The 922,746-nt window shown below is 63.6% G+C and carries 758 protein-coding genes, 11 tRNA genes, 3 rRNA genes, 1 other RNA gene, 8 pseudogenes and 1 riboswitch (1 of these 782 only partly in view); of the genes and pseudogenes, 322 read left to right on the top strand and 459 right to left on the bottom strand.

Annotated elements, in window-relative coordinates; genetic code table 11:
* The 9 genes from chrA to L0U82_RS09235 all read left to right on the top strand — a co-directional run.
* Positions 1–492, top strand: the 3' portion of a protein-coding gene (gene chrA / locus L0U82_RS09275; protein WP_233830216.1) for a chromate efflux transporter. Its footprint begins 753 nt before the window's first position; the window shows 492 of its 1,245 coding nt (coding positions 754–1,245); the start codon falls outside the window, past its left edge; it ends in the stop codon at positions 490–492.
* A gap of 214 nt (positions 493–706) precedes the next feature.
* A complete protein-coding gene (locus tag L0U82_RS09270) occupies positions 707–2,116 on the top strand; it encodes an MFS transporter (RefSeq protein WP_233830214.1) in 1,410 nt (469 codons plus the stop codon).
* Positions 2,117–2,126: 10 nt separating this feature from the next.
* Positions 2,127–2,705, top strand: a complete 579-nt coding sequence (locus L0U82_RS09265) for a GAF domain-containing protein (protein WP_233830212.1) — start codon at positions 2,127–2,129, stop codon at positions 2,703–2,705.
* 202 nt (positions 2,706–2,907) lie between these two features.
* Positions 2,908–4,056, top strand: coding sequence for a branched-chain amino acid ABC transporter substrate-binding protein (locus tag L0U82_RS09260; RefSeq protein WP_233830210.1), 1,149 nt, complete (start codon positions 2,908–2,910; stop codon positions 4,054–4,056).
* A gap of 61 nt (positions 4,057–4,117) precedes the next feature.
* A complete protein-coding gene (locus L0U82_RS09255) occupies positions 4,118–5,395 on the top strand; it encodes an NAD(P)/FAD-dependent oxidoreductase (protein ID WP_233830209.1) in 1,278 nt (425 codons plus the stop codon).
* An 82-nt stretch (positions 5,396–5,477) separates the two neighbouring features.
* A complete protein-coding gene (locus tag L0U82_RS09250; RefSeq protein WP_233830207.1) occupies positions 5,478–6,380 on the top strand; it encodes a dihydrodipicolinate synthase family protein in 903 nt (300 codons plus the stop codon).
* A 96-nt stretch (positions 6,381–6,476) separates the two neighbouring features.
* The gene (locus tag L0U82_RS09245) at positions 6,477–7,475 is read left to right on the top strand and encodes a 4-hydroxyproline epimerase (RefSeq protein ID WP_233830205.1); all 999 of its coding nucleotides are present in this window, start codon (positions 6,477–6,479) and stop codon (positions 7,473–7,475) included.
* 90 nt (positions 7,476–7,565) lie between these two features.
* Positions 7,566–8,801, top strand: a complete 1,236-nt coding sequence (locus L0U82_RS09240; protein ID WP_233830203.1) for a metal-dependent hydrolase family protein — start codon at positions 7,566–7,568, stop codon at positions 8,799–8,801.
* A gap of 147 nt (positions 8,802–8,948) precedes the next feature.
* Positions 8,949–9,626 carry a GntR family transcriptional regulator gene (locus tag L0U82_RS09235; protein ID WP_233830201.1) on the top strand — a complete coding sequence of 226 codons (678 nt, stop codon included), beginning with the start codon at positions 8,949–8,951 and terminating at the stop codon, positions 9,624–9,626.
* Between the two features lie 13 nt (positions 9,627–9,639).
* On the opposite strand, the gene L0U82_RS09230 is transcribed toward L0U82_RS09235, so the two are convergent.
* Positions 9,640–10,083 (bottom strand): aconitase X swivel domain-containing protein, encoded by a 444-nt coding sequence (locus L0U82_RS09230; protein ID WP_233830199.1) that lies wholly within the window; start codon positions 10,081–10,083, stop codon positions 9,640–9,642.
* A gap of 19 nt (positions 10,084–10,102) precedes the next feature.
* Positions 10,103–11,359 carry an aconitase X gene (locus L0U82_RS09225; protein WP_233830198.1) on the bottom strand — a complete coding sequence of 419 codons (1,257 nt, stop codon included), beginning with the start codon at positions 11,357–11,359 and terminating at the stop codon, positions 10,103–10,105.
* 252 nt (positions 11,360–11,611) lie between these two features.
* Here L0U82_RS09225 and L0U82_RS09220 point away from each other — a divergent pair, with 252 nt between their 5' ends.
* The 5 genes from L0U82_RS09220 to L0U82_RS09200 all read left to right on the top strand — a co-directional run bounded on the left by L0U82_RS09220 (position 11,612) and on the right by L0U82_RS09200 (position 16,854).
* The gene (locus L0U82_RS09220) at positions 11,612–12,694 is read left to right on the top strand and encodes an Ldh family oxidoreductase (RefSeq protein WP_233830197.1); all 1,083 of its coding nucleotides are present in this window, start codon (positions 11,612–11,614) and stop codon (positions 12,692–12,694) included.
* A gap of 355 nt (positions 12,695–13,049) precedes the next feature.
* Positions 13,050–14,213, top strand: a complete 1,164-nt coding sequence (locus tag L0U82_RS09215) for a porin (RefSeq protein ID WP_233830196.1) — start codon at positions 13,050–13,052, stop codon at positions 14,211–14,213.
* Between the two features lie 76 nt (positions 14,214–14,289).
* Positions 14,290–14,826: a carboxymuconolactone decarboxylase family protein gene (locus L0U82_RS09210; protein WP_233830195.1), complete on the top strand. Its 537-nt coding sequence runs from the start codon at positions 14,290–14,292 to the stop codon at positions 14,824–14,826.
* An 83-nt stretch (positions 14,827–14,909) separates the two neighbouring features.
* Positions 14,910–16,211 (top strand): MFS transporter, encoded by a 1,302-nt coding sequence (locus L0U82_RS09205; RefSeq protein ID WP_233830194.1) that lies wholly within the window; start codon positions 14,910–14,912, stop codon positions 16,209–16,211.
* A gap of 16 nt (positions 16,212–16,227) precedes the next feature.
* Positions 16,228–16,854, top strand: coding sequence for a hypothetical protein (locus L0U82_RS09200; protein WP_233830193.1), 627 nt, complete (start codon positions 16,228–16,230; stop codon positions 16,852–16,854).
* A gap of 26 nt (positions 16,855–16,880) precedes the next feature.
* On the opposite strand, the gene L0U82_RS09195 is transcribed toward L0U82_RS09200, so the two are convergent.
* Positions 16,881–17,822: a LysR family transcriptional regulator gene (locus L0U82_RS09195; protein ID WP_233830191.1), complete on the bottom strand. Its 942-nt coding sequence runs from the start codon at positions 17,820–17,822 to the stop codon at positions 16,881–16,883.
* Positions 17,823–18,128: 306 nt separating this feature from the next.
* On the opposite strand from L0U82_RS09195, the gene L0U82_RS09190 reads away from it, so the two are divergent.
* Positions 18,129–18,947, top strand: coding sequence for an amidohydrolase family protein (locus L0U82_RS09190; RefSeq protein WP_233830189.1), 819 nt, complete (start codon positions 18,129–18,131; stop codon positions 18,945–18,947).
* Between the two features lie 76 nt (positions 18,948–19,023).
* Complete coding sequence (locus L0U82_RS09185; protein WP_233830187.1) at positions 19,024–19,566, top strand: carboxymuconolactone decarboxylase family protein; 543 nt, start codon at positions 19,024–19,026, stop codon at positions 19,564–19,566.
* Positions 19,567–19,617: 51 nt separating this feature from the next.
* Here the strand turns inward: L0U82_RS09185 and L0U82_RS09180 are convergent, their stop codons facing one another.
* Positions 19,618–20,511 carry a LysR family transcriptional regulator gene (locus L0U82_RS09180; protein WP_233830184.1) on the bottom strand — a complete coding sequence of 298 codons (894 nt, stop codon included), beginning with the start codon at positions 20,509–20,511 and terminating at the stop codon, positions 19,618–19,620.
* 117 nt (positions 20,512–20,628) lie between these two features.
* On the opposite strand from L0U82_RS09180, the gene L0U82_RS09175 reads away from it, so the two are divergent.
* From L0U82_RS09175 to L0U82_RS09075, 21 genes are all read left to right on the top strand, one after another.
* Entirely contained in the window at positions 20,629–21,549 is a 921-nt protein-coding gene (locus L0U82_RS09175; RefSeq protein ID WP_233830182.1) for an NAD(P)-dependent oxidoreductase, read from the top strand.
* Positions 21,546–22,325, top strand: coding sequence for a 2-keto-4-pentenoate hydratase (locus L0U82_RS09170; protein ID WP_233830181.1), 780 nt, complete (start codon positions 21,546–21,548; stop codon positions 22,323–22,325). The genes L0U82_RS09175 and L0U82_RS09170 overlap by 4 nt, the downstream gene beginning before the upstream one ends.
* A 153-nt stretch (positions 22,326–22,478) precedes the next feature.
* The gene (locus L0U82_RS09165; RefSeq protein WP_233830180.1) at positions 22,479–23,510 is read left to right on the top strand and encodes an isocitrate/isopropylmalate dehydrogenase family protein; all 1,032 of its coding nucleotides are present in this window, start codon (positions 22,479–22,481) and stop codon (positions 23,508–23,510) included.
* A 51-nt stretch (positions 23,511–23,561) separates the two neighbouring features.
* Positions 23,562–25,316 carry an IlvD/Edd family dehydratase gene (locus tag L0U82_RS09160; protein ID WP_233830179.1) on the top strand — a complete coding sequence of 585 codons (1,755 nt, stop codon included), beginning with the start codon at positions 23,562–23,564 and terminating at the stop codon, positions 25,314–25,316.
* 162 nt (positions 25,317–25,478) lie between these two features.
* Positions 25,479–26,837 carry an MFS transporter gene (locus L0U82_RS09155; RefSeq protein ID WP_233830178.1) on the top strand — a complete coding sequence of 453 codons (1,359 nt, stop codon included), beginning with the start codon at positions 25,479–25,481 and terminating at the stop codon, positions 26,835–26,837.
* A complete protein-coding gene (locus L0U82_RS09150) occupies positions 26,837–27,655 on the top strand; it encodes an amidohydrolase family protein (RefSeq protein WP_233830177.1) in 819 nt (272 codons plus the stop codon). The genes L0U82_RS09155 and L0U82_RS09150 overlap by 1 nt, the downstream gene beginning before the upstream one ends.
* A 160-nt stretch (positions 27,656–27,815) precedes the next feature.
* Positions 27,816–28,238 (top strand): hypothetical protein, encoded by a 423-nt coding sequence (locus L0U82_RS09145; protein ID WP_233830176.1) that lies wholly within the window; start codon positions 27,816–27,818, stop codon positions 28,236–28,238.
* A 258-nt stretch (positions 28,239–28,496) separates the two neighbouring features.
* Positions 28,497–29,645 carry an amine dehydrogenase large subunit gene (locus L0U82_RS09140; RefSeq protein WP_233830174.1) on the top strand — a complete coding sequence of 383 codons (1,149 nt, stop codon included), beginning with the start codon at positions 28,497–28,499 and terminating at the stop codon, positions 29,643–29,645.
* Positions 29,646–29,658: 13 nt separating this feature from the next.
* Entirely contained in the window at positions 29,659–30,225 is a 567-nt protein-coding gene (locus L0U82_RS09135; RefSeq protein ID WP_233830173.1) for a MauE/DoxX family redox-associated membrane protein, read from the top strand.
* Entirely contained in the window at positions 30,225–30,869 is a 645-nt protein-coding gene (gene mauD, locus L0U82_RS09130) for a methylamine dehydrogenase accessory protein MauD (RefSeq protein WP_233830172.1), read from the top strand. The genes L0U82_RS09135 and mauD overlap by 1 nt, the downstream gene beginning before the upstream one ends.
* Before the next feature lie 37 nt (positions 30,870–30,906).
* On the top strand, positions 30,907–31,470 hold the full coding sequence (locus L0U82_RS09125; protein WP_233830171.1) for a methylamine dehydrogenase light chain: 564 nt from the start codon (positions 30,907–30,909) through the stop codon (positions 31,468–31,470).
* Between the two features lie 44 nt (positions 31,471–31,514).
* Entirely contained in the window at positions 31,515–31,982 is a 468-nt protein-coding gene (locus tag L0U82_RS09120; RefSeq protein WP_233833199.1) for a c-type cytochrome, read from the top strand.
* Positions 31,979–32,446 carry a c-type cytochrome gene (locus L0U82_RS09115; RefSeq protein WP_442793606.1) on the top strand — a complete coding sequence of 156 codons (468 nt, stop codon included), beginning with the start codon at positions 31,979–31,981 and terminating at the stop codon, positions 32,444–32,446. The genes L0U82_RS09120 and L0U82_RS09115 overlap by 4 nt, the downstream gene beginning before the upstream one ends.
* Positions 32,447–32,513: 67 nt before the next feature.
* On the top strand, positions 32,514–33,887 hold the full coding sequence (locus L0U82_RS09110; RefSeq protein ID WP_233830170.1) for a DUF1329 domain-containing protein: 1,374 nt from the start codon (positions 32,514–32,516) through the stop codon (positions 33,885–33,887).
* An 87-nt stretch (positions 33,888–33,974) separates the two neighbouring features.
* On the top strand, positions 33,975–35,795 hold the full coding sequence (locus L0U82_RS09105) for a DUF1302 domain-containing protein (RefSeq protein WP_233830169.1): 1,821 nt from the start codon (positions 33,975–33,977) through the stop codon (positions 35,793–35,795).
* Positions 35,796–35,875: 80 nt separating this feature from the next.
* Positions 35,876–38,239, top strand: coding sequence for an efflux RND transporter permease subunit (locus L0U82_RS09100; protein WP_233830168.1), 2,364 nt, complete (start codon positions 35,876–35,878; stop codon positions 38,237–38,239).
* 21 nt (positions 38,240–38,260) lie between these two features.
* Positions 38,261–39,280: a WD40/YVTN/BNR-like repeat-containing protein gene (locus L0U82_RS09095; RefSeq protein WP_233830166.1), complete on the top strand. Its 1,020-nt coding sequence runs from the start codon at positions 38,261–38,263 to the stop codon at positions 39,278–39,280.
* Positions 39,281–39,294: 14 nt separating this feature from the next.
* Entirely contained in the window at positions 39,295–40,773 is a 1,479-nt protein-coding gene (styD, locus tag L0U82_RS09090) for a phenylacetaldehyde dehydrogenase StyD (protein ID WP_233830164.1), read from the top strand.
* A gap of 24 nt (positions 40,774–40,797) precedes the next feature.
* Positions 40,798–42,021, top strand: coding sequence for an MFS transporter (locus L0U82_RS09085; RefSeq protein WP_233830162.1), 1,224 nt, complete (start codon positions 40,798–40,800; stop codon positions 42,019–42,021).
* Positions 42,014–43,297, top strand: coding sequence for an aminotransferase class III-fold pyridoxal phosphate-dependent enzyme (locus L0U82_RS09080; protein ID WP_233830160.1), 1,284 nt, complete (start codon positions 42,014–42,016; stop codon positions 43,295–43,297). Before L0U82_RS09085 ends, L0U82_RS09080 begins: the two co-directional genes overlap by 8 nt.
* 104 nt (positions 43,298–43,401) lie before the next feature.
* Complete coding sequence (locus L0U82_RS09075; protein WP_233830159.1) at positions 43,402–44,328, top strand: phosphotransferase enzyme family protein; 927 nt, start codon at positions 43,402–43,404, stop codon at positions 44,326–44,328.
* Positions 44,329–44,601: 273 nt separating this feature from the next.
* Here L0U82_RS09075 and L0U82_RS09070 read toward each other — a convergent pair whose 3' ends face one another.
* Positions 44,602–44,949 (bottom strand): hypothetical protein, encoded by a 348-nt coding sequence (locus L0U82_RS09070; RefSeq protein ID WP_233830158.1) that lies wholly within the window; start codon positions 44,947–44,949, stop codon positions 44,602–44,604.
* A 111-nt stretch (positions 44,950–45,060) separates the two neighbouring features.
* Here L0U82_RS09070 and L0U82_RS09065 point away from each other — a divergent pair, with 111 nt between their 5' ends.
* The 5 genes and pseudogenes from L0U82_RS09065 to L0U82_RS09045 form a co-directional block, all read left to right on the top strand.
* Positions 45,061–49,614: an RHS repeat-associated core domain-containing protein gene (locus tag L0U82_RS09065; protein ID WP_267929326.1), complete on the top strand. Its 4,554-nt coding sequence runs from the start codon at positions 45,061–45,063 to the stop codon at positions 49,612–49,614.
* Positions 49,611–49,871 carry an Imm32 family immunity protein gene (locus L0U82_RS09060; protein ID WP_233830157.1) on the top strand — a complete coding sequence of 87 codons (261 nt, stop codon included), beginning with the start codon at positions 49,611–49,613 and terminating at the stop codon, positions 49,869–49,871. Before L0U82_RS09065 ends, L0U82_RS09060 begins: the two co-directional genes overlap by 4 nt.
* A 46-nt stretch (positions 49,872–49,917) precedes the next feature.
* Positions 49,918–50,397, top strand: a pseudogene (locus L0U82_RS09055) (RHS repeat-associated core domain-containing protein); the annotation flags it as partial.
* Positions 50,394–50,723, top strand: coding sequence for a hypothetical protein (locus L0U82_RS09050; RefSeq protein ID WP_233830156.1), 330 nt, complete (start codon positions 50,394–50,396; stop codon positions 50,721–50,723). The pseudogene L0U82_RS09055 and the gene L0U82_RS09050, both read left to right, overlap by 4 nt.
* A gap of 379 nt (positions 50,724–51,102) precedes the next feature.
* Positions 51,103–51,216 (top strand): annotated as a pseudogene (locus L0U82_RS09045) (RHS repeat-associated core domain-containing protein); the annotation flags it as partial.
* A 48-nt stretch (positions 51,217–51,264) separates the two neighbouring features.
* Here L0U82_RS09045 and L0U82_RS09040 read toward each other — a convergent pair.
* Entirely contained in the window at positions 51,265–52,203 is a 939-nt protein-coding gene (locus tag L0U82_RS09040) for a helix-turn-helix domain-containing protein (protein WP_233830155.1), read from the bottom strand.
* 400 nt (positions 52,204–52,603) lie between these two features.
* Positions 52,604–53,137: a 4-hydroxyphenylacetate 3-monooxygenase, reductase component gene (gene hpaC / locus L0U82_RS09035; protein ID WP_233830154.1), complete on the bottom strand. Its 534-nt coding sequence runs from the start codon at positions 53,135–53,137 to the stop codon at positions 52,604–52,606.
* Between the two features lie 398 nt (positions 53,138–53,535).
* On the opposite strand from hpaC (L0U82_RS09035), the gene L0U82_RS09030 reads away from it, so the two are divergent.
* On the top strand, positions 53,536–54,171 hold the full coding sequence (locus L0U82_RS09030; protein WP_233830153.1) for a response regulator transcription factor: 636 nt from the start codon (positions 53,536–53,538) through the stop codon (positions 54,169–54,171).
* A gap of 104 nt (positions 54,172–54,275) precedes the next feature.
* On the opposite strand, the gene L0U82_RS09025 is transcribed toward L0U82_RS09030, so the two are convergent.
* From L0U82_RS09025 to L0U82_RS09005, 5 genes are read right to left on the bottom strand one after another with little or no spacing between them, the layout of a single operon-like run.
* Positions 54,276–55,019: an SDR family NAD(P)-dependent oxidoreductase gene (locus L0U82_RS09025; RefSeq protein WP_233830152.1), complete on the bottom strand. Its 744-nt coding sequence runs from the start codon at positions 55,017–55,019 to the stop codon at positions 54,276–54,278.
* A 51-nt stretch (positions 55,020–55,070) separates the two neighbouring features.
* Entirely contained in the window at positions 55,071–56,195 is a 1,125-nt protein-coding gene (locus L0U82_RS09020) for an amidase (RefSeq protein ID WP_233830151.1), read from the bottom strand.
* A 40-nt stretch (positions 56,196–56,235) separates the two neighbouring features.
* Positions 56,236–56,775 carry a nuclear transport factor 2 family protein gene (locus L0U82_RS09015; RefSeq protein WP_233830150.1) on the bottom strand — a complete coding sequence of 180 codons (540 nt, stop codon included), beginning with the start codon at positions 56,773–56,775 and terminating at the stop codon, positions 56,236–56,238.
* A gap of 4 nt (positions 56,776–56,779) precedes the next feature.
* Positions 56,780–57,184: a hypothetical protein gene (locus L0U82_RS09010; protein WP_233830149.1), complete on the bottom strand. Its 405-nt coding sequence runs from the start codon at positions 57,182–57,184 to the stop codon at positions 56,780–56,782.
* Positions 57,185–57,213: 29 nt separating this feature from the next.
* The gene (locus L0U82_RS09005; RefSeq protein WP_233830148.1) at positions 57,214–58,422 is read right to left on the bottom strand and encodes an acyl-CoA dehydrogenase family protein; all 1,209 of its coding nucleotides are present in this window, start codon (positions 58,420–58,422) and stop codon (positions 57,214–57,216) included.
* A 229-nt stretch (positions 58,423–58,651) separates the two neighbouring features.
* On the opposite strand from L0U82_RS09005, the gene L0U82_RS09000 reads away from it, so the two are divergent.
* On the top strand, positions 58,652–60,208 hold the full coding sequence (locus L0U82_RS09000) for a PAS domain-containing sensor histidine kinase (RefSeq protein WP_233830147.1): 1,557 nt from the start codon (positions 58,652–58,654) through the stop codon (positions 60,206–60,208).
* A gap of 66 nt (positions 60,209–60,274) precedes the next feature.
* Here L0U82_RS09000 and L0U82_RS08995 read toward each other — a convergent pair whose 3' ends face one another.
* The 4 genes from L0U82_RS08995 to L0U82_RS08980 form a co-directional block, all read right to left on the bottom strand.
* Positions 60,275–61,612, bottom strand: a complete 1,338-nt coding sequence (locus tag L0U82_RS08995) for an MFS transporter (RefSeq protein ID WP_233830145.1) — start codon at positions 61,610–61,612, stop codon at positions 60,275–60,277.
* Positions 61,613–61,731: 119 nt separating this feature from the next.
* Positions 61,732–62,118 carry a tautomerase family protein gene (locus tag L0U82_RS08990; RefSeq protein WP_233830144.1) on the bottom strand — a complete coding sequence of 129 codons (387 nt, stop codon included), beginning with the start codon at positions 62,116–62,118 and terminating at the stop codon, positions 61,732–61,734.
* A 48-nt stretch (positions 62,119–62,166) separates the two neighbouring features.
* Positions 62,167–62,667 (bottom strand): aromatic-ring-hydroxylating dioxygenase subunit beta, encoded by a 501-nt coding sequence (locus tag L0U82_RS08985; RefSeq protein ID WP_233830143.1) that lies wholly within the window; start codon positions 62,665–62,667, stop codon positions 62,167–62,169.
* Complete coding sequence (locus L0U82_RS08980) at positions 62,664–63,941, bottom strand: aromatic ring-hydroxylating oxygenase subunit alpha (protein ID WP_233830142.1); 1,278 nt, start codon at positions 63,939–63,941, stop codon at positions 62,664–62,666. The genes L0U82_RS08985 and L0U82_RS08980 overlap by 4 nt, the downstream gene beginning before the upstream one ends.
* Before the next feature lie 161 nt (positions 63,942–64,102).
* Between L0U82_RS08980 and L0U82_RS08975 the strand changes: the two genes are divergently transcribed.
* The 3 genes from L0U82_RS08975 to L0U82_RS08965 all read left to right on the top strand — a co-directional run bounded on the left by L0U82_RS08975 (position 64,103) and on the right by L0U82_RS08965 (position 65,849).
* Positions 64,103–65,029 carry a LysR family transcriptional regulator gene (locus tag L0U82_RS08975; protein ID WP_233830141.1) on the top strand — a complete coding sequence of 309 codons (927 nt, stop codon included), beginning with the start codon at positions 64,103–64,105 and terminating at the stop codon, positions 65,027–65,029.
* Between the two features lie 146 nt (positions 65,030–65,175).
* Positions 65,176–65,466, top strand: coding sequence for a nucleotidyltransferase family protein (locus L0U82_RS08970; protein WP_233830140.1), 291 nt, complete (start codon positions 65,176–65,178; stop codon positions 65,464–65,466).
* Positions 65,463–65,849, top strand: coding sequence for a HepT-like ribonuclease domain-containing protein (locus L0U82_RS08965; RefSeq protein ID WP_233830139.1), 387 nt, complete (start codon positions 65,463–65,465; stop codon positions 65,847–65,849). Before L0U82_RS08970 ends, L0U82_RS08965 begins: the two co-directional genes overlap by 4 nt.
* 75 nt (positions 65,850–65,924) lie before the next feature.
* On the opposite strand, the gene L0U82_RS08960 is transcribed toward L0U82_RS08965, so the two are convergent.
* A complete protein-coding gene (locus L0U82_RS08960) occupies positions 65,925–66,896 on the bottom strand; it encodes a PDR/VanB family oxidoreductase (RefSeq protein WP_233830138.1) in 972 nt (323 codons plus the stop codon).
* Between the two features lie 171 nt (positions 66,897–67,067).
* Positions 67,068–67,964, bottom strand: a complete 897-nt coding sequence (locus L0U82_RS08955) for a LysR family transcriptional regulator (protein WP_233830136.1) — start codon at positions 67,962–67,964, stop codon at positions 67,068–67,070.
* Positions 67,965–68,071: 107 nt separating this feature from the next.
* On the opposite strand from L0U82_RS08955, the gene L0U82_RS08950 reads away from it, so the two are divergent.
* A complete protein-coding gene (locus tag L0U82_RS08950; RefSeq protein ID WP_233830134.1) occupies positions 68,072–69,187 on the top strand; it encodes an NADH:flavin oxidoreductase in 1,116 nt (371 codons plus the stop codon).
* Between the two features lie 86 nt (positions 69,188–69,273).
* Here L0U82_RS08950 and L0U82_RS08945 read toward each other — a convergent pair whose 3' ends face one another.
* From L0U82_RS08945 to L0U82_RS08915, 7 genes are all read right to left on the bottom strand, one after another.
* Positions 69,274–70,158: a hypothetical protein gene (locus L0U82_RS08945; protein WP_233830132.1), complete on the bottom strand. Its 885-nt coding sequence runs from the start codon at positions 70,156–70,158 to the stop codon at positions 69,274–69,276.
* Between the two features lie 173 nt (positions 70,159–70,331).
* The gene (locus L0U82_RS08940) at positions 70,332–71,252 is read right to left on the bottom strand and encodes a LysR family transcriptional regulator (protein WP_233830130.1); all 921 of its coding nucleotides are present in this window, start codon (positions 71,250–71,252) and stop codon (positions 70,332–70,334) included.
* A gap of 117 nt (positions 71,253–71,369) precedes the next feature.
* Positions 71,370–72,071, bottom strand: coding sequence for an ethyl tert-butyl ether degradation protein EthD (locus L0U82_RS08935; RefSeq protein ID WP_233830128.1), 702 nt, complete (start codon positions 72,069–72,071; stop codon positions 71,370–71,372).
* Positions 72,072–72,073: 2 nt separating this feature from the next.
* A complete protein-coding gene (hpaC, locus tag L0U82_RS08930) occupies positions 72,074–72,592 on the bottom strand; it encodes a 4-hydroxyphenylacetate 3-monooxygenase, reductase component (RefSeq protein WP_233830126.1) in 519 nt (172 codons plus the stop codon).
* Between the two features lie 18 nt (positions 72,593–72,610).
* Positions 72,611–73,828 (bottom strand): acyl-CoA dehydrogenase family protein, encoded by a 1,218-nt coding sequence (locus L0U82_RS08925; protein ID WP_233830125.1) that lies wholly within the window; start codon positions 73,826–73,828, stop codon positions 72,611–72,613.
* A gap of 58 nt (positions 73,829–73,886) precedes the next feature.
* Positions 73,887–75,242: an MFS transporter gene (locus L0U82_RS08920; RefSeq protein WP_233830120.1), complete on the bottom strand. Its 1,356-nt coding sequence runs from the start codon at positions 75,240–75,242 to the stop codon at positions 73,887–73,889.
* 285 nt (positions 75,243–75,527) lie between these two features.
* Positions 75,528–76,949 carry a spinster family MFS transporter gene (locus tag L0U82_RS08915; RefSeq protein ID WP_233830118.1) on the bottom strand — a complete coding sequence of 474 codons (1,422 nt, stop codon included), beginning with the start codon at positions 76,947–76,949 and terminating at the stop codon, positions 75,528–75,530.
* 414 nt (positions 76,950–77,363) lie between these two features.
* Here L0U82_RS08915 and L0U82_RS08910 point away from each other — a divergent pair, with 414 nt between their 5' ends.
* Entirely contained in the window at positions 77,364–78,458 is a 1,095-nt protein-coding gene (locus L0U82_RS08910; protein ID WP_233830116.1) for a porin, read from the top strand.
* 86 nt (positions 78,459–78,544) lie between these two features.
* Here L0U82_RS08910 and L0U82_RS08905 read toward each other — a convergent pair whose 3' ends face one another.
* On the bottom strand, positions 78,545–79,570 hold the full coding sequence (locus L0U82_RS08905) for a LysR family transcriptional regulator (RefSeq protein WP_233830113.1): 1,026 nt from the start codon (positions 79,568–79,570) through the stop codon (positions 78,545–78,547).
* The gene (locus L0U82_RS08900; RefSeq protein ID WP_233830111.1) at positions 79,567–80,562 is read right to left on the bottom strand and encodes an AraC family transcriptional regulator; all 996 of its coding nucleotides are present in this window, start codon (positions 80,560–80,562) and stop codon (positions 79,567–79,569) included. The genes L0U82_RS08905 and L0U82_RS08900 overlap by 4 nt, the downstream gene beginning before the upstream one ends.
* Before the next feature lie 265 nt (positions 80,563–80,827).
* On the opposite strand from L0U82_RS08900, the gene L0U82_RS08895 reads away from it, so the two are divergent.
* The 7 genes from L0U82_RS08895 (at position 80,828) to L0U82_RS08865 (ending at position 92,029) form a co-directional block, all read left to right on the top strand.
* Complete coding sequence (locus L0U82_RS08895; RefSeq protein ID WP_233830109.1) at positions 80,828–81,931, top strand: NAD/NADP-dependent octopine/nopaline dehydrogenase family protein; 1,104 nt, start codon at positions 80,828–80,830, stop codon at positions 81,929–81,931.
* The gene (locus tag L0U82_RS08890) at positions 81,928–82,953 is read left to right on the top strand and encodes a 3-hydroxybutyryl-CoA dehydrogenase (protein ID WP_233830106.1); all 1,026 of its coding nucleotides are present in this window, start codon (positions 81,928–81,930) and stop codon (positions 82,951–82,953) included. Before L0U82_RS08895 ends, L0U82_RS08890 begins: the two co-directional genes overlap by 4 nt.
* A gap of 63 nt (positions 82,954–83,016) precedes the next feature.
* The gene (locus tag L0U82_RS08885) at positions 83,017–84,180 is read left to right on the top strand and encodes an AAA family ATPase (RefSeq protein ID WP_233830105.1); all 1,164 of its coding nucleotides are present in this window, start codon (positions 83,017–83,019) and stop codon (positions 84,178–84,180) included.
* Between the two features lie 432 nt (positions 84,181–84,612).
* A complete protein-coding gene (locus L0U82_RS08880; RefSeq protein ID WP_267929325.1) occupies positions 84,613–87,768 on the top strand; it encodes an acetoacetate--CoA ligase in 3,156 nt (1,051 codons plus the stop codon).
* Positions 87,769–87,961: 193 nt separating this feature from the next.
* Entirely contained in the window at positions 87,962–88,537 is a 576-nt protein-coding gene (locus L0U82_RS08875; RefSeq protein WP_233830102.1) for a cytochrome b, read from the top strand.
* A 12-nt stretch (positions 88,538–88,549) separates the two neighbouring features.
* On the top strand, positions 88,550–90,640 hold the full coding sequence (locus tag L0U82_RS08870; RefSeq protein ID WP_326489715.1) for a phosphocholine-specific phospholipase C: 2,091 nt from the start codon (positions 88,550–88,552) through the stop codon (positions 90,638–90,640).
* Between the two features lie 312 nt (positions 90,641–90,952).
* Positions 90,953–92,029: a DNA-binding protein gene (locus L0U82_RS08865; RefSeq protein ID WP_233830099.1), complete on the top strand. Its 1,077-nt coding sequence runs from the start codon at positions 90,953–90,955 to the stop codon at positions 92,027–92,029.
* Between the two features lie 122 nt (positions 92,030–92,151).
* Here the strand turns inward: L0U82_RS08865 and L0U82_RS08860 are convergent, their stop codons facing one another.
* Positions 92,152–92,577 carry a hypothetical protein gene (locus tag L0U82_RS08860; RefSeq protein WP_442793605.1) on the bottom strand — a complete coding sequence of 142 codons (426 nt, stop codon included), beginning with the start codon at positions 92,575–92,577 and terminating at the stop codon, positions 92,152–92,154.
* A gap of 327 nt (positions 92,578–92,904) precedes the next feature.
* Between L0U82_RS08860 and L0U82_RS08855 the strand changes: the two genes are divergently transcribed.
* Positions 92,905–94,257 (top strand): MFS transporter, encoded by a 1,353-nt coding sequence (locus L0U82_RS08855; RefSeq protein ID WP_233830098.1) that lies wholly within the window; start codon positions 92,905–92,907, stop codon positions 94,255–94,257.
* Here L0U82_RS08855 and L0U82_RS08850 read toward each other — a convergent pair.
* Entirely contained in the window at positions 94,254–96,809 is a 2,556-nt protein-coding gene (locus L0U82_RS08850) for a penicillin-binding protein 1A (protein ID WP_233830097.1), read from the bottom strand. The two genes, L0U82_RS08855 and L0U82_RS08850, sit on opposite strands and share 4 nt — an antisense overlap.
* Positions 96,810–96,997: 188 nt before the next feature.
* Here L0U82_RS08850 and fabV point away from each other — a divergent pair, with 188 nt between their 5' ends.
* Positions 96,998–98,194 (top strand): enoyl-ACP reductase FabV, encoded by a 1,197-nt coding sequence (gene fabV, locus L0U82_RS08845; protein ID WP_233830095.1) that lies wholly within the window; start codon positions 96,998–97,000, stop codon positions 98,192–98,194.
* Positions 98,195–98,292: 98 nt separating this feature from the next.
* On the opposite strand, the gene L0U82_RS08840 is transcribed toward fabV, so the two are convergent.
* From L0U82_RS08840 to L0U82_RS08830, 3 genes are all read right to left on the bottom strand, one after another.
* Positions 98,293–98,655: a hypothetical protein gene (locus tag L0U82_RS08840; protein ID WP_233830090.1), complete on the bottom strand. Its 363-nt coding sequence runs from the start codon at positions 98,653–98,655 to the stop codon at positions 98,293–98,295.
* Between the two features lie 218 nt (positions 98,656–98,873).
* Positions 98,874–99,497 (bottom strand): glutathione S-transferase family protein, encoded by a 624-nt coding sequence (locus L0U82_RS08835; protein WP_233830089.1) that lies wholly within the window; start codon positions 99,495–99,497, stop codon positions 98,874–98,876.
* Positions 99,498–99,597: 100 nt separating this feature from the next.
* The gene (locus L0U82_RS08830) at positions 99,598–100,494 is read right to left on the bottom strand and encodes a LysR family transcriptional regulator (RefSeq protein ID WP_233830083.1); all 897 of its coding nucleotides are present in this window, start codon (positions 100,492–100,494) and stop codon (positions 99,598–99,600) included.
* A 98-nt stretch (positions 100,495–100,592) separates the two neighbouring features.
* On the opposite strand from L0U82_RS08830, the gene tam reads away from it, so the two are divergent.
* On the top strand, positions 100,593–101,426 hold the full coding sequence (gene tam, locus L0U82_RS08825) for a trans-aconitate 2-methyltransferase (RefSeq protein WP_267929565.1): 834 nt from the start codon (positions 100,593–100,595) through the stop codon (positions 101,424–101,426).
* Positions 101,427–101,726: 300 nt separating this feature from the next.
* Positions 101,727–102,092: a hypothetical protein gene (locus L0U82_RS08820; protein WP_233830081.1), complete on the top strand. Its 366-nt coding sequence runs from the start codon at positions 101,727–101,729 to the stop codon at positions 102,090–102,092.
* A 132-nt stretch (positions 102,093–102,224) separates the two neighbouring features.
* Here the strand turns inward: L0U82_RS08820 and L0U82_RS08815 are convergent, their stop codons facing one another.
* From L0U82_RS08815 to nirB, 6 genes are all read right to left on the bottom strand, one after another.
* Positions 102,225–102,605 carry an ArsR/SmtB family transcription factor gene (locus tag L0U82_RS08815; protein WP_233830080.1) on the bottom strand — a complete coding sequence of 127 codons (381 nt, stop codon included), beginning with the start codon at positions 102,603–102,605 and terminating at the stop codon, positions 102,225–102,227.
* Positions 102,589–103,050: an SRPBCC family protein gene (locus L0U82_RS08810; protein WP_233830078.1), complete on the bottom strand. Its 462-nt coding sequence runs from the start codon at positions 103,048–103,050 to the stop codon at positions 102,589–102,591. The genes L0U82_RS08815 and L0U82_RS08810 overlap by 17 nt, the downstream gene beginning before the upstream one ends.
* Positions 103,051–103,244: 194 nt before the next feature.
* Positions 103,245–104,612, bottom strand: a complete 1,368-nt coding sequence (locus L0U82_RS08805; RefSeq protein ID WP_233830077.1) for an MFS transporter — start codon at positions 104,610–104,612, stop codon at positions 103,245–103,247.
* A gap of 176 nt (positions 104,613–104,788) precedes the next feature.
* On the bottom strand, positions 104,789–108,982 hold the full coding sequence (locus tag L0U82_RS08800) for a bifunctional nitrate reductase/sulfite reductase flavoprotein subunit alpha (protein WP_233833188.1): 4,194 nt from the start codon (positions 108,980–108,982) through the stop codon (positions 104,789–104,791).
* A 152-nt stretch (positions 108,983–109,134) separates the two neighbouring features.
* Positions 109,135–109,500, bottom strand: a complete 366-nt coding sequence (gene nirD / locus L0U82_RS08795) for a nitrite reductase small subunit NirD (protein WP_233830076.1) — start codon at positions 109,498–109,500, stop codon at positions 109,135–109,137.
* 73 nt (positions 109,501–109,573) lie between these two features.
* Entirely contained in the window at positions 109,574–112,141 is a 2,568-nt protein-coding gene (gene nirB, locus L0U82_RS08790; RefSeq protein WP_233830075.1) for a nitrite reductase large subunit NirB, read from the bottom strand.
* A gap of 759 nt (positions 112,142–112,900) precedes the next feature.
* Between nirB and cobA the strand changes: the two genes are divergently transcribed.
* Positions 112,901–113,686, top strand: a complete 786-nt coding sequence (gene cobA, locus L0U82_RS08785) for a uroporphyrinogen-III C-methyltransferase (RefSeq protein ID WP_233830074.1) — start codon at positions 112,901–112,903, stop codon at positions 113,684–113,686.
* A 120-nt stretch (positions 113,687–113,806) separates the two neighbouring features.
* Here the strand turns inward: cobA and L0U82_RS08780 are convergent, their stop codons facing one another.
* Positions 113,807–114,700 (bottom strand): MOSC domain-containing protein, encoded by an 894-nt coding sequence (locus L0U82_RS08780; protein WP_233830073.1) that lies wholly within the window; start codon positions 114,698–114,700, stop codon positions 113,807–113,809.
* A gap of 237 nt (positions 114,701–114,937) precedes the next feature.
* Between L0U82_RS08780 and L0U82_RS08775 the strand changes: the two genes are divergently transcribed.
* Positions 114,938–115,342 carry a GlcG/HbpS family heme-binding protein gene (locus tag L0U82_RS08775; protein WP_233830072.1) on the top strand — a complete coding sequence of 135 codons (405 nt, stop codon included), beginning with the start codon at positions 114,938–114,940 and terminating at the stop codon, positions 115,340–115,342.
* Between the two features lie 98 nt (positions 115,343–115,440).
* Entirely contained in the window at positions 115,441–117,615 is a 2,175-nt protein-coding gene (locus L0U82_RS08770; protein WP_233830069.1) for a malate synthase G, read from the top strand.
* 113 nt (positions 117,616–117,728) lie between these two features.
* Here L0U82_RS08770 and galU read toward each other — a convergent pair whose 3' ends face one another.
* Complete coding sequence (gene galU / locus L0U82_RS08765; protein ID WP_233830068.1) at positions 117,729–118,646, bottom strand: UTP--glucose-1-phosphate uridylyltransferase GalU; 918 nt, start codon at positions 118,644–118,646, stop codon at positions 117,729–117,731.
* 298 nt (positions 118,647–118,944) lie between these two features.
* Positions 118,945–119,091 (bottom strand): hypothetical protein, encoded by a 147-nt coding sequence (locus tag L0U82_RS08760; RefSeq protein WP_233833358.1) that lies wholly within the window; start codon positions 119,089–119,091, stop codon positions 118,945–118,947.
* Positions 119,092–119,352: 261 nt separating this feature from the next.
* Here L0U82_RS08760 and L0U82_RS08755 point away from each other — a divergent pair, with 261 nt between their 5' ends.
* Positions 119,353–120,612 carry an acyltransferase family protein gene (locus tag L0U82_RS08755; RefSeq protein ID WP_233830066.1) on the top strand — a complete coding sequence of 420 codons (1,260 nt, stop codon included), beginning with the start codon at positions 119,353–119,355 and terminating at the stop codon, positions 120,610–120,612.
* Between the two features lie 245 nt (positions 120,613–120,857).
* Here L0U82_RS08755 and L0U82_RS08750 read toward each other — a convergent pair whose 3' ends face one another.
* From L0U82_RS08750 to L0U82_RS08735, 4 genes are all read right to left on the bottom strand, one after another.
* Positions 120,858–123,368: a glycosyltransferase family 4 protein gene (locus L0U82_RS08750; RefSeq protein ID WP_233830064.1), complete on the bottom strand. Its 2,511-nt coding sequence runs from the start codon at positions 123,366–123,368 to the stop codon at positions 120,858–120,860.
* Positions 123,365–124,843, bottom strand: a complete 1,479-nt coding sequence (locus L0U82_RS08745) for an oligosaccharide flippase family protein (protein ID WP_233830062.1) — start codon at positions 124,841–124,843, stop codon at positions 123,365–123,367. The genes L0U82_RS08750 and L0U82_RS08745 overlap by 4 nt, the downstream gene beginning before the upstream one ends.
* An 86-nt stretch (positions 124,844–124,929) precedes the next feature.
* Positions 124,930–127,137 carry a hypothetical protein gene (locus tag L0U82_RS08740; protein ID WP_233830059.1) on the bottom strand — a complete coding sequence of 736 codons (2,208 nt, stop codon included), beginning with the start codon at positions 127,135–127,137 and terminating at the stop codon, positions 124,930–124,932.
* Entirely contained in the window at positions 127,046–127,429 is a 384-nt protein-coding gene (locus tag L0U82_RS08735; RefSeq protein WP_233830058.1) for a hypothetical protein, read from the bottom strand. The genes L0U82_RS08740 and L0U82_RS08735 overlap by 92 nt, the downstream gene beginning before the upstream one ends.
* A gap of 311 nt (positions 127,430–127,740) precedes the next feature.
* Between L0U82_RS08735 and L0U82_RS08730 the strand changes: the two genes are divergently transcribed.
* Together L0U82_RS08730 and gmd are read left to right on the top strand one after the other, a co-directional pair.
* On the top strand, positions 127,741–128,826 hold the full coding sequence (locus L0U82_RS08730; RefSeq protein ID WP_233830057.1) for an acyltransferase family protein: 1,086 nt from the start codon (positions 127,741–127,743) through the stop codon (positions 128,824–128,826).
* Positions 128,823–129,866 (top strand): GDP-mannose 4,6-dehydratase, encoded by a 1,044-nt coding sequence (gmd, locus tag L0U82_RS08725; protein ID WP_233830056.1) that lies wholly within the window; start codon positions 128,823–128,825, stop codon positions 129,864–129,866. Before L0U82_RS08730 ends, gmd begins: the two co-directional genes overlap by 4 nt.
* Positions 129,867–129,947: 81 nt before the next feature.
* Here gmd and L0U82_RS08720 read toward each other — a convergent pair whose 3' ends face one another.
* The 6 genes from L0U82_RS08720 to L0U82_RS08695 are packed head-to-tail and all read right to left on the bottom strand — an operon-like array spanning position 129,948 to position 137,860.
* Positions 129,948–132,677: a putative bifunctional diguanylate cyclase/phosphodiesterase gene (locus tag L0U82_RS08720; protein WP_233830055.1), complete on the bottom strand. Its 2,730-nt coding sequence runs from the start codon at positions 132,675–132,677 to the stop codon at positions 129,948–129,950.
* A 50-nt stretch (positions 132,678–132,727) separates the two neighbouring features.
* Complete coding sequence (locus L0U82_RS08715) at positions 132,728–133,093, bottom strand: response regulator (protein WP_233830054.1); 366 nt, start codon at positions 133,091–133,093, stop codon at positions 132,728–132,730.
* 37 nt (positions 133,094–133,130) lie between these two features.
* The gene (locus L0U82_RS08710; RefSeq protein WP_233830053.1) at positions 133,131–134,111 is read right to left on the bottom strand and encodes a chemotaxis protein CheX; all 981 of its coding nucleotides are present in this window, start codon (positions 134,109–134,111) and stop codon (positions 133,131–133,133) included.
* A gap of 28 nt (positions 134,112–134,139) precedes the next feature.
* The gene (locus L0U82_RS08705) at positions 134,140–134,682 is read right to left on the bottom strand and encodes a hypothetical protein (protein WP_233830052.1); all 543 of its coding nucleotides are present in this window, start codon (positions 134,680–134,682) and stop codon (positions 134,140–134,142) included.
* Positions 134,679–135,413: a methyl-accepting chemotaxis protein gene (locus tag L0U82_RS08700; RefSeq protein WP_233830051.1), complete on the bottom strand. Its 735-nt coding sequence runs from the start codon at positions 135,411–135,413 to the stop codon at positions 134,679–134,681. The genes L0U82_RS08705 and L0U82_RS08700 overlap by 4 nt, the downstream gene beginning before the upstream one ends.
* Before the next feature lie 20 nt (positions 135,414–135,433).
* Positions 135,434–137,860: an ATP-binding protein gene (locus tag L0U82_RS08695; RefSeq protein WP_233830049.1), complete on the bottom strand. Its 2,427-nt coding sequence runs from the start codon at positions 137,858–137,860 to the stop codon at positions 135,434–135,436.
* A 322-nt stretch (positions 137,861–138,182) separates the two neighbouring features.
* On the opposite strand from L0U82_RS08695, the gene L0U82_RS08690 reads away from it, so the two are divergent.
* The 5 genes from L0U82_RS08690 (at position 138,183) to arsN2 (ending at position 141,488) form a co-directional block, all read left to right on the top strand.
* A complete protein-coding gene (locus L0U82_RS08690) occupies positions 138,183–138,515 on the top strand; it encodes an ArsR/SmtB family transcription factor (protein WP_233830042.1) in 333 nt (110 codons plus the stop codon).
* Positions 138,516–138,630: 115 nt separating this feature from the next.
* Positions 138,631–139,152 carry an arsenate reductase ArsC gene (locus tag L0U82_RS08685; protein ID WP_233830032.1) on the top strand — a complete coding sequence of 174 codons (522 nt, stop codon included), beginning with the start codon at positions 138,631–138,633 and terminating at the stop codon, positions 139,150–139,152.
* Complete coding sequence (gene arsB / locus L0U82_RS08680; RefSeq protein WP_233830030.1) at positions 139,139–140,254, top strand: ACR3 family arsenite efflux transporter; 1,116 nt, start codon at positions 139,139–139,141, stop codon at positions 140,252–140,254. The genes L0U82_RS08685 and arsB overlap by 14 nt, the downstream gene beginning before the upstream one ends.
* Before the next feature lie 2 nt (positions 140,255–140,256).
* Positions 140,257–141,039 carry an arsenical resistance protein ArsH gene (gene arsH / locus L0U82_RS08675; protein WP_233830028.1) on the top strand — a complete coding sequence of 261 codons (783 nt, stop codon included), beginning with the start codon at positions 140,257–140,259 and terminating at the stop codon, positions 141,037–141,039.
* Positions 141,036–141,488, top strand: coding sequence for an arsenic resistance N-acetyltransferase ArsN2 (arsN2, locus tag L0U82_RS08670; protein WP_233830025.1), 453 nt, complete (start codon positions 141,036–141,038; stop codon positions 141,486–141,488). Before arsH ends, arsN2 begins: the two co-directional genes overlap by 4 nt.
* Before the next feature lie 47 nt (positions 141,489–141,535).
* Here arsN2 and L0U82_RS08665 read toward each other — a convergent pair whose 3' ends face one another.
* From L0U82_RS08665 to L0U82_RS08620, 10 genes are all read right to left on the bottom strand, one after another.
* Positions 141,536–142,702, bottom strand: coding sequence for a glycosyltransferase family 4 protein (locus L0U82_RS08665; RefSeq protein WP_233830019.1), 1,167 nt, complete (start codon positions 142,700–142,702; stop codon positions 141,536–141,538).
* Between the two features lie 123 nt (positions 142,703–142,825).
* Entirely contained in the window at positions 142,826–144,055 is a 1,230-nt protein-coding gene (locus tag L0U82_RS08660) for a glycosyltransferase family 4 protein (protein WP_233830018.1), read from the bottom strand.
* Positions 144,052–145,563: a glucose-6-phosphate isomerase gene (locus tag L0U82_RS08655; protein ID WP_233830016.1), complete on the bottom strand. Its 1,512-nt coding sequence runs from the start codon at positions 145,561–145,563 to the stop codon at positions 144,052–144,054. Before L0U82_RS08655 ends, L0U82_RS08660 begins: the two co-directional genes overlap by 4 nt.
* Before the next feature lie 3 nt (positions 145,564–145,566).
* Positions 145,567–146,844, bottom strand: a complete 1,278-nt coding sequence (locus tag L0U82_RS08650; RefSeq protein WP_233830014.1) for a glycosyltransferase family 4 protein — start codon at positions 146,842–146,844, stop codon at positions 145,567–145,569.
* Between the two features lie 14 nt (positions 146,845–146,858).
* A complete protein-coding gene (locus L0U82_RS08645; RefSeq protein ID WP_233830012.1) occupies positions 146,859–147,782 on the bottom strand; it encodes a glycosyltransferase family 2 protein in 924 nt (307 codons plus the stop codon).
* Positions 147,783–147,835: 53 nt separating this feature from the next.
* On the bottom strand, positions 147,836–150,061 hold the full coding sequence (locus L0U82_RS08640; protein WP_233830009.1) for a polysaccharide biosynthesis tyrosine autokinase: 2,226 nt from the start codon (positions 150,059–150,061) through the stop codon (positions 147,836–147,838).
* Positions 150,062–150,137: 76 nt separating this feature from the next.
* Positions 150,138–151,343 (bottom strand): polysaccharide biosynthesis/export family protein, encoded by a 1,206-nt coding sequence (locus L0U82_RS08635; protein ID WP_233830006.1) that lies wholly within the window; start codon positions 151,341–151,343, stop codon positions 150,138–150,140.
* A complete protein-coding gene (locus L0U82_RS08630) occupies positions 151,343–151,798 on the bottom strand; it encodes an arsenate reductase/protein-tyrosine-phosphatase family protein (RefSeq protein ID WP_233830004.1) in 456 nt (151 codons plus the stop codon). Before L0U82_RS08630 ends, L0U82_RS08635 begins: the two co-directional genes overlap by 1 nt.
* A 112-nt stretch (positions 151,799–151,910) precedes the next feature.
* Complete coding sequence (locus L0U82_RS08625) at positions 151,911–153,377, bottom strand: UDP-glucose dehydrogenase family protein (protein ID WP_233830002.1); 1,467 nt, start codon at positions 153,375–153,377, stop codon at positions 151,911–151,913.
* Between the two features lie 98 nt (positions 153,378–153,475).
* Positions 153,476–154,873, bottom strand: coding sequence for an undecaprenyl-phosphate glucose phosphotransferase (locus L0U82_RS08620; RefSeq protein WP_233830001.1), 1,398 nt, complete (start codon positions 154,871–154,873; stop codon positions 153,476–153,478).
* A gap of 613 nt (positions 154,874–155,486) precedes the next feature.
* On the opposite strand from L0U82_RS08620, the gene L0U82_RS08615 reads away from it, so the two are divergent.
* Positions 155,487–157,085 (top strand): mannose-1-phosphate guanylyltransferase/mannose-6-phosphate isomerase, encoded by a 1,599-nt coding sequence (locus L0U82_RS08615; RefSeq protein ID WP_442793604.1) that lies wholly within the window; start codon positions 155,487–155,489, stop codon positions 157,083–157,085.
* Between the two features lie 136 nt (positions 157,086–157,221).
* Here L0U82_RS08615 and L0U82_RS08610 read toward each other — a convergent pair whose 3' ends face one another.
* Positions 157,222–158,613, bottom strand: a complete 1,392-nt coding sequence (locus L0U82_RS08610; protein ID WP_233829997.1) for a transposase — start codon at positions 158,611–158,613, stop codon at positions 157,222–157,224.
* A 636-nt stretch (positions 158,614–159,249) separates the two neighbouring features.
* The gene (locus L0U82_RS08605) at positions 159,250–159,549 is read right to left on the bottom strand and encodes a YciI-like protein (RefSeq protein WP_233829996.1); all 300 of its coding nucleotides are present in this window, start codon (positions 159,547–159,549) and stop codon (positions 159,250–159,252) included.
* A 479-nt stretch (positions 159,550–160,028) separates the two neighbouring features.
* On the opposite strand from L0U82_RS08605, the gene L0U82_RS08600 reads away from it, so the two are divergent.
* The 3 genes from L0U82_RS08600 to L0U82_RS08590 all read left to right on the top strand — a co-directional run bounded on the left by L0U82_RS08600 (position 160,029) and on the right by L0U82_RS08590 (position 162,195).
* A complete protein-coding gene (locus L0U82_RS08600; protein WP_233829993.1) occupies positions 160,029–160,325 on the top strand; it encodes a PsiF family protein in 297 nt (98 codons plus the stop codon).
* 335 nt (positions 160,326–160,660) lie between these two features.
* A complete protein-coding gene (locus tag L0U82_RS08595; protein ID WP_233829991.1) occupies positions 160,661–161,110 on the top strand; it encodes a hypothetical protein in 450 nt (149 codons plus the stop codon).
* Between the two features lie 497 nt (positions 161,111–161,607).
* Positions 161,608–162,195 carry a BPSL1445 family SYLF domain-containing lipoprotein gene (locus tag L0U82_RS08590; RefSeq protein WP_233829989.1) on the top strand — a complete coding sequence of 196 codons (588 nt, stop codon included), beginning with the start codon at positions 161,608–161,610 and terminating at the stop codon, positions 162,193–162,195.
* A 368-nt stretch (positions 162,196–162,563) separates the two neighbouring features.
* Here the strand turns inward: L0U82_RS08590 and L0U82_RS08585 are convergent, their stop codons facing one another.
* The 10 genes from L0U82_RS08585 to mltG all read right to left on the bottom strand — a co-directional run bounded on the left by L0U82_RS08585 (position 162,564) and on the right by mltG (position 172,814).
* Positions 162,564–163,634: a glycosyltransferase family 4 protein gene (locus tag L0U82_RS08585; protein ID WP_233829987.1), complete on the bottom strand. Its 1,071-nt coding sequence runs from the start codon at positions 163,632–163,634 to the stop codon at positions 162,564–162,566.
* Between the two features lie 358 nt (positions 163,635–163,992).
* Complete coding sequence (gene otsA, locus L0U82_RS08580; protein ID WP_233829985.1) at positions 163,993–165,405, bottom strand: alpha,alpha-trehalose-phosphate synthase (UDP-forming); 1,413 nt, start codon at positions 165,403–165,405, stop codon at positions 163,993–163,995.
* Between the two features lie 389 nt (positions 165,406–165,794).
* Entirely contained in the window at positions 165,795–167,024 is a 1,230-nt protein-coding gene (locus tag L0U82_RS08575) for a mechanosensitive ion channel family protein (protein ID WP_233829984.1), read from the bottom strand.
* 157 nt (positions 167,025–167,181) lie between these two features.
* Positions 167,182–167,538: a Rap1a/Tai family immunity protein gene (locus tag L0U82_RS08570; protein WP_233829981.1), complete on the bottom strand. Its 357-nt coding sequence runs from the start codon at positions 167,536–167,538 to the stop codon at positions 167,182–167,184.
* Positions 167,539–167,797: 259 nt separating this feature from the next.
* The gene (locus tag L0U82_RS08565; RefSeq protein WP_233829978.1) at positions 167,798–168,541 is read right to left on the bottom strand and encodes an ankyrin repeat domain-containing protein; all 744 of its coding nucleotides are present in this window, start codon (positions 168,539–168,541) and stop codon (positions 167,798–167,800) included.
* A gap of 50 nt (positions 168,542–168,591) precedes the next feature.
* A complete protein-coding gene (locus L0U82_RS08560; protein WP_233829976.1) occupies positions 168,592–169,383 on the bottom strand; it encodes a TatD family hydrolase in 792 nt (263 codons plus the stop codon).
* A 112-nt stretch (positions 169,384–169,495) separates the two neighbouring features.
* Positions 169,496–170,011 (bottom strand): GNAT family N-acetyltransferase, encoded by a 516-nt coding sequence (locus tag L0U82_RS08555; RefSeq protein ID WP_233829975.1) that lies wholly within the window; start codon positions 170,009–170,011, stop codon positions 169,496–169,498.
* Positions 170,012–170,045: 34 nt separating this feature from the next.
* Positions 170,046–171,089, bottom strand: a complete 1,044-nt coding sequence (locus L0U82_RS08550) for a DNA polymerase III subunit delta' (RefSeq protein WP_233829974.1) — start codon at positions 171,087–171,089, stop codon at positions 170,046–170,048.
* A 94-nt stretch (positions 171,090–171,183) separates the two neighbouring features.
* Complete coding sequence (gene tmk / locus L0U82_RS08545; protein ID WP_233829972.1) at positions 171,184–171,804, bottom strand: dTMP kinase; 621 nt, start codon at positions 171,802–171,804, stop codon at positions 171,184–171,186.
* Positions 171,804–172,814, bottom strand: coding sequence for an endolytic transglycosylase MltG (gene mltG / locus L0U82_RS08540; protein WP_233833184.1), 1,011 nt, complete (start codon positions 172,812–172,814; stop codon positions 171,804–171,806). Before mltG ends, tmk begins: the two co-directional genes overlap by 1 nt.
* 78 nt (positions 172,815–172,892) lie before the next feature.
* Here mltG and ygfZ point away from each other — a divergent pair, with 78 nt between their 5' ends.
* The gene (gene ygfZ / locus L0U82_RS08535; protein WP_233829971.1) at positions 172,893–173,999 is read left to right on the top strand and encodes a CAF17-like 4Fe-4S cluster assembly/insertion protein YgfZ; all 1,107 of its coding nucleotides are present in this window, start codon (positions 172,893–172,895) and stop codon (positions 173,997–173,999) included.
* A gap of 191 nt (positions 174,000–174,190) precedes the next feature.
* A complete protein-coding gene (locus L0U82_RS08530; RefSeq protein WP_233829970.1) occupies positions 174,191–175,069 on the top strand; it encodes an NRDE family protein in 879 nt (292 codons plus the stop codon).
* 159 nt (positions 175,070–175,228) lie between these two features.
* Here L0U82_RS08530 and L0U82_RS08525 read toward each other — a convergent pair whose 3' ends face one another.
* From L0U82_RS08525 to L0U82_RS08510, 4 genes are all read right to left on the bottom strand, one after another.
* On the bottom strand, positions 175,229–176,188 hold the full coding sequence (locus L0U82_RS08525; RefSeq protein ID WP_233829968.1) for an alpha/beta hydrolase: 960 nt from the start codon (positions 176,186–176,188) through the stop codon (positions 175,229–175,231).
* A 129-nt stretch (positions 176,189–176,317) separates the two neighbouring features.
* A complete protein-coding gene (locus tag L0U82_RS08520; protein ID WP_233829966.1) occupies positions 176,318–177,199 on the bottom strand; it encodes an SDR family oxidoreductase in 882 nt (293 codons plus the stop codon).
* Between the two features lie 78 nt (positions 177,200–177,277).
* Entirely contained in the window at positions 177,278–178,276 is a 999-nt protein-coding gene (locus L0U82_RS08515) for an NADP-dependent oxidoreductase (protein ID WP_233829964.1), read from the bottom strand.
* Between the two features lie 126 nt (positions 178,277–178,402).
* Positions 178,403–178,891, bottom strand: coding sequence for a PaaI family thioesterase (locus tag L0U82_RS08510; protein ID WP_233829962.1), 489 nt, complete (start codon positions 178,889–178,891; stop codon positions 178,403–178,405).
* Between the two features lie 405 nt (positions 178,892–179,296).
* Here L0U82_RS08510 and L0U82_RS08505 point away from each other — a divergent pair, with 405 nt between their 5' ends.
* Positions 179,297–179,812 (top strand): LEA type 2 family protein, encoded by a 516-nt coding sequence (locus tag L0U82_RS08505; RefSeq protein ID WP_442793632.1) that lies wholly within the window; start codon positions 179,297–179,299, stop codon positions 179,810–179,812.
* 18 nt (positions 179,813–179,830) lie between these two features.
* Here L0U82_RS08505 and L0U82_RS08500 read toward each other — a convergent pair whose 3' ends face one another.
* From L0U82_RS08500 to L0U82_RS08490, 3 genes are all read right to left on the bottom strand, one after another.
* Positions 179,831–181,009, bottom strand: a complete 1,179-nt coding sequence (locus L0U82_RS08500) for an acetyl-CoA C-acyltransferase (RefSeq protein WP_233829959.1) — start codon at positions 181,007–181,009, stop codon at positions 179,831–179,833.
* 135 nt (positions 181,010–181,144) lie between these two features.
* Entirely contained in the window at positions 181,145–183,229 is a 2,085-nt protein-coding gene (locus tag L0U82_RS08495) for a 3-hydroxyacyl-CoA dehydrogenase NAD-binding domain-containing protein (RefSeq protein WP_233829957.1), read from the bottom strand.
* Positions 183,230–183,399: 170 nt separating this feature from the next.
* Complete coding sequence (locus tag L0U82_RS08490) at positions 183,400–185,070, bottom strand: 3-(methylthio)propionyl-CoA ligase (protein WP_233829955.1); 1,671 nt, start codon at positions 185,068–185,070, stop codon at positions 183,400–183,402.
* A 276-nt stretch (positions 185,071–185,346) separates the two neighbouring features.
* Between L0U82_RS08490 and L0U82_RS08485 the strand changes: the two genes are divergently transcribed.
* The 5 genes from L0U82_RS08485 (at position 185,347) to L0U82_RS08465 (ending at position 189,343) form a co-directional block, all read left to right on the top strand.
* Entirely contained in the window at positions 185,347–186,903 is a 1,557-nt protein-coding gene (locus L0U82_RS08485) for a protein adenylyltransferase SelO (RefSeq protein ID WP_233829953.1), read from the top strand.
* 88 nt (positions 186,904–186,991) lie between these two features.
* Positions 186,992–187,414, top strand: coding sequence for a peptide-methionine (R)-S-oxide reductase MsrB (gene msrB / locus L0U82_RS08480; RefSeq protein ID WP_233829949.1), 423 nt, complete (start codon positions 186,992–186,994; stop codon positions 187,412–187,414).
* A gap of 296 nt (positions 187,415–187,710) precedes the next feature.
* The gene (locus L0U82_RS08475; protein WP_233829943.1) at positions 187,711–188,241 is read left to right on the top strand and encodes a septation protein A; all 531 of its coding nucleotides are present in this window, start codon (positions 187,711–187,713) and stop codon (positions 188,239–188,241) included.
* 1 nt (position 188,242) lies between these two features.
* On the top strand, positions 188,243–188,554 hold the full coding sequence (locus L0U82_RS08470; protein ID WP_233829941.1) for a BolA family protein: 312 nt from the start codon (positions 188,243–188,245) through the stop codon (positions 188,552–188,554).
* 9 nt (positions 188,555–188,563) lie between these two features.
* The gene (locus L0U82_RS08465; protein ID WP_233829939.1) at positions 188,564–189,343 is read left to right on the top strand and encodes a peptidylprolyl isomerase; all 780 of its coding nucleotides are present in this window, start codon (positions 188,564–188,566) and stop codon (positions 189,341–189,343) included.
* Positions 189,344–189,459: 116 nt separating this feature from the next.
* Here the strand turns inward: L0U82_RS08465 and purL are convergent, their stop codons facing one another.
* On the bottom strand, positions 189,460–193,536 hold the full coding sequence (purL, locus tag L0U82_RS08460; RefSeq protein WP_233829937.1) for a phosphoribosylformylglycinamidine synthase: 4,077 nt from the start codon (positions 193,534–193,536) through the stop codon (positions 189,460–189,462).
* 294 nt (positions 193,537–193,830) lie between these two features.
* Between purL and L0U82_RS08455 the strand changes: the two genes are divergently transcribed.
* The 3 genes from L0U82_RS08455 (at position 193,831) to pgi (ending at position 199,051) form a co-directional block, all read left to right on the top strand.
* Positions 193,831–195,126: an NAD(P)/FAD-dependent oxidoreductase gene (locus L0U82_RS08455; RefSeq protein ID WP_233829935.1), complete on the top strand. Its 1,296-nt coding sequence runs from the start codon at positions 193,831–193,833 to the stop codon at positions 195,124–195,126.
* Positions 195,127–195,350: 224 nt separating this feature from the next.
* Positions 195,351–197,054: an NAD(P)H-hydrate dehydratase gene (locus L0U82_RS08450; protein WP_233829933.1), complete on the top strand. Its 1,704-nt coding sequence runs from the start codon at positions 195,351–195,353 to the stop codon at positions 197,052–197,054.
* Between the two features lie 374 nt (positions 197,055–197,428).
* Complete coding sequence (pgi, locus tag L0U82_RS08445; protein WP_233829931.1) at positions 197,429–199,051, top strand: glucose-6-phosphate isomerase; 1,623 nt, start codon at positions 197,429–197,431, stop codon at positions 199,049–199,051.
* Between the two features lie 117 nt (positions 199,052–199,168).
* Here pgi and L0U82_RS08440 read toward each other — a convergent pair whose 3' ends face one another.
* A complete protein-coding gene (locus L0U82_RS08440; RefSeq protein WP_233829929.1) occupies positions 199,169–199,855 on the bottom strand; it encodes an ABC transporter ATP-binding protein in 687 nt (228 codons plus the stop codon).
* Between L0U82_RS08440 and L0U82_RS08435 the strand changes: the two genes are divergently transcribed.
* Entirely contained in the window at positions 199,854–200,558 is a 705-nt protein-coding gene (locus tag L0U82_RS08435; RefSeq protein ID WP_233829927.1) for an arylesterase, read from the top strand. The genes L0U82_RS08440 and L0U82_RS08435 overlap by 2 nt on opposite strands.
* 116 nt (positions 200,559–200,674) lie before the next feature.
* Entirely contained in the window at positions 200,675–201,010 is a 336-nt protein-coding gene (locus tag L0U82_RS08430) for a hypothetical protein (protein ID WP_233829926.1), read from the top strand.
* A 162-nt stretch (positions 201,011–201,172) separates the two neighbouring features.
* Here L0U82_RS08430 and L0U82_RS08425 read toward each other — a convergent pair whose 3' ends face one another.
* The 8 genes from L0U82_RS08425 to tig all read right to left on the bottom strand — a co-directional run bounded on the left by L0U82_RS08425 (position 201,173) and on the right by tig (position 210,428).
* Entirely contained in the window at positions 201,173–203,107 is a 1,935-nt protein-coding gene (locus L0U82_RS08425) for a SurA N-terminal domain-containing protein (RefSeq protein ID WP_233829925.1), read from the bottom strand.
* Between the two features lie 86 nt (positions 203,108–203,193).
* Positions 203,194–203,270 (bottom strand) — tRNA-Asp (locus L0U82_RS08420).
* 54 nt (positions 203,271–203,324) lie between these two features.
* A tRNA-Val gene (locus tag L0U82_RS08415) sits at positions 203,325–203,400 on the bottom strand.
* A 78-nt stretch (positions 203,401–203,478) separates the two neighbouring features.
* Complete coding sequence (locus tag L0U82_RS08410; RefSeq protein ID WP_267929321.1) at positions 203,479–203,808, bottom strand: HU family DNA-binding protein; 330 nt, start codon at positions 203,806–203,808, stop codon at positions 203,479–203,481.
* A gap of 320 nt (positions 203,809–204,128) precedes the next feature.
* Positions 204,129–206,549, bottom strand: coding sequence for an endopeptidase La (gene lon / locus L0U82_RS08405; RefSeq protein WP_233829923.1), 2,421 nt, complete (start codon positions 206,547–206,549; stop codon positions 204,129–204,131).
* 201 nt (positions 206,550–206,750) lie between these two features.
* Positions 206,751–208,022 (bottom strand): ATP-dependent Clp protease ATP-binding subunit ClpX, encoded by a 1,272-nt coding sequence (clpX, locus tag L0U82_RS08400; RefSeq protein ID WP_085481416.1) that lies wholly within the window; start codon positions 208,020–208,022, stop codon positions 206,751–206,753.
* A 197-nt stretch (positions 208,023–208,219) separates the two neighbouring features.
* Positions 208,220–208,873 carry an ATP-dependent Clp endopeptidase proteolytic subunit ClpP gene (clpP, locus tag L0U82_RS08395; RefSeq protein WP_013089401.1) on the bottom strand — a complete coding sequence of 218 codons (654 nt, stop codon included), beginning with the start codon at positions 208,871–208,873 and terminating at the stop codon, positions 208,220–208,222.
* 208 nt (positions 208,874–209,081) lie between these two features.
* Entirely contained in the window at positions 209,082–210,428 is a 1,347-nt protein-coding gene (tig, locus tag L0U82_RS08390; RefSeq protein WP_233829922.1) for a trigger factor, read from the bottom strand.
* Positions 210,429–210,967: 539 nt separating this feature from the next.
* Between tig and L0U82_RS08385 the strand changes: the two genes are divergently transcribed.
* The 3 genes from L0U82_RS08385 (at position 210,968) to L0U82_RS08375 (ending at position 213,061) form a co-directional block, all read left to right on the top strand.
* Positions 210,968–212,113, top strand: coding sequence for a glycerate kinase (locus L0U82_RS08385; RefSeq protein ID WP_233829919.1), 1,146 nt, complete (start codon positions 210,968–210,970; stop codon positions 212,111–212,113).
* Between the two features lie 62 nt (positions 212,114–212,175).
* Positions 212,176–212,625, top strand: coding sequence for a MarR family winged helix-turn-helix transcriptional regulator (locus L0U82_RS08380; RefSeq protein WP_233829917.1), 450 nt, complete (start codon positions 212,176–212,178; stop codon positions 212,623–212,625).
* A 148-nt stretch (positions 212,626–212,773) separates the two neighbouring features.
* A complete protein-coding gene (locus L0U82_RS08375) occupies positions 212,774–213,061 on the top strand; it encodes a hypothetical protein (protein WP_233829915.1) in 288 nt (95 codons plus the stop codon).
* A 237-nt stretch (positions 213,062–213,298) separates the two neighbouring features.
* Here the strand turns inward: L0U82_RS08375 and L0U82_RS08370 are convergent, their stop codons facing one another.
* On the bottom strand, positions 213,299–214,189 hold the full coding sequence (locus L0U82_RS08370; protein ID WP_233829913.1) for a LysR family transcriptional regulator: 891 nt from the start codon (positions 214,187–214,189) through the stop codon (positions 213,299–213,301).
* Between the two features lie 122 nt (positions 214,190–214,311).
* Between L0U82_RS08370 and L0U82_RS08365 the strand changes: the two genes are divergently transcribed.
* The 6 genes from L0U82_RS08365 (at position 214,312) to L0U82_RS08340 (ending at position 221,249) form a co-directional block, all read left to right on the top strand.
* A complete protein-coding gene (locus L0U82_RS08365; RefSeq protein ID WP_233829911.1) occupies positions 214,312–215,235 on the top strand; it encodes an HpcH/HpaI aldolase/citrate lyase family protein in 924 nt (307 codons plus the stop codon).
* Positions 215,232–216,482 (top strand): CaiB/BaiF CoA transferase family protein, encoded by a 1,251-nt coding sequence (locus tag L0U82_RS08360; protein WP_233829909.1) that lies wholly within the window; start codon positions 215,232–215,234, stop codon positions 216,480–216,482. The genes L0U82_RS08365 and L0U82_RS08360 overlap by 4 nt, the downstream gene beginning before the upstream one ends.
* 33 nt (positions 216,483–216,515) lie before the next feature.
* Positions 216,516–217,400 (top strand): amidohydrolase family protein, encoded by an 885-nt coding sequence (locus L0U82_RS08355; protein WP_442793603.1) that lies wholly within the window; start codon positions 216,516–216,518, stop codon positions 217,398–217,400.
* A 59-nt stretch (positions 217,401–217,459) separates the two neighbouring features.
* Positions 217,460–218,830 carry a TIGR00366 family protein gene (locus L0U82_RS08350; RefSeq protein ID WP_233829907.1) on the top strand — a complete coding sequence of 457 codons (1,371 nt, stop codon included), beginning with the start codon at positions 217,460–217,462 and terminating at the stop codon, positions 218,828–218,830.
* Between the two features lie 12 nt (positions 218,831–218,842).
* Positions 218,843–219,802 (top strand): 2-hydroxyacid dehydrogenase, encoded by a 960-nt coding sequence (locus L0U82_RS08345; protein ID WP_233829900.1) that lies wholly within the window; start codon positions 218,843–218,845, stop codon positions 219,800–219,802.
* 427 nt (positions 219,803–220,229) lie between these two features.
* Positions 220,230–221,249, top strand: a complete 1,020-nt coding sequence (locus L0U82_RS08340) for an SGNH/GDSL hydrolase family protein (protein WP_233829897.1) — start codon at positions 220,230–220,232, stop codon at positions 221,247–221,249.
* 22 nt (positions 221,250–221,271) lie between these two features.
* Here L0U82_RS08340 and L0U82_RS08335 read toward each other — a convergent pair whose 3' ends face one another.
* Together L0U82_RS08335 and L0U82_RS08330 are read right to left on the bottom strand one after the other, a co-directional pair.
* Complete coding sequence (locus L0U82_RS08335) at positions 221,272–221,643, bottom strand: hypothetical protein (protein ID WP_233829896.1); 372 nt, start codon at positions 221,641–221,643, stop codon at positions 221,272–221,274.
* Positions 221,644–221,797: 154 nt separating this feature from the next.
* Positions 221,798–221,884, bottom strand: a tRNA-Leu gene (locus L0U82_RS08330).
* Between the two features lie 228 nt (positions 221,885–222,112).
* Here L0U82_RS08330 and L0U82_RS08325 point away from each other — a divergent pair.
* Positions 222,113–222,973, top strand: coding sequence for a squalene/phytoene synthase family protein (locus L0U82_RS08325; RefSeq protein ID WP_233833180.1), 861 nt, complete (start codon positions 222,113–222,115; stop codon positions 222,971–222,973).
* A 192-nt stretch (positions 222,974–223,165) separates the two neighbouring features.
* Here L0U82_RS08325 and L0U82_RS08320 read toward each other — a convergent pair whose 3' ends face one another.
* From L0U82_RS08320 to L0U82_RS08310, 3 genes are all read right to left on the bottom strand, one after another.
* Positions 223,166–224,443 carry a DUF1501 domain-containing protein gene (locus tag L0U82_RS08320; protein ID WP_233829894.1) on the bottom strand — a complete coding sequence of 426 codons (1,278 nt, stop codon included), beginning with the start codon at positions 224,441–224,443 and terminating at the stop codon, positions 223,166–223,168.
* A gap of 99 nt (positions 224,444–224,542) precedes the next feature.
* On the bottom strand, positions 224,543–226,195 hold the full coding sequence (locus L0U82_RS08315; RefSeq protein ID WP_233829892.1) for a DUF1800 domain-containing protein: 1,653 nt from the start codon (positions 226,193–226,195) through the stop codon (positions 224,543–224,545).
* 209 nt (positions 226,196–226,404) lie between these two features.
* Positions 226,405–226,731, bottom strand: a complete 327-nt coding sequence (locus L0U82_RS08310) for a hypothetical protein (RefSeq protein WP_233829890.1) — start codon at positions 226,729–226,731, stop codon at positions 226,405–226,407.
* A gap of 227 nt (positions 226,732–226,958) precedes the next feature.
* Between L0U82_RS08310 and ompR the strand changes: the two genes are divergently transcribed.
* From ompR to L0U82_RS08295, 3 genes are all read left to right on the top strand, one after another.
* Entirely contained in the window at positions 226,959–227,693 is a 735-nt protein-coding gene (ompR, locus tag L0U82_RS08305; RefSeq protein WP_006048917.1) for an osmolarity response regulator transcription factor OmpR, read from the top strand.
* Positions 227,694–227,889: 196 nt separating this feature from the next.
* Positions 227,890–229,239 (top strand): ATP-binding protein, encoded by a 1,350-nt coding sequence (locus L0U82_RS08300; protein ID WP_233829888.1) that lies wholly within the window; start codon positions 227,890–227,892, stop codon positions 229,237–229,239.
* 59 nt (positions 229,240–229,298) lie between these two features.
* On the top strand, positions 229,299–229,847 hold the full coding sequence (locus L0U82_RS08295) for a peroxiredoxin (protein WP_233829885.1): 549 nt from the start codon (positions 229,299–229,301) through the stop codon (positions 229,845–229,847).
* A gap of 25 nt (positions 229,848–229,872) precedes the next feature.
* On the opposite strand, the gene ispF is transcribed toward L0U82_RS08295, so the two are convergent.
* Together ispF and ispD are read right to left on the bottom strand one after the other, a co-directional pair.
* Complete coding sequence (ispF, locus tag L0U82_RS08290) at positions 229,873–230,352, bottom strand: 2-C-methyl-D-erythritol 2,4-cyclodiphosphate synthase (protein WP_233829884.1); 480 nt, start codon at positions 230,350–230,352, stop codon at positions 229,873–229,875.
* A gap of 121 nt (positions 230,353–230,473) precedes the next feature.
* Positions 230,474–231,187 (bottom strand): 2-C-methyl-D-erythritol 4-phosphate cytidylyltransferase, encoded by a 714-nt coding sequence (ispD, locus tag L0U82_RS08285; RefSeq protein WP_233829876.1) that lies wholly within the window; start codon positions 231,185–231,187, stop codon positions 230,474–230,476.
* Positions 231,188–231,307: 120 nt separating this feature from the next.
* Here ispD and mfd point away from each other — a divergent pair, with 120 nt between their 5' ends.
* The 4 genes from mfd (at position 231,308) to mscL (ending at position 237,983) form a co-directional block, all read left to right on the top strand.
* Entirely contained in the window at positions 231,308–234,790 is a 3,483-nt protein-coding gene (mfd, locus tag L0U82_RS08280) for a transcription-repair coupling factor (protein ID WP_233829873.1), read from the top strand.
* A gap of 280 nt (positions 234,791–235,070) precedes the next feature.
* Positions 235,071–236,306, top strand: coding sequence for an acetylornithine deacetylase (gene argE, locus L0U82_RS08275; RefSeq protein WP_233829872.1), 1,236 nt, complete (start codon positions 235,071–235,073; stop codon positions 236,304–236,306).
* 94 nt (positions 236,307–236,400) lie between these two features.
* Positions 236,401–237,435 carry a threonine/serine dehydratase gene (locus L0U82_RS08270; protein WP_233829871.1) on the top strand — a complete coding sequence of 345 codons (1,035 nt, stop codon included), beginning with the start codon at positions 236,401–236,403 and terminating at the stop codon, positions 237,433–237,435.
* A 101-nt stretch (positions 237,436–237,536) separates the two neighbouring features.
* Positions 237,537–237,983: a large conductance mechanosensitive channel protein MscL gene (gene mscL, locus L0U82_RS08265; RefSeq protein WP_233829870.1), complete on the top strand. Its 447-nt coding sequence runs from the start codon at positions 237,537–237,539 to the stop codon at positions 237,981–237,983.
* Between the two features lie 155 nt (positions 237,984–238,138).
* Here mscL and L0U82_RS08260 read toward each other — a convergent pair whose 3' ends face one another.
* The 4 genes from L0U82_RS08260 to L0U82_RS08245 form a co-directional block, all read right to left on the bottom strand.
* Complete coding sequence (locus tag L0U82_RS08260; RefSeq protein ID WP_233829868.1) at positions 238,139–240,112, bottom strand: hybrid sensor histidine kinase/response regulator; 1,974 nt, start codon at positions 240,110–240,112, stop codon at positions 238,139–238,141.
* Positions 240,113–240,267: 155 nt separating this feature from the next.
* The gene (locus L0U82_RS08255) at positions 240,268–240,759 is read right to left on the bottom strand and encodes a response regulator (RefSeq protein WP_233829866.1); all 492 of its coding nucleotides are present in this window, start codon (positions 240,757–240,759) and stop codon (positions 240,268–240,270) included.
* A 242-nt stretch (positions 240,760–241,001) separates the two neighbouring features.
* Positions 241,002–242,612 carry a sensor histidine kinase gene (locus L0U82_RS08250; RefSeq protein WP_233829864.1) on the bottom strand — a complete coding sequence of 537 codons (1,611 nt, stop codon included), beginning with the start codon at positions 242,610–242,612 and terminating at the stop codon, positions 241,002–241,004.
* A 24-nt stretch (positions 242,613–242,636) separates the two neighbouring features.
* Positions 242,637–242,870, bottom strand: a complete 234-nt coding sequence (locus L0U82_RS08245) for a hypothetical protein (protein WP_233829861.1) — start codon at positions 242,868–242,870, stop codon at positions 242,637–242,639.
* 111 nt (positions 242,871–242,981) lie between these two features.
* Between L0U82_RS08245 and L0U82_RS08240 the strand changes: the two genes are divergently transcribed.
* Positions 242,982–243,473, top strand: a complete 492-nt coding sequence (locus L0U82_RS08240) for a hypothetical protein (RefSeq protein WP_008922707.1) — start codon at positions 242,982–242,984, stop codon at positions 243,471–243,473.
* Between the two features lie 422 nt (positions 243,474–243,895).
* Here L0U82_RS08240 and L0U82_RS08235 read toward each other — a convergent pair whose 3' ends face one another.
* Positions 243,896–246,361 (bottom strand): AsmA family protein, encoded by a 2,466-nt coding sequence (locus L0U82_RS08235; protein WP_233829859.1) that lies wholly within the window; start codon positions 246,359–246,361, stop codon positions 243,896–243,898.
* Between the two features lie 234 nt (positions 246,362–246,595).
* Here L0U82_RS08235 and L0U82_RS08230 point away from each other — a divergent pair, with 234 nt between their 5' ends.
* Together L0U82_RS08230 and L0U82_RS08225 are read left to right on the top strand one after the other, a co-directional pair.
* Complete coding sequence (locus L0U82_RS08230; RefSeq protein ID WP_233829856.1) at positions 246,596–247,393, top strand: ABC transporter ATP-binding protein; 798 nt, start codon at positions 246,596–246,598, stop codon at positions 247,391–247,393.
* Positions 247,390–248,193, top strand: a complete 804-nt coding sequence (locus L0U82_RS08225) for an ABC transporter permease (RefSeq protein WP_233829853.1) — start codon at positions 247,390–247,392, stop codon at positions 248,191–248,193. Before L0U82_RS08230 ends, L0U82_RS08225 begins: the two co-directional genes overlap by 4 nt.
* Positions 248,194–248,446: 253 nt before the next feature.
* Here L0U82_RS08225 and L0U82_RS08220 read toward each other — a convergent pair whose 3' ends face one another.
* Together L0U82_RS08220 and L0U82_RS08215 are read right to left on the bottom strand one after the other, a co-directional pair.
* Positions 248,447–248,995: a DUF6013 family protein gene (locus L0U82_RS08220; RefSeq protein ID WP_233829852.1), complete on the bottom strand. Its 549-nt coding sequence runs from the start codon at positions 248,993–248,995 to the stop codon at positions 248,447–248,449.
* A gap of 319 nt (positions 248,996–249,314) precedes the next feature.
* Entirely contained in the window at positions 249,315–250,331 is a 1,017-nt protein-coding gene (locus L0U82_RS08215; protein WP_233829851.1) for a zinc-binding alcohol dehydrogenase family protein, read from the bottom strand.
* A 133-nt stretch (positions 250,332–250,464) separates the two neighbouring features.
* On the opposite strand from L0U82_RS08215, the gene L0U82_RS08210 reads away from it, so the two are divergent.
* On the top strand, positions 250,465–251,496 hold the full coding sequence (locus L0U82_RS08210) for a LysR family transcriptional regulator (RefSeq protein WP_233829850.1): 1,032 nt from the start codon (positions 250,465–250,467) through the stop codon (positions 251,494–251,496).
* Positions 251,497–251,499: 3 nt separating this feature from the next.
* On the opposite strand, the gene L0U82_RS08205 is transcribed toward L0U82_RS08210, so the two are convergent.
* From L0U82_RS08205 to L0U82_RS08190, 4 genes are all read right to left on the bottom strand, one after another.
* Positions 251,500–251,802: a hypothetical protein gene (locus tag L0U82_RS08205; RefSeq protein WP_233829849.1), complete on the bottom strand. Its 303-nt coding sequence runs from the start codon at positions 251,800–251,802 to the stop codon at positions 251,500–251,502.
* 154 nt (positions 251,803–251,956) lie between these two features.
* Positions 251,957–255,037, bottom strand: coding sequence for a DNA ligase D (ligD, locus tag L0U82_RS08200; RefSeq protein ID WP_233829848.1), 3,081 nt, complete (start codon positions 255,035–255,037; stop codon positions 251,957–251,959).
* Positions 255,038–255,312: 275 nt separating this feature from the next.
* Positions 255,313–256,326 carry a non-homologous end joining protein Ku gene (gene ku / locus L0U82_RS08195; RefSeq protein WP_233829847.1) on the bottom strand — a complete coding sequence of 338 codons (1,014 nt, stop codon included), beginning with the start codon at positions 256,324–256,326 and terminating at the stop codon, positions 255,313–255,315.
* 326 nt (positions 256,327–256,652) lie between these two features.
* The gene (locus L0U82_RS08190; protein WP_233829846.1) at positions 256,653–257,891 is read right to left on the bottom strand and encodes a cytochrome P450; all 1,239 of its coding nucleotides are present in this window, start codon (positions 257,889–257,891) and stop codon (positions 256,653–256,655) included.
* 364 nt (positions 257,892–258,255) lie between these two features.
* Between L0U82_RS08190 and serB the strand changes: the two genes are divergently transcribed.
* On the top strand, positions 258,256–259,095 hold the full coding sequence (gene serB / locus L0U82_RS08185) for a phosphoserine phosphatase SerB (protein ID WP_233829845.1): 840 nt from the start codon (positions 258,256–258,258) through the stop codon (positions 259,093–259,095).
* A gap of 93 nt (positions 259,096–259,188) precedes the next feature.
* Here serB and L0U82_RS08180 read toward each other — a convergent pair whose 3' ends face one another.
* The 12 genes from L0U82_RS08180 to L0U82_RS08125 all read right to left on the bottom strand — a co-directional run bounded on the left by L0U82_RS08180 (position 259,189) and on the right by L0U82_RS08125 (position 274,007).
* A complete protein-coding gene (locus tag L0U82_RS08180; RefSeq protein WP_233829844.1) occupies positions 259,189–260,373 on the bottom strand; it encodes a cystathionine beta-lyase in 1,185 nt (394 codons plus the stop codon).
* 178 nt (positions 260,374–260,551) lie between these two features.
* The gene (locus tag L0U82_RS08175; RefSeq protein WP_233829843.1) at positions 260,552–261,220 is read right to left on the bottom strand and encodes a hypothetical protein; all 669 of its coding nucleotides are present in this window, start codon (positions 261,218–261,220) and stop codon (positions 260,552–260,554) included.
* Positions 261,221–261,286: 66 nt separating this feature from the next.
* A complete protein-coding gene (bktB, locus tag L0U82_RS08170) occupies positions 261,287–262,471 on the bottom strand; it encodes a beta-ketothiolase BktB (protein WP_233829842.1) in 1,185 nt (394 codons plus the stop codon).
* 71 nt (positions 262,472–262,542) lie between these two features.
* Complete coding sequence (locus L0U82_RS08165) at positions 262,543–263,496, bottom strand: sugar kinase (RefSeq protein WP_233829841.1); 954 nt, start codon at positions 263,494–263,496, stop codon at positions 262,543–262,545.
* 3 nt (positions 263,497–263,499) lie between these two features.
* Positions 263,500–264,894, bottom strand: coding sequence for a 30S ribosomal protein S12 methylthiotransferase RimO (gene rimO / locus L0U82_RS08160; protein ID WP_233829840.1), 1,395 nt, complete (start codon positions 264,892–264,894; stop codon positions 263,500–263,502).
* Positions 264,895–264,975: 81 nt separating this feature from the next.
* Positions 264,976–266,016 (bottom strand): tRNA dihydrouridine synthase, encoded by a 1,041-nt coding sequence (locus tag L0U82_RS08155; protein WP_233829833.1) that lies wholly within the window; start codon positions 266,014–266,016, stop codon positions 264,976–264,978.
* A gap of 285 nt (positions 266,017–266,301) precedes the next feature.
* The gene (phaR, locus tag L0U82_RS08150) at positions 266,302–266,910 is read right to left on the bottom strand and encodes a polyhydroxyalkanoate synthesis repressor PhaR (protein ID WP_233829831.1); all 609 of its coding nucleotides are present in this window, start codon (positions 266,908–266,910) and stop codon (positions 266,302–266,304) included.
* A 138-nt stretch (positions 266,911–267,048) separates the two neighbouring features.
* Positions 267,049–267,789, bottom strand: coding sequence for a 3-ketoacyl-ACP reductase (locus L0U82_RS08145; protein ID WP_233829826.1), 741 nt, complete (start codon positions 267,787–267,789; stop codon positions 267,049–267,051).
* A 139-nt stretch (positions 267,790–267,928) separates the two neighbouring features.
* Positions 267,929–269,110 carry an acetyl-CoA C-acetyltransferase gene (locus L0U82_RS08140; protein ID WP_233829824.1) on the bottom strand — a complete coding sequence of 394 codons (1,182 nt, stop codon included), beginning with the start codon at positions 269,108–269,110 and terminating at the stop codon, positions 267,929–267,931.
* 175 nt (positions 269,111–269,285) lie between these two features.
* Positions 269,286–271,130, bottom strand: coding sequence for a class I poly(R)-hydroxyalkanoic acid synthase (phaC, locus tag L0U82_RS08135; RefSeq protein ID WP_233829822.1), 1,845 nt, complete (start codon positions 271,128–271,130; stop codon positions 269,286–269,288).
* A gap of 700 nt (positions 271,131–271,830) precedes the next feature.
* Positions 271,831–272,694, bottom strand: a complete 864-nt coding sequence (gene pgeF / locus L0U82_RS08130; protein ID WP_233829821.1) for a peptidoglycan editing factor PgeF — start codon at positions 272,692–272,694, stop codon at positions 271,831–271,833.
* Positions 272,691–274,007 carry an RluA family pseudouridine synthase gene (locus L0U82_RS08125; protein WP_233829819.1) on the bottom strand — a complete coding sequence of 439 codons (1,317 nt, stop codon included), beginning with the start codon at positions 274,005–274,007 and terminating at the stop codon, positions 272,691–272,693. The genes pgeF and L0U82_RS08125 overlap by 4 nt, the downstream gene beginning before the upstream one ends.
* Positions 274,008–274,045: 38 nt before the next feature.
* Between L0U82_RS08125 and L0U82_RS08120 the strand changes: the two genes are divergently transcribed.
* The gene (locus L0U82_RS08120; protein ID WP_233829817.1) at positions 274,046–274,906 is read left to right on the top strand and encodes an outer membrane protein assembly factor BamD; all 861 of its coding nucleotides are present in this window, start codon (positions 274,046–274,048) and stop codon (positions 274,904–274,906) included.
* A 114-nt stretch (positions 274,907–275,020) separates the two neighbouring features.
* On the opposite strand, the gene rlmD is transcribed toward L0U82_RS08120, so the two are convergent.
* The 6 genes from rlmD to surE form a co-directional block, all read right to left on the bottom strand.
* On the bottom strand, positions 275,021–276,436 hold the full coding sequence (rlmD, locus tag L0U82_RS08115) for a 23S rRNA (uracil(1939)-C(5))-methyltransferase RlmD (RefSeq protein WP_233829815.1): 1,416 nt from the start codon (positions 276,434–276,436) through the stop codon (positions 275,021–275,023).
* Positions 276,437–276,588: 152 nt separating this feature from the next.
* Positions 276,589–277,365, bottom strand: a complete 777-nt coding sequence (locus L0U82_RS08110; RefSeq protein WP_233829812.1) for a 3'-5' exonuclease — start codon at positions 277,363–277,365, stop codon at positions 276,589–276,591.
* Between the two features lie 5 nt (positions 277,366–277,370).
* Positions 277,371–278,459 (bottom strand): RNA polymerase sigma factor RpoS, encoded by a 1,089-nt coding sequence (gene rpoS, locus L0U82_RS08105; RefSeq protein WP_233829811.1) that lies wholly within the window; start codon positions 278,457–278,459, stop codon positions 277,371–277,373.
* Between the two features lie 11 nt (positions 278,460–278,470).
* Positions 278,471–279,436, bottom strand: a complete 966-nt coding sequence (locus tag L0U82_RS08100; RefSeq protein WP_233829810.1) for a peptidoglycan DD-metalloendopeptidase family protein — start codon at positions 279,434–279,436, stop codon at positions 278,471–278,473.
* A 5-nt stretch (positions 279,437–279,441) separates the two neighbouring features.
* Positions 279,442–280,671, bottom strand: coding sequence for a protein-L-isoaspartate(D-aspartate) O-methyltransferase (locus tag L0U82_RS08095; RefSeq protein WP_233829806.1), 1,230 nt, complete (start codon positions 280,669–280,671; stop codon positions 279,442–279,444).
* The gene (gene surE, locus L0U82_RS08090; protein ID WP_233829805.1) at positions 280,668–281,426 is read right to left on the bottom strand and encodes a 5'/3'-nucleotidase SurE; all 759 of its coding nucleotides are present in this window, start codon (positions 281,424–281,426) and stop codon (positions 280,668–280,670) included. Before surE ends, L0U82_RS08095 begins: the two co-directional genes overlap by 4 nt.
* Positions 281,427–281,762: 336 nt before the next feature.
* Here surE and L0U82_RS08085 point away from each other — a divergent pair, with 336 nt between their 5' ends.
* On the top strand, positions 281,763–282,737 hold the full coding sequence (locus L0U82_RS08085) for an NADPH:quinone oxidoreductase family protein (protein ID WP_233829804.1): 975 nt from the start codon (positions 281,763–281,765) through the stop codon (positions 282,735–282,737).
* A gap of 146 nt (positions 282,738–282,883) precedes the next feature.
* Here L0U82_RS08085 and L0U82_RS08080 read toward each other — a convergent pair whose 3' ends face one another.
* The 8 genes from L0U82_RS08080 to ffs all read right to left on the bottom strand — a co-directional run bounded on the left by L0U82_RS08080 (position 282,884) and on the right by ffs (position 291,624).
* Complete coding sequence (locus L0U82_RS08080) at positions 282,884–283,708, bottom strand: ABC transporter permease (protein WP_233829803.1); 825 nt, start codon at positions 283,706–283,708, stop codon at positions 282,884–282,886.
* Between the two features lie 83 nt (positions 283,709–283,791).
* Positions 283,792–284,604, bottom strand: coding sequence for an ABC transporter ATP-binding protein (locus L0U82_RS08075; protein ID WP_233829802.1), 813 nt, complete (start codon positions 284,602–284,604; stop codon positions 283,792–283,794).
* 134 nt (positions 284,605–284,738) lie between these two features.
* Positions 284,739–285,776 (bottom strand): ABC transporter substrate-binding protein, encoded by a 1,038-nt coding sequence (locus L0U82_RS08070; protein ID WP_233829801.1) that lies wholly within the window; start codon positions 285,774–285,776, stop codon positions 284,739–284,741.
* A 195-nt stretch (positions 285,777–285,971) separates the two neighbouring features.
* Positions 285,972–287,213: a CaiB/BaiF CoA transferase family protein gene (locus L0U82_RS08065; protein ID WP_233829798.1), complete on the bottom strand. Its 1,242-nt coding sequence runs from the start codon at positions 287,211–287,213 to the stop codon at positions 285,972–285,974.
* Between the two features lie 176 nt (positions 287,214–287,389).
* Positions 287,390–287,986 carry a recombination mediator RecR gene (recR, locus tag L0U82_RS08060; protein WP_233829796.1) on the bottom strand — a complete coding sequence of 199 codons (597 nt, stop codon included), beginning with the start codon at positions 287,984–287,986 and terminating at the stop codon, positions 287,390–287,392.
* Positions 287,987–288,225: 239 nt separating this feature from the next.
* Positions 288,226–288,552 carry a YbaB/EbfC family nucleoid-associated protein gene (locus L0U82_RS08055; protein WP_006048866.1) on the bottom strand — a complete coding sequence of 109 codons (327 nt, stop codon included), beginning with the start codon at positions 288,550–288,552 and terminating at the stop codon, positions 288,226–288,228.
* A gap of 69 nt (positions 288,553–288,621) precedes the next feature.
* The gene (locus tag L0U82_RS08050) at positions 288,622–291,294 is read right to left on the bottom strand and encodes a DNA polymerase III subunit gamma/tau (protein WP_233829794.1); all 2,673 of its coding nucleotides are present in this window, start codon (positions 291,292–291,294) and stop codon (positions 288,622–288,624) included.
* 231 nt (positions 291,295–291,525) lie between these two features.
* An RNA gene (ffs, locus tag L0U82_RS08045) (signal recognition particle sRNA small type) lies at positions 291,526–291,624 on the bottom strand.
* A gap of 488 nt (positions 291,625–292,112) precedes the next feature.
* Here ffs and trxA point away from each other — a divergent pair.
* From trxA to L0U82_RS08015, 6 genes are all read left to right on the top strand, one after another.
* Positions 292,113–292,439, top strand: a complete 327-nt coding sequence (gene trxA / locus L0U82_RS08040) for a thioredoxin TrxA (RefSeq protein ID WP_013089343.1) — start codon at positions 292,113–292,115, stop codon at positions 292,437–292,439.
* A 275-nt stretch (positions 292,440–292,714) separates the two neighbouring features.
* The gene (rho, locus tag L0U82_RS08035; RefSeq protein ID WP_233829793.1) at positions 292,715–293,983 is read left to right on the top strand and encodes a transcription termination factor Rho; all 1,269 of its coding nucleotides are present in this window, start codon (positions 292,715–292,717) and stop codon (positions 293,981–293,983) included.
* A 428-nt stretch (positions 293,984–294,411) separates the two neighbouring features.
* Positions 294,412–295,245: a M90 family metallopeptidase gene (locus tag L0U82_RS08030; protein WP_233829792.1), complete on the top strand. Its 834-nt coding sequence runs from the start codon at positions 294,412–294,414 to the stop codon at positions 295,243–295,245.
* Between the two features lie 219 nt (positions 295,246–295,464).
* Positions 295,465–295,731 (top strand): type B 50S ribosomal protein L31, encoded by a 267-nt coding sequence (locus L0U82_RS08025; RefSeq protein WP_233829787.1) that lies wholly within the window; start codon positions 295,465–295,467, stop codon positions 295,729–295,731.
* 310 nt (positions 295,732–296,041) lie between these two features.
* Complete coding sequence (locus tag L0U82_RS08020) at positions 296,042–297,799, top strand: ArnT family glycosyltransferase (protein WP_233829781.1); 1,758 nt, start codon at positions 296,042–296,044, stop codon at positions 297,797–297,799.
* 2 nt (positions 297,800–297,801) lie between these two features.
* Complete coding sequence (locus L0U82_RS08015) at positions 297,802–299,181, top strand: MATE family efflux transporter (RefSeq protein WP_233829780.1); 1,380 nt, start codon at positions 297,802–297,804, stop codon at positions 299,179–299,181.
* Positions 299,182–299,252: 71 nt separating this feature from the next.
* Here the strand turns inward: L0U82_RS08015 and L0U82_RS08010 are convergent, their stop codons facing one another.
* Both L0U82_RS08010 and L0U82_RS08005 read right to left on the bottom strand, forming a co-directional pair.
* Positions 299,253–299,666 carry a carboxymuconolactone decarboxylase family protein gene (locus L0U82_RS08010; RefSeq protein WP_233829778.1) on the bottom strand — a complete coding sequence of 138 codons (414 nt, stop codon included), beginning with the start codon at positions 299,664–299,666 and terminating at the stop codon, positions 299,253–299,255.
* Complete coding sequence (locus tag L0U82_RS08005; RefSeq protein WP_233829775.1) at positions 299,600–300,148, bottom strand: MerR family transcriptional regulator; 549 nt, start codon at positions 300,146–300,148, stop codon at positions 299,600–299,602. The genes L0U82_RS08010 and L0U82_RS08005 overlap by 67 nt, the downstream gene beginning before the upstream one ends.
* 314 nt (positions 300,149–300,462) lie before the next feature.
* Here L0U82_RS08005 and L0U82_RS08000 point away from each other — a divergent pair, with 314 nt between their 5' ends.
* Both L0U82_RS08000 and L0U82_RS07995 read left to right on the top strand, forming a co-directional pair.
* On the top strand, positions 300,463–301,074 hold the full coding sequence (locus L0U82_RS08000; protein WP_233829773.1) for a ComEA family DNA-binding protein: 612 nt from the start codon (positions 300,463–300,465) through the stop codon (positions 301,072–301,074).
* A gap of 118 nt (positions 301,075–301,192) precedes the next feature.
* Positions 301,193–301,753 carry a YidB family protein gene (locus L0U82_RS07995; RefSeq protein WP_442793602.1) on the top strand — a complete coding sequence of 187 codons (561 nt, stop codon included), beginning with the start codon at positions 301,193–301,195 and terminating at the stop codon, positions 301,751–301,753.
* Positions 301,754–301,908: 155 nt separating this feature from the next.
* Here the strand turns inward: L0U82_RS07995 and clpB are convergent, their stop codons facing one another.
* Positions 301,909–304,506 carry an ATP-dependent chaperone ClpB gene (clpB, locus tag L0U82_RS07990; RefSeq protein ID WP_233829768.1) on the bottom strand — a complete coding sequence of 866 codons (2,598 nt, stop codon included), beginning with the start codon at positions 304,504–304,506 and terminating at the stop codon, positions 301,909–301,911.
* Positions 304,507–304,734: 228 nt separating this feature from the next.
* On the bottom strand, positions 304,735–305,211 hold the full coding sequence (locus L0U82_RS07985) for an Rrf2 family transcriptional regulator (protein ID WP_233829765.1): 477 nt from the start codon (positions 305,209–305,211) through the stop codon (positions 304,735–304,737).
* Positions 305,212–305,581: 370 nt separating this feature from the next.
* Here L0U82_RS07985 and L0U82_RS07980 point away from each other — a divergent pair, with 370 nt between their 5' ends.
* Entirely contained in the window at positions 305,582–306,124 is a 543-nt protein-coding gene (locus L0U82_RS07980) for a group III truncated hemoglobin (protein ID WP_233829762.1), read from the top strand.
* Positions 306,125–306,189: 65 nt separating this feature from the next.
* Here the strand turns inward: L0U82_RS07980 and moaE are convergent, their stop codons facing one another.
* From moaE to L0U82_RS07950, 6 genes are all read right to left on the bottom strand, one after another.
* Positions 306,190–306,666 carry a molybdopterin synthase catalytic subunit MoaE gene (gene moaE, locus L0U82_RS07975; RefSeq protein WP_233829760.1) on the bottom strand — a complete coding sequence of 159 codons (477 nt, stop codon included), beginning with the start codon at positions 306,664–306,666 and terminating at the stop codon, positions 306,190–306,192.
* A 52-nt stretch (positions 306,667–306,718) separates the two neighbouring features.
* Positions 306,719–306,976: a molybdopterin converting factor subunit 1 gene (gene moaD, locus L0U82_RS07970; RefSeq protein ID WP_233829758.1), complete on the bottom strand. Its 258-nt coding sequence runs from the start codon at positions 306,974–306,976 to the stop codon at positions 306,719–306,721.
* Between the two features lie 33 nt (positions 306,977–307,009).
* Positions 307,010–308,269 (bottom strand): molybdopterin molybdotransferase MoeA, encoded by a 1,260-nt coding sequence (locus L0U82_RS07965; protein ID WP_233833178.1) that lies wholly within the window; start codon positions 308,267–308,269, stop codon positions 307,010–307,012.
* 383 nt (positions 308,270–308,652) lie between these two features.
* Positions 308,653–310,104, bottom strand: a complete 1,452-nt coding sequence (gene thrC, locus L0U82_RS07960) for a threonine synthase (RefSeq protein WP_233829756.1) — start codon at positions 310,102–310,104, stop codon at positions 308,653–308,655.
* A gap of 8 nt (positions 310,105–310,112) precedes the next feature.
* Positions 310,113–311,444, bottom strand: a complete 1,332-nt coding sequence (locus L0U82_RS07955; RefSeq protein WP_233829755.1) for a homoserine dehydrogenase — start codon at positions 311,442–311,444, stop codon at positions 310,113–310,115.
* A 106-nt stretch (positions 311,445–311,550) separates the two neighbouring features.
* On the bottom strand, positions 311,551–312,798 hold the full coding sequence (locus L0U82_RS07950; protein ID WP_326489714.1) for a pyridoxal phosphate-dependent aminotransferase: 1,248 nt from the start codon (positions 312,796–312,798) through the stop codon (positions 311,551–311,553).
* Positions 312,799–313,306: 508 nt separating this feature from the next.
* On the opposite strand from L0U82_RS07950, the gene L0U82_RS07945 reads away from it, so the two are divergent.
* The 12 genes from L0U82_RS07945 (at position 313,307) to L0U82_RS07890 (ending at position 326,547) form a co-directional block, all read left to right on the top strand.
* Entirely contained in the window at positions 313,307–313,681 is a 375-nt protein-coding gene (locus L0U82_RS07945) for an Mth938-like domain-containing protein (RefSeq protein ID WP_233829749.1), read from the top strand.
* Positions 313,682–313,799: 118 nt separating this feature from the next.
* A complete protein-coding gene (locus L0U82_RS07940) occupies positions 313,800–315,626 on the top strand; it encodes an ArnT family glycosyltransferase (protein ID WP_233829747.1) in 1,827 nt (608 codons plus the stop codon).
* 22 nt (positions 315,627–315,648) lie between these two features.
* Positions 315,649–316,020: an SMR family transporter gene (locus L0U82_RS07935; protein WP_233829745.1), complete on the top strand. Its 372-nt coding sequence runs from the start codon at positions 315,649–315,651 to the stop codon at positions 316,018–316,020.
* Positions 316,021–316,192: 172 nt separating this feature from the next.
* Positions 316,193–317,344: a DegT/DnrJ/EryC1/StrS family aminotransferase gene (locus tag L0U82_RS07930; protein WP_233829738.1), complete on the top strand. Its 1,152-nt coding sequence runs from the start codon at positions 316,193–316,195 to the stop codon at positions 317,342–317,344.
* A 6-nt stretch (positions 317,345–317,350) separates the two neighbouring features.
* Positions 317,351–318,394: a glycosyltransferase gene (locus L0U82_RS07925; protein WP_233829737.1), complete on the top strand. Its 1,044-nt coding sequence runs from the start codon at positions 317,351–317,353 to the stop codon at positions 318,392–318,394.
* Positions 318,391–319,326, top strand: coding sequence for a formyltransferase (locus L0U82_RS07920; RefSeq protein WP_233829736.1), 936 nt, complete (start codon positions 318,391–318,393; stop codon positions 319,324–319,326). The genes L0U82_RS07925 and L0U82_RS07920 overlap by 4 nt, the downstream gene beginning before the upstream one ends.
* Entirely contained in the window at positions 319,323–320,369 is a 1,047-nt protein-coding gene (locus L0U82_RS07915; RefSeq protein WP_233829735.1) for a bifunctional UDP-4-keto-pentose/UDP-xylose synthase, read from the top strand. The genes L0U82_RS07920 and L0U82_RS07915 overlap by 4 nt, the downstream gene beginning before the upstream one ends.
* Positions 320,370–320,379: 10 nt before the next feature.
* A complete protein-coding gene (locus tag L0U82_RS07910; RefSeq protein ID WP_233829734.1) occupies positions 320,380–321,273 on the top strand; it encodes a polysaccharide deacetylase family protein in 894 nt (297 codons plus the stop codon).
* A gap of 156 nt (positions 321,274–321,429) precedes the next feature.
* The gene (locus L0U82_RS07905) at positions 321,430–321,891 is read left to right on the top strand and encodes a peroxiredoxin (protein WP_233829733.1); all 462 of its coding nucleotides are present in this window, start codon (positions 321,430–321,432) and stop codon (positions 321,889–321,891) included.
* 355 nt (positions 321,892–322,246) lie between these two features.
* Positions 322,247–324,106: a PhoH family protein gene (locus L0U82_RS07900; RefSeq protein ID WP_233829732.1), complete on the top strand. Its 1,860-nt coding sequence runs from the start codon at positions 322,247–322,249 to the stop codon at positions 324,104–324,106.
* Between the two features lie 212 nt (positions 324,107–324,318).
* Positions 324,319–325,566: a C40 family peptidase gene (locus tag L0U82_RS07895; protein WP_233829728.1), complete on the top strand. Its 1,248-nt coding sequence runs from the start codon at positions 324,319–324,321 to the stop codon at positions 325,564–325,566.
* A gap of 177 nt (positions 325,567–325,743) precedes the next feature.
* Positions 325,744–326,547: an SDR family oxidoreductase gene (locus L0U82_RS07890; protein WP_233829725.1), complete on the top strand. Its 804-nt coding sequence runs from the start codon at positions 325,744–325,746 to the stop codon at positions 326,545–326,547.
* A gap of 263 nt (positions 326,548–326,810) precedes the next feature.
* Here L0U82_RS07890 and L0U82_RS07885 read toward each other — a convergent pair whose 3' ends face one another.
* The 10 genes from L0U82_RS07885 to L0U82_RS07840 form a co-directional block, all read right to left on the bottom strand.
* On the bottom strand, positions 326,811–327,821 hold the full coding sequence (locus L0U82_RS07885) for an inorganic phosphate transporter (RefSeq protein WP_233829723.1): 1,011 nt from the start codon (positions 327,819–327,821) through the stop codon (positions 326,811–326,813).
* Complete coding sequence (locus L0U82_RS07880) at positions 327,821–328,447, bottom strand: DUF47 domain-containing protein (protein WP_233829722.1); 627 nt, start codon at positions 328,445–328,447, stop codon at positions 327,821–327,823. Before L0U82_RS07880 ends, L0U82_RS07885 begins: the two co-directional genes overlap by 1 nt.
* A 152-nt stretch (positions 328,448–328,599) precedes the next feature.
* Positions 328,600–329,988 (bottom strand): replicative DNA helicase, encoded by a 1,389-nt coding sequence (locus L0U82_RS07875; protein ID WP_013089314.1) that lies wholly within the window; start codon positions 329,986–329,988, stop codon positions 328,600–328,602.
* Between the two features lie 133 nt (positions 329,989–330,121).
* The gene (gene rplI / locus L0U82_RS07870) at positions 330,122–330,574 is read right to left on the bottom strand and encodes a 50S ribosomal protein L9 (RefSeq protein ID WP_233829721.1); all 453 of its coding nucleotides are present in this window, start codon (positions 330,572–330,574) and stop codon (positions 330,122–330,124) included.
* A 27-nt stretch (positions 330,575–330,601) separates the two neighbouring features.
* Complete coding sequence (rpsR, locus tag L0U82_RS07865; protein WP_008922421.1) at positions 330,602–330,877, bottom strand: 30S ribosomal protein S18; 276 nt, start codon at positions 330,875–330,877, stop codon at positions 330,602–330,604.
* A gap of 2 nt (positions 330,878–330,879) precedes the next feature.
* The gene (gene priB / locus L0U82_RS07860) at positions 330,880–331,179 is read right to left on the bottom strand and encodes a primosomal replication protein N (protein ID WP_233829719.1); all 300 of its coding nucleotides are present in this window, start codon (positions 331,177–331,179) and stop codon (positions 330,880–330,882) included.
* Positions 331,180–331,247: 68 nt separating this feature from the next.
* On the bottom strand, positions 331,248–331,622 hold the full coding sequence (rpsF, locus tag L0U82_RS07855) for a 30S ribosomal protein S6 (RefSeq protein WP_008922419.1): 375 nt from the start codon (positions 331,620–331,622) through the stop codon (positions 331,248–331,250).
* 334 nt (positions 331,623–331,956) lie between these two features.
* Positions 331,957–333,027 (bottom strand): anti-sigma factor family protein, encoded by a 1,071-nt coding sequence (locus L0U82_RS07850; protein ID WP_233829711.1) that lies wholly within the window; start codon positions 333,025–333,027, stop codon positions 331,957–331,959.
* Entirely contained in the window at positions 333,017–334,084 is a 1,068-nt protein-coding gene (locus tag L0U82_RS39700; RefSeq protein WP_326489713.1) for an RNA polymerase sigma factor, read from the bottom strand. Before L0U82_RS39700 ends, L0U82_RS07850 begins: the two co-directional genes overlap by 11 nt.
* Before the next feature lie 163 nt (positions 334,085–334,247).
* Positions 334,248–335,162, bottom strand: a complete 915-nt coding sequence (locus L0U82_RS07840; RefSeq protein WP_233829710.1) for a substrate binding domain-containing protein — start codon at positions 335,160–335,162, stop codon at positions 334,248–334,250.
* A 173-nt stretch (positions 335,163–335,335) separates the two neighbouring features.
* On the opposite strand from L0U82_RS07840, the gene gcl reads away from it, so the two are divergent.
* The 3 genes and pseudogenes from gcl to L0U82_RS07825 form a co-directional block, all read left to right on the top strand.
* On the top strand, positions 335,336–337,111 hold the full coding sequence (gcl, locus tag L0U82_RS07835; protein ID WP_233829709.1) for a glyoxylate carboligase: 1,776 nt from the start codon (positions 335,336–335,338) through the stop codon (positions 337,109–337,111).
* Between the two features lie 161 nt (positions 337,112–337,272).
* Positions 337,273–338,082: a hydroxypyruvate isomerase gene (gene hyi / locus L0U82_RS07830; RefSeq protein WP_233829704.1), complete on the top strand. Its 810-nt coding sequence runs from the start codon at positions 337,273–337,275 to the stop codon at positions 338,080–338,082.
* Between the two features lie 69 nt (positions 338,083–338,151).
* Positions 338,152–339,078, top strand: a pseudogene (locus tag L0U82_RS07825) (2-hydroxy-3-oxopropionate reductase); the annotation flags it as partial.
* Between the two features lie 360 nt (positions 339,079–339,438).
* Here the strand turns inward: L0U82_RS07825 and L0U82_RS07820 are convergent.
* The 6 genes from L0U82_RS07820 to L0U82_RS07795 all read right to left on the bottom strand — a co-directional run bounded on the left by L0U82_RS07820 (position 339,439) and on the right by L0U82_RS07795 (position 345,817).
* Positions 339,439–340,488, bottom strand: a complete 1,050-nt coding sequence (locus L0U82_RS07820) for an asparaginase (RefSeq protein ID WP_233829697.1) — start codon at positions 340,486–340,488, stop codon at positions 339,439–339,441.
* A gap of 98 nt (positions 340,489–340,586) precedes the next feature.
* Positions 340,587–341,513, bottom strand: coding sequence for a CysB family HTH-type transcriptional regulator (locus L0U82_RS07815; RefSeq protein WP_233829694.1), 927 nt, complete (start codon positions 341,511–341,513; stop codon positions 340,587–340,589).
* Positions 341,514–341,610: 97 nt separating this feature from the next.
* Positions 341,611–342,669, bottom strand: a complete 1,059-nt coding sequence (locus L0U82_RS07810) for a sulfate/molybdate ABC transporter ATP-binding protein (RefSeq protein WP_233829693.1) — start codon at positions 342,667–342,669, stop codon at positions 341,611–341,613.
* Positions 342,670–343,701: a sulfate ABC transporter permease subunit CysW gene (gene cysW, locus L0U82_RS07805; RefSeq protein WP_233829692.1), complete on the bottom strand. Its 1,032-nt coding sequence runs from the start codon at positions 343,699–343,701 to the stop codon at positions 342,670–342,672.
* Entirely contained in the window at positions 343,698–344,597 is a 900-nt protein-coding gene (cysT, locus tag L0U82_RS07800) for a sulfate ABC transporter permease subunit CysT (RefSeq protein WP_233829690.1), read from the bottom strand. Before cysT ends, cysW begins: the two co-directional genes overlap by 4 nt.
* 173 nt (positions 344,598–344,770) lie before the next feature.
* The gene (locus tag L0U82_RS07795) at positions 344,771–345,817 is read right to left on the bottom strand and encodes a sulfate ABC transporter substrate-binding protein (protein WP_233829689.1); all 1,047 of its coding nucleotides are present in this window, start codon (positions 345,815–345,817) and stop codon (positions 344,771–344,773) included.
* Between the two features lie 312 nt (positions 345,818–346,129).
* On the opposite strand from L0U82_RS07795, the gene lexA reads away from it, so the two are divergent.
* The 3 genes from lexA (at position 346,130) to L0U82_RS07780 (ending at position 347,948) form a co-directional block, all read left to right on the top strand.
* Positions 346,130–346,780, top strand: a complete 651-nt coding sequence (lexA, locus tag L0U82_RS07790) for a transcriptional repressor LexA (RefSeq protein WP_233829688.1) — start codon at positions 346,130–346,132, stop codon at positions 346,778–346,780.
* A gap of 81 nt (positions 346,781–346,861) precedes the next feature.
* Positions 346,862–347,206 (top strand): hypothetical protein, encoded by a 345-nt coding sequence (locus tag L0U82_RS07785; protein WP_233829682.1) that lies wholly within the window; start codon positions 346,862–346,864, stop codon positions 347,204–347,206.
* Positions 347,207–347,324: 118 nt separating this feature from the next.
* Positions 347,325–347,948 (top strand): DUF2939 domain-containing protein, encoded by a 624-nt coding sequence (locus L0U82_RS07780; protein ID WP_233829680.1) that lies wholly within the window; start codon positions 347,325–347,327, stop codon positions 347,946–347,948.
* 141 nt (positions 347,949–348,089) lie between these two features.
* Here L0U82_RS07780 and L0U82_RS07775 read toward each other — a convergent pair whose 3' ends face one another.
* A complete protein-coding gene (locus tag L0U82_RS07775; RefSeq protein ID WP_233829678.1) occupies positions 348,090–348,557 on the bottom strand; it encodes a universal stress protein in 468 nt (155 codons plus the stop codon).
* Between the two features lie 446 nt (positions 348,558–349,003).
* Between L0U82_RS07775 and nodI the strand changes: the two genes are divergently transcribed.
* Both nodI and L0U82_RS07765 read left to right on the top strand, forming a co-directional pair.
* A complete protein-coding gene (nodI, locus tag L0U82_RS07770) occupies positions 349,004–349,918 on the top strand; it encodes a nodulation factor ABC transporter ATP-binding protein NodI (protein ID WP_233829676.1) in 915 nt (304 codons plus the stop codon).
* A 207-nt stretch (positions 349,919–350,125) separates the two neighbouring features.
* Positions 350,126–350,953, top strand: coding sequence for an ABC transporter permease (locus L0U82_RS07765; protein WP_233829675.1), 828 nt, complete (start codon positions 350,126–350,128; stop codon positions 350,951–350,953).
* A 102-nt stretch (positions 350,954–351,055) separates the two neighbouring features.
* Here L0U82_RS07765 and L0U82_RS07760 read toward each other — a convergent pair whose 3' ends face one another.
* Positions 351,056–351,478: a hypothetical protein gene (locus L0U82_RS07760; RefSeq protein WP_233829674.1), complete on the bottom strand. Its 423-nt coding sequence runs from the start codon at positions 351,476–351,478 to the stop codon at positions 351,056–351,058.
* Positions 351,479–351,936: 458 nt separating this feature from the next.
* On the opposite strand from L0U82_RS07760, the gene L0U82_RS07755 reads away from it, so the two are divergent.
* Complete coding sequence (locus tag L0U82_RS07755) at positions 351,937–353,370, top strand: M20 family metallopeptidase (protein ID WP_233829673.1); 1,434 nt, start codon at positions 351,937–351,939, stop codon at positions 353,368–353,370.
* Positions 353,371–353,480: 110 nt separating this feature from the next.
* Here L0U82_RS07755 and L0U82_RS07750 read toward each other — a convergent pair whose 3' ends face one another.
* The gene (locus L0U82_RS07750) at positions 353,481–354,533 is read right to left on the bottom strand and encodes an NADP(H)-dependent aldo-keto reductase (protein WP_233829672.1); all 1,053 of its coding nucleotides are present in this window, start codon (positions 354,531–354,533) and stop codon (positions 353,481–353,483) included.
* Positions 354,534–354,679: 146 nt separating this feature from the next.
* Here L0U82_RS07750 and L0U82_RS07745 point away from each other — a divergent pair, with 146 nt between their 5' ends.
* Positions 354,680–354,907: a DUF3820 family protein gene (locus L0U82_RS07745; protein WP_233829668.1), complete on the top strand. Its 228-nt coding sequence runs from the start codon at positions 354,680–354,682 to the stop codon at positions 354,905–354,907.
* A 232-nt stretch (positions 354,908–355,139) separates the two neighbouring features.
* Positions 355,140–355,388, top strand: coding sequence for a hypothetical protein (locus L0U82_RS07740; RefSeq protein WP_233829666.1), 249 nt, complete (start codon positions 355,140–355,142; stop codon positions 355,386–355,388).
* A gap of 76 nt (positions 355,389–355,464) precedes the next feature.
* Here the strand turns inward: L0U82_RS07740 and L0U82_RS07735 are convergent, their stop codons facing one another.
* Positions 355,465–357,039 (bottom strand): tetratricopeptide repeat-containing sulfotransferase family protein, encoded by a 1,575-nt coding sequence (locus L0U82_RS07735; protein WP_233829657.1) that lies wholly within the window; start codon positions 357,037–357,039, stop codon positions 355,465–355,467.
* 343 nt (positions 357,040–357,382) lie between these two features.
* Here L0U82_RS07735 and L0U82_RS07730 point away from each other — a divergent pair, with 343 nt between their 5' ends.
* The 4 genes from L0U82_RS07730 (at position 357,383) to L0U82_RS07715 (ending at position 359,571) form a co-directional block, all read left to right on the top strand.
* Positions 357,383–357,727, top strand: a complete 345-nt coding sequence (locus tag L0U82_RS07730; RefSeq protein ID WP_233829653.1) for a hypothetical protein — start codon at positions 357,383–357,385, stop codon at positions 357,725–357,727.
* A gap of 87 nt (positions 357,728–357,814) precedes the next feature.
* Positions 357,815–358,816, top strand: coding sequence for a tRNA dihydrouridine(20/20a) synthase DusA (gene dusA, locus L0U82_RS07725; protein WP_233829652.1), 1,002 nt, complete (start codon positions 357,815–357,817; stop codon positions 358,814–358,816).
* Between the two features lie 89 nt (positions 358,817–358,905).
* Positions 358,906–358,981 (top strand) — tRNA-His (locus L0U82_RS07720).
* Between the two features lie 320 nt (positions 358,982–359,301).
* The gene (locus tag L0U82_RS07715) at positions 359,302–359,571 is read left to right on the top strand and encodes a hypothetical protein (protein ID WP_233829651.1); all 270 of its coding nucleotides are present in this window, start codon (positions 359,302–359,304) and stop codon (positions 359,569–359,571) included.
* 199 nt (positions 359,572–359,770) lie between these two features.
* Here L0U82_RS07715 and L0U82_RS07710 read toward each other — a convergent pair whose 3' ends face one another.
* Positions 359,771–360,013, bottom strand: coding sequence for a DUF6566 family protein (locus L0U82_RS07710; protein WP_233829650.1), 243 nt, complete (start codon positions 360,011–360,013; stop codon positions 359,771–359,773).
* A gap of 158 nt (positions 360,014–360,171) precedes the next feature.
* Entirely contained in the window at positions 360,172–360,369 is a 198-nt protein-coding gene (locus L0U82_RS07705) for a hypothetical protein (RefSeq protein ID WP_233829649.1), read from the bottom strand.
* Between the two features lie 386 nt (positions 360,370–360,755).
* Between L0U82_RS07705 and L0U82_RS07700 the strand changes: the two genes are divergently transcribed.
* On the top strand, positions 360,756–361,022 hold the full coding sequence (locus L0U82_RS07700; protein ID WP_233829647.1) for a hypothetical protein: 267 nt from the start codon (positions 360,756–360,758) through the stop codon (positions 361,020–361,022).
* 52 nt (positions 361,023–361,074) lie between these two features.
* Here L0U82_RS07700 and L0U82_RS07695 read toward each other — a convergent pair whose 3' ends face one another.
* From L0U82_RS07695 to ssuD, 4 genes are all read right to left on the bottom strand, one after another.
* A complete protein-coding gene (locus L0U82_RS07695; RefSeq protein ID WP_074763818.1) occupies positions 361,075–361,290 on the bottom strand; it encodes a TOBE domain-containing protein in 216 nt (71 codons plus the stop codon).
* Positions 361,291–361,384: 94 nt separating this feature from the next.
* Entirely contained in the window at positions 361,385–362,446 is a 1,062-nt protein-coding gene (locus tag L0U82_RS07690; protein WP_233829645.1) for an ATP-binding cassette domain-containing protein, read from the bottom strand.
* Positions 362,443–363,300, bottom strand: a complete 858-nt coding sequence (ssuC, locus tag L0U82_RS07685) for an aliphatic sulfonate ABC transporter permease SsuC (RefSeq protein ID WP_233829632.1) — start codon at positions 363,298–363,300, stop codon at positions 362,443–362,445. The genes L0U82_RS07690 and ssuC overlap by 4 nt, the downstream gene beginning before the upstream one ends.
* 46 nt (positions 363,301–363,346) lie before the next feature.
* Entirely contained in the window at positions 363,347–364,507 is a 1,161-nt protein-coding gene (gene ssuD, locus L0U82_RS07680; RefSeq protein WP_233829629.1) for an FMNH2-dependent alkanesulfonate monooxygenase, read from the bottom strand.
* Positions 364,508–365,050: 543 nt separating this feature from the next.
* Between ssuD and L0U82_RS07675 the strand changes: the two genes are divergently transcribed.
* A complete protein-coding gene (locus tag L0U82_RS07675; protein ID WP_233829627.1) occupies positions 365,051–365,476 on the top strand; it encodes a hypothetical protein in 426 nt (141 codons plus the stop codon).
* Positions 365,477–365,643: 167 nt separating this feature from the next.
* On the opposite strand, the gene L0U82_RS07670 is transcribed toward L0U82_RS07675, so the two are convergent.
* Both L0U82_RS07670 and L0U82_RS39975 read right to left on the bottom strand, forming a co-directional pair.
* Positions 365,644–366,780 carry an enoyl-CoA hydratase/isomerase family protein gene (locus L0U82_RS07670; RefSeq protein ID WP_233829625.1) on the bottom strand — a complete coding sequence of 379 codons (1,137 nt, stop codon included), beginning with the start codon at positions 366,778–366,780 and terminating at the stop codon, positions 365,644–365,646.
* A gap of 46 nt (positions 366,781–366,826) precedes the next feature.
* Positions 366,827–367,981, bottom strand: coding sequence for a TetR/AcrR family transcriptional regulator (locus tag L0U82_RS39975; RefSeq protein WP_442793601.1), 1,155 nt, complete (start codon positions 367,979–367,981; stop codon positions 366,827–366,829).
* A 145-nt stretch (positions 367,982–368,126) separates the two neighbouring features.
* Between L0U82_RS39975 and L0U82_RS07660 the strand changes: the two genes are divergently transcribed.
* Positions 368,127–369,083, top strand: a complete 957-nt coding sequence (locus L0U82_RS07660; protein ID WP_233829623.1) for an NAD-dependent epimerase/dehydratase family protein — start codon at positions 368,127–368,129, stop codon at positions 369,081–369,083.
* Positions 369,084–369,359: 276 nt separating this feature from the next.
* On the opposite strand, the gene L0U82_RS07655 is transcribed toward L0U82_RS07660, so the two are convergent.
* Positions 369,360–369,644 (bottom strand): DUF1488 domain-containing protein, encoded by a 285-nt coding sequence (locus L0U82_RS07655; protein ID WP_233829614.1) that lies wholly within the window; start codon positions 369,642–369,644, stop codon positions 369,360–369,362.
* Between the two features lie 364 nt (positions 369,645–370,008).
* Positions 370,009–370,299, bottom strand: coding sequence for a hypothetical protein (locus L0U82_RS07650; RefSeq protein WP_233829613.1), 291 nt, complete (start codon positions 370,297–370,299; stop codon positions 370,009–370,011).
* 381 nt (positions 370,300–370,680) lie between these two features.
* On the opposite strand from L0U82_RS07650, the gene L0U82_RS07645 reads away from it, so the two are divergent.
* Both L0U82_RS07645 and L0U82_RS07640 read left to right on the top strand, forming a co-directional pair.
* A complete protein-coding gene (locus L0U82_RS07645; protein ID WP_233829612.1) occupies positions 370,681–370,872 on the top strand; it encodes a hypothetical protein in 192 nt (63 codons plus the stop codon).
* Positions 370,873–370,952: 80 nt separating this feature from the next.
* A complete protein-coding gene (locus tag L0U82_RS07640; RefSeq protein WP_233829610.1) occupies positions 370,953–371,342 on the top strand; it encodes a hypothetical protein in 390 nt (129 codons plus the stop codon).
* 36 nt (positions 371,343–371,378) lie between these two features.
* On the opposite strand, the gene L0U82_RS07635 is transcribed toward L0U82_RS07640, so the two are convergent.
* Together L0U82_RS07635 and L0U82_RS07630 are read right to left on the bottom strand one after the other, a co-directional pair.
* Positions 371,379–371,711 carry a DMT family transporter gene (locus L0U82_RS07635; RefSeq protein ID WP_373685677.1) on the bottom strand — a complete coding sequence of 111 codons (333 nt, stop codon included), beginning with the start codon at positions 371,709–371,711 and terminating at the stop codon, positions 371,379–371,381.
* A gap of 10 nt (positions 371,712–371,721) precedes the next feature.
* Positions 371,722–372,219, bottom strand: a complete 498-nt coding sequence (locus tag L0U82_RS07630) for a heme-degrading domain-containing protein (RefSeq protein WP_233829606.1) — start codon at positions 372,217–372,219, stop codon at positions 371,722–371,724.
* A gap of 270 nt (positions 372,220–372,489) precedes the next feature.
* Between L0U82_RS07630 and L0U82_RS07625 the strand changes: the two genes are divergently transcribed.
* The 7 genes from L0U82_RS07625 (at position 372,490) to L0U82_RS07595 (ending at position 378,283) form a co-directional block, all read left to right on the top strand.
* Positions 372,490–372,566 (top strand) — tRNA-Met (locus L0U82_RS07625).
* A 550-nt stretch (positions 372,567–373,116) separates the two neighbouring features.
* Positions 373,117–373,662: an NUDIX hydrolase gene (locus L0U82_RS07620; RefSeq protein WP_074284429.1), complete on the top strand. Its 546-nt coding sequence runs from the start codon at positions 373,117–373,119 to the stop codon at positions 373,660–373,662.
* A 9-nt stretch (positions 373,663–373,671) separates the two neighbouring features.
* Positions 373,672–374,409 (top strand): leucyl/phenylalanyl-tRNA--protein transferase, encoded by a 738-nt coding sequence (gene aat, locus L0U82_RS07615; RefSeq protein ID WP_233829604.1) that lies wholly within the window; start codon positions 373,672–373,674, stop codon positions 374,407–374,409.
* A 119-nt stretch (positions 374,410–374,528) separates the two neighbouring features.
* Positions 374,529–375,374 carry an arginyltransferase gene (locus L0U82_RS07610; RefSeq protein ID WP_233829602.1) on the top strand — a complete coding sequence of 282 codons (846 nt, stop codon included), beginning with the start codon at positions 374,529–374,531 and terminating at the stop codon, positions 375,372–375,374.
* A 132-nt stretch (positions 375,375–375,506) separates the two neighbouring features.
* Positions 375,507–376,529 (top strand): quinone-dependent dihydroorotate dehydrogenase, encoded by a 1,023-nt coding sequence (locus L0U82_RS07605; RefSeq protein ID WP_326489712.1) that lies wholly within the window; start codon positions 375,507–375,509, stop codon positions 376,527–376,529.
* Between the two features lie 131 nt (positions 376,530–376,660).
* Positions 376,661–377,455 carry a cystine ABC transporter substrate-binding protein gene (locus tag L0U82_RS07600; protein WP_233829597.1) on the top strand — a complete coding sequence of 265 codons (795 nt, stop codon included), beginning with the start codon at positions 376,661–376,663 and terminating at the stop codon, positions 377,453–377,455.
* A gap of 168 nt (positions 377,456–377,623) precedes the next feature.
* On the top strand, positions 377,624–378,283 hold the full coding sequence (locus L0U82_RS07595) for an amino acid ABC transporter permease (RefSeq protein WP_233829596.1): 660 nt from the start codon (positions 377,624–377,626) through the stop codon (positions 378,281–378,283).
* 63 nt (positions 378,284–378,346) lie between these two features.
* On the opposite strand, the gene L0U82_RS07590 is transcribed toward L0U82_RS07595, so the two are convergent.
* The 3 genes from L0U82_RS07590 to L0U82_RS07580 form a co-directional block, all read right to left on the bottom strand.
* A complete protein-coding gene (locus L0U82_RS07590; protein WP_233829594.1) occupies positions 378,347–379,390 on the bottom strand; it encodes a Gfo/Idh/MocA family protein in 1,044 nt (347 codons plus the stop codon).
* Positions 379,391–379,592: 202 nt separating this feature from the next.
* Positions 379,593–380,312, bottom strand: coding sequence for a FadR/GntR family transcriptional regulator (locus L0U82_RS07585; protein WP_233829593.1), 720 nt, complete (start codon positions 380,310–380,312; stop codon positions 379,593–379,595).
* Between the two features lie 672 nt (positions 380,313–380,984).
* Positions 380,985–381,518: a GNAT family N-acetyltransferase gene (locus L0U82_RS07580; RefSeq protein WP_233829591.1), complete on the bottom strand. Its 534-nt coding sequence runs from the start codon at positions 381,516–381,518 to the stop codon at positions 380,985–380,987.
* Positions 381,519–384,464: 2,946 nt separating this feature from the next.
* Here L0U82_RS07580 and L0U82_RS07575 point away from each other — a divergent pair.
* Positions 384,465–385,199 (top strand): Crp/Fnr family transcriptional regulator, encoded by a 735-nt coding sequence (locus L0U82_RS07575; RefSeq protein WP_006048767.1) that lies wholly within the window; start codon positions 384,465–384,467, stop codon positions 385,197–385,199.
* A 58-nt stretch (positions 385,200–385,257) separates the two neighbouring features.
* Entirely contained in the window at positions 385,258–386,676 is a 1,419-nt protein-coding gene (locus tag L0U82_RS07570) for an undecaprenyl-phosphate glucose phosphotransferase (protein ID WP_233829590.1), read from the top strand.
* Positions 386,677–386,957: 281 nt separating this feature from the next.
* On the opposite strand, the gene L0U82_RS07565 is transcribed toward L0U82_RS07570, so the two are convergent.
* The 5 genes from L0U82_RS07565 to rnr form a co-directional block, all read right to left on the bottom strand.
* Entirely contained in the window at positions 386,958–387,380 is a 423-nt protein-coding gene (locus tag L0U82_RS07565; RefSeq protein ID WP_233829586.1) for a helix-turn-helix domain-containing protein, read from the bottom strand.
* A gap of 442 nt (positions 387,381–387,822) precedes the next feature.
* On the bottom strand, positions 387,823–389,028 hold the full coding sequence (locus L0U82_RS07560) for a glycosyltransferase (RefSeq protein WP_233829585.1): 1,206 nt from the start codon (positions 389,026–389,028) through the stop codon (positions 387,823–387,825).
* 426 nt (positions 389,029–389,454) lie between these two features.
* The gene (gene rpiA / locus L0U82_RS07555) at positions 389,455–390,150 is read right to left on the bottom strand and encodes a ribose-5-phosphate isomerase RpiA (RefSeq protein WP_233829584.1); all 696 of its coding nucleotides are present in this window, start codon (positions 390,148–390,150) and stop codon (positions 389,455–389,457) included.
* A 224-nt stretch (positions 390,151–390,374) separates the two neighbouring features.
* Positions 390,375–391,118: a 23S rRNA (guanosine(2251)-2'-O)-methyltransferase RlmB gene (rlmB, locus tag L0U82_RS07550; protein WP_233829583.1), complete on the bottom strand. Its 744-nt coding sequence runs from the start codon at positions 391,116–391,118 to the stop codon at positions 390,375–390,377.
* A 181-nt stretch (positions 391,119–391,299) separates the two neighbouring features.
* Complete coding sequence (rnr, locus tag L0U82_RS07545; RefSeq protein ID WP_233829578.1) at positions 391,300–393,798, bottom strand: ribonuclease R; 2,499 nt, start codon at positions 393,796–393,798, stop codon at positions 391,300–391,302.
* A gap of 443 nt (positions 393,799–394,241) precedes the next feature.
* Between rnr and L0U82_RS07540 the strand changes: the two genes are divergently transcribed.
* The 7 genes and pseudogenes from L0U82_RS07540 to L0U82_RS07515 all read left to right on the top strand — a co-directional run bounded on the left by L0U82_RS07540 (position 394,242) and on the right by L0U82_RS07515 (position 396,738).
* Positions 394,242–394,328, top strand: a tRNA-Leu gene (locus tag L0U82_RS07540).
* 229 nt (positions 394,329–394,557) lie between these two features.
* Positions 394,558–394,644: transfer RNA gene (locus tag L0U82_RS07535), tRNA-Leu, on the top strand.
* Between the two features lie 171 nt (positions 394,645–394,815).
* Positions 394,816–395,181, top strand: a complete 366-nt coding sequence (locus tag L0U82_RS07530; RefSeq protein WP_233829569.1) for an Arm DNA-binding domain-containing protein — start codon at positions 394,816–394,818, stop codon at positions 395,179–395,181.
* A pseudogene (locus tag L0U82_RS39970) lies at positions 395,166–395,468 on the top strand (phage integrase central domain-containing protein); the annotation flags it as partial. The gene L0U82_RS07530 and the pseudogene L0U82_RS39970, both read left to right, overlap by 16 nt.
* Entirely contained in the window at positions 395,356–395,835 is a 480-nt protein-coding gene (locus tag L0U82_RS07525) for a tyrosine-type recombinase/integrase (RefSeq protein ID WP_442793631.1), read from the top strand. The pseudogene L0U82_RS39970 and the gene L0U82_RS07525, both read left to right, overlap by 113 nt.
* Positions 395,822–396,421 (top strand): annotated as a pseudogene (locus L0U82_RS07520) (DDE-type integrase/transposase/recombinase); the annotation flags it as partial. The gene L0U82_RS07525 and the pseudogene L0U82_RS07520, both read left to right, overlap by 14 nt.
* Entirely contained in the window at positions 396,421–396,738 is a 318-nt protein-coding gene (locus L0U82_RS07515; protein ID WP_233829567.1) for a hypothetical protein, read from the top strand. The pseudogene L0U82_RS07520 and the gene L0U82_RS07515, both read left to right, overlap by 1 nt.
* A 208-nt stretch (positions 396,739–396,946) precedes the next feature.
* Here L0U82_RS07515 and L0U82_RS07510 read toward each other — a convergent pair whose 3' ends face one another.
* The 9 genes and pseudogenes from L0U82_RS07510 to L0U82_RS07470 form a co-directional block, all read right to left on the bottom strand.
* Complete coding sequence (locus tag L0U82_RS07510; protein WP_233829565.1) at positions 396,947–397,201, bottom strand: DUF7660 family protein; 255 nt, start codon at positions 397,199–397,201, stop codon at positions 396,947–396,949.
* Between the two features lie 9 nt (positions 397,202–397,210).
* Positions 397,211–412,486 (bottom strand): filamentous hemagglutinin N-terminal domain-containing protein, encoded by a 15,276-nt coding sequence (locus L0U82_RS07505; protein WP_233829556.1) that lies wholly within the window; start codon positions 412,484–412,486, stop codon positions 397,211–397,213.
* 166 nt (positions 412,487–412,652) lie between these two features.
* The gene (locus L0U82_RS07500) at positions 412,653–413,276 is read right to left on the bottom strand and encodes a CC0125/CC1285 family lipoprotein (RefSeq protein WP_233829552.1); all 624 of its coding nucleotides are present in this window, start codon (positions 413,274–413,276) and stop codon (positions 412,653–412,655) included.
* 84 nt (positions 413,277–413,360) lie between these two features.
* On the bottom strand, positions 413,361–414,269 hold the full coding sequence (locus L0U82_RS07495; protein ID WP_233829551.1) for a peptidylprolyl isomerase: 909 nt from the start codon (positions 414,267–414,269) through the stop codon (positions 413,361–413,363).
* A 10-nt stretch (positions 414,270–414,279) separates the two neighbouring features.
* Positions 414,280–416,052, bottom strand: coding sequence for a ShlB/FhaC/HecB family hemolysin secretion/activation protein (locus L0U82_RS07490; RefSeq protein ID WP_233829549.1), 1,773 nt, complete (start codon positions 416,050–416,052; stop codon positions 414,280–414,282).
* A gap of 29 nt (positions 416,053–416,081) precedes the next feature.
* Positions 416,082–418,247 carry a two-partner secretion domain-containing protein gene (locus tag L0U82_RS07485; protein WP_233829547.1) on the bottom strand — a complete coding sequence of 722 codons (2,166 nt, stop codon included), beginning with the start codon at positions 418,245–418,247 and terminating at the stop codon, positions 416,082–416,084.
* Between the two features lie 781 nt (positions 418,248–419,028).
* Positions 419,029–419,220, bottom strand: a pseudogene (locus L0U82_RS07480) (transposase); the annotation flags it as partial.
* A gap of 7 nt (positions 419,221–419,227) precedes the next feature.
* The gene (locus L0U82_RS07475) at positions 419,228–420,877 is read right to left on the bottom strand and encodes a methyl-accepting chemotaxis protein (RefSeq protein WP_233829545.1); all 1,650 of its coding nucleotides are present in this window, start codon (positions 420,875–420,877) and stop codon (positions 419,228–419,230) included.
* Between the two features lie 66 nt (positions 420,878–420,943).
* Positions 420,944–421,366 (bottom strand): annotated as a pseudogene (locus tag L0U82_RS07470) (DDE-type integrase/transposase/recombinase).
* A gap of 116 nt (positions 421,367–421,482) precedes the next feature.
* Here L0U82_RS07470 and L0U82_RS07465 point away from each other — a divergent pair.
* On the top strand, positions 421,483–422,202 hold the full coding sequence (locus L0U82_RS07465; RefSeq protein WP_233829537.1) for a LysR family transcriptional regulator: 720 nt from the start codon (positions 421,483–421,485) through the stop codon (positions 422,200–422,202).
* A gap of 34 nt (positions 422,203–422,236) precedes the next feature.
* On the opposite strand, the gene L0U82_RS07460 is transcribed toward L0U82_RS07465, so the two are convergent.
* From L0U82_RS07460 to L0U82_RS07445, 4 genes are all read right to left on the bottom strand, one after another.
* The gene (locus tag L0U82_RS07460; protein WP_233829535.1) at positions 422,237–422,473 is read right to left on the bottom strand and encodes an ImmA/IrrE family metallo-endopeptidase; all 237 of its coding nucleotides are present in this window, start codon (positions 422,471–422,473) and stop codon (positions 422,237–422,239) included.
* Positions 422,474–422,675: 202 nt separating this feature from the next.
* Positions 422,676–422,993 (bottom strand): hypothetical protein, encoded by a 318-nt coding sequence (locus tag L0U82_RS07455; protein ID WP_233829534.1) that lies wholly within the window; start codon positions 422,991–422,993, stop codon positions 422,676–422,678.
* Positions 422,994–423,114: 121 nt separating this feature from the next.
* On the bottom strand, positions 423,115–424,023 hold the full coding sequence (locus tag L0U82_RS07450) for a class I SAM-dependent methyltransferase (RefSeq protein ID WP_233829532.1): 909 nt from the start codon (positions 424,021–424,023) through the stop codon (positions 423,115–423,117).
* A gap of 261 nt (positions 424,024–424,284) precedes the next feature.
* Positions 424,285–425,064, bottom strand: a complete 780-nt coding sequence (locus tag L0U82_RS07445; RefSeq protein ID WP_233829530.1) for a cyclase family protein — start codon at positions 425,062–425,064, stop codon at positions 424,285–424,287.
* A 202-nt stretch (positions 425,065–425,266) separates the two neighbouring features.
* On the opposite strand from L0U82_RS07445, the gene L0U82_RS07440 reads away from it, so the two are divergent.
* Positions 425,267–425,716, top strand: a complete 450-nt coding sequence (locus L0U82_RS07440) for a MarR family winged helix-turn-helix transcriptional regulator (RefSeq protein WP_233829528.1) — start codon at positions 425,267–425,269, stop codon at positions 425,714–425,716.
* Between the two features lie 46 nt (positions 425,717–425,762).
* Here L0U82_RS07440 and L0U82_RS07435 read toward each other — a convergent pair whose 3' ends face one another.
* The 5 genes from L0U82_RS07435 to L0U82_RS07415 all read right to left on the bottom strand — a co-directional run bounded on the left by L0U82_RS07435 (position 425,763) and on the right by L0U82_RS07415 (position 432,700).
* Positions 425,763–426,197 (bottom strand): acyl-CoA thioesterase, encoded by a 435-nt coding sequence (locus tag L0U82_RS07435; RefSeq protein ID WP_233829526.1) that lies wholly within the window; start codon positions 426,195–426,197, stop codon positions 425,763–425,765.
* Between the two features lie 75 nt (positions 426,198–426,272).
* Positions 426,273–427,775, bottom strand: coding sequence for an indolepyruvate oxidoreductase subunit beta family protein (locus L0U82_RS07430; RefSeq protein WP_233829524.1), 1,503 nt, complete (start codon positions 427,773–427,775; stop codon positions 426,273–426,275).
* Between the two features lie 17 nt (positions 427,776–427,792).
* Positions 427,793–430,006 carry a thiamine pyrophosphate-dependent enzyme gene (locus tag L0U82_RS07425; RefSeq protein WP_233829522.1) on the bottom strand — a complete coding sequence of 738 codons (2,214 nt, stop codon included), beginning with the start codon at positions 430,004–430,006 and terminating at the stop codon, positions 427,793–427,795.
* 590 nt (positions 430,007–430,596) lie between these two features.
* On the bottom strand, positions 430,597–431,523 hold the full coding sequence (locus tag L0U82_RS07420; protein ID WP_233829520.1) for a hypothetical protein: 927 nt from the start codon (positions 431,521–431,523) through the stop codon (positions 430,597–430,599).
* A 271-nt stretch (positions 431,524–431,794) separates the two neighbouring features.
* Positions 431,795–432,700 carry a LysR family transcriptional regulator gene (locus L0U82_RS07415; protein WP_233829515.1) on the bottom strand — a complete coding sequence of 302 codons (906 nt, stop codon included), beginning with the start codon at positions 432,698–432,700 and terminating at the stop codon, positions 431,795–431,797.
* Between the two features lie 95 nt (positions 432,701–432,795).
* Between L0U82_RS07415 and L0U82_RS07410 the strand changes: the two genes are divergently transcribed.
* Entirely contained in the window at positions 432,796–436,392 is a 3,597-nt protein-coding gene (locus L0U82_RS07410; RefSeq protein WP_233829512.1) for an indolepyruvate ferredoxin oxidoreductase family protein, read from the top strand.
* A 23-nt stretch (positions 436,393–436,415) separates the two neighbouring features.
* Here L0U82_RS07410 and L0U82_RS07405 read toward each other — a convergent pair whose 3' ends face one another.
* From L0U82_RS07405 to L0U82_RS07375, 7 genes are read right to left on the bottom strand one after another with little or no spacing between them, the layout of a single operon-like run.
* Complete coding sequence (locus L0U82_RS07405) at positions 436,416–437,291, bottom strand: VOC family protein (RefSeq protein ID WP_233829510.1); 876 nt, start codon at positions 437,289–437,291, stop codon at positions 436,416–436,418.
* 57 nt (positions 437,292–437,348) lie between these two features.
* Positions 437,349–438,695 carry an MFS transporter gene (locus tag L0U82_RS07400; RefSeq protein ID WP_233829508.1) on the bottom strand — a complete coding sequence of 449 codons (1,347 nt, stop codon included), beginning with the start codon at positions 438,693–438,695 and terminating at the stop codon, positions 437,349–437,351.
* A 46-nt stretch (positions 438,696–438,741) separates the two neighbouring features.
* The gene (locus tag L0U82_RS07395) at positions 438,742–439,752 is read right to left on the bottom strand and encodes a Gfo/Idh/MocA family protein (RefSeq protein WP_233829506.1); all 1,011 of its coding nucleotides are present in this window, start codon (positions 439,750–439,752) and stop codon (positions 438,742–438,744) included.
* Between the two features lie 24 nt (positions 439,753–439,776).
* Entirely contained in the window at positions 439,777–440,652 is an 876-nt protein-coding gene (locus L0U82_RS07390) for an amidohydrolase family protein (protein ID WP_233829504.1), read from the bottom strand.
* Between the two features lie 11 nt (positions 440,653–440,663).
* Positions 440,664–441,512, bottom strand: coding sequence for a sugar phosphate isomerase/epimerase family protein (locus L0U82_RS07385; protein WP_233829502.1), 849 nt, complete (start codon positions 441,510–441,512; stop codon positions 440,664–440,666).
* A complete protein-coding gene (locus L0U82_RS07380; RefSeq protein ID WP_233829500.1) occupies positions 441,509–442,249 on the bottom strand; it encodes an SDR family NAD(P)-dependent oxidoreductase in 741 nt (246 codons plus the stop codon). The genes L0U82_RS07385 and L0U82_RS07380 overlap by 4 nt, the downstream gene beginning before the upstream one ends.
* A gap of 22 nt (positions 442,250–442,271) precedes the next feature.
* A complete protein-coding gene (locus tag L0U82_RS07375; protein WP_233829498.1) occupies positions 442,272–443,627 on the bottom strand; it encodes an MFS transporter in 1,356 nt (451 codons plus the stop codon).
* Between the two features lie 175 nt (positions 443,628–443,802).
* Between L0U82_RS07375 and L0U82_RS07370 the strand changes: the two genes are divergently transcribed.
* Positions 443,803–444,717: a LysR family transcriptional regulator gene (locus L0U82_RS07370; RefSeq protein WP_233829496.1), complete on the top strand. Its 915-nt coding sequence runs from the start codon at positions 443,803–443,805 to the stop codon at positions 444,715–444,717.
* Between the two features lie 71 nt (positions 444,718–444,788).
* Here L0U82_RS07370 and L0U82_RS07365 read toward each other — a convergent pair whose 3' ends face one another.
* The 7 genes from L0U82_RS07365 to L0U82_RS07335 form a co-directional block, all read right to left on the bottom strand.
* Positions 444,789–446,168, bottom strand: coding sequence for a glutamate decarboxylase (locus tag L0U82_RS07365; RefSeq protein WP_233829494.1), 1,380 nt, complete (start codon positions 446,166–446,168; stop codon positions 444,789–444,791).
* A gap of 78 nt (positions 446,169–446,246) precedes the next feature.
* Complete coding sequence (locus L0U82_RS07360) at positions 446,247–447,911, bottom strand: bifunctional aspartate transaminase/aspartate 4-decarboxylase (protein WP_233829492.1); 1,665 nt, start codon at positions 447,909–447,911, stop codon at positions 446,247–446,249.
* Between the two features lie 63 nt (positions 447,912–447,974).
* The gene (gene aspT, locus L0U82_RS07355; protein ID WP_233829491.1) at positions 447,975–449,720 is read right to left on the bottom strand and encodes an aspartate-alanine antiporter; all 1,746 of its coding nucleotides are present in this window, start codon (positions 449,718–449,720) and stop codon (positions 447,975–447,977) included.
* 216 nt (positions 449,721–449,936) lie between these two features.
* On the bottom strand, positions 449,937–450,353 hold the full coding sequence (locus tag L0U82_RS07350) for an RT0821/Lpp0805 family surface protein (RefSeq protein WP_233829490.1): 417 nt from the start codon (positions 450,351–450,353) through the stop codon (positions 449,937–449,939).
* 41 nt (positions 450,354–450,394) lie between these two features.
* Positions 450,395–452,182, bottom strand: a complete 1,788-nt coding sequence (locus L0U82_RS07345) for a SulP family inorganic anion transporter (RefSeq protein ID WP_233829489.1) — start codon at positions 452,180–452,182, stop codon at positions 450,395–450,397.
* Positions 452,183–452,230: 48 nt separating this feature from the next.
* Positions 452,231–453,280, bottom strand: coding sequence for a DUF2950 domain-containing protein (locus tag L0U82_RS07340; RefSeq protein WP_233829488.1), 1,050 nt, complete (start codon positions 453,278–453,280; stop codon positions 452,231–452,233).
* 9 nt (positions 453,281–453,289) lie between these two features.
* Entirely contained in the window at positions 453,290–454,744 is a 1,455-nt protein-coding gene (locus L0U82_RS07335) for a DUF3300 domain-containing protein (RefSeq protein WP_233829487.1), read from the bottom strand.
* 413 nt (positions 454,745–455,157) lie between these two features.
* Between L0U82_RS07335 and L0U82_RS07330 the strand changes: the two genes are divergently transcribed.
* Both L0U82_RS07330 and L0U82_RS07325 read left to right on the top strand, forming a co-directional pair.
* On the top strand, positions 455,158–455,631 hold the full coding sequence (locus tag L0U82_RS07330) for a glycine zipper family protein (RefSeq protein ID WP_233829486.1): 474 nt from the start codon (positions 455,158–455,160) through the stop codon (positions 455,629–455,631).
* Between the two features lie 68 nt (positions 455,632–455,699).
* Complete coding sequence (locus tag L0U82_RS07325) at positions 455,700–456,299, top strand: hypothetical protein (RefSeq protein ID WP_233829484.1); 600 nt, start codon at positions 455,700–455,702, stop codon at positions 456,297–456,299.
* A gap of 113 nt (positions 456,300–456,412) precedes the next feature.
* Here L0U82_RS07325 and L0U82_RS07320 read toward each other — a convergent pair whose 3' ends face one another.
* The 18 genes from L0U82_RS07320 to L0U82_RS07235 form a co-directional block, all read right to left on the bottom strand.
* On the bottom strand, positions 456,413–457,435 hold the full coding sequence (locus L0U82_RS07320) for a hypothetical protein (RefSeq protein WP_233829483.1): 1,023 nt from the start codon (positions 457,433–457,435) through the stop codon (positions 456,413–456,415).
* A 19-nt stretch (positions 457,436–457,454) separates the two neighbouring features.
* On the bottom strand, positions 457,455–457,712 hold the full coding sequence (locus tag L0U82_RS07315) for an RNA recognition motif domain-containing protein (RefSeq protein WP_233829482.1): 258 nt from the start codon (positions 457,710–457,712) through the stop codon (positions 457,455–457,457).
* A 30-nt stretch (positions 457,713–457,742) separates the two neighbouring features.
* Positions 457,743–458,525, bottom strand: coding sequence for an enoyl-ACP reductase FabI (gene fabI, locus L0U82_RS07310; protein ID WP_233829481.1), 783 nt, complete (start codon positions 458,523–458,525; stop codon positions 457,743–457,745).
* A gap of 139 nt (positions 458,526–458,664) precedes the next feature.
* Positions 458,665–459,852 (bottom strand): acetate/propionate family kinase, encoded by a 1,188-nt coding sequence (locus L0U82_RS07305; RefSeq protein WP_233829480.1) that lies wholly within the window; start codon positions 459,850–459,852, stop codon positions 458,665–458,667.
* 17 nt (positions 459,853–459,869) lie between these two features.
* Positions 459,870–460,808 carry a phosphate acetyltransferase gene (locus tag L0U82_RS07300; RefSeq protein WP_326489743.1) on the bottom strand — a complete coding sequence of 313 codons (939 nt, stop codon included), beginning with the start codon at positions 460,806–460,808 and terminating at the stop codon, positions 459,870–459,872.
* Positions 460,809–460,856: 48 nt separating this feature from the next.
* Complete coding sequence (locus L0U82_RS07295) at positions 460,857–463,244, bottom strand: DUF3141 domain-containing protein (protein WP_233829478.1); 2,388 nt, start codon at positions 463,242–463,244, stop codon at positions 460,857–460,859.
* Positions 463,245–463,496: 252 nt separating this feature from the next.
* A complete protein-coding gene (locus tag L0U82_RS07290; RefSeq protein ID WP_233833172.1) occupies positions 463,497–464,060 on the bottom strand; it encodes a PqiC family protein in 564 nt (187 codons plus the stop codon).
* Between the two features lie 68 nt (positions 464,061–464,128).
* A complete protein-coding gene (locus L0U82_RS07285; RefSeq protein WP_233829477.1) occupies positions 464,129–465,748 on the bottom strand; it encodes a PqiB family protein in 1,620 nt (539 codons plus the stop codon).
* A complete protein-coding gene (locus tag L0U82_RS07280) occupies positions 465,729–467,015 on the bottom strand; it encodes a paraquat-inducible protein A (protein WP_233829475.1) in 1,287 nt (428 codons plus the stop codon). Before L0U82_RS07280 ends, L0U82_RS07285 begins: the two co-directional genes overlap by 20 nt.
* Positions 467,012–468,529 carry an efflux transporter outer membrane subunit gene (locus tag L0U82_RS07275; RefSeq protein ID WP_233829474.1) on the bottom strand — a complete coding sequence of 506 codons (1,518 nt, stop codon included), beginning with the start codon at positions 468,527–468,529 and terminating at the stop codon, positions 467,012–467,014. The genes L0U82_RS07280 and L0U82_RS07275 overlap by 4 nt, the downstream gene beginning before the upstream one ends.
* Before the next feature lies 1 nt (position 468,530).
* Positions 468,531–471,749 carry an efflux RND transporter permease subunit gene (locus L0U82_RS07270; protein WP_233829473.1) on the bottom strand — a complete coding sequence of 1,073 codons (3,219 nt, stop codon included), beginning with the start codon at positions 471,747–471,749 and terminating at the stop codon, positions 468,531–468,533.
* Positions 471,750–471,760: 11 nt separating this feature from the next.
* Complete coding sequence (locus tag L0U82_RS07265) at positions 471,761–473,083, bottom strand: efflux RND transporter periplasmic adaptor subunit (RefSeq protein WP_233829472.1); 1,323 nt, start codon at positions 473,081–473,083, stop codon at positions 471,761–471,763.
* 16 nt (positions 473,084–473,099) lie between these two features.
* Positions 473,100–473,492 carry a hypothetical protein gene (locus tag L0U82_RS07260; protein WP_233829471.1) on the bottom strand — a complete coding sequence of 131 codons (393 nt, stop codon included), beginning with the start codon at positions 473,490–473,492 and terminating at the stop codon, positions 473,100–473,102.
* Positions 473,493–473,818: 326 nt separating this feature from the next.
* Positions 473,819–474,220, bottom strand: coding sequence for a response regulator transcription factor (locus tag L0U82_RS07255; RefSeq protein ID WP_233829470.1), 402 nt, complete (start codon positions 474,218–474,220; stop codon positions 473,819–473,821).
* Between the two features lie 263 nt (positions 474,221–474,483).
* Positions 474,484–475,110, bottom strand: coding sequence for a response regulator transcription factor (locus tag L0U82_RS07250; RefSeq protein ID WP_233829469.1), 627 nt, complete (start codon positions 475,108–475,110; stop codon positions 474,484–474,486).
* The gene (locus L0U82_RS07245) at positions 475,107–476,561 is read right to left on the bottom strand and encodes a PAS domain-containing sensor histidine kinase (protein WP_233829467.1); all 1,455 of its coding nucleotides are present in this window, start codon (positions 476,559–476,561) and stop codon (positions 475,107–475,109) included. The genes L0U82_RS07250 and L0U82_RS07245 overlap by 4 nt, the downstream gene beginning before the upstream one ends.
* A 559-nt stretch (positions 476,562–477,120) precedes the next feature.
* Positions 477,121–477,375: a hypothetical protein gene (locus tag L0U82_RS07240; RefSeq protein ID WP_233829465.1), complete on the bottom strand. Its 255-nt coding sequence runs from the start codon at positions 477,373–477,375 to the stop codon at positions 477,121–477,123.
* Positions 477,376–477,541: 166 nt separating this feature from the next.
* Positions 477,542–478,129: a BPSL1445 family SYLF domain-containing lipoprotein gene (locus L0U82_RS07235; RefSeq protein WP_233829463.1), complete on the bottom strand. Its 588-nt coding sequence runs from the start codon at positions 478,127–478,129 to the stop codon at positions 477,542–477,544.
* A 415-nt stretch (positions 478,130–478,544) separates the two neighbouring features.
* On the opposite strand from L0U82_RS07235, the gene ppk2 reads away from it, so the two are divergent.
* Positions 478,545–479,360 carry a polyphosphate kinase 2 gene (gene ppk2, locus L0U82_RS07230; protein ID WP_233829461.1) on the top strand — a complete coding sequence of 272 codons (816 nt, stop codon included), beginning with the start codon at positions 478,545–478,547 and terminating at the stop codon, positions 479,358–479,360.
* A gap of 14 nt (positions 479,361–479,374) precedes the next feature.
* Here the strand turns inward: ppk2 and L0U82_RS07225 are convergent, their stop codons facing one another.
* Positions 479,375–480,787 carry a 3-deoxy-D-arabino-heptulosonate 7-phosphate synthase gene (locus L0U82_RS07225; RefSeq protein WP_233829460.1) on the bottom strand — a complete coding sequence of 471 codons (1,413 nt, stop codon included), beginning with the start codon at positions 480,785–480,787 and terminating at the stop codon, positions 479,375–479,377.
* 411 nt (positions 480,788–481,198) lie between these two features.
* Between L0U82_RS07225 and L0U82_RS07220 the strand changes: the two genes are divergently transcribed.
* The 8 genes from L0U82_RS07220 to L0U82_RS07185 all read left to right on the top strand — a co-directional run bounded on the left by L0U82_RS07220 (position 481,199) and on the right by L0U82_RS07185 (position 493,226).
* Entirely contained in the window at positions 481,199–482,449 is a 1,251-nt protein-coding gene (locus tag L0U82_RS07220; protein WP_233829459.1) for an MFS transporter, read from the top strand.
* A gap of 319 nt (positions 482,450–482,768) precedes the next feature.
* Entirely contained in the window at positions 482,769–483,551 is a 783-nt protein-coding gene (locus tag L0U82_RS07215) for a TetR/AcrR family transcriptional regulator (RefSeq protein ID WP_233829458.1), read from the top strand.
* A gap of 249 nt (positions 483,552–483,800) precedes the next feature.
* The gene (locus tag L0U82_RS07210; protein WP_233829457.1) at positions 483,801–486,299 is read left to right on the top strand and encodes an acyl-CoA dehydrogenase; all 2,499 of its coding nucleotides are present in this window, start codon (positions 483,801–483,803) and stop codon (positions 486,297–486,299) included.
* Between the two features lie 127 nt (positions 486,300–486,426).
* The gene (locus L0U82_RS07205) at positions 486,427–487,887 is read left to right on the top strand and encodes a 3-oxoacyl-ACP reductase (protein ID WP_233829456.1); all 1,461 of its coding nucleotides are present in this window, start codon (positions 486,427–486,429) and stop codon (positions 487,885–487,887) included.
* A gap of 8 nt (positions 487,888–487,895) precedes the next feature.
* Positions 487,896–488,831 (top strand): MaoC/PaaZ C-terminal domain-containing protein, encoded by a 936-nt coding sequence (locus tag L0U82_RS07200; protein ID WP_233833170.1) that lies wholly within the window; start codon positions 487,896–487,898, stop codon positions 488,829–488,831.
* Between the two features lie 137 nt (positions 488,832–488,968).
* Positions 488,969–490,270, top strand: coding sequence for an acetyl-CoA C-acetyltransferase (locus L0U82_RS07195; protein WP_233829455.1), 1,302 nt, complete (start codon positions 488,969–488,971; stop codon positions 490,268–490,270).
* 97 nt (positions 490,271–490,367) lie between these two features.
* On the top strand, positions 490,368–492,149 hold the full coding sequence (locus L0U82_RS07190) for an AMP-binding protein (RefSeq protein ID WP_233829453.1): 1,782 nt from the start codon (positions 490,368–490,370) through the stop codon (positions 492,147–492,149).
* A gap of 66 nt (positions 492,150–492,215) precedes the next feature.
* Positions 492,216–493,226 (top strand): DUF1571 domain-containing protein, encoded by a 1,011-nt coding sequence (locus L0U82_RS07185; RefSeq protein ID WP_442793600.1) that lies wholly within the window; start codon positions 492,216–492,218, stop codon positions 493,224–493,226.
* A gap of 10 nt (positions 493,227–493,236) precedes the next feature.
* On the opposite strand, the gene L0U82_RS07180 is transcribed toward L0U82_RS07185, so the two are convergent.
* The 5 genes from L0U82_RS07180 to L0U82_RS07160 form a co-directional block, all read right to left on the bottom strand.
* Complete coding sequence (locus L0U82_RS07180; RefSeq protein WP_233829451.1) at positions 493,237–493,680, bottom strand: hypothetical protein; 444 nt, start codon at positions 493,678–493,680, stop codon at positions 493,237–493,239.
* 188 nt (positions 493,681–493,868) lie between these two features.
* Positions 493,869–495,446, bottom strand: a complete 1,578-nt coding sequence (locus tag L0U82_RS07175) for an FAD-binding protein (protein ID WP_233829449.1) — start codon at positions 495,444–495,446, stop codon at positions 493,869–493,871.
* A 187-nt stretch (positions 495,447–495,633) separates the two neighbouring features.
* A complete protein-coding gene (locus L0U82_RS07170) occupies positions 495,634–496,551 on the bottom strand; it encodes an anti-sigma factor family protein (protein WP_233829447.1) in 918 nt (305 codons plus the stop codon).
* A complete protein-coding gene (locus L0U82_RS07165; protein WP_233829445.1) occupies positions 496,551–497,111 on the bottom strand; it encodes an RNA polymerase sigma factor in 561 nt (186 codons plus the stop codon). The genes L0U82_RS07170 and L0U82_RS07165 overlap by 1 nt, the downstream gene beginning before the upstream one ends.
* 23 nt (positions 497,112–497,134) lie before the next feature.
* The gene (locus tag L0U82_RS07160; RefSeq protein ID WP_233829443.1) at positions 497,135–497,272 is read right to left on the bottom strand and encodes a hypothetical protein; all 138 of its coding nucleotides are present in this window, start codon (positions 497,270–497,272) and stop codon (positions 497,135–497,137) included.
* Between the two features lie 434 nt (positions 497,273–497,706).
* Here L0U82_RS07160 and hfq point away from each other — a divergent pair, with 434 nt between their 5' ends.
* Positions 497,707–498,189: an RNA chaperone Hfq gene (gene hfq / locus L0U82_RS07155; RefSeq protein WP_233829441.1), complete on the top strand. Its 483-nt coding sequence runs from the start codon at positions 497,707–497,709 to the stop codon at positions 498,187–498,189.
* Positions 498,190–498,304: 115 nt separating this feature from the next.
* On the opposite strand, the gene L0U82_RS07150 is transcribed toward hfq, so the two are convergent.
* Positions 498,305–498,532, bottom strand: a complete 228-nt coding sequence (locus L0U82_RS07150) for a hypothetical protein (protein WP_233829439.1) — start codon at positions 498,530–498,532, stop codon at positions 498,305–498,307.
* Positions 498,533–498,828: 296 nt separating this feature from the next.
* Between L0U82_RS07150 and L0U82_RS07145 the strand changes: the two genes are divergently transcribed.
* Complete coding sequence (locus L0U82_RS07145) at positions 498,829–499,029, top strand: hypothetical protein (RefSeq protein ID WP_233829437.1); 201 nt, start codon at positions 498,829–498,831, stop codon at positions 499,027–499,029.
* Positions 499,030–499,461: 432 nt separating this feature from the next.
* Here the strand turns inward: L0U82_RS07145 and L0U82_RS07140 are convergent, their stop codons facing one another.
* From L0U82_RS07140 to L0U82_RS07070, 15 genes are all read right to left on the bottom strand, one after another.
* Positions 499,462–500,187 carry a DUF2968 domain-containing protein gene (locus L0U82_RS07140; RefSeq protein WP_233829435.1) on the bottom strand — a complete coding sequence of 242 codons (726 nt, stop codon included), beginning with the start codon at positions 500,185–500,187 and terminating at the stop codon, positions 499,462–499,464.
* A gap of 53 nt (positions 500,188–500,240) precedes the next feature.
* Positions 500,241–501,632, bottom strand: coding sequence for a sigma 54-interacting transcriptional regulator (locus L0U82_RS07135; RefSeq protein ID WP_233829433.1), 1,392 nt, complete (start codon positions 501,630–501,632; stop codon positions 500,241–500,243).
* 3 nt (positions 501,633–501,635) lie between these two features.
* Positions 501,636–503,552 carry a TadG family pilus assembly protein gene (locus tag L0U82_RS07130; RefSeq protein ID WP_233829432.1) on the bottom strand — a complete coding sequence of 639 codons (1,917 nt, stop codon included), beginning with the start codon at positions 503,550–503,552 and terminating at the stop codon, positions 501,636–501,638.
* A gap of 49 nt (positions 503,553–503,601) precedes the next feature.
* Positions 503,602–504,033 carry a DUF3613 domain-containing protein gene (locus L0U82_RS07125; protein ID WP_233829431.1) on the bottom strand — a complete coding sequence of 144 codons (432 nt, stop codon included), beginning with the start codon at positions 504,031–504,033 and terminating at the stop codon, positions 503,602–503,604.
* A gap of 34 nt (positions 504,034–504,067) precedes the next feature.
* On the bottom strand, positions 504,068–505,045 hold the full coding sequence (locus tag L0U82_RS07120; RefSeq protein ID WP_233829430.1) for a tetratricopeptide repeat protein: 978 nt from the start codon (positions 505,043–505,045) through the stop codon (positions 504,068–504,070).
* 60 nt (positions 505,046–505,105) lie between these two features.
* Positions 505,106–506,110 carry a type II secretion system F family protein gene (locus L0U82_RS07115; protein ID WP_233829429.1) on the bottom strand — a complete coding sequence of 335 codons (1,005 nt, stop codon included), beginning with the start codon at positions 506,108–506,110 and terminating at the stop codon, positions 505,106–505,108.
* A 2-nt stretch (positions 506,111–506,112) separates the two neighbouring features.
* Complete coding sequence (locus L0U82_RS07110; RefSeq protein WP_233829428.1) at positions 506,113–507,225, bottom strand: type II secretion system F family protein; 1,113 nt, start codon at positions 507,223–507,225, stop codon at positions 506,113–506,115.
* Positions 507,218–508,621, bottom strand: a complete 1,404-nt coding sequence (locus L0U82_RS07105; RefSeq protein WP_233829427.1) for a CpaF family protein — start codon at positions 508,619–508,621, stop codon at positions 507,218–507,220. Before L0U82_RS07105 ends, L0U82_RS07110 begins: the two co-directional genes overlap by 8 nt.
* A gap of 3 nt (positions 508,622–508,624) precedes the next feature.
* Positions 508,625–509,866 carry a fimbrial protein gene (locus L0U82_RS07100; protein ID WP_233829425.1) on the bottom strand — a complete coding sequence of 414 codons (1,242 nt, stop codon included), beginning with the start codon at positions 509,864–509,866 and terminating at the stop codon, positions 508,625–508,627.
* Positions 509,867–509,935: 69 nt separating this feature from the next.
* Entirely contained in the window at positions 509,936–511,225 is a 1,290-nt protein-coding gene (locus L0U82_RS07095) for a type II and III secretion system protein family protein (RefSeq protein WP_233833165.1), read from the bottom strand.
* Between the two features lie 185 nt (positions 511,226–511,410).
* Complete coding sequence (cpaB, locus tag L0U82_RS07090; RefSeq protein WP_233829423.1) at positions 511,411–512,361, bottom strand: Flp pilus assembly protein CpaB; 951 nt, start codon at positions 512,359–512,361, stop codon at positions 511,411–511,413.
* Between the two features lie 145 nt (positions 512,362–512,506).
* Positions 512,507–513,007 (bottom strand): TadE/TadG family type IV pilus assembly protein, encoded by a 501-nt coding sequence (locus L0U82_RS07085; protein ID WP_233829421.1) that lies wholly within the window; start codon positions 513,005–513,007, stop codon positions 512,507–512,509.
* On the bottom strand, positions 513,007–513,513 hold the full coding sequence (locus tag L0U82_RS07080; protein ID WP_233829420.1) for an A24 family peptidase: 507 nt from the start codon (positions 513,511–513,513) through the stop codon (positions 513,007–513,009). The genes L0U82_RS07085 and L0U82_RS07080 overlap by 1 nt, the downstream gene beginning before the upstream one ends.
* Positions 513,514–513,655: 142 nt before the next feature.
* Entirely contained in the window at positions 513,656–513,865 is a 210-nt protein-coding gene (locus L0U82_RS07075; protein WP_233829419.1) for a Flp family type IVb pilin, read from the bottom strand.
* 461 nt (positions 513,866–514,326) lie between these two features.
* Positions 514,327–514,479 carry a hypothetical protein gene (locus tag L0U82_RS07070; RefSeq protein ID WP_233829418.1) on the bottom strand — a complete coding sequence of 51 codons (153 nt, stop codon included), beginning with the start codon at positions 514,477–514,479 and terminating at the stop codon, positions 514,327–514,329.
* A gap of 60 nt (positions 514,480–514,539) precedes the next feature.
* Here L0U82_RS07070 and L0U82_RS07065 point away from each other — a divergent pair, with 60 nt between their 5' ends.
* The 3 genes from L0U82_RS07065 to L0U82_RS07055 all read left to right on the top strand — a co-directional run bounded on the left by L0U82_RS07065 (position 514,540) and on the right by L0U82_RS07055 (position 518,711).
* Positions 514,540–516,060 (top strand): collagen-like triple helix repeat-containing protein, encoded by a 1,521-nt coding sequence (locus L0U82_RS07065; protein WP_233829417.1) that lies wholly within the window; start codon positions 514,540–514,542, stop codon positions 516,058–516,060.
* Between the two features lie 234 nt (positions 516,061–516,294).
* Positions 516,295–518,013 carry a ShlB/FhaC/HecB family hemolysin secretion/activation protein gene (locus L0U82_RS07060; protein WP_233829416.1) on the top strand — a complete coding sequence of 573 codons (1,719 nt, stop codon included), beginning with the start codon at positions 516,295–516,297 and terminating at the stop codon, positions 518,011–518,013.
* Positions 518,014–518,216: 203 nt separating this feature from the next.
* Positions 518,217–518,711 carry a DUF2147 domain-containing protein gene (locus tag L0U82_RS07055; protein WP_233829415.1) on the top strand — a complete coding sequence of 165 codons (495 nt, stop codon included), beginning with the start codon at positions 518,217–518,219 and terminating at the stop codon, positions 518,709–518,711.
* A 119-nt stretch (positions 518,712–518,830) separates the two neighbouring features.
* Here L0U82_RS07055 and L0U82_RS07050 read toward each other — a convergent pair whose 3' ends face one another.
* The 6 genes from L0U82_RS07050 to typA form a co-directional block, all read right to left on the bottom strand.
* Positions 518,831–519,289 carry a transposase gene (locus L0U82_RS07050; protein ID WP_233829413.1) on the bottom strand — a complete coding sequence of 153 codons (459 nt, stop codon included), beginning with the start codon at positions 519,287–519,289 and terminating at the stop codon, positions 518,831–518,833.
* Positions 519,290–519,465: 176 nt separating this feature from the next.
* Entirely contained in the window at positions 519,466–520,563 is a 1,098-nt protein-coding gene (zapE, locus tag L0U82_RS07045) for a cell division protein ZapE (RefSeq protein WP_233829411.1), read from the bottom strand.
* Between the two features lie 84 nt (positions 520,564–520,647).
* The gene (gene lpdA, locus L0U82_RS07040) at positions 520,648–522,078 is read right to left on the bottom strand and encodes a dihydrolipoyl dehydrogenase (protein ID WP_233829410.1); all 1,431 of its coding nucleotides are present in this window, start codon (positions 522,076–522,078) and stop codon (positions 520,648–520,650) included.
* Between the two features lie 138 nt (positions 522,079–522,216).
* Positions 522,217–523,494, bottom strand: coding sequence for a 2-oxoglutarate dehydrogenase complex dihydrolipoyllysine-residue succinyltransferase (odhB, locus tag L0U82_RS07035; RefSeq protein WP_233829409.1), 1,278 nt, complete (start codon positions 523,492–523,494; stop codon positions 522,217–522,219).
* 144 nt (positions 523,495–523,638) lie between these two features.
* Entirely contained in the window at positions 523,639–526,500 is a 2,862-nt protein-coding gene (locus L0U82_RS07030) for a 2-oxoglutarate dehydrogenase E1 component (RefSeq protein WP_233829408.1), read from the bottom strand.
* Between the two features lie 440 nt (positions 526,501–526,940).
* Positions 526,941–528,770 carry a translational GTPase TypA gene (gene typA, locus L0U82_RS07025; protein ID WP_233829407.1) on the bottom strand — a complete coding sequence of 610 codons (1,830 nt, stop codon included), beginning with the start codon at positions 528,768–528,770 and terminating at the stop codon, positions 526,941–526,943.
* Between the two features lie 355 nt (positions 528,771–529,125).
* Here typA and L0U82_RS07020 point away from each other — a divergent pair, with 355 nt between their 5' ends.
* The 4 genes from L0U82_RS07020 (at position 529,126) to L0U82_RS07005 (ending at position 534,107) form a co-directional block, all read left to right on the top strand.
* Positions 529,126–529,641 (top strand): MarR family winged helix-turn-helix transcriptional regulator, encoded by a 516-nt coding sequence (locus L0U82_RS07020; protein WP_233829406.1) that lies wholly within the window; start codon positions 529,126–529,128, stop codon positions 529,639–529,641.
* A gap of 49 nt (positions 529,642–529,690) precedes the next feature.
* A complete protein-coding gene (locus L0U82_RS07015; RefSeq protein WP_233829405.1) occupies positions 529,691–531,199 on the top strand; it encodes an efflux transporter outer membrane subunit in 1,509 nt (502 codons plus the stop codon).
* An 89-nt stretch (positions 531,200–531,288) separates the two neighbouring features.
* Complete coding sequence (locus tag L0U82_RS07010) at positions 531,289–532,509, top strand: EmrA/EmrK family multidrug efflux transporter periplasmic adaptor subunit (RefSeq protein ID WP_233829403.1); 1,221 nt, start codon at positions 531,289–531,291, stop codon at positions 532,507–532,509.
* A 32-nt stretch (positions 532,510–532,541) separates the two neighbouring features.
* On the top strand, positions 532,542–534,107 hold the full coding sequence (locus L0U82_RS07005; protein WP_233829401.1) for a DHA2 family efflux MFS transporter permease subunit: 1,566 nt from the start codon (positions 532,542–532,544) through the stop codon (positions 534,105–534,107).
* Positions 534,108–534,232: 125 nt separating this feature from the next.
* Here the strand turns inward: L0U82_RS07005 and truB are convergent, their stop codons facing one another.
* From truB to L0U82_RS06950, 11 genes are all read right to left on the bottom strand, one after another.
* Positions 534,233–535,189, bottom strand: coding sequence for a tRNA pseudouridine(55) synthase TruB (gene truB, locus L0U82_RS07000; RefSeq protein ID WP_233829399.1), 957 nt, complete (start codon positions 535,187–535,189; stop codon positions 534,233–534,235).
* Between the two features lie 79 nt (positions 535,190–535,268).
* Positions 535,269–535,637, bottom strand: a complete 369-nt coding sequence (gene rbfA / locus L0U82_RS06995) for a 30S ribosome-binding factor RbfA (RefSeq protein WP_233829397.1) — start codon at positions 535,635–535,637, stop codon at positions 535,269–535,271.
* Positions 535,638–535,833: 196 nt separating this feature from the next.
* On the bottom strand, positions 535,834–538,758 hold the full coding sequence (gene infB, locus L0U82_RS06990; RefSeq protein WP_233829395.1) for a translation initiation factor IF-2: 2,925 nt from the start codon (positions 538,756–538,758) through the stop codon (positions 535,834–535,836).
* 94 nt (positions 538,759–538,852) lie between these two features.
* Positions 538,853–540,328: a transcription termination factor NusA gene (gene nusA / locus L0U82_RS06985; protein WP_233829393.1), complete on the bottom strand. Its 1,476-nt coding sequence runs from the start codon at positions 540,326–540,328 to the stop codon at positions 538,853–538,855.
* A complete protein-coding gene (rimP, locus tag L0U82_RS06980) occupies positions 540,325–540,783 on the bottom strand; it encodes a ribosome maturation factor RimP (protein WP_233829391.1) in 459 nt (152 codons plus the stop codon). The genes nusA and rimP overlap by 4 nt, the downstream gene beginning before the upstream one ends.
* Before the next feature lie 619 nt (positions 540,784–541,402).
* Complete coding sequence (gene rluB, locus L0U82_RS06975; RefSeq protein WP_233829389.1) at positions 541,403–543,199, bottom strand: 23S rRNA pseudouridine(2605) synthase RluB; 1,797 nt, start codon at positions 543,197–543,199, stop codon at positions 541,403–541,405.
* Between the two features lie 63 nt (positions 543,200–543,262).
* Positions 543,263–544,345: an SMC-Scp complex subunit ScpB gene (scpB, locus tag L0U82_RS06970; RefSeq protein WP_233829387.1), complete on the bottom strand. Its 1,083-nt coding sequence runs from the start codon at positions 544,343–544,345 to the stop codon at positions 543,263–543,265.
* Between the two features lie 22 nt (positions 544,346–544,367).
* A complete protein-coding gene (locus L0U82_RS06965; RefSeq protein WP_233829385.1) occupies positions 544,368–544,694 on the bottom strand; it encodes a hypothetical protein in 327 nt (108 codons plus the stop codon).
* A complete protein-coding gene (locus tag L0U82_RS06960; RefSeq protein ID WP_233829383.1) occupies positions 544,688–544,828 on the bottom strand; it encodes a hypothetical protein in 141 nt (46 codons plus the stop codon). The genes L0U82_RS06965 and L0U82_RS06960 overlap by 7 nt, the downstream gene beginning before the upstream one ends.
* 56 nt (positions 544,829–544,884) lie before the next feature.
* A complete protein-coding gene (locus L0U82_RS06955; RefSeq protein ID WP_233829381.1) occupies positions 544,885–546,102 on the bottom strand; it encodes a pyridoxal phosphate-dependent aminotransferase in 1,218 nt (405 codons plus the stop codon).
* A 283-nt stretch (positions 546,103–546,385) separates the two neighbouring features.
* On the bottom strand, positions 546,386–547,288 hold the full coding sequence (locus L0U82_RS06950; RefSeq protein WP_233829379.1) for a LysR family transcriptional regulator: 903 nt from the start codon (positions 547,286–547,288) through the stop codon (positions 546,386–546,388).
* 405 nt (positions 547,289–547,693) lie between these two features.
* Between L0U82_RS06950 and L0U82_RS06945 the strand changes: the two are divergent.
* Both L0U82_RS06945 and L0U82_RS06940 read left to right on the top strand, forming a co-directional pair.
* Positions 547,694–548,089: pseudogene (locus L0U82_RS06945) on the top strand (transposase); the annotation flags it as partial.
* A 319-nt stretch (positions 548,090–548,408) separates the two neighbouring features.
* Positions 548,409–548,663 carry a hypothetical protein gene (locus L0U82_RS06940; RefSeq protein ID WP_233829377.1) on the top strand — a complete coding sequence of 85 codons (255 nt, stop codon included), beginning with the start codon at positions 548,409–548,411 and terminating at the stop codon, positions 548,661–548,663.
* Between the two features lie 363 nt (positions 548,664–549,026).
* Here L0U82_RS06940 and L0U82_RS06935 read toward each other — a convergent pair whose 3' ends face one another.
* The gene (locus L0U82_RS06935; RefSeq protein ID WP_233829375.1) at positions 549,027–549,347 is read right to left on the bottom strand and encodes a hypothetical protein; all 321 of its coding nucleotides are present in this window, start codon (positions 549,345–549,347) and stop codon (positions 549,027–549,029) included.
* 265 nt (positions 549,348–549,612) lie between these two features.
* On the opposite strand from L0U82_RS06935, the gene L0U82_RS06930 reads away from it, so the two are divergent.
* The 3 genes from L0U82_RS06930 (at position 549,613) to L0U82_RS06920 (ending at position 551,346) form a co-directional block, all read left to right on the top strand.
* A complete protein-coding gene (locus L0U82_RS06930) occupies positions 549,613–550,332 on the top strand; it encodes a YdcF family protein (RefSeq protein WP_442793630.1) in 720 nt (239 codons plus the stop codon).
* Positions 550,333–550,600: 268 nt separating this feature from the next.
* Positions 550,601–550,840 carry a hypothetical protein gene (locus L0U82_RS06925; RefSeq protein ID WP_233829373.1) on the top strand — a complete coding sequence of 80 codons (240 nt, stop codon included), beginning with the start codon at positions 550,601–550,603 and terminating at the stop codon, positions 550,838–550,840.
* Between the two features lie 248 nt (positions 550,841–551,088).
* Positions 551,089–551,346, top strand: a complete 258-nt coding sequence (locus tag L0U82_RS06920) for a hypothetical protein (protein WP_008923870.1) — start codon at positions 551,089–551,091, stop codon at positions 551,344–551,346.
* Between the two features lie 183 nt (positions 551,347–551,529).
* On the opposite strand, the gene L0U82_RS06915 is transcribed toward L0U82_RS06920, so the two are convergent.
* Positions 551,530–551,820: a putative quinol monooxygenase gene (locus L0U82_RS06915; protein ID WP_233829372.1), complete on the bottom strand. Its 291-nt coding sequence runs from the start codon at positions 551,818–551,820 to the stop codon at positions 551,530–551,532.
* Between the two features lie 636 nt (positions 551,821–552,456).
* On the opposite strand from L0U82_RS06915, the gene L0U82_RS06910 reads away from it, so the two are divergent.
* Entirely contained in the window at positions 552,457–553,776 is a 1,320-nt protein-coding gene (locus tag L0U82_RS06910; protein ID WP_233829371.1) for a sensor domain-containing phosphodiesterase, read from the top strand.
* Positions 553,777–553,976: 200 nt separating this feature from the next.
* Here L0U82_RS06910 and arfB read toward each other — a convergent pair whose 3' ends face one another.
* Entirely contained in the window at positions 553,977–554,381 is a 405-nt protein-coding gene (arfB, locus tag L0U82_RS06905) for an alternative ribosome rescue aminoacyl-tRNA hydrolase ArfB (protein WP_233829370.1), read from the bottom strand.
* Between the two features lie 271 nt (positions 554,382–554,652).
* Here arfB and L0U82_RS06900 point away from each other — a divergent pair, with 271 nt between their 5' ends.
* A complete protein-coding gene (locus L0U82_RS06900; RefSeq protein WP_233829369.1) occupies positions 554,653–555,294 on the top strand; it encodes a VC0807 family protein in 642 nt (213 codons plus the stop codon).
* A 45-nt stretch (positions 555,295–555,339) separates the two neighbouring features.
* Here the strand turns inward: L0U82_RS06900 and L0U82_RS06895 are convergent, their stop codons facing one another.
* Genes L0U82_RS06895 through recC form a run of 3 tightly spaced genes read right to left on the bottom strand, consistent with a single transcriptional unit; the run spans position 555,340 to position 564,565 of the window.
* Entirely contained in the window at positions 555,340–557,430 is a 2,091-nt protein-coding gene (locus L0U82_RS06895) for an AAA family ATPase (RefSeq protein ID WP_233829368.1), read from the bottom strand.
* A complete protein-coding gene (gene recB / locus L0U82_RS06890) occupies positions 557,427–561,143 on the bottom strand; it encodes an exodeoxyribonuclease V subunit beta (protein ID WP_233829367.1) in 3,717 nt (1,238 codons plus the stop codon). Before recB ends, L0U82_RS06895 begins: the two co-directional genes overlap by 4 nt.
* Entirely contained in the window at positions 561,140–564,565 is a 3,426-nt protein-coding gene (gene recC, locus L0U82_RS06885; protein WP_233829366.1) for an exodeoxyribonuclease V subunit gamma, read from the bottom strand. The genes recB and recC overlap by 4 nt, the downstream gene beginning before the upstream one ends.
* 227 nt (positions 564,566–564,792) lie before the next feature.
* On the opposite strand from recC, the gene L0U82_RS06880 reads away from it, so the two are divergent.
* Complete coding sequence (locus L0U82_RS06880) at positions 564,793–567,363, top strand: FUSC family protein (protein WP_233829365.1); 2,571 nt, start codon at positions 564,793–564,795, stop codon at positions 567,361–567,363.
* Between the two features lie 118 nt (positions 567,364–567,481).
* On the opposite strand, the gene L0U82_RS06875 is transcribed toward L0U82_RS06880, so the two are convergent.
* Positions 567,482–567,691, bottom strand: a complete 210-nt coding sequence (locus L0U82_RS06875; protein ID WP_233829364.1) for a hypothetical protein — start codon at positions 567,689–567,691, stop codon at positions 567,482–567,484.
* A gap of 244 nt (positions 567,692–567,935) precedes the next feature.
* The gene (locus L0U82_RS06870; protein WP_233829363.1) at positions 567,936–568,409 is read right to left on the bottom strand and encodes an Lrp/AsnC family transcriptional regulator; all 474 of its coding nucleotides are present in this window, start codon (positions 568,407–568,409) and stop codon (positions 567,936–567,938) included.
* A 137-nt stretch (positions 568,410–568,546) separates the two neighbouring features.
* On the opposite strand from L0U82_RS06870, the gene L0U82_RS06865 reads away from it, so the two are divergent.
* Positions 568,547–569,215 (top strand): cysteine dioxygenase family protein, encoded by a 669-nt coding sequence (locus tag L0U82_RS06865; RefSeq protein WP_233829361.1) that lies wholly within the window; start codon positions 568,547–568,549, stop codon positions 569,213–569,215.
* A gap of 208 nt (positions 569,216–569,423) precedes the next feature.
* Here L0U82_RS06865 and L0U82_RS06860 read toward each other — a convergent pair whose 3' ends face one another.
* The 4 genes from L0U82_RS06860 to L0U82_RS06845 form a co-directional block, all read right to left on the bottom strand.
* A complete protein-coding gene (locus L0U82_RS06860; protein ID WP_233829359.1) occupies positions 569,424–572,384 on the bottom strand; it encodes a mechanosensitive ion channel family protein in 2,961 nt (986 codons plus the stop codon).
* Between the two features lie 241 nt (positions 572,385–572,625).
* Positions 572,626–573,273: an NAD(P)-dependent oxidoreductase gene (locus L0U82_RS06855; protein WP_233829357.1), complete on the bottom strand. Its 648-nt coding sequence runs from the start codon at positions 573,271–573,273 to the stop codon at positions 572,626–572,628.
* A gap of 175 nt (positions 573,274–573,448) precedes the next feature.
* Positions 573,449–573,904, bottom strand: coding sequence for an Rrf2 family transcriptional regulator (locus tag L0U82_RS06850; RefSeq protein ID WP_233829355.1), 456 nt, complete (start codon positions 573,902–573,904; stop codon positions 573,449–573,451).
* 87 nt (positions 573,905–573,991) lie between these two features.
* Positions 573,992–574,465: a hypothetical protein gene (locus L0U82_RS06845; RefSeq protein ID WP_233829354.1), complete on the bottom strand. Its 474-nt coding sequence runs from the start codon at positions 574,463–574,465 to the stop codon at positions 573,992–573,994.
* Between the two features lie 241 nt (positions 574,466–574,706).
* Here L0U82_RS06845 and L0U82_RS06840 point away from each other — a divergent pair, with 241 nt between their 5' ends.
* Complete coding sequence (locus L0U82_RS06840) at positions 574,707–575,288, top strand: DJ-1/PfpI family protein (protein ID WP_233829353.1); 582 nt, start codon at positions 574,707–574,709, stop codon at positions 575,286–575,288.
* 48 nt (positions 575,289–575,336) lie between these two features.
* Here the strand turns inward: L0U82_RS06840 and L0U82_RS06835 are convergent, their stop codons facing one another.
* Positions 575,337–577,133 carry a sensor histidine kinase gene (locus L0U82_RS06835; protein ID WP_233829352.1) on the bottom strand — a complete coding sequence of 599 codons (1,797 nt, stop codon included), beginning with the start codon at positions 577,131–577,133 and terminating at the stop codon, positions 575,337–575,339.
* A gap of 408 nt (positions 577,134–577,541) precedes the next feature.
* On the opposite strand from L0U82_RS06835, the gene L0U82_RS06830 reads away from it, so the two are divergent.
* The 3 genes from L0U82_RS06830 (at position 577,542) to L0U82_RS06820 (ending at position 580,544) form a co-directional block, all read left to right on the top strand.
* The gene (locus L0U82_RS06830; RefSeq protein WP_233829351.1) at positions 577,542–578,729 is read left to right on the top strand and encodes an ammonium transporter; all 1,188 of its coding nucleotides are present in this window, start codon (positions 577,542–577,544) and stop codon (positions 578,727–578,729) included.
* A 172-nt stretch (positions 578,730–578,901) separates the two neighbouring features.
* Positions 578,902–578,964, top strand: a riboswitch (Fluoride riboswitch).
* 74 nt (positions 578,965–579,038) lie between these two features.
* Positions 579,039–579,419: a fluoride efflux transporter CrcB gene (gene crcB / locus L0U82_RS06825; protein WP_233829350.1), complete on the top strand. Its 381-nt coding sequence runs from the start codon at positions 579,039–579,041 to the stop codon at positions 579,417–579,419.
* A gap of 210 nt (positions 579,420–579,629) precedes the next feature.
* The gene (locus L0U82_RS06820; RefSeq protein WP_233829349.1) at positions 579,630–580,544 is read left to right on the top strand and encodes a MurR/RpiR family transcriptional regulator; all 915 of its coding nucleotides are present in this window, start codon (positions 579,630–579,632) and stop codon (positions 580,542–580,544) included.
* On the opposite strand, the gene L0U82_RS06815 is transcribed toward L0U82_RS06820, so the two are convergent.
* Complete coding sequence (locus tag L0U82_RS06815) at positions 580,538–581,506, bottom strand: HAD-IIA family hydrolase (protein ID WP_233829348.1); 969 nt, start codon at positions 581,504–581,506, stop codon at positions 580,538–580,540. The genes L0U82_RS06820 and L0U82_RS06815 overlap by 7 nt on opposite strands.
* A 263-nt stretch (positions 581,507–581,769) precedes the next feature.
* On the opposite strand from L0U82_RS06815, the gene L0U82_RS06810 reads away from it, so the two are divergent.
* From L0U82_RS06810 to phnE, 6 genes are all read left to right on the top strand, one after another.
* Positions 581,770–582,090 (top strand): hypothetical protein, encoded by a 321-nt coding sequence (locus L0U82_RS06810; RefSeq protein ID WP_233829346.1) that lies wholly within the window; start codon positions 581,770–581,772, stop codon positions 582,088–582,090.
* 124 nt (positions 582,091–582,214) lie between these two features.
* The gene (locus L0U82_RS06805) at positions 582,215–584,398 is read left to right on the top strand and encodes a phosphocholine-specific phospholipase C (protein WP_233829345.1); all 2,184 of its coding nucleotides are present in this window, start codon (positions 582,215–582,217) and stop codon (positions 584,396–584,398) included.
* Between the two features lie 63 nt (positions 584,399–584,461).
* Positions 584,462–586,735 (top strand): YadA family autotransporter adhesin, encoded by a 2,274-nt coding sequence (locus tag L0U82_RS06800; protein ID WP_233829343.1) that lies wholly within the window; start codon positions 584,462–584,464, stop codon positions 586,733–586,735.
* A gap of 34 nt (positions 586,736–586,769) precedes the next feature.
* Complete coding sequence (locus L0U82_RS06795) at positions 586,770–587,669, top strand: phosphate/phosphite/phosphonate ABC transporter substrate-binding protein (RefSeq protein ID WP_233829342.1); 900 nt, start codon at positions 586,770–586,772, stop codon at positions 587,667–587,669.
* Between the two features lie 2 nt (positions 587,670–587,671).
* Entirely contained in the window at positions 587,672–588,520 is an 849-nt protein-coding gene (gene phnC / locus L0U82_RS06790) for a phosphonate ABC transporter ATP-binding protein (protein WP_233833163.1), read from the top strand.
* Positions 588,517–589,320: a phosphonate ABC transporter, permease protein PhnE gene (gene phnE / locus L0U82_RS06785; protein WP_233829341.1), complete on the top strand. Its 804-nt coding sequence runs from the start codon at positions 588,517–588,519 to the stop codon at positions 589,318–589,320. Before phnC ends, phnE begins: the two co-directional genes overlap by 4 nt.
* 183 nt (positions 589,321–589,503) lie before the next feature.
* Here phnE and L0U82_RS06780 read toward each other — a convergent pair whose 3' ends face one another.
* Positions 589,504–591,126, bottom strand: a complete 1,623-nt coding sequence (locus L0U82_RS06780; protein WP_233829340.1) for a tetratricopeptide repeat protein — start codon at positions 591,124–591,126, stop codon at positions 589,504–589,506.
* A 943-nt stretch (positions 591,127–592,069) separates the two neighbouring features.
* On the opposite strand from L0U82_RS06780, the gene L0U82_RS06775 reads away from it, so the two are divergent.
* The 4 genes from L0U82_RS06775 to L0U82_RS06760 all read left to right on the top strand — a co-directional run bounded on the left by L0U82_RS06775 (position 592,070) and on the right by L0U82_RS06760 (position 601,343).
* Positions 592,070–592,906, top strand: a complete 837-nt coding sequence (locus L0U82_RS06775) for an IclR family transcriptional regulator (RefSeq protein ID WP_233829339.1) — start codon at positions 592,070–592,072, stop codon at positions 592,904–592,906.
* 560 nt (positions 592,907–593,466) lie between these two features.
* The gene (locus L0U82_RS06770; protein WP_233829338.1) at positions 593,467–594,858 is read left to right on the top strand and encodes an MdtA/MuxA family multidrug efflux RND transporter periplasmic adaptor subunit; all 1,392 of its coding nucleotides are present in this window, start codon (positions 593,467–593,469) and stop codon (positions 594,856–594,858) included.
* A gap of 23 nt (positions 594,859–594,881) precedes the next feature.
* The gene (locus tag L0U82_RS06765; RefSeq protein WP_233829337.1) at positions 594,882–598,016 is read left to right on the top strand and encodes an MdtB/MuxB family multidrug efflux RND transporter permease subunit; all 3,135 of its coding nucleotides are present in this window, start codon (positions 594,882–594,884) and stop codon (positions 598,014–598,016) included.
* A gap of 3 nt (positions 598,017–598,019) precedes the next feature.
* Positions 598,020–601,343, top strand: coding sequence for an efflux RND transporter permease subunit (locus L0U82_RS06760; RefSeq protein WP_233829336.1), 3,324 nt, complete (start codon positions 598,020–598,022; stop codon positions 601,341–601,343).
* Positions 601,344–601,453: 110 nt separating this feature from the next.
* Here L0U82_RS06760 and L0U82_RS06755 read toward each other — a convergent pair whose 3' ends face one another.
* The 3 genes from L0U82_RS06755 to L0U82_RS06745 all read right to left on the bottom strand — a co-directional run bounded on the left by L0U82_RS06755 (position 601,454) and on the right by L0U82_RS06745 (position 604,150).
* Positions 601,454–601,918 carry a hypothetical protein gene (locus L0U82_RS06755; RefSeq protein ID WP_233829334.1) on the bottom strand — a complete coding sequence of 155 codons (465 nt, stop codon included), beginning with the start codon at positions 601,916–601,918 and terminating at the stop codon, positions 601,454–601,456.
* A gap of 175 nt (positions 601,919–602,093) precedes the next feature.
* Entirely contained in the window at positions 602,094–602,657 is a 564-nt protein-coding gene (locus L0U82_RS06750) for a peroxiredoxin (protein WP_233829333.1), read from the bottom strand.
* 233 nt (positions 602,658–602,890) lie between these two features.
* Entirely contained in the window at positions 602,891–604,150 is a 1,260-nt protein-coding gene (locus tag L0U82_RS06745) for an EAL and HDOD domain-containing protein (protein WP_233829331.1), read from the bottom strand.
* A gap of 420 nt (positions 604,151–604,570) precedes the next feature.
* Here L0U82_RS06745 and L0U82_RS06740 point away from each other — a divergent pair, with 420 nt between their 5' ends.
* Both L0U82_RS06740 and L0U82_RS06735 read left to right on the top strand, forming a co-directional pair.
* On the top strand, positions 604,571–606,385 hold the full coding sequence (locus L0U82_RS06740; protein WP_233829330.1) for a putative bifunctional diguanylate cyclase/phosphodiesterase: 1,815 nt from the start codon (positions 604,571–604,573) through the stop codon (positions 606,383–606,385).
* 95 nt (positions 606,386–606,480) lie between these two features.
* Positions 606,481–607,938 (top strand): HDOD domain-containing protein, encoded by a 1,458-nt coding sequence (locus tag L0U82_RS06735; protein WP_233829329.1) that lies wholly within the window; start codon positions 606,481–606,483, stop codon positions 607,936–607,938.
* A gap of 127 nt (positions 607,939–608,065) precedes the next feature.
* On the opposite strand, the gene L0U82_RS06730 is transcribed toward L0U82_RS06735, so the two are convergent.
* The 12 genes from L0U82_RS06730 to L0U82_RS06675 all read right to left on the bottom strand — a co-directional run bounded on the left by L0U82_RS06730 (position 608,066) and on the right by L0U82_RS06675 (position 621,767).
* Positions 608,066–609,463, bottom strand: a complete 1,398-nt coding sequence (locus L0U82_RS06730; protein WP_233829328.1) for an EAL and HDOD domain-containing protein — start codon at positions 609,461–609,463, stop codon at positions 608,066–608,068.
* A 385-nt stretch (positions 609,464–609,848) separates the two neighbouring features.
* Complete coding sequence (locus tag L0U82_RS06725; protein WP_233829327.1) at positions 609,849–610,643, bottom strand: ABC transporter substrate-binding protein; 795 nt, start codon at positions 610,641–610,643, stop codon at positions 609,849–609,851.
* Between the two features lie 139 nt (positions 610,644–610,782).
* The gene (gene astE / locus L0U82_RS06720) at positions 610,783–611,886 is read right to left on the bottom strand and encodes a succinylglutamate desuccinylase (RefSeq protein WP_233829326.1); all 1,104 of its coding nucleotides are present in this window, start codon (positions 611,884–611,886) and stop codon (positions 610,783–610,785) included.
* Positions 611,870–613,210: an N-succinylarginine dihydrolase gene (gene astB / locus L0U82_RS06715; RefSeq protein WP_233829325.1), complete on the bottom strand. Its 1,341-nt coding sequence runs from the start codon at positions 613,208–613,210 to the stop codon at positions 611,870–611,872. The genes astE and astB overlap by 17 nt, the downstream gene beginning before the upstream one ends.
* Before the next feature lie 9 nt (positions 613,211–613,219).
* Positions 613,220–614,683 (bottom strand): succinylglutamate-semialdehyde dehydrogenase, encoded by a 1,464-nt coding sequence (gene astD, locus L0U82_RS06710; RefSeq protein WP_233829324.1) that lies wholly within the window; start codon positions 614,681–614,683, stop codon positions 613,220–613,222.
* Positions 614,684–614,685: 2 nt separating this feature from the next.
* Positions 614,686–615,738 carry an arginine N-succinyltransferase gene (astA, locus tag L0U82_RS06705; protein WP_233829323.1) on the bottom strand — a complete coding sequence of 351 codons (1,053 nt, stop codon included), beginning with the start codon at positions 615,736–615,738 and terminating at the stop codon, positions 614,686–614,688.
* Positions 615,735–616,790 (bottom strand): arginine/ornithine succinyltransferase subunit alpha, encoded by a 1,056-nt coding sequence (gene aruF, locus L0U82_RS06700; protein ID WP_233829321.1) that lies wholly within the window; start codon positions 616,788–616,790, stop codon positions 615,735–615,737. The genes astA and aruF overlap by 4 nt, the downstream gene beginning before the upstream one ends.
* Positions 616,791–616,863: 73 nt before the next feature.
* On the bottom strand, positions 616,864–618,099 hold the full coding sequence (locus L0U82_RS06695; RefSeq protein ID WP_233829319.1) for an aspartate aminotransferase family protein: 1,236 nt from the start codon (positions 618,097–618,099) through the stop codon (positions 616,864–616,866).
* 245 nt (positions 618,100–618,344) lie between these two features.
* A complete protein-coding gene (locus L0U82_RS06690) occupies positions 618,345–619,391 on the bottom strand; it encodes a GlxA family transcriptional regulator (RefSeq protein ID WP_233829317.1) in 1,047 nt (348 codons plus the stop codon).
* Between the two features lie 54 nt (positions 619,392–619,445).
* Positions 619,446–620,237, bottom strand: a complete 792-nt coding sequence (locus L0U82_RS06685; RefSeq protein WP_233829315.1) for an ABC transporter ATP-binding protein — start codon at positions 620,235–620,237, stop codon at positions 619,446–619,448.
* A gap of 121 nt (positions 620,238–620,358) precedes the next feature.
* A complete protein-coding gene (locus tag L0U82_RS06680; protein WP_233829313.1) occupies positions 620,359–621,072 on the bottom strand; it encodes an ABC transporter permease in 714 nt (237 codons plus the stop codon).
* A 5-nt stretch (positions 621,073–621,077) separates the two neighbouring features.
* Positions 621,078–621,767 (bottom strand): ABC transporter permease, encoded by a 690-nt coding sequence (locus L0U82_RS06675; RefSeq protein WP_233829311.1) that lies wholly within the window; start codon positions 621,765–621,767, stop codon positions 621,078–621,080.
* Between the two features lie 456 nt (positions 621,768–622,223).
* Here L0U82_RS06675 and L0U82_RS06670 point away from each other — a divergent pair, with 456 nt between their 5' ends.
* Complete coding sequence (locus L0U82_RS06670) at positions 622,224–622,562, top strand: helix-turn-helix transcriptional regulator (RefSeq protein ID WP_233829309.1); 339 nt, start codon at positions 622,224–622,226, stop codon at positions 622,560–622,562.
* Positions 622,552–623,883, top strand: coding sequence for a type II toxin-antitoxin system HipA family toxin (locus L0U82_RS06665; protein ID WP_233829308.1), 1,332 nt, complete (start codon positions 622,552–622,554; stop codon positions 623,881–623,883). Before L0U82_RS06670 ends, L0U82_RS06665 begins: the two co-directional genes overlap by 11 nt.
* Before the next feature lie 2 nt (positions 623,884–623,885).
* On the opposite strand, the gene L0U82_RS06660 is transcribed toward L0U82_RS06665, so the two are convergent.
* From L0U82_RS06660 to L0U82_RS06650, 3 genes are all read right to left on the bottom strand, one after another.
* Positions 623,886–624,839, bottom strand: coding sequence for a patatin-like phospholipase family protein (locus L0U82_RS06660; RefSeq protein WP_233833161.1), 954 nt, complete (start codon positions 624,837–624,839; stop codon positions 623,886–623,888).
* 73 nt (positions 624,840–624,912) lie between these two features.
* On the bottom strand, positions 624,913–625,464 hold the full coding sequence (bamE, locus tag L0U82_RS06655) for an outer membrane protein assembly factor BamE domain-containing protein (RefSeq protein ID WP_233829307.1): 552 nt from the start codon (positions 625,462–625,464) through the stop codon (positions 624,913–624,915).
* 623 nt (positions 625,465–626,087) lie between these two features.
* A complete protein-coding gene (locus tag L0U82_RS06650) occupies positions 626,088–627,689 on the bottom strand; it encodes a rhodanese homology domain-containing protein (RefSeq protein ID WP_233829306.1) in 1,602 nt (533 codons plus the stop codon).
* Positions 627,690–628,048: 359 nt separating this feature from the next.
* On the opposite strand from L0U82_RS06650, the gene L0U82_RS06645 reads away from it, so the two are divergent.
* From L0U82_RS06645 to L0U82_RS06630, 4 genes are all read left to right on the top strand, one after another.
* Complete coding sequence (locus tag L0U82_RS06645; protein WP_233829305.1) at positions 628,049–629,044, top strand: LLM class flavin-dependent oxidoreductase; 996 nt, start codon at positions 628,049–628,051, stop codon at positions 629,042–629,044.
* 450 nt (positions 629,045–629,494) lie between these two features.
* Positions 629,495–629,872, top strand: a complete 378-nt coding sequence (locus L0U82_RS06640; RefSeq protein WP_233829304.1) for a hypothetical protein — start codon at positions 629,495–629,497, stop codon at positions 629,870–629,872.
* Between the two features lie 4 nt (positions 629,873–629,876).
* A complete protein-coding gene (locus L0U82_RS06635; RefSeq protein ID WP_233829303.1) occupies positions 629,877–630,239 on the top strand; it encodes a hypothetical protein in 363 nt (120 codons plus the stop codon).
* Positions 630,240–630,262: 23 nt separating this feature from the next.
* Positions 630,263–630,781, top strand: a complete 519-nt coding sequence (locus L0U82_RS06630) for a lytic transglycosylase domain-containing protein (RefSeq protein ID WP_233829302.1) — start codon at positions 630,263–630,265, stop codon at positions 630,779–630,781.
* A gap of 278 nt (positions 630,782–631,059) precedes the next feature.
* Here L0U82_RS06630 and L0U82_RS06625 read toward each other — a convergent pair whose 3' ends face one another.
* Positions 631,060–632,187 (bottom strand): alpha/beta fold hydrolase, encoded by a 1,128-nt coding sequence (locus L0U82_RS06625; protein WP_233829300.1) that lies wholly within the window; start codon positions 632,185–632,187, stop codon positions 631,060–631,062.
* Between the two features lie 591 nt (positions 632,188–632,778).
* Here L0U82_RS06625 and glgC point away from each other — a divergent pair.
* The 5 genes from glgC (at position 632,779) to L0U82_RS06600 (ending at position 639,012) form a co-directional block, all read left to right on the top strand.
* Positions 632,779–634,044 carry a glucose-1-phosphate adenylyltransferase gene (gene glgC / locus L0U82_RS06620; RefSeq protein ID WP_233829298.1) on the top strand — a complete coding sequence of 422 codons (1,266 nt, stop codon included), beginning with the start codon at positions 632,779–632,781 and terminating at the stop codon, positions 634,042–634,044.
* A gap of 197 nt (positions 634,045–634,241) precedes the next feature.
* Positions 634,242–635,702: a glycogen synthase GlgA gene (gene glgA, locus L0U82_RS06615; RefSeq protein WP_233829296.1), complete on the top strand. Its 1,461-nt coding sequence runs from the start codon at positions 634,242–634,244 to the stop codon at positions 635,700–635,702.
* Positions 635,703–635,965: 263 nt separating this feature from the next.
* Complete coding sequence (pdxY, locus tag L0U82_RS06610) at positions 635,966–636,832, top strand: pyridoxal kinase PdxY (RefSeq protein ID WP_233829294.1); 867 nt, start codon at positions 635,966–635,968, stop codon at positions 636,830–636,832.
* Between the two features lie 104 nt (positions 636,833–636,936).
* Entirely contained in the window at positions 636,937–637,398 is a 462-nt protein-coding gene (locus L0U82_RS06605; RefSeq protein ID WP_233829292.1) for a hypothetical protein, read from the top strand.
* Positions 637,399–637,860: 462 nt separating this feature from the next.
* Complete coding sequence (locus L0U82_RS06600; protein ID WP_233829290.1) at positions 637,861–639,012, top strand: branched-chain amino acid ABC transporter substrate-binding protein; 1,152 nt, start codon at positions 637,861–637,863, stop codon at positions 639,010–639,012.
* Between the two features lie 81 nt (positions 639,013–639,093).
* Here the strand turns inward: L0U82_RS06600 and L0U82_RS06595 are convergent, their stop codons facing one another.
* Together L0U82_RS06595 and L0U82_RS06590 are read right to left on the bottom strand one after the other, a co-directional pair.
* The gene (locus tag L0U82_RS06595) at positions 639,094–641,109 is read right to left on the bottom strand and encodes a DUF3857 domain-containing transglutaminase family protein (protein WP_233829289.1); all 2,016 of its coding nucleotides are present in this window, start codon (positions 641,107–641,109) and stop codon (positions 639,094–639,096) included.
* Positions 641,106–642,080: a helix-turn-helix domain-containing protein gene (locus L0U82_RS06590; RefSeq protein ID WP_233829288.1), complete on the bottom strand. Its 975-nt coding sequence runs from the start codon at positions 642,078–642,080 to the stop codon at positions 641,106–641,108. Before L0U82_RS06590 ends, L0U82_RS06595 begins: the two co-directional genes overlap by 4 nt.
* 130 nt (positions 642,081–642,210) lie before the next feature.
* Here L0U82_RS06590 and L0U82_RS06585 point away from each other — a divergent pair, with 130 nt between their 5' ends.
* Positions 642,211–642,810, top strand: a complete 600-nt coding sequence (locus L0U82_RS06585; RefSeq protein WP_233829287.1) for a hypothetical protein — start codon at positions 642,211–642,213, stop codon at positions 642,808–642,810.
* Here the strand turns inward: L0U82_RS06585 and L0U82_RS06580 are convergent.
* The 9 genes from L0U82_RS06580 to L0U82_RS06540 form a co-directional block, all read right to left on the bottom strand.
* Entirely contained in the window at positions 642,784–643,446 is a 663-nt protein-coding gene (locus L0U82_RS06580) for a hypothetical protein (protein ID WP_233829286.1), read from the bottom strand. The genes L0U82_RS06585 and L0U82_RS06580 overlap by 27 nt on opposite strands.
* Positions 643,447–644,363: 917 nt before the next feature.
* Positions 644,364–645,176 carry an N-formylglutamate deformylase gene (hutG, locus tag L0U82_RS06575; protein WP_233829285.1) on the bottom strand — a complete coding sequence of 271 codons (813 nt, stop codon included), beginning with the start codon at positions 645,174–645,176 and terminating at the stop codon, positions 644,364–644,366.
* 45 nt (positions 645,177–645,221) lie between these two features.
* A complete protein-coding gene (locus L0U82_RS06570; RefSeq protein WP_233829284.1) occupies positions 645,222–646,619 on the bottom strand; it encodes a formimidoylglutamate deiminase in 1,398 nt (465 codons plus the stop codon).
* A gap of 24 nt (positions 646,620–646,643) precedes the next feature.
* Entirely contained in the window at positions 646,644–647,867 is a 1,224-nt protein-coding gene (gene hutI / locus L0U82_RS06565; protein WP_233829283.1) for an imidazolonepropionase, read from the bottom strand.
* 83 nt (positions 647,868–647,950) lie between these two features.
* Entirely contained in the window at positions 647,951–648,619 is a 669-nt protein-coding gene (locus L0U82_RS06560; protein ID WP_267929549.1) for a HutD family protein, read from the bottom strand.
* Positions 648,616–650,304: a urocanate hydratase gene (gene hutU, locus L0U82_RS06555; protein WP_233829280.1), complete on the bottom strand. Its 1,689-nt coding sequence runs from the start codon at positions 650,302–650,304 to the stop codon at positions 648,616–648,618. Before hutU ends, L0U82_RS06560 begins: the two co-directional genes overlap by 4 nt.
* Positions 650,305–650,366: 62 nt before the next feature.
* Positions 650,367–651,062 carry a histidine utilization repressor gene (gene hutC / locus L0U82_RS06550; RefSeq protein ID WP_233829278.1) on the bottom strand — a complete coding sequence of 232 codons (696 nt, stop codon included), beginning with the start codon at positions 651,060–651,062 and terminating at the stop codon, positions 650,367–650,369.
* 25 nt (positions 651,063–651,087) lie between these two features.
* Positions 651,088–652,608: a histidine ammonia-lyase gene (hutH, locus tag L0U82_RS06545; protein ID WP_233829276.1), complete on the bottom strand. Its 1,521-nt coding sequence runs from the start codon at positions 652,606–652,608 to the stop codon at positions 651,088–651,090.
* A gap of 360 nt (positions 652,609–652,968) precedes the next feature.
* Complete coding sequence (locus tag L0U82_RS06540) at positions 652,969–653,928, bottom strand: LysR family transcriptional regulator (RefSeq protein WP_233829275.1); 960 nt, start codon at positions 653,926–653,928, stop codon at positions 652,969–652,971.
* Between the two features lie 172 nt (positions 653,929–654,100).
* Between L0U82_RS06540 and L0U82_RS06535 the strand changes: the two genes are divergently transcribed.
* On the top strand, positions 654,101–655,006 hold the full coding sequence (locus L0U82_RS06535) for an NAD-dependent epimerase/dehydratase family protein (RefSeq protein WP_233829274.1): 906 nt from the start codon (positions 654,101–654,103) through the stop codon (positions 655,004–655,006).
* 109 nt (positions 655,007–655,115) lie between these two features.
* The gene (locus L0U82_RS06530; protein WP_233829273.1) at positions 655,116–655,298 is read left to right on the top strand and encodes a hypothetical protein; all 183 of its coding nucleotides are present in this window, start codon (positions 655,116–655,118) and stop codon (positions 655,296–655,298) included.
* Between the two features lie 150 nt (positions 655,299–655,448).
* Here the strand turns inward: L0U82_RS06530 and L0U82_RS06525 are convergent, their stop codons facing one another.
* From L0U82_RS06525 to L0U82_RS06515, 3 genes are all read right to left on the bottom strand, one after another.
* A complete protein-coding gene (locus L0U82_RS06525) occupies positions 655,449–656,192 on the bottom strand; it encodes a DUF899 domain-containing protein (protein WP_233829272.1) in 744 nt (247 codons plus the stop codon).
* A 168-nt stretch (positions 656,193–656,360) separates the two neighbouring features.
* Positions 656,361–657,131, bottom strand: a complete 771-nt coding sequence (locus L0U82_RS39845; protein WP_233829271.1) for an ArsR/SmtB family transcription factor — start codon at positions 657,129–657,131, stop codon at positions 656,361–656,363.
* 50 nt (positions 657,132–657,181) lie between these two features.
* The gene (locus L0U82_RS06515) at positions 657,182–658,591 is read right to left on the bottom strand and encodes an NCS2 family permease (protein WP_233829270.1); all 1,410 of its coding nucleotides are present in this window, start codon (positions 658,589–658,591) and stop codon (positions 657,182–657,184) included.
* A 500-nt stretch (positions 658,592–659,091) separates the two neighbouring features.
* On the opposite strand from L0U82_RS06515, the gene L0U82_RS06510 reads away from it, so the two are divergent.
* Both L0U82_RS06510 and L0U82_RS06505 read left to right on the top strand, forming a co-directional pair.
* Positions 659,092–660,093: a PRC-barrel domain-containing protein gene (locus L0U82_RS06510; protein ID WP_233833159.1), complete on the top strand. Its 1,002-nt coding sequence runs from the start codon at positions 659,092–659,094 to the stop codon at positions 660,091–660,093.
* A complete protein-coding gene (locus L0U82_RS06505) occupies positions 660,090–661,355 on the top strand; it encodes an MFS transporter (protein WP_233829269.1) in 1,266 nt (421 codons plus the stop codon). Before L0U82_RS06510 ends, L0U82_RS06505 begins: the two co-directional genes overlap by 4 nt.
* Before the next feature lie 184 nt (positions 661,356–661,539).
* On the opposite strand, the gene L0U82_RS06500 is transcribed toward L0U82_RS06505, so the two are convergent.
* Positions 661,540–662,985, bottom strand: coding sequence for an MFS transporter (locus L0U82_RS06500; RefSeq protein ID WP_233829268.1), 1,446 nt, complete (start codon positions 662,983–662,985; stop codon positions 661,540–661,542).
* Between the two features lie 96 nt (positions 662,986–663,081).
* Positions 663,082–664,254 (bottom strand): M20 aminoacylase family protein, encoded by a 1,173-nt coding sequence (locus tag L0U82_RS06495; protein ID WP_233829267.1) that lies wholly within the window; start codon positions 664,252–664,254, stop codon positions 663,082–663,084.
* A 122-nt stretch (positions 664,255–664,376) separates the two neighbouring features.
* On the opposite strand from L0U82_RS06495, the gene L0U82_RS06490 reads away from it, so the two are divergent.
* On the top strand, positions 664,377–665,327 hold the full coding sequence (locus L0U82_RS06490) for a LysR family transcriptional regulator (RefSeq protein ID WP_233829265.1): 951 nt from the start codon (positions 664,377–664,379) through the stop codon (positions 665,325–665,327).
* Positions 665,328–665,367: 40 nt separating this feature from the next.
* Here L0U82_RS06490 and L0U82_RS06485 read toward each other — a convergent pair whose 3' ends face one another.
* Positions 665,368–666,261: a LysR family transcriptional regulator ArgP gene (locus tag L0U82_RS06485; protein ID WP_233829263.1), complete on the bottom strand. Its 894-nt coding sequence runs from the start codon at positions 666,259–666,261 to the stop codon at positions 665,368–665,370.
* A gap of 116 nt (positions 666,262–666,377) precedes the next feature.
* Here L0U82_RS06485 and L0U82_RS06480 point away from each other — a divergent pair, with 116 nt between their 5' ends.
* Both L0U82_RS06480 and L0U82_RS06475 read left to right on the top strand, forming a co-directional pair.
* A complete protein-coding gene (locus tag L0U82_RS06480) occupies positions 666,378–667,055 on the top strand; it encodes a LysE/ArgO family amino acid transporter (RefSeq protein ID WP_233829261.1) in 678 nt (225 codons plus the stop codon).
* 187 nt (positions 667,056–667,242) lie between these two features.
* Positions 667,243–667,404 carry a DUF1328 family protein gene (locus L0U82_RS06475; RefSeq protein ID WP_233829259.1) on the top strand — a complete coding sequence of 54 codons (162 nt, stop codon included), beginning with the start codon at positions 667,243–667,245 and terminating at the stop codon, positions 667,402–667,404.
* Between the two features lie 239 nt (positions 667,405–667,643).
* Here L0U82_RS06475 and L0U82_RS06470 read toward each other — a convergent pair whose 3' ends face one another.
* From L0U82_RS06470 to L0U82_RS06435, 8 genes are all read right to left on the bottom strand, one after another.
* A complete protein-coding gene (locus L0U82_RS06470; protein WP_233829257.1) occupies positions 667,644–668,276 on the bottom strand; it encodes a GNAT family N-acetyltransferase in 633 nt (210 codons plus the stop codon).
* 88 nt (positions 668,277–668,364) lie between these two features.
* A complete protein-coding gene (gene rfbC, locus L0U82_RS06465) occupies positions 668,365–668,916 on the bottom strand; it encodes a dTDP-4-dehydrorhamnose 3,5-epimerase (protein WP_233833157.1) in 552 nt (183 codons plus the stop codon).
* 117 nt (positions 668,917–669,033) lie between these two features.
* Complete coding sequence (locus L0U82_RS06460; RefSeq protein ID WP_233829255.1) at positions 669,034–670,026, bottom strand: GlxA family transcriptional regulator; 993 nt, start codon at positions 670,024–670,026, stop codon at positions 669,034–669,036.
* A gap of 706 nt (positions 670,027–670,732) precedes the next feature.
* Complete coding sequence (uvrA, locus tag L0U82_RS06455; protein WP_233829253.1) at positions 670,733–676,699, bottom strand: excinuclease ABC subunit UvrA; 5,967 nt, start codon at positions 676,697–676,699, stop codon at positions 670,733–670,735.
* A gap of 386 nt (positions 676,700–677,085) precedes the next feature.
* Entirely contained in the window at positions 677,086–677,871 is a 786-nt protein-coding gene (locus L0U82_RS06450) for an aspartate/glutamate racemase family protein (RefSeq protein ID WP_233829251.1), read from the bottom strand.
* A gap of 186 nt (positions 677,872–678,057) precedes the next feature.
* The gene (locus L0U82_RS06445; RefSeq protein WP_233829249.1) at positions 678,058–679,407 is read right to left on the bottom strand and encodes an MFS transporter; all 1,350 of its coding nucleotides are present in this window, start codon (positions 679,405–679,407) and stop codon (positions 678,058–678,060) included.
* Between the two features lie 232 nt (positions 679,408–679,639).
* Complete coding sequence (locus L0U82_RS06440) at positions 679,640–680,923, bottom strand: CaiB/BaiF CoA transferase family protein (RefSeq protein ID WP_442793599.1); 1,284 nt, start codon at positions 680,921–680,923, stop codon at positions 679,640–679,642.
* Positions 680,920–682,686, bottom strand: a complete 1,767-nt coding sequence (locus L0U82_RS06435; protein ID WP_233829247.1) for an acyl-CoA dehydrogenase family protein — start codon at positions 682,684–682,686, stop codon at positions 680,920–680,922. Before L0U82_RS06435 ends, L0U82_RS06440 begins: the two co-directional genes overlap by 4 nt.
* 111 nt (positions 682,687–682,797) lie before the next feature.
* Between L0U82_RS06435 and L0U82_RS06430 the strand changes: the two genes are divergently transcribed.
* A complete protein-coding gene (locus L0U82_RS06430; RefSeq protein WP_233829245.1) occupies positions 682,798–683,736 on the top strand; it encodes a LysR family transcriptional regulator in 939 nt (312 codons plus the stop codon).
* Positions 683,737–683,762: 26 nt separating this feature from the next.
* Here the strand turns inward: L0U82_RS06430 and L0U82_RS06425 are convergent, their stop codons facing one another.
* The 4 genes from L0U82_RS06425 to L0U82_RS06410 all read right to left on the bottom strand — a co-directional run bounded on the left by L0U82_RS06425 (position 683,763) and on the right by L0U82_RS06410 (position 688,660).
* Entirely contained in the window at positions 683,763–684,680 is a 918-nt protein-coding gene (locus L0U82_RS06425; protein ID WP_233829244.1) for a LysR family transcriptional regulator, read from the bottom strand.
* 168 nt (positions 684,681–684,848) lie between these two features.
* Complete coding sequence (locus L0U82_RS06420) at positions 684,849–685,874, bottom strand: aldo/keto reductase (protein ID WP_233829243.1); 1,026 nt, start codon at positions 685,872–685,874, stop codon at positions 684,849–684,851.
* 168 nt (positions 685,875–686,042) lie between these two features.
* A complete protein-coding gene (locus L0U82_RS06415; protein ID WP_233829242.1) occupies positions 686,043–687,797 on the bottom strand; it encodes a tetratricopeptide repeat protein in 1,755 nt (584 codons plus the stop codon).
* A 296-nt stretch (positions 687,798–688,093) separates the two neighbouring features.
* A complete protein-coding gene (locus tag L0U82_RS06410) occupies positions 688,094–688,660 on the bottom strand; it encodes a DUF4142 domain-containing protein (RefSeq protein WP_233829241.1) in 567 nt (188 codons plus the stop codon).
* A gap of 362 nt (positions 688,661–689,022) precedes the next feature.
* Between L0U82_RS06410 and L0U82_RS06405 the strand changes: the two genes are divergently transcribed.
* Positions 689,023–690,018, top strand: a complete 996-nt coding sequence (locus L0U82_RS06405) for a chemotaxis protein (protein ID WP_233829240.1) — start codon at positions 689,023–689,025, stop codon at positions 690,016–690,018.
* Between the two features lie 97 nt (positions 690,019–690,115).
* On the opposite strand, the gene L0U82_RS06400 is transcribed toward L0U82_RS06405, so the two are convergent.
* Positions 690,116–691,240, bottom strand: coding sequence for an asparaginase (locus L0U82_RS06400; protein WP_233829239.1), 1,125 nt, complete (start codon positions 691,238–691,240; stop codon positions 690,116–690,118).
* Positions 691,241–691,339: 99 nt separating this feature from the next.
* Positions 691,340–692,350, bottom strand: a complete 1,011-nt coding sequence (locus tag L0U82_RS06395) for a LysR family transcriptional regulator (protein WP_233829238.1) — start codon at positions 692,348–692,350, stop codon at positions 691,340–691,342.
* Positions 692,351–692,513: 163 nt separating this feature from the next.
* Here L0U82_RS06395 and L0U82_RS06390 point away from each other — a divergent pair, with 163 nt between their 5' ends.
* The gene (locus tag L0U82_RS06390; RefSeq protein ID WP_233829236.1) at positions 692,514–693,425 is read left to right on the top strand and encodes a DMT family transporter; all 912 of its coding nucleotides are present in this window, start codon (positions 692,514–692,516) and stop codon (positions 693,423–693,425) included.
* Positions 693,426–693,601: 176 nt separating this feature from the next.
* Positions 693,602–693,739, top strand: coding sequence for a hypothetical protein (locus L0U82_RS06385; RefSeq protein ID WP_233829234.1), 138 nt, complete (start codon positions 693,602–693,604; stop codon positions 693,737–693,739).
* Positions 693,740–694,039: 300 nt separating this feature from the next.
* Here the strand turns inward: L0U82_RS06385 and L0U82_RS06380 are convergent, their stop codons facing one another.
* The 4 genes from L0U82_RS06380 to L0U82_RS06365 form a co-directional block, all read right to left on the bottom strand.
* The gene (locus tag L0U82_RS06380; protein WP_233829232.1) at positions 694,040–695,302 is read right to left on the bottom strand and encodes an MFS transporter; all 1,263 of its coding nucleotides are present in this window, start codon (positions 695,300–695,302) and stop codon (positions 694,040–694,042) included.
* 272 nt (positions 695,303–695,574) lie between these two features.
* Complete coding sequence (locus L0U82_RS06375) at positions 695,575–697,131, bottom strand: methyl-accepting chemotaxis protein (protein ID WP_233829230.1); 1,557 nt, start codon at positions 697,129–697,131, stop codon at positions 695,575–695,577.
* Positions 697,132–697,350: 219 nt separating this feature from the next.
* Complete coding sequence (locus tag L0U82_RS06370) at positions 697,351–698,544, bottom strand: phytanoyl-CoA dioxygenase family protein (RefSeq protein WP_233829228.1); 1,194 nt, start codon at positions 698,542–698,544, stop codon at positions 697,351–697,353.
* Positions 698,545–698,617: 73 nt separating this feature from the next.
* Positions 698,618–699,517, bottom strand: coding sequence for a class I SAM-dependent methyltransferase (locus L0U82_RS06365; protein ID WP_233829226.1), 900 nt, complete (start codon positions 699,515–699,517; stop codon positions 698,618–698,620).
* A 197-nt stretch (positions 699,518–699,714) separates the two neighbouring features.
* Between L0U82_RS06365 and L0U82_RS06360 the strand changes: the two genes are divergently transcribed.
* The 3 genes from L0U82_RS06360 (at position 699,715) to L0U82_RS06350 (ending at position 702,603) form a co-directional block, all read left to right on the top strand.
* Entirely contained in the window at positions 699,715–700,656 is a 942-nt protein-coding gene (locus L0U82_RS06360) for a methyltransferase domain-containing protein (protein WP_233829225.1), read from the top strand.
* Between the two features lie 87 nt (positions 700,657–700,743).
* Complete coding sequence (locus L0U82_RS06355; RefSeq protein WP_233829224.1) at positions 700,744–701,085, top strand: energy transducer TonB; 342 nt, start codon at positions 700,744–700,746, stop codon at positions 701,083–701,085.
* A gap of 324 nt (positions 701,086–701,409) precedes the next feature.
* A complete protein-coding gene (locus L0U82_RS06350) occupies positions 701,410–702,603 on the top strand; it encodes a tyrosine-type recombinase/integrase (protein ID WP_233829223.1) in 1,194 nt (397 codons plus the stop codon).
* Between the two features lie 434 nt (positions 702,604–703,037).
* Here the strand turns inward: L0U82_RS06350 and L0U82_RS06345 are convergent, their stop codons facing one another.
* Positions 703,038–710,543 (bottom strand): CHC2 zinc finger domain-containing protein, encoded by a 7,506-nt coding sequence (locus tag L0U82_RS06345; protein ID WP_233829222.1) that lies wholly within the window; start codon positions 710,541–710,543, stop codon positions 703,038–703,040.
* Between the two features lie 1,023 nt (positions 710,544–711,566).
* Here L0U82_RS06345 and L0U82_RS06340 point away from each other — a divergent pair.
* The 4 genes from L0U82_RS06340 (at position 711,567) to L0U82_RS06325 (ending at position 715,653) form a co-directional block, all read left to right on the top strand.
* On the top strand, positions 711,567–712,340 hold the full coding sequence (locus L0U82_RS06340; RefSeq protein WP_233829221.1) for a transcriptional regulator domain-containing protein: 774 nt from the start codon (positions 711,567–711,569) through the stop codon (positions 712,338–712,340).
* 139 nt (positions 712,341–712,479) lie between these two features.
* On the top strand, positions 712,480–712,704 hold the full coding sequence (locus L0U82_RS06335; RefSeq protein ID WP_233829220.1) for a helix-turn-helix transcriptional regulator: 225 nt from the start codon (positions 712,480–712,482) through the stop codon (positions 712,702–712,704).
* 365 nt (positions 712,705–713,069) lie between these two features.
* A complete protein-coding gene (locus L0U82_RS06330) occupies positions 713,070–715,277 on the top strand; it encodes a phage/plasmid primase, P4 family (RefSeq protein ID WP_233829219.1) in 2,208 nt (735 codons plus the stop codon).
* 67 nt (positions 715,278–715,344) lie between these two features.
* Complete coding sequence (locus L0U82_RS06325; RefSeq protein WP_233829218.1) at positions 715,345–715,653, top strand: hypothetical protein; 309 nt, start codon at positions 715,345–715,347, stop codon at positions 715,651–715,653.
* A 36-nt stretch (positions 715,654–715,689) separates the two neighbouring features.
* Here L0U82_RS06325 and L0U82_RS06320 read toward each other — a convergent pair whose 3' ends face one another.
* The 9 genes from L0U82_RS06320 to L0U82_RS06280 form a co-directional block, all read right to left on the bottom strand.
* Positions 715,690–715,869, bottom strand: coding sequence for a hypothetical protein (locus tag L0U82_RS06320; RefSeq protein ID WP_233829217.1), 180 nt, complete (start codon positions 715,867–715,869; stop codon positions 715,690–715,692).
* Positions 715,866–717,347 (bottom strand): TolC family protein, encoded by a 1,482-nt coding sequence (locus tag L0U82_RS06315; protein WP_233829215.1) that lies wholly within the window; start codon positions 717,345–717,347, stop codon positions 715,866–715,868. Before L0U82_RS06315 ends, L0U82_RS06320 begins: the two co-directional genes overlap by 4 nt.
* On the bottom strand, positions 717,337–718,758 hold the full coding sequence (locus L0U82_RS06310) for an HlyD family type I secretion periplasmic adaptor subunit (RefSeq protein ID WP_233829213.1): 1,422 nt from the start codon (positions 718,756–718,758) through the stop codon (positions 717,337–717,339). Before L0U82_RS06310 ends, L0U82_RS06315 begins: the two co-directional genes overlap by 11 nt.
* 16 nt (positions 718,759–718,774) lie before the next feature.
* Complete coding sequence (locus L0U82_RS06305; RefSeq protein WP_233829211.1) at positions 718,775–720,904, bottom strand: type I secretion system permease/ATPase; 2,130 nt, start codon at positions 720,902–720,904, stop codon at positions 718,775–718,777.
* A 262-nt stretch (positions 720,905–721,166) separates the two neighbouring features.
* Complete coding sequence (locus tag L0U82_RS06300; protein ID WP_233829209.1) at positions 721,167–724,709, bottom strand: matrixin family metalloprotease; 3,543 nt, start codon at positions 724,707–724,709, stop codon at positions 721,167–721,169.
* A 3-nt stretch (positions 724,710–724,712) separates the two neighbouring features.
* Entirely contained in the window at positions 724,713–725,543 is an 831-nt protein-coding gene (locus L0U82_RS06295; RefSeq protein WP_233829207.1) for a hypothetical protein, read from the bottom strand.
* A gap of 583 nt (positions 725,544–726,126) precedes the next feature.
* Complete coding sequence (locus tag L0U82_RS06290; RefSeq protein WP_233829205.1) at positions 726,127–727,032, bottom strand: glycosyltransferase family 2 protein; 906 nt, start codon at positions 727,030–727,032, stop codon at positions 726,127–726,129.
* A gap of 169 nt (positions 727,033–727,201) precedes the next feature.
* On the bottom strand, positions 727,202–727,522 hold the full coding sequence (locus L0U82_RS06285) for a hypothetical protein (RefSeq protein WP_233829203.1): 321 nt from the start codon (positions 727,520–727,522) through the stop codon (positions 727,202–727,204).
* A 37-nt stretch (positions 727,523–727,559) separates the two neighbouring features.
* The gene (locus L0U82_RS06280) at positions 727,560–727,904 is read right to left on the bottom strand and encodes a hypothetical protein (protein ID WP_233829201.1); all 345 of its coding nucleotides are present in this window, start codon (positions 727,902–727,904) and stop codon (positions 727,560–727,562) included.
* 65 nt (positions 727,905–727,969) lie between these two features.
* Here L0U82_RS06280 and L0U82_RS06275 point away from each other — a divergent pair, with 65 nt between their 5' ends.
* Positions 727,970–728,227, top strand: a complete 258-nt coding sequence (locus L0U82_RS06275; RefSeq protein ID WP_233829200.1) for a helix-turn-helix domain-containing protein — start codon at positions 727,970–727,972, stop codon at positions 728,225–728,227.
* A gap of 10 nt (positions 728,228–728,237) precedes the next feature.
* Here L0U82_RS06275 and L0U82_RS06270 read toward each other — a convergent pair whose 3' ends face one another.
* The 5 genes from L0U82_RS06270 to acs all read right to left on the bottom strand — a co-directional run bounded on the left by L0U82_RS06270 (position 728,238) and on the right by acs (position 733,645).
* A complete protein-coding gene (locus tag L0U82_RS06270; RefSeq protein WP_233829199.1) occupies positions 728,238–728,537 on the bottom strand; it encodes a hypothetical protein in 300 nt (99 codons plus the stop codon).
* Positions 728,538–728,852: 315 nt separating this feature from the next.
* Positions 728,853–728,943, bottom strand: a tRNA-Ser gene (locus L0U82_RS06265).
* A gap of 69 nt (positions 728,944–729,012) precedes the next feature.
* The gene (locus tag L0U82_RS06260; protein WP_233829198.1) at positions 729,013–731,031 is read right to left on the bottom strand and encodes a sodium:solute symporter family protein; all 2,019 of its coding nucleotides are present in this window, start codon (positions 731,029–731,031) and stop codon (positions 729,013–729,015) included.
* Between the two features lie 5 nt (positions 731,032–731,036).
* Positions 731,037–731,459, bottom strand: a complete 423-nt coding sequence (locus L0U82_RS06255) for a DUF4212 domain-containing protein (protein WP_233829197.1) — start codon at positions 731,457–731,459, stop codon at positions 731,037–731,039.
* A 203-nt stretch (positions 731,460–731,662) separates the two neighbouring features.
* Positions 731,663–733,645: an acetate--CoA ligase gene (acs, locus tag L0U82_RS06250; RefSeq protein WP_233829196.1), complete on the bottom strand. Its 1,983-nt coding sequence runs from the start codon at positions 733,643–733,645 to the stop codon at positions 731,663–731,665.
* A gap of 836 nt (positions 733,646–734,481) precedes the next feature.
* On the opposite strand from acs, the gene L0U82_RS06245 reads away from it, so the two are divergent.
* From L0U82_RS06245 to L0U82_RS06210, 8 genes are all read left to right on the top strand, one after another.
* A complete protein-coding gene (locus tag L0U82_RS06245; RefSeq protein WP_233829195.1) occupies positions 734,482–735,051 on the top strand; it encodes a TIGR00645 family protein in 570 nt (189 codons plus the stop codon).
* A 51-nt stretch (positions 735,052–735,102) separates the two neighbouring features.
* Positions 735,103–736,626 carry a fumarate hydratase gene (locus tag L0U82_RS06240; RefSeq protein WP_233829194.1) on the top strand — a complete coding sequence of 508 codons (1,524 nt, stop codon included), beginning with the start codon at positions 735,103–735,105 and terminating at the stop codon, positions 736,624–736,626.
* A 217-nt stretch (positions 736,627–736,843) separates the two neighbouring features.
* Complete coding sequence (gene bfr / locus L0U82_RS06235; RefSeq protein ID WP_233829192.1) at positions 736,844–737,323, top strand: bacterioferritin; 480 nt, start codon at positions 736,844–736,846, stop codon at positions 737,321–737,323.
* A gap of 227 nt (positions 737,324–737,550) precedes the next feature.
* The gene (gene murI, locus L0U82_RS06230; protein WP_233829191.1) at positions 737,551–738,438 is read left to right on the top strand and encodes a glutamate racemase; all 888 of its coding nucleotides are present in this window, start codon (positions 737,551–737,553) and stop codon (positions 738,436–738,438) included.
* Positions 738,439–738,711: 273 nt separating this feature from the next.
* Positions 738,712–738,966 (top strand): (2Fe-2S)-binding protein, encoded by a 255-nt coding sequence (locus L0U82_RS06225; RefSeq protein WP_233829190.1) that lies wholly within the window; start codon positions 738,712–738,714, stop codon positions 738,964–738,966.
* 325 nt (positions 738,967–739,291) lie between these two features.
* Complete coding sequence (locus L0U82_RS06220) at positions 739,292–740,020, top strand: energy transducer TonB (RefSeq protein WP_233829189.1); 729 nt, start codon at positions 739,292–739,294, stop codon at positions 740,018–740,020.
* A 26-nt stretch (positions 740,021–740,046) separates the two neighbouring features.
* Positions 740,047–740,781, top strand: coding sequence for a MotA/TolQ/ExbB proton channel family protein (locus L0U82_RS06215; RefSeq protein WP_233829188.1), 735 nt, complete (start codon positions 740,047–740,049; stop codon positions 740,779–740,781).
* 16 nt (positions 740,782–740,797) lie between these two features.
* Positions 740,798–741,217, top strand: a complete 420-nt coding sequence (locus L0U82_RS06210) for an ExbD/TolR family protein (RefSeq protein WP_233829187.1) — start codon at positions 740,798–740,800, stop codon at positions 741,215–741,217.
* Between the two features lie 366 nt (positions 741,218–741,583).
* Here the strand turns inward: L0U82_RS06210 and L0U82_RS06205 are convergent, their stop codons facing one another.
* On the bottom strand, positions 741,584–742,582 hold the full coding sequence (locus L0U82_RS06205; protein WP_233829186.1) for a LysR family transcriptional regulator: 999 nt from the start codon (positions 742,580–742,582) through the stop codon (positions 741,584–741,586).
* A gap of 122 nt (positions 742,583–742,704) precedes the next feature.
* Between L0U82_RS06205 and L0U82_RS06200 the strand changes: the two genes are divergently transcribed.
* The 4 genes from L0U82_RS06200 (at position 742,705) to hemP (ending at position 745,231) form a co-directional block, all read left to right on the top strand.
* Positions 742,705–743,583 (top strand): pirin family protein, encoded by an 879-nt coding sequence (locus L0U82_RS06200; protein WP_233829185.1) that lies wholly within the window; start codon positions 742,705–742,707, stop codon positions 743,581–743,583.
* Between the two features lie 237 nt (positions 743,584–743,820).
* Positions 743,821–744,219: an OsmC family protein gene (locus tag L0U82_RS06195; protein WP_233829183.1), complete on the top strand. Its 399-nt coding sequence runs from the start codon at positions 743,821–743,823 to the stop codon at positions 744,217–744,219.
* Between the two features lie 82 nt (positions 744,220–744,301).
* Positions 744,302–744,787 carry an SRPBCC family protein gene (locus L0U82_RS06190; RefSeq protein WP_233829182.1) on the top strand — a complete coding sequence of 162 codons (486 nt, stop codon included), beginning with the start codon at positions 744,302–744,304 and terminating at the stop codon, positions 744,785–744,787.
* Positions 744,788–744,970: 183 nt separating this feature from the next.
* Positions 744,971–745,231 (top strand): hemin uptake protein HemP, encoded by a 261-nt coding sequence (gene hemP, locus L0U82_RS06185; RefSeq protein WP_233829181.1) that lies wholly within the window; start codon positions 744,971–744,973, stop codon positions 745,229–745,231.
* A 290-nt stretch (positions 745,232–745,521) separates the two neighbouring features.
* On the opposite strand, the gene L0U82_RS06180 is transcribed toward hemP, so the two are convergent.
* From L0U82_RS06180 to uvrB, 5 genes are all read right to left on the bottom strand, one after another.
* Positions 745,522–746,931, bottom strand: a complete 1,410-nt coding sequence (locus tag L0U82_RS06180; RefSeq protein WP_233829180.1) for a 4Fe-4S binding protein — start codon at positions 746,929–746,931, stop codon at positions 745,522–745,524.
* Complete coding sequence (locus tag L0U82_RS06175; protein WP_233829179.1) at positions 746,928–747,773, bottom strand: FTR1 family iron permease; 846 nt, start codon at positions 747,771–747,773, stop codon at positions 746,928–746,930. Before L0U82_RS06175 ends, L0U82_RS06180 begins: the two co-directional genes overlap by 4 nt.
* 81 nt (positions 747,774–747,854) lie before the next feature.
* Positions 747,855–748,187, bottom strand: coding sequence for a cupredoxin domain-containing protein (locus L0U82_RS06170; protein ID WP_233829178.1), 333 nt, complete (start codon positions 748,185–748,187; stop codon positions 747,855–747,857).
* Between the two features lie 151 nt (positions 748,188–748,338).
* Positions 748,339–748,887, bottom strand: a complete 549-nt coding sequence (locus L0U82_RS06165; RefSeq protein ID WP_233829177.1) for an iron transporter — start codon at positions 748,885–748,887, stop codon at positions 748,339–748,341.
* A gap of 317 nt (positions 748,888–749,204) precedes the next feature.
* On the bottom strand, positions 749,205–751,298 hold the full coding sequence (uvrB, locus tag L0U82_RS06160; protein WP_233829176.1) for an excinuclease ABC subunit UvrB: 2,094 nt from the start codon (positions 751,296–751,298) through the stop codon (positions 749,205–749,207).
* Positions 751,299–751,863: 565 nt separating this feature from the next.
* Here uvrB and L0U82_RS06155 point away from each other — a divergent pair.
* Positions 751,864–753,063 (top strand): amino acid aminotransferase, encoded by a 1,200-nt coding sequence (locus L0U82_RS06155; RefSeq protein WP_233829175.1) that lies wholly within the window; start codon positions 751,864–751,866, stop codon positions 753,061–753,063.
* A gap of 204 nt (positions 753,064–753,267) precedes the next feature.
* On the opposite strand, the gene L0U82_RS06150 is transcribed toward L0U82_RS06155, so the two are convergent.
* Positions 753,268–754,500, bottom strand: coding sequence for a DUF3734 domain-containing protein (locus L0U82_RS06150; protein WP_233829173.1), 1,233 nt, complete (start codon positions 754,498–754,500; stop codon positions 753,268–753,270).
* A gap of 11 nt (positions 754,501–754,511) precedes the next feature.
* Entirely contained in the window at positions 754,512–755,309 is a 798-nt protein-coding gene (locus L0U82_RS06145; RefSeq protein WP_233829172.1) for a 3-hydroxybutyrate dehydrogenase, read from the bottom strand.
* A 223-nt stretch (positions 755,310–755,532) separates the two neighbouring features.
* Here L0U82_RS06145 and L0U82_RS06140 point away from each other — a divergent pair, with 223 nt between their 5' ends.
* Positions 755,533–756,504, top strand: coding sequence for a potassium channel beta subunit family protein (locus tag L0U82_RS06140; RefSeq protein ID WP_233829171.1), 972 nt, complete (start codon positions 755,533–755,535; stop codon positions 756,502–756,504).
* Positions 756,505–756,620: 116 nt separating this feature from the next.
* Positions 756,621–757,466 carry a 23S rRNA (adenine(2030)-N(6))-methyltransferase RlmJ gene (locus L0U82_RS06135; protein ID WP_233829170.1) on the top strand — a complete coding sequence of 282 codons (846 nt, stop codon included), beginning with the start codon at positions 756,621–756,623 and terminating at the stop codon, positions 757,464–757,466.
* Between the two features lie 210 nt (positions 757,467–757,676).
* Here L0U82_RS06135 and L0U82_RS06130 read toward each other — a convergent pair whose 3' ends face one another.
* The 4 genes from L0U82_RS06130 to cueR form a co-directional block, all read right to left on the bottom strand.
* On the bottom strand, positions 757,677–758,717 hold the full coding sequence (locus L0U82_RS06130) for an ABC transporter substrate-binding protein (RefSeq protein ID WP_233829169.1): 1,041 nt from the start codon (positions 758,715–758,717) through the stop codon (positions 757,677–757,679).
* 438 nt (positions 758,718–759,155) lie between these two features.
* Positions 759,156–759,464, bottom strand: coding sequence for a hypothetical protein (locus L0U82_RS06125; protein WP_233829168.1), 309 nt, complete (start codon positions 759,462–759,464; stop codon positions 759,156–759,158).
* A 292-nt stretch (positions 759,465–759,756) separates the two neighbouring features.
* Positions 759,757–759,903, bottom strand: coding sequence for a DUF3563 family protein (locus L0U82_RS06120; RefSeq protein ID WP_233829167.1), 147 nt, complete (start codon positions 759,901–759,903; stop codon positions 759,757–759,759).
* Between the two features lie 303 nt (positions 759,904–760,206).
* Positions 760,207–760,629, bottom strand: a complete 423-nt coding sequence (cueR, locus tag L0U82_RS06115; RefSeq protein ID WP_233829165.1) for a Cu(I)-responsive transcriptional regulator — start codon at positions 760,627–760,629, stop codon at positions 760,207–760,209.
* Between the two features lie 123 nt (positions 760,630–760,752).
* Between cueR and L0U82_RS06110 the strand changes: the two genes are divergently transcribed.
* The gene (locus tag L0U82_RS06110) at positions 760,753–760,968 is read left to right on the top strand and encodes a heavy-metal-associated domain-containing protein (RefSeq protein WP_233829164.1); all 216 of its coding nucleotides are present in this window, start codon (positions 760,753–760,755) and stop codon (positions 760,966–760,968) included.
* Between the two features lie 14 nt (positions 760,969–760,982).
* A complete protein-coding gene (locus tag L0U82_RS06105) occupies positions 760,983–761,906 on the top strand; it encodes a dTDP-4-dehydrorhamnose reductase family protein (RefSeq protein WP_233829163.1) in 924 nt (307 codons plus the stop codon).
* 178 nt (positions 761,907–762,084) lie between these two features.
* Here L0U82_RS06105 and L0U82_RS06100 read toward each other — a convergent pair whose 3' ends face one another.
* From L0U82_RS06100 to imuA, 3 genes are read right to left on the bottom strand one after another with little or no spacing between them, the layout of a single operon-like run.
* Positions 762,085–765,747 (bottom strand): error-prone DNA polymerase, encoded by a 3,663-nt coding sequence (locus tag L0U82_RS06100; RefSeq protein ID WP_233829162.1) that lies wholly within the window; start codon positions 765,745–765,747, stop codon positions 762,085–762,087.
* 5 nt (positions 765,748–765,752) lie between these two features.
* On the bottom strand, positions 765,753–767,513 hold the full coding sequence (locus L0U82_RS06095; RefSeq protein WP_233829161.1) for a Y-family DNA polymerase: 1,761 nt from the start codon (positions 767,511–767,513) through the stop codon (positions 765,753–765,755).
* The gene (gene imuA / locus L0U82_RS06090; protein WP_233829160.1) at positions 767,413–768,252 is read right to left on the bottom strand and encodes a translesion DNA synthesis-associated protein ImuA; all 840 of its coding nucleotides are present in this window, start codon (positions 768,250–768,252) and stop codon (positions 767,413–767,415) included. Before imuA ends, L0U82_RS06095 begins: the two co-directional genes overlap by 101 nt.
* A 442-nt stretch (positions 768,253–768,694) precedes the next feature.
* Here imuA and L0U82_RS06085 point away from each other — a divergent pair, with 442 nt between their 5' ends.
* The gene (locus L0U82_RS06085; RefSeq protein ID WP_233829159.1) at positions 768,695–768,976 is read left to right on the top strand and encodes a hypothetical protein; all 282 of its coding nucleotides are present in this window, start codon (positions 768,695–768,697) and stop codon (positions 768,974–768,976) included.
* A 245-nt stretch (positions 768,977–769,221) separates the two neighbouring features.
* Here L0U82_RS06085 and rrf read toward each other — a convergent pair.
* The 6 genes from rrf to L0U82_RS06055 all read right to left on the bottom strand — a co-directional run bounded on the left by rrf (position 769,222) and on the right by L0U82_RS06055 (position 776,149).
* Positions 769,222–769,335: ribosomal RNA gene (gene rrf / locus L0U82_RS06080) — 5S ribosomal RNA — on the bottom strand.
* Between the two features lie 234 nt (positions 769,336–769,569).
* Positions 769,570–772,449: ribosomal RNA gene (locus L0U82_RS06075) — 23S ribosomal RNA — on the bottom strand.
* 295 nt (positions 772,450–772,744) lie between these two features.
* A tRNA-Ala gene (locus L0U82_RS06070) sits at positions 772,745–772,820 on the bottom strand.
* A 71-nt stretch (positions 772,821–772,891) separates the two neighbouring features.
* A tRNA-Ile gene (locus L0U82_RS06065) sits at positions 772,892–772,968 on the bottom strand.
* Between the two features lie 75 nt (positions 772,969–773,043).
* Positions 773,044–774,574: ribosomal RNA gene (locus tag L0U82_RS06060) — 16S ribosomal RNA — on the bottom strand.
* The 16S, 23S and 5S rRNA genes sit together here with 2 tRNA genes alongside, the layout of an rRNA operon.
* Positions 774,575–775,033: 459 nt before the next feature.
* Positions 775,034–776,149 (bottom strand): AI-2E family transporter, encoded by a 1,116-nt coding sequence (locus tag L0U82_RS06055; RefSeq protein WP_233829158.1) that lies wholly within the window; start codon positions 776,147–776,149, stop codon positions 775,034–775,036.
* Positions 776,150–776,409: 260 nt separating this feature from the next.
* On the opposite strand from L0U82_RS06055, the gene L0U82_RS06050 reads away from it, so the two are divergent.
* From L0U82_RS06050 to L0U82_RS06035, 4 genes are all read left to right on the top strand, one after another.
* Positions 776,410–777,624: a DUF2863 family protein gene (locus L0U82_RS06050; protein WP_233829156.1), complete on the top strand. Its 1,215-nt coding sequence runs from the start codon at positions 776,410–776,412 to the stop codon at positions 777,622–777,624.
* Between the two features lie 214 nt (positions 777,625–777,838).
* A complete protein-coding gene (locus L0U82_RS06045) occupies positions 777,839–778,705 on the top strand; it encodes a response regulator transcription factor (protein ID WP_233829154.1) in 867 nt (288 codons plus the stop codon).
* 128 nt (positions 778,706–778,833) lie between these two features.
* Entirely contained in the window at positions 778,834–779,508 is a 675-nt protein-coding gene (locus L0U82_RS06040) for an energy-coupling factor ABC transporter permease (RefSeq protein WP_233829153.1), read from the top strand.
* Between the two features lie 172 nt (positions 779,509–779,680).
* Positions 779,681–780,286 (top strand): BspC domain-containing protein, encoded by a 606-nt coding sequence (locus L0U82_RS06035; RefSeq protein ID WP_233829152.1) that lies wholly within the window; start codon positions 779,681–779,683, stop codon positions 780,284–780,286.
* A 118-nt stretch (positions 780,287–780,404) separates the two neighbouring features.
* Here the strand turns inward: L0U82_RS06035 and L0U82_RS06030 are convergent, their stop codons facing one another.
* Together L0U82_RS06030 and yaaA are read right to left on the bottom strand one after the other, a co-directional pair.
* Positions 780,405–781,568, bottom strand: a complete 1,164-nt coding sequence (locus L0U82_RS06030; protein ID WP_233829151.1) for a M14 family metallopeptidase — start codon at positions 781,566–781,568, stop codon at positions 780,405–780,407.
* A 48-nt stretch (positions 781,569–781,616) separates the two neighbouring features.
* Positions 781,617–782,399 (bottom strand): peroxide stress protein YaaA, encoded by a 783-nt coding sequence (gene yaaA / locus L0U82_RS06025; protein ID WP_233829150.1) that lies wholly within the window; start codon positions 782,397–782,399, stop codon positions 781,617–781,619.
* A gap of 61 nt (positions 782,400–782,460) precedes the next feature.
* Here yaaA and L0U82_RS06020 point away from each other — a divergent pair, with 61 nt between their 5' ends.
* Together L0U82_RS06020 and L0U82_RS06015 are read left to right on the top strand one after the other, a co-directional pair.
* Positions 782,461–782,958, top strand: coding sequence for a putative toxin-antitoxin system toxin component, PIN family (locus L0U82_RS06020; protein WP_233829149.1), 498 nt, complete (start codon positions 782,461–782,463; stop codon positions 782,956–782,958).
* Positions 782,959–783,137: 179 nt separating this feature from the next.
* Positions 783,138–784,310 carry a pyridoxal phosphate-dependent aminotransferase gene (locus L0U82_RS06015; protein ID WP_233829147.1) on the top strand — a complete coding sequence of 391 codons (1,173 nt, stop codon included), beginning with the start codon at positions 783,138–783,140 and terminating at the stop codon, positions 784,308–784,310.
* Positions 784,311–784,418: 108 nt separating this feature from the next.
* On the opposite strand, the gene L0U82_RS06010 is transcribed toward L0U82_RS06015, so the two are convergent.
* Positions 784,419–785,069, bottom strand: coding sequence for a glutathione S-transferase family protein (locus L0U82_RS06010; protein WP_233829146.1), 651 nt, complete (start codon positions 785,067–785,069; stop codon positions 784,419–784,421).
* A 127-nt stretch (positions 785,070–785,196) separates the two neighbouring features.
* On the opposite strand from L0U82_RS06010, the gene L0U82_RS06005 reads away from it, so the two are divergent.
* From L0U82_RS06005 to L0U82_RS05985, 5 genes are all read left to right on the top strand, one after another.
* Positions 785,197–786,753 carry a 3-hydroxyacyl-CoA dehydrogenase gene (locus L0U82_RS06005; RefSeq protein WP_233829145.1) on the top strand — a complete coding sequence of 519 codons (1,557 nt, stop codon included), beginning with the start codon at positions 785,197–785,199 and terminating at the stop codon, positions 786,751–786,753.
* Complete coding sequence (locus tag L0U82_RS06000; RefSeq protein WP_233829144.1) at positions 786,750–787,538, top strand: oxepin-CoA hydrolase, alternative type; 789 nt, start codon at positions 786,750–786,752, stop codon at positions 787,536–787,538. The genes L0U82_RS06005 and L0U82_RS06000 overlap by 4 nt, the downstream gene beginning before the upstream one ends.
* A gap of 21 nt (positions 787,539–787,559) precedes the next feature.
* Entirely contained in the window at positions 787,560–788,276 is a 717-nt protein-coding gene (locus L0U82_RS05995) for a histidine phosphatase family protein (RefSeq protein ID WP_233829143.1), read from the top strand.
* A 20-nt stretch (positions 788,277–788,296) separates the two neighbouring features.
* The gene (locus L0U82_RS05990; RefSeq protein ID WP_233829142.1) at positions 788,297–789,403 is read left to right on the top strand and encodes a phosphotransferase; all 1,107 of its coding nucleotides are present in this window, start codon (positions 788,297–788,299) and stop codon (positions 789,401–789,403) included.
* Between the two features lie 160 nt (positions 789,404–789,563).
* Positions 789,564–790,805, top strand: coding sequence for an acyl-CoA dehydrogenase family protein (locus tag L0U82_RS05985; protein ID WP_233829141.1), 1,242 nt, complete (start codon positions 789,564–789,566; stop codon positions 790,803–790,805).
* A 94-nt stretch (positions 790,806–790,899) separates the two neighbouring features.
* Here the strand turns inward: L0U82_RS05985 and L0U82_RS05980 are convergent, their stop codons facing one another.
* The 28 genes from L0U82_RS05980 to pnp form a co-directional block, all read right to left on the bottom strand.
* On the bottom strand, positions 790,900–791,376 hold the full coding sequence (locus tag L0U82_RS05980; RefSeq protein ID WP_233833153.1) for a MaoC family dehydratase: 477 nt from the start codon (positions 791,374–791,376) through the stop codon (positions 790,900–790,902).
* Positions 791,376–791,831 (bottom strand): MaoC family dehydratase, encoded by a 456-nt coding sequence (locus L0U82_RS05975; protein ID WP_233829140.1) that lies wholly within the window; start codon positions 791,829–791,831, stop codon positions 791,376–791,378. The genes L0U82_RS05980 and L0U82_RS05975 overlap by 1 nt, the downstream gene beginning before the upstream one ends.
* A 59-nt stretch (positions 791,832–791,890) precedes the next feature.
* Entirely contained in the window at positions 791,891–793,018 is a 1,128-nt protein-coding gene (locus tag L0U82_RS05970) for an acyl-CoA dehydrogenase family protein (RefSeq protein WP_233829139.1), read from the bottom strand.
* A gap of 10 nt (positions 793,019–793,028) precedes the next feature.
* Positions 793,029–794,225: an acyl-CoA dehydrogenase family protein gene (locus L0U82_RS05965; RefSeq protein ID WP_233829138.1), complete on the bottom strand. Its 1,197-nt coding sequence runs from the start codon at positions 794,223–794,225 to the stop codon at positions 793,029–793,031.
* Between the two features lie 48 nt (positions 794,226–794,273).
* Complete coding sequence (locus L0U82_RS05960; RefSeq protein WP_233829137.1) at positions 794,274–794,699, bottom strand: DUF1178 family protein; 426 nt, start codon at positions 794,697–794,699, stop codon at positions 794,274–794,276.
* A 256-nt stretch (positions 794,700–794,955) separates the two neighbouring features.
* Positions 794,956–795,480, bottom strand: a complete 525-nt coding sequence (locus tag L0U82_RS05955) for a helix-turn-helix transcriptional regulator (protein WP_233829136.1) — start codon at positions 795,478–795,480, stop codon at positions 794,956–794,958.
* A gap of 76 nt (positions 795,481–795,556) precedes the next feature.
* Positions 795,557–795,802 carry a hypothetical protein gene (locus tag L0U82_RS05950; protein WP_233829135.1) on the bottom strand — a complete coding sequence of 82 codons (246 nt, stop codon included), beginning with the start codon at positions 795,800–795,802 and terminating at the stop codon, positions 795,557–795,559.
* 259 nt (positions 795,803–796,061) lie between these two features.
* Positions 796,062–796,652: an NUDIX domain-containing protein gene (locus L0U82_RS05945; RefSeq protein ID WP_233829134.1), complete on the bottom strand. Its 591-nt coding sequence runs from the start codon at positions 796,650–796,652 to the stop codon at positions 796,062–796,064.
* 43 nt (positions 796,653–796,695) lie between these two features.
* Positions 796,696–796,992 (bottom strand): DUF2818 family protein, encoded by a 297-nt coding sequence (locus L0U82_RS05940; protein WP_233829133.1) that lies wholly within the window; start codon positions 796,990–796,992, stop codon positions 796,696–796,698.
* Positions 796,992–798,464, bottom strand: coding sequence for an NADH-quinone oxidoreductase subunit NuoN (nuoN, locus tag L0U82_RS05935; RefSeq protein WP_233829132.1), 1,473 nt, complete (start codon positions 798,462–798,464; stop codon positions 796,992–796,994). The genes L0U82_RS05940 and nuoN overlap by 1 nt, the downstream gene beginning before the upstream one ends.
* Before the next feature lie 23 nt (positions 798,465–798,487).
* Positions 798,488–799,978 (bottom strand): NADH-quinone oxidoreductase subunit M, encoded by a 1,491-nt coding sequence (locus L0U82_RS05930; protein ID WP_233829131.1) that lies wholly within the window; start codon positions 799,976–799,978, stop codon positions 798,488–798,490.
* 14 nt (positions 799,979–799,992) lie between these two features.
* Positions 799,993–802,065, bottom strand: a complete 2,073-nt coding sequence (nuoL, locus tag L0U82_RS05925) for an NADH-quinone oxidoreductase subunit L (RefSeq protein ID WP_233829130.1) — start codon at positions 802,063–802,065, stop codon at positions 799,993–799,995.
* Positions 802,066–802,082: 17 nt separating this feature from the next.
* Entirely contained in the window at positions 802,083–802,388 is a 306-nt protein-coding gene (gene nuoK / locus L0U82_RS05920) for an NADH-quinone oxidoreductase subunit NuoK (protein ID WP_007588140.1), read from the bottom strand.
* Positions 802,389–802,408: 20 nt separating this feature from the next.
* Positions 802,409–803,101, bottom strand: coding sequence for an NADH-quinone oxidoreductase subunit J (locus tag L0U82_RS05915; protein WP_233829129.1), 693 nt, complete (start codon positions 803,099–803,101; stop codon positions 802,409–802,411).
* 200 nt (positions 803,102–803,301) lie between these two features.
* Complete coding sequence (gene nuoI, locus L0U82_RS05910; protein WP_233829128.1) at positions 803,302–803,790, bottom strand: NADH-quinone oxidoreductase subunit NuoI; 489 nt, start codon at positions 803,788–803,790, stop codon at positions 803,302–803,304.
* A gap of 15 nt (positions 803,791–803,805) precedes the next feature.
* A complete protein-coding gene (gene nuoH / locus L0U82_RS05905; protein WP_233829127.1) occupies positions 803,806–804,870 on the bottom strand; it encodes an NADH-quinone oxidoreductase subunit NuoH in 1,065 nt (354 codons plus the stop codon).
* Positions 804,871–807,204 (bottom strand): NADH-quinone oxidoreductase subunit NuoG, encoded by a 2,334-nt coding sequence (gene nuoG / locus L0U82_RS05900; RefSeq protein ID WP_233829125.1) that lies wholly within the window; start codon positions 807,202–807,204, stop codon positions 804,871–804,873. It lies immediately after the preceding gene.
* Positions 807,205–807,330: 126 nt separating this feature from the next.
* Positions 807,331–808,659 (bottom strand): NADH-quinone oxidoreductase subunit NuoF, encoded by a 1,329-nt coding sequence (gene nuoF, locus L0U82_RS05895; protein WP_233829123.1) that lies wholly within the window; start codon positions 808,657–808,659, stop codon positions 807,331–807,333.
* Positions 808,656–809,141 (bottom strand): NADH-quinone oxidoreductase subunit NuoE, encoded by a 486-nt coding sequence (gene nuoE / locus L0U82_RS05890; RefSeq protein ID WP_233829121.1) that lies wholly within the window; start codon positions 809,139–809,141, stop codon positions 808,656–808,658. The genes nuoF and nuoE overlap by 4 nt, the downstream gene beginning before the upstream one ends.
* Positions 809,142–809,274: 133 nt before the next feature.
* The gene (locus tag L0U82_RS05885) at positions 809,275–810,528 is read right to left on the bottom strand and encodes an NADH-quinone oxidoreductase subunit D (protein WP_233829119.1); all 1,254 of its coding nucleotides are present in this window, start codon (positions 810,526–810,528) and stop codon (positions 809,275–809,277) included.
* A gap of 9 nt (positions 810,529–810,537) precedes the next feature.
* Positions 810,538–811,140, bottom strand: coding sequence for an NADH-quinone oxidoreductase subunit C (locus L0U82_RS05880; protein ID WP_233829118.1), 603 nt, complete (start codon positions 811,138–811,140; stop codon positions 810,538–810,540).
* A gap of 22 nt (positions 811,141–811,162) precedes the next feature.
* The gene (locus tag L0U82_RS05875) at positions 811,163–811,642 is read right to left on the bottom strand and encodes a NuoB/complex I 20 kDa subunit family protein (RefSeq protein WP_006052903.1); all 480 of its coding nucleotides are present in this window, start codon (positions 811,640–811,642) and stop codon (positions 811,163–811,165) included.
* Positions 811,643–811,704: 62 nt separating this feature from the next.
* Positions 811,705–812,064: an NADH-quinone oxidoreductase subunit A gene (locus L0U82_RS05870; protein WP_075296569.1), complete on the bottom strand. Its 360-nt coding sequence runs from the start codon at positions 812,062–812,064 to the stop codon at positions 811,705–811,707.
* Positions 812,065–812,225: 161 nt separating this feature from the next.
* Positions 812,226–812,310 (bottom strand) — tRNA-Leu (locus tag L0U82_RS05865).
* Positions 812,311–812,422: 112 nt separating this feature from the next.
* Positions 812,423–812,812 (bottom strand): preprotein translocase subunit SecG, encoded by a 390-nt coding sequence (gene secG, locus L0U82_RS05860; protein WP_233829117.1) that lies wholly within the window; start codon positions 812,810–812,812, stop codon positions 812,423–812,425.
* An 82-nt stretch (positions 812,813–812,894) separates the two neighbouring features.
* A complete protein-coding gene (tpiA, locus tag L0U82_RS05855; RefSeq protein WP_233829116.1) occupies positions 812,895–813,677 on the bottom strand; it encodes a triose-phosphate isomerase in 783 nt (260 codons plus the stop codon).
* A gap of 161 nt (positions 813,678–813,838) precedes the next feature.
* Positions 813,839–814,855, bottom strand: coding sequence for an NAD(P)H-quinone oxidoreductase (locus L0U82_RS05850; protein WP_233829115.1), 1,017 nt, complete (start codon positions 814,853–814,855; stop codon positions 813,839–813,841).
* A gap of 231 nt (positions 814,856–815,086) precedes the next feature.
* Positions 815,087–817,222, bottom strand: a complete 2,136-nt coding sequence (gene pnp, locus L0U82_RS05845; RefSeq protein ID WP_233829114.1) for a polyribonucleotide nucleotidyltransferase — start codon at positions 817,220–817,222, stop codon at positions 815,087–815,089.
* A 164-nt stretch (positions 817,223–817,386) separates the two neighbouring features.
* Between pnp and L0U82_RS05840 the strand changes: the two genes are divergently transcribed.
* A complete protein-coding gene (locus L0U82_RS05840) occupies positions 817,387–817,542 on the top strand; it encodes a hypothetical protein (protein WP_233829113.1) in 156 nt (51 codons plus the stop codon).
* 29 nt (positions 817,543–817,571) lie between these two features.
* Here the strand turns inward: L0U82_RS05840 and rpsO are convergent, their stop codons facing one another.
* A complete protein-coding gene (rpsO, locus tag L0U82_RS05835) occupies positions 817,572–817,844 on the bottom strand; it encodes a 30S ribosomal protein S15 (RefSeq protein ID WP_233829111.1) in 273 nt (90 codons plus the stop codon).
* A gap of 267 nt (positions 817,845–818,111) precedes the next feature.
* Entirely contained in the window at positions 818,112–819,539 is a 1,428-nt protein-coding gene (locus tag L0U82_RS05830) for a branched-chain amino acid ABC transporter substrate-binding protein (RefSeq protein ID WP_233833152.1), read from the bottom strand.
* Positions 819,540–819,725: 186 nt separating this feature from the next.
* Here L0U82_RS05830 and L0U82_RS05825 point away from each other — a divergent pair, with 186 nt between their 5' ends.
* Positions 819,726–820,274 (top strand): hypothetical protein, encoded by a 549-nt coding sequence (locus tag L0U82_RS05825; RefSeq protein ID WP_233829110.1) that lies wholly within the window; start codon positions 819,726–819,728, stop codon positions 820,272–820,274.
* Positions 820,275–820,419: 145 nt separating this feature from the next.
* Here the strand turns inward: L0U82_RS05825 and L0U82_RS05820 are convergent, their stop codons facing one another.
* The 6 genes from L0U82_RS05820 to L0U82_RS05795 all read right to left on the bottom strand — a co-directional run bounded on the left by L0U82_RS05820 (position 820,420) and on the right by L0U82_RS05795 (position 827,502).
* Positions 820,420–821,967, bottom strand: coding sequence for a 2-isopropylmalate synthase (locus tag L0U82_RS05820; protein ID WP_233829109.1), 1,548 nt, complete (start codon positions 821,965–821,967; stop codon positions 820,420–820,422).
* 381 nt (positions 821,968–822,348) lie between these two features.
* Positions 822,349–823,218 (bottom strand): CDP-diacylglycerol--serine O-phosphatidyltransferase, encoded by an 870-nt coding sequence (pssA, locus tag L0U82_RS05815; RefSeq protein ID WP_233829108.1) that lies wholly within the window; start codon positions 823,216–823,218, stop codon positions 822,349–822,351.
* Between the two features lie 24 nt (positions 823,219–823,242).
* The gene (locus L0U82_RS05810; protein WP_233829107.1) at positions 823,243–823,881 is read right to left on the bottom strand and encodes a phosphatidylserine decarboxylase; all 639 of its coding nucleotides are present in this window, start codon (positions 823,879–823,881) and stop codon (positions 823,243–823,245) included.
* Between the two features lie 132 nt (positions 823,882–824,013).
* Positions 824,014–825,030: a ketol-acid reductoisomerase gene (gene ilvC, locus L0U82_RS05805; protein ID WP_233829106.1), complete on the bottom strand. Its 1,017-nt coding sequence runs from the start codon at positions 825,028–825,030 to the stop codon at positions 824,014–824,016.
* 105 nt (positions 825,031–825,135) lie between these two features.
* Positions 825,136–825,627, bottom strand: coding sequence for an acetolactate synthase small subunit (gene ilvN / locus L0U82_RS05800; protein ID WP_025602412.1), 492 nt, complete (start codon positions 825,625–825,627; stop codon positions 825,136–825,138).
* A 111-nt stretch (positions 825,628–825,738) separates the two neighbouring features.
* Complete coding sequence (locus L0U82_RS05795; RefSeq protein WP_233829105.1) at positions 825,739–827,502, bottom strand: acetolactate synthase 3 catalytic subunit; 1,764 nt, start codon at positions 827,500–827,502, stop codon at positions 825,739–825,741.
* A 370-nt stretch (positions 827,503–827,872) separates the two neighbouring features.
* Between L0U82_RS05795 and L0U82_RS05790 the strand changes: the two genes are divergently transcribed.
* The 11 genes from L0U82_RS05790 to L0U82_RS05740 all read left to right on the top strand — a co-directional run bounded on the left by L0U82_RS05790 (position 827,873) and on the right by L0U82_RS05740 (position 837,883).
* Entirely contained in the window at positions 827,873–828,436 is a 564-nt protein-coding gene (locus tag L0U82_RS05790; RefSeq protein ID WP_233833150.1) for an RNA polymerase sigma factor, read from the top strand.
* Positions 828,433–828,864 (top strand): DUF3619 family protein, encoded by a 432-nt coding sequence (locus L0U82_RS05785; RefSeq protein ID WP_233829103.1) that lies wholly within the window; start codon positions 828,433–828,435, stop codon positions 828,862–828,864. Before L0U82_RS05790 ends, L0U82_RS05785 begins: the two co-directional genes overlap by 4 nt.
* 16 nt (positions 828,865–828,880) lie before the next feature.
* On the top strand, positions 828,881–829,660 hold the full coding sequence (locus tag L0U82_RS05780) for a DUF3106 domain-containing protein (RefSeq protein ID WP_233829101.1): 780 nt from the start codon (positions 828,881–828,883) through the stop codon (positions 829,658–829,660).
* Between the two features lie 30 nt (positions 829,661–829,690).
* Positions 829,691–830,215 carry an RDD family protein gene (locus L0U82_RS05775; protein ID WP_233829099.1) on the top strand — a complete coding sequence of 175 codons (525 nt, stop codon included), beginning with the start codon at positions 829,691–829,693 and terminating at the stop codon, positions 830,213–830,215.
* Positions 830,216–830,363: 148 nt separating this feature from the next.
* Positions 830,364–831,305, top strand: a complete 942-nt coding sequence (locus L0U82_RS05770) for a UDP-2,3-diacylglucosamine diphosphatase (RefSeq protein ID WP_233829097.1) — start codon at positions 830,364–830,366, stop codon at positions 831,303–831,305.
* Between the two features lie 46 nt (positions 831,306–831,351).
* On the top strand, positions 831,352–832,383 hold the full coding sequence (locus L0U82_RS05765) for a glycosyltransferase family 4 protein (RefSeq protein WP_233833148.1): 1,032 nt from the start codon (positions 831,352–831,354) through the stop codon (positions 832,381–832,383).
* A 20-nt stretch (positions 832,384–832,403) separates the two neighbouring features.
* Complete coding sequence (locus L0U82_RS05760; RefSeq protein ID WP_233829095.1) at positions 832,404–833,126, top strand: diacylglycerol kinase; 723 nt, start codon at positions 832,404–832,406, stop codon at positions 833,124–833,126.
* Between the two features lie 297 nt (positions 833,127–833,423).
* The gene (locus tag L0U82_RS05755; protein WP_233829093.1) at positions 833,424–834,149 is read left to right on the top strand and encodes a TetR/AcrR family transcriptional regulator; all 726 of its coding nucleotides are present in this window, start codon (positions 833,424–833,426) and stop codon (positions 834,147–834,149) included.
* 3 nt (positions 834,150–834,152) lie between these two features.
* Positions 834,153–834,743 carry a TIGR00730 family Rossman fold protein gene (locus L0U82_RS05750; RefSeq protein ID WP_233829090.1) on the top strand — a complete coding sequence of 197 codons (591 nt, stop codon included), beginning with the start codon at positions 834,153–834,155 and terminating at the stop codon, positions 834,741–834,743.
* Between the two features lie 162 nt (positions 834,744–834,905).
* On the top strand, positions 834,906–835,652 hold the full coding sequence (locus tag L0U82_RS05745; protein ID WP_233829088.1) for an SDR family oxidoreductase: 747 nt from the start codon (positions 834,906–834,908) through the stop codon (positions 835,650–835,652).
* Between the two features lie 275 nt (positions 835,653–835,927).
* Positions 835,928–837,883 carry an ArnT family glycosyltransferase gene (locus L0U82_RS05740; protein WP_233829086.1) on the top strand — a complete coding sequence of 652 codons (1,956 nt, stop codon included), beginning with the start codon at positions 835,928–835,930 and terminating at the stop codon, positions 837,881–837,883.
* A gap of 71 nt (positions 837,884–837,954) precedes the next feature.
* Here the strand turns inward: L0U82_RS05740 and L0U82_RS05735 are convergent, their stop codons facing one another.
* From L0U82_RS05735 to L0U82_RS05665, 15 genes are all read right to left on the bottom strand, one after another.
* Complete coding sequence (locus L0U82_RS05735; protein WP_233829084.1) at positions 837,955–838,593, bottom strand: DUF924 family protein; 639 nt, start codon at positions 838,591–838,593, stop codon at positions 837,955–837,957.
* On the bottom strand, positions 838,586–838,999 hold the full coding sequence (locus tag L0U82_RS05730) for a group II truncated hemoglobin (protein ID WP_233829082.1): 414 nt from the start codon (positions 838,997–838,999) through the stop codon (positions 838,586–838,588). The genes L0U82_RS05735 and L0U82_RS05730 overlap by 8 nt, the downstream gene beginning before the upstream one ends.
* Positions 839,000–839,023: 24 nt before the next feature.
* On the bottom strand, positions 839,024–841,513 hold the full coding sequence (locus L0U82_RS05725; protein ID WP_233833146.1) for an ABC transporter permease: 2,490 nt from the start codon (positions 841,511–841,513) through the stop codon (positions 839,024–839,026).
* A gap of 137 nt (positions 841,514–841,650) precedes the next feature.
* The gene (locus L0U82_RS05720; protein WP_233829080.1) at positions 841,651–842,262 is read right to left on the bottom strand and encodes a DUF4126 domain-containing protein; all 612 of its coding nucleotides are present in this window, start codon (positions 842,260–842,262) and stop codon (positions 841,651–841,653) included.
* Between the two features lie 254 nt (positions 842,263–842,516).
* A complete protein-coding gene (sugE, locus tag L0U82_RS05715) occupies positions 842,517–842,837 on the bottom strand; it encodes a quaternary ammonium compound efflux SMR transporter SugE (RefSeq protein ID WP_233829078.1) in 321 nt (106 codons plus the stop codon).
* Positions 842,838–842,928: 91 nt separating this feature from the next.
* Positions 842,929–843,627 carry a two-component system response regulator KdpE gene (gene kdpE, locus L0U82_RS05710; RefSeq protein WP_233829076.1) on the bottom strand — a complete coding sequence of 233 codons (699 nt, stop codon included), beginning with the start codon at positions 843,625–843,627 and terminating at the stop codon, positions 842,929–842,931.
* Positions 843,624–846,572, bottom strand: a complete 2,949-nt coding sequence (locus L0U82_RS05705) for a DUF4118 domain-containing protein (RefSeq protein WP_233829075.1) — start codon at positions 846,570–846,572, stop codon at positions 843,624–843,626. The genes kdpE and L0U82_RS05705 overlap by 4 nt, the downstream gene beginning before the upstream one ends.
* Positions 846,573–846,825: 253 nt before the next feature.
* Positions 846,826–847,404 (bottom strand): potassium-transporting ATPase subunit KdpC, encoded by a 579-nt coding sequence (gene kdpC / locus L0U82_RS05700; RefSeq protein ID WP_233829074.1) that lies wholly within the window; start codon positions 847,402–847,404, stop codon positions 846,826–846,828.
* Positions 847,405–847,463: 59 nt separating this feature from the next.
* The gene (gene kdpB, locus L0U82_RS05695) at positions 847,464–849,548 is read right to left on the bottom strand and encodes a potassium-transporting ATPase subunit KdpB (RefSeq protein WP_233829073.1); all 2,085 of its coding nucleotides are present in this window, start codon (positions 849,546–849,548) and stop codon (positions 847,464–847,466) included.
* Positions 849,549–849,658: 110 nt separating this feature from the next.
* Entirely contained in the window at positions 849,659–851,464 is a 1,806-nt protein-coding gene (kdpA, locus tag L0U82_RS05690) for a potassium-transporting ATPase subunit KdpA (RefSeq protein WP_233829072.1), read from the bottom strand.
* Positions 851,461–851,553: a K(+)-transporting ATPase subunit F gene (kdpF, locus tag L0U82_RS05685; protein ID WP_233829071.1), complete on the bottom strand. Its 93-nt coding sequence runs from the start codon at positions 851,551–851,553 to the stop codon at positions 851,461–851,463. The genes kdpA and kdpF overlap by 4 nt, the downstream gene beginning before the upstream one ends.
* Positions 851,550–851,663, bottom strand: coding sequence for a potassium ABC transporter ATPase (locus L0U82_RS05680; RefSeq protein ID WP_169499322.1), 114 nt, complete (start codon positions 851,661–851,663; stop codon positions 851,550–851,552). Before L0U82_RS05680 ends, kdpF begins: the two co-directional genes overlap by 4 nt.
* Before the next feature lie 188 nt (positions 851,664–851,851).
* Positions 851,852–852,826: a quinone oxidoreductase family protein gene (locus L0U82_RS05675; RefSeq protein ID WP_233829070.1), complete on the bottom strand. Its 975-nt coding sequence runs from the start codon at positions 852,824–852,826 to the stop codon at positions 851,852–851,854.
* A 58-nt stretch (positions 852,827–852,884) separates the two neighbouring features.
* The gene (locus L0U82_RS05670) at positions 852,885–853,274 is read right to left on the bottom strand and encodes a methylglyoxal synthase (protein ID WP_233829068.1); all 390 of its coding nucleotides are present in this window, start codon (positions 853,272–853,274) and stop codon (positions 852,885–852,887) included.
* A 91-nt stretch (positions 853,275–853,365) separates the two neighbouring features.
* Complete coding sequence (locus L0U82_RS05665; protein ID WP_233829066.1) at positions 853,366–854,145, bottom strand: SDR family oxidoreductase; 780 nt, start codon at positions 854,143–854,145, stop codon at positions 853,366–853,368.
* 259 nt (positions 854,146–854,404) lie between these two features.
* On the opposite strand from L0U82_RS05665, the gene upp reads away from it, so the two are divergent.
* From upp to rng, 9 genes are all read left to right on the top strand, one after another.
* Positions 854,405–855,055: a uracil phosphoribosyltransferase gene (gene upp, locus L0U82_RS05660; protein ID WP_233833145.1), complete on the top strand. Its 651-nt coding sequence runs from the start codon at positions 854,405–854,407 to the stop codon at positions 855,053–855,055.
* A 627-nt stretch (positions 855,056–855,682) separates the two neighbouring features.
* Positions 855,683–856,411: a YebC/PmpR family DNA-binding transcriptional regulator gene (locus tag L0U82_RS05655; RefSeq protein WP_233829065.1), complete on the top strand. Its 729-nt coding sequence runs from the start codon at positions 855,683–855,685 to the stop codon at positions 856,409–856,411.
* Between the two features lie 183 nt (positions 856,412–856,594).
* On the top strand, positions 856,595–857,881 hold the full coding sequence (gene purD / locus L0U82_RS05650; protein WP_233829063.1) for a phosphoribosylamine--glycine ligase: 1,287 nt from the start codon (positions 856,595–856,597) through the stop codon (positions 857,879–857,881).
* A 345-nt stretch (positions 857,882–858,226) separates the two neighbouring features.
* Positions 858,227–859,150 carry an oxygen-dependent coproporphyrinogen oxidase gene (hemF, locus tag L0U82_RS05645; RefSeq protein WP_233829062.1) on the top strand — a complete coding sequence of 308 codons (924 nt, stop codon included), beginning with the start codon at positions 858,227–858,229 and terminating at the stop codon, positions 859,148–859,150.
* A gap of 20 nt (positions 859,151–859,170) precedes the next feature.
* Entirely contained in the window at positions 859,171–859,911 is a 741-nt protein-coding gene (locus tag L0U82_RS05640) for a nicotinate-nucleotide adenylyltransferase (RefSeq protein WP_233833143.1), read from the top strand.
* Positions 859,912–859,915: 4 nt separating this feature from the next.
* The gene (gene rsfS, locus L0U82_RS05635; protein WP_233829061.1) at positions 859,916–860,368 is read left to right on the top strand and encodes a ribosome silencing factor; all 453 of its coding nucleotides are present in this window, start codon (positions 859,916–859,918) and stop codon (positions 860,366–860,368) included.
* A gap of 27 nt (positions 860,369–860,395) precedes the next feature.
* Positions 860,396–860,866: a 23S rRNA (pseudouridine(1915)-N(3))-methyltransferase RlmH gene (gene rlmH, locus L0U82_RS05630; protein ID WP_233829060.1), complete on the top strand. Its 471-nt coding sequence runs from the start codon at positions 860,396–860,398 to the stop codon at positions 860,864–860,866.
* Between the two features lie 388 nt (positions 860,867–861,254).
* Complete coding sequence (locus tag L0U82_RS05625; RefSeq protein WP_233829059.1) at positions 861,255–861,884, top strand: Maf family protein; 630 nt, start codon at positions 861,255–861,257, stop codon at positions 861,882–861,884.
* Positions 861,885–861,893: 9 nt separating this feature from the next.
* The gene (gene rng, locus L0U82_RS05620; RefSeq protein WP_233829058.1) at positions 861,894–863,363 is read left to right on the top strand and encodes a ribonuclease G; all 1,470 of its coding nucleotides are present in this window, start codon (positions 861,894–861,896) and stop codon (positions 863,361–863,363) included.
* Between the two features lie 180 nt (positions 863,364–863,543).
* On the opposite strand, the gene L0U82_RS05615 is transcribed toward rng, so the two are convergent.
* Positions 863,544–864,164 carry a hypothetical protein gene (locus L0U82_RS05615; RefSeq protein WP_233829057.1) on the bottom strand — a complete coding sequence of 207 codons (621 nt, stop codon included), beginning with the start codon at positions 864,162–864,164 and terminating at the stop codon, positions 863,544–863,546.
* 25 nt (positions 864,165–864,189) lie between these two features.
* Entirely contained in the window at positions 864,190–864,312 is a 123-nt protein-coding gene (locus L0U82_RS05610; RefSeq protein ID WP_233833141.1) for a phage holin family protein, read from the bottom strand.
* Positions 864,313–864,506: 194 nt separating this feature from the next.
* Here L0U82_RS05610 and L0U82_RS05605 point away from each other — a divergent pair, with 194 nt between their 5' ends.
* A complete protein-coding gene (locus L0U82_RS05605; RefSeq protein ID WP_233829056.1) occupies positions 864,507–865,616 on the top strand; it encodes an acyltransferase family protein in 1,110 nt (369 codons plus the stop codon).
* Between the two features lie 137 nt (positions 865,617–865,753).
* On the opposite strand, the gene L0U82_RS05600 is transcribed toward L0U82_RS05605, so the two are convergent.
* The 8 genes from L0U82_RS05600 to L0U82_RS05565 form a co-directional block, all read right to left on the bottom strand.
* On the bottom strand, positions 865,754–866,995 hold the full coding sequence (locus tag L0U82_RS05600) for an SGNH/GDSL hydrolase family protein (RefSeq protein WP_233829055.1): 1,242 nt from the start codon (positions 866,993–866,995) through the stop codon (positions 865,754–865,756).
* A 153-nt stretch (positions 866,996–867,148) separates the two neighbouring features.
* The gene (locus L0U82_RS05595) at positions 867,149–868,921 is read right to left on the bottom strand and encodes a glycoside hydrolase family 55 protein (protein WP_233829054.1); all 1,773 of its coding nucleotides are present in this window, start codon (positions 868,919–868,921) and stop codon (positions 867,149–867,151) included.
* Positions 868,922–868,976: 55 nt separating this feature from the next.
* Positions 868,977–869,360, bottom strand: coding sequence for a hypothetical protein (locus L0U82_RS05590; RefSeq protein ID WP_233829053.1), 384 nt, complete (start codon positions 869,358–869,360; stop codon positions 868,977–868,979).
* 10 nt (positions 869,361–869,370) lie between these two features.
* Entirely contained in the window at positions 869,371–869,742 is a 372-nt protein-coding gene (locus tag L0U82_RS05585; RefSeq protein ID WP_233829052.1) for a hypothetical protein, read from the bottom strand.
* A gap of 444 nt (positions 869,743–870,186) precedes the next feature.
* Entirely contained in the window at positions 870,187–870,996 is an 810-nt protein-coding gene (locus L0U82_RS05580; protein ID WP_233829051.1) for a mechanosensitive ion channel family protein, read from the bottom strand.
* A 190-nt stretch (positions 870,997–871,186) separates the two neighbouring features.
* A complete protein-coding gene (locus tag L0U82_RS05575; RefSeq protein ID WP_233829050.1) occupies positions 871,187–872,920 on the bottom strand; it encodes a putative bifunctional diguanylate cyclase/phosphodiesterase in 1,734 nt (577 codons plus the stop codon).
* A 248-nt stretch (positions 872,921–873,168) separates the two neighbouring features.
* Positions 873,169–873,669, bottom strand: coding sequence for a GAF domain-containing protein (locus L0U82_RS05570; protein WP_233829049.1), 501 nt, complete (start codon positions 873,667–873,669; stop codon positions 873,169–873,171).
* A 269-nt stretch (positions 873,670–873,938) separates the two neighbouring features.
* Complete coding sequence (locus L0U82_RS05565; RefSeq protein WP_233829048.1) at positions 873,939–874,364, bottom strand: TOBE domain-containing protein; 426 nt, start codon at positions 874,362–874,364, stop codon at positions 873,939–873,941.
* 421 nt (positions 874,365–874,785) lie between these two features.
* Between L0U82_RS05565 and L0U82_RS05560 the strand changes: the two genes are divergently transcribed.
* The 4 genes from L0U82_RS05560 to L0U82_RS05545 all read left to right on the top strand — a co-directional run bounded on the left by L0U82_RS05560 (position 874,786) and on the right by L0U82_RS05545 (position 879,111).
* Positions 874,786–876,441 carry an SH3 domain-containing C40 family peptidase gene (locus L0U82_RS05560; protein ID WP_233829047.1) on the top strand — a complete coding sequence of 552 codons (1,656 nt, stop codon included), beginning with the start codon at positions 874,786–874,788 and terminating at the stop codon, positions 876,439–876,441.
* Positions 876,442–876,617: 176 nt separating this feature from the next.
* Positions 876,618–877,097, top strand: coding sequence for a VOC family protein (locus tag L0U82_RS05555; protein ID WP_233829046.1), 480 nt, complete (start codon positions 876,618–876,620; stop codon positions 877,095–877,097).
* 195 nt (positions 877,098–877,292) lie between these two features.
* Entirely contained in the window at positions 877,293–877,769 is a 477-nt protein-coding gene (locus tag L0U82_RS05550) for a VOC family protein (protein ID WP_233829044.1), read from the top strand.
* A gap of 133 nt (positions 877,770–877,902) precedes the next feature.
* Entirely contained in the window at positions 877,903–879,111 is a 1,209-nt protein-coding gene (locus L0U82_RS05545; protein WP_233829043.1) for an MFS transporter, read from the top strand.
* A gap of 184 nt (positions 879,112–879,295) precedes the next feature.
* On the opposite strand, the gene L0U82_RS05540 is transcribed toward L0U82_RS05545, so the two are convergent.
* The gene (locus tag L0U82_RS05540) at positions 879,296–880,225 is read right to left on the bottom strand and encodes a recombination-associated protein RdgC (RefSeq protein WP_233829041.1); all 930 of its coding nucleotides are present in this window, start codon (positions 880,223–880,225) and stop codon (positions 879,296–879,298) included.
* Positions 880,226–880,338: 113 nt separating this feature from the next.
* Here L0U82_RS05540 and L0U82_RS05535 point away from each other — a divergent pair, with 113 nt between their 5' ends.
* Positions 880,339–880,668 (top strand): hypothetical protein, encoded by a 330-nt coding sequence (locus L0U82_RS05535; RefSeq protein WP_233829039.1) that lies wholly within the window; start codon positions 880,339–880,341, stop codon positions 880,666–880,668.
* 33 nt (positions 880,669–880,701) lie between these two features.
* Here the strand turns inward: L0U82_RS05535 and L0U82_RS05530 are convergent, their stop codons facing one another.
* Positions 880,702–881,547 carry a glycosyltransferase family 2 protein gene (locus L0U82_RS05530; RefSeq protein WP_233829037.1) on the bottom strand — a complete coding sequence of 282 codons (846 nt, stop codon included), beginning with the start codon at positions 881,545–881,547 and terminating at the stop codon, positions 880,702–880,704.
* 285 nt (positions 881,548–881,832) lie between these two features.
* Between L0U82_RS05530 and L0U82_RS05525 the strand changes: the two genes are divergently transcribed.
* Positions 881,833–883,131, top strand: coding sequence for an O-antigen ligase family protein (locus L0U82_RS05525; RefSeq protein ID WP_233829035.1), 1,299 nt, complete (start codon positions 881,833–881,835; stop codon positions 883,129–883,131).
* 369 nt (positions 883,132–883,500) lie between these two features.
* On the opposite strand, the gene L0U82_RS05520 is transcribed toward L0U82_RS05525, so the two are convergent.
* On the bottom strand, positions 883,501–884,604 hold the full coding sequence (locus L0U82_RS05520) for a glycosyltransferase family 4 protein (protein WP_233829033.1): 1,104 nt from the start codon (positions 884,602–884,604) through the stop codon (positions 883,501–883,503).
* Between the two features lie 475 nt (positions 884,605–885,079).
* On the opposite strand from L0U82_RS05520, the gene L0U82_RS05515 reads away from it, so the two are divergent.
* A complete protein-coding gene (locus L0U82_RS05515; RefSeq protein WP_233833140.1) occupies positions 885,080–886,039 on the top strand; it encodes a glycosyltransferase family 2 protein in 960 nt (319 codons plus the stop codon).
* A gap of 271 nt (positions 886,040–886,310) precedes the next feature.
* Here L0U82_RS05515 and msbA read toward each other — a convergent pair whose 3' ends face one another.
* Positions 886,311–888,104 (bottom strand): lipid A export permease/ATP-binding protein MsbA, encoded by a 1,794-nt coding sequence (msbA, locus tag L0U82_RS05510; RefSeq protein WP_233829032.1) that lies wholly within the window; start codon positions 888,102–888,104, stop codon positions 886,311–886,313.
* Positions 888,105–888,373: 269 nt separating this feature from the next.
* Between msbA and L0U82_RS05505 the strand changes: the two genes are divergently transcribed.
* A complete protein-coding gene (locus tag L0U82_RS05505; RefSeq protein WP_233829022.1) occupies positions 888,374–889,135 on the top strand; it encodes a glycosyltransferase family 2 protein in 762 nt (253 codons plus the stop codon).
* Positions 889,136–889,340: 205 nt separating this feature from the next.
* Here L0U82_RS05505 and dnaE read toward each other — a convergent pair whose 3' ends face one another.
* Positions 889,341–892,919, bottom strand: a complete 3,579-nt coding sequence (gene dnaE, locus L0U82_RS05500) for a DNA polymerase III subunit alpha (protein ID WP_233829020.1) — start codon at positions 892,917–892,919, stop codon at positions 889,341–889,343.
* A gap of 303 nt (positions 892,920–893,222) precedes the next feature.
* Here dnaE and L0U82_RS05495 point away from each other — a divergent pair, with 303 nt between their 5' ends.
* Both L0U82_RS05495 and gluQRS read left to right on the top strand, forming a co-directional pair.
* Complete coding sequence (locus L0U82_RS05495) at positions 893,223–894,086, top strand: sulfurtransferase (RefSeq protein WP_233829019.1); 864 nt, start codon at positions 893,223–893,225, stop codon at positions 894,084–894,086.
* Positions 894,083–894,967, top strand: coding sequence for a tRNA glutamyl-Q(34) synthetase GluQRS (gluQRS, locus tag L0U82_RS05490; RefSeq protein WP_233833138.1), 885 nt, complete (start codon positions 894,083–894,085; stop codon positions 894,965–894,967). The genes L0U82_RS05495 and gluQRS overlap by 4 nt, the downstream gene beginning before the upstream one ends.
* 120 nt (positions 894,968–895,087) lie before the next feature.
* Here gluQRS and L0U82_RS05485 read toward each other — a convergent pair whose 3' ends face one another.
* The 6 genes from L0U82_RS05485 to purT all read right to left on the bottom strand — a co-directional run bounded on the left by L0U82_RS05485 (position 895,088) and on the right by purT (position 902,932).
* Positions 895,088–896,551 (bottom strand): DEAD/DEAH box helicase, encoded by a 1,464-nt coding sequence (locus tag L0U82_RS05485; protein WP_233829018.1) that lies wholly within the window; start codon positions 896,549–896,551, stop codon positions 895,088–895,090.
* 613 nt (positions 896,552–897,164) lie between these two features.
* Positions 897,165–898,601, bottom strand: a complete 1,437-nt coding sequence (locus L0U82_RS05480) for an aldehyde dehydrogenase family protein (RefSeq protein WP_233829017.1) — start codon at positions 898,599–898,601, stop codon at positions 897,165–897,167.
* A gap of 179 nt (positions 898,602–898,780) precedes the next feature.
* Positions 898,781–900,433, bottom strand: coding sequence for an acetolactate synthase large subunit (locus L0U82_RS05475; RefSeq protein WP_233829016.1), 1,653 nt, complete (start codon positions 900,431–900,433; stop codon positions 898,781–898,783).
* A gap of 419 nt (positions 900,434–900,852) precedes the next feature.
* Complete coding sequence (locus L0U82_RS05470) at positions 900,853–901,233, bottom strand: MliC family protein (protein ID WP_233829015.1); 381 nt, start codon at positions 901,231–901,233, stop codon at positions 900,853–900,855.
* 86 nt (positions 901,234–901,319) lie between these two features.
* Positions 901,320–901,532 carry a DUF6726 family protein gene (locus L0U82_RS05465; RefSeq protein ID WP_233829014.1) on the bottom strand — a complete coding sequence of 71 codons (213 nt, stop codon included), beginning with the start codon at positions 901,530–901,532 and terminating at the stop codon, positions 901,320–901,322.
* A gap of 185 nt (positions 901,533–901,717) precedes the next feature.
* Positions 901,718–902,932 (bottom strand): formate-dependent phosphoribosylglycinamide formyltransferase, encoded by a 1,215-nt coding sequence (gene purT, locus L0U82_RS05460; RefSeq protein WP_233829012.1) that lies wholly within the window; start codon positions 902,930–902,932, stop codon positions 901,718–901,720.
* 382 nt (positions 902,933–903,314) lie between these two features.
* Here purT and L0U82_RS05455 point away from each other — a divergent pair, with 382 nt between their 5' ends.
* The gene (locus tag L0U82_RS05455) at positions 903,315–903,851 is read left to right on the top strand and encodes an META domain-containing protein (RefSeq protein ID WP_233829011.1); all 537 of its coding nucleotides are present in this window, start codon (positions 903,315–903,317) and stop codon (positions 903,849–903,851) included.
* 97 nt (positions 903,852–903,948) lie between these two features.
* Positions 903,949–908,385: a DNA translocase FtsK gene (locus tag L0U82_RS39840; RefSeq protein ID WP_233829010.1), complete on the top strand. Its 4,437-nt coding sequence runs from the start codon at positions 903,949–903,951 to the stop codon at positions 908,383–908,385.
* Between the two features lie 164 nt (positions 908,386–908,549).
* Here L0U82_RS39840 and L0U82_RS05445 read toward each other — a convergent pair whose 3' ends face one another.
* On the bottom strand, positions 908,550–909,728 hold the full coding sequence (locus tag L0U82_RS05445; RefSeq protein ID WP_442793598.1) for a lactonase family protein: 1,179 nt from the start codon (positions 909,726–909,728) through the stop codon (positions 908,550–908,552).
* Between the two features lie 436 nt (positions 909,729–910,164).
* On the opposite strand from L0U82_RS05445, the gene L0U82_RS05440 reads away from it, so the two are divergent.
* Entirely contained in the window at positions 910,165–910,317 is a 153-nt protein-coding gene (locus L0U82_RS05440) for a DUF3096 domain-containing protein (protein WP_013088853.1), read from the top strand.
* Positions 910,318–910,694: 377 nt separating this feature from the next.
* Here L0U82_RS05440 and L0U82_RS05435 read toward each other — a convergent pair whose 3' ends face one another.
* Positions 910,695–910,940, bottom strand: coding sequence for a hypothetical protein (locus L0U82_RS05435; RefSeq protein WP_233829008.1), 246 nt, complete (start codon positions 910,938–910,940; stop codon positions 910,695–910,697).
* A gap of 254 nt (positions 910,941–911,194) precedes the next feature.
* Here L0U82_RS05435 and L0U82_RS05430 point away from each other — a divergent pair, with 254 nt between their 5' ends.
* Positions 911,195–913,108, top strand: coding sequence for a glycoside hydrolase family 15 protein (locus L0U82_RS05430; protein ID WP_233829007.1), 1,914 nt, complete (start codon positions 911,195–911,197; stop codon positions 913,106–913,108).
* 180 nt (positions 913,109–913,288) lie between these two features.
* Positions 913,289–914,575 (top strand): polyhydroxyalkanoate depolymerase, encoded by a 1,287-nt coding sequence (locus tag L0U82_RS05425; protein ID WP_233829006.1) that lies wholly within the window; start codon positions 913,289–913,291, stop codon positions 914,573–914,575.
* A 204-nt stretch (positions 914,576–914,779) separates the two neighbouring features.
* Here L0U82_RS05425 and L0U82_RS05420 read toward each other — a convergent pair whose 3' ends face one another.
* Positions 914,780–915,412, bottom strand: a complete 633-nt coding sequence (locus tag L0U82_RS05420) for a TetR/AcrR family transcriptional regulator (protein WP_233829005.1) — start codon at positions 915,410–915,412, stop codon at positions 914,780–914,782.
* A gap of 239 nt (positions 915,413–915,651) precedes the next feature.
* Between L0U82_RS05420 and rsxB the strand changes: the two genes are divergently transcribed.
* The 3 genes from rsxB (at position 915,652) to L0U82_RS05405 (ending at position 917,816) form a co-directional block, all read left to right on the top strand.
* Positions 915,652–916,515, top strand: a complete 864-nt coding sequence (gene rsxB / locus L0U82_RS05415) for an electron transport complex subunit RsxB (protein WP_233829004.1) — start codon at positions 915,652–915,654, stop codon at positions 916,513–916,515.
* Between the two features lie 85 nt (positions 916,516–916,600).
* Positions 916,601–917,245 (top strand): endonuclease III, encoded by a 645-nt coding sequence (gene nth, locus L0U82_RS05410; RefSeq protein ID WP_233829003.1) that lies wholly within the window; start codon positions 916,601–916,603, stop codon positions 917,243–917,245.
* A gap of 136 nt (positions 917,246–917,381) precedes the next feature.
* On the top strand, positions 917,382–917,816 hold the full coding sequence (locus L0U82_RS05405) for a DUF1841 family protein (protein ID WP_233829002.1): 435 nt from the start codon (positions 917,382–917,384) through the stop codon (positions 917,814–917,816).
* Positions 917,817–918,012: 196 nt separating this feature from the next.
* Here L0U82_RS05405 and L0U82_RS05400 read toward each other — a convergent pair whose 3' ends face one another.
* Both L0U82_RS05400 and L0U82_RS05395 read right to left on the bottom strand, forming a co-directional pair.
* A complete protein-coding gene (locus L0U82_RS05400) occupies positions 918,013–918,396 on the bottom strand; it encodes a c-type cytochrome (RefSeq protein ID WP_233829001.1) in 384 nt (127 codons plus the stop codon).
* Between the two features lie 78 nt (positions 918,397–918,474).
* Positions 918,475–918,843 carry a c-type cytochrome gene (locus L0U82_RS05395; protein WP_233829000.1) on the bottom strand — a complete coding sequence of 123 codons (369 nt, stop codon included), beginning with the start codon at positions 918,841–918,843 and terminating at the stop codon, positions 918,475–918,477.
* 441 nt (positions 918,844–919,284) lie between these two features.
* Between L0U82_RS05395 and L0U82_RS05390 the strand changes: the two genes are divergently transcribed.
* From L0U82_RS05390 to L0U82_RS05380, 3 genes are all read left to right on the top strand, one after another.
* Positions 919,285–920,127: an AAA family ATPase gene (locus tag L0U82_RS05390; RefSeq protein ID WP_233828999.1), complete on the top strand. Its 843-nt coding sequence runs from the start codon at positions 919,285–919,287 to the stop codon at positions 920,125–920,127.
* A 120-nt stretch (positions 920,128–920,247) separates the two neighbouring features.
* Positions 920,248–921,423: a vWA domain-containing protein gene (locus L0U82_RS05385; RefSeq protein WP_233828997.1), complete on the top strand. Its 1,176-nt coding sequence runs from the start codon at positions 920,248–920,250 to the stop codon at positions 921,421–921,423.
* A gap of 87 nt (positions 921,424–921,510) precedes the next feature.
* Positions 921,511–922,743: a benzoate/H(+) symporter BenE family transporter gene (locus tag L0U82_RS05380; RefSeq protein WP_233828996.1), complete on the top strand. Its 1,233-nt coding sequence runs from the start codon at positions 921,511–921,513 to the stop codon at positions 922,741–922,743.
* The last annotated feature ends 3 nt before the right edge of the window (positions 922,744–922,746 follow it).

Below are 922,746 nucleotides of genomic sequence, written 5' to 3'. Positions count from 1 at the left end.
TTCGGCGGCGGCCACGTGGTGCTGCCGCTGCTGCAGCGAGCGACCGTCGCAACCGGCTGGATTGCGCCCAACGATTTTCTGGCCGGCTATGGCGCGGCGCAGGCGGTACCGGGGCCGCTGTTCACGTTCGCCGCCTATCTCGGCTGGATGATGAACGCTGCACCCCGGCATTGGAGCGGCGCGCTGCTCGCGACGCTGGGCATCTTTCTGCCGGGCCTGCTGCTCGTCGTCGCGGCGCTGCCGTGGTGGCAGGCGCTGCGCGCGCGGGCGACGATGTCGGCCGCGCTGGCGGGGGTGAATGCCGCGGTCGTCGGGCTGCTGGCCGCCGCGCTGTATTCGCCGGTATGGACGAGCGCGGTGCTGTCGCCCGCCGATTTCGCGATTGCCTGCATCGGCTTCGTCATGTTGACCCGCTGGAAGACGCCGCCGCTCGCGGTCGTCGTGTTGTGCGTCGCGAGTGGGGTCGCGCTGGGCTTGCTACATCACGGCTGAGCGTGCTTTTCACGCTTCACGACGCCACCACGATTTAACCGGGAAAACGACCCACGACGCACCGTCCACGAGGCAACACAGGCGGTGCCGTCCCCACGCAAGGTTTACCCGCGCTTGACACTGTATTTTGGATCCAGGATATTGATACACGATTTCGATACGATTTCTTTCCGAACAGGCTGGTCCCGCTGGTCTCTTTTCCTGGGAGTTCCACATGTCACCGATTGCCGCCCGGCTCGAACGTCTTCCGTTCAGCCGCTTTCACTTCACGCTGCTGCTGATGGGCGGCCTGGGCTTCATGTTCGAAGCCATCGACGCGGCGATCATCGCGTTCATCCTGCCCGTCGTTCGCACCAAATGGCACCTGACCAGTTTCGAGACCGGGCTGCTCGGCAGCAGCACCTACGTCGGTTTTCTGGTCGGCGCGCTGCTCGCCGGCCTGCTGGGAGACCGTTTCGGCCGACGCATCGTGATGATGTGGTCGCTGACGTTTTTCTGCGTACTGACCTTCATCAATGCCTTCGTCAACGACTGGCACACGTTCGCGCTGCTGCGCGCGATCGCCGGGATCGGCATGGGTGCCGAGGGCGCGATCATCGCGCCGTTCCTCGTCGAATTCGTCAGCAACCGCTATCGCGGCGCCTTTACCGGCGCGCTGGCCGGATTTTTCTCGTTCGGCTTCGTGGCCGCCGCACTGATCGGCTACTTCGTGATTCCGCTGAACCCGGAAGGCTGGCGCATCGCGCTGATCATCGTGTCGTTGCCGGTTGTCGTGCTGCTGTGGTGGCGCCGTTCGCTGCACGAGTCGCCGCGCTGGCTGGAACTGCACGGTCGCCACCAGGAAGCCGAGGCGGTCGTCGCCGACATCGAGCGGCAGATCGAGCGCCGCGGCGTCGTGTTGCCGCCGGTCACGCCGGTCGCGGGCAGCGCGCTCGGCTTCGAGCAGGCTGGTTCGTTCTTCGGCAATCTGAAACTGCTGTGGAAGCCGCCGCTCGCCAGAACGACGCTGATGAGCTGGTGCCTGTGGCTGTCCGTCACATTCTGCTCGTATGCGTTCTTCGTGTGGATTCCCGGCCTGCTGGTGCAGCACGGGATGACCATCACCAAGAGCTTTTCGGTGTCGATCATCATCTATCTCGCGCAGATTCCGGGCTATTACTCGGCCGCGTACTTCTGCGAAAAGCTCGGCCGCAAGACGACGATCGTTTCCTATATGGCGATGGCCTGCATCGCGGGTCTGTGGCTCGCCAACGCCGGTAGCGACACGTCGATCGTGTTCGCATCGACCTTCATGTCCTTCGCGATGAACGGCGTGAACGCGGGCGAATATGCATACACGCCCGAAGTGTTCCCGACGCATCTGCGGGCGACGGGTATGGGCGCGGCCTCCGCGTTCGGCCGTATCGGCGCGATCTGTTCGCCGATGCTGGTGGGCTATATCTATCCGCTGTGGGGCTTCGCCGGCGTGTTCGGCATGACCACGGTGATTCTGCTGATCGGCGCGTTCGCGGTGATCTTCCTCGGCGTATCGACGCATGGCCGGACCCTCGAAGAGATCGCTGAAACCGAATACGGCGCGCTGCGCACCGAAGCGGGCAGCGGCGAGCTTCGCACCGCCAAGTGAGGAGGCTCGGGTGAGAACCGCAACGAACGGAAACGCCGCGTTGATCCTGAATGCGATCGCGCGCATCGCGAGGCTGCAGCAGGCAAGCCCTTCGATCGAAGCTGGCGGCGACGCCGGCTCCGATCCGGTCTGGCATGAATTCGAACGCTCGCTAACCGAAGTCTTCGGGCAACGGCTCTTTACCGTGCTCGCGTACGACCAGACGTCGAGCCGGCTCGGCCGCCTGCATAGCAACCGCCTCGACATCAACCCGGTCGGCGGCCTGAAGCGCGTCACGCAAAGCCGCTGGGCAGCGCAGGTGTTGCACGGCGGCGAGTTTTTCATCGGCTCGACCCGCGAGGACATCAAGTCTGTGTTCTCGGAGTACGAGCTGCTGTGGTCGATCGGCTGCGAAAGCGTGCTGAACATTCCGGTGCGCAAGAACGGCGTGACGCTCGGCACGATGAATCTGCTCGGCGAAGCGGGTCTGTACGACCATGCCGATCTCGAGCTGGCGTCGATCTTCGCGCAACTGGCGGTCGCGCCGCTCGAAGATCAGGTGCAACGGATCCGCGGACTCGCGGACCCGGATTTCATGGAGCAGGTGTAGCACTCGGGGCGGGGTGGCTGTGGGTTGGCCGCGGGTTGGCCAATACCGCGCTCCGCCGGTTGTTTTCGAAGCATCTGACAGGCCCGCTCGCGACAGGCCTCACATCAGGCGTCACACGTGTCACACGTAAGTCCCAGGTAGATCCGATCCATAACAACGATGCCGTCCGCCGCGGCTTTTTACGGGTAGCAAGGAGACTGATATGAAAAATCGTATGACTGCTTTGGCCGCCGCCGCGTCGGCGTTCGTCGTTCTGTCGTCCGGGCCCGCGCAGGCCGCCGGCCCCCAGACCGTCAAACTGGGGCTCGCGGCGCCGATGACCGGCGCGCAGGCGCAGTACGGCAAGGATTTCGAATCCGGCGTACAGCTCGCGATCGACGACTTCAACGCGACGAAGCCGGTGATCGACGGCAAGGAAACGAAGTTCGTGCTCGAAGCGCTCGACGATCAGGCGGACCCGAAGACCGGCACCGTGGTCGCGCAGAAGCTCGTCGACGACGGCATCAAAGGTATGCTCGGCCACTTCAATTCGGGCGTGACGATTCCCGCTTCGGCGATCTATTCGCGTGCGGGCATTCCGCAGATTTCGACGGCGACCGCGCCGGCTTATACGCGTCAGGGCTTCAAGACGACCTTCCGGATGATGACCTCCGACACGCAGCAAGGCGGCGTGATGGGCAAGTACGTGGTCGACACGCTGCACGCGAAGCGCATTGCGATCATCGACGACCGGACCGCTTACGGCCAGGGCCTTGCCGAGCAGTTTGAAACGGCGGCGAAAGCGGCGGGCGGCAATATCATCGTTCACGAATTCACGTCCGACAAAGCGGTCGACTTCAAGGCGATCCTGACCGGCATCAAAGCCAAGAACCCCGACTTCATCTATTACGCGGGCGCGGATACGCAATCCGCGCCGCTGCTGAAGCAGGCCCGCTCGCTGGCGATGAAGGCGACGTTCGCGTCGGGCGAGATGTCGAAGACCGACGACTTCATCAAGATCGCCGGGCCGGCCGCCGAAGGCGCGATCGTGTCGCTGGCGGGCCTGCCGCTCGAACAGATGCCGGGCGGCGCCGGTTTTACACAGCGCTATAAAGCCAAATTCGGCACCGAGCCGACCACTTACGCGCCATACACGTACGATGGCGCGATCGCGATGATGCAGGCGATGCAGAAGGCCAATTCGTCGGACCCGGCCGTCTATCTGCCGGTGCTCGCGAAGACCGACATGAAGGGCGTCACCAGCGACCATTTCGCGTATGACAAGTACGGCGACCTGCGCGACGCGATTATCACCGTGTACAAGAGCGAGAACGGTCAGTGGAAACCGGTGACGGTGCTCGGCTCGAAATAACGATGACCACAGTGGACGGTGTGCCGCCGTCCACCTTCGTTTTATCCACTCGAACCATTTAATGACCCAGAACGCCCGCAACGCCAGCACCACAATCCCTGATGTCGTCGTGATCGGCGCCGGCATCGTCGGCCTCGCCTGCGCATGGTCCGCGCTGCGCGATGGCGCGAGTGTCACCGTGATCGATCGCGATTTCGAAGGCGATCGCACGTCGCACGGCAACGCGGGCGGCATCGCGGTGACGGAGAGCACGCCGATCGCGGTGAACGGGCTGTACACGAAAGCACTGAAGTGGCTGTTCGATCCGCTGGGCCCGCTGTCGCTCGACTGGAAACATCTGCCGACCGCGTGGCCGTGGTTCAACGCGTTCCGGCGCTCGGCCAACCAGCAGCGCTTTCGCGAGATCTCGCTGGCACTCGCGAGCCTGAACAACCGCGTGTACGACGACCTCGTGCCGATGTTCGAGGACATCGGCGCGATGGACCGCTTCTACCGGCGCGGCGCGTTGACGGTCTACGAGACCGACGAAGCGTTCGCGGCCGATCAACACGAGTGGGCGTTCAAGCGCGAACTCGGTGTGCGCTGGCACGCGCTGTCCGCCGATGAGATTCGCGCGTACGAACCGTCGCTCGCGCCAGTGTTCCGGCACGGCGTGTTTCTCGACGACTGGTCGCATATCGGCGACCCGAAGGGGCTCGTCACGCAATTGCGCGCGCGGGTGATGCAGCTCGGCGCGACATTGATCGAGGGCGCCGTGACAGCGCTCGATCTGAGCGACACGCTCGCGCCCGCGGCGGTGACCGGCACCGGCGAACGGGTGAAGGGCCGCCGCGTGGTCGTGGCGACGGGGGCATGGTCCGCGTCGCTGGCGGCGTCGATCGGCGATCGCGTGCTGCTCGACAGCGAGCGCGGCTACAACACGACGCTTCCGGCGCATGGCATCGCGCTGTCGCGCGAAGTGATTTTCGCCGAGCGCAAGTTCGTCGCGACGCCGCTCGACATCGGATTGCGTATCGGCGGCGCCGCCGAATTCGCGGGTCTCGCGGCACCGCCGAACTACCGGCGCAGCGATGCGTTGCTCGCGCTCGGCAAGCGCTTCCTGCCGGACATCAACGATGCCGGCGCGGTGAAGTGGATGGGGCATCGCCCGGCCACGCCGGATTCGCTGCCGGTGATCGGCTGCTCGCCGCGCACGTCAGCTGTGATTTACGCGTTTGGCCACGGCCATCTCGGCCTCACGCAAGCGGCAACGACCGGCGCGCTGGTCGCCGATCTGCTCGCCGGCCGAACCTCTGGAATCGACCTTGAACCGTACTCGATCAGCCGCTTCAGGAATTGACGAGGCCGCCGCGACCTCGATTGATCCGCGGGACCTCCCGCCTCTCATTGTCTGTTTTTATCTGTTCTAAAAAGGAGTCGCCATGAAAGTCAACTGGCAAGGTGTTTTCCCCGCTGTGACCACGAAGCTCAAGCCCGATGGTTCGCTCGATCATGACGCTATCAAATCCGGTTTGAACCGGCTGATCGACAGCGGTGTCGGCGGCGTCGTGATGATGGGGATGGTCGGCGAAAGCGCGCAGCTCACGCAGGAAGAAAAGCGCACGGTGATCCGCCTGGCGGCGGAAACCGTCAACGGCCGCGTGCCGGTGATCGCGGGTCTCGCCGAAACCAATACGGCCAGCGCGGTCCAGTATGCGAAGGACGCAGAGGCGCTCGGCGTGCAGGGGCTGATGGTGTTTCCGGGACTCACGTACAAGTCGGACCCGCGCGAAACGGTCGCGTACTACAGAACCATCGCGCAGGCGTCCAGCCTGTCGATCCTGCTCTACAACAATCCGCGCGGCTACGGCGTGGACCTGACGCCGGATGTCGTCGCCGAACTGCTGAAGGAACCGACGATCGAGGCGCTGAAGGAAGAGACCTACGACACGACGCGCGTGACCGACCTGATCAAGCGTTTCGGCGAGCGCCTCGCGGTGATCTGCGGGGTCGACGATCTGGTGCTCGAATCGGCCGCGCTGGGCGCCAAATGCTGGGTGTCGGGGATGGCCAACGCGGTGCCGCGCGAATCGGTCGAGCTGCTGAATCTGGCTGTGGCCGGCAACTATGAAAAGGCGCGCAAGCTGTATCAGGCGCTGATCGATCTGTTCCACCTCGATACGCACGTGAAGCTCGTGCAGTACATCAAGCTCGCCGAGAACATCACGGCCGGTTACGCGGAAACCGTGAAGGCGCCGCGTCTCGCGCTGGAAGGCGAAGAGCGCGCGAAAGTGGTGGCGATCGTCGAGAAGACGCTGGCGGACGTACGCGCGCTGTCGAAGTAAGCGAGAGGGCTCTGAATAGCGGACGCCCGCGAACCGCTCGACGGCGTCCGCCTCGCCAGGCTATCTTGTGCATCACGTTCCCGACGGACCAGCTCCATGAAATCAACCTTCTTTTGCATCGACGGACACACCTGCGGTAATCCGGTGCGTGTCGTCGCCGGCGGCGCGCCGCGGCTCGACGGCGCGAACATGATCGAGCGGCGCGCGCACTTCGAGCGCGAATTCGACTGGATTCGCACGTCGCTGATGTTCGAGCCGCGCGGCCACGAAGTGATGTCGGGCAGCATTCTTTATCCGCCGACGCGGCCCGATTGCGATATCGCGATTCTGTTCATCGAGGTGAGCGGCTGTCTGCCGATGTGCGGCCACGGCACGATCGGCACCGTGACGAGCGCGATCGAACACGGCCTCGTGCGGCCCCGCGAACCGGGTGTGTTGCACCTCGATACACCCGCGGGCCTGGTGGTCGCGCGCTATTGCATGGACGGTGACCACGTCGATTCTGTGCAACTGATCAACGTGCCGTCGTTTCTACATTCAACGGATCTGACGGTCGATGTCGACGGGCTCGGCGAAATCCGCTTCGACGTCGCGTACGGCGGCAACTTCTATGCGATCGTCGAACCGCAGGCGAACTACGCGGGCCTGCATGCGCTGAAGCCTTCGGACATCCAGCGCCTCAGCCCGATCCTGCGGCAGAAGGCGAACGAAAAGTATTCGTTCGTTCACCCGGAAAAAGCCGAAATTCGCGGACTGAGCCACGTGATGTGGACCGGCGAGCCGACCGTCGAAGGCGCGAGCGCGCGCAACGCGGTGTTCTACGGCGACAAGGCGATCGACCGCTCGCCATGCGGCACCGGCACGTCGGCGCGCATGGCGCATCTGGTCGCGAAGGGCAAGCTGAAGATCGGCGAGCGCTTCGTGCACGAAAGCATCATCGGCACGCTGTTTACCGGTGTGGCGGAAGAAGCGGCCAAGGTCGGTGAGTTCGACGCGATCATTCCAAGCATCGAAGGATGGGCGCGTGTCACGGGCCACAACACGATCTTCGTCGACGATCGCGATCCGCTTGCCAAAGGCTTTCTGCTGAAATGACCGCCTCATGATCGATGAGGCGATCGATCAAGTGATCCACCGTGGTCCCGCATGCGCGTGGGCCGCGAAACAACTCGCAGGGGAATCCGAATGCTGATCCTGAAAAACGCGCGCGTGCTGGACATCAATCACGAACACGACACCACGCCGTATTCCATTGTTATCGACGGGGACGTAATCAAGGACGTCACGCGCGAACCGGTGTCGATCGAAGGCGCGCAGGTGATCGACGTGGGCGGCAAGACGGTGATGCCGGGCATGATCGATTGCCATGCGCACGTGATTGCATCGGTCGCGCACCTGGGCAATAACGGCCGCTTGCCGAACACCTTCGCGGTGCTGCGCGCGGTGCCGATTCTCGCCGGCATGCTCAATCGCGGCTTCACGACCGTGCGCGACGCGGGCGGCGCCGACTATGCGCTGTCGCGCGCGATCGAAGAGGGCGTGATCGCCGGGCCGCGTCTGTTCGTCGCCGGCAAGGCGCTGTCGCAAACCGGCGGTCATGGCGATTTCCGCGAGCGCTTCGATAACTCCGATCCCGATCCGTGCGGCTGTCATCGCAACCTCGGTGCAATTGGCCGGATCGTCGACGGCGTCGACGAGGTGCGCAAGGCGGTTCGCGAAGAGATGCGCGCGGGCGCGCACCATATCAAGATCATGGCTTCCGGCGGTGTCGCGTCGCCGACCGATCCGATCGGCAATCTGCAGTTTTCGGTCGACGAGGTCAAGGCTGTCGTCGAGGAAGCGGCGTCGCATCAGACCTACGTGATGGCGCATGCGTACACCGCGAAAGCGATCGCGCGCGTGGTCAAACTGGGCGTGCGCACGATCGAGCACGGCAATCTGATCGACGACGAAGCCGCCGCGGTGATGGCGGAGCACGGCGCGTTCGCGGTGCCGACGCTGGTCACCTACGACGCGATGAGCAAAGTCGGCGCGAAGTCGGGCATCGCCGAGAGCACGCTCGCGAAGAACGAGAACGTGCGCCTGCAGGGCCTGAAGGCGCTCGAACTGCTGAAGCGGGCTGGCGTGAAGATGGGACTCGGCACGGATCTGCTCGGCGATATGCACGAATTTCAGAGCGACGAGCTGACGATTCGCGCCGGCATTCTCGGCGCGTTCGAAACGCTTTGCCAGGCAACGGCGGTCGGCGCGGAAATCGTCGGGCAGCAGGGACGTCTCGGTGTGGTTTCGGCCGGCGCTTACGCGGATCTGCTCGTCGTCGACGGTGATCCGCTGAAGGACATCAGCGTGCTGACGGGGCAGGGCGAGCGCATCGGCGGCATCATGAAAAACGGTGCATGGGTGCGCGAAGCGTTGCTGTGACGTTGACCGTGACGCTGGAATTGCTCATTGGATTTTGGATCCGAAAGCCGACGCCGTGATAGCATGGCCAATGTATCCTGAATCCCATCAATGAAGCCGATCATGCCTCCGCTCTCCGCCCGACGTCCTGTCAAAAACACGTCCACGATGAATGAAATCGTCGCCGAGGAAAGCACGCGAAAAATCGTCAGGCCCACCACGGTCGAACTGGTCACGACCGCGGTGCGTCAACGGATTCTGAGCGGCGAACTGGCGCCGGGCGAAGTGTTACGCCAGGAGGCGCTGGCCGAAGAACTGGGCGTGAGCCGCGTGCCGGTGCGCGAGGCGATCACGCGTCTGACCGCCGAGGGGCTGCTGACCAGCGTGCCGCACAAGGGCGCGTATGTGGCCGAGTTGTCGATCGACGAAGTCGAGGAGACCTTCGATATCCGGCTGCGTCTCGAACCGTGGATCTTTTCCGAAGCGATTCCGCGTATCACCGAGGCCGAAATCGGCAAGGCCGAGCGGCTCGTCAACGACATGGACAATGCGGATTCGGGCGTGTGGGGGCAGTTGAACTGGCGTCTGCACGAAACGCTTTATCTGCCGTCGAAGCGCGATATCACGCTGCAGATGCTGCGGGTGCTGCACGATCGCAGTGACCGCTATTTCCGCTTCCAGGCGGTACAGGTGCCGATTCGCGAGCAGTCGCACGACGAACACATGGCACTCGTCGACGCGTGCCGCAAGCGGGACGCGAAGCTCGGTGCGAAGCTGCTTGAGCAACACGTGAAAACGGCCGCGCAGCAGATCATGTCGGTCGTGCGGGCAGTCGTCGCGCGCTGATTGCGCTTATTTCCTAGACGGTAAACGAAATGCTCGCGGGCCGTGACGTGTCCGCGGCATCGATCGTTACTGTCGACGTGCATAGTGCGATGCGGGAAAACGCCTGCTCGTCGACGGTAATCACCGGCACGTCGAGCGAATAGAGTTCGTTGGCCGTGATCGCGCCGATCGCGATGATCAGATCTCGTTCGCACAGAATGATCCCAGCCGGGCCCGTGCGATTGCGCAATGCTTCGGCCAGCACGCTGCTGCTGGAACTCGATCCGCGGGCGCGCGGCATCACTAGTATCCGGTCTCGCAGGCTTTGTCCGTGGTTCGGATGCGTGCGGTCGATGATCGTGCCGGCTTCGGCGTCATAGCCGCCCCAGAAGCTCAACGGGGCCAACGAGAGCGGGATGCCACGCGCGTTGCCGCGCACCAGCACGTCGCCTGTGAGCGTAGCGGTTGAGAGGTTCATGTCCTTCGCTCCAGCGGACTCAATGGACTGATTCATCGATGCAAACTCTCCCTTCGAACGCCGAACGCACGCACTCGCTCATGCTGCCGAACGCGACCGATACGCCGATATTGCTCGGCGCATAGTGCGCCCACTTTCCGGAATTGGTCATCACCAGTCCGTTGATCCGCTTCATCACCGGCGTGATGTACGTGCAGGTGTCCACGACGATTTGCACGCCACGCTCGCTCAGTTTCCGCGCGAGTCCTTCCTCTTCCATCTGCCATAGCACGAAGCGGCTCGTATTGACGTAGAAGTCGCAGCGCAACGGCCCCGCGTGCGCGTCGAACAGCGCGCCGAGCTTGCGGAATTCGTCGACTGAAAAATGCGGCGTGCCGAGACTGATCGCGGCGAGCGTCGAGTCGGCGCGCGCGTGGTTCCACTGACGGTGGATCGCGAGCAGATCGGTCTCGCTCACCGCGATGGTCCGTTCTGCCCGGCCGTGTTGGAGTGCGTCGTCGAGCGTCGCGGCTTCCGGTGTGATGCCGACCGCGTGAAACAGCGCGACCGCGCCGCTCGATGCGGCCGCCGCGCCCAGACTTTTCAGTTCGTCTTCGGTCGTATCACCAGGCAAGCCGGTGATCGCGGCAATCGTCGCGCCGGCCGTTTGACCGAGCACGAAGCCGAGCGCCGCGAAATACGCGTCGCGGCGCGGCGAAGCGGCGAAGTTAGGCGCTTCGAGCACCAGCCGCGCGGCGCGGTTTTCGGTGACGTGCAGACCCGCGTACGGCACACGCCCGGTGATCGCCGCGGCCAGATCGAGAAAGTCGCCGTAACGGCTGGTTCTCGCGCCGAGCACCGAGTTCGCGAAAACGATCGCGTTCGATTCGGCCCACGCGATCTGTTCGCCCAGGCGAGGGCGGTGTTTGAGCTGATACGGCGCGCAGGTGAAGGTCGCTTCGCAGCCGAGTTCCAGATGCGCTTCCATCAGCCGCTTCGCGGCACGTGCGGTATCGGGCTTGCCGCGAAACAGTTCCGGGTGGATCAGATCGAGCGAGCCGACGTTGAGCGTGGTCGGCACCGCCACGCGCGTGCCCGATGCAACGAAGCGCTCGACGAAATCGAGACTGACGTCGCCGTGATACAGACAGCCATCGATATGCGCGGAACAAATATCGACGAGGCTGCGCGCATTCATCACATGCGCGGTAGCGATCACGATGCGCATCGCGAGCGCCGCGCCCGCGCCCAATGCACCGTTCAATATCGCCTCGTCACGCTCGGTCAACTCAAGCATCGTTGTCTCTTTGTGCTCTCTATGTATCGAACTATCCGGCGTTTTGCCGGGTCTCGCCGTTGGCGATCTTAACGCATCCGGCTGCGCGGATTAAGCGACGCCGGCTGATACGCGATGTGTGGCGCGAATCGGAAGGTCGAAGGGCTGTGGCATTCGAGCGGACCTGCGTGCTTGCCGGATCGCAAAATGCCTTTTATGGTTAAATAAGTCAATTCAGCTTAGTCTGCCAAGCAACCCCAAGGAGTTTGCCAAGTGAGCACCGCCGACACCAACGAGCTTCAATCCGACTCCGCGCGCGTGTCGCCCGACGCGCTGCGCGATTTCGTCTCCGCCGTCTACCAGACTACCGGCGCGAGCGCCGAAGATGCATGGGTCGCCGCCGACGCAATGGTCCAGGCGGACCTGTGGGGGCATCAGTCGCACGGCGTACTGCGGCTTGGCTGGTACTACGCGCGGCTGCGCTCGGGCGCGATGCGCTCGCACACCAGCGTGTCGTTTCCGGTCGACGCCGGCGCGGTCGCCGTGATGGACGGCGGCGACAGCATCGGCCCGGTGGTCGCGAAGCACGCGGCGCTCGATGCGATCCGCCGCGCGAAAGCGCACGGTATCGGCGCGGTATCGGTGCGCAACTCGAATCACTTCGGCACCTGCATGTACTTCACGCGGATGGCCGCCCTCGAAGGCTGCATCATGCTGGTGACGACCAACGGCGGCCCGAACATGGCGCCGTGGGGCGGCCTGAAAAAGATGATCGGCACCAACCCGTGGTCGGTCGCGGTGCCGGCCGGCCGCCACGCGCCGCTGATCATGGACGTCGCGAATTCAGGCGTCGCGCGCGGCAAGATCTTTCTCGCGCAGATGAAGCACGAAGAGATTCCGCCGAACTGGGCGGTCGATGCGAGCGGCCGGCCGACCACCGACCCCGTCGAAGCGCTGAAGGGCTTCATACTGCCGATGGCGGGCCACAAGGGCTACGCGATCGGCGTGATCGTCGATGTGCTGTCGGGCGTGCTGTCCGGCAGCGGCTTTATGGACGAAGTGCACGGCCCGTACGACCCGGTCAATCGCAGCCGCGCCGGGCATCTGCTGATCGCGCTCGACGTGAAAGCATTCCAGCCGCTCGACGAATTCAACGCGCGGATGGAGCGCTATATCGCGACGCTGAAAGCGGTGCCGTTGGCCGACGGCGTCGACGAAGTGTTCTATCCGGGCGAGAAGGAAGCGCGCGCGCACGAACGTCAAATCGAAGAAGGCATTTTGCTGCCGGCCGATACGCTTGCCGGGCTCGACAAGGTAGCGGGCGAGGCGGGTGTCGCGCCGGTGGCGCGTCGTTGACGTATTCCGTTGCTTGACCCCGCGCGCTGCCTGCGCGCGCACGCGAGACAAGGCGTGCCCGAACGAAGGTTCCGGCGCGCTTTTTTATCGCCATCCGTCTAAAAAATGCGTTTTGTGATTATAAAAACCCAATAATAAAACGCCGCACGACACCACCGAAATGAACCCTACAACAGCAGTTCCCGCCGTGTATCACGGCAAATCGGTACCTAAGATATAGCAAAATCCGATATCTGAAATGTCACCTATAGCATTGTATGGATATGCCAAATCGCTAATCATCTGGGACACCCGCAAAGCGATAGCAGCGATACGGCAGCAATACAGCGGCTAAACAAAACACCGAGGAGACATTTTGAAACGGATACTTCTGGCATCGGTAGCACTGGGGGCCGTCAGCGGCACAGTCCACGCGCAAAGCAGCATGACGCTGTACGGTATCGTCGATAACGGCCTGAACTACGTCAGCAACGCGGGCGGTTCGCATCAGTTCGCGCTGACCAGCACGGCCGGCGTGCCGCTCGGCAGCCGTTGGGGCCTCAAGGGCAACGAAGCGTTGGGCAATGGCCTGTCGGCGATCTTCCAGTTGGAAAACGGCTTCGATACCGATACCGGCAAGCTCGGGCAGAGCGGCCTGCTGTTCGGACGTCTCGCGATCGTCGGACTGTCCGGCCAGTTCGGCACGGTGACCGCCGGGCGGCAATATGCGTCGATGGTCGACTTCGTCGGCAATTCGATGGTGGCGGCCGGGCAATGGGCCGGCTCGTTCGGCGCGCACGCGGGCGACGTGGACAATCTCTACGACACCTTCCGCGTCAACAACGTCCTCAAATACACGAGCGTCGACTATGGCGGCTTCAAGTTCGGCGGCATGTTCAGCTTCGGCGGTCAGGCAGGCAACTTCAATCGGAACTCGGGCTTCGGTATCGGCGGCGGTTATACGCGCGGACCGCTGAAGCTGGGCATCGCTTACTCGGACATGCAGGACCCGTATTCGTCCGCGTACAACAACGGCGCGAACCCGCCGGCCGCGCAGGCTTCGCCGATCTATTCCGGCTTCGTGTCGGCGCGCAGCCTGCAAGTCTTCGTGGTGGGCGGCCAGTATCAACTGGGCGCGACCACGCTCGGTATGAACTACTCGAATACCCGCTTCAAGGATCTCGGCGCCGATCCCGGCAATCTCGGTGCGACGCCGGGGCTCAGCGGCACCGCCGCGTTCAATAACGTCGAGGCCAGCGCCAGTTATCAACTGACGCCCGCAGTCTCGGTGCACGCGGCCTACAACTACACGGCGCGCGGTTCGGTAGGCGGCGACAGCGGCGCGACCTACAATCAGGCGGCACTCGGCGCCGACTACACGCTGTCCAAGCGCACGATCCTGTATCTGATCGGCGCGTACCAGCATGCATCCGGCCACAATTCGAACGGCGGCACGGCCGTCGCCGCGCTCGATCTGGCTTCGCCGTCGAAGACCGATCATCAGGGCGCCGTGCGTATCGGCATGCGGCATACGTTCTAGCCGCCGAGTGGTGCCGCGCGAAATGCACGGCGGCGCGCGCGGTGATCCGTCAACAGTCACGAAGGGAGCAGCACAGATGCGCATCGAGGCACTGGCACGCGAGCAGATGAACGACGAGCAACGCGCGGTCCATGACGAAGCATCGGGCGGCCGGCGCGGCAAGGCGCCGGTGCCGTTGACCGCGTGGATCCACAGCCCCGCGATCGCGGCGCACGCGCAACGTCTCGGCGAAGCACTGCGTTTCGAGAGCACGCTGCCGTCGCGCGTGGTGGCGCTCGCCGCGCTCATCGTCGCGGCACATTGGCGCGCGCCGTATGTGTGGTCCGCACAGGAGGCGAAGCTGCGCGCGGCGGGCATGCCCGACGACGCGATCCGCGCGATCGCCCACCATCAGGCACCGGCCCTCGATGACATCGAGGACCGCGCGGCTTACGCCGCGGTCTCGATGCTGCTCAACCAACGCGCGCTCGACGACGCCACGTACGCACTGGCAGTCGAAGTCTTCGGCGAGCGCGGCGTCGTCGAGCTGATCGCGGCGGCCGGCTATTACACGATGGTTGCGATGACACTCAACACGTTCGAAATCGACGCCGGCGCGTCGATGCCCGACTGAAGCAGCGCGACCGAAGCCGAACGACGCAACAGCCCCATCCCCATCGGCTCAATATCGACATGACATCGGAGAATCCCCGCGACATGAACACCACGCATTCGGCTCGCGGCGACACCGCGCAGGTCGACAGCCTCGAAGCCGCGACGATCAGGCGCGTGAGCATCCGCTTCCTGCCGCTACTCGTGATCGCCTTTCTGATCACCTATCTCGACCGCGTGAACGTCGGCTTTGCCGCGCTCACCGCCAATCGCGATCTCGGCATGACGCCGCAATCGTTCGCATTCGGCGCCGGCATTTTCTTTCTCGGCTATTTCGTTTGCGAAGTGCCGAGCAACCTTGCGCTGGAGCGCTTCGGCGCGCGGCTCTGGCTCGGACGCATTCTGATTACGATCGGCATCGTATCGGCGGCCACGTCGCTGGTGACGAGTGCGCAAGGCTTCTACGCGGTGCGTTTTCTGCTCGGCGCGGCCGAGGCGGGTCTCTTTCCCGGTGTGATCTATTTCATGACGCGCTGGTTTCCGCGCCGCTATCGCGCGAGCATGATGGCGCTCTTCATGCTGGCGATTCCTTTGTCGAGCTTTATCGGCGCGCCGATCTCAGGGGCGATTCTCGAACTCGACGGCATGGCCGGCCTGCACGGCTGGCAATGGCTTTATCTGCTCGAAGGGCTGCCGTCGGTGCTGGTGGGCGTGGTGTGCATGTTCTGGCTGACAGACTCGCCCGCGCAGGCGAGCTGGCTGTCTGACGGGCAGCGCGAATGGCTGGTCGCCGAACTGGCGAGCGAACGTGCACCGGTGCGGCATCACGGTTCGCGCTGGCGTCTCGCGTTCAATCCGACGCTGCTCGCGTATGCGGCGATTTTCTTTGGCGTGACCGCGGGCACTTACGGATTGAGCCTGTGGTTGCCGCTGATTCTGAAGACCCCCGGTTTGAGCACGATCGAAACCGGTCTGCTGGTCGCGATTCCGTTCGGCTTCGGCTGTATCGCGACGGTGCTGTGGAGCCGCAGTTCCGACCGGCGCCGGGAGCGCGTCTGGCACACCGCGCTGCCGGCGTTCGTGTCGGCGCTCGGGCTGGGCGCCTGCATCATGCTGCATTCGGTCGGCGCGCAGATCGTCGCGCTGTCGCTCGCATCGCTCGGCCTGTATGGCGTCAAGGGACCGTTCTTCGCGATGGTGACCGAGCGCATCGCGCAGGCCGACGCCGCGCCCGGCATCGCGATCATCACGTCGCTGGCGGGTCTTGCCGGTTTCGTCGGCCCGTATGCGATCGGCTGGATCAAGATGCATACCGGCAGCTATTCGCAGGGGCTGCTGTTTCTGGCGTTCCTGTGCCTGCTGAGCGGCGTGATCGCCGTCGCCCAGTCACGTCGCAAGGTGGATTGATAATGAGTGAATTGACATGACTAAACGCGCCGCCTTGATGCTCGCGCTGATGGAGCCGCCTCCCGGTCTCGAGGAAGAATTCGCGGACTGGTACGACACCGAACATTTGCCGCAGCGGCGCGGTTTGCCGGGCTTCGTCAACGGTATGCGCTGGGTCGCGCTCGAAGGCTTTCCGAAGTCGCTCGCGTCCTACGATCTCGCGTCGCTCGATGCGCTCGCCGATCCCGCGTACCTGGCGGTGTCGGGTGCGAATTCGACGCCGTGGAGTCGCCGGCTGCTCGCGCGTACCGCGCGCGCCGGACGCATGCGCGTCGAAGTCGAACAGATCTGGCCGGGCACGGCGACGTTCCTGCCGCCGCGCAAAACCGCGCGCCTGCTCGCGGCCCGCTATGCGGATGTGCCGGTGCAACAGCAGCAGGCCTTTGCCGACGCCGCCAATGCACTCGCGAAAACGCTGCCGGGGCTCGCGCAGTTGCGCGTGTTCGCCGGCGTTCGCGACGCGGCAACCGAACTGTGGGTGCTGATGGAATTCGGCGCGCCGGTGACGTTGTCGATGCTGGCGCCGGTGCTTGGGCGCATCGCCGGTTATGGCGCGGACGTGTTCAATCTGTATGCGCCGTATGACCGCGACGCGTTGCGCTAGCGGCTTGGCTCAGTTGCGGTGCGCGTTCACTGCGCGCCGTGCGTGGCACCGCCGCGTGCGGACCGCGTCGGCTTGAATAGTTTGCCGATGTCGAGCGTGCGGATCAGTTCGGCGCAGCCGAGCGCGAGCTGCGTCATCGGACGGCTGCGCGGCGTCGCAAGTACGAGGTCGTTCTTGATACCGGGCGACACGAGCGTGCCGATCGCCAGCGACGATTCCATCTGCGGACCGCGCACCGCGGAGCGCGGCAGGATCGCGCACGCGTAACCTTGGGCGGCCAGTTCCGTAATGGTTTCGACCGCATCGACTTCGGCGACGACATTGGGGTGCACGCCGCGCGAGCGGCAGACCTTCTCGACCAGACTGCGGATCGCGTTGGGCTGGCTCGGCAGGATCAGCGGATAGCGTTCGAGATCGTCGACCTTGACGCGCGCCGGCAGACGCAGCCGGCCGGAAGTCGCGGTGACGAGTACCAGATCCTCGCGAAACAGCGATTCGAAAGCGAGTTGCGGCGACGCGGGCGGATCGTACAGCAACGCGAGTTCGACGCGGCCCGCGAGCAGCCATTCGCGCATCGATGTACTCAAGCCCTCGGCCACCGAAATCGACGCATCCGGAAAGCGCTCGCCGAAACGCTGCACCAGCGACGAAGTCAGCACGCGCGCGATACGCGGCGGCAGGCCGACCACGACCTTGCCGGTGGGCGCGCGCTGAAACGTCTGCAAGTCTTCCTTCGCGCGCGCGGCCAATGCGAGCAGCGCTCGCGCATGCTCCATCAGACGCAAGCCGGCTTCGGTCGGCTCGACCCCGCGCCCGTTGCGCACCAGCAAATGCTGACCGAGTTCCTGTTCGAGCAGGCCGATCTGCCGGCTGAGCGATGGCTGCGAGATGCCGAGCCGTTCGCCGGCGCGCGAAAGGCTGCGCGATTCGGCGACCTGCAGGAAGTACTCGAGTCTTTTGAGGTCCATGAGATAGAGCTTTTTTCTATATCAGAAATGCCAACTATAGCATTGTCGCAATGCACGGAGTCGCTAATCATGTGACTGCCCGGATGCCTGCCGCAGGGCGTCGAGCCCTGCGGAAACGGAGGGAAGCCGATGCTGAGCTTCCTCTGCATCCTTGCCGACGGTATCGGCCGAATACGGCGGCGAGCAGGGCGGCGAACCTGCCCGAAGCCGGCCAGCGCCTATCCGGAATCTGCCATCCAGCCTTCAGGAAATTTCATTTTGTCAGTCGATCTGGTCTCACCGAAACGCGCTTCACCCGCTGCACGCGTGCTTCCCCCCGGCGCGTGCGACGCGCACTGTCACATCTTCGGTCCGGGCGAGCGCTTTCCGTACGCTGCGCAGCGTTCGTACACGCCCGCCGATGCGCCCTACGAGACGCTGGCGGCGCTGCATCGCGAGCTGGGTATCGCGCGCGCGGTGATCGTGCAGGGCGCGTGTCACGGGCACGATCATGCGGCGTTGCTCGACGCGCTCGCGCGTAGCGGCGGTGCGTACCGCGGCGTCGCGCTGCTTGTGCCAGAGGCCAGCGACGCCGACGTGCGCGCGCTGCATGAGGGCGGTGTACGTGGCGCACGCTTCAATTTCGTCGCGCACCTGGGCGGGGCGCCGTCGCTCGATGCATTCAGGAACGCGGTCGAACGTATCGTGCCGCTCGGCTGGCACGTCTGCATTCACACGGACATCACCGCGTTGAAGAGCTGGTTGCCGCATCTGGCCAGTCTGCCGGTGCCGTTCGTCATCGATCATATGGCGCGCGTCGATGCGTCGAAGGGCGTCGATCACGCGGATTTCCGGTTGCTGCAGGAGGTCGCGAAGCTCGACCATGCGTGGGTGAAGATTTCCGGGGTCGACAGGATTTCGCGATCGGGCGCACCGTTTGCCGAAGGCGTCGCGTGCATGCGCGCGCTGATCGAAGCGAATCCCGCGCGCATCCTGTGGGGCACCGACTGGCCGCATCCGAATGTGGCCGGCGCAGTGCCGCGCGAGCCGGATCTGCTGGACGCGCTGTTCGCCGCCTGCCCGGACGACAGCGTTCGCCAGCGCGTGCTGGTGGACAACCCGGCGCGCCTTTACGATTTCGCGTGACGGCGGCGTTGCGACGCACGCCGAGCGAAAAAGCCAAACGAAAAGCCAAACCACAACACATTTCAGGAGCATCGCCATGTCGAGCACACCCCGAATTCCGCCGGTAACACCAGGCACGCGCGCGGAACTTGCCACGATCGAAGCGCGGATCGACAAAGCGCGCGGCCGCATTTCGCCGCTCTATCAGGTGCTGCTGAATAGCCCGCCGGTCGTCGATGGCTGGGAGGCGATGCTGACCGCGATCCGTCTGAATACGTCGGTGAGCCCGGCGCTGCGAGAAATGACGATCCTGCGCGTGGCCGTGCTCAATCACGCGCCGTATGAATTCGACGCCCACGTGGTCCACGCGCGGCAGGCAGGCATCGACGACGCACTAATCGAACAGCTCAGGCATGAGGTGCCGCCGGACAGCATCGACGGCATCGAGCGCGTCGATACCCATGCGCGCGACGTGTTGCGGCTCGTCGATGCGATGACGCGCGACATCGAAGTGCCGGACGCGATCTTCGATCCGCTACACGCGCGCTTCGGGCCGACCGTCACGTTGGAGCTGGTCGCGACGGTCGCCGCTTACAACATGGTGTCGCGCTTTCTGGTCGCACTGCGGATCGGGCACTAGCGCGGCATTAGAGAGGCACTAGCGTGGCGCGAGGCCCGCGCTAGACAACGGCTAGACAACAGCCGCCGCCGCCCTCCGGCTGCGCTCCGCAAACTCGATGAACGCGCGGTTCGCGCGCGACAGATACTGCTGATCGAGCCAGCACAGATTGAACTGGAAGTGCTCGGCGGGCTTGAACGACAGCGCTGCGAGCCCGCTTTTCGCGGCCACCATCGAGCGCAGCAGCGTCGCGGCGCCAATCCCGTCGCGCGCGGCCTGATACACCAGCGGCACGTAGTTGCTCTGCATCACGACGCGGTAGTTGACGCCGGCCTGCTGGCAGCGCTGATCGAGCACGTTGCGCTGCAGGAAGCTGCCGTCCAGCAGGATCATCGGCAGATCGCCGAGGTCGCTGTCGTCGACCGCCTGCTTGGCCGCCAACGGATGCTTGTCGCTCAGACACAGCACCACCTCCTCCGTGTCCAGCACCACGTGCGCCCAGTCTTTCTCGATGCGGCGGCCTTCGAGCACCGCGAGATCGATCTTGTCGTTATCGAGCATCGCGCGCACTTCGCCGGCACTGCCTTGCAGGGCCGTCACGCTGATGCCGGGAAATTCGGCGTGAAACGCGCGCATCAGCGACGGGAAATACTGCAGCCCGTACATCGGCGGCATGCCGACGCGGACTTCCCCGGTGCGCAACTGCTGGTTATCGGCGATTTCGCGCCTGGCCGACTCCAGTTCGTGAAAGATGCGCCGCGCGCGGCGCATCAGCAATTCGCCTTCCGGCGTCAGCGTGACCGGACGATTGCGCCCGCGCGTGAATAACGTAACGCCTACTTCCTCTTCGAGTTTTCTGATTGCCACGCTGAGCGCGGGCTGCGCAACATGCAGCTCACTGGCCGCGCGCGTGATGTTGCCAAGTCGGGCGATCGTCTCGCAGTAGCGCAAAACGCGGATGTCCATATTCGAAATCAATGCTGGGAATACACGAACAGTATTTCCCTCGCCAGAACCTTGTCAATAAACTTTGCTGCACCGGCTCGCGCTGCGGGCTCGCCAACCCTACGAATACTGGACAACATGAATATCGCCTTCATCGGTCTTGGGCAGATGGGAAAGCCCATGGCGCTGAACCTGCTCAAGCGTCACCCCAACCTGATCGTGGCAGCCGCCGATACGTCGAGCTATCCGGAGTTCGAGCGGCTCGGCGCGCGCACGACGCAGCAGCTCGCGGATGCGGCAGACGCCGATATCGTCTTTCTGTCGCTGCCCAACGGCGACGTGGTGCGTGAAGTGCTGCTCGGCAAGGACGGCATTGCCGCGCATTTGCGCGCCGGCACGATCGTCGTCGATACCAGCACGATCAACTACTCGGTGACGGTGGATGTTGCCCAGACGCTCGCCAGCAAGGGCATTCATTTCGTCGACGCGCCGGTCTCGGGGATGGAAGCCCGCGCGGTCGACGGCACGCTGACGGCGATGTGCGGCGGCGCCCAGGACGACTTCCAGCGCGTCGAGCCCTACCTCGCGACGATGGCGAACAATATCCTGTGGATGGGCGAAGTCGGCGCCGGCCAGCTGACCAAGCTGATCAACCAGCTGCTGTTCGATATCAACGTCGCGGGGCTGGCCGAGGTGTTGCCGATGGCGGTGCGGCTCGGCCTCGATCCGGAAAAGATCGGCAGCGTGGTCAATTCCGGCACCGGCCGCAGCTATGCGTCGGAATTCTTCATCCCGCAGATCCTGAAGGGCAGTTTCTCGTCCGGCTATCCGCTGCAGCACGCTTACAAGGATCTCGTGAGCGCCGCCGAGATCGGCGGCCGTCATGCCATTCCGATGCCGGTGCTGGCCGCCGCGACCGCGACCTATCAGACCGCGCTGCTGAAGGGCTACGGCAAGCTCGACAAGGGCGCGATGATCAAGGTCTTCGAAGAGTTGAACAACGTCGAATTCCGTGCGTCGTCCGCCGCGCACGATGCCACCGGTGCGGAAGCGCAATGAGCGAAGCCTTCAATCCGAATCCGCCGGCACGGCTGTTGCTCGCGACGTGGGACAAGCAGCAACAGATCGACGCATTGCCGCCGGAAATGCGCCCCGCGGACCTCGAACAGGGATACCGCATTCAGGACCGCCTGATCGATACCACCGATGACTTCGTGTCCGGCTGGAAGCTCGGCGTCGGCAGCCCGGCGGCGATGCGCGCGGCCGGCGCGAGCCGTCCGCTGATCGGGCAACTGCTGTCGTCGCGCTGCTATAGCGCTCACGACGCCGTGCGCATTTCGAGCGCGGGGCCGGTGACCGTCGAGTTCGAGATCGTATTCGTGCTTGGCTGCGATGTGCCGCCCGATAGCGATAAGCCGATCGAGCGGATCGTCGAGGCCGCGCATGTGGGCTTCGAATTCGTGTTGTCGCGCTATGTAGATCGCCGGGCCGTCGGGCAGCCCAGTTTCGTCGCGGATAACGTGGGCTTCGAGGCGTGCGTGCTCGGTCCGCAGATCGCTATCGGCGACATCGGCGAGGTTGCCGCGCAGGTCGTGGTGAGCGTCGATGGCGCCGAATCGGCACGCGGCCTGACCGGCGACGATGTGTCCGCTCCGTGGCTGTCGCTGCAGTATCTGCTCGACCATGCACGCGAACGGGACATCACGCTAAGACGCGGCGAAATCGTTTTCACCGGCGCGGCGGCGAAGCCGGTCGTCATCGATCATCAGGCGTTCCGGATTGCCGCGGCGTTTCCCGGCGGCGAACTGGATGTGCACGTGGAAGCAGGGCGATAAGCGCGGCGATCGCGACAGTAATAACTCAGCAATAAAAGCAGCGCCCAATACGGGCAACGAAGTGGCAACAACGCGGCAACAAGGCACCGCGCGAAGCATTGCACGAAGCGCTGCGGGATTTAACAGAAGCATCCATACATAGAGGATCGGAAAGTGACTAGTCGTTCAAACGAGCGTATTCAGGCAACGTTGATACCTGGAGATGGCATCGGCCCCGAAATCACGCAAGTCACGGTCGATGCGCTCGACGCGCTCGGCTCGCCGTTCGAGTGGGACGTTCAGCTGGGCGGCGTGGCGGCGCTGGAAGCCACCGGCGACCCGTTGCCCGAAGCAACGCTCGACAGCCTGCGACGCACGCGGCTCGGTCTGAAAGGCCCGTTGACGACGCCGTCGGCCGGCGGCTTCCGTTCGGTCAATGTGCGTCTGCGCGAAGTGTTCGACATGTACGCGAATGTGCGTCCGGCGAAAACGATCGTGCCGGGCCGCTATGAAGACATCGATATCGTGCTGGTGCGCGAGAACATCGAAGGCTTTTATGTCGCGCACGAACACTACATTCCGGTCGGCGGCGATCCGCACGCGGTCGCGGTGTCGCAGGGCGTGAATACGCGCGAAGGCTGCCTGCGGATTGCGCGCTTCGCGTTCGAATACGCGGTCAAGCACGGCCGCAAGAAAATCACCGTCGTGCACAAGGCCAACATCCTGAAGGCGTTGACCGGCATCTTCCTGCAAGCTGCGCGTGAAGTCGCGAAAGAGTACGAAGGCCGTGTCGTGCTGGACGACCGCATCGTCGATGCGTGCGCAATGCAACTGGTGCTCAACCCGTGGCAATTCGACATGCTGCTGTGCACGAATCTGTTCGGCGATATCCTGTCCGATCAACTGGCGGGTCTGGTCGGTGGTCTGGGGCTCGCGCCGGGATCGAATATCGGTACGCACGCGGCGCTGTTCGAAGCCGTGCACGGCTCGGCACCGGACATCGCGGGCAAGGGCATTGCGAATCCGGTCTCGCAACTGCTCGCCGCCGGGCTGATGCTCGAACACGTCGGCCACAAGGATCTCGCCACGCGTCTGGTCGATGGCATTCGCGGCACGCTGATCGACGATAACGTGCGCACTGGCGACATCGGCGGCAGCGCATCGACGGCGGAGTTCTCGAAGGCGTTGATTCGCCGGTTGTCGTAAGCCGCGGCACGCGCGCTTTTCTTATCTATTCTCGACGTAGGCAGTTAAGTTATGACCAAGAAGACTTCCGCTGATAACAACGATCTGGGCGCCGCGGCCGGCATTCGCCGCGGCCTGACGAACTACGGCGACAGCGGCTTTTCGCTGTTTCTGCGCAAGGCGTTCATCAAGGGCGCGGGCTATACCGATAGCGCGCTGGATCGCCCGGTGATCGGCATCACCAATACCGGCAGCGCGTACAACCCGTGTCACGGCAACGCGCCGCAGCTGATCGAAGCATTGAAGCGCGGCATTCTGATGGCCGGCGGCCTGCCGATGGATTTCCCGACGATCTCGATTCACGAGAGCTTCTCGCAACCCACCAGCATGTTCATGCGCAATCTGATGTCGATGGACACAGAGGAAATGATCCGCGCGCAACCGATGGACGCGGTCGTGCTGATCGGCGGCTGCGACAAGACGGTGCCCGCGCAGTTGATGGGCGCGGCGTCGGCCGGCATTCCGGCGATCCAGTTGATCACCGGCTCGATGCTGACGGGTTCGCATGGCGGTGAGCGCGTCGGCGCCTGTACCGATTGCCGTCGCTACTGGGGCAAGTTCCGCGCCGAGGAAATCACCGAGGAAGAAATCGTCGCGGTCAACGACAAGCTGGTCGCGAGCGTCGGCACCTGTTCGGTGATGGGCACGGCCAGCACGATGGCCTGCGTCGCCGAAGCGATGGGCATGACCGTGCCGGGTGGCGCATCGCCGCCGGCCGTGACCGCGGACCGTATGCGTATCGCCGAACAAACCGGCGTGCAGGCGGTGGAGATGGCACGCAAGCGTCTGACGATCGACAAGGTGCTGAGCGCCGAATCGTTCGAGAACGGCCTGCGTGTGCTGCTCGCCATCGGCGGTTCGACCAACGGCATCGTGCATCTGGCCGCGATCGCGGGACGCATGGGCTTCGATATCGATCTCGACGCGGTCGACCGCATGGGGCGCGAAACGCCGGTGCTGCTGAATCTGAAGCCGTCGGGCGAGCACTACATGGAAGACTTCCATCACGCGGGCGGCATGGCAACGCTGCTTCATGAACTGAAGCCGCTGCTGCATCTCGATGCGATGACCGTGACGGGCCGCACGCTCGGCGAAGAGATGGAAGCGGCCGGCCCGCGCTTCGAGCAAAACGTCGTGCGCACGATCGCCGATCCGATCTACCCGCAAGGCGGTCTCGCGGTGTTGCGCGGTAACCTCGCGCCGGAAGGCGCGATCATCAAGCAGTCGGCGGCCAGCCAGACCTTGATGGAACACGAGGGCAGGGCAGTCGTGTTCGAAGACGCGGTGGATATGGCCGCGCGCATCGACGCCGACGATCTCGACGTCACCGCCGACGATGTGATCGTGCTCAAGCGCATCGGCCCGAAGGGTGCGCCGGGGATGCCGGAAGCCGGCTATATCCCGATTCCGAAAAAGCTCGCGCGCGCCGGCGTCAAAGACATGGTGCGCATCTCCGACGGACGCATGAGCGGCACCGCGTTCGGCACGATCGTGTTGCACGTGACGCCGGAAGCCGCGATCGGTGGACCGCTCGCTTATGTGCAGAACGGCGATCGCATCCGCCTGAGCGTAGCGAACCGCGAGATCACGCTGCTGGTCGACGACGCTGAGTTGAAGCGTCGCGCCGAACTGAAGCCGAGCGTCACGCCGACGGCCGCGCGCGGCTATCAGAAGCTGTTCCTCGACACGGTGACGCAGGCGGACAAGGGCGCCGATTTCGACTTCCTGCGCGCTGTCGAATCGCGCGGTCCGGTGCCGCGCAAGTAACGCGACACAACACGCATCCAGCAACACAACACGAGAGCGCAACACAGGGGCGGTGCGCGGCTTCATTGCCGCCCATCGCCGCCCTTGTGCAAGCGCCGGATACCAGTCGCGCATGACAACGAGATAACACCGCACACCACCCTCTACGGAGAGAGACCCCTCATGTATGCGAACTCCAATGCCCCCGCGGCACAGGATGAAGCAAGCCGCCGGCGCACCGAGCTATGGCATAGCGCGCAGCGCAAGAACGCATGGCGAATTCTGCCGCTGATGATCGCGGCGCTGATCCTCAGTTACATCGACAAGAACAACGCGGGCTTCGCCGCGTTGACGATGACGCACGATCTGGGCATGACGACCGCGCAATTCGGCTTCGGCGCGAGTCTGCTGTTCGTCGGCTATTGCGCGCTCGAAGTGCCGAGCAACCTTGCGCTGTATCGCTATGGCGCGCGGCGCTGGCTCGCGCGAATCATGGTCACGTGGGGCCTTGCCACTGCCGCGACCGCGCTCGCGACCGGCGCGCACAGTTTCTACGTGCTGCGTCTGATCCTCGGCGCGGCTGAAGCGGGTCTGTTCCCCGGCGCGACCTTCCTGCTCGCCTGCTGGTTTCCGGCCGAATACCGCACGCGGATTCTGGCGATCTTCATGCTCGGCGCGCCGCTCGCATCGGTGATCGGCGGTCCGACTTCGGGTTTGTTGTTCCAGCTCGACGGTGTGCTCGGCCTGCAGGGTTGGCAGTGGATGTTCATCGCGCAGGGCTTGCCTGCCGTGTTGATCGGTATCGCGATTCTGTTCGTCGTGCGTGACTATCCGTCCGAGGCACACTGGCTCACCAGCGAAGAACGCGATGCGTTGAACGCGCAGTTGAGTAACGAGTCGCGCGATTCGCACAAGACCACGTTCGCCGCGTTGAAGGACTTTCGCATCTATCTGCTCGGCGTGATCCAGTTCGGCTTCGTGATCGGCACGTATGGCGTGGGCGTGTGGCTGCCGCTGATCCTGAAGGAATACGGCTACGGCGCGCTGAAAATCGGCATGCTGTCCGCGATTCCGTACGTGGTTGCTTGTGTCGGCACCTATGTGTGGGCGCGTTTCGCCGATAAGGACGGACAGCATGCGTTCCATCTGCGCATGATCTGTGTCGTCGGCACGATCGGCTTCATCGTGTCGGCGTTGTCGCTCGGCGTCGTCGTTCAGCTGACGGGTATCAGCCTCGCGGTGCTGGCGGTGTTCGCCGCGCGGGCGGTGTTCTGGGCCATTCCGACCCGCTTCCTCGGCGGCAAGGCCGCGGCGGGCGGGCTTGCGCTGATCAATACGATCGGTACGCTGGGTGGCTTCGTCGGCACCGTGATGGTCGGCGAACTCAAGCAGATTTACGGCACGTTCGCGGCGGGCATCTGGGCGATGGCGGCGGCGTTTTTCGTGTCCGCGCTGCTCACGTTTATCCTCGGACGCTTCGAGCCGCGCCGGCATCAGGCCGCGCCTGTCGGCGTCGAGCCGAACTATCAACGGGAACATTGATGGCAAGCATTGATTGTCACGCACACGTTTTTACGCGAGCACTGTCGTTCGTCTCCGAGCGGCGCTATACGGTGGATTACGATGCGGACGAAACGCAATACCTCGACAATCTGGCGCGCAACGGCATCAGCCGCGGCGTGCTGGTGCAGCCGAGTTTTCTCGGCACCGATAACAGCTTCATGGTCGAGAGCCTGCGCCGGCATCCGGACCGCCTGCGCGGCATCGCGGTCGTCGAGCCTGGTGTGTCCGCCGACGTGCTCGATCAGCTGGCCGCGGATGGTGTCGTCGGCATTCGGCTCAATCTGATCGGCCGGCCGCTGCCGGACTGGCGCGATCCCGCGTGGCGCTCGCTGCTCGACGCGGTAGCCGCGCGCGACTGGCAAATCGAAATCCACAGCCATGCGATCGACCTGAAGCGGATCGTGCCGGCGATTCTCGATGCGGGCGTGAAGGTCGTCGTCGATCACTTCGGTCGGCCGGACCCGGAGCTGGGTGTCGACGATGCGGGGTTCCGCTATCTGCTGTCGCTGGCGGGCTCGGGCCGCGTGTGGGTCAAGCTGTCGGGCGCGTATCGCAATGGCCCGCACGGCGACCAGGTTGCGATGGCCGCGACGCCGTTGCTGCGTGAAGCATTCGGCCTGCAGCGGCTCGTGTGGGGCAGCGACTGGCCTCATACGATGTTCGAACAAACGATCAGTTACGACGACACCGTCCAGCAGTTGCATCGCTGGCTGCCTGATGAGCAGGAACGTCGCATCGTGCTGAGTGAAACGCCGGCAAAGCTGTTCGGCTGGCACGACGAAGGATCGGCCGCCTGATCAGTCTTGCGGCTCTTCAAAGCCGCAAGACCTGTCGACTTCCCACGCCGCACCAACCTCCAATATCGGCAAATCCCACGCCGTCACCTAGCCGCGCCGGCCGTTTTCAGGCGATCATCCGAGCCGATCAGATTGCGGGCTCCGATGTTATTGACTCTCCATGGAAAACGGCCTTCTCCTGTTTCCGGTCGCGGCGCTTCATGTCGAAGCAGCCGATGAACCGTTGTGGTTCCGGCGCGCGCCCAATGCGCACGCGGCAGTCATTTCCGATTTCGGCGACGTGACCGACGTGCTCGTGCGTCTGCCCGAGCACTGGCGAATCGTTCCCGGCGCGCGACTCGAAGGGCTGCACGATGACGAAGATATCGTCAGTGCCGACCCGCGTTTCAACGGTCAGTTGCCGTGTCATCACTTCGCGGTCGTGCGTCACACGGATCGCCGCATCAACGTCGCGCTGCTGTTGATCAACGCGGCCGAAGCGGTGTTGCTGCCGACCCGGCTGTTCGGTTCACGCGATCAGTTCGAAGCCTGCGTGCCCGGTCTCGAACCGGCCGCTCACGAAGCGATCGCGCACGACGCGTGAATCACGGCTGAATCACGGCTGCCCACACCATACCCTCCGATCATCGGCTCGCCCGCAACGACTCGCTCGCGCATACGGGTCAACCCCGGCTATTCATTGCCGACGAAAAATGCGTTGCGGTGCTTTGTAAGCCCACCGGTAAATTCGTAAGATACCCGTAATAAAACTACGTATCGTTTGCCGATTTGGGAGCTGTTTCGAGCTTTTTCTACGGTTAATTTTCCGCAAGGCCACAACGAATGTACCTGCGGAGAAGAAATGCTACGAAATTGGAGACTGGCGCTGCTGATGGCAAGCAGTGCCGCGATATCGGCCCATGTCCTTGCAGCCGAAAAGGCCGAGGACCTGACGATCGCGAAGATGCCGGCGTACAGCCCGCATCAGTTGTACGTGATGGACGTGAATTTCAGCTCGATGACGGACGCGCGTACGTACGTGATCGACGGGGACAACAGCCGCTATCTCGGCCAGATCGATGCGGGCTTCGCGCCGGGTCTCGCGATCAGCCCCGACCACAAGACCAGCTATGTCGCGACGACGTATTTCGCGCGCGGTTCGCACGGCACGCGCACCGATGTCGTCGAAACGACCGACAACACGACGCTGCAGATCACCGGCGAAGTCGTGATTCCGCCGAAGCACGCGCAAAGCGTGCCGTCGCCGTACAACACGGCGCTATCGAAAGACGGCAAGTGGCTGTACGTATCGAACATCACCCCCGCGACGTCGGTCACGGTGGTCAATACGGCCACGCACCAGGTCACGTCGGAAATCGACACCGATGGTTGCGTGCTCGCCTATCCGTCGGGCAACGACCGCGTTACTTCGCTGTGTGAAAGCGGCAAGGCGCTGACCGTCGTACTCGGCTCGAACGGCAAGGAAAAGAGCCGCAAGCTGTCGGACGCGTTCATCGACGTCGCAAAAGATCCGGCCTTCGTCAATGCATCGCGCAGCGGCAATACGTACTGGTTCACGACCTTCAACGGCCATGTGCGCAGCGCCGATTTCAGCGGCGCCGCGCCGGTATTCGGCACACCGTGGGCGCTCGTCAGCGCGGATGAAGCGAAGGCCGGCTGGCGTCCGGGCGGCCTGCAGCAAACCGCGCTGCACGTGCCGACGCAGCGTCTGTTCGTCGCGATGCATCAAGGTGCCGACGGTTCGCACAAGGACCCCGCGAGCGAAGTGTGGGTGTTCGATCTGAACACGCATAAGCGCATCGCGCGCTGGAAGCTCGCGGACCAGAAGATCGATCCGCTGCTGTCGATTCAGGTCAGCGAAGACGCGCACCCGCTGTTCTACGGCATCACGGTGAATTCGGATGTGATCGTCGCCGATGCGGCGAGCGGCAAGCTCCAGCACGTTCACAAGCAGATCGGCACGACCGCGTCGCTGCTGGTCAATCCGTAACGAGGGATAGGCGATGAATTTCACCCTCGTCATCGATCCGGTCGTATCGACCGTCGCGCTCGCGGCGACCTCGATCATCACATTGACGCTCGCGTTGCCAAAGCTCACGCGCCAGTCCGAACTGAGGCAGACGGTGGCCGGCTTCCAGTTGCTGCCGCACGCGTTGATCGCACCGTTCGCACTGTTTCTGCCGCTCGCCGAAATCAGCGCGACGCTCGCGAGCCTGCTGCCGGCAACGCGCGGGGTTGGCGCCATCGCGCTCGCCGCGCTGTTCATGCTGTTTGCGCTCGCGCTCGGTATCAACGTGGCACGCGGACGCACCGATATCGATTGCGGCTGCAACGGCTTTCGCCAGTCCGGTGGCGCGGTGGCGCCGTCGATCGGCTGGGCACACGTCGCGCGCACGCTGCTGCTCGCTGCGCTGGCCGCGCTCGCCGGCGTGCCGCAAAGCACTCGCGCGGTCGTCTGGTTCGACTATCTGAGCGTGCTCGGCGCGACGCTCGTCGCCGTGGCTGCTTTCTTTACCCTGGACGTGTTGCTCGACAACCGTCCCAAGCTGAATCACCTGAGGAACTCGTAATGGAAAACGCACTGTTGATCTCTAACGCCTTGCTGTGGGTTGGCGTACTCGCGCTCGGCGCCATTTCACTCGCACTCGTGCGCCAGATCGGCATCCTGTACGAACGGCTGATGCCGGTCGGCGCGCTGATGATCGACAAGGGGCCCGCGGTCGGCACGGTCGGACCGTCGTTCGAGCTGGGCGCGCTCGATGGCCGTCAGGTCAAGGTCGGCGGTATCTCTGCGAAAGGCCGCAGCACGCTGGTGTTCTTCCTGTCGCCGAGCTGCCCGGTCTGCAAGAAGCTGCTGCCGCTGCTGCCGTCGATTCAGGCGCGCGAAACCGCCACCGACATCGTGCTCGCGAGCGACGGCGACACCACCGAACACGCGGCCTTCTACAAGAAGCTGGGCCTGAGCCAGTTCCCGTACGTGCTGTCGCAGGAACTGGGTCTCGCGTACCAGATCGGCAAGCTGCCTTACGCACTGTTGATCGATGAGACGGGCAAGGTTCGCGCGAAGGGTCTGGTCAATTCGCGTGAACACCTCGAAAGCCTGTTCGAAGCGAAAGAACGCGGCGTGGCATCGCTGCAGGAGTTCGTCCACGCGGGGCATGCGGAACACTCGGACCATTCGGACCATCGCGACCACGCGCAGCAGCACGCCTGAACCCGTCATCACCTATCAGAACAACAGGACGACAAGCATGAAATGGTTCGACTCATTCTTCGAGCTGAAGGCGCGCAATGTCGCGCAGCACAGCTCGCGGCGCAGCGCGATGGCGACGCTCGGCCGCGTGCTGGTCGGCTCGGCGCTGGTGCCGCTGTTGCCGGTGGATCGCACGTTCGCGGCGGATAACGCATCCGCCCCTGGCGTGGCGAGCGCATCCGCGTCCGGCGCGGCGAGTGCGCCCGCCGCCGGCAAAAGCGACGACCCGTATAGCTGCGATTACTGGCGCTATTGCGCGATCGACGGGTGGCTCTGTAGCTGCTGCGGCGGCACGTCGAGCAGTTGCCCGCCGGGCACGACACCGTCGCCGATCACGTGGATCGGCACCTGCCGCAATCCGCACGACGGCACCGACTACATCGTGTCCTACAACGACTGCTGCGGCAAAACCTCGTGCGGACGTTGCTTCTGCAATCGCAACGAACGCGAGAAGCCGCTCTACAAGCTGTCGCTGAACAACGACATCAACTGGTGCATGGCAAGCGGCAACGCGAACTACCACTGCTCTGTATCTGCCTTACTCGGAGTGGCGCAGCAATGATCCCGACGATTTCCAGCCGGCGCCTCGCGAAGCGCGCCGCGACGATGTGCGTGACGGCCGCGGCGCTACTCACGAGCACCGCCTTCGCGCAAAGCGTGGCAGGCGCGCAGTACGCAGCGGGCAAAGCGTTCTTCGATACGAAGTGCGTGGTCTGCCATCAGGCGGGCGGCAAGGGGCAGGACGGTCTTGCGCCGCCGCTCACCGAATTGCCGGGCCGTTACGCGGCGAACGCGCAGGGACGCACGCAGCTCGGCCTCACCGTGCTCAACGGCATGTTCGGCACGATCACGATCAAGGACAAAAGCTACAACTTCAAGATGCCGAGCTTCAGGGGCGAATCCGATGAGGATCTCGCCAGCGTGCTCAATTACCTCGTGTTCGACGTGAACGCGAAGCATGCCGGCGCGAAGCCATTTACCGCGGCCGAAGTGAAGGCACTGCGCGCGACGGAAATGGATGGCGCGCAGGTGCGCGCGCATCGCGACGCGGCGCTGAAGAGCCTCGGGCTATGAGCATGCGGTGGACGCGCGTGCTGTTGGCGACATGGCTGGCTATCGGCGCGAATGCAGGTGTGCACGCGCAGGGGGCCGCCTACGACGCCGCCACCGCGCGCGAAGCATGGACGCTGAACTGCATGGGCTGCCACACCGGCGACGCGCACGGCATCCCTGGCAAGGTGCCGCCGCTGACCGGTGAGCTAGGGCACTTCGTGCGCATCGCCGAGGGGCGCGAATTCGTGATGCGCGTGCCGGGCGCGTCGAACTCGTCGCTCTCCGACGCGGAGCTCGCGAACGTTCTGAACTGGCTGATCGACACGCGCAATGCGGACACCAAGCCCGCGGATTTCAAGCCTTATACCGCGCAGGAAGTCGCTGCAAAGCGCCGGCCCGCGCTCACCGATGTCGCGAAACATCGCGCGGCGCTGATCGACAGTCTGCGCAGAAACGGCGACACGGCCGTGGCAAAACAGTACTAAAAAAACCGTACTAAAGGATGGCCGCGACGACGGCCGTGCGATTCAACAGGTATCAGGAGACGAGACGATGAAAGGGAAGACGCAAATAGCAGCGATGTGTTCGGCAGCGGTGTTGGCCGCCGCACTGGGCGCGCTCGCGAGCGCCGCGCTGGCGGACACGGCCGCCACGGCGGGCATGGACAAGGGCGCGAGCGCGGATGGCCGCATTCCCGCATACGCGGGCCCGCAGGCCACACCGGCCGACTGGTCGTACGGCAAGTTGCGCGGCGACTACTGGAAGCACAAGGGCGAAAAGCCGCTGTTTTCGATCGACGCGAGCAACGTCGAGAAATACGCGGAGAACCTGACGCCCGGCCAGATCGAGCTGATCAAGCAGAAGAAGGGTTATCGGATGGACGTGTACCCGTCGCACCGCGAATGCGGCGCGCCGGACTTCGTGCAGGCCAACACGAAGCTCAACGCAACGCAGGCGAAGATGGATGCAAGCGGCGAGAATCTGCAGAGCGCGAGCTTGCCGGGTATGCCGTTCCCGGCGCCGAAGACCGGCGCCGAAGCGATGTGGGATCACCTCGCGCGCTATCGCGGCATCGGCGCGGAATGGCAGAAGTCGGTCACGGCGGCATCGCCGCGGCCGGGTAGCACCGAATGGATCAAGGCCGAATCGAAGCAGACGCTGTTCTTCCCCTGGGGCAAGAAGGGCGCGACCTCGCCGCAGCAGGCCGGCGACATGCTGTACGCGATCTACTTCGCGTATGAGACGCCGGCCGCGCTCGCGGGCCAGGGCCTCGTGCAACGCGACTACTTCGATAAGGGCAACGACACGTACTACTACTTCACCGGTCAGCGCCGTGTGCGCCGTATGCCGGCGTACTCATACGACGCGCCGCAGATCGGCTTCGAGAACCAGTACACGGTCGACGAGCCGTGGCTGTTCAACGGCCAGCTCGACCGCTTCAACTGGAAGCTGGTCGGCAAGAAGGACATGTATATCCCGTACGACGACTTCGGCATGTTCAACTTCAAGGACAAGTTCGACGACGTGTTCAAGCCGGATGGCGTGAGCCCCGATGCGCGCCGCTATGAGCTGCATCGCGTGTACGTGGTCGAGGCGACGGTGAAATCGGGCGTGCGGCACGTGGCGTCGAAGAAGGTCTTCTATATCGACGAGGACAGCGGTCTTGCAGTGGCCGGCGAGGATTACGACGCGCAGGGCAAGCTGTGGAAGGTCAAGGAAGCCTATCCGATTCCGGTGTACGAGCTGCACGGCGCGTGCGACGTCGAGCCGTTCGTGCAGTACGACCTGAGCAACGGCCGTTATGTGACCGACCAGTCGACCATCGGCACGAATACCGACATCCGCTGGTACGAAGACTCGAACGATGCGCGTTTCAAGGACGATTTCTATTCGTCCGAAAACCTGCGCGCGGTCAGCGAACGATAACCCCGGCTCCAGCGAACGCGGCGCGCTCGGACAGCGCGTCGCCACTCTTCATATTCGACCTGAAAAAATCAGGCATGGGAAAGCGTAATGTCGAAAACAAGATATAGCGCGGCGATTTCATTCGGTTTGCTGGTGGCGGCACAGGGCGCCCACGCGTATGAATTCACGCTCGACGACGGGGCGATCAACGGATCGTGGGTCACGAACCTGACCGCGGGCGGTGGCATCCGCCTGAAAAATCCGAGCTGCTCGCTGACCGGCGATCCAAACATGTATGGCTGCGGCGCGGGTGCCAACACCGCGCAGTGGTCCAACGGCGACGACGGCAATCTGAACTATCGCAAGGGGCAGCCGTTCAGCACGTACCTCAGCGCGACCAGCGAGCTGCTGCTGACGATGCCGGGCGAAGGCGTGAAGTTCATGGTGCGCGGCACCGGCATGTACGACTTCATGGCGAAGAACACCAACCGAACGGACCTGTCGAGCACGGCGGCTTCGCAGATCGTCTATCCGGTCGATCTGCTCGATCTGTGGGTGCAGAAGGACTTCACGCTGAACGAGAAGACCGCGCACGTGCGGGTTGGTAACCAGGTGATCAACTGGGGCGAGAGCTTCTTTGCGACCAACGGCATCAACGCGACCAACGCGGTCGATATCCAGAAGCTGCTAATTCCGGGCACCCAGCTCAAGCAGGCGCTGCTGCCCGAGCCGATGATCAGCTTCGCGAGCGGTATCACGTCGGGACTCAGTACCGAGGCCTATTACCAGTTCAGTTGGGAAAGCAACCGTTATCCGCCGGTCGGTTCGTACTGGTCGGTCGGCGATATCTTCGGACGCGGCTCGGGCCCGGTGAGCATCAGCACGCTCAACGGCAACCTCGGCGGCTTCGACGCGGGCAGCATCGCGGGGCCGAACGCCGGTAACCCGAATGTCGTGGGGGGCATCACCAACGGTCTGGTCAACGGCCAGTTCGCGGGGCCGCCGTTCAACTCGATCGGCGTGCCGACGTCGACCGTGTTGCCGAACAAATACCGGCCGCAATTCGGTATCAAGTTCAATTACAAGCCGAAGAGCGTCGACGTCAACTTCGGTTTCTACTACGAGAACTACACCGACAAGTCGCCGGTCGCGTCGTCGCAGCCGGACGGCACGATGCGCTTCCAGTACCTCGAGAACCGGCAACTGTTCGGCGCGAGCGCGAACTTCGGGGTCGGCGACTGGGCGATCGGCACCGAGCTGTCGTATCGTCCGCACGACGCGGTCGCGCTGTCCGGCTGCTTCGGCGCGGGCGGTCCGTTCGACTTCAATACGAACGGCGTAGCGGGCATTACCTGCAACCAGTGGGAAGACCGCAAGAAACTGCAGTACCTGATCAACGGCCAGTTGAGCCTCACGCAAAGCGAGTATCCGTTCCTGAAGCTGATTCACGCCGATATGGCGATGCTGACGATGGAGCTCGCGTGGATCTACTACCCGGGCCTCAATTCGAACGGCGTGACGCGCACGGTCGACGGTCAGCAGATCACGCAGGCGCCCGCCGCCGGCTACTTCACGTGGCTGAACAACAACTCGGGGCTCGGCTATCCGATCACGGCTGCGCAAGGTACGGCAAGTTCAGTCGGCGCGACGATCGACTTCAACTGGACCTATGACGGCACCGTCATTCCGGGCTGGCAGTTGACGCCTGGCATCACGTTCACCGATGCGCTGTACGGCTACACGCCGACGTTCACCGCGAATTACATGCAGGGTGCGAAGTCGGTCAACGTGTATCTGCTGTTCAACCAGAACCCGGCGGTATGGCAGGCGGGTATCAACTTCACGGCGTTCTTCGGTGGTCACAACACCGTCGGTCAGCCGTACGCCGACCGCAATTTCGTCGGCATGTTCGCGACACGTAATTTTTAAGCAGCAGGTTTTGGATGGATAAGCGCGCGCCTTTCGTAGGCGCGCGCTCTGAATCAGCAGCAGACTTTGAGGGGCGCAATGTGTTGAATCGTCTGGTAGGCAAGCTCGAGGCGTTCCTGTTCGGGCATCGCGCGATCACGCTTGGCGTGATCGCGATCTTCACGGCCGTGATGGCCGTGTTCGCATTGCAGTTGCGCATGGATGCGGGATTCGAAAAGCAGATCCCGACACAACACGAATATGTAAAGACGTTCCGGCAATACCGCAACGATCTGCTCGGCGCGAACCGGATCACCGTCGTGCTGAAGGCACGCAACGGCACGATCTGGACGCGCGAAGGCCTGACGCGGCTCTATCAGATCACGCAGGCCGTCGCCTATCTGCCGGATGTCGATCGCGGCGGTGTGCAATCGCTGTGGACCCCCAATTCGTTCGTCAACGAAATTACCGAGGACGGTTTTCGCGCCGATCCGCTGATCGACGGCACGATCACGCCGGAGAGTTTGACGCCGGAGAAAATCGCCGCGATTCGCCAGTCGACGTCAGCGGGCGGCTATGTCGGCGTACTGGTGTCGCGCGACCAGACGAGCGCGATGATCACGGCCGAATTGAACGAGCGCGACGCGAACGGCAACGCGCTCGACTACGTTGCCTTTAACCACATTCTCGAAGAGAAGCTGCGCAAGCCGTATGAAAACGGCGACTACGAGGTGCAGATCATCGGCTTCGCGAAGCAGATCGGCGATATCGCCGACGGCGCGTCCGGCGTGCTGGTGTTCTGCGCGCTCGCGCTGGTGCTGACCGCGCTCGCCGTGTACTGGTATAGCCGTTCGCTGCGCTTCACGATCTTGCCGATCGCGTGTTCGCTGACGTCGCTGATCTGGCAGTTCGGCACGCTGCGCATTCTCGGCTTCGGGCTCGATCCGCTCGCGGTGCTGGTGCCGTTTCTCGTGTTCGCGATCGGCGTGTCGCACGGCATCCAGCAGATCAACTTCATCGTGCGCGAACTGTCGCACGGACGCAGCCCGATGGAGGCCGCGCGTCACAGCTTCAGCGGCCTGCTGATCCCAGGCACGCTCGCGCTCGTCACCGCATTGGTGTCATTCATCACGCTGCTGCTGATTCCGATTCCGATGGTGCGCGAACTCGCGATCACCGCATCGCTCGGCGTCGGCTACAAGATCGTGACCAATCTCGTGATGCTGCCGCTCGTCGCGTCGTACCTGCATTTCACGAAAGCCTACGCGGACAGCGCGCACGCCGCGCGCGAGCGGCGCGCGCACTGGCTGCGCTTGCTCGCCCGCGTGGCCGAGCCGCGCAACGCCGCGATTGCGCTTGGCGTGACCGCGCTGATTTTCGGCGTCGCGGTATGGCAAAGCCGCGATCGCGTAGTCGGTACGTTGCAGCCGGGCGCGCCGGAGCTGCGCGCCGATTCGCGCTTCAACCAGGACGCCGTCGCGATTGCCGGCAGCTACGACGTCGGCCTCGACTGGCTGACGGTCGTGTTCGAAACGCCAAACGCGAGCGATTGCACCGATCCCCGGCTCGGCATCTTCGAGGACGACTTTGTCGCGTCGATGAATCGCGTGCCCGGCGTCGTGTCGGTGAGTTCCTATTCGCAGATGCTGCGCACTTACAACGAGGGCTACAACGAAGGCAATCCGAAGATGTCGGTCGTGCCGATCGATCCGACCAACTACGCGGCACTGAGCGCCGAGATCAACCGCGTGCGCGGCTATATGACGAAGGACTGCAAGATGAGCGCGGTGCATCTGTTCCTGTCCGATCACAAGGCCTCGACGATCAATCATGTGATCGATGCGGTGAAAACATACCGCGCGCAGAACCATCTGGATGGCGTAACGATTCGCCTCGCCGCCGGCAACGCCGGTGTGCTTGCCGCGACCAATGACGAAGTCGCGCGCAGCGAACTGCCGATGATGCTCTACGTGTATGCGGCCATCGTGATACTCGTGCTGCTCGCGTATCGCGATTTCCGCGCGGTGATTGCATGCTGTCTGCCGCTGACGGTCGCGACTTTCATCGGCTACTGGTTCATGAAGCAATTGCAGATCGGTCTGACGGTTGCGACGTTGCCGGTGATGGTGCTCGCGGTCGGCATCGGCGTCGATTACGCGTTCTATATCTACAACCGCTTGCAGTTGCATCTTTCGCATGACGTGCCGATCGTCAAGGCCGTCGAACAGTCGATTCTCGAAGTGGGCGTGGCGACGATCTTCACCGCGATCACGCTCGCGCTCGGCGTCGCGACATGGAGTTTTTCGGCGCTCAAGTTCCAGGCGGACATGGGCAAGCTGCTTGCGTTCATGTTTATCGTGAATCTCGTGATGGCAATGACCGCGCTGCCCGCGCTCGCGGTCTGGCTCACGCGGCTCTTTCCGCGCCGCTCGGCGGTGCGCGGTTCGAGCTTCCTGTCTCACTAGCGCGCCACGAGGACAAACTATATGCACAAGATCCACCGATCGATCGCCGGCGCAGTGCTTGCGATGCTCGCGAGCCTCTACGTCGCGCAGCCCACACGCGCCGCTGACGCGCCCGACGCGGCCGCCAATGCCGCAGCCAATTCCGCCACCAGCACGCAGATCGCGCTTTCAGCCGCGAAGCATCGCGTCGGCGCCGACCATTCGATGATTCTCGGCGCGACGCTCGCGGGCAGCCGCATCGTCGCGGTCGGCGAGCATGGCGTGATCCTGCTGTCGGACGACCACGGCGCGCATTTTCGTCAGGCGCACAACGTGCCGGCCAACGCAACGCTCAATGCTGTGACTTTCGCCGATGCACAGCATGGCTGGGCAGCCGGACACTGGGGCGTCGTGCTGCGCACCGACGACGGCGGCGAGAACTGGCGCGTGCAACGCACGGACACGAGCGTCGACCAGCCGCTCTTTTCGATCGCGTTTCGCGACGACAAACACGGCTGGGCCGTCGGCCTGTGGTCGCTGCTCGTCACCACCGACGACGGCGGCATCACGTGGAAGACGCAACAGGTCGACCCGAGCGCCGGTGCCGGCAAGAGCGGCCTGAATTTCTTCTCGGTGTTCGCGGGACCGGACAAGGACGTCTATATCGCGGCCGAGCAGGGCACCGTGCTGCGCTCGAACGACGACGGCGCGAGCTGGCAGACCCTGCACACCGGCTACAAGGGCACGCTGTGGAGCGGCGTGGTCGCCGCGGATCACACGATCTACGTCGGCGGCCTGCGCGGCAATCTGTTCGCAAGCGGCGACGACGGCCAGACGTGGCAAGCAGTGCCGTCCGGCGCCAGCGGTTCGATTACCGATCTGGTCGCAAACGCGGGTACGGTCGCGGCCGTCGCGCTCGACGGTTATGTGACGCGCAAGCAGGCGGGACAGCACGATTTCGTCGCGAAGCAGTTGCCGGGCCGCGACGCGCTGACCGCGCTGGTATTGAACGACGACGGCTCGCCCGTCCTGTTTTCCAAAGAAGGCGTACTCGCCAAATAAAGTCAGGAGCAGACATGGATATCGAAAATTTGCTGGCGAACCTCCATACCCAGATGATCGTTGGGGGGCATGCCACGGCCGCGCGTAGCGGCAAGACCTTCGCGGTCTACGATCCGGCCAGCGGCCGCGAGATCGCGCAGGTGCCCGACGGCGACGCGCAGGACGTGGCCGCCGCGGTGGCCGTCGCGAAGAGCGCGTTCGAATCGAACGAATGGCGCCGCATGCCGCCGGCCGCGCGCGAACAGTTGCTGCTGAAGCTGGCCGATCTGGTCGAGCGTCATAGCGACGAACTGGCGGCGCTCGAAACACTGAATCAAGGCAAGCTGCTCGGCTTTTCGCGCATGCTCGAAGTGGGCGGCAGCGCGCAGTGGCTGCGCTATATGGCCGGCTGGGCAACCAAGATCGAAGGCAGCACGGTCGATCTGTCGTTGAGCTTTCCGCCGGGCGTGCAGTACCGCGCATCGACGCAGCGCGTACCGGCCGGTGTGGTCGCCGCGATCGTGCCGTGGAATTTCCCGCTGCTGATGGCGGTGTGGAAGATCGCGCCGGCACTCGCGTGCGGCTGCACGGTAGTGCTGAAGCCTGCCGAGGAAACGCCGCTGACCGCGATCCGTCTGGCCGAATTGGCGCTTGAAGCGGGTTTTCCGCCAGGCGTGTTCAACGTCGTCACGGGGCGCGGCGAAACGGCGGGCGCGGCGCTGGTGCGTCATCCGGACGTCGATAAGGTCACGTTCACCGGCTCGACCGAAGTCGGCCGTCTGATCGGCGCGCAATGCGGCCGCGACATCCGCCGCGTGTCGCTCGAACTGGGCGGCAAGAGCCCGGTGATCGTGCTCGACGACTGCGATCCGCGCAAGGCGATCGAAGGCGCGGCCAATGCGATCTTCTTCAACCACGGCCAGGTGTGCACCGCGGGTTCGCGTCTGTACGTGCCGCGCTCGATGTACGCGCAGATCGTCGACGGGGTCGCGCAGGTTGCCAACAGCCTCGTGCTCGGTTCCGGTTTCGACGAAAAGACGCAGATGGGGCCGCTCGTATCGGCACGTCATCGCGACAAGGTCGTCGGCATGATCGCGGAAGGCCGTTCGCAAGGCGGAGAAATCGTCGCAGGTGGCGCCGCGCGTGACGGCGCCGGCTACTTCGTGCGCCCGACCGTGGTCGCCAACGAAGCACGCAAGCCGCTGTCGCTGGTCAACGAGGAAGTGTTCGGCCCGGTGCTGGTCGCGATGCCTTACGACGATCTCGAAGAAGCGATCAGCGCGGCGAATTCGAGCGAATACGGCCTTGGCGCAAGCGTATGGACGAATCAGCTCGATAAAGCGCTGCGTGTCGTGGACCGGATGGAAGCGGGCACCGTCTGGGTCAATTCGCACAACATGGTCGATCCGGCCTTGCCGTTCGGCGGTTTCAAGTCGTCGGGCGTCGGACGCGAGCATGGCCGCGCGATCATCGATGCCTACACCGAGACGAAGTCGGTCTGCTTCGCTTATTGACGCCTACCCAGGAATCGACACACCATGAATACGTCACTCGCAGATCCGCAGGAGAGCGCCATGCGCGAACAGATGGACACGCATTCCCGCGCGCGTTTGTGGGTGGCGATACTCGCGGGTGTAATCGGCCCGGAGGTGTTCATCGTCCAGCCGGCGGTCGTCGAGGGCTTCGTCCGGTATCTCGGCTTCGACCCGGTCGCGGCGGGCTACGCCGCGTCGGTCGAGGTATGGGGCATCGCGCTCAGCTCGATCCTGCTGCCGCTGTTCGCGAAGCGTCTGAACTGGCGCGCGGTGATCGTGCTGTCGGTGCTGCTGATGGCATTCGGCAACGCGGCCTCCGCGTTCGCATCCTCGCACGATGTATTTCTGGTGCTGCGATTCCTCGTCGGTATCGGCGCGGGCGGTCTCGTGTCGCTGAGCTTCGCGGCGGTCGGTTTGAGCGCGAATCCGGAGCGCAACTTCGGCTATCTGGTCATGTGGGTGATGATCTACGGCGCGCTCGGGTTATGGCTCGTGCCGAGCGCGTTCGCACTCGGCGGCATCAAACTGCTGCTGTTTTTCTTTGCGGCATTTCCGCTGCTGCTGTTGCCGTTCGTTCATTTGCTGCCGCGCGGTGGCGAAAGCGCGCCGCAAACCGATGCGAACGCAATCGAGTTGCCCACGCTCGCGAAAGCGTCCGCGTTGCTGGCGATGCTGCTGTATTTCGTCGCGCAAGGGATCGTGTGGGCCTATCTGTTCCTGATGGGCACCGACGATGGCCTCGGCGAGCAACAGGTTGCCAATGCGCTGACACTGTCGCAATTCATGGGCGTGCTCGGCGCATGGACGTTCGGTGCGTGCGGCGCGCGCATCGGCCGCTCGCGCGCGTTGACGGTCAGCGTGCTCGGCGGCTCGCTGTGCCTGCTTGTGCTGACCGCGCATACGACGTTCGCGATGTTCGCGCTCGTCGTGTGCGTCTACAACTTCTTCTGGAACGTCGCGCAGCCGGCATTGCTGTCGGCGATGGCCGTGTTCGACCGGCGCGGGCGCATGGTGCTCGCCGCGACCGCGATGCAGATGATCGGCCTCGCGTCCGGTCCCGCGCTCGCCGCCTGGGTGATGAGCTCCGGCAGCTACGCGAAGGTGATCGGCGCGGGTGTCGCGCTGTTCGTCGCAAGCTGGTTCCTTATCCATTTCCCGGTACGGCGGCACGCGGCCTTGCTGCGCCGCGCGCATGCTGTACCGGCTTCGGAGACGTTCGATGTCTGATCAGGATCTGTTGCAACGCCGCTACCGTGTGCTCGGCAAGCGTGCGCCGCTGTTCTACGACGAGCCGCTGCATATCGTGCGCGGCGAGGGCGTGTGGCTGTACGACGCCGATGGGCGGCGCTATCTCGATGCGTATAACAACGTGCCGCATGTCGGCCATTGCCATCCGCGCGTGAGCGATGCGATCGCGAAACAGGCGGCGCAGCTGAACACCAGCACGCGCTATCTGCACGAGAATATCGTTGCGTATGGCGAGCGGCTCGTGTCGACTTTTGACGCATCGCTGCCGATGGTGATGTTCTGCTGCACCGGCAGCGAGGCAAACGAACTTGCGTTGCGTATCGCGCGCGAATGCACCGGCAATATGGGCATTATCTGCACCGCGCATTCGTATCACGGCAATACGGCGGCGGTCGTGCAGGCCAGCTCGTTTCTGTCGGGCGAAGCGCAGCGCGGCCGTTATGTGCGTACGATTCCCGTCATCGATCCGTATCGCGAGCGCGGCGATCTCAGCGACGATGAACTCGCGAGCCGCTATGCCGATGAGGTGCAGGCGGCGATCGACGCGTTCGAGGCCGACGGCGTGCGCGTCGCGGGATTGCTGATGTGCTCGGGACTGTCGTGCGAAGGCTTGCCCGACGTGCCCGCGGGTTATCTCGCGCGCGCGGTGGAGAAGGTGCGGCGCGCGGGCGGCGTCTATATCTCGGATGAAGTGCAGGGCGGTTTCGGCCGGTTCGGCTCGCATTTCTGGGGGCATCAGAAGCTCGGCGTGACACCCGACATCGTGACGATGGGCAAGCCGATGGGCAACGGCCATCCGCTTGGCGGCGTGGTCGCGCGCCGCGAACTGATCGAAGATTTCGCCGAACGCAATCCGATGTACTTCAACACGTTCGCCGGTAATCCGGTGTCGTGCGCGGCGGGCATGGCGGTGCTCGACGTGATCGCCGACGAAGGCTTGCAGCAGAACGCGCAAACCGTTGGGCAGTATGTGCTCGATAGTCTGCGCGCGCTCGCGGCCAGGCACTCGGCGATCGGCGATTTGCGTGGCAGCGGCCTCTTTTTCGCGGTCGAAATGGTCGAGGACCGGGCCAGCAAGACGCCTGCCGGCAGTGTCGCGCGCCGCGTCGTCAATGCGATGCGCGAGCGCGGCGTGCTGATCAGCCGGATCGGCATCCACGACAACATCCTGAAGATCCGCCCGCCGATGCCGTTTTCGAGCGCCAACGCCGATCAGTTGATCGACACGCTCGACGGCGTACTCAACGCCCTCTGAAAGGACTGCGATGCCCGATATAGAAGACGCGCGCGTCGGAGGACGCGTTCGCGCTGCACCGTCTCGCCCGCGAGGCGCTGGCGCTGTGGGACCTCGGCGACCCGATGATCGCGCCGATCAAGATTCGCGAGAACGCGGTGTTTCGCGTGGATACGCGCGACGGTCGGCGCGCGGTACTGCGTATTCACCGGCTCGGCTATCACGACGACGCGGCGCTGCACTCGGAATTCGAATGGATGCATGCGCTCGCGGGCGCCGGCATCGAGGTGCCACGCGTGATGAAGTCGCGGGCAGGGCACCCATTCGAGCGCGTGCACACAGATGAGCTGCCGGCGGGGCGGCAGATCGATGTGCTCGAATGGATCGACGGGCGTCAGCTCGGCGCGCTCGAATCGGGACTCGACGGCGGCGACGGCGATATCGCGCAGCGTTACTGCACGTTGGGCGGTATCGCGGCGCGGATGCACAACCATACGAGCACGTGGCGGGCGCCTGAGGGGTTCCAGCGGCATAGCTGGTGCGAGCAGGGCCTCGCGGGCGACGAGCCGTTGTGGGGGCGTTTCTGGGAGCTCGAGCCATTGAGTGTGTCGCAACGGCGCCTGTTCGAGCGGGCCCGCGACGCGATCCGGAGCGACCTCGCCGCGTATGGCAAGGACAGCGCGCAGTTCGGGCTGATCCACGCGGACCTGGTGCCGGAAAACGTGCTGGTGGACGGAGGAAGCGTGCGCGTGATCGATTTCGATGACGCGGGCTTCGGCTGGCATCTGTTCGACGTCGCGACGTCGCTTTATTTCATCCGCGGCGAACCGTACTTCGATACGGCGATGGAGGCATTCGTTACCGGCTATCGCGAGCATCGTCCGCTTGGTGACGCGCAGTTGCGACGTCTACCACTTTTTATGGCCGCGCGCGGCACGACCTATCTTGGGTGGGTGCATCGGAGAAAGCATACGGATACGGCGAAGACGCTGACGCCGGTGCTGATCGATTATGCGGTGTCGGCGGTTGAGGAGTATTTGGGGAGTCGGTGAGTGTGGGGGTGTTGAGAAGCGGCGTTAGGGCAGGGTGCGCTCTGGCTTAATGCCGTTTTTTATTACCTGATCGATTGTCTTGAAAATGAATAAAAGTAAAAAGGCGAAGCGAAGGTTATTTCTTGTCAAGATTTGCACGTCTCAATTTAATTCTGTTGAACACTGCTGGCTGAATGGTCGGGTCGATCAGCTCGTGGTTGCTCATGGAAGGCGGGACCTGCTGGATTTGATACGCGAGATCTGATCTGAAAATGCTGGGCCTGTGACATCTGTTCACGCCTGGTGGTGGTTCAAGGATCCGGCCAATAGTGCGATGAGCACGCAGAGCGCTGATGTGTCCGGTGCGTCCAGTGCATCCGTGCCGAGCATGAGTGATGGTGCGATTGCCGCGACTGTTGCCCAGTCCTTCGAATAACAGAACCTCTTTGCCTGATGACTTCTGAAACCACGCCCGCGCAGCATGGTGCGCTGATTGTCCAGTCCCCCGCCGCGGTCAGACTCAACGCGCAGAACCGGCGCCTTGTACAGAGCAGTGTGCCGGGCCAACCGTCTACGGCACGCCTCGTCATCCAGAAAGGCATCGACGCGGTCGAGAACCACGGCCTCGAAGTCTTCGTGCAATGCCTGTACATGGTGCCAGGCGTCGGTAATGCGCTCTCGCTCAGGGACGTCGCGATCGATCTGTACCGCATCTGCTCGGTGCAGGGCGCTGCAACCGATGTGTCGAACTGGATGATCCTCGCGATCGATGCGATCGGCGTGGTGCCGGGTGGCAATGAGGTGCCCGTGCCGGTGCGCACCGTGATGAAGGACATTGCGATCGGTTTCGTGAAAGGCATGATTCCGGCGACCGCGCTCGACATGCTGTGGGGCGCCGCCCAGGGCAACGCAAAGGACTATCTGACGCAGCTCGACCAGCACATGGCGCGCCGGAAGGACGATATCCGCAGATGGGTGTCACAGACGGTCCAGGGGTTACGTTCCTTCATCGCGAATCCGCCTGGCGTTCTGGCCCAGCAACGCGCGATCGAAGGAAAGAAGGATCAGGGGTTCTGGTCTTGGCTGCCCGATGGCGAGACCGTCATGGTCCATGCGGTGGACGAACTGCTGGCCGTCACGCTGCCCGGCAGCGACGAGCCGGTGCGCGACGTGCTGCTGGGATGGCTCGCGCAGTTCGAGCGCGACAGTAATGGAATGCTGGATCAGGCGTTCGGCGCCGCGGAGCAGACCGGCACGCTGCTGGCCATGGCCGCGCAGATCGCGCGGGCATTCGAGGCGCGGCGTCATCACGCGTCGCACGTTGTCGAACGCGGCCCGGGGCCGGCGCATGAGCCGGATGTCAAGGGCGCCGCGCATATCGGGCACTACCAGACGGGTGCCCAGGCAAGCCAGTTACCCGCTGCCTGCCACTGTCTGCTGCCATCGGCAAACCGGATCAGCGAGCGGCCGATCGACTACGCGACAGGCGACGAGAACCTGGCGCAGACCGATTTCGTCGTCGACGGCATCGTGCCGATCGTGTGGTCGCGGCTGTACCGCTCAAGCCTCGATGCGTACGACACCAGTCCGCTCGGTGCGCGTTGGAGCAGTGCGTTTCACCTGTCGCTCGAAGTGCGTGGGGACGGGACGCTGGTCTTCTTCGATGCGGAGAACCGCGCGGTGCCGCTGCCGGCTGTTGCGGTGGGCGAAGCGGTTGACGTGCCCACCGAGCACTTTTCAGTGGCGCGGCCGGATGCAAAGACGATCTTCCTCGGCTATCCGGACGGCAGCCGCGAAACCTATGTCCTCGCGGGCCCACGCTACCGGCTGCAGTGCCGGCTCGGGCGCGATGGCCTTGGTCATACCCTTGCCTATAACGAAGCGGGTCAGCTCGTTTCCATCAGTGACGGCCACGATACATCGATCCGCCTGACCTACCGCAATGGCCGCGTGAGTGCAATCCACCGCATCGACGGCCAGGGCCGGAACTCCAGCCTGCTCGCGACGTACCGCTATGACGACACCGGCGATCTGCTCGCCCATCACGACGCGCTGGACCAGGTGCGCGGCTACGACTATCGCGATCACCTGCTCACGCGCTATACGGACTTCAACAGTTACGCCGTGCATCTCGACTGGCACTGGCCGGGCAAACCGGACGGGCTGGCTGCCCCTGCCAGCGCGCAATGCGTGCGCACATACATCCGTTACCCCGGCGCGGATCGCCTGAACAGCCGCAAAATCCTCGAGGAAACGCGCTTCGAGTACCACCGTGAGCACTGGTTCACGAAGGTCACCGATGCCGCGGGCAACGTGACGTTCTACCGCTACGACCGCGACAACCGGATCGTGCGGGTCGAGCGCGCGGACGGCACGGGCGAATCGTACGAGTGGGACGCGAACCACAACATCACTGGCATCCGCGATGCGGCGGGCCGCATGCGCCGTTTCGACTACGACGCGCAGGGGCGCATCGTCGCCGAGACGGATGCGGTGGGCCGCAAAACACTTACCGAATACGATGCGCACGGTCTGCCGGTGAAGGTGACCGGGCCAGCCGGACAGACCACCATCACCGCCTACGATCCGCTGGGTCGACCGGTGTCGGTGACAGACGAAGCCGGCCGGACCACGCAGTACGCGTGGAACGACGCCGGACGCCTTGTTTCGCTGACCGATCCCAAAGGCGGTGTGCGGCGCTTCTCGTACGATGCAGCCGGGCGTCTGCTGCAGGCTACTGACTGCTCCGGGTATGCGACCCGCTATCAGTACGACGCGCTCGGCCACCTGCTCAGGCGGATCGACGCCGAAGACGCGGAAACGGCCTACCAGCACGATGCGCTGGGGCGGCTCGTGAAGGTGACCTATCCGGATGGCACAGCGGAATCCTTCCAGTACGACGGCGAAGGCAACGTGGTGGCGCATATCGATGGCGCGATGCAGGTCACCCGCTTTGCCTGGAAGATGGACAGGCATCCGGTCTCACGCGAGGACGCGGCCGGCCATACGGTGATGTACCGGTACGACGATCAGTGGCGACTGGTGAAGCTCATCAACGAGAACGGCAGCGCCACGAGTTTTAAATACGACGCGATCGGGCAACTCATTGAGCAGACCGGCTTCGACGGGAAGACGGTACGGCACGAATACGATGAGGCGGGGTTCCGTATCGCCTCGCGCGAAGGTGACGTCGAAACGCTTTTTACCCGCGACGCCTTGGGGCGGCTGAAGGAGCGCATCGTCCGTAAAGCAGGCGTGGAGCACGCGGACTGCCACGAGCAGTTCTACTACGACCTGCACGGACGGCTCACGGCGGCGCAGACGTCTGGCAGCCGGGTGGTGTTCCATTACGACGACGCCGGCAACCTGATTGCCGAAGAACAGCATCTGCGGACTGAATCCGCTGGTCCGTACGTGGTCGTGACGCGGCATGGGTATGACGCGCTGGGCAACCGGACCCGCACGCAACTGCCGAACACGCTGAAGATCGACTGGCTACGCTATGGTTCGGGGCACGTGCATGGCGTGATGGTCAATGGCGAGCCGCTGCTCGACTTTGAGCGAGACAGGCTGCATCGCGAGACCACGCGGACGCACCGGGCGTTCAGCGCCCGGCGGGAATACGATCCGGCCGGGCGGCTGCTGAAGCAGATCGCGCAACTGGCGCCATCGCCTTCGCCATCGCTGTCGCAACCACAGGCGCAGTCGCACTCACAGCCAGCTGCAACGGAGACTCCCACGCGTCTGTCCGGGCGCCGCTATCGCTATGGCCCGCAGGGCCACCTGACACATATCGACGATGATCTGCGCGGCGCGACGTCGTACGGTTATGACCCGGTGGGCCGTCTGCTGGAAGCGGTAACGCCTGACCTGACGGAGACGTTCGCCTACGACCGGGCCGGCAACCGTGTTGATCCGGAGAAGGTGCCGGTAAGACCCGAAGTGGAGACGTTCGCCGAACGCGTCGCGCGTCACACCCGCGAGCAGGCGCAGTGGGAAGCGGCCAATCCGGGCCGGCAGTACTACATGGGAACCCGTCCGGACGAACGCGCGAACCGTGAAGACGCGCTGATGGCGGAGTACGAACGCAGGCTGCCGAAGTGCCTCGATAACCTGCTGAAGGAACTGGAGCACACGCGCTATCACTACGACGAGCGGGGCAACCTGATCCGCCGGATCGACTGGGGTGGACCGACGTGGGTCTATCGCTACGACCTGTCGAACCGGCTCGTCGAGGCGAGTCGCTATGCGAAGACGCCCGAGGATACGACGGACCAGCACGGCACGGATGCGCACCACCGCCACCGGACATACATCGGCAGAACGGTTCCCGAGCTGACGGCGACATACCGGTACGACGCATTCGGCCGTCGCACGGTCAAGGAGGTGATGCAGCCCGATGGCAACACGGACATCACGGTGTTCGTGTGGGACGGCGATGTGCTGCTGATCGAGGAGCGTTTTACCCGTACGCCGCAGAAACCGGCGTGGTCGCGTCCGGTGGCGCCCGAACCGGCACTCGCGTCGATGGTGCGGGAGGATCCGGAAGACGCGTATTCGCTGCCGGTGGCGCAGCGCGCGCATGCGCTGGATGTCGCATGGCAGGGCGTGTCGCTCTACCTGCACGAGCCGGGCACGTTCGTGCCGCTCGCGCGTCTCGACGAAAAGCTGGTCGAGCCCGCGTATCTGGCAACGGGTACCGATGGCCGCGCGGTGCGGGTGCCGGCGAAGACTACACACACGACGCTGTTCTATCTGAACGATCATCTCGGGACACCGCAGGAGATCGTCAATGATTCAGGCAAGGTGGTGTGGATCGGGCGGTACAGGGCCTGGGGGGCGGTGAAGAAAGGGACGAAGGTCTGGCAGGAGAAGCCCAACCCGGGCAGGACGGTCAACCCGATCCGGTTTCAGGGGCAGTATTATGATGAAGAGACGGGACTGCACTATAACCGGCATCGGTACTATGATCCGGACGCCGGGCGGTTCATCAGCAGGGATCCTATCGGGCTGGCAGGTGGGATTAATGTTTATGCGTATGCGCCGAACCCGGTTACTTGGGTCGATCCGCTCGGACTGGCTCGGTCTGGACAGTGGACTGACGTCGGAAACGGTCAGATAAGAATTGATCCGCCACACGTGGAAAATACTAACCAACAGGTCCACGCTCATTGCCAATGTAAATCTCGAAAGCAGGAGATCGTTGTAAACAAGGATGGTAGCCAGAGCCACGGATCACGCGGAGATGTCTCCGGACTGACGCGAACAGAGAAAGACTACTTGCGTGACAAAGGATTCGATCTATGACAGAACTTGGTGAATTGAAGATTTGGGGAACGACCGAAGGTAGTGATAAATCGCTGAAGCTGGATGAAATTTCCATCCTTGCGAATGCTGAGGTCATCCGCGCACTCGGAGTTTTTTTGATTAATGCGGCTTACGAAATGGATGCTAACGATGTTGAACACATGCATCTTCAAGATTCGATTGCGAACTTCTCGTATAAAAACCACGTCGATGTAATCGCGATCAATCAAGAGAAAGTTAAGTTGGACAACAATTGACTGGATAGAAATACGTTGGTGTTGCTCGCTTATCTAGCTGTATCGCGAGACGGCGCTGCATTACAACCGGCATCGGTACCATGATCCCGATGCTGGAAGGTTTATCAGCAGGAATCCGATCGGGCTGGCGGGTGGGATTAACGGCTATGCGTATGCGCTGAATCCTATCGAATGGATCGACCCGCTCGGATTGTCAGCAGCCTCAGATTTGCCGCGTGTGAAAGGTCAAAGTGTTTTAGGGGTAGGGTCAGTATTGATCGATGGCGGTTTTTCGAAAACAAAAGACAATAGTGTGAACCAGACGTGGAAACATGCCGATAGCTCAGAGGTCCGGGTGCACAAGTATGGAAACAAGCACCCGTGCTCGTACAAATCTGGCAATAATGCATATGTTCACAAAGAGGATCCCTCAGGAAATCAGCTTAATGATCGAGGGATAGTGTCGTTAGATCCGAATGAAACGCACATCGGCATCCGAAACCCTGCGGATCTACCAGCAGTTCGAGGAAGGCCACACGGATCATGAGCTACGAATATCGGTTGATATTTACTGATGTGTCTTCAGCGCGGCATGTTATGGATGTATTGAGAGCAAGTGCTGCATGCATTAGGGGGCAAGGACAAGAGATATGTTTAAAGGATAGCGAGCTTAAAAGCTCGGCAGAGTATGACGCCTGCTTGATGCAGGAAGACGAGAAGTCGTTGTGGCTGAAGGTTAATTTTAGATCGCCATGTTTGTATCGCTTGTTGCAGGACGCACTGGAAGGTAGGCCAGTCAGATGTTTCGAAGATGGGGATATTGACGATGAAGTAACGCTCAAAGAGGCGTTTCGTATCAAAGGCGAGAACTAACGAGGGCTGCTATGCAACGAGGCCCTTTGTATGCTCATGCGCCCAATCCCACGTGATGGATTGCCCCCTTGCGGCTCACAAAGTGCACTGCGCTCGCGACATAGTGGCTAGGTCCGTCGGTAGCTTAGTAGAAGCGAGTCATTTAAAAAGGACGTGTGCTGAATAGGCAAGAACTGCAGAACGTACTAGATTCGCTGTCCGCCCCACGGGACAGTTATTGCGTTGAAAGTGACAAGGACGAAGCTCTTTGCCTCGTGGAAAACTATGTTGGTTGGTCTATTACAGCGAACGCGGACAACATACTGAGGAGCAATCATTCGACGCGGAGGAGGTTGCTTGTAGTGCTCACTCGCTGAGCGACGCATTTGAGACGTAGTGGCATTACAACCTGCGGCGGTACCACAATCCTCAATTCGGGTGGTTCATCAGTCGCGATCCGATCGGGCTGGCGGGTGGGATTAACGTTTATGCGTATGCACCCAATCCGGTCGCTTGAATCGACCCGTTAGGACTTGATCCGCACGCACAACAACCCACCCCATCACCGCGGCCGATTATCCGACGGCATCGCATCGAACAGATCCCGATAGTCCTGCGTAAAGTGCCCCGAGTGAAAAAAGCCCCACCGTTGCGCCGCATCGCGCACGGTCAGCTCGGTGGACGGCGATTTGCGCAGCAACTGGCGCACGTGATTCAGACGGATCGCGCGCATATATTCGACCGGCGATTTGCCGGTCACGAGACGGAAACTCGTCTGCACGGTGCGGCGGCTGATTCGCAGCGCTTCGCACAGTTCCTGCACGGTCACCGGTTCCAGCGGCCGCGCGACGATCATGTCGTGGGCGCGTGCCACCACGTCGCTATGCGACATCCACGTGATGTCGGCCTTTGCGTCGCGGCTGTCGCTCTCGACCAGCGAGTCGAGCATGTCGAGAATCTGCGCCGATACGCAGCGCTGCGCGAGATCCGGCTGCGCGAACTGGTTCAGCGCAAACGCTTCGTCGGTAACGTGGCGCCACAGCGCGATGAACTGTTCGCGCGCGCTGAGCGCGAGTGGAATCACCGAGCTCTTGCCCGATATGTAGCTTTCGAGACGCGCAGCCAGTTCCGGATGTTCGTCGAGGAACGGCTGCCTCACGCCGACGCCGAGCAACGCGGTTTCGCCCGGGAAATGCAGCACGAACTCGCGGTTGGCTCGCGCGCAGATCATCGAATCGGCAGTGACGGAACGGTCCGCGAAAGTCACCGGCGAGTTCGCATCGAGCACGACGCCGAACACCAGCATGTCGCTCGGCGTGCTGCCCTGTTGCACGATACGGCGATTCACCGATTCATAAAACACGTGGATGCCGTCCACGCCGATTTGCTGAAGCCGACCATGAAATTGCCCGCAGTCGAGCTGAAAATACTGCTGTTCCCAGCCGGAAAGCAGCGCCGCGTGTTCGCCGGCGTCGGTAAGGGTGTGATTCTCGAGCTGCATGCTGGTGGGATAAATCGCGAAATCGATCGGGGGGCGTGAAGCCTGGCCTCTTTTCACCGACCAGTGAGTCGGTTAATTTGCTGCGAAGGATGCAGCGCGCCATGCCGGTTGGCAAGTCGGGGATGGCCCTGGCTTGCCGGCGGGGGATGTCTCCTTGTGGTTTTTCGACCTATATCGAGCGGCACCGCCGGCGGCTTTTCGCTCGTGAAGCCTGCTATGAAGCGCTTTTTCTTCTGACGAATCACCCAGACTTCGCTGCCCGACAGCGTATGTGACGCATAGCACTTCAGGAGCAGGGTACCCGTGAGCGCGCGAGCAAACCATGCGTGCGAGCGGTAGCGTGAATAGTGAATGTCCTCATCGAACTAAAGGTTTCACCAGCACGCGCGAGGCTTCACGTCTACGCAGCGCACAGCCGCGCGAGCCGATGGAAATTGCGATCGAAGTACACGAGCCCATCGCCATCGCTGCGCACGCGAATCTGCGTAGCCTCCACGAAGATGACCGAGTGCGAGCCGACGTCCTTGCACTCGACGATCTCTCCCTGCAAGCTCGCGAGCGCATCGCGCAGCACCGGCACGCCGTGTTCGCCTTCGTCCCACACCGGCAGATCGAAGCGCGCGTCCATCGGCAGTTGCGTGAGCCCCGCAAAGTGCTTCGCGAGCAGTTCGTGTTCGCCGGGCAGCACGTTCACGCAGATGTGGCGATTGCCCGCGAACACGGTGTGCATCGCGCTGGAACGGTTCAGGCAAACCAGCAGCGTCGGCGGCGAATCCGTCACCGAACACACGGCGCTTGCGGTAATGCCGCAACGGCCGAACGGCCCGGCTGTCGTGATCACGTTGACGGCCGCCGACAGATGCGCCATCGCCTGGCGAAATTGCTTGCGCTCATCGCTCACCGGAAGCGGGGTCGCACTAGATGAATTGGACATGGGTGTTGTTCCGTGCAGTGGCATTGCCTTCCTGGATATCGGCGTTCGTCTCACATCACAGACACTTCGTGAGCCGCGCCAACGATGATTCAAGCGTACGGCAAGCATCGCGCGAAAAAAATTGTCGCGAATCGCCCGCGCGCTGGCGTCGCTCCCGAGTCGTCTAAAGGTTTCACCAGGAGGCACGCGAGCACCGCGGACACGCCTGGGGAAATTACCGCGCAAATACTACGCGGCACCGCTTTTCAGGGCTTTTTCGCCTGGTTATGATTAAATTTAAACTGCGATAACGCGACGATCAAACGAGGCTGCACAACGCTCGTCTCGCGCGCGTTTTGTACGTGTCTCGCACGTGTTTCGCACGCATTTTGCACATAACCAGAACGGAGACAGAGCAAGTGACTTTACCCGCGCCGGTCGTCTATATCGTCGACGACGACAACGGCATGCGCACCTCGTTGGCATGGTTGCTGGAGTCGGTCGGCGTCAAGTCGGAAGGCTTTGCCAGCGCAAGCGACTTCCTGCGCGCCTTCGATCCGGACATCCCCGCATGCCTGGTGCTCGACGTGCGCATGCCGGAGACAGGCGGCTTCGATGTGCAGACGGAACTGAACCGTCGCGGCGCAACGTTGCCGACCATTTTCGTCAGCGGCCACGGCGATATTCCGATGTCGGTGCGCGCGCTGCAGAACGGCGCGATCGATTTCGTCGAAAAGCCCTATAACTCGCAGCAGATGCTCGATCGCGTGCAACGCGCGATGAAGCTCGCCACGCAGCGTCATGCGGCCGACCAGAAGCGGCGCGATCTGCGCAAGCGTCTCAACTCGCTGACCGCGCGCGAGAACGAGGTGCTGCGTGGCGTGATCGACGGCAAGGGCAGCAAGCGCATCGCGGCGGACCTCGATATCAGCGTGAAGACGGTCGACGTGCATCGCGCGAGCATCAAGGACAAGCTCGGCGTCGCATCGATCGCGACGCTCGTGCGCGACGTGATGGCGGTATGGGATCAGGACGCGCCGACGAATACGCCGTAAAAATGGGTGTATGCGCGTGCGCCCATGGACGTACGCGCACCGGCGATGCTTGTGCCGTGTCGCATCAAAGGCCCGCGCGTAGCGCGCGGGCAGCAACTCACGCGTTACCGCATATACAGGCCGCCATTGATGTCCCAGCACGCGCCGTTGGCGAAATACGCATTGCCTGACGCGAGCAGAACGGCGGCATCGGCGATGTAATCGGCGGCACCCAGACGTCCCGCTGGAATATTCGCGATTACCGCCGCGAGTTTTTCCGCGGGCACGCTTTCGTGCACGATCGGCAAATCGAGCGGTCCCGGCGAGATCGCATTGACCGTCACGCCCGAGGCGGCGAGGTCTCGCGCGAATACCTTCGTCAGCGTAATCGCGCCGCCCTTGGCCGCCGCATAGTGCGCGCCGGTCGCGGAGCCGCCGTTCTGGCCGGCAAGCGACGCGATGTTGACGATGCGTCCTTCGCGCTGATTCGCGAAGTGCCGGCCGAAGACCTGGCAGCCGAACAGCACACTGCGCAGGTTGACGTCGATGACCTGATCGAACTGCTCGGCGGTGATGTCCATCACCGGCACGACTTTCGATGCCCCCGCGTTGTTGACGAGCGCATCGATGCGGCCCCAGCGCGCGACGATCGCATCGCGCGCATCGACGAAATCCTGCTTCGACGTGACATCGAGCTTCAGCGCGAACGCGCTCGACCCGGCGGCGCTCAACTCGCGCGCAACTACGTTGGCCGCTTCGATGGCGATGTCGCCGAGCGCGACACAGTAGCCGGCTGCATGAAAACGCGCGGCGATAACGGCACCGAGGCCGCGCGCCGCGCCGGTAACGAGAACGACTCTGCTGGACATAGGGTTGTGTATTCCTTGGAGAATTTCAGCGGACTCGATCCGCCGCGTGGTTCAGCCAGCAAGCGCAGCTTCAAACGCGGCCGCAGCCGCGCACACCTGCTCGTCGGCGCCATGGCGTCCGATGATCTGCAGGCCGGCTTTCAACGGCGTACCGTCGAGCGGCAGCGGCAGGCTCAACGCCGGATGACCACTGAGATTGAACGGCCGAATCAGCGATGACATCGCAATCACCGGCACGCCGCGCCGCGCTTCATCGAGCGTGATCGGCAATGCGGGCAGCGTCGGCATCACGATCACATCGACACTATCGAGCGCGCGATCGACCGCCTCGGTGAAGCTGCGGCGCACGCGCTCGGCCGCGCTCAACTGCTCCGGCGTCGTCGCCAAAGCGGCGCGCAAACGCGCGTCGAGATCGGCGCCGAGCTTGCCGCTATCGACGAGATGACCGAACGCGGCATACGTTTCCGCGTTGATGATCGCGATGCCCGCCTGGAATGCCTCGATGAGGCCCGTGAGTTCGATGGCCTGTGACGTAAAACCCGCGCGCTGCGGCGCGCGTGCGACCGCGGTGAGCAAAGCCGCTTGCGCATCGACATTCGCGACGCCGACGCGGCATGTCGCCACCTGTTTCAACGCGGCGTCGCGATCGAATCCCGGCGCGATCACGGCCATCGTGTCGACGATCATCCGCATCTCGCGCGCGAATGGACCGACGCAATCGAGCGTCGATTCAGCGGGCGCGACGCCGCGCCGCGACACGCGACCGAACGTCGGCTTCAGGCCGGTCACGCCGCAGCACGCGGCGGGGCCGCGAATCGAGCCTCCGGTATCGGTGCCGAGCGCCGCATCCGCGAGCCCGAGGCCGACTGCCGAAGCCGAGCCGCTGGATGAGCCGCCCGGAATGCGCGTCGCGTCCTGCGGATTGACCGGCGTGCCGGTGTAGTCGTTGATGCCGGTCATGCCGAACGCGAGTTCGTGCATGTTGGCCTTGCCGACGATCCGCCAGTTCGCGTCGAGCAGCAACTGCACGACTTGCGCATGCTGTTGCGCGGGCGCGGCATCGGCGAGCGCGCGGCTGGCACCGGTCGTGCGCATGCCGGCAATGTCGATGGTGTCCTTGATGGCGATCGTGGGGCCGTCGCCGCCAAGCGAGAAACTACTGATCAAAGCGCTCATCGATTCGGTTCCTTTGGTTCCTTGGGTTCCGTGAGACGGGTCATTCGGACAGCGGAGCAGGGCGCGGCGACACGCGCCACGGCGCATCGAACAGACGCTCGGTGCGAAAGTGCGCGATCAGCCATTCCGACGTATCGGATGCATTGGGCGCGGGCACGAAATCGACCTCCAGCCGCGCGCCGATCAGCTCTGCGCGCTCATCGACATAGCCAGACGCCTGCAACATGATCCAGCGTCCCTTCGCATGCGTCGGACTCGGCATATCGATGCTCTCGGACGTCAGGAAATGCACGTTGGTCGCGAAGTGCGGCGTGGGCGGCAGATAGCGCGCGAGCATCGCGACGATCGCCTCGCGTCCTTCGAGCCGCCCGAACTTGCTCGTGTATTGCGGGCCGATGCCTTCCCACACCGCGTCGGCGGTGAACAGGCGTTCGAGCGCTTCGCCGTCGAGCGCGCCGCTCGGCACGTCGCACAGCGCCATGTAGCGCGCCATCGTGCGGCGTGCGGCCGCGGCACCTTCGAGTGCGGCGAGGCGCGCTTCGAGCGCGGCAATCGTGCGCGTTGCGTCGGTGGTCGTCATGGCGTCACGCATTCGCGGCAGACGACACCGCAGCCGGCACTGCGGGCGGCACGGCGAGCGCGCGTCCCACGCGCGCTTCGATCTTGCCGTAGCGCCACAGGTTGTACTCGCCGACCGGCGTCGTACGGTACAGATTGCAGACCGCCACCGTGGTGTCGAAGTCCGCGACGTCGGCCATGATGTAGAAGGTCCACGGTGCGCCGCTTGCCTGGCCGACCACGAGGCGGTCATCGTCCATGATGCCGAGCACCTTGACGCCGTCCATCGCTTCGATCGCGGCCAGCATCTTGCCGTACGCCTGCCACACTTCGCCGATCTTCTCGCGCGGCAGATCGAAGAAGTTTTGCGTGACGCCGCAGCAGAACAGCACGCGCAGCGGCAGGGACGGGTTCGCGGAAGTATCCGACATGTGATGGATTCCTTGAAAAGTGGTTGTGGTTACAGATAACCGGGAATGGGCGGCACACCGACGAATACCGCGCCGGCGCCGTCGAAATTGCCTTCGCCGAGGAACGCATGCTGCGTGACCACCATCGAGTCGCGCACGAGGCGCTGCAGCGGATGCGTGCGATAGATCGCCATCGTGCCGCCGAGACGATACGCGCGCTGCACGACGTCGGCGCCTTCGCGCGCGATCTGCGTCGCGGCGAGGCGCAGCAGGCTGACCTGCTCGGGCGTGACCGGGTTGCCGGCGAGGATCGACTGCCACACGCTGTCGGTCGATTCGTAGAAGAACGCGCGCGCCGAACGCAACTGCGCCTCGGCCTTCGCGAGTTCGATCCGGTAGTACGCGCGGTCCGCGAGTTGCGGTGCGCCAGTCGTCGTGCGGCGGCCACCCGACATATGGTTCGCGACGTCGAGCGCGGCGCGCGCGAGGCCGAGGTTCACGACCGCGAGCACCTGGGCCGCGTAGGCGACGGTCGGATAGCGATACAACGGCTCGTCGACGCACGGCGTGCCGCCGCGCACGAAGGTCCAGTCGTCGCTGACGATCTGCTCGGTCATGCGCAGGTCGTGACTGCCGGTACCTTGCATGCCGACCACGTTCCAGTTCTCGACGATCTCGACCTGCTCGGGGCGAAACACCGCGGTGCGCGGCTTGTTGGCACCGCTGTTCCCACCGCCATTCGCGGCATCGCCGGTGCTGATGCCGACGCCGAGCCAGTCGGCGCCCTTGCAGCCGCTCGCGAACTTCCATGTGCCGTTCACGCGCCAGCCGCCTTCGACGGCCTGCACCGCTTGCACCGGAAACAGGCCACCCGCGAACACCTGATCCGGACCGCCTGCATAGATTTGCGCCTGCGTTTCGAGCGGCAGCGCGGCGAGGTACACGTTGGCCGAACCGAAGCTCGCGACCCACGCGGCGGAGCCGTCGGCCACCGCGATGCGCTCGATCATCTCGAGAAATTCGCCCGGCGCGCGCGCGTCGCCGCCAAAGCGCTTCGGTGTCGCGGCACGGTAGATGCCCGCGCGCTTGAACAGCTCGATCACGTCGCGCGGCACGTGCGAAAGCCGCTCGAATTCTTCGCGGCGCGCGGCCACCACGTCGATGACTTCATCGAGCGACAGACGGCCGGCCGGCGGTGTGACGTAAGTATCGACGCAAGAGTCGCTGAAGGGCGCGACGGCGGTCGCAACTGATGGCATGGTGTGTCTCCTGAGTTCCTGAACCGCATGGTTTGGGTTGTTGGACGGCGCGTTTGCCCGCGTCCGTCCAGTCTGGAACCCAGTCTAAGAAAGCCACAAAACGGCATCAATTGGGACGCCGCGCGCATTTTTAAGTAGCGTTCCCCGCGCGTCTAAAGAAATCTTCAGTATCGCCGCGCGGGGCGCGGATGCTATCGTTCGTGGACCTAGCTTCTGCTCAGATCGGATCATGACGTACCCCACCGAAGACGATTTCCGCCGCCTGCTCGATGCGTTGACGATGTGTGTGCTGCTGCACGATGCGGACACGAAAGCGATCGTCTGGGCCAATCGCGCCGCGTGTATCGCGCTCGGGTTTTCGATCGAGGAACTGCTGCCGCTGAAGGCGCGCGACATGACCCGCCCGGAGCCGAAATATCAGCGCGAAATCGCGGTGGCGGCAATGGACCGATCGATCACCGACGGGCCGCAAGGCTACGAATGGTGTTATCGCTCGCGCACCGGGCAGGACATGCTGTCCGAGGCGATCGCGACCTATGTGCCGCTGCGTGAGCGCGCGGTCGTGATGGTGCAGTTTCGCGACATCAGCGCGGAGGAATCGGTGCGCCAGGCGCTGCGGCGCTATGAAACACGGCTGCGCGAGTTCATGCAGGATCTGAGCGAAGGTGTCGCGGTGCTCACGCATGCGGGCGCGGTCGAGTTCATCAGCGATTCGGGGCGCCGCCTGCTGGGTCTCGCCGCACATCACACGCCCGGCTCGATATTCGATTACTGCGGCGAGCGCAGTCGCGAACTGCTCGCCGAACAGCTCGGCAGCGCACCGCCGCAGCACCCGTCGTCGCCGCGCCGCTACCGGATGATCCGGCGCGACGGCAGCGCATGCTGGCTGCGCATCACTTGCCGGCGGCTCGTGATCGAAGACGATCTCGATGGGTTGCTGATCCACTTTCGCGATATCTCCGACGAAGTCGGCATCGAGGAAGCGCGCCGCACCGAAGCGCGCATGCTCGAATACGCAGGGCGTTACAACGCAATGGGCGAGATGGCCACGGCGATTGCACACGAACTGAGCCAGCCGCTCGCGGCCGTGCGCAATTTTCTGGAAGGGGCGATCCGGCGTCTCGAACAGCAGGCGCCGGTCGAAGACACGATCTGGGGCCTGCGTAGCGCCGAACGCCAGGCGGAACACGCGGCGCACATCATCAAGAGCGTGCGCGAATACATCGTCAAACGCGAGCCGAGCGAGACCCACGCCGACTTGCGCGACGTGCTCGCGGACGCCGCGTATTTCATCGAATTGCGCGCGCGCGAAGCGGACGTGACGGTGACGATCGAGCAGGCGAGTGCACCGCTGCCGGTGTTCGTCGAACGCGTGCTGATCGGTCAGGTGGTGCTGAACCTCGCGTTCAATGCGATCGATGCATTGGCCGCGGAAATGGCGCAGACGGTCGATGCCGCCGATAAGCACGCCACCGTCACGCAGACCGGCGCGGGACGTCCAACGCGACCGCGCCGCCGCGAACTGCGGCTCGTCACGAGCCTGCGCGACGCGCATGCGGTGGTGCAGGTCATCGACAACGGCCCGGGCGTGCCCATCGACGCGCATGGCCGGCTGTTCGACGGCTTTTCGTCGTCGAAGGCGGGCGGCAACGGCATCGGCCTGTCGTTGTGCAAGAACATCGTCACGCGGCATGGCGGCGAAATCTGGGCCACGCCTGCGCCGAACCGGGGCCTCGAATGCAGCTTCTCGCTGCCGCTCGCGGGCGCGGGCCAACCGCCGGGTTGAGCACCGAACCAGGCAGCAGGCTGAGCGCCGGATTGAGCCGCAGGTGGCAGGCACGCGGCTCATCCGTCAATCATCCGTCATCACATGCGTGTTGCGCGGAATGGTCGCGAGCGTGATCGCGGTGATCAGCCCGAAGGCGATCAGCATCAACGCGACCGGCCACGGTTCGCGCACCTTCGCGTACAACGCGGTTGCCACCAGCGGCGCGAGTCCGCCGGAAAACACCGACGCGATTTCATGGCCGAGCGCCATGCCCGAATAGCGGACTTCGGTCGGAAAGAGTTCGCCCATCAGCGCGGGCTGCGTGCCGATCATCGCGCCGTGGCAGAACGGCAAGCCGAGCGCGAGCGACAAAAACACGTACATCGGCTGATGCGTATCGATCAGCCAGAAGGCCGGAAACGCGATCACCACGAGGCCGAGCGCGCCGATCATATAGACGGGGCGTCGTCCGATCGAATCCGACAGACGGCCCCACATCACGATCGTGACGAGTTCGAGCAGCATCGCGGTCATCACGCCGCCGAGCATCACCGACACCGGCACACCCACGGCCTTGCCATACACCAGCACGAACGACAGAAAAATATAGGTGCCGCCGTTTTCGGCGACGCGCAGCCCCATCGCCTGCAGCACCTGCTTCGGATGGTTGCGCAGCACCGTCAGCACCGGCATGTGCTTCGGACGCGCGGCCGAGAATTCGCGGCTCTCCGGCAAGCGCCGGCGGATATACACGCCCACGCCGAAGATCAATACGCTCGCGAGGAACGGCACGCGCCAGCCCCACGACATGAAGCTTTCGAGCGGCAGACGCTGCACCAGATAGAAGGCCGCCGCCGACAGCACGAAGCCGCCCGCGACGCCTAGCTGGCTGAACGACGCGTAGTAGCCGCGACGATGAGCCGGCGCGGTCTCGCTGATCAGCAGCACGCCACCGCCCCATTCGCCGCCGGACGCGATGCCTTGCACGACGCGCAGACACACCAGCGCGATCGGCGCGAGGAAGCCGGCTTGCGAGAAGGTCGGCAGCAGACCGATACCGAAGGTCGCGACGCCCATCATCATCAGCGTGACGACCAGCGCGCGCTTGCGGCCATGTCTGTCGCCGATATGGCCGAACACGATGCCGCCGATCGGTCGCGCGAGAAAGCCGATCGCGAAGCCCGCGAAAGCGGCAAGCGTGCCGAGCAACGGATCGCCGTGCAGCGGAAAGAACAGCGGACCGAAGATCAGCGCGGCCGCGGTGCCGTACAGGAAGAAGTCATACCATTCGAGCGCGTTGCCGAGCACCGACGCGACGATGATCCGTCGCAATGTGCGCGAGCTTTGCGTAGTCTGCGACGCAGCCGGTGACGCGGATGCGGGAGGCGCTTTGGCCGAGGGAGAAAGCGTGTCGTGTTGCATCGTTGTGCTCGCTGGTGTCGCGCGGATCAGGTGGGGACTTCGCGCGTATCGTGGGTGAAAAAGCAGGGGTAAAAAGTGTGAAGCCGAAAAACGTGAATCCGCAAAAACGCAAAAGGGCGCTAGCGCCCGAGTGATTTCGCGGTCTCACCGCCAAGACCGAAATCGGTATTCGGAATGTCCTTGATGATCACGCGCGTTGCGTCGAGCGGCGAATCGAGCACGTCGGCGCTCGTCTTCGCCAGCGCTTCGATCAGCGCGGCTTTCTGTTCGAGCGTGCGCCCGGCAATCAGGATCGCGACGATCACCGGCAACGCGGGCGGCGCACCGTCAGCGGCCCGCTTGCCGCCGATGCCGTAATGCGTTGCGGCGAGTTCGCTCAGCAGAATGCGCACGGACGCCGCGGGCGCGCCGATCGCCTCGACCGTCGCATCGGTAAGCCGTCCGATCAGCGACGCCTTGCGTGCTTCCGCGTGTCCCGCGGGTAAATAGACTTCGAGTGTGGGCATGATTCGAATCGCAAAAGGGCGCGCGGGTTTTCTCGCGCGCCCCTGTTTTTAGAGCAGGAAACCGATCGCGCTCAGCGCTTCGGTCGAATCGATCAGACGGATCACTTTCTGTTGCAGCTTCGGCTCGCCGCTCGCGAAACTGATGCGATGCGTGAGGTCCGCCGCGAAGATCGTGTTCGTGCCGCGCTTGTACGCAACGATGATCTGCGCGGACTTCACTTCGACCGTATCGGCCGCGTCGCTCGACAGCGTGAAACGCGACACCGTGCGTACCGTGCGCGCCGCATCGGTGGCCGATGCCGAATAGCCGGAGGTCATGCGCTGCACGCGCATCTCACGCATATGCTGGTCGTCGTACGCATAGTTCAGCGTCGCGGCGAAGTCGGTCGTATGCGGATCGATCGGCACCACGTAGTGGCCTTCCGGGTCCCACAGGTCGAGCCATGCGCTGTATTCGCGGCGGTCGAGCATTTCGGCTTCGCGCCAGATGAATTGCACCGCGCGGTCGAAGATCTGTTGCGAGTTGAGTGCGTTTCGGTCGTCCATCATGCCTCCATCATCGCGCGCCACTGCGCGTACGCTTCGCGCATGCCGGTTTCGTCGGTTGCGTGCGCGGTTTTTTCGCCGTTCGGTGCGGTCGTTTCGCGGTTCAGGCCGCGATTCACGAGGATCGGAATATCGGGGCCCGCGTGCGAGCCGCGTTGCACGCGCTCCCACGCTTCGGCGTCGTCGGGGCTGCCGAAACCGAACGGGCCCTGGAAGTGTTCATGGATGCGCAGACGCACGCGGTTGGCTTCGTCCGGGCCGCCGTCCATTGCGAGCGCAACGTGACGAATTTCGGTTTCCTCGGCGGAAATCGGCCGCAGCACGCGGAAAAACGCCATCGACAGCGCGAGGTTCGGGAACAGGTTCAGGTTGAAGCCGACGCCCATCAGCGAGCGCACGATGCGGCGCACTTCCTCGGGCGTATGGCGCTCGGCGAGCTGCGCGGCCAGTTGCTGGAAGCGCTCGGGCAGCGGCGCGCCGTCGTCCTGATCGAGATCGACGAGTTCGGGCACCAGCACCGCGAGGCTGTGACCGTTGCCGAGCGAGCGGCAGAACGCTTTATCGCTCGTCATGAAGCTGGTGATGGCCGCGGCGGTTTCGTCGTCGATCGACTTCATCCACGATTTGTGCACGACCGGGAAGTGATACAGATCCGTGGTGTTTTCGAGCTGGATCTTCCAGTTGCCCTTGAACTTGAACTTGTGCTCGCCGTTGGCCTTCACCGGATAGCCCGCGCCCTGTTTCATGAACAGGTCGATCCACGGCTTCGCTCCGCCGAGAAAATCTTCGAGCGGCTCGATGTCCTGGTTGAAGCTCGCGAAGATGAGCCCCTGGTAAATGCCGACGCGCAGCTTTTCGAGCGGCAGGTCGCCCTTTTCGCAGACGCCTTCGTAGCCGTCGCCGTAGGGCAGTGCGCGCAGCGTGCCGTCGAGCGCGTACGACCAGCTGTGGTACGGGCAGGTGAAACCCTTCGCATTGCCCTTGTGCTCTTCGCACACGGTCGCGCCGCGATGGCGGCAGCGGTTTTGCAGCACGTTGACCGTGCCGTTCTTGTCGCGCACGACGATCACCGGCTGGCGGCCGATCGTGGTGGTGCGGAAATCTCCCGGCTTGGGCAGTTCGCTTTCGTGCGCGACCCAGATCCACGTCTTGTAGAAAATGCGTTCGAGTTCCTCTTCGAACAGCGCCGGATCGTAGTACAGCGAAGGCGCGATGCGGTCGGCCTGTACGCGGCCGTGCAGCGTACTCGTGTCGATGGTCTGCCAGGTATCGCTCATGGTGTTCGGTATCGGGGTGGTCGCGACGTGTCGCGAGTGGGTAGATCACAGCGAGCGATGTCGCCGCTGCGTTGATGGAAGTCTCGTCCGTGGTGCTTCATGCGTCAAATCGATCTAAAATTGATCCTCACATAAATACGACTGATAAAGGTCCACGAGCCATGCCGTCACTCGATCACGTCGATCTCAATCTGCTGCGGGTTTTTCAGGCCATCGTCGAGGAGCGCAGCCTGACGAAGGCGGGCGAACGGCTCGCGCTATCGCAGCCCGCGATCAGCTATTCGCTGTCGCGGCTGCGCTCGCTGTTCGACGATCCGCTCTTTATCCGCACGCGCGCGGGCATGCAGCCCACGCCGGTCGCGCTGGAAATCGCGCCGATCGTCGGCCGCGCGCTCGACACCGTGCGCGAGGCGCTGCGCTACGCCGAGCGCTTCGACCCGGCGGTCAGCGCGCGCACGTTCAGGATGTCGTTGTCGGATGCGGGGGAGATGGCGTATTTGCCGCCGATCTGCGAGGCGCTTCATCGCGAGGCGCCGCATATCAAGGTGTGTGTCGAGCCGCTGCCGGTCGAGGCGATCGAGGATGCGCTACGCGCGAGCCGGCTCGATTTCGCGATCGGCAATCTGCCCGAACTGACGTCGCGCACGCGGCACCAGTTGCTGTTCGAGGAAACCTATGTATGCATGACGCGGCGGCGCCGCGGCTTGCCGCGCGGCGATACGTTCAGCCTCGCGCAATTCGTCGAGGCGTCGCATGTGCAGGTGAGATCGGTCGAGCACAGTCACCATGCGCTCGACGACGCGCTGCGCTCGCAGGGCGTCGGAAGGAATATCGCGCTCGAATTGCCGCACTTCGTCGCGCTACCGAACGTGCTGGCCGTGACGGATCTGTATGCGACGCTGCCGCGCCGTCTCGCGCATCTGTTCAATCTCGACAAGCGCTTCCAGATCTATGCGCTGCCCGTGCCGCTGCCGGTGGCCGCGGTGACGATGCACTGGCACGAGCATTTTCACGAGGATGAGGGGATCGCGTGGATGCGCGGGCTGATTCAGGGGATCATGGAGCGGTTCGATAGTTCGATGCCTTGAGTGGCATGGCCTTGAAATAGGCTCGTAAAGCCATTTTGCGCGTGCGGCACGACACGGAAATCAGGTCCTGGCGATTTCGGAAACAGTTCTTGAAACGCTATTCCTGATTGAATATCATCAATCCATTTCGATCAAAGGGAATGCCCATGCGACCGTCCGTCGTGCTCGATATGAAGCGGAACGCCGTGCGCGAGCTGACGGGCCGCTTTCGCGCGGCGAATCCGCGCGTCTTCGGTTCAGTGCTGCATGGCACCGACCGGGACGGCAGCGACCTCGATCTGCTGGTCGATGCGCTACCCGGCGCGACGCTGTTTGACCTCGGCGGACTGCAGGACGAACTGGAATCGCTGCTTGGCGTTCACGTCGATGTGCTCACGCCGGCAGACTTGCCGCCAAAGTTTCGGGCCAAGGTACTCGCGGAGGCACGGCCTGTATGAGCGAGAATCGGCTTTCTGATTATCTCGACCACATGCAACAGGCCGCGGCGAACGCGTGCAGTTTCGTGGAAGACCAGGGCAAGGACGACTTTCTTGTCGACAAGCGCACCCAGCAGGCAGTCGTCATGAGCCTCATCATCATTGGCGAGGCAGCCACGAAGGTGATGGATGGCTACGCCGCGTTCGCGCAAGCACACCCCGAAATACCGTGGCGCAGTATGCGCGGCATGCGCAACCGTATTGCTCACGGCTACTTCGACATTAACCTCGATGTCGTATGGGATACCGTGCAGACGGCTCTCCCGCAACTGCTGCAACAGCTACCCAACGCGTGCGAAGACGCAGCCGATGACGGTCACGACGTCGATGGGGCACAGTCGTGACCGAATTGGAGTCGGCGGAAATTTAGCAGCCTTCGCATCTATCAGCGCTAAGTCGAACAGCCTTCGCGCTATCGCTCAAAGATCAAGCACAAGCACCGCCGACCGCGAACGCGAAATACAGCAGCAGATCACCTTATTACTCGCGCGCTCGGCCTTGCTGAGACAGTGATCGCGATGTTCCGGCTCACCGGTCACGACATCGACCATGCAGGTCCCGCACACGCCTTCGCCACACGACGTATCGACCTCGATGCCGATCGATGCAAGCGCATCGACGATCGACGTGTTCTTTTCGACGCGCACGGTTTGCCCCGTGCTCGCAACCTGCACGTCGAACTCATCGAGCGATGCGTTGCTATCGGGCTGTACCGGCTCCGCCGCGAAGCGTTCGAGATGAATCGCGTCTTCGGGCAGGCGCTTTTCTGCCGCCGCCACCACGCGCTCCATAAATGCCGAAGGCCCGCAGGTATAAACGTGCGTGCCGGCCGATACATCGGCGAGACACGTGGCCAGCACGCCGTCGAGCGCATCCGGCTCCCCACCGAAATGCAGCTTCACATAGGCCGCAAACGGTGCGCGCGCGAGCAGCGGCAGGAACGCCGCGTGTTCCTCGCTGCGCGCGAAGTAGTGCAGTTCGAACGGCGCGCTCTGCTTGATGAGGCGATAAGCCATCGACAGCAGCGGCGTGATGCCGATGCCCGCGCCGACCAGTACATGACGCTGCGCACCCGGAGCGAGCTGGAACAGGTTGCGCGGCGCGCCGACCGAGAGTTCGGTGCCCACCATCACGTCGTCATGCAGCGAGCTCGAACCGCCGCGCGACGTGCTCTCGCGCTTGACCGCGAACAACTGCGCATCGCGCTGGTCGGGGTCGCCGCACAGCGAGTACTGACGCGTGATGCCGGACGGTGCGGTGACATCGATATGCGCGCCTGGCTCATAGGCATCGAACGGTTTGCCGTCGAGCCGGGTGATGCTGAACGAGCGAATGCCGTGTGCTTCGTCACGCAACGCGTCGACGCGAACCTTGAAGGGAGTGGCTTGCATGGTGAGACCCGATCGCTGAAATGGCTGGATGCTGGACTTGATATAACGATCGCGCACGCTGCGCGAGGAGACTGGGACCGAGCATACGGCGATCCGTTGGATCAGGCAAATCGATAAAAAATGGCTGGATGAATAAGTGCCATTGATAATCGGAAAGGGAGAGACGCGTTGTCAGCGGCGATGCCTTTCACTGAGTTCGGCGATTTGAGTCTGAAGCGCGCCGAGAAAGACATTCACCCTGTTCGGTACGTAGCGCCTGCTCGGCATCACGGCCCAGACCGACAAATCCTCCATGGCCGCGTCCTGCAGATGAACCTGTACCAGCGAATTGTCGGCTAACTGCCGGAACACATCCCAATACGTCAATTGCGCGAGTCCAAGACCTTGCATGGCGGCGGTCCGCGCCGCTTCGACGCTGGTCGTGGTGAGGCGGGCATCCACCTGTTTGCGGATCAACGCGCCGTCGACGATAAGCGGCCACCGTCTTACCGCACTCAGCCGGATACAGGCGTGATCGTCGAGGTCGGCAACGGTCGAAGGACGTCCGTGCTTCTTCAGATAAGCTGGCGCGGCGCAAATGAGACGAGGATTGGAAACCATCTTCTTCGCCACCAGCTCGGAGTCCTCCAGCGGCGCAATCCGCAAGGCCACGTCGAGGCCTTGCCCGACGATATCGACCTGACGATCGGAAAGGTCGAGGTCGATACGAAGCTCGGGATTGGCTTCGAGCAAACTTGCAAGCATGGGCAACACGACGGATTGTCCGAACCCACTTGGCGCCGTCACACGAAGTATCCCCGACGCCTTCCCCTGCGACGGGCTGAGCTCGGCGCGCGCACCGGACTCCGCATCGGCCATCGCGGTGGCAAAAGACACGAAGGCCTCACCTTCGGCGGTCAGCGTGAGCGATCGGGTCGTTCGATGAAAGAGCCGCACGCCGAGATCTTCTTCCAGCGCGGCGATGCGCCGCGACACCTGCATCGGAACGACGTTGAGCTGCCGTGCGGCGGCGGAAAGACTGCCTGCCGACGCAACCGCGAGGAAAGTTCGAACGTCTGGAAGGAACATGGTTTATATCCAATTGTGTTACGACGGCTTCACCTTCCGATGTCTGTTTCTCCGCTCTTCCGCGGCCTACGATGAAGTCACTTTCCTCTTTCTTGACGAGCCGCGAAATGACCGACTTTAACTCGCAGATCCTTTCTCCCTACAACGGCAACGGTATCGCGGTACGCAACCGCGTCGCAGTCGCCCCGATGACACGCATCACCGCCACGGAATACGGTCACCCGACACAGACGATGTTCGATTACTACGCGCGTTTCGCGAAGGGCGGCTTCGGTCTCGTCACGACAGAAGGAATCTATACCGACAAGGCGTTCTCGCAAGGATACCGATTTCAACCGGGCCTCGCCGATGACGAACAGGCGCGGGCGTGGAGCGAGTTCAATCGCGACATGCACGCACATGGCGCGCGCGTGTTCGCACAACTGATGCATGCAGGCGCGCTGAGTCAGGGCAATGTTTATCGCACGCACACCGTCGCGCCGTCGGCCGTTCGGCCCAAGGGTGAACAGATGGCATTTTATTATGGCGATGGGCCGTATCCGGAACCGCGGCAGATGACCGATGCCGAGATCGACGAGGCGATACAAGGCTTCGTGCAGGCCGCGCATCGCGCGGTCAACATCGCGGGATTCAGCGGTGTGGAGATCCACGGCGCGAATGGCTATCTGCTCGACCAGTTTCTGGGCGCGCACACCAATCTCAGAACCGACCGTTGGGGTGGCAGCACGCGGGCGCGAGTGCAACTGCTCGTCGATGTCGTGAATTCGGTACGGCGCGGCATCGGCAATGCAGCACCAGTCGGTATTCGCATCTCGCAGGGCAAGGTCAACGACTTCACGTCAAAGTGGCCAGGCGGCGAGGCGGACGCCGAAGTGATCTTCGGCACACTTGGCGACGCAGGCGTGGATTTCATCCACGTCACCGAGCACGAAGCGTGGCAGCCCGCATTCGAAAGCACGCGTGACAGCCTCGTCGCACTCGCGCGCCGGTACGCGCCGAACGTGACGATCACCGCGAACGGCGGCCTGCATACGGCGGAGCGTATCGCCCACATGCTGGCGTCCGGCGCGGACATCGTCACCGTTGGGCGAGGCGCGCTCGCGAACCCCGATCTGCCGATGCTTCTCGCAAACGGGCGCGAACCGAGGAAATTCGATAGCTCGATCCTGCAGCCCATCGCCAGCATCAAGGACGACGAACTCGCGATACAGTTGGCTTCCTGATCGCGGCAGTGAGCTCAACAGTGAGCGTAGCAGTGAGCGCGCCCCGGATCCAAAGCAGATCACGAAGCGTGCTCACTCTGTGTCGATCATTCGACGCGCTTCACCGCGAACAACAGCGCGTGCTGCTCGTTGACGATATACGTCTGATAGCGGTTGGGAAGCAACGCGTTGACGGCGTGCCAAACGGGCAGCGCGTCATGTGCGATGTCTTCCACCACGACCCAGCCGCCGAGCCTCACTTTTTTCAACCCGAAGATCAGCGTCTGGATGTTGGCGTGCGGAGAGTGCAGACCATCGTCGATGATGAGATCGCATTCGCCGGGCACTGACCTCGCGAGCTGCTCGAAAGCGGCTGGATCGGTCTGGTCGACGAAGAACGTCTTGATGCGCTCTTCCTCGAAGAGAACCCGGCGGTCGATGTCCGCTCCATGAATCTGCGCGAAAGGCAGAAAATCCCTGAACGCCCTGAGCGATCCGCCAGCCTCGCCTCTGACCATGTACGAAACGGTGTCGGAATGATGCGTGCCTATGCCGATTTCGATCACCGAGCGCATGGCCTCGCGATCCGCAAGGATCGCACCGTACAGATGGTGATAGCTGTGATAGCTCGACTTGTCGCTGCCTCGAGCGTCGAGGTACTCCTTCAGCGCAGCCGCGGCCTGCCGTTGTTCGTCATTGGCCGGAAAGTCGGCGATTTCGATGACGGGCGCCCGCGGCCTTCCGACCGAAGCCGCCAGCTCGCTCAAGAGAGGAAGCGTCTGGTTGATCGCATCGACCGTGAGCTTCGCTCGGGCCTTATAGCTTCCTTCGCTATTCGGAATGAACTGCGGGAAACTGCGCAGCACGTTCATCACGCTGAAATTGCTGAGCCTGCGCTGCGCGGCCCGGGCGTAATGATCGACTACGGCGAAATGCGAACTGTGAGATTTGCTGGGGGAGTGGGACTCGGTGCTGGCGACGCTATCGCGCATGGTCGATCTCCTTCAGTCGGGTCAGTCGTGCATGGGTTGCAAGCCGTATGAGGTTCACGCAAGGCTTGACCATGAACTACTTCGTCGCTCGGCGCAACCCTCGCATTTTCTGGGCCAGCAAAACAAGGCTCATCACGGGGTCGAGAGCTGAATTGTTGATGACTTCTCTGTGACTAGCGCTGCGGCTGATGAAACATGTCATAGAGCGTTCGCCGCAACCACGCGATGCCCGGATCGGCCGCGAATTGCGTATGCGTGTGCACCTGGATCTCGATAGGCGGCAGCTTGAACGGCAGCGGCAGAATGCGAAACGCCTTGCCGCGATTGAAACGGCGCGCAATGCTCTTCGGGAAGATGATCGCCAGATCGGTATGCATGACGATCTCGGGCGCGACAACGAAATGAGGCAGCCTGAGCACCACTTCGCGCTTCAGATTCAACTCGTCGAGCCACTGTTCGACCATCCGGTGACCGGTCGCATTGGTGCTCGCATACACATAGCGCAATGCCGCCAGGTCCTCGCGGGTCGGTTTGGTTTTTCGCAGCGGATGGCCGGCGCGCACCACGCACACATGCTCGTCGATGAATAGCGTTTGCGTCACGCAACCGGCGTCGAGCCCCGGCACATAGCCGAGCGCGAGATCGATCTCGCCGGCGCGCATCGCGGCGCTCACCGATTCCACCGGCACATTGGTCACTTCGATGCGAATGCCGCGCGTGTCGCGGTCGAGCATCGCGAGCAGCGGCGGCAGAAAGTAGAACTCCGACATGTCCGACATCGAGATGCGGAACACGCGCTGCGCGGTGGCGGCATCGAATTTCGCCAGTTGCTGGACGGCGTCGCTGATGATCGCGAACGCCTGCGCGAGCGGCGGATACAGACGAAACGCGGCATCGGTGGGCACCATGCCGTTGGGCGTGCGCACGAACAGCGGATCTTCGAACAGTGTGCGCAGCCGCCGCAGTGCATGACTGACCGCGGGTTGCGTGATCGCCAGCCGCTCTCCGGCGGCGGTCAGGCTGCGCAGATCCCAGATTGCGAGGAAGACCCGCAACAGGTTCAGATCGGTGCCGGCAAGGTTGGGTTGGCTCATGCACTGCGTCTCGAACGGGGAGCGATGCCCGTGCCGGGGCGCTTGAGGCAATCATGCGGCGTTTGCCCATGCATCGACGGCAAGTCGGCGGCAAGTCGGCGTCAATACCAGGGCCGGTCACGGTCCCGCGAATTTACCGTAAATGCTGCGCATTGGGTAATGCGGAGTTGCACCGCTATACGGCGGCAGCGCGTGGAAGTCGCGACGCATCGCGTCCCGCACCGGTGACGCGAGTGCATCCGCGAGCGCGCGTGCATCGTCGAATACGACCTTATTGCGCTGCATCGGGTTGGTGCGCGCGAAGGGCAGGCCGCTGCAATAGTCCATGCGCGTGTAGATTTCCAGCTCGCGCAGCGCCGGCAATTGCAGCATCAACGGCGGATGATGCCGCAAATAATGCGTGAGCCACGCATCGAAATCGTCGGCGGGGCCTTCGTAAGCGACCATATACGTGCATCGCTGCTCGCAACCGTTCATCGGCATCGCCTCGGGCGGCGAGAGCTTGCGCACGGCCATCACCTGCTGCGAGAACGTGGATTCGTCGAGCGTCGCGAACGCGGCGCGCCGCAGTGCGCGATCGACGCTGCCTGATGGTGCGAGCGCGCGTTCCAGCGCGTCGAGGTCATCGAAATACCATTGCAGCATGCACGACGGCGTCGCTGGGTCTCGTGCCGTATCCGCACCATGCTGATGCGATACCGGCTCGTGCACGATCAGTTGAGCCAGCCCCGCGATATCGCTCGCGGCGTGCATCAGCGCGCAGGCATCGAGCGGCGATTCGGCACCGGCCGTCGCTTCGAGAAACAGACAGACCTGCATGCTCACCCCGCCACCGAAGTCACGGCCGCGCGCGCGAGCCGGTGAAATTGCCGGTCGAAATAGATCAGACCGTCGCCTTCGTCGCGCAACGCGATGTGCTCGATCCTCACGAAGAACACCGAGTGCGAGCCCACCGTTCTGTTTTCGCACACCGTGCCTTCGAGACTCGCGATCGCATCGGCGAGCACCGGCATCGCCAGCCGGCCCGGCTGCCACTCGCAGCGCTCGAAGCGCTCAGCCATCGAGCAACCGGTCATGCCCGCGAAAACGCGCGCCAGTTCCTGGCCTTGCGCACCGAGCACGTTGATGCACAGTTGCCGGTTATCGCGCAACACGTCATGCACATAGCTCGACTGATTGACGCAGACGAGCATCGTCGGCGGTGTATCGGTCACCGAGCAGACCGCGCTGGCGGTGATGCCGCAGCGTCCGCGCGGGCCGTCGGTGGTGATCACGTTGACGGCCGCCGCGAGCGAGGCCATGGCGTTGCGAAAGCTCAGTCGCGTTTGATCGTCGGTCATCGCAGCGGGACTCCTCGCTCAAGGGTAGGGCGTCACCGGCGCAATGCCGACGAACAATGCACCGGACGCGTCATAGGTGCCTTCGCCGAGAAACGCGTGCTGCGTCACGACGATCGAATCGCGAACGAGCCGTTGCAAGCGGCTTTCCTGATAGATCGCGCCGATGCCCGCCATCTTGTAGGCGTCCATCACGACATCCGCGCAGGTGTGCGCGGCGTGCGTCGCGCTCAGGCGCAGAATATTCGCCTCGGCCGGTGCGATCGGGTCACCGGCGAGAATCGTTTGCCATGCCGCTTCGGCGGACTCGAAGAAGAACGCGCGCGCACTGCGCAGACGCGCCTCGGCTTGCGCGAGGCCCGAGCGGTAGTAGGCGCGATCGGCGAGACGCGGTGCGCCGGTGGTGGTTTGCGTGACACCCGACATGCCCGCGAGCAGATCGAGCGCGGCGCGCGCGAGACCGATGTTCACGCTCGCATGCACCTGCGCCTGATAGGCGACGGCCGGGTAGCGATAGAGCGGTTCGTCGATCAGTGCGGCGCCACCGCGCACGAAGGTCCAGGCCTCGTCGACGAATTTGTCCTTCAGTCGCAGGTCGTGGCTGCCGGTGCCTTGCATGCCAACCACCTTCCAGTTGTCGACGATTTCGACTTCGCTCGCCGGAAACACGGCCGTGAACGGCTTGCCGGCGTTCGGCTCGCCGGCATTGGCGGGCGTGCCGCCGATGCCCACGCCGATCCAGTCCGCGCCCTTGCAGCCGCTCGCAAAGCGCCATTGCCCGCTGACCCGGAAGCCGCCCGGTGCGCGCTGCGCTTTTTGCAGCGGATAAAGGCCGCCGGCGAACACCTGGTCGGGTCCGTTCTCGTAGAGTTTTTCCTGCGTGTCGAGCGGCAATGCTGCCAGGTAGGTGTTCGCCGAGCCGAACGCGGCGACCCACGCGGTCGAGCCGTCGGCAATCGCAATGCGTTCGAGCATCGCGAGAAACTGGTGCGGCGGCAGCGGATCGCCGCCGAAGCGCTTCGGCGTGCTGGCCCGGAAAATCCCCGCGCGCTTCATTTTCGCGACCATGTCGCGAGGCACGTGCGACAGTGCGTCGAAGTCATCGCGGCGGCGCTCGACCTCGGCGACCAGCGCGTCGAGCGAAAGCGGCCCGGAGTACTCGGGATAGTCGTCCTGCGCGGCGATGATCCGCAGATCGGAGCCACAGGCATCGGTGCTGGCGGTTTGCAGGGCATGCATACGGATTACCTCTGGAAAAATTTGAAACGGGTCGGACGTGGGTGCCCGACCGAAGACTTCATTCGGCTTGCTGGCGTGCCGCGTCGCGCAACGCCTTGGGCCAGGTTTCGCGGGCGCAGCAGGTGGCGATCACGGTAGTCAGGCCGAGCGCGCCGAGATAGATCGCGACGGGTGCCGCGCTTCGGTAATACGCAAGCAGGCCGGTGGCGATCATCGGCGACAGGCCGCCGCCGAGCACCGAGGAAATCTCTCGCCCGATACCGAGCCCCGAATAACGCAGATGCACCGGCAGCAGCTCGCTGATAAAGGCGGGTTGCGCGCCTTCGAGAATGCCGAGCGTCAGGCTGTTCGCGAGCAGCAGCGCGGTCATCACTTTCCAGTACTCGCCCGAGCCGAGCAGCGCGAAGAAAGGCCACGCGACCAGCACCATCGCGATCGCGCCGACCAGATACACCGGCTTGCGGCCGACCTTGTCGGTGATGTGTCCGACCAGCAGCGACACGGGGATCATCAGAAACATCGACAGCGTGAGTCCGCCGAGAATCCACGACGATTTGATTCCGATGAACTGGCCATACGCCAGCGAAAACGCGAAGAAGATGTAGGACGCGCCACCTTCGCCGAAGCGCAGACCGAACACGGTCAGCACCTCGCGCGGACACTGCCGCAGCACGTCGATCACCGGCATGCGGCTTTCGTTGCGCGTTGCTTTGACCTCCGCGAAGGCGGCACTTTCGCTGACCGAGCGGCGCATCCACAAACCGAGCACGACGAGCGCCGCGCTGCCGAGAAACGGCACGCGCCAGCCCCAGCTAAGGAAATCGTCGTGCGACAGGTGCTGCGCGAGCATGAAGGCTGCCGTGGACAGCACGAAGCCGAACGCGGCGCCGCTCGGGCTCCATGCGGCCAACGCGCCGCGCCGCGAGGCCGGCGCGCTTTCGTGAATCATCAGGATGCTGCCGCTCCATTCGCCGCCCGCCGCGAGACCCTGCAGAATGCGCAGGATCACGAGCAGCACCGGCGCCATGATGCCGATCTGCTGATAGGTGGGCAGTGCGCCCATCAGCACGGTCGCGGTGCCCATCGTCAGCATCGTGAGCATCATCACGACCTTGCGGCCGTAGCGGTCGCCCAGATGCCCGCACAGCACGCCGCCGATCGGCCGCGCGATAAAGCCCACGGTAAAGCCGCCGAAGGCCGCGATGGTGCCGATCAACGGATCGTTGCCGACCGGAAAAAAGAGCTTGCCGAACACCAGCGCAGCCGCGGTGCCATAGAGAAAAAAGTCGTACCACTCGAGGATCTGCCCGAGCACGGCCGTGATCACGGCTCGACGGGCTGCGCTGCTCGGCCGGGCGAGCCGATGGGTGGCGACGGCAGCGCTCAGTTGAGAATTCACGGCGTCAGGGTTCATGGTGAGGGCCAGGCACGAAGTTGAAGGGTCCGCTCTGTGGAGATGCCGGGCGACGCGGTTGCGTCACGTCGTCGCGGCATGGGGCAACGATATGAGCCGTCAAACCGTGGGTCAAATTCGGGCCAAAAATGGGTGATATGAATCTGCTGCATGATAGGGGGCTCGCGCTCGGGTCGTGGCCGGCGCGAAATGCCCCCTTGGGCATAGCGTGGGATGCGCTCAGGAGGTGCGCCTGGATCGCATGCTCAGCGCAGTCACTCAGTGCATATGCTTGAAGGCACGCGCTTAGGCGCGCGTCGCGTTCAGTGCCGCATCCACGGCATCGACGTCATCTGCCGCACCCAGCGCGCGCCCGCTTGCATCAGCGCTCTGCGCGTGACGCTGCTCGCGCTCGATGCTCAAACGGAACTGACGGCAGCCGAATCCCAGCAGCACGGTCGCGAGCAGTGCGGCAGCCAGGCTGATGATCGACATCGAATGACCGACCGCGAGCGGCGAGCCGAAGACCTTGTCCGTCAGCAGCGCGACGAGCGTGGTGCCGATGCCGAGACCAATCAGGTTCGACACCAGCAGAAACACCGCGGCAATCTGCGCTCGCATCTGATTCGGCGCGAGCGTTTGCATTGCGGCGGTCGAGGTCGGCATCGGGAACGACGCGAAGAACATCGCGATCACCAGCAGCGTCAGCGACAGACTGAGACTGTCGACCTGCGTGAACGCGGCCGCCGGCAGCACCATCGCCGCCGCGCCGATACAGCCGGCGAGCATCGGACCGTCCGCGCGGCCGCGGCGCAGCAGCCAGTCGTTGAGCCAGCCGCCGCAGAACACGCCGGTCGTATTGGCGACCAGCAGGATCGTGCCGAGCGTATAACCCGCCTGCACCGGCGACATGCCGAAGTGGCGGATATAGAACGCGGGCGTCCAGCTCATCAGGCAGAACAGCGTCATCGCGTAGAACGAAAAGCCGATGTAGTGGCAAAAAAACGTCTTGCCGTGCGAGCGGATAAAGCGCGCGGAATCGGCGAGCGATACGCGCCGCGCGTTGCCGCTCGCGTCCTGCACGAGCCCCTTGCGCTGCGGATCGCGCACCGTGAGGATAAACAGCAGCGCGACGGCAAGGCCCGGCAACCCGACGATAAAGAACGTGACCTGCCAGCCATGCACCGCGCCGACGAGCGGCAGCGTGATCATCGAAGCCTGCTTCAGCAGCGCAATCACATAGCCGCCGATCAGAAACGCAATGCCGCCGCCGATGAACGAGCCGAGCGAATAGACGCCGGCCGCGCGGCCGAGTTTCTCCTTCGGGAAGTAGTCGGCGAGCATCGAGTAAGTGCCGGGCGACAGCGACGCTTCGCCCACGCCGACGCTCATCCGCGAAACGAACATGTGCACGAAGTTCTGGCTGATTCCGCAGGTCGCGGTCGCGACGCTCCATAGCGCGATGCCCGCCGCGATGATCCGCGGCCGCGCGAAGCGATCGGCGAGGTAGGCGAGGGGGATGCCCATCACCGCGTAGAACAGCGAGAACGCGAAGCCTTGCAGCAGGCTGAACTGCGTGTCGGTCAGATGCAGATCGCGCTTGATCGGCTCGATCATCAGCGCGAGCACCTGGCGGTCGACGAATGAAAAGACATAGGCAAGCATGCAGATCAGCACGACGTACCACTCGTACGTATAGCGTCGTGCGGGGGTTACGCTGGGGGTCATCCTGGTTCTCCGATGGGTCGATCGTGTTGTGAGCGCGAACTTGGTCGTTGCGGTCGCTGCAGTCGTTGCAGTCATGGCCTGCCGCATGCACGCGGACGAGGGTGAGTCGAGCCAGCGTACGCAAACAAATTTCCGCGACCAAGGCTCCAATGCCCCAGACATCTGCTGGCAACTACCGAGCGGCCTAAAGGATTTACCAGGAGCATCCCCGCAAATCGAGCGTGCATGCGGGTTCGCGGCCGTATTAGCCGCGCGCCCCGACGCTCATGAATCGAATCTATAAGTGATATGCGGCTGGTTTGATCGACGTTCGATATTGGCCTTTCTAGACTCGCCCCGGTTCTTCAACAACATGACGCGCTTCGAGCACTTGCAGACGAAGCGACGCTCCACTCTCTCGCCGGGATGACAGGGATGACCAACTGGAAGTGGTGTATTTCACTCGTGGGCGTGGCGGCGATGCCGGCCTTCGCGCAATCGGGTATCACGCTGTATGGACGTATCGATACGTCGATCGAGTATGCGAACTTCGGGCCGAACCACGTGGCGCGGATGGGCACGGGCAATCTGTTCGCAACGCAATGGGGTTTGAAGGGCGTCGAGGATCTGGGCGGCGGCTATGCGACGATCTTCAAGCTCGAAAACGGCTTCAATTCAGCGAATGGCGCGATCAGTGGCAACGGCGCGCTATTCGGCCGCGAGGCCTGGGTCGGATTGACCGGCCCGTTTGGCGGCTTGCAGGCCGGCGAAACCTATACGGTGCTGCACACATCGTTCGTGACCTACAGCCTGCCTGGCTATGGCGCGGGTCTCGCGTGGGGCAATGCATCGAACAACTTCGTGCTGCCCACGTTCCTGCGCACCAGCAATACGCTGCGCTATACGTCGCCGCGCATCGGCGGCCTACTGTTGCGCGCGACCGCTTCGCGCGGCGCCAATGGCGCGACCAACGTGCCGTCGACGCTCGGCGACACCTACGGCGCCGGGCTCAACTACGCGAACGGTGCGCTGTCGATCGACGTCGACTACATGCAGCAGAAGTTCAGCAGCGCAACGGCCGCGACACTGTCGCCGACGAGTCCGACCGGCACCGGCAACTATGCACTCGGCGCAATCTCGTACGACTTCGGTTTCATCAAGCCGGCGTTTATCTATCTGCGGCATCGTGGCGGTCCGGACGTGCCGACGGCGGTCGCGAGCGCCTATTCGAATCCGCACAACGACTTCTTCGAACTGAATGCGACGGTGCCGATCGGCAAGGCTTCGCTGCTGGTCAGCTACGGCCACTATCGCAAGATCGCGGACAGCGAGGGCAACGCCGATTCGTACGGACTGCGGCTCGACTATCCGCTGTCGAAGCGCACGGTGCTCTATACCGGCGCGGCGATGGTGCGCAACGGCGAGCATGCGGCGTTCACGATCAACGGCGCGGGCGGCGGCGGGGTGCCGGTCGGCAAGCCTGGCGCCACCGCGAGTTCGCTGGTGGCGGGCATTCTGACGTCGTTCTGAACAAGTGGGCACGCAAGCAGATACGCGAGCACGCGGGTGACAACGCCCGCGCTCGCGTTCGCGCTCGTCGTCGTTCTCGCCCGCATTCACACGTTGAGCGCGGGCGACCTCAGATTAGGCGGAATCGCGAGCCAGCTCTCGTAAGGCTCCTGCGTGCCGATACGGAACAATTCCATCAGCAGCGCGCGCAGCCAGCGATGGCCAGGGTCCGCATCGAAACGCCGATGCCAGTACGCATTGACAGGCCATGTGGCCGCGCCGGCGATCTCGAACGCGGCCATCTCGCCGAGCGGCGCGAATGCGCGAGCCACGGTGCGCGGCAGGATCAACGCGTAATCGCAGCGATAAAGTATCGCGGGCACCACCATGAAATTGGGCACCGCGACACGCACGCGCGCCGCGAGCCCGTGCTGTTCGAGCAGCGCCATCGCCTGCGGGTGCGAACTCACCGCGATGAACTGCAGCGCACACGGCGCGCCGCCGTCCAGCACGAAGTGATCGTCGAGCGAGTAACGCTCGGCCACGCGGCGCGGCATCATCAGCACATAGCGCTCCTGCAGCAGCTCGCAGTGGTGAAAGTGGCTGAACGCATGCGGAAAATTGCCCATCGCAAAGTCGATCCGCCCGGATTCGATCGCGACGTTGAACTGGCTTTCGTCGATATGCAGCGTCTCGATCACGACGCCGGGCGCGCGTTCGTCGAGTTCGCGCATCAGCGTCGGCAGAAACGCGCTTTCGGCGAAATCGCTCATATAGAGACGAAACGTGCGACGCGACGTGGCCGGCGAAAACTGCGCGCCTTCGTCGAGCACCGCTTGCAGGATCGACAGCGAGCGGTCGATCGACGCGGCCAGACGCTGCGCGCGCGGTGTCGGCTCGACGCCGCCGCCGGTACGCACGAAGAGGGCATCGTGAAACAGCAGCCGCAGGCGCCCGAGCGCATGGCTCACCGACGGCTGCGTGATGCCGAGGCGCAGCGCGGCGCGCCCCACGTGTTTCTCCGCGTAGACCGCGTTGAAGGTCTTCAGCAGATTCAGGTCGAGGTCCTGTACGCGCAGCGCGCCGGCCGATTCGTCGCCGGGCGGCGGAGTCAGATCGCTGGAATGGCTCATGAAAAGCGCTGTTGCGTGGCGCGCTTCGCGGTTGCCGAAGGCGGATAGCCGTAGCGGCGCGCATACGCCTTCGCGAAATGGCCGAAGCTGTGCACGCCGTGTTCGAGCAGCACGTCGGTGACGCCGCGCTGTGGCTCGTCCTTCAGCGTGCGATGCACCGCTTCGATGCGCCGCTCGCGGATGTATTCGGCGGGCGATACGTCGAGAAACTGGCTGAAGCCGTTTTGCAACGTGCGCGGCGACACACCCGCTGCTTGCGCGAGCGTCGCAACGGAGAGCGTGTCGCCCAGATGCGCGTCGATATATTCGCGCGCGCGTTTGACGTGCGCGGGCAGCGGAGGCTTCGCACCGCGCGCGAGCGTCTCGCTGTACGAATGCGGCAATTGCGTCAGCAACAGTGTGGCCAGCCACTGCGTGAGTTCGGGACCGAGCACGTTGGCTCGCGCGCTCGTGTCGATCTGCTCGCACAGGCTGCACAGATAGCGCAGCGTCGAATGGAACACCGCGGCGCCGCCGTGCGCGCGGCCCACTTCGAGATCGAACACGAGCGGGCGGCGCAGCGAGCTTTGCAGCATTTCGGCCAGACGCAGTTCGAGCGCGGCGCGGTCGATGCGCAACAGCAGGCTGCGGCAGGCCGTGTCGGTGCTGAGGCGGCTTTCGCGCGACGGCGACGACACACTCAGACTGCCCGCCGACAGCGACACGCGCTCGCGGCCCGATTGCAGCTCGCAATGGCCGGCGAGCGTCGTGCGAAACAGAAAATGATTGTCGAGTTCGGCCGCGTCGATATGCGTCGCGCGGCCATAACTCAGTTCGAGCAGGCTCGCGCGATGCAGCGCGACGCCATAGAGTTCGGCGGCGTTCAGCGGCTCATGGCCGGCGACGTCCATCCGATGTTCGCAAAGCAGCTTCGCCACTTCGCGCTGGACGTCCTCGCGCGCGCGGGATGCGCCGAGCCGGTTGCTGTGTGTGCGCGGAATCGCAATGTCCATCGTTCAATGCTCTAGAAGAAACAGAAACGGCGTAAAGCCTCGCGTGCATGATCCGCTGGTCAATAAGTCCGCGCAAGAACGGATTCACCCTCATATGCCGCTGCGTACGCGGATGCGTGCGCGTGCTTTGTGGTTCAGTGGCTCAGTGGCGATTGCGTTGCCTGGGTTGAACAGTGCCTGCGCGTGTCGAACTGCGGCGCGCGGCCCGTCCGCTTAATCTCGATGCCATTGCACACATTGCATACATTGCACGAGGAGGCGAACAATGAAAGTTAGCGTACTGGGTGGCGGCCATGGTTGTTTCGCCGCGGCGATCGACATGCTCGAAAAAGGCCACGACGTTACATGGTGGCGACGCGATACGGCGGCTTGCGCGCGTCTACGCGAACTCGGCGAGCTGAACGTGAAGGACTGGCGCGGCACGCGACGCGTACCGGTGGGCGACGCGCGCGGCGCAATCCATCTGGCCGACGATCTCGGCAGCGCGGTGCGCGACGCGCGGCTCATCGTGATTCCGCTGCCGTCGACGACGCACGAATCGCTCGCTGCGCAGCTCGCGCCGCATCTCGCCGACGGCCAGGTGGTTTATCTGCCGCCCGGCACGTTCGGCAGCTATGTGTTCGCGAAGGCGATGGCCGACGCGGGCAATCGCGCGCGCGTCGCATTCGCGGAAACCGGTACGTTGCCGTATCTGGTGCGGCGCCATGGCGAAAACGACGTGGTCATCAGCGCATACGCGACCCGTCTGCCGACCGGCGTGCTGCCCGCCAGCGCGGCGGACTGGGCGCTTCCCGTGCTGAAGGAAGGCTACCCGAGCGTCGAGCCGATCGAGGATGCGTTGAGCGGCGCGCTGATGAACGCGGGGCCCATGATCCATCCGCCGCTGATCATGATGAACGCCGGACCGCTCGAACACTTCGAATCCTGGGACATCCATAACGAAGGCACGCAGGCGTCGATTCGCCGTGTAACGAGCGCGCTCGACGCGGAGCGGATCGCCGTGCGCGAAGCGTTGGGTTATCGCGCGCCGCATTTTCCGCTCGCCGATCACTACGCGAGCGACGGCGATGAATGGATGTATGGACGCGGCGCGCACGGCAAGCTGACCGACAGCGGCGACTGGCGCGAGAACATCGACCTGAAGGCGCATCGCTATATGCTCGAAGATACACGGCTCGGTTTGTCGTTGATCGTATCGGTCGGACGTTGGGCCGGCGTGCCGACGCCGGTGGCGCAGGGGCTCTTGAGCATCGCGAGCGCGGTGTCGGAACGCGATCTGTATCGCGAAGGCCGCACGCTCGAAAATCTCGGCCTCGCTGCGCTGTCGCGCGAGGCCATGCATGATCTGCTGACGCGGGGGCTCGCATGACGCACGACGCCGCCGATGTGAAGCACGTTCACGTGCTCGGCGCGGGACGCATGGGGCAGGGCATCGCGCTGGCGTTCGCATTCGCCGGCCTGCGCGTGACGTTGATCGACTTCAAGCAGCGTGACGCGGCTGCGCGTGCGGAATTTGCGGCGGCCGCGCTCGGTGAAATCAATCGGCAGTTGCAGACCGAGGTCGACTTCGGCCGCATCGATACGCGCGACGCTGCCGTTGCGCTCGCGCGTGTCGACGTGCTCGACCGCGCGGGCGCCGAGGCCGCGCTGCCCGACTGCGAGGTCGTATTCGAAGCAGTCCCCGAAGTGATGGCCGCCAAGCAGCAGGCATTCGCGTGGCTGTGTGCGCACGTAAGCGCGGACGCGACGATCGCGTCGACGACGTCGACGTTTCTCGTCACCGATCTGCAACGGCTGGTCACGCAGCCGCGGCGCTTCGTCAACGCCCACTGGCTCAATCCCGCGCATCTGATGCCACTCGTCGAGATCAGCCGCGACGACCGCACCGATCCCTCGGTGCTTGCGCGACTGAAGGCACTGCTGCGGCGTATCGGCAAGGCGCCGGTCGAATGCGCGCCATCGGCGGGGTACATCGTGCCGCGTCTGCAGGCGCTCGTGATGAACGAAGCGGCCCGCATGGTCGAGGAGGGCGTCGCGAGCGCGCAGGACATCGATACCGCGGTGAGAACGGGCTTCGGTCTGCGCTTCTCGGTGCTTGGGCTGCTCGAATTTATCGACTGGGGCGGTTGCGACATTCTCTACTACGCGTCGCACTACCTCGCGAAGGAGATCGATTCGCGCTTCGAACCGGCCGGCATCATCACGCGGCATATGGACGAAGGGCGCGACGGGATTCGCACCGGCAAGGGCTTTTACGATTACGCGGACGTCGAGGTGCCCGCTTATGTGAAGCACCGGCTCGGCGAGTTCGGCCGGCTGCTCGAACATCTGGGGCTGGCCTCACGCTATAACTCGGCGCTCGATGTGACCTGCGCAACGTCTAACCCATGATCCGAGCAGCGTCGGCTTTGGTATCGTGTGGCACCTGATTCGCCATCGACACCAGAGCCTGACATGCTAACCACACTCGCGATTGCCGGATATCGTTCACTGCGCGAATTGATCGTGCCGCTGACGACGCTCACCGTCGTGACCGGACCGAATGGCAGCGGCAAATCGAATCTGTACCGCGGACTACGCCTGCTCGCCGACACCGCGCGTGGCGAGCTGATCCCGTCGCTGGCCCGTGAAGGCGGCCTGCAATCGACGCTATGGGCCGGTCCGGAGCGCTTTTCGCGCGGCATGCTCTCAGGCGAGCAACCGGTGCAGGGCACGGCGCGCACGGAGCCCGTGAGCCTGCGGCTCGGCTTCGCCGGCGATGCATGGGGCTACGCGATCGACCTGGGCCTGCCGCTGCCTGGAAACTCGCAGTTCCAGCGCGATCCGATCGTCAAGCGTGAATGCATCTGGAGCGGCGCCGTGTTGCGTCCGTCCGCGTTGCTCGTGGATCGACGCGGCGCCGCACTGCGCACGCGCGACGATGCCGGCGAGTGGAGCGCCGTCGCTCAACCGATCGCGAGCTTCGACAGCATGCTGACCGAGTTCGCCGATCCGAAAACGGCACCCGAGATGATCGCGGTACGCGAGCAGATCCGCTCGTGGCGCTTCTACGATCACTTTCGTACCGACACTGCGGCGCCTTCGCGCCAACCGCAGATCGGTACGCATACGCCGGTGCTATCGAACGACGGCGCGGATCTCGCGGCCGCGCTGCAAACGATCCTGGAGATCGGCAATCCGGCCGCGCTCGATGCGGCGATCGAAGATGCGTTTCCCGGCTCTCAAATTGCGGTGACGAACCACGACGGATACTTCGAAGTCACGATGCGTCAGCACGGACTGCTGCGCCCGCTAAAGGCACGCGAACTATCCGACGGCACGCTGCGTTATCTGCTGCTGGTCGCCGCGTTGCTGACGCCGCGGCCACCCGCGTTGCTGGTGTTGAACGAGCCCGAGACGAGTCTGCATCCCGATCTGCTGCCGGCTCTCGCGCGGCTCATCGCCGATGCGTCGACCCGCTCGCAGGTCATCGTCGTGTCGCATGCGACACGGCTCATCGCGGCGCTCGAACGTGAAACCGCGAGCCAGTCGATCGTGCTCGACAAGCAGCTCGGCGCGACCCGCATCGTGGGTGACGACGAACTCGATATCCCCGCGTGGAAGTGGTCCGCGCGATGAACGGCGAAAGCCGATAGCGTTGCTCATCGATATACCGATACCGGTCTTTCATGCTTTAAATCGGATGATTTCTGGCACGGGTTTTGTCGAATAAAAATGTGATCGCTATTTAAATAGAAAGCGGGAATAACCGCTGACGTGGACCCGTTTAATCCGGAATGACCCGGAACGGATACTGCCCCCCGCACTCACCGAAAACGCATATCCAATAAGCATTTCCCGCCGTCGCGATGCTTTCGGCATCGGCGAAGGAGATGCTATTTGCGTGCGCGATTGAAGGCCTCTGGCGGCTCTCCAGGTGAACTCATAAAGCCCCTTTTTTAATGGTGCGTTTCCGCACATAACGCGCGAGCATCGTTAAATAGGATTGGTTAGACAGAAGATTCCGAGCAAATGAAATCCGGCATTTTCCGCACCTCCATGGAGGGATAGATGGATCGCCTTGAACTGTCTGGCGCATCGCTTTGCGCTGCAGCTCCGTTGGAACGCACCCCTGTTTATATCAACACCGCCGAGTGCGCCGCCGCGTCGCAAATGACTGCTTTCACCGCGGCGTTGCAAGCGCACACGAACCAGATTCTCGACACCTATCAAAGGCTGCACGACTTCTCTGTGCGGGAGTACCGAACGTTCTGGCGCGTGTTCGTCGAATGGTCGCAAGGACTCGATTGGGCGGGCAGCCTCGATCCGGTTTGCGTCGGCGATGAATGCGAACACGCGACGTTTTTTCCGCAACTCGAACTGAACTACGCGGACAATCTGCTGAGTTTCGCGCTCGCGAATGCCGATGCGCCCGCGCTGACCGCGTGTCATGCGGACGGCCGGCGAGTCCGGCTGACGCGCGGTGAATTGCGCGAGCGCGTCGCGCGTCTCGCCGATGCACTCAGGCAATGGGGACTGCGCGACGGGGACCGCGTGGTCTGCGTGATGCGCAACGACGCGCAAGCTGTTATCACCGCGCTCGCGGTCGCCGCGCTCGGTGCAACGTTATCGACGGCCGCCCCCGAGATGGGCGTCGAGACGATTCTCGACCGCTTCACCCCGCTCGCGCCGCGACTGCTGTTCGCGCACACGGCCGCGCAGAGTGCCGACGCGGGTATGCCGGTCGCGCAAAAGATTGCCGAACTGGCGGCGGCGTTGTCGTCGCTCGAAGGTGTCGTGCGTCTGGATGACGGCGCGCTGCCGGACACGGTCCAACAACGCGTTTATTCGCTCGACGAAGTGACCAGCCGAGGCGACCCTGCACGCTTCGAATGGCGGCGCTTTGCTTTCAATCAGCCGCTTTTCGTGATGTTCTCGTCGGGCACCACCGGCAAGCCGAAATGCATCGTACACGGTGCCGGCGGCAGTTTGCTCGAGCATCTGAAGGAGCATCGGCTGCATAGCGATTTACGGCCCGGCGACCGGATGTACTTTCACACCAGTTGCGCATGGATGATGTGGAACTGGCAGTTGTCGGCGCTGGCGTCCGGTGTCGAAATCGTCACCTATGACGGGCCGATTTCGAACGTCGATACATTGTGGCGTCTGGTCGCCGATGAGCGCGTCACGGTGTTCGGCACGAGTCCCGCGTATCTGCGGATGAGCGAGGACGCCGGCCTCGTGCCGGGGCGGCAATTCGATCTCGGCGCATTGCGCGCGATGATGTCGACCGGCGCGGTGCTGTTCGACGCCCAGTTTCGCTGGGTGCGCGATAACGTGAAGCATCTGCCGCTACAGTCGATTTCGGGCGGCACCGATATCCTCGGCTGCTTCGTGCTCGGCAATCCGAACCTGCCGGTCTACGCGGGCGAGGCCCAATGCAAGACACTTGCACTCGATGTGCAGGCTCGCGCGCACGGCGTGCCGACCGACGGGATCGGCGAGTTGGTCTGCGCGAATCCGTTTCCTTCGCGTCCGCTCGGGCTGTTCGGCGACGCGAGCGGTGCCGCCTTTCACGCCGCGTACTTCTCGAGCAATCCGGGCGTATGGACGCACGGCGATCTGATCGAGTTCTCGCCGCAAGGCAGCGCACGCCTGCACGGCCGCACGGACGGTGTGCTGAATGTGCGCGGCATCAACGTCGGGCCCGGGGAGATCTACCGGGTACTGAACGACATCCACGAAATCCGCGAGGCAATGGTCATTCAGCAGCCGGCGCACAACACGCTGGACGATCAGGGGCACGCGACCACCGTGGAAGCGCGCACCGTGCTGATGCTGGTGCTGCAACAGGGCATCGGGCTGAATGCCGCGCTGGCCGCGCGGGTGCGTCGCGAGCTTGCCCGCCGCGCGTCGCCGGCGCATGTGCCTGACCGGATCATCGCGGTCGATGGGTTGCCGGTCACGCATAACGGCAAGTTTTCGGAAGCCGCCGCGCGCAATGCAATCAGCGGTTTGCCGGTCACCAACACAGCGGCGCTGCGTAACCCCGAATGTCTGGACGCGATCCGTCATCATCCCGCGTTGAATCTGGCAACACGCGAGCTGGCGCCGGTAGGGGAGTCGCGCGAGAGTCTGGAGCGGCATTTGCAAACGCAGTGGGAGAGGCTATTGGACTTCGCGCCGATCGGCCGGGACGATAACTTTTTCGAACTGGGCGGCAATTCGCTGCTCGCGGCGAGACTGCTCGCGAGTATCTATCTGTCGACTGGCCGCAAGATACCGCTCGCGACGCTGCTGATCGCACCGACCATCTCGCGTCTCGCCGCGGAACTCGACGACGGCGCAGTGCCAGGTTCGTCGCCGACCGTCGTACCGATGCGCACGGGCACCGGCTCGCCGCTGTTCTTTATTCATGGCGTCAGCGGTACCGTGATGGAGTGCTGGACGCTGGTCGGCGCGATGCAGAGTCCGCGGCCGGTGCTAGGTTTGCAGGCGCAAGGGCTCGACGGCGAGCGGCCGGCGCAGGCACGTGTGCACGACATCGCGGCCAGCTATATCCGGCAGATGCGCAGCGTGCAGCCAACCGGGCCCTACGCGGTGGCCGGTTATTCGTTCGGCGGCCTGATTGCGGTCGAGATCGCGCAACAACTGTCCGGCGCTCGCGAGCAGGTCGATTTTCTGTGCTTGATCGACACCTATGCAAGCGAACGCTGTCTGCCCTGGCGTGCGTGGCTGCGGCACAACTATGGCTTCGCGGCCTGGCACTGGCACAAGCTGCGCGCGGTGCCGACGTCACAACTCGCCGGCTATATGAAGGACAAACTCGCGAACGCGGCCGATAACGTGCGGATGCGCAGCGGACACATGGCACATCGCCCGGACAGCCATAACGTGGTGATGCCGGACGCGCTGCGAACGGTGCGCGAGACGTTGCGGGTCGCGATGACGATGTATCGCCCGCAGCCTTATCGCGCCGGACCGATCGTCTATGTGCACGGGACGATCGCGCAAACTTACCGCAGCAATCAGCTGCTGCTGTGGCGGCATCTGGCTCGCGCGGGACTGGAGGTCGTCGAGGTGGCGTGCGACCACGTCGATATGATTGCCGAGCCGAACGTGCAGGCAGTGGCGGCGGCGTTGGACCGGGGCTTGAGTGCGGGCAACAAGGTGCGCGTTGAACCCGTGGGCGCAGCATATGCACCGAGGCCATCGACCGCCGGCTGACTGATGTTGATGTCCGCGGTCCGCGCAGCGGCATCCCCGACGTCAGAAATCCTTAAGAAAATGCCGTTACGCTAGGGAGCCGTTCCAATGTCATGATCCATGCGATGCCATGATCCATGACATTGGTTGAAAAAAATCTGAAAACCCTGAGCCAGGCCGATTCGGCTCGGCCAGAACAACGCGCGGAGTCTAAGTGATCGAACCCTACGACGGCAGGGCACCCGCCTACGGCATCGTCGCGCGCATCCTGCACTGGCTGACGGTGCTGTTGATCGCAGCGCAGTTTCTGATCGGCTGGACGATGCCCGACGTGCATAAGGACACACAGCCCGTCGGGCTGATAGCGTGGCACCTTGGCGTCGGCGCGGCGCTGATAGCCGTGATGGTGCTGCGAGTTGTGTGGCGGCTGACCCACCGGCCCGCGCCGGACGACCTGCCGCCGTTGCTCGGTCTCGCTTCCCGCGTGACCCACCTTTTCCTCTATATCTGCTTACTGCTCGTGCCGCTGCTTGGCTGGATCAACGCGTCTTCGCGCGGCTGGTCGGTTCACCTCGCGGGCGTCGTGCCTTATCCGTCGTTGAGCCCGACAGGCTCGCCATTCGGCCACGCGATGGGCGATGTCCACGGCATCCTCGCATGGGTGCTGTTCGCGCTGATCGTCCTGCACATTCTGGCCGCGTTGTTCCATCGTTTTGTTCTGAAAGACCACGTCATGCGGCGGATGCTGCCGGGCGCCGGGCCGTCGAGCGACGCGGCACGCGATAGTTGAGCGGGAGATGCCGTGGACAGCGAACGTCACCGGCGATTACGGAAGGGCGGGGGCAAAGCCGACGCGGCAGGACAGGGCAGCAGCGGCCGCGCGAGGCCACGCCGTGATTTCCTGCGTGTCACGGCAGGCTCTTTGGGCGGCTCGTTGGCGGCGGCATGGCTGCCGGGCTGGATTCGCGACGCACTGGCGACGCCGGCAAAGGCCACGACCGGCACGATCGACGATGTCGAGCACATCGTGATCTTCACGCAGGAAAACCGCTCGTTCGACCACTACTTCGGCAAGCTGCGCGGCGTGCGCGGATTCAACGACCGGACCGTTATCAGCTTGCCGAACGGCAACCCGGTATGGAAGCAACCGACGGGCACGCATTACATGCTGCCATTCCACATCAGTACGGCGACCACCAGCGCGACCTGCGCGAAAGCGCCGTCGATGAGCTACCTGACCGACATTGCGATGTGGAACAAGGGGCTTTGCAACGCGTGGAATACGGCGCGTCAACCGGGACTCGGCATGAGTTATTTCTCGCGCGACGATCTGCCGTTCTACTACGCACTCGCCGATGCCTTCACGATCTGCGACCAGTACTACGCGTCGACGTTTACGCAGACCAACCCGAACCGCTTGCATCTGTTCAGCGGCAGCAGCGGTCTTTCCGCCGGCTTCGAACCGGCGCTGGACAATGCCGAGTCGACCCAGGGATTCAAATGGCAAACCGTGGCCGAAATGCTCGAGACGGCCGGCGTGAGCTGGCGCGTCTATCAGCAGGCCGATAACTTCGACGATAACGCGCTCGCGTTCTTTCACAGCTTCAAATCGGCCCTGCCGACGAGCGCGCTGTACCGTAAGGGCATGGCGACGGTTGCCGATATCGCTCAGGCCTTCGCGGCGGATGTCGCGTCGGGCAGGCTGCCGCAGGTCTCGTGGATCATCGCGCCGACAGCGCTGTCCGAGCACGCGAACTATCACCCACAGGCGGGGGAGGACCTGAGCGCAAGATTGTTGGCCGCGTTGGCAGCCCAACCCGAAGTGTGGTCACGGACGGTGTTCCTGCTGAACTACGACGAGCAGGGCGGCTTTTTCGATCATCTGCCGCCGCCCACACCACCGGGTAGCGACGCCGAGGGGAAGACCACCGTCGCGACGACGGGCGAGCTTTATGACGGTCTGCCGATCGGGCTTGGATTTCGTGTGCCGATGACCGTAGTGTCGCCGTGGTCCAGAGGAGGCTACGTCTGTTCGGAGGTGTTCGATCATACGTCGGTGATTCAATTTATCGAGCGACGATTCCGGCTTCATTGCCGCAACATCAGCGCGTGGCGCCGCTCGATTTGCGGCGATCTGACGTCGGCGTTCAATTTTCAGAAGCCGGATGCAAGCTGGCCCGCGTTACCGGACACGAGCGCCTATGTCGCGCGCGCTAATCTGCAATGCAGCTCGTTGCCCGCGCCATCGGTTCCGACAATCCAGTCGATGCCGAAGCAGGAGTCCGGTACGCGAGCTTCGCGCGCATTGCCTTATGAGTTTCGCGCCGATGCCAGCGTCGATCCGGCTAACGGCGAATTCTCGCTTCTGCTCACCAACAGCGGAAAAAGCGGGGCGGCGTTTGCCGCGTACGATCTCGTGGCTGGCACTCGCTTGCCACGTCGATATGCGCTCGATCCCGGCACGCAACTGACCGATAGCTGGACGCGGTCTCAGCTGAACGGCACGAGGTACTCGATTGCGTTGCATGGTGCGAATGGCTTCCTGCGGATTTTTCGCGGCGATTTCGGTCGAAGGCAGGGTTTGAAGACGGCGCAGCCGGAAGCCGTGCTGAGTTACGACATCGCGAATGATGCGGTCCGCGTGACCATGCGGAATGCGGGCGATGCCGATTGCCGGTTGACGGTCAGATCGAATGCCTATCGCAGCGGCAAAAACCAATGGACGTTTTTCGTGGCCGCCGGCAGCGAACTCAGCATGAGCTGGCTCGTCGCCGCGCATGGCAACTGGTACGACCTGAGCGTGACCGCCGATACCGAGCCAGCCTTCCTGCGGCGCTTCGCAGGGCGCCTTGAAAATGGGCGCGATCTGATTAGCGATCCGGCTGCTGCGTAGGTTTTCGTTACGGGGTTATCCAGATATCTGGCTATCCAGTTTTTGGTGACCGACACCGGTTCCGGCCGCTACGGCCAGTTGGGCGCCACAAATGCATGGCATTGCGCCAGTTTCATTGGCTCGACGCATCGCTGACGGCCGCATAGCTCCAAATTTCCTCAATAGACAGACATCAACGTTGAAAAAGCCTGCCTTCTCATAAACACGACATTATAGTACTAATGTCGTGTTAAAGATTTGGTGAGTGTTGTATATATCTCGTATTACGTTGTATTATCAACTCACCACCACTCCAGCAGCTTCCAGCGCGCCATGACCCTCGAATCCGACATCGAAGCCGCCCGCGAGCACGCGTCCGACACGCAGGCGCTGTATCGCGAAGTCTGTGCGCTGCTGTTTTTCCGTTACGGCGAAACGCCAACCGCCAACCGGCTTTATCAGCTCGTGCGCAAAGGCAGCATGAGCGCGCCAGCCAAGGCACTACGCGATTTCTGGGTCGAGGTGCGCGACAAAACCCGAGTCGACGTCGGCCGTCCGGATTTGCCGCCCGAGGTCGCGTCCGCGGCTGGAGAACTCGTGGCGCAGCTGTGGCGTCTGTCGAGCGATGCCGCGAGCGCCGCTCTCGACACATTCAGGCAGGACGCGGACGCACAGATCGCCGCGGCGCGCGAACAGTCCCGGCAGTACGACAACGAGCGCCAGCAGGCCGTGGAAAACGCCGAACAGGCAGCGAACGACGCGAGCGCGCTACGGACGCGCATCGGCGTGCTCGATGCACGCATCGTCGAACTGCAAACTGCCAATGACATGCTGGCCGCGCAGCTGGCGGCATCGAAGGAAGAAATTGCGTCGGCAAGCACCGCGTTGGCCGACGCGCGGCGAGATTTCGCCGAGGAGCTGGCGAAGCTGCGCCGTGCGCACGAACAGAACGAACAGCGGCTCGCTGCCGCGGAAAAGCGCGCATTGCTTGAAATCGAAGCCGAACGGACGGCCGCGCAGCGTCTGCGCAAGGAGCTTCAGGCGAGTCAGGAACGCGCGGTCGCGCTGGAAGCTGACCACCGGACGCAAAACGACGCACTGCGCGATGAGTTGGCATCGACGAAGGCCGAACTCGCGGCGTCGAATGCACGAGATGCGCTAAATAGCGCGCAACTAGTCGAGAAAGATACTTTGCTGGCCGAACGCGGCGCCGCGGTGGCGTTGCTGCGCGACCGTATCGAGACGATGTCGCGGCAGCTCGACACGGCGCGCGCGGCGAGGGGAGTCGCACGCCCTGCCCGCCTCTCCCGTGAAAAAGCGGTACCGCAGGGCCGCGCGCCAGGCGCTTTTTCAGGCGCGGGATTTATCAGACGTGTATCTCACGCGAAGACGTCCGAGTCTGAAGAATGACGATCAACCTGCGCGACTCGCCGCATCAGCCATGCTGATTCGTTGCCTTAGCCTCAACAGCTCGCACCGAAGCGATCGCGCCACACGCTGCTGTGAATCACAACGGCCTCAAAAAACGCCGTTTAGAACTTCGGGTGACACTCGAAATTGACCGACGATGCATGCTCGGTCATCACGCGCACGCCACTGACGGTTTCCATCGTCACGCTGCTTTGCATCCCGCGCCGCTCGCAATAGTCGCGCGCTTCGTTCATCGCGAGTTGATGCGCGCGAGCCCATGCCATGCGTCCACCGGTCGCGCTCGCCGCGACGGTATAGCTGCCGGGCTTATTGTTCGCCACGACGTCGCTACTCGACGCGCAGCCGACGAGGCTCGCGCAAGCAAGCATGGCAACCACGAGCCCGCGCACGTGCTCACTCATACGCGCCGACATCGACGCCCTTTTCTTCCCGACCGCCGCGTTATTCACATCAGCAACGGATTCGCCGCGCTTCGCCTGCATCGTTGCGGACACACCGGGAAACCTGTCCGAGTCCTGTTTAAACATAGTGCGAACACCTGCATTTTTAACCGATATCTGGGATTGAATTATCTGTAATAGATGCCCGGAAATCAGGCTGCCTTAGCCGAAAACACTGTTGCGCGCCACTTAACAATAACGGCCGGCGAAACAGGCAAATACGCAGGCAAAAGCACAGGCGAAAGACCTTCCGGAATCGCCATCGAGCGCCTAGTCTGTAACGATGCTTTTTCATCGCGCACATACAAGCACAGGTCCAGGCACACGCAAGCTCACTAATTGAGACACCCCATTCGCATCGACCCCGCCAACACCTCGGCATACAACAGCCGCAAAAACCGCAGGAGACAATCGATGGATCTCGAGGCAAGCACTATCCACCGCGTCACGATTCGGCTCGTACCGTTCCTGATGCTTTGCTATTTCATCGCGTATCTGGATCGCGTGAACGTCGGCTTCGCGGCGCTGCAGATGAACAAGGCGCTCGATCTGTCCGCGAGCGCATTCGGCTTCGGCGCCGGCGTGTTCTTCATCGCCTATTTCTTCTTTGAGGTGCCGTCGAATCTGCTGCTCGAACGCTTTGGCGCGCGCCGCTGGATCGCGCGAATCATGTTCACGTGGGGCATCCTCGCGGGCGCGATGGCGTTTATCCCCGATATCGCGCGCTTCACCGGCATGTCGGCCGCGCATGTGTTCTACGGGCTGCGCATCCTGCTCGGCGTGGCCGAGGCCGGCTTCTTCCCGGGCATCATTTTTCTGCTCACATTGTGGTTTCCGGCCGCGTACCGAGGCCGCGTGGTCGGCTACTTCATGGCGGCGATTCCGCTATCGACGGTGATCGGCGGCCCGATCTCGGGCGCGCTGCTGTCGCTCGACGGCCGCGGCGGCCTCGGCGGCTGGCAGTGGCTGTATCTGATCGAGGCGCTGCCCGCGTTGCTGCTGTCGTTCGCGGTGCTGTTCTATCTGACCGACAAGCCCGCCGACGCGACATGGCTCTCCGACGACCAACGCGACTGGCTAATGGCGCGGCAGAAGCAGGAGCGCGAGCATCGCGAGGCCGTGCACAGCTTCAGCGTGAAGGAGGCACTGATCAACCCGCGCGTGCTGGCGATCGCGCTGATCTATTTCGGCGCAAACGCAACCAATTACGGCCTGAGCTTTTTCCTGCCGCAGATCATCAAGTCGTTCGGGCTCTCCAATCTGCAAACGGGCTTCGTGACCGCGCTGCCGTATGTGGTCGGACTGTTCGGCATGATCGCGTGGGGCCGGCATTCGGACCGCAAGCTGGAGCGTCGCTGGCATGTGGCGATCGCGCTGCTGGTGGCGGCCGGCGGTATTGCCGCCGCGGCCGGGCTCGACAATCCGGTGCAGAAGATGATCGCGCTGTCGATCGCCGGGTTCGGCATCTTCGGCTGCCTGCCGGTGATCTGGACGTTGCCGGCCGCGTTCCTGTCGGGCGCGGCAGCCGCGGGCGGCATCGCGGCGATCAATTCGCTCGGCAATCTGGCGGGCTTTTTCGGGCCGTTCGCGATGGGCTGGATCAAGGACAGCACCGGCGGCTTCGGCGCCGGGCTGCTGTGCCTCGCGGGCGCCGGGATGGTCGGCATGGCGGCGGTGTTGCTGCTGCATCACGATACGTCGCTCGAAAGGACGCATGGGAATCCGCATGCGCAGCCGCCGGGCGGCGCTGGCGTGGCGAGGTATTAGTTCGCGCCGCTGCCGGGGTCGTTGCCGGTCTGGTTGCCAGCGCCGCCGCTACCCTGCCCGCCCGCATCCGGCGGCATCGCATCGTCCGGGGTCGGGGTCGGCGCGATGGCCGGCGCACCGACGCCGCGTGTTTCGCCATCGACCGCATTGCCTACCGCCGGCAACGGCGACGCGTCCGGCGCCGTCAGCAGCGGCGGCAGTTCACGCGGCGCGACCGGCAAGGCGTGTACTGCAGGCGCAGACGCAGCAGCGTTCGGCGATGCGGCAGCCGCCGCGGAACCCGCATGCGGCGCCGGCGCTGCCGTCGTCACCGGCGCGTGTCGCGTCGGCGCCCGCGCGACGACCTGCTTCTGCGGCCTGTCCGGCGTCCGCGAGAACAGATGGCCGAACCAGTCGCTCAACCTCGCCGCGCGCTCGGCAAACCAGCTCGGCGGCTGCTCGGTATCGAACTTCAGACGGCTATCGACGAGGCGCGAGCGCTGCGCGCGCTGGAAGAAATCGCCGACGATCGGCAGCGCGCTATGCGCGCCCTGCCCGTAGTAATCGCTGCGCAGCGTCACGCGGCTGTCGTTGAAGCCGACCCACGCGCCCGCCACCAGTTGCGGCTGGATCAGGATAAACCAGCCGTCCGCGTTGCCCTGGGTCGTGCCGGTCTTGCCCGCGACGTCGCCGCGCACGCCAAAGCGCGTGCGGATGCTCGCGCCGGTGCCGCGGCTCACCACGTCGCGCATCACGTCGACGAGCGTGCGCGCGGCGTCGGCGGGCAGTTCGCGGGTCGGCGAGGCCGGCGCGAATTGCGCGAGCACATTGCCGTTGCGATCCTCGATGCGCGTGACCATCAGCGGCTCGACGTAGTTGCCGAGATTGGCGATCGTGCCGTACGCCGACACCATCTCCTTCAACGTCACCGGGCTCGTGCCGAGCGCGAGCGACGGCACCGGATCGAGCTGGCTGTCGCGCACGCCCATTGCACGCGCGAGTCGCGCAACCTTGTTCGGGCCGACCGATTGCATCACCTGCGCGGTGATGCGGTTGCGCGAATACGCGAGCGCGTCGCGCAGGCTGATCTCGCGGCCGCTCGGGTCGTCCTCGTCACTCGGCTTCCAGATTTCGCCGCCAGCTAGCTGGATTTCGACCGGGTTGTCGGGCAGCTTGTCGTCGGGTTTCGCGCCCGCTTCGAACGCGGCCGCGTAGACGAACGGCTTGAACGTCGAGCCCGGCTGACGACGCGCCTGCTGCACGTGATCGAACGGATCCTCGCCGAAGTCGCGGCTGCCGACCCATGCCTTGATCTCGCCGGTGCGCGGGTCCATCGCGAGGAAGTCGGCCTGCACGCGTGTCTTCGTATCGCAGACGTTCTGCACCAGTTTGCGATCGGCGAGCAGTTTCTTCAGTGCATCGTCATCGGACAGGCCGCTATCTTTCGCCGCGCGAAAGTCGGGCGTTTCGCGCAGGAACGTGCGCATCAGGTCCTTGTCCGCCGAGCAGCCCGAGCGCGCGCCCCACGCCGAATTGGCGATGCCCTGCAACTGGTTGCCCTGCAGCGTGACCGCCTGGGTGGCCATCGTCTGCAGACGCGAATCGAGCGTCGTGCGCACGACGAGGCCGTCGGAGTAAATGTTGTAGTCGTTGCGATCGGCCCACGCGACCAGCCACCTGCGCAACTGCTGCGTGAAGTGCGGCGCGGGTCCGGGCGGCTCGACCTGGCGCTCGAAGTCCAGACGCAACGGTTTGCGGCTCAGCGTGGCGAAGTTGGCGGGCGTGAGCTTGCCGTACTTGACCATCTGCGCGAGCACCGTATTGCGCCGCTCGAGCGCGCGCTCGGGATTGAGCACCGGGTTGTAGTAGCTGTTGCCCTTCAGCATGCCGGTCAGCGTCGCCGCTTCGAGCACGTTCAGATCCGACGCCGACTTGTCGAAATAGGTGCGCGCGGCCATCTCGATGCCGTACGCGTTGTACAGGAACGGCACCGTATTCAGGTAGGTTTCGAGGATCTCACTCTTCGTATAGAACGCCTCGATTTTCAGCGCGGTGATCGCTTCCTTCAGCTTGCGCGTCAGCGTCGGCGCGCGGCCGATTTCATCGGGGTACAGATTGCGCGCGAGCTGCTGCGTGATCGTCGAGCCGCCCTGGCGGTCGCCGGAAAACGTATGCAGCGCGGCCGACGCGGTGCGTCGCCAGTCGAGACCGAAATGCTGGTAGAAGCGGTGATCTTCGGTTGCGATCAGCGCATTCACGACGTTCGGCGAAATCTCGTTCAGCTTCACCCATTCGCGATTCGACGGTTTGAACTCGGCGAGCAGCTTGCCGTCGGCGGACAGGATCTGCGCGGGTTGCTCGATTTTCGCCTTGCGGATGTCGCCGATGCTCGGCGTGAACGGAATCAGCAGCAGCACGTACAGCACGAACAGCACCGGCAGCGCGGCGAGTCCCCACGCGACGGTGCGGCGCGTCGGGTGGCGCAGATGCCACCAGCCCTGCGCGATCAGCGGGTTCGCGGCGGTCAGCCCTTTGTCGAGGGCCGCCAGAAAGAAGGAGATGAGGCGCTTCACGCTTGCTTGTGGTCGGCTGGGAAAGGCGCAATCGTACCAAGATGCGGGAAGCGTACCGATTTTTGCGAGGTTGCAGCGAGTGACTGGCCCCCTCCCTCTGCCCCTCCCCTTACCCGCCGCCCGCGTCGATGCCAGGCCGCCGACGCCCGGCCCACTATAATGTCGCCAATTCCGACAAGAGGTGCTTCATGATCATCAAACCGCGTGTGCGTGGCTTCATCTGTGTATCGACCCATCCGACCGGCTGCGAAGCCAACGTCAAGGAACAGATCGAGTATGTGAAGGCACGCGGCCCCATCGCCAACGGCCCGAAGAAAGTGCTCGTGATCGGCGCATCGACCGGTTACGGCCTCGCCGCCCGCATCAGCGCCGCCTTCGGCTCGGGCGCGGCGACCCTCGGTGTGTTCTTCGAGCGCGCCGGCAGCGAAACCAAATCGGGCACGGCCGGCTGGTACAACACCGCCGCCTTCGAGAAATTCGCCACCGCCGAAGGCCTGTACGCGACCAGCGTCAACGGCGATGCGTTCTCCGATGCAGTGAAGGCGCGCACGATCGAAGTCATCAAGCGCGATCTCGGCAAGGTCGACCTCGTCGTCTATAGCCTCGCGGCGCCGAAGCGCCAGCATCCGAAGACCGGTGAAGTGTTCAGCTCGGTGCTGAAGCCGATCGGTAAGGCGGTCAGCCTGCGCGGCATCGACACCGACAAGGAAGTGATCAAGGAAACCGTGCTCGAACCGGCCACGCCGGAAGAAATCGCGCACACGGTTGCGGTGATGGGCGGCGAAGACTGGCAGATGTGGATGGACGCACTCGCCGACGCCGGCGTGCTCGCGGACGGCGCGAAGACCACCGCGTTCACCTACCTCGGCGAGAAGATCACTCACGACATCTACTGGAACGGTTCGATCGGCGCGGCCAAGAAGGATCTCGACCAGAAGGTGCTCGGCATCCGCGCGAAACTCGCGGCCAACGGTGGCGATGCGCGCGTCGCGGTGCTGAAAGCGGTCGTCACGCAGGCCAGCTCGGCGATTCCAATGATGCCGCTGTATCTGTCGCTGCTCTTCAAGGTGATGAAGGAACAAGGCACGCACGAGGGCTGCATCGAGCAGGTCTACGGCCTGTACAAGGACAGCCTCTACGGTGCCCAGCCGCATCTGGACGACGAAGGCCGACTGCGCGCCGACTACAAGGAACTCGACCCGCAAGTGCAGGGCCGCGTGCAGGAACTGTGGAATCAGGTGACCAACGACAACATCTACGAGCTCACCGATTTCGCCGGCTACAAGAGCGATTTTCTGCGTCTGTTCGGCTTCGACATGAAGGGCATCGATTACGAAGCGGACGTCAATCCGGATGTGCAGATTCCGAATCTGGTGCAGGTTTGACGCTGTTTGACGCAGGCTGTTTGAACCTGAAACGAGGTTGAAAAAGAGGCGGGGCGGTTCACTTGAACTGACCCGCCTCTTTTCATTTGATCCCCGCCCTACTCGCTTTTGCCTTCAGTGCACGGATACGCGCCCTGCAACGCGCGCAGAATCGCGAGCCCGATCGGGAAATCGTCCGCAATGCCCGGATGATTCGCGAAAAACGCATCGAGCATCGGATAGACGGTCTGGTTGCCGATCGCGAGTGTCTGCGGCGGACAGAACAGCGGCGGACGCTTCTGCGAAACGAGGTCGCCGTTGGCCCAGCCGAACGCGTTGATCGTGCCGGTGATGTAGGCGGCGTAGATCGAATCGTTGTCGGCGTGCGCCCATTTCTTGTATTGCGCGGCGGTCATTTCGGCGCTCGCGTTCAGCGCGGAGCATGCCGCCAGCACGGCCAGTGCGAATTTCGTTGCTCGCATCGCGGAGCCCTTCGAGGTCACAAAAGGCCGCCATTGTAGGGGACGGCGCGTGCATTGCGCAGAAGCGAAATGTGCAGGAAATTCGTCAGATTTGGCGATGGATTATGTAAGCGTCCTCGCGCGCTACCGGACACGCGGAAAAGCCGGATTCTCCGCGATGGGCCGCGCCCGCTGCTGCCCTCTTACACGTCCGGTCCTTCTCCAATCCAACCCGCGAATCAAGGCGTCCCGTTCCGGCAATACTCGCGATAGCCGCTGCGTTCCGAGAGCCGCGCCATATACGCGGTCAGTGCCGGAAAATCGTCGTGCTGCTGCGGTGTTTCGAGCCAGCGGTTCGCCGACAGCGCGATCGGAATGTCGGCGAGCGAGAACGACTGCCCGGCGATAAACGCGCCGGTACGCGCAAGCTGTTGCTCGACGATCGCCATATGCTTCGACCAGTTCGCGCACGACAGCGCGATCTGCTGCGCGTCCTGATGCGCGGGCGAACGCCGCACCAGCCCCATGAATGCATAGCTCCACGAGCGGTTCAATTCGCTCGCCTGCCAGTCGATCCATTGATCGCAGCGCGCGCGTTCGAGCGCATCCGCCGGATACAGCCATTCGCCGCGATAGCGGTTCGCCAGATAACGGATGATCGAATTCGATTCCCACAGCACGAACTCGCCGTCGCGAATTACCGGCACCAATGCATTGGGATTGAGCGCGCGAAATTCCGCGACGTCGGTCGAACGGAAGCCCGAGCCCCAGTCTTCCTGTTCGAACGAAACGCCGAGTTCCGCGCAGGTCCACAGCACCTTGCGGACATTGATCGAAGTGGTCTTGCCGAGTATCTGCAGCATGGGTGGGTCGCCAGATAGTGGATCGGAATGGATCGGTTGAATGCATGCGCACCGAACGTGCACAACCCCGCGAGTTTGCCCTGCGCGCGGCGTGCCGTCATCAGGCTTTGAGCGTGGCCTGCGCGCGGATCATGTCATAGAGCGCCTGCGCGGCCGGCGACAGTTGCGCGGTCTTGCGCGCGACCAGCACCAGCGTGCGCGACACCACCGGCTGTATCAGCTCGACGGTACGCACCGTCGGATACGCGCCTTTCTGCAGCGCGAGCGCCGGCACCACCGCCGCGCCGACCCGCTGCGCGACGAGCCCGAGCGCGGTCGAACTTCGCTGCACCTCATAGAACGAACGCAGCGCGAGGGCGCTCGACTCGAGCGCCGCATCGAGCAGCGCGCGATTGCCGCTGACCTCGCCGGCGAAAATCAACGGATAGGCCTGCAAATGCCGCCACGCGATGCGTCGCCGCTTCGCGAGCGGATGCTCCTCGTGGCAGATCAGCACATAGCGGTCTTCGGTGAGCGGCACCGTCGCCAGATCCGGATGATGCTCGCGCTCGATATTGATGCCGAACTCGGCTTCGCGGCGCAGTACCGCGGACTCGACCGCCGCCGACGCGTGGTCGAGAATCTTGATGCGGTTGTGCGGATAGTGCGTCGAATACGCCTGCAGAATGCGGGGCAAGTACTGGACCCCGACGGTCGGCACGCATGCGATCGATACGTCGCCGCGCCGCGCCATGCCGGTCTCGCGAATCTCGACCAGCGCATCGGCCAGTTCGCCCAGCAGACGGCGCGCCTGCGGCAGAAAACTGCGGCCGATTTCGGTGAGCGCCATCGAACGCGTAGTCCGCTCGATCAGCGTGACGCCGAGATAGGTTTCGAGCTTGCGCAGCCGCTGCGTGATCGCGGTTTGCGTGACGTGCAGCGCATCGGCCGCACCCTGGAAGCTGCCGCGATCGGCAATCGCGACGAAAGCCTGCACACCGAGCGTGTCGATTTTCATTAGAAAAATGCAGCAATCGGAATCATAAATTCATTTTACTCTGCGCTTCGCGCCGCCCAGAATGAGCGCACCGAACCCCACGAAGGAGCAAACGAATGATGGAGAAAGCCACCGCCGCGCAGCCCGACGACCAGGCCCAATCGCCCGCCGAGTCCCTGGCCGACTGGCAGGCGAAGCAGTACATGCTGTTCGAAAACGAGCGCACGCGCCCGGTGCGCGATCTGCTCGCGGCGGTGCCGGTCGACGGCGCGCGACGCGCGGTCGACATCGGCTGCGGCCCCGGCAATTCGACCGAGGTGCTCGCCGCGCGCGTGCCGGGCGCGGTCGTTAGTGGCATCGACAGTTCCCCCGATATGATCGCGGCGGCCCGTCAGCGTCTGCCGCAATTGAGCTTCGAAGCCGGCGATATTTCGACGTGGGAGGCGCGCGACCCGTACGACGTGATCCTCGCGAACGCGGTGCTGCAATGGGTGCCCGACCACGAGCGGGTGTTTCCGGCGCTGGTGGAAAAACTTGCCGGCGGCGGCAGCCTCGCGGTGCAAATGCCCGATAACCTCGACGAACCGGCGCACCGGCTGTTGCGCGAGGTCGCCAACGACGGCCCGTGGGCGGCTAAACTGACCGGGGTCGAGCGCACGATGCGCTATGGCGCCGGCTGGTACTACGCGCTGCTCAAGCCGCTGTGCGAGCGCGTCGACGTATGGCGCACGACCTACCACCATCCGCTCGCCGGCGGCGCCGACGCGGTGGTCGAATGGTTCAAGGGCAGCGCGCTGCGGCCGTTTCTCACCGCGCTCGACGAAGCCGAACGGGCCGCGTTCCTGCAGCGTTATCGCGACGAAATCGCCAGGGCCTATCCGGCGCTCGCCGATGGCACCGTGCTGCTGCCGTTCCCGCGGCTCTTTATCGTCGCGACGCGCGCGGCGAACTGAAGGAAGCCGCCCAACTGCCCAGCCCCCCGGCCCCGCCGGCGGGGCGTTCCGCCCCGTCCCGCCGCACGCTCGAACCGCCTCCTTGCACCCACAGCACCTGATCGGCGCGCGACACCAAACTCCGTTTTCCGCCTCCAGACACCCGCCCCAAGCTCGCCCAACCCCGCCCCAACCCGCACCGCGCGCCAGGGTTGGTCAGGAATTGCCGCCCGGGAATATCGCGTGCTAATGTTTATTGAAAGCGGAGGACGGCGTCACGCCGGCCTCACCGGGAAGCCATTTACCGCAGCGAGCGTCGCCATGAGTGATGTACGCCAACATCTGAGTCCCCGTGACCGCCTGGAGCTGCTGTGCTGGCTCACATGCGGAAGCCTCGGCGCTTATTATCTGAACGAAGACTGGCCCGACGCGGCGTTTCACGTGCAGGCCGCGCACAAGTGGCTCGATCGCCGCGCGCGCGAGGCCGACTGGCTGTGCATCGCGAAGCTGTCGGCCACGGCGGTCGAAATCGCCAGACGCCACGCGCAATTCGTCGACACCGACTGGGCGCGCGACGCGGTCGAAGAAATCCTCGATACCGACGATCTGGATCCGCAGGCCCGGCTGCTCCGACAGGTGCTGGCCGATTGCCAGAACGCACTCGCGGACAAGCGCCTCGCGGACTGATTTTTGCGCGGGTTTGCAGCGCTTTCAGGGCCAGTTATTGGCCCTTTTGCGTTGTTTGAGCGTAAAAACGCGGGCCCCGCCGCCTCGCTTGCGCGTCGCACGTCACACGTCGCGCGGGCGAAAACCCGCCGCTCACTCCTCCACCGCCGCCTTCAGCCTCGACAACGCCTGATCCCACTGCTGCGAGATCGATTCGAGCGCGCGCCGCGCCGCGTCCAGATGCGCGGGCTCGAATGCCCACAGACGCTCGCGGCCCACTTTGACATCGCGCACGAGACCGGCGCCCGCCAGCACTTGCAGATGCTGCGTGACCGACTGCCGTGTGATCTCCGTGCCGGCGGTCAACTGCGCGATCGACATTGCGCTGCCCGCGCATAACGCGGCAACCAGGCGCAAGCGCGTTTCGTCGCCGAGCGCCGCGAATACCGCGGCACAGCCGCCTAGCGCCGAAGCCTTGACACGCCCTCCCGCCGAGGCGGATGCCGCGGGCGCGGCCCTACCCTTGCGCGACATGTCGTTCGATATTGGTCATCTGCTGCGCCCAGCCGTCGCCGTTCAGGCGGAACGCATACTCGCGACGCGCGGCCGGCAACTGGTCGAAGCCCGATTCGACGACCCGCAGCAGCGTGCCGGATTCGACTTCGGTCAGCTCGAACACGACCAGCGTGGTCGGCTCCGGCGTGTAGTCGACGGTGACATCGATCGCGGCCGGATGCCAGCGCCACGACAGATGATGCTCGGGCTCGACGCGTTCGACGAGCACGTCCATCACCAGATGCTCATAGCCCGGATAGGTGATGTGCCCCTGCACGCTCTGGCCGGCGACGAACTGCTTGCCGGTCAGGTTCACGCCGAACCACTTGCCGAATTCCTCGGCGTTGGCGAGCGCGCGCCATACGCGCGAGCGTGGCGCGTTCAGCAGAATCTGCTTTTCGATACGATCGGTCGACGGGTTCATATGCAGCCTCCTGACTGCATATTAGACGCGCCACCTCGCAACGTGCAAGCATTCGGCTGCACTTTTTTGCCAGCGTGTTTCTTCAGTCTTTTCCGGCCTTTCGGGCGCGGCGTCGGTGCACACGCTGCAACGTCACAACACCGCAACGTCGCAACGCAGAAACACCGAACACCGCGCACAAGCCGTTATCCGGCTTACTCGGTTGCATGCGCATGCATCACGCCAGTCTGCATCGACCAGGCCATCCACGGACGGCGCAGTGCGACGATCGCGACGAACGCGCAGGCGGACAGCGCGCCGAAGGTCGCGAAGCCCATCTGATAGCTGCCGTTGGTTTCCTTCGCGATGCCCATCACGACCGGCAGATAGAAGCCGCCGATGCCGCCCGCCGCGCCGACGATGCCCGACATCAAGCCGGTACGCCCCGCCCAGCGATGCGGCACCAGCTGGAACGTCGCGCCATTGCCGAGCCCGAACGCGACATACAGGCACAGCAGCAGCGCGATACCGCCGGCGAGCGACGGCATCGCGGCCGCGAATACGAAGTCGCACACGGCGATGATCGCGAGCAGCACGGTCAGCGCGCGCACGCCGGACACGCGGTCGGCAATCAGGCCGCCGAGCGGACGCAGCATCGCGCCGGTCGCGGCGAGCAGCGCCATCAGCAGGCCCGCGTCGATCTTCGACAACTGATACAGGTCCGTCAGCAGCAGCGACACATACGAGGACATACCGACGAAACCGCCGAACGTGATGCTATAGACGAGCATGATGACCCACGTATCGCGCTCGGCGAGCACCGAGCGATAGCGTTTAGGCAGCACCGCGATCGCGAGCAGCGCGCCGGCCACCGGCAACAGCAGCACGCCGGTCTTGCCCGCGCCGAACAGGCCCGCCTGGACCAGCAGCACGAGCGCGATCAGGCCGGCGAGCGACGTCGCGAAGCTGCCGAACGCGCGCAGCGCGCTGCCCGATTTGATGCCCGTGTCGTTGGCCCACATGTACAGCATGATCGCGGCGAGCGCGAGCAGCGGCAGTGCGCCGCCGGCGGCGATCTGCCAGCCGTAGCGCGTCGCCAGTTGCGGAAACAGGAAGCCGTCGAGCACCGCGCCGATATTGCCGGCCGCGGCCAGCCCCAGCACCAGCCCCTGCACTTTCGGCGGATAGTTGCTGCCGGCCATTGGCAACGCGACCGCGAAGCTCGCGCCACCCACTCCGAGAAACACGCCGAGCACCAGCAGCATCTGATACGACGGCACGGACTGCAGCGCCGGCAGCACGATCGTCGGTATCGCCGACAGCAGCACGCCCATTAGCGCAATGCGCTTGCCATGCGCGGACTGATACAGATTGCCGAGCGTCACGCGCAAAATCGCCGCCGACAGCACCGGCACCGCGACCAGCAAGCCCTGTTGCGCGGGTGTCATCGCGATGCTTTTGCTGATGAACGGCGCGAGCGGCCCATACAGCACCCACACGGTAAAGCCGGTGTCGAAATAAAGAAAACAGGCGACGAGCGCGCGCCAGTCGCCGCTTCGAAGGGAGTGGATCAGGTTTTTCATCAAAGGTCCTTACGAGGCTGATTGCTCGACGCTCCAGCGCTTGTTGCTGATGCAATCGCGCCGGTGTGTCGTCCAGATTGCGAAACCGGAGCAGGCACGGGCGTCGTGCCGTCCGGGTGTTTCTTTTGAACTCTGCTGATGCCCGCTTTCACGCCCACCCGGGCGAGACCTCGCGCTCAATACACATCGCGTGCGTAGCGTTTTTCGCGCGTCATGCGGCTCACGTAGTCGAGCGCGTCGTCGTCGCTCATGCCGCCGTGCGTCGCGACCACCTGCTTGAGTGCCGTGTCGACATCGCGCGCCATCCGGTTCGCGTCGCCGCATACGTAGAAATGCGCGCCCTCTTCGAGCCAGGCCCACAGTTGCGCGCCGTGTTCGCGCATGCGGTCCTGTACATAGATCTTGTCGGCCTGGTCGCGCGAGAATGCGACGTCGAGCCGCGTCAGCAGACCGCTCGCGCGCATCGTTTCGAGTTCGTCGCGGTAGTAAAAATCGGTTGCCGCATGCTGTTCGCCGAAGAACAGCCAGTTGCGGCCGCGCTCGCCGCGCGCGCGCCGCTCGTGCAGAAAGCCGCGAAACGGTGCGATGCCGGTGCCGGGGCCGACCATGATCATCGGCGTGTCGCCGTGATGCGGCGGACGGAAATGCGCGGACTTCTGCACGAACACAGGCACGTCGGTGTCTCCAGCGCGATCGGCCAGAAACGTCGACGACACGCCCTTGCGATGCCGCCGCCCGTTGCTGTAGCGCACTGCCGAGACCGTCAGATGCACTTCACCCGGATGCGCTTTTGGGCTCGATGCGATCGAATACAGGCGCGGCTGCAAACGCTTCAACACGCCGGTCAGCTCGGCTGCCGTCACGTTCACTGGAAATTCGTGCAGCACGTCGGCCAGTTGCTGCCCCCACAACCACTGCTTCAGTTCGGTTTTGCGCGCGGGCGTCAGCAGCTCGCGCAACGCGCCGTTGCCGCTGCGCGCGGCGACAAAAGCAAGGGCTTCCGCGCTCGGCCGCGCGATCTCGTAGTGCTTGCCGAGCGCATCGGCCAGACGCAAATCGCCGATGCCCGCGACGTGAACCGGCGCATCCGCGCTCAGGCCGCTCAGCGAGATCAGTTCGTCGACGAGTTCGGGGCAGTTGCTCGGCCACACGCCGAGCGCGTCGCCCGCTTCGTATTCGAGGTTCGTGTCGCCGGTATTCAGCGACACGTAGCGCGTGTCTTTCGCCGCGCCCTGGCGGTTCAGCCGCAGATTGCCGACGAGCCGCGACGCGGCCGGCCGTGCCTTGGTCGGCACCACGCCCACCACCGCGTTGATCATGCCGCCCGGCGGCACCGCGTAAAGCGCGGCGTCCGCTTCCTTGATGCGCAGGATCACGCGTTCGAGCCAGCCGTCGGCGGCCGGCTGATATTCGCTATCGCAATCGACGCGCTCCATCAGACGCTGCGCGCCCTGCGCGCCGAGCCGTTCGTCGAGCCGGCGGCCATGGCCGCAAAACTGTTCGTAGTTGCGATCGCCGAGCGCGAGCACCGCGAAGTGCACGCCATCGAGACGCGGCGCGTTGTCCGCATTCAGTTGCGTCCAGAAGTCCTGCGCGTTGTCGGGTGGATCGCCGTCGCCGAAGGTGCTCGTCATCAGCAGCACGTATTGCGCTTTCACGAGCGTCGCGAGCGGATAGTCGGCCATGCAAGCGGTGCGGATTTCGAAACCCGATTCCATCAGACGCGTCGCGTAATGCTCGGTCAGCGATTCGGTATTGCCGGTTTGCGAGGCCCACAGCAGCGTGACTTTCGGACGCGCGCGCACGATGCGCACGCCCGATTCGCGCGGTTCTTCCGCGTGCGTGACATGGGGCAATGCCGTGGCTGCGCCGGTGCCGGTCGTCGTGCCGCGGCTATAGAGCCCCGCGAGCAAACCGTCGAGATAGAACCGCTTCGCCGGCTCGAATGGTGCGCTGGGCGGCAGCACCGGTACGCTATCGATGCCCTGCGCTTCGGCGGAACGCAGTCCGCTGACGAAGCCGCTCAGATAGGCGCGTTCGGCATCGCTCAGCGACGGCACCGGTTCGGGCGGCAGTTGCAACAGGCTGTTGAGTGCTTCGATACGACGCATAGGTTGATCCTTGGCGCTCGGAGGTTGAGCAACTGCGTGGGTATCCGCGTTGATCGACGAGGCAGTAGCTAGTTGAGCAGCGGCATCGGCGCTTGAATGAGCGACTGAATCAGTGCTCGCATTGGCACGCTCACCGCCGAACACCGCCGCATCGTTTTCGACCGTCACCGGACTGAGCGCGACCGCGCAAAACTTGAATTCCGGCTGCTGCGAGATCGGATCGACGGCATCGTTGGTGACCGCGTTGATGCACAGGTCGTCGCCGAATACGTCGTTCCAGTGCATCGGCGCGAAGCAGCTTCCGGCGCTGACGCGATCGGTGACGACCGCCGGCAGAATCGCGCGGCCGCGACGCGAACGGATCTCGACCGGCCCCTTCGCGCGGATGCCGAGCGCGGCCGCGTCTTCAGGATGAATCTCGACGAATGGCCCCGGATTCAGCTTGTTGAGCATCGCGACCTTGCCGGTCTTGGTCATCGTGTGCCATTGATGCTGCACGCGGCCCGTGTTCAACACGATCGGGAATTCACCGTCCGGCAATTCCGCCGCGGGCGCATAGGCGCGCGCGAAAAACTTCGCTGTGCCGCTCGCGGTCGGAAACGCGATGCGAGGACGGCTGCCGTCGTCGCGTTGCTTCAGTGTCTGGCTCACGCCATCGTTCAGATAGCGAAGCGGATTGCGCTCGGCGCTATCGCCTTCGGCCAGCGGCCATTGCAGCGGTGCCTGCCGCAAGCGCGGATAACTCGCGCCGCGCAGGTCGTAGCCGGTCGCCGGATTCGACGCGCGCGTGATCTCGGCGAATACTTCGTCGGCACTTGCATAGCTGAACGCCGCGGCGAAACCCATCTCGCAGGCGACGCGCGCGATGATCTGCCAGTCGGGCAGCGCCGCGCCGGGCGGCTCGATCGCCTGCTGCATCAGCGTCAGATTGCGCTCGGAGTTGACCATCACGCCTTCGGCTTCCGCCCATAGCGCGCCGGGCAGCAGCACGTCGGCGTAACGGTTCGTCTCGGTATCGAGGAACGCGTCCTGCGCGATCACGAGTTCGGCGGCGCGCAGGCCCGCAATCGCGTTCTGCCGGTTCGCGACCGTCGCCACCGGATTCGTGCAGATGATCCAGCACGCCTTGATATCGCCCGCAGCCATGCGCGCGAACAGATCGATCGTGCCGTTGCCGGCGTCCGCTTTCAGCGTGCCCGGTGCAATGCCCCACAGGTCTTCGATAAACGCGCGATCTTGCGCGACCAGCGCCGAGCGCTGCCCCGGCAAACCGGCGCCCATATAGCCCATTTCGCGGCCGCCCATCGCATTGGGTTGGCCGGTCAGCGAGAACGGTCCGCTGCCGCGCCGGCAGATGCGGCCCGTCGCCAGATGCAGATTGCACAGCGCATTGGTGTGCCACGTGCCGTGCGTGCTCTGGTTCAGCCCCATCGTCCAGCAGCTCATCCACTCGATCGCCGAGCCGATCATCTGCGCGGCGCGGCGGATATCGTCGGCCGCGAGGCCCGTGATGCGCGCGACGTTTTCCGGCGTGTACTCGGCGAGAAACGCGGGCATCGCGTCCCAGCCTTCGGTGAATTCGGCGATAAACGCGGGATCCGTCGCGCCGTCTTCGTGCAGCAGATGCAGCAGCCCATTGAGCAGCGCGAGATCGGTGCCGGGTTTGATCTGCAGGAACAGATCGGCTTTTTCGGCGGTCGTGTTGCGGCGCGGGTCGACGACGATCAGCTTCGCGCCGGCCTTCACGCGATCCATCATCCGCAGGAACAGAATCGGGTGACAGTCGGCCATATTCGCGCCGCTGACGAAGAACAGGTCCGCGTGATCGAAGTCCTCATACGAACCCGGCGGGCCGTCGGCGCCGAGCGACAGCTTGTAGCCGCTCGCCGCGCTCGCCATGCACAGACGCGAATTCGCCTCGATATTGTTGGTGCCGATAAAGCCCTTCGCGAGCTTGTTGACGAGGTACTGCGCTTCGATCGACATCTGCCCGGACACGTAGAACGACAGTGCATCGGGGCCGTGCTGATCGAGCACGCGCCGCAGCCGCGCGGCGGTATCGCGGATCGCTTGTGCCATCGGCAGCGGCACCGGGTCTTCGTCGCGTGCATGACGCACGAACGCGCCTTCAAGGCGACCCGAGCGGCGCAGCGCGACGTGCGCCGACTGCCCTTTGGTGCAGAGCCGGCCGAAGTTGGCCGGGTGCTCCTTGTCGCCGGAGATCTTCACGACCTGGCCGTCCTCGACGTGCAGCACCATGCCGCAGCCAACGCCGCAATACGGGCAGACGGTTTTGACGTCGGTTTTTACGCTGCTTTTTGAGCTATCGGCAGACATGCGCGAATAATCCGGTCAGGAAATCGGAGCGAAAAAAGGAACAAACAGGAACGAGCGAAACGGCGCGCGTCGCGTCAAACCGCGACCCATACCTGACCGTTTTCGACCCGTGCGGCGAATGCGCTGACTGAATACGCAGGCGTCTCCAGGCATTCGCCGGTGCGCAGATCGAAGTGATGCTTGTAGATCGGCGAGGCAACCACGATGCGCTCGCCGACATTGCCGACCAGCCCGCGCGACAGCACTGCCGCATGCGAGCCCGGATCGAAGTTTTCGATCGCGTACACAGTGGGCTCGGGATTCGCGTCGACATCGCCGCCGTCCACATGAAACACCGCGACCTGCTCGCCATTCACCAGCGCGCACACGCCGGTGTTCGGCACGATGTCGTCGAGCGGGCAGATCGCGGTCCAGGCGCGCGGCAGGTGTTCATTTTTCATGGCTGAGTCCTTGATGAGTGAAGCGAAATAACGGGCGGGTAATGCGGCGTTGAAGGCGACTTCAGGTGCAGCTTCAAGCCGGCTCGGCAACCACCGGAATCGCGACGAACGAAGCCTGCCGCTCGGCCGGCGTCGCCGGCCGGATCTGGCCGCGCTGTTCGACGAACGCAACGTTGCCGTCGCCTTCGCCGCTATTGACGAAATGGCGGAAGCGCTTGCGCGTCTCGGGATCGGTGACCGCCTTCTTCCATTCGCATTCGTAGGTATCGACCACGTGCTGCATCTCGGCTTCGAGTTCGCCGGCGACACCCAGCCGATCGTTGACGATCACATCGATCAGATAGTCGAGCCCGCCTTCGAGGTTGTCGCGCCACACGCTGGTGCGTTGCAGGCGATCGGCGGTGCGCACGTAAAACATCAGGAAGCGGTCGATATAGCGCACGAGCGTCGCGTGATCGAGGTCGGACGCGAGCAGTTCGGCGTGCCGCGGCTTCATGCCGCCGTTGCCGCACACGTAGAGGTTCCAGCCTTTCTCGGTGGCGATCACGCCGACATCCTTGCCTTGCGCTTCCGCGCATTCGCGTGTGCAGCCCGATACGCCGAACTTGATCTTGTGCGGTGTCCGCAGCCCCTTGTAGCGATTCTCGAGTTCGACCGCGAGGCCGACCGAATCGCCGACGCCATACCGGCACCACGTCGAGCCGACGCACGACTTCACAGTGCGCAGCGATTTGCCGTACGCATGGCCCGATTCGAAACCGGCGGCGATCAGTTCTTCCCAGATCGACGGCAATTGCTCGACGCGCGCGCCGAACAGATCGATCCGCTGACCGCCGGTGATCTTCGTATAGAGGCCGTATTTCTTCGCGACCTGCGCGACCGCGATCAAACCGTCGGGCGTCACTTCGCCGCCGGCCATGCGCGGCACCACCGAATAGGTGCCGTCGCGCTGGATATTGGCGAGGTAGTAATCGTTGGTGTCCTGCAGCGATGCGTGCTCCTTTTTCAGCACGAATTCGTTCCAGCAGGACGCGAGGATGCTCGCGACCAGCGGCTTGCAGATATCGCAGCCGAGGCCGCTGCCATGTTTCGCGAGCAGCGCGCCGAAACTGCGCAGGCCCTCGACGCGCACCAGGTGATAGAGCTGCTGGCGCGAATACGGGAAGTGCTCGCAGACGTGGTTGTTGACCGCGAGGCCCTGCTTTTTCATCTCGGCCTTCATCACCTGCGTGACGAGCGGCACGCAGCCGCCACACGAGGTGCCCGCGCCGGTCGCGCTCTTCAGCGCGCCGATATCGGTGGCGCCGGCGCACACGGCCGCGCAGAGTGCACCCTTCGACACGTTGTTGCACGAGCAGATTTGAGCTGCGGCCGGCAATGCGTCGACGCCGAGCGCCGGCTTCGCGCTGCCGTCCGCTTGCGGCAGGATCAGGAATTCGGGCGCTTCGGGCAACTCGATGCGGTTCAGCATCATCTGCAGCAGCGTGCCGTATTCGCTTGCGTCGCCAACCATCACGCCGCCGAGCAGATACTTGCCGCAGTCGGACACGACGAGCTTCTTGTAGATCTGTTTGCGCTCGTCGGCGAACTGATAGGTGCGGCTGCCCGGCGTGTTGCCGTGCGCATCGCCGATGCTCGCGACGTCGACACCCATCAGCTTGAGCTTCGTGCTCATGTCGGCGCCCGCGAAGGTGGCGCTATCACTGCTATCGCCGCTATCGTCACTCGCGCCGCTCAGTTGCTTCGCGACCACGCGCGCCATGTCGTAGCCCGGCGCGACCAGCCCGAACAACTGACCTTGCCATAGCGCGCATTCGCCGATCGCGTAGATATGTGGGTCGCTGGTGCGGCACGCATCGTCGATCACGATGCCGCCGCGCGCACCGAGTTCGAGTCCGCACGCGCGCGCGAGATCGTCGCGCGGACGGATGCCGGCCGAGAACACGATCATGTCGGTGTCGAGATGGCTGCCGTCGGCGAACTGCATCCGCTGCGCGCCCGCTTCGCCGTCGACGATCGCGGTGGTGTTCTTCTGCGTATGCACGGTGACGCCGAGCGCTTCGATGCGCTCGCGCAGCACACGGCCGCCGCCATCGTCCACCTGCACCGCCATCAGACGCGGCGCGAATTCGACGACATGCGTTTGCAGCCCCATGTCGCGCAGCGCCTTCGCGCATTCGAGACCGAGCAGACCGCCGCCGACCACCGTGCCGGTCGTCGCGCGCGCGCCGTAGTCGCGCATCCCTTCGAGATCGTCGATGGTGCGGTAGACGAAGCAGCCGTTGCGTTCGCGGCCCGGCACTGGCGGCACGAACGGAGTCGAACCGGTCGCGAACACGAGGCGGTCGTACGGCAAGGTCTCGCCGCTCGCCACGCTCACCGTGCGCGCTTCGCGATCGACCGCGACGACCTTCGCGTTCAGTTTGAGCAGCACGTTATGGCGCTCGAAGAAACCCGGTTCGACCAGCGACAGATCGTCGGCGCTCTTGCCCGCGAAGAATTCGGACAGATGCACGCGATCGTAGGCGGGCCGCGACTCTTCGCCCAGCACCGTGATGTCGAGACCGTGCGCGGCATCCTGCGCGAGGCATTCGACCAGCTTGTGGCCGACCATCCCGTGACCGATAACGATGATTTTCATGAGCGCGCTGTCCTCTGGCGTGGTGCAAAGCGATTGCGGAAATAAAAACGGCGTCCCGCGAATCCAGCCGAGGGCTGAATCCGGGGGACGCCGTTGTCCTGTTCGGTGATGCTGTAGCGCGTGCGTTGGTGCATCGCGCGGCGGACCGCCGTTGGCCCGCTTGCGACATCTAATGCAAAGGCTGTGCCAATCGCGAAGAATGCGCTGGAGAGCGCTGTGGCACGGGGTGTTGCGCGATCTCGCGCGAGTTCGCGGCGGCTGCCATGTGCGACGCGTTTTGATGCGGCAAGGCACAGGGATGGTGCGACGCAGCACTGTGCGCGTGCGAAAGCGGCGCATGGATGCGCAGCATTGCGGCGGAGTTTTTAGCGCTGGGGCGGGGTTGGTTCAGTTCGGGCTATGCGCGGGTTCATCATGGATTCAGCACCATCGCCGCATGATTGACGCGCCTCCGTGCCGAGGTTTGCATGCGTCTTGTCACGTGATGGCCTGGTCCTTGCATCAACGATGCGCAACGCCATCGCGGCAACGACGCCGTGATGACCGAGCCGAAGCACAACGCGGTGCGTCGGCTCGCATCGATCAACGCAGCAGAATCGGCGCGACACAGCGCGCAATGGACAACGGCGTCCCCTCGTGATCTTCACGAGCGGACGCCGTTTTTTCTGGCGGCATCGACTCGACAGATGTCGAGCCGCGGAAAAAACACCACGCCACGAACGAACCACACACAGCAACGGACAACCCAAGGACAGCGCGATGAATACGAACACCGGCAAGGTCACCTTACTGAGCGCGGGCCCCGGCGACCTCGACCTGCTCACGCTGAAAGCCGTCAAGGCGCTCGCGGCCGCCGACGTCGTGCTGCTCGATGAACTCGCCAATCCCGAGATCACGACGCTCGCGCCGCACGCGCGCGTGATTCGCGTCGGCAAACGCGGCGGCTGCCGCTCGACGCCTCAGGCGTTCATCGAGCGTCTGATGCGGCGCTATGCGCTCAAGGGGCTGCACGTGGTGCGCGTCAAAGGGGGCGACGCGTTGCTGTTCGGCCGCGCGGGCGAGGAACTCGCGATGCTGCGCGACGCGGGCATCGCGGTTGCGATCGTCAACGGGATTTCGTCGGGCTTCGCGGCCGCGGCGGGGCTCGGCATATCGCTCACGCATCGCCGTCATTGCCATGGCGTCAGCTTCGTCACCGCGCACACCGAGGATCATGGCGAGCCGGACTGGGCCGCGCTCGCCGCGACCCGCACGACGCTCGCGATTTATATGGGGATGCGGCGCATCGGCCAGATTGCCGACGCGTTGCTCTCGCATCTGCCGGCCGACACGCCGGCCGCGGTCGTGCAGTGGGCCGGAGGCGCCGATGAACAACGATTGTTGACGCGGCTTGACCGGCTCGCCGCCGATGCCGCGCAGGCGGACTTTGGCAGCCCGGCGGTGATTCTGGTGGGCGACGCGGTCGGCGAGAGTGTCGATGCGCGTTATGGCTCGGACGATCCGCAAGCCGAAGAAGTCGCGGAGGCGGTCGCGCATGCGGCCTGAGGTTTCGTTTGACTCATCATCGCGCTTGCCCGAGGTTAAGGCGCGCAATGACCTCGACCATCCCCGCCGCCCCGCATCACGAAGAGCCGGCGCGCTTCAAAGCCAACCGGCGGATGCCACTCAATCACCAAACCCCAACTCCGCCTCGACCTGCTGGCCGACCCGCAACCACGCGCCGGCTCCACTCGCGACGAGCGCGTTGTTGCCGAACGTGACCGCGCCCTGGAAGTTTGCATTGACGCGATAACCGAGCATCGTGTCGGTCGGCTCGTTCGGCCACGCCGGATCGGGCGCGCCGCGGGCCTGATCGATGTTCGGCATCGGGCAGCGCGAACATAGCTTGACGAGCCGCAGTTCGACATGCGGATCGTCGCCGGCGGTATTCGTCGCCGCCACGTCGGCGCTCAGCGTCTCCACATAGTCTTCCTCGTACGCGTCGAGCCCGCTCAGCACGATGTTCGGACGAAAGCGGTCGATCCTGATCGACGGCGCGCCCTTGCCGTTCAGCCGCGCGTTCAGGTCGTCGAGCGATGCCTGGCCGATCACCAGCAGCGGAAAGCCATCGGCGAAAAAGGTCGTGGCGCCGCCGGTGCTCGCGGTGTAGCCAGGGTCGACGATGCGCTCGCGCGCGGGATTGAAGCGCAAGAGCCGCGCCGGCAGGCCGAGGAATTCAGTGAACCATGCGGCGGCTTCGTCGCCGGTGTCGAGGCCGTAGGCCGCGTCGCGCCAGACTTTGGTCTCTACTTTCACTGCCGCGCCGAGCCGCGCGGCATCGAGCGGCGTGCGCAGCACCGGCATGCCCGGCGCACTGACGATCAGGTCTGCGTCGCCGATCTCGACGCGGATCAGCGCCATGCGCGGATAGGCACGCTGCGTGAGCATCGCGCCGTCGGGATCGGTGATCATCCAGTTACGGTCGTATTCGAGGCCGGTCGCAAGCAGGCGCGCCTCGCGCAGCGCGATACCCGCGCAGGATTTGATCGGATAGACGAATAGTTCGCTAATGGTCGGCATGGTCGGGGCACGAGGTGCGCGGTTTTGCAGTGAAGAGGAGATTGTAAGGCGCACTGCGCACGGGCTTCCAGCGGCAGCGCGGGCCCGTCCAGCCCAGCCCAGGGAAGCCGCCGTTTCGCCGCACCGCGCCGGGAAGTAAAATCCTCTGATATCGCGCGTGCGCCTCGCGCCGCATCACCGGTCACTGGATAAAACCAGTAGAAACTTCCCTACCCTCAACGAGACAGGACATTCACCATGCTGAGCAAACCCGTGTTGACCGTGGCTGAAACGACCCGCATCCTCGCCGCCGCCCGCGCGGAAGCCGAGAAAAACAACTGGGCCGTCTCGATCGTCGTCTCCGACGACGGCGGCCATCCGCTCGCGCTGCTGCGCCTCGACGGCAGCGCGCCGTCGAGTTCGTATATCGCCACCGAGAAAGCCCGCACTGCGGCGCTCGGCCGCCGCGAAACCAAAGTCTATGAAGACATGATCAACAACGGCCGCACCGCATTTCTGAGCGCGCCGCTGCTCGGTACGCTCGAAGGCGGCGTGCCGGTCATCGTCGACGGCCAGGTGATCGGCGCGGTCGGCGTGTCGGGCGTCAAGTCGGATCAGGACGCGCAGATCGCGAAGGCCGGTATTCAGGCACTCGCCGGCTGACACGCCGGCTTGCCAGCCGGCCGCAGTAAAAGCAGCAACTCCGTGACACCACGCGGACCGATGCCCCCTCATCGGTTCCATAACAGATGGAGCAGTCGATGACTCAGATGAATCAGCGCGGCGGACTGCAGGTCGCCGCCAATCTCGACCAGTTCGTTGAAACGGAAGCCCTGCCCGGCACCGGAATCGACAGCGCCGCCTTCTGGTCGGGTTTCGACGCCCTCGTTCACGAGCTGGCGCCCAAAAACCGTGCACTGCTCGCCGAGCGTGATCGCCTGCAAGCGGAACTCGATAACTGGCATCGCGCCAATCCGGGCCCGGTCCGCGATCTGCTCGCGTACCGCACCTTTCTCGAAGGCATCGGCTATATCGTGCCGACGCCCGCCAAAGTCCAGGCCACGACCGACCACGTGGACACCGAAATCGCCGACCAGGCCGGCCCGCAGCTGGTCGTGCCGCTATCGAACCAGCGTTATGCGCTGAACGCCGCGAACGCGCGCTGGGGCAGTCTGTACGACGCGCTGTACGGCACCGACGCGATTCCCGACGCCGATGGCGCCGAGCGGCAGAAAGCCTACAACCCGGTGCGCGGCGCCGCGGTGATCGCTTATGCGCGCAAGTTTCTCGACCAGGCCGCGCCGCTCGCGAACGGCTCGCATGCCGACGCGACGCGCTATAGCGTTGAAAACGGCCAACTCGTCGTCGCGCTGAAGAACGGCACCGGCGTGCTGCAAACGCCCGCGCAGTTCATCGGCTATCAGGGCGACGCGGGCGCGCCGTCCGCGGTACTGCTCAAACACCATGGCCTGCACGTCGAGATCCAGATCGATGCGAACGATTCGATCGGCAAGACCGATGCGGCGCATGTGAAGGATGTGGTCGTCGAAGCGGCGGTCAGCACGATCATCGATTGCGAGGACTCGGTCGCGGCCGTCGATGCCGACGACAAGGTCCTGCTGTATCGCAACTGGCTCGGCATCATGAGCGGCGATCTGACCGAACAGGTCACGAAGAACGGCAAGACGTTCACGCGCCGGCTCAATCCGGATCGTGAGTACACCGGCGCCGACGGTAAATCGCGGGTCTTGCTGCATGGCCGCTCGCTGCTCTTTATCCGCAACGTCGGCCATCTGATGACGAACCCGGCGGTGCTGACGAAAGACGGCCACGAGATTCCGGAAGGCATTCTCGATGCGGTGATCACCACGCTGTGCGCGCTGCGCGACCGGCACAACAAGCTCAATTCGCGTACCGGCTCGATCTATATCGTGAAGCCGAAGATGCACGGCCCGGCCGAAGTTGCGTTCGCCAGCGAGCTGTTCGCACGCGTCGAAGATCTGCTGAAGCTGCCGCGCAACACGATCAAGATGGGCATCATGGACGAGGAGCGCCGCACCAGCGTGAACCTGCTCGCGTGTATCGCCGAGGCGTCGGCGCGCGTCGCGTTCATCAATACCGGCTTCCTCGATCGCACCGGCGACGAGATGCATTCGGCGATGCAAGCCGGCCCGATGATGCGCAAGGGCGACATGAAGTCGAGCCAGTGGATCACGTCGTACGAGCGCAGCAATGTGCTGGTCGGTTTGAGCGCGGGCCTGCGCGGCCGCTCGCAGATCGGCAAGGGCATGTGGGCGATGCCGGATCTGATGCACGCGATGCTCGAACAGAAGATCGGGCATCCGAAGGCCGGCGCGAATACCGCATGGGTGCCCTCGCCGACCGCGGCGACGCTGCATGCGCTGCACTATCACCAGGTCGATGTGCAGGCGGTCCAGCAGGAGCTGGAGCGCACCGCCTATGCAAGCGTGCGCGACGAACTGCTCGACGGGCTGCTGACAATTCCGGTCGTCGAAAAGGCACAGTGGAGCGATGACGAAATCCGCGCGGAGGTCGACAACAACACGCAGGGCATTCTCGGCTACGTGGTGCGCTGGATCGACCAGGGCGTCGGCTGCTCGAAGGTGCCGGACATCCACAACGTCGGGCTGATGGAAGACCGCGCGACGCTGCGCATTTCGAGCCAGCACATTGCGAACTGGCTGTATCACGGTGTGATCGAACGCGAGCTGGTCGAAGAGACGTTCAAGCGGATGGCCAAGGTGGTCGACGCGCAGAACGCCGGCGATCCGCTTTATCAGCCGATGGCACCGGGCTTCGATACGATCGCGTTCAAGGCCGCGCAGGCGCTCGTATTCGAAGGGCGCGAGCAGCCGAACGGGTACACCGAGCCGTTGCTGCACAAGTTCCGGCTCGAGGTGAAGCAACAGGGTTGAAGCTTCGCTACCGCTGACTGAAACGACAACGGGCGCCGCATCATCAAGCGGCGCCCGTTTTTCATTCAGCGCACTTTAACTGCGCTCAACGAGACTCAAGCGGCTCAAGCGGCTCAAGCGGCTTCGGCAGTCAAGGGTTCGGTCACGGCGCCTTGTGCATCGCGCTGCATATAAGCCTGCAAATACGCTTCGAAATCGGCTTTCACTTCCGGATGGCGCAGCGCGAATTCGACCGTCGCCTTCAGATAGCCGAGCTTGCTGCCGCAATCGAAACGCGTGCCGAAGTAGCGATAGGCGAGCACCTGTTCCTCGGTCAGCAACGACTGCACCGCGTCGGTCAGTTGCAGCTCGCCGCCCGCGCCGGGCTTGATTGCGCGGATATGCTTGAAGATCGTCGGCATCAGCACATAGCGGCCTACCACGCCGAGATTCGACGGCGCATCGTTTGGCGCGGGCTTTTCGACGATGCCCGACAGCTTGATCACGTTGTCTTCCCACTCGCGGCCGTCGACGACCCCATACGAGCGGCTATCTTCGCGCGCGATCGTTTCGACGCCGATCACCGAGCTGTGATAGTGGTTGAACGTATCGACGAGCTGGCTCATCACCGGCTTCGCGCTATGCAGCAGGTCGTCGGCGAGAATCACCGCGAACGGGCTGTCGCCCACCAGTTTTTCGGCGCACAGCACCGCGTGGCCGAGACCGAGTGCTTCGGCCTGACGCACGTAGAAGCAATCGACATTGGCCGGCTTGATGCTGCGCACCAGATCGAGCAGCTTCTGCTTGTTACGCGCTTCGAGTTCGGCTTCGATCTCGTAGGACTTGTCGAAGTGATCTTCGATCGCGCGCTTGCTGCGGCCCGTCACGAAGATCATCTCGGTGATGCCGGCGGCGATCGCTTCTTCGACCGCGTACTGGATCAGCGGTTTGTCGACGATCGGCAGCATTTCCTTCGGACTCGCTTTGGTAGCCGGCAGGAACCGTGTCCCGAGGCCCGCTACCGGAAACACGGCTTTGGTGACTTTCAGCATGGTAGGCATTCCCACATCGGTTAGAGGTTGGTGTATTCGCGGACCTGGCGGTCAATCGGCGCCCGCGCGCGACTGGCGAAGTCGCCGGCAAGGTTCGCGTGCGATAGTTCTCCAATTTTCTTCAATGAAATTTGGTCATAGGGTCATATTCCTATATGCCATATTGTGGAATAAGTTCGGCAATAATTACATATTCGATTTATCCGGATTTTTGAATAATTTCGAAAATATTGCATATTAAGTAGGTGTTATTCAGCCGCGCCGGCCGCGTCGCGAGCGTCTCTCCGCGTGTACCCCATCAATCCTGTTCGTCGATCGGCGGCAGCTCGCCCGGATTCATCCGGTAGCGACGGATAGGCTCGTTGCGCAGTGCGTCACGATAGGCGGAGGCGGCGACCAGGAGCAGCAGCACCGCAATGCCGGCGAGTAAATGCAGGTTCATCACTTCACCTCGGGTCAGAAAATCCGTGCTTTAAATTAGCACGACAAAAACAGCAAATAATTCGATCGGATAGCCGATTCCATCCAATTACAATTGGTCACAAAATCGCCATTTCATTGGATGCCACCAGCAATTTTTTATCGATTTTTTAGTCGCGCGGTGCTCTAGCATGGATGCATCGCGAGTGCGCCGCGCGCGTCCATTCGCCTGCTTTGCTTCAGTTTGCTTCCGTTTCTTCCCCGCGCTTCAGAATAAGGATTCCGCATGAGCGACCCAGCACTGGATGCCGCCGGCTCATCCCTGCCCTTGCCCCCAACGCGCCGCTCCGTTAGCGGTGCTGCATCGTCGCAAGCACGCGGCGACGCCCGTATCGCGATTGCCGGTAAAGACCAGGTGATCGATTCAATGCGCGGCTTTGCCGCGCTGCTGGTCGCGTATTTTCATTGCCGCCAGGTCGTCTGGGTCGGCATGCAGGCGTTTCATCACAGCGTCGGCCGTTCGTTCAGTCCGGGCGCGCTGGCTGCGTATCTGACCTTCCCGATCGCATGGGGCTCGGCCGGCGTGCCGATTTTCTTTGTGATCAGCGGCTATTGCATTCATCGCGGCGGCGCGCTGCGGCTCGCGGGCAATCCCGCTTACCGGCTCGATGCAGGCAATTTCTGGCTGCGGCGTTTCGCGCGTATCTATCCGGTGCTGCTTGCCGCGCTGGTGCTGACCTTCGCGCTCGATTCGCTGAGCCTGCAACTGCCGCCCGTCAGCCACAAGATTCGCGAGATCGGCTTGCACGCGTTTCTGGTCAATCTGTTTTCGCTGCAAGGCGTCGCGGGCAAGACTTATGGCTCGAACGGCGCGCTCTGGACGCTGTCGCTCGAAGTCCAGTTCTATGCGATCTATCCGCTGCTGTTCGCGCTGCGGCGGCGCATCGGCATGACGGCCGTGCTGGCAGTCGTGGCTGCGATCAATGTTGCATCCGCGTATGCGCTCGAACGTCATGACCTGCAGTTCTTCACGTCGTACTGGTTGTCGTGGACGCTCGGCGCGTGGATCGCCGACGCGAGAGCCCATCGTGACGCGGACGCGCGCGCGCCGGGATGGCTCTACGCCGCGGCGGCCGTCTTCGTCGCCGCGGGCTGTGTCGCGTTTCACTTCGGCCAGTACGGCGCGTTCCAGTTCTGGGCGCTCGGCTTCGCGTTCTATCTGTACAAGGCGCTGGATCCACGCGATGACGGGCGGCATCACGTGGCTGGCCTGCGCGGCGCGGTGCAGGCGTTGTCGCGGGCCGTATCGCGTGCGTTGTCGTTCTTCGGCGACTTCAGCTTCTCGCTGTATCTGATCCATCTGCCGATCTTCGTGCTGCTGTCGTCGTGGCTGTTCCGTTCGTCGCTGCAGATGTCGATCTGGCCGTCGTTCGGCTACATGCTGGTGGCCGTGCCTGCCGCGTACGTGTTCTATCGGCTCGTCGAGTTGCCGGCGATGAAATGGTCCGCGAGCTTCAAGCCCAAAGCGTCGCGCGCGCAGAGATAAAAAAACGGAACGGAAGCCGTCAGGCTTTCGTTCCGCCACGCAATGACAAGGACTGGCCACGCCCTTGTGTCTACCGTCGCGTGAAAACCGGCAGGCGCTTCACTTACCGCCTCACTTTCCACTTCGCGTCCCGTTTCACTTCCCCGCTTCACGTCCTGTCACTTCGATGCGTTCGCGAGCCCATGTACATCGACATGGGCTCGCGCATTTCGACGCCGGTCTTGACCTGCATCGATTGCACTTATCTACTCCCCCACCACACCCTTCAGAATCCGCGCAACACCGTCCACATAGCTCTGCGTACCGAAGCGCTCCAGCGCAGTCCGATAGCCGTTGCTGACCAGCTTCTCGCGCAGCGCATCGTTCGAACGCAATTCGGCGAGCGTGTCGGCGAGCGCATGCGCGTCGCCCGGCGTACACAGCACGCCGTTCTGGTGGTCTTCGACGATTTCGAGCACGCCACCCGCGCGTGCCGCGACGACCGGCCGCCGCGCGAGCATCCCTTCGACGATCACGCGGCCGAACGGCTCCGGCGTGATCGACGTATGTACGACGGCATCGACCGCGCACATGCAGGCCGGGATATCGTGCTGAAAGCCGAGAAAATGCACGCGATCGCCGAGTTTGTGCGTGGCGACGAACGCGTGCAGTTCATTCGCGTACTCATCCTCGCCGAAGAGCGGCGCGCCGACCAGCACCGCATGCATCTGCGGGTTCAGCACCATCGCTTCGAGCAGCACGTGCTGCCCTTTCCAGCGCGCGAGTCGGCTGAACGAGCCGGCCAGAAACGCATCCACCGGCAGATTCAGGCGCTCGCGCAACACGGCTTGCGGCACCGCCTGCAACGCATCGAACGGTTCGGCCGAAATACCGTTGAACACCACGTCGATGCGCTTGCTGTCGAACCGCGTGAGCTTCGCGAATGCATCGGCGGACGCGGCGGAATTCGCGATCACGTGCGTGAGGCCGAGCCGTGCGCACCATTTGATGATCGCCAACTGCTTGCCGCCGAAATGCTCGGGACTGACGATATCGCGCAGATGCCAGACCACCGGCCGGCGCGCGAGCTTGCCGGCCAGTGCGCCGATCACCATCGCGCGCTGCGTGTTCGCGTAGATCACGTCCGCGCTGCGCGCGCGTTGCGCGGTCGCGCGCACGAGCGACACCAGCCCTTTCAGCGCCTGACCCTTCGGCAGCGAGCCGCCCTGCTTGCGAACCTGTTTCAGCGCACCCGCATCGAGCACGCTGATCTCGGCGCCGGTCTTTGCGAGCGCGTCGCGAAACGGTCCGTCGTCGAACAGCACGACTTCGATACGCGAGTGCAGCGCCTTGACGATTTCGAGCAACGACAACTCGGCGCCGCCGAGCACGCCGCTTTGATCGACCGCGAGAATACGCGGCACGTTCGCGGCGATGTGCAGTGACGGCTGTGATGGCAGATGGGGCACATCGGGCACATAAGGCACGTAAGGCGGCAACGTTGCCGCGCGCAATGCGGGCACCGCCGCGCGCACGTGCGCAAAGAAACGCTCGCGAAAATGCGCGGCCGAGAACTGCTCGGCGTTGACGCGGCAATTCGCGGGCAGCAGCTTATGCGCCTGTTCGTCGAAGCGCTTAACCGCCGCGATGATCGCGTCCGCGTGCTGTTCGTCGAAGAACAGGCCGGTCGGCTTCGGCTCGGCCAGATCGCGCACGGTTTCGAGCGCCCCGCCCTTGCCGTACGCGATCACCGGCGTGCCGCAGGCCTGCGCTTCGACCACCGAAATACCGAAGTCCTCCTCGGCCGCGAACACGAACGCCTTGGCGCGGCTCATCCGGTCCTTCAGTACCTTGAACGGTTGATAGCCCATGATCTCGACGTTCGGCCCCGCCTTCGCGCGGATTTTCTCCATCTCGGGGCCATCGCCGATCACGACGAGCTTGCGTTCCGGCATCCGCGCGAACGCCTCTACAATCAGATCGATCTTTTTATAAGGCACCATTCGCGACGCGGTCAGATAGAAATCTTCTTTCTGCGTGCACAACGAAAACGCTTCGACGTCGACCGGCGGAAAGATCACCTGCGCATCACGCTGATAAACCTTCCTGATACGCCGCGCGATGAACGCGGAGTTCGCGACGAAGCCGTCGACCGAATTCGCGGTGCGGATATCCCAGTTGCGGATGTAATGCAGAATCAGCCGCGCGAGCGCCGATTTAGGCCCGTTGGTCAGCTTCGATTGCTGCAGATACTGATGCTGCAAGTCCCACGCATAGCGGATCGGCGAATGCACATAGCTGATATGCACCTGATCGGGGCCGGTCAGAATGCCCTTGGCGACCGCATGGCTGCTCGAGATCACGACGTCGTACGCGGACACGTCGAGCTGTTCGATCGCAAGCGGCATCAGCGGCAGATACGCGCGGTATTTAGCGCGCGCGCGCGGCAGCTTCTGGATAAACGACGTGGTCACCGATTTGCCGCGCAGAAAGCTGCGGTCGTCGAGAAAGTCGACAAGGCTGAACAGGTCCGCATCCGGAAAGCACGCGATGATCTGCTCCAGCACCTTCTCCGCGCCCGCATAGGTGACGAGCCAGTCGTGCACGATCGCGATGCGTACGCCGCGGTTCGCGCGCAACGCGTTGTGAGCAGCGCCGCGAGAAGCGGACGACGCCGGCGCGGCGCCCGGCACGGCACCCGGCACACTGGTCAGTTCGTCGAGCGCGCTGCGCTTCGCGGAACTCAGCATGTTTTTTTCAAGAACATCGTTATTCATGCGCTTTTCCTCGGATTCAGTCGCAATAGCAGTGAACGCAGCAGTGAGCGCGCGAGATGGCGCAACGCGGGCGTCATCGTGATCGACCACACGAGATTCGCGCCGACCATCAGCACGCCGGCGGCAATCGCGAGCACGAGGCTCGGCAGGAAGCTCGCGAGCCACAGGCTGGCGAGCAGAAAGACGAGATGGGCGAGCATGTCGAGCACGATCTGGCGCGAGCGGATCGCGGCGAAATGCAGCAGCACCGCGTAGTCGAACAGCGCGCGCGCAGCGACCGCGACCGCGGCGCCGGTCAGGCCGAAACGGGTAATGCCGAACCACAACGCGCCGGCGAACAGCGGCAATTCGACCAGCCCGACACGCGCGGCGGTAGCCGGATTGACCTGCGACTGGATCAGGATGCGCGTGACGTTCGCCTGCCCGACGAGCCACACCGCGACGATCATGATGCGGCCCACGGGCGCGGCCGCCGTGGCGATCTCGTTGCCGACCCATAGATGCAGGAACGGTTCGAGCACCAGCATCGCGACCAGCGCAACCGGCGTGAACACACCGTTGAGGAATTCGAGCGACTGTTGCGTGATCGTGTCGGCATCCGCGCGGCCCACCGCCGACAGACGCGGAAACAGCGTGCGCACCAGCGCGGTCGGCACGATGTTCAGACGCGTCACCAGGTTCTGCGGCACCGTGTAGTACGTGACGAAACGCGCGCCCAGGCGCGAGCCGAGCATCACGCGATCGAGCGAATCAGCGACCATGCCCGTCACGCTCGCCACCAGCATCCAGCCGCCGAAGTTGAACAGTCCCTTCGCGACGCCGAGTTGCGGCGGAAGAATGCTGCGTATTTCCAGCACTTTCAGCGCCGAGCGGCCGAGCAGCAACGCGGCCACGATGCGCGCAACCACCGCGGCGGCCAGCACGTTCTGCAACGTCGCGCCGAGCCATAGCGCGGCGCCGAGCGGCAGCAACTGGAACAGAAACGTGCCGAGCGTCTGATTGGCGTTATAGATGCCGAAGCGCTCCGCGCCGTTGATCGCGCCCGCGAACACCCACGACACATTGGCGATAGGAATCGCCACCGCAAGCCACGGCAGCGCCATATACACCTCGTGCTGCAACTCGGGCGACACCTTCGTGAAATACGCGGTGTACAGAAACGCGCCGAAATAGATGATCAGGCCGCCGATCACGCCGGTCGTCAGATTCAGCCACGTCGCGCTCCAGAACACGCGCGCGCTTTCGTGCTGGTCGCCCGATGCGCGCGCTTTCGAAATATGGTTCTGCGCGGCCATGCTCATGCCGAGATCGAGAATCCCGAAGTAGCCGATCAGCGTCCATACCAGACTGATCACGCCGTAGCGCTCGACACCGAGCAGCCGGATATACGACGGCACGGTCACGAGCGACACGAAGGTCGGCAGTACGAGCCCGAAAAAATTGATCGCTACGTTCCTGAGAATGCCTTTGTCCATCGAATCCCTTGGGTTGTGCGGTTGTGTTGCAGTTACGTTGCGGTTGCGTTTCGAGCACGCGCCGTTGCATCGGCGCGCACGAAAAATCACGGCTTCCAGCGATACATCAGCACCTTGCCGCGCGCGTCTTCCTCGACGAATATCAGGTACTCGCCGTCGCTGCGTTTAGCGGCGCTGATGCCGTTCGGCACGTCGACCCAGCCCGACGCGCGCCCCACTTCCGGGCCCGGACGGATCACGCCGAGTTCCTTGCCGCTGTCCTTGTCCCACACGTGCACCGCGCCGACCGCTTCGACACCGAACACGTATTGCCCTTCGACGGTGAGCCCGATGATCGTCACGACCGGTTTGCCGTCCGGCTGCCACGGCAGCGCAATCGTGTAGCGCGGCACCGGCTTGCCGCTCGACCATTGGTCATAGCGCACCAGCACGCGGCCGACTTCCTTCCAGAAGCCACGCAAGGTCGGCGCATCGGCGGTATAGCCGGTCACGTACATCGTGTCGCTCGCGGGGTCGTAGATCGCGCGATGCACTTCGGTGAACGGCTGCGGCACCGGGTACTGCGTCAGGTTCGAGTACGCGTAGACCGGATTGCCCTTCGCATCGAGACCGCCGAAACGGAAGCGATAGATCCCTTTCGTATCGCGCGCGCGCCAGATATCGCCCGCCGTATCGACCCACCAGCCCCAGCCGCCCGCGAGCTTCGCGCCGCTCGTGTTGAGCGTGAATTCGTCGGCATCGAAGCGGCCGTCGCCGTTCGTATCGCGCCAGATCCAGTCGCCGCCCGGCGGCGCATTCGGCACCTTCGCGACGCCGCGTTCGCGGCCCGCGATAAAGCCGGAAGGAATCGCGGTCTCGCCGTCGTGGCGCGGATCGAAGCGATAGATCTTCAGATGGTCCGCGTACATGTCGGTCAGATACAGAAACGTGCGGCCCTTCAGACGGCGCGCGATCGGCAGGCCCGGATACTGGTCGGTGTGAAACACCGGATCGTCCGGATACTTGAAGCGGTTCGACAGAAAACCCGCGTATTTCCAGTCCTGGCCGGGAGGCTTCGACAGATCGAGTTCGAAGCGCTTGTTGCCGGTATAGACGCTATCGGGTCGAGCCGGATCGGGATCGATCCACGCGCCGTCGACGAACAGCAGCCCTTCGACCTGCCAGTTGCGTTTGCCGTCCGGCGCATAGCTTTCCAGCGTCGCGCCGAGGCCCGCGCCGATCGGTGCGTAGCGCGGCCCGATGCCGTTGGTCGACACATACACGTTGCCGCGCGCATCGACGCCGACGCCGGTGAGTCCGTTGAAACGCCGTGGCCCCGGCTGGCCCGCGACGCCGCTGAAAATGCCGCCGCGCTCGCCTAGCGAGCCGGATTGCGCATAGCGTCCGTCGTGCTTCGTGAAGAACAGCACCTGCTGACGCGGACCGTTATCGGCGATCAGCAGGCGCCCTTGCGCATCGACCGCGATATCGACGGCAACGGTATCGGCCGGCAGCGTCAGCTGTTCCTCGATACGCTGACCGCTCGCCGTGTAATGCTCGATGCGCGGCGCGGCATCGCTGCGCGTGCCGCTCAGCACCCATACCGTGCCGTCCGGCGCGAGCGCGATACGCCCCGGCTCGTGCACGTCCCAGCTCGCCTTGCGCTGCATCGATTCGGCGTCGTATACCTCGATGCGGTTGCGCGCGGTATTGGCCGCGTACAGCGTCGTGTCGTTTGCCGCGAGGCCGCCGATTTCGGCATCCGTGCCGGTCGGCACTTCGTTCAGCATCAGAAAGCCGGCCGCCAGTTGCGCATGCGGATCGGCGTTATTCACCGCCGGTTGAAACGGCGCGACGCGTTTCGGGTCGGCAATCAACCGACGCGAAATGCCGAACCATTGCTTGCCCTTCTCCGGCCACACACCCGGCGCGACCAAGTGGCCCTTTTCGTTGCCGACCGCAATCGCGACGAACGCATACTTGCGGTTGATCGCAATCGCATTACCACCGGCATTGCCCCAGCCATGCGTGCCGCCCGCGAAGCCGAGCATCTTGCCGTCCTGATAGACACTCGCTTCCGCGCCGCTCTCGTCCCACGGCGCGTTCGTGTACACCTTGCCGTCCGGGCTCACCGCGATCGCGGTGATATTGATCTGCGTCCATGTGCCATCGCCGAAGCCGAAGCTATTGCCAAGCCATGACGTGCGCGCGCTCAGCGCAGTTTCAGCGCGAGCGGGCGAGACTGCCGATACCGCGATCAATCCGGCGGCGCAGGCCATCACGGTGAGCCAGCTTCTGAGCGTCAAACGGGGCAAGGCAGTTCCTCCAGCGCAAATACCAGTCGATGCGATGAGCCCGCATGGGGTCCAGGCGCGCGTGAAATTCATCAATGAGGCGGCGCGGCAAGGCGCCTGATGCCGCCCGGGAGAACGTGAGGACGTGGGGCCGGCCGCGACGGCCCGCAGCTAGCAGCGAGCGGCTCCGGACACCGTTGCGCACGGCCACATTACGCGGAAAAAACGCGGCGACGAAACTCGAAAATAATTCAAAAATATTCCTCCAATTAATCTTCGAGAAATAAATGAATTTAAAATTGAAGAAAAACACCGGCTTGCGCGGCGCTTTATTTTTGACAGCCGTGTGGGCCTTATTTTTCGACGAATTTTCGCGCCTTACGCACTTCTTACGTGCCGTACCACGCTACCGGATAAGCATATAAATGCGTAATCAATCGCTAAAAAAATACCTTGTTTCAATCTGATTCATTTATCCGTTTCATTTGCGTTTTTTGGCGATTTTCTTTTCCCTAGAATCGTTCACAGTTCTGTCGCGACGCGAAGCGCGCGCCGGCTCGCTGTTGATCGGCGGCCCGGCGCATCGTCTCGCGCGGCCCATCCGCTTCACACCATGGACGGTTCATGACTGCCAGCGCATTGCCCCTCGCGCCCTCTCACTCCCGCATCGTGCAGCTCGACGGCCTGCGCGCGATCGCCGTGCTCGCGGTATTCGCGCAGCACGCGCTGAAAGCGCCGCTGTGGATGGGCGTCGATCTGTTCTTTGTGCTGAGCGGCTTTCTGATCAGCGGCATCCTGCTCGATCGCAAGACGCGTCAGCAGTCGTATTTCAAGTATTTTTACGCGCGCCGCGCGCGCCGCATCCTGCCGCCGTATCTGCTGCTGATGGCCGTGTCGTCGCTGCTGTTCGGCCTCGCGTGGGCGCAGCACTGGTACTGGTATGCGTTCTTCGCGACCAATATCGGCGACGCGCTGAACCAGAGCGGCCACGACAGTCTGAATGTGCTGTGGTCGCTCGCGGTCGAAGAGCAGTTCTATATCGTCTGGCCGTTCGTGATCCTGCTGGTGCCCGAGCGTCTGCTCGGCTATGTGGCGGCCGCGCTGATCGTGCTGGTGCCGCTGCTGCGCGCGCTCGCGACGCCATGGTTCGATTCGTTCTGGCCGATCTATTACCTGACGCCGTTCCGCATGGATCTGCTCGCGGCCGGCGCGTTGCTCGCGGTGGCCGTGCGGCGCGATCGCGACGCGCTCGAACCGTTCAAGGGACTCGCGGTGCTCGGCTGTTGTGCCGCGCTCGTCGTGCTGGCGTGGCTGCATCTGCACTTCCCGCGCTTTCGCGCGGCGAATACGCCGCTGTCGAATGCGGGGCTCTACAGCGTATCGCTGGTGCTGTGTACGTCGATCGTCGTGATCGCGCTGCAGAGCAAGGGCATCGTCAAGCGGCTGCTGTGCAATCCCGTGCTCGTCTATATCGGCACGATCAGCTACACGATCTATCTGATTCATCTGAGCGTGCTGTACATGGTGTGGCCGCTGCATCTGAACCGCTATCTGAGCGCGGCAATCGCACTCGCCATCACGCTCGTGTACGCGAGCATCACGTGGTTCGGATTCGAGAAGCGCCTGATTTTCGGTGCGCGCGGAACGCTTCCGACCCGTGGGCTCCTCCACTTTTTCCATCGACAAACCAGAAGGCAAGCCAAGCTATGAGCCAACCACGCAAAGCGATCATCACCGGCGTATCCGGACAGGACGGCGCGTATCTGACCCGCCTGCTGCTCGACAAGGGCTATCACGTGACCGGCACGTACCGGCGCACGAGTTCGGTCAATTTCTGGCGCATGCACGAGCTTGGCGTCTTCGATCATCCGAATCTGCGTCTGGTCGAACACGACCTCACCGATTTCGGTTCGACGCTGCGCCTGCTCGAAGGCACGCAGGCCGACGAGCTGTACAACCTCGCCGCGCAAAGCTTCGTCGGCGTATCGTTCGACCAGCCGGTGACGACCGCCGAAGTGACCGGCATCGGCGCGCTGAATCTGCTCGAAGGGCTGCGTATCCTGAGCCCGAAAACGCGCTTCTACCAGGCGTCGACCTCCGAAATGTTCGGCCTCGTGCAGGCGGTGCCGCAACGCGAAACCACACCGTTCTATCCGCGCAGCCCGTATGGCGTTGCCAAGCTGTTCGCGCACTGGTCGACGATCAACTATCGCGAGTCGTACGGCCTGTTCGCGAGCAGCGGGATTCTGTTCAATCACGAATCGCCGCTACGTGGCCGCGAATTCGTCACGCGCAAGATCACCGACTCGGTCGCGAAGATCAAGCTCGGCAAACAGGACGTGCTGGAACTCGGTAACCTGAGCGCGCAACGCGACTGGGGTTTCGCGCTCGAATATGTCGAAGGGATGTGGCGCATGCTGCAGGCCGCTGAGCCGGACACCTTCGTGCTCGCGACGGGCCGTACCGAAACGGTGCGCGATTTCGTGCGCATGGCGTTCATGGCGGCCGGCTACCAGCTCGAATGGTCGGGCAAGGAGGAGCGCGAAACCGGTATCGATGTCGCCACCGGCAAGACGCTCGTGCGCGTGAATCCGAAGTTCTATCGCCCCGCCGAGGTGGATCTGCTGATCGGTTGCGCGGACAGGGCGCGCGATACGCTCGACTGGCAGCCAAGGACCACGCTGGAGCAGTTGTGCCAGATGATGGTGCAGGCGGATCTCGGCCGCAACGCGCATCAGGAAACGTTCTGATACGGTGTGTGCGTGGCGGTGCTGCGCAGTGGCGTGTGTTTCAGCGCTGCCAAACAGTGCCGCCACGCAGCGGCGTCTTCCTCAGACGCTCACCTCATCACGCGACAGCATCCGCGTCAACCGCTCGGCGCTGACGCCGGAACTATAGAGAAAGCCCTGCGCGGCGTGGCAGCCGTGATCGAGCAGGAACTGCTTTTGCGATTCCAGCTCGACGCCCTCTGCGATCAGATCGAAGCCCATTGCGTTCGCAACGTTGATCACCGCCAGCGTCAGCGCTTCGTATTGCGCATCGTGGCCGATTTCACGCACGAACACGCGATCGATCTTCAGCCGGTCGATCGAAAAGTGCCGCAGATGGCTGAGGCTCGAATAGCCGGTGCCGAAGTCGTCCAGCGCGATGCGCACGCCACGGCGGCGCAACTCGCCGAGCGAGCGCGCGGCATCGTCGACATTGCGCATCAGCGCGCCTTCCGTAACTTCCAGTTCGAGCAGATGCGCGGGCCAGCCGGTTTCGCGCAATATCTCGTTGACCGTGCCCGCCAGATCGGAGTGCTCCAGTTGCACCGGCGACACGTTCACCGACAGCGTCAGCTCCGCAAAGCCGCTGTTGCGCCATTCGATTGCCTGGCGGCAGGCCGTGCGCAGCACCCACTCGCCGATTTCGTGAATCAGCCCGGTTTCCTCGGCGACCGGCACGAAGGTGGCCGGCGACACCTCGCCCAGCTCCTCGTCATGCCAGCGCAGCAGCGCTTCGACACCGACGATGCCACCGTGCCGCATGTCGATCTGCGGCTGATACACGATGCTCAGCGAGCAGCTGCGCACCGCATGCCGCAGCCGCGTGGACAGATGCAGCCGGCGCGCCACGGTCTGATTCAGCTCCGGCCGGTAGAACTGATAGTTCGAGCCGCCGCGCGTCTTGGCCACGTACATCGCCGCATCGGCGTTACTGACCAGCGTGTCCGCATCGGTGCCGTCTTCCGGATAGGAACTCACGCCCACGCTCGCCGCGACATAGAGTTCCGCGCCGTCGACGTTGAACGGTTCGGCCATCACCCGCACCAGCCGGTCGAGCAGCATCAGCAGACTGGCGGGCGGGCAGCGCTCCACGAGGATCACGAATTCGTCGCCGCCATAGCGCGACACCAGATCGGTCACGCGCACCGTGCTTTGCAGCCGCTGCGCGACCGCGACGAGCAGCCCGTCGCCGGCGCGGTGGCCAAGCGAATCGTTCACTTCCTTGAAGCGGTCGAGATCGACGAACACCACCGCCAGATCGCTCTGGTCCAGCGCGGCGGCCGTAATCGCACCGCCCAGCCGCTGCGCGAGCAGATTGCGATTGGGCAGATCGGTCAGCGCATCGAGCCGCGCCTGGCGTTCGAGCTGATCCTGATAGTCGACGATCGCGGTCACGTCGCTCAGCACGCCCACGTGATACGTGACAGCCCCCTGATCGCGCACCGGCGACACCACCACGTTGACGAACGAGCGCCGGCCGTCCTTGCGGGTCAGCGGCAACGTCACGTTCGCTTCGCCGTCGGTGACGATCGCATGATCCACTTCGCTCCAGGCCTCCGGCTGCCCCATCAGTGCATAGAGCTTGTGCCACTCCGCGTTGACCACTTCGTCGAGCGGATAGCCGGTGATCCGTTCGAAGGCCGGATTCGCATGCGTGATCACGTTGCGCTCGGGTTGATGCTCGACGATCAACAGGCCGTTGCTGCTCGCGTCGATCGCGCGGCTTTGCACGCGCAGCGCAATCTGTGCGTTGTGCTGCGACGTGATGTTTTCATAGACGATCAGCACGCCGACCACCGCGTTGAGTTCGTCGCGCAACGGCAGGCGGGTTTCGCGTATCCACATTTCGCGACCATTGGCGGTGGTCACGCGGCGCTCCGACGTCACCATCGGGCGCTCGCTCTTCAGCACCTGCTGATCCGCCGCGGCGGACGCGGCCTGGTCGTCTTTCCAGCCGAGCTGCCGGTCCTGCTGTCCCACCAGCGCGTCGCCGGAACTGAGGCCGGCATCGCGTGCATAGACACCGTTACCGCCGAGATAGCGCAACTGGCTGTCCTTCCATGCAATGCCGTGGGGAATCTGATCGAGTACCGTGCGCAGCATGCGGCGCGATTCGGATGCCGAGCGCAGCGCATGGCGCAGATGGCGCGCGATGCGGCCGTTCCAGCTGATCAACATGATCACGAGCGCGGCCGCCGTCAGCGCCGAAATCATCAGCCAGCGCGCGACCTTCGCGGCTTCGACCGACGATGCGGTCACCACGAGGCCAAGATGCTGGTCAGCCGCGACGCGCAACTCGACGACGTGCGTCAGCACCGCGTAGAACCACGCGTCGATTTCGCCGAGTTCGGTATCGTTGAGCGCGACCACCGAGCGGTGGTTGTACTGCTTGTCCGCGAGCGCGTCGCTGCGCGCGGCCAGTTGCCGGATCATCGCGTCGAGATCGGACAGCCGCACGTCGCATTGACGGTCGCTGCTGCAATGCGCGCGCGCATCGTCGATCAGGTCGACGAGTTCGGTCAGCGGAAACTTGAGCCTCGGACGATCGTAGAACGCACGGGTACTGATCACCGTGTACAGATCGCCATGCTGGTCCAGCATGATCTGCTGCAGCTCGTCGAGGTCGTGCTTGAACTGACCCGCTGCCTGCAACGTGCGCAGCGCGTTGTTCTGGTCGGCCGTCTGCTTCAGCGCCAGATAGGTGCTGATCGCGATCGCGGCAAGAATCAGCGCGACGACCAGCGCGGTGACAGCGCTACGCAGCGCGTCACCCGCGAAGAAGCGCGTTTTCATATGCACTGCCCGCGCCAGCCGGCCGCTTGCCGGGAGTTCGCCGCCAGCGATCAACCCGCCAGTTTCCTGAACGTTTCGAGCACCGCGTCGCCCTTGAACGGCTTGACGATCCAGCCCTTCACGCCCGCCGCCTTGCCGCGTTCCTTCATCGCCGGGCTGCTTTCGGTCGTCAGCATGATCACGTTGACGGTCTTGTTCGCGAGTTCACCGCGAATCTTCTCGACCATCGTCAGGCCGTCCATGTTCGGCATGTTCACGTCGCTGACGATCAGTTTGATGTTCGAATCGGATTTCAGCTTCGTCAGTCCGTCCTTGCCGTCGACCGCCGTCGCGACATCCAGACCGTTTTTCGTCAGAAAGCCCGCGACTTCGTCGCGCACCGTGCTCGAATCGTCCACCACCAGAATCTTTGCCATGCCAATCCCCTTGCGTCACCGACGCGTTGAATCAAAATCAAAACAGATCGAGTTCACCGGATTCGACCAGATCGTCGATATCCACCGTGTTTTCAGAGAAGTCCTCGGGCGACCAGTTCAGGCTGAACACGAAGCGCTGGTCGAACGCGACCGACTGTCCGCTCGCCACGTCGTTCAGCACATACTGAAAGCGCAGCTGCGGATTGTCCGAGCCGAACGAGATATAGCGGTGCTTGTGATTGACCAGTAGCGGCACCTGCACCTGATTCGCGACGCGCGTGCCTTGCTGCGCGAGGAAGCGGTCCTTGAAGGCGCCCCAGATCAGGTTGGTCAGCTCGCCGAGCAGGCTGTTCAGATCGCGAAAGCCCGCGTGCGCGTCGTGGCTGCTGATCTCGCTCGCCACGCGCTTGCGTTCGATCATCGACAGCAGCGGCTCCTCGTGCGCCTGCATCAGCATGTAGCCGCGGCACCAGCTGCCTTCGAGCGGAATCAGGCTGAACACCTCGCCGAAGATGATGCGATCGCGCACCACGCTGGGCGGCTCGCGCCGCACCGTCACGCCGTCGAACAGCGCGCCGAGCCGCGCTTCGGTGATCTCCGCGATACCGCGCACCAGCTCGTTCGGAAAATCGAGGCTGAAGATGTACTGGTCCACCGCCGTGCGCAACGTGCTCAGGTCCGATCCATCGAAACTCGCGCACACCATGCCCTTCAATGCATGCGCCAGCGCTTCTGTCGCGACGTGGCCGCTCGAGCGCAGAATGATCGGCAGCTCGGGGCGCAATGCATTGATGCGCGCAGCGACCAACGCGGCCTGCTCGATCGAGCCGCCGTAATCGTCCGCGAGCAGCACGCCGCCGAGATCGATATTGGTGCGCAGCACCGTGGTCAGTCGACCGCTGTCGCGCACTTTCAGCGCGATCAGGTTGTGCTCATCGAAAAAGGGCTTCAGTGCTTCCGTGCGCTCCGGACTGTCGTCGAGCACGAGCAGTTTGCTGACGGGCTTGCTGGTATTCATCGTGTGGTTCTGCCTACGGGAAGAGTTCCTAGAACAGTTCGAGTTCGCCTTCGCTATCGTCGGCCGTCGCGAGTTCGGCCCTGAAATCGAGCGGTGTCTGCGCGCACAGACATAACGTGACGCCGAGCTTCGCCGTCCCGCCGATCAGCAGGTCGTACGCCCACACGTGAGCCGGGTGCAGTTCATCCAGATAGCCGACGCAGGCGCTGTTCAGTTCATACGGCGTCGACATGCCGAGATCGGGAAAGTAGTTCACCAGTTGCTGGTTCATGTAGCCGCAGCACAGGTTGGCGAATTCCATCAGCGTTTCCGGCAGCGAGCGGGCCGCGTCGCCGCCGACGTAGTACGCGCGCGTCGCGTCGTCCTTGTCGTCGAAGTGCAGCACGAACAGCAAACGGAACGCGATCGACGAGATCGTCAGCACCATCGCATGCGGCGCGGCCGGACGATCCGCATTCCACATCGGCACCGCGGTGATCTCGCACGTGTCGCCCGCCGTGGCCGGCAGCCGCGCGCGGGCAGCGTGGAAGAAGATGTCCTCGATGCTGTGCCTGGCCTGATCGGTAATCACGCGGCAGCCTGCTCTTCGAGGCGAGATTGAAACCGCGTGGCGAGCACCTCGACGCCGCCGAGCGTCGCCGTGATCATCTTGCCGCCTGCCTGGATGTCCTGGAACGTCGCGGCGGTCGTCAGATCGTTACGATGCAGACTCTCGCGATAGCTCTTCGACAGATCCTGCGAGCGCGACGCCAGCGAGCGCACTTCGCTCGCGACGATCGAGAAGCCGCGCCCCGCGCTGCCGGCGCGCGCCGCTTCGATCGACGCATTCAGCGACACGATCAGCACGTGCTGCACGATCGCCGACAGCTCCTGGTTCTTCTTGTGCATGTCGCGGTTCTGCGACATCAGCGAGATCATCTGCTCGTGCCAGCGCTCGAACGTAATCGACAACGTTCTCAGGCGCGCCGCTTCTTCAGCGATTTGCGTCGCATGCTGCAGCCATTCGGCGTGGTGCGCTTTGGCTTCGTCGAGCGAGCTCTGCAACGCGTCGCGGTCATGCGCGTGCTGACCGGACTGCGCGTGCAGATCGGCGAGCTGCGACTCCAGCGCCGCGCGCTCGTCGTTGGTCTGCGCGACCAGTTCGTGCGCCGCATCCAGCTCCTTTTCGAGTGCCTGCCGCGCACGCACGTCGCCGTCGTGAGCGTTGGCGACGGCGCCGAGCTTCCTGCGATAAAACCACGCGGTTGCAAGCGCCGCCACGATGCCGCCAACACACGCGGCCAGAAGATAACTTTCCAACACGACCTGCTCCATCGTTTCGCTCAGCCTGCTACCGCATCCGCGTCGCGTGCCTTGTCTTGCGGTTGCTGCTGCGGTTGCTGCTGTGCCTGCGGTTGCGTATCGTCGGCATCGTTAGCCGCGTCGAGACTGTCGACCGCCCAGTCCTCGGGGAACGACACGACCGTCTGGAAGCGTCGATAGTCGGCGCCGCGCCGATCGTCGGTGAAGCGCAATTCGATGCTGCCATGCTCGCGCAGCACGAAGTCGCGCACCGCATCCATGCCGACGCCGCGGCCGGAAATCTCGCTGACGGTCTGCGCGGTCGAGAAGCCCGAGCGGAAGATCAGCTCCGCAATCGCCTCGTCGCTCATCACCGCCTGCGCGTCGATCCAGCCGCGTTCGATCGCGGCCGCGCGAATCTTCGCGAGCGCGAGGCCGCGGCCGTCGTCGCTGATCGTGATCTGCAGCGCGTGATTGTCGACGCCGACTTCCAGATCGATCACACCGGCCGCCGGCTTGCCGTTCGCGATACGTTCGGCGGCGGGCTCGATGCCATGGTCGACCGAATTGCGCAGCAGGTGCGTGAACACATTGCGAAGCGTGCTGCCGGCCTGATTGCGCACGCGGTAGCCGTTGTTGTCGATGCGCACCGACGGTGCTTCCTTGCCCAGTTCGACAGCCAGCGACGGCAGCGATTCGATCACACCTGCCAGCGATTCGTAAATCGATTCGGTGCCGAGCAGGCGCAGTTCGCGCTGCAGCGATTCGCGCATCGACGCAAGTGCTTCGCGGTCGGCCGGATCCGCGCTTTCGAGCATTTCCAGCTGCTTGTCGATCAGTTCGCGATCGACCATCAGATAGCGATCGACGCTGCCGCGCTGGCCCGGACCCTTGCGGCCGAGGCTGACTTCGTTGATCGTCGCGTAGGTTTCGAGCGCCGCCTTCACGCGCTGCAGATCTTCGATCAGAAGCTGCTGGTCCCACGTCTCGCTGCTGCCCTCTCGGCGCATCGCGTCGTAACGCTGTTCGGTCTCGTGCACGATGCCGGTCAGATGCTGCAGGCTGTAGGTGCGCGCATTGCCCTTGACGGTGTGCATGTTGCGGAACAGTTCGGCCACCGCCTCGTGGCTCGGCTCGTGATGCTGGCGAATGATGCGTTCGTTCTCGCTGATGAAGCCCGTCGCGCTTTCGACGAAGTGATGGAACTTCTCCTGACTCACCGCGAGGATTTCGCCGATCATTTCGAGGCGGCGTTTCTGCTCGCCGGCTTCGGCGGCGAGCGCGCGCAGTTCCGTCACGTCGCGCACGCACAGCATCAGGCGCAGCACGACGTCGTTTTCATCGGTAATGGCCGACCAGCTCAGATCGAGCGTCTTCACGCGGCCATCGGCCATCGGCTTCATGATTTCGTTGACCAGCAGATGCTGGTTGAACTCGAAGTTCATGCTGTCTTCGCCGATACAGGCGTCGAGCGCGGCTTCGATCTGTGCGAGCGCATCGCTGCTGATATCGGCGCCGCCGAACACCAGATCGAGCAGCGGACGGCCGGCGATATCGTTCGTCTCGAAGATCGCTTCGAGGTACGCGGAATACTCCGGATGCACGACCACGCCTTCGACCACCGTCAGAATGCCCTGCTGCATGTTCTGCAGCATCGCCTGGATGTCGGCGGTCTTCTGCTTCAGTTGCAGCGAGCTTTGCTGGATCTTTTCGATCATGCCGTTGAACGCGACGATCGAATGACCGATCTCGTCCATGCGGCCGACCGGCACGCGGCGCGTGAAGTCCTGGCTCGACGCGATCTCGCTCATCTCCACCTGCATGCGGCTCAGCGGCCGGGTGATCTGGCGATACAGCAGCGCGCTGATCAGCACCAGCAGAACGATGGCCGCGCCGGTCGCGCCGGCGATCGCGGTCGTCGTGGTGTTCAGCGCGCTGTTCAGCGTGTCGATCGCTTCGTCTTTCTGGCGGTTTTTCTCGATACGCAGCGTCTCGACGATGCCTTCGAGTTCGTCGCGATACTCGGCGACGTTCGCGAACAGATAGGCCTGCGCCAGTTCGTTCTTGCCGTCGGCCTTCATCTTCGCGGTATCGTTGACCGCGCCGAAATAATTCGCGAGGCTCTCTCTCGCCTGGGTCACGAGACCGGTTTGCGCCTGGCCTTTCGCGGCTTTTGCCTGCACGTCGAGTGCGGCGCTCAGTGTCGCTTCCTTGCTCTTCAACTGATCCTGAGCTTGCGACACCATGTTCGCGTCGGGCGCGTACACGAGCGTCATCATCGCGAGTTGGACGTCCTTCACTTGCGACACGAGGTCGGCCGACGCGAGCGCGCTCGGCACGACGCCCTGGGTAACCTGTCTCACGTTGACGGCGCTGTTGCGGGTCTGAAGTACAGCGTATCCACCAATGGCGGAAAGCGCTACGAGCATCAGAATGACGAGAAGCGTAATGCGGTGACGGATGGTCATCTGGAGATTCCCCGATATCTGAAACGGCAAGGTCGCCCGCTTTTTTGCGGGCCGCCCGTATAGGTTTTTAGCGTTCGGGCGCGGGGATTATCGTCGCGGATTTATGACATCGACGTGACGAAATCACTGCAAAAAGCCTACATTTCAAGGCTTGACGAAATAAAGCCGAAAAATCATATCTAAGGGCCAATACGGGCTTAAGTATGCAAAATAAATGCCGTTATTAATGGCCGCGTCTTTCGACGGCAAGCGCCGCATAGCAGAGAACATCTTCATTTCAAGATGTCTTGAAATATAAAATTGCAGCGGTTAAAGTGCGCGCATGGACACGATCAATGCCGTACGCGCGCTCGGCGCGCTCGCTCACGAATCCCGCCTCGCGATCTTTCGCCAGCTCGTTGTGGCCGGCCCCAATGGCATGGCTGCCGGAGAAATTTCGCAACGCCTGGGCGTTTCGCCTTCGGGCCTGTCGTTTCATCTGAAAGACCTGACGCACGCTGAACTGGTGAGTCCGCGACAGAACGGGCGCTTCGTTATCTATACCGCCAACTTCGACGCGATGACGTCGCTGATCGGCTTTCTCACTGAAAACTGCTGCGCCGGCGCGCCATGCCCGGCCAGCGATCTACCGAACTGCTGCGCGAACGAAGCGTGAAGCACGCGTACGTCATGCGTATGTATATCCACGTCGCCGCTAAAGACCTCGCGCACAACCTGCGCGTGAGCGCGGCGGCATGCTGTCCACCAGTTGAAAACATTGAAGGCCGCCTGTGAACGACAAACCGTATTCGATACTGATTCTCTGCACCGGCAACAGCGCGCGCAGCATCATGGCTGAAGCGCTCTTCAACGTGCTGGGCAATGGAAAATTTCGCGCCTGTAGCGCGGGCAGTCATCCATCCGGAACGGTGAATCCGTTTGCGATCGAACAGTGCAGTGCACTGGGCTACGACACCACGCGCATGCGCAGCAAGAGCTGGGACGAATTCGCCACGCCCGACGCGCCGCAGATGGACTTCGTGATCACCGTATGCGATCAGGCCGCCGGCGAGGTGTGCCCGATCTGGCCCGGCACGCCGATCACCGCACATTGGGGATTCGAAGATCCGGCGGCCTTCCACGGCACGGATGCCGACAAGCGCAAAGTCTTCAACAGGGTTTATCGACAGATCAGGAACCGCGTCAGCCAGTTCATCGCGCTGCCGCTGCATGAACTCGATCACAACGCCGTCCAGCGCGAGATGCGCGCCATTGGAGAGCGTCCGCCAGAGGATAGTCATGAGCAACGTTGAAACTCATGCCGAAACTCGCGCCGACGTTCGCATGCGCGCGCGCCCGGCCATCGGCTTCTTCGAACGCTACCTGACGATATGGGTCGCGCTGTGCATCGTCGCCGGCATCGTGTTGGGCCAGATGCTGCCGCGCCTGTTTCAAACGCTCGGCCGCATGGAACTCGCGCACGTCAATCTGCCCGTCGGCGTGCTGATCTGGGTGATGATCGTCCCGATGCTCGTCAAGATCGATTTCTCGGCGATGAAACAGGTGGGAAGCCAATGGCGCGGCATCGGCGTGACGCTCGTGATCAACTGGTTCGTCAAACCGTTCTCGATGGCCGCGCTGGGCTGGATTTTCATCCGTCATGTGTTCGCGCCGTGGTTGCCCGCCGGACAACTCGACAGCTACGTCGCGGGACTGATCCTGCTGGCGGCCGCGCCCTGCACCGCAATGGTCTTCGTGTGGTCGCAACTGTGCGATGGCGATCCGTATTTCACGTTGTCACAGGTGGCGCTGAACGATTCGATCATGATCGTCGCGTTCGCGCCGCTGGTCGCATTGCTGCTTGGCCTGTCCGCGATAACGGTGCCGTGGGCCACGCTGATTACGTCGGTTGGTCTGTATATCGTGATTCCCGTCGTGTTCGCGCAATGGCTGCGTCGCCGGCTGCGCGCGCGTGGGGAAGCGCATTTACAGCGCGTCGTCGCGCGGCTTGCTCCGTGGTCGATCAGCGCATTGCTCGCGACGCTGGTGTTGCTGTTCGCGTTTCAGGGCGAGGCGATCGTCGCTCAGCCGCTGGTGATCGCGATGCTCGCGGTGCCGATCCTGATTCAGGTGCTGGTGAACTCGGGGCTCGCGTACCTGCTCAATCGGCGGCTTGGCGTCGCGCATTGCGTGGCGGGACCATCGAGTCTGATCGGCGCGAGCAACTTCTTCGAACTCGCGGTCGCCACCGCTATCAGCCTGTTCGGGTTTCAGTCGGGAGCAGCGCTTGCGACGGTGGTCGGCGTACTGATTGAAGTGCCGGTGATGCTGCTGGTCGTCGGTCTCGTCAACCGTTCACGGGCGTGGTACGAAGCGGGCCAGCGCGCAGGCGCACCCGGCATGCGGAGAAATTGACCATGGCCGCTAATCCGTCGAACGATCTGCCCAATGTCAGCCTCGCCCATTTCGACACGCCCGATCCGGCCAGGCTGACGCCCGCGCAAATCTCGACACATCCGCCGCGTATCCTGCTGTTGTACGGCTCGCTGCGCACAACCTCGTATAGCCGGCTGCTGACGCTCGAAGCCGAACGTATCCTGCGCCGCTTCGGCGCGGACACACGTGTATTCGATCCGCACGGGCTACCTATCACGGACAGTGTCCCGGCCGATCATCCGAAGGTCGTCGAGTTGCGCAAGCTGTCGGAGTGGTCCGAGGGACAGGTGTGGTGCAGCCCGGAGCGTCACGGCAATCTGACCGCGGTATTCAAGAACCAGATCGACTGGTTGCCGCTCGAAAGCGCGGGTATCCGGCCGACCCAGGGACGCACGCTGGCGGTCATGCAGGTGTGCGGCGGCTCGCAGTCGTTCAACGCGGTGAATTCGCTACGCGTGCTCGGGCGCTGGATGCGGATGGTGACCATTCCGAATCAGTCGTCGGTGGCGAAGGCTTATCAGGAGTTCGACGCCGATGGCCGGATGAAACCCTCGGCCTACTACGATCGCGTGGTGGACGTGATGGAAGAGCTGTTCAAGTTCACGCTGCTGGTGCGGGATCGTTCGGACTATCTGACGAATCGCTATAGCGAGCGCAAGGAAGCGGCGCCCGCGCAGGCGAGTACACTCGCCGGCACGGCGATGCGGCACGAAAACGACTCTCGTGACGAGACCAACGATAGCGACGACAGCGAAACAGAATGAACCAGGCGACCTTCACGATCCGCCGCGCCGACGGTAACGATCTCGATCGAATTACAGCGCTGCTCGCAACATGCGAATTGCCAACGGCAGACGTTACGCTCACGCTGCTTCATGCGTTTCTCGTCGCCGTCGACCGTGATGGCGCGATCAGCGGAAGTATCGGCCTGCAGGCGTTGAAAAACGACGCGCTGCTGAGATCGTTGGCGGTCGCGCCGCATGCGCGGAGAGCGGGCATCGGCAACGCGCTGCTGGCTGCAATCGAAGCTCGGGCGAGAGCAGACGCGCACGCCAACCTATGGCTGCTCACAACGGACGCCCAGCATTTTTTCGAGCGTCAAGGCTATCGCACGGTGAACCGAAACATCGTGCCGGATGACGTACGCGCAACCGAACAGTTCACGCGGTTATGCCCGGCCACCGCTGTGTGCATGATGAAGCGCCTATCGTGACGAACCGGATCGATGCGGGACGAAGAAAGAATCGCAGGCGCGCCGCGTCAATGTCGCGCATCCCCCGCAATCGCTTCCGCGTACACCGCCGCGACCCGCTTCGCGATCACCGCGTTATCGAAGTGCTCGCGCGCGTAGCGTCGGCAGGCATCCGCATCGGGCAGCTTCAGCGTGCCGTTCAGCGCGCCGGCCAGCCCCGCCGCAATCGCCTGCGCGCCGGTGGCCGGCAGCACCAGATCGGGTGACAGCCCTGCCACCGCTTCGGGCAAACCACCGACCGGCGTCACCAGCACCGGCGTGCCCGACGCAAGCGATTCGACCGTGATCAGCCCGAAGCCCTCCAGCGCGACCGTCGGCACCACGCTCAGATTAGCCGCGCGATACAGCGCCGCCAGATGCTGATCGGGCACGAAACCGAGCAGCTTCACGTTGTGCTGCAAACCCGCGTCGTCGATACGTGCCTGCAATTCTTGCTCGAGCCGCCCCTTGCCCGCGATCAGCAGCAGCACGTCAGGCGCTTTGCGCTTGACCAGCTTGACCGCGTCGATCAGATCTTCGAGGCCCATGCGGCGCACGAGGCGCCGTACCGCGAGCACGATCGGCCGGTCCTGCGGCAGTTGCAGCCGCAAGCGCGCATCGGCCTGGCTGAGCGGCAGATTGAACTGTTCGACATCGACGCAACCCGGCACCACCCGCACGCGCTCCGGCGAAATGCGATAGCGCGACGTCAGAATCTTGCCGAATGCGTCGGATAACACGATCAGCCGAGACGAGCGCGCATACACCGACTGTTCGAGATAATGCTTCGCGCGCTGGCCGAGCGAGTCGGCGCCTTCGACATGACTCTCGTCGGCCCACGGCCCCTGAAAATGCGACACCTGCGGAATGCCGCGCGTCACGTCGAGCCCCGGAAACGTATAGAGCGCGAAGTGCGACGAGATCACGTCGGGCCGCGAGCGGCGGATTTCGTCGCGCAGCGCGCGCCGCGCGGCCATCAGGCGTAGCGGCAGCGATTGCGCGGCCGGGCCGAAGCCGTTGATCGCGCCACCGGTATCGGTGGCGACCTTCGGCGAACCTGCGACCACGCCGCGCACCGCGACGCCCGCGCCCGGCAGCGCGCCGACCAGCGAGTAGTACATGCGGTCGAGGCCGCCCGCGCGTTCGGGAAACCAGTGCATCCCGATCTGCAGCGATTTGATTGAGCGTGTCGTCATGATGGTTTATCCCTGTACGTTGCTATGTGTTCGGCGTGTAGTGCCTGTATTGCCTGCATTGTGTATGGAACGGCTGGCGGAAAAGTGCGGTTGCCGTGTGATCGCCGTGTGATCGCCGCGCGCTTATTTCACCCGCTTCTGCCCCGCCAGATGATTCAGCGTCAGCGCATCGTTCTGCGCGGCCGCCGATGCGTTCGCATCGCTGCGCCGGCGGTTTTCCTGCTGCCCGGCCAGTTGCCGGTACAGCGCGATGTACTGCGCGGCCATACGGGCCCAGCCGAAGCCGGTCGCGAGCCGGCTCGCGGCGTCGCCCATCGCGCGGCGCGCGGTATCGTCGCCCGCGAGCCGCGCGACCGCACCGGCTAACGCCTGTGGATCGTCCGGATCGTCGAGCACGATGCCGCAATCGGGCGTGATGATTTCCGCACCGCCCGCGGTGCGCGCGGTCACGACCGGCAAGCCGGCGGCCATCGCTTCGAGCAGCGACAGGCTCATCGCCTCGTAACGCGACGGAAACACGAACGCGTCGACTGCATGCATCAACACCGGCATGTCCTTCACGAGGCCGAGAAAATGCACGCGATGCGCGATGCCGAGTGCTTTCGCCTGCTCCGGGTACGGGCTGCCCGGCAGATAACCCGCCACCGCGATCTGCACGTGTTCGGGCAGATGCTTCAACGCGGCGAGCACGGTGCCGAGATTCTTGCGCGGCGTGCGCAGATCGCCGACGAACAGCAGCAGGAACGCTTCGGCCGGCAGATCGAAGCGCGCGCGATCGCCGCTCGCCGCTGCGAAGCCCTGCGTATCGACACCGTTGTAGATCACGTCGACGCGATTGTCCGGTGTCAGGCCGATCGCGTGGATTTCGTCGGCGACCTTTTGCGACACCGCGGTAATCACCTTCGAGCGCCGGTAGGCCCATCGTTCGAGCACTGCATTGCAGCGCGTATAGATCGACTGGTAGGCGGACCACACGCCCTTCGTCAGACCGAACGGGTAGTACTTGCTGCCGAGCCAGCCGCTATGCACGAAGTGCGACGTGTTGACGTCGGCCCGCATCCACGTGATGAAGCCGTTCACGTGCAGCACGTCGTATTCGTGGCGATGCGCGCGCAGCCAGCGCGCGCTCTTGAACGCGAACACCTGCTGGCGCAACAGATTGGTCGGCCACCAGCGGCCGATTTTCACCGCTGCCCAACGCACGTTCGGATGCGCGAGCAACTCGGGCGCGACGTGTGATGCGACCAGCGTCACGCCGATGCCCGCTTCGAGCGCCGCGCGCGCGATCTCATGGTTGACGCGCCCCTGGCCGTCGTTATGACGCACGACGTGGGTGACAATGGCGACTCTCAAGCAGTGCCTCCGTGGAAAAATAGCGTGTGTCTACGGTTCATCTTTTCGTAGTGGACCGCGGACAGGATCGAAAAAGCGCCGGTGAAAAGCAGCAGGCCGCCGGTGCCGACCAGCGAGTTCGTGAATACGAGCATCGCGAAGGTCGCCAGACACAGGCTCAGGCACGCCGATACGAACTTGTCGTCGCGTAGCCGGAACGACGCGAGCAACGCGCGCATCAGCAGCCACACGATGCCGGACATATAGAGCAGCGTGCCCGGCCAGCCGAGCACGAACGGAATGTTCATCACGCCGCTGTCGAAGTTGCCGTACTGGCCGAGCTGGCCGCCGTCGTTCGACAGCTTCGTCGACGTGCCGGTCGCGCCCATGCCTTCGCCGGCCACATCGGTAAACGCGGTCTTCGCGAAGGTCGCGTAGAACTCGTTGCGCGCCGCGTAGCTCTGGTCGTCGTTCAGATTGACGAGCGTGGTGAGACGCGCCTGCATCCGTTCGGCAACCGGCCCGACCGCGAGCAACGGCACGCACATGCCGGCCAGTACCAGCGCGCTCGCGACGATGCGCACGCGTACCTTGTTGTTCGACTTGACCAGTTGGATCAGCAGCGCGATCACCCAGCCGCCCCACGTCGAGCGTACGAGGCTCAGCGCGAACGAGAAAAAGCCGAGCGCCGCGGCGATCCAGCGCACCCGGTGCGTGGCCGCCATCACGAACACCATCGCGCCCATCATCGCGAACGCGAACGGGCCCGACGAATTCATCGTGCTGAATACGCGCACGCCCATCGGCACCGGGTCGCCTTGAGAATTCATCTGCGAGCCGAGCATCCATAGCGCGTCCCACTGCGGCATGATGAAAAACTGGATCAGGCCGTAGCCGCCCATCACCAGCATGCCCCAGATAAACGTGTTGACGATCGTGTCGCGGTACTGCGGATACTGGCGCGTGTGCGCCATGATGTGAAAGCCGATCAGGATCGGATAGAGCCAGTTGGCGAGGTCGTAAGTGGCCGCGAGCGGTCCGCTCGACACCACGCCGATCAGGAACGCGTAGACGAGCCCGAGCAGGATCAGCAGCACCGGCAAACCGCGCCGTTGCCCAAGCAGCCGGTAGTAGCGCAGCAGCGAAAGGCCGCTCACCATCGTGACCGCGAGCGGCGCGACCTGAATCAGACTGGTCGGCGTGAACGCGCCTTTAGACCAGTCGGCGAGACGCCGCACTTCGGGGCTCAGAAACCACAGCCACCACATGAAGCCGATATAACGCGCCGGGCTTTTGAAGTAGAGCCACAGTCCCGTCAGGATTGCGAGCACTGGGAACGCGAGCGTGAGCACCGTGCCCTGATGCGCGATGATCAGCACCGCGGTGATCAGCCACAGCAGCAGCGGCGGCAGCCATTCCTGCGGGCTGCCGGACAGCAGGCCGCCTGAGGTGTTTTTCGCGGTGCTTTGCGTGGCACCGTTGCCTCGCCCGTGCGGTCCCGGTGCGCCGGCGTGCGGAATCGTCGACATCGCTTACAGCCCCCCGCGTGATTCGCGCGTGGGCGTGCGAGGCGCCTGGGCCCGCGGTTGCGCGGCGGCCGGCGCGGGGACATGCGGCTTCAGGTTGCGTTGCGCGTGCTGCTGCACCTGCGGCTGTTTCTGCGCAGCCGTGCGCGCCTGAGCCTGCGGCTGGGCTTGCAGGTTCGCCTGCCCCCGTGCCTGCCCCTGCGCCCGCGCACGCAACATCTCCTCGGTGATCTTCACGTGCTGCATCGCATAGTGCCGCGTGGTCAGATCGCGCGCGAGCAGTCCGGCCGCGGCCGCCTGCGCCTGACGCAGCGCCCGCGCCGGATCCGCGGCGAGTCGATCGACCGCGTCACGCAGCGCATCCGGACAGAACGGCGGCACGTAGGCGGCTTCGTCGGCGGGGAAATAATCCTGCAACGCACCGACGTTCGTCGCGACCATCGGCTTGCCGACCGCCGCCGCTTCGAGCATCACGGTGATACCCGACGCGTGCGAGTTCGGCCGCAGCGGCACGACGATCACGTCGGCCCAGTCATACAGCTCATGCTGCTTCTTGATGCCTGAAAACAGCGCGATTTCGACATTGGCCGCGCGCAGCGACGCGGGAATCCGCCGTCGTGTCGCGAGCTTCACCGTATAGCGCGGATCGTTGCCGAATGCCTTGATCAGCGTCTCCCAATCGCGGTCGCGATCGTTGCCGATCGCCGCGATACGCAGCGGCGTGTGCGGTGTCCACTGAACCGGCGCCTTGACCGGAAAGTCGCGCGTGTTCAGACCGTACAGCAGCGGCGTCGCATCGCGATCGAAATAACGCTGACACAGCGCGGCGTTTTCGCTCGCGAGCGTGGTCAGGCGGTCCGCGCGCGTAATCAGCTTGCGATACAGCCAGCTGCGCAAGATGCCGTACGACGGCCATTTATCGAGCAGCCACACGCTTTGCGCGAGCAGCAGCGGCGCCTCGCCCGGCCCCGCGTTGCGCCCGCACAGCAGCAGCATCAGCGCGGCGGACAACCACTCCTGCTCGGTGTGCGTCCAGATCACATCCGAGTGCAGCATCGCCGCGCGATTGCGCCACGTATGAATCAGATCGAAGCCGAGCGCGGCCTTCAGCGCACGGCGCGCGAGCCGCATCGGCCGGCTTTCGCGCGCGTCCTGCGAATAGGTCAGCGCGAACGCACCGGACTCGGCATGGTGATAACCGTACAGGCAACCGATATCGTCGCCCTGACGATAAAAGCGCGGATCGGCGCCGTAAAACAGATGAACGTGAACCTTGGTACTCATATGCGCCCTCCGCTTTACGACAACGCGCGACGCGCTTCATGGGCACCGTCGCGCACCGCGCGCCAGCGCGTCAGTTGCAGCCCCGCGTTGTTCGACAGCAATGCAAGCGCCGCATGCGTGAGCCCCGGATAAAGCCGTGTGCCGACCAGCGTCCACCACCACCACGCGGTTTCGCGACGCAGCGGCGGCAACTGGTCGCGCAGGATCAGATGGAAGTTGTACGCGGCATTGCGCAGCGCGGCCATCGTCTGCGCGTCGCGTTTGTCTTCGTCGAAGCGCTCGGCCGGGAAATGATCGACGGCAACCAGCGGGTCGTACACGAGCTTCCAGCCCGCATTCCTGACCGCGAGGCTGAACGCCATGTCGTTGTGCACCTGCGCGCCCGCGCCGCGCAAACGCGCATCGAAGCGGATCGCGCGCACCGCATCGCGCCGATAGCTCATGTTGGCGCCCTTCAGGATGTCGACTTCGCGCGCGGCACCCACGCCGAGATGATGGTTGCCGATGATCTTGCCGTGCGCGGTCACCTTGCCGACCAGCGGCCGTGCGCCATCGAGCACGCGGCCCTTTTCGTGGACCCAGTCGCGCCCGCCGAGCGCACCGAGGCGCGCATCAGCCTCAAACGCGGCGGCGATCCGCTCGACCCAGTCGACGCGCGGCGCGGCGTCGTCGTCGGTGATCGCGATCACGTCGCCGCTCGCCGCATCGAGCCCGCGATTGAGCGCCGCGACCTGGCCGGGCACATCGACCGGCGCGATTACGAGCGGCAGGTTGCCAGCCATCCCCGGCTCGCGCAGGCACGCATGCGTCGCGTCGTCGTCGACGCGCGCGACCACCACCACCTGATCGGGCGCGCGCGTCTGCCGCGCGAGCGCGGCGAGGCAGCGCGCGAGATCGGCCGGGCGGCGATAGGTCGGAACCAGTACGGTGACTTTCATCGTGATGTCCTCTGTTCGTCTCGTGCGTGGACCGGCTGGCATGGCCATGTCGCTCACGTGCTCAGATACTCGTGAACCGCCGCGTAACCGCGGCCGTAGCTGCCGCGCGAGCGCGCCGGCATGCCGTTGAAGATGCCGCCCTGCACATGGACGCCGGCCGCGCGCAGACGCTTCAGCGCATCGGTGATCTCGATCTCGTTGTGCATGCCCGAGCGCATCACGAAGAACGTCGAGCCCGCGTACGCGCCGATGATCGACGCATCGGTCACCGCCAGCACCGGCGGCGTGTCGATCAGCACCACGTCGTAGCGTTTCGCGAGACCGTCGAGGTATTGCGGCAGGCGCGGCGACATCAGCAGCTCGGACGGATTCGGCGGACGGTGCCCGCACGAGATAAAGCTCAGGCCTTCGATACTCGATCCGCGAATCGCCTCCTCCAGCGAAATCTGACCGCTCAGCAATTCGGACAGACCGTTCTCCTGCTCGCCGCCGAGATAGCGTTCGAGCGTGCCGCGCCGCATATCGCCGTCGATCAGCAGCACGCGCTTGCCCGAATGCGCGAGCAGCATCGCCAGATTCACGCTGAGGAAGCTCTTGCCGACGCCGGGCATCGGGCCGGTCAGCATCACGATGCCATTGCGCGCGTCCATCACCGTGAACTGCATCGCGGTGCGCAGGCTGCGCAGACTTTCGATCGTCACGTCCTTCGGCCGCGCGTTCGCGAGCACCGGACGCAGCCGTTCGCCGCCGCGCACGAAGCTGCTTTCGAGCTGGGCCTGCTCGGTGCTCAGCGGCACGATGCCGAACACCGGCAGATGGAACGCGCGCTCGACGTGATCCGGATCGTCGATGCCCTTGAACAGATTGCGGCGCAGAAACACGAAGCCGGTGCCGGCAATCAGGCCGAGAATCACCGCCGCCGAGATGATCAGCATCTTCTTCGGCTTGACCGGCACGCCGGGGCGCAGCGCGGCATCGACGATATGCACGTTGCCGCCGGTGCCGGCCTTCTGCACCGACAGTTCCTGCACGCGATTGAGCAGCAGCACGTAGATGTCTTCAGCGACCTTCGCGTCGCGCTGCAACTGCACGGCCTTCACTTCGGTCGCCGGCAAATCGCGGAAACGGTCCGCGTATTTCGCGCGTTGCGCCTGCAATTCGGCCATCTGCTGACGCGCGGCAACCAGCAGCGGATGGTCGTCGCCATAACGCTCGGTGAGCTGCGCCATCTGCAGACGCAAGCCGGCGATCTGCTGCTCGTACTGCACGCTGCCTTCGAGGTAGACCTTCGCCTCGTCGCTTGCGTTGATCGAGCCGGATTGACGCTGATACGCAGTCAACGCGGCTTCCGCGCGTTCGAGATCGGACTTCAGACGCGGCTCCTCGCTCGTCAGGAAGTCGAGCATCCTGCTCGCGTCGGCCTGCTTGCTCGCGACATGCTCGCGCAGATACGACTGCGCGAGCGCGTTGGCGACGAGCGCCGCATGTTCGGGGCTCTTGTCTTCGAGCGAGATCTGGATCACGCCGGTCTGCTTACCCTGCTCCTGCACGGTGATCGCCGACTGGAACGAGCTGATCGCATCGAGATCGTTCGCGCGCACGACGATGAACTCCTGGCCGGGGCGCGCGACCAGCGTATTGACGCGCATCGTCACGCCGCCGCCCTGGGCAGGCTCGCCGACCTGGCCGCGCAGCAGCAGCGAGCCGTTCGGCGCGAACAGTTCGTAATGCTGGTCGTCGATCACGCGCAGCGTGAGCTTCTGGCCTTCGAGCGCGGGCGTCACGTCGATTGAATCGACGTCGACGCTCTCGCCGCCCCACGCATAGGAAGTCAGGCCGAGCCACGGACGCGCCGGATGCCCCGGCGTCGCGACACGCGCGGCGATATTGCCGAGCAGCGGAATCGTCTTCGGCGTGACGCTGAAATTGAGCTTCAGCTGTTGCACGACCGGGCCAACCACGCCACGGCTCTTGATGATTTCGATCTCGGCGTCGGTCGGCAGCGAAGTCGAGCCGCTGGTGATCGTCGCGCCGGTCTGCGTTTGCGTGAGCGCCTGCGACGTGTTGTCGGACTGCTCGACGCGCACGTGCGCGTCGGCCGAATAGATCGGCTTCGCCAGATAGCAGTACGCGACCGCCAGCGTGACGATGATCGCGGTGATTGCAAGCAGCCACCAGATGTCGTCGAGGATCACCTGCACCAGCTGGCCGAGGACGATGTCCTCTTCTTCGGTCTTCAGCGGACCTGTGATGTGTGGAGAAATTTGTGTGCTCACCATTCGCTTCCCGTGTCATGTGCTCCGGCACGCGCGTCGGCGGATGCGTCGGCGCGTGTTTCGGCAGGTACTTCTATGTTCAGCGCGTCAACTGCTTCAGATAGAACAGCGTCTGAATGGTTGGCAGCACCTGCTGCAACACACGGTTGAACGTGGTCGACGCGGCGGTGCCGATATACACGACGTCCATCGGCTGCAACTGGAACTGCGAGGACAGCAAGATCGAATCGGGCTGCGTCATGTCGAGACGAAACACTTCCGGCGTGGTCGGATGCTCGCGCATGCCGCGCATCACGAAGATCTGGCGCGGGTTCGCGTCGGTGTCGAGGATGCCGCCCGCCTGAGTCAGCGCATCGGCGATCGTCAGTTCGCCCTTGATCATCGGCATCTGCAGCGGCGTCTTCACTTCGCCCATCACGAACACGCGGCTATCGCTGCGGTCCGGCACGTTGATCACGTCGCCGTTTTGCAGCATCACGTCCTGGGTGGTGTCGCCGCGATCGAGCATCCGGTTTGCGTCGAGCACATACAGACGCTTGTTACGCGTCAGTCGCACACGCTGGATATCGGCGCTGTCGGTCGTGCCGCCCGAGCGCGTCAGCGCATCGACCAATGTGAGCGGCACGTCGCTAACCGCGAGCGGACCCGGCTGCTTCACGTCGCCGGTTACCTGCACCTTCTGGCCGCGATACGACAGCACGCGCACGTCGACCTGCGGATTGCGGATATAGCGCACCAGACCGCGCGCGAGCTGATCGCGCAGTTCGGTCGTGGTCTTGCCCGCGGCCTGGATGCGGCCGACGAACGGGAAAAAGATCGTGCCGTCCGCGGCGATGGTCTGACCGTACGGATCGGCCTGACCCGGCAGCGCGGCCGTGTACGGCTGCTGCAACGCGCCCGCGACCGTCTGCGTGGTATTGCCGCCGGACGACAACGTGCTGCCTTGCGGCGTCGTCAGTTCCGGGTGATCCCACACGGTGATGCCGAGAATGTCCTGCGGCGCGAGGTGGTACACGTACAGCGACGGGTCGGCGAGCGTCGACGGCGGCAGCGCCTGCGCCTGCACTTTTGCGGCGGTGGCCTGCGCCTGGGTCATGATCAGATTCGCGTCGATCAGATGGACCGGATAGGTTTCGGTGGGCGCCTGATCGTGGTCGTTCAGACGCGACGTGTCGAGAAAATTGCCCGGTGCGGTAGCGCAGGCCGACAGAAAAGACGTCAGCAAAAGCGAGGCGGCAAGCCTCGCACGGATGTTCGTGAATGAGTTTGCAGTGGGTTGTTTCATCAGCATATTTTCTTCAGCCATCCGATGACCAGATGTTCGATCAGACCGAGACTTTCCCGGTACGCGTATTCCGCGCCACCGTGCGGATCGGCGACATCCGAATCGGCTTCCCATTTGCCGAGCGGATAGACCTTGCCGCGCGCGGCCGGATCGAGCGCTTCGACTGCACCGACCTGCGCGCGCTCGGTCACCAGAACGAGATCGGCCGCGCGCACCAGCGATCGGTTGAGGCGCCGCGAGTGGTGGATACCGGCGGCGACACCGCGCTCTTCGAGCAGACGCCGCATGACCGGGTCCATCTGATGGCCGTTCACCGCGCGGATGCCCGCCGAATGAAACGCAATCGGCGCCGCGCTGTTACGTGGCGCGCGCGTATTGCGCGCCTTGAACAGCATCTCGGCGGCGGGCGAACGGCACACATTGGCATGGCAAACGATCAGAACGTTGTCGAACATGGCGGGCTCCTGCGAGGGGCATGTTTCAGCGTGGATGCGGTGGTCGCTGTGGCCGCCGCGGTCATTGCGACCGTGGCGGCACTGGCCGGCGCTCACGCGCGCTCGTTGTCGTTTAGCGGCCCGACGGCTCGGCGGCCACTGTGATTGCATTGGCGGCCTCGCCTGCTTCGGCCGCGCCGAGGCTGCTCAGGCCGACCTTCACCGGCGCGTGGCGCAATGCATGACGCCGGCCGATCGCGTGATATTCGAGCCCGAGTTCGAGCAGCACGTCCGGCTCGTACAGATTGCGGCCGTCGAAAATCAGCGGCGTCTTCAGGATCCGCTTCAGCGAATCGAAGTCCGGGCTCTTGAAGACCTTCCATTCGGTGAGGATCACCAGCGCATCCGCACCGCTCGCGGCTTGCATCTCTTCATCGACGAATTCGAGCCGCGCATGCTGCTGCGGGACGTCGCGCAGATCGAGCGCGAACACGCGCTTCGCTTCGTCGATCGCGACCGGGTCGTACGCCTTCACGCGTGCGCCGCGGCGCAGCAGCTCGGCGATCAGCTCGCGGCTCGGCGCCGCGCGCATATCGTCGGTATTCGGCTTGAACGCGAGGCCCCACACGCCGAACGTGCGATCCGACAGATCCTCGCCGAGACGCGCGACGATCTTGCGCGCGAGGATCTGCTTCTGCGCGTCGTTGACCGCCTCCACCGCTTCGAGAATCCGCAGATTCGCGCGATGATCGGCCGCGGTGCGGATCAGCGCCTGCACGTCCTTCGGAAAACACGAGCCGCCATAGCCGCAGCCCGCGTACAGAAAGTCGTAGCCGATGCGCGGATCGGAGCCGATGCCGCGTCGCACTGCTTCGATATCGGCGCCGACGCGATCGGCGAGATTCGCGAGTTCGTTCATGTAGGAGATGCGTGTCGCGAGCATCGCGTTGGCCGCGTACTTGGTGAATTCGGCCGAGCGCACGTCCATGTACAGCGTGCGCTCGCGATTGCGGTTGAACGGCGCATACAGGCGTTTCATCAGCTCGCGGGCCTTTTCGCCGGGCACGTCCTCGTCGCAACCGAGCACGATGCGATCGGGCCGCGTGAAGTCGTCGACGGCCGCGCCTTCTTTCAGAAATTCCGGGTTCGATACCACTGAGAACATATGCGCGACACCGCGCGCCGCGAGTTCAGCCGCGACCACTTCGCGCACGCGCGATGCGGTGCCGACCGGCACCGTCGATTTATCGACGATCACCTTGAAGCCGTTCATATAACGGCCGATGTTGCGCGCGGCGGCCAGCACGTATTGCAGATCGGCGGAGCCGTCCTCGTCTGCTGGTGTGCCGACCGCGACAAACTGGATATCGCCATGCGCGACCGCCGCTTCGATATCGGTGGAAAAGGTCAGACGCCCGGCGCGGCGATTGCGCGCGATGATCTCCTGCAGACCCGGCTCATGGATCGGCACGCCGCCGCCGTTGAGCACGTCGATCTTGCGCTGGTCGACGTCGAGACAGAACACGTCGTGGCCGATGTCGGCCAGACAGGCGCCCGTCACGAGGCCCACGTAGCCGCTACCGATGATCGTCAGGTTCATGTATTGCACCTCGGAAAAAGAAGTTGATTCAGGCGCGCCGATGCGCTGGATTCGTAAGGTATTCAGTAGGCGTTTCGCGGGCACGCAGCGGAGTTAACTCAGTACGCGTTGCTGCCCGCGAAACCCTTCCACAGCGTCAGCACGACGATCTTGATGTCGAGCCAGAAGGTCCAGTGCTGCATGTAGTACAGATCGAGCTTCACCCGGCCCATCATCTTTTCGATGCGGTCGGTTTCGCCGCGATAGCCATTGATTTGCGCCCAGCCGGTGATGCCCGGCTTGATCCGGTAGCGGTGCATATAGCCCTTCACCAGCTCCTTGTAGATGTCGTCGTGTTCGAGCGCATGCGGGCGCGGCCCGACTACCGACATCTCGCCGCGCAGCACGTTGATGAATTGCGGCAGCTCGTCGAGGCTCGTGCGGCGCAGGAACGCGCCCACCGCGGTGATGCGCGGATCGCGCCGGGTCGCCTGGGTGATCTTGCCGACCTCTTCCTTGTGCACCCTCATCGAGCGGAACTTGAAGATCTCGAACTCGCGGCCGTCGATGCCCTTTCTCTTCTGGCGGAAAAACACCGGCCCCGGCGAACTGAGTTTGACCATTACCGCGATCACCAGCATCAGCGGCGCGAGCGCGGCGAGCGCACCGAACGCGAACAGACGATCGAATACACGCTTGGGCAGCACGCGCAGATCGGTGATCGGCGACGCGGCGAGATTGATCGCGGGCACGCCGAGCAGTTCGACCATCGGCTGATTGAACAGCGTCAGGCTGCCGACGTCCGGGATGAAGCGGATATTCACGAAGTCGTTGCGCAGATCGCTGACGAAGCGATGGATCGCCTTCTCTTTCGAAATCGGCAGCGCGAGCCACAGCTCGCGAATCGCGCGCTGCCGCACCAGTTCAATGAGACGCCGGTAGTCGCGCTCGACCGGCACGCCTTCGATCGCATCGGCACTGTCGGGGTCTTCGTACGGATTGATCGTGCCGCTCTCATCGAACACGACGACCGGCGTGAAACCCGCCTCCGGGCGGCCGCGCATCTGCCCGATCAGGAAGCGCCCATACGGCGCGCCGCCGACGATCGCAACCGCGCGCTGATTGAAGCCCTCGCGCCGCAGCCCGCGCAGGATCGAATAGACGATGACCTTCGTGACGACCAGCAGCACGATCGTCGCTCCGGCCCAGTACACGAGCCACAAACGCGACAGGCTGTCCGAGCGGTGCACGCTGAAGCTGATCAGCACGCCGGTCACTTCGACCATCAGCCAGCCGCCCATCACGCGCGACAGCAGATCGTAGAGCGGCTTGCCGCGCCACGACTGATAGATGCCGAGCGCCGGGAAAAACACCACCACCAGCAGGCAGCCGAACGCGAGCGACACGCTTTGCATGTCGTCGAGCCACACCACGCGCCCGCTATACACGGCCGCCGCGAGCACGGCGCCGAGCGCGACCATCGCGATGTCGATGAGCCTCGCCAGAACGCTCAGCATGCGCCGCCCCCTGGTTCGCCGCTTAGTTCGCCGCCTAGTTCGTCAGTCATGTGCGATCCGTCGGTTGATTGAAACTGGTTGTGCACGGGTGCTCGCGCATTTCATTGCCGCTGCGCCGATCAACTGAATGCCACCCGAATGGCTGGATTGGAAAATCCGAATCGAAATGAGTGAATACCCCGGTACAGGTATCTATAAAGCGGTATTAAAATTCGCACGACAAGACTGCAAAAAATCTCAAATTGTATCGGTCAAAATTCCGGCATTTTTGTGCCTTTTATTTCGGCAATTATTGCCGGAATGTAGGCAAAAAATAAGCTTCACGGGGTATGTGGCCCCTCTTTTTCACAGCCGATCTCATGCTCGTGGCGTGCCCTTCTGCAGGGCTGCACGCCGCCTGTCAGGACCATTCTGACCCAGAATCTGGAGCAAAAAAATCGCCGTTAATTTTTTTCCTGTAATTTTTATTTTTGATTAAATCTGACGGACATTTTTCCGCCAATCGAATAAATTTTATTGGCGTCATTATCGACAGAAGTATTTAACGCGCTTTTATTGCTTTGTAGCTTCGTGATAAAACTCGACGCATTCATCCAGCCTCGAGGAGTTCATCATGACAGCTGCGGCCCCGGTCACGCCTGCCGGCATCCGGCCCACACCCGCTTCATCCTCCATGACTTCAACACCCACGCGCGTGAAGCTGAAGGTTCATCCCGTGATTCTCGCGGGCGGTTCCGGTACGCGGCTGTGGCCGATGTCGCGCGAGCAGCATCCGAAGCAGCTGATCGGTCTGCTCGGCGAAGAATCGCTGCTGCAATCGACGACCCGCCGTCTCGATGGACTCGAAGCCGCTTATCCGCTCTCTGAACAGTTCGTGGTGGTGGCCAACGAAGAACAGCGCTTTACGACCGCCGAACAGTTGCGCACGAGCGCCAAGGCGAGCCGGCTGATTCTCGAACCGGCGCGGCGCGACACCGCACCCGCGTTGACGGTCGCGGCGTTATCCGTCGCCGCGCAGGACGAAGACGGCATCATGGTCGTGATGCCCGCCGATCACGCGGTCACCGACACCGCAGGCTTTCACACGGCGGTGGCCGCCGGCGTACGGCACGCGGCGGCCGGCCATATCGTCACGATGGGTATCGTGCCGACGCGCGCCGAAACCGGCTATGGCTACATCCGCATCGGCGCTCCGCTCGAGCAGTTGCCGACGGATATCGTTAGTGATGTCGCTAGTGATGCCGATGCCACGGATAACGAAGCGTGTGCGCCGCTCGTCGCGCACCGGCTCGATCGCTTCGTCGAAAAGCCGCATCTGGAACTCGCGCAGCACTATGTCGAATCACGCGAATATTGGTGGAATAGCGGCATTTTCATCATGCGCGCGTCGACGTGGCTCAACGCGATCCGTCAGTTGCAGCCCGCGATTTACGCAGCGTGCGTGGAGGCCTATGCAGGCGGCACCGCGGACGGCGACTTCTTCCGCCTGCAACGCGATGCGTTCAGCGCCTCGCCGTCGAATTCGATCGACTATGCGGTGATGGAGCAACTCGGCCACGACCCGCGCGTGGCCGCGGGCGTGGTCGTACCGCTGAAAGCGGGCTGGTCCGATGTCGGCTCATGGGACGCGATCTGGGACATCTGCGACAAGGACGCCGACGCCAATGTCGCGCGCGGGCGCGTGATGTTCGAAGGCGCGGCCTCGACGTTCGCGCACTCCGAAGGACGGTTGATCGCCTGCGTCGGCACGCGCGATCTCGTCGTCGTCGAAACCGCGGATGCGATTCTCGTCGCCGATAAATCGTGCGTGCAGGATGTGAAGAAGATCGTCAACCGGCTTCGCGAGGATGGCGAACTCGAAGCGGATAGTCATCGCAAGGTGCATCGTCCGTGGGGCAACTACGATTCGGTCGATACCGGCGAGCGCTTTCAGGTCAAGCGCATCGTCGTGAAGCCGGGCGCGCGGCTATCGTTGCAGATGCATCATCATCGCGCCGAGCACTGGATCGTCGTGCGCGGCACCGCGCTCGTCACGCGCGGCGAGGAGCGCTTCATCGTGTCGGAAAACGAATCGGCTTATATTCCGCTCGGCGTCACCCATCGCCTGGAGAACCCGGGCAAGATGCCGCTCGAAATGATCGAGGTGCAGTCGGGTTCATATCTTGGCGAAGACGATATCGTGCGTTTCGACGATACGTATGGGCGGAATTGAACGGCAGTGAAAAGGTCTGGTGCTTCACCGGTGAGGTTCCCCGGTGAAGCACGAGCGATCAAGCACAAACGATCAAGCAATCATCAGGTGGGAACCCGTGGCGCGCGTCGAGCGCCACGAGATTGACGCAGCGCACTCATCCCGCGTGCGAACTGAGTTCCTGATATGACGGCGAAAAACGCTCGGTACTCGTCGTATCGGCGTTGTCGCTGGTGACGCCGGCTACGGCAGCGGGCTCGACCGGATAGCGGCGCAGCGGTCCGCGAAATGAATTGAGCGGTGCGCTCAGTGGGCTATTCAGTTGGCTATTGAGTTGCCCGGCGGTCGGTGCATCGAGCGGACCGTGCGACGGCACACCGTAATTGGACGATGCATGCCCCGCACTATTCGCCGATACGGGTTCCCGTGCATGACGCAACGCGGGCAGCGCACGGGCCAACGGCCTTTGCGCATACGCGGGCGAGGTCTGTACAGGGGCGACCGCAACTGTCGCGGCTGGCGATGCCGAAGGCACGACTTGCGCCGGCCCCGCGGCCTGCGCCACGCATTCGCGATCGATCCATTGACGCGCCCAGTCGAGCGCGTATTGCTGCGCGTCGCGTGCATCCTCGAAGCGCGGGCCGACGAGGCCCGAACGCTCGACGCGCTTGCCGTCCTTCATCACTTCCGCCGAGCCGCGATACATCGCGCCGGGCACCTGCTCGACCACGACACAGATCAGATAGCCGCGCGGATCGGCAAGCTGGGTGCCGCGCGGCGCGAGGCCCATCGATAGCGGCGTGCGTTGCTCGTCGGGTGCGGGCGCGCACTCGGCGGACGCGAAGGATGCGGCGCCCGGCGTGCTGCGCCTATCGATCGCATTCGTCGCATTCGCCGCATTCGTCATGTGCATCGCGCTCGCCGTGGCCGCGGTCGCCGCGCTCGTGACGCGGGCGATGCCGGCGTCGAACGGCGCATAGCGCTGCGCGATCGGATCGACTTCCATCGCGGGCCCCGCGATCGTCGCGGCCGGTACCGATGGCGCGCGCGCCGGCGCCGCCTGCGGCAGTCCGGACAGTTGCCGCGTGATGTCGGCGATCGGATCGGCCGAGCGCCACTGGCTCAGCGTGCTCGACACGCCGGGCGCCTGCCACGACTCGGGACTCTTCCACGACACGCCGCGCAAGCCTTCGTCGCGCACGCTCGGGGTTGGCGCAGCCGGCGCCGCGGGTTTGGCCGTAACGGGCGGCGCCGGCTGGGGAATATAGGCGAAGGTACGCCCGCTGTGCGACAGCAGACGCACCATCTCGAGAAGCGTGCCGTTCAGCTGCCACTCCTCAAAACGTCGACGGCAGGTGGGTCCCGACGGATAGCGTCCCGGCAGCTTCGACCACGGCTCGCCGGTGGTCAAAATCCATAGCACGGCATTGGTCACGATACGTGGTTCGGCGCGTGGCCGGCCACGCCGGTTCAGACGGACGGCCGGCTCGTCGGCGACGAGCGGCGCGATCAGCGCCCACTCGTCGTTATTCAATTCATCGAAAAACATTGGATTTTTCTCCACGCGGCCTGGCCTGGCCGCGGCGTTGGGCTCGCCACGGATTCACAGCGTTCTCGATCCGTGTACGACCCTCGGTTGCACAAATTTGTTTTGTACGTGCGGCTTGCTGGGCGATACCGCCCGGTCCTGGTGCGGCTCTTCCCTATTGCGAGGCACAAAACGCGGTCTCACTCGTGCATGGGAGAATTTGTGCACGAAGCATACCATTCAAGACCAAATGTGAATACGTTTGAGACAAGTGTTACGGATAGAAACAATCTTGTCCTTTTCGCTGCGTCGATTCGCCGATTGCCGTAATAGAAGTGCCATCTTTCCGTGGATCGAATGACCTGACGCAGAGCACAATTTCCCGTGATTTATACGAATTGCATTTACAAAGCGTAAATCCAATTCAGACTGCATTTTTTATGGATTTTTTGCAATGGGAAGGCGAGCGGTGGCAAAACGCATTGAATGCGCGACGGCGCGTTTGCATCGCAGTGTCGATGCGTTTGCGTCGCGTGGATCGTGTGGTTCGGCAACGCGCATGCTGCGGCCGCGCATGCGTTGCTTTGACGGAGTTACTTCGCAATAAAGCCGCGTAAAAATAGGCGTTGAGGCCGCGTCAACGCGTATGCCGTTCCGTTATACGCGCACCGGTTTCGACGCGTGCTCGCCGACAACGGTCGTCCACTCACGCACCCGCCAACGCGTAACGAGCCCCGCAAGCACATAGGGATCTGCTTTCGCAAAAGCTTCGGCGACAGCGGGCGAAGCGCCGTTAAAGAGCAACACCGCGCCATCGGTAGGCTCGGTCAATGCGCCGGCCAGCAGCAGTTCGCCCCGTTCGGCGGCGGCCCACGCGAGTTTCAGATGCGCGTCGCGATACTCGCCGCGCCGCTCCAGATAGTCGGGTACCAGGTCGTACATCAGCAGGTAGTGCATCGAAGTCTCCTTGCGAGGATGAAGAATGACAGGTGACCGGCACGCATCGAATCGATATGGCATACAACAATCACCAACAGATTTCGTGACGATTTTCCATTCAGTTGCACTTGCAGCAATACAGAAAATCTCTACTCTTTTTCATCGAATTAACCCGAAAAATGGGAATGCGCTTTTGGAAATGACCGGCTAAATTGATCTGAGTGGCATAACGGGTTGACTTAGCGTTCCTTCAGCATTTCTTCAGCGCGACTTCATCATTCCATTTGCGAGTTCCAGCGCTGATCCATTCCGCCGGTTCATACGTCGCATCCGCGTATCGCCCGTCACGTCAGGGAAAACGAGCGTCGGCGCGCTGTCAACCGGCACACGTCGCCATTCGTTCTCGCAGATGGCATTTGCCATAATGGATGCGCCGAGGGGCACCCGCCCACGGGCATGAACGACCAAAAACGTTTTCACCACCGATGGAGTGTCCCATGAAACTGCAATCCGCTATTGCCGCGCTGGTGCTGGGTGCGGTGCTCGTATCGCCGGCATTCGCCGAGAACAGCCAGCAGACCAAAATGGCCGACTGTAATAAGCAGGCCGGCGACAAGAAAGGCGACGACCGCAAGGCGTTCATGAAAACCTGCCTGTCCGCGAAACCGGCCGCCGCCGCGCCGATGAGCCAGCAGGACAAGATGAAGATGTGCAACAAACAGGCAGCCGACAAGAAAGGCGACGACCGCAAGGCGTTCATGAAGACCTGCCTGTCGTCGGCTCCGGCCAACTGAGCGTCCTCCGCCACGTGAACCGGCGCCGCGCGATGAACGCGGTGCCGGCATACACCGACATACGCCGACCTACACCGGCATATCGATCGCAGCAATCCCGTCGATCCAATCACGGCCGCCGGCCACTCGTGCGGTACCGCTGACACTCGCAATCGTCGCCGCCGCCCCCTTCCCTTACAGTCGCCCGCCAGAACCGGCCATTTTCTTCTATGATGGCTGCGGAGACGGCCCGCCCCTATATACAGAATCAAGCCACAGAACCAGGCACACATTAGCCGGGCCGCCATCTTGTCGTTCGTAGTCGTTCGTGCGTCGAGCATCGATCGGAGGCAAGGATGGTATCGAAGCATAAAAACCGCTGGTTAAGGCGGTGGTTGCTGGTCATCATATTTTGGGCGGTGCCCGTGGCGATCGTCGCGATCAATGAGATCCGCGAGGAAATGTCGTATAACGCGGTCGATCTCGATCACGCGCTGACCAGTTGGACTTTCACCGACGCGCAACGCGCGGCCGGCGCGCCCGCGCGCTGCCACGGCAAGCCCGACGAGGCGAAAGCCGCCGGCTGCCCGGCCGATGTGCTGGCCGCGAACGCGCCGCGTCAGCAGGACGCGATCAACGAATACAGCGTGCGCCGTACGACGCTGATTTCCTATCTGTGGCATGCGTTCGTCGGCTACTGGGTCGTGCCGGCCGCGATCCTGTTCGTGATCGGCGTGATCATCGGCATGGTGCGGCGTGCGCTGCGTCGGCCGCCCGCGGTCAAGAGTCCGGCGAATCACGGATGATGAGCGGATGACGAACGAATGAGAGGCGGGCCGCCCCGCTTCACGATTCGCGCGCGCCGAACTGCGCGTACCGTGGACCGGCATTGGCCTCTATTCGACACAAGCTCGCCGGCAATCCGGACTTCGATTCCCCATTTCGTTCGATGTGCTGCGCGAGCGCAACACTTTCAATTCGATTTCACGCATTCAGCGCTTCCTGAAACATCGGTAAAAACGGGCACGACGCGCGGCCGGCTCGAAGCGTCCCTAAAATCGCCGCGCATCGGGGACATCTCGCCATCGATCCATCGGAGCACCGCGCGCGGCATGCTTGAAAACCCTTGCGGGTGCCGGTCAAAATTACACACACGCACCTTACGATCAGCCTCAAAGCCCCGTCCGACAAGGGTTTTCGCGTGGGTGACGCGATACGCCTTTTATGCGCGCCTGTGTTATAACTCAAAGGCAACCAGGCGGAACCACACGGTTGCGCCCCGGATCCATAGTGGAGAAAAACGATGCAAAGACGACACTTCATGTTGAAGACCACCGCCGCGTTTGCTTTCGGAGGCCTTGCACTCGCCGGCTGCACGACGACGGGAAGCAGCACTAACACCCCCGCTACCGACCAATCCAAACGGCACGCGATCGACGCGAGCGTAGACGGCACGATGTCGAAGCTGTTCACGACCGTGCCCGGCTCGCGTGAACTGGTATCGAAGGCACGCGGCGTACTCGTGTTCCCGTCGGTACTGCAGGCCGGCTTCATCGTCGGCGGCCAGTATGGCGAAGGCGCGTTGCGCGTGGGTGGCGCGACCGTCGGCTACTACAGCACGGTGTCCGGCTCGTTCGGCTTCCAGGCTGGCGCGCAGTCGAAGGCAATCATCTTCCTGTTCATGACGCAGGACTCGCTCGACAAATTCCGCAACGCGGACGGCTGGTCGGCCGGGGTCGATGCGTCCGTCGCGCTCGTGAAGGTCGGCGCGAACGGCGCGGTCGACACGACCACGGCCACCGCGCCGGTGCAGGTATTCGTGCTGACCAACGCCGGCCTGATGGGCGACGTGTCGCTGCAAGGCACGAAGGTCTCGCGGCTGAAGATCTGAGCGCCGCGCATGCTGGATGGCTCGATGCAGCGGTGAGTGCGTTCAGCATGCGGTGACGGATGGTCGGGGACTTCGCGGGGACAACGCAATCCGCCGTGGAGGTCCGTTGGCGCGGTTCCGTGGCCGGTTCGTGCAAGCGCAGATAGCCGCCGCGGGCACCGCCCCGAGTAACCTGCTGAATCACATCGCGGCCCAAGCCGCGCGAAAGCCCGATGTGGCCGTTCGCGCGGCTTTTTTATTGGCATAGCCGCCGCGTTCCGTTCGTTAACGGCGGCACACCACCGAGGCGCTCCCCATAAAAAAACGGCGATGCGCATCGCACACCGCCGCTCTGTTCACCACTCGTTTCGCCAGCCGAGCACCCCCCGTTAGCCCCCCGACGACGAATCCACCACCTTGAAGCGCGAACGCTTCTGCGCGCGAATCACCGACTGATACGCCTCCACGTACTGCCGCGCCATCCGATGCGACGTGAAGCGTTCTTCGAAACGCTGCCGCACGCCCGCGCGCGACATCTTATGCAGCCGGTTCACCGCCGCGACCGCGCCGATTTCGTCCTCGACGATAAAGCCCGTCAGGCCCTCTTCCAGCACTTCCGGCACCGAGCCGCGGTTGAACGCGATCACCGGCGTGCCGCACGCCATGGCCTCGATCATCACGAGGCCGAACGGCTCCGGCCAGTCGATCGGAAACAGCAGAGCATGCGCGCCCGACAGAAACTCGGCCTTCTGATCATCGGCAATCTCGCCGATGTATTCGACATAGGGCAGATCGAGCAACGGCCGGATCTCGCGCTCGAAGTATTCGCGGTCGGCGGCGTCGACCTTGGCGGCGATGCGAATCGGCATCCCGCAGCGCCCGGCAATCCGGATCGCGGTATCGACGCGCTTTTCCGGCGAGATCCGGCCGAGAAACGCGAGGTACTTCTGCTCGACCGGCTGCGGCGTATAGAGCTGCTCCGGCAGGCCGTGATAGACGGTGGTCAGCCAACGCGCCTGCGGCAGCGGATGGCGCTGCGCATTCGAAATCGAAATCACCGGCGCGGTGTTGAACGTATCGAACACCGGCTGCTGCTCGGGCAGGTCGAGACGGCCGTGCATCGTCGTGACAAACGGCGTCTCCTGGCGCTTGAACACCGAGAACGAGTAGTAGTCGAGGTGAAAATGCAGTACGTCGAAGTCTTCCGCCTGGCGGCGCACCAGTTCCATCAACAGCATATGCGGCGCGATGCGGTCGCGGATGCCGGGATCGAGCCGCAGCGCGCGCGGCCAGACCGCTTCGAGTTTCGCGCTCGTGACGGAGTCGCCGCTCGCGAACAGCGTCACGTCATGGCCCTGCTCGACCAGTGCCTCGGTGATGTACGACACGACGCGCTCGGTGCCGCCATACAGCTTCGGCGGCACGGATTCGGTCAGCGGGGCGATCTGCGCAATCTTCATGTTTCTGTCTCCGGGATCTGACGGCTTCGCGGGCGCGCGCTGCGTTGGCCGCAGTCGCAATGCGCGTGAGCGACGCCGAGTATGACAGCGCCGTTACAAGCGATCAATGCGCGCGCTCGGTTTCGCATGGCTCATTATTCACTGGCATCGCACGTAAATCCGCTGGTCTTGCATTTGCTCTGCGCTGTTACAAACGGCTTACATCCGGTGACGGAGGGCGCAGGCGGGAGTGCCAGCAAGCGCTGGCGGCAGCGAGGTGCAGAGCGAGCCGCGTGCGAGTCTGGCTTGCACGCGCGGCACGCGGCACAACCACCACCTCGGCGCCGCACGCAACGACACGCCCCCACCGGCTACGCTCTCATCGATGCCCGTTGTCCTTGCCCGGCTTTCGCACCGGCATGCTGCGCAAGTCTTTGAGAAAGGTGTCGCGCCATACGCCGAGATCGTTCTCGCGCAGCGCGGCCATATTGATTTCGTAACGCCGCTGGCGCGCGTCGAGCGGCATCTGCAACGCGCGCTGCAACGCTTCGCACATGCCGATCGCATCGTGCGGATTGACGAGCAGCGCGCCGGACAACTCGGCGGCCGCGCCAGCGAAAATCGACAGCACCAGCACGCCCGGATCGTCCGGATTCTGCGCGGCGACGTATTCCTTCGCGACCAGATTCATGCCGTCGTGCAGCGGCGTGACGAAACCGATCTGCGATTCGCGGAACAGCGACATCAGCTTCCAGCGGTCGTACTGCTGGTTCAGATAGCGGATCGGCGTGTAGTCGAGCCCCGAATAACGGCCATTGATGCGCCCCGCTTCATATTCGAGGTCCTGGCGGATCTTCTGATAGGTCGCGACATCCGAGCGCGTCGGCGGCGCGATCTGCACGAGCGTGACGTTGCCGCGCCATTCGGGCGAGCGCTCGAGCAGCAGCTCGAACGAGCGGAAGCGTTCGACCAGCCCCTTCGAATAATCGAGCCGGTCGACGCTCATGATCAGCTTTCGGCCCTCCAGGCTCTGCTTCAGATCGAGCACGTGCTGGCGGCTTTCGTAGCGCTTCGCCTGCTCGGCGATTTCATCGGGGAACACGCCGATCCGGTAGACGCCGGTGCGCAGCTTGCGCCCGAACGCTTCGACGACGCCGTCCGCGCTGACGCTGCCGCGCGCGTGGCGCGTCACGTAGTCCTGGAACGCCTCGCGGTCGGTGGCGGTCTGGAAGCCGAGCAGGTCGTAGCACGACAGCGACTTCACGAGTTCTTCGTGCGGCGGAATGTTCAGCAGGATCTGCGGCGCGGGAAACGGAATATGCAGGAAAAAGCCGATCCGGTTGGTCACGCCCTCGTTGCGCAGCGCTTCGGCGAACGGAATCAGGTGATAGTCGTGAATCCAGATGACGTCGTCGGGTTCGAGCAGTTTGACGAGCTTATGCGCGAGCCACGCGTTGACGCGCCGGTAGCCCGCGTATTCCTCGCGTTCGTAACGCGCGAGGTCGTTGCGGTAGTGAAACACCGGCCATAGCGTCGCGTTCGAAAAACCGCGGTAGTACTGGTCGTAATCCTTGCGCGTCAGGCCGACCGTCGCGAACGTGACCGCGCCGTCCTGTTCGAGCGTCGGCCCCGCATTGGCGATGCTCTCGCTGACCACGTCGCCGCTCCAGCCGAACCAGACCCCGCCCGCGTCCTTCAGTGCGCCGAATACGCCGACCGCGAGGCCGCCGGCCGATCCCTTGGTCTCTGTCGGCGTCGCCACGCGGTTTGACACGACGATCAGTCGGGCCATATTGGATGTCCTCCTTCGTTTTTGAGGCGCGCGTGGGGGCTCGTCGAGTGTCGCTTCGGGACGCAGCAGCGGTGCATGAAGGACACGGCACCACGCGGGCGCGCTTTAGCGGCACGCGGCGCCACGGTCCGAAGCCCGCTTCCAGCCCGCCTACGCGGCGCCTGCTTCGTGAGTGTGTAGTGAGTCGATGAACGGATGCGCTCATTGGGCGCATCCAGCGAACGCAAAAGCCGAGGCAAAAGCGAAAGCCAATACGAACGACCGGGACCACGCAAGCGTCCAGCACGGCGCGGCGCGGCGGTTCATCGGGCGCGGCCGCGCACCCGGTGACAGCAAACCATGTGCCTGGAAAGCAGCGCATCGATTACTCCGACCAGTTACTCAACCGGCTACGCCTGCTCCCGAGCCTTGCGCGCGGCGCCAGTCGTGCCCGCCCCCGGCCGGCCGATGCGGCTCGCCACCGGATCGGCCTCGGTATGCGCGGCCGTGCTGCCGGCCGGCGCATGCGCGCCGCGCGGCTGCCAGTCGACCGTTTCGCGCTCGCCGGTTTCGAGTTCCGCCGACACCTCGGCGCGCGCACGCGGCAGGCATTCGGGATAGTGCCGTTGAATGAAATCGAGCAGCCCTTCGCGGACGCGGCAGCGCAGGTCCCATGCGAGGCCCGAATCGGACGCGCTGACGAGCGCGCGCAACTGCATCGCGCGCTCCGTGCAGTCGAAAACCTGCAGCACCTGCACGCGCCGATCCCACTCGGGCGCCCCTTCGACGATGCGCGCCAGTTCCTCGCGCAACGGCGCGAGCGGCGTCCGGTAATCGACGAACAGAAACACCGTGCCGATGATCTGCGAGCTGCTGCGCGTCCAGTTAGTGAACGGATTTTCGATAAACCATTGCAGCGGCACGATCAGCCGGCGCTGATCCCATAGCCGCACCGACACGTACGTACCGGTAATTTCCTCGATGCGCCCCCATTCGTTCTGGATTACGACGACGTCGTCGAGGCGGATCGGTTGCGACAGCGCGATCTGCAAGCCGGCGATCAGATTGCCGAGCACCGGCCGCGCCGCGATACCGGCGATCAGACCGGCCACACCGGCGGACGCGAGCAGACTCGCGCCGAATTGCCGGACGTTCGGCAGCGTCATCAGCGCGCCGCCCACGCCGATGATCACGATTACGATCATCACCGAGCGCGCGAGCACCCGGGCCTGGGTATGAATGCGGCGCGCATGCAGGTTATCGGCGGTGTCGAGCGGATGGGCGCGAATGATCGCTTCGCCGATCGCCGCGGCCGAGCGCACCGACAGCCACGTGAGCGCGGCGATCAGCAGAATGCCGGTGAAATCACGCAGCGGTTCGATGAAATTGAGGGTATCGGGCGCCTCGGACCAGATCCACGCGAACACGAGGATCACGAGGGCGAACAGCGACGGCTTGTCGATGTAGCGCACGACCAGGCTGGTGAGCGCGTGAGGTTCGGCGAGGCGTCGGACCACGCGCGAGCCGAAGCGGTGAATGCCGATGGCCACCACCGTCATCAGGATCGTCACGGTCAGCGCGCCGAACCACGAGTGCAGCGGCGCGGCGGCCACCTGGCTGAAGTCGTCGAAAGTAGGCATAACGGGCATCTTCCTCCGGGCTCGAAGAGCGGCGGCGCGCCTGCGGGACTACTGACATCTTAGGTGTTCGTCCCGCCGGCCGGGGGACGATGACTTCGGCACCCATCCACCCATTACGGATGGCTGGGCGTGATACCGGTGGCTCGGTGTAGCGCGATCAGTCGCTGCTCTTGCAGGGGAATGCCTTGCCGAGACCGAGCGAAATCGCGGTGCTGGCGTTGTAGCCCGCGACGTTCGGGTTCTCGGCGATGTACTTGCGCACCGCATCGGTCAACTGCGCGGAGCGCGCATCCTGCGGCAGGCAGAAATACTGGCCGACGCGCGGACCGGTGGTGCCGCCGATCGCGTCGATCGTATTGAAAATACCGTCGGCCGCGCCTTCGATATAGGCCGCGCAGGCTGCGCGTGAAGCCACATCGGTCTTGGTGCACAGCTTGTTGAGGTCGCCCCCCGTAAACGCGGCTGCCGACAGCGGCAAGGCGAGCGCGCCGGCGAAAATCAAAGCCCGCAGCATGGTGTTCCTTTCCAGTTTGTTTATCACGCGGTCTTTCGCCGCGTCCGGACGGCGTGCCTCGGCGCGCCAAAGTCGTCATTCTGCACTGTTTTACGCGGCGGCAGCAGGCTCGCTGCCGCGTTGCTTGACGGAGTCGGTTCGCGCGGCGGCGAACCGCGGGGCGCCCTGGCCGGTGGTGCGTCCGTGGTCCGTCGCCCTGCGCCGCGCGGCCGCTTGCGGACTGCGCAACGAAGCGGACCGCCACCCTCCGCTCGCCGGCTTACTGCTTCTGCTGCTGCATTTGCTGCATGCGCGCGGTGAGCCCTTCGATGACGTCCGGCTCCTTGTAGGTCTTCGCGAAATCGAGCGCCGTCATACCGATCTGGTTTTTCACCGTCAGGTCCGCGCCGTTGTCGAGCAGCAGCTTGATCGTCGATACGTGACCGCCGCGCGCGGCCATCATCAGCGGCGTGGTGCCGTTCGGCGAGCCCGCGTCGACGTAGGCCGAATGGTCGAGCAGCACCGCGACGATGTCGTCGTGGCCGTTCGCGGCCGCGTAGTGCAGCGGCGCCCAGCCCTTCTTGTTGACCTCGGCGTCCTTCGAGATCAGCAGATTGACGAGGTTCAGGTCGCCGACCAGCGACGCCATCATCAGCGCGTTCTCACCCGCCTTGTCCTGGATCTCGATATCGGTCTTCGGATTGGCCAGCAGCGCGGCGGCCACCTTGTCCGATTTCTCGCGCGCGGCGATCACCAAGAGCGGGATGCCCTGGTTATCGACGCTGTTCGGGTCCATCCCCTTCGCGAGCAGCTTGTTGACGCCGTCGATGTCGTCGAACTTGACCGCCTTGATCAGCGTATCGATCGGCGCGGCGTGCGCGGGCACGGCAACGAGCGAGGTCAACGCGGCGCACGCGAGCGTGATCGCCAACGCGCCGCGCCGGGCCGGAGCCAACGCGCCGTGAGCAGCTCGCGCGGCGAAAGACGGTTGCAATGCAGAAGTCGACAGCGGAGTGTTTTTCATATTTTACTTTAGGAAATTTTCCTATCCCTTTGATATTTCAATACTTTCAATCAGGCCGCAGCGGGCGCGGGAAGCTTGAACAGTCTGAAGAAGTTTTGCGTGGTCGCGGCAGCCAGCGCCTCGTCCGGCATCTCGCGCTGCTGCGCGATGAAGCGTCCGACATAACTGACGTACGCAGGTTCATTAGGCTTGCCGCGATATGGCACCGGCGCCAGATACGGCGAGTCGGTTTCGATCAGCAGACGTTCGAGCGGCACGCGGCGCGCGACGTCCTGGACGTCGGTCGCGCTCTTGAACGTGACGATGCCCGACAGCGAGATGTAAAAATTCTGCGCGAGCGCCTGCTCGGCGATCGCCCACGGCTCGGTGAAGCAATGCATGACGCCGCCCGGCTCGCCCGCGCGCTCTTCGGCCATGATCCGCAGCGTGTCTTCCGACGACGCGCGCGTATGAATGATCAGCGGCTTCATCGTCGCGTGCGCGGCGCGGATATGGGTGCGAAAACGCTCGCGCTGCCATTCCATATCGGCGATCGAGCGGCCTTCGAGCCGGTAGTAGTCGAGTCCGGTCTCGCCGATCGCGATGACCTTCGGATGCTCGGCCAGCTCGACCAGCTCGGCCAGCGTCGGCTCGCGCATGTGCTCGTGATCCGGATGCACGCCGACCGACGCGTACACGTTGTCATAGCGGCTCGCGATGTCGAGCACGGACGGCAGCGTTTCGAGATCCACCGACACGCACAGCGCGTGCGAAACCGAATGGCTGCGCATATTGTCGAGCACTTGCGGCAGACGATCGCCGAGTCCTTCGAAATTGATATGGCAGTGCGAGTCGACAAACATGATCGGGTCCTGCGAAAAAATGGACTGACGGCCGGGTAGCGTGTTCGGTTCGGCCGCTCAGAAAAGCTTAGGCGACGTGCCCGGCTTGCGTATTAGAGCGGGGGTTGACGGCTCAACTGGCGTGCGCGAGGCGCTTGCCGAGAATCACCAGATCGCGCTCGACGCCGTCCAGCACCGCGACGCGCGGCAGCGAACCCCACGTATCGAAGCCGAAACTGCGGAACAGGCGCACGCTCGCTTCATTGTGACCGAACACGAAGCCCAGCACTGTATCGATACCGAGGCCCGGCGCCGCTTCGAGCGACGCGGCCAGCAATTTCTTGCCGAGGCCCTGGCCGCGCGAGCGTTCATCCAGATAGATGCTGACTTCGGCGGTCCGCTGATAAGCCGGGCGGCCGTAGAAATCCGAAAAACTGAGCCACGCGATCACGCTGCCCGGCTCGCGCGGATCTTCGACGACCCACAGCGGACGCTTTTCCGGGCCATGCGCCTGGAACCACCCGAGCCGGCTATCGACGCTGACCGGCTCCAGATCGGCGGTGACCTGGCGCGACGGGATCGTCGAGTTGTAGATGGCGACGATCGCGGGCAGATCGTCGAGCGTGGCATCGCGGTAGAAAAGGCTCATGGCGGGTTGGCTTGAAAAAAGACGGGCAAAAAGGCTAGGCGAACAGCGTGCGATAGCCGATAAACAGTTCTTCGAACACGAGGCGCGCATTCAGCGGATGGTTTTCGACCGCGCGCTGACGCGTCACGGTGCGCAGAAAACGCGCGAACGCATTGGCGTCGGCCTGCGACGCACAGCGCGACAGCGCCGCCGACGCCTGCGGAAAATAACGCGGTGCACCGGCCGTGGATTGGGCGAGCAGATCGTACATCCAGCGCTGCAGCCAGCCGAGTACTAGTGGCACCGGCAGCTTCTGCAACGCCTCGCCGCACGCGAACGCATCGCAATCGGAACCGGCCGCGAGCTGCTTGAGCGTCCAGTCGCGCAGCGCGCGGTTTTCGTCGTGGGCCAGCGCGAGCGCCGCGAGCGGTGCGCCGCCCGCTTCGGCGAGCAGCGCCGGCGCATCGTCGACACCCTGCGCGGCCAGCCATTGCGCGGCCGCTTGCGGCGCCGGCACGCTCATCGGCCACTGGCGGCAGCGGCTGATGATCGTCGGCAGCAGGCGGTCGATGCGCGCCGACACCATCAGGAACACCACGCCGGCGGGCGGCTCCTCGAGCGTCTTCAGCAGCGCGTTGGCCGCCGCGACATTGAGCCCCTCGGCCGGATACAGCACGACCACGCGCGCGCCGCCACGGTGCGAACCGACGCTAACGAAGTCGAGCAGACCGCGAATCTGCTCGATCTTGATTTCCTTGCTGGGCGCGCGGGTCTTCTTGCCATCGCCGTCGTCGGCCTTATCGGCTTTTTCGTCGGCGCCGTTCGCGGCGTTGGCCGGGCCGGCCTCGGCGGCCAGCGCCTCCGGCACGACGATCCGGTAGTCCGGATGATTGCCCTGCGCGAACCAGTTGCAGGCCACGCACGTGCCGCACGGCTCGCCATTGGCCTGCGGCGCTTCGCACAGCAGCCCCTGCGCGAGGTGCTGCGCGAAGCGCAGCTTGCCGATGCCGGCCTGGCCGTGCAACAGCAACGCATGCGGCCAGTGGGCGCGCAATTGCTGCAGGCGGTTCCAGTCATCGGCTTGCCACGGATAAATCATTGTTTATCTTTGCAATCAAAAGGTTGAAGGCATTTCTTGAGACTCGACACGAACTTCACACGCTCTTATTAAATGCCGTTATATCGCCGCAAAATCAAAGCGTTGAAATCAACTCATCAAGCTGTTTCTGAATTCGCGCGATGCTCTGCGAAGAATCGATGATAGCGAAACGGTAAGGCGCCTCTTCCGCGCGGCGCATGTATTCGGCGCGCGTGCGCTCGAAAAACGCCGCCGATTCGCTCTCGAAGCGGTCCGGATCGCGCGCCGCGCTGCGCCGCTCGTTAGCGATCGCGGGCGCGAGGTCGAACAGCACGGTCAGATCGGGCTGGAAACCTCCCTGCACCCAACGTTCGAGCGTCTCCAGCTTGTCGCGCGGCAAGCCGCGGCCGCCGCCCTGGTATGCAAAAGTCGCATCGGTGAAACGGTCGGACAGCACCCAGTCGCCGCGCGCGAGCGCCGGCTCGATCACCTCGGCCAGATGCTGACGGCGCAGCGCGAACATCAGCAAGGCCTCGGTTTCGAGGTCCATCTTCTGATGCAGCACGATCTCGCGAATCTGCTCGCCGAGCGGCGTGCCGCCCGGCTCGCGTGTCATCACGACCGTGCGGCCGGTGCCCGCGAGCTTCGCTTCGAGCCGTTCGCGGAACCAGCCCAGATGAGTGGTCTTGCCCGCGCCGTCGATGCCTTCAAACGTGATGAATTTGCCGCGCGCCATCATTGCCCTCGAATGTATTTGTCCACGGCCTTGTTGTGTTCGCCGAGGGTGTCGGAAAAGATGCTGCTGCCGTCGCCGCGCGACACGAAGTACAACGCGTTGCTTTGCGCCGGCTTCAGCGCGGCCTGCAGCGACGCGACGCCCGGCAGCGAAATCGGCGTAGGCGGCAGGCCCATACGGGTGTAGGTATTGTAGGGAGTGTCCGTTTGCAGATCTTTCTTGCGGATATGGCCGGTGTAGCTGTCGCCCATGCCGTAGATCACGGTGGGGTCCGTCTGCAGCGGCATGCCCGCGCGCAGACGGTTCGCGAACACCGCGGCGACCATCGGCCGGTCGGACGGCTTGCCGGTTTCCTTTTCGATGATCGACGCCATCGTCAGCGCGTCGTACGGGCTGCGGTACGGCAGATTCGGCGCACGCGCGAGCCACGCTTCGTCCAGACGCACGCGCATCAGACGGTACGAGCGGCGATAAATATCGAGATCGCTGGTGCCTTTATCGAACAGGTAGGTGTCGGGGAAGAACAGGCCCTCGCCATTGCCGATCGACGCTTCCGGCGCGCCGATCGCGCTCATCAGATCGGCGTCGCTCATGCCGAGCGTGTCGTGCTGGAGCGCGGGATTCGCATCGAGTTCGGCGCGCATGCGCTTGAAGGTCCAGCCCTCGATGATCGTTGCCACATATTCGTTGACGTCGCCGCGGGCGATTTTCTGCAGCACGTCATACGGCGTGATGCCGCTTTTGAATTCGTAATTGCCGGACTTCAGTTCGCCTTGCAGACCGAGCAGCCGCGTCATCGCGATAAAGAGCTCGGGTTCGAGCGGCACGCCGCCGCGATTCAGTTGCAACGCGACGCTGCGCAGACTGCTGTGCGGTTTGACGGTGACATCGAGTTGCGCCGGGGTCAGTTCGAGTGGGCTCGTCGCCCAGTGATATCCGGCGGCGATGGCCGCCGCGGCCAGCACAACGACAATCGAGCCGGCGGCCAAACATTTCTTCAGAAGGGACATGCGGAACGTGGCAGGGTTGGACTGCATATAATACTTGTTTGCCTTAGCCAAAGTCAGAATTGACTGTTCCTGAAATCCATGAACACACCGCTTGCTAATGCTCCAGCTAATGCGCCAGGTAACGCTTCTGGTACCGCCTCCGGCATGACTCCCGCCCCCACCGCTTCCGCTGCTTCCAACCTGCTGCCGGTATGGCCGCGCCCATCGGCCGACGAATTCGACGCCGTGGTCCACGGCGCCTATATGCCGCTCACGCAGTTCGGCGTGATCGACGTGACCGGCGAAGACGCCGCCAGCTTCCTGCACGGCCAGTTGACCAACGACGTCCAGCATCTCGATGCCGCCCACGCGCGGCTCGCCGGCTACTGCTCGGCGAAGGGCCGGCTGCTCGCGTCGTTTCTCTCCTGGCGCAGTGGCGATACGATCCGGCTGCTGGTATCGAAGGACGTGCAGGCCGCGGTGCAGAAGCGTCTGTCGATGTTCGTGCTGCGCGCGAAGGCGAAGCTCGCGGACGCAAGCGGTCAGCTCGCGGTGGTCGGTCTCGCGGGCGACGCGGGCGACTTGCGGGGCGCGCTGTCCGGCGTATTCGACGCGTTGCCCGACGGCGTGCACGTGCAGGTCGACGGCACGGCGGGCTCGCTGATCCGTGTGCCGGATGCGCTCGGGCGACTGCGCTATCTGTGGATCGGGCCGAAGGCGCAGGTCGACGCGCTGCTGCCGTCGCTCGACGGCAAACTGAAGCGCGTGTCGCAGGCCGTATGGGACTGGCTCGACATCCGCGCGGGCGAGCCGCGCATCACGCAGCCGGTCGTCGAGCAGTTCGTGCCGCAGATGGTCAACTACGACGTGCTTGGCGCGGTGAATTTCCGCAAGGGCTGCTATCCGGGTCAGGAAGTGGTCGCGCGCAGTCAGTATCGCGGCACGATCAAGCGGCGCACATCGCTCGCCACCGTAGCGGGCGAAATCGACACGGTGCGCCCCGGCGCGGAGCTGTTCCATTCGGACGATCCGGGCCAGCCGTGCGGCATGATCGTCAACGCGGCGTCCGCGCAAGACGGTGGCGTCGATCTACTGGTCGAGATCAAGCTCGCGGCGCTCGAAGGCGGCAGCGTGCATCTGGGCGCGGCCGATGGCCCGGCCTTGCGTTTTCTGCCGTTGCCGTACGGGTTGCCGGCCGAGGTCTGAGCGTCAGGCAGGATAGGAAGCGGCGCAATGAGGCGCCGTTTTTTATGGCGCTTATTGGCGTGGCTTATTGGCGTGGCTTGATTGGCGCCGTTTTTTGACCACCGGTCGTTTGCTTTATTCTCGTTGGCTTTCTTTTCGTCGACTTCATGCGGCAGCCCGCTGCCCACGCTCTCACCGGGAGACGTTCCCCGATGTGTCTGATCGTTTTCGACTGGCGGCCCGACGCGCTCGATGGTCCGCTGTTCACGCTCGCCGCGAATCGCGACGAATACTTCCGCCGCACCGCCGAGCCGATAGGCTGGTGGCATGACGCGCCGGGCGTGCTGGCGGGCCGCGATCTCGTCGGTGGCGGCACGTGGCTCGGGCTGTCGCGCGACGGCCGCTTCGCCGCGCTGACCAATTACCGCGCACCGAGCGAAACGCGCGCCGATGCGCCGACCCGCGGCACGCTGGTCAGCGACTGGCTCAGCGGCGCCGCGCGCGACGCGGATGGCAATCCGCACGAAAGCCCGCTCGCCTATCTGCATCACGTCGCGCGCAGCGGCGACATCTACAACGGTTTCAATCTGCTGGTCGGCGACTGGACCCGCCGCGAACTCGCGTGGTACTGCAATCGCGGCAGCCGGGACAATACGGGTAACGCGGACAATCGCGGCAGCGGGCCCGCGCTGCTCGCGCCGGGTACGCACGGCATCTCCAACGCGGTGCTCGATACGCCGTGGCCGAAGCTCGTCAAAAAACGCACGGAACTCGGCACGCTGCTCGCACGCGATGCGATGCCGCCGCTCGAACGACTGATCGATCTGATGCGCGATCCACGGGTTGCGCGCGACGATGAATTGCCGTCCACCGGCATTCCGCTCGAACGCGAACGGGCGTTGTCGGCGGCGTTCATCGAATCACCGGAATACGGCACGCGCGGCACGACCGGACTGCGGGTCGCCGCTTATGGAAACGTGATCGGCGTGGCGGTCGCCGAGCGCAGCGACGATAACGGCTCGCACCGCGTCGTGCGGCCGGGGGACTTCGAACGCAGTTTCGCGTTCAACGTCGAGCGGGCGATTGCGTGATCGCGGGCCAGGCTCGCGGGCCGGCGATCGCTGCCGGCCTCGCCTCACCTGACGCCGTCGCGGCGCGCGCATCCGCGACCTGAAGCACGAGCGGTTCAGATGCGCATAGCGCAAATCGTGAACCGCTCGCAGCCAACGCCTCGTTGTCCCTGAACACCCTCACTCGATTCCGAACGCCGCGCGCAATGCCGCCGCGGCATCCGCGTGCGCTTGCGCCACTTCCGGCACGAAGCCGCCCATCTTGAAGAACTCGTGGATCATGCCCGCGTAGCGCCGAAGCGTGACCCGGTTGCCGAGCGTCAGCAGCTTTTCCGCGTACGAATCGCCTTCGTCGCTCAGCGGGTCGTATTCGGCGGTCGCGATCCACGCGGGCGCGACGCCGCGAAAATCGGGAGCGCCGCGCGTGCCGTCGAGCGGCGCGAAACGCCAGTCGTCGCGATCGCCGGCATCGCGCAGATATTGCTCGAAGAACCACTGAATCGTGTCGCCCGACAGCAGAAAGCCGTTGGCGAGACGCGAGTGCGAGTCGGTCTGCTGATGGCCGACCGTGCCCGGATAGATCAGCAGTTGCAGCGCGAGCGCGATGCCGGCGTCGCGCGCGAGCACCGCGCAGACCGTCGCGAGCGTGCCGCCCGCGCTATCGCCGCCAACCGCGAGGCGCTCCGCATCGATGCCGAGTTCAGCCGCGTGCGCGTGCAGCCAGACGAGCGCGTCGAACGCATCGTCGAGCGCGGTCGGAAACTTGCGCTCGGGCGCGAGCCGGTAATCGACCGACAGCACCGCGCACTGACCGTCGCGCGCGAACATCCGGGTGAGCGCGTCGTGTGTATCGACGCTGCCGACCGTGAAGCCACCGCCGTGGTAGTACACGAACGCCGGCAGCGGCTCGGCCCAGTTCGGCTCGACGGGGAAATACAGGCGCGCGCGGATCGTCGCGCCGTCGCGCGTCGGCACTTGCAGGTCTTCGACCGAAAACATCGGCGCGCTGGCGATCTCCAGGATCGGCGCGCTTTTCTCGTACGACGCGCGCGCCGCCTGCGCGCTCATCTGGTGATACTGCGGGCGCCTGGCCCGCGCGATCATGTCGAGCACCTGCTCGATCTTCGGATTCAGCGGCATCGTTCTTCGGGATAGTCTGGGGCGTGCCGCACGGCCCGCCGGCGAACCTGGGCACGGTGCAGCACGCGGCAAGTCCGGCTTAAACAGAAGACGCGAGCGCACGATGCGCAAGCGCCGGACCACCGGCCACTAACCCGCGCTCTTCACTTCGGGCTTCAGCGACATCGGATCGGTCGGCTCGCGCATCTGCTCGATATCGTCGTGCCGCAGCTTCACCGTCGCCATGATGGCCGGATGCGTGATGATATAGAAACGCCGCGCGGCAATCGCCTCGAACGTGAGGTCGGCGACATCGGCGGCCGACAGCTTGCCCGACTCGACCGCGCGATGCAGTTGCTTGCCGGCGGCGATCTGCGAGCGCGTCGGCCGACCCGCATTGCGCAGTTCATCGGGACGCACTCGCTCGGCATCGGCGATACCGGTCGGCACGAACGCCGGACACAGCAGCGAGCAGCTGACTTCACCGCCGGTGTCCGCCTGCGCAAGCTTCAGGTCGTGATAAAGCGTCTCGGTCAGCGATACGACTGCGTGCTTCGACGCGTTGTAGATGCCCATCGCGGGCGGCGACAGCAGCCCCGCGACCGATGCCGTGTTGACGATATGCGCGGGCTCGTTCTGCGCGAGCATGATCGGCGTGAACACGCGCACGCCGTGCGCGACGCCGATCACGTTGACGCCGAACACCCACGACCAGTCGTTCGCGGAGCTTTCCCACAGGAAGCCGCCGGTGCCGACGCCCGCGTTGTTGAACAGCAGATGCACCTTGCCGAACGCGTCGAGCGCGGCCTGCGCGAGCGCTTCGACCGCGGCCGCGTTCGACACGTCGGTGGGCACGCCGATCGCATCGGCGCCGGTCTCGCGCAATGCGTCGACGGTCTGCGCGAGTTCGGCGGCGTTGACGTCGGCGAGCACGAGTTTCATGCCGAGCGCCGCGCCCTTTTGCGCGAACGCGCGGCCGAAGCCGCTGCCCGCGCCGGTGATCACCGCCACCTTGCCTGCGAATTCGAACATCGTTTGACTCCGTTTGTGTCGTGTTTTATGTGGCGTTTTGTATCGCGCTATTGATACGCGGGATACGCGGGCCGATGCCTAGATCAGCTTGACCAGCTGCTTGCCGAAATTGCGGCCCTTCAGCAAACCGATAAACGCGTCAGGCGCGGCGTCGAGTCCCTGCGCGATCGTCTCGCGATAATGCAGCTTCTTCTGCGCAACCAGCGTGCCGAGCTGCTTGAGCGCTTCCGGCCACACGTCCATATGTTCGCTGACGATAAAGCCCTGCACGAGCAGCCGCTGCGTGAGCATCAGCGACGGATGCTTGAGCGGCAGCGGCTGGCCGTCATAGCCCGCGATAAAGCCGCACAGCGCGATGCGCCCAAACGCGTTCATGCGCGCGAGCGTCGCGTCGAGCCCTTCGCCGCCGACGTTCTCGAAGCAGCCGTCGACGCCGTTCGGCGTCGCGGCCTTCAGGTCCTGGTACAGGTTGCCCGCCTTGTAGTCGACGCAGGCGTCGAAGCCGAGCGTATCGATCACGTAGCGGCACTTCTGCTCGCCGCCGGCAATTCCGACCGCACGCGCGCCGGCCGCCTTCGCCAGTTGCCCGACCACGCTGCCGACCGCGCCGCTCGCCGCGCTGACGACCACCGTCTCGCCCGCCTTCGGCGCGATGATGCGGTTCAGCCCGTACCACGCGGTGACGCCCGGCATGCCGACCGGGCCGAGATACGCGGACAGCGGCACCAGCGTGTCGTCGACCTTCTGCATGCCCGCGCCATTCGACGTGCCGTACTCCTGCCAGCCGAACATCGCGACGACCTTGTCGCCGACCGCGAATTTCGGATTCTTCGACTCGACCACTTCCCCGACCGTGCCGCCGATCATCACTTCGTTCAGCGGTTGCGGCGCCGCATACGACTTGCTGTCGTTCATGCGTCCGCGCATATACGGATCGAGCGACAGAAAATGGTTGCGCACGCGCACTTCGCCCTCGGCGAGCGGCGCGAGCGGCGTTTCGACGAGCCTGAAGTTATCGGGCGTGACCGCGCCTTGCGGGCGCGAAGCCAGCAGCAGCTGGCGATTGATCTGGGCCATCGGGTCGTCTCCTTCGGTTATGTGAGGTTGACGTGGATCGGAGTGAGATACGTCTGGGGTTGCGCGCAATGCATGCGGCCGGCCGCGCGAACGCTTAACGGCGAATGAACGGCGCGCGCCGAACGATCAGCCGTCGCTCGGGCCGGGTTTCGCCGACGGGTCGCTGCGCAGACGCTGACGCGTAACGTCGCGACCCACCGCGAGGCGTCGCATGTACTTGAAAGTGCCGAGCGCCTTCGCCACGAAGTGGCCTTCGCTATCGCGGATTTCGCCTTCGCAATAAGCCATCGTGGTCGAGCGGTGCAGCACGCGGCCGGTCGCGCGCAATTCGCCGCGGCCCGGCTGCATGAAATTGACCTTCATCTCGACAGTGACGACGCCGACGCCATCACCCGCGAGACTGCGCGCGGCCATTGCGAGCGCGACATCGGCAAGGGTCATCGTGACGCCGCCATGCGCGACGTCCCACGTGTTCATATGCTCGTGCTGCAACGGCAGCAGGACTTCGCTGACGCCATCGGCGGCGCTCAACAACTGCGCGCCAAGACGGTCGACGAACGGGCTTTCGGGCAATGTCGCGTTGCCTGCTTGGGGGGAGGAGCTAGAGTCGGTCATTGCGGTAGTCGGAGTGCGGGTTGAGGCTGGCTGGGGCTGGTGGTGCGACTGCCCGCGCGTCGCGGGCGAATGCGAGTTTGCGTGCGCGTTTGAGTACGAATGGGCGGCGTCGATGTGGCGCTTGCCGAGGCCGCCAGTTCGTGCCGCAGTCGGCCGGCATCCAGGCGAACTCCAGGCGAAATCCATCGAGCGATGCATTTTATCCCCGGCCCGCATTTAGGGCCCTCCAATCTTGCGCCACGGGCAATTTCGCCCGCTAGAATGCATGACGAACCGCCCGCTTTTGCCGAGCTTTTCCGCCTGGTGTCCGATTTTTCCGCTTCTTTCGAGGTGCCGGTCATGTCGTCGGTCATGCCATCGCTTCAATCGTTGCTTATGCGCTTGCTCGTGTCGTTTTCACGCGTGCTGTCGTTTGCTCGCCGCGCGGCTGCTTCTCGCCGTTTCGCACTCGCCGCCGGCACCATTTGCACAGTCTTCGCGGCACTCGCGCTCAGCGGCTGCGCCGGCCTGTTCGGCGGCGATTCGCTGCGCGTCAGCGTCGCCGGCATCGAGCCGTTGTCGGGCGCCGGGCTCGAAATGCGCTTCAATCTGAAACTGCGCGTGCAGAATCCGAACGACACCGCCGTGAGCTTCAACGGCATCTCGCTCGATCTCGAACTGAACGGCAAACCGTTCGCAAGCGGCGTCAGCGATCAGAGCGGCACCGTGCCGCGCTTTGGCGAAACGGTGATCGCCGTGCCGCTGACGGTGCCGGCGTTCGCCGCGGTGCGCCAGGCACTCGCGCTCCCAGGCGCCGCGCAGTCCGGACAGATTCCGTACATCCTGCGTGGCAAGCTCGCGGGCGTCGGTCTCTCCGGCACAACACGCTTCATCGATCAGGGCACGCTGAGCCTGCCGATGCCGGGCTTCGCGGCGCAGTGATCCCGCCCGGCCTGCGGCTCACACCACCTCGAACAGCCCCGCCGCGCCCTGCCCGCCGCCGATGCACATCGTCACCACGACGTACTTGACACCGCGCCGCTTGCCTTCGATCAGCGCATGGCCGACGAGGCGCGCGCCCGACACGCCATACGGATGACCGACCGCGATCGCGCCGCCGTTCACGTTCAGACGCTCGTGCGGGATGCCGAGCGTGTCCGCGCAGTACAGCACCTGCACGGCGAACGCCTCGTTCAATTCCCACAGGCCGATGTCCTCGACCTTCAGCCCGGCCTTCTTCAGCAGCTTCGGCACCGCGAACACCGGGCCGATGCCCATCTCGTCGGGCTCGCAGCCGGCCACCGCGAAGCCGCGGAAAATCCCCAGCGGCTGCAGGCCTTCGCGCTCGGCCACGGTCGCGTTCATCACGACGCAGGCCGACGCGCCGTCCGAGAACTGGCTCGCATTGCCGGCGGTGATCACGCCGCCCGGCAGCGCGGTGCGAATCTTCGACACGCCTTCGAGCGTCGTGTCGGCACGGATGCCTTCGTCGGCGCTAACCGTCACTTCCTTCGTATAGAGACGCCCGGTGGCTTTGTCGGCGACGCCCGCGAGCACGGTCATCGGCACGATTTCGTCGTTGAAGCGGCCTGCTTCGAGCGCGGCGGCCGCGCGTTGCTGCGAGCGCACGCCGTATTCGTCCTGGCGCTCCTTCGAGATCGAATAGCGCTTCGCGACGTTCTCCGCGGTCTGCAGCATCGACCAGTAGATTTCCGGCTTGTGCTCGACGAGCCAGCCTTCGGTCATCATGTGGCGGTTCATCTCGTTCTGCACGCACGAGATCGACTCGACGCCACCCGCGACGAACACGTCGCCCTCGCCGGTCATCACGCGTTGCGCGGCGAGTGCGATCGTCTGCAGCCCCGACGAGCAGAAGCGGTTGACCGTCATGCCCGGCACGCTGACCGGCAGGCCGGCGCGCAGCGCGATCTGGCGCGCGATATTGCCGCCGGTCGCGCCTTCCGGATTCGCGCAACCCATGATCACGTCTTCGACGCGCGCCGGGTCGAGCTTCGCGCGCTCGACGACGGCTTGCGTCACGTGGCCGCCAAGCGTCGCGCCGTGCGTCATGTTGAACCCGCCGCGCCACGATTTGGCGAGACCCGTGCGGGCGGTGGATACGATTACGGCATCAGTCATGCGTGTCTCCTGCTTCGGATGTCGAGGGCGGCGCGCCGGCGAGGTGCCTGATGGCCCTCGTGCGTGGCCGCGCGGCCCGAGTCGTTTTGCGGAGGAACCGGGTTCGCCCGGTCCCGCCAATCGATAGGGTTCCGCTCAGCCGTTGAAGCCGCGGCCGTCGGCGGCGAGCTTCGCGATGCCGGGCGCCAGCTTCCACGCGTCGCCGTTCGGCCGCGCCGCGTAGCGGCGAATCGCGCGCTCGACGTTGTAGAGCCCGACCGTGTCCGCGTACAGCATCGGGCCGCCGCGATGAAGAGGGAAGCCGTAGCCGGTCAGATAGACCATGTCGATATCCGACGCCTTCGACGCGATACCTTCATCGAGAATCTTCGCGCCTTCGTTGACGAGCGCGAACACCAGGCGCTCGACGATTTCTTCGTCGCTGATCTTGCGGCGCTCGGTGTCGGCTTCCTTCGAGAACGCGCCGATCATTTCATCGACCACCTTCGACGGATACGCGGTGCGATCGCCCGCCTTGTAGTCGTACCAGCCGCCGCCGGTCTTCTGGCCGAAGCGGCCCATTTCGCACAGACGATCGGCGATCTTCGAGTAGTGCATCTCCGGATGTTCGACGTAGCGGCGCTTGCGGATCGCCCAGCCGATGTCGTTGCCGGCGAGATCGCTCATACGGAACGGGCCCATCGCGAAGCCGAACTTCTCGATCGCGCGATCGACCTGCGCGGGCAACGCGCCCTCTTCGAGCATGAACAACGCCTGGCGGATGTACTGCTCGATCATCCGGTTGCCGATAAAGCCGTCGCACACGCCCGACACCACCGCGGTTTTCTTGATTTTCTTCGCGAGCTTCATCACGGTCGCGAGTACGTCCTTCGCGGTTTCCTTGCCGCGCACGACTTCGAGCAGCTTCATCACGTTGGCCGGGCTGAAGAAGTGCATGCCGACCACGTCCCGCGGACGCTTCGTGAAGGCGGCGATCTTGTCGACGTCGAGCGTCGACGTGTTCGATGCGAGGATCGCTCCGGGCTTCGCGATTTCGTCGAGACGGCGGAACACCTGTTCCTTCACGCCGAGTTCTTCGAACACGGCCTCGACGATCAGATCGGCGCTGCTCAGGTCATCGTAGGAAAGCGTGGGCTCGAGCAGCGCCATGCGCTCCTCTAACTGCTCGGGCTTGAGCTTGCCCTTTTTGACCGTCACCTCGTAGTTCTTGCGGATCGTCGCGAGCCCGCGATCGAGCGCTTCCTGTTTCGTTTCGAGCAGCGTGACCGGAATGCCCGCGTTGATGAAATTCATCGCGATGCCGCCGCCCATCGTGCCCGCGCCGATCACGGCCACCTGGCGGATCTCGCGCACCGGCGTATCGGACGGCACATCGGGAATCTTGCTGGCCGCGCGTTCGCCGAAGAACGCATGACGCAGCGCGCGGCTCTCCGGGGTCTGCACGAGCGCAACGAAGCATTCGCGTTCGAACGCGAGGCCCTGGTCGAAACCGTTCTTCACGCCCGCTTCGACCGCGTCGATACATTGATGCGGCGCCGGAAAATTCTTTGCGACACCCGCGACGGTGTTGCGCGCGAACTGGATAAAGCCGGCCGCGTTCGGATGCTCGATCTTGCGGTCACGCACCCGCGGATGCGGGCCGGCTTTAGCGCCGACCTTGCGCGCGAATGCGAGCGCCGCTTCGGCGAGATCGCCTTGCACGACTTCGTCGAAAAGGCCCGAATCGGCGAGCTTTTCCGACAACACCGGCGTGCCGGACACGATCATATTAAGCGCCGCTTCGAGGCCGATCGCGCGCGGCAGACGCTGCGTGCCACCCGCGCCCGGCAAAATGCCGAGCTTCACTTCGGGCAGCGCGATCTGCGCGCCGGGCGCGGCGATGCGGTAATGCGCGCCGAGCGCGAGTTCGAGGCCGCCGCCCATCGCGACGCTGTGAATCGCCGCGACGACCGGCTTCGCGCTGCCTTCGACCGCCTTGATAACGGTCGCGAGCGTCGGCTCCTGGGTCGCCTTCGGCGTATTGAATTCGGTGATGTCGGCGCCGCCCGAAAAGGCTTTGCCCGCGCCCGTCAGTACGATCGCCTGCACGGCCGGATCGTTCTGCGCGCGCTCGATCCCTTCGACGATGCCGGTTCGCGTCGACAGGCCGAGACCATTGACGGGGGGATTGTTCAGCGTGATGACGGCCACGCCGTCATGGGTTGTGTAGTCCACTGCCATCTGCCTGCCTCCGTGCAATCCATGCAATGAGGCGACGCAAGATGCGCCGCCTGTCCGGTCCATCGAGCCTGCTCATTGTCAGGCTTTTTTCAAGCGATGGTTTCGGGGTCAGCAGGCAGAATACACACAAAAGCACGCTCGTTCAATTTACTGCAGGATGGGGTTTCCCCTTAAACGTCGGGCATCAGCGGACAGTTGCGGCTGTCTTCGAGCGCGGAAGGCAGCACGTGGTCGCGGAACTGATCGCGCAGCTTCAGTTTCTGCAGCTTGCCGGTGGCCGTGTGCGGCAGTTCGTCGACGAAGACGACGTCGTCCGGAATCCACCAGCGCGCGACCTTGCCGTCGTAGAACGCCAGCAGTTCCTCGCGCGTCACCTGATGATCGGCGCGCTTGACGACGACCAGCAACGGGCGCTCGGTCCACCTCGGATGCGCGCACGCGATGCAGGCCGCCTCCGCCACCGCCGGATGCGCGATCGCGACGTTCTCCACTTCGATCGAACTGATCCATTCGCCGCCGGACTTGATCACGTCCTTCGAGCGGTCGGTGATGTGCAGAAAGCTGTCCGGGTCGATCGTCGCGACATCGCCGGTCGGGAACCAGCCGTCCACGAGCGGCGAGTCGTCCTTGCGGAAATACCGGTCGATCACCCACGGCCCGCGCACATACAGATCGCCGAACGCGACGCCGTCCCACGGCAGATCGCGGCCGTCGTCGCCGACGATTTTCATGTCGACGCCGTACATTGCATGCCCCTGCTTTTCCAGCAGCTTGCGCCGCTCGTCGAGCGGGCGCTGACTCTGCTCCCACGTGAGTTTTGCCAGCGTGCCGAGCGGTGACATCTCGGTCATGCCCCATGCATGGATCACCTGCACGCCGTAGTCATCTTCGAAGATGCGCAGCATCGCCGGCGGACACGCGGAGCCGCCGATCACCGTGCGCTGCAGCGAAGAAAACTTCACGCCGGCCTCGCGCAGGTAGTTCAACAGACCGAGCCACACGGTCGGCACGCCAGCCGAATACGTGACGCGCTCGCTCTCCATTAGCTCGTACAGCGACTTGCCGTCCAGATCCTTGCCGGGAAACACCAGCTTCGCGCCGGTCAGCGGCGCCGCGTGCGGAATGCCCCACGCGTTCACATGGAACATCGGCACGACCGGCAGCACCGCGTCGCGCGCGGACAATCCCATCGCGTCGGGCAGCGACGCACCGAACGCATGCAGCACCGTCGAACGATGCGAATACAGCGCGCCTTTCGGATTGCCGGTCGTGCCGGACGTGTAGCACAGGTACGACGCCTGACGCTCGTCGAGCGTCGGCCAGTCGAAGCGTCCGTCCTGTGCGTCCATCAGTGTTTCGTAGCACAGCACCGGAGTCTGCAGCGACGGCCGATGCGCCTCGTCGGCCAGCGCGATCCAGCCGCGTACGCGCGGGCACTGCGGCGCGAGCACGTCGACCAGCGCGGCAAACGTGGTGTCGAACAGCACGTAGGCGTCGTCCGCGTGATTGATGATGTAGGCGATCTGATCCGGAAAAAGCCGCGGGTTGATCGTATGGCACACGGCGCCGAAACCGGTGGTGCCGTAGTACGCCTCCAGATGCCGGTAGCCGTTCCATGCGAGCGTCGCGATCCGTTCGCCGGGTTCGACGTTAAGCGCGATCAACGCTTGCGCCAGTTGCTTCGCGCGCTGTTCGCAGTCGCGGTACGTATAGCGATGCAGATCGCCTTCGATGCGCCGCGACACGATCTCGGTGCTGCCGAAATGCCGTGCGGCATGCGCGAGCAGCGACGACACGTTGAGCGGCACGTCCATCATCTGGCCCAGCAGCGGCGTCGTCATAACGCGGGGTCTCCTCGGCTTGTTGGTGTCGGTTTGGTTGCGGATCAATTGCGTGGTCGGGGCGTGGTCGAAAATCGGCTGAGGCCAATCACACACATGATGCGAACAGCGGACGAGGCACGCGGCAAAGGATCGTTGCGGCGGCATCGAACGGTCGGGCACGGTTCAAACGTATCGATACAGAACGCATCGATACAGGTCCCGGCAGTTCGGGCGGCCGGCCAGCAGCGCCGCGGGCGTCGACTTACAATATCGGCTAATCCAGAGGCGCTCAACATGTCGTTTTCCCCAAGCATTGCAGGGTTATCCGCGGCTTTGACGGATCTTTCCAACACCCTCGCCACCCCGCCGGACAACGCGTTCGCGCGGCTCGGCGGCACCTTCCTCACGCGTTTGCCGGCGGCGCCGCTCAGCGAGCCGTATCGGGTCGGCTTCTCGGCCGACGTGGCCGCGCGGCTCGGTCTGCCGCCGGGCATCGAGAACGATCCCGGCTTCGTCGAACTGTTTAGCGGCAACGCGACGCGCGACTGGCCGGCCGATGCGCTGCCTTATGCGTCGGTATATTCGGGGCATCAGTTCGGCGTGTGGGCCGGCCAGCTTGGCGACGGCCGCGCGCTCGGTCTCGGTGAACTCGAACACGACGGCCAGCGTTTCGAGTTGCAGTTGAAGGGCGCGGGCCGCACGCCTTATTCGCGCATGGGCGATGGCCGCGCGGTGCTGCGCTCATCGATTCGCGAATATCTGTGTTCGGAGGCGATGCATCACCTCGGCATTCCGACCACGCGCGCGCTATGCGTGATCGGCTCCGATCAGCCGGTGCGGCGCGAGACGATCGAAACGGCCGCGGTGGTCACGCGCGTGTCGCCGAGCTTTGTGCGCTTCGGCCACTTCGAGCATTTCTATGCGAACGATCGCGTCGACGCGTTGCGTATGCTCGCCGATCATGTGATCGATCGTTTCTATCCGCATTGCAGGCAAGCCGACGATCCGTATCTCGCGCTGCTCGGCGAAGCGGTGCAATCCACCGCCGCGTTGATGGTCGATTGGCAGGCGGTCGGTTTCTGTCACGGCGTGATGAATACCGACAACATGTCGATCCTCGGCCTGACGATTGACTACGGTCCGTTTGGCTTCCTGGATGGCTTCGACGCCGGTCACATCTGCAATCACTCCGATACGCAGGGCCGCTACGCGTACCGGATGCAGCCGCAGATCGGCTACTGGAATCTCTTCTGCCTCGCGCAGGGCCTGCTGCCGTTGCTCGGCGAGCCGCACGACGAAAGCGTGCGCGCCGACAAGGCGGTCGAAGACGCGCAGCGCGTGCTCGGCGGCTTCAAGGAGCAGTTCGCGCCGGCCCTCGAAAACCGCATGCGCGCGAAGCTCGGCCTCGAACACGCGCGCGATGGCGACGACGCGCTGGTCAACCGGCTGTTCGACGTGATGCACGCGAACCGCGCCGATTTCACGCTGACGTTCCGCAATCTGGCCGGCATGTCGAAGCACGATGCGAGCGGCGATGCGCCGGTACGCGATCTGTTTCTCGATCGCCCGGCGTTCGACGCATGGGCGAACGACTATCGCGCGCGGCTGTCCGAAGAAACACGCGACGACACCGCGCGCGCCATTGCAATGAACCGTGTGAACCCCAAATTCGTACTTCGCAACCATCTGGCGGAAACCGCGATCCAGCGCGCGAAAGAGAAGGACTTTTCCGAGGTGGAGCGGCTCGCCACCGTACTGCGCCGCCCATTCGACGAGCAGCCCGAATACGCGGCGTACGCGGGTCTGCCACCCGACTGGGCGAGTTCGCTGGAAGTGAGCTGTTCGTCGTAATGCGCCGACTTCGCGACATGCGCGGGAGTTCAACGCCGGTAGCGACGCCAGCCCCGCACCAAGATCAACCCGAGACAGGAAACCGACCATGAACAATCCCGACGACCTCAAGCATGACGCCCCAGCCGTGCAGAAAAGCGATGCCGAGTGGCGCGAGCAGCTGTCCGACGTCGAATATCAGGTGACCCGCCACGCGGCCACCGAGCGGCCGTTCACCGGCCGTTATAGCGATCACTGGGAACGTGGCGTCTACGATTGCGTGTGTTGCGGCACGCCGCTGTTCGAGTCGGATACGAAATTCGATGCCGGCTGCGGCTGGCCGAGCTACTTCCGGCCGATCAACGGCGAGGTGATCGCCGAGAAAACCGACCGCTCGCACGGCATGCTGCGCATCGAGGTTCAATGCAAGAACTGCGGCGCGCACCTCGGCCACGTGTTCGAGGATGGCCCGGCGCCGACGGGTCTGCGTTACTGCATCAATTCGGCTGCGTTACAATTCGAGCCCAAGTAACGCGCAAGCTCGGGCCAGCGGCACGCGACCGGCGGCGAAACTGCCGGTTCGGCCCTTTTTGGCACAAGGTTGGGCGAGCCGGTTAGACGAGCAGCCCTTCATTTGGGTTGCACGTTTTGCAAAAGCAACGCGGGTGATTAGCGAACTTCGCGGAACGCCATTTGCCCGCCGCCGCGGTGTCGCCGTTGCAGTTCAGGCCGGCTGGCGCGCCGCGGATACCCCCATGCGCCGCTCAGCCGGCGCCCTTCACCATTCGACGCTTTGTTCGACCAACTCTCCGATTTCCCGGCCAGATAATGAAATTCCTGTTCGATCTGTTCCCGATCATCCTGTTCTTCGTCGCCTTCAAGATCTGGGGCATTTTCACGGCGACGGCAGTGGCGATCGTCGCCACGCTGGTACAGATCGCGTTCGTGGCGTTCCGCCACCGCAAGGTCGATCCGATGCTGTGGGTGAGTCTCGGCGTCGTCACCGTGTTCGGCGGCGCGACGCTCGTGCTGCATAACGACACCTTTATCAAGTGGAAGCCGACCGTGTTGTACTGGGCGTTCTCGGTCGCGCTGACCGTATCGCAGCTCGTCTTCAACAAGAACCTGATCGAAGCGATGATGGGCAAGCAGATCACGCTGCCGCACGCGATCTGGGGCAAGCTGAACCTGGTCTGGGCGGTGTTTTTCGTGCTGCTCGGCCTGCTCAACCTGTTCGTCGCTTATCACTACACGACCGATCAATGGGTGAATTTCAAACTGTTCGGCGCAACCGGCTGCCTGCTCGTGTTCATCGTCGGACAGAGCCTGTGGCTGTCGAAGTACATGAAGGAAGAATGACATGAGCGATCTGTTCATGCACGCCACCACCGCCGAGCGCGCCGCGCTGATCGAAGCACGCCTGACCGCCGCGCTTGCACCGGTCGAATCGATCCGCATCAGCGACGACAGCGCGCAGCACGCGGGTCATGCGGGAGCCTCCGCCGGTGGCCATTTCAGTGTCACTATCGTGACGGTCGCATTTGCCGGCAAGCCCCGCGTGGCGCGGCATCGCATGGTGTATGATGCGCTGGCCGACGCCATGCAGCGCGGCATTCATGCCCTTGCCATCACGGCGTATACGCCCGAAGAATTTGCTTCATTGCCCCGCTAGGAACTCTCGATGACCTTGAAGAAAACCCGCCTTTGGGTACTGCTGGCTGCGTTCGCGGCCGCACCTGCATTCGCACAGAACATCGCCGTCGTGAACGGTACGCCGATTCCGAAAGCACGCGCCGACGCATTGGTCGAGCAACTGGTTCATCAGGGCCAGCAGGACACGCCGCAATTGCAGCAAGCCGTGCGTGAAGAACTCGTGAATCGCGAAATCCTGATGCAGGAAGCACTGCGTCGCGGCCTGCCGAACCGTCCGGACATCAAGGCGCAAATCGCGGTGGCACAGCAAACGGTCGTGCTGCGCGCGCTGATCGAAGACTTCGTGAAGAACAATCAGCCGACCGACGCCGAAGTCACCGCGCGCTACAACGCGCTGGTCAAGGACGCGGGCGGCAAGGAATATCACCTGCATCACATCCTCGTCGACAACGAGCAGCAGGCGAAGGACCTGATCGCGAAGATCAAGGCAGGAGCCAGCTTCGAAGATCTGGCCAAGCAATATTCGAAGGATCCGGGATCGGGCAAGAACGGCGGCGATCTCGACTGGTCGGACCCGAAGGCTTACGTGCCTGAATTCGCGGATGCGGCCACGCACCTGCAGAAAGGCCAGATGACCGACACGCCGGTGCATACGCAATTCGGCTGGCACATCATCCGCGTCGACGATATCCGCGCGATCACCCCGCCGCCGCTCGAGCAGGTGCGCGCGCAGATCGTGCAGCAGATCCAGCAGGAAAAGCTGCAGGCGTTCGAAGAAGGTCTGCGTAAGAACGCGAAGATTCAGTGACACTCAGTGGCGTTCAGTGAGCGGATGGGCTTTGCATAGCCCGTTCGGTTCTGAAGAAGCCTGAATGTGAAAAAGCCGCCCGTGGGCGGCTTTTTTATTGCTGTGATGCGCTGCTATCAACCCAACCAGCGACGCGCGTTCTGGAACACGCGCATCCACGGGCTTCCGTCCGTGACGCCCTCGCCCCAGCCTTCCGGATGCCAGCTCATCTGCACCGCGCGATGCACGCGCTCGGTGTGCGGCATCAGCACCGTGAAGCGGCCGTCGGCCGTCGTGACCGACGTGATACCGGCTGGCGAACCGTTCGGATTGAACGGGTACTGCTCGGTCGCCTGACCACGGTGATCGACATAACGCATCGCGATCGCAACCTTCGACGCATCGCCCTGCTGCGAGAAGTCCGCATAACCTTCGCCGTGCGCGACCGCGACCGGAATGCGCGAGCCTTCCATGCCGGCGAAGAAGATCGACGGCGAACTCTGCACTTCGACCAGCGAGAAGCGCGCTTCGAACTTCTCTGACTTGTTGCGCGTGAATTTCGGCCAGGCTTCGGCGCCCGGGATCATCGACGCGAGGCTGCTCATCATCTGGCAACCGTTGCAGATGCCGAGCGCAAACGTGTCGTTACGGCCGAAGAATGCCGCGAACATGTCGGCGAGTTGCGCGTTGAAGCGGATCGTTTTCGCCCAGCCCTCGCCCGCGCCCAACGTATCGCCGTACGAGAAGCCGCCGCATGCGACCGCGCCGGCGAAATCCGCCAGATTAGCTCGGCCCGTCAACAGATCGCTCATATGCACGTCGTGCGCGTCGAAGCCGGCACGGTCGAACGCATAGGCCGTTTCCAGATGCGAGTTCACGCCCTGCTCGCGCAGGATCGCGACACGCGGACGCGCAGCCTTGCCGATAAACGGCGCGGCGACATCCTCGGCCGGATCGAAGCTCAGCACCGGCGTGATGCCCGGATCGGCCGCGTCGAGCAGCGTGTCGTGCTCAGCGTCGGCGCAGGCCGGGTTGTCGCGCAGACGCGCGATGCGCCAACTCACCTCGCTCCACGTGCGATGCAGTTCGGCGCGCGGCGCATCGTAGACCTTCTTCGCGTCGCGATAGACCTCGATCACATCGCGCTCGTTGATCTTGCCGATCACATGCGAGCACGCCGACAGACCGTGTTCGCGCAACGTGCCGAGCACCGCGTCGCGATCGGCCGCGCGCACCTGCACCACCGCGCCGAGTTCTTCGTTGAACAGCGCGCGAATCGTGCGGTCTTCGCGACGGCCGCTGGTCTGCTTCGCCCAGTCCTTCGCGTCGCCGTAGTCGGATTCGTGGTGCGGATCGAGCACCAGCATGTCGACGTTCAGCGACACGCCGGCATGACCCGCGAACGCCATTTCGCAAACAGTCGCCCACAGGCCGCCATCCGAGCGGTCGTGGTACGCGAGCAGCTTGCCGTCCTGGTTCAGCGCCTGGATCACGTTGAACAAGCGCTTCAGATCTTCCGGATCATCGACATCCGGCACCGTATCGCCGACCTGCTGCGTGACCTGCGCGAGAATGCTGCCGCCAAGACGATGCTTGCCGCGGCCGAGATCGATCGCGATCAGCACCGACTCGCCGACTTCACTGACACGGCGCAACTGCGGCGTCAGATGCTTGCGCACATCGCCGACCGGCGCGAACGCGGAGATGATCAGCGAAACCGGCGCGACCACCTCCTTCGCGACGCCGCGATCTTCCCAGCGCGTGCGCATCGACAGCGAATCCTTGCCGACCGGAATGCCGATGCCGAGCGCCGGGCACAGTTCCATGCCGATCGCCTTGACCGTGTCGTACAGCGCCGCGTCTTCGCCGGGCGCGCCGCACGCGGCCATCCAGTTCGCCGACAGCTTCAGTTTGTCGAGCGACGCGATCGGCGCCGCCGCGATGTTGGTGATCGCCTCGCCGACCGCCATGCGGCCCGACGCCGGCGCGTTGATCACGGCGAGCGGCGTGCGCTCGGACATCGTCATCGCTTCGCCGCTGAAGCCTGCGTAGTCGAGCGTCGTGATCGCGACGTCGGCAACCGGCACCTGCCACGGGCCGACCATCTGGTCGCGCGCAGTCGTGCCACCGACCGAGCGGTCGCCGATCGTGATCAGGAACGACTTGCTCGCGACCGTCGGGTGACGCAGCACGCTCTGCGCGATGTCGGCGAGCGCGAGGCCGGTCACGTCGACCGGCTCGAAATTGCGCGCGACGCGCTTCACATCGCGATGCATGCGCGGCGGCTTGCCGAGCAGCACTTCCATCGGCATGTCGACCGGCTGATGCGACGCTTCCTTCTGCTCGGCGTCGATCAGCTTCAACTGACGCTCGGCAGTGGCCGTGCCGATTACCGCGAACGGGCAGCGCTCGCGCTCGCACATCGCCTCGAACGCCGGCAGGTCAGCCGGCGCGATCGCCAGCACATAGCGCTCCTGCGCCTCGTTCGACCAGATTTCGCGCGGCGACAGACCGCTTTCCTCGAGCTGGATCTTGCGCAGCTCGAACACTGCGCCCTTGCCGGCGCCGTCGACCACTTCGGGGAACGCGTTCGACAGACCGCCCGCGCCGACGTCGTGAATGCTCAGGATCGGGTTCTTGTCGCCGAGTTGCCAGCACGCGTTGATCACTTCCTGCGCGCGCCGCTCGATTTCCGGGTTGCCGCGCTGCACCGAGTCGAAGTCGAGTTCGGCGGTATTCGTGCCGGTCGCCATCGAGCTGGCGGCGCCGCCGCCCATGCCGATGCGCATGCCCGGGCCGCCGATCTGGATCAGCAGCGAGCCTTCCGGCAGATCGTGCTTGTGCGTGTGCTGATCGGAGATATTGCCGATGCCGCCGGCGATCATGATCGGCTTGTGATAGCCGCGCACTACGCCGCCGACGTTCTGCTCATAAGCGCGGAAGTAGCCGCCGAGGTTCGGGCGGCCGAATTCGTTGTTGAACGCGGCGCCGCCGAGCGGGCCGTCGATCATGATCTGCAGCGGCGATGCGATGCGGTCCGGGCGGCCGTACGCTTCGTGCTGCTCTTGCGGATTGCGATGGGTGAGCGGCTGCGCGGTGTCGCGAGCGTTTTCCCATGCCTCGACGCCGTCCGGCAGTTCGAGGTTCGACACGGTAAAGCCGGCGAGCCCCGCTTTCGGACGCGCGCCGCGGCCGGTCGCGCCTTCGTCGCGGATTTCGCCGCCCGCACCCGTCGCGGCGCCCGGGAACGGCGAGATCGCGGTCGGGTGGTTGTGCGTTTCCACCTTCATCAGCGTGTGCGTGAGTTCGACGCCGCGCTGGTAGTGTTCGGGCATCGCGCCCGATTGCGCCGGCTTGCGCGGGAACCAGCGCTCGGCCATGCCGCCGACCATGATCGCGGAGTTGTCCGAATACGCGACGATCGTGCCCTGCGGGTTCAGCTTCTCGGTATTGCGGATCATGTTGAACAGCGACATGTCCTGCCTGTCGCCGTCGATCGTCCAATCCGCGTTGAAGATCTTGTGGCGGCAGTGCTCGCTGTTGGCCTGCGCGAACATCATCAGTTCGACGTCGGTCGGGTTGCGGCCGAGCTTCGTGAAGGCGTCGACCAGGTAGTCGATTTCGTCGTCGGCGAGCGCGAGGCCCAGTTCGGTGTTCGCGGCTTCGAGCGCGCCGCGGCCGCTCGCGAGCACGTCGACGGTCTGCAGCGGCTTGGGCGGCAGTTCGTCGAACAGATGCATTGCGTGATCGCGCGACGGCGCGACGCTTTCGGTCATGCGGTCGTGCAGCGCCGCGACCACCGCCGCGCGGGCTTCGTCGGACAGCGTTTTTTTGCCGCCGAGCAGGCCGCTTTTCAGCGTGACCGTGTATTCGACGCCGCGCTCGATGCGGCGCACCTGCGTGAGCCCGCACAGATGCGCGATATCGGTTGCCTTGCTGGCCCACGGCGACACGGTGCCGAAGCGCGGCACCACGAGGAAGGTTTCGGCCGCGCCGCGTTCCTTGCCCTCTACGAACGGATCGCCGTAGTGCATCAGCGCTTCGACCTTCGCACTGTCGTCAGCGGACAGCGGGGTTTGCGCGTTGACGAAATGCAGGTATTGCCCGCGCACGCCGGTGATATTCGGATCGATGCGCGTGAGCGTGTCGAGCAGGCGGGTTTGACGGAAATCGGAAAGGGCCGAAGCGCCGGGGAAACACGAGAAGTGGGCCATGGGACTTGACGTTGCGTCGCTCAATGATGCCGGAGAGTCGCGCATGCACGGAGGCGACGTGAAGCGGAAAGGAAGTCCGGGATTATACCCCGGGAACGGGCGTCCAAAGGGCTGTGGGGTAGCCCGATGGGCGGCCTTGGGTGACCGTCCGGTCGACTTTTCAGACGGTTTGACTGCTATCATTCGGCCTTTCACCAGATCGGCGCGCGCGGCCCGAACCTTCGCCGCGGTGCACCGCATGTCACATCCAACGGGCGCGCGCCTCAGCCGCCTGTCGGCACATTGAATCAGAGCATGGATGTCATCGTCATTGGCGGCGGGATAGCGGGCGTCGCCACCGCTTATCACCTGCGCGCGGCCGGCCACCGCGTATGTGTCGTCGAGCGCCACGCAACCGTCGCGCAAGGCGCGACCTACGGGCAAGGCGGCACCGTGCTGCCCACGCCGCTCGACGTCTGGTTCGGCCCGACCTTCATGGCGAGCCGCCACAGCGCGAAAAACGGCATCATCGCGAAGACCGGTTTCACTGGGCCGGCACGGCAGTTCGTCAAGCAGCTCGCCGAATTGCAGGAACCCGACGCGTTCGCCCGTCAGTACGCGCTGCTGCGTCCGCTGATCGAATCGTCGCGCGAGTCGATGGCCGACGTCGAAACGCGCTTCGGGCTCGAATTCGAACAGGCGAGCGGGCTGCTGTACCTGGTGCGCGCCGCGCACGAATGGGAACAGAGCGCGGCGGCGCTCGACCTGCTGCGTCAGTTCGAGGTGCCGCATCATGTGATGACGGCAGCCGAATGCGCGGCCTTCGAGCATGCGGTACCCACCGAGCCGGCCTTCGCCGGCGCCGTGCTGTTCGAGCACGAACGCACGGCCAACTGCCCACTCTTCGCGAAGCTGCTCAAACAGGTGCTCGATACCCAGGGCGGCGTGCAATTCATGCCGGGCTGCGAGGTGTCGGGGATCCGTCTCGAAGGCCAGCGCGCGTCGGTCCAGCTGGCGCCGCGCGAGCCCGCATCGCGTTCGCGCGAGGTCGAGGTGATTCACGCCGACGCGGTGGTTGTCGCGGCCGGCTACGGCAGCCTCGCGCTGCTCGATCGCGCCGGCTTGCGCTTGCCGCTGCATCCGCTGCGGCTGCATACGCTGGTCGCGCCGATCGCTCACGAGGAATGCGTGCCGCATGTGGCAATGGTCGACGCGGTCAAGCGCATCGGCATGAGCCGCATGAACCAGCGACTGCGGATCGCCGGTGGCGCGGTGCTGCAAAGCGCCAGCCAGATCGACAAGCCGCTCGGCGAGGCCGTGACGAAAGAAGCGCTCGCGCTGCTCGGCCAGGCGACGCACGACTGGATGCCGGGCGCCGCGCGGATTTCGGCGGCGCTGCCGTGGGAAGGCGTGAAGCTGCTGTCGCCGGATGGCTTGCCGGTGATCGGCAACGCGCTGCATCCGCGGCTGTTCGTCAACGTGGGCCACGGACCGGCAGGCTGGGGGCTCGCGTGCGGCGCCGGCAAGCTCGTCGCCGAACTCGTTTCGGGGCAGACGCCGACGCTCGCGCCGGACACGCTTGCCGCGTTGCGGCCAGAGCGCTTTCAGTAAGGTTCCGCGCCGTGTTGAGCGGCTTGGGCGGATGAGCTTCGTTTCGGCCGCCGTTACCGTCGCGAATCGACGTACTGCTGCCTTCCCGCTTCCCTCTCGTTCCCCTCCCGCTGCTTTGCCGATGCACGCACGGCAAAGCGCCCGCGCACCGCGCGTGCATCGGCACTACCATAGCGATTCCAGAACCTGCCCGCCTCGCCGCGGGCGAACCGCCAGGTTTCGCCATGACCGATGCAGAAAACACGCCGCTCACGCTGGTCGACCCTCTGAATGCCGCATGCCCACGCGCGCTGCCATTGCTTACGCTGACTGATCTGCGCGTCGCCGAATCGCAAGCCGCGGCCGCGCTGCCCGAACACACGCTGATGGCGCGCGCCGGCCACGCGGCCGCGCGCTGGCTGCTCGAACGCATCGCCGCCGATACCTCGGTGACGAAGTCGCAGCAGCGTGTATGGCTGATCGCGGGCCCCGGCAACAACGGCGGCGATGCGCTGGTGGTTGCAACCGAGCTGCATAAGGCAGGCATCGCCGTCGACGTGTGCATGCCGGTCGAAGTGAAGCCCGCCGACGCGCGCTGGGCGCTCGATACCGCGCGTGCCGCCGGCGTGCCGCTGAGCGCTGTGCCGCCAGCATCGCTCGACGGCTATGGCTGGCTCGTCGACGGCATGTTCGGCATCGGCCTTGCACGTCCACTCGACGGTGTGTTCGCGACGCTCGCCCGACAGTTGTCACAACGCGCGAACGCCTGTCCGACGCAAGGCGCGGTACTCGCGCTCGACGTGCCGAGCGGCCTCGACAGCGATACCGGCGCGGTGGTCGGCGGCAGCGGCGCGGCGGTGGTCCATGCGACGCATACGATCACGTTCATTGGCGCAAAACCGGGGCTTTTCACCGCGCAAGGACGCGACCTCACGGGCCGCGTAACGGTCGCGCCGCTCGGCCTGAGCCGAGGTATCAGTGGCGATGGCGGTAGCGCCAGCAATGGCAGCGACAGCAGCACGCGTAACGGCGCTGACAGCGACGGTAGCGGCGCCCGTAGCACTACCCCCCGCTCATCGATCCAACTGAACGCCCCCGAACTGTTTGGCAGCTTCATGCCGCCCCGCGATTTCGCGACCAACAAGGGCACCTTCGGCAGCCTCGCGGTGGTCGGCGGCGACACCGGCATGTGCGGCGCGCCGATCCTCGCGGCGCGCGCGGCGCTCTACAGCGGCGCGGGCAAGGTCCACGTCGCGCTGCTCGGCGAAGGCGCCCCGCCCTATGATCCGCCGCACCCCGAACTGATGCTGCACGCAATCGACACGCTGCCGCTCGATGCAATGGATGCGCTGGCGATCGGCTGCGGGATGGGCCATCGCGACATCGCAACGCGCGTATTGCACGACGTGCTGCCACTCGACGTGCCGAAACTGCTCGACGCGGACGCGCTGAATCTGCTCGCGAAGGACCCCACGCTGGCCGCCGAAGTCACCGCGCGCGGCGTGCAAGGCGATCCGTGCATCCTGACGCCGCATCCGCTCGAAGCCGCGCGCCTGCTCGGCAGCGACGCGCCGACGGTGCAGCGCGACCGGCTGGCGGCCGCGCGCTCGCTCGCGGCGCGCTTTGCGAGCATCGTGGTACTGAAGGGTGTCGGCACGATCGTCGCCGCGCCCGACGGACGCCTCGCGATCAACCCGACCGGCAACGCAGCGCTGGCGACCGGCGGTACCGGCGACGTGCTCGGCGGCATCATCGGCGCGCTGCTCGCACAGCATCTGCCACGCTACGAAGCGGCGCTCGCGGGCGTGTATCTGCATGGCCTCGCCGCCGATACGCTGACCGCGCAAGGTCACGGGCCAGCCGGTCTGACGGCGGGCGAACTCGCGCCGATGGTGCGAAGCCTGCTCAACCGGCTGTTCTATCCGCCCTGTCCGTTGACGGCTGGCTGATACACCTGCATCGGCATTCGCATCGACGTCCACGTCGACGCTCACGTCGCATGCCGCACACGTATCGAGCGCTATCGTCCCTGTATGCGGGCAGCGCCATCATGCGCTGCTGCCGGTCACGCATCCCCGCTATACTGGTTGTCTACGCCGCGCGTCGGATCGATCGCGGGTGGCGGCGGGACTTCAACGGGCGCGCGGCGCTTCGCACTTCGCGAGATTCGCGCGGTCTGCAAGCTTCGCGAAATCCGTGAGTTTCCGCCGGCCGCCAGAACCGAGCCCGGCCGCGCGGCATCGCTCTGACTGCATCGCCGCATCACTCTCGGCCGCGCTTCATGCGCGCGCCTTCCTTCCTGCCCCTTGGTTAGACGGACGCTATGACCCAGAACTCGCTCCCCTCCTGGTCCTCGCTGCAGACCCATTACGAGAAAATTCGCGATGCGCATCTGCGCGACTGGTTCGCTCCCGAGAATGATCCCGCTCCCACGCGTTCCGAGCGCTTCACGTTCGCTGGCGGCGGTCTCGCCGCCGACTTCTCGAAGCACCGCATCACCGACGAAACTCTCAAGCTGCTCGTGCAACTCGCGCGCGAAGCCCGCGTCGAGAAGCGCCGCGACGCGATGTTCGCCGGCGAGGTCGTCAACCCGACCGAAGGCCGCGCCGCGTTGCACACCGCGTTGCGCGCAACCGATCCGAACGCGCCGTTCTTCGCCGAAGTGAAGGCCGAGCGCGCGAAGATGGCCTCTTTCGCCGAGCAGGTTCGCAGCGGCGCGTGGACCGGCTATACCGGCAAGCGGATTCGCCATGTCGTGAACATCGGCATCGGCGGCTCGGATCTCGGGCCGAAGATGGTCGTGCATGCGTTGCATCACCTCGCCGCGGCGGAGATTTCCACGCACTTCGTGTCCAACGTCGACGGCGCCGATCTGTACAACGTGATGCAGCAGATCGACCCCGAAGAGACGCTCGCAATCATCGTGTCGAAAACCTTCACGACGCTCGAAACGATGACCAACGCGCGCTCGCTGCGCGAGTGGTTCATCCAGAAAGGCTGCCCCGAGAGCGCGCTCGCGAAGCACTTCGTCGGCGTGTCGGCGAATCCGGCCGAGGTCGTCAAATTCGGCATCGCGAAAGAGAACGTGTTCGAGATGTGGGACTGGGTCGGCGGCCGTTATTCGCTGTGGTCGGCCGTCGGTCTGTCGATCATGATCTCAGTCGGCCCGCAGCAGTTCGACGAACTGCTCGCCGGCGCCAATGCGATGGATCAGCATTTCCGCGATGCACCGCTGGAGAAGAACCTGCCGGTATTGCTCGGCATGATCGGCATCTGGTATCGCAATTTCTTCGGCTCGCAAAGCTACCTGGTCGCGCCGTACTCGGAAGCGATGCATTTTCTGCCGTCGTATCTGCAGCAACTGGAGATGGAAAGCAACGGCAAGTCGGCGCGGCTCGACGGCGCGATGGTCGACTATCCGACCTCGGCGGTCACGTGGGGGGAACCTGGCACGAACGGCCAGCACGCGTTCTTCCAGATGCTGCATCAGGGTCCGACGATCGTGCCGATCGACTTCATCGCGGTGCTCACGCCAGAGCATCCGCTCGTGAGCCATCATCCGAAGCTGCTTGCGAACTGCTTCGCGCAAAGCGAGGCGCTGATGCTCGGCCGCACGCTCGAAGAGGCGAAGAAAGTGGCCGGTCCGGACAAGCCCGAACTGGCGCCGCACCTCGTGTTCCCCGGCAACCGGCCGACCGCGACGCTGCTGCTCGACGCGCTGACCGCGCGTTCGCTTGGCGCCTTGATCGCGCTCTACGAGCACAAGGTGCTGGTGCAGGCGTCGGTGTGGAATATCAATCCATTCGATCAATGGGGCGTCGAACTCGGCAAGATTCTCGGCAAGGTGGTCGAGGCCGATCTGACGGCGGCGAGCGTCGACGCGAAGAAGCACGATTCGTCGACATCGGCATTGATTGCACGGGCACGCGCGGCGTTGAAGCGGTGATATCTGAGGCAGCGAGTCGGGCTCGCTGCGGTCCGACTCGTTGGAGTCGGGCTCGTTGTAATGCTTTCACTTTCGCAGCGAGCCCGATGCGTTGAGCTGTACGTCCCGCTCAGTTCGTTACGCGAGCCGCCCTGCTTCGATCGTCACCGTCATGTCACAGCGGCGCGCCAGTTCGATGTCGTGCGTGACGAGCACGAGTGTCGCGCCGTGCGCGCGATTCATCTCGAACATCAGATCGATCACCGCGTGGCCGGTGGCCGCGTCGAGGCTGCCGGTCGGTTCGTCGGCGAACAGGATCGCCGGACGCGTGACGAACGCACGCGCGAGCGCAACGCGCTGTTGCTCGCCGCCGGACAGCAGCTTCGGATAGTGTCCGGTGCGCTTGCCCAGCCCGACCTGATCGAGCAGTTCGCGCGCACGTTGCGCGGCGTCGCGTGTACTGATGCCGCCTCGCAGTTCGAGCGGCAACGTGACGTTTTCGAGCGCGGTCAGATGCGGCATCAGTTGAAACGACTGGAACACGAAGCCGACGGCGCCGCCGCGCAATGCCGCGCGCTGGTCTTCATTCAATTCGCCGAGTTCGTGGCCGAGTAGCCGAACCGAGCCCTCGCTTGCGCTGTCCAATCCCGCGAGCAAGCCGAGCAGCGTAGACTTGCCCGACCCGGAGGCACCGACGATCGCGACGCTGCTGCCGGCATCGATCGCAAGATCGATGTCGTCGAGAATCGTCAGCTCGCCTGTTGCATCCTTAACCTTCTTGCACAAACCCCGCACTTCGATGACTGGATCAGTTCTGTTTGGCATGGTGAAGCGTAGGTTGAAAGTGCGCGCCATCGCCCCTCGCGCCGCGGTGTTGACCGCGGCAGTCGGCACGGCCATGATGGCCGTCGCGCTGGTTGTATTGCCCTTACCGGTTCATGCGGCTAATGCGCCGGAGCCCGCGAAGCCGGTGATCGTCGTGCTCGGCGACAGCATCTCCGCCGAATACGGCCTGCCCCGCGACACCGGCTGGGTCGCGTTGATGCGTCAGCGTCTGGCCGAAGAGCGAATCGATTATAGCGTCGCCAACGCGAGCATCAGCGGCGACACGACAAGCGGCGGACGGGCACGCCTGCCCGCGCTGATGCAACGGCTGAAGCCGAACATCGTGATCGTCGAACTCGGTGCCAACGACGCGTTGCGCGGCGTGCCGCTCTCCACGACCGAGGACAACCTGCGCACGATCATCGAGCAGGCTCAGCAAGGTCACGCGAAGGTCCTGCTCATCGGTATGTACGTACCGCCCAATTACGGCCCCGACTACACGCAGAAGTTCCACGGCCTCTACGGCCAGTTGTCGAAGGAATTTCACGTGCCGCTCGTGCCCTTCCTGCTCGCCGGTATCGCGGATAAACCGGACATGTTCCAGGCCGATCAGATTCATCCGACCCAGCAGGCACAGCCCGTGCTACTCGACAACGTGTGGCCCGCTGTCAAGCCACTCCTTCGCACAAGTTCGCCGCACTGAAGGCTGCTGACGACTTGTTTCTGGAACTAGGGGAACACGCGTTGCCGAAGTAGTTGTTGCACTTTCGCGATGCCGTGCGACCCGGCTCATTCTTGAGCGACTCCTGAGGAGATAACGTGAAATACCTACCGTTAATCGCTTTGACTGTTGCCCTCTCTGCCTGCGCCGGCCAACCTCCCGCCGGCGTCCAATCCGTCGGTCAAAGCCAGCAACCGCCACGCGCCGTCGGTACCTGCATCGCGCATAAATGGGCGGACGCTTCGCAACAGCAGGTGGTCTCGCAAACGATGCTCGCCAACGATCAGGCAATGGATGTCTACGTTCCGGGTCAGCAACCGCCTAACGGTGCCGCCGCGGTGGTACGTCCGAACGGCCAGGGTTCGTGGGTCGGCTTCCGCTCGGCCGGTGCCGGCGGTAGTCAGGCGACCAGCGCGATCAGCGGATGTCTGTAATGCCGTCACCTGTCCGGTAGCGGGCGATCGCTTTTTCACCGCCTCTGACTGATGGCGTATTGACGGGCACGCATGTCAATCTCGTGCCGATCGCCAGAATGAAAAAAGCCCCGCACTCGCGGGGCTTTCTTTTGTTCGGTCCATACAGTCCGGCAATGACGCTTACTGGTCGGCCGTCTGCGGGGCGGTATCCACCGAACCGTAGAATTTCACCTTCGAACGCTCGCGCAACGCCTTGATGAAGGCTTCCGCCTGCGTTTGCGCATCGACCTGCGCGACCTGCTGCTGCGACGCGGCGAGAGTGTGCGGGTCGATTGCCGTGCCGGGCACGACCTGGTTCACGCGATAGATCGCATAACCGTCGTCGCCGAGATCGACACCGACGTAAGCCGGCAATTTTTGCCCATCCACTTTGTAGATTGCGCTCAGCGCCGCGGGCGGGACGCCCTGCGAATCATTGCGCGACACCTTCAGCGGCGACGAGAAACCGGTGGTCGTTTTCGACCTCTCGAACTCGGCCAGCTTCGCGAGTCCGTCCTTGTGCGCGGCTTCGTCCGACTGCGCGGCGATCACCTTTTGACGCACTGCGTCCTTGACCGCGTCGAAGGCCGGCACTGCGGCAGGCTTGTAGTCGGTCACGCGTGCCGAGATCAGCGTGTTGCCGCCGACATCGACTGCCTGCGTATTGTTATGCGCCGACACCGAGTCGTTCGCGAATACCGCTTCGAGGAACTTCGGGTTGTTCAGCGGGCTATCGGGCGGCAGTTTCGGATCGGGCTGCGGCGTGACCGTCGCGGTCTGCACCTGCAGCTTGTATTTGTCCGCGGCCGGCTGCAGACTCTTCGCCTTTTCATAGACGAGCGACGTGAAACCTTCCGAGTTGTCGGTGAACGCCTTGGCAGCCAGTTGCGCCTTCAACTCCTTCGTGATCTGGTCTTTCACTTCATCGAACGAGCGCGTGACCGTCGGCTTCACGTCCGTGACCTTGACGATATGAAAGCCGAAGTCCGTTTGCACGATGCCGCTGATTTCGTCCTTCTTCAGCGCGAACACCGCGTCGTCGAAGGCCTGACCGCCTGCGATCATGCCGCGACCAAAGTAACCGAGATCGCCACCCTTCGACGCCGAACCCGGATCCTGCGAATTCTGCTGCGCGATCTGCGCGAACTGGTCAGGATGTGCCTTGACCTGGGCGAGCACTTCTTCGGCTTTCTGCTTTGCCTTCGCCTTGTCGGCCGCGCTCGCATCCTTCGGCGCCGCGATCAGGATGTGACTCGCGCGTACTTCGCCTTCGGTGCGGAAATGAGCAAGGTTGTCGTCGTAGTACTTCTTCAGATCCGCGTCGCTCGGTTGAACCGAGTCGGACAGAGTGGCCGGCGACATCACGACGTACTGGATCGTCGCGGTAGCCTGCGTGGAGAAGTCGTTGCGATGTGCATCGTAGTAGGCCTGCAGTTGCGCGTCGGTCGGCTGGACCTGCGCCGCATAGTCGCGCGGATGGAACGCGATGCCCTGCACTTCACGCTGCTGCAACGCGAGTTCGGTCAGATGCTGCGCCAGCGTCTTCGACGTGAACGCGCTTCCCTGAATGCTCGCCGGCAACTGCTGCATCGCGAGCGTATAGCGCACGCGCTCGTCGTACTGATCGGGCGTCATACCCTGCATCGCGAGCAATTGCTTATAACGCTCGATATCGATCGAGCCATCGGGATTCTTCAGCGACGAGATCACCGGATCGGCCATCAGTGTGCGACGCACGGCATCGTCAGATGCCGTCAGATGCAGGCGCTGCGTTTCATCGGCCAGCACACGCTGCTCGATCATGCCGTCGAGGATTTCGCGGCGATGCTCCGGCGTATCGAACGTCTTCATATCGAACTGCGCGCCGAGCACCTGACGAGCGCGATCGAGTTGCTGACGCATCGCGTCGTCATATTCGACGCGGGTAATGTTGTGGCCGTTGACACTCGCGACGTTTGCACTTTCGTCAAAGAAGCCGCGGAAGCCCTGGATACCCACAAAACCCAACCCCGGCAAAATGACGAGGATGAGCATGAACATCATCAGGCGTTGGTGATTGCGGAAAAAATCGAGCATGCGTAAGGGGTGCCAAAAACAGAACGCCCGATCTTACAACAGCGGGCAATAAAAAAGGCGAACCGGAGTTCGCCTTTCGTGGATACTGGCGGAGTGGACGGGACTCGAACCCGCGACCCCCGGCGTGACAGGCCGGTATTCTAACCGACTGAACTACCACTCCTTATACTGCGCTTTGCTGCATTCGCTGCTGAAACACTGTTCTTGAATCTGAAACTGGTGGGTGCTGAGAGGCTCGAACTCCCGACCTACGCCTTGTAAGGGCGCCGCTCTACCAACTGAGCTAAGCACCCGTTTCGTGATTCAGTGCTTCGTTGCTGCCGCCATCTCCAGACAAGCCGGCTCAGGCAATTCCTCAAGCAGCAAGCCCATTAGTTTAGCGCATCCTTCAGCGCTTTACCAGGCCTAAATTTGGGAACCTTCGCTGCCTTGATTTTGATTGCGGCGCCGGTGCGCGGATTGCGTCCGGTGCGCGCCGTGCGCTTGCCGACTGCGAACGTGCCGAAGCCGACGAGCGTAACCGAACCGCCCTTCTTCAACGTATTTTTGACACCCGCGATCACTGCATCGAGTGCACGGCCGGCCGCGGCCTTTGAGATATCAGCTTGCTCAGCGATGTGATCGATCAATTCCGTCTTGTTCATTCCTACCCCCGAGAATGTATGGCAATTGTGATAGTGCTTTCCTGCGCCTCGCTCCATGCGGCCGGCTGTAAGGCCGGGCCGCCTCATTAGATGTGGCCGAAACCCTTGTGTCAAGCGGGGTTGAGCCTGATCTGAGCGGTTTTAGAGGGACTTTTTTATTGGCCAATATCGCTGCGGGATCAGCGTATCGGCACAGAAATGCGGAACGTCTTTCAGCGCACCCACGATGTGGGAATACAGGACCTTTTCTTGTCCTTCGTCAAACCTTGCGGGCAATAAAAAACCCGCGGCCGAAGCCGCGGGTTTTTGTTCAGATCACATTAAAGCGCTGCTGCCAGCGCTTTCGCGCGTCCGATTGTTTCAGCGCTTTTCAGGCGTCAGTGCTTCACAACCTCGGTGGCGCCGTCCTTGCCCGGCTCAGCCGCGACGGGCGTTGCAGGCTTGGGCTCTTCTTCCGGCAACGGCTGCGGCACACGTTCGAGCGCCAGTTCGAGCACCTTGTCGATCCAGCGGACCGGCACGATTTCGATTGCGTTCTTCACGTTGTCCGGAATCTCCGTCAGATCCTTGACGTTTTCTTCCGGAATCAGCACGAGCTTGATGCCACCGCGATGTGCCGCGAGCAACTTCTCTTTCAACCCGCCGATCGGCAGAACTTCGCCACGCAGCGTGATTTCGCCCGTCATCGCGACATCGGCACGCACCGGAATACCGGTCAACACCGACACCAGCGCCGTCGTCATCGCGATACCGGCCGAAGGACCGTCCTTCGGCGTCGCACCTTCCGGCACGTGGATGTGGATGTCCTGCTTCTCGAACGCTTCGTCCTTGACACCGAGACGACGCGAACGCGAGCGAACCACCGTACGCGCTGCTTCGACCGATTCCTTCATCACGTCGCCGAGTGAGCCCGTGCGCGTGACGTTGCCCTTGCCCGGCATCACAGCGGCTTCAATGGTCAGCAGATCGCCGCCCACTTCCGTCCACGCGAGACCCGTGACCTGGCCAACCTGATTTTCCTTCGCGGCCAGACCGAAGTCGTACTTGCGCACGCCAAGGAACGTGTCGAGGTTGCTGCCGTCGACCTTCACCGCGCCTTCCGCCTTCTTCAGCAGAAGCATCTTCACGACCTTGCGGCAAATCTTCGACACTTCACGCTCGAGCGAACGCACACCGGCCTCACGCGTGTAGTAACGGATGATGTCGCGGATCGCGCTTTCCGTCACTTCGATCTCGCCATCCTTGAGACCGTTGTTCTTCTTCTGCTTCGGCAACAGATAACGCTGCGCGATGCTGACCTTCTCGTCTTCCGTGTAGCCAGACAGACGGATGACTTCCATCCGGTCGAGCAGCGGCGGCGGAATGTTCAGCGAGTTCGACGTCGCGACGAACATCACATCCGACAGATCGAAGTCGACTTCAACATAGTGATCGGCGAACGTATGGTTCTGTTCCGGATCGAGCACTTCGAGCAACGCCGACGACGGATCGCCACGGAAATCCTGGCCCATCTTGTCGACTTCGTCGAGCAGGAAGAGCGGATTGCGCACGCCGACCTTGGTCAGGCTCTGCAGGATCTTGCCCGGCATCGAACCGATGTAGGTCCGACGGTGGCCGCGAATCTCGGCCTCGTCGCGCACGCCACCGAGTGCCATACGCACGAACTTGCGATTCGTTGCACGTGCAATCGATTGGCCCAGCGACGTCTTACCGACACCCGGAGGCCCAACGAGGCACAGGATCGGCGCCTTGACCTTGTCGACACGTTGCTGCACCGCGAGATACTCGAGAATACGTTCCTTCACCTTCTCGAGACCGAAGTGGTCTTCGTCGAGCACGCGCTCCGCATTCGACAGGTCGTTGTTGACCTTGCTCTTCTTGCGCCACGGCAAGCCAATCAGCGTGTCGATGTAGTTGCGCACGACCGTCGCTTCCGCCGACATCGGCGACATCAGCTTGAGCTTCTTCAGCTCGGCGTCGGCCTTCTTCTTCGCTTCCTTCGGCATGCGCGCAGCCGTGATGCGCTTCTCGAGTTCTTCGAGATCCGCACCTTCTTCGCCTTCGCCGAGTTCCTTCTGGATCGCCTTGACCTGTTCGTTCAGGTAGTACTCGCGCTGGCTCTTCTCCATCTGACGCTTTACGCGCCCACGGATACGTTTTTCGACCTGAAGGATGTCGATCTCGGCTTCGAGTTGCGCGAGCAGATGCTCGAGGCGCTCGATCACCGGGAACATCTCGAGGATGTGCTGCTTCTGGTCGAGCTTGAGCGGCAGATGCGCCGCGATCGTATCGGCCAGACGCCCGGCCTCGTCGATGCCCGACAGCGACGTCAGGATCTCCGGCGGGATCTTCTTGTTCAGCTTCACATACTGGTCGAACTGCGACACGATCGCGCGACGCAGTGCTTCGGTTTCAGCGCTGTCGGCGTGGTCGGGTTCGAGCGGCATGACTTCGCACGAGAACTGCGTTTCCTGTTCTTCGATGGAAAGCGTCTTCGCGCGCTGCAAGCCTTCGACGAGCACCTTCACGGTGCCGTCGGGCAGCTTCAGCATTTGCAGGATGTTGGCAACACACCCTACTTCGTACATGTCCTTTTCGGTCGGCTCATCTTTCGCAGCCGTTTTCTGGGCGACGAGCATGATGTGCTTGCCGCCTTCCATCGCTGCTTCGAGAGCCTTGATCGACTTCGGGCGGCCTACGAAGAGCGGAATCACCATGTGCGGGAAAACGACTACGTCGCGCAGCGGGAGCAGCGGCAACGTAATGCGTTCCGGCGGGAGGAGTTGGGTTCCTGACATTTCATTTCCCCATGAGTGGAATCAGTTCGTTCGATAGGTGAGGCCAGCAGAAAATATTGCAAGCCTTCGCGTGTGGGAAAAGTTCAGAGACTCCGAAGGTTCAATGACTCCATAGTGAAAACAACCAATCTGACCACACGATAAACGAAAAAGCCGTTCACGTCGCCATGAACGGCTTTTTTTGCAGAACCCGTAAGCCGATCAGTTCGAACCCGCGACCTTTGGCGCGTCTTCGTAGATTAGTAGCGGTTTGCCGTCGCCGTCGATAACGTTGTCGTCGATGATGACCTTGCTAACGCCTTTCATTTGCGGCAGGTCGTACATCACATCGAGCAACGCCTGTTCCAGAATCGAGCGCAGACCTCGCGCGCCCGTCTTGCGGCGGATCGCTTTGCGTGCCACTGCCTGCAGCGCGGCCGGACGGATTTCGAGTTCGACGCGCTCCATGTTGAACAGCTTGTGGTACTGCTTGACGAGCGCATTCTTCGGTTCGACGAGAATCTTCATCAACGCCGCTTCGTCGAGCTTGCCGAGCGTCGCGACCACCGGCAGACGGCCGATCAACTCCGGAATCAGGCCGAACTTGATCAGATCTTCCGGCTCCACTTCGCGCAGCACTTCGCCTGCATCGCGGTCCTGCTTGCTCTTGACGCTCGCACCGAAGCCGATGCCAGTTTTTTCGGTACGATCGACGATTACCTTCTCGAGGCCGTCGAACGCGCCGCCGCAGATGAACAGGATGTTTGTCGTGTCGACCTGAATGAAGTCCTGATTCGGATGCTTACGACCACCTTGAGGCGGCACCGACGCCATCGTCCCTTCGACCAGTTTCAGCAGCGCCTGTTGCACGCCTTCACCCGATACATCACGCGTGATCGACGGGTTGTCGGACTTGCGGCTGATCTTGTCGATTTCGTCGATATAGACAATACCGCGCTGGGCCTTGTCCACTTCGTAATTACAATTCTGAAGCAGCTTCTGAATAATGTTCTCGACGTCTTCGCCGACGTAGCCGGCTTCCGTCAACGTGGTTGCATCGGCAATCACGAACGGGACGTTCAGAAGGCGCGCGAGCGTTTGCGCGAGGAGCGTCTTGCCGGAGCCGGTCGGACCGATCAGCAGGATGTTGCTCTTCGACAGCTCGATCTCGTCTTTCTTGTCGAGATGCTTAAGGCGCTTGTAGTGGTTATAAACCGCGACCGCGAGGATCTTCTTCGCGCGCTCCTGACCGATCACGTACTGGTCGAGGATTTCGCGGATTTCCTGCGGAGTCGGCAGATCGGACTTGGACAAGCCCGCTTCGATACCCGCGCCTGCAGCTTCGTCGCGAATGATTTCGTTGCACAGGTCGATACATTCATCGCAGATGAATACCGACGGTCCAGCAATCAGTTTCTTGACTTCATGCTGGCTCTTGCCGCAAAACGAGCAATACAACAGCTTTTCGCTGTTAGAACCTTTCTTGTCCGCCATAGATGTGTGAGCCTCCGGACACCGGATTACATAATACGCCGTTTGCCCCTGCCTCGCAGTTTGGGCGCGACAGGGCTAGTGAGCAGGATGACGGCGCTTGCCGCAGACGCCCGGACGGATGTTGATCATGTCACAACCGGCCTGATGACAGTTTTGCCCCGCTTCCCGGCAAAACGGCGGAGCAAAACCGTACCAGTTCAAGGACGCTTGTGCGCCACCTGATCGACGAGACCGTACGCTTGCGCATCGTCGCCGGACATGAAATTGTCGCGATCCGTGTCGCGCGCAATACGTTCGACGGGCTGTCCCGTATGGTGTGCAAGCAGATGATTCAGCCGATCCTTCAAGTACAGAATTTCACGCGCCTGGATCTCGATATCCGATGCCTGACCGCGCGCGCCGCCGAGCGGCTGGTGAATCATCACGCGCGAGTTCGGCAACGCGAAACGCTTGCCCTTCGCACCGGCTGCGAGCAGGAACGCGCCCATGCTCGCCGCGAGACCCATGCACAGCGTGGAGACGTCTGGCTTGATGAACTGCATCGTATCGTAAATCGCCATACCCGCCGACACGGAACCACCCGGGCTGTTGATATAAAAATAGATGTCCTTGTCCGGATTCTCGCTTTCGAGAAACAGCATCTGCGCAACGACGAGATTGGCCGTCTGATCGTTCACCTCGCCGACCAGGAACACGATACGTTCCTTCAGCAAACGCGAGTAAATATCATACGAGCGCTCGCCCCGGCCGCTCGTTTCCACGACGATCGGCACCAGACCGAGTGCCTGCGCTTCGAGATCCCGTGACGACTGGGAGGTCAACGTGTCCAGCATTTGGGCGCGAAAGGTCATGCAATGGATCCTTGTCTGGAAATATCCTGAATATTAGATGCTGGACAAAGGTTGGTGCGGCGAACCCGTATTCAAGTGCCTTAAACGTGCCCTGAGGCACGCACGCGCCGCGCAGCTATGTGCTGAACGCAACCGTCTGAACGGCACAAAAAAACGGCGTGCAAGCCGCCGGTTGCTCCGACAGCCAGCACGCCGTTGCAGCGACGCTTTACGCTTGCGCCGTTGCGCTTGCCAGTTCTTCGAAGCTCACTTCCTTGTCCGTCACCTTGGCCTTGCCGAGCACGAAATCGACGACGTTGGCTTCAACGACATACGCTTCCATTTCGGCAAGACGTTGCTGGTTCGAATAATACCAGCGGACGACTTCCTTCGGGTCTTCGTAGCTTTTCGCGAATTCATCGACTTCCGCGCGAATCTGCTCCGGCTTCGCCTGCAGTTCGTTCGCCTTCACGAGCTCGGCCAGCACGAGGCCCAGCTTGACGCGACGCTCAGCCTGTTCCTTGAACATTGCGGCCGGAATCGGCGCGTCCTTCGCGTTCGGCACGCCGCGCTGCTCCAGATCCTGGCGCGCCATGGCGACGAGGCGTTCCTGATCCTGTTCGATCAGCGCATTCGGCACGTCGAGTTCCGAAATCTTCAGCAGCGCGTCCATCACCTGATTCTTGACGATCGCCTGCGTGCGGCGCTTGGCTTCGCGCTCGAGGTTGTCCTTGATCTCGCCGCGCATCTTGGTCAGATCGCCGTCTTCGATACCGAGCGATTTCGCGAACTCGGCGTCGACTTCCGGCAGATGCGGCCATTCGATCGTCTTCATCGTGATCGTGAATTGTGCGGTCTTGCCCGCCACGTCCTTGCCGTGATAGTCGTCCGGGAACTTCAGATCGAATTCCTTCGCTTCACCGACCTTCAGACCACGCGCCGCGTTTTCGAATTCCGGCAGCATGCGGCCTTCGCCCAGCACGAACGCGAAATCTTCAGCGCTGCCGCCCTGGAATACTTCACCGTCGATCTTGCCGACGAAGTCGACCGTCACGCGGTCGGAGTCCTTGGCTGCCGTATCGGCGCCGCCGTCGCCGTGCTCGCCGGCTTCACCGCGAGCGTGGAAATGCACGCGCTGCTTGCGCAGGATGTCCAGCGTGCGGTCGATTTCCGCTTCGCTGATGGTCGTCGTGGTGCGCTCGATTTCAGCCGTGGCGACATCGCCCAGCTTCACTTCCGGATACACCTCGAAGGTCGCGTCGAACGCGTAATCGCCTTCAGCCGCGTCGGTCTTCGGCGCAAAGCTCGGTTGACCCGCGACGCGCAGGTTCTCGGCGCGGCTGATGTCGAAGAATTCCTTGCCGACCTTGTCGCTCAGCACTTCGGCTTCCACCTGACCCGAATACTGTTGCGTCACCATTTTGAGCGGCACCTTGCCCGGGCGGAAACCCGGCATGCGCACGTTCTTCGCGAGTTGACGGATACGCGAATCCACTTCCTTCTGCACGGCATCCTTCGGCAGGGAAATCGTCACGCGGCGTTCGAGCTTGCCGAGGTTCTCAACAACGTTAGCCATGGCTTCAATCGTCCTAAAATTATTCGAGCGAATCAGTTATCTTCTCCGTGCCGCCTTTCGATGTCGCTTCGCACCGATTCCATCGATCATGCGCCTGCGCCGCGGGCTTGCAGGCCGCCGCGAGCACGGTTGAGTCCAAAGAGCCGAATATTTTAGCAAACTATTTGCGCGCCTAGCCGGGATTCGATGTTTGCATCGGCGTTTGCGCGTATTCCGGCAGCTTTGTGGGCCATTTCAGGCCGCTTTTTGCCCACACCGCACGTTTTTCGCTTCCGCGTCAGCGCACGCTGTCTCTCGCTGGCAGCCCGTTTCGCAGCGCGGTCTTCCGGCCGGTTTCCTCATACGACTTATGCTTGCCGCCCACGCGCGGCAACCCGCGTCCCGGACGTCTATCCAGACGATTCCGCCTATGCCGTTCGACCTATTCAGCCGACGCGTCCATGCTGATAAGCTAACGAACTCGGTGGGGCCCGCCATCATCCGGTCGCGTCGTCCGCTCTCGCGTCTGCTCACAACGATTCCAATTTTTCAGAGACACCATGCCGAATTCGTCGCCCTCGCCCGTCGTCGTCATCGCTCCCGATTCATTCAAGGGCTCGCTCAGCGCGGAACAGGTCGCGCAGGCGATTGCATCCGGCATCCGGCGCGCCTGCCCGGGTGCCGATGTGCGTATCTGCCCGATGGCGGACGGTGGCGAAGGCACGCTCGACGCGATGCTCACAAGCGGCGGCGAGCGGCGCACGCTCAGCGTGCGCGGTGCGGCCGGCCCGACGCGTGAAGCACTGACAGGCCTGCTCGCGGATGGCAGCGCCATCATCGAGACAGCCGAGGTCGTCGGTATCACGGACCCGGTCGGCATGAGCGTGCCGGTCGAGGCGCGTAGCACGCGCGGCATGGGCGAGGCGATCCGCCTGTTGCTCGATGCCGGCGTGCGGCGCTTTTTCGTCGCGCTCGGCGGCAGCAGCACGAACGATGGCGGCGCGGGGCTGCTGACCGGCCTCGGCCTGCAACTCTTCGATGCGCAAGGCAACGCGCTCGAAGGTACGCCCGAACAACTCGCGCGGCTGGCCCGGGTCGATGCCTCTCTGCTCGATGCACGGCTCGCGGATGCGCAATTCGTCGGCATGTCCGACGTCGACAATCCGCTCACCGGCGAGCATGGCGCGACCGCGATCTTCGGCCCGCAAAAAGGTGTGCGGCCGGAACAGGTCGCGCCGATCGACGCGGCGCTCGCGCGCTTCGCCGATCTGCTCGAAGCCGCGCTGGGGCGCACCGCGCGCGAGCTGCCGGGCGCGGGCGCGGCCGGCGGTCTGGGCTTCGCGCTGCATATGCTCGGCGCGCAGTTCGAACCGGGCGCCGAAACGGTCGCAACGCAAATCGGGCTGGATGCAGCGCTTGCCGGCGCCGACTGGCTGATCACCGGCGAAGGCCGCTCGGACGTACAAACGCTGCACGGCAAGGCGCCCTTCATCGCCTGCGCGCATGCGCGGGCCGCGGGCGTGCCTGCCACGCTGCTGTCCGGCGCGATCGATCCGGCCGCGTTGCCGCGTCTCGCCGAACACTTCAGCGGCTGCTTCTCGCCGGCGCCCGGGCCAATCACGCTCGACGTCGCGATTCGCGACGCCGCAAGCCTGCTCGCGAACGAGGCGGAGCAGCTAACACGTCTGAAATACGCGCTGCGTTGACCGGCAAATCGGCTGCGGCAACAATCACAGCGCCACGACCGCTCCACTACTACGGGATGACCATGAAGGACTCCGCAAAAGCCGGGCTCGAGCAGTTCCTCACGTACCGTCTGCATGTGCTGAACAAGCTCGCCGAGCGCGGCATCAGCGCGCGCTATCAGGCCAAGCTCGGCGTAACGCTGCCCGAGGCGCGCGTGATTGCCGCGGTCGGATCGTTCGGCCCGTTCTCGATCATGGAACTCGCGCGCCACGCCAATCTCGACAAGAGCCAGGCGAGCCGCGCGGCCGAAGCGTTGATCCGCCAGGGGCTCGTGCAGCGCGAGGCCAGCGCCGAAGACGGCCGCGTGGTGCTGGTTTCGCTGACACCGGAAGGCCGCGCGCTATACCGCAAGGTGATGCCGATCGCGCGCAAGTGGAACGGCGATATGTTCGATTGTCTCGATGACGACGAAAAGGCCGCGCTCGGCACCGCGCTCGACAAGGTGATCACCGCGATGAGCGAGCGCGAGTAGCACGCCAGCAGCCGAGGCAGACCCGAGGCAGCCAGGCCGCCGCTATTCGACACAGCCGGCGCGTCGTTTCACGACCGCACGCGGCGCATGTCAGAATCTTGGATCGGCCAGCGCGCCTTCATTCTCCTTTTCATCCAGGAAAGTCTCAGTGGACATCAACAAACAGCTTGCGGCACTCACCGCTTCGGAACTCCAGACCGCCGGCGCGAGCCAGGCCACCGCGATTGCGGTCAGCGTCGTGCTGCGTCATCTTCGCTCGCCCGAGCTGGCAAAACTGCTGTCGTCGGCATTCGAAAACCATCAGGCGGTCATGTTGCAAACGCCGTGGCCGGATCAGATGCTGCAGGCCTTCGAATCCACGCGCCGTTTTCTCGAAGGCGCCGTGCAGGCGGAGTTGCCGGGTTCGCAGGAACAGCCGGGAACGACCGGCGCCTGATCGACGACGGCTCGCGGACTGTGCAGAGGCCAACGCACCGCAGGCAGGATCAATCGAGATACAGGAAGGAGCCGCTATCGGCACGCTGCAATCTCCGCGAATGCGCGTATCGGCCCTCCCGCACATTCGCAGATGAACCCATCCGGCACGCCACAATCTCGACAAATGCGCGTGCCGGCCCCTCCCAGAGACATTCGCAAATTTTCTCAGGTCCGGCGCGCCATCTCCGGATGCACATCACCCCCGCCCACCCGGCATCGCGGCGATTACCTCGCGTGCCGCCGTCACCAGCCCCAGAATCAACTGAAGCCGCGCCGAACTGCGCGGCCAGATAATGCCGAAGCGCCGCCGCTCGACCTCATCGGGCAACGCGATCCGCGCGACTCGCAACGATGCCGTCAGCGGCGAGCTGATATCCGGCAGCAGCGACACACCCAGGCCTCGCTCGACCATCATCGCAATCGCCACGATCGAGTTCAGCTCGAAGCGCTCGCGCGGCGCGATGCCATGCCGGCGCAAATAGCGATCCGCCTGGCGGCCGCCGCCGAGCGTGCGGTCGTAACGCAGTAGCGGCTCGCTGCGCAGCAACTCGTGCGCGTCGCGCTTTTTCAGGCTTGCCGGCGCCAATACCACCAGTGGCTCCTCGCGCAACTGCTCCCACGCGAAGCCCTTGGTCAACGCAAACGGCGGATGCAGGCACACCGCCGCATCCAGCTCCCCCGCCTGCAGCGCGTCGAACAGCGCCGCCGATGTACCGAAGCGAATCGACACGTTGACCTGCGGATGCGTCGCGGCAAAAGCTGCCATCGTGTCGGGCACGATGCTGTGCAGCGCCGTGTTGATGGTGCCGAGCCGCAGCTCGCCGACCGACGGCTGATCGTTGACGTAGAGCCGCAGATCGGTGATGTCCTGCAGCAGGCCACGCGAGCGCTCGAGCAACCGATACCCCGCCTCCGTCGGCTGGACCGTGCGCCCCGAGCGCGCCAGCAGACGCGTATTCAGTTCGCGTTCGAGCGCGCGCACCTGCTGCGCGACCGCCGAAGCGGTCAGGTCGAGCCGCCGCGCCGCCTCGGCAAATGACCCGGTATCGACGACCAGCAGAAAGTTGGCGAGGAACTGCGTGTCCATAAGCCGTCCCGTGGCAGGCAAAAAGGCAGGCAAAAAGAGGCAAGCAAAAAGCCAGAAAAACTTTCGATTGAACGAAGATTTTGCCAGTTTATCTTTTGATTCGGCGGCGCGACACTAGGGTCATGAAAAGCAAACTCTTCGTCCCGGGCTCGCGGCCCGAACTGTTCCCAAAGGCGCTCGCGAGCGCCGCCGATGCAATCTCGTTCGATCTCGAAGACGCGGTGGCGCCCGACGCCAAGCCGCGGGCGCGCGGCGAACTGCAAACGCTGTTCGCAAGCGGCGCGCCCCGGGCGTCCGGCAAAACCATCATCGTGCGCGTGAATGCGTACGACACGCCGTGGTTCGCCGACGACCTGCGCGCGATCGTGCGTACCGGCGTCGATCTGATCAACCTGCCGAAGCCCGACAGCGCCGCGCAAGTACGCGACGTTGCCCGCGCGATTGCACGAGCCGAACAGGAGCACGGGCTCACGCAGCCGATCCGCCTGCTGCTGAATATCGAAACGCCGAAGTCTTTGCGTATCGCGCACGAACTGGCTGCGGCGGACGAACGCGTCGCCGGCCTGCAACTCGGCCTCGCCGATCTGTTCGAGCCGATCGGCATCGCGCGCGAGGACTCGGTGTTCGTGCGCCACGCGATGTTCGCGGTGCGTGTGGCCGCCGCCGAAGCCGGCGTGTTCGCGTTCGATTCGTCGTTCGCCGATATCGCCGATGTCGAAGGCTTCAACGCCGAGGCCAGGTTCTCGCGCGATCTTGGCTATATCGGCAAGAGCTGCATCCATCCGAGCCAGATCGCGCTCGCCAACGCGGTGTTCCGTCCGACCGACGAGCAGATCGCGCATGCGCTGAAAGTCGTCGAGGCGGCGCGCGATGCGCAGCAACGCAGCGTCGGCGCGTACGTGGTCGACGGCAAGATGATCGATCCGCCGTTCGTCGCGCGCGCCGAGGCGATCGTCGCCGCCGCGCGCGGACTCGGCCTGCTGCCCGCGGATTCTTCAGCGCGCATGGGCGGAACCACGACAACGAATCCGGAACTCACGCCATGAGCGAATCGACGAACCGCCGCGCGGCCGTGCTGCCGCAAGCGCGCAGCGGCGCGCAAGGACCGCTGTCCGGCATCCGCGTGCTGGATCTGAGCGCGTATATCGCCGCGCCCTATGGCTGCACGCTGCTCGCCGATCAGGGCGCGGAAGTGATCAAAATCGAGCCGCCGATCGGCGATACATTGCGCCACTATCCGTCGACACTCGCCGAAGAAAGCCGCGCGTTCATCGGCATCAACCGCAGCAAGTTCGGCGTCGTGCTGAACCTGAAGGAAGCGGACGACCTCGCGATCCTGCTCGATCTGGTCCGCGACGCCGACGTGCTGGTGCACAACTTCCGCCCGAGCGTCGCGCCGCGTCTCGGTATCGACTACGACACGCTGCGCGCGATCAATCCGCGCCTGATCTATTGCGCAGTCAGCGGCTACGGCGAGAGCGGTCCGCTCGCGGAAAAAGCCGGCTACGACCAGGTGCTGCAGACGATGACCGGCATGTGCCATTACCAGGGCAAACCGGATGGCGCGCCCGAGCTCGTGTACGGCTCGGTGGTCGACTATTACGCGGCCGCGCTGGTCGCGGGCGGTGTCGCGTCGGCGCTGTACGAGCGCGAGAAAAGCGGCGTCGGTCAATACATCGGCGTATCGCTGCTGCGCGCGGCGCTGACGATGCAGTCGGCGCGCATGGTATGGGCCGACGGCGAGCCGCGCGACATCGGCCGCGAGATGCGCGCGGGCGGCGTGACCGGCATTCATCCGACTCGCGAAGGCTACCTGTATCTGTCCGCGAATACGCCGCATTTCTGGCGTGCGCTGTGCGAGAAGGTCGGCCTGGCCGAACTCGCCGACAACGAAAAGTACGACACCGTGCGCAAGCGCTCGCGGCATGCGGATGAAATCGTGCCGAAGCTGCGCGACGCACTGCAAGCGAAGAGCGCACTCGAATGGGAAGCGTTGTTCGGCGAAGAGGTGCCGTGCGCGAGCGCACGTCGTCTGGAAGACATGTTCGACGCGCCGCAGGTGCAAAGCGAACAGATGGTCGCGCAGTTCGAGCACGCTCGGATCGGGCGCTATCGGGGCTTTACGCGGGCGATCAAGTTCGCGCGCACCCCAGGCCCCGATCCGTTCACCGCGCCGGCGCTTGGCGAACATACTGCGCACGTGCGCGCGGCGCTCGATGCAGCGTCCACAGGCTCCACGGCCGGCACCGCGGACCCGCTGCACGACGCGATTCAGGATCCCACCACGCGCTAACGCGCGACTCGAACGAGAGACGAGAGACGCCCGATGTCCGTTGCTTCGCATACCGATCACGATGAACCCCTGGCGCCTTCGTCCGCGACGCATGGAGCGACGCCCGCTCCGATGCCGTACTGCGACGCGCACATGCACATCTACGATCTGCGTTTCGCGCATGACGGGCCGGACGAGCGGGTCGAGCGCGACGCAACCGCCGACGACTACCGCCGCGTGCAGGCGCGCCTCGGACTCACGCGCACCGTCGTCGTCACACCGCGCAACTACGTCACCGACAACAGCATCACCCTCGATGCGATCCGCCGGCTCGGCGCCGAGCGCACGCGCGGCGTCGGCGTGCTGCGCACCGGCGTCACCGAAGCCGAACTGCAGCGCCTGCACGACGGCGGCATTCGCGGCATCCGCTTCACGCTGTATCGCCCGGAATTCGCGGCGGTCGATTTCGACATGCTGGAGCCGCTCGCCGCGCGCATCGCGGGTTATGGCTGGCACGTGCAACTGCATTGGACGGCCGATCAGGTCGTCGAGCATCGCGACAAGCTCGCGCGATTGCCCACGCCGATCGTCTTCGATCATCTCGGCCGCCTGCCGCTACCGGCGGGCACGCGGCATCCGGCGTTCGACGTGATGCGCGAACTGGTCGAAAGCGAGCGCGCGTGGGTCAAGCTGTCCGGTCCTTATCTCGACTCGCAAACCGGCGCGGCGGACGGCTACACCGACCTCGATCCGATCGCCCGCGCATGGATCGACAGCGCGCCGGAGCGCCTCGTGTGGGGCAGCGACTGGCCGCATTCGCCCGTGTCGCTCAAGCCGGACACCGCGGATATGTTGCAACTGCTGTCGCGCTGGGCGCCCGATCCGCGCACGCGCGAGCGGATTCTGGTTGACAACCCGGCGCGGCTCTACGGTTTCTAAGCGCCGCTCAACGACAGGCCGCCACTGACGAGCGGCCATCAAACCAAGCAGGTGGAGACATGAAAGCAGAGGCAGGAGACCTGGCGGCGACGCCTACGCGGCGCAGCTTCGCCGAGGCGACCATCGATCTGTTCGAACGGATCATTCCCGATCCGTTCGTGCTCGCGGTGCTGATCACGATCCTGGTCGCGGCGTTGTCCGCGCTATTCGCGCCGAAAGCGTCGTTCGAACATATCGTGCTCGGCTGGTACAAGGGCTTCTTCGACATTCTGACGTTCGGCTTCCAGATCATTCTGGTGCTGGTCACCGGTCACGCGTTCGCGCATGCGCCGCCGGTACAGCGCGTGTTCAAATCGATCGTCGGCGTCGCGCGCACGCCGGTGCAGGCCGCCACGCTGACCTTCCTGCTGGTCGCGATCGCGTCGTTCTTCAACTGGGGGCTTGGCCTCGTCGTCAGCGCGCTGCTCGCGCGCGAAGTCGCCAAACGCATGCCGGTCGATTTCGCGTGGATCGTTGCGGCCGGATTTTCCGGCTGGGTCGTCCAGGCGGGCGGCATCTCGAGCACGATCGTGCTCGCGCAGGCCACGCACGGCAGCCCGATGAACGTCGTCGAAAAGCTGACCGGCCACGTGCTGCCGTTCACCGAGACTGTGTTCACGCCGTTCAACCTGATTCCTGCCGCGGTGATGCTGGTCGCGACACCGATCGTGATTGCGCTGATGCGCCCGCGCGACGCGGACGCGATCGTGCTCGACATCGCAAAAAATCCTGACCCAACGCCGCCCGCTCGCCCCGCCACGATGTCGTTCGCGAAACGCCTCGAATATTCGCGCGTGGCCAGTCTGTTGCTCGGCGTGGCAGGCGTGGCCGTCGTCGTGTTCACGCAGATCCTGAATATCGGCACGTTCTCGGGCGTCAACGCAGTGATCTTCGTGATGTTCATTCTTGGCCTCGTGCTGCACGGCTATCCGCTCGCGTACGGCAACGCGGTGAAAAACGCCGCGCGCCAGGCCGGCTCGATGACGCTGCAATACCCGCTCTATGGCGGCGTGATGGGCATCATGGCGGCCACCGGCCTGCCCGGCGTGATCGCGAACTTCTTCATCGCGATCTCCACGACTCACACGCTGCCGTTCTGGAGTTATGTGTGCTCGCTGCTCGTGACGTTTCTGGTGCCGAGCGGCGGCGGACACTGGGCCGTGCAAGGGCCGTTCGTGATTCCGGCGGCGGTCGCGCTGCACTCGTCGACGGCAGCCACCTCGATGGCGGTCGCGGTCGGCGAACAGGTGTCGAACATGATGCAGCCGTTCTGGGCCGCGCCGGTGGTCGCGATGGCCGGCGTCGGCGTGCAGCGCGTACTCGGCTTCACGATGATGACCTTCCTGCTCGGCGCCGTCGTGTACGGCGTGGCCTTCCTCTTTCTCGTTTGAGTGTCTCTTCGCATGATCGATCGTTCTTTGCCCGCCCGGCCGCCTGGCCGCGTGCTGTACCTCGGCGATTTTCCAGCCGCGACGCAGACGCTGTTCGCCGATGCGTTCGAACTCGTCTCGCCGGCCGATCTCGACGCCACGCCGGCACTGCGCGAGCAGGTGCGCGCGATCGTGCTGCGCTCGGCCTTCAAGGTGCCGGCCGTGCTGCTCGATAGTCTGCCGGCGCTCGAAATCGTCGCGTTCTGTGGCGTCGGCTACGACGGCATCGATCTCGTCGATGCCGCGGCGCGCAATCTCGTCGTGACGAACACGCCGGAGGTGCTGAACGCGGCGGTCGCTGAACTTGCTCTCGGCCTTACGCTGTGCGCGCTGCGCCGCCTGCCGCAGGCCGACCGCTTCACGCGCGCGGGCCACTGGCAGAACGGCATGTTCCCGCTCGCGACGAGCCTCGCGGGCAAGCGCGCGGGCATCGTCGGACTCGGGCGTATCGGCCGCGAGATCGCGCGCCGGCTCGCGGCGTTCGATGTCACCTGCGCGTATCACGGGCCGCGCGACCAGCACAACGAGTTGCGCTATTTCGCGGATGTCGTCGAACTCGCGCGCGAATCGGATCTGCTCGTCGTCTGCTGTCCGGGCAACGCGCAGACGCGCCATCTGATCAATGCACGCGTGCTCGACGCGCTTGGCCCGCAAGGCACGCTCGTCAACGTCGCGCGCGGCTCGGTGGTCGACGAGGCAGCGCTGGTCGACGCGCTGCGCGATGGGCGCATCGGCGGCGCCGCGCTCGACGTCTACGCGCACGAACCGCTCGAGCGCGACTCGCCGCTGTTCGCATTCGACAACGTGGTGCTGAGCCCGCACATCGCCAGCGCGACGCACGAGACCCGCATGCGGATGGCGGAACTCACGCGCGACAACGTGCTGCGCCACTTCGCTACCGGGCACGCGATTACGCCGGTCGCGCTGCTGTAGAAAACCGCGCGTGGAACGCAAAAAGGGCCGCATACGTTGCCGTATGCGGCCCTTTCTTCCTTCATGGTGCGTGAGGCCGGACTCATAACCTTGATAGATGGGGCTTTGCGGAGCGCCGTGGGGAATCGCTAGGGAGGAATTCTGCAATTTTCGACGGGCCCGGGCTGAAGGATAAGACGACTGACACGCTGACCTATGACGAGGCGATCGCGCGGAACGACCGGATCGTCGACTGGTTGCGCAAGCGCATGGCGCGGTATGAGCAGACGCGCAGCTGACTTCTCGCCCAGGGCGGCCGCCGTCCCTACCGTATAATGCCACTCGCCCAAATATGAGTGCCACGAATGGGCCAAGAAAAACGCCAGGTTCGCTCGTCAGAGAGCGCGGCCCACGCTCGATACGAAAATATTAAGCACTTGAAGGCGGCATGAAGAAAGTACTTTTTTTGGGATTCAGCGTAACCGAGCAGCGCTGGTCGTACGCTTATGAGCTGAAGGACCGGTGGGAGAATAGCGGGTTTGCCCACGTATCGATTGTGGCGCTAGGAGGCTTTCAGCCAAGCTCTGCCCTCCATTACTTAGAGGAAGTCCTAGCCCGCGACTTCTACGATACCGTCGTCCTCGAGGTGAGCACATCCAACTGGCGAATTGGATCGAACCGCCCCATTTCATTTGGCTGGCCCCTGCGATATCTGGTGGAGTCCGTGCTCCGCGCTGGAGCCAAGCCAGTCTTCTTATGCCTGCCACGAACTGGCATCGATTACTCTGCAGACCTTGCCACGGACGTCACCCGCGAAGTGGCAAACGAGTACGGCGTGCCTCTGCTCCAACTAGATGTGGAGATGGCCGGAAATGGAGTCCTGGAGAAGATGCACCCCGATGGCATACACCCGACGCCAGAAGGTGCGAAATGGACTGCGAACAGGATTGAAGATGAGTTAAAGGCACTCATAGCCAGCGAACGGCCTTCATTCAAAAATGAATACTTCTTCCAACCGAATACATTCTGGGTTGAGAAGTTGCTCCCCTCCACTGCGCCTGATGATTATCGAATCGATCGGGGCGGATACCCTTCGAACTGTGCGTCGATAACTCCAAACAAAGTCCGCTATTTTGATGTTGGGCGGGAGATAACGGTATTTGGCATCATGATTGGGCACTGCCCGACCGGTTCTAAAATAACGATGATTGCCGACGGCGGAATTTCGTGGACGGCACTAGCATACGACGAATTCTGCTACTACCAGCGCATCACTGTCAGGCAGACCCCAGAATTCACGGCGCGCACTTTTGCTTTCACTGTATCGAGAGACCTTCCTGACGTTAAGCTCGCGAAAGGAGAGCCATCGCAAGACGATCGATGCGTCCCTGTCCTTGGGCTCAACGCGAGAAACATGGACGCATTTAAACCCGCCTTCATGAGATTGCAACGCCAGCGGTACAAATAAATATTGGGATCGTGGTGCAGGCTCAGTGGCGCAACGATTCTAAAGGGCGCGCGCCTGCCGACCGGTTAGCTACCCCGGTAGATGTCGCCTTGGGCGCCGGGTGATAGTGTGTAATCTTGCTCGGTGCCCGGCGGCGCTGGAGCAAGAATCGGCGCAGCGATTCAGGCCGCGAGCCGCGTTTGTCGGGGATGATTTCTTCGTCGTAGCGTTCGAGCATCTGGCGCAGCGTATAGCGCGCGGCCGGGCTTTTGCCCTTTTCCTGCCGGATCGCATGTTCGCGCGCGGCCGCCCACGCCTTGGCTTCGCGCCGCGTGCAGAACGTCTGCGAGTCGCGCTCGCCTTGCACGTAGATCTGGGCGCGCCAACCTTCCTTGTAGGCGGTAATGGAAGCCATCGTGGGGAACCCCGTGCGTAGAATTTGGGGAGGCCATTCTACACTCTTCCCCAAAACCTGTAGTCTTATGCCTGCCCGCAGGGGAAGCGGCTTGCTGTTAAGCCCTTGTTTCCACATGATTCCCATGGAAATAGAGAATCATGTTTATCGCTAGTGGTGCGTGAGGCCGGACTCGAACCGGCACGCCCTTGCGGGCGTCAGGACCTAAACCTGGTGCGTCTACCAATTTCGCCACTCACGCGAATTTCGCGCGCTCAGGATCGCGCAATCAGCATGCGCCCAAAAGCGTAAGCGCGAGATTCTAACTGATTGATTCGCGCTTGTCTGCATCTGCCGGCCTGTGTGCGGGCGGTGCCGATGCTACAATTTTCGGCTCGACGCGAAGACGCCACGCGAAGCTGCCACGATAGGCACCCAATGCATGCGCAGCGCGCCTTCGCCGCCCGTCCTTCCCCATACACCCAATCCCGTGAATTTCGACGACTATTGCCAGCAGAAAGCGGCGCCGCCTGGATCGAGCACCTACTATGCGCTGCGCGAAGCGCGCGCGGCCAGCCGGCCGCTGCTGACGGCGCTGTTCGCATTGCGTCGTGAGTTCGAGGAAACGGTCAAGGAAACCAGCGATCCCGCGATCGGCCGCACCAAGCTCGCGTGGTGGCAAAAAGAGATCGCGTCGCTCGCCGCCGGCTCGCCGTCGCATCCGGTCTCCCAGGCACTCGCCGCCCATCTGTCCGACGTGCAGACCGAATATCCGGCGTTGCAGGCGCTGCTCGACGGCTTCGAAATGGATCTGGACCAGGCGCGCTATCTCGACTATCCGAATCTGCGGCGTTATGTGGGCGGCGTCGGCGGTAACTTCGCGTCGCTTGTCTCGCGGGCGGCGGCGAATGGTGCCGCAAGCGGCGCGGCGAACAGTGCAGTGGACGGCGCGGCGCAACCGGCGGATTGGGCCGCGTCGCTCGGCGAAGCGCTGATGCTCACGCAATTCGTCGCCGAAACGGGCAACGACGCGCGCCATGGCCGTATCTATATTCCGATCGACGAGATGCAGCGCTTCAACGTCACGGCCGCCGATCTGATCAACCGCAAATACACCGACGCGTTCACCGAGCTGATGCGCTTCGAATCCCATCGCGCGCGCGATGCGGTGCGGGCCGCGCTCGCCGCGATGCCCGCGCAGGCGCGCCGCGCGCAGCGCACGCTGATCGCGCTGGCGGCGCTGGCGTTGGCGTTGCTCGATGAAATCGAACGGGACGGCTATCACGTGCTGCATCAACGCATCGCGCTGACGCCGATCCGCAAGCTGTGGATCGCGTGGCGCGCGAAATAAGGGCGATGCAGGTGTAAAAGCGCGGGCGCAATGCACGCGAAAACGCAGGTGCAAGCTCAGGTGTGGAACAACCGCGAAGCGGACGCGCTACACAAGTCCACTGTCGGTCACTACGGCTGCTCTACCGCCTCGCGCAAAATGGCAAGCCGGCCACGCACCGCGCTCAAGACGACGCGTCGCTCGAGACCACCATCAAGCACGCAACAACGGCAACGGCTCGAATCGCTGCCGCAGAATCGCCGCTGCATCGAGTCCCCACCACGGCCCCAGCACCGTCGCATAAAGCTGACGGAAATCCACGCCGACCGGCAGATTGCCGTTGCCGTCGAGCCGCGCCAGCACCGGCGACACGCCATACAAGCCGCCCTGTACGCGCCCGCCCGCGACGAAATGCGGCGCCACGGTGCCGTGATCGGTGCCGTTGCTCTGGTTCTCGCGCGGCCGACGGCCGAACTCGGCGTAGGTCATCACCAGCGTGTCGTTCCAACGTCCCAGTTCGACGAGCGCCGAGCGCATCGCCTCCAGACCTTCCGCGAATTGGCCGAGCAACGCAGCCTGCTGAGCCGGCTGGTTCTGGTGCGTATCGAAACCGTTCAGTGTCAGGCGGATCACCGCGACGCCCTGCCCGCTCAGCGGCTGCGCTTGCGGCGCGCCGGCTGACGGGCTTTTCTCCAGCACGTCGCACGCGGCCAGCACCTGCATCGCCGCTTTGATCGAGCTGCCGAACGCGCCGCCAGGAAACGCAGTTTTCAATTGCGGCTGTCCCCGCGCCGGACGCAAACGGTCAGCCGCTCGCACGATGTCGTTCTCGACCTCGAGAATATGCGCGAGCGCCGGATTGCGTTCGGGCAGCGATACCGGCATCGCGAGCCGCGATGCCCTGACGAACTGCACGGGATTGACGAGTGCGATCGCCCGCGCGCCGTTCGCGAGCGGTCCCATTTCGGCGCTGCCGATCACGACGCCATCGGCCGCGAAACCGGCGGGCACGGGCATGGCCGCAAACGCGCGAGTGAGCCAGCCTTCGCGCAAGTACTCATCGGAGCGCGACGCGGTATCCCAGATTTCGATCGAACGAAAATGCGACAGATTGGGCTGCGCGTAGCTGACGCCCTGCACGATCGCCAACTGACTGCTTTGCCACAGCGGCAGCAGCGGCTGCAGCGCCGGATGCAGCGCGGTGCTTTCGTCGAGCTGAATCGCCTGGTCGCGGTGGATGCCGATGTTTCTGCGCAGCGTGTAATAGCGCGGATCGGCGAACGGGATCACAGTGTTCAACCCATCGTTGCCGCCCTTCAGTTCGATCAGGATCAGCAAGTTGCCGTAACCGTGGCCCGAAGAGGCGGACACGATCGATGCATCGCTCGAAGCGCTCTGCGCGGGCGCCTCGTTGCCCGCGCCTACCGCGTGGGGCAACCACAGCGACGCGCCAGCGGCTGCGCCCATCGAAAGAAAGCTGCGTCGTTTCATCCCGCACCTCGTTGATGCTTGTGTTTGGTCCAGGTCGTACCCGCGCGTGGCTTGCCGTTTTCCACGGCGAGCCCGCGCTAATGTTTTCGACTCTCCCGGCTACTTCAATTGATAGGCCGGGTCCATCAGCAGCGCTTCGAGATACGCGCTCGCGGTCGAATCGGTGGCAATCGCATCGACCGGCGTGAATGGCAAGACCGCGTGTTGCAACTGCAATTCAGTCGATAGCCCCGGCTTCGCGGCCGGCGAAGTGTTGTAGAGCGCGAGCCACTGCGCGATATCGAAGCGTACGCCACCTTGAGCCGTGCGCGCCATCGCGTGCTGCGGCGACCAATTCGCCGGACTAGCAGGCATGGGTCGCGCATCGCCTGCCATCTTCGTCGCGTGCGCCGGCTCGTTCATCCGCGCGGGCTTCGCGGCCTCGGTCGCGCGAAACAGCTGCTCGACGAATTGCTTGCGTTCAAGCAACGTCGAACTGTTGATCCACGTCGCGCTGCCGGGCCATCCTCTGACGGTCGGCGGGTAGAACAGGTTCTCGCCGAGCGCGCGAATCCGCGCGGCGAACGGCTCGGTGTCGTCATAGGCGATCGCGAACGCGCGCACCGTGCCGACGACGAACTCGACCGGCGACTTCACGAGCACGCCGCGGTTCTCGTCATCCCAGAACGCGTCGCTCGACAGCAGCCCGCGCAACACCACCTTGATGTCGTAGCGACTCGCGCGAAACTGCGCGGCGATCGGCTCGATGCGCGCCGGGTCCGGTGTATCGGAGACGAATTCGCGCCACAGTTTGGTCGTGACGAACGTCGCGGTCTCGGGCCGTGCGAGCAGGATATCGAGCACCTGGTCGCCATCGAATGGACCGGTTTGACCGAGCACCGTCTTGTCGCCGTCGTCATGCTGATTCGCACGCCACACGTAGGTCTGCGTATCGGGATCGAGACTCCACCCGGTGTACGCGCGCGCGGCCTCGGCCACGTCGCGCTGCGTGTAATGCCCCTCGCCGAGCGTGAACAGTTCCATCACCTCGCGGGCGAAATTTTCGTTCGGCTTGCCTTTGCGATTGCTCGCGCCATCGAGGTATTGCAGCATCGCCGGATCCTTCGCGACCGCGTGCAGCATCGCGCCGAAATCGCCGAGCGCGTGCCGGCGCAGCAGCATGTTCTGTTGCGCGATGGGCTGCGCGAACTGCACCTTGTCCTGCCCCGACGTGAAGTGGTTGTGCCAGAAAAGCGTCATGCGCTCGGTCAGCGGCGAAGGGGTCGTCAGCATCTCGTGCACCCACCACGCGCGTAATAGTTCGTAACGCCGACTCCGCTCGAGTTGTTGCTCACGACGCAGCCCCGGCACCAGGGTATTGCGCTCGGCGCGTGTCGGGATCGGGGCGGATACCCAGTCGGGCGGCGGCACGACAGACTCGGTGCGCGCTGTCGAGAGCAGCTTGTCGACCGCCTGCTCGCGCGTGAGTCCCACGTATTGCACAAGCTCGGTGTGATTGGGTGCGAAGCCGGTACGGGTCAGGAAAAAGCGCGCGTCGTCGAGGTCGAGCAGGCTCTGTGCGCTTTCCGCCTCTGCTGTTGTGGCGGTTGAGGCCGTTGCACCCGAGCCCTGCGCTCGATGTCCGGCCTGCCCAGCACGCGGCTCGCGCTGCTGCGCGAAAGCGGAGGTCGCGTGTTGAAGCACCGCGGCCAGCGCGGTCGCCGAGACCGTGAACCATGGGCCGCCTGTAACACGTCGAGGGAGTTTTATCATCGCTGATCCGGTTGTCGCGATCTCGCAGGTCGCAGCGCTCGCGCGGATGGAGTGCGCTCTTGATTGCGCTTACGCTGGCGGCTCAACGGCGCGGAGCGGCAAGCCGTTGACGTTGAAGATGCAACGGGATTTTTCACGCGCCGGGATCCGCGTGACAGAAGCGTTCAAGGTGTGGGATGTACACGCGCCTGACAAGGCACGCGCGGAGACTACCGCTTGTACAGCTCGCGGACGGCGTCTTCGATGTGCTGGCGCAGCAGACGCCGCTCTTCGGGCGTCATATGGCCGTCGCGGCGGCGTTGATCGAGATCGGGAGGAACCGCGGTGCGCAGCATCACGTCTGAAGCAGGGTGATCGGCGCTGGGATTGTGGTGATTGACCCTGGCATTGCTGGGGTGGGATGCATGCTCGTTCGCGAGTCGGTCGGCGGACGGCTGGGCATGGGCGAGCGTCGGGCTCAGTGAGCCTGCGAGTGTACTGGCAACCGCCAGTGCAATCACGCTTAGGCGCACATTTGGCCAAACCCCTCCCTTCATGTTGTTCCCTTCGTGGCGCGGCAACCGGCTACCTCAGATGCGTATTCAAACCCCGGTAACAGCCGGGTGCGAGAGATTTTTCGAGTGAAGTATCCACCGAACAGCCGCATTCAGTAAAGGAGTCTAAACGCGCATACTTTACGTCGGGCCACAGCGCGGGTAAATTTTGTAACCGACTGTAACCCCCGAAATGGTGTAACCGCGCACCACTTTCTAATCGCGCTAAGATGCCGACCATGGAAACCAAAAACCCATCGAAAATCCTCGTCGTCGACGACGACCCACGCCTGCGCGATCTGCTGCGCCGCTATCTCGGCGAACAGGGCTTCAACGTCTATGTCGCCGAAAATGCGCCGTCAATGAACAAGCTCTGGGTACGCGAGCGCTTCGATCTGCTGGTGCTCGACCTGATGCTGCCCGGCGAGGACGGTCTGTCGATCTGCCGCCGCCTGCGCGGCAGCAACGACCGCACGCCGATCATCATGCTGACGGCCAAGGGTGAGGATGTCGATCGCATCGTCGGCCTCGAAATGGGCGCCGACGACTATCTGCCGAAGCCGTTCAATCCACGCGAGCTGGTCGCGCGCATTCACGCGGTGCTGCGCCGTCAGTCGCCGTCCGAACTGCCGGGTGCGCCGTCCGAAACCACCGAGGTATTTGAGTTCGGCGAATTCGCGCTGAATCTCGCCACCCGCACGCTGACCAAGGCCGGCCAGGAAATTCCGCTCACCACCGGCGAGTTTTCGGTGCTGAAGGTGTTCGCGCGCCATCCGCGTCAGCCGCTGTCGCGCGAAAAGCTGATGGAGCTCGCGCGTGGCCGTGAATACGAAGTGTTCGACCGCAGCCTCGACGTGCAGATCTCGCGTCTGCGCAAGCTGATCGAACCTGATCCGGGCAGCCCGCGCTTCATTCAGACCGTGTGGGGTCTGGGCTACGTGTTCATCCCCGACGGAGCCGCCTGAGTTGCGCTCCAGCATGTCGACCGGAGTAGGTGCTTCGGCTGTCGACCAGAGTGTGCGCTTCAGTTGTCGACCGGGGTTCGCGCGTCAGCGCGCGACTCCGGTCGCATGCAAAGCAGCTATGCTGGTCTCAAGCAAAGCACCGGCTCCGGTGTCACGCAAAATCGTCGCTGTCTTTGACTTCTCATAAGAAGGGCCCATGCGGATCGACCGGCGCCTCCTGACGCTCGCGTTCGGCGGCCTTTTCTGGCGGACCTTTCTGCTGATCGCGCTGCTGATCGCAGTCAGTCTCGCGGCGTGGTTCCAGAGCTTTCGCGTGATCGAACGCGAGCCGCGCGCGCAGCGCGTGGCGCTGCAACTCGTCGCGATCGTCAAGCTCACGCGCACCGCGCTCCTCTATTCCGATCCCGACTTGCGGCGCGCGCTGCTGCAGGATCTGGAGAGCAATGAAGGGGTGCGCGTCTATCCGCGCGAGGCCACCGATAAATACAAACTCCAACCCGACGAATCGCTGAATCGTCTGATCGAGCACGACATCCGCGGCCGCCTCGGCGACGACACCGTGATCGCGCAGAGCGTGAACGACATCAACGGCGTGTGGATCAGCTTCAAGATCGACGACGACGATTACTGGGTCGCGCTCGATCGCGATCAACTCGATAACGCAACCGGTCTGCAATGGGCCGGCTGGGGCGTGTTCGCGCTGGCGCTGTCGCTGTTCGGCGCGGCGTTCATCACGAGTCTGGTGAACCGGCCGTTCGCGCGTCTGGCGATGGCCGCGCGCAAGGTCGGCTCCGGGCAGTCGCCTGAGTCCTTGCCCGAGCGCGGCATGGGCGTGGCCGCCGAAACCAATCGCAGTTTCAACCAGATGGTGCGTGATCTCGAACAGCTCGAAGCGGACCGCGCGTTGATGCTCGCGGGCATCTCGCACGATCTGCGCACGCCGCTCGCGCGGCTGCGGCTCGAAACCGAAATGAGCCCGTCCGATCAGGCGACCAAGGACGCGATGGTCGACGACATCGAACAGATGGATATGATCATCGGCCGCTTCCTCGATTACGCGCGGCCGGTGCAGCGCGTGCCGGAGCCGGTCGATCTGTCGATCATCGCGGGCGAACTCGCCGCGCGCATGCAAAGCGAGGACAGCATGCGGCTCATTACGCGGCTCGCGCCTTCCGCGGTGATCGAGGCCGATGAAACCGACATGCGCCGCGTGGTCGGCAACCTGCTGGAGAACGCGCGCAAATACGGCGGCAGCGAAGGCGATGGCGTGCCGCACGTGATACTGGAGACGCGCGTCTCGCATTCGCGTGTCGAACTCTCGGTGGTCGACGAAGGCCCCGGTATTCCCGAAGACCAGCTCGCGCTCGTCACGCGGCCGTTCTACCGCGTGAATTCGGCGCGCACGCAGGCCAACGGTACGGGCCTTGGCATGGCGATCGTGCAGCGGCTCGTCGCGCGTTATCGCGGCGCCTTGCGTCTGCGCAACCGCTCGCCTGGGCCGGGGCTCGAAGTCACGATCGAGTTTCCGCTTGCCAAGGGCGCGTGATAACGGCGCATAGTAAGGCGACGTCCTGAACGCACGTGGATCGACGAAGGAGCACCCGCATGAAAACCGTTGGCGATAAACTCGAAGCGTTCACCGTCACCGCCGCCAAACCGGGCTTCAATCATCCGGAAGAACACGGCGTGTCGGCGTTCATCGATATCACCGAGCAGTCGTTTCCGGGCAAGTGGAAAATCATCTACTTCTACCCGAAGGATTTTTCGTTTATCTGCCCGACGGAAATCGTCGAATTCAGCCGGCTCGTCAAGGATTTCCAGGACCGCGAGGCGGTGGTGCTCGGCGGCAGCGTCGACAACGAATTCGTCAAGCTCGCATGGCGCCGCGAGCACCCGGACCTCGACAAACTGAATCACTACTCGTTCGGCGACGTGAAAGGCGAGCTGATCGATCAGCTCGGCGTGCGCGACCTGGAAGCAGGCGTCGCGTTGCGCGCGACCTATATCGTCGATCCGGACAACACGATCCAGCACGTATCGGTCAATAACCTGAACGTCGGCCGCAATCCGGAAGAAGTGCTGCGTATTCTCGATGCGCTGCGAACGGACGAACTGTGTCCGTCCAATCGCGCGATCGGTGGCGCGACACTGTAGCGCACGCCGCCTCGTAGAGAACTGCTCAGTTTTTGACCAGCAACACCGCGGCCTGCGCCTCGATCCCCTCACCGCGGCCGAGATAGCCAAGCTTCTCGTTCGTCTTCGCCTTGACGTTGACGCGCTCGATCGGCAAGCCAAGGTCCGCGGCGATATTCGCGCGCATCCCGTCGATATGCGGCGCGAGCTTCGGCGCCTGCGCGATTATGCTGCTATCGACATTGCCGATCGCAAAACCCGCCGCCTTCACGCGCGCGACGCATTCGCGCAGCAGCACGCGGCTATCCGCGCCGGCGAACTTCGCGTCGGTATCGGAGAAATGCCGGCCGATATCGCCGAGCGCGGCGGCGCCGAACAGCGCGTCGGTAATCGCGTGCAGCAGTACGTCCGCATCCGAGTGGCCGAGCAGCCCGCGTTCATACGGAATCGTCACGCCGCCGATAATCAACGCGCGTCCCGGCACCAGCGCGTGCACGTCGTAACCTTGCCCAATTCTGAAATCCATTTGCGTCACGTCCTCGAGTCCTGAAGCCTTTAAAGCCTTGCATCAGCGCCGCGGATTCGCGCGCCGATATTGAAATCGTTGAATCGTCCAGCAGCACGGTCGCGCAGCGGCGCACCACGCATCACGAAGCGGCCGGCCGGCTCAGAATCGCCTCGGCCAGATCGAAATCTTCCGGATACGTGACCTTGAAGTTGCGCAGGCTGCCCTGCACGAGCTTCGGCGCATGGCCCGACCATTCGATCGCGCTGGCCTCGTCGGTCAGATCGTGACCGTCGGCCTGCGCGCGCAGGATCGCCTCGCGCAGCATGCCGATGCGGAACATCTGCGGCGTCTGCGCCTGCCACAGCCCATCGCGCGCCTCGGTGCGGGCGATGCGGCCATCGGCGGAGGCGCCGTCGATGCGCTTTAACGTATCCGCGACCGGCAGCGCCATGATGCCGCCGACCGCCTCGTCCTTCAGCGCGCCGATCAGCGCGCGGATCAGCGCGGGCGTGATACCGGGGCGCGCCGCATCGTGCACCAGCACCCAGTCGTCGTCGTGCGCGCCGAACTCGGCGAGCGCATGCAAGCCATTGAGCACCGACGCCTGACGCGACGCGCCGCCCATGCGGCGCACCGCGAAGCGCAGCCCGCCGAAGCGGCGCGCGTCGAAATGCTGGTCATCGGGAGCGATCACGACGAGGGTCTGCGCAAATTCCGAGCAGGCGTCGAAGGCGGCGAGCGAGTAATGCAGCATGTCGCGGCCGGCGACAGTGCGATATTGTTTGGGCATCGCGGCACCGGAACGGCTGCCGGTGCCTGCGCACGGAATCAGGGCGAATAGGCGGGAAGTCACGAGTGCGGATGCCGCGAAGTCAAAGTAAAGGACGGATTTTATAATAGCTGCTTCGCCATCCGCGCCCGCACCCGCGTAAACTTGCCCGTCACGTGTAGCCCGAGCCGCTTTTTCTCCTTTATGCCCGATACCGCCGCATCCTCGCAGTCCTCCCCGCCCGTCGCGCTCGTCAAGGCCGGCCAGCGTTTCGCCTTCGACGGCACGCGCGGTTCGTCCGACGCGCTGCTGATCGCCCGCTACCACCTTGCATACCGCGAGAAGATGCCGCTGCTGGCGGTCGTCTGCGAAAACGCCGTCGACGCGCAGCGGCTGTCGCAGGAAATCGGCTATTTCGCGCCCGACGCGCGCGTGCGCCTGCTGCCCGACTGGGAGACGCTGCCCTACGACACGTTCTCGCCGCACCAGGACCTCGTCTCCGAGCGCCTCGCGACGCTGCACGATCTCGGCGAGGGCCGCTGCGACATCCTGCTGGTGCCGGCCACCACCGCGTTGTACCGGATGCCGCCGGCGTCGTTTCTGGCAGCCTACACATTCTCGTTCTCGCAGGGCGAGCGGCTCGACGAAGCGAAGCTGAAGGCGCAGTTGACGCTCGCCGGCTACGAGCACGTGAGCCAGGTCGTACGGCCGGGCGAATACTGCGTGCGCGGCTCGCTGCTCGATCTGTTCCCGATGGGCTCGCCGCTGCCGTACCGGATCGATCTGTTCGACGACCAGGTTGATTCGATCCGCGCATTCGATCCCGACTCGCAGCGCAGCCTGTACCCGGTCAAGGACGTGCGGCTGCTGCCGGGCCGCGAATTCCCGTTCGACGAAGCCGCCCGCACCGCGTTTCGCAGCCGCTGGCGCGAGACCTTCGAAGGCGACCCGAGCCGCGCGTCGATCTACAAGGACATCGGCAACGGCGTGCCGTCGGCGGGCATCGAGTACTACTTGCCGCTGTTCTTCGAGGACACGGCCACGCTGTTCCACTATCTGCCGGAAGGCTCGCAACTCGTGTTCGCCGGCGATCTGGATGCAGCGATCCGGCGCTTCACCAACGACACGAAGCAGCGCTTCAACTTCCTGTCGCACGATCGCGACCGGCCGATTCTCGAACCGCAGCGGCTGTTCCTGTCGGATGAGGATTTCTACATCCTCGCGAAGCCGTTCGCTCGGCTCGCGCTGCCCAGCAACGGCGACGGCGCGTGGTCGCTGGCGCTGCCGAACCTCGCAATCGACCGTCACGCGGACGATCCGGTCGCCGCATTGCGCGCGTTTCTCTCGACCACGCCGAACCGCGTGCTGTTCGCCGCCGAATCGGCGGGCCGCCGCGAGACGCTGCTGCAACTGTTCGCCGACAACCAGCTGAAACCCACATCGGCCGACAGCTTCGCCGACTGGCTGAAGAGCGACGCGCGCTTCGCGCTCGGCGTCGCGCCGCTCGCGAACGGCTTCGCGGTGCCGGGCGACGGCGTCGCGATCGTCACCGAAACCGAGTTGTATGGGCCGCTCGCGCGACGCGCCGGACGCCGCCGCCAGGAACAGGCGAGCAACGTCGATTCGATGGTGCGCGACCTGTCCGAGTTGAAAGTGGGCGACCCGGTCGTGCATTCGCAGCACGGCATCGGCCGCTATATGGGCCTCGTCACGATGGATCTCGGCGAAGGCGACACCGAGTTCCTGCATCTCGAATACGCGGGCGACAGCAAGCTGTACGTGCCGGTCGCGCAGTTGCACGTGATCTCGCGCTATAGCGGCGCCGATCCGGAAAGCGCGCCGCTGCACTCGCTCGGCTCGGGCCAGTGGGAAAAGGCCAAACGCAAGGCCGCGCAGCAGATCCGCGACACCGCGGCCGAACTGCTGAATCTGTACGCGCGCCGTGCCGCTCGTTCGGGCCATGCGTTCGCGCTCGAACCGAAGGATTACGTGAAGTTCGCCGAGAGCTTCGGCTTCGAGGAAACGCCGGACCAGGCCGCCGCGATCGCGGCCGTGATCGGCGACATGACGAGCGGCAAGCCGATGGACCGGCTCGTGTGCGGCGACGTCGGCTTCGGCAAGACCGAGGTCGCGCTGCGCGCGGCGTTTATCGCGGTGATGGGCGGCAAGCAGGTCGCGCTGCTCTCCCCTACCACGCTGCTCGCCGAACAGCACACGCAAACCTTCAGCGACCGTTTCTCCGACTGGCCGGTGCGGATCGCCGAGCTGTCGCGCTTCAAGTCGACGAAAGAAGTGAACGCGGCAATCCAGCAGATCAACGAAGGCTCGGTCGACATCGTGATCGGCACGCACAAGCTGCTGTCGTCGGATGTGCAGTTCAAGCGGCTCGGGCTCGTGATCATCGACGAGGAACACCGCTTCGGCGTGCGTCAGAAAGAGGCGCTGAAGGCGCTGCGTGCCGAGGTCGACGTGCTGACGCTGACCGCCACGCCGATTCCGCGCACGCTCGGCATGGCGCTCGAAGGCCTGCGCGATTTCTCGGTGATCGCGACCGCGCCGCAGAAGCGCCTCGCGATCAAGACCTTCGTGCGGCGCGAGGAAGACAGCGTGATTCGCGAGGCGATGCTGCGCGAGCTGAAGCGCGGCGGCCAGGTGTACTTCCTGCATAACGAAGTCGAGACGATCGAGAATCGCCGGCAGATGCTCGAAGCGCTGGTGCCCGAAGCGCGCATCGCGGTTGCGCATGGTCAGATGCACGAGCGCGAACTCGAACGCGTGATGCGCGACTTCGTCGCGCAACGCGCGAACGTGCTGCTGTGCACGACGATCATCGAAACCGGTATCGACGTGCCGAGCGCGAACACGATCCTGATCCATCGCGCGGACAAGTTCGGCCTCGCGCAGTTGCATCAGTTGCGCGGACGGGTCGGTCGCTCGCATCACCAGGCGTACTCGTATCTGCTCGTGCACGATCCGCAAGGCTTGACCAAGCAGGCGCAACGCCGGCTCGAAGCGATCCAGCAGATGGAAGAACTCGGCTCGGGCTTCTATCTGGCGATGCACGACCTCGAAATTCGCGGCACCGGCGAAGTGCTCGGCGACAAGCAGTCAGGCGAGATTCACGAGATCGGTTTCCAGCTGTACACCGACATGCTCAACGATGCGGTAAAGGCGCTGAAGGAAGGCAAGGAGCCGGACCTCACCGCGCCGCTCGCGGCGACCACCGAAATCAATCTGCACACGCCGGCGATTCTGCCCGCCGACTATTGCGGCGACGTGCAGGAGCGTCTGTCGCTGTACAAGCGGCTCGCCAATTGCGAACACAACGATTCGATCGACGGCATCCAGGAAGAGCTGATCGACCGCTTCGGCAAGTTGCCGCCGCAGGCACACGCGCTGGTGGAAACGCATCGTCTGCGGCTCGCCGCGAAGCCGCTCGGCATTTCGAAGATCGATGCGGCCGAGGCGGTGATCGGCCTGCAGTTCATCCCGAATCCGCCGATCGACGCGATGCGAATCATCGAGATGGTGCAGAAGCACAAACACATCAAGCTCGCGGGCCAGGACAAGCTGCGTATCGAAACGCGCAGCCCCGATTTCTCGGTGCGGGTCGCAACCGTCAAGGAAACGTTGCGTGCGCTCGGCACGCCGAGCCGCGGCACCGCGGCACAGGCGCCCGCACGCTGAGTGGCGGGAGCGCGGTTTGCTGCGTGAGCCGCGGGCGTGGCGGCGGTTTGCGATTCGCGCAAGCCGTGCGATTCGCGCGTTTGGGCGGCAACGTATCGATCCGCGAACGCATTGCACCGGTTGTTCGTGCAACCACTTTTCAGCTGCGAAGAAAAACGAGGGACGTCCCCTCGTTTTTCGCTTGAATGCTGCGCTGCGCCAATACGAGAAGAGCTTACGGACACCCTGACACGAATTCTTTTGGGATATGATCGAAAGACTCAAATGCCGGAGTCCAGTCATGTCTCACGTCGCTGAAACAGCGCAATCTACGCAGTCGCCGTCCTCCTCCGCATCTCCCGTTTCTCCTGTTTCTCTCCCCTGGATCACCCGCCTCGTGTCGATCGACACCGTGAGCCGCAATCCGAATCTCGGTCTGATCGAAACTGTGCGCGACGAGCTGCGCGCGGTCGGCATCGACGCGACGCTTACGCACGGCAATGGCGGCAAGTGGGCGAACCTGTTCGCCACGGTGCCCGCGCACAACGGCGAGACCAACGGCGGCGTGGTGCTGTCGGGTCACACCGATGTGGTGCCGGTCGACGGCCAGCAATGGGATAGCGATCCGTTCAAGCCGGAAGTACGCGGCGACAAGCTGTACGGCCGCGGCACCTGCGACATGAAAGGCTTTATCGGCGCGGCGCTCGCGATGGTGCCCGAGATGCAGCGCACGAAGCTCGCGAAACCGATCCACTTCGCGCTGTCGTTCGACGAGGAAGTCGGCTGCGTCGGCGCACCGCTGATGATCGCCGATCTGATGAAGCGCGGCGTGAAGCCGGATGGCTGCATCGTCGGCGAACCGACCAGCATGCGCCCGATCATCGCGCACAAGGGCATCAACGCGTACCAGTGCTGCGTGCGCGGCCAGGCCGCGCATTCGTCGCTGACGCCGAAGGGCCTGAACGCGATCGAATACGCGGCACGGCTGATCTGCTACATCCGCGATATGGCCGATCAGTTCCGCGCGCAAGGCCCGTTCGACGAGCAATACGACGTGCCGTTCAGCACCGCGCAGACCAGCACGATCATCGGCGGCAACGCGATGAACACGGTGCCGGCCGAATGCAAGTTCCAGTTCGAATTCCGCAATCTGCCGACGCTGGACCCCGAGTCGATCTTCACGCGCATCGATACGTACGCGCGCGAAACGCTGGTGCCGAAAATGCTGCGCGAGCATCCGTCGGGCGCGATCGAGATCACGAAGATCGCCGCGGCGCCCGGGCTTGATGCGTCCGAACAGGCCGCGATCACGCAGCTCGTGCGCGCGCTCACCGCCAATCAGGACAAGCGCAAGGTCGCGTACGGCACCGAGGCTGGGCTGTTTTCGAACGCGGGCATTCCGAGCATCGTCTGCGGTCCCGGCGACATCCAGCAGGCGCACAAGGCGAACGAGTTCGTCGAACTCGAACAGCTCGCTGCCTGCGAACGCTTTTTGCAGAAGTTCATCCACAGCATGTCGGTCGAAGCCGCGAAATAAGCTTGCGAAGCGATACCGTTGGCGCGCGCAGTCGCACGGAAACTGCGCGCGCCCAAACGGGTCTCAGCCATATCGACGACTCGGGTATCACGCCATGTCAACCGCCGCCCCACAGCATACCGACCACACGATCGACGGCGAGCCGATCCCCACGCTCGACGACATCGCCGCGCAGCATTTTGCGTTGACGCCGTGGGTCGCGCGAACGCCGGTGTTCGACCGGCTCGATTTTTCGTCGCTGCACGGCACGGTGGTGAATTTCAAGTTCGAACTGCTGCAGGCCGGCGGCAGCTTCAAGGCGCGCGGCGCCTTCACGAATCTGCTCGCGCTCGACGACACGCAAAAGAGCGCGGGCGTCACCTGCGTATCGGGCGGCAATCACGCGGTAGCGGTCGCCTATGCGGCGATGCGGCTTGGCCTGAGCGCGAAGGTCGTGCTGTTCAGAAAGGTGAATCCGGCGCGCGTCGCGCTATGCCGCGAGTACGGCGCCGATATCGTGTATGCGGAAGACCTCGCCGAGGCATTCGAGCTGGTACGCCGTATCGAAGCCGAGGAAGGCCGTTATTTCGTGCATCCGTTCAACGGCTATCGCACGGTGCTCGGCTCGGCCACGCTCGGTTACGAATGGGCGACCCAAACGCCCGATCTCGAAGCGGCGATCGTGCCGGTCGGCGGCGGCGGCCTCGCGGCCGGTGTCGCCACCGCGCTGCGGCTCGCCAATCCGAACGTGCATGTGTATGGCGTCGAACCCGAAGGCTCGGACGTGATGAGCAAGAGCTTTGCCGCCAACCATACGGTCAAGATGGGCCATATGCACAGCGTCGCCGATTCGCTGATGTCCCCGCACACCGAGCAATACAGCTATGAGCTGTGCCGCCGCCATATCGATCAACTGGTCACGGTTTCCGACGACCAGTTGCGCGCGGCAATGCTGATTCTGTTCGAGCAGTTGAAGCTCGCGGTCGAACCTGCTTGCGCGGCCGCCACCGCCGCGCTGCTCGGACCGTTGCGCGAGCGCCTGCATGGCAAGCGCGTGGGCGTGCTGCTGTGCGGCACCAATACCGACCCGGTCAGTTTTGCCGCGCATCTCGAACGCGCGCGTCATAGTGAGTCACAGTTTCCCCGTTAGTGCCCGCCTGTATCAAAGCATGCTGTTGCATTGCGTAAAGCACTAGCCTATCCGTCTCAGATTGGTATCATTTTGCTATTCATATCTGAGGAGGTGCTTCTATGAGCATGGTCAAGGAATTTAAAGAATTTGCTCTCAAGGGCAACGTGATGGATCTCGCCGTTGGTGTGATTATCGGCGGCGCATTTTCCAGCATTGTCAATTCAGTGGTTAAAGACCTGATCATGCCGGTCGTCGGGCTCGCCACCGGCGGCCTCGATTTCTCCAATCTGTTTATTCGCCTCGGCCATATTCCGGCAACTTACAAAGGCAATCCCGATTCGTATAAAGATCTGCAAACGGCTGGCGTCGCGGTCATCGGCTACGGTTCGTTCATCACCGTGCTGATCAACTTCATCATTCTCGCGTTCATCATTTTCCTGATGGTCAAGTTCATCAACAATCTGCGCAAGCCGGAGGCAGCCGCACCGGCCGAGCCGCCGCCCACGCCGGAAGACGTGCTGCTGCTGCGCGAGATTCGCGACACGTTGAAGAACTCGCCGCGTTAAATGTGAATCGAAGATCCGGCATTTAACGCTTATTGGCTCGATTAGCGGCTGGATTAACGACTGGAGCCGAGGAAATAAACAAGGCCTGTTGCGATTGCCGTCGCAACAGGCCTTGATGTTTTCATACGTCTTTCAGCGCACCATGTGCAAAAAAGTCAGCCGTCGTTGCGCGCTTTCAACTGCGCCGCGCTTTCAATCGTCGTTTCCAACTGGCTGAAGTTGACGGGCTTGGTCAGATGCGACGTAAAGCCCGCTCCGAGGCAGCGGCGCACGTCCTCATCGGTGCCGAAGCCCGTCAGCGCGACGGCAGGTGCATCCGAATGCTCGCGAAACGCCTTGATGAAATCGAGGCCCGTGCCGTCCGGCAAACCGACATCGCTAACGATCAGATCGAAGCGCTGCAACTGCGTCGCGGCCAGCGCGTCGTCGACGCGGCCGACCACCGTCACGTCGTGACCGAGGCTGCGGATCAGTTGCGCCATCACCTCGGCGGTATCCGTGTGATCCTCGATCAGCAGCACCGTCAGCAAACTGGCCGGCTGCATCGTGCTCGGCACGACGACCGGCTGCACCGCGGCCGGCGCGGCCGCGGTCGGCAGCACGATCGTGAAGGTCGCGCCGCAATGCGGGCCCGGGCTTTGCGCGGTGACGGTGCCGCCGTGCACGTCGGTGAGCGCCTTGGTGATCGCGAGACCGAGCCCCAGACCGCCGAATTGCCGTGTCATGTTCTGGTCGCCCTGTTCGAACGCATTGAACAGTTTGCCGATCTGTTCGGGTTCGATGCCGATACCGGTATCTTCGACCGAGATCTGCACCTGCATACGCTCGTCACGCGTGCGCACGTAGATATGGCCACCGTCCGGCGTGAACTTCGCGGCGTTGCGAATCAGATTCCACAGCATCTGCTGCAGGCGCGCGCGGTCGGCGAGTACGTAGTGATGCGTCGCGTGCTTTTCGATGTGCACGTCCTGCTGCTTGACCTGGATCTCGCTGCGAAACAGTTCGAGCACGCTGTCGATTACGTCGTGCACGTCGACCGTTTCGAGCGACAGCCGCAGCTTGCCGTTCGCGACCCGCGTCAGGTCCAGCAGATCGTCGATCAGCCGCGCCTCCAGCTCGACATTGCGACGAATCATCCGCACGCTGCCGCGCGCCTGCTCGGGCAGATCGGGGATCATCTCGAGCACGCTCGCGCCGGCCAGCACCGGCGTGAGCGGCGTACGCAATTCGTGTGACAGCATCGCGAGAAAGCGGTCCTTCGCGCGGTTCGCGTCTTCTGCGGCCTGGCGCGCGGCCTGCTCCGATGCGAGCAGCCGCTCGCGCTCCTCGATCGCCTCGCGCTGCGAATGAATGTCCGTGCAACTGCCGAACCATTTGCTGACGTTGTTTTCGGCGTCGCGCATCGCGACCACGCGCACGTCGAACCAGCGATATTCGCCGTCGTAGCGGCGAATCCGCATCTCGTGCCGGTAGTCGCCATTCTGCCCCGTCACGGCGCTGAGCCAACTGCGGCGAATCTCTTCGCGATCGTCCGGATGGACCGCGTCGAGCCATGCGAGGCCATACGAACGGTGCTCCGACAGCCCGGTGTAGTCGTACCACTGCTTCGACAGGAAATCGCAATCGCCCGCCGCATTGCAGGTCAGCACCAGGTGCGGCAGCGCCTCGGACAGCGTGCGGTAATGCAGCTCGCGATCGCGCAGCAGCAGCGCCTCGTCCGACGCGCGTTGCAGACGCACCTGCGACAGCACGCGCTCGACCGCCTCGGGCAGATAGTCGAGATAGTCGCCGGATTTCGGCACCACATCGGACACGCCCGCGCGCAGCGCTTCGATCACGCGCGATTCGTCGGTGAAACCGGTCACGAGGATCGCCGGAATCCGGATGCCTTCCGCGCGCAGATGGCGGAAGAAATCGAGCCCGGTCTCCGGGCCGCTCAGTTGATAGTCGAGCACCAGCAGATCGGGGGCGCCGCTCGCCAGCCGCTCGCGGGCCGCCTCGACGCCGGCGCAGATCGCCACCCGGCAGCCGGCGCGTTCGAGCGACTTGCGCGCGAGCCGCAGGATGCCTTCGTCGTCGTCGACGACGAGCACATACGCGGCGTGCGGCGTGGACACTTCTTCGATCATGCAGGTGTTCTCAGGCAGGTTCGTCGGTTTATGTTGTCATGCATGGGTTTCGGACAGCTTCATGCGGATGCCGGTTGCCCGGGGTGGCGATCTGTACCGGTTGTTTATACCGGCGGCGGGCACTCGTTATTCCACGGTCTGCGCGCAACGCGATTTCAAGGCGGCGCCAGCCGATGCCCCGGCGGCAGCTTGACCACCTGCAGGAAAAAGCCCAGCCGGCGCACGGCCTCGATAAACGCATCGTATTCGACCGGCTTGCAGACATAGACGTTGCAGCCGAGTTCGTAGCAGCGGGCAATTTCGCGCGGATCGTCGGTGGTGGTCAGCACGATCACCGGCACCGCGGCGGTCTCGGGCGCCTCCTTCAGACGCCGCAGCACCTCGAAGCCGTCGACGCGCGGCATCCGCAGATCGAGCAGCACGACGAAATTCTCGAGATTCTCGCGCGACGGATACGGATTGCCGTCGGCGTCGGTAAAAGGCTGCGCCGGCGCCGGGCCGAAAAAATAATCGAGCGCCTGCTGACCGTCGCGAAAGCGCACGAAGCCGTTCGAAATACCGGCGCGGCGCAGATTACGCTCGACGAGCTTTGCATGCCCGTCGTCATCCTCGATCAGTACGATGCTGACCGTTTGCGCGTGATTCATAGGCTCTCCGTGCTGACGATTCGCTGCGCATGACGCTCGCCGATGCGAGTGCCATGGCTGATACGATTTTAATGTCGACAGCCGTGTCGACGATTTTCGCGCGAATTGTAGTGCGAATTCTCGCACCAGCGTAGCGGCGGCGCACTGACGCGTGAATTACATGACAAGCCGGCGCGCTCAGCTATGCATTCGGGCTCGGATTCACGCATGCGCTGACACACGCTCGCCACGCGCCGACACGCTCAGAACCGCACTGGCTGCTCGGGCAGCACGACAAAAAAAGTCGAGCCCGCGCCTTCGGCCGATTCGACCCACACGCGCCCGCCGTGCCGCTCGACGGTGCGCCGCACCACCGCGAGGCCGATGCCCTCGCCGTCCGCGACATCGCCATGCAGACGCTGGAACGCGCGAAACACCTTCGACAGATACGCAGCCGGAATCCCAAGACCATTGTCGCGAACGTAATAGGTACGCATGCGCACCGCGCGCGGCTCGGCCGGGTCGACGGGTTCGGGTTCGAGCGCGCCGACCTCGATGCGTCCGCCGCGCGCCGGATCGAGGAAATTCAGCGCGTTGCCGATCAGGTTGCTGAAGATCTGTTCGAGCGCAGCCGGATCGCCCCACGCGGGCGGCAGCTCGCGCACGGTAACGATCGCCGCGCGCTGGCTGATCGCCTCCTGCATCGCGTCGACGACCCGCCCCACGACACGCCCGACGCTCACGCGCTGCCACTGATATTCGAGCCGCCCGGCGCGCGAAATCCGCAGCAGTGCGTCGATGATCGCCGCCGCGCGCGCGACCGCGGTGCGCAGATAATGCAGCGACTCGCGCACGTCGCCATCGAGAATATGCGTGAGGCGCCGCTGCTCTTTCTCCGGCAGTTGCGCGTCGCCGACCAGATTGTCGAGCTCATCGCACGACACGTGCAGTTCCTTCGAAAACCCCCGCAGATTCACCAGCGGCGAGCGCAGATCGTGCGACACGCTATAGATGAACATCTCGTTATCCTGGGTTTCCTGGCGCAATTCCTCATTGACGGCCGCCAGTTCCCGCGCGCGCGCTTCGAGTTGCGTTTTCAGCGCCGCCTGCTCCGTCTCGGCCACGCGCAAACGCGCATCGGTCTGGTGCAGCACGGTATCGAGCCCGGCGATTTCGTCGCGGCCCGACAACGGCGCCGCGAGCGGCCTGCCGCTACCGAGCCGCTCGGCGTTATCGGTCAACACTTCGAAGCGCCGGCCGATGCTGCGCGCGAACACCACCGCGGTGGCCGCCCAGATCAGCATCGAGCCGATCACCGCGGCGATCAGCGCGTACTGCTGATGCGCGCGCCGCTGTGCGAGCGCGATCGACCTGTCGGCGTCGAGTTGCGCGGCGACCGCGTCGAACTCGCCGAGCTCGTCGCGAAACAGCGCGATCTGGCGCGGCAACGCATCGGTTTCGAGGGCGATATAGGGGGTCACGCTGCGGCCTTCGTGCAGCGCCTGCGAGATGGCGATGCTCTGCTCGCGATAGCCGTCGATCGCACGCCGCATGTTGCGCACGTGCTCGGCCTGGCGCGGCGTGTCGGCGACCAGCGTATCGAGTTTCGCGAGCCGGTCGTTCAGATCGACCCATACCGCGTGGCGGTCGATCAGCGCTGCATCGCGCGTCACCATCGCCGTGCGCACACGCGCCGCCTGGCGCAGCAGCGGATCGACGAGAGCCGACGACTGATAGAGGATCTGCTTGCTGTTATCGACCCACTGCGCGGCCTGCGCGGTCCGTTCCTGCGTATCGAAGACGACACCGAGCAACGCGAGTTCGACGAAGCTCGGCACCGCAATCAGCAGCAGACCCTTGGTGAATAGTTTCATGTTCCCGTCAGGGTGTTCAGGCGGTCATTCGCACAGCGGCTCGCGCACCCTCGTCGCGTCCCGCGAGGCGGGCGCGGCACGGCCGGACGGGCCATTATCGACGTGAATTCGAGATATTTCAACGTAGCGCCAGCAGGTGCCGGCGCACACAAAAATGACTTTTTTATTGGGAGAAGATGTTTTTTCGGCGCCGCGTGCGTCTATGATGGAGACAAGGTGTGCTGAGATGCGAATGCGCGCGGCGAGGCGATTCGGCATGATTCGTGCGGGAGGCGGTGAGGTGACGCAAGCGTCGAATCATCGTGAATCCAGTCTTGTCGTATGCTATAAAAGATCGACGTGCGGCGCGCGAAAGCCGGGAGTGGTCGCATGAGGACGCAGCGTTTCTTGCAATTCTTTTTCAGGCGAATTTTTATGTCCTTCCCGAAAAAGCGTAGACGCGCGAAGGTGGACGGCGACGAGTCGTTCCTCGCAGTTCTACGGCATTTCAAGCCGTTCAGCCAACTCGATACCAAGATTGCGCGCGCCCGCGCCCAGGACGAGCCGGTGCTCTACGCACACGTGCTGCCCGGACTCGACGTGCTTCTGTGCAGCGTACGTGGTGCACAGCCCCCCTACCCCGCGCCGGCCGAATTACGGCGGCGCTGCATCGAGTCGATCACCAACGCACTGGAGCAGCCGCTCGACGGTCTCGAGAACGGCGGCTACTGGTACGAAGCGGATGGTTTCGGCTTCCTTGTCTTCGCAAGCCGCGCGCGCGGCAAGATTCTGACGGAGTTCGGCGCAACCCGTATCGGCACCCGTCGCGGCGTGCGCCGGCAGGATGCGGCCGGCGACGCGACGCCGCGTTCGTTGCGATAGATCTCTTGATGCAAACCACCCATGCGGCGCACTGAGACGAGCTGAATATCAGTGCTGCCAACGGGACACGAACGATGATGTGGCGCGGTTGATACATAGCCGGTTTTTCGCCAACAACTCGTATCACTGTCATGTATGTGCAGTTGGGTTTGCACAGTCTGTTCGATCTCGATCAGGTTAACGCCGTCACCGCGAAGCGGGTGGCGTTAGCTTTCTTCTTCCTTTCATCACCACTGTCTTTTATCGCCTTTAGCGCGCGTGTTTAAGCACGCATGCGCGCGGCGCCATGTGATATCGCTACTCCGCTATCGCATCGGCATCGCGATCACACGTGGGCGGCATGCTAATCAGCCACAGGAACACGATACAAAGCGCGCCGCCAACGCTCCAGTCCAACCAGTCCGCTGGGCAGATCGATGGCATCAGCTCCCCTTGTATTCGGCTGCGCTCGCCGGTGACAGCACCGCGGGCTTGCGCTCCGTCGCGGCCGGCGACGACGCGCCGCTTGACGATTTATTGACCGGCGCGCCATCGAGAGAAAGCGGCGCTTTGGGTTGCTGCTTGACGCCCGGTGCCGGCGCGCTCGGCGGCTGCTTGACCTGCGCGAGCAATGCCGAGCACGGCAATGGCTTGTTGTTGCTCGGTGCGAGCAACGGCAGCAGCGCGGCAAACGGATTGATCAGCCCGAGCCCGACCGCCGCGCCGCCGCGCAATGCGAGCGCCGCGGCATTTACGCCGACGTGCGGCTGCTTGAAGGTGCCCTTCACATACAGCGGCGAGCGCAGCGAAAATATCCGGAAGCCCTTCGTATGCGGATGCACGCCGAGGTCCATCGTTTCGTCGCGCAGGTCGATATGACCGTCGATGTTGATCACCGCGTCGTCGGTATCGAGTGCGAAGACGCGTGATTCGAGCACGCCATTGGTCGCGACGAAATCGGCGGCCGCGCAGTTGATGTTCACGTCGCGGTTGCCGAACAGTTTTTCATACACGACGTTCGCGACATTCAGCCCGGCCGCCTCCATCAGCAGACGGCTTACCGTGCCCTGCGTGACGAGCGCCTTCACCTCGCCGTTCGAGGACGCCGCGAGCGCGGCCGGCGAATTACCGGTCGCGGAAAGCGACGCGTCGCCGTTGATCTCGCCGAGCGCGTTCTGCATCGTCTTGAAGTTCGGGAACAGTTGCTTGAGCTTCAGATGCCGCGCCTGCATCGCGAAACGTCCCTTCAACGGCGTGCTGGCGCCATCGAGATGAATATCCGACGCGAGCGAGCCGCCCGCGACGCCGAACTTCAGCGGTTCGAGCGACAGCACGCCATCGGTCATCACGACGTGTGTGTACAGATCGGTGATCGGCAAACTCGAATTCTTGATGATGCGCCGGCCGGTGAATTTGACGTCGGCGTCGATTGCCTTCCAGCGGTCGGTACGGAACTCTTCGACCGGCAGCACGCGACCGCTCGGCTGTGCGGTCGCGTCGCCGCGGCGCGCTTTGCTCGCTTTCGAATCGGCGCCGATCACCGGCGCGAGATCGGAGAACTGCAGCAGATTCGACACGAGTTCGCCCTGCAGCAATGGACGCGGTTTGCGCGCGGTATAGGTCAGCGAACCGTTCAGGTCGCTGCCGCCGACCCGGCCTGTAAAATTTTCATACGTAAAGACGTTGCCGCTCGGCTGGAAGCGGCCGATCAGATGTCCTTCGGTCGCGTACGGCGGCGTGTCGGGCAAGGTCACGCCGGTCAGCGAATACAGGCGCGCCATGCTGTTGCCCTGCAACCAGAGCCGCAGATCGAGCGCGGCGAGATGCGCGGGATCGGTGACGGTGCCGACGAACGCGATATGCAGGTCGCCCGCTTTCACGTCGGCCTGCACCGGAAACGGCCGGTTCGCGTCCTGTAGCGCGAGCACGCCGCCGACCTTGCCGCTGCCCGATACCGGCGTGCGGTTATAGGTGCCTTTGACGGTCCACGCGATTGCATAGAGCGGCTGCGCGCGCGGCGTGGTTGCGGAGTCGGATGCGGTGATGGCGGCGCTTGTGCCAGAAGTGGCCTCTGCGGCCCCCGTGCTGGCGTTTTCGCTTGACGTAGCCACAGCGCCCGTCGCGGCCACGCCTGAAGCCGCCGATGCACCCGACGCATTCGCCTCGGCAGCCGAGGCCGCCGCTTCGGACGCCGCTTTCGCCTCCGACGCCGCCTGAGCATCGGCCTGCGCGGCGAGACGGCTCGCGCCCGCCTTGCCGACCGCCTGCGCCGACTCGCTGCGCGACGCCGCCTGCTGCTGCTTCAGCGCCTCGCCGATCGGGATCGGGTGGCCGAGCGTATCGATCGCCATCGTCAGCTCGACTTTCTTCTGCTGATCCGACAGCGCGATATTGCCCTTTGCAAACGCGATGTCATGCAGTTCGAGCTTCCATTCGGACGGCCCGCTCGACGACGCCAGCTTGAAAGTCCAGTTGTTGCGCCCATCGAGCAGACGTTCGAGATCGACCGACGGATTCACCAGATTGATCGCCGGAATCACGATGTCGTGCGCGAGCAGCGGCAGCACCTCGACTTCGAAGTCGATTTCGTCGAGCGTCGCGAACTGCGGCCGTTTAGTCCAGTCGGGGTTGCCCACCGTGATGTTGGCCGCCGAGAAGCGCGGCCACGGCACCCAGCCGCGCCAGCCCCGTTCGCCGACCGGATGCCGCCAGCCCACTTTCAGATCGCCATTGATCGCGAACGGCCGGCCGATCGCCTGGCTGACCTTGTCGTTGACGTAAGGCCGGGCACGGTTCCAGTCGAAGGTCAGAATGAAGATCGCAAGCGCGACGATCAGTACGATGAGCGTCGCTAACAGCCAGGCGATGACTTTTCCAATCCGTCTTCCGACGCTGCTCGACCCTGCCATTGAGACGCTCCGCGTTTCGTTCTTCGTTGTGAGTCGGGCAGCAGATAGCGTGCCCGGCGATAGGCGACGAGCCGCTCTACGGCGTTGCGGCAATGTCGCGTTGTTATGCGGAACTGCCCTGCTGTCGTTCTATGATGGCGCACGGTGCGGCGGCCCGTCGATGCGCGCACGGATTCACAACCCGGTCCGCGAATCGACACGCCCCGCCTGAACACCCCCCACGACAATCCAATCATGACTGATGTTCCCCTCGTACTCGCCGAGCACATCGTGCGGCGCGACACGCAGCGCGGCCAGACGCTGCTGCAGCCGACCACCTTCGCGTTGCGCGCCGGCGAGCGCGCTGCGATCACCGGTTCGTCCGGCTCAGGCAAGAGCGTGTTTCTGCGCGCGCTCGCGCTGCTCGATCCGCTCGATGCCGGCCACATCCTGTGGAATGGCGCGCGTATCGAGCGCGCGGCGATTCCGCGCTACCGCCGCAACGTTGCGTATATCCGCCAGCGGCCCGCGCTGATCGACGGCAGTGTCGAGGACAATCTGCGCTATCCGTTCGGGCTGCGCGCGTATCGCGACGTGCGGTTCGATCGCGAGCGGGCCGCGGCGCTCGCCGCGCAAGCCGGCCGTGGCGGCGATTTTCTCGGCAAGCGCGCGAGTGAACTGTCGGGCGGCGAAGCGCAGATCACCGCGCTGGTCCGCGTGCTGCAACTCGCGCCCGATGTGCTGCTGCTCGACGAGCCGACCGCGTCGCTCGATCCGGCGTCCTCGCGCGCGATCGAAGCGTTGGTGCGGGCATGGTTCGATGTCGCGCCCGAGCGTCACGCGTCGATCTGGGTGTCGCACGATCCGCAGCAGGCCGCGCGGATGAGCGAGCGGCATCTGACGATGCATGCGGGTGTGCTCGAAGAAGCGGCGCCGCTGCAGATGTCGGAGCGCGTGACGCACGATGCGGCAGGCGACGGAACGCGTGGTGACGCATCGGCGCACGTGTCTGGGGACACTCCCGCAAATGCCACACGGGAGCGGCGCCCATGAATCTGCAGAACCTGAGTCTGTGGGATGTCGCGATCGCGACGCTGCTGATCGTCGTGAACGGCGCGGTGTCGATTGCGCTGAAACTCGATCTCGAACGCAAGCTTGCGTGGGCCGCGGTGCGCACGGTCGTGCAATTGCTCGCGATCGGCTATGTGCTCGGCTGGGTGTTCCAGTTCAACCGCTGGTACGTCGTGCTGCCACTGATGATCGCGATGACGCTGATCGCCGGCTTCGCCGGTGCGCAGCGCGGCAGCCGCGGTTATGCCGGCCAACGCGCGGACAGCGTGCTGTCGATCTGGGTCAGCTCATGGCTCGTCGCCGCGGTCGGGCTGTTCGTCGTGATCCGCATTCATCCCTGGTACGAGCCGCAGTATGCGATCCCGATTCTCGGCATGATCCTCGGCAATACGCTGACCGGCGTATCGCTCGGCATCGAGCGGATGATCGATGAATTGACCGCGCGGCGCGATCGCGTCGACATGGCGCTCGCCCTCGGCGCGACGCGCTGGGAAGCCGCGCAGGCGCCCGCGCGCCAGGCGGTACGCGCCGGCATGCTGCCGACGCTGAATCAGATGGCGGTGGTCGGCGTCGTGAGCCTGCCGGGCATGATGACCGGCCAGGTGCTGGCCGGCCAGTCGCCGTTGCAGGCAGTGCGCTATCAGATCGTGATCATGTTTCTGATCGCCGCGGCGTCGGCGTTGGGGACGGTGGGCGCGGTGCTGCTCACCTATCGACGGCTCTTTTCGGCCGAGCATCAGTTCCTGCCGGCGCGGCTCGTGGAACGGGCGGAGAAAGGCTGAGCCGTTAGCCCACTCAGATACGTCGCGTGGGCGCCGGTAGAAGTTTGGGCGATGGACGTTGCGCGCCGTGCGGCCGAGCGTGTGAAGCGAAGCGCGTCGTGTGTCGTGCGCGACGATCGATGCAGACGTCGCACACGCATCCGGCTCAGCGAGGCATCAGCCAGACCGGCCTCACGTCAAGCACACGTCGAGCACCCATCAAGAGCATGGCAACACGCGCCGCGTCCGCACACCTGCTCGCGCGCCCGCACAATCACCGCTTCGCGCTGACCGCCACCTCGGTGCCGTCGCTCAGTGTCAGCGTTTTGGTCGTGCCGTTGACGGGCATCGTGAAGCGCACGATCTGGCTCATGCTGACATCATTCGGACATTTGAGCGTCTTGCCGCCGCTCGTCACGGTCTTCACGCCGTGCGGCGTTTGCGCCTGAAAACTGAGCTGCACGTTCGCGGTGCCGTCCTTCGACACCACCGGCGCAAAACGGATCTGCGTCTGACGGATCATCGCGCCATTCGAATCGAGCGGTAGCGACGAATAGTTTGGACACGCGTCGCTGCCGGGCACCGGGCCGCCCGGCGGCACCGTCTTCCATGTGAAATCGTCCGATTCGCCGGAGCGGATCGTGCGGGTTTCCTGGGAATTGCCGAACTGTTTCGACGTGACGCGCACGGTGTAGCGGATCGGACCGTCGAGCGCGGCCTGCGATGTCACCGTGATCGGCGTGGCCGCATGAGCAGCCGGCAGAAGCGCGCAGGCGAGAGAAGCGACAACGGAAACGGCGGAGAGTTTGAAGCGGAAGCTCATACTGTCACCTCGTTGTTGTGCCGCTGCGCGCTTGCGTCCGCGCGACTGCCCGCGCGCTGTTCCGCTCGGGCCGACTTGCACGCATGTGCACCGGCGAGCGGGACCGCAAGACACGCAACCGCTTTGGCGTGCTGCCCTGCCAGTCTAACGCCAAGCAACCTGCCGCGCGTACGCGGCAGGCTCGGGTGTTACCCCGCTTGCGGGGAAGCCGTTTCTGCGCACCGGTTTGATCTCGATAGGGCTTCGACGGCACCCTCCGCGCGCGCGGAGGGCTTCCCTCTCTACTTCGATTCTGTTTGCGCTCTGCTGACCCGCGCGATCAGAAACCCGTCAACACGAGCTTGCCGATCGCGCGTCCTTGTTCGAGCAGACGATGCGCGCGGCGCAGGTTCTCCGCGTTGATCGTGCCGAGGTCCTCGCCGAGCGTCGTGCGCAGCGTGCCCGCATCAACGAGACGCGCGACTTCGGTCAGCAGCTTGTGCTGTTCGATCATGTCGGGCGTGCCGAACATCGAGCGCGTGAACATGAACTCCCAGTGAAACGCGGCGCTCTTCGCCTTCAGCAATTCGACCGGCAGCGACGCGCTGTTTTCGACGATCGTGCAGATGCTGCCCTGCGGTTTGACCAGTTGCGCGGCGACCGGGAAATTACGGTCGGTGTCGTTGAAGATCAGCACGTAGTCGACCTGCTCGACGCCGATCTCCTTGAGTTGCGCGGCGAGATCGCCGAAGTGATCGACGACATGATCGGCGCCCAGATCTCGCACCCATTTCGCCGATTCGGGCCGCGATGCGGTCGCGATCACCTGCAGCTTCGCGAGCTGCTTCGCCAACTGGATGCCGATCGAGCCGACGCCGCCCGCGCCGCCAAAAATCAGCACCGTGCGGCCCGCATCGGCGCCCTGCGGCGACACGCCGAGGCGATCGAACAGCGCTTCCCACGCGGTGATCGCGGTAAGCGGCAGCGCGGCCGCGTGCGTGAAATCGAGCGAGGCCGGCTTATGACCGGCGATCCGTTCGTCAACCAGATGAAACTCGCTGTTCGCACCCGGCCGCGTGATGCTGCCCGCGTAGAACACCGGATCGCCGACTTTGAACAGCGTAACGTCCGGCCCCACCGCGACGACCGTGCCGGCTGCATCCCAGCCGAGCACGCGCGGCGCTTTCTCGACCGTGTCCTTCGGCGCACGCACCTTGGTGTCGACCGGGTTCACGGAAATGGCTTCGACCTTCACCAGCAGATCGCGTCCGCTGGCTTCGGGCTTCGGAATCTCGACATCGACGAGTGCTTCGGCGTGGTCGATCGGCAGGTAACGGTAGAGTCCGACGGCTTTCATGGCTGCTCCTTGTGGGTTCGACTGGGGTTTGTTGGGGCTTCGATTCATGGTTTGCATGACCGTGATCGTAGAAGCATCGTGTTTCTTTTAAAACAGCCATAATGGCTGAAACATTTTTTTGATTTTCCGAATAATGAATCTTCCCAACTCCACCGGCCGCGCACTGCCGGGCGAGCGCGAACGCCTCGATCTGCTCGACGTCGCATTGTTCGTGCGCGCCGCGCTGCTCGCTAATGTATCGGCGGCCGGGCGCGAGTTCGGTTTGTCGGCGGCGGTCGCGAGTTCGCGGATCGCGCAGCTGGAAAAGCTGCTCGGCGCGCGGCTGCTGCATCGGACCACCCGCCGCATCAGCCTCACGCAGGACGGAGAAGTGTTCATGACACGCGCCGAGGCGCTGCTCGACGCGGCCGCCGCCGCGCGTGCGTCGGTCGGCCGCGAGCAGGCCGAGCCGCAGGGACGGCTACGCGTGTCGATGCCGTCGTCGTTCGGGCGCCAACACGTGTCGCCGGTGATCAGCGAGTTCCTGCGCCGCTATCCGGGCGTCAGCGTCGATCTGCGGCTGACCGATCAGCTGGTCGATCTGGTCGACGCGGGCATCGACGTCGCGATCCGCGTCGGCGTGCTGAAGGATTCGTCGCTGGTCGCGCGGCGCCTCGCGGTGAATCGCCGCGTGCTGTGCGCGTCGCCCGCCTATCTCGCCGCGCACGGCACGCCGCATCATCCGTCGGAGCTTGCGCGCCACGAATGCATCATCCTGTCGGATCAACGCGACTGGCGCTTCGTGACGCCGGCCGGCGCGCTCGACGTGCGCGTCGGCGGCCGGCTCGTCACCGATAACGGCGAGGTGATTCGCGATGCGCTACTCGACGGTTTCGGCATCGCGCTGAAGTCGGCGTGGGACGTCGCGCCCTATCTGCGCAGCGGCGCGCTGGTCAGCGTGCTCGACAGCTATCCGCTCGCGGAGGATGTCGCGATCTGGGCCGTGTATCCGAGCCGCGCATTCGTGCCGCCGAGGACGGTCGCGTTTATCGATTTTCTGGCCGCGCATTTCGGCGATCCGCCGTATTGGGATCGGGCGCCGGATGAGAGCGAGTCGCAAACAAGCAGCAGCATCAAGGGCACGGGGAGCGGGTCACGTTCGAGCGCAACGCTACCCGGCGCTTAACGATCAGCGTTTGCCGCGTTGCGCCCCTGACCGCTTGCGATCGGAATTCACATCCGCATGTGCATCGTTCTGCGTGCGCTCCTGATAATCGTCGCCGCCCCGCCGATCGGTGTCCTCAAGCCCGCGCTCGAGGTCCTCGTGCGCCTGCTTGCCGACGTGGCGCGGATGATCCTCGTGCTGCGACTCCGGGTCCTGATCGGCCTCATGCGGCAGCGGTGCCGCGGCTTCCTGCAAGGAACGCGGGTTCTTTCCTGCGTGCGGGTCGGCGCTCGCATCGCCGTCGGTCGATTGCGGGGAGGTCTTCATAACGTGCTCCTTCGCTCGTTGGGTTTGCGGTTGGGTTTACGTTGTCGGTTCATTTGCTTGACTCACTGCTCAATTTCGCGCGCCGCATGTCCACGCGACGCTCGTGTGCGTACGGTTCGCCTACATGCGTTGATGCCCTGAACGGTCCGCTTGCTCACTGCGCCCCCTCCAGACGCTTCTTCATCGCCGCCGTGATCCGCTGACGCGTCTTCGCATAGCCCGTCCACGGATCGCCGCGCAGCCCGGCCAGGCGCTCATGCACATTAGCGATGTTCCATTGATCGCCGGCGGTGGTACCCGCCACCTCGTCCCACGCGAGCGGCACCGACACACCGAGCCCCGGTCGCGCGCGCGTCGAGAATGCGGCCACCGTGCTCGAACCGCGGTTGTTGCGCAGATAGTCGATGAAGATCTTCTTCTTGCGATTCTGCGCGCCCATCTTCGCGCTGAAGTGCTGCGGCAACGTCGCCGCCATATGCTGCGCGACCGCCTGCGAGAACTCTTTCACCTCGTCCCAGCCAGCCTGTTTCGCGAGCGGCACGACCACGTGCAGGCCCTTGCCGCCGCTCGTCTTGCAGAACGACTGCAGACCCAGCTCGTCGAGCAGCGAGCGCGTCAGTTGCGCGGCCTCGATCATCCGCTCCCAGCCGAGCGATGCGTCCGGATCGAGATCGAACACCATGCGGTCGGGCTTTTCGATATTCGACGCAAGCGCATTCCACGTATGAAATTCGACGGTGCCCATCTGCGCGGCACCGACCAGCGCGGCGAGCGTGTCGACGGTGATCAGCGGAGGATGATCAGGGTCGAGTCCTTCATGCTGCGTGACGTTCGGAATCGACAGCTTCTGGCTGTGCTTCTGGAAGAACAACTCGCCGCCGATATCCTCGGGCGCGCGCACGAGCGCGAGCGGCCGGTCGCGCAGATGCGGCAGCATCCATTCGGCGACGGATTCGTAGTACCGCGCCAGCTCGATCTTGCGGATGCCTGTGCTTTTGTCGATCACGCGATCGGGGTGAGAGATGCGCACGCCGGCCACTTCGACCTGCGCGCGCGAGCGCTTCGAACTGGAGGTACTGGACGCATCGAAAGCACTGCGCGTACTGCTTCGCGTAGGTGCGCTATCCACGCCTGCGGCGGCGGCGCTCTGGCTGGCCGCCTGCTTACTCGCCGTACTCTTTTTCGCTGTGTTCTTTTTCGGCGCGCTCTCTTTCGCACGCTTTTTCGACGTGCCTGTACCCGGCGCGTCATCGGCTGCGTTATCGGTTTGCTGTTGCACGTCGGCTCCTTGTCGAGCGGTTTCCCTGACGATCTGGCGCGCCGGTTTGTCGTCGCGCAGGCTCACGAACGACGCCTGGCGCACGATGCCGTCGCTGGTCCATTCGGCGAAATTGCATTCGGCGACGAGCACCGGTTCGACCCAATGCACCGGTGTGCGGCTGCGCTCGCGCGGCGCGCTCGCGAACGGCATGCGGCGGCTCGCATGCGTATCGAGTGCCTGCTTGACCGAGCGCAGTAGCGCGGCGTCGAAGCCGGTGCCGACGCGTCCCGCGTATTGCAACTGGCCCGCGCCGTCGTACACGCCGAGCAGCAGCGCGCCGAACGCCGCGCGGCTGCCGGCCGGTTCCGAATAGCCGCCGATCACGAACTCCTGGCGACGCCGGCACTTGAGCTTGATCCACGCCGACGAGCGGCCCGCCACGTAGCCGCTGTCGCGCCGTTTGCCGATGATGCCTTCGAGCGCCATATCGCATGCGCTCTTCAGCAGTTCATCGGCGCTGAACGCGAAGTCGTTCGAGAAACGCAGCACGCTGTCGTCGACGCCTTCGAGCAGCGCGCGCAGAATCGCGCGCCGTTGTTCGAGCGGCACGCCGCGCAGGTCGTAGCCGTTCAGAAACGGCACGTCGAACAGATAGATCACGATGTCCTGTGGACGGTTTGCATCGAATGCGTTTTGCAGCGCCTGGAAATCCGGCACGCCGCGCTCGTCGAGCACGACCGCTTCGCCGTCGAGCCACGCGCTTTGCACGTCGAGTTCAGCGAACGCCTGCACCTGCTTGCTGAACTTCGCGGTCCAGTCATTGCCGGCACGCGTGAACACGCCGACTGCGCTGCTCCGGCTGCTGCTGGTGCGTGTGGTGCGCCGGGTGCTTTTCGCGCTTGCCGTTGCGGCTGCATGCTCGATGCGCGTAAGCACGCGATAGCCGTCGAATTTGATTTCATACAGCCAGTCGCTGCCCGGCGGCGCCGCGTCGACGAGCGTCGCCAGCTGCGGTTTGACGCTCGCGGGCAAACGAGCTTTGCGCGCGCCTTCTATCGATGGCGACGCCGCAAGTTCGCGCAGCGACTGCGCAGTGCGGGTAGCGACGATATCGGGGCGCTTGGGGTCGGCGCGTCGCGACCGAGCGGTCGTTGCGACGGTCTGTGCCGTAGCCTCGGTGGTTGCGCTGGCATCGAGGTTCGCGTCGGCGGCGAGTTTCATCGATGCGCGGCATGACGCCTTGCTGGCTGCTTTCGTCGGTGCTCGAGCTGGCGCTTGTCCTGGTGCTGGATCCGCCGCGCGGCCTGTTGCTTTAGCGGTGCGCTTGCGTCCGGTCGCTGTCGTTACTGCTGTCGCGCCCTGCCCGCTCGTGCCCGTCGACACGTCATCGCCCAGCACGCTACCCGGGCGCTGTTGCAGCACGTCGTATTCGCTTTCGTCGCGCGCCTCTTCATCGCGCTCCTTGATCAGCAGCCATTGCTCCTTGTCGCCGCTGCCGCGCATGTTGCTGCGCACGAGCGTCCAGCCACCGTGCAGCTTCTCGCCGTGCAGCCGGAATTTGAGCTTGCCGGCCGCATACGCGCGGGCCGCCTCGCGCGCGCCGCCGACGGGCTCCCAGGTGCCGCGATCCCACACGATCACCGTGCCCGCGCCGTAATTGCCGGGCGGAATCACACCCTCGAACGAGCCGTATTCGACCGGATGGTCTTCGACATGCACCGCGAGCCGTTTGACCGACGGATCGAGGCTCGGCCCCTTCGGCACAGCCCACGACAGCAGCGTGCCGTTCAGCTCCAGCCTGAAGTCGTAGTGCAGACGCCGCGCGTCATGTTCCTGGATCACATACGACAGCGTGTCGCGTGCCGCCTGTGCCGCGCTTTTACGACCCGCACGCTTGCGGGCCGCCGTACCGGCGGGCTCCGGCGTGTCGTCGAAGCGGCGCTTGCGTTGGTAGAGGTCGAGTCGGTCGTTCATGGCGATGACGGTGGTACTCGGAGCTGATTACGTATGAAGCGCACGTGCGTTGTCACGACAAGCGCCATCCGCGCGAAATGCGGCGCCGCGAATACGCACCGTATTCACCACGAGCGCAACGAGCATGACGCGGCGCCCCGCATTACCGCTCGCGACGGAGCGTGATCGACTGTGGCGCGACACGCGGGGTCAAACTCGCTGCCGGATGCCGCCGGTCAACATCGCAAACAGAAGGCAAACGGACGGGCAAGCGAAAATCAGACCCCGCAGCCCGCTCAAGCCGCCGCGCGCCGTTTGCGCGCCGTCGATGCAGTTTTCGATACGGTTTTCGCCGCGGTACGACCACTGCCACCACGGCTACGAGGCGCGCTCGCCGCACGGGCTTTCTTGCGTGCCGGCGCGGCAGCCTCTTCATCGGCGTCGGCGTCGTTGTCAGCCTGCTCGTCGTCTTCACCGGCGGCACGCTTGCGGCCCGTGGCGGACTGCTTGTCCTTGCCGCGGCCGAGGCTGCGCCTGAGCAGATCGGACAGATCGAGAATGTCGGCGGATTTGCGCGACTCGTGCGGCGCTTCGACGTCGGTGACCTCCTCGGTCTTGCCCGCGCGCACCTTGCGCTCGACGAGCGCCATGATGTCGTCGCGAAACGTGTCGTGGTACTGCGCCGGGTCCCACGCGTCGCTCATGTCGTCGATCAGCTTCTTCGCCATGTCGAGTTCGCGCGCGGACACGCCGGCGGCTTTCATCCCTTCCGGCGGGACCTTGAATTCGTCGAGGCCGCGCACCTCGTCGGCCCAGCGCAATGTGTTCAGCGCAAGCACCGGGCCCAGCGGAATCAGCGCGGCCAGATGCTGCTTGTTGTGCAACACCACGCTCGCGACGCCGATCTTGCCCGCTGCCTTCATCGCCTCGCGCAGCAGCGCGTACACCTTCTCGCCCTTGCGGTCCGGCGTCAGGAAATACGGCGTGTCGAGATAGAGGAACGAGATGTCGGGCGCGTCGACGAACGCGAGGATGTCGACCGTTTGCGTCGATTCGGGATTCGCCGCGCGGATTTCATCGTCCGACAGCACGACGTATCGGCCCTTCTCGTACTCGAAGCCGCGCACGATGTTTTCGCGGGTCACGTCCTTGCCGGTGCGCTTGTTGATCTGCTTGTAGCCGATCGGATCGATCGTGCGCCTGTCGAGCAGATTGAAGCCGACTTTCTCGGACTGCGTGGCCGGATACAACTGCACCGGCACATGGACAAGCCCGAAACTGATTGCGCCCTTCCAGATCATGTGTGCCATCGCGCGCTCCGGTTGGCTGGAGATATCACGCGAAGCAGCAAGCGTGCCACGGGTGGGCGCAGCGCACGGTGTCCGGCACGATGCGCGCGGACTCGTGTGGCTCGCGCGCGAGGCCGTTATTGGGCTGTAAGTCTTGCGGGCGGGAGGCAAAAGATACTGCGAGTGGAAAGCGTGGACTGATCTCGCGCCGTCCGTCTCGGGCCGATGTGTTCTTGTGGCCGCGGCTTGTGGCGAGGCTTGAGCGTACGGCCGCGCCCGTGCTTGCGCTAGCGCTCCTCGGGTTCGCACGAGAGCCCCAGACTCACGGCAGCGCGCCTCATGCCATTTCAAGGCTCCAGCACGAGCGGCACGGCTGCGAAGCCGCGAAACCGCACCCGGCCGCCGCGCGTCGGCTCGCCATCGAGACGGTATGCCGGAAAACGCTGCACGAATCGCCCGATCGCAATGCGCGCTTCCAGCCGCGCGAGCGACAGGCCCGCGCACTGATGAATCCCGAAGCCGAACGCCAGATGCCGGTTCGGATCGCGGCGGATATCGAAACGGTCCGGTTCCGCAAACTGCTCGGGGTCGCGATTGGCCGCGCCGATACACAGCGTGACCGGTGTGCCGGCCGCGAGCGCGACACCGCCGATTTCGGTATCGACGGTGGTCATCCGGTTGCCGAGCTGGTTCGAACTCTCGAAGCGCAGACATTCCTCCACCGCCGTGCCGATCAGCGCCGGTTCGCGCAACAGCGCATCGCGTTGCTCAAGCCATTCGGTCAGCGTGACGAGCCCATTGCCGATCAGATTCGTGGTCGTCTCATGGCCGGCATTCAGAATGAAGATGCAGTTTTGCAGTAGCTCGGCCTCCGACAACTGTTCGTTCGGCCCTTCGCCCTGGATCAGCCGCGTCAGCACGTCATGCTGCGGGTCGCCCGGTTCGCGGCGGCGCCGCGCGACGAGGCCGCGCAGATAGTCGACGAATTCATCGACCGCGCGATTGCCGCGCGCGAGCTGCGCATCGGTCAGCGACGGTTCGAGCGCGCCCAGTATCGCCAGCGACCAGTCGCGCAGCGGCGCGCGCTCGGCATGCGGTACGTCGAGCAGATTGCCGATGACCTCGACCGGAATCGCCGACGCGAACTCGCCGATCAGATCGATGCGCCCGCGCTGCGCGGCTGCATCGAGCAGGCTGTCGACGAGCTGGATCAGCCCCGGCTCCATGGCGGCGATCGCGCGCGCGGTCAACGCGCCGGCAATCAGCTTGCGCACCCGCGTATGACGCGGTGGATCGTTGAAAACGAGGCTTGTCGTGTGATGCGCGTACAGCGGCGAGTCGCCGTATTTCGGGCGGAACTCGACGGTCTTGTCGGAGCTGAATGTCTTCGGGTCGCGATAGACCGCCTGCACGTCGCGAAAGCGCGTCAGAAAAACCGAACCGTCCGGCATGCGTTTGACCGGTTCGTAGCGGCGCAGCGCGTGATAGACCGGATAGGGATCGGCATGAAACGCCGGGCTCAGATGACGCAGATCGAAATCGCGAGCCAGGGGAGATGTGTCGTCGTGGGTGGTCGCCGGGGTCATGCGTTGTCTCCGTGTGGGCGTCTTGTTGCGCCTCGGTTGATACGGCTCGTGACAGTGTGCTGTCGGTGTTGCTATCGCGGTGTTCGTTGTAGTGCGTTATGTGCGGCTATGGCTTACTGCTATGGCCAAGGCCGTGTGCCGGAGTCCATGTGCTTCGCCGGATTTTTCCGGCTCCTGCCACGGCTCGCTTCGCGCCGCTATCAGGCACCAACGCGGCTGAATCGCCGCATCAGTATGAACCGCGCGTTGCCGGATTGCACGGCCGACGGACAGCCTGATGCGCGGGCGCGCTTCGCGCAACCGCTACAATAGCGAAATTTTCCGCGCGCACCGCGTTCCTTTCTTTCCGCGTCACCGGCCGTCCATGAACCTCGTCATTCAAAGCATCGCGCCTATTTCCGCCGACCATCACAAAACGCTCGTCGCACTCGCGCGCGGTTCGCAGGCCACGGTCATCGATGCAAACACGCTTCGCATCGCCGATGCAAACGCCGCGCAACGTGCCGACGTCGAAGTGTATTGCTACACGCATCAACTCGACTACGCGTTCGTCGAAGCCGACCGCCAGTTGCGCGACTTCGGCCTCGTCGCGATGGATATGGATTCGACGCTGATCACGATCGAGTGCATCGACGAAATCGCCGACTTCTGCGGACTGAAGGCGGAAGTCGCGGCGATCACCGAGGCTTCGATGCGTGGTGAAATCAAGGACTTCAACGAAAGCCTGACACGCCGTGTCGCGTTGCTGAAAGGGCTCGACGCCGGCGCGCTCGAGCGCGTTTATGAAGAGCGGCTGCAATTGTCGCCGGGTGCCGAGCGGATGCTGGCCGGCGCGAAGCAGGCGGGCCTGAAAACGCTGCTCGTCTCCGGCGGCTTCACGTTCTTCACCGAAAAACTGAAGGCACGTCTCGGTCTCGATTTCACGCGCGCCAATACGCTCGAAATCGTCGACGGCAAGCTGACCGGCAACGTGATCGGCGAGATCGTCAACGCCGATGTGAAAGCACGCACGCTGCGTGAAACGTGCGCGACGCTCGGCATCGAACCGTCGCGCGCGATTGCAATGGGCGACGGCTCGAACGATCTGAAGATGATGGCCGAAGCCGGGCTCTCCGTTGCGTTCCGCGCGAAGCCGGTGGTGCGCGAAGCAGCGAGCGTGTCGTTTAACTACGTGGGGCTGGATGGGTTGTTGCGGTTGTTTTGATCGCCATGAATAAAAAGCCCGCCGGAACTACATCCCGACGGGCTTTCGAATACAGCGACAGCAGCGAATAAAAGCCGCGGCGAACCGAACGCGTTATGCCAACGCCGCCAGGCTCTGCTCGATATCCGCGCGCAGATCCTCTTCTTCCTCCAGGCCGATATAGAAGCGCACCAGCGTGCCGCGATACGGCCACTGCCCTTCGGTGCGCATCGATGCGATGTCGTACGGCATCGCGAGGCTATGCGCGCCACCCCAGCTCCAGCCGAGCGAAAACAGTTCGAGCGATTCGCAGAACGTGTCGATCCGCGCCGCGCTGTAGCGCTCGTCGAACACGACCGAGAACAACCCGCCCGCGCCGGTGAAGTCGCGCTTGAACACCTCGTGCCCCGGGCAGTCGGCGAACGCCGGATGCAGCACCGCGGCGATTTCCGGCCGGCTCTTCAGCCATGTTGCAATCGCAAGCGCCGCGCGGTCGTGCTGCGCGAAGCGCACCTGCATGCTCGGCAGGCTGCGCAGGATCAGCGAGCAGTCGTCCGATGAAACGCCGATCCCCATGTGCATGCGCGCCGACTTCAGCTTCAGATGCAACTCGCGATCGACGGTGATCGTCGCGCCCATCAGCACGTCGCCGCCGCCCGACTGATACTTGGTCAGCGCCTGCACCGAGATGTCGACGCCGTGATCGAACGGTCGGAACGCAAGGCCGGCGGACCACGTATTGTCGATTGCGGTGATCACGTTGCGCGCGCGCGCCGCCGCCGCGATCGCCGGCACGTCGGGCACTTCCATCGTCACCGAGCCGGGTGCTTCGAGCCAGATCAGCCGCGTGTTCGGCTGGATCATATCGGCGATGCCCGCGCCGATCAGCGGATCGTAGTAGCGCGCCGTGATGCCGAAATCGCGCGCGAGCCAGTCGCCATGATCGCGATTCGGCGAGTACACGTTATCGGGAATCAGCACGTCGTCGCCGGCCTTCACGAGGCCGAAATACACGTTAGAAATCGACGACAGCCCGGACGGTTGCAGCAACGCGTGATTGCCGCCCTCGAGCGCGGCGAGCCGCTGCGCGAGCGCGATCGACGTCGGCGTCGCGTGCAGGCCGTAGCGCCACTGCGCGTCGTTTTTCCAGTCGAGCGCGCGCATCGTCGCGAGATCGGGGAACACCACCGTCGAGGCTCGCGTAACCGGCGTCGAGAACGACTCGAAGCCCGGCGTGATCCGGTCCTCGGCACGCACGGTGCGGGTTTGCAGACCGCGTTTGAGTTTGGATTGGGTCATGGTGAGATTCGCTGAAAAACAGAGGGAAGCGTGACGGAAACGGCGGCCTCGCCGTTTTGGCGGATGCGCTGCCTGGTCGATGAGTGTGACGTGCGTGAATGAACCGACAGACTGGTCGCGGCGGCACGGCACGAGCGGCCGATACCGCGTGACTGGCGAAGCGTGGATGGCGCCGGCATCAGTCGCCGGTTTGCAGGTTACTGACTCCGCCGACTGCGTGGCCGCCGGGAGCGGGTGCGGCGCTGTTTGCTGCAGGCGGCTGCGCGGCCGGAGTGGGCGTCGTCGCGCCGGGTGCGGCAGTCGCACCGGCCGAAGGCACTGCCTGCCCCGCCGCCAGCGGCTTCAGCTCGAACGGCTGCGGATCGGAGTCGTCGACGTTCATCCGGTCGCCTTCGAGCGAGCCGTCCGCCGCGAACTTGCCGACCCAGTTGCCGGTGATATGGGTGCCGTCGTTCGATTCCTCGACTTCGAGCGTATCGTCGACGCGATCGCCAGCAATCAGGATCACCTCGCCAGTATCGGTGTACTGATACTCGCCGTGCACGCCGGACGGATCGTCGGTCTTTCGGCCGAGCCGCAGCACGATCTGACGCTTGCCGAGCGTGCCGCTATAGCGCGGAAATTTCGCGAACTCCGGGCTCGGCTTCAGCGGCAACTGGATCGGCGGTGGCGCCGCCAGTTCCTTCACGGCGGCGCTTTGCGCCCATGCCTGCGACGGCAGCCACAGCGCCGCGCTGGCGCATAGCAGCGCGGCTGCGCCGGCCACCGCACCCGCACCCGCACGCAGCCGCGAACCACGCGTTGCCGCGCGCATTGCCGAACCCTTCATCGCTTTCGATTCCCGCATCCTCTCCATCCTTGTTGCTGGTTCTGCCTGATTGTTGCGTGCTCGGAGTCCGACCGCCGCCTGCATTCAGATACGCTCGAACACCGCCGCGATTCCCTGCCCGCCGCCGATGCACATCGTAACGAGCGCGTAGCGCCCACCGATACGCTGCAATTCGTACAGCGCCTTGACGGTGAGCAGCGCGCCGGTCGCGCCGATCGGATGACCGAGCGAAATACCCGAGCCGTTCGGATTGACCTTGGCCGGATCAAACCCGAGTTCCTTGCTGACCGCACAGGCCTGCGCGGCGAACGCTTCGTTGGCCTCGATCACATCGAGATCGGCGACCGTCAGGCCAGCACGTTCGAGCGCCTTGCGGGTCGCCGGCACCGGCCCGATACCCATGTACGCCGGATCGACGCCGGCATGCGCGTACGACACCAGCCGCGCAAGCGGCTTCACGCCGCGCCGCTCGGCGACACCGCGCTCCATCAGCACGACCGCCGCCGCGGCATCGTTGATGCCCGACGCGTTACCGGCCGTGACGGTGCCGTTTTCCTTCACGAACACCGGCTTCAGCTTCGCGAAGTCGTCCGCCGATGCGTTCATCCGCGCGTGCTCGTCCGTGTCGAACACGATGTCGCCCTTCTTCGACGCAATCGTGACCGGCAGAATCTGGTCCTTGAAGTAACCGCTCGTGATCGCGTGGGCCGCGCGGCGGTGCGATTCGAGCGCGAGCGCGTCCTGCGCGTCGCGCGAGATGTCGTATTGGCGCGCGACGTTCTCGGCGGTCACGCCCATATGGATCGACTGGAACGGATCGTTCAGCGCGCCGATCATCATGTCGACGAGGCGCGAATCGCCCATGCGCTGACCGAAGCGCGCGGCGGGCATCGAGTACGGCGCGCGGCTCATGTTTTCCGCGCCGCCGCCGATCGCGATATCGGCGTCGCCGAGCAGCACGCTTTGCGCGGCCGACACGATAGCCTGCAAGCCTGAGCCGCACAGCCGGTTCACGGTCAGTGCCGGCGTATGCTGCGCGACGCCGCCGTTGATCGCCGCGACGCGCGCCAAATACATGTCTTTCGGCTCGGTATGCACGACATTGCCGAACACGACATGACCGACTTCGTCACCCGTGACGCGCGCGCGCTCCAGCACTTCGCGCACGACACGCGCGCCAAGATCGGTCGGCGCGAAATCCTTCAGGCTGCCGCCGAAGGTACCGATTGCGGTGCGCACACCGCTGACCACCACCACGTCTCGTTGCATCGCTCGCTCCTTCTGATCTTTCCAAATCGGCCATCGCGACTACTGCGTACCGCGTGTGACGCGCGTCCTGCCTAACTCGCGGCCAGCACGCGCTCGACGGTTTCGCGCGACGGAATCGGCGCGACCGCGCCATAACCTTGCGTCGATAGTGCGGCGGCGACGTTCGCGTACCGCGCCGCGGTAAATGGATCGTCGCCCGCGACGATGCGCGCGATAAACGCGCCGCCGAAGCAGTCGCCCGCGCCGGTCGCATCGACCGCGTTGACGACGTGGCCCGGCACGACGCGCCGCTCGTTCGACGTCGCGATATACGAGCCGTCCTTGCCGAGCTTCAGCGCGACCACACTCGGGCCGTGCGACAACAGAAAATCGACGATCTCGTCGCGGCCGGTCAGCCCCGTGAGCTCGGTCACATCGTCCCAGCTCGGCAGACAGATATCGGTCTCGCGAATCGCTTCGAGCATCACCGCACGCGCCCGCGCGAGCGGCCACAGCTTCAGGCGCAGATTGGTGTCGAAGCTCACGCGCACGCCGTTCGCACGCGCATACGCAATTGCTTCGAGCGCGGCATCGCAGGCGCTCACGCTGATCGCGAGACTGATGCCGGACAGATGGATGACTTTCGCCGCCGCGAGCGCATCGCGCGGCAGATCGGCCGGCGCATAGCGGCTGGCCGCCGAGCCCGCGCGCAGATAGTCGAACGCGTGGCCGTTGGGGCCATGGGACACGAAATAGACGCCGGTCGACGCGAGCGGATCGACGCGCACGCACGACGTATCGACCTGCTCGCGCTCCCACAGATCGATCAGCAACCGGCCGAAATGATCGGCGCCGACCGCCGACACGAAGCCGGTCTTCGCGCCCTGGCGCGCGGCCGCGATGCAGAAGTTCGACGTGTCGCCGCCGAAGCCTTGCAGATAGTTCGGCTGATCCTTCGCCGACTGGTTGAATTCGATCATCGCCTCGCCGAGCGCGAGGATTTCCGGGGTCGAGCGGTCAGGCCGTGCGGCCGTGCTTACCGTCATCGCTCAGACCTCGCCCCACAGGTCGTGGCCGTCCGCGCCGGTGATCTTCACCGACACGAAGTCGCCGACCTTGTAGCGCTTCGATGCCTTCGTCGTCGGCGCGATATACACGACACCGTCGATCTCCGGCGCATCGGCGGCGGTGCGGCCGATGCCGCCGTCGGCATTGATCTCGTCGACCAGCACCTTCAGCGTCTTGCCGACCTTCTTCGCGATGCGTTTTGCCGACACCTGCTCGGCCACTTCCATGAAGCGCGCGCGCCGCTCTTCACGCACGTCGTCGGGCAGCGCGCCGTCGAGTTCGTTGGCGCTCGCGCCTTCGACCGGCGAATACGCGAAGCAGCCGACGCGATCGAGTTCTGCCTCGCGGATGAAATCGAGCAGCGTTTCGAACTGCTCTTCGGTCTCGCCCGGGAAGCCCGCGATAAACGTGCTGCGGATCGTCAGATCCGGACAGATTTCGCGCCAGGCCTTCACGCGCTCCATCACCTTCTCGGCGTTGGCCGGACGCTTCATGCGCTTCAGCACTTCCGGGTGCGCGTGCTGGAACGGCACGTCGAGATACGGCAGCACGTGGCCCTTGTACGGACCCGCGGCCATCATCGGAATCACTTCGTCGACGCTCGGGTACGGATACACGTAGTGCAGACGCACCCACGCGCCGTATTGCGCGGCGAGTTCGCCGAGCGCGGCGACCAGATCGGACATGCGCGTCTTGATCGGCTTGCCGTTCCAGAAGCCGGTGCGGTATTTGACATCGACACCGTACGCGCTCGTGTCCTGGGAAATCACCAGCAGTTCCTTCACGCCGGACTTGAACAGGTTTTCCGCTTCGAGCATCACTTCGGCGACCGGGCGCGATACGAGATCGCCGCGCATCGACGGGATGATGCAGAACGTGCAGCGATGATTGCAGCCTTCGGAAATCTTCAGATACGCGTAGTGACGCGGCGTGAGCTTTACGCCGGCGGCGGGCACCAGATCGACGAACGGATCGTGCGGCTTCGGCAGATGGTTGTGCACCGCCTGCATCACCTCGCCGACCGCGTGCGGACCGGTCACGGCGAGCACCTTCGGATGCACTTCCTCGATCAGCCCCGAACCGCTCGCGCTTTTCTTCGCGCCGAGGCAGCCGGTCACGATCACCTTGCCGTTTTCGCTGAGCGCTTCGCCGATCGCATCGAGGCTTTCCTGCACGGCTTCGTCGATGAAGCCGCAGGTATTGACGACCACGAGGTCCGCGCCGTCATAGGTGCCGGAGATTTCGTAACCTTCCGCGCGCAGCTGCGTGATGATCTGTTCGGAATCGACTAAGGCCTTCGGGCAGCCGAGCGAAACGAAGCCGACTTTCGGCGTGACGCCCGGCGTGGCCGGCGCGTTCTGGAGGGTGGAAGACATGGGGAACCGCTTGAAGACGTTAAACCCCGAATTGTAGCGGTTCGCCACCGCTACCGCTGGTAAGTCTTTGAATTCTAGCCTTCAAATGGCGATGGCCTCGCTCGGATCGGCTTGCTCCGATGCGCTGTCTTCGTCGTCCCGGATGGTCTGTGGGATTCGCACCGAATCGCTGTCCGTCAATGCCTGCCCGATCACCACGAGGATTTCATCGGAATCCTGCAGGCGCCGGATCGCCGCGTGCAGTTCGGCGGCCTGCGGCCAGGTGCGTCGCAGATAGCTGAGCCATTGCTTGACGCGGCCATGCTCGTGACTCAGCGTGCCGCGAGCCCGCAGCTTCTTCATATAAACCGCGAGCGCGTGCAACACTTCGCGCCATTCGCCGGGGGATGGGGACGGATCCATCAGCCCACGAATACGCTGCGCGAGGAACGGATCGGAAACGGCGCCACGGCCGATCATCACGTCCGCGCAACCACTCACGGCACGGCAGCGCTGCCAGTCCTCGACGCTCCAGACTTCGCCGTTCGCGATCACGGGCACGTCGACCGCTTCGTCGATGCGTGCAATCCATTCCCAGTGCGCGGGTGGCCGGTAGCCGTCGTCGCGGGTACGCGCATGCACGACGAGCGAGGCCGCGCCGCCCTCCACGAGCGCCTGCGCGCATTCGATCGCCCGCGACGTGTCCGCCACGCCGAGGCGCATTTTTGCCGTCACCGCGATATCGGCAGGCACCGCGGCACGCACGGCCGCCACGATCCGGTTCAATTGCTTCGGATCCTTCAGCAGCATCGCGCCGCCGCCATGCTGATTGACGACTTTGGCGGGACAGCCGAAGTTCAGATCGATCCCATACGGCGACAACGTGGCCGCGTACGCGGCGTTGCGCGCCATCCATTCGGGGTCGCTACCGAGCAGCTGGATCACCATCGGTGTGCCGCTGGCGGTCACGCTGGCGTGCAGGATTTCGGGCGCCTCGCGCTCGTAGACGCGCATGGGCAACATCGAACCCGTCACGCGGATGAATTCGGACACGCAGCCGTCGAAAGCGCCCGCACCCGTCAGTACGTCACGCAATACGTAGTCCGCAAGCCCTTCCATCGGGGCGAGAAACAGCCGGCTCATGGGATGTACCGATGCACGGTTCAGCCGACGCTGACCGATGCGGCCTTCGCGACGGAAGGCACTGCCGATGGCGTGGATGTGAGAGCGGAGACAACAGCAAGCATGGGACGAATCAGGCGCAAAGCGGTGACGAAGGTAATCAGGGTAACGACGGCGATAACGGCGCGGCGCGGGCGGTGGACGTTCCGTCGCCCGGCGAATCCGGCCGCGGCGGCACAGTGCCGCGCTCGGGCAAGCCGCGATTGTATCGCGTCGGCGACCCGGCCCCGCTTGTCGCTCGCGCCGTTACTTCTTCTCCGCTTCCGGATTGTCCTGCGGCGTGGCAGGCGTGCCGCCCGCGTTCACCGCGCCGCCCGGCGTGAACGGGAACGTGGCGAACATCGTCTTCGCCTGGTTCTGCATCTGCTCCTGCATCTGCACGAACATGTTCTTCGACTGCTCGATATAGCTGGTCATCATGCCCTGCATCATCGGCGCCTGCATGTTCATGAACTGCGACCAGACTTCCGGATTCATCGCCTTGCCTTCATAGAGATTCTTCGACTGGTCGGCGAGCTTCGCCTGAATGTCGATGAAGGCCTGGATGTTCTTTTCCAGGTACGTGCCCATCATGCCCTGCATCGCATGACCGTAGAACCGGATGATCTGCGACAGCATCGACGACGAGAACATCGGCAGACCACCGCTCTCCTCTTCGAGAATGATCTGCAACAGGATCGCACGCGTCAGGTCCTCGTTGCTTTTCGCATCGATGACCTTGAAATCCTCCTGATCCAGCACGAGTTGCTTCACATCAGTCAGCGTGATGTAGGTGCTTGTCTCTGTGTCGTACAGCCGACGATTCGGATATTTCTTGATCAGTCGTTCGGCCGTTTTCTTTGTAGTAGTAGTCATGTAACGCCTTTAAGCTCGAGTTAAGCAAGCGCGGAAACGGCGTCCAGGCCGTGCAAGGATCCGATTGCACAGCCGGGACGCCGGCGGAAAACCCTCTGAGCCACAGCGCGCCACCTCGTGAGCAGCGCGCCCGGGGGCTCAACCCATATGCAAACCGCCGTTCAGCGAAAAATCGGCGCCCGTCGAGAAGCCCGATTCATCCGACGCGAGCCACGCGCAGATCGAGCCGATTTCGTCCGGATGGCCCAGGCGGCGCACCGGAATCGTCGCGACGATTTTTTCCAGCACGTCCGGGCGGATCGCCTTGACCATGTCGGTGCCGATATAGCCCGGCGATACGGTGTTGACCGTCACGCCCTTGGTCGCCACTTCCTGCGCGAGCGACATCGTGAAGCCGTGAATGCCGGCCTTCGCGGTCGAATAATTGGTCTGGCCGAACTGGCCCTTCTGGCCGTTCACCGACGAAATATTGATCACGCGGCCCCAGCCACGCTCGACCATGCCGTCGATCACCTGCTTGGTGACGTTGAACAGGCTGGTCAGGTTGGTGTCGATCACCGCGGTCCAGTCTTCGTGCGTCATCTTGCGGAACACGACGTCGCGCGTGATGCCGGCGTTGTTGACCAGCACGTCGATCTCGCCGACTTCGGCCTTGACCTTGTCGAACGCGGCCTTGGTCGATTCCCAGTCACCGACGTTGCCTTCTGATGCGACGAAGTCGTAGCCGAGCGCCTTCTGCTCGTCGAGCCACTTCGCGCGGCGCGGCGAATTCGGGCCGCAGCCGGCGATCACCTTGAAGCCCTCCTTGTGCAGACGTTGGCAGATGCTCGTGCCGATGCCGCCCATGCCGCCTGTTACGTATGCAATTCGCTGTGTCATAAACCACACTCCATTATCGTTTTCGAGGGGCCGACCGGACATCGACCGGCCACCTCCTGCCTCGCCTGACGCTGATTACGCGTGCCGCCGCGCGAGCGGACGGCAACCCGCACAGCCGGCGCGGCGCACCCAGCGTTCGTTACATGCGCTCGACCGCCAGCGCGACACCCATGCCACCGCCGATGCACAGCGAAGCCAGACCCTTCTTCGCGTCGCGCTTCTGCATTTCGTGCAGCAGCGTAACGAGAATCCGGCAACCGGACGCGCCGATCGGATGGCCGATCGCAATCGCGCCGCCGTTCACGTTGATCTTCGACGTGTCCCAGCCCATCTGCTTGTGCACCGCGAGCGCCTGCGCGGCGAACGCTTCGTTGATTTCCATCAGGTCGAGATCGGCCGGGCTCCAGCCCGCGCGCTCGAGACAGCGGCGCGAAGCCGGCACCGGGCCCATGCCCATCACCTTCGGATCGACGCCCGCGTTCGCGTACGCCTTGATGCGCGCGAGCGGCGTGAGGCCCAGCGCTTCAGCCTTCTTCAGCGACATCACCAGCACCGCGGCCGCGCCGTCGTTGATACCCGACGCGTTCGCGGCCGTCACCGTGCCTTCCTTCGAGAACGCCGGCTTCAGGCCCGCGAGCGCTTCGGCCGTCACGCCGTGGCGCACGAATTCGTCGGTCGCGAAGCGCAGCGGCTCGCCCTTGCGCTGCGGAATTTCGACCGGCACGATTTCATCGTCGAAGCGGCCAGCTTTCTGCGCGGCTTCCGCCTTGTTCTGCGACAGCGCCGCGAACGCGTCCTGCTCTTCGCGCGTAATGCCGTATTCCTTCGCGACGTTCTCCGCCGTCACGCCCATGTGGTACTGGTTGTACACGTCCCACAGGCCATCGACGATCATCGAGTCGATCAGCTTCGCATCGCCCATGCGGAAGCCGTCGCGCGAACCCGGCAGCACGTGCGGCGCGGCGCTCATGTTTTCCTGGCCGCCCGCGACGACGATGTCCGCGTCGCCCGCGATGATCGCGTTGGCCGCGAGCATCACGGCCTTCAGACCCGAGCCGCACACCTTGTTGATCGTCATGCCCGGCACCGCCGACGGCAAACCGGCCTTGATCAGCGACTGACGCGCGGGATTCTGGCCGGAGCCTGCCGTCAGCACCTGGCCGAGGATAACTTCGCTCACCTGCTCCGGCTTCACGCCGGCGCGTTCGAGGACGGCACGCACTGCAATTGCGCCGAGTTCAGGGGCGGCAATCTTGGCCAGCGAACCACCAAATTTGCCCACTGCGGTACGAGCGGCCGATACGATCACAACATCAGTCATTTCAATATCCTCCGGGCACCTCGGCCAACCACGCCGCAGCCCGTTACGTTAAAGATTCCGTTGCACTTGCGCGTTCGTTTGCGCCTTCATCACGCGTTCATCAACCAGACGCTCATTCACCTGCTAAAACCTGCTAAACACCCATCGCGAGCCGCGGCTTGCTGCTTACCGCCGCTCACTCCCGTTGCCGCACGTAGCGGCCCGGCGCCGGCTCGATAACCGGGAATTCATCCGAGCCGGCCGTGGCGCGCGGCTTCACCTTCTTGCCGCCGTACTGATCGAGCCACTCGGTCCATTCGGGCCACCAGCTGCCGGGTACTTCTGTCGATGCGTCGAACCATTCGTTCGCGGTTTCCGGCAGCGTTTTCTGATCGGTTTCGAGTTTCCAGAAACTGCGCTTTTTCTTCGCCGGCGGATTGATCACACCCGCGATATGACCGGACGCGCCGAGCACGAACTTGAGCGGCCCGGACAGCAGCGGCACCGACGCATACGCGGTTTGCCACGGCACGATATGGTCTTCACGCGAACCGTAGATGAACGTGGGCACGTCGATCTTCGACAGATCGATCTGCTCGCCGCAGGTGGTCAGCGCACCCGGTTCTCGCAGCTTGTTCTCGAGGTACGTGTTGCGCAGATACCAGCAATACATCGGGCCCGGCAGGCTGGTCGAGTCGCTGTTCCAATACAGCAGATCGAACGGCACCGGCATGCGGCCCTTCAGGTAATTGTCGACGACGTAGTTCCACACGAGATCGTTCGGCCGCAGGAACGAGAACGTGTTGGCGAACTCGAGGCCACGCATCAGGCCAGGCGGCGTGCCGCTCTTGCCGCCGATGGTCTGCTCGCGCATCTGCACGTGAGCCTCGTCGACGAATACGTCGAGCACGCCGGTGTCGGAGAAATCGAGCATCGCGGTGAGCAGCGTCATCGACGCGGCCGGGTGTTCGCCGCGCGCTGCGGCCACCGCCAGCGCGGTGGCGAGCATCGTGCCGCCGACGCAGAAGCCGAGCGTATTGATCTGCTCGCGTCCACTGACTTTGCGCACGGTGTCGATCGCGGTGAGCACGCCCTCGCCGATGTAGTCGTCCCACGTCTTGTGCGCGATCGATTGATCCGCGTTGCGCCACGAAATCAGGAACACCTGGTGACCTGAATCGAGCCCGTGCGCGACCAGCGAATTCTCGGGCTGCAGATCGAGGATGTAGAACTTGTTGATACACGGCGGCACGATCAGCAGCGGCCGCTCGCGTACCGTCGGCGTGCGCGGCTTGTACTGGATCAACTGCAGCAGATCGTTTTCGAACACCACCGAGCCTTCGGTATTCGCGAGATTTTCACCGACCGCGAAACGCGATTCGTCGGTCTGCGAGATCTTGCCGCGCTGCATGTCACCGAGCAGATTCATCACGCCCTGGCGCAGGCTCTCGCCCTTGCTGTCGAGCAGCGTTTTTTGCGCTTCGGGATTCAGTGCGAAGAAGTTGCTGGGTGATGCCGCGGCGGTCCACTGCTGAACCGCGAAACGGATGCGCTCGCGCACCTTCGGCTGGGTGTCGAGTGCGTCGACCATCTCCTGTAGATAGCGCGCGTTCAGCAGATACCAGGCGGCGGTGAATGCATAGGCCGGCGTCGCGCTCCAGGCTTCCGCGCTAAAGCGCCGGTCCTTGAGTTCGGGCGCCTTGCTGGTCGACGTGGCGGCCTGCTGGATCAGCTCCATCGCCTCGCGCGAGTAGTCCGTTTGCAGCTTCTGCAAACGCTCGGGCGGAATCGCGGCGGTGGGGATGTTCAAGGCAGGGAACGACGGTAGCGACGGGATCGCGCCAGTGGCCAGCTTGCTGAAATCAGGCATGCCGGGAAACGACGGCATTTGCGGGAATCCCGCCGGCGGTGTGAACGGCATCTGCGCCAACGGCGGCATGCCAGGCATCTGCGGCATCGGAGGAACCTGGAACGGCGCGCCGGCGGACGGCACACCGAACGATCGCCATGCGTTCATCCAGGTGTCAAGAAACTGCTGCACGCCCGCGGCTGACGATGCGCCGCTCGTACCGGCCTGCTGCGTTTGCTCCTTCGGGGAGTCCGTGCTGGAGGAAGCTGAGGAATGAGATGCAGCCATACCTGCTTTTGACCGGTAAGTCCTTACGGACGGGTTGAGAGGCAGGTTCGTGCGCACGTGGCGATTGCTCACGACTTCGTCACGCCCTGTCCCGTTACAACGAGGAGCTTGGGAGGAACATTTTTGCTCCCCATCACAAGGCATGTCAATGCTTGTTCCCGATTTTGCCGCAGTGCGACAGTTTTTTAATTATCGTTTTCCCTGTAAGTAAAATTGCGATTCAACCGCGCAACTCGTCGGCACCGCCGGTAGGCGGAAAAAACTCCCATGATGCATGGTATTTAAGGATTTTTTATACATCCGGCGCGCACGCGGGTCTGTCTCGATTCGCCTTACCGTGAGCATTCCGGCAGCGCAGCAAAATCGACCGGCGCAACTCGCCGATAGCGTGGATTCATGCGGGCTTGCGCGGTCTCAGCGATGTCTCGCGCGTCGCGAAAACGCTGTTGAAAACGACGCCGCGGAAGGTGCCGCGAACGGGGTTGCAAACGGCGCGCGCTGGTCCGAAATCGTGTCGAAACTTCAACCGCGATTTGCCGGCCAAGACGCGCCGTTCGATTCGTAATCGTATGAAGATGCGCGCAGCCATGCGCATCCGCACCGCTCAATCGGCGAGCGTCTGGGCCTGATCGTCGAGCCAGATCAGCGCGGCCATGCGGCCGGTGTCGCGATCGCGGCGATAAGAGTAGAAACGCTCGCGCAGCGTGACCGTGCACAGATCGCCGCCGCTCACGCGCATGACGCCCAGCCGTTGCAGACGCAAGCGCGCGAGTGCCGGCAGATCCGCGAGATATTTACCGGCATTCGACGGGTGCGCGACGAAAGCCGCCGCGGTCTCGTCGCGTTGCGCGCCATCGACGCCGTTCATGAACGCGTCACGCACGTCAGGGCCGACTTCGAACGCAGTGGGTCCAATCGCCGGACCGAGATACGCGTAAAGCTCGCTCGCCTCGATGCCGGCGAGCGTGGCGACGCGCTGCGCGGTCTGCTCGACGATACCCGCCGCCAGCCCGCGCCAGCCGGCATGCGCGGCGCCGACCGCGCGGCCCGACCCGTCGCACAACAGCACCGGCATGCAATCGGCGACCATCACGATGCACGCGAGGCCCGCGCGATCGGTGACGCTCGCATCGGCGCGCATCGGCGTGTGATGTTCGTGCGTGTACGCGAGTGCATCTTCCGCGCGCACGATGCCGGCGCCGTGTATCTGTTCGAGCCACGCGGCGTCGCGAACGCCGGCCAGTTCGAGCAGCCGCGCACGATTGCACGCGACGGCGGCCAGATCGTCGCCGGTTTTCATGCCGAGGTTAAGGCCGCCGGGCTGATCCGCGCCGGCGCGCCAGCGGCCGAACGGCGCGTCGCTGACACCGCCGTCGCGTGTGGTCACCAGCGCGCGCACGCGCGGCGACACGTTCCATGCGGGTTGCACGACATCGACGAAACTCAGCTCCGGCAAATTCGTGCTCATGCGCGATCGTCCTCTTCGTGGTCGTCGTCCTCTTCGTGGTCGTCGTGATCTTCGTGGCCGTCGTCTTCGTGATCGGCGAGAGTGTCGTCGGCGGCCTCGTCGGCGTCATCGTAATCGGATGCGTCGTGGCCGTCGTCGTACTCGTCGTATCCGTCGTCGAACTCGCCCGCGTCGTCACGCCCGAGACCAAGTTCCGCCGACAGCGCCTCGATATCGGCCGGCACGTCGGCACGCCATTGCATCGAGCGCCCGGTTTGCGGATGAATCAGCCCGAGGCGCCACGCGTGCAGTGCTTGGCGCGCGAAACCGCCAGGCAGCGGTGTGACCGAGCGCTTGCCGCGCGCGCGTCCATATACCGGATCGCCAAGCAGCGGATGCCCGATGTGCGCGCAATGCACGCGGATCTGATGCGTGCGCCCGGTCTCCAGATCGCAATGGATCGCGGTGACCGGCTGACGCTGCCAGATCGCCGAACTAACGCGCCGGAAATGCGTGCGCGCCGGCTTGCCGGACGCGCCCGTCACGACCGCCATGCGCGTGCGCTCACGCGGATCGCGGCCGATCGGCGCGTCGATCGTGCCTTCGTCGGGCATGTTGCCCCACACCAGCGCGAGATAGCGCCGCTTCACCGTGCGCGCCTGCAACTGGCGCACGAGATCGGTCTGCGCTTCGAGCGTGCGTGCGACCACCATCAGCCCGGAGGTCTCCTTGTCGAGCCGGTGCACGATACCCGCGCGCGGCAGCCCGGCAGCCGCCTCGCCGTAGCGGTGCAGCAGACCATTCAGCACGGTGCCGCTCCAGTTGCCGGCGGCCGGATGCACGACCATGCCGGCCGGCTTGTTGATGACGACGAGCGTATCGTCCTCATAGACGACCTCGAGCGGCACCGGCTCCGGCGTGAACGCCAACTGCTCGGGCAGCAGATCGGGCACGAGTTCGATCGTTGCGCCAAGCGGCACCGGCTGGCGGATCTTCGCAGGCTTGCCGTCGACGCGCACCCGCTGCGCCTCGATCCAGCTTTGCAGACGGCTGCGCGAAAACTCGGGAAACACCCTGGCGAGCACTTTATCGAGGCGCTCGCCGGCCAGTTCATCGGGGACGACGACCGTGCGCGGCGTCTCGTCGGCCGCGCGGCCGGGTACCGTCGGCACGGTGGCCGCGGCGCCTTGCGCGCCGCTTGCGGCAGGCGCGTCGCCGCTGAAATCGTCGTCGAGGGAATCGACGCCCAACGCGTCGGCGGGGTCGGCGCTTACGCTATAATCTTTGTTGCTATTCCCGGCGCCTGCGGTGCCTGGAGTATTTGAGCGGGTCATTGAGTCTGAGTCACCTGGACGTAAAGCTAGACTGGAAAATGCGAGCCTTGAACACCATCACTAAAGCGGCGATCAATTTGGCGGCCATCAAGAAAGCGGCCCGGAAAGTGGCCGGATACATCGCGTGCGCGGCGGCCGTCGTCGCTGTCGCGGCTTGCCACGGCCTGCCGGAGAAGACCGACGAAACGGCTACGTGGAATAACAACAAATTATATACGGAGGCGAACGACGCCTTGACCGGTGGTGACTTCGGCAAATGCGCGAAATATTTCGAACAGCTCGAAGGCCGCGACCCGTTTGGCCACTTCGCACAGCAGGCGCAAATCAACGTCGCCTACTGCAACTGGAAAGACAATGAAAATGCAGCCGCGGACCAGGCCGTCGACCGCTTCATCCAGCTGCACCCGGATCACCCGGACATCGCCTACGCGTACTACCTGAAGGGCATGATCCACTTCAACGACGACCTCGGTCTGTTCGGCCGCTTCTCCGGCCAGGACATGAGCGAGCGCGATCCGAAGTCGCTGCGCGAATCGTACGATGCGTTCAAGGTAGTGGTAGACCGCTTCCCGAACAGCAAGTACGCGCCGGACGCCGCGCAACGCATGCGCTATATCGTCAATGCGCTCGCATCGCACGAAGTCCACGCGGCGGATTACTACTATCGCCGCGGCGCGTATGTGGCAGCGATCAACCGCGCCCAGCTGGCGTTGCGTGAATACAAGAACGCGCCGGCCATCGAAGACGCGCTGCACATCATGATCCTGTCGTACCAGCGGCTGAACAATCCGCAACTCGCGGATGACACGCGCCGCATCCTGGCGGGTACCTTCCCCGACAGTCCGTACATTACCGGCCACGCACGGCCCGGCACGGTCAAGTCCTGGTGGCAGTTCTGATGCATCGTCAGCCCCTTGGCTGAGCACTGACAGACAGCGACCTGAAAACAAAAACGCCACGACCTCGGTCGTGGCGTTTTTATTTGTGCACCGCGTGTCCCACGCGCGCCGGATTCAATCCCGCTCGAACAACGCAATCGATTCCACGTGCGACGTATGCGGGAACATATTGACGACGCCCGCGCCCACCAGCCGGTAGCCGGCCTCGTGCACGAGCAGGCCGGCGTCGCGCGCGAGCGTGGCCGGCGCGCACGACACGTAGACGATGCGCTTCGGCAGCGGCCCGTTGCCGCTCTGCGCAATCTCCGCGAGTGCCTTCGCGACCGCGAGCGCACCTTCGCGCGGCGGATCGATCAGAAACTTGTCGAAGTGGCCGAGCGCGCGCAGATCGTCGGCGGTGACTTCGAACAGGTTGCGGCACGCGAACGACGTATGCCCGGCAACACCATTCAACTCCGCGTTGGCGAGCGCGCGCTGGGTCAGCACCTCGCTGCCTTCGATGCCGACCACTTCCCGCGAAATCCGCGCGAGCGGCAGCGTGAAATTGCCGATCCCGCAGAACAGATCGAGCACGCGGTCGGTCCGCGCCGGCGCGAGCAGCCGCAACGCGCGGCTGACCAGCACACGGTTGATCGCGTGATTGACCTGGGTGAAATCGGTCGGCTTGAACGGCATGCGGATGCCGTATTCCGGCAGCGTGTAATCGAGTTCGACGTCGAGCGGATAAAGCGGCGTGACCGTGTCGGGACCACCCGGCTGGATCCAGAATTGCACGTGGTGCTCGTCGGCGAACTCGCGCAGCACCTGTTCGTCCGCGGCGGTGAGCGGCTCGAGATTGCGCACTACGAGTGCGGTGACCGACGAGCCGACCGCGAGCTCCAGCTGCGGCATACGCTCGTAGATCGACAGCTTGCGGACCATGAAGCGCAGCGGCATCAGCATCGCGGACACATGTGGCGGCAGCACCTCGCACGTCTTCATGTCGGCGATATAACTGCTCTTCTTCTCGTGAAAGCCGATGCGCATGCCGCCTTTTTCCGGCAGGTAGCGCACCGCCAGACGCGCACGATAGCGATAGCCCCACGACGGCCCGTGAATCGGCCGGAAGACCGTTTCGGGCCGCAGCTTCGCGAGATGCCGCAGGTTGTCTTCGAGCACGCGCTGCTTGACCGCGACCTGCGCGCGCACGTCGAGATGCTGCATCGAGCAACCGCCGCAGATGTCGAAATAGCTGCACTTCGGCTTCGTGCGGATCACGCTTTCGCGGAACACCTGCACGACTTCGGCCTGCTCGAATTTGGGCTTGCTGCGATGCGTCGAATAACTGACGAGTTCGCCCGGCAGCGCGCCTTCAACGAACACCACCTTGCCTGGCGTGCCGTCCTCGCTCTCGGTGCGGCCCACGCCGCGCGCTTCCATATCGAGCGAGACGATTTCGATGACCGGCTCCTTGCCGGTGATAGCGAGCGCTGGCGCCGGGGCGGGTTTATGACGCTTCGGCGAGCGACGATGGGGGGCAGTTCGGGACACCTGCGACTTCCTGACAGACTGAAGGGGAAAGGCGAGATTGTAGACGAAGCGCCGCGCTTGCCACGCGCCTGGAGCGTGCGGTGGTCGCGGGAGCCGGCGGGTTTAGCCGTTGGACGCCCGCGCACACTCAATCGCCAGACTCAGAAGCAAACTCACTGCTCGAAGGCCGCCAGGTACTCGGCCCATTGCGGCGCGGTTTCGAGCGCGAGCGCGTTCTTCACCAGATTGATCTCGTCAGCATACTCCGCCGGCTTAAGGCCGCCGCGCATCAACTGGAAGCGGCAATACAGCAGGTACGTGTTGACGACGTCGGTCTCGCAGTAATTGCGGATTTCGTCGATGCGCCCTTGCTGGAACGCCTGCCACACCTGGCTGCCGTCCATGCCCATCTTGCCTGGAAAGCCGCACATCTTCGCGAGCGCATCGAGCGGCGCGTTCGCGCGCGCCTGATACATCGCGAGCACGTCCATCAGATCGGTGTGGCGCGCATGGTAGCGGCTGATGTAGTTGTTCCACTTGAAGTCGCGGTCGTCCTCGCCGAGATCCCAGAACCGGTATGCGGGAATGCCGTTGACCAGCGCGCGGTAGTTCAGCACCGGCAGATCGAAGCCGCCGCCGTTCCATGACACGAGTTGCGGCGTGTACTTCTCGATCACGCGATAGAACGACTGCACGAGCGCTGCCTCGCCATCTTCGGGCGTGCCGAGCGAGCGCACGCGAAAGCCGTTGCTGTCGCGGAACACGCAGGAAATCGCCGCGACCCGTTGCAGATGATGCGGCAGGAAATCGCTGCCGGTCTTTTCGCGGCGCGCGGCAAACGCATGCTCGGCGACTTCGGCGTCGCTCATCGAGGCGGACAAATCTTCAAGACGGCGGATGCCGGCGACATCGGGAATCGTCTCGATGTCGAAAACAAGAATCGGTGTCATCTGGGTTATAGAACGGCGTCCTTGCGAACACCGTTTGACGCGAAGAAGCGCTTCAGCCGTACCAGCGCTTCCTGTTGGATCTGGCGCACACGCTCGCGCGTGAGGCCCATTTCATCGGCCAGTTCCTCGAGCGTGGCGGGCTCGATATGGTTCAGGCCGAAGCGGCGTTCGATCACGTGGCGATGCTTGTCCGACAGACGCGCGAGCCACGCGCGCGTCAGCGTTTCGAGCTCACGATGCTGTACTTCGGCGTCTGGAGACTGGCTTTGGTCGTCTGACAGCAGGTCGAGCAGACTGCTCGCCGGATCGAGATCGAGCGGCGCGTCGAGCGACGCGGTGTGCTCGTTCAGCGCGAGGATGTCGGTGACTTCGTCGGTGGTCTTGCCGGTCAGATAAGCGATGTCGTCGATGCTCGCATCGCGCCGCTCCGCCGCCTCGCCCGAATTCATCGAGTTCTTTTCGAGATGCCGCTTTGCGCGCAGCACCTGATTGAGTTCGCGGATCACGTGCACGGGCAGGCGCACGGTGCGCGCCTGATTCATGATCGCGCGCTCGATGCTCTGGCGAATCCACCACGTCGCGTAAGTCGAAAAACGGAAGCCGCGCGTCGGATCGAATTTCTCGATCGCGTGCATCAGGCCGAGGTTGCCCTCCTCGATCAGATCGAGCAGCGGCACGCCGCGATTCAGGTAACCCTTCGCGATACTGACGACGAGCCGCAGATTGCGCTCGATCATTACCTGGCGCGCTTCGAACTCGCCGGCCTTGGCAAGGCGCGAATATTTCTGCTCTTCCTCGACGGTGAGCAGCGGCTTCACGCTGATGCGGTTCAGATAGTGCTGAATGGTGTCGGCCGTGAGTTCGGCCTGCAGTAACGCGCGGAAATCGTCGGCGTCCGGGGCTGCGTCGCTGCTACCCTCGCGGGCGTCAGATGCTTCGCCGTCTTCGAGGCCGCCCTGGCGCTCGTCGAGATCACGCTCTTCCGCGATCTCTTCTTCCACTTCCGAAGCGCCGCTTTCGTCCACTGCGGCGGACGAGGCTTCGCTGATCTTCTCAGACTCGGCTTGCGGCGGGCGGCGCTTCGATTTCGGCATGGTCGTATCGCTTATTGCGGCGGCAAGTACTTCAGTGGGTCGACAGGTTTACCCTGCCGGCGAACTTCGAAATGCAACATCACGCGGTCGGAATCACTATTGCCCATCTCAGCGATTTTCTGACCTTTCGTCACCGCGTCCCCCTCTTTTACCATCAAAGCGCGGTTGTGTGCATACGCGGTGAGATAAGTTGCATCATGCTTGATGATAATGAGATTGCCGTAACCACGCAGCCCATTTCCGGCATATACGACCCGGCCGTCCGCGGAAGCCTTGACCGGCTCGCCCGCGGAACCGCCGATATTGACGCCCTTGTTGGTCGTGTCGTTGAACGTATTGAGCAGCGGGCCGCGCACCGGCCACGCAAATGCGACGTTGCCCGCGGCGGCGCTGCCCGTGTCGCTCGCCGCGCCCGGCGTAGCCGGAACCGCGCCGTTCGCCGTCGCGCCGTTTGTCGCGGGGCCGGTCGTGCCGTTCGGGCTTGCGCCATACAGCGGCGGCATCGCGGCGCCCACGGCGGCCGGCGCGTTATTGGCGAGCGGCGCGCTTTGCACGGTGCCGTTCGGCCCGATCGGCGCGGTCGCCACGCCTGGCGTCAGCGCCGAGGGATTCGCGCCCGGCGGAACGACGCGCAATAACTGGTCGACTTCGATCTGGTTAGGGTTGGTCAGATTGTTCCACGCCGAAATGTCGCGGTAATTCTGTCCGTTCTCGAGTGCAATGCGGTACAGCGTGTCGCCCGGCTTCACGCGATAGTAGCCGGGAGGCGGCGGGCCGAGCGGCACGGCCGGTTGCGACGCGGCGCCGGGCGCGGTGGCGAGCACACCGCCGCTGGAACGGTCGACGACGGGCGCCTGGTCGAGCCGGGAGGCACAGGCCGTCATCAACAGGGACAAGGCGAGCACGCACACGCTGCGCTGGGTTACGGTCATTGTGGAATTCGGGGTGGTTCTCTGCATCGCGCGCAACATACTCATCGGTGTCAAATCACTCCGGATTTTAAGGGTACAAAGAAAACGCGATCAAGCCGCGACTCACGCCACTGCGCGGGCCCGACGCGCTCGACCAGCGTCAGCACCTGGCTTTGTCCTTCCTGCGAACCGACCGGCGCAACCAGACGTCCGCCGATCGCGAGCTGTTCCAGCAGCGCCTGCGGCACGTCGAGGCCGGCGGCCGCGATCACGATCGCATCGAACGGCGCCGCCGACGGCAAACCGAGCCGCCCGTCGCCGTAGTGCAAGCGGATATTCGGAATGCGCAGCGGGCGCAGATTCGTCTTCGCGCGCTCGGACAGCGGCTTGATACGTTCGATCGAATAAACCTCGCGCGCGACCCGGCTCAGCACCGCCGCCTGATAGCCGCAGCCCGTGCCGATTTCGAGCACGTTGTTCAGTTCGCGGCCGGCCGCCGCAAGCTCGATCATCCGCGCGACCACCGATGGCTTCGAGATCGTCTGGTGATGACCGATCGGCAACGCCGCGTCTTCGTAAGCCTGAGCCGCGAGGCCCGGGTCGACGAACAGGTGGCGCGGCACGGCGGCCATCGCATTCAGCACGCGCTGATCGGTCACGCCATTCGCACGCAGGCGTTCGACCATCCGTTCACGAACCCGTTCCGAAGTCAGCGCCAAAGCGTTGTTGGCCGCGCTGTTCATGGTGGTGCTCATCAATCCGCCCAACGCGGTGTTCGGCGTGGCGCCGCGATCGCTCACGCGAGGCGCGGACTTGACGGCCGGTTGCGCTTGCGGCTGCAGTGGCGATGACGAGGCACGCGCACCCGGACCTCGCGCATGCGTCGCAGGCTTGCCCGATTTGACCGGCGGCTTGACTGACGACTTGGGTGTCTGCTTGACTGCTTGCCGCGCCGACGTACCAGCCGGCCCGTTGCCCGATGTCGCCGAGGGTCTTGCGACCGGCGCGGCCTGCGGCTTCGGCGGAATCGCCGCCGATGCCGCGGCGCCGCTCTGAGCCTTCGCCTGGGGAATCACCTGGGATCGCGCCGCCTGCGAGTTCTGCGCGCCGGTGGACGCCCTCGCCTGCGTTCGACCCGCGCCGCCCTGTGTTTGCTTAGTCGACGACTGTCGGGTATTGAGCGCCGCGCTCGCCGCGATCGCCGCCGCGCGCATTTCACCCGGACGTCCCTCGGGCCGGCGCGGCTCGCGCACCAGGTCCTCGAGACCGAGCGGAAAGCGCTTCGCGCGCTCGCCGGTCATGAATCGCTGCTGCCGGCACGCAACCAGTCGCGCGCCGCGGGCAGCATTTGCGTGTAAGTCAGATCGAGCTGCAGCGGCGTGATCGACACGGCGCCGTTGGCGACCGCGTGGAAATCGGTGCCTTCGCTCGCGTCACGCGCGCTGCCCGATGCGCCGATCCAGTAGATCGGCTCGCCACGCGGGTTGGTTTGGCGGATCACCGGCTGCGACGGATGCCGTTTGCCGAGGCGCGTAATCCGCCAATCGCGCAGCTGTTCATATGGCAGATTGGGAATATTGACGTTGAGCAGCGGATGCCCGGGCAACGGCCGTTCGAGATAATGCGCGACGATATCGGCGGCAACACGCGCCGCGTCTTCGAGATGCACCCAGTCTTTATCGACGAGTGAAAACGCGATGGCCGGCACGCCGAACATGATGCCCTCGGTGGCGGCCGCGACGGTGCCGGAGTACAGCGTATCGTCGCCCATGTTCTGGCCATTGTTGATGCCTGACACGACGAGATCCGGCGTGTGATCGAGCATGCCGGTCAGCGCGATATGCACCGAGTCGGTCGGCGTGCCGTTCACATAATAGAAACCGTTGGCAGAACGCAGAACCGATAGCGGCCGCGACAGCGTCAGGGAATTCGACGCGGCGCTGCAGTTCTGTTCGGGAGCCATCACGGTGACGTCCGCGATCGGCTTGAGCGCTTCGTAAAGCGCGGCCAGGCCCGGCGCCAGATAACCGTCGTCATTGCTGAGTAGGATTCGCATGCGGCGATTGTAACCGAGGAAAGATGGCACGCGAACGACACCACCGGCGCGCGCCCGCGACAGGCGCGACGCTCGTGCGGGCTGGCGTTTTTGCGTGCGAAGATGCGAGCAAACCTGTGTGCGAAGTTACGAACATTCGGCACGCGAATGCGGTGCGAGCTGTCGGTCAGGCAGCGTCAATCGAAGCAGCACGCCATGCGCTGCAATACGCGAAGCGCAACCTGAACTGCAACGGCCTCTCGCAATTACATTGCAACTGCACCGCAACAAATCGCACGGTCGTGCGAATTAATTTACACTCGAAAACATTGCGAACCCTGAACAAACGGAGACACGATGCGCGCGATTCGCTGCAAGCAATACGGCCCGCCCGAGAGCCTGGTCGTCGATAACCTGCCGGATCTCGAAGCGCGGCCCGGCCATGTCGTGATCGACGTGAAAGCCGCGGCGGTGAATTTTCCGGACGTGCTGATCATCGAGAACAAATACCAGTTCAAGCCGCCGTTGCCGTTCACGCCGGGCTCGGAAGCGGCAGGTATCGTGCGCGCGGTCGGCGCGGGGGTCACGCGCTTCAGACCGGGCTCGCGCGTGGCCGCGTTCACCGGTTCGGGCGGCTTCGCCGAACAGGCACTCGCGCCTGAATCGGCCTGCGTGCCGCTCGACGACGACGTGCCATTCGAACTCGCGGCCGCGTTCACGCTCGCGTATGGCACATCGCATCACGCGGTGATCGATCGCGGTGCATTGCAGGCCGGCGAAACGATGCTCGTGCTCGGCGCGGCCGGCGGCGTCGGGCTCGCGGCCGTCGAAATCGGCAAGGCACTCGGCGCGCGCGTGATCGCGGCGGCATCGAGCGATGAAAAACTCGCGACCTGCGTCAAGCACGGCGCCGACGCGACGATCAACTACAGCACCGAGGATCTGCGCGAACGCATCAAGGCGCTCACCGACGGCAAAGGCCCCGACGTGATCTACGATCCGGTCGGCGGCATCTATTCGGAGCCTGCGTTTCGCAGCATCGGCTGGCGCGGACGCTATCTGGTCGTCGGCTTCGCGAACGGCGAGATTCCGAAACTGCCGCTCAATCTGATGCTGCTCAAAGGTGCAAGCGTGGTGGGCGTGTTCTGGGGTGACTTTGCGAAGCGCGAATCCCAGCGTAATCACGCGGCGTTCGAGCAGATGGTCGGATGGATTCGCGAAGGCAAACTGAAGCCCTACGTATCGGCGCGCTATTCGCTCGACGACACTGCTCGTGCGTTGCGCGACATGGCCGAGCGTCGCGTGATCGGCAAGGTCGTGATTACGCCTTGATGGCAAAAACGGCGTGGAGCCTGAAAGCAGCTTTCAGACTCCACGCCGTTTGCAATTGAAGTTGTATTTATTCAGGCACGGCTTCGTCGCGCGCCGTCACGAACAGCTACCACTCGCAGCCGAAGCCGATTCAAGCCGCGAAAAACTCACAGCTTCTCGGTGTCTCCACTACGCGGTTGCCACTTCATCAGGCGCCGCTCCGCCATCCCGACGATCCCGTCGAGAACCAGCGCGAATGCGGTCAGCACCAGAATCCCCGCGAACACGGTATCGATATCGAACGTGCCTTCGGCCTGCAGGATCAGATAACCGACGCCGCGCGCCGAGCCCAGATACTCGCCCACCACCGAGCCGACGAACGCGAGACCCACCGACGTATGCAGGCTCGAAAACACCCAGCTCATCGCGCTCGGCAGATAGACGAAGCGCAGCAGTTGCTTGCGATTCGCACCGAGCATCCGCGCGTTCGCGAGCACGACCGGGCTGACTTCCTTCACGCCCTGATAGACGTTGAAGAACACGATAAAGAACACCAGCGTGACGCCGAGCGCAACCTTCGACCAGATGCCAAGGCCGAACCACACGCCGAAGATCGGCGCGAGAATCACGCGCGGCATCGAATTCGCGGCCTTCACGTACGGGTCGAACAGCGCGCTTGCGAGCGGCGCAAGCGCGAGCCACAGGCCGAAGCCGAGTCCGATCGCGGTGCCCAGCGCGAACGCGAGCACGGTCTCGACCAGCGTGATCCATAGATGCAGATAGATTTCGCCGCTCGTGAACCATTCCCAGATCCGCTGCAATACCTTCTGCGGTTCGCCGAAGAAGAACGCGGCCTTGTTCGGATCGTCGAAATAGAACGGCGGCAGCAGCGTCGGGCTGGTCAGCACGTACCAGAGCACGAAGCACAGCACGAGCAGCAGCCATTGCCAGATCACCAGATTCGCCCGGTTCGGGCGCAACTTCTTCCACATGACTTGGTTTGCCTTCGACGATGGTTGAACGCGTTTTCCTGCGTTTTCTTTTCTTCCGCGCCTGGCGCCGCAGCGCGGCACGCTTAAACAGCGGTCAGTTGCTGCTGATAGCCCTTCAGCACTTCATCGCGCAGCACGCTCCAGATCTGTGCATGCAACTCGACGAAACGCGCATGCGAGCGGATTTCGGCGACATCGCGCGGACGCGGCAGATCGATCCTGAATTCGCCGATCGGATGCGTGCCTGGCCCCGCCGACAGCACCACGACGCGATCCGACATCGCGATCGCCTCATCGAGATCGTGCGTAATGAACAGCACCGCCTTGCGCTTCGCGGCCCATAGATCGAGCAGTTCGTTTTCCATCAGCTGACGCGTCTGAATATCGAGCGCGGAGAACGGCTCGTCCATCAGGATGATGTCGGGATCGAGAATCAGCGTCTGGGCCATCGCGACGCGCTTGCGCATGCCGCCCGAAAGCTGATGCGGATAACGATCGCCAAAGCCGCCCAAGCCGACGCGCTTTAACCATTCGTCCGCTTTCGCGCGTGCTTCGTCGGCCGGCGTGCCATGAAACGACAGGCCGGCCATCACGTTGTCGAGCGCCGAGCGCCACGGCATCAGCGCATCGGCCTGGAACATGTAGCCCGCGCGGCGATTCAACCCTTCGAGCCGCTCGCCGAACACGCTGACGCTTCCCGACGACGGTTGCAGCAGACCCGCGCCGACGTTCAGCAGCGTGGACTTGCCGCAGCCGGTCGGACCGACCACCGACACGAACTCGCCCGGCTCGATGCGCAGCGTCGTGTCCTTGACCGCCGTGTAGCGCTGCGAGCGATTATCGCGGGCAGCAAACGTGCAGGTGATGTTTTCGAGCGCCAGGGCAGCAACGGTCATCGTTCGGCTCGCTTCTGGAATCGGGTTGGGGGAAAAGGTGACGGCCGCGGCGGGAATTGGCGCGGGCGCGACGCATTGCGCTGCCCGCTTCCTTCCCGCTTCCTGCTCGCTTGCCGCCCGCTACGCGTACGCGCCTATGCCTTGACGGTCGCCAGCGCCTTCTTCACGAAATCGTTGGTCCATGTTTTCGACAGATCGATCTGCGCGTTCTGGATGATCGGATCGAATGCCTTCAGCGTCTTCAGCGACGTCGCGGGACCATCCGCCGGCATCATGCCGTCCGGCGACATCGCCTCGCGCACGTGCTGCCATGCGTCCAGATAGAGCGCGCGATCGCCGAGCAGATAGCTTTCCGGCACCGTGTTGATCAGTTCGCTGCCGCTTGCGTTCTGCAGCCACTTGAGCGCGCGCACCATCGCATTGGTCAGGGCCTGCGTGGTGTTCGGATTCTTCGTGATGAACGTCTGCGACGCATACAGGCAGCCGGCCGGCATATCGCCGCCGAACACACTGTGCGTATCGGTGAGCGTGCGCGTATCCGATACGACGCGCACTTCGCCCGAACGTTCGAGACGCGTGATCACCGGATCGAGATTGGCAATCGCGTCGATCTGCCCGGACTGCAGCGCGGCAATCGCGCCGGCGCCCGCACCCACGCCAATGAACGCGACATCCTTCGGACTCAGGCCGGCTTTCGCGAGCACGAAGCTCGCCATGATCGACGTCGACGAACCCGGCGCGGTCACGCCGATCTTCTTGCCTTTCAGATCGGCAATCGACTTGTAATTCGGCATGGTCTTCTTCGACACGGCGAGCACGATCTGCGGCGCGCGCCCCTGCAACACGAATTCGCGGAAATACTGCTTTTGCGCCTGCAACAGTAGCGTGTGTTCGAACGCGCCGGAGACGACATCCGCGCTACCGCCGACCGCGGCTTTCAAAGCCTGCGAGCCGCCGGCGAAATCGGAAATCTCGATGTCGAGCCCTTCGTCCTTGAAGTAGTTGCGACGCTCCGCGATCGTCAGCGGCAGGTAGTAGAACAGGTTCTTGCCGCCGACCGCGATCGCGACCTTGGTGGTCTCGGGTTTGCCTTGCGCGAAAGCGAACGGGGTGGCGGTCAGCGTGGCGCCTGCGAGCGCGGCGCCGCCGGCGAGGAAGGTTCTGCGTTGCATGGTCTGTCGTCTCCAGATTTTGTGGTCCGGCTTTTTTTGCGGCGCTATTACGTGCTGTCGCGCAGCGCTCGTGTATGGCGCTTTTGCGTCGATCGCGCGGCGCGGCTCGCGCCTCGTCGCCGCGCCTTTTCCCGCTTTTTTGTATGGCCCTTCTGTTCGCGCCGTCGCGACTGCCGACGGCGCGCCGCGCGCCCGTCAGACTATCTGTTGCGCGCGCAGCCTTGCGATGCCGTCAGAATCATAACCTAGTGATTGAAGGACTTCATCGGTATGTTCACCCAGTTCCGGACCCAGCCAGCGAGTCTCGCCGGGCGTCGCCGAGAGCTTCGGCGTGATGGCCGGCAGCGTGATTTCCTTGCCGTCCTGCCACTTGAAACGCTGGATCATCTGCCGCGCGAGGTACTGCGGATCGGTGAACATATCCGCGACGCTGTAGATGCGGCCCACCGGTACGTCGGCGGCATTGAGCACTGCAAGCGCCTCGTCGATCGTGCGCGTGGACAGCCACGCGGCGATCGCGGCGTCGATTTCCTCGGTGCGCGGCACGCGGCCGTCGTTATGCGCGAGCGCCGGGTCATTGGCGAGATCGTCGCGTTCGATCGCGATCATCAGGCGCCGGAAAATCGGATCGCTATTGCCGCCGATCACGATGCTGCCGTCGCGGCACGGATAGGTATTGGACGGCACGATGCCCGGCAGCGACGCACCGGTGCGCTCGCGCACCATGCCGTACACGCCGTATTCGGGCACCACGCTTTCCATCATGTTGAACACGGCTTCGTACAGCGCGACGTCGACCACCTGCCCTTTGCCGCCGTTCACCTGTTTGTGATGCAGCGCCATCAGCGCGCCGATCACGCCGTGCAACGCGGCGATCGAATCGCCGATCGAAATGCCGATGCGCGGCGGCGGCAGATCCGGGTAGCCGGTGATATGGCGCAGGCCGCCCATCGATTCGGCGATCGCGCCAAAGCCGGGCCGATCGCGATACGGACCCGTCTGCCCGTAACCCGACAGACGCACCATCACGAGGCCGGGGTTTTCCGCGGACAACACGTCGTAGCCAAGGCCCAGTTTCTCGAGCAGACCCGGACGGAAATTCTCGACGACGATATCGGCCTCTTTCGCAAGGCGTCGCACGATCTCCTTGCCCTCGTCGGCTTTCAGATTGATCGTCACGGATTTCTTATTGCGCGCCTGCACGGCCCACCACAGCGACGTGCCGCCGGCTTCCGGATAGAGCTTGCGCCATTTACGCAGCGGGTCGCCGCCTTTCGGGTCTTCGATCTTGATCACGTCGGCACCGAATTCGCCGAGAAAGCGCGCGGCGAACGGTCCGGCGATCAGCGTGCCGAGTTCCAGCACCTTGACGCCGGAGAGCGGGCCATGTGCGGATTGCGGCGCGGCGCCCGCGCCTGATTCGGGGGTGGCGCTCATGTGTCTCCTTTATTGTGCTACTGACGACGGTCTCGCCTTGCGGCGCTCCGTGCATTCTCGTGCATGCGGCGGAGTTTGTTTGCAGCCCGCGCGATGCAGTAGCGCACGGTAAGCCATGTGCCGCCGCACAGCGCAGCTGTGCCCCATCGCCGCACGGTGCGGCATTTGCAAGCGCGCTACATCGTACGGCGATCGAGCATCGCGCGCGCGATCGTGCCCGCGTCGACATATTCGAGCTCGCCGCCGACCGGCACGCCACGCGCGAGACGCGTGACCGACAACCCGCGCGCCTTCAGCGTCTGCCCGAGGTAATGCGCGGTGGCCTCGCCTTCGTTGGTGAAATTGGTCGCGAGCACGACTTCCTTGACGACGCCATCCGACGCGCGCTTCACGAGCCGGTCGAAATGGATCTCCTTCGGGCCGATGCCGTCGAGCGGACTGAGCCGTCCCATCAGCACGAAATAGAGACCGCGATAGGTCATCGTCTGTTCGAGCATGATCTGGTCGGCCGGCGTTTCGACAACGCACAGCAGCGACGGATCGCGCTCTTCATCGAGGCAGACTTCGCAGATCTGCGCTTCGGTAAACGTGTTGCATTTTTCGCAGTGGCGCAGGTGCTCGGTCGCGAACATCAGCGAGCGGCCGAGCTTTTCGGCACCCTCGCGATCGTGCTGCATCAGGTGATACGCCATGCGTTGCGCTGACTTCGGCCCGACACCGGGCAGCACGCGCAGCGCTTCGACGAGCGCCGACAGGGCGGAAGGTTGTTTCATGCGGATCGGCGTCGAAGTGGGTGGTGCCCGGGTGGGCAAGTCGGGATAGCGGTGCGGAACTCGAACCACGCTTAAGCGCGATTGCCGCGCTCAAGCGTTCGGCCTGCACTTTGTTCGGTGCTTGCTTGCGATACTTTTGGGGCCTTCAGCCTACGCATGTCGCGCGGGCGTGCCCGGCATCGCCGTGTACACCGCGGCTTCCAACGCCGCGGCGTGTGCCTTCATGACAGCGGGCAGGCTCAGAACGGCAGCTTGAAGCCCGGCGGCAGCGGCAGACCCGAGGTCATGCCGCCCATCTTTTCCTGGGCGGTCGCCTCGGCCTTGCGCACTGCGTCGTTGAACGCGGCGGCGACCAGGTCTTCGAGCATGTCCTTGTCGTCGGCGAGCAGGCTCGGGTCGATCGACACGCGGCGCACGTCGTTCTTGCAGGTCATCGTCACCTTCACGAGACCGGCTCCCGACTGCCCCTCGACTTCGATCTGCGCGAGTTGCTCCTGCATCTTCTTCATGTTTTCCTGCATCTGCTGGGCTTGCTTCATCAGCCCGGCGAGTTGGCCTTTCATCATGGACGTGCTCCTTCTGGATAGCGTGAAATCTGGGGTTGCGGCGCCGTGCTGGCGCCGCGAACCGGTGGATCAGTGGGCCTGCGACGCGCCGTTCGGGGCTGCGTCCGGGGTAAGCGGGCGAATCGAGTCGCGCACGATGGTGGCGCCGAACTCGCGAATCAGCGACTGCACGAACGGATCGGCGTTGATCTCGCGCTCGGCTTCCTGCTGGCGCCGCGCGCGCAGCGCGGCGTCGTGCGCGGCAGCGGTGCGGCGCGCCGGCCCGACTTCGACCTGGACATCGATGTTCTGGCCGAGCCGCTCGACGAGCGCTGCTTTCAGTTTAGCGACCTGCGACGTTTCCGCGTATTGCGGCACCGGCACATTCAGCTTCAGCGTATTGCCTTCGAGCGCCATCAGTTCGCTGTTGAACGCCAGTTGATACGAAATGCCCTTCAACGGCAGATCGACCGCGAGCGCGGGCCAGTCGCCGGTGAAGCCAAGCGGGTCGAGCGGCACCGCGGGCGGTAGCGGACGGTTGTCGACCACCGGTGCTGGCGCTGCTGCCGGCCGGGTTGCCGCGGCCGGACCATCCATGCGGACATCGTCGGGACCGTGGTCGAATACCGGGACGAAGTTATCGTCCGGCGGGCCGAAGTAGCCGTCGTCCGCCGCGGACAGCGGCATGTAGTCGTCGGGCGGCATGTCGTCCCACGGCGGCATCGACGAGCCGTTCTGTTGCGAGTTGTTATCCGCGCCGCGTGCTGACGACGGCTGCGCGGCAGCGCCAGCGGCTTCCTGCGGCGCGCGGCGCGCGGCGCCGGGCGTCGGTACCGGGACGACCACGCGCGGTGCGCTTGGTTTCGGTGCGACGGGCGCTGCGGGTTTCGCGGCTGCGCTGGGGCTTGCGCGGCCACGGTCGGAAGATGTCTTCAGGCCGGCGTTGCGCAGCACATCGAGTGCGGCGCTCGCGCCGCCTGCCCGGCGCGCGGCGGGGGCAGTCTGCGCTGGCGCCGCAGTGGTTTGTGGCAGCGGGTCCTGCTCGGGTACGGGTGACGCGGAAGTTTGTGGCGCCGGTTCGTCGTCCTGCGGCAGCGATTCGGTGGCTTGCTGCGTGCTTGCGGGCGCGGCGGTTGCCGGTGCGGCCGGCTCAGTTACGGGTGCGACATCGGTGTTTTCGTTCGAAGCGAGTTCGTTCGAAGCGGCAGTGGCAGCGCCGGCCGTGTTGTTACTGGCCGGCGCGTCTTCCCATGGCGCCAACGGACGTGCGGTAGCGGCAGGCGGCGGCGTATCGTCAACGCGCGCGGTCGATGACTTCGCATCGCTCGTAACCGGCGCCGTCTGGTCGATGCTGGCGGCACCGAGATCCGACGCTTGCGGCGTGGTCTTGTCTTGCATTGCGTCGCCAAGCTGCGGCGCGACGGGTCTGGCAGCCGGCGCGGCGGACTTCGCCGTATCACCCTGCTCCATGCCCGCATCGCTAGCCTGTGGTGCACGGGCCTGCTCGACAGCGGCCGCCGGGACGCGAGCGCCCCCGACTGGCGGTAGCGGCGCGGCGGTTGCCGACGCCATCGACGGCGCGCGCAACGCGGCGACCGTCGGCGCGCCGGAGCGCTTCGCCGCGGCGCTAGATACACCTGCCTGCGACCCAGCCCCGCTCGCGCCCGCGCCGCCTGTCGGCGCCGGTTCGAACGCGAGCATACGCAGCAGGGTCATCGTGAAGCCGGCGTATTCATCGGGCGCGAGACCCAGTTCGCTTCGGCCGATCGTCGCGATCTGATAGAACAGTTGTACCTGCTCGGCACTCAGCGTGTCGGCGAAACGGCGCAGATCGGCGGCCTCCGGCCATTCGTCGAGCACTGACGACGGCGCGAACTGCGCCCATGCGATCCGGTGCAGCAGGCTCGCGAGATCCTGCAGCGCGGTCGAAAACGACAGGCTGCGCAATGCCATCTCATCGGCGATCGCAAGCACCGCGGCGCCATCGCCCTGCGCGAGCGCGTCGAGCAAACGGATCAGGTAGCTTTGATCGAGCGCGCCGAGCATGCCGCGCACCGCGTCCTCGCCGACCTGATTGGCCGAATACGCGATTGCCTGATCGGTCAACGACAGCGCATCGCGCATCGAGCCGTCGGCGGCGCGCGCGAGCAGACGCAACGCCTGTGCGTCGAACGGCACGTTCTCTTCGCCGAGAATGCGCTCGAGATGCGACACGATATGGCCGGCCGGCATCTGCTTCAGATTGAACTGCAGACAGCGCGACAGCACCGTGACCGGAATCTTCTGCGGATCGGTAGTCGCGAGAATGAATTTGACGTGCGGCGGCGGCTCTTCCAGCGTCTTCAACATCGCGTTGAACGCGTGGTTCGTGAGCATGTGCACTTCGTCGATCATGTAGACCTTGAAGCGCGCATCGACCGGCGCGTACACCGCGCGCTCGAGCAGCGCGGCCATTTCATCGACACCGCGATTGCTCGCCGCGTCCATCTCGACATAATCGACGAAGCGCCCTTCGTCGATCTCACGGCATGCGCGGCACACGCCGCACGGCGTCGAAGTCACACCGGTCTCGCAGTTCAGCGCCTTCGCGAAGATGCGCGACAGCGTGGTCTTGCCGACGCCGCGCGTACCTGTAAACAGATACGCATGATGCAGACGGCCGCCGTCGAGCGCATGGGTGAGCGCGCGCACCACGTGCTCCTGTCCGACGAGCGAAGCGAAATCCTTCGGCCGCCATTTGCGTGCGAGAACTTGATAGGTCATCCGGAAATTGTATCAGTAACAATGGGACGAAAAACCGATTCGGGACGGCGTGCGAATGCACGCCGAGGCTTTGCCGGAGCAGGCTGGCGCAGCAGCGCAGAAACCGGCCGGCGATAGATCAGACGATCAGCCGCGCACGATCGAACCACACCAATGTTCAAGAGGAACACTGCGAGCAAAAGACGGCGAATTTGGAAGCAATTGCGGGAACCCGCGAAGAAGAAAAGCGAAGGTGACGAGCCTGACCCTCGGCACTGGTGGAAAACGGCTGTGGCTGCTTCGTTCCCGACCTGACCAGGTTGACCATCCCTCCATGCGAGGAGGCCCGTCACGAAAGATTCTATCATCGCTTAGTGGATAGCGCGACTGTTAATGCGAGCAAAGCACGATCGACGCGCGGGATCGGGCATCCTCCGATGCTGAGCGCCTTCTTCACATCTATATATAGATAAACACTTTCGCGGCTACGACCAGGCGGCACTTGAGTTCTCTGTAGCCGCCACCATTTTCATTTCATCGCGATATCACGACGCGACGAAAACCGGGCGGTGCTTGATCAGCAGTCATTGGCCCCACTGCCTTAACGAGTACTATCGCTCATCGGCAACGCATAGCGAATTAAGCTACACTGCCAGTTGAATGACCCGCAAACGCGGGCCTTTCCGCGTATTCCGCGCAAATCCGGCGCCCTTTCCGGACCTGCGCGGGGATGCCAGGCAAGGTCCCGGACGCGGCAAAGCGAACGGAAATTTTCCCGGTTTTTGATGTATCGTGGCGAGCAATTCAGGCGGGCCTCGAACCGATAGAGGTATTCATAAATGAGCGAACAAATCAAGCATATCAGCGACGCATCGTTCGAACAGGACGTCGTGAAATCCGATAAACCCGTGCTGCTCGATTTCTGGGCCGAATGGTGCGGTCCGTGCAAGATGATCGCGCCGATCCTCGACGAAGTCGCGAAGGATTATGCGGATCGCCTGCAAGTCGCGAAAATCAATGTCGACGAACATCAGTCGACGCCGGTCAAGTTTGGCGTGCGCGGTATCCCGACGCTGATCCTGTTCAAGAACGGCGCTGTTGCCGCGCAGAAAGTCGGCGCATTGTCGAAGTCGCAACTGACCGCGTTCCTCGACGGCAATCTGTAATACAGTGCCGCGGCGTTTGCGGATTCAACGTAATCCGCAAACACGCCGGACCGGGCGCAGCAGGTTGGACGAACAGCCGCGCGCTCGCTGAAAAGCGTGTTGTCAGCCGGCAACACGCTTTAATACAAAGATGCCACGCTGCCGCACTGGCGGAAATTGGCGTGTGCTATGCTAGAATCCGCAAAACGTCGAAAAGACGCGTAAGTCTTTGAGCGCTCCGCTCACCCCTCCTCCCAGATTCCATTTCGTCGCACCTTCTCCTGCGGGTTCTCCGTATGCATTTATCCGAGCTTAAGACTCTGCACGTGTCCCAATTGATCGAGATGGCCAATGGCCTCGAGATCGAAAGCGCGAACCGCCTGCGCAAGCAGGAATTGATGTTCGCCATTCTAAAAAAACGAGCCAAAGCGGGCGACACGATCTTCGGCGACGGCACGCTCGAAGTGCTGCCGGACGGTTTTGGTTTCCTGCGTTCGCCGGAAACCTCCTACCTCGCCAGCACGGATGACATCTATATCAGCCCGTCGCAAATCCGCCGTTTCAATCTGCATACGGGCGACACGATCGAAGGCGAAGTGCGCACGCCGAAAGACGGCGAACGCTATTTCGCGCTGGTGAAGGTCGACAAGGTCAACGGCCAGCCGCCGGAGGCCTCGAAGCACAAGATCATGTTCGAAAATCTGACGCCGCTGCATCCGAACAAGGTGCTGCTGCTCGAACGTGAAATGCGTGGTGAAGAAAATGTGACGGGTCGCATCATCGACATGATCGCGCCGATCGGCAAGGGCCAGCGTGGTCTGCTCGTCGCATCGCCGAAGTCGGGCAAGACGGTGATGCTTCAGCACATCGCGCACGCAATCAAACAGAACCACCCGGACGTCAAGCTGTTCGTGTTGCTGATCGACGAACGCCCGGAAGAAGTGACGGAAATGCAGCGGTCGGTGGCCGGCGAAGTGATCGCCTCCACGTTCGACGAACCGGCCGCGCGCCACGTGCAGGTCGCCGAAATGGTGATCGAGAAGGCCAAGCGTCTCGTCGAAATGAAGAACGACGTCGTGATTCTGCTCGACTCGATCACGCGTCTCGCGCGCGCGTACAACACCGTCGTGCCCGCTTCGGGCAAGGTGCTGACCGGCGGTGTCGATGCCAACGCGCTGCAGCGTCCGAAGCGCTTCTTCGGCGCGGCGCGCAATATCGAAGAAGGCGGCTCGCTGACCATCATCGGCACCGCGCTGATCGAAACCGGCAGCCGCATGGACGACGTGATCTATGAAGAGTTCAAGGGCACCGGCAACATGGAAGTGCACCTCGAGCGCCGTCTCGCCGAAAAACGCGTGTATCCGTCGATCAACCTGAACAAGTCGGGCACGCGCCGCGAAGAACTGCTGATCAAGCCCGAAGTGCTGCAAAAGATCTGGGTGCTGCGCAAGTTCATCCACGACATGGACGAAGTCGAATCGATGGAATTCCTGCTCGACAAGATCCGCCAGACGAAGAGCAACTCTGAGTTCTTCGACATGATGCGCCGCGGTGGTGGCGGCTAACGCCTGGCGTTGGCATTGACGTTGGCCACCTCGGCCAACCGCTGTACTGGATGAGAAACCGCTCGGTATCGACGAGCGGTTTTTTTTCGCCTGCCGCGCGCTGCCGGCCGTTCCCTGCTTCCGCACGTGCGTGTAGCGGGAACTCACCGTCATGTCTACGAATTCAATCGGATGGTTGGCCGTGAGCCAGGCCGCCGTCGACTGACTAAATGCGGACCCGCGCACACGGAAGTAGTACGAGGCGACGCCCCCTCCCTCGGCCAACATCGTCGAACAGCGCCGCAAGGCACCCCGTCAGAGCCACCTCGCAAACGCCACGAATCCGTACAATCCAGTGTTCCAGAACACGCTCGCAACGCCGACGAAAAACTTTGCGGCGCCCTGCTCCTCGCGCGGCACCAACAGATCGACTAGAGGTGTGATCCGACATGCTCTCGAAACTCACGCACTGGCTGGGCACTCGACGCCGCGAGCGCGCGCTGCGCGACTACGCGATCGACGAACCGTTGTGGCAGGCGACGCTCGCCGGCCTACCCTTCCTCGCCCATCTCGATGCGCCCGATCTCGCTCGGCTACGCGAACTGACGAGCCTGTTCATCGCGAACAAGGAATTCTCGACCGCGCACGAACTCGAGTTGACCGACGCGATGACGGTCGGAATCGCCGTGCAAGCCTGTCTGCCGGTGTTGAATCTGAGCCTCGATCTATACCGCGGCTGGGTCGGCGTCATCGTCTATCCAGGCGAGTTCGTGATCCGCAAAACCGTCGAGGACGAAGACGGCGTCGTGCACGAGGTCGAGCACGACGCGAGTGGTGAAGCATGGGAAGGCGGTCCCGTGGTGCTGTCGTGGGAAGACGCGCAGATGACCGACGGCACCGATGCGTACAACGTCGTTATCCACGAGTTCGCGCACAAGATCGACATGGTGAACGGCGAAGCGGACGGCCATCCGCCGTTGATGCGCCGCTGGCATGCGCCGCTCGACGCCCAGGGCTGGGCCGATGTGTTCGATCACGCATACGACCAGTTCTGCGCAAAAGTCGACGCGGTACCCGAGCGGCGCTGGGCGCGCTTCGAACGCGAATCGCTGATCGATCCGTACGCGGCCGATCACCCATCCGAATTTTTTGCCGTCTGCAGTGAAGCGCTGTTCGTAAAACCACAGCCCTTCGAGGCCGAGTATCCGGAGCTATATCGACTGCTCGCGCGCTATTACCGGCAGGATCCGGCGCGCGTCGGTTTGACTTTCACGCCGGTTTGACGCGAGCACCTTCGCGAATCCTCGGGCTGTCGACGCCAACCCGCGCCGGCGCGAGTCTGCCGGTCCGCGCCAATAGAAATCGCTGGCAGAAAAATCGCCAAGCAACTGATTTTCTGGCATAATCGCCGTTTTTCGACCGTAGGCAAGTGGCTCGCGCCTGAAGGCAGTCCAATTCAAGGCTGCACGCGGGTTGGCTACCGCCAGATTAAAGGAAAGACCATGAAAGAAGGCATTCACCCGGATTACCGCGAAGTCCTGTTCATCGATATGTCGAACGACTTCAAGTTCGTGACGCGCTCGACCATCCAGACGCGCGAAACCGCCGAATTCAACGGCAAGACCTACCCGCTCGCGAAGATCGAAGTGTCGTCGGAATCGCACCCGTTCTACACCGGCCAGCAGAAGATCATGGACACGGCCGGCCGCGTCGAGAAGTTCAACAAGAAGTTCGGCGCACGCGCTTCGGGCAAGGCAGCAGCAAAGTAATACCCGCATCGTCGCCGGTCCTGAGCCGGCAGCGAAGCAGACAAAAAAGGGCAGCGCGAGCTGCCCTTTTTTGTCGCCCGCGCCGACACGATGCCTGCATGACCTGCCGCGCAAAACCACCACCGCAAGCGCTGCCCGGCGCGCATCCGCACTGCGGTGTTACAGCTTTCGCAACGACGTTGCCGGTCGTTACCGGCCGTGACGGGCATCGCGCGGCACGACTACAATGCCGCATGCCGCAGACGGGCCATCCCGGCCGCACCCGCCGCCCAACCCCGGCTGCATCGCTTATCCAATACCCGCACACCGCATGAGACCTGTCGTTCGCCTCACTGCCTCCGCGACCAGCGCATTGCCGCGCTGGCTGCTGCTGACCATCTGTATCGTCTATGCGTCGTTTGGCCTGTTCGGCCGCGATCCGTGGAAGAACGAGGACGCAGCCGGCTTCGGTGTCATGTGGACGATGGCCAACGGCGGCGCCCACGACTGGCTGCTGCCGAATCTGGTCGGCAAATATCTGACCGAGGACGGCCCGCTCGGCTACTGGCTCGGCGCCAGCGCGATCCGCGTACTCGCGCCGTGGGTCGATGCGAGCAACGCGTCGCGCGTGTTCACCGGCCTGCTGTTCTGCGCGGGCTGCGCGTTCGTCTGGTACGCCGCCTATCTGCTCGGCCGGCGCGCCGAGGTCCAGCCGTTCAAATATGCGTTCGGCGGCGAACCGGAGCCGCGCGACTACGGCCGCACCCTCGCCGACGGCGCGCTGCTGATCCTGCTCGCCTGCTTCGGCCTCGCCGAGCGTGGCCATGAGACCACCCCGCAGCTCGCGCAGTTCGTCTGCATCGCGATGCTCGTGTACGGCCTCGTGCGCATGATCGACAAGCCGATCCAGGGTGCGCTGATCTGGGGCCTCGCGATCGGTCTGGTCACGCTCGCGAGCAGCCCGGTACTGGTCGGCGCGCTGCTGCTCGGCACGCTGGCGATGACGCTGATCGTCCGCGAGACGCGCTCGCGCTGGCTGCTGCTCGCCGGTCTGCCGGTCGCGCTGGTGCTCGCGGTGTCGTGGCCGATCATCGCGCTCGCCGCCTTCCCCGACGACGCGGTCTGGTATCTGAACCAGTGGCTGCACGTGAGCCTGAGCTCGTTCGCCGGGCCGCCCGGCTCGGTCGCCGCGTATGCGCTGAAAAATCTGCCGCTCTTCACCTGGCCCGCGTGGCCGCTCGCGCTGTGGTCGTGGTTCAGCTGGAAGGGGCTGCGGCGCGCGCCGCACGTCGCGATTCCGCTGTCGGTGATCGGTCCGCTGTTCGTGCTCGTCGTGCTGCAAAGCCATCAATCGAACCGGCTGTACATGCTGTTGCTGCCGCCGCTCGCGGTGCTGGCAACCTTCGCGCTGCCGACGTTGAAGCGCGGCGCGATCAATGCGATCGACTGGTTCGCGTTACTCAGCTTCACGATTCTCGGCAGCTTCGTGTGGCTCGTGTACGCAGCGAGTCTCACTGGCTTCCCGCATCCGCTCGCGCGCAACCTCGCACGGCTCGCGCCGGGTTACGTGCCGCAGTTCAAGATTCTGTCGTTCGTGTGCGCGGTCGCGGTGACCGTCTGCTGGTTCGTGCTGGTGCGCTGGCGTCTCGCGCGTCATCCGAAGGTGCTGTGGCGCAGCGTCGTGCTGTCGAGCGCCGGCACGACGCTGATGTGGGTGCTGCTGATGACCCTGTGGCTGCCGGTCGTCAATTACAGTCGGACTTATCGCGACGTCGCACAGCAGATCGCGAGTCATCTGCCGGAGGACTACACGTGCATCGCGCCGGTACGGCTCGGCAATGCGCAGATCGCGACCTTCGCGTATTTCGGCGACATGCACTTCGCGTTCGACCAGGACTGCGACGTGATCCTGCGTCAGGACACGCAGGACTACGGCGACCCGAGCGCGATGCCCGACTACATCTGGAAGCTGGTCTGGGAAGGCCGGCGCGCGGCCGACCGCGACGAGCGCTTCCGCCTGTATGTGCGCATCGATCGTCCGAAGCCGCCGCCAGGCAAGCGCCGCAGCTGGCACAAGAAGCTCAACTGACCATGTTCGCCGACGTACGGAAAATCGCCGCGCTCGCGTGGCCCGTATTGATCGGCCAGTTGGCGATCATCGCCTTCGGCGTGCTCGATACGGCGATGGTCGGCCGCTACTCGGCGGTCGATCTGGCCGCGCTCGGCCTCGGCTCGTCGATCTACGTGTCGGTCTATATCGGTCTGACCGGCATTCTGACCGCGCTGCAGCCGATCGCCGCGCAACTGTACGGCGCGCGCCGTTACTCCGAAATCGGCGAGGAAGTGCGCCAGTCGCTGTGGCTCGCGGCGGCGCTGACCGTACTCGGCTTTCTGATCCTGTTCTTCCCCGGACCGCTGCTGAACCTGTCGCGCGTGCCGGAAGCGCTGCACGAGCGCACGCTCGCGTATCTGCGGATTCTCGCGTTCGGCCTGCCCGCCGGGCTGGCGTTTCGAATCTATAGCTCGGTCGCCAATGCGCTCGGCAAACCGCGGCTCGTGATGTTCCTGCAGGTCGCCGCACTGCTGCTGAAAATCCCGCTCAATCTGTGGTTCATTTTCGGCGGGCTGGGCGTGCCGGCGCTGGGCGGCCCGGGCTGCGCGCTCGCCAGCACGCTGCTCAATTGGACCCTCGCGGTGCTCGGCATGCTGCTGCTCGCGCGCGTCGACGACTTCAAGGCACTCGGCATTTTCACGCGCTTCTGCTGGCCGGTCTGGCAGCGTCAGGCCGCGCAATTGCGTCTGGGCATTCCGATGGGCCTGTCCTATCTGATCGAGGTCACGTCCTACACGTTCATGGCGCTCTTTATCGCGCGCTTCGGCACGACGACGCTCGCGGGTCATCAGATCGCCGGCAACATCGGCGCGGTGCTGTATATGACGCCGCTGTCGATCGGCATCGCGTCGTCGACGCTGGTCGCGCAGGCGCTCGGCGCGCATCGGCCGGAAGCGGCGCGCACGCTGTCGCGTCACGGCATCACGATGGCCGTTGCGATCGCCTGCTGCTACGGCTCGCTCGTGCTGGTGCTGCGGCCGTACATCGTCAGCGGCTACACGACCAATGCGCAGGTCGCGGCGGCGGCGTTGCCGCTGGTGCTGATCGTCGCCTGCTATCACCTGTTCGACTCATTGCAGATCACGACCGCGTTCGTCCTGCGCGCGTACAAGGTCGCGGTCGTGCCGACCGTCATCTACGCGATCGCGCTATGGGGCGTCGGGCTCGGCGGCGGGTACGCGCTCGGCTTCGATACCACCGGCCTCACGCCGGCGTGGCTAACCGGCGCGCGCGGCTTCTGGGTCGCGAACACGACTAGTCTCGCGATTGCCGGGATTGGCTTGCTCGTGTACTGGCGGATCGTGAGCCGGCGATATCTGCGCGACGATGCGGGGTTGCGCGTCGATTCGGCGATGTGATGGAAGTCGGTGCGGCCTAGTCCTCGGGCCTTTGCGCGGCCCGTCACTCCGCGCCCCTCCACCGCGCCCCATCAACTCACACATCCAGGTTCCAGTTCCTCCCGCTCCCGCCGCTCGAAAACCTCGCGTGCCGCGAACAGCGCGTTGAGCGCGGCCGGAAAACCCGCGTAAAGCGCCATCTGCATGAACACTTCGACGATCTCGTCGCGGCTACAGCCGACGTTCAACGCCGCCTCGATGTGCACCTTCAGTTGCGGCTGCGCGCAGCCGAGGGTCGCAAGTGACGCGATCGTCGCAATTTCGCGTGCGCGCAAATCGAGCTGAGGGCGGCTGTAGATATCGCCGAAACCGAATTCAATCAGCAGCCGGCCGAATTCCGGCGCGATCGGCGCGAGCGCGGCGATGACCTGCTCCCCCGCTAAGCCGTCGATTTGCTTGAGTTTGTTCCAGCCGCGGGTGTAGCGGTCGTTGTTGGCGTAGTCCATTGCGAGTCCTGTCCGGTGGTGTGCGAAGGTGAGGACGGCGAGGTTTCGTCGTCCTGTCGTGCCGGATCGTGCTCAACCGTGGCATTTGCCGCGACCGCGTCGGAAACCGCTTCGGTGGCTGCTTCGTAGTACGCGATCTTGTCGTCGATGGCGCCGAGATTGCTTTGCAGATCGGCGATCCGCGCAAGCAACGCGTCCCGGTGCGCGACCAGCAGGTCGCGGCGCGCGCGCATCGTCGGCTGCCCCTGCGCGCGCAACGCGGCGATTTCCTGCATGCCGGCGATCGGCATACCGGTCGCCTTCAGACGCATCACGAACCGCAACCAGTCGAGGTCGGCCGGCGAATACAGCCGGTGCCCCGCCGGCGTGCGCCCGACCGGCCGGATCAGACCGGCCTGTTCGTAATAGCGCAGCGTATGCGTGGACACGCCGATCGTCGCGGCGACCTGGCCAATGGTGAGTGGGGTTGAGTGTTTCGACATGACGGGCTCAGGTTAGGACTTCGAGTGCACTCCAGGTCAAGCGTTCGACGCTGCTATCTGGCGGGTTCCTCAGCTTTGATGCGCGGCTCTTCAGGGGCCGCCGCGCAGCCCGATAAGATCATCGGCGCTATTAGCAGCAAGCAAAAGGTTTAAATATTGTCCGCCGCGATTTACTTGTCGCGAATCGGTCGGTATAAATCGACGCGATTGTAAATAAGGGCCTGTGATTTGTTCTATGCTTTAACGCAGCGCCTGCTGACAGAATGCGTCGTCCGTTCCCGGCTAACTTTTTTGCCCTCAATGGAGTGCTTGCCATGCTGAAGAAGCTTTTCATGCTTTGCGTTGCTGTCGTTTTGTCGCTATCGGCCGGATTTGCCGCGGCCGTCGAAGTCAATACCGCCGATCAGGCTGCGCTCGAATCGGTCAAGGGCATCGGCCCCGTGCATGCAAAAGCGATTCTCGATGAACGCGCGAAAAACGGCCCGTTCAAGAATGCCGACGATCTCGCCGCGCGCGTGAAGGGCATCGGCCAGAAATCGGTCGTGAACCTCGAAGCGGCCGGCCTGACGATCAACGGTTCGTCCGCGCCGCCGACCGGCGCGAAGCCGTCGGCCAAGGCAGGCAGCACAACCAGCACGAAGGCAGCACCGGCGGCGACCGCCACCACGACGCAGGCGCCCGCGGCCACGACGGCCGCACCGGCCGCGACTACCGCGACTACCACGCCGGCTGCAGCCGAGCAGGCATCCGCCGCGAAAACGTCGAAGTCGAAGAAGAAGAGCAAGGCCGCGGCATCCGACGCGGCCGCGGCTTCGGCACCGGCGGCGGCAGCCAGCGCGCCGGCCGACGCGTCCGGCACCAAGGCCTCGAAGAAGAAAGCGAAAAAGAGCAAGGCCGCCTCAGCGGCGGCTGCGTCCGGCGCGTAAAGCGCGCGAAGCCGGACTGAATCCACCGTCCCTATCGAAGTTGCAGCAAGCTGGAACACCGGAAACAACGCAGCAAGGAGCAGCCGGCGGCATCGCGAAGGCTGAGCGACACGCGACGATGCCGTCGCGTCGCACGCAGGGGCATCGCCCCGCCGCCGCCCTCCGTCTTACCACGCCGCGCAGCCGCGCGGCGTTTTCACCCGCCAGGCCGTCATCCGCGTGCCGGCATTCAAGAGAGACCGTCATGAGCCTACTCGACACCATCGGTTCCCTGCTCGGCAAATCGCCCGAAGGCGGTGGCCAGCAAGCGCTGATCACAGCCGCGCTCGAATTCGTCAACAACCAGCCGGGCGGCCTGAACGGGCTGATCCAGCGTTTTCAGGAAAAGGGCCTCGGCGACGTCGTGTCGTCGTGGGTCAGCAACGGCGAAAACCAGCCGATCGCGCCCGATGCGCTGCACAGCGTACTCGGCTCGCAGACCGTCACCGACCTCGCGGCCAAGGCTGGGGTCCAGCCGGATCAGGTGACGGGTCTGCTGTCGCAAATTCTGCCGCACGTCGTCAACGCGGCCACGCCGGAAGGCACCGTGCCGGCCGACGGCCAACTGAACTCGACCACCGTGCTCGGCGCGCTGGGTGGCCTCGCGGCACTGTTCGGTGGCAACAAGGGCAACGCGTAACAACGCTGCACGCCGGCGCTTGCCGGCGCACCGCGCCCGATCGAACCCGCTGGGCAAAAAAAACGGCAACGAAGTTTCCTTCGTTGCCGTTTTTTAACGCCGGTTGAAACGGTTCGACTGCCCGTTCCAACCGCCGGTTCCTCATGTACGCAAGCTCAGTGCACCACGCGTTCGAACACGAGCTTGCCGTCTTCCATCTCGACCGGAATCACATCCTTCGGGCCGAACTTGCCGGCCAGAATCAGCTTCGCGATCGGGTTCTCGATCTCCTGCTGGATCGCGCGCTTCAACGGCCGCGCGCCGAACAGCGGATCGTAGCCGACCTTGCCGATGTGCTCGAGCGCGCCGTCCGATACCACCAGTTGCATATCGAGCTTCGCGAGCCGCTCGTGCAGACGCTGCAACTGGATCTGCGCGATCGACTGGATGTTCGAGCGATCGAGCGCATGGAACACGACCACGTCGTCGATCCGGTTCAGGAATTCGGGCCGGAAGTGCAACTTCACTTCTTCCCACACCGCGTCCTTGACCGCTTCCTGCGACTCGCCGACCATCGACTGGATCACCTGCGAACCGAGATTCGAGGTCATTACGATGACGGTGTTCTTGAAGTCCACGGTGCGCCCCTGGCCATCGGTCATGCGGCCGTCGTCGAGCACTTGCAGCAGCACGTTGAACACGTCCGGATGCGCCTTCTCGATTTCGTCGAGCAGGATCACGCTATACGGCTTGCGGCGCACGGCCTCGGTCAGATAACCGCCTTCCTCGTAGCCGACGTATCCCGGCGGCGCACCGATCAAACGGGCGACGCTGTGTTTTTCCATGAACTCGCTCATGTCGATCCGGATCAGGTGATCTTCCGAATCGAACAGGAACGACGCCAACGCCTTGCACAGCTCGGTCTTGCCTACGCCGGTCGGCCCAAGGAACAGGAACGAACCATATGGACGGTTCGGATCCGACAGCCCCGCGCGCGAACGGCGGATCGCATCGGCAACCGCATTGATCGCCTCGTCCTGGCCGATCACCCGCTCATGCAGCTTCGCTTCGATCTGCAGCAGCTTTTCGCGCTCGCCCTGCATCATCCGCGACACCGGGATACCGGTCGCACGCGACACGACTTCCGCGATTTCTTCCGCGCCAACCTGCGTGCGCAGCAAACGCGGACGTTTCGGACTGTTCTGCTCCTCGGCCTCGGCACGCGTGACTTCCTTCAGTTGCGCCTCGAGCCCCGGCAGCTTGCCGTACTGCAACTCGGCAACCTTCTCCAGCTTGCCTTCGCGCTGCAAACGCGTGATTTCCGCGCGCGTTTTCTCGATATCTTCCTTCAGTTGCGCGCTGCCCTGCACCGCCGCTTTTTCCGCGGTCCAGATTTCATCGAGATCCGAATATTCGCGATTCAGCCGCTCGATTTCCTCTTCGATCAGTTGCAGACGCTTCTGCGACGCTTCGTCCTTCTCCTTCTTCACAGCCTCGCGTTCGATCTTCAGCTGGATCAGCCGGCGATCGAGCCGGTCCATCTCTTCCGGCTTCGAGTCGATTTCCATCTTGATCTTCGAGGCCGCCTCGTCGATCAGGTCGATCGCCTTGTCCGGCAGGAAGCGGTCCGTGATGTAGCGATGCGACAGCTCGGCGGCCGCGACGATCGCCGGGTCGGTAATGTCGACGCCGTGGTGCAGTTCATAGCGCTCCTGCAGGCCGCGCAGAATCGCGATGGTCGCCTCGACCGACGGTTCGTCGACCAGCACCTTCTGGAAGCGGCGCTCGAGCGCGGCATCCTTCTCGATGTACTTGCGGTACTCGTCGAGCGTGGTCGCGCCGACGCAATGCAGCTCGCCGCGCGACAGCGCCGGCTTCAGCATGTTGCCCGCGTCCATCGCTCCTTCGGCCTTGCCGGCGCCGACCATCGTATGGATTTCGTCGATGAAGACGATGGTTTGCCCTTCGTCCTTCGCGATGTCGTTGAGCACGGCCTTCAGCCGTTCCTCGAACTCGCCGCGATATTTTGCGCCCGCGAGTAGCGCGGCCATGTCGAGCGACAGCACGCGCTTGTTCTTCAGCGTTTCCGGCACCTCGCCATTGACGATGCGCTGCGCGAGCCCTTCGACGATCGCGGTCTTGCCGACGCCCGGCTCGCCGATCAGCACCGGGTTGTTCTTGGTGCGGCGTTGCAGGATCTGGATCGAACGGCGAATTTCGTCGTCGCGGCCGATCACCGGATCGAGCTTGCCGGCGCGCGCACGCTCAGTCAGGTCGATCGTGTATTTCTTCAGCGCTTCGCGCTGGCTTTCGGCGTCCTGGCTGTGCACCTGCGAGCCGCCGCGCACCGCGGCGATCGCGGTTTCGAGCGATTTGCGCGACAGCCCATGCTCGCGCGCGAGACGGCCGGTCTCGCCCTTGTCGTCGGCGACCGCGAGCAGAAACATCTCGCTCGCGATAAACGTGTCGTTGAGCTTCTGCGCTTCCCGGTCGGCCTGATTCAACAGTCCGGTCAGCTCGCGGCCGATCTGCACGTTGCCGTCGGTGCCTCGCACCTGCGGCAGCCGCGTCATCGCATCGTTGAGCGCGGTTTGCAGCGGCTGCACATGAACCCCGGCGCGCGACAGCAGCGAGCGCGCGGAGCCGTCCTGCTGCGCGACGAGCGCGGACAGTACGTGTACCGGTTCGATGTATTGATTGTCGTGGCCGACCGCGAGACTTTGCGCGTCCGCCAGTGCTTCCTGGAATTTAGTGGTGAGTTTGTCGATTCTCATCAAGAGACCTCCAATTTCGATTACCACCAAAATGAGGCGTTTTATTTGGGTTTCAAGCGCTTTTTTGGCCTCAACCGTAACTATTTAACATTTGAACGAAAGAACCGCCGCCGCTTCGTTTTTCAGCCCGTCTGCGGGGATCTGCATGGCGGGAGTGTTGCCGCGTAACCCAATCGGGCCGCCTGAGTCACTCCGATGAACCGTCCCAATGAACCACCCCGAGTTGCGTCATACCTCCGCGAGCGGCCTCACCGCAATCCTCTTGTTCAGCCCGAGCAACGCCGCGAGCGGGGCCCTCGGTTCCGCGACTTCGCCAATCGTATGGCGATCGAGTTCGGCGAGAAAGGCATCGTTCGCCGTCTGCAACGCGCCGCGCAAACGGCAATGCGAGGTGATCACGCAAGGACGCTGCTCGCCCTGCCGGTCCGGCAGACAGCCGACCAACGCGAAATCGCTCTCGGTCACCCGCACGACGTCGCCGATGGTCAACGCGAGCGTCTGGCCGCCGAGCCGAAGTCCGCCATTGCGCCCGCGCACGGTTTCGACCCAGCCGCGCTCGCCGAGTTGCTGCACGACCTTCATCAGATGGTTCTTCGAGATGCCGTACGCCTGCGAAATATCGTGGATCGTCGACAGTCCGTCGCGTCTTACCGCGAGGTACAGCAGTACGCGCAACGTGTAATCCGTATAGTCGGTCAGTCTCATAGATGCAGATAGGGTGTGAAAGGCTGGGAGCAAGCACGCTGCGGCCGCATGGATAACCGTATCGACTCAATGGTTGCCGGAGGCGGCGGGCGGGCGCTGGGCTAAGATGACTGCCCGATGGCATCCGCCCTGGCCCTGATATCGTCGCGCGTCGCCATGGTAACGGTTCCCCGCATCGATCGTTCATACGAAAAGGTAGGGATTCGAGGTCTTTTTCGCTGGCTGACGCACTGCTTCGGGTGATCTGCTCCGTCTGTGCGTCGCCCGGCACCGATGGCGCCGACCGCGTTGTGTGCCTTCGCGATTGCCCGCCCCCCGCTGCCACGGCGACCGCCAGCCGCCATCAGAACCGCATTTTTCCGGAACCCGCATGAATCCATCCTTCCCCGCCGCGCCGCCGGTCGAGCGCGCGGACGAACCGACCGAAGCGAATATTCGCGCGCTCGTCTACGGCTTTTACGATCGCGTGCGCGCCGATCCGCGGCTCGGCCCCGTGTTCGACGCGAAGCTCGCGGGCCGCTGGGACGACCATCTGCCGAAGATGTGCACATTCTGGGGCAGCCTCGTGCTCGGCGCGAAGCAGTATCGCGGCAACGTGCAGCAGGCGCATCAGCCGCTCGAAGGGGTCGAGCCGCAGCATTTCAGCCGCTGGCTGTATCTGTTTCTCGACACCGTCGAATCGCGCTATCAACCGGCCGCGGCGGTGCGCTTCATGGAGCCCGCGCTGCGGATCGCGCAAAGCCTGCAGTTGAGCCGTTTCGGCTGGGATTACAAGATTCCGCCCGAGCAGCAGGCGCTGCTCGACCGTGTCGCGCCGAAGCGGCGCCCGCGCGACGGCGACGAAGACCATCCGGCGAGGCCAGCCGGCGAGCCGTTTCCGGTGCCGATCATCGGGCGCTCGCGCGACGCGTGAAACTGCTGCGTGCGGCCTGCTCGCGCTCGCAAGCGTGAGCAGGCGCCGCCGCGCTTGCGATCCGGCTACTTCGCCAGCCGGTTCCCGGAGTCGATGCCCCAGCGCGCCAGCGCCGCGTCGTCCGTCACGCGCGCATCGACCCAGCGCTCGCCCGCGTCGGTTTTTTCCTTCTTCCAGAACGGCGCTTCGGTCTTCAGATAGTCCATCACGAACTCACACGACGCGAACGCATCGCCCCGATGCGCGGCCGTCGTCGCGACGAGCACGATCTGATCGAGCGGATAGAGCTTGCCGACGCGGTGCACGATCTGCACCTCGACGCCTGGCCAACGTGCGCGCGCGCGCTCGATGATCGCCTCGAGCGACTTTTCCGTCATGCCCGGATAGTGCTCGAGCTCCATCGTCTCGACCGTGCTGCCTTCGTTCAGATCGCGCACCGTACCGACGAAGCACGCGACCGCGCCGATCTTCGGATTGCGCGCGCGCAGCGCGGCCACTTCGGCGGTGAGGTCGAAATCTTCGGTCTGGACGCGAACGGGCATGGGCGGCTCCTAAGGTCTTCTGTGTGGCGAACTGTGATGGACGCAGTTGCGCTCAACCGCCCGTTACCGGCGGAAAAAACGCGACCTCGCAGCCTTCGGTGATGCGCGTGCCCGCGCCGGTCATCACGTGATTGCAGGCCATGCGCAGCGCGCGGCCTTCGGCGAGCGTTTCGGCCCAGATGCCGCCGCGCACGCGCAGCCACGCGCGCACGTCGCCGACGGTCGCGATGCCGTCGGGGACGTCGACGGTTTCGTCGGACGTGTTCAGCGCTTCGCGCACGCTTGCAAAGTATCGGAGTTCAATCTTCATCGGATGCCGCCGGTCTGCGATGCAGCGCCGGCCTCAGTTCAACAGTTCGGAAAACGGAATGAAGCGCACGGTCTCGCCGGCGCTGATCGCGTGATTCGGCGGATTGTCGATCAGACCGTCGCCCCACACGGTCGAGGTCAGCACCGCCGAACTCTGGTTCGGAAACAGATCGAGGCCGCCGGCCGCGTTCACGCGCGCGCGCAGAAACTCGTTGCGGCGATCGGCCTTGCTCTGCGTGAAATCGGCGCGCAGCGACAGCGCGCGCGGCGCGACCGCTTGCACGCCGGCCAGACGCAGTACGAACGGCCGCACGAACATCAGGAACGTGACGAAGCTCGACACCGGATTGCCGGGCAAGCCGAGGAAAAACGCTTCGGCGGCGGCCGGCGAGCTTGCGGATGCCGCGCCTGCCTCGGTTGCCGGGCCAGCTTCAACGCTGCCACGGCGCACCGCACCGAACGCGAGCGGCTTGCCCGGCTTCATGGCGATCTGCCACATCGACAGACGCCCTTCGGCCTCGACCGCCGGCTTCACGTGATCCTCCTCGCCCACCGACACGCCACCGGAGGTCAGGATCAGGTCATGCGCCTGAGCAGCCTCGCGCAGCGTCGCGCGGGTCGCGTCGAATTGATCGGGGACGATGCCGTAGTCGGTCACTTCGCAGCCGAGATTTTCGAGCAGCCCGCGCAACGTGAAGCGATTCGAGTTGTAGATCGCGCCCGGCTTCAGCGGCTCGCCGGGCATCGTCAGTTCGTCGCCGGTGAAGAACACGGCGACCTTCACGCGGCGGCGCACCTCGAGTTGCGCGCAACCGACCGACGCCGCCAGCCCCAGCGCCTGCGGCGTAAGCCGCGTGCCGGCCGGCAGGATCACCGAGCCCGCGCGAATATCCGCGCCCTGCGCGGTGATCCACTCGCCCGCTTGCGGCCGATGCACGATCGTGACTTCATCGCCGGCTGCCTCGGTTTGCTCCTGCATCACGACCGCGTCGGCGCCGGGCGGCACCGTCGCGCCGGTGAAAATGCGCGCGATGCTGGCGGGCCCGAGCGGCACCGGCGCATGGCCGGCCGGAATGCGTTGCGAAACCGGCAAGCGGTTGCCGTGCGCGAGATCGGCGATACGGACCGCGTAGCCGTCCATCGAACTGGTGTTCATCGGCGGCACGTCGAGCGGTGAAGTCACATCGGCGGACAGCACGCGGTTCAACGCATCGAGCGTCGGAATCGATTCGGTGCCCTCGATCGGGCGCGCGGCGTCGAGCAGGATCGCCAGCGCATCCGCGGTGGCGAGCATCGGAGCACGGGGGGTAGGTGTAGACATCTTGAACTCGAAGCCGCGGGGAAAAAGATATTGTAACGGCCGATGCCCTTGGCCTGCGCGGCCGGGCGCCATGGGGCGTTGTGGCACTGACCGACGCGCGACCGCGAGGAGGCGGCTGGCGTCGTGTGGTGGATATGCTGTGTCGATCGACACGAAGCGATGTGGCGGCGTTGCACATCGCGTGAGCCGTGAAACGGCCCACGCAGATTGGGAGCGTGCGTGGTGACCTGCTGATCTTGCGGATTGGCAAGGCCGAGCTTGCCACCTGGCGAGGCACGTTGTGCTCCGTCCGGTGCCTGGCCAAGGAGGCCCACGCACACGTAGGCGTGGGCCTATTCACCAGCCAATTTACCGGCCTACGCGCCGGTATTAGCCGCGATGAAGTCCTTCACCCGCTGAACATCCGCCGGCACGACCTCGAAGCGTTGCGGCAATGCCTCCAGCCCCGAGAACGCCGCCGGCCGTTCCGGTTCGCGCAGCAGCGCCTCGCGGATCGTCTCGCCAAACTTGATTGGCTGCGCGGTCTCGAGCACGATCATCGGGATGCCCGGCTGCAGATGTTCGCGCGCGACCTTCAGACCATCGGCGGTATGCGTGTCGATCATCGTGTCGTAACGCTCGAACACATCGCGAATCGTGTCCACGCGGGTGTCGTGACTGCTGCGGCCGGACACGAAACCGAACTCCTGAACGCGCGCAAAGTCACCGCTCGCCGCGAGATCGAAACCGCCCTTCTCCTCGACATCGCGGAACAGTTGCAGCACGCGCGCCGGATCGCGGCCGAGCAGATCGAACACGAAGCGCTCGAAGTTCGACGCCTTCGAGATATCCATGCTCGGGCTGCTGGTGTGGTACGTCTCGGCTGCCTTGCGCACGCGGTAGATGCCGGTGCGGAAGAACTCGTCGAGCACGTCGTTTTCGTTCGTTGCGACGACCAGCTTCTCGATCGGCAAACCCATCATGCGCGCGATATGACCCGCACACACGTTGCCGAAGTTGCCTGACGGCACAGTGAACGACACGCGCTCGTCGTTCGACTTCGTCGCGGCAAAGTAGCCCTTGAAGTAGTAGACGACCTGCGCGACGACACGCGCCCAGTTGATCGAATTGACGGTGCCGATCTTGTACTTCGCCTTGAACGCGTGATCGTTCGACACGGCCTTGACGATATCCTGCGCGTCGTCGAACACGCCTTCCACCGCGAGGTTGAAGATGTTCGGGTCCTGCAGGCTGTACATCTGCGCGGTCTGGAACGCGCTCATCTTCTTGTGCGGCGACAGCATGAACACACGGATGCCCTGCTTGCCGCGCATCGCGTATTCGGCCGCGCTGCCGGTGTCGCCCGAGGTCGCGCCAAGAATGTTCAGCGTTTCGCCGTGCTTCGCCAGCGCGTATTCGAACAGGTTGCCGATCAGTTGCATCGCCATGTCCTTGAACGCGAGCGTCGGCCCGTTCGACAGTTCGAGCAGCGCGAGCGGCGCGCCGTTTTCGATGCCGAGCGTTTTCAGCGGCGTGATCTGCGCGGCGCTTTCGTCGTCGCGCACGTTGCAATACGTGGCGGCTGTGTAGGTCTTGCGCGTCAGCTCGCGCAGGTCGTCGGCGGGGATATCGTCGACGAATTTCGACAGCACTTCGAACGCGAGGTCCGCGTACGACAGCGTGCGCCAGCGCGCGAGTTCGTCGGCGCTGACCTGCGGGTATTGCGCGGGCAGATACAGACCGCCGTCTTTCGCGAGACCGCCGAGCAGGATGTCCGAGAAGGAGTGGTGTTCGCCGGCGCCGGCGCCGCGCGTGGAGAGGTAGTTCATAGTTCGGCCTAGTTCAGCGCTTCCATGCGCAGCTTCGTGACTTGCGAGACGACGGTCTTCAGCGCCTCGATCGACTTGATCGCGGCGTTCAACTGCTTTTCGACCGTGACGTGCGTAATCAGGATGATGTCGGTTTCGCCCTTGCCGTTCGCATCGACGCGCTCCGACTCCTTCTGCAGCAGCGCGTCGATCGAGATACCGCTGTCGGCGAGGATGCGCGTGATGTCGGCGAGCACGCCGGTCACGTCGGCGACGCGCAGGCGCAGGTAGTAGCCGCTCGTGACTTCGTCGATCGGCAGGATCGGCGTGTTCGACAGGCTGTCCGGCTGGAACGCCAGATGCGGCACGCGATGCTCGGGGTCGGCCGTGTGCAGGCGCGTCACGTCGACCAGATCGGCGACCACCGCGGAGGCCGTCGGCTCCGCGCCCGCGCCCTTGCCGTAATAGAGCGTCGCGCCGACCGCGTCGCCATGCACGACGACCGCGTTCATCGCGCCTTCCACGTTCGCCAGCAGACGCTTTTCCGGAATCAAGGTGGGATGCACGCGCAGTTCGATGCCTTTATCGGTGCGGCGCGTGATGCCGAGCAGCTTGATGCGATAACCGAGTTCCTCGGCGTATTTGATGTCGATCGCGGCCAGCTTGCTGATGCCTTCGACGTACGCGCGCTCGAACTGCACCGGCACGCCGAACGCGATCGCGCTCATGATCGTCGCTTTGTGCGCGGCGTCGACGCCTTCGATGTCGAAGGTCGGGTCCGCTTCCGCGTAGCCGAGTTCCTGCGCGGCTTTCAGCGCGGTCGCGAAGTCGAGCCCGCGATCACGCATCTCCGACAGGATGTAGTTGGTCGTGCCGTTGATGATGCCGGCGATGTACTGGATGCGGTTCGCGGTCAGACCTTCGCGCAACGCCTTGATGATCGGAATGCCGCCCGCCACCGCCGCCTCGAACGCGACCATCACGCCGTTCGCGCGCGCCGCCTCGAAAATCTCGGTGCCGTGCACCGCGAGCAGCGCCTTGTTGGCCGTGACCACGTGCTTGCCGTTTCTGATCGCGCGCAGCACCAGATCGCGCGCGATGCCGGTGCCGCCGATCATTTCCGCGACGATCGCGATCGACGGATCGTCCACCACCGCGTTGAAGTCATCGGTGAGCGCCACGCCGCCGGCTTCGCCGCCGAGCGCCGCGGTCGCCTTCGCGGGGTTGCGCACGGCAATGCGCGCAATCTCGATGCCGCGGCCCGCGCGGCGTTTGATTTCTTCCTGATTGCGGCGCAGTACCGTGAAGGTGCCGCTGCCTACCGTGCCGAAGCCCAGCAGTCCAACTTTGATCGGTTCCATGCAGCGTGTGTTTCGAGTAGATGATTAAAAAACGGGGGGCGGATGTGGCGCCTCATGTGTCACTCATGTGTCATGATTCGCGCGCCACATCGTACGCGAGGCTGGTTCAGGCTGTGTGACGCTTGCGGTAGCCGTCGAGGAAACGCGCGATCCGGTTGATCGAATCGGCGAGATCGTCGACGTTCGGCAGGAACACGACGCGGAAGTGATCCGGCGCCTTCCAGTTGAAGCCGGTGCCCTGCACGAGCAGCACGCGCTCTTCGAGCAGCAGATCGAGGATGAACTGCTGGTCGTTCTGGATCGGATACACCTTCGGATCGAGGCGCGGGAACATGTAGAGCGCCGCTTCCGGCTTCACGCAGCTCACGCCGGGGATCGCCGTCAGCATGTTGTAGGCAAGCTCGCGCTGCTTGTACAAACGCCCGCTCGGCACGATCAGGTCGTTGATGCTCTGATAGCCGCCGAGCGCGGTCTGGATCGCATACTGGCCGGGCACGTTCGGGCACAGGCGCATCGACGCGAGAATGCCGAGCCCTTCCAGATAGTCTTTCGCGAGCCGGCGGTTTTCGCCGGTCAAGCCCGAAATGGCCATCCAGCCGGCGCGATAGCCGCACGAGCGGTAGCTCTTCGACAGGCTGTTGAAGGTGACCGTCAGCACGTCTTCGGACAGCGAGCCCAGCGCGGTGTGGGTCTTGCCGTCGTAGACGATCTTGTCGTAGACCTCGTCGGCGAAGATCACGAGACCGTGCTGGCGCGCGATGTCGATCAGGCCGAGCAGCAGTTCGTCCGAATACAGCGCGCCGGTCGGGTTGTTCGGGTTGATCACGACGAGCGCGCGCGTATTCGGCGTGATTTTCGCGCGGATGTCGTCGAGATCGGGCATCCAGCTATTCGATTCGTCGCAGATGTAATGCACCGGCGTGCCGCCCGCGAGGCTCACGCCGGCGGTCCACAGCGGGTAGTCGGGCGCCGGCAGCAGTACTTCGTCGCCGTCGTTGCACAGCGCCTGCAGCGCCATCACGATCAGCTCCGACGCGCCGTTGCCGATGTAGATGTCATCGAGCTCGACGCCGGACACGCCCTTTTGCTGCGTGTAGTGCATGATCGCCTTGCGCGCGGCGAACACGCCCTTCGAATCGGAGTAGCCCGACGAACCCGGCAGGTTGAGGATCATGTCCTGAATGATCTCGTCCGGCGCCTCGAAGCCGAACGGCGCGAGATTGCCGATGTTCAGCTTGATGATGCGGTGGCCCTCTTCTTCGAGCCGCTTCGCATGTTCGAGGACGGGCCCGCGAATGTCGTAGCAGACATTCAACAACTTGTTGGATTTGAGAATGGGTTTCACGGCGGGCACTTCATCCTGGTTGATGGCTTGGGGCAAACCTTGGGCAAACACAGCCCGGCTGAGGACGCCGGGCCGCTCGGATTCACCGCTACGGGAAATTCGGACGCGGCAACGCCTGCAATGGCCGCCAGCCGCGAATCGGGTCGATCTCATCGCGCCGCCACTGCCCGTCGGGCCGCTGCGAAGCCCGACGCCAACCACGGGCAAAAAAGCGCGAAAAGGCGAGCAACAAGCGGGCAATAAACGAGCAATAAGCGGGCGATGCCGACACAGGTAGCCGGTGGGCCACGCCGGTGCGCTCCGCGCGGCTTGTGGCGGCGCTTGAGCGAGGGGCGCCGCAAAGCGGCTAAAAAGTTATAATTTAGCGGATTTTGGCCGACTTCCGCAATGCACCAACCGCAACGGCAAGCCTTTTCGGCCCCCTCGTGTATCACGCGCGTCGAACCTCGCGGCCTCGCTCACGTCGAACCAGGCCGGCAACACGCATGATGTCTCACGACGACTTCGGAAAACCAATTTGAAATTACATCAGGATTCCAGCGGCGCGCTGAACACCGTCACCGGCTACGGCGCCGACTACGTCGAAATCAATCTGGAGCGTCACGCGGGCAGCATCCTCGTGCTGCCGCACGCGCCGGTTATTCCCTGGCCCGTCTCGTCTTTCGAACAGCTGAGCCCCGAGCACTTTGCGATGCTGATCGACGCCGCGCCCGAAGTGGTCGTGTTCGGCAGCGGCGAGCGGCTGCGCTTTCCGCATCCGCGCCTGACCGCCGCGCTCGCGGCGAAGCGCATCGGCGTCGAAACGATGGACTTCAAGGCGGCCTGCCGCACCTACAACATTCTGATGGCCGAGGGCCGCAGGGTCGCGGCCGCGCTGCTGATCGAAGCCTGAGCGTGCCGGCGCACGGCGCCGGGGCATTGCGCGCGAACCCGCGCTGGCCGCCGGTTCGCGCGCACGGCCCAGAACGCCGCGCCGTGCGCGCCGTGTCAATAACAAAAGGTTGAAATTCATGAACGATACGCCGTCGAGGCTACCGCTCAACCGCACCGCGATCCTGCTGCTGGTGCTGGTGCTTGCCCTGATCTGGTTCGTGCCGCTCGGCTGGCGCCATCTGCTGCCGAGCGACGAGGGCCGCTACGCCGAAATGGCGCGTGAAATGCTGGTCACCGGCGACTGGATCACGCCGCGCTACAACGCCTACAAGTATTTCGAGAAGCCGCCGCTGCAAACCTGGGCGAATGCGCTGACGTTCGCGTGGTTCGGCATCGGCGAGTGGCAGGCGCGGCTCTACACCGCGCTGACGGGCTTCGCCGGCGTGCTGCTGGTCGGCTTCACCGGCGCGCGCGTGTTCAACACGGCAACCGGCGTTTTCGCGGCGCTGGTGCTCGGCTGCTCGCCGTACTGGAGCCTGATGGGCCACTTCAATACGCTCGACATGGGCCTGTCGTTCTGGATGACGCTCACGCTGTGCGCGCTGCTGCTCGCGCAGCGCCCGAACCTGCGCCCGCCGTGCGTGCGCGGCTGGATGTGGCTGTGCTGGGCGTCGATGGCGCTGGCGGTGCTGTCCAAGGGTCTGATCGGCGTGATCCTGCCGGGTGCCGTGCTGGTGCTCTATACGCTGATCGCGCGCGACTGGGCGCTGTGGAAGCGCCTGCATCTGGTCAGCGGGCTGATCGTCTTTTTCGCGATCGTGACGCCGTGGTTCGTGCTCGTGCAGCAGCGCAATCCGGAATTCCTGAACTTCTTCTTCATCGTCCAGCAGTTCAAACGCTATCTGACGCCCGAGCAGAACCGGCCCGGCGCGTTCTACTACTTCGTGCCGGTGCTGCTGGTCGGCTTCCTGCCGTGGCTGTCGGTGAGCGTGCAGAGCGTGCGCCACGCGTGGCGCACGCCGCGCCAGCCGAACGGCTTCGCGCCGGTCACGCTGATGCTGACGTGGATCGTCTTCATCTTCCTGTTCTTCAGCGCTTCGCATTCGAAGCTGCTCTCCTACACGCTGCCGATCGCGCCGCCGATCGCGATGCTGATCGGCCTCTACCTGCCGCTCGTCACGCGCGACCAGCTGCGCCGCCATCTGGCCGGCTATGCGCTCTTTTTCGTGGTCGCCGCGTTCGCGGCACTGTTCCTGCCGCGCCTCGGCACCGCGCGCAATCCGACCGAGCTGTACGTCGCGTTCCGCGTCTGGGTGCTCGCCGCGCTCGCCGTCGCGTTCGTGCTGACGCTCGTCGCGCTGTGGCTGAACCGCCGCGGCCAGAGCGGCGCCACGAGCAACGGCGGGATCGGCCTCGGCGCCATCGCCGCATTCGGCGCGGGCTGGCTGCTGCTGGGTACGATCGCCGGCACTGGGCACGATGTGTTTGGCCGGCTGAGCTCCGGCGCGCCGCTCGCACCGGCGATCCGCGCGCAGCTCGCGAAACTGCCGCCCGACACGCCGTTCTACTCGGTCGGCGTGCTCGACCATACGCTGCCGTTCTATATCGGCCACACGATGATCATGGTCGAACACCCGGACGAGCTTGCATTCGGCGTCTCCGTCGAACCGCAGAAATGGGTGCCGACCGTCGATGCGTGGATCGCGCGCTGGAAGGCCGAGCGTTACGCGCTCGCGCTGATCCCGCCGCCGACCTACGAGCGCCTCGTCAAGGAAGGCCTGCCGATGCAGGTGGTCGCGCGCGATTCGCGCCGCGTGGTGGTGATGAAGCCACTGCCGGCCGCCGGCGAAGCCGCTCCGGCGGACGCGCCAGCGGCGTCCGCAGCGCCGGCCACGGCTGCGTCGGCGGCCACGCCCGCGCCATCCGACACAGCCGCCTCCGTGGCGGCAAAACCACAACAATGACCTCCCCGTACCGGAACGCCTGATGAACCCGATTTCCCTGTTCTGCATCCTCGCCGGCGTGACGCTGAATGCCGGCGCGCAACTGCTGCTCAAAGCCGGCACGAATGCCGTTGGACACTTCGAATTCACCCGTGCGAACATCCTGCCCATCGGCTTCAAGCTCGCGACCCAGCCGCCGATCATCGGCGGGCTCGCCTGCTACGTGATCAGCGTGGCGGTGTGGATCATCGGGCTCTCGCGCGTGGATGTGTCGATCGCCTATCCGATGCTCTCGCTCGGCTACGTCGTCAACGCGGTGGCCGCGTGGTATCTGTTCGGCGAAGTGATGTCGGTGCAGAAGCTGGTCGGCATCGCCATCATCCTGGTTGGCGTGGTCGTGCTCGCGCGCAGCTAACGCACCGCCGCAGGAACCCCGGCGGCGCGCCAGCCGCCTAAGCCTGACGTAAGTTTGTTCGCGTTATGCTCCAAGGTTGCGCCTTTTCCGGCCGCGGTCTTGGGTTTGCGCGTAGTTTGTGGTTTACTTCGCGCCCGTCGGGCTGCGCCCCTTTCAATCGAGCGATGCATTCATGAGCCAGTCAACAGTCCCGTTTTTGCCGTTTGTCAAACCCGAGATCGACGAAGAAACGATTCAGGGCGTCGCCGACGTACTGCGTTCCGGCTGGATCACCACCGGTCCGCAGAACCAGAAGTTCGAGGCGGCGCTGTCGGAGTTCTGCGGCGGCCGTCCGGTGCGCACGTTCAATTCCGGCACCGCGACGCTCGAAATCGGGCTGCGCATCGCCGGTGTCGGTCCCGGCGACGAAGTGATCACGACGCCGGCCACCTGGGTATCGACCAGCAACGTGATTCTCGAAACCGGCGCGACGCCGGTGTTCGCCGACATCGACCCGGTCACCCGCAACATCGACCTCGACCTGCTCGAAAAAGCGATCACGCCGCGCACGAAGGCGCTGATTCCGGTCTATCTGTCCGGCCTGCCGGTCGATATGGACCGTCTGTACGCGATCGCCCGCGCGCACAAGCTGCGCGTGATCGAAGACGCCGCGCAGGCATTCGGCTCAACCTGGAATGGCGAGCGCATCGGCAAGCTCGGCGACATCGTGTCGTTCAGCTTCCACGCCAATAAGAACCTGACCTCGATCGAAGGCGGCGCGCTGGTGCTGAACAACGAGGAAGAAGCGGTGCTCGCGCAGAAGTACCGGCTGCAGGGCATCACGCGCACCGGCTTCGACGGCATGGACTGCGACGTGCTCGGCGGCAAATACAACCTGACCGACGTCGCCGCGCGCGTGGGCCTCGGCCAACTGCCCCATCTCGAGCGTTTCATCGCACAGCGCAGGCGTCTCGCACGTGCGTACTTCGCGGGTTTCGAAGGCGGCGCGGCGGTCAAACTGGGCGTCGGCCTGCCGTTCGCCGATTTCGAAAACAGCAACTGGCACATGTTCCAGATCACGCTGCCGCTGGAAAACCTCACGATCGACCGCGCCGGCTTCATGGGCGAACTGAAGGAGCGCGGCATCGGCTCCGGCGTGCATTACCCGGCGCTGCACCTGTTCTCGCTGTATCGCGCGCGCGGTTTCGAGGAAGGCATGTTCCCGCACGCGGAGCGCTTCGGCGCGACGACGGTCACGCTGCCGCTTTTCACGCTAATGAACGAAGGCGACGTCGAACGCGTGTGCCGCGCGGTCAACGAAATTTGCGACCAATACGGAAAATAAGCCGACATGACTTATTCGGAACATCGAGCCGTCGCACCGGAAGTGTCGATCATCATTCCGGTGTACAACGAGGAGGCCGGACTGGCCGCGCTGTTCGCGCGCCTCTATCCGGCGCTCGACGCGCTCGGCACCCGCTACGAAGTAATCTTCATCAACGACGGCAGCCGCGATAAATCGCCCGCGCTGCTCGCCGAGCAGTTCCGCGCCCGCCCCGACACGACCCGCGTGATCCTGCTGAACGGCAACTACGGCCAGCATATGGCGATTCTCGCGGGCTTCGAGCAATCGCGCGGCGAGATCGTGATCACGCTCGACGCCGATCTGCAGAATCCGCCCGAGGAAATCGGCAAGCTGGTGTCGAAGATGCGCGAGGGCTTCGACTACGTCGGCACGATTCGCATGCAGCGCCAGGACAGCCTGTGGCGCCGCAAGGCATCGCGCGCGATGAACCATCTGCGCGAGCGCATCACGCGCATCAAGATGACCGACCAGGGCTGCATGCTGCGCGCGTATAGCCGCCACATCATCGATACGATCAATCGTTGCGGCGAGATCAACACGTTCATCCCGGCGCTCGCGTACACGTTCGCGCAGAACCCGGTCGAGATCGAGGTCGCGCACGAGGAACGCTTCGCCGGCGAATCGAAGTATTCGCTGTATTCGCTGATCCGCCTGAATTTCGATCTGGTCACCGGCTTTTCGGTGGTGCCGCTGCAGTGGCTGTCGTTCATCGGCGTGATCCTGTCGCTCGGCTCCGCGGCGCTGTTCGTGCTGCTGCTGATTCGCCGCTTCATCATCGGCGCGGAAGTGCAAGGTGTGTTCACGCTGTTCGCTATCACCTTCTTCCTGCTCGGCGTGATCATCTTCGCGCTCGGGCTACTCGGCGAATACATCGGCCGCATCTACCAGCAGGTGCGCGCGCGGCCGCGCTATCTGGTACAGACCATTCTCGAGGAACGCAACGGCACGGCCGTGACCGAAGCGCCGCGCCAGGCGGTCGTGCAAGGCGTGCAGCCGGCGCCGTTCGCCGATCAGGGGCGTCACTCATGAAGCCGCGCGCCGTTGTATTCGCGTATCACAACGTCGGCGTGCGCTGCCTGCAGGTACTGCTCGCGCGCGGCGTCGACGTCGCGCTCGTCGTCACGCATGAGGACAACCCGAGCGAGAACATCTGGTTCGGCAGCGTCGCATCGGTCGCCGCGGAGCACGACATCCCGGTGCTCACGCCGGCCGACCCGAAAAGTCCCGAGCTGCGCGCGGCGGTGAGCGCCGCGCGGCCGGACTTCATCTTTTCGTTCTACTACCGCCACATGCTGCCGGTCGACCTGCTCGCGATTGCCGCACGGGGCGCTTACAACATGCACGGCTCGCTGCTGCCGAAATATCGCGGACGAGTGCCGACCAACTGGGCCGTGCTGCACGGCGAGACCGAAACCGGCGCGACCCTGCACGAAATGGCCGCGAAACCCGACGCGGGCGCGATCATCGCGCAGACGCCGGTGCCGATCCTGCCCGACGACACCGCCGCGCAGGTGTTCGACAAGGTCACGGTGGCCGCCGAGCAGACGCTGTGGCGCGTACTGCCGTCGCTGCTCGCGGGCGAAGCGCCGCATCTGCCGAACGATCTCTCGCACGGTAGCTATTACGGCGGGCGCAAGCCCGAAGACGGCCGCATCGACTGGACGCAATCCGCGCAGCAGGTCTACAACCTGATTCGCGCGGTCGCGCCGCCGTATCCGGGCGCGTTCACCGATATGCACGGCCACCGTTTCATCGTTGCGCGCGCGCGTCTGGCCGCGCCCGGCGCGCTCCGGCCAAATTTGCCGCCGGGCCTGCACGTAAGCGATAATGCCGTTTTCGCAATTTGCGGCGATGGCCGCGCGATCTCCATCCACGAATTACGGCATCAGCACGACGGCGGTGAAACGGCCGTCAGTCCGGCGGAATTCGCCAAGCTCATCCAAACTCCCCGACATTCATGAAAAAAGTCCTGATTCTGGGCGTGAACGGCTTCATCGGCCATCACCTGTCCAAGCGCATTCTCGAAACGACCGACTGGGAAGTATTCGGGATGGACATGCAGACCGAGCGTCTGGGCGACCTCATCAATCATGAGCGGATGCACTTCTTCGAAGGCGACATCACGATCAACAAGGAATGGGTCGAATATCACATCAGAAAGTGCGATGTGATCCTGCCGCTGGTTGCAATCGCGACGCCCGCCACCTATGTGAAGCAGCCGCTGCGCGTGTTCGAACTCGACTTCGAGGCGAACCTGCCGATCGTGCGTTCGGCCGTCAAATACGGCAAGCACCTCGTGTTTCCGTCGACCTCCGAGGTCTACGGCATGTGCACCGACGAGCAGTTCGATCCGGAAGAGTCGCTGCTGTCGTACGGCCCGATCAACAAGCCGCGCTGGATCTACGCGTGCTCGAAGCAGCTGATGGACCGCGTGATCTGGGGCTACGGCATGGAAGGCCTGAACTTCACGCTGTTCCGCCCGTTCAACTGGATCGGCCCCGGTCTCGACTCGATCTACACGCCGAAGGAAGGCAGCTCGCGCGTGGTCACGCAGTTCCTCGGTCATATCGTGCGCGGCGAGAACATCAGCCTCGTCGACGGCGGCGCGCAGAAACGCGCGTTCACCGATATCGACGACGGCATCAGCGCGCTGATGAAGATCATCGAGAACAAGGACGGCATCGCCACCGGCAAGATCTATAACATCGGCAACCCGACCAACAACTTCTCGGTGCGCGAACTCGCGCACAAGATGCTCGCGCTGGCCGGCGAATTCCCGGAATACGCCGAAATGGCCAAGCAGGTGCAACTGGTCGAAACCTCGTCGGGCGCGTACTACGGCAACGGCTACCAGGACGTGCAGAACCGCGTGCCGAAGATCGACAACACGATGCAGGATCTGAAGTGGGCGCCGAAATCCACGTTCGACGAAGCGCTGCGCAAGATCTTCGAAGCGTACCGCGGCCACGTCGCGGAAGCCCGCGCACTCGTCGAACAGCAATAAGGGCTCGTCCTTGGCTCGCATCGTCCTGAAGATCGACGTCGACACGCTGCGCGGTACTCGCGAAGGCGTGCCGAATCTCGCCCGCATCTTCGACCGCTTCAAGGCACGCGCCACGTTCCTGTTCAGTCTCGGGCCGGACCACACCGGCTGGGCGATGCGCCGCGTGCTGCGGCCGGGCTTTCTGAAGAAGGTGTCGCGCACGTCGGTGGTGGAGCATTACGGCGTGAAGCAGCTGATGTACGGCGTGCTGCTGCCCGGACCGGACATCGGCGCGAAGGCCGCCGCCGACATGCGCGCCATCCACGAAGCCGGCTTCGAGTGCGGCATCCATACGTGGGACCACGTGTACTGGCAGGACAACGTTCGCTCGAAAGATCGCGCGTGGACCGTTGCGCAGATGCAGCACAGCCACGCGCGTTTCATCGAGGTATTCGGTGCGCCACCGGTCACGCACGGCGCGGCGGGCTGGCAGATGAACGGCCACGCATTCGAGCAGATCGACGCATGGGGAATGCGCTACGCGTCCGACGGTCGCGGCCACTCGCCGTATCTGCCGGTGGTCGACGGTAAAACGCTGGCCCACGTGCAAATGCCGACCACGCTGCCCACCCTCGACGAAGTGCTTGGCGTCGACGGCGTCGATACGCACAACGTCGCCGCGTGGATGCTCAAACACACCGAAAACAATCCGCACGATCAGGTGTTCACGCTGCACGCGGAACTCGAAGGACAAAAGCTCGCGCCGGTGTTCGAACAACTGCTGGAAGGCTGGCGTGCTCAAGGGCACACGTTTGCGACGATGGGCGATTACTACGCCACGCTAGACCGCGCGGCGCTGCCATCGTACCCTGTTACGTGGGGCGAAATTCCAGGGCGCTCCGGCGAGCTGATCGTCCAGCCCTGAATGGGGCTGGACGCGGTACGAAAACCGGCCAAGCGAGCCGCGCGACGGCCGAACACGAGCCAGCCGCGCGCCGCCCGTCTCCCCGACAACAACAAACCGACAGACAGGCCGGCGCCGCGGCAGCAAGCGCGCCAGCCATAACAACCGGAGAACCACGTGTCCATCGCAGTCGACCAACCCGTCCCCGACTTCACCGCCCCCGCGACCGGCGGCGAGATCACGCTGTCGAAGCTGCGGGGCAAGAAGGTGGTGCTGTATTTCTATCCGAAGGACAACACGCCGGGCTGCACGACCGAAGGTCTGCAATTCCGCGACCTGTATCCGAAGTTCAAAAAGGCGGGCGCGGAAGTGATCGGCGTATCGCGCGACAGCCTGCGCTCGCATGACAATTTCAAGGCCAAGCTCGAACTGCCCTTCCCGCTGATTTCAGATCCGGAAGAAACGCTGTGCTCGCTCTTTAGCGTCATCAAAATGAAGAAAATGTATGGCAAAGAAGTAAGGGGAATCGAACGCTCCACGTTCCTGATCGATGCCGGCGGCGTGCTGCGCCAGGAGTGGCGCGGCGTCAAGGTGCCGGGTCACGTCGACGACATCCTGGAGGCTGTACAAGCGCTTTGATGCGCGTTATATTGGGCCGCAATGAGTGCCTGTCCACCCCAAATTTTTCTCCGCTGCGCCACAGCTGACGGCCGCTTGACCGGATTCACCGGTGCCGTTCGAATCGTGAGGCGCAACGTGAGCATCGCAGTCGAGCCGCTTGCCCCCAATGCCGGGGCGGCGGCTTTTTTAATTGCGCGCGACCGTTCGTTCACAGGGCCGCGCGCTTTAGTCAAGGAGCCTATCGAAGACCAGGCGAACCGGCATCTCTAGACCGAATGCGCGTCTCCTCGCGCAAACTGCGTGCCCCATGAAGGCGCCGGCAGAATGCGACGGGCGGCGCACGATATGTGACCCGATTATTTCGAGGGAAACCATGCCTTTGCCTACTCCCCCCAGCAAGCTCGGCAATCTTTTGTCGCCTGACGAATACAAGGCCAAAGCCGCCACGCCCGCGCGCTCCGCCGCGAAAAAACAGACGCGAGAAGGGGAATCCGCAGAGTCGGCCGACTACGGCCGCGCCAATGTCGCCACACCGATGGCGCACGCCGCTAACGCCGCGACCACGTTGCGTCCCGTGCCGGTTTCAGAGCCTGCCGCAGCCGCGCAAGCAGCCCCTGCGCGCGGCCGCAAGACCCGGCAGACCGCCGCGTTGCTGCAGCCGGTACCGGCCGCTCGTTCGCCATTCGACGCGGATGCGGCTGACGCCGGGCAGCAGGTTCAGCCGGCAGTCGCGCGCGCGCCTTCCGCGAAACAGCCTGCGGCCGACACCGCCGCCGCGCCTGCAGTCGCTGCCACCGGCACCACGCGCAAGAAACGCGGCACGAGCGCCGCGCAGGCCGAGGTGCTGAAGCTGTTCGTGCTCGATACCAACGTGCTGATGCACGACCCGAGCTGCCTGTTCCGTTTCGAGGAGCACGACGTCTATCTGCCGATGATGACGTTGGAAGAACTCGACAACCACAAGAAAGGCATGTCGGAAGTCGCGCGTAACGCGCGCCAGGTGAGCCGCACGCTCGACGCGCTCGTCGCGAACGCCGGCAACATGTCCGACGGCATTTCGCTCGCCCGCCTCGGCAGCCGCGAAGCGTCCGGCCGTCTGTTCTTCCAGACGCGGCTGACCTCGATCGAGCCGGTCGAAGGCCTGCCCGAAGGCAAGGCCGACAACCAGATCCTCGGCGTGGTGCGCGCGTTGCAGCGCGATCGCGCGGATCGCCAGGTCGTGCTGGTGTCGAAAGACATCAACATGCGCATCAAGGCGCATGCGCTCGGCCTGCCCGCTGAAGACTACTTCAACGACCAGGTGCTCGAAGACAGCGATCTGCTGTACACGGGCATTCGCGCGCTGCCGCAGGACTTCTGGACCAAGCACGCGAAGGGCATGGAGAGCTGGCAGGACACCAAGACCGGTACCACGTACTACCGCGTGACCGGTCCGCTGTGCGCGTCGATGCTGGTCAACGAATTCGTCTATCTGGAGCCGCAGAACGGCGAGCCGGCGTTTCACGCGCTGGTGCGCGAGCTGAACGGCAAGACTGCGCTGCTGCAAACGCTGCGCGACTACGGTCATCACAAGAACAACGTGTGGGGCATCACCGCGCGCAACCGCGAGCAGAATTTCGCGTTGAACCTGCTGATGAATCCGGAGATCGACTTCGTCACGCTGCTCGGCCAGGCCGGCACAGGCAAGACGCTCGTCGCGCTCGCGGCCGGACTCGCCCAGGTGCTCGACGACAAGCGCTACAACGAGATCATCGTGACACGCGCGACGGTGCCGGTCGGTGAAGACATCGGCTTTTTGCCGGGCACGGAAGAGGAAAAAATGCAGCCGTGGATGGGTGCATTCGACGACAACCTCGAAGTGCTGCAAAAGACCGACGACGCAGCCGGCGAATGGGGCCGCGCGGCGACGCAGGAGCTGATCCGCTCGCGCCTGAAGATCAAGAGCATGAACTTCATGCGCGGCCGCACGTTCGTCGACAAGTATCTGATCATCGACGAGGCACAGAACCTGACGCCGAAGCAGATGAAGACGCTGGTCACGCGCGCGGGTCCGGGCACCAAGATCATCTGCCTCGGCAATATCGCGCAGATCGATACGCCTTACCTGACCGAAGGCAGCTCGGGCCTGACCTACGTGGTCGACCGCTTCAAGGGCTGGGCGCATAGCGGACACGTGACGCTCGCGCGCGGCGAGCGTTCGCGCCTCGCCGACTACGCGTCGGAAATTCTGTAAGCGTCCGGCGAGTTTCTTTCGCCTTATCGCCATTCAGCCGCGTCCGGGTCGCTCCGGACGCGGCTTTTTTATTGCCCGGCGTTCCGCCCGGGCAACACTTAGCGCGCAAACTTCAAGTAATTTATCAACAATTCTTGCCGCGGCCATGTTCGACGGCTACCATCCCGACATCGCCAGTGAGTAAACGGGCGCTTACCATCCGTGCCGTCTTCATGCGCCGACTCGCCTTTTCGCTGCTGACCCTCCTGCTGCTCGCCGCCTGTGCCGGCGCGCCGCAGACGACTTCGCGCGGGTCCGGCGGCGGCGTCATCGTCGCGAATGGCGCGTATCACGCGCCGCCGCCCGGCTTCCCCCATTTCGTCGATCACAGCGTTGGCCGCGAGGAAATCTCGATCCAGGCGATGAGCCTCGTCGGCGTGCCGTATCGCTGGGGCGGCAATACGCCGGATAGCGGCTTCGACTGCAGCGGCCTCGTGCACTATGTGGTGCTGCGCGCGGCGTCGGTGAATCTGCCGCGTACTACCGCCGACATGAGCGGACGCGGCGAATCGATCGAGCCGGACGAAATCGCGCCCGGCGATCTGATCTTCTTCAATACGACGGGCCGTCCGCATTCGCATGTCGGCATCTATGTGGGCAAGCTGCGCTTCGTCAATGCGCCGTCGACTGGCGGCACCGTGCGGCTCGACTATCTGACCAATCCTTACTGGGCAAAACGCTTCGATGGCATCCGCCGGGTGGCGGCGCCAACTTCGACGCCGGCACCGTTCGATGCGCCGAGCTATCAGGCTGCGGCGCCGCAAACGGAGCGTGAGGGCGTCGTGACGACGGCGGTGCCGGCAGCTTCAGCGGCTTCGGGCTATGCGGGCACGGCGGCGCTATCGGGTACGCCGTCGGCTGTGACGAGGACGGCTACGCCGGCTTATGCGGCAGCAGGGCCATCGCAGGCGACGCGAGTTGAAGCGGCGTCGCCCATGCCGTCGATGACGGCAAGCCAGTCGGAGCTAGCACCGAGCACGACCACCAGCGCCAACCGCGCAACTGGCGCGCAGGCCGACCCATTCGAGCCGCCTCCGCCGCGTATGAGCGCTGCGCAGCTGCAGGCTCGTTCCGCCGGCGCCGTGGCGCCGGCCTTGGTGCCGTCGCAAGCTCAGGCGAATGCTGCGTATGACACCGATACGCCCTCACGGGGACAACCCGAACTGCCGGTGCAACCCACGACAGCCGCTCGCGCCATCTCCCGGCCCGACGCAATCGATGCCGCAGCCGACGCGTTCGAGCCGCCGCCCTCGGCTTCAATCGCCGCTCGTCAGGCGCAGCAAGCTCAACAGGTGCAACAACAACGCGAAGCCGGTGGCGAGGTGCAACTGATGCGTGCATCGACGGCCTCGCATGGCGTCGTCGCGCCGACGCAAACGAACGACGACCCCATCGCCCGCTTCGCGAACGGCAACTACTGACGCGTACGCCGCGCCTCTGCTTATCGGCGCCATCGTCCCTCGCTCTAGCGCGTCGCAGTCGATGCGCGATGTCCGGCCGCCCCGCTCTACCGCAGCTCACAAATAGCCGCCAGCGGCTACCTCGAGCGCGCCGATCTGCTATCGTCATCGATATTCTTCTGACGGCGGGTGGTGACGATGGAACTCGGTTTGAAAGACAAAGTGGTGTTGATCACCGGCGGCAGCAAAGGCATCGGATTCGCCTGCGCGCGCGCATTCGCGCAGGAAGGCGCGAAAGTCGCGATCGTCTCGCGCGACCCCGCTAATCTGGCGCGCGCCTACGAGCAGTTGAAACAGGAAGGACTCCACGTGCATCGGACCCGCGCCGATCTGCACGAACCGCACAGCGCCGCCGATATCGTCGAGGAAGTCAGCGACGCGGTCGGCCCGATCGACGTGCTGATCAACAGCGCCGGCGCCGCGCGCCGCTACGATCCGGAAAAGCTCGACGCCGATGCGTTCCGCGCGACGATGGAAGCAAAGTATTTCCCCTACATCTATCCGCAGCAGGAAGTGCTGCGCCGCATGGCCGAGCGTGCGAAAGCCGGCGGCACCGAGCCCGGCACGATCGTCAATATTATCGGCATGGGCGGCAAGATCGCCACCGACATCCATATCGCGGGCGGTGCAGCCAATGCGGCGCTGATGCTGGCGACCGTCGGCCTCGCGCACTACTACGCCCGCTACGGGATTCGCATCAACGCGATCAATCCGGGTTCGACGCTGACCGAGCGCGTCGAGGAAGCGGTCAAGCTCGAGGCGACGCAGCAAGGCATCGGCAACGAAGAGGCGCTCGCGCGCGGGCAGACGAAGATTCCGCTCGGGCGCTATGCGAAGCCGGAGGAAATCGCCGACGTCGCGCTGTTTCTGGCAAGCCGCCGCGCGAGCTATGTGACGGGCGCGATCATTCCGATGGATGGGGCGAATGCGCCGTTAATCTGAGCGGTGTGTTTTTTGGGGTTGCGCGCGGTGGCGGCTGCAGCTGGGGTTGCGTGAGCGGCGGCGAGATAGCTCGTTATCAGACGGAACGTGGCTGGAGGAACGAGCCGGAGTGAGGCGAAGCGGGTTGGGTGAACGGCTGACGTAGAGAGCTAGCGTAAAGAGTCAGCGTCACGGGCCAGGTTAGTGAAGCCGGCGGAAAACCGGCCGAACCCGCGTGTGCCACACACTCGCACTCGGCGACAGCGCAGGCCCTCCACACAGCCTTACAGGAAGTGGTGACCGAGCCACCAGGCAGCGCCTGACAGCACCGCGGACGCCGGAATCGTCAGAATCCAGGCCCAAACGATGTTGCCAGCCACGCCCCAACGCACCGCGCTCAGCTTCTGCGTCGCCCCAACCCCAACGATCGCGCCAGTAATCGTATGCGTGGTCGACACCGGAATGCCGAGCCACGACGCGGTGAACAGCGTCAGCGCGCCGCCCGACTCCGCGCAGAAGCCACCGACCGGCTTGAGCTTGGTGATCTTCTGACCCATCGTGCGTACGATGCGCCAGCCGCCGAACAGCGTGCCAAGCCCCATTGACAGATAGCAACCGCCGATCACCCACAGCGGCGGCGCGTCCGCGCTCATTGACGCGAAACCGGTTGCGATCAGCAGCATCCAGATGATGCCGATGGTCTTCTGTGCGTCGTTGCCGCCGTGACCGAGGCTATATAGCCCGGCGGACAGCAGTTGCAGGCGGCGAAAGCGTCGGTCGACCTTGCTGGGCGGCGTGCGGAAATACAGCCACGACACCAGCAGCATGAAAAACGAGCCGAGCACGAAGCCGAGCAATGGGGAAATGAAGATGAACGCGACGGTTTTCATCAGGCCGTCCAGGTTCAGCGAGCCCCAGCCCGATTTCGCGAGCGCCGCGCCGACCAGACCGCCGATCAGCGCGTGCGACGAGCTGGACGGAATGCCGTAGTGCCACGTGATGATGTTCCACGCGATCGCGCCGACGAGCGCGCCGAAAATCACGTAGTGATCGACGATGTTGGGATCGATCGTGCCCTTGCCGACCGTCGCCGCCACTTTCAGGTGGAACACGAAATAGGCGACGACGTTGAACGCCGCGGCGAATGCGACCGCCTGCTGCGGCTTCAGCACGCCGGTCGACACGACCGTCGCGATCGAATTCGCCGCGTCGTGAAAGCCGTTCATGAAGTCGAACACGAGCGCAACGACGACCAGGCCAGTGACGACCCAGATAGCGAGTTGTATCGATTGCATTATGCGTTTTCCAGCACGATGCCTTCGATGATGTTTGCTACGTCCTCACACTTGTCGGTGACTGTTTCGAGCAGTTCGTAGATCGCCTTGAGCTTGATCAGCACCTTGACGTCGTCTTCCTCGCGGAACAGCTTCGACATCGCCGCGCGCAGCACGCGGTCGGCTTCCGATTCGAGCCGGTCGATTTCTTCGCAGGCCTTCAGAATCTGGCTCGCCTGCTTCATGTCCGACAGCAGGCTCACCGCGAACTGCACGCGCTCGCAGGTGGCCGTGCAGATATGCGCGAGCTGGCTCGCCTCCGACGTGACGGACTGCACGTCGTACAGCGAAATGGCGGTGGCGACGTCCTCCATCAGGTCGAGGATGTCGTCCATGGTCGTGATCAGCTTATGGATCTCGTCGCGGTCGAGCGGCGTGATGAAGGTCTTGTGCAGCAGATCGATGGTTTCGTGCGTGAGCTTGTCGGCAGCCTTTTCAGCCTTCTGTACGTTTTGCTTATGGGCTTCAGCGTCCTGCAGATTGTCGATTAGCAGCTCGAGTTCGCGGCTCGCCGAGATAATGCACGTTGCGTGCGCATTGAAGATTTCAAAGAACTTGCCCTCGGTGGGCATGAATCGACCGAACATTGGGATCCTGGAAATGGGTCACGTGATGGCTGACATAAAACCGCCATATTGTACCGTCGTGTAACCGATGTCGCACTTGCGGCAGCATCGTTACAACAACGGGGCGACATTGCGTCGCCCTCCCATCTCACCGGCGGTTGCGCCCGGTTGCGTCACTCGCCGCCGTAGAAATTCTGCGCGCCGGCAAAATTGTCGAACTTCGTGTATTGACCGTGGAATGTGAGACGAACGGGGCCGATCGGACCATTCCGCTGTTTACCGATGATGATTTCCGCGGTGCCCTTGTCCGGGCTGTCCGGGTTATAGACTTCATCGCGATAGATGAACAGAATCACGTCGGCGTCCTGTTCGATTGCACCCGATTCGCGCAGGTCCGACATGATCGGCCGCTTGTTCGGACGCTGTTCGAGACCGCGGTTGAGCTGCGACAGCGCGATCACCGGCACGTCGAGTTCCTTGGCGAGACTCTTTAGCGAACGCGAGATTTCCGAGATTTCGGTCGCGCGATTTTCGCCCGACGACGAACCGCTCATCAGCTGCAGGTAATCGATGATGATGAGACCGAGCTTGCCGCACTGACGCGACAGCCGACGCGCGCGCGAGCGCAGTTCCATCGGATTCAGACCGCCGGTTTCGTCGATGAAGATCTGCGCCTCGCTCATTTTCTGCACCGCGTGCGTGAGCTTCGGCCAATCTTCGTCGGTCAGGCGCCCGGTGCGCATCCGGTGCTGATCGAGCCGGCCGACCGAGCCGAGCATACGCATCGTCAGTTGCGTACCTGGCATTTCCATCGAGAACACCGCGACCGGCAGCCCGTATTCCACCGCGACATATTCGCCGATGTTCATCGAAAACGCCGTCTTACCCATCGACGGACGCCCCGCGACGATGATCAGCTCGCCCCCATGCATGCCCGAAGTCATGCGATCCAGATCGACGAAACCGGTCGGCGTACCCGTCACGTCGCTCGGATTGGCGGTGTGGTAGAGCGTGTCGATCCGCTCGACCACTTCCGTGAGCAGCGGTCCGATTTCGAGGAAGCCTTGAGTGCCGCGCGCGCCGTCTTCCGCGATCGAAAACACTTTCGATTCGGCTTCGTCGAGCAGTTGCCGGACTTCCTTGCCTTGCGGGTTGAATGCATCGGCGGAGATTTCGTCGGCGACGGAAACCAGCCGGCGCAGTACCGCGCGGTCGCGCACGATTTCCGCGTAGCGGCGGATATTGGCCGCGCTCGGCGTGTTCTGCGCGAGCGCGTTCAGGTACGCGAGACCGCCGACCTCTTCCGCCTTGCCCGAGGTGCCGAGCGCTTCGTACACCGTGACCACGTCGGCCGGACGCGTGGCCGCGATCAGCTTACCGATGTGTTCGAAGATGATGCGGTGGTCATAGCGGTAGAAGTCACTTTGCGCGAGGAAATCGGCGATACGGTCCCACGCGGCGTTATCGAGCAGCAGGCCGCCCAGCACCGATTGCTCGGCCTCTATCGAATGCGGCGGGACTTTCAGCGACTCGAGTTGCGGATCTTTGGACGGTGCGTTCATGGAGGGGAATTATCGGGTAATCCGGCAGTTGCGGCGAGCAAAAAAACGGCAAAAGCGGGCACAAAAAAAGCAGGGGCCGGTTACCCGGCCCCTGCTTTTCGCCAGCAACGCGCTGGCTGGTCCTACCAGATGCTTAAACGTGCTCGCCGATCACGGCCACCGTCACATCGACGAGAACGTCGGTGTGCAGCGAAACCTGGACAGCGTGTTCGCCAACCATCTTCAGCGGGCCTTCCGGCAGACGCACTTGCGCCTTTTCCACTGCGAAGCCTTGCTTGCCCAGTGCTTCAGCGATGTCCGCGTTCGTGACCGAGCCGAACAGACGGCCGTCGACGCCGGCCTTCTGGCTGATCTGAACCGTCTGGCCTGCGAGCTTTTCGCCCTGAGCCTGAGCAGCTGCCAGCTTTTCAGCGGCGATCTTTTCGAGTTCCGCGCGGCGCACTTCGAATTCGGCGAGCGCTTCCTTCGTTGCACGGCGAGCTTGCTTGTTCGGGATCAGGAAGTTACGTGCGTAACCGTCCTTGACCTTCACGATATCGCCAAGGTTGCCCAGATTGACGACTTTTTCCAGAAGAATGATTTGCATTCGGATGCTCCTTATCGCGTCGTCGGGTTAGGCCTTGTGCTGGTCGGTGTACGGCATCAGCGCGAGGAAACGCGCGCGCTTGATAGCCGTGTCCAGCTGGCGTTGATAGTGAGCCTTGGTACCCGTGAGACGCGCCGGCGTGATCTTGCCGTTCTCGCCGATGAAGTCCTTCAGCGTTTCGATGTCTTTGTAGTCGATGTATTCGACGCCAGCAGCCGTGAAACGGCAAAACTTCTTGCGCTTGAAGAGCGGATTCTGTTGCTGACGACGCTTGTCGAATTTCTTACCAGTCGGGCGGGGCATGATTAGTCCTTTCCAATGTCCTGCAATGCTGTGATGTGAAATACCAGAGTTCGCGCGTTACGGTGCTTTTTCGCCAGAAAACCCGTGAAGAGCGTTTCGACGCCCATCTGACAGTTTTCGAGCCTACCGCTCGCTTCGCCCGCGGCAACCGCCTGCATGGTCAGCTCGACCTGGCGGGCAATGCCCGCCTCGACGACTTCCGTGCGGTGGTGCAACGTGCAGCTTGCAATCGGAACGCCGGCGGGGGTATACCGCACCGGTTCGCGTTCGACGACGCTCGCCGTGAGTTGCAGCCGGTTCATGTACTGGAGATACCTTCGTGTACGTGAGCGGAGCGACGCTGCGTATCTGGCAGCTTAAATATTGAGTCTTAAGCCTGCGCTTCGGTCGGCTGAGCGGCTGCCGACTTCTTGGCTTCTTCGCGCTGCACTTCCTTCATCATCGGCGACGGGCCGGTTTCGGCCTTCTTCAGCTTGACGATGAGGTGACGCAGAACGGCGTCGTTGAACTTGAATGCGTGTTCCAGCTCGTCGAGCGTGGTCTGATCGCATTCGATGTTCATGCAGACGTAGTGAGCCTTCGCGAGTTTCTCGATCATGTAGGCCAGCTGGCGACGGCCCCAGTCTTCGACGCGGTGGATCTGACCACCGTGCGACGTGATCGTGCCCTTGTAACGCTCGATCATGGCGGGCACTTGCTCGCTTTGATCGGGATGCACGATAAAGACGATTTCGTAATGACGCATTACACACTCCTTGTGCTGACTTTTGGATAGAAGCCGCCCGGGCGTCGGAACCGGTGCGGCAAGTGAGAAGCCGAAGACTATAACGTGGATGGGACCAGGTTGCAAGATATTCCGCCGATTCGATAAGAGAATCGGGCGTGTTTTCAAGGATTTAGTGGTTAGTCGATGGGCCAGACGGCCAGAAAGCGCATTTGCGCGGCACGGTGACGGGCGGAGGCACCTCCTCAGCGACGCGCGGCAATCCCACCGCTGCTTCGCCGAGGCGCTGGCGTCGCGCCTCGGCGCCCCCCTCGTCTTTCTATATATGTGGTCTCCTGCGCGCTGCTGCCGCTCCTTAGCCGGCCTCCGTACGCTGGCTGCCGCTCCGCAGGCGCGCCTTCAGCGCCGTTTCGAGGCCGCTCAGTGCGTCGGGGGCCGCATCCGTGATCGCCCACCACGTCATGCCTTCCGCCTCCCAGTGCGCGATCGAATAGCCATCGTGCGCGAGCGCGGCGGGTACCGCGCCATCCATGCCCCGCGCTGGGCCGCCCGATGTCGCCTGTGGAAACACGTACACATCGATCACGTGCTTGCCATAGCGGTACACGAGCACCGCGACCCGCTGATGCGCGAGGTAGTCGAGCCGGCCGCCCTCGAGCGCGAAACCGCTCGCGGCGAGATCCTCGACCGGCGGCGAATAATCGAGCCGGCCGTTGAACCACGGCTTGACCGTATGCCGGTCGGTCGAAATCACGTCGATGTCGCGTCCCGATACCTGCGCGCGCACATGGCTTTCCACGAGTTCGTCGGTGAACTGCGTGAATTGGGCCGGGCCACGTAGATTCAGCGTGACCACCACCGCCACCGCGCCCAACGCGATGACCAGCACCGCAAGCCCGCCACGCGCGGCCATGCGACCGGCGCCGCCGGCGACCGGGGCGCCGACATCCCGCCAACCGGCGAAGTCGCCTTGCGGACCGCCTGTACCACCCAAACCGCCTGAACCACTCGCCCCCCCCGAGTTGCTCGAACCGCCGAAGAAACCACGCAACCAATTGCCAAGCCAGGCGGACCACGACGCCTTTCTCGGCTGCCGCCGCGGAGCCCGCGCCTCGACATCCGCCCCTTGTGCCCCGGCGACCTCGCCCGCCTCGGCCGACGCATCACGCTCAGCCGCCGCGGCACGTATCGCCGGCGCTTCGTCGGGCGCCGCCGGCAACGCGGCGATGATGCGTGCCCGCAGCGATTCCGACGCCCGATGATACGGCGCCGCGCGCAGCGCCCCACTGAGCGCGCGCAGGTTATCGCTGGCACGCCGGCAATCGTCGCAGCTCTCGATATGCTGCTGCACCCGGCGCGCATCCGGCGCCGGCAATTCGCGATCGGCATTCGCATCGAGGAGCGGCCGAGCTTCGTTACAGTCCATCCGGCGTCTCCTTGGCTGGGTCGGCGGCAGCGCCGGGAATGTTGAGAGGCCGGCCGTCCGCAAACGCCCGGAGCTGTGTGATCGTTGCGGTGGCGGGCGCGCCGGGCGCGGCTCGTGCGGAGCAGCCTTCGCTTTTGCTTCGTCCAGGCCGCGCGGATTGTGTCGATGACGCAGATGACACAGACACCATCGATGCCGTAGGCGGCCCCAACGGCAAGGACGGCGCCGACTGCACGAACAGCACCGCCGGCGCGGGTCGTCCGGCTAACGGCGCTGAGGACGAGGATTGCATGGCCCGCCCGGACCGACCGCCCTGATCCGGCCGCCCATCAGCCGCTCCTTCCGCACCGGCTGAGCCGCCCGAGCCTTCATGCCCGACCGGCGGCTCCACACCCGCCTGCGCCGCCGCACCACGGGAAACCGTCTTACGCGCGCCAGCGCCAGCCCCCTCCCCACGCCCGGCACCCGCCGACGTGCCCGCGCCCCGCTCCGCCATCAGCACCTGCGCCAGCTTGCGCCGGCCGCGCGCGAGCCGCGACATCACCGTCCCGATCGGCACATCGGCAACCACCGCGATCTCCCGATATCCCATCTCTTCGAGCTCGCGCAGGATCAGCACCTCGCGATACTCGACCGGCAGTTGCGCCAGCGCCTCATGCACCTGCCGCGCATCCTCGTCGCGGATCAGCAGCGTCTGCGGATCGTCACCGCCCGCGCTCCAGCCGTCGAAGGTCGCCTCGTCCATCGTTTCGTCGAATTCGAGCATGTCATGCGACGGCGCACGCCGCCGCCATTCGGTGTACCAGGTACGGCGCACGATCGCAAGTAGCCACGGCCGCGCGGACTCGCCGCGAAACGTATCGAAGAAGCGGAACGCGCGCATGAACGCCTCCTGCACGACGTCATCGGCGTCGTTCGGATTGCCGCACAGCCAGCGCGCGAGGTTGTACGCGGCGTCCAGATGCGGCAGCGCCAGCTGCTGGAAGCGGCGGCTTCTCGCGGCATCGGCATCGGGTTCGGCCCGCGTGCGGGCGGCGTCTGATTCGGTCTGGACCACGTGGGTCCCTCCAGGGCAAGGCAGTTGCGTTGCGCGGTGGCGTCGGCGATCGCATCGCGCGGTCGTTCGTGACGCTCCTTTCATCGCATAACCAACCGCGCAGCGCGTTTATTCCCACCCTACCCGCGAATTCGCAAAAAAAGATCAACGCGGTGGCCACCAGCTAGTACGACGGCCGGTTCCAGTAATCGGCGCTCGCGTACACCTCTTTCAGATAGTCGATGAAATAGCGCACCTTGGCCGGCACATAGCGCTGCTGCGGATAGACCGCGAGGATGTCGTAATCAGGCAGCGCGTACTCGTCGAGCACCGTTTCGAGCTCGCCGCGCGCGAGCTGCTGCTGGATTTCCCATGTCGAGCGCCAGCCGAGCCCAAGTCCTTCGGAAACCCAACGATGCAGCAGCTCGCCGTCGTTGCAGTCTAGCGTGCCGCCCACCCGCACCGTGGCGAGCTTGCCGTTGCGGCGGAAATACCAGCCGCGGTTCTGGCCGCCCTGCAGATTGAACGCGAGACAATTATGGGCCGGCAGGTCTTCGAGCGTCTTCGGCTTGCCGTGGCGGCGAAAATACTCGGGCGTGCCGCACACGACACGCCGGTTCGACGCGAGCTTCACCGCGACGAAATTCGGATCGACCGCGCCGCCGATCCGAATCGACAGGTCGTAGCCCTCGCGCACCAGATCGACGACCCGGTCGGTCAGGTTGAACGACATCTGCAATTCGGGTTTGCCGGCGAGGAACGCGGGCGCCAGCGGCGCGACATGCTTGCGTCCGAATGCGGCCGGCGCCGACACGATCAGATGGCCGGTGACCGCGCGCCGTCCCGCGCTCAGTTCGTTTTCCGCCTGATCCCATTCGGCGAGCAGCCCCCGGCAGCGTTCGAGAAACGCGGCGCCGTCCTCGCTGACCACGAGCCGCCGCGTCGTGCGATACATCAGCTTGACGCCGAGGCGCTTTTCGAGCGCATCGATACGCCGGCCGAGAATCACCGGCGACACCCCCTCTTCGAGCGCCGCCGCCGCGAGACTGCCGGCTTCGGCGACCCGCACGAAGGTTTCGATCTGTTTGAAGCGATCCATGTTTGTCTCCCGCCCGCGCCAGGTTCTCTTTCTCGCTTGTCAGCCGCCGCGCCGCCAGCTATTCCATACTTTTTGTTTCGAAATAAGCGACCCGGACTGATCTTATCAAACCTTTATCAGAAGCCTAAAGTGTTCTCCAACAGACGTAATTCCCCGACATTGAGGAGACATCCATGGCCAAGATGAGAGCCGTCGACGCAGCCGTTCTGGTGCTCGAAAAAGAAGGTATCGATACCGCGTTCGGCGTGCCCGGTGCCGCGATCAATCCGTTCTACTCGGCAATGCGCAAAGCGGGTGGCATCAGCCACGTGCTCGCGCGGCACGTCGAGGGCGCGTCGCACATGGCCGAGGGCTATACGCGCGCCCAGCCGGGCAACATCGGCGTGTGCATCGGCACGTCGGGCCCCGCCGGCACCGACATGATCACCGGTTTGTACTCTGCTCAGGCCGACTCGATTCCTATTCTGGCTATCACGGGGCAAGCACCCCGGGCGCGTCTTTACAAGGAAGACTTCCAGGCCGTCGATATCGAATCGATCGCCAAGCCGGTCACCAAGTGGGCGGTGACGGTGCGCGAGCCGGCACTGGTGCCGCGTGTGTTCCAGCAGGCATTCCACCTGATGCGCTCGGGCCGTCCCGGCCCGGTGCTGGTCGATCTGCCGATCGACGTGCAACTCGCCGAAATCGAATTCGACATCGACACGTACGAGCCGCTGCCGGTCTATAAGCCGAAGGCAACCCGCAAGCAGATCGAAGCGGCGCTGACGCTGCTCAACGATGCCGAGAAGCCGTTGATCGTCTCAGGTGGCGGCGTGCTGAACGCCGTGGCTGAAGACCTGCTCGTGAAGTTCGCCGAAACCGTCGGCGTGCCGGTGATCCCGACCTTGATGTCGTGGGGCGCGATTGCCGACGACCATCCGCTGATGGCCGGCATGGTCGGCCTGCAGACCTCGCACCGCTATGGCAATGCAACGATGCTCGCCTCCGACTTCGTGCTTGGCATCGGCAACCGCTGGGCGAACCGCCACACCGGCAGCGTCGACGTCTATACGAAGGGCCGCAAGTTCGTTCACGTCGATATCGAACCGACGCAGATTGGCCGCGTGTTCGGCCCCGATCTCGGCATCGTGTCCGACGCGAAGGCCGCGCTCGAACTGTTCGTCGAAGTGGCCGCCGAATGGAAAGCCGCGGGCAAGCTGAAGAATCGCAGCGCATGGGTCGCCGACTGCCAGCAGCGCAAGCAGACAATGCTGCGTAAGACGCACTTCGACAACGTGCCGATGAAGCCGCAGCGCGTCTATGAAGAGATGAACCAGGTGTTCGGCCGCGATACCTGCTACGTGAGCACGATCGGTCTGTCGCAGATCGCCGCCGCGCAATTCCTGCATGTGTACAAGGCGCGCAACTGGATCAACTGCGGCCAGGCCGGCCCGCTCGGCTGGACGATTCCGGCGGCGCTCGGCGTGCGCGCGGCCGATCCGCAACGGCCGATCGTCGCGCTGTCGGGCGACTACGACTTCCAGTTCATGATCGAAGAGCTGGCGGCCGGCGCGCAATTCAAGCTGCCGTACGTGCACGTGGTGGTGAACAACTCGTATCTCGGGCTGATCCGCCAGGCGCAGCGCGCGTTCGAGATGGACTACTGCGTGCAGCTCGGTTTCGACAACATCAACTCGCCGGAGATGGAAGGCTATGGCGTCGACCACGTCGCGGTGGCCGAAGGTCTCGGCTGCAAGGCGATTCGCGTCTTCAAGCCGGAAGAGCTGAAGCCGGCGTTGCAGAAAGCACAGTCGATGCTCAGCGAGTTCAACGTGCCGGTGATCGTCGAAGTGATTCTGGAGCGCGTGACCAACATCTCGATGGGCACCGAGATCGACGCGATCAACGAATTCGAGGAACTGGCCGCAAAGCGCGAGGACGCGCCGACCGCGATCAGCCTGCTCGACTGACTACCGCCCGTTCACCGCGTGCGCCGTTTCGCGGCACGCGCAACCGGCGAGGGCCGGGCTCATGCCCGCCGCCCTCGCGCCGGTTGCCTGCCTGCCGGGCGGCCTGGTTGCATTGTTGCCCGCGCACGCCATTCCCTGACCGACCTGAGAGATCAAGCACCATGCCGAAATTCGCAGCGAACCTGACGATGCTGTTCAACGAAGTGCCGTTCCTCGAACGTTTCGCGGCCGCGGCCAGCGCGGGCTTTCATGCCGTCGAATTCCTGTTTCCGTATCCGTACGCGATCGCCGATCTGAACGAGCAGCTGCAGCGCAACCGGCTGAAGCTGGTGCTGCACAACCTGCCCGCCGGCAACTGGGAAGCGGGCGAGCGCGGCATCGCGTGTCTGCCGGATCGCGTCGCCGAGTTTCAGGAAGGCGTCGGCCGCGCGATCGAATACGCGAGCGCCTTGAAGGTGCCGCAACTGAACTGCCTGGTCGGCATTCCAGGCGCGAATGTCGATGCCGACACCGCGCGCGCGACGATCGTCGGCAACCTGCGCTTTGCCGCTGGCGAACTGAAAAAGGCCGGCATCAAGCTGCTGGTCGAGCCGTGCAACTCGTACGACATTCCGGGCTTCGCGCTGAACCGTTCTCGCGACGGGCTCGACGTGATTCGCGCGGTCGGCTCGGACAATCTGTTCCTGCAATACGACATCTATCACATGCAACGGATGGAAGGCGAACTCGCGGCGACGATCGAAAAGAACCTCGCGAACATCGCGCACATCCAGCTTGCCGACAACCCCGGCCGACATGAACCGGGCACCGGCGAGATCAACTATCCGTATCTGTTTTCGCTGCTCGATTCGCTCGGCTACGACGGCTACGTCGGCTGCGAATACAAGCCGCGCACGACCACCGAGGCCGGACTTAGCTGGGTGCAAAGCGTGGCGGGACAGCGGCGTGGCGCCGCGCACGCGGCGGCCTGAGGTCGCGCGATCGCTTGAGCGAACCAGCGCGCGGCAACCCTCGCGCAGCAACCTTCGCGGCAACCCTATTACCCTGGAGATTCACAGATGGCAAAGATCGGCTTTATCGGACTCGGCATCATGGGCGCGCATATGGCGCGCAACCTCATCAAAGGCGGTCACTCGCTGTTCGTGAACGGCGCGTATCCGGTGCCGGACGACATCGCGAAGACCGCGAGCGTGGTCGCCAGCTCGACCGCGGTCGCGCAGGCAGCCGACGTCGTGATCATCATGGTGCCGGACACGCCGGACGTCGCCAACGTGCTGTTCGCCGATGACGGCGTCGCCGCTGGTCTCGCGAAAGGCAAGCTGGTGATCGACATGAGCTCGATCTCGCCGCTCGACACGCAGGACTTCGCGAAGAAGATCAACGCGCTCGGCGCCGACTATCTCGACGCGCCGGTATCCGGCGGCGAAATCGGCGCGCGCGATGCGACGCTGACCATCATGGTCGGCGGTCCGGAACAGGCCTTTGCGAAGGCCAGACCGCTGTTCGACCTGATGGGCAAGAACGTGTCGCTGATCGGCGACAACGGCGCGGGTCAGACCTGCAAGGTCGCCAACCAGATCATCGTCGCGCTGAACATCGAGGCGGTCGCCGAGGCATTGCTGTTCGCGTCGCGCTCGGGCGCCGATCCGGAACGCGTGCGCCGCGCGCTGATGGGCGGCTTCGCATCGTCGCGGATTCTCGAAGTACACGGCGAGCGCATGACGAAGCGCACGTTCAATCCGGGCTTCCGAATCGAGCTGCATCAGAAGGACCTGAATCTCGCGCTCGACGGCGCGCGCAAGCTCGGCATCGCGCTGCCGCATACCGCGAGCGCGCAGCAACTGTTCAGCGTGTGCGCGGCGAACGGCGGCAAGGCATGGGATCACTCGGCGATGGTGCGCGCGCTGGAGATCATGGCCAATCACGAGGTTGCGCAAGCACCCGGTAACGAAGCGAAGGCTGCTTGAGCTCTGGGGTAATCGAGCTTGCCGTGATTGCGGCTTGAAGCGTGAGCCGCGTCACGGCAGCGACTGGTGGGGCGCCTGTTGGCCGCGTGGGAAACCGCGCGGCGTAACGGGCAAATCGTGCCGCTCTGGGCTGAGAGCGGCAAGTGGGGTCCGCAGCGGCACCCGGCGGCGCCGGGGAAGCCTTGGTCGGTCAGACGTCGCCGTCGGGTGTCCGGCTGTCGGATTCGTTTTGTGTTTCTTTGCTGGTTTCCGGCTTGCCTGGCTGGGTCGGGACGCGAATGGCGGTGTTCGAAGCGCCGCGTCACTGCATACCACACGCCCAATACCACTCGGGCACGCAACAGTCAGCGCCAACACCCATCAGTACGTATCGAACACCCTCTGCAACGCAGCCGCGCCGGTCACGCCCGCGGCAAGCGCCAGCATCAACAGCACCCTCGCCTTGTACGGATTCAGCGAACCCGCGCTGACGAAACCGAGCGCGTCATCCGCGGCCGCGCCGTTGCGCATCACGTGTCCCGAGCCGACGCGCGACGCGCGTACCACCGCCACGCCGCGCGACGCGGCATCGGCGAGCGCCTGTTGCAGCGCCTGATGTATCGACCCGTTACCGGTTCCCGCGACGACGATCCCGCCCACCCCAGCGCCAACGAGCGCATCGACCGCGATACGCGACACACCCGCATAGCTCGCGATGATTTCCACCGCCGGCCACGCCGCGTCGATCGAGAATTCGCTCGCGAGCGTATGCGCGCGCACCACCGTGCGCTGGAATTCGACCCGGCCGTCCTGCACCCAGCCCAGCGCACCGATCTCCGGCGACTGGAACGCATCGACCGCGTAGGTGCTGGTCTTCACGACGTCGCGCGCGCTATGAATCCGGTTGTTGAAAGCGACCAGCACGCCCTGCCCGCGCGCGACCGCATGCGCCGCAACAGTCACCGCGTTCAGCAGATTCAACGGACCATCGGCCGACAATGCCGACGCCGGACGCATCGCCGCCGTCAGCACGACGGGCTTGTCCGACTTGACGGTCAGGTGCAGCAGGTAGGCGGTTTCTTCGAGCGTATCGGTGCCGTGCGTGACGACTACGCCATCGACATCATCGCTGGCGAGCAGCGTATTGATGCGTTGCGCGAGCGTGGTCCACAACGGCAGCGCCATGTCTTTGCTATCGATGCTGGCGATCTGCTCGGGCGCGATCCGCGCGACCGTCGATAACGCCGGCACCGCCGCGAGCAGTTGGCCGACACCGACGACGCCCGCCTGATAACCGGACGTGTTGGCCGCATCGGCAGCCGCGCCGGCGATCGTGCCGCCGGTCGCCAGCACGGCGATGCGCGGCAGCGCGCGCGCTGCGCTCTGGCTCGACGAATTCGGGAGATTCGGGGAAGAAGATGAGGTATTCATGGCGGCGATTGTAAGCGAAGCACCCTACGCCGCCATGCGTGAAAGCGCGCATGCGGACTGACCCGCGCGCGCAGCATGTATGCAAAAACTTAAGGTTTTTAAGCCGTCTCGCGCAATTGCGCCGCAATATCGGCCTCGTTCAACTGCGGCGCGAACATCTCGATCAACCGGTACGCGTATGCGCGCAGGAACGCGCCCTTGCGTAAGCCGACACGTGTGGTGCTCGCCTCGAACAGATGCTGCGTATCGAGCGCGACGAGTTCGCTATCGCGCTTCGGATCGAAGGCCATTGCCGCGACCACGCCGATGCCCATGCCGAGTTCGACGTAGGTCTTGATCACGTCGGCGTCGATCGCGGTCAGCACGACGTCGGGCAACGCGCCCGCTTTCGCGAACGCCTGGTCGATATGCGAGCGGCCGGTGAAGTCGTGGTCGTAGGTGACGATCGGGAATTCGGCGATCTCGTCAAGCGTCAGGTTCGGCCGGCCCACCAGCGGGTGATCTTTCGGCACGACGACGACGTGATGCCACGAATAGCACGGGAACGTGACAATGTCGGGGAAACGATCGAGCGCCTCGGTCGAGATGCCAATGTCCGCCTCACCGTTGATGATCATCTGCGCGATCTGTTGCGGACTGCCCTGACGCAGCGCGAGATGCACTTTCGGGAATACGTTGGTGAATTGCCGGACCACCTTCGGCAGCGCATAGCGCGCCTGCGTGTGCGTGGTCGCGACAACCAGATGGCCGCTATCCTGATCCGCGTACTGGCGCGCGACCCGGCGCAAATTTTCCGCGTCGAGCAGCATCCGTTCGATCAGTTGATGCACGGCCTTGCCCGGCTCGGTCAGGCCCGTCAGCCGCTTGCCGCGGCGGATAAAAATGTCGACGCCGAGTTCGTCCTCGAGATCCTTGATCTGCTTCGACACACCCGACTGCGACGTGTACAGCACGTTCGCCACCTCGGTCAGGTTCATGTTCTGCCGCACGGCTTCGCGCACGAAGCGCAATTGCTGGAAATTCATCGTTTGTCTCCGGTTTCGCCAGAGTTGAGTTATTGAAGCCGTCGGGTTCGGCTGAATGCTGATATGCAACGGGCGGCTGGCGTGCCGCCCGCGTCCGTCATTGCGCGGGGAACACGCGGAGTGCGCGCGGCACCGCGGTCACGCCGTCGCCGACCGTGAGTTGCAGATCGCGCCACGTCTCGCGATCGAGTTCGGCTTCGAGCACATTGCCCTCGCGGCCGGCCAGTTCGACCCGCACCGAGCCGCCGAGCGTCACGACACGCCGCACGTCGACGACGATCCCGTCGCGATGCCCGGCCGCCTGCGGATACAACTGCAGATCGTGCGGCCGCACATAGGCGAACGCCGGGCCGCTAAAGCCCGCGGTGATCGCGACCGGCAGCGCGGCACCATCGACGACGAAACCATCGGCATCGACGTTACCGTGCAGACGGTTCGCCGCGCCGAGAAACTCGTAGACGAACGGCGTCTGCGGATGGTCGTACACGTCCTGCGGACTGCCCACCTGCTCCACATGTCCGCGATTCAACACGACGATGCGGTCGGCCACTTCCAACGCTTCTTCCTGATCGTGCGTAACGAAGATCGTCGAGATATGCAGGTCGTCATGCAACCGCCGCAGCCAGCTGCGCAATTCCTTGCGCACCTTCGCATCGAGCGCGCCGAACGGTTCGTCGAGCAGCAGCACCTTCGGCTCGACGGCAAGCGCGCGAGCCAGCGCAATACGCTGCCGCTGCCCGCCCGACAGCTCCGACGGATAACGCTGCGCGAGCCAGTCGAGCTGCACGAGCTTCAGCAGTTCATGCACCTTTTCGCGGATCACCTTCTCGGACGGCCGCTCCTTGCGCGGCTTCACGCGCAGCCCGAACGCGACGTTCTCGAACACCGTCATATGGCGAAACAGCGCGTAGTGCTGGAACACGAAACCGACTTCGCGTTCGCGCGCGCCGACCGACGCGACATCCTGACCTTGCAACTCGACCTGGCCGCCGTCCGCGTATTCGAGGCCGGCGATCACGCGCAGCAACGTCGTCTTGCCGCAGCCCGACGGCCCGAGCAGCGCGACCAGCTCGCCCGGCGGAAAGTCGAGCGATACGTCATCGAGCGCGACGAAATCGCCGAAGCGCTTATGCAGGTTACGAACGGTGATACCCATTTACAGCTCTCCTTGCTTGAGCGGGTGTCGCTGCGACGCGGGCGTAGCGTTGACGAAATACGAGTGTGATGCGGATGACGTCGTGGCGGACTGCGCGACCGACTGCGCGGCGCCGGACGACGCAGTCCCTGCCGGCAGCGCCGGACCCGCAAACGCGGGCACATCATGCGCGGACGACAGTTCCGCCGACATATGGCGCTCGGCCAGCAACTTCAGACCGAGCGTCACGAGCGCGAGCAGCGCGAGCAGCGACGCCACCGCGAACGCGGCCGAGAAGTTGTATTCGTTATAGAGAATTTCGACGTGCAACGGCATCGTGTCGGTCTGTCCGCGGATATGGCCCGACACCACCGACACCGCGCCGAACTCGCCCATCGCGCGCGCATTGCACAGAATCACGCCGTACAGCAGGCCCCATTTGACGTTGGGCAACGTGACACGGCGGAAGATCTGCCAGCCCGATGCGCCGAGCACGTGCGCGGCTTCTTCTTCATCGTTGCCCTGCGCCTGCATCAGCGGAATCAGTTCGCGCGCGACGAACGGGAACGTGACGAAGATCGTCGCGAGCACGATGCCGGGCACCGCGAAGATGATCTGCACGTTGTGATCTTCGAGCCATGGACCGAACCAGCCCTGCGCGCCGAACATCAGCACGTAGATCAGGCCGGAGATCACCGGCGACACCGAGAACGGCAGATCGATCAGCGTGGTCAGCAGCGCCTTGCCGCGAAATTCGAACTTCGCGATGCACCACGATGCGACCAGACCGAACACCAGATTCAGCGGCACCGCGATCGCGGCGGTGATCAGCGTCAGTTTGATTGCGGACAGCGCGTCCGGATCGGCGAGCGCTTCGAAGTAGAAACGCAGCCCCTTGTTCAGCGCCTGATAGAACACCGCGGCGAGCGGCACGACCAGAAACAGCGCGAGAAACAGCAGCGCGACGCCGGTCAGCAGCCAGCGCACGGCGGCCCGCTCGGTGACCGGATCGGGGCGGCGCGCGGCGTTCGGTTGAGTCGTGGCGCGGCTCATTGCGCACCTCCACCGACGGCCGCGACAGGCGTGACGGCAGCCGGCGCCGGCCCCGCTCCACCACGGCTCGTGCGCCGCTGCAGATACCACTGCAGTGTATTGATCAGCAGCAGCATCACGAACGACACGACCAGCATCACCACCGCAAGCGCGGTCGCGCCCGCGTAGTCGTACTGTTCGAGCTTCGTGATGATCAGCAGCGACGTGATTTCCGATTTCATCGGCACGTTGCCGGCGATAAAGATCACCGAGCCGTATTCGCCGAGCGCGCGCGCGAACGCGAGCGCGAAACCGGTCAGCAGCGCCGGAAACACGGCCGGCAACACGACGCGGCGAAACGTCAGCCAACGCGACGCGCCGAGGCACGCGGCGGCCTCTTCCTGCTCGCGCTCGAACTCTTCGAGCACCGGCTGCACCGTGCGCACGACGAACGGCAAACCGATGAAGGTCAGCGCGACCAGCACACCGGCCGGCGTGAACGCAATCTTGATGCCGAGCGGTTCGAGAAACTGGCCGATCCAGCCATTGCCCGCATAGACGGCCGCCAGCGAGATACCGGCCACCGAGGTCGGCAGCGCGAACGGCAGATCGACCACCGCATCGACGATGCGCTTGAACGGAAACGTGTAGCGCACCAGTACCCACGCGACCAGAAAGCCGAACACCGCGTTGATCAGCGCGCCGCCGAGCGCGGAGAAGAACGTCAGCCGATACGACGCGAGGACGCGCGGCGAACTGACCGCGCGCACGAACTGCGGCCAGTCGAGCGTCGCGGTCTTCAGAAAGGTGGCCGCCAACGGAATCAGCACCACGAGGCTCAGATAAGCCACCGTGATGCCGAGTGTCAGGCCAAAGCCGGGCAACGCGCTCGGCTTGCGGAAGGTCAACGTCGTCATGCTCGATACTCTGTGATCAGGTTGATGCCTGCTTGCGCGGCTAGCCGGGGGATCCGGCCAGTCGACAGCGCGCTCCCGCGAGCGCGCCGGAAAAAACTGGCGGGAAGCCACGCTTCCCGCGTCCCGCCGCCGATGTCCGAATTTGCGGTGTCCGGACCCCGGCGCCCTGCCCGTCACTGCGGCTGGTAGATCGAATCGAACACGCCGCCGTCCGCGAAATGGGTCTTCTGCGCATTGGCCCAGCCGCCGAACGAATCGTCGATCGTGTACAGCTTCAGCTTCGGAAACTTCGCGGTCAGCTCGGCCGGCACCTTGGTCGAGCGCGGACGATAGAAGTTGCGCGCGCCGATCTCCTGGCCCTCCTCGCTATAGAGGAAGTTCAGATACGCTTCGGCGAGCTTGCGCGTGCCGTGCTTATCGACGACCTTGTCGACCACCGCGACCGGCGGCTCCGCGAGGATGCTCACCGACGGCACGACGATCTCGAACTTGTCGGCGCCGAACTCCTTCTGCGACAGGAACGCTTCGTTTTCCCACGCGATCAGCACGTCGCCGATACCGCGCTGCACGAAGCTGGTGGTCGCGCCGCGCGCGCCCGAATCGAGCACGCCCGCATTCTTGTAGAGCTTGCCGACGAACTCTTTCGCCTTCTGCGCATTGCCGCCCGGCTGATGTTCGGCGTAGGCCCACGCGGCCAGATAGTTCCAGCGCGCGCCGCCCGAGGTCTTCGGATTCGGCGTGACGATCGACACGCCCGGCTTCACCAGATCGTCCCAGTCCTTGATGTGCTTCGGATTGCCTTTGCGCACGAGGAACACGATCGTCGACGTGTACGGCGACGCGTTATCGGGCAGGCGCTTCTGCCAGTTCTTGTCGACGAGACCCTTGTTCGCGAGCGCGTCGATGTCGTAGGCGAGCGCGAGCGTCACGACATCGGCCTGCAGCCCATCGAGCACCGAACGCGCCTGCGCGCCCGAGCCGCCGTGCGACTGCTTGAAGGTGACCGTCTCGCCGGTCTTCGCCTTCCATTCCTTGCCGAACGCCTGATTGATGTCCTGATACAGCTCGCGGGTCGGATCGTAGGAAACGTTCAGCAGCGTCGTGTTGGCGTGCGCCGTGCCGCTTGCGCCGACGAGGCCGAGCGCGCCTGCCGCGCCGACGGCGAGTGCCGCGATGAGTTTCCTGCCCCGTGCCGCAAGCCCCGTATGCCGATGGTTCATGTCAACTTTTCTCCGCGTGATGATCCGCTGATGAGCGTCTGATGTTGTTTTGCGTCGCGGTCACGTGCACATGAGCGCCAAGCCGGAGGCCAGTCTATCGATCCGCCTTCATAGTTAAAAATAATGTTTCTTCATTTTTTTATACGCAAAAGTGGTAACGGCAGAGATATCTGCTGCTGAGGCGCCAGAAAGGCTGTGATGACGCCCATCAGCGACGCTGCGGCGCGGTCGTCACGACGAACTTAAAGTAAAGCTTGAATTGCGCCGAATACTGTATAAAAATACAGTCACCTGTTCATACATACAGTGGCCATGACAAAACTCACCGCACGACAGCAGCAGGTTTTCGAACTGATCCGCCGCGCGATCGAGCGCACCGGGTTTCCGCCCACGCGCGCCGAAATCGCCGCCGAACTCGGCTTCAGCTCGGCCAATTCCGCGGAGGAACATCTGCGCGCGCTGGCTCGCAAGGGCGTGATCGAACTCGCGGCCGGCGCATCGCGCGGCATTCGGCTGCTGACCGGCCAGGACGAGGCGCCGCATCAGTTCACGCTGCCGCATGCAAGCCTGATGCAGTTGTCGCTGCCGCTAATCGGGCGGGTCGCGGCGGGTAGTCCGATCCTCGCGCAGGAACATATCTCGCAGCACTACGCGTGCGACCCGGCGCTGTTCTCGAGCAAGCCCGATTACCTGCTGAAAGTGCGCGGCCTGTCGATGCGCGACGCGGGCATTCTCGACGGCGACCTGCTCGCGGTGCAAAAGCGCAGCGAAGCGAAGGACGGCCAGATCATCATTGCGCGGCTTGGCGACGACGTGACGGTCAAGCGCCTGAAGCGCCGGCCGAACGGTATCGAGCTGATCGCCGAGAACCCCGATTACGACAACATCTTCGTGGAAACCGGCAGCGCGGATTTCGCGCTCGAAGGCATCGCGGTTGGGCTGATCCGCCCGGGCGAGTTCTGATTCCCGGTTGCATCCGCCGAACCGCCCGCACCGGTTTGTCCCACCCAAGCCGCATTCACGTCGCATCGCCTGGAGAGATTCATGGAACGCCTTGCCCGCCTGCTGCCTTTTCGCCAGTTCGGCCGTCTGCGCCATCTGCGCAAGCTCACACCCTGCTCACCGATCGAAGCGCCCGCGGCTCACACGCCGTCGTTGTTCGACGAGCCCACGGAAGCCGCGGGCCTGCCGTCGTCGTTGCCGGCATTCGCGCGCGTGTCGCTGAACGCGGGCCTGAACATGGCCGAGCCGGCCCGGCGCGCGCCGGTGCGGGTCTACCACGGACCGTCGCGGTTGATTATGGTGGGTACGGTCGACGCGGTATGTCGTATGATCGATCGTTGCATTGCCGACGAAGCCAACATGCACGGCGCGGTGTTCGAAGCGTGAGCGAAGCCTGAGCGGATCCCGGGTGAAGTTCCAGTGCCTGGATATTCGTGTCGTATGGGATCGTTTCGACCTCGCCGTGGTCCATGCTGGATCACAACCGACCGGGGAGTCCCATCCGATGAAAGTTCAGAAACGCACTTCGAAGCGCATTCCGAAACGCATCCAGGGCAGCGCCACCCGGCCACTGCTGATCACGCTGATCGTGGTCATCGTGATTGCCGCACTGGGCTATGTTTATGCATCGCCCTATCTCGCGGTCAACAATCTCAAACGCGCGGCCGACGCGCGAGACGTGCAAACGGTCAACCAGTACGTGGACTTTCCCGCGTTGCGCGCCAGCCTCAAGCAGCAGGTGGCCGACATGCTGACGCACCGGCTCGAAGCGGATGGCGGTAACAAGCTGGCAACCATTGGCGCGGTCATCGGCGTGACGCTGATCGGTCCGCTCGTCGATGCGTATGCGACACCAGACGGCGTCGCGGCCTTGCTGAACGGCATGCCGCCGCGCGGCACCCCGGGTGAGCAGCCGGCGGCCCCGCAAGCCTCCACTGGCAGCGAAGCCCCAGCGGCGCCGGCCGCGAATTCGGCTCCGCCCGCGCGCCAAAGCACGGCCGGTTATCGCAGCCTCAACGAATTCGTCATCACGTTTCGGCGCGGCGAAGGCAATACGAATTACTCGGCGGTCTTTCAGCGCGAGGGGCTCGTTACGTGGAAGCTCGCCGCAATCAATCTGAACGAGTGACCGGGTGGTTTGGCGGGAAGGATGATGCGTGGCTGAGCAGCGACGCTCAGTCACGCGAGAACACAATGCGGTATGGGATGTAGCGGATGTGGCAAATACGGCAACGCCCGATGCGGCAACACCCGACGCAGTAACGCTCGATCACGCAGCGGCGGCCTGTTGCTGTTCCTGTCCGGACGAACAGGCCACCAGGATGCTGCACGAAATCCGATCGAGCAGCGGCGTATTGCCAGCCCCCATCCACCAACGCGACAAGCCGGTCCGGCAGCGATGGCCGACCACCACGAGATCGACTTGCAGTTCATTGGCGAGATTGGCGATCTCGTCGATCGGATGACCGAATGCGAAGTGCCCTTGCGCGCTCACGCCACGCTCGGTCAGCCAGTTCACGCCTTCCTGCAGAATCTCACGGGCGGTTTTTTCAAAACTGCCGCAGGCGACGTCGGTTAGCAGACCCGCGCTTTGCGCAATACTCGAACGCATGTCGACGACCGACAGCAGATGCGTTTCCGCCTTCAGATCCAACGCCAGATCGGCGCCGCAACGCAGTGCTTTGCGGCCTTCGCGCGAGCCGTCGTAACACAGCAGGATTTTCTGGTAGCTCGCCATCGTTTTTCTCCGTTCGCGCGGAAAGCGCGGTCTGAATCAATCATGGTGCGCCGCAATTCGGCTTGCAAGAGATGGAAAACGCCAGGTGCGGGGTCGGGGCGACTGATCCGATTCGCACAAGCGTTGGGCAAAATCCCGCGGTGCTGCACAAGGATGCGGCAATGCAAAACCTCATGGCCGAACGTTGACTCGGCAACGGGTGATACGCCGATTCGCCTTCGACGACGTGGACTCGCCGTCGTGAACGCGTGAACACGACCACGCGCCGCGTGGCCCGCACAGCCATCAACACCCGCACCGGAATCACACGCATAACCCGTTCCCGGACGTCGACTCGCGTCAATGGCCAATACCTTAGAATGAGTGGCTTGCGCGAGCATTCCGACAATGCACTCCCGCATCCCTATCGCGCGCGTTAGCCGTTTCGCCGGAGCCCCGATCGATCCATGTCCGCTGCCCCTATCGAATTCCACCAGGTCAGGAAAAGCTACGGCGAAAAGACGGTCGTCGACGGTTTGTCATTCCATGTCAATGCCGGCGAATGCTTCGGCCTGCTCGGCCCCAACGGCGCGGGCAAGACAACGACGCTGCGCATGCTGCTCGGCATCGCCGCGCCTGACGCCGGCACGATCCGGCTATGCGGCGAATCGATACCCGGCCGCGCGCGCATCGCACGGGCGCGCGTCGGCGTGGTGCCACAGTTCGACAACCTCGATCCCGATTTCACGGTGCGCGAAAACCTGCTCGTGTTCGGCCGCTACTTCGGCCTGAGCGCCGCGCAATGCCGCGCGGGGGTGCCGGATCTACTCGAATTCGCGCGCCTCGAAAGCAAGGCGGACGCGCGCGTGAGCGAGTTGTCGGGCGGCATGAAACGGCGCCTCACGCTGGCACGGGCGCTGATCAACGATCCGGACGTACTGATCATGGACGAGCCGACCACCGGGCTCGATCCGCAGGCGCGTCATCTGATCTGGGAACGGCTGCGCTCATTGCTCACGCGCGGCAAAACGATTCTGCTGACCACCCACTTCATGGAAGAGGCGGAGCGGCTCTGTCACCGGCTGTGCGTGATCGAGGAAGGGCGCAAGATCGCCGAGGGTGCGCCGAATGAGCTGATCGCGTCCGAAATCGGCTGCGATGTGATCGAGATCTACGGCCCCGATCCGTTGGCGTTGCGCGACGAACTCGCGCCGCTCGTCGAGCGGGCCGAGATCAGCGGCGAGACACTGTTCTGCTACGTGAACGATGCGCAGCCCGTGCATGCGCGACTCAAACAGCGCGCCGATCTACGCTATCTGCATCGGCCCGCGAATCTCGAGGACGTATTTTTGCGGCTGACCGGCCGCGAGATGCAGGACTGACAATGCGCACGGGAGCACACATCGGAATGGCAATCGGAATCGGCGGCGAAGACGCGCTCGCCTATATGTCGATACACCGCGCGGACCGCTGCAAGCGAAAACCGCACGAAACGCCGGCGGAAAATAGCCAGCTAGCCGCACCTCAAACGGCACCTCAACCAACTCCACAAGCACTCCCGCAATAGCCGGCCAAACCGCGAGTCAATCATGGACGCACGCACCTACGAAACCCACGACGGCACGCCATCGGCACAAGAGCCGTTCGCCGCCTTCCCCGCCAACGCGGTGAATTGGATCGCGGTATGGCGGCGCAACTATCTGGTGTGGAAGAAGCTCGCGATCGCATCGATGTTCGGCAATCTCGCCGACCCGATGATCTATCTGTTCGGTCTCGGCTTCGGGCTCGGACTGATGGTCGGTCACGTCGACGGCGTCTCGTACATCTCGTTTCTCGCGGCGGGCACGGTGGCGTCGAGCGTAATGATGTCGGCGAGTTTCGAGTCGATGTATTCGGGCTTTTCGCGCATGCACGTGCAGCGCACGTGGGAAGCGATCATGCATACGCCGTTGACGCTCGGCGACATCGTGCTCGGCGAGGTGGTGTGGGCGGCCAGCAAATCGGTGTTGTCGGGCGCGGCGATCATGCTGGTGGCCGGCGCGCTCGGCTACGCGAATTTTCCGTCGATGCTGCTCGGCTTACCGATCATCGTGCTCGCGGGTCTCGCGTTCGCGAGCCTTGCGATGGTCGTGACGGCGCTCGCACCGTCGTACGACTTTTTCATGTTCTATCAGACGCTCGTGCTCACGCCGATGCTGCTGCTTTCCGGCGTGTTCTTCCCCGCGTCGCAACTGCCCGCCGCCGCGCAAGCGGCGACCGCGGTGCTGCCGCTCGCGCACGCGGTCGATCTGATGCGCCCGGTCATGCTCGGGCGATCGGTCGATCACGCGGTGCTGCACGTGGGCGTGCTGGCTGCTTATGCGGTGGGCGGCTTCATCGTGGCGGCGATGCTGTTTCGGCGCAGGATGATGAAGTAAGCATCGGCGTCAAACGTCGAAAGGCGGCCTCGACACAACCACGCGCAGCGCTCTTCCCGCATGCAGCCGCGCCAGGTCGATCGTCGTGGTCAGTGCCCGCGGTCAATCCTCGTCATCGGTCCAAGGAATCTCGACATCGGAGATGAACGCGACCGTCGCGAACGGGCCGCCCTCGTGGCGCCCGATCTTGCCATCGGCGCGCTGCCATTCGACCCGGAACACGGTGCCCGGATCGTCCGCGATCAGCCGTACGGTACGCAGTTCGTCGGGATCGGCATCCTCGACGGGACCATCGAGCGAGACCAGTAGCGCCTGCGGCCACAGTCCGTCGGCGGGGTCGTAAATCTTGTCGCCATCATGAATCAGCGTAAAGGCCTCCACACCGATGGTCGCCGACGCGTCGACGATCATTTTGGCCAGCGCGCGCAGCAACGCGGTCGCTCGCGCCGAGTTCGCCTGACGGATCGCCAGATCGCCGCGCGTGAGTGCCTGCTCGAGTTTTGGATTGGTTTTCTGTTGCGCCATTGATGATGTCCTGGTCCTATCGCTTGGTGTTGGCGGACGCGCCATCGGTACAACGCGCCGCGTTTGTTTTTGTCGGCGAAAGCCGTTGCCGGTGTGCGTTGCAGCAACGCGGCGGTGCTGTCCCTGGTTCGCCGTTGTCGTGATTGTCATGCGTGCGTTGCCGGGGCCCGCTCCGTCCACCACAGTGTAGGTCGTGATTCGGGTTCCGGGAGGACATTTGGCCCGTTTATCGTGCGGTTCGTCGCTCAATCGCGTATCGAATCGCTTGCGGCTGGATGCCTTTCGAGCTTTGCCTTTCCGGCAACGCACGCTTCGAAACACGATCATTGTGGCAAAAATGGCGCGCTTCTAGAATCGTCCGCAACGACGTCCATCGAGATGACATCGCTGCATGCCTGCCAACATCGGCCTTCGGCGATCGTCAAAACGCTAACCAATCCCCCACATTGGAGACACCCATGAGCCGCACCGAGGCGATCGACCACGCCACCCGGCATTTCGAATCCGGCGCCTTTCTCGCCGACCTGAACCGGCGCGTCGGTTTTCGCACCGAAAGTCAGGAAAGCGATCGCGGCGCGCTGCTGCTTTCTTATCTGACCGACGAAATCACACCGGAAGCGCAGCGCCTCGGCTTTAGCACGCGCATCGTCGACAACCCGGTCGGCGGCTTCGGTCCGTTCCTGCTCGCCAACCGCCATGAAGGCGACCATCTGCCGACCGTACTGATCTACGGTCACGGCGATGTCGTGCGCGGTTACGACAGCCAGTGGCGCGCGCCGCTGACGCCGTGGAGCGTGACGGTCGAAGGCGAGCGCTGGTTCGGCCGCGGCACCGCCGACAACAAGGGGCAGCACACGATCAATCTCGCCGCGCTCGCGAGCGTGCTCGCCGCGCGCGACGGCAAGCTCGGCTTCAACACGAAGCTGCTGATCGAGATGGGCGAGGAAACCGGTTCGCCAGGGCTCGACGCGATCTGCCGCGCGCATCGCGACGAGCTCGCCGCCGACGTGCTGATCGCCTCCGACGGCCCACGCCTCGCCGCGCGGCGCCCGACCGTGTTTCTCGGTTCGCGCGGCGTCGTCAATTTCAGGCTGTCGTTGAACCTGCGCGACGGCGCGCATCATTCGGGCAATTGGGGTGGTCTGCTGCGCAATCCGGCGACAGTGCTCGCGAATGCACTCGCGTGCCTCGTCGACGCGCGCGGCGTGATCGCGGTCGACGGCTTGCGTCCGCCGCCGATTCCCGAAGCGGTGCGCCACGCGCTGGCCGATATCGCAGTCGGCGGCGGCCCAGGCGACCCGGCCGTCGACGATAACTGGGGCGAGCCGGAACTCAGCGCGCCCGAACGCGTATTCGGCTGGAACAGCTTCGAGGTGCTGGCGCTCAAGGCCGGCAATCCGGACAACCCGGTCAATGCGATTCCGCCATCGGCCTTCGCGTATTGCCAGTTGCGCTTCGTCGTCGGCACCGATTGGGAAAATCTCGGCAAATATTTGCGCGCGCATCTCGATGCGCATGGCTTTCAGCTCGTCGAAATCGAAGTCGAACGTGGCGCGCCTGCTACGCGTCTGAATCCGGACGATCCGTGGGTCCAGTGGGCGATCGCATCGCTCGAACAGACCACCGGCAAGAAGACCGCGGTGCTGCCGAATCTCGGCGGCACGCTGCCGAATGAAGTGTTCGCCGATACGCTCGGTCTGCCGACGATCTGGGTGCCGCATTCGTACCCGGCGTGCTCGCAGCACGCACCGAACGAGCACCTGCTCGGCCCGGTCGTGCGCGAGGGCCTGCAGATGATGGCGGGTTTGTTCTGGGATCTTGGCGAGAACTCGCCGTATGCATCGGCGAAGGGAGCGGCGAGTCTGCCGGAGACGGCGAAGGCCGCGAGCTGAAGCGGCCAGCGCCTATAGTCAGGCGACGCGCGGCGGGCCATGTTGAAACGACTCAGGCCCGCTCAAACGCGTCGCGCTGATATCGCGCTCGTAGCGCGATTACATCGTAATCACGGCGCCGGATTCGGCTGCAACTCGTGCAGCGCATCGATCTCCGCGAGCACTTCCGGCGACAGCGTCACGTGCACGCTGTCGATGTTTTCCTTCAACTGCTCGAGCGAGGTCGCGCCGATCAGATTGCTGGTCATAAACGGCCGGCTATTGACGAACGCGAGCGCGAGTTGCGTAGGTGTCAGGCCATGGCGCTTCGCGAGTTCGACATAACGTGTGGTCGCCTGCACGGCCTGCGGCTTGCTATAGCGCGCGAAGCGCTCGTACCGCGTGATGCGGGCGCCGGCCGGACGCGCACCGCCTTCGTACTTGCCCGACAGCCAGCCAAATGCGAGCGGCGAATACGCGAGCAGACCCACGTTGTCGCGATGCGCGTATTCGGACAGCCCCGCTTCATACGTGCGGTTCAGCAGGCTATACGGATTCTGGATGCTGACGATGCGCGGCAGCCCGAGCTTTTCGGCCGCGCGCAGAAACTGCGCGACGCCCCACGGCGTTTCGTTCGACACACCGATATGACGCACCTTGCCCGCCTTCACGAATTCAGCGAGCACCGAAAGCGTTTCCTCGATCGGCACCGTGTATGCATCCTCGACCCACGGATACGACGGACGGCCGAACGTCATCGTGCTGCGATCCGGCCAATGCAGTTGATACAGATCGACGTAATCCGTCTGCAAACGCTCGAGGCTGCCGTTGAGCGCCTCGACCAGATTCTTGCGGTCGAACTGGTTGCCCTCGCCGCGGATATGACGCGGGTTGTGCGGCTGACGCGCGGGTCCGGCGATCTTGGTGGCGAGCACGATCTTCTCGCGCGCGCTCTTGTGCTGCGCGAGCCATGTGCCGATGTAACGCTCGGTCGACCCTTGCGTTTCGGCGCGCGGCGGCACCGGATACATTTCAGCGGTGTCGATCAGATTGACGCCGTGATCGAGCGCGTAATCGATCTGCGCGTGCGCTTCCTGCTCGGTATTCTGCTCGCCCCACGTCATGGTGCCGAGACCAATCAGGCTGACCTGAACGTCGGAGTCGCCGAGCTTGCGGTATTCCATTTAACTTGTCCTGTTGAAGAGATGAGCGGAAAGGCGCAGACGTTACCATGTCGGCGTGATACCTGCAGCGAGGCTAGAATGCGTGGCCACGGGCGGCATCGGGCGGCCCGTGTTTGAAGCCGGATACGGTCCGAAACCCGCTCACCATGAACCCCGAACAACTCGAACTATTGGTCACACGCGTGATGCCCTACGGGAAATATAAAGGCCGCGTGATTGCCGATCTGCCCGGCCACTATCTAAACTGGTTTGCGAGCCAGGGCTTTCCGCCCGGCGAGATCGGCCGTCTGCTGGCGTTGATGCAGGAGATCGATCACAACGGTCTGAAGCCGTTGCTCGATCCGCTGCGCGACCGCTCACGCAAGCAACCTTGACGTCACGGTGAAAGCCGCATGAAGCACTGCAAAGCCGGATGAAAGTCGTCATCCAGGCAAGTTGCAAGCAATGTAGGCCAGTACAAATTTATACAGTCTTTTTCTTGCGCGTCGCGAGCGCGTGCACTTTAATCCGCTTAGATTGCCGCGTTGTGAATGATGCGTTCGCCGCGTAGTCCAATGCATTCCCGCGTCACGCGAACTTCCGCTTTCCATCCTTGCCCGCCTGTTCATGCATCAATTCAATCTGAGCGCCGTGCTTGAATTTATCGGCCACGATCTGTCGCCGGTGCGCGCGGTCATCCTGTTCTTTGTGATCGGCTATATGCTGGTCGGGCTACCCGTGCATTTCCGCCAGGGCGCCGCATCGCGCGACATCTGGGGCACCGCGGCCGGCGTGACGATGGCCGCGCTCTACGCGGCGTTCATTGTCGGTGTGTACCCGTTGCTGCATCACGCGGGCGTCGTCGTCGCGCATTGATTTGCGCATTGATTCCACTCAGCGATTCAACGTCGATGCCGCGCCGATGCGGCATCGCTCGTCAACGCACGTTTGATCACGGCGCGAGATGATCGCCGGCCGCGGCCAGCGTGGGTCCGAGCGCGGTCAATAACGGCTCGAGCAAGTCCTCGCGCGGCTGCCAGCGTCGTATCGATGTCCGGTAAAGCGGCCGGCGCACCTGTGCCGAACTGGCGGTGCTCACGCGCCGCGTCGTCTGATGAAACGCGAGACAGCGCGGGTCCCATTCGAGCCCGCAATGCGCGAGCATGCGACGCACGTTCGCTTCCAGATCGTCGACCAGTTCCTCATACGCGATCTCGATCATTACGCCTTCGGGCAGCACGCGCCGCCAGTGCGCCATCAACGCATCGTAGGCGCGGTAATAACGGCCGAGCTCACCGAGTTCGTAGCCGAACGGCACGTCGTGAAAAATGCGCGAGAAAATCGACAGACAGGTCTGCAATGGCGAACGGCGGCTATGGATAAAACGCGCATTGGGCAACGCCAGATGAATCAGACCGACGTTGATAAAGTTGAACGGATATTTGTCGGTGAAATGCGTGACCTCAGGGCCAATTTCCGCCCGCACGCGCTGCATCAGCCGCAGATAATCTGCGCCAAGCGCGCGCCAGCGCGCCGGGTTGCCTTCGGGCAATGCCTCGATGTCGATCCGCAACGGATCATCGGCGTCACGGCGAATACCGGTGACGAGTGCCTCGCCGAATTCGGTGCGTTCGCCCGCGCCGAATACCTTCGGATGACTCGCGAGAATCTGCTCGATCAGCGTGGAGCCGGAGCGCGGCATGCCGACGATAAAGATCGGCGCCGCCGACGGATCGCCGAAACCGCGCGCGGCTGCGAACAGGTCCGCGCTGAACAACTCGGGCAAGCGCGCGAACAGACCCAGCGATTCCGTTTCGTTGTAGCGCATGCCGGCGCGGTACAGCGCGTTGCCTTTGAGCAGATGATCGAACGATGCGTCGTTGCGGCCCACGCCGGATAGCGCCGCGCCATACGCGAAGTGCACTTCGGCCTGATCGGAGCGGCTGAGCGAAGCGGCGTCGCCGGCGAGTTGCTCCAGTTGTGCGAAGACCGGATCGTCGGCGGACAGACGTTTGGTCTGCACGAAGTTGCGGTAGTACAGCGGCACACGCGGCGCGCCGTTGATCGCGCGGCGGTACGCGTCGTGCGCCTCGTCGAAACGGCCGAGTGCCTGCAGACAGTTGCCCATGTTGTTGCTCGAGCCGTCCGCGGACGGATTGAGACGCGCCGCTTCGCGATAGGCATGCACCGCCGCTTCGAGCCGATGCGTCTGCTCGAGCGTCCAGCCGAGCCCGTGGTGCGAATCCGCGTTATCGGGATCGCGCGCAATCGCCTCGCGATAGCGGACCTCGGCTTCGGCGAACCTGCGCAGCGCGACCAACGTCACGGCCAGGCGCTCGTAGTTGATGGAGGCTGCGGGCTCGCTCGCACGCGCGGACTCGAAACATTGCAGCGCGGCGTCGAAGTCGCCGCGCGCGACGCAGGCATCGCCCGCAACGCGCCATTGCTCGGCCGAGACCGGCTGGAGATCGTGCTCCGTGGATGACGGTGGATTGCTGGATGGCAACTGCGCGGCGGGTGATGTCACGAGCGGGTACGTTCTTTCATCCAGCTTCAGCGCGGTCGGCGCGAAGCGCCGGGCAGGCACGGATAGTGATAGGGATTCAAGGACGGCGTGTCTGAAATGGTCTGAACGGAAAATATCAGCCGTGCCCTTCAGTTTCGTTTCGAATCGTTAACCAACTGTTACCGGACGGCCATGTCGTAAGACGCGGCAAGATTGCGCGGAAAGCTTGAGCATCGCGGCCTTCGATTGCCTTGCGGCTGCCGCGGTCGCTCACTGCCCGGCGCACGCGGTAACGCGCGGACACAAATGCCGCTGAACTCCGCGCTCCGCGGTTTTTCTGATGCTTATAAGGAAGGAGAAAATCGTGAGCAGGATCATTGCATCGATGGCGCTGCTGGCGGCGGCAGCAAGCTTCGCTGGATGCGCGATCGCGCCGGCGCCGGGTTACGACTATGCGTACGGCCAGCCGTATTACCCGTATGCGTACGGGCCGCCCTATGCACCGGTGTATGGCACGGTCGGCATCTGGGGCGGGTTTGGCGGACCGTGCTGCTATTACCACGGCGGTCACGGCTACTGGCATGGTGGCCACGGTGGTTGGCATGGCGGCGGTTGGCACGGCGGCCACGGCGGAGGATATGGCGGCATGCATGGCGGTGGCAGCGCATGGGGCAGCGGAGGTGGAGGGATGGGAGGCCATGGGCATTGACGGCGCGGGCGCCGCCGGGTAACCCTCCTGCAGCTTTGCGGCCTTGCGGTAAAATCGCGGTTTCGATTCAAGCCGTCCGGCCGTCCCATGTCTTCACCTCTTATTGCCAGCCCGCGTCGCGTTTCTGTTGCGCCGATGATGGACTGGACTGACCGTCATTGCCGCTCACTGCATCGGATGATCTCGCGCCATACGTGGCTTTACACGGAAATGGTGACGACCGGCGCGCTGCTGCATGGCGACGTGCCGCGTCATCTCGCGTTTACGCCCGACGAAGCGCCCGTTGCATTGCAACTCGGCGGCAGCGAACCCGACGACCTCGCGCGCTCGGCGAAGCTTGGCGAACAGTGGGGCTATGACGAAATCAATCTGAACTGCGGGTGCCCGTCAGAACGGGTACAGCGCGGCGCGTTCGGCGCGTGCCTGATGAACGAGCCGCAACTCGTCGCCGATTGCGTGAAGGCGATGCGCGATGCGGTATCCGTGCCGGTGACGGTCAAGCATCGCATCGGCGTCGATGCGGTCGAGGACTACGCGTTCGTGCGCGATTTCGTCGGCACCATCGCCGATGCGGGATGCGAAGTCTTTATCGTTCACGCGCGCAACGCGATCCTGAAGGGTTTGAGCCCGAAGGAAAACCGCGAAATTCCGCCGCTCAAATACGATTACGCGTACCAGTTGAAACGCGATTTCCCGCAGTTGGAGATAATCATCAACGGCGGGATCAAGACACTCGATGAAGTGGACATGCATCTGCGGCACGTCGACGGTGTGATGCTCGGTCGCGAGGCTTATCACAATCCGTACGTGCTCGCCGATGTCGATGCGCGCTTCTACGGATCGACCCAAACGCCGCTCACGCGCGAGCAGGTCGAAGCAAAACTGATCGAGTACTGTGCGGCTGAAATGGCGCGCGGCACCTATCCCGGTGCGATCACGCGCCATGCGTTGGGTCTGTATCGCGGCGAAGCGGGCGCACGGGGCTGGCGCCGTGTTTTGTCCGATAGCAAACGGCTCGCCGCGCGCGATCTGACGATCTTCGACGAAGCAAGACAGCATCTGCGCGAGCCTGTCGAAATTTCTGAATAAAGGGCTAGGCAAACGTAATTCTTGTTCGTATAATCTCGTTTCTTCGTTGGCGTGACAGCTTTTTCAAGCAAGTCAAGCGAATGTTAGTGGTGGCTGTAGCTCAGTTGGTAGAGTCCAGGATTGTGATTCCTGTCGTCGTGGGTTCGAGTCCCATCAGCCACCCCAAAGAATTCAAGCAGCAAAGTCCGCAGACGGCGTCGTGAGAAATCACAACGCCGTTTTTGTTTTTAGCGGCACACCTTTCTTCGCATTCATCCCCGCTCTCACTCCTAAAAACAGCTTGGTCCATAGGGCCAGACTGCCGTCGAGCCTTGCCACATCTGATCCCGCGAGATTGTTTCCTTCCAGGGAATAGTAATTTCAAATTATCGGCACAAATTTTCAATAGTAGGGGTATACACTGCCGTTCATCGACGTTGCAGACACCTCCCCGGCTCCTGCGACGCCTCCCTGAAATGCAGTCGAAACGTTATCGGAGTCCTACCATGAAGACCAAGTTCATCGCAGCCCTGCTGGTTGCCGCTTCTGCCTCGATCGCCGCTCCCGCTTTCGCTAGCGGCTACGGCCCGGCACCGTTCTATCGTCCGTCGGTGGGCGCACCGGCTTCGCAACAAGGCCAGAGCGCACAGACGGTTGCCGCTGAGCAAGCGAACAATCAAACGAATGCATACGGTGGCGTGAAGAGCGTGTCGTCGCAATCGGGCACGCGCAGCGAACCCACTTCGGGCCCGCAATCGGTGTTCTTCGGCCACTAAGCCGTTACTAGTACCGTTGGATCCGCTGCCTGAAAAGGCAGCGATTAATGAAGCGCCGCGCATGCAGTATCGATGCCGGCGCTTCGTTGCGTTTACGGTCACGCCAACCAGTGCGTGTCCTGCTTACCGTTATCCAGAGTCGCGCCTGTTGATCGTCGGTGATTGAACTGGCTGTGCAGCATGAGCTCTCGGCCGCGTGCTACACCGCGAGCCCTGCATCGATCAATTCGCGTGCCGCCTGAAAAGCCGCTTCGGCGGCCGCATGCTCGGTGGACCACAAGCTGTCGATATGGACCAGTTGCCAGTCGACCACGGCTGCGTCGCCACGCAACACGCGGAAATGAGCTTTGACGCCAGTCAGCACCTGTTCGACCGCGACCTCGATGTCGTAGTCGCCGTAGCGCTCCTGGTAATCGCCCATGTCGAGGCCCTTCGGCTCCATCGTCGCCTCCGTGACAGCACTCATCGCATGCGACTGGCCGCACCTGTCCGCCGAGCGTCGCTACTGCCCGCGATTCGCTCGCGACGTGTCGCTTTGTGTCGCTTCGTGCTTCCGAGCCCGGTCAGCCACTGATCCGCTGACCCGCCGATCGCTCTCGATCAATCGCAATCGCCGGAAAGGTATTGCCGGCCGCTGCAGTTGATCTCGACTCCGCTGCTGCCTGCTTCGGCGACGAGACCGCATGACAGTAATTCCGCCATCACGGACTGCGCGAGTTGGGGCGCCGCCTGTCCGACGCCAACATCGTTCAGACGCCGCAACGCTTCGATCGCTTCGGGACTCAATGACTTCGACATGGCCGTCTCCGCCGGATTGCTCAATTCATCGTAGCAAGTTTCATCGACGGATGCAGGTACGCGCCGGCCATCTATGCGCGAGATGGATGCCGAAGCTGGGAATTGGCGTTTGGAGCAAGCGTGCAATGAAAACAAAGTGCGACGCAGCAATGCTCACGTAACCTGCGCGCATCGTGCGCGATGAAAAGCGGCGGCGTGGCACAGCACGGCAAAAAAACGCGGCGCAAACGCCGCAAAACACGCGGCAAAAGCACGCTACAAGCCCCAGCAACCGTCCCGGAACACCGCATGCTACTGGCGAATTAATTGTCCACGCAGCCCCGTGTCCATCCGCAACACGCAACGGGGTGGACCGCAACGTCCGCGACATCGCCACGGAGGCCAGCATGAAGCACAGCACACGGACCACAACACTAATAGCGGCCAGCATCGCGCTGGTGGCAATGCTGGCGACCAGCGCGGGCGCTGTCGCGCAGAGCAGCACTCCAAGCGTGCCGCGCGACAGCCACTCTCCGATGGCGAAGCCACCCGAGGCGGCGTCGGGTTCCGGCGGATCGAGCAATCCGGACAACATGCCGATCAAACGCCCGCGTAAACCGACCCACGATCCGATGTCGCACGAGCCGCCCGCGAGCGGCGCGAACGCGAAGTAGCCGCAAGCGCAAGCGGCCTTTGCTGGTCGCACGAGTCTTCAGAGCCGCGTGCTCAGAGCCGCGCGATCGACACCTCGGTCGACTTCACCAGCGCGACCACTTCCGAGCCGACCTTCAGTTCGAGTTCGTCGACCGAACGCGTCGTGATGACCGACGTGACGATGCCGAACGGCGTCTCCACGTCGACTTCGGACACCACCGAGCCGCGGATGATTTCCTTGATCTTGCCTTTGAACTGATTGCGTACGTTGATAGCGGAAATGCTCATATGAGGTAACTCCAGAAAAGCGTTTCAGGTTGAAGAATGGGATGAAATGGAACGAAACAGAACGAAGAGAAGCAGATCGGACCGGCCGGCAAACTCATACAGCCCAGCGCACCTCGGTCGGCCGCGCCATGCGCGCCTGCTCGGGCTCACCGTATGGATCATGGGCGCGATAGGCAAGCGCATCGTCATTCGGCGCGGTTTTCAACACGCGTTGCAACACGTGTTCTTCGAGCGCGGCAAAGCCCCGCGATGCCCGCGCGCGCGGACGCGCCAGCGCGACCGGCTGATCGAGCGCAATGCGCCCTTCCTCGATCAGCAGAATCCGGTCGCCGAGCGCCACCGCTTCGTGCACGTCGTGCGTGACGAGCAGCGCGGTAAAGCGATGCTCGCGCCACAGCCGCTCGATCAGCGAGTGCATTTCGATGCGCGTCAACGCATCGAGCGCGCCGAGCGGCTCGTCGAGCAGCAGCAATTGCGGACGATGCACGAGCGCCCGGGCGAGCGCGACGCGCTGACGCTGACCGCCTGACAGTTGCGCGGGCCAATCGTCGGCGCGTTCGAGCAAACCGACTTCGGCGAGCACCGCGCGCGCATCGTCGCGCGCGCCACGGCCAAGACCGAGCATCACGTTCTGCAGCACACTCTTCCACGGCAACAGGCGCGCGTCCTGAAACATGATGCGGGTATCGAGCGGGCCGCCGTCGCTGGCGCGTTTTTCGAGCACGCCCGCGCTCGCCGCTTCGAGACCGGCGACGAGCCGCAGCAACGTCGATTTACCGCAACCGCTACGGCCGACGATCGCGACGAAGCTGCCACGCTCGATCGACAGATCGAAGCCGGACAACACTTCGCGCTCGCCATAGCGTTTGCCGACGCCACGCAATTGCACGGCGAAATCTCCCGCGGCGCGTGCGTCGTTGCGTGCAAGTGCAACGGCGGGTTGCGTCCCAACAGCAGTCGATGACAGTGCACTACCGGAGCCGCCGTCCCGCTCTATCCTCCGCTGCGGTGCATACAGCGGCGCGCTCGCGCCATCCCGCTCAAACTCTCTCGCCTCGTTCGCGTCATGATCCGCGACCCGAGGCTGTGCAAGTTCCACCTCCAGATCGCTGCCCGCGATCCCGCCGAACGTCGTCGATAACGTCGTTGCGCTCATGCTTTCGCTCCTCGCTGATAGGCCGGATGCCAGCGCAGCGACACGCGCTCGAGGCTCTTCGCGAGCACGTCGGCGAGCTTGCCGAGTGCCGCGTACAGCAGAATGCCGACCACCACCACATCGGTTTGCAGGAATTCGCGCGCATTCATCGTCATATAGCCGATGCCCGACTGCGCGGAAATGGTCTCGGCGACGATCAGCGTGACCCACATCAGCCCAAACGCGAAGCGCACGCCGACGAGAATCGACGGCAAGGCGCCCGGCAGAACCACGTGCCGGTACAGCGCGAAACCGTTGACGCCGTAGCTGCGCGCCATTTCGATCAGATTCGCGTCGACCGAGCGGATGCCATGAAACGTGTTCACGTAGACCGGGAAAAACACCCCCAGCGCGACGAGGAACACCTTCGCCTCCTCCTCGATGCCGAACCACAGGATCACGAGCGGGATCATCGCGAGCGCGGGAATATTGCGGATCATCTGCACGCTCGAATCGAGCGCGATTTCCGCGGGCCGGAACAACCCGGTCGCGAGTCCGAGCACAAGGCCGATGCCGCCGCCGATCGCGAAGCCCGACACCGCGCGCCACGTGCTGACGCGCACGTCCGCCCACATTTCGCCCGACTGGATCAGCGACCACGCCGCCTTCACGACCGCGAGCGGTTCGGGCAGCACGCGCGTCGACAGCGCGCCGCTGCGCGCGGCGATTTCCCACGCGCACAGAATCGCGAGCGGCATCAGCCACGGCAGCAGATACTTGCCGAGACGGCGCAGCGCATCGGCGGCGCGCGCGGCTCTTGCAACTGGCACGGCGGCCCGCGCGTGCGTTGCCGCGCTCAGAGTGGTTTGACTCATGATGGCGTTTCTCCTTATCCGTCGAACTGATTCGAACGCGCGGCGCTCAGCTCGCGCTCGCCGCCTGCGGCAGATAGTTGTTGCCGACGATCTCGCCGAACGGCCCCGACAGCGGTCCGTCCGCGATCTTGTTGCGTCGTTGCGGCAGCAGCGGAAACACCAGTTCGGCGAAGCGATACGACTCTTCGAGATGCGGATAACCGGACAGGATGAAGGTGTCGATACCGAGCGCCGCGTACTCCTTCATCAGCGCGGCCACCTGCTCCGGGCTGCCGACCAGCGCGGTGCCCGCGCCGCCGCGCACGAGCCCGACGCCCGCCCACAGATTCGGATAGACCTCGAGTTCTTCGCGGCCGCCGCGCCTGCCACCGTGCAGTGCGGCCATGCGGCGCTGGCCTTCCGAATCCATCTTCGCGAACGAGGCCTGCGCGCGCGCGATCGTGTCGTCGTCGAGCTTGCTGATCAGTTTGTCGGCCGCGGCCCACGCTTCTTCCTCGGTCTCGCGCACGATCACGTGCAAACGGATGCCGAAGCGGATCTGCCGGCCACGCGCGGCGGCGCGCGCGCGAATGTCGGCGATCTTCTTCGCGACCGCCGCGGGCGGCTCGCCCCAGGTCAGATAGGTGTCGATGTGCTCGGCCGCGATGTCATGCGCGGCCGCCGACGAACCGCCGAACCACAACGGAGGATGCGGATCCTGCACCGGCGGATACAACACCTTGCCGCCTTTCGATTGCAGGTGCTCGCCGTCGAAATCGATCGCATCGTTGCCATGCGATGCACTCAACAGCTTGCGCCAGATATGCAGGAATTCGTCGGTGATCTGATAGCGCGTGTCGTGATCGACGAACACGCCGTCGCCCGCGAGTTCGGCCGCATCGCCGCCCGTCACGACGTTGATCAGCAGACGCCCGTTCGACAACCGGTCGAAGGTCGCGGCCATGCGCGCGGCGAGCCCCGGCGACGACAGCCCCGGGCGGATCGCGACCAGAAACTTCAGCCGCTGGGTCGCGGCGATCAGGCTCGACGCGACGACCCACGCGTCCTCGCATGAGCGTCCGGTCGGCAGCAGCACGCCTTCGTAGCCGAGCGTATCGGCGGCGACGGCGATCTGCCGGAAGTAGTCGTAGTCGGCTGCGCGTGCGCCTTGGGACGTACCGAGATAGCGGCTATCGCCGTGAGTCGGAATGAACCAGAACACATTCATCTATTGCTCCTGCCTGTTCTAAACGGAATGGAAACGGTGCGCGCAAACGCCGCGCGCAAGCCGGCCGCGCGCATCGGGCCGGCATCCGGCCACGCACTGCGACGCATGAAAAGGAATTGAAAAGTGGACGGTGGCTCAGGCCACCTGCAACCGGAGCGCGGCAGCTACGCGCCAGGCGGACAACCGCTCGAACTCCGGCGCACACGGGCCCGGCGGCAACAGGGGTTCGGCATCAGACTCGACATCGCGGCGGCTTTCCCTCGACCAACGTGCGCGTAATGCGCCCGATTAAACGGATGACGGCGACACCCGCGCCGTCTGCATGAGGAAACAGTCTATGGACCGGTCCGCGGCATTAGAACGATTTTTTTGAGCTTAGGATTTCCGCTTTCGTGATTAGCCCGTCGCTCGGGCATACAGGTGTTGCGCTTTATGCACGCGGCGCCGGAAACGCGGACCCCTGTCGATATAATGTCGGACGTTTTCCGATCGTCCGGTACAGGTTTTGCGAATCGCGCCGCCTGTACTTCGCGGGTGCAATGCATGCAAAAAATCATTCTGCCGTTCGTCGCCGGTTTTCTGGCTTCCCTGTTCTTTCGTGAATCGACGCTGGCGCTGATGCACGCCGCCGCGTTGATCGACCCCAGCGGTTTTTCGACCGCGCCCTTCCTTCCACTCGGACTTCCTGAATTCATCGCGAACGCGATCTGGAGCGCCTGCTGGGCCGTACTGATGGCATGGCTGCTGCGCGTCGCGCCGCACCGCCGCGCGCCGTGGGTGCCGGCATTCGTCTTCGGCGGCGTGGTGCTGACGGCAGCGAGCGTATTCGTCGTGGATCCGCTGCGCGGGATCTGGCCGAGCGGCAACATGCTGCCGCGCCTGACGGTCGGTTTCGCGACGAACGCGATGTGGGGCTGGGGCGCGCTCGTGTTCATGCGCGCGTTTATGGCAAGCGAGGAAGAGGAGTAACGGCGGAGTCGCGGGTTTGCGGCGAGCTTGCGGCGGGTTTAACGCGAGTATGTTGCCGGCTTGATGCGACTTTGTTGCCGACTTGCTGCGAGCTTGCCGCGCAAGACGATGAACTCACGCACGTGATCGGCGCGCAAGCGCCGCCTGACTCGCGACGCTTTCGCTATTCAGCCGCGCAGATCGCGCAGCGGATGTTCGTTCGCCGGCCACGGGCTTTCGAACATCTTCTCGACATCGGCGGAGCTCACATCTTCGATGCGCGCGAAACGCCAGCGCGGTGCATTGTCCTTGTCGATGATGCGCGCGCGAATCCCTTCCACCGTATCGCCGAGCAGAAAGCTCGAGCGCGTCAGATCGAGGTCGGTGCGCAGCACCTCCGCCATCGAGCCTTCGGCGCGCGTCACCACCTCGAGCGATACCGCCATCGACAACGGCGAGCGCTCGCGCAGCACCGCAATCGTCTGCGCAGCCCACTCCGCCGCGTCGCTACCGTGCTCGCTCTCCTGTTCGAGTGACGCAAGAATCCGCGCGACGTTGGGCAACGCGAAATGCCGGTCGATTAACGCGCGGGCCTGCGCCAGCGGACTATCCTCCGGCCGTGGCGCGACCTGATACGCAAGCGCGTCGCGCTCGATGCACGCGACCACGTCCGCGCCGCGCTCGAACGGTTCGCGCCGCAACGTATCGATCAGCGCGGGCAATGCTTCGTCATCGATATAGACATCGGCGAGCCCCGCGTACAACGCATCGGCCGCGCCGATCGTCTCGCCGGTCACCGCCAGATAACGGCCGATCGCGCCAGGCGTGCGCGCGAGAAACCAGCTCGCGCCGACATCGGGGAAAAGGCCGATACGGGTTTCGGGCATCGCCATCTTCGTCGATTGCGTGACGACGCGCAGACCGCCGGTCCGATGCGCGCCCTGCGAAATGCCCATGCCGCCACCCATCACGATGCCGCTCATCAATGCGATATAGGGCTTCGGATAAGTGAAGATCGTGTGATTGAGGCGGTACTCCTCGGTGAAAAACGTATCGCGCGTGTCCTGCTCGCCGCGCCGTGCCGCCTCGTACATCAGGCGAATGTCGCCGCCCGCGCAGAACGCGCGCGCATGCGGGCTGCGCACCACGACCGCCAGCACGTCGGGGTCCTCCCGCCACTGCTCGAGCGCCGCCTGGATTGCGCGGATCATGCCGGTCGTCAGCGCATTCAGCGCTTTCGGCCTCTCCAGTTCGATGAAGCCGATGCGGTTGGTGACGTGGGTGACGATTTCATCGCCGACGGCGGACGGGGCGGACATGGACATGGAGAGTTGGGCGCGGCGGCGCGGGGTGACGTGGAACTGAACGTTATCACGGGCCTGTGGGTCTGCGCCTTGCGGGCGGTGAGTCGGGGGTGGGGTCGTCGGGCTCCGTCGGCTGCTTCTGTTTCGCCGTGGGCTTTTTGCCGCGCGTGCCTGCTGTGCCTGCTGTGCCTGCTGTGCCTGCTGCTGTGCCTGCTGCTGTGCCTGCTGCTGTGCCTGCTGCTGTGCCTGCTGCTGTGCCTGCTGCTGTGCCTGCTGCTGTGCCTGCTGCTGTGCCTGCTGCTGTGCCTGCTGCTGTGCCTGCTGCTGTGCGCCGCGGCCGCTTGGCCTGCGGCGCGCCGAGCCATGCGTCGAGCGTCACGCCCACGACCGTATCGAGTGGTGCACTGGGGAACACCGGACACGTCAGGTTCAGCGCGACGATGCCATGCAGACTCGCCCACAAGGCCTCGGCCCAAACCGCCGGATCCATCGATGCGACCGAAGCCGATAGACGCCCCGCTGCCCTGAGTTCATCGAGCGCATCGATCATGATGTGCAAGGCGGCCGAGCCGGCATCGTCGCCATCCGCGGATGCGGAGTGAACGGATGAATCGTCGCTTGCTGCGGTGGCCGATGAGTTAGCCGACGGGTTGGCCGATACGTTCCACGATGCGTCCGCCGATGCGCCAATGGTCATTGCCCCGGCGTCCGCCTGATCGGCTGCCTTACGGTCCGCGTGATCGTTCGCCGCATCGCCTGCACTGCCTGCTTCGCGGCCCCCCGCGCGGGCCACGGCTGCCGCTGCGCCCTCCCCGTCGCCCTTCTCCATGCGCGCAGAGGCGCCCGACGCGCCACCAAGCGCCGCACCGGTATAGCTCGGATCCTCCATGAAGATCAGCCGGTACGTCTGTGGATGCTCGACGCCAAACGCGACGTACGCGCGTCCGATCGCCTTGAGCCGTTCCGCCGGATCGGCGATCCGCGCGAGCGGCACGAAGCTTTCGAGCAGTTGCGCATAGCCCTCTTCGCACAATGCCCGCGCGATCTCGTCGCGGCTCGCGAAATGCAGATACAGCGTGGCGGGCGAGTATTCGATCACGTCGGCGATCTTGCGCATCGACAGCGCGGCAAAGCCCTCGCGCATCACGATGCGTCGTGCGGCATCGAGGATACGTTCGCGTAGTGCCTGTCTCTGGCGGTTTTTTCGTTCAGCGATTCCCATGCCCTAAATTCTCAGATTGACAAACTGAAAAGTCAAATTAAACTGAACGCTGTTTATTGAACACCGTTCAGTAAATTTTCGGCTGTCATTCCGAAGCCGCGAAAAATCATGCGGCAGGAGTGCGCCGCTGCTTCAGGGAGTTGTCATGCAAACCACGGGAAAGGTCGGCTTATTCGGCGCCGCGGGCGCCGCCGGTCAAAGCATCGCCGCCGCGCTCAGCGCGCGGGGCCGCGACTATCGGGTCGTCGGGCGCTCGCGCGAGCCGCTGCAACAGGCGTTCGGTCACGATCCGCACGCGGAAATCGTCACGTGGAATCCCGACGATCCCGCGTCGATCCGTGCGGCGGCAGCCGGTCTGCAGACGGTGATCTATCTCGTCGGCGTGCCCTATCACCAGTTCGCGCTACATCCGCCACTCATGGAGAAAACACTTGCCGGCGTGAACGCGGCGGGCGTCGAGCGCTTCATTCTGATCGGCACCGTGTACCCGTATGGCCGGGCGCGCGGCAATCCGATCCGCGAGGATCATCCGCGTGAGCCGCATACGTTCAAGGGACGCATGCGGCTCGCGCAGGAGGACCTCGTGCTGGCGGCGCACGGCCGGCAAGGCCTGTCGACACTGGTGCTGCGCCTGCCCGACTTCTATGGGCCGGGCATCGAGCGCAGCGTGCTGCGTGGCGCATTCATCGGCGCCGCGAGCGGCAAGCGCGCGCAGCTGATCGGTCCCGTCGACGTGCCGCACGAGTTCATCTACCTGCCGGACATCGGACCGGTAGTCGAGACGCTGACGCGTACGCCCGACGCCTATGGCCGCTGGTGGCACCTCGCGGGCGCCGGCACGATCACGCAACGCGAAGTGGCGAGACAGGCATACGCGCTCGCCGGCCGCGAGCCCCGGTTGATGGTGGCCGGCAAGGGCATACTGCGCGTGCTCGGCCTCTTCGATCCGCTGATGCGAGAACTGGTGGAAATGAACTATCTGATGACCGACCCCGTCGTGCTCGACGATTCGGCGCTGACGGCATTGATCGGGCCGATTGCGAAGACGTCTTATCAGGAAGGCATCCGGCGGTGTTATGAGGCTGCGCGCACGGCCTCGTGAAGATGAGCTAGCTGATCAGCGAGCCTGTTGCGCGAACCGATCCGGCGCTGACAGCGCTGATCGGGGCGATCGCGAAAACGTCGCATCGGCAAGGAACCGGGGATGTTTTTAAGGCGGCTCCGTGCAACCTGCCGGCAGTTGCGGCCCATGCGGCGAAGGAGCGATGCAGGCAATGAAGCGCGACTGTTCGTGTTCAGGGTATGGCACTTCAACCAGAGATCGGATAGATGCATCAGGCAGGCACGTCAGGCAGACGCATCGTGGAGTCACCTCGGTCTAGCCCGCCATCTGCCCCGGGGGAAAGTGCCCACTCTTGAGCAGCACCGGCGTGCCGTTGCTGAGCTGCAGATGCTCGCGCGCGACAGCCTCAATGCGCGGCCGGCCGACATCGAACGCGCGCAGCCAGCCTTCGAGGTTCTCACTGTAGGCGCCAAAATGGTCCTCGAGCGCTTCGACCGAGATCGCGCAGGGCACCGGTTCGCCGTCCACCAGCGCCGCGAACACGACGGTCAGGTTGGAGTCACGGTAAGCAGGCGCGTCTGCGGGAAAGCGAATTTCCATAGTCGCCTCATCGGAAAGGTCCGGCATAAAGGCAGTGATAAGGGCAGTGCCGGCGAAAAGCGGTTATCGGTCGGTCCCCGGCCCTCGGCTCGCTCAGGTCCCGCTATGGTACTCGCGCCGCCAGATCATGGTCCAGCGCGCGGAGGAGCTTCGTCAGGCCGCTGCTCGACGCGTTCTTTCGCGTATTTGATGCGCTTCGTGCAAGCAGGTTGTCTGGTGCTTCGACCAGCGCGTTGAGCAACCCTCGACCAACATTTCGCCCAGCGATCAAGCACGGCGCAGCGCCGGAATCGGCCACTTCAACGCGCGTCGCATCGGTCGGCTCCGGCAGTTGTGCGTAGCTCCCGAAAACCGCCAGCGACACTCAGTGCCCATCCAGTACACGGTCGACATAATCACGCGCCGCCTGTTCGACAAACGCGAGTGCCTCTTCTTCGCTGTCGAATCGCTGTTTGTCGCCGAGTTCCAGCAGCGTTTCCATCCGGTGCGGATCGTCGGGGCCAAGTTCCGCGAGGCTGACCGAGCCGACGTAGGTACTGTCCACGTTGCCAGGCGCATCGCCGTGCGTCGCGCTCGACGTGCTGCCCACCGGCACGAGGCGCGCAGTTGCGCTGATGTAATAGCCCCGATAAGGGCCACTGACCCGTTCAGCCATGTTCGTCCTCCTGTGTCTTTCGATGAGATCACATCAAACGACTCGACGCCGCCTCATCTCTACGCTCCACCTGCCAATTGCGCTGCCTTGAGACCGGCGTCGGCCTTCTCCCGCCCGTAACGCGCTCACCTGTTCACCTGTCAACCCGCTTACCCGCCCACCTTGAATTTTCACCATAACGATATGGCGCTTCGCACGGCAATAAGTTCGGCACGGCCGGTTAGCACGACCGGTTAGGCACAGCTAGTTCGGCACAGCCACCAATCACCCCCTCACCCCGCACTTCTTCGCCTCAACCCGGTCGAACAAGCGCAATCGGCATGCTCCGTGCTATCGCACCGATACCCTTCACGAAGCAATTTCGAGATCAGCGAGCGCAATATGGGAAAATATTTTCTGCAGAATCACGAACTGCCTGAGCCGGATGCGGCGAACAAATGGTTTGCCTACGCCGAAAGTCACGGCATCGACATTCCGAAAGCGATCAGTATCTGGGAAGACGCTGCCACCCAAGACGGCGCCGAAGCACGGCGGCTCGTCAGCGCGGCAGGCATCACGGTCGAAACGCCCTGACGCGCGGCCGCCATCCGCTGGATCCGCGACGCCCACTGGCTCAGCAGGCCATCTCCGTCCCAACGAAAGGAAACCTCACGATGCATTTCACGACGCAACCGCGGCGCGCCGACCGATTCCACAGCCTTCGATCCAGCGCCGCGCTTGCCCTCGTGCGTCGCGCGGCGCTGTCGGCGGCTCTACCCGCCGCGGTGCTGCTCGCCGCGGGCCTCGGCGGCTGCGCGTCATCGAACACCACCACGCTGATCAACCTGCCGAACGGCCAGACCGGCTTCGCGGTCAATTGCAGCGGCGCGGATGCCGGTTCGAGCTGGGCTTCGTGCTATGTGCAGGCCGGCAAGGCATGCGGCGCGACTGGCTACGAGATCGTGTCGAAAGACAACGACGAAGGCGGCACCGCTGGCGGCAGCGTAACCAACGTCGTGTCGGCGAACGTCAAGAACCGCTCGATGATCGTGCGCTGCAAGTAAGTTTTGCGGACGAAGGCGCCGCGGCCCAGCCCGCGTTCAGTGCGCCTGCATCTTCGAGAACAGATTCAGCACCGCGACGCCGGCGACGATCAGCCCAAGCCCGATGATCGCCGGCACGTCGGGCACCTGCCGGTACAGCACCAGCGCGACGAGCGTAATCAGCACGATGCCCGCGCCGGACCAGATCGCGTAGACGATGCCGACCGGGATGCTCCTGAGCGTCAGCGACAGGCAATAGAAAGCAATCCCGTAGCCGAGCACGACGACCATCGACGGCAGCAACCGCGAGAAGCCATCCGAGGCCCGCATGGCCGAGGTCGCGATCACCTCGGCGACGATTGCGATCGCAAGCAGCGCATACGGCGGCAAGCGCATCGCGTCAGACCTTCGCCAGCGCGAGCTTGCCGTAGTCGTGGCCGAGATGCGCGCACAGCGCTTCGACGACCAGTTCATGATCGGCACGCTGCGGCAGGCCAGACACCGTGATCGAGCCGATCACGCCCGCGCCCGCCACCGTCAACGGAAACGCGCCGCCGTGCGACGCATATTCGGTCGCGGGCAGACCGTGCTTGTCGGCGAGCGTCGCGCCCGCGAGCTGCATTTTCAGACCGATCGCATACGAGCTGCGGCGAAAGTGCGCGACTGTATTGCCCTTGCGGCGCGCCCAATCGACATTGTCCGGCGTCGCGCCGTCGAGCAGACTGAAGAACAGCGGCTGACCGAACGTGCGCACATCGATCGCGGCTGCAATGCCACGGGCTTTCGCGACCTCGTGCAGATAGGCGCCGACTTGCCACGCGCGGTCGGCATCGAAGCGGGGAAACACGAGGGCCTTTTCCTGGGCGGCAATCATCTGCAGATCGTGAGCGATATCCATGGAATTCGAAGCGAAAGCGGAGAGTTGAAGCGCTCGCCGTTGGGTACGCATGACGAGCGGTATAGAGATCTGGATTCTAGCGCAGCGCCCGGCAAGGCTTGCTGAGTCATGGCGCAGCACGCGCCAGGTCACGCCGCGAACCGCCGAATGACTGTAAAGCACCGCATGTGAATGACGACGAGCAGCGTGCCCGAAGCGCGTAATGAAGCCAATCCTTACATGGCTATTGCGCCGACTGTCAGCTTGTTCTATAATCTTTTCTTCGACGGACGCGGGGTGGAGCAGTCTGGCAGCTCGTCGGGCTCATAACCCGAAGGTCGTAGGTTCAAATCCTACCCCCGCAACCAGACAATCATTGAAGGGTTACAACGCATTGGCGTGTAACCCTTTTTTGTTTTTCGCGGCCATTTTCTGTCGACTCGCTTCGACTCGCGCAAAGCTAGCTGGCCCTGGCGGCATGGCTGTTTCATTCTTCGCGGTGGCCGCCACTCACTACGCGAAAACAGCCGCTATTCCAGCAGAATCACCACAACGCAATACACGACCAGCAGCGCGGACAAAGATACGAGAGCAATAAAAGAGTCCATCAGTCGACAATCCAACTACGCTGAAATCACACCAGCCCTCTGGCGAAAAAAAAGCGCGTCGAACAACCGACGCGCTCGCCAAGACTACGAGGCAATGTACAAGAGAAAAAGATGACCGCCGTGGACGCGGGGAGCATCCATTGCAGCCATCAGCGCGGATGCTATCAGCGGCTCCGAAAAGAAACTGTCAATCAGTGTCAGACCTCGTTCGAGCCACGCGTCAACGCTGCCGTGCGCGTCGGCTCATCGTGTCTCAGTAATGCCGCGCCCCGGTGATAAACTCCTATCACTCTTTCTCGTCCCCTTTCCAATGAAATTCTGTTCTGTCTGCGGCCACGGCGTCAGTCTGAGCATTCCGCCGGGCGACAATCGCGAGCGCTTCGTATGCGGCAGTTGCGGCACCGTGCACTATCAGAATCCGCGTAACGTGGTCGGCACCGTCCCGGTGTGGGACGACAAGGTGCTGCTGTGCCGCCGCGCGATCGAGCCGCGCTACGGCTACTGGACGCTACCCGCCGGCTTCATGGAAATGGGCGAGACGACCGCCGAGGCCGCGTCGCGTGAAACGCTCGAGGAAGCCGGCGCACGCGTCGAGGTGCAGAACCTGTTCTCGTTGCTCAACGTGCCGCACGTGCATCAGGTACATCTGTTCTATATGGCGCGGCTGCTCGATCTCGACATCGCCGCCGGAGAGGAAAGCCTCGAGGTGAAGCTCTTCGAGGAACACGAGATTCCGTGGGACGAGATTGCGTTTCCGACCGTCGGCCAGACGCTGCGCTTCTTTTTCGCCGACCGCGCGGCCGGCAGCTTCGGCCTGCATACCGGCGATATCTTCCGTTCGCTACGCGAAGGCTGAGCGGCGCGCATGGTCCCCTGGCTCGGCGCCGACGATCCGTTTCCGCCCGTGGAGCGCGCACTCGGTGCGTCGAGCGGCGCGCCGGGTTTGCTCGCGGCGAGCGGCGACCTGTTGCCGTCGCGTCTGATCGACGCTTACCAGCGCGGCATCTTTCCGTGGTACTCCGATGGCCAGCCCGTGCTGTGGTGGAGCCCCGACCCGCGCATGATCCTGCGTCCGGCGGAGTTCAAGCTGTCGCCGTCGCTGCGCAAAACGCTCAAACACGTGCTGCGCGACGACGCGTGGGAAATCCGCGTCGATCATGATTTCGCCACCGTGATGCGCGCGTGCGCGCAGGCGCCGCGGCGTGGACAGCGCGGCACGTGGATTACCGCGGATGTCGTCGACGCCTACTCGTCGCTGCATCGGATGGGCGACGCGCACAGCATCGAAACGTGGTTCGAAGGCAGCCGCGTGGGCGGCTTGTATGGCGTGTCGCTCGGCCGGATGTTCTTCGGCGAATCGATGTTTGCGCAGCGTACCGATGCGTCGAAAATTGCGCTCGCGGCGCTGGTCGGGCACTTGCGACGTCATGAAATAGAAATGATAGACTGCCAGCAGAACACGTCGCATCTGGCGTCGCTGGGCGGGCGCGAGATCGCGCGCAAGGCGTTCGTCGCGCATGTTCGCGCGTCGGTCGGCGCACCGGCCATACCGTGGCGCTTCGACAAGACCGCCTTGCTCGAACTCATCGCGCGGGCGGCGTAGGAAGAATCAGGCCGAATCCGGGTCTACCGCCTGATGCCCGCCGCCCCACCGGGTCGCGGGTCGTCAACCGCGAGGCGCGCCGGGTTTGCATTACCAGAGACGCTTCGAGAGCTGCCAACGTGACTCATCCCAACGAGCTGCCTCTTTCGCCGCTTTCCGCGCTGCAATTTTATGCAACGGCGCCCTACCCCTGCAGTTATCTGGACGGCCGCATCGCGCGCTCGCAAGTCGCCACACCCAGTCATCTCATCAATTCGGATGTCTATACGGACCTCGTGAAAGCGGGCTTCCGGCGCTCGGGCGTGTTCACGTATCGCCCGTATTGCGACGGCTGCCGCGCGTGCGTGCCGGTGCGCGTGCCGGTCGAGCGTTTCCAGCCGAATCGCACGCAGCGGCGCGTATGGAAAAAACATGGCGGGCTGATCGCGACGGTCGCGCCGCTGCACTACGACGAAGAGCATTACTCGCTCTATATGCGCTACCAGTCGGCGCGTCACGCGGGCGGCGGCATGGACCGCGACAGCCGCGACCAGTACGAACAGTTTCTGCTGCAAAGCCGGATCAATTCACGGCTCGTCGAATTCCGCGAGCCGCCGCCCGATCATCTCGACGCCCGCTTCGGTACGCACCCGGACACACCCGGCGCGCTGCGCATGATCAGCATGATCGACATTCTCGGCGACGGGCTCTCGTCGGTGTACACGTTCTTCGAGCCGGACCTGCCGCACGCGAGCTTCGGTACCTACAACATCTACTGGCAGATCGAGCAGGCACGCAGCCTGAATCTGCCGTACGTGTACCTCGGTTACTGGATTCGCGAGAGTCCGAAGATGGCGTACAAGGCGAATTTCCGTCCGCTGGAAGGACTGATCGACGGCGAGTGGTGCGTGCTCGATCCGGCGAACATCGATCTGCCGTCGACGGATTTCGCGATGCATGGACGGCGCGGCCCGCTCAGGCCGTAGCCGCTGCGCGTCGCATCGCGGCGACATCCGGCCGGCTGCAGGCCCTTGCCCACGCAACGCGCAGTGCCGACCGCTGTCGGCAAAGCCGGTAAAATAGCGGGTTCCCATTTTTCGGCCGCCCGGCTTCATCCTGTGCTCAGCTCCCTCTATCCGCTTGTTCGCGCCCAACTCTTTCGCATGGACGCGGAAGACGCTCATCACCTGACCTTGCGCATGCTCGGCGCCGCCGGCCGTACCGGACTCGCCAGCGCGCTCGCCGCGCGCGTGCCGGATGCGCCGCGCACCGTGATGGGCCTGACGTTCCGCAACCCGGTCGGGCTCGCGGCGGGTCTGGACAAGGACGGCGCATGCATCGACGGTCTGGCCGCGCTCGGCTTCGGCTTTATCGAGGTCGGCACCGTGACGCCGCGCGCGCAGCCGGGCAATCCGCGCCCGCGCATGTTCAGGCTGCCGCAGGCGGACGCGGTGATCAACCGGATGGGCTTCAACAACGCGGGCGTCGACCAGTTCGTGAAGAACGTGCAGGCCGCGCGCTATCGCGGCATCCTCGGTCTGAACATCGGCAAGAACGCCGACACGCCGATCGAGCGCGCCGCCGAAGACTACCTGTACTGCCTCGAGCGCGTGTACCCGTTCGCGAGCTACGTGACGGTCAACATTTCGTCGCCGAATACGAAGAACCTGCGCCAGTTGCAGGGCGCGGGCGAACTCGACGCACTGCTCGCCGCGCTCAAGGACAAGCAGCAGCGCCTCGCCGACATGCACGGCAAGCTCGTGCCGCTCGCGCTGAAGATCGCGCCGGACCTCGACGACGAGCAGATCAAGTCGATCGGCGACACGCTGCTGCGCCACCAGTTCGAAGGCGTGATCGCGACCAACACCACGCTGTCGCGCACGGCCGTCGCCGGCATGCAATACGGCGACGAAGCCGGCGGCCTGTCCGGCAAGCCGGTCTTCGACGCATCGAACGAGGTGATCCGCAAGCTGCGCGCCGAAGTCGGCGACGCAGTGCCGATCATCGGCGTCGGCGGCATTTTCTCGGGCGAGGACGCGCGCGCCAAGCTCGCGGCCGGCGCGTCGCTGGTGCAGCTTTATACCGGCTTCATCTACCGGGGGCCGGCGCTAATCGCCGAATGCGCGCAAGCGCTGCGCTGAGCCCGGACTACCTCCGGCGCCCGCGCCCAATCGCGAAAATAATATAGACATAAACAAACGATATTTTGGTTTCGATAGTCTCGTTTGTTATGCTTGCGCCGTTAAAACGCCAGACGAACAAAAGGACCACGATGAAATTTGGCCTGTTGAAAAAGCTCCTCGCCGTCGCGCTGATCGGCGCGTCGTTCACCGCCGTCACCGCGCACGCGGATGACCTGCTCGATCAGGTCAAGCAGCGCGGCACGTTGCGCATCGGCCTTGAAGGCACCTTCCCCCCGTTCAACTCGAAAGCGCCGTCGGGCGAGCTGGTCGGCTATGACGTCGACATCGCGAGAGCCGTCGCCGCCAAGCTCGGCGTGAAGCCGGAGTTCGTGACGACCGAGTGGAGCGGCATCATCGCCGGTCTGCAGGCGGGCAAGTTCGACGTGATCGTCAACCAGGTCGGCATCACCGACGCGCGCAAGCAGACGCTCGACTTCTCGCCGCCGTACACGTACTCGGCCGCGCAACTGATCCAGCGTAAGAACGACACCCGTCAGTTCAATTCGCTCGAAGACCTGAAGGGCAAGAAGCTCGGCGTCGGTCTCGGCACGAACTACATGGACATGGCGAAGTCGGTGCCGGGCATCGACGTGAAGACCTATCCGGGCGCGCCCGAGTACCTGCGCGATCTGGCCGCCGGCCGGCTCGACGCGGCGCTCAACGACCGTCTGATGCTCGCGTACCTGCTGAAGAACTCGCAGCTGCCGCTGCGCACCGGCGCGAACGTCGGCGCGGGCAATCCGTCGGGCATCCCGTTCAAGAAGGGCAACCCGAAATTCGCGAAGGCAATCGACGACGCGATGACCCAGCTCGAAGCGGACGGCACCTTCACGAAAATTTCGGACAAGTGGTTCGGCATCGACGTCAGCAAGCCGATCAAGTAACACCCGCGTGATCAAACAAAGGGCGGCATCGTCAGCGATGCCGCCCTTTGTCTTTTTGTGGCATTAAAATCACGCGTCACGTATACCCCGACCGTGCTGCGCGGGCCGCGCTATAACGCTCGCCAAAGTTTATGATGTGCGCTTTGCGCGCCAACCAGAATAACGTCCATGTCCATCACTTCCTTGCTGATCCAATCGCTGCCGGTGCTCGCCCAGGGCGCGCTGCTGACGATCAAGTTCGCGATTCTGTCGATGATCTTCGGCCTGATCGGCGGCGCCATCCTCGCGCTGATGGGCATCAGCCACAGCCGCCCGCTGAACTGGATCGCCCGCGTGTACGTCAGCGTGATGCGCGGCACGCCGCTGCTGGTGCAGATCTTCGTCATTTACTACGGGCTACCGAGCTTCGGCATCTCGCTCGATCCGACGCCGGCCGGCGTGATCGCGTTGTCGGCGAACGTCGCCGCGTATCTGTCGGAAAGCATGCGCGGCGCGATTCTCGGCATTCACCAGGGCCAATGGCTCGCGTCGTATAGCCTCGGGCTGTCGCGCCGTCAGACGCTGCGCTACGTGATCGCGCCGCAGGCGCTGCGCATTGCCGTGCCGAGTCTGTCGAACAGCCTGATCAGCCTGATCAAGGACACCTCGCTCGTGTCGGTGATCACGGTGACCGAACTGCTGCGCAGCGCGCAGGAGATGATCGCGTCGACCTATCAGCCGCTGCCGCTTTATCTGGCGGCCGCGGCGGTCTACTGGGTGCTGTGCCAGGTGCTCGAATGGGCGCAACGCTGGTATGAGCGGCGTCTGTCGCTGCCGACGCGGCACTGAGCAGCGCGCTTTCCGTCACCCATACACCTGCGCACTCGCTCGCTCATCGGCTCACTCACCGGTTCACTCGCCGGCGAATTTCAAGCCGAGCGCCGCGCGCGCCGCGTCGGCCATCGCAATCATCTGTCGCGATGTGTCGTGCGGCATCAGCGGACTCTCCAGTTGCCCCGTGCGGATCAGCTCGCAGAAGTGCGCGGTCTCGTAGTTCAGGCCGCCGCCTTCGAACGGTTCGTCGAGTTCGACCACACGGCCATCGGCGTAGCGAATCGTCGCGTGCGACGGATTCCACCACGGCTCGTGAAGCGTCACGTGCCCGCCGCTCGCCATCAATAGCGCATCGCCCTTGCCGTGCAGATCGAGTCCGCAGAAGACCTGCGCGATACCGCGCTCGTGCTGGCTATTCAGACTCGCGAACGTATCGACGCCCGTCGCGCCGAGCCGGCCGAACGTCTGCACGTCGCGCGGCGCGCCGAGCCAGTCCACCGCCAGAAACATTTCGTAGATGCCGATATCGAGCAGCGCACCGCCCGCGTGCTCGAACGACAGCGACGGATGATCGGCGGGCACGCCCGGCACCGAGCAGCCCGCGCGCACGAAGCCGACCTCACCGATCGGTGCGTCACTCAGATGCTCGCGCAACTTTCTGTAGAGCGGATAGAACGGCGGCTTCATCGCTTCCATGAAGAGCCGTTGCGAGTCGCGCGCGGCCGCGAGTACGCGCTCGAGCTGCGGACCGTTGATCGTGGCGGGTTTCTCGCACAGCACGTGCACGCCGGCTTGCAACGCGGCGATTGCGTAGTCGGCGTGGCTGTCCTGGAGGGTGGCGATATAGAGCGCGTCGATGCCGCTTGCAAGCAGCGCATCGAAGCTCGCGCACACGCTGCCGCCGAATTCATCGGCGAAGGCCTGTGCCGATTGCACGCGGCGCGACCACAGCGCATCGAGCCGTGCGTGCGGCACATAAGCGAGCCCCTGTGCGAAGCGGCGCGCGATCCTGCCGGTACCGACGATCCCCCAGCGGATCACGCCGGGCGTCGGGGATTGATCGGCTACGCCGTGCGTCGTTTTGGGCGTTGCTTCGCGCGTTGCTAGCGTGGTGTCTGTCATCGTGTCGTCGAGGGTCCATGCGGTTCGGAATAACCGCCATTGTCGCGCATGCCGCCCTCGTCGAACACGCAAGCACGACAGCGCTGAACCTCACGGCATCATCCGATGCCTGGCCCTACCAGACACGAGCAGGCCGCGTTCGCGGCCGTACCTCACCGGCGCGCAAACGCATTGACGCGAACGCGCCCGCACACGCAAACCGTCACGCGCGCGCCGGCGGCTCCGTCGAAAACCTGCCGCCCAGCTCCTCGGCGGTATCGTCGATCAACGCGAGCGAAGCGACCTCGGCCTCTTTCGGATCGCGCCGCTCGATGGCCTCGACCACGCGCAGATGCGAGCTGACCGCGCTCTCCCACAGCCCGGCCTTGTCCTGCATGATCGGATTCACCGTCGACAGCGCGCCGCGAATGATCGCCGCCATCTGCTTGAAGAACTGGTTGCCGCTCGCGATGACGATTCGCGTGTGGAACAGTTCGTCGGCTTCCTGATAGCCGGGCTCGGACGGACGAATCACGCGAAACGCCTCGAACGCTTCGCGAATCGCCGCGACGTCGCCGGCATTGCCGCGCGCGGCCGCCTGCGCCGACGCGCGCGGTTCGATCAGGATGCGAAACTCGATCACGTCGCGCAAGAACATCGGATCAGGCTTCGCGCGAAAACGCCAGTTCACGACGTCCTCGTCGATCATGCGCCAGTCGTTCATCGGCCGGATGCGCGTGCCGATCTTCGGCCGCACGTCGAGCATGTCGCGAGCGAGCAGCATCGACAGCGCCTCGCGCATCACCGTACGGCTGACGTCGAACTCCTTCGACAGCACGTCTTGAGGGGGCAATATCGCACCGTACTTTTCTTCGACGATGCCGGTGACGAGTCCGTCCATCACTTTGCTCACCAGCGAGCGATCCTTGTTTGCCTGTTCCATGACATCTCCCCGATGCGGTGTTAACCCCGCGTAGCCTGTTGATTGAAGGGCCCGTACGCATGTATGCATATCGTATTTATTCCGATACGTTGCTTGGTTCGAAACGGTTCCGCCAGTTGGGACACTTCCTGACAGGGTTATCCCTCTGAAGAATTGTTTCGTTCATGTAACGCGGCCTGTTTCGATGGGCTCCAAGCTTGCGCGTCAAGCGTGCCTGCGTCGTGGGATTTGCATAGTGCGAATACGCACGTTGGAAGTCGAATTGTCTGATTTGCACGCAAGCACCTCGCGCGAGCAGCAGCGACGAACGTTGAATGACGTGCGACCAGTCATCGAGAGGCAGCGATTGCGCTCGACATGTATGGCTTTCGGAAAGCATGCCGAATCATCGTTCGGTCCGGGCACGGCGAGAGACGCATCGCACCCGATGAAGACAAGCAGGCTTTCGGGTTCATCGAGAGGAAATACCGCACTTTGCAGACGAATAACGTCGGCTCGCCGCATTCATGCTGGTCGACGATCCGTGCGACGAAGCGCTTCACGGCGCGTTCGAACATGAACGCGCTAGCACGCATTACGTGAACCATAGATGCGCGTGAGCATGCTGCTGCCACGCGTGTGACTTGGAGATCAGATTCGCGCGCGCTCAACGCGCGCGCCGACAATCATCGATCAAAGCAACTCGAACGTATCGACGTACCGTGCGTCCTCGCGCGCGCGGCGCCGCGGCCCGAAACGCGGCTGGCTGCCGTGCCCCTGGCGCGTGAGTCCAATGAACGGCACGCCATGTTCGAGATAGGGCCCTTCGGTCTTGCGAAAGCCGAACTGTTCGTAGAAACCGCGCAGGTCGACCGGTGAACAGACGCGGGCGGCGCGTCCCGGCCAACGCTCGGCGAGCGCGTCGAGCACGCGCTCGATCAGTTGCTCGGCGGTACCGTCGCCACGCCGCTGTGGGCTCGTCAGTACTTTATCGATCGTGATTTCAGGGTCTTCCGCATCGCCTGGCTGCACGCGCGCGTAGGCGAGGATCGGCATCGGTCGCGCCATGTCCTCGGCCGCGAACACATGCAACGCGTGCTCGTCACGACCGTCCGCGTCGAGGCACACATGCGCCTGCTCGACGACGAACACCGCGCTGCGCGCGCGCAGCACCACATACAACTCCCGTGCAGAAAGCTGATCGAATTCCAGCGTTTTCCAGTTCATCACGCTCTCCCGTGCTCGACAGATCCCGAGGCTTACCGCACCGGCCACGCTCGATATCACGTGGCGGCCAATGACGGCTCCTCGTCAGTGAGCCACACGGTACGTGCGCGACGCGGCTGTTTCAGTGCGCCATCACACTCACGCTGGACTTTGACAATTCTTGAAGAGCTGTGAGCGGAGTGCGGGGCTGTCATGCGGCCGCGAGTGCGACGTGACGTCCATGCATTGCACGGCATGACCACGACGATCGGAGTCGATCTCATCGATATAGCCGCGTGCGGTCCAGGCTCTTTCGATAATTGTGGCGATCATCATCTCGAAGGCGAAGATGGCGATGACGTGGTCCGATAGCCGCTGCATTTCGCCGCTCAATCTAATAGGCCGCTTTTGTAGACCGAGTTCATCAAAACACGTACGGCTCGCGCTCGAACGCATCGTGCTCACGGACGCGTCAGCGCAATTGACGTGGCGCTTGTTCCGATCATCTCGACACACTGTTCGAATGCGACGAAGCGCGCTTCTATCTGCACTCTGTTAAATCAATGTGGCAGTCCAGTGCGAATTTCGCGTTTGCTGGCAAAAACATCTGCTGTGACTGCTTACGCAATGCTTCGAGATTCCGCCGACGATTCAGGCCACCATGCATCGCATCGCCTCCAAAGCGATGGTGATGCAGTTTCAGTTCGTGCGTTCGCGATCATTGATCTGACCAACCGACTCTCTCACGACGAGCCGCGTTGTTTCGTCGACGTTACGTTTCGCGCAGCCGCTTAATGTGGCCGCGTGCCGCGCAATACTTAAATACGGGGACTATGTTTCGTCTTTGCAATGGGACGATGCATATGCACTAGCTGGTCTTGCACGACAACGCATGCACGAGTACTGCATGCGCGCCGCTATTTGCATGAGGAAAGGACGCTCACTGTATATCGTCAGACGTTGCAACTCGATGACGGCCTCACGCTCCACCCATTCTTTAGGTTCGGTTGGCTTTCTCAGCAGCGATATGAGATGTACTAGCGACTGCGCGGGCTTCGCATTGCATGTGAACGGGCTGGAGGTGCGCAGTCATAGCGCCTGCCGGACCATGACCGATCGCGCCGTGCTCGTGGACATCGAAGCTCAAATGCTCCGATACAGTCTCGCTCGTACACTACGTGATCGTGAGCATGCTGCGCGTCGCGCGGCACGATACTGCACGAGCCCGATCTGCTTTCAGCACTTATCGATTGATACGTCTGCTGAACCGGACGTCGCATTGGCGAATTTCAACTACCGGATGACGCCGCATTCAGCCCACCAATCGAACACAACGCGACACAGTTGCTCGCGCAGACACCGGTTCGCGGCGCTCGCGATGAGATCCAGCCACCGCGAAGTCGACCAATAGAGCTGCGATATTCGGCCTCCTCGCTTCGATGCGCACGCAAGCATGCTTGAGCGAGCCACTGCCTATGATCATCACGCGCGAACGTGCGAGTGCGCCAATGCTTCGACTTCGCGTACGCAAGTAACGCTTCGATAGGCAACGTCTGGCCGTTTTCGACTAGCGAGTGCGTCACGTATTACCTCGGTATGTGCGCCCGTTAGTGCCTGCTCAACGAGGCGCGCCGCAACGGGCTAACGCGTGATCGATGCAACAGCGCGGACGCAGAGTGCACTCATGGTTTAGACCAAACGCTTCAACCGGTTCGAGCTTTCGCTGCGAACGAAGCCTCCAATGGCCTCGATACCCCATCCGATCAACGAGCGCGCAAACGTTTGGCATCGTACTGAGCGTCACTGCACGACAGCAGCTTCAAGACCACGCAAACGCCGTGTCAGCATGCTGCCCGGCCTCATACGCTTCCGCACGACCGCGTGCGCACCCCGGTTCTCCAACCTCACGCACGTGCACCGCCCAGGCCCGAGCACCGACGATGCAACGACCGCGACACTGTGCGAAGCAGCCAGCGTGATCGTGTCCAGAGACGGCACTTCTTCTGCCCCGAGCCCCGCCTGCCCGACGATGACGACTTCAATATGACGATTGAGCACGCACGCCAATAAACAACGGCGGCCAGCTCGTCATCGAAACAACGCCGGTTGCACACTTCATTCATATCATTGCCCGCACGCCCCATCGCATCGGCTCGACTGACTGCTTTCATCTAGCGCTGGAGTAGCCGTACATTCCGTCGCAAACCCCGATGACCTGATCCACTCCATCACCCCAATGGTTGCGGATGCATCGAGCGCGCTGTGAACAGCGTTGAAACATGCGCGGCGCCGGCGCTGACGCACACACGGTCAATGCGTTATCCGCCACCTGCTACGACGAGTGGTCGCGACGTACTATTCGCATCGCCGCGAAGCGCATAGAAGCTCGCGCAGCGCGAATCCAACTGTCTGTTCTGTTAAATCACTGTTGGCTTTTGCACGACTCTTTCCCCTGATGATGGGGACTCCGTGCGATACCGTACGCGATACATTTAACACTTCTGAATCAATTCCGGCATTTCACCGGGAGCGCAGCAAAACGTGCATGTGGCGGCAAGTTCAGTTCTGAGACAAGTTCGACAAGCCCCCCGCTGCAGCGCTCAAGGCCAGTCACATCAAGGGATTGCGCCGTATGCAAGGCTCTCATGTGATGCACTCGTCAAACTCGCGGGGTGTGCAGATTTGAAACAAAAAGGCTTCGGTGGCTTCGCGACGCGCTAACGCAATGTTCGCTGCGCCGCATCAGCACACGTTTTCCCTGACGTTGGCACGGTCCTCGCTATTAGGTGATCGCAACAGCGCGTCACCGCAAACGGGAGCCACAAGAAGGGCGGCGGCGTGGAGGTTAATACGGGGCCGATCTTGCCAATCGCCGCTGCTCGCCAGGCAGCGTGTTTCGGGGAGGCAGGCATCGGATCAAACAAACAGGGAGACGCGAGACGCGCGGCTCTCATGCGAGGACCGATCATGTTGACACTTCAATCCGATCTGCACGGTAACCATCTGCTGGGCGCATTGCCGTCGCACGAATGGCAAGCGCTCGCCCCCCATCTCGAACTGGTTCACCTGCGCACCGAACAGTTACTGTGCGACTCCGGTCAACGCATCCATCACGTGTACTTCCCCACCACCGCAATCATCTCGATGCTCTCGACGATGGAAGACGGCAGCTCCGTCGAAATCGCCGCGGTCGGCCGCGAAGGAATGACCGGCGTGCCGGTGCTCACCGGCGGCGAGACGATGCCCAATCGCGTGCAGGTGCAATGCGCGGGCTTCGCGTACCGGATGAGCGCGCAAGCGCTGAAGCAGCAGTTCGCACGCTCCGACTTTCTGCGCCGTCTGATGCTGCTGTATATGCACGCGCTGCTCACGCAGGTCGCACAGACCGCCGCCTGCAATCGCCATCACGCGCTGAACAAGCAGTTGTGCCGCTGGCTGCTTATCGAAGTCGATCGCGTCGCATCGAATGATCTGACGGTCACGCAGCAACTGATCGCCGACATGCTCGGCGTGCGCCGCGAAGGCATCACCGAAGCGGCCGGCAAACTGCACGACGAGGGCCTGATTCACCATAGCCGCGGCCATATCAAGGTGCTCGACCGCAAGGGACTCGAAGCACGCGCGTGCGAATGCTATGGCCTCGTCAAGCGTGAATTCGACCGGCTGCTGCCGCGTCTGCGTCAGGCGGAAACGGTCGAATAAGTGATCCCTGCAGGCCGTTCAGGTATTGCGCCATTCGACTACCGGAATCGATGCAAATATGTTCAGGAATACCGTGCGGTGTCTCGATGCACTCTTCGTGATTGCAGGCGGATTGCTTGCCCATTGGATGCGCTTCTCGACACCGATCGCGTTGCCCGACATCGAGCGCCTTCTGGTTGCATTCAATTGCATACTCGTGTTGCTGCTGTTTCCAGGCTTCGGCGTCTATGAGACGTGGCGCGGCAAGGCGCTGGCGCCGGTGCTTGCGAGAATCGCCGCCGCGTGGCTGACGGTAGTCGCCATTGCACTGGTGCTCGCGTTTACGCTGCACCGCGCGGATACGGTGTCACGCCTGTGGTTCGGCTACTCGACACTGATCACCGGTGCGTTGCTCATCGTGACCCGCTGCGCGATGCACGTCGTGTTGCGCAGCGTGCGCCGCCGCGGCATGAATGCGCGCACCGTCGCGATCGTCGGTGCGCCGGGTTTCGCGCGCATGCTGCTCGCGCATCTCGAACATGCGCCGCAGGCGGGTTTCAGGCCGGTCTGTTTCTTCGATACCGGTGACATGACCGGCGAGAACAGCATCGGCACCGGCATCGAAGACGTGAATCCCCATGGCGCGCGGCTCAATCGTCTGCCGGTGCTGACCGATCTGAACGCGTTCGCGGCCAGGGTGCGCGACGAACGTGTGAACGAAGTATGGCTCGCGCTGCCGCTTTCGCAGGAACATACGATCTATCGTTTCACACGCATGTTCCGGCATGATTTCGTCAATCTGCGCTTTATTCCCGATGTGCGCGGCCTGTCGCTGTTCAATCACGCGCTCGTCGATGTCGTCGGTTTGCCGACGCTCAATCTGAGCGCGACACCGCTGTCGCCGCCGCAGATGTGGCCAAAGCTGTTGTTCGATCGTCTGTTCGCCGCGTTTGCACTGCTTGTGCTGTCGCCCGTATTCGTCGCGCTCGCAATCGGCATCAAGCTCACATCGCCAGGACCGGTGTTTTTCCGGCAGATCCGCAAGGGCGTCGACGGCCAACCGTTCGCGATCTACAAGTTCCGTTCGATGAGCGTGCACCGCGAAGCGCATGGTCAGCTCACGCAGGCGACGCGCAACGACTCGCGCGTCACGAAGCTCGGCGGCTTCATGCGCCGCACCAGCCTCGACGAGTTGCCGCAGTTTCTCAACGTGCTGCTAGGACAGATGTCGGTGGTCGGCCCTCGCCCACACGCGCTCGAACACGACGATCTCTACAAGGACCAGGTGTACGGCTACATGCACCGGTACCGTATCAAGCCCGGCATCACCGGCTGGGCCCAGATCAACGGTTATCGCGGCGCGACCACCAAGGTCGAAAAGATGGAAGCCCGCGTGAAGTTCGATCTCTTCTACATCCAGAACTGGTCGTTCTGGTTCGACATGAAGATCGTTTTCCTGACGATTTTCAAGGGCTTTATCGGCCGCAACGCATTCTGATTGAGGATGCCGATCCGGAACAACCCGCGATAAAGTCCGCGCCGCCGCCCCGGCATACCCGTGCAACGCCGAGTTCATTCCTGGCTTGGCCCACTGTCTAACAGCTCTTACATCACTTCTTCACCACGCTCGATGCGCGGCAACGTCGCGTTCACGACATGATGATCGTCGTCGTGCGGAATGGCGAACGCCGCAGCCCTGTCTGGCCACACACGAGTGCGACGCGAGCCATGCCGCACGCCGACAAGGCGCGCGGCACGTAGCCCGCGACGACATCGCTTTTACAGAAACGCGCTGACGTCGGTCTGAAACCGCACCGCGAGAGCCTTCGCCACCTTTTTGCTGATCGCGCGCCGGCCCGCGAGAATATCGCTGACCACGGTCGGCGATGCAATGCCGGCGAGATCCTTCTGCTTCAGCCCGTTCGAGATCAGCAGATGTCGCAGCACTTCGCGCGGCTCCGCTTTCGGAAGGTTCATGTGGTGCGCTTTCCAGTGGTCGACCAACTCGGTCACGATCGCATGCAGATCGGCGAGCGGATTCTTGTCGTCGCCGCTCAGATGCTCGGACAGCGAGTTAGCGACTCGCACCATCCGCTCACAATCCTCTTCCGTGCGAATGGGTGTGATTGGCAACTGGCTTTGCAGCGCGGCCCAGGTTTCGGAGATGTCGGGAATAGATCCCGGAAAGCGATCGGCATTCATGAGATTAAATTCGTCCTCGTCCAAAAGTCGCATGTGCACGTATAAACATGTGGGCATGTGTCAGCAGATAACGCACGTACGACGACTACCCGTTGTAGTGAATCGCCTCCACGGCAAGCTGCTGTTCGCATCGAACACGATGCGGTGCAACGGCGGCAAGCCCGCGCCGGCGAACGTCTGCTTCAGGTCGTTATGGCCACGCGAGGCCAGCCGGCGCCAGTGAATACCGCATCAGTGGCGTACAGCACGCACCCTGGTCGTGATTTATGAAGTCCTGTCAACCTCTACCCGCCCGGACACACCGGCCCGCACGGCTAGCTACTACTCGCTGCAAAGTCACTGCTTTACGACGACACCCGGTTGGTCTTCTATCGAGCCATTACCGAACGGAAAATCACTGCAAACGTCGGTGGAAAGCTGGTATTGCCCGGCCTCGGCGGCCTCAGTCGCGCTTGGGCGGCGCCTCGCCTGGCGAGCCATGCTGCGCTGCCAGTTCGTGATCGCCTCGTCCCATCGCGGCAATGCGCTCAGGCAGATCCGTCGCGCAAATCGCCCGCGTGACCTCGGCCATGAACGCGCGCCGGAATACCGCTGCCGAAAAGCGCTCGGCATTCGCGCGGCAAGCCGCGGCGGTGATGTACTTCTGCAAACGCTCGAAGCGGTCGATTGCTTCGAGTAACGCGACCGCCGTCTGGCGCGCAAAGAAAACACCGGTAGGCTGTCGATCGCCGACCGGCACCACTGTTTCGAGCACACCACCCCTGCCGAAAGCGATGACCGGTGTGCCGCAAGCCTGCGCTTCGAGCGGCACGATGCTGAAGTCTTCCTCGGCGGCGAACACGAATGCGCGCGCGCGTTGCAGGTAGTCCTTCAGCACGTCGCGAGGCTGTGCGCCGAGGATCGTCACGTTCGCCGCGGCCTTCGCGCGAATCGCGGCCATCCGCGGACCGTCGCCGATCACGATCAGCTTGCGCTGCGGTGTCGCGTTGAACGCATCGACGATCAGATCGATGCGCTCGTGCGGCTCCATTCGCGACACGGCCAGATAAAAGTCTTCCTTGCACACGCGCAGTTCGAATCGATCCACGTCGAGCGGCGGCGGGACGACCGCCGCATCACGCCGGTACGCTTTCATCACCCGGCGCGCGACGGATTGCGAATTCGCGATCAGATGATCGACACCGTTCGTCGCATCCGCATCCCAGCCGCGCAGGTAGTGAAACAGCGCGCGCGCGGCCCACGACTTCGGCCCGCGCAGCAGATTCGCTTCGCGCAGATACTGGTGCTGCAGATCTCCCACGTAGCTCATCGGCGCATGCACATAGCTGATGTGCTTCTGATCCGGACCGACCGGCACGCCCTTTGCAATCGACGACGAATTCGTGATGATGAGGTCGTAGCTGGACAGATCGAACTGCGCGACCGCGAGCGGCATCAACGGCAGATACATCCGATAGCGACTGCGCGCAAACGGCAGACGCTGGATAAACGACGTGGTAACCGCCTTGTTCGCGAGCAGTGCGCGATCTTCGAGAAAGTCGACGAGACTAAACAGGTCGGCATCGGGAAAGCACTCGATGATCTGCTCGAGCACCTTCTCCGCGCCGCCAGGTGCAACGAGCCAGTCGTGCACGATCGCGACTTTCATGTCTCTTCCCTATCCGTCAGAAATGCCACGTGGACTCAACAAGGAGTGTATGTGCCCCATTCCTTGCTGTGCGTGCGCGCGCCCACATTCGACGCGCGACAGTGGTCGGATAGTTCAGACGTAATGGTTGCCAATGAGAATTTCTGGCCGCTATTCATGCGGCTTTGATGCGCGCGATTGCGGCGCGTGCGCGGTGATTTTCAGGTTGCGCGCAGATCGCGCGCGCGGCATGGCGCTTAATGATGCGCGTGCAACGTATTCAGTTTGGAGCGGTATTTGCAGCGGATGACGCAGGTGATCGGACTGGGCTGTGCGTTAAGGAAGGGTACGTTTGAAGCGGATGAGTAGACGATGCGCGAGCCTCCCGATGCGACGGAGGCTCACGCACACTATATGAAGCGTAGCAACGCCTGGAAGCGCCGCCGTTTAGTTCTGGCCGTATGTAATCGTCTGCACGCCGGTGTCGGCGCCGAGCAGGCACAGGTTCGCGCCACGGCCCGCGAACAGCCCCACCGTCACGACACCCGGCCACGCGTTGATCTGCGCCTCGAGCGTGCGCGGATCGCTGATGCTGAGTCCCTTTACGTCGATGATTTCGTTGCCGTTGTCGGTGATGAACGGCACGCCTTCCTTCGTCACACGCACGACGGGCACGCCACCGAGCGCCGTCACGCGACGGCCGATCGCGGTGCGCGCCATCGGCACGACTTCGATCGGCAGCGGGAAGTTGCCGAGCGTATCGACGAGCTTACTTGCATCCGCGATACAGACGAACACATCCGACACCGATGCGACGATCTTCTCGCGCGTCAACGCACCGCCACCGCCCTTGATCATCGCGCCGCTGCGATCGATTTCGTCGGCGCCATCGACATAGACCGGCAGCGAATCGATCTCGTTGAGATCGAGCACCTTGAAGCCGTGCGATTGCAGCCGCGCGGTGGTGGCGAGCGAACTCGACACCGCGCCGCGATAACGGGACTTGCTGGCCGCTAGCGCGTCGATGAAGCAGTTCGCGGTGGAGCCGGTGCCAACGCCGATCACCGAGCCTTGCGGCACGTTCGCGTTCACGTAATCGGCGGCGGCCTGGCCGACCAGTTGCTTGAGTTCGTCTTGAGTCATGGGGATGCGGGGGAAGCGTGAAAAACGCTAGTTTACCGGAGTCGTGCGCGGGTGATTGGATTGGTTGGCCGGGGGCTAACCATCAGACTTGCCACTTTTCCTGCTGGGTTCAAGCAGCGGCCGGACAAATAACCGGCCGCTCGCCACACCCTCTCAACACACGTCAAAACATCAGTTATTCCGAGTCCAATGTTTTGCCGTATTGCCGGCCACGTGGAGCGGGATTACTTCTTCACCGCCCGCTGCCGCACCGCCTCGAACAGACACACACCGCTGGCCACCGAAACATTGAGGCTTTCAACCGTCCCCGCCATCGGAATGCGCATGACCACATCGCAGGTATCGTGCGTAAGACGTCGCATGCCCTCGCCTTCCGCGCCCATCACGATCGCCACCGGGCCATCCAGTTCGGTTTCGTAAAGACCCTTCGTCGCCTCGCCCGCGGTGCCGACCACCCATACGCCCGCCTCCTTCAGCTCACGCAGCGCGCGCGCCAGGTTCGTCACGGTGATGTACGGCACGGTATCGGCCGCACCGCTCGCGACCTTCGCGGCGGTCGCATTCAGCCCGACCGCGCGATCGCGCGGCGCGATCACCGCGTGCGCGCCGGCCGCATCCGCGACCCGCAGGCAGGCGCCGAGATTGTGCGGGTCGGTCACGCCGTCGAGCACGAGGATCAGCGGCGAACCGCTGATGCCGTCGAGCAGTTCAGCCAGGTTCTGTGCGAGCGGCAGATCGCCCGCGCGCGCGACCACGCCCTGATGACGCTCGGTGCGCGCGAGGCCCCACAGACGCGTTTCGTCGGCGGCGATCAGACGCACGCCAGCCTCTTTCGCGGCATTCAGGAATTCGGTCATTCGCCGGTCCTTGCGCGTCGCGTCGTAATAAACATCCTCGACTGTCGACGCATCGTGCCGGATACGCGCGGTCACTGCGTGGAAACCGTATAAGACCTTGAGACGTGCCATGACTGAACAACCTTTGATTGGGCGCGCACGACGCGCGCCGCTGTGATGAATATGAAACCGGCAACCTGTCGCCGACTTCGCGTCGCCGCGCGCTACGACACTCATGCGCCAAAACGCAGACCGCGCGCAACCGGCACGTCTTCACGTGCCCGCTGCGCGCGGCTCTGTCTTTGCGGCGGCTTCAGCGCTTCTTGCGTACCGGCTTCGACGCTGCTTTCGTCGCGACGCCATGCTTCTTCGCCGCGCCGCGCGCCGCGCGCGCTTCCTTGACCGCGGCGCTCTGCGCGGGCGCCGCCTTCTTGCGTCGCGGTCCCGGCATCGCACCGCTTTCCGCCGCCGGCAACGCACGCACGCGTGGGCCACCGCCTTCGCTCCGGTCCGCCGCGACGCCGCGCACCACGGGCGGTTTGATTGGCGTATCGCGCACGAGCCGGAAGTCGATCTTGCGCGCGTCGAGATCGACACGGCTCACCTGCACGCGCACGCGATCCGACAGACGATAGCGAATACCGGTGCGCTCGCCACGCAACTCGTTCTTGATCTCGTCGTACTGGAAGTAGTCCGAGCCGAGTTCGGTGACGTGCACGAGCCCTTCGATAAACAGCGAATCGAGCTGCACGAAGATGCCGAACGACGTGACGCCATTGATCATGCCGCCATACTCTTCGCCGAGCTTGTCGCGCATGAAGTAGCACTTGAGCCACGCTTCGACATCGCGCGATGCTTCGTCCGCGCGGCGCTCGTTGGCCGAGCAGTGCAGCCCGAGTTCCTCCCAGATCGCCACATTGGCCCCACCGTTCGCACGCGAGCGGCCGCGTTTTTCCTCGTCGGCCTGCTGCATCGCGCGGGCGCGCGGCGACAGCGCGGTATTCAACTCGACGCCGTGCGACGGCTCCGGCTGATACTTGCGGCCCTGCAGGATCGCGTAGATCGCGCGATGCGTGAGCAGATCGGGATAGCGGCGAATCGGGCTCGTGAAGTGCGCATAGGCTTCGTACGCAAGACCAAAGTGACCGATGTTGTCCGGGCTGTAGACCGCCTGCTGCATCGAGCGCAGCAGCATCGTCTGCAGCATCGGCGCGTCGGGCCGGTCGCGGATCTGCGCCATCAGCGCCGCGTAATCGCTCGCATGCGGGCTGTCGCCGCCACCGAGCGTCAGGCCCATGCCGCGCAGGAAAGTGCGCAGATTCTCGAGCTTTTCCGCGCTCGGGCCCGCATGCACGCGGAACAGGCCGGCGTGCTTGTTGCGCTTCAGGAAATCGGCCGCGCACACGTTCGCGGCCAGCATGCATTCCTCGATCAGCTTGTGCGCGTCGTTGCGCGTGCGCGGCACGATCTGCTCGATCTTGCCCTGCGCGTTGCAGACGATGTACGTCTCGGTCGTATCGAAGTCGATCGCGCCACGCTTCTGGCGCGCGGCGAACAGCGCCTTGTAGACGCCGTACAGATTCTGCAGTTGCGGCAGCAACGCGGCGCGGCGGATGGCCTCCGGCCCCTTGGTGTTGGTCAGCACCGCGGCGACTTCGGTATAGGTGAGCCGCGCGGCCGAATGCATGACGCCCGGATAGAACTGATACGCCTTCACGTCGCCGCGCGCGGTGACGATCATGTCGCACACGAGCACACAGCGGTCGACGTCCGGATTCAGCGAACACAGTCCGTTCGACAGCTTTTCCGGCAGCATCGGAATCACCCGGCGCGGGAAATACACCGATGTGCTGCGCTCGATCGCATCGGTGTCGAGCCCGCTTTTCGGCTGCACGTAATGCGACACGTCGGCGATCGCGACGATCAGGCGGAAGCCGTCGCCGCGGCCGACCTTGACCGGCTCGCAATAGACCGCGTCGTCGAAGTCGCGCGCGTCCTCGCCGTCGATCGTGACGAGCGGCACGTCGCGCAGATCGACGCGATGGCGGATGTCGGCGGGACGCACTTCGTCGGGCAGGCGCGCGGCTTCGTCGAGCGCGGCACCGCTGAACTCGTGCGGCACGCCGTATTTGCGCACCGCAATTTCGATTTCCATGCCGGGGTCGTCGATATCGCCGAGCACTTCGACCACGCGGCCCAGCGGCTGCGAATGACGGCTCGGGAAATCGGTCAGCTCGACCACCACGACCTGGCCGACCTTGGCCTTGCGCGTGTTCTGCGTGATCAGGATATCGTGGCCGATGCGCTTGTCTTCGGGAGCGACGATCAGCGCGCCGTTCTCGTTGAGCAGGCGGCCGATCACGCGCTTGTTCGCGCGGTCCGTGACCTCGACGATGTGCCCTTCCGGGCGCCCGCGCCGGTCATAGCCGACGATGCGCGCGAGCACGCGATCGTTGTGCATGACCTTCTGCATCTCGCCGTTGGGCAGGAACAGGTCGTCCTGGCCGTCGTCGCGAATCAGGAAGCCGTAGCCGTCGCGATGCCCCTGCACGCGGCCCGCGACGAAATTCGACGGATGAGTGAGCTGATAGAGATTGCGCTGATCGAGCCGGATCTGGCCGTCGCGCTCCATCGCGCCGAGACGCTTGAAAAATCCTTCGCGCTCCTGGCGCTTGATCGACAGCGCTTCGGCGATGTCGTTCGCGGCAAGCGGCGTTTCACTCGTGCGCAATACGCCGAGGATTTCTTCGCGGCTTGGAATCGGATACGGAAATTTGCTCAAGGGCTTGTCGATGGTTTTTTCTCGTTGCATGGACGTCGGTCGGCAATGTGGTCCGGCCTGAAAGGCGTTGGGGTGATGCGCTCAGTAACACCTGCTCGACACCTGCGTTATACCTGCGTACCTGCGTTGCACCTGCTCAGGGGCTGGCACTGTTTCCGTCATGGCCCCTGCGTGACTGCGATTGCGCCCGAAGCTGCCGGAAGCCGGCTTGTTCAAAACCGGCTCAAGCCGGGCAAAGCTGGCCAGGGTCCAGCACAGCCGACGCCACGGGCGTGCGCACGGAGATCATGCGCGTACGTCGCCGACGAACTACTGCGAGGCATTCTAACACCCGTGCCGCGCGCCAAGCGGCCCGTCCGAGGCGGTTCACAGCCGTATTGCGGGGACGCGCGACGCGTCTCAGCCGGCTCTGGCGAAACGCTTGACAGGCCTGAATCCGTCGCTATAATGGCGGTCTTTGCTGTTCATCACCTGCCCAGGTGGCGAAATTGGTAGACGCACTAGGTTCAGGTCCTAGCGGTGGCAACACTGTGGAGGTTCGAGTCCTCTCTTGGGCACCAGATTCAAAAGTAGAGCCGCCTTCGGGCGGCTTTACTTTTTGTGTAAGACCCCAATGATCGAAGCGCGCTTTTTACGAGTCGATTGTCTGGTAAGCAGGACGGTAGTTCGGCAGCGGTTTGATCAATGCGCTGCCCGATTCAACCGGGCGAATGAGAAAGCAGGTTTGTTTGAAGCAAGGATTGACAAACTTCATCATCTCGCTAAAATAGCGGTCTAGCTTGAAGACGTGCCCAGGTGGCGGAATTGGTAGACGCACTAGGTTCAGGTCCTAGCGGTGGCAACACCGTGGAGGTTCGAGTCCTCTCCTGGGCACCAACAGTTGTTCCGGCGTAAGCCGAAGTAGTTCGAGAAACCCCGTAAGATTATCGTCTTACGGGGCTTTTTGTTTGTGCGGCCGGCTGTCATGTCCTGCGGCATCGGCGATTTTTGCGCATACGCCGCATCGAGGTGCCGAGCAATGCCCAAACGCTCCGAGCCTAAGTTCGAATGTATTTCGCGTCGCCAAACCGCGCGAACGCCCTGCTCTCATCTGCTCTCAGACGAGAACGGGCTTGTCTTACGCGCATCTGGCCAAACGGACGCAAAACGTGGCTGTTCCGTTATCGTCGCCCGAGTACCGACTTTCTCAGTCTTGGTCCATATCCCGAAGTTGCACTCGTCGACGCGCGCAAGTCAGCTGCGATCACCCGCAGTCTGATACGTGATGGCGCTAATCCGGCAAACATCGCAGAGCCGAAGTCGCTGTACGCAAACGCGCCGCTGAAGGAGCGCTCCGTCTCGTTGCAGGAAATTGGCTTGCATTCAAACGCAAGGAATGGGCCGACGAGACTTGCAGCAAAACGGAGTTCGTAGTTCGGCAATACCTGATCCTGCCACTAAGCAACAAGCCCATTTCGACGCTCGCGACATTGGAAGTCAAACCGGTGTTGGAGGCAATCGCGGGGCATGCACCCAACCTCGCAACCAAGGCACGCCAATACGTAGGCGTCGTCGTGATGTATGCGATCCACCATAGCCTTCGAGAGGATGGTGTTTCGTTGTTGCTACGCGGTGTCATCCTGCGACACGAGAAAAGCCACATCCCGGCCATTACGAAATCCGCCGGAATCCTCCCACTGGTGCAAGCCATCAATACATAAGTCGCCGATCACCAGGGCCGTGCTGAAACTGACCATGCTCCCGGGTTTACGCCCCGGGGCGATCGCAGCCGCCTCGTGGGACGGAATCGACCTGAAAGCGAGCGAATGGCATGCTCAGGCCGAGCGAATGAAGATGCGCCACGACCATATTGTGCCTTTACCTAAGCAAGCGGTTGCGTTGCTCAGCGAACTGCAATCGCTTACAGGCCGCGGACATTATGTGTTTCCATCTCCACCCCGCATTTACACCAAGACGCGTAAACAAGGCCCTACCCGAGATGGAATGCAAGGGAAAGCACACTGCGCACGGATTCCGCAGCATGCTGCGGACCGTCGGCCGAGAGAGAGCCGGCATGCGCGTACATAGCTTGCCGGTCGAACGCAGGCCCATGCTGCCGCGCCCGCAGTGTCGGCATGACGGCAAGGTCGCCGTAGCGAAGAGCAATCAACGCTGGTGTCCTGACGGCTTCGAGTTTCGTTGCGAGAACGGCGAACCGCTGCGCGTGAAGTTTGCGTTGGACTGCTGCGACCGCGAAGTGATGAGCTGGGCGGCGACAACCGGCGTCCATAGCGGGAACATCGTGCTTGACGTGATGCTCGCGGCTGTCGAACATCGCTTTGACGACGCCCCGAAGGCGCCAGCGGAAATCGCATGGCTTACGGACAACGGCTCGGGCTACATCACCGAGAAGACCCGCGCCTTCGCTGCCGACATCGGCCTAAAGCCATTGACGACCCCGGTGTGCAGCCCACAGAGTAACGGCACGGCTGAGAGCTTCGTGAAGACGATGAAGCGCGACTACGTGACCTTCATGCCGAAGCCCGACGTGGCGACGGTCGTACGCAATCTCGCTATCGCCTTTGAGCATTACAACGAACAGCATCCACATAGCGCCTTGAAATACTGCTCTCCACGCGAGTTCAGGCGAACCATGGTCCGGGAGGGAGTCTGATGCAACCCGATGTGGTACTTCGTCTTCGGCTCAGGACCACGGCCGAAGGAGGAAGAAATGGGCCAGTGTTCGTAAACCCGGGCACGCACTTCGGTTGCCTTCTGGTCATCGAGGGGCAGCACTTTGATTGCCGCTGGTTGCTGGAAGGTCGACATCTCAAACTTGGTCACGAACACAATGTACCGGTAAAGTTTCTATCCTTCGCCCTGGTTGCCCCGCTTCTGGCTGTCGGCAAGGGAGTCCAGATGTGGGAGGGCAAGGTCTTCGCAGATGGAGTCATTACTGACATCTGTCGAACACCTGATGCGGAATATTGACGAGTTTGTTCTAGCGCATGTCCGGAGATACAGGGGCAATTCCAGCGCGCTGCATCCTCTTCCTGTCCGTCATAGACCAGTTCGTATTCCGACGCGCTGCGGCGGCTCACGCTGCCATAAAGCACAAGCCTGGCTCGTGGCCAGGTTCATGTTTCTGCTTGTTGCTGCCAAGGCTGAACCGCCAACTTGCGATCAAACCGGATCCCCTCTATTCGTATATCCTCGCCGCGCAAAGGATATCGGCCAACGTGCGCCAACTCGGCGCGACCGGAATATCTTGTCCGGTGTTTCTGTAAAAGTTGTCCATGGACCTGATCCAACTTTCCATTGCGACAAGAAACCTCTCAAGCGTTGGGTTTTCCCATTGAACTCGATTTTGCTCCAAATCTTGCGACAGAGCGGCAACGAAATCTGCCAATTCCTCTTTGGATGCAATGCCTTTTACCCGCTCCGACAACTCCATGCGCTCCTCCTACGGTTTGGGCGTGCCGTTGACACAAATGATGCAACCTTGATTGGGGGTTGTGAACTTCCACCCTTGACTCAACACTTCCTGAGAAGTAGCCGGGGTAATGTTAACTTGGGTTCCTGCCTGATACGCAGCAAATAACCGGCGGTTGTCGAGCGTATACACAAGTCCGTTTTGCTCGTACACACGTATCGGCGGCAGGTCGGCTGGCGATATCATGCCGGATCGCAAAGCTCCGATCGTATCTTGCAGCGATGTTCCATCCTTAAACGTTGAGCTGATGCTGTCTTGCGTGAAACGAATCGAACCTGGATTCGCCAATCCGCTCAAATTACTCGGCACGCCATTGTCTGTGGCAACAAGCGTGGGCGCCTCCGGCATCCGGAACCCGGCAAACCCCGCCATGATACCCTCCGTCGCAGCACTCAATTGTGCTACGGGATAGGCGTTTGCATTCGACCCGCCCGTCGCATAGATCAGCCCACTGAATGCCCCCGCCAACGGACTGTCTAGCATCGTGACCAGCGTTGCAGCACCGACCGACGGTCCCGAGCTACTCGGGATACTCGTGAGCTGAGGGCCGGTCGCAAGTGAGGAGGGGAAACTTTCCGGCCCCGTCGCATACAGCAACGGATTCGCATACGTGTAACTCAGCCCGCCCCCCAGCGACTGCGTGTAGACCAGATTCCCGCCCGCCTGGGCCGCCTGAATCTGCCCTTGGCATCCTGCACTGCCTGTTCCACCCGCACATGCCTGAGCCAAATTCTGATCATTCTGGGCCGACAACGCAGCCAATTGATCCTGTTTGCTGACGTCCCCTGTGGCCACCGCCTGCTGATACTGCTCCGCCTGCGAAAGCGACTTGGGACTCGGTCGGACATGGTTCAGCCAGTTGTTCAGCGTCTCATTCTGAGCCGCAGTCATCGCGCCCTGAACATTGAAGCCGAGCGCCCCGGCCACGCCGCCGCTCACCAGCGTTTCGATACCGGCCAGCGCGGCCGGAGGGATGTTCCCATTCGCGTCAATGACCGGATTCAACCCGGCCGACACGGCCCCGCCAATCGCCCCTCCAGCACATCCTGTCCCTTCCGCCGCACTGGCCGCACACCCCAATGCCGCATGTGCCGCATAGTAAAGCGGACTGGTGTTACTGAAAAGACCGGACGAGTTGTTGAATTTGTCGCCGATGACGTTCGCACCTACGGCAGCAATATTGGTCACCAGATCATTTTTTAGGGCTTGTCCAAAGCTGCCGCCGTAAATTGCGGTGGAGACTGCTGCACTAACAAGTGAACGCTCCCCGACACTCAGTGCCGTCTGTCCCAGATTGGCAAGCGTGACGGATGAATCGGCGGATACAACACCATTACCGAGGTCGTTAAACCCGCTGACGTTATCCAGCCCCAAACCAGAGTCAATACCAGCTGTGAGTTCTTCGACCGCTACGGCTTTACCGACAGAACCCCAATCCACGGATCCGGTAGTAATCAGCTGACCGGCAACGCTGCCAATGAGCGCACCAGCAAGCGGACCGAGATAGAGCGACGCAACAATCTGAATCGCGGCGCTCAGCACCTGCCCCAATGGGCCGAGACCGCCCTCCTGAACAAACTGCGTATGGAGGTTATCGCTCACCGCGACCTGCGAAAACGCGCCGCCGAGTTGTTGCTGAAGCTGGCCGAGAATCATCTGCGTCCCGGCCTGATCAACTGTGCCGTCCGCATTAAGCTTCTGCAGCGCGCCGCCGATCTGATCCAGCGTCTGCACGTTCAGATCCATGTTCGCCGCGCTCATGAAGCCGCCCGGCTGAACTGTCGTCCCCGTGGTCTCGACGTAACCGCCCTTCACCTTCTGCCAGATCTGACCAACGTCAACCTGGTTTGCCTGGTTGGTCAACGAATCCGTATTGACCGTCAGGGTGTCGGAAGCATCGATGCTTCCGGCATTCAGAACACTGCCGCCACCTCCCTTGTTGAAATCGAGCGTGACGTCCTGCCCTGAAATATTCCCACCCGCCGACATCGCACTCGTATTGGCCGGCAGATAAACCTGTGGCATCAGCGCGGTGATCGTCGGACATGTCGCCGTGCCCGTCGCCGTACACGACGGATCCGGCACAGTCTGCTCGACATACCACAGCATCGGCTTGTCCAGCGCGCTGATCTGCGTTTGCGTCAGCGCATCGCCAAGCTGCAGGTTGTTCACCTCCGCATAGTCGAGCGCGTTCTGATACAGGTAGGCCTTCTCCTGCTCCGTCACCGACGTGTTCGTCTTGCTGTCGTACGTCAGCCCATCGACAAAGCTCGCCTTGCCCGTTTGCTGCAATGCCGCCTGCTGCAGCATCAGATCTTCTTCCTGCGGGTTGTAGTAGAACAGCGTCGAGCTCGGCTGAAGATTCGAAGGCAGCGCCGTGAGCAGATCCTGCGGGCTCAGATCGCCCACTGCGGACGCGCCCAGCGAATTGTCGACATACGAAGCCTTCCCCGCGACCGGCGGCGGCAGCGTCGCGCCAACGGTACGCGGCAAGGACAGATTCAATCCAGGAAGATTGAGCGGGCTGAGCGAAACCACCTGCGACGGCGCATTCACGCTCGGCGTATACGTGTTCGGGGTCGTGATGCCGTTGATCAGCTTTTGCCCGGTCAACGTCACCGACGTGCCGATCACGTTACCCACGTTCTGAATCTGCCCACCCGACGTAATCGACAGATTCGGCGCCTGGATCGTTGCAGCAATATTGCCCACCGGTTGCGGCGGGTCGATGGTGCCGCCCGTGCTCGTATAGGCGCTGCCGTAGAGCGCCGTACATTCCGCAGCCGAACCGCACGCCCATACGTCGTGGCGTTTGTCGCTGCTGAACATGCCGGTTTCCTGCACCCAGTGCGAGTGCCAGTACGCGTCCAGTGTCTGCGCTTCGTTGCTCACCGGTCCGGCAACGTTGATCGTCGCGCTATTCCCTGCCGCGATCAGACTGCCGATATTCGTCAGGCTCCCAGCGTTGATCTGCAGATTGTTCCCCGCGCTGATAACGGACGAACTGCCCGACTGCTGATCGACATACCCCTCGCAGTAGCTCTCCTTATACCCACCCGCCGTCATGCAGCCCGAGTACTGTTCCTGCGAACCATAGTTCTCATGCACAGGCACCGGCGGCGGCAAATTGTTGGTAATCGCGCCCGATACGTCCAGCGTGATGTTGTTGCCCGCGACGATGTTGCCCGACGTGTTGTTCAGGCTGCCGGCCGGCGTCGTGGAACTCGCGGTCGAGCCCACCCCGCCGATCACAATGTCGTGACCCGCAAGCAGGTTGCCATACGTATTGTTGATCTGACCAGCCGCGATCACGAGATCGTTACCCGCGTAAATCGTCGCGTCGTTCTGGTTGTAGCCGAAGGTCGTGGTGGTGGGATTTGAGCCGCGCGTGTTTCCGGCAGTACCACACGCCGAGTTTGGCACGCCTGCGGCGCAACCCGTCTGCGTGGAATAGTTCTGCTGGTTGCCACCCTGATTGGTCAGACTCGCCGCGCCAATCTGTACGTTGTTGCCGGCGTAGAGCATGCCCGCATTAACCAGGTTGCCGCCATAGACGGCCAGATTGCCGCCTGCGGCGATCATCCCGGTGGCGAACGCCGACGTCATGGAGCCACTTGCAGTCGGTGCAGTGGCAGAGGTGATATCGAAAGTATTCGGCGGAAGCATATAGACGCTGTCCGTATAGCCAGTACCCTGCACGCCGATCGTCTGCAGCGATTGAAGCTGAGCGATAAACGCGGCGTACTGCCCCTGATCGAACGTCTGCGTCGACTGGTTCAAAGATGCCGCTGCAACAGACCCGTTGCTGAGCGACTGGACGTTCAGTGTCACATTGCCTTGGGCTGCAATCTGGCCGCCCTGATTGGACAGCGAACTGGCGGTGAGCGAAATCGAATTGCCAGCCGAAATGACACCTGATGTACCCGCTTGCTGCGTAACCGTCGTTTGGTAGAGGGTCGGCAAATTCAGCGTGACAGACGCCAGTGCGGTCGGATCGGGACCCGTTCCAACAAACCAGAAGTTCTGATAGATGGGCGTACTACTATCGTTACCCTGCATTCCCACCTGAACGCTGTGCTCGTAGAAAGTTACCGTACCGGAGCCCGCAACCGGTTGGGAACCGTTCCAGGCAGACGCATTCGCGCCCACGGCCTGCGTCCCAGTGGGAGAAAGAAGATCACCGAGGGTCGCACTTACCGTATTGGATTCGGCTTGTATGAATCCATTGTCACCGCCATAAGACACGTTCGACCAGGCGGTCTGCGTTCCCACGACGGCAGACCAAAGCAGTGAGGGGTTCGTGACAACCGTGGTCGACGTGCTGGTTCCGCTCGGCTCGGTCTGATCATTCACCACCGCCCCCGCGCTGATATTGACGTTATTCCCCGCAAAGATCGACCCGCCGGTGTTATAGAGCGTCCCCCCGATATTGAAGTCGATGTCGCCCTTCGACTGCGTCAGCGCGCCCTGATTGTCGTAATTGCCCCCGGTCACAGACACCGTGCCGCCAGCCTCTACCGTCCCCCGATTCGTCGTATTCCCATTCAGCGCAAGCGTGCCGTCCGCATGCATCACCGCACCGGCAACGTTATTCAACGTCCCATTGAACGTGACGTCGCCGCCGGTCACCTGACCATAGTTGGTAAACGTCCCGCCCGTACCCAACGTCAGCGATGCCGTGCCGGTCATCACGCCACTGTTGGTCATCCCATACAGGCCATAGACGCTGACGCTCTGCCCGCCGTAATTCCACGTGCCGCTATTGCTGATCTGCCCAGCCGTGATCGACAGCGCACCGCCCTGGCTAATCGTGCCCTGCGACAGATCCAGCGTAAGACCATTGGCGCCGACGGTCATATTCCGCTGCGCGAGCAACTGGCCGCCCACGTTATAGAACGATCCCTCACCGCCGGTAATCGTCAGCGACACATCGCCCGTCGTCGGGCCACTCGGCGTATTCGGATTGCCCGCAAAAACAACGCCGTTCTGATTGTTCAGCGAACCCGCCGTGACCGACAACGCGTTCACGCCCATCAATGCGCCACCCGTATTGTTCAACCCGCCGGCAACCGACACGTTGGTCGTAGCGCCGTTCACCAATCCCGCGTTGGTGAAGTTGCTGGCGTTGACCGTCGTCGTCGCGGTCGACGCCAACGATGCGCCCGCCGCATTCGTCAAATTCGGCGCCGACACATCAAGATCGCCGCCCGCCAGCACATTGCTGGCGTTATAAAACCCATTCTGCGACGTCAGCGTAGCCGCACCCACGGCATCCACGGCGGTCCCCACCAGCGACAACTGATTCGTCGCCGCCGCCGTCAACGCCCCGCCAACCACCACATCGCCGAGCGTGACATTGGCCCCGCTCAACTGCATGTCCTGCGTCGAGACGAGCGTGGTCTGGCTCGCATCGAGCGTGCCGGTCGCCTCGACCGTGACGTTCTTCGAACCGCTTTGCGAGCCGCTCAACGTAACGTTGCCGCCGTTCAGCGTGAATTGCCCCGCCACCGTGCTGGTGCCGCTCAGCGTAAGCGTCTGCCCCGCACTGAGCATCGTATCGCCGTTCGACGACACCCCCGCCACAGTCACATTACCCGCGGTGCCGGTCACGTTCACGTTACCCATCGCGGACACCGCGCCCGTCACCGAGACGTTGTTCGCCGCGACGACCTGCACGTTGCCGCCCGATTGCAGCGCGCCGCCAAAACTCACGCTGCCGGCCGTGGATTTCGCCGTTACATCGCCGACCGCCGTCGTCGCACCGAGCGACATGTCGCCGCTCGAGGTCGCGCTGAACTGCCCGGCGCCCTGAATATCGCCGAGCGTGACGCCGCCGCCCGCGCCGATCGTGATGTCCTTGCCGAACGTCAACGCCACGCCACTGCCCATCACTGAACCGCCTGCGTCGAGCGTCGCCGACCCGACTCCGAGGAACGTGCCGCTCAGGTTCGTGTCGCCGCCCGATGTCAACGTCGTATTGCCGTTGACCAGTTCGCCGGACAACGACAGCGTGCCGCCCGCATTCGCATCGAGATTGCCTTGGCTCGTGATCGAACCGGTAACGCGCAGATTGCCGCTCGTCGCGCTCAACGCGATGTCGGAGTTCGCGCCGATCGTGCCGTTCGCGGTGAGATTGCGGCCCGCGGTCGCGGTGAACTTGTCGGCGCTCGTCGCGTTGCCGCCGATTGTGATGTCGCGTGCCGCGGTCAACGTGGTGGCCGCGCCGGAAGCCAGCGTGCCGCCGACTTGCACATCGCCGGCGCCGTTGTGTCCCTGCGCCTGCAGGGCAAGCGTTCCGTCCTCCTGCGCGGAGCCGATCGACAGATCGTTGCCGGCCGTCGCGCTCAGCGCGCCGTTGGTCGCGACGCTGCCGGTCACGCCGATGCTGCCGCCGGCATCGAGCGTCGCCTGCTGCCCGAACGCGACCGATGACGCGCTAATCGAACCGCCCGCGGTCAACGACCCAACGTTCTGCGCACTCGTGCTGCCGGTCAGCGTCATGTCGCCGCCGGACGTCAGCTGCGCATTACCGCCGGCGAGCGTTGCACCTGCAACGGTCAGCGCCTGACCGGCGCTCGCGGTCAGATTGCCCTGTGTCGTGAGATTGCCGACGCTGAGGTTGCCGCTAGTCGCCGTCAGCGCCATATCGCCAGATGCGTTGACGTCGCCGAGCGTGACGTTGCGTGCCGCATTAACGGTGGTCGTGCCACCCGTATTGATCGCGCCGGTCACGCTGGCGTCGCGCGCCGCCTGCAGCGACAGTGCGCCGAACGCGGTCGCCGCGCCGCTCACCGTGATATCGCCGCCGCCCGCGTTGCCGTTCGCCTTCACGGTGAGGTCGCCGGTCACGGACTGCACGTTCGCGAGCGCCACGCTATTACCGGCCGTCAGCGCGACGCTGCCGCCCTGCAGCGGACCGGTCAGTGCAATGTCGTTCGACGCGTTGAGCGTCGCGGTTTGCAAAAACGCCGTCGAACCCGCTCCGGCGATATTCCCCGCCGCCGTGAGCGTGCCGCCCATCTGCCCCGCCAGCGCACCGTTCAGATCGATGTCGCGGCCGGCCTGCACGGTCACCTGATTCGCCGCGGCCACCTGGCCACCGAGTTGCGTATCGAGCCCGGACGTGACATTCAGCGCGCCCGCCGTGGTGGCGGTGCCCGACAACGCGACGTTGCCGGACGTAGCGGTGGCATTCAGATCGCCGGCCGCCTGCACGGTGCCGGTCACCGAGATGTTGCGCTCGGCGTTCAACGTCTGCGAGCTGCCGTTAGCCAGCGATCCGCTGACCAGCACATCGCGCGCGGCATTGACCGTCGCCGTGCCGGCGGCGGTCGCGGTACCGGTGATCGACGCATCGCCCGCACCGGCCTTGCCTTGCGCGGTGACGGCGAGCGTGGTCGCCGAATTGACGTCGTGCAAGCTGGCGCTGTCGCCGCCATTCGCGCTGATGGCATTCGCCTGAAGCGCGCCGGTCAACGCGAGTTCGCGCTGTGCGCTCAGCGTGGCCGCGCCCGTGAACGCCTGCGTGCCCGAGCCGTTGAGATCTCGGCCCGTCGTTATCACCCCGCTGGTTCCACCGATCAGCAAACCATTCAGGCTTGCATCGCGGCCGACGTCAAGCGTCATGTCGCTAACGGCACTGGTGCTCGACGCCGTCCCCAGCGACAGATCCAGGCCTGTCGACACGGCGAGCTTGCCGCCGCTGTTGATACCGCCCGTCGCATTGAGACTGCCCGCCTGCGCGGTAACGTTCATATCGCCGACGGACTGAATCTCACCGCTGATCGCGACGTTCTGCTGCGCGGTGAGGCCGAGGCTCGAACCGCTTTCGAGTTTGCCGGCAATCGTCGCGTCGTTCTGCGCGCTCGCCGTCACGGCGCCCACCGCGGTGGCCGTGCCGTTGACGATCAGGTTGCCCGGACCGGTCGCCGTATTCGTGCCGTTGGCGGCCAGCGAGAGCGTGCCGGCCGACGTGATGTCGGTCACCGTCGCGTTGCCCGCGGCGCTCACCTGAACCGTTTGCCCCTGAATCGAACCGCCTTGCACGACATCGCGAGCCGCGCTGAGCGTCGCCGCCTGTCCAAACGCAAACGTCCCCGCGCCGATGATGTCGCGACCCGCCGCGATACTGCCCGAACCGACACCCGCCAGCGTGCCCGACACATTGACATCGCGCCCGGCATTGAAAAGCGTATCGAGCGCGGTGGTCGTCGCGCCGCCGACCGCGATATCGCGCCCGGCCTGCGCGTTCAGGCCGCCGTGGCTCGTGAGCGTGCCGGCAAGATCGATGTCGCTACCCGCCTTCAACGACGTATCGAGCGTCGAGGTCACGCTAGCCGCGCTGGCGAGGTTGATCGCCGAACCCGCTTGCGCGGCGAATGCGCCGCCGCCCGCGAAAACGCCGTTCAGGTTGACGTTATTCGCCGCATCGAGCGTCGTATTGCCGGTCACATTGGCGCTGCCGCCGAGGTTGATATCCGTGCCGGCTTGCGCGTTGAGCTCGCCGTTGCTGACAATCGCCCCCGTCGAGTTCACGCTGCCGCCCGTCGCCGTCAGCGACGTATCGCCGACCGACTGGATCACGCTCGACGTCGCGAGGTTCACATTGCCGCCCGCCTGCAAGGTCGTGGTGGCACCGCTGGTGATCGTGCCGCTGACATTCAGGTCCTGGTTTGCCGCCAGTGAAAGCGTCGATACCGACAGCACGTCGTGCACGAAAGCGGATCCACCCGCATGGGTCTGCACGGTATTGCCGCGCAGCGAACCGGTGAGGTTCGTATCGCCGCCGGAACTGAGCACGGCCGCCTGACCGAACGCCGCCGCAGCACCGCCCGCGATCGTGCCGCCCGCGCTCAGCGTACCGTTGCCCTGCGCCGCCACCGAACCGTTCATCGTCAGATTCTGGCCGGCGTCGACTGTGAGGTTGCCGAGTGCCGTCGTGCCTTGCGTACCGAGATCGACCGATTGCGCGGCGTCGATGGCGAGATTGCCGCCCGACTCCAGCGTGCCGGTGCTGGTCAGCGAACCGGCCGCATTGTGCAGACTCAGGTCGCCCGTGGTCGAACGGATCGTCCCGCTATTCGTCGTGTTAGCGCCGCCCGTCACGTCGAGCGCCTGAGTGGCTTGCAGGGTGCCGGTCACCGCGATATTGCCCGTGGCGTTCAGCGAGCCGCCCGCGAGCGAATTGACCGTACCGGCGATCGACGTACCGCCGACGCTGGTCATACTCAGCGTGCCCGTGGTCTGCAAGCTGCCGCCGACAGTGAAGTCGCCGCTGGAACTGAACGTGCCGCCGGTCAGCGAATTGATCGCGCCGGGCACGGTGAAGTTGCCGCCGCTCGTCGCGCTGAGCGTATCCGCGCTCTGCAGAATGCCGCTGACGGACAAGTCGCCGACGGCACTCAGCGTGGCCGTCGACAGCGACGCCACCGTGCCGTTGATCGTCAGCGGGCCGCCGTTCGCGGCAACCTGCAATGCGTTGTTCGATTGCACATCGTTGAGCGTCACCGCCTGGCCCGCCGTCAGCGAGACTGCCGCGCCGACCAGCGTGCCGCTGACCGTGAGGTCGTTGCCCGCGTTGACCGCCGTATCGCCGGCGAAACTGCTGGCGCCGCCCAGCGTGGCATCATGCCCCGCGCCGAGCGTCGCGCCGCTCTCGCCGACGAAGGTGCCGCCGACCGTCAGGTCGTGACCCGCGTCGAGGGTCGTCGCCCCGACCACGCTGGCCACACCCGTGAGCGACACGTCCTGCGCCGCGTCGACGTGCAGCGTGGCTTGACTGTTCAACGTTCCCGTCGACGTCACGCTGCCCGTGGTCGCCGCCACGCTCAGATCGCCCGCCGCTTCGACGGTGCCGTTCGTGCCCACCGCGATGTTGCGCTGCGCCGTCACGCCGAATTGCGCGCCGCCGGCCAGCAGACCGGCGACGTTCACGTCGCGGCCCGCCTGCACGGTCGTCGGGCCATTGCCCGTCGCGCTGGTGTCCGGTGTGCCGTCGCCGCCGCCAGCCAGCGTGCCGTTGACGATCACGTCGCGCGCCGCCTGGACGCTCGTCGCGCCGAGCGCGACCGCTGTGCCGTTGAACGTCGCGTCGCCAGCCTTTGCGACCACGCCGAATGCGCCGCTCACCTGCGCGTCAGTCAAGCTGACGTTGTTGCCGGCGCTGATCTGCAGATCGCCGGCCAGTACGCTCAGCGCACCAGTCGCGCTCACATTGCGCGCGGCCGCCAGTGTCATACCGAGTGAAGCCGCCGCCGCTGCGCCGAGCGTGATATCCGTGCCGGCCTGTACGTTGAACGAGCCGTTGGTGGCGACCGAACCCGTCGATACGACACTGCCGCTCAGCGCGGTAAAACGGGTATCGCCGACCGCCTGCAGCGGTCCGCCCAGGTCGAGGTTGCCGCCTGCGTTCAGCGTCGCCGTTGCGCCGCTCGTGACCGCGCCGGTCGTCGCGAGATCGCCATTGGCGGCGAGCGAGAGCGTCGACGCCGACGTGACGCTGTTCAGCGTGGCCGACCCGCCCGCGGACGTCTGCACGGTATTGCCGCGCAGCGAGCCGGTGAGCGTCGTATCCGCGCCGGAACTGACCGTCAGCGCCTGACCGAACGCGGCCGTTGCCGCGCCCGCAATCGTGCCGCCTGCGTTCAGCGTGCCGTTGCCTTGCGCGCCGACGGCGCCGTTCATGGTCAGATTCTGCCCGGCGTTCACCGTCAGATCGCCGAGCGCCGTGGTGCTCTGCGTGCCGAGATCGACCGATTGCGCGGCGTCGATCAGCAGGTTGCCGTTCGTCTGGATGGTGCCCACGCTCGTCAGCGAGCCCGACGCGTTGCGCAACGTCAGATCGCCATTCGACTGCACCACGCCGGTGGGCGATGTAATCGACGTGTTGCCGCCGCTGGTCACGGTCAATGCGCCCGTGCTCTCCAATGCGCCGCCGATGGCAACGTCGGACGCCGACGTCACCGATGTGGTGGACAGCGACGTCACCGTCCCGGCAAGCGCGGTTTTACCGCCGCTCGTGATAGCGAGCTGGTTCGCGCTTTGCAGCGTGCCGTTGACGGCAAAATCGCCGGCCGAATTCAGCGTGGCCGTGGACAGCGACGTGACCGTGCCGTTCACCGTCAGCGCGCCGCTGTTGGCCGCCACCTGCAACGCGCCATTGGACTGCACGTTGTTGAGCGTCACGGCCTGCGCCGCCGTCAGCGTCACAGCGGCGCCAACCAGCGAACCCGTCACCGCGAGATTGTTGCCCGCGCTCACGCCGACGTCGTTCATATAACCGATGTTGCCGCCCGCGGTCACGTCATGACCCGCGGCGAGCGTGGCGCCTTGCTGCCCCGCCAACGTGCCGCCGATCGTCAGATCATGGCCGGCCTGCAGATTCGCCGCGCCGATCGACCCGGTCGCGCCCGTCAACGCCACGTCCTGCCCGGCGCTCACGTCGAGGTTGGCCGCGCCTTGCAGCGTGCCGCTCGAGGTGACGTTGCCGGTGTGCGCGGTGATCGCGAGATTGCCGTTGGCCTGCACGACGCCGTTCGTCGCCACGCCAACGTTGCGCTGGGCGTCGAGCGTTGCTTGCGACGTGCTCGCCAGCGTGCCGTTCACCTGCACATCGCGGCCAGCCTGCAGGCTGGTCACGCCCCCTACTGCCGTTTGACCGTTGACGACCACGTCGCGCGCCGCTTGCGCGGTCAATGCGCCGACCGTCGTCATCGTGCCGTTGAACGTGATGTCGCCGCCGGTCAGCCCGTTGGGACCACCGGTGCCGCTCACGCCGTTCGCAGCGATCGTGAACGCGCCGCCGACCTGCGCGTCCGCGATGCTCGCGTTATTGCCTGCCGTGATGCGCAGGTCGTTGGTCTGCACGGCCAGCGCGCCGGTCGCGTTCAGATCGCGGCCCGCCGTGAGCGTCATGTCGCCGATCGACTGCAGCGGACCGCTCGTCGTCAAGTCGCGCCCCGCATTCAGATCGACCGTGGCATGGCTCAACACCGTGCCATTGGTGGCGAGATCGTTCGCCGCCGACAGCGACAACGTCGACGCCGCCATCACGTCGTGCAGCGTCGCCGACCCGCCCGCGCCGGTCTGCACCGTATTGCCCTGCAACGAACCGGTCAGCGTGGTATCGCCGCCGGACTGCAGCGTCGCCGCGCCGACAAACGCCGCCGCCGCCGAACCGGCGATCGCGCCGCCCGCCGTCAGCGTGCCGTTGCTCTGGCCCGTGACAGTACCGTTCATGGTCAGGTTCTGGCCGGCCTCGACGGTCAGATCGCCTTGCGCGGTCGTGTTGCGATGACCCAGGTCGACCGACTGCGCCGCGTCGATCAACAGCTTGCCGCCCGCTTGCAACGTGCCGGTGCTGGTCATTGACCCTGCCGCGTTGCGCAGCGTGACATCGCTGGTGGACAGCACCGTGCCGCCCACCGACGTATCGCCGCCGCTCGCGACCAGCAATGCGCCGACACCTTGCAGCAGTCCATTGACGCCGACATTGCCGGCCGATGTGATCGACGCGTCGGCCAGCGAATTGACGGTGCCGGAAATGACGGCATTGCCACCGTTCGTGACGCTGAGCGAATTGCTCGTCTGCAAGGTACCGGCGATATTGAAGTCGCGCGCGGCAGTGAATGCCCCGGTCGACAACGTATTGACCGTACCGGCCACCGACAGATTGCCGCCGCTTGCCACGCTCAACGCCGCGTTACTCTGCAACGTGCCGTTCACGGCGAAGTCGCCTCCGGACGTCAGCGACGCACCCACCAGCGATGTCACCGTGCCGTTGATCGTCAACGGCCCAGAGTTGGCGGCGACCTGCAATGCCGCAGTCGACTGCACATTGTTGAGCGTCGCCGCCTGACCCGCCGTCAGCGTCAGCGTGGCCATGCCGACCAGCGTGCCGCTCACGGTGAGATCGTTGGTCGCGTTCACCGTGACGTCGTGCGTAAAGCCGCTGGTGCCGCCGAGCAACGCGTCGCGCCCCGCCGTCAGCGTCGCCGTGCCCTGGCCGGCCAGCGTCCCGTCGACCGTCAGATCGCGGCCCGCGCTCAGACTGGTATTCGCCACCGCGCCGGTCGAACCGGTCAGCGCCACATCCTGGCCGGCCGTCGCGTTCAGGTTCGCCGCGGTGATCAGCGCGCCGCTGGACGTCACGTTGCCCGTCACCGCCGTCATATCCAGATCGCCGTTCGCCTGCACGGTCCCCGTGTTCGCGACCGTGACATTGCGCTGTCCGTTCAGCGCGATCTGCGCACCACTCGCGAGCGTGCCGTTCACGACGACATCGCGTGCCGCCTGCACGGCCGCCGTGCCCGTCACCTGGGTGTCGCCATTGAAGGTCGCGTCGCCGCTCGATGTGCCGTTCGCCGTGACCTGCAATGCGCCGCCCACCTGCGTATCCGCCAGCGTCGCGCTGTTGCCGGCACTCACCTGCAAATCCTGGTTGGCCTGCAACGCACCGGTAAATCGCACGTCCTGCCCGCTCGACAGCGTCACTTGCCCGCCGGCGGCAACACTGCCGCTCGACGTGAGGCTGCCCTGGGTCGCCGTCACCGTCAGATCGCCCGTGGTGAGCAAAGCGCCGCTTGCGTTCACGTTGACGTCACGCTGCGCCGTCACCTGCAGCGTGCTGCCGTTGGCCTGCCCGTTCACGTTGACATCGCGCGCCGCCTGCAGATCGGTCGCACCGCTCGTCACGGACGTGCCGTTCAGGTTGATGTCGCCCGTGCCGTCGTTGCCCTGCGCCGTCACCGCGAGTGCGCCGCTGGTCTGCACGTCACCGAGCGTGACGCTCGCGCCGCCGGTGACCGCCGTGTCGCCGATCGATTGCGTGTTCGCCAGGTTGACGTTGCCGCCCGCCGTCACCGCGAGCTTGCCGGTCGTCTGGATCGTGCCGGTCGACGTGACATCGCCGTTCGCATTGATCGTGTAGCCGTCGATGCCGACGTGCGTGCCGGTCATCGACAGATTGCCGCCAGCTTGCAGCGTCGCCTGCTGTTGCGCGGCCGAACCGTTAACCGTCAGATCACCGTTCGACGACAGCAGCAGGTCGCCGGTGTTGGCGGCCATTTGCGCGTCGGTGCGCACGCCCATGCCGGCCGCCGTGCCGATCACCTGGATCTGGCCGGCCGTCATCGCGCCGAACGCGGTGGCGTCGATGGCCAGGCCGTTGTTGATGCGACCGTTGGCGCTATTGATCGCGTTGGCGGAGTTGTCGGAGCCGTTCGCGGACGTGGCATACGTGGTGCCGTCGCTGCCCACCGCCGACGGCAGCACGAACTGCCGCCCGGCAATCGCATTGATCCGCGAGCCGGCATACAACGGCGCGTTGATGCCGATGGTTTCGCCGATCAGGTCGATCGTGCCGACCGTCCCTTCAATACCGGCGCCGGGGCCGTTCACGCCCGCATTACCTTCGATCTGGATATGGCCGCCGACCACGCTGTAGCCGATCGCCTGCGCGTTGTTGAAGTCGGTGGGCGTGCCGTTCAGGTCGCTCAGAAACTGCGGCGTGCCGGTCGAGAGCGTCACGCCGATCGTATTCGTGAAGCCGGTACCGTTGGTCGTGATGCCGTTCGGGTTCGCGATGATCACGGTGGCCGGCGCGCCGAACACTTCGAGCGGACCGTTCAGCAAACTCGCGTACGCGGCGCCCGTCGATGTGACCTGGTTGACGATCACGCTTGCGGTGCGGCCGGCCAGGTTCGCGTTCGCCTGGACATTGCCGCCTGTGAGCGACGTACCCGATATCAGGCTGTTGTTCAGAATCAGCCCGACCGGATCAATGTTGAAGCTCTGGAATTTGTTGAGTGAAATCCCCGCCGCGTTCGGTGCTGTGATGTTGACGACAGGTACGCCGCCGCTCGCCCCGGTCGACTGGGTAATTTTCGGTTGAAACGAAATCGGCGCGGTCGGGTCGGCAATTGGCGCGGCGTGCGCCATCTGCATTTCAAAGCGAATCCGCACCGCGCTCAGATCGATGATGCGCTGCCAGGCTTCGTCATCCAGACGATGACTACCGGCCGCCAGCACACCCGCCGCGTCCCGGCTTTGCTCGAACGTAATCGACAGCGGTCCCGCGAATAGTGTCAACGCGACCAGCGCCGACACTGCACGCTGCCAAACGCGATACGCACGCGTCGGCGTGGGCCAGCTCAGACGCGCGGCCTGCAGGCCGCGCTCGTGGCGCTCGTCGTGTGCGTGGCGGTTCTGCTCGAGTTGTCGTAAAGCGTTACGTGTGGACGCGTTCATGATCTTTTTCGTTTTTCTTCATTTCCTGTCAGCCGCGATGCAGGCTGGTCGATCTGCATCGCGGTAGTGGCAGTGTTTCCACCTCTGCCACACTCCGCGGTCTGGCGGAGTTGCCACCTTTTCTGTCGCGCTATCAGATGCCTGGAGCCACGCTCTTTCTTTCGAATCAGGTTCCCGCGGCGACGTCCTTCTTTGGCGCGGTGGGCAACAGGTCTTGCGCGCGTACCTTGGGCTTGCCAGGTTCGAAGACCCAGCTTTGCGGAATGTCCCTCGCTGTCTGCCCATTGCTGTGAACGAAGGGGCCCAGCTGTTCCAGCATCTCGGCCGCGTCCCAGCCGGCGACCTTCATGGAAAATACCGCGTCGTCGTTGAACATCCGGATGTCTGCCGACTCCTCATGTCTGGTTACTCCACCACCACCGCTGGGGATGATGATTGGCACGTAGTAGGCCGTTTTTTGCATCATGCTGTGGTCAAACCCCGAACTGCGGACCAGGCTGCCGGTCGGTGCAAGCGCGCCCGTCATTGCGGGGGGAACGACCATGAAGTATTTGAATCCATGCTGTTGCGTCAGCTCGGCGCAGCGGTACAGGAAGTACTTGTGCACCAGCTGTTGCGTCGAGTACCCATTGCCCCAGAACTGAACATGCAATGTCTGGCCATCGATCTGTCTGTCCTTGTACCCGCCCGTCAGACCTTCCGACTGATATGGAGTGGCGCATCCCGTCAGGGCTGCTGTCGCTGCCAGCGCCGCAATGGCAAATACCGCTTTCTTGATGTTCAACTTCATTTCCCCTATTCCTTTTTTTTTGATCAAACTCGCCAAAAGCCCCGCTGGTGTGCAAGGCAACCGCTGACCTGCCTCCGATTGCTTTTACTGCTGCTGAATGCGTGCGTTCTTCATCAGATCGACCACCACCTGTGCCGTGGCTTTCTCCAGTGCGACCTGTTCAAGCTGCTTGCGCAACGTGTCCTTGATCTGGTCATACTGAGGAACCTGTGTGGGGCGCTTTTCGTCGACACGCAGAATCCAGTACGCGTCGCCGACCTGCACCGGCGCGCTCGACACGCCGCCTTGCGGCAGCTTGACCAGCGCTTCGGCGAGCGGCTGCGGCCAGTTCTGCGTATTGCCAGGCTGGATCGGCGTCTTGAATGAAACCCAGTTGAGCGCGCCGCCTTGCGCCGCGCTGGGGCCCTGGCTGTACTGCTTCGCGAGTTGCGCGAAGTCGGTGCCCTTCTTCAGTTGCGTGAGCACGGTCTGCGCCGTATCGGCGTCTTTCACGGCAATCGCGCTCGGCTTGTATTCGTTTTCGCCCAGCGTCGCGGTGATGGCGTCGTACTTCGCCTTCACGTCGGCATCGGTGACCTGCGCCGGCTTGACCTCGTCGCGCAAATACGCGGCGGTCATCGCGGCCGTCTTCGCCTGCTCGACAGCGGCCACAACTTGCGGACGCGATTCGTAGTGCTGCTTCTCGGCGGCCTGATAAAACAGTTCGCGCGCAATCAGCTGATTCTTCACCGCCGTACGCAATGCCGGCGTGTCGGGAGCATTCAGCGCACGGACCGCCTGATCGAGTTGTTCCTGCGTGATCACGACGTTGTTGACGCGTGCCACGGCATTGGCCGGCAGTGGACCAGCGACGGCATCCACGCTCTTGTCAATGGCGGGTTTCGTGCTGGGCTTGGTGGCCGCATGAGCAGCACATGGCATACCGGCGGCAAGACCGAGCGCGATGATCAGCGCGGCGTTGCGAACCCTGACGACGAGCGGACTGTGTTTCATAGAAACCTCTTCAAAGTGACCAGTTGAGTGTGGCGAGCAGCACCGCGGCTTTTTTTCCTAGTGCGGCCGGTTGAAGCAAGGCCTGTCCGAGCAGCACCTCGCTCGTGACGGTCTGCGTGTTGTGGCGCCATTGCATGCGCGCTCCGACGCCGGTACCCATAAGCGTCGGCCAGCCACCCTGAGCGACCAGATGCGATTTGCCGCCATCGATGAATGCGTATGGCTCCAGATGTACGTCATGCCACGGCGGCACGTTCTCCCACGCGGCTTCATTGCGCAGATAAAAACCACTATCGCCGGCGATGCCGCCTTCAGTGAAACCACGCACCGAATCCATACCGCCCAGGAAGATCTGCTCGTTGCTGAACATCGCCGTGCCGCTGTACTGGCCGTGCAGTGTGCCGCGATAGGTCCACTGCGTACCGGCCAGGCTACCGAGTGCGACCTGCAACGTGGCAGTCGCATCGAATTTGGTGAACTGACTGTGCGCATCGGACTCGTCGATGTCGGTGGCGTCGTGACTGGCGGATAGCCACGGCAAACCTTCCGAAACGCCGACGTCCCACGTCGCGGCTGCCGCCTGATCGTGCGCGACGAACCGGCGCAGGCCATTCAGCGCAACACGTAGCACCGTGAGATCCTGCGGCATCAGATCAATGCCATTCACCGAACGCTCAGTGCGCATTTTGGTCAGCGTCACGTCAACGCTGGTGCGTCCGGTGCGCGAGCGGGTCAGCACATCGTTCCAACCGAGAATCTGGCTGAACGTGCGGCCTTGCAGCAATGCGACGTCGCTGATGATCTGCTGGAATTCGGATAGCGATGTCGTATAGCTGAAGGTCTGATAACCATATGGGACGGCGGCGGAAAACAGCACCGCGTTGCTGTCCTGAGTGCCGACAAAATTGAACGACAGCGACTCCTGCAAGCCGATCAGGTTGTCTGCTTCAACGCCCGCCCGGTAGCGCAGCGTGCCGGTTTGCGAACTGCCATAGTTGTCGATGCCGAGGTCGTAGAAAACGCGATCGCCATAATGGTTGGTCACGGCCACCACCGAATCACCGGGTGTCTCTCCCGGCAAAATCTGGATCTCGGCCTGGTTGCGGCGCAAGCGGTTGATCTGGTCGACGCCCTGCTCGAGATCCGGCAGTCGCAATACGTCGCCGCGGCTGTCGCCGAACGCCCACGCGGTCCCTGCATCGGTCAATAGACCGCCACCATGCGTCGTGTACCACGGCTCGTTGGGATCGCGCGGACGCAGAGGATGGCCGTTCAAAGTAAAGGCCGACACCTTGCCATCGACAATATTGATTTTCAGCGTGCCCGATGCGAGATTCTGCGCGCCAAGATAGGCTCGAGTCGTGATATAGCCTCTTGCGATGAATGCTTCGGTCACGCGGCGCAGCAGCAGATTGATGCGGTTACGGCCAAGCATCCTGCCGATGAAGGGCGCAGCGATCCGGTCAAGTTCAGCCGCGCCAAGCACGGTGTCGCCGGTGAATTCGATGTGGTCGATCCTGAACATTGGCTCGACATCGGGCAACGTCTCGACGTCGGCGCCCTCGGGCAGATTGACTACGGTCGGCTGCGCAACTTCGATCTCGGCAGGCGACTGCTGAATCTCGTCGCGCCGCTGGCGGTCGCGTCGCTCCTGCAACAGCCGTTGAGCCGGGTCCTGTTCGACGCGCGTGGGCACACTGCCCAGCGCGGCGGCGTTCGGCAAACCTGGTGGCGTTTGCGCGAATCCGTGCACCGCGGTGACACCAGCGACTAATGCGAGCATGCAACGCGCGAGGCGGAAAATAGAGCGACTCATAACCCGAGCCACGACACGAGCCCGAGATGGTTGTGATTGCCAATCGTGACCGGCGCGCGATACGGTGTGCGGATCGTGTTTACGCCACCTGCGGCGTTAATGCCGTCGGGCGCCTCGAACGCACCGCCATCGATATCCGCCTCGCCCGTGAGCTTGACCTGACCCGTGCCGGCGCTGAAAAGGCCGCCCGTATCGGTGGCAAAAATCGCCGACCATGAATTGCCGAACCACGCTTTAAGATCGTGCGAGCTATTGATCGCGCTATATCCGGGCACCGCTTGTGCAAGCGTTTTGGGTGCATCAACTGTCAGCGCGTTGACCGCAAGCACCGTACCGCCCGTATTGGTGATCTGTGAACCCGCGTTCAGCGTGATGTCTTGCGCAGCTTCGATCACGCCGCCGAACGCCTGTACCGTGCTCGACGAAGTGGAACTGCAAAAGATGAAGCAGGACTCGCGGTACGATGCCTGGCCGGTGAACACTGCCTGTGTCAGCAACGCGTCGCGCGCGACGATTGCAATCGAGCCGTTGTTCGCGAGGATCGAGCCACCGACATTAGTGACGTTCTGGCCGGAGAGGGTCAGGTTGCCGTCGTCAGCGGTGATGTAGGACAGCTTCGATGGATCTGCAATCGCCCCGTAGTCGACATCAAAGCCGCTTTCGCGGTGCTCGACGAAGAGCAGTCGCCAACTGCGGTCCGAATAGCTAACCGGTGCGCCGCCGTTAGTCCCATCCGAATGATCGACGATGTTGTTGACGTCACCGCCCGCGGTTATTGTCAGCGCCTTGTTCGACAGCATCCGGGCATTCTGGTTGGTCACCGAACCGCCGGCAGTCACCGAGAGATCGCCGTCCACGCCGAACATCACCGCGAGTTGGCCATCCGGTGTCGACTGGTTCAACACATTGCCCGTCGCATTGAGCGTAACCGCGCCGAGCGATGCCGTATCCAGCGTGTTTTTCTGCTGACCCTGGATCAGCGAACCGATGCTCGTGATGTCGCCGATGCTGGTGAGCACCACGCCGCTGGTGCCTGAGCCGATCACTGATTGAGCCGCGGCGTCCTGCGTGAGCGCAATACCCGCCCCGCTTACGTCGATACCGGTGTTGGCGAGTATGCTGCTCCCCGTCAGGCTGACGGCGCCGGTCGCATTTAGCGTCGCCGAACCACCACTCGCCTTCAGAGCCGTGTCCGATAAGGCAACGCTGTCCTTCGCCTGCAAGTCGAGATTGTTCTGCGCCGTGAGCGTCGTATTCGAGAACTGCACCGAGCCGTTCGACGACAGCGTGAAATCGCCGAGCGTCGCGTTCATCGGCCCGGCGCTGCGCACGCCCGGACCTTTGTCGGTGACGATCAGTTGGACCCGACCGCTGGACAGGCTGCCGGCCGCGGTGATGTCGATCGCGAATGAACTGGCTATTGCGGGACTTGTCGTCTGACTCAGCGTCAGCCAGTCGTTGCTGTTGTCGCCCGGAGAAACCGCCGTGTTCAGCGTGAGGTTGCTGTTGCCGGCCACGATGCGAGCATTGGCCGTCTGCGACGTAAAAGTATTGGTGAGTGGCCCATTGATCTGCACATTTTTGGCGATCATATCGAGCCCGATCAGTGCACTCACCAGTCCCTGCGGACCGACGACGATGGTGCCGGTGCTCGTGTCGAGCACGATGTCCCGCTCGGGAAGACCGGCCACCGGGACGGTGTCCTTGAAGCTGACCTGTCCGGTGGTTAGCGCGACACGGCCCGTGTTGACGAATGAACCGCCGTTAATCGTGATGCCGTTGGGATTCGCCAGTATCACGTTCGCACGCGACCCGAGCACGTCGATCTGACCGCTGATCACACTGGGAGCGGTACTGGTGACCTGATTGACGATGGTGCGCGCGTTGATGCCGACGTTGTTCAGCGAAGCTCCAGCCGCGCCGACGCTGAAACTGCTGTAGCGATTATTCGATACGCCGGCAAAGGTCGGAGCGATGTTGACCGTTTGATGGCCATTCGCAGCCGTCGACACAGTAGTCGCCGTACTACCATCCGCGGCAATGCCTGCCGCCTGAACGGTAACCGGCACAGCAATATTCAGACAGGCTAATAAGCAGGCAACGCCATACGCAATGCGCCCTCCCCCATATCTTGAGAGACGGGAATAGTATCGGTCTTCCATGCAACGATTCCACGCGATTCACAGGCTTTTGTTGTTTGATCTATTTTCGAAGCCTGTACATCGAATCAGGCATCCGTAGTCCGTTTCAGGAATGTCGGCGAGATCGGGAGAATCTTTAGTAACTTTTTAGAAACATTCTTCCAACGAAAATATGAATCTCTTTATTCATTCCCTGCAAGTGCTTATGGCGTGCGGATTTGACGCCGATCGGGACTTTGACTTGAGTACTCGTAATGCATAGAAGCAAGTCTCACGAATTATGCAATCTGTATAACTAATGCCAGTCATCTCCGGCATTCAAATGAGAATGGCGCGATATCGACAAGCGAAATTGTTCTTCTGGGACGAGGAAGTAGATCTCACCGACCTAGGTGCAAATTGGAACAATGAATGACGAGAGTCGTCGGGCTGAACGAACTGATGATCGGCGAAAGTAAGACGAAGAGTCTGAACGAGTTGTTCGATGCACGCTCCTTTTGATCACCAAATCCTTATTCGGTGTCTTCGCTGGCATCCGCGCTACGAGTTCTGTTTGCGAAGCCGGCCGATGTGAATTGCCGCTCACTATCGATAGTTGCCGTATGAATACCGCCCGGCCACGCCTGCCGAGCAGGTCCCTCGAACTCGTCGTCAATCAATTCATCGAGCAGATCGGACTTACTCCGAGGTGGCAATCCAGTGCGGACATCGTCCCGAAGAATTTATTCTTTTCGTATTCGGGCGCGTGTACTCCCTACATGCAATAAAAACGTTTCATCAATTTTTAGCTACCAAGAGCGTGCTAGGCACTTTGAAGTACTGGCACGGCATGGACAAGCATGAGCATTGCGAAGACGACCAAATGAATCCCAGCAAGAGTTTCGGGAAGCCGTTCATAGTCACGCGCGAGACGCCTGAAACGGTTGAGCCAGCCAAAGCTGCGCTCGACCACCCAGCGCCGGGGGAGCAGAACGCCCTCCTTTTCGTCTCGTCGGGTTTGATCACCTGTAGCTCAATGCCTTCGCCGAGTCCGGCCGTCCCTGCCCCAAGTTGCGGAACGTACTCACCGGTACATCGATAGCCTGCGCTACACGGAAAAAGGACACCGCCAGGGTCAACTGCTGCCCCTGATCTTCGAGCGAGCGCGAGGCTGTCGCCGCTTCCTCGACCAGCAAGGCGTTCTGTTGCGTCACCTCATCCATCTGCGTGATTGCCACGTTGACCTGCTCAATGTCCCGGCTCTGCTCCTGGGAAGCCGCAGCGATTTCGCTCATGATGTCGGTCACGCGTCCGATCGCCTGGGCGACCTCACCCATGGTCTTGCCGGCATCGGCAGCCAGCGCCGAGCCGTCGTGGATTTTCTGGACCGATGCGGTAATGAGTTCCCTGATTTCCTTGGCCGCGCCGGATGAGCGCTGCGCGAGATTGCGCACTTCATTTGCGACCACCGCAAAACCCTGGCCCCGCTCGCCCGCGCGGGCCGCCTCGACCGCCGCGTTCAGCGCGAGGATATTCGTCTGGAACGCAATCCCCTCGATGATCCCGATGATGTCCGCGATCCTCGTTGAACTCTGGCTGATCGCACCCATGGTAACGACAACCTGCCCTACCACAGCGCTACCCCGCTGCGACACGTCCGACGCATTGGCGGCCAGCGAGCTTGCCTGCTGCGCATTCTCGGCGTTCTGTTTCACCGTCGAAGTCAGCTCTTCCATGCTCGCCGCCGTTTCCTGCAACGAAGCCGCCTGCTGCTCGGTGCGCGATGAAAGGTCAGCGTTGCCCGCAGCGATCTGGTTCGATCCGGTCGCGATGTTGTCCGCGGACAACCGTACCTGTCCGATCAGTCGCACGAGACTGGCCTGCATCTCGCCCATGGATGCCAGCACGCTGCCTCGCGGGGCCTGCCCGGCGCCCTGCACGGGACTTAGATCGCCGCCGGCAACGCGCCGTGCGGCTTCGCTGAGCGCAGCCGGTTCGGCACCCAGCGTAATGAGCAGCCCGCGTGTGATCTGCACACCCGAGACCACTGCGGTGGCCAGCGCCGCGAGGCAAATCGCGATCAGCAGGTTGCGCTGGCTGTTGTAGCGTTCATCGGCTTTCCTGACGAGTTCGGTAGCACGGATGTGGGTGTACCGCGCGTAATCATCCGTGGCCTTGACGAGTTGCTGTAACACGGGACGACATTTGTCATCAAGCATCACGATGGCCTCATCGTGCCGGTTATTGAGCGCCGCATCGACAATCGCCAGGGCGATCGGCGCATATATCCGCTCGATACGGCCGATCTCGGCGATCATCTCCCGGGCCTGCGGGGTCACGTCGGATGCATCGGCCACCATGTCGTTGAGCTGTTTCATCCGGGCCTGAACATCCGCATTTGCCAGCGTGACGGCCGCCTTTTCGAGTTCGATGTCGGACGGCTTTGTGACCAGCACCAGATTGCGCGCCGCGATGGCGCGTCGGTCCTCGGCCGTGCGAATCTGCGCCGCCATATCGGCACGTGCATTGATGCCGTCGACATAGTTCGCGAACCGGTCATTCGCATCGCCCAGCGACTTCAGCGACAGGCCCGATAGCACCACGACCATCGCTGCAATCAGACCAAAACCCGCGGTGAGTTTTGCTTTCACCGTCAATTGCCAGAAATTCATACTCACTGTTTCCTCAAAAAATGGCTTTGTCACGGTAAGGACACAGATCGATATGAAAAGTATTGCTTAGGTTATGAAATGGCAGAATTGATTGGCAGCAGGCGGATGGGTTCCTCGAGCACACTTCATCTGTCCTTTCGCGATCATGTGCATAAGTTCAATCCCGGCCAGAAAGATCCGGGCACAGCGAAGATTCTTGAAGCCCCGCACGGGCCGGGTACGTCGTTTGATCGCCCGAGAGTCCTGCTCGACGACGTTGTTGAGTTACTTACATTGGCGAATCTTGATGGGCGCCTCACGATCGGCATTGATCGATTCGAGCGCGGCGAGATTGGCACCGCCTATGTCGATCGTCACAATATCGGGCACACCGTCCCGCCCGATTTCGAAATCGCGTTCTGCCGTCATTTTTTCGAGGCTTCGCAGGCCAAGCAGGTGTGCCACGTACCACCGCACGCACAACAGGATCACATCCAGTGGATAGCGCAGTCACTTCAGCATGAAAGTTGGTAAAAAAATCTTATCAGATGCTAATCCGCGGGGGCAATTGCTCAAATTGCCAAGGGGTTTGCCTTTTTGGAAAAACCTCCGCACGCGACATCCTTATGCACGGAACTGCACTTAGGTATTTTTTGGCGGTGGCGCAAACCGGCAGCCTGAGTGGTGCATCTGGAGAGATTCACGTCACCATCTCAGCTATCAGCCGGAAGATTTCAGCATTGGAGGCTGAAGTCGGAACGCAGCTATTTGAGCGCGCCTCGCACGGTATGCGACTGACCCCGGCTGGCCAGCTGCTGCAGGCGCATGCACGCCGGACGGTACTGGAGTCCGAGGCGGTGTTGAATCAGATCGCCGCGCTGCGTGGTCCATGTCTCAATGAGATTCGTATTGCGGCTTCGGAAAGTCTCGCGCAGATTTTTCTGCCGGAAGCGATGGCTGAATTCCGGCGCCATCATAAGCAAACCCGTTTCATCATGTACGTCGTTCGCCCGTCGGAAGCCGCCCGGCGTATTGCGGACGGCGAGGTCGATATCGCGGTGAATTTCACGGTGGAGCATGCTCGCGGAGTGGCGGTCAGGCATTCATGGCGATCGCCGGTTTATGCCGTGATGTCCAGCACGCATCCATTAGCCGACCGGATGTCGTTCTTCTCGCAACCAGTAAGTGACGCTCTGGTGGCCAGGCTAATTCAAAACGCAGAATTTCAGTCACGCAATCTGCAGATTCAAACGCTTTCGGAGCGCAACCTGCCGCCACACGTCCGCGCATTCATCGACTTGCTGAAGACCCGAATCGACGAGGCGGATGCGTTGACTGGAACGTAGCGTCTGGCATTGGTGAGCTTGCTGACGATATTTGTCAAACGCTTCGCCGAGCCGCACCGGCTCTGGTGAAGATTGCGGCGTCCGTTGCATCTGCAGAGCGGATGGTCGATGCGGTGAGGGAGGTTTTGCAAACTTCGGCCAGGTTCTCAATCGCGCTCAGGCCGTCCGAGTATTGACCGGCCTCTTTTGCAAAAGGCGACGACGGCATTGACAGACCAGCAGCAAAGTAATCTGCCTGCAGTTCTATCGGATCACCATAAACGAAACCCACGCGCGATTCGCGGGTATCGCGCCAACTTCGAGCGCCGCGCTGCGCGTGAGTTGGAGCCCATCTCCGTGATCATCACGACCCAGGCTGAGGTGGCTTTCGCGATCTGAAGCCACCCTCCACACCACGCGCAATGGCCACTCTAATTGCAACCATTGCGCGTCAAACCACCACTTCAGCAACCAGCTGATTTACGCGGCTCGCGTTACGCCACGCCGCCAGCCTTTCGAGCCTGCTCCTTCGCGAGCAGACGAGCAGCTTGTTGGTCACCATGCGCGGCTTCTTTCGCCGTCTGTACCGAAGTTTCATTTGCTTCGGCGCGTGCAGCAAGCAAAGCTTGTGCGGCGGCACTAATCTTGACCGTGTACGAAGGTTGCGGCGCAGCCGGCTGCGAAGACGATGCAGTACTGCCGGTCGTCGAAGACGACGCCTGTTGTGTCTGACCCGCGGCCTGTTGCGCCTGCGTGCTCACACCCATCGCAACGGGACTATTCTGCTGACCATGAACTGCTTGTATCGACATGATGCCTTCTCCTTGAGTGATGCCGCCATATGACGGCATCACGCTTAACGGGTACGTCGATCATATTCTTTAGGACTATATTTTTTCTGAAAATCCCATTTCATAAGAAATTCTTAAGAATTTAAGTTTCTGGTTTTGTAGCGGTCATCCAGGCCATTCTGGATGCACCGAAACGACCGCCTTTCTCGAATAGCGATCGCAACTTCGGTTCAAAAAATTCACGCTCGTCAGGCGTGAATCGCGTCTTGAGAACGTAATCAAGCGATGGAGCCAACGGATGGGGAGAATTGTTCAGGAACACTTCCCATGTAGGGATGTCCTCAGTCAACACATCGATATGAAACTCGAGATGGATCTCGGAAAAGCCGGCATCCAGCGCGTAGCGCACGAGGTCGCGCTCACCATAGTTGGTCAATGGCAGCGCGCGCATCTCGTCCTCGGTATCCGGGAATTGCGCGGAACGCCATCGCAGCAGCATCGAGAAAAAGGGATCGCTGTCAACGGGCTGAGCACTGACCAGCTTCTTTAGCGCGCACACTTCGAGCGCGTCGTCGCGCATCACGGGTTCGCCGATCGACAGACGGCCGCCAGGTCGCAGAATCCTATGAAACTCGCGTAACGCAGCGGGTTTATCCTCGACATACGCGAGTACCGAGCGAGTCGTCACAGCATTGACCGCATCGTCATCGATGTCGTTCAGTACGTCTGCCGATCCGTGCAGGAATTTGCATTGCGCGAGAATACCCCGCTGCGAAGCCTCTGCTTGCACATATTCAAGCAGAGGAACGGATATATCGGTCATCAACACATTCAACGACGCGCCGATGCGCTCGATCGCGCGAAACGCAACCAGGCCATCGCCCGTTCCTATATCGGCAAGCGTCATACCGGGTTCAAGACGAGCGCCGTCGAGCACACGGTCCGCATCTCGCGTGATATTGGAACGCACGCTCCGTTCGAACTCCGCGTCGCCACCATGCCTGCGATGTAGCAGCCATTCAGACCAGGAATCAGAAAATTCGGAGCTCACGAATCAACACATCATCAGAACGGAATCAGGGCGCCTGTACGCAAGTCTCGCAAAGGCGATATTCGAGCGTCACCGATCGTACCGATAGAAGCTGATGGAAACCTTAAGATGTAGTTCGAGAAGCCCCGTCAGGATCAATGTCCCAAGAGGCTATTTGCAGTCTATTTTTTCTGAGTTAATGCGCGTGCAACCAGTTCACCACGCGGTACATCCAGATTTCCAACTAACCCGATGTACTGCGCAGCGTGTAGGGCAACGTGTTTATTGCTGCACGAGTGCCATCACGCGCAACGGACTACCCGAGCCGGCCTGAATCTTCAGCGGTGCCGACACGATGACCGCGCCCGTAGTGGGCAACTGATCCAGATTTTTCAGGCATTGCAGGCCATAGCGATTCGAGCCGTGCATCAGCGTATGGCACGGATACGGTACGGGCCAACTATAGGACTGTCCCGCATCGGTATTGATGGTTTCGACGCCGAAACCATGCACATTGCGCTCGTGAATCAACCATTCGACCGCCTGCTGCGTCGGCCCCGGCGTGTGCGCGCCATCCTCGCGCAGATTCAGGAATGCCACGGGATCGGTACGTTTGGACCAGTCCGAGCGCAGCAGCACCCATGCGCCGGCCGGAATGCGGCCATGCTTCGTTTCCCATGCTTCGAGGAAGGCAACGGTCAGCAACCAGTCCGGATCCGCGCTGACTTCCTCACTCGCGTCGATCACCACCGCCGGTGCAATGAAGTTCTTCACGTCGATCGTATCGACGGAATTCTGTGCGTGGTCCTTGCCCGTTACCCAGTGCACGGGAGCATCGAAGTGCGTGCCGGTGTGCTCGCCGCACGAAAAGTTGTTCCAGTACCAGCCCGGCCCTTGTTCGTCGTACTGGGAAATCTTCTCCATTTTGAACGCCCACACCTGGCCGAATTGAGGCGGCAGTTGCAGCGCCGGAAATTCCGGCGACAGGGTTTGCGTCAGGTCCACGACACGTACGCGGCCGCTCGCCAGATCGATGGTCAGTTGCTCCAGACTGCTCGTCATGTTGTGCTCCGTTGCTGGTTCAAGGTTGATAGGCGCGCCGCGCGAGTTATCGTGTCCGCCGCCGATTATCTTTAGATATAAATAAATCCATAATCATGGTTAACCCCGTTCGTCCTGTGCCTATGACAGACAAGGGTCGCGACCGTGGTATGTTTCCGATTCACTACACGCAGCCCTATTCGATCGCAGGTGTTTTCCAGGTATGAGTCAATCGCCCGTCACCGGTTTTGCCGATAGCTACACCCCCGCATTGCTCGCCCAGGTCAGTCAGTTGATCTCGAGCGAGTTTCACGTGATCGTTCAGGCAGCCGGCTTCGAGGTGTCCGACTGGCGTGTGCTGTCCACGCTGTCGGACGGCAAGGCCGTGAGCATCGGCCACCTTGCGCAGGTCTCCGTGACCAAGCAGCCCACCGTCACACGTCTGCTCGATCGCATGGAGGCCCAGGGCCACGTCAAGCGCATTCCGCACGAGACCGACCGGCGCGTTACGCTGGTGCGCATTACGCCGCAAGGACAGAAGCTCGTGTCGGCACTCATCAAGCAGGCGAAGGCACATGAAGACCGCGTGCTTGCCGCGCTCGGCAAGGAAAAAGCCGAAGAACTGAAGGCGACGCTGCGGCTGCTCATCGATCTGCATCGCCCCGCTACCTGACTCGATCCATCTGGTTTCCGCAGTCTCTGCGCCGCTTATGCAGCGCTCAGCCGCCATGTGCGACCGCGACCGCGCGCTCGATCGCAACTCGAATATCGTCTGGAATCGCAATCGATTGATGCGTGTCGAGCGACGTGGTCACGATGGTCTGACGCGCCGCCATACGCACGACGCCATCCGCACCAGTGCATGACCATACGAGCGTGATCGACTTCTGTCCTATCCGCTCGACGTCGATCGACAGCCACACCTCGTCGCCCATCCTGCTGACTGCCTTGAAGTCCACGTCCAGATGAACCGTCGGCAAGCCCACGCGCCGCGGACCAATCACGCCGTGATAACCCTCCGGCAACAGCGTGTCGAACCACGACTCGATCAGATCATTGAACAGCACGAAATACTGCGGATAAAACACGATGCCCGCGGGATCGCATTCGGAAAAGTGAATCTTGTGTTTGCATTTGAACGTGTGATCAGTCATACCGCTTGCTCCATTCGTATCCCTCCTGTACTCCATTCTTTCCTGCTTCATTCGCGTTCGCGCTCGCTGCGCGACTCAGGCCAATGCGTGACGAACCAACGCTGCGTTCAGCTTATGCCCGTGCTCATCCGCCAACGCCGCGTCGCGCAACTCGCGCAATGTCGCCGGCGCGAGCCGCGCGCCGCCCTTGCGCACGGCAGTCATCAACGTCTGATAGTTCTTCAGGCCGCGTGCGTGTGTATCGCTATAGCCCTTCACGAGCCGCTGACATTGCGCGACTTCGGTCGCAAGATCGGGATTGAGCTTCGCGGTCTCGACGATCTGCGCCAGCCACGCATCAATGCGCGCGGTCTCCAGTTCATAGCGCAACGTACGCCGGCGCATGCCGCGCAAACTCGCGACCGCATGAAGCATCAGATAGCCGCGCACTGAACTCGTTTTGACGACGCGCCCCGACTGCGTGAAGCGCCGCACGAGCCGATGAATCCAGTGCGGCCGCGCGAGCCAGCGTCCAAGCCCGGCCGGCAGCGTCTCGCAGATTTCCTCCAGCCGCGGATGCATGAACTCGTTGATCGCCAGCAACTGGTCCGCCTGCGCATTCACCTCGCTACGCACACGTTCGAAACGGCTGCCGCGCGTCTTCAGATCGGCGACACGAATCGTGTCCTCGTAAGACATCCATAACGCGAGATAACGCGCGCTCTCACGCAGCAGCGTGGTCTCTTTTTCGGGCAATGCGGCACGCAGTTCGACGAGACGGTTCAGATACTCGTTGGCATAGCGCGGATCCTGATAGTCGATCAGGCGACGCACGCCTTCGAGCACAACCGGCTGGAGCACCGACGCGAACTGCTCGCGTACGCGCTCGACAAGCCGCGCTACCGCGGCATCACGCGGCGCCGGCTGGCTATCGCGCATCGTCTTCGCGGTGTGCGCCGGATTGTCCGCTGCTTCGTCCGCCACCGCGCGATCGCGGGCAAGACCGAACGCGCGCAGGCTCGGCTTTACGCCCACCCCACCGCGCTCGATCGTCGCCTCGAACTGCTGACGGCTGAACGGCAGCACACCGGTGGCGGCCAACGCGCCGAACAGCACCGCGCTGATCACGCTACCGCTCGCCTGCGCGGCCTCGGCCATATCGAAACGCACGAAGCGTTTCGCGGCGTTGGCCGCGTGTGCGATCAACGCGTCGCTATCGACGCGGCCGTCGCCCATCGCGATTTTTTCGGTCATCGAATAAACGCGATGTGTGGACGCAACGAGCGTGGTCCGATCGGGCGTCACGAGCCCGCGCTGCACCGCGCGCCCCGCCTCCATCAGCTCGGATGCGAGCACCACGTCGACATCGCCGGGCAGCGGCATCAATGCGAGTACCGGCGGGCGGCTTTCCTCGGCGTCACGCGGAAACAGCTCGACGTAATAGATGGTTGCGCCGGTGCGCTGCGCAACGCCGGGCACCGACGTGGTCTGCGCGTAATAGCCGTTGTGCTCGCCGAGATCGACGATCCAGTCGGCCAGCACGCCGCCGCCCTCGCCGCCCATCGCGAGAATGGCGATCTTGAATGGTTGTGGTTGCATCGTGTGATTCCCCCTGATCAGAACGCGTAGCGTGCACGGCGTTGCGCGGAGCGGCGCTGCAGCCAGCCGATCACGATGTCGCGTAGCCGCTGCCGGATCCGGTCCGCGCGCGTCGGGTTGTTGACGATCTGCGCGCGATAGAACGACGGACACAGCACCGCCGCATGCGAGACCTCGCCACACAGCCCGCAGCCGACGCAGCTATCGAGCACGCTCGCCACCGGATCGGTGCGCAACGGGTCGGGGTTCGGTTTGATCGACAGCGACGGACAACCGGACAGGCGGATGCAGGAATGGTCGCCCGTGCACGTATCGGCATCGACGCCGAACCGTTCGCGCACCACCCGTTCACCCGCGGCAATCGCCTTGCGCTGCTTCGGCTTTTCGCGGCGTTGTTTGTTGAGCATGCATTCGCTTTGCGCGATCAGTACCTTGGGGCCTTTCGTCGTGGTCGTCAGCGCCTCCTTGAGTGTCGCCTTCATGGTCTTCAGGTCGTAAGTGCGACGCACCGTTTTGACCCATTTCACGCCGACGCCACGCACCGCCTGCTCGATCTCGTGGCCCGTGCTGCGAGTCGGATTGAGCGCGGTCGACGACAGGATGTCCTGTCCTCCGGTCGCCGACGTATAGCTGTTGTCGACCACCACGGTCAGGTTGTCGCTCTTGTTGAACACCGCGTTGGCAATGCCGCTCGTCAGACCGTTGTGCCAGAAACCACCATCGCCCATCATCGAGATCGCGCGCTTGCTGGCGGGCGCATTGAGCGCGGCGGCGCTCGCACCGCCGAGGCCATAGCCCATCGTCGTCGCGCCGAGATTGAACGGCGGCAGAATCGAGAACAGGTGACAGCCAATATCGGCACTAATGTGGTGTGGGCCGATTTCGCGCTCCAGCAGTTTCATCGCCGTGAAAATCGGCCGCTCCGGACAACCGGTGCAGAAACCCGGTGGACGTACGTGCACGTTGTCGTCGAGTGCGCGCAAATCCTCGCTGGCGACTGCAGGCGCTGCAGACGCTGAAGATGCTTCAGGCGCGGCGACAGCGGGCGCGGTCGACACGGCCTGTACCGGAATCACCTTGCGCGGCGCCGGTTTTCGCTCGAGCACGCCGTACTGCTCGAGAAACGAACGCAGACCCTTCAGCACGGTCGCCGTGTTGTACTCGCCCGCAAGCGGCAACATGTCCTTGCCATGCAGCGCGACGTTCACACCACGCTGACGCAGAATCGAGCCCGCATTCTGCTCGACGAAATTCGGTTGCCCCTCCTCGATCACGAGGACCGCGCGCTTGCCCGCGCAAAAGCGCTCCCATTCGGAGTCGATAAGCGGATACGCGACGTTCATCACGTATAGCGGAATCTGCGATTCGCCATAGACGTCGGCGAGACCCAGCCGTTCGAGCGCGCGCAGCACGGTGTTATAGCTGCCGCCCTGCACGGCGATACCGATGTCGCGCGTATCGGCCGCAAAGAACTCGTTGAGCTGCCGCGACTCGATGAACTTCACCGCGGCCGGCCAGCGCTCATGAATCTTCTCGCGCTCATGCAGAAAACTCGCGGGCGGCAAGACGATCCGGTCGACATCGCGGGCAGGCGTTTCGAGCGCGTCCCTGATCGTGAATGCGGAGCGCCGGTTGTCGGACGCGACGAACTGGCCATGCACGTGGCACGCGCGAATCCGCAATTGCAGCATGACCGGCGTATTGCTCGCCTCGGACAGATCGAAGCCGTCCTTCACCGCCTGCACGATACACGGCAGATTCGGTCGTGGATCGAGCAACCAGATTTGCGACTTCATCGCGAACGCGTGGCTGCGCTCCTGCATGATCGACGAGCCCTCGCCGTAGTCTTCGCCGACGATGATCAGCGCGCCTCCGGTCACGCCGCCCGACGCCAGATTGGCAAGCGCATCGGACGCGACATTGGTGCCCACCGTCGCCTTGAACGTCACGGCGCCACGCAGCGGATAGTTGACCGACGCGGCGAGCGATGCGGCAGCGGTTGCCTCGCTCGCGCTGTTTTCGAAGCGGATGCCGTGGTCGCTCAGGATGTCCTGGGCATCGGCCAGCACGTCCATCAGATGAGAAATCGGCGCGCCCTGATAGCCGGCGACATAGGCGACGCCTGCTTCCAGCAGCGCCTTGGTCACCGCAAGAATGCCCTCGCCGCTGAATACTTCGCCCGCGCCCAGACGCAGCTTCTTCACTTCCTCGACAAACGACCGCTCGGCCATGACCGTCCTTTTACGTAGTCTTCGTAGGGCGCACGACGGCTAGCGTCATGCCGGAGTGCATTCTAGTTTAGGTTTAAATATATCCAAAATCATAGTTAACCCTGAAGATTGGGGCTTAGCGCGGTGCCTGGCAGGCGTTGAGCAGCGGGCAGCGCAGGAAATGCCGTGGGCGCTATGTCCGTGTGTACGTATCCGCGCGTGCTCACGAAGCGCGACGCAAATCGCCTTCGGTTCGGCGTTCAGCCTGAATGGTGCGGTCTACGGGTATCAACGATCCGGCAAGCGCTGTAGATTGCGGCCGTCAGCCGGCGAATGAGCGCGGCAGGGCCGCGCTGCGCGCGAGCAGCGCACGGAAGATGGCTCGCCGTAAGGGCTCGCCAGCGTGTTGGACTGTTACGCGATTATTTGCGCCGTCGGCGCATTGGAGAAGATCAAACGCGTTGGCACAAAGAGAAAATGCCGACGGTACAGGTACACCGGGTCACGGCACGCGGCCGCAGCACAGCCGCGGCACGCGAGCGCGCAAGCAAGAGAGAAACGGACCCGGCAGTGATGAACAACAAGGCGCCCGCCCCAGCCGCCTCCCGCCCTCAAGCCTCCACGTGAAGCGGCTCGAACGACATCGCGCCAGTACTTCCATCCGGCCGCTTGAATAACGTCGTGCCGTGACCGCTCAGATCGTGAAACGCCACCGACATCGGCTGCGTAAATCCGATCGTCGCCGTAGATGGCGTACCAGCAGATTGACCCGACGCAGCATCTGCGCCGTCCTGCTGCCGGGCATTCTCAGTCATCTGCTTCAGCAGATCCAGGGCCTGTTGCGTGCCGTGCAGCGTCGGCTCCGACAGTCCCGCGAGCACGCTGCCCAACAGATCGTTCGCGTCATTGGACGAATTGCCGCCACCCGCCCCGCCAACCTGCCCGGCCGAATCGTCGCCGCTCTGCGCCCCCGTACTGGCGACGGTGGCGACCGACGTCAACGCGGTCTGTTGTTCCGTAATCGACACCGAGCCGGTGTCGGGATCGAAGTCGATCGAAACCGAGCCCGAACGCTGAACCACCGCGACAGTCGACGCGGACATCGCCTGCGAACTGTAGCTGACGGCGGCCAGCGAAGCGACGCTCGAAGAACTCGCCTGCAGATCGACCGGGCCGCCCTTGTCCAGTTGAGCGATGAAGCCCTGCGTGGCCGCATCGGCCTGCTGCTGGCTCAAGCCGCTCTGCACGAGAAATTGACCGAGTGCATTGCTCAACTGGCTGCTCGCGCTCGTCGACATCTCGTGCTGCCCGGTCGTCGGATCGACGCTGGTTGCACTCTGCGCGGCCTGCATGAACGCCTGGGCGAGCTGGCTGACGCTCGCTGCCGCCTGAATAGCCTGATTCGTCGCATCAGCCGTCAACGCGTCGAGCGACAGGCTGCCCGTCTGAGCGGTTCGTCCCGCATTGACAGGCGCGTTGTACGGAAGGAGTGCGCCCAGCAAGCCGGCGCTGCTAGTGCCGCTGATAGAAGTCGACATGGATCGGGAATTGCAAAGTAGACGTCAGATTATTGAAAGCAACGGCAGCGTGGCAAATCTGCCTATCCGACTATATCGGCACGTCCGGGCAAGTCTTGAGGGCAAAACGTAAGTAAAAAACGTACCGGAACGGAGCAACCGGATGCTGGTCGAGGTTCCGTGCCTCCCAAGTCCGAAATTGCCCGTTCCGCGCGAAGAATTACGTATGCGAAAAACAGATACGACAGGATCGTCATTGCCAACACTGACAATGCCCTCCATCCCCACTCGTTCAACTCCCGCACGCATGCATCAAAAACTGCTGAAACGCCACCGCCGGCGTATCCAGCGTCGCCCCCTTGCGCCACAACATGCCCGCGTCCATGTGCGGAATCGCGTTGAGAATCGGCCGTGCGTCGATCCGCTTGCCTTCCAGCGACCACGGTCGAAACACCATGTCGGACAGAATCGTCACGCCGAAGCCGTGCGCAACCAGCCCGCGCAACGCTTCCATCGAACTGGTGCGAAATGCGATATTCGGCTCGACATCGTTTTGCTTCCAGTACCGCAAAGTCGACTGCTCGCCTTCGTCCACCGTGATCAGAATGTACGGATAGCTGGCGATATCCGCGAGCGATGGCGCGTTGAGTTGCGCGAGCGGATGACTCGGCGAAGTCCACAACTGCCGGCGCGAGCGGATCAGCACATGGTGACGAAAACGCCTCAAATTCTCGACGTTCGACAGCAGCACGACCCCGAGATCGACGTCGCCTGCGAGCACCGCCTGTTCGATCGCTGCGCGGTCCAGATCATGCAGATCGATCTCGACGTCGGGATACGTCGCGCGAAAACGCGCCATCAGCTCCGGCAGAAAATAACCCAGCACCGTGTACGACGCCGCGATGCGCACGGTCCCCTTCAGATCGTGCGAGCGGAATGGCGCCTTGTAGACCGCGTCGCGCACCGAATCGAGTATGTGCCGCGCGTGGTTCAGAAAGTCGTGACCGTCCGGTGTCAACGTGACACCTTGCGGCAGGCGCTCGAAGAGCCGCGTACCCAGGGTTTCCTCTAGCGCGAGCACCGCATTGGTGATCGCCGATTGCGACACATGCTCGACCGTTGCCGCCATCGAAAACTGCCCGCTCTGGGCCGCCGCCACGAAGTAACGCATCTGCCGCAGGGTCACGTCTTTTGACATCTGTTTTTCGCATAGCTGGATTCGGTATTCGTGATTTTACGTTGGAAATTCCGCTTCCTATACTCGGCTCCAATCAAGCTGCCGGAAACTCCACGATGAACGCTCCGCTTACGCCTCCGCAACGCGATGCGCTTGCCAACATCTCGCTCGACGACCGCTACACGCTCGAAAAAGGCCGCGTCTATCTAAGCGGCACGCAGGCGCTGGTGCGGCTGCCGATGCTGCAGAAGGCGCGCGACCGCCGCGCCGGCCTGAACACCGCGGGCTATGTGTCCGGCTATCGCGGCTCGCCGCTCGGCGCGCTCGATCAGAGCCTATGGAAAGCGAAACGGCATCTGAACGAACATGACGTCGTATTCCAGCCGGGCGTGAATGAAGACCTCGCGGCAACGTCCATCTGGGGCACGCAGCAGCTCAATCTGTGGCCGGGCGCAAAGGTCGATGGCGTATTCGGCATGTGGTACGGCAAGGGGCCGGGCGTCGATCGCACCGGCGATGTGTTCAAGCACGCGAATGCGGCCGGCACCGATCCGCACGGCGGCGTGCTGGTGCTGGCGGGCGACGACCACGCGGCAAAGTCGTCGTCGGTCGCGCATCAATCCGAGCACATGTTCGTCGCCAGCGGCATTCCGGTGCTGTATCCGTCCAACGTGCAGGAGTATCTCGACTACGGTCTGCACGGCTGGGCGATGAGCCGCTACGCGGGTCTATGGGTCGCGATGAAATGCGTGACCGACGTGGTCGAATCGAGTGCATCGGTCGATGTCGACCCTGAGCGTTTGCAGATCGTTCTGCCGGACGACTTCGAGATGCCTGAAGGCGGCCTCAATATCCGTTGGCCCGATCCGCCGCTGGCGCAAGAGGCGCGGCTCCTCAACCACAAGTGGTACGCGGCGCTCGCTTACGTTCGCGCGAACCGGCTGAACCGCGTGGTGATCGACAGCCCCAATCCGCGGCTCGGCATCATGACCGCGGGCAAGGCGTATCTCGACGTGCGTCAGGCACTCGCCGATCTGTCGCTCGACGACGAAACTTGCGCGCGCATCGGTCTGCGCGTGCTGAAAGTGGGTTGCGTATGGCCGCTCGATGCGCAAAACGCTCGCGACTTCGCGACCGGCCTCGACGAGATTCTGGTCGTCGAAGAAAAACGCCAGATCCTCGAATACGCACTGAAAGAAGAACTGTATAACTGGCGCGACGATGTGCGCCCCAAAGTATTCGGCAAGTTCGATCAGCGCGACGACGAAGGCGGCGAATGGTCGGTGCCGCGTGGTCAGACGCTGCTGCCCGCGCATTACGAACTGTCGCCCGCGTTGATCGCCAAAGCGATTGCAAAACGCCTCGCCCGCTTCGATCTGCCCGCTGATCTGCGCGCGCGCATCGATGCGCGCGTCGCGACGATCGAGGCTAAGGAGCGCGAGGCGGCAATGCCGCGTTCGGTGCCGGAGCGGCAACCGTGGTTCTGTTCGGGCTGCCCGCACAATACGTCGACGCGCGTGCCGGAAGGCTCGCGCGCGCTGGCCGGCATCGGTTGCCACTATATGTCGATGTGGATGGACCGCAACACGGAGACCTTCAGCCAGATGGGCGGCGAAGGTGTCGCGTGGACCGGCCAGATGCATTTCACGAATGAGCGCCACGTGTTCGTCAATCTCGGCGACGGCACCTATTTCCATTCGGGTCTGCTCGCAATTCGCGCGTCCATTGCGGCCGGCGCGAACGTCACCTACAAGGTGCTGTACAACGATGCGGTCGCGATGACCGGCGGCCAGCCGGTGGACGGCGTGCTTACCGTCCCGCAGATCGCATTTCAGGTTGTGGCAGAAGGCGCAAAGCGCGTGCTGATCGTGACCGACGAGCCGGAGAAATACGACGCGAAAGTTCGTCTTCCCGATGGCGTGAAGGTTTATCACCGCGACGAACTCGATCGCTTGCAGCGCGAGTTGCGCGACGTGGCGGGCACGTCGATTCTGATCTACGACCAGACCTGCGCAACCGAAAAGCGTCGCCGCCGCAAACGCGGCACCTATCCCGATCCGGCGAAGCGCGCCTTTATCAACGACGCGGTGTGCGAAGCGTGTGGCGACTGCTCGGTGCAATCGAACTGCCTGTCGGTCGAGCCGTTGCAAACGCCGCTTGGCACCAAGCGAAAGATCAATCAGTCGTCGTGCAATAAAGATTTCTCGTGCGTGAAAGGCTTCTGCCCGAGTTTCGTCACGGCCGAAGGCGCGCAGGTGAAGAAGCCCGCTAAACAGGCAGCCGCGGCCGCATTGCCCGATTTCGCGGCGCTTCCCCATCCCGCGCTTGCGCCTTTGTCCAGACCGTACGGCGTACTGGTGACGGGTGTCGGCGGAACCGGCGTCGTGACGATCGGTGGTCTGCTCGGCATGGCGGCGCACCTCGAAAGCAAGGGCGTCACCGTGCTCGATATGGCGGGACTCGCGCAGAAAGGCGGCGCCGTGCTCAGTCATGTGCAGATTGCCGCGACACCCGAGCAGTTGCACGCCACGCGCATTGCCGCCGGTGAAGCGCGCCTGATCATCGGCTGCGACGCGATCGTGTCGGCGTCCGCTGAAGTACTGGCGCGCACGCAACACGGCATGACGAAAGCGGCGATCAATAGCGGCGCCACGCCGACCGCGCAATTCGTACGCGACCCGCACTGGAACTTTCCCGCCGATCAGACCCAGCAGGACCTGCGCGCGAGCATCGGCGATGCTTGCGACTTTATCGACGCGAACCGTCTCGCCGTCGCGCTATTGGGCGACACGCTGTACGCGAATCCGCTGTTGCTCGGCTTTGCGTGGCAGCGTGGCTGGCTGCCGCTCGGCTATGACAGTCTCGATCGCGCGATCGAACTGAATGGCGTCGCGGTCGAAAAGAATCGCCTGGCGTTCGCATGGGGCCGCTATGTCGCGCAACATGGTGAAGCGGCAGTGGACGCTTATGCCGCCCCTGCTCGCACGCAGCAGACCATTGAATTACAGATGCCGGAATCGCTGGATCGATTGGTCGAGTGCAATGTCGAGCGCTTGAGTCTGTATCAGAACTCGCGCTACGCGGCGCGCTATGTCGAAGCGATCGAGCGGCTGCGTGCGAAGGAAATGGCGGTCATGGACGGCGCGAAACCGCGCCTGTCGGTGGCGGTCGCGCGCAATCTGGCGAAACTGATGACCTACAAGGACGAGTATGAGGTCGCCCGCCTCTACGCGGATCCGGCCTATATGGACAAGTTGCGCGCACAGTTCGAAGGCGAACCAGGTCGCGATTACAAACTCGTGTTCCATCTCGCGCCGCCCCTGTTCGCCAAACACGACGAACGCGGCCAGTTGAAGAAGCAACGATTCGGACAATGGACGCTGACGATGTTCCGCGTGCTGCAAAAATTCAGGTTCCTGCGCGGCACTGCGTTCGACGTCTTCGGCAAGACCGAAGAACGGCGCAATGAACGTGAGTTGATCGAGCAGTACTTCGCGCTGATCGACGAATTGTGCGCGACGCTGGACGCTGCCCGCTTCGCTACCGCAATGAAGCTCGCCAATCTGCCCGACGAGATTCGCGGCTTCGGTCATGTGAAAGCGCGCAATGTACTCGCCGCGGCAACCAAGCGTGAACGCTGGCTTGCCGAATACCGTACCGAGGTAGCCGGCATGCCAGCGTCATTCTCTCCAGCCCTTGAAAAAGCGCTGTAACAGCGGCATTAGCCGCTCCAAGTTCAAAACACGCCGCCAAACTTCTCGCCGTTCATCCGATAGTTGCGGTTCGTCACATCCGCGCGGCGATTCACCAACGGCCGCGCGTAAAGCGGATGACGCAAACTGCGCACTTCATGTTCAAGCGTGAAGCAACACGTGCCGCTATTCAGATCGACGATATCGGCGAAACGGTACTGATGCTTCTCCTCGCCATAAGTCAGTCCGCGCTCGGCGAGACGCGCATAAGGTCCGGAGAAATCGGCGACATAGATCTGGATGTGATGTCCATCGTATGGCTCGCTTGCCTTGGGCGTTTCCGCGTAGATCAGTTGCTGATGCCCGCCGAGCGCGACCGCCGCCTGCAATGAACCGTTGCGCTCGCGCACGTCGACGGAGGCACTGAAAATCTCGCGGTAGAACGCCGCAATCGGCGCCGCGCTGCCCACCGGCACATCGAGTTGCACATACGCGATGCCGAGGTCGATGCCCGACCAACGGTCTCCCGGCACGCACGCATCGTGGTCGAGACAGTCGTAGCGATTGCCCCACGGACAGGTCACTTCGACGCGATCGGCGCGCTCGGTCCAGCCGAAATGGCTCGCTTCGAGCAATGGTTGCACCGCGCGCAGCCGGTCGATCAGCGCCGCGCGCTCGCCCACCAGCAGCCCGACATGTCCGCGTAGACGCTGCGCGTCGCCATGCGGCAAATGAATCTGCGAACGGCCGACATTGATCCACATATTGGTCACGCCCGTCATCAGATACGGATCGCGCGTGAGCCCGAGCCCGCTGACATAGAACGCCGTCGCAAGATGCTGGTCCGGTATCGTGAGATTGACATGCTCGAGCAGCACGAGATTGCCGGTGTCCTCACGTGCATAGTCGAAATGCGCCATCTGATTGCCCTCGAAGAATGGATTGGCTAATTCATACAGTCGCCGCTTGCGCGACGTTCACGCTATCTTGCCTGCGCCGTCCGCTTCGGGCAATTCGATGCGTTTGATGTCGCCGAGAATAAAAATGTATGACGCCGCGCCGAGTACCGCCACCGCGCCGATGAACATCAGCCCCCAGTAGAAAGAGCCCGTCAACGCGACGATCGCACCGATCACGATCGGCGTGACGATGCCGGCGATATTGGCCGTGAAGTTGAAGATGCCGCCGGTCAGACCCATCAGCCGCTTCGGTGCGATATCGGGAATGATCGACCAGCCGAGCCCGCCCATCCCCTGCCCGAAGAACGCGAGCGACAGCACCGCGATCACCGCGACATCGCTCTTCACGTAGATCGCCGCGATGATGCTCGACGACAGCAGCAGACCGCTGATGATCGGCAGCTTGCGCGCGAGGTTGATGCGTCCCGTGCTTCTGAGCAGCCGATCGGATAGCCACCCGCCGAACAGCACGCCGACCGACGCGCCCAGAAACGGCAGGATCGCGAAGAAGCCGATCTTCAGCCACGCCATATGGCGCTCGGTCACGAGATATGTCGGAAACCACGTCAGAAAGAACACCACGGTCGAATTACCGGCGAATTGCCCGATCGCCGCGCCCCAGATCTCGCGACGTCCGAGCAGGCTGCGCACGTCGCGCCATGAGAACGGCCGCTGCGCATCGGCCGCTTGCGCAAGGCCGCCGCCCGCGCCGATGTAGTCGCGCTCCGCGTCGTTCATCGTGCGCGATTCGTGCGGCTCGTGATAGCGCAGCCACCAGACGAGCGCAAACGCGAGCCCTACCGCGCCGACGATCACGAACATCGCGCGCCAGCCGAACGCCTCGATGATCCAGAACAGCAATGGACTGAACACCGCGAGCCCCACGTACTGCCCGACCTGATAGATGCTGGTTGCGCGCGCACGCTCGCGTTGCGGAAACCAGTGGCCAACCACGCGGCTATTCGCCGAGAAACACGGCGACTCGGCCACGCCCAGACCAAGGCGGTAGATCATCAACGACACGAGGCCGCCCGACAGCCCATTGAGGATAATGAACGCCGACCAGCTCGCGACCGCCAGAAAATAAGTCTTGCGCGCGCCGAGTCGATCGAGCATCAGGCCCGCGGGTATCTGCGAAAGCGTATACGTCCACGAAAACGCCGAGAATACGATGCCCATCACGCCCGCCGACAACCCGAGATCCTTGCTCAGCGTCGGCGCGGCAATGCCGAGCACCGTGCGGTCCAGATAGTTGATCACGGTACCGATCGCCAGCAGCGCGAGAATCGCGAAACGGGCCCGTGAACGGCGCGTCGTGGCGGCGGATATCGCCCCGCTCGATGCCAGCGTTGCCTCAGTCTTCATGCTTGTCTCCGATTTATCTATGTCGACTTGTTGGTGTCGATTGGTGTTACACGTCTTCCCAGTTGCCGGAACGGATGCTGCGCGCGATCGCTTCTAGCGTCGCGATCGTGTCGATCGACTCCTGTTCCGTGCTGCCGGTCCAATGCTCGCGACCCAGCATCACCGCGCGCGCAAAGCTCTCCGCTTCGGCGAGAAAACCGCTGCCGCCTTCGAGCGTGATGGTTTCGCGCACCGTCGTCGCCGGGATGCCGCGACGCAGATGAATTTCGGGCGGCCCCGCATCGGGCGGACTATTGAGGAAGGTCGTTTCGAGGATGCCGTCCGTGCCGGCGATCAGTGCGTGCCGATGGTAGGCGGTGTTGAAGCTGCACGAGATCTGGCCCAGCAAACCGCCCGGAAGCTCGAGATTCGCGATCACCGTCAGATCGACCTTGGTGTCCGCCCAACGCGCGATCGCGTTCACACGCGACGGCTTCTCGCCCGCGACCATGCGCACCATATTCGTCGCATAGCTGCCGGCATCGAGCAATGCGCCGCCGCCGCGCTCGGGGTCGAGCCGGATATTCGCCGGGTCGCTGAACTTGACGCCGAAGCACGCGAAGATTGTTTGCACGCGACCGATCGCGCCTTCGTCGAGCAGACGCCGCAGCGCGAGCGTCTGTTGCTGCGCGCGATACGGATACGCCTCGGCCAGAAAACGCCGATTGCGGCGCGCGGCTTCGAACATCGCGAGCGTATCGGCCGTCGACACCGCGAGCGGCTTTTCGCACAGCACGTGCTTGCCCGCGTTCAGCGCCTTGATCACCCATTCGGCGTGCAACGTGTTCGGCAGCGGCACATAGACCGCGTCGATATCGGGATCGTCGAGCAACGCCTCGTACGAACCATGCGTGCGCGGCACACCCAGTTCGCTGGCGAATTGCCCGCCCTTTTCGATATCGCGGCTCGCGACCGCAACGACATCGATCAGCGCCGACGATGCGACGCCCGCGATAAACGAGCGCGCGATCTTCGCGGCGCCCAGTACGCCAAAACGCAAAGGTTGGTTTTTTTCCATGGATTTCATATCGGCAAAACGTTTTCAGGAAGCAACGGATTCGCAATGCGCGGTGTCGGCGCCGACCGGCTGGCCGGCAAAACCAAACAGCCGTCGCGGCGTGTCCCACTGGATCTGCCGCCGGGCGGCGGCGTCGGGCACCAGTTGTTCGAACAGCGTCAGCAGCGGACCATAGTCGAGACGTTCGGGAGCCCGCAGAAACGGCCAGTCCGAACCCCATAGGCAATGCTCGGGGCCGAACGCGCGCAGCAGCGCGTCCGCATAAGGCCACGCGTCCTCGTACGGGTGCGGCCGGCGCGCGTACTTCTGCCAGCCGGACAGCTTCACCGCGGTCCGTCCGCTATCGGCGAGACGCAACAGTGCCTGAAAGCCTGCCTGACCGACACCGTCCGGACTGTCCGGCCTGCCGCAATGATCGACGACGAGCGTCGCGGGCTGCCGCGCGAGCCACGGTCCGAGCGCGCTCATCTGGTCGCCCGCCACCTGCACCTGCGCGACCATGCCGAGATCCGCGAGCGCGGCAAACAGGTCCGCCGCGCCCAATACCAGTTCGATGCCCTCCATCGCCGGGTTGAATGCGACGCCGGTCACGCCGTGCTCGCGCAGCGCGCGCAACGCGTCGCGGCCGATGTCGTTGTCGACCACGGCAATGCCGCGAAAACGGCCGTCGTATCGCTGCAGCGTATCGAGCAGGCAACGATTGTCGGTCCGATAGCCGCTCGTCGGCCCAACCAGCAGCGCATGACGCACGCCATACGCATTCATCGCGTGAATTAGCTGCGCGGGCGTGCCGACCTCCTGTTGCGCGGGCCGGTATGTGGTGTCGTCGCGATACGGAAAGCGCAGCGGATCGAATACATGACAGTGGCAATCGATCTTGTCTTCAGTGAATACGCTCATAAGCTCGTGGGTCAGTTCGTGGCGGATGTGGCGAGCGCATCGGCCGCCGCGCGCTCGACGACACGCCGCGTCGAGCGATAGGCGAGTTCGAGGCGCGCGTCGAGCGGCAGCGACGGCATCGGCATTTCGACGCCCAACGCCACCTGCGGCGGCAATGCGCGCAGCAATGCATCGAGCGGCAGCGTGCCGGCGCCTGGCGCCATCCGGTTCAGGCGCGCCTCGTGGATCGCTTCGTCGTCGCTGCCAGGCAGCACGCCGGATGCATCGCATAGCTGCACAGAACCAATCGATGCCGGCGGCAACGCGGCGACATCCTCAGGCGTTCCGCCCGAGCGCGACAGATGCAGCGCATCCACCAGCAACGCCAGATTCGGCTGCGCGGCGCGTTCGATCACCGCGCGGGCCTGCGCGAGCGAACCGACGTGGCGCCAGCGCATGAATTCGAGGTCGATGCGCAAGCCGAACGGCCGCGCGCGTTCGGCGAGTGCCGCGAGCGTGGCCGCGAGCCGCGCGCTATCCGGGTCGTCGCCCGACACGTTCACGCAGCGCGCGCCAAGCGACGCGGCCACTTCGAACAGCGTACCGAGCGACGCCGGATCGAACCCTGGCCCGACCGGCACGAACTCGACGTCGTGAACCGCGATGCCCTCGCCCGCCAACGTGTCGCGCAACTCGCGATGCGCGGCGCTGCCGATGGCGCTCAGATAAGCGACGCCGTCCGCGGTCGCCGGATGAAGACGCAGCCCGACGGCGGCGAAACCGGCGCGCGACGCGGCGCGCACCCATCGCGCCGGCTCGACATCGAGCGCCGTCAGATGCGCGACCGCGAGCGGACGGGCGCTACCGTTGACCGGGTTCAATAGGTGGCCCTCCCGCCCGTCAGATCGAACGTGAAGCCCGTCGTAAAGCTGCATGCGGGGCTCGCGATCCAGCTCACCATCCGGCCGACTTCCTCGATCTGCAGAAAGCGGCCCATCGGAATCTTGGCCTTGCTCGCCTCGATATGCTGCGCGGACATCTCGCGCATCAGTTCGGTTTCCACCATCGCGGGCGCGACGCAGTTGATCAGCACGTTGTCGCGCGCGAGTTCCTTCGCGGCGGACTTCGTGAACGCGATCACACCGGCTTTCGCCGCCGAATACGCGGAGATGTACTGCACGCCCTCCTTGCCCGCGATCGATGCGACGTTGACGATGCGCCCGCCGCCGCGCGCGCGCATATGCGGAACCGCGACGCGGCAGCAATAGAACACGCTGTTCAGATCGACGGCCAGCACGCGCTGCCAGGTGTCGACCGGATACTCCCAGCTCGGCGCCACCGGACCGTTGATACCGGCGTTGTTCACCAGAATGTCGACATGGCCCAGCGCCTCGACGGTCGCCGCGAATGCACGCTCGACCGCTTCATACGACGACACATCCACTGCCTGCAGATGATCGGCTTCGAACTCCGCCTGCCGCGCATCGAATGCGCCGACATCGAGATCCCACAGCGCGACGCGTGCGCCCGCAGCCTTCAGTTGCCGCGCGATACCGAGGCCGATGCCTCGCACGCCGCCCGTGACGATCGCAATCTGGCCGTCGAGTGTCTGATTCATGAAAAAGCGTTCCTTTGAAGTTTCAATGGGAGGACGACGAAGACGCGTAAGCACTGCCCGGCAGCACGATCCGCTTGATGTCGCCGACGACGAACAGATACGACAGCGCGCCCACCAGCGTCACGGCCGAGATAAACGCAAGCGCATAGACGAACGAGCCGGTCGCGCCGACGATCAGTCCGATCACGAGCGGCGTGACGATGCCGGCGGCGTTCGCGAACAGATTGAAGATGCCTCCGCTCAAACCGAGCAGGCCCTTGGGTGCGATATCGGACACGATCATCCACGCCAGCGCCGACATGCCTTGCGCGAAATAGGCGACGCACAGGATCGCGATCACCGCGCTGGTCGAATCGACGTAGTTCGCCAGCGCGATCGTCGCGGCGCTCACGAGACCGGTGATCACCGGCAGCTTGCGCGACCAGTTCAGCGAGATGCCTCGCCGCAGCATCGCGTCGGAAATCCAGCCACCGCTGAGCGTGCCGACCGATGCCGCGATAAACGGCAGCACCGCGACCATGCCGACCTTCAGCCACGGCATATGCCGCTCGGTCACGAGGTACGTCGGAAACCACGTCAGAAAGAACACATTGGTCGAGTTGCACGCGAACTGGCCGATGCAGATACCGAGCATGCTGCGCTGACGCAGCAGCGCGCCGATGTCCGACCAGCGAAAATGCGTGACATCGCGGCTGCCGTCGACGACCCCGCCGCCGTGCGCGATGTAGTCGAGTTCCTCGCGGTTCGCCGACTTCGACTGATGCGGCTCGCGAAAGCGCATCAGCCACACCGCGCCGAACACGACACCGATCGCGCCGACCATGCCGAACAGCGCGCGCCATCCGTAACGCTGTTCGAACCAGAACAGCAACGGGCTCAGAAACGCGAGACCGACGTATTCCGCGAACGTATACACACCCGTCGCGCGGGCGCGCTCGCTCTGCGGAAACCAGATCGCAACGACACGGCTATTGGTCGGAAAGCACGGCGCCTCCGCCGCGCCGATCAGCAGACGCATGACGAGCAGCGATACGAAGCCGGTCGCGAGCCCTTGCAACCCGGTGAATAGCGACCACAGCGTCAACGCAAAAAAGTAGGTCCAGCGCGTGCCGACCCGATCGAGCAACACGCCGCCAGGAATCTGCGACGCGGTGTAGGTCCATGAAAAGGCCGAGAAGATCACGCCCATCAGCGCAGGTGTCAGGCCCAGTTCGTGACTCATCGCGGGCGCGGCGATACCCGCGACGCTGCGATCCAGATAGTTGATCGTGGTGCCGATCGCGAGCAGCGCGAGGATGCCGAAGCGCGCTCGCGTGCGGACGGCCGAGGACGCGTTCGCCTGAGCGTCGAGCGCGCGAGGGGGATAGATCCGGTTCATGCTGTCTCCATGATGCTTTCTTTACCCCATCCTTTCGAACCGCTTTCGATGAGGTCGTTGTCACTTCATCGAGATACTAGGGAGTTGCCGCACTGCTGTCGTATGCCGAGTTTCAGCTACCCTATAACCTTTGGTTAATTACTCGGCCCGCGCTCGGCCTGTCTTCGGAGAAGGAATGCGTTTCAAGCTGCGGCAAATGGAGGTCTTTCGCGCGGTGATGCTGACCGGCTCGATCAATGCGGCGGCGAAGATGCTGTACGTGTCGCAGCCGGCCGTCAGCAAGCTGGTGTCGCATACGGAAACCACGCTCGGCCTGCGGCTGTTCGAACGCTCGAAGGGCCGGCTGATTCCGACCGCCGAAGCGCAGGCGCTGTTTCGCGAGGTCGACCAGCTCTATCAGTCGGCGTTGCGTGTCGATGAATTCGCGCGCGCGCTCGCGCTCGGACCGGCCAGCCTGTTGCGCGTCGCCTGCAGCCCGTCGCTGGGGCCGGCGATCGTCGCACCGGCGATCGTCGAACTGAAACGGACCATGCCGAAGCTGCAGATCGACTGGCATACGGCGCTGATGTCCGATATGCCGCTCGAAGTGCTGAGCAAGGCGGTGGATGTCGCGGTCACGTCGATGCCGATCGAGCACGAACATCTGGAAGTCGTGCCGTTCATGCGCGGCCGCATGGTGTGCGCGCTACCGGCCGATCATCCGCTGGCGGCGAAGCAGCACATCGCACTCGCCGATCTGAGCAGCGAGCCGATGATTCTTTTCAGACGCGATATTCCGTTCGGTACGGTGATCTTCAGGGCGTGCCAGCACGCCGACGTCGAATTGACGTCCGTGGTCGACGTAACGCGCGCGGATCAGGCGCTCGCACTGGTACAAGGCGGCCTGGGATTGGCTATCGTCGACGAGTTCGCGGCCGGCCAGGCCGATTGTGTAGTGCGGCCGCTCGTCGAGGAACTGGAGATGATTTCGACGTTCGTGTATTCGAAGTTCTCACCACCGCCGCGAGGCGCGGTACTGCTGATGCAGGCTATTTGTCGGCGCGCGGAGCAGTTGGGGCGGCAAGTGGGTAATTTGCGCGGGATCGCGTAGAGGTTCGCGTAGACGTGCACATAGACGTGCGCGCCGATCCGTTCGAACCGGCGCGCCCGCCATTTACCGCCTCAGCATTTAGTCGGCGACGCTTGCCCCGACGCATGCGTATGCAATTCCGGCGGCGCCGCATTACCGCCATGTTTATCGAGGTATTGGCATGCGGTCACGATATCGTTGGCAAGCAGCATCGCGACATTGTGGTTCACGTGCGGCCTCACGACGACTCTGAGGCTATTCACCGTTTCGGCGTTCGGCGGCATTGAATACGCGGACAGCACCCAGCCCTTCTCACGCACCTTATTCGACACGTCGAACTCGTTGAACCTCTTGACCTTGCTATCGAGCGTCACCGCCACCACCGGAATACGCTGCGTTTCGTTCATCATCGTGAAGTAGCCGCTGTCGACCAGCACGCCGCGCAACGCGATCGCATTGTCGAGCGTGTGCTGCATGATGCGCCGATAGCCTTCGAAGCCCTGCCTGAGAAACATGTAGTACTGCACGGCCACCTGAAACGCGTTGCGGCTGAAGTTCAGCGTCGCCGTCGGCATTTCGCCGCCGAGATAATTCACGTAGAAAACCAGCTCTTCGTTGAACACCTTGCGCTCGCGGAAAATAACCCAGCCGAGTCCCGGCGGAACCAGTCCGTATTTGTGCCCAGAAGCGTTGATCGATTGCACGCGCGGCAGCCGGAAATCCCATTTGTAGTCGGGATACAGGAACGGATTGACGAATCCGCCCGACGCGCCGTCGATATGCATCGGAATCGAAATGCCGGTGCGTTTTTCGTAGTCGTCGAGCCAGTCGTGAATGCCCTGGATATCGTCGTCTTCGCCGGTGAAGGTCTGTCCTGCAATCGCGACCACCGCAATCGTGTTCTCGTCGACGAACTTGTCGAGATGCTCGGCTGTCAGCCGGTAGTTGCCGGGACTCAACGGCACGATGCGCGGCTCGACGTCGAAATAGCGAAAGAACTTCTTCCACACGATCTGCACGTTGCCGCCCGTCACCATATTCGGCCGGCTCGAATCTTTGCCCTGCGCCTCGCGCTGTTTGCGCCAGTTCCACTTGTGCGCGAGACCGCCGAGCATGCACGCTTCGGACGAGCCGACCGTGGCGGTGCCGTACGGCTCCACATCCTTCGGACCGTTCCATAGCTGATGCAGCCACTTGACCATGCGTGTTTCCATCGCGAACACCTGCGGGTACATGTCATGGTCGATATAGTTCTTGAAGATATTGCGCTTCGCGGTCTCCGCCGCCTCTGGCTCGGCCCACGTCGTGACGAACGACGACATGTTCAGCATCGGATTCGCGTCGGTCCATTCGGAGCTGATCACAACAGCCGCCGCGGCTTTCGCGGACATCCCGTCTTTCGGAAACTCATTCTCCGGAATCGGATAGTTGAATTCGTCGTACGGCGTAACTTTGTCGATTGGGATCGTCATTTCGCCACTCCTCAACGGCCGGCGCCGTGATGCGAGCACTCGCGCGCCGCATGATCGCCACCGGCCCGGTATCGGGATCTACAGGGTTTTGTCTCTGTCGAGTTTGCTGCCGGTCGCCGCGTTGTAGCGATCCACGTAATCGCTCAGCAGCGCGCGCATCGCCTGACCGATCTTGCGGTAGTCGGACTCGTTCAGATTCGCGAGCGATACGCGCCCGGACGGATGCTGAGTGCCGAAACCACGCCCGGGCAACACCACCACGCGGGCTTCGCGCGCGAGCCTGAAGAGCAGTTCGGACGGCTCGGTATTCTTCAATAGCCAGTCGACGAATTCGCGGCCGTAGGCGCGTTCGCCGAGATATTCCATATCGAGAATCGTGTAGTAGTCGACCTGATTGACGTCGCTGCCGCCGGACGAAATGCCCATGCCCTCGTAGAGCGCGCGTTTGCGATGGCGAATCAGACGCTTCAGCGCATTCTTGTACGCGTCGGGCGTGTCCATCAGCGAAAACAGCGAGAACAACACCATCTGCACTTGCTGCGGCGTCGACAGTCCGGCCGTGTGATTCAGCGCGACGGTACGGCTATCGGCAACCAGGCGGTCGATAAACTTCAGCTTGTCCGGCTCGGTCGTGATCGACTCGTAACGATGATGCAGTTCCTTCTTCACGTCTTTCGGCAACTCGCCGATCAGGCGGTCGAAGATATTGTCGCGATGCGTGCAGATCGTGCCGAGGCGCCAGCCGGTCGCGCCGAAGTACTTCGAATACGAGTACACGAGAATCGTATTCTTCGGTGCCATCGCGAACAGCGACACGAAATCGTCGGCGAAGGTGCCGTACACGTCGTCGGTCAGCAGGATCAGATCGGGACGCTCCTTGACGATGTCGGCGACATAAGCGAGGCTCTCGTCGCTGATGCGCACCGACGGCGGATTGCTCGGATTGACGAGAAAGAATGCCTTGACCGCCGGATCGCGCAGCTTGTCGAGTTCCTTGTTCGAGTACTGCCAGTTTTTTTCGACGTCGGCATTCACGTGCACGACTTTCAACCGGTAGTCGTTTAGCGCCGGAATCTCGATGTACGGTGTGAAGATCGGCATGCCGAGCGCGATCGTGTCGCCGGCCTTGATCAAGTGATTCTGGCGCATCGTGTTGAAGATATAGGTCATTGCGGCGGTGCCGCCTTCAACCGCGAAGATATCGAATTCGCCGATGAACGGATGCTTGCCGATCATCTCGCGACGCAGATACTGTCCGACGATCACTTCGGAGAGCTTCAGCATCCGGTCGGGCACCGGATAGTTCGACGCCAGAATGCCCTCGCACATTTCATACAGAAAATCGGTCGCGGAAAGGCCAAGCTGATCGCGCACGTACGACACCGCGCTCGCCAGAAAGGCAATGCCCGGCACGCCCTTGTTGCCGCGCAAAAACAGTTCGAAGCGCTCGGTCAGCCCCTCGCGTTTCGGGAAGCCGCCGAGCCCTTCCGGCATATACGCGAACGAGCGCTCCGCCTCGCGCATCGCAAACAGCCCCAGTTGCCAGAACCCGTGACGCGGCTCGGTCGCGAGAAAATTCGGATTGCCGCGCCCGGCGTTGAGCATCGCGAGGTTCGCGGCCCGCTCGACCGCACCGCCGCCCGCCGCCTTGATCAGTTCGTCCTTCAGTTCGAACGGACTGAGGGCCGCCAGCTTGGCCGCCTTATCGACATCGCCTTTATCCTGCTTGTCCCGCTTGTTCATCTTTCCTCCTGAACGAAGTTCGCCGGATCGGCGTTACCCGTCGCGTAGCGCCGTCGATATCCGTCAAGCCAGAATCATCACGACCACCATTCCCCAGATCGTCAGCAGCGTATTGCCGACCGCGTAGGTCACCGTATAGCCGAGTCCGGGAATCTGGCTTTTCGCCGCGTCGCAGATCATCCCGAGCGCCGCCGTCGTCGTTCTCGAACCCGCGCAGACGCCGAGCAGAATCGCCGGATGGAAATGGAACACATAGCGCGCGATCAACATCCCGAAGATCAGCGGCAGCGAGGTCGCGACGATGCCCCACAGGAATAGCCCGACACCGAGGTGCTGCAAGCCGGAGACGAAGCCCGGACCCGCGGTCAGACCGATCACCGCGATGAACACGTTCAGGCCGACCGAGTTCATGAACCACACGGTGGGCTCCGGAATGCGGCCAAACGTTGGGTGAATCGCGCGCAGCCAGCCGAACACCAGACCTGCGATCAGTGCGCCGCCGGCGGTCGACAGCGTGATCGGAATACCCGCGACGTTGATCACGATCGCGCCGACCAGCGCGCCGACGGTGATCGCGAGCGCGACGAACGCGACATCCGTCACATTGGTTGCGCGATCCAGTACGCCGAGTACTTTCGCGGCCGCCGTCGTGTCCTGCGTGCGGCCGACGATCGTGATCGTGTCGCCGCGGTGCAGTTTGGTACTCGGCAGGATCGGAATCTGCGTTTCGGTCGGTCCGCGTTTGATCTTTCTGAGAAAGACGCCGCGCGCGAGCGGCATGCCGGCCAGTTCCTGCAAGGTCTTGCCGTCGACGATCTTGCTCGTCACATAGACATCCACGCCTTCGGCCGGCACCGCCAGCAGTTCGGGATCGTCGACCTCCACCACGCGCGCGCGCCGCACCGCGACCGCGCTATCACCGCTGTCATCGCCGTTCGGACCGCTGCCGCCGAGCACCGATACCAACTGGTCGCGCGGGCCCGCGATCGCGACCACGTCGTCGGCCTGCAACGTCATATCGAGCGTGGCCTCGGAAATCGAGCCGCCGCGCCGGATGCGTTCGATAAAAAGCCGGGTATTCGCCGGCTGTAGCGCTTCGACCGCGCTGACCGTTTTGCCGCAAGCCGGAGCATCGGCGAGTATCCGAAACGCGCGCAGTTCGTAGCGATGCCATGCCTGGCCCTCGCCGCCCATTTCCTTGCTGCCGCCGAGCGTCGCTTCGTATTCCTTGCATGCGGCAACCAGATCGATGCGCAGCAGCCGCGGCCCGAGCGTCGCGAGAATCACCGCGGAGCCGATAGTGCCGAAGATGTAGGACACCGCGTACGCGGTCGGCATCGCGTTGAGCAGTTCTTTGGTTTGATCGGCCGGCAGCGCGAGGCGGTTGATCGCGTCCGAGGCGAGCCCCATCGACGCCGAGATGGTCTGCGAGCCGGCGAAGATACCGGCCGCCGAGCCGAGGTCGTAGCCCGCGAGCTTCGCGACCAGCACGACCGCGCCGAGCGACAGCAACGCCTGCACGGCCGCGAATAGCGCCTGCGGCAAGCCGTCTTTCGCAAGACCGCGCACGAACTGCGGGCCGACGCCATAGCCGACTGCGAACAGGAAGATCAGAAAGAACACCGACTTGACGTTCGGCGACACCGTGATGTGCAACTGCCCGATTGCGATAGCCACCAGCAGTGTCGCCGTGACCGCGCCGAGACTGAAACCCTTATAGCTTTTGCCGCCGATCCAATAACCGATCCCGAGCGACAGAAATATCGCGATCTCGGGATACTGCCGTAGCGTTGTGACTAGCCATGCCATCTTAGCCCTCGTCTTCGGTTCGCCCGCCGGCACCGAAGTGCAAGCAGGTGTTCTGTAAACAGATAGCGGCCGCGATTTTGTTATCGGCGTGATGAGTTACAGCGGAGTTACCAGCTTGCCAGGCGGCGGTCTGCCGATCCGAATCGATCTCTCCCCTTGAATACAATGATTCGTCGCACGGGACAAAACAATACGACCTTGGTCTCACACATCGGCTCATTGCCGCAGGATCTTCCACAGGCCGTTGCCGGTTTTGCACGCGGTCGGCGTCCAGGTCTGCGTCTGGCCTTTCGCGTTCGCGACGAGCGTCACCTGACGGCAGGTCTGCCCGCCTTCTTTCGTCACATCGCGCGGCGTCACGGTGCCGCCGATCTGCACCGGATTGCCGGTGCCCGCATTGCTCCACTGGAATGTTTCGCCATCCTTGCCGGTTTCGAGCGCCTTCTGGGCCGCCGCGTTAAGCGCCTGACGATCGGCATCGCGCATATAGGTGATGGGCGTGTTGTTCAGAAAATTCAGGTTGGTCGCGTAACTCGACGCCGCGCCGGCCGCAAGCGCGAGACCGGCGAAACACGGGGACAACACACGTAAAACACGCAACACACGTCGCGCTGGATGGAGTTCGAATGACATGGATCTTTCCTCGTGATATCGGATGGGGTTCATATCGTTGGCTACATAGCGGGGCGCGGCGCGATCCGCGCGTCGCCGGCACCATCATCGGCCGCGCCACCTGCCTGTGCCTGGAATTCGTCGACGACGTCCGCCACCGAAGCAAGGCGGCCGATGTGGCCGACACGATCCTCGAGACCCGCGGCGCGCAGCATGTCGCGCACCTCCGCATGCGCGCCGACGACTTTCATCGCGGTGCCGGATGCGCACAGCGCTTCATGCAGGGCTGCGAGCATGCGCGCGCCCGCGAGGTCGACGAACGGCGCCGCGGACAGATCGCAGATCACGAGCCCGATCGGCTCCGCCGCGATACCGATCCTGTGCCGGATCGTCTCGCGCACGTGTTCGACGTTGAAGTAAAGCAGTGACGACTCGATACGCACGATCAGCACGTGCGGCACGGCCTCGTTCTCGACATGACGTTCGAGATCCGAGAAAGAACGCGTGCCGGGGATACGTCCGAGCACCGCCACATGCGGATGCGCGGCGCGCCGCACGATCAGCAGCATCGAGACCAGCACCGCGACGATCACGCCCTTCAGGATGCCCAGCAGCAGCACCGCCGCGAACGCAACCATCGAGATCGCGAATTCGAAGCGGCTCACGCGCCAGACACGCCGCAACTCGGCGATGTCGACGAGCCCCTTCACGGCCACCAGCACGATCGCGGCGAGCACGACGTTCGGCAGATTCGCGAGCAGCCCGGACAGGAACATCAGACACAGCCCGATCGCGATCGATGCGAACACGAGCGCCAAAGCGCTCTTCGCGCCGGCCTTGTCGTTCACCGACGATTGCGACAGCCCACCCGCGACCGGATAGGCCTGAAACAGCCCGGCCGCGAGATTGGCCGCGCCTAAACCGAGCAGTTCCTGACGGGCGTCGATCTCGTAGCCGTTGGCCTGCGCGAGCGCACGCGCGGCCGACACGCTTTCCACGTACGCGAGCAGCAAACACGCGAACGCAAGCGGCACAATGCCGTCGACATCGCTTAGCCGCAACCCCGGCAAGCGGAATTCGGGCAGCCCTCGCGGCAACGCGCCGACCAGCGTAAAACCGCGGCTGGCGAGCGGCGTAACCGACAACACGACGATCGCCGCCGCCACGACCGCGAGCGCAACCGGCCGCCCCGGCAGCCATTTCTCACCGGCGAGCAGCAACGCAATGCAAACGAGGCCGAACGCAAGCACCGTCAGGTTGGTCAGCGGAAGTTGCTGCCACAGCACGACGATGCGCGCGAAGAACGCTTCGCCGCCGCCTTTCACGCCGAACAGTTTGGGCAGTTGCGTCAACGCGATCGTCAGCGCCGCGCCGGCCTTGAAGCCGAGCAGGATCGTCTCGCTGATGAAATTGACCAGTGAACTGAGCCGCAGCAGCCATGCAAACGCGCACATGATCGCGATCAGCACCGCCGTCAACGCGACGATCGACAGCCAGCGCGCCGGATCGCCGTCCGCCATCCCGGCGACCGTCACGCCGACGAGCATCGAGATCGCCGAGGTCGGGCCAATCGCGAGCTGGCGCGACGAGCCGAATAGCGCGTAAGCGAGTCCGCCGGACAGATAGCCGTACACGCCGTATTGCGGCGGCAAACCAGCGAGCGATGCATACGCAAGGGACACCGGAATACCGTACGCGGCGAGCGTCACGCCGGCCACCGCGTCTTTCGCGAGCCAGCGCGGCTCGTAGGTGCGCAGCCAGCGCGCCGGGGGAAAAGGAATGCGCGAGCCGCGCGCATTCGTGGAAGAAGCGGCCGTCGCCGGATCGGTAACGCCGGATTTGTTGCTCAACGTAACGCCTCCGCTGGCCTTCGATAGTGCGAACGCTCGGAACGGTTGCTAGAACGGATCCTTGACGCGCTGCCAACTGCTGTCCGGATCGAACTCCGTGATCGGCGGTGCATGCTCGCCACGGTTCTTCTGATAGATCACGCCATTGTTGCTGACGACGAAAGTCATCACACCGCTCGTGCCGTATTGGGCCGGATAGGCCACCATCGCGAAGCCGGCCAGCATGTGTCCGTTGATCACATAGCTAAACGCGCCGCCCGGCGCATGCTTGCCCTGCTTCGTCAGGATTCTGAAGTGATAGCCGCGATACGGATCGCCGGCTGCGTGGCCCTTCAGATAGACGGAGCTGGCGGCGACCAGCGGCCCGAACGGACTCTCCTCTTCGTCGCTGTTTTCGTTCGTGTGCCAATAGAGACCATCGTGCCTGCCCGGCGTGCTGGCCAGCTTCTGCGCGTATTCGAGCAGCCCGTCGTGATTGCGCGGCCGCGACGCATAGTCGCGCTGCGCGCCGAGATACGCTTGCAGCACCTCGATGGCCGCGCGTTCGTTCGCGCCGATACGGCGATTCACCAGTTCATCTTCACCGAGTTCGGTCGCGAAACGCCAGCTGCCGTTTTCCTTGACGATAGGCACCGGCATCGGCCACGCCTCGTCGCCGACCAGCAGAATCCGCCGGTTGGGGCCGGCGTCGTCGAGCGCGTGAAAGGCCGTCAGTTCGGCGCTTGCCTTGGACCAGTTCGCTTCGTTTTCAGCGTGGTCCGGCGACACGATCACGCTCTTGTGCGATTCACCGAAGATCGCAACGAGCGCCGCTTCGTCGTCGTTTTTCAGCGCGTCGGACAACGCGGCAACCGCGTCTTCCGGTGTCGCGAACGTGCGTTGATCGGCGGCAAGCGCGCCGGGCGGAAATATCAACGCGATGCCTAATGCGATGGTCAGCGTGGCGAGCCGTGCGTACAGCCCGCGCAGCCCCAACAATCCGCACGATTCGACGCGACCTGGCCGTGAGCCCATGCGAACGCGCACGCCGGCAACTGTGCCAGTCACGCCGCCCACCAAGCTGCCCATCAAGCTGTCGATGATGCTGTGCTCCGTCATCGCCGCCCCCTATCGCCGTCCGCCGCCACGGCCGCCGCCGCGCGAAAAGCCGCCGCCACCGCCGCCACGACCGGCACCACCGCCAAATCCGCCACCGGCCTGCCCGCCGGCGCGCGCGCCACCGCCATGCGATTCGGAGAACGACTGACGGCTCGCCGCGCCTCGCGCGCTGTTCGCCTGGGTGTCGCGTGCGGAACCATAGCCGCTGAATGCATTGCCGCCGCCGGGTGTTTGCGATGCACGCGGCCCCTGCTCGCGCGTGCTGGCCGATGGATTGCGCGGGTTCGTCTGCGGCCGTCCGCCGGCCGCGCCCGCGCCACCTGCGCCACCCGCACCGCCTGCACCACCCGCTCCACCCGCACCGCGATTGGCAAGCCCACCGCCGGCATTCCCGGCACCGGCTCCCGCGTTACCGCCACCCAAATTGCCGCTGCCGCGCGCGGGCGGATCACCAACCCGCTGCGTGCGCGCCGAGCGATCCGCGACACCGCTAACCTGGCCCGGCTTCTTGTCCGGGGTCCATGCGGACGTCCCGCCGCCCTGGCCGCGACCGCCGCCGCGGTTGACGTCGCCCGTATTGATATTGCCGCGCTCGACGTTCCTGTCGCCCCTGTTGACGGTTCTGTCGCCGCGATCGATGTTCGTTTCGCGGTTGATATTGATGTTGTTATTGCCACCGCCGCCGTAGTGCGTTTCGTAATGGCCGCCGTTCCACGCGGCGGTAATCGCCGCGCCCCAGATCAGCCCCGTCGCGAGCGCGGCGCCGGGCGGGTACGGATAGTAGTAAGCCGGATAAGGCGCCGGATAATAGCCGTAGCTCACCGGCGCACTGGCGACGACCACCGTCTGCGGGTTGTACTGCGGCACGTAGATCACCTGCGGATCGGCCGGCTGGATCTTGATCACTTCTTTCTCGACGACCACGACCTGCTTGTCGTCGGATTTCAGATGGCCCGCCGATTGCGTTTGCCGACGGAAGCGCTGGATCGCTTCGAGCACCGCGCCCTGATCGGCGACGACGGCCTCGCCGAGACTCGTGGTCCAGTCGAGATCGGTGCTCATCTTCTTGACGACGTCGGGGTAGTTCAGCAGCGCTTTTACCGGATCGTGCCAGGCGTCGTTGAGCTTCAGCGACTTGTTAGTCTTTCTCTGATCGAGAAAGCGATCGGCCTGGACGATTTCGATCGGATAAGTGGCACCTGGCAAGATGATCGCGATCAGGTCGTCCGGATAGAGCGCAATCGGCCCGACCAGCCGGTCCAGATCCGCGGCCGACATCGGCGCGGGCGCGGCGGCGGCATTCGCCGCGGGTGCCTGCGCGAAGCTCGACGCGCTGAACAACACCGCGCAGCAGCCGAGCAACGCAGCCCCCAATACACGGGCCGCGACCGGGGCCGCCTTGCGATCCCGAACCGCTATCGTGTGCCGGCATCCGCCGGGCGCCACGACTGACATCGCGGACATGGCAAGCAGGCTTCCGGGTTCAGAAGCACGTATCGCGCGCTCCATCGCTGCATCCCCTCACGCTGTTCCGCCGCCGCGGGTTGCCCTCTTCGATCGATGGCGATGCGCGGCAATGGAAACGACACATGGACTTTTGCATATCCCATTGAATCAACGAACCATCCTGTCGCAAATACGACCTTGGTCCGATTGCGAGCGCGCGTCGCAAAGCGCGATGATGAACGCGAACCTGCCATTGCGGCGCGCACCGTTTTGCGCTGTGTAGCGCCCGTAGAGAATGCCGACGACGGCTGCCAGTTCCGCTCCGCTACGCGCGGAAACAGTGGAAAGCAGCGGGAAGCAGCGGAAAGCAGTGAACACAAAAACAGGCAGTGGCGGCCTGCACTCGCGTCGACTCACGATAAGGAGCTGTCGTGAATACCTTGACGAAATACTGCATTGTCACGGCGCTCGCGGCGTCGCTGTCGCTCGACGGCCTCGCGCAATCGCGGCCGATCGCCTACCCGGCCCGCGGACAAAGCCCGCAGAAACAGCAGCAGGACGAAGGCGCGTGCTACGCGTGGGCGAAGAGCAATACCGGCATCGATCCGACCGCGGTGGCCAACGCGCCGCCGCCACCGTCGGGGCCCGCGGTGGGCGGCGGCGAACGCGTTCAGGGCGCCGCGCGCGGCGCGGCCGGCGGCGCGGTCATCGGCGCGATCGCCGGTGACGCGGGCAAGGGCGCGGCGATCGGCGCGGCGACCGGCACGATGGTCGGCGGCTCGCGCGCGCGGCAAAATCGGCGCGCAGCCGCGGCATCGAGTCAGGCACAAACGCAGGGCGCGATGGACACCTTCAATCGCGCGTTCGGCGCGTGCATGGAAGGACGCGGCTATACGATCAGATGAGCCTGCGCAGCGCCTTTAATGCGCGCATCACGCGGCAACGGCCCGCGCATGCATTCGAGGAGAGCAACATGACCCAGGGCAAACGCATCATCGCGGCCGCGCTCGTGTGTCTTGCGACCACCGGCATTGCACAGACCGCGCCGGATGGCACGCCGCAAGTGACGACTCGCAGCGAACCCGGCAAGGTCGTCGTGACGGGCACGATCAAAACCGTGTCGACGATCGTCGGTATCGAGCCCAGCACGCGCACCGTGTGGCTGAAGAATCCGAAGGGCAAGGTCGTGCAGGTCGTGGTCGGCGAGGAAGCGCGCAACTTCGGGCAGTTGCGAGTCGGCGACGTGGTCTCGGCCGAATATTCGCAGGCACTGACCGTCAACCTGAAGAAAACCAACGCGCCGCTGACGGCCAACGAAACCGAATCGGTCGAGCGTGCGGCGCCGGGCACGAAACCGGGCGGCTCCGCATCGCGCGAAGTGACGGTGATCGCCAACGTCACCGCCGTCAATCCGCACACTGGCGAGATCACGCTGAAAGGCCCGCAAGGCAATTCGGTCGACCTGATCGTGAAGGATCCCGAGCAGCTCAAGCGGATCAAAAAAGGCGATCAGATGCAGGTTGTCTACACCGAAGCGGTGGCGATTTCGGTGGAGCCTCAAGCCAGCAAGTAGTCCACGAATAGCGGGGCCGCCGCGCGCGTCACGCGGCCCTTGCGTCACTGCGCGGCAGGTGCGGCGGCGCACGCCCCGTCGCCTCTCACGCACCGCACACGTCGCGTCGCGCGTCAGATCACCAGCCCCCGCGCGCGCGTATGCACGTCGGTCGCGGGCAGCAGGTTGCCGCGCCTGAAACGCACCGGCGAAAACGCGCGCATGCCCGTCACATTTGCCGGCAGATGGGCCATGCGTAACTCGATTTCCTGCGCGGGCCGCGACTCACCGTGTTTAACGACCACGTTCATCGCGTCGAGCAGATAGGTCTTTTTCAGCACGTAGAAATACGAATCCGGCGCGCCCAGCACTCCACAGATCACCTCCAGGTGCCGCTCCAGCGCATCGGTTTTCAGTGGCAACTGCGCGAGCGCCTGATCGCTTTCGTCGATCTGCGCGCGCAAGCGTGCGACCTCGGCGTAATTCGACGCCGCATCGCTGCCGACCAGCGAACGCACGCCGGCCCCCTGCCGTTCGAGAATTTGCAGGCGCGTCTTCAGCACCGCCCGCTCATGCTCCAGTGACTCGTAACGCCGCGCGTCCGCCTCGATTTTGCCGAGTCCTTCGAGCACCAGTTGATCGATGATGCGCAACACGATTTCGTCCCGCAGCGCTTGCTCCGACAGACCGCACACGCGCACCTGATGATCGCTGAAGCTGACGGTGGTCTGCGCGACGTCGGTGCGCGCCGCGTCGCCGTGTTGCGCGACGCCGAACACCTGCCGCTCGTCGATCGCCATGCCGAGCACCGCGAACAGTTCGTCCGCTAGCGGATGCTCATCGAAGCAGGCGCGCAACGCATGCGAGCGGCTGAGCGCCGCGCACACGTCGTCGGGCGCGGCGAAAAACGCATGGATATACGGATCGCTCGCCCACGCGGCGGCGCTGGCTTCGCGTGCGGGCGGCACGTCGTCGACGAGCCGGTGCACGTAGCTCGACGCCTGCCGCACGGCCGCGGTCAGGCGCGACTCGTAATCGCGCGCGAGCCGCAATTGCGGACTGAGCGCGACGACGCGCTCGACGAGCGCGTGGATCTGCGCCGCATCGCCCTCGTCAGGCGTGCTTCGTCTCGTCAGCCATCGCGACAGAATGCCCATGCTCCGCTCCGTTCGCGCGTCAATCTTCGCTGCGTTCGGGAATCAGCAGCGCGGTGATCGTGCGGTTCTTCCAGTACAGATTGTGGATGCGCGACTGCAGCGTGCGCAGACTGTCCGGGCTCACGTCGTCGAACACGACGAGTGCGGCCGGGCGCGACCCGGAACCGGGGATCCGGCGCATCGAACTGTAGCGAGGGAAGCCGTACCGTACCAGGAACTCGCCGATCTCCTCGTCCGTTACGTCTTCCTCCACGTTGCCAAGCAGCAGTTCAGCCATGATGGTTGCTCCCTGAGAGTGACGCCAAGCCTATGCAACGATGTTCAAACCGCCGTCGATATACAACGTGGACCCGGACACCCGTCGCGCGTACGGCGTCGCGAGAAACGCGCAGGTATAGCCGACGTCCATGATGTCGACCAGCTCGCCGAGCGGCGCGCGCTCCACCGCCTCGTTGAGCAGCAGGTCGAAATCCCTGAGCCCGGAGGCCGCGCGGGTTTTCAGCGGCCCGGGGGAAATCGCGTGCACGCGGATGTCGCGCGGCCCCAGCTCGAACGCCAGATAGCGCGCGCAGGCTTCGAGCGCGGCCTTCACGGGGCCCATTACGCTGTAGTTCGGCACGACCTTGTTCGCGCCGTAGTAGCTCATCGTCAGCATCGTGCCGCCGTCTTTCATCAGCGGCGCGGCGAGACGCGCCATCCGCACGAACGAGTGGCAGGAAATGTCCATCGCGCTCAGAAAGCCTTCGCGCGACGAGCGCAGCAGCTCGCCGCGCAGGTCCGCTTTCGGTGCCCAGGCGACCGCGTGCACGAGAATATCCAGACGTCCCCAGCGCGCGTCGATCTGCTCGAAAAGCGCTTCGAGCTGCTGTTCGTCGGTCACATCGAACGGCATGAAAATCTCCGCATCGAGTGCTTGCGCGAGCGGCTCGACGTAAGGCTTCGTCTTCTCGTTCGCATAGGTGAGCGCGACCTGCGCGCCGAGTTCATGAAACGCCTTCGCGCAGCCATAGGCAATCGAATTCTCGTTGGCGATACCGGTGATCAGAGCCTTCGCTCCTTGCAGGATCAAACGCGGTTGCTCGATCGGCATGGTGAAACTCCTCGATGGAAAACCTGTGGTGAACACGGTTCGCGCATGGGTGCGGCGGTGTGTTGGCGGGTGATGCCGTCATACGCGGCACGGCACGGCACAACACAACTCGCAACGCACAACGGCACGCCAGCGCGCCTCATCCCCCGGCGCTGCCGACGAGTTCCCTCGTATGGCGCGCGATCATCAGTTCCTCGTTAGTTGGAATGACCCACACCGGCAGCCGGCTCGACGCCCGGCTGATCAGCGGGCCGCCGGCGCGGTTGGCCGCGTCGTCGAGTTCCGCGCCGAGCCATCCCGCGTCGCGCACGATGCGCTCGCGAATCGCCACCGCGCGCTCGCCGATACCGGCGGTCAGCACGAGCGCATCGAGACCTTGCATGGCCGCCGCGAGACTGCCGATTTCGCGCGCGATGCGGTACGTGTACACGTCGATCGCGAAAGCCGCGCGCGCGTCGGTGCTGTCGAGCAACTCGCGCATATCGCCGGAGATGCCCGACAGGCCCAGCAAACCCGACTCCTTGTAGATCACGTCGGCGATCGCGCGCGAATCCATCTTCAGTTCGTCGAGCAGGTACAGAATCACGCCGGGGTCGAGACTGCCGCAACGCGTGCCCATCGGCAGTCCTTCGACCGCGGTGAACCCCATCGTGCTCGCGACGCTTTTGCCGGCGACCATCGCGCACAGGCTCGCGCCATTGCCGAGATGCGCGACGACGGTGCGCCCCGCCGCCGCGGCCGGCGCGATCTGCGGCAACACGCTCGCGATGTATTCGTACGACAGCCCGTGAAAGCCGTAGCGTTGCACGCCATGCTCGCGGATCGACGCGGGCAATGCGTAGGTCTTCGCGACTTCGGTCTGGGTCATATGAAACATCGTGTCGAAGCACGCGACCTGGACCACCTCGGGACGCAATTGCGCGATGATGCGGATCGGCCTCAGGTTGTGCGGCTGATGTAGCGGCGCCAGTGGCGTCAGGCGTTCGAGTTCGTGGAGCACCTCGACGCTCGCGCGAATCGCCCGCGAAAACCGCTGGCCGCCATGCACGACACGATGCCCAACCGCGATCAGCCGATGCCCGCCGCCGTGGTCCTGCAGAAAATCCGCCAGATACTCGATCGCGCCGAGATGGCCCAGTTCGTGGCCGGCGCCCCACTCGAACGACTTCGTATCGCCATGCCGGTCCGTCGCGCTGAAACGCGGGTTCGTATGAATCCCTTCGATCTGGCCGCGCAAAATCAAATCCAGTCGTGCCGCCTGCGCGTCGAACGCGCTGAATTTCAGACTGGACGAACCCGCATTCAGCACCAGAATCACATCGGCCATTTTCGTCTGCTCCAGCGTCACCCGACCACCTTGCCGCCCTCGCGCCGCGCCTTCGCCACCAGCGCGGCGACCGCGCACGACGCGAGCCGCGTCACGATCGAATCCGCGCGGCTCGTCAGGATGATCGGCACGCGCGCGCCGAGCACGATGCCGGCCGCGTCCGCGCCGGCCAGAAAGGACAGGCTCTTGGCGAGCATATTGCCGGCTTCGAGGTCGGGCACCATCAGCACGTTCGCGCGGCCCGCGACCTTCGAATCGATCTGCTTGATGCGCATCGCTTCCATGTCGATCGCGTTGTCGAGCGCGAGCGGCCCGTCGACCAGCGCGCCGGTGATCTGTCCGCGATCGACCATCTTGCACAGCGCCGCCGCTTCCACCGTCGACGGAATCTTCGGGTTGACGGATTCGGTCGCGGACAGAATCGCCACCCGCACCTCGTCGAACTGCAGCGCGTGGCCGAGATCGATCGCGTTCTGCAGGATGTCGACCTTTTCCTCCAGCGTCGGCGCGATGTTGATCGCGGCGTCGGTGATGATCAACGCCTCTTCGCGCTCGGGCACGTCCATCACGAAGCAGTGACTGATACGCCGTGCGCTGCGCAAGCCGGTATCGCGCCGGATCACCTCGGCCATCAGCTCGTCGGTATGCAGGCTGCCTTTCATCAACGCTTCAGCCCTGCCCTCGCGCACCAGTTGCACCGCGGTTGCCGCGGCCGCGTGGCTGTGCGGTGCATCGACGAGCGGCAAGCCGGCAATGTCGATCGCGTGTTCGGCGGCAACGGCTTCGATCCGCGCGCGCGGCCCGACGATCAGCGGCGCGATCAGGCCCATGCGCGCGGCCTCGACGGTGCCCACGAGCGAACTGCGGTCGCACGGATGCGCGACCGCGGTCGGCAACGCGGGCAAGCTTTGACAGTAGGTAATCAGGCGCTGATATTTCGCATGTCGTTCCATCAGCCTCTTCCTTGTGGGTCGGTGGTGTGGCGCGCGGCGCTCAGGTGCCGCTCATGAGCGCCGGTCGGCGGGCACGCGTGCGGCACGCTTATGGACCCCGTGATCTGCGCGGGCAGCACGGCCGACTTGCGGCGCCAGCACCGCGCGAATGCGCTCGAACGCCGCGCGCTGATTATCGTCGGGCGCGGAATCCAGCACGCGCTCGTCGACCATCAGCTTGTCGAGCAGTTCAAGAAAGCGCGCGCGGTCCTCATCGCTCGCAAGCAGCGCAGGCAGTGTCTCGATCGCCCGCTCCGGTTCGTAACTGACGATGATTTCCTGCTCGCCGCGAATCCGCCGCCAATGATCGGTGCCGATCTCCGGCAGGTAGTCCGCGTACCGCTCAGCGAGTTCCTTGCGCATCTCCAGCCGCGCGAGCGGCAACGACACACCCTTGCGCGACAGCAGGAACGCGGCGCGCGCGAGCGCTTCCGTGTAGCCGCCTGAATCGATGGCCTGCAGCGCCGCGCGCACGAACGGCGACTGGCGGGGATCCGTCGCGGCGGACTGCGTGGGTGCGCCGTCAACGGCAGGGCCGCCGACGAACGTCGAGTACAGATTCGCGTACACGCCGAAAAAGCCCGCTTCGGTCGCCGCATCGCGCATCGCGCGGTAGTAATCGAACGACGCGCTGAGCATCTCCGCACCCGAGTGTTCGAGCTTGCTCCACGGGTTATCCGCGCCAACGCGTTGGCGATCCTCGCGGACCGCCTGCGCGGCGGCCGGCAGCCAGCCGAGCCACGGATTCAGCGCGGAAAACGCCCAGCGCTGCCAGCGCAGCGGATGAAACTGACGCAGCAGGCGCGCGCTCGTCTCGCTCGACATCGCCTGCACGAACGGTTGCAACGTCGACTCATAGACCCGCTGATTGAATTCGGACACCGCGGCGACCGCCTCGAACGGCTTTTCGTCGACGCGTCCGAAGCGGTTCAGCCGAGCGGCGATGTCCTCCAGCCGCTTTTCGCTGAATTCGACTTCGTAACGGGTTTCGCCGGCTTCGCTTGTGACCTCGTTGATAGTCATGCCGTACAGGCCCGGCGGAAAAGTTTCGATTGTCTCGAGCACCGAAACGATCTGCGTATGCTCCTTTTTCGCGACCCGTCCGGACACGAAAATGCCCAGATGTCCGATGTTTTGATGCATGAGGCCGACGATCACCTGGCCGCGCGATTTGATTTCCTCGGTGCTGCCGTACAGGTCGGCGACCCAGTTGAACGCCTGTTGCGGCGGCGTGATGTTGTCGCCCATCGACGCGAACAGGATGATCGGCGAGCGGATTTCGCGCAGATCGAAGCCGCCGCCCGCGCTGTTGCTGACCTCGCCCGACCACAGCTTGTTGCCGATGAACAGATTGCGCGTGATCCATTCGATCTCGTCGCGATTCATCAGGTAGTAGCTGCCCCACCAGCGCTCGAATTCGAGAAAGCGCGGCGGTTCGGTATCGATGTTCGAGAACAGGTGGTAGTACTTGTCCCACCACGTGTTCGCCGGGTTCAGCTGTTCGAAGTTCTGCACCAGGTGTGCGCCATCGAACTTGCCGTTGCCGAGATCGGCCGCGTACGACGCGAGCCACGTGCCGCCGAGCATGCCGCCCGAGTAGCGCATCGGGTTGTCGCCCTCGCCTTCGCTCCACGCGGCGCTCCAGTACGACATCGGCGCACCGTTGATGACGATCGGGCCGGTTTCGCCGGGATCGGAACTCGCGAGCATCATCGCGGCCCAGCCGCCCTGGCAGTTGCCGATCAGCGCCGGCTTCGGACTATCCGGATGCAGCGCGCGCACCTTGCTGACGAACCGCTGCTCGGCATCGCAAACGTCGAGCAGGGTCTGACCGGGTTCGGGATTGCGAAAGAACACGACGAAATAGACCGGATAGCCGGCGCGCAGCGCGACGCCCGCCTGCGAGTCGTCCTTGAAGCCGCCGATGCCGGGGCCGTGGCCCGCGCGCGGATCGATGATCAGATAGGGGCGCTTGCGCACATCGACGCTCACTCCTTCGAGCGGGCGCAGTTGCAGCAGCGCGTAGTTGACCGGCCGCTCGAAGGTACGGCCGTCGAGCACCATGTCGTAGTCGAAATGCAGCACCGGCGGCGGCTCGTCGATGTTGCGCTCGACGAATTCGTTGCCGCGTCGATACAGCGTGTCCCAGAACAGCACTGAACGCTGCGCGGTGTCCAGCGCGTATTGCCACGCGCGCACCGGATCGAATGCCGCGGCGACGGTGTCCGCGATGGCGCTCGGCGCGGTGTTCGAATTCGCACCGTCGGCATGCTCGCGGCCCAGCGCCGTGTTGATCCGCTGGTTCAGATGTTCATTGGCGATCTGTGTGCGCTTTTGCAGAACGCGGGAGATTTTCGTCGCGATGTCCTGGTTGCGGGACAGCAGCGTTGGCGCATCCATGGGCGGCTCCTGACAAAAAACGGCGTCATGCCGCGAGGGCGCCCGCCTACCTCGCCGCAAGACCCGCGCGATCCGGTTTCGGGCTCATCGTGTCGCGCGCGCGGGTATCCGCGCAATCGGACCAAAGTCTTATGCGCCAGCCAGGCGCGAGCAAACACGCGGCGGTCCCCATGCCCGCCGTTCCACGTCCCGCCTCGCACGCGATGCGCGAACTCCGCCAGCGCATTGCAATGCAAACCGCCCCGACCCGCGTCAGCGCACCGGATTGGCCTGCACCGCCGCCGCGATATCGCGGCTGACCGATGCGAGCGCACGGTCGTGCGCGGCGACGATCGGATCGAACCCCGGCCCGGACACCGCTTCGCGCGCGACCGAACGGCCGGTGACGAGGTGTCCCTTGCCGGGCGGGCGCACCGCCCACAGCACGTCGACGACGACGTCGCGCCCCGGCACCGAGTCGAAGCGCATCACGTCGATGCGTACGTGCCACACGCTCGGCGGATCGTGCGTCGCGTCGAACACCGAGATCTGCTGCGAATTCAGCAGCGTGCCGAGATTCGCCGCGATCACGCGGCCGATATCGCCTGGCAGCGGCTGCGCCCAGCGGTCGAACTCGTTGACCGCGACACCGTTGTCGCCGAGCTTGGTGACGATCTGCGGCCGGTCGACCAGCTCCGGAATCGTCACCGGCCCGATCACCGCGACGATCGGGCGGCTGTCGCCGGAACTCGCGAGCGATGCATCGGGGCTCAGCGTGTAAAAGTTCGTCGGCGGCGATTTGCAGCTGGCAAGCAAAGTACCGGCGAGTGCGAGCATGCAGCAGGCGCTCAGTGTTCTGACGCCGGATCGCGTCGGCGGCCGCTTCAGCTGTCTCATGAGCTGTTTCATGGCTTGTCCTCCGACTTGCCGCGCACCAGCGATTCCGGATGGCGCGACAGATAATCGGCCAGCACGCGCAACGACGCGGCGGTGCGGCTCATCTCGCGCATCGCGTCCTCGGTCGACTGCTGCAGCGACGAATCCGGCTGCAGCGCGGCATTAGCCGAATCGAGCGCGGTTTGCGCCGACGACAGCGTATCGTGCGCCTTCGGCACGACATCGGTATTGAGCTGGGACAACATCGCGTTGGTGGTGCGCAGCGTCGTGCGCGCATCGTTGCCGATCGCCTCGATCGGCACGTTATTGAGCTTCGTCAGCAGCCGCGTCACCGAATCCTGCAACGATTGCAGCGTGCGCGGTATCGCCGGCAATTCCGGCGGCGATTTGCTCCAGTCGATGCTGGCCTTCGGCGCATCCGGGAAATAGTCGAACGCCAGATAGAGCTGCCCGGTCAGCGGATTGCCGCTTCGCAACTGGAAGCGGAAATTGTGTTCGATCAGATAGTTCGCCATGCCGTGCGGGTCGTCGGTAATGCGTCCGCCCGGCTGGCCATCCTGGTTCGCCCGATAGCGCGACGTGAATCGCTCCGGATAGATCTGCACTTCGACCGGTATGCTGAAACGGCGGGTCGCGGGGTCGAAGCGCGTATAGATCGCCGTCACTTCGCCGATCACGACACCGCGGAAATCGACCGGTGCGCCGACCGTCAGCCCGCGCACCGAATCGGAGAAGTTGACGATGTAGCGGTCGACGATCCGGTCGTGCTGTTTCATCGCGTCGGCGCGCGTCTCGTACAGCTCGAACTTCGTATCGGCCACCGCGACCTTCTGTTCGCGCGAATCGGGCGGCGACTCGAACGCGACCCCGCCGATGATGATCGACACGATCGACTGCGTCTCCACCCGCAGGCCGCTGGTATCGAACGACATATCGATGCCGCTGGCGTGCCAGAAGCGCGTATCGGTTCGCACGAACTGGTCGTACGGCGCGTTGATGAACACTTTCAGCGTGACGCCGTGGCCATCCGGATTCAGCTGGTATGACGCGACCTGGCCCACGCGCAGTCGGCGGAAATAGATCGGCGTACCGACGTCGAGCGAGCCGAGTCCGCTCGACGTCAACGTAAATTCACGGCCCGGCACGTCGCTCGCGAACACCGGCGGCTCTTCCAGCCCGACGAAATCGCGCCGCGCTTTCGCCGCGTTGCCGACATCGACGTCGATATACGAGCCGGACAGCAGCGTGCCGAGCCCCGACACCGTGCCGCCGGAAATGCGCGGGCGCACGACCCAGAAGCGCGTGTTGTCGACCATCAGATTCGCGACGTCGCGGCTCACCTCGGCCTTCGCGAGCACGGTCTTGTGATCGCGCGACAGCGACACGCTTTCCACCACGCCGATATCGACGTCCTTGAACTTGATCTTGGTCTTGCCCGCTTCGAGTCCCTCGCCGGTCTTGAAGCTGATGCTGATCTGCTCGCCGCGCTCCATCACCGCCTTCACCGCGAGCCAGCCGCCGACCAGGATCGCAACGATCGGCACCAGCCACACCAGCTGCATGCGCCAGCGCGAGTGCGGCACCGGTTCCGCGGCGGGCAGCTCCGGTTCATCGTTCGGCGCGGACATGGTTCTTCTCCAGTGCGTCCCAGATCAGACGCGGATCGAACGCCATCGCGGCGAGCAAGGTCAGCACCACGACCGCGCCGAATGCGATCGACGCCGGCCCTGCCTTGATCGTCGCCAGTGCCTGGAATTGCACCAGCGCAACGAGCATCGTGATCACGTAGATATCGAGCATCGACCAGCGGCCGACCAGTTCGATCACGCGATAGATCCTCGTGCGCTGTCCCGGCAGCCATTGCGAGCGCAGTTGCGTGGACACGGCCAGATACGCGAGGCCGAGGATTTTCAGCATCGGCACCGCGATGCTCGCGATGAACACCAGCACCGCGAGCGGCCACGAGCCGGACACCCACAGATAGACGACGCCGCTCATGATCGTGTCCTTCTGCGTGCCGAACAGTGAACTCGTATCCATCACCGGCAGCAGGTTGGCCGGCACGTAGAGCACCATCGCCGCGACCAGATAGGCCCACGTACGCGACAGGCTCGCGGGTTTGCGCAGATGCAGCGGCGCCTTGCAGCGCGGGCACACGTGTTTGCCGGCGCCGGCCGGCTGGCGGGTCAGCAGCCCGCATTCCTCGCACAGCGCGAGCCCATGCGCGGCTGCGGTGAGCGCGCCGCGACGGCGCCGTAGTGGCGGCGGCAGCCACGCGCGCGCGTTGTGCTGGCACGCGCCGATGCGCGCCCACGCATCGCGCGGATCGAACGCGGCCGAGGCCGCCGCCAATAGCAGCATCAACGCGATGAACGACCATAGCGCGGTACCGGGCACCACCTTGGCGATATGCGCGAGCTTCACGAGCGCGACCAGCAGACCGAGGATCAGCACCTCGGTCATGCCCCACGGACGCGTCAGTTGAAACAGACGAAAGCCCTCGGCGGCACGCCACGGCACGCGGCCGAAACGCAGCGGCAGCAGCAACCACAGCATCGCGACGACCTGCAAGACCGGCGTGACGATCGTCGTCAGCGCGACCAGCAGCGCGAGCGGCCACGTGCCGTGTTCGTACAGCATGCGCACGGCGCCCGCGAGCGTCGTTTGCACCAGATTGCCGTTGAACGACAGACCGACGATCGGAAACAGATTCGAGATCACCAGCAGCACGGCGGACGCGAACGTAAACGCCAGCGCGTATGCGGGGCCGTTGGCGCGGTCCCGTCTCAGTTCGGCATGACAACGGCGGCAGCGCAGCGTACTGCCGGCGGCGAGCGGCGCATCGAGCTGCAGCAGGTCGCACTGCTCGCACGCGATGATCTCGTTGCGCGTCATCGCGCCTCCACGACGGCTGCGGATGCGCCAGGCGCCGCTGTATTCTGCGAGACCGGGGCCATCGCCGCCGCCGGTTGCGACGCGGGTGCAGGCACCGTCATTTTTTCCGCCTCGGTCACCCAGCCGCCGCCCATCGCCATGTAGAGGTTGACGAGGTTCGTCAGCGTCGAGGCCCGGGTCTGGGTTTGCTGCAGTTCCGCGTTGAACAGGTTGCGCTCGGCATCCAGCACTTCCAGGTAGCTCGTATAGCCGCCCTCGTAGCGCAGCCGCGCGAGCCGCAGATACTTGCGCAGGTAGGCGACCTGATCGTTCTGAATCTCAAGCTGCTCGCGTGATTTTTGCGTCGAGATCAGCGCGTCGTCGACCTGCTGGAACGCAACTTTTATCGCATTTTCGTAGGCGAACAGCGCCTCCTGCTGGCGCGCGTCGGCCTGCTTGTTCTGACCGTAGATGTTGCCGCCCGTAAAGAGCGGCATCGTTGCCGAGCCGGCGAACGCCCATACCCGCGCAGGTCCGGTGAAGAGACTCGAGAACTGCGTACTCACCGAGCCGAACATCCCCGTGAGCGAGATTTGCGGGAAGTACAGCGCGCGCGCCGCGCCGATCAGCGCATTTTGCGCGACCAGATTCTGCTCAGCCTGCAGCAGGTCGGGCCGGCGTTCGAGCACGTCCGACGGCACGCCCGCAGGCACCGCCGGCGTCGACAGATCCACCAGTGCGCGGCCGCGCAGGATCGGCTCGGGATTGCTGCCGAGCAGCACCGCAATCGCGTCTTCCTGCTGCGCGATCTGCTGCTCGAATTGCGGGATCGTCGCCTTCGTCGCCGCATAGTCCGACTGGCTCTGGGCGAGTTCCATATCGGAGGTCTGTCCGAACTGCTGGCGCAGCGTGAACACATGCACGGAATCGGCGCGGCTCTCCGTCGTGCTCCTGGCGATTTCGAGCTGCGCATCGAGGCTGCGCAGCGTGATATAGGACGAGGCGACCGATGCGACGAGCGTCAGGATCGTCGCGCGGCGGCTCTGTTCGGCCGCATTCGTGTTTGCACGTGCCGCCTCGGTTTCGCGCCGCACCTGGCCGAACAGATCGATGGTCCAGAACGCCGACAGGTTCGGCTGGAACTCGTTGAAGACCGGCGAGACACCGGCCGGTATCGGCGTCGGGCCGTTCTGCGACGCGCGCTCACGCGCCGCGCTGAAACCGGCACTCGCCTGCGGGAACAGTGCCGAACGCGTGCTCACGAACTGGCCCATGAACTCGTCGACACGCGCGGCCGCCTGCTTCACGTTGAGATTGTTCTCGAGCGCGGTCTTCACCAGCTCGTTCAGCACCGGGTCGTCGAACTGCTCCCACCACGTGGTGTTGGCGACGTCGGCCACATCCGGGTACGCGAACCGGTAGGTTGCCGGCACGTCCACTTTGGGCCGCTCGTAGTTGGGGCCGAGCAGACAGCCGTTCAGCAAGCCGGTGAGCAGGACTGGCGCGGCCACGCGCGCGATGGCAGCGGCACGCATGTCAGTCGTCCTCATGCCGCGCGGACGGCGTGGTGGTTGGCGAGCCGGAGCCGCCGGATGCGGGCGGCGGCGTTCCGCCGCCGGGTGCGGGGGTTTGCTTGCCACCACCCTTGCGCGAGCCGAGCGACTCGATCCCCCAGTAGAACATCGGAATGAAGAACACGGCGATTGCGGTCGCACCCAGCATCCCGCCGATCACGCCTGTGCCGATCGAATGGCGGCTGTTCTGCGAGGCACCCAGCGCGATGGCGAGCGGCACGCAGCCGAGGATGAACGCGAGCGACGTCATCACGATCGGCCGCAGACGCTCTTCCGCGGCGACCAGCGCCGCGTCGTACGGCGACTTGCCCTGTTCCCGGTTCAGCACCGCGAACTCGAAGATCAGAATCGCGTTCTTTGCGGCGAGCGCGACCAGCATGGTCAGCCCGATCTGGAAGTACACGTCGTTGTTCAGGCCGCGCAGCAGGATCGCGAACAGCGCGCCGAAAAGCGCGAATGGCACTGCCATGAGCACGCCGAACGGCAGCGACCATTTCTCGTATTGCGCGGCAAGAATCAGGAACACCATGACGATCCCGAACCCGAACACGAGGCCGCCGGTCGAGCCCGACTTGATTTCTTCGAACGCCTCGCCGCTCCAGCCGACGGCGTAGCCCGGCGGCATCTGCGCGGCGAGTTCCTGCAAGGTCGCGATCACCTGGCCTGAGCTGTAGCCCGGCGCCGCGTTCGCCGTAATCTTCACCGCCGGGAAGTTGTTGAAGCGCGTGATCAGGTCGGGCCCGGTGACGTACTTGTAAGTCATCACCGCCTTGATCGGCACCATGTTGTTCGAGCGGCTGCGCACGTAGATCTCGTCGAGGTCGGTGGGCGTGAGCCGATAGCGCGGGTCGGCCTGAACGATCACCTGCCAGAGCCGCGCGTCCTTATTGAACTGCGACACGTAAAGCGAGCCGAACATCGTCTGCATCGCGCTGTACACCTCTTCGACCGGCACGCCGAGTGTCTCCGCCTGGTCGCGGTCGACGTTCACGAGCAACTGCTGCGAGCTCGCGTTGAACGTCGTGGTCACGCCGGTGAGTTCGGGGCGCGCCTTCGCCTTCGTCATGAAGTCCTGCACGACTCCCGCGAGCTGCTGGATAGAACTGTCACCGTGGCTTTCGATCCACATCTCGGTGCCACCCGTCGTACCCAGCCCCGGAATGGCCGGCGGATTCACCGGTACGACGATGCCCTCCTGAATCTTCGAGAGCGTCTCGTAAGCCTTGATCAGCACCGCGCGCGCGTTTTGCTCCCGGATGTTCGAGAACTTGTACCGTTCGTCGAAACCTTTCAGGCCGACGAAGAATGTGCCCGCGTTATTCTTGTTCTGACTGTCGAGCAGGCTGAAGCCGTTCACGATCGTGATACTGCTGACCGCGTCCTGTTTCATGAAATAGTCGGTGACCTTATCGCCCACGTCAGCGGTACGGTCGAGACTCGCCGCGTCGGGCATGATGATCGCGCCAAGCAGATAGCCCTGATCCTCGGGCGGCAGAAAGGCGCCGGGGATCGACTTGCCCATCATGACCGCGAGCGCGATCACGACGCCGAAAACGATGATCCCCAACACGTATCGCCTGATAATGAACTTGACGGCGCGCCCGTAGCCGGCCGTCATCCGCTCGAACTGACGGTCGAACCACTTGAAGAAACCCTTTTTCTCATGGTGCGTGGGCTTGAGCAGAATTGCGGCAAGCGCTGGAGACAGCGTGAGCGCCACGATCCCCGAGAACACCACGGAGATTGCAATCGTGATCGCGAACTGCTTGTACAACTGCCCGGTGATCCCGCTCAGGAACGCAACCGGCACGAACACGGCGCACATGACGAGCACGATCGCGACGACCGGGCCCGACACCTCGTCCATCGCTCGCTTGGCCGCGTCTTTCGGACTGAGTTTGAAGACGGTCATGTTGCGCTCGACGTTCTCGATCACGACGATCGCGTCGTCCACGACGATGCCGATCGCGAGCACCATCCCGAACAACGTCAGCATGTTGATCGAAAAGCCGAGCGCCGCCATCCCCATCGCCGTGCCGACGATCGACACCGGTACCGCCAGCACCGGAATGATCGTCGCGCGCAGGCTCTGCAGGAACACGAACACGACGATCACAACCAGCACGAGTGCCTCGAAGAACGTATGGATCACGTCGGCGATCGACGCACGTGTGAAATCCGTCGTGTCCAGCGCAATCGAATAGTCGAGCCCTTCGGGAAACGACTTCTTGAGCTCCGCGAGCGTCTGGTGTACCTGCTTCGAGACGTCGAGCGCATTCGCGCCCGGCTGCTGGTAGACCGCGATGATCGTCGCGGGCTTGCCCTGATAGGTGGTGCGGTTCGAATAGCTCTTCTGACCCAGCTCGGCCCGGCCGACGTCCTTCAGACGGACGATCGCCGCGCCGTTGCTCGCGGCGCGGATGATGATGTTGTCGAAATCGGCGGGCGTCGCGAGCCGCCCGGTGGTCGTCACCGCGAACGACTGCTCGACCGGGTTGCCGGTGGGCGACTGACCGACGGTGCCGACCGCGAATTGCTCGTTCTGCGCGCGCACGGCGTTCTGCACGTCGCCGGCGGTGATGGCTAGCTGCGCCATGCGATCGGGCTTCAACCAGATCCGCATCGCGTAATCCGGCGTGCCGAAAATCGACGACTGGTTCGCGCCCGAAATCCGCTTGATCGTGTCGAGCACGTAGACGTTCGCATAGTTCGCGATATAGGTCGGATCGAAACGCTGGTCCGGCGAGTAGATCGCGATCACCATCATGAATGCGTTCGACTTCTTCTGGACCTGCACGCCCTGCGACTGAACCTGCTGCGGCAATTGCGGCAGCGCGAGGTTCACGCGGTTCTGCACGTCGACCTGGGCCAGCTCTGGATTGGTGCCGATCTGGAAGAACGCATTGAGCGTGTAGTTGCCGGTCGACGAGCCGGACGAATACATGTAGATCATGTTGTCCGCGCCGTTGACCTGCTGCTCGATCGGCGCTGCCACGTTGTTCGACACGACGTCGGCGCTCGCGCCCGGGTAGGTCGCGGAGACCGTGATCTGCGGCGGTGTGACGTCCGGATACTGCGCGATGGGCAGCGATAACATCGTCAACGCGCCGCCGAGCGTGATCACGATCGAGATGACGGACGCGAAGATGGGTCGGTCGATGCAGAAACGCGAGATATTCATCGAGTCGCCCCTTACTGCGATGCGCCGCTGGCCGTGGCCGGCGCCATCGCCCGGCCGCCCTCGCTAATCTGCGGCGCCGACGCGCCGCCCTTTTCAACGATCGGCGTGCCACCGCTCTGCGTGGAGGCGATCGTGCCGGTGATCTTGAGCGCCACGTCGGGTATCACACGGATCGCGCCATCGACCACGATACGCTCGCCGGCCTTCAGGCCATCGTTGATGAACCAGTTGTCGCCGCTCCAGTCGCCGGGTTCGACCACGCGCTGCTTCGCCTTCGACTCACCGTCCACGACCCACACGAAGTGGCTCTTCGCGCCCTGCAGCACGGCCCGTTGCGGCACGAGGATCGCATTCGGCCTCGAGGCACCCGACACGCGCGCGCGCACGAACTGCCCGGGGCGCAACGTGCCCTTCGGATTCGCGAGCACGGCCCGCACGAGGAAAGTGCCCGTGTCGGTGCTGAACGCCGGATTCGCAAAGCTGATGGTGCCGTGCTGGGGAAATTCCGTGCCGTCGGCGAGTATCACTGCCACGACGAACTCGCTGTTTGGCGGGAAGACCAGCTTGCCTGCCTTGATGTCGTCCTGAAAGTGGAGCATTTCGTTTTCGGAGATGCTGAAATTCACCCAGATCGGGTCGATCTGGTAGACATAGGTCAGGAGCCCGGATGCATTGGCGATCAGATAGCTGCCGTCCTGCTGTCTTGCATAGCTCGCGACGCCGCTCAGTGGCGACTTGATCGTCGTGTAGCCGAGGTTCAGCTCCGCCGTCTCCACCTGCCCTTGCGCGGAAATCACCGCGGCCTGGGCCTGCTTCTCGTTGCCGATCGCGTCGTCGAGATCCTTCTGGCTCAACGCCTGCTGCGCGGCAAGCGGTTTGACCCGCGCAAGGTTCTGCTGCGCGACCGTGTGCCGCGCCTCCTGCGCCGCAAGCTGGCCGCGCGCCGTCTGCAGCGCGGCCTGAAACGGCTTCGGATCCATCAGGAACATTGTCTGGCCGGCCTTTATCTTGTCGCCTTCGGCGTACAACCGCCGGTCGAGAAAGCCGTCCACGCGCGCGCGAATCTCGACCTCACGCGAACTTTGCGTCTGTGCGGTGAACTCGAGTGAGACCGGCGTGTCCTGAGCAACGACCGTCATCACCGTGACTTCCGGCGCGCCGAGCGCGGGCGGCCCCGATGCCTTCTTGCACGACGCGAGCAGCGCGATTGCCGCGACGGCAACCAGCAGGCGCTGGCGGCCGCTCAGGCTGCTCATGCGGCCCACCCGCGACGCGACGCTAGCGGTGCGCGCGTCCGGCTCTGGCGACGGGAAACATACTGGGACGGTCTTCATCGCATGCTCCGTCTGATCACGCGGCCTTGCAGTTGCCGAACAGCACGAACGCGTCGTTTCTGTTCGTGATCGATAGCGTCATATCGCCGTCCGCCGTATCGACGACCAGAGTCCATCCATAGCCCATCTCGGTGCCGCCGAGCAGCACCTGATCCGGGCTGCGGTCCAGAATCGTCATCGGCGTCGTGTGCTCGGGGCCGATGACGACGCGCTTGTCGAAGTCGAGCGTCAGAAATTTCGGCGCGCCCATATCGACCGGCAAGTAACGCGTGCAGGTGATGCCCGGATCGCATGCGTGCCCATCGATCGTCGCGCAGATCAACGGCTTGCTGCCGTCGAAGTCGGCCGCCGACGTATCGAAGGCAATCACGGCGAGTGAGATCGCGAAGAAGGCTGTTGCTGTTTTCATCGTGCGCTCCTGCTAGTTCGTGCACGCTTGTGCACGCGGCCGCGCGCCGCGCCATCAATGGCGCGCGCGAACGCATCGCCGTGCGTCGGGTCGCACGGCAGTTCGGCGCGGCCCGTCTTCCATTCGACGCATCGACAGAATGCAGTTTGGTGGCGGGCTGCGGGGGAGACAATCAGACCTTGGTCTCATATGGATCGCAATGAGCGAGGGTCGACGAGCGGCGGCAATGAGTGCGTGGTGATTAGCGATGGGGCAACGAGCGAGCGCCGGCACGCGCACGAAAGCACGCACCGAGCGGCGAGACGAACCCTCGCGATGTCAGGATTTCAAGGCGTGGCGGGCGGCGCGGGCGACGAACCGTCTATTGCCATCTCGACGGCCTTGAACAGGATCGCGCTGTTGAACGGCTTGCGCAGATAGGCGGCCGCGCCGGCCGCGAGCGCGGCCTGACGCACGGCGAGATCGTCATAGGCCGTGATCATGATGATGGGCACACCCGTCTTCGCGAGCTGGCGCTGGACTTCAAGGCCGTTGATTCCGGGCATCTGCACATCGAGGATGACACACGCCGGCCGATACGACGGAATGGCCGCCAGCGTATTCAGAAACTCGTCACCGCTCGAAAAAGTCTCCGCCCTGATTCCTTCGGAATGCAACAAACGCTTGATGGCCCGGCAAACCGACTCGTCATCATCGACGACGGCAACGATCTGGTTGGGGTTGACCATATAACAGCACGACCACGCAATTGTTCGGGCAATTAGACCATCGACGCTTTAGCCTAATAGTTGTCACCAGAATGAGATATAGGACTTTGGTCCACCTTGCATCGACGTTACGTTGATCGCATGCTTTCGCGGACCGGCTGCCGCCCGGAATCGACGGACATACGCGTGGGATATCACGCAAGAGACAGGCGCGCGAGACACGCGCGATAAGCAGGCGCTGGTTTGCCCGCACGGCGCCGATGGCGCGGAGCAACACGGGGGAGCTATTCTTCGTCGGTCTGGCAGACGCCGGCCTTCGCGACGAGCTGGACCAGCTCGACGATCGATCTCGCCTTCATCTTTTCCATCACCCGCGCGCGATGAATCTTGATGGTCTTTTCGGCCGCGCCGAGATCGCTGGCGACCTGCTTGTTCAGGCGGCCGGTGACGACCAGTTCCATCACTTCGCGCTCGCGGCGCGTCAGATGGCTCATGCGCTCCTCGATCTCCGCGCGCTCGTGGCGCCGCCGGCTCTCGATGCACGCACGTTTGAGCGCACGCTCGACCGCGGCGAGCAGCTCGGCTTCGCAGACCGGCTTCGGCAGAAAGTCGAGCGCGCCGCCCTTCATCGCTTCGACGCCGGAGTTCATGTCGCCGTGGCCGGTCAGAAAGACGATCGGCAGCTGTTGATCGAGCTTGCGCTGTACCTCCAGCCCGGTCATGCCCGGCATCTGCAGATCGAGCACGAGGCAGGCGGGCAGGCTCACGAGATCGGCCCGCTCCAGAAAGGCCTGCGGACTGTCGAAGCATTCCACCTGATAGCCCGACGCGCGCAGCAGCCGCGCGAGCGCGCCGCGCACGCTGTCGTCGTCGTCGACGATGAATACCCGGGGCGTGGCGAGCTGGCTCATGACGATTGGCGCGGCGGGCTCTCGCGCATGCCATGCGCTCTCGGCAGCGTGACGTGAAACGACGCGCCGCTGCCGGCGTTGTTTTCCGCCCACAGGCGCCCCTGGTGCGCGGTGACGATCGTGCGGCTGATCGATAGCCCGAGCCCAAGCCCCTGCGGCTTGGTGGTGAAGAACGGCCGGAAAATCTTCTCCATATTGTCGACGGTCAGGCCCTGCCCCCGGTCTTTCACCGTAATGCGCACATTGCCTTCCGGTCCCTCGCGCACGATCGTTTCGACGACGCGCTCGGCCGGATCGCAATCCTTCACCGCGTCGAACGCGTTCAGCAGCAGGTTGAGGATCACCTGCTGCAGTTGCACCTTGTCGCCGCACACCAGCGCGAGGTTCTCGGCGATATCGAAGTTCGTGCGCACGCCGCGCGTCAACGCGTCGCTATGCACGAGCAGTGCGATATCGCGCACGACGCCGCCGAGGTCGAGCAGTTGCAACTCCATATCACCCTTGCGGACCAGCGCGCGGATCTTCTGCAGCACGTCGTTCGCGCGGCAATTGTCGGTGACGATATCTTCGAGCGCTTCACGAAGCTCCACCGTGTTAGCCCTGTCCGAGTCGATGAATTTCTTCGCTGCCTGCGCGTTGAACAGAATCGCGGTGAGCGGCTGCTTCAATTCGTGCGCGAGCGACCCGGCGAGTTCGCCCAGCGACGACGCGCGCGCCAGATGCACGAGATCCCTCGGGTTGCGATCCAGTTCCGGCGAGGTGCTGCAATCGGAAATCGCAGTGATCCGAAGCAACTGATTGAATACGCGGCATTGCGTGGTTTCGGCCTCGGCGGGAAAGCTGACGCCGTCGCGGCGCCTTGCGATCAGAATCTGCGCGCTGCCGTCGCTGGTGATTTGCCGCGCCGCGCCGCGCTCGTCGCCAGCCGCGCCGCCGGCGCTCTCGTCGTGAATCGGAAACAGCACGCCGGTCGAAGCCCCAATCAGTTCTTCGCTCGTATAGCCGAACAGTTTCGCCGCGCGGGTGTTCGCGAAGACGATCTGATTCCGGTGGTCGGCGGTGACGATCGGCACCGGCAGCATTTCCAGCGTCTCACGCAGGGGCGTCCTGACATCGAGCATCCGGCGCGCGTTGCGCTCGCGCCCGATGCGCAGCCACGACGCGCATGCGGCGGCATAACGGCGCCATGCGGGCCGTGCAACGGTCAGCTCGCCGATAGCGGTTGTCTGCCTGCTCGACATGCCAGCGTCATCGCAAGGGAATGAGGACGGAAAATGCCCGGAAGGCAACAGACTGGAAAGACTGGGTTCGTAAAGCGGTGAATGGCGAGCGCGAGAACTCGCCGTTGCCGGGGGAAAATCCCTGAATTGGCGTTGATGCGCATACAACGCCGTTAATATGCCCACTGCTGCGATTGCCAGATGCCTGCCGTGCACGATCAGATTGATCATCGGTATCTCCGTGTCGGTACCAACGGATTTGTACAACCGCGACGTCTTTATCTGCAGGATGGAACCCCGTACTGAGCATCACGAACCTTCGTGATGCCGTGCTGACGATCAGTATAGGCGACTGAAGAATCTATTACCGGTAGTGTGTGTATTTTCTGCCGGAAATCACGCGCATTCAAGCAAGAAATATTATGCTTTTTCCGCCAGCATCAGCTAATTAACGACATTGCGTACCCCATTCCATTTTTCTATCCATTTAATTATCCGCTCGGGCCGCTGCCGGCCGTCGTGAGATACGTGCATCGTGCCGGAAAATTGCGCGAATGTCATGTACCAGACGAAGCGATTACGGCTTCCTCCTCTATCAATTTTTTGTCATTTCGTGATCTTGATCAGTCGGGTTGAAAATAAATACAATTTTCGCCCTGGCCAATCAGGAATTAATCGCATGCCGCGGCGTTAATTCACCGGGCATTAATATATGACAGCACTTTCCCGCAATACGTTGACGACTCATCGCTGGCTAATTGGCGTAAACGGTCTCGAACAGCGCCGTACATCAAGCAATGGATGTTGAGTTGAACGGTTGATTGCCGGCGTGACGCAGCACGGTTTGCGTCGTGTGCAACAAACACGAACAGGCGGCCTGTCGCGAGACCGCGTGGAAACGTTGCAGGGAGAACACAGAAGGCGCGCCGCAGCGCGTGAAAGACGTCGAGCGATGCCGAACGATAGCGCCACGCAACGCGCGATGCGAATCAGCAAGCTGATCCGCACGCGGCGCGGTATCGATGTCGAACGTATCGACGTCCAAACAATGCGGCCGCCATCGCGCTCTGCACGCTGACAGGCGCGACGATGCGGCGCTGGTGAACAGATACGGATGAGTGTGTGCTCTCCGGATCCGTTGTCCTCGTATTGCGAAGCAAAGCAAAGCAAATCGAAGCGAATCGACGAGCAACGCGCAAACCCGCCACGCGCTACAGATTAAGCCTCGTCACCTTCGTGCCCGCGAGTGACAGGTCCGCCATCAACCCGGCATTGGTCATCACGAGCGCGACGACCTGCGAGGTCGCGGTGGTCGTATCGATTGCGCCATTGGCGCCGACTTTCGCGATCGAAACGGCGGCATCGCCACCCACCGACCAGCCCGCCGAACTCTGGAATTTCTGCAGCGCATCCTGCGTCATGAACAGGAAGATGATGGCGGTCGACTGGGCGCCCGCCTGAAGCCCGAACGACGCGGCGGCGGTACTGTAATAACCGGCCGTCTTGCCATTGATACGCAACGCACCTTCACCATATTCGGCACCGACGATGAACGCGGCTTTCTTGACCGACGGGAAGACCAGCACGCCTTGAGCCTTCGCCACGAGTTCTTTCGAACCCTGCACCGTGCCGAACAGTTTCGACAGTGCGCCATCCACGGCGGCGTCGATTTCCTGCCGCTTCGATGCGTCGGTCGCCGGGCTGTCGCCGCTTCCCGAAGTCGTCGTGCAGCCCGCCAACGCGAGACTCGCGGCAATGGTCGACAATGCGAGCGTTTGAACAAAGTTCCTTCTTTTCACAATCGACCTCCGTTCTGGTTATCACGCGACTCGCCAGTGCCAGTCTCCGGCCGCACACCGCAAAACGCTCGCCGCACCTCGGAACGCCGGCGCCGTTGCGTGCTCGGTTGCGTGCCTGTTTGCACGCCTCACGCGCGGGTACCGACTGCAAAGTTTCCGGTTACATGATGTCACGGTGAGCCATCTCGGCCATCGGACCTTGGTCTTACAGCGGATGCCGCCAGCGTATGGGTAAGCACGGGGCTATGGGAGGCCGCGACGATATTGGACCAAGGTCGTATGGCCCCGCCGCACGCCGCGTCGTACCTTGTAGAACGGGCATCGAATGCCGATGCATGCTCACGCGCGTCATGAAGCGCTTGATGACATACATGACTACGCACATGAGCCCAGGTCAGCGCAAGGAGACAGGACCATGGCCAAAACGACGGTGGAAAGCGACGTGCCCGTGAAAGACCGGTCCCTGTCGTCGAAGGCGTACCGCAAGGCGCTGTTCGACCTGCATGTCGAACTGGTCAAGCTGCAGGAATGGGTTGTGCAAACGGGCAGCAAGATCTGCATCGTCTTCGAGGGACGCGACGGCGCGGGCAAAGGCGGTACGATCAAGGCGATGACCGAGCGCGTGAGTCCGCGCGTGTTCCGCGTGGTCGCGCTGCCCGCGCCGAGCGAGCGCGAAAAGAGCCAGATGTATGTGCAGCGCTACGTGCCGCACCTGCCCGCGGCCGGCGAAATCGTGATCTTCGATCGCAGCTGGTACAACCGCGCGGGCGTCGAGCGCGTGATGGGCTTCTGCTCGGAAGCGGAAGCGGAGACCTTTCTGAAGGCGGTGCCGCTCGTTGAGCGGGCAATCGTCGATTCCGGCATCATCCTGCTCAAATACTGGCTCGAAGTCAGTCCCGAAGAGCAGACGCGCCGGCTCAGCGAGCGTATTCACGACGGCCGCAAGACCTGGAAGCTGAGCAACATGGACCTGAAGTCGTATAGCCGCTGGTACGACTACTCGCGGGCGCGCGACGCGATGTTCGCGGCGTCCGATACCGACTACGCTGCGTGGTACGTCGCGAATTCGGACGACAAGCGGCGTGCGCGGCTCAATATCATCAGCGACATGCTGAGCAGAATTCCGTATAAGGCGATGCCGCGCAAGAAAGTCACGCTGCCGAAGCGGCAGAAGGCGGACGGTTACGAGGCGCCGAACTATCCGTATAAGTACGTGGCCGAACGGTTTTGATGCAGGGTGTGACTTCAGCCATCCCCAGCCGCGACGCCAATTGCCGCCTGCAGGTCCTGCGCATGAACCATCAATTCGCGCACCTGGCGCAACGTCGCGTACTGGTTGAGCACCGCGTGCCATCTCGGCGATATCAGCAACTGATGCCAGACGGGCTCGAGATCGTTCGCATCGGCATCGCGTCCATCGACGAGCGCGCCGGCGAACTCCAGACTCGCCGCGGCCGACAGAAGCTGCATCCGGCTCGCCGCGCTGAGCAGGCGCGGCGCCGTTTCGGCGGGGGCATCGCTGCAATAGAGCACGGTCCGCGCGAGACTGGCCTCATCGGTACGCAGCGCGCGTAGCGACGCGCCGCTCAAGTGCACCGTGCCCTGCTGCGTGCGAAACGGGTAAACGCTGTCGCGGCCGGCATGCGCGAGCAGTTCGAGGCCGCGCAATAGCCGTGGAAAATCCGTGGTGGCCGAATCCGCGGAAGCCTTCGCTTCGACCAGCAGACAGACGTCCCATGCCGCGTTTTGATCCGAGGTCCTGGCCTGCCTGAGCAGTACCACGTCCCATTCGGTCTTCGCGCGTTCGTGGCTCGCGGGTATCGACGCCGGCACGCGCATCGAATTCACGACCCGGTATGAAGCAAACGCGCGCTCCGTATCGTTCAGGCGCCGCGCCAACGCGTCGAGCGCACGGCTCGCCAGGGCTTCGACGGCGACGCCCCGCTGCTTCGCGCTCAGGCCGCGCGCCACGGCGACCGAGCTGCCGGGGCGCGGACCGAGGCGCGCCCACAGCGACTGGTAATGACGCACGCGCTCGTCGGCGGTCAATGCTTCGAGACGCCGCAAGCGCTGCAACGCGGGGTTTTCCAGCAACTGCGCGAGGCTGCGCCGGCGCGGCGAGTCGGCACCCTCCTGCGTGTCGATGACGATCAGACGCCGCGCGATCTCGTCGAGCGCCGACCATGCTTCGGACGACGCACTGGCATGCAGTTGCGCCAACGCCTCGCGGCGCGGCTCCGAGGTCTCGCGCTGCTGTTTGGCCGGATGCGCGATCGCATTGACGGTCGCATGGATCACGCGACGGTCCCGCTCGGCATGCGCGGCGAGCGACGCATACTCGCGTATCACGGGCGTGCGGTGTCGCAGCAGCATCGCCTGAAAAACCGGGTCCGCGGATTCGTCGCGCAACGCCTCGCGAATCATCCGCGCGAGCCCGCCGATAAACGCTTCGCGAATTGCCGGCGCCGGTGCGTCACCCCGGGCCAAGGCCGCGCGAGCCTGTTCGATCGTCAGCACGAGCGCGGTCGCGGGACTCGCCTGCAGCGTCGCGGCGGACGCGCTCGCATTGGCCGGCACGCGATACCGACGCGCCACGACGTTAAGCGTTTCGTCGAGCAACGAAGGCGATGACGGCACGGACAGAGCGAGGGTCGGCATAAGGTAAGCGTAGCGTGAACGGCTTCGCGAAACCAGCAACGGGCATGCCGCTTGCCTATGTGCGTGAGGTTGCACCAGACCGCGAGCATTGCAACCGATGGTGCATCAAAACGCCCCGGACGGAAACGCATTAATCGCAACGCGCAGAAAACCGCCGATTAATAAATTACAAAATACCGACATAAACCCAGACACCTTCAATACAACAATTACATATCACCGACATTAAGCATGCATTGCGAATTCAGCACGAAAATTGCTCTCCGGATTAACACGGATAAAAGCGGGTTCAATCATGCAAGCGCTTAACGCTCGGCGTACACTCGCCCGGAAGCGCCCGCCATAGGGCGCGCGGACCATCGAGCCGTCCGTCGTCAAACACGGATTTCTGGAGACTCAGGAGAACAATCAATGAGCTGGACACGGGAACAGAGAAACGTCACGATCGCCGCCTATCTGGGCTGGACCCTCGACGCATTCGATTTCTTTCTGATGGTGTTCGTATTGAAAGATATCGCGCAGGAATTCAATACGGACATTCCGTCGGTGGCAGTCGCGATCATGCTCACGCTGATGATGCGTCCGCTCGGCGCGTTGATCTTCGGCTGGCTCGCCGACAAATACGGCCGCCGTCCGACGCTGATGGTCAATATCGCGTGCTTCTCGCTGCTTGAATTGCTGTCCGGTCTGTCGCCGAACCTGATGACGCTGCTGGTGCTGCGCGCGCTGTTCGGTATCGCGATGGGCGGCGAATGGGGGGTCGGCGGCGCGCTGACGATGGAAACCGTGCCGCCGAAGTCACGCGGCATCGTCTCCGGTCTGTTGCAGGCGGGCTACCCGAGCGGCTATCTGCTCGCGTCGATCGTGTTCGGCGTGTTCTATCAATACATCGGCTGGCGCGGCATGTTCTTCGTCGGCGTGCTGCCCGCGCTGCTGGTGCTGTACATCCGCGCGCACGTACCGGAATCTCCGGCGTTCCAGACGCTGGAAAAGAAGGTGCGCCCCGGCCTCGTCACCACGCTCAAGCAGAACATCGGGCTGTCGATCTACGCGATCATCCTGATGACCGCGTTCAACTTCTTCTCGCATGGCTCGCAGGATCTGTATCCGACCTTCCTGCGCGTGCAGCATCAGTTCGACGCGCACACGGTGTCGTGGATCACGATCACGCTGAACATCGGCGCGATCTTCGGCGGCCTGTTCTTCGGCTGGGCATCGGAGAAGATCGGCCGCAAGCGCGCGATCTTCATCGCCGCGCTGATCGCGCTGCCGGTGCTGCCGCTGTGGGCTTTCTCGAGCACGCCCGTGCTGCTCGCGCTCGGCGCGTTCCTGATGCAGATCTCGGTACAGGGCGCATGGGGTGTGATTCCAGTGCATCTGAACGAAATCTCGCCCGATGAAATCCGCGCGACGTTCCCGGGTCTCGTGTATCAGCTCGGTAACCTGATCGCGTCGGTCAACGGTCCGCTGCAATCGAAAATCGCCGAGATCCACGGCAACAACTACGCGCTCGTGATGGCGGTCGTGATCGGCATCGTCGCAATCGTGATCTGCGCGCTGATTCCGTTCAGCCGTGAGCGCCGCGGCATCGACATGACGCAGTCCGCGCGCGACGTGATCGGCGCGAATCCGACGGGTGGCGCGGTCGGCGGACAGGTTTGAGCACGCGGTCGAGGCTATTCTGACTGACGGCGTCGACAAGCCGCTAAAGCAAAGCTTCACGCGTTCGACCTGAACAGGTCACGCACTCACGATAAAGGCCGTTCCGATTGATTCGGAACGGCCTTTTTCATTTTCCGCGCGGCCTGACGGCTCACCCGCGACGCCAGCACGCGCTTCATTCGGTCTTCTAGAGGAGTTCGTCGAATCCGGCCCCTTGATCGCGACGGGTACCTTTTCTTATGCTGAAAAACACCCGTTTCAAATACTCATTCGAATCGCTTGCTGGCGCGCCGGGAATCCGGCAACAGGGAGACGCAACATGGCAGTTCGCACGACCGGCCGGCAGGCCGGCGATACCAAGTCCCGCATTCTCGACACCGCTGAGACGCTGTTCATCGAATGCGGCTATGAGGCGATGTCGTTGCGGCAGATCACTTCACGCGCCGAAGTGAATCTCGCTGCGGTCAACTATCACTTCGGCAGCAAGGAAGCGCTGATGCACGCGATGCTGTCGCGCCGCCTCGACACACTCACCGACGAACGGCTGAAGCTGCTCGATCGCTTCGATAGCATGCTCGGCGCGCAGTTGAGCTGCGAGCACGTACTCGGCGCGATGTTCATTCCGGCGCTGCGGCTGTCGCGCGATCCGCGCTTCGGCGGTAAAGCGTTTCTGCGGCTGCTCGGGCGCGCCTATACCGATCCGTCGGCCTTTATTCGTGACTTTCTGAACGAGCACTACGAGTCGGTGTCGGTGCGTTTTTTCGATGCGTTCCAGCGTGCGCTGCCGCATCTGCCGCGCGAAGAACTCGGCTGGCGGCTGCATTTCGCGATCGGCGCGCTGGCGGGCGTGCTGGCCGGCACCGACCTCGACAGGCTGATCGCCGAGTTCTCGCACGGCCAGTCGATCAACGATCTGCAATTGATCTCGCGGCTTGCATCGCTGATGGTCGCCGCGCTGAAAGCGCCGCTACCGGACGCATCGCAACTGGCGACGTTCGCCGCCGTGCTCGGCGATGCGGCTGAAGACGGCGCGACCGAACGCGGCCCGACCGAAGGCACGATGCAGGCAGCGGCCGACGATTGCGAGTGGGAAAGCGCGTGAAGGTGAAGGCGGCCGCCGCTCAACCTCGCCCACCAAACGATTCAGTCAAACCGCACAGCTGACTCACACGCAGCGTGCCGTACCCGCAACATACGAATAACGCCGCACGCAGGCACGCTTCACAGGTGGCGCAACAATTGCAACGCATCCGGTAAAGAGCAACGAGACACGCGTCGCGTGCAGCCTTGAAACGCGTTCTCGCGTGCGGCCCAAGCAACCGCCGTATTCGATGGAATCGGAGGAAACGTGATGCCGTGGATCATCCTTGCGCTGGCCGTCGCCGCGCTCGCACTCATGTACGTTCAGGCCCGCGCCTCGTGGTGGCTCGCGGCGATGCTCATAACGGTCGTGGTCGCGCACGTCGGCGGCGCGGCGGGCCCGCTCGCGACAACCCTGCTCGCGATCGTGCTGGTACTGCCCGCGCTCGTGCTGACGCTGAAGCCGTTGCGCCGCGCGTGGCTCACGAAGCCCGCGCTCGATGCGTTCCGCAAGATCCTGCCACCGATGTCGCCGACCGAGCGCGACGCGATCGAAGCCGGCACGGTCTGGTGGGATGCCGAACTCTTCTCCGGCCGCCCGCGCTGGGACACGCTGCTCGGCTACGGGCCGGCCGCACTGACGCCGGAAGAACAGTCGTTTCTCGATACCGAATGCGAACAGCTCTGCGAACTCGCGAACGACTGGGAAACGACGATGATCTGGCAGGACCTGTCGCCGCCAACCTGGCAGTTCATCAAGGAGCGCGGCTTTCTCGGCATGATCATTCCGAAGCGCTACGGCGGCAAACAGTTCTCCGCGTATGCGCATTCGCAGGTCATCATGAAGCTCGCGACGCGCTGCTCGGCGGCGGCCGTCTCGGTGATGGTGCCGAACTCGCTCGGCCCCGCCGAACTGCTGATGCACTACGGCACCGAAGAACAGAAAAACCACTATCTGCCGCGTCTCGCGCGCGGCGACGACATCCCCTGCTTTGCGCTGACGAGCCCGTACGCGGGTTCCGACGCGGCCGCGATTCCGGATCTCGGCATCGTCTGCAAAGGCATTCACGAGGGGCGTGAAACGCTCGGTTTTCGTGTCACGTGGGACAAGCGCTATATCACGCTCGGGCCGGTCGCAACCGTGCTCGGCCTCGCGTTCCGCGCGCTCGACCCCGACCATCTGCTCGGCGCCAACGACGAACCGGGTATCACCTGCGCGCTGATTCCGACGGACCACCCGGGCGTGAATATCGGCCGACGCCACTGGCCGCTCAATGCGGTGTTCCAGAACGGCCCGAACTCCGGCCGCGACGTATTCATTCCGCTCGACTGGGTGATCGGCGGCCGCGCGCAGGTCGGCAACGGCTGGCGCATGCTGATGGAGTGCCTCGCGGCCGGACGCGCGATTTCGCTGCCGTCGTCGAATGTCGGCATGGCGAAGCTCGCGGTGCGCGGCACCGGCGCGTATGCGGCGACTCGCCGGCAGTTCCGTACCGCCGTCGGCAACTTCGAAGGCGTGCAGGAAGCGCTCGGCCGCATGGGCGGCAACCTGTACGTGATGGACGCCGCGCGCCGCCTCGCCGCGCGGGCGATCGACCTCGGCGAGAAGCCGTCGGTGATTTCGGCGATCGCGAAATATCATCTGACCGAACGCGCCCGCGTGGTCATCAACGACGGCATGGACGTCGTCGCCGGCAAAGGCATCTGCATGGGGCCGTCGAACTTTCTCGCGCGCGCGTATCAGCAGATGCCGATTTCGATCACCGTCGAAGGCGCGAACATCCTGACGCGCTGTCTGATCATCTTCGGACAGGGCGCGATCCGCTGCCATCCGTATGTGCTGAAGGAAATGCGCGCGACGCTCGAGCCGGATCGCGCGAAGGCGTTGCGCGACTTCGACTCGGCGTTCTTCGGGCATCTCGGCTTTACGCTGTCGAACCTCGTGCGCAGCGTCGTGTACGGACTCACGGGCGGCGCGCTGATTGCGGCGCCGCGCGCCGCGTATGTGCCGCTTCATCGCTACTATCGCGCGGCGACGCGGCTGTCGTGCGCGTTCGCGCTGCTCGCCGATGTATCGATGTTCGTGCTCGGCGGCGATCTGAAGCGCCGCGAACGTATCTCCGCGCGTCTGGGCGACGTGCTGTCCCAGCTCTATCTGATTTCGGCGACGCTCAAGCGCTTCGAGGACGAAGGCCGTCAGCCGGACGACCTGCCGCTCGTGCGCTGGGGCGTCGAGGATGCGCTGTACAAAGCCCGGCACGCGCTCGACGGCGTATTCGCGAACTACCCGCACCGGGCCGTCGCGATGCTGGTGCGCGTGCTCGCGTTTCCGTTCGGCTTGCCGCATCGCGAGCCATCCGATCGGCTCGGCGGCGAGATCGCCGAATTGATGCAGACGCCGGGCGCCGCGCGCGAACGGCTGGTCGCCGATTCCTACGTGCCGTATGCGGATGCCGATGTGCTCGGCTACGGCGAACTCGCGTTCGCGCTGAACCCGCGCGTGACGCAGATCGAGCGGAAGCTGCGCGACGCCGTCAAGCAGGGGCGGCTCGCGCCGATGCCGCAAAGCCTCGCGCAACTCGCCGCATGGACTGATGAGGCCGAACGGCAAGGCCTGATCGACGCGGACGAACGGCGCGTGCTCGACGACTACGCGCGCTACGCCGAGCAAGTGGTGAAAGTCGACGATTTTTCGGCTGATTTCGACATGCTGGCCAGTTTGCAGAAGCGCAAGGAGGCGCTTGAGAAGGCGCTGGAGGTGGAGGTTTGACGACGGGCTGGTCATTGCCACGCTACGCGACAAAGCGAGCCGGTACACTTAGCTCGCAGCACACGCGCCGCGGAATCTCCAACGCACATTTCCCGTGGCCGCCAAGTCCAGCGGAGCAACCAGCAACATGAACGACGCCTACCTGAAGTTCGTCAACTCGCCGTTCGGCGCGCGTTTCGCGCGCTCGCTCGGCCTGCCGAAGCCCGAGGTGCTGCGGCGCTATCGCGCGGATCGTGCCGAGTTCGACGGTCTGATCGCGATCGGCGCCGGCCGCGAGCCGCATCTGCTCGACGCGCTCGCGCGGCTGGTCGCGAGTGTCGGCATGACGAGCGTCGCGCATCCAAGCGCCGGGCTGTGGGTGCCGCTCGCGAATCGCCACGGGCTGATGACCGGGCGCTTCGAACCAGCCGAGGCGGGATCGTCCGGCAAGCTCGCCGCGCTGCTATTCGACGCGAGCGGCATCGACGACAGCAGTCAGCTCGCGCCGCTGCATGGCTTCTTTCACGACACGCTGCGCTCGCTCGGCCGATGTGGGCGCATCGTCGTGCTGGGGCGCCCACCCGAGACCTGCGCGAGCCCGCGTCAATGGACCGCACAGCGCGCGCTCGAAGGCCTCACGCGTTCGCTCGGCAAGGAGGCGCGGCGCGGTATCACCGCGAATCTCGTGTATGTCGGCGCAGGGGCGGAACACGGTATCGAAACCGGCGCGCAGAACGGTGCCACAAGCGGCATCGAAGCGACGCTGAGGTTTTTCCTGTCGCCACGCTCCGCGTATGTGTCGGGCCAGGTGGTGCGGATCGAAGCGGACACGCCCCACTTGCCCGGCGGCGCGGCCATGCCATCGTTTAACTGGCTGCAGCCGCTCGCCGGCCGGCGAGCGCTCGTGACCGGCGCCGCGCGCGGCATCGGTGCCGCGATCGCGAGCGTACTGGCGGCCGAAGGCGCGCATGTGATCGGCGTCGATATCCCGGCGGCGCGCGACGCACTCGATGCCGCGATGCGTCAGTTGAACGGCACCGCGCTCGCGTTCGATATCGCCGCGCCCGAAGCGCCCGCGCAACTCGCCGCGGCGCTCGACGAACTGGGCGTCGACATCGTCGTGCACAACGCCGGCATCACGAAAGACAAAACGATCGCGAAGATGACCGACTCCGCGTGGCAAAGCGTGATCGACATCAATCTGGGCGCGCAGGAGCGCATCGACGATGCGCTGCTCGCCGGCGGCATCCTGCGCGACGGTGGTCGCATCGTCGCGGTGTCGTCGATCAGCGGGATCGCCGGCAATGCCGGGCAGACCAATTACGCGGCTTCGAAGGCCGGTGTGATCGGCCGCGTGCAAAGCATGGCGCCGCATTTACGCGCGCGCGGCATCACGATCAACGCGGTCGCGCCGGGTTTCATCGAAACGCAGATGACCGAAAAGATGCCGCTCGCGCTGCGCGAGGCCGGCCGCCGCATGAACTCGATGAGCCAGGGCGGCCAGCCGGTCGACGTCGCGCAGACGATCGCATGGCTTGCGCATCCGGGCTCGGCCGGCGTGACCGGTCAGGTCGTGCGCGTGTGCGGTCAAAGCCTGATCGGAGCGTGACGATGGGCATGGACGAACCGCGTGATCCGTTCGGTGGCCATGCCGCCGCGCAGCGACCCGGCGGCGACGGCGCGCGGCCGAAAACCATCGTCGTCGATACGCTGCCGGCGGCGCCGAAGCTCTATGCGCGCGCGCTGTCGGGCCTCGTCAAACGCGGGCGCGACAGCACGCTGCCCGCGCTGCGGCTGGTGCGCCCCGCCGTCGCGCTCGACCCCGGCCCGGTATGGCGCTATGCGCGCGTGTGCGGCTTTATCCCCGAGCATGGGGTACCGCTCACCTACCCGCATCTGCTCGCGTTTCCGCTGCATCTGCTGATGCTGACCGACCCGGCGTTTCCGTGGCCGGCGCTCGGGCTCGTGCATCTGGCGAATCACGTGCGGCTGCGCCGGCCGCTCGCGTACAAGGATCTGTTGCGCGTCGAAGTCGAATTCGGCGCGCTGCTGCGTCACGACAAGGGCCAGGCGTTCGTCGTGCAGACGCGGATCTACCGGCGCGGCGAAGCGGTGTGGGACGGCGACAGCGTGTATCTGAAGCGCGCGGTGCCCGCGATCGGCAACCCGCTGCAATCGCTCTCGCTGGATTCCGACGCGTTGCAACGTATCGCGCGCTGGCAGCTTGCGCCGCAACTGGGGCGCGACTACGCGAGCGTATCGGGCGATTACAACCCGATTCATCTGGCGGCGTTGTCGGCGAAGGCGTTCGGCTTTCCGCGCGCGATCGCGCACGGTATGTGGACGCTCGCGCGCGCCGCGTCGGCGCTGCAGCCGCCGAAGCCGCTCGCCGAAGCGACGCTCGCCGCCGAATTCAAGGTACCGATGCTGCTGCCGGGCGAGGCGTCGCTGTGGAGCGCGTCGCCGTCGCTGATCGAGCGCGATCTGGAAGTGCGCGACATCGCCGGCGAGAAGCCGCATTTGCGCGGGCGTATGCAGTGGCGGCTGCAATGATGGTCGCGGGCGGCGGTCGCGGATGCGCGATGCGCATCGACGCCGCCATCCTCGGCACGGGCTCTACCTGCTCCACCCGCATCGCCCGTATCGTTCGCATCGCCCACTAACCCGGCCACGACCCGAAGGAGCCCAGCATGCCCGATCCGCAATCCGCCGTGCGTCGCGTCGCCATCGTCGGCGGCAACCGGATTCCGTTTGCCCGCTCGAACACCGCGTACGCGAGCGCCTCGAATCAGGACATGCTGACGTTCACGCTGCAAGGCCTGATCGATCGCTACGAGCTGCACGGCGTGCGGCTCGGCGAAGTTGCGGCGGGCGCGGTCATCAAGCATTCGCGCGATTTCAATCTGACGCGTGAAGCGGCGCTGTCCACCACGCTCGCCAGGGAAACACCCGCCTACGACGTGCAGCAGGCCTGCGGCACCGGCCTCGAAGCGGCGATTCTCGTCGCCAACAAGATCGCGCTCGGGCAGATCGAAGCGGGCATCGCGGGCGGCGTCGATACGACCTCGGATGCGCCGATCGGCGTCAACGAGCGCATGCGCAAGATCCTGCTCGAAGCGAATCGCGGCAAGAGTACCGGCGAGCGCATCGGCGCGCTGAGCAAATTGCGGCCGGGCATGTTTTTCAAGCCGCTGCTGCCGCGCAACAGCGAGCCGCGTACTGGCCTGTCGATGGGCGAGCATTGCGAACTGATGGCCAAGCGTTGGAACATCTCGCGCGAGGCGCAGGACGTGCTCGCGTATGAAAGCCATCACAAGCTCGCCGATGCGTATGCGCGCGGCTTCGTCAACGATCTGATGACGCCGTATCGCGGCCTCGCGCGTGACAACAACCTGCGCGCCGATCTGACGCTCGAAAAGCTTGCGAACCTGAAGCCGGTGTTCGACCGCGACGCCGGCACGCTGACCGCCGGCAATTCGACGCCGCTGACCGACGGCGCATCGGCGGTGCTGCTCGCGAGCGAAGCGTGGGCGGCCGAACGGGGGCTGCCGGTGCTCGCGTATCTGAGCTGGTCGGAAACGGCCGCGGTCGACTTTTTCGACCAGAAGGAAGGCCTGCTGATGGCGCCGGCCTATGCGGTGCCGCGCATGCTCGCGCGCGCCGGGCTCACGTTGCAGGACTTCGACTTTTACGAAATCCACGAAGCGTTCGCGGCCCAGGTGTTGTGCACGCTGGCGGCGTGGCAGGATGATGAATATTGCCGCGCGCAGCTCGGTTTGCCCGGCCCGCTCGGCGCAATCGATCGTGCGAAACTGAATGTGAACGGCAGCTCGCTCGCGACCGGCCATCCGTTCGCGGCGACCGGCGGGCGCATCGTCGCAAGCCTCGCGAAAATGCTCGCGCAACTCGACAAACCGGCCGGCACCGCGCGCGGGCTGATCTCGATCTGCGCGGCGGGCGGCCAGGGGGTGGTCGCGATTCTGGAACGCTAGCGCGCGGCGGCGCCGGATTCACGGCGCCGCACGCATCTTGTGCATGTACCCTGGCTACGCATAGAGCAAGCCACTGCCTGCTTCAAGGAGACGACCGATGAACGAGCCCAACCAGGCGCCGCAGCCTGCCGGCAACACCGGCGCGCATGCCGATGCAGCCACACCCGCCGCCCCGAACACCGACGGCATCTGGTACGCGTCCTACCCCGCCGACGTGCCGCGTGACATCGACGTCGCGCAATACGAATCGCTCGGCCAGTTCTTCGACGAATGCGTCACGCAGTTCCGCGAGCGCGTCGCGTATGTCAGCGTCGGCGCGAATCTGACGTATGGCGAGCTGGGTCGCAAGGCAAACTCTTTCGCCGCGTATCTGCAAAGCATCGGCGTGGAGCCGGGCGAACGTGTCGCGATCATGCTGCCGAACACGTTCCAGTATCCGGTCGCTTTGTTCGGCGCGCTCAAGGCGGGCGGCGTCGTGGTCAACGTGAATCCGCTGTACACGGTGCGCGAACTCGCGCATCAGTTGAAGGACAGCGGCGCGCGCACGATCGTCGTGTTCGAGAACTTCGCGAAGACGGTCGAAGACGCGCTGCCGGGTACTAAAGTGCGCAACGTGATCGTCACCGGTCTCGGCGATCTGCTCGCCGATGGACTGAATCCGAAGGGGCGGCTGCTCAATTTCATGCTGCGTCACGTGAAGAAAATGGTGCCCGCCTACAAGCTGCCGCACGCGGTGCCGCTCTTGAGAGCGCTTGCAAACGGCTACTCTCGCTCGCTGAAGCCGGTGCAGGCGAACCACGACGACATCGCGTTCCTGCAATACACGGGCGGCACTACCGGTGTCGCGAAAGGCGCGATGCTCACGCATCGCAATCTGATCGCCAATCTGCTGCAGGCAAAGGCGTGGGCCGCCGGCCAACTGTCCGGCGACGCCGAAACAGTGCTTACGCCGCTGCCGCTTTATCACATCTTCTCGCTGACCGTGAATGCGCTGATTTTCATGGGGCTCGGCGGACGCAACATCCTGATCGCGAATCCGCGCGACGTGAAGCGCGTGATGATGATCCTGCGTCACGAAAAATTCACCGCGATGACCGCGGTCAATACGCTATACAACGCGTTCCTCGACAACGAGGAATTCCGCGCGCGCGACTTCTCGGACCTGAAACTCGCGATGGCCGGCGGGATGGCCACGCAGAAAGCGGTCGCCGAGCGCTTCAAGGCGGTGACCGGCAAGCCGATCGTCGAGGGCTACGGGCTCACCGAATGCTCGCCGATCGTATCGATGAATCCGGTCGACCTGACCAATCTGCGCGATTTCGAAGGCTCGATCGGCGTGCCCGCGCCGTCCACCCAGGTGCGCTTCAGAAGGGATGACGGCAGTTGGGCCGGCATCGGCGAGGCGGGCGAGCTGTGCGTGAAAGGCCCGCAAGTGATGAAAGGTTATTGGAATCGCCCTGACGAAACCGCGAAAGTCATCGACGAACAAGGCTGGTTCGCGACTGGCGATATCGGCGTGATGGATTCGCGCGGCTTTATCCGGCTGATCGATCGCAAGAAAGACATGATTCTGGTGTCGGGCTTCAACGTCTATCCGAACGAAATCGAAGATGTGATCGCGGCGCATCCGGACGTACGTGAAGTCGCGGCGATCGGCGTGCCCGATCCTGCCCAGGGCGAGCGCGTGAAGGTGTTCGTGGTGCGGCGTAATCCGACGCTCACCGCCGAGCAGGTGATCGCCCACTGCCGCAAGAATCTGACGGGCTACAAGGTGCCGAAGCTCGTCGAGTTTCGCGACGAGTTGCCGCAAACCAACGTCGGCAAAATCCTGCGCCGGGCGTTGCGCGACGAGGAACTCGCGAAGCAGAAGTCGGCCTGACGGGAATACGGCTTGCGCCAATGCGTTACATCACCATTGGTCACGCCGCTTTCTGGAGAAAGGCTTATGAAGCATCGCATGTCGGCTGGTTCGCATGGGTTGTGGGTTTCGATTTCGATGCGTGAGGCCGCGCCCGCGCGCTCGCGCGAGCGCTCGTCGGGCGCCGCGTTGCTCGCGAACGCGGCGCTTCTGTGTACGGCCGTTGTGTGCACGCCCGCCGCCTTCGCGCAGAACGACGACCAGCCGCCGCCGCTCGATACCGCGACAGCCGTCAAGCCGCCCGCCGCTCCGCCGGTGACGTCACCCGCGCAGGTCGGCAAGCTGACGCTGGACCAGCAGGTCAAATGGCTGCGCGCGGCTCAGCAAAGCGGCGCGCTGGAACAGCTCGACGATGCGCAACTGGTCACGCTGTTCGAATCACTCGATCCGCTGACGTTGCCGCGCTACATCAAGGAAGGGCCGAACGGCTATCCGTCGTACGAGCTCACGATGTCGCGCAAGGAGCGCATTCGCGGCCAGTGGCCCGACAAGCCCGATCACATGCTGGTGCGAATCGCGCACGACCCGCTGCGGATCTACGCGAAGTGGCTGCCTGACGGCGCGCACGCGGGCCAGGAAATCATCTACGACGAATCGAAGCGCAGCGACGAAATGTACGGTCACCTCGGCGGCCTCATGAACGTGATGCCGTTGTGGGCGTCGCTGCATGGCGCGCTCGCGCGCTCGCAATCGAATCACGACGTGCGCGACCTCGGCACCGACTACATCGCCGCCCAGTACCTGAGCGAGGGCAAGAAATACGCGGAAAGCGGCCTGCCGCGCTCGACCCGGATCGACGTGAAAACGATCGACGGCGTGCGCGTCGTTGCGTTCACATTCGAAACGCCGGCCGGGCAGCCGCAGTTCTACGCGAAGAAGGAAACGCTCGGGCTGGACTTGCGGCATCCGTTCTTCCGCAGCGTCGAGTCTTACGACAATGACGGCAAGCCGTTCGAGCGGATCGTATTCGAAAGCATCACGCCGATGCAGTTCGACGATTCGACTTTCGATCCGAAGAACAAGGCGTATAAGTTTTAGTGGTGTTGCGTCACGTGCGCGGCGTGACGTCTGGCGCCAGCACGAACGCCACGTAGGCAGGGTGCGCGGGCGAACCCGCTCGCGATTCGCGCTGTTCGTGGCGATGCTCGACGAAGCGTCCGGTACGGATCGCGAGATGACGCAGGACGAAGTAATCGGCGGGACGCGTGAAGCCGATCAGCGACGGCACCGGTCGTGCGACGGTGCGATCGTCGAGCAACGGCGCAAGTGTCGTGAACCACAGCGAGCCGATGTCGTCGCCGGCTTCGAACGTCGGCAATTGCAGTTGCGCCGCGTAGCGCGCGAACGACGCGCCGCGAATCAGCTTCGAATCGACGATCGCCAACGCGCGGGCATCGTCGTCATGCGCGGCGGCCTGCGCGAGCCACGGCCATGCGCCGCCGGTTGCCGTCGATAGCAACGTGCTGGTGAGCATGAAGGTGCGCCGGTCCATGGGGTGTGCCGTCCGTCTGTTTTGCGGGTGTGCTGGTTTTGGGTGTGTGCGCTGGGTTGCGTCGTGGGTTTGGGCCCTGAATCTGCGTCTTGAGCTTGCGTGCCGGGTTTGCGCCTTGGACTTGTGTCGTAAGTTTGCGTCCGGGATTTACGCCCTGCCCCCTCGAAGCCGGGCACCCCTCCCTCACCTCACGTGTACCCTCGCCTATCCCGCCATGCCGCCGGCCAGATGCCCTGCTTGCCCGGCGCGAGAATACCGTTCGGATCGAGCGCGTCCTTGATCGTCTCCGATAGCCGCAGCAACGCGCCATCGTTGAAGCTGTACTGCGCGGCGGCAAAATCCATATACGCAAGATGCGAGCGATATTCGCCGTAACCGGCCGCGCGCGCGTCGCTCATCAGCGAGCGCAGCAACTGCCCCGTCTGTTCGACCTGATTCGGGTCGTCGCGATCGAAAATCGCCGCGAAGATGTGATGCAGATGACGCGCGCCCGCCGTGAAGCCGCCGTAGTAATCGAAGCCGTATTCGGCGGCCCGCGTCTTCACCATCGTGTATTGCCGCAGCGCGTCGCGCCCGGTCGCCGGACAGATCGGCGCGAAATCGACGTGCGCGCCCGCGCCGCCGCGCCAGTCGAGCATCCGGAACGCGGTCATCGCGGGAATGCCGGCCATGTTGCGGTCGCCGCCGCCGGTCGGCTGCGCATCGCCCGCGTAACGCGCCGCCATCAGCCGCGCCTGCGGCACCTGGCGAAACGCACGCTCAATCAGCGCATAACGCGCGTCGATCACCTCGGGCGTGCCATATAGCGCGAAATGCAGATTCCAGCGCCCGACGCCGAGCTTGTCGAGCATCGCGGTCACCGCGCTGTCGGGCATCGCGCCCGGTCCGTCGTACCACTGCCGGCGCGCCGACAGACCGGCCGCGCGCCGCAAACCGCCCTCGATCACCGCGTGATTGCGGATCGTGCCGTCGAGCCGCAGCGGCCGCAGCGTATCGACGATCGCTTCGAGGTCCGCTTCGCGCCGGAACTGGATTTCGCCGAGCAGATACGCGGGGGGCGCCGGCATCAGCCACACGCCGAGCTTCGTCACGACGCCGTAGTTCGACTGCATGAACATCGCGTCGAACGACGGCCCGTAGCCCGGCTGATACAGCTGCCACGCAGTACCGATCTCGACGCCGCCCATGCCGGTGCGCAGCACGTCGCCGTTGGCGAGCACCACTTCCATGCCGCATTGCGCGGCCGCGTGGTCGCCGTAATCGGTATAGCCGAAGCCGCGCTCGAGCGTGTTGCCGACCACGCTGCCCCAACCGGCCGCGGGCGGATCGATCCACAGTCTGTAACCTTTTTCGCGCAGATGCGCGTACAGATCGAAATAGCTGACGCCCGGCTCGACCAGCGCATACGCGAGCGTTTCGTTGACTTCGAGGATGCGGTTCATCCGCTGCAGATCGAGCACGACCGAGCCGGTGAGGCGCGGCGCCGCGCCGCCATACGCGAAATTGCGTCCGGTCGACACGGTCCACAGCGGAATGCCGTATTGATTGGCGATGCGCAGCAGCGCGCGGATTTCATCGACCAATGCGGGCAGCAGCGCCGCGCTCGCGGCAAACGCGCTCCGCTCGCCGGGTGCGAACGGATCGAGATACGCAGCGAGGCCAGCGCCCGACGTGACGACGTGCGCATCACCGACGATCGCGCGCCAATCCGCGAGCGCGCGATCGAACTGCGCGGCGGACAGGTTGGGCGGCAGAGTTGGAGGCAACGCGTTTCCTTGTCTGATGCGGGCGGGCCTGGTTTCGTGCCCGGTGGCGGTTCGCCGGTGCCGTTGCCATTACACCGGCAATGTCATGGGCCTTCGCGGCGGCTGGGCCTGTCAACCAGTGTGGAGCATCGATAGACCTCTACGGGCTGGCTGGGCTCGCCGGACTCTCAAGGCTCCGATGTTCGCCCTACCCGCTACTACCGCCGGTCTCGTCATGCCACTTCTCCGGCTTGCCGCCCAGCTCGCCGCATACGTCGATCGCGATCGTGCGCAGCTTGTCCTCGGCAATCGCGCCGGACAGCGCGTAGCCCATGCCGTCGTTGATCCAGTAGAAGGTGCGGCGGTTGCCGTCGCGGAACAGCCGGAACGCGGTTTCGTCGCGCGAAATGCCGGTCACGTACAGCGTGAGACGAGCGCCCGCCTGGTTTTCGTACATGAACTGCGCGGCCGGCCCCGCCTCGCCGGGCAACAGCCGACCGCCCACCAGCGAATAACCATATTCCTGCAACGACGGCACCGACAGCGGCCGGTTCAAGCGCTTCGACAGCCACGCGATCAGATGCGCCTCCTCGCTAGCGGCGACTTCCACCGGATGACGCTGCTCCGGCGAGTACACCGCGTACGCAACATCGGCACGCTGCGCGAAGCCCGCCGGCTGCGCGCCGAAGCCGCGCCATGCGCCATCCCACGCGCCGCCGGTCAGACGCGGCGCAAGCGGACCGAGCGCCAGCGCGAGCCCGGCGCCGGCGACAAGCCAGCACGCGGCGAGACCCACGCGCTGCCACCAGGGCCGCGCGCGGCGCACGACGATGAACGCCGGTTCGTCCACCGGCATGCGCGGCATGTTTGCGGCGCTCCAGTCGTCGCGCGCTTCGCGTGCGTCGCTGCTCGCGTGCCCGTTACGACGCGGCGCGCCGCACAACGCGCGCAACGCCGCCGCCTGCGCGTGCCACGCAGCCACCCGCGCGGCAGCCTGCGGATGCGCGTCCAGTTGCGCTTCGATGTCGGCCCGCTGCGCATCCGGCAATTCACCGTCGATATACGCCGACAGCGCTCGCAGATCGAGCCCTTCGGGCAAGCCGGAATCGTAGTCGTCGTTGTTCATTATCGGTTTCTCACCACTTTCAACGGGGCCACCTTCGGCCCCGCCTGCGCCGTGCCGGGGCTCTCGCCCCGCAACGGCTCCTGCGGTCCTTCGCCAAGCAGCACGCGCATATGCTCGCGCGCCCGCGAGAGCCGCGACATCACCGTGCCGATCGGCACGCCCAGCGCTCTCGACGCCTCCTGATACGACAGTTCCTCGACGCACACGAGCAGCAGCACCTCACGCTGCTCGAGCGGCAGGCAATACAGCGCGCGCTGCACGTCGCGCAGCACCAGACCGTCGACTTCGCCGCGCGGCGCCTCGAGGTTGCGCCACGGCGCGCTTTCGTCGTCGACGGCGATCTCGCGGCGCCCGCGCAGCTGATCGATATAGAGGTGCCGCAGGATCGTCAACAGCCATGCGCGCAGATTGCTGTTCGGCCGGAACGCCGACCAGCGCGCAAGCGCGCGCTCCGCCGTATCCTGCACGAGGTCGTCGGCCCAGGCGTGGTCGCCCGTCAGCGCGCGCGCATAGCGGCGCAACTGAGGGAGCCACGCAATCACTTCTGCTTCGAATGTCACCCGATGTTCAAAGCCTGTTGCGCCTAGTAGCCGCCACCGCTGCTGTTGCCGCTCGCGCCCGACGCGCTGCTATCGGCCGTCGTGCAGGCGCTGGTCGCGAGCGTGCCGCAGGCGAGCGCCAGCAGCACGAAAACCGCTGACAAGATACGGGATACCTTCATCTCGAGCCTCCTGGTGAGTGCCGGGTTGCCCGCCCGCGGGCGAGTCAACCGGACCGCAGGCCGCGACATGCGACACTGCCATACAGGGCATAACGCAAGCAGTGGGCGATTTATTCCATCGCTGCTTCACGACTTTTTCACGGCTCTTTAATGGTTTCTTAATAACTCGCGACGCGCGCCGCCGACGCCCGCCGACATGGCCTTTCACACTTCCATTTCCGCCGTCCGCGCCGACGCGGCCTGGACAGACAGGACGAAAACGCCATTGACCAGCAGATTCGTAACTCAACGTTACAGTGCGCCGTTATCGGATGCTTATGTCCTCACAAGCCGTTATAGTGGACAAAGTTCGCCCCGTCGACGCGTTCCGCCCTCGCTCAGAACAGAAAGGGTAGAATCGCGGCGAACTACCGTCTATCTAACCCGAACTGTCCATGGCTTCCGCAGAATCGCATCCGCAAAACGACTTCATGAACGCCGCGCGCAAGGAACGAAAGCGCGTCGAGATCTATCTGGTCAACGGCATCCGCCTGACCGGATGCATCGAGTCGTTCGATCAGTACCTGGTGATGCTGCGCACGCCGGTCGGCCTGCAAGGCATCTACAAGCGCGCGATCTCCACGATCCAGCTCGACACCGGCACGCGTCCAGCACCGCGTGCCGGGGGCCGGACCTCGCATGGCGAGCACGGCTCGCGCGGCCCGCACGGTTCGCGTGAACATCGTGAGCCGCGCGAACCGCGTGAATCGTACGGCGCGCCGGCTTCGGAACGCCCCACGCCGGAGCGCGGCAGCGGCAACTCGGATGGCCCGGTCGTCGTGACACGCCGCCGGCGCCTGTTCGGCACGGGTGGCGAAGGTGGCAATCATGGCGGCAACCACGGCGGCGCAGGTAGCCCCGGCGGTCATAACGAATAACTTCGCGAATAAAGTCGGAATCGCGCCACGAGTAAGGCCGCGAACAACGCCGTGAATCGCGCGGCGAATCACACAACTCATCAAGCTGCGAATACTGAGTACCGGCGGCATCAGGCTAGTCGGTGGACTGGCCGAGCCGCTGGAGAATTTTCTCCAGTTGCTTCACCTGCTGCTCCGTCAGCTCGAATCTTCCCTTGACCGCCAGCACACGACGGCGCCAATAGCCGGCGTCGAACATCTGCAGCGCCGGTTGCTTCGTTGCCCAATCCAGATGTTCCAGTTCCGCTTCCACGACGTGCGATGCGAGCAGGCGCCGCGCATGCACAGGTTTTTTCCCGTTCATGTGATTCGCTGTCTTATTCGATGAGTGGTTCGTTCGGATTCCGCGCGCGGCGGTCCGTGTGAAGATCCGCTGGCGGCCGTGCGCGGCCGGAGGATCCAATGGCGGGCTCGCGTCGCGGCCCTTCTTGTTGCCTTTGTTTAGCGCGGATACACGGAGAACGAATCGGTGCCGGCTGCTTTTCAAGCCGGTTTCAGGCGACGCGCATAGATGATCCATAGGCCATCCGGCCGACGCTCGCCGCAGCCACGATGCGCTATGCTGAATGCTTGACTCAACGTCTACCGATGGAGCGCGCCATGACCCGCAAGAGCCACCATCATCATCCATCCGAACCCGCGCGTGCGAAGCGGGTCCCGCTCGAATCTCCCGATGATGCCCGTCTCGACGAAGCGCTGATGGAGAGCTTCCCCGCCAGCGATCCGGTCGCTATCGACGTCGCGGACCCGTATCACACCCGCGCGGGTAAAGCGATGGCAGAGAACCGCAAGCGGCATTGAAGCTGATGGCGTGACTCATTTCGCACGGTACCGGCGCGGCGACGCAGCGGATCGCGCGCGAGTCGCTCACGGGCAATGCGTGATGGCGACGCTCTAAATCGGCATCGCTGGTAGCGAAATGAGTGAAATTGAAATGCCGTGGACGTGGCGGCGAAGACGCTCCGCGCCATCTTGGTGCGCGCGGAACAAAGCAGCGAAAATCCGTCGATCCGCGCAGTGGATACATCGCGGATTAACGGAAAAACATGGCCGGCGCACAGGCGCACGCGAAGATGACGAACCCTTCGCGGCAACCCAACGCCTGGCAGCGAAGCCCCGGCCCCCCGCCGCGGATTCACCGCAAATCAACCAGCGAGCGCATCAGCAACAAACCGGGCGGCGCGCACAACGCCCCGCCGATCGGTCCAGCCGCCGATGCCTACGCAAGCACGCTCAATGCAGCGGCAGACCGCTATCCAGTTGACGCTGAAGCGCGCGAACCTGACGCTGCGACGCGCGCAACTGATCCTGAGCGGCCACCTTCTGTTGGGCCAGCGCCGTTGCCTCGGCACGCTTTTGCTGCTGCTGGCTGTCGACGATGCTCTGTTGCTCGCGCGCGACGTCGAGGTCGGCCTGCAGGCGGCTCGCGCGCTCCTGCGACAGCGCGACCATGCGCTGTGTGAACGCCTTCTGTGCCTCAAGCTGGGTACGGCGGATTTCGACATCCGACAGTTGCAACGTTTGCCGCGCGAAATCTTTGTAGATAAGTTCCGCGCGCGTAGCGTCCTGCGTCTTGATCACGCGCCAGAAATTCTTCTGCTGGAACAGCGCGACGTAGTAAGTCATTTCCTTGCCGTAGAACAGCAGGCTCGCGCCGTAGCTGCCGTTGTACGTGGTACGCAGTTCGCTCAGATCCGAACCGTGGATCATCTGCTGCAGTTCCGCCACATTGCCCGTGGCGGATTGCCGGTTTTCATCCGGCGTCAGCGCGGCGGTCTCCGGCTGGCTAACCTGCGGAGCCTGCGATGTGTCGGGCAACGCGGCCGTCGTAGTCGGCTGGGACACCACTGCGGCGCTCGCGTCACTGTTCTGCACCGCCTGTGCATTTGCGCCCTGAGCAGCCCCCAATACGATGCATGCCGCCAGAACGATATCTCGTAGCTTCGACTTTTGGTCCATGTATTTGTATTTCCTGCTTGTACAGTTCTTGTTTTATGACAAACAGGGCATTATTACTCACTTTCGCCGGTTTCGGGTTCTTCGTCGAAAATTTGATATTTGCGCATTTTTTCCCATAAAACCTTGCGGCTGATCCCGAGACAGAGCGCCGTATCCTGGCGGCGCCAGCTATTCGCGTCGAGAGCCGCGAGCACGCGGTTGCGCTCGGCCATATCCCATTTGCTGCGATCGACGATCCCGTCGGCCGCGCCCTCCGCGGCCGGCGGCCGGCCCGTGCGCGCCAGCGCGAGCAGCCGCTGCAGCCGCGCCGCATCCCAGGCGCCGATCTGGCGCACCGTCACGCCGATGCGCTCGGCAAGGTTGCGCAGTTCGCGCACGTTGCCGGGGAAATAGGTGTCGGCAACTGCGTCGGCGAGCCAGTACGGCAGATCCGGCAGCGCGGCGAGACGCTCGGCGCCGACCACCTGGGCGATAAACGCCTTGAAGATCGCGATCTTGTCGACCGCGCCGCGCTCCTCCAGCGACGGAATCTTCAGCTCGATCACCGCGAGCCGGTAGTAGAGGTCGGCGCGAAACGTGCCGGCCTTGACCAGTTGCGGCAGCTTTTTGTTGGTCGCCGCGATCAGCCGGAAATCGAGCTTGACCGGGCTCGTCGAGCCGATGCGGGTGACCGCGCTGTCCTCGAGCACGCGCAGCAGCTTGACCTGCTGATAGAGCGGCAGATCGCCGATCTCGTCGAGAAACAGCGTGCCGCCGTCGGCCTGCTCGAAGTAGCCCTTGTGCGCGACCACCGCGCCGGTGAACGCGCCCTTCGAGTGGCCGAAGAACAACGACTCGAACAGGCCATCCGGAATCGCGCCGCAGTTCACCGCGACGAACGGGCCCTGCCCGTAGCGGCCGTGCTTGTCATGCATCAACTGCGCGATGCGTTCCTTGCCGACGCCGGTCTCGCCGTGCACGAGCACGCTGGTGTCGCAATCGGCGAAGGTGTCGACTTCGTGCAGCAGTGCCTGCATGCACTCCGAGTTCGCGATCATCGCGTCGGATTCGTGCGTCTTCGCGCTGTGCGCGCGCATCTGCATCACGAGCTTGGTGACCATCCCGCGCAACTCGGCGCAGGTGAAGTCGAGCGGCAGGATATGCGAGTACTCGGCCGGATAAGTGGCCGGATCGTATTCGCGCGGCGCGGCGCCGACCCACACCACCGGGATGCCGTGCGCGTCCTGCCAGTCGCGCAGCACCAGCGCACCGCTGTCGATCACCGACACGCTGATGATCGCCAGCGACGCGCGCAGCGCGGTGCGCGCGGGAGCGATCGCGACATCGTCGGCGCGAATCACTTCGACATCGAAGCTCGCCATGCAGCGCGCGACCCGGTCGACGATATCGGCCTTGCCCTCCCAGACATAGATATCGAGTTCCTCGACTTTGGTGGTGGTTCTCATCTTCTAGTTGACCAGTTGCGGGACGCCGCACGTCAGCGACATATTGTGGACCGTGGCGGTGCCGATCTGTACGCCGAGCAGCGACAGGACGGGGACGACGATGGTGTCGAGCAGGGAGAAGACCGATTGCAGCAGCGGACTCAAGGTACTCGTCACGAGTTGGAGAATCGGGGTGAGCAGGCCCTTCAGAAGCTGGTTCACGACGCTGCTCTTGCTGAAGATCTGAGGCGACAAGGCGCCCGGCAACTGGTCGAACAATTGAGTCGTCAGCGTCGCGAGATCGCTGCCGACCTCGTTGGAGTTCGCGCCGGCCGTCACGTCGAAGCTGCCGGAGGAGCCGTCGATCACGAGTGTCGACGGTCCAGGCGACGCTGTGGCCGGCCCCAGCCGATTCAATTCGATTGCCGCGACAGGGTCTGAAAAACCCTGCAAGGTGATGGACGCCACGTTGACAGTTCCGGTGCAGGATGCGTCCGCGGCGACGCAGACCGACGCGACGGCCGGCGTCACCTGAATCGTGGCGCGCGTGGCCTCCTTCGTGTTTTCGCAATCGACGGACAGCAGATCCGCCTCGCTATTTCCGCCCACCGCCAGATTCACCACGACCGGCGTGCTGAGCACCGCAATGGTTGCGATGCCCAGAGACAACGGCGGCAACGCCTGCAGCGTGAGGCTCAGATTGATCGATGCCGTGCGCGCCTGGGTCCGGTAGCTGCCATCGCTCAACGTGCCGCCCTCGCCCACCGCCAGCACCGGCGGATTGATCACCCGCAGCGACATACCGGCGACGCCCGCCAGCCCCGCCGTCACATTGATCACCGGTGCGTTGGCGGTCGAGCCATCCGGGCTGCGCTGCGCGATCTGCGCGGCCGCCAGCACCGCATCGAGCACGTTGATGCTCGCGCTCGCCGCCGCGTTCGCATTCGCGAGGCCGAGCGCGAGCAGGCCCGGCGCGGACGAACCGCCGTCACCGATCGTGATGTTCTGGCCGCCGGGAATATCCGCTTCGAGACTCTGCAACAGCGCCACGTTGGCGGTATCGCCGCCCGCCTGCAATGCCTTCACCATCGCGGTCACCAGATGCTGATAGCTCACCGACGTCGCGAGCAGTCCCTGCATCGACGACGCCTGCAGCGCGACGCGCAGATCGTCGAGCTTGATCTGCGCGCCGGCGAGGCTCTGCGTATCGCCGACGCTCAGGTTGATATTGCTTTTGCCGCCCAGCAGCCCGTTCAGCATCGCGTTGAGCAGCGCCGACTGTTGCGTATCGATCGACGCGATGCCGGTGCCGAGCGTGAACGCATCGATATTCGACGCGAGCGCCGTCGATGTCGCCGTCACGTTGATCGGCGGGCCGACGAGGAAAAACAGCGGCACCTTCTGGGTTACCTGCACCCGGACGGCGTTGAGCGGATTGCCGCTGGTGCTGAAGTACGTTTGACTGCTGGTGTCCCAACGTCCGCAGGTCGGCGGCGTCAGGATCTGGGTCGCGCCATCGGCACTGAAGCCGTTGGCCTTCGCGTTGGCTTGCGCGGCGCTTTGCGCGGCCGCGCAGCCGCCCGGCGTGCTGATCACCTGCGCGCCCGCCATCGCCGCCATATCGGCGGTGCGCTGCAACTGCCGGCGCACCAGATAGACGTTGCCCACGTCGATCGCGCCGAGCGCGACGATCGCCAGCCCGAGCCAGATCGCCGCCAGCACCGTGACCGCGCCATGTTGGCGGCGCGCGCCGGCTGCGAAGCGTGTGTGCGGTGACGATGCCGATGCCGGTGACGGCGATGGTGACTGGCGTGTGACACGTGACAGACGTGATGCGTGTAACGGGCGCTGCGCGTGGTCCGAGCCCGGCGACCGCGTATCGTGCCCATCGTGCGCGCCATGCAGCGCATGCATACCGCGCGCCGCGCATCGCGTGACCATGGCCATCGCCATGGCCGCCGCCGATCCGATCGGTCGCAACGTCCCCATGTCAGTGCCAGCCGCTGGAACCCGAGCCCATGCCGCTGCCGGAGCCGCTCGTCGAACCCGAGCCGCCATTGCCGCTGCCGTTGAGCGTCGAGCCATACAGATCGGGAATCCTGCTCTTGAACGATTCCAGGTAGCGCCGGTACGCGAGGCCAGCCTGCGCGCCGAGCATCGGCAACGCCGGCGCGGCTTGCGCGTTGCTGCGTTGCAGTTCGAGCCAGGCGAGGGTCGAGTGCCCGACTTCGCTTGCCCGCGGCGTGCTCTGGACCAGCGGCGCGGTTTGCGCCGTCGGCGAGTCAGGCGAAACCTCTGGCTGTGTCGCTGTCTGTCCCGCCGCTGGCGCAGCAACGGACATCGCGATCGCGACGAAAACCATGAGCGCGCCCGCGTACCGCATTGATGCGCGCCAACCCCGAATCGTTGTTCTGTCGGTCATGTCCACTCCCTGAATCCTTACGAGGCACGCGCCATCACTGCGCGAAACGTTGCAACATTCGCGGCACCGGCTCGCCGCCCACGCTCGCCACCGTGCGCGCATCGACGGCCGGTTGCTGTTGCACCGGTTGTTGGGCCAGTTGTACGTGCCCCTGCTGTTGCTCCGGTTGCTGTGCAAGTTGCGCGGGTGCCTGCGGTGCCGGCGCCTGTTGCTGGGTCTGCTGAGTCTGCTGTCCCCCATGCACCGCCCCCGCCTCTTTACCCTGCGCCTGCGACCCCGCCCCCGACACCCGCCCCGCGCTCACATGCACACGCTGCGCCGCGGCCACCTTCGCCAGATCGCCGCGAATCGCCGCGCGCACGTCAGGCGCGAGCTGCTGCTGGTTCATCACCGCAAGCGCCTGCGCGTCGCTGCCGTTCGCGAACAGATACAGCACAACGTTCGCGACGATCTTCGGATTCTTCTGATCGAGCTCAGCGGCCTTCATCAACGGCACGCGCGCGCCGTCGATATCGCCATCGCGCAGCCGCGCATAGCCGAGGTCCGACAGCATCGCCGCATCGGTCGGCGCAAGTTGCACCGCCTGCTGCAGTTCCCCGGCGGCGCGCGCAAAGTCGCCCGCCGCCCCCGCGATCAGGCCAAGACCGCGATAGCCGCGCGCCGCGAGCGACGTCTTCAGCAACTGCCCGTACGCGCTCGCGGCAGCGTCCGGCTGCGCGGTCATACGCAGCGCGTCGGCGCGCAGCAGTATCGAATCCGGACTCACGCCGTACTGCTTTTCATACGCGTCGATATGCGCGAGCGACGCAAAGTACAGCCCCTGCGACTGCATCTGGTCGATCAGCCCGAGATACATGCCCGGCGTGTCCGGCGCGGGATCCTTGTTGGTCTGCTGGGCCATCAGCGCGCGTTCGGCTTGCGCGCCGACACCGTAGCCGAGCGGCGTCCTCGATGCGCACGCGCCGAGCAGTGTCAGTGTGGCCAGCGCCATTGCCGTGATCACGGCGCGCATGTGATGTCGACGGCAAGCGGAATAGAAATGGTCAATCATTGGGTCAGTCATCGCAAATCCTCAGTGCTTCGCTGCACGAAGCGAATGCTGGACCGCCAGCACGCCCGGCCCGGCCGTGACGATCATCAGCGCGGGCAACAGCGTGAGGATCATCACGCCGGTCATCTTCACGGTGAGACGGCCGATGCGCTCGCGCAGCACCGCGCGGCGCGTCTCGCGCAAGCGGTCGCCGAACTGCTTGAGCGGCTCCTGCACCGCGCCGCCGTAACGGTCCACCTGCACCAGCAGGCGCACGACCGCGCGCAGGTCCTCGTTGTCATAGCTGGTCGCGAGGCGGCTCAGCGATTGCTCGCGCGTGCGGCCGGTCGCGAACTGGCGCTGCGCGATTTCGAGCTCGCTCGCGAGCACCGGCAGCATCCCGCGAAAATCGTTGACGACGACCTGCAGCGCCTGATCGAGCGACAGGCCGACCCCCTGCAACAAGCGCAGCAGATCGACCAGTAGCGGCAGTTCGTCGACCACGCTGGCGCGGCGCCGGCTCGCGCGCCGCGCCAGCGCGAACTTCGGCAGCATGAAGCCAACGACCGCGGCGATCAGCAGACCCAACACGTAACGCATGCCCGCGACGCGGCCGTTGGTCAGCACGCCGACCACGACCGGCAGCACGACGCCGCCCGCGACGCGCGCCATCAGGAACAGGCCGCGCGCGCGAGTGTCGACGAAGCCGCATTGTTCGAGCAGACGCCGGTCTTCATCGGCGACGACCTGGCGGCCGAACGGCGTATCGAGCCAGCGCACGCCGGCATGCGCGAACTGCTCCAGCATCCCCTTGATGCCCTTCGGCCGCGCGGCGTGCAGTGCCGCGTTCGCCGCGCCCTGGGTGTTGTCGCCGCGCGCGGCGGCGGCCAGCGCCGCGCTCTGCAGCGCGCGTTCGTCGAGCGCGTGGCGCAACGTGCGTTCGCTGCGCCGCGCGGCGGCCACGCGCGCCAGCACGAGCGCCGCCAGCAACAGCAGGCCGAGCGCCGCTAGCGCCAGCGCGACAACGATCAGGTGCCGGGTGTCCATCGTCAGCCCCTCAGACGCGCGAGGCGGTACAGCAGATACGCGCCGAGCAGTTGCAGGCCGAACGCGAGATAGACGAGCTGGCGTCCGGTCGGATCGAGCCACATCGACGCGAAATACTTTGGATTCGACAGGATCAGGAAACCGCCGATACCGACTGGCAGCATCGCCAGCACCCACGACGACAGCCGCGTTTCCGCCGACAGCGCGACCAGCTCGCGCTCGGCCTGTTCGAGATCGCGCATGAACGACGCCATGCGGTCGAGCATCACGTCCGCGCGGCCGCCGTACTTGACCGACAGCCGCAGCACCGCGCCGACCAGTTCGAGTTCGCGCACGGCGTAGATCGTCGCGACCTGCGACAGCGCGCGATCGATCTCGACGCCCGTGCGCAGCATCCGCGACACGTAGTCGAGACATTCGCGCAGCGGCGCCTCGGTGGTTTGCAGCGCGGCCTGGAACGCAGCGGGCACGCTGTTGCCGAGCGTGATCAGCCGCACGATGCCATCGAGAAACAGCGGCAGTTGCCGCACGATCCGCTGACGACGCCGGTTCGTGCGCAGCGACAGCAGGAAATAGAACAACAGCCCGCACGTGAGTAACGCCGCGCAGAAGGCGAGAACGCCGCCGGCCACCGCGGCCCACGCGCACAGCACGAGCACCAGTGCGCCGCCGATCGCCAGCGGGCCTTTCGCGTCGGTCAGGCCCGCGCGCATCAGCGCATGCTGCGCGATGAAGCGCACGCGGGCGCGCAGATGGTGCCAGCGCGCCAGCCAGTCCGCGTTGGCCGGCAACGCGTGCGGTGCGCTGAGCGTCGCCGACGCACGAGATGCCGCGGTGCGCGTGGTGCTTTGCGTACCGGCGATACCGCCGGTCATGCCGCTTCTGCCACTCGTACCATTGGCACCACTCATGCCGCCGTTGGCACCCACACCACCGCCCCCACCGATCCCACCACCCGCCACCGCGCCAACCGCCACCGCCGACGCCATCCGGCTGTCGATATAACGCTCGACGCTTGCCTGGCTCCTGCGTTGCGCGCCGCGCTGCCACAGCAGCAACGCAAGCGCCGCGCAAACGAGCGCCAGCGCCGCGAACACCAGCACCGCGCTAGACATTGAAGCCTCCGCCGAAACCTCCACCACTGCCGCCACCGCTGAAGCCCCCGCCGCCAAACCCGGGATTGCCAAAGCCCGCGTTGCCAAAACCACCACCTGTCTCGCCGCCGCCGAGCGTCTGCCGGAAACGTGCGAGCTTCGGCGAATGCGGATGAATGCCGAGCGACACCCAGTTGTCGAGTTCCTCGCCTTCGGGCGTCACGATCGGCTCGTAGCGATACAGCTCCTGGGTCGCGATGATGTTGTCCGACAGGCCGGTGACCTCGGTGATCGACAGGATGCGGCGGCGTCCGTTGGAGAGCCGGCCGATCTGCACGATGAAGTCGATCGCATTGGCGATCTGGCGGCGCAGGCTCGACTCGGTACCCTGGAAGCCCGCGAAGCCCGCCAGCATTTCGAGCCGGTACAGACACTCGCGCGGCGAACTCGCGTGCACGGTGCCCATCGAACCGTCGTGGCCGGTGTTCATCGCCTGCAGCATTTCGAGCACTTCGCCGCCGCGCACTTCGCCGACGATGATGCGATCCGGGCGCATCCGCAGCGTATTGCGCAGCAGGTCGCGGATCGTCACGACGCCCGCGCCGTCGAAGCCGCCGGGCCGGCTTTCGAGCCGCACCACATGCGGGTGGTTCAGCGACAGCTCGGCGGTGTCTTCGATCGTCACGACCCGTTCGCCGTTGGGAATATGAAACGCCAGCGCGTTCAGCAGCGACGTCTTGCCCGAACTCGTGCCGCCCGAGACCAGCACGTTGCAGCGCGCCGCGACCGCGGCTTCGAGCAGCGCGCCGATTTCCGCGTGATAGGTGCCGTTGCCGAGCAGATCGTCGGGCCGCATCGGGTCCTTGCGGAACTTGCGGATCGACACGATCGGCCCGTCGATCGACAGCGGCTCGATCACCACGTTGACGCGGCCGCCGTTCGGCAGACGCGCATCGACCATCGGATTCGATTCATCGAGGCGCCGGCCGATCGGCGCGAGAATGCGTCGCACGATCCGCAGCAGGTGCGCGTTGTCGGCAAAGCGCACCTGAATGCGCGACAGGATGCCGTGACGCGACACATACACGTCGTTGTAGCCGTTGATCAGAATGTCTTCGACGGCCGGATCGGCGAGCAGGTCTTCGATCGGACCGAACCCCGCCAGCTCCTTGGTCAGCGCCTCGGCGATCAGCCGCACTTCGCTCTCGTTGATCGGAATGCGGCGCAGCCTGACGAAGCTGTCCATCTCCAGATCGACGAACTGATTGATCGCGTTACGCGACCAGCGGCCGAACTCGGAGCCGAGTTCCTCGATGCGCGTGAGCAGATGTTCGTGCGCCGCGTTCTTGATGTCCTGGAACTGCTGGCTCTGCGCGAACGAAGGCGCGTCGTCGGCAAACTGAAGCTCTTTTGCCATCGTCTATGACCGCTTCTGAGTGGTGGGAATAAGGCGCCTGAGCGCACCGAGCGGCGACTTGCCGCGTGCCTGCGCCGCGCGGTCGCGCGCGCCGCCGAGCCGTTCGACCAACGGTTCGAGCGCGCGCGTGTACGGGTCGCGTGGCGCGGCGTCGACCAGCAGATGCCCCTGGTTGACCGCCTGGCCGAGCGCGATGCGGCGCTCGGGCAACGTCGCCAGCAACGCGATGTCGAGGCGCTGCGCGATCTGCGCGGCGGTGAGGCCGAGATCGGCGTCGAACTTGTTGACGATCAGTTGCACGCGCGCGGTATCGATGTCCTCTTCGCGCAGCGCGTCGAGCACACCGACCGCGGACAGGATCGATGTGACGCCCTGGTCGCACAGCAGCCAGGTTTCGTCGGCGGCCTGCACGACGTGCGCGATGAATTCGCTGTTGCTGAAGCCGCCGAGATCGACCAGTTGCTGATCGAAGAACGCGCGCAGCCGGCTCAGCAAGCCGATCGACGACGAATACGACACCTCGCGCATATCGGCGAGATTCGGCGGCAGCGTGGTGAGCGCGAGACCGCTCGGGTGATGCGACAGCGCGGTGTGCACGAAGGTCTGGTCGAAGCGGCGCAGATTGCACACGGCCTCGACGAAACTGAACTCGCTGCGCGTGTTCAGCAGCAGCGAACCGTCGCCGGCAGGCAGGCCGAGATCGAGCAGCGCGGTCTGATGCCCTTGCTCGGCGTCGCGCCGCTGCAGCAGCACGCCGAGATTGGCGGCGAGCGTGCTCACGCCCATGCCGACGCGCGCGCCGAGCAGAGCCGTCACGTGGCCGTGGCGGCTCACCGGCTCGATCAGGTTGTCGAGCACCTGGCGCGTGATGCGCAGCGCGTCCTCGGGCGGCCCCGCCAGATCGATGAAATCGCGCACGCCCGCACGCAGCGCGGCGAGCGCGCTCTCGGGCTCGGCGAGCGAGCCGAGCGCGACGATCTGCAGCGCCGGACAGGCCGCGCGCACCGCGTTCGCAGCGGCGCTCGCCACTGCGCCGCGGCCGCATGAAAAGTCGACGAACACCAGCGCCGGGTTGAACGTCGCGATACGCTGCAGCAGCAACGCCGGATCGAGCGTGGCCGCCTCGACCATGCCTGCGCCGGCCAGCGTATCGGTCAGCCAATGCACGTGCTCGACGGCGAGCGACGCGAATACGAAATGGTCGGTGATCGCGCGTTCAGTCAATGAATGCGTTCTCGCGTTCATAGTGGACATCCTGTTGCGGCATCGGCTGCGAAGCCGCCGCGTTGTACTGCGTGCCGGCGTGCGCCAGCCTCACTTCGAAAACCCCGGCACGGCATCGCCCGATATGACGCCGCCCAGCAGCGAACGCCACACCGGTCCGTCGCGCTGCTCGGACGCCTCGCCCGGCGTCGACGGCAAGCTCGCGCCCCGCGCGAGCGGCGAGACCAGATGCGGCGTCACGATGATCACGAGTTCTTTCTCGTTCTGCTGATAGTTCATCTGCTTGAAGAACGTGCCGAGGATCGGCAGATCGCCGAGCAGCGGCACCTTCGATACGTTCGACGCGGTCTCGCGATCGATCAGCCCGCCGATCACGAAGCTCTCGCCATCGCCGAGTTCGACGGTCGTATCCGCGCGGCGCGTGATGAACGCGGGCACCGACACGCCGCTGATCGTCACCGCGTTCGCGAAGTCGAGCTGGCTCGCCTCGGGCGCGACCTTCAGCGCGATGCGCCGCGGGCTCAGCACGGTCGGCGTCAACGTGAGCCCGACGCCGTACGGCTTGTATTCGATCGACGTTTCGCCGAGCGCCTGCGGCACCGGCACCGGCACTTCGCCGCCGGCGAGGAAGCTCGCGCTTTGCCCGGACAGCGCGACGAGCGTCGGCTCGGCCAGCACGCGCGCGAGGTTGTTGCCTTCGAGCAGGCTCAGGTTCGCGAACAGTCCACGCGACGCCGAGTTGAAGATCAGATTGAACGCCGACGCGATCGGCGGAGTGGCCGTCATCTGCGGCGGCTGGCCCGCGGTGGCCGACACCGACGTCAGCGCCGACGGCGCGAACGAGCCGAACGTAAAGCCGTTGTTCTGCTTGAAGAAGTTGAAGCCCACCTCCTTCAGCACCGAACGGCTGAACTCGACCACGCGCACGTCGACCTGCACGACCGCGCGGCTCGCGACCGTCGACGTATCGAATACCGTACCGTCCTTGCCGAGCGCGCCCTCGGCCGCGACGACCGCGCGCTGATGCGCTTCCATCGTCGCCGATGAACCGGACACCAGCGCGGTGCCGCCCAGCACCTTGACGCTCGGTGTGTCGGCGCCGAGCAGCGAAGCCGCCGCGGGCGTCGTCACGTTGACCGTGTAGGTGAGCGGCGCGTCGCGATCGCGCGCCCACACCATCAAGGTCGTCGTGCCCGCGGCCTTGCCGACCAGCAGCACGCCGCCGCGCCGGTCGCCCTTGACGATCAGCACGTCGGCGACGTTCGGGTCGCCAATCGCGACGCGCTGCAGTGCATGGCCGGCCGCGACTTGCTGCTGGCCGCCGACCGTCAGATTGAGCGTCGGCGCGGATGCCCCCGGCGTGGGCTCGGCGCTTTGCATCGCGGGTCCCGCTTGCGACCCTTGCGACGCATGCGCACCGGCAGCCCGCGGCGCGGGACCAGCCGCGCCGCTCGCCGTCGTTACGCTGAGCATAGCCAGGCCGAGCCATGCTGCCTTTCTGAAAACAGGATTCTGTTCTGTCATGTAGTGATGGACGCGACCGGCCGCCCGCTCCCTGAAACTGCTTACCAGGCGACCGTTTCGGTGCGCCCGCCCCGTATGACTTCGATACTGCCCGTCGCGCTGTTCGTGCTATTCGTCCTGCTGGCGACGCGCGTCGGTGCGATCGGCGCGCGCGGCGCCGCTGGCCGCGCGGCTGCGTTGGCGCTGCCCGATAGCGCATCGAGTGCGATGCCGGCCGCGGCGCGCGTCGAGTCCTGCAACGGCTCGTCGCCCGCCTGCGCGGCGGTCTTCAGGACCTCTGGATAAGCCGGCAGCCTGCTTTGATCGACCACGTCGGCGTCGCGCGGATTGCGCAACGCGAACACGAGGCGGCCCGAGCTTTCGGCGAGCGTCAGACGATCGACATCGGCAAGCGGCACCGCGAGCACCGCGGTACGCACGGGACCGGTCGGATCGCCACCGCTGTTGCCACCACCGTCGCCGCCTGCCGTCGCGTTGCCGAACGCGAGCACGCGCACTTTCGACAACAGCAGCCGCGCCTGGGTATGGTCGATTTCGGCGCCGTTGGCGAAATTGCCGTCGCGTTTCAGCGTAAAAAACACGTCAACGAAATTGCCTGGCCGCAGACGATTGCCGACTGCGTTGCTTTCGTCGACGCGCACCGCGAGCGCGCGCTCACCCGGCTCGATGCGCTCGGCGAGACCCGACGCGAGTTGCGCGGCCAGCACCGGTGCGTCCGAGCCGATGTCCGCGTTGGGCACGCGGCCGGCCAGTTGCGACGGATCGGTGAACGCGCCGTTCGGGTTGATCGGCAGCGACTGCACGCGCAGCGCGTCGACGCTGATTGGCTTGCCGGCCGGCAACGGCCGGCTCGCGACGACGACCTGGAAGCTCCGCGCGGCTGGCGTGGCCGCCACGGGCGCGGGGCGGCGCGACAGCGACCACGCGAAAAAGCCGAGCAACAGCGCGAGCGCGATCAATACGCCGGCAAAAATTCTGGTCAGATTCGGCATGACAGGTCGTGTGATGGGAATCGCGATTGGTTGCGTCGATCAAGCGGGAAAAGACGCGGGTAAATGAGCGAAACGATATGCGGCGCTACGCGCGGCACACACACGCTTACGCGATCCGCTGCAACGACGAAGGCCGGCGCGTACATCACTGGATGTTCTCCGGGTTGAGCTGAACGGTTGCATTGCCGTACAACGATGCCGGCACGGTCATACTGAGCAACGGCAATGTGGGCACGATCGGGTGGGCCCCGTAGTCGTACGTCAGCGAAACGGTGATGCACTTCATTCCGGTGCCGCAGTCCGCCGACGTGGACGCGCATTGCATCGCCTGCACGAGCGGCTGAATCACGAGCTTCGCGGCATCGCATGCGGCGCCGCCGCGTTTCGTCAGCGCATCGCTCGGCGACGAACTGCTCTGCCAGTTCAGCGCCGCGCGTGCGCCTTCCGATGCCGCGAGCGTCAGGTTCTGCTGCGCGACGAGGATCAGGCTGTACGTGACGATCGCGTAGAGGACCAGAAAGAACAGCGGGAACACCAGCGCGAATTCGATGGCCGTCGCACCACGTTGCGTTTGCGCGCGAACGCTCGACCCGCCGATCTTCCCGACACGCGAGCGACGTGCGCACTGTGTATGGCTCGCGTTCATCACAGTCCCCTGCCGGTTGCGCGCAACGCGAGCCAGATCATCGCGGCGATCGTCAGGCATGCGGCGTACGGTGTCGAAGCCTTGCCGGCCAGTTCGAACGTTGCGCCGCCATCACGACCCAGCCGGCCAGGGCCGATGAGCCGCGTGCGCGTCGTTATCAGCAGCCACAATGCGTGGAGTCCGGCTGCGACGCTCGCGGCCATCCAGAGTCCGAGCAATGCATGGATGCCGCACCAAGCGCCGAGCACCGCGAATACCTTGACGTCCGCCGCGCCCATCACGCCGAGTGCGAAGAAAGGCAATAACGCGAGCAAGCCGACCACCGCGCCGATAACCGCCTGCGCGACTGATATATCAAATGGGCCGCATTCGAATAACGCGCAGCCGAATGCCGCCACTAAACCGGCGACCATAATTGAATTCGAAATACGTCTCGCGCGGCAGTCGCAAATAGCGACAACTACCGCCCAGGCGATAAATAAAGCCATTCCGATAAAGGCGCTCATTTCGAACTCGATGGGCGAAACAGTGCGATACGAATTGCAGTGCAATTCGTATTAAATTCATATAGCAATGCATTAAAACGCTAGCAATGCATCCAGCATAATTCGCCGGATGCATTGCCGGACGCTCAAAGGCTATCGGTCATTAACCGCCGTTTGCGCCACCGGCGCCACCGCCGCCTGCAGCATTACCGGTTATCGCGTTGGAAACATTCGAAAATACGGTACTTAGATCGTTACCCAGTGTCTTCACCGTGCCAGCGATGATCACGGCGATCAACCCCGCGATCAGCCCGTACTCGATGGCCGTCACGCCTTTGTTATCTCTCAGGAAGCGTTGTGTGAGCTTTTTCATTTTTACCCTCGAACCTTCATTTATTCGTATGTTTCACGCTGCCCGTACGATCGAGCCCCATCGACGCCGGTGACCGTTCCACTCTCATTGACGGCCCTCTCTGTTGCATCGCGGTTGCCCCATCTTGCAGCCCCATCCCGGCTAGAACGAATGGATCAAAGCTGTCTGTTCGATAACACACCTCCTACGCTATTTGATGTCGCTTGCGAGTTTTATAGCTGAACAATGATATTTAAGCAATTGTCCTTTGCGTTCAATTTCACGATGCTGTTGTTTTTTAACTGATGGTCAGGTTAACGACAGGCCGTGTGTGACAGCACATAGGAATAACCATAAGTCAGATTTACGCACTTGAATATCCAACTCAATGAAACGTTTGAAGCGCGCAAATAGCAGCGCATACGTTTGCGCCCGCATTTGTGTTACGCAACGTGCCGTAACGACGCATACGGCTCGTTACGTTACGTCGCCCTCGCAAACGCATCGCGAGTTATTTTTTCCGCTTTTTTCCAGCGTCCCCCCAGCGCTTCGTTGATATCCCGCAAACGCCGATCGAATAAGGCTTTGCGCGGCTTCATCAAAAAAATTCCGGGATTGGTCAGTAGAAATGGCATGGCTCATGCAGTGATGGACCCGCAGCGACATCAACAAACTCATACGATGCGAGGGGTGACATGAACATTCAAACGACCAACACGACGATCCGGACCACGATCATCACGGCGAGCATCGCCGCCATGCTGTCGCTCGCCGCGTGCGGCGGCTCGGGCAGTCTCAGCACGGGCACCGGCAGCAACGGCAGCGGCTCCGCGGGCGGCACACTGTCGACGACAGGCGGCAACGGTAATGGCAGCGGTTCCACGGGTTCGGGCGGCTCCGGCGGCACCACGACCACCGGCGGCAATAACGGCGGCGGCTCCGGGACAGGTAGCAATCCATCGACGACGAATGCGGTGGGCACGGTCGTCGGCAATACCGGCGGTGTGATCGGCGATGTCGGTTCGACGGTCTCGGGCGTCGGCTCGGTGATCGCTTCGCAAACGCCGCCTGGCGTCAACCCGCAAACCACTCAGGCCGCGGGCGGCATCGTGCAACAGGTGGGCGCAGCGGTGACCACGCTCGGCAACGGCGTATCTCAGGGACTCGGCCAGCTCGGCACGAACGGCAACGCGGTCGGCACGACCGTCGCGAGTGTCGGCGGCGTGGTCGGTCATACGGGCGATGCAGTGGTGGATGCGGGCACGCTCGTCAAGAGTCTCGGCAGCGGCCCGCTGACGCCGTTGTCGCCGCTCACGACGCCGCTCGGCAACACCGTCGGCACACTCGGCCATGCGGTCGCCAGCACCGGTGGCGCGCTCACCCACGTGCTGTCGACAGGGCCGGTCGAACAGGTCACGCAGACGCTCAGCACCGCGATCACGCCGATCACATCGGTCGTCGCATCGACCACGCAGACGGTCGGCAACGCCACGGGTCTCGGCGCGCCGGTGAACACGCTGCTCGGCACGCTCGGCGGCGGTCTCAACAAGGCCGGCAGCGTCGTCGCGTCGACCGGCAACAACCCGGTCACCGCCGCGCTCGGCAAGACGGTCGGCGATACCGGCACCGTCGTCGCATCGGTGGGCGGGCTCGTCAGCGGCAACGGCGGCAATCCGCTCGGCGCAGTAACGAGCGCGCTCGGCGGTATCACGGGCGGGCTGACAGGCAGCGGCGGCAATGGTTCGCTCGGCTCGCTCGGCGGCACGCTGACCACCGTGACCGGCACGCTCACCGGCGGCAGCGGCGCATCGGGTAACGGCAATCCGCTCGCGCCGGTGACGGGTTTGCTGTCGAGCGTGACGGGCAGCCTCGGCCATACGACGAGCGGCGGTAGCAGCAATGGCGGCCCGCTCGCGCCGGTCACTGGCCTGCTGTCCGGTGTCACGACTGGCCTCAGTGGCGCCTCCGGCGGCAACAACAGTGGCGGCCCGCTCGCACCGGTCACGGGCTTGCTGTCGGGCGTCACGAACGCGCTCGGCGGCGTGACGGCGGGTGTTGCCACGAACGTGAATTCGACGACGGCCGCCGTATCGACGAATTCGGGCGCCGGCGTCGCGCTGGCCGCGACCACCGGCAAGGGCACGGCGAACGGCAATCCGCTCGCGCCGGTGACATCGCTCGTCGGCGGATTGCTCGGCGGCGTCGGGAAAAGGTAAGCTGTCTTCGCGAGCGGCGCGACGCGGTGCGGCTCCATGCATCGAGTGCGATGGCCGCCTCGTTGCTGCTCGCAAGTTTTCAATGTCCTTCGCAGTGCATGTTGCAGTGTTCGTTGTGCCGGCAAGCCTCGCATAACGAACGGATGAGAACGGATAGAAACAGATAAGCGGATCACGACCCGCTCGACCAGGCGGGTTGTCCACACTACAAAAACGATCTACGAGGGTAGTCCGATGAGATTCGGGGCGGACAGCAAATGGAGCCGATGGACCATCGCGCTCGCGGCCATCGCGGCCGGCACGGCGCCACTGCAGGTGCAAGCGCAGTCCCGCCCCACCGCTGCGAGCGTCGGCGGCAATCCGCTGGATGCGCTGCCGCAGATCAAGGCCCCCGATCGCGGTCCGAACGTGACCGTGCAGGTCGCGCCGCAGGCTCCGCAGCTTCAAGAACTGCTCGCGCGTCATCTGACGCCGTCGCGCGTGCAGATCGAGGGCGTGAAGTCGATTCCGTTCGACGAGGTCGCGCAACGCTTCACGCCGCTCGTCGGCAAGGACATCACGATCGGCGAGTTGATCGAAGTGGCCAACGGCGTCACGCGGCTTTATCAGCAGCGTGGCTACGCGCTGTCGATGGCGTTCGTGCCGGCCCAGACGTTCGAAGACGGCGTGGTGCGCGTGACGGTCGTCGAGGGCTATGTGTCGGCGGTCAAGGTGACGGGCAACCCGGGCCCCGTCGAAGACAAAATTCGCGCGATCGCCGATCACATCGTCGCCGATCGGCCACTACGGCGCGCGACGTTCGAACGCTTTACGCAGGTGCTCGGCCTGTTGCCGGGCATCAAGGTCGTCGCCAACGTGCCGCCTCCGCAGAACACCGACGGCGCGACCACGCTCGAATTGAACGTGACGCGCAAACCGGTCGACTTCAGCGGCGGCATCAACTTCAATCAGCCCGGCGTGCAGGGACTGCTGACGGCATCGACGAACGGCCTGACCGCGCTCGGCGAACAGCTCAGCGTATCGGCGCTATTGCCGAAGGGCCGCGACAACGTCACCTATCTGGCCGCACACGCGGGCGTGCCGATCGGCAGCAACGGCATGACGGGCAACCTCGACGCGTCGCACTATCGCGGCAATCCGACCGACAATCCGGGCCTGCCGTCCTACGTCAAGCGCACGGTCATCAACGACAAGGTCGCCGGCTCGGTCTCGTATCCGCTGCTGCTGAACGACACGCGCAGCGTGCTCGGCACCGCATCGGTCTACGCGTCGCGCAACGAGGACCGTTACCACAACGATCAGACCGGTGTGGAACTCGGCTTGCGCTCGCAGATACGCGTGATGCAACTGCAGGCCGACTACACCGCGGTCGATCCCGGTCAGGTGCGGCGCGCGAGCATCAACGTCGCGAAGGCGTTCGACATCCTCGGTGCATCAAAATCCGTCGACTCGAACGTGCCGAACCCCGGTGTGACCAACCCGGCCTCGCTGAATTTCGTCAGGACCGGTGCGAGCTTTTCGCAGACCAACGAGTGGCCGCTGAAGATCGGCACATCGATTTCGCTGACCGGTCAGTACAGCGCGGTGTCGCTGCCGACCTCCGAGCAGATCTCGTTCGGCGCGCAGCGTTTCGCGCAGGGCTACCAGCCCGGCGAGGCGTCCGGCGATTCGGGCTGGGGCGCGATCTTCGAAGTCAACCGGCCGATCGCGCTCGGCTTCACCTATCTGCGCTCGCTCACGCCCTATGTGTCGTTCGATATGGCGCGCGTCTATCTGCATGCGGGTACGCCCGCACCGTCGCGGCTTTCGTCGCTGGCGTTCGGCTTCCGCATTTCGGATGGGCGCTTCTATAACCTCGATCTGTCGATTGCGAAGGCGGTCGGCGATGCGCCGGTGGAAAGCCCGTCACGCAGCCCGCGCATCAACGCGACGTTCTCCTATCAGCTGAACTGACGGTTCGCGCAAATAGCGCGTGTCGATTAGAAGCTCCCCTATCAAACGGCGCGCGGGGTTTCGCGTATTCTGCGCTGACGATGCCGACGCGCCCTGTCGCCGGCATCGTCCCGTATCGCGAAGACCGGCGGCGTAAGACCGTCCGCGATGCTGATAACGCCGCGCGACCACGATCGCGCGGTCTCTCATCAAGGAGGAAGACAATGACGCCATTCACACACCGTGCCCATCGTGCCCGCGCGATCGCGCTGCGCACCGCCCGCCATGCCGCGCTCGCCGGCGCACTGCTCGCCAGTGCCGTAACCGCGATGGCCCAAACCGATACACCGGTCGGCACATGGCAAACGATCGACGATCACACCGGCCAGCCGAAGGCGCTCGTGCAGATCACGCAGGACAGTGACGGCGAATTGAGCGGCAAGGTGATCAAGGGACTCGGCGCGAACAACCAGCCGGATCGACGCTGCACCCAATGCACCGATGCACGCAAGGATCAACTGGTTCTTGGTATGACCATCATCGACAATATGAAAAAAGATGGCGACGCGTGGGATCACGGGCAGATTCTCGACCCGGAAAACGGCAAGGTCTACAAGTGCAAGATGCATCTCGAAGACGGCGGTAACAAACTCGTGGTGCGCGGGTATATCGGCGTGGCGCTGCTGGGGCGTTCGCAGACCTGGGTTCGGCAGCAGTGAGCTGACCGATGACGGTGGATGACGCAAACACCGGATAAAAGGCGCAAAAAAACGGCCGGCGATCAGGATCGCACGGCCGTTTTTTCGACGCAAAGCACGACGCAAACCGTTCGGAATGGCTACGCCGCCTGCTTGACCGACTCCACCAAGGCAACCAGCGACGAAGCCTGCGACGCGCCCGCTACCGGCTTGCACACGCCCGACGGAACCCGGACCACCCTCCGACCTCTTTTTGCCGCGGCGCGCTTCTGTTTTGCGCTCACATGCCTGCGCATGCGCGACTCCATCAGGCCACAGAGTTCTTCGCTCGAAGCACCGAGCAACTGCCGGGTTACGTGCGCGAGTACGCCGGCTTTGTGCCACAACTTGAAGCGGCGATGACAGGTTTGATACGACGGGTACTCAGACGGCAGCGCGGACCACGTGGCACCGTTATACATGACCCACAGCACGCCATTAAGCACCGCGCGAGTATTGGCAAGCGGCCGGCCACGCAATTCCGCGCGTGGCCGCAGTTCGGGCAGCAGCGGCGCGACGCGCCGCCATTGTTCATCGGTGATATCGCTATATGGCTTCATGCTCCCTCCTTTGTCAAAACGACATCAGAAGATAGCCAGCCAACAGCGAGCGGAACATAAGACCACTCTGAATCTTGAAAAGGCGTCGCTTAGTTGATCAGCTCAGCGATCCATCATACGCGGTGGCACGCGTTGCCTCGACTACATCAACGCGACGCACGCACGCGCAAGCGGCTTCAAGTCAGCGACGTATCGACGATCCGGCGCGGCGTGTCGAGATACTCCTTCGATTGCATCTCGACGATGCGCGACACCGTGCGCGTGAATTCGTTGGCCATCGGACCGTCGACGTACAGTTGCTCCGGCGGCACCGCAGCCGACATCAGCAGCTTCACCTTGTGGTCGTAGAACACGTCGATCAGCCACGTGAAGCGGCGCGCCTCCGACGCCATCCGTATCGACATCTGCGGCACGTCCGACAGGATCACCGCGTGAAAGCGGCTCGCCAGTTCGAGGTAGTCGTTCTGCGAACGCGGGCCGCCGCACAGCGTCGCGAAGTCGAACCATACGACGCCATCCGCGCGACGCAGCGCCTTCAGTTCGCGCTTCTCGATATGCAGCAGCGGGCTTTCGTCGGGCACCGCGGCAAGCCGCGCGAACGCATCGCGCAACGCCTTGCCGGCGGCAGCGTCGAGCGGCGTGTGATAGACCTCCACCTGAGCCAGCGTGCGCTGCCGGTAGTCGATACCGGCATCGACGTTGATCACGTCGAGCTTCTGCTTGATCAACTCGATGGCGGGCAGCATCCGATCGCGATGCAGGCCGTCGGGGTACAGCAGGTCGGGATCGTAGTTGGACGTCATCACGAACTGCACGCCGTTTTCGAACAGCTTGTCGAGCAGCCGGTACAGGATCATCGCATCGGCGATATCCGACACGTGAAACTCGTCGAAACAGATCAGCCGATAACGCTTCGCAATGCGGCGCGCGAGTTCGTCGAGCGGATCGGCCGTGCCTTTTAGTTCTTCGAGTTCGCGATGCACTTCGCGCATGAACTCGTGGAAATGCAGGCGCGTTTTGCGATGCAACGGCACGATCATGTAGAAGCTGTCCATCAGGAAGCTCTTGCCGCGACCCACGCCGCCCCACATGTACACGCCGCGCGGCAGATCCGGGTGGATCAGCAGCTTCTTGAACGCGTTCGAGCGGCGCGATTTGTATTCGGTCCACTCTTCAAAGCACCGCTGCAGCCGGTCGACCGCCGCGCGTTGCGCCGGATCGGATTGGTAACCGCGCGTCTGCAGTTCTTTTTCGTAGTATTCGGTGACGTTCATCGTGTTGCTGCAAAAAGAAAGGCGGGAGGGGATAAACCCGCCCGCCTTGGTGATGCCAAAGTTGCGTTCAGTCAGGCGTGCGCGTTACATGTTCAGCGCGCGCTTGTCGACGGCGAGTGCCGCTTCGCGCATGACTTCCGACAGCGACGGGTGCGGATGGCAAATACGGCCGATGTCTTCCGACGCAGCCTTGAATTCCATCGCCACCACGGCTTCCGCGATCAGGTCCGATGCATTGGCCGAGATGATGTGCACGCCGAGCAGTTCGTCGGTCTTCGCGTCGGCGATCATCTTGACGAAACCATCCGCCTTGTTGATGCCGAGCGCGCGGCCGTTCGCCATGAACGGGAACTGGCCGGTCTTGACTTCACGGCCTTCCGCCTTCAGTTGCTGCTCGGTCTTGCCGACCCATGCAATTTCCGGTTCGGTGTAGATCACCCACGGAATGCAGTTGTAGTCGATGTGCGGCTTCTGGCCGTCGATCACTTCGGCGACCAGCACGCCTTCGTCTTCGGCCTTGTGCGCGAGCATCGGGCCACGCACCACGTCGCCGATCGCGTACACGTTCGGCACCGCCGTCGCGCAGTGGTCGTCCACGTCGATGAAGCCGCGCTCGTTGGCCTTCAGGCCGATCGCTTCGAGGCCGAGGTTGTCGGTGTTCGGCACGCGGCCGACCGACACGATCAGACGGTCGGCTTCGAGCGACTGCGCGTTGCCGTCCTTGTCCGTGTATGCGATCGTCACGCTGTTCGCGGTCGTCTTCACTTCGCCGACCTTCACGCCGACGTGGATGTCGAGACCCTGCTTCTTGAACTGCTTGGCCGCTTCCTTCGACAACGCCTGGTCAGCCGCGCCGAGGAATTCCGGCAGCGCTTCGAGCACGGTCACTTCCGCGCCGAGGCGGCGCCACACCGAGCCCAGTTCCAGACCGATCACGCCCGCGCCGATCACGGCGAGCTTCTTCGGTGCGACGTCGAATGACAGCGCGCCTTCGTTGTCGGCGACGATCTTGTTGTCGACCGGGATGCCCGGCAGATGACGTGCCTTCGAACCCGTCGCGATGATCACGTTTTTCGCGGTGACGACTTCGGCTTCGCCTTCGCCGCTCACTTCGATCTGCACGCCGGCGTCGGTGCGGCCGGTGAACTTGCCATGGCCCTTGAGCCACGTGATCTTGTTCTTGCGGAACAGGAATTCGATACCCTTGGTCATCTTCTCGACGATGCCTTCCTTGCGGGCCATCATCTTCGAGATATCGACCTTCACGTTTTCCACCGAGATGCCGTGGTCGGCGAGGTGGTGCGACGCGTTTTCAAACTCTTCCGACGACGCGAGCAGCGCCTTCGACGGAATGCAGCCGACGTTCAGGCAGGTGCCGCCGAGCTTCAGCGCGCCGGCCGGGTTCTTCCACTTTTCGATACATGCGACGGTCTTGCCGAGCTGCGCTGCGCGGATGGCGGCGATATAACCGCCAGGGCCCGCGCCGATCACGACGACGTCAAATTCTTTGGACATGACAATCCCTTTGATGGCGGAACGGCGCCGCGCCACGTTGCGTGGCGCGCGCCGTTCCTGTACTGCGGATACCAGATACGTACTGACTAGATGGCGCCGGCTCGCGGTTTCACAAGCCGGCGCGGTCCGGGCGGGCGCTTACAGGTCGAGCAGCAGGCGAGCCGGATCTTCCAGCGCGTCCTTCATAGCGACCAGCGACAGCACCGCTTCGCGGCCGTCGATGATGCGATGGTCGTACGACAGCGCGAGGTAGTTCATCGGGCGGATCACGATCTGGCCGTTTTCGACCACAGCGCGTTCCTTGGTCGCGTGCACGCCGAGAATCGCGGACTGCGGCGGGTTGATGATCGGGGTCGACAGCATCGAGCCGAACACGCCGCCGTTCGAGATCGAGAACGTACCGCCGGTCATTTCTTCGATCGACAGCTTGCCGTCCTTCGCCTTCTGGCCGAATTCGGCGATCTTCTTCTCGATGTCGGCGAGGCTCAGCTGATCGGCGTTGCGCAGGATCGGCACCACCAGACCACGCGGCGAACCGACCGCGATACCGATGTCGAAGTAGCCGTGATAGACGATGTCGTTACCGTCGATCGACGCGTTCACGAGCGGGAACTTCTTCAGCGCGTGAACAGCCGCCTTCACGAAGAACGACATGAAGCCGAGCTTCACGCCGTGTTCCTTCTCGAACTTGTCCTTGTACTTGTTGCGCAGGTCCATCACCGGCGCCATGTTCACTTCGTTGAACGTCGTGAGGATGGCGTTGGTTTGCTGCGACTCGAGCAGACGCTCGGCGATACGCGCACGCAGACGCGACATCGGCACGCGCTGTTCCGGGCGGTCCTTCAGCCATTGATCAGCCGAGGCCGGAGCCTTGACGTCCGGCAGCGACGGCTTCGCGGCCTTCGGTGCGGCAGCAGGTGCCGGCGCGGCCTTGGCAGCCGGAGCAGCCTGGCCAGCGGCGAGCACGTCGCCCTTCGTGATGCGGCCGTCGCGGCCCGTGCCGGCGACGTCGCCCGCGCTCAGACCCTGCTCGGCCATCAGCTTGCCGGCGGCCGGCGAAGCTGCGGTGTTCGAGCCCGTTGCGGCGGCAGCAGCGGCCGGTGCGGCAGCGGGCGCCGACGCGGCGACCGGAGCCGGCTTCACTTCGGCTTCGACAGCAGCGGCGCCTGCCTTGCCTTCCGTGTCGATCTTCGCGATCACCTGGTCGGCCACGACGGTGTCGCCGTCGTTCGAGATGACCTGAGCGAGCACGCCGGCCGAGGGTGCCGGCACTTCGAGCACGACCTTGTCGGTCTCGATTTCGATGAGGATTTCGTCTTGCGCGACAGCCTCGCCGGGCTTCTTCTTCCACTGCAGCATGGTGGCTTCCGAGACCGACTCGGAAAGCTGGGGAACCTTGACTTCAACAATAGCCATTATGAGTATCCTGAATACGTATCGGGTGACGGCACGCTCAACGACGACCGCCTGCGAACCCTGCACGCCGCGCCTGAGCCTTCATTGGATCACTGAGCGCGGCGCGGGAAAGCGCAACGCGCTTTCCCGGTTCGTCTGTTCTCTTTATTTAGCGATCGACGCGCTCTTGAGGCGGCCGAAAGCGCCTTCGACCAGCGCCTTCTGCTGCTCGTAGTGCTTCGCGTAGTAGCCGACTGCAGGCGAAGCCGAAGCCGGACGGCCGCTGTATGCCAGCTTCTGCCCTTCCTTCATGCCTTCCTTCAGATGGTGCTCGATGTAGAACCACGGGCCCTGATTCTGCGGCTCGTCCTGCACCCACACCACTTCGGTCGCGTTGTCGTACTTCTTCATTTCCGCTTCGAACTGCTTGTGCGCGAACGGATAGAGCTGCTCGATACGGATGATCGCGACATCGTTGGCCTTCGCTTCGCGGCGATGCGCGACGAGGTCGAAGTACACGCGGCCCGAGCAGGCGATTACGCGCTTGACCTTCTTCGCGTCGATCGCTTCGTCGATTTCGCCCAGCACCGGCTGGAACGAACCCTTCGCCAGTTCCGACAGATCCGACACGGCTTCCTTGTGACGCAGCAGCGACTTCGGCGTGAAGACGATCAGCGGCTTGCGGAACAGACGGATCATCTGACGGCGCAGCAGGTGGAAAATCTGCGCCGGCGTGGTCGGCTGAACAACCTGCATGTTGTGGTCCGCGCACAGTTGCAGGAAACGCTCGATACGCGCCGACGAGTGCTCCGGACCCTGGCCTTCGTAGCCGTGCGGCAGCAGCATGGTCAGGCCCGATACGCGGCCCCACTTCACTTCGCCCGACGAGATGAACTGGTCGATCACGACCTGCGCGCCGTTCACGAAGTCGCCGAACTGGCCTTCCCATGCGACGAACGTGTTCGGTTCAGCAGTCGAATAGCCGTATTCGAAGCCCAACACCGCTTCTTCCGACAGCACCGAGTCGATCACCGAGAACTTCGCCTGACCTTCGGCGATGTTCTGCAGCGGCACGTACGTGCCGTCGTTCCAGCGCTCGCGGTTCTGATCGTGCAGCACCGCGTGACGGTGCGTGAACGTGCCGCGGCCCGAATCCTGACCGGTCAGGCGCACTGCGTAGCCCGATGCAACCAGCGATGCGAACGCGAGGTGCTCGCCCATGCCCCAGTCGAGCTTCGCTTCGCCACGGCCCATTGCGCGACGGTCGTTGATCACGCGCTCGACGAGCGGGTGAACCTTGAAGTTTTCCGGGATCGTGGTGATGCGCTCGGCGAGGCGCTTCAGTTCCGCGAGCGGCACGGCGGTATCGGCCGCGTCGGTCCACTTGCGGTTCAGGAACGGCACCCAGTCAACCGCGTACTTGCTCTTGTAGTTCGAGAGCACCGGATCGACCGTGTGATGGCCTTCATCCATCGCCTTGCGGTAGGCCTTGACGAATTCGTCGCCTTCTTCCGCGGTGATCACGCCCTGCTGCACCAGCTTTTCAGCGTACAGCGCGCGCGTGCCCGGGTGCTTGGCGATCGTCTTGTACATCAGCGGCTGCGTGACCGCCGGCGTGTCCTGCTCGTTGTGACCGAGCTTGCGGAAACAGACGATGTCGACGACGACGTCCTTGTGGAACTGCATCCGGAAGTCGATGGCCAGTTGCGTGGCCAGCACGACCGCTTCGGGATCGTCGCCGTTCACGTGCAGCACCGGCGCCTCGATCATCTTGACGACGTCCGAGCAGTACAACGTGGAGCGCGAGTCGCGCGGATCCGACGTCGTGAAACCGATCTGGTTATTGATGACGATGTGCAGCGTGCCGTGCGTGCCGTAACCGCGCGTTTGCGCGAGGTTCAGCGTTTCCATCACGACGCCCTGGCCCGCGAAGGCCGCGTCGCCGTGGATCTGCACCGGCAGCACCTGCAGACCGGAGTCATCGCCGCGACGATCCATACGCGCCTTGGCCGAACCCTCGACCACCGGGTTGACGATTTCGAGGTGCGACGGGTTGAACGCGAGCGACAGGTGAACCGGGCCGCCTTCCGTCGAGACGTCCGACGAGAAACCCTTGTGGTACTTGACGTCGCCAGCCGGCAGATCGTCGACGTGCTTGCCTTCGAATTCGGCGAACAGGTCAGCCGGCATCTTGCCGAGCGTATTGACCAGCACGTTCAGACGACCGCGGTGAGCCATGCCGATGACGATTTCCTGCACGCCGTTGGCACCGGCGTGACGCACGACTTCGTCCATCGACGCGATGAAGCTCTCGCCGCCTTCGAGCGAGAAGCGCTTCTGGCCGACGTACTTCGTGTGCAGGAAACGCTCGAGGCCTTCGGCGGCCGTCAGACGGTTCAGGATGTGCTTCTTCTTGTCATTGCTGAAGTTCGGCGTCGAACGGATCGACTCGAGCTTCTCCTTCCACCAGCGCTTCTGCTCCGGATCGCTGATGTACATGTATTCGGCGCCGATCGTGCCGCAATACGTGTCGCGCAGCGCCTTGACGATGTCGCGCAGCGTGCCGCGCTCGAACCCGAAGTACAGATTCGTGGCGCTGAACTCCTGGTCCATGTCGGCTTCGGTGAAGTCGTAGAACGCGGGTTCAAGTTCGGGGATCGCGGGACGTTCGCGGCGCTTCAGAGGATCGAGATTGGCCCATTGCGAGCCGAGGAAGCGATATGCGCCGATGAGGGACTGGACGTAAACCTGTTTGCGGGCGGTGGCGAGATCTTCGCCGCCGGTTGCCGCGCGCGGCAGGAAGGCGTTGGCCTTGGCGCGCTGGGCGAATGATTCGACGATCGGGCCGTGGGCCACGTCGTTGGCATTCGTGCCATCCGATGCGGGAACGTTCTGCAACGCATCGAAATAGCTGCGCCAGGTCTCGGGCACTGACGCCGGATTATCGAGATACGCTTCGTACATTTCTTCAACGTACGGAGCATTGCCGCCGAACAGATAAGAGTTCGACTGGAATTGCTTCATCATTTTTACGCTCACCTTTCTTCGAGCTTCTCGAGAAATAGCGGGTTACAGAACCTTCCGCGACACGGCCTGACCGTTTAGCGGATTGCGCGAATCAAGTCTTGCTTGGAAGGACCTAAAACAGTGCACCCGGGAGCATAGCACAGAACGAATAGCCCAGATAGCGAACAGCGTAGCCGCAAACGCCCGTAATGACGGGCGTTTCAGGGTTGGGACACCGTCTCTTCGACGCACGCAATGGTGTTCTGTGAAAATCGGCGGGAGAAGCACACGAACGACGCCGAAAGGCCGGCGCCCGCGGGTTTCGGACGATATTTCGCGTGTCCCGCGATTCGCCGGATTTTCGTGCGCCAGAAACAACGAAGCCACCCGAAGGTGGCTTACGTTTGTGTCCGTTCATATGGACGGTGCGGCTCGCTTATCTGCGCGGCCGTCTGCCCCGCTTACTCGCTTGCGACCTTGTTGCGGCTCGCGCTGCGGCGTTCGTGCTCCTTCAGGTGGCGCTTACGCAGACGGATCGACTGCGGCGTGACTTCGACCAGTTCGTCGTCGTCGATGAATTCGACCGCGTACTCGAGCGACATCTGGATCGGCGGCACGAGGCGCACGGCTTCGTCGGTGCCCGACGCGCGCACGTTGGTGAGCTGCTTGCCCTTGATCGGGTTCACGACGAGGTCATTGTCACGGCTGTGAATGCCGATGATCATGCCCTCATACAGCGCGTCGCCCGGCGTCACGAACATGCGGCCGCGATCCTGCAGCTTCCACAGCGCGTAGGCGACGGCCGCGCCGTCGTCCTGCGAGATCAGCACGCCATTGCGGCGCTCGCCGACCGCGCCTTCCCTGACCGGCTGATACGAGTCGAATGTGTGGCTCATCAGACCCGTGCCGCGCGTGAGCGTCAGGAATTCCGACTGGAAACCGATCAGACCGCGCGCCGAAATACGGTATTCGAGACGCGTACGGCCGCGGCCGTCCGACGTCATGTCAAGCAACTCGCCCTTACGACGGCCGAGTTCTTCCATCACGCCGCCCTGGTGCGTATCTTCCATGTCGACGGTCAGGTTTTCGAACGGCTCGTGCTTGACGCCGTCGACTTCCGTCATCACCACGCGCGGACGCGACACGGCCAGTTCGTAGCCTTCGCGGCGCATGTTTTCCACGAGAATGGTCAGGTGCAGCTCGCCGCGGCCCGACACTTCGAAGGTGGTTTCGTCACCGGTGTCTTTCACGCGCAGCGCGACGTTGTGGTTCAGTTCCTTCATCAGGCGGTCGCGGATCTGGCGGCTCGTGACGAACTTGCCTTCGCGGCCGGCGAGCGGCGACGAATTGACGAGGAAGTTCATCGTCAGCGTCGGTTCGTCGACGGTGATCATCGGCAGCCCTTCCGGCTGTTCCGGCGAGCAGATCGTCACGCCGATGCCGACTTCCTCGATGCCGTTGATCAACACGATGTCGCCCGCTTCAGCCGAGTCGACCTGCACGCGATCGAGACCCTTGAACGACAGCACCTGATTGATCTTGCGATTGAGGACTTCGCCTTCGGGGCCCGAACGCACCGCGACGGCCATGCCCGGCTTGATACGGCCACGCGTGATGCGGCCGATGCCGATACGGCCAACGTACGACGAATAGTCGAGCGAGGTGATTTGCAACTGCAGGGGCGCTTCCGGATCGGCCGGGCGGACCGGCACGTGCTGGAGGATTGCCTCGAACAGCGGACGCATATCACCGTCGCGCACGTCCGGCGTCAAACCGGCATAGCCGTTCAGGCCCGATGCATAGATGATCGGAAAATCGAGCTGTTCGTCGTTGGCACCCAGTTTGTCGAACAGGTCGAACGTCTGGTTGATCACCCACTCGACCCGTGCGCCCGGACGGTCCACCTTATTGACGACGACGATCGGCTTCAGACCGAGCGCGAGCGCCTTTTTTGTGACGAAGCGCGTTTGCGGCATCGGGCCCTCGACCGCGTCGACCAGCAACAGCACCGAGTCGACCATCGACAGCACGCGCTCCACTTCGCCGCCGAAGTCCGCGTGTCCCGGCGTGTCGACGATATTGATGTGCGTGCCTTCGTACTCGACCGCGCAGTTCTTCGACAGGATCGTGATGCCGCGCTCCTTTTCGATGTCGTTCGAGTCCATCACGCGCTCGGCGACCTGCTGGTTGTCGCGGAACGTGGCGGTCTGACGGAGAAGCTGGTCGACGAGCGTGGTCTTGCCGTGGTCGACGTGAGCAATGATGGCGATATTGCGTAGGGCGCGGGTCATAGGAAACCTGAAGACGGTTGGAGTGCGCCACTTGCTGCCGCCTGCTGCGTGTACCAGCCTGGCCAGCCCGGAAAATAAACCCGGCGAGCCTGAATACGACAAGCCCAAAGCGCACTTTTGGGAACCCAACATTATAGCACGGCGAAATGATCCTTTCTGGTATTCCCCGATAGACCACCGCGCTGCGTCGCACTGCATGCAGCGCGCGAACATCCTCCGCACGGGCCTACAGCACTTCATCCCACTCCTCTCGGGTGCGACAAAAATCCTTGCCTAAGCTGCAATAACGCTTGTCGCGTCAATCAACAGCCGACTATACTACTGCCTAGTCAACCATTGCATTCGCACGAGAATCATGACGGAGCCGTCCACCGAACCCACGCCAGACCTGAGCGAGTACCAGCTCGGCGAAAGCGTCGGCTATCTCCTCTCGCGAGTGAAATCCACCATGTCGAATCTGATCACGCAGCGCAGCATGGCGGAACTCGGCATCACCAGCCAGCAAGGCAGCATCCTGTTCATGGTCGCGAGCGGCAAATGTCTGCTGGCAGCCGAACTGGCCCGCGAATACGGTATCGACGCGAGTGCTGTCACGCGGCTGATCGACCGGCTCGAAAAACGCGGCCTGCTCACGCGGGTGCGCAGCAACGAAGACCGGCGGGTGGTACGCCTCGCACTAACCCCAGAAGGCCACGCGATCGCCGCGCGCATGCCGGCCATCTTCAATGGCGTACTCGACAACCTGATGAACGGTTTCACGCCGGAAGAAGTGGGCTTTCTGAAAAGCATGCTGCGCCGCGTGCTCGTCAATTCCGGCGAACAGACCGGGCTATCTCGTGATGCCGCAAGCAATGCCGATAGCAGATCGTAAAGAATTAATTGCTGCGTCTACAAATACATTCCACTCAAAGAGTCGAGCGATGAAATCCCTTTCTCTGTCCGCGCCTGCGCTTTCGAGCCGGGCCGCTGTCGCCGCTGCGGTGACAGCGTTCGCCCTTGGCGGGTGCGCGAACTACATCGGCCTGAAGAGCGACAAGCAGATTTCGTCGCCGGCGCAATACGAGTCGACACAAAGCCTGCCCAACGAAGGCGGTCAATGGCCGTCGCTCGACTGGGCCAACCAGTTCGGCGATCCGCAGTTGCCGAAGCTGATCGCGGAAGCACTCGAAGGCAACCCGTCGATAGCGCAGGCTCAGGCGCGGCTGGCAAAGGCATCGTCGTATATCGAAAGCTCGCGCTCGGCGCTGTTCCCGAAAGTCAATGCGAGCTACTCATGGACGCGCGAGCTGTTCTCCGCGAATGGGCTCTATCCGCCCCCGTATGGCGGTACCTGGTATAGCGAAAACAACGTGCTCGCGAGCGCGTCGTGGGATCTCGATCTGTGGGGCAAGAACCGCGAGCGCCTCGGTCAGGCTGTGTCGCAGCAAAAAGCGGCCGAAGCCGACATTCAGCAGGCACGCGTGACACTCGCCGCATCGGTTGCGAGCACCTACAACCAGCTCGCGCAGCTGTATGTGTTCCGCGATATCGCACAGCGCGAAATCGCCAATCGTCAGGATGTCGGCCGCATCACCAACGATCGCGTGAGCGCCGGGCTCGACACCAACGTCGAGAAGCAGACGGCAACCGGCAACATCGCGACGAGCCAGTCGAACCTGACCGATCTCGACGGCCAGATCACGGTCGTGCGCTATCAGTTGGGCGCGCTACTCGGCAAGGGTCCGGATCGCGGGCTGCAGATCGACAAGCCGGCGCTCACCGGCGGCGACGCCGTCACGCTGCCGGACAACATTCCCGCCGATCTCGTAGCGCGTCGCGCCGACATCGTCGCCGCGCGCTGGCAGGTCGAAGCCGCGATGCACGACGTGAAGGAAGCGAAGGCCGAGTTCTACCCCGATGTGAACCTCGCGGCCGGCTTCGGTTTCGATGCGTTCGGCTGGGGACGTTTCCTGACCGCATCGAGCCGTCAGATCCAGTTCGGCCCGGCGATTCACCTGCCGATCTTCGACGCCGGCGCGCTGCGCGCGCAGTTGAAGGGTCGCTACGCCGACTTCGAATTCGACGTCGCCAACTACAACCAGACGCTGATCAACGCGCTGCAGGACGTGTCGACGCAGGTGTCGTCGATCCGCTCGATCGACCGTCAGTCGGGCGATGCGCAACGCGCGCTCGACGCGTCGACCAAGGCGTATCAGCTCGCCGTGGTGCGCTACAAGGCGGGGCTGTCGCCGCAGTTGCAGGTGCTGACCGCCGACGACAACATGCTCGCCGCCGAGCAGGCCGTGGCGGGCCTGAAGATGCGCCGCCGCGCTTTGCAGATCGGCCTCATCAAGGCGCTCGGCGGCGGCTTCGACGCGACGCAGACCGGCCTCGTGGTGCCGACCGATGCCCCGGCGTCGGCCAAGGCCACGAGTACCGCCGCGAACTGAGTGCGCCCGTCCGCACCCGCGCCGACGCAAACGCATACGCACGAACAACCGAATAAACGACGACGTTCAAAAGAACCCGGAGCACATCAATGAGCACCCCCCAGCAGCCCGCCACCCCGCCGCAAACGGCGAACAACGGCAAACGCAAGCGCATGATGACGCTGCTCGTCATCGTGATCCTGATCGCGGCGGTCGCATACGGTCTGTACTACTTCCTCGTCGCGCGCTTCCATGAAGACACCGACGATGCCTACGTGAGCGGCAACGTCGTGCAGATCACACCACAGGTCACCGGCACCGTGATCGCGGTCAACGCGGACGACACGCAGGTCGTCAAGGCCGGCGACCCGCTCGTCGTGCTCGATCCGGCCGACGCGCGCGTTGCGCTCGAACAGGCCGAGGCGAATCTCGCGCAGGTGGTGCGCCAGGTGCGCGGACTGTTCGCCGACGACAGCCAGTACGAAGCACAGGTGTCACTGCGCGAGGCCGATCTGTCGCGCGCCCAGGACGACCTCAAGCGCCGTCTGACGGTCGCGCAAACCGGCGCGGTATCGCAGGAAGAAATCTCGCACGCACGCGATTCGGTGAAGACCGCGCAGGCCGCGCTCGACGCAGCCAAACAGCAGCTCGCGGCCAATCGCGCGCTGACCGCGAACACCACCATCGCCGACCATCCGAACGTGCAGGCCGCCGCCGCGAAGGTGCGTGACGCGTACCTGAATCACGCACGCAACACGCTGCCGGCGCCCGTTACCGGTTATGTCGCGAAGCGCTCGGTGCAAGTCGGCCAGCGCGTGGCGCCGGGCACGCCACTGATGGCGATCGTGCCGCTGCAGGACGTGTGGGTCGATGCGAACTTCAAGGAAGTGCAACTGAAGCACATGCGCATCGGTCAGCCGGTCGAACTGACGGCCGACGTCTACGGTTCGTCGGTGCCGTATCACGGCAAGGTGGTCGGTTTCTCGGCGGGCACCGGTTCGGCATTCTCGCTGCTGCCCGCGCAGAACGCGACCGGCAACTGGATCAAGGTCGTGCAGCGTCTGCCGGTGCGGATCGCACTCGATCCTCAGGAACTCGAGAAGCACCCGCTGCGCATCGGTCTGTCGATGCAAGCTGACGTGAACATCAAGGACGACTCGGGTGGCCAGCTCGGCAATGCGCCGAACACCGCCTATCAGACCAACGTCTTCGACAAGTACGGCGCGGAAGCCGACGCGGTCATCGCGCGCATCATCGCGGAAAACGCCGGCCCGAACGGTAACCAGAAATCGGTGCAGACCGGCGCGGCGACGAAGCCGGCGAAGAGCTGAGCAGCCCCGACGATTCATAGAAGGCTTTTTTAATGGCTCAGGCTCAGGCGCAGGTTCCTCACCCTCCGCTAGAGGGCGCGCAACTGGTGATCGGCACCATTGCGGTGTCGCTCGCGGTGTTCATGAACGTGCTCGACACGTCGATCGCGAACGTGTCGATCCCGTCGATTTCCGGCGACCTCGGCGTATCGTCCGACCAGGGCACGTGGGTCATCACGTCATTCGCGGTCGCCAACGCGATTTCGGTGCCGCTGACCGGCTGGCTCACCGACCGCGTCGGTCAGGTGCGCCTGTTCATGGCGTCGATCATCCTGTTCGTGCTGTCGTCATGGATGTGCGGACTGTCGCCAAATCTGCCGTTCCTGCTCGCATCGCGGGTGCTGCAAGGCGCGGTGGCCGGCCCGATGATCCCGCTGTCGCAAACGCTGCTGCTCGCCAGCTATCCACGCGCAAAGGCGCCGATGGCGTTGTCGATGTGGGCGATGACCACACTGATCGCGCCTGTCGCCGGCCCGATTCTCGGTGGATGGATCTCCGACAACATTTCGTGGCCGTGGATTTTCTACGTCAACATTCCAGTCGGCGTCATCGCCGCGGCCGCGACATGGATGATCTTCCGCAACCGCGATTCCGTCGTGAAAAAAGCGCCGATCGACGGCGTCGGCCTCGGCCTGCTGATTGTCTGGGTCGGCTCGCTGCAGGTCATGCTCGACAAAGGTAAGGATCTCGACTGGTTCTCGTCGACGACGATCGTCGTGCTCGCGCTCGTCGCGGTGATCGCCCTCGCGTTCTTTATCGTGTGGGAGCTGACGGCCGAGCATCCTGTCGTCGACCTGTCGCTGTTCAGCAGGCGCAACTTCACAGGCGGCACGATCGCGCTGTCGATCGGCTACGGACTCTATTTCGGTAATCTCGTGCTGCTGCCGCTGTGGCTGCAAACCGATATCGGCTACACCGCGACCGAAGCCGGTCTCGTGATGGCGCCGGTCGGCCTGTTCGCCATTCTGCTGTCGCCGATCACCGGCAAGATTCTGCCGCGTACCGATCCGCGCTATATCGCGACACTGTCGTTCCTCATCTTCGCGCTGTGCTTCTGGATGCGTTCGCGCTACACCACCGGCGTCGATACCTACTCGTTGACGCTGCCCACGTTGATCCAGGGTATTGGCATGGCTGGCTTCTTCATTCCGCTCGTGTCGATCACGTTGTCGGGCCTGCCGGGCAACCGGATTCCGGCGGCCTCGGGTCTGTCGAATTTCGTGCGGATCATGTGCGGCGGTATCGGCACGTCGATTTTCCAGACCGCGTGGGAACACCGCACGATCGTGCATCACGCGCGACTGAGCGCGCAGGCGAACCTGTACAACCCAACGTTCGATCAGTCGATCCATCAGATGGGCGCGGCAGGTTTGAGCCAGCAGCAGGCGTATGGTCTGTTCAACTCGATGGTGTCGCAACAGGCCGCGCAACTGGGCGTGAACGATCTGTTCTTCATCTCGGCCGGTATCTTCGTCGCGCTGATCGTGCTGATCTGGATCACGCGACCGGAACGCGCCGGCGGCGGTGACGCGGGCGCGGCGGCATCGGCGGCGCATTGAGGCGCCGATCAGACATCGCGTCATCGGTTCGACGACGCATGCAGTAGGCGGCATGAAAAAAGCGGAATCGCTGTCAGGCGATTCCGCTTTTTTATTGGGCGCATGCAGTGCGGCAGGTTTGACGCTTACGATCCCACGCGCTCCGCCTCGCTTTCCGCTGTAACGACCAGACGCTCAGGCGCGAGCACGCCCTCGCCGGGCTTCGCGACGCCAAGCAGCCGTCCTTGCGCCGAATAGACCCTGACGCGCGGTGCCTTCAGTGCATCGCCCGCGATCGCAAGCGTGGAAAGCTTCAGACGCTGGCCATGCAAAAAACGACGCGTATCGTCATCGCCGAGGCAAACTTGCGGAAACGTCGACAGCAACGCATCGACCGGCTGCAGCCATCCGTCGCGCTCCGCCTGGGCCGCGTCGGACAACGCGTCGAGGGTGACCGAATGCTCGAGCGTCAGCGCGCCGACGCCTGTGCGCCGCAGCGCAATCAGATGCGCGCCACAACCCAGCGTTTCGCCAATATCTTCGGCGAGTGTGCGCACATATGTGCCCTTGCTGCACGTGACGCGAAACGTGACGTCCGGCAGCGCGCACGCGATCAGTTCGAGCGCGATGATCGTCACCTGACGCCCTTCCCGCTCGACTGTCTGACCGGCGCGCGCGTATTCGTATAGCGGCTTGCCGTCGCGTTTGAGCGCGGAGTACATCGGAGGGACCTGCACGATCTCGCCGATAAATTGACGCAAAGCCGCTTGCACCGCCGCTTCGTCACACTCGACAGCACGAATATCAATGGCTTCGCCTTCCGCGTCGCCGGTAGTCGTGCGGATACCGAGGCGCATCGTGGCCTCGTAGGTCTTGTCGGCCTCTAGAAGGTCTTGAGAAAACTTGGTGGCTTCGCCGAAACACAGCGGCAGCAGGCCAGTCGCGAGCGGGTCGAGCGTACCGGTGTGGCCCGCCTTTTTCGCCAGATAGAGACGCTTCGCGCGAATCAGCGCGTCGTTGCTGGACAGGCCGATCGGTTTATCCAGCAGCAGGACGCCGTCTATTGCGCGACGTGGCACGCGGGGGCGTTGAGGTGCGGTCATGTCAGTGAGGCAAAGACTTCAGGGAATACGAAAAACGACGCGGAAAGGGCTGCGAAAACGTCATGGGCGCAGCAAACGTTTAGTCGTCGTCTTTCGCGCGGGTCGAGTTCGCTTCGTCGATCAGGCGCGACATTTCGACAGCCCGCTCGATTGTCTTGTCGTAGTGGAAATGCAGCGTCGGCACCGTATGGATGTGCAAGCGTTTGAACAACAGGTTGCGCAGATGGCCGGCAGCGTGCGTGAGCGCCTCGAGCGTCTGCTGCGGATCGCCCGTCAGCGTCGTGAAGTAGACCTTCGCGTGCGCGTAGTCGGGCGTCAGCTCGACGCTCTGAAACGTAACGATGCCGATACGCGGATCCTTGACCTCGCGCAGCAGTTCGGACAGGTCGCGCTGGATCTGATCGGAGATCTGCACGTTGCGATTGGGTGAAGAACGTTTTTTAGGCATGGTATGAATGATCCGCGCTGGCGGATGCAAAAAAGTAGTTCGCGCGAGCCGCGATTTTTATCTGTTCGATACGGCGGCGTCCGAGCGGCGCCAGATGAATGATTCACTGGCCCCGCGGGCTCGAAGCAACGGGCTCAAAAACAACGGGCGGAGCGGGCGTCAAGCCCGTTCCGCCCGTTGTGCCGTGCCGCGTGAATTACAGCGTACGCGCGACTTCGGTAACCTCGAAGACTTCGAACTGATCGCCTTCGACGATATCGTTGAAGTTCTTGATCGACATACCGCACTCGAAGCCCTGACGGACTTCCTTCACGTCGTCCTTGAAACGCTTCAGCGACTCGAGTTCGCCCGTGAAGATAACGACGTTGTTGCGCAGTACGCGCACCGACGACGAGCGCTTGACGAAACCGTCTGTGACCATACAGCCCGCCACCGCGCCAACCTTCGGCACCTTGAAGACCTGGCGGACTTCGACCGTACCCGTCACGACTTCGCGCTTCTCCGGCGCCAGCATGCCCGACATCGCCGCCTTCACCTCATCCACTGCGTCATAGATGATGTTGTAGTAGCGGATATCGACGCCATTGGCTTCCGCGAGCTTGCGAGCCTGCGCATCCGCGCGGGTGTTGAAGCCGATGATGACCGCCTTCGACGCCGTGGCGAGGTTGACGTCCGACTCGCTGATACCGCCCACCGCGCCGTGCACGATCTGCACGCGCACTTCGTCGGTGGAGAGCTTCTGCAGCGACTGCACCAGCGCTTCCTGCGAACCCTGCACGTCGGCCTTGACGATGAGCGGCATGTACTGCACTTCGCCTTCGCCCATCTGCTCGAGCATGTTCTCGAGCTTCGCGGCCTGCTGCTTGGCGAGCTTGACATCGCGGAACTTGCCCTGACGGAACAGCGCGACTTCACGCGCCTTGCGTTCGTCCGGCATCACGATGACTTCCTCGCCAGCCTGCGGTACTTCCGACAGACCCTGGATTTCGACCGGGATCGACGGACCAGCGGACTTCGTCGGCTTGCCGGTTTCGTCGAGCATTGCACGCACACGGCCATAGGCGCTGCCAGCAAGCACGACGTCGCCACGGTTCAGCGTACCCGATTGCACGAGGATCGTTGCAACCGGACCCTTACCCTTGTCGAGCTTCGCTTCAATGACCAGACCCTTGGCCGGCGCTTCCACCGGTGCCTTCAACTCCAGCACTTCGGCCTGCAGCAGCACGTTTTCGAGCAGATCGTCGATACCCGCGCCGGTCTTCGCCGACACCGGCACGAACGGCGAATCGCCACCGTATTCTTCCGGCACGACGCCTTCCGCGACGAGTTCCTGCTTCACGCGCTCCGGATTCGCATCCGGTTTGTCGATCTTGTTGATCGCGACGACGAGCGGCACACCGCCAGCCTTCGCGTGGGAAATCGCTTCCTTCGTCTGCGGCATCACGCCGTCGTCGGCAGCGACAACCAGAATCACGATGTCGGTTGCTTTCGCGCCACGGGCACGCATCGCGGTAAACGCTTCGTGACCCGGCGTGTCGAGGAACGTGATCACGCCGCGCGGCGTTTCGACGTGGTACGCACCGATATGCTGCGTAATGCCGCCCGCTTCGCCCGCTGCAACCTTCGCGCGGCGAATGTAGTCGAGCAGCGAGGTCTTGCCGTGGTCGACGTGACCCATCACGGTCACGACCGGCGGGCGCGGCAACGCTTCCGCATCGGTCACTTCGCCTTCCACGAGCATCGCTTCCGGATCATCGAGCTTCGCCGCGACTGCGCGGTGGCCCAATTCCTCGACGATGATCATCGCCGTTTCCTGATCCAGCATCTGGTTGATCGTGACCATCTGGCCGAGCTTCATCATCGACTTGATGACTTCCGAAGCCTTGACCGCCATCTTGTGCGCGAGATCGGCAACCGTGATCGTTTCCGGAACGTGCACTTCACGCACGATCGGCTCGGTCGGAGCCTGGAACGTGGTGGACTGCTCCTGGTGCTTGCCACGCCCCTTCGGACCGCCGCGCCAGCCACGATCGACACCGCCGCTCGAATCGCCGCGAGTCTTGATGCCGCGGCGCTTCGCAGCGTCGTCCTGCCAGTTGCTGCCCTTGCCGCCACCCGGCTTCTTCTTGTCGCCCGAGGGCGGCGCACTGGTGGTGGCCGGAGCCGCTGCTGCAGCCGGCTTCTTCGCAGCCGGACGTGCCGGTGCCTCACCTGCCGGACGCGCCGGCTTGTGCAGCGTGCCCTTGGCTTCGGCGGCCTTGGCCGGCTCAGCGGGCTTGGCTGCCGGTTCCGGCGCTTTCACCTGCGCCTTGCGCGGCGTGCTCATCATCTCGCGAATTGCACGCGCCTCGGCTTCCGCCGCCGCACGGCGCTTGGCGATTTCTTCCTGTTCGGCGCGCGCCTTCTCGGCAGCCTGACGCGCAGCATCTTCCGCTTTCTTCGCGGCTTCGCGTTGCGCGGCACGTTCCGCCGCGGCGCGCTCATCGTCCTGCTCGCTGCCCTTCGCGGCAGCCGGTGCCGCGGCTTGCGCGGCCGCCTGTTGAGCCTTCTCGCGAGCTGCCGCTTCCGCTACTGCCGCCGCGCGCTTCTTTGCTTCATCTTCCGCACGCTGACGCTCGGCTTCCGCGGCGCGTTCACGTGCCTGACGCTCGGCCTCTTCACGCTCCAGCTGTTCCTGACGCGCCTTCAGTTCTTGCGCCTGCTTTTCGAGCAGTTCGGCTTCGTGACGAGCCTCCTCTTCACGACGCTGAAGTTCGAGTTCTTCGGCGTCCGTGCTTTCGGCCACATGATTCGATGCATCCCCGCCTTCCGCGACGGCCTCGTCGCGGCGGACGAACGTGCGCTTCTTGCGCACCTCGACCTGAATGGTGCGAGCTTTGCCCGTTGCGTCGGACTGCTTGATCTCCGACGTATGTCGGCGCGTCAGCGTGATCTTGCGCTTGTCGGCATCGTTCGAGCCGTGTGACTTGCGCAAGTGATCGAGCAGACGCGCCTTGTCCGCCTCGGACAGGTTATCGTCTTCGCTCGCTTTCTGGACGCCCGCCGCCTGCAGCTGCTCGAGCAGCACGCCAGCAGGCATTTTCAGTTCCGCGGCAAATTGGGCTACGTTGTTACTCGCCATTCATTCCTCTTAGTGCAAGGACCGATTCCTTGCGGTTAGCATCGGGTCATGCGGCCTCACGGCCGCGTTCAGTTCAGTGCGCCATGGTCATTTCTCACTGGAACCAGTGTTCACGTGCTTTCATGATCAACGCCTTAGCGGCATCCTCTTCCACTCCGGTCATCTCGACCAGTTCATCCACGGCCAGCTCGGCGAGTTCGTCGCGCGTCTGGATCTGATGTTCAGCCAGCTTCGCGAGCAGATCGGCGTCCATGCCGTCCAGGCTCTTCAGATCGAGCGCTACATTCTCGACCTTTTCTTCGTTTGCGATTGCCAACGTCAACAGCGCGTCGCGCGAGCGATTACGCAGTTCGTGAACGGTGTCTTCGTCGAATGCCTCGATTTCGAGCATTTCGTTGAGCGGCACGTAGGCGATTTCTTCGAGGCTCGTAAAGCCTTCGTCGATCAGGATGTCGGCGACTTCTTCATCGACATCGAGACGCGCCATGAACAGGTCGCGCAGGACGCCGCGCTCCTGATTCTGCTTCTGCGCAGATTCGTCCGGCGTCATGATGTTGATCTGCCAGCCGGTAAGTTCGCTGGCGAGACGGACGTTCTGGCCGCTGCGGCCAATCGCGACCGCCAACTCGTTTTCGTCGACAACGACGTCCATCGAATGCTTTTCTTCATCGACGACGATCGACTGCACGGCTGCCGGCGCGAGCGCGCCGATCACAAACTGGGCGGGATCTTCCGACCATAGCACGATGTCGACGTTTTCGCCACCGAGCTCATTGCGCACGGCCTGCACACGCGAACCGCGGATGCCGACGCAGGTGCCGATCGGATCGATACGCTTGTCGTAAGCGATCACGCCGATCTTCGCGCGCACACCCGGATCGCGAGCCGCCGCCTTGATCTCGAGCAGGCCCTGCTCGATTTCCGGCACTTCCATCTCGAACAGCTTCATCAGGAATTCCGGCGCCGTACGCGACAGCTCGATCTGCGGCCCGCGGGCGGTGCGGTCGACCTTCGCGATGTACGCGCGAACGCGGTCGCCAACGCGCAGGTTTTCTTTCGGAATCAGCTGATCACGGCGCAGCAGCGCTTCGACACGGCCCGATTCGACGATGAAGTTGCCTTTGTCGAGACGTTTGACCGAGCCGGTCATGATGTGCTCGCCGCGCTCGAGGAAGTCGTTCAGGATCTGCTCGCGCTCGGCGTCGCGCACCTTCTGCAGGATCACCTGCTTGGCGGCCTGCGCGCCGATACGGCCGAATTCGATCGACGGCACCGGCTCCTCGATAAATTCATCGAGCTGGATGTTCGGTTGCTGCTCACGTGCTTCGAACAGCAGGATTTCCTGATCCGGCTCCTGCAAACCGGCTTCGTCCGGCACCACCTTCCAGCGACGAAACGTTTCGTGCTCGCCGCTTTCACGATCGATGTGAACGCGAATATCCGCATCTTCTTCGAAGAGTTTCTTGGAGGCCGAAGCGAGAGCCGCTTCGAGCGCGGCAAATACCACGTCCTTATCGACATTCTTCTCGCGTGCCAGCGCATCCACCAGCATCAACACTTCGCGACTCATTGTTTGCGGCTCCTAAAGTCAACTTTCGGTACAAGGCGCGCCTTGTCCATGTCCGCGAGCGTGAAATCAAGCATCGCGGCGCCTTCCTTCCCTTCAAATTCCAGACCGATTGTCTCGCCTTGCGGAGCATGCAGAACACCCCGGTACGATTTCCGTCCGTCCAATGGCTTTTTCAGTGTGATTACCGCTTCGCTGCCCGCGAAGCGTTCAAAATCCGCCAGTTTCTTCAGCGGGCGGTCGAGACCGGGTGACGATACTTCGAGCCGCTCATAATCGATATTTTCGACCGTCAGAACGTGCTGGAGCTGACGCGTAACTTTCTCGCAGTCTTCGATCGCGATGCCGGCCGGCTGGTCGATATAGATACACAACATGCCGCGCCCGGTGCGCTCGATATCGACGAGCTCGTAGCCGAGTCCCGCGACCGTGGTTTCAATCAGTTCCGTCAGTTGCACAGTGCCCTCTTAGATGTTCGCGTTGCGAGCCCTCGCGCCTTCTGCAAACAACCAAGCGGGCCGCGCGCCAAGCCGGCGCACGTTGGTGCGAACCCGAGATGCCGAACCACGATGAACTGAGCGGCAAAAAAAAATGGGCTGAACGCCCATCATCTTATTGCCGGTGGTCGCACCTGAGCCGCACATAATAAAACCGTACGCCCAGCGACTTCGCGATTGTAGCCATTTTTCGGCCCAAACGCAAACCACGGCATGCCGCGCAGCCCCCATTTCGGCTTGATTTCATGGGAATCTTTCGGGAATGTGGCGACGATCGGAGCTTTTCCAAGATAGAGTTATTGCCCGGGTGCGCAGTCCGACGATCGCGCAAAATGACGTTCGGCGAACTGCTTTTACGCGATTGCCCGTGCCGGATCGCATGGCATCCGAAACATTAAATGCATATTGAATGCGGCGAATGACGAGACGCGAAACCCGGAAAGAACAATCAACAGCTCGCCGTGCTACGCAATTGACATTACAGCTTGCGGCCGGTCGACGACGAGCCGCCAGACGCTAAAACCACCTGACGGCCGCCACGACAACTGGAAGTCGCGCGATCGGCCGTCGGTTGCGTCGCTTAGCGTCCGCGTGAGCGACCACGCGCGGCGCCGCCTCCACGATTCGCGCCGCCCGTGCCGGGGTTCCCCCCAGTGCGGCCAGTGTTATTGCCCCGGTTACCGGCCTGGCCGCGATTTCCGGTGTTGCCCGGTGCGCTGGCCCGCTTGCCGCCAGTACGTGCGCGGTTGCCATTCGGTGACGGCGCGCGATTACCATCGACATCGCGACCACGCTGGCCGCCCGGGGTGCGATTACCGTATCCCGTACCGGAACCTGAGCCCAAACCCGCACCGAAACCACCGCCCGCGGCCCCTCGACGTCCCTGCCCCTGACCCTGACCGCGCGGCTGCTGCTCGAAGCGGCTATGCGACATCAACACCGGCTCGCGGTTGATAAAGCCCATCGACGTCTGCATCGGATCCGGTTGCCGGCGCTCCGGCGTCGCATTGCGCCCACCGCGCTCCTCGCTCGGCGCTTTCAGGCCGACGGACGCCATCAGCGCGCGCACCTGATTGTCCTCAAGCTCTTCCCAGCGACCGCGCTTCAAACCTCGCGGCAGCGAGATCGGGCCATGACGCGTACGGATCAGCCGGCTGACCATAAGGCCAGCCGCTTCGAACATGCGGCGCACTTCGCGATTGCGCCCTTCGGCGAGTGCAACGTGGTACCAGTGATTGGTGCCCTCGCCGCCGCCGTCCTGAATGCGCAGGAAATTCGCGGGGCCATCGTCGAGCTCGACACCGTTCAACAGCTTCTGCCGCATACCTTCCGCGAGTTCGCCAACCACCCGCACCGCGTACTCACGCTCGACGCTATAGCGCGGATGCATGAAGCGGTTCGCCAGATCGCCCGACGTGGTCAGCATCAGCAGACCTTCGGTGTTGAAGTCGAGACGGCCGACCGCAAGCCACTTGGCGGTTTTCATCGGCGGGAGCTTGTCGAACACCGACGGCCGGCCTTCCGGGTCGGCATGGCTGACGATCTCGCCAGTCGGCTTGTGGTAGAGCAGCACCCGCGGCGGCTTGCTGGCCAGCTTGCGCTTGACGGGCTTGCCGTTGATGCGAACCTGGTCGGTCGGCATGATGCGCTGGCCAATATGCGCCGGCTCGCCGTTCACCGACACGCGACCGGCGATGATCAGTTCCTCCATGTCGCGGCGCGAACCCATGCCGGCTTCGGCGAGCACCTTGTGCAGCTTCGGCGCGTCATCATCGGGCGAGAGCACGCGCTTCGGGCCGGCGACCTTGCCACGACGCAGCATCGGCGCCCGCACACCCCCGGTTGCACTGTTGTCGGCATCGAATGCGGGCGACGTCACGTACGAGAACAGATCGTCCTGAGTGGTGGCTTCGGCCGCCGGCGCGGCTTCGCCGCCACGCCGGTTCTGGCGCTGACCGCCGTCGCGCGGTTGACGCTCACGCTGCCCTTCCCGCTGCCCCTCGCGTTGACCTTCGCGCTTTGCGCCACCAGCGCCTGCGTTACGCCGCGCGCCCTGCTTCGCGCCCGCGTCCTTGCGCGGCATGCGCACCTGGGCGACGACCTCGCCATCCGGCGGCGCTTCGGTGACGACCGGCGCGCTCTGTCCCGCCGCGCCTTCCGCCGCCTTCGTCTTCGCTCCGGCACGGCGGCGCGCGATCAGGCTGCGCGGCCCGCGGCGCAGGCCGCGGCGCGGACGCTCTTCGCCCTCTGCTTCCGCGCTCTGGGCCGGGCGCTCGCCCTCGCCTGCCGGCGCCTGGGTGGTACGCGCTTCGTCAGCCCGCGCCGACGGCACGGCGCGCTCGGATTCGGACGAATCGGTGTCGTGGGTATGTGTCAAAACAACCTCAAAATGTCAGGTCGCGCACGCCCGTTGCGGGCGTGGCAAAAAAGTTCGGTTACGTCAGGCGCTGCGCGATTCGGTTTCGTCGTCGGTCAGAAAGCCTGCGTCCTGCGCGGCGTCGCGACGATTCCCGGAATCGTCGTGCACCGCCTCGGGCGAGTTCGGCTCCGCGGCGCGCTCCGTGTTGCGAGACGCGCCCGGGCTGTGTTCGGGTGCTGCCGGATCAGCTTGAGCAGCCGGATCCTGATGTTGCGCCGGGTCGGCGACGCCGGTCTGCGCCGCGGCGTGCGTCGATTCGGTTTGTTCCTGAGCGTCGTGTAACGCGCTTGCCGCGTCAGTCTCCCGCGTCGCGAGAGTCGTGTCCGCTGGTTCCATCGCGTCTTGCTGCGTTTCAGCTACAGGCTCGGTCTGTGCCACATGATCAATCGCTTCAGTCTGCTTCGATTCCGTCAAATCCGCCGCCCCGATCGCGACGGCCGCGGGTGCTTCTTCAACGGACGATGCCGACTCCAGCGGAGACGCTTCGCCGGGCTCACGCAACGCGTCGTCTACCGCTTCCCGCGCGCCTTCAACGTCGCCTTCGGCAAATTCAATCGCATGCTGGCCCAGCAGATCGACGTTCAGTTGCGCCGATGGATCCGCAAGCGGCGGCAATTCATCGAGCGCCGTCAGGCCCAGGTCATCGAGAAACTGCCGCGTGGTCGCATACAGCGCCGGACGCCCCGGCACATCGCGATGCCCGATCACCTCGATCCAGCCACGGTCTTCCAGCTGCTTGACAACCTGCGTATTCACCGTCACGCCGCGAATTTCTTCGATATCGCCCCGCGTGACCGGTTGCCGGTAGGCAATGATCGCGAGCGTTTCGAGCACCGCACGCGAGTATTTCGGCGGCTTTTCCGGATGCAAACGATCCAGATACGAACGCATCGCGGGCTTGCTTTGGAACCGCCAGCCCGATGCCAGCCCGACCAGCTCCACACCGCGCCCAGACCAGTCGTTCTTCAGGTCTTCGAGCAAGGTCCGAACAGTGTCTGCCGACACGCCATCGGCAAAGAGCTTGCGCAATTCGACGAGCTTTAACGGCTCCTGCGCGCAGATCAAGGCAGTCTCGAGGACGATCTTCGCCTCTTGGGTATTCATGCAGCTAGGTCAGACCCTGTGGTCAAAGAACCGGATCAAACAGACGATGTGGAACTGAAGACGCGCTCGCCCGATTCTGATCGGTCATATTGATGGGAGCACGCACCGGGGGGCGGCGAACAGACTTATCGAACCAAACCCAGCCGGACGGAGCGGCGATATTCCTGAAGGGAATCGCGTGACTGAGCGCCATATTACGCAAAAACGACCGGTGCGTAAAGCCGCAATCCCCCGCGCATTTTCTCGCCGCGCGCCAGCCCGCCTGCCTGAAGCGGCTGAGCGCACGCTTGCTGTCGGCAAGCCCTTTCGTTCGCTCGTTTGCGCGATTTTTATCTTCCGTCGCTAGCATGCGGCTTGCGTGCCGGGATGTTCGATCATGCCGGAGCCCATGTTCAGCGCGCCTTCGTTCCAGAATCGGATCGAGTCCGGAATCTCGCCGAATCCAGCGTCCGTTTCGCGCTCAGATCCCGGGCCAAACTTCACGCAACGTATCCGCCTTGCCCCGGCTCGTTGCGCGATCAAACAAAACGCCCGACGCCTCAGACACCTGCGTGCAGTGCGAGAAACCGCTTCAACCGCTCGACACCCTCGTCGAGCCGCGCCGTATCGCATGCATAGCACCAGCGCACGAAGCCCTCCCCCTGCGGCCCGAACGCGCTGCCCGGCGCGACGCCGAGCCCGACCTCGCGCACCATCGCCTTGCACAGCTCGAGGCTACGCGTCGAGCCCGGCATCGAAAAGAACAGATACATCGCGCCCCACGGCGCCTTGACGTCGACGCCCTGCACCGCCGACAGCGCCCGCACCAGATGATCACGCGAGGCCTTCAGGTCACGCACCAGTCCCTGCGTAAACCGCTCGCCCTGCTCGAGCGCCGCGATGCCCGCCTGCTGGACGAACGACGGCGCGCACGACGTGTTGTACTCGACGAGCTTCGCGAGATCGTCCATCAACGCACTCGGCGCAACGATCCAGCCGAGTCGCCAGCCCGTCATCAGCCACGCCTTCGAGAACGAATTCACGCAGATGACACGCTCGTCGCGCGTCGCCAGATCGAGGAACGACGGCGCGGTGCGAGCGCGACCCGCGTCGCCCGCCGGGTCAGCGTAGTAAAGCCGCTCGTAGACTTCGTCCGCGACGATCCAGATGCCGTGAGCCCGGCAATGCTCGAGCACGATGCGCTGGTCGTCGCGGCTCATCACCCAGCCGGTCGGATTGTTTGGCGAGTTGATCAGGAGCATCTTCGTGGCGGGCGTCAGCGCGTCCAGCAATTGCTGGACGTCCAGCTGCCAGCCGTGTTCGCCGTAGCCTAGCGCAACGGTTTCGACGTGAGCGCCGAGAATCTTCGGAATTTCGACCAGGTTCGGCCACAGCGGCGTGACCGCGACCACGCGATCGCCCGCGCCGACCACCAACTGCGCGGCGAGCATCAATGCGTTGACGCCCGCGCTCGTCACCGCGACGTGGTTGGCCGAGGTCGCGCCGTGCAGTTCGCTGACATAGCGGGCAAGGGCCGCGCGCAACGGCGCGATGCCGAGGTTATGCGTATAGAACGTCGCGCCGGCGCTGAGCGCCGCGCTCGCGGCGTCGCGGATGAAAGCCGGCGTGACCCGGTCCGACTCGCCGAACCAGAACGGCAGCACGTCCTCGACGCCAAAACCTGCATTGGCGACTTCGCGGATCTGCGACGGACGCAGCGCACGCACGGCATCGCGCGCGTTCGGGATGGAGGGCACAGGCAGATCCAATTCGCTCATCGAGGCTTCCGGATGTATCGGGGACGGAGATTCAGCAGGCACACTCAACGAGCGTGCTCAAGGAAGGGGGTAGTTTAGCGCGGCGGCCATTCGCGCAGTGGCGACGCGGGCGATGGAATCCGCGCGTGGAGAGAGCTGGGGAACACGATGCCAGCGCAGCAGCGGAGACATCAGACATTCCATGTGCAACCGACGGTGAGTTCCGCTGTATCGCCGCGAAGTCTGCGGCCCCAAGTCTGCACGGCGTCGACCGACCCAAGCCACGCCAATCGCCGCGAACGCGCTAGTTCAACTCCTCCGCCCGCGCCGGCAATTGCCGGATCAGATCCCACACGGCCTCCGCCGCCGGCGACAGCGAACGATCGCGCCGCCGCACCAGTTCGACGCGGCGCTCCGCGCGCGGCACCAGCGCGCGCGCCACGAGCGACGCGCCCGCCGGCAGCGGCAACGCGAGCCACGGCAGCACGCTGATACCGACGCCCGCCTCCACCAGCCCGAACACGGTCGCCGAATGGCCGAGCTCCTGAACCACGGTGGCATTCACGCCCTGCGCCTGCATGGCGGCGTCGATGATCGGCCGGCTGCCGGACGCGTAATCGAGCATCACGAGCTGCTCGCCGTCGAGATCCTTCCATGCCACCTGCTCGCTCGCCGCGAGCGGGTGGTCGTCGCGCGAGACGACGCAGAACGAGTCGGTCATCAGCGTCTCGCTGAGCAGATCGTCGTCGGAGAAAGGACCGATGATCACGCCGAAGTCGACCTCGCCAGACTTCACCTTGCGCATCACGTCGCTCTGCACATCGTCGCGCAAACCGAGCGTCACGTACGGAAACTGCCGCACGCACGAGGCCACCACCCGGGGCATCAGGCGGCACGCGACGGTCGGGCTCGCCGCCACGATCACGCGGCCGCGGCGCTGCTCGCCGATTTCGCGAATTTCGCGCAACGCGTCGTCGAGATCGGACAGCAGCCGCGACACGCTCGACACGAGGTTGCCCCCGACGTCGGTGAGTTGCACCTCGCGCGTCGTGCGATCGATCAGCTTCAGGCCGATTTCGCCTTCGAGCTCACGCACGCAGCGACTCACCGCCGACTGCGTCAGACCGATTTCATCGCCGGCCCGGCTGAAACTTTGCAACCGGGCGACCTCGATGAAAACCCTGAGTTGCCGCAGCGTCACATTCATTTACCCACCTCATCAATAGCGCAATTTGATGCGCATTGTAAGGCTAAATCTTTACTGAACCGTGTTGTTTGCCGGCTCGCCGCACCGCAGCAAAAAGGCGCAAACGCACGCCGGCCGGGACTGTTTGCACAAGATTGGTGATTGTCCCGATTTGCGAGATGGGTTTTTTGGATTCATATACGGCCCTGGTTGGCGCCCGCGCTAGCCCGCCGCCACGGGGCTTTGAGGCGATTGAAATCAAATTGGCACACTTCATGCGTTGAGAAGCGCATAGGGTCGGCGCCATGATGACTGAATAGCAGACCGTGGCAAGCCCGTCCCCTTTGGCACTCGCCAGTTCGAGTGTGTGAAGAGTGCGCGGCGCGGGGCAGCGCACCGGAGTTAGCTTCGCTGAGGTGAAACATGATGCTGTTCGACGATTTGAGAGACAACGAGTGGGCGCTGGTCGAGGCTTTGTTCTGTGCCGAGCCGGCGCGTAGCGAACGGCGCGGACGGCCGCGCGTGGAAGCGCGCGCGGTGGTCAATGCTGTGCTGTGGGTGTTGTCGACGGGCGAAGGCTGGTCCAAGCTGCCGGGCCGCTATCCGTCCCCGCCGACTTGCCGCCGGCGCTTCGACGAGTGGCAGGCCGATGGCACGCTCGCCGAGATTGTGAAGCGGCTTGGTACCAGCGGCCGTGAAATTTCGCTGCGCGGCCGCATCGGGGCCACCGCCGCGAAACCGCCGGCACCGCCGAGCCGCGACCGTCTGCGCGGCGCGTTCTGGACCAATCCGGAATCGTGGCGCGCCCCGGTCAAGATGGCCTGAGCGAAACTATGTTGTCACCGGGCGCCTGCGGGCGCCCGGTTTTTATCTCCCTCCGCCACGCTATTCACGCGTCGCACCGCGAACCCATCTGGCTCGCTGCGGACGGACACTTTCGGTCCGTGCGCGCAAGGTTCAGCGCCCTTTTTCCGCTCGACGCACCCTCCTGTTGCTGCGCTGCCTCTGACCCACAAAACCGCGGATCGCTCCCGGAGAAACATCCATTTACTATTAATTACAGCGTCCTTTCTTGAGCCGGCCTACCTTTGCTCATATGCAAACAGGCCTTGCACCAATGGGCTTGAAGGGGATATTCAGCATGAAACCAATGTCACTGCTGTTGTGCGGCATTGTGATTTCATCGATAGCTACCGCGGCATCGGCCCAGCAACGTCCGCAAGGATGGAACTGGCGGCCGGACCGGGCGGCTACTCTGGAAGCGTGGCAGCAAAGCGAAGCGCACAATCGCGATTTCACCCCGCCGACGCCTCGCGGCGATTTGCGGGGCGATATCGCCAGCAATGTGCGCACGCGTCCCGATGCGCCGCGCGGGGACCCGCAGCGGCGTCGCTAGCGGGGCGGGCCCGCGTGACCGTGTGATCAGCCACGCGGCTCGATAGGAGGCAGTTGCAAAGCTGGGCGCCGAAGCTCGCACGGCAGCGAATGTCAGGGAACCACCGGGCGCCTTGCCAGTCTGATTTAACGCCATTAGCACAGCGTGGCAGTAGTAATTCCGGTACGCCCGTATCTTCGCGATACGGGCTTTTTTTTGCACACGGCACGGCAGCCGATGCAACGGCACGGTCTCGTAACTATCGAGGATACGGGAGATCGCCGCCGGACATGCTGCGCAGACTGGGCGGCGAAGGAAATCAGCCCATCCGGTCGGGCGAGGCGCCTGAGCGGACTATGGACGTGAGGAGTCGTGAACCTGGATCTAAGACCTGATTTCGGCGGCGGCGGCCTGCGGCTCGGGCGCGACCACCACATAGTCGTTCACGCGCTGCACGGTCCATGTGAGCAGCCGTTCGTCATGCTCGAGCCGCGCGAATTCGGCTTTGCCCCGCTCGGTCAGTACCGCGATGTCGACTGGCGCATGAAAACCCGGCGCCGGCGCGACGGTGCGCTGCCGGACGGTGTCCATCAAACCCAGCGCGCGAAGATATTGGAATACGCCTGGCCGTCTGGCCCAGGGAACCTGACGATATTGCGCTCGCCGCAGCGCTTCGAGTACCGCTTCGTTGGAATACGTCGTCATCTCACTTCTTTCTTAAAGTGCAGCCATGACACATCGATGCCTACGCGTCACCGCGCCACCGGTAACTTGCGCGGCACCCGCCGCTGCCCGGAAGCTCGCCGCGTGTCGAGCGGCGGAATTCCCGCCAGACGCTGCCGGGTCTCGGTTTCGGAACCCCGTTTGAACGTCATGTTAGCGTTCTCTCCACGAACCGACGATGCAACCGCCGCGGCGCGATGGCAAGCCCGTAGATTTATCCCGAAAGACATACGTTACCCCATTTAAATTGATTCTATTCACTTTATTGGCGCTTTTTTTTGCAGCAATCGTGCTATGGAAGCGTGCGCGCCGCCCCCTCATCGTGTGCACGATCGCACTGTTCTGGCTGCTCGCGGCCGGCTGGCTAACCGCCCCGCTGCTCGATCTCGCGCAGCCGCATCGACAAAGCGCCGCGCCGGCCACGTTCGCACCGCGCACCGCGATCATCCTGCTTGGTGGCGGTACGGTCTACGATGACGACGACGTGCTCGTGCCGCCACGCGACGCGCTCTCGCGCATCGACGTCAGCGCGCGAAACTACGCCGCCTGCAAGCAGACGGCGGCCACCTGCCAGGTGATCGTGAGCGGCGGCAATCCCCAGCGGCATAGCGCGACCGAAGCCGATACCTACCTGCCTTACCTGCTGCGCCATCAGGTAGCGCGCTCGGACATCGTGCTCGAAAAGACCAGCCGCACGACCTATGAAAACGCCCGCAATGTCGCCGCCATTGTCGGGCAATCACATTACGACACGTTGATCCTCGTCACATCCGCGTATCAGATGCCGCGCGCGCTGCTCGACTTCCGCTGTTTCGGCATCGCGCCGCAGCCGCAGATTTCGAGCGCCCGGCACGCGCGGCTCGGCGTGCTGCCGCACGTCGGCAATCTCGTGGCGGCGGAAATCGCGCTGCATGAGCTGATTGGCATTGCGCAATTCCACGTGTACCGGGCTATCGGCTGGTTCTGACCGCGCCAACGGGTCGCGCGGTTCGATCTCGCGACGGCCTTGTCCAAACCACGCACGCGATGGAGCAATCGCTTCAGGCCCTGGCGAGCGCCGTGTCAACTCCCACAAGGCGCCGGGGCCTTTGCCGTGCGCGGGCGTTACGAGATGTAACAAATGTTCATCGTCGTTACAAAGCCATCCGCTGGAGTAGAGTTTGCTCGATAGAATGCATTGTCTTTCCCAACGGACAGGCAATACTCGGGTCCACCACCACTCTACGGAGGTAACGATGAAGAAAGTGTCCCTGGCGATCCTGGTTTCCCTTTGTGCCGCGGCGGGCGCGGCCTATGCGCAGGACAACGGCATCACGACGAGTACCGATCCGGCCAAGGCCGCGGACATCGAACAGCGCGCGCAGGATCTGCAAAACCGCCAGCAATCGATGGAAAGCGCACCTGCCATGCCGGCCAAGCAGCATAAGATGGCTCCGCATCATCACAAGAAGGCTGCCGACGCGTCGGGTACCTGATAACGCGTCACAGTCCCGCTTCGCGGCGTTGCCGTGAAGGTAAAAAAGCCGAAGCTGGCGTCCGCCGGTTTCGGCTTTTTTGTGACCCGATCAATGTCGAAGATGGTTCGGCAAAGCGTTGTGTCGAACGCCCGGGCATCACCGCGCAAGGCCCGGCGGCGCGGCGCGTTCGGTATGCTAAAGTCGCGCACCGACCGGCGGCCCCGCCGGCATCCCTAACCCGTGCGCACCCTGGTGCGGAGGACAGCATGAGCAATATCCAGCTAGATATCGAATGGACCGAAGCAGCATCTCGCAAAATCGAAAAACTGATGCCGCGTGGCGGCCAGGAAGCCTACCTTGCGCTGCCGCCCGTCGAATGCCTGCCGATGGAAGGCGATGTGCTGTTTCTCGGCCCAGCTGGCAAGCAGCAGCCGTTCATCGTCGCGGAGCGCCAGTACCATCATGACGGCGACGCGGACTGGACCATCATCCTGATTCTCGACGTCCCGCAAGCGACTCACTGATCGTCGGCGGCGCGCCCTGTGGCATACGCGGCGGCTCGAAGGCCGCCGTACCGGTTCGCGCGCTACGTTGTTCCCCAGCTCGTCTCAGTCCCTCGGCTCGCAGCACCGTCTTTGCGGGTTATTCCGCACCGCTGCCGGCCGCCGGCCCGGCGCATTCACTTCCGCTGACACCCGCATCGAAACTCAGGCGATCTTCGACACCACGCGAATTTCCGAGTGTTCAACCCAATCCGCGACGGCTTTCCGATACGCCTGGATATGCGCGGATTTCGCATGCGCGGCGAGCGCTTCCTGGCTTTCCCAGCGCTCGACGAACACAAACCGGCGCGGCTCCTGCACATCGCGATGCAGGTCGTACTGCAGCGCACCCTGCTCGTTGCGCGTCGGGCCGACGATCCCTTCGAGCGCCGCGCGCAATTGCTCTTCATAACCCGGCTTTGCCACCGAAATTGCGACGACTGCGATTTCCGCCATGCCTGTTCTCCTTTTCACGAAAAGCAGCAGCATACCCGTCGCTCGCGGAACCTGCCGATGAGCGGGCCTGCGAACGCACCTGCGAGCGCACCGCCAGTCCACCCGCAAGCACGGCGACGCATGAATCCGGTCTTTGCCCGCCATGCGAGCGCTTGCGCGGCGCAGGCAAAAACCGCTGACAGCGCGGCCGGCAAGGCCCCGCAGCAAGCCCGCACGGGCCTCACAGCGGGCGCTAACATCTGAGCACCGTCCTTGCCTGGAGTTTGGCGGGCGGCAGCTTACCGCCCTGCTACGCTCGGCTTGGTACGGCAAGCGACTACGATTGAGAATCGGTTTTCGCGCATGGCAAGCGCGCGAAACGCTCCGGCGCACGGGCTCTCGACGCGCCGCCGACCGGTCGATCGCGACCGGTTTGCAGGCGATTTTCTCGCTCGGGCGTTTGTGATTACCCGCACATTAATACGTGTTGCAAGCTGCTAGACTCGTTTTGACCAATTCGCCGGAGTCCAGCATGGCTGGCGTCGCTCTCCGCGTTCCCGGGCCGTATTCGTGTTGCCCCGGCGACGCCTCGGGCGATCGATTGCTGTGCGCCGATGGGGGTTACGTACCCCTTCACCCGCTTGCCGCAAGAGTCCCATGTCAGCTCTCATGCCCGCGTCCATGCCATCCGTCAGCGAATTGACTCTGAGCGGTCTGCTCCCGCATCTGGTCCGCGGCGAGTCCGGCTGGACCGCGACATGGCGGGCGCTGACACTGCACAGCGTGTTCCAGCCGGTGCTGTCGGTCACGCATCAGTGCGTGGTCGGCTACGAGGGTCTGCTGCGCGCGTTCGACCCGGTCGGCCTGCCCGTTTCGCCCGATGTGCTGTTTTCCGGCACGCGCTCGGCCGCCGAGGCGCGCGAGCTCGACCGCATCGCGCGCTGCCTGCACGTCGCGAATTTCATGGAGCAAGGCATCAGCACCGGATGGCTGTTTCTGAACACGCGGCCGCAGGTGTTCGAGACCGGCTGGCCGCAGCGTGCCTTCATCGATGAGCTGTCCGCGCATTTCGGCCTCGCGCAGGAGCGCATCGTGATCGAAGTGCTCGAACAGCCCGCCGACGATGAATCCGCTGTCGCCAGCATGCTCGCCGCGTCGCAACCGCGCGACTTCCTGATTGCGATCGACGACTTCGGCACCGGCTTTTCGAATTTCGATCGCGTGTGGCGCTTTCGCCCCGACATCGTCAAGCTCGACCGCTCGCTCGTCGCGCGCGCCGGCAAACGCGAGGGCGACGAATCGATGATCAGCCACCTGATCGCGATGCTTCATCAGTCGGGCACGCTGGTACTCGCCGAGGGCGTCGAAACCGACGAGGAACTGATGATCCTGATGCAGGCCGACGTCGATTTCGTGCAGGGCTTCTGGTTCGGTCAGCCGAAAAGCTCGGTGCAGGCCGCGTGCGCGAAAGTGCCGGCACTCGTCGCATCGATCTGGAGCAAGTTCGCCGATTACGAGCGCGCGCACGCGGGCCACCAGCGGCTCGGCTTCGAGGGGTTCGCCGAAGCGGTGCTCGCCGCCGCCGATGCCTACGAGGCAACCGGCGACCTCGAGCTGGCCGCGCAAAAGGTCTGGCATCTGCCGGAAGCACGCCGCGTGTTCGTCACCGATGATCAGGGCGAGCAGACGCTTCCGTCAGTGACCGCGGCCTCGGTGCCGCCACCGCCCCGACGGCTCGCGCCGCTCTATGCGCAGACGCGCGCCAACTGGTCGCGGCGCGCGTATTTCCGCCACGCGCTGGCGGCGCCGGGGCGTGTCGCGATGATGGGCCCGCACTATTCGCTCGCCGATGGTCAGGATTGCTACACCGCGGCGATCGCGTTCGAGCGCGACGGCACGCAAGTGCTGTGCGTTGATTTCGTACCGGCGGCTTCGAGCACGGATGCGCGCGCCAGCAAGCGGGGTGGGAAGCGGTAGTAGTCAGCAGGTGTGAGTGGTGACGGCTAGTGAACGGTGCTAACCGGTTGGTGGCCGCTCGTGCGTGTTGGAGCGACCGCACAGCATTGTTCATGGACGTGAATGCCTCGCCGCGCGAACGACACGTTTCGATCTGATGCAGCGCGGCGTCGGCGCGACACTCACTCTGACGCACGTCACGCCGTTGCCCGCGCCTGCTGTTATTCGTGCACCCGGCCCCGCCCGGATTTGACCTCGCCGCGCTTCGCCTTGTTATCCAGCCGCCGCCGATTCGATGCGCGTGTCGGCCGGGTCGCGACGCGCGGCTTACGCGTGACGCTCACGCTTTCGATCAGCTCATCGAGCCGCGCGAGCGCGGCCTCCCGGTTCATCTCCTGAGTCCGATACTCCTGCGCCTTGATGATGATCACACCATCACGCGTCAGCCGATGATCGGACAGCGCGAGCAAGCGCATCTTCAGCACCTCGGGCAGCGACGAAGCGTGCACGTCGAAGCGCAGATGGATGGCACTCGAAACCTTGTTGACGTTCTGACCACCCGCTCCTTGCGCACGCACGGCGGTCAATTCGATTTCGTTCGGCGGGATCGGATAGCGGGATGTCATGAGTGGAATGCGGTGAAGAGCGTTCAGTGTACAGGCCACGGCGATGGGCCGTGACGGGCAGGTCGCGTGTGAGACTTTGTCAGACTTTGCGCGAGTGGGATGCGTCTCCGTGCGCGGCTGTGCGTGGACCTCCGTGGTCTTGCATCGCCTCCGCTCCGAACGACGAATGCGCGCAAGATGCTACGCCGAACCGGCCGTTCGGCACACAGCCATTTGCGCGCGCGCCCCCCGTTCGTCGATACTGCATGCTTCTCCCTCGCCGCAAATTCATATGAAAATCCGCCCCGGTTTCGTGCTCGAACTGGCCATCAACTTCCTGCTGCCGTGGCTCGCGTACCGGCTGACGTTGCCGCACACCGGCGAAACGGGCGCGCTGATTGCATCCGCGGTGCCGCCACTCGTATGGAGCGCGATCGAGCTGGCGCGCTTTCGCCGCGTCGACGCGCTGAGCGTGATGGTGGTTGCCGGCATCGTCCTGTCGGTTGCGGCCATGGCGCTCGGCGGCAGTCCGCGCATGCTGCTGTTGCGCGAGTCGCTCGTATCCGGCGCGATCGGCGTGCTGTTCCTGCTGTCGTTGCCGATGCGCCGCCCGTTGATCTTCTACCTCGCGCGCGCGACGGTCGCGCGCGAAATGGAAGGCGGCGCCGCGCACTTCGAAGCGCTGTGGCGCGAGCGCCCAGGCCTCGCCCCAGCCATGCGCACGATGACGCTCGTATGGGGCGTCGGTCTTACCGCCGAAACCGCGTTGCGCGCATGGATGGCGCTCACATGGCCGATCGAACGCTTCCTCGTGATCTCGCCTTTTATCGGCTACGGTATCTACGCCGGCCTAGCGTTATGGACGCTGTGGTACCGCAAGACGATGCGCGCCCGCGTCGCGGCGGTCGCGCCGGCTAGCGAGGTCACCGGCTAACGATCGCGCGTATTCAGACTCACCGCATTCGAACCCGCCGCTTCCCTACCCGCCTTCATCCGCGCGCCGCCACGCATCGGCGATCCGCGCATCCAGACCCGAATCGCGCTGCGTCGGCGTGGTGATCGCCTGAGCAAGCACCGCGCGCGCGCCGATCACTTCGACGCGTTCACGCGCTCGGGTAATCGCCGTGTACACCAGTTCGCGCGACAACACCCGGCTGAACGCGGCCGGCAGCACCAGCACCGCGTGCTCGAACTCCGAGCCCTGCGACTTGTGGACCGTCAGCGCAAAGGCCGTGTCGTGCGGCGGCAGCGCGGCCGGCGACACCGCCCGCAGACCGCCGTCGCCGGTGCGGAAATACACACGCAGCGCGTCGCCCGCGCCCGGCAACGCGATGCCGATATCGCCGTTGAACAGGCCCAATGCGTAGTCGTTGCGCGTGACCATCACGGGCCGCCCTGCGAACCACTGCGCGCCGACCGCGAGCGTGACTCCCGCCGCGCGTCGCACCTGGGCCGCCATCGCCGCATTGACCTGATCGACGCCGCGCGGCCCGAGGCGGGTCGCGCACAGGATGCGGAAGCTGTTCAATGCATCGAACAGCGGCAACGGGTCGGGCGTATCGGTGGCGAGCGCCGCGGCAAGCGCATCGGCGTACGGCGCAAAGCCCGCGGCAAGCCGCGCAACGGTGCGCTCGGCCAGCGCGGTGTGCGCGTCTTCATACAGCGCCGCCGCGCAAGTTTCAGCCGGGTCGATACGCAAGACGTCGAGCGCGGTGCTCGCCGAACCGTTGCGAATCGCGAGCGACAGACGACCGATCGGGGATTCGAGGCCAAAGCGGTAGTTGCGTTCGAGCCAGACGACGCAGTCGGCGAGCGGATCGCCGATGCTTGCTTGCGGCGCGGCTCGCTCGGTCCGTTCAACTGGATCCGGGATTACGCTATCGAACAGATCACCCGACGGGTCGGATTCGAATGTTTCCGGCATGCCGGCGGGCACGAACGGGGCTTCCGGCGGCAACCCATCGGCATCACGATGCGACTCGCGCGGCAACGCGTTCACAAGCCGCTCTTCGTCGATATCGAGCGCCAGCGCGACGCGCCGCAAGCCGCGCGGAGTAAGCGACGGCCGCGCGCTGAGTTCGGCGAATACCGCGCCGGCCTCGACCGCCGCAAGCTGGTCCTTGTCGCCGAGCATCACGACGCGCGTGCGCGGCGCGATCGCATCGAGCAGGTGCGTGGCCATCGCGACGTCGATCATCGACGCCTCGTCGATCACGACCACGTCGTACGGCAGCGGATTGTCGCGATGATGGCGGAAGCGCCCGCCGGGCCCCGAGCCAAGCAGACGATGCAGTGTGTACGAGGTTTGCGGCAGACGCGCGGCCAGTTCGGCCGGCAAATCGCCGGCGCGCGCGAGCAACGCCTCCTGCATCCGCTGCGCCGCCTTGCCGGTCGGCGCAGCGAGCGCGATGCGCAGATCGGCGCGCGCATCGAGCAGGCACGCGAGCACGCCGACAACGGTCGTGGTCTTGCCGGTACCGGGTCCTCCGCTGACGATCGTCAGCCGCCCCGATAACGCCATCACCGCCGCGACGCGTTGCCAATCCACTTCGTCGTCTTTCGGCGGCCCGAAATAGCGCAGCAGACGTGCGCGCAATGCCTGAGGATCGGTGTCGCCATCCGCATCCGCCGCCGGGCTCTCGCCCTTTGCGTGTGCAACCAGCGCGCGCGCCAGACGACGCTCGTAATCGTAGTAGCGGGCCAGATACAGCCGCCCCTGCGCATCGATCACGAGTGGCCGCAACGCCGCCGCGCGTCGCTCGCCATCGCTCGCCATGCCGCTCGCGAGCAGCGCCGCGCGCACCTCGGCGCTCGACGCCTCGAAGCGCCGCGCCAGCATCGCGAGCGGCACGCACACATGCCCCTCGGCGGTCGCGCGGCTCGCGGCGAACGCGCCGCGAGCCGCCCACTTCACCGCCTCGGTCGACGCACCGCCGCGCCGCGCGAGCGTGCCGATGCGGCGCGCGAATCCCTCCGCGAGCGCGATGCTGAAATCAGCCGGCGCGGGCAGATTGACCCCGATGTCCTCGAGGCCGAGCGCCGGCACCGCGCCTTGTTCGAGCACGCTCATGCGCCACCTCCGATCATCGCTGCGTCGAGCAGCGCGACCAGTTCAAACGGTGCGCGCCGCCTGTGCACGCCGGCCGGACCGTCGGCGTCGCGCCAGTCCGGCCGCACGCCGCGCACGAACAGGTATAGATAGCCGCCGATATGCGTGTCGTACGTGTAATCGCGCACGCGCGTTTTCAGATAGCGATGCAGCGCAACCGTATAGAGCAGCGCCTGCAGGTGATACGCATGGCTGGCCATCGCCGCTTCGAGCGGCGCGCCGGCATAGTCGGCGGCCGTGTCGCCGAGATGGTTCGATTTCCAGTCGACGATCCAGAAGCGGCCGTCGTGCTCGACGATCATGTCGATAAATCCTTTGACAAAGCCTCGCAACACGCCGGGCTCCAGCGCAACGTCCGGGTAGCCGTACTCGATCAGCAACTCGCGCAGCCCCGGAAAGTCGAGCGACGGCGCCGCGAACAGAAACTCCAGTTCGTTCAGACGCCGATGCGGATCGAGCTGCGCGAGCGTCATGCCCGGCACGAGTTCGGTCGACACGATATCGCCGATCAACCGCTGCATCATCGCCGGCAGGCGCGCGGCGAGTTCAGGCTCGGCCGGTGCCGGACGCTCGCGCAGCGCGCCGCGAATCGCATCGGGCCATGTACTCGCCTCGGTGAAATCGGCAAGTTCGAACATGCGATGCAGACAGTCGCCGGCTGCCGCGCCGCGCGGAAACGCGAGGATGTCGTCGTCGGCATGCGTGGTCGCGGCCGACAGCTGCACAGACAGCGGCCCAAACAGCGGCGCGGCTTCGAGCGCGTCGGCAATCTCGTCGTGATCGGGCCGTACCTCCTCCTGCGGCACATGCGCGTGGGCGTCCGCGCTCTTGCTGCCCGCCGCGATCAGGCCGCTGAAACTCGCCATCCGCCATTGATCGCGCAGTAGCCGGCGATTCGCGCGCGCGTGCAGATGCGCGCCGTGATCCTGCAGAATTTCGAGCGGCGTGCGGCGCGTGATTTCGGGCAACGGCTGCAACGTCACCGGGCCGCCTGCGAGCGCCTGCCAGCTTGCCGCCAACGCGGCCTCGTCAGGCGGCTCGGAGAGCCACGCATCGAACGTGTGAGCAGCGCCGCCCACGAGCCAGTTCAGCACACTGCGGCGCGACTCCTTCGTCGAACGCGACGACAGATAGGTGCCCGCAACCAGATAGCAGCGATACACCGCGCGTGTGAGCGCCACGTAGACGAGACGCGCGCGCTCGGCCGCCTGCTCGCGCACCGCGTAACGCGACGCGCGCTCCGCTTCCTCATCGTCGCAACCGTAGTGCAATACCGCATCGCCGGTGTCGTCGTGGTACTCGCGCGCATCGGGCAAGCCCGACGACGGCGGCTCGCGCAAGCCGCCGTCGTTGAGGAACGGACAGAACACGACCGCGTATTCGAGGCCCTTCGACTTATGGACGGTCACGATCTGCACCAGATTGCGGTCCGATTCGAGCCGCAACTGCGCCTCTTCGCCACCGCCCTGGTCGCGCTGCGCGGCGAGCCAACGCAAGGTCGGCGCGATGCCCGGCTGAGTGGCGGCGCGCGCCTGCACGAGTTCGGCGAGGTGATTCACATTGGTCAGACGGCGTTCTCCATCGGGGCCGGCGACGAGCCGTTGCGCGACACGCAGCTCACGCATCAGCGTGCGCCACATCACCGCGAAGCCGCGTTCGTGCCACAGCATCCGATAGCGCGAAAAACGCTCGACCCAGCCCATTGCATCGGTGGTCTGTAGCGGGTCGTCGAGCGCCACCGGCGCATCGGCGACCTGCGCGAGACGCCACAGCGCGGCGGCGTCGAGCCCGAGCCAGTCGGTCGCGAGCGCGGCACGCAAACGCCGCAGATCGCCGGGGGTATCGATTGCGGCCAGCACGCGCTCGATCTGCTCGGCATCGAGCGTCGCGAATACCGAGGCCTGCGCAAGCTCCACGCTGCCGACGCCCCACGCGGCGAGCACGCGTTTGACGAGACTGCCCTGCTTGTGGGTCTGCACCAGCACCGCGATGTCGCCGGGCGCGAGTGGCCTGTCGCCGATCGTCACCGCGCCTTCGCGCGCACCGCGCAACAGCCGCACGATCTCGGCCGCGCACGCTTCGCTCGCGGCGCGCTGCGCGGCCGCTTTGCTCAGCGCCGCGTCGCCTTGCGGCAGCGTCCAGACGCGGAAATCGCCGCCACTTGCGTCCGGATCGGCAAACGGCGCGCGGCGCCGCTCGCCCGCGCGAACCGGCTGATAGTCGAGCCCGTCGAGCACGAACGCCTGTGGGTTGGCTTCGAAAATGCGGTTGCAGGCTTCGACGATCGGCGCGGTCGAACGCTGGTTGACCGCGAGCGTGTAGCACGCGGATGCGGATGCGCGAGCGGCGAGATAGGTGTGCAGATCGGCCGCGCGAAAACTGTAGATCGCCTGCTTCGGATCGCCGACCAGAAACAGTGGCCCGGCGGGCGCGAAGATCCGGCTGAAGATCGCGAACTGCAGCGGATCGGTATCCTGAAACTCGTCGATCAGCGCCGCCGGATAGCGGCTGCGCAATGCATCGGCGAGCCACCCATGAGCGGCCAGCGCACGGTACAGATTCGCGAGCAGATCGTCGAACGACACGACGCGACGAGTGCGCTTGCGCGCCACCAGTTCGGCCGGCGCGTAGTCGAGCCATGTCTGGATCAGCCCAAGCCAGCGCGCGCGCTGCGCGGCTTCGGCCGCAACCACCGCGGCCGCGAGCGCTTCGGCATGCTCGAAGAACGGATGCGCGGGCGGCTCGAACTTGACCTTGGTCGCCTTCTTCAACGCCGATGCCGTCAGCTTCACCGCGGCCCGCGGCGGTGGCGCATGACAGTCGCCCTGCGCAAAGTAATCGCTCCACGCGGCGATCGCCGCGCTCACGTGATCGGGCTTGTGCGAGGTCTTGCTCAGCCGCTCCTGGGCTTCGGCGAGCAGACTGACGATCGCGTCGCGCTCCGCTTGCCAGATCGCGCAGGCGGCATCGAAGCCGGCTTGCGCGTCAGCGCCCGTGCTGCTCACGTCCACGCCGCCCCAGCGCAATTGCGCAAGCGGCTTTTTCAGACGCCGCGCGAGCTGTTCGTCGAGCGACGCGGGCCCGGCGCGCTTCGCGACCAGCCAGGCGGCAAACGCCGGGTGAGCGTGCGCGACAGGCTCGACCTGCTCGCGCCAGAAATCGGCAGCGAGTTCGAAACGCAGCGCGGCGTCGTCGGCTTCCATCTCGAACGCGAACGGCATGGCCGCGGCGAACGGCGCTTCCTGCAACGCGCGCTGACAGAACGCGTGAATCGTATGGATCGCAGCCTGATCGAAGGTGCGCAGTGCGCGCCGTACCACCTTCAACGCAGCCTCACGCTCGATACCGTTTTCGGGCGCGAGCGTCGTTTCGAACAGCCGCTGGATAAACGGGTCGCCGCCGTCGTCGTCCATCTCGATCGCGCGATGTAGCTCGGCGAGCCGTCCGCGTATGCGCTCGTGCAATTCGGCGGTCGCGGCCTTCGTAAACGTGACGACGAGGATCTGATCCGCGTTCAGATTCTTTTCGAGCAGCAGACGCACGTACAACGCGCAGATATTCCACGTCTTGCCGGTACCCGCCGACGCTTCGATCTGATTGACGCCGTCGAGCGGACAGGCAAACACGTCAAGTTCATCGGCGACCAGCGTGTGATGGCGCAGCGCGTCGCTCATGATGCGCTCCGCAGATGCTGGATCAATGGCTCGAAGACGATTGCGGCGAGACTGCCGAACGGTTCGTCGAGTGTCAGCGGCGTGCCGCGCAGCGCGATGCGCAGCGCCGGGTCGTCGGATTCTCCGCGCACGCGGTCGTTGATCCACACACCCTGCGCGGCCGATTCGCTTTCGCTGATCCGCGTCCACGCACTCTTCGGGAAAAAGCGCAGCGGCAGCCGGCGGCCGGCCTTGAACAGCGCGGCGAGCGGCGCGAGTTCGTCGAGCGGTGCCGCGACCGGCGCGAACTCGAAGCTCTCGCCGCTGCCGTGCCAGACGGTGCGGCGCGGGCCATCCGGCTGCGCCGCGCAATAGACCAGATGCGCGAGCCACGCGGACAGATAGTCGCGCGCGCTCGGTTTCGCGTAACGGAAAATCACTTGCCCGGTTCCGGTCAGCAGGTTCAACGTGCCGCGCAATTTCAGCGGCGTTTCGGCGGCCTCGTGTAGCAGCGCGTCGTGCGCGCCGAACAGCTTGACGGCGAAGTCCGGGCTATCGGCAGCAGCGGTGCTATCGGGCCAGCGCGGTGCGAGATCGAGCACGAACGGCAAACGCTCGATGCCGGACGCCACTTCGCGGCGCACGCTCGTCGCCAGTTGCCGCAACGCTGCGAGTTCGCGCGCGCGCCAGACCGCGCCGGTCGCGCCGCCGGGCAGCTCGGGGCTCGCCTCGGCCACGCGCTGCACGCGGGCATTCATCACATCGTCTTCGATGCCGGCGTCGAGCAGCACCGGCAATAGACGCTCGGCGAGCGCATCGCGCCCCGCGTAGTCGAGATCGAACGGTTCCGTGTCGAGCAATTCGCCCTGCGCATCCGCTAGCGCGATACCGAGACGATCGCGCAGCAGCGCGCGCGTGGGGTGGCGCCAGAAGCGCACGAAGTCGTCGAACTCGGCTTCGTCGGTATCTTCGGGCGGCAGCGGCTGGTCGAAGAACGGTGCGGCGCCCGGATGCCGAGGTTCGGCGAGCAGCGTCGCCAGTTCGGCGCGGTCGGCGTCGTATGTGAAGAGATCGGGCTTCGAGGCGAAATAGTCGGACGCGAATGCCTGCAACGGATGCTCGACGATAAATTCGCGCCGTGCGTGGTCGACCTCCGCCGGACTCGCGCCCTCGCCGGCCGATACCTGCGCGAGGTAATCGAGCAGTTCGTCGACGAGTGCGGCCGGCGGCAGCGGTGCGTTGTCGCGAATGCTGCGGCCCGTGTAGGCGATGAAAAGGTGCTCGCGCGCGGCAAGCAGCAGATCGAGAAACAGATTGCGCTCGTCGTCGCGACGCTGACGGTCGCCGGCCTTGCCGAACGCGGCCATCAGATCGAACTCGTCGGCACGCGCGAGCGACGGCAGCACGCCATCGTCCATACCGAGCAGACAGACGACGCGAAACGGCAAGCCACGCAGGCTGGTGAGCGACGAAAACGTGACGCTGCCCCATGGCACGCCGCCGCGCGCGGGGTCGTCCAGCGCTTCAGTCAGCGCGCCGCGCACCACCGACGCCGGCAACGGCACATCTTGCGCGCCGGCCTGCATCGCGTCGCTCATCGCATCGATCGCGTCGCGCACCGCGGCAAGCGCGTCGGCAAACTCGACGCCGCCGTCGAAGCACTGCGCGAGCGTTTCGAGCAAAAGCCGCGACCATTCGGCCGGCGTTCGCTCGATCGCGCACTGCGCGGCGAAGCCTTCGATATCGTCGACGAAACGCGAAAGCCGGCCAAGCAACTCGGCGTTCGAACCGCCCGCGCCTTCGACCGGCAGCCAGGCATCGACCGGCTCGCCACCGGGCGGCATCGCGTAGCCGAGATAGAGCCTCGTGAGCGCATCGGCGAACGTGTGGCGCGCGACCGGCACGTTTTCGCCAACCGGTTCGAGCGGCGCGAGGCCGCGGCGGGCGCCCGCCGCTGCCAGCCATTCCTGCGCGGCTTCGAGCGAACTGGGATCGATTTCGTAGCGCACGGCGATCGCGTCGACGCGCAGCCATTCGATCAGGTCCGGCGCGCCGACACTGCGCTCGGGCAGCGCGAGCCAGTCGAGCAGCACACGCGCGACCGGATTGGCCTGCGATGGCGGCAAGCCGGTAATCCGATACGGAATGCGGCGCGTATCGCCGGCGGGCGTCGTGCCGAACACCGCATCGATCAGCGGGCCGGCGGCTGCCAGGTCGGACACCGCGACCAGCACATCGGACGGCTGCAGATCGTCGAATTCGTCGAACCAACCAAGCAGCCTGTCATGCAGCACTTCCAGCTGGCGCGACAGGCTATGGCAGACGTGCACCTCGATGCCGCGCTCGATCGGCAGTTCATCCACGTCGATCTCAGCACGCAGATCGAGGATGCCGTTCTGCACCGCCGCGAGCCAGCTCGGCTCGGGGTTTTCGGTGAAGTCGCCGGTTTCGGCGGACGCGGCGCTCTCGGTCAGTTCGTGCAGCATGTGCAGTTGCGCCTGGGTCTGCCGTCCCCATTCGGCGAGCAGCGGATGGCCGACCTCCTGATAGTCGAGTTGCCCCGCTGCGTCGAGCGCCTGCACGCGGCCTTCGCTGACGACGTCGAACCAGAATTCACGGCACGGATTCATCACGTACAAACGCACGTCGACCCAGCGCGACAGCGCGCGCAACAACTCGATGTGCAGCGGCGGCATGGTCGGCAGCGCGAATACGCTGACGGCCTCCGGCCATCGCGCGTTCGAGATCGCTTCGAGATCGAGCGTGCCGATCTGATCGAGGAAACGGTACGCGGGCGGCAGCGCAATAGCAGGCGTATGCGCGTGCCTCGTAGCCTGCTCCGCGGTCTGTGCTACTTCCGCGAGCACCGCGCGCCACAGCGCGGCCTGCCAGCGCTCGTCCTCGCGCGCCGCCTCGCTCGCGCCGATGAGACGCGGGCCGGTATCGGGCGCACCGTGCTCCGATGCGCCACCCGCGAAGATCGAGCCGCCCTTCTGCCACTGCAGCAGCCATTCGGGGCGATAGGTCAGATAGTGATCGAGCACGGTCGCGACGCGCTGCGCGAGTTCGTAGCGCATCGACGCGTCCGCCGCGTCGAGATAGGTACGCAGACGCGGCGACGCGTTCCACGGCTGCGACTCATCGGTGTCGCCAAGCAGTCGGTAACAGCGCCACACGAGCCGGTCGGGCGCGAACGGCGAATGCCGCGGCACCTCGATCACGCCGCCGATCTGTGCCCACAGCCATTGCGCGAGGTAACAAAAGTTAATGTTTGCGCAGATGCCCTGGCGCGTCGCGATATCGAGTTCGAGCCGCCTGCGCACGGCCGCGCTCGGCACGATCACGGGCTGCGCGGTCCATGGGTCGGACGGCGCGCGCGCAAGGTCATCGAGCAGCGCGCCGACCAGCGTTTCGTAGCGGTTCGAATAGAAGAGCTGGAGCATGAATTCCGGATCAGATGCTGCACGAAGAAGCGGCACGCGGCCGGCTCGCGAGAGGCATGCGCAAGCCATGGCGGACATTGAAGCGACAGCATAACAAACGCGCTCCCAGGGCATAACCTGGCCAAACGGCCGAGGTCAGAACGCGGGCAAAATCAGTTAGACTCAACGGCAGTTTCGCGCTGTCTTTTCAACTTCGGTTCTCTCGGTGAACGGATTCCAGGTAGTCGATGCGCTATTCGGTCGAAATAAAAAAATTCCTCTATAGCCAGTACTTCTATGGAGGGCTGCGTATCGCGGTCGGCGTGTCGTTACCGGCCATCCTGTGCCTGATCGTCTTTCACGATCGTGAACTCGGCTTCACGATCGCGACCGGCGCGCTCGGCGCCTGCGTGGTCGACATGCCGGGCCCACTGAAATACAAGCACAACGAGATGCTGGCCTGCACGGTGATCGGCTTTCTGTCCGCGCTCGCCACCGGGCTTGCCACCGTCAATCCGGTGGCGCTGTGGTGCACCGTCGTGCCGCTCACGTTCGTGCTGTCGCTGATCGTCGTGTACGGCAACCGCTGGCCGCAAATCAGCTTCGCGACGCTGTTCATGATGATCATGACGCTCGAGGAGCACTTCACGCCGATGCAGGCGCTCGTCAATGCATCGTGGATTCTGCTCGGCGGCCTCTGGTACACGTACTGGTCGACCTTCGTGAGCCGCTGGATGATGCATCGCATCGAGCAGCAGGCGCTCGCCGAAAGCGTGTTCGCGTGCGCCGACTATCTGCTCGCGCGCGCCGCGTTTTACGACCTCGACAACGATCTCGACGAGTGCTATCGCAATCTCGTCGACAAGCAGATCTCTACGGTCGAACGCCAGGACGCCGCGCGCGACATCGTGCTGCGCAATCTGCCGACGTTAAAACGCGGCAAGCTCGAACCGCGCCGCGCGATGCTGTACAACCTGTTCATCAATACCGTCGATCTGCACGAACTGTTCGTCGGCGCGCAAACCGATTACACGCTGGTGCGCAGCACGTTCGGCGGCTCCGATCTGCTGGTGTTCTATCGCGACCTGATCCGCAAGGCAGCCGAAGATCTCGAAGAAATCGGGCTCGCGGTGCTGCAGAATCAGGCACCGCGCAAGCGCGTGAACGTGAAGGCCGAATTGCGGGCGATCGAGTATGAAATCGAGCTGATGCGCAAGCAGTCGTTGCCCGCGCAGAACCCGGAGGCGTATTCGGCGGTTTCGGCGAATTTCCGGCGCATCTGGAGCGCTACGCGGCTGATCGACAAGATGCGCCGCAATCTGACGACCGAACCAAGCGCGACCGAAACCGAATTGCGCATCGACGAAGCGCTCAACCGCTTCGTATCGAGCCGTCGCGTGCCGTTCGGGCAGATCTTCTCGAATCTGACGATGGCCTCGCCGAGCTTCCGTCACGCGCTGCGGGTGACGATCGCGGTCGCCATCGGCTTCTGGCTGGGCCGACTGCTGCCGCTCACCAACGCGTACTGGATCGTGATGACCACTGTCATCATCCTGAAGCCGGGTTATTCGCTGACCAAGCAGCGTAACGGCCAGCGGATCATCGGCACGCTGATCGGCTGCGCGGCGAGCATCGCGTTGATCATCTTCGTGAAGGAGCCGCACATCCTGATGGTCGTGATGTTCGCGTCGATGGTAATGAGCTATAGCCTGCTGCTGTTCAATTACACCGCGAGCGTGGTGTTCACGTCGTCGTATGTGCTGATGCTGTTTCATCTGCTCGCGCCGGGCAGCATGCGCATCATCGGCGAGCGCGCGATCGACACCGTGGTCGGCTGCGCGATCGCGATCGCAGCGAGCCATCTGTTCCCGTACTGGGAATACCGGCTGATGGGCAAGCTCGTGAACAACATGATCAGCGCGACGCGGCAGTATCTGGAGGCGAGCTGGTGGTGGAGCGGCAAGCCGGCGGCGGCCGTCGTGGCTGCCGTGACCGAAGCCGGCGCGCGCGCGCCGGCAGCGGCGATGGCTGATCCGGCGATTGGTTTTGCGGGGCCGGCGTTCGCTGGGGCGCGTGCGGGTGCTGGGGCTAATGCCGGTGCCGGCACTGGTGCGGTCGGGACTGGCGCAGCGATCAGAACTGAAGCCGACGCAAGGATGGCTGCCGACGTCGCCGTGGCCGCACCACCAACCGCCGACTCCACCACAAGCGCAACCCCGAACAATGCCGCCAACGCCAGCAACCCCGCCACCATCACCAATGCGACCGCCCGCTCCGCCAGCGGCGCGTCGGCAGCAGCGGCCGCGGCGGCCACCGCGCTCGATCGCGATTATCGCTACCGGCTCGCGCGCAAGAACGTCCACGTCGCATTCGCGAATCTCGGACAGGCGTTCCAGCGAATGATGCTCGAACCGAAATCCGCGCAGAAGTTCGTGCCCGAGCTCAACGGTCTGCTCGTGCGTAGCCACGTGCTTGCGTCGCAGATCACCGCCGCCGCGCCATTGCTGCGCACGTCCGCGCAACAACGGCAGCAGGCCGACGACATCTCGCTACAGCCGCTGCAGCGCGCGCTCACGCTCGTGCGTGACAACCTCACTGCCGCCGAAGCCGGCACCGCGTTGCCCGGCGAGCAAAGCGAACAGATCAAGCTGATGACTCGCGAACTCGATGCGATGGTCGTCGCATCGGAGAAATCGCCGGACTATACGGCCGATGCCGTGCATGACATGAAGCAACTGGCTCACCAGTGCAAGCAGATGCTCGCGGCGTCGGCGCAGATTCGCAAGGATGCGAGCATCATCCGGCTGCCGGACGAGTGAAACCGGAGCTGGCCGGGAAGCAGCCGGGATCGGCGAGCGAACGGCCGCGGGTGAGCCCGGGGAGCAAACCAGGAACAGACGGGGAGCGGACGAAAAGCAGACCGGAAGCGGCCTCGCGTTACTGCGCCGCGCCGCTCGCGGGCTTCATCGCGTTGGCGGCTGCCGCGGCCTGCGATGCCACCGAAGGCCCCTGCGCGTCCTGACTGTCGGCCTCGTGCTTTTCGTGGATCGCGTTATAGAACAGCGTGGCGATCACCAGCAGGATCGCGACCACGATAAAGACGGCGATGCCAAAGGTCGGGTTCTTCTTGCGCGGCGGTTTGTTCATGAAGCAGGCTCGGTTCGCGAAGTAATCGCGGATGGGTCACGGAAGGCGGAATTCTACGCCCACTGAGCTTGCACACGGCTTGCAGCCAGCAGCACCGGCGAGGATGCGAAACACGTGGCGCTCGTCTTCGACCCAGCAAGCGCCGCACCCACTCACGGCGATGCGCATCAACCGTTACCGTGCCAGGCAACTGCCTGACGATCATCTGGCAACCGGCCGGCACCGCGCACGTAGCCGGCGGTTTTCACGTTACTGCAGAAGAGCGCACCGGCAGCGCCGTCGAATATTTGATCTGTTCCATCGCAAAACTCGAACTCACGTCGTATAGCGGCACGGCCGTGATCAGCCGCTTGTAGATCCGGTCGTAGTCGTCGATATCGGATACCACCACGCGTAGCAGATAGTCGGTCTCGCCGCTCATCCGGTACACCTCGACCACTTCCGGAATGTCCCGCACCGCCTGCGTGAATGCGGTGGCCCACGCCTCGGTGTGCTGGTTGGTGCGCACCGCGACGAACACCGTCGTGCCCACTCCCAGCTTGCGCGCGTCGCACAGCGCCACCTGCGCGCGAATCACGCCCGCCTCCTTCAAGCGCTGCAGCCGCTTCCAGCACGGCGTCTGCGACAGATTCACGCGCTGCGCGAGTTCGGCGATCGGCATCGTCGCGTCTTCCTGCAACAGTTCCAGTAGCTTGCGATCGATGATATCCATGCCCATAAGACACCCCAGATAGGAAATTATTCTACGTTTTAGAGCCTGAGGGGAATTATATGGAAACTCTTTCTCCGGTCAAACGGGTATAAATATCCGTACCGAAAATAGCCGACAAGCAGCGGGCACGCTGCACTACGACCATGAGCGACGATCTTCGCACCAGCCGTTTCGAGCGCACCTCCAGCCTCCTCGCCTCGCTGACCGATCCAGCCAGTCTCGGCGCCGACGCATCGTCCGCCTGCGGGACGGATCGCCGCGCCTGCGCGCCGCTCGAGCGGCTGTGCGACACACTGGACGCGATACTCGAGGCCAGCGCCAAGTTTCCCGAATCGGCGCGCTCGACGTTCTTTGCGCGCAGCATGCGAATCGCGCTCGCGGACGCGGCCGGCGACCCGGATCTGCTCAGCCCGGAGCAACGCGAAGGCTCGGCCGAACGCTATCGCCGCCACCTGCTCGCCGCCGATCCGCTCGGCCGCTATGCGGTCGCCGCGCTGGTCTGGCAGCCGGGCCAGGCGAGCCCCGTGCATGGGCACCACACGTGGTGCAGTTACGCGGTGGTCGACGGCGAACTGAGCGAGACGATCTACGAATGGAATGACGCGCAGGCTTGTGCGAACCCGTTGCGCTCGCAGGCGCGCAAGCGCGGCGCGGTGTCGTTCGTGCGTGGCGGCCGTGGCGCGATTCATCAGCTCGGCAACAGCAGCAAGGCGGCCGCCGTGTCGCTGCATGTCTACGGCGTCGAAGGCGCACGGATCGGCACCGGCGTGAATGACATCGTGCGCGTGGCCGATCCGGCGGTATTGGTTTGATCGATGGGCGTCAAGCATGCTGCAGCAGCGGCCGGTATCGATCGAGGTAATCGCGCCCGGCTGTCGCTGCTAGTTTGACGAAACACGCATGCGGAAGTGCAGGCGCAGTCCGCCGGAACCGTCTCGCGTCTCAGCTCTTGCCGCCTGCATCTCCAGCCATCGGAAATGATGCGATGCAGGCGCAACCCGCCGGAAACCGTCACACATATCAGCTCTTGCCGCTCGCATCGCCAGCCGTCGGAATCTGCGGCGAAACCGGTGCGGTCTGTTCAGTGGGCGGCGGCGCGGGTCGCGGCTCGTGCGATACATCGCGCGCCGGCGCAAGCGGCAACTGCGTCGATGCGTGCGGCGAAGCGCCAATGCCGGCCGGCTCGCGCGCACTCGTATGCGCGCTCTCATGTGCCCTTTCGTGGGTCTTTTCATGGGCCCTCTCGCGGCTCCGTTCAGGAGCACTTTCCGGCGTCCATTCGTCAGTCCGCTCGTGCGCTCTTTCGTACGGCGTGTCGTATGTTCTTTCGTGCGCCCGCGCCGACATCACAGTCCCAGCCCGATCACGCACGCTTTGCCGCGTCCACTCATGATCCCGCTCATGGGCACGCTCATGCTCCTGCACACGTAACTCACCATGCGCAGGGCGGCTCTCCCGCCCATCGACCGGCGCGACAAAACCCGTCATTTCATCGTCGCGCAACGGCTCACCCTCGCTATCCTTCGATGACGTATACACCCGCATCTGCGCGACCGGAATCTCGATCCCCGCTTCGTCCATCTTGCGTTTGAGCTGCAGATTGAACGCGCGCGCGACGCTCCATTGCTGCAGCGGCCGCGTCTTGATCTGCCCTTTGACGACCATCCAGTTCGGATCGAAGCGGTCGAGCCCCCACACCTCGATCGGTCCGAGCATCTCGCGCCGGTAACGGAAATCGGCCATCAGTTCGGCGCCGACCTCGCGAATCAGCTCCATGATCTGATCGACGTCGGTCGAGAACGACAGGCGCACCTCGAACACCGCATACGCGAAATCGCGCGACAGGTTCTTCACGATCTTGATCTGCGAGAACGGGATCGCGTGAATCGCGCCCTGCCCGTCACGCAGCCGCACGGTACGAATCGACAGATGTTCGACCGTGCCCGCGTGCCCGCCGTCGACGTCGATCCAGTCGCCGACCGAAATCGTGTCCTCGATGATGATGAACAGCCCCGTGATCAGATCGGTCACGAGCGACTGCGCGCCGAAGCCGATCGCGAGACCGATCACGCCCGCGCCCGCGAGCAGCGGCGTCACGTTGATGCCGAGATTGGCCGCCGTGACGATGCCGGCGATCATCATGATCGTCACCAGCAGCACGTTGCGCACGAGCGGCAGCATCGTGCGTGCGCGCATGCTCGGCGCGCGCGCCTTGTTGCGTGCACTGCCCGGATTGAGTGCCTCGGTGATCGCGGTGTCGACCAGAATCCACAGCAGCCACGCGATGAACAGCGTCGCGACGATGGCCGTCATCGCATGCGCGACGCCGCGCGCCGCGACGTTTTTCTCGACCATCGCGGCCAGCGACACACCCCACAGACGCGCCGCGAGTTCGAAGAAAAACAGCCAGATGAACAGCGTGAGCAGCGTGCCGCAAAACCGCAGCAGCCGCGTCAGATACGGAGAGCGGCGCCGCGCGCGCGCACTGCGCGGGCGCGTCATGCGCAGCACGATCGCCGACAGGAAAAACGCCAGCACCAGCAGCAGCGCGGTGACGATCGAAATCTGCAGCACGTTTTCGCTCGAACCCGAGCCGCCGATCGTCGCGACCACCGATGCAGCCGCGAGCACGAGCACCGGCACGTGCCACAGCGCGGCGAGCACGTCGAACGCGTCGGTCGCCGCCTTGTGATCGTTGCGCTGCTCGTAGGGCCGGTTGCGGATCAGATGCGCGACCGGACGCCGGAACGCGACCGCGAAATAGCCGGTCAGCACGGCGGCCGTCATATTGGCCGCGGTCGAAATCAGCGCGGCGAGATTCGAGCCGAGCTGATGCGCGACGTCGTAATTGACCGCCGCGTCACCGAGCGCGCCGCACACGCCGATCACGAACAGCACGCGCCGCGCGTGATCGATCAGCAGACGCACCGCGACCCGCCGGTGCCCCGAGCCGAACAGCGAAAACATGATCAGGCAGATCGCCGAAAACACCGCGCCCGCGACGATCGCATACGCGACCACCATGCCGAGCGTGCGGCCGAGCGCATCCGGCATCGCGCGCACGAACAGCAGCGCGGCAAGAAACGCGATGATCCACGGACCGACGCGGCGCAGCGCGAAGATCAACAGTTCGCGCGTGGTCGGATTCGGCCGCAGTTTGAAATCGATGCCGAGGCGCCGATAAAGCCGGTGCTGCAGATAGATCAGCGCGCCCGCGCAGGCACCCCAGCCGGCCAGCATCGCGACCATCGACAGCAGGATGCGGCCGAGGCTCTCGCGCCCCTGGCCTGAGACGATCGTGAACAGTTCGTTGCCGGCCGCGTTCAGACGTCCGCCCCAGTAGCGCACCGGTGTGCGGCCCTGATGCACGTCGGATTCGAACGACGCGATGCCCGATGCGATTGCGCCGAGCAGGCCCGGGCTCGGTGGCGCAGGCGCGGCCGGTCCGACGGTTTGCGCCGCGTTTTGCGATACGTCGCGCAGTTTCTTCAACTGGCTGACGAGCGCGCTGCGCTGGCGGTCGTTGTCGAGTGTGGCGATCACGCTGTCGAGCGAACGCGCGAGTTCCGCCTGGCTGGCGGGCGACGGCGCGGACGCCGCTTCGGCCGCGGAGGCGCCCGAGGCCGCCGAAGCCGGCGCTGCCGCGCTGACCGTTGCGCTATTGATCAGGCTCTGCAATGCGGGAATCACCGGCGTGCCGGTGCCGACCGCGGGTCCGGCGGCCGCGGCTTGCAGCGGTAGCACCCCGATGCATAGCAACAGCGCCGCGCACAGCAGTGCGGCGATCCAGCTAGCGGGTCTCGCGGGCATTGACGTTCGACGGCGCGCGTCGCCACGAAACTCGTGAGGCTCGCGAAGTTCGCGCTGCATCGCGCAGTCGGCGGGGTCGGAGGAAAAATGAGGGGCGGTGCGGGTCGCCGGCTGCTGCGTGCTATCGGACGGTGCAGCCTCGGACTCACACCGCAACGGGCATGACTGCATGGCAATCCGTAGGAAAACGGAAGTCGCCAGTGTAGCCGCAGTTTTGCCCTGCGCGCCCGAACATGCGTAACCGAATGTTAGGGCGCTTGCGCGAGCGCCGATGGGTGTGCGTCGGGATATCTGGCGGCTGCGTGGCCGATTTACGAATCGCGTATTCGTGTATCGATGCGCTCGCGCATTCACGTACGACGAACGCCAACGAGCAGCGCGAACGACACCTCGATCGCGCTCGCCCTCTGCGTCAGTACGCGACGGTCGCGATCTGGCGGATGAAACGGCCCTGCTCCAGTTCGTCGACAAACGCAATCGCATAGTCTTCCGCGGAAATGCGGCTATTGCCTTGCGCATCGGCGATCAGCGTGTTGGCGCCCGTGCGGAACTTGCCGGTCCGCTCACCCGGCTCGATCAGCGCGGCCGGCGCGAAAAAAGTCCAGTCAAGATCGGCGACGCCGTGGTAGTAGTCGAACGCATCGCGGTGCGCGAGCGCGATCGGCTTATAGGCGTCCGGAAAACCATCCGCGTCGACCAGTTGCTTGCCCGGCGCGACCTCAAGCGAGCCCGCGCCGCCCACCACCACGACGCGCTTCAGACCCGCGGCGCGCACGCCTTCGACCAGCGCGTGCGTCGCCTTGACGAGCGTCGCGAGATCGCTCTGTGGCGGCGCATACGCGCTCGCCACGACGTCGTGACCGCGCACGGCCGCGCCGACGCTCGCAGCGTCGAGCAGATCGGCACGCTCGGCGTGCATATTCGCGACGCCGGCCGGCACGCGCGCCGGGTCGCGCACGAGCGCCGTCACCTGATGCCCGCGACGCGCGGCTTCCGCGGCAATCCGCGAACCGATCATGCCGGTTGCGCCAAACAATGCGATCTTCAGTTGCTTGCTCATTTCAACGTACTCCCGATGTCTTATATGTAACTATAGTAGTTACATATAAGGTGAAAAAAACGGGGGATTTACCCCGTTTGCTGGTTAAGGCGCGTGCCGCCAATACTCGTCACGCGCATCACGATACTACTGTTCCTTGCGCTTTCTCATCCGCGCCGGCAGGCCATCCCGGCCATCATGCCTGCGCGCGACGCCTGCGCTCACGCTGCTTTTCCGCTCGCACCACGTCGGCGGTCGCGTCAGCCAGTGTGCGCGTGCCAAGCGATGCTTCCATCGCCTGCTGCGCTTCATCGATCACCCCGCGCAGCACGCTCTGAATATGGCGCCCCACCATGCACGCCGGATTCGGATCCTCACGATGCAGCGCAAGCAGTTGCGTGTCTTCAACCGCGTGATACACCTCGAGTAGCGTGATCTGCTCAGGCGCCCGCGCGAGCAATGCGCCACCGCCCGCGCCAAGCTGCGACGTGGTCAGCCCCGCTTGCGCGAGCATCGTCAGCAACCGGCGGATCAGCGCGGGATTCGTATTCACGCTACCCGCGATCATCTCCGACGACAGCGGCACGCCGCCCTGCAGCGACAACAGCGCGAGCACATGTACCGCAAATGCAAACCGGCTACTCGTGTTCACAGCGAATCCGCCCGGCAACGACAAAGTGTAACGATGGTAATTACATTTATTCCCGACGTCAAACGTTCGAATGGATCAGTACGCATGTCACTTATCCATCTGCTTCTGAGCATCGGAGGAATCGGCGGAACTGGTCGACGCACCCGGCGCGGTTGACGACGCCGAATTCTGCGCCGACCACGCCTGCAGCTTGCGGCCCGCCACTTCGAGGCCCTGGCCGGTGATCGACGCGGCCTTGCCCAACTGCGCGTTGGCCGCGCTCGCCGCATTCTGCAGATTGGCCTGCGCGCTCGATGCGAGTGCCGCGGGATCGATCTTGATCGACGGCGCGGACGCCGATTCGAGGTTTTGCTGCGCGGCGGACTTCGTTGCATCGACCTGCTGGTTGACGTAGCTCGCCGCCTGATCGAGCTTCTGGCCAGCGGCCTGGGCGGCGTCGTTGAGCTTGCCCGCGACCTGCCCGGCTGACGCGTCGTTTTTTTGGCATGCGGCCAGCGCGCCGAATACGAACAGCACGCACGCCGCGCGGCGCAACAACGACGAGGAGATAGATGAAATCATGTGTGGGTATCAGCCGCGCGATGCGGCTCGTGCAGACGAAGACGCGCCCATGATACCGCCGATGCGTTACGCGCCCCAGCCATCGCTTCGCCTCGTCGCCGTTCTGTCAAACGTGATGGAGTAGACTGGCCGGGCATCACTCGGCGTCACCCTGCATCAACCAGCATCTGTCAGCATCTCCGTGCGTCAATACTCATCTGAAGTTCGGCGCGGTGTCCCGTTGATCAACTGGAGGCATACGATGGCGGCAAAGAAGATCCTGTTCCTGACCGGCGACTTCGCCGAGGACTATGAAACGATGGTGCCGTTTCAGGCGCTGCAGGCAGTCGGTCATATCGTCGACGCGGTCTGCCCGAACAAGAAGGCGGGCGAGCGCATCAAGACCGCGATCCACGATTTCGAAGGCGATCAGACCTATACCGAGAAGCCGGGCCATCAGTTCACGCTGAACGCAACGTTCGACGACATCGATCCGCGCCAGTACGACGCGCTCGCGATTGCCGGCGGCCGCGCGCCCGAGTATCTGCGGCTCGATCCGAAGGTGATCGACATCGTTCGGCAATTCGCCGAGGCCGGCAAGCCGATCGCGGCGATCTGCCATGCGGCGCAACTGCTCGCCGCCGCCGACGTGATTCGCGGCAAGCGTATTTCCGCGTATCCGGCCTGCGCGCCCGAGGTGAAGCTGGCGGGCGGCGAATACGCCGACATTCCCGTCGACGCCGCAATCACCGACGCCAACTTCGTCACCGCGCCCGCGTGGCCCGCGCACCCCGAGTGGCTACGGCAGTTCCTCGTCGTGCTCGGCACGCGTATCGAGCATTGAGTCCGGCGGCGAGCGCGTGCGATTGGACTGCACGCGCTGCCGCCCAGCTCACGCTTGCCGCGTACTGATGCCCGCCGCCGGGTCGGCCGAACGCACGGGCGCTTTGCCACTCGAGGCTGTATCCGAGGACTCACGTGCTTCCAGTTCTACACGCGCGCTCCCCGTCTCGCGCGATAGCGGACGTGCAGCCGTAATCGCCCGCGCCGCGGCCGCCGCGGAGACCGCCGCGAACTCCCGTGTCCCCGCGCTCGCTCCCACCGCCGCCCCGGCCTCCGGCAACGACAGATAAAACGTGGTGCCGGTCCCTTCCTTCGATTCCGCCCACACCCGTCCACCGTGCCGCTCGACCATCCGTCGCACGAGCGCGAGACCGATGCCCTCGCCCGCCGTCGCATTGCCGTGTAGCCGCTGAAATGCGTTGAAAAGACGCGGCAGCGCGATCGCCGGAATGCCGAGGCCGTTGTCGCGCACATAGAAGATGCGTAGGGATTGCACGCCCGGCGGTGCCGGCGTCGTGCCGATCTCGATACGGCCTTCGCGCGCCGGATCCAGATAATTGACCGCATTGCCGACGAGGTTCGCGAAGATCTGTTCGAGCGCGGTCGGGTCGCCCCATACCGCGGGCAACTCGCCGACACTCACACGCGCGCGCCGCGCCCGGATCGAACCCTGCATCGCATCGACGACGCGCTGCACGATGTCGTGCACGTCGACTCTCTGGCGTCGGTACTCGACGCGGCCGACCCGCGATAGCCGCAGCAGCGCGTCGATGATGTGCGACGCGCGCAGCACGGCAGTCTGCAAATAGTGCAGCGCCTCGCCGATATCTTCGTCGACGATCCGCTCGATGCGCCGCCGCGTCGTCGCCGCCAGCGACGATTCGCGCACCGCCACGCGCAACTCGTCGCACGCGCGGATCAGTTCCTTCGAGAAGCCCTGCAAGTTCACCAGCGGCGCGCGCAGATCGTGCGACACGCTGTAGATGAACATCTCGTTTTCCTGGGTCTGCTGACGCAGCGTCTCGTTGATGCGCACGAGTTCGGCCGCGCGGCGCTCGAGATCCGCGTGAAAGCGCGCTTCGATACGCTCGGCTTCGAGCAGACGCCGGCTGGTTTCATGCAAGGTCAGATCGAGCCGCGCGATCTCGTCGCGGCCCGGGCCGAGCGGCGCGAGCGGTTCGTTGCCGGCGAGACGCCCGGCGTTGTCGGACAGCAGCGAGAGCCGGCCGCGCACGCCGCGCGTGAACAGCCACACGGCCAGCGCGACGAACAGCAGCGAGCCAAAGCCGGCCGCGACGATCAATGTTTGCTGCCGCTCGCGCGCGGCACCGGCGGCGTTCGAGCGCAGCGTGTCCAGACGCCGCTCCTCGGTCTGGAACGCGGTGATCTGCAAGCGGAAACGATCGAGCACGTCGGCGCCGGCCAGGTCGCGAAAGCGCTCGAGAATATCGTTGCGCCGCCCCGCGTGCAGCAGGTCCTGGATCCGGTCCGACCACTGGCGATATGCCTGCACCGCCTGGCGCACCTCGACCACGCGCTCGACTTGCGCGGGGTTGTCGGCGACGAGTTCGGTCAGCTCATCAATGCGCCGGTCGACGTCCACCCACGTCGCGACCGGCGTGCTGAAACGCGCGTCGTTGGCGAGCACCGCGCCGCGCAACGCGACGGACTCCGCGAGCACCGGATCGAGAATCGCGGTGGTCTGACGCAGCACCTCCTCGCTGTGCATCGCCCAACGCTCCGCCTGCGCCGTGTCGGCTTGCGCCTTCACCAGTCCGGAGAGCAGCGCAAGTTCGAAGACGGCAGGAATCGCAATCAGCAACAGGCCTTTGGTGGTCAGTCTCATGCGTGCTTGTTGGCGGAAGTGGCCGGCGGATCATGCGCGGGTCGGCACATTATGTCGGCGTTTGGGCGGGAAGACAAAGAGGGACACAACTGATGTCGGGTGGATGCAAATCGCCGCGGCGGCAGACGCGCCATCGGCGGGCAAATCGTCAGCACAGAGAATAAAACTGTAATTTAAATCGAATGTTATGCCCCGCCCTGGATCATTCGCGCTGCTCTTTCGAGCACATGCACTTGTATTGTGCTTTTCGTCGCTGTTCAGGTGCAGCGCACGATTCATTGCGCGGCGGCCGGATCGTTGTCGAATCCCATCCCGGTGCCCGATTGCACCGGATCGACGCGGTCGGCACAACTTTGGCCCGCTTCTTGCTCACTTAGCGCACTTTTTTGGCATAAGCGGGACACATCGATGGATAGTCTGAAAACCGGCGCCGATACCGAGTTTCTTCTGCTCGGGGCCGCCATGGTGCTGGCAATGCACGCGGGGTTTGCGTTTCTCGAGCTGGGCACGGTACGCAAGAAGAATCAGGTCAATGCACTGGTCAAGATTCTGGTGGACTTTTCGGTTTCGACGATCGCGTATTTCTTTATCGGCTACACGATCGCGTACGGCGTGCAGTTCTTCGGCAACGCCGAGTCGCTGGCCCAGCACAACGGCTATGGGCTGGTGCGCTTTTTCTTCCTGCTGACGTTCGCCGCGGCGATTCCCGCGATCGTGTCGGGCGGCATCGCCGAGCGCTCGAAATTCAACCCGCAGCTGTTCGCGACCTTCGTGCTGGTCGGCTTCGTCTATCCGTTCTTCGAAGGGATCGCGTGGAACGACCGCTTCGGCATCCAGGACTGGCTCACGCAAGCGTTCGGCGCGCCGTTTCACGACTTCGCCGGCTCGGTAGTCGTGCATGCATTCGGCGGCTGGGTCGCATTGCCGGCGGTGCTGCTGCTCGGCGCGCGCCATGGCCGCTACCATCGCGACGGCGGCATCGCCGCGCATCCGCCGTCGAACATTCCGTTTCTCGCGCTCGGCGCATGGGTGCTGACGGTCGGCTGGTTCGGCTTCAACGTGATGAGCTCGCAAACGCTCGACAAGATCAGCGGCCTCGTCGCGGTTAATTCGCTGATGGCGATGGTCGGCGGCACGCTGAGCGCGTGGTTCGCTGGACGCAACGACCCGGGCTTCACGTATAACGGCCCGCTCGCGGGGCTGGTCGCGGTGTGCGCGGGCTCGGACATCATGCATCCGCTCGGCGCGCTGGTGACGGGCGCCATCGCCGGCGTGCTGTTCGTCTACATGTTCACCTGCGTGCAGAACCGCTGGCGCATCGACGACGTGCTCGGCGTGTGGCCGCTGCATGGCTTGTGCGGCGCGTGGGGCGGTATCGCGGCAGGCATCTTCGGCCTGCACGCGCTCGGCGGTCTGGGCGGCGTATCGTTCGGCTCGCAGGTGATCGGCACGCTCGGCGGCATCGTCGTGTCGACGGTCGGCGGAACGGTCGTGTACGGCGTGATCCGCATGACGGTCGGCCTGCGGCTCGATCAGGAAGAGGAATACAACGGCGCGGACCTGTCGATCCACAAGATTTCGGCGACGCCGGAGTGAGATCGCGCGGGGGGCGACGTCCCGCTTGCGCAGCCTGCGGTTAAGTCTGTCGAGCAACGCGACGCGCTTCGTGGCGCGCCGCCCCGGCGAGCCACGAAGCGCCGCACACAAAATGCCGTCGCGCCGCTCGCCGCTGCCCGCCTGTCCCCAAATGCCTGTGCCGATGTTAGACTTCGCGGCTGGAGATGGCATTCTCCTTTAACCGCCCTTTGGGGCTGATGATGCCTGCTACGCCCGGTCATGCGGACGCGGCATCACCTCGCCCGCACGAACCGGTTTGTCGACGCACCGGTTGCCACACCCTCTTCCATGTATTGGTCCTTTCTCGCTGTCGCCATTGGCGGCGCACTCGGCTCGCTGTTCCGCTGGTTCCTCGGCTTTCGCCTGAACGGCATCTTTAGCGGCCTGCCGCTCGGCACGCTCGCCGCGAACGTGATCGCCGGCTACATCATCGGCGTCGCGGTTGCGGGCTTCGCGCGCGTGCCGCAACTCGCACCGGAATGGCGGCTGTTCGTCATCACCGGCCTGATGGGCGGACTCTCGACGTTCTCCACTTTCTCCGCCGAAGTCGTGCAGCGGCTGCAGGATGGCCGGCTCGGCTGGGCCGCGGGCGAAATCGCGATCCATGTGAGCGCATCGCTCGCCATGACGGTTCTCGGTATTGCGACGGTGTCGTTGCTGGCGCGTTGATCGCCTTGGGAAATCCGTCGGGCAGGGTCCACGCGATGGCCTCGCGACAGCACGCCCGACGAATAACGCCGCGGCACCGTCGCGCAACAAACCACCCCTACAATTCCTGAAACGAGCCGGCACTACAATGCGCGTGCATGTGGACGGTACGCGTGGACGGCACACGCGCGATACGACCCACTCGGAACGATTCTTGAAACAGGAGCATTGATGCAGCCAGAGAAAAAGGCCCTGGCAAAGACGGTGAGCGACACGCCGTCATCGCCGAGCGGTGAAATTACCGTTTCGGCGATCCTCGCGAGGATCGAACAGCTCTATCCGACCTATGGCGCGGCGAGCCGGCGCATCGCCGATTTCATCCGCGAACGGCCGCGCGAGGTCGTGCATATGTCGGTCAGCGACGTCGCCGATCGCGTCGGCGCCGCGGAAGGCACCGTGGTCGGCTTCTGCAAATCGCTCGGCGCAACCGGTTTTCAGCAGCTCAAGATCGTGCTGGCCCAGGAAATCGTCCAGCCTGTGCAGCTGATTCACGAAGATCTGCAGCCGGAAGACAGCGCCGCCACGGTCGTCGCGAAAATTTTCAGCTCGAATGTGCAGACGCTGCGCGATACGGAGTCGACACTCGACGTGCACGCGCTCGAACAGGCAGTCGCCGCGATCCGCGCCGCGAAGCGCGTCGAAATCTACGGCGTGGGCAGCGCCGCGTCGATTGCCGACGATGCGCATTACCGGATGCTGCGCATCGGCCTCGATGCACGCTCGGTGACCGATCCGCATATCCAGGTGATCAGCGCGTCGCGCTGCGATCCGAGCGTGGCGACGCTGACCATCTCCCACTCCGGCAGCACGCACGAAACGGTCACCGCGACACGCCTCGCGAAAGAAGCCGGCGCGCGCACGATCTGCATCACGAACTTTGGCCGTTCGCCGATCCAGGCATTCACCGACATCGTGCTGACGACGATGGCCCGCGAAACGCGCTTTCGCACCGAGGCCATGACGAGCCGTCTCGCGCAACTCGCGATCGTCGACGTGCTGATCGCGTGCCTCGCGCTCGCCGACTACGAGCGCTCGGTCGACGTGCTGCGTCAGACCTTCGACGTGCTGTCGCTGAAGCGCTATTGACTCGCGGCGCGGCGAGCAGCGCCAGCGTGCTCGCCGTCACCATCGTCCGGATGGTTTTCATCTCCGGATTCGCTTGGGTCGTCGGATTCGAACAACGGCGCCAGCGAACTCACATTCGCGCTGGCATCGCGTCCGACCAGCAGACACTGCATCGCGAGTTGCCGCGCACCGGCACCGTCCGTCAGCGGGTTGTCGCCGATCACGAGCGTGGTCGACGCATCGGTGCCGAGCCGACGCAGCGCTTCGCGAAACAGCAGCGGCTCCGGCTTGCCGACCACGCAGACCGGCTCCACGCCCGCGCACGCGATCACCGCGCTCATCAGACTGCCGGTCTCGGGCGTGACACCGCCATCCGCCGCGGGATGGCTCAGGTCCGGATTCGCGACCATCAGCGTCGCGCCGCGACGCAACTGGTTGGCAACCGACGTCAGCCGCTGGTAACTGAAATGCACATCGCGCCCAAGCAGAATCACCTCCGGCTCGTGTTCGACCACGTTGCCTCCTAGCGCGGCCGCGAGTTGAGCGAGCACCGGGCTCGCGACGATACGCACGCGCGAGCCCGGATACCGCTCGATCATCAACCTCACCGCCTGCTCTCCTGCCAGCACCATGTGCTCCGGTTTCGTCCGCAAACCGAGCCGCCCCAGCTTGCGCGCGAGCGTCACCGCCGTATCGCGCGAATTGTTCGACACGATCGCGTAGCGGTCTTTCGCATGTTCGAGCAGCTCCTTCGCGCCCGGCATCAGTTGACTGCCGGATACGAGCGTGCCGTCGAGATCGATGACGAAACCCGTCGCGCTCGCGAGTTGGCGACGAGCGGCCTGTATGCGCCGGGCGATGAAATCCCGCGCGATGGCGGCGGGCAACGCTGCCTCGTCAACGGGCGGCTGCAGCGGCACCACATCTTCGCTTCCCCATGCGGGGCCGTAAGGAGCACTGCGAGAACTGCGGAAGTGGCGCATCGAGAACGTTCCTGACATATCGGGCTGTTAAAAAAACAGCCGCCAGCTTAGTACTGAATTTTTCTCATATCAACCTCGTTTTTTAACTGAGAAATATTCATTTCTCTGACATAGACCGCGCCTAGCATTTGCATCGTCCGCACTGAAGTTCAGTGCAGCGCACCTGCTCCGGGGTGAAGCAATGGCTTCGGGGTCGGCCAATTTCGCATCGATTCGCCGTGTGTCGATTCCCGGCGCGGGCGCTTAATCCGGTCTATCAAAAAATGAACCTCAAATGCACTGTGACGGCTGTTCGGCACATCGCGAGCGGAGCCTCATGGCGCCGCTCGCTGCTCGGCAGTCTGGCTCTCGCGGCGAGCGTCACGCTGGCCGCTTGCGGTGGTGGCGGCAGCTCGAATGGCTCAACGGCGTCGTCCGGCTCCTCGGGCACGGGCAGCGCGGGCAGTCAGCCCGCGACCGGCGCAAACGGCAGCTCGCCGGCCTCGGGCACATCCCCGGCTTCCGGCACGTCGCCGGCTTCGGGGACCTCCCCGGCATCGGGCACATCCACCGGCTCGACGCCGGTACTGCACTGCGCCCCCTGAGCTTCCCGAGTTTTCGAGCGCGGCGCGTGCCCGGTATCGCGGCATCGTTCGCGGCATCGCCTCCTTCCAGCCTTGCAGAGACACTTTGATGAACAACAAAACACGCGACATCCACGAGACCGAGATGTCGAAAGGAATCAGCCGGCGCAACTTCCTGCGCGCGGCGGGCGCCGCCGGCGTGCTGGCGGGCACCGGCATGCTGCCGCCGTCGATCCGCCGGGCCCTCGCGATTCCCGCGGCAGGCCAGACCGGCACGCTTCAGGACATCAAGCACGTGGTGATTCTGATGCAGGAGAATCGCTCGTTCGATCATTACTTCGGTACGCTAAAAGGCGTACGCGGTTTCGGCGACCGCTTCCCGATCACGATGGCAAGCGGCCAGCCGGTCTGGCAGCAGGTGTCGAGCGCACCGGGCGTCACGCCCGTGGTGACGATTCCGCCGTTCCATCTCGACACGGCGACGATGAACGCGATGGGCGTGGCCGACTGTCCGCATGACTACGGCAGCGGCCAGGCCGCCTGGAACCAGGGCCTGTTCGGCAACTGGCCGCACTGGAAGAGCCAGTACTCGATGGGTTACTACGAGCGCGCCGACATTCCGTTTCACTTCGCGCTCGCCGAGGCATTCACGCTGTGCGACGCCTATCATTGCGCGCTGACCGGCCCCACCGACCCGAACCGCGTGGTGTTCTTCTCCGGTTCCAACTTCAATCCGCAACTGGCGGCCGTCGGCATCAATCCGACCGAAGCGGATGCCGAAGTGACGAACGTGCGTTGCTCGGTATCGGGGACGATCTCGGCGACGACACCGCCGAATCAGTACACGTACGGCGGCTCGACCTTCATGTGGCCGACGCTGCCGGATCTGCTGCAAGGCGCGAACGTCAGCTGGAAGATCTATCAGGATCCGAACAACAACTGGAGCGGCCTGCTGCACGGCGGCCTTGCGTTCCAGAGCTTCCGCACCTCGGCGCCGGGTTCGCCGATCTACGACAACGGCATGACGGGCGGCCCCGATTTCCTGACCTCGTTCGCCACCGACGTGCAGAACGGCACGCTGCCGCAAGTGTCGTGGATTCTGCCGACGCCGGATGTGTCCGAGCATCCGAGCTACTTCCCGAGCGACGGCGCGAACTTCATCTCGCAGGTGCTCGATGCGCTGACCGCCAATCCGGCCGTATGGAGCCAGACCGCGTTCTTCGTCACCTACGACGAGGAAGACGGCATCTTCGATCACGCGGTGCGGCCGGCAGTCCCGTCGTACGACGCGAGCGGCAAACTGATGGGCGGCTCGACGATGCCGCTCGCCGGCGAGTACTTCTCCGATCCTTCCCGCACGTATCTGGAAGCAGCCGATACGGTCAGCGGCACGGTGCGTCCGTGGGGACTCGGCGGACGTGTGCCGATGTTCGTGATCTCGCCGTGGAGCGCGGGCGGCTGGGTCAATTCGCAGGTGTTCACGCATACGTCGATGGCGCTGTTTCTCGAACAGCGCTTCGGCATCACGGTGTCGAGCGTGAGCCCGTGGCATCGCGCGATCGCGGGCGACCTGACGAGTTGCTTCGACTTCACGAGCCCGAATGCGACCAACAGCACGTATGCCGGTCTTCCCAGCACCGCCAATACCGCCGCGATCGACGCCGCGCAACGCGCGCTGCCGACCGCCGCCGCGCCGGGCACGCCGCAGCCGCTGTTCCAGGAGACCGGTTACCGGCCGTCGCGCGCGCTGCCGTATGAGCTGCACACCAGTGCACGCGTGCTGTCGGGCGGCCAGATCGAATTGCTGTTCAGCAACACCGGTACGCAGGGCGCGGTATTCCATGTGTACGACCAGAACAACCTCGGCGTGATCCCACGCCGCTATACGGTCGAAGCGTCCAAGCAGCTCAACGACACCGCGTGGAGCGGCGACACGAGCGGCAACTACAACCTGTGGGTCTACGGACCGAACGGCTTCGTGCGTCAGTTCAGCGGCAATACCGGCAGCGGCGCGCCGGTGGAATTGCAGGTTTGCTACGACGTCGCCAACGGCGCCGTGTACGCAACCGTCAACAACAGCGGCACCCAGGACGTGCAGGTCACGCTGAGCGCAAGTGCCTACGCGAGCGTGCTGAGCAGCAGCGGCCCATGGCCGCTGACCGTGCCGGCCGGCAAGTCGGCCGAGCAGAGCTGGCCGCTATCGGGCACCGGCAACTGGTACGACTTCACGCTGAGCGCGCCGAACCTCGTGCGCCGCTTCGCTGGCCGCGTCGAAACGGGCGCGCCGGCCATCAGCGATCCGGCGATGGCAAACGGACTCGCGAGCTGAGGCGATCGGACCACCAGCAAAAACAAGCGGAACGCAGGCGCAAACCGACCAGGGGAATCCGGCATGAAGAACACACAGCGAGTCGCGCGACTCAGCCTATTGATGGGCGCGCTCCTCACCACGTACGGTGCGCGCGTCGACGCGCAACTGTCGACCACGTACAGCAGCACGACGCACGACGAGGGAATCGGCGCCAACGCGGGCACCACCAAAGTCAGCGGCAACTACAACCAGGCATTCGGCGAATCGGCCGGCAATACGGTCACGGGCAGCAACAACACCGCGATCGGCGAGTCGGCCGGCCAGTCGGTGACCGGCAACGACAACGCGGCGATCGGGCAAGGTGCCGGCAACACGGTCAGCACGAACTACAACCTCGCGCTCGGCGACGGCGCGGGCACCAACGTATCGGGCGGCAACGCGAACCAGGCGATCGGCTATTTCGCCGGCATCAACGTGGCGGGCGGCTGGAACCAGTCGTTCGGCCGCAGCGCGCAGACCAACGTAACCGGCAACTACAACAACGGCTTCGGCTTCTGGGCCGGCAGCTATACGACCGGCAGCGTGAACGACGCGTTCGGCACCAGCGCCGGCGAATACGTGACCGGCAGCTACAACCAGGCGTTCGGCGACAACGCCGGCCAGCACGTCACGTCGAGCAACAACATCGCGATCGGCCAGAGCGCGGGCGACACCGTCACCACCAACTGGAACCTCGCGATCGGCAACGGCGCGGGCACCAACGTGTCGGGCCACAACGCGAACCAGGCGATCGGCTATTTCGCCGGCATCAACCTGGTCGGCGGCTGGGACCAGGCATTCGGCCGCAGCGCGCAGACCAACGTGACGGGCAGCTACAACAACGCGTTCGGCTTCTGGGCCGGCAGCTACGTGTCGGGCGACCAGAACACGTCGTTCGGCTCGAACGCCGGCGAATACGTGACCGGCAGCAACAACCTCGCGAACGGTCAGAACGCCGGCTCGTACGTGAGCGGCAGCTACAACTCCGCGAACGGCGTCAGCGCCGGCTCGAATGTCACCGGCAACAACAACCTCGTCGAAGGCGCGAATGCCGGTGCCGCCGTCACCGGCGACGGCAACGCCGCATTCGGCGCCTACGCGGGCGGCAACGTGAGCGGCGAGTCGAATCTCGCGATGGGCTTCGGCGCGGGACACGACGTATCGGGCAACAACAACGTCGCGCAAGGCTACGGCGCCGGCTACCTGGTCACGGGCAACGATAACGTCGCGATCGGCTCGCTCGCGGGCAGCTCGATCGCGACCAGCGATTCGGTCGCGATCGGCACGAATGCGTCGGCGGTGTCGAACAGCGTCGCGCTCGGCGCGGGCTCCGATGCCATGCGCGGCGCGCAGTCGGCTTATCAGGCGTTCGGCCTGAGCGCCCCGCAAACGTCGGCGGGTGAAGTGAACGTCGGCAACCGGCAGATCACCGGCGTCGCGGCGGGCAGCCAGGCGAACGATGCCGTGAACCTCGCACAGCTCGAAGCCGTCGAGGGCCAACTCTCGGACCAGATGGCGTCGATCGGTCAGCAGTCGGCCTCGACCCCGCCGGCACAGACGCAGACACAAACGCAAAACAATGCGGGCGCGTCGTCATCCGCGGCGGCGGACAAGAACGCCGCGTCGGGCAACGCGGCCTCGTCGCCGGCAGTGGCCTCCGCACCCGCCGCCACCGCGATGGGTTACGCGGCGAACGCGGCCGGCGAGAACAGCACGGCGGTCGGCGCCAACGCGCTCGCCGCCGTGGCGAACAGCACCGCGAACGGCTCCGGCGCGGCGGCGCTCGCCGAGGGCAGCGTGGCGACCGGTGCGAACGCATCGGCGGGCGGCGTCAACTCGACCGCGCAGGGCAGCAATGCGAATGCGAGCGGCAGCAATGCGAGCGCGCTCGGCGCGAACTCGAACGCCGCCGCGTCGAACTCGGTCGCGCTCGGCGCGGGTTCCGTCGCCGACGAAGCGAACACCGTATCGGTCGGCGCGGCGGGCAGCGAGCGGCGCATCACCAACGTCGCGCCCGGCGTGAACGGCACCGATGCCGTCAACATGAACCAGCTCGCCACGGTCCAGTCCGGCGTCAACAGCGTCGCGCGCAGAGCCTACGGCGGCGTGGCGGCAGCCACGGCACTCACGATGATCCCCGAGGTTGACCCCGGCAAGCGCTTTGCCATCGGCATCGGCACCGGCACCTATCAGGGCTATGGCGCGACGGCCATCGGCGCGAGCGCGCGCTTCTCGGACAACATCAAGATGAAGGTCGGCGTCAGCGTCGGTGGGGATGGCGCGGCGTATGGGGCCGGCATGTCGTACCAATGGTAATTGCCCGCAGTTCAATCGTCCGGAGCACGTTGATATGAAAATCGCACGAATCCGCTTTCTCGCCTCACTGATTTTTTCCGCCTGCGCTGTCGCTGCCCACGCGCAAGACAGTTGTCCGAACGACGGCACCGTGCGCTTCGGCGTCGAGCCGTATGAATCGGTCGGACGCCTGCTGCCGGTCTACACGGATCTCGCCAATCTGATCGGCAAGAAGGTCGGCTGCAAGGTGGAGCTGTACGTCGCGACGAGCTACAACGCCGAGATCGAAGCGATGCGCAACAACAAGCTCGAGTTCGCGCAGTTCGGCCCGCTCGGCTACGTGCTCGCGCATCAGGTCGCGCACGCCGACGCGGTCGCCGGGTTCTCCGGCGAAGACGGCAAGCCCGCCAACTACTACGCGTCGGTCGTCACGTGGCCCGGCAGCGGCATCAAGACGCTCGCCGATGTGAAGGGCCGTTCGTTCGCCTATTCGGATCCGGCCTCGACCTCGGGACATCTGTTCCCGTCGTATGGGCTGCGCAAGGGCGGCATCGATCCGGACCACGGCGTGAAGGCAATTTACGCGGGCAGCCACACGGCGTCGTTCGAAGCGCTGCGCAATCACAAAGTGGAAGCCGGCGAGCTGAACAGCGAAGAGATCGCGAGCGCGCAACTGCACAACGAATACGATCCGACGGCCTATGTGACGCTGTGGAAATCCGGCCCGATTCCGCAGGACCCGTTCGCGGTCCGCGGCGATCTGCCGGCCGACTTCAAGACGCGCCTCGCCCACGTGCTGCAGACGCTCGACTTTCACGAGCTGCCGGAAGCCGACCAGAAGTTTCTCGCGGCCAATGAAGGCAAAGCGCTCAGAACAGTGCCGCAGAACGACCATGCGTACGATCAGATTCGCGATCTGGTGTCGACGCTGCATATCGATCTGAGCAAGCTGTGAGCATGCTGCATGCGGCAACGGTGCTCGGCGCCGCACCGGGCGACCCCGCCGGGCTGCTGCCCGCCGGCGGGGACGCGTTGGGATCGCGCGTCGCCGGCACCGACGTGCGCCTCGCCGTGCGCGGGCTGACCATGCGCTATCCGAATGGCCACACCGCGCTGCGCGACATGAGCCTGTCGGTTCACGCCGGCGAAATGGTCGTGATTCTCGGCAGCAACGGCTGCGGCAAATCCACGTTGATGAAGTGCATCGTCGGTTTGAACCGCGCTGCTGCCGGCTCGGTCGTGGTGGGCGGCAGTGATCTCGCCCGGCTGACGGGCGAGGAGTTGCGCGTCGCGCGCATGTCGATCGCGCTGGTGTCGCAGCACGCGAACCTCGTGAAGCGGCGCAGCGTGCTCGCGAATGTGTGCACCGGCGCGCTCGGCCACCATCGCACGCTGTCGAGCTCGTTCGGCCGCGTGCCGAAGTGCGAGATCGAACCGGCGCGGGGCTTTCTCGATGAAGTCGGTCTCGCGCATCTGGCCGATCAGCGCGCGGGCACGCTGTCGGGCGGCCAGGCACAGCGTGTCGCGATCGCGCGCGCACTCGCGCAGCGGCCGCAAGTCGTGCTGGCCGACGAGCCGGTCGCGAGCCTCGACCCCGAAGCCGCCGACGATGTGATGTCGCTGCTGCGCCGCCTCGCGACCGACGACGGGCTCGCCGTCGTCTGCGTGCTGCACCAGCCCGAGCTGGCGACGCGCTACGCCGATCGCCTGATCGGCATGCGCGCCGGCCAGATCGAGTTCGACATGCGCGCGTCGGCGGTCAACGCGCAGCAGATCTCCAACCTGTACCTCAGCGGGGTGCCATGAACCGCGTCTCTTCGCTACATACCGCCGACGCGCGTGCGCGACAGCGCAGCCCGCTATCGGGCATCGCCGCGCTGGCGGCCTTTCTGATCCTGTTCGCGCAGGCCTGCGCGGGCGTGCATGCGCGTCCGCAAGACCTGATCACCGGCGCGCACGGGATGGCCGACATCTTCTCGCGCTCGATGCCGCCCGACTTCAGCCAGTTCGGCGCGACCCTTCATCCGATTCTCGAAACGATCGACCTCGCGGTGTTCGGCACCGTGATGGCGGTCGTGCTGGCCTTTCCGCTCGCGTTGCTGGCGGCGGAAAACGTCAGCCCCGCGCGGCCGCTGTACTACGCCGCGCGCGCGACGATCGGGCTCACGCGCGCGGTGCCGGATCTGGTCTGGGCACTGGTGTTCGTGACCGCGGTCGGGCTCGGGCCGTTTCCGGGCGCGCTCGCGCTCGGCGTGCATTCGATCGGCATGCTCGGCCGTCTGTTTGCCGAGGTGATCGAGGACATGGACATGGGGCCGGTCGAAGCGCTGATGCTGACCGGCGCGAGCCGCATGCAGGTGTTCACGCATGCGGTCGTGCCCGGTGTGCTGCCGACGCTGCTCGGCATCAGCCTGTTCCGCTTCGACGAGAATCTGCGCTCGTCGGTGGTGCTCGGCTTCGTCGGCGCGGGCGGCATCGGCTTCCAGCTGCTGACCGCGATGAACCTGTTCGACTACCGGACCGTGTCGTTCCTGATGATCGTCACGTTCGTGCTGGTGATTGCAGCTGAACGCGGGTCGGCTTATCTGCGCAGCCGTGTGCAATGAGGCAGAGCTAAGGCTGCGATGACGTGTGCGCGCGGCGCGGCGCGGGCTGCGGGCTGCGCGCAAGGACGCTGGGAAGACGGGCCGCTGACTGTGGCCACGCATGCGGCCTTCAGCGGACCATCGTTACGCTTTCCTCGCGCCCTCCCCGGCTCAACGGGCGCCCGACTTTCATGCGCCGTACCTTCATGCGCCGGACGTGCGCGCGAGCCGATCGGCGAGCGCGGCAAGCGACGCGCTCCAGTCGCCGCGACGCGCCTGCCGATACAGCGTGACGTTCGGATACCATGCGCGCCCGCCGTCGGCCCAGCGCCAGTCGGCGTGACGTTGCAGCAGCACGTGCAGATCGGCGCCGAGCGCGCCGGCCAGATTGGCCGTCGACGTGCACACCGATACCACGCAATCCAGACACTGGATCGCCGCGGCGGTCCGGCTGAAGTCGGTGACGAACGCCGACAGATCGACGAGCGGCAAATCCGGCACTTCCGCGATGCGTTCGACATGCGGCGTCGGCATCAACGAGTAGAACGTCACGTTGCCCAGGCCGCCGAGCCAGCCATTGATGAGCGTCGACGCAACGTTGCGGGCGGTCCGGTTCTCCGGCACGACGGCCGGATTCGACGACCACACGAGCCCGACTTTCAGCGGCCGGCCCAGCGGCTGCCCGTCACCGCGGCGGCCGGCCGGCGCACCGGTGTCGCCGATCAATGCGCGTGCTTCGGCGAGATCGGCGTGATCCGCTTGCAAATAAGCCGCCACCGGCGGCTTGTCGAGCCAGCGCGGAATGTCCCCGATATAAGCATGCCAGGCATTCGAGCTTGCCCCGCGTGCGTCCATGGCAAACGACGCACGCGGCGGGCGCGCTTCGAGCAGCGCGGCCGACTCGACCTGCACGCCCGGAAAACTCGCGCGAAACAGGCGCACGAGTTCCGGCCGGCAAGCGATGACGACACGCATGCCGCTCGCGTCCGCACGCCGCAGCAGTTCCGGTATGAAGGCGGCGAACAGGATCTCGTCACCAGCGCCCTGCTCGCCGGTGACGAGCAGCAACGCATCTTTTTCGAACTGTCCGTTCCATGCGGGGTGAGGCCGCTCGATCGCTCGCAGCCCGATTCTTGCGCCCGCATCGAAACGGCGCGCGTAATGCGGCCATGCTTCGTCGACACGTTGCTGCTGGAGCAGGAACAGCGCGTACTCCCAGTGGGTCGCCGGATCGTCGTTTTCGGCGAGCTGCGCGCGAAACAGCGCATCGGCCCGTTCGGCATCGCCGAGATAGGCGCAGCACACGGCCATCCGATGCGCTGCATGCAGGCGATTGCGTCCCTCCACGCTGGCGAGGCGGTCGAACAGTTCGAGCGCGAGTTCGAAGTGCTCACGCAATCTCAGGCATTCGCCGTAGTTCCACAGCGCATCGGCAAAACGCGGCTCGATTTCCAGACAGGCCCGATAAGCGGCCATCGCGCGCAACGCTTGCCCGGCCTGCTGCAAGCTGACCGCGAAGTTGTAGTGCGTGCGAGGATCGCGCGGCGCAAGCCGCGTCGCGTGTTCGAGAGCGGGGAGCGCGCTATCGAAGCGTCCGGCTCCCGTCAACGCGACGCCATGCACCATATGCGCGAAGCCGTTGTCGCCGGCCACCGCGATGGCGCGCTCGGCGTGATGAATCGCGGCGGGCCAGGCCCGCGCGGCAATGGCGTCGAGAGCGAGGCGTAGCGCTTCTTCCGTGCTTTGAGTTGTGCTTTGAAGCGCGTTGCCCGTCGCACGGTAAGTCACCGCGCCACCTGCTCCGATGTTCGTACGTGAATCTCGCATACGCTGCTACGCCCCCTGTTGTCGATCGCCACATCGTAGGTGCGTGTCGTGCAAGTCTGATGAAGGAGAGCCGGTTTGTCGGGCCGCGCGCCGGACCCAGCGAGTCGTTGTAGAAAATTGACGGAGCCGATCGTGGAGTTGTCTGTAAATGGACATCATCGATCTGACGCTATTCACCTGAATTCCAATTCGTTTCCGTTTCTTTTCATATGACATATGATTAATTCGTAATTTGCTTCATTACCCGATAGGAATATTTTCTCAACATGCATAAATCCATTTCCGGATTCGATTCCGGAATTCGTAGGAGCGAGATAATGGTGACAGAAGCTGACATTACAAACCCCGCACACCCGGTTGATTTCCCTTATTTTTCAGATAATTAAAATATCGACGAGGCGAGATCATCAGGCAGCGAGCAATGCGATATCGGGCCCTGATCGATGCCAGACAGCCACGCATAGGTGCACGCAGATCCTGATGACCATCCAATAGTCTGGCGAAAAAAAAGCGTCACGTTGCCGTGACGCTTTAAAAGTTCTAGCCATTCCGAGGGCCGTGCTAGAACCTGAGAGACGGGATTCGAAAACGAAGCGCTCTGATGCCGGGAAATGGCCATAATCCAAAGATGGCCGTATCTCAGCACAGCAACGATTAGCTGTCTGAAAGCTATGTAAACAGAGCCGATTACATTTAACCCAGAATGTGGGCCGCGAATGTAGCAACCGAATCGCTTTCGAAATGAGATTCCATTTTTTATGGTTATGTTGACCAAGTCAAGCAAAATCGTGAGATCCGGCTGAACCCGGTAATTCATTCCGATACAATGATTCTTCGCACAAAAAAGCGAACGCATGTCCTGGGCCGCGATTGACCCAATCCTTTACCGTGTGGCCGTCAGCAAGCCGCGCGCACGTAACCTGAAATACCGTTCCAGAAACCGATGAACCGCCCAACGCGCACCGACCCCGTAGCCGCCCAGCCCAGGGAAAAGGAAGGCACCGGCGACGAAGTCACCGCGCTCGCGCGCGGCCTGACCGTGCTGCGCGCCGTCGCCGCCGCTCAAGCGCCGCTCAGCAATCGCGAACTCGCCGCGTCGACCGGCATTCCGAGGCCCACCGTATCGCGCATCACCGCTACTCTCGTCGGCACAGGGTTCCTGCTGCAGTTGCCCGACAGCGAACGCTTCGTGCTGACGTCGTCGGTGCTGGAGCTGAGCAACGGCTTTCTGCGCAACTTCGACATTCGCGCGCGCGCCCGGCCGTTCCTGATCGAACTCGCGGAAAGCACCGCGCTATCGGTGCATCTCGCGGTGCGCGACCGCTACGACATGGTCGTCATCGACACGATCCGGCCGCGCTCCGCGGTCCTCGTGTCGCGGCTCGAAATCGGCTCGCGCATGAGCCTCACCCGTACCGCGGTCGGCCGTGCGTATCTCGCCGCGCTGACGCAACCCGAGCGCGAGCGGCTGCTCGCCGGCCTGCAGACTGCCGAGGGCGACGACTGGGGCTATCTCGGCAGCCGGCTCGAAAGCGCGGTTGAGGACACGATCGAGCGCGGCTTCGCAATTGCGACCGGTGAGTGGTACGACGGTCTCAACGCGATCGCGCTCGGCTTCGTCGGGCCGTCGGGCGAGCGCTACGCGGTCAATTGCGGCGGCTCGGCCGACCTGTGCCCACGCGACTGGTTGATCTCGAGCGCCGCGCCCGCGCTGCTCGAATGCATCGGCAAAATCGTGCAGGAAATCGGCGGCTCGCCGGGCCGCCGGCTCGACGAATAACATACCGGGCTGCCGGGCGCGTACTGCGCAGCATCCGCACTCGAAGCGGCAAGCCGGCGCCGCGCGCCGCGTTCCCATCGACATCAAATCGCCCACGAAGCGTCGCGTGATCGCGGTGCTCCGACCTCGCCTTATCTCGCATTACAGCGCCGTCCCAGCCCTGGCCGACAGTTTCCCAACATCCTGTAACCTTCGTAATCAAACGAAAAATAGATGGCTGGACTGTTACAGAGGCTGCACCGTAGGATCACGCATCCTGTTGGGCAAAGCCCGCGCGGCAAGCCGCGCCGTTGCAAGCCGTGGCGCCCCGAGCGGACTCGTCGGGCCGTGGTGATTCCGCCTCGTTTCTGCCTCGCGTTTTTACGGTGCGTTTTTACGGTGCGCTTTTACCGTGCGTTAACATCTCTGTCCCGCGCGTCAGGTAGCATCGCGCTTCAGCGTGCATGGCGCGCCCGCTGCCCAGACCGCCTGTCATATCGCCCGCGCGCAGTCCGTCGCCCTTCAACGGTGACAACCGCGCGAGCAATTCACATCAAAGAGCCAGTCACCTGACCGAACCGATGGACGAACAACAAAAGCATCCGGAAACCCAACGCCCCGCCGCCCCGGCCTCCCAACCGACCGCCGGCGCCACGCAAGCCGGCGCGCCCGGTGCGGTGAAACGGCATCGCGGTCGCACCATCGCATGGATCGTCGCGGCGCTGGTCATTCTCGGAATCGTGCTGTGGCGCTGGCATCCGTGGGGCGCGCCCGGCAGCGGCGCAAGCGCGCCGGGTGCCGCGAGCGGCGCGCGCGGCGGCCGTTTCGGTCGCGGCGCTGCCGGCATGGCCAACCTCGCGCAGCCGGTACATGTCGCAACGGCCACCCAGGGCGAAATGCCGGTCGTGCTGACCGCGCTCGGCACCGTCACGCCGCTCGCCACCGTCACCGTGCTGCCGCAGTTGAGCGGCGTGCTGCAGGACGTCTATTTCAAGGAAGGCCAGATGGTCAAAAAGGGCGACGTGCTCGCCCAGATCGACCCGCGTCCCTATGAGATTTCGCTGCGCAACGCCGAGGGCACGCTGGTGCGCGACCAGGCGCTGCTCGCCACCGCGCGCCTCGATCTGAAGCGCTATCAGACGCTGCTCGCGCAGGACTCGATCGCGAGCCAGCAGGTCGACACGCAGGCGTCGCTGGTGCGGCAATACGAAGGCACCGTGAAGTCGGATCAGGCCAACATCGACAGCTTCAAGCTCGATCTGATCTACGCACGCATCACCGCGCCGGTGTCGGGCCGCGTCGGCCTGCGCCAGGTCGATCCGGGCAACTACGTGACGTCGGGCCTCGCCAACGGCATTGCCGTGATTACGCAATTGCAGCCGATCAGCGTGATCTTCACGACGTCCGAAGACAACCTGCAGCAGATCATCCAGCACACGAAGAACGGCGAGCAGCTGTCGGCTACGGCCTACGACCGCAGCAACACCCAGCCGCTCGAAGTCGGTGCGCTAAAGACGATGGACAACCAGATCGACACCACCACCGGCACGGTGCGGCTGCGCGCGCTGTTCGATAACAAGGACAACGGGCTGTTCCCGAATCAGTTCGTCAATACGCGCCTGCTCGTCGACACGATCAAGGACGCGGTGATCGTGCCGACCTCGGCGGTGCTCAACGGCTCGATGGGCCCGTTCGTGTACGTCGTGAAGGACGACAACACGGTCACGGTGCGCCAGGTCAAGCCGGGCCCGGTCGACGGCGAGCGCACCAGCATCAAGTCGGGCCTCGCGCTCGGCGAGCGCGTCGTGATCGACGGCTCGGACCGCCTGCGCGAAGGCTCGAAGATCACGATTCCGGCGGCGCGTGCCGTCGGCGCATCGGGTCCGCAAGGCGCGAGCGCGGCGGCAGCCGCCTCGGGTGCATCCCACGCGCACGCGCATCACGGCAGACACGCTTCGCAAGCGTCGCAATAAAGTAAAGGCACGGCACTTACCGCATGAATCCATCCCGCGCCTTTATTCTGCGTCCCGTCGGCACCGCGCTGCTGATGGCGGCGATCATGCTGGTCGGCCTCGTCGCGCTGCGCTTTCTGCCGCTTTCCGCGCTGCCGTCGGTCGACTATCCGACGATCCAGGTGCAGACTTTCTATCCGGGCGCGAGCCCGGACGTGATGACGTCGTCCGTGACCGCGCCGCTCGAGCGGCAGTTCGGTCAGATGCCGTCGCTGAACCAGATGTCGTCGCAAAGCTCGGCCGGCTCGTCGATCATCACGCTGCAGTTCAGCCTCGATCTGCCGCTCGACATCGCCGAGCAGGAAGTGCAAGCCGCGATCAACGCGGCGGGCAACCTGCTGCCGTCGGACCTGCCCGCGCCGCCGATCTACGCGAAGGTCAACCCGGCCGACGCGCCGATCCTCACACTCGCGCTCACGTCGAAAACGCTGCCGCTCACGCAGGTGCAGGACCTCGCCGACACGCGTCTCGCGCAGAAAATCTCGCAGGTTGCGGGCGTCGGTCTGGTCAGCCTGTCGGGCGGCCAGCGCCCGGCGATCCGCATTCAGGCGAACCCACGCGCGCTCGCCGCATACGGGCTGAATCTCGACGATCTGCGCACCACGATCTCGAACCTGAACGTCAACACGCCGAAGGGCAACTTCGACGGCCCGACGCGCAACTACACGATCAATTCGAACGACCAGCTGACGAGCGCGGATGAGTATCAGAACGCGGTGATCGCGTACAAGAACGGCCGCCCAGTGATGCTGACGGATGTCGCGAGCATCGTCGACGGGCCGGAGAACACCAAGCTCGGCGCATGGGTCGACAACACGCCCGCGATCATCCTGAACGTGCAGCGCCAGCCGGGCGCGAACGTGATCCAGGTGGTCGACAGCATCAAGGCGCTGTTGCCGCAACTGCAGCAGTCGCTGCCCGCCGCGCTCGAAGTGCAGGTCGTCACCGACCGCACCACGACGATCCGCGCGTCGGTGCGCGACGTGCAGTTCGAACTGGCGATGTCGGTCGTGCTGGTCGTGCTGGTGATGTATCTGTTCCTCGCCAACATCTACGCGACGATCATTCCCAGCCTGTCGGTGCCGCTGTCGCTGATCGGCACGCTCGCCGTGATGTACCTGTGCGGCTTCTCGCTGGACAATCTTTCGCTGATGGCGCTGACCATCGCGACCGGCTTCGTCGTCGACGACGCGATCGTAATGATCGAGAACATCGCGCGCTACGTCGAAGAGGGCGAGTCGGCGCTCGAAGCCGCGCTGAAGGGCTCGAAACAGATCGGCTTCACGATCATCTCGCTGACGGTCTCGCTGATCGCGGTGCTGATCCCGCTGCTGTTCATGGGCGACGTGGTCGGGCGCCTGTTCCATGAATTCGCGATCACGCTCGCGGTGACGATCGTGATTTCGGCGATCGTGTCGCTGACGCTCGTGCCGATGATGTGCGCGAAGCTGCTGCGCCACACGCCGCCGCACGAAAGCCACCGCTTCGAGGCGAAGGCGCACCGCTTCATCGACTGGGTGATCGCGCGCTATGCGGTCGCGCTCACGTGGGTGCTGAACCGGCAGCGCTCCACGCTGGTCGTCGCACTGCTCACGCTGGTGTTTACGGCGCTGCTCTATGTGTACGTGCCGAAGGGCTTCTTCCCGGTGCAGGACACCGGGGTGATCCAGGCGATCACGCAGATGCCGCAGTCGGTGTCGTTCGCGTCGATGGCCGATCGTCAGCAGCAGCTCGCCACGCAGATCCTGAAGAACCCGGACGTCGACAGCCTCACGTCGTTCATCGGCGTGGACGGCAGCAACATCACGTTGAACAGCGGCCGCATGCTGATCAACCTGAAGCCGCGCGACGACCGCAGCAACACCGCAAGCGACGTGATCCGCCAGTTGCAGAAGGACGTCGCGCACATTCCCGGCGCGTCGCTGTACATGCAGCCGGTGCAGGACCTGACGATCGACTCCACCGTGAGCCCGACGCAGTATCAGTTCATGCTGACCGATCCGAACATCAGCGAATTCACGACGTGGGTGCCGAAGCTGGTTGACCGTCTGAAGCAGGCGCCTGAACTGGCGGACGTCGCGACCGATCTGCAGGACAACGGCCGCTCGGTGTTCATCGAAATCGACCGCGCGACCGCCGCGCGCTTCGGCATCACACCGGCCACGATCGACAGCGCGTTGTACGACGCGTTCGGCCAGCGCATCATCTCGACGATCTTCACGCAGTCGAATCAGTACCGCGTGATTCTCGAAGCGCAGCCGGAAATGCAGCACTACACCGAGTCGCTGAATTCGATCTACCTGCCCTCTTCCACGTCCACCGGCGGCCAGGTGCCGCTGTCGTCGATCGCGAAGTTCATCGAGCGGCCCGCGCCGCTGCTCGTCACGCACCTGAGCCAGTTCCCGGCCACCACGGTGTCGTTCAACCTCGCGCAGGGTTCGTCGCTCGGCGCGGCGGTCAAGGCGATCGAGCAGGCGGAGAAGGACATCGGCCTGCCCGCGTCGTTCCAGACCCGCTACCAGGGCGCGGCGCTCGCGTTCCAGGCATCGCTCGCGAACGAACTGTTCCTGATCCTCGCGGCGATCGTCACGATGTATATCGTGCTCGGCGTGCTGTACGAGAGCTTCATCCACCCGATCACGATTCTGTCCACGCTGCCGTCGGCCGGCGTCGGCGCGCTGCTCGCGCTGCTGATCACCGGGCACGATCTGGACATCATCGGCATCATCGGCATCGTGCTGCTGATCGGTATCGTCAAGAAGAACGCGATCATGATGATCGACTTCGCGCTGTACGCCGAGCGCGAGGAAGGCAAGCCGCCGCGCGAGGCGATCTATCAGGCGTGTCTGCTGCGCTTCCGGCCAATCCTGATGACCACGCTCGCCGCGCTGCTCGGCGCGCTGCCGCTGATGCTCGGCACCGGCGCGGGGTCGGAACTGCGCCGCCCACTCGGTATCGCGATCGCCGGCGGTCTCATCGTCAGCCAGTTGCTGACGCTGTTCACGACGCCGGTGATTTACCTCGGTTTCGATTCGCTCGCGCGCCGTGTGCGCGAACGCTTCCATCGTGGCGATTCGTCCGGCAGTGCCACCCCGCCCGCCACCGATGCAGGGAACTGAGCGATGAATCTGTCGCGTCCGTTTATTTCCCGTCCGGTCGCCACCACGCTGCTGGCGATCGGCATCGCGCTGTCCGGTGTATTCGCGTTCACGAAGCTGCCGGTGGCGCCGTTGCCGCAGGTCGACTTCCCGACCATCTCGATTCAGGCGACGCTGCCGGGCGCGAGCCCGGAGACCGTCGCGACGAGCGTCGCGAGTCCGCTGGAGCGGCATCTCGGCTCGATCGCCGACGTGACCGAAATGACCTCGTCGAGCTCGGTCGGCTCGACGCGGATCACGATGCAGTTCGGCCTGAACCGCGATATCGACGGCGCCGCGCGCGACGTGCAGGCGGCCATCAACGCGGCGCGCGCCGACCTGCCCGCGAGCCTGCGCAGCAACCCGACCTACCACAAGGTCAACCCGGCCGATGCGCCGATCCTGATTCTCGCGCTGACGTCGAATACGCTGACCGCCGGCCAGTTGTACGACTCGGCGGCCACCGTGCTGCAGCAATCGCTGTCGCAGGTGGACGGTGTCGGTGAGGTGGATGTGAGCGGCTCGGCGAACCCGGCCGTGCGCGTCGAGCTGGAGCCGCATGCGCTGTCGCACTACGGCATCGGTCTGGAGGACGTGCGCGCGGCGCTCGCCGCGGCCAACGCGAACAGCCCGAAAGGCTCGATCGAGTTCGGCGAGAACCGCGTGCAGCTCTATACCAACGACCAGGCGAGCAAGGCATCGCAATACAAGGACCTGGTAATCGCCTATCGCAACGGCGCGCCGGTCAAGCTGTCCGACATGGGCGAGGTCGTCGATTCGGTCGAGGATCTGCGCAACCTGGGCCTCGCGAACGGCAAGCGTTCAGTGCTAGTGATCCTGTACCGCCAGCCGGGCGCGAACATCATCGAAACGGTCGACCGCGTGAAGGCGATGCTGCCGCAGTTGCATGCGTCCCTGCCGGCCGACGTCGACATTCTGCCCACCTCCGACCGCTCGACGACGATCCGCGCGTCGCTGAAAGACACCGAGCGCACGCTGGTGATCGCGGTCACGCTCGTCGTGATGGTGGTGTTCCTGTTCCTGCGCAACTGGCGCGCCACGCTGATTCCGAGCGTGGCCGTGCCGATCTCGATCATCGGCACGTTCGGCGCAATGTACCTGATGGGCTTCTCGATCGACAACCTGTCGCTGATGGCGTTGACCATCGCGACCGGCTTCGTCGTCGACGACGCGATCGTCGTGCTGGAGAACATCTCACGGCATATCGAGAACGGCGTGCCGCGCATGAAGGCAGCATTCCTCGGTGCACGCGAAGTCGGCTTCACGGTGATGTCGATCAGCATCTCGCTCGTTGCCGTGTTCCTGCCGATCCTGCTGATGGGCGGCATCGTCGGGCGGCTGTTCCGCGAATTCGCGCTGACACTGTCGCTCGCGATCGCGGTGTCGCTCGTCGTGTCGCTGACGCTGACGCCGATGATGTGCTCGCGCCTGTTGCGCGAGCCGCATGATCAGCACAAGGAAAGCCGCTTCGGCCGCTGGCTCGAACGCGGCTTCGCGTCGATGCAGCGCGGCTACGAACATACGCTCGGCTGGGCGCTGCGCCATCCGCTGCTGATCGTCGTCGTGCTGCTGCTGACCATCGCGCTGAACGTCGTGCTCTATGTCATCGTGCCAAAGGGCTTCTTCCCGCAGCAGGACACCGGGCGGCTCGTCGGCGGCATCCAGGCGGATCAGAGCACGTCGTTCCAGGCGATGAAAGGCAAGTTCTCGCAGATGATGGAGATCGTCAGCAAGAATCCGGCGGTCGAGAGCGTGGCCGGCTTCACCGGTGGCCGGCAGACCAACTCGGGCTTCATGTTCGTGTCGCTGAAGCCGAAGAGTGAGCGCAAGCTGTCCGCCGATCAGGTGATCCAGCAGTTGCGCGGTCCGCTTGGTAACGTGGCCGGCGCGCGCACGTTCCTGCAGGCGGTGCAGGATATTCGCGTCGGCGGCCGTCAGTCGAACGCGCAATACCAGTTCACATTGCTCGCCGACTCGACGCCTGACCTGTACAAGTGGGGGCCGAAGCTGACCGAAGCGCTGCAGGCGCGCAAGGAACTGGCGGACGTGAACTCCGACCAGCAGCAAGGCGGCCTCGAAGCGATGGTGACGATCGACCGCTCAACCGCGTCGCGGCTCGGCATCAAGCCCGCGCAGATCGACAACACGCTGTACGACGCGTTCGGCCAGCGCCAGGTGTCGACGATCTACAACCCGCTGAACCAGTACCACGTAGTGATGGAAGTCGCGCCGCGCTACTGGCAGAGCCCGGAAATGCTGAAGGAAATCTACGTCAGCACGTCGGGCGGCAGCGCGAGCGGCGCGCAGACCACCAACGCGCCGGCCGGCACGGTGACGTCGAAAGTGACCACCACCGTCCCCACCAGCGCGACGACCGGCGGCGCAGCCGGCACCACCGCGACGAGCGCGGCCAGCATCGCCGCCGACTCGGCCCGCAACCAGGCGATCAACTCGATCGCGGCGAGCGGCAAGTCGAGCGCGTCATCGGGCTCGGCGGTATCGACCGCGAAGGAAACGATGGTGCCGCTGTCGGCGATCGCGAGCTTCGGGCCGGGCACCACGCCGCTGTCGGTCAATCACCAGAGCCAGTTCGTCGCATCGACGATCTCGTTCAACCTGCCACCGGGCGTATCGCTGTCAACCGCGACTCAGGTGATCTACGACACGATGGCCGAGATCGGCATGCCGTCGACGATTCACGGCAGCTTCCAGGGCACCGCGCAGGCGTTCCAGCAGTCGATGTCCGACCAGCCGATCCTGATTCTTGCGGCGCTCGCGGCCGTCTATATCGTGCTCGGCATCCTGTACGAGAGCTATATCCACCCGCTGACGATTCTGTCGACGCTGCCGTCCGCGGGCGTCGGCGCGCTGCTCGCGCTGCTGCTGTTCAAAACCGAGTTCAGCATCATCGCGCTGATCGGCGTGATCCTGCTGATCGGTATCGTCAAGAAGAACGCGATCATGATGGTGGACTTCGCGATCCAGGCGTCGCGCGAGGGTCTGTCGTCATACGATGCGATCTACCAGGCGTGTCTGCTGCGCTTCCGGCCGATCATGATGACCACCTTCGCGGCATTGCTCGGCGCGCTGCCGCTTGCGTTCGGTAATGGCGAGGGCGCGGAGCTGCGCGCGCCGCTCGGTATTTCGATCGTCGGCGGGCTGATCGTGAGCCAGATGCTGACGCTCTATACGACGCCGGTCGTGTATCTATATATGGATCGCCTCCGCGTGCGCTGGGAGGCGAGAAAGGCGCGCCGTACCGGCGGCGCGGCGCCGACGTCGTCATGACGCGGTGACGGCGGCACGGCGTAGGCAGCATGCGTGAGGGCTTCCAGCGCATGCCTGCCGATGCGCCGTGCATCGGTGAATGCAATTCAACGAACGTGAGGCTTCTGTCGTTAAAGCTTCTGTTCGACAGCCAGCGAAAAAATCCGCTGCCATTGCCGGGCCTGCCGCTCGCCCGACATCGGTACGAGCCATTCGCCCTGGCGCGCGTCCTTGACCTTCAGCGCGAGCCACGCTTTGCCGTCGCGGCTCCGCGTTTCGGCGCCTAATAGATCGGCAAAGATATAAGCGCCCTGCTGCTCGCCGACGCGAATCTCGCAGAGCCGTTTCGCCGCGGCGAGTCGCACGGAACCCCAACTGCCCGTCAGCTCGTGCGTCCAGTCGCCGTCGCGCACATTCGGCGCGACCTCGCGGCGGCGCTGCCACCAGTACGCAAGCGCGCCGATCAGCAGCAACGCGGCCAGTACCGCGACGCCAATCGCGACGGCCGGCCCGAAGGCCACCTGCAGTGCATAAAAGGCGCGCACCGCGCCATACACCAGCGCGATCAGCGCAATCAATGCAACGAGAATTGGCATCGCTAGTTCGCCCGGCAAAAGGGTTTAACGTGGCACGCGAGATCGCCGGCTCCGCGCGCCAAAGACAGCTGCGCGCATCGTAACGTCGCACGCGAAAGCTGTCTGTGATGTAGAGCCCGCGTGGCCATCCGCACCACGCGCGACGCGCAGCGACATGCCGCACAGCGGATCAATATCACTGCGCCTTATGCGTGGCCGCCCAATCCTTGACCGCCTTCATCGTGTTCTCGACGTGCTTGTCCGGCGACATGCTGGTGTACTCGTAAATGATCTTGCCGTCGGGCGCGATCACGTACGACACGCGATTCGCCATGCCGCCTTTCAGCGGCAGCGCCGCGTCGTAGGCGTCGATCACTTTCGCGTTGGCATCGGCCGCGACCGGGAATTTGCTGCGACATTCGCTGACCGAGAACTTCGTCAGCGTATCGATGTTGTCGTGCGACACGCCGATCACCGTCGCGCCGTACTTCTTGTATTCGTCGACGGCTTCCGCGAACTCGTGCGCCTCGATCGTGCAGCCCTTCGTGAACGCGGCCGGATAGAAGTACAGCACGACCGGCCCCTTCTTCAGTTCGTCGGCCAGCGAATAGGTGTAGGTCTTGCCGCCCAGCGACGCATCGGCGGTGAACGCCGGCGCGGCATCGCCGGGTTTGAGCGTCGCCGACGCAAGCGGCGAATGCATCGCGCATCCAATCGCGATGACTGCGGCGAATGTCGCCGGTAGCTGTTTTATCTTCATCTGCTCCTCCATGCGTGTGCGCACGCGTTGCGTCCCATGAACCGCGACGGTTTCGCGCGGCTAAATGCCGCACCAGCCGCCAAGCATTCTATTGGACCACGGATGCGTGTCGCGTGTACGAAGCAGCATGCACCGCAAGCCGATTGAAAAGCTGCGGCACGAAACGAGCCGAAGAGCACGCCGGAAGAACATGCGCCAGACGCCCGAAGCACTTCAAGCGCCCCGCCCTCGCCCTATCTGACAACCGGCTCCGCCACATGCGCGCCAAACCACGCCGCCGCCGACAGATTCAGCTCGGACAGCACATCGGGCGTCAGTTGCGTGAAGCCAGCCGCCGCCGCGAGCGGCGCGGGATCGCGGCCCTCGCCGGCCACTTCGGCGATGCGCAGCAGCGCGCCGAGTTCGCCATGGTGCGTGACGATCGCTTCGCGAATCTGCGGAGCGAGGCCAAGCTTTTCGAGCACCGCGCGCGGCGTGCTGTCGAGCACGACATGCACCAGCGAAAAAATCCCGGTCATGAACGCCGCGTCGGCGAAATCGCCGTCGGACGGGCGCAGCCAGTTCGCGGCAAGCTCCATGAAGCGCGAACGCGTCGCGGCCAGCTGCACCAGCGGATCGGCACGCCACGGCAGATCGCCGGTATCGGCATACAGCAGCAGTTGCGCCCAGCGCGCGATCTGCCGCGTGCCGGTTGCGATGATCGCCTCGCGCAGCGACGCGATATTGCGCCCGAGCCCGAACGCGCTTGAATTGACGAGACGCAGCAACTGCACGACCACGCTCGGGTTCAGCTTCAGCTCCGCTTCGAGTTCGACGATGCCGGCGTCGCGCGACAGCAGCGCGAGCAGCCGCAGCAGGCCCGGCCGCAACGAGCGGTTGCGCGGCGCGGTCAGCACCTGCGGCCGCGCGAAGAAGTAGCCCTGGAACAGATCGAAGCCGAGTTCGTGCGCAAGCGCGAAGTCCTCGCGAGTCTCGACCTTCTCGGCGATCAGCGTCTTGCCGTAGCCGCGCAGCATCGACGCGAGCTTTGCAACCAGCTCGCGCGGCGTCTGCAGGAAGTCGATCTTGACGATGTCCGCATACGGCAGCATCGCGATCAGTTCGTCCGAAATCTCGCGGACATCGTCGAGCGCCACTTCGAAGCCGGCGCCGCGCAGCTCGTCGAGACGATGCGCGAGCGATACGTCGAAGCGCACCGTCTCGAGGATTTCGAGCACGAAGCGCTCGGGCGGCATCAGATGGACGATGTCGCTAAAGAGCAGCGTGCGGTTGATATTGACGAAGCCGCGATGCCGTCCGAGCACGGCTGGCACACCGATCCCGCCGATCGTGCGTGCGACCACCTGGGCGGTCGCCTGGGCGTCGTCGCTGATTTCGGCGTAGTTGTGCGCGCCCGCGCGGAACAGCAGCTCATAAGCGTTGAGCGCGCCGTTGCGATCGAGGATCGGCTGGCGGCCGAGATAGACGGACTGCGCGGCGACATCGAACAGCATGTCGTCAGCGGCAGATCCGGCGGATGAGCCAGCAGATGAACCAGTGGTGATATCAAGCACCTCGGCCTACCGGGAAAATCCCGGGAAGGACCCGGGGGGCCTGACTGACCGGGCAATGGAGCGTTCGGACATGGATCATCGGCACAGGATTCGAAAGGGCAGCAGGCGACGGCACAGCCGTCACCGCACACAGGGTTTGCCGTATTAACGGACAAAAAGCGGCGCCACTTTAGCCGAATCGCCCTAGCCGTGGCACAAGGGCATTTCCTTAGCCGATGTTTTTGATAGCGTCCGCTAAAGATTTCGCGTCGCGGGCCGTTATCTCGTTCTGATACGCCGGCCTGGTAACCCCAGGCCGCCTGAACCGGCGGACAAGCAGCCCCGCCAGCGGACCCAATCAGGTTGCCACCACCGACATACATGGAAGCAAATACGATCACCGCGCCCCGCCGGGGCTCCCTGCGCACGGTCATCGACCGGCTTCGCGGATTCGGCCGACGGGCCGACGAAACACCGCCAGCCGAGACGAATCGCGCTCCGCAGTTGGAACAGGTGGTCGGCGCGGTCGACCTGCTCGCGCACGTCGACGATGCATTGCGCTTCATCTACGTGTCGGACGCGAGCCTGCGCTTCATCGGCTACCACCGCGAATATCTGGAAACGGCCACACTGCACGATCTGGTCGCGCCGGCCGATATCCCGCGCCTCGACGCGCTGCTCAAGCTCGCCGCGACATCGGGCAACGTCGAGAAGGCGACGCTCGGGCTCGTCAAGTCGCTGACCTACCCGATCACGGTCGAGTTGCGCGTCGTGCGCAGCCATCACGACGGCGTCGCAGGCTACGCGATCGCCGGCTTCGACGTGTCGTCCTGGCGCGCCACCGAGGAGCGCCTGACTCAAGCCCTGCATCTGGATCGCCTGACCAGCCTGCCGAACCAGTCCGGCCTGCTGCACGCGCTGCTCGACGCGCAGCACCAGGCCGACGCGCACGGCACGCCGGTCGCGCTGCTGCTGCTCGACATCGACGACTATCAGCGCGTGAACCGCGCGCTCGGCTACGATGCCGGCGACGAAATGCTGCGCGACACGTCGCGCCGGCTGCTCAATATGACGAGCCCGAACGAAACGCTCGCGCGCGTCGCCAGCGACGAGTTCGCGGTTCTGGTCAAGCCGGCCGCCAACCGCACCGACGCGGCGGCCGCCGCCGAAGCGCTGGCACGCCGTCTGCTAAACGCGATCCAGCAACCGTATGTGTTCAAGGGCCAGCAGGTGCACCTGTCGGCGAGCATCGGTATCGCGTTGTATCCGGACGTGCGTCACGCGAACGACACGGCGAGCCACGACACTCATCTGTTGCGTTGGGCCGACCATGCGCTGTTGCAGGCGAAGGCCGCGGGCGGCAACACGCTCGCGTTCTACGTGCCGGACGACAACCCCGCCGACGCCGAGCGCCTGAAGCTGGAGGCCGATCTGTACGACGGCGTGCGCAACGGCGAGTTTTCGCTGCACTTCCAGCCGATCACGAGCAGCCGCACCCACGGCGTGGTCGGCGTGGAAGCGCTGATCCGCTGGACGCACCCGGTGCACGGGCTGTTGCCACCGTCGATGTTTATCCCGCTCGCGGAGTCGATCGGCCTGATCAACTTCCTCGGCAACTGGGTGCTGAAGGTCGCCTGCATGCAGTTGATCCAGTGGGATGCAAAAGGCATCCCGATGCAGTACGTGGCCGTGAACGTGTCGCCGCAGCAGTTCCGCGATCCGCGCTTCAAGGACGCGGTGCACGAAGCGATCGAGTTGACCGGCATCGATCCACGCCGGGTCGTCTTCGAGATCACCGAGAGCCTGCTGATGCACGATCCGGTCCATGCGAAGGCGTTGCTCGAGGATCTGACCGCGATGGGCATCCGCTTCGCGATCGACGATTTCGGCACCGGTTACTCGAGTCTCGCGTATCTGCAACGGTTTCCGCTGGCCAAATTGAAGATCGACCGGAGTTTCGTCGAGAATCTGCTAACCTCGCGAAACGATCAGGCAATCGTTAGCGCGGTCGTCGGGCTGGCTCAAACGCTCGATCTCGAACTGGTTGCCGAAGGCGTCGAAACGGAAGAACAACGCACGCTGCTCACGGAGATGGGCTGCGATCACATTCAGGGCTGGGTCGTCTGTAAAGCGCTCCCGTCCGACGAACTGGCGCGGCGTTTCGAATCGCGCGAGCTTCAGCTCCACAGCGCGTAGCGGCCGATGCAGACACGGCGCCACCGTAGTGGAACAAGCCGGCTCACCACCGGCGTGGCACTTACTGGAATACGTATGGCTTTGGCGGGACTCACATGGTAAAGGCGGCAGTGCTCGACCGGCTCTGGGCGCGCATGAGCGAACGCGGCGATTTCCCGATGCTGTCGCAATCGCTGCGCACCACCATGGCAGCGATGAACAACGACGACCTCGACTTCACCGGCCTCGTCCAGGTGGTGTTGTCGGATTTCGCGCTCACACAGAAAGTGCTGCGGCTCGCGAACTCGGCGATGTACATGGCATTTGGCGGCAATATCACAACCGTATCGCGCGCGCTGATGGTGCTGGGTATGGATGCGGTCGGCCATCTGGTGGTCGGCCTGAAGATCGTCGATCACTTTCATCACAGCGCACCGCGCCGCATCGACGCGAAACTCGAACTGAACCGCACGCTGCTGTCCGGCTGCGTCGCGCGCAAGCTGACCGAACGCGGCGATCTGCGTGCCGGCGAGGAAGCGGTGGTCTGCACGCTGATGCGGCAGATCGGCAAGCTGCTGGTGGTGTTCTATCTCGACGCCGAGTGGGACCAGATTCGCCGCCATATCGACGGCGGCGCGCTCGAAGCAGACGCATGCGTGCTCGTGCTCGGCGTCACGTTCGACGAGATCGGCGCGGAAGCCGCGGTGCGTTGGCGCCTGCCCGACACGATCCGCTCGGGCATGGGCGAATTCGATCCGCAGGACACCGAGCAGCCGCGCCAGGTGCAATGGCTGCGCGCGATCACCAATTATTCGACCGCGGTCGCTGACGTGCTCACGCAGCAGAACATGCCCGAGGGCGAGCGCGAGGCACGTATCGGCGAACTGGCGCAGGAATATAGCGGCGCGCTGAACACCGACCCCGACGTGTTGCTACAGATGAGCGTCGCGCTCGCGGCCGAAGAAGGCGGCGACAGCGTGATGCGCGAGATCGTCGAGCTGCGCGCGAATGCCGATGCGATTGCACGCGAGGCGCTGTCGCCCGAGGCGCGCATCGCGGTCGGCGTGACGGATCTGCGCAACCTGCCCGAAGGCAGCCCGCTACAGCCGGCGCTCGGCATGGCCGCGGAAACCGTGCTTGCCGGACTCGGCTTTGCGCGCACCGTGGTGTTCGTCAAGCACAGCAACGGTACGTTCAAGGCGCGTCTCGGGCTGGGCCCGAAGATCGATGCCGCGTTGCCGAGGCTCACGTTCAACACCGCGTTCGAGCCCGACGTGTTTCATCTCGCGATTGCGAATTCGGTGGGCATCTTCATTGAGAACGCGCGCGACCCGAAGATGGTCGCGCGCCTGCCCGAATGGTTCCGTCGCGCGTTCGACGACGCCCGCGCGTTCGTGCTGTTGCCGGTCGTCGACGAAACCGAGCAGACCGTCGCGCTGCTGTACGGCGACTGGTCGCATACGCAGGAGCCGCGCCGCATCTCGCAGAAGGAGATGGGCGTACTCAACGAACTGGCCAAGGAGTTAGGCCGTTTTTTCGGCCAGGGGCAGATGCGGGAAATGGAGATGATGTGAGGACGTGGCGCGATCGTTGAGCGCCGTGCTTCATTGTCATCCGTTCTGTGTTTGCCCGAAAACAAAACCGCGCCGATATGGCGCAAGGCTTGAATCAAACCTCGCGCGAGTGTGCGCCGCCCGGCGCTCAGTCCTCAATGCGTTCGAGTCCCGCGGCGCTGCGATCCGCAACGCCGGCCCATGCGCCCGCCGCGAGCCCCAGCTGCGCGACTTCTTCCAGCGTCAAAGGCTGCAGACGCTCGCATAGCTCGCCCACGCGCTCCCACGCGCCGCATTCGAGCGCTTCGACCGCGCTCAGCAGCAGACCCAGCCTGCCCTCGCGATGCAGGATCGCCGCCTGAATCGGCCGCGATAGCGTAAGGATGTTCAGCGTCTTTTCGAGCGAGCCACCGAATACCGCGTCGACGAACGAAAACACGCCGGTCAGAAATGCGGCATCGGCTTCGTCGCGGCCCGCCTCGGGCATGCGCTCGATCGCGAGTTCCATGAAGCGCGCGCGGGTGGCCGCGAGTTGCAGTAGCGGGTCGTCTTCGAGTGCGACCTTGCGGCCGTCCGCATACAGCAGCAATTGCGTCCAGCGCGCGATGCGGTCGGTGCCGGTCGCGTTGATCGCGTCGCGCAGCGTCGTCACTTTATGGCCGACGGCGAGACCGCTCGAATTCGCGAGCTTCATCAGATGCATCACCAGCACCGGGTTCAGCTTCAGCTCCGCTTCGAGCTGCGCGACGGTCGGGTCGCCCGCGAGCAGTTGCAGCAGATTCAGCAGCGCGTGACGCGGCGCGCTGACGCGACGCGTAGCCGAACTTTGCGGGCGCGCGAAGTAATAACCCTGAAACCGGTCGAAGCCGAGTTCATGCGCGGTTTCGAAATCCTCCTGCGCATCGAGGTTCGACGCGAGCAGCAGCTTGCCCGCCGACTTCAACACGCTCGAGAGCTTCCGCAGCAGCGCCGGAGGTGCGCGCGAGATATCGATCTTGACGACCTCGGCATACGGCAGCAGCTTCGCGAAGGTCTCGGTGGGCTGCGTGACGTTGTCGAGCACGAAACGGTAGCGGCGGCTATGCAGATAGACGAGACGGGCGATCAACGCGTCATCGACTTCGAGCGACGGCGGCAGTTCGAGCATGAAGCGCTCGGCGGGTAGCCTGAGGATCGCGTCGTCGAGCAGCAGGTCGCGGCTCACGTCGATGTAGGCCGGATGGCCGGTCAGCGCGCCGCGCACGTCGGGCTGCACGAGACCCTGCACGATCGCACGCGCGACGCGCTCGGCCGGAGTCGGCGCGCGGCCCGGCAATACGTCGGCTTCGGTCTCGGTTTCGGTGGGGGCCGGGCTTGCGGCTTGCGATGCCGCGTGGTCCGCTTCGTCTGGCGGCGTGAGCGGCAATTCAGGCGCGCGCACCTTGATCTCGTAGCCGCACAGCATGCCGTCCCGATTCAGAATGGGCTGCCGCGCGAAGCTGGCCGTAAGCGGTGCGTCGTTGGTCGAGCCGCTCTGATTCACTGTGTCGATTGCGATGGTGGTCATTCCCGGTCCCCGCTCAGCGCCGCTTGTGCTTGCCGCTGTTTTGTAGCGCTATGTTCTTGGTTCTCGCCGCACTATCGCACAGGGTTATGACGGTGGTCAGGGTCCTCGCGCGGGCACGGCATGTCTCGCGATTTTATCGCGGGGCGCCTGCGACCGCATACGTTTGCGCGGCAATATCTCAAAAATTTGCCTGATCGCGGGGATGCTCGCGCGTTCACCGCGTCGCATCGCATGCGTGTACACGGGTACGCGCAAATGCAAACGGCCGCGCATGGCGGCCGTTTGCATCGATACCGGTTGAAACGCCATCGCCGCGTCATGGCGACTGCGATGGCAATGTCGTCGCAACACTGCGCATCGCACCGAAGCGACGCGCAACGCAAACTTACTTCAGCACCACCTTCACGTCGAAGTACTTCGCGGCGAGCCGGTCGATCGTGCCGTCCGCCTTCAGCTCCTTCAACGCGCCGTTCAGCGCGTCCTTCAGCGCCTTGTCGTTCTTGCGCACGCCGTAGCCGACGCCCGCGCCGAGCAGCTTCTCGTCGCTGACGGCCGCACCGGCGAATTCGAAGCCCGCGCCCTGCGGCTTTTTCAGAAAGCCCTTCGATGCAGCTTCGGCATCCTGGAACGACGCGTCGAGACGGCCCGACGCGAGGTCCGCGTAGATCTGGTCCTGGGTCTGATACGGCACGACGTCGACGCCGGCCGGTGCCCAGCGCACCTTCGCGTAAGTTTCCTGGATCGTGCCTTGCAACACGCCGACATGCTTGCCCTTCAGCGATGCGGGTGTCGGCTGCAGGCCACTGCCCTTCTTCGCGATCATCTGATTCGGGATTGTGTAGATCGGATCGGTGAAATCGATCGCCTGACGACGCTGGTCGGTGATCGTCATGTCCGAGTTGATCGCGTTGAACTTACGCGCCTCGAGTGCCGGAATCAGACCGTCGAACGAATTCTCGACCCACACGCATCTGGCCTTCAGTTTTGCGCACACGGCATTGCCGACATCGATATCGAAACCCTGCAGTTCGCCGGCCGGCGACTTCGATTCGAACGGCGCATACGACGCCTCGACGCCGAAGCGCACTTCCTTGATATCCGCCGCCGATGCGGTGCCTGCCGCGAAAACCGCCGTCGCGAACAACGCGAGCGCGGCCATGTTGGGCCAATTCTTCTTCATTACGGGTGGTCCTTACGGGGTTGACTGAAACAGAGCCGGCTCGGCGGGGACAGGCGGTTTACGCCCGCCGCGAACCAGATTCGCGGCCGGCAGGTTATCTGCGGCAGCCGCGGAGGCCGCGATTGTACACGCTACCTGTCTAGACAAGTGTCGGCAGCGTTTCGGCGGTGGTATCGATCACGAGCAGACCGGCACGCAGGCCGGGCTTGACCGTCGCATTCGGAAACACGATGCGTTCCTCGTCGTGACGCACGGTGTAGCGATAGTCGCCGTCGCGCGCGAGCAAGGTGCCCTTCGCGAATGGCGTGAAGTTCGGCACGTCGGCTGCGAGCAGCAGTTCGAACGCGTCGCTTTGCTTGGTCAACTGATCGATCACGGTGAAGACGCGCGGCATTGCCGCGGCGGGATCGGCATCGGCTTGCACGTCACGATCCACGTTGACCCGCGTGCCGGCGAGCAGCGCGCGCACCGCGAGATCGGCACCGGTGAAACGCGTCAGATCGTTCTGGCCGAACGGCCGCACCTTGCCCAGTTCGAGCGTGCAGCCCTCGGTGCCGCACGCCTGCGCGGTGAAGTGCGAATACGTGTTGCCCTTCGTCGTATGCAACAGCACCGCGCTGATCCGCGCGTCGCCGAGCCATTCGAACATTGCGCGCGACAACGGCTTGCCGGTATGCGGCAATAGCGCGAAGCGTTCGAACACGGAAGCGCGGATCGCCGTATGCATGTCGATATGCCAGCGCGCGCCGGGCGCGTCGGATGCCGCAGCGAAAAAGCGCAGCGCGGCCTGTTCGAGCGCGGCCGCGCGCGGCGCTTCATGACTGCCCGGCAGTTGCAGATAACGGCCGCTGAACAGCCGGTTCAGATCGTCGTCGAGATATCGGCAGCCGTCGCGCATCGCGTCGATGTTGCCGAGAATCACCAGCAGCCGGCACGCGAGCGCGGCGCGGCCCTGCGCGATATCGGCGACGATGCGCGACAGCAGTTCGATCGGCGCGGTCTCGTCGCCATGCACGCCCGCCGACACGAGCACGCTGCGGATGGGAGCGCTTGCTTCGGCGGGCTCCATCATCAACACGCCGTCATCGAGCCATGTCCAGCGCACGCCGTTCGCGCACACGCGCTGCGCTTCGGACGTTTCGTGCTCGGCGGGTCGCGTGCCGGCGAGTGTCCACGCGAGGAAGTCGTCGACGAGCGGGCTCGACGCTGCACCCGGCAGTGCGTGCTCAGCGCTGGAAGTCATACAGCGAGCCCAGGTCGAGAATCTGCGTCAGTTCATCGAGCGCGGTGCGTGATTCGACCAGCAGTTGCGGATCGGTCAGATCGGATGGTGCGAGACGATCGCGATAGTGCTTTTCGATCCACGCATCGAGGCGGCCGAACAACGCATCGTTGATCCACACGCCCGGCGCGACCGCCGCGCGCTCCGCGTCGTCGAGCACCACCCGCAGACGCAAACAGGCGGGGCCGCCGCCGTTCTTCATGCTCTCGCGCAGATCGAACACCAGCACCTCGTCGATCGGCCCGCTGTGCGACGTCAACTCGTCGAGATATGCAGCCACGCGCGGATTTTCGCGGCACTCCTGCGGCACCACCAGCACCTGCTTGCCGTCGGGCCGCGTCAACAACTGGCTGTTGAACAGATACGACGAGACTGCATCGGCGACGCTCACCTGCGCGTCGGGCACTTCGATCACGTTGAAGCCCGCATGCAGGCTCGCGAGCTTCGCGCGCAGTTCGTCGTACACCGCGTTCTGTTCGACGAACGCAAGCTGATGGCAGAACAGCGTGTTGCGATTGCCGACCGCGATCACGTCGTTATGGAACACCCCCGCGTCAATCACCTCCGGATTCTGCTGCGCGAACACCGTGGCCGCATCCTGCAAGCCGTGACGATGCGCGACCGCGCGGCTCGCCTCGAAAGTCTGGCGCGCCGGATAACGCTTCGGCTCCGGCCCGCGACGATATTCGCTGCGGCCATACACGAAGAATTCGACGCCGCGCGCGCCGTACTGCTCGCAAAAACGCGTGTGATTCGCGGCACCCTCGTCGCCGAGCGCGGGCGTGCCGGGCAGCGCCTCGTGCACGACGAAGCGGTCACGGTCGCCGAAAATCGCGTTCAGCGTGCGGCGCGTCGATTCATGTTCGATCGCGCGATGCAGCTTGCTGCACAGGTTGGCCGGCGTGAAGTGCACGCGGCCGTCGTGCGTGTCGGCGGACGGGCTTACGGTCGCCGCGTTCGCGGTCCACATCGCCGAGGCCGAACTCGCGGCCGCCAGCAACTCGGGCGCGTTGCTCGCGACGCGTGCGATCACGCTCGCGTCATCGCCGGAAAAACCGAGTTCGCGCAACAGACGCATCGACGGACGCTCCTGCGGCGGCAGCACGCCTTGGTGAAAACCGAGGTCCGCGAGCTGCTTCATCTTGCGCAGACCCTGGCGCGCCGCGGCCTTCGGATTCGCGACCGATTTCTCGTTGCTCTGCGACGCGACGTTGCCGAACGACAGCCCCGCATAGTTGTGAGTCGGGCCGACCAGACCGTCGAAATTGGCTTCAGTGGCTTGCATCGTCGATCCTTAGAATTGAAGGCCCGGCGACACGCTCGCGGGCATTTGCAGTTGCGCGCTTTCGACCGACGCCATCGGATACGCGCAGTAATCGGCCGCGTAGTACGCGCTCGGCCGGTGATTGCCCGAGCGGCCCGGACCGCCGAACGGCGCGCCTGACGAAGCGCCGTTGGTCGGCCGGTTCCAGTTGACGACGCCCGCGCGGATCGTGCGCTGGAAATGCGTCCATAGCGCTTCGTCATCGGCGAGCAGGCCAGCCGACAAGCCGAACTCGGTGTCGTTCGCCTGTTCGAGCGCATCGTCGAAGTTGCGATAGCGAATGATTTGCGCGAGCGGTCCGAAATGCTCTTCGTCGGGCAGATCCTTCACGTCCGTCACGTCGAGAATCGCCGGCGTAACGAAGCCGAGTTGCGGATCGCGTTGCTCCATCTTCAGCAGTGCCTTCGCGCCGCTCGCGAGCAGACGCTCCTGTGCGGCGACGAGCCGCGCGGCCGCGCGCGCCGATACGACCGCGCCCATGAACGGCTGCGGCTCGGCGTTGTATTCGCCGACGCGAAGACCCGAGGTGACTTCGGTCAGACGCGCGAGAAAGCGCTCGCCGGCGGCATCGTCGGGCACGAAGATGCGGCGCGCGCAGGTGCAGCGCTGCCCCGCCGACAGAAACGCCGACTGGATCGTGTGATGCACGGCTGCGTCGAGATCCGCGACCGGGCCGATCACCAGCGGATTGTTGCCGCCCATTTCGAGCGCGAGCACGATCTCCGGCCGGCCGCCGAACTGCTTGTGCAGCAGCGTGCCGGTATCCGAACTGCCGGTGAAGAAGAGTCCGTCGATCTGGCGGTGATTCGCGAGCGCGATGCCGGTGTCCTTCTCGCCCTGCACGAGGCTCAGCACGCCGGCAGGCAGACCCGCGTCGTGCCAGATCTGCACGGTCAACGCCGCGACGCCGGGCGCGAGTTCGGACGGCTTGAACACGACCGCGTTGCCCGCGATCAGCGCCGGCACGATATGGCCGTTCGGCAGATGGCCCGGGAAGTTATACGGGCCGAACACCGCCACCACGCCATGCGGACGATGCCGCAGCACCGCGGTGCCGTCAGCCATCGCCGAGCGTCTTTCACCGGTGCGTTCGTTGTACGACTGGATCGAGATCTCGACCTTCGCAGCCATCGACGCCGCCTCGGTGCGCGATTCCCACAGCGGCTTACCGGTCTCGCGACCGATCGCATCGGCGAGCGCTTCCTTGCGCTCGGTCACCAACGCAGCGAAGCGGCGCACCACCGCGCAACGCTCGTCGAGCGGCAGCGCCGACCATACGGCGAACGCGCGCCGCGCGCCACGCACCGCGCGATCGACGTCGTCCGCCGACGCGCTATTGCCTTCCCACACCACTTCGCCAGTGCCGGGGTTGCGCGATGCGAATGCGGGTCCCGTGCCGGCGGTCCATTCGCCGTCGATAAAAAGCTTGCTCATGATCATCCCTGTTTGTGTTTCAACGGCAGTACCCGCAGCGGGTCGCCCGCCTTCACGTTGAGCGCGCCGGCTTCGGCCTCGCTCAGACGGAATACGCCGTTGCGTGGCACACCCGCCACCACGCCGACGCGAAAATCGCCGAGCGACGTGTTCGATACCATCGATCTCGGTGCATCCCGCGGCGCGGCTTCGGCTTGGGCCTTGGCTTCAGCCTCGCCGATCTCGACCGTCACCAGCACGCTCTCGCGCACCGTGCGCAGATCGGAGATATGGCATTCGAGCACCGGCCCCGCATCGAAGATATCGACGTGATTTTCGTAGCGCAGCCCTTCGGCTTCGAGCATGCGGCGCGCCGGAATCGTGTCGTCGTGCGTGAGGCCGACGCAACGCTGCGCCTCTTCCGGCAGCAGTTCGACATACACCGGATAGCGCGGCATCAGCTCGGCGAGAAACGCCTTGCGGCCGTGTGAACTCAGATAGTCGGCCGCGTTGAAATCGATCTGGTAGAAATGCGAACCGACCGCGCGCCAGAACGGCGACGTGCCTTGCTCATCGAAATGGCCGCGCAGTTCCGCGCACAGACGCTGCGGAAAACGCTCGCGGAACTGCGCGAAAAACATGAAGCGCGAGCGCGACAGCAGACTGCCGACGCCGCTCGTGCGATAACGCGGGCTCAGGAACAGCGAGCACACTTCCGCGTAGCCGGTCAGGTCGTGCGAGATATTCAGCGCATGCATGCGCGTCCAGATACCGAGGTCCTGGCTCGCGTGCACGACCGTGCTCACGCGATAGTTGTAAAACGGCTGCTGCAGACCGACCGCTGTTTCGATGCCGCACACGCCGGCGATATCGCCGGTCGCGGTGTCTTCCATCACGAAGAAGTAGCCGGCCTCGTGCGGCTCCGCCTTGTCTTCCATCGTGCGGCGCGCGCGTTCGACGCGCGCCGCGAGTGCGTCGCGATCCGGCTTGAAGGTCGTCAGCCCCGGACCGGTTTCCTGCGCGAGCCGCATCAGCGCGTCCACATCGCCTCGTTGCACCACGCGAACGACGATCATTGCGCGTCTCCCGATTGTTCCTGCTGGTGCAGCTGATGCAGCGGCACACAGCGCACCGCATCGCCTTCCGTCACGCCGAGCGCGGCGCGCGCCGCCTGCGACAGCACGGCACCGGTTTCCTTGGCCGGAGCAAGCTCGCCGAGCACGCAGCGAAACTCGCCGTCCGCGCCGTTGTGCGCGATCAGATAAGTTGCGCCGCCTGTGGCGGGTGCTTCGCGCACGACGCGCGTTTCGTTGTATTTGACCGATACGCTGCGATCGACCTGAGCGGTCAGCACCGGCCCCGCGTCGAAGATATCGACGTAGCGGTCGGTCTCGAAACCTTCCTCGATATGAATCTCATACGCGAGCAATGCATTGCTATCCGGTTCGCCGAGCACGCGTTGCGCCGCCTCGGGCAACAGCGGCACATACACCGGATAGGTCGGCATCACCTCGGCGATAAACGTGCGGCTACGGCCGCCCGATTCGATTTCGATATCGGCGAAATTGCGGCCGAAGAACTTACGCCCCACTGCTTCCCAGAATGGCGACACGCCGTTGGCGTCAGTGACGCCGAGCAGCAGCGAGAACACCTCGGGCGTGAAGCGCTTGCGATTGGCGGCGATGTACATCATGCGCGCGCGGGAAATCAATTGCGCGGCCGCGTCACCGCGCAGCGACGGATCGATGTAGTAGCCGGCGAGCCGGCTCTTGCCGGTCAGTTCATGCGACATCGTCAGCGCGTGAATCTTGCGGTTCACATGCAGTTCGCGCGACGCGTGAATCAGCGCGTCGTTGCGAAACACGTAGAACGGGTCCGAGTAACCGGCTGCCGCGACGATGCTCGCGGTGCCCATCAAACGGCCGCTGGCCGAATCTTCGAGCACGAACAGATAGAACTCCTCGCCCGGAAAATCGACTTCCGCACGAAACGAGTCTTCCGACAACGCAACGCGCGCTTCGAGCGCGCGCCGGTCGTGCGGCAATGAATGCAGCACCGGCTGCGCGGTGCGCGCCATATGCTCGAGCGCATCGAGATCGGCGAGGCGGCCTGGACGTACGAAGAGCATCATCGTTCCTGTTGAATGTGACGCATGAGCCGATGGTTGTGAGTGCGTGCTTGCATGGGCGCGCGGCCGCGCATCAGTGCGATGCCGCCTGCGCGCTCGCGCCGACGAGTTCGCCGAACGCCTTCTCCAGCCGCGCAAAACCTTCGGCCATGTCGTCGAGCGGCATGATCAGCGACGGCACGAAACGCAGCACGTCCGGGCCCGCCATCAGCATGATCACGCCATGCTGGCCGGCGGCGGTGACGAAGTCCTTCGCGCGGCCCCTGAACGCATCGCTCAATTCCGCGCCGATCAGCAGCCCCTTGCCGCGCACTTCGGTGAAGAGACCGAAGCGCTGGTTCAGTTTCGCGAGATGACCCTTCAGTGCCTCGCTGCGCGAGCGCACGCCTTCGAGCAGCTTCGGATCGCTGACGAGTTCGACCACCTTTTCCGCGATCGCGGCACCAAGCGGATTGCCGCCGTAAGTGGTGCCATGCACGCCGACCTTGAAGTGCGCGGCCAGCTCGTTGGTGGTCAGCATCGCGCCGATCGGGAAGCCGTTGCCGAGCGCCTTCGCGGTGGTCAGGATGTCGGGCGTGACGCCAGTGTCCTGATACGCGTAGAAGAAGCCGCTGCGACCGACGCCGGTTTGCACTTCGTCAAAAATCAGCAGCGCATTGTGCTGATCGCAGGCTTCGCGCAGCGCCTTCAGAAAGGCCGGATCGGCCGGAATCACGCCGCCCTCGCCCTGGATCGGCTCGACGATCACCGCGCAGGTCTGCGCGCCGATCGCCTTCTTCGCGGCTTCGATGTCGTTGTACGGCAGATGCGTGATGCCGCCCGGCACCGGACCGAAGCCTTCCGAATACTTCGGCTGGCCGCCGACGCTGACCGTGAAGAGCGTGCGGCCATGGAACGACTGCGTGAAGGAAATGATTTCGGCTTTGTCGGCGCCATGACGATCGAATGCGACGCGGCGCGCGAGCTTCAACGCGGCTTCGTTCGCTTCGGCGCCCGAGTTTGCGAAAAATGCGCGGTCGGCGAACGTGAGGTTTTCGAGCCGCTTCGCGAGCCGCAGCACCGGCTCGTTCGTGTAGCCGTTGCCGATGTGCCACAGCTTGCCGCCCTGCTCGTGCAATACCTTCAGCAGTTCCGGATGCGCATGACCGAGCGCGGTGACGGCGATGCCGCCGGCGAAGTCGATATAGTCGCGGCCTTGTGTGTCCCAGACGCGCGAGCCGAGACCGCGGTCCGGTACGAAGGCGGCCGGCGCAAAAACCGGCACCATGACTTCGTCGAAGGTCTGGCGTGTCACAGTCAGGTCGTTCATGGCAAATCCTTTTACGGGTGACGGGTAATACAGCTAGTGTAGGAAACCGTGCGCGATACGTCTTGCGCATACGCGACGCTTTCTATGAGGTTCCGCGCGTCGCGATGGCCTGAGTGCGGGGCCTGGGTCGGTGCTGTGTGAACGGTTCGTGTCGAATTCATGTCCGGCTCGCTTTCAACAGGCTTCCGGGTTGCTTCCGGGTGGAAGCCACACGCTCGATCCATACCCGCTTAGCGCCCGCCCCATCAATCGGCCTGCGGCGGCTCGATCAGCGCGCCCGGCCGCGGCTCGCTCGCCGCCGCGCCGTGCGCGCCGGTCTGCCGGTCGATCCAGTTACGGCGATCCTCGCGCGGCGTGACGCCGAAGCGCTCACGGTACGCATTCGAAAAATGCGCGGCCGACGAAAACCCGCAAGCGAGGCTGATCTGCACGACCGATTTGCTGGTGCGCTGCAACTGCGTGCGCGCCTTCGCGAGCCGCAGCCCCAGATAGTATTTGGACGGCATCGAGCCGAGATACTGGCGAAACAGCCGCTCCAACTGACGCCGCGATACGCCGACGAGGCCAGCGATTTCATCGCTGGTGAGCGGATCCTCGATATTCGCCTCCATCAGCAGCAGCGCGTCGTTCAGACGCGGATGGCGCTCGCCCGGCGCGGTCACGAACGGGATACGCTGACGCTCGTCACCGGCGCGCAATACGCCGACGCCGAGCGTATCGGCGATGCGCTCCGCGAGTTCGGGGCCGTGCTCGCGGCCGATCATCGCGAGCATGAAGTCGACGCTCGCCTGGCCGCCCGCGCAGGTCGCGCGATCGCGGTCGATTTCGAAGATCTGCTGGGTGACGATCGAGCGCTCGAACTGCTCGGAGAACTGCTGATAGGTTTCCCAGTTGACGCTCACGCGATAGCCGGACAACTGCCCGGCCATCGCGAGCCACCACACGCCGTGATGAATGCCGGTGACGAGCGGCGTGCGTTGACCGACACGCGCGAGGCTCGCGAGAAAGAGCCGGTAGTCGGCGAACTGCTGGAAACGCTCGGTCACGACGATCAGCCAGTCACACACGATCGCATCGCCGAAGGCGGCATCGGCCGGCCATTGCGCGCCGCCCGCTAGCGGCACCGCGCGGCCGTCCCACGAACAGACCTGCACGCGATACAGCGCGCGGCCGTCGATTTCATTGGCGAGATTCAGCGCGTCGACGATCGGCCCGACGCCCGACATCGACACCGGCGGCAACGCGACGATCGCGACCTGTGTCGTGCGAGTCGGGCTGGACGTGCGGGCCATCGCTGCGGGTGAATGAGGTGCTAAATGAGGTGCTAAACGCGCGAGCGGCGCGCGTTACTTCAGGCTGCCGGACAGGAACTGCCTGAGGCGCTCGCTGCGCGGCGCGCTCAGCACCTCGGCGGGATTGCCCTCTTCTTCGGTGCGCCCCTGGTGCAGGAACATCACGTGGTTCGACACGTTGCGCGCGAAGCCCATTTCGTGCGTGACGACGATCATCGTGCGGCCTTCTTCCGCGAGCTTCTGCATCACCTTCAGCACTTCGCCGACGAGTTCGGGGTCGAGCGCGGAAGTCGGTTCGTCGAACAGCATCACGTCGGGGTTCATCGCGAGCGCGCGCGCAATCGCGACGCGCTGCTGCTGCCCGCCCGACAGATGCGACGGATACTGCTTCTCGACACGCGGCGCGAGGCCCACTTTCTCCAGATATTCGCGCGCGCGATCTTCGGCTTCCTTGCGCTTCAAACCGAGCACATGAATCGGCGCCTCGACGACGTTCTCGATCACGTTCATATGCGCCCACAGGTTGAAGTGCTGGAACACCATCGCGAGCTTCGTGCGGATGCGCTGCAACTGCTTGTGATCGGCGACTTCGAGATTGCCGGCGCGGTCGGTCTTGGTCTTCACCGCCTCGCCGTCGACGATGATCTGCCCAGCGTTCGGCCGTTCGAGAAAGTTGATGCAACGCAGGAAGGTGCTCTTGCCCGAGCCGCTCGCGCCGATGATGCTGATCACGTCGCCCTTGTTCGCGTTGAGCGACACGCCCTTGAGCACCTCGTTGTCGCCGTAGCGCTTGTGAATGTCCTGTGCGACGAGCTTGCACGCTTCGGTTTGAGTGGTATGGAGCAAGATGCTCTCCCTATGCCTGTGAGAATACGGATCAATCTGCGGATCAATCTGCGGATCGGTCTGATGCAAATGCCAAAGCGCCAAAGCCGCTGGCGTGCGGCGCCATACGGTCAACACATACTCAATGCGTGCGCACCGCGAGGTACGCGAGCCAGTGGCGCTCCGCGCGCCGGAACAGCGCGACCAGCGCGAACGACACCACCAGATAAATCAGCGCCGCGAGTCCGAAGGCGTTGAACGACTGGTACGTCGCCGAGTTCGCGTCGCGCGCGACCTTCAGGATGTCGGGCACCGTGGCGGTGAACGCAACCGTGGTCGCATGCAACATCAGGATCACTTCGTTACTGTACAACGGCAGCGCGCGGCGCAGCGCGGACGGTATCACGATACGCCGATACATCGTGAACCAGCTCATCCCATAGGCGCGCGCCGCTTCCACTTCGCCGTGCGAAGTCGAACGGATCGCGCCGGCGAAAATCTCGGTCGTGTACGCGCAGGTGTTCAGTGCGAACGCGAGAATCGCGCAGTTAAAGCCACTGCGAAAAAACGCGTCGAGCAGGCTGTGCGAGCGTACGATCTCGAGGCTGTACATGCCGGTGTAGATCAGCAGCAATTGCACGTAGAGCGGCGTGCCGCGAAACACATAGGTGTAGAGACGCACCGGCGTGGAAAGCCAGCGCTTCTTCGACACCCGCGCGACCGCCAGCGGCACCGAACAGACGAAGCCGATCGAGATCGAAGCGACCAGCAGCCACAGCGTGACCGCGAGACCCGAGATGCGCTGACCGTCCCAGAACAGATACGCGCGCCAGAACTGATTGAGGATATCGATCATGTCGTTCAGAGCTCCGCGTGGCGCACGCCGATCGAATAGCGCCGGTTCAGCCAGATCAGCGCGAAGTTCGATACCGTGGTGATCGCCAGATAGATCAGCGCGGCGATCAGGATGAAGAAGAACATGTTGAAGGTGCTCTTGCCGGCGTCCTGCGCGGCCTTGACGACATCGGCGAGACCGATGATCGACACCAGCGCGGTCGCCTTCACAAGCACCTGCCAGTTGTTGCCGATGCCGGGCAGCGCGAAGCGCATCATCTGCGGAAACAGGATGCGCGCGAACACCCGCGCGCCGCTCATGCCGTAGGCGCTGCCCGCTTCGAGCTGGCCGCGCGGCACCGCGAGAAACGCGCCGCGGAAGGTCTCGGTGAAGTACGCGCCGTAGATGAAGCCGAGCGTCAGCACGCCGGCCACGAACGGATCGATGTCGAACTGCTGCCAGCCGAGCGCGTCGGTCAGATCGTTGACGGCGATCTGGATGCTGTAGAACAGCAGCAGCATCAGCACGAGATCGGGCACCGAACGGATCAGCGTGGTGTAGCCGGTCGCGATAGCTCGCAACGGGCGATTGAACGAGAGTTTCGCCGCCGCGCCCGCGAGGCCGAGCAGCACCGCGGCCGCCAGCGACAGAACGGACAGCTCGATCGTCTGGATCGTGCCGGCGAGCAGCACCGGACCATAGCCGTATAGGAACACGCGTGTCTCCATCCAGGTTTATTGAAATCGCGCGAACCGGAGCGGCCTCGCAGCCATGCTCGCCGATCCGTCATGGCGCGGAGTCTCGCAAGCGGAAATCAATTTCTCAAATGCAGGGCCACGCGTTGCTGCAATGCAATATCGCATGGTTCGACGTGGCGCCGCGCCCGTAGTGCTTGGTTTCACGAGGGATATGTTTTTGTAATGCCGCGCGCGGCTGAACCGGCGTGCCGCGATTTAGCAAGTTTCGGGTCGCTTTTCCGATAGGTCGCGCGCGAGCAGAGGCAACGAAGGTTCAGCGCCTCAGAGCGGGAAATGAGTCATATATGAGTCGCGAAGGCCATTTATGACTCGTATGTGAGTCATTGATTGATTTTCCGTGGATCCAACACCATAATGGTTCACACATGAGTCCGGAAGGCCCTTTATGACTCATGTGTGAACCATTCAGTAATCATGTCCACACCCGCCACCCGTGCCGCCTCGCGTTATAGCCTGGATGCCGCGCGCCTGCTCGGTCAGTTGATCCGCCGTGCGCGGCTCGAACGCAAAATCACCGCGGCGCAGCTCGCCGAGCGCGCGGGGCTGTCGCGCAGCCTCGTGCAGCGCATCGAAAAAGGCGACCCGCGCTGCTCGATCGGCGCGGTTTTCGAAGCCGCCGCCGTGGTCGGCGTGCGGCTTTTCGATGCCGATACGTCGGCCATCAGCGCCGCGCTGCGCGCCAACGCCGAAGTGCTGACGCTGCTGCCGCGCGCGGTGCGCGCGCCTCGCCCGGAAACTCGCGATGATTTCTGATCCCACCTACGACGAAGCCTTCGTATGGACCTGGCTGCCCGGCGCGACCGAGCCGGTGGTGGCCGGACGCGTTGTCAGAGCCGGCGAGCAGATGCTGTTCAACTACGGCCAGAGCTACCTCGCGCGCGATAACGCAATCGCCCTCTATGAGCCCGAACTGCCGCTGCGGCGCGGCACGCTGCCGCTACTCAACGGCCTGACGATGCCCGGCTGCCTGCGCGACGCGGCGCCCGACGCGTGGGGCCGGCGCGTGATCATCAATCGCAAGCTCGGCATGCGCGGCGCGCAGATCGACACCGGCGAGCTCGACGAAATGACCTATCTGCTCGAATCCGGCTCCGATCGCATCGGCGCACTCGACTTCCAGCTGTCGCCGAGCGAATACGTGCCGCGCGAAACCGCGTCCGCGTCGCTCGACGATCTGCAAAGCGCGGTGGCGAGCATCGAGCGTGGTGTGAAGCTTAGCCCCGACCTCGAGCGCGCCCTCTTTCATGGCAGCTCGATCGGCGGTGCGCGGCCGAAGGCGATGATCACGACGCACGAGCGCAAATACATCGCGAAGTTTTCGTCGCAAAGCGACGTCTACAGCGTCGTGAAGGCCGAATACATCGCGATGCGTCTTGCCGCCGAAGTCGGTATCCACGCCGCGCCGGTCCAGCTCGAATACGTTGGCGGCAAGGACGTGCTGCTGATCGAGCGGTTCGACCGCGTGCGCGCGCCGCATGGCTGGCAGCGTCGCGCGATGGTGTCGGCGCTGACGCTGTTCGAACTCGACGAAATGATGGCGCGCTATGCGAGCTACGAGGAATTCGCGACGTTGATCCGCCATCGCTTCACGAATCCCGGCGCGACGGCAAAGGAGCTGTTCGCGCGGCTGCTATTCAACGTGCTGTGCGGCAATACCGACGACCACGCGCGCAATCACGCCGCCTACTGGAACGGCCGCGAGCTGACGCTCACGCCCGCGTACGACATCTGCCCGCAGGCGCGTGCGGGCAACGAAGCGACTCAGGCAATGCTGATCGTCGGCAATGAGCGCTACAGCCGCATCGACACGTGTGTGAGGGCGGCGCCGCTCTTTCTGCTGTCGCATGACGAAGCGCTCGCGCTCGCGCGGCAACAGATCGAGGTGATTCTCGAACGCTGGGACGCGGTGTGCGCCGACGCGCAGTTAAGCGACGTCGATCGCGAACTGATGTGGCGGCGTCAGTTCCTGAACCCGTTCGCGTTCGAAGGCGCGCCGCCCGAACTCGCGGCGCTGGTGCAACAGGCGCGCGGCGCTTCGCGTACCGGCGATGCCTCGAATCACTCGAATCATTAGAATCACTCGAGCGCGAGCCGCGCGCGGATCGCCGGCAGCATGTGTTCGACGGCCGCGCGGCCTTCTTCGATGGCCGGCGCCGCGCGGTGAAAGTCGAAGATGCCCATGCCGCCGAGGCGCGGCTGCACCAGGATATCCGCCGGTTCGCCGGCGAGCCGGCTGCGCGTGATGCGCACCTGCATGATGTCGATGCTTTGCGCGATCGAGCTGAGCATCGACGGCACGTGCGCGCTCGGTTTCGGCGGCACGCGCACGTCGTCGGTCGCGTTCGCGTCGGCCGGCGCGAGCCAGCGCGGCCACGGCTTGCCGTTGCGGCGCAGCGCGACGGGCCGCGGCGCGGTTGGATCGAGCGCCGGCGTTTCGATGACCGGGCCACCGAAGTCGCGGCCGTTCAGGATGTCGTTGTTCAGATCGATCGCGATCACGCAGTCCGCGCGCATGCCGCGCGCGACCGACACCGGCACCGGATTGCTGAGCCCGCCGTCGACGAGCCACACGCCGTTGTGCCATACCGGCGTGAAAATGCCCGGAATCGCGATCGACGCGCGCACCGAGTCGATCGTGCTGCCGTCCTGCAACCAGATCTCGCGGCCGGTATCGAGCTCGGTCGCCACCGCCGCGAACGGCATGTGCAGTTGCGCGATCGAACGGCCGGCGAATTTGTCGGCGAATAACTGGATCACCTTGCGCCCGCCGAGCAGGCCGCCCGAGATACGCAGATCGAGCAGACGCACTACCGTTTGCCACGTAAGACGCGACACCCATTCTTCGAGCCAGTCGAGATCGCCATTCGCATAGACCGCGCCGACCAGCGCGCCGATCGATGTGCCGCACACCACATCGGGCTTGATGCCGGCATCCTGCAGCGCGCGAATCGCACCGATATGGGCCCAGCCGCGCGCGGCGCCGCCCCCTAGCACCAGCCCGATCCGGCTATATCGACGTCGACGTATCATCATTCACCCCGCTTTTCTGCCGGCTTTTTCAGCTTCGCCTGCGCGCCGGCCCGCGCGTGCGCGAATGCGTTCGCTATCGCCCCCGCATCACATCCGAGCGCGACGTCGTGTACACCTTCTTCTGCGCGTCGAAGTGAACGTTGAAGATGCCCTCCTCGGTCACGCCGCCCTCGCGCCATTTCCAGCTCCACACAGTCTCCGGCTTCAGCGGAAACACCGCGATTTCTCCGGGCTTGCCGAGCAGCCGGCGCACTTCGTCCTCGCTCATGCCCTGACGGATCTTCGCGAAGTTCGCGGCGGTCAGCACCTGCGTGATGGCCTGCAGCTTGCCATCGCGATCGATGTCGACCATGTAGGTGTTCAGACCTTGCGGACCGCGCGGATACTCGAAGCGCTTCGAGCCGTCGGTGAAGGTGCGCTCGGTTTCGGGCTTGCCCATCTGCGCGCGGATCTGCGCTTCGGTCGTGACGCCCGGGGTCATGTCCTTGAGTAGCAACGCGTCCGGTTTGACGGCGTTGAAGAAGTCCTTCAGTTTTTGCACGGCTTGATCGCTCTGCTGTTGGTCGCAGCCGGTCAGCGCGATGCACGCAGCCAGTGCTGCGACACCAAGCGGTTTGAGGCTCACGGTGGTTCCCTGTCCGGATGCGCGTGGTACGTGCGGTATCAGCGTACACACACGGTATTGCGCGCGTTGCCGGTCTGTAGTGTGTACTACAAGCATAACCGCGCACGCGCAAAACCGCGAGGCGCACGGGCACATCGAGTGCGGCCGCGCACGCAGGCTGTTGCGCGCAGCCTGCAATGAAGGGAAAGAAAGCGAGTGGAAATGACGAGCGGCGGCGGCGAAACAAAACACGTGAAACGACGCGCGGCCGCGCGGAAAAAACATCAAGCGAAAACCGCAGGGGCCCAGAAGCAAAAAAGCGACGCAGTGCAATGCGTCGCCAGGTCGGTCGATACGGTCAACCGGAAAGTGACGGCGGCTCGAAAGCCGCCTCGTGCGAAGCACCGTGGACGACGCGCAGCGGCCTGCTCCGGACGAAGCGATGAGCAACCTTGGCCGCTCACCTCGTGCCATCGCCGGAATGACAAACCGCTGCCTTGTGTGGCCGTCCTGGTCCCTCGAAAAGCTTTCCAGATGCCGCTAATCTAAACGCATTGAACGCTTTCTACGAGAGCGCGTTTACACCGAATCGGCAGATGATTCGCGTGGCCTGCCACGCTCGTTGCTCACCGCCTGTCACGCGTTCAGATCACACGAAACCCATGCGTGCCATCGCGCGCGAGTTGCGCGACGAGCCCATGCTCCCATTCCAGATACGCACTCATCGCTTCGCGCGCGTTGTCGGTGCCTTCATACGGACGCTGGTAACGATCGATACGCGGCGACGCCATCCGCGTGCCGCCCGCTTCCACCGGCAACCCGGCATCGATCCACGCGGCGGTGCCGCCGCGCAATACCTGCACCGGCCGGCCACTCGATGCTGCGAGTTCCGGCGCGACGAAGCGCGCAAGTACGCTGCTGCCGCACGTCACCACATAACGCTTCGCATCGGGCAGCGTGCGCAACGCGTCGCCGAGCTGGCTGCGGATCACGAACCACGCGCCGGGGATATGGCGCTTCACATAGTTCTCGCTGTGCGCGAAATCGAGCACCACCGTGCCGGGCGACTGCAGCAGCGCGGCGAGCCCGGCCGGTTCGATTTCGTCGACCTCGGGTGGCGCGATCGCGTGACGCGCGAGCGGCGCCGTGCCCTTCTCGGCGAAATCGGCCGCGGTCAGACCATCGACGACGAACACTTCCATGTTCATCTGCGCGAGCCACGATGCGCTCATGTTCGCGCGCACGCCGTCGTTGTCCGCGACGATCACACGCGCGCCGCGCACCGGTGCGAACATGTCGGTTTCCTGCACGAGCTGGCCGCCCGGCGCGCTACGAAAGCCGGGCACGTGGCCCGCTTCGTACTCTTGCGGCGTGCGCACGTCGAAGCGATACACGGTGCGCACTTCTTCATCGGCCCAGCGGCGCGCCTCGTCGCGCGACGTGCGGCCCACGCGCGCGCGATCCGCGACCGCGCGCGCGCCAGCGGCGGCGGCAAGCCGCGATGCGTCGTCGACCGGGCCTTCGAAGCGCCGTGTGCTGCCATGCGCCAGCGGCTGGCCCGCGAGGGTCCAGCCCATCGTGCCGTTACGCAGCGCCGCGACCGGATTGGGCACGCCGGCATTGATCAGCGACTGCGCACCGATGATGCTGCGCGTGCGCCCCGCGCAATTGACGATGATGCGCGTGGCCGGATCCGGCGCGAACTGCCGCGCGCGCAACACCAGCTCACCGCCTGGCACGTTGATGCTGCCGGGAATGTTCATCGTGTGAAATTCTTCGAAACGGCGCGCGTCGAGCACGACGACGCCGGCCTCGCGATCGAGCAGCGCCTGCACCTCGTGCGCGGCTAGCGATGGCGTATGGCGCACGCTGTCGACGAGTTCGCCGAATGCCTTGCTCGGCACGTTGACGTCCCTGAACAGCTCACCGCCTGCTTTGCGCCAGCCTTGCAAACTGCCTTCGAGCAACGCGACATCGCTATAGCCGAGTTCTGTCAGACGTTCGGCCGCGCGCTCGGCGAGACCTTCGCCGTCGTCGAATACGACGATCGGCACCGCCGGACGCGGCAACCGCGCCGGCGCTTCGAGTTCGAGCCGCGAGAACGGCAGGCTGGCGGCGAACAGCGGATGACTGCGTGCGTGCGGCTCTTCCTCACGCACGTCGACGAGCGCGATCTCCGCGCGATCGAGCAACGCGTGGCACACGTCTGTGAATGATCGGGTACGAAACTCTTTGACGACATTCATGGGATCGGGAACTCCTTCGCAACATTCCAGATAGTCGGCGACACGTCGCGTCACCGCACCGATGCTTCAACCGTACTCTCGAATGACGATCGGCGCACGGTCACAAAAATGCATTGCGCTCGCTGCGTTTGCTTACCTTCGGATTCTTTATACGCTGGCACTATGAACGCAAAGTGCCAGTGCGCGGCCACACGGTGCGCGCGCAATTTCCGCGCCACGCGAAAGCCGCGTGCCCCGGCAGACCCTTCCCGGCAGACCCTTTCGCCGACGTGGACATCGCGCGGACGTCAGCAGAAAAATGCCGGCTTTGCCACAATGCCCCATCGCGCGAAAGCGCCGCCAATTGCCATCCACACACAATGATCCCCTTCTCGGTCCTCGACCTCTCGCCGGTCGCCGCGGGCGCCACGCCGGCGGATGCCTTCAGGAACACACTCGACCTCGCGCAGCACGCGGAAAAACTGGGCTACAAGCGCTTCTGGCTCGCCGAACATCACAATATGCCCGGCATCGCGAGCGCGGCGACGTCGGTCGTAATCGGCCATGTCGCAGGCGGCACGAAGACGATCCGGGTCGGCTCCGGCGGCATCATGCTGCCGAACCATGCGCCGCTCGTGATCGCCGAACAGTTCGGCACGCTCGCGTCGCTGTATCCCGGCCGTATCGACCTCGGTCTCGGCCGCGCGCCCGGCACCGATCAGACCACGGCCCGCGCGCTGCGCCGCGATCTGCAGGCGAGCGCCGAAACCTTCCCCGACGACGTCGTCGAACTGCAACGCTATTTCGCCGATCCGGTCGCGGGCCAGCGCATTCGCGCGGTGCCGGGTGCGGGTCTGCATGTGCCGCTGTGGCTGCTCGGCTCGTCGCTGTACAGCGCGCAACTGGCCGCGGCGCTCGGCCTGCCGTTCGCGTTCGCATCGCACTTCGCGCCCGATTACCTGATGAGCGCGCTGCAGGTGTATCGCGCGCAGTTCCGGCCGTCGGCGACGCTCGACAAACCGTATGCGATGGTCGGCGTCAATCTGTTCGCGGCCGACAGCAACGATGAAGCCACGCGTCTTTTCACATCGTTGCAGCAGCAGTTCATCAATTTGCGGCGCGGCACGCCGGGGCAGTTGCAGCCGCCGGTCGACCGGCTCGACGCGTCGGAGATGGAGTTGAACAACGTCGCGCGCGCACTTGCCTGCACGGCGATCGGCGATCGCGACACGGTGCGCGCAGACCTGCAGTCGATCATCGAGCAGACCGGCGCGAACGAACTGATGCTGACCGCGCAGATTTACGATCATCGCGCGCGGCTGCGCTCGTTCGAGATTGGTGCCGAGGTGCGTGAAGAGTTGATGACGCAGAAATAGGCGGTTCGCGAAGCGAGCTTTAAAGCCGTGGCGCGAAAGCAGATGACGGATCGGCGGGCACATAAAGAAGGGCGGCTCATTGGTAGCCGCCCTTCTTTTTTACTGCGTCAACGGGTTCGCTGGCCTTCTGCACATGTGCGGGTTTTGTCCTGCGTTTTGTCCTGGCAGTACCGCCAAAGCTTCATGATCACCGCTGTCGGCGGCGCAGATGAAGCGACATCGCAATCAAGCTTCCCGCTTGCACTGTCACAAACCTGCATAACCACGGCTTGCCGTCGACAGGGCAGGCAGTTCTTTGCTCGAAGGCGACAACCCGCGCAGCGACTTTCCGGCAAGCGACGCCACGAGAGCGAACTCTTTCTTTTTCGCAAACGTTTGCCTGCAGGTATCAAGTCTCAGCTTCCCGAGCCGACAACGCGTACATCGCCACGAAATTTTGGAGACTCCGACGTGACGCGCGTTGTGCTCTTACTTGCCGTGCTGTTTGTAACAGGTTGCGCACAACTGCCGCCGCCCAATACCGCTCAAGCCGAGAAACCGGCCGTGGTGTCGAACGTGATCATGAAGTTCGACATTCCCGCCGATGCACTCGGCGCGCGCGATCCGCAGTTGACCGCGGTACTCGTCAAGGCAGGCGCGCTCGCCGCGGCGCAGAAGCAGCCCACCGTGATCCGCGTGATGGCGTTGAGCCAGGACTTCAAGTACATCAACCAGGCGATCTGGCGCGGCGTGCCGCAGCAGGGGCTCAAACCCGCGCTCGAAAATCTGACGGCAGGCGCAAACCAGACGTACAGCGTGTCGATCGAGCCGTTGCATGCGGGGAGCTGACACGATGCGCCTGATCGCTATCGCCGCGGCATCGTTCTGCTTATGTTCGGTTGCATCGGCGGCCCAGCCCTCCGCCGGCGCGCCTGCAACCGCGGGCGCCACTACTACCACCGCCTCGGTCACGGCCACGGCCTCGGCGGACAAGGTCTACCCGCCGCTGCCCTCGCTCGCGATGCTGCCTCCCGCGAGCGGCGATGATGACGATCTTCCCGCGCCGCGCTCGGGTTCGAACTCGCGCAACAAGAAGAAGGCGCACCCCCACGATTGCCGCTGCGCGATGCCGACGCCGCGTCTCGTCGTCTCCGATGCGTCGCGCAGCTATCTGAAGGACATCGAGCGGCAACTCGATTCCGCGTTGGCGCAGTAGAACCGGACCTGGAGCCTCGCCCCATGGAGCAGCACAAGACCAACGCCTTCCGCCGTTTGCGATCGTGGCCCATCTGCGCCTGGGTCGCGCTGCTGGCGCTCGGCAATTCGGCCGTACAAGCCGCCGCGGCCACCGAGGCCACCCCGGCCGCCCCGCCCGCCGGCGATTGCTTCGACAAGGCCGGCGCCTACCAGGGCGTCAATCCGCTCGTGCTGCGGGCAGTGGCATGGCGCGAATCGAAAGGCGATGCGGCCGCGATCAACCACAACGCCAACGGTTCGATCGACGTCGGACAGTTGCAGATCAATTCAATCCATTTTCCGGAACTCAAGAACCAGGGTATTCCGAGCCGCGCGCTCACGGACCCGTGCGTGAATATCTTCGTGGCCGCCTGGCTGCTCAAGCAGAAGATGGTGCGTTACGGCAACACGTGGCGCGCCATCGGCGCGTATCACTCGGAATCGCCGCACGAACGCGACGCCTACGCGCGTAGCATTCAGACGATTCTGGTGGACTGGGGACTGTTGCAGCCGCAGCGGTGAGCTTTGGACGCTAGTCGCTCGAGGTCGTTGCAAGCGCGATGGCCTTGCGGGTCGCACGGCTTGAGCCCGTGTCTGACGACAGCAGGAGTTCAGTGAACAATCGAAGACCGCTACCCGTAAGGGCAGCGGTCTTTTTTATGGAGTAGCTCCCGCTATGTGGCGGCAACGACAACGGCGCGCCACGACATCGAACCGCCTCGTCGCGTTGCGCTGATGTACGTCCCATTGCCAGCTTTCTTTGCCCGGCAATATCAGACTGAAAGCCTTCTTCTGAACCCTCACCGATTCGCCGGCACCGCCGCGAGTCCATCGAGCAGCGCCTTATGAAACGCGTCCGGATCCTGCATCTGCGGCGCGTGCCCCAGCCCCGCGAACTCGACCAGCGTCGCATGCGGGATCGCCTTCGCGGCCGCGCGGCCCAGCTCCGGGTAGTGGCCGATTTTCGCGCGCACCGCGGGCGGTGCCGCGTCCTTGCCGATCGCCGTCGTGTCTTTCTGGCCAATCAGCAGAAGCGTCGGCATCTGCAACTGGCCGAGTTCATACACCACCGGCTGCGTGTAAATCATGTCGTACAGCAACGCGGAATTCCACGCGACGATCTGCTTGCCCGGTCCGCGATACATGCCCGCGAGCATCTGCACCCACGGTTCGTAATCGGCGCGCCACTGGCCCGCATAGTAGGTGCTCTGCTCGTAGCGGCGAATGCCGTCGGCGGTCGTCTTCAGTTCGCGCTGATACCACTGGTCGACCGATAGCGACGGCACGCCCTTCGCCTTCCAGTCTTCGAGGCCGATCGGATTCACCAGCACCAATTGCTGCGTTTCGCGCGGATACATCAGCGCATAGCGGATCGCGAGCATGCCGCCGGTCGAATGGCCGACCACCGTCGCGTCCGTCACGCCAATCGATTCGAGCAGCGCGTGCGTATTGCGCGCGAGCTGCTGGAAGCTGTACTGGTAATGCTCGGGCTTGCTCGACTTACAGAAGCCGATCTGATCCGGCGCAACCACGCGATAGCCAGCATCGCTCAAGCGATGGATCGTCGCATCCCACGTCGCCGAGCAGAAGTTCTTGCCATGCAGCAACACGATGGTGCGGCCGTTCGGATGCGCCGGTTTGACGTCCATGTAGGCCATCTGCAACGGCACGCCTTGCGATGTGAACTCGAAGCGCGCGACCGGCGCGGGATAGTTGAAACCTTCAAGCTCCGGTCCGTAGGCCGGCCCCGGATCCTCGACGGCAGGCGCGGATGCGGACGCGGCGGCGCTCGCGGCCGGCGGACTCGTGTCGCTCCGCGCGCCGGCCGGCGTGGCGGCATCAGCACCGGCGGACACCATGGACATCGCGACGCAAGCGCAGATACTCAACAGGGCTAGCGAGGGTAAGCGGCGGAGACTCATCGGCATTTTCGGGAAAAGAACGCAACAGTGAACGGACGTGGATCGGTGTCGCGGCAGTCCGCGCCGACCTGTCCACCGGGAGCGCACGATTCTACGACGCACCGCCGGATAACGCCGCCAACCGCGCAACCGCATCGCGCAAACGTCTTCGCGCGAGCAGCCTTACACATCGGCCTTGCACATCGGCGCCGCGCGTACGGCCTCGGACAGCAACGTGGCATGCATATTGCGATCCGTGGCTAATCGGATCTTCGCACGCGCATAACCTCGCGTTCTGTGTGCTTCGCCGCACGGAGCGCTGCGCGGCGAAAGCCGATCGTGCGAGGATGGCCCGGCGCGTCACGGGTGCAATAAACATTGTTCGCTTGCGTCGAATCGGTGCTAGAACTAGCTGACAGGGCCGCAAAACAGCGACGGGAAAGCAGCGACGGTGAAGCCCTGAAAAGACGAGACAGCAGGTGACCAGCCGATAGCGCGGCGGAGATGTCGAGTCGAACAGGCCCGCGTTGCAGCAGGAGTCGACGCATCGGCTAACCGCACACAATCAGATCACCCCGGGGGCATACCAATCAGCAAGTACTTGCATGGGAGACAAACATGAGCACTCCGGCTCGGCTAAACGACCTGCAACGCACCACGCTCGCGATCGTTCTCGCGGGCGGACGCGGCACCCGCCTCGGGCCCCTCACCAACAAGCGTGTCAAACCCGCGGTTCACTTCGGCGGCAAATACCGGATCATCGATTTCGCGCTGTCGAACTGCCTGAATTCGGGCATCCGCCGCATCGCGGTGGTCACGCAGTACAAGGCGCATTCGCTGCTGCGTCATCTGCAGCGCGGCTGGGGCTTCCTGCGCGGCGAAATGGGCGAGTTCATCGATCTGTGGCCCGCGCAGCAGCGCGTCGAAGGCGCGCACTGGTATCGCGGCACCGCCGATGCGGTGTTCCAGAACCTCGACATCATCCGCTCGATCCGTCCGAAGTACGTGGTCGTGCTCGCGGGCGACCACATCTACAAGATGGACTACACGCGCATGATCGCCGATCACGCGGACAGCGGCGCGGACTGCACGGTCGGCTGCATCGAGGTGCCGCGCATGGACGCGGTCGCGTTCGGCGTGATGGCGGTCGACGAAAACCGCCGCGTGACCGGCTTCGTCGAAAAGCCGGCCGATCCGCCCGCGATGCCCGGCCGCCCCGACACCGCGCTCGCGAGCATGGGCATCTACGTGTTCAACGCCGACTACCTGTACTCGCTGCTCGAGGAAAACATCGCGGCGATCGATACCGATCACGACTTCGGCAAGGACATCCTGCCACGCGTCGTCACCCAGGGCACGGCGATCGCGCATCCGTTCAGCATGTCGTGCGTGTCGTCGGATCCGAACGTCGAACCGTACTGGCGTGATGTCGGCACGATCGACGCGTACTGGGCCGCGAATCTCGATCTCGCCTCGACGATCCCGACGCTCGATCTGTACGACCGCAGCTGGCCGATCTGGACGTATCAGGAGCAACTGCCGCCCGCGAAGTTCGTGCGCGACATGAAGGGGCTGCAGGGCTCCGGCAATAACCTGATCGTGTGTGGCGGCTGCGTGATCTCGGGCTCGCAGATTTCGCGCTCGGTGCTGTCGTCGAATGTGAAAGTGAGTTCGTTCTGTAACATCAATGAGGCAGTCTTGTTGCCGCAGGTCACGGTCGGCGCGAGCTGCCGCCTGCAGAAGGTGGTGATCGATCGCGGCTGCTCGATCCCGGAAGGCACCGTGATCGGCGAAGACGCGGCACGCGACGCCGAGCGCTTCTATCGCACCGACGACGGTGTGGTACTCGTCACCGAAGAAGCGCTGCGCAAACAGCCTAAATAGCGCGCAAGTAGTGCGCGACGCGTGCGCATTCCGCACGCATGCCGCGTGTTGCATACCGCCTTGCCCGCGCCGGCCGCCATAAGCGTCCATGAGCGGCCATAAGCGGCCGAGCAGCCGGCCAACGCGGCGGCGATGCGCGGCGAGCAGTCCCTGGCAACCCCGAAGGCAACCGAGCCAACCTGACAGAGACCCAGCCTATGACGATTCGCGCCCTGCACGTCGCAAGCGAGCTGTATCCCCTTCTCAAAACGGGCGGTCTCGCCGACGTCGCGGGCGCGTTGCCGTCCGCGCTGATCGAGCTTGGCGCCGATGTGCGAGTGCTGCTGCCCGGCTTTCCGGCGGTGCTCGCCGGTTTGCGCGAACTGAAGCCAGTCGTGCAACTGGGGCGCCGCTTCGACGCACCGGACGTGACGCTCGAGCGCGGCACGCTGCCCACCAACGGACTCACGGTCTACGTGATCCGCGCGCCGTCGCTGTACGACCGGCCCGGCAACCCATATCTGGACGACCAGCACGTGCCCTATGGCGACAACGCACGGCGTTTCGCGCTGCTCGGCTGGGTCGCCGCGCAACTCGCGCAGCAATTGGACCCGACGTGGTCGGCGCAGATCGTTCATGCGCACGACTGGCACGCGGGGCTCGCGCCCGCCTATCTGAAGGCGGCTGAACGCGAACACGGGTGCACGCTTGCGCGCAGCGTGTTCACGATTCACAACCTCGCGTATCAGGGCATTTTCCCGGCGCATCAGTTCGGCCAGCTCGGTCTGCCGGCCGACTTCTTCAGCATGCACGGCGTCGAGTTCTACGGCCAGCTGTCGTTCCTGAAGGCGGGGCTCTATTACAGCGACCGCATCACGACCGTTAGCCCCACCTATGCGCGCGAAATCCAGACGATCGCGCACGGCGGCGGGCTGGACGCGCTACTGCGTCATCGCTCGCACGACCTGAGCGGAATCCTCAACGGCGTCGACTACACGGTGTGGAATCCCGCCAACGATGCGCTCGTCGCGACGCACTACAGCGCAACACGCCTCGCCGGCAAGCTCGCATGCAAGGAAGCGCTGCAAAAGCGCTTCGGTCTCGCGCAGAAAAGCGATGCGCTGCTGTTCGGCGTCGTGAGTCGCCTGACCGAGCAGAAAGGTCTCGATCTGCTGCTCGGCGTGGTGCCGGAGATCGTCCGGCGCGGCGGCCAGCTGGTGGTGTTCGGCACCGGCGATCCAGCGCTCGAAGCCGGCCTGAAGAGGGCCGCGCAGGCGCATCCGGAATCGGTCGCGGTCGAACTCGGCTTCGACGAAACCCTCGCGCATACGATCATCGCGGGCAGCGACGTGGTCGCGGTGCCGTCGCGCTTCGAGCCGTGCGGACTCACGCAGCTGTATGCGCTCGCCTATGGGACGCTGCCGCTCGTGCATTGCGTCGGCGGTCTCGCCGATACGGTCGCCGACGCATCGCTCGAAAATCTCGCCAACGATCTCGCGACCGGTTTCGTGTTCGAGCGGTTCGAGCCGAACGGGCTCGCGACGGCGATCCGCCGCGCGTTCGCGCTGTACGGGCGGCGCACCGAATGGAAAGCCGCGCAACGGCGTGCAATGCGCCAGGACTTCGGCTGGGGCGCATCGGCCGAACGCTATCTCGCGCTATACCGGGAGCTCGTCTGACCCAGCGGCCGTGCGCGGCGTGTCAGGTTTCGTAAAGTTTGAAAGGCGTGTGATGGTTCGGCGCAACAACAATAGGGGCGGATCGACTCGCATCCGTCAAACTCCTGTATTGTTTGCTGATTAACCGGACGACGCGAGGCAGGCATTTTTCCTGCGCCATCCGGATCAGACATGCGTGCCGCGCGGCGTCCGACTCATCAGCCCGCTAACGCAGCCCCTTCCCGTTTCCCTGATCGCGCCTGACCGGTTGCGCGAGCCTCACCATGACGAAAAACGTTCTGAGCATCCAGTCCCACGTCGTGTTCGGTCACGCCGGCAATGGCGCGGCCGTGTTTCCGATGTGCCGGCTCGGCGTCAACGTCTGGCCTCTCAACACCGTGCAGTTCTCCAATCACACCCAATACGGGCACTGGAGCGGCAGCGCAATCGACGCCTCGCAGATGGAAGAACTCGTCGAGGGCATCGGCGCGATCGGCATGCTGCCGCGCTGCGACGCGGTGCTGTCGGGCTATCTCGGCACGCCCGAGCAGGCGCGCGCGGTGATCGAAATCGTCAAGGCGGTGAAGGCGGTCAATCCGCGCGCGTGGTACTTCTGCGATCCGGTGATGGGCGCCACCGGCGGGTGCAATGTCGAGCCCGGCATCGAAGAATTTCTGGTGCGCGAGATGCCGGCGGTGGCCGACGCGATCGCGCCGAATCACACCGAATTGCAGCGCCTCGTCGGCCGCGAAATCGAGACGCTCGAAGAAGCGGTCACGGCATGCCGCGAAGTGCTCGCACGCGGGCCGCGGCTCGTGCTCGTCAAGCATCTGCTCGATCGCAACAGCCCCGCCGACCGCTTCAACATGCTCGTCGTCACCGCGCGTGAAGCATGGATGGGCCAGCGCCCGCTCTATCCGTTCGCGCGGCAGCCGGTCGGCGTCGGCGATCTGACGAGCGCGGTATTCGTCGCGCGCACGTTGCTCGGCGATTCGATCCGCGCGGCGTTCGAGCACACGCTCGCCGCGGTGAACGCGGTGGTCAAGGCGACCTGGCAAGCGGGCCGCTACGAACTCGAACTGGTCGCGATGCAGAACGAAATCGCGCAGCCGCGCGAGTGGTTCGATGCGTGGGTTGCGGATAGCGCCTGATACGCGTCCTATAATGCGTGCCGCGTGGGCCAGGATCGGGATTCAACGCCCCTCCTGAGCCAACCCATTTTCCAGGCATCCGGCATTCAGCAGACGAGGCATCGATGGACGGTCATATCCGCAGCGAGCGGGAAGAATATTTTGAGCAGTTGTGCATCAGCGTCGACGCGGACGAAGTGCACGAACAGGAAGCGATCGAGTTCTTCGAGAACCAGTTCGACCAGGCCGACTTCGATCCCACGCAGTGGCTCGATATCGCGCTCTACTACTCGCCGGCCGTCGCGCGCGGCATCGTCGACATGGTGACGGCCGACGACAAGGCCCGCAGCAACATCGCCGAAATCATCGCGGACAATCTCGACATCTCGTACGGCGAGGACGAGTGCCAGCAGTTCGCCGAAACCATCGAATTCGCGCTGAACAACGGCGTGCCGGTCGATCTCGACGTCGTGCTCGATGGTTGCCAGCGCGCCATCGACGATCTCGATACCTGGGCCGACGAAGACACCAAGGCGCCGTTGCTGCGTCTGCGTGAAGAACTGCTGCGCCAGCAAGGCGAGCGGTAAACAGAAAGAAGCAGGAACAAACACCCTCTGGCCGGCGCGCTCGCGCCGGTTTCTTAAGCATATGCCGTAATCCGCACCCGATGCGGAGCCTGTCGCGGCAACCCGGCCTGCACGCCATACGCACATTCCCTGAGCAGCCGATGCGGGTCTCGGAAGCTGTGCCGAAATGCGCACCCAAAACGCCACGAACTGCCAAGACGACCGCAAATTGGCTCCCTATATTCGCGGCAGATCGAGCGTCCGCGCACACGTTGTAAAGCACTACGCCGTCGCGCGTATTCCAGCGTTGTGACGGGCAACCGATCGTTCTTAGTCTGTCGATACGCGGGTATTGCTTCGGCTTCCTGCGTTGTATCGCGTTGCAGTTTGCGCCTGTCCGTTTGAGTTGCTGGTTGCATTGCCTGTTGCGTTACTTGTTGCTGTCTTGCCGATTTCATCACACCGTCGATGCCAGGAGAGACCATGAGTATTCAAAACACGCTCAAACCCGTCGCCATGCTCGTTGGCGCCATGTTCGCCATCGCTCCGCTCGCCAGTCTCGCCGACGACCTGCCGGTCAAGATCGGTTTTGCCGCGCCACTGACGGGCGCCAACGCCGGCTACGGCAAGGACCTGGAAAACGGCGTGCGGCTCGCGATCAACGAAGCCAACGCGAAGAAGATCAAGATCGGCGACAAGGTCGCGCATTTCGAACTGGTCTCGCAGGACGATCAGGCCGACCCGCGCGTCGGCGTGCAGGCTGCGCAGAAGCTCGTCGACTCGGGCGTCGCGGTGGTGGTCGGCCACTTCAACTCCGGCACGACGATTCCGGCCTCGCAGGTCTACGAACAGGCCGGCATTCCGATGCTCGACCCGGCCGCGACGAATCCGATCATCACAGGCCGCGGCTTCACGAACGCGTTCATGGTGATTTCGACGGATGCGCAAAACGCCGGCAACGCGGGCGTCTACGCGGTCGAGGTGACGAAGGCCAAGCGCATCGCGATCATCGACGACCGCACCGCGTTCGGTCAGGGCGAAGCCGACGAGTTCGAGAAAGCGGTGAAGGCGCACGGCGGCACGATCGTCGCGCGCGATTACACCGACAACCACGCGGTCGACTTCAGCACGCAGATCACCAAGTTCAAGGGCGCCAATGCGGACCTCGTGTTCTTCGGCGGACTCGACAGCCAGGCGGCAGGCTTCGCGCGACGCATGAAGCAGCTTGGCCTGACCGCGCAACTGGTCGGCGGCGGCGGTGTGATGGACGAGGACTTCATCAAGCTCGCCGGCGACGCCGCCGACGGCGTGATGGCCTGGGAGTACGGCCGCCCGCTCGCCCAGCTACCCGGCGGCAAGGACTTCTCGACGAAGTTCAAGAAGGAGTTCGGCGTCGATATCCTGTCTTATGCACCGTTCGGCTACGACGGCGCGTGGGTCGCGATCAGGGCGATGCAAAAGGCCAAGTCCGACTCGCCGAACGTGTACCGCCCGGTGTTGAAGTCGATCGACTACGACGGCGTAACGGGCAAGATTTCGTTCGACAGCAACGGTGCGTTGAAGAGCGGCGCATCGACGCTGTATCAGGTGAAGAACGGCGCGTGGGTGCCGGTCGTCACGAAGAGCGGCACGTAATCGCGTAAGCAGTATCCGTTCGCGCCAAGGCGCCCCGCACGGTGACGAGCCGATGCGGGGCCGCTTCGTTGTATAGCGCCGCTATTTCCCCGTTGCCCTGACTATCACCTGCGCATCGAGATCGCGCTCGATGCGTACGAGGTCGTCGCGCAGCGCCGCGAATTCGTCGGCGGTGCACATCTGATGGCCGAACGCGGCGCGCAGATGTCGGCGCACCTGCAAGGTCCGCGTGGTCGGATCGAACACGTAGTGCGACGAAAACGCGAGCATCGGATCGTCGAGCGTGGTGTCCGCCGGCAGATCCGTGATGCGCGCGAAACGCGGCAGCGTCATTTCCAGCGTCTCGTCGAACTCGCCACCGATGCATGCCCACGGCTGCGTTCTCACCGGCTCGGCGAGCCACGTGTCGACCTGCGAAGCCATGCCGCCCGACAGGCTCGTCAGAGCAGGCAACGCGGTGGTGCCGTCGCGCCACAGCAGATGCGGCACGCTGCCCTGCATCGACGTTGCGAACGGGCCGCTCGTTATCGCGACATCGTCGGTCTGCAATTGCGCGCTGCCATGCAGGCCGGTCTGCAACAGACGGCTCGCGGCGATCTGCTGCGCGCGCTGCCGCGTCGCGCGCCGGAACGTGTTGCGTTCGATCTCGGCGGTATAGCCCGTATCCTCGACGCGGTACGCGTAGTGCGCAGTGCCGGCGTCGTCGATCTCGATCTGCACGCGCGCGCTGCGCTCGCGCGTCTGCGTGGCCGGCGTACGCGCGAGCACGCCCTGATCGACGAGCAGCACCGGCCGGTCCATCACGCCCGCCGGCAGATAGCCGAATTCGGTGCCGCCCGCGGTCGTATCCGCGAATTGCGACAGTTCCGGAATCCAGATGATCGCGTGATTGATCGCGCTCGTGCCGTAACCGGGCACCGCCGGCAAGCTGTAGTACGGCCCGAGATTGAGCAGCACCGCTTCGCTTTGAATACCCACCGCGGCTAGCAGCGCACCGTATAGCGCGACGTGATCCTTGCAGTCGCCATAGCGGTTGCGCAGGATATCGGCGGCCTTGTGCGGAATCGCCGCCGTCTCGCCGAGAAACAGCGCGACGTAGCGGATGTTCAGACGCATCCAGTCATACAGCACGCGGGCTTTCGCGCGCGGATCCGTGAGTCCTTCGGTCAGGCTCCGCGCGAGGTGGACGATTGCAGCGTCGTCGCGCGTCGCGTCGTTGCTCGCGGGTCCGCGATAGCGCGCGGCGAAGCTCGCGAAGTCCGGCACCGTCGACACCATCAGCCGGTCGCCCCAGTTCGCGTAACCGACCGCGCCGGCTTCGAGACGCGCGTACGGCCCGTGCCGGTAGTCGAACTCGTAGCGGGTGCGGCCGTTCGCGGTGACCGGCGGCAAAGCGACATAGCCACGCGCATCGGCGTACAGCGGCACATCGGCGGGCAGATCGAAGATCAGCCGCTGCAGCTCGACGGGCTCACGCGACGGTTCGACCAGATACGCGAACGTGCCGGCCTGCAACGGCCTCGCGCGAGTCTTGCGAAACGCGAGATGCACGCGCGAACCGCGCTCGACGCCGGGAAAGATCACCGTGCGCAACACGCCGTCCTCGAAACTCGGCGCGCCGGCCGAACGCGGCTCCTGCACGTCGCGAATCGCTTCCGGGCCGACCGGGTGCGCGCTGCCGTCGGGGTCGATCGTCTCGGCGGCCAGCAGTTGCACCTGCTCGATGTCCTTGTTGAACCACACGTAGCGCTGCGCGATATCGTCGACACCGCTTGCGGTATCGGCGCGCAGCACGGTGTCGTCGTGTTCCTCGATGGAGCCGTCTTTCTGGATCTCGAACAGATGGACGTCGCGCTCGATTGTCGACGGCGCGGGTTCGTCGCTGGTGGTGGAGATTTCGTCGGCGGCCGCGAGGGTCGGGAATGCGGCGATGCACGCGGGCAGTAATGTGATGAGCGCCGTGATAAGCGGTACGGCGAACGAAGACACGCGCGGCGGCGCAAACGGTACGGCAAGCAACCAGGTAAGCCGCGCGACAACGCGCATGCGTCGCGCGACGGCCGCATCGATGCCGGCAAACGCACAAGCGCGCGTCATGAGCGAAGCGCCCCGCCCCGCGCGCGCCACGTGCGCGGACTCGCGGCAAACTCCGCGCGAAACGCGTGATTGAAATTCGACAGATCGTTGAAGCCGCAATCGAGCGCGATATCGACGATCTTCTCGTCACCATCGCGCAAGCGCAGTGCCGCGGCCCGCAGGCGCGCGCGCAGCAGATATTGATGCGGTGTCACGCCGGTGACCTGCTGAAATGTGCGCAGGAAATAGAAGTCGCTGACGCCCGCCGCCGCGGCGAGATTCGTCAGCGTATGCGGCGCGCCGGGCGTGTCGTCGATCAGGCGCACGATCTGCGCGACGCGCGAGCGGGCTGTCGCGCTCGCGGGCGCCGGTGCGTGGGTCAACGCGCCGGCCACGTGCAGCGTCGCGGTAGCAAGCTCGACCGCGAGTTCGCCCCACGCGCTCTGCCGTGCGCCCGTTCCGTTCTCCGTGCTTTCAGCGCTTTCGGCGCGTTCGCTTTCATCACCCGCATTGCCCTCACTGCTCGCACCGCTCGTCGCCACGCAAGCTCGCGCAATCAGCGGCGCCAGCTTGCGCAGCGCCGGCACACTCGCGCACCGGAAATTCAGTTGACCACCGGCGAGCCCAGCATCGGCGGCAAGCCGTTCGAAGTAGCCCGGCGCATAGCGAAATGCAATGCAACGATCGCCCGGGCCGTGACGATGCCCGCATTCGAAGCACTCGCCGGTATTGCCGAGCAGCAGCGCGCCCGGCGTCAGCAGTTCGCGTCCAGGCGCCGCGCGATAGTCGAACGAGCCGGCCACGACCATCGCGATGCACACGCCGTCGTGGCGCTCCTCGAACGACGGATCGCGCGGACCGAACGTGCATAGCAGATCCGCGACGTTCCAGCCGTTGCCTGCGGCAAGCACGCGCGAAGCGACGCCGCCGCGCGCGCCGTCGCGCTCGCGCCGCGCCAACGCCTGCTGCAACGTGACGGCAATTTTTCCCAAGATGCACCTCGGTCAGCTCCGTATCGTGGTTGTAGCACATCGGCGAAGCGGGCGGTTTGTGCCGGCTTCGTACCGCTTTCGCCAATACGGATCGACACGTCGTCGCCACCTGACTCAAGGAGCACACAACATGAACAGACCCGACATCAGTCCCACGAGCGACCTCACGAACGGCTTCCCAACCGCGCTGAGCGCCCCCTCGCGCGCGGCCGACATCGCCGCCGCGGACGACCTGTACGGCTGGCTGATCGGCAGTTGGGACATGGACGTCGTGCACTACCGAGCCGACCTTCGCGACGCACCGCGACGCGGCGAGATTCATTTCGGCTGGGTACTCGAAGGCCGCGCGGTACAGGACGTATGGATCATGCGGCCGCAGCGCGATAGCAGCGACGCGATGTATGGCACGACGCTGCGCATCTGGGACGCGACAACGCGGCTATGGCGCGTCACTTATTGGAATCCGCGCACCGGCCAGCGCGACGAGCTGACCGGCCGGCGCATCGGCGACGATCTGGTGCAGATCGGCCGGCATGCGGACGGTACGCCGATCCGCTGGAATTTCACCGATATCACGCCCGATTCGTTCTGCTGGACCGGCGTCGCGCTCGAAGCGGACGGCGTCACGTGGCGGCTCGAAGCCGAATTTCACGCGCGCCGCCGCAACGCGCTGACGGCTCCGGCTACATCTCGCGCTTCGGCATCAATCTCCGCTGTCAAGCTGGCTTAACAATTCCTGCAACTTTTCCACATGCCTGAGCAACATGTGCCGATGCTTGTCGATCTGTTCGAGCCGGCCGGCCAAGTCCGCGACGATGCGCTCGTCGAGTTCGGCGGCAGCGATCACGTCCTCGACTTTCGCGCGCATCGTCGTGAGCTCCACCGGCGCATGAACGAGGTGGCGTTCGAAGCGTCGCACTTCCTGCGTCGCAAGCTCACGCACCTTGCGGAAATGCGCGTGACGCCGGTTCGCCTCGACATCGACCGTGTCGTCCTCGATGCGCCGCGTGGGCGCCGGCTGACCGAAGATCGGTTCGGGCCGCAGCACCGTTTTCTTGCGCACCGGATGCGCGGTACCGCGAAAGCGCGCGAGCGGCTGCTCGTTGTCGATCGCGTCGCGCGCATTGGGGGGAATCTCGTGTCCGGCATGGGGCACGTCCATCCAGCCGCCCGGCAAGCCGGTGACCGCTTCGACGCCGCGCACGAATTCCTCGCTGAATTCGCGCTGGCCCGCGAGCATCAGCTTCAGATAACTCGCGGAGAAGGTCATCATGCGCGCGAGCCGGTTCGCGGCACCGATCTCGCCGGTCAGCAGCACCAGATTCGCTCGCCACACTGGCAGCAGCAATTCCTCGGAATCTTCCATCGCAGGGTCTTCCTTCCTGTTGCCCGATGAACCGATGACGGCCTCGCTCACGTCATCGTTTTGAAAGGGTAGCCGCTTCGGCGCATCGCATGCAATCCCGTGCGCGCGATTCGCGGGCGGCTGTTGCGTCGATGTCAAAGCGACGCGCAATGGCGCGCCGAAATTCGTCGATCTTCCGCCTTAGCCTGTTTACAGGGCTTTTACAGCGTTTTTCGTGTTGCATCGACACACGGATGCACGTGTCGCACCTGTTTTTGACCGCGCAATGTGGCATGCTTACACGCCGATGCGGCACGCGCCGTGCTGCATTGATTGCTCCACAACATTGACTTAAGGGTTTTGTAATGAAGAAAATCGTTCTCGCCGTTGCCGCAGCCGTTGTCACTCTGAGCGCCATCGCTCCCGCCCAGGCTAATCCGCATCATCGTGAATGCCACAAAGTGCGCGTTCACCACCACTGGGAAACGCGCTGCCATTAATGGCGGTGATGCCGTGTCCTCGAGGCGCGGCACGCATCGAAGAGCCCCGCTCACGCGGGGCTTTTTTTTCGCCGCTCGCGCGGCACGGTTTGCGCACGCCTTTGACGTCACATAGATGCCACGTGAACCGGCCGGCACGCAATCACGGACACATGCTGTTACACGTTCGCGATCCGCTAAGGGGACACTCAGGGTGAAGTGCGGATTGACGTTCTGTGCGGGCTGTTTCGTGACGCGCACTGTGCGCAAGTCGACATGCGCGCTCGCACGCAAGCGTGCACATAGCGCGCCGCCGCGATTCGCGTGAGGTGAAGAAATAGAGGGAACAGGATTGACCGGCGACGCGATTCTTATCGCGTCGCTTTCATCGTGACTTGCAGATGACTGTCACTATGCCGATGCCTACGTTAGCCGCAGGCATACATCAGAGACGGTTTATCAGGCCGCTTCGACACGCGCGAGCGCGGCGCTCACGAGCGCTTCGAGCAGCGGCTCGATCTTCGCCGCGAGAGCTTCGTCGTACGCGTAGGGCATGTGTTCTTCCATATACGTGATCTGCGACAGTTCGAGCTGCACCGCATGCACGCCCTGCGCCGGCTGCCCGTATTCGCGCGTGATATAGCCGCCCTTGAAGCGGCCGTTCGCGACCGCCGTATAGCCGCCATGCCGCTCGACGATCGCGGCCAGTTCATCGGCGACGCCCGCCGCCGCGCTCGCGCCGTTCGACGTGCCGAAGTTGAAATCCGGCAGACGTCCTTCGAAGAAACGCGGTACACGCGAGCGGATCGAATGCGCTTCCCACAGCAGCACCTTGCCGTGCTTTGCCTTCAACACCGCGAGTTCGCCCGCGAGCGCGGCGTGATACGGCTTCCAGTACACGTCGCGACGACGCGCGAGTTCGGCGTCGTCCGGTAGATGACCGTCGAGATAGAGCGCTTCCTTGTCGAACGTATCGACTGGCAGCAAGCCCGTGGTGTCCTGTCCCGGGTACAGGTTCGCGCCATCGGGCGGGCGGTTCAGGTCGACCACGTAGCGCGCGTAGGAAGGCGTCAGAATCGACGCGCCCATGCGCTTCGCGAATGCGTACAGGCGATCGAGATGCCAGTCGCAATCGTCGGTGCGTTGCGCGACGGGTGTCATCGTCGCGGCGATGTCGGCGGGGATCTGCGTGCCCAGATGCGGAATCGAGATCAGCAGCGGGATGCTGCCCTGATGCAGCGAGAAAACCGGGGAAGTGGTCGAAGCAGTCATGTCAGTCCGGAATCCATGGAGCGGGGAATGGGTTCGGCAAGCGCGCTATTTCAGCAGTTCCGCGAGCGCCGCGCGATAGCGTGCATAGGCGCCCTCTTCGTCGCGATGCCTGCGATTGTCGACGACCTTGACACCGCCTGCATAGACGTCGCGAATCGGCGTCTCGCCGTGCTCGCAGAATACAACGCCCGACAACCACGCTTCGCGCGCATGTTCGGCGATGCTCGAATGCGCGGCGTCGAGCACCAGCCAGTCAGCGCGATGGCCGACGCGCAATGCGCCGACCGCGCGACCGGTGGCGCGCGCGCCGCCGTCGAGTGCCGCGTCGAACAGCCGGTCCGCGACATACGGCGCGTCGGCCGACGCGAGCACGTTGCGCTGCCGCCGTGTCAGACGCTGGCCGTATTCGAGCAACCGCAGCTCCGCGCGCCAGTCGACGCCGATATGGCTATCCGAGCCGACGCCGATGCGGCCGTTCGCAGCGAGATAGTCGTGCGCCGGAAAAATGCCGTCGCCGAGATTGGCCTCGGTGGTCAGGCACAGGCCAGCCACCGCGCCGCTCTTTGCCAGCGCGAGCGTTTCGTTCGCATCGACATGGGTCGCGTGCACCAGACACCAGCGGCCGTCCACATCGAAACGATCGAGCAGCCATTGCACCGGACGCGCGCCTTCGGTTTGAACGCATGCGTCGACCTCGGCGGTCTGTTCGGCGACATGGATATGCACCGGCGCATCCGCAGCGATGCCATCGAGCAACGCGCGCAGCGACGCCTGCGACACCGCGCGCAGCGAATGCGGCGCGACGCCGTAGCGCAGCGCCGCATGTTCAGGCCGCGCGGCGCGCAAAGTGCCGAGCAGATCGAGCAGACTGTCCGGCGTATTGATGAAGCGGCGCTGATCGTCGCGCGGTGCCTGCTCGCCGAAGCCGCTGTACTGATACAGCACCGGCAGCATCGTGATACCGATGCCGGCGGCCGACGCCGCATCGACGACGCGTTGCGCGAGCTCGGCCTGATTCGTGTAGCGGTTGCCGTCCTGCGCATGATGCACGTAGTGGAACTCGCACACCGACGTATAGCCCGCCTTCAGCATCTCGATGTAGAGCCACTGCGCGACACTCGCCAGCCCTTCGGGCGTGATGCGCGCGGCGAAGCGATACATCAGGTCGCGCCACGACCAGAAGTTATCCGTCGCGCCGTTGGCGGATGCGGCGCGATACTCGGTGAGGCCCGCCATCGCGCGCTGGAACGCATGCGAATGAAGATTGGGCATGCCGGGCATCAGCGGCCCCGCCGCTTGCGGCACGCCGGCGGGGACACCGGCATGATCGGGCGTAACCGCGCTCAGCGTGCCGCTGGCGTCCCATTCGAGCAGCACGTTACGGCGCCAGCCATCGGGCAGGTAAGCATCCGCGGCGAACAACGATTGATTGGATTGCGTCATCTCTCAGGTTCTAGTTCGCAGGTTTTAATTCAATTCACGCCGCGTATAAACAGTCTCGCCCGCGCGCACGACTCGCGCGCACAACGGACGCCCAATCCAGTAAGCCAGCTCGGCAAGCGAATCCACCGACCACACCGCGAAATCGGCCGCGCGTCCAGCCTCCAGCTTGCCGTGCCTGTTGCTCTTGCCTAGCGCGCGCGCCGCATGCGCCGTCACGCCTTGCAGCACTTCGGGCACGGTCATGCGAAACAGCGTGCTCGCCATGTTCATCATCAATAGCAGCGATGTGGCGGGTGACGTGCCGGGGTTGCTATCGGTGGAAATCGCGATCGGCACTTCGTAGCGGCGCAGCAGTTCGAGCGGCGGCAACTGCGTCTCGCGGATGAAGTAGTACGCGCCCGGCAGCAACACCGCGACCGTGCCCGACTCTTTCATCGCGGCCACGCCGGCTTCGTCGAGGAATTCGAGGTGATCCGCCGACAGCGCGCGATGGCGCGCGGCAAGCGCCGTGCCGCCGCCGTTCGACAACTGCTCGGCATGCATCTTGACCGGCAGGCCGAAACGCTCGGCCGCATTGAACACACGCTCGCTCTGTTCGAGCGAAAAGCCGATGCGCTCGCAGAATACGTCGACCGCATCGACGAGGCCTTCGCCGGCGAGCGCGGGCAGCATCGTGTTGCAGACTTCGTCGATATACGCATCAGCACGGCCCGCGAATTCGGGTGGCAGCGCATGCGCGCCGAGAAACGTCGTATAGACAGTAACCGGATAGCGCTCGCCGAGTTGCCGCGCGACGCGCAGCATCTTGCGCTCGTTCGCGAGATCGAGCCCATAGCCGGATTTGATTTCGATCGCGGTCACGCCTTCGGCGAGCAGCGGTTCGAGCCGCGCGGCCGCTTGCCGCAACAGCGTGGCTTCGTCCGCGGCACGCGTTGCGCGTACCGTCGACACGATCCCGCCGCCCTGCCGCGCGATCTCTTCGTAGCTGACGCCCGCGAGGCGCTGCGCGAATTCGTCCGCGCGCTGACCGCCGTACACGAGGTGCGTATGGCAATCGACGAGCCCAGGCGTCACCCATGCGCCGCGCAGATCTTCGCGCGGCCACGCGGCGTATCGCGCGGGCAGATCGGCCGCGGCGCCGAGCCACGCGATGCGGCCGTCTTCGACCGCGATCGCCGCATCGGCGAGCGTCTGTTGAGGATCGCCCTGCGGGCATAGTTTCAGGTGATGCCAGACGGTTTGCTTCATCGCATGCTCTTTGCAGCCAGCCTGTTGCGTTGTCTGTGTTGGTGTGTCGCACGCGCGCGCCGGATGATGGTCGCGCGAATTCGTCATCGCGTATAGCGAATGCGGACGGCCAGCACCGCGCCGTCGTCCGCGCCGTCATCCGTCAGCGTGCATGCCAGTGCATCTGCTGCGTCGATACGCAGCGTGTCGCCGCTGTCGAGTTTCCGGGCCTGCGCATCGCCACCCATCAGCGTCACGGTGATCGCGCCGCTCGCGCAGAACAGCAGCACAACGTCGCCGTCGAGCGCACGTAGCTGCGCCCCGGCGCGCCATACCTCGACTTCGCCGCGCGCCACATCGCGCCGTACCATCAGGTTGAAGTCGCGCGTCGCACCGTCGACGAGCCGCGCGTCGATGCGCGCTTCGCCGTCGAAACGTGCGATATCGAGCTGCTGTGTCAGCGCATGCGTTTTCACGACGCTCGCGCCATCCATCTCGTCGAGCAGCATTCCCGCGCCGGACAGCAGCGCGAGCGTGCGGTCGACGCCGTCGAAACGCGAGAACGGCCCCGCCTGCGCGACATCGGCGACGCTCACGCGCCACATGAAATCGCCGGGCGCGTCGCCTGGCTGGCGTGCGGGAAACGCGGCCACTTCGCGCGTCACGCCGCCGCCGTTCTTCCACGGCGCCGCCACGAGGTCGGCGCCGCGAATCAGCGTGACGTTCGCCGCGCCGTTGACGTCGCTAACTCCGCTGACTGCGGCCACGATCAGCGGCCCAGCATCGGCAGATTCAGGCCTGCCTCGCGTGCGGTCTGCTGCGCGAGTTCATAGCCCGCATCCGCGTGACGCATCACGCCGGTGGCCGGATCGTTGAACAGCACGCGGCCGAGGCGCTCCTTCGCGGCATCCGTGCCGTCCGCGACGATCACGACGCCCGCATGCTGCGAGAAGCCCATGCCGACGCCGCCACCGTGATGCAGCGACACCCACGACGCGCCGCCCGCGGTGTTCAGCAGCGCATTGAGCAGCGGCCAGTCGCTGACCGCATCCGAGCCGTCCTTCATCGACTCGGTCTCGCGGTTCGGGCTCGCGACCGAACCGGTGTCGAGGTGATCGCGGCCGATCACGATCGGCGCCTTCAGTTCGCCGTTCTTGACCATCTCGTTGAACGCCTGGCCGAGACGATAGCGATCCTTCACGCCGACCCAGCAGATACGCGCGGGCAGACCCTGAAACGCAATGCGCTCACGCGCCATATCGAGCCAGTTGTGCAGATGCGGATCGTCCGGAATCAGTTCCTTGACCTTCGCATCGGTCTTGTAGATGTCTTCCGGATCGCCCGACAGCGCGACCCAGCGGAACGGGCCCTTGCCTTCGCAGAACAGCGGGCGGATATACGCGGGCACGAAGCCCGGAAAATCGAACGCGTTTTCAACACCCATTTCCAGCGCCATCTGACGGATGTTGTTGCCGTAGTCGAGCGTCGCGGCACCGCGCTGCTGCAGTGTCAGCATCGCCTGCACGTGTTTCGCCATCGACTGCTTGGCCGGCGTCACGATGCTGTCCGGCGCGGTCTTCTGACGCTCGCGCCAGTCTTCCACCGTCCAGCCTTGCGGCAGGTAGCCGTGAATCGGATCGTGCGCACTCGTCTGGTCGGTCACGCAATCCGGCGTGATGCCGCGCGCGACGCAGTCGGCGAACACATCGGCGGCGTTGCCCAGCAAACCAATCGACACCGGCTTGCCGCTACGCTTCGCTTCGTCGATCATCGCGAGCGCTTCGTCGAGCGTCTTTGCCTTTTTATCGACGTAGCGCGTTTTCAGGCGGAAGTCGATGCGCGTCTCGTCGCATTCGACCGCGATCATCGAGAAACCGGCCATCGTCGCCGCGAGCGGCTGCGCGCCACCCATGCCGCCGAGACCGCCGGTCAGGATCCAACGGCCCTTCGGATCGCCGTTGAAATGCTGGTTCGCGACCGAGAAGAAGGTTTCGTACGTGCCCTGCACGATGCCCTGGCTGCCGATATAGATCCAGCTGCCGGCCGTCATCTGGCCGTACATCATCAGGCCCTTGCGGTCGAGTTCGTGGAAATGTTCCCACGTCGCCCAATGCGGCACGAGGTTCGAGTTCGCGAGCAGCACGCGCGGTGCGTCCGCATGCGTGCGGAACACGCCGACCGGCTTGCCCGATTGAATCAGCAGCGTTTCGTCTTCGTTCAGGTCTTTCAGCGACGCGAGGATCTGGTCGAAGCAATCCCAGTTGCGCGCGGCGCGGCCAATGCCGCCGTACACGACGAGCGCGTGCGGGTGCTCGGCAACTTCGGGATCCAGATTGTTCTGAATCATCCGGTACGCGGCTTCCGCGATCCAGGTCTTGCAGGTCTTGTCCGCGCCGCGCGGCGCGCGGATCGTGCGGGTGGGGTCAAGACGCGGATCGATATGTTTCGGATTGTTCATGGTGTCCCTCGGGATGCTTGACGATGTTCGATAAAGATTCGGTGAAGACGGGCTACGCAAATTCAGAAGTGCCCAGTAAAGCGATAGCGGGTGCCGGGATGCCACAGATTGGCGATCGACGCGACCTGCCCTTGCGACCAGGTGCGCCGGTGCAGCACCAGGCACGGCTCGCGTTCGTCCATGTTCAGCAGTTCGCGCGTGCCGTCGTCAGCCGCCAGCGCTTCGATCCGGTATTCGACGCGCTGCAAGGGCGCGACGCGCACGAGGTACTGGTTCGGCGTCGTGTTCGTAAAGTCCTGCAGAGCGTATTCGGGCGCGACCACCGGGTTCACCCAGCGTTCTTCCAGTTGCACCGGCTCGTCGTTTTCGAAATGCAGCACGCGCGAATGAAACACCGGGCTGCCCTCATTGACCTGCATTTCCTCGGCGAGCGTTTCATCGGCGATGCTCGCGCCGATGGTGAGCACCTTCGCGTGATAGCGATGGCCGCGCGCGACGATTTCATCGGAGATGCTGCGAATCGCGACCAACGTCGACTCGTACTTCGGACGGGCAACGAAGGTGCCCGATCCTTGCACGCGTGTGAGCACCTGCTCCGAGGTCAACTCGCGCAACGCGCGGTTGACCGTCATGCGCGCGACGTTGAACTCGCGCGCCAACTCGTTCTCGGAGGGCACCTGGTCGCCTTCGGCCCACTCGCCCGCATGAATGCGCGCGAGGATGAAGTCCTTGATGCCTTGATAAGCGGGTGCATTCATTAGCGTGATCCGCGTGCCTGACCGCTTATTGCTCGGAAACGAACGAGAACGGGCACAGTTTCGCGATCGTGCCGTCCTGCACGCGCTTCGTGATCGCCGCGATATCCGGCGCGAAATAGTGATCGAGCTCATAGTGCGCGACGTCGCGGCGCACGGTGTCCATCACCTTCTGCAGGCTCGGGCTGGTCTTGTGCGGCGCGCGCAGATCGACGCCCTGGGCGGCGGCGAGCAGTTCGATCGACAGGATGTTCGCGGTGTTCTCGGCGATGTCGCCGAGCTTGCGCGCAGCGAAGGTCGCCATCGACACGTGGTCTTCCTGGTTCGCGGAAGTGGGCAGCGAATCGACCGAAGCCGGGTGCGCAAGCGTCTTGTTTTCCGACGCGAGCGCCGCGGCCGTTACGTGGGCGATCATGAAGCCGGAGTTCACGCCGCCATCCTTGACGAGGAACGGCGGCAGACCCGACAGCGTCGCGTCGATCAACAGCGCGATACGGCGCTCGGCGAGCGCGCCGATTTCGGACGCGGCAAGCGCGAGGTTATCGGCTGCGAACGCGACCGGCTCCGCGTGGAAGTTGCCGCCCGACAGCACTTCACCGGTGTCCGGGAAAATCAGCGGATTGTCGGAGACTGCGTTGGCTTCGCGCAGCAACGTTTCGGCGGCCTGACGCATCTGGTCGAGACATGCGCCCATCACTTGCGGCTGGCAGCGCAGGCTGTACGGGTCCTGCACCTTGTCGCAATCGGCGTGCGACACGTTGATCGCCGAGCCCTGCAGCAGCGAGCGATAAGCGGCCGCCGCGTCGATCTGCCCTTGATGGCCGCGCAATTCATGAATGCGCGCATCGAACGGCTTGACCGAACCCATCGCCGCGTCGACCGACAGCGCGCCGGCCACCAGCGCCGTGCGGTACAGATCTTCGATCGCGAACATGTTGTAGAGCGCAAGCGCGGTGGATGCCTGCGTGCCGTTCAGCAACGCGAGGCCTTCCTTCGCTTGCAGCGTCATCGGCTTGAGACCGACCAGCGCGAGACCCTCGGTGGCCGCGATGCGCTCGCCTTTCGCGAACACTTCGCCGACGCCGAGCAGCACCGCCGACATATGCGCGAGCGGCGCGAGGTCGCCCGATGCGCCGACCGAACCCTTGACCGGAATCACCGGCAGCACGTCGGCGTTGAACAGCGTGATCAGCGCTTCCATCACTTCGCGGCGGATGCCCGAATGACCGCGCCCGAGACTCGACAGCTTGAGTGCCATCAGCAGACGCACGACCGGGCGCGACATCGGCTCGCCGACGCCGACCGCATGCGACAGCACCAGATTGCGCTGCAGCAGTTCGAGTTGTTCGCGGGGGATATGCGTGCTGGCGAGGCGGCCGAAACCGGTGTTGATACCGTAGGCCGGTTCGCCCTTGGCGGTGATGTCGGCGACGGCCTGCGCGCAGGCGTCGATAGCGGCGTGGCTGGCGGGATCGAGTTGCAGCGTGACGTGTTCACGCGCGATCTGGCGCAGTTGCGGGAGGGTCAGATAGCCGGGCTTCAGAATCATGGTTGTGGTCCTGTCTATACAAGTTCAAATAAGTCTAGCGGGCCGATCTTGTATATACAACTTATTTTTCAAGATTTCATGCCTGGGGATTTCCATTAGCCGAATGTGTTGCTGGACGGCAGATCAGGATCCTTGCCCGCTGGCGTTGTGAAGGCGGTCGCACGTTTCGTTTGCCGCGACCTCATGCGTCCTTGCGCATTAACTTGTATATACACCTTCATTGCGCACAGTGCCACGCGTCAAAAATCACGCGTAGCTGCGATGGCATGCCGTGAGGCCGATAACAGAGTTATAGGAGAGCGCACCGAGTCACGCCAATGGGCGTGTCGGGCATGTCGTAGAGACGGACGGACGACTCGCTTAAAGCCTGACCCGCGCCGCGATGAAATCGAGGAAGCACTGCACGCGCCCGGCGAGCGACGCGCTCTGGTAATACACCGCGTTCACCGGCTGCCGTTCTTCGATGGTCAGGTTACCGAGAATCGGCACAAGGCGTTTTTCGCGCACGTCGGCGGCGGTCATGAAGTCGGCCAGACAGGCGATGCCCCATCCGGATAGCGCGAGTTGCCGCAACGTCTCGCCGCTCGACGCGGTGATCGACGGCTCGATTTTCAGCCGCGCGGCTTCGTCGTCGTGAGTCTTGCCGTGAGTCTTGCCGTGACTTTTGCCGTGGCTCTTGCCGCGCTTCCCGCCCCGGCCGCCCTCGCGCAGCGGCCAGCGATTCAGATGCTCGGGCGCGGTAAAGCCGATCAAACGATGCGTGCGCAACGTATCCAGCGTCGTGGGCTCGCCGTGCTCGGCCAGATACGCCGGGCTCGCGAGCACGCGCAACCTGCTGCTGCCGAGCGCGCGCGCATGCAGCGTCGAATCCTGCAGCGCGCCGATCCGGATCGCGATATCGACCTTCTGTTCGAGCAGATCGACGATCCGTTCGTTGCTGGTCAGCTCGAGCCGGATTTCCGGATACAGCGCCGAAAACGCGGTCATATGCGGCGCCACGCAATGCAGCATGAACGGCGACGCGGCATCGATGCGCAAGCGCCCCGACGGCCGTTCGCGGCCCCGCGCGACCGATTCCTCGGCCTCCTCCAGCGCATCGAGAATCGCGCGGGCGCGGCCGAGAAACGCGTCGCCCTCCTCGGTCAGATGCAGGCGCCGCGTCGTACGCCGCACCAGCGCGGTGTCGAGCTTCTGTTCGAGACGCGTGAGCGCGCGGCTCACACCGGAGACGGTCTGCCCCAGTTTCTCGGCCGCCGCCGTGATCGAGCCGCTGTCGATCACGGTGACGAACACCAGCAACTCGTCGGTAGACGTTTTCATTGTTGATCCACAGTCAAGATTGATTTGAGACTAACACGCTTTTTGCGAAAATCCCGCCGCGCGATACTGCAAGCCTGTCGACCGAAGTTCGCGCTTTCGCGCGTTCTACAGGTCCCATTCAGATGACTGTGGAGATGACCGCGGTCCTCGTCTTTGCATCAAGGAGAACGTGTTGAAGATTTTCGTTACAGGCGCAAGCGGTTTTATCGGCGGCTCGATCGCCGCGCATCTCGTGCGCGCGGGCCATCAGGTGCGTGGGCTGATCCGCAATCCCGAACATCACGACGAGCTGAAGCGGCTCGGCATCGAACCGGTGTCCGGCACGCTCGACAATCGCGCACTGCTGATCGCCGAAGCGCAGGCCGCCGACGCGGTCATCAACGCCGCGAGCAGTGACCACGAAGACGCGGTGCGCGCGCTGATCGATGGGCTCGCCGGCTCCGGCAAGGTGTTTCTGCATACGAGCGGTTCGAGCATCGTCGGCGATGCGTCGGGCGGTGAACGTGGCGAGGCGCGCGTCTATCACGAAGACGCGCTGCCCGAACCGACCGCCGACAAGGCCGCGCGCGTCGCGATCGATCAGCGGGTGCTCGACGCCGCGCAACGGAACATCCGTTCAGCCGTGCTGTGCAATACGCTGATCTATGGCCACGGCGCGGTGGCGGGCAGCGCGAGCGTGCAGTTGCCGCGACTGGTGCGCCAGGCGCAGAAGAGCGGCGTCGTGCGCCACGTGGGCAGCGGCGGCAATATCTGGTCGAACGTGCATATCGACGACGTCGCCGAGCTGTACCGTCTCGCGCTCGAGAAAACGCCTGCCGGCATGTTCTATTTCGTCGAAAGCGGTGAAGCGTCGTTCCGCGACATGAGCGCCGCGATCGCGCATGCGATGAAGCTCGGTGCGCCGGAAGACTGGCCGCTTGAACAAGCAAAGCAGGAATGGGGTTATGAAATGGCGTCGTACGGTCTCGGCTCGAACAGCCGCGTGCGCGGCGAACGCGCGCGCAAGCTGCTCGGTTGGCAGCCGCGGCGCACGTCGGTGATCGACTGGATCGAGCGCGACATGCTCGCGCAAACGTAATCTGTGTAAGCGCAACCGTTGCGAATCCGTAAGCTCATTTCGATAGAATCGCGCCGACCTGATCGTGCGATTCAATCGTTCGCATCGCACATGAGCCCGGATTCGATCGATGACCCTTGCGCTGAATTTCGACTGGCTGACCAACCTGCTGGCGATTCTATTCGTCGTCGCGTGTCTATACGACACGCGTTACGACGAGTACGGCGTATTGACCCTCGCCGCGGCCGCAATGAGCCTCGCGGTGATGGCAATGGAACTGTTCCTCAAGCCCGCCTTCGACATGGCGCTATAACGCGCCGCTGCATCGGCGGCGCACGCGCCGTACACCACCCGCGCGCCGTGCCGGTGCTCACATGCGTTCACTGCTTACACCTCGCTTGCGGCCCCCGCCACTACCTGTGCGCACGTCTTGATCGCGCATCAAACACGCCTTGATCACGCTTTATCCGCACGCGGGGCAGCCGCCACGTGCCGCGTCGTCACGCTGTTCATAGCGGTCGTGATGCCGGACCCAGTCGGTCAGATTGCTGGTCTCGTTGCGGCCCTTCGGCGTGACGTCCAGATGCGCATAGGTGTTGATAAAGCGTTCGTCGCCGCGGCCATAGCACGAATACGTGTGATACACGTCGCCGTTTTCGTCCTTGTAGAACACGCTATGGCCGTGCTGTTCGTCGATGCCGACGTCCTGCTCGGTGAAGTTGTAGAACGCCTTTTTACTCGCCAGTTGCTCTGGCGTGAACGACACGTGGTAGTCGAAATTGAAATCGCTGCCCGCCGACGACACCCACGGAAAAGTCCATCCCATCCGCTGTTTGAACGCCTCGATCTTCGCGAGCGGTGCGTGCGATACCGTCACGTAGCTCACGTCGTGATGCTCCAGATGCGTGACGATGCCGACCATATGATCGGACAGGAATGAACAGCCGACGCAGCCTTCCTGCCAATCGTCGCCCATCATGAAGTGATAGACGATCAGCTGGCTGCGGCCGTCGAACAATTCGGCGAGCGTCTTGCGGCCTCGCGGCGTATCGAACGTATAGGTCTTGTCGACCTTGACCCACGGCAACGCGCGACGCTTGCGCGCGAGTTCGTCGCCCGCGCGCATATGCGCTTTCTCTTCGGCGAGCAGCGCGCGGCTCGCGGCCAGCCATTCGGCTCTGGTGCCAATGCGATGTTGCGGTTCCATCTGCTTCTCCTTTGCTCGGTGATGCAGGTTCTTCGTCGACGCTTCGCTCGAACGGCAGCGGATGCGCGGTAACGCGAATGGTTCGGAGCGTGTGGCGTTTTTTGTCTGATTGCACCGCGCGGTTCTATTCGCGAGGTGTGCCGTTGGCAACGCGCTCGCGCGAGCGAGTCAGCCGTCGCGCTTTTTCACGCGGCGCCCACGCATCGCGGGCGGCCTGGGCGTGGACTCCAGCGCAGGCTTCCGCAAGCGAGGCGGCATGCGCGATGGCGCAACCCGAGCTTTCGCAAGCGCGCCAAAATCAGGCGGATCAGGTAGATCACGCACCGGCCCCTCCTCAACCAACTCCGCCAACCGATCGAGCGATGCGCCCCAGAAGCGCTGATAACGATCGAGCCACTGCATCGCTTCCTGCATCGGCCCCGCGGATAGCCGACACGCCACCGTGCGGCCGGTTTTGCTGCGCGTGACGAGACCCGCCGAGCACAGCACGTCGACATGTTTCATCACCGCGGGCAACGACATCGCAAGCGGCTGCGCGAGTTCGCTGATCGACAGATCGCGCTCCGACAAACGCGCGAGCAACGCACGGCGGGTCGGGTCCGACAGCGCGGCAAAGGTACGATCGAGTACCGCCTCATTAAACTTAACCATGAGGTTAAGTGTAGAAACGAAGCCTCGAAAGTCAAGGACAGGTCCGCGCTTTCGTGAGGCGGACACAGAACACATCGAGAAATAGCGGGGAAAAGGGGAAACAGCGGAAAAAGCGCGGAGAAAAAAGATACGCGGCACGCCGCGGATAAAACGCCGCGACGCACCGCGCCAAGGTGGAGAACAGCCGACTACCAGGATGAAGGGAAGCCACGGGCCTGTCGCACCGCCGCCCCACTCCATCCCTTCCTGCAACACCATTTCCGCCGAGGCCTGAACGCGATCGATCACAAACGCGTCCCACCACCCCCGGCGCAAACCAACCAGACGACGAAGCCAGCTCAGATCGCCCAGCCGCCCAGATAAAAGCCCACTAGCACCGCCGCGATCGCCACCGTGCCGACATTGAGCTTGCGATACTCGCCGCTCACCACCCGGCCGATCACCAGCGTCGCGAAGCCGAGCATGATGCCGGTCACGATATTCGCGGTCAGCACGATGAATACCGCGCATACGAGGCCAGCCATCGCATCGACCATGTCGTCCATATGCAGCTTGCTGACGTTCGACAGCATCAGCAGCCCGACGTACATCAACGCGGGCGCGGTCGCATACGACGGCACCAGTGCGGCGAGCGGCGAGAAGAACATCACGACCAGGAACAGCAGACCGACCACCGCTGCCGCCATGCCGGTCTTCGCGCCGGCCGCGACGCCGACCGTCGACTCGATATAAGCCGCCGCCGGCGCGCCGCCGAGCAGGCCCGAGAAAATCGAGCTCAGCGAATCGGCGGTCAGCGCGCGGCCGCCGTTGATGATGCGACCGTTTTCGTCGAGCTGGCCCGCCTGCCCCGCGACCGCGCGGATCGTGCCGGTCGCGTCGAACACCGCGGTCATCACGAGGGCGAGCACGCTCGGCAACACCGCCATCGACAGCGCGCCCTTCACGTCCATCGCGCCGATCAGCGATGCATGGCCCGGCGCCGACAGCGACGGCACCGCGAAGATGCCGTGAAACGCGACGGCCGGATCGATCGCGAGGGCGAGCGCCGAAATCGCGACGATCACGATCAGGATCGAGCCCGGCACACGGCGCCGCACCAGCCCGAAAATCGCCGCGAGCCCCACGACCGACATCAACGCGGGCAACGACGTGATATGGCCGAGCGACACCGGCAGGCCCGCGCCCGGATTCTTCACGACGAGGCCGACATCGTTCGCGGCGATCAGCAGCAGAAACAGACCAATGCCGATGCCGGTGCCGTGCGCGATGCCAGTCGGCAGATTGCGCAGGATCCACGACCGCACGCCGGTCACCGAAATCGCCGTGAACACGACGCCCATCAGAAACACCGCGCCGAGCGCGACGGTCGGATGCAACCCCTTGCCAAGCACGAGGCCGAACGCGGTGAACGCGGTCAGCGAGATCGCGCAGCCGATCGCAATCGGCAGACGCGCCCACACGCCCATCAGCAGCGAGCCGAACGCGGTGGTCAGACACACCGCGACGAACACCGCGCTGGTATCGAAGCCGGCCTTGCCGAACATGCCTGGCACGACGAACACCGAATAGACCATCGCGAGGAAGGTCGTGACGCCTGCGACGATCTCCTGGCGCTGCGTGCTGCCGCGCGCGGAGATGTCGAAATAGCGATCGAGAAAGCTTTTGCCTGAGGATTGAGCGTCGAATGATTCAGCGTCGAACGCTTCGGTCGCGACTTCGGGATTCGCGAGTGCCTGGGGTTCCATCATGGTGAGTGACTCCTTTATCAGCGCACTGAAACGGCTACCAGGGGCGGCCGTCATCAGGTTCGTCTCGTGGATTTGTTTATCGGTACCGCTTTTCTGTCTCGCAATGTAGGCGAAGACAAATATGTGTCCAATCGCATGGATGGCATGCCGGACATGTCGCGGGTCTTATATCGCTGACGCGACGGCAAAGCGCGAGCAGGCGCCGCGCGTTTACACCTACGGTGCCGGCGTGCCCCGAGACCTCGATTGACCGCGGATTCAGGCCGCTTTCCCTGCGTGCGGCGTATTCGCCGCCACGCGCAGGCAGCCGCGAAAGCCCGGGCCGCGCGGCAGCGCAGGTTAAACTCTGGGCCGTACCTCATCCAACCGCGGCGGCCCATCGCGCCCGTCCGCCTCAGCCCGTGGAGTTTTTCCTGATGACTGGCGGTTTTTCGCGCCCTCCGCGGCGTCTGCCGATCGGCCCGCTTGATTCGCTTGATCCGGCTGCCCTCGCCACCGCGATGACCGCGCTCGACGTACGTCGTCTGTTTCGTCTGCTGTGCACCGCCGCCGCGCTGTTCGCGCTCGCCGCGATGTCCGGCTGCAGCAGCCTGCTGTGGGGCACGCATCAGGCGCCGATCGTCGATGCGACGGTGATGCCGGTCGAGCCGGCCAGCGCGCCGGTCGCGGCGTCCGCGCCGGAGCCGGTCGAAACCGAGACCGCCGAAGAGCCCGAGCAGCCGAAGAAGCCAAGGAAGCCGATCTTCAAGCCGCACAAGGTCGAGCCGCCGCCGCCCGTCGTCGCGCCTCCGCCGCCGCCTCCCCCGCCGCCGCCGCTGATCGTGCTGCGCACGATCGAGCGCAGCGACGCGCGCACGCTGCTCGACAGCCAGGTGCAGAAGCCCGATGGCAAGGTGGTCGGCCGCGCGGTCGACATGATCGCCGACGCGGCCGGCAAGCCGCACGAGATGGTCGTCAATCTGCAGGGCTTTCTCGGCGTCGGCGATCGCAAGGTGAACTTCCCGTGGGGCGCGTTCCGCTTTACGCCGACCGCGAAGGGTCCGCCGATCACGCTGAACGCGACGGCGGTGCCCAACACGGCGCCCAAATCCGACGCACCGCAATTGCTGCCGCTGCTCGACGCGACCGTCGAGCGCTCGAACGGCGCGAAGGTGGGCCGCGTCGTCGATGTGCTGATCGACGCTAACGCGCAGCCGCAGGCGGTCGTGCTCGACGTCAGCGGCATGGTCAGCACGGACCGGCGCACGATCGCCGCGAACTGGTCGGCGCTGCGTTTCGTCACGCGCGATAAGGAGCTGCGGCCGCTGCTCGATCTGAGCGACGCGCAGATCAACGCGACGCCGCCTTATGCGAGCGACAAGCCGATCCGCGCGGTGTCGCCGGCCCCGCCGCCCGCCGCCGTAGCTCCCACGGCTCCGGCCGCGTCCGCTGCCGCGGCGGCTTCGCCGCCGGCCGCCGCATCGACGGCGGTGGCAGTGTCCAACGCACGGGCGGTCCGATGACGGTCCGCACCCAGGTCACGACGCGCAGTCTGCGCGCGCTCGATTGGCTCAACTTCTTCGTCGCCAACGTGCAAACGGGCTTCGGGCCATTCATCGCGTCGTATCTCGCATCGCATAAATGGACGCAGGGCGAGATCGGCATGGTGCTGTCGGTCGGCACCATCAGCGCGATGGTGAGCCAGGTGCCGGGCGGCGCCGCGGTCGACGCGCTGCGCAACAAGAAGGCCGCCGCCGCGTGGGCGATCGGCGCGATCATCCTCAGCGCGATGCTGCTCGCCGTGAGCCCGACCGTGTTGCCGGTGATCGCCGCCGAGGTGTTCCACGGCTTCGCGAGCTGCATGCTGACGCCGGCGCTCGCGGCGATCTCGTTCGCGCTGGTGGGCCGCGCGAATCTCGGCGACCGGCTCGGGCGCAATGCGCGCTGGGCATCGATCGGCAGCGCGGTCGCGGCCGGTCTGATGGGCCTGTTCGGCGAATACTATTCGCCGCGCGCGGTGTTCTTTCTGACCGCCGGCCTCGCGGTTCCCGCGCTGTTCGCGCTCTCGATGATCCAGCGCACCGACACGATCGAGCTGCCGAAAGCCGCGCCGACGCCCGAGCAGGTCGAGCGGCGCGAAAGCCTGCGCGCGCTGCTGCGCGACAAGCGCCTGCTGCTGTTCGCCGCGTGCATCGTGCTGTTCCATCTGTCGAATGCGGCGATGCTGAATCTCGCGGCCGGCGAAGTGACGGCCGGCATGGGCGATAACGTGCAGCTCGTGATCGCGGCGTGCATCATCGTGCCGCAGGCAATCGTCGCGATGATGTCGCCGTGGGTCGGGCGTTCGGCCGAACGCTGGGGGCGCCGGCCGATCCTGCTGCTCGGTTTCAGCGCGCTGCCGATCCGCGCGCTGCTGTTCGCGGGCATCAGCAGCCCGTATCTGCTCGTACCGGTGCAGATGCTCGACGGTCTGAGCGCTGCCGTGTTCGGCGTGATGCTGCCGTTGATCGCCGCGGACGTGGCCGGCGACAAGGGCCGCTACAACCTGTGTATCGGCCTGTTCGGACTCGCGGCGGGCATCGGCGCGACGCTCAGCACGACCGCGGCCGGTTTCATCGCCGATCGCTTCGGCAATGCGGTGAGCTTCTTCGGCCTCGCGGCGGCGGGCGCGCTGGCGGTGCTGCTGGTGTGGGCGGCGATGCCCGAGACGCGCGATGCGTCGGCCGGCAACGGCAACGGCGATGGCGCGCCGGTGACGGATCATGGGGAGTCGACCGCGCGGTGAGTTGGGATCAGGCGAGGCGTTGATGCGGATGAGGCTCGGTCACGCGCAGCGACGTACGAAAGCCCAAGCCTCGCCGGACCAGCACCAACCGTCATGCGGCAAATAGCAGAAAAGGCGCGACCGGGTCGCGCCTTTTCTTTTTCAACCACCGGAAATACCTGGGCCGCGAGTGACAGCATTCACATCAATCGATCGGCTTGCCCGCCGTCTCGCGCATAAACGGCAGCGGCAGCAGCGACACCAGGCTGCAACCGATCAGATACCACGCCGGCGCCAGATTGCTGCCCGAAATCTGGATCAGCCACGTCGCGAAAAACTGCGCGAAGCCGCCGAAAATCGACACGCCGAGACAGTAGACGACCGACATGCCGGTCGCGCGAATCGCGCGCGGAAACAGCTCCGGCAACATCACGATATTGGGCACCGCGGTGAACGTGACGACGAGCGCGAGACCGGCGACCACCGCGAGCAGCACCGGCACCGTCGGCGCCGCGTTGATCGTCATGAACGCCGGATAGACAGCCAGAATCAGCAGCACGCGCGACACCCACAGCACGCGCTTGCGGCCGATGCGATCGGACAGCATGCCGGCGAACGGCGAGCAGATCACCGTGACGACCGCGCCGGTCCACGCGGCCCACAACGCCGACGCCATCGGCAGATGCAGGATCCGGATCGCGTAGGTGGACAGATAGAACAGCACGATGTAGTTCGCCGCGGTGCCGCCGATTGTCGTCACCACGCCGGTCGTGATCGAGCGCGCGTGATCGCGGAACAGGTCGCGGACCGGCTGCGAGGTGGGTTGTGAAGCTGGCTGCGAGGCGGATTGCGAAGCCGGCCGCGAACCGGAGTGTGAACCATGCACGCCCACGCTGTTCACCGTTTCACCCTCGACGCCAGGCAAGGTCTCGTCGAGATGGCGCCGGATATAGATGCCGATCGGCCCCATCGCCATGCCGATCACGAACGGCACGCGCCAGCCCCAGCTTTCCAGCGCGGCCGGCGCCAATGTCGAGGCCAGCGCGACGCCGAGCAACGAACCGACCACCGTGTTCAGCCCCTGGCTCACGAACTGCCAGCTGCCATAGAAACCGCGCGTGCGATCGCTGCCGTATTCGAGCAGCAGCGCCGTCGACGCACCCACCTCGCCGCCCAGCGCGAAGCCCTGCACCAGCCGCGCGAGAATCACCAGCAGCGGCGCGGTCACGCCGATTGCCGCATACGGCGGCGCAAACGCGATGATCGCGGAGCCGAGCGTCATCAGCCACAGCGTCAGGCTCATGGCGGCCTTGCGTCCCGCGCGATCCGCATACGCGCCAAGCACGATGCCGCCCACCGGCCGCATGATGAAGCCGACACCGAACGTGCCGACCGCGAGCATCAACTGCACGAGCTGACCTTCGACCGGGAAAAACTGCTTGCCGATGATCGTCGCGAAAAAGCTGTAGATCGTGAAGTCGAAAAATTCGAGGCCGTTGCCGAGGGTGATCGCGGCGATCGCCTTGGCGTGGCCGAGCCGTTTTTCGGGCGGCGCGGCGGCCGAAGTCGCGGCGCGATCGGCGCGGCCCTCTGAGTCGAGTGCATCGAGCGCATCGGCGCCCACGGGTCGCGGTGTGGCGGAATAGTCCATCTGTGTCTCCATCGTTTTTTTGCCAGAGCGGCGCCGCGTTGGCGAGCGCTAGCGCTTCTGCCGTGTGATGCGCTTTCGCGTCCTGCGTCGCGCGCGTCAAACCAGAAACGTCTGCGCGAGCTTCACCCAATACGCGGCACCGGTCGCGAGGCAAGCGTCGTTGAAGTCGTAGCCGGGGTTATGGACCATGCAGCCGCCCTCGCCGTCGCCATTGCCGATGATCAGATAGCTGCCCGCGCAACGTTCGAGCAGGAACGCGAAGTCTTCGCTGCCGGTGAGCGGCTGCATGTCGCGGATCAGACCGTCCTCGCCAAGCCAGTCGAGCGCAACCTGACGCGCGAGCGCGGTCATTTCCGTATCGTTGACGAGCACCGGATAGCGGCGCTGATAGTCGACCTCGGCGCGCGCGCCGAACACCGCCGCCTGGCCGGTCGCGACCGCCGTGATGCGTTCCTGCAGATGGTCGCGCACCTCGGGCCGCAGCGCGCGCACCGACAGACGCATTTCCGCGCTTTCCGGAATCACGTTCGGCGCTTCGCCCGCGTGAATCGAGCCGACCGTGATGATCGCCATGTCGAGCGGTGCGATATTGCGCGACACGATCGCCTGCAACGCCAGCACGATCTGCGCGCACACAACCACGGGATCGATGGCCTTGTGCGGCACCGCGCCATGGCCGCCGCGCCCGGTCACCTTGATGATCACCGTATCCGACGACGCCATGAACGAGCCCGGCAGAAAGCCGAACTTGCCGGCCGGATGTCCGGGCATGTTGTGCATCGCAAACACGGCATCGCACGGGAACCGTTCGAACAGGCCGTCTTCGAGCATCTTCTTCGCGCCGGCCAGACCCTCTTCGGCCGGCTGAAAAATCAGATTCAACGTGCCGTCGAATGATTTTTCGCGCGCCAGGTGCTTCGCCGCGGCCAGCAGCATCGCGGTATGGCCGTCGTGGCCGCACGCGTGCATCTTGCCGGCCACCTTGCTCGCGTACGGCAGACCGGTGGTTTCGTGGATCGGCAGCGCATCCATGTCGGCGCGCAGGCCGAGCCGGCGCGTGCCGTTGCCGAGCTTCAACTGACCGACCACGCCGGTCTGCCCGAGCCCGCGATGCACGGTGTAGCCCCATTCCGTCAGCCGTTCGGCGACCAGATCGCCGGTCGCGAACTCTTCGTAAGCGAGTTCCGGGTGCGCGTGGATGCGGCGGCGCAGCGCGATCATTTCCTCTTCGACCTCGGCGATGCCCGCCGGAATAACCATCGTGTTCACGTCTGTCTCCGATGCAACAGGGTTAGCGTGAGCCGAGCATAGCCACGCCGATATTCGAGCGGCAGACGTAGAATCGTCACGACAGCAACCGCTGGTTGCCACCCTGGTCACGGATCGATCTGATGAAACTGCATCAACTCAGTACTCTGGCGGCGATCGCGGATACCGGAAGTATCCGGGCCGCGGCGCGCTCGCTGGGCCTGTCGCCGGCCGCCGTCACCAAGGCGATGCGCGAGCTTGAAGCCGACATGCGCGCGCCGCTCATCCTGCGCGGCGCGAGCGGTGTCGCGTTCACCGAGTTCGGCCGCGCGCTCGTCGTGCATGCGCGGCTCGTGCTCGGTCAGTTGCAGCGCGCGCAGGCCGAGATCGACGCGTTGCGCGGCGCGGCCGCCGGCAAGCTATCGATCGGCGTCACGCCGTGGGTCGCGCTGACTTTTCTACCGCCCGCGGTGCAGCGCTTTCGCGAGCGGATGCCAGAGGTGCAGTTGGAATTCTTCGAGGGCTTGCTTGCGGTCGTACAGCCGCGCCTGCGCGACGGCAGCCTCGATTTCTCGATCGGCCGGCCGCCGCCCGCGTCCCCGCAATCGGAGTTTCATAACGTGCCGCTGTTTTCGACGCATTCGGCGGTGGTCGCGCGCCGGGATCATCCGAAGGCCGGCTGCCGATCGCTGCTCGAACTCGAAGACGAGCAGTGGATCCTGAACTGGGACGCGGCGAGCCGCGAGTCGATGGCGGACAAGCTGTTCCGCCGCCGCGGCATGCGTGTGCCGCATACGATCCTGCTCGCGCATTCGCTGGCGGTCGTGCTCGGTCTGCTCGCGCGCACGGACATGCTGAGCATTTTTCCGTGGCCGCTCGTCGAGGTGTTGCCCGGAAGGGAAAACCTGTGGGCGCTGCCGCTGCGCGAGACCGTCGACGAAACGATCGTCAGCATCACGTCACGGCGCGGCGTGCCGCTGAGCCCTGCCGCCGAGTGCTTTCTCGACTGCCTGCGCGAGACCATCGACGAAAGCGCGCACTCGCAGGACCCGGAACAGCGCCGGCTGTTTCATTCGATCGAGCTGTTGCTGTAGCAGCGCCGGCCGCGCGCTCGCGCGGCTGTGTCAATCGAGATCAATCGAGAAATTCGCGGGCGCGCTGCCTGAGCATCGCGCTGAAATCGTCGAGCCAGCCGATCGACAGACGCCAGCTCTGCCAGTACAGATCGACGTCGATCGGCTTGCCCGGCGCGACCTCGACCAGCTCGCCGCGTGCGAGCTGCCCGGCGATCATCCGCTCCGGGCACATGCCCCAGCCGAGCCCCATCATGCAGGCACTCATAAAGCCGCTGACGTGCGGGATCCAGTGCTGCGGCGGGTCGATATCCGTGCGCGTGATGCGTCGCATAAAACGCTTCTGCAACTGGTCCTTCGGATCAAAATCGACGCACGGGGTGTGCCGCAAACTGTCGCGCGTGACGCCGTCGGCGAAATAGCGCGCGTGAAACGCGGGCGAGCAGACCGCCAGATAACGCATGCGGCCAAGCCGCACCGAACGGCAGCCCTGCACCGGTTCGGCCTGCGTGGTGACCGCGCCCTGCGCGCTGCCGTCGCGAATGCGCTGCGCGGTGTGGTCCTGATCGTCGATCACGAGATCGAGCAGCATCTCGCGCTCGACGCAGAACGGCGCGACCGCGTCGATGAACCACGTGCCGACGCTGTCGTTGTTGACGGCCACGCGCAGCGTCGGCCACGCCTCGACCAGCGCACCGGGCAGCGCCGGCAGCCGGCCGTTGAGCTCCGCTTCGAGCAGCAGCACGCGCTCGGTATGACGGCACAGCAGCGCGCCCGAGGTGGTCGCGACGCATGGCTGGCCACGCTTCACGAGCACGCTGCCGACCCGCTCCTCCAGTAGCTTGACCCGCTGCGATACCGCCGACGGCGTGACATTGAGCTCGCTCGCCGCGCGGTCGAACGAACCGTGGCGTACCACGGCGGCGAGCGCATCGAGCAACGCATAGTCGAGCATTAGCGTTCCTTAATCGGCATTAACTAAATTAGCTTCTCTTATGAGAGGCAAAACCGCAGACTAGCGCGGTTCGTTTGCTCCGTCTATCCCGCTCTCTTCGTTTTCTGGATCGTTTTATGAACTGGCTCTCCAACTGGCCGTCTTTTTCGCACGGCGCCGCGCTGTGCGCATCGCTGATCGTGACGATCGGCGCGCAAAACGCGTTCGTGCTGCGTCAGGGCATCATGCGCTCGCACATCGGCAAGATCGTGCTGCTGTGCACGCTGTCGGATTTCATTCTGATCGGCGCGGGCGTCGGTGGCGCGTCGGTGCTGATGGAGCGCTTTCCGCGCTTCGTTCATGCGATGCTGTATGTCGGGCTCGCGTATCTCGTGTGGTTCGGCGTGAGCGCGCTGCGCCGCGCGGTGAAGCCGGGTCATGCGGTACTCGACGCGTCGGCCGATGGCAGTGCAAATACTGCTGCAAACACCGGCGCAAATATCGGCGCAAATGGCGCGCCGCCCGTGCAACGCGCGCTGCCGATCGTGCTGATGACGCTTGCCTTTACATGGCTCAACCCGCACGTGTATCTGGATACGTTCCTGCTGATCGGCACGGCCGGCGCGCGTGAACCCGACGGCGCGCGGCTCGCGTTCGCGCTCGGCGCGATGGCGGTCAGCGCGGTCTGGTTCGTCGGGCTCGGTTACGGTGCGCGCATGCTGGCGCCGCTGTTTCGCCGCGCGAGTGCGTGGCGCGTGCTCGATGGCGCGATCGGCAGCATGGTGTTGTTGATCGCGCTGACGCAGTTGCGTTGAAGCGCGGTTGCGTTGAGGTGGAGTTGCGTTTGATGTGACGTCCGGCCGCGGTTGCGGTGTTCGTGGGCACACCTATTGCTCTATCTGGCTCGCCGGCATCTCGCCCGCGAAGGCCCATGAGCACACATGAAGCCCGCAACGGCTGGCCGTTCCAACGTCATATCAACGATCCACCGGTGGAGGCACCATGCTTCGATACGCTGTCATTTTCTTCATCATCGCCATCATCGCCGCGGTGTTCGGCTTTGGCGGCATCGCCGCAGGCGCAACCGAAATCGCGAAGATACTGTTCTTTATCTTTATCGTGATCTTCCTCGTCACGCTGCTGATGGGCGTAATCAGACGCTGACCGTTGCACGCGGGCCTGTGTTCACAGCGAGAGCGATCGAACCGCAGGCCCGCGGCGTGCGCCCGAAACGCATGCCCTTCGATGTACTCCGCATCGGCGCGTTGCAATAGTTGCCGAGCGACGTTGCAAGAGTTGCCGATGCATCGACTCTTCCTACGAAATTACGAAATCGCGCATTGCCGCGCAGGGACCGCATTGACTCCGTATGTGTCACGTCCCTGGCAACGCAATAGAGATATTCAGGCCGCGCACGCAACCGGCCGCGTCGCGTACAAACGCCGTGACCAGTTCGCCAGCGTGCGCGCCGCGACCGGCGGCTTGCTCAGAATCGCGCTGTCGTAGCACTTGCCGTCGAAGCGCGTGAAATCGACGATGCGAAACCCCTGCCTGCGATAGAACGCGACCAGATGCGCGGCCGGCTGCGGCGTATCGAGCGCGAGTTCCGCATAGCCTCGCGTCGCGGCCCAGTGCTCGGCGAAGGCGATCAGCAACGTGCCGATACCGCGCGCCTGCCACGCCGGCTCGACCGCGAATTGCCGCAAGCTCGCAACGTCGTCGTGCCGATACTGTTCGCACGATGCCATCGGATCCGACGCGTACAGCGTCATCGTGCCGACGATGCGACCTTCGCATACCGCTACGTAGCAATCGCCGCGCGTCGCGCGCTCACGCGTCGTCGTGATGGTCTGATCGACACACGTGCAGTTGAGTCCCTGTGCGCCGAGCGGCGCAAACGCGCGATGCAGCAGCGCGGTCAATGCGACGAACGAATCGCGCGACGCATCGAAGCGGCGCACTTCGACATGACCGGTGCGATGACCTACGTAGTGGACAGGAACCGATTGCGGCTGGATCGCGCGACGACGCTTCACGTTGAACACCTCGTGCTGACAGAATGCTCGAAGTGTAGGTTTGGCCCGCAAGCGTCTCAAGAAAAAATGTCGTAAAAACTCAGACAAATCACGGGATGTTTTCCGCTTCGTACAGACGCCGGCCGGCGGCGTCCTTGCTGCCGAGAATCGGCTCGAAGTCGATCGGCCATTCGATGCCGATATCGGGATCGGACCACAACAGGCAGCGCTCGAGTTCGGGAAACCAGTATTCAGTGGTCTTCCACACGCACTCGGCGACATCCGACAGCACGACGAAGCCGTGCGCGAATCCGGGCGGTACCCAGATCTGCCGCTGGTTGGTATCGCTCAGAAACTCGCCGCTCCACTTGCCGAAGTTCGGCGAATTGAGGCGCACGTCGACGGCCACGTCGAACACTTCGCCGCGCACCACGCGCAGCAGGCGCCCCTGCGGACGCTGCACCTGATAGTGCAGTCCGCGCAATACGCCGCGCACCGCGCGCAGATGCCGGTCCTGCACGAAGTTGAAACCCGGCGCGACGTCGTCTGCAAACTCGTCGGCGCTGAAAGTCTCGAAGCAGAAACCGAACTCGTCGACGAACACTTCCGGCTCGACGAGTTTGACCTCCGGCAATGCCGTCGCCATGACCTTGTTGCCCATCGCCACTGTGCTCGTAAAAAGGCTGGCCAGCGAAAACGCGGCCGCCCATGCGACCGCGTTCAACGGACGACGCGTGCCCGCCGCGCGGGCTCGCGTAACGCACGCTATGCAGACATGCTACGCCTCAGTGGCTGCCCGGCTACGGGCACGATACTCGGTTGGCGACAACGCCATGCGTTTGCGGAAAATCTTCGCGAGACGGTCACCGTTGCCGGTGCCGCTGCGACGCGCGATCTTGTCGACCGGCAGTTCGGTCTCGGTCAGGAAATTACACGCGATGCGCAGCCGCACCTGCAACAGGTAATCGGATGGCGTGACCTGCATCTCGTGCTTGAAGCGGCGCAGAAAATTGCGCTCGCTCATCGCGGCGACCTGCGCGGCATCGGCAACCGACACCGGACGATCGCAATTCGCCTCCATCCAGCGCGCGGCCGCGCGGATTTTTTCGGCGACGCTCAGCGTGCCGCCCTCGGCCGGCAGCGGCACCCACGACGCGGCCATGCCGGGCAACACGCGGTCGGCGACACTGCGCGCGAGTTCGGCGCCGAGATCGCGCTTGATGAACATCAGCGCGCTGCGTGCGCAGTCGTTGCGGTCGTTGGCCGCGCTGAACGCGCCTTCGCCCGCGGTGGCGCCCGGATAGCGGTTCATCAGCCCGTCGTGTTCGGTCGGGCCGGCCGCTTCGAGTACCAGCCGGCCCTCGCCGATCGTTTCGATTGCGCGGGTGCGCGATTGCACCGCGCGCAGCCAGTTGAGCAGCCGTTCATCGCGCGCGGCCGCGAGCGCTCCGTAGCCGCCCGCGATAAACAGCACGTCGAAGCCGGCGCCGAAGCGCGTATCGATCCGGTCGGTCCAGATGCGCGCCGACGACGAACTCGCGACGTTGCCGCCATCCATCGACAGGAACTGCACGTCATACGGTGGATCTTCGCCGGCTCGCGCGCCCGCGAGTTCGTTAGCGCTCTGGAACATCTCGACCACGGTACCGGGGCCGAGCAGCCAGAAGCCGTCGAACAGCAGGATGCCGATTCGCCGCGCTGCAGTACGTACATTCAAGGACGGCGTGTGAAGCCACGTAATTCTCGCGGTATCAAGGTGCATGTGCGGCATGATCTTTCCTCAAACGGTCGTACGTTATGGACCCCGATGCCCCGCAATCAGGCGGAACGAAAGAATAATTTATTACGACTGAAACGCAGCCAACGCGCTTAAAGGATTTAAGCGTGATGTTAGCGGAATGGACCGCTATAGTAAATTTGAAAAACGAATTTCATCATGAAAGCAATGTATGAGGAAATGCGTTTATTGCGCGTTTGATGATCGCGTTCAGGGGCCGTCCGCCAGCGCTCGATGCAGCCGTCACGTGTTCGATATCTTAACGCAAAGCCTTTACAGAAGCCTCTCACGGCGATTCGCATCAGTTCCCGGTAATGCGAAGCCGGGTGATTCGACAGTGCCCCTCACAGCCGGCCGTTCAGAAATGTTTCAAACCTGAACGGCAAATGACGGCGATATCCGACTTCAATCCGGCATTTTATTCGCAAAGCGGGAATTTACAGCTTGAGCAATAGGTTATTTCGACATATATCGGCAACATTGCAAATTAATATTTCAGCGAGAATTTATCGTCTGTTCAAAAATGTTTCTAGATTGAAACAGCCCTTTTTTATTCGTATGAATTAAGGCGGTGACCGGGGTTCGCGGGACGCGTCGGGATCGTATGCAGCGCAGCAGAAATTCGCAGGAGCCGCGCGCGTGCTTTGAAAATGAAAACGGCGCGGCTGTGCCGCGCCGTTTCATCCCACTCACCCGGTGGTCAGCCGTTCGTCCCCTCGCCGGCCATTAGCGCGGCATCCTGCGTACGCGCCAGCACCGGCCGCAACGCCGCACCGGTATGACTCGCGGCGACACGCGACAGCCCCTCGGGATCGGTGGCCGCGACGATCGTGCCGCCACCGACACCGCCCTCCGGACCGAGGTCGATGATCCAGTCCGCTTCGGCAATCACGTCGAGATCGTGCTCGATGACCACGACACTATGGCCGCCGTCGACCAGCCGATGCAGCACGCGAATCAGCTTCGCGACGTCCGCCATATGCAGACCGACCGTCGGTTCGTCGAGCACGTACAACGTATGCGGCGGCTTCTGGCCGCGCCGCGTGATGTCGTCACGCACCTTGCTCAGTTCGGTAACGAGCTTGATGCGCTGCGCCTCGCCGCCGGATAACGTCGGCGACGGCTGGCCGAGCGTCAGATAGCCGAGCCCGACGTCCTTCATCAACTGCAGCGGATGGCCGATGTTCGTGATCGATGCGAAGAACTCGACCGCTTCGTCGATTTCCATCGTCAGCACGTCGCCGATGTTCTTGCCGCGCCACGTGACCGCCAGCGTCTCCGGGTTGAAGCGCTGACCATGACAGACATCGCACGGCACCTTCACATCGGGCAGAAAGCTCATGCCGATCGTGCGCACACCCTGCCCCTCGCAGGCAGGGCAACGCCCTTCGCCGGTATTGAACGAGAAGCGCGACGCGCTATAGCCGCGCGCGCGTGCTTCGAGCGTGCCGGCGAACAGCTTGCGGATCGCATCCCACACGCCGATATAGGTGGCCGGACACGAACGCGGCGTTTTGCCGATCGGCGTCTGATCGACTTCGAGCACACGGTCGATGCTTTCCCAACCGGTGATCGAATCGCAGCCCTGCCACACATGCGTGACGTTCAGCGGTGCACGCGGCGCGGAGCGCGCGAGCACGCTGGAACGCCGGTTCGCAGCGGGCTTCTGCTCGGCCGCGGCGCGCGCGCGGCGCGTCGCCGGCGACGACAGCACCGAGCGGCCGACCGCATCGAGCAGATTCGTCATCAGCACATCGCGCGCGAGCGTCGACTTGCCGGAGCCGCTGACGCCCGTCACCGCAACCAGCCGCGCCAATGGAATGCCAACCGTCACGTCGCGCAGATTGTGCAGCTTGCCGCCGTGCACGGTCAGCCAGTTCTCCGGCGTCGCGGCTCCACGCTTGCCCGGCGCGACGACTTCGCGGCGCGGCTGCAACGGATGCACGATCGGCTGCGCGAGGAAGCGCCCGGTCAGCGAGTCGGGCTGCGCGGACAGATCCGCGACACTGCCCTGCGCGATCAGCGAGCCGCCACGCTTGCCCGCGCCCGGCCCGATATCGATGATGTGATCCGCGCGCCGGATCGTGTCCTCGTCATGCTCGACGACGACCAGCGTATTGCCCTTGTCGCCGAGCTTGCGCAGCGCGTTCAGCAGAATCTGGTTGTCGCGCGGATGCAGACCGATGGTCGGTTCGTCGAGCACGTAGCACACGCCTTGCAGGTTGCTGCCCAACTGCGCGGCCAGCCGGATGCGCTGCGCCTCGCCGCCCGACAGACTCGGCGCCGCGCGATCGAGGCTCAGATAGCCGAGCCCGACCTCTTCGAGAAACTGCAGACGGCTGCCGATTTCGCTGACTACATCGCGCGCGATTTCGGCATCGCGTCCGGTCATTTCGAGCGTATCGATCCACTTGCGCGTGTCGGACACCGTCCATTGCGCGACGTCGACGATCGCCTGGGAATCGAACGTAACCGCGCGCGCGACCGGATTCAGCCGCGTGCCCGCGCAATCCGGACACGGTTCGTCGACCAGCCCTTCCGGTTCCTGCTCCTCGGAAGGCAGGCTCTGTTCACGGCCGCGATTGTCGTCGACGGCGATCGTGTCGTCGTACGCGGCGCGCTGTTCGCGCGTCAGCGACAGGCCCGTGCCGACACAGCTCGTGCACCAGCCATGCTTGCTGTTGTACGAGAACATCCGCGGATCGAGTTCCGGATAGCTGGTGCCGCACACCGGACATGCGCGTTTGGTCGACAGCACCTTCACTTCGCCGAGCTTCGCGGTGGACTGGCCGCCGTTGATCGCGTCATGCAAACCGTCGAGCGGCGCGAGCAGATGCATGACGCCCTTGCCGATTTCGAGCGTCTGATCGAGCGCCGCGCGCAACTCGGCTTCGTGATCCGCCGACACGACGAGATCCGTCACCGGCAGTTCGATCGTATGTTCGCGGAAGCGGTCGAGCTTCGGCCACGGATCGACCGGCACGAACTCGCCGTCGACGCGCAGATGCGTATTGCCGCGCGCTTTCGCCCATTTCGCGAGATCGGTATAGACGCCCTTGCGATTGACGACGAGCGGCGCGAGGAAACCGACATGCTGGCCCTTGTGATCGCGCAGCAACTGCGCGGCGATCGACTCGACGCTTTGCGACGTGACCGGCGTGCCATCGTGGATGCAATGCTGCAGGCCGAGCTTTACGTACAGCAGACGCAGAAAGTGCCACACCTCGGAAGTGGTCGCGACGGTACTCTTGCGGCCGCCGCGCGACAGCCGCTGCTCGATCGCGACGGTCGGCGGAATGCCGTACACCGCGTCGACCTCAGGGCGGCCGGCCGGCTGCACGATCGAACGCGCATACGCATTCAGCGATTCGAGATAACGCCGCTGCCCTTCGTGGAACAGGATGTCGAATGCGAGCGTCGATTTGCCCGAACCCGAGACGCCGGTGATCACGTTGAACTTGCCGTGCGGAATGTCGACATCGAGCGCTTTCAGGTTGTGCTCGCGTGCGTTGACGATGCGCACCACGTCCTCGCCCTCGACCGCGCGCCGTGCGCGCGCGGCGCTCAGCGCTTTTTGCAGCGGAATGCCTTGCGACTCGTGTTGCGCCTCGACGCTACCAGCCGCGCTCATCGCATCCATCGCGCGGTCGTATTGCAGCAGTGCCTCGCCGGTATGCGAGCCGGCGCAGGCTTTGACGTCGTCCGGCGTGCCCGCGCACAGCACGAGGCCACCGCCGTCGCCGCCTTCGGGGCCGAGGTCGATCAGCCAATCCGCCGCGCGGATCACGTCGAGATTGTGTTCGATCACGATCAGCGAATGACCGCTCGCGAGCAGCTTGCCGAACGCCTGCATCAGCTTCGCGATGTCGTCGAAATGCAGGCCCGTGGTCGGCTCGTCGAACATGAACAGACGCTTCGGCAGATCGCCCTGCTTCGCGCCGCGCGTACCGCGCGCCTGTGCCGATTCGGCGAGAAAGCCCGCGAGCTTCAGACGCTGCGCTTCACCGCCCGACAGCGTCGGCACCGGCTGGCCGAGCTTCACGTATTCGAGCCCGACGTCGACGATCGGCTGCAGCACGCGCAGTACTTCGGCGTCGTTCGCGAAATACGAAGCGGCCTCGCTGACGGTCAGTTCGAGCACGTCGGCGATGCTCAGCGCGCGAGCCGGTTCGCCGCGCTCGATCTTCACTTCGAGCAGTTCCGCGCGATAGCGACGGCCGTCGCAATCGGGGCAGCGCAGATACACGTCGGACAGGAACTGCATTTCGATGTGTTCGAAGCCCGAGCCGCCGCAGGTCGGGCAACGGCCATCGCCCGAATTGAAGCTGAACATGCCGGGGCCGTAGCCGCGCTGCTGCGCGAGCGGCGCTTTCGCGAACAGCTTGCGGATTTCATCGAACGCGCCGACGTAGCTGGCCGGGTTCGAGCGCGCGGTCTTGCCGATCGGCGATTGGTCGACGAATACCACGTCCGTGACCTGATCGGCGCCGGTGAGGCTTTTATATGCGCCCGGTGATTCGGTCGCGAGGCCGAAGTGCCGCGCCATCGCCGGATACAGCACGTCCTGCAGCAACGTCGACTTGCCGGAGCCCGACACGCCCGTCACGCAGACGAGCCGCTGCAACGGAATTTCCACGGTGACGTCGCGCAGATTGTGTTCGCTCGCGCCTTCGAGCACGATGCGCGGCGTGTTCGCATCGACCGCACGGCGCGACCAGTGCGCGGCATCGGCCACATGGCGCCGGCCGCCCAGATATTCGCCGGTCAGCGTGCCGGACGAACGGATCGCCTCGGGCGCGCCGTCGAAAATGATCGAGCCACCGCGCTCGCCAGGCCCCGGGCCCATGTCGATCAGACGGTCGGCGGCGAGCATCACCGACGGATCGTGCTCGACCACGACCAGCGTATTGCCGGCGTCGCGCAGCCGGTGCATCGCTTCGACGATACGGTTCAAGTCGCGCGGATGCAGGCCGATGCTCGGCTCGTCGAGCACGAACAGGGTTTTGGTCAGCGACGTGCCGAGCGCGGTGGTCAGGTTGATCCGCTGCACCTCGCCGCCCGACAGCGTGCGGCTCTGGCGATCGAGCGTCAGATAGCCGAGGCCAACGTCGCACAGATACTTCAGACGCGTGCGCACCTCGGCGAGCAGCAGCTTCAGCGCGTCGTCGAGCAATGCACTCGGCAATGTGATGTCGTCGAAGAAGCGGCGGATACGCTCGATCGGCATCAGCATCAGGTCATGCACGGTCAGACCCGGCAATGCTTCGAGCTGCGCGCGCGACCACTCGACGCCGCGCGGCAGGAAGCGTTGCGCGGGCTTCAGCACGTCGTTCGCGTTGGCCTTGCTACCGAGACGCCACAGCAGCGATTCGGTTTTCAGACGCGCGCCGCCGCAGGTTTCGCACGGCGTGTAGCTGCGGTACTTCGACAGCAACACGCGGATATGCATCTTGTACGCCTTCGATTCGAGATATTCGAAGAAGCGTTTGACGCCATACCAATGCGTCTGCCACTTGCCGTTCCAGTCCGGCGAGCCGTTGATCACCCACTGACGCTCGCGCTCGCTCAGTTCGCCCCACGGCGTATCGCGACGGATATCGGCTTTCGCCGCGTAGCGCATCAGGTCGTCCTGGCACTCCTTCCAGGCCGGCGTTTGCATCGGCTTGATCGCGCCTTCGCGCAAGGTTTTGCGCGCGTCGGGAATCACGAGGCCGAGATCGACGCCGATCACGCGGCCAAACCCGCGGCAAACCTCGCACGCGCCATAGGCCGAGTTGAACGAGAACAGCGCCGGCTGCGGATCGGCGTACCGCAGATCGCTGTCGGGACTGTGCAGGCCGGTGGAGAAGCGCCAGATTTGCGGCTCGGCGGTCGGCGCTTGCGGCTCATCGGACGTAGCGGGCAGCACGTAGATATTGACGCGCCCGCCGCCGCGCTTCAGCGACGCTTCGATCGCCTCGACCACGCGCGCCTTGTCGACCGAGCGCAGCCGGAAGCGGTCGGCGACGACGTCGAGCAGCTTGCGCTTGCCGGTCGGCGAATCGACTTCGCGCTGTGCCTGCACGCGCGTATAGCCGCTCGCCGACAGCCACTGCTCGACCTCCTGCTCGGACGCCGACTCCGGCAGCTCGACCGGGAATGTGACCACGAGGCGCGGCTCGTCTTGCGCGGTACGTTCGAGCAATTCCGCGTAGATCGTCTCCGGCGTGTCGTGACGCACCGGCAGCGAGGTCTGGCGGTCGAACAGCTCGGCCGCGCGCGCGTACAGCAGCTTCAGGTGGTCGTTCAGCTCGGTCATCGTGCCGACCGTGGAACGCGAACTGCGTACCGGATTGGTCTGGTCGATCGCGATCGCAGGCGGCACGCCGTCCACGCGGTCGACCTGCGGCCGGTCCATGCGGTCGAGGAACTGGCGGGCGTAGGCGCTGAAGGTTTCGACGTAGCGGCGCTGCCCTTCCGCGTACAGCGTGTCGAACACGAGGCTCGATTTGCCCGAGCCGGACGGCCCGGTGACGACCGTCATTTCGCCGGTGCGCACGTCGAGATCGACGTTCTTCAGATTGTGCTGGCGCGCGCCGCGGATGCGGATCGTGCCTTTGATTTTGCTGGGGGTTGGGCTGGCGGTTGCGCCGGCGATGGAATCAGGGGTTGCGTCGTTGGAGGACAATTTTTCCGACCGTCTGAAGGAATGGGCCACCTCTCACGGCCGGCTCGCGACCGCGCAAGTTCCGTGCAACGCGGACGGGCGCATGGGCGATGCTTCCTCGCGGCTTTGAAAAGGGCCGGAAGTCCGCATGAATCATCAGCCTGAATCGAGCCTGGATTGGGCCCGAGTTCGGACTAGCTGGAAAGCCGCGTGATGCGCCGGATACCTGGTTGCAACGGGATACTATACTGTATGTTTATACAGTTTTCCATGACGCCGGCAGGCCGAGCAGTCGAAACCGTATCGGCAAATGGCCGTGGCGAAGGCTGGGCGCCGCATGTGGTGCGGCGGCGCCAGAACTTGAAGTAAGCAACAGCGACTACGAAAAAGCGCAACCGGCCCTGCCCCTAAACCTGGCCGGCCGCGCTCTTCTCGCGCCAGCGCCCCGCGACCGGCGCCGCCGTGCACTCCGCAGGCTTTTCCGGCTGTGTGTACTGGGCCGTCGCGACGTAGCGCGCGTACACCTGGTTCGCGTCGACCAGCGGCACCTCGATGCGCCCGAGCGCGGGCAGCACCAGACCGATCTCAGCGAGCCCCGGCACGATCACGTCGACGCCCTGCGCGACCAGATCCGCGCAGGCCGCGCGCAGCAATTCGAGCTGCCGGCCAAACAGACGGCCGTTCCTGATGCCCTCGTCGCCGTAGACCGCGCTCGTCACGCAGTCGAAACCGGTGTCGTTACGCGGGTGGCACACGTCGAACGCACCGGCGTCGAAGTAGCGCTCGAACAGCCGGTTCTCGCGCAGCGCCGCCGACGTCAGCACGCCAATGCGCCGTGCCGACGGATACGTGTGCCGCACGTGCGCGGACAACGCGGTCATGATGTTGGCGACCGGCACGGCGACCTTGGCCGCGAGTTCGTCGATGAAGGTGTGGCTCAGAAAGCACGGCAGCACGATCGCATCGACACCACGCTTTTCGAATGCGCGGATCGTGTCGAAGACGTGGCTCTTGAAGCGCGGATCGGTGGCGTCCGGCACCGTCGGCCCTTGCCACGCGCGCGGCTCGAGAATCAGATCGAACGGACGCGCGGCGCCGGGCCGGCGCGAGGCCGTGCTCATCCGGCTGAGGATGTCGGCGCTCGCGAACTGTGCCGCGCCCGTCGCCACGCCCAGCGATCGAAATCGGTTCATGTTGATGTCTCCCCCATCGTCTTGTTGTTCCGCCCGCTCACGGGCGGCTCTACGCGCGCTTGAGGATGACATCATGTGACGCACGTATGTCGTGGGGTTAACCACGAAAAAGCGTCACTTTGCGTGGGTGCATTTGTGTGTTTGTGTGGACATTTGCAGGCGGTGGCCGGGACCCGCCGCCGTCGCTCACGCCGCCTCGGCCTCAGCTTCGGTCACCCCTGCCGCCTGCTCGCGCTTGCGGCGTTCGAGCGTGCCGATACACACCAGCGACACCCCGGCGAGACACGTATAGAACACCGCCAGCGGCCACCACGCGCCCGGATACCGATGCGCGAGCAACGTGCCGATCAGCGGCGTCAAACCGCCCGCCAGCGCCGCGCACACCTGGTACGACAGCGAAATCGCCGAATAACGGGTGCGCACCGGGAACGCGGTCGACATGAAGCCCGCCATCACCGCATACGAACTCGACATGCACATCACCGCGAGCGCGATACCGACGACGATCGCCACCGGCTGCCCGGTCGAGACCAGCGCGAACATCGGATACGGCGACAGCATCGCCAGCGCCGCCGCGCCCTTCAGGAAGCGTCCGGTGCCGATGCGCTGCGCGAACCAGCCCGAGCCGAGCTGCGTGAACAGCTGGATGAACGCGACGATGAACAGGCAATCGAGAATCAGCGAACGGTCGAGGCCGAGCGTCTGCGTCGTGTAATTGAGCATGAAGGTGTTGACGAACCACGCCCCAGCCACGCCGATCACGTTCGCGCCGAGGCACAGCAGCACGGTGCGCCACGCGTCGCGCAGCACTTCGGCGATCGGCAACGTGGCGACGCGGCGCTGTTCCTTCAGCGTGTTGAATTCCGGCGATTCGCCGACGCCCGCGCGGATCAGCAGCCCGACCACCAGCAGCACCGCGCTGGCGAGAAACGGCAGACGCCAGCCCCAGTCGAGAAACGCGTCCTTGTCCATCGACGCGACCGCGCGAAACGCCAGCAGCGACAGAATCAGACCCGCCGGACTGCCGAGCTGCGCGAACGACGCGAAGAACGTGCGCTGGTTCTTTGGCGCGTGCTCGCTCGCCATCAGCACCGCGCCGCCCCACTCGCCGCCGATCGCGATGCCCTGCGCGACGCGCAGCAGCACCAGCAGCACCGGCGCCATCACGCCAGCGCTCGCATAGGTCGGCAGAAAGCCGATGCCGACCGTGCCGACGCCCATGATCGCGAGCGTCGCGACCAGCGCCTTCTTGCGGCCGATACGATCGCCGAGGTGGCCAAACACGAGGCCGCCGAACGGTCGCGCGAAGAAGCCGACCGCGAACGTGCCGAACGATGCGAGTGTCGCGAAGAACGGATCGCTGCCCGGAAAGAACAGCTTGCCGAAGATCAGTGCGGACGCGGTTGCGTAGATGTAAAAGTCGTACCACTCGATCGTGGTGCCGACAAACGCGGCGGCGGCCGCGCGCCTGGGTTGCGCCGAAGGTTGTGTCGAGGGTTGCCGCTCGGCGGCATGCTCGTGTGGCTCGCGATGCATATCGATGTCTCCTGTTTCGATCCGGAGTTGGCGCTTGAGCTGTCGATCCGGAGTTGGCGCTTTAGCGCCTACTCCGGTCCCATGCAAAGCTCCCGCTCCGGTTCCATGCCAAGCATCGACCCGCCGCCATGCAACATGATGGCTGGGCCTTGCTTCTGGATAGCGCGGCTTCTACGTGCCGTCGCCGGAAAACTGCCTCGCTGGCTGCCGCGAGGCGTTAGCTGCCGGGTGCCTACGCCGCGGCGTCGGCGTCCACGTCAGCGTCCGCCTCGGCGCTAGTTGCCGCGGCAGACTTCAATACCCCTGCTTCAAACAGACGCTGCTGCGTCTCCGCGTCGATGCCGAGCGCGTCCAGCACGTCGCGCGTGTCGGCGCCGAGCGTCGGCGGTGCGCTGCGGTAGGTGGCCGGCGTGCGCGACAGCTTGATCGGCGACGCGGTGCCGCGGTACTCGCCCAGCTCGATCACCATGCGGCGATGCAGCGTATGCGGATGCCTCGCGACCACGTCGACGGTTTGCACCGGCCCGCACGGTACGCCGAGCCGGATCAGCGCCTGCGCGAGCGGTTCGCAGTCGTGTTTCGCCAGCAGCGTTTCGAGCGCCGCCTTCAGCGGTTCGCGATGCGCGCAGCGGCTACGGTTGTCGGCGAAACGCGGATCGCCGGCGAGTTCGGGCGCGCCGAGATGCGCGCACAGCTTCGCGAACTGCCGGTCGTTGCCGACCGCGAGAAAGATCGGTTCGGTCGCGGTGCGGTAGCTGTCGTAGGGCGTGATGTTCGGATGCGCGTTGCCGGTGCGCCGCGGCGTGCGGCCCGAGCCGAAATAGTTCGGCAGATGCGGATGCAGCAGCGACACGCCGCAGTCGTACAGCGCGATATCGATCGACTGGCCGCGCCCGCTCTTTTCGCGCTCGGCGAGCGCGAGCAGGATGCCGGCGAGCGCATTCAGACCGGTGACCATATCGACGACCGGCAGGCCAACGCGCGTCGCGGGGCCGTCGTGCTCGCCGTTCACGCTCATTAGCCCGGTCATCGCCTGGATCGCGGCGTCGTAGCCGGGCAGCCCGCCGAGCGGACCATCGGCGCCGAAGCCCGATACCGCGCAATGGATCAGCTTCGGAAAACGCTCGCGCAGCACGCGTTCGTAATCCATGCCCCACCGCGCGAGCGTGCCGGGCTTGAAGTTTTCGACCAGCACGTCCGCGTCTTCGAGCAGCTTCCACAGAATCGCGCGGCCTTCGTCGCACGACAGATCGACCGCGATGCCCTGCTTGTTGCGGTTCACGCCCGCGAAATACCACGCGCTATCGCCGAAAAACGGCGGCCCCCAGCCACGCGTTTCGTCGCCGTCGGGCGGTTCGAGCTTGATCACCTGCGCGCCGTGATCGGCGAGTGCCTGCGTGCAGTACGGACCGCCGAGCACGCGGCTCAGGTCGACGACCTTGATGCCTTGCAGCGCGCCGTGGCAGTTGTTCATGTCATGCATACCGTGCTGATCCGGTGTCGTGGCGGCGCTCATTGCATACCGCCTTGCGGCAGCACTTGCAGCGCCTGTTCGAGCGTGACCGGGCGATCGTTGACGAGCGCGTCGATCACCGCGGCTTCGTCCTGCGCGCCGCGCAATTCGAGCGGATCAAGCGGCATCAGCTTGTGCCGCACCAGCAGATGCGCGAGCGCGAGACGACGGTAATCGGGCCCGAGGCGCGCGCCTTCACAGGCCATCAGTACCGCGGTGGTCGCGTGATACAGCGCGGAGCCGGCCTGGCGAACCGATTCGTCACGGCCCGAATCGGCGACGCCGGCGAGCATGTCGCACGCACGCGTGACGCTCCGGCGCAGCAACGCGAGGCTCGCGTCGGGCAAGCTGGCCGCGCCGAGCAGATCCTGCAGATACGTGCGCAAAGGTTCGAGCGCACCGTCGCGCTTCGCGGCCCGCGCGATATCGAGCGCGACGATATTGCTGGTGCCCTCCCAGATCGAGCCGAGATGCGCGTCGCGCACCAGCCGCGCGTCGCTCCATTCCTCGATATAGCCGGTGCCGCCGCGCACTTCCATCGCATCGCCGGTCACGCGCCGCGCGTCGCGGCATGCGCGGAACTTGATCAGCGGCGTGAGGATGCGCACGCACTTCGCGGCATGGCGATCTCCCGCATCGGCCTGTGGCAGCAGCAGCGCGATACGCATGAACATCGAACGCGCCTGTTCGGTAGGCAGCATCATCTTGATCAACTGGCGCTGCATCAGCGGCATCGTGATCAGCTTGCGGCCGAACGCATCGCGATGGCGCGCGATATGCAACGCCTCGGTCAGCGCGCGGCGCATCAGGCCCGCCGCGCGCACGCCGTTCGACAAGCGCGACATGTTGATCATGTCGGCCATCTGATGAAAACCGCGCCCCACTTCGCCGATCAGATACGCGAGCGCGCCTTCGAGCACGATCTCGCCGCTTGCCATCGAGCGGCTGCCGAGCTTGTCCTTCAGACGCACGATCCGGTAATGGTTGCGCGAGCCGTCCGGCAGCGTCTTCGGCAACAGGAACAGCCCGAGGCCGTTGATGCCGTCGGGCGCGTCGTCGGGCCGCGCGAGCACCATCGCGAGATCGGCATCGGCATTCGAGCAGAACCATTTGTCGCCGTATAGCCGCCACTGTTGTTCACCGTTCGCTGCGCTTTCGCGCACCGCGCGGGTCGCGATGCGCGCGACGTCGGAGCCCGCCGCCTGCTCGGTCATGAACATCGCGCCCTGGTACAGCGTGTCGAAATCGCGCGACGCGAGCATCGGCAGGAACCGCGCGACCAGTTCCGGCGCGCCGAACTTGCGCAATGTGCGGGTTAGAGAATCGGTCATGCTGACCGGACAGCACAGGCCGAATTCGGCCTGCACGAACAGGAACGTCAGCGCGTATTTGACGAGCGGCGGCGGCGTTTTTTTACCGTCGCGCGTGTCGTGGCTCATCGATGCGAGACCCAGCTCGGCATAGGCGACGCGTTCGAGCGCGATGTAGTCGGGATGCTTGTCGATGCTTTGCAGCGCTTCGCCGCGGCGCGTGCGGTGGTGCAGTACGGGCGGGTTTTTATCCGCGGACAGCGCCCACAGGTCGAGTTCGTCGGAGGCGCGCTGACCGAGCGAGACGAACTGGCTTTCGAGTTCGCCGTAAAGCGCGTCGCCGAGATGCAGCCTCAGCAGGCGCGCCAGATCGGGATCGCTGGAAAAGAAGTTGATGCCGCGGCTATCGGGAATGTTGGACGCGCCGGTGGCCGGCTGCTCGACGATTTCGCTCATGCGTGTCTCCTATTGTGGAAAGCAGCATAGAAGCGGGTTTGATAATCGTCTAATACAACTTATGTCCGGTACGATAAACAGAAATTATCGATAACAACAATGGAGACGACGATGGATCTGAAGCAATTGCGCTATTTCGTGGCGGTCGCCGAAGAGCTGCATTTCGGCCGCGCGGCGAAACGTCTGTTTATTTCGCAGCCGGCGCTCAGTTTCGACATCCGCAAGTTCGAGGAGCGACTGGGCGTGCAGTTGCTCGCGCGCACGAACAAGTCGGTCGCGTTGACCAACGCGGGTCAGGTGTTGCTCGGCGAGGCGCACCGTCTGCTGCTGCAGGCAAGCGAGGCCGAGCGCATTACGGTGCGCTCCGCGCATGGCCTCGCGGGCCGTCTGCGGATCGGCTTCGTGAACTCGATGCTGTACCGCGGCATGCCGCAGGCCGTGAGCCGTTTCGAGGCCGATCATCCGGGCGTCGAAATCGTGCTGAAGGAGATGAATACGAGCGAACAGGTGCATGCGATCCAGCGCATGCAGATCGATATGGGCTACGCGCATTGGGGTAATTTTCCGTCGGACGTGACGTCGACGACGGTATTTTCCGAGCCGTTCCTGTGCTGCCTGCCGGTCGATCATCCGCTCGCGCGCAAGCGCAAGGTCGATCTGCGCGCACTCGCGGAGGCGCCATTCATTCTGTTTCCGCGCACCGTGTCGCCGCATTATCACGATCTGATCATCGCGCAGTGCGTCGGCGCCGGCTTCAGTCCGCAGATCCGTCACGAGGCGCGGCTGTGGCAGACCGTCGTCACGATGGTCGGCTTCGGCATGGGCGTCGCGCTAGTGCCTTATACGCTGCGGCAGCTACACGATCCGCGCGTGTGCTTTGTGCCGCTGCTCGGGGAGAAATTGCTGTCGGAGGTACTGCTGTTGCGGCGCGCGGGAGATGCGGAGCCGGTGGCGGAGCGGTTTGTCGAGTATCTGCGCGACGCTGGAGCGGCTGCGCAGAAAGTGCCGCATGGGCTGTCCGCGAAGTCGTCGAAAGCGCGTTCGCGATGAGCGCGCCGGCCTCGCGCCTCGCGAACCTAGCTCACCAGATCGAGCCCGCGCACCAGACGTTCGGCGAGGCGCGGCTGCCGCAACTGATCGAGCCACCAGCCGAGCGCGCGCCCTTCGTGATCGCCGCGCCACGCGACGTACAGCACGTTCGGCTCACGCGGATCGGCGGTCTCTTTTTCGATCAACTCGCCGCGCTTCAATAACGACGCGACGCGCTCGCGCGGCAGCCAGCCGACGCCGAGCGCGTCTGTCTGCGCAAGAATCTTCGCCCGCATGCTCGGCACCGCGAGCGACGCCTGCCCGCCGAGCACGCCATACGCGCGGCCTGCGCTTGCGCGCGACGAATCCGCGACCACAACCGCGCGATGCTCGCGAATCCGCTCACGGCTGAGCGGTCCGTCGACAGCGGCAAGCGGATGACGCGGCGACACCGCGAACACCCACTCCATCACGCCAAGCTCGAACCAGCGCAGGCCGGCAATCGCCGGCGGTTCGTTGGTCGCGCCGACGATCAGATCCGCGCGGCCGTCGCGCAACGCCTCCCACGTGCCGCCGAGCACCTCGTGCGTGAAGCGCAGTCGCACGCCCGAGCCGAGTTCGTCGAACGCGCGCACCACCGGCATCAGCAAGTCGAATTCGATGATTTCATCGCTGACGATCCACAGCCGGTCCTCCCAGCCGCTCGCGATCTGCTTCACGCGCTGCGTCATGCGCGCCATGTCGAGCATCAGCCGCGTGGCTTCGTCCGCGAGCAACTGGCCGGCCGGCGTCAGTTGCAGACGGTAGCGGCGCCGGTCGAACAGCAGCGCGTCGAAGCGCGCTTCCAGTTGGCGCGCCGCGTGCGATACCGTCGATGGCGCCTTGCCGAGCCGCGCAGCCGCGCGCGACAGGCTGCCCGTCGCGCGGATCGCGTCGAGCAGCGCCAGTTCGTCTTCCGACAGCATGTTGGGTTCCCTCGAATAGGTGTGCCGGGGACGATGGTAGCGAGGCGACCCAGTGAAGTCGCACTCGCTGATGGAGCGGCTCATGAGGTCGCTCATGGCGCTACTCATGACATCGCTCATGAAGCCGCCCGATCGGAACGCGGCATCGCGTTCCGTATCAAGGCTCGCTCAAACCGCCTTCGGATTCCGCTCCGCGAATCCTTCCTGATGCCAGTACGGATACGCGCGCTGCACCGCGCTGGCCTCGTCCAGTCGCGCGACCTGCTCGGGTGTCAGGTTCCAGCCGACCGCGCCGAGGTTCTGCCGCAACTGCTCCTCGTTGCGCGCGCCGATCAGCACGGTCGATACCGTCGGGCGTTGCAGCAGCCAGTTCAGTGCGATCTGCGGCACGGTCTTGCCGGTTTCGGCGGCGATCTCGTCGATCGCATCGAGCACGCGGAACAGGTACTCGTCCGACATCTGCGGCCCCATGTCGCCGGTCTTGTGCAGCCGGCTCGTTTCCGGCAGCGGCTGGCCGCGCTTGAGCTTGCCGGTCAGGCGGCCCCAACCGAGCGGGCTCCACACCACCGCGCCGACGCCCTGGTCGACGCCGAGCGGCATCAGCTCCCACTCGTAATCGCGGCCCACCAGCGAGTAGTAAGTCTGATTCGCGACGTAACGCGGATAGCCGTAGCGATCCGCGATGTCCTGCGATTTCATCAGATGCCAGCCGGAGAAATTCGACACGCCGGTGTAGCGGATCTTGCCCGCGCGCACGAGGTCGTCGAGCGTGGACAGCACTTCGGCGATCGGCGTTTTCGCGTCGAAACCGTGCAGCTGGAACAGATCGATGTAGTCGGTTTGCAGGCGCTTGAGCGCTGTATCGACCGCCTGGATCAGATGGAAACGCGACGAGCCGACGCTGTTCGGGCCGTCGTCGAACCGGAAGGTTGCCTTGGTCGAGATGATCGCCTTGTCGCGCTTGCCCTTCAGCGCCTCGCCGAGCACCGACTCGGACGCGCCGTTCGAATAGATGTCGGCGCTATCGAACATCGTCACGCCCGCGTCGAGGCAGATATCGATCAGACGCCGCGCTTCGGCGACGTCGGTCTCGCCCCACGCCTGAAAAAATTCGCCCTTACCGCCGAACGTGCCCGTGCCGAAGCTGAGCACCGGCACCTTGAAACCTGATGCACCCAGATGTCTGTATTCCATGAAGGATCTCCGTGGCGTAGCCGTTGATAAACGGACGTTCAGTCTACGCGTGTCCGCGTAAATGCGTCGCCAAACTGGGTGCGTTTTTCAGCCACGCTTTTTAGTTGGCCGTGGGTACGATCGGCGTGGTTGATGCGTGGTGAATGAAAGCGCGAAAGCGGAAAACTTCTACGCGGCGCGGCCGGCATGCGACGCGCTCAAGCCGGTCAGTGCTTCGCGCACTGCGGCAATCACGCTGTCCCAATCGCCGAGCGTCGGCTGCCGGAACAAACGCGCGCGCGGATACCACGGCGTATCGGTGCGTTCGAGCATCCAGCGCCAGCAGGTGTCGAAGCGGTTCAGAATCCAGACCGGCTTGTCGAGCGCGCCGGCCAGATGCGCGGTGGACGTATCGACCGAAATCACCAGATCGAGATTGGCGACGAGTGCGGCGGTGTCGGCGAAATCATCGAGCAGGTCCGTGTGATCGACGACGCAGTCACGCCACGCATGCCCGGCAAGCTGTTGCGCGGCGATGCCCTTCTGCACGCTGAAAAAACACACGTCCGGTACATCGAGCAACGGCGCGAACCGTTCGAACGTGAGCGATCGGCGTGCGTCGATCTTACGCAGCTCGGCGACGTGCGCGCGGTTTTCGCCGGCCCATACGAGACCGACTTTCAGGGGCTTCCGTTTCGAACCAACGTTTGCCTTCGCATCGATATCCGCGGCAATACGTTCGCGCCATTCGTTCACGCTCGCCGCATCGGCGCAAAGATACGGCGTCGCCGCGGGGATGCTCGCCTCCTCGGTGCTGAACGCCAGCGGCAGACTCATCAACGGGCAATGACAATCGAACGGCGGCAGCGGCTGCCCTGCTTCGATCAACTGGTCGACGCCCGCGAGCGTCGACAGCAGCCGCAACAGCGGACCCGGCGCTTCGAGCACGACCTTCGCGCCGAGCTGCTGGACCAGCGCCGCATAACGGCAAAACTGCAGCGTATCGCCGAGACCTTGCTCCGCGTGCAACAGGATCGTCTTGCCGTCGAGCGCGAAATCGCCGAGCCACAACGGCTGCGCGAACTCGCGTCGGTCGGCCTTGATACGGCGACGCGCCCAGCGCCATTCGTATTCGCGCCAGCCGGTCTCGAAGCGCCCCATCTGCAGCAGACATAGCGCCTGATTCCAGTGCGTTTCGACGGCGGCCGGATCGAGCGCGAGCGCGCGTTCGTAGCTCGATAACGCCTGCTCGCGCTGATTCAGATCGACCTGTGCGAGCCCGAGGTTGTTCCATGCATCGACGAAGCCAGGCGCGAGTTCCAGCGCGCGCCGATAGCTGCGCTCCGCTTCGTGCGGCTGATTCAGATCGCCGAGTGCATTGCCGCGATTGCTCCATGCATCGGGATAGTTCGGTTGCAAGGCGAGCGCGTGATCGCAACTGTCGAGCGCGTCGTCATAACGGCCCAGATCGCGCAGCACGCACGCGCGATTGCTCCAACCGGCCGCGAGTTCCGGCGTCAGCGCGAGTGCGCGATCGAAGCTTGCAAGCGCATCGAACGGACGGTTCAGTGCCGCCAGTGCATTGCCGCGATTGTTCAGCGCATCGGCGAATTTCGGCTGCAATGCGAGCGCGCGATCGGCACTGACGAGCGCTTCGTCGTGGCGCTCCAGCGCGTTCAATGCGTAGGCGAGATTCGAATGCACGGCCGGCTGTTTTGGATTGACCGCGAGCGCCTTCTTCAACTGTTCGGCGCCCTCTTGCGGACGGCCGGTTTGCAGCAGCAGTTCGCCGAGCCAGCGCAATGCATCGGCATGTTTGGGCTTGAGTTCGAGAATCTCGCGATAGAGTTCTTCCGCTTCGACGAGCGCGCCGTTGCGCTGAAGCGCGGCGGCTTGCCGAAGCATGGAGTCCAACTGTTGCGGCAGACTGGCGGGCTTGCTCATGCGATCGATGAATGGCTTGCGCGGAAAATCATGGAGGCGTCGCGGCGTCTGCACCGCGTGCATCGTGCAGACATCGTACGCATGCGGTGAGGCCGGACAAGCGACCGATTATCGCCGAAAAGCCCGCGTTCGAACTACTGTGGATCAGCGCGAAAAATCATGCAGTGCCTAGCCATATGGCACATTCGGCGGTCAGTACCGGCACTGCGAAGCCGCCAGCACGCGTCAGGATCACGCGCCGCGCTGGCGAATCAGCGCGACGCGCATTGCACGTACCGGCGGCACAGACCACGCTATTACTGCGCGCGGCCCGCCAGATGCTTGCGTTTGGCCAGATCCCGCGCCATCGCATAGTGCTGCTGGATCGTCGGCAAGGCCTTCGTTGCCGCGTCCTTCAACTGCGCGTCGCGGCCCGACGCGATTTCCGCCTGAAACACCGACAGCGTTTTCTGCTCGTCGGCGAGCGCGACCTGCTCGATATAAGCGTTGTCGAACTCGGCGCCACGCAGCGTGTTGATGCTCGCGAGCACGCTCATGTCGGGATCGTCTTTCGGCACGTCGACGCCGCGCGGGCTGGCCGCGCGCAACGCGGCGGTGATCTTCGCGTCGTCGCTCGACACGCGTTCGGCAAACGCCTTCACGTCGCGATCCGAGGAACGCGCGCTCGCGATACGCGCGGCATCGCGCTGGGTCGCGACGGCTTGCGTGCCGCTCGCGATGAACGTCTGATCGGCGGCATGCAAGCGCCCGGTTTCAGCGGCGGCGGGTGTCTGTGCACGGGCCAGCGGGGCAACCATCAGCAGACTGGCCGTGCAGGCGGCGGTCGCGATGCTGGCGAATGGGATCGAAGTCAGACGGATCATAGGTTCTCCTTTGGGGTGGAAGCGAAGCCGCAAACGTGTGCGCCGCAACAAAACACGCACCGAGGGCAAGCTTGCAACGTGCTTGCAGGCACGGCGTGGCGCCACGCTTTCATCGCCGCCGATTCTAGGAGTCCGTTCTATATACAGGTGCAACGGTGCTGTCGCTTCTGTAACCTGAGGTAACCCTCATATGAATGGCGTTGCGTGTCGCCACGCAAACGCACTCGCGCCTTCATCAAAGCGCTGAATTTTTTTCCGGCGACGCCGATAACCTGTAGACAAGCCACGCGCCAGGGCAAATAAAACCACGGCATGGCGCCTGATATGCCCCGACAGCACCGCAACCCTGGAGATCGATTCCGATGGCAGACGAACACCGTGCCAATCACGAGCGCAACGCCGAACGCACCAGCCTGACGAGTTCGAACAAGTTCGAACTGCTGCTATACCGCCTCGGCTGCGTGCCCGGCAGCGACGCGCACGAACTGTATGGGATCAACGTGTTCAAGGTCCGCGAAATCTCGACGATGCCGACGGTCACGCCGATCGCCGGTTCGTCGCCGTTCGTGATGGGCGCGGTCGACATCCGCGGCCAGATCATTCCGGTGATCGACCTGCCGCGGCTGATGGGCTGCGAGCCGACGCGCGGGCTGAACATTCTGCTCGTCACCGAGTTCGCGCGTTCGACCCAGGCGTTCGCGGTCGAGGAAGTCGACGACATCGTGCGGCTCGAATGGAACCAGGTGCTGTCCGCCGACGGTTCGGCGGGCGGCAAGCTCGTCACGAGCATCGCGCGCATCGACGGCAATACCGGCGACTCGCGGCTCGCACAGGTGATCGACGTCGAGCAGGTGTTGCGCGACGTGTTTCCGTCGCAGCATCCGAGCGTCGATCCGGCGTCGGTGGGCGGCGAGGCGCTCGGCATCCGCCGCGGCGCGAAGATTCTCGCCGCCGACGATTCCGGCTTCGCACGCAAGCTGATCGAGCAGGCGCTCACCGCGATCGGCGCCGACTTCATCATGACGAAGACCGGCGAGGAAGCGTGGAATACGCTGCAGCAGGTCGCGCGGGAAGCGCAGCAGAACGGCGCGCGCGCGAAGGACAGCATTGCACTGGTGCTGACCGATCTCGAGATGCCGGAGATGGACGGCTTCATGCTGACCCGCCAGATCAAGGCCGACGACCGGATGCGCGATATTCCGGTGATCATCCATTCGTCGCTGACTGGCGCGGCCAATGAGGCCCATGTGAAGAACGCCGGCGCGAACGGCTATGTCGCGAAGTTCGCGGCGGCGGAACTGGCCAACGCGATCCGCAATGCGTTGAACGGTATGCCGGTGAATAGCGCGGCGGCTTGAAGTGCTTGGAGCGCGTTGACGTCCGGCCTCGCTGGACGATCGGGTTCGAACAGCGTAGCGGTCGACTCCAACGCATCGACCGCTACGCGTTCGCGCTTTAGCAATGCGCGGTGAGTCCGATCGAAAACCCGATACGGCCGATCTCGACGCCCATCGTATTGAGCCGCTTCGGCGCATGAAAACCTTCGAGCGCCGCGCGTTGTTCGGCCGTTCCGAGTTCCAGCAACGCGAGCAGTTCGGCGGTCACCGCGTAAAGCGCGGCGAGATTGCCGTCCTCGATCTTCACCGCGATGCCGAGCGCGCCCTTCGCACCGAGTCGCGCGGTCTGTTGCGACGCCCGCACACCGATCGCATAGCTGCCGTCCGCACCGACCTTGCCGACCAGCGCGCCGCCGAACGCCTGCATCAGCAGCGTGCAGAAACGGCCTTCGCCACCCACCAGTTCCGGATAGGACGTCATCGCGCGATAGATCCGCGCGAGCGCGGCTGTGCGCGTCGAGACGGCGGTGGCCGCGTGCTGCGCGGTGGCCTCGTGCTGCGCTGCGTCCTGCACTGCGGCAACCTGATCCTGTGCCGCGGCGAGCTTCGCGAACAAGCGCGCAAGCCGGTCGAGCGGAAATGCAGGGGTCGGCAGATTGCAGCCGTCGATTGCCCATTGCACACCATCGTCCGGCAGATCGCACGCACTTGCGACGGTCTGCTTCACGCGCACCTGCAACGGATGCTCCGGCAGTTCATAGCCGACCAGCGCTGCGCCGATCGAACGCGCGCCGGCCAGCATGCCCGCGTGCTTGCCGGAGCAGTTGCTGCATACGCTATCGGGCGTAAAGCCGCGCCGGATCCAGTCGACGTACACCGCGTCGGACAACGGCGGATGACCGCCGCAGCGCAGATCCGTTTCGCTCGCCTGTGCCTTCGCGAGCATGCTGCGTGTGCGTTCGATATGGCGCGGCTCGCTGCTGTGCGATGCGCACATCAGCGCGAGATCGGCTTCGTCAAAGCCGAAGCGCTCTAAAGCGCCGGTCTCCAGCACTGCGAGTGCCTGCGCCGGCTTCGCTGCGGAACGCGCGAGCGTCATGCGCGCGGCGTCGCCAAACGAATACAGCAGACGGCCGTCCGCATCGACAACAGCGACATGCGCGAGATGCGTGTTCTCGACTGACTCGCCGCGGTAGATCGTCGCCGCGACTGGCGCGGCCGGGTGAGTTTCGGGCTGGTTCATGGGTGTTCTCCTCCTGTTCTCCTGTTCGCGCGAGCGGTGTGATCGTTGCTCCGCCGCGGCGGGTTTCCGTTGTGGATTGTCTATTGCCGGTGAGCAATTTTACGTGCGCCTTGCGCGTGCTTTCGTGGTTGCCTGTGCGCCTGCTTTTCCACTCACCCGCTCGCCCGCAACAGACCGCGCTTGCGCCGCGTTGAGCACATCCGGTATATGCGAGGCGAGGTAATCGATCAACGCCCTGACCTTCAGCTGCAAAAATCGATTCGGCGGATACAGCAGCCATACCGAACCGACGTAGGCTCGCATGTCGAGCTGCCAGTCCGCCAGCACCTCGATCAGCTCGCCGTTGCGCAACGTGCGCGCCGCCGAGAACTCGGGCACGCAGGCAATGCCGAAGCCCTGCTGCGCCGCTTCGAGACGCGCGCCCGCATGATTGGCGACGTAGCGCCCCTTGACCTCGACGCTCTGCGTTTCGGTGCCGCGCCGGAAACGCCAACGGTTGTCGTCGGCGGCCTCGCCGAGGTAGATGCACGCGTGTTCGCGAAGCTCGCGCGGCTGCGCGGGCATACCGCGCTCGCGCAGATAAGCCGGCGACGCCGCCAGCAGCCAGCGCACCGCGCCGAGCCGGCGCCCCGCGAGCCCCGGCGGTGGATGCTCGGTCAGGCGAACCACCAGATCGACGTCTTCGGCGAGCGGATCGACGTCGTGATCGGTGAAAAGAATCTGCAGATCGACCTCATCGTACGCGTGCAGAAAACCCGCCATCAGCGGATGCAACACCTCGCGCGCGAATTGCGTCGGCGCGCTCACACTGACCTTGCCTTGCGGCTTGCCGGCCAGTTGCCCGGCCGCATCGACGGCGCCCGACGCCGCGCTCACCATGTCGCGGCAAAAACGCGCGACCTGTGCGCCCGATTCGGTGACACGCACCGTGCGCGTCGAGCGTTCGAGCAGACGTGTCGCGAGCGCGTCTTCGAGCCGTTTGATCTGCCGGCTCACCGTGGACGGCGTGCTGCCGAGTTGGCGCGCAGCCAGCGAAAAATTGCCGGCATCGACGACACGCGCGAACACGGCCATGTCGGGCAGCAGCGCGAAAAGCTCTGAAGGGGTCATCGTGGCGGGCTCGCGGCAAACAAAAATCGGCGGATTTTATTAGTGCATTCGCGACATAAAAGCTATGCACGGCGACCCAATTATCTTCTCACGCGCAAAACTCGACAATAGCCATACGATCCACTCCGCGCATACGACTCGCGCGACTCACCCAGGTCCCACCATGACGAAACAGGAACGTCTGCTGATGTTGTCCGATCTGATGCTGCTCGCCGTTGCCGCGGTGTGGGGCACCAGTTACGGCGTCGCGAAGAGCGCGCTCGCTTTTTATCCGGTGCTCGGTTTGCTCGCGCTGCGCTTCGGCATCACGTTTGTCATCCTCGCGCCCGCGTTGCGTCACTTGCGAGGCGCCAGCGCTCGCGCGCTGCGCGAAGTGCTGATTGCCGGCGTGCTACTGCTCGGCATCTTTCTCGCCGAAACCTTCGGCATCCAGATGACGCGCGCGGCCAACGCCGCGTTTCTGATCAGCCTGTGCGTCGTGCTGACGCCGCTCGTCGAGTGGCTGCTGCTCAAGCGTGTGCCGAGCCGGGTGGAAGGCGTCGCGGTGTTGCTGTCGCTGTTCGGTGCATGGCTGCTCGCCGGCGACGGCGCGCTGAACTTCAATCCCGGCGATGCGCTGATCCTGCTCGCCGCGCTGCTGCGTGCGCTCACGGTCTGCGTGACCAAGCGTGTGATGCGCGATCCGGCCTTGCCGCCGTTGACGGTGACCGCGGTCCAGTCGGGCGTCGCCGCGGCTGGCAGCGCGGCGGTGGCATGGCTGTTCGCGCCGCGGCAGTGGCAACCGCTGCCGACGTTCAACGAACACGCAACGTTCTGGGCTTACGTCGCCTATCTGGTGCTCGCATGCACGCTGTTCGGGTTCTTTGCGCAGAACTTCGCGATCAAGCGCAGCAGCCCGACGCGCGTGTCTCTGCTGATGGGCAGCGAACCGGCATTCGGCGCGCTGTTCGCCTGTTTGTGGCTCGGGGAAAGAATTTCGTCGACCGCGTGGGCCGGTGGCACGCTGATTGTCGCGGCATCGATTCTGGCCACGGTGCGTTGGAACGTATCGCGTACGAGCGCCGCACAGACGTAAGCGGGCATGCGTACCGCTCTAACCGGAGATTGACTATGGCGATGATGGGCCCAATCTTCACGACGACTTCGACAGCAGGGTCGAGGAATCGTCGCTACCGGCCCTCGGCCCTAACGACAGCATATTTGCCTGCGGCTTTTTGATGTCACGTGCGCCTCGGCGCGCAGGAGTTCGCCATGAGCGTTCTCGCGAAAGACGTGTTCGAATTGCGCCGCCTCGCCGAAGTGGGCGGCGCTCTGTCTGCGCATCTGCTGCGTGAAGTCGCCGCGGACCTGATCGGGAACGGAGTACGTGATGACCGCGAAGGAACTTGATGCGTGGCGCAACCGCTCCGTCACAGTCAAGGTATTCGATCTTTGCGAATGCTGCGGCCAGCTTCGCGACGATGTGAAGGAACGTTGCAACGACTCGCCGGGCGTAAAGGCAGTGTGGTGTTACGACTGCCTGCAGCGGATGGTCTACGAGGCGCGGGATGGTTGTGTCCCAGGATCTGCTTGCGTAGGAAGGCAGTCGTGGATATCAATATGAGCTGGGTATGGAGCGGAATCCTCGCGTACTCCATGCTCGTGATGCTCGCGCTGGCGTTCAATCGTGGCGCGCACCCCATACGACGATCACGCGCTCGCCGCCAATTCCTCTTCGCGCTCCAGCGTGCGCGTATGCCGCAACGCCGGAAACAACCGCATCCACAGCAACGCGATCGCAATCGTCGCGACGCCGCCGACCAGCACGGCCGGCTGCGCGCCCCACCACCCCGCCGTCAGACCCGATTCGAATTCGCCAAGCTGATTCGACGTACCGATAAACAGCGAATTGACCGCGTTGACGCGGCCGAGCATGTCATCGGGCGTGCGCAACTGCACCAGCGACAAGCGTACGACGACGCTGATCGTGTCCGACGCGCCAAGCACCATCAACGCGAGCAGCGACACGATGAACTGATGCGATAGCCCGAACACGATCGTCGCGAGGCCGAACGCGATCACGCCGCCGAACATCGCGGCGCCCGGCCGGTTGCGCAGCGGAAAATGCGCGAGCCAGATCGTGCCGGCGAGCGCGCCGATCGCGGTGCCCGAGCGCAGAAAACCCAGACCGATCGGCCCCGCGTGCAGTACGTCACGCGCAAAGATCGGCAACAGCGCGGTCGCGCCGCCGAACAGCACCGCGAACAGATCGAGCGACAACGCGCCGAGAATGACCGGCTCGCTGCGTATGAACGCGATGCCGGAGAACACCGATTCGAGCGTGACGGGCGTGCGGCGCGGCGGCTTCGTCTGCAGCGGAATGCTCCATACCGACGACGCCGCGGCCGCGAACGTCAGCGTGCACGCGAGATACGCAGCGCCCGGCCCGACCCCGTACAGCAGACCGCCGAGCGCGGGCCCGGCGATCTGCGCGGTCTGATTCGCGGAGGTCGCCCACGCCGTGGCCTTCGGCAGATAGCCGCGCGGCACGACGGCCGGCAACAGCGACGACACCGCCGGCGATTCGAACGCGCGCGCCGCGCCGACACACGCGGCCAGCGCAAAGATGACCGGCGCGCTGATCCAGCCGCCGAACGTGCCGAACGCGAACAGCGCCGCGGCCACGCTTTCGAGACCCTGACACACCGCGGCGATGCGACGGCGATCGTAGCGATCGGCGACATGGCCGACGACCAGCGTCAGCAGAAACATCGGCAGGAACTGCGCGAGACCGACCAGACCGAGTGCGAATGCGCTATGCGTGAGCGCGTAGACGTGCCAGCCCATCGCGACCGCGAGCATCTGGAATGAAAGCGATGAAAGGATGCGGGTGCACCAGAAACGCTGGAACGGCGGATGTTTCGGCAGGCTGAAATCGACGGAATCGGCGGGATCGGCAGGGGCTGGGGGCATCGGTGAGTTGCTCGTGACGGGGCGTGCGGCGGCTTGATCGGGCGGCGCTAGTTTAGAGCAAGACCGGCGGATGTGCTGGCTGGAGGGCGGGGATTGGGCTGGCGGGCGCCGTGCTGCCGACGTTCTCTTTTGCGTCTGCGCGGATAGTCAAGACCGCATTGTGGCGCCACGGCGCACGCTCATATACAGGCAAGTACACAGGCACATACGCGAGCACGCTGGCCTCGCGATGCGCCCCCGCCACCGCAATACCGCGCAGCTACCCCGTTGCTTCAAACCGGCTCGAGCTGGAACGATCGCACCACCGAGCGCAGCGTCTCCGCCTGCACTTTCAATGCGCCCGCGGCCTGCACGCCTTCCTGCACGAAAGCGGCATTCTGCTGCGTCACGCGATCCATCACCGTCACCGCTGCGTTCACCTGGTCGATCCCCGTGCTCTGCTCACGCGACGCGTCGGCGATCGAATCGACGAGGTCCGCGACGCGCCTGACCGAACCGAGCAGATCGACGATCGTCCTGCCCGCGGCCTGCACCGCGACGCCGCTCAGATCGACCTCGGCCGTCATCTCCTTGATCAGCACATCGATTTCTTTCGCGGCGCGCGCACTGCGCTCCGCCAGCGCACGGACTTCCTGCGCGACCACCGCGAAGCCGCGCCCCTGATTGCCGGCGCGCGCCGCTTCGACCGCGGCGTTCAATGCGAGCAGATTGGTCTGAAACGAGATTCCTTCGATGACCGAGGTGATTTCGCGCACACGCTCCGAGCGTTGCGCGAGCGCATTCATCCGCTCGGCGGCATCGCGCGCGGCGCGGTCGCCATCGCCCGCCTGGGTCGACGCGATGCCCGCGAGATCGCGCGCCTGCGCGGCATGCGCGGCGTTCGCCTTCACCATCGACGCCAGTTGCTCCATGCTCGCCGAGGTCTGCTGGATACTGGCCGCGTGCTCCTCGGTTCGGCTCGCGAGCGTACCGTTGCCGGTCGCGATGCCGGCGCTCGCCTCCGCGATCGTATCGGTCGAATCGCGAATATCGCCGATGATCGACGCGAGCCGGTCGCGCATGGTTCGCATCGCGGCCAGCACGCTGTCGGTGTCGCCCGCGCGGACCGGCACGTCGACGGACAACTCGCCCGCCGCGACGCGGTTGGCGACCTGAGCCGCAAGATGCGGCTCGCCGCCGAGTTCGCGAAACAGGCTTCTCGCCATCGATACGCACAGAAACGCGACCACCTGCACGCCGCCACCGATGAAGCCGATGACCAGCCACTCGACCACGTGACCGGTGCGGCGCGCATCATCGTATTCCGACTGCGCGACGCTCAGTTCCATCTTGCGCAGTTCCGCGCCTTGCGCGCGCACCGCCTTCGATACCGGCTCGATGCTCTGCGTCTCGACCCATTGCGCTTCGGACAGATTGTTCGCGCCAAGCAACTGCACGGCCGGACGCAGGCCCTTGTCGCGCAACGCGCTCCAGTTGGCGGCGAATTCGCCGGCGCGCTTGCGCTCGTCGGCGGACGTGCTGCCGTCGACATACTGCGTCATCAGCCGGTCGACCTGCTCGATGCGACCGGCCGTGCCCGCGACGACCGTTTGAGTTTTCTGCGCCGACGGATCGAGGATTGCGTCACTGACGGCAAAGCTGGCTTCGACGACCAGTTCGTTGATCGTGGAGATCGCCTGCAGCGCTTTGGCGCGCCCCTCGAACATCCGTTGCAGCGCATCGATCGACTTCGACACGCCGATCAGACCGGCCGCGCCGATGCCGAGAGAAACAATCGCGACAGCGACGGTCAGAATGACCAGACGGGCTTTGATGGTGAGTTTGCGCATTGCGGACCTGCGAAAAAGTACGCCGCGGCGAGCAGAAAACTGCAGCGGCATTGCCATGCGGGCAACTCGCCTGTTTACGACCGTTGCTGGAAGTGGTTGAGTGAAATTTTTATGAAACGATGCACTGTATCAGTGCGTCGTGATTGGAGGCGTGCTTGTAGCAATGCGTGGGGGCGTACTCGCGAGCACGGCCCCAACAGCCGCTTGAAAGAGCGACGCTCAAGGCTTCAGCGCCCGGCCCTCCGCGCGGCCGAACTCGATGAAGTGATCGACCGCGTCGACGCCCGCGGCGGCCACATCGGGATTCGCCTCAAGGTACAGCTTCGCATCGAAGCCGTCCGGCAATTCGGCGAGCCGCGCGATGCGTCGCGCCGCCTGGCTGCGCAATGGACGGCCTTCGAAGCGGCCGTAATAGATGTAGTGCTGCAACGCATTGCCGCCGCTCGCCGCCACGTCGGGATTCGCGTCGAGATAAGCGTCGCCGTCGAATTCGACGATCGGCGTCAGGCTCGACGGCATGCCGGTCAGATCGTGATAGCACAGGCAGCCGTCGGCAAAGAAATGGCACACCAGTGCCTTGCGGCTCGCATGCCGCGCATCGCGCAGCTTGCTGCCGCCGTGCAGCAGGTTCGCGTGCCACAGCAGCACGTCGCCCTTTTTCGGGTAGAAATAATGCGGGCCGTTCGATTTCTCGGCGATGACGCGCTGGATCGCGGGCTCGTAGATATCGTGGTACGCGGAGTAGCCGCAACCGAATGGCATACCGAGTTCGGTCGACATCAGATAAGGCAGCTTGTGCGTGCCCGGGTGATAAACGAGCGGCCCGGAATCGGGATGGATATCCTCGAACGCGATCCAGTTCGCGACCAGATAGCCGTTCGGATACGTCGACATATGAATCGAATCCGAGTGCTCGAGCTGCTCGCTGCTCTTGTGGCCGCCGATCGTCTGGAACGGCGCCGACTTCACGCCGAGCAGCAGACTCACGATCTGATTCATGCGCGCATCGAACAGCATCTCGCGAATCGCCGGCACCTTGAAATGCGGGTTCAGCGTGCGGCCCGGCAGCGTATCGCCGTCGAAAATCGGTTCATGCGGCGGCCTCAACGTGCCGTCGGCAATCGCGTCTTCATAGGCTTTCCACGTCGCATCGAGTTGCGCGTCGTCGAAAAAACCTTCGAGGATCAGATAGCCGTCTTGCACCCATTTTTTGCACCAGCCCGCTTCCTGCTCGCTGATTTCTCCGCGCGATAGCAGCGCGTCGATCTGTTCGAGTGCGTCCGGGCGGTCGAGCCATGGAACGGGCCCGGCCGCCGGAAACTTTTCAAACTTGAAGACTTGCGTTTGACTGTCGATCGGTACTTCGGCGGTAACGGGCCGGTCGAAAAAACGCGGGTTTGCTGGAGTATTCATTTTTGCTGAAAAGCTCCGGATTCGATGGTGAAACAAACTGACGCCGACGCGTTGCTCCACTTCGCAAAGCCGCTTAACTGATCAGGCGCCCTTCGGTACGGCCAAAGCGGATGTAGTGCTCCGCGCCAGAACTGAACTGCTTCTGTTCGACGGCCGCCGCTACATCGGGATAGCGCTGCAGGTATCCCGTTTCGCTGAAGCCAGGGATGTGAGCGGCGTAAAGAAGAATCGCCGGACCCGCCGGATGATCGCGATCTTCGCGGCCCACGATCACCGTCATGTCGAGCGCATCCAGGACCGACAGCAGACTCGCGCGGCTCATCCAGTTGGCTTGCGGCGCGGTTCCTCCGATGAATTTCGTGCTGGTGATGCTGTCCAGATAGCTGTAGCGATGGATGTCGATTTCGCGTCCGCGAAATACCGACTTGGTCGGCGTCGGATCGACATGCGTTGCCATGTTTCGATTTTCGCGCACGACGTCCGCATCGAAGTAGTGCGTCCAGATGCACAGGGAGTCGGATGCATACGCCATATCTTCCAGCAGCGCTACCGGATCGAACATGTGATACAGCACGCCGCTGGCGAGAATCAGATCGAAACGCTGCTCACGCTTTCTTAGCAATTCGCGGAAATCGCCGTACATGAATTCGGCATTGAACTTCAATGCATTCTGTACGAGCAGGCACTTCAGAAAGCACTTCGAGTTGGCCTCGATGGCGAGGACCGGTGATGCACCGGCCTGGGCCAGCATGTAGGTGTGGCCGCCTTCCATGGGGCCGAGTTCCAGCGCGCTCTTGCCGGCAAATCCACCGCACACCGACTCGAACCATTGCAAACGCCCATCTTCGAAATGGGCGGTCTTGCCTAGACCGTAACCTGGCACGTCCGATATCCACGTGCCGTCGAAAAGATTGAAAGCCAGTGCGTGACTCGGTTCCGATGTCGCGTACAGATCCAGTTCGGTTCCTTTCAATTTGCCCCCTCGATCGCTCGTTCAGGATTGGCCGATTATGGCACGACCGGACAACGTGTCACGAAGGTTCATCGGCACCTCGATGAAGGCATCGGGAACGCGATGACGTCACAGCCAAGTGCAACGGCAGACGCGCTCGCAAAATGCAGATTGCTATAATTTGCGCGCCCACATTCGAAGTGTTCCCGAGGAAGTCCATGGACCAGAGTCTTGAGTGCGTCACGCCTTTGAATTTTTGCGAGCAGGCTTATCTCGCCGCAAATCCGGATGTAGCCGAAGCGGTCGCACGGGGACAATTACGGTCGGGAAGATCGCACTTCGATATCTTCGGTGCATCAGAAAGCCATCGCATGCAAGATGCCAATGTGGCCGCTGATCGCAGGCAGCAGCGCAGAAAGCAGATCGAATCCACGCTGCGCACTGACATGCCGTATAGCGACGATGGAAAGTTCTTTGATTTCCTGTCCCCTGAGCTGCGCTCAAAGTTCGATATTTACGATTCCGACCTGACGGGCAGCAATCATTACGACGGCGATGCTCTCGCAGTAATCGAGCGTCACCCTTCTGGTTTGATACTGGATTGCGGAGCGGGAAGTCGCCCCGCGACATACGAGAACGTCGTCAACTTTGAAATCACCAATTACCCGTCTACCGATGTGCGCGGCGTTGGAGAAGTTCTGCCGTTCAAGGACGCGTCATTTGATGGCGTACTTTCGCTGAATGTGCTGGAGCACGTCAAAGATCCGTTCACTGCCGCGAAAGAAATTCTTCGCGTGCTGAAACCCGGCGGCGATCTGGTTGTGGTCGTGCCGCTCACCCAGCCGACTCACGGCTATCCGCATCACTACTACAACATGACCGCGGAGGGGATCCTCAACCTCTTCGGGTCTTCAATCGATGTCGAACGTGTGTACGTGCCCGAATCGACGACGGCCATATGGTCGATCTACTGGATCATGCGTGATTGGGCCGAAGGGCTCGACGAGCAATCGCTGCGGGAATTCAAGACGCTGACTGTCGGTGAGATTCTGGAAGGAGGACCGCCGGCTTTGCTGAAGCGATCGTTCGTGACGCAGCTTAGTGCGCAGAAGAATCTTGATATCGCGAGTTCGACGACTGTTATTGCGAAGCGGGTTTGAAGTTGACGGGCGGTTGCGGGTGAGGAAATACGCACTGCGCGTGATATCGGCATTTAGCTACCAGGGTTCCACGGGGATTGGAGACATATGCGCATTACCTTTGCCGTCATGACGGCTGCGCTTCTTACGCTAGTCGGCTGCGCGCAGCCCCGACACCCCGATACGAAGATCGAATGCAGATTCGCGTCGCCTGGATACCCCGCCGTTTCTCGGGCCAAAAAAGAAGAGGGAACCACAGAGGTGCGCGCAGTGATCGATCGCGATGGACAGATCACAAACATCACAATTACGAAAAGCAGCGGCTATGAACGTCTTGATACCGCAGCGCTGGCCGCGATGCGAGCTTCGGCCTGCGAGCCGCTTTACCGCAATGGCGAGCGCGTACCGTTTTCACTGAGGCAACCGTTTCGCTTTGCGTTGACGGATTAGGTTGCGTTACTGGTCTGATGAGGCTGGTGCGGGCGTCACGCCCGGCGAAGGCGCCGCCAACGAGCGGAATTCACTTCCCGCCAATCACCCAACCCCACTTTAATAACCCAAAACAAAAAGGCTCCACATCTGGGAGCCTTATCTGTTGGGTGGCGGAGAGACGGTCATACCAACCCGGTTCCGCACGATTCCACGCAATTCCATCAATCCCTTGCCCAGCAAGGGTTTCACAGAATCTCGATTCCACAGCAGTCCTCCCCGGATCGCCTGAATCCAGAGATATTTTGATAGTCAATTTGTAAGTCAAATCGTTAGAATGACGCTATGGCACACGCAATTAACAAACTCAGCGCAACGAAAATCGGCAAGCTCACGAAGCCCGGCTTTCACGGTGATGGGGGCGGCCTCTACCTGCAAATCACCCAAGGCGGTGTCAAATCGTGGCTTTTTCGTTATATGAAAAATGGCAAGGCCCGGGGTATGGGCCTAGGCCCCTTACACACTGTAAGTCTTGCCGACGCGCGCGTGCTTGCCCTCGCGGCGCGCAAACAGTTGCTAGAAGGCGTTGATCCGCTCGACGCCAAGGAACAGCAGCGTGCGTCATCCAAGGCCACAGCGGCGAAAAGCAAAACGTTCGACGAGTGCGCGGAGGCATATATCGAAGCTCATCGCAGTGGTTGGAAGAATGCCAAACACGCGGATCAGTGGACGAATACGCTTGATACCTATGCGTCACCGCACTTCGGGTCGCTTGTGGTGTCGGCGATCGATACTGCGCTCGTCATGAAGGCGCTGGAGCCGATCTGGACGGAAAAGACCGAGACTGCCTCGCGCGTTCGTGGACGGATCGAGTCCGTACTCGATTGGGCAACCGTGCGCGGCTACCGCTCCGGAGAAAACCCGGCGCGCTGGAAAGGCCACCTCGATCATCTGCTTCCGAAGCGGTCGAAGGTGCAGAAGGTCGAGCATCATGCCGCCCTGCCCTACTCCGACGCACCTGCGTTCATGGTTGAGCTTCGCAAACTGGACAACACGGGAGCCAAAGCGCTCGAACTCCTGATTCTGACTGCAACTCGTACCAACGAAATAATCGGTGCAAGGTGGGATGAGTTTGACCTAAGCGCGGCAATCTGGACCATTCCGGCCGAGCGGATGAAAGCTGGAAAGGAGCATCGCGTACCTTTGTCCAAGGCTGCGATTCGCATTGTCAAGGCGATGAAGTCAGTCCGGCAGAACGAGTACGTGTTCCCGGGGCAGCGTGAACAAAGCCCGCTATCAAATATGGCCCTTTTGCAGTTGTTGAAACGCATGGAACGTAGTGATCTGACGGCTCATGGTTTCCGCTCAACCTTCCGCGATTGGGTTGGCGAGACGACGCACTATCCGCGTGAAGTTGCCGAAGCCGCGCTGGCACACCTGCTCAAGGATAAAGCAGAGGCCGCCTACGCGCGCGGTGACCTGTTTACGAAACGCGCGGCGATGATGGCTGATTGGGCTAACTATCTTGCTGGTCGTTAAGCCAGTCGTTGCCTTGCTACTGCGACTATCGAATTTCATCCTTCTAACGATCCGAGAGCGGCGAGGACTGCAGTCGATCCACAACCACCTTTCGACCCGACCCGTGGGCTATGGCTATGGCCGGTTGCAAACTGGAACGGCTATTCGTGCAGTGTATCGGTCGGCGAGTCGTCGGCCAAAGCTGACGTCGAAGCGGACTGGGTTCTATGTCAGCAATGCGGCCGACGGCCAACGTTGGCGACTAGAAGGAGGCGCGACAGCTTTCCCCATCAGTGAACTCACACTCTCGATCCGTAGAAGCCATTCCGTTTTCGTTGAGCAACGACCGCTTTTCAGAGGCTGGGATCTGCCTCCGCGACAGGCCGAAGCCACCCGGAAAATTGAAAGCGGTCGCTGACGCTTCCGCCAGAGAGGTGGGAACTGATTGCTTTGGCTCAGCTCTTGCTGAAATCAATCGCCGACTCGTCCAGCAATGGCGGGACACGGACTTCAGGACACTTGTCGTCGCTATGTCGCCAAGTCAGATCCGCGACCAGAAAGTCCAGCCAAACTGGTTCCAGACGCAGCTCGCCAGCCTTTGAGGCGGGTTGCTGATGACGATCCCGGAGCCAAGCCAAGATGCGCTCGCGGATAGCGCGTGAATCACCGAAGAAGTCTTTGAATTTTTCCAATTTCGCTCCACCTGTCTCTGGATTCAGCTGCCCGTTTTGTTTTGCTTCAAGCAGTTCCGTGAACGCTTTGGCGAAATCATCACGGACGTGCAATTGCCCACATGCTTCCGGAAAGGCCTCATTCGTCAACATTTCGCGCAACTTTCTACATCCTTCCAGAGTCAGTTCTTTGTTCAACGCATTTGCTAGTCCTTCGGCGTTTTTCACCTTGTCTATCACCTCCACAACGGGCAAATACGCCACCAAAGACATGGGTTCGGGCAGCAATTGGGGACGTGGCTTGCCACTTACCACATGCACCGGATCGAGATCCACGACCACCAAGGCTTGATCGGTCGGCGACAGCGCCCCCTTGCAGTCAGCCTGCAGAATGCCCTTGCTCCAACCGTGATACGGAGTCAACAGACGTACGATACCGGCGTGTTCAGGTTTCACGCCGTTAACGGAGTCAATGCCGATGAAACAGCTACCGCCAATGCTGATCTTCTTGTTAGCCGCATTACAGAACACGGTAGCCGTGCCAGACGCCAAAACGCTGGCCTGACCAGCATGCCAATAGTCGTTGCTCCGGCTTGTGAAAGCGGGGACCAGCAACACGGACCGTCGCTCACGCTGCAATTGCGCGAACGTCAGTAGTTCGCCAAGTGCGATGACGTCATCGTTGACAATCGTTTTGGCTTCGGAGGGATTTCCGCCAAACAGTTGCAAAATCTTGGCCAACTCTTGTTGCAGCGGCGACCGGTTGGCGGGGCTTGTAAGCACGAACAACTCAGAGCAAATTAGCTCCATGCAGTAACGCAGCTTCTGAGGACCATGGAGCAAAGCTTGGAACAGCGGAATCAGTTGGTCAGCTGACCATTCACCCTTCTTCGCGCGATCTCGGATGCGGCGCAATTCCCCCACCACTTTCTCTTCGGTGTATAGCGGCTGTAACTTATCGGTACTCGGCCGGAACAGTTCATGGGCTGCCACGGCGCGGTACTTCTTATCACGCTGCAACTCGATAACCCCTTTGTCCCCCTCCAACCCGAGCGGCACTTCAAGCGCTTTGTCCGGTGCCCACAACAGGGTCAACCTTTCCTTCAAGTGATCGCCACCGTCAGTTGCCTCGAAATGCCGATAGGTACCCGCAAGCACGGCCAACCCAGGGAAATTCGGAAGCTGCGTCTTCAACCATGCCACTGTGTCCGGTCGAACGGACACTTCGGGCAAAACCAATAATTCCACCTTCAGGTCTCTGCAAGCCTTCAGGGCTTGGCTCAGTAGCACCCGACGCCGATGCTCTGGCCAAGAAATGACTTTCTTGTCGTGGCGCCAAAGAAACTCAGAATGTCGCTGAGCGGATTTGCTTACTGTCTTAAGGTCGCGATTCTCCAATTCGGATCGGAGTGCATCTCGCGATGAATTGGCTAAAGGCAAGCCGCCCAGACCGACTTCGACTATCGGGTGAGCGTAGCTTTCATCCACTCGGGACTGAAACAGCGCGACGCGGAAGTGCGAGCTGATTCGTGCTCCCCGGTCATGATTTGTCTCGCCTCCGAGGCGATTTTTCCACGACTCACCTTGCCATTCAGGCAACCGTTCGAAATAGAGCGAGCCTGAGTGCCTTTCGGCCGACGTCTCTGGTTGCGGCGGCACTATGGGCTGGTCATCAACTACCTCAGACTGTGAATTCAGCGGCTCTGTAGTGTGGCCGTCGGCTTCATCTGGATACGCTAGCGAGTCGTTCGTCACATCATTTGTTAGCGGAGTTGCAGTGCCGGCTTTAACGTAATCGGTCGCCGCGGGGTGATACCGAACTGCCACGCCTGTTTTAACCGTGTCGATCACATCCGCTTGAGATGGCAGCCACTTTCCCAGCTTGGTATCAAGCGAGTGTAGGGCCAGCAGATCATCGTCCGTGATACGGCGTGTTTCCGTCCAGACCTTAAGCACCCGGCTGCCCATCAGGGGGCGGTATTCTTCGACCGAGTTGGCATACAGGCTGGTGTACTGCGGCCTGCTCATTTGCCAACCGGCCCCCGTGGCATCTATGAATTCGTCGGTGTCGCGGCTACGACCAAACGTCCTGCCATGAACACATACAACGCGCATACCTCGCTCGCGATCGAGCTCGCACAGCGCTTTGGGCAACGCCTGTATCAAACTCTCGCATTGTTGCAGCGTGAATCTCGGCAACGCGTCGAAGGGCCAAGGCTCTTCCGCCACGTCTGCATCATCGGCGCGAGCAGGCTTGGTCTGCCAAACGCTGAGCACCGCAAATAACTCTTTCAACGAATGCAGTTTGAAGGCCTGCGCAAAGCTGGCATCGAGCAAGCCGATCATGGCAAGCATCCATTGCCATGGGCTCGCCTTGCACAGTGCAGGCCAATCGCCGTCGAACAGCGTCTTGCGTATCGCCCGGTAATCACCCTGCGGATCCAGGCGAGCCATGTCCGGCATCTCCCAATCAGCCGGCAAGTTCAAGCTTTCGCTCATACGGCGCGAACCCAAGTCTGCGGCGTAGCCCCAAAGCGCCGCTACGCTACCACGCAGGCCAATGCCCACGGTAGCTAGCACCAGCGCCATACGCAGCGACGTTGCCGGTGCTTCGGCCTCGTGCTTGCTCGGAACTGGATACAGCGCGCGGTACAGGCCCAACATCAGCGCCGGTTCAGGGCGTAATGAGGTCGTTTGGCCGGTTGGCCGCAGCAATTTAAGTCCTGCCACGACCCACAATGGCAATCGAGCCAACGCGTCTGGGAACGCTCGATGCAGTGTGTGCCGCAAGTCATCACCACTGCGCATGTTCATTCGCATGGCCATGGCTCGGCTTTCGGCTTCCATCAGAATTACATGCCGCACCTGTGCGTCCAGGTCCAGGTCCGCAGGAAAGTCTTGCAATAATTTCAGTGCTCGATTCACCGTGCCGGGCAACGAAGAGACCGTGTCTAGTGCAGCATCAATATTTGCGGACGACAGATAGCTTCCCTGCAACTTGCGTAACTGCTGGCGCAGCACATAGTTTTCCAGTACCTGCTTGGCATGCGCCTCGTTGTCTGATTCCTCGATATCGTCAAGTAGCTCGTCGCGCTCGCCAGTCTCGCCTGCCATGTCTACAGCCACGCCCAGCACGTCGGCGACGGCCCAACCCACGCGCCACATTTCTGCGCCCTCCAGCGGCACATTTTCCGACTGCACTCGTTCGTCACGGTCGTGGTACCACGCGCTGACGCCCAGCAGATTGCGCGGAACCGGATCGGCGAGAAGATGAAGCGTCACCCTCCCTCCCTCTCCATCCTGAAACAACTGAGGCCGGAACGGAACATACGCAATTCGATCCTCGTTGTCCCCTTTCCATCGATGCATCGCCAGAAAAGCTAGAAATAGACACGCAGCTAAATGAGTCTTGGGTGCCGAGAGTGTTACTTCGGAGGCATTTAATTCGCTCCACGGCTGTGGCACCACACTCCTGCCATGACGAATTGTGGAGGCACTGAGTTCGATCAATTTAAAGTAGATCGGTCTTGTCTCGGCTGCATTTGACGACCCCGAATGCAGAGCCGCTTGCACGAAGTGAGACACCACTTCAGGTCCATTGGGAGTCTCACCGCGGAGAAAGCAACGGTACAGAGATCTGCCATCAATTCCGGGTTCTGTATCGATCTCGTAAATCGATTCGGCTTCGTGATTCAGAACAGGCAAGTGCGGAATCAGCCGGAGATTCTGATTGCCCCCGATGCCTGAAAGCAGTTTTGGAAATCTAGACAGCACAGTCAGTCGCACATCACGCCGCGCACTTCTGACCACAAAGTCGATGGCAAGTCCTACCTCTGCGTTGGCACTGATCGCAACGCCTTGGCCGATCAATTGGCAAACGACAGTTTGCGCGAGGGCCAATTCATTATGTTGGACGGGTAAGCGGTTCCTGAGCGCAGCCAACGGATCCTCATTACCCGATGCGTTGAACAGTAACGTACCCGCCAGACACAACCATTCAACGGCTGTCAACTCACGGTTGCCTTGTGGCGCGACCACCGGTGGCGCCGGCTCCTCGCCAACCAATCGCCAAGCTTTACGCGCCACCAGCCGTGTCCGGCGCTTCACATGGTCGCTGTTCGTGGCAGGTCTCACGCTCTCAAAGAAGTCGGGCTTGTAGACCAAGCGGGCCAGAGCAATGCGATCGATCCGCCTCTTGTCGCGCTCAGTCAGTAACTGGCCGTTCAATTGCCAAGGATTAGGATCAAGCAGTTTGTCCAGCCCTTCAACCGCAAAGAGCGTGTCGTAGCCGCGCTCTTTGAAGGCCGAAGCCCAGTCGTGGCCGTCGCAAACCTCATTCCAGTGGCTCCAAAAGTAGGTCCACGCAGGCTCAGAATCGACGGGCCGGTCCACGATGGCAATATGCCACCACAGCCAGCGAGCACATAGCCCCAAGTCACTAACCCGCAGATCAGGCGCGCTCATCGCAGCCTTCACCTGATCAATGATGTCCTCGGGCCGATCCATCAGCGCTGGATGCCGAAGCATCTGTAGGGCGCACTGGCGATCCACTTTGGGCAGGTCGTCACCTAGGCTCCAATCAGACTCGCCGTCACCGACGATTGGGGGTTCCCAGGCGGGCACGGACGCTGCCAGTCCCCGCCCGTCGTTAAGCTGGCGCATTACTTGGGACGGCGTGCCGGAGCGCACACGTTCACCCTTGTGAATCAAGGAAATCGAATGCTCGGCGGCCTTGGCCTGCAGTACTTCGCGCAGTTCCGTCAATAGTGCTTCGTTGTCTGCGAACAGCACGATGTCATCCACATAGCGCGCGTAACCAGCGCGGGGGTGGGGCTTGCCATCGGGGCCGGACTCTTCGGTACGGGTACGGCGGATGAACCTTCGTGCTGCATCGTCCACCGGAAACAGGGCAATGGTGCCGATGTAGGCTGAAAAGACCGGCCCCTGAGGTATACCGGTCACTTCTTCGCTGCGCCGGGTTTTGCCTGCAACCTCGGGGTCGTGATACTCGTGACCGAAGATCAGGTCAGTTAATAGTCGCTCCAGCGCACCATCCCGTTCTGACGAGTCGATGGTCAGCCCGAACATGCTGGAAAAACCTTCTGGATTGTGGTCGCGAAGCGCCGTAGACAGAGGCTTCAGAAGCTCTTCTCGTACCACGTAACGCTGGATCGAGTCGTAATAGCGCTTGGCGTCCAGACGCAGCACATGTACCCGTGGCCCAATGGAATGGCACTGGCGCATCAAACTCGCCATGAAATCACGCCAGCATTGGCCGAAAGGCCGAAACATGCCTTGGTCCGAGGGAGTCTTGTCACCCTCCAAAACATCCATGTCGATCTGATAGCCAAAGCTCAAGGTCTTAGGCTCACCCCATTCGAGATCGGGCTCGTTGAGGGCCTCGTACATGCCGGTAACCAAGACCTCCTGTCGGGAGGAATACCAACGCACTGCTGGGATGTACGCCGAGAACGCGAGACCACTTGCGCTCAGGCGATCATGCCGATGGGTGAGCAGTTCATTAAGGAATAACTGCTGAGCATGCAGGTCAGCCGGGTGGGGCATTACCTTGCGGCGAGGATCGTCAAGTACATCCTTGTTGGCCGTAAGCTTGCGCGGTAGATGCACGGCATCAAAAGGCGCAGCTTGATGCCACAACTTTCCCTGAACAGCGGCTCTGAGACGATCCAGAACCGTCTCGTCAAACAGATACTCATTGCCATTCAAAATTTGCCAAGCACTTTCATCGCAAGGAAGTTCGCCGCGGCGCGCACCATGGTATGCAAGCCTTCGGGCCAAGGCCGCTCGCGGACGCTCTTCCTCCAGGTAGAGGCTGCGCTCACTGGGCCGCGTTCCACCGACGGATCCCAGCAAGACCGCTTGCAATTGCTGGGCCCATGGCCATGGGCTGTCTTTCAGCCGCATCGCCGGCGCTTCAGCCAACCGGTGACCGTAAAGGCGCTTGACCGTCATGGCCGTTCTGAACAGTGCACGTTCGCGGACCGTCACAGCTAGGTGATGCCAGCGAAGTGCCGCAAGCTCGGATGCGTCTTGGCTTCCCAACTCTCCCGCAAGGAGTACCCCTTCGGCTGGCAATTCGAAGCGCTGTAACCAGCCCGCTGCTTGCTCGGCGGACGCAACGTCGAGCAGGCAGGCGTCTGGGTCTTTGCCCAGTGCTGGTTCGATTCGCCAAGGCAGGCCGACCCACCGCAAGTCCACACCTGGTAGGTCAAGTAGTCTGCGCACCAATCGGTTGGCGCCGCCAAAGCCGGCTGAGTCACTGTCTAGGAAGACGCTGTACGCTAGCTCTCCCTTCCCGGTCGCGTTCTCAGCCAGGACCTTCAGCAATTCCAGTTGGCCATTGCTCAGGCTGACGCCCATCAGCGCTACAGCTGGCTGCCCTAAGGACTTCATCCGCAGCGCGTCGAGAAACCCTTCAACCAGATAAAGCGTAGCCGGTTGGCCGTGCTTCAATGCGTGTTCGACAGCCTTGAAGGCATCGGTCGCATTGAACAGGTGATTGCTTTTATCGAAGCCCGATGTGAGCAGATACTTCGCTACTCCTTCCGGAGGGAGGCTCTGGAGCGCGCGGCCCACAAAGCCGATCACTTTGGGCTGTTTGGCATCGGCGCTACGAATCGGGATCACGACGCGGCCATCGTGGAAGCAGTCGCGGAACTGGTCGCGCAAATCCAGTTTCCACTGTTCGGTCGAAGATGGGGAGCGTAGACGCTTGATCAGTCCTAGGCTCTCCAGCCCATCGATCAGTTCGGTGCGCTCCTCCAGTTTTTTACTCTGCAAGGCCTCCACCAAGACGCCGTGCGAAATGCAACGGAGCCCCTGATCGTATAGAAACCCCTCCTCGAACGCACGTTCGGCGCACCATGCCTTAAACAGTTCAGCGTCGTGCTTTACGTCAAAGGTGCTTAGCGCAAAGTCCAGTGCGGCTTGACTGACAGTTTTTCGTTCGCTCTTCGTCGGGGACAGACGAAGCGTGGAAGTGAGGCCAAATTGCTGAGTCAGCCATTTCACTGCTGGCAGGAAGTCCAACCCCTCGACTTGTTTGACTAGGTCAATGGCATTGCCGTGGGCACCGCAAGCAAAACAGTGAAAGTGCGCAGGAGAAGCGCCTTCTGCCTGATACAGATTCAGTGAAGGCCGGGTGTCTTGGTGAAACGGACAAAGCGCCCGCGTCTGTGAGCCGTGCCGCTCGGTTTCGATGCCAAGTCGCCTAACCACGTCTTCCAGTGAAACCTTGGTCAGTACCTCACTGATATCGTATCGATCCACTTATTCCCTCGATTTTCTTTTTGTAACCCGCTTGAAAAGCTTACAAAGTCCTCTGTATGCATCTTGGACAGGGCCTCAGCATGAACCCCTTCGTCATCGTACGGTGCGAGGATAGAGGATCGATGACCCCACACGTTCGGCCGGTGGCATTGGCCGACACCGCAGGCTATATCCACCACAGCTCCGCGCCGAATCTTGGGCATAGTCCCCAACCGACGTTGGCGCGTTCGGCGACGAGCTTGTCAAGTACTTTCAGCATCAACTCACCTTTCGATGTAGACCGAATGCGAGTCGTCAAGCGCTTCAATGCATGGCCGGGTTGGCATTATATATTCGCTATCTCGATGTGAATTCCGCGCCGCGGAGCTATTTGCGTTCCTGTACTACCGGGTCGATGGGGATACGCATTGCTCGCACAAAGCCGATATTACGCACAAAAGCGCAATGTCCTCTCGATTGTTGAAAGACCACTCACGGTTGCGGGTATGAGTTCGCTGATCGAGAAAGCTGTCATTCGGCAGCAAAGCCAAACCGCCGGCCGCATGCTGACGTCGCGGTCGTCCGGTCCCAACGCCCGCAAAGGCCGACTAGCGTGCGTTGAGCATCGGGCAGTACCAGGAAGTCAGGTAGCCGTTCGGATGATAACCGTGTGACTCATACCAGCGGCACAAATCGGCCCGCGAGTGGTCGCTCACCGATCATGTCATCATAAAACCTCGGTCTGCTCCGTCATATCCACCCTCCTACCGAATTGCTCGAGACTGTGCGCAGATACCACATCATTCCGGCAAAATGGGTAACTTAGTATGACCGACGTCCGGGTACCAAGTTGGATTTCTCCGCAGTTTTAGGCGTTACCTGGTCCTAGACCAAGCCGAGCCGTATGTACTCGCAGGTTATACCCTCTCGTTTAAATTTTTATCCGTAAGGAGGGTTTTCGAGGGCGACATCAAAACTACGCCAACCGAACCGTATACGCACGATGGGTCTTTTCAAGCGTATTTATCTATAATCAGACGACAAATGACTAAAATTCAAAAAGATCGACCAGATGGGAGTAGCGAGGCCGATTACAAGGGCTGGGAATGTTGGGAACCCCGCCGATGGGCATGGGAATTTTTGCGCCGGAACAGTAAATTCCGAGATGAGTGCGACGCAGTATTAAAAATCAAGAAAAAATCAAAACGCATAGCGAAGAAAAAAGAAATCGCGTCGACATTCATGCTGCGCTATTACCGTCGCTACGACCAGCCATACGACAAGAAACCACGCGTTGCTTTTGCTGGCATTTCAAGCTCACCCAAACCGACATCGATTGCCTCGATGGAATGGCAAGCCACGTTGCAGCACGACCAGATTGCGCTCATTTTCCATCTGCGCCCGGCACTGCACTCCAAAACAGCCATCAAGGAACTATTGAACGGTGCTGAACCGATTTTGCAATCCAGAGTTGACCATATCCGGGGCCTTGAATCTCCAGAGACCAAGTATCTAGATTCGCAGCCACAGCTCGATAGGCCAAATTTCCTTTGGTATTTGCGGTTGCTAGACGCAACAAGTGACAACGAGGGCGATAACACCGACGTTGCCAAGTTTAAATGGATGCGGTTAGCCAACGCCCCATGGATCATCAAAGAAAAACGCTGGAGTGGCCCAAGGGCCAAAATCGCCGAGAATATCAGAAAGATGGTCGATGACAGCGCCAAACCTTTCACCGAATTTCGCTACATTGCCATCGCTACGGCGGCAAAAAGACACGAAAAGATGCCGGCGGCAGAACAGAACGTTCGCCGCTAGCAATCAATCGTCAGCATGGCATACGGCCACCGGCACAGGGCGGAGCGAAACATAAAAAATTTCGCTCCGAATTTCCCCCCTTCCAAGCCTGCATGATGTTGTCCATGCCGTTCTCACGGCTGACATTCCGGACGACATCATGCCAATCAAACAAACTACGACGGAGTTGCCAAACTGGCACGCTCCAACGATCCTACGTCGCAAGGCCGTGGAGCAGATCACGGGCCTTTCGCGATCTTCCATCTATGCCGGAATCAAACTCGGCACCTTCCCTACACCAATACGGCTAACTGCGAACTCCGTCGGTTGGGTTGCGCAGGAAATCGAGGCATGGGTTCAGGCCCGGATCGATCGCCGTAAATAGCGAGGGAAAGTGCGCCCCCGGGGTTCTCACCTCTTCGTGCTCCATCCTCGCCAACCGCGCCTTCAATTTAACCACGTCATCTTGCCCCCTCCCCTCTCACGAGGAAGGAGAGAACCGTGTGCGACGTGTAGGGATACGTCTATAACTCTCTTATTTTTTCCTTCAACTGATCGAGGAAGAAAAAGGAGAAGGAAACAGACGATTTGCCTACACATCCTACACGGAGGAAGGGGGACATCAACTTTTAAATAAAAATCATGGCAGCGAAAAATACCCCCCCGAAGTCAGTAGGTAACAACCCACGGTGCGACGCGAAATTTATGCTTCGTCACCTTGAGCTAATCTCCGAAGCCACGGGTAACTCAATGCTCACGGTCCAGACCTATCACTCAACCAATAAAAGTGCTGGGGAAATTCACTATATCAAGCCGACCGCGGATGCGATTGCAAAAATCGCAAAGCTCTGCGAGTCAGGCCACAATGTTTCGGTCGTCCCTCAACGGACAGACGGTCTGGGTCGCAAGAAGGAAAATATCAAAGGCATACGGTTTCTTGTCGTCGATCTAGATCGGCGGGTGACCAAGGCGGAGGTTGAGACCATCATAGCGAAGGTCAAACCAGCGTTCATCGTTCAAAGCTCCAAATGCAGGTACCACATCTATTTCCGCGTCAAATGCAGCCTGTCGGAATACCAGGATCTCGCCCTCTCCCTTGCTAACGCTCTGGGTGGCGATGTGCAGGCGACGGATTTAGGTCGTGCGTTCCGGCTGGCTGGAACAATTAATTGGAAGACTGATCGGGAACACTTTGTTGCCCGACTGTCTCAGGCAAAGGCGCGTCCTGATGCTGTGCCGGCCAGTCGTATAGTGAAGTCGCTCGGTGGTACGATCAAATCGACGATGAGTAAAAGCAGTACACCACCGCGATTGAACAATCCGTCGGCGCGACTCGCGCGAGCCGAGGTGGAACGCTCTCCCGATCAGATGACGCGGCAAGAAGTCGAGGAATTGCTGCGAACCGTACCGGCTACAGAACGCAAAGTCTGGTTTGACATCGGCGCGGCGATCCATGATTGGGATCCCAGCAAATCGGGCTTTTTGGTCTGGGACGCGTGGTCTCGCGCCGCATCCGAAAAGTACAACGAAGCCGATCAGCAGCCCACGTGGGACGGCTTTCGTCGAGGCGAAGGACGGACGATAAAAAGCCTTCGCTGGTATGCGAAGCAATTCGATAGTGGCACCCAAAAAAATGGCGAAACATGGATTCCGACGTCGTCGCCGGATATCGTTGAATACGCGAAGGACATGCTATCTGGCCGGCTAAAAATCCATGAGAAGGCATTCTATGTGTTCACCAACGGTGTCTGGCGTAACGACCGGAAGGAAACAGCACGGGTACTTCAGGGCATCATAAAAGACCTCTTGGCAACGGCGCGAACATCGAAGGCTGAAGGTGCCGTCCGCGCGCTGAATGGCCTTAAGAGCTTCGTGCAAGCGAACAAGATGCTTGAGGAATTTCTCACCTATCCGGAGCTCGATGCGAAAGGCGAAGATTTTGACTTCAAACCCGAGTTGCTCGGCGTTCCGGACGGCGTGGTCAATTTGCGAACCGGTCAGTTTCGGCAAGCGCGACCAGAGGACATGGTATCGCGATCGACCGCAGCTCGATTCGACGAATCAGCGAAGTGCCCGGCGTTCCACCAGTTTATCAGGGATATCGCGGGCTCCGACGACTATCGCCGGTATCTGCAGACTGTCCTTGGCTACCTTTTCATCGGACACAGCAATGAGCAGAAGGCATTCTTCATGCTCGGGAGCGGTAGTAACGGTAAGGGTACGTTGACCCGCGCAATTCAGACTGTGATGGGTGACAAGTATTACACGACGCTTTCTCCCGCGTTAATGAAGGGGGCAAGCAAAGGAAACGGCAACGGACCGACGCCGGCCATCATGACCTTGCGAGGTGTCAGAGCCGCGTTCTGCACTGAGACGGAGCGGAAAAACGGGATCGACGAACCATTCTTCAAGCAGTTGACGGGCAATGACGCACTGACGGGGCGGCACAACTACGAAGGACAGGAAATGTTCAAGCCTCAGTGCAAATTGTTGATTAGCACAAACGCGATGCCGGACTGGCAATATGAGGACCAGGCTCTATGGCGTCGCGTGGTCGTCCTACCATTCACGCGTCAGTTCGAAGGAGGCGATCGCAACAGCAATCTGGATTCGGAGCTAGCCGCTGAGTCTTCGGGTATCTTGAACTGGATGATAGAGGGGGCGAAACGGTATCTGAAGCATGGGCTCGGCACGTGTCGCAAAGTTGAAGAGGCGACCGACATGGCTCACGAATCGGCTGATACGGTGCAACGATGGATAGAAGCGAAATGCAGAACTGGCAAGGACCTGAGCGTACGGTCCAGCGACGCGTTCGAATCCTATCAGGCATTTGTGGAACGGCTGCGACTCGCGGCGCTCACTCAAAAGAAGTTCAGAGTCAGGATGCTCGCTCTTGATTACCAACAAAAGCGCATTAGTCAGTCAATGATTTTTAGGGGCCTAGCGCTGAATTCATAGTAGTTAAAGTTTAAACCATGCAACGCTACGTACCCTTGCTGAAACGTGGTGCCTTGAGAAATCGCACTTGCAGCCCAACGGGCCTGCCACGCAAGGATGGTACTCGGCCGCGGCTGCCGTCCATCTGTCGCTGCTCAGATCCGCTAGCTTGCTGGCCGGAAAAACCGCGCAGCGTGAGCTGAACCGATGGCAGGCGGTCGCCGACCGTTTCGATACAGTGAAACCGCTCCGCGCTTTCATCGACGAGGCGAGGCTACAACCAGCCATCAGTTCGTCAACCATTCACGGGGCAAAGGGTGACGAATGGGATCACGTTGCGTATTCCGGCGAACGTGATCACGCATTTCGGCGGATCGTGATCACGGATTCCGAATGATCGTGATCAGTCGTTTCGGTTGATCGTGATCGCCGATCACAGGTTTCCGAAACGCGTGATCACGATGCCGGAATGAGCGATCACGGGACCGAAACGGGTGATCACGTAACCGGAACGTAATCCGGGTTTGAGTCTGGCGGTGGCGTTGCGCATGTATTCACCGGCGGCGTTAGCGAACAGTTTGATTGCAAGACCGGTACCGTCCCGCGAAGTCACTTGCCTGCCACGGAATTGCCTTCAGCGATGTCTGATATCCCAAGTGTTCCCAGTTTCGATGCAAGCTGAAGCCTCGCAGAGCGCCAATCCGTCAGCGACTGAATCCGTTGGCGCTTTGCAGCCGCGAGTGACGATTGCGCATTAAGCAGTTCGACAATGCTGCCAACACCAACCTGATAGCGACCTTGCGCTGCGTCATAGGATCGCTGTGCGATATCCAGCAACATTGCGGTGTTATCCAGATTGTCGGTCGCGGTCTTTAGCGTCTGGTAGCTCGTCCATACGTCAAGCCCTACCTGCTGCTCCACTTCGTTGAGCGTATAGCGCTGCAGTTCGGTTCTGGCCTCCGTGTCGTGAATTTGATAGGTACGCGTAAAGCCTTCGAAGATTGGTATTGCAATTTGAAAACCGATATACCATTCGCGGCCGCTTGCCGGAAATTGAGGCGTTCCGACTTCCAGCGTCGTCGGTTGATTGTTCCAGCTGTATTTCGAAACTAAACTCAGCGTCGGGAGCCCAGCAGCACGCGTTTGCTTCGTCTTTTCCGACGCGGCCTCAAGCTGGGCTTGCGCGGCACGTACGCTGGGGTGCGTACGTTTTGCTTCCCGGATCAATTCGTCGACCGACTCTGTGAACTCAGCCCCCGGCTTAACGCCGTCTCCGACAGGAGGTAACGAAAGGGGCATACTCGCATCAAGGCCCATATCCGATGCAAGGCTACCTACAGCACTTTGCCAGTCTCCCAACGCCTTTGTCCGACTTGTCACTGCCTCTGCCCAAGATGTCTGTGCCTGCAGTTCATCGCTGATCGAAGCAATGCCACGATTCGCGCGCGCAGTCGCTGCTTTAAAGCTTGTAAGAGCAGTCTGCTCAATCTCCTGGGACGCGAGATAGGTGCCTTGGGCTGCTTGCGCGGCGTAGTAGTCCTTCGCCACGCCTGCAAATGCCGTCTGCAGTACTGCCTCTTGATTCGCTTTTGCCGCCGCAAGCAAGGCGTTCGCATTGGCCAGCGCCGCGGAACGCCCGCCAAAGTCGTAGAGCACCCAGTTCAGAGAAACACTTTCGGTTCGAAGCACGCTGTTGCGATAGTTCGAACTGAATTCCGGATGTCCAATGACGTCGGTATTCGTATCGTCGCGTACGCCTTGCCAGTCCGCCGAAATCGTCGGCAAATACGCGCCCCGGGCCACCCCGACATCTGCTGCGGCAATCTTTACGTTAGCCCAGGCTTCCCGAGTCTTCGGATTTATGCAGAGAGCCCTCTCTACCGCCTCCTGAAGAGGCAGTGGATTCGGAATTGACTCGAATACGCAGATACGCAGGGCGACATCTCCTGGCATGCTTGCGGCCGGCGTGGGGAGTACCGACCGCTGCGCGAAGAGTGGATCGAATTCCCATGCGTTACATTGATTCACCGCCGACAAACCCACTGTGGCAAAAATCGCCGCACACCAAATCCGGATAGCATTAGCGCTCACGCAGACTCTCCTGCGCCGTCTGGATCACCGGATCGAGGAAGTAGTGTGCAACGCTACGCTTGCCCGTCTTGATTTCGACCGTCGCCTCCATGCCAGGCGTCAGGCGGATCCACTGGCCGTTCGCCAGTATGCGGTTTGTTGGCAGGCGGACATGAGCTACAAAAGCTAGTCCAAGCTTCTTGTCCTGAATCGCATCGTTCGACACGGAAACGACTTTGCCTGTGAGATACCCGAATCGGGTATAAGGAAATGCTTCAATTTTGACTATCGCGGTCTGACCTGCCTTTACAAAGCCGATATCCTTGTTCTCTATATTTGCTTCGACCTCGACGGTATCGTCTGGCACAACCTCCATCAAAGTTTGTGCAGTTGTCACAACGCCGCCAAGCGTATGGACTTGCAGTTGCTGAATGGTACCGGAGACAGGTGTCGTCAGACTCATCAGCTTTTGACGAGTGTCTGCCTTCGTCTGATCGTTGCGGCTCTGCTCCAATTGCTGTGTGGCCTTGTCGAGACTATCAAGCTGTGTGCTGCGAAACTGCGAAGTTATCGAGTCGATATCAGCACGCTGTTCGCTGATCCCTTGCACGAGCTCGTGAGCGTGACTTTGCTGCGCAGTGAGTTCATGCTCCTGCTCTAACGCCGTACGTTCCTTGTCCAGATAATCGGTCCGTGCCACGTATTTTTCAGCAAGAAGCGCCTGATATTCATTGGCCTGCTGTCGGGCGAGCGGCGCAGTGTCAGCAAGCTTTGCTATTTCCTCACGAGTCGTTTCAAGCTCAGCCTGGCGTTTGAGCAGTTCGGCCTCTGCGCTGTGTAGCTTGTCTCGATACTCCTGATACAAACCATCCGCGAAATGCTGCGTTTCGCGCTGCTGGATTGGCGACGCACCCTCGACAGCGTGCACAGCCGGCGCGAGCCCGTTGCTTTGCGCTTCAAGCAAGCCCTGGGCTCGAGAAATAGCAAGCTCCGCATCGATCTTTGACGCGCGTGCCTTGTCTGTATCCGCCGCCGCCTGTGTGGGATCAAGTTCCATGAGGACCTGGCCAGCTGCCACACGCTGACCATCCTGTACCAGAATACTGCGAACCACACCTGTGATTGCCGGCTGTATGATCTTGATCCGGGCATCGGGGAGAAGTTTGCCCTTCGCGGCCGCTACGATGTCGAGTTGCCCAAAAATCGCGATTAGCAGAATGGCCAATGCCAGGAGGACGATGATACGCATCGTCCATCGCGGAACCGGATGAACCGGTGTTTCGACCAATTCCAGATTGGCTGGCAGGAATGCTATCTCATGAGACAGACGCGGCTTCGTGTCGAGCTGGTCACGAATCGACCAGGCCGTGCGCCATACCGCGCCGTAACGACGTAACAGGTCACCGATTGCCAGAACTCGGATGGAATTCATTGTTAAATATTTCTAGTCAGTCGTTCTGAAGAGAGACGAGGTGCGCGTAATATCCACCCAACTTGAGGAGTTCGTCGTGACGCCCCCGTTCGATGATTTGCCCTCGGTCCATGGCAATGATCTGGTCTGCGTGCCTCACCGCTGTGAGCCGATGGGCGATGATAATCACTGTCCGTCCGTGACACATGGCGCGCATGTTGTTCTGAATGATTCGCTCGGTCTCAAAGTCCAGCGCACTCGTAGCCTCATCAAAGACGAGGATGCGCGGGTTTGTGACAAGCGCACGCGCTATAGCAATGCGTTGGCGCTGACCGCCTGAAAGACTGGAACCGTTTTCGCCTACTATCGTGTCATATCCTTCTGGCAATTCCGAAATGAAGTCGTGTGCACCAGCGAGCTTTGCAGCGCGAATGACCACATCAAGCGGAGCGCCTGTGTCGGTCACGGCGATGTTATCCCGGATCGAACGATTGAACAGACGGTTTTCCTGAAGCACGACCCCAATCTGTCGTCGCAACCACGCGGGATCGGCGAGCGCGAGATCAATCCCATCGATTTGCACACGTCCTTGCTCAGGGATGTAAAGCCGTTGCAGAAGCTTGGTCAGCGTACTTTTTCCTGAGCCGGAGCGGCCTACTACGCCTATCACCTGGCCCGCACGAATATCGAGCGAGACATCGTTCAGAATGGAAGGACCATCGGGGCGATATCGAAAACGGATGCCGTGAAAGCTGACATCGCCTTTGAGCGCAGGCAATGCCTGACGACTTTGCGGCACCTCGGTGCGTGTATTGAGAATATCGCCGAGTCTGGCCATCGAAATGCCGATCTGCTGAAAGTCTTGCCAGAGCTGTGCGAGACGGAGCACCGGTGCCGCAACTCGCTGAGACATCATGTTGAAGGCAATGAGCTGGCCGACGGATAGCTTGCCGTCAATGACCAACTTTGCTCCAAAGAAAAGCGTGGATAACGTGACCAGTTTGCCCACAAACTGGATAAGTTGCTGGCCCACATTGCCCAATTCGCTCACGCGAAAGCCGGCGGAGACGTATGCTGCAAGCTGATTGTCCCAGCGCCGCGTAAACTGCGGCTCAACTGCCATTGATTTGACAGTTTCCGCTGCAGACACCGCCTCCACCAGGAACGACTGGTTGTCGGCGCCACGTGAGAATTTCTCGTTCAACCGACGCCGTAGCACTGGATTAAGTGTCGCGGAGATAGTCGCGTACACGGGTAAGGAAATGACGACGATCAGCGTCAGCCAAACGCTGTAAATCGACATGACCGCCAGAAAGATGAACGAGAAAAACAGGTCGATAACGGCCGTCAATGCCTGACCGGTTAAAAAGCTGCGAATGTTCTCCAGCTCCCTTACGCGGGCAACCGTGTCGCCGACCCGACGGGAGCCGAAATAAGCTAACGGTAGCGCCAACAAATGGCGGAAGAGCCGTGCTCCGAGCTCAACATCGATGCGATTTGCTGTGTGCGCAAAGACATAGTTGCGCAGCATCGTGAGCAGAATCTCGAATGTTCCGCTGATCAGCAAGGCAATACAAACGACGTTCAAAGTATTGATCGCTCGATTGACCAGCACCTTGTCCATAACGACCTGGAACATCAGTGGAGATACGAGTCCGAACAACTGTAAAACGGCGGAGACAAGAAGGACTTCCAACAGCAGGCGACGGTACTTGATGACGGCTGGAATAAACCAGGAAAAGTCAAAGCGAGAGAGCTCTCCGGCCAACGACGCACGCGAAGCAAAGACCAGAAGATTGCCGTCGCAGCGTGCCAGCATTTCTTCTGGCGAAACCTGTTTGGGGATATTCTCACCAGCGTCTAACACCAAAGCTCTTCCACCCTTGAAGCCCGCGAGGATGAAATGACGGCCATTCTTGTCGAGCGCAAGAGCCGGAAATGGTGTGCGATCCAGGCGATTCAACGATATCCGGATCGCGCGAGTTTTGAGACCGAGCGCGCGAGCCGACAGAATTAGGTCATTGACTTCGAAAGCGGCCGACTTGATCCCGGCTGCGTGGCGCAATTGATCAGAATCGGCAGCGATACCGTGAAAGCGTGCGATCAATACAAGCGCAGAAATCCCCGAATCGCTGTCGCGCGCAGCGTCTTGTTCTGGATTGGTCATCGATATGTGGGGCAGCGACGCTACCTGTTCCTGACTATGCTGTTTGATCGCTGCACGTCTTGAGTACGTTTAACACCGACCGAAAGCACCCTGGTCGATATTCAATTGCACTGACGGACGCTTGATTCCATCGAACTCGATGTTGGCGATTTCACTGAAGGAGCGCACACGGCGATCTGGACCCTGAGCTGGACGAACTCGAGATAGGGTCTGGTGGAACGCCGATGCGACTCCCTCGCGTATCTATAGTGTCAAACGGAGTCTATGCAGCACTGGCCGCGAGCATGTCATGGTGATGAACATGCTCGCCATGCGTAAGGTGCGTGCTTGCAGCCCCCTGGGGATCGAACGACGCCATTCCCGCGATGAGATGGTTCAAGCGATCATTGGCTGGTGCATTCTGCGCGGCCGTCGACTGACCACTGCTGAGCACCGATGCCGGAAAGCCTGAAATCGAGGTACCCGGCGCACCATATAGTAGCGCTCGGATTCCTGCAATATCGGTACTGTCCAGCGTCGAATTGCTGGAGGTCAACTCGTAGTACATGATCGAGTCCTGATCCGAGTCATCTGCCAAACCCAGAGCATGCCCGATCTCGTGCAGCATAACCTGCTCCAGGGTCGCATCGGTGCCCGAATACGTAAGCTGACCACCCGCACCTGTGACCAGGGCATCTTGGCCCGGATCTTCCAGTTCGATGGACGCAGCCGCAGTAATTCCGCCGGCGCTCTGAAGCGTCGTATAGCCGACTACGCCGGTCGTTGCGCTGTCGAGATTTCCGAATGAGATTCGGATATCAGCGGCTGCAGACCCCGAAACCTCGTCGAACGTCAAGCCCGAAGCGGCTGCCCACGTTGCAAACGCCTGCTGTGCTTCGGCCTCGTATTGGCTCCCCACGTCACCGGACAAGCTCCAGGTAATCACATTACCAGCCCATTTAGTGCCGATGCCCGCGACGTTGCCTGTGCCCGATGTCGGCGTCACGCTCGCCATCTCACGGGCCTGCTGAAAGCCGTTTTGGGCCGCTGCCGCTCCCGCGTAGTCGCCACTATTCAGGCGCTGCGCAGCGATCGACCCGGTGTCGCTGTTAAGCTCGTCTGTGATTACCGACTGACTACCGGCGAATCCGAGCAAACCGAACTCATCGATACCTGGATCCGGGATAGATAACTCGGGCGGATCCGGCACCTCGTCGTCAGGAGGTTCCCCTCCAGACGGCGCACCATTGTTGTCCCCCGGATCTCCGGTTGGCACACCGCCATCGTCCGGCGGATCTTCGCCATCTGATGGCGTCCAAGGAGTGCCGGGTACGCCATCGACATACGGCACCACTTCGGATATTGTCCCGTCGGTATATATATCCTTCTCGGTCTCGACGCCATTGTCGTATAAGTCTGCCTGGGATATGGTCCCGTCGGTATATGTATCCGTCTCGGTCACGGCGCCATTGTCGTATAAGTCTGCCTGGGATATGGTCCCGTCGGTATATGTATCCACCTCAGTCTTAACACCATTGTCGTATAAGTCTGCTTCGGATATCCTCCCGTCGGTGTACGTATCCGACTCGGTCACGGCGCCATTGTCGTATAAGTCTGCCTGGGATATGGTGCCGTCGGTATATGTATCTACCTCAGTCTTAACACCATCGTCGTATCGGGTAGTAGTTGCGTCTTCCTGGCCGTTATCGTACGTACCAGTGGTATCTGCAATAAGATTATTGGAATCGTCATAGTCCTTTTCAGTCCAGCCTGTCTCAACCCCGTCTGAGTAGGATGCAGTTTCCACAAACGCATTTTGATTATCAGTTTGATACTCCGTAAGGCTAGCGGACGTCCGATTTCCAAATATGTCAGTGCCTATATCAAGAATTGCGGTTGTATTTCCCTGGTCGTCCGTATATGTATTAGTAAGCTCTTGCGAGCCGTCATCGCTCGAAGTTATCGTGGAATTAACGGTATAGTAGTCCCCACCGTCGTCGACCGAGGAGGTGTTGCTTTCGCTAATGATATCTCCGTCAGGGTTCGTCACCGTTGTAGTTATACTTATCGGAGTGGTGTCCGAACCTTGTTGATCGTATATGTTGGTAGTGGTTATAAGATCGCCGGCTTCGTCCGTGCCGTAAGAAGTCGATTGAACCGTGGCGTCCTCGCCCGATACCTGTATGCTCGCACCGGCGCCCAGTGTTACATTTGAGCCTAGGCTCTGAATGGTGTTGTCGGTTCCTGCTGCGACATCTATCGTTGGCAACTCGCCGGCCGTAATGTTGTTGTTGCTACCAATAACGCCAATTGATTCACTATCCTGGCCACTGTAGGTATTGCCGTTGCCATTAATGTTCGTTGCGAGACCATCGTTATAATCATAAACTGTGTTGCTGTCGCCATTGACGGTCAATCCAGCAGTGGTGCCAATGTTATTACCAGAACCCACCACAGTGTCCGTGCCACTATAACCGGAGTCCTGAATAGTGGCGTTGTTGGCATTTACAGTATCGTTGCCGGACAACTGAATATTTGCGCCGCTCCCATTCACCACTGCAGTGGAATTTTGGCCTACGCTAACGTTATCGTTGTTGCCGCTCGCATTTAAACTATCGCCCGCGCTCAAATCAATGTGATTGTCGCCTCCGTTGACAGAGGCCGTCGCATCTGCGCCTATCACTACGTTCGCTCCGCTCGCCTGAACGCTTACAGTACCGCCTTGCTCTGTTACTGAAGTGATCGCTCCGCCCGTGCCAGTCAGACTCGTATCGACCAGCGACTGACCGTTTGTGCTCGCCACATTGATACCCACCAAGGCGCCATTCGACGGGTCATAAATGCTTGCGATAATCGAACCATCTATTCCAGAGAGCACCGAAGACACGACATCGCCGTTGGAGTCGATAAAGGTTGACGTGGACGCGCCACTCGCGTCGAGTGTCGGCGCGGACAGCGTGCCACTGATTGCGGGCGACATGCCACCTCCTGCTCCTTGTAGAAGTGGAATCTGTGACGTGTTTATCGAACACGTACCGTTCGGGTTATTTACGTACGTGAACATCGATTGATTGACGAGCGACCAGTTAACTGAAGACGCCGGGATTCCTCCGCAAGCGTTAACTATCCACGCATCTGCATAGTATTGAGAGTAGGTCAATCCTGGCGCGGTCGATGGATTTCCTAATGCGTAGATTGACGACGCCGCATTGGTGGCAGCGGTGTTTGGTGCAGTAAACTGCAGTGTCGCAGGGTCACCATACGTTAGCTGGGAAACATTGATGCCTTCAGATTGCGCAATTTGGTTTAATAATGGTGTTATGACGTTGTTCGGATCCGAGTACATCGTCTGAGGTATCAGACCTAGCCCAGTCAGTCCTAGCTGGATCGCCACAATGTCCTCGGAAGCAACCGCTACACCTTCATTCGCCAATCCGTTTGCAGTTGCCGCAGTCGGGCTATTCGACGGACCTAACACATCACCTTGGCCTCCTGGCAGCAACGAGTGGCCGAGCTCGTGACCCAGAGCCGTTGCAATGACCAACGGAGAATATCCAGTCGTTTGGCTGACACCGTTGACCGTCGTCGTTGACTGAAACAGACCCGACCCGATGGAGATAACTTGCCCGTCCGAAGACGTGTCAGCAGCGCTATCGTTGGGTACCTGAAAGCTCCCTCCCTTTGCAGTAAACGCGTTGATCAGCCCTGCTAGATAAGGCGAAGTCTGCGAAGCGGACAACAGTCCACTCAAATAGTTCGGATAATCTCCGAAAGCAGCGGTCAATTGAGTGATTGAAAGCGAAGTAAGCGGCACCGAGGTTGTCATGTGTTATTCCCCTTTTGGTCTTACCAATTGAAATGATGCACTTGAAAGCAATCCGGCATTATTAAATTTGAACAATCCACGAACGACTTCATGATCATCTTTATACCGATAAAGCCAACCTTCATTTCCGTGCGGCGCAATCGCAGGCGACGGTGGATGGTGCGAAATCGACGTATCTAGTGTCAGCTCGTCCGCAAACAGACTTTGAACTTGTTGAAAAGACGGACCACCATGTCCGATGATCAGAGTTAAGTACGCTTTCACGCGATCTTCTGAATCATCTGCCATTCCGATCGAAAGCTCTGAATTAGACACCATTCCATTTAAATGACCATCATCATGTAATCCGAGGATGTTGTCGAAATTCGTCACTACCGCCCACACAGCCCCATGTTGATCGGGCACGTCGGACTCACTCCCAAGCTTGACCGTTAAAGCGCCAAAATATTTGTCTAAATTTTCCGCAGAATAAAAAGTTCGCTCGAAAAGCGAGTTACCTTCGATAATCTTCTTGATATTTGAAAGCAAATCGTCGATAGACTTTGGTCGGACGATCTTTTCGTCATACCATCGTGCGGATTTTTCTCGCTGGGGTTGGTCTATCGAGGATGCGTCCGATGACACCAACTCCAACCATCCTTCGGAGTGGTTGCTATAACTCGTACGGCGCAAGACCTTAGCTCGACTTGAGATACTCTGATTAATACTATCTGCTTGCGGTAGACGCGAAACATAGTAGGTCAACGGAATATTCGCGACATCTAACGTTGCGCCATAGGTCAACGGCATCATATTTAAATACAACAAGCAGGGCATCGCGGCGAATATTTTCATTTTTCACTAAAATCAATAATAGCGCCAAATTATAATTTCAGAGATAACGAGGACCAGCCCCCTCCCGGAGGCGCAGACCATTTAACCTAGGCATCGCGATGGAACTCTAAGCGAGTGCTAAATTACATAAATTAAGAAATATTTGCCACCGTAATTACTGAATAACACGAACATTTTTCGATTACTAAATATTACGACAATTGCGCTATCATTTTCATAAAATTGAAATATTACAAAAATCCTTCTATTCGTACAGATATATAACTATGAACTCAACACATAGTGAGCGCCCGAAAGAGCCTCTTTTATGCAGCGTCCTCGCGGAGGTATGTCAGATTGCTGAATGCTCGTAATTTCAAATTTCATTTTATGCAATTAACATATTTATATACCGCTGGCAGGCTGCTGGAACTTCCTTCCGTGCCTACGATTCCGAACTTCTTTACCTTGGCAGACAGCAGTCTCTCTGCATCGAGGACGGCTCAGATTTTCCAGAAATCAATCTGCAAGATGAGCAAGAAGATGCAATTGACTCGCAGACGTTACATGTCCGGAATCTAGCAATGCGTCGCGAGCTAACTGTTCAGATTTGAACACGTCTCTGTTGTAGATGCCGACCCAGGCATTCGATGACGATAGTTCCAAACAGAGGTTCGTTTGGCATCTTCCGAGACAGCTTGAACAGCAGCGGCGTGGATTGCTGCACGACCCGTAGCGCTATCTCGCGACTGTTGAATTCCGTCATCAGGGAGAAGAACTCGGCAAGGTGGGCCGGTGGCGCGCCATCAAGAAGTGCTGTCAGATATTTGCGCTTGACCAGTAGGTCCAGTTCCCGTTGCTGCTGCAATTTCTGAATGCTGATCGATATTGGGTGCTGCCGGTAGCGCGTAAGCGGCTCCGCCAGATTCGCATAGCGTTTTCCTAACAACGCCCCGCGACACCACAGGTCGTAATCCTCGGCAACAACGAGACGGGCATCGTACACACCGACATCGTAGAAAAAGCTCTTCCGAAACATCGCGCTACCGTTCGATAACGAGCAGATCTGAATCAGGGCAGTTTTAATTGAAGCGTCATCTTCTGGTTTGATCGATAAGCGAACCTCGCCACCGGACTGCTCACTGAAGAGTTCCATCCCGGTGCCAAGCACATCCACATGAGGGTTGGCCTCCAGAAACGAAACCTGCTTTTCCAATCGGGTCGGCATCGCAATGTCGTCGGCGTCGATGCGGGCGATGTAGGCGCTCTCAATGACACGCAACCCGAAGTTGGCTGCTCCGGCAGCGCCCAAATGAGTCCCGGGGGACAATATCCTGATCTCCAGCCGCGACTGGAAACTCTGCGCGATTTCGGCGGTGCGATCGGTCGAAGCGTCATCGACTAGAACGACCTCGAAATCCTTGAAGGTCTGGTTCACAAGGCTCTGAAGGGTCTCAGCCAGAGTCTGTTCCGCGTTGCGGGCGGGAATCAGTACGGTTACCGCTGCCATAACTTTTCTCCAGGGATGGCATCACGCACGGGATTGGACACAACGCCGCAGTAAAGGCAGAGATAGGCACTTTTCCAACGTGCGGTTTTTTCTATAACTAACCGCAGCATCGCCCTGACGACGCGTCCTCTGATTTGCTGTCTGAACGCGAATCCAGTCGCGCGGCACCCTACTCGCACTGTGCTCTCCATTCACGATCAAATGTTTCGACCTTCTCGCGGTCGAGCGTAAGCGGCGCAATCTCTACACGTCCCGAAGTCGCAACAAAGCGCATGTAGGGGGTTCTCATCCCGAATCCGTTGACGCCCGACACTTCGCCGCAGAACACACCGGCGTGGTCGCCGTGACTTGTGTGCTGAAATTCGGCACCCTCGATCTGCCTGCTAACCAAATCACGCCCGGCCCACTCGTCGATCCCGTAATTCGCGCCAACGATCACTACGCCGCCCACTACCGCAAGAGCGACTAGGCGCGCGGCCTGTTTCTTCATGGTCAGATTTCTTTTCACTTTTGTCCTTTCTCGAAATTCATGTCCCCGTCGCTGGCCGCTCGGCGTCGAGCTGTTTCATGCATGCATGAAACACCGGCGCGCCGACGAGGCCACTACGAAGCAAGGCGATCAATCGGGCGCGACGCAAATCGACCGGCTGAAACTGGTCCCCGGCGATTCGCCACACCGCCTCGACCAATTGCCTGCGTGCACCCCGACGCAGGATCAGATAGGCCCCGCCTGCCAACGGGCCAGCGCATACGCACGCGACAACCCACCCCATACTCGACAGCCCGACGCGGTTGATCATCAATCTCCGCATGTCGAATACGATGCTGAGCGCCGTGACGGCCGCGCCAAGCGGCCAGATCATCCAGACCATGCACACCCCCGATTTATACCATATGCCCATATCGCATATTGTGTATGCACATCTAGAATTCGTCTATGACCCATCCACTTCACGACCATCGCTACCCGCTGATTGCCAGGCTTCTTACCGAACTGCGCAAACAACGCGGCCTGCTCCAGCAGGACGTTGCGGATCGGCTTGACCGGACCCAGACGTTCGTGTCCAAGTACGAAAGTGGTGTACGTCGGATCGACCTCATCGAACTTCTCGACATCCTCCGCGCACTCGACGCTGACCCCCACGACTTTATCGACCGATTTCAGGCGATGTCGATCTCTGCCCTACCGCGATAAGCAAACACCATCAATACTCGTCCGGCAGCAATAACGTTGTGATCGACCGGTCGGCTTCAGTGATGACCCACACGCGCACATTGGTCTTCAACATATAGCTAGAAAGCAACCGCAAATCAGCTTTCACGGAAAATTCGTTTTCCCTCCAGTCGTGCAGCGTGACGTCGCCCCAATCCCCTTCGACGTGACGCTTTAGCAGATCGCCAGGCGATATCTCCGCCAGGATCAGGGCGGCCAACGCACTCGGTGTGGCCAGCAAACGGCCGAGCGCAAACCGGGGCTTGACGCCCTGCGGCAGTTCCAATTTCATCGTGATGGTCTCTAATGGACGAACGAACGCCTCCGAGGTCAATCGGATGCGCGAACGTTGCAATCGGGAAGATTCGAAAACGTGACACGAGAACCGTGTCAGTCAAGATCAACGACTTGCGACCGTCAAACCGTGTCGCTTCGTCGTTCGACGGCGGGTCAACGCGCCATCGATGAATCAATTATATAGACCGTCACCGTGAGCGACTACCAAAAGGTGCTCACAACCGCCCCTGAATCGCTTGTAAGTCGACTTGATAGTCAAAAAAACAAACCCCTCAATTTTCATGTAAAATCAAGGGGTTATTGCACGTTTTGGCGGAGAGACGGGGATTCGAACCCCGGATAGGCTATTAACCTATACACGCTTTCCAGGCGTGCGACTTAAACCGCTCATCCATCTCTCCGCGGGGAGCCGAATTATAGCAAACTTCGCGCCTTCCGCTATACCCCACCCTCGCGCTCACGCAAACCCGCTACGGATGCCGGATATAGTCCACCAGCGCAACGGTATAAGCATCCGGTTTGCGATCCATCAGGCTCACGGCAATCGTCACCAGAAACCCCGCCGGCACGCCGAATACGCCCGAGCTGATCGGCTCGATGCCGAACCAGCGCGCGCCGGTAAAGCCCGTCATCTGCGTGAAGAACGGATACGTCGACACGATGTAATAGATGCACACGACGAGCCCCGCCACCATCCCCGCCACCGCGCCGAGCCGTGTCGTGCGCTTCCAGAACACGCCGAGCACCAGCACCGGGAACAGGCTCGACGCCGCCAGCGAAAACGCCGCGCCGACCAGAAACAGGATATTCCCCGTATTCAGCGACGCGACATACGACGCAAACAGCGCCACCCCGAGCAGCAGAATCTTCGAGATCGTCACGCGCCGCTGGCTCGACGCCGCCGGGTCGACCATGTGGTAGTAGACATCGTGCGACAGCGCGTTCGCGATCGTCAGCAGCAGGCCATCCGCGGTCGACAGCGCCGCCGCCAGCGCGCCCGCCGCGATCAGCCCCGACATCACGTAAGGCAGACCTGCGATCTCCGGCGCCGCGAGCACGACCATGTCGGGCTGCATCTGAATCTCGCTCCAGCGCACGATGCCGTCGCCATTCGTATCGGCGAGGCTGATCAGGCTCGGCTCGACCTTGCGCCATTGCATCAGCCATTGCGGCAGATCGGAGAAGTGATGGCCGACGAGGTTCGTCAGAATCTCGTACTTGATCAGCACCGCCAGCACCGGCACGGTCAGGTAAAACAACGCGACGAAAAAGAGCGTCCAGCCGACCGAGCGCCGCGCGGACGCCACCGACGTCGTCGTGTTATAGCGCGTCAGGATATGCGGCAGGCTCGCGGTGCCGAGCGACAGGCACAGCAGCAGCGATAGAAAATTGCGCTCATGGGTGCCGCGGTCCTGATCACCGACCGCCGGAAACGGCTCGTGCATCGGCACCGGCGCGGCCGCGCGCATCAGCATTTCCTCGCGCTGCTGGGTCCAGACGATCTGCGCGGCGGCGGCATCGCGCGGAAACTGTTCGAGCGCGCGTTCACGCTCCTTGATCTCGCGCAACGGGCCGTTGTGGCGGCGTAGATCCGCGACCTCGTCGCTGAGCCGCCGCTTCTCGTCGGCGAACGATTGCGGCAACGTGTCGAGCCGCATCTGCATCAACGCGGCGCGGCGCCGGTAGTCGTCGCGCACGCGCTCTTCGAGCGGCGCGTCGCGCACGGCTTTCTCAAGCCCTTCCATGCGCTCCATCAAGCGGCCGTAGCTGATTTGCGGTACCCAGCCGAGGCCGTCCTTATGCGCGATCATCGACACCGGGATCAGGATCGCCGCGATCAGGATGATGTACTGCGCGACCTGGGTCCACGTAACCGCGCGCATGCCGCCGAGAAACGAGCACACCAGGATGCCGGCGAGCCCGCAGAAAATTCCGACCGCGAAATCGACGCCGATAAAGCGCGTCGCGATCAGGCCGACGCCCTGGATCTGCGCGACCAGATAGACGAACGAACACAGGATCGCTGCCAGCGCCGCGAGGCCGCGCACCGCGTTGCTCGAAAAGCGCGTGCCGAGAAAATCGGGAATCGTATAGCGCGCGAGTTTGCGCACATACGGCGCAAGCAGAAACGCAACGAGACAATAGCCGCCGGTCCAGCCCATCAGATAAGCAAGACCGTCGTAGCCCGTCGCGTAGATCGAACCGGCAAGCCCGATGAACGACGCGGCCGACAGCCAGTCGGCCGCCGTCGCCATGCCGTTGAACGCCGACGGCACGCGCCGCCCCGCGACGTAGTATTCGACCAGATCCGATGTGCGCGACAGCACGCCGATCACCGCATACACCGCAATCGGCACGAACAGGAACACGTAGCCGATCCACACGCCGGGGCCGGTGGTGCGCTCGATGCGCGACATCACGTAGACGAACAGCAGGAAGCCGAGCGTATAAAGCGCGTAGGAGCGGATCAGCCGATGCGTGAGCTTCATCGCGCTCAGCGTCCGCGCGCGGCCGGTGCGTTCATGCCTGCGCCGTTGGTGGAACTCACCGTGGAGCCGGTAGCGGCATCGCTTGTCGCATTTCGCCTCGAGTCCGCTTCGAATGCACGCTGTAGCTGGCGGTCGGCGCGCTGCATCAGCACGATATAGACGACGATCAGAGCGAGGTAGATCAGGATCGCGCCCTGCGCGCCGAAGTAGAACGGCAGCCTGAAGCCGCCGATGCGCACCGGCGCGAGCGCCGGCGCCATCAGCGGCACGACGAACGACACGATGAAGCCGAGCGTCATCAGTGTTGCAATCAGCGCGAGATTGAAACGCCAGTACTTGCGATGCGCAAGCGCCATCGCCGCCGAGACCGGAGGTGGTTCGGGCGTTGGGTTCAGCGTGGTGCGGGAGGAAAGGTGCGGCGCGGCCATGCGCCTATGTATCAAAAAGGCATCGGGCAGGCAATTGGGATTGTCCGCGCGATGCCTTTTTATTGAAGCCGTTTGATGCCGTTCGATCGGGATGCTTGAAGCGGAACGCCGCGTCTGATGCCCAGGAGCGTATCGGCCGATACGCTCCCTCACACATCACGACGGACGTTCACCGTCCCTTGAAGCCTTCTTGCAAAGCCCTCTTACAGCGACTCACCAAGCTGATCGAGAATCGCCGGATTCTCGAGCGTCGAGACATCCTGCGTGATCGCCTCGCCCTTCGCGAGCGAGCGCAGCAGCCGGCGCATGATCTTGCCCGAGCGGGTCTTCGGCAGGTTCTCACCGAAGCGGATGTCCTTCGGCTTCGCGATCGGACCGATCTCCTTGCCAACCCAGTTGCGCAGTTCGTTGGCGAGCTTCACCGCTTCGTCGCCCTGCGGACGCGTGCGCTTCAACACGACGAACGCGCACACCGCCTCGCCAGTGGTCGCATCGGGCCGCCCCACCACCGCGGCTTCGGCGACGAGAGGATTCGCAACCAACGCCGACTCGATCTCCATCGTGCCGAGCCGGTGGCCCGACACGTTGAGCACGTCGTCGATACGGCCCATGATCGTGAAGTAGCCGGTCTCCTTGTCGCGCACCGCGCCGTCGCCGGCGAGATAGAGCCGGCCGCCGAGTTCCTCGGGGAAATAGCTCTTCTTGTAGCGGTCCGGATCGCCCCATACGTTGCGCAACATCGACGGCCACGGACGCTTGATCACCAGAATCCCGCCCTGCCCGTTCGGCACGTCCTGGCCGGTTTCGTCGACGACCGCGGCCATGATGCCCGGCAGCGGCAGCGTGCACGAACCCGGCACCAGCGGCGTCGCGCCCGGCAACGGCGTGATCATGTGGCCGCCCGTTTCGGTCTGCCACCACGTGTCGACAATCGGGCAGCGGCTGCCGCCGACGTTCTCGTAGTACCACACCCACGCTTCCGGATTGATCGGCTCGCCGACCGTGCCGATCACGCGCAGCGACGACAGGTCGTAGCTCTTCGGATGTATTTTCGCATCGGCCTCGGCGGCCTTGATCAACGAGCGGATCGCGGTCGGCGCGGTATAGAACAGCGTGACCTTGTGCTTCTGGATCATCTGCCAGAAGCGACCAGCGTCCGGATAGGTCGGCACGCCTTCGAACACGACCTGGGTGCCGCCGAGCGCGAGCGGCCCGTACGTGATGTAGCTATGGCCAGTGACCCAGCCGATGTCGGCGGTGCACCAGAACACGTCGGTGGGCTTCCAGTCGAAGGTCCACTTGATCGTCTGCGCGGCCCACAGCAGATAGCCGCCGGTGCTGTGCTGCACGCCCTTCGGCTTGCCGGTCGAACCGGACGTATAGAGGATGAACAGCGGATGCTCGGCGTCGACCCACTCGGGCGCGCACTGATCCGATTCGGCCTGCGAGAGTTCGTGCATCCACAGGTCGCGGCCTTCGTTCCACGCGACCTTGCCGCCGGTGCGGCGATACACGATCACGCTTTTGACCTTCTCACAGCCGCCGAGCGCGAGTGCTTCGTCGGCGATGTTCTTCAGCGGCAGCGCCTTGCCGCCGCGCATCTGTTCATCCGACGTGATCAGCGCAACCGCGCCGACGTCGACCAGCCGCTCGTTGAGCGACTTCGACGAAAAGCCGCCGAACACGACCGAATGCGTCGCGCCGATACGCGCGCACGCCTGCATCGCGACGACACCTTCGATCGACATCGGCATATAGATGACGACCGGGTCGCCCTTCTTCACGCCGCGCTTTTTCAGCGCGTTCGCGAAGCGCGATACGCGTTGCAGCAGATCGTTGTAGGTGACGTTGGTGACGGTGCCGTCATCGGCCTCGAAGATGATCGCGACGCGCTCGCCGTTACCGGCCTCGACGTGACGGTCGAGGCTGTTGTACGACGCGTTCAGCTGGCCGTCCTCGAACCACGTGTAGAACGGCGCCTTCGATTCGTCGAGCACCTTGGTGAACGGCTTGTGCCAGCTCAGCGTCTCGCGTGCGAGACGCCCCCAGAAGCCTTCGTAATCGCGCTCCGCTTCGGCGGCAAGCGCCCGGTACGCGTCCATGCCGGATATCGTGGCGCCCTTCGCCGTTTCGGCTGAGGGCGGAAAAACGCGGCTTTCCTGAAGAACCGATTCAATCGCAGACATCGACAACCCCTTGGTGAAGATGAAACGTAAAACCTGTGCCGGCGCGCGTCATGCTCGCCTTGTCCTGTTCGAGCCGCTTCGAGCGGCGCTGTCTCCCACCTCGCGGTGCCGCGGCAACTGGCCGTGCGGCAACGCAACATCCGTGTGTGCAAGGCAAGACTGCTGTCCCACCCGTGCATTCATGCCAACCATAAGCGCTTGAACTTACCGGCCACTTACGTATAGAGCCTTGATCGCCAAGCGAAAACCCTTAGAGCGTCAATGAACGCTGCGCTAGTCAGACAAGAAACTCGACGCCGACGCAACGCGAACACAGCGCGAATTCGGCGGTTGATACGATGCGGCGCGTCATGCGTCGTTTGCGTCCTGATCGATCATTACAGACGATCAGCACATCGCATGCCGTACCAGCAGCGCACTGCCGATAGCGCCCTTGCGCTGGTTTGTGCCCTTTTACAATGCTAACTGAACTGGCCGTCCGGATTCCAGCGTGAATCGCTCACGCTGTTTCTCATCATCTCAAGGCGGCGCACCGTCGCCCACACCCACCCCACACCCATCCCGCGGCAGCAAATTCGACCGACGCTGTACAATAGCGCGCCTGACGCGAGCTTTGCGGCCTTCAGTGACCGCGCACCGCACCGTCGGCGCCAGGGCTTGCGTGCCGGTGACACATTCGAGTGGGATGCTCGAACCGTCGCCCGGTCCGCCCGCCCGACTCATCCGCGCAGCCGGCATGCCGGCCGGCGCCTTGGTCCACGTTCCGTCATCCGCGTCTGATCTGATCGTTGCCTATGTCCGCCTCGCGACCCGCCTCCGCCCGTCCGCGCCGCCCGATGCGCGCGCTGCCCCTTCTGATTTTCATGAGCCGCTGGCTGCAGGTGCCGCTCTATCTCGGCCTGATCGTCGCGCAGGCGGTCTACGTCGTGCTGTTCCTGAAGGAAGTCTGGCATCTGGTCACCGACTCGATGAAGCTCGACGAGACCAGCATCATGCTCGTCGTGCTGAGCCTGATCGACGTGGTGATGATCTCGAACCTGCTGATCATGGTGATCATCGGCGGGTATGAAACGTTCGTGTCGCGCCTCGGCCTCGACGGTCATCCGGACGAACCGGAATGGCTCGACCACGTGAACGCGGGCGTGCTGAAAGTCAAATTGTCGATGGCGCTGATCAGCATCTCATCGATCCATCTGCTGAAGACCTTTATCAGCCCCGAGCAGAATTCGACCCATACGATCATGTGGCAGGTGATCATCCACGTCGCGTTCCTCGTCTCGGCAGTCGTGATGGCGCTCGTCGATCGACTTACCACGCACACGCATCCCAAGCATTTCGAAGAGCCCGCGGCGCTGCATGCCGCGGGCGGCCTCAAAGGTTCCACTCCCATGAAGGCGCAAGACTGACCGCGTTGCACCGCGATCCGCACACAAGCGCCACTCCCCACTGAGCTAGCCATGACCGTCATCAAACAGGAAGACCTGATTCAGAGCATCGCTGATTCGCTGCAATACATCAGCTACTACCATCCGCTCGACTACATTCAAGCGCTCGGCCGCGCTTACGAGCTCGAACAGAGCCCGGCCGCGAAGGACGCGATTGCGCAGATCCTGACCAACAGCCGCATGTGCGCCGAAGGCAAGCGGCCGATCTGCCAGGACACCGGCATCGTCACCGTGTTCGTGAAGGTCGGCATGGACGTGCGTTGGGACGGCGCGACGATGGGCGTCACCGACATGATCAACGAAGGCGTGCGCCGCGGTTACCTGAACCCGGACAACGTGCTGCGCGCGTCGATCGTGAGCCCGCCCGAAGGCGCGCGCAAGAACACGAAGGACAACACGCCGGCCGTGATCCACTACGAGATCGTGCCGGGCAACACCGTCGACGTGCAGGTCGCGGCGAAGGGCGGCGGCTCGGAGAACAAGTCGAAGTTCGCGATGCTGAACCCGTCCGACTCGATCGTCGACTGGATCCTGAAGACCGTGCCGACGATGGGCGCAGGCTGGTGCCCGCCGGGCATGCTCGGCATCGGCATCGGCGGCACTGCCGAGAAAGCGATGGTGATGGCCAAGGAATCGCTGATGGACCCGATCGACATTCAGGACGTGATCGCTCGCGGCCCGAAGGACTGGATCGAGGAATTGCGCGTCGAGCTGCATGAGAAGGTCAACGCGCTCGGTATCGGCGCGCAGGGTCTCGGCGGCCTCGCCACCGTGCTCGACGTGAAGATCATGGCCGCGCCGACGCACGCCGCGTCCAAGCCAATCGCGATCATCCCGAACTGCGCGGCCACGCGCCACGCGCACTTCACGCTCGACGGCTCGGGCGTTGCGAAGCTCGAAGCGCCGTCGCTCGACGCATGGCCGAAGGTGCACTGGGAACCGAACACAGAAACCAGCAAGCGCGTCGACCTCGACACGCTGACGCCGGAAGAAGTGGCCAGCTGGAAGCCGGGTCAGACGCTGCTGCTGTCGGGCAAGATGTTGACGGGCCGCGACGCCGCGCATAAGCGCATCGCCGATATGTTGTCGAAGGGCGAAAAGCTGCCGGTCGACTTCACGAATCGCGTGATCTACTACGTCGGCCCGGTCGATCCGGTGCGCGACGAAGCGGTCGGCCCGGCGGGCCCGACCACCTCGACCCGTATGGACAAGTTCACCGAGACAATGCTCGCGCAAACCGGTCTGATCTCGATGATCGGCAAGGCCGAGCGCGGCCCGGTTGCGATCGAGTCGATCAAGAAGCACAAGGCCGCATATCTGATGGCCGTGGGCGGCGCCGCGTACCTGGTGTCGAAAGCGATCCGCAGCGCGAAGGTGCTGGCGTTCGAAGACCTCGGCATGGAAGCGATCTACGAGTTCGACGTGCAGGATATGCCGGTGACGGTGGCCGTCGATTCGAACGGCACCTCCGTGCACCAGACCGGTCCGAAGGAATGGCAGGCGAAGATCGGCAAGATTCCGGTCGCGACCGTGTGATACGCCGCTAGCATCCGCACGAGCCTGTTAAGCAAGTGAAAAGCCGGGGCAGCGGTCCCGGCTTTTTTATTGCCGCGCGTCATGCATGAACCGTGCGGCGCGCGAAGCCGGAAACGATCTGGCAAACCTTGTCAAAAGTTGTGCCGGTTTCCTTGGCTTTTTCAGGTATGGCGTTTATTGTTGTTGGAAATTCAAGGTCCCCAGAAAAGGAAATAACATGCAAGGCGACAAGAAAGTCATCGAATATCTGAACGCGCAGCTCAAGAACGAGCTGACCGCGATCAACCAGTACTTCCTGCATGCACGGATGTACCGCCATTGGGGCCTCGAAAAACTCGGCAAGCACGAATACGATGAGTCGATCGGCGAAATGAAGCACGCCGACATGCTGATCGAGCGCATCTTCATGCTCGACGGTCTGCCGAATCTGCAGGACCTGCACAAACTGCTGATCGGCGAGGAAACCAAAGAGATCCTCGAATGCGATCTGAAGCTCGAGCAGATTTCACAAGGCACCTGCAAGGAAGCGATTGCGTATTGCGAATCGGTGCGTGATTTCATCTCGCGTCAAATCTTTACGACGATTCTCGACGACACCGAAGAACATATCGACTGGCTCGAAACCCAGCTCGATCTGATCGATAAGGTCGGTATCCAGAACTACCAGCAAAGTGCGATGGGTTCGGTCGAATCCTGATCGGACCATGGCAACCGGTCGCGCCCGGCGGCGCATGCAGTTCGCCGGCGCGCGAGCGGTTGCGACATGCATTGATGGATCGGCGGATAAGCATTCGCGCTGAACCGCGCCGCGCGGGCGATATACTTGCGAACGTTTTAGCGCGCGGTCTGACTTCCGCAGTCTGATGCATTAACCGGTTTCCGCTGTTTTCTCCGAGCGTCGAATTACATCCGTTTTCCACGCCTATGCCCGCACCCTCGCTCTCCCCGACTGTCCGGACTTTCACTGGTGGCGCCGCATCGCGGGCGCCGATCGGCATTTTCGATTCGGGGCTCGGCGGTCTGTCCGTGCTGCGGGCGGTGCGCGCGCAACTTCCCGACGAAGCGATCCTGTACGTCGCCGATTCGCTGTACGCGCCGTATGGCGAACGCGACGATGACTTCATCGCCGACCGCACGCTCGCGATCGGCGAATGGCTGGTCGAACGCGGCGCGAAGGCGTTGGTGGTGGCGTGCAACACGGCGACCGCGCAATCGATCGCGCTGGTGCGCGAAAAGCTGCCGATTCCGCTGATCGGCGTCGAACCGGGCATCAAGCCGGCCGCGCTGCAATCGAAAAGCCGCGTCGCCGGTGTGCTCGCGACGCAGGCAACGCTGCGCAGCGCCCGCTTCCAGGGGTTACTCGAACGTTATGCCGCCGATTGCCGCTTTCTGTGCCAGCCGGGTCATGGGCTCGTGCAGGCGGTGGAGCGTTGCGATGTCGGCTCGGCCGAACTACGCGCGCTGCTGCGCGGCTATCTCGAACCGATGCTCGACGCGGGCGCCGATACGCTCGTGCTCGGCTGCACTCACTATCCGTTTCTCGATGCGGCAATCCGCGATATCGTCGGCGACCGGCTCATGCTGATCGACACGAGCGTCGCAATTGCACGTCAACTGGAACGCGTGCTGGGCCAGCATGGCGTACGCGCCGCCACATCCGTGGCCGATACCCCGCTGCCCCTCTTCTATTCCACCGACGATGGCATCCATCAGCAACAACTCGCCGCGACGCTGCTGCATATCGACGCGGCGGTCGAGCAGGTGCTGATTCCGTCGCGCCGCACCGCCACGCCGGATTCGCGGGCGGCGTAAGGCTCGCGCGCAAGGCGTTCTACCGGCGGCTCTCGCAGGCGCTTTCCCGTTGATGTCGCTGCGTTATTAGTGCCCTCGCTGGCGCTTCTTGCTGCTTGCCCGCGCCCTTCCCACGCTTGCGCCGCGCTCGACGACGCGCCACCTAGCGACCTATCCCTCTGACGAAACCCTTTCGACAGGCTGGTTTTGTTACAAAAAATCGCACGGGGTGCTTGCCAAACGGCTCGAACAAAATGATAATAATTCGCATTAACGTTAGCTATCACGCCTGCCATGATTGTCTGTGTCTGCAAATCCGTTTCCGACCGCACAATCCGCTCCTCGATCGCGGAAGGTATCGATTCGTTCGACGAGTTGCAGTTTGAACTCGGGGTCGCCTCATGCTGCGGGAAGTGCGAGCAGTCCGTGCGCGACGTCATGCTGCAAAGCGGCGTCTGTGCGAGCCGCTGCGGTGTTGTCGAACACCAGCACGTGCAGACCGTCGCGCAGGTGGCGCAGGTAGCGTTCTACGAGCGCAAGGCAGCCTGAGCTAGCGGTCTGGGCGCGACGCAAGGCGCGCTCAGGATATTTTCATGTGTCACTGTTTATCGCGACATTTAATGTAACGTTTAGTGCGACATTGGATGTGCCGCGTTTCTGCCACATATTCGCAGTACGCTCGAGTTAGTTTTATCCCACTGCCGTCAGCAAGCCAGTATTCGTACCAGCCAGCTACCCGCTCACCTCTAGTAAGGAGTTCGAGATGGAATTGCTGATTGGTTTCGTGACTACCCTGTTCATTTCGCTGCTGATTTTCCGAACATGACGATGTCCTGTCTGACGTGCCGCCTGAGCGGCGCGCTGCCACGCTAACATGCAGGCTCCGCATCCCGTCTCCGCCGGCGCTCCGCTGGCTTTGCCCACCCGTACGAATTACCGCGTGCTGAGCGCTACCGCCGTGGTGGCGGCGATTCACGTCGCATTGCTGGCGGTGATCATGACGTTGCGTCACGATCCGGTGCAGCCGGCGCTCGAATCGCATGTGATGACCGCCGAGTTGTTGCCGCCCGCACCGGTCGCCGCGCCCGCGCTGCAATCGATCGCGCCACCGCCTCCGCAGCCGACGCCGCCGGTTCATACGAAGCCCAAGGTACAGCCGAAACCGACGCCCAGGCCGACCCCGACGCCGTTGCCGCAGGCCGCCGCGCCGTCGCCGACACCGGTTGCAGCACCCGCTCCGACGCCGCCCGCGCCCGCCGCGCCGGCGCCGCCGCCAGCAGCCGCGGCACCGGCGATCGGCAAGGAAACGATGGAAATCGCCGCGCCGAAAAATGTCGCGCACCTCGACTGCAACATCGCCAAGCCTGACTACCCGGCGCTGTCGCGGCGCCGCGGCGAGACCGGCACCGCGTACGTGAAGTTCGTGGTCGGGTTGAGCGGCAAGCTCGAGAACATCGAACTCAAGAAGACCAGCGGCTTTAGCCGTCTCGACGACGCCGCGCTCGCCGCTGTCCACGCGAGCACGTGTAAGCCATATATCGAGAACGGCCAACCAGTTCGAGCCGCGTATACCCAGCCTTACAACTTCAATCTGGACGATTGAGGGCAGATTTCAAAAAAGGAATTGCAATGCAAAACTACGGAATGGCGCACGTGTGGGCGCAAGGGGATTTCGTGACGCGCGGTATCGCGCTCACGCTGTTGATCATGTCGGTGCTGTCGTGGAGCGTGATCGTCATCAAAGGCTGGAACGTGATGCGCTTGAAGCGTCTCACGAAGGATGCCGAACGGTCGTTCTGGCACTCCGACGATCTCGCCGACGGTGTGAAGAAACTCGGTGGCGGTTCGTCCACGCCGCAGGACAACCCGTTCCTCGCGCTCGCGCTGTCGGGCCAGGAAGCGGCTGATCATCATCACCAGACGCAGCCGCATCTGCACGACCGCATGGACGTGTCGGACTGGGTCACGCGCTGCCTGAAAGACACGATGGACGAAAGCGTCGCGCGCATGCAGAGCGGCCTCGCGATTCTCGCGTCGATCGGCAGCACGGCACCGTTTGTCGGTCTGTTCGGCACGGTGTGGGGCATCTATCACGCACTGCTCGCGATCGGCGCAAGCGGCCAGTCGTCGATCGATCAGGTTGCCGGCCCGGTCGGCGAAGCGCTGATCATGACCGCGTTCGGTCTGTTCGTCGCGATTCCCGCTGTGCTCGGCTATAACGCACTGACGCGCGCCAACAAGGCGATCGTCGCGAAGCTGAGCCGCTTCGCGCACGGGCTGCATGCGTTCTTCGTGACGGGTGCCCGCCTGTCGTCGTCCAAGCGCGACGGTCTGCGTCTCGCGACCCGCGCCAACGCCAACTGATCGACGAGGCATTCCGATGGCAATGAGCCCCTTCGCCGGAGACGATGACGACGGCCTGATGAACGAGATCAACATGACGCCGCTCGTCGACGTGATGCTGGTTCTGCTGATCGTCTTCATGGTGACGATTCCGGTGATCCGTCATGCTGTGAAAATCGATCTGCCGCACGCGAGCAGTCAGAAGGAAGACACGAAGCCCGCGCAGGTGACGGTGTCGATCGATGCCGACGGCGACGTCCTGTGGGACGACACCAAGGTCGACGACGCGGCGCTTGCGGCGAAGATTGCGCAGGCCGCGCAAACGAGCCCGCAGCCGGAATTGCATCTCGATGCGGATCGCAAGGTGCCTTACGAGAAAGTCGCGCAAGTGATGTCGGCCGCGCAGGCGGGCGGCCTCACAAAGATCGGTTTCGTCACGCAGCCCAAAGCAAAGTAATTTGCGGAGTAACTCGCGAAACAAGGCACCGAACACGCTTTAAATCGCAGCCCAAAAGTAAAAGGCCTTCATCGTCAGATGAAGGCCTTTTTTTGTGCGCGCTAGGCGCCTTCGGGCGGCGGGATCATTTGCCATCGGCCGAAGACTGATGGCTCATATCACCGCATGCGACGGCCGTGGTCGACACGGACAGCGCGGTCAGCCCTATCAGGCCCGCTATGATAGCGGCCATGAGTTTTCGCATAGGGGACTCCTTAGCGAAGGGATTTCACTATAGGCTCGGGCACGCGCGCATTCAAGCAAACAGCCATTGAAAGTAGTGATGACAGCCCACGCTTAAATGCTAAAAACGATTTGCAGTGCGCGTTATAGCGCGGCGGCCGGAACGTCGGCAAGCGCGCGCTGCTTTGCCGCCTTTTCGTCGCGCACCGGACACTCGCCCATGATGTGCTTGCCATCGTCCGGATCGAGCATCTCGACCAGATAATCGACGAACGCACGCACCGCCGGCACCATCCCCTGACGCGACACGAACACCGCATACAACTGCGGCGTCGGGAAAGTCCAACCCGGCATCACCGGCGACAACTGCCCCGCTCTCAATGCCGCGCCGTACATCATTTCCGGCAGCGCGGCGATGCCGACCCCGGAAAGCACCGCCTCGCGGATCGTCATCAGATCGGCGGTCACGAGGCGCGGTTCGTGCTCGTGCGCATGCCGTGTGCCGTCGGGTGAAATCAGGTTGTACACATGGCGGCCGTCGCTGGTCGGTACGTCGAGCGTTTCGAAGCGGTTCAGTTCGGCCGGCGTGAGCGGCGGTGCATTCTGCTGCAACAGGCTCGGCGCGCCGACCAGCATCTGCTGAGTGCGCCACAACGGCCGCACGACGATGTTCGCGTTTTCCGGCGGATCGGAGCGCACACGCAATGCCACATCGATCGCATCCTCGAACAGATCGACCACGCGGTTCGTCACGCGCATCACGACGCGTACCTCCGGATAGCGATGCATGAATTCGGGCAGGATGGTCGACAGGATCGTCTGCGAGATCGTGACCGGCACGCTTACGCGTACCGTGCCGCGTGGCGACGAGCGCAACTGCTGCACGACATTGACCGCCGCCTGCGCTTCGCTCAGCATCGCCTGACAGTGCTGATAGAACAGCTGCCCGGCTTCGGTCAGCGCGAGCTTGCGGGTGGAACGCTGCAACAGGCGCACGCCGAGCGATGCCTCCAGCTCCGTGAGCCGGCGCGACAACCGCGATTTCGAGATGCCCAGCACCCGCTCCGCCGCGGAAAAACCGCCATGCTCGACAACCTGCGAGAAGTACATCAGATCATTGAGGTTATGTGAATCGATCTTCATCTCATCGTTCCATTAACAGAACAATCCATTGCCCGATGGCGGCTGGAATGTCGAAAAACGGTCCCTATAATAGCTCCATGTTTCAAAAATAACGCTATTCCCCATTTTTCGAGGTGATATTGATGAGCACGTCACGCACGATCGAACGCACGTTTCCCGCGATTCGCACGACTGAAGGCGGCGGCTTTATCGTCCACCGTCCGTTTCCGACACGTCTGCTGATGGACTTCGATCCGTTCCTGCTGCTCGATGAAATGGGACCGGTCGACTACGCGCCCGGCGAGGCCAAGGGTGCGCCCGACCATCCGCATCGCGGCTTCGAAACAGTCACGTACGCGCTCGAAGGCCAGTTCGGTCACAAGGACTCGGCGGGCCATTCCGGCACGCTGCGCGCGGGCGACGTGCAATGGATGACCGCTGGCGCGGGCGTCGTGCACAGCGAGATGCCCGATCCTGAGTTCACACGCACCGGTGGCCGCGTGCACGGCCTGCAACTGTGGGTCAATCTGCCGCGCCGCGACAAGATGATCGCGCCGCGCTACCAGGAAATCCCGTCGGCGAGCATTCCGGTCGCGACGTCCGAGGACGGCAAGGTGCGCGTGAAAGTGATCGCTGGCGAGGCGCTCGGCGTGCACGCCGCGATCGAGACACGCACGCCGATCCTGTATCAGCATTTCTCGCTGCAACCGGGCGCGACGATTCGCCAGCCTGTGCCGGCCGACTATCGCGTCTTCGCTTATGGCCTGTCCGGCAAGGGCCAGTACGGTGAAGGTGACGCGCGTCAGGCGATCGATGCGCGGACGATGGTCGTGTTCAACGACGACGGTGACGCCGTGACCCTCTCCGCCGGCGACGAACCGCTCGAGGTGCTGCTGCTCGGCGGCGTGCCGCTCAAGGAGCCGGTGGTGCGCTATGGTCCGTTCGTGATGAACACCGAGGACGAAATCCGCCAGGCAGTGATCGACTATCAGGCGGGACGGATGGGCGCGATTACACACTGACGCGCGGCGGGCACCAACACCCGCCATTCGCGCTGGCTACCGCGCCTGGTACTAGTACTGGTACTGGTAAGCAGCCCGGAGCATGCGCCACTACTCCTCACGCGCGCGAGACTCCGGGTCTCGGGGCGCGAACGCCGTCAAATTCGGTCACAATAACGGCTCCTGTCGCGCGGCGCGCCTTTCCTCGCAGTGAGCCGCCACGCGCGACGCTTTTCCGTCCCTTGCAGAGGAACGCGCATGGCAGAGTCCACCGTCACCGCCCATATTGGCTCGACGAATTTCCAGGTCATCTTCGACGACGGCAAGCACACATGGCTCGCCGACGAACCCGAATCGCTCGGCGGCGGCGATCGCGGTCCGACGCCGGTCTCGCTGCTGCTATCGAGTCTCGGCGCCTGCACGTCGATCACGCTGAAGATGTACGCGCAGCGCAAAAGCTGGCCACTTGCGGGCGTGCGCGTCAAACTATCGATGGAAACCGGCGACGCCGGTTCGACCATCGATCGTCAGATCATCCTCGAAGGCGAGCTGTCCGACGAGCAGCGGGAACGGCTTTTGCAAATTGCCAATGCGTGTCCGGTGCACAAGATCCTCACCCATACGATTTCGATCCGCTCCGCTCTCGCCGTCGCGTAACGGCATGGCAGGCGCCCGCGCTAACAGGCCACAGAGATTGCAACGCGCGGGTATTGCAACATTTTCATAGGACGCAGTCGTCTTGAATTTCGAACACCTCATCCAGATCAACGATCCGTTGAATCCCCTCGTCGAGTCGATGACCCGCGATCAACTGTGGGAAGGGCTCGTGCTGCGCGCCGAGCAGCCGCAACTGTTCGTGATCGGCCTCGACAGCTGCACGATTCTGTCGCGCGAGGGCAATGTGCTGGAGCGCGAACTGCACTACGGTCAGGCGACCGTGCGCGATCGTGTCACGCTGCAGGAAAGCCGGAGCGTGCGCTACGACATCCAGCAGACCGCGGACTACGTCGGCGGCTCGTTGACGATGACGATCGAGCAGCCCGACGAGCTGCAGCTATTCCTGCGCTTCGAGTATGCGACCACGCTGCCCGTCTCGACGACCGATCAGGACGCCGTGCAGACGCAGGAGATCGTCAAGTCCGCGTACCGTGAAAACGACATCGATACCGTTCGGTTGATCCGCCAGTACGTGGTGACCCGGCAGGAACCGGGACCGTTGCACTGAAATACCGCGCGGGCGTCCTGCCCGTGCGCCCTCCGGGCCGTGCCCAGGACGGCCCTGCGAAGTTGTCGTGCCGCTCTTTCATTCAGCTATCAGAAGTCGAATCCGATGAATTTCTCAAGCTTGGAAATAGGAATGGTTATCATTTAGAATCAACTTATCGAATCGACGAACAAGCTAAAACGAATGACCGATCTCACCCGCCCCTCCACGCTCAGCCTGCGCCGCGCGGCGGCCGCGCTGACCAGCCGTCCGAAAGCGTCGACGACGGCAACCCCCGTCGCGAAATCCGCCACGGAGCGCGCGAACGGTTCGGGCGAGACATCGGAACGGACTCTGCGCAGCGAAGCGCTGCTGCAAGGCCATAGTCATATCAGCATCGTGCACAACGGCGAGACGTACCAGTTGCGCGCCACGCGTCTGGGCAAGCTGATTCTGACGAAGTAACGACGCAACACGAAGTACGTACCGGGTATTGTGGGGACCACCTCCCAGAGAGGTGTTGGGCATTAGCCAGCCACGACGGCTTGCACGCGAGAACTAGACCCCTTCGTGCAAACACCAAGCCAGCCGTCGCAGCAAGCCAGGCCGCTTTTTTGGTTCTCACTGGAAGCGGACGCGCGAAAAGCCGCGTAACCGTCAGGCAGAAAATGAAAAAGCCGTGGGATGGCAACATCCCACGGCTTTTCTGTTTTCGGCGCCAGCGAGAGCCGCCGGCCGGGTGAAAGACTAAAAACTTACTTCGACGCCCAGCCCCAGAACATCAGCCACCACGCGCTATTGACGACACCCAGCGCCGCGACGAACCACACCATCGCCAGCGCGCGCTGCACGAAACGCTCGCTATAGCGGCGCGTGACGAGCCAGGCGAGCCATGCGCTCCACGCGCTCGCAATCACCAGAATCGCGATACGCAGATCCGATGCCCACCACAGCGGCACGTGCTCGGCGCGCAGCAGCGATAGCGTCGTTGCGGAGAGCCCGAGGAACACGCCCGCGCCGGCGATCGGAATCAGCCCTTGCGTCAGATGATGCAGACGGGTCGAGTTAAACCGCCCGAGCATGCGGGTCGCACCGGCCAGCAACAGCAGCAGCGCGGTGCCGTACACAAGCGCCGTCGCGAGGATGTAGCCGATCAGCAGCGAGCCGTCGAGCCACGAAAACACATCGTTCTGCTCGGGGTAATGCGTGAACAGGAACCACGGTGCGTTGGTCTCGAGCGGCCATGTGATGTCGTGATCGACGAGCCACGTCGCGGAGAACATCTTCAGATCGATGAACCAGCGCGATGCGGTCCAGTGGAACGCGCCGATCGCGATGCCAAGCAGGCCGTACAGGATCAGCGCGGTATCCCACGGATTTGCCTGCTTGTCACCCAGTTGCACCACTTCAGTCGACGGCTTACGCCACGTCAACGCAATCGCGTCGCGGTGGCCGCTGCAACGGCCACACATATGGCAGTCCGCCGCGCCCTTCATATTGCGCAACGGCACGAGCGGCGCGCAGTTGATCGGAATCACGCGATGCCCGTGCTCGCCGTTCGTATAGGAGCGGCGCCACGCATCTTCATCGACCTTGTAGTGGAACGGCGCGAGGCGCGCCAGAAGCGCAAAAACCCCGTTGACGGGGCACAGGTATTTGCACCAGATGCGCTTCTCGCGTCCGTACAGCAAACCGATCACGATCGCCGCGAAGGTCGAGCCTCCCAATACCAGCAGCACCGCTTTCGGATACTGATAGACGCTGACCATCTGGCCGTAAATCGTCGTGATACCGAATGCGACGAACGGCCAGCCGCCCCAACGCATCCAGCGCGGAATCGCGCGGCCGCGGCCGAACTTGCTCGCGAATTCGGCGAGCGCGCCTTCCGGACATAGCACGCCGCACCACACGCGGCCGAGCATCACCATCGACAGCAGCACGAACGGCCACCAGATGCCCCAGAACACGAATTGCGCAGCCAGCGTCAGGTTGTTCCACAGATGCGCGGTGTCGTCCGGCAGCGGCATCAGCGCCGGCACGATGATCAGGAACGCGTAGACCGCAACCACGACCCACTGGATGCCGCGGATCACCGCGCCGTGGCGCTGCATCCACTGGCCGGCCGCCGCGAGGCGGCCCGGACGCGGGGCCATCACGGCGCTCATGCCGCGCGCCCCGCCGTCTGCTGCGCCGGCTTGCGATTCGCCCGGCGCACGAGCAGATAGACAACGCCCCAGTACACCGCGTAAGCGATCAGGTTCATCAAGGCGGGATGGGCACGATAGCCGGTCAGCGTCGCCACGAGCGAGCCGAAGGTGCTCGAATCGTCGAGGATCGCCGACGAATTCCACAGCTGGTCGACGAGCGTCGGCAGGATTTCCTTGTCGATCAGCTTGTCGACACCGGTTTGGAACAGGCCCGCGCCGAGGAACAGCAGCATGATTTCGGTGACGCGGAAGAAGTGCCGCCACGAGAAGAACTTGCCGCCCAGTTGCAGCACGTAGAAGGTCAGGAATGCAAGCGCGAGGCCAAGCACGACCGCGAGCATCTGGGTGCCGTCGACATGACCCGACTGGCCGAAGCCGAGGCCGTACAGGAAGATCACCGTCTCGCTGCCTTCACGCGCAATCGCCAGTGCGACCAGCACCGAAACGCCCCACCAGTTCGAATCGCGTCGACTCTTCTGCAGCGACTGCTCCATGTCGCGCTTCAGCGTGCGGCCGTGCTGCTTCATCCACAGCACCATCTGTACGATCAGCACGCAGGCGATCAGCACCATCGCGGTCTGGAAATAATCCTGCGCATCGCCGGACAGCACCTCGGTGAAACCGACGAGCGCCGCGCCCAGCGCCACCGCCGCAATCACGCCAGCCGCCACGCCGCCCCACAGGTACGGCAAGCCGCGGCGCGCGTCGGCGTCGCCATTTTTCAACCACGCATACAGGATGCCGACGACCAGCAGCGCCTCGACACTTTCCCGCCACACGATGAACAGAATCTGACCCATTGAAGCTCTCCCTTCGATGCTCTTACTGCCCGCGAACGGAGGCGCTCGCCTCACGCGGCGCGCTCGCGTTCGAGGCCATGGCTACTTCGCGACGATCACGCCCTGCGCCTGCTGGTGGAAATCGTCGAAAAACTTGTATTCGCCCGGCTCTAGCGGAGCAATCACGACGAACGATTCGGCGCCCGGCGCCAAAACTTTTTCCTTGCGCAACTGCACGCTCTCGAACTCAGCGGCGCCCTTGCCGGTGTTGCGCACTTCGATCTTGATACGCTGCCCCGCCGGCACTTCGATACGTGCAGGATTCAGCTTGCCGTCGTTCATTTCCAGCTTGAAGGTCGGCAGGTCGGCTGCTTGAGCTGCGCCCGCCAGCAAAAACGTGGCGGCGAACATCGCGATCTTTCGGTTGATTCCCATGAGCCCTTCCGGAAAACACGGCACGCCGACACCGGCTGTAACACCGGACACCCGCGCGCCGTCTGCTGCATTCACCAATGCGCCGATTCAGCGCCGCGCGACCGCGCAATCAAAGTCCGCTCGCGCAACGCAAGCGGCCTGGACGCGGCGATCAATAACCGCCCTTCTTGCCGATACCGGCGAACGTGAAGTCGTACTCGATCGTGAACGGCTTGAACCACGGACCCACGCCGGTTTCCTTGTCGACGTGGCGGCCGAACGACATGTGGCCCATCTGCATCGGCGGTTCGACGATCAGCTTCAGATGATATTTGCCCGGACCTTGCAGCTTGACGTTGTCGCCATAGTGCGGACCGTCGTTGGCGACCATCGGCATCAGGTCGCCCTTCTGTGCCTGGGTCGAGCCGGCCTTCGTCAGCTCGTAGTGGACTTGCAGATACGGCATCCAGTCGCCTTCCGCGAAACCAGTCGGATTGTTCTTGACCGCGTGAATGTCGGCTTCGAGGTGGACGTCCGAATCAGATGCCTTGCGCATCATGCCTTCGGGTTCCATCGTGATCGGCTGCAGATAAACCGCGCCGATTTCCATGCCACCCTCGATATGCTGCTTGCCGATCGGGTACTCGGCAGCCGTGGCCGACAACGCCGCGACGGCGGCTACCGCTGCCGCGCCGCCCCGCACCAATGAAGAAATGCGCATTGTGAAACTCCTTGTTTTTATCAGACTGGAATCGAACTCATTGGAACAGTGCGCCGCGCAAGCCAGATGTAAATTTAAATGCGAACCATTCTCAATATTGGCAAGTTTATCATTGTTCCCCAGTGAGAACAAACGCGGAAGCACGCCAAACCTTGCGCCATAAGGGTCTTAAGGCACATTTAAGGAAGCCGGTGGCAGGCGTGTCGAACGATTAGGCAGGTGGGAGCTGCGGCGTGTGGGCAATTCCGGCGGGGAGCCGACGGCCGGTAAAGTTGAACAAGGCGTGGCGCATGGCCACGCCCAAGTGAAAGGACGCGTTATTCGACGCCCGAAACGTGATCGCCGACATTCGCGCCGAACACGCGCTGACGCAACAGCGCGAGCTGGTCGCGGGTCTGCGCGGCCTTTTCGAACTCGAGATTCTTCGCGTGCTCCATCATCTGCTTTTCGAGACGCTTGATCTCTTTGGCAAGCTGCTTCTCGGACATATCCTCGAATTTCGCGCGCGTCTGCTGTTCCTTCAGTTCGGCGCGCGCTTCGTCGACGTTGTACACGCCGTCGATGATGTCGCGAATCCGCTTGACCACCCCGCGCGGCGTAATGCCACGCGCAAGGTTGAACGCGATCTGCTTGGCGCGGCGCCGCTCGGTCTCGTCGATCGCGCGGCGCATCGAGTCCGTCACGTTATCCGCATACAGAATCGCCTTGCCGTTCACGTTTCGCGCCGCCCGGCCGATGGTCTGGATCAGCGAGCGCTCGGCGCGCAGGAAGCCTTCCTTATCAGCGTCGAGAATCGCGACCAGCGACACTTCCGGAATATCGAGCCCTTCGCGCAGCAGGTTGATCCCGACCAGCACGTCGAACGTGCCGAGGCGCAGATCGCGGATGATTTCGACCCGCTCCACCGTGTCGATATCGCTGTGCAGATAGCGCACCTTGACGCCATGGTCGGCCAGAAACTCGGTGAGCTGCTCGGCCATCCGCTTGGTCAGCACGGTGACCAGCACGCGATCGCCAGCCTTGACGCGCTCGTTGATCTCGGCGAGTACGTCGTCGACCTGACTGCGCGCCGGCCGCACCTCGATTTCGGGATCGACGAGACCCGTGGGGCGCACCAGCTGTTCGGCGACCTGACCCGACGTCTTCTTTTCGTAGTCGGCCGGCGTCGCCGATACGAACACCACCTGGCGCATCTTGCGCTCGAACTCGTTGAACTTGAGCGGCCGGTTGTCGAGCGCCGACGGCAGACGGAAACCGTAGTCGACCAGGTTTTCCTTGCGCGCGCGGTCGCCGTTGTACATGCCGTTCAGCTGGCCGATCAGCACGTGCGACTCGTCGAGCATCATGATCGCGTCGGGCGGCAGATAGTCGACGAGCGTCGGCGGCGGTTCGCCCGGCGCCGCGCCGGAAAAGTGCCGCGAGTAGTTTTCAATCCCCTTGCAGAAGCCCAGCTCCTGCAGCATCTCCAGGTCGAAGCGGGTGCGCTGCTCGAGCCGCTGTGCCTCGACGAGCTTGCCGTCGCTATAGAAGAATTCGAGCCGGTCGCGCAGCTCGGCCTTGATCGTTTCGACCGCGCGCAGCACCGTGTCGCGCGGCGTCACGTAGTGCGACGACGGATACACGGTGAAGCGCGGAATTTTCTGCCGCACGCGGCCGGTCAGCGGATCGAACAGCTGCAGCGTTTCGACTTCGTCGTCGAACAGCTCGACCCGCACGGCCATTTCCGCGTGCTCGGCCGGGAAGATATCGATCGTATCGCCGCGCACGCGAAACGAGCCGCGCTGGAAATCGGCCTCGTTGCGGCTGTACTGCATCGCGATCAGCCGCGCGATGACGTCGCGCTGGCCGAGCCGGTCGCCGGTACGCAGCGTCAGAATCATCTGGTGATATTCGGACGGATTACCGATACCGTAAATCGCCGACACGGTCGCGACGATCACGACGTCGCGCCGCTCCATCAGGCTCTTCGTGGCCGACAGCCGCATCTGCTCGATATGCTCGTTGATCGACGAGTCTTTCTCGATGAACAGATCGCGCTGCGGCACATACGCTTCCGGCTGGTAGTAATCGTAGTACGAGACGAAGTACTCGACCGCGTTGCGCGGGAAGAACTCGCGGAACTCCGAGTACAGCTGCGCGGCGAGCGTCTTGTTCGGCGCGAACACGATGGCCGGGCGGCCGAGCCGCGCGATCGTGTTGGCCATCGTGAAGGTCTTGCCGGAGCCGGTCACGCCGAGCAGCGTCTGGAATGCGAGGCCGTCGCCGACGCCTTCGACGAGCGTGTCGATGGCCGTGGGCTGGTCGCCGGCGGGCGGATAGGGCTGATAGAGCTTGAACGGCGAGCCTTCGAACGCGACGAATCGGGATTCGTCGAGCGTATCGTCGGCTTCAGTCAGATGGTGTTCGGACATAAGGGACGGCCGGGCCTGGGGCAAAGAATCATTCTAACGGGTTGCGCAAAGCGACGATCGAGCGGGCTTGCGTAGGATTGGATAGCGCGCCGGCTATCGCGGCGTTGGCGTTGGCGTTGGCGTTGGCGTTGGCGTTGGCGTTGGCGTTGGCGTTGGCGGACGTATGTTATGGCCCTTTGGGTGGGCGTGCAGCACTGTCCACGCGTGGGCTCACTGTATGTTGCGCGCCACTGATGCCGGCGCGCGCGATAAACCTGCCGCCGCGCGCCTCGTCTGCCTCGCACCTTCGATCAGACCGGGACGACGCGGCTTTCTCGCCTCCACACATGGCCGCGGAGCGCCTGTTTTTCAAGCAAATAATTGCCCGGAGCAGGTTCCGTCGTCCGAAAAACGCGCCCGGATTCGTTACAATGCGACGTTGCGCTTGCTCGCCGCTCCCTGAAGGCCGTCCCCGTTTTCGCGTTTCGCCAGACTCACGTCGAACCTCCCGAACACCGCCGACGGCAAAGGCCAGGCCGCCGCGCGCGCGAAGCCGCCCTCTTTTACAACTGCTGCCCATCCCATCATGTCTCTGTTCTCCGCCGTCGAACTTGCTCCCCGCGACCCGATTCTGGGCCTGAACGAATCCTTCAACGCCGACACGCGCACCACCAAGGTCAACCTCGGTGTTGGCGTGTATTTCAATGAAGAAGGCAAGATTCCGTTGCTGCGCGCCGTGCGCGATGCGGAAAAGGCCCGCGTCGAAGCCGCGCTGCCGCGCGGCTATCTGCCGATCGAAGGCATCGCCGCATACGATGCAGCCGTGCAAAAGATGCTGCTCGGCAACGACTCGCCGCTGATCGCCGCAGGCCGCGTCGTCACGGCGCAGGCGCTGGGCGGCACGGGCGCATTGAAGATCGGTGCGGACTTCCTGAAGCGCGTGAATCCGAACAGCAAGGTCGCGATCAGCGATCCGAGCTGGGAAAACCACCGCGCGCTGTTCGAAGGTGCCGGCTTCACCGTCGAGTCGTATCCGTACTATGACGCGCCGACACACGGTGTGAACTTCGACGGCATGCTCGCCGCGCTGAACAGCTATGAAGCGGGCACGATCGTCGTGCTGCACGCGTGCTGCCACAACCCGACCGGCGTCGACCTCAGCGTCGAACAATGGAAGCAGGTGGTGGAAGTCGTCAAGGCGCGCAACCTCGTGCCGTTCCTCGACATCGCCTACCAGGGCTTCGGTGACGGCATCGACGCGGACGCGGCAGCCGTGCGCCTGTTCGCGGCCAAGGAACTGAACGTGTTCGTGTCGTCGTCGTTCTCGAAGTCGTTCTCGCTGTACGGCGAGCGCGTCGGTGCGCTGTCGATCATCACGTCGAGCCAGGAAGAATCGGCACGCGTGTTGTCGCAACTGAAGCGCGTGATCCGCACGAACTACTCGAACCCGCCGACGCACGGCGGCTCGATCGTCGCGGCCGTGCTCGCGTCGCCGGAGTTGCGCGCCACGTGGGAATCGGAACTGGGCGAGATGCGCGACCGTATCCGCGCAATGCGCAATGGCCTCGTTGAACGTCTGAAGGCAAACGGCGTCGATCGCGACTTCGGCTTCGTGAACGCGCAGCGCGGCATGTTCTCGTACTCGGGTCTGACCGCTGCGCAAGTGGATCGTCTGCGTGAAGAGTTCGGCATCTATGCAGTGAACACGGGCCGCATCTGCGTGGCCGCGCTGAACACGCGCAATCTCGACGTCGTCGCTAACGCGATTGCTCACGTGCTGAAGTAAGGCATTTGGCGGCGCGGCGGAAGCTTGCCGCGCCGGGTCGCGGATTTCACGCTGCAGCCGCCTGTAAAAACGGCGCCCTTTCTTGTGAAAAGGGCGCCGTTTTTTATTGCCTGATCGGCAAAGCCTGCTGATAAAACTTCGGCTTCTTTCTGTCGCGAGAATTTAGCGAACACTCTACGAGCGCGACGAAAATGCCGCGCGAATTCAACGCGAATCGCGATGGATATCGTGCGTCACGAAGCCCGCGTCGTTGTCCGGCATGTCGAGCCAATCAGGCTGATCGAGCGAATGGCGGATATCGTCGAGGCCGCTTTGCCAATGCTCGCGCATTGTCGACAGCCCGAACTGAAAATCCTTGTAGTGCCCTTCGTATTCCTTGTGCCGGTATATCAGGTGGATCACGTTGTAGCGCTTCGAGCACGACAGGTCTTCGGCCAGCTTGCACCATGGGTCCTCGCGCTGTTCGACAGGCACGCGGTCCAACACCTCACGCAACACATGCCGGAAACGCTGCGAGCGCTGCAGCATGTCGGTGACAAGGCGCGTGCGGCTCGAATACTGGATGTCTTTCATGCGCCCCTGCACATCGGTGAGGTTGTCCGGCACCGGTCCGATCGCGCTCCATAGATCGACCTGGAACGCGAGCGTGTCGCGGCGCGGCGTGGACTGAATCACCTCGTAGAGCGGCGTGTTCGACATCAGGCCACCGTCCCAGTAGTACTGCCCGTCGATCTCGACTGCCGCAAACCCCGGCGGCAATGCACCCGACGCCATGAAATGCTCCGGCCTCAGCGTCGTATGTGTATTGTCGAAATACGCGAAATTGCCGGTGCCGCAATTGACCGCGCCAACCGACACGCGCATCTCGCCCGAATTGATCCGATCGAAATCGCAGAGCGACTCGAGCGTGGCCTTGAGCGGCGTGGTGTCGTAATAGCTCGCCATTTGCGGCGGCCCGGACACCGTGGGCAGAGGCGGCGGAAAACGCGGCACGAAAAAGCCCCGCTGCCCTTCGACCAGCGCGCTGATCGCCTGCGTCGCGGTAAAAGCCTTGCGCACCGCTTCGCTGGAGTTGAACAGCGCGTGTTCGACAAAAGCGGGGAGCGGCGGCCCGAATGCCGGTTGGCAGATCGTCTCCCAGAATTGCAGCAGACGCTCGACACGCTTTTCCGGTGGATTGCCCGCGATGATCGCCGTATTCAGCGCGCCGATCGAAATGCCCGCAAGCCAGTTCGGTTCGATGCCGGCTTCATACAGCCCTTGAAAGACGCCGGCCTGATAGGCGCCCAGCGCGCCACCGCCTTGCAGCATCAGCGCGATGGTTTGGTAGTTGGGCAACTGGAGATGCCGGCGCGGGTTGGCAGCGGCCGCCGGACCGGCGCCCTCCCCGTCACCGGACACGCCCACGCGCGCCCGCTTCAGATTGGGTTGCGCCACGGGCACTCTCCTTATTGCATATACCAGCCGTGGCTCACGATGAACGACTGACCTGTCAGCGCGGCCGTCGGGAAGGTCGACAGGAACAGCACCGTCTGCGCGACGTCTTCGACCGTCGTGAAAATGCCGTCGACCGTGCCGCCCAGCATCACGCGCTTGACCACTTCTTCCTCGCTGATGCCGAGTTCCTTCGACTGTTCGGGAATCTGCTTGTCGACGAGCGGCGTGCGCACGAACCCCGGACACACGACATGCGAGCGCACGTTGTGCTTCGCGCCTTCCTTGGCGAGCACACGTGCAAGGCCGAGCAGCGCGTGCTTGGCCGTCACGTAGGCGGATTTCAGCGGTGACGCTTCATGTGAATGGACCGAGCCCATGTAGATCACGATGCCGCCGCGATCGTCCTTGTACATGTGCTTGAGCGCGGCCTTGGTGGTCAGAAAGGCGCCGTCCACGTGAATGGCCTGCATCTTCTTCCAGTCCGAAAACGAATAGTTTTCGATCGGATTGACGATCTGGATGCCGGCGTTGGAAATGAGGATGTCGATCGAGCCGAGTTCCGCGGCGACCTTGTCGATACCCTGATTCACCGCGTCTTCGTTGGTCACGTCCATTGCGACGCCGATTGCCTTGCCACCGCCTTTTTTAATTTCCTCGGCGACGGCGTTTGCGCCGTCCTGGTTCAGGTCGGCGATGGCGATCGCCGCGCCCGCCGCGGAAAGAGTCAACGCGATCTGCTTGCCGATGCCGCTTGCGGCGCCCGTGACGACAGCGACCTTACCGTTCAGATTCGTGTTAAGAGACGACATCCAGAACCTCCATGCAGTTGATGAGCAATGAGACCACAAGACCGCGCGCGGCGTGAAGTCGGCCAAACGGCATAGACCGTTCGGCGGATACAGCACGGCGGTCAACCTTGCTATTGTGCATGAACCCTGTGACGCGCATAGGTAAAACGCACGCCGCGTCATATCTCTTTAAACTGGGCGTTTCCGGTTCGATTCTCGTGGCATCACCAACAAGGAGACATACATGAACTATCGACGTCTGGGCCGTTCCGGCCTGCAAGTCAGCGAACTGTCCATCGGCTCGTGGGTCACGTACGGCAACCAGGTGGATCATCGCGCCGCGCGTGAATCGCTTGCCGCGGCACGCGACGCCGGCGTCAATTTCTTCGACAACGCCGAGGTCTACGCCGCCGGCAAATCCGAGGAAATCATGGGCCACGCCCTGAAGGAACTCGCGTGGCCGCGCGTGAGCTACGTCGTCTCGACGAAGTTCTTCTGGGGGCTCACGGAAGCGCCGAACCAGTACTACACGCTCAATCGCAAATATCTGCTGAACGCGATCGACGGCTCGTTGAAGCGTCTGCAACTCGATTATGTCGATCTCGTGTTCTGTCATCGTCCCGACCCGAACACGCCGATCGAAGAAACGGTCTGGGCGATGAGCGACATGATCTCGCGCGGCAAGGCACTGTACTGGGGCACTTCCGAGTGGAGCGCCGATGAAATCCGCGCCGCTTATGAAATAGCCGAACGGCATCATCTTCACAAACCGGTCATGGAACAGCCGCAATACAACCTGTTTCACCGCAAGCGCGTCGAGCAGGAATACAAGCGGCTCTACGAAGACATCGGTCTCGGCCTGACCACGTGGAGCCCTCTCGCGTCCGGCCTGCTCACCGGCAAGTATCGCGATGGCGTGCCCGCCGACAGCCGCGCTCAGTTGCAGGGTTATGACTGGCTGCGCAAGGCGCTCACCGACCCGGCCCGCAACAACGTGGTCGGCCAGCTCGGCGCGCTCGCCGACGAACTCGGCTGCACGGTCGGTCAGCTCGCGATTGCGTGGATTCTGAAAAATCCGAACGTCAGCACCGTGATCACGGGCGCTTCGCGGGTCGAGCAGATCGGCGAAAACATGAAATCCATTGAAGTGGCCGAGCGCATCACACCCGAGATCAAACAGCGGATCGAGGAAATCATCGGCGACGCTCACGAGTGAGCGCACAGCCCCGCTGATAACCGGGCAGATAGCCGGCGGTGCGGGGTCGCGTACAATACGCGGCCGCGCACCGTAGTCCCCGGGCCAGCCTGCGCTCTTTCCAGCCTCTTCTCATCATGCTCAGCTACCGCCACGCCTTTCATGCCGGCAATCACGCCGATGTTCTGAAACACACCGTCGTGTTGCAGCTATTGCGCTATCTCGGCCAGAAGGACAAAGCCTACTGGTATATCGACACGCATGCGGGCGCCGGCGTTTATTCGCTGAAAGAAGGCTACGCGACCAAGACCGGCGAATTCGAGACAGGCATTGCCAAATTGTGGGAACGCAACGACCTGCCATCGCTCTTCGCCGAATACGTCGATGAAGTCAGCGCGCTCAACGCCGATGGCCAACTGCGCTTTTATCCCGGCTCGCCGTATATCGCGTGGCGGCAACTGCGCGAACAGGACCGCATGCGTCTGTTCGAACTGCACACCACCGAAATCGACGTGCTGCGGCACAATTTCCGCGACGCGGGGCGCCGCGCGATGCTTTACGCGGGCGATGGTTTCGACGGCATCCTCGCGCTGTTGCCACCGGCGCCGCGCCGGGCGCTGGTGCTGCTCGACCCGTCGTATGAAGACAAGCGCGACTACACGCGCACGCTGCGCTGCGTCGAGGAAAGCCTGAAGCGCTTTCCGACCGGCACGTATGCGGTCTGGTATCCGCAGGTCAAGCGTCCCGAATCGCAGCGTTTCCCGGATCAGCTGAAGCAGCTGCAAAAAGACAACTGGCTGCACGTCAGCCTGACTGTCAGCAATCCGCCGGCCGACGGTTTTGGACTTTTCGGCAGCGGCATGTTCATTCTGAATCCGCCGTACACGCTCGCGAAGATGCTGAAGGATCAGATGCCTTGGCTCGTCGAGCTGCTTGGCGAAGACAAGGCAGCGACGTTCAAGGTCGAATATCGCGGCAATTGAATGCGGTGTTTGCGCGTGAAACGCGCCTGAGCGTTGACGCAGAGCGCTCAGGTTGGCAATGCGCCGCGCGGCACTGAAGCCGCGCTGTCCTACGCAGTATCGTGCCGCGTCTTATCAAAGCGATTCTGTACCGGTTGCGCCTGTATTCCCATGCATCCCGCGTGAGTCCGCGGATGCCCGCACCACGCGCAACCGGATAACCCGCCCCGCTCACTTCAGCTGCGCGGCTGCCTTGATCGCGAAATCGTTGGTGTAGGTCGCGCTCAGATCGATCTTCTTCGGGTCGAGCCGGTTATCGAACGACGACAGCGCGCGCAACGAAGTCGCCGGGCCGTCCGCGGGCATCAGGCCGTCCGGCGAATACGCGTCGCGCACGTTGTGAAAAGCCTCGATATAGAGCGTCGGGTCGCCCAGCAGATAGGCCTGCGGCACCATCTTCAGCACATCGGCGTCGCTCGCGGTTTGCAGCCAGCGGTTCGCGCGCACGATCGCATTGGTCAGCGCCTGTGTTGTCTTCGGATTTTTCTGGATGAAAGTCTCCGGCGCGTAGAGCGTCGCCGCGGGCATCGTGCCGCCGAACACGTCCTTCGTGCCCTTCACCGTGCGCGTATCGACCAGCACCTTGATCGCGCCGCTGCGCGTGAGCTTGGTCATCATCGGATCGACGTTGGAAAGCGCGTCGATCTGTCCGTTGCTCACCGCGGCCAACACAGTCGCGCCGCTGCCGACGCCGATCGCTGAAATGTCGCTGCGTTGCACGCCGGCCTTGCGCAAGGCCACCGTCAACACGAGATCCGTCGACGAACCCGGCGCGCTCACGCCGACCTTCGCGCCCTTGAAATCCGCGAGCGACTTGATCTGATCGGCCTTCGATGTCACGACGGCAATAACGATCTGCGGCGCGCGGCCCATCAACGCGAACGCACGATAGTGCTGCCCCTTCGCCTGCATGAACAGCGTGTGCTCGAAGGCGCCCGCGCCGACGTCGGCGCTGCCGCCCACCACTGCTTCGAGCGCCTTCGAACCGCCCGCGAAATCCGCGAGCGTGACATTCAGGCCTTCATCCTTGAAGTAGCCAAGCTGTTGCGCGGCAAGCACCGGCAAATAGTAAAGACCGGGCAAACCACCGACGGCCATCGTCAGCGTCGGCTTTTCGGGGGTGTCCTTCGCGAACGCCGCGCCGGGCAGCACGGCAAGCGCAAACAGCATTACGCAGGCGCGCGTGGCACGCTGCATCCAGTGAATTGGCATGTCGATGTCTCCTTGTTCTGTTTGCCGATCGAAGCATTGACGCGCGCGTGCCACGTTGTGGGCTCGAGACGGCGCAGCGCGAAACGATTGTCGTCGGACGGTTTCGTGTACGCCATGCGCCCAAACCCCAATGCGACGTCGCGAACGCGCGCCCGCGCGTGGGCAATACGTGCGACCGCGCGCTCCGCACAGCGGGAGAAGGCTCAGTACGTCACGACATGACGGAAGGAAAACGAGTTGGCAGGAACCTCTCAGCCGATCCCGGCAGGCTCGCATTGCAGGAACGCTTCGGCCAGACACCCCTTGCGACCGCGCACCACAGTGCATCGGCAACCGACTGTTCAATGACGCGGAAAACCCCATCGCAACGCGATGCCCCGAAAGAAGCAAATCGGAGACAAGACCCGTCGCCGGACTTTTTTTTACGGCTTTACAAGCCTATCGAGGAGCGGGCAACGGGCGAGGCGGCGATGGACGCACTGGCGTGCTACCGCCCACCGGCAACTGGATATACGGCGCAACAACGAACGGCGGCGACGATTCCTGCGGCAACTCGGCGGGCGCCGCGGGGGACGGCGCAGCGACGATCGGTTGTGTCACGGGAGGCGCGCTAAGCAGCACCGTACCGCTTTGACCGTCGTTGATACCACCCAGCGTATCGAGAATCACCGGCCTGCGCGCGCTATCGGATACCGCGAACGCACCGGGAACGGCACAGATGGTTGTCAACGCCACCACGGCGGCCATGGTCAGCGCGGATTGGAATGATTGGAGCGAGCGGACGGAGGACATGGGCGGCCTGGTCGGTTATGAATGTAGTCCCGGCTTGCGCGAAAACGTCTTACCTTACCTCGGTCTGAATTACGAAGCTAGTCGATATTCGCCATCACCAGCTTCCATGCGACGGCGGTTCGAGAACCGCGACCGGCAGCGGAAATTTCAGGCTCCAGATACGACAAAGCCCCGTTTCGACGGGGCTTACGCTTTACTGCAATGGTCGCGCAAATTACGCACGCCCGGTCAAACCAGAGGTTGAGACTTACAGCGAATAACCGTTGGTTTCGAGCGAGCGGATACGCTGTTCAAGCTGGACGATATCCGACGACGATGCGAGGTAGGCTTCGCGGCGGTCACGTTCGGCGGTTTCGAACCAGGTGCTCAGCGTTTCAAGAAAGTATGCAAACATGACGTTCTCCAAGGATCAGATCGAATCCCCGGTGATCGGACATCAGGGATTTCCCGTAAAAGGGTTAACCCGAATTATAGCCCGATAGTGCAACCTGACCAGTGAAATGCCCGCATGATGCGCATTCCATTTTGGAATAATGCACAGACAATGTGCATGAATATGTCTGATTTTATTGAGATTTATCGCTGTCGAAGTCGCACCCCCAATTCTCGCCGTCAATTCGCGCACCATTAATGTGCAAAGCGCTTGAACGGGTCGCAAGCAATTCAAAGTCGACTCGCCTCCGAGCGTTGCTCAAGGTCAAAGCGGATGACAACCCTGCCCTGAAACCAGGTCCGTATCGGCAAGCCGCTCGATGATCGGGCAATCGGGCCGGTCGTCGCCGTGGCAGTGATCGGCGAGATGTGCAAGCGTGTCGCGCATGTCAGTCAGTTCAGTAATGCGGCGATCGAGTTCCGCGACATGCTCGAGCGCGATCCGCTTGACTTCGGCGCTCGCGCGCGAGCGATCGTTCCATAGCGCCAGCAACCGCCGGATATCCTCGACCAGAAAGCCAAGCCGGCGCGCCTGCCGGATGAAACGCAGCGAATGCACTTCCTGTGGGCCGTATACGCGATAACCGGCGCTCGTACGCGCCTTCGCCGTCAGCAGACCGACGCTTTCGTAATAGCGGATCATCTTCGCCGTGACGCCCGACGCGCGGGCCGCTTCGCCAATATTCATGATCGTTTCCTCTCAGGATTTGAGTCGATCGTACACCTTCCCATGATTGGAAGGTCAGCCGCCTAAATACGGATCGGCAGGCATAATTCAACTATCCGCCAACTGATTCCACCGAGGTCTGCAATGACGATCGAACTCCACGTAGAAGGTATGAGCTGCCAGCATTGTGTCGCGGCTGTGACGAACGCGATTCGCGAACACGACGCCGCCGCGCGGGTTCAGGTGGATCTCGCGGCGGGCCGCGTCGTGGTGGATTCGGCGCAGTCCGTCGACGCGCTGAAGGCTGCAATCGACGAAGCCGGCTACACGGTCACTTCTGCGGTCACGTCGGTCAGCTAAACGGGGCGACGATCATGTTCAAGGTTGCCGTCATCGGTGGCTCAGGGCTGCTCGGCCGCGCGCTGGTCGACGAACTGGCGCGCGAGACCGGCTGGCAAATCTTCTCGACCTCGTTCAGCCGGCCATCACCGGAAAGCGTCACGCTAGACATTCGAGACGGGCAGGCCGTCAGACAGTTCATCGATCGCGTGGCGCCGCATGCAGTGGTGATTGCCGCGGCGGAGCGCCGCCCTGATGTCTGCGAACACGATCCGGCGCTGGCCCGCGCGCTGAACGTCGATGCCGTGCGCACCATTGCCGCGGCGGCGAACCACTGCGGCGCGTGGACCCTGTCGCTGTCGACCGACTACGTGTTCGACGGCACCCATCCGCCCTATCGCCACGACAGCGCGCCCGCGCCGCTCAACGCGTACGGCCACAGCAAGCTCGACGGAGAGCGGGCGCTGAGCGAAACGGCCGAACGCGGCTGCGTACTGCGTTTGCCGCTTCTGTATGGGCCGATCGTCAGTTGGTCGGAATCGGCGGTGACGAGTCTCGTGCCGGCGATCGCCGCATCGGCCGCCCCCAATGGTCAGCCCGCCACGATGGACGCATGGGCGATTCGCTATCCGACTTACACGCCGGATGTCGCATTCGTGATCCGGCAAATGCTCGAATGGCATGCGAACGGCGAAACGATCTCCGGCATCGTCCAATGGTCGGGCGACGAACCGATGACCAAGTACGAGATTGCCGTGCGTCTCGCCGAAGCGCTGCAACTCGATGCACATCTGACGCCGCAGCGCACGCCAATCGATGCGACGCCTCGCCCGCACAACTGCCATCTGGCGTCAAGCCGTCTGGAGGCGTTGGGGATCGGACGGCGTACTCCGTTTGACGCGGCGATCCGCGAGGTGCTGACCGCGTTTCCGTGGCGAGGCGATTCATCGGCGGCTTGAGCCCTGAGCGCGGGCCCCGCACCAGGTTTCATGCTGCCTGAAAACGCTCGAAGTCGATTGGCATAGATGGCGATTCGCCTGCCATTGCTGCATTTTCGTAGCGAGATGATCCGCGGCGAGCTTGCACGAGCAACGCAAGCCCGTATCGATCGCGTACAGCGGAGCCAGCCTGCGCCGGTTAATGAAAATCCCGGCTCGTCGTAGCTAGTTCCCCGAGCCATGCGCTGTAATCCTCGAGACGATGAGCGACGAGATGAACCACCTCGCCCTTCTGCGTGTGGCGGCTTTTCTGCTTTGCGCCACCGCGCCGCTCAGCCTCCCGAGCCTCGTTCGCATGACGCGTGATGTCTGCCCTGTCACCCCCCGTCGTCACACCGTCGTCGCGCTGCAAGACGCCATAGACCGCCAGCAGCGATGAACCCAGCAACGCCTTGCGCTGCTTTTCCACCAGCGACGGCCAGACAATCACATTGACCGAGCCGGTTTCATCCTCGATGGAAACGAATACGGTACCGTTCGCCGTGCCCGGCCGCTGTCGCACTGTGACGATGCCGCACGCGCGCGCGAGCGTGCCATGTCCGCAGGTGGCGAGCTCGGCTGCCGTGCGAAAACGCTGCTTCGCGAGACGCGCGCGCAACAGCGCGAGAGGGTGACGATTGAGCGTGAGACCGAGACTCGCGTAGTCGTCGACGATCTCACGATGCTCGCTGGCCGGCGGCAGCGCGAGCGACGCTTCGGCAATCGGCGCATCGCGCAGCAGCTTCGGTACCGTGTGCTGCGCGGTCACGGCCCACCACGCCTCGCGCCGATGACCCGCGATGCTGGCCAGCGCATTCGCCGCGGCCAGCGCCTCGAGATCGCGCCGCGTCAAGGCCGCGCGACGCGCGAGATCGTCGACGGCCGCAAACGGCGCGGCGCGGCGGGCCGTCATGATGCGCTCGGCGGCCTCCTGCGCGAGCCCCTTGATCAGGTGCAGACCAATGCGCACCGCCGGCCCGCGCGCGCCATAGGTAGCCGACGGCTGGAATATGCGCGCGGTCCGGCGCCGCGCGGCGAGCCGGACCGTCCGGCTCGCTTTCAGATGCGGTAAGGACAGATTGCGCAGTTGCTGCGCGGACAGCACCGCGTACTGACGACGCAGCCGGGTCTCGTCCGCCACGATTCGCTGTCCTTCGGCATCGCGCCGCTCGAAGGTCGACTCCCAGTCGCTCACGCTGACATCGGGCGGCCGTATCTTGACGCCATGACGCTTCGCGTCCTGCACCAGTTGCGACGGTGAATAAAAACCCAGCGGCTGGCTGTTCAGCAAACCCACCAGAAAAGCGGCCGGCTCATAACGCTTCAGCCACGCGCTCAGATAGACCAGCAACGCGAAGCTCGCCGCGTGACTTTCGGGAAAACCGTATTCGCCGAAGCCTTCGATCTGTTTGCAGATGCGGTCGATAAACGACTGCTCATAGCCACGCGCCAGCATCCGATCGGTCAGATCCTTCTGATACTTCGAGAGATTGCCTTTGCGCCGCCAGGCGGCCATCGCGCGCCTGAGCTCGTCGGCCTGCTCGCCCGTATATTCCGCCGCGACCATCGCCAGATGCATGACCTGCTCCTGGAAAATCGGCACACCGAGCGTGCGTTCAAGCACTGGCCGCAATTCTTCCTTCGCGTAATCGATCGGTTCGAGCTTCTGTTTGCGGCGCAGATACGGATGCACCATGCCACCCTGAATCGGCCCCGGCCGCACGATCGCCACTTCGATCACAAGGTCGTAGTACTCGCTCGGCTTCAGACGCGGCAGCATGCTTTGCTGCGCGCGCGATTCGATCTGGAACACGCCGATCGTGTCCGCATGGCCGCACATCTCGTAGACGCCACGATCCTCGCGCGGGATGTCCTGCATCCGGAACCGCGGAAAACCGCGACGCAACGCGACGAACTCGAGCGCGCGACGAATCGCCGACAGCATGCCGAGCGCAAGTACGTCGACTTTCAGCAGCTTGAGCGCGTCGATATCGTCCTTGTCCCACTCGATCACGCTGCGGTCCTTCATCGACGCGTTTTCGATCGGCACGAGCCGCGACAATCGATCCTTCGCGATCACGAAGCCACCGACATGTTGCGACAGATGCCGCGGAAAATTGCGCAGCTCCCTGGTGAGCCGGATCAGATTCTGCGTGATATGCGAGCTCGCATCGAAGCCTGCTTCGGCCAGATAGGCAGCCACCGCGTCGGGCCCATCCCACCATTGCTGCGACTTGCTGATCCGCTCGATCAGCGACGCTTCGAGACCCAGCGCCTTGCCGACGTCTTTCAGCGCGCTGCGCGCGCGATAGGTGATCAGCGATGCCGTCAGCGCCGCGCGATGACGACCGTACTTCGCATAGATGTACTGGATCACCTCTTCGCGCCGTTGATGCTCGAAGTCGACGTCGATATCGGGCGGCTCGTTGCGGGCGCGCGAGATGAATCGCTCGATCAGCATGTTCATGCTGACCGGATCGATTTCCGTCACATGCAGGCAGTAGCACACGATCGAATTCGCCGCCGACCCTCGCCCCTGACACAGGATGTTTCTGGAGCGCGCGAAACTCACGATATCGTGCACCGTCAGAAAATATTTTTCGTATTTCAGATCGGCGATCAGGTTCAGCTCTTTCTCGATCTGCTGGATCCGCTTCAGGTCGAGGCCGCCCGGCCAGCGCTCCATCGCGCCGGCCATGACCAGCTTGCGCAGATAGCTCGGCGGCGACTCGCCCCGGGGTACCAGTTCCTCCGGGTATTCGTATTGCAGCTCATCGAGCGAGAAGCGGCATAACGCGGCGATGCGCAGCGTCTCTTCGAGCGTATCACTCGGATACAGCTTGCCCAGCCGCACACGCGTGCGCAGATGCCGCTCCGCATTGGCCTCCAGCGCATAGCCGCAGGCCGATAGCGGCGTGCCGAGACCGATCGAGGTCAGCGTATCCTGCAGCGGCTTGCGCGAGCGCGTGTGCATCAGCGCGCCTCCCGCTGCGACGAGCGGCAAACCGCTCTCTTTGGAAAGCAGTCGCAACGCGTCGATCTGAAGATCGTCGCTGCCGGTTTGCCAGAGCTCGAGCGCGATCCATGCACGCCGCGCCGCGAACGACGCCAGCCAATGCGCGCAACGCAGCGTGTGCGACAGCGTCGCCGTGCGTTGCGGCACGAGCAGCAGCACGCAATCGGGCAGTCCTTGCAGATGCTCGAGATGCGGCAGCGAGGCGGTGAAATCTTCCGGACCGAGGCGATAGCTGCCTTTGTCCGCACGCGAGCGCGCGAGCGTGATCAGCTCGGCAAGGTTGCCATAGCCGTTGCGATTGATGGCGAGCGCAACCAGCGTGCAGAAGGGCTTGCCGTCGGCATCGGTCAGATTGAATTCGCTGCCGATGATGAGGTGAGGGACCGGCTTTGATGGTTTGCTGTTGGGGCCTTCATTGAGGGATTCGTTGGCGGTTTCGTTAGTGGCTTCGTTAGCGCCTTCCTGCGTGGCTGGCTCCGACGGCAAAGACGCGCTGATGGCGTCTTCCGGAGAGGCTTCGGCTTGTGTGGCCTGGCGGCGGGCCTTTTCTTCGCGCTCCTTCCGTTCGCGTTCCTGTTCTTTCGCGATGTCCTTTACCGTCGTATGAGCGCGCACGACGCCAGCCAGCGAACATTCGTCGGTAATCGCGAGCGCGCTGTAGCCGCACGCCATCGCCCGCTCAACAAGCTCATGCGGCTGCGAAGCCCCGCGCAGGAACGAGAAATTGGTCAGGCAATGCAGCTCCGCGTACGCCGGCAGGTGCGCCGCGAATGTCTGCTGCGAGAAGGACGGTTCAGGCATCTTCATCGCATTCAGCCGAACAGACCCTGCAAATACCACTCGCCGTTGACCCGCTCGCGATACACCCAGAACATGTGGCCGCGATCGTCGGCCGCGATGTAGTAATCGCGCGCGACGGGATTGCCGTCCCACCACCCCGCTTCGATTCGCTCGGTACGCGTGAGCATTTTCAGCGGCCGGCGATAGATCGGCCGCTGATCACGCATCATCAGACGCAACGGCTGATCGAGCAGCCAGAGCGGACGAGGTTGCGAAGGCAACTCGCTGTCGGGGAGATCTTCGGGCACGGCCTGGACATTGGGCTCGGGTTGCGCCGTCGCCGAAGCGTTCGCCGTGCCGGCCGGCGCGGATGAGGCTGAGCGGTCGTGTGCCGATGGCTCACTGCCCTCACGCTCTTCTTGCGCGGCATTGCGCAGTTCATCGGTAAGCCAGGTCTTGTCCGCCTTGACCTTGGCGCGGCTCTTCGCGGGCGCGCGCTGTCTGCGTGAAAACGCCTGCGCCTCGTAGGCTTCCACGCGCATGGACCGCTCCGGACGATGATCGTCCTGCACCGACATCTGCAGCACGTTCTCGGGCCCTAGCCGCGCGCTCAGCCGTTCGAGCAGCCGCGCGAGAGAATCGCCGTCCGACTCCGGCATCGGAAACAACGTGTCCGAGCGCCCGGCATGGTCGACGATCTGATCCGCTACCAGCTTCAGTTCGATGACGGGCGCCGCCAGCACTGTCTGGTTCAGCTTTTCCCTCAACAGCCAGATCAGATGCTCGGCATCGCGTGACGGTATCGCCCACGCGACCTTCAGACTCGATGTCTTCGACGCATGGCGCGACGCCAACTCATGCTCGAACAGCAACGTATAACCGCTGAGCGCCGCATGATGCGCATTCAGCCAGCCGGCCAGCTGCACGATCAACCGGCGCGCGGCGAACAGCAGCGCATCGGCGTTATCGACTCGCGACGGCAACTCCAGTTGCGCATGAAACGACGCTGGCGCGCGAAACGATTCGCGTGGATCGGCCCGCGTGCCGTACGCCTGCGCAAGCAGATCCAGAATGCCGCCGCCGAACCGGCGCACGATGCCGGACCGAGGCAAGCCGCGCAAGTCGGCGAGCGTCGCGCAGCCGACATGCGAGAACGCATCGCGATGCGCCTGCTCGACCGGCAGCAGTGAGACGGGCAACCCATCGAGCACATGTGCGAGCGACGCCGCCTTGACTACATGCCAACGGCGCCCCTGCCGGCACGCGCGCGCCTGGGCCAATAGCCACGCTCCCCAGGCGGTCGGTGCACAGGCAATGCGCGCCACATAACCGAATGCCGCCACCGTGGCCGATACCCGCGACAACAGCGCGCGCAAGCCGCCGAACAGGCGCAGGCCGGAGCCGACTTCCAGCAGCAGCGTGTGTGCGTCGGCGAGTGACACCTTGGGCGTGTAGCTCAGCAAAGCCAGCGCAATCGCTTCGAATGCCTGGGTTTCACGGGCGGCATCGGCGGCAAGCAGCGTCAAACCGGGTGCCAGCGCCAATGCGTACGAGCGCGAGTGCCCAACCTGAACGCCGGCACGCAAGGCGTCGAGATCCGGCATCAGGATGTGTGCATGATCGGCTAGCGCATAACAGCTTCGCTTGTCTGGAGCCGTGGCAACTCGAGGCTGAGCGGTGACGTCACGCGGATCAGGCCGGTTCGGCTTCGCGGGTGAACCATCCGGAGCGAGTGCGAACGGTTTCACTGCTTCCAGCGGCAATAGCGGTAAGGTGACTGCGATCCACAACATGTTTGATCTCTGCGCGTTGATGACTGCCACTTCCGCCTTCCGGCAACACCACGCTCTGTAAAGGCAGAACGAGATGAAGAGGCTCGGCCAGCGGTGGTCCGCGGCGCTTGAAGATGTCGATCGACAGACCGATTTCCTGCAGCCACTGGCGGCGATTGATCGTCTCCGCGTTGGCTGGCAACAGCGGTTCGCAGATCATCCGCAAAGGCGCCGGTGACGATTGCGAGGCCGCCGCCACCGGGCGGATCAGGAATGCGAGCGCTGCCGACTCCTGAGCCGCCACCTGCAAGCGCCGGACCTTGTCGGCACGCGCACTCGGCAGCCAGACCAGCAGCGCGCCGATACCGTCCTGCTTCAATGCCTGAGTGGCAGCCCAAAGCGCCTGATCCTCCGTCGAACGCACCCATAGCACGCGCCCGATATCGATCCCCCATGCCTGCAACGCCGCGACACAGGGTTGATAGGGAGGCGCGACGAGCATGACGTACCGACCGGCCTGTTGTGTCAGATGACGAAGCGCATGAGCCAGCAGGCGCACCTCTCCTAGTCCGCAGTGCTCGATTAGCAGCTCCGTCAGACCACCCGCAGACCAGCCTTGCCCCGGCAACAACCGATCCAGCGCGGCATAGCCACTGGAAATCACACGCGAGTCCGAGCCGGCAAGCTCGTTGCCTTGCCATATCTGACGCTGTAGTTGCGATGACAATGTGGTCGTCGCTAACCGAATCGCTGTGGCCATGGACACACTCTTTGATCGATAACGCTCCGCCTCTGTTGGATGTAGACGCCTTGTCTCGACTGATACCATCGAAAACAAGCATCAGCAGGCAAACAAGGAACGTGCGGTTTTTGCATACAAATATCGCTGATATGCAGCTAACTTCTTGCAGTCGGGAGATTAATGGGGCGCGTTTAGTGGCTCGAAATACTGTATATTTATACAGTATTCTATGGCGAATGTTAAGAGTGAGGAAAGGTGAATGGAGAAGGTACTGCTGATGTGATCGACGTCAGCGCTATCGATGCGATGGGGGGCGTGTTGCGATGCACGCCAGCGTTGCGATGCTGATGCTACGAGGCCGCGGGAAAACCAAACGAGTCTATCGTGTGATGCGCATGCGCGATTTGCGGCTTCTCAGAGACCTACAAGGTCGCTCATCACGCGGCGGCATGACGGCAAAGTGGCTGTGCCCAGTTACCTGGCCGAAGCGGGCTTCGGCTCGATGAGCCGCGAGGAGTTCCATGCCGCGGACCGTGCCGCGGCATCCGTATTCGGCGCCGGACGGGAACACAATGCGTGGAAGCTCGATGACGCGGAGTTCGCTCTGTTTGCATCGATCGCGACGAACTACGACCGGCAGTTGCGTCACGCGCCGCTATGGGCGATCACGGAGGCGAGCGAACGGCTCGACCGGCTTATCATCGGCAGATCCGATTCGGCCCCGGTGCGCAAGCAGGCTTGACGGGCGTGGATATCTGCTGACCGGCGCTAGAACGAAGAAATATTCTGGCTCGACGTCGTAACATCTGGCCGACGTGATGAGACAGGAGCGTCGGAGATGGCTCTGGAACTGACCGTTTTCCAGATTGCCCGGGAAGGGCTGCGATCCGGCACATCCGGAGTGTCGTCCGGCGTTATGCCCGCGCTTCCTGCGCCCGTAAACGCAGAAACCCCACCGCTGGGGGTGGGGTTTCTGACATGAGGGGAGCCTGACGATTACCTACTTTCACACGGGCAATCCGCACTATCATCGGCGTGGAGTCGTTTCACGGTCCTGTTCGGGATGGGAAGGGGTGGGACCGACTCGCTATGGTCATCAGGCATGACGGGTTGCTGCGTCGCTGGGGGTTGGAGTCAACCGGTGAGCGCCACAGCCAATCGGGAAGAAGCGTAAAGGATTCGTGTGTGAATCGTGTTGGGGGGTTGTGTTGGTTCTGGCACAACACTGATCTCAACCGTGCGTCCTGTCACCTCCTGTGGAGGTTCGTATCCCCTTCGGGGATCGGACATCCGTAAGTGCTGAAGCACTAACGGTTGTCGAGACACACCTGTTATAGGATCAAGCCTTACGGGCAATTAGTATCAGTTAGCTCAGTACATTACTGTACGTGCACACCTGACCTATCAACGTCCTGGTCTTGAACGACCCTTCAAGGGGCTTAAAGCCCCGGGGATATCTCATCTCAAGGCGAGTTTCCCGCTTAGATGCTTTCAGCGGTTATCTCTTCCGAACATAGCTACCCGGCGATGCCACTGGCGTGACAACCGGTACACCAGAGGTTCGTCCACTCCGGTCCTCTCGTACTAGGAGCAGGTCCCTTCAAATATCCAGCGCCCACGGCAGATAGGGACCAAACTGTCTCACGACGTTTTAAACCCAGCTCACGTACCTCTTTAAATGGCGAACAGCCATACCCTTGGGACCGGCTACAGCCCCAGGATGAGATGAGCCGACATCGAGGTGCCAAACACCGCCGTCGATATGAACTCTTGGGCGGTATCAGCCTGTTATCCCCAGAGTACCTTTTATCCGTTGAGCGATGGCCCTTCCATACAGAACCACCGGATCACTATGACCTGCTTTCGCACCTGTTCGACTTGTCAGTCTCACAGTCAAGCACGCTTATGCCATTGCACTATCAGCACGATTTCCGACCGTACCTAGCGTACCTTCGTACTCCTCCGTTACACTTTGGGAGGAGACCGCCCCAGTCAAACTGCCTACCATGCACTGTCCCCGATCCGGATTACGGACCAAGGTTAGAACCTCAAACAGATCAGGGTGGTATTTCAAGGACGGCTCCACTGAGACTAGCGTCCCAGCTTCAAAGCCTCCCACCTATCCTACACAGACCGGTTCAAAGTCCAATGCAAAGCTACAGTAAAGGTTCATGGGGTCTTTCCGTCTAGCCGCGGGGAGATTGCATCATCACAAACACTTCAACTTCGCTGAGTCTCGGGAGGAGACAGTGTGGCCATCGTTACGCCATTCGTGCAGGTCGGAACTTACCCGACAAGGAATTTCGCTACCTTAGGACCGTTATAGTTACGGCCGCCGTTTACCGGGACTTCAATCAGGAGCTTGCACCCCATCATTTAATCTTCCGGCACCGGGCAGGCGTCACACCCTATACGTCCACTTTCGTGTTTGCAGAGTGCTGTGTTTTTATTAAACAGTCGCAGCCACCAGTTTATTGCAACCCTTTCACCCTTCTGGCGCAGGCCAGTCAAGCTACAAGGGCGTACCTTATCCCGAAGTTACGGTACCAATTTGCCGAGTTCCTTCTCCCGAGTTCTCTCAAGCGCCTTAGAATACTCATCTCGCCCACCTGTGTCGGTTTGCGGTACGGTCACTGTGAAACTGAAGCTTAGAGGCTTTTCCTGGAACCCCTTCCAGTTGCTTCGCGACCTAAGTCGCTCGCGCCACACCCTTGAATCCTGCGCCCGGATTTGCCAAAGCGCCTTCTCCAATGCAGCGACCGGGACTTCCAACACCCGGACAACCTTCCGCGATCCGTCCCCCCATCGCATTTCACAATGGTGCAGAAATATTAATCTGCTTCCCATCAGCTACGCATTTCTGCCTCGCCTTAGGGGCCGACTCACCCTACGCCGATGAACGTTGCGTAGGAAACCTTGGGCTTACGGCGAGGGGGCCTTTCACCCCCTTTATCGCTACTCATGTCAGCATTCGCACTTCCGATACCTCCAGCACACTTTCCAGTGCACCTTCGCAGGCTTACGGAACGCTCTCCTACCATGCATATAAATATGCATCCGCAGCTTCGGTATATGACTTAGCCCCGTTACATCTTCCGCGCAGGACGACTCGATCAGTGAGCTATTACGCTTTCTTTAAAGGATGGCTGCTTCTAAGCCAACCTCCTGACTGTTTTAGCCTTCCCACTTCGTTTCCCACTTAGTCATATTTGGGGACCTTAGCTGGCGGTCTGGGTTGTTTCCCTCTTGACACCGGACGTTAGCACCCGATGTCTGTCTCCCGTGATTGCACTCTTCGGTATTCGGAGTTTGCTATGGCGTAGTAATCCGCAATGGACCCCACAACCATGACAGTGCTCTACCCCCGAAGGTGATACACGAGGCACTACCTAAATAGTTTTCGGAGAGAACCAGCTATTTCCAGGTTTGTTTAGCCTTTCACCCCTATCCACAGCTCATCCCCTAACTTTTCAACGTTAGTGGGTTCGGTCCTCCAGCACGTGTTACCGTGCCTTCAACCTGGCCATGGATAGATCACCTGGTTTCGGGTCTACACCCAGCGACTGGACGCCCTGTTCGGACTCGCTTTCGCTACGCCTGCCCTAATCGGTTAAGCTTGCCACTGAATGTAAGTCGCTGACCCATTATACAAAAGGTACGCCGTCACCCCTTGCGAGGCTCCGACTGTTTGTATGCATGCGGTTTCAGGATCTGTTTCACTCCCCTCCCGGGGTTCTTTTCGCCTTTCCCTCACGGTACTGGTTCACTATCGGTCGATCACGAGTATTTAGCCTTGGAGGATGGTCCCCCCATCTTCAGACAGGATTTCACGTGTCCCGCCCTACTTGTCGTACACCCAGTTCTTTCCCGCTGTTTTCGTCTACAGGGCTATCACCTGCTATGGCCGCACTTTCCAGAGCGTTCGACTAACAATGAGAATAAAGAGTACAGGCTGATCCCATTTCGCTCGCCACTACTTTGGGAATCTCGGTTGATTTCTTTTCCTGCGGTTACTTAGATGTTTCAGTTCACCGCGTTCGCTTCACGTAGCCTATGTATTCAGCTACGGATACCTCATAAGAGGTGGGTTTCCCCATTCGGACATCTCCGGATCAATGCTCGTTTGCCAGCTCCCCGGAGCTTTTCGCAGGCTACCGCGTCCTTCATCGCCTGTGATCGCCAAGGCATCCACCACATGCACTTGTTCGCTTGACCCTATAACGGGTATGTCTCATCTCGAGACGCACTCGCTACAGGTTGAGTATTCGTGTTGCGCCGTATTCCAAAGCGATCTTTCGATCACTTAAAAATACATCGATACAATCACAACCCTGATTCACCTACTCACGCACCCATCTCTAAGTACGCTTTCGTGAATCTCTTTACTACTTCTTCCTGATTGTTAAAGAACGACAGCCGATTATGAGTTGCCTCATATCGCTCTGACTGGCTCAATCGCCAATGCGAAGTACTCAGCATCGCTTCATGCTGAACCCTTGGCATTGAGGATTGGTGGAGGATGACGGGATCGAACCGACGACCCCCTGCTTGCAAAGCAGGTGCTCTCCCAGCTGAGCTAATCCCCCAGTCATGCAACAGACAGATACCTCATCCGTTCAGCCCCAGCGGGTCTTCAGCCAGCACCACAGACAGGCACTGGTGGGTCTGGATGGATTCGAACCATCGACCCCCGCCTTATCAAGACGGTGCTCTAACCGACTGAGCTACAGACCCCTGAGTCTGTCTGATCTTCTTCTAACTACAGCCGATAAGCGTGAGCGCTTCGATGTCAGAACACGCGGGCTCTGGAAAGGAGGTGATCCAGCCGCACCTTCCGATACGGCTACCTTGTTACGACTTCACCCCAGTCATGAATCCTACCGTGGTGACCGTCCTCCTTGCGGTTAGACTAGCCACTTCTGGTAAAACCCACTCCCATGGTGTGACGGGCGGTGTGTACAAGACCCGGGAACGTATTCACCGCGGCATGCTGATCCGCGATTACTAGCGATTCCAGCTTCACGCACTCGAGTTGCAGAGTGCGATCCGGACTACGATCGGTTTTCTGGGATTGGCTCCACCTCGCGGCTTGGCAACCCTCTGTTCCGACCATTGTATGACGTGTGAAGCCCTACCCATAAGGGCCATGAGGACTTGACGTCATCCCCACCTTCCTCCGGTTTGTCACCGGCAGTCTCCCTGGAGTGCTCTTGCGTAGCAACTAGGGACAAGGGTTGCGCTCGTTGCGGGACTTAACCCAACATCTCACGACACGAGCTGACGACAGCCATGCAGCACCTGTGTTACGGCTCCCTTTCGGGCACATCCACCTCTCAGCGGACTTCCGTACATGTCAAGGGTAGGTAAGGTTTTTCGCGTTGCATCGAATTAATCCACATCATCCACCGCTTGTGCGGGTCCCCGTCAATTCCTTTGAGTTTTAATCTTGCGACCGTACTCCCCAGGCGGTCAACTTCACGCGTTAGCTACGTTACCAAGCCAATGAAGGCCCGACAACCAGTTGACATCGTTTAGGGCGTGGACTACCAGGGTATCTAATCCTGTTTGCTCCCCACGCTTTCGTGCATGAGCGTCAGTATTGGCCCAGGGGGCTGCCTTCGCCATCGGTATTCCTCCACATCTCTACGCATTTCACTGCTACACGTGGAATTCTACCCCCCTCTGCCATACTCAAGCCCGCCAGTCACAAATGCAGTTCCCAGGTTAAGCCCGGGGATTTCACATCTGTCTTAACGAACCGCCTGCGCACGCTTTACGCCCAGTAATTCCGATTAACGCTCGCACCCTACGTATTACCGCGGCTGCTGGCACGTAGTTAGCCGGTGCTTATTCTTCCGGTACCGTCATCCTCCAGAGGTATTAACCCCGAAGTTTTCTTTCCGGACAAAAGTGCTTTACAACCCGAAGGCCTTCTTCACACACGCGGCATTGCTGGATCAGGGTTGCCCCCATTGTCCAAAATTCCCCACTGCTGCCTCCCGTAGGAGTCTGGGCCGTGTCTCAGTCCCAGTGTGGCTGGTCGTCCTCTCAGACCAGCTACAGATCGTCGGCTTGGTAGGCCTTTACCCCACCAACTACCTAATCTGCCATCGGCCGCCCCTTGAGCGCGAGGTCCGAAGATCCCCCGCTTTCCTCCACAGAGCGTATGCGGTATTAATCCGGCTTTCGCCGGGCTATCCCCCACTCCAGGACACGTTCCGATGTATTACTCACCCGTTCGCCACTCGCCACCAGGATTGCTCCCGTGCTGCCGTCCGACTTGCATGTGTAAGGCATGCCGCCAGCGTTCAATCTGAGCCAGGATCAAACTCTTCAGTTCAAACCTGTTACTGTTTTCGGTTTCGTTAGAAACCGGTCGCTCACTCAACGTACTGACGATGATCAGCCTGTCTTTCAACAGGCAAACCTTCCTTCAATTACTGTGTGAGGCTTCTGATACTTTTGCCATCGCCGGCTCCGAAGAACCGGCTGCGCATTCCGCATCAAGCGCCCACACTTATCGGCTGTTAGTTTTTAAAGATCGTTCGTGAATCACAGCACCGCAACCACCGGCACCGCTTCGTTTCACGTCGCTGCGTCTGCAGCAGAGAAGCGAGATTATGGAGAACTTTCACAGGATCGTCAACAGGTTTTTATTACTCACCCAACCTGTTCACCCCGCTGAAGCCCTTGCCATCAAAGGCTCTCCCGCTTCTCCGTGCCCCGGCATCCGGCGCACGAAAGAGCGGAATTCTAGCCGCCACGGCCAGGGCTTGCAAGTGAAATCCCTAGGTTTTCATCAAGGTGCCTTCTCTATGCGACCCGGCTTGTCGACGACCGGGGTTCCAGCTTCGGACGTCAGAGCATGCGCGGCCGGCGCACCGATCGCCCAGTCATGCAGCACCGTATAAGCAACCGCCAACAAAGTCGGCCCTATGAATACACCCAGAAAGCCAAAAGCCAACGCACCGCCGAGAATACCCAACATCACCAGGATTAACGGCATATCGCTATTTTTTCCAATCAGAATCGGCTTGATGACGTTGTCAGCCATACCGACGACCAGCACGCCCCAAATGACCAGAAATATTGCCCAGCCCGTCGCGCCGCCCTGATACAGCCAGATCGCCGCTGGCAACCATACGATGACTGGGCCGCCCGGCACCACCGATAGAAAAAATGTCGCGAGCCCAAGCAGCGCTGGCGCCGGCACGCTCGCAATCCAATAGCCGAAACCCGCCAGAACCCCCTGCACAAGCGCCGTGCCGAGAATCCCATAGACCACGCCCTTGATCGTGCTGCCCGCCAGTGCCAGCAGATAATCGGCACGCTCACCCGCAACACGCCGCATACCCGCATTCAACCAGGCAGCAGCCCCCTCACCGCCCGTATAAAAAAAGAACGCGAGCACGATACTCAGCGCCAGCAGTCCCAGCCCGTGAGTCACCGCAATCGCCGCTGCCAGTATCCACTTGCCGGCGGGCGCCGCGAACGTGTGCAGTTGCGCGATCAATTCCGAATTGCCGCTGGTCACACGCTCCCAAAACGCCTCGATGCTCGAACCGACCAGCGGGATTCGCCCCACCCACCCCGGAAGATCGGGCAACCCGGATTCGAATAGCCTCTGCACCACTGCCACGATGTCATGGACATGCGCGCCAAAAGCAAAACCCGCATAGACGAATGGCCCGAGCACGACGAGCAGAATGAGAACCACGATCAGCGTCGCAGCCAACTTGCGCCGACCGCCCATCGCATCGGTCAGCCGCCGATAGAGCCCCCACGAGCTGTAACTGAGAATGGCGCCCCACAGCAGCGCGGTCGTAAAAGGCGCGAGCACCAGCAACGAACCGCCCACGAGGACAATCAGCGCGAATACAGCGGCAAGACGTTCAATCAGTTGGTCCGATTTCACGATGAATCTCCTATTGCGCCAGACCACGGCAATCCATTGACATACGCCTGTCAGGCTCCCGCTGAACGCCGTCAGTATAGAAGCGAGTCGAGCGGCCGGGGGTGTCTTATATCATCCGTGGGCCGCGCATGACTGCTCGCGCAACAGCCCGTTTTTTGGGATGAGCGGAGCCCTGCTCAACCCAGCAATGCCGACCAACCCGTATAGCGGCCCGGAAAAGACTAGAATATAAGGTTCCGTGCCCCCAATTTTTCGGATTTATGCGCTCGCGAATCGCCAAACGACTCCCTCCCGACGCCGACAAACTCGTCGGTCTCTCGCTCGCGCTTTTCGCGTCGGGCAGCCGCACTGAAGATCGCTTCTGGGAAGCGAAACTCGACGCGCTGCTGGCCAAAATCGTGCGCAACGCCAACCAGACCACGTTGGACGCCGCGCTCGATCATCTGCAGCAAAACCATCCGGACGCCTATGGCGCGCTTGCCGACATGGCGGAGACTCATAGCGAGTCGTTCATCATCGAGCACGAAGGCGTGTCTTACGAAGCGCTACTGATCGCCGCGCCCGTGCTCGCCTGGACCCGTTACGTGATCCCCTCCGGTCCGCTCAAGACCGACGCGGCCGATGCGCTGCGCGCGCACCTCCAGGCGCACGTGCTCGCAGCGAACACGCGCGTCGCGATGGCCCCGTTCATGTACAGCATCGACCAGCTGCCGCGCCATCACGTCGAGACGTGGCGCATTGCCCAGCAACTCGCACAGGCGGCGATGGGCGGCGGCAACGCGAAGCTCAATTTCGGCGAGCTGCCGGAAACCTCGCCGATTCTGGCCGATCCGCGCTTTCTGCTGGCCGTGGTCGCGGCGCCCGTGGGCGAGGCGACCTTCCGCTGGCAGGAGGAAGAGCACGGCTGCCGCATCGAGCGCGGCCAGTGTCTCGAGCAATGGGCCACGCAGGGCGGCGCCAATCTGTCGGTTGTGCTGCCCGGCTGCGAATTCGAGTGCCTGCTACCAGACGCGTACTACTCGGCATGCCGCGATGCCGACGAAAGTGTGCGTCCTCACACCGTGCGCACCGCCGTTCGTTATCTATTTGACACAATTGGTGCTGCGCCGCAGGACCTCCGCGCGGTGGTCGCAGGCTTCGGCGAAAGACGCATCGACGAGTACCGCGTCGGCTTCACGCGCCGCGGCAGCAACGACGTGATTTACGGTGTCGTATGGCCCCTCTACGGCCGTGAAAATGGCGAGCCGGGCATCGATGAAGAGCCGCAGGAAATCGCTGGTTCCGACGACCCGCTCGAGGAAATCGTCGCGCTGCTCAAGGAGACCGGGATCACCGATGTACGGCGCCATGCGGGCCGTTTCGAGCCGGAATACTGCGACGACTGCGGCGTTCCGTTGTACGCAGATCCGCTCGGCGAAATCGTCCATGCAGAAATGCCCGAAGATGCAGAGCCAGCACAGCCACATTTTCATTGAGCAACGACGCGAACGTCGACCTGCCATCGAAAAAAGCCCCGCCTTGCGCGGGGCTTTTTGTTTGCCTCGACGCTCTTCCTACGCCTTTTGGCCAGCCGTCAAAACGAAAGGAATTTGTCATCATAGGCACGGTGACGCATCGCCGTGACTTGAGTCAGTTGCTAGGGCACACAGGTGCGTCGCGCTATTTCGCTCGATCCATCTGGAGACATGCATGCGCTTCTCGATTCTCAATTCAAACGCGGAACGACGTGACGGACTCAAGGCCTTATTGCGGCAAATCGACCGGTTGGCGCGCTTCACCGAAGCGCAGGACTGGCGCCAGCTCGAACGTCCATTCAGGCGTTACCTGCCGGATCTCGTCGTGATCGACTGGCAGGACTGGATGTCCGTAACGGATGCCCGCCATCTGCTCAGCTACTACCCCGACCTGCGCATCGCCGTACTCACCGACGGAACTCCGCCCGCGCTCGTGCGCGCGCTGATGGATGAAGGCGTGCTCGGCGTCGTGCCGCGCGACACCGATCCATGCCTGATCGTGCGCGCCTTCGAAATGGTGCTGCTCGGCGGCCACTATGTGCCGCCTGGCGCACTGCCGCTCGACCCGCCGTTGCCCGCGGACACCACGATCCGCCCATTCGACGAAAAAAGCCCGCCGCCACGCCGCAACAGACTTTCGAGCGGAGGATTGTCGCCACGCCAGCAGGAAATCATGCGCTGCGTTCATATGGGCAGCACCAACAAGATGATCGCGCGCACGCTCGGCATTAGCGAAGGCACGGTCAAGATCCATCTGACCAGCATATTCCAGCAGTTGGGCGCGCCCAACCGCGCCGCCGCGGTCGCGCTCTATAACGGCTGGCTGATGAATCAACTGCAGGTCCTGCACAACAACGGCGAGAATGCGCCGCGGACGGTGTCAGTGAAGCGAACGAGCACGATTGGGCTGCGGCACCGGAAGCGCATTCATTTCGAATATCCGTTGCCTGCCAGCGACACAAGCGCCGCACTGCCGATGGCCGCGGAACCCGCTACTTCCTACGGTGACACCCCGCCCCAGGACCCGTGCAAAAACCAGTAAGATCCGGCTCGGCGTGACGCGACGCACGCTGCGTGCGGGCATCCCCAAGTGCGCGTCCACGCAGCGTTGGCGCCGGCTGGCATGGAATCCGCTCACACCTTTTGTCGTCCAACGAGTAATATGAACACATGGGTTTCCTCTATACACCGCTTCCGTTCTGGGTCGCTGTCGGTGGCTGGATCGCCACCGCGATAGTGGTCGCGCTCGCGCTGTGGAAGAATCCTTTCAAAAGACTTCAGGACGGCACGCTCCAGCACGTCTGGCTCGCGATTATCGTCGCGCTGTCGGTGCTGTGGGCGAGCAACGCATGGCTCGACGACGGCACCGTCATGCATCTGCTGGGCGCAACGCTCGTGGTCACGCTATTCGACTGGGGACTCGCGCTTATCGCGATGGCGGTGGTTACTGGCCTCGCCGCCGTCATCTTCGACGCTCCATGGCAAGGCATTGCGGTTACGTTCCTCGTGTACGGCGCTCTGCCCGTTTGCATCTCCACGCTGGTTCAGCGCATCTGCACGGCGTGGCTACCGCGCAATCTCTTCATGTTCATCTTCGGCCAGGGCTTTGTTTCGCCGGCCATTGCGGTATCGCTGACAGCCGCCGCGGCGCTCGGCATTCATGTCGCGCTCGCAGGCGGTTCACCAACCGTCGTGCCGGCCGGCTACGCGTTCAGCGTGCTGCTGCTCGCCACCGGCGAGGCATGGTTCACTGGCATGGCAACGGCGCTGATCGCGGTGTACCGTCCCGCTTGGGTCACCACATACGATGTGCGACGCTATCGTCTGGGCGGCCCGCGCACCTGAGAGTTCGTGCTTTGACGTCATGCCACGCGTGTCGGCAATAATCGCTGGCAAGTCGCCGAAGCTCACCCGCGTGCGGATCAGGACAAGGCAGAATATTTGCAGCAAGATTGAACTCAACCCATTCGCGAGGCATCTTATTTGCCTCATATCCCCTTAGCGTCTGAAGAACTAGATGGATCGCACCAACGTACCGCGTCGATTGCTGCGGGTAGTCGGCCGGTTGGCAGCCTGCGTGGCGAGTCTCTCGCTTATCTGCGCGGCTCCCGCATTCGCCGATCAGCTCGAGCAGCACAACGACCTCGTCAACAAATTCATTACCGAAATGCACGCGGACCCGCTCGTCGCGGACTGTGCTGCACACGGCAACTTTGTCGCAAGCACGTCGACCGCGTTCGACCACGTCGAATTCCCTCCCAGCTCGTTCGATAGCGCCCATTCGTCTGTCACACCCTGGAACGATTCGTTCGACGAAGGCAAGCAGCGCGTCAAGGTGGACAGCATCGTCACTGTCGAAGGCATCGGCGTACGTCAGAACGGCTCGGACGACCCGGCCGATCTGAAATTCCGCTGCGGCTACGTCGGCCCGCAGATGCTCGCGTTCAGCTGGAACGATCCCGTACCGCCGAACCGGGCGCACAGCGGGTCGTCAGGCAAGCACAAAGGCAAGGGCAAGCACGCGACGGGCGGCAAGACGACGAAAAAGTCGTCGAAGGGAAGCTCGGGTAAATCGTCGCGCGCGACATCGAGCAAATCGGCAACGAAGAAAAAGGCCCGCTAACGTTCAAGCGCAATCTGTTCTGATTCGCGCGGCTGGCCAACCCGTCGTCCCAATAAAAAAGAGGCACGCACAAAACAATGTGCGTGCCTCTTTTTCTATGTGTACCGCGCCGCTTTCGTTAGAACGTTTCCACGTGATGCAGGATCGCCTGCAGCATCGCCGCTCCTAGCGATGCGCTGCGCTCGCCGTTCCAGCCCACCCGTTCGTCGGGCAGATTCGCGTTGTCCTTGAACGGCATTTCCAGCGTCAACGACAGACAGCCGAATTCGTTGCCAACGTACTTCGACGCGAGCTTCAGCGCATCCTCGCGATACTTGCTCGCGGCGTAGCCATACTTGTCCTGAAAATCCGGACTCGCCTGCTTGAACGCTTCGACGAAAGCCTTCTGCTCACGCCCCTGCTGCTCGGTGAAACCCGGCAACATTTCGGAACCCGCGACGAATACGTACGGCAGCGCCTCGTCGCCGTGAATGTCGAAAAACAGGTCGCAGCCCGTGGCGTGAATCGCATCGCGCACCACCAGCACCTCCGGACTGCGCGCGGCGTCCGGCTCCATCCATTCGCGATTCAGGTTCGCGCCGGCCGCGTTAGTACGCAGATTGCCGTGCACGCTACCGTCCGGGTTCATGTTCGGCACGATGTAGAACACCGCGTGATCGTAAAGCTTGCGCGCAACGGGATCGCCGGCCCAATCGCCCCAGCCCACGAGGCGTTTCACGAGCCCTTCGGTAAACCATTCGGCCATCGTCTCGCCCGGATGCTGGCGCGCGATCAGCCAGATCTTCTTTTTCGGCGCGGCGTTTGCGGCATCGTCGGCAAGCGGAGTAGCGAGCGTAAGCAGGGAGACTGGCCGTCCTTCGACCGTTTTGCCCAGTTCGGTCAACGACGCATGCGGCATCTGCTGCACGGCGCCCAGAAACTCAGAATGACGTTCTTCGCTATACGGCTCGAAATACGCGTAGTAGATGCTGTCGAAATCCGGCGTGTGATCGATCGTCAGCACATTGCCGTCGTACGAACTCGGCACGCGAAACCAGTTCACGCGGTCGTAGCTCGCGACCGCGCGATAATCGCGCCAGCCCTCGGCGAAGGCACACGCGGCGGCGTTTTCGAAAGTCATCACGCAGCGCTCGCCGGCCGCGCCGGACAGCCGGAAGTAGAACCACTGCGCGAACTCGGCGTGGCTGTCGGGCCGCACGCGCAGGCGGATGTTGCCGGCGTCCTCGCAGGACAGCACGTCAATCGCGCCGGCGTCGAAATTGCTGGTAATCGATAACGTCATGAGATTCTTCCCTGCACGGTTCACCGCCGCTCGAGCGCGGCGGTACGTTCATTCGGCGATGCGGCGACGAAATACGTATGTGGAATCGTTCGACGCTTCGGCACTGAACACATAGCCTTCGGAGTCGAAGTTCCGCAACTGTTCAGGGCGATCGAGCCGGTTTTCCACCGCGAAGCGCGCCATCAGGCCGCGCGCGCGTTTCGCATGAAAGCTGATGATCTTGTAGCGGCCGCCCTTCCAGTCCTCGAACACCGGTGTGACGACGGGTGCGTCGAGCAGCTTCGGCTTGACCGACTTGAAGTACTCGCCCGACGCGCAATTCACGAGCACGCGCGAACCCGCGGCATTTTTCTTCAACTGCGCGTTCAACGCCTGCGTGATCCGCTCGCCCCAGAACGCGTAGAGATCCTTGCCGCGCGGATTGGCAAAGCGCGTACCCATTTCGAGCCGGTATGGCTGCAACAGATCAAGTGGCCGCAGCAGTCCGTAGAGGCCCGACAACACGCGCACATGATTCTGCGCATAGTCGAGATCGGCCGACGACAGCGTCTTCGCATCGAAACCTTCGTACACGTCGCCATTGAACGCGAGCACCGCCTGCTTGGCGTTGTGCGTACCGAATTGCGGCGACCAGTCCGCGTAACGCTGAAAATTGAGGTGCGCGAGCTGATCCGAAATGCCCATCAACGACGCAATCTGTTGCGGCGACAAACTGCGCAGGCCGCCGATCAGCTCGGCGGCGTCATCGACGAAATCGGGGATCGTGTGCTTTTTGACGTGTGGCGGGGTGTCGTAGTCGAGCGATTTCGCCGGCGACAGAACGATTATCATAGAGGCTTGCATGCAGGCACGCCGTGCCTGGCGGTCAAAGACGAAAGCCCGATTGTAACGAATGCCCGGTTCCCACGCCTCAAGCGACGCGCTGCGCGTCGTGCTCGATTCCAATGTGTGGATCGACATTCTCGTATTCGACGATCCGCACACGCGGCCGATCGCCGCCGCGCTCGAAAGTGGCGCCATCACCGCGTTGATCGACGCGCGCTGCCTCGCTGAACTCACCTACGTGCTCGACTATCCGCAATTCGCGCATCGGCAGGTCGACAAGGCTGCCGCGCTCGCGGTCGTCGCGCGGCTCGCGCAAAGGGTCGAGCCGGACGAACCCGTCGAGGATGCGCGGCCCCTGCCCAAATGCAAGGATCGCGACGACCAGAAGTTTCTCGAACTGGCCCATGCGGCGCAGGCCGACTGGCTCGTGTCGAAAGATCGCGCTGTGCTGAAGCTTGCCAAACGTATCGCGCGCGATTTCGGGTTCCAGATCGCGCAGCCCGCGCCGTTCGTCATGGCTGCGGGCATTGCATTGAACGCCGGCAGCGAGTCCGTCATCACGTGACTGCGGCGACCAGCGTTTCGCTCCGCATGCCGGCAGGCCGCACACGGCTCATGCAGCCCTGGCCGAACGGCTAACGTGACACCCGCGGCGCGCACACAGCGGCGCGATTCCCTACAATCAGGCTTCGCCCTTCGCAACGATTTCCGAGAACCTAGCCACCCATCGCCAAATTCGACGCCATGAATGCACCGCACGACACGCCCACGAGCCCCACGTTTCCGTCCCGCCTGCCGAATGTCGGCACGACGATTTTCACCGTGATGAGCGCGCTCGCCGCGGAAAAAGGCGCCGTGAACCTGGGCCAGGGCTTTCCCGACTTCGCCTGCGATCCACGCATCGTCGACGCGGTCGCGAACGCGATGCGCGACGGCCACAACCAATACCCGCCGATGGCCGGCGTGATGCCGCTGCGTCAGGCGATCTCGGACAAGATCGCCAACCTGTATGGCCGCCGCTACGACGCGACGAACGAAATCACCGTAACCGCAGGCGCCACGCAGGCGCTGCTGACCGCGATTCTCTGCACGGTACATCCGGGCGACGAAGTGATCGTGGTCGAGCCGACCTACGACAGCTACCTGCCGTCGATCGAACTGGCGGGCGGCAAGCCGGTGTTCGTCACGCTCGAAGCGCCTGACTATGCGATCCCGTTCGACCGGCTGGCCGCCGCGATCACGCCGAAGACGCGGCTCATCATGATCAACACGCCGCACAATCCGACCGGCACGGTCTGGCGCGAACAGGACATGCGCAAGCTCGAGGAGATCGTGCGCGGCACCAACGTGCTGATCCTGTCCGACGAGGTCTACGAGCACATGGTCTACGACGGCGCGCCGCATGAAAGCGTCGCGCGTTATCCGGAACTCGCGCAGCGCAGCTTCGTGGTGTCGAGCTTTGGCAAGACCTATCACGTGACGGGCTGGAAAGTCGGCTACGTCGCCGCGCCGGCCGCGCTCACCGCCGAGTTCCGCAAGGTGCATCAGTTCAACGTGTTTACCGTGAATACGCCGATGCAGATCGGCCTCGCGCAATACATGCTGGACCCGGCGCCCTATCTGGACCTGCCGGCGTTCTATCAGAAGAAGCGCGACTTTTTCCGTGACGGGCTCGCGAATTCGCGCTTCAGACTGTTGCCATGCACGGGCACGTATTTTCAATGCGTCGACTACTCGGCGATCAGCGATCTGCCCGAAGCCGAATTCGCACAGTGGCTGACCGGAGAGATCGGCGTCGCGGCCATTCCGGTCTCCGCGTTCTATCACGAGCCGCACGAATCAGGCGTGGTGCGCTTCTGCTTCGCGAAGCAGGAAAGCACGCTTGCCACCGCGCTCACGCGGCTCGCGCGGCTCTAGGATGTCCGCGCGATGTCACGAACGAATCCACGTTCCCTGTCATCGCACACTGCAGCATGGGTGCGCGCCGCCCACCCATGCCTGCCTGATCGAACGCGCGTCACTGCGTCAGGACGGACGCGCCGACGCCGCGACATACGCCTTGCGATCCTCGGTCACGCGCTGCGCGGCCGGCCGCGCGCCGACCGTCTTCAGGTAGCTCTTCCAGTCGATCCCCGCATCAAGCAGAAAATCGCGGCCGTAAATGGCTTGCGTCGCCATGCCGACGAGCGGCAGGCTCACATAGCCGGCAGCGTCCGCGACACTGAATTGCTCGCCGCACAGATACGGAGAAAACTTCGCGATCCGTTTGAAGCCGGCGATGTGATGCGTCAGCAGTTTTTCGACGCGCCCCTTCGTCGCGTCGGTGATCGTGCCGCCAAAAAACGCTTCCTTGTACAGATTGCGCACGGTCAGTTCGAGATGCACGTCGACGAAAAAGATCATCTCGCGCTCCTTGGCTGCCTGCCACGGATCGGCGGAGAAAATCCGTTGCTCGGGAAAGCGCGCGGCGAGATATTCGACGATGCACTGCGATTCGCACAGATCGCCATGCTCGGTCTGCAGATAAGGTACTTTGCCAAGCGGCGAATGTTCGAGCACCGCCTCGTCCTGGCTCGGCTTCACGACCACCTCCTCGAACGCGATACCGTATTCGAGCAGCACGAATTTCACCTTGTTGTAGTAGTTCGACAGCGCAAAACCGCACAGCTTGATCATCGGGTGTCTCCTGTTTTCACGTTGTGTCAGACCGTGCGTTCAAGTCGAAGCAGCGGCTTTCGAGCAAATGATCCAGTAAATTGCACGATCGTGCTATTCTAAAAAAACCATGGAGTCGAGCATCACAATGAACTCTCGCAATTTCAGCATCGAGACCATCGGCATTGTCGGCACCGGCGCAATGGGCCGCGGCATCGCGCAGATCGCCGCGCTTGCGGGACTGAAGGTGCGTCTGTACGACACCAATGCGGCCGCCGTCAGCGCCGCGCGCGACTATCTCGCGGAGACTTTCGCTAAATTGACGGCCAAAGGCAAGCTCGAACAGTCGCGCTCGCTTGCCGCGTTGGCGAATGTCAGCAGTGCGCAGAACATCAGCGAGCTGGTCGGCTGCGACCTGGTTGTCGAAGCGATCGTCGAAAAGCTCGACGCGAAGCAGGCGCTCTTTCGCGAACTCGAAACGATCGTGAGCGGCCGCTGCATTCTCGCTTCCAATACCTCTTCCCTGTCGATCACCGCGATTGCCGCGGGCTGCACCGATCCAACGCGCGTGGTCGGCTATCACTTTTTCAATCCGGTGCCGTTGATGAAGGTCGTCGAAGTGATCGACGGACTGCGCAGCGACCCCGCGGCCGGTGACGCACTGATGGCTCTCGCGCGCCGCATGGGCCACACGCCGGTGCGCGCGAAGGACATGCCCGGCTTCATCGTCAATCACGCGGGCCGCGGCATGAATACCGAGGGGTTGCGCGTGGCAGGCGAAGGCGTGGCGAGCTTTGCCGATATCGATCGGATCATGCGCGAACAAGCCGGTTTTCGGCTCGGCCCGTTCGAACTGCTGGATCTGACCGCGCTCGACGTGTCGCATCCGGTGATGGAGTCGATCTATCACCAGTTCTATGAAGAACCGCGTTACACGCCGTCGCCGATCACCGGCACGCGGCTGCAAGGCGGTCTGCTCGGCCGTAAAGCCGGCGAAGGCTTTTATCGCTACGTCGATGGCAAGCAGCAGGTTCCCGCCGAGGCGCCTGTGCCGAGCGCGTTGCCGCCGAGCGTGTGGGTCAGCAAACGCTATCCGCAGGCCTACGAAGCCGTCGTGCAACTCGTGAGCAAAGCGGGTGTGAAGCTCGACGACGGCGCGACGCCCGCCGCGAATTCATTGCTCGTCGTCACGCCGTTTGGTCATGACGCAACCACGGCCGCGGTCGACGAAGCGCTCGACGCGAGCCGCGTCGTTGCCGTCGATGCGCTGTTCCCTCTCGTCGGCGCGCAACGCCGCACGCTGATGACCACGCCGGCCACGACCCGTGACGCACGCGATAGCGCGCATGCGCTGTTTGCCGCCGATGGCGTGCCCGTCACCGTGATTCGCGATTCGACCGGCTTCGTCGCGCAACGCGTGGTCGCGACGATCGTCAACATCGGCTGCGACATCGCGCAAAAGCAAATCGCGACGCCGGACGATATCGACCTTGCCGTCACGCTTGGCCTCGGCTATCCGCGTGGGCCGCTCGCACTCGGCGATGCGCTCGGTGCCGGCACGATTCTGACGATCCTGCGCAATATGTTCAGCGTGCTCGGCGATCCGCGCTACCGTCCATCGCCATGGCTCGCGCGGCGTGCGCAACTCGGCCTTTCGCTGACCCAGCGCGATGCAATCGATGTTCAATCGGAGACCCAACCATGAGCGCGCAACTGCTCGCCTCGCGCCCCGCCAGCGGCGAATCCACGCTAGTCCTCACGTTGTCGAATCCCGGCGCTCGCAATGCGCTGCACCCGGACATGTACGCAGCCGGCATCGAGGCCTTCGACACCGTCGAGCGCGATCCGTCGATCCGCGCGGTCGTGATCACCGGCGCGGACAACTTCTTCTGCGCGGGCGGCAATCTGAACCGGCTGCTCGAGAACCGCGCGAAAGATCCGTCCGTGCAGGCCGAAAGCATTGACTTGCTCGGTCAATGGATTTCGGCATTGCGGCTGTCGTCGAAGCCGGTGATCGCGGCCGTTGAAGGCGCGGCGGCCGGCGCGGGCTTTTCGCTTGCGCTCGCCTGCGATCTGATCGTCGCCGCGGACAACGCCAAATTCGCGATGTCGTATGCGCGCGTCGGTCTGACGCCCGACGGCGGCGGCTCGTGGTTCCTCGCGCAGGTGCTGCCGCGCCAGCTGACGACCGAAGTGTTGATCGAGGGCAAGCCGATCGGCGCAACGCGTCTGCATGAGCTTGGCGTCGTGAACCGGCTCGCCAAACCCGGCATCGCACTCGACGGTGCGCTCGCGTGGGCCGACGAGCTTGGCGCGATTTCGCCCAATTCGGTCGCGCGCATCAAGGGGCTGATCGCCGCGGCCGGTACGCAGCCGCTCGCGGACCACCTGATCGCGGAGCGCGACAACTTCGTCGCGTCGCTGCATCACCGCGACGGACTCGAAGGCATTACCGCGTTCCTCGAAAAGCGCGCGCCGATCTACAAATAAGCGAATCGCAAATTGCCCGACATGCCTGCCTACCAACTGCCGAAACGTCGCCGCATCTTTCTGATGCGCCATGGCGATGTCACCTACTTCGACGACTCCGGCCGCGCGATCGATCCCGAGACCGTCCCGCTGAATGCAAATGGCCGCGAGCAGGCGAGCGCCGCCGGCCGCGTGTTCGCCCAGCAGCAGGTGCGCTTCGATCGCGTGATCGTCAGCGGCTTGCCACGCACCGTCGAAACCGCGCGGCGCGTGCTCGCCGAAACGGGCCAGCAGATTGAACCGGAAATCGAGCCTGCATGGCAGGAAATTCGCGGCGGCAAGCTCGGCAGTATTCCGGCGACCGATATCGAGGCGGCGTTCCTCGGCGTGTTCGACGGCATCGTGCCGGAAGCCACGCGCTTTCTCGACGGCGAAACAATCGGCCAACTGTTCGATCGTGTGCTACCGGCCATCGCGGCGTTGCGCGAAGACACGTCATGGGACACCGCGCTTCTGGTGCTGCACGGCGGCGTGAATCGCGCGATTCTGTCGCACGCGCTGACTGCCGGCGGCCGCACGTTCTTCGGCCATCTGGCGCAGGCAACCGGCTGCATCAACGCGCTCGACGTCGGCGCCGCGCCGCGCGACTGGGTGTTGCGGATGATCAACTATTCACCACCGTCGCCGCTGCATCGCGACGTGCGCAACACCACGATGGAAATGCTCTACGCACAATTCATTCAATACCAGCGTAGCTAACACCGAACCGGAGGAGACACATGACGCAGGCCACGCAGACCGGCGACCCGGTACGCAAACAGGACTACTCGGCCTTCGAAGGCACGCGCCCGGTCACCGACCGGCATCGCTTCGACACCGACGCGCTCGCCGCGTGGCTGACCGGGCACGTCGACGGATTCGCGGGGCCGCTCACGCTTGAGCAATTCGCGGGCGGCCAGTCCAATCCGACCTTCAAACTGATCACGCCATCGCGTTCGTACGTGATGCGCGCGAAACCCGGACCCGCCGCGAAGTTGTTGCCATCCGCGCATGCGATCGAACGCGAATATCGCGTGATGCGCGGGCTCGCCGGCACCGCCGTGCCGGTCGCGCAAATGCTCGCGCTGTGCGAAGACGAGAGCGTGATCGGCCGTGCGTTCTACGTGATGGAGTTCGTCGAGGGCCGGGTGCTGTGGGACCAGTCGCTGCCCGGCATGACGCCCACCGAACGCGCGGCAATCTACGATGAAATGAACCGCGTGATCGCGGCCTTGCACAGCGTCGATGTGCAAGCGATCGGTCTCGCCGACTACGGCAAGCCGGGCAATTATTTCGCGCGCCAGATCGGCCGCTGGAGCAAACAGTATGTTGCGTCCGAAACCGAACCGATCGACGCGATGCACCGGTTGATCGACTGGCTGCCACAGCATATGCCGGCCGACACGAGCGAGCGCGTGTCGGTCGTGCATGGCGACTACCGTCTCGACAATCTGATCTTCGTGCGCGACGAACCGCGCGTGCTCGCGGTGCTCGACTGGGAACTGTCCACGCTCGGCGATCCGCTTGCCGACTTCGCGTATCACTGCATGGCATGGCATGTCGATCCAGCGCAGTTCCGCGGTATCGCGGGGCTCGACTGGGCCGCGCTCGGCATCCCCGATGAAGCGCAGTACGTCGAACGCTATTGCAAGCGCACCGGCTTCGAGATTCGTGGCGACTGGAATTTCTATCTGGCGTACAACATGTTCCGCATCGCCGCGATCCTGCAAGGGATCATGAAACGCGTCGTCGATGGCACTGCGTCGAGCGCGCAGGCACTCGATGCCGGCCGCCGCGCAAAACCGATGGCCGAACTCGCGTGGCGCTACGCGCAAAAGGTCCGCTAGACGCAACGTGTGCCGCGGTCGCGCGCGCCGGCAATGCGCCGCGATCGATGCCAGTCGCTCCGTTACCCGCCTGGGCGCGCATTCATACGTGTGCTTGCGCGCCCGGCCCAACCTAATCCGCACCAACATCATCCGCAGTCCGTTATCCGCGAGGTCCCAGATGAATTTCGATTACACCCCGAAGGTCCAGGCATTGCGCGAGAAACTGCTCGCCTTCTTCGACGAGCACATTTATCCGAACGAGCAGACGTTCTATGCGGAAATTGCGCGCAACCGGCAGAACTGTAATGCGTGGCTACCGACTGAGCTGATCGAGCAACTGAAACAGAAAGCGCGCGAGGCTGGTCTGTGGAATCTGTTCCTGCCGCAATCGGAGCGCGGCGCCGGGCTGACGAATCTCGAATACGCGCCGCTGTGCGAAATCATGGGCCGCGTGCCTTGGGCGCCGGAAGTGTTCAACTGCAACGCGCCCGACACCGGCAACATGGAAACGATCGAGCGTTACGGCAGCGAAGAGAACAAACGCGCATGGCTCGAACCGTTGCTGCAGGGGCAGATCCGTTCGGCGTTCCTGATGACGGAGCCGGAAGTGGCATCATCGGACGCGACCAATATCCAGACCAGTATCGTGCGCGATGGCGACCACTACGTGATCAACGGCCACAAATGGTGGTCCTCGGGTGCCGGCGATCCGCGCTGCAAGATCTATATCGTGATGGGCAAGACCGATCCCGAAGCGCCGCGCCATCAGCAGCAGTCGATGATTCTGGTTCCCGCCGACGCGACCGGCATCACCGTGCACCGCCCGCTCACCGTGTTCGGTTACGACGACGCGCCGCACGGCCATATGGAAATCACGCTGAACAACGTGCGCGTACCCGCCACCAATATGCTGCTCGGCGAAGGCCGTGGCTTCGAGATCGCGCAAGGCCGTCTCGGACCGGGCCGCATCCATCACTGCATGCGACTTATCGGTCTCGCGGAACGCGCGCTCGAACTGATGGCGAAGCGCTCACTGCAACGCGTCGCATTCGGCAAGCCGGTCGCCGCGCAAGGCGTCACGCAGGAACGCCTCGCCGAGGCACGCTGCATGATCGAGCAGGCGCGCCTGCTCACGCTGAAGACCGCGTACATGATGGACACCGTCGGCAACAAGGGCGCGCGCGGCGAGATCGCGATGATCAAGGTGGTTGCGCCGAACATGGCGTGTCAGGTGATCGACTGGGCGATTCAGGCGCACGGCGGTGGCGGCGTCAGCGACGACTTTCCGCTCGCGTATGCGTACGCGTCCGCGCGTACGCTGCGTTTCGCCGACGGCCCCGACGAAGTGCATCGCAATGCGATCGCCAAGCTCGAACTTGCGCGTCACATGGATGCGGTCCCGGCGAGCAGTGCTGCCTGAAGCGTCGCTAGCAGTATCGCGTGACCTAGGCTCTGATTTTCGACAATGGCGGCGCCTGGTTTTCGGCGCCGCCTTTTCGAATGCGCGGCAAACGCTAAAAGTAATGCCGCGTGATGAACTCCGCGACACACACCGGCCGCTCGCTGCCCTGCCGCTCGACGGTCACATTCCACACGACCTGCACGCCGCCGCTATCCACGTCGGTCACGGATTCCACCGCGAATTTCGCGCGCAGCGACGAACCCACCAGCACCGGCGACATGAAACGCACACGATTCAAACCATAGTTGACGCCCATGCGCTGCTTGAACGCGATTGTCCTGGCGAGCAAACCCGGAATCAGTGACAACGTCAGAAAGCCATGCGCAATCGCCCCACCGAACGGCGATTCGCGACGGGCCCGCTCCGGGTCGACATGAATCCATTGATGATCGTCCGTTGCCTCGGCAAAGCGGTTGACCTTCTCCTGATCGACCGTGAGCCACTCGCTGACGAGTGCCTCCGCACCGATCAACGTCCGCAATGCCGTCGCATCACCAAAACTCGCCACCTGCGCCGAGATCGCCGTCATCACGAAGCCCTCGGATTGCGCAAACCGAAGATGCCCTTCGAGCTCACTGTGATTACCGTTTCGCCGTGTTGATTGATGCCTTCCCAGCGGGTCGACACGATGCCGCGATCAGGCTTGCTCTCCGACACGCGCTTGTCGACGATGATGTTCATCATCGTGATCGTGTCGCCGACGCGCACCGGCTTCAGCCAGCGGATCTCGTCGATACCGGGCGAGCCCATCGATGTCGAATCCGCCAGCAGGTTGCGCACGAGCATGCCCATCATCACCGAGCAGGTGTGCCAGCCGCTCGCCACCAGCCCGCGGAACGGCGATTCGGCCGCAGCGGCTTCATCAAGGTGAAACAGCTGCGGATCGAACTTCTGCGCGAACTCCACGATCTCCTCGCGCGTGAACGTGTGCTTGCCGACTTGCTGGCTCGAGCCGACTTCCATGTCCTCGAAACTGATTCCCATCGTCCACCTCCCTGGTCTGGTTCAACGGCGTGATGCAACGGCCCGATGCAACGCTCCGATCAGGCTTCGGCGAGCGCAAAGCCCGGCAGCGCGGCAAAACGCGCGAGATGATGATCGACATCGCCCAGCGTGGTCTCGATGATGGCCAGGCGCTTGAACAGATGCGCGGCCGCCACCTCGTTCGTGACGCCCATGCCGCCATGCAGTTGCACCGCCTGCTGACCGACGAAGCGCGCGGCCTGACCAACGCGCACCTTTGCCGCGGAGATCGCACGGCGGCGCTCGTCGACGTTTTCGTTCGGGTAGCGCATCGCGGCCAGATAGGTGATGGAGCGAGCCTGTTCGGTGTGGATCAGCATGTCGACCATCCGATGCTGCAGCGCCTGGAAGCGGGCGATCGGCTGACCGAACTGCTCACGCGTTTTCGTGTAGTCAACGGTGGCGAGGTTCAGCGCATCGAGCGCACCGATCGCCTCCGCGCACAGCAACAGCGTGCCGTAGTCGGCGATCTGCTCGAGCGCCGCGGCACCCGCATGTTTGCCGCCAAGCCGGCGCGCGGGCGTACCGCTGAATTCGAGCGTCGCGGCGCGCTGACCGTCGATCGTGCGGTATTCGGTCAGCTCGACGCCAGCCGCGCCGCGCGCGACGACGAAGAGCGCGATCTCGCCATTCAGACGGGCCGGCACGATCCAGTGATCCGCCTGCGCGCCGTGTTGCACGACCGACTTCGTGCCGCTTAGCGTGTGTTGGCCGCCCTGCCCGCTCGCGGTCGTCGCGATATCGAACAGGTCGTAACGTGCATGCGGCTCATGAAAGGCCATGGCCAGTTTGCACTCGCCTTGCGCAGTTCGTTCGAGCAGCGCGGCATCATCGCCGTCACCGGTGCCGGCAACACGCAGCGCCTCGACGCCGACCGCGGTCGCCCAATACGGCTCGACGACCAGCGCGCGGCCGAGTTCCTGCATGACCACCAGCATGTCGATCGGGCCGCCGTTGAAACCACCTTGTGCTTCGGGCACCGGCAACGCAGTCAAACCCAACTCGGCAAACGCGGCCCAATGCGCATCCGATACACCCGCTTCCGAGCGCACGATCTGCTGGCGCGCCTCGAAGCCATAGGTCTTGTCGAGATAGCGACGCAACGCGTCGACTAATTGCTGTTGCTCTTCGTTGAAAATGAAATCCATGCGCCGCTCCTCAAAGTCCGAGAATCATCTGCGCGATGATGTTCTTTTGAATTTCGTTCGAGCCGCCGTAGATCGATGTCTTGCGGAAGTTGAAGTAGTACGCGGCAAGCGGCGCGGCATCGTCGTCACCGCCGAGGCTATGCGCCCGCTCTCCTTCGAGGAACGGCACGTCGAAGGGCGCGGCAAGCGGTCCGATCGCTTCGAACATCAGCTCGGTCAACCCCTGCTGCACTTCGGTGCCCTTGATTTTCAGCATCGAGGCTTCCGGCCCCGGCCCGCGTCCGCCCGCCTCGTTAGCGACGACGCGCTGCACGGTGACTTCGAGCGCCATTAGCTCGATCTCGAGATTCGCGACCTTCGCGGCAAACACCGGATCCTGCAGTAACGGCTTGCCGTTCTTTTTCTGATTCAGCGCCAGACGCTTGAGGAATACGAGTTCGCGCTTCGACGCGCCGACTCTCGCAATACCGGTGCGCTCGTGTCCGAGCAGATACTTCGCGTATGTCCAGCCGCGATTTTCTTCGCCGACCAAATTCTCGAGCGGCACTTTCACGTCCTCGAAAAACACTTCGTTGACTTCGTGATCTTCGTCAAGCGTGATGATGGGCCGCACGGTAATGCCCGGCGTTTTCATGTCGATCAGCAGGAAGGAGATGCCTTGCTGTTTCTTGGCGTCGCTGTCGGTGCGCACGAGGCAGAACATCATGTCTGCATGCTGGCCGAGCGTGGTCCAGGTCTTCTGGCCATTGACCACGTAATGGTCGCCGACACGTTCGGCGCGAGTGCGCAGCGATGCGAGATCGGAGCCCGAGCCCGGCTCCGAATAGCCTTGGCACCACCAGTCTGTGCCATCGAGAATGCGCGGTAAATAGTGACGCTTCTGCGCCTCGTTGCCGTACTTCATCAACACAGGCGCGACCATCGACACACCGAAAGGCAGCACGGACGGCGCGCCGATACGCGCGCACTCCTCTTCCCAGATATGACGCTGCGTCGCATCCCAGCCTGGACCGCCGTATTCGCGCGGCCACGCAACCGCCGACCAACCGCGCGTACCGAGCAGCCGGTGCCAGCTCGCGAAATCTTCGCGGGAAAGACGTTTGTGATCGAGTACTTTGTCGCTCAGCTCGCGAGGTAGATTTGCTTCGAGCCAGACGCGGATGTCGGCGCGGAATGCCTCTTCGGCGGGGGAATAGTCCAGATTCATACGTAGTGTCTCCTGGCCGCCACCATCCGGCGCCAGGAACTCACCACGCTATTGCAGCGGTTCCTTGAGAGCAGCCGGGACCGGCAGCGGCATCACCTCGATGCCTTCCTCGACCAAGGCACGCGCATCTTCCGGTGTCGTGACACCGCGAATATTGCGCGCGGGCGCTTCGTTATAGTGAATGCGCCGTGCTTCCTCAGCGAAGCGGTCGCCCACGTTCTCGGTCTTCTCCAGGACCTCGCGCAGCGCGCGAATCACATGCGCCTGCATCTCCTCCGCGCCCGCCGGTGCTTTCGTTCCGACCGCACCCGACAGATTCAGGCGCGGTGCCGAAGGCAAACGGCTCACTTCCTTCGCCCCGCAAATCGGACATTCGACAAGCTTGCGGGATTGCTGCGATTCGAAGTCATCAGCCGAAGCGAACCAGCCTTCGAACCGATGGCCATGCGGACACTGTAAATCGAGGACCTTCATTGGAGTCGGGGCTTGCGTGCCAGTTTAGCGCAAAATGAAAATTTGTGAACGGTCGTTCGTAAAATTTACGGGGCGACGCGCCAGCGCCAGAATGTGCGAGAAATCAGACGCGGTGGGCGATTTTAACGCTTTGTGCGACGCGTTGCCGAAGCTGGGTCGGCGCATTGACCGCAGGGATTTTGCTTGCCGAACCGGTTTACCAATTGCATCGAACTCACTACTTTCGTCAGTCCTCTTATAGGCTCCCGTCGTGCGCTTACGCGATCAGGTTTCCGAGTTGACGGCTAACGCGCGGCTCGATCTGACGCGCTTCCCTGGCAAGATTGATCTGCTTCGCCAGTCTTGCAACATCCACTACGTCTGCCTTGATATCGTAGCCACCGCGCGCAGTCAGCCATTCGAGCACGTCCGACAGATGCCACACCGACGCACTGCCCTCGTGAACCGGCGGCGGGAAGTCAGCGGCGTAGTTCAGCATCAACTTGCGCATGTTTTGCCGCGACACGCCAGCGACTTCCGCCACATCGGTCAGCCCCACGAAATCCGGACCCGCTTCGACAAGGCGCGCGGACGGCACTGCCTGTTTGACATCCTTGAGTGCGCTGACGACAGCCTCGAGCGCGGTGGCACCTTCGCGCGAGAAAAGCAGACCAAGTCGGCCCGTTTGCCCTACGCCAACTGTCGCATCGTCGCACCCTGCTTCACCCAGCCGCTCGACGATTGCATCGGCATCGCAATCTTCCGCGGAAAGTTGGTACTTCAACGTGAACACATATTCCATACATTACTCCTGACTTCGATAGGACGAGTTTTCGCCCTTCCTTTTGCTCTTCCGTTGCGTCACCGTGCGAACGCCGCTACCGCCGAGCCGTACAGTTGTCGACGATGCGCCGCAAGTGCCTGGCGTGATTGCCGGGGTTTTTGGGTGTACTCCAGACACTGGAGATACAGAACTCCCCGCAACGGCATTCCGCCTCTTTGTAGGGACAATAGATCTTTCCCCACGCGTGCCCTTTGCCACCATCCTGGACACGCCAACCATGCTTCTCCGCATAGGCCAACGCTGCCTCGACTTCCTTCTTGGCATGCCTTCCTCGAACCATCGACACCTCCAATGTAGCCAGTCCCCCTCTGGTTGTCAATTGACAACCAGAGGGGGACTTTGAGCCCGATCCTCAATCGCAATCGGAAAGCTCATACTAGCGACCCGCTGCCCGCGCGACAGTCAGCCGAATGGCATAGGAAGGTAGTACGCCCGCACATCACGAAACTGCTCCCCAAAAGACAAAACCCCCTGCTGGTCATTAACCAGCAGGGGGTTTTTACGTCGTGCTTCGACTTACTTACACGGCTCGCGCAACCTTATACCGATTCCGGCACGGCGGTCGGCCATGCGCCTGTCAGTACCTTCTCGAGCCAGAACGTACCGATGATCGTTTTCACGTCGCTGACCTTACCCGTGCGCACCCACTCCGACATTTCCTCTACGGTGGCCGTGAAAAGCTCAAGGAACTCGCCTTCGTCGAGTTTGCGCTCTCCCGCCGTCAGACCGCGCGCGAGATAGATATCGATGAATTCAGTCGAATACGAAATGATCGGATGAATGCGCGTCAGGTACACATACTCACGCGCGGTATAGCCGGTTTCCTCGCGCAATTCACGCACCGCGCACGCCAACGCGCCTTCGTTCGGGTCAAGCTTGCCGGCCGGATATTCGACCATGACCTTGCCCATCGGATAACGATACTGGCTTTCGAGTAACACGCGGCCGTCGTCGAATAACGGAATCACCATCACAGCGCCCGGATGCTGAACGTATTCGCGAGTTGCGTGCTTGCCGTCCGGCAAACGGACGGTATCGCATTTCAACGTCAGAAACGGACCCTGATGGACAGTCTTGCTGTCCACACAGGTCTCGGTAAGCGCGGCGTCGTGGTTGGGAAGTTCAGCCATATGCGGACCTCAGCAAAGCCTGGTGCGCGACGGCGTGATGCCGTCAGCGACGTTTGACGAGATATTGGAAAGTAAAGCCGGGGAAAGCGAACACGATAAACAGCGCAAACGTGATCGCATAGAATTGCCAGCCCTGCTCGAAGCGATTTCCCGCGCGCGCTTCGAGCAGAAAGCCCAGCGCGCCGACTACGAAATACAGCACGATCAATTCGGCAATCCGGAGCCAGGCGCTCTTTTTCTCTGCCTTCAACGGCACGGCAGCGAAAAGGCGTTGATTCAGGAACGGCAGGTTGGCGCCAACCAGCGCCAACAGCACGATAAACCAGCCCGCAGCGGACATCAGAGCAGCAGCGTGTGCTGGATAGCCTGCAGACAGGCACGCAGCAGCGGATCCGGCACGATACCGAGCACCAGCACCGCCACCCCGTTGAGCGCGAGCAACGCACGTGTGCTCGTATCAGCGACGATCGGCGACTTGTCTTGCGGCTCGTCGAAGTACATCAGCTTGACGATACGCAGGTAATAGAACGCGCCGAACAGCGAGGTGATCACGGCAAGCACGGTGAGCCAGACCAGACCGGCGTTCATCGTCGCCTGCAGCACAGCGAGCTTCGCGTAGAAGCCGACTGCCGGCGGAATGCCCGCGAGCGAGAACATCATGACCATCATCACGAACGCGAACACCGGGCTACGCTGATTGAGGCCCTTGAAGTCTTCGAGCGTATCCGCTTCGAAATCGCGGCGCGCCAGCAGCATGATCACGCCGAAGGTACCCAGTGTCGTAATCAGGTAGACGATGCTGTAGAACATCGCCGAACCGTACGCATTCGCGGCACCCGTGGTCTTCTGATCGACGACGCCGGCAAGCAACCCGAGCAGCACGAAACCCATATTCGAGATCGCCGAATACGCGAGCATCCGCTTGACGTTGCGTTGCACGATACCGGTGATGTTGCCGACGATCAGCGACAGTGCCGCCAGGATCACCAGCATCTGTTGCCATTCGACGGCGAGCGGCAGCAGCCCCATCACGAGGAAGCGCAAGCCCCACGCGAAGGCCGCCACCTTCGGGCCGCCACCAACCGCGAGCGTCATCGCCGTCGGCGCGCCCTGGTACACGTCGGGCACCCACATATGGAAAGGCACCGCACCCATCTTGAACGCCACACCGGCCACGATGAAGATCACGCCGAACAGCAGCACGGTCGGATCGTAGTGGCTCGTGCTGATCGCCTTGAACACTTCGTTCAGGTCGAGCGAGCCGGTCGCGCCGTACAGCATCGAGATGCCGTACAGAAGGAAACCGGAAGCCAGCGCGCCGAGCACGTAGTACTTCATCGCCGCTTCGTTCGACGACGCCACTTCGCGACGCAGCGCGATCACCGCGTACAGCGACAGCGACATCAGTTCCAGACCGAGGTACAGCGTCAGGAAGTTGTTGCCCGAGATCATCACGATCTGGCCGAGCAGCGAGAACATGCCGAGCAGGAAGAAGTCGCCGCGGAACAGACTGCGGTCTTCGAGGTAGCGACGCGAATACACGATCGACACCGCGTAGCCGAGCGACACGACCGCCTTCATCACGTTGGCGAACGGATCGACCACGTACATGTGGTCGAAGAAGTAATGCACCTGCGGGTCGAACGCATTCATCGCGAACCAGATCCCGGCGACGAGCGTCGAGAAGAACGCAATGAAGTACGTGGTACGGCGACCGGCCTGGCCGACGAACGTGTCGTTGAGCCACGCAATCACAACGGCGAGCATCACCAGTGCGTCGGGCAACAGAGCAGTCATAGGGGCGTTTTGCATGGTTTTTTATCCTCCGCTCGCCGTTACTGAGACAACGGCAGCTTCGATTGAGCAACGTGAGACAGGAGGTTTTCCACGGATACGTGCATCACATCGGTAAAGGGCTTCGGATACAGGCCCATGAACAGCGTCAGTGCGGCGAGCACTGCCAGCATGAAAAATTCGCGGCGGTTGATGTCGAGCAGGCTCTTCACGTGGTCGTTCGCGACCGCGCCAAAGTACACGCGCTTGTACATCCACAGCGTGTAGGCCGCGCCGAGAATCAGCGTGACCGCCGCGCCGCCCGCGATCCAGAAGTTGTACTGGACAGCGGCGAGAATCACCATGAATTCGCCGACGAAACCGGAGGTACCCGGCAAACCGCAGTTCGCCATCGAGAACAGCATCGCGAATGCCGCGAACTTCGGCATCATGTTGACGACGCCGCCGTAATCGGCGATCTGACGCGAGTGCATGCGGTCGTACAGCACCCCGATGCTCAGGAACATTGCGCCCGAGACGAAACCGTGCGAGATCATCTGCACGATCGCGCCTTCCGCGCCGAGCTGGTTGAAGATAAAGAAGCCGAGCGTGACAAAGCCCATGTGCGCGATCGACGAATACGCGACCAGCTTCTTCATGTCGGCCTGCACCATCGCGACCAGACCGATGTAGATCACCGCGATCAGCGACAGCGTAATGACGACCGGCGCGAGAAAATGGCTTGCGTCAGGCGTGATCGGCAGCGAAAAACGCAGGAAACCGTACGCACCGAGCTTCAGCATGATCGCGGCCAGCACCACCGAGCCGCCGGTCGGCGCTTCCACGTGCGCGTCAGGCAACCACGTGTGCACCGGCCACATCGGGACCTTCACCGCGAAGGCCATGAAGAACGCTATAAATAGCAGCACCTGCGGCGTCATCGCGATCTGCGCGTGCTGCCACGTCGCGAGATCGAACGTGCCGGTTTCGATGTACAGATAGAGCAACGCGACCAGCATCAGCAGCGAGCCCATCAGCGTGTACAGGAAGAACTTGAACGCCGCGTACACGCGGTTCGCCCCGCCCCACACGCCGATGATGATGTACATCGGGATCAGCGTCGCTTCGAAGAACACGTAGAACAGCATGCCGTCGGCCGCGCTGAACACGCCGACCATGATGCCCGACAGAATCAGGAACGCAGCCAGATATTGCCCGACGTTCTTCGTGATCACTTCCCACCCGGCGATCACGACGATCACCGTGATCAACGCGGTCAACACGACGAACCACATCGAAATGCCGTCCACGCCGAGGTGATACGTGATGTGGAAGCGTTCGATCCAGTTCGCCTGTTCGACGAACTGCAGATCGGCGGTACTTGAATCGAAACCGGTGATCAGCGGAATCGTTACGATGAAGCTCAGGACCGAGCCGATCAACGCGACCCAGCGCGCCGGCGCGGGGTTCTGATCGTTACCGATCGCGAGGACCAGAAGCCCGAAGAGAATCGGCAACCAGATCGCGATGCTGAGAATCGGATAAGCGTGCATTAGTGTCCCTCGCCTTATTTGCCGCCGAGCGTTACAAACAGGGTCAGGAGCCCCAGCATGCCGATAATCATGGCGAACGCGTAGTGGTAGATGTAGCCGGATTGGAGGAAGCGGATCACGCTCGCGAACCAGCCGATAAAGCGTGCGCTGCCGTTGACGATACCGTCGATCACGACGACGTCGCCTTCCTTCCACAGACCCCGGCCAATTGCCACCGCGCCCCGTGCAAACACGACTTCGTTGATCTTGTCCATGTAGTACTTGTTATCGAGCAACGTATAGATCGGGCCGAATGCGCGCTTGATGACAGCCGGCAGATCCGGACGGACCAGATACAGGAACCATGCGACCAGCACGCCCGCGAGCGCGAGCCACACCGGCAGGCCCGACACCGAGTGCAGACCCATCGATGCCCAGCCGTGGAATTCTTCGGCCATCTCCTGCAGCGCCGGATGGCTGTCGCTGATGTAGATCACCTTGTCGAACGCGACGCCGTGCTGGAAGAAGTCGCCATATAACATCGGGCCGATACCGATCGCACCGATCACGATCGACGGGATCGCCAGCAGAACCAGCGGCACCCACACGACCCACGGCGTTTCGTGCGGCTCGTGCGCGTGGTCGTCGTGACCGTGACCATGGCCGTGATCGTCGTGGCCGTGCGCGTCATGCGCATGCGCCGCGGCTTCGATACCCATCGGCGATTCCGGATGCTTCGGACCGCGGAAGCGCTCCTTGCCGTGGAACACCATGAAGTACATACGGAACGAATACAGCGCGGTCACGAACACGCTGGCGACCACCGCGAAATACGCGAAACCCGAACCCGGCAGATGCGACAGCTTGACCGCGTCGATGATCGAGTCCTTCGAGTAGAAGCCCGAGAAGAACGGCGTGCCGATCAGCGCGAGCGAACCGACCAGCGACGTGATCCACGTGATCGGCATGTATTTGCGCAGGCCGCCCATGTTGCGCATGTCCTGATCGTGGTGCATGCCGATGATCACCGAACCGGCGCCGAGGAACAGCAGTGCCTTGAAGAACGCGTGCGTCATCAGGTGGAACACGGCGACCGAGTAAGCCGATGCGCCCAGCGCGACCGTCATGTAGCCGAGCTGCGACAGCGTGGAGTAAGCCACCACGCGCTTGATGTCGTTCTGGACGATGCCGAGGAAGCCCATGAACAGCGCGGTAATCGCGCCGATGACCATCACGAACGACAGCGCCGTATCCGACAGTTCGAACAGCGGCGACATGCGCGTGACCATGAAGATACCGGCCGTCACCATCGTTGCCGCGTGAATCAACGCGGAGATCGGTGTCGGGCCCTCCATCGAATCCGGCAGCCACACGTGCAGCGGGAACTGCGCCGACTTACCCATCGCGCCGATGAACAGGCAAATGCAGGCGACCGTCAGCAGACCCCAGTCGGTACCCGGGAAGTTCAGTGCCGCGAGTTCGGTACGCTTCGCGAAGACTTCACCGTAGTTCATCGAACCGGCAAACGCGAACAGCAGGCCGATGCCGAGCAGAAAGCCGAAATCGCCGACGCGGTTCACGAGGAACGCCTTCATGTTCGCGTAGATCGCGCTTTCACGCTTGAAGTAGAAGCCGATCAGCAGATACGACACGAGACCCACTGCTTCCCAGCCGAAGAACAGCTGCAGGAAGTTGTTGCTCATTACGAGCATCAACATCGAGAACGTGAACAGCGAGATATACGAGAAGAAGCGCTGGTAACCGTCGTCGTCGGCCATGTAGCCGATCGTGTAGATGTGCACCATCAGCGACACGAAAGTCACGACGCACATCATCATCGCGGTCAGCGAGTCGACCAGAAAGCCGACTTCGAGCTGCGTCTTGCCGATCGACATCCATTGATAAACGGTCGCGTTGAAGCTCGCGCCGTCCATCACCTGGAAGAAGACCATCATCGACAGAATGAACGAGACAGCGACCCCGAGGATCGTGACCGAATGCGCTCCCGCTCGCCCTACCGCCTTGCCGAACAGCCCGGCAATCAGGGAGCCCGCAAGCGGTGCCAGCGGAATTGCCAGCAGCAGGTTTTCATTGAGTATCGTGGACATAACCGCTTTTCCTGAAATTAACCTTTGAGCTGATCGAGATCCTCGACATTGATCGTGTCGAGGCTACGGAACAGGGTCACCAGAATTGCGAGACCGATCGCTGCTTCCGCCGCCGCAACTGTCAGCACGAAGAAAACGAAAATCTGGCCGTGCACGTCGCCCAGGTAGTGCGAGAACGCGACAAAATTGGTATTCACCGCGAGCAACATCAGTTCGATCGCCATCAGGATGATGATCACGTTGCGGCGGTTCAGGAAAATGCCGACGATGCTGATCGCAAACAGGATCGCACCGAGGACGAGGTAATGGGCAAGGCTCAACATGATTTCTATCTCCTGTCCGCTCAGCTGTTCTTAGCCGGTGCCGAGTCGGCTGCCGCTGCTGCTGCCGCGGCGGCTGCTTCTTCCGCCGCGATGGTCGCCGCGGTCTTCTCTGACGGCATCTTCACGACGCGCACGCGGTCCTGGGCTCGCACCTTGACCTGAGCGCTGACGTTCTGACGCTTGCTGTCCTTCTTGTGGCTCGTGGTCAGCGCGATTGCCGCGATGATCGCGACCAGCAGCACGAGACCCGCGATTTCGAACGCGAAGATGTAGTCCGTGTAAATGATCTTGCCGATCAGGCGCGTGTTCGACCAGTCACCCATACCGCCCGCCACCGCCGTCGTATCGCGCAGCGCCGTGGTGGTCGCGCCGTAGCCGTGCCACAGAATCAGCGCGGTTTCGATCACGATGATCGCGCCCACCGCCGTGGCCATCGGCACGAAGCGTTTGAAGTCCTTGCGCAGCACGTCGAGATTGATGTCCAGCATCATCACGACGAACAGGAACAGCACCATCACCGCGCCAACGTAGACCAGCACCAGCAGAATCGCGAGGAACTCGGCCTCGAGCAGCATCCAGATCGCGGCTGCGTTGAAGAACGCCAGCACCAGAAACAGTGCGGACGACACCGGGTTGCGCGAGGTGATCACCTTCAGCCCCGAGACAACCAGGAGCAGCGCGAAGATGTAGAACAGTACGGTCGTGAATTCCATGATTACCGGTTCATCGTTAGGCCATCGTCAGGCATTGTTCTTTGGCACGCGTGCTTGGCAACAGCGGGCGAAACCGCCGGAACTGCCGCACAGGTGCGCCGTGCCGCGGCATCGAAGCCGCGGCGCTCGGCCCGACAACAGGCCGTGTTACTGCTTTTACTGCCGCGATTACTGCATCAACCGAAAACGAAAAGCGCGCTTCAACGATACGGTGCGTCGGCTGCCTTGTTGGCGGCGATCTGCCCTTCGTAGCGATCGCCAACGGCCAGCAGCATTTCCTTCGTGAAGTACAGGTCGCCGCGCTTCTCGCCGTGATACTCGAGAATGTGCGTCTCGACGATCGAGTCGACCGGGCAGCTTTCTTCGCAGAAACCGCAGAAGATGCACTTGGTCAGGTCGATGTCGTAGCGCGTCGTGCGGCGCGTGTTGTCCGCGCGCGTTTCCGATTCGATCGTGATCGCGAGCGCCGGGCACACCGCTTCGCACAGCTTGCATGCGATGCAGCGTTCCTCGCCATTCTCATAGCGGCGCAGCGCGTGCAGACCGCGAAAACGCGGCGAGATCGGGGTCTTCTCTTCCGGGAACTGCACGGTGAACTTGCGCTGGAACGTATAGCGTCCCGTCAGCGCGAGGCCCTTGAGCAGTTCGGTCAGGAAGAAAGTCTTGAAGAAGTTTTGGATTGCGGTCATGAGTTCGTCCGCCCTTTATTTCCAGATGTTCAACGGCGACATGATCCAGAAGCCGACCACCACGAGCCATACCACGCAGACCGGAATGAACACCTTCCAGCCCAGACGCATGATCTGGTCATAGCGATAGCGCGGGAACGTGGCACGCGCCCAGATGAACACCGACAGCAGGAAGAAAACCTTGGCGACGAGCCAGACGATGCCCGGGATAAACTCGAGGAACCCGAACGGTGCGCTCCAGCCACCAAGGAACAGTGTTGCAGCCAATGCCGAGATCACGATCATGTTGATGTACTCGGCGAGGAAGAACAGCGCGAACGCCATACCCGAGTAATCGATCATGTGGCCCGCGACGATTTCCGACTCGCCTTCCACCACGTCGAACGGGTGGCGGTTCGTTTCGGCGATGCCCGAGATGAAGTACACGACGAACATCGGCAGAAGCGGCAGCCAGTTCCACGACAGGAAGTTCAGGCCGTGCGACGCGAAGAAGCCATGTTCCTGCGAACCGACGATGCCCGACAGGTTCAGCGTACCGGCCGTCATCAGCACGACGACGAGCGCGAAGCCCATCGAGATTTCATACGACACCATCTGCGCGGCGGCGCGCATCGCGCCGAGGAACGCATACTTGGAGTTCGACGCCCAGCCCGCCAGGATCACGCCGTACACGCCGATCGACGAAATCGCCATCGCGTACAGCAGACCCGCGTTGATGTCGCCAAGCACCGCGCCCGCCTGGAACGGAATCACCGCCCACACCGCGAACGCCGGCACCACCACCATCACCGGTGCGACGAGGTAAACCCAGCGGCTTGCCTGGGCCGGCTGGATCACTTCTTTCAGCAGCAGCTTCAGCACGTCGGCGATAGGCTGCAGCAAACCGGCGGGACCCACGCGGTTCGGACCGAGACGCACGTGCATCCAGCCAATCAGCTTACGCTCCCAAAGGATCAGGTAAGCGACGCACAGCAGGATCGCGACGGCCACCACCAGGATGCGCACGAGCGCCCACACCGTGGGCCATGCCACACCGAGAAGCTGGGCGCCGCCCGAGTTGATCGTATCGAACAAGCTCATTTACGCCTTCTCCACCACCAGTTCACCGAACAGGCTGCCCAGCGCCGCACCGGCAGGCGTAGCCGCCGATACGCGGACGACCGTCTCCGCAAGATTCGCGTCGCGCACGGCCGGCAACTGCACCGTTTGCTCGCCCTGACGAACGCGTACTGCGTCGCCCTCTTTCAAACCCAGTTTGTCGAACAGCGCAGCCGGCAGACCGACCGAGTTCGCGGTACGGGCCGCCGTGGTCAGATGCAGCGACTCGGCGCGACGCACGAGTGCGTCCGCATGATAGATCGGCACGTTCGCGAGACGCTCGAACTTGCCTTCCGCCACCTTCGCAGCCTTGCCTTGCGTCACTGCGACGCCCGTGCGATTCGACAGGCGCGGGCTCAGGTCACCGTCGCCCAACGCAGCCGCGCGCACTTCTTCAACTGTGTCGTATGTGAAGCCCGGCGCGCCCAGCAGACTACCCAGCACGCGCAGGACCTTCCATGCCGGACGCGTGTCGCCGAGCGGACGCACGACGCCGTTGAAGGACTGCACCGTGCCTTCGGCATTAACAAACGTGCCGCCGGTTTCGGTGTAAGGCGCGATCGGCAGCAGCACGTCTGCGTATTCGGCCCCCGTCTGGAACGGCGACATCACGACGACCATCTCAGCCTGCTTCAGCGCGGCAAGCGCTTGTGCCGAATTGGCCGTATCGAATTCGGGTTCGAGGTTCAGCAGCAAATAACCCTTGCGCGGCTGATCGAACACTTCGCGCGCATTCAGACCACCGTTGCCCGGCAGCGCGTCCACGAGGTGGGCGCCAACCGTGTTGGCCGCTTCGGTCAGGAAACCGAGCGTTGCGCCGGACGCCTCGGCGATCCATTGCGCCGCGGCGTGGATTGCCGCGAAATCCGGATGACGAACCGCTTCGTTACCGAGCAGCACGAGTCGGCTCTCGCCAGTGACCAGCGAGTTCGCGACCTGCTTGTGCGCATCTGTCGACTGCGTGCCAGCGAATGCTTCCGGCAGGGCGACACCCTTCGCTTCGCCAACCGCGCCGGCGATGCCCGCCAGCGCTTCGAGCCACGCCGACGGCGCCGCAACCACGCGTTGAGCTTGCGGAATCAGCGCATCGTCGTTGGTCGCCTGGATGAGCGTGAGCTTCGAACCGCCGCGTGCAGCCTGGCGCAGACGCGCGGCGAGCAGCGGATGATCGCGACGCAGATCCGAGCCGATCACGAGCGCCGCGTCGGCGTTCGACAGCTCGGCGATCGTGGTGCCAAGCCACGGCGCGCCGGTCGCGGGCGCCGAGAAATCCGACTGGCGCAGACGGAAGTCCACGTTCGGCGTGCCGACCGCCTGAGCGATCTGCTTGAGAAGGAACAGTTCCTCGACCGTGCTGTGCGCGCTGGAAAGCGCTGCGAGCGCATTGGCGCCGTGATCGCCCTTGATACCGTTCAGGCCCTTGACCACATAGTCGAGCGCGGTCTGCCAGTCGGTTTCGACCCACTGGCCGCCCTGCTTGAGCATCGGCTTGGTCAGACGCTCGGGGCTGTTGAGGCCTTCGTACGAGAAGCGGTCCTTGTCCGAAATCCAGCACTCGTTGATCGATTCGTTTTCGAACGGCAGCACGCGCATCACGCGATTGTTCTTGACCTGCACGACGAGATTCGCACCGACGGAATCGTGCGGGCTCACCGACTTGCGACGCGACAGTTCCCACGTACGGGCGCTGTAGCGGAACGGCTTGCTGGTCAGCGCGCCGACCGGGCACAGGTCGATCATGTTGCCCGACAGTTCGGAGTCGACCGTCTTGCCGACGAACGACGTGATTTCCGAATGCTCGCCGCGGCCCAGCATACCGAGCTCCATCACGCCGGCGACTTCCTGGCCGAAACGAACGCAACGCGTGCAGTGAATGCAACGCGACATCTCTTCCATCGAGATCAGCGGGCCGACGTTCTTGTGGAACACCACGCGCTTTTCTTCGCTGTAGCGCGACGACGACTTGCCGTAACCAACCGCCAGATCCTGCAGCTGGCATTCACCGCCCTGGTCGCAGATCGGGCAATCGAGCGGATGGTTGATCAGCAGAAATTCCATCACCGACTGCTGGCCCTTCACTGCCTTGTCCGACTTGGTGCGAACGATCATGCCGGCGGATACCGGCGTCGCGCACGCAGGCACGGCCTTCGGCATCTTCTCGACATCGACCAGACACATCCGGCAATTGGCCGCAATCGACAGCTTCTTGTGATAGCAGAAGTGCGGAATGTACGTGTCGACCTTATGCGCAGCCTGGATCACCATGCTGCCTTCAGGCACCTCGACTTTCTTGCCGTCTATTTCCAGTTCAACCATGATGGTCAATCTTCCTTAACCTGTTACCGCTCAATCGTTCGCCTCTTCATCACCGCTTCAGGCAATGAATCCCGCGGTTGAGGTGTTCGTCTGGTAGTTATCGTCAGCCTGACTCGGGCGGCCGCTTCAGGCCGCCACAGTCTCAGACGCCGCCGCCGTGCCGGCATGACCGCCGACGAGGCAATGCTTGTGAGCGACGTGATACTCGAATTCGTCCCAGTAGTGCTTGAGCATGCCGCGAACCGGCATGGCCGCCGCATCGCCGAGCGCGCAGATCGTGCGGCCCATGATGTTTTCCGCGACCGAGTTCAGCAGATCCAGATCTTCCTGGCGGCCAAGGCCATGCTCGATACGGTGTACGACGCGATACAGCCAACCCGTGCCTTCACGGCAAGGCGTGCACTGACCGCACGACTCTTCGTAATAGAAGTACGACAGACGCAGCAGCGAGCGCACCATGCAGCGCGTCTCGTCCATCACGATCACCGCGCCCGAACCGAGCATCGAACCGGCTTTCGCGATCGAGTCGTAGTCCATGTCGGTCTGCATCATGATGTCGCCCGGAATCACCGGCGCCGACGAACCGCCAGGAATCACGGCCTTGATCTTCTTGCCGCCGCGCATGCCGCCTGCGAGTTCCATCAACGTGGCGAACGGCGTACCGAGCGGAATTTCGTAGTTGCCCGGACGTTCGACGTCACCCGCGATCGAGAAAATCTTCGTGCCGCCGTTGTTCGGCTTACCGATTTCGAGGTAATTCTGCGGACCGACTGCGAGCAGGAACGGCACAGCCGCGAACGTTTCGGTGTTGTTGATCGTGGTCGGCTTGCCATAGACGCCAAAGCTCGCGGGGAACGGCGGCTTGAAGCGCGGCTGACCCTTCTTGCCTTCGAGCGATTCGAGCAACGCGGTTTCTTCGCCGCAGATATAGGCGCCGTAACCGTGGTGCGCGTGCAACTGGAACGAGAAGCCCGTGCCCATGATGTTGTCGCCGAGGAAGCCCGCGCGACGCGCTTCTTCCAGCGCTTCCTCGAAGCGCTTATAGACTTCCCAGATCTCGCCGTGGATATAGTTGTAGCCGACGGTAATACCCATCGCGTACGCGCCGATCGCCATGCCCTCGATCAGCGAATGCGGATTGAAGCGCAGGATGTCGCGATCCTTGAACGTGCCCGGCTCGCCTTCGTCCGAATTGCAGACGAGGTACTTCTGGCCCGGAAACTGACGCGGCATGAAGCTCCACTTCAGACCGGTCGGGAAGCCCGCACCGCCACGGCCGCGCAGACCCGACGCCTTGACGTCGGCGATCACCTGCTCAGGGGGGATTTTTTCTTCCAGGATGCGGCGCAGCTGGACGTAACCGCCGCGCGCCACATAATCTTCGAGATGCCAGTTATCGCCGTTCAGGCCAGCGAGAATCAGCGGTTTGATGTGACGATCGTGTAAAGACGTCATTTCGAAAGTTCCTCGAGCAGCTGGTCGATCTTCTCGCGGCTCATGAAGCTGCACATGCGATGGTTGTTCACCAGCATCACCGGCGCGTCGCCGCACGAACCCATGCATTCGCCTTCTTTCAAGGTGAACTTGCCGTCGGACGTGGTTTCGCCGAAGTCGATGCCGAGCTTCTGCTTCAGATATTCAGCGGCGCTGTCGGAGCCGCCATCCGGGCCGAGCTGGCACGGCAGGTTCGTGCAGAGCGTGATCTTGTACTTGCCGACCGGCGAGGTCTCGTACATCGTGTAGAAGGTTGCCACCTCCTGCACGGCGATTGCCGGCATGCCAAGATAATCCGCGACGAACTGCATGAGTTCGGGCGACAGCCAGCCATGCTCTTCCTGAGCAGTGGCCAACGCCGACATCACGGCGGACTGTTTCTGATCGGCGGGATACTTCGCGATCGCACGATCGATTTCTTTCAGGCCTTCAGCTGAGATCATTTTCAGACACGACTCTTTCAATTCCTACCGAACGAAAACCTGCCGCTGACGTGATACTGCGACAGACCCGGCGTTCCTTTGCTTGACGCGCGAGCCGGTGCGATAACCGGCGACGCGCGTCGATGAATACGTCCTAGCGATCCACTTCGCCGAACACGATGTCCTGCGTGCCGATGATCGTCACGGCGTCGGCGATCATGTGACCGCGCGCCATTTCGTCGAGCGTGGACAGGTGCGCATAGCCCGGCGCGCGGATCTTCAGGCGATACGGCTTGTTGGCGCCGTCCGAGATCAGGTAGATACCGAACTCGCCCTTCGGATGTTCGACGGCGGCATATGCCTCGCCTTCGGGCACGTGGAAGCCTTCGGTGAACAGCTTGAAGTGATGGATCAGATCTTCCATGTTCGACTTCATGCCGACTCGCGACGGCGGCGCAACCTTGTGGTTGGTCGTCATCACCGGGCCCGGATTTTTACGCAGCCATTCAATACACTGCTTCACAATCCGCGTGGATTGACGCATTTCTTCGACACGCACCAGATAGCGGTCGTAGCAGTCGCCATTCACGCCGACCGGAATATCGAAATCGAGCTTGTCGTAGACTTCATACGGCTGCTTCTTGCGCAGATCCCACTCGATGCCGGAGCCACGCAGCATTGCGCCGGTCATGCCAAGTTGCAACGCACGTTCCGGACTGACCACGCCGATGCCGACCAGACGCTGCTTCCAGATACGGTTGTCGGTAAGCAGCGTTTCGTATTCGTCGACACACTTCGGAAAACGCGTGAAGAAATCGTCGATGAAGTCGAGCAACGAACCTTGCCGCGTCTCGTTCATCTTCGACAATGCCTTCGCATTGCGGATTTTCGAAGCTTTGTATTGCGGCATTGCGTCAGGCAGATCGCGATAGACGCCACCCGGACGATAGTAAGCCGCGTGCATCCGTGCGCCGGACACCGCTTCGTACACATCCATCAGGTCTTCGCGCTCGCGGAACGCGTACAGAAACACCGCCATCGCGCCAACGTCGAGCGCGTGCGCACCGATCCACATCAGGTGGTTCAGCACCCGCGTGACTTCGTCGAACATCACGCGAATGTATTGCGCGCGCACCGGCACGTCGATGCCGAGCAGCTTTTCAATCGCAAGCACGTAGCCGTGCTCGTTGACCATCATCGACACGTAGTCGAGGCGGTCCATATACGGCACGGATTGAATGAATGTCTTGGTCTCGGCGAGCTTTTCGGTCGCGCGATGCAGCAGACCGATGTGCGGATCGGCGCGCTGGATCACTTCGCCGTCGAGTTCGAGCACGAGACGCAGCACACCGTGCGCTGCCGGGTGCTGCGGGCCGAAGTTGAGCGTGTAGTTCTTGATCTCTGCCATGACGTTCTCTTAGTGTTTCAGACCACCATAGCGATCCTCGCGGATCACACGCGGCGTGATTTCCCGCGGCTCGATCGTCACCGGCTGATAGACGACGCGCTTCTCTTCCGGGTCGTAACGCATCTCGACATAACCGGAGATCGGGAAATCCTTACGGAACGGATGACCGATGAAACCATAGTCGGTCAGAATACGGCGCAGGTCCGGGTGGCCTTCGAAAACGATGCCATACAGGTCGAACGCCTCGCGCTCGTACCAGTTGACCGAATTCCAGATTTCCACGACGGACGGCAGAATCGGCATGTCGTCGTCCGGCGCGAATACGCGCAGACGCAAACGCCAGTTGTTCTGTACCGACAGAAGATGCAGCACAGCCGCGAAACGCGGACCGTCATAGGCGCCATCGGCGTACGTCTGATAGTCGACGCCACACAGATCGACGCACTGCTCGAAACCGAGCGAGCGGTCATCACGCAGACGCTTTGCCACGTTAAGGTAGTTGCCCACCTTGACGACGATCGTCAATTCACCGACCGACTCGGTCACGCTCGACAGGAGGCCGCCAAAGGCCGCCTCGAGGTTCGCTTTCAGGGTCTCGAGTTTGCTTGCCATATTGTGGGGGAAGGCGTTGGCCTTATTGACGGGCGATGGTGTTGGTGCGGCGGATCTTGGCTTGCAGCTGGATCACGCCATACACCAGCGCCTCTGCTGTGGGCGGGCAACCCGGCACGTAAACGTCGACCGGAACGATCCGGTCGCAGCCACGCACCACCGAATAGGAATAGTGGTAATAACCGCCACCGTTCGCGCACGAACCCATCGAGATCACCCAGCGCGGCTCGGCCATCTGGTCGTACACTTTGCGCAGAGCGGGCGCCATCTTGTTGCACAGCGTGCCGGCGACGATCATCACGTCCGACTGACGCGGACTCGGACGAAACACCACGCCGAAACGGTCGAGGTCATAACGGGCCGCGCCCGCATGCATCATCTCGACAGCACAGCACGCAAGACCGAACGTCATCGGCCACAACGAGCCGGTGCGCGTCCAGTTGATCAGCTTGTCCGCCGTAGTGGTGACAAACCCTTCCTTCAAGACCCCTTCGATACTCATTTGCTTTCCACTCCAGACGGGGCAGCAAGCCTGGCCACCCGCGCAAACCGGCGATTAATCCATCATTCCCAGTCGAGGCCGCCCTTCTTCCAGATGTAGGCGAAGCCAAGCAGGAATTCGAGCAGGAAAATCATCATTGCCATGAAGCCGGCCCAGCCGATGTCACGCAGGGCCACGCCCCACGGGAACAGGAATGCCGTTTCAAGGTCGAAAATGATGAAGAGAATGGCGACGAGGTAGTAGCGCACGTCGAACTTCATGCGCGCATCTTCGAATGCTTCGAAGCCGCACTCATACGGTGCGTTTTTCTCGGTATCGGGCTTGTTGGGACCGAGGATCTTGCCGATACTGACCAGTGCTACGCCTAAACCGGTGCCCACAATAAGGAACAACAAAACGGGGAAATAGGCTGCGAGGTTCAAGACAATCCTCAATCGGTTGGTTCTGAGTGCCGTCAGGAGCATAGCACCCCCAACGCGAAATCACTTCGTCAGCGCACATGATGCAAGCCCAACGCAAGCTGCGCGCAAGAAGCGAAAATGCCAGCCGAAGCGAAGCAAACGGCTGGCATTTAGATAACATTTGGTGCCGACGGCGAGACTCGAACTCGCACAGCTTTCGCCACTACCCCCTCAAGATAGCGTGTCTACCAATTTCACCACGTCGGCACTCTATGCAATCCGGGAAAACAACTTATAAAACCCGCGAATCGCTTCAAGACTTGAATTGTAACTTGTTTAAACAGTTTGTTCAACGCACAAAGCCACGCCGAACGAAAATTTATTTCGGCACGCCCGTAGCAGGAACGGACACGGGCGAAGCCGGTACCGCCGCCACAGGAGCCGAACCGCCAGCCGGAGCGGAAGCCGCCGCTGGTGCAGTAACCGGTGCGGTCGTCGCCGCGCCCAGCACGCCAGCAGAAGGTTTGGCGTGGTACGCACCGAGGTAAGTAAGCGCAAGCGTCGTCGCGAAAAACAGTGCGGCGAGCACTGCGGTCGTACGTGACAGGAAGTTGGCCGAACCGGTCGCGCCGAACAGACTGCCGGACGCGCCGCTGCCAAATGCAGCGCCCATATCGGCGCCTTTACCGTGCTGCAGCAAAACGAGACCGATAACCCCAAGTGCCGACAACAACTGAACGACGATAATCAATGTTTTCAAATACAGCATCACACTCACCTGAGTCTTTATTTAACCGCGCCGCACACAGCGTGTTGCGCGAAATGGAGTCACCCTCGTCGAGGCGACCCGCTCAACCAGCCGCGCTCGTTGCGGCGGCAGCCTTGCAGATCGCCAGGAAATCTTGATCTTTCAACGACGCGCCGCCGATCAGGCCGCCGTCGATATCGGATTGACGGAATAGCTCTTCCGCGTTTTCCGGTTTTACGCTACCGCCGTACAGCAACGGCACGTCGGCGACCGCCTCGCCCTTTGCCGCAAGACGCGCGCGCAGAAACGCGTGCACCGCTTGCGCCTGCTGCGTGGTTGCGCTCTTGCCCGTGCCAATAGCCCACACCGGCTCATAGGCAACAACGAGCCGGCTCGCCTCCTGCGCCGACAGCTTCGCCAGCACTTCGTCCAGTTGCGCGCCGACCACCTGCTCGGTTGCCCCGGCTTCACGCTCCTCAAGCGTTTCGCCGACACAGACAATCGGCGTCAAACCGGCGTCCAGCGCACGCTGTGTTTTCACCGCGACCAACTCGGCACTTTCACGGTGATACGCGCGACGCTCAGAGTGCCCAACGATCGCGAACGTCGCGCCAAAGTCCGTCACCATCGGCGCCGCTACTTCGCCCGTATAGGCACCATGCGTGAACGCGGAAACATCCTGCACGCCCCACACGACCCGGCTACCTTCCAGCAACGACTGTGTCTGCGCGAGATAGAGACTTGGCACGCACACGCCAACGCGCACGTCGGCGGGCAAGTCGCCCGCACCTTGCGCCACTGCCTGTAGCAGCGTGGCATTCGCGGCGAGCCGCCCGTGCATCTTCCAGTTACCGACTACCAGTTTGGCTCGTTGTTGTTTCGACATCGTCTCGTGTTGTCCTGTCTTGCCGGCGGACTTCGCTCGCGGATCGCCGCCATTCGCGACTGACGATTTGCTGACGCTCGCAGCCCGCTCGTCGGAGTCATCCGGCGCGCGCAAAATGCGCAATTTTACTTCGTGGGTCGGATCGGGTCAAACCGATGGCGTCAAGCGTCCTGACCCCACGTCAGCACGATCTTGCCCACGTGCGTGCTGCTCTCCATCAATGCATGCGCCTCGGCGGCCTGCGCAGCCGGAAACACGCGATGCACGACCGGTTTGATTCGGCCAGCCTCGATATGCGGCCACACATGCTCCTTCAGTTGCGCGGCGATCTGCGCCTTGAACTCGATCGGCCGCGGACGCAGTGTCGAGCCAGTCACCGCCAAACGGCGGCGCAATACTTCGTTCAGATTCAGCTCCGCCTTCGCGCCGCCGAGCAGCGCAATCAGCACGATGCGCCCGCCATCGGCGAGCGCCGAAAGTTCGCGCGGCACGTAGTTGCCGGCCACCATGTCGAGGATCACGTCGACGCCCCGATCGTTGGTCAGAGACTTGATCACCTCGACGAAATCTTCAGTCTTGTAGTTGATTGCCCGCTCGGCGCCGAGTGCTTCGCATGCGCGGCACTTTTCGTCGGACCCCGCGGTCGCGAACACGCGAAAACCCAGCGCATGCGCAATCTGAATCGCCGTCACGCCGATGCCGCTCGAGCCGCCCTGCACGAGCAGAGTTTCGTTCGGGCCGCCCTCGCCTTTACCGAGCTGCGCACGGTTGAATACGTTGCTCCAGACCGTGAAAAAGGTCTCGGGCAGCGATGCCGCCTCCACATCCGACAGACCGGCCGGCGCCGGCAGGCACTGCAGCAGCGGCGCGGTGGCGTATTCCGCATACCCTCCGCCCGCCAGCAGCGCGCACACACGATCGCCAATTTTCAGGCCGAACGGGTTGTTCTTTTCGTCGATCGTTCCGCCGACGATTTCGCCCGCCACTTCGAGTCCCGGCAGATCCGAGGCACCCGGCGGCGGTGCATAGCCGCCCTTGCGCTGAAACACATCCGGACGGTTAATGCCGGACGCCGCCACCTTGATCAACACCTCGCCCGCCTTGGGCTGCGGCATCGGACGCTCCGCCAGCTTGAGGACTTCAGGCGCACCGAATTCGGTGATTTCGATCGCTTTCATCTGCGTCAACTCCAAGATTGGATTGCGTTGCCTACCCGTTGCCGCCACCTGCCGCTTTGCCGCTGCGAACTCAGCCGTGAAGCACACCGCCGGCAGCCTCGCGCTGTCCCGCATGCAAGCAGAATACCCACCGCGACCGGCCGCGTCGCGTTTGAGATCTGCAACGCAATCCATCCTGCATGAAAAACGGCCGGCGCGCTTGCACGCTGCCGGCCGTTTTCTTTTACCGCATTACTGCGGAGTCGGTTCGCCTTGCGGCGCGTCGTTCAGCAATGCCTTCGCCGACAGACGCACACGGCCCTTCTCGTCCGTCTGGATGACCTTGACCTTCACTTGCTGGCCATCCTTCAGATAGTCGTTGATGTCCTTGATGCGCTCGTTGGCGATTTCGGAAATATGCAGCAGACCATCCTTGCCCGGCAGGATGTTCACGATCGCGCCGAAATCGAGCAGCTTGAGCACGGTGCCTTCGTAGACCTGGCCCACTTCGACTTCCAGCGTGATGTTCTCGATACGCTTCTTCGCTTCGGCCATCCCTTCGCTGCTCGTGCTCGCGATGGTAACAACGCCGTCGTCGGAGATATCGATCGTCGTGCCGGTTTCCTCGGTCAGCGCGCGGATCACGGAGCCGCCCTTACCGATCACGTCGCGGATCTTTTCTGGATTGATCTTGATCGTGATCATGCGCGGTGCGAACTCCGACAGTTGCGTGTTCGCGCCGGACACAGCCGACGTCATCTTGCCGAGGATGTGCATGCGGCCTTCCTTCGCCTGCGCGAGCGCGACCTGCATGATTTCCTTGGTGATACCCTGGATCTTGATGTCCATCTGCAGCGCGGTCACGCCTTGTTCCGTACCCGCAACCTTGAAGTCCATGTCGCCGAGGTGATCTTCGTCGCCGAGGATGTCGGTCAGCACCGCAAAGCGGTTGCCTTCGAGGATCAGGCCCATCGCGATGCCGGCAACGTGCGCCTTCATCGGCACGCCGGCGTCCATCAGCGCGAGGCAGCCGCCGCACACCGAAGCCATCGACGACGAACCGTTCGACTCGGTGATTTCCGACACGACGCGAATCGAATAGCCGAATTCGTCGGCACTCGGCAGGCACGCGACGAGCGCGCGCTTCGCGAGACGGCCGTGACCGATTTCTCGGCGCTTCGGCGAACCGACGCGGCCCGTTTCGCCGGTCGCGAACGGCGGCATGTTGTAGTGGAGCATGAAGCGTTCGCGGTACTCACCTTCGAGCGCGTCGATGCTCTGCTCGTCACCCTTCGTGCCGAGCGTCGCGACCACCAGCGCCTGCGTCTCGCCGCGCGTGAACAGCGCCGAGCCGTGGGTACGCGGCAGCACGCCAGTGCGGATTTCGATCGGGCGCACGGTGCGCGTGTCGCGGCCGTCGATACGCGGCTCGCCGTTCAGGATCTGGGTACGGACGATCTTCGCTTCGATGTCGAACAGCACGTTGCCGACGGTCGCCTTGTCGGCCGCCGCGGTACCGCTCGCCGCCGCATCTTCCTCGAGCTTCGCCGAGGTCGCTGCGTAGACTTCCTTCAGCTTGGTCGAACGCGCCTGCTTGTCGCGGATCTGGTAAGCGGCGAGCAGATCGCCCTGAGCCAGTTCCGTCACGCGCGAGATCAGCGCTTCGTTCTTCGCTGCCGGCTGCCAGTCCCACTCCGGCTTGCCGCCTTCGCGGACCAGTTCATGGATCGCATCGATCGCGATCTGCATCTGCTCATGACCGAACACCACGGCACCGAGCATCACTTCTTCGCTCAGTTGCTGCGCTTCCGATTCGACCATCAGCACCGCGCGTTCCGTACCGGCGACGACGAGGTCGAGCGCCGACTCTTTCATTTGCGGGCGCGTCGGATTGAGTACGTATTCGTTGTTGATGTAAGCCACGCGTGCCGCGCCGACCGGGCCGTTGAACGGCAGGCCGGACACTGCGAGCGCCGCCGACGCGCCGATCAGCGCGGGGATGTCGGCGGGAATTTCCGGGTTCAGCGACAGGACGTGGATCACGACCTGAACTTCGTTGTAGAAGCCTTCCGGGAACAGCGGACGCAGCGGACGATCGATCAGGCGCGAAATCAGCGTTTCGCCTTCCGACGGACGGCCTTCGCGGCGGAAGAAGCCACCGGGGATCTTGCCGGCTGCGTAGGTCTTTTCGAGGTAGTCGACGGTAAGCGGGAAGAAGTCCTGACCGGGCTTCGCGGTCTTCGCGCCGACCACGGTGGCGAGCACCACGGTGTCTTCGACATCGACAATTACCGCGCCGCTCGCCTGACGAGCGATTTCACCGGTTTCGAGGCGGACAGTATGCTGCCCCCACTTAAACTCTTTGACGATCTTGTTGAACATAGTCATTGCTTTTCCTCATCGTTATGCCGCGCGGACCGGAAGCGGCGCGGCAACGCCGGGACCGGCGCCACATGGGAAGAGTCGTGTTATGCCATTCCAGAGAATCACGCGCGACGTTCACTACGCGCGAACCGCTGGAATGACACAAAACTCCGCCCTGAAGCCCGGCCATGTTTCTGTTGCTGCTTTCTATACTGCGCTTTTTACTGCCGATACTGCTTGCCTGCTTATGCCGCGCGAACCGGCATACGCCGCGGATCGCAGGCGGCGCGCATCACATGAAGCGCGCCGTGCAAAAACAAAATGCCTGTATCAGCGATAACTGACACAGGCATCTTGCTGAACGACTGGCCGATTACTTACGCAGACCCAGCTTCTCGATCAGGCTGCGGTAACGATCCGCGTCCTTGCCCTTCAGGTAGTCGAGCAGCTTGCGGCGGCGGCTCACCATGCGCAGCAGACCGCGGCGGCTGTGGTGGTCCTTGGTGTGCTCCTTGAAGTGAGCGGTCAGTTCGTTGATGCGGGTCGTGAGCAGCGCGACCTGGACTTCGGGGGAGCCGGTGTCGTTGGCTGCGCGAGCGAATTGCGCGACGACTTCGGACTTCTTGCTGGTTTCAACTGCGGACATGTCGATTTCCTTAATAACTAGACAGGCGGTCACGGAAGAATGGCCGTGCCGTGGAATACCCGTTGTTTTTCGTAACTTGCTGCACCCCGCTTCTGGCCGAGTTTCCGACAGAAGTCAGAACCCTCCCCAGAACGGGACGCGTATTGTAGCACAGGCCCTTTCGGCCGCGAACCCTTGGCTGATGCGACGGATCGGGCATCGCACCCAAACCTGTCAGCGACGCGTTCATCCGCTATGAGCCGGCAGTCTTGCTGCCAAACGTCGGCATCAAGGGCGCGACATCCGGCAGGTGGTGGGCAAGACCGTGCGCTCGGCCGGCAACGCCAGCACCGTGCGGAATCCATACCCTGAGCCCTCGTTGTCGAAACGCACGCCTGGTGTACCGGCCTTGCCCATCTCCATCACGTAAAGGGGTTGGATCAGCTGATGGTCGTCGGCGCGCATCCATGACACGTGAAAGCCGTTGTCGAAGCGCATCCCCTCGAGCGCTTTAGCGACCGCCGTCGGATCGGCACTCCCGGCCCGGGTCATCGCGGCGGCCAGTGTTTCGATCATCAGTGGCATGCGCAGCACCGGGTAGTCGTCCTGTGCGGCCGGGAAACGTGCGCGGAACCCCGCGTACCAGGCATCGGAAGCCGCGCCGCCCGCGTTCGGATGCCAGTCGGCGACTGCGATCACATGACCGACGCCCGCGTCGCCCAGCGCGGCCGGCGCACCGAGGCTGTTGCCATAGAACGTGTAGAACTTCGTGTCGAGCCCCTGCTCGCGCGCTGCCTTCACGAGCAGCGTCAGATCGTTGCCCCAGTTGCCGGTGATCACCGCGTCCGCGCCGCTCGCGCGAATCTTCGCGATATAGGGCGCGAAGTCCTTCACGCGCCCGATCGGATGAAACTCGTCGCCGACCACGCTGATGTCAGGACGCTTCGCCGCCAGCGCCGAGCGCGCGAGGTTGCTGACGTCATGGCCGAAGCTGTAGTCCTGGTTCAGCAGATAAACCTTCTTGACCGCCTTGTCGCGCTCGATCACATCGGCGAGCGCCGCCATGCGCATGCCCGCGTGAGCATCGAAACGGAAATGCCAGAAGCTGCAGTTCGCGTTGGTGAGCGCCGGATCGTCGGCGGAATAGTTGAGGAACAGTTCGCGGTTGTCCGGCTCGCGGCTGTTCTGCTTGTCAATCGCGCCGATCAGTGCGGCGGCGACCGCCGAGCTGTTGCCTTGCAGGATGTAGCCAATGTGGCGGTCGGCGGCAGCGCGCAGTTGCGTGAGCGCTTCCTCGGTGCTGCCCTTGCTGTCCAACACGACGAGTTCGAACGGATGCGCACCATCCGCGAGTTTCACGCCGCCGTGCGCATTCACCTGCTCGACGCCAAAGCGCAGATTGCGCTCGACTGCCGCGCCCGCGTTCGCGAACGGCCCGGACACGCCTTCGATCAACGCAAGCTGGATCGGCGTACCGGTGGGCTTGCTCACGGGCTTGCCGGACGGGCTTGCGGCCTGAAGGCCCGTGGAGGTCGTTGGGGCCGCCGCGTGGCCCGCCATGTGGGCCGCGGACGGATTGCCTCCCTGCCCGGCAGACCCGACAGACGCCGAACTGGCGCTCGTGTGCAGATTCGCCGCCCCGGCAACGCCGGTTTGCGCCGCCATCGAAATCGCCGTCAGCGCAACCGCCGCCGTCCTTCGCCACATCGCCATCATGACTGCCCCGCCCGAATCTTCGAAGCGCGGATCATAGGACGCCGCGCGCGGAATAGGCAAGCCGGCTCATCCGTTATGGTTGGCAGCGGTGCACGCTCACGAAGCGCACTTCTTTTGGCACAGCGCGTGTCAAAATGATGTGTCTCGATGATAAAAACCGCTACTCAAACGCCATCGGAGGAATACATGCTGAACCGCCACCACCGCACGGCGGCCTCAATCACGATGCCGGCCCGGGGTCTGCGCCGAGCCGCGCTCATTTGCCTGAGCGCGCTTGCGCTTGCCGGCTGCGCGCAACCGTGGCAGCAATATCAACAGGGAGCGGACGCATCGACGATCGTCGCGCGCCTCGGGCCACCACGTGAGACCTACGACCTGCCCGACGGCGGCAAGCGTCTGATGTGGCCGACCCAGCCGATGGGCGAAACCACCACCGCCGCCGACATCGACGCAGCCGGCAAGATCGTCAGCGTGCGTCAAGTGCTGCAGCCCAACGAGTTCTACCGTGCCGAGATCGGCAAATGGACGCGCAGCGACGTGCTGGTGAACTTCGGCCGCCCGGTCGAAACGTCGTACTTCCCGCTGATGAAGCGCGAAGTCTGGACCTATCGCTATCTCGAAGACAACGTCTGGTACATGCTGTACAGCTTCTACTTCGACGATCAGGGCATCCTGCGCACGACGCAGAAGACTCCGGACCCGCTGCACGATCCCGATCGCCGCAGCCTGTTCTAAGCGGGAATGCCTTTAGAGCGTATAGCGTCAGGATGCTGAAAGACCACCTTTGTAGGTGGTCTTTTTATTTTTCCGGCAAGGAACCGAGTTTCATTCTGCTTGCGTCAATTTCGGCACGGCGCGCGGCAGGCGCGCCGCACTCGCGTTACTCCGAACGCTGCGGATTCAGCTTGTCCGCGTTCGAATACAGCTTGTTGAGTGCCGAGATATACGCCTTCGCGGACGCCGCGACGATATCCGGATCGGTGCCCACACCGTTGACGATGCGCCCGCTCTTCGACAGCCGCACCGTCACTTCGCCCTGTGCCTGCGTACCGGTCGTGATCGCATTGACCGAATACAGCAGCAGTTCGGAGCCGCTGCCCACCTCAGTTTCGATCGCATTGAGCGTTGCATCGACCGGCCCGTTGCCGCGCGCTTCGCCGGTAATCTCCTTGCCCTCGACCGAAAACACAATCTTCGCGTGCGGCTGCTCACCGGTTTCCGAATGCTGCGACAGCGACAGGAACTTGTAGTGCTCCTTCTCGTGCGCCTCGGCCGATTCCTCGTTGACGATCGCGATGATGTCTTCGTCGAAGATCTCGGCCTTGCGATCGGCCAGTTCCTTGAAGTGCGCGAATGCGGTGTTCAGTTCGGCTTCGCTATCGAGCGCGATGCCGAGTTCCTGCAAGCGCTGCTTGAACGCGTTGCGGCCCGACAGCTTGCCGAGCACGATCTTGTTGGCACTCCAGCCCACGTCTTCCGCACGCATGATTTCGTAGGTGTCGCGCGCCTTCAGCACGCCGTCCTGGTGGATGCCGGACGCGTGCGCAAACGCATTCGCACCGACCACCGCCTTGTTCGGTTGCACGACGAAGCCGGTGATCTGCGAGACGAGCTTCGACGCCGGCACGATCTGCGTCGTGTCGAGACCGACATCCAGACCGAAATAGTCCTTGCGGGTCTTCACGGCCATCACGATTTCTTCGAGCGACGTATTGCCCGCGCGCTCGCCGAGACCGTTGATCGTGCATTCGACCTGGCGCGCGCCGCCAAGCTGCACGCCGGCCAGCGAGTTCGCCACCGCCATGCCGAGGTCGTTATGGCAATGCACCGAAAACACCGCCTTGTGCGAGTTCGGGATGCGCTCGCGCAGCGTCTTCACGAGCTGACCGTAGAGTTCCGGCACGCCGTAGCCCACCGTATCTGCGATGTTGATCGTGGTCGCCCCCTCGGCGATCACCGCTTCGAGCACGCGGCACAGGAAGTCCATATCCGAGCGGCTGCCGTCTTCCGGCGAGAATTCGACGTCGTCCGTGAACTTGCGTGCGAAACGCACCGCGAGTTTCGCCTGCTCGAAAACCTGCTCCGGCGTCATGCGCAGCTTCTTTTCCATGTGCAGCGGCGACGTCGCGATGAACGTGTGAATACGGAAGCGCTCGGCCGGCTTGAGCGCGTCGGCGGCACGCTGGATGTCCTTGTCGTTCGCGCGGGCAAGCGAGCAGATCGTGCTGTCTTTGATGAGGCCCGCAATCGTCTGAATCGCATCGAAGTCGCCATTCGAGCTTGCCGCGAAACCGGCCTCGATCACGTCAACTTTCATTCGCTCGAGCTGCTTCGCGATGCGGATCTTTTCTTCCTTCGTCATCGATGCGCCGGGCGATTGCTCGCCATCGCGCAACGTGGTGTCGAAAATGATCAGTTTGTCGGACATGTCGGGTCTCCTCGGGAGTCGTTCAGATGTGGGGATCGGATCTGGAATGTGCGGATTAGCGCCGCCGCCGGCGCAGCGCGGCCACGTAGAGCATGACCGGAACAGACGGCGGGCGACGGCGCATAAAGACGAGAACGAAGCATGATGGCGCCGTGCGGCGAATGGCCCCGACAACGAGGCCCAGCCGGCCACGCAAACGCACTGATCCAACGACTATAGCGACATTCAAGCCACCGTGCAATGTGCGCCGGGCCGGCCTGGCGGAGGCATCTACAGTGCGCGCGCAACATGAAAAAACGACGAAAAACAGCGGATGCTCAACGAAAAACGGCAGCTCCGCGAGCTGCCGTTTTTCGCCACTACGACGCGCCGATTAAACCTTCAGCGGTCGCGCGACATCGAACGCGCCGGATTGCTCCTGCCGCGCAACGCCTGATACCCCCAGAACACGTAACCGGACAGCCCGTACAGCACGAACAGACCGAACAGCATCAGCGGAGGATCGGACGACACCAGCACGAACGCCACCACCACCAGCAGGATCACGCCGAACGGCACGCGATGACGCACGTCGAGCGCCTTGCCGCTGTAGAACGGCGCGTTCGACACCATCGTCACACCCGCATAGATGGTCAGCACGAAGGCGACCCACGGCAGCCACACCAGTTTCAGCGGCACGCGGTTGTCGGTGGCGAGCCACACGAAACCGGCGATCAGCGCCGCCGCGGCCGGGCTCGGCATACCCTGGAAAAAGCGCTTGTCGACCACGCCGATATTGGTGTTGAAACGCGCGAGCCGCAGCGCCGCGCCCGAGCAGTAGACGAACGCCGCGAGCCAGCCCCAGCGCCCGAGGTCCTTCAGAATCCACTCGTACATCACGAGCGCCGGCGCGACACCGAACGACACCATGTCCGACAGGCTATCGAACTGCTCGCCGAATGCGCTCTGCGTGTGCGTCATGCGGGCGACGCGACCGTCCATGCCGTCGAGCACCATCGCGACGAAGATCGCGATCGCCGCGATCTCGAAACGTACGTTCATCGCCTGCACGACGGCGAAGAAACCGCAGAACAGCGCCGCGGTCGTGAACGCATTCGGCAGCAGATAGATGCCGCGCTTTCTGAGGAATTGCTGACGTTGGGCGCGCCGGCTGTCGGCGACCGGAGACTCCGTCACCACCGGCTTGTTGCGTCGAAACGGCCGCGGCAGCGGTCCGCTGCTACGGGGGCGACGCGGTTTGAATGAGGCCATTCGGACAACCTCCAGTGTGCCGCTTTACAGCTCGGCGAGGATCGTGGACGACGCCGATACCTTCTCGCCGATCGACACACGCGGACGGCTGCCGACCGGCAGATACACGTCGACGCGCGAACCGAAGCGGATGAACCCGTAGCGCTGACCGCGCGTGAGCGGCTCACCGGCGCGTACATAGCAAAGAATGCGCCGCGCGATCAGCCCGGCGATCTGCACCGACGTCACCGTCTGGCCGCCGGCCATTTCGATCACGACCGCATTGCGCTCGTTCTCGAGCGAGGCTTTGTCGACCGCGGCATTCAGATACGCGCCAGGAAAGTATTCGACCTTGGAGATCGCGCCATCGACCGGCGAGCGCTGCGAGTGGACATTGAAGACATTCATGAACACGCTGATCTTCAGCGCTTCGCGATTCGCATACGGATCATGCGCGGTTTCGACGGCGACGATGCGGCCATCGGCCGGGCACAGCACTGCATTCGCCTGAGTCGGAATCGGCCGGGCCGGGTCGCGGAAGAATTGCACGACGAAGATCAGAATCAGCCAGAAGATCCACGCCAAGCCGAACCCCACGAACGCGTGAACCAGCAAGGCAACAACAGCCGCGATGGCAATGAACGGCCAGCCTTCTCGCGCGATGATCGGATGAGGGTAATTCATGGATAGCTTCTGTGTTTTTGTAAAACCGTAGGATAGCAAAAGCCGCCCAGGGTTCAGCACCCTTGGGCGGCTTTTTGACTCGTCCGGCCGCCGCGCCGAGGCGCCGCGCCGGACCTTTCCGCGTCGATGCGCTTAGTTCTTCGACTGGTCGACGAGCTTGTTCTTCGCGATCCACGGCATCATCGCGCGCAGCTTCGAACCGACCTGTTCGATCTGGTGCTCGGCCGTCAGACGGCGGCGCGATTGCAGCGTCGGCGCGCCGGCCTTGTTCTCGATGATGAAGCTCTTCGCGTATTCGCCGGTCTGGATGTCGGTCAGCACGGCCTTCATTGCCTTCTTCGTTTCTGCCGTCACGATGCGCGGACCCGTCACGTATTCGCCGTATTCAGCGTTGTTCGAGATCGAGTAGTTCATGTTCGCGATGCCGCCTTCGTAGATCAGGTCGACGATCAGCTTCAGTTCGTGCAGGCACTCGAAGTAAGCCATTTCCGGCGCGTAGCCTGCTTCGACCAGCGTTTCGAAGCCAGCCTTGATCAGGTCGACGGTACCGCCGCACAGAACAGCCTGTTCGCCGAACAGGTCGGTTTCCGTTTCTTCGCGGAAGTTCGTTTCGATGATGCCGGCACGGCCGCCGCCGTTAGCCGCCGCGTACGACAGCGCGATGTCGCGTGCCGAACCCGACTTGTCCTGCGCAACAGCGATCAGGTGCGGCACGCCGCCACCTTGCGAGTAGGTACCGCGAACCGTGTGGCCCGGTGCCTTCGGCGCGATCATGATGACGTCCAGATCGGCGCGCGGGATCACCTGACCGTAGTGAACGTTGAAGCCGTGTGCGAACGCGAGAGCCGCGCCCTGCTTGATGTTCGCGTGAACTTCCTTCGCGTACACGTCGGCGATCTGCTCGTCCGGCAGCAGCATCATGACGACGTCCGCGCCCTTGACGGCTTCTGCCACTTCCTTGACCTGCAGGCCGGCGTTCTCGGCCTTGCTCCACGATGCGCCGCCCTTGCGCAGACCGACCGTGATGTTCACGCCGCTTTCCTTCAGGTTCAGCGCGTGCGCATGGCCTTGCGAGCCATAGCCGATGATGGTGACCTGCTTGCCCTTGATGAGGGAGAGATCGGCGTCCTTGTCGTAGAAAACTTTCATGTCGGTTCCTTGGCTAGATTCAGTGATTCAGAAAAATTCAGGTGCTGCAAATAGTGTGTTACCAGCCGGGCGGGTGACGCGCTGCCCGGCTATGCGATCGTGACGTCAGACCTTCAGAATGCGCTCGCCGCGACCAATGCCCGAACTGCCCGTGCGGACCGTCTCGAGAATCGCCGTGGAATCGAGCCCTTCGATGAAGGCATCGAGCTTGTCGCTCGCCCCCGTCAGTTCGATCGTGTAGGTCTTTTCGGTGACGTCGATGATGCGGCCACGGAAAATATCCGACATCCGCTTCATCTCCTCACGTTCCTTGCCGACCGCCCTCACCTTGATCAGCATCAGCTCGCGTTCGATATGGGCGCCCTCGGTAAGGTCGACCACTTTCACCACCTCGATCAGGCGGTTCAGATGCTTCGTGATCTGTTCGATCACGTCGTCCGAGCCAATGGAGACGATGGTCATGCGCGACAGCGAACGGTCTTCGGTCGGAGCCACCGTCAAGGTTTCAATGTTGTAGCCGCGTGCCGAGAACAGACCCACCACGCGCGACAACGCGCCTGGTTCGTTTTCCAGCAGGACGGAAATGATGTGTCTCATGTTTCGCTTCTTCCAGATGTTGTGTCGATATCCACGAACGGTGCGGCGCCGCTTCGTCCGCCCACGCCTTTTTTGAAGACGCGCATGACGAAGCCGGCCGCCGGGCCGCCGTTACAGATCTTCCGAACCCATCAGCATCTCGGTGATGCCCTTGCCGGCCTGAACCATCGGCCAGACGTTTTCGGTCGGATCGGTCTGGAAGTCGAGAAACACGGCGCGATCTTTCAGGCGCAGCGCTTCTTTCAGCGCCGGCTCGACATCGGCGGTGCGTTCGATACGCATGCCGACGTGACCGTACGCTTCGGCGAGCTTCACGAAGTCAGGCAGCGCATCCATGTACGAATGCGAATAGCGCTTGCTGTATTCGATCTGCTGCCACTGGCGCACCATGCCCAGATAGCGGTTGTTCAGCGAAAGGATCTTCACAGGGAGGTCGTACTGCTTGCAGGTCGACAGCTCCTGGATACACATCTGGATCGAGCCTTCGCCGGTGATGCACAGCACGTCGTCGTCCGGGTGGGCCATCTTCACGCCCATCGCGGCCGGCAAGCCGAAGCCCATCGTGCCGAGACCGCCCGAATTGATCCAGCGACGCGGCTTGTTGAAGCGATAGAACTGCGCGGCCCACATCTGATGCTGGCCGACGTCGGAGCACACGAACGCGTTGCCGTCGGTCAGCTCCCACGCCTTTTCGACCACGTATTGCGGCTTGATGATTTCACTCTGGCGATCGAACTTCAGGCAGTCTTTCGAACGCCAACCTTCGATGTCCTTCCACCAGTCGGCGAGCGCTGCGGTGTCGGGGCCATGCTCGGCTGTCTGCAGTTGCTCGATCAACTCCTTCAGCACTTCCTTCACGTCGCCGACGATCGGAATGTCGACCTTGACGCGCTTGGAAATGGAGGAAGGATCGATATCGATATGGATGATCTTGCGCGGACGCGACGCGAAGTGCGCCGGGTCGCCGATCACACGGTCGTCGAAGCGCGCGCCGATCGCGATCAGCACATCGCAGTGCTGCATCGCCATGTTGGCTTCGTACGTGCCGTGCATGCCGAGCATGCCGAGGAATTTTTTGTCGCTCGCGCGGTAGCCGCCCAGCCCCATCAGCGTGTTGGTGACGGGAAAGCCGAGCAGATCGGCGAACTGGTTCAGCTCACGCGACGCATCCGCGAGAATGATGCCGCCGCCGGTATAGATATACGGGCGCTTTGCCGACAACAGCAGCGAGACCGCCTTGCGGATCTGACCGGAGTGGCCCTTCGTGACCGGGTTATACGAGCGCAGCGACACGCTCTTGAGCGGCTCGTACTGGCACGGCGCCTTCGACACGTCTTTCGGAATGTCGATCAGCACCGGACCGGGACGGCCGGTACGGGCGATATAGAAGGCTTTCTTGACGGTAGCGGCGAGATCGCGCACGTCCTTCACGAGGAAGTTGTGCTTCACGCAAGGACGCGTGATACCGACCGTGTCGCATTCCTGGAATGCGTCCTGACCGATCGCCGCGGTCGGAACCTGACCGGTGATGATCACCATCGGGATCGAGTCCATGTACGCGGTCGCGATACCGGTCACCGCGTTGGTGACGCCGGGGCCCGAGGTCACGAGACACACGCCGACCTTGCCGGTCGAGCGCGAGTAGGCGTCGGCAGCGTGGACGGCGGCCTGTTCATGGCGCACCAGCACGTGCTGGAATTTGTCCTGCTTGTACAGCTCGTCGTAAATGTAGAGTACCGAGCCGCCGGGATAGCCCCAGACGAACTCGACCTCTTCGTCGGCCAGTGCCTTCATGAGCACGGTGGCGCCGATAGAGTCTGCTTCGTGTTGGGGGGTCGTATCCGACGTGGAGAATTCCGCGCTGGGCATATTCATCGTTTGACCTTTCGAATTTTCGGCAAAAAATTGATCGGGTGCTCTCTGCCGGGCTTGTGGCTCGGGTTCAAGCGGCGCGTCCAGTTGACAGGTGAGCTTCTTGGGCTGCACCTCAATTGAGACAACTCACTTATGTTGCGAACCAGCGACGATAGCTGCAGACACGTCCGCGGTCAAGCAAATTTGCCTCGCGCGAACGTCGGCGGCCACCGCGCGACGGGCGATCGTCGCGACGCACGAGGCGCCGTTATGTAATTGCAAGCTAACGCACGTTTCACCCCGAGTGTCGCGAAAGTTTGTTAGCATCCGCGAGTTTTACGACATTTTTCGACCGATTACGCGCACGCTTGCTGCGCCGACCCCCAAACGGATGGCATCAGACAAGGAACTCGCCGATTTTCTGGCGGGCGTTGAAAGACGCGCGTTCAAGCAGACGGTCTACGCCGTGCGGGACGATGACGCGTCGCTCGACATCGTGCAGGACGCGATGATCAAACTCGCCGAAAAATACGGCGACCGTCCGGCAGCCGAACTGCCGCTGCTGTTTCAGCGTATTCTGCAGAATGCGATGCACGACTATTTCCGTCGTGCCAAAGTACGCAACACGTGGATCAGTCTGTTCTCATCGCTCGGCAATTCTGAAGACGACGATTTCGATCCGCTGGAGACCTTCGAGGCCGAGCAGGGATCGGCCGGCGCCGAGAGCAACGAGCAGAAGCTCGAACGCGAGCAGGTCCTGCAGTTGATCGACGATGAAATCCAGAAATTACCGGCACGTCAACGGGAGGCGTTTCTCATGCGTTATTGGGAGGATATGGATGTCGCCGAGACTGCCGCCGCAATGGGCTGCTCCGAAGGCAGCGTGAAAACGCACTGCTCGCGGGCCACCCACACGCTGGCGCAAGCGCTCAAGGCGAAAGGAATCACGCTATGAGCTCCCTCGAAAACAGAGAACTCGAGTTCGCCCGCCAGGTGCGCCGCGCGCTCGACGAAACCACCGCCAGCCTTCCCGCCCCCACCGTCGACCGGCTCGCCGCCGCACGTCGGGCGGCGCTTGCTCGCAAGAAGCCCGAAACCGTCAGTGCGCCGGTGTTCGTGCCCGCTTTCGCCGGCATGCCGGCCGGCCTCTCGGGTCTGCCCCCAGCCGACCCCGCACCCCGCCGCCGCTCGTCGCTGCGCCGCTTCGCGCTCGCATGGCCGGTCGTCGCGCTGGTGGTGAGCCTGATCGGTATTGCGTATTGGGAAGATCACCAGCGCACCGCGGAGCTGGCCGATATCGATGCGGCCATGCTGAGCGACGACCTGCCGCTCAATGCGTATCTCGACCACGGCTTCAACGCGTATCTTTCACGCGCCCACTGAGCGGGAGATTCTTCGGGTGAGTTACAAGCGCGGCCTGGCCGTTGTTTTCGGATGCACGATTGCGGCCCTGGTGTCGTTCGCCGCAACCTATCCGCGCTTTCACCCGAGTCCGTCGCCCGTGAGCGCCCGCCCGGCAGGCGGCAACGCCGGTGCGCATGGGCCCGCGCCGGTGCCGGCACTGTCCGTCGAATTGCCCGGCCTGCCGGGTAGCAACAGTCCGCTCGCATGGTCCCGGCTGAGCGCCGCCGACCACGTCGCGCTTGCGCCGTTCGAATCCCAGTGGGACTCGTTTAGCGACGAACGCAAACGCAAATGGATCAAGATCGCGTCGCGTTACCCGAAGATGTCGCCCGATGCGCAAAAGCGTCTGCATGAACGCATGAGTGAGTGGGTGCGCATGACGCCCGACCAGCGCCGCGTCGCGCGCGAGAACTATCAGGTGTCGAAGGAATTGCCGCGCGAAGCCCGCCAGAATGCGTGGAAGGCGTATCAGCAGCTACCCGAAGAACAGAAGGAGCGGCTTGCCGCCAGCGAGCACAAACGCCGGCCGAGCGTCGTGAGCGCGCCGCCGTCGGCGCACAACGAAATCAAGGGCATCGACCGGCTCGTCAACGCGCGCGAGCAGAAAGCCGGCGCCAGCGCCGCAGTGGCGGCCAGCGCCGCGGCTGCCGCGTCGGGACCGGCCGCGGCGCCGCTGCCGTCGCCTCCCGCGATTCCGGCCGCGGGCAGCTTCGTGCCGGCCACGCCGATCCCGGTGTCACCGGCCGAAGCACCGTCGATCTTCAACGGCTCCTGAACCCACTCTCCTCACGCCGCCCTCCATCCCGTGTCCCAACCGCTCGCCACTCCGACTTTGCCCGCCGCTGCCCCCGACGGCACGGCGCCCACCGTACGGCGGCGGCTCGCGGCGCTGCTCTACGAAGCGGTGATCCTGTTCGGCGTCGTGTTCCTCGCCGGCTATCTGTTCAGCACGCTGACGCAGCAACGCAACGGGCTCACGCACCACAACCTGCTCGCCGGCTGGATCGGACTCGTCGTCGGCGCGTACTTTGTATGGTTCTGGACTCACGGCGGCCAGACGCTGCCGATGAAGACCTGGCGTCTGCGTGTCGTGAGCGCTGACGGCGCGCCGCTTTCCGTCGCTCGGGCGATCGCGCGTTATGTGCTGGCATGGTTGTGGTTTTTGCCGCCGCTTGCGTTGCATCCGGTGCTTGGGATGGGGGTGCCGCAGACGCTTGTGGTTTCGGGTGTCTGGTTCGTGGTGTGGGCCGCGAGTGGGCGGTTCGATCCGCAGCGGCAGTTTCTGCATGATCGGATTGCGGGGACCAGGGTGGTTGGGGTCGCTCGCTAGAACAGGTCAAGAAAAAACCCAAAAAGCCAGACCAACGACAAACCCAGCCCCCGGCACGGCCCCCTCGTAATAAGAACTTCTCATGACTGTCACGGCACAGTCACGCGCGCCTGGCCCAATACGGGCATCGCCACTCGACGCGTGAGCCATGGACACCAAAACGTCCGCGACTTCCTTCTTTCGCCAAAACGGCCCGAGCGTCGACCCTGTCGCGTTCCGTCCGGCCCCCGGTTCCACCCAGCACGGTTTGCCGTTACCGGTGACGCCGCCATTCGATGCCAACGCCGATCACGCCGACGACACTCACGCCGATCCGCATCGCTATCGCACCATCTGGCTATCCGACATCCATCTCGGTTCCAGCGGCTGCCAGGCGAACTATCTGCTCGACTTCCTGCGCCATAACGAATCGGAGTACCTGTACCTCGTCGGCGACATCATCGACGGCTGGCAGCTGAAGAAGGGCTGGTACTGGCCGCAGGGCCACAACGACGTCGTGCAGAAAGTGCTGCGCAAGGCGCGCAAGGGCACTCAGGTCATCTACGTGCCGGGCAATCACGACGAAGCCGCGCGCCAGTTCTGCGATCTCGCGTTCGGCGACATCCACGTGCGCGGTGAAGCCTTTCACACGACGCTCGCCGGCAAACGGTTGTGGATCGTGCACGGCGATCTGTTCGACGGCGTGATCCAGCACGCGAAGTGGCTCGCCTATCTCGGCGACACGCTCTACACGATGATCCTCGTGCTGAACCGCTGGTTCAACCGGATCCGCAGCAAGCTCGGCTTCCCGTACTGGTCGCTGTCGCAGTACCTGAAGCATCAGGTAAAGAACGCGGTGAACTTCATCTCGTCGTTCGAAACGGTGATGACCGACGAAGCGCGCCGCCGCGGCTGCGACGGCGTGGTCTGCGGACACATCCACAAGGCCGAGATGCGCGAGATCGACGGCGTGCTCTATTGCAACGACGGCGACTGGGTCGAGAGTCTGTCGGCCCTCGTCGAGACCTATGAAGGCGAACTCAAGGTGATTTACTGGACCACGCTGCGCGCGCCGCAAACGGGCACGCAGAAGGCCCGCGCCACTGCATAGCAGTTCCACCTCCACTTTCACAGGGCCCGGATCGATGAACAAATCGATGAAGATCATGATCGTCACCGACGCATGGGAGCCGCAGGTCAACGGCGTCGTGCGCACGCTGAAGAACACGCGGCGTGAACTGACCGAGCTGGGTCACCAGGTCGAACTGCTGACGCCGCTCGAATTCAAAACGATCCCCTGCCCCACGTATCCGGAGATCCGTCTGTCGCTGCTGCCGCGCCGCAAGCTGCGCGCGCGCATCGATCAGTTCGCGCCCGACGCGCTGCATATCGCGACCGAAGGCCCGCTCGGCATGGCCGCGCGCGCCTATGCGATCGAACACAAGCTGCCGTTCACGACCGCCTATCACACGCGCTTTCCCGAATACGTGCAGGCGCGCTTCAAGATTCCGCTGTCGGCCACCTACAAGTTTCTGCACTGGTTCCACAAGCCGTCGCTGGCGGTGATGGCACCGACGCCGGTCGTCAAGCAGGACCTCGAAAAGTTCGGCTTCACGAACGTCGTGTTGTGGACCCGCGGTGTCGACCTCGAGATCTTCCATCCGATGGACTCGAAGGTGCTCAACACCGCGCGGCCGATCTTCCTGTACGTGGGCCGCGTCGCGGTCGAAAAGAACGTCGAGGCGTTCCTGCAGATCGATCTGCCCGGCTCGAAGTGGGTCGCGGGCGAAGGCCCCGCGCTCGCCGAACTGAAATCGCGCTATCCGGAAGTCAACTATCTCGGCGTGCTCACGCAGGCCGAGTTGGCGAAGGTCTACGCGGCCGCCGACGTGTTCGTGTTCCCGAGCCGCACCGACACATTCGGTCTCGTGCTGCTCGAAGCGCTCGCGTGCGGCACGCCGGTCGCGGCGTATCCGGTCACCGGTCCGATCGACGTACTCGGTGACGGCAACGCCGGTGCAATGGACGAGGATCTGCGCGAGGCCTGTCTGGCGGCACTGAAAATCGATCGTCAGGACGCACGCGCATGGGCTGAGCGCTTCTCGTGGGCAGCGGCGTCCGCGCAGTTCGCCGCGCATCTGAAGCCCCTGCCGCGTACCTCATATCGCGAGGAAAGCGCCGCTGCATGATGCGGCGCGCGAAATCCGCCATGCGAAGCAGCCGATCCAGCGCCGGGCGCGCGTCGAGCGGCGCGTTGCGCGCCGTCCGATCCACGCGCGATACGACCAGCATCGAGCCGTTCGACGAGGTGCGCGAGCAACGCATGCCCGAGCATGCGGATGCCGGCGCGCCTCACGTGAACGGCGCGAACCATGCGACCACCACGACCGGCGCCCACGGCGCTGGCGCGAACGGTATCGATACGAGCACCTCGTACACCGAACAGCACAACGGACAACAAGCCGGCCAGCACGACGCCGTGCACGCACACCAGCACGAACCGCTGAGTCCCGACGACCCGCTCGCGCCGCTGCCCTTCAATCCGTACAAAGGCAACCGCGGCCTCACGCGCGCGTGGCACGCGATGAAAAACTCGCTGGCCGGATTTCGCGTCGCGATCCGCGAGGAAAGCGCGTTTCGTCAGGAGCTCACGCTCGCCGCGATCCTGGTTCCGTGCGGCCTCTTCGTGCCGGTCGATCCGGTATCGCGCGTCTTGCTGCTCGGCTCGGTGCTGCTCGTGCTGATCGTCGAGCTGCTCAATTCGAGCGTCGAAGCGGCAATCGACCGGATCTCGCTCGAACGCCACGAACTGTCGCGCCGCGCGAAAGATCTCGGCAGCGCGGCCGTGATGGTCGCGCTCGGCATGTGCGTAATGACGTGGGTCGTGATCGTCGGCCCGCTGGTCGTACGCTGGGTTAGCGCATGGTTATGAGCTTCTGATGCTGACTGAATCAGTAGTCGACATGCGGAGTCGTCCCAAACAATGGCAAGCCCGAATGGAAAACCCGTCCGGTGGGTTAGGTATTCGAACGCTCGGTTTATAATCTATTGATAGTCTCGCTGGAAAGCACAGGCACTCCGCAGCAACGCCTCGCGCCTTCCTGCCCTTCGGGGAGCCCGCCGCGCGGCGGCAGGTTCGGGCGTTCAAGATACCAACCGTATCCGGGTGGAACACGCAGCAGCGGCACGCCGCCGCGCGCCCAGCCCGGCACAACCAGGGCCGGACGACATGGAAGCCAAACCTCCCCGCCGCACGCGCGAACGGATTCTCGAACTCTCGTTGAAGCTCTTCAACGAAATCGGCGAACCGAACGTCACGACGACGACGATCGCCGAGGAAATGGAGATCAGTCCCGGCAACCTGTACTACCACTTCCGCAACAAAGACGACATCATCAACAGCATCTTCAGCCAGTTCGAGCAGGAGATCGAAAAGCGTCTGCGTTTTCCCGAAGACCATCGCGCGACCATCGACGAAATGTGGTCGTATCTGCAGTACATGGTCGATTTCACGTGGCGCTACCGCTTCCTCTATCGTGATCTGAACGATCTGCTCGCGCGCAACCGCACGCTCGAAACTCACTTCAAGCAGATCATCAGCCACAAGGTGCGCTTCGCAAGCCAGTTCTGCGAGCAACTGGTCGCCGACGGCGAAATGGTCGCGACGCCGCAGGAGTTGCACGTGATCGCGACCAACGTCGGTGTGATCGGCACGTACTGGCTGTCGTACCAGTTCGTGATGAATCCGCGCAAATACAACGAGCAGGAAGCCATCCGCGCGGAACTGCATCAGGTGAGCGTGCAGATCGTGTCGCTGATGGCGCCTTATCTGCGCGGCCGCTCGCGGCAGCTGTTCGACGATCTCGTGTCGGGCAAGCTGCCCAAGCGCGAGTTCTACGACTATCTGCCGCCACGGGATGGCGCCACGCCTCGCAACGAATCGAAGGACGTTTGAACAATGAAGTCGGTATGTGTGTATTGCGGCTCCTCGATGGGAGCCAAACCGTTGTATGCGCAAGCGGCCCGCGCGTTCGGCCGCGCGCTGGTTCAGGCCGATCTCGCGCTGGTCTACGGCGGCGGAAAGGTGGGCCTGATGGGTGTGATCGCCGATACGGTCATGGCCGAAGGCGGCCGCGCGATCGGCGTGATTCCCGAATTGCTGGTCAACAAGGAAGTCGGCCATAACGGTCTGACCGAACTGCACGTGGTGCCCGACATGCATCAGCGCAAGAAGATGATGGCCGAGCTGTCCGACGCGTTCGTCGCGATGCCCGGCGGTGCGGGTACGCTCGAAGAACTGTTCGAGGTCTTCACGTGGGCGCAGCTCGGCTACCACGGCAAGGCGATCGGTCTGCTGAACGTCGATCACTTCTACGAGCCGCTGATCCAGGTGCTGCGCCACACGGTCGATGAAGGCTTCATGCGCGAGACCTATGTCGACATGCTGCAGATCGACGCCGACCCGCTCGCGCTGATCGGCAAGCTGCAAAGCTATCAGCCGCGCGCGGGCGACAAATGGGCGCTTCCGGTTCAAAGCAACGCGATTTGAAGAGAAGAACGCATGGGGATGGACCCGTGCATGATGGGCCCGTCCATGAACTGTGAGCATTGCGCGGCTGGCGCACGAATCGTCTGTACGTCTCTCTCGCAACCGGGTCACTGAAGAATCGCGCGCAATGCATCCGCTCCCTAATCGAACCACGAGGTTTCCATGACGAAAGCTGTTCTGATCACCGGCGGCAGCCGCGGCATCGGCCGTGCGAGCGCACGCCTGCTTGGCGAGCGCGGCTGGTGTGTCGGCGTGAACTATGTGCGCGATGTAGCCGCGGCCGAGCAGACGGTCGCCGAAGTGGAACGCGCGGGCGGCCGCGCGGTGACGATCGCCGGCGATGTCGCCAACGAAGCCGATGTGATCGCGATGTTCGATACGCTGCAGCAGACGTTCGGCCGCGTCGACGCGCTCGTCAACAACGCCGGCATCGTCGCTCCGTCGAGCCAGCTCGCGGACATGGACGTCGCGCGCCTGAAGCGCATGTTCGACGTCAACGTGCTCGGCGCGTACCTGTGCGCGCGCGAAGCGGCGCGGCGCATGTCGACGCGGCGCGGCGGCGCGGGTGGCGCGATCGTCAATATTTCGTCGGCGGCGGCGCGGCTCGGCTCGCCGAACGAATACGTCGACTACGCGGGCTCGAAGGGCGCGATCGACACGATGACGCTCGGCCTCGCGAAAGAACTCGGCCCGCAGGGTGTGCGCGTGAATGCGGTGCGCCCGGGTCTGATCGATACCGAGATTCACGCGAGCGGCGGCAAGCCCGAGCGCGCCGCGCAGTTGGGCGCGACCACGCCGCTCGGCCGCCCCGGCAGCGCGGATGAAGTGGCCGAGGCGATCGTCTGGCTGCTCAGCGATGCGGCATCGTACGTGACAGGTTCGCTGGTCGACGTCGCCGGCGGCCGCTAAGCGCTCATACACGTCCAGCGCAAAGCGCGGCCCATTGCGGCCGCGCTTTTTTTTGCTCTTCGCTTCAGTTCTCCCTCTCTCCTCACGCGCCTTCCGTCGATCTGATCGGAAGCCAACACACGCACGCACAAACCGTCCGCGTCTCGCGCTCGTTCGTAATATTCCGTAAGAACACGGCGCTACAATCATCCGACTCGCATAGATCCGCACGCGCAACAAGGCGGACCCAATAAGGACGCGGCCTATGCCGCCGCGTCCGCTGAACAGAGACTTCCATGCAAGACAAGCAGTTCGCAAGTGGGCGCGCGCGCAAAGCCGCCGCGCCCACGGCTTCGATATTGGCGGCGCCTGCCGCCACCGCACTCACATCACAAGTCGCCGACACGGCCAACGCCGCCGGCACGGCTACGGCTCCAGCCCAGCGCGGCCTGCGGCGCTGGCGCGCGCTCACGGCGGTCCGTCCGTTGCTATGGATCGTCGCGCTGGCGATGCTGTGCGCGTGGCTGCTGCCGGGCACGCTGGGCCACCAGCCGTGGAAGCAGGATGAGACCTACACGTTCGGCATCGTCCAGCACATGCTCAATACCGGCGACCTCGTCGTACCGACCAGCGCGGGCCAGCCGTTCGTCGAAAAGCCACCGATCTACGACTGGGTCGCCGCCGGCTTTGCGTGGATGTTCGGCCGCTACCTGCCGCTACATGACGCGGCGCGCCTCGCGAGCGCGCTGTTCGCGGGCCTCACCCTTTACTACACCGGCCGCGTTGCACGCCGTGTGATCGGCGCGTCGAGCTGGTTCGATCTGCGCGTGATCGGCACGCTCGCGCTGTTCGGCGGCACACTCGCCGTCGTCAAGCACGTGCACGACATGATGACCGACGTCGCGCTGATGGCGGGCGCCGCGCTCGGCTTCTGCGGACTGTTCGAACTCGTGCTCGCGCATCTGCGCGATGTGGATGCGGATGCAGCTTTGCCAGCGTCTTCAACGCCGCTGACCGCAGAACCACGCGACGCGCGCGAACGGCGTCGCAACGCGCTGAGCGGCGCGGCGATGTTCGGCGCGGGCGTCGGCGTGTCGCTACTCGCGAAAGGGCTGTTCGTGCCACTGGTGTTCGCCGCGACCCTTTGCGCGGTACTCGTGCTCTATCCGGCGTGCCGCAGCCGGAGCTTCGCGGGCGCGCTCGGTATCGCCGCGCTCGTCTGCGCGCCGTTCGCGCTGATCTGGCCGATCTGCTTCTATCTGCGCTCGGAAGCGCTGTTCAAGGTGTGGCTGTGGGATAACAACATCGGCCGCTTCTTCGGCTTTTCGGTCGCCGAACTCGGCTCGGAAAACGAGAGCCGTCTGTTCGTGCTGCGTACCGCGCTGAGCGTCGGCTTTCCAGTAGTGCCGCTCGCGCTGGCCGCGCTTGCGGGTGGCGCATGGCGGCGCTGGCGCGATCCGCGCGTCGCATTGCCGGTGATTTTCGCGGGCATCGGCTTCGCGGTGCTGCAAACGTCGGCGACTGTCCGCGAGCTGTACATCCTGCCGTTTATCGCGCCACTTGCGCTGCTCGCGATGCTGGGTGTCGAAAGACTGCCGGCGCGCTTGCATACGGTCTGGGATATGACGAGCCGCGTGCTGTTCGGCAGCATCGCCGTGCTCGCGTGGATCGTCTGGTCGATCATGACGAGCCCCGCGAACACCCATGCATCGCTGCATCGGCTCGGCCGCTGGCTGCCGCTCGACTGGGTATTGCCCGTGCAACCCGTGCTGATCGCCGCTGCGTTGCTGTTGACGTTCGGCTGGCTGTGGCTGCTACCGTCGTTCAAGCACGCCGGCAGATGGCGCGGCGCGCTCAGCTGGTGCGCGGGCGCGGTGCTCGCGTGGGGACTCGTCAGCACGCTGCTGCTGCCGTGGCTCGATTATGCGAAAAGCTACCGTTCGGTGTTCCGGGATCTCGGCGCGAAGATGGATATCGAATGGAACGACGGCGATTGCATGGCGAGCTCCAGCCTCGGTGAATCGGAAGCGCCTATGCTCTACTACTACACGGGCATCGAGCATCGGCCGAATGAAGACTCGCGCACCACCAGTTGCACGTGGCTGATCGAAGAGAGCCGGCGCGCCAATCCGCGTCCGCCGCCCGGCGACTGGCGGCTGTTCTGGTCGGGCTCGCGACCCGGCGACACGGATGAGCTGCTGCGGGTGTTCGTGCACACGCCGGCTCCGGGCACGGTACGCGGCGACGACTAGTCGGGTGAAGCGCGCCGCGCTAAAGCGAAGCGCAGGCGTTGGCTTCGGTTTCGACGCCTGTCAGCGTCGCTTCAAAACGACGACCCAGGCTCTCGCAAAAACGCGGTTTCCTCATCGCTCGACGCGCGCCCGACCAGCACATTGCGATGCGGAAAGCGCCCAAACCGCTCGATGATTTCCGCGTGCCGCACCGCGAAGCGGTAATACGACTTGCCGCTCGGCTCCTCGGCAAGCTGCCCGAACAGACGCAGCGACTCGTGCTGGCCCGCCAGCGTCTCGCTGTGCTCGAACGGCAGATACGCGAACGCGCGATGATGCACGCTTGGCAACAGACGGTCGGCGCCACTTGCGACCATCCGTTGCGCGACCGCGAGCGCCTTGCGGTCGGCGGCAAACGCGCGCGCGGTATTGCGATGGCAGTTGCGCGAGAACTGATCGAGCACGATGACGAGCGCCAGCGCGCCGAGCGGCGAGTCCTGCCATGCATCGAGCGCGTCCGCGTTCGCCGCGTCGATCAGATCGCCGAAGCGTTCGCGCAGCATCGCATCGACGGCGTCATTGCGGGAGAACCACAGCTTGCGCTCGGTGCCGTACTCGCCTGAATCGGGAGCGCCGAACCAGCAGTCCAGCACATCGCGGGCACGCGCGGGTAGCGCCGCGTAGTCGGCTGCGACCGTGTATGAGGTGTCGTGCGGCGGCGTATCAGCCATTGCGGTTGCGCATCCAGTCGGCGGTTTCGAAGAACGAACTCAGCAGACGTTCGCGCAGCGGCTCGGGCAAGCCGATATCTTCCATGGCCCACGCCATGCAGCGCAGCCACTGGTCGCGCTCGCTCGATGCGATCGCGAACGGCAGATGCCGCGCGCGCAGACGCGGATGGCCGAAGCGGCTGATGTAATGATCGGGGCCGCCGAGCCAGCCGCACAGGAACCAGAACAGCTTGTCGCGCGAACCGTCGAGCGACGCCGGATGCAGCGCGCGAATGCCGGCGAAATCGGCTTCGAGATCCATCAAATCGTAAAACCGGTCGACCATTTCGCGCACACGCGCCTCGCCGCCCACCAGCTCGAAGGCCGTCGGTTTCTCCGCGGACACTTCGTCGTTCAGATCGCTCATACCCTGCTCATCAACCAGAAAAAATCACGCGTCCCGCAGCGATTGCAACGCGGGGCGCGACAACACATGCCGCAGACTCAGCCAGCCGCCCACACCCGCGCAGGCAATGCCGGCGACGATACCGGCCGGCAATACCCACGGATCGAAGTCCAGATAGAACGCAAACACGCGGGTCGCGAGCACCGAGCCGACGATCTCCGCGCCGATCGCCGCCATCAAACCGGCGAGCGCGCCGACCGCGACGAATTCGGCGACCTGCACCGCGCGCACCTGCCGATGCGACGCGCCGAGCGCGCGCAGCAGCGCGGATTCTCGCATACGCTCGTCGCGGGTGCCGGCGAGCGCCGCGTACAGCACCAGCACACCGGCCGCGAGCGTGAATGCGAACAGGAACTGCACCGCGCCGATCACCTGCTGCAGCACGCGCTGCACCTGCGCGAGAATCGGGCCGGTGTCGATGGCGGTGAGGTTCGGATAGGCGGCGATCAGGCCATCGATCGTCGACTGTTTATCCGGCGGCAGATGAAAGCTCGTAATGAACGTCGCTGGAAAATCGCTCAGCGCGGCGGGCGGCATCAGCACGAAGAAGTTCACCTTGAACGACCCCCAGTCGAGCTTGCGCACGCTCGTCACCGGCGCGTCGATCTGCAAACCCGTCACGTCGAAGCGCAGCGTATCGCCGGGCTTCACACCGATCAGTTTCGCGAGACCCTGCTCGATTGAAATCTGCGGCTTCGTCGTGTCGCCGAACCAGTTGCCCTCGGCGATCCGGTTGTCGTCGGGCAACTGCGTCGTGTACGACAGGTTGAACTCGCGATCGACCAGACGCCGCGCATCCGCGCCCTTGAACGAATCCGGATTGACCGCGCGGCCGTTGATCGCGACGAGCCGGCCGCGCACCATCGGCGACAGCGCCGCGCCGGTGATGCCGTGCGCATCCAGATACTGCGTGACCGCGTCGCGCTGATCCGGCTGGATATCGATGATGAACTCGTTCGGCGCATCGGGCGGCGTCGATTTGCGCCAGCCCTGCACGAGGTCGTTGCGCGTCATCGCGATCAGCAGCAGGCACATCAGGCCGATGCCGAGCGCGGTGATCTGCAGCGCACTCGTGTTGCTGCGCCGCTCCAGCGACGCGAGCGCATAACGCCAGCCGATCCCCGCGTTGATGCGCTCGCTCCGGACGCCGCGCGCGGCAGCCCACAACGCGAGCCGCGCGATCAGCGCGAACACCAGCAAGCCGCCCGCGAAGCCGCCCGCGACGATCCCGCCGAGCTTCAATTCGCCCGCCGCGAGAATCAGCAGCCCGGCGAACAGCACGATGCCGAGCGCATAGGCGGCCCATGCGGTACGGCCCGCCTCGCCCCATTCGCGGCGCAGCACGCGCACCGGCGGCACGCGCGTTAGCGGCAACAGCGGCGGCAACGCGAAGCCGAGCAGCAGCACGAGGCCGGCCGCGATGCCTTCGAGCGCGGGCCACGCCGTCGGCTGCGGCAGCACCACGTCGATCAGGCTGCCGAGCCACGTCAGCAACGCCAGATGACCGAGATAACCGAGCGCGACGCCAAGCACGCCGCCGATCAGGCCGAGCCCGACGAATTCGAGCACGAACAGCGCCCGCAGCGCGGCCTGGCTCACGCCAAGGCAGCGCATCGCCGCGCAGCCGTCCAGATGCCGGCGCATATAGCGATGCGCGGCCATCGCGATCGCAACGGCCGCGAGCAGCGCGGTCAGCAGCGACACGAGCGTCAGGAAATGGCCCGCGCGATCGAGTGTCTGGCGCACCTGCGGCTGGCCGTCTTGCAGCGATTCGAGCCCGACGCCGCGCATCTTGCCGGCATCCACATGGTCGTGCGCGAACTGTGTGAAGCGCGCGACCGCATCGTCCGCGCCGGCCACCAGCAGCCGGTACGTGACGCGGCTGCCGTACGTGACCAGACCAGTCGATTGCACATCGTCTTCGCGCAGCATCAGGCGCGGCGAGAAGTTGACGAACGAAAAGCCGCGATCGAGTTCACGTGTGATCAGCGCGCTGATCGTGAAATCGCGGCCGCCGACTTTCACCTTGTCGCCGACCTTCAGCTTCAATGCGTCGAGCAACTGCTCGTCGACCCACACGGTGCCCGGCGCCGGAATCGACGTGGCCGGATGATCGGCCGCGCCGGCCGCGGGGGCGATCCGCACCGCACCGCGCAGCGGGTAGTCCGGCGACACCGCCTTGACGGCGGCGAGCCGCGACACCGGCTGCACGCCGGTCGAATTGATCATGCTCGGAAAGATCGCCGTGGTGGCGGTGCGCAAGCCGAGTGCGTGCGCCTCGGTGGCGAATTGCGGATCGACCGGATGATCGGCGCGAACGATGAAATCGGCGGCGATCATCTGCCGCGCGTCACGCTCGAGACCTTGATGCAACCGGTCGGAGAGAAAGCCGACGCTGGACAGCGCCGCGACGGCCAGCACCAGTGCCAGCAGCAGCATCGTCAGTTCGCCGGCGCGCCAGTCGCGCGCGGTCATGCGGACGGCCTGCCGCAGCAGATCGACGCCACCGAGCCGCCGCGTCGCCTTCAGATCGATACGCGCGCCTGAACCCGCACCTGAACCTGTATCGGAACCCGTTCTGGAGCCCTTGCCTGAACCTCGTAGTGCTTCACTCAATCGTGCCTGCTCCTCGCAAATCGCGACACCATGTGCGTGGCCATGCCGCGAAAGCCGCCCTGCACGCCACGCCACAGCCGCGGCAACGCCCATGCCGCGAGAAACAGGAAGCCTACCATCAGCACCAGAAACACGAGCGGGACGAACAATGCGAGCAGCATGCCGCCAAACACGAGACCATCCTCGGCAGTCGACGTCACGACGTTCGACAGCGGCTCCGGCGACAGATTGATCAGCGCGCGCGTGCCCGCCTTCGCAAGATGCGCGGTGCCGGCGAGCGTGCCGCCCGCGAGCGCGGCGACGGTCAGCAGCGCCGGATCGGCGTGGCCGAGCGCGCCGGCGGCCAGCACGGCGCCGGCCGGAATGCGGATAAAGGTATGAATCGCGTCCCACAGCGAATCGAACGCGGGGATCTTGTCGGCGAAGAATTCGGCGAGCGTCAGTGCCGCGGCCGCACCGATCACCCAGGGCGAGGACAGCGCGGACAATGTGTTAGGCAGATGAATCAGGCCGAGGCGTTCGAACACGCCGGCCAGCAGGACCGTCAGATAGAGGCGCAGGCCGCTGCCCCATGAAAGGCCCGCAGCAAGCGAAAGTGATTCAAGCATGGCCGCCTCCACACGCTCTGTGCGGGCCGGGCGCCGCGGCGGGAAAGAAGCGGAAGTTCCGCGCCGAAGTCGTCAGACTCGCCTGGCCGGCCGCGCCAGCCAGGCCGCGGAAAATGTCAGGTTGTTTCCGTCTCATTATAGCCACGTTAATTCGCAGGACGTAGAGCGGCGAACGGGGGTGTGGCGCAGTTGGTAAAGCCGCTGAAAGCCCGCGCCGGCGGCGCGGGCGGGCTACCGCTGCGATGCCGGCCGTATCAATGACCGGACGACAGCTTGAGCCCGATCAGGCCGATTACGATCAGCGACGCACTGGCGACACGCGCGACCGTCAGCGCTTCGCCCATCGTCACGACACCGAATACGAATGCGCCGACCGCGCCGATGCCGGTCCACACCGCGTAGGCGGTGCCGAGCGGCAACTGGCGCATCGCGATCGCGAGCAGCGCAAAGCTGCCAAGCGCGGTCACGACCGTGAAGACGGACGGCCAGAAGCGGGTAAAACTTTCGGAAGTTTTGAGACCGGCAGCCCACGCGACTTCGAGCAAACCGGCGATCAGCAGAAGAAACCAGGACATCAGACAGCTCCATGAAAAAATGGGGCCGTCCCCGGTGATCGATAGAAGCGTAAGGCCGTCCTTACGTCGGGCAATTATAGCGAAGCGGGCGTCAAACCGCGCCGACCAGCCGGTATCCCACCCCCGTTTCGGTCACGATATGCTCCGGCTGCGCCGGGTCGCGCTCCAGCTTGCCGCGCAGATGCGCCATATAAATGCGCAGGTAGTGATGGCTCTCGACGTGCGACGGTCCCCACACGTCGCGCAGCAGTTGCCGGTGCGTGAGCACACGGCCGGCGTGGCGCACGAGCGTCGCGAGCAGCCGGTATTCGATCGGCGTCAGATGGATCGCGGCGCCGTCGCGAGTAACCAGGCGCAACGCGAGATCGACGGTAACCGCGCCGAAGCGCACCTGCGGCGATTCGTTCGCGCCGCCGTGGTTGCGCCGCCGCAGATGCGCGCGAATCCGCGCGAGCAGTTCGGATACGCCGAACGGCTTGGTCAGGTAGTCGTCGGCGCCGGCATCGAGCGCGGCGACCTTCTCGCTTTCCTGGGTGCGCGCCGACAGCACGATCACCGGCAGCTCGCTCCAGCCGCGCAGTTCGCGGATCACTTCGAGGCCGTCGGTATCGGGCAGGCCGAGATCGACGATCACGAGATCGGGTTTGCGCGTCGCGGCTTCGACCAGCCCCTGCTTGCCGGTTTCGGCGTCGTGCACGACGATGCCCTCGCCTTCGAGCGCGGTACGCACGAAACGGCGGATCTGTTTTTCGTCTTCGATCAGAACAACGGTGATGCTCGGGTCACTCATGGATTCGGTTTGGCTAGCGGATGAAAGTCAGGGTCAAGCTCGGCGGCGGTGCCGCCGGACTGGATATCGGTGTGCGCATCGGCGCGCGGCGCGTCGGATGAATTCGCCTGCGCCGACGCGTCGACGGCACGGTCCTGTTGATGCGGCCCGGCGGCGGCGCTGTCGTCTTCTTCCAGCGTATCAGGCGCGTCGGGCGGCGTCTTGACCGGCAGTGTGAACCAGAAGCGCGCGCCTTCGACGCGGCCGTCTCCGGCGACGCGGTTCATCGCGCCGATCGCGCCGCCATGCGCCTCGACGATCGCGCGGCAGATCGCGAGCCCGAGCCCGATGCCCGGTTTCGCCGACTCCTTCTCGCCGCGCGTGAACTTCTCGAATACGCGCGCTTCCATGCCGGCGGGCAGACCGGGGCCGTCGTCGTCGACCGTGACGCGCACGAATGGCGCGCCGTCCGCGTCGATCTGCTGCGCGCCGATCGTCAGCGGCGTGCCGGCCGCGGTGTATTTCGCGGCGTTCTCGAACAGGTTCGAGAACAGCCGCTCCATCAGCACCGCGTCCAGATGCAGCAGCGGCAGATCGGCGGGCAGCGTGACCTGCACCGGATGACCCGCCAGCACGCGTTTGCACGCGCGCAACGCGGCGCCGACGGTTTCTTCGAGCAGCGTCCATTGCTGGTTCAGTTGCAGGCTACCGGCCTGCAGTCGCGCCATGTCGAGCAGATTCGTGACGATGCCGGTCATGCGCAGCGCCTCTTCGTGAATCGCGTCGACGAGTTCGTCGCTGCGTTGGGTAGCGAATGGCTCGGCCGCCTGCGCATGCCTGGTCTGCGCGAGCATCGACGAAAAGCCGACGATCGTCGTCAGCGGCGTGCGCAGATCATGCGAGATCGCCGACAGCAGCGAGTTACGCAGCCGCTCCGACTCCATATTGACGAGCGCATCGCGCGCGATATCGACGTAATGCACGCGTTCGAGCGCAAGCGCGATCTGCGCGGCGAACGCGTCGAACATGCGCCGCTGCTCCGGCACGTTCAACTCGCGCTCGTCGCGCACCACGACCGCGAGCACGCCGCGCGTGCGCATCGGCGCCTTCAGCGGCAGATACAGCGCTGCAGCGGCGGGCAGCGTATCGGTGCCGTGGCCGGCCGGCTTCTGCTGGTCGTAGACCCACTGACCGACGTCGAGATCGAGCTGCTCGCCTTCGAGCGTGATCGCCGCGTCCGGGTCTTCGATCTTCTGTTTGACCTGATCGACACTGTCGGGCAGCAGGATCGCGACGCGCGCGCCGAACACTTCGCTGACATGCCGGCTGCCGATCCCGACGATCTGCTCGGTGGTCAGCGCCGCGGCCAGTTCGCGCGCCATCTCGTACATCGCGCCGGTGCGCTGCTCGCGGCGTTGTGCGACGCTCGCCTCGCGGCGCAGGCTCGACGTCAGATGGCTGATCACCAGCGACGTCAGCAGCATGCCGAAAAAGGTCAACAGGTACTGCGTATCGGACACCGACAGCGACATGCGCGGCGGCACGAAAAAGAAATCGAACGCGGCGACGCTGAGAAACGACAGCACGACGCCCGGCCCACGGCCCAGCTTCACCGCGGTGAAGATCACGCCGAGCAGATACAGCATCACGAGGTTGGTCAGATCGATGCGATCGATCAACTGGCTCGACAGCAACGTGATCGCCGCGCCGATCGCGACCGCGAACGCATACGCGCGTGGCGGCGAACGGCGCTCGCGCGCCGCGCTCAACGCGTCGCGCCACGCATTCGCTGTCGTGTTCAACAGACGCCGCCGCTCGCCGCCGTCGCGCTCGGACGACACGCGAATCAGCGTGAGATCGAGTTCGCCGCTCTTCTCGGCGATGCGTTCGCCCAGCGGCCTGCGCAGCCAGCGCCCCATACCGGTGCGCGACGACGCGCCCGCCACCAGCTTCGATACGTTGCGCGCCTGCGCGTAGCCGATCAGCGCATCGGACGCGTCGGCGGCGGCCAGCGTCGCGGTTTCGGCGCCGAGTTCGGCAGCCAGCTTCAACGCATTCAGCGTGCGTTCGCGGCGCGCATCGGGCAAGCGCTGCAACGCGGGCGTCTCGACATACACGGCAAGCCAGTCGGCCTTCAGGCTCGCGGCCAGACGCGCCGCCGAGCGCACCAGCGCAGGCGCCTCGGGACCCGGACCCACGCACACCAGCAGCCGTTCGCGCGCCTGCCAGATACGCTGGATCGAGCGGTCGGCGCGATACTCGCGCATCTGCGCGTCGACGCGATCGGCGGTGCGGCGCAGCGCCAGCTCGCGCAGCGCGATCAGGTTGCCCTTACGAAAAAAGTTACGCACCGCGCGCTCGGCCTGCTGCGCCATGTACACCTTGCCGTCGCGCATCCGGTCGAGCAGTTCCTCGGCCGGCAGATCGACCAGCGTGACTTCGTCGGCGTGATCGAATACGCGGTCCGGCACCGTCTCCCACACGCGAATGCCGGTGATCTGGCCGACCACGTCGTTGAGGCTCTCGAGGTGCTGCACGTTGACCGTCGTATAGACGTCGATACCCGCGTCGAGCAGTTCGTAGACGTCCTGCCAGCGCTTCAGGTGGCGCGCGCCCTGCACGTTCGAATGCGCGAGTTCGTCGACGAGAATCAGTTGCGGCTTGCGCGCGAGCGCCGCGTCGAGATCGAACTCGCCGAGCTTGCGGCCGCGATACTCGATATGCGCGAGCGGCAGCACGTCGAGCCCCGCGAGCAGCGCGGCGGTTTCGCCGCGCCCATGCGTTTCGGCGATGCCGACCAGCACGTCGACGCCCTCGTCCTTGCGGCGCGCCGCGGCCTGCAGCATCGCGTAGGTCTTGCCGACACCCGCCGACGCGCCGAAGAAAATTTTCAGCCGGCCGCGCTGACGTTTTTCTTCGTCGCGCTGCAACTTGTCGAGCAGTTCATCAGGATCGGGGCGGTTCATGCTCAGTGGTTTTCATAGTCGTGCGAGCGGCGGTGCCTGCATGGTGGCACGGCCCGCGCCGGCCCGCAAATGGCGATGCGGCGCCTCGCGGACGCCGCTCCGTTTCGATTGCGCTTTCGCTTGGGCGCTTTCGCTCGTGTTTTGGATCGCGTTTGGCATCGCGGGCGGAACGGACGGCAACGATGACGCGCATCGTCCTGACAGACGATGCGCGCCGTGAGCCTTGAGCGTCGTCGCCGAGGTCGCTTTCGGCTTAGCCGCGCTTCAGCTGATCCAGCGCGAGATTCAGCTTCAGCACATTCACGCGCGGCTCGCCGAACAGGCCGAACTGACGGCCGGTCGTATAGCGATCGACCAGCGCCTGCACGTCGTTCGCCGCGACATTGCGCGCCTTCGCGACGCGCTCGACCTGATAGGCCGCCGCGGCCGGGCTGATCTCCGGATCCAGACCGCTGCCCGACGACGTGACCAGGTCGACCGGCACCGGCTTCGACATATCGGTGCCAGCCGCCTTCAGTGCGTCGAGACGGCCCTTGACCTCATCGAGCAGCGCCGGGTTGGTCGGCCCGAGGTTCGAGCCGCTCGAGCCCTGCGGGTTGTACGGCATCGGGCTGGTTGCCGACAGACGGCCCCAGAAGTACTGCGGCGCGTCGAACTGCTGGCCGATCAGCTGCGAGCCGACCACCTTGCCGTCCTGCTCGATCAGGCTGCCGTTGGCCTGGCTGTGGAACACCGCCTGACCGAACGCGGTCATCACGGCGGGATAAGCGAGTCCGGTGATCGCGGTGAGTACCACGAAGATCACGATCAGCGGACGGAACAGATTTTTCATGATGGGTGATTCCCTCGGTTATTCCTGTGCGTTGCCTGCATGCGGACTGGGTCTGAGCGTCAAACCCAGCCGAACGCGGCGAGTACCATATCGATCAGCTTGATCCCGATGAACGGCACGATGATCCCGCCCAGACCGTAAATCAGCAGGTTGCGGCGCAACAGGATCGCCGCACCCAGGGCCCGATAACGCACGCCCTTCAACGCCAGCGGAATCAGCAGCACGATGATCAGCGCGTTGAAAATCACCGCCGACATGATCGCGGAAGCCGGCGTCGCCAGATGCATCACGTTCAGCGCGTTCAAGGCCGGATACGTCGACGCGAACGCGGCAGGAATAATCGCGAAGTACTTGGCGACGTCGTTGGCGATCGAGAATGTGGTCAGCGAGCCGCGCGTCATCAGCATCTGCTTGCCGATCTCGACGATCTCGATCAGCTTGGTCGGGTTCGAATCGAGGTCGACCATGTTGCCGGCTTCTTTGGCCGCCTGCGTGCCGGTGTTCATCGCGACCGCGACGTCGGCCTGCGCGAGCGCGGGCGCGTCGTTGGTACCGTCGCCGGTCATCGCGACAAGCCGCCCTTCGGCCTGATGCGAGCGAATCGTCGCGAGCTTGGCTTCCGGCGTTGCTTCGGCGAGGAAGTCGTCGACGCCCGCTTCGGCCGCGATCGCCGCGGCGGTCAGGCGGTTGTCGCCCGTCACCATCACGGTCTTGATGCCCATCTTGCGCAGTTCCGCGAAGCGCTCCTTGATGCCGCCCTTCACGACGTCCTTCAGCTCGATCACGCCGAGCACGCGCGCACCATGTTCGCCCTTCTCGGCGACCACCAGCGGCGTGCTGCCGCGCCGTGCAACTTCCGCGACCGCGTTGTTGACTTCGTTCGGGAAGCGCCCGCCATTGGCTTCGACGTAATTCTTGACCGCATCGGCCGCGCCCTTGCGAATTTCACGGCCGGGCAAATCGACGCCGCTCATCCGCGTTTGCGCGGTGAACGCGAGAAACACCGCATGCAGCGACGACATATCGCGCTGGCGAATGTTGAAGCGCTGCTTCGCGAGCACGACGATGCTGCGGCCTTCCGGCGTTTCGTCGGCAAGCGACGACAGTTGCGCGGCATCGGCCAGCACTTCTTCGGTCAGACCCGGCGCCGGCACGAACTGCGAAGCCTGGCGGTTACCGAGCGTGATCGTGCCGGTCTTGTCGAGCAGCAGCACGTCGACGTCGCCGGCCGCTTCGACCGCGCGGCCCGACGTCGCAATCACGTTCGCCTGCATCATGCGGCTCATGCCGGCCACGCCGATCGCCGACAGCAGGCCGCCGATCGTAGTCGGAATCAGACATACGAGCAGCGCGACGAGCGCGGTGATCGTCACCACATGGCCGGCTTTCGCGGCTTCGACCGAGAAGATCGAGAACGGCAGCAGCGTCGCGGTAGCGAGCAGCATCACGATCGTCAACGCGACCAGCAGAATCGTCAGCGCGATTTCGTTCGGCGTCTTCTGACGCTTCGCGCCTTCGACCATCGCGATCATGCGGTCGAGGAACGCCTCGCCCGGGTTCGCCGTGACGCGCACGACGATCCAGTCCGACAGCACGCGCGTGCCGCCCGTCACCGACGAAAAGTCGCCGCCCGACTCGCGGATCACCGGCGCGGATTCACCGGTAATCGCCGATTCGTCGACCGATGCGACACCGTCGATCACTTCGCCGTCGGCCGGAATCACGTCGCCGGTCTCGACCAGCACGACGTCGCCCTTGCGCAGATCGGAAGCCGTCATGATGCGGATCGGCGACTTCGGATGCGGCTCGTTGAGCTTCTTGGCCATCACGTCTTTCTTCGCGCTGCGCAGCGACGCGGCCTGAGCCTTCGAACGGCCCTCGGCGAGCGCTTCCGCGAAGTTCGCGAACAGCACGGTGAACCACAGCCACAGCGTGACCGCGAGAATGAAGCCCGCGGGCGCCTCGGCCTGGCCGCCGAGCGCGGCGATCCACAGAATCGTGGTCAGAATGCTGCCCACGTACACGCAGAACATCACCGGATTGCGGAATTGCGTGCGCGGCGTGAGCTTTTTGAAGGAGTCCACGATGGCCGGGCGCACCAGCGCCGGGTCGAACATGGACCTCGTAGCGTTATGTTCAGTCATTGAATCCTCGAATATCCCTGTGCGCGCGCCGCGGTTTTTTCCCGGGCTTGCCCGCCATCCGCCGGCGCGCGCTTTTTCACCTGTTCAGCTGCTCATTCGAACGGGCCGCGTCAATGCGCACCCATCATGATCAGATGTTCGACGCCGGGACCGAGCGCAAGCGCCGGCACATACGTCAGCGCACCGACCAGCAGCACCGTGCCGAGCAACAGCACGACGAACAGCGGACCATGCGTCGGCAGCGTGCCGCCGGTGACGCCGATGCGCTTCTTCGCGGCAAGCGAGCCAGCGATCGCGAGCACCGGCACGAGCGAGCCGAAGCGGCCGAACCACATCGCAATGCCAGTGAGCCAGTTGTAGAACGGTGTGCTCACCGTCAGACCCGCGAACGCGCTACCGTTGTTGTTCGCGGCCGAGCTGAACGCGTAGAGGATTTCGGAGAAGCCGTGCGCGCCGGGGTTCAGGATGCCGGCCTTGCCCGCGTCCGTGAGCACCCCGATCGACGTGCCGACCAGCACCAGCAGCGGCGTCAGCAGCACGACGATCGACACCATCTTCATCTCGTAGGCCTCGATCTTCTTGCCGACGTACTCGGGCGTGCGGCCGATCATCAGACCCGCGACGAACACCGCGAGCAGCGCGAACACGAGCATCCCGTACATACCGGAACCGACACCGCCGAACACCACCTCGCCCAGCTGCATCAACAGCATCGGATAGAGGCCGCCGATCGGCGTCAGCGAGTCGTGCGTGTTGGCAACCGCGCCGCACGAAGCCGCTGTCGTCGCGACCGTGAAGATGCCCGACTGCGCGATACCGAAGCGCGTTTCCTTGCCTTCCGTATTGCCGCCCGACTGCAGCGCGTTCGCCGACTGGTCGATATTGAGCGCGGCGAATGCCGGATTGCCGCTCTGCTCGGCACTGATTTCGCCGAACACGCACACGCCGAACGCGATCGTCATCGCCGCGAGCACGGCCACGCCCTGCCGGCGATCGCCGATCACGCGTCCGAACACGAGCGCGAGCGCCGCCGGGATGAGCAGCATCGAGAAGATCTCGACGAAGTTCGAGAACGGCGTCGGGTTTTCGAACGGATGCGCGGAGTTGCCGTTGAAGAAGCCGCCACCGTTGGTGCCGAGCATCTTGATCGCTTCCTGCGACGCGACCGGACCCATTGCGATGGTCTGCGTCTTCACCGGCGTGTCGACGGTGACCGGATTGCCCTTCGCGTCCTTGACCGGATTACCCTGCGCGTCGAGCTTCGGCGCGGAATAGGTGGTGGTCTGCAGCGTCGGTACGTCCTGATACGCCTTGAAGTTCTGGATCACGCCCTGGCTCATCAGCACAGCCGCAACGATCATCGACATCGGAATCAGCACGTACATCGTCAGGCGCGTGATGTCGACCCAGAAGTTGCCGATGGTCTGCGCGGTATGCCGCGCGAAGCCGCGGATCAGCGCCATCACGACGACGATGCCGGTTGCCGCCGACAGGAAGTTCTGCACGGTCAGGCCGAGCATCTGCGTCAGATAGCTGACGGTTTGCTCAGGCGTGTAGTCCTGCCAGTTCGTGTTGGAAACGAAACTGACCGCCGTATTGAACGCGCCATCGACCGTCATCGGGCCGAACTGCTGCGGATTGCCCGGTAGCCACCCCTGCACGCGCAGCAGCACGTACAGGAACAGCACGCCGAGCACGTTGAACGCGACCGTCGCGATCGCGTAGTGCTTCCAGCCCATTTCCGCCGACGAATCGACGCCCGCGAGGCGATACAGCAAACGCTCGAGCGGCGCGAATACGCGCACGACGCGCGAGCTGCCGTCCATCACCGCGCCGATATAACGGGACACCGGCACCGCGGCGGCCAGCAGTACGACGATAAAAAGGCTCGCTTGCAAGACATTGTTCGCGTTCATTCAATGTCCTCCGCGCGCAGCAGCGCATATACGAGATAAATAAACAGCAGCGCGGTGGACGCGCCGGCGAGCCACATCATCCAGTTCATGACCGCGCTCCCTGTCCACGGCGGAACTGCATCAGCTTCTCGCAGCCGCCAATCAAACCAAAGGTCAGCACGGCGAACAGCACCAGGCCCCCGACATACAGCACATCCATTTTCGTTCTCCATTGACGGATTTTGGATAGGTGCAACGGTATGCCGATTGGCCTAAAGGCCTGGTCAAAGATGGTGGGACGCGCGTAAAAATCGCGTAAACGGACAGGGCCGCGCCGTCTTGCGATGGCGCGGCCCTCGGGGAGGTTGCTGTGTGTGTACTGCGGCGCTGGTCGGCGCCTCGCTGCCGTTACGGCAGCAGAATCGTCGAGCCCGTCGTGCGGCGCCCTTCGAGATCCGCATGCGCCTGGCCGACGTCGGGCAGCGCGTAACGCTGGTTGATGCTCGTCTTGACCTTGCCCGAACTCAGCACGTCGAACAGCTCGGCCGACATCGCTTCGTAATCGCTGCGTTTAGCCATGTAGGTAAACAGCGTCGGGCGCGTAAAGAACAACGAACCGCGTCCCGCGAATTCGGACGAATCGATCGGCGGCAACGGCCCCGACGAGTTACCGAAGCTCACGAACAGACCGAGCGGCGCGAGACAGTCGAGCGACTTCTCGAACGTGTCCTTGCCGATCGAATCGTAGACGACCGGCACGCCGGCACCATTGGTGATTTCGCGTACGCGTTTCGTGAAGTTTTCGCGTGTGTAGACGATCGCGTGATCGCAGCCGCGCGCTTTCGCGATGTCGGCTTTTTCGTCCGAGCCGACCGTGCCGATCACCGTCGCGCCGAGCGCCTTCGCCCACTGGCACACCAGCAGGCCGACGCCGCCCGCGGCAGCCTGGATCAGGATCGTGTCGCCGGCCTTCACCCGATACGTGCGGCGCAGCAGATATTGCGCGGTCAGACCCTGCAGCATCACCGATGCCGCCTGCTCGTCGCTGACGCCAGCAGGCAGCTTCACGACGTGCGCGGCCGGCAGCACGCGCTCCTGTGCATACGCGCCGGGCGGCCGCGCGACATAGGCGACGCGATCGCCAGCCTTCAGCTCCGTGACACCCGAGCCCACCGCGACCACCTCGCCGGCCGCCTCCATGCCGAGCCCGCCCGGCAACGGCAGCGGATAGAGGCCGGTGCGGAAATACACGTCGATATAGTTGAGGCCGACCGCCGTCTGGCGAATACGGATCTCACCCGCGCCGGGCTCGCCTACTTCCACGTCGACCCATTTCATTACTTCCGGGCCACCGGTTTTATCGAATCGGATTGCCTTGGTCATCTCGTCTCCTTGATCTGTCTGAATCGGGGTGCGGCCAGCCTTGAAGCCCCTCGTACCTTCAGGCCTGGCCGCTCAGTCGCAGCGTCAACACGTCGAGCACCATGCGCGCGGTCGAGATGTTCGTCGCGCACGGAATGTTGTGCACGTCGCAGGCCCGCACCAGCGCGTTGATGTCCGGTTCGTGCGGCTGCGGGGTCATCGGGTCGCGCAGGAAAATCACCACGTCCACCCGCCCTTCCGCGAGTTGCGCGCCGATCTGCAAATCGCCGCCGTGCGGACCGGACAGCATGCGTTCGACTTTCAGCCCATGCGTGTCGCCGATGCGTCCGCCGGTCGTGCCGGTCGCGACGATCTCGCAGCGCGCGAGCGTATCGATGTATTCGCCGGCCAGTTTGACGATGTCGTCCTTCTTGTGATCGTGCGCGATCAGCGCAATGCGGGTACTCATGACGTAAGACTCCTCAAGCCGTTGTGATTGTCGTTGTTGTGGTGGGACTGCCTGGCGCTGCGCGGTACGTGCCCGCTCGGTACGTACCCGCTCAGTACGTACCCGGATAAGCGCCGCCGTCGATCAGCCAGTTTTGCCCGGTGATGTAGCCCGCATGCACGCTGCACAGGAACGCGCACGCGCGGCCGAATTCGTCGCGATTGCCGAAGCGGCCGGCCGGAATCGTCTTCATCCGCTGCTTGCGCGCTTCGTCGACGGAAATGTTGTGCGTCCTGGCCTGCGCCTCGAACGTGACCGCGATGCGGTCGGTATCGAACAGCCCCGGCAGCAGGTTATTGATCGTCACGCCGGTCGGCGCGACCTTGCGCGCGAGGCCCGCGACGAAGCCGGTCAGGCCCGAGCGCGCGCCGTTGGAGAGACCCAGCACGTCGATCGGCGCTTTTACCGCCGAACTGGTGATATTGACGATGCGTCCGTAGCCGCGCGCGCTCATCGAATCGATGGTCTGACGGATCAGCTCGATCGGCGTCAGCATGTTGCTTTCCAGCGCGCGGATCCAGTCGTCGTGCGTGAAGTTGCGGAAGTCGCCCGGCGGCGGGCCGCCGGCATTGTTGACGAGGATATCCGGCTGCGGACAGGCGGCAAGCGCGGCCGCGCGGCCTTCGGGCGTGGTGATGTCGCAGGCGACCGTCTTCACTTCGACGCCGCTCTGCTTGCGGATTTCCGCGGCGGTCGCCTCGAGCGTTTCAGCGGTGCGCGCGACGATCGTCAGATTGACGCCCTCGGCGGCGAGCGCTTCCGCGCAGCCGCGACCCAGACCTTTGCTCGCCGCGCAAACCAGCGCGGTGCGTCCTGCGATTCCCATATCCATCTGTGTGTCCTCGTGTCGGAGTCCCGGCGCGGACGCGCGCGGGCGTTGCGATGCCTCCCCCGATTCTAGAAGAATCGGTGCCGGACTGTGCCGGGCCGCTGCAATCTCCACGCAGCAATCTCCGATATCGTCCGGTGCCACTCTTTCGGTAAACTTGCGCGATGGCGCGCCCGCCTGTCCGTTCGTCCGCCTTGCGGGGACGGCGCGGCCGATGCGGCGCGCCGAACCGATCCACCTTGCCGCCGCGCGCGAGCCCGCCATGATCCAGGACAGCCGTTTTCCCAATCTTTTCATCCTCAATCACCCGCTGATCCAGCACAAGCTGTCGCATATGCGCGACCGGGACACGTCGACACGCACGTTCCGCGATCTGCTGCGCGAGATCACACTGCTGATGGGCTACGAGATCACCCGCAATCTGCCGATGACCACCCGCCGCATCAACACGCCGCTGATGGAAATCGACGCGCCGGTGATCGCCGGCAAGAAGCTCGCGATCGTGCCGGTGCTGCGCGCGGGCGTCGGCATGTCGGACGGGCTGCTCGAACTGGTGCCGTCGGCGCGCGTCGGCCACATCGGCGTGTACCGCGCGGAGGATCATCGGCCGGTCGAATATCTGGTGCGGCTGCCGGATCTGGAGGACCGCGTGTTCATCCTGTGCGATCCGATGGTCGCGACCGGCTACTCGGCCGTGCACGCGGTCGACGTGCTCAAGCGCCGCAACGTGGCCGGCGAAAACATCATGTTTCTCGCGCTGGTGGCGGCGCCCGAAGGCGTGCAGGTGTTCCAGGACGCGCACCCCGACGTCAAGCTGTATGTCGCGTCGCTCGATTCGAAGCTGAACGAGCACGCTTACATCGAGCCGGGTCTCGGCGACGCAGGCGACCGGCTGTTCGGCACCAAGAATTGACGTAACCGGCGCGGACGGTTTGCGCTGCGCCGTCCCGTTCGCGCAGCGTATCCGCACCGCCGCCGTTTGCGCCGTCACTTGATTTCGCTTGATTTTCATCGCATTTCCGCCCGGTTTCGCGTCCTGGCCCCCTCTGCCGCACCCTCGCGGCATGATAAAATTCGAATCCGCTCGACCCATGGCCTGGCCTGCAATCTCGCCTGCGCGAGCGCGGCAATGCCGGCTTTTCGCATCGACTGGCGCACCGCGCTAGCGCCGCGTTGGCCTCACGTCCACCGTCCCGCCCAATCGCGCCGCCGGCTTTCTGCCTCGCTTACCGGACCCGGCGGGATTCGACCGGCGCGAAACGGATCATCGCGAACGTGGGCCAATGCAGGCGGCTACGAGCGCGGATGCGGGCAAGCGGCTGAAGGCGCCCGGCACGACCTGGCTGGCCGTGAGTAGACGGCGGCGGTGAGCCGCGGCAAGCGGCAGTAACAGCGCCGCCCGGTGCGTGACTCGGGCACCGGCAGGCCGATGCCGCAAGGGTTCACAGCAGGTTTGACATCGAGGCGCGGCAAGCGCCCGACTTCGCAACGACAATTGCACTATGCGTGCGCCCCGCTGGCGCGCGCGACGGAGAAAAGTATGGCGGGTCATTCGAAATGGGCCAACATCAAGCATAAGAAAGCAGCGGCCGATGCCAAGCGTGGCAAGGTCTGGACGCGGCTCATCAAGGAAATCCAGGTCGCGGCGCGCATGGGCGGCGGCGACATCGACTCGAACCCGCGTCTGCGGCTCGCGGTCGACAAGGCGTACGACGCCAACATGCCGAAAGACAACATCAACCGTGCGATCCAGCGCGGTGTCGGCGGCGCGGAAGGCGCGAACTACGAGGAAATCCGCTACGAAGGCTACGGCATCGGCGGCGCGGCGGTGATCGTCGACACGATGACCGACAACCGCACCCGCACGGTCGCGGAAGTGCGTCACGCATTCTCGAAGAACGGCGGCAACATGGGCACCGACGGCTCGGTGTCGTTCATGTTCGATCACGTCGGCCAGTTCCTGTTCGCGCCCGGCACGGCTGAAGACACGCTGATGGAAGCCGCGCTCGAAGCCGGCGCCGACGACGTCGTCACGAACGAGGACGGCAGTATCGAAGTGCTGTGCCCGCCGAACGATTTTTCGAAGGTCAAGGCTGCGCTGGAAGCAGCCGGCTTCAAGGCCGAACTGGCCGAAGTCACGATGAAGCCGCAGACCGAAGTCGAATTCACCGGCGATGACGCGGTCAAGATGCAGAAGCTGCTCGACGCGCTGGAAAATCTGGACGACGTGCAGGAAGTCTATACAAACGCGTCGATCGCCGGCGAGTGAGCGTGTGCCGGCAACGCGTGAAGCGCAGGGTGCGCGTGGCGCGCATCCTGCATGCGGCCTGCAGCAGGCCGCGCCGCGCGAGTGCCGGACTTCGGGTGTCGTTTGTCGTTGCTGTCGATGGTTTATTGCACGGCTGAGCACGATCGCTCGGCCGTTTATGGTTTTCAAGTCTCGGGGATTCACATGAAGTTACTCGTCGTCGGTTCCGGCGGTCGCGAACATGCGCTCGCATGGAAGCTCGCGCAATCGCCGCGGGTCCAGCTCGTCTACGTCGCGCCCGGCAACGGCGGCACCGCTCAGGACGAGCGTCTGCGCAACCTCGACATCACCGAGCCGGCCGCGCTCGCGGATTTCGTCGAAAAGGAACAGATCGCCTTTACGCTGGTCGGGCCGGAAGCGCCGCTCGCGGCCGGCATCGTCAACCTGTTCCGCTCGCGCGGTCTGAAGATCTTCGGGCCGACCAAAGAGGCCGCCCAGCTCGAAAGCTCGAAAGATTTCGCCAAGGCGTTCATGAAGCGCCACGGCATTCCGACCGCCGAATACGAGACCTTCGCCGACGTCGCCGCCGCGCATGCGTATCTGGACGCCAAGGGCGCGCCGATCGTGATCAAGGCCGACGGCCTCGCGGCCGGCAAGGGCGTCGTGGTCGCGCAAACGCTGGAAGAAGCGCACGCCGCGGTCGACATGATGCTGTCGGACAACAAGCTCGGCGATGCCGGCGCGCGCGTCGTGATCGAGGAATTCCTCGCCGGCGAAGAAGCGAGCTTCATCGTGATGGTCGACGGCAAGCACGTGCTGCCGCTCGCCTCGAGCCAGGACCACAAGCGTCTGCTCGACGCCGACCAGGGCCCGAACACCGGCGGCATGGGCGCCTACTCGCCCGCGCCGATCGTCACGCCGCAACTGCATGCGCGCGTGATGCGCGAAATCATTCTGCCGACCGTGCGCGGCATGGAAAAGGAAGGCATCCGCTACACCGGCTTCCTGTACGCGGGTCTGATGATCGACGCGCAAGGCAACCCGAAGACGCTCGAATTCAACTGCCGGATGGGCGACCCGGAAACGCAGCCGATCATGGCGCGTCTGAAGGGCGATTATTCGAAGGTGGTCGAGCAGGCGATCGCCGGCACGCTCGATACCGTCGAGCTCGAATGGGATCGCCGTACCGCGCTGGGTGTCGTGCTCGCCGCGCACAACTATCCGGACACGCCGAGGAAAGGCGACCGCATCAACGGCATTCCCGCCGAAACCGCCGATGCCGTCACGTTCCACGCCGGCACCACGCTGACCGACGGCAAGCTGACCACCTCGGGCGGACGCGTGCTGTGCGTCGTCGGTCTCGCGGATTCGGTGCGCTCCGCGCAGACGGCCGCCTACGATGCGATCAACCAGATCGCCTTCGACGGCATGCAGTATCGCCGCGATATCGGTTATCGCGCGCTGAACCGCAAGCACGACGGCAAGCACTAGGCGCCTGTCGGCCCCGCCCGCGTCCATGCGTCGCGGGGCAAACCGCGCGGGGCCGAACCGCCGGCGCTACACTGTTTTGGCACTCGGCGCGGCCGCCCGGCAAAGCAGGCATGCAGGGTAGTCTTGCCACCAGTTCGGCCGGTAGTTTCGGCAGCCTGAAGTCCTGACGTCCGCGCCTTGCCCCAGCACTGAGCAGCATGCGCGGGCTCGAAATCCGCAAGGCCGGCTAAGCGCCAGTTGAGTGCCAGCTAAGCGCCAGCCAGGCGCCGAGCGCGAGCATAACCGGCGCGCTCCTCCGAAGAACCCCGCGGCACGACCAGCGTGCCGCCCTCAGCATCCGCATTCATGAGCAATTCGAGCTACGACACACAGGCCGTGCGCAGCTGGCTGCAAGGCCTGCAATCGCATATCGCGGACACGCTCGGCGCGTTCGACGGCACACCGCTCGCGACCGACGCGTGGCAGCGCGCGCCCGGCGACAAACTGCGCGGCGGCGGCGTCACGCGGATACTCGAAGGCGGCCAGTTCTTCGAGCGCGCGGGCATCGGCTTCTCGGACGTCGCGGGCGACGCGCTGCCCGGCTCGGCCAGCGCCGCGCGGCCGCAACTGGCGGGCCGCGGCTTCGAGGCGATGGGCGTGTCGCTGGTGCTGCATCCGCGCAATCCGTACTGCCCGACCGTGCACATGAACGTGCGCCTGCTGATCGCAACGAAGCCCGGCGAAGCGCCGGTGTTCTGGTTCGGCGGCGGCATGGACCTGACGCCCTACTACGGCTACGAGGAAGACGCGCGGCATTTCCATCGCGTGTGCCGCGACGCGCTCGATCCGCACGGCGCGGACCTGTACCCGCGCTTCAAGCGCTGGTGCGACGAGTATTTTTTCCTGAAGCACCGCAACGAAGCACGCGGCATCGGCGGAATCTTCTTCGACGATTTCTCGGAGCCGGGCTTCGAGCAATCGTTCGCGATGCTCAAAAGCGTCGGCGACGGTTTTCTGAAGGCCTATCTGCCGATCATCGAGCGCCGCCGCGACACGCCGTACGGCGAAGCCGAGCGCGAATTCCAGGCATACCGGCGCGGCCGCTACGTCGAGTTCAATCTGGTCTTCGACCGTGGCACACTATTTGGGCTGCAAAGCGGCGGACGCACCGAATCGATCCTGATGTCGATGCCGCCGGTGGTGAACTGGCGCTACAACTGGCAGCCCGAGCCGGGCACGCCGGAAGCGCGTTTGTACAGCGATTTTCTCGTGCCGCGCGACTGGGTGTGACGCGCAAGCGCCACACCGCGTTGCCCACGGTCACGACAAAGGACCCTCACCTGAAGCCGAACGCTCATCCTGTCGCCCTGCCCCGCCGGATCGGTCTGCTAGGCGGCACATTCGACCCGATCCACGACGGCCACCTCGCGCTCGCGCGGCGTTTCGCCGACGTGTTGCGGCTGACGGAACTGGTGCTGCTGCCGGCCGGCCAGCCGTGGCAGAAGGCGGAAGTGTCGCCGGCCGAACACCGGCTCGCGATGACCCGCGCAGCCGCCGGCTCGCTCACGCTGCCGGGCGCCACCGTCCGGGTCGCGACCGACGAAATCGAGCACGACGGCCCCACCTACACGGTCGAGACGCTGCAGCGCTGGCGCGAACGCGAAGGCAGCGATGCGTCGATCACACTGCTGATCGGCGCGGATCAACTGGTGCATCTCGACACGTGGCGCGACTGGCGGCGCCTGTTCGAACTCGCGCATATCGGCGTAGCCACGCGGCCTGGCTTCGAACTCGCGTCGATTCCGTCCGTGGTCGCGCAGGAAATCGCCGCGCGCCGTGCCGACGCCGATGTGCTGCAGGCCACGCCCTGCGGTCATCTGCTGATCGATACGACGCTTGCATTCAACGTGTCGGCCACCGACATTCGCGCGCATCTGCGCGAACAGGTGAGCCAGCGGCTCGCGGGCGGCACAACGCAGGATCAGGCCGCAAGCCATGTCCCCACCGCGGTGTGGGACTATATTCTTCAACATCATCTGTACCACCGGTAACTCCATGGATATTCGCAAACTGCAGCGCGTGATCGTCGACGCTCTCGAAGACGTCAAGGCGCAAGACATCAAGGTGTTCAACACCACCCATCTGACCTCGCTGTTCGATCGCGTGATCGTCGCGAGCGGCACCTCGAACCGGCAAACCAAGGCGCTCGCGTCGAGCGTGCGCGAGGGCGTGAAGGAAGCCGGCGGCGAGATCGTCAGCACCGAAGGCGAAGACATCGGCGAATGGGTGCTGGTCGATTGCGGCGACGCGATCGTCCACATCCTGCAGCCGGCGCTGCGCCAGTACTACAACCTCGAGGAAATCTGGGGTGACAAGCCGGTGCGCATCAAGCTGTCGACGCCGAGCCCGTTCGGCGGCGCACGCGCGAACGATGGCGACGATGAGGAAGACGAGGAAGAAGCACCGGCCGCGAAGCCCGCGCGCAAAACGGCCGCTCGCCGCAAGTAAGCGCGTCGCGCCGTATCTTTTCTCGCGATGAAACTGCATATCCTCGCCGTCGGCCACAAGATGCCGGACTGGATCGCGGCCGGCTTCGACGAATACGCGAAACGCATGCCGCCCGAGCTGCGCATCGAGTTGCGCGAACTCAAACCCGAGCAGCGTTCGTCGGGACGGTCCGCTGAAAGCGTGATGGCTGCCGAGCGGCAAAGGATCGAAGCCGCGCTGCCGAAGAACGCGCGCATCGTCGCGCTCGACGAACGCGGCAAGGACTGGACCACGATGCAGCTCGCGGGCGCGCTGCCGGGCTGGCAGCAGGACGGCCGCGACGTGGCGTTTCTGATCGGCGGCGCGGACGGCCTCGATCCCGAGCTGAAGGCGCGTGCCGATACGCTGCTGCGTCTGTCGAGCCTCACGTTGCCGCACGCGATGGTGCGCGTGCTGCTCGCCGAGCAGCTGTATCGCGCGTGGACCATCACGCAAAATCATCCGTATCACCGCGCGTAAGCGCGTAAGCGCATGAAGCACGCGCAAGCGCCGCGCATGGCGGTGGTAATGCACATCACCGATGTACGTTGCGGGCTGCCCGTACCGTCTCATTGCCGCTGTTCGCCGCGCACCCTCTGATCGACACACCCGAACGTATCGCACTGCACCGCGCCGTTAGCGCGCGTGGATCGGTGCATGTGCGTATTTGCGCCGCGCACCGTTTCATGCAACGATCTGCGCGCACGCGCAGCGCAACGACGCGTTGCTTTGCCGCGTTGCTTCGGTCGGTTCACGAAGTTCACGCCGCACCGCTCATTCGCTTACGATCGCCCGCGTTCATCATTACGCTGACCCCGTTCATCGCACTCACCGTACCATCCGCATCCGCTCCATCGAGACTCCGTTCATGCCCACGTCCTTAGCTTCGCCGCATCCGTTCGTCTACCTCGCGTCGCAAAGTCCGCGCCGTCAGGAGCTGTTGCAACAACTCGGCGTACGTTTCGAGCTGCTGCTGCCGCGCCCCGATGAAGATGCCGAAGCGCTAGAAGCCGAACTGCCTGGCGAATCCGCGCACGCCTACGTGCAGCGCGTGTGCATCGCCAAAGCGCACGCGGCGCGCGCACGGCTCGTCGACGGCGGCCATGCGGCGCGGCCGATCCTCGTTGCGGACACCACCGTCACGATCGACGACGCGATTCTCGGCAAGCCCATCGATGCCGACGACGCCGTCGCGATGCTGACCCGCCTCGTGGGCCGCACGCACGAAGTGCTGACCGCGATCGCCGTGATCGATGCCGATGGTGCATTGCTGCCCGCGGCGCTGTCGGTATCGAAGGTGCGTTTTGCTGCAGTGCACGCAGACGCGCTGCGTCGCTACGCGGCCAGCGGCGAACCGCTCGGCAAAGCCGGCGCCTATGGCGTGCAGGGCCGCGCGGCGGAGTTTATCGAGCATATCGACGGGTCCTATTCGGGTATCATGGGTTTGCCGCTTTTTGAAACCGCTGCTCTCCTGCGCGCAGCGCGCATCGACTTCTAGAACAACACCATGAACGAAGAAATCCTGATCAATGTCACGCCGCAGGAAACGCGCGTCGCGCTCGTTCAGCAGGGCGCCGTCCAGGAACTTCACGTCGAACGAACGCTGTCGCGCGGACGCGTCGGCAACGTGTATCTCGGCAAGGTCGTGCGCGTGCTGCCGGGCATGCAATCCGCGTTCATCGACATCGGTCTCGAACGCGCCGCGTTCCTGCACGTCGCCGATATCTGGCATCCGCGCATCGCCGGCGAAGCACCGCATCAGGCACCGCATCAGCCGATCGAAAAGATCGTCTTCGAAGGTCAAACGCTGATGGTCCAGGTCGTCAAGGATCCGATCGGCACCAAGGGCGCGCGGCTGTCCACGCAGGTCAGCATCGCCGGGCGCACGCTCGTGTATCTGCCGCAGGAGCCGCATATCGGCATCTCGCAGAAGATCGAAAGCGAAGCGGAGCGCGAGGCCGTGCGTGCGCGGCTGACCGCCGTGCTGCCCGCCGACGAAAAAGGCGGCTATATCGTGCGCACGATCGCCGAGGATGCAACCAGCGAAGAACTCGCCGCCGACGTCGCGTATCTGCGCAAGACGTGGGCGACGATTCTGTCGCAGGGGCAGCGCATGCCGCCCACCAGCCTGCTCTACCAGGATCTGAATCTCGCGCAACGCGTGCTGCGCGATTTCGTCAACGATGAAACCTCGCGCATCCAGGTCGATTCGCGCGAGACATTCCAGATGCTCGCCGACTTCGCGGCGGAATTCACGCCCGCCGTTTCGTCGAAGCTGCACCACTACACCGGCGAGCGGCCGCTCTTCGATCTGTACAACATCGAGGCCGAAATTCAGCGTGCGCTGTCGCGCCGGGTGGATCTGAAGTCGGGCGGCTATCTGGTGATCGACCAGACCGAGGCGATGACGACGATCGACGTGAACACCGGCGGTTATGTCGGCGCGCGCAATTTCGACGACACGATCTTCAAGACCAACCTCGAAGCCGCGCATACGATCGCGCGACAGTTGCGGCTGCGCAATCTGGGCGGCGTGATCATCATCGATTTCATCGATATGGAAAACGTCGAGCACCGCGATCAGGTGCTCGGCGAATTGAAGAAGGCGTTGTCGCGCGACCGTACGCGTGTGACGGTCAATGGATTTTCTCAGCTCGGGCTCGTCGAGATGACGCGCAAACGCACGCGCGAATCGCTCGCGCATGTGCTGTGCGAACCCTGTCCGGTTTGCCAGGGCAAAGGCCAGGTGAAGACCGCGCGCACGGTTTGCTACGACGTGCTGCGCGAGATTCTGCGCGAATCGCGGCAGTTCAATCCGCGCGAGTTTCGCGTGGTCGCGTCGCAGCAGGTAATCGATCTGTTTCTGGAAGAAGAGTCGCAGCATCTGGCGATGCTGATCGATTTCATCGGCAAGCCGGTGTCGTTGCAGGTGGAATCGAATCTAAGCCAGGAGCAGTACGATATTGTGCTGATGTAAAAAATATTTACTATTATTTTCAATGATTTACGACGAAAATCGCCTCACACCCGCTTCTTGGCTACCCATCTAGCTACCCATCAATGAGGGCAATCGCGGACCGGCGATCGACCGTAGATGGCTAAAGATCTGGTTTCGCGCTTCACCTGCTGTCACCAGCCAATCAACCACCCCAAAAAATCAATCGAACGAGACTTCGGTGGGAAGGAACATGTCAGCTAATCGGTTCCCTTCGACAGGCGCATCAGCCTCAATCGCCTTCCAAACGGCATCGCTGAATCGGCCAGCGATAGGGGTATATTCGAGCGCGTGAAGCAATTCCATTCGGTTTGCCTTGTAACCGCTGAACCTATCCTCAAGTTTGTAGAATCCGATAGCAGTCAGATTGCCCGCCAAGTCACACTCATCGACGTATTTGGTCACTTCGTCTACAAACGACGCTTTGACGGCATACACATCCATGAACGGACCGAAATCATATGTTTCCCGCGCGATATTCTCGTGAAAGATCGGGGCGACGCGATTGTAATAAGCGTAGGCAAACGCGGGGCTAAAATTTTTGGGATTCTGGATGTAACCGATCGAGAATGACAGGCGTTTCAGTTCATAGAGCGCACCGAGTCGTTGGTCCATTTTTTCCTCATTTTGAGGATCGCCACCTAGCCTGCTATTGGCAATTTTTTTGTATGTATTGCGATGGCCACGAGTCTCATCGGGGCGATGCGAACACCCAAAGCTAGAACGGAAGCGGGATGTTTTTTGGCCGCGCGAATTGAGCTTGATTTCGTCGACGACGATCAAACGCGGGCGCCTCTGCGCATCAACGTCATAAAGGCACGAGCGCAACGCCCGCCACCGTCGACGTTGCCGACCCGAGGATTGCACGGCCGAGGATCAGCCGAAAGGTCAACGCTTCGCTACTGACCAGTAGCTTTGCGATGCCAAACATTGCGCACATGATTAACAACTCCAGGAGAGTTTTCTCCTATTCCTGCATTCGTCTCCCCCCCAAAAAAAGCCACCCGAAGGTGGCTCTATTGAAACCAACAGATTTGCCAAGACTTTGTCGGAATAAGACCATTGCTCAGAGCTATCCTATCAGGCGCGCCCATCTCCACAACGGATGTTCCTCAATTCACATCAATGGAAACCAGCACACGACTCTCTTATCTGGATGGGCTTCGTGGAGTCGCAATTCTCCTCGTAGTCCTTTTTCACGCTTACATTCGCTGGCCGGGGATCGTGCCGTTTGGAGAGAGATTCGAGCACGTTCCTTTTCTTCGATACGGATGGGTTGGTGTTCAACTGTTTTTCATGATTTCTGGTTTTGTCATCCTCCTTTCACTGGAGCGAAGCAAAAACATGCTGGATTTCATACTGCGCCGTTGGCTCCGCCTTTTCCCCGCAATGCTGATCGCCACCCTGCTCATACTCGCCACGTCGCGCCTAATTACACATAGACCGGCCGGTCCGGTAGACCCACTCAATACAATTCCAGGGCTATTGCTCATTGAGCCTGGCTGGCTGAACTATGTCCTGGCGACACACTTCCGCGCACTAGAGGGGCCATTCTGGTCGCTCTTCGTTGAGGTCAAGTTCTACGTGATATTTGGGTCGCTATATTTTCTTTTCGGCGCGCGCCGAGCAGTCTCAATCCTATTTTTGCTGTTCGTGATTACCGTCTGCTTTAAGTTCTATATGATCAAGCACCCGCATGCGGATGCCGCAATCTACTGGACCAACTATGCGCTCAAAAGAACCAGCGCTGAGCACTTCGGCTGGTTCACGTTTGGCGCGACGCTCTACCTTTACATGCAAGATCGGTCCCCCCGCACACTGATCGCCGCCGTCGTGTCGGCCGTAATCGCTGTCGCTTTTTTCAACGGCTCGCATTTCATCGAAAAAATACCGCCGGCTCTGATGATCACCCTATTCACCGCTTCGATGACGAACGAAAAAGTCCAGCGTTTTCTAAAGTATAGGGCGTGGCTCATTCTCGGATTGATCAGCTATCCCCTATACCTTATTCACGAGAATGCAGTCGTCTCGATGACGGTGCAGCTAAGGCAGTTGTGCCCGTCGATACCAGCAGCTCTTTTGCCCTTGGGACCGATCATTTTCCTCGCTTGCGTCGCGTGGGTGATCGCGACTTATTTGGAGCCAATGTTGCGCCGAGCTATTCGGTTAGTGTTCCGTCGACTCTCGCTTTTCGCCGCAGCCCTGCGCCGGATCAACACATTCCACGATGTCTAACTGAAAGACCCGCGTCTCAACGGCGTTACCTCATCTGCAGTGCATGTCGTACCGCGGAAGAAATTAAAAGACCGCCCGAGGGCGGCCGTCATATCCGCGCAGTAAAGTCGGCGGCGACCCATCAAAAGGAGGGCGTCTTACTGGATGCTCATCAGCGCCCGCATGACGGCATCCTGCATGGCGGGAGTGATCGCCGCATAGCCGGCGTCATTCGGATGATTGGTATCGTCGGTGTACCTCGTGATGTAGCGCTCCGGTTTCGCGCCATCCCCCAAGGCGGAGGGCCCTGGCGTCCACGTCACCAACCCTTGTCCATTCATCGCTTGCCCGCGCGCGTTAGTGTCCTGTCGGTACACATCGCCGTTCACTGTCTCGATCGGATAACCTGGCGTGTAAGTCAGCGTCCCTTGCGGCCAATTGTCGGCCACGACCGAATGCGGAGCCCAACCTCGAAGGATGATCCGTGTACCGAGAGAACGGGCGAGCTCGATCACTTGCAAGCATTGGCTCCAATTCGTGCGCTGACCGCCCAGCGACGGTATGCCGTCGTTCGGCGACCCCATTGAGAAAATCAGAATGTCGGGCCGAAGGACCGGCAGAAGATACATCGCTCGGTTGAAGTAGCCCAGCGAATTTTGCCCACCAAATCCACCACGCATATGACTGACCTTTGCCTCTCCCAATTGGTTGATCGCAGAGATAGCGCGATATATATCGGACCGGCCGTAGTCTGTTTGGCCCGCGCCGGCTGTGATCGAGTCGCCGCAGTCAGCAACGAGGATTGAGCCATCCTCGCAGATCGCCTCAATGCCCGCGATCGCGCTACGCCCCTGTACCGTCGTCGATGAAAACAGGCCGGGATTCGCCAACGGATCGCTACCCGACTGCTGCCGCGCCGTCCAGAACAGGCCACTATTTTTAGGCTCGCTAGCACGCCATGTCTGATCTTCGTACGGCGTCCAGAATTCCGTATATGCCGGCTGTAGTACCGCATGAACCATGACAGGATAGGTTCCGGGATCGTCAACAGATTCGACGCCGTACACCGGAACCCACGGCCCATATGTGATCGAAGGGTTGGAGTTAGCCGTGTCATTTGCCGGGGCACATGACACGGCGCCGCCTGCGGTCCATTCAACTGCCGTCGAAGATTGTAGCGCCGGTCCGATCGTGTGGGCGGTCGCCGCGTAATGCTGAGCGAAAACGACCAACGTTGAGAGGTGGTTATAGAACACCGCGCGAACAGCAACAGGGCGTGACAGGAATGAGTGGCACACACGGAACATCAGTCCGTTCGTAGCGTCGTTGTTAGCTGTCAGGTACGCTGGTGCATTGATGAACGAGTGGCGGCACTGCTTCGGTGAAATAATATCCGTCATGCAGGTCCTCTTTTTAGTGGACAAGGTTGCGCTACTGATAGAGCGGTATGCTGATACTGCTTCAGCGGCAAACGCTTCTCAAGTGCAAAAAGACCGCTCATGCAATTCACGGGCGGTCTATTTTAAAAAGGCCGTGGACAAAAGCCGCCAAAATCAGCCCATGTACCAGCTACCGTTGTATTGCGTGAAGCTGTACATGGTCTTTTCGGCAAGTGCAACCGCAGCGCCGGTCGGCGTGTTGATCCCGGCTCCGTTGCCGATTATCACGTTGGCGTCACCCAGCACACGGATCGTCTGCCCTTCGGCGCCACCAGTGAAGTTCGTCACCGTCGTGTTGGTCACATAGTCCTGCAGCACGACGAAGCTGGTGCCGGTGACATCGACGACGGTCGATCCATCGGCCGGCCGGATTGCCTGTGGCGGTGCGATTACGCCGGAGCCAAGATAGCCCTGGGTGAGGTAGTTGCCCAAAGCGTTATACACGCCACCGCAATCGATATAGCTGTTGCGCACATTGGCGACCGAGTTGCTGACGTGATCCTCGTAGCCATACTTCTGCTGACTCGTCGCACCGACACCATCCGATCGGCATGAGGAGAACTTGCAGGCAGTCGACGTTGAGCTGGCATAGAAGCCGGAATATGTGCCCGAGTCAGCCAGACTGTTGTTGTAGGCGGTACAGACCGAGCCGATGATGTTGCCATCAATCCAGATGCCCACTCCGCCGTTACTATCCGCGCGGCAAAGCGACATGCGATGACCGGCACCAGCCTGCGGACCGATATAGATGCCACGATCGCCCTGCTCACCGATCACCTGGCACAGGAAGTTGTTGGCGCCATAGACAGCTATCGACGCCCGATACAGGTTCGAATCCGTTACGGAAGAAGCTGACTGTCCCGCGATCTCACAGCGATTCAGAAAGTCGTCGGTGCCGTGCGTCTCCAGCACGCCGGCGACGCTGGTGCGAGCGGCGTTGAGCAAGCAATTTGTAGCAAGGAGATCCTCGAAGACCACGCCCCAACCACTGGTGTGCAAGAAAGCTTGATCTGCAAAATTGTTGGCTGAACAGCATTTGATGGCCGCCCACTTCGTGCTCGCGAAGCGTACCCCCCCACCCGCAAATGCCGCGCCCAAACCCTCGAAGTTAATGCCCTTAACGCTCAGCACGCCACGCTTGAGATCGGTCGGCGTATCGACGACGAATCCGGCTTCCGCCTGCGTGAGAGTCACGCCAGCAAGTGGCCCGCCTGCCTGCGGCAGATAGCCAAAATGTTCGGCGCCACTGATGAGATGCACTCCGTCTCTCAGCAACAAATTGCAGACGTAGTTGCCACCTGGGAACCATACAACGCCGCCGCCACGAGCCGCCAACTCGTCAATCGCGAGTTGAATCGCTGCGCTGTCAATTGTGCAACCGTCACCTTTAGCACCGTATCGTTTGGGATTCGCAAACCCTTCGTCGAGGTCGTCGGCCACCGTGCGTGCGGGACCGCTCGAATATCGATACGCCACCATCGCGGCACCCTTCGCTGGATCTGCAAGATCACGATCATCAATGGCGTGTGAAACCATCTTGACGCCCTTAGTCGCATCCGCGAGGTCCTCAACCGTTGCCCCCTGGTGAACAGCAAGTCGACCTGCGGCGAGGTCCGTCGAAACGTCGGTCGAAACGTACGCTGCTGGTGAAAGCGCAACGTATGCAATCCCACCATTCGTGACAACATCTTTCATCGCCAACGTCATACCGGATATCCACGCGCCACGAACGTTGTACGCTTTCAGCGTGTTGACCGCGTTCGCGACCGATGGCACGACGCCGCCTTCGGTCGTCACCGTGCCGTCAATCCCACCGTGGGCAACCGCGTGTATCAGGTCCGCGTCGACGGACAGCCGATCGATCTTCTGAATTTTGGAAAATGTCATTCCTGAGTCCCCCGGTAGAATAAGAGTCCGCGATCAAATGGTCTTAGTGCGTTCATCAATGTCTATGCTGGACCGCCGCCGTCTCCCGGCCCGCAGGCGCCATTGCGACCGTGGACATACCGGACGAGACGCTTTCCCACGCGTTATATGCATAGACAGTGTACGTTTCTCCATCTTGCGAAATTGTGAACGTGTCTTCCGAGCCGTCATATACAACCGCGCGATCAGACTTGATGACCCTGTAGTCCGTCACGTCCGGATAATTGGCCACGGACATCTGCAAGGTAACTGTGGTGTCGCCTCCGAATACAGAGACAGTCGGCGCAGGAGGTGACTGATTCGTGACCGTGATCGAGCCGAGATTCCCCATATCGTGCTGATGTGAACGCACAATCGGCTTGACAGCCACATTTGCCACGCGGCCGTCAGTGTCATCCATTCCACTCGGATCAACGACGTTTCATTTTGATCACACGCGAAATCTGACCGAGCGTAAAACTACTGTTTTCCACGTACGGTGCGTAATCGACCGGCGCGGTCATTGATGCCTCAGTCACGTAGTCGCCCATATAGCGAAACCGATCGGTTGCGGTCCGGATAAAAACCGGAATGGGATCGGTTTGTCGCGCGAGTGTTCGCCCGGCCGCACGCGCAGCGGCACTGCCATCGCACACGATCACATCCGGCGCATAGGGGTTCAGGTCCTGTCGCAATCGCGCGGCCACAACCTTGCCGCCTTTCACGGGCAGGAATGCCTGTTTGCATCCGCCCGTCACGCGATGGATATCTTCCCGAGAATATTCTTTGCCAACTTCGAACATAGCTTTGCTCCCAAATATGACGCATCACCGAGACCGGTAGCGTCAAGCGGAGCGATGATATCGAGCTATGTCTAAATGCTTTGTAAAGAGTGTGAAGCCCGGGATAAACGCGGGGATAAACGCGGCATGCTGTTTAATCCGGTCTATTCGGATATAGCGCGCTGATGAAATACCCCGTCTGTTTTTAGAAGTTTTTTGTACGGTTGCGGGCAGAATTCAATGCCCAACGTAAGAACCACGATGCGTTGACCAGTCATCGAATCGGGTCATCAATATCGCAGCATTCGCACACTTTTTCAGGTGGTTGCCGCAAGCGCTTGTAGAACGGGCCGAGGCATTTTTAGAGTCGACATAACGCGGAAGTGTATGGCTCTAAAACACGCCGAGGATGCGTTTTTACGAGCGCTTGCGGCAACGTTGCGCTTGCCGGGAAAGGCCAGGCCCCTAGCCGGCCACCTCGCACCCCGCCTCTTCCAGCACCGCCTGCGCGCGCTCGTGCAAATCACCCGGCGCCAATGACGCATCCGGCGTTCTCACCCATGCCGCGATCCGCAGCTTTGCGCCGCCGTCGTGCGGATAATCCGCGACCGTCACCACGGGCGCCAACGTCGCCCCGCTCAACACGCGCGGTTCATCGGCGACGAGTTTCTGCAACTGGCCGATTGCCGCTTCCACATCCTTGCGCCGCGCGAGATCCACTTCGATCTCGATGCGCCGCGTGCCTCCGCTGCTGTAATTGATCACCGGATTGCTCCAGATCTGGCTATTCGGCACGAATACCAGATTGCCGTCGCCGCGTTCGATGCGTGTGGTGAACAGCCCCACTTCGCGCACGATGCCCGCCGCGGCGCCACTGCCTTCAATCACATCGCCGACACGAAACGGCCGCAGCAACAGCAGCATCATGCCGGCCGCGATGTTCTGCAGCGTACCCTGCAGCGCGAGACCGATCGCCAGACCAGCCGCGCCGAGCACCGCCAGCACGCTCGCGGTCGCGATCCCAACTTCGCCGAGCGCCGCGATGAACACGAGCACGCGTATCGCCCATGTGCCCATCGCCGCGAGCATCGGCGCCAGCGTCGGATCCGCGTGCGTGCGCGCGAGCGCCTTCGCGAACATCGCGCCGACACGGTTCGATAGCCACCAGCCGATCACCAGTATCAACACGGCGAGAGCGATATGAATGGCGTCCTGCGTCATCGTGACGAGCAGCGACGGCTGAAGATGAAATAGACGGGCAAGGAGGTCGTTCATCGGTCTCGTGTTTCCGTTGCATTGTCCCGATGCACGAGGGAGCACGATACGTTCCTGTCCATTCGCCTACAGGCCAGGGCATGCGATTTGCGCAGGTTTAGTCATTCGCGCGACCCGTGTGAACCGCAGCGGGATGCTCGTGTGAATCACGGGCGGCTGGCCGCCGCGTTGGAAGGAATACTCGAATGCGTCAAAACGTGCCCAACGGCCTCAGCAGGTTGCGCAGCGTCGCGATCGTCAACGGACGCGAAAACCAGAACCCCTGTGCTTCGTCGCAGCCAAGCGCTTCGAGTTGCGCGGCCTGCGCGGCCGTTTCGACGCCTTCGGCGGTCACCCTCAGCTTCAACGCATGCGCCATCGCGATGATCGCGCCGACCACCGCGGCGCTCTGCGAATCGGTGCTCATGCCGAGCACAAACGAGCGATCGATTTTCAGGCGATTCAGCGGGAAACGCGTCAGATACGCGAGGCTCGAATAGCCGGTACCGAAGTCGTCCACCGCGACTTCGACGCCTAGCGCGCGCAGCGCATGCAGCGTCTGCAACGCCTGATCGATATCGCCGAACAGCACGCCCTCGGTGATCTCGATTTCGAGGTACGACGGATCGAGCGCGGCATCCTCAAGTGCATCGCGAATCGTATCGAACAGGCCTTCACAGTGGAACTGCTGCGGCGATACGTTGACCGCGAAACGCGGCAACGTGCCGGTCTGCCGCAGCAGCACGCCGGCATCGCGACACGCGGTACGGATTACCCATTCGCCGATGCGCTCGATCAGCCCCGCCTCCTCGGCGACCGGCACGAACTCGACCGGGCTGATCATGCCGCGCTGCGGATGCTTCCAGCGCAGCAGCGCCTCGACCTGCGCGATACGGCCCGTCGCGAGCGTGACTTGCGGCTGATACACGAGATGCAATTGATGACGATCGAGTGCGTCGCGCAGCATCGTCGCCAGTTCGAAGCGGCGCGCGGCCTGTCCTTCGAGTTCGGCCGAAAAACGCCGCACCGCATTGCCGTTTACCGCGGACGCCGCCGACAACGCGACGCTCGCGCGCCGCATCAGCGTCGGCGCATCGGCGGCGTCGGCCGGATAGGCAGCGATGCCGATGCTCGCGGTGATCGTCAACGTGGTGCCCGCGTAATCGATCGGCTCGGCGAGACGGCCGAGCGCTTCGGCGGCGAACGCATCGGCGGCCGCGCCGGTTTCGTTGACGAGCAGCGCGAACTGCGTGCCGCCGATCGACGCAATCGTGCCGTCGTGCGGAAACATTCCGCGCAGCCGTTCGCCGACGATCTGCAGCACGAGTTCGGCCGCATGCAGACCGAGCGCATCGCGCAATTTACGCAGGTGATCGAGTTCCGCGATCAGCACGGTGAAGCCGCCGCCACTGCGCCGGCAACGCGTGATCGTCAGTTCGAGCCGTTCCGTGAACAGCGTTTGATTCGGTAGCCGCGTCACGCCATCGTGATGCGCGACGTACCACAGGCGCGCCTCGGATTGCGCATAGCGCGTGATATCGACCGCGATGCCGACGTAGCGCAGCGCCGGGAATGCCGGCGCATGCGCGTGTTCATGTGCATGGGCTCCCAGCGGCGCGAATTCGGAATGAAGCGGCGCGAGCGCGAACGCGACACGGACTTGCGAGCCATTGCGGCGCAGATAAGTCCATTCGCCTTCGTAACGCGAATTCAGCGCCGCGAGCGACGGCAATTCAGCGCGACGTTTGATGAGTTCGGCGGGATCGTGCAGCGATTCGAACGAGCGCCGGCCGATCAGGTCCTGCGCGGTAAAGCCGGTCAGCTTTTCGAACGCGGCGTTCACCGTTTCGAAGATGCCGTCCGCCGTGCAAATGAACATCCCGTAGGGCGCGGCTGCCAGGGCGGCATCGCGCGTGCGTGCATCGACGTGAAAGGGGTCATGCATCGCGCCCGCCTTTGTGCTGGGTATATTGTCCTGGGTAGTCGAAGCGAGTGTGCGCAATCTCGCCGTGCAGCGCAAAACGATCGAATCGGCGTTTTTCACCGGGTCCGGAGCGCGTGGCAATCGTGCGTATGATAGCGGCTTTCACGCGCGGTCCGGCAGGCTAACGCATCGAAAAAAACCCTTGAAATGCAGGTCGAAATGAACTGGGGCGAAGCGCGCGGACCCCGCCCGGGAAACTGCCGCGAAAACTAAGCGCCGCGCGGCAAAGACGTTTCGATGAACACCGCGCACAGCGCCTGCATTCCCTTCGCATCTTCTTCGTCGAAGCGCGCGAGAACCGGACTGTCGACATCCCACACGCCGATCAGCGTGCCGTCCGGCGCGACGAGCGGCACGACGATTTCCGATTGCGACGCCGAATCGCACGCGATATGACCGGGAAACTCATGTACGTCGCGCACGAGCTGGGTCTCGCGCGTTTGCGCGGCCGTGCCGCACACGCCTTTACCGAGCGGAATGCGCACGCACGCGGGTTTGCCCTGAAACGGGCCGACCACGAGTTCGCGGCCATCGTGAAAGTAAAAGCCGGCCCAGTTCAGATCGCTCAGCGAATGAAACACGAGCGATGAAAAATTCGCGGCATTGGCGATCCAGTCGGTTTCGCCGCTGAGCAGCGAGCGCGCCTGCGCGACCAGCTCTTCGTATTGCGCGGCTTTGGACAGATGCGAGGTGGAGGAAACTTCGAACATGACGGTGTCCGTGAGGAAAGCGGAAAGAGAGTGACAACGCGTGCAGTGTAAAGCAAGCCGGTGTTCGGCTCGCCGCGCGGTTTGCGACACGGCGTTTGTCATGCGCGCTTTTGCTTGCGCCGCATCGCCGGTGCTCATGCGGTGATGCGGTCCCTCGTGCTCTCGATGATCGGGCCGTCAGTCACCCCTTCATCGCGCGCCATCTAACCGGCACGATTCGCACGCGTCCCGACAACACGCCAACGCGGACGAATCGCGCATGCACCGCTTTACTGATCCACGCCGATGATCACGCTCGATGCCTTGAAGATCGCCGTCGCCGGCTTGCCGCTCGCGAGGCCGAGACGATCGACGCTGTCGTTCGTCACGATCGCAGCGATCTGCGCGCCGCCCGCGCTGATCGTCACTTCCGCGTTGACCGCGCCCTTGGTCACCGTGGCCACCGTCCCCTCGATGCAGTTGCGCGCCGACACCTGGTGCTTCGCGACGTCGACCATCACGATCACCGACGATGCCTTCACGAGCGCAAACGCCTGCTTGCCCGCGGCCAGTCCGAGCGACTGCGCGCTGCCGTGCGTGATGATCGCGACGATCTCGAGACCGTCCTGAGTGCGCAGCGTGACTTCGTCATTGACCACGCCGTGTTTGACGTCGGTGACCTGGCCGCTGAACTGGTTGCGTGCGCTGGTTTTCATCGTGTGCTCCTGAGGGATCGAAACGCGTCGCAGGCGTGCTACAAAGCGGCGCCGCGAGACGCGAAGGTTGATGGATAAAGCGAATCTGAGCGAACGCGTCTGTGTGAAAGCGCGCTAACGCGCCGCCTACAATAAACGGGCCCTATCGGGATGAAAACACAAAAGCGTGATGTATGGATGATGACAACCCGGCCTGGATACAACGGCCACGGCGAAAATGGCAAGCCATGGGTGCCAAAACGACAGCAACCACGGCAGCGACAACCCCGGCTACCCGCATGAGCACAAGCGTCGCCACGCCATCGACGTCCGCGACAATGTCAAGCCGACGCGCGCACCGCCGACACCGTATTATCGTGCCCTTGGACCCACACGCCCGCCACGCTCCACACGCCCCCTACGCCCCATAAGCCGAACCTTTATGCCTGTCGCCGCTTCTCTCCGTGTTCTCCCCCGCCGCGTCTGGCAAGCCGTCGCGCTGAGCGCCGCGGTCGCGACGCTCGTTGCGTGCAGCAATCCCGCGCCGCCGCGCGACACGCATGCGTTCGTCGACAACGTCTCGGTGTTTCCGCTGACGCACTACGACCAGGATGTCGATCACTGGCTCGATCCGCAAAGCCCCGATTACGACCGGCCGTTCCTCAGCGCCGCCGAGCAACGCGCCCATTTCGACCTGTTGTTCGCGCGCTACTTCGGTACGGACGCGAACGCGCAGTCGCCATGGAATGCCGCGTTTGTGACGGCGCGCGTCTTTAGCGACCGGGGGCAGGACATTGCCGCGCTGCAACAGCGCCGCATCGACAAGTTCGACAACACCGGCAAGCAAGGCAGCGTGATCGGCTACGGCGAAAATTTCCGCCCGCACGACAAGGCGTGGATCGACGCGATCGCGCGCAATATGAACGTCGCGCAATTCACGCAGGCGCCGGTCTATCAACCCGAGCGCCGCGCGATCGCAACCGGCAACCTGATGGTGCGCGAGCTGCCGACCACCGACCCGTCGTTCTACGACCATCGCCTGGCCGGCGAAGGCTATCCGTTCGACAACCTGCAGATCTCGGCCGTGCGCCCCGGCACGCCGCTGTATGTGCTCGGCGGCAGTGCCGACGGCGCGTGGCAGTACGTGCAGACCCCCGACGTGCAGGGCTGGGTACGCAGCGACGGCGTCGCGTTCGCCGACGACCGCTTCGTCGACAGATGGCGCGCGGCGGCCGGCAAGTCGCTGGGCGCGGTGATCGTCGCGTCGGCGGCGATCAGCGACAGCCACGGCGTGTTCCGTTTCGACGCGCCGGCCGGCACGATGCTGCCGCTGGTGTCGGCATCGGCGGTGGCATCGGCGGCGCGCGGCACCGCTGCCGGCGAGGCCGCCAGCAAGGGCACCAGCAACAGCACCAGCGGCGCCACGCCCGACACCGCCAGCGAAAACAGCGCCAACGCCTCCGCGATGCGCCAGCTGCTCGTGCCCGCGCGCGACATCGACGGCCACGCGCTAATCCGCACCGCCTCGCTCGACGACAGCCAGATCGCGCCGATGCCGCTCGCCGCGACGCCGCGCCATCTGGCGACGCTGATGAAGGCGCTGATCGGGCGGCCTTACGGCTGGGGCAACAGCGGGCTCTACAACGACTGCTCGTCGGAATTGCAGAGTATCTTCGCCGCGTTCGGCGTGTGGCTGCCGCGCCATTCGTCGACGCAGATGAGCGCCGGGCGCATGGTCGACCTGTCCGCATCGACGCCCGCCGCGCGGCTCGACTATCTGGCGCAGCATGGCGTGCCGTTTCGCACGCTGATCTATATCGGCGGCCACGTGATGCTGTATATCGGCAACACGACGCGCGACGGCACGGTGGTGCCGGTCGTCTATCAGGACGTATGGGGCTTGCGGCCGGCCGACAACAGCCGGCGCGCGGTGATCGGCGGCTCGGTGATCCTGCCGCTGTACGAGCACATCCCCGAGGACGCGACGCTGCAGTCGCTCGCCGGGACGCACACGTTCCAGGTCAGCATTCTCGGCGCGCCGGCGGGCAGCGCGCCGCCGTCCGCGTCGCCGCCGGACGAGGACAATCCGGCCGGATAGCGCACGAGTCACGACGGAAAAAGGGGGCGCGAGGCATCGGCGCCCTCGCCCTCGCCAAAAAAATATTTTTTTCGGAGTGTCGATCCGGCGGTCACGAACTCGTCGTAACGTTGAAGATCTGGCTTACACGGCCGGTCTTTCCACTGAGGATCCCGTTACTTCAAGGAGTCACCGTCATGTCTAGCGCAGTCAAACCCATCCCGGATGGGATGCATTCCCTCACACCGTACCTGGTCTGCAAGAATGCCTCCGAAGCGATCGCGTTCTACGAGAAAGCCTTCAACGCCGTCGAACAGGTCCGCCTGCCGGGGCCGGACGGCAAGGTAATGCACGCGACGCTGAAAATCGGCGACTCGATGATGATGCTGACCGACGAGTGGCCCGAACATCAGATGTTCGACGCGAACACGCTGAAGGGCACGCCGGTCACGATCCACCTGTACGTACCCGACGTCGACGCCAGCTTCAAGCAGGCGGTCGATGCGGGCGCCACCGCCCGGATGCCCGTCACCGACATGTTCTGGGGCGACCGCTACGGCCAGGTGCAGGACCCGTTCGGCCATAAGTGGTCGATCGCGACGCACAAGCGCGATCTGAGCCCGGAGGAAATCAGGAACGCGATGAGCGCGGAGTGCTCGCCGGACGCGAAGAAGTAAGTAGTTGCCAGCCGGGGGGCGATCGGTGGAGGATTGCGCGGCGGTCGCTGCGTAATCGTTGAGTAAGCGCTGGATGAGCGCGGGGCGGCGGCAAAGCGAGACGCCGCCGCGCCATCTCCCACCTCCCGCTGCCCCGGAGCCGGTCGCGAACCCGGCCTCCAACCCAATCCGCAGCAGTTCCCAAGGAGCAACCTCATGCAGAAAATCGCACCGTGCCTGTGGTTCGACGGCAACGCAGAGGAAGCCGCGAACTTCTATCTGTCCGTGTTTCCGGCATCGCGCATCGCCGCCACGCTGCACCACACGGACGCCAGTCCTGGCCCCAAGGGCGACGTGCTTGCGATCACGTTCGAACTCGACGGCCAGGAATTCATGGCGCTAAACGGCGGCCCGCAGTATCACTTCACGCCGGCGCTGTCGCTGATGGTGCATTGCGCATCGCAAGAGGAAGTCGACCACTACTGGACGACGTTCCTCGACAGCGGCGGCAAGGCCGTGGCCTGCGGCTGGATCGAGGATCGCTACGGCGTGTCGTGGCAGATCGTGCCGGACGGACTACTTGAAATGCTGCGCGACCCGGATCGCGACAAAGCGAATCGCGTGATGGTCTCGATGATGAACATGATCAAGCTCGATATCGCGGAACTCAAAAAAGCGTATCGGGGCGAATAGAACGATCCACGGCGTCCCGCAGCCTGCGCGGACGCCGCGGCCTCGCAGCCCGAGCCTCGCCGTCCCCGCCTCCCGATCTTTTGATAGCATCGGTCTCGACCCATATCGACCCATACACGGTGAGACATCCACGGTGCGCGTCAACCATCACGCTTTTTTCTGCTCGCTGTTTGTCGCGCGTCTCGCCGATCAGATCCTGCTCTTTCTCGTCCCGCTGGTCGTGTTCCAGACGACCCGCCAGGTCTCGTGGTCGGGCCTCGCATTCTTCATCGAAACGCTTCCGCGCTACCTCGTCTTCCCATTTTTCGGCGCCTTGTGCGACCGTTTTCCGCCGCTGAAGCTGATGCGTCTGAGCCAGGCAGTGCGCGCGCTCGCATGCTTCGGCGGCATCGCCGCGTATGTGGCGTTCGGCGGCATCGGCTGGCTGATCGCGTTGTCGGCCGCGTGCGGCGTGCTGACGAGCCAGGGGCTGGTCGCGCGCGAGGTGATGCTGCCGCAGATCTTCAGCACGCAACAGATTCAGCGCGTGCTCGCCTACTCGCAACTGGCCGATCAATTGGGCTTCGTGCTCGGTCCGATGCTGGCCGCGCTGCTGCTCGGCGTGTGGCACTGGGAGTGGGTGGTCGCGGCGACCGGCGTGCTGTTTCTCACCGCCGACGCCGCGCTGTTCGTGTGGCAGCGCGTCAGCGGCTTTCGCGCGCCCGCCGTCGCGACCACACCGGCCGGCCACTGGACGCTGCCGCTGCGCGTCGCGCTCAATCACGTATGGACGCTGCCGGGCCTGAAGAAGGTCATCATGCTCGCGGCCGCGGAAAACCTCGTGATCGGCGTGACGCTCGCGACCTCGGCGGCGATGGTGACGGGCTTGCACGCGCAATCGAACCGCTACTACGCCGGGCTGCAAACGGCCGGCGCAATCGCCACGGTGCTGGTACTGCTGACGGTCGCGCGGGTCGGCTGGCCGCGGCGCGTGCTCGGCCTCGTCGCGTTCGTGACGATCTGCGCGGGCGGCGTAATCGCCGGCGCGAGCGTGGCGCCATGGGGCTATGCGCTCGGCTTCCTGCTGATCGTCGGCTTCGACAAGATGTTCAACGTCTATATTCGCAGCGCGCGTCTGGAGATCATTCCGCCGGAAGACTACGGCAAGACGATCGGCGTCGCGATCCTGCTGAACAATCTGACGCAGCCGCTCGCCGGTTTGCTCGTCAGCGTGTTCTCCGCACGCACGCAAACCGGCCCGCTGATCGTCGCGCTATCGCTGACGATGGGCGGCATCGGCGCGGCGGTATCGGCCGGCTCCGCGCTGCTGCGGCGCAAACGCGCGCTGGTGTTGGAGGAGTGAGCGCGCGACCGGCGAAGGTGTTGATGCTCGCGCGCCGCGCGATCGAAGTTACCCACAGTTTTTGTTGGCAAATCTGTGCATAACTTTTCGCAAAGATCGGCAAGCCGTTGATGCCGCGAGAGTTTTTTCAGCAACGCTGGGTCTCGGGCAACGCCGGTCATGCAGCCTTCATAGGCGGCCCTCGTCAGGCCGCCGCGCGCGGCATCGCAAACCCTTCCTCGCCCTGCTCCCCACCCAGCGCATCGATCAGATCGACCAGCATGCGGTCGAGTTCGGCGGTCATCAGCGCGATATCGGAATCGAAACGTTCGTCGTCGTTCTGCGCGGTCGGATCGCTCGCTTCCTTCAGCACGTCGAGCGGCGCGATGCGCTTGATCGTCAGCGACGGCGTCAGCACGAACGACACGCGATCGTTCCACGTCATCGCAAGGCGCATGCATTGCTTGCCCGCTTCGATATGGCGGCGCATGTCGTCGATATCGAGCGTATGACCGACGTAGCGCACCGTCGCGTTGCCTTCGGTCGCCGAGCGCAGTTCCGTGTCCTGATCGAGCGTGAAGCCGGCCGGCGCGTCGCCGTCGAGCAGCCAGCCGGTCATCGCCGCGACCGGCGACTGCTTGACGCGCACCGTCATCAGCGGCAACTGGTCGATCGACTTCACCAGCAGGCCGCGCACGTCGTCGGCCACCGTCTGCGACGCCGCGTCGATCACCAGCCAGCCGTTCTTGCAATCGATCCACACGCGCGTGTCGCGACGGATGCTGAACGCGCGCGGACGCAGTTCGTCGGTGACCTGCTCCTTCAATTCGCGCATCTGTTTGCGGCCCGGCTTGAAGCCTTGCTGCTCCTCGAGTTCGAGCGCGCGCTCGCGCGTCACCTGGGTGACGACCGATGCCGGCAGCAGTTTCTTTTCGGCGCGAAACGTCAGCAGCATCTGGCCATTGAGCGCATACACGAGCGAGTCGCCGTCGCGCGGCGGCGCCCAGCCTTGCGCCTGCATCTCGACGCTATTGCCGGGCGCGAATGCGTACGGCGCGAGCCACTTCTGCATCTGTTCGGGGGTGACGGACCACGGCGCGGGAAGACGGTGCAACTGAAGGTTTTTGAACCACATGAGCGGAGTCGATTCGGGGCAAAGCGCGCCATTTTATCCGACGCAAGCGCCCAGGCGATCGACCGGCAAATCACCTAGACTTTTTGACAGGACAGATCGAGACGGAGGCCGCCATGGCCGATCAAACCGCAGCCTGGCAGACGGTCGACTACGAGGGCTTCGAAATCCACGTATCGCCCGTCGCGAAGAACCCGCCGGATGCGTCTTTTGCAGCTGGCGCGCCGGATGCGCCTGACATCCGCTACACGTATCTGGGCTACGTCTGCCATCCGGGCGCCGATCCGCACATTCCGGGCCATGCGGTGCCGTTTCACGCGGACGGCGAAGAGAGCTTCGCGAGTCAGGACGAAGCGCTGTACGAAGCGGTGCACGTGGGGCGCAGCATCGTCGACGGCACGCATCCGGATCTGACGGTGCTGCCGCTCGTGACCGGCGGAGTTTGATCCGCCCGTGTGATGCAGCAGTGATTCGCCCGCTCAGCCCAACGCGCGCTTGATACGCGACTTCAACAGTGCGCGCCGCAGCCGGCCGCTGGGTTCCGGATCGCTGACCGCGATGCCGCCGTCGATCGCGGTGCCGCGGCGCAGGTAATAGCGGTCGAAGGTCGCCTGCGTCATCCCCCACTTGTTGAGGAACTGGCGGCGTCCGTCGTTCTTCACGACTTTGCCGGTGCTTTTCTGCTGGAAGTGATAGACGAGGCTGTCGCCGACGCCGACGAACACCCGGCAGCCTGCATCCCACAGCTTCATCGAGAAATCGTTGTCGCTGCTCATGCCGGGGCTCAGTTCGCTGCTGTAGCCGCCCAGCTTGAACCACCAATCGCGATGCACCAGCGTGGGCGGCCACGTCGCGCCGCGCCAGTCGGCGCGAGCAAGCTGCGGCGTCGCGGCGACCAGTTCGTCGGCGCGAAACACCTGCGCGTCGCGGCCGAAATCGCGCACCACCACGCACGGATTGCCGGAATCGACCGGTTCGATCATCGTGCCGGACAGCATGAACAGGTTGTCGGCCGGCATCTGCGCGAGGCGCCTGACGAGCGCGTCGTCCCAGCCGGGGCAGCAGTACATGTCGTCGTTCATATAGACGATGTAGTCGCGGTTCGCGCGCGCCGCCGCGATATTGACCGCGTGGCAGATGCCGATGTTGCCGGGCGACGCCGTATGCTCGATGCTCTCGTCGCGCACCCACGCGAGCGTGCCGTCCGAGCCGTCGTTCACGTGCACGATGATCTGGTGCTGATGGGTCGAATGACGCTGCAGGCTTTCGATCACTAGCCGCAGATAAGGCAGGTTGTTCCAGGTCGGGATGATGATTGAGAACATCGATTCGGTCCGTTGGGCTGGGGTGCGAACGCGGCGCCGCGCGCGCCGGTCATGAGTTTCGCGCGATTGTACCGCCCCCGCTCCGCGCGCACGACAGCGGCCCCCGCCGCTGCCGCGGCACGCGAAAGATGCCCCCACAACCTTACCGCGTGCGGCAGCAAGCATTTCGCAAGGGGGCGCATGGTTATAATCCGGATCGCTCTGCCGTCTTGAAAAAACTCAAATGGTCCGGCCCCAGCTATTTCACCACCGGAACGGTAGTGTGCTCATACATCTTCTAGACCTATGATTTTTCCTTCCAGCCTGGTCTGGCTCACAACGGTCCTGCTGTTTGCCGCGCCCGCGGTCAATCTGATGTGGCGCGGCGGCACCGGTTACTGTTTCTTCGCAATCGTTGCGCTGGCGCTCGGCACGGCCGTGGTCAACCGGCGCGTGCCGGGCTATTTTTCCGCGCTGCGTACCTACCGCTGGTTCACCGTCGGCATGCTCGCGCTCATCGTCGCGAGCATCGTGCAGCAGTTGCTGTTCGGCTACTGGCTGCCGCGTCAGTTCGATGCGCTGTCGCGCTTCGTGTTCGCGCTGCCGGTGTTTCTGCTGCTGCGGCAATTGCCGTCGCGCAATCTGCGGGTCATCGGCTGGGGTTGCGCGGCCGGCGCGCTCGCGGTTGCGCTGTGGGCGCTGATCGATCAGCCGCCGGGCGGCTGGACCGACGCGAATCGTCTGAACAATTCGTATACGAACGCGATTCCGTTCGGCGATACCGCGTTGCTGCTCGCGTTCCTGTCGGTGTTCACGCTCGGCTGGGACAACCCACGCGACTGGCGCATCGTCGTGCCGCGTGTGCTCGCGCTGATCGCGGGCGGCTATGCGTCGTTCCTGTCGGGCACGCGCGGCGGCTGGCTCGCGGTGCCGGTGTTCGTCGTACTGCTCGGCATGCAGTACCAGTGGTTCACGCAGAAGAAGCGGCTCGTGGTCGCGACGCTCGCAATCGTGATCGCGGCGGCCGGGCTGCTGTCGACCGAACGCATTCAAAAGCGCCTGGCCGAGGTGCCGAACGACGTGTCCATGATGCATCGGGGCGACGACGACACCTCGACGGGCCTGCGCCTGCAACTGTGGGACGCCTCCCGGCTCATTTTCATGCACCACCCGCTGTACGGCATCGGCAAGGGGCGTCTGGTCGACGAACTCGGCGTGATGGCCAAACGCGGCGAAGTGAAGCCTGAGATCGTCAACGAACGCGCGCATAGTGACTTCTTCTCGACGCTTGCCGAGATGGGGCTGATCGGCGTGATCTGCCTGCTGCTGTTTTATTACGGCACGGCGGTGTATTTCTGGCGGCACCGGTATGCGAGCGATCCGACGATTCGCGCGGCGGCCTATGCGGGCCTCGCGGTCGCGACCAGCACCGTGATTTTCGGCCTGACGATCGACGTGCTCGTACCGATCATGGTCACGGTGCTGCTGGCGCTGCTGGTCGCGACGCTGCTGGCGATGATCGACGTCAGAAAACGCGAGTTGCAGGGGGCGCCGAGGGTGGCGCCGGTCGCGCGGGAGAAGGAGCGCGTAGTCGAGCTGAAGTGATGGGCTGGCTGACTGGCTGGCTGACTGGCTGGCTGGCTGGCTGACTGGCTGGCTGGCTGACTGGCTGACTGGCTGACTGGCTGACTGGCTGACTGGCTGACTGGCTGACTGGCTGACCGGCTGACCGGCTGACCGGCTGACCGGCTGACCGGCTGACCGGCTGACCGGCTGACCGGCTGACCGGCTGACCAGAGCGAGCGTAGCGTTCTTCGGATCGCCTCGCGTAGGTTTCGGGCAAGAATTCGCCGCCTGCGTTGCCAGCCCTTTCCTCAGGCTGCGCGGCGCCTGTGAATCAGGTGTTGCCGCGCGATGCGCCGAATCGACCAAGCCCGTTCACACGCTACCCGTTGCCTTGCGCAACGCGTTGCTTCAACGCGTAAACAATTGATAGAGCGCGGCGACATGCGCGTCGACGCTCGGGTCGTACACCAGACTATCGCGCGGCGCCGCAATCCGCGCGCCGCCGCTCTTCACACGCTCGACCGCCGCTTCGATCGCGCGCTCGAAGCTGCCCGCCGAGTCCCGCGAAAACTCGATCTTCGCCGCGCCGGTCACGGTCTCGGCCGAACCGACGTTGTTCGCGATCACGAGCGGCGTACCGCACATCACCGATTCGACGCCGACGAGACCGAACGGCTCGTACGCCGACGCGACCACCGTGAAGTCGGCGGCCGCGAACAGCTTCTCGATCTCCTTGCTGTAGCCGGCATAGCGGATCGTGTCGCTGGTTTTCGGCACCGGACGGCCGGCCACCACGAGACACACCGGCAGCGTCGTGCGCGAGAAAAACGCCTCCAGCAGCGGATAACCCTTGCGCTCGTGGCTCGTCGACGAAAACAGGAAGATCACGCGGTCTTCCGGCAGATCCAGTTGACGGCGCCCCGCCGCGCGCGCGGCATCGTCGAGTGGCTTGAAGCGTTCGGTATCGACCGGCGGATAAAGCACGTCGATGCGCGCGGCCGGCACGTCATAGAAGCGCTGCAACTCGCGGCTCATCAGTTGCGAATGCGCGACGATCGAACGCGCGCGCGTGTACACGCGCCGCTCGAGTTCGATCTGCCACGTGTCGCTACGGCGCGGCGCACGGCCCGCCGCTTCGAGCGAGCCGGGATGCGTGCCTCCGCACAATGCGACGTCGGCATGCGTCGAGTGATTGATCGAGAACACACACGCGGGACGATGGCGCTGCAGACGCTGTTTCAGACGCCAGTCGAACGCGAGGTTGCGCAGCTTGCGCGGTGCCCAGCGCACGTTGAGCGGCTGCGCGTCGATCCATGCGGCCTCGGGCAGCGCGCGGTCGATCTCGCGCGCGAACAGTGTCGGACGCAGACCGAGCCGATGCAGGCCGGCGATCACATCGCGTGTGTAGCGCTCGGCGCCGCCGCTGTTTTTCAACGCCTGGGCGGTCAGCGCGATGTCGGTGAGGGAGCGGTGGTGCGGATCGGGGGTTGGCTCTCGGGTCGGCTCAGTCAAGGATCGGTCTCGGTGAGGCGCACGCGCGGAGCGAACCGGGCCTGCGGGGTGTCGGGGCAGCGGCAATTGTAAAGGATGGGTTTCGTGGGAGTTACTTCACACGATGATGCGTCACGCGCTGCCTCACGCGCGATGCGGCGGTCCCGCGACGCGGCTGTCAGCGGCTAGAATCTAGCCCAATCGTCCTAGTCCCGACTCCATGACCGACAGCCTGCCGCCCGTCACCGCCGATGCGCACGATGCGCCCAACGGATCTAATGAGCCTGACAGGTCCAACACGCCCGGCGCAGCCGCGAGGTCCATTGCCACGGACGCCGCTCCGGATACGCGCGACGTAGCCGCTCCGCCCGTCGCCTCGGCAGCAGCCACCCAGACTCACACGCCCGGCGATCCCGCAGATCCCACTGAGCCCGTGCGAGCCGCCACACCCGCTGCTCCAGCCGCCGAAACCGACGCCGAACGCCCACTCGTATCGATGCTGGTGATCGCCTACAACCAGGCGCAGCAGATCGGCGACGCGGTGCGCAGCGCACTCGCGCAAACGTACCAGCCGCTCGAAATCATCGTGTCCGACGATGCGTCCAGCGACACCACCTTCGCCGCGATCGAAGCGGCGCTCGCCGGCTACGACGGCCCGCACCGCGTGATCACGCGGCGTAACACGGTCAATCAAGGGATCAGCGCGCACCTGTCGCAACTCGCGCAGATGGCGCGCGGAGAATTGCTGTTCGTCGCCGCCGGCGATGATATGTCGGCGCCGGAGCGCTGCGAGCGCGTGGTCGCTTGCTGGCTCGCGCACGGCCGCCGCCCCGACCTGATCGCGACCGATCTCGCCGACATGGACGAAGCGGGCCAGCTGCACGAGCGCGTGAGCCCGACCGAACTCGATGGCTACCGCGGCTTCGACGACTGGCTCGCCGGCCGTCCGTGGCTGATCGGCGCGGCGCACACGTGGTCGCGACGCCTGATCGAGCGCTTCGGACCGATGCTGCCGGGCGCTGCGGCCGAGGACCAGATCATGGTGCTGCGCGCGATCCTGTCGGGCGGCGCGATCAGCCTGCGCGAGCCGCTGGTGCGCTACCGGCGAGGCGGGCTATCGCGCAAGCGCCGCTACAGGAACGTCGACGAACTGGTCGCGCGGATGCGGCAGAGCAATCGTTATGGACTCGCCGAACTCGCGCAGTTGCAGCGCGACGCGGACATCGCCGGCATCGGCGAACGGATGCGCGCCGCGATGGCGCCGAAGCTCGCGCGCGAGCAGTTCATTCACGCGATGTTCGAGGCTGATGGCACTCGCGAGCGGATCGGATTGTTGATGCGCAGTGCCGGCGTGAAGCCCGGACTGCGGATGCGGATGTTTCTGTACGCGAGCTGCCCGGTGGTCTACGCGCCGGGGATATGGATCAAAAAGGTGGTGCGCGGGAACAGGCGCTGAAGGGAGTAGATCTTGCGGTAGGTGCTGGACGCTTGCGATGCCTACGCTTTACACCGCTTTGCTGCTCGGTCAAGCCTGCCGAAACGCACCGCCGCGCGCAACAAGCAGGCCCAGTAAACACCGCGCGACGAGTCGGCTTTTCGGCTTTTCAACACTGCACGCGGCCCATTCACACCGTTAGGCCGCCGCCTCATCCTCCGCGGCAAGCCCGCTTCGAAAACGATGCTTCGCCGCTCGAACCGCTATCGCGCGCCCCCGCCGGCGCACCCGATCACGCCGCCGTCTGCTGGAACTGGATCCGATGCAGATGCGCGTACAGCCCGTCCTGCGCCAGCAGCTCGCGATGGCTGCCACGCTCGACGATCCGCCCCGCTTCCATCACGAGGATCCGGTCGGCGCGCTCGATCGTCGACAGACGGTGCGCGATCACGAGCGTCGTGCGGCCCTTCATCAGCGTTTCGAGCGCGGCCTGTACGTGGCGCTCGGATTCGGAATCGAGCGCCGACGTCGCTTCGTCGAGAATCAGGATCGGCGCGTCCTTGTAGATCGCGCGCGCGATCGCGAGGCGCTGGCGCTGGCCGCCCGACAGCATCATGCCGTTGTCGCCGACCAGCGTTTCGATACCCTGCGGCATCGCCTGCACGGTGTCCCACAGGTTGGCCGCGCGCAGTGCCGCCTTGACCTTCTCCGCATCCGCTTCCTTGCCGTACGCGACGTTGCTTGCGATCGTGTCGTTGAACAGCACGACGTCCTGGCTCACCATCGCGATCTGGCCGCGCAGCGCGTGCAGGTCGTACTCGGGTAGCGCGACGCCATCGACGAGAATCGCGCCGCCGGTCGGATCGAAAAAGCGCGGCAGCAGATTCACCAGCGTGGTTTTGCCGCTGCCCGACGGCCCCGCGAGCGCGACCATCTCGCCCGGCGCGACCTTGAACGACACCTGATCGAGCGTGTGACGGTCATGCGTGGAGTTGGCGCCGTAGTTGAACGTCACGTCGCGGAACTCGACCTCGCCGCGCGCGCGTTCGAGCGACTTGCCGCCGCCCTCCGGCTCGGCCGGCTCGTCGATCAGACCGAAGATCAGCTCGGCCGCGGTCATGCCGCGTTGCAGCGGCTGGTTCACGTCCATCAGGTGCTTCAGCGGCGAGATGATCAGCAGCATCGACGTGACGAACGCGACGAAGCCGCCGACCGTCGTCTGATCCGACGACGACTGCACCACCGCGATCGTGATCACGACCGCCAGCGCGATCGACGCGAGGAACTGCGTCAACGGCTGCGCGAGGCCGCCGGAGACCGTCATACGCATCGCGTAGCCGCGCAGACGCTTGCTCATCGACGTAAAGCGGTCGATCTCGTACTGCTCGCCGTTATGCACCTTGACGACCTTGTAGCCGCCGACCGTCTCCTCGACGATGTACGACAGCTCGTTGGTCAGCAGCTGATGCTCGCGGTTCAGGCGCCGCAGCCGGCGGTTGATCTTGCCGACCAGCCAGCCGATGCCCGGCAGCAGCACCGCGACGATCAGCGTCAGACGCCAGTTCAGATAGAACAGATAGCCGAGCAGGAAGATGACGGTGAGCGAGTCGCGCACGAGCGTGACCATCACGCTGAGCAGCACGTTGAGAATCTGGTTGACCTCGAAGACGATCGCGTTGATCACGGTGCTCGCGGTTTCGCGCTGGAAGAACGCGACGCTCGTGTGGATCATGCGGTTGAACATCTTCAGACGCAGTTCGAGCAGGATCTTGTTCGATACGTACGCGAGCAGGTAGCCGGATGCGTACTGCGACACGCCGCGGATCAGCGCGAGGCCGATCACCGCGGCCGGCACGAGCCACTTGGTCTTGTCGACCGCATGCGAACCGAAACCCTTGTCGAGCAGAGGCTTGAGCAGCGCGGGAATGGCGGCGTCGGTGCCGGCGCTGACCGCCATCGCGACAATCGCGCCGATCACGACCCACAGCAGCGGCTTGATAAACGGCCACAGGCGGCGCATGACGACGGCCGGCGACGACGCATCGCCTGAACCCATGGGTTTGCTTAACGTTGGCTTCGCGCTCAAGGAATCCTCTGGAAATGCGGAACGGCGAGCACGCGGTGCCCGGTCGGGGCGCCGCGTGAAATCTTAAAAAAGAGCATTGTAATCGCTTGAAGATGCCCGCCGTCGCACGGCGCGAGACGGAATTCGCGGAGGGACTCGCGGCCGCCCCAGGCTGGTGTGGGGACGGATGGGCTGTGTATACTTGCTCGCGCTCGCGGTCCGATGCAGAGCGATGCAGTGCGATCCATCCGTTGGTCCTCCACGAAACTCAGTCCGCCCCAATCCCAGGTATGCAACAAACCACTCTCGGCGTCGCCCTGATCACCCGCAACGCGGCGGCGCGGCTCGCCGAGTGCCTGCAGGCCGTGGCGTTCGCCGACCAGATCGTCGTGATCGACGGCGGCAGCACCGACGGCACCGCCGACATCGCCCGCGCACACGGCGCCCGGGTGATCGAGCAGACCGACTGGCCGGGCTTCGGCCCGCAAAAGAACCGCGCGGTGGAGGCGCTCACGACGGACTGGATCCTGTCGCTCGACGCCGACGAAATCGTCACGCCGGAACTCGCCGCGTCGATTCGCGCCACCATCGCAGCGCCCGCCGCCGACGTGTATGCGGTAGATCGTCTGTCGAGCTTCTGCGGTCACTGGATTCATCACAGCGGCTGGTATCCGGACTGGATTCCACGCCTGTTCAAACGCGGCACCGCGCGTTTCTCCGACGACCTCGTGCACGAGCGCCTGGTATTCGACACGCCCGCGCAGCGTCTGACCGGCAAGCTGATGCACTACTCGTACGAGGACTACGAGAGTGTGCTGCGCAAGCTCGATGCGTATTCGACGGCGGGCGCGCAGCAGCGTTATCTGGCCGGCAAGCGCGGCAGCGTGGGCGTTGCAGTGGGGCGCGGGCTGTGGGCTTTTGTGCGGACCTATCTGCTGCGGCGCGGCTTTCTCGACGGCCGCGCTGGCCTGATGATCGCGCTGTTCAATGCGGAGACGGTGTATTACCGGTTTTTGAAGCTGTCGCGGCTGGAGAAAACGGGCGGACGGTGACCGCCGGTTGGTGCTAGGCGGTAATAAAAAAGCGGCCGTCGAATGACGAGCCGCTTTGCAGGCGCCTGATAGCGCGTGCGTGGCAAGCAGGCGCTCGTCGGCAATTCACGCATTACAAATTCGCAGCGCCGCAGCCTCGCGGAGGCGCCGGCAAGGTTCACCGATGCCCACGCAGCACATCGGGCTTCCTCCGCCATCCTTCAATTCAGTAAACGATCTCGATCGAGCTACCCGCGAATTCGCCGCGCAGCGCGGCCAGCAGTTCGTCGGTCGGCTTTACGCGCCACGCGTCGCCAAGACGCATCTCGCCCTGCGCGTTCTCGCTGCGATAGACGACCTGCACCGCCAGCCCGTTCGGAATGTGCACCGGCTGACGCTGACGGCCGCCGTCGCCGCCGAAGCCGCCGCGCCCGCCGCCATTGCCGCCACCACCGCCGTTGCTGCGAACAGGCGCCGCCGGGGCCGCGACTGGTTCGTCCTTGCCCGCGCCATGCGCTTCGAGCACGCGCCGCAACGCGAGTGCATCGGCATTGCCGTTCATCTGCACTTTCACCGAGTCCGCATAGCGGCAGCGCGCGCGACCGAGGTCCATCACCGTTTCGACGGTGAAGCGGATGCCGCCCGTGAACGCGTCGTTACGCGCCTGACCCTGCACGACCAGCAGTTCGTCTTCCTTGAACAACTGCTTGTGCTCTTCGAACACTTCGTTGAACACCGTCACTTCGCACTGGCCGGTACCGTCGTCGAGCAGTGCAATCAGCATCTTGCCGCGCTGGGTCATCTGCGTGCGCAGCGACACGAGCACGCCGGCGACCAGCTTGTCGCGCCCTTCCTTCAGCTCGCCGATCTTCTGGCGCACGAAGCGGCGCACTTCGTCCTTGTACGCGTCGAACAGATGGCCCGACAGGTAGAAGCCGAGCGCCGCCTTCTCTTCCTGGAGCTTCTTCTTTTCCGGCCATTCCGGCTCGTCGACGAGCGCGTGACCTTGCGACGGCGCGTCGCCCATATCGAACAGGCCGGCCTGCTGCGCATTGGCCGCCGCCTGCTCGGCCGCTTCCATCGCCAGCGACACCGATGCGATCAGTTGCGCGCGATTCGCATGCAATTGATCGAACGCGCCCGCGCGGATCAATGCCTCGACGGTACGGCGATTGACGATGCGCCGATCGACGCGATTGCAGAAATCGAAAATATCGACGAACAGGCTCTCTTCGCGCGCACGCAGGATTTCTTCGATCGCGTTCTGGCCGCTGCCCTTGATCGCGCCCAAACCATAGCGGATCGTGCGCGAGCGCTTGCCGTCGGCCTCCGCGACCGGTTCGAAGCGGTACGCGGACAGATTCACGTCCGGCGGCAGCACCGCCATCTTGTTCGCGAGGCAGTCTTCGAACAGGATCTTGACCTTGTCCGTGTCGTCCATCGCGAGCGACATATTGGCCGCCATGAATTCGGCCGGATGATGCGCCTTCAGCCACGCGGTGTAGTACGCGAGCAGCGCGTACGCGGCCGCGTGCGACTTGTTGAAGCCGTAGCCCGCGAACTTTTCCATCAAGTCGAAGGTTTCGTCCGCCTTCTCGCGCGTGAGGCCGTTTTTCGCCGCGCCTTCCGCGAAGATCTCGCGGTGCTTGGCCATTTCCTCGGGCTTTTTCTTACCCATCGCGCGACGCAGCAGGTCGGCGCCGCCCAGCGAGTAGCCGCCGATGATCTGCGCCATCTGCATCACCTGCTCCTGGTAGACCATGATGCCGTAGGTCTCTTTCAGAACAGGTTCGACACGCGGATCGGGATACTCGACCGTTTCGCGACCGTGCTTACGCGCGCAGAAGCTCGGAATCAGGTCCATCGGACCCGGACGGTACAACGCGACGAGCGCGATGATGTCCTCGAAACGGTCGGGCTGTGCGTCCTTCAGCATGCCTTGCATGCCGCGGCTTTCCAGCTGGAACACGGCAACCGTATTCGCTTTTTTCAGAATCGAGAACGACGCCGGGTCGTCGAGCGGCACCTGGCCGAGCGACCAGTCCTGCTTCGACGGATCGAGACGGCGGATATAGCGCTCGGCCCAATCCAGAATGGTCAGCGTGGTCAGGCCCAGAAAGTCGAACTTCACGAGGCCGACTGCTTCGACATCGTCCTTGTCGTACTGGCTGACGACACCACTCTCGTCGCCCTGCGTGTAGAGCGGGCAGAAATCGGTCAGCTTGCCGGGCGCGATCAAAACACCGCCCGCGTGCATGCCGACGTTCCGCGTCAAGCCTTCAACGCGCTGCGCGAGTTCGAGCAGCTGATGCACTTCGTCTTCGTTGTCGAAGCGCTCCTGCAGCAGCGGCTCTTCCTTCATCGCGTCGGCAATCGTCACGTGCTTGCCCGGCTTGAACGGGATCAGCTTCGCGACGCCGTCGGTGAACATATAGCCGAGATCGAGCACGCGGCCGATGTCGCGCACCGCCGCCTTCGCCGCCATCGTGCCGAACGTCGCGATCTGCGACACCGCGTTCGCGCCGTACTTTTCCTTCACGTACTGAATCACGCGATCGCGGCCGTGCTGGCAGAAGTCGATGTCGAAGTCGGGCATCGACACCCGTTCCGGATTCAGGAAACGTTCGAACAGCAGGTTGTAGCGCAGCGGATCGAGATCGGTCACGCCAAGCGCGTACGCGACCAGCGAACCCGCGCCCGAGCCCCGGCCCGGACCGACCGGCACGCCGTTGTTCTTGGCCCAGTTGATAAAGTCCGCGACGATCAGGAAGTAGCCCGGAAAGCCCATCTTGATGATCGTGCCGCACTCGAATTCAAGCCGCTGATAATAGGTCTCGCGCTGCGCGGTGCGCTCGGCCTCGTCCGGATACAGTTGTTCGAGCCGCTTTTCGAGACCTTCTTTCGACAGTTGCACCAGGTAGTCGTCGAGCGACATGCCGTCGGGCGTCGGAAAGAGCGGCAGTTTCGGCTTGCCGAGTTCGAGCGTCAGATTGCAGCGCTTCGCGATCTGCACGGTGTTGGCGAGTGCCGACGGGATGTCCGCGAACAGCTCGGCCATCTCCTGCTGCGTATGGAAATGCTGCTCGGGCGTGAAACGCTTCTGCCGGCGCGGATTCGCGAGTATGTCGCCTTCCGAAATACACACGCGCGCTTCGTGCGCGGTGAAGTCGTCCTGCGTCATGAACTGCATCGGATGCGTTGCGACCACCGGCAGCTTCAGCGCCGCGGCCAGCGCGACCGCCTGCTGCACGTACTGCTCGCCACCTGGCACGCCGCAGCGCTGCAGCTCGATATAGAAGCCGCCCGGAAAGACCTTCGCCCAATGCTGCGCGTTGCGCTTCGCCGCTTCCTCGTTGCCGGCCGCGAGCGCGAGACCGATGTCGCCGTGCTGCGCGCCCGATAGTGCGAGCAGCCCTTCGCCCAGCCCGGATTCGAGCCAGCCGGCTTCGATTTCCGCGCGGCCGCGATACTGATTCGTCAGCGACGCCTTGCTGAGCAGTTCGCAGAGATTCAGATAGCCGCCCCGATCCTTGACCAGCAGCAGCAGACGGGAAGGCTTGTCGCGGTCGTCCGGATTGGTGATCCAGACGTCGCAGCCGGCAATGGGTTTGACCCCTTTGCCACGCGCTTCCTGATAGAAACGGACGAGGCCGAACGCGTTGCCGAGGTCGGTGAGCGCGAGCGCACCCTGACCGTCTTTAGCCGCCGCCTTGACGATGTCGTCGAGACGCACGATGCCGTCGGCAATCGAGAATTCGGAGTGAACGCGGAGATGAACGAAGCGGGGATCTGACATGGGCGACATTGTAACTCCACCCTTCCGGCGTGTTCATGCCAAAAAGGGCGCGTTGGCCATCCGGCCAGGACGGGGTTGGACGGAGCGGCAAGCTGACGCGGATTTGCGCTAGCACAACCCATCAGCCATCCGGCCAGGTCGGGGAAACCGCCGGGTTGAGGGATAATAGCGGTTTCGCCTGATTCGACGTGGCACGCGCTCGCGCAACCCCGCGCGCATTTCGGTGCGGTCCCACGCGCCACCGCGCTGGCGCGGCACGGCCGCGCGCAGGCCGCCAGCCGCCCCGCCGGCCATCTTTACCGCTGAACACACATGAGTATCGTCAATCTCGCCGCGTATCATTTCGCGACCATCGAAGACACCGCCGCCTGGCGCCCGCACGTCACCGAGCGCTGCAATGCGCTCGACCTGCGCGGCACGGTGCTGCTCGCGCCGGAAGGCATCAACCTGTTCGTCGCCGGCACGCGCGCGAACACCGACGCGTTCATCGACTACATCCGCCACGATGCCCTTTTCGAAGGCAAGTTCGCGAATCTGCAATTCAAGGAAAGCCTGTCGGACAAGCAGCCGTTCACTCGGATGCTGGTCAAGCTCAAGCGCGAAATCATCACGATGAAAAAGCCGGCGATCCGCCCGGAACTCGGCCGCGCGCCGTTCGTCGACGCACCCACGCTGAAAGCCTGGCTCGATCGCGGTCACGACGACGAAGGCCGTCCGGTCGTGATGCTCGATACGCGCAATGCGTTCGAAGTCGACGTCGGCACGTTCGACAACGCGCTCGACTATCGCATCGCGAAATTCAGCGAGTTTCCCGAGGTGATCGAGAACAACCGCGCGGATCTCGAAGGCAAGACGGTCGTGTCGTTCTGTACGGGCGGCATCCGCTGCGAGAAGGCGGCGATCCATATGAAGGAGGTCGGCATCGAGAACGTGTACCAACTCGAAGGCGGCATCCTCAAATATTTCGAGGAAGTGGGCGGCGCGCACTACCACGGCGACTGCTTCGTGTTCGACTATCGCACCGCGCTGAACCCGCAACTGGAACCGACCGCGACCGCGCAATGCTTCGGCTGCCGCGCGGTGGTCACGCCCGAGCAGCAATTGTCGCCGCTGTACGTCGCGGGCAAAACGTGTCCGGCATGCCATCCGGACAGCACGAGCGCGGCCGCCGCGTGACCTATCGCGGACGCTTCGCGCCATCGCCGAGCGGCCCGCTGCATTTCGGCTCACTGGTCAGCGCGCTCGCCAGTTGGCTCGACGCGCGTGCGCATCGTGGCGCGTGGCTGGTGCGCATCGAAGATATCGACGGACCGCGCACCGTGCCCGGCGCCGCCGAGGACATCCTCGCGACTCTCGAACGCTTCGGCATGCATGCCGACGAGCCGCCGGTCTGGCAAAGCCAGCGCACCGCGCGCTATCAGCAGGCACTCGATCAGTTGCAATCGGCCCGCCTGGTCTATCCATGTGGCTGCACGCGCAAGGAAATCGCCGACTCGCTGCTGCACGCGCACGCGCGCAACACCACGCTCGCCTACCCCGGCACCTGCCGCGCGGGCCTGCACGGCAAGCCGGCGCGCGCCTGGCGTCTGCGCGTGCCCGATGGCGATGCCGCCGTGATCACCTTCGACGACCGCTGGCAGGGCCGGCAAACGCAGAATCTCGCGACCGAAGTCGGCGATTTCGTGCTGCGTCGCGCGGACGATCAGTGGGCATATCAACTGGCGGTGGTCGTGGATGATGCGGACGCGGACATCACGCACATCGTGCGTGGCGCGGATCTGATGGATTCGACGGCGCGGCAGATCTATCTGCAGCATTGTCTGGGCGTCGCGACGCCCCGCTATCTGCATGTGCCGGTCGTCACGAACGAACACGGCGAAAAACTGAGCAAGCAGAACGGCGCAACCGCGCTCGATAGCGACAAGCCGCTCGAAGCGCTATTCGCGGCAGCACGGCATCTGGGATTGGAGCTAGGGAGCGAGACGGCTACGTCGCTTGAGCAGTTTTATGGCTCGGCGACCGCAGCCTGGGCGAAACGAATGAAGGTGCGCGCCTAGGCGCAATGCGCACGCGGGGTTCAACGGGTGTGAAACCGCGCGGCCCCTTGGCGGTCGTTCAAGGCTTTGCGCCTTGAACCTTGGTGTGGGCTTAATTAACCACGAGCCCTAAAACCCGCCTCACGACGACGACGGCGTTTTCCTCGGCATCCCGAACCCGCCGAGCAGCGCGGCCAGTTGCCGCTTCGGCGTCGCCTTCTGCGGCGCGCCATTGGACGCCGCCGATTCCTCGACCTTGCGCACCGAAGCCGGCGACGGCTCGTATGGCTTCAGGAAGAAGTCGTCGACCGGTTGCGCGCGATGATGCGGGCGGTCATACGAACCGGACGCGCCACCGGTGCGCCGGCGGCTGCGGTCTTCACGTGCCTCGCTGCGTTCGCGGCGCAGCGGACGATCCTCGTGATGATGCCGCACCGGCGCATCGACGGCCAGGCGCTGCAATTCCAGCGGACGCTTGATGAGCTTCTCGATATCGGCCAGTTGCTTGCGCTCATTCGGGCTGCACAGCGACAGCGCGTCACCCGACGCGCCCGCGCGGCCCGTACGGCCGATCCGGTGCACGTAGTCTTCAGCGTTGAACGGCAGATCGAAGTTGATCACCGCGGGCAGCTCGGCGATATCGAGACCGCGCGCGGCGACGTCGGTGGCGACCAGCGCTTCGACTTCACCGCGTTTGAAGGCGTCGAGTGCCTGCATGCGCTCGCTCTGCGAGCGGTCGCCGTGAATCGCGGTCGCGACCACGCCGTCACGCTCCAGACTGCGCGCGAGCCGGCTCGCACCGATCTTGCTGTTGCAGAACACGATCACCTGCTTGAGACTGCGCTCGCGGATCAGTTGCACGACCGCGCCGGTCTTGTCGCCTTCGGCGACCTCATAGACGATCTGCGTGACATTGGTCGCGGTAGAGTTGCTGCGCGCGACTTCGATGGTCTGCGGGTCGCGCAGATAGGTGGCGGCAAGCTTCTTGATTTCGCCCGAGAACGTCGCGGAAAAGAGCAGCGTCTGGCGCTCCTTCGGCAGCAGATTCAGGATGCGCTGCAGGTCCGGCAAAAAGCCCATGTCGAGCATGCGGTCGGCTTCGTCGAGCACCAGCATCTGTACCTGGCCGAGATTCGCGGTTTTCTGCTGCACGTGGTCGAGCAGACGGCCCGGCGTCGCGATCAGGATTTCGACGCCGCGGCGCAGTTGATCGGACTGCGGATTCATATCGACGCCGCCGAACACGACCGCGCTGCGCAGCGCCGTGTGCTTGCTGTACGCGTGCACGTTCGCGGCAACCTGGTCGGCGAGTTCACGGGTCGGCGTCAGAATCAGCGCGCGCACCGGGTGGCGCGCCGGCGATGCGCTCGTGTTGGCCTGCGGCAACAGACGCTGGATGATCGGCAGCGAAAAGCTCGCAGTCTTACCGGTGCCGGTTTGCGCCGCGCCCATCACGTCACGGCCCGCCAGCACGACGGGAATCGCCTTCGCCTGGATCGGCGTCGGCGTGGTGTAGCCCGATTCCTTGACGGCTTTCAGGATGTCGGGCGCGAGACCGAATTGATCGAAGGTCTCGGTGCTGGAAGTGACGGCTGTGTCGGACATGGTGGCTTTCGCTAAAAATGCGCCTGGCGCGATGCGCGCGGCAGCGGTGGGGACCGCGGAGGGCATCAGGATGACGGCGGAGCCACGGCGTTCCGCACTGGGACCTGTCAGAGTCCGGACGATGCGGCCGGCTCCGGCTGGCGGAAACACCCGCCGAAAGGCCGGTATTGTAGCACCTCGGCAAAATCGCTCGTGGCGGGTGGGCTGTGGCTCGCGGCCCGGCGCTTACGGCGGTGAGCCGCCCGGCGGGGCCGACGGCGGTGAATCCGCGGGTTTCGCGCCGCTCGCCCGCTGCGGCACTTGAGGCCATTTCGTCCGCTAGGTCCGTTCTGTCCCTTCTGTGGCTTTCGCCGCCGCGGTTACGACGGTCCGCTCCGCACGCGAGCGTAGTACGGGCGGACGACAGTGGCATGACAGCCGTGCTTCGGCACTTCGGCACTTCGGCACTTCGGCACTTCGGCACTTCGGCACTTCGGCGCTTCGGCACGGCGCTTCGGCGGCTCGGCGGCTCGGCGGCTCGGCGGCTCGGCGGCTCGGCGGCTCGGCGGCAGGTCAGCCAATCACGCGCCATCCCCACCGCCAACCACATCCGCCGTGCTTCAACTCACCCCACTCACCACGTCTCGCGCATCACCATCAGCCGCATCTCGGTCATATCTTCGATTGCGTAGCGGATACCCTCGCGCCCGAGCCCCGAATCCTTGACGCCGCCATACGGCATGTTGTCGACGCGAAACGACGGCACGTCGTTGATCACGACGCCGCCCACTTCCAGTTCGTCCCACGCGCGGTGCGCATGCGCGAGCGAATCGGTGAACACGCCGGCCTGCAAGCCGAAGTCGCTATCGTTGACCTGCGCGAGCGCCGCGTCGAAATCGTCGAAACGTTCGAGTATCGCGACCGGCCCGAACGCTTCCTTGCGGTACAGATCGGTGTCGCGCTTCACGCCTTCGAGCAGCGTCGCTTCGAACATCGCGCCGTCGACCTTGCCGCCCGCGATGATCTTCGCGCCCGCCTGCACCGCGCCCTCCATCCAGCCGGCGAGCCGCTTCGACTCCGACTCGGAGATCATCGGCCCAACGAAGGTCTTTTCGTTCTTCGGATCGCCCATCACCAGCGACTTCGTCTTCGCGATCAGCTTCTCGCGCAGCGCGTCGTAGATGCTCGCGTGCGCGAGAATCCGCTGCACGCCGATACAGCTCTGCCCCGATTGATAGAACGCGCCGAACGCGAGCCGGTCGACCACGTAGTCGAGCTTGCCGCCCTGATCGCCGTCGACGATCGCGGCCGCGTTGCCGCCCAGTTCCAGAATCACCTTCTTCTTGCCGGCCTTGCTCTTCAGCTCCCAGCCGACCGCGGGCGAACCGGTGAACGACAGCAGCTTGAAGCGTTCGTCGGTCGTGAACAGATCGGCGCCGTCGCGATGCGCGGGCAGGATCGAGAACGCGCCCTTCGGCAGATCGGTTTCCGCGAGAATCTCGCCCATGATCAGCGCGCCGACCGGCGTGCGGCTCGCCGGCTTCAGCACGAACGGCACGCCCGCGGCGATCGCCGGCGCGACCTTGTGCGCGGTCAGGTTCAGCGGGAAATTGAACGGCGAGATAAACGAGCACGGCCCGATCGGCACACGCTTCACATAGCCGTGATAGCCGTTCGCGCGCGGCGAAATCTGCAGATTGATGATCTCGCCGTCGATACGCACGCTTTCCTCGGCGGCCACCTTGAACGTGTCGATCAGGCGCGTGACCTCGCCCTTCGAGTCGTTGATCGGCTTGCCCGCCTCGATGCACAGCGCGAGCGCGAGTTCATCGTAGCGCTCGCGAAAACGCTTCACGCAGTGTTCGAGCACCGCCTGGCGCTTGAACGGCGGGTACGCGCGCATCGCGGGCATCGCGTCGACCGCGTGGCCGATCGCTTTATCGATGGCGGCAGCATCGGCCATCGCGACGCGGGTCGCGACTTCACCGCTGAATTTATCGGTGACTTCGAGATCGGTGTTGGCGGCCACCGGCTGGTTGGCGAGGTAGTACGGGTAGGTCTTTTGCAACATGACGCGTTCTCCTTGAAATTCGATGCTCGACGCGGCCGCATGCGCTCAGGATGCGGCCCGCGCCGGATAAAGCTGAATCACGGCATGGCGAGCAACGGCCATGCCGCTCCGTTCAAATCCGTTTCAAACTTGTCGCGCCGCACGCACAACGGTGCTCGCGGCGGCGTTCACGGCAATACTCACAAGCGCGCGGACAGCCGTTTGATCTCGCGATTGAGCACGCGCTCGTTGTCCGAATAGTCGATCGGCAGGTCGATCACATGGACGCCCGGCGTCGCATAGCATTCGCGCAGCAGCGGCGCGAACTCATCGGCGGATTCGATCCGGTGCCCCTTCGCGCCGTAGCTCTCGGCGTACGCGACAAAATCCGGATTCGCGAGCGTCATCCCGTAGTCGGGGAAGTTCATGTTTTCCTGCTTCCAGCGAATCATCCCGAACGCGTCGTCGCGCAGGATCAGGATCACCAGATCGAGCTTCAGACGCACCGCCGTCTCGAGCTCCTGCGAATTCATCATGAAGCCGCCGTCGCCGCACACCGCGATCACCTTGCGCTCCGGATGCACGATCTTGCTCGCGATCGCCGACGGCAAGCCCGCGCCCATCGACGCCAGCGCGTTGTCGAGCAGCAGCGAATTCGGCTCATGCGCGCGGTAGTAGCGCGCGAACCAGATCTTGTACATGCCGTTGTCCAGACAGACGATGCCGTCGACCGGCGTAGTCTCGTACACGTCGTTGACGATCCGCACCGGGTACATCGGGAAGCGGTCGTCATGCTGGCCCTTCACCAGATGCGCCTCGAAGTGTTCCTTGATCTCCTTGAAGCGCGTGAAGTCCCAATGTTCCTGGCGCTTTTTCAGGCTTTCTTTCAGTTGCCACACCGCGTTGGCGATATCGCCGACCACCTCGATCTGCGGGAAATACACCGGATCGACTTCGGCACCGAGAAAGTTCACGTGAATCACGGTCTTCTCGCCGGCGTCGCCGCTGCGCATGAAGAACGGCGGCTTCTCGATCACGTCGTGGCCGACATTGATGATGCAGTCGGCGTGCTCGATCGCGCGATGTACGAAGTCGCCGTCGGACAGCGTCGCGTTGCCGAGCCACATCGGATGCGATTCGTCGATCACGCCCTTGCCCATCTGCGTCGTGAAAAACGGAATGCCGATCTGGTCGACGAATTCGCGCAGCATCTTGGTCGTGGTCTTGCGGTTGCCGCCCGCGCCGATCATCAGCAGCGGATGCTTGGCAGAGGTGATCGCCTCGACCGCGCGCGCGACCGCCTTTTCCTCGGCGACCGGACGGCGGCTATAGCTCTTCGGAATCGGCTTGCCGTCGCCTTCCTCGTGCGCGACGTCCTCGGGCAGCTCCAGATGGGTCGCGCCGGGGCGCTCTTCCTCGGCGCGCCGCACCGCCTCGCGCACCGCCGCCGGGATGTTGCCGATCGCCACGATCTGCCGCGTGTACTTGGTGAGCGGCTCCATCATCCGCACCACGTCGACGATCTGGAAATGGCCCTGCTTGCTCGACTTGATCGGCTTCTGGCCGGTGACCATCAGCATCGGCATGCCGCCCAGCTGCGCGTAGGCCGCGGCGGTCACGAAGTTGGTCGCGCCGGGGCCGAGCGTGGCAAGACACACGCCCGTGCGGCCAGTGAGCCGCCCGTAGGTGGCGGCCATGAAGCCGGCCGCCTGCTCGTGGCGCGTGAGGATCAGACGGATTTTGGAGCGGCGCAGCGACTCGAGCAGATCGAGATTTTCTTCACCGGGGATGCCGAACACGTACTCGACACCGTCGGCTTCCAGTGATTTGACGAACAGGTCCGATGCTTTCATTGAGGGGCTCGCTTGATGACACGGGGACAGGTAGCGGACTCGAGCCGATGAGCGCAATTCATCGGTTGTATCCGCTGCTTTACCATCAGAGTCCTGTAACGGACGATCGAAGACGACAACGGCAGCCGCGCGCGCACTCCATCACACCAGACGCGCAGCCTCGCGGACAGCATGGCGAATGCCATGCCGGACAGCTTACTACTCGAACGGAAACGATGCGCGCGAGAAGCCCCGCCGCGCGGCGCGTGCGGCGCCGCATCGGAGCGGGTTGCGCGGGAAATATGGAATACGCGGTGGAATTCGCGATGAAACACGCGGTGTTCCAGGCGGCACGACGAACGCCACCAGCAGCAGCGGCGTAAAAAGAAAAAAGTAGAGGCGGAAGCAGATGAACTCGCATCGGATCCACGCCGTCCGGATCAACGAATCACGGTCACGCAGTCGGACAGCAGCGGCGGCGCATCCTCGCCGCTCGTCATGTCATACAGATTCGCGCGCGGCCCCTTGGTCCACCACGTATAGCTGCCGGCCTGGTATTTCGCGCCGGACGCCGAAATCGTGTTGACGAACAGCATCGACGTGCCCTTTACCGGCAGCACCGCGAAACTCTGACCGTTCCGCGCGTTCCAGTAGGTGACCTGCAGGATCTTGCCGGTCGCGCACGTGTATTTGCGCGTCTGGTGGTTGGTGCCCTCGAAATGCCTGAACTGCTGCGGCGCGGCCCATACGTCGCCGCAAGGCGCCGCGGCCAGCGTCGTCGTCACCGCTGCCGTGAGAGTTGCTATACGCCACGTCTTCATCGAACACCTCGATTGTTGCTGGGTTCAGCCACGCACGGCGCGCTGGCCGCAAGCCACTCAAGTCAGGGTTCAGACAGATCCAGCGATCATGGATCGATCGCGCCGGCGCATGCATCGGTCGGCGCGGCGGCGACGTGCCCGACGACCGGCACGATCTTCAGCCCCGCCGATGCGATCCGGCATGGCGCGGCCGCGAGACCGCAGCCGGCGAGCCCCGCGCATAGCGCGAACAGCACGCCGAGCGTGCCGAGACGGCCAGCCATGCCGCGCCAGGTCTTGCCGCGCGATTCATGCGCCATATGTTCCTCTAGTCCGGTTTTTTACTTCAGTTCTTCTACTGCGATAAGCGCGCGGCAACGAACGGCCTGTGCTTCGACATTGATCCGGATGACTTAAGCGCGAGCCAACGAAGCATCGACGCAGCGTGGCATGACGTACGTCCCGCAACGCTCGACACCGCGCCCTACTTCGATTCAAGCCCGCGTTACTTCGCCGACACCGGCCGCACCGCCGCCGCGGCCTGCTTCGCGCGCGAACGCGCGTCATCGACATTCTCGCCGGTCGCCAGCGCAACCCCCATGCGGCGCTTGACGAAGCTCTCCGGCTTGCCGAACAGCCGCAGGTCCGCATTGGGCACCGCCAGCGCCGCCGCGACGCCTTCGAACGCGATACCCGCTTCGTCTCGACCGCCGTAGATCACCGCCGACGCCCCCGGCGCACGCAGCGACGTATCGACCGGCAGACCGAGAATCGCGCGCGCATGCAGTTCGAACTCCGAGAAGCGTTGCGAGCACAGCGTGACGAGCCCCGTGTCGTGCGGACGCGGGCTCACTTCCGAGAACCACACGTCGTCGCCGCGCACGAACAGTTCGACACCAAAGAGGCCGCGGCCGCCGAGCGCCGCCGTCACCTTGTGCGCGATGTCGCGCGAGCGTTCGAGCGCAAGCGGGCTCATCGGCTGCGGCTGCCACGATTCGACGTAATCGCCCGCCACCTGCACGTGGCCGATCGGATCGCAGAAGTACGTGCTGACCGCGCCGCTCGCCGGATCGATCGCGCGCACGGTCAGCTGCGTGATTTCGTATTCGAAGTCGATAAAGCCCTCGACGATCACGCGGCCGTGATTCACGCGGCCGCCCGCCAGCGCGTACTGCCATGCGGGTTCGACATCGGCGTCGCTGCGCAACACCGACTGCCCCTTGCCCGACGACGACATCACCGGCTTGACGACGCACGGATAGCCGACCTTCGCGATGCCGGCGCGCAGTTCGTCGAGCGAATCGGCGAACGCGTACGGCGAGGTCGCGAGGCCGAGTTCTTCGGCGGCGAGGCGGCGGATGCCTTCGCGGTTCATCGTCAGTTGGGTCGCGCGCGCGGTCGGGATCACTTCGGCGAGCGCTTCGGCTTCGATCGCGGCGAGTTCGTCGGTGGCGATCGCCTCGATTTCGGGGACGATCAGATGCGGGCGCTCCTGTTCGACCAGCGCACGCAGCGCCGCGCGGTCGGTCATGTCGATCACGTGCGCGCGATGCGCGACCTGGTGACCGGGCGCGTTCGGGTAACGGTCGACGGCGATCACTTCGACGCCCAGCCGTTGCAGCGCGATGATCACTTCCTTGCCGAGCTCGCCGGCGCCGAGCAGCATCACGCGCGTCGCGGATTCAGAAAGGGGGGTGCCGATCCGTTGGCCGATCTGCATGGGGTCTCCAGATAAAAAGTCGGGGATGAGAGTGGGATTGGATAGGACGCGATGTTAACATGCGGGCCCCTCGCCGCGCGGCGGTTGGCAAGCCGGATACGGCCGCCGAGGGACTCGCCGCGCAGCGGTGTGAGCACTCGCCGCCACGCACGCGACGTGCGCACCGCCGCGCGTTCCGCCGCGCGTTCCGCCGCGCGTTCCGCCGCGCGTTCCGCCGTTTAACGATTCGGCCGTTGCACGTGGTCTTTCGCCATCGCGCGCCGTCCGTCGCACCGCGCGCGCATGGGGTCGGTTTACATCCGGAACACGCATGCGCTCCATATGTAAACACACCCTAGTACGTTACCCTTACGCCTTCGCCAGTTTGAAGAGGATCGACGCCATGCTCAACCGCTCCACCCCGCGACGTCTTGCGCGCTTTGCTCCGTGTCTGCGCACGGCTGTCGCCACGTTGAGCGTCGCCGCGCTGCTCGGCGCGTGCGCGATCCCGAAGCACACCGATGCGTCCGCGCCGCCGCCCGATCCGTTCAACCCCGCCGCCGCGCAATTGCTCGACGACACCGACTGGGTGCTGAGTTCGTGGAAACAGGCCGACGGCACCGCGCGCACGGTGCCGGCGAAGGATCAGGGGCCACTGACGCTCGCGTTGTCCACCGAAGGCGGCCGGCGTCATGCGAGCGGCTTTTCCGGCTGTAACCATTTCACGGGTTCTTACATGCTGAAGGACGGCAAGCTCAGTTTCGGTCCGCTGGCCGGCACGCGCATGGCGTGCAACTCGCCGGGCGGCCAGATCGAAGCACCGTTTCTCGACGCGCTCGCGCACATCGATCGCACCGGTGTGCAGATGCGCCCGCCGCAGCAGATGCAGTTGATCCTGGAAAACGGCGACACGCTCGTGTTCGACCGCGCCGACAGATGACACGCATCGGGGTCGCGCGTTCGGGTTGCGCCCGCGACGCGTGGATTAAACTCGACGGGTTGCGCTTTCGCGCGTCCGTCATTCGCAGATGTCTGGTATGCACACGGTAGTGTTGGGCTGGTTCGGCGGGTCGGCCGTCTGGTTTATTCCTCTTTTGTGGCGCCTCGTGAAGTCGGTGCTGCCGGGCGGCGCAGGTTTGCGCGGACCCGGCACGATCCGTCTGTGGCTTGGCTTCGTCTGCGTGCTGCTCGCGAGCTGCACGCTGGAGGCGTCGCTGATCGACATCGCGGGCGTCAATGGCTTCGGTCACGCGCTCGCCGCGGGGCTCGGCCATCTGCTCGGCCATATCGGCACGCCGCTCGCGGCGCTCGCGCTGCTGCTCGTCAGCCTTCCCTGGCTCATCGATTTTCGCTGGAGCGACTTCGCCGCGTGGGCGGATGGCGCATTCGGCCTCGGTCTGTCGCGCGGGCTCGCGAAGCGCGACGAGGAAGCGCGCCGTCATCGCAGCGCCGACGAAGGTCTGCCGTCGCACGCTTCGCCGGCCACCAATACGATGGCGCCGAAAAACAGCAGGGGCCGTTACGCGCGGCCGACGGTCTGGCGCCCGCCCGCGAACGGACGTGCGGCGGCAACGGGCGCGGCTGGTGCGACAGCCGCGAGAGACGCGTCGGCGCGCGGCACCGCCACGGGCTGGCGCGCGGACACGGGAACCGGCGCGGCTCGCGGGGCAGCGAAGCCGGCGGAGCCGGTGTTGCGTACGGGATCGATCGCATCGTCGCGAACCGCGCCTTCGATGCAGACGACTGGCATCGACAAGACCGCGGACAGGGCCGCCAACCACCCGGCAAACAACACGAACCCGCCGTTCGTGCCGACCGAGCCGGTCGCGCCGGCCGGCTGGCTACGCGTTAGCGAGCCGCGCGCGGCTACGCCGTCGAGCGGAGTGGCGGGTGCGGCGGGAGCCGCGCCTCGCGACGGTGCATCGTCGCAGACGGGCCGTCGCTCGATCGGCGAACAGCGGCCGGCCGGTACCTTCGGCTCCAGCGCCGCGCTAGCGGCAACGGCGGCCACTGCAGCGGGAGTATCGGCCAGAGCTGCTCAGGCGATGACAGCGCGATCCGCGTCGGGCGCGGGCGTCGGCGCGACGGCGGGGTCGATCAATAGCGCGGCGCGCGGCAATCGGACATCGCCGCTGCAACGTCCGGCGGATCCTGCCGCGCCGTTCAGTCGTGGCATGCCGCCACGTCAATCGTTCCCGGCCGCCACGCGTGCGAATGGCGCGAGTGGCATTACGCCGTCGTCTGCGATACGCCGGCTCACGCCTGAGTCCACGCAACCGCTCGGCGGCGCGCCGAAAGTCGCGCCGCCCGAAAGCGTGCAGGACACGCTGCGCAGCATCGCGGAAAACGCCGCGCGCTGGACCGATATGGCCGGCGTGAGTCTCGCGCGTAGTCGTGGTTTGGATGAGGCGAAGATCGGTGAAGTCACGAGTGCGAACGCGCCGTCTGGCGCGGCGCAGCCGGGCAGCGGCGCGCAGCGTCTCGATGATGCCGGGACGGTTTCGGCGGACCACGCGCAGTTGCCTTCGCGGCAAGGTGTTGAACAGGCCGCACAGCCTGAGCAGTTGCGAGATGACGCCGTGCCGGTCGACCTGACTGGTGCGCAGCCGACCGCTGCCGTCGATGCAGTTGGCGGAAGCAGCGATGAGTCCGTTGCGCAGTGGCCGACTGAGCCGCCGGTGATTCATGCAGCGTCGGTGGCTGCGCCTCAAAGTGCGGATGCCGCGGGATCGGCGGCTGAAGCGCGTGAAGATTCGGTTGGCTCATTAGAGGCCACTGCGGCCGCGCCGGCTACGTTTGCGGCTGCCGGACCTGGGCCTGCGGCGGAAGTTGAGCTCGCCATGACGTCAGTGGTTGCCGCCGCGCATGTTGGGTCGACGCTCGTAGAGGCGGCGTCTTCGCCGTTTCAGCGTTTCGCGGCGAGCCTGGAAGATGACGCCTCGCAGTTCGAAAGCGAAGCTGCGGAATCGGCGACTCAGGCCGGCAGCCACGCGCCGATCGGCGATACAGTCACAACGACAGTCGTCGAAGCCGCCGGACATTCGGCCGCCGAGCAAACGACAAGCACATCTGCCAACACGCCTAGCCAGACTTCGCCGCACGAGCAATCCGCTCCGGCGGTCCGGCCGGTCGACGCCGTCGCTGCGGCGCCAGCGCAGCCGCTAGCGCCGGTCGCCGAGATCGTCATCGATAAAGGGCTCGTGGCTTGGGATAGCAAGCTCGGTGCTGGCGCGACGCAACCGGCGGTGTCCGCGCCGCAGGTCTCGCAGTCGCGCACGCCTATGCCGCCCTCGTCGAGCACGGCGGCGACGTCTATCGCGAGCGAATCCGCGCCCTCGCCAGAGCAAACGGCGGTTCACTCGTCCGCGGCGCCTACCGCGACAGAACACGCAAACGCATCGGCGTCGTCGGCCGAAACCGGTGCACCTACTGTCGCCGCGCCGATTCCGGTGCAAAGCGTCGCGTCCAACGTCGTGCGCTTTCCGGGCTTCGCCGCGCCGGTGATCAACATCGAAACGCCTGCTGAGCGGAATGAGCACGGGATCGCGGGCACGTCGCCCGCCGGGCTATCGGCCGCACCTGTACCGGCACCGGCATCGCCGACACCCGAGCCTGCGCACGCAACACATGCGCCGGCGCCGTCATCGTTAACCGCGCCTTGGCTCGAATCAACCGCATCGACGTCGCCGCAACCGGCGCCGACAGAGACCGCGCTGGCACCCGCCACGCCGCTCGCACCGCCCCCACTCGCGACAACGACAGCGCCCCACCCTGCCGTTGACACCACAACCGAGCAGCCCGCACCGATAGCACCCGGCGCGCCTACCCCACTCGCGGCAGCGGCAACGCCATCGCAAGCAACCGAACCGCTGGCGCCGCCTTCCGCTGAGCCGTCCACCGAGTCACCCTCCGCAGAGCCCTCCACCCAGCGCCCTGCCCTGCGCGGCCACGCACCGGTCAACGGCTTCGAGTTCCACGCCCCGGCCGCATCGATGGTCGAACTGCCGACGCTCGATCTGCTCGCCCCCGCGGACACTCACGTCGAGCCGATCTCGGACGAAAAGCTCCGCGAAACCGCGCAGTTGATCGAGCAGCGCCTGCAGGAATTCAAGGTGCCCGTGACCGTGGTCGGCGCATCGGCGGGTCCGGTGATCACGCGCTTCGAGGTCGAACCGGCGCTCGGCGTGCGCGGCAGTCAGATCGTCGGATTGATGAAAGATCTGTCGCGCGGCCTCGGCCTCACGTCGATCCGCGTCGTCGAGACGATTCCCGGCAAGACCTGCATGGGCCTCGAACTGCCGAACGCGAAGCGTCAGACGATCCGGCTCTCCGAAATCCTCGAAGCGAGCGTCTACCAGAATTCGCCTTCGCAACTGACGCTCGCGATGGGCAAGGACATCACCGGCCATCCGGTCGTCGCCGATCTCGCGAAAGCGCCGCATATGCTGGTCGCCGGTACGACCGGTTCGGGCAAGTCGGTCGCGATCAACGCGATGATCTGCTCGTTGCTGTTCAAGGCGACGCCCGAGGAAGTGCGGCTGATCATGATCGATCCGAAGATGCTGGAGCTGTCGGTCTACGAAGGCATTCCGCATCTGCTCGCACCGGTCGTCACCGATATGAAGCTCGCGGCCAACGCGCTGAACTGGTGCGTCGGCGAAATGGAGAAGCGCTACCGGCTGATGTCGGCGGTCGGCGTGCGCAATCTCGCGGGCTTCAACCAGAAGATCCGCGATACCGAGGCGAAGGGCAAGAAGCTCGGCAACCCGTTCTCGTTGACGCCCGACGCGCCGGAGCCGCTCGCGCCGCTGCCGCTGATCGTCGTCGTGATCGACGAACTCGCCGATCTGATGATGGTGGCCGGCAAGAAGATCGAAGAGCTGATCGCGCGGCTCGCGCAGAAAGCGCGCGCGGCCGGCATCCACCTGATTCTGGCGACGCAGCGGCCATCCGTCGACGTGATCACCGGCCTGATCAAGGCCAATATTCCGACGCGCGTTGCGTTCCAGGTGTCGTCGAAAATCGACTCGCGCACGATCCTCGACCAGATGGGCGCCGAATCGCTGCTCGGCCAGGGCGACATGCTGTTCCTGCCGCCCGGCACCGGCTATCCGCAACGCGTGCACGGCGCGTTCGTCGCCGACGACGAAGTGCATGCGATCGTCGAGTATCTGAAGCAGTTCGGCGAGCCGCAGTACGAGGAAGGCATTCTCGACGGCCCGGCCACCGACGGCGGCGCGGCGCAGGACCTGTTCGGCGACGCGCCGGATGCGGAAGCCGATCCGCTGTACGACGAAGCGGTCGCGTTCGTCGTGCGTACGCGGCGCGCGTCGATCTCGTCGGTGCAGCGGCAGTTGCGCATCGGCTATAACCGCGCGGCGCGTCTGGTCGAGCAGATGGAAACGGCCGGGCTCGTGTCGGCGATGAGTATCAACGGCAGCCGCGAAGTGCTGGCACCTGGGCCGGCGGAATAGCGCCTCGGTAAAGCGACGCGCGATTGATGGACTAATCGACAACCCGCGCCGCTGCATAAAAAAACGGACCGCCTCACCACGTGAGCGGTCCGTTTTTCGTTGCAGCATTGCCTCATTGCATCACCGCGCGCGCGTATGTCTCCAACGCTAAAGCGCGCTCTCGATCACGACGGCGACACCAGCTTGAAATCGACCGGCGAGCCCAGTTCGAAATGCTGCTTCGGCGTCGGGTCGAGCAGGCCGGTGCGCTGATCGCGCTTGAACACGTACACGGTGTCGCTCAACTGATTGCCGACGATCAGCCAGTTGCCGGTCGGATCGATCGTGAATTCGCGCGGCGACTTGCCGAGGCTCGACTGACGGCCGATCTGCTTCAGATGTCCATTGGCCGGGTCGACGGCGAAGATCACGATCTCGTTCGCGTCGCCGCGATTGGATGCGTACACGAAGCGGCCGTCCGGCGACAGATGAATCGCCGCGGCGCCCACCTGCCCCTTGAAGCCCGGTGCGGACAGCGGCAAGGTCTGCACGAGTTTCAACCTGCCGTCGTGATAATCGAACGTGCTGACCGTCGCGGCAAGTTCGCTCGTCAGATACGCATGCTTGCCGTCGGCGCCGAAGATCAGATGACGCGGTCCCGTGCCGGCCTTCTGCTGCGTGTAGCCCCAGTCGGTTGCGACGAACGGGCCCGAGCCGGGGGCCGTGCCGCTCTGCACGGTGTAGCGGTACGCGTACAGCTTGTCGGCGCCGAGGTCCTGCGTGAACAGATAGTGGCCGTCAGGAGAAAACACCGTCGAATGGACGTGCGAGTTGTCCTGTCTGCCCTTCACCGGACCGCCGCCCTCGTGATGCACGGTCTGCACCGAGGTGCCGACCTGGCCATCGGCCTGCAGGGGAAACACCGCGAAGCTGCCGCCCGGGTCGGGCGCGACCGAATAGTTCGCGGTCAACAGATATTTGCCGTCCGGCGAGATGCTCAGATAGCACGGATCGTTACCGTCGGACGACACCTTGTTCAGAAACGTCAGTTGTCCGCGCGCGGCATCGAAGCCGAACGCGCTGATGTCACCGCGCTGCGTGGCCGGACCGTTGTCGCCGGGCAGCTCGTTGACCGAATAGACGAACCGGCGATCGCGGCTCACCACGAGGAACGACGGGTTGACCGTGCGGGCCACCGACACCTGGGTCGCGGCACCGGTCTTCGTGTCGAAGCGATATACGTAGATGCCCTCGCTTTTGCCGCCGGTGTAAGTGCCGACCAGCATCGTATAGACACCGTCCGCGGGGACCGGGCCAGAATCTTGCGAGTACGCGGGCGAAGCAGCGATCGAAACCATGAGCATGAAACCTCTTATTATCGAACCGGCTGCACGCAGCGGGACGCGCCGGGTTGCACGGGCTGACGCGCGTGGCGAAGCGGACTGTGAGGCCGGTTGTGAAGCGGCTTGTGAAGCAGGAGCGAAAGTCGAAAGCTGGCGCACGGCGACACGCGCAACGGCACGGCAACTACGAAGCATGAGACCTCCTCGACATCGGTTGTCTGGTGCAAGCGGTTGTAAGGGTGTCTGGTCTGCCGCGCAGTAAGCCGACTGTTATACGTTGTTGTAAGTCGAAGCCAGTATAAAAGCGTTACGCCGGATCCTGCAGCGTATCTGTCCGGTGCATCGTCGAAGGTAGGGCTGACAGCGAGCGGTCCGCGCCGACGGTCATTGCCCCGCGCGCCGGGGCGTTTTTTAATCACATATCACGCGTGTTACGCGTCTCACCTACGGAGTCTTCATGAACGTCACACTCAGCCTGGGCCCGCTCGTTTCGCTGATCGCCGGCATCCTGATCCTGATCATGCCGCGCCTGCTGAACTACATCGTCGCGCTCTATCTGATCATCATCGGCATCATCGGGATCTTCGGCGTGGGGTCGTCGCATCTGTAAGCGATACGCGGCGCAAGGCCGGGCGCGTGTCTTGCGTCCGGTGGCGGCGTGTTTGCGCGACGTGAAGCCCGCGACGACGCGAGCGCGCGACGGCAACGTCGCGATGCGGTGGGCGGGTTGAACCGCATGCGGCTATGAACGAGCGGCGGATGAACGAACACGCAGCGTCGCTACGCGATGTACTCGCCAGCGACGCCGTTCGTGTTCATGAGCCTCGCGCGAGCCGCAAGCAAACGCATCTACCACGCCGCGCGAATGAACTTACGCGGCGCAGCAAAGCCGTACGGGAAAGCGCTTGATCAACGCGAGATGAAACCCGCTGCGAGAAAGTCGGACGAACGCGCGACGAGAAGCGTCAGAAAGCTTCGCGCACCCGCTCAACCATTCGCGAGTTGTTCGAGCCGCAGGCGTCCCTGCAACGACAGTGCGCCGACGGCATAATGGCCCGAATCTTCCTGGTAGCGCCGGAAGCAGGCGCGCTCGGTCAGAAAGGCAGCGGCGGCCAGTAAGCCGTTGCGGCTCAGGCCGAGCCGGTCGTGATCGAGTGGCAGCATTGAATCGCCAGCGAGTTCGCTGGCGGCCGAGAGAATCGTGATGCAATCGGATTTCGAAGGGTTCAGCATAGCTTTCGTCCTCGGAAACGGCGTCTGCATACGCCATGAGCAAGGCCGATTCGCAGCCCGGCGCGCACCGGACATCGGCATGAAGTCTAATTGTAAGCACGGATTTGACAGTTTACCAACCCGCGTTTTGCCTCACTATGCGACGCATCGAACTCAGTTTATGAAGGTCCGCAAGGCCCGGTAACAACACCCGCTTCAAGGCAAGGCAGCCTCGGCTGTCAGTCATAACGACACGTTTTCCGACAAGCTTTCCCATGCCCGCACTTATTGAAGACTACGCACTCATCGGCGACGGCCATACGGCCGCGCTCGTCTCCCGAGAAGGTTCCGTCGACTGGCTCTGCTGGCCGCGCTTCGACTCCGGTGCCTGCTTCGCCGCGTTGCTCGGCACGCCCGAGAATGGCCGCTGGCAGATCGCGCCCGCCGCGCTGACCGAAACAGATCAACCCGATGCGCAGGATGCGCCGTCCGTCACGATCAAGCGCCGTTATCGCGGCGAAACGCTGATCCTTGAAACCGATTTCGAAACGCCCGAAGGCGCTGTCACGCTGATCGACTTCATGCCGCCCGGCAACGGCTGGTCGGAGATGGTGCGTATCGTCGTCGGCAGGCGCGGCACCGTGCGTATGAAGATGGAGTTGGTGCTGCGCTTCGACTACGGCTTTTCGATTCCGTGGGTCGACAAGCTGAAGAACGACAGCGGCATCAAGGCGATCGTCGGCCCCGATAATGCGGTGCTGCGCACGCCGGTCGAGCTGCGCGGCGAGGACATGAAGACCTTCGCCGAATTCACCGTCAGCGAAGGCGAGCGCGTGCCCTTTTCGCTCGCGTATGCGCAATCGCATCTGCGCATTCCGCCGGCGCGCGATCCGCATACCGCGCTCGCGCGCACCGAGAATCACTGGCTCGAATGGTCGGCGCGCGGCACCGTGGAAGGCCGCTGGGCCGAGCCGATCCGCCGCTCGCTGATTACGCTGCGGGCGCTCGCCTACGAGCCGACCGGCGGCATCGTCGCGGCGCCCACCACGTCGCTGCCCGAGCAGCTCGGCGGCACCCGCAACTGGGACTACCGCTACTGCTGGCTGCGCGATGCCACGATCACGCTGCTCGCGATGATGCGCGGCGGCTACTACGACGAAGCGCGCGCGTGGCGCAGCTGGCTCGGCCGCGTGATGGCGGGCGCGCCGGATCAGTTGCAGATCATGTATGGGATCGCCGGCGAGCGGCGCCTGCCCGAATCCGAAGTCGACTGGCTGCCCGGCTACCAGGGCGCGAAGCCGGTGCGCATCGGCAACAACGCGGTCGGGCAGCGGCAGCTCGACGTCTACGGCGAAGTGATGAACGCGCTGCATCTCGCGCGCGTCGGCGGCTTGCAGGCGGACGAAACCGCGTGGAGCGTGCAGTGCGCGATGCTCAAGCACCTCGAGACGATCTGGCGCGAGCCCGACGAAGGCATCTGGGAAACGCGCGGCGGCCGCCAGCACTTCACGTTCTCGAAGGTGATGGCATGGGTCGCGTTCGATCGCGCGATCCGCTCGGCCGAAATGTTCAAGCTCGACGGCCCGCTCGACGAATGGCGCGCGACGCGCGACACGATCCACGCCGACGTCTGCGAGAAAGCGTGGAATCCGGAGCTCAACGCATTCGCGCAGTACTACGGCAGCGACCAGCTCGACGCGAGCGTGCTGCTGCTGCCGCTGGTCGCGTTCCTGCCGCCGAAAGATCCGCGTATCAAGGGCACCGTCGAGGCGATCGAAAAAAACCTGATGCACGGCGGCTTCGTGATGCGCTACCGCACCACCGAATACGACGACGGCCTGCCGCCCGGCGAGGGCACTTTCCTCGCCTGTTCGTTCTGGATGGTCGACAACCTCGCGCTGCAGGGTCGCATGAGCGAGGCGATCGAGATGTACGAGCGGCTGCTCGGGCTGTGCAACGACGTCGGCCTGCTGTCCGAGGAATACGAGCCGGTCGCGAAACGGCTCGTCGGTAATTTTCCGCAGGCGTTCTCGCACGTGGCGCTCGTGCACACCGGGCTCAACCTGATGAAACACGAGCAGGAAATGGCGCAGGCGACCGGGCAGCCTCCACATAACGGCAGCCGGAAGACGGAGCTTGAGGGGCAGGCAAGCCCTGATAGCGGCGCAGCAGCATCGTCAGTAGCATGATCCGATGACAGTTTGCGTACCGTGAACACAACAAATTGTTGCGTTGCACAAGATTGCGTTGTTCGATATCATCGATCCGACTGTCGGCCAACAACAATGTGCCTACAACCAAAACGGCCTGCCGCGACGCCTCCCGCGTTTTTGCGAAGTCCAATGGGAACCGCCTAAAACGGAGCACCTATGCTCTATCAATTGCATGAATTCCAGCGGGCGATGCTGAGCCCACTCACCGCCTGGGCTCAGGCCGCATCGAAGTCGTTTGCGAATCCCGCTAGTCCATTAGCCTATATACCGGGCGCCACGCGTCTCTCCGCCGGTTACGAATTGCTTTACCGGCTCGGCAAGGATTACGAGAAACCTGAGTTCAATATTCACCAGATCGTCAAGGACGGTCACAACATCCCGATCGTCGAGCAGACCTTCATCGAGAAGCCGTTCTGCCGTCTGACTCGCTTCAAGCGCTTCGCCGACGATAGCGACGCTGTTACCCAATTGAAAGACGAACCGGTCGTGCTGGTCTGCGCGCCGTTGTCGGGACACCACGCCACGCTGCTGCGCGACACCGTGCGCACGTTGCTGCAAGACCACAAGGTCTACATCACCGACTGGATCGACGCCCGCATGGTGCCGTTCGAGGCTGGCGAATTCCATCTGGACGACTACGTCGCGTATATCCAGGAATTCATCCGCCACATCGGCGCGAAGAATCTGCACGTGATCTCCGTGTGCCAGCCGACCGTGCCGGTGCTCGCGGCCATTTCGCTGATGGCGAGCCGCGGCGAGGACACGCCGCGCACGATGACAATGATGGGTGGCCCGATCGACGCCCGCAAAAGCCCGACGTCGGTCAACTCGCTCGCCACGCAGCACTCGTACGAGTGGTTCGAGAACAACGTGATCTTCACGGTGCCGCCGAATTATCCGGGCGTGGGCCGCAAGGTTTATCCGGGCTTCCTGCAGCACACCGGCTTCGTCGCGATGAACCCGGGCCGTCACGCGGCATCGCACTGGGATTACTACCAGAGCCTGCTGCGCGGCGACGAAGACGACGCCGAAGCGCATCGCCGCTTCTACGACGAATACAACGCGGTGCTCGACATGGACGCCGACTATTACCTCGACACGATCCGCGTCGTGTTCCAGGAATTCAGTCTGGCCGAAGGTACATGGGACGTCGCCGGCGAGCGGGTGCGGCCGCAGGACATCAAGCACACGGCGCTGTTCACGATCGAGGGCGAACTCGACGATATCTCGGGCGACGGTCAGACTTACGCCGCGCACGATCTGTGCAGTGGCATCCCGGCGAAGGACAAGCAGCACTTCACCGCGGAAAAATGCGGCCACTACGGCATTTTCTCGGGACGCCGCTGGCGCACGATCATTTATCCGCAATTGCGCGACTTTATTCTCGAGCACAACAAGCCGGAGAAAACGACCCGGGTGGCGAAGGAAAACGTCGAAGCCTGAGCGCTGAAAAGCACTCAGTAGGAGCTATAAAAAAGCCAACGGCCTCTTCGGAGGCCGTTGGCTTTTGGTCGAGTCGTTCTGGTTGTGTCTTCACACAGTGATGCTGATTCGCTTTCCACGCTGTTCTTTCAGAAAGTCGAACAGCATAAATCCGCCACACGACGTGCGCGCAAGCATGTCGCGCACCACGCCGCTATTTCTCCGCTACTTTCTCAGCAAATACGCGAGCAGCAACTCGGTATTCATCTGGATCACTTCGCTGCGCTCGGCGGGGCTGCTGAAATCGCGGCCGAGTGTCGCCTCGATCGTGTAGCGGTTCGACACGATGTAATAGCCCATGCCCGACAGCGTCACGTAAAAGCGCAGCGGATCGACATTCGCGCGAAACAGTCCGGCGCGCTGGCCGCGCTCGAGAATGCCGCCGAGCGTCGCAACGATCGGCGAAATCATTTCGCGGATTCGCGTCGACTTCGCCATATAGCGTGCTTCGTGCAGGTTCTCGTTATTGACGAGCCGCAGCAGCTCGGGATGGTCGCGGTAGTAGTCCCAAACGAAATGCGCAAGACGCGTAACGGCCTCGACCGGCGCCACGCCATTCAGTTCGAGCGTACGTTCCGCTTCATTGAGTGCGCTGAACGCGTGCTCGAGTACCGCGGTGAAGAGCTGCTCCTTGCTACCGAAGTAGTAATAGAGCATACGTTCATTGGTTTCTGCCCGGCGGGCGATCTGGTCGACGCGCGCGCCGAACAGCCCACCATTAGCAAACTCTTCGGCAGCCGCAAGCAGAATGCGGCGCCGCGTGCCTTCAGGATCTCTTTTGATTTTCGGCTGATTCATGGTGGCATCGTCTTCGTGAGCCGCGTTATCCGGATCGCGCCGCCGGCCTCTCCTCGAGCCTCATATTGGCGGCGTTGAACGGGCGCGTCGTTATTGGGAAACACACCCTTTTCTGCGGTCTTTCGAAAAAAGCGCTTCGATTATGGCACATGGATTGCGAATGGCAATCGGGGAAATCGGCGATAATGTGCTATTTAGTTCAGGCCGTGCGACCGCCCGGCAAACCCCACGCCGTAACCGTGACAGACGTCAAAATACTCGCGGATCGCATCGAAGATCTGCTGCCCCAAACGCAATGCACGAAGTGCGGTTACCCCGCATGCCGTCCCTATGCCGAAGCCGTCGCGAACGGCGAAGCCAGCTACAACCAGTGCCCGCCCGGTGGCGTCGAGGGCATCGCGCGCCTCGCCGCGCTGCTCGGCAAACCGGTCATCCCGCTCAATTCCGCCAATGGCATCGAACGTCCGCGTCCGTTGGCGGTTATCGACGAACAGTTGTGCATCGGTTGCACGCTGTGCATGCAGGCTTGCCCCGTCGACGCGATAGTTGGCGCACCGAAACAGATGCACACGGTCATCGCCGAGCTGTGCACCGGCTGCGATCTGTGTGTGCCACCCTGCCCGGTCGACTGCATCGCCATGCCGGCTGTCACTGGTGATGCGACCGGCTGGGCCGCATGGAGCCAACCTCAAGCCGATGCGGCGCGCGTACGCCATGACCGGCGCGGCGCACGTCTCGCGCGCGAGCGCGACGCGGCCGAAGCGCGTGCTGCAGCGCGGCGAGCTGCTGGTGCGACGCCGCACAACGAAGCGGCCTCGGCATCCGCTGCGGCGACTCCTGCTGCCCCAGTGTCGGACGACGCCGATGCGAAGAAACGCGCAATCATTCAGGCCGCGCTCGAACGCGCTCGCAAGAAAAAGGATGAAATGGCCGCCAAGGGACAAGGTCCGTTGAATACCGACAACGTCAGCGCCGACGTGCAGGCGCAAATCGACGTCGCTGAAGCGCGCCGGCGCCGTCTCGGTCTCGGCCCCGGTAGCAACGCCAGTGGCAACGCAGATGACGCGAGCGACCCGCCGTCCAGTCCGCGAACCCCGCGCTAGTTCGGTACAGTTGAGCACCGCATCTAGCCGACATCCGCCAACTCGATCGCGCGCCGCGCGCACTTCACTCACCGACACACTCCGTATGAACGCGAACAAACGCCGCGCCATCTACGAAACGCTTCAGAGCCTGAATCCGCACCCGACCACCGAGCTCGAATACACGACGCCGTTCGAGCTGCTGATCGCCGTGCTGCTTTCGGCGCAGGCGACCGACGTGTCGGTCAACAAGGCGATGCGCAAGATGTTCCCGGTCGCAAACACGCCGCGGAAGATCCTCGATCTCGGCGAGGAAGGCGTCGCGGATTACATCAAGACGATTGGCTTGTATCGCACCAAGGCGAAGAGCGTGATCGCGACCTGCCGCATCCTGCTCGATCAGTACGGCGGCGAGGTGCCCGAGGACCGCGAGGCGCTGGAGAGCTTGCCGGGCGTCGGACGCAAAACGGCCAACGTGATCCTCAACACCGCGTTCGGCCATCCGACCATCGCGGTCGATACGCATATCTTCCGGGTGGCTAACCGTACGGGCCTCGCGCCCGGCAAGGACGTGCGCGCTGTCGAGGCGGCGCTCGAAAAATTCACGCCCGCCGAGTTCAGACAGGATGCGCACCACTGGCTGATCCTGCATGGCCGCTACGTGTGCAAGGCGCGCCGGCCCGAGTGCTGGCACTGCGTAATCGAGCCGCTGTGCGAGTTCCGGCCGAAGACGCCGCCGCCCGATCTGTGAACGAGCGAGGCGTCAGCGGCCGATGGCGTCGCGGCGTAAAATAACGGCTTGCGTACGCCTCATGTCTGCATGCCTGCTCGCGTACACCGTCACTCCCTCGCAGCACCCACGCTCCATTCCCACGCACGGTCCCACGATGTTCAATCCTAGCCGCGACGAAGTCCGTCTCTTTTTCACCGATACCTGGCGCAAGCAGCGTCAGGGCGAGATTCTGACGCCGCTCGAGGCGATCGCCGCCGACTGGATCGTCGAACATCCGGAATACCATGGCGAACTCGCCGACGCCCCCGCCGCTCAGGCGCAGGACTATTCGCCGGAACGCGGCCAGACCAACCCGTTCCTGCATCTGTCGATGCATCTGGCCATCTCCGAACAATTGTCGATCGACCAGCCTCCCGGCATTCGCGCGGCGCACGACCGGCTCGCCGCGCGCCTCGGCTCGACCCACGAAGCGCAGCACGCGATCATGGATTGCCTTGGCGAGACCATCTGGGAAGCGCAGCGCACCGGCACGCCACCTGATACGGATGCCTATTTGCAGCGCATAGAACGGCGCGCGACGCGCGACTGAGCACACTGAGCTACTGCACGCGTGTCCCGCCGCGAACGCGCAGTTAATTAGCCCGGCGCTCGATGCCGAACGCGCAAGCACCAGGCACGAAAATACCGCCCCAAAAACAAAACACCCCGCCAAGGCGGGGTGTTCTCATTTCCAGCTTCCATCGCTCGACGACGCGGCCAGCGCCGCGAAAACCGCGCGAAAACCCTTACTTCTTCTGCACGAGCGAGCCGTCCAGCGATTCGACATAGGCGCCGATGTCCTTCATGTCGCTCGGCGACAGCGTTTGCACCTGCGCCTGCATGATCGCGTTATTGCGGCCGAAATGCGGATTACCCGTGCCCATCTGGTACTGACGCAGCGCCCAGTAAATATAGTCCGAGTACTGACCGGCGAGCTTCGGATATTCCGGGCTCACCGGATTATTCAGCTTGGCGCCGTGGCAGGCCGCGCAGTTGTGGTTGTCGACGAGGACCTTGCCGTTGGCGGCGTCGGCGGCATAGGCGCCGTTCGCTGCAACCAGACCGATCAGTGCCGCCGACGCGCATGCAGCCTTGAACACCGTGTGGAGTGCCTGTTGGGGCTTAATCATGAATTCTCCTGTCCCGCAAATTTAATTGGCTGGCCGATGGGCATCGACCGATACCGACCGACGGCCGATCGACACCGATCACTTGTTGGGATTGTTTTTCGAATCGGCGGTTTGCGCGGCGTAGTACGCGGCGATGTCGGCAATGTCCTGGTCCGACAGCGACGTCGCGATCGCGCGCATGGTGTCGAAATGACGGTCGCCCTTCTTGTAGGCGTGCAGCGCGTTTTCGAGGTACGCCTGGTTCTGGCCGCCGAGCTTCGGAACGCGGAAGACCTCGGGGTAAGCGGTGCGATATTCGGGAATGCCATGACAGCCGATACACATCGCGACCTTGTCCTGGCCCGCCTTCGCGTTGCCTACGACATCCGCTGCCTGCGCACTGGCCGCATACCCCACGAGCCCCGACAGCGCTGCGATCACGACGTATTTGCCGACGAATTTATTCATAGATGTAACCTGGCTTGAGGGGAAACGGGCGCCCAGAAAGGCAGCGGTCCGCGCCGTTCTTCTTGTAGGGTAGCCACGCAGGCCAAAAAAATCGGGCTCATTGTACCGCGACGCCGCGCCGAACGTCCACCAGGCGCGGGAGCCGCTTACGGCGCGGCCGAGCCCGCCGCGGCGGCGTCCGGCACGCTTGCCCGCCAGCGCCGCCCGGATGCGTGAAACCTCCGCAGTGCCCGTAAGCCTCGCCGGTCCACAGCGGGTCGAAGCAGCACCCAGGCGGGACCGCGCCAACAGTACAACGGTATCGCATCCGGAGCCAGGGCCGAGGCTCACGACAAGCCCCACAGCCTGAGCACAGCGCGGCTGACACCATACGTGAGCCGGTTTCAGGCCAACAGGCCTTCTGACTTATACTGGGTTTTTCCCCGCCAAGAGCATCTCGCCATGCGTTTCGAAGGCTCATCGCAGTACGTCGCCACCGACGACCTCAAGCTCGCGGTCAACGCCGCGATGACGCTCAGGCGTCCGCTGCTGATCAAGGGCGAACCCGGGACCGGCAAGACCATGCTCGCCGAGGAAGTCGCCGCCGCGCTCGGCATGCCGCTGCTGCAGTGGCACATCAAATCGACCACCAAAGCCCAGCAGGGTCTGTACGAATACGACGCGGTGTCGCGTCTGCGCGATTCGCAGCTCGGCGATGAACGCGTGAAGGACATCGGCAATTACATCGTCAAGGGCGTGCTGTGGCAGGCCTTCGAGTCGGACCAGCAAACGGTGCTGCTGATCGACGAGATCGACAAGGCCGACATCGAATTCCCGAACGATCTGCTGCGCGAACTCGACCGCATGGAGTTCTACGTGTACGAGACGCGCGAGCTGGTGCGCGCGAAACATCGTCCGCTCGTGATCATCACGTCGAACAACGAGAAGGAATTGCCCGACGCGTTTTTGCGCCGGTGCTTTTTCCACTACATCAAGTTTCCGGATGCAACGACGATGCAGCAGATCGTCGACGTGCATTACCCCGGCATCAAGAAAGAACTGCTGGCCGCGGCGCTGCAGAGCTTTTTCGAACTGCGCAACGTCGCGGGCCTGAAGAAGAAACCGTCCACGTCGGAGCTGCTCGACTGGCTCAAGCTGCTGCTCGCCGAAGATATCCCGCCCGAAGCGCTGCGCTCGGCCGATCACAAGCAGATCGTGCCGCCGCTGCATGGCGCGCTGCTGAAGAACGAGCAGGACGTGAACCTGTTCGAGCGGCTGCTCTTCATGAACCGCAACAACCGTTGAGCGCGAGTCGCGCCGGCACGCTTACGTTTGCCACACCGCGCCGCCGCGCACGCGACCAAGCCCGGCCACGCGCCCGGCAATGACTGCGCGTCGGCCTCGCGCCGCCGCAAGGAACCCAGCATGCTGATCGACTTCTTCTACTCGTTGCGCGCCGCCAAACTGCCGGTGTCGGTGAAGGAATACCTGACGCTGCTCGAAGCGCTCAAAGCCAACGTGATCGCGCCGTCGCTCGACGAGTTCTACTACCTCGCGCGCATCTCGCTGGTGAAGGATGAACAGTATTTCGACAAGTTCGATCAGGCGTTCGGCGCGTATTTCAACGGCGTCGCGCAAACCTCGGAGCTGGCGTTCGACGTCCCGCTCGACTGGCTCAAGAAGAAGTTGCAGCGCGATCTGTCGCCGGAAGAAAAGGCGCAGATCGAAGCGATGGGCGGCCTCGACAAGCTGATGGAGCGTCTGAAGGAACTATTCGACGAACAGAAGGAACGCCACGAGGGCGGCAACAAATGGATCGGCACCGGCGGCACATCGCCGTTCGGCAACGGCGGCTATAACCCGGAGGGCGTGCGCATCGGCGGCGACGCGAGCGGCAATCGCACCGCGGTCAAGGTGTGGGAAGCGCGTGCGTATCGCGACTACGACGACCAGGTCGAAATCGGCACGCGCAACATCAAGGTCGCGCTGCGGCGGCTGCGCCGCTTCGCGCGCGAAGGCGCGGCCGAGGAACTCGATCTGCCCGACACGATCCGCAGCACTGCCGCGAACGCCGGCTGGCTCGACATCCGGATGGTGCCCGAGCGCCACAACAACGTGAAGGTACTGATGCTGCTCGATGTCGGCGGCTCGATGGACGATCACGTGAAGCGCACCGAGGAGCTGTTCTCGGCCGCGAAGGCCGAATTCAAGCACCTCGAGTTCTACTACTTCCACAACTGCGTGTACGACTTCCTGTGGAAGAACAATCGCCGCCGCCATGCCGAGCGCACGCCGACGTGGGACGTGCTGCACAAATTCACGCCCGACTACAAGCTGATCTTCGTCGGCGACGCAACGATGAGCCCCTACGAGGTATTGCAACCGGGCGGCTCGGTCGAGTACAACAACGCCGAGGCCGGCGCGGTGTGGCTGCGCCGGCTCGCCGATCACTTCCCGCACTTCGCGTGGCTCAATCCGGAGCCGGAAGCGCTGTGGCCGTACCGGCAATCCGTCAGCGCGATTCGTGAAGTGCTCGGGCACCGCATGTATCCGCTGACGCTCGCGGGGCTCGAAACGGCGATGCGCGTGCTAAGCAAGTAACGCGGCCGACGTCGCGCCGTCCGCATCGACCAGCATCGTCACGCTTCGTCTTCAACAACAACGATTCAGCAACAACCAAGATTCCGCATGAGTTCGCCCCCCTCCCCACCCTCTCCGCAGTTGTCCCCCGCCGCCACGCCGCCCGGTCGCTCGAATCCGCTGACCGACATGTCGCTATCGACGATCGTCGCGGGCTTCGTCGCGATGATGACGGGCTACACCAGTTCGCTCGTGCTGATGTTCCAGGCGGGCCAGGCCGCGCATCTGTCCGATGCGCAGATTTCGTCGTGGATCTGGGCGCTGTCGATCGGCATGGGCGTCTGCACGATCGGCCTGTCGCTGCGCTTTCGCGCGCCGATCGTGATCGCCTGGTCGACGCCGGGCGCGGCGCTGCTGGTCGCGTCGCTGCCGCACGTCGAGTACGCACAGGCAATTGGCGCGTTCATCGTGTGCGCGGCACTGCTTACGCTGGTCGGCCTGACCGGCTGGTTCGACACGCTGATGAAGAAGATTCCGGCCGGCATCGCATCGGCGTTGCTCGCGGGCATCCTGTTCGAGATCGGCATCGAAATTTTCCGCGCCGCGCAGTTCCAGACCGCGCTCGTGCTGACGATGTTCTTCACCTACCTGGTCGTCAAACGCCTGGCGCCGCGCTACGCGATCGTCATCACGCTCGCGGCCGGCACCACAGCCGCCGGCGTGCTCGGCCTGCTCGATTTCAGCCGCTTTCATGTCGCGCTCGCGCATCCGGTATTGACGATGCCGGCGTTCTCGCTCGCGGCGATCGTCAGCATCGGCATTCCGCTGTTCGTGGTCGCGATGGCGTCGCAGAACGTGCCCGGCATCGCGGTGCTGCGCGCGGACGGCTACACGACGCCGTCGGCGCCGCTGATCGCAACGACCGGTTTCGCGTCGCTGCTGCTCGCGCCGTTCGGCTCGCACGGCATCAATCTTGCGGCGATCACCGCGGCGATCTGCACTGGCCCCGAAGCGCACGAAAATCCCGCCAAGCGTTACATGGCGGCGGTCTGGGGCGGCATTTTCTATCTGATCGCGGGGGTGTTCGGCGCGACGATCGCCGCGCTGTTCGCCGCGTTTCCGAAGGCACTGGTCGTCTCGGTCGCGGCGCTCGCGCTGTTCGGCTCGATCATGAGCGGGCTCGCGAACGCGATGCAGGACGTCAGGCAGCGCGAAGCAGCGCTCGTAACGTTTATGGTGACCGCGTCGGGCCTCACGCTGCTGTCGATCGGCTCGGCGTTCTGGGGACTGGTCGCGGGCGTGCTCACGCAACTGGTGCTGAACGCGCGCACGCGCAATTGAGCC

It is taken from the genome of Paraburkholderia sp. ZP32-5 (assembly GCF_021390495.1).
In the GTDB taxonomy this organism is placed as follows: domain Bacteria; phylum Pseudomonadota; class Gammaproteobacteria; order Burkholderiales; family Burkholderiaceae; genus Paraburkholderia.
The sequence above is the reverse complement of the archived record's forward strand: the minus strand, read 5'-3'. Positions and strand labels throughout refer to the sequence as shown.

What these genes read in the sequence shown, in the direction of transcription:
- L0U82_RS09270 (WP_233830214.1), top strand. Translation starts at nt 707, where the DNA reads ATGTCACCGATTGCCGCCCGGCTCGAACGTCTTCCGTTCAGCCGCTTT.
- L0U82_RS09260 (WP_233830210.1), top strand. Translation starts at nt 2,908, where the DNA reads ATGAAAAATCGTATGACTGCTTTGGCCGCCGCCGCGTCGGCGTTCGTC.
- L0U82_RS09255 (WP_233830209.1), top strand. Translation starts at nt 4,118, where the DNA reads ATGACCCAGAACGCCCGCAACGCCAGCACCACAATCCCTGATGTCGTC.
- L0U82_RS09250 (WP_233830207.1), top strand. Translation starts at nt 5,478, where the DNA reads ATGAAAGTCAACTGGCAAGGTGTTTTCCCCGCTGTGACCACGAAGCTC.
- L0U82_RS09245 (WP_233830205.1), top strand. Translation starts at nt 6,477, where the DNA reads ATGAAATCAACCTTCTTTTGCATCGACGGACACACCTGCGGTAATCCG.
- L0U82_RS09240 (WP_233830203.1), top strand. Translation starts at nt 7,566, where the DNA reads ATGCTGATCCTGAAAAACGCGCGCGTGCTGGACATCAATCACGAACAC.
- L0U82_RS09235 (WP_233830201.1), top strand. Translation starts at nt 8,949, where the DNA reads ATGAATGAAATCGTCGCCGAGGAAAGCACGCGAAAAATCGTCAGGCCC.
- L0U82_RS09230 (WP_233830199.1), bottom strand. Translation starts at nt 10,083, where the DNA reads ATGAACCTCTCAACCGCTACGCTCACAGGCGACGTGCTGGTGCGCGGC.
- L0U82_RS09225 (WP_233830198.1), bottom strand. Translation starts at nt 11,359, where the DNA reads ATGCTTGAGTTGACCGAGCGTGACGAGGCGATATTGAACGGTGCATTG.
- L0U82_RS09210 (WP_233830195.1), top strand. Translation starts at nt 14,290, where the DNA reads ATGCGCATCGAGGCACTGGCACGCGAGCAGATGAACGACGAGCAACGC.
- L0U82_RS09205 (WP_233830194.1), top strand. Translation starts at nt 14,910, where the DNA reads ATGAACACCACGCATTCGGCTCGCGGCGACACCGCGCAGGTCGACAGC.
- L0U82_RS09200 (WP_233830193.1), top strand. Translation starts at nt 16,228, where the DNA reads ATGACTAAACGCGCCGCCTTGATGCTCGCGCTGATGGAGCCGCCTCCC.
- L0U82_RS09195 (WP_233830191.1), bottom strand. Translation starts at nt 17,822, where the DNA reads ATGGACCTCAAAAGACTCGAGTACTTCCTGCAGGTCGCCGAATCGCGC.
- L0U82_RS09185 (WP_233830187.1), top strand. Translation starts at nt 19,024, where the DNA reads ATGTCGAGCACACCCCGAATTCCGCCGGTAACACCAGGCACGCGCGCG.
- L0U82_RS09180 (WP_233830184.1), bottom strand. Translation starts at nt 20,511, where the DNA reads ATGGACATCCGCGTTTTGCGCTACTGCGAGACGATCGCCCGACTTGGC.
- L0U82_RS09175 (WP_233830182.1), top strand. Translation starts at nt 20,629, where the DNA reads ATGAATATCGCCTTCATCGGTCTTGGGCAGATGGGAAAGCCCATGGCG.
- L0U82_RS09170 (WP_233830181.1), top strand. Translation starts at nt 21,546, where the DNA reads ATGAGCGAAGCCTTCAATCCGAATCCGCCGGCACGGCTGTTGCTCGCG.
- L0U82_RS09160 (WP_233830179.1), top strand. Translation starts at nt 23,562, where the DNA reads ATGACCAAGAAGACTTCCGCTGATAACAACGATCTGGGCGCCGCGGCC.
- L0U82_RS09155 (WP_233830178.1), top strand. Translation starts at nt 25,479, where the DNA reads ATGTATGCGAACTCCAATGCCCCCGCGGCACAGGATGAAGCAAGCCGC.
- L0U82_RS09150 (WP_233830177.1), top strand. Translation starts at nt 26,837, where the DNA reads ATGGCAAGCATTGATTGTCACGCACACGTTTTTACGCGAGCACTGTCG.
- L0U82_RS09145 (WP_233830176.1), top strand. Translation starts at nt 27,816, where the DNA reads ATGGAAAACGGCCTTCTCCTGTTTCCGGTCGCGGCGCTTCATGTCGAA.
- L0U82_RS09140 (WP_233830174.1), top strand. Translation starts at nt 28,497, where the DNA reads ATGCTACGAAATTGGAGACTGGCGCTGCTGATGGCAAGCAGTGCCGCG.
- L0U82_RS09135 (WP_233830173.1), top strand. Translation starts at nt 29,659, where the DNA reads ATGAATTTCACCCTCGTCATCGATCCGGTCGTATCGACCGTCGCGCTC.
- mauD (WP_233830172.1), top strand. Translation starts at nt 30,225, where the DNA reads ATGGAAAACGCACTGTTGATCTCTAACGCCTTGCTGTGGGTTGGCGTA.
- L0U82_RS09125 (WP_233830171.1), top strand. Translation starts at nt 30,907, where the DNA reads ATGAAATGGTTCGACTCATTCTTCGAGCTGAAGGCGCGCAATGTCGCG.
- L0U82_RS09120 (WP_233833199.1), top strand. Translation starts at nt 31,515, where the DNA reads ATGTGCGTGACGGCCGCGGCGCTACTCACGAGCACCGCCTTCGCGCAA.
- L0U82_RS09115 (WP_442793606.1), top strand. Translation starts at nt 31,979, where the DNA reads ATGAGCATGCGGTGGACGCGCGTGCTGTTGGCGACATGGCTGGCTATC.
- L0U82_RS09110 (WP_233830170.1), top strand. Translation starts at nt 32,514, where the DNA reads ATGAAAGGGAAGACGCAAATAGCAGCGATGTGTTCGGCAGCGGTGTTG.
- L0U82_RS09105 (WP_233830169.1), top strand. Translation starts at nt 33,975, where the DNA reads ATGTCGAAAACAAGATATAGCGCGGCGATTTCATTCGGTTTGCTGGTG.
- L0U82_RS09095 (WP_233830166.1), top strand. Translation starts at nt 38,261, where the DNA reads ATGCACAAGATCCACCGATCGATCGCCGGCGCAGTGCTTGCGATGCTC.
- styD (WP_233830164.1), top strand. Translation starts at nt 39,295, where the DNA reads ATGGATATCGAAAATTTGCTGGCGAACCTCCATACCCAGATGATCGTT.
- L0U82_RS09085 (WP_233830162.1), top strand. Translation starts at nt 40,798, where the DNA reads ATGAATACGTCACTCGCAGATCCGCAGGAGAGCGCCATGCGCGAACAG.
- L0U82_RS09080 (WP_233830160.1), top strand. Translation starts at nt 42,014, where the DNA reads ATGTCTGATCAGGATCTGTTGCAACGCCGCTACCGTGTGCTCGGCAAG.
- L0U82_RS09075 (WP_233830159.1), top strand. Translation starts at nt 43,402, where the DNA reads ATGATCGCGCCGATCAAGATTCGCGAGAACGCGGTGTTTCGCGTGGAT.
- L0U82_RS09065 (WP_267929326.1), top strand. Translation starts at nt 45,061, where the DNA reads ATGATCCTCGCGATCGATGCGATCGGCGTGGTGCCGGGTGGCAATGAG.
- L0U82_RS09060 (WP_233830157.1), top strand. Translation starts at nt 49,611, where the DNA reads ATGACAGAACTTGGTGAATTGAAGATTTGGGGAACGACCGAAGGTAGT.
- L0U82_RS09050 (WP_233830156.1), top strand. Translation starts at nt 50,394, where the DNA reads ATGAGCTACGAATATCGGTTGATATTTACTGATGTGTCTTCAGCGCGG.
- L0U82_RS09040 (WP_233830155.1), bottom strand. Translation starts at nt 52,203, where the DNA reads ATGCAGCTCGAGAATCACACCCTTACCGACGCCGGCGAACACGCGGCG.
- hpaC (WP_233830154.1), bottom strand. Translation starts at nt 53,137, where the DNA reads ATGTCCAATTCATCTAGTGCGACCCCGCTTCCGGTGAGCGATGAGCGC.
- L0U82_RS09025 (WP_233830152.1), bottom strand. Translation starts at nt 55,019, where the DNA reads ATGTCCAGCAGAGTCGTTCTCGTTACCGGCGCGGCGCGCGGCCTCGGT.
- L0U82_RS09020 (WP_233830151.1), bottom strand. Translation starts at nt 56,195, where the DNA reads ATGAGCGCTTTGATCAGTAGTTTCTCGCTTGGCGGCGACGGCCCCACG.
- L0U82_RS09015 (WP_233830150.1), bottom strand. Translation starts at nt 56,775, where the DNA reads ATGACGACCACCGACGCAACGCGCACGATTGCCGCGCTCGAAGCGCGC.
- L0U82_RS09010 (WP_233830149.1), bottom strand. Translation starts at nt 57,184, where the DNA reads ATGTCGGATACTTCCGCGAACCCGTCCCTGCCGCTGCGCGTGCTGTTC.
- L0U82_RS09005 (WP_233830148.1), bottom strand. Translation starts at nt 58,422, where the DNA reads ATGCCATCAGTTGCGACCGCCGTCGCGCCCTTCAGCGACTCTTGCGTC.
- L0U82_RS09000 (WP_233830147.1), top strand. Translation starts at nt 58,652, where the DNA reads ATGACGTACCCCACCGAAGACGATTTCCGCCGCCTGCTCGATGCGTTG.
- L0U82_RS08995 (WP_233830145.1), bottom strand. Translation starts at nt 61,612, where the DNA reads ATGCAACACGACACGCTTTCTCCCTCGGCCAAAGCGCCTCCCGCATCC.
- L0U82_RS08990 (WP_233830144.1), bottom strand. Translation starts at nt 62,118, where the DNA reads ATGCCCACACTCGAAGTCTATTTACCCGCGGGACACGCGGAAGCACGC.
- L0U82_RS08985 (WP_233830143.1), bottom strand. Translation starts at nt 62,667, where the DNA reads ATGATGGACGACCGAAACGCACTCAACTCGCAACAGATCTTCGACCGC.
- L0U82_RS08980 (WP_233830142.1), bottom strand. Translation starts at nt 63,941, where the DNA reads ATGAGCGATACCTGGCAGACCATCGACACGAGTACGCTGCACGGCCGC.
- L0U82_RS08975 (WP_233830141.1), top strand. Translation starts at nt 64,103, where the DNA reads ATGCCGTCACTCGATCACGTCGATCTCAATCTGCTGCGGGTTTTTCAG.
- L0U82_RS08970 (WP_233830140.1), top strand. Translation starts at nt 65,176, where the DNA reads ATGCGACCGTCCGTCGTGCTCGATATGAAGCGGAACGCCGTGCGCGAG.
- L0U82_RS08965 (WP_233830139.1), top strand. Translation starts at nt 65,463, where the DNA reads ATGAGCGAGAATCGGCTTTCTGATTATCTCGACCACATGCAACAGGCC.
- L0U82_RS08960 (WP_233830138.1), bottom strand. Translation starts at nt 66,896, where the DNA reads ATGCAAGCCACTCCCTTCAAGGTTCGCGTCGACGCGTTGCGTGACGAA.
- L0U82_RS08955 (WP_233830136.1), bottom strand. Translation starts at nt 67,964, where the DNA reads ATGTTCCTTCCAGACGTTCGAACTTTCCTCGCGGTTGCGTCGGCAGGC.
- L0U82_RS08950 (WP_233830134.1), top strand. Translation starts at nt 68,072, where the DNA reads ATGACCGACTTTAACTCGCAGATCCTTTCTCCCTACAACGGCAACGGT.
- L0U82_RS08945 (WP_233830132.1), bottom strand. Translation starts at nt 70,158, where the DNA reads ATGCGCGATAGCGTCGCCAGCACCGAGTCCCACTCCCCCAGCAAATCT.
- L0U82_RS08940 (WP_233830130.1), bottom strand. Translation starts at nt 71,252, where the DNA reads ATGAGCCAACCCAACCTTGCCGGCACCGATCTGAACCTGTTGCGGGTC.
- L0U82_RS08935 (WP_233830128.1), bottom strand. Translation starts at nt 72,071, where the DNA reads ATGCAGGTCTGTCTGTTTCTCGAAGCGACGGCCGGTGCCGAATCGCCG.
- hpaC (WP_233830126.1), bottom strand. Translation starts at nt 72,592, where the DNA reads ATGACCGACGATCAAACGCGACTGAGCTTTCGCAACGCCATGGCCTCG.
- L0U82_RS08925 (WP_233830125.1), bottom strand. Translation starts at nt 73,828, where the DNA reads ATGCATGCCCTGCAAACCGCCAGCACCGATGCCTGTGGCTCCGATCTG.
- L0U82_RS08920 (WP_233830120.1), bottom strand. Translation starts at nt 75,242, where the DNA reads ATGAACCCTGACGCCGTGAATTCTCAACTGAGCGCTGCCGTCGCCACC.
- L0U82_RS08915 (WP_233830118.1), bottom strand. Translation starts at nt 76,949, where the DNA reads ATGACCCCCAGCGTAACCCCCGCACGACGCTATACGTACGAGTGGTAC.
- L0U82_RS08910 (WP_233830116.1), top strand. Translation starts at nt 77,364, where the DNA reads ATGACCAACTGGAAGTGGTGTATTTCACTCGTGGGCGTGGCGGCGATG.
- L0U82_RS08905 (WP_233830113.1), bottom strand. Translation starts at nt 79,570, where the DNA reads ATGAGCCATTCCAGCGATCTGACTCCGCCGCCCGGCGACGAATCGGCC.
- L0U82_RS08900 (WP_233830111.1), bottom strand. Translation starts at nt 80,562, where the DNA reads ATGGACATTGCGATTCCGCGCACACACAGCAACCGGCTCGGCGCATCC.
- L0U82_RS08895 (WP_233830109.1), top strand. Translation starts at nt 80,828, where the DNA reads ATGAAAGTTAGCGTACTGGGTGGCGGCCATGGTTGTTTCGCCGCGGCG.
- L0U82_RS08890 (WP_233830106.1), top strand. Translation starts at nt 81,928, where the DNA reads ATGACGCACGACGCCGCCGATGTGAAGCACGTTCACGTGCTCGGCGCG.
- L0U82_RS08885 (WP_233830105.1), top strand. Translation starts at nt 83,017, where the DNA reads ATGCTAACCACACTCGCGATTGCCGGATATCGTTCACTGCGCGAATTG.
- L0U82_RS08880 (WP_267929325.1), top strand. Translation starts at nt 84,613, where the DNA reads ATGGATCGCCTTGAACTGTCTGGCGCATCGCTTTGCGCTGCAGCTCCG.
- L0U82_RS08865 (WP_233830099.1), top strand. Translation starts at nt 90,953, where the DNA reads ATGACCCTCGAATCCGACATCGAAGCCGCCCGCGAGCACGCGTCCGAC.
- L0U82_RS08860 (WP_442793605.1), bottom strand. Translation starts at nt 92,577, where the DNA reads ATGTTTAAACAGGACTCGGACAGGTTTCCCGGTGTGTCCGCAACGATG.
- L0U82_RS08855 (WP_233830098.1), top strand. Translation starts at nt 92,905, where the DNA reads ATGGATCTCGAGGCAAGCACTATCCACCGCGTCACGATTCGGCTCGTA.
- fabV (WP_233830095.1), top strand. Translation starts at nt 96,998, where the DNA reads ATGATCATCAAACCGCGTGTGCGTGGCTTCATCTGTGTATCGACCCAT.
- L0U82_RS08840 (WP_233830090.1), bottom strand. Translation starts at nt 98,655, where the DNA reads ATGCGAGCAACGAAATTCGCACTGGCCGTGCTGGCGGCATGCTCCGCG.
- L0U82_RS08835 (WP_233830089.1), bottom strand. Translation starts at nt 99,497, where the DNA reads ATGCTGCAGATACTCGGCAAGACCACTTCGATCAATGTCCGCAAGGTG.
- L0U82_RS08830 (WP_233830083.1), bottom strand. Translation starts at nt 100,494, where the DNA reads ATGAAAATCGACACGCTCGGTGTGCAGGCTTTCGTCGCGATTGCCGAT.
- tam (WP_267929565.1), top strand. Translation starts at nt 100,593, where the DNA reads ATGGAGAAAGCCACCGCCGCGCAGCCCGACGACCAGGCCCAATCGCCC.
- L0U82_RS08820 (WP_233830081.1), top strand. Translation starts at nt 101,727, where the DNA reads ATGAGTGATGTACGCCAACATCTGAGTCCCCGTGACCGCCTGGAGCTG.
- L0U82_RS08815 (WP_233830080.1), bottom strand. Translation starts at nt 102,605, where the DNA reads ATGTCGCGCAAGGGTAGGGCCGCGCCCGCGGCATCCGCCTCGGCGGGA.
- L0U82_RS08810 (WP_233830078.1), bottom strand. Translation starts at nt 103,050, where the DNA reads ATGAACCCGTCGACCGATCGTATCGAAAAGCAGATTCTGCTGAACGCG.
- L0U82_RS08805 (WP_233830077.1), bottom strand. Translation starts at nt 104,612, where the DNA reads ATGAAAAACCTGATCCACTCCCTTCGAAGCGGCGACTGGCGCGCGCTC.
- L0U82_RS08800 (WP_233833188.1), bottom strand. Translation starts at nt 108,982, where the DNA reads ATGGTGCTGCACGTCGAGGACGGCCAGGTCGTGAAGATCTCCGGCGAC.
- nirD (WP_233830076.1), bottom strand. Translation starts at nt 109,500, where the DNA reads ATGAAAAATGAACACCTGCCGCGCGCCTGGACCGCGATCTGCCCGCTC.
- nirB (WP_233830075.1), bottom strand. Translation starts at nt 112,141, where the DNA reads ATGAAAATCATCGTTATCGGTCACGGGATGGTCGGCCACAAGCTGGTC.
- cobA (WP_233830074.1), top strand. Translation starts at nt 112,901, where the DNA reads ATGAATACGAACACCGGCAAGGTCACCTTACTGAGCGCGGGCCCCGGC.
- L0U82_RS08780 (WP_233830073.1), bottom strand. Translation starts at nt 114,700, where the DNA reads ATGCCGACCATTAGCGAACTATTCGTCTATCCGATCAAATCCTGCGCG.
- L0U82_RS08775 (WP_233830072.1), top strand. Translation starts at nt 114,938, where the DNA reads ATGCTGAGCAAACCCGTGTTGACCGTGGCTGAAACGACCCGCATCCTC.
- L0U82_RS08770 (WP_233830069.1), top strand. Translation starts at nt 115,441, where the DNA reads ATGACTCAGATGAATCAGCGCGGCGGACTGCAGGTCGCCGCCAATCTC.
- galU (WP_233830068.1), bottom strand. Translation starts at nt 118,646, where the DNA reads ATGCTGAAAGTCACCAAAGCCGTGTTTCCGGTAGCGGGCCTCGGGACA.
- L0U82_RS08755 (WP_233830066.1), top strand. Translation starts at nt 119,353, where the DNA reads ATGAGCGACCCAGCACTGGATGCCGCCGGCTCATCCCTGCCCTTGCCC.
- L0U82_RS08750 (WP_233830064.1), bottom strand. Translation starts at nt 123,368, where the DNA reads ATGAATAACGATGTTCTTGAAAAAAACATGCTGAGTTCCGCGAAGCGC.
- L0U82_RS08745 (WP_233830062.1), bottom strand. Translation starts at nt 124,843, where the DNA reads ATGGACAAAGGCATTCTCAGGAACGTAGCGATCAATTTTTTCGGGCTC.
- L0U82_RS08730 (WP_233830057.1), top strand. Translation starts at nt 127,741, where the DNA reads ATGACTGCCAGCGCATTGCCCCTCGCGCCCTCTCACTCCCGCATCGTG.
- gmd (WP_233830056.1), top strand. Translation starts at nt 128,823, where the DNA reads ATGAGCCAACCACGCAAAGCGATCATCACCGGCGTATCCGGACAGGAC.
- L0U82_RS08720 (WP_233830055.1), bottom strand. Translation starts at nt 132,677, where the DNA reads ATGAAAACGCGCTTCTTCGCGGGTGACGCGCTGCGTAGCGCTGTCACC.
- L0U82_RS08715 (WP_233830054.1), bottom strand. Translation starts at nt 133,093, where the DNA reads ATGGCAAAGATTCTGGTGGTGGACGATTCGAGCACGGTGCGCGACGAA.
- L0U82_RS08710 (WP_233830053.1), bottom strand. Translation starts at nt 134,111, where the DNA reads ATGAATACCAGCAAGCCCGTCAGCAAACTGCTCGTGCTCGACGACAGT.
- L0U82_RS08695 (WP_233830049.1), bottom strand. Translation starts at nt 137,860, where the DNA reads ATGACCATCCGTCACCGCATTACGCTTCTCGTCATTCTGATGCTCGTA.
- L0U82_RS08690 (WP_233830042.1), top strand. Translation starts at nt 138,183, where the DNA reads ATGGACACGATCAATGCCGTACGCGCGCTCGGCGCGCTCGCTCACGAA.
- arsB (WP_233830030.1), top strand. Translation starts at nt 139,139, where the DNA reads ATGAGCAACGTTGAAACTCATGCCGAAACTCGCGCCGACGTTCGCATG.
- arsH (WP_233830028.1), top strand. Translation starts at nt 140,257, where the DNA reads ATGGCCGCTAATCCGTCGAACGATCTGCCCAATGTCAGCCTCGCCCAT.
- arsN2 (WP_233830025.1), top strand. Translation starts at nt 141,036, where the DNA reads ATGAACCAGGCGACCTTCACGATCCGCCGCGCCGACGGTAACGATCTC.
- L0U82_RS08665 (WP_233830019.1), bottom strand. Translation starts at nt 142,702, where the DNA reads ATGACGACACGCTCAATCAAATCGCTGCAGATCGGGATGCACTGGTTT.
- L0U82_RS08655 (WP_233830016.1), bottom strand. Translation starts at nt 145,563, where the DNA reads ATGTCGACGATTCCGCACGCCGGCGCACCGGGACCGCACGGGCGAGGC.
- L0U82_RS08650 (WP_233830014.1), bottom strand. Translation starts at nt 146,844, where the DNA reads ATGAGTACCAAGGTTCACGTTCATCTGTTTTACGGCGCCGATCCGCGC.
- L0U82_RS08645 (WP_233830012.1), bottom strand. Translation starts at nt 147,782, where the DNA reads ATGAAAGTCACCGTACTGGTTCCGACCTATCGCCGCCCGGCCGATCTC.
- L0U82_RS08640 (WP_233830009.1), bottom strand. Translation starts at nt 150,061, where the DNA reads ATGGTGAGCACACAAATTTCTCCACACATCACAGGTCCGCTGAAGACC.
- L0U82_RS08635 (WP_233830006.1), bottom strand. Translation starts at nt 151,343, where the DNA reads ATGAAACAACCCACTGCAAACTCATTCACGAACATCCGTGCGAGGCTT.
- L0U82_RS08630 (WP_233830004.1), bottom strand. Translation starts at nt 151,798, where the DNA reads ATGTTCGACAACGTTCTGATCGTTTGCCATGCCAATGTGTGCCGTTCG.
- L0U82_RS08625 (WP_233830002.1), bottom strand. Translation starts at nt 153,377, where the DNA reads ATGAACCTGACGATCATCGGTAGCGGCTACGTGGGCCTCGTGACGGGC.
- L0U82_RS08620 (WP_233830001.1), bottom strand. Translation starts at nt 154,873, where the DNA reads ATGCTGAGCGTTCTGGCGAGGCTCATCGACATCGCGATGGTCGCGCTC.
- L0U82_RS08615 (WP_442793604.1), top strand. Translation starts at nt 155,487, where the DNA reads ATGACAGCTGCGGCCCCGGTCACGCCTGCCGGCATCCGGCCCACACCC.
- L0U82_RS08610 (WP_233829997.1), bottom strand. Translation starts at nt 158,613, where the DNA reads ATGTTTTTCGATGAATTGAATAACGACGAGTGGGCGCTGATCGCGCCG.
- L0U82_RS08605 (WP_233829996.1), bottom strand. Translation starts at nt 159,549, where the DNA reads ATGCACTACCTGCTGATGTACGACCTGGTACCCGACTATCTGGAGCGG.
- L0U82_RS08600 (WP_233829993.1), top strand. Translation starts at nt 160,029, where the DNA reads ATGAAACTGCAATCCGCTATTGCCGCGCTGGTGCTGGGTGCGGTGCTC.
- L0U82_RS08595 (WP_233829991.1), top strand. Translation starts at nt 160,661, where the DNA reads ATGGTATCGAAGCATAAAAACCGCTGGTTAAGGCGGTGGTTGCTGGTC.
- L0U82_RS08590 (WP_233829989.1), top strand. Translation starts at nt 161,608, where the DNA reads ATGCAAAGACGACACTTCATGTTGAAGACCACCGCCGCGTTTGCTTTC.
- L0U82_RS08585 (WP_233829987.1), bottom strand. Translation starts at nt 163,634, where the DNA reads ATGAAGATTGCGCAGATCGCCCCGCTGACCGAATCCGTGCCGCCGAAG.
- otsA (WP_233829985.1), bottom strand. Translation starts at nt 165,405, where the DNA reads ATGGCCCGACTGATCGTCGTGTCAAACCGCGTGGCGACGCCGACAGAG.
- L0U82_RS08575 (WP_233829984.1), bottom strand. Translation starts at nt 167,024, where the DNA reads ATGCCTACTTTCGACGACTTCAGCCAGGTGGCCGCCGCGCCGCTGCAC.
- L0U82_RS08570 (WP_233829981.1), bottom strand. Translation starts at nt 167,538, where the DNA reads ATGCTGCGGGCTTTGATTTTCGCCGGCGCGCTCGCCTTGCCGCTGTCG.
- L0U82_RS08565 (WP_233829978.1), bottom strand. Translation starts at nt 168,541, where the DNA reads ATGAAAAACACTCCGCTGTCGACTTCTGCATTGCAACCGTCTTTCGCC.
- L0U82_RS08560 (WP_233829976.1), bottom strand. Translation starts at nt 169,383, where the DNA reads ATGTTTGTCGACTCGCACTGCCATATCAATTTCGAAGGACTCGGCGAT.
- L0U82_RS08555 (WP_233829975.1), bottom strand. Translation starts at nt 170,011, where the DNA reads ATGAGCCTTTTCTACCGCGATGCCACGCTCGACGATCTGCCCGCGATC.
- L0U82_RS08550 (WP_233829974.1), bottom strand. Translation starts at nt 171,089, where the DNA reads ATGATTTATCCGTGGCAAGCCGATGACTGGAACCGCCTGCAGCAATTG.
- tmk (WP_233829972.1), bottom strand. Translation starts at nt 171,804, where the DNA reads ATGGCGCGCGGCAAATTCATCACGTTTGAAGGCATCGACGGCGCGGGC.
- mltG (WP_233833184.1), bottom strand. Translation starts at nt 172,814, where the DNA reads ATGTCCCTTCTGAAGAAATGTTTGGCCGCCGGCTCGATTGTCGTTGTG.
- ygfZ (WP_233829971.1), top strand. Translation starts at nt 172,893, where the DNA reads ATGAACACACCGCTTGCTAATGCTCCAGCTAATGCGCCAGGTAACGCT.
- L0U82_RS08530 (WP_233829970.1), top strand. Translation starts at nt 174,191, where the DNA reads ATGTGTCTGATCGTTTTCGACTGGCGGCCCGACGCGCTCGATGGTCCG.
- L0U82_RS08525 (WP_233829968.1), bottom strand. Translation starts at nt 176,188, where the DNA reads ATGCCGCTGAATCCGAAGATCGAGCAGGTGCTCGACATGATCGCGCGG.
- L0U82_RS08520 (WP_233829966.1), bottom strand. Translation starts at nt 177,199, where the DNA reads ATGTTCGAATTCGCAGGCAAGGTGGCGGTGATCACCGGCGCGGGCAGC.
- L0U82_RS08515 (WP_233829964.1), bottom strand. Translation starts at nt 178,276, where the DNA reads ATGGCCCAGATCAATCGCCAGCTGCTGCTGGCTTCGCGCCCGCAAGGC.
- L0U82_RS08510 (WP_233829962.1), bottom strand. Translation starts at nt 178,891, where the DNA reads ATGACCGACTCTAGCTCCTCCCCCCAAGCAGGCAACGCGACATTGCCC.
- L0U82_RS08500 (WP_233829959.1), bottom strand. Translation starts at nt 181,009, where the DNA reads ATGACTGATGCCGTAATCGTATCCACCGCCCGCACGGGTCTCGCCAAA.
- L0U82_RS08495 (WP_233829957.1), bottom strand. Translation starts at nt 183,229, where the DNA reads ATGGCAGTGGACTACACAACCCATGACGGCGTGGCCGTCATCACGCTG.
- L0U82_RS08490 (WP_233829955.1), bottom strand. Translation starts at nt 185,070, where the DNA reads ATGACGACGCCGCTGCTGGGCCAGATGATGGACGTGCCGCTCAACGTG.
- L0U82_RS08485 (WP_233829953.1), top strand. Translation starts at nt 185,347, where the DNA reads ATGTCGTTTTCCCCAAGCATTGCAGGGTTATCCGCGGCTTTGACGGAT.
- msrB (WP_233829949.1), top strand. Translation starts at nt 186,992, where the DNA reads ATGAACAATCCCGACGACCTCAAGCATGACGCCCCAGCCGTGCAGAAA.
- L0U82_RS08475 (WP_233829943.1), top strand. Translation starts at nt 187,711, where the DNA reads ATGAAATTCCTGTTCGATCTGTTCCCGATCATCCTGTTCTTCGTCGCC.
- L0U82_RS08470 (WP_233829941.1), top strand. Translation starts at nt 188,243, where the DNA reads ATGAGCGATCTGTTCATGCACGCCACCACCGCCGAGCGCGCCGCGCTG.
- L0U82_RS08465 (WP_233829939.1), top strand. Translation starts at nt 188,564, where the DNA reads ATGACCTTGAAGAAAACCCGCCTTTGGGTACTGCTGGCTGCGTTCGCG.
- purL (WP_233829937.1), bottom strand. Translation starts at nt 193,536, where the DNA reads ATGGCCCACTTCTCGTGTTTCCCCGGCGCTTCGGCCCTTTCCGATTTC.
- L0U82_RS08455 (WP_233829935.1), top strand. Translation starts at nt 193,831, where the DNA reads ATGGATGTCATCGTCATTGGCGGCGGGATAGCGGGCGTCGCCACCGCT.
- L0U82_RS08450 (WP_233829933.1), top strand. Translation starts at nt 195,351, where the DNA reads ATGACCGATGCAGAAAACACGCCGCTCACGCTGGTCGACCCTCTGAAT.
- pgi (WP_233829931.1), top strand. Translation starts at nt 197,429, where the DNA reads ATGACCCAGAACTCGCTCCCCTCCTGGTCCTCGCTGCAGACCCATTAC.
- L0U82_RS08435 (WP_233829927.1), top strand. Translation starts at nt 199,854, where the DNA reads ATGGTGAAGCGTAGGTTGAAAGTGCGCGCCATCGCCCCTCGCGCCGCG.
- L0U82_RS08440 (WP_233829929.1), bottom strand. Translation starts at nt 199,855, where the DNA reads ATGCCAAACAGAACTGATCCAGTCATCGAAGTGCGGGGTTTGTGCAAG.
- L0U82_RS08425 (WP_233829925.1), bottom strand. Translation starts at nt 203,107, where the DNA reads ATGCTCGATTTTTTCCGCAATCACCAACGCCTGATGATGTTCATGCTC.
- L0U82_RS08410 (WP_267929321.1), bottom strand. Translation starts at nt 203,808, where the DNA reads ATGGAGCGAGGCGCAGGAAAGCACTATCACAATTGCCATACATTCTCG.
- lon (WP_233829923.1), bottom strand. Translation starts at nt 206,549, where the DNA reads ATGTCAGGAACCCAACTCCTCCCGCCGGAACGCATTACGTTGCCGCTG.
- clpX (WP_085481416.1), bottom strand. Translation starts at nt 208,022, where the DNA reads ATGGCGGACAAGAAAGGTTCTAACAGCGAAAAGCTGTTGTATTGCTCG.
- clpP (WP_013089401.1), bottom strand. Translation starts at nt 208,873, where the DNA reads ATGACCTTTCGCGCCCAAATGCTGGACACGTTGACCTCCCAGTCGTCA.
- tig (WP_233829922.1), bottom strand. Translation starts at nt 210,428, where the DNA reads ATGGCTAACGTTGTTGAGAACCTCGGCAAGCTCGAACGCCGCGTGACG.
- L0U82_RS08385 (WP_233829919.1), top strand. Translation starts at nt 210,968, where the DNA reads ATGCCGAATTCGTCGCCCTCGCCCGTCGTCGTCATCGCTCCCGATTCA.
- L0U82_RS08380 (WP_233829917.1), top strand. Translation starts at nt 212,176, where the DNA reads ATGAAGGACTCCGCAAAAGCCGGGCTCGAGCAGTTCCTCACGTACCGT.
- L0U82_RS08370 (WP_233829913.1), bottom strand. Translation starts at nt 214,189, where the DNA reads ATGGACACGCAGTTCCTCGCCAACTTTCTGCTGGTCGTCGATACCGGG.
- L0U82_RS08365 (WP_233829911.1), top strand. Translation starts at nt 214,312, where the DNA reads ATGAAAAGCAAACTCTTCGTCCCGGGCTCGCGGCCCGAACTGTTCCCA.
- L0U82_RS08360 (WP_233829909.1), top strand. Translation starts at nt 215,232, where the DNA reads ATGAGCGAATCGACGAACCGCCGCGCGGCCGTGCTGCCGCAAGCGCGC.
- L0U82_RS08355 (WP_442793603.1), top strand. Translation starts at nt 216,516, where the DNA reads ATGTCCGTTGCTTCGCATACCGATCACGATGAACCCCTGGCGCCTTCG.
- L0U82_RS08350 (WP_233829907.1), top strand. Translation starts at nt 217,460, where the DNA reads ATGAAAGCAGAGGCAGGAGACCTGGCGGCGACGCCTACGCGGCGCAGC.
- L0U82_RS08345 (WP_233829900.1), top strand. Translation starts at nt 218,843, where the DNA reads ATGATCGATCGTTCTTTGCCCGCCCGGCCGCCTGGCCGCGTGCTGTAC.
- L0U82_RS08340 (WP_233829897.1), top strand. Translation starts at nt 220,230, where the DNA reads ATGAAGAAAGTACTTTTTTTGGGATTCAGCGTAACCGAGCAGCGCTGG.
- L0U82_RS08335 (WP_233829896.1), bottom strand. Translation starts at nt 221,643, where the DNA reads ATGGCTTCCATTACCGCCTACAAGGAAGGTTGGCGCGCCCAGATCTAC.
- L0U82_RS08320 (WP_233829894.1), bottom strand. Translation starts at nt 224,443, where the DNA reads ATGAAACGACGCAGCTTTCTTTCGATGGGCGCAGCCGCTGGCGCGTCG.
- L0U82_RS08315 (WP_233829892.1), bottom strand. Translation starts at nt 226,195, where the DNA reads ATGATAAAACTCCCTCGACGTGTTACAGGCGGCCCATGGTTCACGGTC.
- L0U82_RS08310 (WP_233829890.1), bottom strand. Translation starts at nt 226,731, where the DNA reads ATGAAGGGAGGGGTTTGGCCAAATGTGCGCCTAAGCGTGATTGCACTG.
- ompR (WP_006048917.1), top strand. Translation starts at nt 226,959, where the DNA reads ATGCCGACCATGGAAACCAAAAACCCATCGAAAATCCTCGTCGTCGAC.
- L0U82_RS08300 (WP_233829888.1), top strand. Translation starts at nt 227,890, where the DNA reads ATGCGGATCGACCGGCGCCTCCTGACGCTCGCGTTCGGCGGCCTTTTC.
- L0U82_RS08295 (WP_233829885.1), top strand. Translation starts at nt 229,299, where the DNA reads ATGAAAACCGTTGGCGATAAACTCGAAGCGTTCACCGTCACCGCCGCC.
- ispF (WP_233829884.1), bottom strand. Translation starts at nt 230,352, where the DNA reads ATGGATTTCAGAATTGGGCAAGGTTACGACGTGCACGCGCTGGTGCCG.
- mfd (WP_233829873.1), top strand. Translation starts at nt 231,308, where the DNA reads ATGCCCGATACCGCCGCATCCTCGCAGTCCTCCCCGCCCGTCGCGCTC.
- argE (WP_233829872.1), top strand. Translation starts at nt 235,071, where the DNA reads ATGTCTCACGTCGCTGAAACAGCGCAATCTACGCAGTCGCCGTCCTCC.
- L0U82_RS08270 (WP_233829871.1), top strand. Translation starts at nt 236,401, where the DNA reads ATGTCAACCGCCGCCCCACAGCATACCGACCACACGATCGACGGCGAG.
- mscL (WP_233829870.1), top strand. Translation starts at nt 237,537, where the DNA reads ATGAGCATGGTCAAGGAATTTAAAGAATTTGCTCTCAAGGGCAACGTG.
- L0U82_RS08260 (WP_233829868.1), bottom strand. Translation starts at nt 240,112, where the DNA reads ATGATCGAAGAAGTGTCCACGCCGCACGCCGCGTATGTGCTCGTCGTC.
- L0U82_RS08255 (WP_233829866.1), bottom strand. Translation starts at nt 240,759, where the DNA reads ATGAATCACGCGCAAACGGTCAGCATCGTACTGATCGAGGATGACGAC.
- L0U82_RS08250 (WP_233829864.1), bottom strand. Translation starts at nt 242,612, where the DNA reads ATGAAACTATTCACCAAGGGTCTGCTGCTGATTGCGGTGCCGAGCTTC.
- L0U82_RS08245 (WP_233829861.1), bottom strand. Translation starts at nt 242,870, where the DNA reads ATGCCGAATCGCCTCGCCGCGCGCATTCGCATCTCAGCACACCTTGTC.
- L0U82_RS08240 (WP_008922707.1), top strand. Translation starts at nt 242,982, where the DNA reads ATGAGGACGCAGCGTTTCTTGCAATTCTTTTTCAGGCGAATTTTTATG.
- L0U82_RS08235 (WP_233829859.1), bottom strand. Translation starts at nt 246,361, where the DNA reads ATGGCAGGGTCGAGCAGCGTCGGAAGACGGATTGGAAAAGTCATCGCC.
- L0U82_RS08230 (WP_233829856.1), top strand. Translation starts at nt 246,596, where the DNA reads ATGACTGATGTTCCCCTCGTACTCGCCGAGCACATCGTGCGGCGCGAC.
- L0U82_RS08225 (WP_233829853.1), top strand. Translation starts at nt 247,390, where the DNA reads ATGAATCTGCAGAACCTGAGTCTGTGGGATGTCGCGATCGCGACGCTG.
- L0U82_RS08220 (WP_233829852.1), bottom strand. Translation starts at nt 248,995, where the DNA reads ATGAGCTTCCGCTTCAAACTCTCCGCCGTTTCCGTTGTCGCTTCTCTC.
- L0U82_RS08215 (WP_233829851.1), bottom strand. Translation starts at nt 250,331, where the DNA reads ATGAAAGCCGTCGGACTCTACCGTTACCTGCCGATCGACCACGCCGAA.
- L0U82_RS08210 (WP_233829850.1), top strand. Translation starts at nt 250,465, where the DNA reads ATGAATCTTCCCAACTCCACCGGCCGCGCACTGCCGGGCGAGCGCGAA.
- L0U82_RS08205 (WP_233829849.1), bottom strand. Translation starts at nt 251,802, where the DNA reads ATGAAGACCTCCCCGCAATCGACCGACGGCGATGCGAGCGCCGACCCG.
- ligD (WP_233829848.1), bottom strand. Translation starts at nt 255,037, where the DNA reads ATGAACGACCGACTCGACCTCTACCAACGCAAGCGCCGCTTCGACGAC.
- ku (WP_233829847.1), bottom strand. Translation starts at nt 256,326, where the DNA reads ATGGCACACATGATCTGGAAGGGCGCAATCAGTTTCGGGCTTGTCCAT.
- L0U82_RS08190 (WP_233829846.1), bottom strand. Translation starts at nt 257,891, where the DNA reads ATGACCCCGGCGACCACCCACGACGACACATCTCCCCTGGCTCGCGAT.
- serB (WP_233829845.1), top strand. Translation starts at nt 258,256, where the DNA reads ATGAACCTCGTCATTCAAAGCATCGCGCCTATTTCCGCCGACCATCAC.
- L0U82_RS08180 (WP_233829844.1), bottom strand. Translation starts at nt 260,373, where the DNA reads ATGACCCAATCCAAACTCAAACGCGGTCTGCAAACCCGCACCGTGCGT.
- L0U82_RS08175 (WP_233829843.1), bottom strand. Translation starts at nt 261,220, where the DNA reads ATGCGGGAATCGAAAGCGATGAAGGGTTCGGCAATGCGCGCGGCAACG.
- bktB (WP_233829842.1), bottom strand. Translation starts at nt 262,471, where the DNA reads ATGCAACGAGACGTGGTGGTGGTCAGCGGTGTGCGCACCGCAATCGGT.
- L0U82_RS08165 (WP_233829841.1), bottom strand. Translation starts at nt 263,496, where the DNA reads ATGACGGTAAGCACGGCCGCACGGCCTGACCGCTCGACCCCGGAAATC.
- rimO (WP_233829840.1), bottom strand. Translation starts at nt 264,894, where the DNA reads ATGTCTTCCACCCTCCAGAACGCGCCGGCCACGCCGGGCGTCACGCCG.
- L0U82_RS08155 (WP_233829833.1), bottom strand. Translation starts at nt 266,016, where the DNA reads ATGAGCCGGCTGTTTCTCGCCCCGATGGAAGGGCTTGCGGACTACGTA.
- phaR (WP_233829831.1), bottom strand. Translation starts at nt 266,910, where the DNA reads ATGACTACTACTACAAAGAAAACGGCCGAACGACTGATCAAGAAATAT.
- L0U82_RS08145 (WP_233829826.1), bottom strand. Translation starts at nt 267,789, where the DNA reads ATGACACAGCGAATTGCATACGTAACAGGCGGCATGGGCGGCATCGGC.
- L0U82_RS08140 (WP_233829824.1), bottom strand. Translation starts at nt 269,110, where the DNA reads ATGACTGATGTTGTGATCGTATCGGCCGCTCGTACCGCAGTGGGCAAA.
- pgeF (WP_233829821.1), bottom strand. Translation starts at nt 272,694, where the DNA reads ATGAGCACGAATTTGCCGGAGCTGAGTTTCGTCGATGTCGTGCAACCC.
- L0U82_RS08125 (WP_233829819.1), bottom strand. Translation starts at nt 274,007, where the DNA reads ATGACCCGCTCAAATACTCCAGGCACCGCAGGCGCCGGGAATAGCAAC.
- L0U82_RS08120 (WP_233829817.1), top strand. Translation starts at nt 274,046, where the DNA reads ATGCGAGCCTTGAACACCATCACTAAAGCGGCGATCAATTTGGCGGCC.
- L0U82_RS08110 (WP_233829812.1), bottom strand. Translation starts at nt 277,365, where the DNA reads ATGACACCGATTCTTGTTTTCGACATCGAGACGATTCCCGATGTCGCC.
- rpoS (WP_233829811.1), bottom strand. Translation starts at nt 278,459, where the DNA reads ATGCCGAAATCGAAGCGCCGCCCGCCGCAAGCCGAGTCTGAGAAGATC.
- L0U82_RS08100 (WP_233829810.1), bottom strand. Translation starts at nt 279,436, where the DNA reads ATGAGTATGTTGCGCGCGATGCAGAGAACCACCCCGAATTCCACAATG.
- L0U82_RS08095 (WP_233829806.1), bottom strand. Translation starts at nt 280,671, where the DNA reads ATGACCGGCGAGCGCGCGAAGCGCTTTCCGCTCGGTCTCGAGGACCTG.
- surE (WP_233829805.1), bottom strand. Translation starts at nt 281,426, where the DNA reads ATGCGAATCCTACTCAGCAATGACGACGGTTATCTGGCGCCGGGCCTG.
- L0U82_RS08085 (WP_233829804.1), top strand. Translation starts at nt 281,763, where the DNA reads ATGCGCGCGATTCGCTGCAAGCAATACGGCCCGCCCGAGAGCCTGGTC.
- L0U82_RS08080 (WP_233829803.1), bottom strand. Translation starts at nt 283,708, where the DNA reads ATGTGGAAGAAGTTGCGCCCGAACCGGGCGAATCTGGTGATCTGGCAA.
- L0U82_RS08075 (WP_233829802.1), bottom strand. Translation starts at nt 284,604, where the DNA reads ATGACCGTTGCTGCCCTGGCGCTCGAAAACATCACCTGCACGTTTGCT.
- L0U82_RS08070 (WP_233829801.1), bottom strand. Translation starts at nt 285,776, where the DNA reads ATGCAACGCAGAACCTTCCTCGCCGGCGGCGCCGCGCTCGCAGGCGCC.
- L0U82_RS08065 (WP_233829798.1), bottom strand. Translation starts at nt 287,213, where the DNA reads ATGAGCGCCACCCCCGAATCAGGCGCGGGCGCCGCGCCGCAATCCGCA.
- recR (WP_233829796.1), bottom strand. Translation starts at nt 287,986, where the DNA reads ATGAAACAACCTTCCGCCCTGTCGGCGCTCGTCGAAGCGCTGCGCGTG.
- L0U82_RS08055 (WP_006048866.1), bottom strand. Translation starts at nt 288,552, where the DNA reads ATGATGAAAGGCCAACTCGCCGGGCTGATGAAGCAAGCCCAGCAGATG.
- L0U82_RS08050 (WP_233829794.1), bottom strand. Translation starts at nt 291,294, where the DNA reads ATGACCTATCAAGTTCTCGCACGCAAATGGCGGCCGAAGGATTTCGCT.
- trxA (WP_013089343.1), top strand. Translation starts at nt 292,113, where the DNA reads ATGAGCGAACAAATCAAGCATATCAGCGACGCATCGTTCGAACAGGAC.
- rho (WP_233829793.1), top strand. Translation starts at nt 292,715, where the DNA reads ATGCATTTATCCGAGCTTAAGACTCTGCACGTGTCCCAATTGATCGAG.
- L0U82_RS08030 (WP_233829792.1), top strand. Translation starts at nt 294,412, where the DNA reads ATGCTCTCGAAACTCACGCACTGGCTGGGCACTCGACGCCGCGAGCGC.
- L0U82_RS08025 (WP_233829787.1), top strand. Translation starts at nt 295,465, where the DNA reads ATGAAAGAAGGCATTCACCCGGATTACCGCGAAGTCCTGTTCATCGAT.
- L0U82_RS08020 (WP_233829781.1), top strand. Translation starts at nt 296,042, where the DNA reads ATGAGACCTGTCGTTCGCCTCACTGCCTCCGCGACCAGCGCATTGCCG.
- L0U82_RS08015 (WP_233829780.1), top strand. Translation starts at nt 297,802, where the DNA reads ATGTTCGCCGACGTACGGAAAATCGCCGCGCTCGCGTGGCCCGTATTG.
- L0U82_RS08010 (WP_233829778.1), bottom strand. Translation starts at nt 299,666, where the DNA reads ATGGACTACGCCAACAACGACCGCTACACCCGCGGCTGGAACAAACTC.
- L0U82_RS08005 (WP_233829775.1), bottom strand. Translation starts at nt 300,148, where the DNA reads ATGTCGAAACACTCAACCCCACTCACCATTGGCCAGGTCGCCGCGACG.
- L0U82_RS08000 (WP_233829773.1), top strand. Translation starts at nt 300,463, where the DNA reads ATGCTGAAGAAGCTTTTCATGCTTTGCGTTGCTGTCGTTTTGTCGCTA.
- L0U82_RS07995 (WP_442793602.1), top strand. Translation starts at nt 301,193, where the DNA reads ATGCCGTCGCGTCGCACGCAGGGGCATCGCCCCGCCGCCGCCCTCCGT.
- clpB (WP_233829768.1), bottom strand. Translation starts at nt 304,506, where the DNA reads ATGAGAATCGACAAACTCACCACTAAATTCCAGGAAGCACTGGCGGAC.
- L0U82_RS07985 (WP_233829765.1), bottom strand. Translation starts at nt 305,211, where the DNA reads ATGAGACTGACCGACTATACGGATTACACGTTGCGCGTACTGCTGTAC.
- L0U82_RS07980 (WP_233829762.1), top strand. Translation starts at nt 305,582, where the DNA reads ATGAATCCATCCTTCCCCGCCGCGCCGCCGGTCGAGCGCGCGGACGAA.
- moaE (WP_233829760.1), bottom strand. Translation starts at nt 306,666, where the DNA reads ATGCCCGTTCGCGTCCAGACCGAAGATTTCGACCTCACCGCCGAAGTG.
- moaD (WP_233829758.1), bottom strand. Translation starts at nt 306,976, where the DNA reads ATGAAGATTGAACTCCGATACTTTGCAAGCGTGCGCGAAGCGCTGAAC.
- L0U82_RS07965 (WP_233833178.1), bottom strand. Translation starts at nt 308,269, where the DNA reads ATGCTCGCCACCGCGGATGCGCTGGCGATCCTGCTCGACGCCGCGCGC.
- thrC (WP_233829756.1), bottom strand. Translation starts at nt 310,104, where the DNA reads ATGAACTACCTCTCCACGCGCGGCGCCGGCGCCGGCGAACACCACTCC.
- L0U82_RS07955 (WP_233829755.1), bottom strand. Translation starts at nt 311,444, where the DNA reads ATGGAACCGATCAAAGTTGGACTGCTGGGCTTCGGCACGGTAGGCAGC.
- L0U82_RS07940 (WP_233829747.1), top strand. Translation starts at nt 313,800, where the DNA reads ATGAACGATACGCCGTCGAGGCTACCGCTCAACCGCACCGCGATCCTG.
- L0U82_RS07935 (WP_233829745.1), top strand. Translation starts at nt 315,649, where the DNA reads ATGAACCCGATTTCCCTGTTCTGCATCCTCGCCGGCGTGACGCTGAAT.
- L0U82_RS07930 (WP_233829738.1), top strand. Translation starts at nt 316,193, where the DNA reads ATGAGCCAGTCAACAGTCCCGTTTTTGCCGTTTGTCAAACCCGAGATC.
- L0U82_RS07925 (WP_233829737.1), top strand. Translation starts at nt 317,351, where the DNA reads ATGACTTATTCGGAACATCGAGCCGTCGCACCGGAAGTGTCGATCATC.
- L0U82_RS07920 (WP_233829736.1), top strand. Translation starts at nt 318,391, where the DNA reads ATGAAGCCGCGCGCCGTTGTATTCGCGTATCACAACGTCGGCGTGCGC.
- L0U82_RS07915 (WP_233829735.1), top strand. Translation starts at nt 319,323, where the DNA reads ATGAAAAAAGTCCTGATTCTGGGCGTGAACGGCTTCATCGGCCATCAC.
- L0U82_RS07900 (WP_233829732.1), top strand. Translation starts at nt 322,247, where the DNA reads ATGCCTTTGCCTACTCCCCCCAGCAAGCTCGGCAATCTTTTGTCGCCT.
- L0U82_RS07895 (WP_233829728.1), top strand. Translation starts at nt 324,319, where the DNA reads ATGCGCCGACTCGCCTTTTCGCTGCTGACCCTCCTGCTGCTCGCCGCC.
- L0U82_RS07890 (WP_233829725.1), top strand. Translation starts at nt 325,744, where the DNA reads ATGGAACTCGGTTTGAAAGACAAAGTGGTGTTGATCACCGGCGGCAGC.
- L0U82_RS07885 (WP_233829723.1), bottom strand. Translation starts at nt 327,821, where the DNA reads ATGCAATCGATACAACTCGCTATCTGGGTCGTCACTGGCCTGGTCGTC.
- L0U82_RS07880 (WP_233829722.1), bottom strand. Translation starts at nt 328,447, where the DNA reads ATGTTCGGTCGATTCATGCCCACCGAGGGCAAGTTCTTTGAAATCTTC.
- L0U82_RS07875 (WP_013089314.1), bottom strand. Translation starts at nt 329,988, where the DNA reads ATGAACGCACCGTCCAAAGATCCGCAACTCGAGTCGCTGAAAGTCCCG.
- rplI (WP_233829721.1), bottom strand. Translation starts at nt 330,574, where the DNA reads ATGCAAATCATTCTTCTGGAAAAAGTCGTCAATCTGGGCAACCTTGGC.
- rpsR (WP_008922421.1), bottom strand. Translation starts at nt 330,877, where the DNA reads ATGCCCCGCCCGACTGGTAAGAAATTCGACAAGCGTCGTCAGCAACAG.
- priB (WP_233829719.1), bottom strand. Translation starts at nt 331,179, where the DNA reads ATGAACCGGCTGCAACTCACGGCGAGCGTCGTCGAACGCGAACCGGTG.
- rpsF (WP_008922419.1), bottom strand. Translation starts at nt 331,622, where the DNA reads ATGCGTCATTACGAAATCGTCTTTATCGTGCATCCCGATCAAAGCGAG.
- L0U82_RS07850 (WP_233829711.1), bottom strand. Translation starts at nt 333,027, where the DNA reads ATGGACTGTAACGAAGCTCGGCCGCTCCTCGATGCGAATGCCGATCGC.
- L0U82_RS07840 (WP_233829710.1), bottom strand. Translation starts at nt 335,162, where the DNA reads ATGGATCGCTTCAAACAGATCGAAACCTTCGTGCGGGTCGCCGAAGCC.
- gcl (WP_233829709.1), top strand. Translation starts at nt 335,336, where the DNA reads ATGGCCAAGATGAGAGCCGTCGACGCAGCCGTTCTGGTGCTCGAAAAA.
- hyi (WP_233829704.1), top strand. Translation starts at nt 337,273, where the DNA reads ATGCCGAAATTCGCAGCGAACCTGACGATGCTGTTCAACGAAGTGCCG.
- L0U82_RS07820 (WP_233829697.1), bottom strand. Translation starts at nt 340,488, where the DNA reads ATGAATACCTCATCTTCTTCCCCGAATCTCCCGAATTCGTCGAGCCAG.
- L0U82_RS07815 (WP_233829694.1), bottom strand. Translation starts at nt 341,513, where the DNA reads ATGAATTTCCAGCAATTGCGCTTCGTGCGCGAAGCCGTGCGGCAGAAC.
- L0U82_RS07810 (WP_233829693.1), bottom strand. Translation starts at nt 342,669, where the DNA reads ATGGGTATCACCGTTCGTAACCTGCATAAGCGCTTCGGCGATTTCGTC.
- cysW (WP_233829692.1), bottom strand. Translation starts at nt 343,701, where the DNA reads ATGAGCCGCGCCACGACTCAACCGAACGCCGCGCGCCGCCCCGATCCG.
- cysT (WP_233829690.1), bottom strand. Translation starts at nt 344,597, where the DNA reads ATGACGACGTTGACCTTCCGCAAGCCGAGCGCGTTGCCCGGCTTTGGC.
- L0U82_RS07795 (WP_233829689.1), bottom strand. Translation starts at nt 345,817, where the DNA reads ATGAACCATCGGCATACGGGGCTTGCGGCACGGGGCAGGAAACTCATC.
- lexA (WP_233829688.1), top strand. Translation starts at nt 346,130, where the DNA reads ATGACAAAACTCACCGCACGACAGCAGCAGGTTTTCGAACTGATCCGC.
- L0U82_RS07785 (WP_233829682.1), top strand. Translation starts at nt 346,862, where the DNA reads ATGGAACGCCTTGCCCGCCTGCTGCCTTTTCGCCAGTTCGGCCGTCTG.
- L0U82_RS07780 (WP_233829680.1), top strand. Translation starts at nt 347,325, where the DNA reads ATGAAAGTTCAGAAACGCACTTCGAAGCGCATTCCGAAACGCATCCAG.
- L0U82_RS07775 (WP_233829678.1), bottom strand. Translation starts at nt 348,557, where the DNA reads ATGGCGAGCTACCAGAAAATCCTGCTGTGTTACGACGGCTCGCGCGAA.
- nodI (WP_233829676.1), top strand. Translation starts at nt 349,004, where the DNA reads ATGTCCGCTGCCCCTATCGAATTCCACCAGGTCAGGAAAAGCTACGGC.
- L0U82_RS07765 (WP_233829675.1), top strand. Translation starts at nt 350,126, where the DNA reads ATGGACGCACGCACCTACGAAACCCACGACGGCACGCCATCGGCACAA.
- L0U82_RS07760 (WP_233829674.1), bottom strand. Translation starts at nt 351,478, where the DNA reads ATGGCGCAACAGAAAACCAATCCAAAACTCGAGCAGGCACTCACGCGC.
- L0U82_RS07755 (WP_233829673.1), top strand. Translation starts at nt 351,937, where the DNA reads ATGAGCCGCACCGAGGCGATCGACCACGCCACCCGGCATTTCGAATCC.
- L0U82_RS07750 (WP_233829672.1), bottom strand. Translation starts at nt 354,533, where the DNA reads ATGGAATACCGCAAGCTCGGCGACTCCGACGTTCAGGTCAGCCTGATT.
- L0U82_RS07745 (WP_233829668.1), top strand. Translation starts at nt 354,680, where the DNA reads ATGAACCCCGAACAACTCGAACTATTGGTCACACGCGTGATGCCCTAC.
- L0U82_RS07740 (WP_233829666.1), top strand. Translation starts at nt 355,140, where the DNA reads ATGCATCAATTCAATCTGAGCGCCGTGCTTGAATTTATCGGCCACGAT.
- dusA (WP_233829652.1), top strand. Translation starts at nt 357,815, where the DNA reads ATGTCTTCACCTCTTATTGCCAGCCCGCGTCGCGTTTCTGTTGCGCCG.
- L0U82_RS07715 (WP_233829651.1), top strand. Translation starts at nt 359,302, where the DNA reads ATGAAGACCAAGTTCATCGCAGCCCTGCTGGTTGCCGCTTCTGCCTCG.
- L0U82_RS07710 (WP_233829650.1), bottom strand. Translation starts at nt 360,013, where the DNA reads ATGGAGCCGAAGGGCCTCGACATGGGCGATTACCAGGAGCGCTACGGC.
- L0U82_RS07705 (WP_233829649.1), bottom strand. Translation starts at nt 360,369, where the DNA reads ATGTCGAAGTCATTGAGTCCCGAAGCGATCGAAGCGTTGCGGCGTCTG.
- L0U82_RS07700 (WP_233829647.1), top strand. Translation starts at nt 360,756, where the DNA reads ATGAAGCACAGCACACGGACCACAACACTAATAGCGGCCAGCATCGCG.
- L0U82_RS07695 (WP_074763818.1), bottom strand. Translation starts at nt 361,290, where the DNA reads ATGAGCATTTCCGCTATCAACGTACGCAATCAGTTCAAAGGCAAGATC.
- L0U82_RS07690 (WP_233829645.1), bottom strand. Translation starts at nt 362,446, where the DNA reads ATGAGCGCAACGACGTTATCGACGACGTTCGGCGGGATCGCGGGCAGC.
- ssuC (WP_233829632.1), bottom strand. Translation starts at nt 363,300, where the DNA reads ATGAGTCAAACCACTCTGAGCGCGGCAACGCACGCGCGGGCCGCCGTG.
- ssuD (WP_233829629.1), bottom strand. Translation starts at nt 364,507, where the DNA reads ATGAATGTGTTCTGGTTCATTCCGACTCACGGCGATAGCCGCTATCTC.
- L0U82_RS07675 (WP_233829627.1), top strand. Translation starts at nt 365,051, where the DNA reads ATGCAAAAAATCATTCTGCCGTTCGTCGCCGGTTTTCTGGCTTCCCTG.
- L0U82_RS07670 (WP_233829625.1), bottom strand. Translation starts at nt 366,780, where the DNA reads ATGTCCATGTCCGCCCCGTCCGCCGTCGGCGATGAAATCGTCACCCAC.
- L0U82_RS39975 (WP_442793601.1), bottom strand. Translation starts at nt 367,981, where the DNA reads ATGGGAATCGCTGAACGAAAAAACCGCCAGAGACAGGCACTACGCGAA.
- L0U82_RS07660 (WP_233829623.1), top strand. Translation starts at nt 368,127, where the DNA reads ATGCAAACCACGGGAAAGGTCGGCTTATTCGGCGCCGCGGGCGCCGCC.
- L0U82_RS07655 (WP_233829614.1), bottom strand. Translation starts at nt 369,644, where the DNA reads ATGGAAATTCGCTTTCCCGCAGACGCGCCTGCTTACCGTGACTCCAAC.
- L0U82_RS07650 (WP_233829613.1), bottom strand. Translation starts at nt 370,299, where the DNA reads ATGGCTGAACGGGTCAGTGGCCCTTATCGGGGCTATTACATCAGCGCA.
- L0U82_RS07645 (WP_233829612.1), top strand. Translation starts at nt 370,681, where the DNA reads ATGGGAAAATATTTTCTGCAGAATCACGAACTGCCTGAGCCGGATGCG.
- L0U82_RS07640 (WP_233829610.1), top strand. Translation starts at nt 370,953, where the DNA reads ATGCATTTCACGACGCAACCGCGGCGCGCCGACCGATTCCACAGCCTT.
- L0U82_RS07630 (WP_233829606.1), bottom strand. Translation starts at nt 372,219, where the DNA reads ATGGATATCGCTCACGATCTGCAGATGATTGCCGCCCAGGAAAAGGCC.
- L0U82_RS07620 (WP_074284429.1), top strand. Translation starts at nt 373,117, where the DNA reads ATGAAATTCTGTTCTGTCTGCGGCCACGGCGTCAGTCTGAGCATTCCG.
- aat (WP_233829604.1), top strand. Translation starts at nt 373,672, where the DNA reads ATGGTCCCCTGGCTCGGCGCCGACGATCCGTTTCCGCCCGTGGAGCGC.
- L0U82_RS07600 (WP_233829597.1), top strand. Translation starts at nt 376,661, where the DNA reads ATGAAATTTGGCCTGTTGAAAAAGCTCCTCGCCGTCGCGCTGATCGGC.
- L0U82_RS07595 (WP_233829596.1), top strand. Translation starts at nt 377,624, where the DNA reads ATGTCCATCACTTCCTTGCTGATCCAATCGCTGCCGGTGCTCGCCCAG.
- L0U82_RS07590 (WP_233829594.1), bottom strand. Translation starts at nt 379,390, where the DNA reads ATGACAGACACCACGCTAGCAACGCGCGAAGCAACGCCCAAAACGACG.
- L0U82_RS07585 (WP_233829593.1), bottom strand. Translation starts at nt 380,312, where the DNA reads ATGGAACAGGCAAACAAGGATCGCTCGCTGGTGAGCAAAGTGATGGAC.
- L0U82_RS07580 (WP_233829591.1), bottom strand. Translation starts at nt 381,518, where the DNA reads ATGAACTGGAAAACGCTGGAATTCGATCAGCTTTCTGCACGGGAGTTG.
- L0U82_RS07575 (WP_006048767.1), top strand. Translation starts at nt 384,465, where the DNA reads ATGTTGACACTTCAATCCGATCTGCACGGTAACCATCTGCTGGGCGCA.
- L0U82_RS07570 (WP_233829590.1), top strand. Translation starts at nt 385,258, where the DNA reads ATGTTCAGGAATACCGTGCGGTGTCTCGATGCACTCTTCGTGATTGCA.
- L0U82_RS07565 (WP_233829586.1), bottom strand. Translation starts at nt 387,380, where the DNA reads ATGAATGCCGATCGCTTTCCGGGATCTATTCCCGACATCTCCGAAACC.
- L0U82_RS07560 (WP_233829585.1), bottom strand. Translation starts at nt 389,028, where the DNA reads ATGAAAGTCGCGATCGTGCACGACTGGCTCGTTGCACCTGGCGGCGCG.
- rpiA (WP_233829584.1), bottom strand. Translation starts at nt 390,150, where the DNA reads ATGACTCAAGACGAACTCAAGCAACTGGTCGGCCAGGCCGCCGCCGAT.
- rlmB (WP_233829583.1), bottom strand. Translation starts at nt 391,118, where the DNA reads ATGGCACGTCTCAAGGTCTTATACGGTTTCCACGCAGTGACCGCGCGT.
- rnr (WP_233829578.1), bottom strand. Translation starts at nt 393,798, where the DNA reads ATGCAACGAGAAAAAACCATCGACAAGCCCTTGAGCAAATTTCCGTAT.
- L0U82_RS07530 (WP_233829569.1), top strand. Translation starts at nt 394,816, where the DNA reads ATGTATTTCGCGTCGCCAAACCGCGCGAACGCCCTGCTCTCATCTGCT.
- L0U82_RS07525 (WP_442793631.1), top strand. Translation starts at nt 395,356, where the DNA reads ATGGTGTTTCGTTGTTGCTACGCGGTGTCATCCTGCGACACGAGAAAA.
- L0U82_RS07515 (WP_233829567.1), top strand. Translation starts at nt 396,421, where the DNA reads ATGCAACCCGATGTGGTACTTCGTCTTCGGCTCAGGACCACGGCCGAA.
- L0U82_RS07510 (WP_233829565.1), bottom strand. Translation starts at nt 397,201, where the DNA reads ATGGAGTTGTCGGAGCGGGTAAAAGGCATTGCATCCAAAGAGGAATTG.
- L0U82_RS07505 (WP_233829556.1), bottom strand. Translation starts at nt 412,486, where the DNA reads ATGAACGCGTCCACACGTAACGCTTTACGACAACTCGAGCAGAACCGC.
- L0U82_RS07500 (WP_233829552.1), bottom strand. Translation starts at nt 413,276, where the DNA reads ATGAAGTTGAACATCAAGAAAGCGGTATTTGCCATTGCGGCGCTGGCA.
- L0U82_RS07495 (WP_233829551.1), bottom strand. Translation starts at nt 414,269, where the DNA reads ATGAAACACAGTCCGCTCGTCGTCAGGGTTCGCAACGCCGCGCTGATC.
- L0U82_RS07490 (WP_233829549.1), bottom strand. Translation starts at nt 416,052, where the DNA reads ATGCTCGCATTAGTCGCTGGTGTCACCGCGGTGCACGGATTCGCGCAA.
- L0U82_RS07485 (WP_233829547.1), bottom strand. Translation starts at nt 418,247, where the DNA reads ATGGAAGACCGATACTATTCCCGTCTCTCAAGATATGGGGGAGGGCGC.
- L0U82_RS07475 (WP_233829545.1), bottom strand. Translation starts at nt 420,877, where the DNA reads ATGAATTTCTGGCAATTGACGGTGAAAGCAAAACTCACCGCGGGTTTT.
- L0U82_RS07465 (WP_233829537.1), top strand. Translation starts at nt 421,483, where the DNA reads ATGCACGGAACTGCACTTAGGTATTTTTTGGCGGTGGCGCAAACCGGC.
- L0U82_RS07455 (WP_233829534.1), bottom strand. Translation starts at nt 422,993, where the DNA reads ATGTCGATACAAGCAGTTCATGGTCAGCAGAATAGTCCCGTTGCGATG.
- L0U82_RS07445 (WP_233829530.1), bottom strand. Translation starts at nt 425,064, where the DNA reads ATGACGAGCAGTCTGGAGCAACTGACCATCGATCTGGCGAGCGGCCGC.
- L0U82_RS07440 (WP_233829528.1), top strand. Translation starts at nt 425,267, where the DNA reads ATGAGTCAATCGCCCGTCACCGGTTTTGCCGATAGCTACACCCCCGCA.
- L0U82_RS07435 (WP_233829526.1), bottom strand. Translation starts at nt 426,197, where the DNA reads ATGACTGATCACACGTTCAAATGCAAACACAAGATTCACTTTTCCGAA.
- L0U82_RS07430 (WP_233829524.1), bottom strand. Translation starts at nt 427,775, where the DNA reads ATGCAACCACAACCATTCAAGATCGCCATTCTCGCGATGGGCGGCGAG.
- L0U82_RS07425 (WP_233829522.1), bottom strand. Translation starts at nt 430,006, where the DNA reads ATGGCCGAGCGGTCGTTTGTCGAGGAAGTGAAGAAGCTGCGTCTGGGC.
- L0U82_RS07420 (WP_233829520.1), bottom strand. Translation starts at nt 431,523, where the DNA reads ATGTCGACTTCTATCAGCGGCACTAGCAGCGCCGGCTTGCTGGGCGCA.
- L0U82_RS07415 (WP_233829515.1), bottom strand. Translation starts at nt 432,700, where the DNA reads ATGTCAAAAGACGTGACCCTGCGGCAGATGCGTTACTTCGTGGCGGCG.
- L0U82_RS07410 (WP_233829512.1), top strand. Translation starts at nt 432,796, where the DNA reads ATGAACGCTCCGCTTACGCCTCCGCAACGCGATGCGCTTGCCAACATC.
- L0U82_RS07405 (WP_233829510.1), bottom strand. Translation starts at nt 437,291, where the DNA reads ATGGCGCATTTCGACTATGCACGTGAGGACACCGGCAATCTCGTGCTG.
- L0U82_RS07400 (WP_233829508.1), bottom strand. Translation starts at nt 438,695, where the DNA reads ATGAAGACTGAGGCAACGCTGGCATCGAGCGGGGCGATATCCGCCGCC.
- L0U82_RS07395 (WP_233829506.1), bottom strand. Translation starts at nt 439,752, where the DNA reads ATGGAAAAAAACCAACCTTTGCGTTTTGGCGTACTGGGCGCCGCGAAG.
- L0U82_RS07390 (WP_233829504.1), bottom strand. Translation starts at nt 440,652, where the DNA reads ATGAGCGTATTCACTGAAGACAAGATCGATTGCCACTGTCATGTATTC.
- L0U82_RS07380 (WP_233829500.1), bottom strand. Translation starts at nt 442,249, where the DNA reads ATGAATCAGACACTCGACGGCCAGATTGCGATCGTCACGGGCGGCGTG.
- L0U82_RS07375 (WP_233829498.1), bottom strand. Translation starts at nt 443,627, where the DNA reads ATGAACCGGATCTATCCCCCTCGCGCGCTCGACGCTCAGGCGAACGCG.
- L0U82_RS07370 (WP_233829496.1), top strand. Translation starts at nt 443,803, where the DNA reads ATGCGTTTCAAGCTGCGGCAAATGGAGGTCTTTCGCGCGGTGATGCTG.
- L0U82_RS07365 (WP_233829494.1), bottom strand. Translation starts at nt 446,168, where the DNA reads ATGACGATCCCAATCGACAAAGTTACGCCGTACGACGAATTCAACTAT.
- L0U82_RS07360 (WP_233829492.1), bottom strand. Translation starts at nt 447,911, where the DNA reads ATGAACAAGCGGGACAAGCAGGATAAAGGCGATGTCGATAAGGCGGCC.
- aspT (WP_233829491.1), bottom strand. Translation starts at nt 449,720, where the DNA reads ATGGCATGGCTAGTCACAACGCTACGGCAGTATCCCGAGATCGCGATA.
- L0U82_RS07350 (WP_233829490.1), bottom strand. Translation starts at nt 450,353, where the DNA reads ATGTCATTCGAACTCCATCCAGCGCGACGTGTGTTGCGTGTTTTACGT.
- L0U82_RS07340 (WP_233829488.1), bottom strand. Translation starts at nt 453,280, where the DNA reads ATGACGGAGCACAGCATCATCGACAGCTTGATGGGCAGCTTGGTGGGC.
- L0U82_RS07335 (WP_233829487.1), bottom strand. Translation starts at nt 454,744, where the DNA reads ATGTCCGCGATGTCAGTCGTGGCGCCCGGCGGATGCCGGCACACGATA.
- L0U82_RS07325 (WP_233829484.1), top strand. Translation starts at nt 455,700, where the DNA reads ATGACCCAGGGCAAACGCATCATCGCGGCCGCGCTCGTGTGTCTTGCG.
- L0U82_RS07320 (WP_233829483.1), bottom strand. Translation starts at nt 457,435, where the DNA reads ATGGGCATTCTGTCGCGATGGCTGACGAGACGAAGCACGCCTGACGAG.
- L0U82_RS07315 (WP_233829482.1), bottom strand. Translation starts at nt 457,712, where the DNA reads ATGGCTGAACTGCTGCTTGGCAACGTGGAGGAAGACGTAACGGACGAG.
- fabI (WP_233829481.1), bottom strand. Translation starts at nt 458,525, where the DNA reads ATGCCGATCGAGCAACCGCGTTTGATCCTGCAAGGAGCGAAGGCTCTG.
- L0U82_RS07305 (WP_233829480.1), bottom strand. Translation starts at nt 459,852, where the DNA reads ATGGCCGATGTGATTCTGGTGCTGAATGCGGGTTCGTCCAGTCTGAAA.
- L0U82_RS07295 (WP_233829478.1), bottom strand. Translation starts at nt 463,244, where the DNA reads ATGGATGCGCCAACGCTGCTGTCCCGCAACCAGGACATCGCGACGAAA.
- L0U82_RS07290 (WP_233833172.1), bottom strand. Translation starts at nt 464,060, where the DNA reads ATGCTCGCACTCGCCGGTACTTTGCTTGCCAGCTGCAAATCGCCGCCG.
- L0U82_RS07285 (WP_233829477.1), bottom strand. Translation starts at nt 465,748, where the DNA reads ATGTCCGCGCCGAACGATGAACCGGAGCTGCCCGCCGCGGAACCGGTG.
- L0U82_RS07280 (WP_233829475.1), bottom strand. Translation starts at nt 467,015, where the DNA reads ATGACGCGCAACGAGATCATCGCGTGCGAGCAGTGCGACCTGCTGCAG.
- L0U82_RS07275 (WP_233829474.1), bottom strand. Translation starts at nt 468,529, where the DNA reads ATGCGTGCCGCTGCCATCGCGCGCGTGGCCGCGCCAGTCCTGCTCACC.
- L0U82_RS07270 (WP_233829473.1), bottom strand. Translation starts at nt 471,749, where the DNA reads ATGAATATCTCGCGTTTCTGCATCGACCGACCCATCTTCGCGTCCGTC.
- L0U82_RS07265 (WP_233829472.1), bottom strand. Translation starts at nt 473,083, where the DNA reads ATGAAGACCGTCCCAGTATGTTTCCCGTCGCCAGAGCCGGACGCGCGC.
- L0U82_RS07260 (WP_233829471.1), bottom strand. Translation starts at nt 473,492, where the DNA reads ATGAAAACAGCAACAGCCTTCTTCGCGATCTCACTCGCCGTGATTGCC.
- L0U82_RS07255 (WP_233829470.1), bottom strand. Translation starts at nt 474,220, where the DNA reads ATGGTCAACCCCAACCAGATCGTTGCCGTCGTCGATGATGACGAGTCG.
- L0U82_RS07250 (WP_233829469.1), bottom strand. Translation starts at nt 475,110, where the DNA reads ATGAGCCAGCTCGCCACGCCCCGGGTATTCATCGTCGACGACGACGAC.
- L0U82_RS07245 (WP_233829467.1), bottom strand. Translation starts at nt 476,561, where the DNA reads ATGATCAATCTGATCGTGCACGGCAGGCATCTGGCAATCGCAGCAGTG.
- ppk2 (WP_233829461.1), top strand. Translation starts at nt 478,545, where the DNA reads ATGGCCAAAACGACGGTGGAAAGCGACGTGCCCGTGAAAGACCGGTCC.
- L0U82_RS07225 (WP_233829460.1), bottom strand. Translation starts at nt 480,787, where the DNA reads ATGCCGACCCTCGCTCTGTCCGTGCCGTCATCGCCTTCGTTGCTCGAC.
- L0U82_RS07220 (WP_233829459.1), top strand. Translation starts at nt 481,199, where the DNA reads ATGAGCTGGACACGGGAACAGAGAAACGTCACGATCGCCGCCTATCTG.
- L0U82_RS07215 (WP_233829458.1), top strand. Translation starts at nt 482,769, where the DNA reads ATGGCAGTTCGCACGACCGGCCGGCAGGCCGGCGATACCAAGTCCCGC.
- L0U82_RS07210 (WP_233829457.1), top strand. Translation starts at nt 483,801, where the DNA reads ATGCCGTGGATCATCCTTGCGCTGGCCGTCGCCGCGCTCGCACTCATG.
- L0U82_RS07205 (WP_233829456.1), top strand. Translation starts at nt 486,427, where the DNA reads ATGAACGACGCCTACCTGAAGTTCGTCAACTCGCCGTTCGGCGCGCGT.
- L0U82_RS07200 (WP_233833170.1), top strand. Translation starts at nt 487,896, where the DNA reads ATGGACGAACCGCGTGATCCGTTCGGTGGCCATGCCGCCGCGCAGCGA.
- L0U82_RS07195 (WP_233829455.1), top strand. Translation starts at nt 488,969, where the DNA reads ATGCCCGATCCGCAATCCGCCGTGCGTCGCGTCGCCATCGTCGGCGGC.
- L0U82_RS07190 (WP_233829453.1), top strand. Translation starts at nt 490,368, where the DNA reads ATGAACGAGCCCAACCAGGCGCCGCAGCCTGCCGGCAACACCGGCGCG.
- L0U82_RS07185 (WP_442793600.1), top strand. Translation starts at nt 492,216, where the DNA reads ATGAAGCATCGCATGTCGGCTGGTTCGCATGGGTTGTGGGTTTCGATT.
- L0U82_RS07180 (WP_233829451.1), bottom strand. Translation starts at nt 493,680, where the DNA reads ATGGACCGGCGCACCTTCATGCTCACCAGCACGTTGCTATCGACGGCA.
- L0U82_RS07170 (WP_233829447.1), bottom strand. Translation starts at nt 496,551, where the DNA reads ATGAACAACGACGACTACGATTCCGGCTTGCCCGAAGGGCTCGATCTG.
- L0U82_RS07160 (WP_233829443.1), bottom strand. Translation starts at nt 497,272, where the DNA reads ATGAAGGTATCCCGTATCTTGTCAGCGGTTTTCGTGCTGCTGGCGCTC.
- hfq (WP_233829441.1), top strand. Translation starts at nt 497,707, where the DNA reads ATGGCTTCCGCAGAATCGCATCCGCAAAACGACTTCATGAACGCCGCG.
- L0U82_RS07150 (WP_233829439.1), bottom strand. Translation starts at nt 498,532, where the DNA reads ATGAACGGGAAAAAACCTGTGCATGCGCGGCGCCTGCTCGCATCGCAC.
- L0U82_RS07145 (WP_233829437.1), top strand. Translation starts at nt 498,829, where the DNA reads ATGACCCGCAAGAGCCACCATCATCATCCATCCGAACCCGCGCGTGCG.
- L0U82_RS07140 (WP_233829435.1), bottom strand. Translation starts at nt 500,187, where the DNA reads ATGGACCAAAAGTCGAAGCTACGAGATATCGTTCTGGCGGCATGCATC.
- L0U82_RS07135 (WP_233829433.1), bottom strand. Translation starts at nt 501,632, where the DNA reads ATGAGAACCACCACCAAAGTCGAGGAACTCGATATCTATGTCTGGGAG.
- L0U82_RS07130 (WP_233829432.1), bottom strand. Translation starts at nt 503,552, where the DNA reads ATGGTCACGCGATGCGCGGCGCGCGGTATGCATGCGCTGCATGGCGCG.
- L0U82_RS07125 (WP_233829431.1), bottom strand. Translation starts at nt 504,033, where the DNA reads ATGACCGACAGAACAACGATTCGGGGTTGGCGCGCATCAATGCGGTAC.
- L0U82_RS07120 (WP_233829430.1), bottom strand. Translation starts at nt 505,045, where the DNA reads ATGCGCGCCGTGATCACGGCAATGGCGCTGGCCACACTGACACTGCTC.
- L0U82_RS07115 (WP_233829429.1), bottom strand. Translation starts at nt 506,110, where the DNA reads ATGGACACCCGGCACCTGATCGTTGTCGCGCTGGCGCTAGCGGCGCTC.
- L0U82_RS07110 (WP_233829428.1), bottom strand. Translation starts at nt 507,225, where the DNA reads ATGTCTAGCGCGGTGCTGGTGTTCGCGGCGCTGGCGCTCGTTTGCGCG.
- L0U82_RS07105 (WP_233829427.1), bottom strand. Translation starts at nt 508,621, where the DNA reads ATGGCAAAAGAGCTTCAGTTTGCCGACGACGCGCCTTCGTTCGCGCAG.
- L0U82_RS07100 (WP_233829425.1), bottom strand. Translation starts at nt 509,866, where the DNA reads ATGAACGCGAGAACGCATTCATTGACTGAACGCGCGATCACCGACCAT.
- L0U82_RS07095 (WP_233833165.1), bottom strand. Translation starts at nt 511,225, where the DNA reads ATGCAAAGCGCCGAGCCCACGCCGGGGGCATCCGCGCCGACGCTCAAT.
- cpaB (WP_233829423.1), bottom strand. Translation starts at nt 512,361, where the DNA reads ATGCCGAATCTGACCAGAATTTTTGCCGGCGTATTGATCGCGCTCGCG.
- L0U82_RS07085 (WP_233829421.1), bottom strand. Translation starts at nt 513,007, where the DNA reads ATGAACGCGAGCCATACACAGTGCGCACGTCGCTCGCGTGTCGGGAAG.
- L0U82_RS07080 (WP_233829420.1), bottom strand. Translation starts at nt 513,513, where the DNA reads ATGAGCGCCTTTATCGGAATGGCTTTATTTATCGCCTGGGCGGTAGTT.
- L0U82_RS07075 (WP_233829419.1), bottom strand. Translation starts at nt 513,865, where the DNA reads ATGAAAAAGCTCACACAACGCTTCCTGAGAGATAACAAAGGCGTGACG.
- L0U82_RS07070 (WP_233829418.1), bottom strand. Translation starts at nt 514,479, where the DNA reads ATGCCATTTCTACTGACCAATCCCGGAATTTTTTTGATGAAGCCGCGC.
- L0U82_RS07065 (WP_233829417.1), top strand. Translation starts at nt 514,540, where the DNA reads ATGAACATTCAAACGACCAACACGACGATCCGGACCACGATCATCACG.
- L0U82_RS07060 (WP_233829416.1), top strand. Translation starts at nt 516,295, where the DNA reads ATGAGATTCGGGGCGGACAGCAAATGGAGCCGATGGACCATCGCGCTC.
- L0U82_RS07055 (WP_233829415.1), top strand. Translation starts at nt 518,217, where the DNA reads ATGACGCCATTCACACACCGTGCCCATCGTGCCCGCGCGATCGCGCTG.
- L0U82_RS07050 (WP_233829413.1), bottom strand. Translation starts at nt 519,289, where the DNA reads ATGAAGCCATATAGCGATATCACCGATGAACAATGGCGGCGCGTCGCG.
- zapE (WP_233829411.1), bottom strand. Translation starts at nt 520,563, where the DNA reads ATGAACGTCACCGAATACTACGAAAAAGAACTGCAGACGCGCGGTTAC.
- lpdA (WP_233829410.1), bottom strand. Translation starts at nt 522,078, where the DNA reads ATGTCCAAAGAATTTGACGTCGTCGTGATCGGCGCGGGCCCTGGCGGT.
- odhB (WP_233829409.1), bottom strand. Translation starts at nt 523,494, where the DNA reads ATGGCTATTGTTGAAGTCAAGGTTCCCCAGCTTTCCGAGTCGGTCTCG.
- L0U82_RS07030 (WP_233829408.1), bottom strand. Translation starts at nt 526,500, where the DNA reads ATGATGAAGCAATTCCAGTCGAACTCTTATCTGTTCGGCGGCAATGCT.
- typA (WP_233829407.1), bottom strand. Translation starts at nt 528,770, where the DNA reads ATGACCCGCGCCCTACGCAATATCGCCATCATTGCTCACGTCGACCAC.
- L0U82_RS07020 (WP_233829406.1), top strand. Translation starts at nt 529,126, where the DNA reads ATGACGGAGCCGTCCACCGAACCCACGCCAGACCTGAGCGAGTACCAG.
- L0U82_RS07015 (WP_233829405.1), top strand. Translation starts at nt 529,691, where the DNA reads ATGAAATCCCTTTCTCTGTCCGCGCCTGCGCTTTCGAGCCGGGCCGCT.
- L0U82_RS07010 (WP_233829403.1), top strand. Translation starts at nt 531,289, where the DNA reads ATGAGCACCCCCCAGCAGCCCGCCACCCCGCCGCAAACGGCGAACAAC.
- L0U82_RS07005 (WP_233829401.1), top strand. Translation starts at nt 532,542, where the DNA reads ATGGCTCAGGCTCAGGCGCAGGTTCCTCACCCTCCGCTAGAGGGCGCG.
- truB (WP_233829399.1), bottom strand. Translation starts at nt 535,189, where the DNA reads ATGACCGCACCTCAACGCCCCCGCGTGCCACGTCGCGCAATAGACGGC.
- rbfA (WP_233829397.1), bottom strand. Translation starts at nt 535,637, where the DNA reads ATGCCTAAAAAACGTTCTTCACCCAATCGCAACGTGCAGATCTCCGAT.
- infB (WP_233829395.1), bottom strand. Translation starts at nt 538,758, where the DNA reads ATGGCGAGTAACAACGTAGCCCAATTTGCCGCGGAACTGAAAATGCCT.
- nusA (WP_233829393.1), bottom strand. Translation starts at nt 540,328, where the DNA reads ATGAGTCGCGAAGTGTTGATGCTGGTGGATGCGCTGGCACGCGAGAAG.
- scpB (WP_233829387.1), bottom strand. Translation starts at nt 544,345, where the DNA reads ATGAATACCCAAGAGGCGAAGATCGTCCTCGAGACTGCCTTGATCTGC.
- L0U82_RS06965 (WP_233829385.1), bottom strand. Translation starts at nt 544,694, where the DNA reads ATGCTAGCGACGGAAGATAAAAATCGCGCAAACGAGCGAACGAAAGGG.
- L0U82_RS06955 (WP_233829381.1), bottom strand. Translation starts at nt 546,102, where the DNA reads ATGAGCGAATTGGATCTGCCTGTGCCCTCCATCCCGAACGCGCGCGAT.
- L0U82_RS06950 (WP_233829379.1), bottom strand. Translation starts at nt 547,288, where the DNA reads ATGAATGTGACGCTGCGGCAACTCAGGGTTTTCATCGAGGTCGCCCGG.
- L0U82_RS06940 (WP_233829377.1), top strand. Translation starts at nt 548,409, where the DNA reads ATGAAACCAATGTCACTGCTGTTGTGCGGCATTGTGATTTCATCGATA.
- L0U82_RS06935 (WP_233829375.1), bottom strand. Translation starts at nt 549,347, where the DNA reads ATGACGACGTATTCCAACGAAGCGGTACTCGAAGCGCTGCGGCGAGCG.
- L0U82_RS06925 (WP_233829373.1), top strand. Translation starts at nt 550,601, where the DNA reads ATGAAGAAAGTGTCCCTGGCGATCCTGGTTTCCCTTTGTGCCGCGGCG.
- L0U82_RS06920 (WP_008923870.1), top strand. Translation starts at nt 551,089, where the DNA reads ATGAGCAATATCCAGCTAGATATCGAATGGACCGAAGCAGCATCTCGC.
- L0U82_RS06915 (WP_233829372.1), bottom strand. Translation starts at nt 551,820, where the DNA reads ATGGCGGAAATCGCAGTCGTCGCAATTTCGGTGGCAAAGCCGGGTTAT.
- L0U82_RS06910 (WP_233829371.1), top strand. Translation starts at nt 552,457, where the DNA reads ATGTCAGCTCTCATGCCCGCGTCCATGCCATCCGTCAGCGAATTGACT.
- arfB (WP_233829370.1), bottom strand. Translation starts at nt 554,381, where the DNA reads ATGACATCCCGCTATCCGATCCCGCCGAACGAAATCGAATTGACCGCC.
- L0U82_RS06900 (WP_233829369.1), top strand. Translation starts at nt 554,653, where the DNA reads ATGAAAATCCGCCCCGGTTTCGTGCTCGAACTGGCCATCAACTTCCTG.
- L0U82_RS06895 (WP_233829368.1), bottom strand. Translation starts at nt 557,430, where the DNA reads ATGAGCGTGCTCGAACAAGGCGCGGTGCCGGCGCTCGGCCTCGAGGAC.
- recB (WP_233829367.1), bottom strand. Translation starts at nt 561,143, where the DNA reads ATGAGCGACGCGCTGCGCCATCACACGCTGGTCGCCGATGAACTTGAC.
- recC (WP_233829366.1), bottom strand. Translation starts at nt 564,565, where the DNA reads ATGCTCCAGCTCTTCTATTCGAACCGCTACGAAACGCTGGTCGGCGCG.
- L0U82_RS06880 (WP_233829365.1), top strand. Translation starts at nt 564,793, where the DNA reads ATGCGCTATTCGGTCGAAATAAAAAAATTCCTCTATAGCCAGTACTTC.
- L0U82_RS06875 (WP_233829364.1), bottom strand. Translation starts at nt 567,691, where the DNA reads ATGAACAAACCGCCGCGCAAGAAGAACCCGACCTTTGGCATCGCCGTC.
- L0U82_RS06870 (WP_233829363.1), bottom strand. Translation starts at nt 568,409, where the DNA reads ATGGGCATGGATATCATCGATCGCAAGCTACTGGAACTGTTGCAGGAA.
- L0U82_RS06865 (WP_233829361.1), top strand. Translation starts at nt 568,547, where the DNA reads ATGAGCGACGATCTTCGCACCAGCCGTTTCGAGCGCACCTCCAGCCTC.
- L0U82_RS06860 (WP_233829359.1), bottom strand. Translation starts at nt 572,384, where the DNA reads ATGCAGTCATGCCCGTTGCGGTGTGAGTCCGAGGCTGCACCGTCCGAT.
- L0U82_RS06855 (WP_233829357.1), bottom strand. Translation starts at nt 573,273, where the DNA reads ATGAGCAAGCAACTGAAGATCGCATTGTTTGGCGCAACCGGCATGATC.
- L0U82_RS06845 (WP_233829354.1), bottom strand. Translation starts at nt 574,465, where the DNA reads ATGATTTCATCTATCTCCTCGTCGTTGTTGCGCCGCGCGGCGTGCGTG.
- L0U82_RS06840 (WP_233829353.1), top strand. Translation starts at nt 574,707, where the DNA reads ATGGCGGCAAAGAAGATCCTGTTCCTGACCGGCGACTTCGCCGAGGAC.
- L0U82_RS06835 (WP_233829352.1), bottom strand. Translation starts at nt 577,133, where the DNA reads ATGAGACTGACCACCAAAGGCCTGTTGCTGATTGCGATTCCTGCCGTC.
- L0U82_RS06830 (WP_233829351.1), top strand. Translation starts at nt 577,542, where the DNA reads ATGGATAGTCTGAAAACCGGCGCCGATACCGAGTTTCTTCTGCTCGGG.
- crcB (WP_233829350.1), top strand. Translation starts at nt 579,039, where the DNA reads ATGTATTGGTCCTTTCTCGCTGTCGCCATTGGCGGCGCACTCGGCTCG.
- L0U82_RS06820 (WP_233829349.1), top strand. Translation starts at nt 579,630, where the DNA reads ATGCAGCCAGAGAAAAAGGCCCTGGCAAAGACGGTGAGCGACACGCCG.
- L0U82_RS06815 (WP_233829348.1), bottom strand. Translation starts at nt 581,506, where the DNA reads ATGCGCCACTTCCGCAGTTCTCGCAGTGCTCCTTACGGCCCCGCATGG.
- L0U82_RS06810 (WP_233829346.1), top strand. Translation starts at nt 581,770, where the DNA reads ATGAACCTCAAATGCACTGTGACGGCTGTTCGGCACATCGCGAGCGGA.
- L0U82_RS06805 (WP_233829345.1), top strand. Translation starts at nt 582,215, where the DNA reads ATGTCGAAAGGAATCAGCCGGCGCAACTTCCTGCGCGCGGCGGGCGCC.
- L0U82_RS06800 (WP_233829343.1), top strand. Translation starts at nt 584,462, where the DNA reads ATGAAGAACACACAGCGAGTCGCGCGACTCAGCCTATTGATGGGCGCG.
- L0U82_RS06795 (WP_233829342.1), top strand. Translation starts at nt 586,770, where the DNA reads ATGAAAATCGCACGAATCCGCTTTCTCGCCTCACTGATTTTTTCCGCC.
- phnC (WP_233833163.1), top strand. Translation starts at nt 587,672, where the DNA reads ATGCTGCATGCGGCAACGGTGCTCGGCGCCGCACCGGGCGACCCCGCC.
- phnE (WP_233829341.1), top strand. Translation starts at nt 588,517, where the DNA reads ATGAACCGCGTCTCTTCGCTACATACCGCCGACGCGCGTGCGCGACAG.
- L0U82_RS06780 (WP_233829340.1), bottom strand. Translation starts at nt 591,126, where the DNA reads ATGCGAGATTCACGTACGAACATCGGAGCAGGTGGCGCGGTGACTTAC.
- L0U82_RS06775 (WP_233829339.1), top strand. Translation starts at nt 592,070, where the DNA reads ATGAACCGCCCAACGCGCACCGACCCCGTAGCCGCCCAGCCCAGGGAA.
- L0U82_RS06770 (WP_233829338.1), top strand. Translation starts at nt 593,467, where the DNA reads ATGGACGAACAACAAAAGCATCCGGAAACCCAACGCCCCGCCGCCCCG.
- L0U82_RS06765 (WP_233829337.1), top strand. Translation starts at nt 594,882, where the DNA reads ATGAATCCATCCCGCGCCTTTATTCTGCGTCCCGTCGGCACCGCGCTG.
- L0U82_RS06760 (WP_233829336.1), top strand. Translation starts at nt 598,020, where the DNA reads ATGAATCTGTCGCGTCCGTTTATTTCCCGTCCGGTCGCCACCACGCTG.
- L0U82_RS06755 (WP_233829334.1), bottom strand. Translation starts at nt 601,918, where the DNA reads ATGCCAATTCTCGTTGCATTGATTGCGCTGATCGCGCTGGTGTATGGC.
- L0U82_RS06750 (WP_233829333.1), bottom strand. Translation starts at nt 602,657, where the DNA reads ATGAAGATAAAACAGCTACCGGCGACATTCGCCGCAGTCATCGCGATT.
- L0U82_RS06745 (WP_233829331.1), bottom strand. Translation starts at nt 604,150, where the DNA reads ATGCTGTTCGATGTCGCCGCGCAGTCCGTCTATCTCGGCCGCCAGCCG.
- L0U82_RS06740 (WP_233829330.1), top strand. Translation starts at nt 604,571, where the DNA reads ATGGAAGCAAATACGATCACCGCGCCCCGCCGGGGCTCCCTGCGCACG.
- L0U82_RS06735 (WP_233829329.1), top strand. Translation starts at nt 606,481, where the DNA reads ATGGTAAAGGCGGCAGTGCTCGACCGGCTCTGGGCGCGCATGAGCGAA.
- L0U82_RS06730 (WP_233829328.1), bottom strand. Translation starts at nt 609,463, where the DNA reads ATGACCACCATCGCAATCGACACAGTGAATCAGAGCGGCTCGACCAAC.
- L0U82_RS06725 (WP_233829327.1), bottom strand. Translation starts at nt 610,643, where the DNA reads ATGAAGAAGAATTGGCCCAACATGGCCGCGCTCGCGTTGTTCGCGACG.
- astE (WP_233829326.1), bottom strand. Translation starts at nt 611,886, where the DNA reads ATGACTTCCAGCGCTGAGCACGCACTGCCGGGTGCAGCGTCGAGCCCG.
- astB (WP_233829325.1), bottom strand. Translation starts at nt 613,210, where the DNA reads ATGCAAGCCACTGAAGCCAATTTCGACGGTCTGGTCGGCCCGACTCAC.
- astD (WP_233829324.1), bottom strand. Translation starts at nt 614,683, where the DNA reads ATGAGCAAGCTTTTTATCGACGGCGAATGGACCGCCGGCACGGGACCC.
- astA (WP_233829323.1), bottom strand. Translation starts at nt 615,738, where the DNA reads ATGATCGTCGTTCGCGTGGTGCAACGAGGCGATGTGGACGCGCTGATG.
- aruF (WP_233829321.1), bottom strand. Translation starts at nt 616,790, where the DNA reads ATGCTCTTCGTACGTCCAGGCCGCCTCGCCGATCTCGATGCGCTCGAG.
- L0U82_RS06695 (WP_233829319.1), bottom strand. Translation starts at nt 618,099, where the DNA reads ATGAACGACCTGACTGTGACACGCCAGACCTTCGACGAAGTCATGGTG.
- L0U82_RS06690 (WP_233829317.1), bottom strand. Translation starts at nt 619,391, where the DNA reads ATGGCCCGCACGTCCAGCCCGACTCGCACGACACAGGTCGCGATCGTC.
- L0U82_RS06680 (WP_233829313.1), bottom strand. Translation starts at nt 621,072, where the DNA reads ATGATCGATATCCTCAATCAGTTCTGGCGCGCGTATCTGTTCTGGGAC.
- L0U82_RS06670 (WP_233829309.1), top strand. Translation starts at nt 622,224, where the DNA reads ATGTCCACACCCGCCACCCGTGCCGCCTCGCGTTATAGCCTGGATGCC.
- L0U82_RS06665 (WP_233829308.1), top strand. Translation starts at nt 622,552, where the DNA reads ATGATTTCTGATCCCACCTACGACGAAGCCTTCGTATGGACCTGGCTG.
- L0U82_RS06660 (WP_233833161.1), bottom strand. Translation starts at nt 624,839, where the DNA reads ATGATACGTCGACGTCGATATAGCCGGATCGGGCTGGTGCTAGGGGGC.
- L0U82_RS06650 (WP_233829306.1), bottom strand. Translation starts at nt 627,689, where the DNA reads ATGAATGTCGTCAAAGAGTTTCGTACCCGATCATTCACAGACGTGTGC.
- L0U82_RS06645 (WP_233829305.1), top strand. Translation starts at nt 628,049, where the DNA reads ATGATCCCCTTCTCGGTCCTCGACCTCTCGCCGGTCGCCGCGGGCGCC.
- L0U82_RS06635 (WP_233829303.1), top strand. Translation starts at nt 629,877, where the DNA reads ATGCGCCTGATCGCTATCGCCGCGGCATCGTTCTGCTTATGTTCGGTT.
- L0U82_RS06630 (WP_233829302.1), top strand. Translation starts at nt 630,263, where the DNA reads ATGGAGCAGCACAAGACCAACGCCTTCCGCCGTTTGCGATCGTGGCCC.
- L0U82_RS06625 (WP_233829300.1), bottom strand. Translation starts at nt 632,187, where the DNA reads ATGCCGATGAGTCTCCGCCGCTTACCCTCGCTAGCCCTGTTGAGTATC.
- glgC (WP_233829298.1), top strand. Translation starts at nt 632,779, where the DNA reads ATGAGCACTCCGGCTCGGCTAAACGACCTGCAACGCACCACGCTCGCG.
- glgA (WP_233829296.1), top strand. Translation starts at nt 634,242, where the DNA reads ATGACGATTCGCGCCCTGCACGTCGCAAGCGAGCTGTATCCCCTTCTC.
- pdxY (WP_233829294.1), top strand. Translation starts at nt 635,966, where the DNA reads ATGACGAAAAACGTTCTGAGCATCCAGTCCCACGTCGTGTTCGGTCAC.
- L0U82_RS06605 (WP_233829292.1), top strand. Translation starts at nt 636,937, where the DNA reads ATGGACGGTCATATCCGCAGCGAGCGGGAAGAATATTTTGAGCAGTTG.
- L0U82_RS06600 (WP_233829290.1), top strand. Translation starts at nt 637,861, where the DNA reads ATGAGTATTCAAAACACGCTCAAACCCGTCGCCATGCTCGTTGGCGCC.
- L0U82_RS06595 (WP_233829289.1), bottom strand. Translation starts at nt 641,109, where the DNA reads ATGACGCGCGCTTGTGCGTTTGCCGGCATCGATGCGGCCGTCGCGCGA.
- L0U82_RS06585 (WP_233829287.1), top strand. Translation starts at nt 642,211, where the DNA reads ATGAACAGACCCGACATCAGTCCCACGAGCGACCTCACGAACGGCTTC.
- L0U82_RS06580 (WP_233829286.1), bottom strand. Translation starts at nt 643,446, where the DNA reads ATGGAAGATTCCGAGGAATTGCTGCTGCCAGTGTGGCGAGCGAATCTG.
- hutG (WP_233829285.1), bottom strand. Translation starts at nt 645,176, where the DNA reads ATGACTGCTTCGACCACTTCCCCGGTTTTCTCGCTGCATCAGGGCAGC.
- L0U82_RS06570 (WP_233829284.1), bottom strand. Translation starts at nt 646,619, where the DNA reads ATGACGCAATCCAATCAATCGTTGTTCGCCGCGGATGCTTACCTGCCC.
- hutI (WP_233829283.1), bottom strand. Translation starts at nt 647,867, where the DNA reads ATGAAGCAAACCGTCTGGCATCACCTGAAACTATGCCCGCAGGGCGAT.
- hutU (WP_233829280.1), bottom strand. Translation starts at nt 650,304, where the DNA reads ATGAACAATCCGAAACATATCGATCCGCGTCTTGACCCCACCCGCACG.
- hutC (WP_233829278.1), bottom strand. Translation starts at nt 651,062, where the DNA reads ATGAATGCACCCGCTTATCAAGGCATCAAGGACTTCATCCTCGCGCGC.
- hutH (WP_233829276.1), bottom strand. Translation starts at nt 652,608, where the DNA reads ATGATTCTGAAGCCCGGCTATCTGACCCTCCCGCAACTGCGCCAGATC.
- L0U82_RS06540 (WP_233829275.1), bottom strand. Translation starts at nt 653,928, where the DNA reads ATGAAAACGTCTACCGACGAGTTGCTGGTGTTCGTCACCGTGATCGAC.
- L0U82_RS06530 (WP_233829273.1), top strand. Translation starts at nt 655,116, where the DNA reads ATGACCCTTGCGCTGAATTTCGACTGGCTGACCAACCTGCTGGCGATT.
- L0U82_RS06525 (WP_233829272.1), bottom strand. Translation starts at nt 656,192, where the DNA reads ATGGAACCGCAACATCGCATTGGCACCAGAGCCGAATGGCTGGCCGCG.
- L0U82_RS06515 (WP_233829270.1), bottom strand. Translation starts at nt 658,591, where the DNA reads ATGATGGAACCCCAGGCACTCGCGAATCCCGAAGTCGCGACCGAAGCG.
- L0U82_RS06510 (WP_233833159.1), top strand. Translation starts at nt 659,092, where the DNA reads ATGACCGCGCTCGACGTACGTCGTCTGTTTCGTCTGCTGTGCACCGCC.
- L0U82_RS06505 (WP_233829269.1), top strand. Translation starts at nt 660,090, where the DNA reads ATGACGGTCCGCACCCAGGTCACGACGCGCAGTCTGCGCGCGCTCGAT.
- L0U82_RS06500 (WP_233829268.1), bottom strand. Translation starts at nt 662,985, where the DNA reads ATGGACTATTCCGCCACACCGCGACCCGTGGGCGCCGATGCGCTCGAT.
- L0U82_RS06490 (WP_233829265.1), top strand. Translation starts at nt 664,377, where the DNA reads ATGAAACTGCATCAACTCAGTACTCTGGCGGCGATCGCGGATACCGGA.
- L0U82_RS06485 (WP_233829263.1), bottom strand. Translation starts at nt 666,261, where the DNA reads ATGCTCGACTATGCGTTGCTCGATGCGCTCGCCGCCGTGGTACGCCAC.
- L0U82_RS06480 (WP_233829261.1), top strand. Translation starts at nt 666,378, where the DNA reads ATGAACTGGCTCTCCAACTGGCCGTCTTTTTCGCACGGCGCCGCGCTG.
- L0U82_RS06475 (WP_233829259.1), top strand. Translation starts at nt 667,243, where the DNA reads ATGCTTCGATACGCTGTCATTTTCTTCATCATCGCCATCATCGCCGCG.
- rfbC (WP_233833157.1), bottom strand. Translation starts at nt 668,916, where the DNA reads ATGGGCAACAAGGTCATGGCGACGGCATTGCCGGAGGTCAAACTCGTC.
- L0U82_RS06460 (WP_233829255.1), bottom strand. Translation starts at nt 670,026, where the DNA reads ATGCCGCACATGCACCTTGATACCGCGAGAATTACGTGGCTTCACACG.
- L0U82_RS06450 (WP_233829251.1), bottom strand. Translation starts at nt 677,871, where the DNA reads ATGAACCGATTTCGATCGCTGGGCGTGGCGACGGGCGCGGCACAGTTC.
- L0U82_RS06445 (WP_233829249.1), bottom strand. Translation starts at nt 679,407, where the DNA reads ATGCATCGCGAGCCACACGAGCATGCCGCCGAGCGGCAACCCTCGACA.
- L0U82_RS06440 (WP_442793599.1), bottom strand. Translation starts at nt 680,923, where the DNA reads ATGAGCGCCGCCACGACACCGGATCAGCACGGTATGCATGACATGAAC.
- L0U82_RS06435 (WP_233829247.1), bottom strand. Translation starts at nt 682,686, where the DNA reads ATGAGCGAAATCGTCGAGCAGCCGGCCACCGGCGCGTCCAACATTCCC.
- L0U82_RS06430 (WP_233829245.1), top strand. Translation starts at nt 682,798, where the DNA reads ATGGATCTGAAGCAATTGCGCTATTTCGTGGCGGTCGCCGAAGAGCTG.
- L0U82_RS06425 (WP_233829244.1), bottom strand. Translation starts at nt 684,680, where the DNA reads ATGCTGTCGGAAGACGAACTGGCGCTGCTCGACGCGATCCGCGCGACG.
- L0U82_RS06420 (WP_233829243.1), bottom strand. Translation starts at nt 685,874, where the DNA reads ATGGAATACAGACATCTGGGTGCATCAGGTTTCAAGGTGCCGGTGCTC.
- L0U82_RS06415 (WP_233829242.1), bottom strand. Translation starts at nt 687,797, where the DNA reads ATGAGCAAGCCCGCCAGTCTGCCGCAACAGTTGGACTCCATGCTTCGG.
- L0U82_RS06410 (WP_233829241.1), bottom strand. Translation starts at nt 688,660, where the DNA reads ATGATCCGTCTGACTTCGATCCCATTCGCCAGCATCGCGACCGCCGCC.
- L0U82_RS06405 (WP_233829240.1), top strand. Translation starts at nt 689,023, where the DNA reads ATGGCAGACGAACACCGTGCCAATCACGAGCGCAACGCCGAACGCACC.
- L0U82_RS06400 (WP_233829239.1), bottom strand. Translation starts at nt 691,240, where the DNA reads ATGAACCAGCCCGAAACTCACCCGGCCGCGCCAGTCGCGGCGACGATC.
- L0U82_RS06395 (WP_233829238.1), bottom strand. Translation starts at nt 692,350, where the DNA reads ATGACCCCTTCAGAGCTTTTCGCGCTGCTGCCCGACATGGCCGTGTTC.
- L0U82_RS06390 (WP_233829236.1), top strand. Translation starts at nt 692,514, where the DNA reads ATGACGAAACAGGAACGTCTGCTGATGTTGTCCGATCTGATGCTGCTC.
- L0U82_RS06385 (WP_233829234.1), top strand. Translation starts at nt 693,602, where the DNA reads ATGAGCGTTCTCGCGAAAGACGTGTTCGAATTGCGCCGCCTCGCCGAA.
- L0U82_RS06380 (WP_233829232.1), bottom strand. Translation starts at nt 695,302, where the DNA reads ATGCCCCCAGCCCCTGCCGATCCCGCCGATTCCGTCGATTTCAGCCTG.
- L0U82_RS06375 (WP_233829230.1), bottom strand. Translation starts at nt 697,131, where the DNA reads ATGCGCAAACTCACCATCAAAGCCCGTCTGGTCATTCTGACCGTCGCT.
- L0U82_RS06370 (WP_233829228.1), bottom strand. Translation starts at nt 698,544, where the DNA reads ATGAATACTCCAGCAAACCCGCGTTTTTTCGACCGGCCCGTTACCGCC.
- L0U82_RS06360 (WP_233829225.1), top strand. Translation starts at nt 699,715, where the DNA reads ATGGACCAGAGTCTTGAGTGCGTCACGCCTTTGAATTTTTGCGAGCAG.
- L0U82_RS06355 (WP_233829224.1), top strand. Translation starts at nt 700,744, where the DNA reads ATGCGCATTACCTTTGCCGTCATGACGGCTGCGCTTCTTACGCTAGTC.
- L0U82_RS06350 (WP_233829223.1), top strand. Translation starts at nt 701,410, where the DNA reads ATGGCACACGCAATTAACAAACTCAGCGCAACGAAAATCGGCAAGCTC.
- L0U82_RS06340 (WP_233829221.1), top strand. Translation starts at nt 711,567, where the DNA reads ATGACTAAAATTCAAAAAGATCGACCAGATGGGAGTAGCGAGGCCGAT.
- L0U82_RS06335 (WP_233829220.1), top strand. Translation starts at nt 712,480, where the DNA reads ATGCCAATCAAACAAACTACGACGGAGTTGCCAAACTGGCACGCTCCA.
- L0U82_RS06330 (WP_233829219.1), top strand. Translation starts at nt 713,070, where the DNA reads ATGCTCACGGTCCAGACCTATCACTCAACCAATAAAAGTGCTGGGGAA.
- L0U82_RS06310 (WP_233829213.1), bottom strand. Translation starts at nt 718,758, where the DNA reads ATGAATTCCATCCGAGTTCTGGCAATCGGTGACCTGTTACGTCGTTAC.
- L0U82_RS06305 (WP_233829211.1), bottom strand. Translation starts at nt 720,904, where the DNA reads ATGACCAATCCAGAACAAGACGCTGCGCGCGACAGCGATTCGGGGATT.
- L0U82_RS06300 (WP_233829209.1), bottom strand. Translation starts at nt 724,709, where the DNA reads ATGACAACCTCGGTGCCGCTTACTTCGCTTTCAATCACTCAATTGACC.
- L0U82_RS06295 (WP_233829207.1), bottom strand. Translation starts at nt 725,543, where the DNA reads ATGAAAATATTCGCCGCGATGCCCTGCTTGTTGTATTTAAATATGATG.
- L0U82_RS06290 (WP_233829205.1), bottom strand. Translation starts at nt 727,032, where the DNA reads ATGGCAGCGGTAACCGTACTGATTCCCGCCCGCAACGCGGAACAGACT.
- L0U82_RS06285 (WP_233829203.1), bottom strand. Translation starts at nt 727,522, where the DNA reads ATGAAGAAACAGGCCGCGCGCCTAGTCGCTCTTGCGGTAGTGGGCGGC.
- L0U82_RS06280 (WP_233829201.1), bottom strand. Translation starts at nt 727,904, where the DNA reads ATGGTCTGGATGATCTGGCCGCTTGGCGCGGCCGTCACGGCGCTCAGC.
- L0U82_RS06275 (WP_233829200.1), top strand. Translation starts at nt 727,970, where the DNA reads ATGACCCATCCACTTCACGACCATCGCTACCCGCTGATTGCCAGGCTT.
- L0U82_RS06270 (WP_233829199.1), bottom strand. Translation starts at nt 728,537, where the DNA reads ATGAAATTGGAACTGCCGCAGGGCGTCAAGCCCCGGTTTGCGCTCGGC.
- L0U82_RS06260 (WP_233829198.1), bottom strand. Translation starts at nt 731,031, where the DNA reads ATGAAGCTCACGCATCGGCTGATCCGCTCCTACGCGCTTTATACGCTC.
- L0U82_RS06255 (WP_233829197.1), bottom strand. Translation starts at nt 731,459, where the DNA reads ATGGCCGCGCCGCACCTTTCCTCCCGCACCACGCTGAACCCAACGCCC.
- acs (WP_233829196.1), bottom strand. Translation starts at nt 733,645, where the DNA reads ATGTCTGCGATTGAATCGGTTCTTCAGGAAAGCCGCGTTTTTCCGCCC.
- L0U82_RS06245 (WP_233829195.1), top strand. Translation starts at nt 734,482, where the DNA reads ATGCGCGCGCTGCCCCTTCTGATTTTCATGAGCCGCTGGCTGCAGGTG.
- L0U82_RS06240 (WP_233829194.1), top strand. Translation starts at nt 735,103, where the DNA reads ATGACCGTCATCAAACAGGAAGACCTGATTCAGAGCATCGCTGATTCG.
- bfr (WP_233829192.1), top strand. Translation starts at nt 736,844, where the DNA reads ATGCAAGGCGACAAGAAAGTCATCGAATATCTGAACGCGCAGCTCAAG.
- murI (WP_233829191.1), top strand. Translation starts at nt 737,551, where the DNA reads ATGCCCGCACCCTCGCTCTCCCCGACTGTCCGGACTTTCACTGGTGGC.
- L0U82_RS06225 (WP_233829190.1), top strand. Translation starts at nt 738,712, where the DNA reads ATGATTGTCTGTGTCTGCAAATCCGTTTCCGACCGCACAATCCGCTCC.
- L0U82_RS06220 (WP_233829189.1), top strand. Translation starts at nt 739,292, where the DNA reads ATGCAGGCTCCGCATCCCGTCTCCGCCGGCGCTCCGCTGGCTTTGCCC.
- L0U82_RS06215 (WP_233829188.1), top strand. Translation starts at nt 740,047, where the DNA reads ATGCAAAACTACGGAATGGCGCACGTGTGGGCGCAAGGGGATTTCGTG.
- L0U82_RS06210 (WP_233829187.1), top strand. Translation starts at nt 740,798, where the DNA reads ATGGCAATGAGCCCCTTCGCCGGAGACGATGACGACGGCCTGATGAAC.
- L0U82_RS06205 (WP_233829186.1), bottom strand. Translation starts at nt 742,582, where the DNA reads ATGAAGATCGATTCACATAACCTCAATGATCTGATGTACTTCTCGCAG.
- L0U82_RS06200 (WP_233829185.1), top strand. Translation starts at nt 742,705, where the DNA reads ATGAGCACGTCACGCACGATCGAACGCACGTTTCCCGCGATTCGCACG.
- L0U82_RS06195 (WP_233829183.1), top strand. Translation starts at nt 743,821, where the DNA reads ATGGCAGAGTCCACCGTCACCGCCCATATTGGCTCGACGAATTTCCAG.
- hemP (WP_233829181.1), top strand. Translation starts at nt 744,971, where the DNA reads ATGACCGATCTCACCCGCCCCTCCACGCTCAGCCTGCGCCGCGCGGCG.
- L0U82_RS06180 (WP_233829180.1), bottom strand. Translation starts at nt 746,931, where the DNA reads ATGAGCGCCGTGATGGCCCCGCGTCCGGGCCGCCTCGCGGCGGCCGGC.
- L0U82_RS06175 (WP_233829179.1), bottom strand. Translation starts at nt 747,773, where the DNA reads ATGGGTCAGATTCTGTTCATCGTGTGGCGGGAAAGTGTCGAGGCGCTG.
- L0U82_RS06170 (WP_233829178.1), bottom strand. Translation starts at nt 748,187, where the DNA reads ATGGGAATCAACCGAAAGATCGCGATGTTCGCCGCCACGTTTTTGCTG.
- L0U82_RS06165 (WP_233829177.1), bottom strand. Translation starts at nt 748,887, where the DNA reads ATGCGCATTTCTTCATTGGTGCGGGGCGGCGCGGCAGCGGTAGCCGCC.
- uvrB (WP_233829176.1), bottom strand. Translation starts at nt 751,298, where the DNA reads ATGTCCGAACACCATCTGACTGAAGCCGACGATACGCTCGACGAATCC.
- L0U82_RS06155 (WP_233829175.1), top strand. Translation starts at nt 751,864, where the DNA reads ATGTCTCTGTTCTCCGCCGTCGAACTTGCTCCCCGCGACCCGATTCTG.
- L0U82_RS06145 (WP_233829172.1), bottom strand. Translation starts at nt 755,309, where the DNA reads ATGTCGTCTCTTAACACGAATCTGAACGGTAAGGTCGCTGTCGTCACG.
- L0U82_RS06140 (WP_233829171.1), top strand. Translation starts at nt 755,533, where the DNA reads ATGAACTATCGACGTCTGGGCCGTTCCGGCCTGCAAGTCAGCGAACTG.
- L0U82_RS06135 (WP_233829170.1), top strand. Translation starts at nt 756,621, where the DNA reads ATGCTCAGCTACCGCCACGCCTTTCATGCCGGCAATCACGCCGATGTT.
- L0U82_RS06130 (WP_233829169.1), bottom strand. Translation starts at nt 758,717, where the DNA reads ATGCCAATTCACTGGATGCAGCGTGCCACGCGCGCCTGCGTAATGCTG.
- L0U82_RS06125 (WP_233829168.1), bottom strand. Translation starts at nt 759,464, where the DNA reads ATGGCCGCCGTGGTGGCGTTGACAACCATCTGTGCCGTTCCCGGTGCG.
- L0U82_RS06120 (WP_233829167.1), bottom strand. Translation starts at nt 759,903, where the DNA reads ATGTTTGCATACTTTCTTGAAACGCTGAGCACCTGGTTCGAAACCGCC.
- cueR (WP_233829165.1), bottom strand. Translation starts at nt 760,629, where the DNA reads ATGAATATTGGCGAAGCGGCCCGCGCGTCGGGCGTCACGGCGAAGATG.
- L0U82_RS06110 (WP_233829164.1), top strand. Translation starts at nt 760,753, where the DNA reads ATGACGATCGAACTCCACGTAGAAGGTATGAGCTGCCAGCATTGTGTC.
- L0U82_RS06105 (WP_233829163.1), top strand. Translation starts at nt 760,983, where the DNA reads ATGTTCAAGGTTGCCGTCATCGGTGGCTCAGGGCTGCTCGGCCGCGCG.
- L0U82_RS06100 (WP_233829162.1), bottom strand. Translation starts at nt 765,747, where the DNA reads ATGAAGATGCCTGAACCGTCCTTCTCGCAGCAGACATTCGCGGCGCAC.
- L0U82_RS06095 (WP_233829161.1), bottom strand. Translation starts at nt 767,513, where the DNA reads ATGTTGTGGATCGCAGTCACCTTACCGCTATTGCCGCTGGAAGCAGTG.
- imuA (WP_233829160.1), bottom strand. Translation starts at nt 768,252, where the DNA reads ATGGCCACAGCGATTCGGTTAGCGACGACCACATTGTCATCGCAACTA.
- L0U82_RS06050 (WP_233829156.1), top strand. Translation starts at nt 776,410, where the DNA reads ATGCGCTCGCGAATCGCCAAACGACTCCCTCCCGACGCCGACAAACTC.
- L0U82_RS06045 (WP_233829154.1), top strand. Translation starts at nt 777,839, where the DNA reads ATGCGCTTCTCGATTCTCAATTCAAACGCGGAACGACGTGACGGACTC.
- L0U82_RS06040 (WP_233829153.1), top strand. Translation starts at nt 778,834, where the DNA reads ATGGGTTTCCTCTATACACCGCTTCCGTTCTGGGTCGCTGTCGGTGGC.
- L0U82_RS06035 (WP_233829152.1), top strand. Translation starts at nt 779,681, where the DNA reads ATGGATCGCACCAACGTACCGCGTCGATTGCTGCGGGTAGTCGGCCGG.
- L0U82_RS06030 (WP_233829151.1), bottom strand. Translation starts at nt 781,568, where the DNA reads ATGACGTTATCGATTACCAGCAATTTCGACGCCGGCGCGATTGACGTG.
- yaaA (WP_233829150.1), bottom strand. Translation starts at nt 782,399, where the DNA reads ATGATAATCGTTCTGTCGCCGGCGAAATCGCTCGACTACGACACCCCG.
- L0U82_RS06020 (WP_233829149.1), top strand. Translation starts at nt 782,461, where the DNA reads ATGCCCGGTTCCCACGCCTCAAGCGACGCGCTGCGCGTCGTGCTCGAT.
- L0U82_RS06015 (WP_233829147.1), top strand. Translation starts at nt 783,138, where the DNA reads ATGAATGCACCGCACGACACGCCCACGAGCCCCACGTTTCCGTCCCGC.
- L0U82_RS06010 (WP_233829146.1), bottom strand. Translation starts at nt 785,069, where the DNA reads ATGATCAAGCTGTGCGGTTTTGCGCTGTCGAACTACTACAACAAGGTG.
- L0U82_RS06005 (WP_233829145.1), top strand. Translation starts at nt 785,197, where the DNA reads ATGAACTCTCGCAATTTCAGCATCGAGACCATCGGCATTGTCGGCACC.
- L0U82_RS06000 (WP_233829144.1), top strand. Translation starts at nt 786,750, where the DNA reads ATGAGCGCGCAACTGCTCGCCTCGCGCCCCGCCAGCGGCGAATCCACG.
- L0U82_RS05995 (WP_233829143.1), top strand. Translation starts at nt 787,560, where the DNA reads ATGCCTGCCTACCAACTGCCGAAACGTCGCCGCATCTTTCTGATGCGC.
- L0U82_RS05990 (WP_233829142.1), top strand. Translation starts at nt 788,297, where the DNA reads ATGACGCAGGCCACGCAGACCGGCGACCCGGTACGCAAACAGGACTAC.
- L0U82_RS05985 (WP_233829141.1), top strand. Translation starts at nt 789,564, where the DNA reads ATGAATTTCGATTACACCCCGAAGGTCCAGGCATTGCGCGAGAAACTG.
- L0U82_RS05980 (WP_233833153.1), bottom strand. Translation starts at nt 791,376, where the DNA reads ATGACGGCGATCTCGGCGCAGGTGGCGAGTTTTGGTGATGCGACGGCA.
- L0U82_RS05975 (WP_233829140.1), bottom strand. Translation starts at nt 791,831, where the DNA reads ATGGGAATCAGTTTCGAGGACATGGAAGTCGGCTCGAGCCAGCAAGTC.
- L0U82_RS05970 (WP_233829139.1), bottom strand. Translation starts at nt 793,018, where the DNA reads ATGGATTTCATTTTCAACGAAGAGCAACAGCAATTAGTCGACGCGTTG.
- L0U82_RS05965 (WP_233829138.1), bottom strand. Translation starts at nt 794,225, where the DNA reads ATGAATCTGGACTATTCCCCCGCCGAAGAGGCATTCCGCGCCGACATC.
- L0U82_RS05960 (WP_233829137.1), bottom strand. Translation starts at nt 794,699, where the DNA reads ATGAAGGTCCTCGATTTACAGTGTCCGCATGGCCATCGGTTCGAAGGC.
- L0U82_RS05955 (WP_233829136.1), bottom strand. Translation starts at nt 795,480, where the DNA reads ATGGAATATGTGTTCACGTTGAAGTACCAACTTTCCGCGGAAGATTGC.
- L0U82_RS05950 (WP_233829135.1), bottom strand. Translation starts at nt 795,802, where the DNA reads ATGGTTCGAGGAAGGCATGCCAAGAAGGAAGTCGAGGCAGCGTTGGCC.
- L0U82_RS05945 (WP_233829134.1), bottom strand. Translation starts at nt 796,652, where the DNA reads ATGGCTGAACTTCCCAACCACGACGCCGCGCTTACCGAGACCTGTGTG.
- L0U82_RS05940 (WP_233829133.1), bottom strand. Translation starts at nt 796,992, where the DNA reads ATGTCCGCTGCGGGCTGGTTTATCGTGCTGTTGGCGCTGGTTGGCGCC.
- nuoN (WP_233829132.1), bottom strand. Translation starts at nt 798,464, where the DNA reads ATGCAAAACGCCCCTATGACTGCTCTGTTGCCCGACGCACTGGTGATG.
- L0U82_RS05930 (WP_233829131.1), bottom strand. Translation starts at nt 799,978, where the DNA reads ATGCACGCTTATCCGATTCTCAGCATCGCGATCTGGTTGCCGATTCTC.
- nuoL (WP_233829130.1), bottom strand. Translation starts at nt 802,065, where the DNA reads ATGTCCACGATACTCAATGAAAACCTGCTGCTGGCAATTCCGCTGGCA.
- nuoK (WP_007588140.1), bottom strand. Translation starts at nt 802,388, where the DNA reads ATGTTGAGCCTTGCCCATTACCTCGTCCTCGGTGCGATCCTGTTTGCG.
- L0U82_RS05915 (WP_233829129.1), bottom strand. Translation starts at nt 803,101, where the DNA reads ATGGAATTCACGACCGTACTGTTCTACATCTTCGCGCTGCTCCTGGTT.
- nuoI (WP_233829128.1), bottom strand. Translation starts at nt 803,790, where the DNA reads ATGACCGCAATCCAAAACTTCTTCAAGACTTTCTTCCTGACCGAACTG.
- nuoH (WP_233829127.1), bottom strand. Translation starts at nt 804,870, where the DNA reads ATGAGCTTGTTCGATACGATCAACTCGGGCGGCGCCCAGCTTCTCGGT.
- nuoG (WP_233829125.1), bottom strand. Translation starts at nt 807,204, where the DNA reads ATGGTTGAACTGGAAATAGACGGCAAGAAAGTCGAGGTGCCTGAAGGC.
- nuoF (WP_233829123.1), bottom strand. Translation starts at nt 808,659, where the DNA reads ATGACGTCTTTACACGATCGTCACATCAAACCGCTGATTCTCGCTGGC.
- nuoE (WP_233829121.1), bottom strand. Translation starts at nt 809,141, where the DNA reads ATGATCTCAGCTGAAGGCCTGAAAGAAATCGATCGTGCGATCGCGAAG.
- L0U82_RS05885 (WP_233829119.1), bottom strand. Translation starts at nt 810,528, where the DNA reads ATGGCAGAGATCAAGAACTACACGCTCAACTTCGGCCCGCAGCACCCG.
- L0U82_RS05880 (WP_233829118.1), bottom strand. Translation starts at nt 811,140, where the DNA reads ATGGCAAGCAAACTCGAGACCCTGAAAGCGAACCTCGAGGCGGCCTTT.
- L0U82_RS05875 (WP_006052903.1), bottom strand. Translation starts at nt 811,642, where the DNA reads ATGAGTATCGAAGGGGTCTTGAAGGAAGGGTTTGTCACCACTACGGCG.
- secG (WP_233829117.1), bottom strand. Translation starts at nt 812,812, where the DNA reads ATGCTGTATTTGAAAACATTGATTATCGTCGTTCAGTTGTTGTCGGCA.
- tpiA (WP_233829116.1), bottom strand. Translation starts at nt 813,677, where the DNA reads ATGTCGAAACAACAACGAGCCAAACTGGTAGTCGGTAACTGGAAGATG.
- L0U82_RS05850 (WP_233829115.1), bottom strand. Translation starts at nt 814,855, where the DNA reads ATGAAAGCGATCGAAATCACCGAATTCGGTGCGCCTGAAGTCCTCAAG.
- pnp (WP_233829114.1), bottom strand. Translation starts at nt 817,222, where the DNA reads ATGACTATGTTCAACAAGATCGTCAAAGAGTTTAAGTGGGGGCAGCAT.
- L0U82_RS05840 (WP_233829113.1), top strand. Translation starts at nt 817,387, where the DNA reads ATGTTTCTGTTGCTGCTTTCTATACTGCGCTTTTTACTGCCGATACTG.
- rpsO (WP_233829111.1), bottom strand. Translation starts at nt 817,844, where the DNA reads ATGTCCGCAGTTGAAACCAGCAAGAAGTCCGAAGTCGTCGCGCAATTC.
- L0U82_RS05830 (WP_233833152.1), bottom strand. Translation starts at nt 819,539, where the DNA reads ATGATGGCGATGTGGCGAAGGACGGCGGCGGTTGCGCTGACGGCGATT.
- L0U82_RS05825 (WP_233829110.1), top strand. Translation starts at nt 819,726, where the DNA reads ATGCTGAACCGCCACCACCGCACGGCGGCCTCAATCACGATGCCGGCC.
- L0U82_RS05820 (WP_233829109.1), bottom strand. Translation starts at nt 821,967, where the DNA reads ATGTCCGACAAACTGATCATTTTCGACACCACGTTGCGCGATGGCGAG.
- pssA (WP_233829108.1), bottom strand. Translation starts at nt 823,218, where the DNA reads ATGGCCTCATTCAAACCGCGTCGCCCCCGTAGCAGCGGACCGCTGCCG.
- L0U82_RS05810 (WP_233829107.1), bottom strand. Translation starts at nt 823,881, where the DNA reads ATGAATTACCCTCATCCGATCATCGCGCGAGAAGGCTGGCCGTTCATT.
- ilvC (WP_233829106.1), bottom strand. Translation starts at nt 825,030, where the DNA reads ATGAAAGTTTTCTACGACAAGGACGCCGATCTCTCCCTCATCAAGGGC.
- ilvN (WP_025602412.1), bottom strand. Translation starts at nt 825,627, where the DNA reads ATGAGACACATCATTTCCGTCCTGCTGGAAAACGAACCAGGCGCGTTG.
- L0U82_RS05795 (WP_233829105.1), bottom strand. Translation starts at nt 827,502, where the DNA reads ATGAATATGCCCAGCGCGGAATTCTCCACGTCGGATACGACCCCCCAA.
- L0U82_RS05790 (WP_233833150.1), top strand. Translation starts at nt 827,873, where the DNA reads ATGGCATCAGACAAGGAACTCGCCGATTTTCTGGCGGGCGTTGAAAGA.
- L0U82_RS05785 (WP_233829103.1), top strand. Translation starts at nt 828,433, where the DNA reads ATGAGCTCCCTCGAAAACAGAGAACTCGAGTTCGCCCGCCAGGTGCGC.
- L0U82_RS05770 (WP_233829097.1), top strand. Translation starts at nt 830,364, where the DNA reads ATGGACACCAAAACGTCCGCGACTTCCTTCTTTCGCCAAAACGGCCCG.
- L0U82_RS05765 (WP_233833148.1), top strand. Translation starts at nt 831,352, where the DNA reads ATGAAGATCATGATCGTCACCGACGCATGGGAGCCGCAGGTCAACGGC.
- L0U82_RS05760 (WP_233829095.1), top strand. Translation starts at nt 832,404, where the DNA reads ATGCGAAGCAGCCGATCCAGCGCCGGGCGCGCGTCGAGCGGCGCGTTG.
- L0U82_RS05755 (WP_233829093.1), top strand. Translation starts at nt 833,424, where the DNA reads ATGGAAGCCAAACCTCCCCGCCGCACGCGCGAACGGATTCTCGAACTC.
- L0U82_RS05750 (WP_233829090.1), top strand. Translation starts at nt 834,153, where the DNA reads ATGAAGTCGGTATGTGTGTATTGCGGCTCCTCGATGGGAGCCAAACCG.
- L0U82_RS05745 (WP_233829088.1), top strand. Translation starts at nt 834,906, where the DNA reads ATGACGAAAGCTGTTCTGATCACCGGCGGCAGCCGCGGCATCGGCCGT.
- L0U82_RS05740 (WP_233829086.1), top strand. Translation starts at nt 835,928, where the DNA reads ATGCAAGACAAGCAGTTCGCAAGTGGGCGCGCGCGCAAAGCCGCCGCG.
- L0U82_RS05735 (WP_233829084.1), bottom strand. Translation starts at nt 838,593, where the DNA reads ATGGCTGATACGCCGCCGCACGACACCTCATACACGGTCGCAGCCGAC.
- L0U82_RS05730 (WP_233829082.1), bottom strand. Translation starts at nt 838,999, where the DNA reads ATGAGCGATCTGAACGACGAAGTGTCCGCGGAGAAACCGACGGCCTTC.
- L0U82_RS05725 (WP_233833146.1), bottom strand. Translation starts at nt 841,513, where the DNA reads ATGACCGCGCGCGACTGGCGCGCCGGCGAACTGACGATGCTGCTGCTG.
- L0U82_RS05720 (WP_233829080.1), bottom strand. Translation starts at nt 842,262, where the DNA reads ATGCTTGAATCACTTTCGCTTGCTGCGGGCCTTTCATGGGGCAGCGGC.
- sugE (WP_233829078.1), bottom strand. Translation starts at nt 842,837, where the DNA reads ATGTCCTGGTTTCTTCTGCTGATCGCCGGTTTGCTCGAAGTCGCGTGG.
- kdpE (WP_233829076.1), bottom strand. Translation starts at nt 843,627, where the DNA reads ATGAGTGACCCGAGCATCACCGTTGTTCTGATCGAAGACGAAAAACAG.
- L0U82_RS05705 (WP_233829075.1), bottom strand. Translation starts at nt 846,572, where the DNA reads ATGAACCGCCCCGATCCTGATGAACTGCTCGACAAGTTGCAGCGCGAC.
- kdpC (WP_233829074.1), bottom strand. Translation starts at nt 847,404, where the DNA reads ATGAAAAATCTGTTCCGTCCGCTGATCGTGATCTTCGTGGTACTCACC.
- kdpB (WP_233829073.1), bottom strand. Translation starts at nt 849,548, where the DNA reads ATGACTGAACATAACGCTACGAGGTCCATGTTCGACCCGGCGCTGGTG.
- kdpA (WP_233829072.1), bottom strand. Translation starts at nt 851,464, where the DNA reads ATGAACGCGAACAATGTCTTGCAAGCGAGCCTTTTTATCGTCGTACTG.
- kdpF (WP_233829071.1), bottom strand. Translation starts at nt 851,553, where the DNA reads ATGAACTGGATGATGTGGCTCGCCGGCGCGTCCACCGCGCTGCTGTTT.
- L0U82_RS05680 (WP_169499322.1), bottom strand. Translation starts at nt 851,663, where the DNA reads ATGGATGTGCTGTATGTCGGGGGCCTGGTGCTGTTCGCCGTGCTGACC.
- L0U82_RS05675 (WP_233829070.1), bottom strand. Translation starts at nt 852,826, where the DNA reads ATGACCAAGGCAATCCGATTCGATAAAACCGGTGGCCCGGAAGTAATG.
- L0U82_RS05670 (WP_233829068.1), bottom strand. Translation starts at nt 853,274, where the DNA reads ATGAGTACCCGCATTGCGCTGATCGCGCACGATCACAAGAAGGACGAC.
- L0U82_RS05665 (WP_233829066.1), bottom strand. Translation starts at nt 854,145, where the DNA reads ATGGATATGGGAATCGCAGGACGCACCGCGCTGGTTTGCGCGGCGAGC.
- upp (WP_233833145.1), top strand. Translation starts at nt 854,405, where the DNA reads ATGATCCAGGACAGCCGTTTTCCCAATCTTTTCATCCTCAATCACCCG.
- L0U82_RS05655 (WP_233829065.1), top strand. Translation starts at nt 855,683, where the DNA reads ATGGCGGGTCATTCGAAATGGGCCAACATCAAGCATAAGAAAGCAGCG.
- purD (WP_233829063.1), top strand. Translation starts at nt 856,595, where the DNA reads ATGAAGTTACTCGTCGTCGGTTCCGGCGGTCGCGAACATGCGCTCGCA.
- hemF (WP_233829062.1), top strand. Translation starts at nt 858,227, where the DNA reads ATGAGCAATTCGAGCTACGACACACAGGCCGTGCGCAGCTGGCTGCAA.
- rsfS (WP_233829061.1), top strand. Translation starts at nt 859,916, where the DNA reads ATGGATATTCGCAAACTGCAGCGCGTGATCGTCGACGCTCTCGAAGAC.
- rlmH (WP_233829060.1), top strand. Translation starts at nt 860,396, where the DNA reads ATGAAACTGCATATCCTCGCCGTCGGCCACAAGATGCCGGACTGGATC.
- L0U82_RS05625 (WP_233829059.1), top strand. Translation starts at nt 861,255, where the DNA reads ATGCCCACGTCCTTAGCTTCGCCGCATCCGTTCGTCTACCTCGCGTCG.
- rng (WP_233829058.1), top strand. Translation starts at nt 861,894, where the DNA reads ATGAACGAAGAAATCCTGATCAATGTCACGCCGCAGGAAACGCGCGTC.
- L0U82_RS05610 (WP_233833141.1), bottom strand. Translation starts at nt 864,312, where the DNA reads ATGTTTGGCATCGCAAAGCTACTGGTCAGTAGCGAAGCGTTGACCTTT.
- L0U82_RS05605 (WP_233829056.1), top strand. Translation starts at nt 864,507, where the DNA reads ATGGAAACCAGCACACGACTCTCTTATCTGGATGGGCTTCGTGGAGTC.
- L0U82_RS05600 (WP_233829055.1), bottom strand. Translation starts at nt 866,995, where the DNA reads ATGACGGATATTATTTCACCGAAGCAGTGCCGCCACTCGTTCATCAAT.
- L0U82_RS05595 (WP_233829054.1), bottom strand. Translation starts at nt 868,921, where the DNA reads ATGACATTTTCCAAAATTCAGAAGATCGATCGGCTGTCCGTCGACGCG.
- L0U82_RS05590 (WP_233829053.1), bottom strand. Translation starts at nt 869,360, where the DNA reads ATGGATGACACTGACGGCCGCGTGGCAAATGTGGCTGTCAAGCCGATT.
- L0U82_RS05585 (WP_233829052.1), bottom strand. Translation starts at nt 869,742, where the DNA reads ATGTTCGAAGTTGGCAAAGAATATTCTCGGGAAGATATCCATCGCGTG.
- L0U82_RS05580 (WP_233829051.1), bottom strand. Translation starts at nt 870,996, where the DNA reads ATGAACGACCTCCTTGCCCGTCTATTTCATCTTCAGCCGTCGCTGCTC.
- L0U82_RS05575 (WP_233829050.1), bottom strand. Translation starts at nt 872,920, where the DNA reads ATGCATGACCCCTTTCACGTCGATGCACGCACGCGCGATGCCGCCCTG.
- L0U82_RS05570 (WP_233829049.1), bottom strand. Translation starts at nt 873,669, where the DNA reads ATGTTCGAAGTTTCCTCCACCTCGCATCTGTCCAAAGCCGCGCAATAC.
- L0U82_RS05565 (WP_233829048.1), bottom strand. Translation starts at nt 874,364, where the DNA reads ATGAAAACCAGCGCACGCAACCAGTTCAGCGGCCAGGTCACCGACGTC.
- L0U82_RS05560 (WP_233829047.1), top strand. Translation starts at nt 874,786, where the DNA reads ATGCCTGTCGCCGCTTCTCTCCGTGTTCTCCCCCGCCGCGTCTGGCAA.
- L0U82_RS05555 (WP_233829046.1), top strand. Translation starts at nt 876,618, where the DNA reads ATGTCTAGCGCAGTCAAACCCATCCCGGATGGGATGCATTCCCTCACA.
- L0U82_RS05550 (WP_233829044.1), top strand. Translation starts at nt 877,293, where the DNA reads ATGCAGAAAATCGCACCGTGCCTGTGGTTCGACGGCAACGCAGAGGAA.
- L0U82_RS05540 (WP_233829041.1), bottom strand. Translation starts at nt 880,225, where the DNA reads ATGTGGTTCAAAAACCTTCAGTTGCACCGTCTTCCCGCGCCGTGGTCC.
- L0U82_RS05535 (WP_233829039.1), top strand. Translation starts at nt 880,339, where the DNA reads ATGGCCGATCAAACCGCAGCCTGGCAGACGGTCGACTACGAGGGCTTC.
- L0U82_RS05530 (WP_233829037.1), bottom strand. Translation starts at nt 881,547, where the DNA reads ATGTTCTCAATCATCATCCCGACCTGGAACAACCTGCCTTATCTGCGG.
- L0U82_RS05525 (WP_233829035.1), top strand. Translation starts at nt 881,833, where the DNA reads ATGATTTTTCCTTCCAGCCTGGTCTGGCTCACAACGGTCCTGCTGTTT.
- L0U82_RS05515 (WP_233833140.1), top strand. Translation starts at nt 885,080, where the DNA reads ATGCTGGTGATCGCCTACAACCAGGCGCAGCAGATCGGCGACGCGGTG.
- L0U82_RS05505 (WP_233829022.1), top strand. Translation starts at nt 888,374, where the DNA reads ATGCAACAAACCACTCTCGGCGTCGCCCTGATCACCCGCAACGCGGCG.
- dnaE (WP_233829020.1), bottom strand. Translation starts at nt 892,919, where the DNA reads ATGTCGCCCATGTCAGATCCCCGCTTCGTTCATCTCCGCGTTCACTCC.
- L0U82_RS05495 (WP_233829019.1), top strand. Translation starts at nt 893,223, where the DNA reads ATGAGTATCGTCAATCTCGCCGCGTATCATTTCGCGACCATCGAAGAC.
- L0U82_RS05485 (WP_233829018.1), bottom strand. Translation starts at nt 896,551, where the DNA reads ATGTCCGACACAGCCGTCACTTCCAGCACCGAGACCTTCGATCAATTC.
- L0U82_RS05480 (WP_233829017.1), bottom strand. Translation starts at nt 898,601, where the DNA reads ATGTTGCAAAAGACCTACCCGTACTACCTCGCCAACCAGCCGGTGGCC.
- L0U82_RS05475 (WP_233829016.1), bottom strand. Translation starts at nt 900,433, where the DNA reads ATGAAAGCATCGGACCTGTTCGTCAAATCACTGGAAGCCGACGGTGTC.
- L0U82_RS05470 (WP_233829015.1), bottom strand. Translation starts at nt 901,233, where the DNA reads ATGAAGACGTGGCGTATAGCAACTCTCACGGCAGCGGTGACGACGACG.
- L0U82_RS05465 (WP_233829014.1), bottom strand. Translation starts at nt 901,532, where the DNA reads ATGGCGCATGAATCGCGCGGCAAGACCTGGCGCGGCATGGCTGGCCGT.
- purT (WP_233829012.1), bottom strand. Translation starts at nt 902,932, where the DNA reads ATGCAGATCGGCCAACGGATCGGCACCCCCCTTTCTGAATCCGCGACG.
- L0U82_RS05455 (WP_233829011.1), top strand. Translation starts at nt 903,315, where the DNA reads ATGCTCAACCGCTCCACCCCGCGACGTCTTGCGCGCTTTGCTCCGTGT.
- L0U82_RS39840 (WP_233829010.1), top strand. Translation starts at nt 903,949, where the DNA reads ATGCACACGGTAGTGTTGGGCTGGTTCGGCGGGTCGGCCGTCTGGTTT.
- L0U82_RS05445 (WP_442793598.1), bottom strand. Translation starts at nt 909,728, where the DNA reads ATGCTCATGGTTTCGATCGCTGCTTCGCCCGCGTACTCGCAAGATTCT.
- L0U82_RS05440 (WP_013088853.1), top strand. Translation starts at nt 910,165, where the DNA reads ATGAACGTCACACTCAGCCTGGGCCCGCTCGTTTCGCTGATCGCCGGC.
- L0U82_RS05435 (WP_233829008.1), bottom strand. Translation starts at nt 910,940, where the DNA reads ATGCTGAACCCTTCGAAATCCGATTGCATCACGATTCTCTCGGCCGCC.
- L0U82_RS05430 (WP_233829007.1), top strand. Translation starts at nt 911,195, where the DNA reads ATGCCCGCACTTATTGAAGACTACGCACTCATCGGCGACGGCCATACG.
- L0U82_RS05425 (WP_233829006.1), top strand. Translation starts at nt 913,289, where the DNA reads ATGCTCTATCAATTGCATGAATTCCAGCGGGCGATGCTGAGCCCACTC.
- L0U82_RS05420 (WP_233829005.1), bottom strand. Translation starts at nt 915,412, where the DNA reads ATGAATCAGCCGAAAATCAAAAGAGATCCTGAAGGCACGCGGCGCCGC.
- nth (WP_233829003.1), top strand. Translation starts at nt 916,601, where the DNA reads ATGAACGCGAACAAACGCCGCGCCATCTACGAAACGCTTCAGAGCCTG.
- L0U82_RS05405 (WP_233829002.1), top strand. Translation starts at nt 917,382, where the DNA reads ATGTTCAATCCTAGCCGCGACGAAGTCCGTCTCTTTTTCACCGATACC.
- L0U82_RS05400 (WP_233829001.1), bottom strand. Translation starts at nt 918,396, where the DNA reads ATGATTAAGCCCCAACAGGCACTCCACACGGTGTTCAAGGCTGCATGC.
- L0U82_RS05395 (WP_233829000.1), bottom strand. Translation starts at nt 918,843, where the DNA reads ATGAATAAATTCGTCGGCAAATACGTCGTGATCGCAGCGCTGTCGGGG.
- L0U82_RS05390 (WP_233828999.1), top strand. Translation starts at nt 919,285, where the DNA reads ATGCGTTTCGAAGGCTCATCGCAGTACGTCGCCACCGACGACCTCAAG.
- L0U82_RS05385 (WP_233828997.1), top strand. Translation starts at nt 920,248, where the DNA reads ATGCTGATCGACTTCTTCTACTCGTTGCGCGCCGCCAAACTGCCGGTG.
- L0U82_RS05380 (WP_233828996.1), top strand. Translation starts at nt 921,511, where the DNA reads ATGAGTTCGCCCCCCTCCCCACCCTCTCCGCAGTTGTCCCCCGCCGCC.